This is a genomic window from Pseudomonas sp. FBCC-B545 (assembly GCF_059134095.1).
This window is the reverse complement of sequence record NZ_CP101441.1, coordinates 569,939-1,480,000: the sequence shown is the minus strand read 5'-3', so window position 1 is coordinate 1,480,000 and position 910,062 is coordinate 569,939. Positions and strand designations below refer to the sequence as shown.

Here is a 910,062-nt window from a genome sequence, read left to right as displayed (position 1 = left end):
AAAACGACTTCAGGCTTGAAATAAACCAAAGCTATATAGAAGGAATGTCTGAGTGGCGAAATCGGCGAACACCGACAACAGAAGGAACTAGCAACATGGGTGGTGTCCCAGGGCCGGTTCGAACGGCCAACCTTCCCCTTAGGAGGGTCAATTTCGACCCAGCAGGCACAGCCACAAGCCCAGTATTACTGGGCCTTTTAGTCCCATTGAGTCCGTGAACATCGAGCGGTATAGTGCGTTTTGCTGCCACCCTGCTGTCACGGACGAATCCTTGAAATCCAAAATCACTCAGAAGCTAATTGGCAGCCTAGCCGCCGAGGCGAAAGCATACCGCGTGCATGACACAGTGCAACCCGGCTTCTTCATTCGCGTGCTGCCCAGCGGTCACAAGTCCTACATGGTCACTTGGGGCCGAAACAAGAATGCCACTCTCGGGCGTGTCGGCGTGCTTACCCTTGACCAAGCCCGAACCGAGGCCGCCCAGTACTTAGCCGATGCACACGCCCACGGCGAGCCCCTGGCCATCGCCCAGGGACGCAAGGGATCAGCCCTGCCCTCGCTGCGCGATTTCATCGACGACACCTATATGCCGTGGTTCAAAGCTCATCACAAAGGCCATGAGAAGACGCAGCACACCCTCAGCAATAACTTCGACCCAATCATGCCCCAGCGCTTGGACGCGATCACCGGGCGAGACCTAGAGCAAATCCGCACAGGATGGATGCAGGCCGGCAACAAAGCCTCGACGGTGAATAGAAAAATGGGCTCGATCAGTGGTGTTTTCAGTCGTGCCATTGAGTGGGAGTACATCGATACACACCCGCTGGCCAAGCTGAAACAGCTCAAAGTCGATTCAAAGGGGGTGATTCGCTACCTGGCTGCTGACGAGACCAAGCGTCTACGCGATGCCTTGGACGCTCGACAGGATGAAATGAGGGCCGAGCGTGAGAGTGCAAACGCCTGGCGGACGGACCGACACAGAGAGCCGATGCCAAGCCTTCTGGAACTGCCCTTCACCGATCACCTGAAGCCCATGGTGTTGGTATCGTTGAATACCGGAATGAGGCGCGGAGAGCTGTTCGACCTGAAATGGTCAGCGGTGAACTTCGACACGAAGACAATCACAGTCGCCGGGGCCACCACCAAGACAAGCGATACGCGCCACATCCCGATGAACAAGGAGGCCATTGGTGTGCTGGAAGCCTGGAAGAAGCAGGTCAGCAAGTCGCCGTATGTGTTCCCAGGTCAGGGCGGCGGTCGCTTTGAGGACGTCAAAAGCGCCTGGCTCAAGTTACTTGAGCGGGCGCAGATCGACAGGTTCCGCTGGCACGATATGCGGCACGACTTCGCTTCACGCCTGGTAATGGCCGGAGTACCGCTCAATACGGTACGGGATCTGCTTGGGCACGCCGATATCAAGATGACGCTTCGTTACGCACATTTAGCGCCGGGTACAAAAGCTGCGGCGGTTGAGCTCATATAGGCTTGTATGGCACGACAGTGGGCGAGCTCTTGTACTCGTCGACGTGCTTGAGGAGGCTAACCCAGTGCTCTCGAAGAACATCAATGTCGATATCCTCTCGACTATTAACGCTATGTGGATATTGATCCCAAAAAATTTTTGATTCGTAAATTGTTTCCTTGAGCCTGACTTCTTCGTAGCTCAGAAGCCTCGGACAGCACCATACAAGCATCATAAAGCGGAGAGAATCATCTGTGCTGTAGATCTCTTTAGAAAGCTTGTATAGGGACACCTGCTGCAATTTATCCTCTTCGGTTTCCTCGTCCCATAGATCCGCCTCAATCAAAAAGTTCGTTGCATAAACCTCTATCGCAGACTCAATTACGCCGGTTATCGACTGTCGCTTTTGTCTCGCAATGAGATCAATGAGAAATCTTACCTTTGGGTCCAATCGTAGTGTCAGCGCCTCAGTCTTCCTAGCGCCCTGGTTCGGCTTGTTCTTGGTCATCGAATCTCCCCCCTCTTGAATGAAGAAGCGTATACGGCACGTCCACAGAAGTCCATGCGTTCATAATAAGCGCTGCACATCAGTTGACGTGCAATATTTACTCATCTAGGATTGCTCTGCCGCTCGGAGGTCCCTGGGCGTCTTTGGAGATAAAAATGGAACAAGCACAGCAAATGGCTCCGCTATCAGTGAGCGTCGAAGAGTCTGCCCGCATTTTGGGTATCTCGCGCTCGGCCACCTACGAGCTTATCGCTCAAGGGGAAATCAAGACTTTCAAGATCGGCCGCCGGCGCCTGGCGTTGGCATCCGAGCTGAAGGCTTTCATCGAGCGCGCAGCACGGGTCGGCACACGATGAAGTGCGATAAGTATAAGGAGTGGGGATTGCGCATGGTTGCGCGAGAGATTGCCAAGGCGGTGTTCGAGCACCGCCTTAGCGAAAACACACTGGATAGCACCAACGTGAAGGGCAAACTATGACACGTCATTCTTCAACTGAGCAAGACCGCAAGATGATGGAGGCCCTGCGAAACGGGCCAGTATCAACCATCGAAGCTGCCAAAGACCTGGATATCGTCCAGCCACCCAACACTATCCGCCGCCTCAGGAAAAAGGGTCATGAGATCCGCACCTACTGGACGCACCAGTCCACCGAGCCGGGCCGCCCACCTCACCGCATCGCGAAATATATCCTGATGCGCGAAGCGTCGTAATCCAGAGATAGCGGGTGTCTCCATCGCGGAGCCACCCGCTCCGACTGTCTGTGAGCCGCTGAATGGCCAGAAAGAAAACCTACAAAGTCGATTTTGGCGGCGGCCGAGTTTTGGCGCTTCCCTATCGGCTCTTGGTCAGCGACGCCTTCGACAATCTGTCGACCAAGGCGGTAACGGTGCTGATCAAGTTGGCCAGGAACTACAACGGCCGCAATAACGGGGATCTTTCCTGCACGGCCTCAATGATGGCCAAGGGTAAGCCTATGGACGCGAAGACGCTTGCCTCAGCCCTCGCTGAGCTTATGGAGGCTGGGTTGATCGTTCGCACACGGGAGAGCCGTAAGGGCGGCAGAGAGCAGGGAATGGCCCGTTGCGCGCTGTATGCGGTCACGTGGGCAGCAATTGACGACTGCCCGGGAAAGGAGCTCGAGATTTCCCCTGGGCCACCGCGCTTCAAGTTCATCTGATTTCGAGTTTTTCGGTGGGAATTTTTCCGCCTAGTACTGGGAATTTTTCCCAGTCATCACCCCCTCATTGTCCGGTTGCGTCCGGTTATTTTGCTGAAATGGTGCAGTACTGGGATTTTTTCCCAGTACCTTTCAATGAAACCGGGGCCTCCAGAGGAGTACGTAAACGGAAAAAATCCCACCCTTTATAAATTACCACCACCAGGGGTTATTAAGATGGGACCAACGACCTACCAGCAGGCCCGCTGCACTCATGGTTATGCTGGGAAATGTAAGCGCATCGGAGGCTTCACTTTCCTTGTTCTCGACTGGCGACCTTGGACGACGCTCGGAATGTGCAGACCGTGCGCCGAGGAAGTGAGGAAAGACCTTATCTACCTCACCGAGAAGGCACCAACGGCCAGCAAATGAAAAAAGGGCACCACCCTGTTTCGGGGTAGTGCCCTCGATACCGCGAAAGTTTCGTTGTTTCAGGCTTGGTCCAAAGGAATGGGCCTGTAGTGCTGATCGCCGCCCAGGTCGTCCGAGCCGAACAGGGCCTGATTGACGGCCTTCCGGCTCCCCAGCATCTGGTCGTGTTCATCATGCGTGCCGATGCCCGCCGCTACCCACTCCGGCAGCTCCTTGCGGCGCCGCATCTCGTTCAAGTGCGTCCACCACCGGGTAGCGTGTGTGCGCTCGGCTGAAATCGCGTCGGCCACATCGTTGCTGCGCTGGTCCAGCAGGTAGTGCGGCAATGGCGCCGCCCTCTGCGCCTCTTCGTTCGCATCATCCAGCTCGTGTTCCATGCACTCGCACCACTGATAAACCTTGGTGTACCAGTCCTTTAGGCCGAGGGTGCCCAGTTGCGCGAACGCGTGAGGCGTACTGTCTTCAGGGAAGGTCTCAAGCATCAGCGTGAATATTGCGCTCACGCTCTCGAAGGCACTGGTCACTTCGTACAGATCCTGGACGGCAGTTTCGGCAATTGCCTTGTAGGAGCGACTCATTGATCACCCCCGGCGCAAAGTGCAGCGCACCCAGCCAACGCGGCCGTGATTTCCTCGCGGTTGCAGTCGGCGGTGTTGGCTCCCTCAGCGGCCAAGCCCCATGCAACGTCTAGCAAGTTACGAACGTGCTGGCTGGTGCCCTTATCCGCCAATGCGGCCCAGAGCACGGCCTCTACCTGGCGCAGCGCTATTTGGGCGCTTCCGAGATCCTCAAGCGTGTCATGGGCGACTTCTTGGATGGTGCGGGCCTGAGCGCTCATAGGACACCCCCTACGCATACACCGCGGATTGGTGCGGCGCCTGGCAGAACCTTGAAGCTGATGTCGCCCAGGATCTTCAACGGGGCCAGCTCGGTGAGCTTGATATCGGCCGGCAGCGCCATGGTGGCGATGATCTGGCCGCGCGCATCGAGAATTTGGATGGTATTCTGTTTAAATTGCATGACGTCTACCTCGAAGTTGCGTCGTGTGATAGCCAGGCCGCTGTTGACGCAGCGGCTTGGCACTCCTTCTGAGATGGCCCAAATCTGGACCATCCATTCGATCGGCTAAGGTTTCAGCCGATTACTGCTTACCCTTCTCGCTGATCCAGCCTGCCGCCCAGCTCAAGGGGTCTTTCGACTCCATCGGCTTGAGTGGCTTACCGTCGCGTGCCGCCTGTTTGCCCTCCTCCTCCGTTTCGCCGTGAATCCATACTGTCGTTTGCCTGAACCCAGCTTCACGCTGTCGCTCTTTGTAGATCCTTTGCCGATCAGCGGCAGACATCGGGGTTTTCAAGTCGTCTTTCTTCATAACAACCTCCGTTAGCAGTCACGATAAAACAATGATGCGCCATCGTTAGCAGTCACGCAAGAGGCGGGTGAAAAATAATTGCAGCCCCCAGATCTGGGGAGAGTGCACGACCGAGATATCACGGGATTGCGTGGCATCTACCGGAATCCCTTAGTTTCGCGAGGAGGTCGTAAAAGGGCTCGATCTGAAATCTGACCCTTCTGGATTTGAGTTCCGGATGTGTTGGGGCCGAGGGGCGCCACTCAATTGCAAATGCTAACGTCGAAAGCTCGGGCTAGTATCTGTCCTGGGATCGCCCCCTACCTAGAGAAGGAATTCGAAATGACGAAGCTGTTCGAAAAGCGGTTCTCTGAACTCGCGGAACAACTGGAGGAAATTGTGGCGGCCAAGGAAAGTCGGGCTAGCCCGCTGACGGGCACAGCGTCGACATACGTCGATCAAAATGCACTGCTCAATTGGAAAGTCAAAGCAAAAACGCTTCTTGTCAATACGTGCGGGGAATCGTCACAGCAACTGGCAAGTTTCATCGCCGCTGAGAAAGCCCCTGGTATGGCAACTAACTACGAGATTCTCAAACAACTAAGGGCGGTGTTTCTTGCCGTGAAGGAGGATTTCGAGGGGGGCTATCTAAATTCGCTCCGAAACCTAGTGCAAGCTGAGGTCTTCAGCAGCGAGCTCGAGCAGGCAGAAGAGCTTTTCGACAGAGGGTATGCAACGGCCGCAGCAGTTATTGCTGGCGTGGTGCTTGAGACCTCCCTGCGCGATCTGTGCTCCATCAGTGGAATAGAGCACAGCAGCATGAACAAGATGAATGATGATCTTGCAAAGGCCGGCGCATACAACGCAAACCAGAAAAAGCAGATCGCGTCTCTATCAGCGATTCGAAACAGCGCAGCTCATGGCAAGCCGGAAGAGTTCACTAAAGACCAAGTGAGGGGCATGATCGACGACGTGCAACGCTTCCTCGTGGCGCATTTCTAATCGGACCAAACCACAGGTCACAAACGCATCTGCCTTATCAACTGGCGAGGATCGGCGCCGGCGGATATTGCCGAGATAGCGTCCTTGGTCAGTTGGTCCAGGGCCTGCTGCTCGAACGCCTCGGCCATCGATGCAGCCTTGCGCACGATCAGCAGCGCGAGTTCTGGTGGGAATGCGGTGTTGGATGAGGCGGGCAGGTAATCGCATTCGATGACTGACATAGGGGCTCCGGTAGATGTGCTCAGCTTTGAGCATATCTCGGCGCAATGCCAGGCGAAAACCCTACAGCAACACGAAAAGGCAGGAAATTATCTTGCTGTGTGACGAATTGGTCTCACTGGGACGGTTTGGTCTCACTACCGGTGTTGAAATCTGCAGCAGCCACGGTGATTCCGCTAGAAGCACAAGCCGCAGCTCATGCTACGCTTCATGGCTTCATATGCGTCTTGAGCAGGGACAGCTAGTGCAAATTATTAGTATCTTCAACAACAAAGGCGGAGTCGGAAAAACGACCTACATCTATCACATCGCTCACTTGCTTGAGCGTGCTGGTCAGACAGTTTTGCTCGTTGATCTGGATAGCCAGTGCAACCTCTCATCCTATTGCCTCTCCGATCAAGAGCTTGAACGAAGCTGGAGATCGGAGAGAGGAAACAGCATTTGGAATGCTATTGAGCGCGTTTCCGTGGGTATGGGTGATATCAGAGAGCGCCGACCTACCCGCCTTATCAAGGAGCACGCCTTAGGTGAGTACGAGAACCTTTACCTCGTACCAGGTGATGTCATGTTGAGCTCTTACGAGGATCGGCTTGGAGACACATGGGCAGCGGCTCGCGGCGGCGACCCCATGGCGCTTAGGGTCCAATCGGCTATCTATCGATACATCCTCTGGTGTGCGGAGACCATTCAGGCGGATGTGGTGCTGCTTGATCTAGGCCCAAACCTCGGCTCGCTAAATCGCGCTGTCTTGGCGGCTAGCAATTACTTCATCACTCCCGTGTCCCCCGACCTTTTCTCGATACGAGGAACTGAGAACCTAGGAAGCAAGCTCAATACATGGCGCACAGGGTGGGATCAGTGCAATTCCTACTCTGATTTCATAGATTTTCAATTGCCAGCAGGAAAGCCCTGTTTTCTCGGTTACGTAAAGCAGCAGCATAATGTTCGAGACAACGAGGCTGGCATGACAAGGGGCTGGAACCTGTTCGGAGCGCAGATTGAGGGGGCGGTCCGCCAGAATATCGTGACTCGGCTGGAACCGTTGGGACAAGTTTTCCACTGGGGCAATGGCCTTTTTGACTTGGGCGGGATACCCAACCTCCATAGCCTTGTTCCATATTCTCAAGAAGCAAGAAAGCCTATCTTTGACCTGCGAAGTGCAGATGGGCTGACCGGGGCTCACATATCTCGCGCCCGTAATTCAGCAGAGTATTTCGAGCCGATGGTTGACGTCCTCCTGCAGGTCCTTGACTAATTCACTATCTCCGGACACTTCATACACGCCCCCCCCAAACAGACCAAATGAGCCGATTCGGACCGTTTGGTCTGACTGGCCGGTAACCACCCCCAGAGTTCCTTCGCCGTTACCTAGCGTGCGCTTCCCCGCATTGCCTTTGCGCGCCGCTTGGGCAACCATGAGGATTCTTGACAGACCCTAGACAGATTCCAGCCCATGGCCGCGCTTAACAACGAAATCAAAGCCTTCATCGTCCAGTCCCTGGCGTGCTTCGACTCACCCTCACAGGTCGCAACGGCCGTCAGGGAAGGTTTCGGCGTGGTCGTGTCGCGGCAGCACGTCGAGGCCCACGACCCCACCCGCAAGAGCAGCAAGGGCCTGGCAAAGCGCTGGGTGACGCTGTTCGAAGACACCAGAAACGGTTTCAGGTCTGAGGTGGTCAAGGAGCCGATCGCCAACCGATCCATGAGGCTGCGCGCGCTTGGGCGGATGCTTGAAGAGGCCGAGGCGCGCGGGCACCTGGTGATGGCGATGAAACTGATGGAGCAGGCAGCCAAGGAATGCGGAGACATCTACACTAGTCGCAGACCCAGGACTGACGCGGGTAAATCCGAGCCAGCAGGCCGCGTTGAGTTTGAATTCGTCCTAGATCCGCACAAGGACGCCTGACAGCAGGTCGGAGCAGCTATTCCGCCCATTGGGGAAAGCCAGCCTTTCGCTGGGGGCTGAACACAAATCGACTACCATTCGACGACCGATCAGCGAATACCGAGACGCGTCCAAAGCTGGACGCATCAAATCCGCGCCACGTTTTCAAATCTCGCAAAACGTGGCGCGGATACCTGACATACCTAAATGGGATGTCAGCCCTCCCCCCTCCATCCTCAATCTTAGGTTGGACTGAGCTGAAACCGCAGCGCTGTATCACTTTGCATACCCTCGACTTACTGCAACAAAAATCCCCTCCTAAATACGCTTCTATCCAACTATTTCAGTCCCATTCAGTCCCGTTTTGTGTACCACCTTAGGTGCACCCTAAAAGCACTGGATATGCGGCCAGATACTCCCTAATGTGAGCTTTGCAAGGCTTTCAACAGCTCACAGAGGATTGATCATGTCAGTCAGCGCCAGCACTACCAAACCCCGTGGCCCACAAGCCAAACCCACCCGCGCCGAAATCAATGCCGCGTGGGGCCGCCTACGTTCGGCCGCCGAACAAGGAAGCGTTCAGGCAAGCGCTCTGCTGATCGCGCTTGTTGAGAACCGCCCGCTTCACGTCGACGCCGCTTAATCGACCCACACATCAAAGGTAACTCAATGAAAATCGGCAAACGCTCCGTCCTCAAAGTTGGCTTGGCCAACCTCCATTACTCCGAATACGAGCACTCTCAGGTAGAGGCCCGAACATTCAATATTCAGCGACCCGATGGCACGAAAGGCACCTGGCAGGCCGGCGGCTTGCTGAAGTCGGTTCGTCATTTGCAGGGCTTGGCGCTGGAGACTTTCAAGGACCTTGGAGAAGAAATTCTCTCGATTCGCGGAAATAAAGACCTGAACGCCGCGGCCATCGAGCGCAAGGGCAAGGAGCAGATTGACGGGATCGTTCCTGCCTTGATGCCGGCTATGGAAAAGGCGGCAAAGGATATGCTGACGCTGGCCCAAACAGTGGTCAACGGCTTTGCTCCGGTCACGCCTCGCGCAAGCTCGGACGTTGTTGGCTTCCTGGCTGATCAGGAGCTACGAGCCATCGTGCGGAGCCTTAAGCCGGAAGAGCGCCAGCGACTAGTCGCGGAGGCACGCGCAGGCAGTCACCCCGACGTTGTAGAGGCGGTGCTCAGGGCAAACCCAATGCTCTCCGGGCTATCGCCAGAGGCGGCTGACAGCCTTTCGCGCGCAGGCATTGCCGCCTCGCGCGCCGAAGACATTGAAGGGCTCAAGCAGATGCTAGCGATCTACGATGACGTGCTGGCCACGGCCTCCAATGCTGGTGTCGCACTGAGCGGTATGGTCGCCAATTCGAATGGGTACACCGGCCGGTTTGAGAAGTGGCGATCGGGCTGTGAGGGCTCCGAAGCACTTCGCGAATGGCTGGCGAAAATGCCCACTCGCGCCACCGCAAAAGCGTCTCCTGATCAATCCGAAGCGGCCTAACTGCCCCTCCGTGCGCTACGCAAGTATTGGTAGCGCCGATCAACGGCAGACTCTGTGAGTGTGAAGACATGACCTTTCAAGAGCGTTTTACCGAAGCGTGCAAAACGCAGAAATTCAAACCCTACGAACTGATCCAGGGGCCGGATGCCGGCTACACGGTGTGGGAGGTCCAGCACGTCAGCGGCGGCCAGCAGGTGACCGTGGACGGGCCATTCTTTACCGAAGATGAGGCCAGGGTTTCGGCCGATCTGCTGAGGGGCACATTCCGAGGCGCCCGGGCCAGCGAGGCGATTTACAACCGGGTGTGGAACTACGACCCGCGCCAGGAGCAATTGACCATCGATCAGGCGCGTATGTCGCGCGCAGTGCTCGCCATTCGCCTTGGGCTTCCTGCCCCTTCCACCAATCCATAGGAGGCCCCATGGCCGCTACAGCATTCGATAACTCCCCTATGACCACCATCAAGCTCTACGGCCAGCTCCGACAGTTCGGCAGGTCCTACGACCTTGCCGTGCGGACGCCGGCGGAAGCCTTGAAAGCACTGTGCGTGCAGATTCCCGGCTTGGAACGCTTTATCTCAAATGCCAGGTCGCGTGGATTAGTGTTCGCCGTTTTTCGAGGTAAGAAAAACATCGGGGAGAGCGAGCTGAACTATCAAGGCCAGGGCGACATCATCATCGCTCCAGTGATCGTAGGCAGTAAGCGGGCAGGCATCTTGCAAACGATCATAGGGGCTGTACTGATCGTTATGAGCCCCTTCACAAATGGCGCAACTCTTGCGCCAGGCATTGCGTTGGCCGCCGGCGGCGTGATTCAAATGCTGAGCCCACAAGCCCAGGGCTTGAAGTCCAGCGCCGCGCCCGAGAACACACCTGGCTATGCTTTTGGTAGTGCGAAAAATACTGTGGCATCGGGCTTGCCGGTACCTCTCTGCATCGGACACCGACGCTGGGGCGGCGCCATCATCAGCGCGGCTATTTACGCTGAGGATCGGGTATGACTGCCATCGAATATTCACCACGCACAACCATTCTGCTCAGTGGCTCACTGGCCAAAAAATATGGCCGTCGACATACCTATGCTTTGTCCGCTCACGGCGATACCAGGGAGGCGCTGAGGGCGATCGATGTCAATCACCCGGGCTTCCTGAGCGACATCGCGCGAGCAAGGTCTATCGGCCTGGAGTTCGCAATTTTCCGCAACAGGAAGAACGTGGGCGAATCCGAGTTGACTCTCGGCGGGGCCAGGGAAATAAGGGTGGTTCCAGTGATCACCGGGAGCAAGCGCGCCGGCATACTCCAGACCATCATCGGCATCGTGTTGATCGTGGCTAGCCCATTCACCAACGGCGCTACGCTTGCCCCAGGGATTGCTCTTGCTGCCGGTGGCGTTATCCAAATGCTAAGTCCCCAGGCCGGCGGCCTGAAGACCAGCGCGGCGCCCGAGAACACACCCGGCTACGCCTTCGGCAGCGCCAAGAACACCACGGCATCCGGTAACCCGGTACCACTCTGCTACGGCAAGCGGCGGGTAGGAGGCGCGATAATCAGTGCCGCGATCTACGCCGAAGACCAGATGTAGCCAGGCTGCTATAAAGTCACCCATCAACCCACGAGGAAGAAATATGCACAGGATTCTGCTCTCCGCCGCTGCCGTGTTGCTGGCCGGCTGTTCAAGCACGCCGGTAGAGCCAGGTTTGGCCAAGCGCGTGCCTGCCGATCGGGTCTATGCCTACCAGGCCGCCGTTCCGGGTGGTGCTACGTTGGTGGTAAGCCGGGATAACGGGTTTTGGGCTTCGGGTGGCTGTATGGCGACCTTGCTCATTGACGGGAAAAAGGTCGCCCGCATCAACACTGGCGAAGTGGTGAAATTCCAGCTCAAGCCGGGCCGTCATATTGTCGGCATCGCTGGCGACGATGAGGGTAACGGCCTTTGCGCGATGCAGATCGGCCAGCCAGTCAAGGAGACGGCCTCAGAGGTGGCGGCGGGCGAGGTTCAGAAGTACCGAATCTCTGGCACGCAGAACGGCACGGATATTCGCCCCAGCTCGCTTTGAACCACCACCGTGTCGCAAACAACACAGTGTGTTGAAGCCTACACACTGTGTCGTTTTTTTGACGATACCAATTTTGGGTGGCGAGACTCTTTTTAACGAAAGAAACTTAGCCTGGGCAGTTTCAGCAATTCAAGGATCGACGAATTAGGTAACTTTTTTCCCTTTCTTCTCACCATCTTCATCCTCCTCTTCATCGTCCTCTTCTTCCTCATCATCAGTCGAAACTACAATTGACGTGACGAAAGCTGCCTCTTTACGATGAATACGATCAGTCATGTAATACAAGCCAAGCAGCGTGGTGACCAACATATTCGCTGTCATGAACATATAAATCGCCACTACCGACCACTTCAAAACAACAAGCCACGCACCTGAAACAATCAACTTTAAGTGAGGAGCAAGTAGCACCAAAGCGCTGCCACCAAAGTACAAGAACAGAGAAACAAATGAGAGATATCCAAACATAAAGCACAGGAATCGCCTGCGCGATAACGCTTCTGGCTTTCCTCTTCGTTTTTTGCGCGACGGAAGCACGACGGGAATACCGGGCATAGCCTTATCCATAGAATCTTTATTAAAAGTCGCAACCGCGGCTAAAGATGCTATGTAGAATCCTGAGACTATCTGAAGATAACTTACAATTACACTTATAACGCCCTTCTCAGAAAAAATTGGAATTCTTCCTGAAAAGCACAACAAGACAGCCATTAAGATCACTGTCAACACGCCAGGAATTACAAATTCATCTAATACTTTATCCTGCCTCTTAATACGCAAATAAGAAAGAGGGGTCAGCAATCTGTTGATACTGCCCATATGCCCCCCTTACTTTTTAAGTTTTCTCATTTCGCCAAGAAATTTTTTGTCTATCTCACGGGCGCACTGCGGTAGATCGTAATCTGTATCAATTAGTTCCATGCGTCCGAATACCGCATCACCGGCGTCCTCGCGCAGCGTAGAAAATCGCACCGAGCGTTGCTTGCCGCCTGGTTTCTTGAAGACTACCCGCATATCAGGATAGCCCTTATCGTTTCCAACTTCTTTAGCACGATTAATGAAATCGACGGCCGGTTGACCATTCACTTTTGAGTGAGCTTTAATTTTGACTACTGTCGTAATCTTATCTAGGGCGGGCTCCTCATCTAACTCTTGCACAGTCTCATTCTTGAATAACTCTATAAACTGCAACTCACCCTTCTCTAGATCATTCAATAATGATTGGCTCGCAAGACTATCGAAACCTATTACTGGATAACACGACAGCACAACACCATCGACATTTTCGAATTCTTTTGTCAAAAACTCTTTCAAAAGCGTATTGAAAAAAGGTGTCAGCTTAGACCGCCCAATACCAGGCACATCCTCTAATAGCATTAAATATTCAAGTCCATTTGGCTTTATTGGATCCAAATAAATTATTGCATGCGCTGATACGGCGACACCTTCACCATTCAACTTCGGCTCAGAGCGAATCTCGCCAGATTCCAGATCACTGAAAGCGGGGTCGGAAATTTTTGAATCAGAGTACTGAAATAAGAAACTAGCCCGACGCAAATCACTTTTAATTATCAGGCGGGAAATTCTGATACACGCGGTATTCTTATTTATCAACTTGTAAAGCTTTCCGTCTTTGAAGTTCTGTTTAAGAACTTTAAGACAGGTTTCTAGCTCGAATCTTGGCGCATCGTCCGGGGCCGACTGAAGGGTCACACCGTAAAAGTGAACCCATCTTTGATTCATTTCCAGCATTTCCTTGCCACTCCTTCCTTTTCAATGGCGGGTACGTTGCCGCATCCTTTTCCGTATGTTGCGACACCATACTGGCTATTTGCAATTTATTTCGGGTAAGCCTTTAGGTATGCCTGTCCAGATACAGGCTTATTTTGGTTTTTTTTGGCTTTCCGCTTGATAAGTAACACCCAAAGTGAAACAGTATTAGTAGAACGCCCTAACTGATACAGGCACCCATCATGTTCATCCGCGCATACCTCCGAGCATCCACCGAAGAACAAGACGCCGGCCGCGCCCGGGCATCGCTCGAGCAGTTCGCCAGCGACCATAACAAGGTCATCGCCAGCGTGTACTTGGAGAACGCCAGCGGCGCCACCGCAGACCGGCCTGAGCTGCTGCGCCTGCTCAAGGATGCCCGTAAGGGTGACGTGTTGCTGGTGGAGTCGATAGACCGCCTCTCCCGCCTCCCAGTGGAGGACTGGCAAAAGCTAAAGGCTGCGATCGATTCCAAGGGGCTGCGCATCGTTGCGCTCGACCTGCCGACCAGCCACCAGGGAATGCAGGACACCAAGGGCGACGAGTTCACGGGCCGGATGCTGGGGGCGATTAACTCCATGCTGGTGGAAATGATGGCTGCGATCGCGCGCAAGGATTACGAGCAGCGCCGCGAGCGCCAGGCTCAAGGCATCGAAAAGGCCAAAGCCGCAGGTAAGTACCAGGGGCGCCCCATTGACGCTGACCTGCATAAGCGCGTGACTGAACTACTACGCGCCGGCCTGGGCATCCGTGCCACAGCTAGGCACGCTAACTGCTCAACCACGACAGTGCTGCGCATCCGCGATCAATTATCGATTTGAATGGACTTTTCTCAGGAGCTACCGTGAAAAATTATCTGTCGCTTTTAAGTCATGGCAGCAAAATCGCTGGCGCTGCAGTTGGGGGCGCTGTCGGGTCACTCACGGGGCCGGCCGGCACGGTTGCAGGTGCCGCGGTCGGCGCTGCAGTGGGTGAAGCTTGCGTAGTAGTGTTGGATGACATTGCCCAACGAGTTCTTTCGCCGAGAGAGCAGCAGCGGGTCGCCGGTGTCGCAGCGCTGGCAATCGATAGTATTCGTGAACAGTTACTCTGGCGACCGCGAAGAGATGATGATTTTTTCGAGGCGGAAGCCGGGAACCCCTCACCCGCCGAGGAGGTTTTTGAGGGAGTCTTGCTCGCCGCGAAGCAAGAGCACGAACAGCTAAAGCTCCCCTACCTCGCGAATTTCTATTCCAACCTTGTATTCATGCCGTACATCAAAAAAGCCGAAGCTAATTTTCTACTCAATATTGCCGAGGACCTAACCTATCGCCAATTCTGCTTACTCAGCCTCATTGAACAGATTGCTTCGTTCAAGACCCGTGACGAACCGTGGTCCAGAGATAAGCCAATGCACCCGGAATCCCATGAAACGACATTAGAGGCTTTTTATTTGTACCAAAAGCAGCTGGCGAGCAGCTTCAGCATCAATGAGGCGCGAGGGGAAAATGTATATCAGCCGGGTCTGGTCATCCCAGCTTTCGCGATAATCTCAGGCCCTGGCGTAAAACTGGCCGGGTTACTGGGATTGCACGCGATACCTAAAGCCGAGCTGGAACGATTAGCTTCAGTCTGGTGACAATCTTTTTGCTGTCACCCTGCTGTCACAGTCTCACAAGACATGAGATTAAAACAGCTCTAGGCCTGGAATTATATGGTGTCCCAGGGCCGGTTCGAACGGCCAACCTTCCCCTTAGGAGGGGGATGCTCTATCCAATTGAGCTACTGGGACGAATACTGCCGTCAGCGCAAAAAGCCTGCCAAGCGATGATCGGCGAGCATGTTAACGGCCAGGGCTGATTTTGTCATGTCGTCCGCAGGCTTTTTGATTGTAGGCAGATACTTTTGTGGCATTGCAACCGCAACCCGACCTCCCGTCACCACGCATCGGTCGTGCAAATTGCACTGCCTTCATAATGCCATGCTTGCAAACTGCAAGCTTAAGCGACCGAATCTAAAGCTAACTAATTGATTTTACTGGAATAAAATATTGGCACGGCATCTGCAATGGTTCTATTACAAAAACCAATTGATCCAGGCATCCACGGAGTAGACCACCATGAACAGCGCCCTTCTGCTAGGCCTTAACACAGTGGCATTGACTGCCTTGGTGATGCTCCAATTCCAATCGCCTACCGAAGACACTGCGCAAATCAGCCAAGCGACCCCGCATTACCTTCAACAGCAACAACGCCCTCAACTCGCAGTGATGAACGCCACTTCGCAGTCACCTATCAGATTGGCCCAGGACGCACAAGGCGCGCCTGCCTCCGAACACTGGGTTTTCTGAGAACACCGCTCATGTCCAAGCTTGCCTGGCTTCTACTTTGCCTCACTTTCGCCGCCATACTGCTCGGCCTGGCCTCAACGGCCCAGGATGATCAAACCACCGCCTTTATCGCCAGCGCCGTGTTTGGCAGCCTGCTGCTCCTGACGCTCATCGTAGGCCGTCGAATCAAATTCGACCCTATCCTGCGCTGATGCCCCTACCTTATGTCGCCTGACATTAGCAAATAAGCAAACTGCCACTAGTCTTAAGATTGCGGGCAAAAGGCCACATTCCTTACGGTGTGCGCCCTTTGACTCGGATGTGGGACAGTCATGGGCGAAGATCGGCCACCCTCCGCTGATTGCGAAAAGTTTTCTAACCAGTCCGCAAAAACGCAAATCAGTGCTGGCATAAAGCCTGTAGGCAGTTCAATATTTGTCACAGAATTGACGCCAATGAAATGTCAAATCTGAGGCATGATGCGGCCTCTTTGCAATTCGGGTTGAACTTTGGTCGTGAGCCTTGTCTTAACACTCATCTTGCGGCCAATTCCAAAAACCGCTCCCCTGAACTAACCGGTTAAATATATGCGCCCATTGAAACAGGCAATTTATTCCAGCCGTACGGCTGACAAGTTCGTCGTACGTCTGCCAGACGGAATGCGGGAACGCATTGCCGAGGTGGCTCGCAATCATCACCGCAGCATGAACTCCGAAATCATCGCACGCCTGGAACAGAGCCTTATTCAGGAAGGTGCCTTGGGTGAAGAGTTGAGCATGCGCCTGGACAGCCCCGAGCTGTCACTGCACGAACGCGAACTGCTGCAGCGTTTTCGTCAGCTCTCCCATCGCCAGCAAAATGCTCTGGTCTCGCTGATCGCACACGACGTCGAGGCAGCCGCCGAAGCCAATTGATTGACACCAGAAAGCCGAAGCCAGCCATGTGCTGGCTTTTTTTTGCGCGAAATTTGGAAAGGCATGATGTGAACAGGGGGGCAGATTTGCCCCCGCCGGAAGGAATCAGAGCAGGAAGATGGTCGCCAGCCCCAGGAAGATAAAGAAGCCACCACTGTCAGTCATCGCCGTGATCATCACACTGGCCCCCATCGCCGGATCACGCCCAAGACGTGCCAAAGTCATAGGAATCAGAACACCCATGAGCGCCGCCAGCAGAAGGTTTAGAGTCATCGCAGCGGTCATGACCACACCCAGGGACCAACTGTCGTACAGCAGGTAGGCGACGATACCAATCACCCCACCCCAGACGACGCCATTGATCAGCGCCACCGCGAGCTCTTTGCGCATCAGGCGTGAGGTGTTGCCGGTATTAACCTGGTCAAGGGCCATGGCACGCACAATCATGGTAATGGTCTGGTTGCCGGAGTTACCGCCGATACCCGCTACGATCGGCATCAGCGCCGCCAGCGCCACCAGTTTTTCGATGGAACCCTCGAACAGGCCGATAACTCGCGAGGCGATAAACGCAGTGATCAAGTTGACCGCCAACCAGGCCCAACGGTTACGCAGCGAGCGCCATACCGAGGCAAATATATCTTCCTCTTCACGCAGGCCCGCCATGTTGAGGACTTCTGTTTCGCTTTCCTCACGAATCAGGTCGACCATCTCATCGATAGTCAGACGACCAATCAGTTTCCCGTTCTTGTCGACAACCGGCGCGGAGATCAAGTCATAACGCTCAAACGCTTGGGCGGCATCATAAGCATCCTCATCCGGATGGAAGCTCACCGGATCACTGGCCATTACGTCTGCGACTTTCTTTTCTGGATCGTTGACCAGCAGACGCTTGATCGGCAGTACGCCCTTGAGTATCCCTTCGTAGTCGACCACAAACAATTTGTCGGTATGACCTGGCAGTTCCTTAAGACGGCGCAGATAACGCAGCACCACTTCCAGGCTGACGTCTTCACGGATGGTGACCATCTCGAAGTCCATCAGCGCGCCAACCTGATCCTCGTCGTAAGACAGCGCCGAACGCACGCGCTCGCGCTGCTGCGAGTCGAGCGCCTCCATTAACTCATGGACGACGTCACGGGGCAGCTCAGGGGCCAGGTCGGCAAGTTCGTCCGCATCCATCTCCCGGGCAGCAGCCAGGAGCTCATGATCGTCCATGTCGGCGATCAGGGTTTCACGAACGGAATCAGAGACTTCTAGAAGGATATCGCCGTCGCGATCAGCCTTGACCAACTGCCAAAGGGTCAGTCGATCATCCAGTGGCAGGGCTTCGAGAATGTAAGCAACGTCGGCGGAGTGCAGATCATCGAGCTTGCGTTGCAACTCGACCAGGTTTTGCCGGTGAACCAGGTTTTCAACGCGATCATGATTCGGGCCTTCCTGGCGGTGCGTTAGGTCTTCGACCACGCGCTGGCGCTGTAGCAGCTCGATGACTTGAGCCAGGCGATCCTGCAGGCTTTCTTGTGTTTTCTTTACTTCTACTTCGGTCATAGGCGAACTCCACTCCCAGCAGCGGGGCACGCCGGAAGGATCAATCAGTCAATTCATGATTGGTAAAACGGGGTACTGAGTAACTACTGGGTAAGTCCATGGAGGTATTCCACAAGCCCCGGCGGAGCTGACGGGCGCATGATACACCGCCCGGAAGTTTTAAACGTTAAAAAACTGGAAAGAACAAGTGCTTGCGCGTCAAAGCTCACCCTTGGCTAACATCCATGAACTGCGACGCCACAGACGGGAGGGAAAACACATGGGCAGGAGAAAAAGATTGAATCGAGGGATAAAACCTACACAAACCCCAGACGGCAAAAAGCCCGCACTAGGCGGGCTTTTTGTTTGTATGGTGCACTCGACAGGATTCGAACCTGTGACCGCTCGGTTCGTAGCCGAGTACTCTATCCAGCTGAGCTACGAGTGCAGATTGTGTTTTTAGACCAGATCACAACTGGTTTAAACCGAGCCACCTGCATTACTGCAGCTGACTCTTAAATGGTGCACTCGACAGGATTCGAACCTGTGACCGCTCGGTTCGTAGCCGAGTACTCTATCCAGCTGAGCTACGAGTGCATTTGTTGCCGCGCATTATAGGCCGTTCAATCTCTATGTAAAGCTATTTTTTCGAGTATTTTCAACAACTTACCAAAAAAACCAGATTGCAACGTACTAAGCAAATAATGGCGGAGAACGGGGGATTCGAACCCCCGACACCCTTTTGAGGTGTACTCCCTTAGCAGGGGAGCGCCTTCGGCCACTCGGCCAGCTCTCCGCAACACGGGGCGTATATTAACCACGTTCTTCCCCGTTTGCAAACATAAAAAACGATAAAAATTAAAGGCTTGGTTCTTCGTCCTTCTCTTTCTTGATCCGCAGGTAGATTTCCTCGCGGTGGACCGCTACCTCTTTCGGAGCGTTAACCCCGATACGCACTTGATTGCCTTTGACGCCGAGCACGGTCACGGTGATTTCGCCATCACCGATAATCAGGCTTTCTGCGCAACGACGAGTCAGAATCAGCATGCCTTTCTCCTCACGCATTTCAGTTCAGGAACAACAGTCTGCAAAAAAAAGGCATTCGACCTACAACCGAAAGGCCATAGCCCTACCTGCCTAAGTATTGTCGAGCCCACGCAAAAGAGCATGCGCCCCACAAAAAAATGAAAGGCGCGGTAAAACCGCGCCTTCCTGGCTACCCATCACTCGCCCTGTCGGGCCGGTGCGTCCAGCTCAAAAGCGGTGTGCAGCGCACGCACAGCCAGCTCAAGGTATTTCTCTTCGATCACTACAGACACCTTGATCTCCGACGTGGAGATCATCTGGATATTGATGCTTTCCTTGGCCAACGCCTCGAACATGCGACTGGCAACGCCAGCATGGGAACGCATGCCCACGCCCACGATCGACACTTTGGCGATCTTGGTATCACCCACCACCTCACGGGCGCCAATCTCGCTCGCGGTGTTCTGCAGGATCCGCTCCGCCGCATCGTACTCGTTGCGGTGCACGGTGAAGGTGAAATCGGTGGTGTTATCGTGCGAAACGTTCTGCACGATCATGTCGACTTCGATGTTCGCGCCGCTGATAGGGCCGAGAATCTTGAAAGCCACGCCCGGAGTGTCTGGCACGCCACGGATCGTCAGCTTGGCTTCATCGCGATTGAAAGCAATGCCGGAAATGATCGGCTGTTCCATGGATTCCTCTTCATCAATAGTAATGAGGGTGCCCGGCCCCTCCTTGAAGCTGTGCAATACGCGCAGCGGGACGTTGTACTTGCCGGCGAACTCTACCGCACGAATCTGCAACACCTTGGAACCCAGGCTGGCCATTTCCAGCATTTCTTCAAAGGTAATCTTGTCCAGGCGCTGGGCCACAGGCACAACCCGCGGGTCAGTGGTGTAGACGCCATCCACATCGGTATAGATCTGGCATTCGTCAGCCTTGAGCGCTGCCGCCAGCGCCACACCCGTGGTGTCCGAACCGCCACGGCCAAGGGTAGTGATGTTGCCTTGCTCGTCCACGCCCTGGAAACCCGCTACAACTACCACGCGCCCTGCTTTCAGATCAGTACGAATTTTCTGATCGTCAATCTGCAGAATACGCGCCTTGGTATGCGCGCTGTCCGTAAGAATGCGTACCTGGCTACCAGTGTAGGACACCGCAGGCACGCCACGTTTGTTCAGCGCCATGGCCAACAGCCCAATGGTTACCTGTTCGCCCGTGGACACAATCACATCCAGCTCACGCGGCAGCGGCTGTTGATCCCCGCTGATGGCCTTGGCCAGTTCGATCAGGCGATTGGTCTCGCCACTCATGGCCGACAGCACCACCACCAGGTCATCGCCGGCATCGCGGAACTTCTTAACCTTGTCGGCGACCTGCTCGATTCTTTCGACAGAACCAACCGAGGTGCCTCCAAATTTCTGTACGATCAAAGCCATTTCCAAGCCGCCTCAGCCCGTAAAGGGGCGCCTAATATCCAATCCACCCGCACTGAACAAGCCCGTGACGACACCACGGGCCGATTAACAGCGCCTTAAATACCTGCCTCGACAAACGGCACGGCCAGGGCCAGGGCCACGTCCAGGGCCGCAGCGTCTACACCACCGCCTTGGGCCATGTCCGGACGACCACCGCCCTTGCCGCCCACTGCCGCAGCGGCTTGCTTCATCAAATCACCGGCTTTGAGTTGGCCAGTCAGGTCCTTGGTTACACCGGCAACCAGAACGACCTTATCCTCATGGACACTGCCGAGCAGGATCACTGCGCGGCCGAGCTTGTTCTTCAACTGATCGACCAGGGCCAACAGCGCCTTGCCGTCCTGACCGTCCAGGCGCGCCGCCAGGACTTTTACATCCTTGACGTCCACGGCCGAGGCTGACAGGTCGTCGCCCGCAGCACTGGCCGCCTTGGCCTGCAACTGCTCCAGCTGTTTCTCCAGCGCACGGTTGCGCTCCAGCACGGCGGACAGCTTGTCGATCAGGTTGTCGCGGCTGCCCTTGACCAGGGTGGCCGCTTCCTTGAGTTGTTCTTCAGCCGCATTGAGATAGGCCAGGGCCGCAGCACCGGTGACCGCTTCAATACGACGTACACCGGACGCCACGCCGCCTTCGCTGACAATTTTCAGCAGGGCAATATCGCCGGTACGGTTGGCGTGTATACCGCCACACAGCTCCACCGAGAAGTCGCCCCCCATGCTCAGTACGCGCACGCTGTCGCCGTACTTCTCGCCGAACAGCGCCATGGCGCCCTTGGCTTTGGCAGTCTCGATATCGGTCTCTTCGGTTTGCACCGCGGTGTTCTTGCGAATCTCAGCGTTGACGATGTCTTCCAGGGCCTTGATCTGCTCAGGCTTGATCGCTTCAAAGTGACTGAAGTCGAAACGCAGGCGCTGGCTGTCGACCAACGAGCCCTTCTGCTGGACGTGTTCGCCCAACACCTGGCGCAGTGCCGCGTGCAGCAAGTGGGTGGCCGAATGGTTCAGCGAGGTGGCGTGGCGCACGTCGGCGTCCACTTGGGTTTCCACTGGCGAACCGACGGTCAGGCTGCCCGACGCCAATACACCGTGGTGCAGGAACGCACCGCCGGTCTTGGTGGTGTCACGCACGTCGAAACGACCGGAGTTCGCCTTGAGAAAACCACAGTCGCCGATCTGGCCACCGGACTCGGCATAGAACGGCGTCTGGTCCAGTACCACCACGCCATCGTCGCCTTCATTCAAGACGTCGACGGACTGACCGTCCTTATACAGTGCAACCACCTTGGCCGAACCACTGGTGGCCTTGTAGCCAGTGAATTCGGTGGCCACATCGACCTTGACCAGGCTGTTGTAATCCATGCCGAAAGAGCTGGCGGAACGCGCACGCACCCGCTGGGCTTGCATCTCGCGCTCGAAACCTTCCTCGTCGAGGGTCAGGTTACGCTCACGGGCGATGTCGCCGGTCAGGTCCATCGGGAAACCATAGGTGTCATAGAGCTTGAACACTACGTCGCCTGGCACCACGGTGCCTTGCAGGTTGGCGAGGTCCTGCTCGAGAATTTTCAAGCCCTGTTCCAGGGTCTTGGCGAACTGCTCTTCTTCGGCCTTGAGCACGCGCTCGATGTGCGCCTGGTTCTGCTTGAGTTCCGGGAAGGCTTCGCCCATCTCGGCGACCAGGGCCGCCACGATCTGGTAGAAGAAGCTGCCATTGGCGCCCAGCTTGTTACCGTGACGACAGGCGCGACGGATGATGCGACGCAGCACGTAGCCACGGCCTTCGTTGGACGGCAGTACGCCGTCGGCAATCAGGAAGCCGCAGGAACGGATGTGGTCAGCCACCACTTTCAGCGACGCCTGGTCTTCATTGGCGCAGCCGATGGCCTTGGCCGCGGCAGCCAGCAGGCTCTGGAACAGGTCGATTTCATAATTGGAGTGCACGTGCTGCATCACCGCACTGATCCGCTCCAGGCCCATGCCAGTGTCTACCGACGGCGCCGGCAGCGGATGCAACACGCCATCGGCGGTGCGGTTGAACTGCATGAACACGTTGTTCCAGATTTCGATGTAGCGATCGCCGTCTTCTTCCGGCGATCCCGGTGGGCCGCCCCAGATGTCGGCGCCGTGATCGTAGAAGATCTCGGTGCAGGGGCCGCATGGGCCGGTGTCACCCATGGTCCAGAAGTTGTCGGACGCGTACGGTGCGCCTTTGTTGTCGCCGATACGCACCATGCGCTCAGGCGGCACACCGACTTGCTTGGTCCAGATGTCGTAGGCCTCGTCGTCAGTGGCGTAGACGGTGACCCAGAGTTTTTCCTTCGGCAGCTTCAATACGCCGGTCAGGAAGGTCCAGGCGAAGTTGATCGCGTCCTGCTTGAAATAATCGCCAAAGCTGAAGTTGCCGAGCATTTCGAAAAAGGTGTGGTGACGGGCGGTGTAGCCGACATTTTCCAGGTCGTTGTGCTTACCACCGGCGCGTACGCACTTCTGACTGCTGACTGCGCGGGTATAGGCGCGTTTTTCCTGGCCCAGGAAACAGTCCTTGAACTGGTTCATCCCCGCGTTAGTGAACAGCAGGGTTGGGTCATTGCTTGGGATCAATGAGCTGGAGGCTACACGGGTGTGGCCTTGCTCTTCGAAGAAGCGAAGGAAGGCTTCACGGATTTCTGCGCTTTTCATTAGGTTCTTCCACGGAGGCTGCGGCCAAAGGCCAGTGCGCAACATCATCAGACGGAGCGACGGCAAAGGGCCGCATTATATCGGCCCTTTGCCGGTGGTACAGCGTGTTTATGTGATAGAAACACTCAATTAGACGGCGTGCACTGTCATTTTCGCGAAAACTCGACGAATGCCTGCACGACTTGCTCGGTCTGTGCCCGACTGACGTCCAGGTGCGTGACCATGCGCAACCGTGGCGCAGCACTCAACTTGACCCCACGCTCGGCAGCAAAGGCTTTCAGGGCCTGGGCCTGGTCACCGACCTGCACATACACCATGTTGGTATGCACCGGCTCCACGGTGTAGCCGGCCTTGCGCAGCTCATCCCCCAGCCATTGCGCGTTGGCATGGTCATCAGCCAGGCGCTGCACCTGATGATCCAGGGCATACAGCCCCGCCGCCGCCAGGGAGCCGGCCTGGCGCATGCCACCGCCAACCATCTTGCGCAGCCGCCGCGCTTTGGCAATCAGCGCCGTAGAGCCGCACAACACCGAGCCGACCGGCGCACCGAGGCCCTTGGACAGGCACACCGACACCGAATCGAAATGCTCGGCGATCTTGCGCGCATCGACTCCCAGCTTGACCGCAGCGTTGTAGATCCGCGCACCGTCCAGGTGCAAGGCCAAGCCGTGCTCACGAGTGAAGGCGCGGGCTTTGGCCAGGTACTCCAACGGCAGCACCTTGCCCTGCATGGTGTTTTCCAGCGCCAGCAGGCGCGTGCGGGCAAAGTGGAAGTCGTCGGGCTTAATGGCTGCGAGCACATGGTCCAGATCGAGCGAGCCGTCCGCCTGCACTTCCAGGGGCTGTGGCTGGATCGAACCAAGCACCGCTGCACCGCCGCCTTCGTATTTGTAAGTGTGGGCCTGCTGGCCGACGATGTATTCCTCGCCGCGCTCACAGTGAGCCATCAACGCCAGCAGGTTGCTCATGGTGCCGGTGGGCACGAACAGCGCAGCGGAAAACCCCAGACGCTTGGCCAACTCGGCCTCCAGGCGGTTGACGCTGGGGTCCTCACCATAGACATCATCACCGCTGACGGCACTGGCCATCGCGTCAAGCATGCCGGGGGTGGGTTGGGTCACGGTGTCGCTGCGCAGGTCGATCACGGTCATGAAGGGGGGCCTCAGATGGAATGGATAAATCCTTTTGTGAGTGATTACTGCGGGCAAAGCCGCGGAATATCAAGCCCCGCCTGCATTCAATCGAATACCAACCAAACAAACCGATATAGGTTATCGATACGGCAATCGTGCAGTTTTTGAAAAACCATGTTAAAAACTCTCCGCCGCCAGGGTTCTGGCGGCAACGTTCTCAGGGCGGGGTGCAATTCCCCACCGGCGGTAATTGCACGCAATGTGCATAGCCCGCGAGCGCTTGGCGCCTCGAACTGCTCACGCGGGACGGCGACAAGGTCAGCAGACCCGGTGTGATCCCGGGGCCGACGGTCATAGTCCGGATGAAGAGAGAACGGGATTGGCACCTAAGGGCCGCGCACTGACCTCATGCCTGCATGACGCCGTTGTTCGTACCCTTAAATCCCATTCGATTCATAACGCCCTGTTTTTTTCTTAAACAGGAGTCAGAACATGCAACCCACCGCAATCGACAGCAAAAGCAAAAACCATCACGGTGAGCGCGTCGCGTTTATCCAGGCCTGCTGGCACAAGGATATTGTCGATCAATCGCGCAAAGGTTTCCTCGCCGAAATGATCGCCCAGGGCTACCAGGAATCGGACATCGATTTCTTTGAAGTCGGCGGCGCCTTTGAACTGCCCCTGCACGCCAAGCTGCTGGCCAAGACCGGCCGTTACGCCGGCATCGTTGCCGCCGCCCTGGTGGTGGATGGCGGCATTTATCGTCACGAATTCGTCGCACAGTCGGTGGTCAGCGGGCTGATGCAGGTACAACTGGAAACCGAAGTGCCGGTGTTCTCGGTGTCCCTGACGCCGCATCACTTCCACGCGGGCAGCGAGCACACCACGTTCTTCTATGAGCACTTCGTGCATAAGGGCCAGGAAGCTGCGCGTACGTGCGCCGATACCCTGCACAAAGTACGGGCGATCCGTCGTAGTGAGCCGCGGGCTGTAGCGGTATAAGCAACACTGCAAAGACAATGTGGGAGGGGGCTTGAACCCGATAACAGAGTGTCAGTCAGCTCATCTGTAACTGATACACCGTCATCGGGAGCAAGCCCCCTCCCACATTTGGATCCAGTTGGGCTTAAGATTTAAGCCAACCCAGCATCCGTGGCAGGCACGATAAGAATCCCGGCGCGCAGACCATTCTTCACCTTCGGGTTGGGGAAGATGATGCGGGCGCCCTCCTCCTCGATCACCCAGCGGGTCTTGGCCACGTCTTCGGCCAGCAGGTAGCCCTTTTCCAATTCCGAAAAGTTTTCCACATCTGCGGGCAGATGCATCAGGAAGGCGTCGCTGTGCTTGATCACTTCCCGCGCAACGGCGAAGAGTTGCAGGCCGTCCAGGCTGCCGGTCTCAGGCTCGTTGCCCTCGATGATCTGCTTCAGACGCGCTTCCAGGCGCGACACGTCCACACCGTCGTTCTGTCCGAACGGCCGCGCCTTGCCCAACTCCAGGGTGAACGCCTCGGCACCGAGTTGCTCGTAGGTAAACGCGGTGAAGGTAATCGAGGTTTTGTTCTGCAGCAGCACCGCCTGCATACCGGCCGCGTTGAGGCGCTCCAGCTCACGGCGCGAATGCTGTCGGTCTTCCTTCCACGGGTACAACGCGAACTGCTCGATCTTCGAACCACGAATCGCGGTGTGCAGGTCGTAATGCAGGCGCGAGCGGCCAGGTAGGCTGAAGAAGCTGCGGGCCCGTTGCTCAAGTTCGGCGGCGCGCATGGCCTCAGGGCCAATGTTGCTTTCATGTCGGCCGTTGAACAGCCGGTTGATGTCCAGTTCGAGATAACGCTCGCCGCGGCGCATGGCCTCGGGGTTACCGAACAGGAACAGAATACGGGTACGGGGCTTGATCTCCCCGCGGGCAATGCCATGCAACAGGCGGTCGAGCAACTCGATCGGCGCGGTCTCGTTGCCATGGATGCCGGACGACAGCAGCAGGTCGCTGCCATTGTCACGCGCCTCAGGTGGGCGCACTTCAAGCGCGCCCTCACTGAGCCAGCGCATCTGCACGCCGTCGACAGTCAGTTGAATTTTTTGCGCCGGTTCACGACCGGCGAGGGTCAGTTCAAGCAGTTTGCCGAGGGCGAGCATAAGCAGCTTCCTTAGTGGTTGCAGCCAGGACCATGGACGTGATCGTCATCATCACCCTCAACGTCGGCCGGTTCCATTTCCAGTTGCAGGCTCATCAGGTTGGTAGCCAATGGGCGCATCAGCAGATTGGCGTATTCGGCGTCGCCCTCTTCCACATCCACACCGATCAGCAGTTGGCCGCGACCGTCGTGCTGGATCCAGATCTCCTTGCCCTGCCACACCACGGCAACGCGAGTGCAGGACGTTTCCAGCTGGGTGCCGTCAGTGTCTTCAAGGATCAGTTTCAGGGTGTCGGTGGTCATAAATAGTTCTCAGCCGTACGGCGTTAATTGATCTGGAAAGGATAAACCGAGCCCAGTTTAAGGATTTGCGTCAGTTCATCCAGTGCCGTCCGGCACTCAAGCAGCAACTGCGGATCAGCCAGGTCGGTTTCGCGCAGGCTGTCGCGGTAGTGTTTGTCGACCCATTGGGCCAGCGTGTCGTACAACGACGCCGTCATGATAACGCCTGGATTCACCGCTGCCAGCTCAGTTTCGTTCAATGCCACGCGCAGACGCAGGCATGCCGGCCCACCACCGTTCTGCATGCTTTGCTTGAGGTCGAAGACCTTGACCTCGCGGATCAGCCCTCCGGAGGCGGTCAAGCCCTGCAGGTATTGCCACACGCGCTCGTTGGCGCGGCACTCTTCCGGCACAATCAACAGCATCGAACCGTCAGGGCGGGTCAGCAACTGGCTGTTGAACAGGTAGGAGCGCACCGCGTCCTCGACACTGACCTGGGCACGGGGCACGCAGACGGACTGGAAGTTGCCGCCCAGCTTGCCCAACTTGGCTTGCAGCTCGGCGAGCATCTGTTCGGTGTTGAGGAACGCATCTTCGTGGTAGAACAGCATCTCGCCGTTACCCACCGCGATGACATCGTTGTGGAACACGCCGGCATCGATCACCGCCGGGTTCTGCTGGGCGTAGACCACGCCGTCATCCTTCAGGCCGTGCAGGCGCGCGACCGCCTGGGACGCTTCAAGGGTCTGGCGCGCCGGGTACTTCTGCGGGGCCGGGTAACGGGTGTCGAACGCGCTGCGGCCAAACACGAAAAACTCAACGCCGGCCTCGCCGTATTCACGGCAGAAACGTGTGTGGTTGGCCGCGCCCTCATCGCCGAACTGCGCCACCGCCGGCAAGGCGGCGTGGTGAGCGAAGTGTTTCTGATCGGCGAACATCGCCCCCAGTACGCGGCTGGTGGTGGGGTGTTCGATGCTGCGGTGGTACTTGCAGTTGAGGTTCGCGGCGGTGAAATGCACGCGGCCATCTGCCGTGTCGGCGCTCGGGCTGACGGTTGCGGCGTTGGCCACCCACATGCTGGATGCCGAGCAACTGGCCACCAGCAACGGCATCGCGTGCTTGGCCGCTTGCTGGATCACCTGGGCGTCGCTGCCGCTGAAACCGAGTTTGCGCAAGGCGGCTACGTCCGGGCGTTCCTGAGGCGCCAACACACCTTGCACAAAGCCCATGTCCATCAGGGCTTTCATTTTCTGCAAACCCTGCAACGCCGCTTCCTTCGGATTGGAAGATTGTTGGCTGTTGCTCTGGGACGCGACGTTGCCGTAGGACAACCCGCCGTAGTTATGGGTCGGCCCCACTAGACCGTCAAAATTGACTTCATAGGATTTCATCGGCGAGGCTCCACGAACATCTGTTTTTATAGGCATCAAATTACTTAAACACACCACTGAACCGGTGTGGGAGGGGGCTTGCTCCCGATAGCGGCAGCTCAGTCACCTGATTTATCAACTGATAGATAGCTATCGGGAGCAAGCCCCCTCCCACATTTAGATCAGTGTAATGCCAGGGGTTAGCGTGGCTGGAACCACCAGACTTGGAGTCTCCAGCGACGCCACCGGGTACGCGCAATAATCGGCCGCGTAATATGCACTGGCGCGATGGTTGCCCGACGCACCTACCCCGCCAAATGGTGCCGTGCTGGCGGCGCCGGTCAGTTGCTTGTTCCAGTTGACGATGCCGGCACGGCTTTCCAGCCAGAACTGCTGGTAACGCGCTTCGGAATCCGACAACAAACCAGCGGCCAAGCCGTATTGAGTGTTGTTGGCCTCGGCGATCGCCGCGGCAAAATCAGCGTAGCGGATCACCTGCAACAGCGGGCCAAACAGTTCTTCGTCTTCGCGCTCGGTCACGCCAGTCACGTCGATAATGCCTGGGGTCAGCAGAGCCGCTTGATCCTGTGGCTGGGTCATCTCCAGCAGCGCCACGGCGCCATTGGCCAGCATCAGTTCCTGCGCTTCCATCAGCGCTTTGGCCGCCGCAAGGGAAATGACCGAGCCCATGAAGGGTGCCGGTTGCTGGTCGAATGCGCCCACTTCAATGGTCGCGCTGACCGCCACCAGCCGCGCCAGCAACGCATCGCCCCAGGCACCTTCCGGCACCAGCAAGCGACGGGCGCAGGTGCAACGCTGGCCCGCCGAGATGAACGCCGACTGGATGATGGTGTAGACCGCCGCATCCACATCGGCCACTTCGTCCACGACCAGCGGGTTATTACCGCCCATTTCCAGGGCCAGGATCTTGTCCGGGCGCCCAGAGAACTGCTGGTGCAGGTGATTGCCGGTGCGGCTGGAGCCAGTGAAGAACAGGCCGTCGATGCCAGGATTGGCCGCCAGGGCGATGCCGGTTTCCCGCGCGCCTTGCAGCAAATTCAGCACGCCCGCCGGCAAGCCGGCTTCGACCCAGCATTGCACGGTCAGCTCGGCGACTTTCGGGGTCAGCTCGCTCGGTTTGAACAGCACGGTATTGCCCGCCAGCAACGCCGGGACGATATGGCCGTTGGGCAAGTGCCCGGGAAAATTGTAAGGGCCAAACACCGCCACCACGCCGTGAGGCTTGTGGCGCAACACGGCGGTGGCGTCGCCCAGCGGGCCGCTCTTCTCGCCGGTACGTTCGCGGTAGCTCTGTACCGAGATCGCGATCTTGTTGGCCATGCTGGTAACTTCAGTCGCCGACTCCCACAGCGGCTTGCCGGTTTCCTCGCCGATACAACGGGCGATTTCATCGGCGCGGCTTTTAAGCGTGGCGGCGAACCTTTCCAGCACACTGATGCGTTCTTCCAGCGGGCGCCTGGCCCAGGCCGGGAATGCCTGGCGCGCGGCCTGCACGGCGGACTCGACCTGTTCGACGGTGGCGCCATTGCCGGCCCACAGCACCTGCTGGGTCACCGGGTTGCGCGATTCAAACAGTTCACCCTGGCCGGCCAGCCAGCTACCTGCGATATACAACGAATTCATTATTTCGACTCCCGAGCAGCGGACAACGGAACAGCACGCACTTGATCCCCCACCACCAGCTGCAGGCGTTTGGCGGTCTGCGGATCGACCACCAGGGTGCCTGCGGCCAGGCGAGCTGGAGCGGCGGTAATACGACACTCTTCACGCTTGCGGTTATGAATCAGGAACGGCGTGGCATCGTCCCCCGGCGTGCCGATGGCCAATACCAGTGACTGGCTGTCGCGCACCGCGCGGATTTTGCTGGTCTCACACTCCACCGCCGGGCCGGCGTCAAAAATGTCGACATAGCCCTGGTAGCTGAAGCCTTCGCTCTTGAGCATGCTCAGCGCCGGTTCGGTGTCCGGATGCACCTTACCGATCACATTGCGCGCATCCTCGGAAAGAAAGCAGCTGTACAACGGAAACTTCGGCATCAGCTCGGCGATAAACGCTTTGTTGCCCACGCCAGTGAGGTAGTCGGCCTGGCTGAACTCCATCTTGAAGAAGTGCCGGCCCAGGCTTTCCCAGAACGGCGAGCGCCCGGCGTCGTTGGACACACCGCGCATCTCGGCAATGATCTTGTTGCCGAACAACTGCGGGAACTCCGCGATAAACAACATGCGCGCCTTGGCCAGCATGCGACCGTTGAGGCCATTGCGGTAATCGGCGTGCAGGAACAACGAGCACAATTCGGAATTGCCGGTGAGGTCGTTGGCCAGGAACAGCGTCGGAATCTCACGGTAGATATTCAGTTCCTGGGACGCGCTGACGGTCAACCCGACCCGGAAGTTGTACCAGGGTTCACGCAGGCCAACGGCACCCGCAATGGCGGAAATTCCCACCACGCGGCCTTCGTCGTTTTCCAGCACGAACAGGTAGTCGGCATCGCCGCGCCCGGCTTCGCCGCGAAAGGTTTTTTCCGCCCAGCCAACCCGGTGGGTCAGGCGCTCTTCGTTGGCCGGCAAGGTGGTGAGGCCGGTGCCGGTGCTGCGCGCCAGATCAATCAGGGCCGGTAAATCGCTGCTGCGTACGGGACGAACGATCATGCTATCTCCTCGAACGGGTCGCTTTACAGCCACCCGCGAAACTCTGTTTATACCGGCGCTTAAACTGCAACCAGGCGCACACTCGCGCCTTCGCCGACGCCCAGGGCTTCAGCGGTTGCAAGGTCCAGGATCACCGGTTTGCCCGGCGCGTAATCCAGTTCCAACATCACCGCACGGTAGTCCTGCAACTGCGCGTTGCTTACCAGATACTGGCGGCCGACGCCCTTGATCATCTCGCCGACTTTCACCGGCACCACGCGGCTCTGGGCAATCGAGCGAATGCCCGAAACCTTTGCATGCAAGGTCGGGCCACCGTCAAAGATGTCGATGTAGTGATCGGTCTCGAAGCCTTCACGCATGAGGATATCGAAGGTGATCTGTGCACGCGGGTGCACCTGGCCCATGGCTTCCTGCGCTGCGTCCGGCAGCAGCGGCACGTAGATTGGGTAATGGGGCATCAACTCGGCGAGGAAGGTACGGCTTTTCAGCCCGCACAGGCGCTCGGCGGCGGCATAGTTGAGGTCGAAGAAGTTGCGCCCAATGGCGTCCCAGAACGGCGAATCACCGTTCTCGTCGCTGTAGCCGACAATCTCGGTCACCACCGAGTCGGCAAAGCGCTCGGGATGGCTGGCGACAAACAACAGGCGACCACGGGAATTGAGCTCCGACCACGGCGAACCGACCAGTTCCGGCACGACGTAGAAACTGGTGAGCAGGCTATTGCCGGTAAGGTCGTGGCACTGGGAAAGCACGTGGATTTTGTTGTGGATCTTCAGCTCGCGGGAGGCGTGCACGAAGGTTTCGTTACGGAAACTGTAGAACGGCTCGGAGTAACCCGCCGAGGCGACGATCGCCGAACAGCCGGCGAGCTTGCCGGTCTCGGTATCTTCAAGCACGAAGAAATAACTCTCTTCACCGTTGAAGCTTACCTCGGCCGCGAAGGAGGCTTCGCTGGCGGCGATCTTGTCGCTCAGGCGTTCCACATCATCGGGCAAGGAGGTGACACCAATCGGGCTGTCCGCAGCCAGACGCTGTACCTCGCCCAGATCAGCCATTTGCGCGGGGCGCATCACCAGCATGGTGTCACTCCTTAACTCGAAAAACTCATAGAAAAAAATACCGGACAGGCCTGAAAACAACACCTATCCCCATGTAGGGCTAATTTCAATGTGGGAGGGGGCTTGGCCCCGATAGCAGTGTGTCAGTTGATGAATCCAGTGACTGATCCACCGCTATCGGGGGCAAGCCCCCTCCCACATTTGATCCGATCAAGCCAATCAGGCTTGCGTCAATGCTTTTACAGCACGTTCAAAACGGTCCAGGCCTTCGTTGATGTCCGCCTCTTCCACCACCAGGCTCGGCGCAAAACGCACCACGTCCGGGCCGGCTTGCAGAATCATCAGGTTCTCTTTCTCGGCGGCGTTGAACACGTCCTTGGCCTTGCCCTTGAACGCATCGCTGAGTACACAACCGATCAACAGGCCCATGCCGCGAACCTCGGTGAAGATGCCGTACTGCTTGCCGATCTGCTCCAGGCGCGCCTTGAACAGGTCGTGTTTGGCGTTGACGCCAGCCAGCACCTCGGGGGTGTTGATCACGTCGATCACCGCTTCGGCCACCGCGCATGCCAGCGGGTTGCCGCCGTAGGTGGTGCCGTGGGTGCCGACCACCAGGTGCTTGGCCAGGTCTTCACGGGTAAGCATGGCCGCAATCGGGAAACCGCCGCCCAAGCTCTTGGCGCTGGTGAGGATGTCCGGCACCACGCCGTAGTGCTGGTAGGCAAACAGGTGGCCGCTGCGGCCCATGCCGGTCTGCACTTCGTCGAACACCAGCAATGCGTTGTTGGCGTCGCACAGCTGGCGAGCGCCTTGCAGGTAGGCCAACTCGGCCGGCAGTACACCGCCCTCGCCCTGGATCGGCTCCAGCACCACGGCGCAGGTCTTGCCCGACACGGCGGCTTTCAACGCAGCCAGGTCGTTATAAGGAACGTGGGTGATCCCGGTAATTTTGGGCCCGAAGCCGTCAGAGTACTTCGACTGACCGCCGACGTTGACGGTGAACAGGGTACGGCCGTGGAAGCTGTTCAGCGCGGCGATGATCTCGTACTTTTCAGTGCCGAAACGGTCGAACGCCACGCGACGTGCCAGCTTGAACGCGGCCTCGTTGGCCTCGGCGCCGGAGTTGCAGAAGAACACACGTTCGGCAAAGGTGGCGTCGATCAGCTTATGCGCCAGGCGCAGGGCCGGCTCATTGGTGAACACGTTGGAGACATGCCACAGCTTGTTGGCCTGTTCGGTCAGTGCCCCGACCAGCGCCGGGTGGGCGTGGCCCAATACGTTAACAGCGATGCCGCCGGCAAAGTCGATCAGCTCGCGACCGGCCTGGTCCCAAACGCGTGAACCTGCGCCACGCACGGGGATGAAGGCAGCAGGTGCATAGTTGGGCACCATGACCTGGTCGAAATCGGCACGTTGCACCGGGGCTTGCTCAACGGACATCGGAGTCTCCTGAAGAGGAACGCCTGCCTGGAATTGGCGGGCGATGCAGGGATTGTAAGGACAGTTTTCAGCGCCACCTTGTCGCCAAGCGACAACTTCTTATAGCGCCAACCCCGGTTTTATGCGGGTTTACGGCAATGCGACAAATTGCGTCGCAATGGCGCAGTGTAAACCAGCACCGCCTGTTTCGGCAGGACGCCCCCAAACTGATTATGCCGAGCCCTTTGCAATAACCCAGTAGTCCCCCCACCTCTTCTTGCGCCGATTTACTGGAGCTTTACCACGCTCAAGGATCGGCACCATGCTTGACTCTGCAGAATACACTTCGCACACCAATCTCTCGTCCCAGCCCGACAGCCACTACGAGCCGCTGAAAAACGCGATTCCCCGCTGGCTGGGCGACACCTCTCTACGCCGTCGCGAGGCCCTGGGACGGGTACCTCCAAACCTGCCGCCGGCCTTGCGCGACGCCTCCGCGGTCAGCCAGGGCGAACTCAAGCAGCTGGCCACCGCCCACTGGGAGGCACAAAACACCGTCGACAAGGCACTGGCCGGCCTGCTGAGTGCCGAGGATTTTGCCAACCCTATCCTCACCCTGGCCCTCAAGGCCCAATTCGGCCTGGAACTGGACGTTCGGGAAACCTTCCTGCGCCTGTATATCCCTCAAACCATTCCGGGATTTGCGATCCGCTCGGGGGCGGCGCGCACCTGGACCGTGTCCCTGCTGGAAGCCGCGTTGCACAACTTCGAACAACCGGAAACCCAGGCCGACGCCCATGAAGCCGTATCGGCCTTCATCACGCGTCCTGATGCCCGGGGCCACTTCGACACCTTGCCGGCGATCAAGCGTGCATTGTCCATCAGCGCCTTTATCCAGCTGTGCCGCGACCTCGACATCGGTGCGCTGTATGAGGTTTACCTGCAAGAACAACTGGGCCTGAACGAACCTGTGGCCGAAGCCGCCTTGCGCTTGAAGGTCGAGCGCAGCCAGAAAGCCGAATTGCAGGCCGCCCTGCATTGGGCGTTGATCACAGGTGACATCCAGCCCGGCTACCAGCGCTTGATCCAAGGCATGCTCGACGGCGTGAGCGGGCTGCGCTTGAACGGCCAGCTCCTGCGTTATCACGACCTGAAACTGATGGATGCAAACCTGCCTGGCATCATCGTGTTCGCCCCTGACCTTGAGCGTTCCCGCACCGCGACGCGACTGGTGGCTTATGTGCCGGGGGACCCCGAACATCCGATAAAGGAATATTCCTCGTCCCAGGCGATGCAAAAAGAACTGGTGCGCCAACTGCGCGATGAACAGTACCAACGCTTTTTCAGCCGGTTTGTGCCCCATGAACAACGCGGGCATTTCTTCGCCAACCTCAGCCAATTGCTCGGCCAGGTCACCTGGCACCCGCATGAGGCCGGCAGCAGCCAGCCAAGCTGGCGCCAGACCCCAACCGACAACCCCCGCGTGCGTTTCGTCGCGACCCCCGGCGGCCACGACTTTTGGCAGCATCAGTACCAGCGCAAGCTCAATCAAATACTCAACGACGCGCGCAGCACCGCCGTCAGCACGGCAAGCGCCGATCGCAAGGCGCGCTGGGCGCTGTGGGATTCATTCGTGAATGTCGCGTCCTCGATCCTGAATGCGGCCGCGCTGATCATCACCCCCTTCGTGCCCTTCGCCGGTGAATTAATGATGGGCTACATGGCCTACCAATTGCTCGATGAGGTGTTCGAAGGCGTCATCGACTGGGCCGAAGGCTTGGGCACCGAGGCTGCGGGGCACCTATTGGGAGTGGTCGAGGCGCTGGTGCAATTGGGGGCCTTCGCGGTGGGCGGCCAGATCGCCACCGTGGAGTTGCGCAAAATCCTGCCCCAGAGCGTCATCGACTTCATTGACCGCTTCAAGCCAGTGCGACTGCCCAAAGGCCAGACCCGCTACTGGAAACCCGACCTCAGCGCCTATGAGCACGCCATCAGCATACCGTCCGGCAGCTATCGTGAGCCGACAGGCCTGTACCCGTACCAACGTAAAAACCTGCTGGCGCTGGATGGCAAAATCTATGCGGTGGAAAAAGACCCGGTATCGTCCACCTTGCACCTGCAACACCCGTCCCGCCCCGACGCTTATCGCCCATGGGTGCGCCACAACGGCCACGGCGCCTGGCATACAGAGCTGGAACAGCCGCTGCAATGGGACAAAAAAACCCTGCTGCAACGCCTGGGTCACCCGGTAGATGGGCTCAGCGAAGCCGATCAGGCCCTGGCACTGAACATCAGCGGCGTGGACCCGGACGTGCTGCGCAAAATGCACGTCAACGGCGAGGCACCACCGGCACTGCTGATCGATACCCTTGACCGGCTGCGGGTCGACCGCGAGATTCAAAGCCTGATCACGCGACTCGCCAGCGATGACCCCGCGCAGTACAGCCGCGTTGACCCGCAAGCCATCGTGCAATTGCTCACCAGCTACGGCGAATGGCCGCCAACCCGGCGCCTGCAATTTATCGATGGGCGAGGCAATGTGGCCTGGTCCTTTGGCGAAGAGCATCTGCCCGCCATGCAGGTGCCCGAAAGCCAGTTGAACAACGGTGACCTGCTCAAGACCATCCTCAAGCTGTTACCTGCCCAGGAAGCCGGCGAGGCCTATGGCGCCAGCGTCGGCGATACGCGCCTGAGCCTGGAGGCACGCGCCAGCCACCTGCGCCACAAACTCGCGGCCACCGCCGAGGAAAACCGTGCGGGGTTGTTCGAGTCCCACTATGGCACCCTGCAGGCCACTTATGACCCACGCGCCCAGCGCCTGATCGATGCCGCACCGGGGCTGCCCGCCAAAGTTGCACAGGCATTGCTGAGCCACGCTACGGTCGAGGAACTGCAAGCGCTGGGCAACCAGCAGACACCGTTGCGCCTGCGGATACTGGCCCGCAGCGCGCAGGCGCAAGTGCGCGTGTGCCGTGCCTTCGAAGCCTGGCATCTCGGCACACCGACCTGGGACAGCGAGCGCCTGGCCTTGCATTCATTAACCAAGCTGCCGGGCTGGTTGCATTCACTTCGCCTGGAGGTGCGCGACTACAGCGTGGAGGGCACCGTGCGCGACCGGATCGGCGATCCCGAGGCGTCGCAGGTGCGCACCCTGGTGCGCAACGAAAATGGCCAATACACGCCCTACGACGACAGCGGGGCGCTGTCCCCGGCGTCCGACCTGTACTCCGCCATCCTGGGCGCCCTGCCAGAGACACAACGCAACGCTATACAAATGGATGCGGGCTCGGGCTCACGACTGCGCCAGCACCTCCTGCGCCATCCCATCATGCGTGACGCATTACGCGAGCTGCTCGCCGCCGACCCCGTGCGCAAACCTTTCTATGACCCGCAAACCATGAAGCTACTGGGCGGTATGGACGGCTATCGCGCCCAGCCCGCCCTGGGCGACAGGCTACCCACAGCCGCCGAGCGATTGCGCGACCTGTTTCCTCAACTGGACGACGGGCAGATACAGGCCGTGCTCGAACAGATGCAAACACGGCCAGGCGGTGTCGCCAACCAGCTCGCCGTGTTGCGCCAAGAGCGCCAGGCGCTGCGCCACAACCTGCAAGCCTGGCAGGCCGCCATTCCGGCGCAACTGCCTGCCGAGCAACGCTATTACGAAACCCATACGCGCCGGCTGATCGCCGAGCAGTTGGAACAGTGCTGGCGCCGGGACACCGAGAGGGATGAGTACTTCACGGATACCGAACTGAACGGTTCTACGCTGAGGCTTCACGCCCCGCAGCTGACCAATCTGCCTGAGGTGGGCACAGCCTTTGGTCATGTGTCACTGTTATCGCTGACCGGCGGCGCAGGCCTGCAGGGTGTCGAAGTCTTCTTGCGCGGGTTTCCCTGGCTGCGCCACCTGGAACTGCGCGATATCCCGTTGGGCGACCTGCCGTCACCGATCAGCAGCATGCGCAGGCTGAACAGCCTGATCCTAAGCAACTGCAACATCACCTTGACCGAGCCCAGCCGTACGCGGTTGAACGCAATGAGCAGCTTGAATTCGCTCGACCTGCACAACAACCCCCTTGGGCTGATACCGGATGTCGGGGGCATGCCCGACCTGACGCTGCTGGACCTGTCAGCCACACAGATCGAGCAATTGCCCAACGGCTTGCTGAGCCGTCCTCATCTGAAGGCCGTGTGGCTGAACGACAACCGTATCACCGAGTTGCCCCTGGGCCTGTTCAGCCTGACGCCCGACGTTGCACATGGTTTCGACCTGTCCGGCAACGCGCTGGAATTGCCGGCCCTGGAACAGATCAAGCGCTATGCCCAGAACTACAATGAGTCGTTCACCGCCCGAGCGCCCGACGAGGAGCGCGCCAGGATCATGCAGCTGTACCCGACCTTTCTCGACGCCGAAGCCGATCACTTTATCTTTCGCCTGCCCGGCACCATGGCCGACATCGCCCCAGCCCTGACCCGCCTGGAGGCCGAATACGCGCAACTGGGCACCGACCTGCAGCAGTGGGCCCTGGACGTACCGGCTCGCCATCCAATTCTCGACATCAGCCTCGACGAACAAACCGCCGCCGAGGAGCAACTGGCGCGCCAACGTTTTAAAAGCTTGCTGGAAGACGCCTGGCGCCGCGAAAGTGAGCAGGACGAAGAAAACCTGGATGAGCAATTCACCCATTCCGTGGTGATCGAGACCACCACCATGGGCCCGCTGCCGCAATTGCATGCCCGGTTTGATCATGTGACCTCCCTGGAGCTTATCGGCAACGGTCTGACCAATGGTGTCGAAGGGACCCTGCGCTGCTTCCCTAAACTGCAAACCCTGATACTCAGCCGGTGCAACCTGGGCAAGATCCCCGACGCCATTGGTCAGATGCCCGGGCTCACCACCCTGAGCCTCGAAGACTGCCAGATCACCCTGACCCCGGCGGACATGGACGTACTGGGCAACGCACTCAATCTCGAATTTCTCAGCCTGAGAGACAACAGCCTGGTGGTCGCCCCGGATGTCAGCGCCCTGAACCACTTGGGCTCACTTTATCTGGGCAACACACAGATCAATGAAGTGCCGCAGGGGCTGTTCCAACTCCCCGAGCTGCACACAATAGACTTGAGCAATAACCTGATTCGCGACATTCCGGCCGCCCTGCTGGAATCCACCACGCCCTACAGCGACGAATGCGATTTCAGCAGTAACCCTTTGTCACCCCAAAGCCTGGATTATCTGCGGCAGCACTACGTGCGTACCGGCACTGACTTTCGAGTAGCCGAGGCTACCGTCGATGCGCAAGGCGTGCCGTTGGTGGTTGAAAACCCGCCGCCGATGGAAGAGTGATCAACCGCGCTCGGAAGGCACTGAGGACAACTCGAAGGGGCTGCTGCTGCGCCGCTGGTTGCGATCTTCACGCGGGGTGGCGCCGAAGAAGTTGCGATAGGCGCTGGAGAAGTGCGGGCCGGAGGAGAAGCCGCAGGAGAGGCCGATCTGGATGATCGACTTGCTGGTTTGCATCAGCATCTGGCGGGCCTTGTTCAGGCGCAGTTCCAGATAGTACTGGCTGGGGACGCGATTGAGGTATTGCTTGAAGATCCGTTCAAGTTGTCGTCGCGACACGCATACGTGCTGGGCGATTTCGTCGGTGGTCAGCGGCTCTTCGATATTCGCCTCCATCAGCAACACCGCCTGGGTCAGCTTCGGGTGGCTGGAGCCCAGGCGGTTCTGCAACGGGATACGCTGGCGCTCGCCACCCTCGCGGATGCGCTCTACCACCAGCTCTTCCGACACCGCACCGGCCAGCTCGGCGCCGTGATCCCGGGCCAGCACCGCGAGCAGCAGGTCGAGTACCGACATGCCACCGCAGGCGGTCAGGCGATCACGATCCCAGTCGAACAGATGGCTGGTAGCGATGACCTTGGGGAACCGCTCGGCAAAATCGTCCTGCCAGCGCCAATGCACTGCGGCACGGTAGCCGTCGAGCAACCCCAGCTGGGCCAGCGGGTAGACACCGGCGGACAAACCACCGATGACACAGCCTGCCCGGACCAGCTGCTTGAGTGCAGTGCTGAGCTGAGAGGCAATGACGGTGGGTGGTTCGTCCGCCAGCAGGAACAGCTTCTGGAAACCTTCGAGCTTACCGCCCCATGGCTCGCCGGGCAGTTGCCAGGCACCCGGGGTTGCCGGCTCGGCGAGCAAAAAAGACAGTTCGTAGACCACGTCCGGATGCACCCGCTGAGCAACGCGCAAGGCCTCCTCAGCCAGCGCAAGCGTGAGTGCTTTTGTGCTGGGCCAAATCAGGAAACCAATTTTGTGGGCGGTCATGGAGTGCTATCCGAAGCGAAAACAGTGAAAGAAGCGTGGGCCAATGCTAGCCCGTAAACCAACACAAATCTCAAAAACAATGACGATCCAATGTGGGAGGCGGCTTGCCCCCTCCCACATAAGGCACCAGCAATTTCAGCAGGGAATGACTATTTCAAGCTGCCGGAGAGAAACTGCTGAAGGCGCACAGACTGCGGGTTGACCAGCACTTCCCGCGGATTACCACGCTCTTCAACAATGCCTTTATGCAAAAACACCAACTGGTTCGACACTTCACGGGCAAAGCCCATTTCGTGGGTGACGACCACCATGGTGCGGCCTTCCTGGGCCAGGTCCTGCATGACTTTGAGCACTTCGCCCACCAACTCAGGGTCCAGCGCCGAAGTAGGTTCGTCGAACAGCATCACCTCAGGTTCCATCGCCAGGGCACGGGCAATCGCCACGCGCTGTTGCTCGCCGCCGGACATATGCCCAGGGAACGCATCCTTGCGATGGCCTACACCGACCTTGGCCAGATAGTGTTCGGCTTTTTCACGGGCGTCTTTCTTCGACATGCCCAGCACGTGTACTGGCGCTTCCATCACGTTTTCAAGCGCGGTCATGTGCGACCACAGATTGAAATGCTGGAACACCATGGACAGGCGCGAACGCATGCGTTGCAGTTGCTTGGGGTCGGCGGCCTTCATGGCGCCGTCCTTATTGGCCACCAGTTTCAGCTCTTCGTTATTGAGCAGAATCTTGCCGGCATGGGGCTGCTCCAGCAGGTTGATGCAGCGCAAAAAGGTACTTTTGCCCGAGCCACTGGAGCCGATGATGCTGATCACATCACCGGCCGCGGCGGCCAGGGACACTCCTTTGAGCACTTCATGACTGCCATAGCGTTTATGCAGGTCTTGGACTTCAAGTTTGTACATGCGGTCGGTTCTCACAAAAACAGGTGGTCAGTCGTTGAGCAAGCGCCCGTGACGCAGCGCTTCGCGCCCCGCCACCTTGGCCAGCCAGAAACCCGCTTGGGCATAACGCAGCCGTTCAACGGCAAACAATACCCCTGAGGTACCCGCGCAAATGATGCTGACGCGGTCTTCCAGGGGGTCAATCACTTCAAAAATCGGCTCGCCGCTTTCCACCCAGTCACCGGCCTTACGCAGGTAGCTGATCACCCCGGCGTGGGGTGCAAAGAGCAATTCGGTGCCTTCGAAGGGCACGCCCTCACAGGGTTCGTGTTGCGGCGCAGGCCACTCACCCTTGATCAGGCCCTGTTCGGCGAGGAACGCCAGGATGCCTTCGGCGTGGAAGACGGCTTCATCGCGGCCGGTGTCGGCCTGGCCGCCCAGTTCCAAGGTCGTGGCCAGGCACGCCAACGGAATCTGCGCTTCGGGGAACGCCCGGGACAAACGCAGCCATGGTAGCGAGCAGGCTTCGTCAAACGAGCTGCCGCCGGAGTCTTCCGCCAGCAGGCCGACCTTCACATTCAAATGTGCCGACAACGAGCGCCACTGCGGCCAGTGCTGGGGCAGCGCGTACATGTGCAGCGCGGCTTCGGCATCGCAATGCAGGTCGAGCACGATGTCGGCGGTACAGGCGTGGCTGAGCAGGATGCGCTGCATGCCTTGCAACTGGCTGCTCGGTTCGGGCAAGGCGCAGAGCGTATCGCTCATGGCCTGGCGGATCATGCGTACGTTGGCGTGGGGATCATCCCCCAGTTTGCCGTCGAGCAAGGCCGCAACGGGCTCGCTCAACTCGACAAAATCACGGTTGAAATTCTTGCCGCTGCCGACCTCGAAACGCCCCTGGTGACTGCCTTGCAGCAACTGGCCCAGGCCCATCGGGTTAGCCACCGGCACCAACTCGATCACGCCGTTAAGGGCGCCCTGCTGTTCCAGCTCTGTGAGGCGTTTTTTCAGCTCCCAGGCGGCGCGCATGCCGGGCAATTCATCGGCGTGCAGGCTGGCCTGGATATAGGCCTTGCGCTCACCGCTGCCGAAGCGGAACACGCTCAGTTGGCGCTCGCAGCCCAGGTGGCCCCAGGGCAACAGATGATCGATACGTTCCATATCAGTGCTTCCGTGGAGCCAGGTAGCTCAGCCAGCGGCGCTCGGCCAACTTGAACAGGCGTACCAGGATAAAGGTCAGGCACAGGTAGAACACACCAGCGGTGATATAGGCTTCAAACGGCAGGTAGTACTGGGCGTTCACCGTGCGCGCGGCACCGGTGATGTCGATCAAGGTCACGATGGAGGCCAGGCTGGTGGTCTGCAGCATCATGATCACTTCGTTGCTGTACTGCGGCAGCGCGCGGCGCAGGGCCGACGGCAGCAGGATCCGGCGGTACAGCTTGTAGCGCGACATGCCCATGGCCTTGGCCGCTTCGATCTCACCGTTAGGCGTGGCCTTGAGGCTGCCGGCAATGATCTCGGCAGTGTAGGCGCTGGTGTTGATCGCGAACGCCAGGCACGCACAGAACGTGGCGCTGGACAGCAGCGGCCACAGGAAGCTCTCGCGCACCGCTTCGAACTGGGCCAGGCCGTAATAGATCAAGAACAGCTGCACCAGCATCGGCGTGCCGCGGATCACATAGGTGTAGAGCCAGGCCACACCGTTGACGATCGGCTGCTTGGACACCCGCATCAAGCCCAGGGGCAAGGCCGCGAGCAAACCGAAGAACAGCGAGATGGCGAGCAGTTTCAGGGTGGTCAGCAAACCGCCAAGGTACAGCGGCATGGCCTCCCAGATGACGTTGTAGTCGAAGATCATAGATCAGCCGCCCTTACGCCTACCGAGTAGCGCTTCTCAAGATGACGCAAGGCCAGCAACGACACACTGGTGATCACCAGGTACATCGCCGCCACTGCGAGGAAGAAGGTAAAAGGCTCGCGGGTGGCATCTGCCGCCTGCTTGGCCTTGAACATCATGTCTTGCAGGCCCACCACCGAAATCAGCGCGGTGGCCTTGGTGAGTACCAGCCAGTTGTTGGTAAACCCGGGGATTGCCAGCCGAATCATCTGCGGCACCATCACCCGGAAGAACACCTGGAAACTGCTCATGCCATACGCAAGGCCTGCCTCGGCCTGGCCTTTGGGAATGGCCATGAAGGCGCCGCGGAAGGTTTCCGAGAGGTAGGCGCCGAAGATGAAACCCAGGGTGCCGATACCGGCCGCCAAGGGGTTCAAGTCGATATAGTCGTCGTAGCCGAGCATCGGCGCAACGCGGTTAAGCAAGTCCTGGCCGCCGTAGAAAATCAGCAGGATCAGCACCAGGTCGGGGATCCCGCGGATCACCGTGGAGTACAAGTCACCCAGCCAGGCCAACCAGCGCACCGGCGACAGGCGCAACGCGACCCCGATCAGACCCAGAACAATGGCCAAGGCCATGGACGACAAGGCGAGCTGAAGCGTCAACCATGCGCCATCGAGGATGACGGCCCCGTAGCCTTTCAACATGATTCAGGTCCTCGAAAAGGGGGATGAAAAAATGGCGCAAACCGCAGGAATTCTGGTGCTTGCGCCATTCTGGACAGACAGCCGCGAGTCCTTACTTGGTTTCCGGGCCGTAGATATCGAAGTTGAAGTATTTGTCCTGGATGGCCTTGTACTTGCCGTTGGCGCGAATCGCGGCAATGGCAGCGTTGATGCGCTCCAGGTTTTCCTTGTCACCCTTGCGAACCGCGATGCCTATGCCGTCGCCGAAGTACTTGGCGTCGGTGAAGGACGGGCCGGTGAACCCGTAGCCTTTACCGGCTGGGGTATCAAGGAAACCTTCCTGCAGCAGGGTGGCATCGGCCACGGTACCGTCAAGGCGACCGGCTTCCACATCCAGGTAGATCTCGTTCTGCGAGCTGTAAGGCACGACCGTGGCACCTTTAGGGGCCAGGACTTCCTTGGCGAAACGGTCGTGGATCGAACCACGCTGCACGCCGATCTTCTTGCCCTTCAATTCATCCAGGCTTTCAGTGACGGCAGTGCCTTCCTTCATCACCAGGCGCGCAGGGGTCAGGTAGTAGCGGTTAGTGAAGTCCACGGATTTCTTGCGGTCTTCGGTGATGGACATGGACGACAGGATCGCGTCGATCTTGCGCACTTTCAGCGCCGGGATCAGGCCATCGAATTCCTGTTCGACCCAGGTGCACTTGACCTTCATCTCTTCGCACAGGGCGTTGCCGATGTCGTAGTCAAAACCGACGATGCTGCCATCCGGCGCCTTCGAGGCAAACGGAGGGTAAGCCGCTTCGATACCAATTTTCAGTGGCTTGCCTTCGGCGAAAGCCTGCATGGACAGCACGGACAGCGCCAGGGCGCCCAACAGCACGAGTTTCTTCATCTTGGGACTCCATCGGTATGGGGCAAAACAGCAGTATGAGCCATGGCCCACGATGCGGCGAAGGTGTAACCGAATAGCGGTGCTGCGTCCTGCGCGGGCAACACCTGCGACGACGAGCGAGTGATCGGCATTCTAACGACAGCCCGGAAGCCGATATTTCCTCAATGCGACAACAATTTACAGAAGCACTGAGAAAGCGGTTCCAGCACATTGACAGCCTCTGGATTTTGTGCAGAGACAAAAGACATTAAACCCATTGGTACTGCAAATTGCGGGCCTATTATTCGCAAACCCTTCTGGCACGGCAAGTGTGGCGTTTAATCTTATTTATCAGGGTGTCTAAAACGCAGTTTTTAGGAGCGCAGGCGTGGTGCAATGCCCCAGGTTTGGCCGGGAGGTTACACATTTGCGCCTGGCGGTAACATTCTGAAACGTCCCACAGGAAAAACCGATATTTATTGGCTTGGTGGTTATGCGCTCTGCCATACCACCAACGAGTCTCGACATGGAATACATTCAAATGTGGGAGGGGGCTTGCCCCGATAGCAGTGGGTCAGCTGAAAATATGCTGGCTGACACCCTGCCATCGGGGGCAAGCCCCCTCCCACATTGGTTTTTCGGTGGTTTCAAGATCTCATTAAAAAGCCCCACCCGGCTCACACCGAATGGGGCTCTTTCCCACCAACCCGCCTTACGCGACGTTCATGGTCTTGTGCGTCTCAATCAAATGCGCCACCACCCCTGGATCGGCCAGGGTGGAGATATCCCCCAACCCGTCATATTCAGCCGTGGCGATCTTGCGCAGGATGCGCCGCATGATCTTCCCCGAACGCGTCTTCGGCAGCCCCGGCGCCCACTGGATCACATCCGGCGAAGCAATCGGGCCGATTTCCTTGCGCACCCAGTTCTTCAGTTCCAGGCGCAACTGCTCGCTCGGTTCCTCGCCACCGATAAGGGTGACGTAGACATAGATGCCCTGCCCCTTGATGTCATGGGGCACACCCACCACCGCCGCTTCGGCGACTTTCGGGTGAGCGACCATGGCGCTTTCGATCTCGGCGGTACCCATGCGGTGGCCGGACACGTTCAACACGTCATCCACACGCCCGGTGATCCAGTAGTAACCATCCTCGTCACGACGGGCACCGTCACCGGTGAAGTACATGCCACGGAAGGTCTTGAAATAGGTATCGACGAAGCGGTCGTGGTCGCCGAACAGCGTACGCGCCTGGCCCGGCCACGAATCGAGGATCACCAGATTGCCTTCGGCGGCGCCTTCGATCAGGTTGCCCAGGTTATCCACCAATGCCGGCACCACGCCAAAGAACGGGCGTGCCGCAGAACCCGGCTTGAGCGCATGCGCGCCCGGCAGCGGGCTCATCATGTTGCCGCCGGTCTCGGTCTGCCACCAGGTGTCGACGATCGGGCAACGGGATTGACCGACGTTCTTGTAGTACCAGTCCCAGGCTTCCGGGTTGATCGGCTCGCCCACTGAGCCGAGCAGGCGCAGGCTGCTGCCGTCGGCGCCTTCGCAGGCGGCGGTGCCGGAGGCCATCATGGCGCGGATCGCCGTCGGTGCGGTGTAGAGGATATTGACCTTGTGCTTGTCGACGATCTTCGCCACCCGGGTGATGTCCGGATAGTTCGGCACGCCTTCGAACAACAGGGTGGTCGCGCCATTGGCCAACGGGCCGTAGACGATATAGGTGTGACCGGTGACCCAGCCGACATCGGCGGTGCACCAGTAGATTTCGCCTGGGCGGTAGTCGAACACACGCTCGTGGGTCAGGGCTGCATACAGCAAGTAGCCGCCGGTGGTGTGCTGTACGCCTTTAGGCTTGCCGGTTGAGCCAGAGGTATAGAGGATGAACAGCGCTTCTTCTGCGCCCATCTCTTTGGGCGCGCACACGGTGCCCGCCACTTTCATCAGGTCTTCGTACCAGATATCGCGATGCTGGTTCCACTTGATCGCACCGTTGGTGCGCTTGCACACGATGACCTTCTGGATGCTGCTGGTTTCCGGGTTGGTCAGGGCGTCGTCGACATTGGCCTTCAACGGAATCTTCTTACCGGCGCGGATGCCTTCGTCGGCGGTGATCACCACCTTCGACTTACAGTCGATAATGCGACCGGCCAGTGCTTCCGGGGAGAAACCGCCAAATACCACCGAATGGATCGCACCGATGCGAGTACAGGCCAGCATGGCGACTACGGCTTCGGGGATCATCGGCATATAGATAGTCACCACGTCGCCGCGATGCACATCCTGCCCACGCAGGGCGTTGGCAAACTTGCAGACTTCTTCATGCAACTCGCGGTAGGTGATATTGCGGCTCTCGGCAGGGTCATCGCCCTCCCAGATGATCGCGATCTGGTCACCACGCTCGGCCAGGTGACGGTCCAGGCAATTGTAGGAAACGTTCAAGGTGCCATCGGCGAACCACTTGATGTCGACATGGTGGTCGTCGAACGAGGTCTGCTTCACCGCGGTGAAAGGCTTGACCCAGTCAAGGCGCTTGGCTTGCTCACGCCAGAAGCCATCGGGGTTGACCACCGACTGCTGGTACATGGCCTTGTAGGTTGCCTCGTCGGTCAGCGTGTTGGCTGCTACTTCGGGGCGAACGGGGTACAGGGAAGCCGCACTCATCTTTCTTACCTCGGTGACATAGTTGTTGTTGTATGGCCCCTGTTGTAGCCGGGGTGGGCCTATAGAACCATTCGACGATGGTAGTAACAAGACCCTACAAATTGCCCTGCTATGCCGGTTTACCGCTCTGGCCCACAGCCTGTGGCGCTTTGCGGGTGATTGAAAAAACTTTGATTGACCGATTGTTACAAAAACCGCCAAAGGTGTTTATCAAAAGCACGGGTATATGAATATAACCCGCAGGCTTAGAATCACTTCCGCCAACCAAGGCACTGTGATTAACAACGTAACAGCCCCACGAAGGCACGTTAATCCGAACTTCCCAACTTTTAAGTTACACACGCGGCCTCACAAGGGCCCCGTGACCCCTTTCGCCCTGAAGAAGGTAATGAAGAAATGAAAGCTTTATTAGTTATGGCCCTCAGCAGCCTGTGCGCCACCGCCGCCTTGGCCGACGAGGCCCCGACTGAGCTGGCTGGCCAGAATGCACCGATCGTTGAGGACTACACCTATAGCACTCACTTGGATGTGGCCAAAGTATTATCCATGAGCAACATCCCGGAAGTATGCGAAGTTGTACCGGTGAAGATGGAATATGAAGACTCACAAGGTCAGCGGCATATTCTTAATTATCACGTGATGGGCAATGGTTGTTCTAACGGATAACAGCGATTCAAGTTGGAAGCTTATTCGCCGCAAGAAATCGTTCTTGCGGCAAAGGCTCGATTCCTGACGCCTCCGCGATCAAACTGTGGGAGGGGCGGTGAGACGATTCGACTTGCTCCCGATAGCGGCGCCAGCCGTACCGATGCCATCCGATCTTTCAGTGAACCCAGTCCTCGTAAGACAACCCCGCTACACGACTGAATTCCCGGACGTTGTTGGTTACCAACGTACATCCCGCAGCAATTGCATGCCCGGCTATCGCCGTGTCATTTTGACCGATGATCGACCCTTGCCCAGTCAAGCTTCGCTTCACCTCAACCGTCGCGTCCACCGCTGCCAAGCCCCAAGGCAATACCTCATCGAGCCGCTTCACAAACTCATCGACTAACGTCTTGTGTTTGGGCGAAGCCTTTTTCCCAATCTGTCCATATCGCATTTCGGCATAGGTTATGGCCGAAATCACGATTCGATTGCTCCTCGCGACCTCCAATGCCAGTCGCTCAAGCACACACTCTGGCCGTTCACGCATGATGAATGAGCAAATGCAGGTATCCAGCATGTATGTCGTCACAGATTGAACCTGCCTTCATCGCCAATAACGTCCTGACGCTCCTGTAGAAAATCTTCGTCCGCCTTGGGCAGTTCACGCAACGACCCCCAGCTAGGTCGTACAGGTCGCAACGTAATCGTATCTCCGTTGCGGGTGATTTCGAGTTCGCCGACTCCCTCATAGGCCATGTCGTTTGGGAATCGAATAGCCTGGTTCTTTCCGTTTTTAAAAATCGAGACTGTGCGCATGATTCAGCTCCTACCTATGCCTGACATATGCAATGTAGAGATACGTAGAAGCCTATGCAAGACATATGGCAATTCGCCGACAATCGGAGATGTGTGCCAGTTGCTAAAAAACTTGCGGCAGCAACACCCCGTAAACTCTCACCCCGACTTAAAAAGCGTCCTTTTTGTCTCTGATCAGTGACCATCCGCCACAACACAAACCCAAATTTTTCCCTATAATGCGCGGGTAAATCGGGCCTGCAATATCCCTTTACACTGGGATGAAGAGCCAGACCTGAGGCATCCCGCGCGAGCTTGCACCTACCGCTGCGCACCTCAAGCCTCACGCAGAGCACCCGTAGCCCTATTCCGTTTAATGCGTGCGCTAGCTGCAACAAACGATTCCTTAAGATCCACCGCGGCCATTGGGCCGTGTGAACACCCAACCATCCGGTTTCACACGGGCACCTTTGAGCCCTCACGCAGGAGACGACACGTCATGCTGAGCTGGGACGAATTCGACAAAGAAGAAGAAGGCGAAGTAGCCGCTAAAGGCGCCAACGCCGGCCACGCCACCGAAGCCAACATGGACCGCCTCGACGGTGCCGGCGCCGCTGCCGCCATCGAAGCCCGCGCCGTCACCGCCAGTGACTCGGCCGCCATCGTGCGCGCCAAGGCTGCCCTGGACAAACTCGACGTCGCCGAAGGCCTCGCCGAACTCGAAGGCGCCTCCGCCCGCGTCGCCGTTGACGAAAAACGCATGATCAACTGCCGCGCCGACCTCAACCAACTCGTACCCTTCAAGTACGACTGGGCCTGGCAGAAGTACCTCGACGGCTGCGCCAACCACTGGATGCCGCAAGAGGTCAACATGACCGCCGACATCGCCCTGTGGAAAACCCCCGAAGGCCTGACCGACGACGAACGCCGCATCGTCATGCGTAACCTCGGCTTCTTCTCCACCGCCGACTCGTTGGTCGCCAACAACCTGGTGCTGGCCGTGTACCGCCTGATCACCAACCCGGAATGCCGCCAGTACATCCTGCGCCAAGCCTTCGAAGAAGCGATCCACACCCACGCCTACCAGTACTGCATCGAATCGTTGGCCATGGATGAAGGCGAGATCTTCAACATGTACCACGAGATTCCATCGGTCGCCAAAAAGGCAGCCTGGGGCCTGAAGTACACCCGCTCGATCTCCGATCCGAAGTTCGAAACCGGCACTGTCGAGACCGATAAAGAACTGCTGCGCAACCTGGTCGCCTACTACTGCGTACTGGAAGGCATCTTCTTCTACTGCGGCTTCACCCAGATCCTGTCCATGGGCCGTCGCAACAAGATGACCGGCGTGGCCGAGCAGTTCCAGTACATCCTGCGCGATGAGTCGATGCACCTGAACTTCGGTATCGATGTGATCAACCAGATCAAAATCGAAAACCCACACCTGTGGGATGCCGAGATGAAAGAAGAAGCGACCCAGATGATTTTGCAGGGGACGCAGCTGGAGATTGAATACGCTCGTGACACAATGCCTCGCGGCGTGTTGGGCATGAACGCGGCGATGATGGAGGACTACCTCAAGTTCATTGCTAACCGTCGGTTGTCGCAGATTGGTTTGAAGGAAGAGTACCCAGGGACGACGAATCCGTTCCCGTGGATGAGTGAGATTATGGATTTGAAGAAAGAGAAGAATTTCTTTGAGACTCGGGTGATTGAGTATCAGACTGGCGGCGCGTTGAGCTGGGATTAAATCCTACGGCAAGTAACACTAAAAAGCCCTGACTTGTTCAGGGCTTTTTTATGCACGCTGAATTGAATAGGACCCTTCCCACAAGACGATCATCCATGGAACGGTTGATGCGAATTTCGATGTTATTTAGGCTCATCCGCCGGTGCCTAAGAAACGCCCAACGTAGAAGCAAGCCTTAATCACACAGCAAAAATCCCGCTCGACATCAGTCATGCGTAATTAATGCTGCAATAAGGCTTCAGTCGGTTGGAGTTTCTTAAAACCGTCTCTCTACGTTGGGTCTGGCCCTTCAGAAATCACGTAGAGGTCATAGGGAATGTCCAATCACCATTTATTCAACTCGCCGTCGACCCAAGAAGCAGCGGCATCTGAACCTTTTATCGCCGCCGTCTTCACTCGTCACAGTCTCCATTTACATACTCTTCTTCTGGAAAACCAACCCTGGTTCTGCGCCCGCGATCTTGGGCGCTTGATGGGCTGGTATCTAGATGAACGAACTACTCGAAAGCTCGATGAAGACCAGCGAAGAACGGTAACCCTGTTGTTCCACGGTCAACCGGAAGAAATATTGATGGTCAGCGAATCCGGCGCGTACGCGCTGCTGGTCTATCACTACACACCGGGGAATCGCCTGTTACGCAGCTGGCTCACTCACGAAGTGGTTCCTACCTTGCGAGACGAGCGTCAGCCACGGACGGTAGAGAGGCCGTTGTTGAGCATGCTGGATTGGCCGGAGATGTCTTTGAACTTACTGCACTGGCAGGACGAAGGCTGGATTAGGCTGCGGGATATGCCTTACCTGTTGGTGAACCGGCCCCATCGGCCACAGCTCTCAAAAACGCCATGGTGGCGAAAGCTCATGCAATCTTTCCGAAACAAGCAGCGAATTTATTAACGAAGATGACCGCTAACTCTGACCGAACTGTAGGAAATTTCGTAGACGCAATAATGGCTACTCAGTATCGTCCGAGGGTTATCTACCCTCGGCGCCTGTATGGACATTACGAAAGACAAAACGGATTGGAGCGACGCGGAGCTGGCAGCGGCGGTCGAGGCTTACCTAAAGATGTTGGCCTGGGAAAAGAACGGCCAGCCTTTCAACAAAGCCCTCGAAAACCGCCTTCTGCGCGAAGGTCCGGTGGCAGGCCGGGCAAAGGGCTCTATCGAATTTCGCATGCAGAATATCTCCACGGTGCTTGTGCGTATGGGCTGGGACCGCATCGAGGGCTATAAGCCCGCCAAGAACGTAGGCTCCGGCGTAGAACAACGCATCCGCCACGCCCTCGCCGCACAAGGCGTATTCGAATCCGAAGACGCCGCCCAAACCGCCGATGAGCAAACGCTTATCCGCCGCGCCTCCAAACTCCAGCAACAAGCCTTCCCGAAACCGCCGGATGGCATTGCCCAACCGCAGAAAGTATCCACCGTCAGCACTGCCTTCGTTCGCGATCCAAAGGTACGTGCTTGGGTGCTCAAAGAAGCCAACGGCATCTGCGAAGGCTGTGGCTCAAACGCGCCGTTCGAGGTCGACGGTTTGCCATTTCTTGAAGTACATCACGTCAAGCACCTAGCCCAGAAGGGTTCGGATCGCATCACCAATGCTGTAGCCTTGTGCCCCAACTGCCATCAGCGTTGTCACCGGTCGAGTGATCGGGACACCTTCACCGAAGGGCTTTACGCCAAAATCGGAAGATTGGCACGGGAGTAGACTCCTGCTGTCACACCTGATGCATGCACAAAAATACTAGATAGGACCGAGGCCAACCCGTGAACCCAGACATGCTCGAAGCCGGCCCCGCAGACGCCAAAGTACTTTCCGTCTTTGACTTCGACGGCACCCTCACCCACCACGACAGTTTCGTGCCCTTCCTCAAGTTTGCCTTTGGCCCCGGTGAGTTTTATGGCCGGATGGTCAAACTGGCGGTGCCGGGGCTGCGCTTTTTGGTGCGGCAGATCAGCCGGGATGAGTTGAAAGCGCAGTTGATCCGCACCTTTATGACCGGGGTGGAGAAGACGTGGGTGCAGCAGAAGGCCGAGGAGTATTGCCAGCGCAATTGGGCGCGGTTGATGCGCCCGGCTGGGGTGTTGTCGGTGGAGCAGGAGTTGGGCTCGGGGGCGGTGGTGACGCTGTGCTCGGCGTCGCCGGCGTTAGTGTTGCAGCCGTTTGCCGATCGGCTTGGGATCCGCTTGATCGGGACTGAGCTCGAGGTGGTCGACGGGGTTCTGACTGGTAAGCTCACCGGGAATAATTGCCGGTGTGAGAATAAGGTGCTGCGGCTTGAGGCGGTGTATGGGGATTTGGGCGAGTATCGGCTGCGGGCCTGGGGCGATACGCGGGGGGATAGGGAATTGTTGGCGGCGGCGCAGGATGCGCATTTTCGGCATTTTCATGCGAAGAAGAAAAAGCGGGCTCGGTTGCAGCGTTGATGCGGGTAATTGGGATCGGTGGAACACCGAGTCGATCCCTTCGCAGCCTCGCAGGGGCTCGACAGCTCCCACAGTTGAGCGGTTCAGGCTTGAGGGTCACGCACTAGCATGGGGTGCTTGGGGTTGAGCGGTTAAACCAGGTTAACTCAATGCTTTTTGATAAAGCCCACTCTTAAAAGATTGGGCTTTTCTGCGAAAGGTACCAGTCGATATCGAATTCGAGACTCACGAGCGTTTTTATAGCCTTCAGCCGCTTCTGAATCACCTGCCTTAATTCCAGATCATCCAATCGCTCATCCTCAGACATAAAATCGTCAGAAACTGATTCGCCATTGAGGAAATAGCTGTCCCAGGGGTTTTCTGCTGGGGGGCTGTTTTTTGTTTGAGTCATGGACACCCTCCTATGGGTTGGCTGAAGACAATACAAGTCAGATGGCTTGTTGCCTAGGCGGAAAATGTATCGATGCAGATGGCGAGTTCGGTATGTAAACCGAGTTGATCCCATCGGAGCCTCGCTAAAGCTCGACACCTCCCACATTTGACCTGTGTTGCTCGGGAGAGCTATGTCGTAGCTTTGAGGTCCACGCCCAAGGTTGTGGCGAAGGCTTTGACCATCGGGCTTCGTGGCGCGTTGTGGCGCAGGATCAGGTTGAACGCGGTGCTCAGGTGAACCTGTTCCGGGCACAGTGCGCGCAGGCGCCCTTCGCTTACCAGTGGCGCGGCGTAGTGTTCCGGCAGGAAGCCGAGGAAGCGGCCGGTGAGGATCAGGATGGCGACGGCTTCAACCTGGGAGGCAGAGGCTGACTGGCTGTCGTAGTTGACGAAGGTGGCCTTGTCGCGATGGATCGCATACCGATGGTTCACCACCTCATAGTGGCGCAAGACTTCGGGCGTAATATCGCTCGCAGTGAACAGCGGGTGCCCTACGGCGCAGTAGGCGTGGGCCTTTTCTTCGTAGAGCGGGAAGTAATCGAATTCTTCGCGGCGCTGGTACACGGGGACGATGCCGACGATCAGGCGGCCTTCGACGACGCCGCGTTCCACTTCGTCCAGTTGCGAGGCATGTAGGCGTAATCTTATTTTTGGCGATTGCCGATGTAAGTTACCCAAAGCGGTAATCAGCGGGGAATTAACGTCAGAAACGGTGTTATCAATAACGCCGACACTAAGGTCGCCAATCAGCTCATTTTGAGCTGAACTAAGCTTGTCGCGAAAACTGTCCACCGAGGTGAATAACTCGATGGACGCTTGATACACCAACTTGCCTTCTTCGGTCAGCCCGAAGCCTTCCCGGCCCCGTGTACACAGGCGCATGCCGATGCGAATCTCGAGGTCGGAGATCTGTTTGCTGATCGCCGCCAGGCCCACATTCAATTCGTTTTGCGCGGCGCTGAAACCACCGGCCTCGACCACGGCCATAAATACCCGCAGCAGTTTGAAGTCCAAACCACTCAGTTGCAGGGGCGGCCTTGTGCCGGGTTTGGGTGGCAGGTTTCCAGAAGTGGAAAGTGGAGTTTCCATAATACGCGTTGACCTCAAGTGCCATATTCAACAGGCTTCAACCCAATCCTTGAACATAGCCAGGCGGCGATAATGAACATAAACATCCGCCCTTGGCAACCATGAATACGGCGCGTCAGACGCTGGTTCTGCATCGCTGAAATTCTGTTGTTACTGCCTCCGACTCTTCTAAAAACAAGCGTGAGGAACACCCATGTCCCAGCCCACCGACCGCCTTTGGGGCGCTCGTTTCAAGACCGGTCCGTCTGCCGCCTTGGCGGCGTTGTCGCGCTGCCCTGAGCGCTATTTTCGCCTGACGCCCTACGATTTGGCCGGCTCCCGTGCCCATGCCCGAGAGTTGCAGCGCGCCGGGTTGCTGGATGAGTCGGAGACCCTGCGGACCCTCGAAGCCCTGGACCGTATCGGTGATGATTTCGCCGCCGGCCGCCTGCATCCGACCCTGGATGACGAGGACGTGCACACCTTTATCGAACGCGTATTGACCGAGCGCCTGGGCGCCCTGGGCGGCAAGTTGCGCGCCGGACGTTCGCGCAATGACCAGACGGCCAACGATTTGCGCCTTTTCCTACGCGACCATGCGCGCACCATCACCACCGAGGTGTTGGGTTTGCAGCAAGCATTGGTGGCGCAGGCCGAGCAGCATATCGAGAGTATCTGCCCCGGCTTTACCCACTTGCAGCAGGCGCAACCGATCGTATTCGCCCACCACTTGCTGGCCCATGCGCAGTCAATGTTGCGGGATGTGCAGCGCTTGGTGGACTGGGATGTGCGTACGGCATTGTCGCCGTTGGGTGCAGCGGCGATGGCAGGGTCAGCGATTGCCCGCCAGCCGGAGCATTCGGCCAAGGAAATGGGCTATACCGGGCCGTGCGAAAACTCCATTGACGCGGTCGCCAGCCGTGACCATGTGGCGGAGTTCCTGTTTGTAGCGGGCATGCTCGGGGTGAATATTTCACGGCTGTCGGAGGAGTTTTGCCTGTGGTCATCGCAGCAGTTTCGCTGGGTGGTGCTGGACGATGCCTACGCCACCGGCAGTTCGATCATGCCGCAGAAGAAGAATCCGGATATTGCCGAGTTGGCACGGGGCAAGGCCGGCCGCTTGATTGGCAACCTGACCGGGTTGATGTCGACGCTTAAATCCTTGCCGCTGTCGTACAACCGCGATTTGAGTGAAGACAAGCACAGTGTGTTGGACAGCGTGGACACCCTGTTGCTGGTGTTGCCGGCGATGGCTGGGATGGTGGCGACCATGAAGGTGCAGGTCGACGAGCTGCGGCGTCAGGCGCCGATGGGTTTTACCTTGGCGACGGAAGTGGCGGATTGGTTGGCGACCCGTGGTGTGCCGTTCAAGGAAGCGCATGAGATTACCGGCGCTTTGGTGCAGGCCTGTGAGAAGCATGAAATTGAGTTGTGGGAAGCCTCACCGGCGATGTTGGCGGAGGTGGATGCGCGGCTTACGCCCGAGGTGCGCGACTGCTTGACCTTAGAGGCGGCGATTGCGGCGCGCAGTGGCTGGGGTGGGACGGCGCCGGAGCGGGTTCGCGAGCAGATTGGGCGGTTGAAGGTGGCGTTGGCGGCTCAGCAGGAATGGGTTGAGCGTTATCAGGGATTCAGGATTTAAGGCAGAGAGATTTGTGGTGTTTGGGCTGGCGCTTTCGCGAGCAAGCCCGCTCCCACATTTGGACCGCGTTACAGCAGTTAGAGCGTTAATAGTTTTGGAGAATCACCATGAACCAAACCCCGGCCGAGCGCTTGGAAATAGAGCGCAAGTTGTCCGAGAACCAGTTCGATATCACCCAGTATGAACACGTGCCGCGGCGCTATTACGGGCGGATGTTTTTTGCCACGTTGATCGTGATCGTGTTGGCAGCGCTGCTACGCGCATTCGCCAACGGCCAGATCGAATGGTCCTACATCGGGCAGTTTCTGACGTCTGAAGCGATCCTGTGGGGCTTGGCCAATACCATCATCATGTCGATCCTGGCGATGGCGCTGGGTGTGGTAATCGGCGTGATCACGGCAATCATGCGCATGTCGGCCAACCCGATCCTGCGCTACGTGGCTATCACCTACACCTGGCTGTTTCGCGGCACGCCGCTGATTCTGCAGTTGCTGCTGTGGTTCAACCTGGCGCTGATTTTCCCGGTGATCGCGATTCCCGGCCTGTTCAGCATCGACACCGTCGACTTGATGACGCCGTTCGTGGCCGCCCTGCTCGGTTTGAGTATCAACCAGGGCGCGTATACAGCCGAGGTGGTGCGCGCCGGTTTGCTGTCGGTGGATACCGGCCAGTACGAAGCCGCCAAGTCCATCGGCATGCCGAGCCTGCAGGCGCTGCGCAGGATCATTCTGCCGCAGGCCATGCGGGTGATCATTCCTCCGGTAGGCAACGAGTTCATCAGCATGGTGAAAATGACCAGCCTGGCCAGCGTGATTCAGTACTCGGAGCTGCTGCACAACGCGCAAAACATCTACTACGCCAACGCGCGGGTCATGGAGCTGCTGATGGTGGCGGGTATCTGGTACCTGGCGGTGGTGACCGTTCTTTCATTTGGTCAAAGCCGCCTCGAGCGTCGTTTTGCCCGCGGCGCCGGCAAGCGTTCGTAAGCCTGGGTTGAGGAGATTTGCCCCATGAGAAGCATCGTCAAGGCCGTCAACCTGAACAAGTATTACGACCAGTATCACGCGCTGCGTGACATCAATATCGAAGTCGAGCAAGGCGAGGTGATGTGCATCATCGGCCCATCCGGCTCGGGTAAAAGCACGTTGCTGCGCTGCGTCAACCAGTTGGAAAAAATCGACAAGGGCGGCCTGTGGGTCGATGGCGAGCTGGTCGGTTACCGGGTGGTCGGCAACAAGCTGCATGAGATGAATGAAGTGCAGATCGCCCGCCAACGCCTGGCCACCGGCATGGTGTTCCAGCGCTTCAATTTGTTCCCGCACATGACCGTGTTGCAAAACATCATCGAAGGCCCGTGCCAAGTGCTCAAGCGCTCACCCAAGGAAGCCATCGAAGATGCCCTGGAGCTACTGGCCCGCGTCGGCCTGGCGGACAAGCGCAATGCCTACCCGGTGGAGTTGTCCGGCGGGCAGCAGCAACGCGTGGCGATTGCCCGTGCGCTGGCGATGCGCCCCAAGCTGATGTTGTTTGACGAACCCACGTCAGCCCTCGACCCGGAACTGGTAGGCGAAGTGCTGTCGGTAATGCGCGACTTGGCTACCACTGGCATGACCATGATCGTGGTCACCCATGAGCTGGGCTTTGCCCGCGAAGTCTCCAACCGCATGGTGTTTATGGATGCTGGCCAGATTGTGGAGGCCGGCAGCCCGGAAGAAATTCTAATAAGCCCACAAAACCCGCGTACCCAAAGCTTTATTTCTGCCGTTCGCACTTAACTAAAAAACTAACGAGAACGCCCCCATGAAAAAAATGTTTATCCCCACCTTGCTCGCAGGCCTGATGGCCTCCACCGTTGTTTTTGCGGCATTGCCGGCGGCCATCAAGGACAAAGGCGAGATCAGCGCGGCCATCGTGCCGAACTATCCGCCGATGGATTTCAAGGACCCGGCCACCAACAAACTCACCGGTCTGGACTTTGACCTGGGGAACGCTCTTGCCGAACGTCTGGGCGTGAAGATCAAGTGGCAGGAAACCGGCTTCGAGCAGATGCTTAGCGGCCTGACCACCAAGCGCGTGGACATCGTGTTGTCGGGCATGACCGACACGGCCGAGCGTCAGAAGGCCGTGACCTTCATCGACTACTTCACCAGCGGCCCGCAGCTCTACACCCTGGCCAAACGTGAAGACCTCAAGGAACTGACCGACCTGTGCGGTAAAAAAGTCGGCACCAGCCGCCGTACGACCTGGCCGTCGGAAATTACCGCGTGGAGCAAGGCAAACTGCGAAGCAGCGGGTAAGCCGGCGATTGTGGTGATCGGCACTGAAGGCTCGGCGGATGCGCGGGCGCAGTTGCAGCAGAACCGTTTGGATGCGGCGATGCAGGGCAGCGAGACCATTCCTTATCTGATGTCGCTGGATAAGGGGAAGTACAAGCCGGTGGGTCAGGCGATTTCCAAGCAATTCACCGGGCTTGGGATTGAGAAGAGCAATACCGAGTTGGTCACGGCGATCAGTGAGGCGTTACAGGGGATGATTGACGATGGGACCTACGGCAAGATCCTGAAGAAGTGGGATCTGGAGCAGGGTGCGGTGGAAAAAATCACCATCAATTCCGGCCAGTAAACCACGGTCAAAAAATGTGGGAGGGGGCTTGCTCCCGATAGCAATGGTTCAGTCACCTGATGCTTGTCTGATGTATCGCCATCGGGAGCAAGCCCCCTCCCACATTTGACCTGTATTGTCTTTAAGTAATAACTAGGACGCTCTCCCCATCGTGGCCACCTATTCCCTGGTAATCCGCCGCCTGCTGATCTGCTCGGTGACCATCGTGGTCAGCCGCGCCATGACCAGCCCGTTGCTGGCCCTCTGGCTGAGCACACGCCTGGGCCTCGACCAGCAGGACATCGGCCTGTTGATGGGCACCGCCGTGTTCATCGCCACGTTGCTGGGTTTGTACGGCGGCTACATCATCGACCGCCTGGAAAAGCGCAAACTGCTGATCCTGGCCATGCTCTCCAGCTCCATCGGTTTTCTGTTGCTGACCTTTGCCAGCAACCTCTACCTCACCACCCTGACCCTGGTGATCACTGAAGCCGCGTCGGCGCTGTTCCTGATCGGCTCCAAGGCGATCATCAGCGAGAACCTGCCGGTAGGTGAGCGCGCCAAGGTATTTTCCCTGCGCTACACCCTGACCAACGTCGGCTACGCGACCGGCCCGATGCTGGGTGTGGTGATCGCCGGACAGTTACCCTGGGCGCCGTTCCTGATCGCCAGCGCCATTGCCTTTGGCAGCCTGTTCCTGATGATCGGCATTGCACCGACCCAACGGGATGACAGCCATAAACCTCAGAGTTTCCTCAGCACCCTGCACACGTTGCGCAACGACCGCACATTGATACTGTTCACTGGCGGCAGCTTGTTGAGCACCATTGTCCATGGCCGCTACACCCTGTATCTGTCACAGTTTTTGCTGGTGGCCTACAAACCTGAGCAGGCGTTGAAAATTCTGTCTGCGGTGCTGGCCTGCAACGCGGTAACGGTAATTTTGATGCAGTACCAGATCGGCCGGTTCCTCAAGCGTGAGCAGTTGCGCCATTGGATCGTGCTGGGCACCTTGCTGTTTATCGGCGGGTTGATGGGGTTCAGCCAGGCCGACAGCCTGGTCACCTGGTGCCTGGCGATGTTCGTGTTCACCTTGGGTGAAATGATCATCTACCCTTCTGAGTTCCTGTTTATCGACACCATTGCGCCGGATGCGCTACGGGGTAGTTACTACGGCGCACAAAACCTGGCAGCGTTCGGTGGAGCGATGAGTCCGGTGATTTGTGGCTATTTGCTGATCAACGCTGCACCGACCAGCATGTTCTACGCACTGGCGGCACTCACCGCCATGGGCGGCACCCTGTGTTTCTTGAGCGGGCGGCGCGTAGCAGGTTCTTGCTGATATTTAGCTGGGATCCCGCTATTAATAGCGAAACTTCTCACGGACCCGAGCCCATGAAATTCGACACGGCCTACAGCCTGAGTCTCGATGACAAATTGTCGATCTACGATGTTCGAGACCTGAATTTCGACGAAACCGCCGATTTCGATTCCGACAAGGACAGCTTCCTCTGCCCCAACGATGCCTGCCGCGCCGTGTTCGATGCGGACAATGTGTTGAGTACGTTCAACGCCAAGAACGTCAACTACCTGCGCACGCCGCACTTCAAGAACAAACCCGGCACCCGGCATATCGACGGGTGCCGCTATGCCAGCAGCCAAAAGACCGCGACCGGTGAAAATGACGACGAGCGCGAGGACAATTTCCCATCGGAATTTGTACTGACACGCCGTCAGTACGAACGTAAAACGCCTGTTGTCGGCATCGATGAAAGCGTCCCACAAGAGCCAACGAAAGCGCCTTCAAACCGTTTTACGACATCCCACAACGACGGCGACACAACCCCGGACAAAACCAGCGTGTTCGCCCACCCGGTGGAGTGCTATGTATCGAACATTGATGACAAGAACAAGCTCAAAGCCATGCCCTTGAAGATCGGTGAGCACACGGCGACCTACTGGGCGTTTTTCAAGAAGATCGAATACCTGCAAGACAACAAGGGCTTGATCTACTGGGGCAAGATCAAGGAAATCAAAGACTACACCAGCAGCTTTCGCATCGATTTCGAAAAGAAGGTGTGGCTCGACAAGAAGCCATACTCGGTCAACGTCTACCTGAGCAAAAAACTCATCGAGAACTATCGCAAGCGCAGCGCATTCCTGGAGCAGATCAAGGCGGCGGCCAGCAGCGAACGGCCGCTGTATTGCTTCTTCTACGGGGTTACGCCGCAACTCAAGCAGGTGCCCAGCAAGAAAAACCCCGAGCAAACGTTCGGGGTATTCAGCGCGAATATCGAGAACCTGGATCACTTGATCATCCGGGAGGCGCCAGGAATGGAGTGACGGGGGGCTGAAACACCCGCGAAATAATCCAGATGATGAGCGGTATAAACAACTGTACAAAAACACAGTATAGTTGCGCTTCAACCGTCGAACCTGGAGAACCCCCATGTCCTCTCTGGCAATGAGCTCTTTCGTAGAACAGCAGATCGTGCTGCATCAATTCACCGCCAAACACTGCGCGCAGGCGCGCGTCATGCTGGGCTGGAGCCGCGAAGAACTGGCTCGCCAGGCTGGCGTGGCGGTGGAGGCGATTCAACAATTGGAAGGCCACGGCGACATCGACGATCAAACCCGTTTGATCCTGGCGTTTCGCCTCGAGGCTGAAGGGCTGGTATTTTTCCCGGGGTTCGCGCCGGGATGGGGCATGACTGCGCGCCGGTTTGACACACCCACAGCCGAACCCACATCCCAAGGCCTCATGTCTCGGTTGCTGGGCACAACAACGGCAACAATTGACTCAGCAACGCCTCAACCGAATGGTGCGTAGAGTCGAGCCGCAGCACCGGGCAACGCAATGGTTTCAACCAGGTTTCGTGCCGGCGCAGGCTACGTAGGCTGTGATTGCCAGCATCGTAACGCGCCGCCCAGGCGAGGAATGCGACGCTGTTTTGGTGACGGCTGCCACCTTCCAGTATCTGCTCGCCGTAGCGCTCCACCTCCCGCAAGCGCAGGCGGTGCAGGCGCACTTCGGGGTCCAGGCGCAGGAACACTACGTGGGTGAACTGCGGGATCATGGCGTCGCCCCAGCCGCACAAAGAGCCAGAGAGCACCCAGCTTTCATGGCCGACAGTGTGTTCCTGCAGTAGCCGAATGCGTTCGTCCCGGGGTCGGGCGATGGTGAAGGGTTCCGGGGTTTGCTGCCAGTAATAGAAATCCGAGTCGAAATAGGCAATGTTCAAATGTTCAGCCAGGGCCTTGCCCAAGGTAGTAGTGCCGGCTCCCGCAGCGCCGAGGATGTGGATTCTGTAACTGTCCATGGCTTTCCCCCCTGGCATGGAGTGTAGCCCCTGGCCGCGTCATGCCTGCGATGGCGAGACGGAGAAATTGAAGTTACCCCTTAGGCGACCTCTGCGGGCATCAGCCAGCAGAGGTTGATTCAAACTCACGCGTCAGTGGCGGGGACCTCAACGGTTTTATCTGCGCCTATCGGGGCCGGCGTGAAGGGAGCCCCTGGCAGAAAAGCCGGTTTCTGGATCGCTTGCGAGGCTAGCTCATAACCATAGGCGACTGAGAGCAAGGTGGCTTCGCTGTTGCCCGAACCATAAAAGTAGAGTGCGGTCGGCATGCCTTCATCATCCATTCCAGACGGAACCGACAGGCCTGGATAGCCGGCTGCCGCACTGAAGAAATAATTATGGGATAGGAAGTTCGACACCATGGCGTCGAGTTTGTGTTCCTTTATTGGATCGTCGACGGTTTTCTGAAAGATGGGAAGGATCTCCTCCCACAACTTGTCGCGCTGTTCCGAAGTCGTTTCCAGGCTGTTGATCAGCTCCAACAGCTTCTGGTCAGGCTCACCGGGCTGCTGGTTGCGCTTGATAAAAGCAATCAGCTCCGAAAGTGATTTGACCGGCAAACCTTCTCGCCCAGCCAGGTAGTCTTCCAGTTGTTGCTTGACCTCTGCGAACAGCACTTCGGTGTAACGCTCGTAGGTCTCATCAGCGACACCCTCCTCCAACGGCCTCACCGGCACCAGGATCGCACCTTGGTCCTTCAACACATCGAGCGCCTTTTCGTAATGCTTGCGATCTGCGCGTTTGGCCGGGTCCTTGGCCGCCTCCTCGGACAATTCAGGCAAAGGCGTGTAGCCAATTCGCTTACCTTTCAGGGCGTCGGCATGCAGGCCATCGGTATAGGCATTGGTTCCGGTCATTGCGTTGAGCGCTTCCGCCGCATCACAGACATTACGGGTGAAAGTACCGATCGCATCCAGGCGTGTACTGGTCATGACGCCCTCGGTACTGAGAAGGCCTACCGTTGTTTTCAGACCAAAAACGCCGTTGTAGGCTGCTGGGCTGATAATCGACCCGTTGGTTTCCAACCCCAAGGCCAAAGGCACATGCCCTTGGGCAACAGCGACTGCCGAACCCGAACTAGAGCCCGCCACCTGCCCTCCCAGGCGATGCGGGTTCAGCGTCTGGCCGCCGCGGGAACTCCACCCATCAGCCGGTGATTCAGAGCGAAAGTTGGACAACTCGCTCATATTGGTTTTACCCACAATCACCACCCCGGCCTTCAACAAATTGTCGACAACCTTGGCGTTTCTAGTTGCGGGCGCTCCAACCAAGGCCTTCGAGCCTGCGCTGGTCTGCATACGATCATTGGTTTCAAATACATCCTTGAGCGCTATCGGTACGCCGTGCAAATGCCCGCGCACGTGGCCGTTGGCACGCTCCTGATCACGCGCCTTCGCCTCACGGAGGGCATCCGGGTTTGTTTCCAAAAACGCGTTGCCGCCCTGTAGCCCACGATCAATGCTGGCTATTTGCTTGAGCGAATCCTTCAACAGCGACTGCGCGGTGACACCGCTTCCCTGGGCCATTTCCACTGACATTTGACAGGCGCTCTTAAAGCCTTGCGGTGGGTTTGAAAGCTCCTGGAACAAGCCTGTCCCCCATCCGCCTGCCGACACGGGTCCGATCATGAAGTGCCTCTCTACGTGACTGAGTGTGAGGGTTATCGGTCGATAACCCCACACCAGTCTAAGAAGCGCCGCCTGCGCACTATTTCAGGCGAATCCTGCCACGCCGTCCTATCATTCCCCGCCTGGCGTAGGCTCCGATACAACCTTTGGCCGTAGGTGGCGGTAAGCGCGCAACAGGGCCGTCAAGCGATCACCCGCCCAACGGGCGCCGTAAAACCAGACTTTCGATCCATCCTCCAGCGTTTCACAGACACTGGGATACCCGCTTCTGCACGCGTTATGAAACCCGGCATTCGGATCGTCTGATACCAAGGCATCAAGGCGAAGGCCAGCCACCAGCTCGTCAATTTCGTGACCCGCCTGGCCGCTGTCGCTGTCACGCTGCACGTCTACCGCCACCCATTGCGCACCGGCCTGGCGCAAGGTGTCGAAGACTCGGCGCAAGGCTGCACTGTGTTCGACGAGCTCAGCCTGCTTGCCCTGCACATACCGTTCGGCGTAGCCGAGACGATACCCCGCCAGCTCCAGTGAAGCGGTGAATGTGGTGTTATTCAATACCAGGGGAACCTCCACCATCACCGGTTCGGTAGGGTCTATGCCACTGATGGCGATAAGGGATAGCGCGGGGTCACGCACCGGGTTTATCCGGGGGGCCAGGGCGTTATACCCTGGCACGGGTGCAGCGCCCGTGCGTTGCCCGGCACCAAAAACGATAGAAACCGGAGCGGCGTTGAACAATGGGGCAGGAACGTCGGCAACGTTGACGGGCCCGAGTGAAGGCTGGCCGATGGCGCAAGGCAAACCCATCTTCCAAAGTTTCTTACAATGGCTATCCATCGAAATATCCTCCCCGAAATAAAATTCCCGGAGATCATCGCACTCTCGTCTGACGTTTGTCGCAGGGCTGAAATCCTCTGAAAAGCTCTTTTCCTTAATCCACTTGGCTCAGCCTGTTGCCCGCTCCTGCACAAGTTGAGGCTCCACCTCCAACCACCAGGCATACCCGCGCTCGGGCAGGCTCAAGCGGAACGCCTGCCCCATCGCCGGGGTGGTGATCGATACGTTGCGTTCCCAGGCCAGGGCCATGATGCGGTCGAAGGGTTCGTGCCAAGCGTGGAATGCCAGGTCGAAGGTGCCGTTGTGGATCGGCAGCAGCCAGCGCCCCTTGAGGTCGATATGCGCCTGCAGCGTTTGCTCCGGCTGCATGTGTACGTGGGGCCAATCGACGTTGTAAGCGCCAGTTTCCATCAGGGTCAGGTCAAACGGACCGTATTGCTCGCCGATGCGTTTGAAACCGTCGAAATAGCCGGTGTCGCCACTGAAAAAAATTCGGCGCGCATCGTCGATCATTACCCAGGAGCACCACAGTGTCTGGTTGCTATCAAACAAGCCACGTCCGGAAAAGTGCTGCGCCGGGGTGGCGATAAAACGAATGCCGTCCACCTCGGTGCCCTGCCACCAATCCAGCTGGCAGACTTTGCTGGCGTCTACTCCCCATTTGATCAGCGTGTCGCCGACGCCCAGGGGTGCCAGGAAGTAGTTTGTCTTGTCGGCCAATTGGACCACCGCCTTATGGTCGAGATGGTCGTAATGGTTGTGGGAAAGAATAACCGCCTCCAGGGGTGGCAACTCTTCAAGGCTGATGGGCGGTTGGTGGAAACGCTTGGGGCCGGCCCAACTGAATGGCGAGGCACGCTCGGCGAATACCGGGTCGGTGACCCAGAATTTACCGCGCATTTTCAGCAGTACGGTCGAATGCCCGAGGCGGTACACACTGTGATCGGGTGCGGCCAACAACTGTTCACGGGTCAGGGGCTGCACCGGAATCTGCCCCACCGGCCGTGTAGTGCGCGGCTTGTTGAACAGCATGTTCCAGAAAATACGCAGGGTCTTGCCCAAGCCGCCGTGCTGCACCGGGGCGTCATTGCTGAAATGCTCCTGGCCCTGCGCGACAGGCTTGAGCGCCACAGGCGCAGGGTTCAGACGGTTTGAAATCGTGGCCATTACAGAGTGACTCCTACGGTCCGCTCAAAAATTACACTGCACAGTGTAGTTTCTAGATTGCAACAAAAGCCGGAGCAAGTAAACTGCCGAGTGTAATTTCCATTTTGAGTCGAATGCTATCCATGACTGCCCCCAAGCGCCTCACCGAGCGTAAACGCGAAGCCATCGTGGCTGCGGCGATCGCCGAATTTCGCGAGAACGGCTTCGAGGTCACCAGCATGGACAAAATCGCCGCCACTGCCGGTGTTTCCAAGCGCACGGTGTACAACCACTTCCCCAGCAAGGAAGAGCTGTTCGCCGAGATCCTCCACCAGCTATGGGCCAGCAGTGTTGCGCAACTGGACGTGAACTACGCCTGCGACCGTCCTTTGCGCGATCAACTGCGCAGGTTGCTGGAAGCGAAAATGAAGATGATGTCGGACACCAACTTCCTCGACCTGGCACGTGTGGCTATCGCTGCCACCATCCATTCGCCGGACCGCGCGCAAGATATGGTCAACCGCCTGAGCGCACGGGAGGAAGGCTTTACCCAATGGGTACGCGCCGCCCAGGAAGACGGCCGCCTCACCTGTACCGATCCGGCTTTCGCTGCCCACCAGATCCAGAGCCTGCTCAAGGCTTTCGCATTCTGGCCGCAGATAACCCTCGGCCAGCCCACCCTTGACGCTGCCGCCCAAGCCGGTGTCATCGAGTCGGCCATCGACCTGTTCCTCGCCGGCTACGAAGTCAGCGCGCCGCGTGCGCACTAAGTCCTGTTGCCTGGGCGACATTGCAAGTCGTATTTGGCGCATTCACCCGCTGTTTTGCGCAAATGGCCTAGAAGGACACTGATTATTCCCACAGGAATAATCGACAATCGCTCGCATTTGTCGATCAGCGGTTCCGCCCGCTGACGCACGCGACCGTACCCGCACAAAACAGCTGACCCAGGACACTATGGAAAACAGACGAGGCAAAGGGCTTTCATTTGCCAGGCGTATCTACAAGCCAAGGATTATCGGCCTTGGCATCGGCAGCATCAGCGTGGTTGGCGCGTTGTACCCCTTGTCCATGCCCGCTTGGGTCTGGGCGTTGCTGTTGTTCAATGGCTTGGCCTGGGCGCATGTGGCGCACCAGCTCTCAACTCGCTCGCCGTTCCCCTACCAGGCCGAGCAACGCAACCTGTTGTATGACTCGTTGGCCGGCGGTTTCTGGGCGGCTGCCACCCAGTTCTCACCACTGACGACCGTCACCATTCTGTCGATGATGGCCATGAACAATGTCGCCGCCGGCGGCAAACGCCTGTTCCTGCTCGGGCTGCCGGCGCAGGCGGCCGGTATCGCGGTGGCTTGGGGCCTGTTCGGGATCAAGTTCGACCCCAGTGTCAGCCTCATCGAGGTCTACACCTGTTTGCCGATGCTGACGCTCTACCCGATGGCCATCGGCATGGTCTGCTATCAGCTGGCGATTAAACTGTCGGACCATAAACGCGCCCTCAGCGCCCTGAGCCGCATCGATAGCCTTACCGGCCTGCTCAACCATGGTTCGTGGAAAGACCTGCTCAATCTCAAATTCCATAAATGCCAGCAGCAACAAGGCCAGGCGACCATCGCCTTGATCGATATCGATCACTTCAAAAACATCAATGACATCCACGGCCACACCGTCGGAGATACGGTACTGCGCCAGTTGAGCCACGAGCTGCGCCAACACCTGCGGGAAGACGACCTGGCTGGCCGCTATGGAGGCGATGAGTTCTGTGTGATCCTTCCGAGGATGCCACTGGAAGAAGCGGCGCAAGTCATGGAGCGGCTCCGCGAAACTTTCGGTAACTATCGGCATCCGCAAATCCCTGAGCTGCGCGTCAGCCTGAGCATTGGCCTGGCGGATTTCCATCCCTCTTTCAACGATGCGGTCGCGTGGCTCAACGCCGCGGATCTCGCGCTGTATGCCGCCAAGGACAGCGGCCGCGACCGCGTCAAGACCAGCGACTGGATAGCCGCCTCTCCAGCCTGAGTTGTCCGATAACACCTCGTCCGAATCCAACGCCGCCCACCTGCCGCAATAGCATAATGCCGCCATTGGTCGCCTGCCCAATAATGGTCCTGCCCAACGGGCGAACTTCTTGGCAGGCTGATTACTCTGAAACCGTTGTTCCACCCCCTCTGTCAGCACCAGGAAGCTGGCAATGAGCAAGTCAACCGTACGGCCAGGAGCCCTACGGGGTCAGGCGCAAATACATGGATACCGCATATGCTTGCATGCCCGAGCCTCTAACATGCTATTCAACGCCCACAAGAAAACCATCAATGCCCTGCAACACCGTATCGCCCAACAAGCCAGCCTGCTGGATGCGATCGAACGCTCCATGGCCGTCATCGAATTCGACCTGCAAGGCAACGTGCTGCGGGCCAATGACAACTTCCTCAAGACCATGGGTTATCGCGCCGAACAGATCCTGGGCCAGCCCCACCGGATGTTCTGCCCCCCCGCATTCGCCCGCAGCGCCGAGTACAACCAGCTGTGGACGCACTTGCGCAACGGCCAATTCCAGTCAGCCACCTTCGAGCGGGTGGGCGCCAATGGCGCATCGGTGTGGCTGGAAGCCAGCTACAACCCGGTGCGGGATGAAGCCGGTCGCGTGATTAAAGTGGTGAAGTACGCCATGGATGTCACCCCACGCCTGCAGGCCGAAAGTGAGGCCAACGCCAAGATTGCAGCTATCGACCGCGCCATGGCAATGATCGAATTCAACCTCGACGGCACCATCATCAGCGCCAACGCGAATTTCCTGCAGCGCATGGGCTACAGCCTGGCGCAGATCCAGGGCAAGCATCACCGCCTGTTCTGCAAACCGGAGTTGGCCAACGGTGCCGCCTACAGCGAGTTCTGGAAACGCCTGAACCAGGGCGAGCTGTTCAACGGCCAGTTCGAGCGGTTGGATAAAAACGGCCAGGTGGTGTGGCTCGAAGCCAGCTACAACCCGGTGTACGACGCCAGCGGGCGCCTGTGCAAAGTGGTGAAGTTCGCCTCGGACGTCACCGCCCGCGTGCAACAACATGCCACCGACGCACAGAGCGCGGCACAGGCTTATCACCTGTCCTTGAACACCCAGGAGATGGCCGAAAAAGGCGCCGAGGTGATTCAGAAAACAGCCAGTGGCATGCGCGACATTGCCCAGGATATCGATACCTCTTCGCAGCTGATCGCCAAACTCGGCGAGCGTTCGCAACAGATCACCACCATCGTCAATACCATCCGCGGCATCGCCGACCAGACCAACCTGCTGGCGCTCAACGCCGCCATTGAAGCCGCCCGCGCTGGCGAGCAGGGCCGTGGCTTTGCCGTGGTCGCCGATGAAGTGCGGCAATTGGCGGCGCGCACCAGCGGCTCCACTGCGCAGATTTCCGGGATGATCGCCATGATCCAGGATGAAACCCGCCAAGCCATCGACAGCATGGACGCCACTCGCGACCGCGCGGCTCAGGGCGTAGACCTGGCCAACCAGGCGGGCACGGTGATCCTGCAGATTCGCGAGGGCACCGGCGAAGCGGTGCAGGCGGTGAGCGCCTTTGCCAATGAGCGGGGCAATCGCTGACCGGTTATTCATGTGCGCGCCTGGGAGCTCGGTCTATAGTGTTGGCTGTCTTTACGCCAAGGATCCGAGCTCGCCATGACCCCAGACAAGCCAGACGCCACCCCCACTGACCACCTGCGTTTCCACCGAGGTCACGCGCACCTGGCACCGACCTTCGGCAACGACACTTTTGCCCTCAAGGCTGAGGCCTTTGCGCGCTTCTTTGGCACGCCGACCTTCCTCGGGGCACAAACCGCGATCGTGGTGTTGTGGGTGGTGCTGAACATAACCGGCGTTACTCACTTTGACGTCTACCCCTTCATCCTGCTCAACCTGGCCTTCAGCCTGCAATCGGCCTACGCCGCGCCGCTGATCCTGCTCGCCCAGACACGCCAGGCCGCCCGGGACAAAGCCCAATCCGACGCCGACGCGCAACACCGTGAAGCCCTCGCCACCGCCAATACCGAACGTCAGGCCCAGGCAGCACAAACCACCAAACAGCTGATGGAATTGTTGGAGCAGAACACCCGGTTGACGGAAATGACCAAGCAACTGACCGAGCGCATCGAAACCCTGACGTGTGAAATGCATGAACAATTTGTGCGTAAAGCCTAAGGTCGCAACCCGCGCACATGCCGCCCCAGCTCATCAAATAGCGTCACCACCGAACGCAACGCCCGGCAATCAGGGCGCGTCAACAGCCACAGCGAGGTGTCGTGCCCCGCCAACGCAGGGCCCAGTGGTTGCAAGCCATCGCCCATTAGAAAATCCGGCAACGCCGCCACGCCCAGCCCGGCACGCACCAGTTCAGTCACCGACTGCATGCTGTTGCAGCGGTAACTGGGGCGCACGCCCGGCAAATGCTCACGGCGCCAGGCCACGGTGGGGTGGTCGGGCAAAAAGTCATCCGGTGCGATCCAGGCCAGGTCGGTTAGATCCTGGCCTGCATGCCGACGTGCATAGTCGGCACTGGCACACACTTGGTACGCCACGGTCCCCAGGCAACGTCCGACCAGGTGCTCTGGCGGCTTGCTGGTCAGGCGCAGAGCGATATCCGCATCACGCCGGCTGAGGTTGGCGAAGTCATTGGATGTGCTCAGTTCCAGGGTCAACGCTGGGTAGGCCGGCATGAACTGCGCCAGGGCCGGCAGCAGCAAGCCTTGCAATACCGCGTCGGTGCAGGTCAGGCGCACGGTGCCGCTGATTACCTCGCCGCCCTGCTCCACCCCTATGCGCGCAGCCTCCAGTGCGAGTTCTGCCCGTTCGGCCTGTTGCGCCAGGTTGCTCGCCAGGCTGGTGGGCAAGTAACCGGCGCGGCTTTTTTCAAACAGGGTCTGCCCCAGTGCCGCCTCCAGCCGCCGCACCGCCCGGAATACCGTGGACACGTCTACCCTCAACAACGCAGCCGCCCGCGCCAGGGTGCCGCCACGCACCAGGGCAAGGATCAATGACAGGTCGGGGTAGTCGATTTGATAGTGCGTGGCTGCATTGAGCATATGGGCAAACGCCAATATTGATTGCGTGAACGCCAATCTATAGTGCGTATCAGCCCACCACAAGCCAAGGGACGTACACGATGACAACCCCCGCTCTGCACCTCGCCCTGATCGGCGACTACAACCCTGATGTGATCGCCCACCAGGCTATCCCGGTGGCACTGCAGCAGGCCGCCGCCGCACTGGGCCTGAGCGTCCATGTGCAATGGCTCGACACCGACACACTCACCTGCACCTCTGCCCTGCAGGGTTTTGACGGTTTCTGGTGCGTACCCGCCAGCCCCTATCGCGACACCGAGGGCGCACTACGGGCGATCCGTTTTGCCCGCGAGCAAAAACGCCCTTTCCTCGGCACTTGCGGTGGCTTTCAACATGCCGTGCTGGAATATGCCCGCAACGTACTTGGCTGGGCAGATGCCGAGCATGGCGAGCTGGCTCCGGACGCTGAACGCGCCGTCATTACGCCACTGAGCTGCACACTGGTAGAGGTGAACGACACAGTGCGCCTGGCCCCTTACACGCGCATTGCCCAAGCCTACGCCAGCGTGGACATCGACGAAGGTTATCGATGCCGCTACGGCATCAACCCAACGTTTGCCGACGCACTGCTGGAAGGCGACCTGATTCCCAGCGCTCATGATTCGGCGGGCGACCTGCGCGCTGTGGAATTGCTCGACCATCCGTTCTTCGTCGCCACCTTGTTCCAGCCCGAACGCGCCGCGCTGAAGGGCGTCACCCCGCCGTTGGCGCTGGCCCTGCTGAAGGCTTGCCGAGGGGCATCGGTATGATCGCCAAGACACCCGCCCCGCCTTATTACGCGGTGATTTTCAGCTCACTGCGTACCGAAGGCGACCTGGGCTATGGCGAAGCCGCCGCACGCATGCTGGAACTGGCACAGCAACAACCGGGTTTTCTCGGCGTGGAGTCGGCGCGGGAAGAGGGGTTGGGCATCACCGTGTCCTACTGGGCCAGCGAGGCGGCGATCCAGGCGTGGAAACAACAGGCCGAACATCGACAGGTACGTGAGCAAGGACGCGCCACCTGGTACACAGCGTTTCATACACGGGTGTGCAAGGTGGAGCGGGCCTACTCATTCTCAAATTGAGAGGTTTCCATCCGGTAAAAGCGCCCGGGCAGTTTGACCGGTCAGCTCACCAAACTGCGCAACGCACTGATCTGCGGGATCTCCACCCGACGCATGTACACCCGCAACGGTTCGGTGATGTTGATGCGGTCATCGATATTCTGGTCCAGCAGCAACTGTAGGCGTTCACGGCACAGGGTCATGGTGTGGTCGGCGGCGGGCAGCCAGACGAATTCGGCGGTGGGAATAATGCCGTCATCGGCCACGTCCATGCCGAAGGCATCTTCGCTGAAACGCACGATGTACTGGCCAGTCTTGCGATTGAGGCCGACAAAGCCATGGAGTTGGTCGGCGGCCTGGCAGATAAGCTCGGAAGTGATGCGCATGGTAAACCTCACTGAAAAGTCCCACAGGGACTGGAAAGATGGTTTACACGCGTGGCAAAAAATACCGTCCTCTAATGGGGCAGCTACGGCCAAGAATACTGCAATGCCCCTAAAAAAAACCGACAAAATTGGACTGCGCGCACGTTAATGTCGGTTTGGTGATAGCGCCTTTCGCAATCAATTGTTAAAAAGGACGTCTTCTCAAAGTTACCTCCACGAAAGGACTTCGCATATGCCTGTCACGTTTACCAAGAGCGCCTTGCTGCTGGCGTTGATGCTCGGCCTCGGCCAGGCTCAGGCTGCCGACCCAGTCAGCCCGGCTGAATTGGCGACAAACGAAGGCATTCCCTACCCTGCCGTAATCGCTCACCGTGGCGCTTCCTACGACGCGCCGGAGTCCACCGCCGCCGCCTACAAAGTTGCACGCGACCTGGGCGCCGACTATTTGGAACTGGACCTGCAACGCAGCAAGGACGGCGTGCTGTTTGCCCTGCACGACAACAACCTGCAGCGCACCACCGACGTGGCCACCAAGTTCCCCGAGCGCAAAGATGCGCCAGCCAACGAATTCACCTGGAAAGAACTGCAAAGCCTCGACGCCGGCAGCTGGTTCAACGCGGCCTACCCGGACCGCGCCCGCCCAGGCTTCGTCGGCCTGAAAATCCTCAGCCTGGACGACATCATCAAGATCGCCGAAGGCAACCCCTCGCACAAACCCGGCCTGTACATCGAGACCAAGGAGCCCAAGCAATTCCCGGGTATCGAAGCCGACCTGAAAAACAAGCTGCTGGACAAGGGCTGGCTGAGCTCCGCCGGTTCCAAGCTGGGCAAGAGCAACACCGGTGTCGGCCAGGGCAAGGGCCGTGTCGTGCTGCAAACCTTCGAGGTAGCCAGCCTCAAGGAGCTGCAGAAGGAAATGCCGAACACGCCGAAAATCCTGCTGTTGTGGGTCGGCGAAGGCAGCATCGAACCCAAGTCCAAAGTGACCTTCGCCGAATCCGGCGAACCGACCAAGGCCGCCTACTACGCCAAGCAAGAGCCGAAGGATGCCGCCGAGTTCGAAAAATGGGTCGACCAAGCCAAGAGCCTGGGCGCCATCGGCACCGGCCCGTCGGCTGAGCTGACCGACCACGGCGACCAGAGCTATACCGACCTGGTCAAACCTGAAATGAACAAGCTGACCCACGACAAGGGCCTGCTGGTGCATGTGTACACCGTGGATGAGCCGGTGGACTTCGAAAAAGTGATGAAGGCTGGCGTCGACGGTATTTTTACCAACCGCGCCGCCGAACTGTTGAAGTTCTACAAGCGCTGGCCGTCGTCCAGCGTGCAGGACCTGCTCAACGACCATAAGTACTGAGTGAAGCCCGAATGGTCAGGCCGCCTGTGGTTGGGGCGTGACCACGGGCTGGTGCTCGGCGAGCTGGGGCGCACCGCGCCCCATGCACACTACGCACACCAATTGATGTTCTGCCCCGGCGCACCGATCACGGTCAGCCTTGATGGTCATGTCACCACGGCCCATCGCCTGTTTATTCCTTCGCGTCACAACCACGCCATCCTTGAGACAGAGGGTGAGGTGTGGGCGTTGTATGCCGAGCCCATGATCTTTGACATCCAGCCATTGCAGCAACTGCTGGCAGACGGCGATTTATCCCCGCAGGCCCTGCTCAGGCTGCCCCGACGACGCCTTGACGACCCACGTATCGAACGCGCACTGGCCGCCCTTGATCAGCATCTGGTCGGCAAGGTATCGGCCCAGGCGTTGGCCGCAGCGGCGCATCTGTCATTGAGCCAACTGGAGCGTCTGTTCAATGATCGACTGGGCGTTCCCATACGCCGCCTCGTGTTGTGGCGACGGTTGCGCATTGCCCTGCAACTGGCCCTTGCCGGCAGCACGCTGACTGAGGCAGCCCACGGCGCGGGGTTTGCTGATTCCGCGCATTTTCGCGGACCATGAAGCACTTGTTCGGGGTGACGGCGGGCGCGTCTTTGCGCCAACTGCAGGTGCAGTTTCTAGTGTAGATCGTCAGGCAGCGGCGGCTCCTTGGCCAGGCGTACCACCAGAAACGGGTCACGCAACTGTGCCGCATAGGCCACGGGGAAATGCGGTCGACTGCCAATGCCCAAGTCCCCCGGCCCTATGCGATAGCCTTTGCGATAAAACGCCGTGCCCAACAGCCAATCCCACAAATTGAAGAACAGGCCGAAATTCACATCCCCTGCGCGGCCGTATTTCATGTGGTGGAACCGATGCACCGGCGCCCAGGCGAATACCCAGCGCAGCGGCCCCAGGCGCATATCCACATTGGAATGTTGCAGCAGCAACTGAATGGCGATGGCCAGGGCCAACAATTGCGCGACCTCCAGTGGGATCCCCAGCAGGATCAGTGGCAGCAGGCCCGCCGTTGCTTCCAGCAACTGGTGCAAAGGATGCTTCATCAAACCATTGAAACCATAAAGCCGCTGCACGCTGTGATGCACCGCGTGCAACCGCCACAGGGGCGCGATGCGGTGGCTGGCGTAATGCATCAAGGTGATCCCGGCATCGGCCAGGAAGATCGCCATCAACAGTTGCTCCCACAGCGGCCAGCCTCGCGGCCATAGCCCCTCGAATGCCAGCAGCACCGTAAGGCCCGGCAGGACCAACAAACCCACAACATTCAAGCTTTCGTTGATCAACGCATGCAACGTATCGCGCCAGCGATCGCCCAGGCTGCGATTCCACTGCGGCTCGTAGGGCAGCCATAGTTCCACCACAAACGACACCGCCACCGCCACCGCGAATATCACCAGTAGCCATCGGGGCTGGTAGAGCCCCCATCCGACAAACCCCAACAAGCATGCAGGCGCATAGAGCCAACTGACTAACCGTTTCATCCGAGTTTCCCTTTTTTGGTGAGGCCTCAGCATGAAATCCTGCATCCGTCCTGGATTGAATAAACTGCGCAACTGTTTGAAATAATTAAGGGTGAGTTAAGTTGCACGGGATAACCTGAGGCCACTTAAACAGCTCAACCCAGAAGGACACACCATGAAAACTCTGACTGCCTTTTTCGCTGCCACTGCCCTGACCTTGACCGCCGGCCTGGCCCAAGCCGATGTTCGTCCGGATCATATCGAAGGCCTGCTCAAGTCCGGTGCGGTGATGCCTTTCGACAAACTCAACGCTGCCGCCGTGGCTAAACACGCCGGTGCCACCATCAACGACACCGAGCTGGACCACAACAACAGCGGCGTGCTGGTGTACGAAGTTGAACTGACCGATACCGCCGGCAAGCAATTTGAAGTGAAGCTCGACGCCAAGACCGGCGCTGTACTGGAAGACAAGCTCGATACTTGAGACCACACTCTATAAAACACACGCGCCACCTTCGGGTGGCGCGTTTTTTTTTGCGCAGTAAGAAACCGTCACATAACCGTCATCCCGCCTTGCAATGATTCGCGCCTGAGTGCCTGTGAAACGTCCTACAGGCCCTTTCTCTGCGAGCCGCCATGAACCACAGCATCGACCACGCCCATCAGGATCCCGACCTGTTTGGCCTGCTTTACGGTTTTCGTTTTCGCCCTGGTGAAAAAGGTCTGCAGATTGACTCAGCCGCCGCCCTCGCCGCCTTGCAGCAGCCGCAAGACCCGGAAGAATTCCTGTGGCTGCACCTGAACCTGGCCCACGCCGCCTGCGAGCGCTGGATGCAGGCGCACCTGTCGCTGCCGGAGGAGTTTTTCGAAGCCCTGCATGAAGGCTCGCGCTCCACGCGGATTGAACATGTGGATTCGGCCTTGCTGGCCGTGGTCAACGACGTGGTGTTCAACTTCAGCAGCATGGTCTCGTCGGATATTTCCACGCTGTGGGTGTGTGCCCGCAGCCGCTTGCTGGTCAGTGCGCGCCTGCAACCGTTGCACTCAGTGGATAAATTGCGCTCATCGGTGAAAGCCGGTGAGCACTTTCGCTCGCCCCTGGAACTGCTGGTGCACCTGCTGCGGGACCAAGGCGAAGTGCTGACCCAGATCGTACGCAAGACCAGTATCAGCGTTGACCATATCGAAGATCAGTTGCTGTCTTCGCGCCTATCCACAAACCGCGCCGAACTCGGAGCCGCACGCCGGGTGCTGGTGCGTCTGCAACGCCTGCTGGCGCTGGAGCCGGGCTCGTTGCTGCGCCTGCTCAACCGCCCGCCGCAATGGCTGCAAAAGGAAGACGTGAAGGAGTTGCGCAAATCCACCGAGGAATTTGCGCTGATCATCAACGACCTGACTGCCCTGGGCGAACGCATCAAGCTGTTGCAGGAAGAAATCGCCGCCAACCTCAATGAGCAAAGCAACCGCACGTTGTTCACTCTTACTGTGGTGACGGTGCTGGCGTTGCCGATCAATATCATTGCCGGTTTTTTTGGCATGAACGTGGGGGGTGTGCCGCTGTCCCAAGACCCGGAAGGTTTCTGGATATTGGTTGCGCTGGTCGCGACTTTTACCGTGATTGCCGGGCGCTGGGCGTTCCGAAAGCGCAAAGACTACTGACCTGAAAAAAAATGCGGTCAAAATGTGGGAAGGGGCTTGCTCCCGATAGCGGTGGGTCAGTCAATAATTTATTAACTGACACTCCGCCATCGGGAGCAAGCCCCCTACCACATTGGTTCTTCTGCGTTTGGTAGACCGGCGGTGCACTCGATTTCCGAAAACACTGACCTGCCGCAGCATCGCTGTAATATTTTGCAATGATCATTAAGGCCATCCTCCTCACACTGGATGCTCCGGCATGGCCACCCCTTCCCTGACTGCCTCCCCCCACGCTTTACCCGCCTCCCAACCCCGGTCGGACACAAGACCAGGCTTGTTGACGGTGATCATGTTCTTCGCCGTACTTGCCATGGGCCTGTTGTTCACCGCCTACAGCCTGATGCACGACATGCACGAAATGGGCGCCCAGCTCACCACCTGGACGCCGTTCCTGTTGCTCGGCGTGGCGCTGTTGATCGCATTGGGTTTCGAATTCGTCAACGGTTTCCACGACACCGCCAATGCGGTGGCGACGGTGATCTACACCAACTCGTTGCCGCCGCAGTTTGCGGTGGTGTGGTCGGGATTTTTCAATTTCCTCGGGGTGTTGCTTTCCAGTGGCGCGGTGGCGTTCGGCATCATTGCCCTGCTGCCGGTGGAGCTGATTTTGCAGGTGGGTTCCTCCGCCGGTTTCGCCATGATCTTCGCCTTGCTGATCGCCGCAATTCTGTGGAACCTCGGCACCTGGTGGCTGGGGCTGCCGGCCTCGTCCTCCCACACCCTGATCGGCTCGATCATCGGCGTCGGCGTGGCCAACGCCCTGATGCACGGGCGTGACGGCACCAGCGGTGTGGATTGGAGCCAGGCGATCAAGATCGGCTATGCCTTGCTGTTGTCGCCGTTGATCGGCTTCGCGTTCGCCGCCTTGCTGTTACTGGCCCTGCGCGCCTTCGTGAAAAACCGCGCGCTGTACAAGGCACCCAAAGGCGACACGCCGCCGCCCTGGTGGATTCGCGGCATGCTGATTGCCACCTGCACTGGTGTGTCGTTCGCTCACGGCTCCAACGATGGGCAAAAAGGCATGGGCCTGATCATGCTGATCCTGGTGGGTACTTTGCCGATGGCCTATGCGCTGAACCGCACCATGCCTGCGGACCAGTCGCTGCAGTTCGCGGCAGTTGCGCAAGTGACGCAGGTTGCCTTGGTCAAGGCAGCACCGCAGCCGGCACCGAGCGACTCTCGCACCACCTTGTCGACCTACGTGCGCACCAAGGAAGCCACGCCGGAACTGGTGCCCGCCCTCGCCGCCATTACCGGCCATATCGGCGAAGAAGTGAAAAGCTATGGCTCCCTCGCCGCCGTACCGGCCGAAGCCGTCGGCAACGTGCGTAACGACATGTACCTGACCAGCGAAACCATTCGCCTGATGGATAAGGGCAAGGTCGGCAACTTCGACGCCGATACCCAAGGCAAGCTGCAACTGTTCAAGCAACAGATCGACAACGCCACGCGCTTTATCCCGCTGTGGGTGAAGATCGCCGTGGCCATTGCCCTGGGCCTGGGCACCATGGTCGGCTGGCGGCGCATCGTGGTAACGGTGGGCGAGAAGATCGGCAAGACCCACCTGACTTACGCCCAGGGCGCGTCGGCCGAGACGGTGGCGATGCTGACCATCGGCGCGGCGGATATGTTCGGGCTGCCGGTGTCGACCACCCATGTGCTGTCCTCGGGGGTGGCCGGGACCATGGTGGCCAACGGCGGGGGTTTGCAGATGAAGACCATCCGCAATTTGCTGATGGCGTGGGTGCTGACATTGCCGGCGGCGATTTTACTGTCGGGTAGCCTGTACTGGCTGTTCACCCAGCTGTTCTGACACACAGAAGGTCGAAATGTAGGAGGGGCGGTGTTTCTTCAGGGTGTGAAGAGTCCAGCCATGGCCTTCAAGCGCTTCTTGTAGACCCGCCGCGCCTCCAACGCTTGCTCCAGTGTCACCGCCACAAACCCTGCCCGCTGGTTCGGCTGCATCTGCCCGATCAAATCCAGGTCGGCGCTGATCACCGTGCCAATCATCGCGTAGCCACCGCCCGACACCGCATCGCGGTGCAGCACAATGGGTTCAAGCCCAGCAGGCACTTGAATCGAGCCAATCGGGTAGCAACTGTCGACGATATTCGACGGATCGGAGCCAGCGCCAAAGGGCTGCTCCCGCGGCTGGAAGCTCAACGCGCTGCCGCCCTTGAAGCGATAGCCAATGCGATCCGCCTCGGAGCCGACCGTCCACGGCTCGGCAAAAAAGCTGCTTTTCGCGCCGTCGGTCAAGCGCTCGTAATACAGGCCCGGCACCACGCGCAAGGTCACATCGCCGCCCACCGAACGACGCAACGCCATCGGCAAGCTGTTACCCGCACGTCCATTACCGCTGGCCGTGCCGATGGGCAACTGATCCCCCTCCTGCAAGCGCCGCCCGTCAAACCCACCGAGGGCGCCAAGGGTATAAGTGGAGCGACTGCCGAGCACCAACGGCACGTCGATGCCTCCGGCAACGGCGAGGTAAGTACGCGCGCCTGCCTTGGGAAACTCAAAGCGCAGCACCTGCCCGGCACGCACGGCGAAGGCGGTGTCCTGGTGCACCACTTCACCGTCCAGGCGCGGCGACATCAAGGCGCCGCTCAACGCCACCAACGCGTCCTGCTGGAACTCCAGCTCAGGCCCAATCAGCGTGCATTCCAGGCCAGCCGCACCCACGGGGTTACCCACCAGGTGGTTGGCCGCGCTCAGCGCGTACTGGTCAAGCGCACCCGAGGGCGGAATGCCCAGGTGGTAATAGCCTTCGCGGCCGAGGTCCTGCACGGAGGTGGCGAGGCCGGGTTTGAGGACCTTGATCATGCCAGCGCCTCCTGCAGGGTTTTTGGATAGCCGATGGGGTCGGCAAGAAACGCATCGAGGGAAAACTCCACCGGGCGGATGCGCAAATCGAAACGCCCTGCTTCCACCTCGGCGACGGCCAGGTCGTAAGCCTCACGGTCCATGGGCTTGAACTGCACGATATCGCCGGGCCGGAAAAACACCATGTGTTCCTTGAGGTACGCCAGTTGCTGGGCCGGGTCGTAGATCGGTGCAGGGGTGACGCCAAACATCTGGTAGCCCCCCGCGCCGCGCACCGAATAGATACACCCAAAGCAGCCGCCATGGCCCAGGGTCAACTTGGGCGTGTCGGTGCGTGGCCGCAGATACTTGGGCACTTGCAATTGTCGCTCGCGCTCGACCATTTGGAACATGAACGGCAAGCCCGCGACAAAGCCGACCATCGACACAAACCACGGTGCGCCACTGTGGGCGGTGATAAACGCGTCCACGTCGGCCAGGCCATTGATGCGTGCGGCGTACTCCAGGTCAGTGCCGCTGGGGTCTTGGTGGCGGTCACGAAAGCGCATCAGGGTTTCATGGGTCCAGGGGTCGTTATAGAGCACCGGGATTTCGATGATGCGCGTGTGCAAGGTGCGCTCGGTCACGGCCTGGGCCTCGGCGCTTTGTACCGCGTCGAGCAGTACATGGGGCGCGATGCGGTCGGGGTCAAAACGAATCTGGAACGATGCATTGGCCAGGCACACATCCAGAACGCCTTCCAGTGCCATACGCTCCACGGCGCGGGTTACCGCCATGCCCTTGAAGAAGGCCTGCAGGGACATGCTGTCGCTGACCTCGGCAAACAGGTGTTCATCAGCGCCGAAGCTGTAGCGGATGGGGGACATTTCAGCCATGTCTGTTCCTCTTGGAATCATTGTAGAAAGGCAGGCAAAAAAGTGATGAGGCGATCTTATTGGGGTGGCCTGACGTCGATGCCCGCACGGTCCAAGACTTCACGGGTCGCTTCCACAAGTTCCAGGGCACCGGGGGTGTCGCTGTGCAGGCAGATGGAATCAAATTCGATCAACAGGTCTTCGCCTTCCACGGTACGTACAAGCCCGGTCTGACAGGCACGCAGGACACGCGCTGCGACAGTGGCAGGATCCAGCGCCCGAACCTGGCGGGTAAAGACGATGGAGCCGCTCAAATCGTACTCGCGGTCGGCATAGAACTCGCGTACCACAGGCTGGCCCAGTTCCTTGGCAATGCGCCAGATCACCGAGTTGGGCATGCAATACAGCAACAGCGTCGGCTCGAGGATCTGCAGGTTCTGCACCAGCAGCCGTGCGGCTTCTTCATCGCGAGCCAGGTGCATGTAGAGCGCGCCATGGGGCTTGATATGTTGCAAGTGGACGCCTTGGGCACGAGCAATTTCGCGCAGGGCGCCGAGCTGGTAGAGCATGTCGTCCACCAACTCCTGGGCCGGTGCATTGATATGCCGACGACCGAAACCCACCAGGTCACGAAAGCCCGGGTGCGCGCCGATGGCCACCCCCAGTTGCTTGGCGCGCTCGACGGTGCGGCGCATGGTGCCGGGATCGCCGGCGTGAAAGCCGGTGGCGATGTTGGCCGAGCTGATATAGGCCATCAGTTCTGCATCGACGCCGTCGCCGATGGTCCAGGGGCCAAAGCCTTCGCCCATGTCTGAATTGAAATCCACTGCCTGCATCGAAGTTGCTCCGCCGAAGGTGATGCCAGGAAAGTAGGCTGGGCTTGACCCCTTGGGAAGATCTATTATCAGATGACCCATCTTCTGAAAATCAGATATCACCCATGTCCCTCACCTTGCGCCAGGTTCGCTATTTCGTCGCCACTGCGGAAATTGGCCAGATTTCCCAGGCAGCAATTCACCTGAATATTTCCCAATCGGCGGTGACTACGGCGATCAAGGAGTTGGAAGCCATGCTTGGCGTGCAGTTGTTCGTGCGCTCGGCCCAGGGCATGAACCTCACCGACGCCGGGCGGCATTTTCTCAACCGCGCCTACGTGATTGTGCGCAGCGTGGATGACGCCCTCAACAGCCCGTTGCCGGACTACCGCGCCAGTGGCGTATTGCGCGTAGCGGCCAGCTACACGGTGCTGGGTTATTTCCTGCCGCACCATTTGCAGCGCATGGAGCATTGGCATCCGGACGTGACCATCGAAGTGTTCGAGCAGGAGCGCCAGGCCATCGAACACGGCCTGCTTGACGGCCAGTTCGACATGGCCGTGGTGCTCACCGCCAACCTCACCCACGCGGATATCGTCTCTGAAATCCTGTTCAACTCCGAACGCCGCCTGTGGCTGCCCAGCCATCACCCATTGTGTGAACGCGGTGCCGTGAGCCTGGCGGATGTGGCGCAAGAGCCGTACATCCTGCTCACCGTCGATGAGGCCGAACACAGCGCCATGCGCTACTGGGAACAGGCCGGGCAAACACCCAAGGTGCGCCTGCGCACCAGCTCGGTAGAGGCGGTACGCAGCATGGTTGCCAATGGCAGCGGCGTGGCGATCCTGTCGGACCTGGTGCACCGGCCCTGGTCCCTGGAAGGCAAGCGTATCGAGACACTGGCCGTGACCGACCCGGTGACGCCCATGAGCGTCGGCCTGGCCTGGCACCGCGAGCGCGCATTCACCCCGGCGATGCAGGCGTTCCGCGATTACTTCCACGATGCATTCCTGGCGCCGCAGCAGTTGTCGGCGCGCCGTTAAAGATGGGTCACCAGGGTCTCGGTCAACCAGTCTATGAACACCCGCACCCGCAGCGGCAAATGCCGTTGGCCGGCATACAGTAAATACACGTCCAGGGGCGGTGCCTGGTAATCCGGCAGTACCGCCACCAACTCGCCGCTGGCCAATAGATCGCGGATCCCCAGTTGGGGCACCTGGGTAATGCCAAACCCACCCAGGCACGCCGACTGATAAGCATCGGTGCTGTTGACGGTCACCCTTCCTGCCATCGGCAACCGTTGCACCTTGTTGCCCACCATGTATTCAAACCCTGCCGAGCGGGCGCCCAGGGGACGTACGTAATGCACCAACTGGTGATTTGCCAGGTCAGCCAGAGTCTGCGGCACGCCATAACGTTGCAGGTACACCGGGCTCACGCAGTTGACCATCGGCATGCTGCACACCCGTCGCGCCACCACAGTTTGATCGGGCTGGGCACCGACGCGCACGACACAGTCGAAACCTTCGGCGATCAGGTCCACCTGGCGATCCGAGCCGCTGATCTCCATGTCGATAAGCGGATGGCGTGCCATGAACGTGGGCAAGTTCGGCAGGATCAAGCCCCGCGCCATGACATTGGGCATGTCCACCCGTATGCGCCCGGCCAATTGGGCTTCGTCCTGGCGGAACAAACCTTCCAGCTCTTCCATATGCGCCAGCAGATCCTTGCTGCGCTCGTACAACACACGACCATCCTGGGTCGCCTGCACCTTGCGCGTGGTGCGTTGCAGCAGCCGCGCACCGAGCAGTTCCTCCAACGCCTGCACGTGCTCGGACACCGTAGAGCGCGGCAGGCCCAGGCTCTGGCCGGCCTGGGTAAAACTCGACAACTCAGTGACGCGCACGAAGGTGCGCAGTAACTCAAGCTTGTTCATGGGATTGTTCGCCTTATCCGGCCAGTGATTCCGATATCCGCCTGTTTATCACGTTATGACCGGACAAATACACTCAGTCCCACTGACCCCACCTGAGGACTGCACCATGACCCGTAAAATCGCACTTATTACCGGCGCCAGCCGCGGCCTGGGCAAAAGCGCCGCACTGCACCTGGCTGCGCAAGGCGTAGACATCATCGGCACTTACCACAGCGCAGCGGCCGAAGCCCAAGCGGTGATTGCCCAAGTGCAGGCATTGGGTGGCCGCGCCGCCATGCTGCAACTGGACGTTAGCCAAAGCGCAAGCTTCGATGGCTTCGTCGCCCAGGTCGGCGCACTGCTCAAGGAGGTTTTCGCCCAGGATCACTTCAACTTCCTGATCAACAACGCCGGGATCGGCGCCCACGCCAGCTTTGCCGAGACCACCGAAGCACAGTTCGACCAGTTGGTGGCGATCCACTTGAAGGCGCCGTTTTTCCTCACGCAGAAACTGCTGCCGCTGATCAGCGACGGTGGGCGCATCATCAATATTTCCAGCGGCCTGGCGCGGTTCAGCCTGCCGGGCTATGCCGCGTACGCGTCGATGAAGGGCGCCATTGAAGTGCTTTCGCGCTACCAGGCCAAGGAGCTGGGCCCACGCGGTATTACCGTGAACACCCTGGCACCGGGCGCGATTGCCACCGACTTCGGCGGCGGCGCAGTGCGCGATAACACCGATCTGAATACGATGGTTGCCAACAATACCGCCCTGGGCCGTGTCGGCTTGCCGGACGATATTGGCGGGGCGATTTCGAGCTTGCTGGCCGATGGCAGCAACTGGATCACCGGCCAGCGGATCGAGGCGTCGGGGGGGATGTTCCTGTAGGCGACAAACGCCTACAGGGTGACTGGGGTTTTGTTGGCGATTTTTTCGCGCAGTACGTCATAACCCCAGTGGTACACATAGGTATACGGCAGGAAGAACAACAGCACGCCGATGTCGAGGATGAACGCCTCCAGCAGGCTGATCTTCATCAAGGCGGCAATCAACGGCACCGCCATCAGGATCAGGCCGCCTTCGAACAGCAGCGCGTGCAACACCCGGGTCCAACCGCCATTGACCAGTTGCAGGCGTGTTTTAAGGCGGTCGAACAGGCTGTTGAAAATAACGTTCCAGCTCAAGGCCAGCAGGCTGATGCCCAAGGTAACGGCGCCCATCTCCAGCGCCGGCCTGCCGGTGACCCACATCAGCAACGGCGTACAGATCAACAAGGCCAGCCCTTCGAACCCAAGGGCTTGTAAAACACGTTCAGTAATGGATTTGGTAGGGGTCATGACCCGGCTCCGTGAGTGACGAGGGTTGCCATGATCAGGCTTTGTCTCGATACTTCATAACCAATAACCATCGATCAGGGCGATAGTCGTGGCCTCCCATGAAGTGCTCCAGGCGTTCGTCCAGGCTGCTACCCAAGGTTCGTTTTCCGCAGCAGCGCGCAAGCTGGGCAAGAGCCAGTCCACCGTCAGCGCGGCGGTGGCCAGCCTTGAGATTGACTTGGATGTAGTGCTGTTTGACCGCAGCAGCCGCAAACCGACATTGACCCCGGCAGGCCATGTACTGCTGCAACGCGCCGAGCAGGTGCTGGAGGCCAGCAGCCGCCTGGAATTGACGGCGAGCCAATTGGCCACGGGGTTGGAACCGAAGCTGACCATCGCCATGTCAGACACCTACCAATCGCAGCGCTTCGAAACCACCATCATCGCGTTTGCCGAACGTTATCCGGACCTGGAACTGGAATGGCTGATTGCCGAGTGCGATGACCTGATCGACCTTGTACAAAGTGGCCGGGCGCAAATCGCATTTATCGAGCAGCAGGAGGAGTACCCGCCGGACTTGACCCATTCGCCGGTCGAGGAACGTACCGAAACGGCCCTGTTCGTTTCCCCCCAGCATGCCTTGGCCAGGCTGGAAAAGGTTGACCAGCAGGCATTGAAACAGCATCGGGAATTGCGCCTGGCGAGCATCGTCAAACCCTATGACAATCGCGCTGCCGGGCGGGTCTGGTCGGCAGCCAGTTACCTGATGCTGATGGAAATGGCGCAGTTGGGTTTCGGCTGGGCGCCCCTGCCCCGCTGGCTGGTGGAACGTTTTGGCAATGGCAGCCTGCAGGAGCTGAGGGTGCGTGGCTGGCCACGCTCGGTGACGGTGGATGCGTTATGGTCGCGCCAGCATCCGCCGGGGCCGGCGGGGAGTTGGTTGCTGGGACAGATGCTCGATTGAGCCAGTGAGAACAATGATGTCCAAATGTGGGAGGGGGCTTGCTCCCGATAGCTGAGTGTCAGTCAGCTAATCTTTACCTGACACACCGCAATCGGGGGCAAGCCCCCTCCCACATTTGGAGCTTCATTGTCTGGGGGATTTGAGTTCGGCCAGGCGTCGCTCCAGGAAGCGTTTTTCCGGGGTTTGCTGGGTCAGGGACAGGGCTTTTTCGTAAGCTGCACGGGCCTCTTCAACCCGCCCCAACTGCCGGCAAAACTCCCCACGCGCCGAATGCGCCAAGTGATAATCCTGCAACTCATCGCGTTGCAAAATGCTGTCCACCAACGTCAATCCAGCCGTCGGTCCCTGTTCCATCGCCACCGCTACCGCACGGTTCAACTCGATCACCGGCGATGGCATGGCCCTGAGCAATACATCGTAAAGCCCCACAATCTGCCGCCAATCAGTCTCCTCGGCACTCGGCGCCTCGGCGTGCACCGCCGCAATCGCTGCTTGCAGGCAATACGGCCCGAAGCGTCGCGTGGTCAGCGCCCGCTCCACCAATGCGCAACCTTCAGCCATCAATGCCCTGTCCCACAGCGCACGGTCCTGGGCATCCAACAGCACCAACTCACCGCTGGCCGAGGTGCGTGCCGGGCGGCGCGATTCGTGCAGCAGCATCAACGCCAGCAAGCCCATGACTTCCGGCTCCGGTAGCAACTCCATCAGCAAGCGGCCCAGGCGAATGGCCTCCGCGGTCAAGTCTTCACGGGTGAGATCGGTGCCTGTGGAGGCCGAGTAGCCTTCGTTGAACACCAGGTAAATCACCCGCAGCACGCTGTCCAGGCGCTCGGGCAACTCGGCACGGGACGGCACTTGATAGGGGATTTTCGCTTCACGGATCTTGCCCTTGGCACGCACGATGCGCTGGGCGATGGTGGTGGGTGTGGCGAGAAACGCGTGGGCAATGGCCTCGGTACTCAGGTCGCAGATCTCGCGCAAGGTCAGCGCCGCCTGGGCATCGGGCGCCAACGCCGGGTGGCAGCAGGTAAAGATCAAGCGCAGGCGATCGTCTTCCACGTCTTCATCACTCCACTGCGCCGCTTCCAGTGTGTCGGCCTGCTCTTGCAGCAACGGGGTAAACCGCGCCTGGCGACGTAGACGGTCGATGGCTTTGAAGCGACCGGTTGATACCAGCCAGGCCCGTGGATTATCCGGCACACCATCCTCGGGCCAGCGCTGCACGGCGACGAAAAATGCCTCGTGCAGCGCCTCCTCGGCCAAGTCGAAATCACCCAGCACACGAATCAGCGTCGCAAGCACACGCCGTGACTCGCTGCGGTAAACCGCTTCGACCTGGCCATTGAGCGTCATTAAGCTAGGTTCAATTCACGTACGGGGCGTACTTCCACACTGCCGACCCGGGCCGCTGGAATGCCGCCGGCCACCTGTAACGCTTCATTGAGGTCCTTGGCCTCGATCAGGTAGAACCCGGCAAGCTGCTCCTTGGTTTCGGCAAATGGCCCGTCGGTGATCGACACCTGGCCATTGCGCATGCGCACGGTGGTGGCAGTATTGACCGGCTGCAGCGGCTCGGCGGCAAGCATGCGTCCGCTGGCCTGGATGGCCTCGGCGTAGGCAAGACACTCCGGGTCCCTAGGGCTGTCGGGCGAGGTGTGCAACAGCTGTTCGTCGCTGTAGATCAGGCACAGGTATTTCATGATGCTCTCCGTTTTCGGCCTCCTGACTATAGTTCGCCGTGCTCAAGGTTTCAGGTCGAACAGCGCCGTGCCGCTTTGCATATCGAACGGCGCCGACCAGTGCTCATGCACCACTTTCCATTGGCCATCGATACGCTGGTAAGCGGCGGTGACGCGCATCCAGCAGGTCTTGAGTACACCATCCGGGCCGGTGCCACCGCAGTGCGCGAGCCAGTGGGCGAAGGCGCTGTCCTGGGCCTGGTTGATGCGCAACTCATGAAACTCGAAAACGCCCGGGCCCGGGCAATGTTCCATGCACGCCTTCCAGTGTGCACGATAGGCCTCCCTGCCTCTGAATTGCAGCGCGCCAACCGCGTCGAACGCGACGATATCGTCGGCGTAAAAGCTGACAATCTTGTCGATATCCTGGGATACCACGGCTTGTTTCCATTGCTCGATCAGGGTGTTGATTGCAGTACTCATGGCGATGACTCCTGGGTTGTAAAATCACGGAAGACACCCTTAGTCGAACGGCCTTGTGGCAAATCGACAGGCCATGGAAAAATAATTTACCCCGCCACAAACCCGATAGACTGCAGTCTTCATTGCAGCCGTTCGGATAATCCGATGCAAACCCGCCTTGTTACCTATGAGGCGCTCAATGCTGTGCAACAACAGCAAGTCAGCGCCATCGAAGTTCATCCTGAACAACTGCCGTTTTGCGGCGATATGTATTGCGCCCTCAATACGCTGCTGGTCAACCCGAGCCCTGGCGTCAAAGGTTTTGCGCTGTTGGCCGATGATATCCCCGTGGCCTTTCTCCTACTCAAGCGCCCACCCTGCCTGCCCCATTGGGCCGATGAACACTGCGCCACACTGCATGCGTTGCAAGTAGATCGGCATCAGCAAGGGCGTGGGTTCGGCAAGGCGTGTTTGCAGGCACTGCCAACCCTGGCGCTTGAGGTGTGGCCGCAGATCAAAGGGTTGGAGTTGTCTGTGGACACGCACAACCCGGCGGCAATGGGGCTGTATCTGGGGGCTGGATGGGTGGACAGCGGCGAAGCGTACAAGGGACAGGTTGGGTATGAGCGCCGGTTGAGTTGGATCTTCAATTCATAACGGTAATGTCACGCAAACACGACGTTGACGCGTGCCTGTCGTGTTTACATGACATCGGCGAGCGTCAGCCCCGCTCTCCAACCGGCAACCAGATCTCCACCGCTCCCGTGCCCTTTCTCGCGTCAAAATCTGCGCTATAGCGCTCGAAATCCGCGCCCATCACCTTGTAGCCCGAGTGCGGCAGCCATTCGAACATAATGCGCTCGTAGGTTTGCTCAAGCGCCTGCACCGGCCCGTAATGCGGGAACACCGCATAGTTGAGCGGCGGGATTTCGATGAACTCAAAGTTGCTCGGCACATCGCCCTTGCCTGGGACTTCTACCCCGGCCATGTAATCAAACTCGCCGTGGTGGGGGTTGTGGCAAACGCCGTAGGTCACGCCGCCAACGCGCTTCTTGATGTCTTTAATGCACGTGTCAAACAACTCCCATAACTTGGGGATATCGCCCACGGTGGCCTTCGAATAACGCCCTTGTACACCGGCGATCACCAGGGCTTTGCCGGCTTCCATGCGTGGCTCCAACGGTTGTTTTGTCTGCTGATCCATACGAACAGTCTCCTTCTTATGAGGGAACAAACCCGCATCGAGTATAGGGGCATATCCCGGTCGCGCTCCATGTACAATTTTTTCCCGCGCCATCTGGACAACACGCCATCATCGCCCGTATTGTCTGCCCCGCAGGCCACCGCAGTGGCCGACGTCGCTCGGACGGTTCCGGGCGCTTACGTACTCTCGAGGCAACAATGGCCGACCAAGGTTCGCCGCGCCGCTTTGCGCGCATAGATCGACTCCCCCCTTACGTTTTCAATATCACTGCCGAGCTGAAGATGGCTGCGCGTCGGCGCGGCGAAGACATCATCGACTTGAGCATGGGTAACCCCGACGGCGCCACGCCTGCGCATATCGTGGAGAAAATGGTCACCGTCGCCCAGCGTGACGACACCCACGGCTACTCCACTTCCAAAGGCATTCCACGCCTGCGCCGGGCGATTTCGCGCTGGTACAAGGACCGTTACGAGGTGGATATCGACCCTGAGTCGGAAGCCATCGTCACCATCGGTTCCAAGGAAGGCCTGGCGCACCTGATGCTGGCGACCCTGGACCAGGGCGACACCGTGTTGGTGCCCAACCCCAGCTACCCGATTCATATCTACGGTGCCGTGATTGCCGGCGCCCAGGTGCGTTCGGTGCCGCTGGTGCCTGGCGTGGACTTTTTCGCCGAGCTGGAACGGGCGATTCGCGGCTCGATCCCCAAGCCAAAGATGATGATCCTGGGTTTTCCGTCAAACCCTACCGCACAGTGCGTGGAGCTGGATTTTTTCGAGCGAGTGATCGCCCTGGCCAAGCAATACGACGTGCTGGTGGTTCACGACCTGGCCTACGCCGACATCGTCTACGACGGCTGGAAGGCCCCCTCAATCATGCAGGTGCCGGGTGCCAAGGATATCGCGGTGGAGTTTTTCACCCTGTCCAAGAGCTACAACATGGCCGGCTGGCGCATCGGCTTCATGGTGGGCAACCCGGAACTGGTCAACGCCCTGGCACGGATCAAGAGTTACCACGACTACGGCACCTTTACCCCGCTGCAAGTGGCCGCCATTGCCGCGCTGGAAGGCGACCAGCAGTGCGTCAAGGACATCGCCGAGCAGTACCGCCAACGCCGCAATGTGCTGGTCAAGGGCCTGCATGAGCTGGGCTGGATGGTGGAGAACCCGAAGGCGTCGATGTATGTCTGGGCGAAAATTCCCGAGCAGTATGCCGCCATGGGTTCCCTGGAATTTGCCAAGAAACTGCTGCTGGAAGCGAAGGTGTGTGTTTCGCCGGGGATCGGCTTTGGCGAGTATGGGGATGATCATGTGCGCTTTGCGCTGATCGAAAACCAGGACCGGATTCGCCAGGCAGTGCGCGGGATTCGCGGGATGTTCAGGGCGGATGGGCTGGTCACGAAAGCCTGAGCCTGACCTGGTCAAAATGTGGGAGGGGGCTTGCTCCCGATGGCGGTGGATCAGTCACCAGATGCAGTGACTGACACTCTGCTATCGGGGGCAAGCCCCCTCCCACATTTGTCTTGCGGTGTGGCTTACACCACCAACGACAGCAACATGATGAAGATCAGCGCCACGATCGACAGGATGGTCTCCATCGCCGTCCAGGTCTTAAACGTCTCGGCCACGGTCATGTTGAAGTACTGCTTGACCAGCCAGAACCCGGCATCGTTGACGTGCGACAGGATCAACGACCCCGCCCCCGTCGCCAGCACCAGCAACTCGCGGTTAACCCCCGGAATCATCCCCACCACCGGCACCACAATGCCCGCGCCGGTAATGGTCGCGACCGTCGCTGAACCCGTGGCAATCCGAATCACCGCCGCCACCAGCCATGCCAGCAGGATCGGGTTGATCTGCGCGTTCACCGCCATATGGCCGATCACGTCACCCACGCCGCTGGTCACCAGCATCTGCTTGAAGCCACCACCGGCACCGATGATCAGGATGATCGCCGCGGTCGGTGCGAGGCTGGCGTCGAGCAGCTTGAGGATCTGCTTGGAATGGATGCCCTGGCGATGGCCAAAGGTGTACAGCGACAACAACAAGGCCAGCAACAGCGCGGTGATCGGGTGGCCGATCATGTCCATCCAGTTGCGCACCACGTTGCCTTCGGCAAAGGCGATGTCGGCAAAGGTTTTCAGCAGCATCAGGAACACCGGCAGCAGTACGGTGACCAGGGTAATGCTGAAGCTCGGCAGGTCTTTGTTTTCAGGCTCGCGGGCCAGTTGATCGACCAGTTCCTGGGACGGGTTGCCCGGGATGTACTTGGCGATAAAGGTACCGAAGATCGGGCCGGCGATAATGGCCGTCGGCAGCGCAACGATCAGGCCGTACAGGATAGTCTTGCCGATGTCCGCGCCAAACACGCCGATGGCCAGCAGCGGGCCCGGGTGCGGTGGTACCAGGCCGTGCACCGCCGAGAGGCCGGCGAGCAGCGGGATGCCGATCTTGATCAGCGACACACCAGTACGCCTCGCGACGATAAACACCAGCGGGATCAGCAGTACAAAACCGATCTCGAAGAACAGCGGGATGCCCACCAGGAAGGCGGCGAACATCATGGCCCACTGGACTTTCTCTTTGCCGAAGGCCCGGATCAGGGTCTGGGCGATCTGGTCGGCACCGCCGGATTCGGCCATCATTTTGCCGAGCATCGTGCCCAGCGCGAGGATGATGCCGACAAAGCCGAGCACTCCGCCGAAACCGTCCTGGAATGCCTTGATGATCTTGTCCACGGGCATGCCCGAGGTCAGGCCGAGGAAGCCGGCCGCGATGATCAGTGCAATGAACGGGTGCACCTTGAACTTGGTGATCAGAACGATCAACCCGATGATAGTGACCACTGCATCTAGCAGCAGGTAAGACTCGTGGGACATGCCAAACATGGGGGGTCTCTCCTGTTTGTTGTTGTTATTAAAGCGGGTGTTGAATTTCCTGCCGGGGATAGCGCTATCTTTTCCGGCAAAAAATTAATGAGTTGGTTCAAAGCCGTGCTTGAGCCACCAGGCGTTGGTCTGCTCGGCCAGTTCCTCAACGCTGTCTTCACTGGCGTTGAGCGCCAGGGTCAGCGGCTCGCCCTTGGGCGATTCGAGGGTGGCGAACTGGCTGTCGATCAGGCTGGCCGGCATGAAATGGCCGGGCCGGTGGGACACACGGTCGGCGGCGACTTCACGGGTCAGCTCCAGGAATACAAAGCCCAGGCCCGGCGCGGCTTCGCGCAGGTGGTCGCGGTATTTCTTTTTCAGGGCCGAACAGGTGAGCACCGGATGCTCGCCCGCCCTGAGCGAGCGGCGCAGTTCATCGCACAGGATGTCGAGCCAGCCGGCGCGGTCGTCGTCGTTAAGGGGGTGGCCGGCGCTCATCTTTTCGATGTTCGCGGCGGGGTGAAAGCTGTCGCCTTCAATGGCAGTGGCGCCGTTCAGGCGGCACAGGGCTTGGCTGACGCTGGACTTGCCACAGCCGGAAACACCCATGATGACCAGGGCGGTAACAGGTTGACTCATGAAACACCTCAGGACGCAGATAGCGCTACCTTTGCACGCTATAAGGCTAGTGCAAAAGACAGGCTTTTCCCGCGCCGACTTGTCATTTTTATGGAGTGACGCGTGCATCTGCTCCAATCATTCGAACCGGATCAGGCAACCCTAGGTTCAATAATTTGCAGCCCTTTGGAGACAGCGCTACCTTAGTGCCTCGATTTTTGTTTGGCAAGCCGCCTGATGACCTCCAAGAACGATAAAAATACCCGCACGACGGGCCGCCCTACCCTCAATGAAGTTGCACGCCTGGCCGGGGTCAGCCCGATCACCGCCTCCCGCGCCCTGCGCGGTATCAGCACCGTCGCCACCGAACTGGTGGAAAAAGTCCAGCAGGCCGCCGCCGAACTCAGCTATGTGGTCAACCCCGCTGCCCGCGCGTTGGCGTCTGCACAGAGCCATTCGGTGGTGGTGCTGGTGCCATCGCTGTCCAACCTGTTGTTTATCGAAACCCTGGAGGCCATCCATCAAGTACTGCGGCCCAAGGGCTTCGAAGTGCTGATCGGCAACTCCCATTATTCGCGCGATGAAGAAGAAAACCTGCTGCGCAACTACATGGCGTACCAGCCACGGGGTTTGCTGCTCACCGGGTTCGACCGCACCGAAAGCGCGCGACGAATGGTCGAGACCAGCAATGTGCCGTGCGTGTACATGATGGATCTGGACCCCAATGCCGGGGTGAACTGCGTGGGTTTCTCACAGTTGGCCGCAGGCGAGACGGCGGCGGCGCATTTGCTGTCCCGGGGGCGTAAGCGCCTGGCCTACATTGGCGCGCAGTTGGATCAGCGCACGTTGTTGCGCGGTGAAGGTTTCCGCCGCGCCTTGCAGCAGGCGGGCATGTACGACCCGGCGCTGGAGCTTTTGACACCCCGCCCCTCCTCAGTGGGCCTGGGCGGCGAACTGTTCCTGCAATTGCTGGCAGCGCATCCGGATGTGGATGCGATCTTCTTCGGTAACGACGACCTGGCCCAGGGCGCCCTGCTCGAAGCCCTGCGCCACGGCATCAAGGTGCCGGAGCGTGTCGCAGTGCTGGGCTTCAACGACTTGCCCGCGTCGTCATTCATGGTGCCGCGCCTGAGCAGTATCAGCACGCCACGAGAAGCCATTGGCCGCAGGGCGGCGGAGCATTTGTTGACCATCATGGCGGGCAACAAGATCGCCAAGCCGGTGGTGGATATGGGGTTTGAGTTGCAGGTGCGGGAGAGCACCTGACCCGCTCGTTCCCACGCTCTGCGTGGGAACGATCAGAAGTCTGCCTGTGTTAATGGCGGCTGTGCGTAGGGCACTTTCGGGTGCGCCGGCTTTGAGTGTCCACCGGTCTACTAACCTGCGTACAGCTGCCACCCTCGTTTAACTCGCTGCTCGGCAAGGCCATGGACCAGCACACACCACGCTGCTGTGACCTTACTCGGTCCAAATGTGGGAGGGGGCTTGCTCCCGATGCAGTGGGTCAGCTATCTGTAAGTTGACTGACCCACCGCTATCGGGAGCAAGCCCCCTCCCACATTTTTTAACCATGCCCGCTTGCGCCCTGCTAGATTGACCACTTTCCATCGCCAGGGAAGCACCATGGGACATTCACTGAAAATCTTGGGCCGCACTTCCTCCATCAACGTGCGCAAAGTGTTGTGGACCTGCCAGGAACTGGGCATCGACTATGTGCGCGAAGACTGGGGCATCGGCTTCAAACCCACCCAATCGACCGAGTTCCTCGCCCTGAACCCCAACGCGCAGGTGCCGGTGCTGATCGATGACCACGGCGTGCTGTGGGAATCCAACACCATCTGCCGCTACCTCGTCGGCCTGTATCAACGTCACGACCTGCTACCGACCGAGCCCGCCCCCAGGGCCCGTATCGAACAGTGGATTGACTGGCAAGCCACGGAATTGAACCGCGCCTGGGGCGACGCCTTTACCGCACTGGTACGCAACAACCCAGATGGTCTGGACGCTGCGCAGATCGCCGCCGCGGTGCAGGTATGGAACGACAAGATGGGCATTCTCGAACAGCAGCTGGCCAAGACCGGAGCCTATGTGGCCGGCGAGGAATTCACCCTCGCCGACATTTTGATCGGCCTCTCGGTACACCGCTGGCAGGCAACACCCATGCAGCGCCCACCCTACCCCGCCATTGCCGCCTACTATCAGCGGCTCAGCCAACACGCCGGTTTCAAAACCTTCGCCCTCGACGGCCACAACTAAGCACAGGGACCTCACGTGAACGGACTCAACGTACTGCTCACCGGCGCCTGCGGCAGAATCGGCAAGACATTTTTCCAAGCCTCGCAAGACCGCTACCGCTTCACCCTCACCGACCGCATCGCGCCGGACTTCGACCTGGGTGGACACCGCTTCGTACACGCCGACCTCAGCGATAAATCCAGCCTGGCGACCCTGCTCGAAGGCATCGACGTAATCGTGCACCTGTCGGGCATCCCCCACGCCAGTGCCTCGTTCGACGAATTGTTGCCCAACAACATCCTCGCCACCACCTACCTGTTCGAAGCCGCCGTGGCTGCCGGCGTGCAGCGCCTGGTGTTCGCCAGCAGCGCGCAAACCATCGAAGGCTATCCGGTGGACCGGCAGATCACCCCTGGTATGCAGGTGATGCCCGCGAATATGTATGGCGTGAGCAAATGCTACGGCGAGGCGTTGTGTGGCTACTACGCAGCCAAGACGCCGCTGTCGACCATCGCCCTGCGCATCGGCGCTTTTGAATTCCCCGAAACCCACGACCTGAACAACGCCCGCGACCTCAGCGCGTGGCTCAGCCCGCGGGATGCCGTGCATCTGCTGCAACGCTCAGTGGAGGTCGTCGGCGTGAAGCACGTGATCGCTCACGGTATTTCCAACAACCGCTTCAAGCGCCTGGATTTGAGCGAAACCACACGTGTGCTGGGCTACCAACCGCAGGATGATGCGTTCCAGATATTTGAAACCCCCATCACTTACTGAGTTTTCACCATGCCCGCCCACTCCACCACAGAAGGCCTCGACCCGCTCCGCGCCGCCCATATCAGTGCACGCATCGACCGCCTGCCCGCCGTGGCCACCATCTGGCGCCTAGTGGCGCTGCTATCGATCGGTGGTTTTTTCGAGCTGTATGACCTGTTCCAGACCGCCTATATCAGCCCCGGCCTGATCAGCGACGGAATTTTCCATACCGGCAGCCAGGGCGTGTTTGGCTTTTCGGACCAGGCCGCATTCGCCTCGGCGACCTTCCTCGGCCTGTTCCTCGGCGCCAGCCTGCTCAGCCCCATCGCCGACCGCTTCGGGCGCCGGGCAATCTTCACCTTTGCATTGATCTGGTACACCGTCGCCACGGTGCTGATGGGTATACAAACCTCCGCCCTGGGCATTATCTGCATGCGCTTTGTGGTGGGCATCGGCCTGGGCATCGAACTGGTGACCATCGATGCCTACCTCTCGGAACTGGTGCCCAAGCGCATGCGCAGTTCGGCGTTTGCCTTTGCGTTTTTCATTCAGTTTCTGTCGGTACCGGCGGTGGCCTTGATGTCGTGGTGGCTGGTGCCCCAGGCGCCGTTCGGCGTCGCCGGCTGGCGCTGGGTGGTATTAAGCAGTGCGGTGTTTGCGCTGTTTATCTGGCAACTGCGCAAGCGCCTGCCGGAATCGCCGCGCTGGCTGGCACAGAAGGGCCGTTTCGAAGAAGCCGGTGTGATTATGGATAGCCTGGAAGCACGCTGCCTGAAAGATCACGGCAAGCCCTTGGATGAGCCGGAGCCCGAAGCCGTCAGCGTGCAGGGCAGCGGCCGTTTTGCTGATATCTGGCAACCACCGTACCGGCGTCGCGCCTTGATGCTGATCGTGTTCCATGTGTTCCAGGCCATCGGTTTTTTTGGCTTTGGCAATTGGTTGCCAGCGCTGTTGTCGGGTCAGGGCGTGAGCGTGACCCACAGCTTGATGTACGCCTTTATCATTACCCTCGCCTACCCGCTCGGCCCCTTGCTGTTTGTGAAAGTGGCCAACCGCTTTGAGAACAAATGGCAGATCGTCGGTTCCGCCATGGGCGCGGTGATCTTCGGCAGCCTGTTCGCCCTGCAAACCAGCGCATTGGGGCTGGTGTTCTGCGGGGTGATGATCACCTTCTGCAATGCCTGGCTGAGCTTCAGTTATCACTCGTACCAGAGCGAATTGTTCCCCACGAATATCCGCGCACGGGCGGTGGGGTTCTGCTATTCGTTCAGCCGCTTGTCCACGGTGTTCAGCAGTTTGTTGATCGGCTTTATCCTCGAACACCTGGGTACGCCAGGGGTGCTGGCGTTTATCGCCAGCAGCATGCTGATCGTGATGATCACCATCAGCTGGTTCGGGCCGCGTACGCGTAACCTGGCGCTGGAAAATATCGCCCACTGACGGCAATGCTTGGCCGCCAGCGGCAGCATGCTTGCCGCGGCAGCAAAGCCACTCTCAATAAACATTGGGGTTTGCATACCCGGCACGCTATTTGCTCAAGCTGTGGCACCGACCATTTGCACAGGTGACCGATCATGCTGGTTAACAACAACACCCAAGCCATGTCGACCGTCCAACAGATCAAGCGACCCGACATGGACCCCGCCAACGCCGCCGCCAGCGCGTTGTACAGCGGTGCCCTGCAGACTGCGCAGCAGAACATCACGGTACCGGTCGTGCAGAAGGCATTGGATAAGGCCGGCGATCGCATTGATGAGGCGTTCGCCAAGACTCGCGTGCAGTTGCAGGCCACAGCGTCGAACAGCAATGTGCCAGCGACCAGCGTCGCCGGTTCAGCACGCAGTGAGTTCACCGATTACATGACCAAGACCCCGGCCGAGCGCATCCGCGACCAGTTGCTCAAAGAACGGGGGCTGACGTTGGAGCAGCTGAACGCGCTGCCGGTGGAAGAGCAAAATGCCTTTGCCAAGGAAGTGTCCGAGCGGCTCCAGCAGCAGCAAGCGCAGCAGGTAGCGGCGAAGTCTGCTGACCCGCAGGCGCAGACGGTGAAAGAAACCCTGGCGGCGATCTAAGCCCCCTCCCACATTTTGATCTTCTTCCACATGGGATCAGCAGGGTTTCAGTTAGTGCAATTGAAGCGTGGCGTTGAGCTGACGGATCGTATCCGCCTCCATGCCGCGAGCCTTCCTAGTCAGCCAGCATTGCCAGCAGGGCGCTGGCGGCGGCGGAAGGCGTACGGGCGGGTGCGCTGACCAGGGCGAACTCGCGGTGTATCGGCACGCTCAAAGGCATCACGCGCAAGCCCTGGCGCTGGGCCGGCAAGGTCGATTCCGGCACCAGGGTGACGCCTACGCCTTCGCGCACCAGGCTGAAGGCGCTGCTCCATTCCCTCACTTGCACCCGCACATCGCGCAACGCCAGACCGGCGTCGACACCCAAGCTGCGGGCATTGGCAGTGCACCCGCCGGTGGCAAGCACGAAGGGCTGCTCAAGCAGTTCCGCCAGGCTCACCGTGGCCCCCGCCGCACGCTGGGCCAGTGCATGCCGGGCCGGCACCACGGCCAGCCAATTGTCCCGCCCCAGCGGCGTTGCCTGGCACCCGGGCCCTGGGTTGAGCACCACCCCCAGGTCGATCAGGTCGGCGTCGAGCAAGGCTGTCACTTCATTGTCGGTGACTTCGAGGGTGGTGACCTCAATTCCCGGATAGAGCTGCGCAAAACGCTGCAACCTGGGGCTCAGAAACTTCGCCAGCACCTGAGGGAAACAGGCGATGCGCAGGTTCCCACGCAGCATGGGCCTGGCTTCGTCGACGCGGCTGCGAATCGCCTGCAAGGCACCGAGCATCACCCGCGCCTGTTCGATCACACTCAACCCGAGGGCAGTGGGCAGCGTCTTGCGCGGTTCGCGGATGAACAATTGCGCCCCCAGCGTGGCCTCCATGGACGCCATGGCCTGGCTGGCGGCGGACTGGGTCATGCCCACGCGTTCGGCGGCGGCGGTGATGCTGCCGTGATCGGCCACGGCCACCAGCAGGCGCCAGTGCATCAGGTTCATCATGGCAGTCGCTGTCCTTATGGGTGGGGCCTGAAGGTTTAATTTTACCCACGGTGCCATGCCCCGGAGACTGGCGCAAATCCTACACAGAGGCCCGCCATGAAACTGTATTTTTCCCCCGATGCCTGCTCGCTCGCGCCCCATATCGTCTTGCGCGAATTGGCCTTGCCTTTCGACCTGGTGCGCGTCGATAACCAGGCCAAGATCACCGCCAACGGCGAAGACTTCCTGCTGATCAACCCCAAAGGCTATGTGGCCGCACTGCAACTGGACAATGGCCAGGTGCTGACCGAAGCCAGTGCGATCCTGCAATACCTGGCCGATCTGAAACCCGACGCCCACCTGGCCCCGACCAATGGCAGCTGGGAGCGCGTGCGCTTGCAGGAGTGGTTGAATTTCATTGCCAGCGAAGTGCATGGCGGGCTCGCGGTGTTTTTCAACGCCGCGATCCAGGGAGAGGTGAAAGCCCAGTTCCGGGCCACGCTGTTCAAGCGTTTTGCGATTCTGGTGCAAACCCTTGAGCGTCAGGATTACCTATTGGGCTCGCACTATTCGGTAGCAGATGCCTACCTGTTCGTGGTGCTGCGCTGGGCCGCCGTGCACGCCATTGATCTGCGTGAGTGGCCGGCACTGGCGGCGTTTCAACAGCGCGTAGGCGCACGGCCCGCAGTGGTTGCGGCACTGGCTGTCGAACATCCATGAGTTGAGATAGGAGCACCGCCGCCGGCGGTGCTGGCCTTGGGCACCGACAGCGGGTGACTCAGTGACCGAACAGGCCGGTGTCGGATTTCTTGGCCTTTTTGTCAGCGCGTTTTTCATCGGCGGTCTTTGCCGGTTTTTTCTTCGCGGCTTTCTTTGAATCCATACCTTTGGCCATGATGCGTACTCAACTGAACGGGGATGTAGCACTGGGTATACCACCTATTGCCCGGCAGAAGGCGCTTATAATCCCCGGCCCTTGATAATGCTGGCCAGAAGACCATGCCCGAATTGCACATCGAACCGCTGGCAGAGCCCCTGTGGCCGCTGTTGAACAAGTTTTACCGCAGCCACAATTCCTCGATGAAGGCCCTCAAGGGTGGACGCTTGTGGGTGGCACGCGACAGCGCGATCGTGGCAGGGCTATGCCTGAGCCCGGTGGTGGGTGGGCAGTGGCTGACCGGCGTGTTTGTCGACCCGGCCTATCGCGGCCAGGGGCTGGCGGCGCGCTTGATTCAACAGGCGGTGGCTGAGGTGGAGGGTACGGTGTGGCTGCTGTGCCATCCGGATCTGGAGGGGGTGTATCAGCGTATGGGTTTCAGCCAGGACACGGTATTGCCGCAATCGCTCAGTGAGCGGTTGGTGCGCTACAAGCGGAACAAGCCGATGATTGCGATGGGGTTCTCAATCACCTGAATGATGCAGGACAAAAATGTGGGAGGGGGCTTGCTCCCGATGGCGGAGTGTCCGTCGCTGAAATATCGACCGGTCCACCGCTATCGGGAGCAAGCCCCCTCCCACATTGGGACCTCAGGTAGCCTGGTGTTTATTCGTCAGCCGTTGGGTCCATTTCCGGGAACATTACTTCGATAAACCCGAACTTGCTGAAATCGGTGATCCGCGATGGGTACAAGCGACCGATCAGGTGATCGCATTCATGCTGCACCACCCGCGCATGAAAACCATCGGCGAAACGTACGATTGGCTCGCCCTTGGGATCGAAACCTTCGTAGCGGATCTGCTGATAACGGTTCACCGCTCCACGCAAGCCGGGCACCGACAAACACCCCTCGTAATCCTCTTCCAGCACCGGGCTCAGCGGGGTAATCAGTGGGTTGATCAGGATGGTCTGCGGCACCGGCGGTGCGTCCGGGTAGCGCTCGCTGGCGTCGAAGCCAAAGATCACCAGCTGCAGGTCGACGCCAATCTGCGGCGCGGCCAGGCCAACCCCACCCACGTGCTCCATGGTCTGGAACATGTCATCGATCAGTTGCCACAGTTCGGGGCTGTCGAACATTTCCGGCGGCACCGGCGAGGCGATACGCAGCAGGCGCTCATCGCCCATTTTCAGGATTTCACGGATCATCGCTCTGGCACTTCATCAGGGGTGGGCTTGGAGTGGTCCCGGCCTAGGCCCGAGACGTGTTGTTTTTCACTGGTGTGGCTGGGTTCGTCGAATTCCTTTTCACCTGGGTCCTTGCCTTCGGCCGACATATGTTCGATCACGGCATTCATCTCCGCCCCCAGCAGCAATACGGCGGCGGAAATATAGAAGTACAGGAGCAGGACAATGATCGCACCGATACTGCCATACATGGCGTTGTAGTCGGCGAAGGTCTTCACGTAATAGCCAAAGCCAAGGGAAGCCACGATCCACACCACCACGGCCAATACCGAACCTGGGGTAATGAAGCGAAACTCCTGCTCCACATCCGGCATCACGTAGTACATGAGGGCCACGGCGAACATCAGCAGGATCACGATCAGCGGCCAGCGCAGGATAGTCCACAGGGTGACGACGAATTCCTGCATGCCGATCTGCCCTGCGAGCCACTCCATGACCTGCGGGCCAAGCACCATCAACGCCGCGGCGGCCAGCAACATGCCGGCGATACCCACGGTGTAGAAAATCGACAGAGGGAAGCGCTTCCAGATCGGCCGCCCCTCGACCACGTCGTAGGCCGCGTTCATCGCACTCATCATCAGGCGTACGCCTGCAGAGGCGGTCCACAGCGCGATGACGATACCCACCGAAAGCAGGCCGCCCTTGGACTGCTGCAACTGGTCGATCACCGGGTTGACCTGCTCCAGCGCCTGGGGCGGCAACACCAGTTCCGATTGCAGGCGCAGCCAGGTAAAGAAGTCCGGCAGGTGCAGGAAACCGATCAGGGCAATGAGGAACAGCAGGAAGGGAAACAACGAGAACAGCATCTGGTAGGCCAATGCCGAGGCGTAGGTAGGCATCTCGTCATCGACGAATTCCTTGACGGTGCGTACCAGCACCTTGTGCAGCTTGAGACCTTCGAGTACCGGAAAAATCATAGCGTCTCCTTTCGCCGCAAAGAGGGTGAGTTCGTGGGCGACTCAGGGTCCGTTTTCTACATCAAGGTAGCCCATTTGGCGACTTTGAAACAATTTCAAAAGTTTAGTTGCAACCGCTCACATAAAAACGGCCATCCGTGGATGGCCGCCATAATGCCGGGTAGAACCAGCACCACACCTTATTCAGTGGCTTTTTTTACCGCGTCCTTGGTCTTGCCCACTGCTTGCTGCGCTTCGCCTTTTTTCTCTTGGACCACGCCTTCAGCACGCAGCTTGTCGTTATCTGTGGCCTTGCCGACGCCTTGCTTGACGTTCCCGGCCGCCTCGTTAGCCATGCCTTTTACCTTATCGGAAGTGCTGCCCATGGTATTACTCCTGATAACAATCAATGGTTTTGGTCACTACCTGATGATTGACCCAAGGCCGTTCGGCAGAGTTTCAATTATTTTCCCCGGGCATTTCATCAGCCTTTGCAGGTTTGGCTTTATGTTTTGCCCCCAACCCACGAGAATGCCCGGCACATTCAGGCTACACGGCTGAATAACAGATCCCGTAGGAAGATTATGAAACTCAATAAAGCGCAGGCCATTGCCCGTAGAAACCAGGAACTGGGCGGTGCCGTACTCGGCGTCAACAACTGCCACTTCACCGACCTGGACCGCAAACGCAACATCTGGTGGTTCGACCTGCCAGTGGCGCGGATTGCCGTGGGCCAGTACGAGTGGCTCCACCTGTTGATGCACAACGCCGAGACCGACCAGTTGCTGCACCTGAAGGTGCCGACCGTGTTCCTGCGCGAAAAACTCGAAGGCCTGGTGGTGCGCAATGCGGGCAAGCGCAAGCCGGAGATTACCCTGGAGCTGAGCGCCGACAAGGATTCGTTCCTCAAGGATGTGCGCCCGGCGGGTGCGGGTGTGAGCTTCGCGCAGTTCGCGCTGTAACCTGGCAGGTAAAGGACCGTGGGCGAGAGCGTTACGCCCTCGCTCCTTTTCAGGCGGTTGCCACAGACCTGCTGGCAATACGCTGGGCCAGGGCGATGGCGAACAGGCAAAACAACGCCATGACCAAAATCCCCAGCATCAGTCCCATCGCCGTACTGGTGTGCCCCTCAGAGAAAAAGTACAGCGCCAATGCAGCGCCGGCCATCTTGATAGCCCCCTGCAGTGCACTCCCGGTGCCGGCGTGTTTGGCCTGGCCATGCAAACTGATCCCCAACAGCAGCGGTGAGGACAGCCCACAGCCAAGGGCAACCAAAAAGCCGTACACCACTATCGCCGGCGCCGTGACCAGGTTGAATGCCTGGAGCACCAGCGGCGCAAGCGCTGCCAACCCCGTCAGCGCAACCAGGGACGCCATCAGGATCCGCTCAGGCGAGTAGCGATTCAAGAAACGCTTGGTCAGGTAAGACCCCAGGACAATACCCGCAGAGTAGCCAACGAATAGCAGGCCGTTCTCCTGGCTCTCCAGATGGAACTGCAGCTGGTAAATAAACGGACTGGCGGTGAAATAGCCGATGGTGATCGCAAACAGCACCGCGGAAACCAGGCTGTAGACCATGAAGTTGAAGTCCCGTAGCAGCACCTTGAAGCCCTCGAGCCGCTTGGCAGGCACACCGTGGAGTGGAGCCGTTTCAACCAATGTAGCTTTGATAAATACCGCGCCAAGCAGCGTGATCAAGGTGAGGGCGTAGAAGTTGTATTGCCAGGGTAGCGCTGCAGTAATAAAGCCACCCAGCACGGGCGCAATCGCTGGCGAAACCTGGGACGCCATGGAAAAAACTGTCAGTGACTTGGACAGTTCGGTTTTATCCTTGAACGTGTCGCTCAAGATTGCCCGGCTTATTACGGGGCAACCGCCAGCACCGATGCCGGTCAACAAACGAAATAGATAGAGCGCCTGGATACTGTCTGCCGTCGACGTCAAGTAATTGCCCAAGGCGCCAAGGGCCAGGGACACCATAATCACCGGCACCCGCCCTTTTCTATCGGAGATCGGCCCATACACCAGTTGCGACAGTGCAAAACCTGCAAGATAGAAAACCACCAGGCTTTGGGACTGTGCGTCCGTCACCGAAAATACCCGTGCGATTTCGGGCAAGGCCGGGTTGTACAGATCGATTGAAAACAATCCCAATACCAGGATCAGGCAGGAGTTGGTGATGACCATTTTTGAATTCACAACAGGCTCCTCACAGTAAGGGGTGATCTTTCAGGCGTGAGCTGTATTCGCTGTTGGGCGTGGTATGTCGCCCGTCGCACTTGATTTCAATGAGATGAGGCCGAGCCGCGCTCATGATGCTTTCAATACAATCGTGCAATGCCTCCGGGGTACTGACGCATGTCGCGCTCACGCCCAGGCTCTCGGCAAACAGGCACCAGTTGTAGTCAGGGATTTGCGTCAGCGCAGGCAAGTTATCTTTGTTATTGAAGTAACTTGCCGAATACGACCTGTTGTTGAAAACGACAAAGACGATATTCAACCCATGTTTGGCGGCGGTGGACAGCTCAAGCCCTTGCATCAACATGCATCCGTCACCGGTAACCACCATGGTCTTGCCATGGGCACGGGCGAAGCTTGCACCTATGCCCGCAGGGATACTCCAGCCCATCGGGCCCAGGGTGGTTGCCGATAAATAAGCGCTGGGGCCGCGCGCGGTCCAATAGTGACCGAAGAACGAGCGATGCGATCCCGAGTCGACACACACCACGCCATCACTGGGGAAATACGACTGCAGCACGGGGATATAGGCCGCGGGGTGGTCTGCGATATTGCCTGTGGCCTTGGCATCGACCGGATAATGCAAAGGCACCCGCTGAAGATCATTCGACCACTTGGAACGACTTTCCTGAGTGGCGGCCAGTTCCTCTGCATGAACCTCGCAAACCAGGCGCAGGAACCCATCCCCCGTCGCCACCACGCCGTGATCAATATCGAGAAAACGCCCCAGGTAATCCGGGCTCTCGTCCACCTGGATAGCACCACACGTCGGCCTTAACTCATGGGACCACAGCATGGTGCTCCATTGAGTGGTGTCGAGCCCCAGTAAAATCACGCCATCCACACCGTTCTTGAAGGCTTCAATGGCGCGTTTATTTCCTGAATAACCGTAAACCCCGAGTGCATTGGGGTGGTCTTCCGGAAACAGGCCTTTGGCGCTCAAGGTGGTGGCGACCGGGATCGAAAAACGGTCGGAAAACGCCACGAGCGCGGCTGCCACCTTAGCGTTCTTGCAACGCAGCCCCGCGAGAATGACGAGATTGGTCGAGCGCTTGAAGACTGCCTTGATCGCAGCACTTTTGATCTTTTCGACGGCAAGCGCTTGATTGCTCCACGACTCCAGTACGCTTGGAGCGATATCAACGCGAGCCATGGACTTTTCATACAGCGCTTCTTTGCTGACAGCCAGGTAAGTCGGGCCTTTTTCCACGCCCCTCAATAGCCGGACCGATTCGCGCAGAAAGGCCGGCAAGGGTTGCCCGGCCTTGACTTCAAGGGCACTGCGGGTGATGGGTTTGAACACATCGCACAGATTGACGCCCGTTTGGCTGCCGTCCTGGAGCACGTTCTGCATTTCCAGGGAGGAAGCAATCTGGCCTGACAACAGCAAGACCGGTTGATGATCGGTATAGGCAGACGCTATCCCAGTCAATGCATTGGTGACGCCCGGGCCGCCGATGACCAGGCACACCCCGATTTTTTCACTGGCCCGCGCATAACCTTCCGCCATATAAGACGCACCTGTTTCGCAGGCAGTGACGACCGGCTCAATCTCCAGCGTTCCGGAACCATCATTGGGATAACAACGCATAAAAGCATTGATCAGTTTGCCGGGCACCATAAAGAAGTGCGTAACGCCAAAAGACTGAAGTTGGCGAAGAATGTAATGTGCACCGGTTTCGCCAGTACTTTGCAAGTCCATTGCAATCCCCTGTTCAGATCTCAATAAAAGCGATACTTTCGCGCTTCATCTTCAATACGGCATCCTGAGAAAAAGAGGATGGGTATCGCACATTGGGCATATCGGCAAAATACGGCTTAGGGCTATTCGGCAAATAGTCGGACACGTGCAGACTGCGTTCTGCCCGTGCGCGCAAGTAGGTAATATAGGAAGCGTTATGTTTGGTCGAAGCGGAGACAGTCCATTGAATGGCCAACTTCGTCGCCACCGGTGTTTCATCGGGTGCGCTGCTGCGGTGAGTAACTCGATTGTCCCAAATGACCAGGTCGCCAGCCTTACTCATGACGGTGCGCTCAAAGGCCGCCGGGTCGGCAAGCCTGAGTTTGACTTCATCCTTGCTGAGTTTATGCGAACCGGGTAATAACGTGATACCACCGCCCGAGACAGGGTCATTATCTTGAAGATAATAGGCACACTGCAAAAATTCAGGAGATGCACTGGGCTCAATTACTTCTTCAGGCAGGAAATAGGCATCGTTATGCCAAGGTATATAAACACTTTCACGCACCGTAAAGTTCGGCAACAAAGAAAAATCCGACTGGAGCATCTCTTTGAGAGCGTTGACGGCTCGAGGCTCGAACAGCGCGTTGATCATGTCACTGAATTGTAGAAAGGCCGTTGGCAGCAGCGTGCTTTGCCGAGTCTGCGCCAAACTGCGAGTATAAGTCTCACGCAATGTGGCCACTTGATCGCTGGAAAGAACTTTCGGAATAACGACATACCCTTCTTGTTGAAGCTTTTCTCGATAATTCATGTTTTATAGTCCGTTATAAAGAGGGTGACCCGGCCACCCTCAGTTCAATTCATGGATGATCAATCAGACTTCAACATGTTTGGCTGCTGTCGAAGACTCTTCAAATGACACCCCCAGGCGTTCAAACTCCTGGAAGAAATCCGGAAAGGAACAGTGAACATCCTGATAGCCATCCAACTCGTTGATCTGTTGGCACCGCAGGGAGGCGACAAACAGCGACATGAAGATTCGATGGTCACCCCAGGCCGACAACACTGCGTCACCGGCGTAACTCGGTTCTCCACGAATGACGAAGCCGTCGTAAACGCCGTTTTTAAATAACGGCTCTATGGCCACGCCCATTTTTACCAGTTCAGTCACCATCGCTTCGATGCGTGGCGACTTGTGCAAGCGGGTAATGGAGCCGCCAGTAACCTTGAACTCGCCTTGCACATAAGCACCGATCGCCGCCAGCGTTGGCACAATATTAGGATAATCACTCGCATCAAAATGATATTCGCCTTTCAATTCGGCCAAGTTATTAATAATGCGCACTTCATTGGTAGCGTCATTAAATTCGACCTTTACCCCCAGCGCCTCGGCCACCTTAAGAATTGCACGCTCCCCCTGCAAACTCTTGCTGTTCATGTTTTTCAGGGTCAACGTACCGGGGAAGATTATTCCAGCCGCAATCAAGTAGGACGAGGACGTGTAATCACCGACTATCGTGTAGTTTGCACTCTGGTACTGGCCTGGGTATACCGTGATCCGCGAATAGTCCGCGTTCACCTCAAAGGCAATCCCCGCTGTACCGAGTGTTTCCAGGGTTTGCTTGATATACGACAGCGACAGAATTTCACCACGGATATTCACCACTGTAGGTTGTTTGGCCAGAGGCGCGCAGAAAAGAATAGCGGTGATGAATTGCGAACTGATGTTGCCCTCAATCGTGCACTCCCCACCCTGATAGCCACCCCAATTGACGATAGGCGCCTTGCCACTGTGGTTGATGCATGAAATGTGTGCGCCCAGCCCTTCCAGCGCTACAAACAAGGGCTCCATGACACGTCCGCGCAGTACATCATCCCCGGTAATAACGGCCGGGGTCGTTGTAAAGCAGGTCAGCGCGGCAAACACTCGAAATACCAACCCAGAACCTAGCGCGTCGATCACCTTCTTTTCGGGCTTGATCAAGCCGCCGGTGCCCGTCACCACTAACCGTCCTGGTTGCTCTTCAATCACTGCGCCGATACTACGACAGGCCTTTTTCATTGTTTCGGTTTCGAGACAACGAAGGTCGTTGTAAATATAGGAAGTTCCTGATGCCAAGCTCGCGGCAATAATTGCCCGCTGCGTTTCAGGTTTTGAGGAGGGGATGGTAGCGATGTTGCCGATCGATGCAGTAGGAAAGACTTTCAAGCGTTTTTGGGTCGACATGCGTTGCTCCCTAAGACAGTAGATCCAACGTGATCGGCGAGTGGGCATAACACTCACCGGCTAGGCTGAAACATCTTGTTACAACCGCTTAAAAACCTAACCTAGGGATTGGCACGTTTCAAATAACAAAAAGGAATAAGATTGGATCCAATCTATGACGTGTTTTATTTTATTCTTTACTTTCAGTGCATTACGAACCAAAAAAAAAAGAAAAATCCATAAAAAAACCGCCATTGTTGGCGGTTTAAGATTGGAAATCTTGAATAAATCAGATGGCACAACGACACATATTGCTATTCATTAAAAGATACCAGGGTATGCGCCACCATCAATAAGGAGGTTCTGCCCCGTCATATAGGCGGCCTGATGACTGCATAAAAATGCGCACAATGCAGCGAACTCAGCGGGGTCACCAAAGCGCCCCATGGGAATGCTCGCCAGACGATTTCCAGCCACCGCGTCGAAGGTTTTTCCTGAACGCTCTGCTGTCGCTTGAAGCGTGTGCTCCAGGCGTTGCGTCTTGAACGCACCAGGTAAAATATTATTGATCGTGGTGTTTTTTGCAGCGAAGTCCTTTTGGCGTGCCAGGCCGGCAACGAAGCCTGTGAGCCCACACCGCACCGATGTTGAAAGCCCCAAGGCATCCAGGGGCGACTTGACCGCACCAGACGTTATATTAATGATGCGGCCGAAGCCTCGACTTGCCATTGCGTCGATCACCAACTTTATCAGCTCGATAGGCGCCAACATATTGGTGTCAATTGCTGAACGCCACTCGTCACCTGTCCATTCGCGAAAGTTTCCCGGCTTGGGCCCCCCGGCATTGTTAATCAAAATATCAACTTGCGGCGCGGCATCGACCAATGATTGGCGAATCGATGGATCCGTAATATCTCCGATAACCGAGATGACTTCGACCTCCGGATTTCTTTGCTTCAAGCGTTGCGTGGCGGCTTGCAAGTCAACCGCGCCTCGCGCGTTGATCACGATGTTTACACCTTCATCCGCAAGCGCCTGCGCACAGCTATAACCCAAGCCTTTACTGGCCGCACAGACGACTGCCCATTTGCCTCGAATCCCTAAGTCCATCATCACTCCTCGATCAGTCGTTCATCTTGCAAACCCGGGTATTAAAAACCCTCACTTGTCCATTCGATATCACAGATGTCCGCAGAGAAACAAGCAGGGTATTTCACCTATAGAGAAGCAAAAAAATACCCCTCAGTGAGGGGTATTGTTCACGTGCGGCAGGACGCTTGACTGAGCTATTTTTTAACGCCCAGTTTTTTCAACTCTTCATCACGCAGTTCGCGACGCAGGATCTTGCCCACGTTGGTGGTCGGCAGCACATCACGGAACTCCACGGCCTTGGGCACTTTGTAGCCGGTGACATTGGCGCGCATGTGCTCCATGACTTGGTTCTTGGTCAGGGTGGCCCCTGGCTTGACCACGATGAAGATCTTGATGTGCTCGCCCGACTTCTCGTCCGGCACACCGATGGCCGCGCATTGCAGCACGCCCGGCAGGGTCGCCAGCACGTCTTCCAGCTCGTTGGGATAGACGTTGAAACCGGAGACCAGAATCATGTCTTTCTTGCGGTCGACAATACGCATGTAACCGTCTTGCTGGATGATCGCGATGTCGCCAGTCTTCAACCAGCCTTCACTGTCGAGCATCTCGGCCGTGGCGTCTTCACGCTGCCAGTAGCCCTTCATCACTTGCGGGCCCTTGACGCACAGCTCGCCGGTTTCACCCAGCGGCAGCTCGGTGCCGTCGTCGGCGATGACTTTGCACACCGTGGACGGCACCGGAATGCCGATGGTACCGATCTGGATATTTTGGATAGGGTTGACCGTGGCCACCGGGCTCGTTTCGGTCATGCCGTAGCCTTCACAGATGCTGCAGCCGGTCACTGCCTTCCAGCGCTCGGCCGCTGCCAGTTGCAACGCCATGCCGCCTGACAGGGTGACTTTCAGCGCTGAGAAATCCAGCTTGCGGAAGCCTTCGTTGTTGCACAGCGCTACAAACAGCGTGTTGAGGCCAACAAAACCGCTGAACTTCCACTTCGACAGTTCCTTGACCATCGCCGGCAGGTCACGCGGGTTGCTGATCAGGATGTTGTGGTTGCCGATCAACATCATCGCCATGCAATGAAAGGTAAACGCATAGATGTGATACAGCGGCAGCGGCGTGATCAGGATCTCGCAACCTTCATTGAGGTTCGAGCCCATCAGCGCCTTGCACTGCAGCATGTTGGCGACGAGGTTGCGATGGGTCAGCATCGCGCCCTTGGCCACGCCGGTGGTGCCGCCGGTGTATTGCAACACCGCCACGTCGCTGCTGGCCGGGCTGGCGTCGTTGACCGCCTGGCCATGCCCCTTGGCCAGCACGTCGTTGAACTTGATCGCCTGGGGCAAGTGATAGGCCGGGACCATTTTCTTCACATACTTGATGACACTGTTGATCAGCAGACGCTTAAACGGCGACAGCAGGTCAGCAACTTCAGTGACAATCACATGCTTGACGGCGGTCTTGGGCACGACTTTTTCAGCCAGGTGCGCCATGTTGGCCAGGCAGACCAGGGCCTTGGCCCCGGAATCATTGAATTGGTGTTCCATTTCCCGCGCGGTGTACAGCGGGTTGGTGTTGACCACGATCAGGCCGGCACGGATGGCACCGAACACCGCGACCGGGTATTGCAGGACGTTGGGCAGTTGCACGGCGATTCGATCGCCAGGCTTCAAGTCGGTATGCTGTTGCAGGTACGCGGCGAAGGCGCCGGACAATTCGTACAGTTCACCGTAGGTGATTGTCTTGCCCAGGTTACTGAAAGCCGGTTTGTTGGCGAAGCGCTGGCAGGACTGCTTCAGTACCGCCTGAATATTCGGATACTCGTCTGGATTGATTTGTGCAGCAATCCCGGCGGGGTACTTATCCTTCCAAAAGTCTTCATTCATGGAAGCCCACTCCTCAGCGACGCGAATTCATCATCGCATTTGATGCGATTATTATTGGTGTATGTCTTTTTAAGGTGAATCTGGCGCTTTCAAGCAGGCCGAGACGTCACAAAGCGCGCCGAGAGTAGCAGCTTTGCCAAGGGCCGCCTAGAGCCAAAAGAGGGCCCTACAGTCATAAACATGACTCAAGAACATCTAATGGTCATTTTTAGAGCAAAGATTCTATATCACTGAAATCCGCTCTGGAATGGGCCTCACGGGCGACAAATAACAACTGTGGGAGGGGGCTTACCCCGATAGCGGTGGGCCAGTCAATTAACCAGGTGACTGACACTGCGCAATCGGGGGCAAGCCCCCTCCCACATTTTGACTCTATTTCAATTCAGGCGATGTCGCGCAGCTCCCGCCGCAGAATCTTGCCCACCGGCGTCACCGGCAACGACTCCCTCAGCACAATATGCTTGGGGACCTTGTAGCCCGTGAAGTTGGTCTTGCAGTACGCCTTCAACTCCTCAAGGCTCACCCCCTGGGCCCGTGCCACCACGAACAATTTCACCGCCTCACCCGTACGCTCATCCGGCACGCCGATCACCGCGCAGTTGGCTACGGCCGGGTGGGCCATCACCACGTCTTCGATTTCGTTGGGGTACACGTTGAAACCCGAGACGATGATCAAATCCTTCTTGCGATCCACAATACTGACGTAGCCATCGGTATCGATCACCGCAATGTCGCCGGTCTTGAGCCAGCCTTCGGCGTTCAGGGTCTCGGCGGTGGCGACCGGTTGCTGCCAATAGCCCTTCATCACCTGCGGACCCTGGATGCACAGCTCGCCGCGTTCGCCCAGCGGCAGTTCGTGCCCCTCATCATCAATGACTTTCATTGCCGTACCGGGCACTGGAATGCCCACGGTGCCCAGGCGTGCCAGGCCGCCGTAGGGGTTGGTGCTGGCCACCGGTGAGGTTTCGGTAAGGCCGTAGCCTTCGCCAATGGAGCAGCCGGTCAACGCCTTCCAGCGTTCAGCCGTGGCCTTGACCAGAGCGGTGCCGCCGGAATTGGTGATCTTGAGGTGGGAGAAATCCAGGTTCTTGAAGTCAGGGTGATCCATCAGCGCCACAAACAGGGTGTTGAGCCCCAAGAGGCAAGAAAATCGCCACTGCTTGAGTTCCTTGATAAAGCCGCCAATGTCCCGAGGGTTGGTAATCAGCACATTGTGGTTGCCCGACACCATCATGCACATGCAGTTCGCGGTGAATGCGTAGATGTGGTACAGCGGCAGCGGGGCAATCATCACCTCCTGCCCTTCCTTGACCAGCGGGTGGCCGTCCTCGCCCAGTTGCGACATGCATGCGCGCACTTGCTGCATGTTCGCAACCAGGTTGCCGTGGGTGAGCATTGCGCCCTTGGCAAGGCCAGTGGTGCCACCGGTGTATTGCAGCACGGCAATATCGTCCAGGCTCACCGGATGTCGCGTCACGCCAAGCCCCGCGCCCATGCGCAAGGCGCGCTTGAACGACACCGCCCGTGGCAGGTGGTAGGCCGGGACCATCTTCTTCACCTTATCGACGACGGTATTGACCAGCCAACCCTTGGCGGCGGGCATGAAGTCGCCCATCCTGGCTTCAATCAGGTAGTCGATCTCGGTGTCGGTGCAAACCTCCTGCACCCGCGAACCGAACAGGTTGAGGTAGACCAGCGCCCGCACGCCCGCGTCCTTGAACTGGTGACGCATTTCGCGCGGGGTATAAAGGGGGTTGGTATTGACCACGATCAGCCCGGCGCGCAGAGCGCCGAATACCGCCACCGGGTAATGCAGCACGTTGGGCATCTGCACCGCGATACGCTCGCCAGGCTTGAGGTCGGTGTGCTGCTGCAGGTAACCGGCAAACGCCGCACTCTGGCGCTCAAGCTCAGCGTAGGTCAGGGTGATGCCCATGTTGCTGAACGCCGGACGGTCGGCAAAAGCCTTGCAGGAACGCTCGAAGACCTCGATCACCGACTTGTAGGTGCTGAGGTCGATGGCATTGGGGACGCCCGCCGCGCGTTTGTCATTCCAGAAATCAGGTTGCATTATTCTTGTCCTCTTACCTGAATGTGTCCGGCCGCTCTATCCATTTATAAGAAGCGGAGCCTTGGGGACGTTAGCAGCTATGGCCAAACAGGCAAATATGCTTAATCGTGTCATTGATTGTATGAATCTTGCGGCTAACGTGTAGGCAGATACTGCGTCCCTCTGCCAATGAGCGATACACTGCAATGATTCTGAGCAAATGGAGTCGCCATGAACCACAGCACCTTCTGGCTGACCGCGAACGACCGCAGCCGCCTGTACGTCAATCAATGGATACCCGACGGGCTGCCCAAGGCCGTGCTGATGCTCGCCCATGGCATGGCCGAGCATAGTGGTCGTTATGCTCGCCTGGCCGAAGCCCTGTGCAGCGCAGGCTATGGCGTGTATGCGCTGGACCAGCGCGGCCATGGCCGTACTGCTGACGAGGGTACCTTGGGGCTCTACGCCGAAAAGGATGGCTGGAACAAGGTGGTGGGCGACCTGGCCAGCCTCAACCAGCATATTGGCCAGCAACAACCGGGCCTGCCGATTATTTTGCTTGGCCACAGCATGGGCAGCTACATCGCCCAGGGTTATCTGCTGCACCACAGTGCCAGCCTGCATGGAGCGATTCTCAGCGGTTCGAATTTCCAGCCGGTGGCGTTGTACACCGCAGCGCGGTTGATCGCGCGTATCGAACGCCTGCGCCAGGGTGTGCGCGGCCGCAGTGCGCTGATCGAGTTCCTGTCGTTCGGCTCGTTCAACAAAGCGTTCAAACCCACCCGCACGGCATTCGACTGGCTCAGTCGCGACCCGGATGAAGTCGACAAATACATCAACGACCCGCTGTGCGGTTTCCGTTGCACCAACCAGCTTTGGATTGACCTGCTCGGCGGCTTGCAGCAAATCAGCAAAGCGTCCAATCTCGCCCAGATCGACCCGGGCCTGCCGATCCTGGTGATAGGCGGCGAATGTGATCCGGTGAGCGAAGGCAAGCGTCTCAAGGATCTGGCCCATGCCCTGCGTGAAGCCGGCTGCCAGAACGTGCAATTGAATCTTTACCCTCAGGCGCGGCATGAAGTGTTCAACGAAACCAACCGCGCTGAAGTCACAACGGATGTATTGACCTGGCTCGACCAGGCCCTGGCCCTCCGCAGGCCGGCCCGCTGTGAATAATTTTTCGTTTAAAATCAGTCAATTAATTACCGCTTAGCCACAGGATGCAGCTTTAGATGACCCAGGTAACCAACACCCCGTATGAAGCCCTCGAAGTCGGCCAGACGGCCAGCTACAGCAAGTTGGTAGAAGAGCGCGATATCCAGCTGTTCGCTGCCATGTCCGGCGATCACAACCCCGTGCACCTGGATGCCGAATACGCCAAGGCGACCATGTTCAAGGAGCGTATTGCCCACGGCATGTTCAGCGGCGCGTTGATCAGTGCAGCCGTAGCCTGCGAGCTGCCTGGGCCGGGCACTATCTACATCGGTCAGCAGATGACCTTCCAGAAGCCGGTCAAGATTGGCGACACCCTCACCGTGCGCCTGGAAATTCTCGAAAAGCTGCCGAAGTTCCGTGTGCGCATTGCCACGCGGGTGTTCAACCAGCGTGATGAGCTGGTGGTGGATGGCGAGGCAGAGATCCTGGCGCCGCGCAAGCAACAGATTGTGACCCTGACTGAGTTGCCGCCGATCAGCATCGGCTGAGGCTAAGCGCAACCTTAAAAGTCACTCAATGCAAAATGTGGGAGGGGGCTTGCCCCCGATGGCGGTGAGTCAGTCACTGAATAGGTCGACTGATTCATCGCTATCGGGAGCAAGCCCCCTCCCACAGTTACTACAGTGCAGGTCTTACGACTGAGCGCGAGCCTGGTTACGCAGGGCCTTCACCTGATCGTGGTTGCGCTGTACGCCATGGTACTGACGCTCTACCAGGTCACGAATGCCCAGCAGGTTGTGCTTGTTGATCTTCTCGATCGCTTCACGGTAAGCCTTCAGTGCGTGGTCTTCACCGCGCTCAGCTTCGTTCAGCACAGCCTCTTCGTCCTTGCCGGTGACCATCGACTTCACGTCGACCCAGCCACGGTGCAGGGCGCCGGCCATGCTGCCGGAATCCTCTGGATCGCCGCCCAGGGCACGCACGGCTGTTTTCAGCTCTGCGGCCGCCGTTGCGCAGTCGGCAGAACGCTTGGCGAACAGAGCCTTGAGTTCTGGATGCTTGATATCTTCAGCGCATTCCTTGAAACCCTTTTGGCCGTCGATGCTGGTCTCGATCAGGTCGTTCAGTACGGAGATCGATTCTTTATTGATGTCAGTCATTTTTCAATTCCTTATACGGGTTAGAAGGTTGTCTTGTTATTGCAGCGCCCGTGCCAGGTTTTTAAAAACAAAAATAACCTTAAATTTCAATAAGTTACGATTTATTGAACCATCTGTATTGACGTTATTTGCATGATCTGTCATTTGGCCTTCATGCAGAATGCCTGTATTTTCGAAGACCTCGCCTCAATCGCACGAAGCTCATGAACCCCGAAAAACTCGAATTGCTGATCACCCGCGAAATGCCCTTCGGAAAATACAAGGGCCGGATCATCGCTGACCTGCCTGGCCCTTACCTGAACTGGTTCGCCCGTGAAGGGTTTCCCCACGGTGAATTAGGCGGTTTGCTGGCCCTGATGCAGGAAATCGATCACAACGGCTTGTCTGAATTGCTCGAACCGCTACGCGTTAAACACGGTAAACCCGCCCCCCGCCATTAAGAGACTCGCCATGCCAAGGAATGCTGATAACGAACCCCACTGGCGCGCCATCGCCGAGCGCTTTGACTTGGAGCCTGGGCCGATCAACCTGGAAAACGGTTATTTCGGGCGCATGAGCCGTGCAGTACAGGCGCAGTACCTTGAACACATCAGCTATATCAACCGCAGCAACTCGGTGTATGTGCGCCAGCGCTTTGAGCAGGGTGAAAATATCCAGATCCGCCGCCAGTTGGCCGAACTGATCAATGTCGATCCGCAGGCGCTCGCCTTCACCCGCAACGCCACCGAAGCCTTGCAGTCGCTGATCCGCAACTACAACCGCCTGCAACCGGGCGATCAGGTATTGATCAGTGATTTGGAGTACGACACGGTCAAGGGGGCGATGCGCTGGCTTGCAAGCGTTCGCGGCGTGGAAGTGATTGAGATATCACACGCTCACCCGGCCAGTTTCGACAGCCTGGTGCAGACTTATCGCGACGCGTTCGTGCAGTACCCGCGCATCAAGCTGATGGCCCTGACCCATGTCACCCATCGCACTGGCCTGGTAATGCCCGTTGCAGCCATTGCCAAGGCTGCACGAGAACAGGCTATCGATGTGATCCTCGACGGCGCCCACGCGCTGGGCCAGATCGAGTTCAATCTGGCCGAACTGGGCATTCAATTCGCCGGTTTCAACCTGCATAAATGGATCGGCGCGCCGCTGACCCTGGGCTTTATGTATATCGCCCCGGAGCGCCTGGCCGATATAGATCCGGACATGGGCGAGTTTCACTATCCGGCCACTGATGTGCGCGCGCGTACGTCCTACAGCACACCGAATTTTCCCGCGCTGATGACCTTGCCTTTAGTGTTCGAAGAACATCGACAATTGGGTGGCGCTGCGAGCAAAGGCGCACGGGTAAATTACCTGCGCGATCTGTGGGTAAGCCAGGTAAGGCCATTGCCGGGGATCGAAGTGCTGACGTCGGATGATCCGCGACTGTATTGCGGGATCACAGCGTTCAAGTTCATCGGGCGGGATCAGCAAGTGATGGTGGATAGGTTGCTCAAGGAACACGACCTGTTTGTCACCACGCGCATGGGGGCCGCGTTTGGCACCTGTATCCGGGTGACGCCGGGGTTGGTGACGTCGGCAGCGGATATCGGCGTACTGGTCAACGCCATTACCGAGCTAAGCAAAGATTAAACTGTGGGAGGGGGCTTGCTCCCGATTGCGGTGTGTCAGTTACCAGACGCAGTGGCTGATCTACCGCTATCGGGAGCAAGCCCCCTCCCACAGTTTTTCGGTGAGCCTGAAGATTTTCTACGGGCAAAAAAAAGCGGCGCACCGACCAAGTGCACCGCAAAAATGCCGTTAAAGCACAGCAACAACGATTCGGTAAATCAACTCAATCCAGCAGCGCCAGCGCCTCGGCGGTGACTTCCTGGATACGCGCCCAGTCGCCGTTCTTGATCCACTCAGGGTCAAGCATCCAGCTACCGCCCACGCACATCACATTTTTCAACGCCATGTAGCTCTTGATGTTGGCGGGGCCGACGCCGCCGGTCGGGCAGAACTTCACTTCGCCAAACGGGCCGCCAAGGGCCTTGATGGCCGCGACGCCGCCGCTGACTTCGGCCGGAAACAGCTTGAAGCGGCGATAACCCAGGCCGTAGCCTTCCATGATGCCCGAAGCGTTGCTGATCCCAGGCAGCAGCGGGATCGGGCTGTGTACCGAGGCTTCCAGCAGGTCGCGGGTGATGCCGGGGGTAACGATAAATTGCGAGCCGGCCACTTCAGCCGCTTCGAGCATATGGCGGTCAAGCACGGTGCCGGCGCCGGTGCACAGCTCGGGACGCTGCTCACGCAAGACCTGAATGGCCTTGAGGCCGAACTCCGAACGCAAGGTCACTTCCAATGCGGTCAAACCGCCAGCTGCCAGGGCGTCGGCCAGCGGCAGGATGTCCTGTTCGCGGGCAATGGTGATCACCGGCAGGATCCGCGCCTTGGCGCAGAGGCTGTCGATCAAGGCAACTTTATCCGCCATGGACACGGTCGGTTGAGGGCTTTTCATAGCGGCTGATCCTTGGCTCATGGGCACCAGTAAATCTCTAGAGTAGGTTGCAAAAACGCGCGAATCGGCATGGCAGCAACATCGTCACTGGCCAGGGCGGCGCTCAAGGTGGTCAATTTCGAACTGCCGGAAATCGACAGCACGGTGTAGTTGGCCGTGGCCAGCAAGGCGCGACTCATGGTCAGGCGCTGATGTGGCACGGTGGGCGCCAGCATCGGCCAGCAACGGCGGGTTCCGTCGGCCTTAAGCGCCTCACCCAGGTTCGGGCTGTTGGGGAACAACGATGCGGTGTGGCCGTCATCACCCATGCCCAACACCAGCACATCAATGGACGGCAGTTCGGCCAGCAAGCGATCAGCCTGCTCGGCAGCGTCTTCAAGATTAGCGGCAGCGCTGTACAGGCTGAGGAACCTGGCCTTGGCCGCCGGGCCTTGCAGCAGGTGCTGCTTTAACAGGCCGGCGTTGCTGTCGGCGTGCTCTACCGGCACCCAGCGTTCATCAGCCAGGGTGATGGTGACCCTGGACCAGTCCAGGCCCTGCTTGGCCAGGTTCTGGAAAAACGCCACGGGGCTGCGGCCACCGGACACCACCAAGGTCGCCTCGCCACGGGCACTGATGGCTGCGCGCAGCTGTTCGGCCACGTCATTGGCCAGGCCATCGGCCAGCAGCGCGGGCGTACGGTACTCATGGGCAGTCACGCCCTGAGGCAGTTTCAATTCAGATATCGCCATACCACGACCTCCCATCCCGCGTGATCAGTGCAATCGAGCTCATCGGCCCCCAGGACCCTGCCGCATAAGGCTTGGGCGCATCGCCGGACTTCTTCCAGCCGGCGATCAACTGGTCGCACCACTTCCACGCGGCTTCGATTTCATCTTTGCGAACAAACAGGTTCTGATTGCCGCGCATTACTTCCAACAGCAAACGCTCGTAGGCATCGGGGATCCGTGCGCTGCGATAGGTGTCGGAAAAATTCAGTTGCAGTGGCCCGCTGCGCAGTTGCATGCCCTTGTCCAGGCCCTGCTCCTTGGTCATCACTCGTAAGGAAATGCCTTCGTCCGGCTGCAGGCGGATTATCAGCTTGTTGCTGATCTGCAGGCGCTGCTCGGGAGCGAAGATGTAGTGGGACGGTTCCTTGAAGTGGATGACGATCTGCGACAGCTTTTGCGGCATGCGCTTGCCGGTGCGCAGATAGAACGGCACCCCGGCCCAACGCCAGTTACGTATATCGGCACGCAGGGCGACGAAAGTCTCGGTGTCGCTCTGGGTGTTGGAATTGTCTTCTTCCAGGTAGCCCGGCACGGCTTTGCCGGCACTGTAGCCGGCGATGTATTGGCCGCGCACCACCTGGGTGGTCAGGCCCTCGGGGCTGATCGGCGCCAGGGCCTTGAGCACCTTGACCTTCTCGTCACGAATGCTGTCGGCGGACAGGTCGGCGGGCGGGTCCATGGCAATCAGGCAAAGCAGTTGCAACAAGTGGTTCTGGATCATGTCACGCAGCTGGCCGGCCTTGTCGAAGTAACCCCAACGGCCTTCGATGCCGACCTGCTCGGCCACGGTAATTTCCACGTGGGAGATGTAGTTCTGGTTCCACTGGGTTTCGAACAGGCTGTTGGCGAAACGCAGGGCGATCAGGTTCTGGACGGTCTCTTTGCCCAGGTAGTGGTCGATACGGTAGGTGCGGTTTTCCGGGAAAAACTGCGCCACGGCGTCGTTGACCTTGCGCGAGGACTCCAGGTCCGAACCGATGGGCTTTTCCAGCACCACACGGGTGTTGTCCGCCAGGCCGACCTTGGCCAGGTTCTCGCAGATCGCGCCGTACACCGCCGCCGGGGTGGCGAAATAGGCAATCAGGCGTTGTTCGCTGCCGACGTTCTCGGCCAGGGCGACATAGTCGTCAGCCTTCATGAAGTCGACATGCACATAGGCCAGGCGTGCGAGGAAGCGTGTGGTCACGGCTTCGTCGAGTTCCTTGCCGACGTATTTACGCAATTGTGTTTCGATATGGGCCAAGTGTTGCTGCTCGCTGCCGGCTTCACGGGCCAGGGCCAGGATGCGCGTGTCATCGTGCAGCAACCCGGCGCCATCGAGTTGATAGAGAGCAGGAAATAACTTGCGCAGCGCCAGATCACCCAAGGCGCCAAACAGGGCAAAGGTGCAGGGTTCTACGGTTATCGAAGGCATGATGTTTGTTCTTTTATCAAGTTAAGCTACAAATACCTTTTTTCAAGGCATCACTCAAGGAAAAATGTAGTAATAACCACAACATTTTCCCGAAATACGCATTCCGAGTGGTGGTGTTCAGCTACCCTCAGTAGGATAGGCCACCGCAAAGGACCACTCATCGATTGGTCATTGCCCCTTATTTGCATCGTCGCCCGAAGGAAAGACTGAATGGACCGCGTGCGAAATCTTCTGGAACAGATCCGGAACCGCCTCGAAGAATTGAACAAGGCCGAGCGCAAAGTCGCTGAAGTCATCCTGCTTAACCCGCAGCAGGCCACACGCTTCTCGATCGCCGCACTCGCCCAGGCCGCCTCGGTCAGTGAACCGACGGTCAACCGCTTCTGCCGTTCGTTCGGTGTCAGCGGTTACCCTGAACTTAAATTGCAGCTGGCGCAAAGCCTGGCCAGCGGCGCCGCGTATGTCAGCCGGGCCGTGGAGGCTGATGATAACCCCGAAGCCTACACCCAGAAGATCTTTGGCAGCGCCATTGCCTCCCTGGACAGCGCCTGCCAGGCCCTCGACCCGGCCCTGATCAGCAAGGCGGTGGACTTGTTGATCCAGGCGCGGCAGATCCACTTCTTCGGACTCGGGGCCTCGGCACCGGTGGCGATGGATGCGCTGCACAAGTTTTTCCGTTTCAACCTGGCGGTGACCGCTCATGCGGATGTGCTGATGCAGCGCATGATCGCTTCGGTGGCCCACACCGGTGAGTTGTTCGTGATCATTTCCTACACCGGACGTACTCGCGAGCTGGTGGAAGTAGCGCGTATTGCCCGCGAAAACGGTGCTTCAGTACTGGGCGTCACCGCCGAGAACTCGCCGCTGGCCAAGGCCAGTACAGTGAGCCTGAACATCCCCTTGCCCGAAGATACCGACATCTATATGCCGATGACTTCGCGGATTATCCAGTTGACAGTGCTGGATGTGCTGGCGACCGGCATGACCCTGCGCCGCGGGGTGGATTTCCAGCCACATTTGCGCAAGATCAAAGAGAGCTTGAATGACAGCCGGTATCCGGTGGGGGATGAGTTCAACTAGGCCTGGACTTGTGTTGGCTGTACTGGCCTCATCGGGAGCAAGCCCCCTCCCACATTTGAAGGTATTCACAAATCAAACTGTGGGAGGGGGCTTGCTCCCGATAGGGCCCTCAGCCATACACCTAAACCCCAGCCCTGGCCTGCAAACTCAAATGCGCCCTCTCCCCCGGCGCCAGGCTGGCCCCGGCCATCGCCGATTCCACGCACACAAACCCCGACGCCTCGTTAAAGCTCACGCCCAACAGCGGCCGGCTACCCGGATGCCACACCACCGTGTCGGCGCTGTCGCCGGTGTCGATGCACAGTTCGCGCTGCCAGGCATGATCCTTGAGCTGCAATTCGCCCTCATGCTGGAACACCCGCTGGCAACCGCCATCGACCCTTAGCTCGCCTTCCTGCTGGCAAACCTGGCGATTGAGCTGGTCGTAGCCCTGCGCTCCATCAAGCCCAGACAGCGCTACCTCATCAACGTGACCAATACGCCAGTAAGCGTGCAATGCATGGCTCAACTGGCACGGCAGTTCGTCCTGGTGCTCGGTGCTCAGGCGCAGGTCCAGGGTCTCGCCCAGGTGCGCGCGCAAGTCCACCTGCCAGTCACACAGCTGCAATTGCCAGTGCAGGCGCACGCCGTCGTCGTCGGTGCTGCTGTCGAGCAGCTTCCAGTCGATCAAGCGCGCCCAACCATGGGAAGGCCAGGCGTTTTCGCTGGGATGGCGGCCATACCAGGGCCAGCACACCGGTACGCCACCACGAATGGCACCGACTTGCGGCCATTTGGCGGCGCACCACAGCCAGGGCTTCTGGCCCGAGGGTTGAAAGTGCAGCAATTGCGCGCCCTGGCGACTGAACACTGCCTGGCACAGGGGATGGTCGATCACCAACACGTCGCGCATCTGAAAGCGCTCCCAGGCGAACACTGGACGTTCGCGCAGGGATTTGAAAAAGCGTTGCAGCGGTTGCTCATGCATGTGCCCAGGTCCCGAATATCACAGTGCAACCCAAAAAAAAGCGGATAGCCATGGCTACCCGCAAATGCGCACAGAGAGAGGAGCTTATCGCAACAGCGTTAGAACGTAGACTGAATTTTCAGGCCAGCGACCAGAGCATTGTCGACTTTATCCACGCCGCCAGGCTGGACCACGTATTGCAGGTTAGGACGCACGGTCAGCCAGTTGGTGACATGGAAACCGTAGTTGAGTTCGACGTTGTACTCGGTCTCACGAATGGGCGTGTACAGCGGATTGTCATAGTCGCTCACACCATTGGCGGCGTTGAGCAGCTCAGAGTTCTTCTTCACGTCATCGTTGACATGCAGGCGAGCGACGCCAATGCCGACATCATCTTTTGGACGCGCGTCGAATGGGCCCTTGTACACCAGCATCAACGACTGGTAGTTGTCGACCAGGTTGGTTTCCTTGTCGTGGAAGGTCGCGTTGGCAGCGATGTTCAAGCCACGGGAAGCGTCGCCGTTATGCGTGGTCAGTTGCTGTTGCGCAACGAACCAGTAACCTTTCTTGCTGCTACGGGTACGGAAGTCTGCGCCAGAAAGGACAGCATCGCCGCCGTTGACGTCTTCACGGACATCCGGGGCATCGGCGGCGCTCTTGTAGAAGCCCACACGGTATTCGCCCGGCAGGTTATTAACCTTCGGCGACCAGACCAACTCCACCGGAATCACAGTACCCTTGGTACCGCTACCGCTTAGTTTGAAGCCGTTGCCGTGCTCCAGCTGCGATGGGTTCTGGTTGTAGGCGCCGATTTGCGCATACAGCTCAGGCGTGATGTTGTACTTCACGCGGATCGCGGCCTGGGCAACCGGCCAGTTGTACCAGGTGTTGACGTAGTTACCCACCTGGGAGCCACAGAACGACAGGTTCTGGAAGTCGCACGGGAAGGTGTTGAAGTCTTCGCCTTCACCAAAGTAGCCGAGTTTCACGTCCAACTTGTTGTCGAACATCTGGTGCTGAATCCAGAACTGGGTCAGACGTACCATGTGGCCACGACCGTAGACTTCCTGGGAAGAGCTCAAGGTGCCGGCACGCGGGTCACCAATACGGTCATTGGAGATGTTCTGGCCATTACGATTGGTCAACTGGATCTTGGCCTGGGTGTTATCCCAGCCCCACAGTTTTTGCAGGTCCAGTGCCACGCCCAGACCGAACTGGTCAGAGTAGCGACCGGTCTTGTCGTCGTTGTAGCCGCCGTGGGCGTTGTAGCCCATTTCCCCAACGTAGTCGGCCTTGATGTCGATACCTTGCTCGATCAGCTTGGTACGCTCACCACCCCAATCGCCGGTCATCCACTTGGAATCGGCGCTGAACGCATCGGCCGCCATCGCATTGGCGGACAATACAAGGGCTGCTGCTGCTGACAGTTGGCAGATCAGCCGAGTGTTGTTGTGTTGCTTTTTCATCCCTACATCCTCGTCTTTATTGTTATTAAACTGTTTTTATCTAACGCGGGTTACATTTTTTAACTAAAACAACTGCTTATCTGCTTCAGCGACCCTTGAACTGGGCCACGTTGTCGGCATGCCCCTGTGCCGGCAGTGAAGCAGCGGTACCCAGTCGCTCACCGGTCTTGGCGTCAAACAGCAACACCTTGGCCGGGTCGAATTGCAGGGTCAGGGTCTCGCCTACCTGCGGCGCCACGTCCGGCGCCAGGCGGCAGCAGACCTTGGTGTCGTTGAGCTGCACGAATACCAGGGTGTCCGGGCCGGTCGGCTCGGTGACCTGGACTTCGGCACGAATGCTCGATGCGCTGTTGCCCTCGCCCGCCGCCAACATGATTTGCTCCGGGCGCAGGCCCAGGATCACATCGCGGTCCTCAAGGCCGGCGTCCGTCATGTTAAGCGCCAGCTCGCAACGGGCCTGGCCGCTGTCGAGCAGCGCCACCAGGCGGCCGTCCTTGCGTTGCAGGCGCAGAGGCACGAAGTTCATCGGCGGCGAACCGATAAAACTCGCCACGAACTGGTTGGCAGGGTTGTTGTAGATCTCTTTCGGCGTACCGAACTGCTGGATGATGCCATCCTTCATTACCGCCACTTTGTCGCCCAGGGTCATCGCTTCGATCTGATCGTGGGTGACATAGACGGTGGTGGTTTTCAGGCGCTGGTGCATCAGTTTCATTTCGGTGCGCATCTCGACGCGCAGCTTGGCGTCGAGGTTGGACAGTGGTTCGTCGAACAGGTAGATCTTCGGCCGACGCGCCAGGGCACGGCCCATGGCCACACGCTGTTGCTGGCCGCCGGACAACTGGCCGGGCTTGCGGTTGAGCAGGTGTTCGATCTGCAACAGCTTGGCCACCCGTGCTACTTCGGTATCGATATCGGCCTGGGGCATCTTGCGGATTTTCAGGCCGAACTCGATGTTCTCGCGCACGCTCATGGTCGGGTACAACGCGTAGGACTGGAACACCATGGCGATGTCACGGTCCTTGGGGCTCATGCCGCTGACGTCCTGGTCGCCGATCATGATCGCGCCGCCGCTGATGGTCTCAAGGCCGGCGATGCAGTTCATCAGCGTGGATTTGCCGCAACCCGACGGGCCGACCAGGATCAGGAACTCGCCTTCCTTGATCGACAGTTCGATGTTCTTCAAGGTGTCGGGCAGGCCGGCGCCATAGGTCTTGTTTACATTGCGAAGTTCAAGCGTAGCCATGATTACCCCTTGACCGCGCCGGCCGTAAGGCCGCGCACGAAATACTTGCCTGCGATCACATAGACCAGCAGGGTCGGCAGCCCGGCGATCATCGCCGCCGCCATATCCACGTTATATTCCTTGGCCCCGGTGCTGGTATTGACCAGGTTGTTCAGCGCCACCGTAATGGGCTGGGAGTCGCCGCTGGAGAACACCACGCCGAACAGGAAGTCGTTCCATATCTGGGTGAACTGCCAGATCAGGCAGACCATGATGATCGGCGTCGACATCGGCAGGATGATCTGGCGGAAGATAGTGAAGAACCCCGCGCCATCCAGGCGTGCGGCCTTGATCAGTGCATCCGGAATGCTCACGTAGTAGTTACGGAAAAACAGCGTGGTGAACGCCAGGCCGTAGACCACGTGCACAAACACCAGGCCGGTGGTAGTGCTGGCCAGGCCCATCTTGCCGAGGGTGAACGACGCCGGCAGCAGCACGGTCTGGAATGGCAGGAAGCAGCCGAACAGCAACAGCCCGAAGAACAACTGCGAGCCCCGGAAACGCCAGAACGACAGCACATAGCCGTTCAAGGCACCGATGGCGGTGGAAATCAGTACCGCCGGCACGGTGATCTTGATCGAGTTCCAGAAGTAGCCATCCACGGTGGCCCAGGCCTTGACCCAGCCGATGCCGCTGACCACGGTCGGCCAGCTCAGCAGGTTGCCGGTGCTGATGTCTTCCGGGGTCTTGAAGCTGGTGAGCAGCATCACCACCAGCGGTACCAGGTACAGCAGCACCGCCAGGATCAGCACCGCGTAGATCGCGATGCGGCTCAGGCTGATGGCAGGTTTGGCAACGAGACTAGTCATTACGCTTGGTCCTCAGCTCGGAATACAGGTACGGCACGATGATCGCGAGGATCGCACCGAGCATCAGGATTGCACTGGCCGAGCCCATGCCCATCTGGCCACGACTGAAGGTGAACGAGTACATGAACATCGCCGGCAGGTCGGACGAATAACCCGGGCCGCCGGCAGTCATGGCGGCCACCAGGTCAAAGCTCTTGATCGCAATGTGCGCCAGGATCATTACCGCACTGAAAAACACCGGACGCAGGCTGGGCAGCACCACGCTCCAGTAGATACGCGGCAGGCTGGCACCGTCGATCTGAGCGGCGCGGATGATCGACTGGTCGACGCCGCGCAGGCCGGCCAGGAACATCGCCATGATGAAACCGGAAGCTTGCCACACGGCAGCAATCACCAGGCAATAGACCACGCGGTCCGGGTCGATCAGCCAATCGAGACGGAAGCCTTCCCAGCCCCAATCGCGCAGGAGTTTGTCCAGGCCCATGCCCGGGTTGAGCAGCCATTTCCAGGCGGTACCGGTGACGATCATCGAGAGCGCCATCGGGTACAGGTAAATGGTACGGATGAAGCCTTCACGGCGGATTTTCTGGTCGAGGAAAATCGCCAGCGTCACCCCGATCACCAGGGTGATGCCAATGAACATGCCGCCGAACACGGCCAGGTTCTTGCTCGCGACCCACCAGCGGTCGTTGTCGAACAACCGCTCATACTGCGCCAGGCCCGCCCACTTGTAGCTGGGCAGGAACGTGGAGGTGGTGAACGACAGCACGAACGTCCACAGGATGTAGCCATAAAAGCCCACCAACACGATGAACATGCTCGGCGCCAGCACCAGTTTGGGCAGCCAGCGTTGCAGTGCATCGAACGGCGAGGCCTTGCTGAACACAGCAACAGAACTCATGGGGAAATCCAGTACAGGGAAAAAGAACTAACAGGTAGACCGAACCCTGTAGGAGCGAGCTTGCTCGCGAAGGACTTCAACGATAGCGCGTGCATACAGGATGAACGCGGTGACCTTGAGTTTTTCGCGAGCAAGCTCGCTCCTACAGATAGCTGCGTTACTTGGCCGACTTGATCGCCGCGCCAAGCTTCTTGGCGGTGTCGGCCGGGTCGGCTTTCGGGTCGTTGATGTAGTTGGTCACTACGTCAAAGAACGCACCTTGCACCGCCAGGGTAGTGGCCATGTTGTGCGCCATGCTTGGCTGCAGGCCACCGGTCTTGGCATCGGCCAGGAAGTCCTTGGCGGCGGTCTGGGCGCAGGAATCAAAACCGTAGGAATCCATTTTGTTCAGCATGTCGTTACGCACAGGGATCGAGCCCTTGTTGATGCTGAACACCTTCTGGAAGTTCTCACCCAGCACGACTTTGGCGATGTCCTGCTGACCCGCGGCAGTGCCTTTGTCTTTCTGCTTGAACACCGCCAGGGAGTCGATGTTGTAGGTGAAGGCTTTGTCGGTGCCCGGGAAGGCTACGCACTCGTAGTCCTTGCCGGCGACTTTCTTGGCCGCAGTCCACTCGGACTTGGCCCAGTCACCCATGATCTGCATGCCGGCCTTGCCGTTGATGACCTTGCCGGCCTCGAGGTTCCAGTCCTGGCCTTTGCCGTCGACGTCCATGTAGGTCGCGACTTTCTTCAGTTCGGTGAGGGCCTTGACCATTTCCGGGCCAGTCAGTGCGCCGTTATCCAGGTCGACCAGGGCTTTCTTGTAGCCATCGGCGCCCATCACCGACAGCACCACCGCTTCGAACACGGTGCTGTCCTGCCAAGGCTGGCCACCGTGGGCGAGCGCAATGAAACCCGCGGCCTTGAGCTTGTCGCCGGCTGCGTAGAATTCTTCGAGGGTGGTGGGGTTCTTGGTGATACCGGCTTTCTTGAAGACTTCCGGGTTGATCCACAGCCAGTTCACGCGGTGGATGTTGACCGGTACGGCAACGTAGTCACCGTCGTACTTGACGGTGTCGGAGACTTTCTTGTCGAGCAAAGAATCCCATTTTTCTGCTTTGGCGACGTCCTTGAGCACGTCGGTGTCGAGCAGGCCAGTGGACGCCCATTCCTGGATGTCGGGCCCCTTGATCTGGGCAACACCTGGTGGGTTGCCGGCGACCGCACGGCTTTTCAGCACGGTCATCGCGGTGGCACCACCGCCACCTGCTACGGCACCGTCTTTCCAGGTGAAGCCGTCTTTCTCAACTTGGGCCTTCAGCACATCCACAGCCGCTTTCTCACCGCCTGAGGTCCACCAATGCACCACTTCAACCGTACCCTTGGAGTCGGCGGCAAGTGCACTGAGGGGAAACAACGAGGCAATGGAAATAGCGACGGCGAGGCGATTAATCGCGTTCATCTGAGTACCTTTTCTTGTTGTTATGCATGCAAGTCTAGAGCTTGCGCTGCACGGAGTTTAAACATGGATTTCCAGGGTGCAGGTAACAAAGGGACGTACAAATGTCACCACTTGGTGACATAACCACCCTGAGCTAAAGCGCTGGTCATGCTGGGTGACAAGGGTAGCGCCGGCAGCATCACCGCTTGCCAGGCATGGTACAGGTCCGGTTTGCCACCCCAGATCTTGCTGCTGGGCTGGTTGTGGGGGCTGAGCTCGTGGTGCCAGCTGCCGTTGATGCGGTCGATAAAGTGGGTTTCGCAAAACTCCCAGAATCGCCGGTACCAGGTCTCGTAATGCAGCTCGCCGGTACGCTTGAGCAAGGCTTGCGCGGCGGCGCTGGCTTCGGCGTGGGTCCAGTGCAGACGCTCGCGCACCACCGGGCGATGGTCCCAGTCCAGGGTGTAGACGATGCCGGCAGCGCCATCCACCGCCCAGGCGTATTCACAGGCACTGGCAAACAGGTTTTTCGCGTCGCTTACCAGCCAGTCTGGCGTGCTGAGCCCTGCCTGCAAGCGCGAGGCTTCAAGGTGCAACACCAGCCGGGCCCATTCGAAACCGTGGCCAGGGGTGATGCCATAAGGGCGAAAGCCATCGGCGGGGTTGTCCTGGTTGTAGCCCGGCAGCGGCTTCCACTGCGCGTCGAAATGCTCGATCACCATGAACTGGCTGCCGGCGGCGTGGGTATGGATCACCCGTTCGACGATGCGCAGCGCGCGGTCCAGCCAACGGGTATCTGCGGTGACGTCGGCCAGGGCCAGAAAGGCTTCCGTCGCGTGCATGTTGCTGTTGGCGCCGCGATAGGCTTCGACGCCGCTCCAGTCCTGGGCGAAGGATTCGAGCATGACGCCCTCCTCCTCGTTCCAGAAGAACTGGTCGATGATATGGATGGCGTCGTTCAATAAGGCCTGCGCGCCGGGCGCGCCGGCCACTGCGGCAGAGCTGGCGGCCAGGGCGACGAAGGCATGCAGGTAAGCAGCCTTGCCGGTGTTGCCATCAAGGGCTTTAGGTGCGGCAAACCAGCCACCGTGCTCACTGTCGCGCAGCGGGCCGCTGAGGGCCGTCACACCATGCGCTACCAACTCGGCGTAACCAGGCAGCCCCATGGCATGGGCCATGGCGAAACTGTGGGTCATACGGGCGGTGTTCATGGTTTCGGCGTGGGCATTGGCCGGCAGTTGGCCTTTATCGTCCAGGTTGCCGAAACCGTCCGGCAGCCGCGATGCCTTGGCAAACGCCAGCAGGCGCTGGCCTTCGGCGGCAAGCCAGGCATGATGGGCAGGTGCGTTCAGCCAACTGCTGGCAGGCAGTGGTTGGGTGGTCATGGGTGGCCCTTATTGTTTTTTGTGGAATGACCGGAGTCTAAACAAGGGCGCAGGAGGGGCAAGTAACGAAGGGGAAAAGAAATGTCACTACTTGGTGACAATCAATCTCCAAGTGAAAATCCAAAATGTGGGAGGGGCGGTGCGACGATTCGACTTGCTCCCTCCCACATTTGGATATCACTCACAGCCTATAACTGTGGTCATTGACCCAACGGAGTAATCGCCGCAGGTGCATTCAGGCGCTGGTTAAGATTCTGCACCTGACTCTGCAAGGTGGTGATATTGCGGGTGGTCTGGATGCGGAACACATCGAACTCCTTGTTGGTCGGCGCATCGAGGTTGGCAGGCTGGTTTTCCTGGGCGCTCTTGAGTACCAGCACGTCCTGCTCGAGGCGGGCGATGGCCGCGCTTGGGTTGCCCTGCTTTTTCAAAGCCGCCACCTCGGTGGACAGGTCCTTGATCTCGCCTTGCGCCGCCTTGAGCGTAGCAACGGCATCGGTCAGGGCTTGCACCTCGCCTTGCAACTTGGCGTTCGCCGCTGTCAGTTCGGTGGTGCTGGCGGTCATCTGGGCCAAGCGGCTGTCCAGCTCGGTAGCTTGGCCGGCAACGCCCATCTGTTGCTTGCCCTGCTCCTGCAACTGGTCCTGCAACTGCTTGATCTGCAGTTTCAACGCTTCGCTGCCGTTGTTCACGTTGGCTTCGCTGGCTACCACCTTGCCCGAGATAGCCTGCAGGCGCCCCGCCGCTTCCTCGCTGATCCGGGCGAAGCTTTCCTGGGTGGCGACCAACTGCTGGCCCATCAGCGAAATCTGCTGGAAGCTCCACCAGGCGAGGCCAGCAAAGGCGATCAACAGTGCGCCGACCAATGCCCACAATGGGCCGGTGCTGGCGCTCTTGACCTTGACCACGGGCGTCGCTCGCGAGCGCACCGACGTGGCGGGCGTCGGCACGAAATCATCGTCGTCCCCATGGTCGGCCCGCAGGGTGGGAACGTTATCGAGATCATCGTTTGCATCGTTACGCATGAATCTACCCTGAATCAATGAGATGGCTGGCTGCAAAGCCGAGCGGCAGGAGTATAAACCGTACTCGCGGCGCATGGATCGACCCGGAACCGCGAATTCGGTTCCCCATATATTGCTGGTTATGAGCTTATTTGAAGCCCGAGTCCTGGGCCTTCCACCAGCTGCAGAATTCGTCGAGCGCGGTCCACAGGCTGACCTTGGGCTCGTAGTCGAGATAATGCCTGGCGCGGCTGATATCGAGGGTGAAATCCTTGTTCATTACCTGCATGCCCAGGCGCGATAACGCCGGCTCCGGCCGCCCCGGCCACATGGCGCAAAATGCCTCATTCAAGGCTGCCACGCTGTAGGACAAACCGTAGGATTGATACCGGGTCACTTGGGGCAGCTCCATTTGTCGCATCACGTAGTTGACCACGTCCCACACTGGCACCGGCGCACCGTTGCTGATGTTGTAGGCCTTGCCTAACGCCGAGCCGGGGGCGAGCAGGCTGCTGAGCAACGCCTCATTGAGATTATGCACGCTGGTGAAGTCGACCTTGTTCAGACCGTTCCCCACAATAGCCAGGCGATTTTTGCGCTGCATTTTCAACAGGCGCGGGAAGATGCTCATGTCGCCGGCACCGGTAACGAAACGCGGGCGCAGGGCCAGCACCTCAAGGCCAAACTCCTGGGCTCCGAAGACTTTCTGCTCGGCCAGGTACTTGGTGGCGGCATAGGGATGCTTGAAGCGCTTGGGCACTTGCTCTTCAGTGAGCCTCAGGTGATCGCGACCATCGAAGTAAATGGATGGCGACGACAGGTGCACCAGGCGGCCGACACGCTGCTTGAGGCAGGCTTCGACCACGTTTTCGGTGACCAGCACATTACCCTGGTGGAAGTCCTGGTACTTACCCCACAGCCCGACGGCGCCCGCACAATGCACCACGGCTTCGACATCGCGGCACAGGTCGCGCACCAAGTCGGCATCATTCAAATCACCCTGGATAAACTCGGCACCACGCCGTACCAGGTGTTCCACACCTTCGGCGCGCCGCCCGTTGACCCGCACATCCAGGCCCTGCTCAAGGGCGAAGCGCGCAAAGCGCCCGCCGATGAAGCCGCTTGCGCCGGTGACCAGAATTTTCATGTAGTGCTCCGTGTTCTTTCGTTTTTCATCGCTGTTGCCTTGACGCCTGCCGCTACTCCAACGGCACCAACCATTGGCCACACGCCTGGGCCAGATGTTCAGTCAACAGGCCCAACAGTTGCCCGCCACTGCGCCAATGATGCCAGTAGAGCGGCACGTCGATGGGCTTATCTGGCAATAACTCGACCAATGCGCCGGTTTCCAGCTGGTCACGCACCTGCAATTCAGGCACCAGGCCCCAGCCCAGGCTGGCTTCCGTCAGGCGGATAAATCCTTCGGATGACGGGCATAGATGGTGTTCGAAACCGCCGTCCACCCCGAGGGATGCCAGGTAGCGGTGTTGCAGGAAATCATCCGGGCCGAACACCAGCGCAGGCGTGCGCGCCAATTGATCGGCCCGCACGCCCTCGGGAAAATGCCGGGCAATAAAGGCCGGGCTCGCCAGCGCGCGATACCGCATGGCGCCCAGCAACAGGCTGCGCGCACCGGCCACCGGGCGCTCGCTGGCACAGATACAGGCGGCCACTTCACCGGCACGCATGCGCTTGAGGCCAACCGTCTGGTCTTCCACCACCAGGTCCAGCAGCAAGTGCTGTTCGGCGCAGAAATCGCTGACGGCCTCTGCCCACCAGGTGGCGAGGCTGTCCGCATTTAGGGCGATGCGCAGGCGTTCGGGCATGCCCTCCTCGTCGAGGGCCGGCACCTGGCTTTGCAGGTCGCGCTCGAGCAAGCGCACCTGTTGCACATGGTTGAGCAAGCGCCGACCGACATCGGTGGGCGTCGGCGGCGAAGCGCGCACCAGCACCGGCTGGCCGATACGCGCTTCCAGCAACTTGATGCGCTGGGAGATGGCCGACTGCGACAACCCCAATACATGGGCGCCACGTTCAAAGCCGGCCTGTTCCACCACTGCCGCCAGGGCAGACAGCAATTTATAGTCGAACATCAGTTTCTCTAATGAGCGATCAGCAATATTGGTTTTTCTTATACAGGCACGATGCGCATCATAGCCAGCACCGTTTGAGCATTAAAAAGGATCTTTCAGTATGTGGCAGAGCTATATGAATGGATTGCTGGTGGCCCTCGGGCTGATCATGGCAATCGGAACGCAGAACGCATTCGTCCTCGCGCAAAGCCTGCGCCGCGAGCATCATTTGCCCGTCGCGGCCTTGTGCGTGATCTGCGATGCGCTGCTGGTGGCCGCGGGAGTGTTCGGCCTGGCCACTGTCCTGGCCCAAAGCCCGATACTGCTGGCGGTGGCGCGCTGGGGCGGTGCGGCGTTCCTGCTCTGGTATGGCGCGTGCGCGCTGCGCAGGGCCTTTTCGAAGCAAAGCCTGGATCAGGGAGCCAGCCTCAAGACCCGCTCGTTGCGCGCCGTCCTGTTGAGCGCACTGGCGGTGACCCTGCTTAACCCTCATGTGTACCTGGACACCGTCCTGCTGATCGGCACCCTGGGCGCGCAACAAACAGAGCCGGGCGCCTACGTGGCCGGCGCAGCCAGTGCGTCGCTCCTGTGGTTCACCACCCTGGCGCTCGGCGCGGCGTGGCTGGCGCCCTGGCTGGCACGCCCGGCCACCTGGCGCCTGCTGGACTTGCTGGTCGCGGTGATGATGTTCACGGTGGCCTATCAATTGATCAGCGCCTGACAAATATTCCAAAACGCTCTGGAACCTCTATCCCACACAGTTGTTGCGTGGTTATGCCGCACCCCCGGTGCTATGATCGGACTCCTGCGCCGCAAAGAGTACAAACTCCCCGGCGCATGTCTGGCCGCCCGTGATCGGCCTTGCGCTCACCGCAACTGACCTGATTAGGAGAATCATCATGGCTTTCGAATTGCCGCCGCTGCCCTACGCACACGATGCCCTGCAGCCGCACATCTCCAAGGAAACCTTGGAATACCACCACGACAAGCACCACAACACCTATGTCGTGAACCTGAACAACCTGGTGCCAGGCACCGAGTTCGAAGGCAAGACCCTGGAAGAGATCGTCAAGTCTTCCTCGGGCGGCATCTTCAACAACGCCGCTCAAGTCTGGAACCACACCTTCTACTGGAACTGCCTGGCGCCAAACGCCGGCGGCCAACCGACCGGCGCATTGGCTGAAGCCATCAACGCAGCGTTCGGTTCGTTCGACAAGTTCAAGGAAGAATTCACCAAGACGTCCGTTGGCACCTTCGGTTCCGGCTGGGGCTGGCTGGTGAAAAAGGCTGACGGCTCCCTGGCCCTGGCCAGCACCATCGGCGCCGGCAACCCGCTGACCAGCGGCGATACCCCGCTGCTGACCTGCGACGTGTGGGAACACGCTTACTACATCGACTACCGCAACGTGCGTCCGAAGTATGTGGAAGCGTTCTGGAACCTGGTCAACTGGAAGTTCGTGGCTGAGCAGTTCGAAGGCAAGACCTTCACTGCCTAAGCAGCACGTGCATTGAAGAGAGCCCGGCGATTGCCGGGCTTTTTTTTGCGCGCCAGATAGACACGCCAGAAACACGGAACTCAACAGTAACAATTCACCACACAAACGCCAGGAGGAATAAGCCTCCTAATTCAAATGTGGAGAATGACGATGGATCCTATTTCGATGGCAGCAGGAATTGCAGGTGCAGCCCCAATGGTAGCGGGTATTGTTGATAAAGGGCTGGACCTGGCAAACGGCGCAATGGACGCTTGCAACAAAGCTCTGGACATGGCCGGTGAAGGCGCGAAGATCGGTGGGGAAGAACAACAGCCCGAGGGTCAGGTCAACTTTTAATCGTCCCCAACTCGAAGGCGGATCTCCTCCGCCTTCTCCCCTGGCCGGGCTTTGAGCCCCCTACCCTTCTATAAGTTTGTCCAGCCAAAACCTCAATTGAGCCCAGGCCCCAATGTCCCTTTGACTGCCATCATCAGATTGCCAATACTCATGGCATATTGAAGGCCACCCGCATGAGACAAGGAATGCCCCTTTGAAGCTGGAACTCAAGAACAGCTTGTCGGTGAAGTTGCTACGGGTTGCGCTGCTGTCGGCCTTAATCGTGGGCGTGGCGCTGAGCGTGGCGCAGATCGTTTTCGATGCCTACAAGACACGCCAGGCCGTGGCCGGCGATGCCCAACGTATTCTCGACATGTTTCGCGACCCCTCGACCCAGGCCGTCTACAGCCTGGATCGCGAAATGGGCATGCAGGTGATTGAGGGCCTGTTCCAGGACGACGCGGTGCGCATGGCTTCTATCGGTCACCCCAACGAGACCATGCTCGCGGAAAAAAGCCGCGCCTTGCAGCAGTCCCCCAGCCGTTGGTTGACCGACCTGATTCTCGGCCAGGAACGCACATTCACCACTGCATTGGTCGGCAAGGGTCCTTATAGCGAGTATTACGGCGACCTGAGTATCACTCTCGATACGGCCACCTACGGCAACGGCTTTATTGTCAGTTCGGTGATCATCTTTATTTCCGGCGTCCTGCGCGCGCTGGCCATGGGCCTGGTGCTGTACCTGGTCTATCACTGGCTGCTGACCAAGCCGCTGTCACGGATTATCGAGCATCTGACCTCGATCAATCCCGACCGCCCCAGCGAGCACAAGATCCCTCAGCTCAAGGGGCACGAACGCAACGAGCTGGGACTGTGGATAAATACCGCCAACCAGTTGCTCGAATCCATCGAGCGCAATACCCACCTGCGCCACGAAGCGGAGTCGAGCCTGTTGCGCATGGCCCAGTACGACTTTCTCACCGGCCTGCCAAACCGCCAGAAGCTGCAGGAGCAACTGGACAAGATCCTCACCGACGCTGGCCGGCGGCAACGACGTGTAGCTGTACTGTGCGTGGGGCTCGATGACTTCAAGAGCGTCAATGAACAATTTACCTACCAGGCCGGCGACAAACTGCTGCTGGCCCTGGCCGACCGCTTGCGCGCCCACAGCGGCCGCCTCGGTACGCTCGCCCGCCTGGGCGGCGACCAGTTCGCCCTGGTACAAGCCGATATCGACCAGCCCTACGAAGCCGCAGAACTGGCGCAAAGCATTCTCGATGACCTGGAAGCGGAATTCGCACTCGACCATGACCTGATTCGCTTGCGCGCCACCATCGGCATTACGCTGTTCCCGGAAGATGGGGACACTACCGAGAAGCTGCTGCAAAAAGCCGAGCAGACCATGACCCTGGCCAAGAGCCGCTCGCGCAATCGCTATCAGTTCTATATCGCCAGTGTCGACAGCGAAATGCGCCGACGCCGCGAACTGGAAAAGGACCTGCGCGAGGCCCTCGGCCGTGAGCAGTTCCACTTGGTGTACCAGCCGCAGATCAGCTACCGCGACCATCGAGTGGTCGGCGTGGAAGCCCTGCTGCGCTGGCACCACCCTGAACACGGCCTGGTACCGCCGGATTTGTTTATTCCGCTGGCGGAACAAAACGGCACCATTATTCCGATTGGCGAATGGGTGCTGGACCAGGCGTGCCGGCAACTGCGCGAATGGCATGACCTGGGCTTCACTGAACTGCGCATGGCCGTCAACCTGTCCACCGTGCAATTGCACCACACCGAGTTACCGCGGGTGGTCAACAACCTGATGCAGATCTACCGCCTGCCACCACGCAGCCTGGAGCTGGAAGTGACCGAGACCGGCCTGATGGAAGACATCAGCACCGCCGCGCAGCACCTGCTGAGCCTGCGCCGCTCCGGGGCGCTGATTGCCATCGACGACTTCGGCACCGGTTATTCATCCCTGAGCTATCTGAAAAGCCTGCCGCTGGACAAGATCAAGATCGACAAGAGCTTCGTCCAGGACCTTCAGGATGACGACGACGACGCCACGATCGTGCGCGCCATTATCCAACTGGGCAAAAGCCTGGGCATGCAGGTGATTGCCGAAGGCGTGGAGACCGCCGAGCAAGAGGCCTACATCATCTCCGAGGGCTGCCATGAGGGCCAGGGCTATCACTACAGCAAACCCCTGCCGGCACGGGAGTTGGCCGCTTATTTGAAACAGTCCGAGCGCAATAACGCAGTGAGTCTCTGACCGCGAAAAACGATACTGAATATTTCCCACGCATAAGCCTTTACACAAAATGCAAATCTTTCGCATTATGTCGCAGCTTTTGCGCTCCCCGCGCGCCCTATTCACCACCGAAGCAGGATGTTCGCCATGATTCGTATGCCCCTGGCCACCGCCAGTCTGCTGGCCATTGCCATTTCTCTCGCCGGCTGCGGCGAAGGTAAAGACAAGGCCGCCGCGCCTCAAGCTCCCGCAGCCGCCAGCGCTACCGCACCTGCAGCTGCCCCGGCAGGCCAGGTCGACGAAGCGGCTGCCAAAGCCGTGGTCGCGCACTACGCAGACATGGTGTTTGCGGTGTACAGCGATGCCGAATCCACCGCAAAGACCCTGCAGACCGCAGTCGATACGTTCCTCGCCAACCCGAACGACGAAACCCTCAAAGCGGCCCGTACCGCCTGGATCGCCGCCCGCGTACCTTACCTGCAGAGCGAAGTGTTCCGCTTCGGCAACACCATCATCGACGACTGGGAAGGCCAGGTGAACGCCTGGCCCCTGGACGAAGGACTGATCGACTATGTCGATAAATCCTACGAGCACGCCCTGGGCAACCCAGGCGCCAACGCCAACATCATCGCCAATAACGAGATCCAGGTCGGCGAAGACAAGGTCGACGTCAAGGACATCACCCCGGAAAAACTCGCCAGCCTCAATGAGCTGGGCGGTTCCGAAGCCAACGTTGCCACCGGCTACCACGCCATCGAATTCCTGCTCTGGGGCCAGGACCTCAACGGCACCGGCCCTGGCGCGGGCAACCGTCCGGCCTCGGATTACCTGACCGGTGACGGTGCAACCGGCGGTCATAACGAGCGCCGCCGCACTTACCTGCGCGCCGTGACCCAACTGCTGGTCAGCGACCTGGAAGAAATGGTCGGCAACTGGAAACCCAACGTCGAAGACAACTACCGCGCCACTCTGGAGTCGGAACCTGCCACCGACGGCCTGCGCAAAATGCTGTTCGGCATGGGCAGCCTGTCCCTGGGCGAGCTGGCCGGTGAGCGCATGAAGGTATCCCTGGAAGCCAACTCGCCGGAAGACGAGCAGGACTGCTTCAGCGACAACACCCACTACTCGCACTTCTACGATGCCAAGGGCATCCGTAACGTCTACCTGGGCGAATACACTCGCGTTGACGGCACCAAGATGAGCGGTGCCAGCCTGTCATCCCTGGTGGCCAAGGCCGACCCGGCAGCCGATTCGGCCCTCAAGGCTGACCTGGCGGCGACCGAAGCGAAAATCCAGGTCATGGTCGACCACGCCGAGAAAGGCGAGCACTACGACCAACTGATCGCCGCCGGCAACGATGCGGGCAACCAGATCGTACGTGACGCCATCGCCGCACTGGTCAAGCAGACCGGTTCGATCGAAGCCGCTGCGGGCAAGCTGGGCATCAGCGACTTGAACCCGGACAGCGCTGATCACGAGTTCTGATCCGTACGCTGTTGAAAAGGCGACCTTCGGGTCGCTTTTTTTATACCTGTTTCAAACACTGCAGATCCCCTGTGGGAGGGGCTTGCTCCCGAACAGCAGCGGACCAGCAACCACATGCTTCACTGACCCACCGCTATCGGGGGCCCCCCTCCCACATTTTGCTCCGTGTAACCTCAAGCACTCTGGTTTACATGCCCTGCACCGCAGGTAGAATGGCGCCTCTGCCCAACCACCCGAGCGAACTTCATGGCGTTGCCGACCCTACGCATCATCGGTTTCATCATCGGCATCTTCCTGATCACCCTTGCGGTCGCCATGGTCATCCCGATGGCCACCCTGGTGATTTTCGAACGCACCAGCGACCTGCCCTCGTTCCTGTGGGCCAGCCTGATCACCTTTATCGCCGGGCTGGCCCTGGTCATCCCCGGTCGCCCCGAACACGTGCACCTGCGTCCCCGGGACATGTATCTGCTGACGGTCAGCAGCTGGGTGGTGGTGTGCATCTTCGCCGCCCTGCCGTTTTTGCTGACCCAGCACATCAGCTATACCGACTCGTTCTTCGAAAGCATGTCGGGCATCACCGCCACCGGCTCCACGGTATTGAGCGGCCTGGACAGCATGTCACCGGGCATCCTGATGTGGCGTTCGCTGTTGCACTGGCTTGGCGGTATCGGCTTTATCGGCATGGCGGTGGCGATCCTGCCGCTGCTGCGCATTGGTGGCATGCGCCTGTTCCAGACCGAATCCTCGGACCGCTCGGAAAAGGTCATGCCCCGCTCGCACATGGTGGCGCGGCTGATCGTGGCGGCGTATGTGGGCATCACCATCTTCGGCAGCCTGGCATTCTGGTGGGCCGGCATGGGCTTGTTCGATGCGATCAACCACGCGATGTCGGCAATTTCCACCGGTGGGTTTTCCACGTCGGATGAGTCCCTGGCGCACTGGAAACAACCGGCGGTGCACTGGGTCGCCGTGGTGGTGATGATCCTCGGCAGCTTGCCGTTCGCCTTGTATGTGGCCACATTGCGCGGCAACCGTAGGGCGCTGATCAAGGACCAGCAGGTACAAGGCTTGCTCGGCCTGTTGTTCGTGACTTGGCTGGTACTCGGCACCTGGTACTGGTGGACCACCGACCTGCATTGGCTAGACGCCTTGCGCCATGTGGCTCTGAACGTGACTTCGGTGATGACGACTACCGGATTTGCACTGGGGGACTATAGCCTTTGGGGTAACTTCTCACTGATGCTGTTCTTCTACCTGGGCTTTATCGGCGGCTGCTCGGGCTCCACGGCGGGCGGCATCAAGATCTTTCGTTTCCAGGTCGCCTATATCCTGCTCAAGGCCAACTTGAACCAACTGATTCACCCACGTGCAGTGATCAAGCAAAAGTACAACGGCCATCGCCTCGACGAAGAAATTGTGCGCTCGATCCTGACCTTTTCGTTTTTCTTCGCCATTACCATCTGCACCATCGCCCTGGCCTTGTCACTGCTGGGCGTGGACTGGATGACTGCCCTGACCGGCGCCGCCAGTACCGTATCCGGCGTCGGCCCGGGCCTTGGCGAAACCATTGGCCCGGCCGGCAACTTCTCCACCCTGCCGGATGCGGCCAAGTGGATCCTGTCACTGGGCATGCTGCTGGGCCGGCTGGAGATTATTACCGTGTTTGTGCTGTGCATTCCGGCGTTCTGGCGCCACTGACCGCCGACATTGCCAGCAACCGCGCCCGGTATTCGCCGGGCGTAGCATCAAACCAGCGACGAAACGCGCGAAAAAAGTTGCTCGGGTCGGCAAAACCCAGCAGGTAGGCAATTTCCAGCAAGGTCATGTTCGGCTGTGCCAGGTATTGCTCGGCCAGTTCGCGACGGGTGTCATCGAGCAAAGCCTGGAAGCTGGTGCCCTCTTCCTGCAGACGCCGCTGCAAGGTGCGCTGGGACAGGTGCAACGTCTGGGCCACCGCTTCGCGCTTGGGTTCGCCCTGGGGCAGCAGACGGCACAATACCTGCCGTGCCTTGTGGGTCACGCGACTTTCGGAAAAACGCGCCAGGTATTCACCGGCAAAGCGGTCGTGCAACAGCGCCATGGCTTCGTTGGCGGTGGGCAGTGGCGCCTCCATGTCGGCTTGCTCGAAGATCAGCGCGTCGTAAGGTGCATCGAATTGCAAAGGCGCATGAAAGGCCTGTTTGTACGGCGCCAGGTCCGCGGGTTGATCGCCCTGCAGCAGCACTTTGCGCGGTTGCAGAGTGCGACCGGTAAGCCAGCCACACAAGGCCAGGGCGCTCGCCAACGAGGCTTCGGCGCTTTGTCGGGTCGGCGGCAGGTGATCGCCATGAACCGTCAGAATCAGCGCATAGCCTTCGGGCAAGAGTCGGAAGCTCAAGTCAGCGCTTTCGGCGATGATGCGCTGGTAGCGCACCAGTCGCATAAAGCCTTCGGCCAGGGTGTTGCTGGACATCAAGGCATAACCGGCGACATGAAACGAGGCAGGACGCGCTACCTTGCCCATGTTCAGGCCAATCGCCGGGTTGCCCGACAATTCCACCGCCCGCTGCCACAGACGAGTCATGGCATCCTGAGGGAATCGCGCGTCGGGGTCATTCAGCGCCGCATAATCCAGGCCCAGTTGCCTGAACAAGGCACGGCAATCCAGGCCGTCCATTTCCAGTGCCTTGACTATCCCCATCGCCCAGCTTGCAGAAGTTGTTCGTTCGCTCATGGCGTCTTCTTATTGGAAAGCAGGCTCAAACGGTAGCCAGGAAGCCAAGGATACTAAAATGGCATCTATTGTCACTGGCCGTTACCTCCGATGACTCTAGACTCAAATAAGCTCCCCGCCGAACATCTGTTGGGCGGTATAACAACCCGAGGGCCGGCAGTCGTGGAAAACGTCAGGAAATTCAACAGTTTTGCCGAGTTCTACCCGTACTACCTGAGCGAGCATGGCAACAGCACCTGTCGGCGCCTGCACTTTATCGGCACCACCTTGGTGATCGGCATTCTTGCGTATGCCATTGGCAGGGGCTCACTGGTTCTTTTGCTGGCCTTGCCCGTCGCTGGCTACACCTTCGCCTGGATCGGCCACTTTTTCTTCGAAAAGAACCGCCCGGCGACCTTCCAGCATCCGCTCTACAGCTTGTTGGGGGATTTTGTGATGTACCGCGACATGATCCTGGGCAAGGTGCCGTTCTAAGGGTGTGACCTCATGTCACTTGCGTTTGAACCATGAAAAAATATGAATTCGCCGAGATAAAAGTCTTTTTGTCATTTACGGTGCTGTATCCTGCCAAGGCTTTTTGAGAGCGCGGAATCACCTGCGATTGAAAAAACAGACCTTGCGAGGAGCGACGACGATGCACGAGATACCTAATCTCCCCTTCCCAAGCCTGCACCCAACTGAGCAGCCAACACCGCAGCAGGCCAGCGACAAGCAGCCTGAGGCCAAAGAAGCAAAACCAGTCGACCGCGAAAGCCAGGACTGACGCCGTACCAGACCGTGTGGAAAGCGCACCTTTGAGCGCTTTCCACACTGCCTGAATCACTCGAGACCTTCATCATGACCACGACCCTTCCCGATGCCCCGGACGCCGCCGTGCTCGACGCTGCCTTGCAGATGGTCGAAATCTGGAACCGCCTCAGTGCAGACAAGCAGGCCGCATTGCTCAAGCGCTTCGGCACCCAGGAAAACGCCCTGGCGGCCCTGGTAACAACTCAACTGTTGGCCCCTGCCCAGGCTTGATGTGTTGTTGATCTGACGTTTTACATTTTTCCCGCCCTGCCCGGCCTGCGCGCCGGTATCATTAGCAGCCTATCTTTGCCTGCTGCGACAGTGGACCTCTCCCATGCCAGATTCCCAGCGACCCATGGCGGTCACGCTGCAAGTTGTCTCCATCGTGCTGTTTACCTTTATCGGCTACCTGAATATCGGCATTCCCCTGGCCGTCTTGCCGGGCTACGTCCATAGCCAGTTGGGCTATGGCGCGGTGATCGCCGGGCTGGTGATCAGCGTGCAATACCTGGCCACCCTGCTGAGCCGTCCCTATGCCGGCAAGATTATCGACAACCTGGGCAGCAAGCGCGCCGTGCTGATTGGCCTGGCGGGCTGCGGATTGAGCGGGGTGTTCATGCTGCTGGCAGCGTGGTTTTCCAGCCTGCCGGCGCTCAGCCTGATCAGCCTGCTGATCGGTAGACTGGTGCTGGGCAGCGCTGAAAGCCTGGTGGGCTCGGGCGCGATTGGCTGGGGCATCGGTCGCGTCGGTGCGGCGAATACGGCCAAGGTCATCTCCTGGAACGGCATCGCCAGCTACGGCGCGCTGGCGGTCGGAGCACCGCTGGGGGTGCTGATGGTCAGCCATTTCGGACTGTGGAGCATGGGCTTCAGCATCATTCTGCTGGCGGTAGTGGGCGTGCTGCTGGCCTGGAAAAAGCAAGCGGCGCCAATTGTGCCTGGCGTCCGCTTGCCGTTCATGAATGTGCTGGGCCGGGTACTACCCCATGGTTGCGCGCTGGCGTTGGGCTCAATCGGCTTTGGCACCATCGCCACCTTTATCACCCTGTACTACAGCACCCAGCACTGGGACAACGCGGTGTGGGCCCTGAGCCTGTTCGGCGCCAGCTTTATCGGCGCACGCTTATTGTTCGGCAACTTGATCAACCGCATTGGCGGCTTTCGGGTTGCGATTGCCTGCCTGTCTGTGGAAGTGCTCGGCCTGCTGCTGCTGTGGCTGGCGCCAGATGCCCAGCTGGCACTGGCAGGTGCGGCGTTGAGTGGCTTCGGCTTTTCCCTGGTGTTCCCGGCGCTGGGGGTGGAGGCGGTCAACCTGGTGCCGGCCTCCAGCCGTGGCTCGGCGGTGGGCGCCTATTCGCTGTTTATCGACTTGTCGCTGGGCATCACCGGGCCGCTGGCTGGCGCCGTGGCGGCAGGTTTTGGCTTTGCGTCGATCTTCCTGTTCGCCGCCCTCGCTGCTGCAGCGGGCTTGCTGCTGAGCCTCTACCTGTACCGCCAGGCGCCCAAGGCCCGCGAAACACGCGACGCCTAGAAGTCGACCTTGCCGCGCCCCGCCTTGATGCTGCCGCGCTTGGTCTTGGACTCCAGGCGGCGTTTCTTCGAGCCCAGGGTAGGCTTGGTCGGACGACGCTTTTTCTCGACCTTGGTGGCACTCTGGATCAACTCCACCAAACGTTCCAGCGCATCGGCGCGGTTCTGTTCCTGGGTACGGTATTGCTGGGCCTTGAGCACCAGCACGCCTTCGCTGGTAATACGGCTATCGCGCAACGCCAGCAGGCGCTCCTTGTAGAACGCAGGCAACGACGACGCGGGAATATCAAAGCGTAGGTGCACCGCACTCGAGACCTTATTGACGTTCTGCCCGCCGGCACCTTGGGCGCGAATGGCGGTCAACTCGATCTCGGCATCGGGCAAGTGTACGTTGTTGGAAATCACCAGCATGAGCAACAAGGTCCTCCAGAAGGAGTCCCAGGATACGCGAATGCACCTTGCCCATCCTCTCAAACAACAAACCCGGCGCAAGGCCGGGTCTGCTCAACAGCATTGGAAGATCACTTCACCGCAGGAGCGGCCATATCCAAGGGTTGTGGCCCCCTTCGCTTGTTCTTGATCCAGTAGCAAACGCCCATGAACGCCACCCAGACCGGGATCGCGTACACAGACATCTGAATCCCCGGGATCATCAGCATGACCACCAGGATAAACACCACGAATGCCAGGCACACATAGTTGCCATACGGGTACCACAGCGCCTTGAACAGCGGCACCTGGCCGGTGCGGTTCATGTGCTGGCGGAACTTGAAGTGCGAGAAGCTGATCATCGCCCAGTTGATCACCAACGTGGCCACCACCAGGGACATCAGCAATTCCAGCGCGTCATGGGGCATCAGGTAGTTCATCAGCACCGCCACCAGGGTGATCGCCGCCGAGGCCAGGATCGAACGCACCGGCACGCCGCGCTTGTCGATTTTCGCCAGGGCCTTGGGCGCATCGCCCTGCTCAGCCATGCCCAGCAGCATGCGGCTGTTGCAGTAGGTGCCACTGTTGTACACCGATAACGCTGCGGTCAGCACCACGAAGTTGAGGATATGCGCGGCGGTGTTGCTGCCCAGCATCGAGAACACCTGCACGAACGGGCTCCCGCTGTAGGCATCGCCGGACGCATTGAGGGTCGCCAGCAGGCTGTCCCATGGTGTGAGCGACAACAGCACCACCAAGGCGCCGATGTAGAAAATCAGGATGCGATAGATCACCTGATTGATCGCCTTGGGGATCACGGTACGAGGCTGGTCGGCTTCGGCCGCGGTAAAGCCGAGCATTTCCAGGCCGCCGAAGGAGAACATGATGATCGCCATGGCCATCACCAAACCGCCGACACCATGGGGGAAGAAGCCGCCGTGGTCCCACAGGTTGCTGACCGAGGCTTGCGGGCCGCCGCTGCCGCTGACCAGCAGGTAGCTGCCCAGGGCGATCATGCCGACGATGGCCGCCACCTTGATGATGGCGAACCAGAACTCGGCTTCACCGAAAACCTTGACGTTGGCCAGGTTGATCACGTTGATCAGCACGAAGAAGGCCGCCGCAGACACCCAGGTCGGGATCTCCGGCCACCAGTAGTGCACGTACTTGCCCACGGCCGTCAGCTCCGACATGCCCACCAGGATATACAGGATCCAACAGTTCCAGCCCGACAAAAAGCCGGCGAAGCCACCCCAGTACTTGTGGGCAAAATGGCTGAAGGAACCGGCGACCGGTTCTTCTACGATCATTTCGCCGAGCTGGCGCATGATCATGAAGGCGATAAAGCCGCAGATGGCATAGCCCAGGATCATCGACGGGCCGGCGGACTTGAGCACCCCGGCCGAGCCGAGGAACAGGCCGGTGCCGATGGCGCCCCCGAGGGCGATCAACTGGATATGCCGGTTTTTCAGGCCGCGTTTCAGCTCGCCTGAAGAAGAATGGGGTCCACTCATGAAAAGGGTCTCACGCAAGGTTTGAGGATGTTGAATGCAGGTTGCTGCCTTGAATTACCGACTCAAGCAGCGCCGCTCAAACCCCAGCGCAGGCACCAGGAGTACAGCGTCTTTCTAACGGTCATGCGTCACCTGTTTGTTTTTATCTGTGACGAAATCGAACCCGTCCGGCTCGTGGCCAGGCGGAGTGATCAGGGCGAACAAACCCTGGGTCTTGGCCTTTTGCGTGGGTACGCAAGGGGGGTCACAGTAAAACGCGGCGCATTGTACACCGCTCGACGGCTTCAGGCCGAGCCTGCAAAGCGCCCGCGACAAACTGGCAGATATTCCTTACGCGTTGGGCACACGCTGAATTAGCAGGGCGAACTCGTAAACTTATCGTTACATCATGGAAAATCTACGTTACAGCCGGCTTTTACCGTCAGCTACCAGAAAATTGTCGGTGAGAATTTTCCGCAGAATCGGTTCAGCCAATTCACTGTTTTGCTTGAATAAAAAAATCCGCAAAAAAACAGAAGAAAAAATCCAAATGAAACCGTGTCAATAAATTTTTTGCATTCTGAAACACACTCTTCTAGGTTCTTTGCACTTGCCCGCGAAGCCCGCTGGCAAGCCGTTCTCAAACAACGTCCTCTAGGAGATACACCATGCAAGCACTGGAAAAAGACCTGGAAACCGAACTGCAACTCGACGATTGGTTTGAAGCGCCGACCCATGAGGCCGCCGTTGAAATGATGCAAGCCGATGCCGTTGTGCCTTTCGGCACCGCGATGTGGCCTTTCTAATACCCGGCAGGCATCCGGCAGGTGCTGTGCACGGCACCTGCCCCCTTACCCAGGCACAGAAGGACACACGTCATGGACAAGGCCCGCGCCGTCGAACACTTTCTCTACTACCTCGCACACCACCCGGCCCTCAGCGGCCTGCATCGTCCCACCGTGCTGCTGGGCCATACCGAGCGCTACGACGCCATCGCCCAGGCAATCACCCACGGTAGCGCGGCGCGCTTCAACTTCCAGCTGCAACGCCTGGACCTGGCACCCAGCGACACTCTGGTCAAAGCCATCGAAGCCTGCGACCTGTACCTGTTTCTCTACGACTCCTCGACCCTGCCCAATCCACGCGCTGAAGGCCCTGACTTTATCCGAGCCCTGCACGGCGTGATGGCCGAGCACTGGAAGAAATCCCTGCTATTCAAGGATTATGGTGATTACTTCTACGACACTTTCAGCGTCGAGCCGCAGCGCATCGCCGACCTTAACGCCACGCTGATCCGACGCATGTCCCAGGCCAATGTACTGAGCTTCACCGACAAGCACGGCTCGCGCCTGGAAGCGCCGATGAGCAGCATCAAGAAGTGGACCAATATCAACGGCGTCGGCAACCATGACCTGGCCCCCGGTGAAATTGCCACCCACAGCGAAGCCATCAACGGCCAGGTGCGGTTTGTCGGCACCTTCCTCAGCACCATTCCGTTTGCGCGCAAATACGGCGTGCTGCAATCACCGCTGGAATTGTGGATCGAAAATTCGACCATTTGCAGCGTGGCCAGCGACGTGCCGGGGCTGGCGGATGACTTCAACAAATACCTGAATGCCAACCCGTCCAACCGTCGCGTGGAGGAGTTGGGCATTGGCACCAATGAAGGGGTCAAGGATCTGTATGCGCGCAACGCCGGGTTCGAGGAGCGCCATTGCGGGTTGCACCTGGGCCTGGGCGGCGGGCAGAAAGGCAGCCATCACCTGGATTTGATCTTTGCCAGTGGGGTACTGGCGCTGGATGACAAGCCGGTGTTTGATGGGACTTTTGCTTTCTGAGCGCCCCATTTCAAATCTAATGAAGATCCAAATGTGGGAGGGGGCTTGCCCCCGATAGCATTATGTCAGTCATCACATCCGTGACTGATACACCGCTATCGGGAGCAAGCCCCCTCCCACAGTTGATTGCATTGCAACCTTAGATCACTGCGGCTTCTTGCGACCAAAACCAGGACGCTGACCGGAGCCTGCCGGTGCGCCACGGCGCTTGCCCGATGGCTCATCGGCTACCAGTTTCGGGCCAGGGCGTTTGTTCGCCGCTGGCTTGGCTGGACGCTTGGTACTGGCGCTGTCGGCCGGGCGATCCGCTTCACCACGGTTGCTGCGACCACCGCTTGGCGCTTCGCCACGAGCAGGACGTGGTGTGCGGGGAGCACGCTCACCTTCCTGACGGGACGGTGCGGTAGGGCGACGCTCACCTTCGATCTGCGGCTCACGGGAGATACGACCGCCCGTGGCCGGTGCATTCAGCGCCGGGCGCAGGGTACGGGCCACGCGCTCGGTACGCGCTACTGGGCGCGAGGATTTACGCTGCATACGCTCAAGCTTGTCCTTGCTCTTGGCATTCATCTGCGGCATCGCGACCGGCGTCAGGCCGACTTCGGCGCTGAGGATGTCGACTTCGTACTGGCTCATTTCGCGCCAGCGGCCCATCGGCAGGTCGGAATTCAGGAACACCGGGCCGAAACGCACGCGTTTCAAGCGGCTGACCACCAAGCCCTGGGATTCCCACAGGCGACGCACTTCACGGTTGCGGCCTTCCATCACCACGCAGTGGTACCAATGGTTGAAACCTTCACCGCCTGGAGCCTGCTTGATATCGGTGAACTTGGCAGGGCCGTCTTCCAGCACCACGCCGGCCTTGAGGCGTTCGATCATCTCGTCATCGACTTCACCGCGTACACGCACAGCGTATTCACGGTCCATCTCGTAGGACGGATGCATCAGGCGGTTAGCCAGTTCACCGTCGGTGGTGAACATCAGCAAGCCGGTGGTGTTGATGTCCAGGCGACCGATGTTGATCCAGCGGCCTTCTTTAGGCTTTGGCATCTTGTCGAACACGGTCGGACGGCCTTCCGGGTCGTCACGGGTGCAGATCTCGCCATCGGGCTTGTTGTACATGATCACGCGGCGCACCGATTCGGCAGCCTCTTCACGCTTGATCACCTTGCCATCGATGGTGATTGCATCGTGCAGGTCGACGCGCTGGCCGAGGGTGGCCTCGACGCCGTTGACCTTGATGCGCTTCTGGGTGATCCAGGCTTCAACGTCGCGGCGCGAGCCCACGCCGATACGCGCCAGCACCTTTTGCAGCTTTTCGCCTGCTGGGCCGATTTCCTGGCTGTCGTTCTGGTCTTGGTCATTCATCGTAAGCACCTCCCGGTGGGTCGATTCAGGCGTGGCCTGAAGGGTATTGAAAGCGGGGCCTTGGGCGAATAGGTCGCCAAGGGGTCGCGAATCATACGCGCATGGCGCGTGTTGCGCATCACAGACTAGTCGATAAAGCCCAAGTCATTTGCTTTTCCGCCGACCGGTGGCGCCGAGGGCCAACAACCGCAGCTCGGCTTCGGCGAGAACCGTGCGCTTGTCGACTTTGTCGAGTTTCTTCCAGGCGCGGATTTCACGCTTGCTGCGACCGCAGCCGACGCAGATGTCGTCGCTGAATTTGCAGATGCTGATGCACGGGTCTTTGGTTGAACTCATTTTTTCTCCCAGACCATCCAGACCATCCAGACAATGGAGATCCAATGTGGGAGGGGGCTTGCTCCCGATAGCGGTGGGTCAGTTGTTGCATATGTTGCTGATACACCGCCATCGGGAGCAAGCCCCCTCCCACACTAAATCAGCATCAGTCTTCGAGTTGGCGGCGTTCGTTTTCGATGGCCTCTGCCAGTGCTCGGGCTTCGTCCTCTTCGTCGCTCAGCGGCGGTTGTTCGAGGGCGGCGACGGCGGCCAGGAGCTTTTCCCGGGCATCGGCGACGCCGAGGATGTCTTCTTCGACTTCGGGCTCGGGTTCAACGTTCACCTCGGTCTGCGGCTCGTCGGCAGCATCGCGCAATAAATCGTCAAAGTCGGTCTTGATCCCCTGCTCCATATCGTCCAGCTCCAACAACAGCGTATGGAAACTGGTCTCGTCCTTTGGCTCCTCCGGCTCGGCACTGGCGTCGGCCAGTTCCTGCAGGCTGGCCGGCACCGGCGCGTCGTCGAAGTCGAGCACCGGCTCTGCTTCCATTTCGCGCAGTTCGGCCAGGGGCGGCAGGTCGTCGAGGTTTTTCAGGTTGAAGTGGTCGAGGAACACCTTGGTGGTGGCGAACATCGCCGGTTTACCCGGCACATCACGGTAGCCGACGATGCGGATCCACTCGCGCTCCAGCAGGGTCTTGACGATATGACTGTTGACCGCTACGCCACGCACGTCTTCGATTTCGCCCCGGGTGATCGGCTGGCGATAGGCGATCAGCGCCATGGTCTCCAACATTGCCCGGGAATAACGTTGCGGGCGCTCTTCCCACAAGCGGCCGACCCACGGCGAAAATTTCTCGCGGATCTGCAGGCGGTAACCCGACGCCACTTCGCGCAGTTCAAAGGCACGGCCGTCGCAGGACTTGCGCAGGATCTCCAGGGCTTTCTTGAAGACCGGCGGCTCCGGGCGTTCGGCTTCTTCAAAGAGTTCGAACAGGCGCTCCAGGGATTGCGGTTTGCCCGAGGCCAGGAGAAAGGCCTCCAGCAAGGGTGCCAGTTCGCGGGGTTCAGTCAGATTCATCGATTCAGCTCGTTATTCGGCTCGCGCCCGCACGTGGATAGCCGCAAAAGGCTCATTCTGGACCAGCTCCACCAAGGACTCCTTGACCAGTTCGAGGATCGCCATAAAGGTCACCACCACCCCAAGTCGCCCTTCTTCGGCAGTGAACAGCTCGACAAACGGCACAAACCCACCGCCCTTGAGACGTTCCAGTACATCGCTCATACGCTCGCGAGTGGACAGGGCTTCACGGCTGACCTGGTGGCTTTCGAACATATCGCCACGGCGTAGCACTTCGGCCATGGACATCAGCAATTCTTCCAGGCTCACATCCGGCAGCAGTTTACGCGCACGCGCTTCGGGTGCATCGAGCTTGGGCACCACCACATCGCGGCCCACACGGCTCAGGTTGTCGATGCCTTCGGCAGCGGCCTTGAAGCGCTCGTATTCCTGCAGGCGGCGGATCAGCTCGGCGCGCGGGTCATCCTCTTCGGCTTCCACCGTTTCCGAGCGCGGCAGCAGCATGCGCGACTTGATCTCGGCGAGCATGGCGGCCATCACCAGGTACTCGGCAGCCAACTCCAGGCGCACCGACTGCATCAGCTCGACATAACCCATGTACTGGCGCGTGATTTCCGCCACCGGGATGTCGAGGATATTGATGTTCTGCTTGCGGATCAGGTACAGCAGCAAGTCCAGCGGGCCTTCGAAGGCTTCGAGGAACACCTCCAGGGCATCCGGCGGGATATACAGGTCCAGGGGCATTTCCATGACCGCCTGGCCATACACCATGGCAAACGGCAGTTCCTGCTGGGCGCCGGCCTGGGGGTCAGCGGTTTCCACGGCCGACACTCAGGCCTCGACCATGAACGGGGTCGGGTCGCCGCAACCCACGCGCACCACCTCCGGTTCGCCATCGGCGAGGTTGATCACCGTGGAAGCCTTGTTGCCGCCATAACCGCCGTCGATGATCAGGTCGACATGTTTTTCCAGCAGGCGGCGCATTTCGTAAGGGTCATACAGCGGCTCGGTTTCACCCGGCAGGATCAACGACACGCTCATCAACGGTTCACCCAGCTCGGCCAACAAAGCCAGGGCTATCGGATGCTCCGGCACACGCAGGCCGATGGTGCGTTTCTTCGGGTGCAGCAACAGGCGCGGCACTTCGCGGGTGGCGTTGAGAATAAAGGTGTAGGGCCCCGGCGTGTGGGCCTTGAGCAGGCGGAAGGTGCCGGTATCGACCTTGGCAAACAGCCCCAGTTGGGACAAGTCGCTGCAGATCAGCGCAAAGTTGTGCTTGTCATCCAGTTGGCGCAGGCGCCTTACGCGTTCGACCGCGCCCTTGTCGCCGATCTGGCAACCAATGGCATAGGACGAATCAGTCGGGTAGATCACCACGCCGCCAGCGCGGATGATCTCTACGGCCTGCTTGATCAGGCGCGCTTGCGGGTTTTCCGGATGAATCTGGAAGAATTGACTCACGTGTTCTACCTGTTCAGACGGTGGCAATAATGGGGTCATGCTTGAATCGCCCCCACAACAGCGGCAGATCTTCCGGGACCTGGCGATACTCGCCAATCTCGGACCAGCCGCCTGGGCCATGGAAATCACTGCCGGCACTGACCAGCAGACCAAATTCGCGGGCAAGAATCGCCAGGCTGCCGACCTGTTCGGCAGGTTGATACCCGTTGACCACTTCGATCGCGTGGCCGCCCGCTCCAATATAGTCGCTGATCAGCTTGCGACGCTTGCTGCGGGTGAAATCGTAATGCCAGGGATGCGCCAGGCTGACCCAGGCCCCGGAGGCCCGCAGGGTCTCGACGGTGTCTTCAAGGGTCGGCCAATGCAGCTTCACATCGCCTAACTTGCCGGCGCCCAACCATTTGCGAAAGGCCTCGGCGCGATCCTTGACATAGCCTTCACGCACCATCCAGTCGGCAAAGTGCGGACGGGCCGGTGCGTTGCCACTGTCGCCCAGCTCCTGCTGGATAGTGCGCGCACCGTCCAGGGCACCGGGCATGCCTTTGAGGCTGAGCTTGCGGCTTATTTCTTCGGACCGCAGCCAGCGGCCATCGTGCAATTGGGCGATGGCGGCCACCAGGGGTGGGGCATGCTGGTCGAAGCCGTAGCCGAGCACATGGATGGTGGCACCGCCCCAGGTGCACGACAACTCCACGCCGTTGACCAACTGCATGCCCAGGGAATGGGCGGCGTCACGGGCTTCATCGAGGCCCTCGAGGGTGTCATGGTCGGTCAACGACAGGACTCGCACGCCTTTTTCAAACGCCCGCGCAACCAGTACCGCGGGCGCCAGGGCGCCGTCGGAGGCCGTGCTGTGGCAGTGCAAATCAACATTCACGTGGGTATGTAACCTCAAGTCAGCTGGCGCTATCGCAACCAAGGATGTTTGTTATTATGCCGCCACATCCAGCTTCTGGCTCTTACTGTGAAACAATTCATCGACTTCATCCCGCTGTTGCTGTTTTTCATCGTTACCAAACTCGACCCCAGGGTCATCGAAATCGCCGGTCACGAGCTGTCGTTCGGCGGCATCTACAGCGCCACCGCGGTACTGATCATCAGCTCCATCGTGGTCTACGGCGCCATCTTCATCTCCCAGCGCAAGCTGGAAAAAAGCCAATGGCTCACGCTCATCGCCTGCCTGGTCTTCGGCGGCCTGACCCTGGCGTTCCACAGCGAAACCTTCCTTAAATGGAAAGCCCCGGTGGTCAACTGGCTGTTCGCGCTGGTGTTTATCGGCAGTCACTTTATCGGTGACCGCCTGCTGATCAAGCGCATCATGGGCCATGCGCTGACCTTGCCGGAACCGGTATGGGTGCGCCTGAACGTGGCCTGGATCGTGTTTTTCCTGTTCTGCGGTGCCGCCAACCTGTTCGTGGCATTCACCTTCCAGGACTACTGGGTCGACTTCAAAGTGTTCGGCAGCCTCGGCATGACCGTATTGTTCCTGATCGGCCAGGGTATCTACCTGTCGCGTCACCTGCATGACACCGCCCCTACCACGCCGAAAACCGAGGACTGACATGCTCTACGCCATCATTGCCACTGACGTTGCCAACTCGCTGGAAAAACGCCTGAGCGTGCGCCCGGCCCATGTCGAGCGCCTCAAACAACTGCAGGCCGAAGGCCGGATCGTACTGGCTGGGCCGCATCCTGCGGTAGACAGCAATGACCCGGGCGAAGCCGGTTTCACCGGTAGCTTGATCGTCGCCGAGTTCGCCTCCCTGGCCGACGCCCAGGCCTGGGCCAAGGCAGACCCTTATGTCGCGGCCGGCGTGTACGCCGAAGTCGTGATCAAGCCGTTCAAGCAAGTCCTGCCTTGAGCCCGGCGGCGCCGAACCAAATCGATTCGGCGCACTGCCAATGGCTCATTATTCCCGGTGACCTGCCGACAACGTTCTGAATATTCGTGTGGAATCAGGAGTTCCGATGCGCTTACGTCAGTTGTGTCTGTTGGCAGTGTTAACGATCGGGGCTACGGCCCACGCTGAAGAGCCCTCGTACAGCGGCGGTTCCGCGCCCTTGTCCTTGAGTGCCGACGCCCAGGTCACCGAGTTGCAGCAACGTTTGAAAGAAAGCGAACGCCAGCGTGAAGCACTGGGCAAGCAACTGCAAAGCGCAGACGCTGCCCGCGAAAGCGTCCAACTGAGTCGTTTGCGCCAAGAGAACCAACGCCTGGCCCAGCAACTCAAAGAGACACAGGGCGGCGCCTTGACCCGCTGGCTGACCGAACAGCAGCAGTGGTTCGTCATCGGCGCGGCCGTCGCGCTGATCGCCCTATTGTGTGGGATCTTCGCCAGCGGTGGGCACCGTCGCCGTCGACAATGGCTAAATTGAGTGAGTCATGAGCGAGCTGTTACTGATAGATGATGACCAGGAGCTCTGTGAGCTGCTGACCAGTTGGTTGAGCCAGGAAGGTTTCCAGGTGCGCGCCTGCCACGACGGCTTGAACGCCCGCAGAGCATTGGCCGAGGCCGCCCCGGCGGCGGTGGTGCTCGATGTGATGCTGCCCGACGGCAGCGGCCTGGAACTGCTCAAGCAATTGCGCAACGACCACCCGGAGTTGCCGGTGCTGATGCTCTCGGCCCGGGGCGAACCCCTGGACCGTATCCTCGGCCTGGAGCTGGGGGCCGACGACTACCTGGCCAAGCCCTGCGATCCACGCGAATTGACGGCGCGCCTGCGCGCGGTATTGCGCCGCAGCCACCCGGCCGCGGTGTCGACCCAGCTGGAACTGGGCGACCTGTGCTTCAGCCCGGTGCGCGGCGTGGTCAGTATCGATGAGCAGGAATTCACCCTCACTGTTTCCGAAAGTCGCCTGCTCGAAGCCCTGTTGCGCCAACCCGGCGAGCCTCTGGACAAACAGGAACTGGCGCAGATCGCCCTGGGCCGCAAGCTGACACTCTACGATCGCAGCCTGGACATGCACGTCAGCAACCTGCGCAAGAAAATCGGCCCGCACCCGGATGGTCGGCCACGCATCGTCGCGTTGCGCAGTCGCGGGTACTACTACAGCCTCTAGAGGCAGCCTTACCAAATCTTTACCCTCTGCTGACGGCGGCTGACCTTGATCTCCCTAATCTACTCACATCCGGACTCACCGGAATAGAGACAGGAGAATCACCATGCGCAAGACCCTTATCGCTTTGATGCTCGCCGCTGCCCTGCCTACCGTTGCCATGGCCATGCCAGAAGGCCCAGGCCCAATGGGCGAACCTTCCGGCCACATGATGGGTGGCCCGGGTCACGGTGGTGAACATGGTCCGCGTGGCAAAGGTGGCCCGTTCAGCCAACTGGACTTGAGCAAGGAACAACGCGAACAGGTCCGCAAGCTGATGGGTGACCAATGGCACGCTCGCAAAGACCTGGTCAAGAAGTACCTGGACAAACTGCCGGCCGCCGACCAGAAAGCCATGCAGGACGAAATCGCCGCCGGCAAGCAGAAAACCCAGGCCGATATCCGTGCCGTGCTCAAGCCCGACCAACAGAAGAAGTACGACGAGATCGTCAAGAAGCAAGCCGAGCGCCGCGCCGAGTGGAAGGAATTCCAGGCCTGGAAAGCCCAGCAGGCGCAAAAAGCGCAATAATGCTCTAGCTTCATCTCTACAGCCCAGTGGTTCACGCCGCTGGGCTTTTCCTGTTTGAGGGTTTCCTGTGCGTTCATTGTTCTGGCGTATCCTGGCAAGTTTCTGGCTGGCCATCGCCCTGGTTGCCGGCTTGTCGATCCTGCTCGGGCATATGCTCAACCAGGACGCCTGGATTCTCAGCCGCCACCCCGGCCTCAACAACCTGGCGCAGGAGTGGACCCAACTCTACGAAGCCCAGGGCGAGGACGCCGCCCAGGACTTGCTGCAACAACGCAAACGCCAGTACCACATCGACGTGCAAGTACTCAACGAAAGCGGCGAGCCGGTGGTGCGCGGCACCTTCCCGCGCCGCGCCGCCGCCTTCGAGGCCCGGCAGAATGACAGCCAGGACGGCCACCTACCCTGGCGACGGCTGACGGCCGAGTACACCAGCGACAAAACCGGCGACACCTACCTGTTGATCTACCGCATTCCTCACCCCGAGCTGGATGCCTGGCACCGTAGCAGCCTGTTGTGGCCGTTCAGTGCCCTGGCGATTGCCCTGGTGGTGCTGACCCTGTTCAGCCTGCTGGTGACGCTGTCCATCACCCGCCCACTCAGCCGCCTGCGCGGCGCAGTGCATGATCTGGGGCAAGCCACTTATCAGCAAAACAGCCTGGCGCAATTGGCCAATCGGCGTGACGAGTTCGGTGTGTTGGCTACCGACTTCAACCGCATGGGTGCGCGCCTGCAAAGCCTGATCGGCAGCCAGCGCCAATTGCTGCGTGATGTGTCCCACGAGCTGCGTTCGCCGCTGGCGCGCTTGCGGATCGCCCTGGCCCTGGCCGAACGTGCGAGCCCCGAGGAGCGGGAGAAACTCTGGCCACGCCTGACCCGCGAATGCGACCGCCTGGAAGCCTTGATCAGCGAGATCCTGGTACTGGCGCGGGTCGATGCCGACAACGCCAGCGCCGAAGACATCGACCTCAACCCGCTGCTCAAGACCCTGCAAAAGGACGCCCAACTCGGCGCGCCGGACCAGATGGTGCACCTCACCACCGAAGCCGACCTGCACCTCAAAGGCTGGCCGACCATGATCGAACGCGCCGTGGATAACCTGCTGCGCAATGCCCAACGCTTCAATCCCGTCGGCCAACCGATTGAATTGCAGGCCCAGCACCAAGGCGGGCGCATTCTGATCAGCGTGCGTGACCACGGCCCCGGCGTTGAAGCCGAGCACCTGAGCCAACTCGGCGAGCCGTTCTACCGCGCCCCCGGCCAGGTTGCCCAGGGCCATGGGCTGGGCCTGGCCATCGCCCGTCGCGCCGCCGAGCGCCATGGCGGCAACCTGATTCTGGCCAATCACCCTGACGGCGGTTTTGTCGCCAGTATCGATCTGCCGCTGGAACCCGGCGTTGTCACAGCTGTGTGAAGATCTTCTATAGTGGCCCTTCTCTTACGGAGGGCCTTTGATGACTGACCTGCTGACTCCCATCCAAGCCGCACTCGATTTACCACACGCAGCAATAGCCATGACCGAAACCGGGGCCCTGCCCTCGGCCTTCGCCGTCACCGACCTGGCCGCTGCCAGCATCGGCGCCGCCGGCCAGGCCATCGCCCAGTTGCTCCAGCAGCAGACCGGGCGTTTGCCCAATGTCAGCGTGGACCGGCGCCTGGCCTCCTTGTGGTTCTCTTCTTCAATTCGCCCCGTGGGTTGGCAAGTGCCGCCGCTGTGGGACCCGGTGGCCGGCGACTACGCCAGCGCCGATGGCTGGATTCGCTTGCACACCAACGCGCCCCATCACCGTGCAGCGGCCGAGCGGGTGCTGGGGCCTGTGGCCGACCGCGCCGAAATGGCAACCAAAGTCGCGGCATGGAACGCCGCCGAGCTGGAACAGGCCATTGTCGACGCCGGCGGTTGCGCCGCGCAGATGCGTGGGTGGCAAGCCTGGCAGCAGCATCCACAAGGCTTGGCGGTAAACAGTGAAGCGCTGATACAGCGCAAGGTTTTCGAAAGCCGCACCGACAAACCCTGGCTCGGTTCGCCTGCGCGCCCGCTGGCCGGTATCAAGGTGCTGGACTTGACCCGCGTATTGGCCGGCCCGGTGGCCAGTCGTTTCCTCGCCGGGTTGGGTGCCGATGTACTGCGCATCGATTCGCCGACCTGGAACGAACCCGGCGTGGTGCCGGAAATGACCCTGGGCAAGCGCTGCGCACGCCTTGACTTGAAAAGCTCCGAGGGTCGACAGGTATTCGAAGCCTTGCTCAAGGATGCTGACGTGCTGTTCCACGGTTACCGCGCCGATGCTCTGGAACGATTGGGCTACACCATCGGCGAACTACAAGACCTCGCCCCCGGGTTGATCGACGTCAGCCTCAACGCCTACGGCTGGAGCGGCCCATGGCGCAACCGTCGCGGCTTCGACAGCCTGGTACAGATGAGCAGCGGCATTGCCGAGGCGGGCATGGCCTGGAAGCAGGCGGACAAGCCCGTGCCGCTGCCAGTGCAGGCGCTGGATCACGCCACCGGCTACCTGATGGCTGCCAGTGCGATCCGGGCCTTGGGCGAACGCCTGGCATCCGGCCGCGGTGGCTCGGCGCGCTTGTCATTGGCGCGTACGGCGAAGTTGCTGGTGGATGCAGGGCAAGTGCCGGAACAAGCGGCGTTGCGTGCCGAAGAGCCAGGCGATCAGGGTTTGGTGGTGGAGCAGACAGCGTGGGGGCAGGCCCATCGGTTGCTGGCGCCGCTGAGCATCAGTGGCACGCCGTTGCAGTGGGATTTGCCGGCTGGAGAATTGGGCGCGCACCGGCCTCAGTGGTGAACTGAAGACCGCCATCGGGGGCAAGCCCCCTCTCCCATTTGATTTGTGAATAAATTCAAAAGTGGGAGGGGGCTTGCCCCCGATGAGGCCAGTACAGCCACCATCAATCCCCCCGACTCAACGACGTCCACAGATGCTGCGCCGCATACGCCCTCAACGGTCTCCACGCCTCGGCCCGGGCCAGCAGCTGTCGCGCCGACACCGGCCCACCCTCCAGCGCCGCCAGCGCATTGATCAAACCGATATCCCCTGATGCAAACGCATCCGCTTCGCGCAACTGGCGCATGGCGATGTACTGCGCGGTCCACTCGCCAATCCCCGGCAACGCCACCAACCGCGCAACGCCGTCCTTGAGGCTGGCCTTGGGTTGGAACACCTGGGGGTCATCCAACACTGCCTGGGCCACGGCAGACAAGGTACGGCCTCGCGCCTTGGGCATGCCCAGGGTCGCCAGGTCTGCCGCCGCCAGCACTTCGGGTGTCGGGAAAACATGGGTGATACCGGCGTATGGGGTGTGCAGCGGCTGGCCATACTGCGCCACCAGCTTGCCCGCCAGGCGAATGGCCGCCACCACTGTAATCTGCTGGCCAAGCACCGCACGAATCGCCAGCTCCAGCCCGTCCCAGGCCCCGGGCACGCGCAGGCCAGGACGGGCCGCAACCAGTTGTGCCATCAACGGGTCGCCAGCCAATTGGGCATTAATCAGCTCGGGGTTGGCATTCAGGTCGAACATGGCCCGCAGGCGTCGCTCGATCTTGGGCAGGGCCGCCGCGTCAGGAAACTCGACGCCCACCTCCAGCCAATCGCCGGCGCCCGGCGCCACGCTTAGCCAACCCTGTTGCCCGTTCACGCTGATGCTGCGACGGTACGCACCAGCCTCAACGATTTCTAATCCATTGATGGCTCGAGCTGACAAAAACGCCAACATTGCCGCCCAATCGTAGGGCGGCTGATACGCCAATCTCACAACGACAATACCCCGCTGTATAACCCATATGCCGCCAACCCGGCGCCCGCGATCACGCAGCTGAAAATGCCTTTTTCCACGTGGGTAAACAAGGGTTGGCCTTGCTCGCGCTTGGCCTGGGCGAACAGGATCACACCCGGGGCATACAGCAGCGCCGACAGCAGCAAATACTTCAAGCCTCCGGCGTACAACAGCCATACCGCATAGCCGAGGGCAATCAGCCCCACTGCCAAGTCTTTCAGGCGCTGGCGCTGGGCGCCGGCATAGGTCTCGCCGCGCCCGCTCAACAACACCGCATAGGCCGCCGACCACAGGTAGGGCACCAGGATCATCGACGACGCCAGGTAGATCAGAGTGGTGTAGGTGCTGGCCGAAAACAGCGTGATCACCAGGAACGCCTGGATCATCACATTGGTCAGCCACAACGCGTTAACCGGCACCTGATTGGCATTTTCCTTTTTCAGGAACGCCGGCATGGTCTTGTCCTGGGCAGTGGCGTAGAGGATTTCCGCGCAAAGCAGCGCCCATGAAAGCAACGCCCCGAGCAGCGAAACCGCCAGGCCGATGCTGATCAATACTGCGCCCCAGGGCCCGACGATGTGTTCCAGCACGCCCGCCAGGGAAGGGTTCTGCAACTGCGCCAATTGCGGCTGGCTCATGATGCCCAGGGACAGCACATTCACCAGCACCAACAGGGCCAGCACGCCCAGGAAACCAATCACCGTGGCGCGGCCTACATCCGAGCGTTTCTCGGCCCGCGCCGAGTACACGCTGGCACCTTCGATGCCGATAAACACAAACACCGTGACCAGCATCATGTGGCGCACCTGCTCGACCACGCTGCCCATCTGCGGGTTACCCAGGCCCCAGATGTCGCGGGTGAAGATATCCGCCTTGAATGCCACCGCGGCGATCACGATAAACATCAACAACGGCACAATCTTCGCCACCGTGGTGACCTGGTTGATAAACGCCGCCTCCTTGATCCCGCGCATCACAAGGAAATGCACCGCCCACAGCAACAGCGACGCACAGCCGATGGCCAGCGGGGTATTGCCCTGGCCGAACGCCGGGAAAAAGTAACCCAGGGTGCTGAACAGCAACACGAAATAACCGACGTTGCCCATCCACGCGCTGATCCAGTAACCCCAGGCGGATGAGAACCCCATGTAATCGCCAAAACCTGCCTTGGCGTAGGCGTACACCCCGGAATCCAGTTCCGGTTTGCGGTTGGCCAGGGTCTGGAACACAAAGGCCAGGGTCAACATGCCGACCGCCGTGATTGCCCAGCCAATCAGCACGGCGCCCACTTCTGCACGGGCCGCCATGTTTTGCGGGAGCGAGAAGATCCCGCCGCCAATCATCGAACCCACGACCAGGGCGATCAGGGCACTGAGCCTAAGTTTCTGGGCTGGTTGGGACATGCAGGTTCCTCGCAATAAAAGTTTGAGCCGACCACTGCGAACTCAACTAATTCAATTTAATCACGCTAGCGCTTCATAACATAAGTGCATGTAAACGCGAGAAGTTTAGGCTTATTTAGAATTTAAATAAGTCAATTATGAAGCGTTCGTCAGACGCCGTACAAAAAGTTTGCACATCCGCAAATACGAACTAGCGTCAACCTCCATGTCCCGGACGAAATGATTAACCACATCGGAGGAGCCCGCTCTAGCAAGCGCCCCCCCGCGGACTGCGTCGCCCAGCAACTTCTACCCCCCTAAGTCGTTAATTCACAATGGAATGTGCCAATGAAGTGATCTGAGTCAGCTGTTTGATTAGCGCACGGAATTATTCTGTGATCTCTCTTCTCCTGCATTGGAGTCACGCAATGTCTGATTCTCCCGGAAAACTTAGGCTTGGTGCGCTGGTTGCACTTGTCGTGGGCTCAATGATTGGCGGCGGGATCTTCTCGTTGCCGCAAAACATGGCCGCCAGTGCCGATGTAGGCGCAGTATTGATTGGCTGGGTAATTACCGCCATCGGCATGCTGACCCTCGCATTCGTCTTCCAGACCCTCGCCAACCGCAAGCCTGACCTCGACGGCGGTGTGTACGCCTACGCCAAGGCCGGTTTCGGCGACTACATGGGTTTCTCATCCGCCTGGGGTTACTGGATCAGTGCCTGGCTGGGCAACGTGGGGTACTTCGTACTCTTGTTCAGCACCCTCGGCTACTTCTTCCCGATCTTTGGTGAAGGCAATACCCCGGCGGCGGTGATCGGTGCGTCGGTGCTGCTGTGGGCCGTGCATTTCCTGGTGCTGCGCGGGATCAAGGAAGCGGCGTTCATCAACCTGGTGACCACCGTGGCCAAGGTGGTGCCGTTGCTGCTGTTCGTACTGATTGCGCTGTTCGCGTTCAAGCTGGATATCTTCACCGCTGACATCTGGGGCGTAAAAAACCCCGACCTGGGCAGTGTGATGAACCAGGTGCGCAACATGATGCTGGTCACCGTGTGGGTGTTTATCGGTATCGAAGGCGCGAGCATCTTCTCCTCCCGTGCAGAGAAACGCAGCGACGTGGGCAAGGCCACCGTGATCGGCTTTATCACCGTGCTGCTGTTCCTGATGCTGGTGAACGTGCTGTCCCTGGGGATCATGACCCAACCGGAATTGGCCAAGCTGCAGAACCCGTCGATGGCCGCCGTGCTTGAGCATGTGGTGGGCCACTGGGGCGCGGTGCTGATCAGCGTCGGCTTGATCATCTCGCTGCTGGGCGCGTTGCTGTCCTGGGTGCTGCTGTGTGCGGAGATCATGTTTGCCGCTGCCAAGGACCACACCATGCCGGAGTTCCTGCGTAAGGAAAACGCCAACCACGTGCCGGTCAATGCCCTGTGGCTGACCAACGCGATGGTACAGGTCTTCCTGGTGATCACGCTGTTTTCCGCCAGCACCTACCTGTCGCTGATCTACCTCGCCACCTCGATGATCCTGGTGCCTTACCTGTGGTCGGCGGCCTATGCCCTGTTGCTGGCGGTGCGTGGCGAAACCTACGAAAACGCCCTCAAGGAGCGCAAGAAAGACCTGTTCATCGGCGCCGTCGCGCTGATCTACGCGATCTGGCTGCTCTACGCCGGCGGCACCAAGTACCTGCTGCTCTCCGCCCTGCTCTACGCCCCCGGCGCGATCCTGTTCGCCAAGGCCAAGCGTGAACTGGGCAAACCGATTTTCACCAACGTCGAGAAGCTGATTTTCGCCGCAGTGGTCATTGGCGCCCTGGTGGCGGCCTATGGGCTCTACGACGGCTTCCTGACTTTGTAATTGTGTGTTCACTGGAGGATCTGTAATGACCACGGAAAAAGTTAAGTACGGCGTACATTCCGAAGCCGGCAAACTGCGCAAAGTCATGGTGTGCTCCCCAGGCTTGGCCCACCAGCGGCTGACCCCCAACAATTGCGACGAACTGCTGTTCGATGACGTGCTGTGGGTGGCCCAGGCCAAGCGCGACCATTTCGACTTCGTGACCAAGATGCGCGAGCGGGATATTGATGTGCTGGAAATGCACAACCTGCTCACCGACATCGTTGCCATCCCCGAAGCCCTGGACTGGATCCTGGAGCGCAAGATCACCGCCAATACCGTAGGCCTTGGCCTGGTTGATGAAGTCGGCTCGTGGCTGCGCAGCCTGGAGCCGCGCAAGATCACCGAGTTCCTGATTGGTGGCGTGTCGGCCGATGACCTGCCGAGCAGCTTCGGTGGCAAGACCATCGAGATGTTCCGCGACTTCCTCGGCCACGCCAGCTTCATCCTGCCGCCGCTGCCCAACACCCAGTTCACCCGCGACACCACCTGCTGGATCTACGGCGGTGTAACGCTCAACCCGATGTATTGGCCGGCGCGACGCCAGGAAACCCTGCTGGCCTCCGCCATCTACAAGTTCCACCCGGAATTCACCAACGCCGACTTCCAGATCTGGTACGGCGACCCCGACCAGGAACACGGCGCCGCCACATTGGAAGGCGGTGACGTCATGCCGATTGGCAATGGCGTGGTGTTGATCGGCATGGGCGAGCGCTCGTCCCACCAGGCCATCGGCCAACTGGCGCGCAACCTGTTCAAGAACAACGCCGTTGAGCGGGTGATCGTTGCCGGCCTGCCCAAATCCCGCGCAGCCATGCACCTGGACACCGTGTTCAGCTTCTGCGACCGCGACCTGGTCACCGTCTTCCCCGAAGTGGTCAACCAGATCGTGCCTTTCACCCTGCGCCCTGACGACAGCAAGCCCCACGGCATCGATATCCAACGCGAGACCACCAACTTCCTCGATACCGTTGCCGCGGCCCTCAACCTCAAGGCCCTGCGCGTGGTCGAGACCGGCGGCAACAGCTTCGCCGCCGAACGCGAGCAATGGGACGACGGCAACAACGTGGTGGCTGTAGAGCCTGGCGTGGTAATCGGCTACGACCGCAACACCTACACCAACACCCTGCTGCGCAAGGCAGGCGTGGAAGTCATCACCATCAGCGCCGGTGAGCTGGGCCGTGGCCGTGGCGGCGGCCACTGCATGACCTGCCCGATCATCCGCGACCCTATCGACTATTAAGGAGATTCCATCATGGCTTTCAATATGCGCAACCGCAGCCTGCTGTCGCTGATGCACCACACCACCCGCGAGCTGAATTACCTGCTGGACCTGTCCCGCGACCTCAAGCGCGCCAAATACACCGGCACCGAGCGTCCGCACCTGCAAGGCAAGAACATCGCACTGATCTTCGAAAAAACCTCGACCCGCACCCGTTGCGCCTTCGAAGTCGCGGCCCATGACCAGGGCGCCCACGTCACCTACATCGACCCGGTGTCGTCGCAGATCGGCCACAAAGAAAGTATGAAAGACACCGCCCGCGTCTTGGGCCGGATGTTCGATGCCATTGAGTACCGTGGTTTCGAACAGGAAATCGTCGAGGAACTGGCCAAGTTCGCCGGCGTGCCGGTGTTCAACGGCCTCACCGCCGAATTCCACCCAACCCAGATGATCGCCGACACCCTGACCATGCGCGAGCACAGCGACAAGCCGCTGCATGACATCAGCTACGCCTACTTGGGCGACGCGCGCTACAACATGGGCAACTCGTTGCTGATGATCGGCGCCAAGCTCGGCATGGACGTGCGCATCGGCGCACCAAAGGCCCTGTGGCCGCACGAGGACTTCATCAAGCAATGCCAGGCGTTTGCCGAGGAAAGCGGCGCACGCATCACCATTACTGAAGACCCTGCCGAAGCGGTCAAGGGCGTGGACTTCATCCACACCGATATCTGGGTGTCGATGGGCGAGCCAGTGGAGGCCTGGGACGAGCGTATCGAACAACTGCTGCCCTACCAGGTCAACGCCAAGATGATGAAAGCCTCGGGCAACCCCCGGGTGAAGTTCATGCACTGCCTGCCGGCGTTCCATAACAGCGAAACCAAGGTTGGCAAGGACATCGCTGCGCGGTACCCGAACCTGGCCAATGGTGTGGAAGTAACCGAGGACGTGTTCGAGTCGCCAGCCAACATTGCCTTTGAGCAGGCGGAAAACCGCATGCATACCATCAAGGCGATTCTGGTGTCGGCATTGGCGGATATCTAACTCTCACTGTCGGAACAGGGTTCAAAAATGTGGGAGAGGCTTGCTCCCGATAGCGGTGGCTCAGCTATAGATAAATTGACTGTCCCGCCGCCATCGGGAGCAAGCCCCCTCCCACATTGGGCTCTGTGCTCACACCCTAGAAGGATTGCATTATGCGCATCGTCGTAGCCCTGGGCGGCAACGCCCTCCTGCGCCGTGGTGAACCCATGACCGCGGACAACCAACGCGCCAACATCCGCATCGCCACCGAACAGATCGCCAAGATCCACGCCGGCAACGAGCTGGTGATCGCCCACGGCAATGGTCCGCAAGTGGGCCTGCTGTCGTTGCAGGCGGCGGCCTACACCAGCGTCTCGCCCTACCCGCTGGACGTGCTGGGCGCCGAGACCGAGGGCATGATCGGCTATATCATCGAACAGGAACTGGGCAACCTGCTGGACTTCGAAGTACCGTTTGCCACCCTGCTCACCCAGGTTGAAGTCGATGCCAAGGACCCGGCGTTCCAGAACCCGACCAAACCCATCGGCCCGGTGTATTCCAAGGCCGAAGCAGAAAAACTCGCCGCCGAAAAAGGCTGGGCCATCGCCCCCGACGGCGACAAATACCGCCGTGTGGTTGCCAGCCCGCGGCCCAAACGCATCTTTGAAATCCGCCCGATCAAATGGCTGCTGGAAAAAAACGCCATCGTGATCTGCGCCGGCGGTGGCGGCATCCCGACGATGTATGGCGAAGACGGCAAGCTCAAGGGCATTGAAGCAGTGATCGACAAAGACCTGTGTTCGTCGTTGCTGGCCACCCAACTGGACGCCGATCTGCTGGTGATTGCCACCGACGTCAACGCCGCCTTTATCGACTTCGGCAAGCCAACCCAGAAGGCCATCGGCCAGGCTCACCCGGACGACATGGAAAAACTCGGCTTCGCCGCCGGCTCCATGGGCCCCAAGGTGCAAGCGGCTTGCGAGTTCGCCCGCCAGACTGGCAAAACCGCGGTGATCGGTTCACTCTCGGACATCGAAGCCATCGTCCAGGGCAGCGCCGGCACCCGCATCAGCACGGCGAAACCTGGCATCACCTATCTGTGAAGTAGAGGAGATACGCCTATGGCTACCTTTGAACCCGGTCACTTGCACGTTGAACGCCACGCGCTTAACAAAGACGACTACAGCTACAACCTGTGCATCGACTATGAAGTCAGCCAGGACCCAAAGGAAGGCAAGGGAATGCTCTTCAAGCTGCACGGCTCGGTGCAGGGCAAGGACCTCAAGGAAGAGTTCTTCCTGCCCAAGGACCAGGCCTTCGATTTTGCGCGGCATGCGATGAACATTGCGCAGAAATACGGCATGCCGAAAGCCGCGGTGTTGAATGGGTCGATGCACAAGCAGTACGACCTGATGTTCGAGGATGTAAGGCATCAGTTGGATGTGAAATCAGGTGATCCAGTCAAACCCGAACATCTGGAATAACACGCCTGCACTCACACAATGCAGTTCAAAATGTGGGGGGCTTGCCCCCGATGGCAGTGTGTCAGCAACAGATTTATTAGCTGATCCACCGAATCGGGGGCAAGCTCCCTCCCACATTTTGATCTCCATCATTTGTCAGATTTCACCTGCGCCCCGCGCCAAGGCATACTTGCCGCATCTCGCTCCCCAGAATTGCTAGCACCCCATGCGTATCCACGTCAGCTTCATCGACCGCGTCGGCATCACCCAGGAAGTCCTGGCCTTGCTCGGTGGGCGCAATCTCAACCTGGATGCGGTGGAGATGGTACCGCCCAACGTCTATATCGATGCGCCGACCCTCAGCGCCGAGGTACTCGAGGAGCTGCGTGACGCCTTGTTCAGCGTGCACGGCGTACAAGCGGTAAAGGTGGTCGACATCCTGCCGGGCCAACGCCGCCACCTGCAACTCGACGCCCTGCTGGCGGCCATGACCGACCCGGTACTGGCCCTGGACAGCGCGGGCAAGATCCTGTTGGCCAACCCGGCGTTGATCGCCCTGTACGGGCGCGAGCCTGCCGGGGAAAGCATTGCCGAGCTGTTCAATGACCCAACGCTGCTGGACACCTTGCTGGAACATGGCTTTCGCTTACCGTTGCGCGAGATCAGCGTCAACGGCCAGACCCTGTTGCTGGACGCCACGCCAATCACTGACGCAGGCGCCCTGCTCACCCTCTACCAGCCCAATCGTATCGGCGAGCAACTGTCGGCACTGCACCACGACCATGCCGAAGGTTTTGATGCGCTGCTGGGCGAATCCCCGGCCATCCGCACCCTCAAGGCGCGAGCGCAACGGGTGGCGGCGTTGGATGCACCGCTGCTGATCCAGGGCGAAACCGGCACCGGCAAGGAGCTGGTGGCCCGCGCCTGTCACGCCACCAGCGCACGCTACAGTGCGCCGTTTTTGGCCTTGAACTGCGCGGCACTCCCGGAAAACCTCGCAGAGAGCGAGTTGTTCGGTTACGCCCCGGGCGCCTTTACCGGCGCCCAGCGCGGCGGCAAGCCGGGGCTGATGGAACTGGCCAACCAAGGCACGGTATTTCTGGATGAAATCGGCGAGATGTCACCGTACCTGCAAGCCAAGTTGTTGCGCTTTCTCAATGACGGCAGCTTTCGCCGTGTGGGCGGTGACCGCGAAGTGAAGGTCAATGTGCGCATCCTCAGCGCCACCCACCGCAACCTGGAAAAGATGGTCAGCGAAGGCACTTTTCGCGAAGATCTGTTTTACCGCCTCAACGTGCTCAACGTCGAAGTACCGCCCCTGCGCGAACGCGGCCAGGATATCCTGCTGCTGGCCCGCTACTTCATGCAGCAGGCCTGCGCGCAGATCCAGCGCCCGGTCTGCCGCCTGGCGCCCGGCACTTACCCGGCACTGCTGGACAATCGCTGGCCGGGCAATGTGCGGCAACTGCAAAACGTGATCTTCCGCGCCGCTGCCATCTGTGAAAGCAGCCTGGTGGACATCGGCGACCTGGACATCGCCGGCACCTCCGTAGCACGCCAGAACGATGGCGAAATCGACAGCCTGGAACAGGCCGTGGAGGATTTCGAGCGCGACCTGCTGGAAAAGCTCTACACCAGCTACCCCTCGACCCGCCAACTGGCCAGCCGGTTGCAGACTTCCCACACGGCGATCGCCCATCGCTTGCGCAAGTACGGCATCCCCAACAAGCCCTGATTCAAGTTGGAATACAAACAAATGTGGGAGGGGGCTTGCTCCCTCCCACATTTGCAGAGCATTCCAAATTTTGGTCCAGGAACGACATTGCGTGTACTGAAAGCGCTACAGCGTAACGATATCGCTACAACCCTGTTTTTTGCGCGCCATGCAAGGCTTTGATCCACATAGGCTTTTTTTCAAGCACCCGACTGTAGCGAAATCGCTACAGCAAAATGCACTAACGCCATAACCAATTTTATTAAATTATTGATTTATAAGGATTTAATAACCTTGGCCGCAATATTGCTAAGCAACTCCCTATTATTCAAATCCCGTCCACCAGACGATTCTGGCCCTGAGGAGTTTCCATGAGCGAGTTGCGTTTCACTGAAGATCACGAATGGCTGCGCGCCGAAGCCGATGGCAGCGTCACCGTGGGCATTACCGCTTTTGCGCAGAATGCGCTGGGTGATGTGGTTTTCGTGCAACTGCCGGAGTTGCAGGCTTACGACAAAGGCGCTGAAGCCTCCACCGTGGAATCGGTAAAAGCCGCCAGCGGCGTGTATATGCCGTTGAACGGTGAAGTGTTGGAAGTGAACGAAAAGCTGAGTGACAGCCCGGAACTGGTCAACGAAGACCCAATGGGCGAAGGCTGGTTCTTCCGCTTTAAACCAACCGACGCCGAGGCAGTGGCTAAGCTGTTGGATCAGGATGCGTACGACCGCCTGATCAAAGCCAACGCAGAAGCCTGAGGAGCGCGCCATGACCGTTAATCTGAACACCGCCAACGAATTCATCGCCCGCCACATCGGCCCTCGCCAGGCAGATGAGCAGCAGATGCTCGCCAGCCTGGGCTTTGACTCCCTTGAGGCCCTCAGCGCCAGCGTGATCCCGGAAAGCATCAAGGGTACCAGCGTGCTCGGCCTGGAAGACGGCTTGAGCGAAGCTGAGGCCTTGGCCAAGATCAAGGCCATCGCCGGCCAGAACCAACTGTTCAAGACCTACATCGGCCAGGGCTACTACAACTGCCACACGCCGTCGCCGATCCTGCGCAACTTGCTGGAAAACCCTGCCTGGTACACCGCCTACACGCCGTACCAGCCTGAAATTTCCCAAGGCCGCCTGGAAGCGCTGCTGAATTTCCAGACCCTGATCAGCGACCTCACCGGCCTGCCGATCGCCAACGCGTCCCTGCTCGACGAAGCCACCGCCGCCGCCGAAGCCATGACCTTTTGCAAGCGCCTGAGCAAGAACAAAGGCAGCAATGCCTTCTTCGCCTCAGTCCACAGCCACCCGCAAACCCTCGACGTACTGCGCACCCGTGCCGAACCACTGGGCATCGACGTGGTGGTCGGCGATGAGCGCGAACTGACCGACGTCAGCCCGTTCTTCGGCGCCCTGCTGCAATACCCGGCCAGCAACGGCGATGTATTTGATTACCGCGAGCTGACCGAACGTTTCCACGCCGCCAACGCCCTGGTGGCCGTGGCCGCCGACCTGCTGGCCCTGACCCTGCTGACCCCACCGGGTGAGTTCGGTGCCGACGTCGCCATCGGCAGTGCGCAACGCTTCGGCGTGCCGCTGGGCTTTGGTGGCCCGCACGCGGCGTACTTCTCCACCAAGGATGCGTTCAAGCGCGATATGCCGGGGCGCCTGGTCGGTGTTTCCGTCGACCGCTTCGGCAAGCCGGCCCTGCGCCTGGCCATGCAGACCCGCGAACAACATATCCGTCGCGAGAAAGCCACCAGCAACATCTGCACCGCCCAAGTGCTGCTGGCCAACATCGCCAGCATGTACGCCGTTTACCACGGTCCTAAAGGCCTGACTCAGATCGCCCAGCGCATACACCAGCTGACCGCGATCCTGGCCAAGGGTTTGACCGCCCTGGGCCTTGAGGTCGAGCAGAAAAACTTCTTCGACACGATCACACTCAACACCGGCGCCAACACCAAAGCCCTGCATGACAAGGCTCACGCCCAGCGCATCAACCTGCGCGTAGTGGACGCCGAGCGCGTTGGCCTGTCGGTCGACGAAACCACCACCCAGGCCGATATCCAGGCCTTGTGGGCGATCTTCGCCGACGGCAAGGCCCTGCCCGCCTTCGCCGCCACCGACAGCGCACTGCCTGCCGCCTTGCTGCGCCAGTCACCAATCCTCAGCCACCCGGTATTCAACCGCTATCATTCGGAAACCGAGCTGATGCGCTACCTGCGCAAGCTGGCCGACAAGGACCTGGCCCTGGACCGCACCATGATCCCGCTGGGCTCGTGCACCATGAAGCTCAACGCCGCCAGCGAAATGATCCCGGTGACCTGGGCCGAGTTCGGCGCCCTGCACCCGTTCGCCCCGGCTGAGCAAAGCGCCGGTTACCAACAACTGACCACCGAACTGGAGGCCATGCTCTGCGCGGCCACCGGCTACGATGCGATCTCCCTGCAGCCAAACGCCGGCTCCCAAGGTGAATACGCAGGCCTCTTGGCTATCCGCGCCTATCACCAGAGCCGTGGCGAAGCACGTCGCGACATCTGCCTGATCCCATCGTCGGCCCACGGCACCAACCCGGCCACCGCCAACATGGCCGGCATGCGCGTGGTGGTGACCGCCTGCGATGCGCGTGGCAACGTCGATATCGAAGACCTGCGCGCCAAGGCCATCGAGCACCGCGAGCACCTCGCCGCACTGATGATCACCTACCCGTCCACCCACGGCGTGTTCGAGGAAGGCATCCGCGACATCTGCGCGATCATCCACGACAACGGCGGCCAGGTGTACATCGACGGCGCCAACATGAACGCCATGGTTGGCCTGTGCGCACCGGGCAAGTTCGGCGGCGACGTGTCCCACCTGAACCTGCACAAGACCTTCTGCATCCCCCACGGCGGTGGCGGCCCGGGTGTCGGCCCGATTGGCGTCAAGTCGCACCTCACGCCATTCCTGCCAGGCCACGCGGCCATGGAGCGCAAGGAAGGTGCGGTGTGTGCCGCACCGTTCGGCAGCGCGAGCATTTTGCCGATCACCTGGATGTACATCAGCATGATGGGCGGCGCCGGCCTCAAGCGTGCTTCGCAGCTGGCGATCCTGAATGCCAACTACATTTCCCGTCGCCTGGAAGAGCACTATCCAGTGCTCTACACCGGCAGCAACGGCCTGGTGGCCCATGAATGCATCCTCGACCTGCGCCCCTTGAAAGACAGCAGCGGCATCAGCGTGGATGACGTGGCCAAGCGCCTGATCGATTTTGGTTTCCACGCGCCGACCATGTCGTTCCCGGTGGCTGGCACCTTGATGATCGAGCCGACCGAAAGTGAGTCCAAGGAAGAACTGGACCGCTTCTGCGACGCCATGATCGCCATCCGCGAAGAGATCCGTGCGGTGGAAAACGGCACGTTGGACAAGGACGACAACCCGTTGAAAAACGCGCCACACACCGCCGCTGAATTGGTCGGCGAGTGGTCGCACCCCTACAGCCGTGAACAAGCGGTGTACCCGGTCGCGTCACTGATCGAAGGCAAGTACTGGCCGCCGGTTGGCCGGGTCGACAACGTATTTGGCGATCGCAACCTCGTCTGCGCATGCCCCTCGATCGAGAGCTACGCATAACCTGAAGGATCAAAGGTGGGAGCGGGCTTGCTCGCGAAAGCGGTGTATCAGTTACAGATGCATCAACTGACGGCCCGTTTTCGCGCAAGCCCGCTTCCACATTTTTGACAACATTATCGAGTGCTGACGCCTACCCGCGCGCCAGCACGTTGTTCAGGAGCTGAATATGTCCACCGAAACCCTGTTGAAAACCCCATTGCACGCCCTGCACCTAGAACTGGGCGCGCGCATGGTGCCCTTCGCGGGCTATGACATGCCAGTGCAGTACCCGCTGGGCGTAATGAAGGAACACCTGCACACCCGTGAACAGGCCGGGTTGTTCGACGTGTCCCACATGGGCCAGATCCGCCTGACCGGCGCCAATGCCGCCAAGGCCCTGGAAACCCTGGTGCCGGTCGATATCATCGACCTGCCGGTGGGCATGCAGCGCTACGCGATGTTCACCAACGAGCAAGGTGGCATCCTCGACGACCTGATGGTCGCCAACCTGGGCAACGACGAGCTGTTCCTGGTGGTCAACGCCGCGTGCAAGGACCAGGACCTGGCGCATCTGCGCAAACATATCGGCGACCAATGCACCATCGAGCCGCTGTTCGAAGAGCGCGCCCTGCTGGCCCTGCAAGGCCCATTGGCGGTGAAGGTACTGGCGCGCCTGGCGCCGGAAGTGAATAAGATGACCTTCATGCAATTCACCACCTTGCGTCTGCTGGGCGTCGACTGCTATGTCAGCCGCTCCGGCTACACCGGTGAAGACGGTTTTGAAATCTCGGTACCGGCGGCCAACGCAGAAAGCCTCGCCCGCAGCCTGCTGGCCGAAACCGAAGTACAGGCCATCGGCCTGGGCGCCCGCGACTCCCTGCGCCTTGAAGCTGGCCTGTGCCTCTATGGCCATGACATGAACACCGACACCACGCCAATCGAAGCCAGCCTGTTGTGGGCGATCTCCAAGGCCCGGCGTGCCGATGGCCCACGTGCCGGCGGTTTCCCAGGTGCGGACCGCATCTTCACCCAGCAACAAGCCGGTGTGAGCCGCAAGCGCGTAGGCTTATTGCCCCAGGAACGCACCCCGGTGCGTGAAGGTGCCGAGATCGTCGACGAACAAGGCACCGTGATCGGCAGCGTATGCAGCGGTGGCTTTGGTCCAACCCTTGGCGGTCCGCTGGCCATGGGTTACCTGAACAGCGCCTTCATTGCACTGGACACCGAAGTCTCTGCGCTGGTGCGTGGGAAAAAGGTGCCATTGCGTGTAAGTAAAATGCCATTCGTGCCACAACGTTACTATCGTGGCTGATTATTTGTTTCCATAAGTAACGCGACTGCATCAAGACGCACTAAACTGTAACGCAGCCGCCATAAAACAGTGCATGTACGATAGGCATTTCTGTAGGAATCCTTCTATAACAAGTGAATAACTCTATCGAATAACTCGGCATTACGACATTCAACAAAGTGTCATATGACCGAGTAAAAACAGGCCCTTTCGCGGGGCTTGTTTTTTTCATATTAGTTGGCGTAGAGTTTGCTCACTGTGTTTGCATGGGTCGCTTGGAACCTGGACCTGGGCAGTAGCTGAAGTAGTTTGCTACAACCCGTTCGACGTCTCTTACTTTCCTGCAACCCAGCCCAGTACTCTTTCGTGTGAAAGGGGCTGTCATTAATTTTTAGCGTCAAAGGAAAGAAGAAAATGGCTGAACGTCAGAGCGGTACCGTCAAGTGGTTTAACGACGAAAAAGGGTTTGGTTTTATCACTCCTGAAAGCGGCCCGGATCTGTTCGTGCATTTCCGCGCCATTAAAGGCAGCGGCTTCAAGAGTTTGAAAGAAGGCCAGAAAGTAACTTTCGTTCCGGCACAAGGCCAGAAAGGCATGCAGGCTGATGAAGTAGAAGCAGAAGCCTGATCCTTCCTGCGACAAAAAGCCCCTGATATGACATCAGGGGCTTTTTTATGGGCGAGATTCCGTAAAATGCGTTTTTTCTCCAGAGAGTCCTGCCATGTCCAAGCAACTGCTGAGCCCCCAGGGCCAATTCCCCGCCGTTGGCCTTGGCCGTCGCCTGGCAGCGATGTTCTACGATTTCCTGTTGTGCACGGCGCTGCTGATCGTCACCGCCTTTATCTACAAGCTGGCGTGGATCGCTTTTGTGGGCGAAGCGAAAATGCGCACCCTCACCGAATCCGGCGCCCTGGACGGTGACCCGCTGCTATCGACGATCCTGTTGTTTGTGCTGTTCGGTTTCTTCGCCAAGTTCTGGACCCATTCCGGGCAAACCTTGGGCATGCAGGTGTGGGGCGTGCGTGTACAAAACGCCGACGGTTCGCGCATCAGCTTGTGGCAGGCGTTGTTGCGTTTTGTGGTGTCGATTGCGTCATGGCTGTGCGTGGGGTTGGGGTTTGTCTGGTCATTGTTCGACAAACAGAAACGCAGCTGGCATGACATCTATTCGGATACGCAGTTGGTGCGGATCCCGAAGCAAAAGAAGTAATCGCACAATAGCGTAGATCCAAATGTGGGAGGGGGCTTGCTCCCGATGGCGGTGTGACAGTCACCAGATATATTGACTGATCCACCGCTATCGGGAGCAAGCCCCCTCCCACATTTGGAAAGTGTTCACACCTGGGCTATGCGTTGCCGGCCAGCTTGAGGCGCGCAGCCTGGGTGAAGTCGAGCATGCGCTTGAGCGGCCGCACCGCCTGTGGAATCACCGACGGCTCGACGAAAATCTCATTACTGCCCTCACGCAGACACTGCAACGTACGCTCCAGCGTATTCATCGCCATCCACGGGCAGTGCGCGCAACTGCGGCATGCCGCGCCATTACCTGCAGTCGGCGCCTCGATGAAGACTTTGTCCGGGCACAGCTGCTGCATCTTGTAGAAAATGCCGCGATCAGTTGCCACGATAAAAGTCTTGTTCGGCAGACGCTGCGCCGCAGCAATCAGTTGGCTCGTCGAGCCTACGGCATCCGCCAGCTCGATTACCGAGGTCGGTGACTCCGGATGCACCAGGATGGCCGCGTCCGGGTACAGCGCCTTCATGTCTTCCAACTGCTTGGACTTGAACTCTTCATGGACGATGCAGGCACCGTCCCACAGCAGCATGTCGGCACCGGTCTGGCGCTGGATGTAGGTGCCCAGGTGTTTGTCCGGGCCCCAGATAATGGTCTCGCCGTTGTCCATCAGGCTTTCGACGATTTCCAGCGCGCAGCTGGAGGTCACGACCCAATCGGCACGGGCTTTGACCGCCGCCGAGGTGTTGGCATACACCACCACGGTGCGCTCCGGATGCTGGTCGCAGAACGCTGAAAACTCATCCACCGGGCAACCCAGGTCCAGGGAGCAGGTGGCTTCCAGGGTCGGCATGAGGATGCGTTTTTCAGGGGTGAGGATCTTGGCGGTCTCGCCCATGAACCGCACACCGGCCACCAGCACGGTCTTGGCCGGGTGGGCGGCGCCAAAGCGCGCCATTTCCAGGGAGTCGGAAACACAGCCACCGGTTTCTTCGGCCAGGGCCTGGATCACCGGGTCGCAATAGAAGTGGGCAACCAGCACCGCATCCTGAGCCTTGAGCTCGGCGGCGATGGCGGCGCGCAGGCTCGCCTCTTGCGCGGCGCTAAGCACCTTGGGCTGCTTGGCGTCGAGGTGGGCTTGAACCAGTAGGCGTTCGGAAATGTGCGTCATGTTCGCAAGACCTGCAGGCGCAGTAGCGCGAAAGTCGAGTGTACCACCGGCTCTGGAGCCCTTCGGGCGCCGCCGGACGAAGTGTTTGTGTTCATCAAGCACGGGTAACGATGAAGCCGCGCAAGGCTACAGAATATCGAATGGATTCAAAAGCCTAATCTGGTATGCCGGTACGCGGCTGTTGGGCGCACAGCCGCCTGCTATAAACACAATGATTAAGCGCAATAACTGCAACAATCCAAAAAACCTCCACCCCCTCCTTCGCCCCCAACCCCCTTGAAACACTGACACTTCAGGTTACCACTCGCCAATTACGCACTATTTTTGTGCCTTATTTCCCTAAATAACGTGGTACTCCTCACGTTTTGTGCAATAAATCCCCCACTCATGTAACGAACCGTTTAATGATGACTCCAGTGTGGCAACTCCCCCGAGATCACGGTTTGGCTCGGGAGGCATAGATCGTGTGTATTTCTACGTTAAGGATGTCGAGTGCCAATTCAGCCCACAACCGGACACTGGTGTCGTATTCAAAAATTGGGCGCCACCCTGCTCTGCCTGTGCGCGCTGCCTGCGGCCGCCGCCGATGCGCCGCAGCCAGGCCAGGAAGCCCTTCGCTTGCAGCAGCAACAGCAGCGCGACCTGCAGCAATTACAACTGGAGCAGCGCCAGCGCCAGATGCAGCGCGGCCGTTTCGGTACGCCGCCGATCACACCGACCGCGCCAAAGGACGTCGCCAAGGATGAACGCTGCTGGCCCCTGCGCGGTACACGCCTGGCCGGGGTCACCTTGTTCAGCCGCACCGAGCTGGACAAACACATCGAGCCCTACGTTGCCCCCTGCATGGGCGTCACTCAGATCAACCGACTATTGGCCGAGATCACGCGTCTGTATGTCGAGGCCGGCTATATCGCCAGCCGTCCCTACCTGATCAGTGCGCCGAGCGCCGGGCACCCGCTGGATATTCACGTCGAGGAAGGCTACCTCGAAGCCATCGAACTGGCCGACCAGAGCCTGCCCGTGTCGTTAGGCGCAGCGTTTCCCGGGATGCTCGGCAAGCCGCTGAACCTGCGCGACCTGGAACAGGGCCTGGACCAGCTCAACCGCCTGCGCTCGGTCGACCTCACCGCCGATATCGCCCCTGGCAGCCAAGCGGGCGCCTCGCGCATCATCCTGCGCTCGCGCAGCAGTGCCTCGCGTTGGGCCCTGGGGCTTGGGCTGGATAACCTTGGCAGCGCCGGCACCGGGCGTGATCGCAATGCCCTCAGCCTGAACCTGGACAGCCCGCTGCAATTGGGCGATTCGCTCAACCTGAGTTTCAGCGACACGCTCAACCATGGGCCGCGCTACAGCCGCAGCACCAGCCTGTTCTACTCGATCCCCTATGGCTACTGGACCTACAGCCTGTTCGCCAGCCATGCCGAATACCGCTCGCCGTTCAAGCTCAGCCGCACGACGCTCTACAACAGCGGTCGCACCGATCAGGTCAGCCTGCGCAGCGATCGGGTGCTGTGGCGCGACCAGGGCCATCAACTGAGCGCCAACCTGCAACTGGCCTACAAGGACGTCGACAGCTACCTGCAGAAAGCCCACCTGGACATCCAGAGCCCGACGCTGACGGTGGCCGAGGCCGGCCTGAACCTGTTCTGGCTCAACAGCGCGGTGTGGAACCTGGACGTCAATTACGCCCAGGGCCTGACCTGGTTCGGCGCCGATCGCGATGCCGACCAGGTGCAGAAAAACCGGCCCAAGGCGCAGTTTCACAAGTACCGCGCCAACCTCAGCCAATGGCGCAACGGCCAATGGTCGGCGCAACCGTGGCAGTGGCAGAGCCAGCTGTCGGTGCAATACAGCCCGGACGCGCTGCCTGCCATCGAACAGCTGCTGGTCACCGACGACTCGGCCGTGCGTGGCTACCGCGACAACAGCAGCTCCGGCGCGATTGGCGCGGTGTGGCGCAACACTTTGCGCCTGCCGCTGAACAGCGATTTGCCGGTGAAAATCACCCCGCGCCTGGGCCTCGACAACGGCTGGGTCAAGCGCGAACACGGCGTCCAAAGCCAACGCCTGAGCGGCGCCAGCGCGGGGCTCAACCTGAGCTGGAAGAACGTGCAGCTCGACTTCGATTACCAACGCAACCTCAACACCCCAACAGGTTTTCGCCAGGAGCCGGAGGTCTGGCTGACACGCCTGAGCTTGCAAATATGAGCCTGAAAATATGAGAACACCGCTGTTTTTTTAGCCTGAGACAACCGCCGTACCTGACCCGCCCAACAGCGTTGCAACGAACAACGCACGCCGTGGATCAGCCAACACAGAGCGAGATCATTTATGCCGAGTACTTCCCACAGCTTTCGCCTTTCGCCCCAGGGCAAACTGCGCTGGGCCATTGCCAGCCTGTTCCTGCTGCCCCAGCTTGCGCTCGCCGCGGGCGTGACCGTTGCCGAAGGGCCTGGCGGTACGCCGCAACTGCAAAACCAGGGCGGCGTGCCGATCGTCAATATCGTTGCGCCGAATGCCGGCGGCCTGTCCCATAATCAGTTTCTGGATTACAACGTCGACCGCCAGGGGCTGGTGCTGAACAATGCCTTGCAGGCCGACGTGTCCAAGCTCGCCGGGCAACTGGCGGCCAACCCGCAGTTCCAGGGCCAGGCGGCAAGCGTGATCCTCAACGAAGTGATCAGTCGCAATGCCTCGGCCCTCAACGGCGCCCAGGAGATTTTCGGCCAGGCCGCCGATTATGTGCTGGCCAACCCCAACGGCATTTCTGTGAATGGCGGCAGTTTCATCAACACCCCGAATGCCAACCTGGTGGTCGGCCGCCCTGAATTTGACAACGGCAAGCTGCAAGCCTTGAGCACCCGGGATGCCACCGGTCAGCTGACGGTGCAAGGCCAGGGCCTGCACAACCGCGAAGGCTCCATCAACCTGATCGCGCCACGTATCGACAGCAACGGCAGCATCAGTGCCCATGATCAATTGAACCTCACGGTCGGGCGCAACCAGGTCGATTTCGCCAGCGGGCAAGTCAGCCAGGCAGACCCGGCCAGCAAGACCCAGGACCAGCGTATCGACGCGCGCCTGTTCGGGGCGATGCTGGCCGGGCGCATCAATATCATCAGCACCGCCGATGGTGCCGGTGTGCGCGTGGGCGGCGTGCAGGTGCAAGGCACTGACAGCGTAAAGATCAGCTCGGCCGGCGACCTCGATATCAGCGGCCAGGTTCACGCCAACAGCCTCGACGCCACTCGCGCCGGTGTGCAGAGCCGCCAGGGCGATGTCGACTTGCACAGTGCCAGGGACTTGAACCTGGCGGCCACCGACGTCAGCGGGCGCAACGTCAAGCTTGCTGCCAGCCGCAACCTGACCCTCAGCAGCCTGGAAAGCCGCAAGCTTCAGGAAAAGCGTGAACAGTGGGACAACAGCAACTTCCTGTTCACCTACGAAACCTATGACCGCACCACCACCGACAAGGACTCGCGCCAGCACGGCAACAAGATCGTCGCGCAACAGGATGCCGCGCTGTCCTCCGGCGCCAGCACCGAGATCAAAGCCGGCCAGGTGCAAGCCGGTAGCGCCTTGCGCATCGACAGCGGCGCCGACCTGCAAGTGAACGCAGCCACCGAAACCCATGAAACCCGCGAACAGGGCAACCATCGCAAGCATTTGTGGAAAGCCAACTGGGACAAATCCAGCAGCGAACAGCGCAGCGTCACCAGCAGCCTCAAGGCTGGCAACTCACTGGTGCTGACCAGCAAGCAGAAACTGCAACTCCAGGGCGCCGAGCTGAAAACCCCGGGTGATATCCAGTTGGCCGGTGGCCAAATCGAAATCGCCAGCGCCAGCCGCACCCAAAGCAGCAGCGATAACGCCTACTCCGGCGACCTGACCGGTGGCAGCTTCTTCGGTAAGGAAGGCAACGGTAACCAGGGCAAAACCCTGAACACCGGCAGCAAGGTCAACGCCGACGGCAAGCTGATCGTCAAGGCCGACGACGTGCGCATCAGCGGCAGCCAGGCCCGTGGCGGCAAGCAGGCCAGCGTCATCAGCGACAACGGCTCGCTGGTGATCGACGGCGTACAGGACACCTCCCACGACAACCGCTACAGCAACGACAGCAAGTTCTTCGGCATCTCCAAGGACGAAAGCCGCAAGAACCTCAAGGACAGCACCATCGTCGCCAGCCACCTGCGCTCGGACAGCAACCTCAAGCTGCAAAGCGCCCAAGACATCACCGTCACTGGTTCCCAGGTGTCTGCCGGCGACGAACTGCAGGCACAGGCCAGGGGCGATATCAAGGTGGTTGCGGCCGAGAACACCACCCACGACACCACCAGCACGCACACCCGTGGCTTCGATAGCTACGCCAGGGAAACCGCCGACGGCAGCCGTCAATACCGTGCAGGGGTGAGCTATGAAGACCAGCAGCAAACCCGCAAGACTGACACCACCCGGCAGCAGGCTTCGAGCCTCAAGGGCGCCAGTGTGGCGGTAAGCGCTGGCGGCGATGTGAGCATCAAGGGCTCGGACCTCAAGGCGACCCAGGGCAATGCAAGCCTGAACGGTAAAAACGTCGCACTGTTGGCGGCCGATGACAGCAGTACCCAAGCCGTCGACAAGACCACCACCGGCGGTAGTTTCTACTACACCGGCGGCCTTGATCGGGCTGGCAGTGGCGCGCAATTCAGCCACCAGAGCAGCCACGACACAAACAGCAAAACCACCGCGCAAACCAGCACCGTGGCAGCGGCCGGCAAGCTGACCATCAACGTCAGCGACACCCTTACCAGCCAGGGCGCGCAGGTCAAGGCCGGCACCGAGTTGCAGGTCAACGCAGGCCGAATCGACAACCAGTCAGCCCATTCCACCGAAGCCAGCACCCATAAGGAAAACGGTTGGGCCGCCGATGTCGGCGCCAATGTGGAGTACAAAGGCATCACCCGCCCAATCGAAAAAGCCGTCGAAGGCGTGGCCCAGGTCAAGTTCCATCAGCCCGGTTTGCTGGACGCGCTCGAACAACCGAATGTCGGGCTGGACGTGGAAGTCGGACACACCCACAACACCCGCACACAGCAGGACAGCACGGCGGTGGTCAGCCAGTTCAGTGGCGCCACGGTGCAGGTCGATACCGCTGGGAAACTGCAGGATGCAGGCACTCAATATCGGGCCACCGATGGCGGGCTGACAATCAAGGCCGGCGAACATGTCGCCACGGCAGCGGCCAATACCTACGACAGCAGCGAGCAAGGCGTGGACGCCAAGGCGGGCGTGCGGATCTACACCACCACCGGTGAAGACCTGAATGTGCGCGGCAGCGGCTTGGGCGGCAGCAGCGATGTGCGTGAAACCAGCAGCACGGCGGTGGTCGGCAGCTATGCCGGCACCCAGGGGGTGAGCATCGAGGCCAAGGGCGATGCACGTTATGAAGGCAGCCAGTTCAACGGCGGCCAGGCCGGCGTCAACCTCAAGACCGGCGGTGAGTTGGCGCTCAACCAGGCCAACGACACCCAGAGCAAAAACAGCGGCACCTTGCGCGGTAACGGTTCATTGACCGTGGGCACCGCGCCGGGCGCCAATGGCAACAACGTCAACCTCGGTGCCGGTGTGCAACTGGATAACAAGCGCCTGGACACCCAGGACCGCCAGGCCCGCGTCGCGACGGTCCAGGGCAACGGGGCGATCCAGCTCAGCAGCGGCGGCGACATGACCCTGCAAGGCACGCAGATCGGCACCGCCAACGCCAAGACCGGCGATATCAGCCTCAATGCCGGGGGCAAGCTGGACCTGCAAGCCGCCACCAACAGCCACATCAGCAAAGGCAGCAACCTGGGCGGCGGCCTGACTGCCGGCGCCGGCAAGACCAGCACTGCCGAAAGCAGCAGCAAGACCGGCAGCCTCAGTGCCAATTTCAACATCGGCAAGGTGGCGGAAAATGACCAGGGAGTAGTCGTCGGGCAGGTGCACAGCAACGGCAAGGTCAGCCTCGCCAGTGGTGCCGACGCGGCCGATGCCCTGCACTTGCAGGGGACTCAGGTCAACGCGGCCAGCGTCGACCTCGACGCGCAGAACGGCGGCGTCCTGCAAGAGTCTGCACAGTCAACCCAGGCCCATGACAACTGGGGCGTGACCCTGGGCGCGGGTGGCAGCGTTGGCAAGACCACCTTGGCCGATGCCGGTGAGCACGCCACACCCAAGACCCAGCGCGGCATCAATGCGCGAGCCAAGGTCGACGTGGATCACCTGCAAAGCACCACCCAGCACGACAGCCTGATCAAGGCCGCCAACGTGGTCATCAACAGTGCCGGCGACATCCACCTGGCCGGGGCACGCATCGAAGCCGAGCAGGTGAGCGGCAAGGTAGGTGGCGATCTCATCGTCGAAAGTCGCAAGGACCAGGTCAACAGCACCCAGGTGAATGTCGATGCCAGGCTGGATGTGGAAAAAAACCAGCCCGGCGTGGTGGATAAACTCGCCACTGCCACCGGCCCGCTCAAGGACAAAGTGCAAGCCAAGGCCGAAGGTGCGTTCGACAAGCATCGCGACAAACTGGAGAACGTCGTCGACAAAAGCACCGGGCACCTGGCTTCGGCCAAGGACAAAGTGGTCAACGGCGTCGTCAACGCCAAGGAACGCCTGGAGGAAAAATTCACCCGCAGCGGTAGCTACGACGTGAACCCCGAGCCCCGTGGCGCTTTCGGCACCCGTGTGGACAAGGCCAAGGCTTACCTGGCGGACAAGAAGGAGGCCCTGGGCACACGCCTGTCGGGCTTCAAGGATAAGGTCTGGCCGAGAAACAGCGACAGCTACGTCGTCAGCGGCAAGAACACCACCGGCAGCTCGGTAGCCAATACCGCCGAAAGCGTGTTGTTCGGTGACAAGAGTGGCAACACCAACTACACCCCGACCCTGTATCTGGACGTCAGCCATGTGGTCAAGGACAGCGTCACCCAGGCGTCAGGCATTCGCGCAAGCCAGGGCGTCAATCTGCAGGTGAGCGGTGATACGCGCCTCACGGGTGCGCGGATCGGCGCCGAGCATGGCAAGGTCGAGCTGGGCGGTTCCAAAGTCACCGCTACGGCATTGGCCGGCAGCGGCTACCGTGCTGATGTCGGGCTGAACGTCTCGAAATCACCGGTCAACCTCGCACTGGGGGCCAAGGATGAATTGACTCAGAAACAGGACGACGCCACGCGCAAGGATCAAGCCTTCAACCTGGGACCACTGCGAGCGGGTGGGCACAGTGAAAGCCAGGTCTTGCAGGCAGGGATTGATCAAAGCATCAACTGAAGGTTAAGCACCCGATTTACTTAACGAAACAGATCCAAATGTGGGAGGGGGCTTGCTCCCGATTGCAGTGTGTCAGTCAGCTTATCTGTATCTGACCCACCGCTATCGGGAGCAAGCCCCCTCCCACATTTGTAGAGCTAATTCCTGGCTTGTTGCCGCAAGGCAAGGGCCGCCACACCACACAACACCAACGCAACACAGGACACGTAGAACGCGTCGCTGTAAGCCATCAGGTACGCCTCGCGCCGCACGGTACGGATCAGCCCCTCAAGTACCTGCTGCTGGGCGGGTAGCAATTGATTGAAAATAAACGCTTCGCTGTCGGCCATGCTGGCGCGCAAACGCTCCTGCAAGGACGGCGAAAACAAGGTGATCGACTCCCCTACCCGCTCGGAGTGAAAGCGTTCGCGCATGGCGACAATCTGCGTCAACCCCGCGGTGCCCACGGCACCACCCAGGTTACGCAGCATGGAGAACAAGGCAGAGGCGGAACCAGCTTCATCCTTGGCCAGGCCGGATACCGCCAGCACCGACAGCGCCACCATGATCAGCGGCTGTCCGATACCGCGCACCACCGTGGAAGGAATGATCACGTTGGCAGCGCTATCCACATCCAGATGCGCCCCCAGATAACACCCCAGCGCCATGATGAAAAAGCCGCTGGCAACCATCAGTTTCGGGTTGAGCCACTTCATCAGGCGTGGCATGAACGGCGCCAGCACCAGTTGCACCATGCCGTAGGCGATCAGGCTGATGCCGATCTCCCGTGCGTTGTAGCCCTGCAACTGCGAGAGGTAATTGGGCACCAGGAACACCAGGCCGAAGGTCGCCCCGCCGAAAATGAACATTGCCGCACTGGCCACCCCGAAGTTGTAGCTTTTGAGCAGGCGCAGGTTGATGAAGGAGCGGCTGCCATACAGCTGCGACAGCACGAAATACACCAGGGCAACGCCTGCAACCAGTGACATCCACACAATGAAATCGGAGCCGAACCAATCCTTGCGCCCGCCTTCTTCCAGTACGATCTGCAAGCCACCCAGGCCGACGATCATGGCCAGGATGCCGCCCCAGTCGCCGCGCTTGAGCAGGCTCAACTGCATAGGCTTGGCGTCGATGGACCACGCCACCGCCAGCAGCAACAGAATGCCCGGGGCCAGTTGCAGGTAGAAAATCCAGCGCCAGGAATAAGCATCCGTCAGCCAGCCACCGATGGACGGCCCGGCGGCCTGGGCAACGCTGTTGGACAGGGCGAACAAGGCCATGCCCATGGCAATCTTGCTCGGCGGCAGCTCGGTGATGATCAACTGGAATGACAACGGGATCAGCACCGCGCCGGCCGCGCCCTGGATCACCCGAATGATGATCATCACTTCCAGGTTGGGCGCCCAGGAGCAGGCAATGGACGCCACCAGGAATACAAACGAACCCACCAGCATCACCCGGCGCAGGGAGAACACCTGCACCAGCCAGGCGGTCAGCGGGATCATTACGATCTCCGCGACCAAATAGGCGGTGGAGATCCACGAGCCCTCCTCGAACGTCGCCCCCAGGGAGCCTTCGATTTCCGGCAATGCGGCGCTGGTCACGTGCACGTTCATGCCGGCCATGAAACAGCCGAACAGCCCACCGATCACTGCGACCCAGGCGCGAAAGGAGACGCTCTTTTCAGCGGCTTCAGTCATTTGCCGCGCCCTGGTTGGCTGGCCGGGTATCGACCGTGGTGACCACCGACATACCAGGCAGGATAGGCCCGCCCTGATCATGCTCATCGATGACAATCTTCACTGGGAAGCGCTGCACGATCTTGGTGAAGTTGCCGGTGGCGTTGTCCGACGGCAACAATGCGAACACCGCCCCCGAACCTGGCGAGAAACTCACCACGTGGCCCTTGAGCTTGCGTCCTGAATAACTGTCGATGCTGATGTTCACGGGTTGGCCGGCGCGCATGTCGCGCAACTGGGTTTCCTTGTAGTTGGCCACCACGTAGGCCTGCTGCAAGGGCACCACCGCCAGCAGCGGCAGGCCTGGCGCGACGTACTGTCGGGTGCGCACTTTACGCTGCCCCACCACCCCGTCGATGGGCGAGCGGATCAAGGTGTCTTCCTGGGCATGGGTCGCCAGGTTCAACTGCGCCTGGGCCTCGCTGCGCCGGGCAATCTGTTGTTGGAGCGAAGCTTGGGCCAATTGGCGACGACTGATGGCAACGGTCAACCGGGCTTCCTGTTGACGTTGCATGGCCTTGGCAATTTCCACCGCGGCATTGGCCTGGGTGTAGCTGGCGGCCGCCGTTTCCAGACGCTGGGCACTGGCGGCGTGTTCGCGCACCAACCCTTCGTAGCGGCGCTGGTCGAGGCGTGCGCGGTGCAACTCGGCGGCCACGCTGCGGGCGTGGGCCTGAGCCTGGGCAACGCCGGCCTGTTGCTGGGCGATCAGGCTGTCGGTGACGCGCAGGTTGGCCTCTTGCGCCGCCACCGAGGCCTGGGTTTCGGCCAGTTGTGCACGGGCCTGTGCCAAGCGTGCCTGGTAGTCACGGTCCTCGATGCGCACCAGCACATCCCCGGCCTTGACGGGCTGGTCGTCCTCCACCAACACCTGGGCCACATACCCGGAGACCTTGGGGCTGATGGGAATCCAGTCGGCACGCACATAGGCATCATCGGTCTGTTCCAGATACCGGCCGACCGTCATCCAGTACACGCCGAACGCCACCGCTGCGATCAACAGCGCCGCGCCGCCCAGCAGGATCAGGTGCCGTTTGCGACGTTGCTTGCGCGTATGCGCCGATTCATCCTGGACAGCAGTTGTTTCATCAACGGCGATATTCATGGCTGGGTACCGGAAAAAGTGGTGTAAGCGTGGGTGGGAGCTGAAGGCTGCCAACCACCGCCAAGCGCCCGAAACAGGCTGATCTGGCGTTGAAGCAACTGGCCGTCGGCGTCGGCGCGAGTGGCCTGCAAGCGGATTAGTTCACGCTCGCTGTCCAGCACGTCCAGGAAATCGATAGACCCCGCGTCGTAGTTGAATTGGGCCAACCTGTAGGCGTGGCGGCTGCTGTCCAGCGCCTGGCTCAAGGCCGCGTGGCGCTGGCGTTCGCCGTCGTATAACGCCAGGGCCTGGCGCACCTCCTTGAGGGCGTTGAGCACGCTGGCCTCGAATTGCGCCACCTCTACCTGCTCAAGCGCCCGCGCCTGCTTGACCCGCGCGCGGTTGGCGCGCCAATTGGGGAACTGCCAGGTGATCAGCGGGCCAATGCCGAACATCACCGCGCTGCTGTTGCCCAGCTCATGGGGCCTGTTGGCCGATGAAGACACCGAGGCGCCGAAGGTCACCTTCGGATACAGGTCGGCCTGCACGATATCCACTTGCAGCGTGGCCGCCTGCAACGCTCGCTCGGCCTGACGGATATCGGGGCGGCGTGCCAATAATTGCCAGCCATCACCCACCGGAAGTTCGGCATTGAGTTGTGGCACCACTTCACAGCTCGCAGCGCCAGCGCTTTGTTCCAGATCAGCCACGCCGGTCAGCATCGCCAGCTCGTACAGCGCCGCTTGCCGACGCGCCTCGAGCATCGGCAGCAAGGCCTGGGTTTCGCTCTGCAGGGCTTGCATGCGCGTGTATTCAAGGTCCGTCACCACACCGGCCTGGCGCTGGCGATCGATCAACGCCAGGCTGCGCCCGACCACGTCCAACGAATGACGCTGGACCTTGGCACGTGCACCGAGGGCGCAAGCATTCACATAGGCGCGGGTGGTTTGCGCCACGATTGTAATGCGCAACAGGTCTTCGGCGTCCTGCGCCGCCGCGGCTTGCACCTGGGCTCGTTCGATCGTGCGCTGGACCTGGCCCCACACATCCACTTGATACGCCAACTCCATGCCGGGGTTGAACGCCCATTCCGACGGTGCATGGCTATCGGTGGCCTTGGCCAGGGTCTGGTCATCGGCGGTCTTGCCGTAAGCGGCACCCAATGACGCTTGGGTGGACGGCCAGCGCTCGGCATCAGCCTGCATGATCCCGGCCAGCATCGCCTGCACATGGGACTGGGCCGCCGCCAGGTCACGGTTGTGCAGCAATGCCTGCTGCACCAGCCCATCGAGCTGTGGATCGTTGTACAACTGCCACCAGCGCTCGGGTAATGCCTGGGCCGAAACACCTTGCGGCAAGTGGCTCAGGGCATTGATGCGCTCTGGATGTGACTGTGCAGGCGGGTGAGCAACCCAGGACGAACAACCCGCCGACAACGCCAGCGCAATGCCCAGCAGCGCAAGACGGCCATGCCATGGGGGAAAAGAAGGCGAACCCATCGAAGAAATCCAGAAGGCCAAGTAGAGACCCAGCGTAAGAGCGCAACGGGGTGCGAATCTCCCGAGTTCCGGACAACCATCGTTTTGATTGGGACAAAGTGCGCAGTGGCTTGGCAGTACTCAATCCAAATGTGGGAGGGGGCTTGCCCCCGATGAGGGAGTATCAGTTAGCAAATCTGTAACTGACCTACCGCCATCGGGGGCAAGCCCCCTCCCACTTTGGACCGAGGCTGACAGGTAAGCCTGTCGCCAAGTTAAATCACACCAATCGACAGTTACTCGGGGTGTAACCCATGGTGCGCTTGAACATCGCAGTAAACGCACTCGGGCTCTGATAACCATGCTCCAGCGCCACTTCCAGGATCGACACGCCACAGGCCAGGCGCTGCATGCTGAGCAACAGCCGCGTGCGCTTGCGCCATTCGCCATAACTCATGCCCAACTCTTTCTGGAACAGCCGCGCCAAGGTACGCGAACTCATATTGAGCTGCAGCGCCCAACTCTCCAGTGTCGACTCCTGGGAAGGGTTGTCGATAAAGCCCGCACACAACGACTTGAGCCTCGGCTCATCCGGGATCGGCACATGCGCCAGCACACGTTGTGCCCGGTCGAGCTCCGAGAAAATCAACTCGACAATCTGCGCGTGGCGCAACAACGCCGGCTCACTGTCGAGCTTATCCCCCGCAGAGACGATCAGCTCACGCAACAGCGGCGAAACCCTGATGACCTCGCACTCCGTCGTCAAGCCACGATGCGCCCCCGGCGAGATCAACAAGGTACGCATACGCACTTCACCGGTCATGCGGATCTGATGCTCCCTCCCCGAAGGCACCCACAATGCATGCCCGGAAGGCACCACCCAGGCCGTCGCCTCCACCGACACCAGCATCACGCCGTTGATGGCATAGACGAGCTGGCCCTCGTCATGTCGATGGGGCGCCACGATGTGGCCATGTTCATAGTTAGCGGCGAGTGCGGCTAATGGGGTATGTGCGTTCATTTCAGCAGGCCGCGAGCAGGTCAGGTCGGCCACTGTTGGACGGATCCTTGGGCATCATGTCGCCTCTCCTTTTTTTGAACAGCGTGACCCATTGGGCCTCAGTGGCCACTGGATCCAATACTAAACAAAGAAAGGGTAAGGGGAATTGCGTATTGGGGTGGGTAGCGTGAAAAAACGTCGAGTAAAAATTAAAAAAACCAAAATATCGGCGAGTAGATTTCAAGGAAAAAAAATTATTGCTTTGGGGATAACAGGGGCTCGCAAAGAGTCCCTGTTCGGGGTTAACCCTAAAACGCATGACGCGCCTTGACCATCACCCCATCAGCATCAAACCCACTACGCGCCTGCCGGGTATAGCTGGCGCCCACCGTCTGCCAGCCAAGCGCACACCCACGGCTTCACGATTATCACGCTGGCCCGACCCGACTCTCTGGTCAGTACCGGCCCAGGATAGGAAAATTTTGGATTGAAGGCTGCTCTTGATCGACAATCAGCATCTGATCGCAGCTGGCACCGCGTCGGTGTGGACAGGCCAAGTTCCAGGCAAAAAAAACCGGCCTCATGTTCAGGGATCAACTTGCGAACTTGAGTACCGCCTCAAGTTCATCTTCATCGTCACCGTAGGTGCCCCCGGTCAGTTCAAAGCCCATGCGTGGGATCAGAGAGAGGAGTAAGGGGCTACATGCGGCGACAGCTAGAATGGTCACCGAGCGCGCAGGAATGGAAACCGGTGGGCTACAAAAAAATGATGTGAGCGCTGACGGCTGCATATCAGACAGGTGGGGCGGTTTTTCTGCAAGCTTGCAGCTTCGCCCTCAATTCACAGGCAAAAAAAAACCCGGAAATCCTCACTTGCGTGGGCCTTCCGGATTTTCTAAACCGCCAAAAATGGTGGGTCGTGTGGGATTCGAACCTACGACCAATTGGTTAAAAGCCAACTGCTCTACCAACTGAGCTAACGACCCGCTGTGTGGTGGCGCGTATAATACTGATTTCTAAGGATTATTCAACACCTTATTTGAAATAAATCAGAAAAAACGCATTTGAACTGTAATTCGGTCGGTAGAACGCCTCTCGCAGCCGCGTGATCAGCGCCCTGGCTCGTCATTCCACAGGTATTTATGCAACTGCAGTTGCAGGCGCACCGGCAGGTTGTCCGCCACGACCCAATCAGCCAGGTCGCGAGCGTTGAGGTCGTGGTGGCTGGGCGAGAACAGCACCTCGCCCGCACGTCGATCCAGGCCGTATTGGATCAGCTTGGAGCTGGCCCAGTCATAATCGTCACGGGAACAGATCACGAATTTGACCTGATCATTGGCCGTCAGCAGGTCCATGTTTGCGTACAGGTTGCGATGCGCTTCCTTGGAGCCTGGCGTCTTGAGGTCGACCACCCGGCTTACACGCGGATCGACAGCGGAAATGTCCAGGGCGCCACTGGTTTCCAGTGAGACCTCATAACCGGCGTCACACAACTGCTTGAGCAAGGGAATGGCATTGGGTTGCGCCAGTGGCTCACCGCCCGTCACACAGACGTAGCGCGGCCGGTAGCTGGCAACCTGTTCCAGGATGTCGTCGAGGGTGCGCACGGTGCCGCCACTGAAGGCGTAGGCGCTGTCACAGTATTGGCAACGCAATGGGCAGCCGGTCAACCGCACAAATACAGTGGGCAGGCCGGCAGTACGCGTTTCACCCTGCAACGAGTAAAAGACTTCGGTAATACGTAATGTGTCTTGCATAGTCGCCACGGGCGTAACAGCTAAACAGGCTGTCCGCCTCCGTCAGGCACTTCAAGGGATTGCGCCAACGCGCCAACCCCAGGAAGCGTGTTTCATAAAAGGGCGTGGATTCTAACGAAAAAACCCGCGCCAGGCGCGGGTTTCTTCTCAACGGGAAAGATGCGCTTACAAGCGCTGCAGATCCCGCTGGGCCAACTGGGCGGCGGACGTCCCCGGATATTGGGCAACCACCTGTTGCAGAATGCCTTTGACCTTGTCGGTATGACCCAGGCGGCGTTCTACGTCAGCAAGCTTGTACAGCGAATCCGGCACCTTGGCGTGCTTGGGGTACAACTGGCTGACCTTGGCGAAAGCCTGGCCTGCCCCCTGCAAATCGCCCTTTGCCAGGTTGACCTCGCCCAACCAGTACTGGGCGTTGCCCGCGTACTGGCTGTTGGGGTACTTGCGCAGGAATGCGGTAAAGGCCTGGCTGGCCTTATCGAAATCCTTGGCTTTGATCAGGTCGAAGGCTGCATCGTAATACAGCTTTTCCTTCGCTGGATCACCCGGTTCGCTGCTGGCGGCAGGGGCAGCCGCGGCGGCCCCAGCTGCTGCGCCACCGGCGGCAGCGCTTGGCGCGCCACCGGTAGAAGAATTATCAGGAGTAGCGGCAGGTGCAACACCGGCTCCAATACGACGATCAAGATCCTGGTATCGCTCCAGGCCTTCCTGCTTGAGCTGGTTCACCTGATTCTGCAGCACTTCAATGGCGCCTTGTTGCTGCGACAATTGATCCTGCATGCGTTGCAGTTGGTTGAACAGCTCGCCCTGTGCCGAGGGAGCGGACGTAGCCGCTCCCCCAGCATAGGCGCCGTTCGTGCCATAACCCGCTGGCGGATAACTGCTCCCGCTATTGTTATAGCCTGAGTTGCTATCCGTTACAGGAACCGCAGCCCACACCGCAAGCGGTGCGAGGCTGAGAGCCAATACAGTTAGAGCACGACGGCACGTTCGCATGACGAATTACTTACGCAGTTCGACGCGACGGTTCTGAGCCCACGACTGTTCGTCGTTGCCAGTTGCAACTGGACGCTCTTTACCGTAGGAAACCAGTTCCAGTTGGCCTGGAGCAACACCTTGCAGTACCAGGTAGCGCTGAACGGCTTTCGCACGACGCTCGCCCAGTGCCATGTTGTACTCACGAGTACCACGGGCGTCAGTGTTACCTTCCAGAACAACGCGAGCGCCGTTAGCTTTCAGGTCCTTGGCGTGAACGTCCAGAGCGCGCATGGCTTCTGGCTTCAGGTCCGAACTGTCGTATTCGAAGTAGAAGGTGGTGATAGCGCGCAGAGCAGCTTCTTCGCTCAGGGAGCCGTCAACTGCACCAGTGTTAGCGCCGTAACCAGCGTTTGGATCAACAGCAGCGCCTTCACCGGCATTGTCGCCGCCTTTAGAGGAGCAACCAACGGCTACGGACAGAGCCAGAGCCAGAGCAGCAAACTTACCAAACTTCAGCATTTCCATCGTGAAACTCCTAATGAACCCCAGTGTGTTAAGCAAATCTTTTTGTAGCGCCGCGTCAGTTCAGGTAAGGGGACCAGGATGGTTCTCTGACTTCGCCTTGTGCGGTAGGAAGCGGGAGCCTTACGCGTCCGTTAATGGACACGAGCATCAAGACTCCCCGGCCCTGCTGGCGGGTGGCGTAGATTACCATGGTGCCGTTGGGCGCAACAGTGGCTGACTCATCAAGGTTGGTATCTGTAAGGATTTTCACGGTTCCGCGCTGCAAATCCTGGGCCGCAACCCGGAAATTAGTGAAACCATCCTGACGGTGAATCATCACCAACGTCTTTTCATCGGCCGAAAGCTTAGGGTTGGCGTTGTAGTTACCGATAAAGGTCACACGCTCAGCACCCCCACCGTTCACGTTTGCCTTGTAGACCTGAGGCTTGCCGCCGCGGTCGGAGGTGAAATAGATGGTGGAACCATCTTTACCCCAGAACGGTTCGGTGTTGATACCCGGGCCGCTGGTCACGCGACTCAGTTGGCGCGAGGCCATGTTCATCACGTAGATATCCGGGTTGCCGTCCTTGGACAGTACGAAAGCCAGGCGCGAACCATCCGGCGACCAGGCCGGTGCACCATTAAGGCCTTCAAAGTTGGTGATCTGCTCCCGGCGACCCGTATCAATGTGCTGCACGAAGATACGCGGACGGCGCTGTTCGAACGATACATAGGCGATACGCTTGCCGTCCGGCGCAAAGCGCGGCGACAGGATAGGCTCACGGGACTGCAGCAAGGTCACTGCACGTGCGCCGTCGTAGTCCGAACGTTGCAAGGTGTAGCGGGTGTTGTCCACCGAGAAACGCTCAGCCGTCACATACAGCAGGCGTGTCGAGAAAGCGCCCTTGATACCGGTAAGCTTTTCAAACGACTGGTCCGAGATGTAGTGGGCCATGTCGCGCAGTTGCTCTGCGGTACCCGATACGCTGCCGGTCAGGACCTGCTGCTCGGTAGCCACGTTGAACAAGGTGTACTGGATCTGCAGGCGACCGCCGGCCGGCGTGATGTTGCCGACCATCAGGTACTGCGCGCCCACGGCTTTCCAGTCACGGAACACGACTTCGCTGGCCTGGTTGGGCTGGCTGATCATGTTGCCTTTGGGAATCGGCGCGTAGTAACCGGAGTTACGCAGGTCGTCGCTGACGATCTGGGCCATGTCGTCCGGCAGCACGCTGCCGCCCTGCCAACCGAAGGGTACGACTGCGATCGGGGTGGCCCGATCGCTGCCGCTGGTTACCAGGATGTTCTTTTCATCCGCCGCCGCTATCCCTGCCATACAGCAAATAACGACAAGCATTCCTCGAAGAAGGTTTCTCACAAGGCTAGATCCTCAGGTGTGAATGTCATCTTGAATGAACGATAGGGAGCGAAGTCACTTGGTTTCATTCCCTGCATCTCGGTCAACCGGCCAATATTCTTGACCGCGGCAACCGCCGAACTGTCGAACGAACCGTCACCACTGGACTTGGCCACGCTGACCGAAGTCACCGTACCGTCCGGCAACATGCCGATCTGCAGCACTACTGTCATGCCTTTGCGTGCCGAAGGTGGACGTGTCCAGCCTTCCGCTGCCCGCGCCCGAATCAGGTCGTCGAAACTGCCCGCGACTTCATCACCACGCTCATCGGCCAAGGCTTGCTGACGCTGCGGCGTGTCGGAAAGCAAATCTGCCAGGGCCTGGGCCTTTTTCTCTTCGGCGGATTTGCGTGCTGCTTCCTGGGCCTTCTTCTTGGAGGCGTCGGCGGCAGCTTTCTTCTTCGCTTCGTCGGCGACTTTCTTTTTCGCCTCGTCTGCTTCAGCTTTTTTCTTGGCGTCTTCGGCGGCTTTCTTCTTCGCGTCTTCGACTATCTTTTTCTTGGCTTCTTCAGCGGCCTTTTTCTTGGCCTCTTCTTCGGCAGCCTTCTTGGCTTCTTCTTCAGATTTCTTCTTGGCTATATCAGCCAGTTGTTTCTCTTCGGCCTTTTTCGCTTCGGCAGCTTTCTCGGCTTTCTTGGCTTCATCAGCCTTTTTCGCCTCGTCAGCTTTCTTGGCTTCGTCAGCCTTTTTCGATTCCTCGGCCTTTTGAGCCGCCTCTTCTTTCTTTTGTTCCGCAGCAGCCTTCACCGCTTCCTGCTCGACCTTCTTCTGTTCCATCTGCTCGACTTCAGTCTGGCGCGCAGCCGACTTCTGGGCCTCACCCGCAATCTTCTGATTGGTCTGGGTGGTGGCCTGGCTTTTCGATTTCAGCTGATACAGGGTCGCCTGCACGATCGGCTTGGCTGGCGGCAGGTCGGGAGTCATGGCAAAGCTGACGAACAGCATGCCGAACACCAGCACGTGCAGGGCAATTGCCCACACGCCAGGCCAGAAGTAGCTTTCCGAGGCGGACGGCTCTCGCTGTTGCTGCATCAGGGCGCCTCGGTAATCAAGCCAACGTTACCGACGCCGGCCTTCTGCAGCCCGCCCATGGCGCCCATGACGGAACCGTAGTCGACCGATTTGTCGCCGCGGATGAACACCTGGGTGTGCTTGCCGCCTTCGTTGCCGGAGCGAATGATCTTGGTCACCGCATCGGTCATCGCCGGCAAGGTCAGGGCCTTGTCCTGCTGCTTCTGGGTGTCGACTTCGCTGCCAAGGTTCCAGTAGTAGGTCTTGTCAGCCTTGATCGAAATGGTCAGGACCTGAGTGTTGTTGTCCTGCGGCAAGGCTTCACTGGAAACCTTGGGCAGATCAACCTTCACGCCCTGGTTGAGCATCGGCGCGGTCACCATGAAGATCACCAGCAGCACCAGCATCACGTCGATGTAGGGCACTACGTTCATCTCGGCGACCGGCTTGCGCTTTTTGCGAGCTCGAGCGATTAAAGCCATTGGGAATTACCTGCTTATTCTTCGCTGGTGTGCACTTTACGGTGCAGGATCGCCTGGAATTCATCGGCGAAGGTGTAGTAACGGCCGATCAAGGTTTCGCTGGTTGCAGCAAAACGGTTGTAGGCGATTACTGCGGGGATCGCGGCGAACAGGCCGATCGCGGTGGCGATCAGGGCTTCGGCAATACCCGGGGCCACGGTGGCCAGCGTTGCTTGCTGGGCCTGGGCCAGGCCGCGGAAGGAGTTCATGATCCCCCACACGGTACCGAACAGGCCGATGTACGGGCTGACGGAACCTACGGTGGCAAGGTACGGCAGGCCTTGCTCGAGCTTTTCTTCCTCACGGGAGATGGCCACGCGCATGGCGCGGGCGACACCTTCCATCACGGCTTCCGGGTCAACCCCAGGCTGCTGGCGCAGGCGCGAGAATTCCTTGAAGCCGGCGCGGAAGATCTGCTCGACGCCCGAATCCGGGTCCGGGTTGCTGCCGGCCTGGCGATAAAGCTTGGACAGGTCGATACCCGACCAGAAGCGCTCTTCAAAGCTCTCCAGGGCACGTCGACCGGCGCGCAGCATATTGCTGCGCTGAAAAATCATGACCCAAGAGGTAACCGATGCGGCTACCAGGGTCAGCATGACCAGTTGAACCACGACACTGGCATTGCTGACCAGGCTCCACATGGAGGAATGGTCGACGACGGTAGGTTCCACGCTAAATCTCCTGCTTTGATTGTTGACCCGCGCCGCTCACGGCAGCAAAGGCCGCACGTAGAGTTTCGGGAATGGCCCGAGGTTTCAAGCTGTTGGTGCGCACACACGCCACCAGGAACTGCCCCTCGCAGAGCAGCGTTGCATCCGTGGCCCGCCTGACCTGCTGTTTGAAGCGCAGGCTGACACGGTTCAATTCGATGACTTCAGCGCTGACCAGCAACTCATCGTCCAGTCGCGCCGGTGCGTGGTAACGCGCCTCGCTGGAATGCACGACGAATAACAGGTCCTCCCCTGCAAGCTGGGATTGGGCAAAGCCCAGCTCCCGTAGCCGCTCGGTGCGAGCCCGCTCCATGAACTTGAGGTAGTTGACGTAATACACGATGCCGCCGGCATCGGTGTCCTCGTAATAAACGCGACAGCGATGTGCGAACGACTGATCCCCGTTTTGCGCGCGCATACTCTAGTGCTTACTCCTCAGGTTGCCAATTGGCTGGACAACTGTTTTTTCAATACCTGAAAACATTTCCACTGCCTGAATGACGACACCAGACACTGGGACAGCACAAACTTCAGATAAATCGTCTGGCGTGACCTTTTTAATCGTCCCCTGCATCGAGGAATTCGTCTACAGCAGGCATCTCCCCCAATCGTGACGGAATATTTAACCCGAAGTGCAGGTAAGCGTGGCGCGTGACCACCCTGCCCCTCGGTGTACGCATGATGTAGCCCTGCTGGATCAGGTATGGCTCCAGCACATCCTCGATAGTATGGCGCTCTTCACTGATGGCCGCGGCCAGGCTGTCCACGCCGACCGGGCCACCGTCGAATTTCTCGATCATGGTCAAGAGCAGGCGCCGGTCCTGGTGATCGAAGCCATGTTCATCCACGTCCAGCAGGTTCAATGCCAGGTCCGCCACCGCCTTGGTGATATGACCCTTGGCACGCACCTCGGCAAAGTCGCGCACCCGGCGCAGCAAGCGGTTGGCAATCCGTGGCGTACCGCGGGCGCGGCGGGCGATTTCAAAGGCACCCTCCGGGTCCAGGGGCAAGCCCAGGATGCTCGCCGAACGGCTGACGATGGTCGCAAGGTCGGCAGTGCTATAGAACTCTAGACGCTGAACAATGCCGAAACGGTCTCGCAGCGGGTTGGTCAGCATGCCCGCGCGGGTGGTCGCCCCGACCAGGGTGAACGGTGGCAGGTCGAGCTTGATCGAACGGGCCGCCGGGCCTTCGCCGATCATGATGTCGAGCTGGAAGTCCTCCATCGCCGGGTACAGCACCTCCTCGACAATCGGCGACAACCGATGGATCTCATCGATAAACAGCACATCGTGGGGTTCAAGATTGGTCAGCAGCGCCGCCAGGTCGCCAGGCCGCTCCAGCACCGGGCCGGAGGTGGACTTGATCGACACGCCCATTTCCTGGGCGATGATATTGGCCAGGGTGGTCTTGCCCAACCCCGGCGGGCCGAAGATCAAAGTGTGGTCCAGGGACTCACTGCGACCCCGCGCAGCCTGGATGAACAGCTCCATCTGCTCGCGCACGGTAGGCTGGCCGATATACTCGGCCAGGCTCAGGGGGCGGATGGCCCGGTCCTGGACTTCTTCACGGTCACGCGGGCCGGTGGCCGCGATCAGACGATCAGCTTCAATCACTTAAATCATTCCCTTCAGGGCTCGGCGGATCATGTCTTCGCTGCTCAGGTTCTTGTCCTTGATGGCCGATACCGCCTTGCTCGCCTCCTGGGGCTTGTAGCCCAGGGAGATCAGCGCACTGACCGCATCGCTTTCGGCGCTGGCGACCTGGCCTGCCGGCATATCCGGCTGGTTCGGTACCAGAGCGAACATGCTCGGCACCACCTCCCAGGCCTTGAAGCGATCCTTGAGCTCCACCAACAGGCGCTCGGCGGTCTTCTTGCCCACGCCCGGCACCTTGGTCAGGGCCGAGGTGTCCTGGGCGGAAACGGCACGTACCAGCTCATCCACTTCCAGGCTCGACATTAACGCCAGCGCCAGTTTCGGCCCCACACCATTGAGACGGATCAGTTCGCGGAAGAAATCGCGGTCGCGCTTGCCGATGAAACCATAGAGCAGTTGCGCGTCTTCACGCACCACTAAATGCGTGTGCAAGGTTATCGGCTCGCCGACCGACGGCAGGCGATACAAGGTGGTCATGGGCACTTCCAGCTCATAACCCAATCCATTCACATCCAGAATCAGGTGCGGCGGCTGTTTCTCAGCCAGGGTGCCGCGCAAGCGTCCAATCACGGTTCAGATCCTTAAGGCTTGAGGGTCAGGTCAGGGCCTGACCGCAAATAACGAATGCGCTGATGCTATCAGAGACGTAGCCGCCCGCCACGACTACGTGCAGTGCCCAAGCCGTGAGGCAACAGGCTGGAGCGGGTGTGCGCATGGCAAATGGCGATGGCCAGGGCATCGGAGGCGTCGATCTGCGGCTTTGACGTGAGCTTGAGCATGTGCATGACCATCATCTGCACCTGCTCCTTGTTCGCTGCACCAGTGCCAACGACGGCCTGCTTGACCTGGGTCGCGGTGTATTCGGCGATCTCCATGCCCTCCTCGGCCCCCGCCACGATAGCAGCGCCGCGGGCCTGGCCGAGCTTCAACGCAGAGTCGGCGTTCTTGGCCATGAACACCTTTTCGATGCCCATGGTAACCGGGCCGTAAGTCTGGATGACTTCACGTACGCCGCGATAGACGATCTGCAGCCGTTCGGCCAACTCACCGGCGCCGGTGCGGATGCAACCCGAGGCCACATAGATACAGCCGCGCGGGGTGTGCTGCACCACGCCAAAACCGGTGATGCGCGAACCGGGGTCGATACCTAGGATTAAAGTCATAACGCCTGCGGTTGGGGTAAACACATTTTTTGATACACAGAGACTCTAATGTGGGAGGGGGCTTGCCCCCGATGAGGGAGTGTCAGTAAGTAAATTTGTGACTGACTCCCCGCCATCGGGAGCAAGCCCCCTCCCACACAAGCCCCTCCCACATTGGGATCTACATCGTTCTTCAGCCTAGCTGTTCAGCCACCGATTCCGGGATGTCGGCATTCGAGTAGACATTCTGCACATCATCCAGGTCTTCAAGCATATCCAGCATCTTCAACACCTTCTGCGCACCCTCCAGGTCCAGTTCAGCACTGGTGGTCGGCAGCATCACGATTTCTGCATCGGTGCCGTTGAAACCAGCGGCTTCCAGGGCATTACGCACGGCGTAGAAGCTGGCGAACGAGGTAAACACGTCGATGGATCCGTCTTCGTTGGTAACCACGTCGTCGGCGTCCGCTTCCATTGCGGCCTCCATCAGTGCGTCTTCATCGGTGCCGGGGGCGAAGGTGATCTGCCCTTTGCGTTCGAACAGGTACGCGACCGAACCATCCGTGCCGAGGTTACCACCGCACTTGCTGAACGCATGGCGTACGGCTGCGGCGGTCCGGTTGCGGTTGTCGGTCATGCACTCGACCATCACCGCCACGCCGCCCGGGCCGTAGCCTTCATAGGTCAGCTCGACCATGTCGTCGGTATCGGCCGCACCAGCACCACGGGCCACGGCGCGGTCAATGATGTCGCGGCTCATGTTCGCGCCCAGCGCCTTGTCCAGCGCCAGGCGCAGGCGCGGGTTGGAACCCGGGTCACCGCCACCCTGGCGGGCAGCGACGGTCAGTTCGCGAATCCACTTGGTGAAGATCTTGCCTTTCTTGGCATCCTGACGCTCTTTGCGGTGCTTGATGTTCGCCCACTTGGAATGGCCAGCCATAACACAACTCCGAATTCTCTAGAAACCTTATCAATCCCGCCCCAGGCAGGATTTCCTTCTTTTAAACGCAAAGGCGCATCCGAAGATGCGCCTTTTTGACTGCGTACAACCTTATCGCGCTTTCACGCCGCAGCCTTACTCAGCCTTCGGCGTCTCGCGCAGGCGGATATGCAGCTCGCGCAGTGCCTTGGCATCCACCACACCCGGAGCCTGGGTCATCACGTCCGCAGCGCTCTGGGTTTTCGGGAAGGCAATCACTTCACGGATCGACTGGGCGCCGGTCATCAGCATGACCAGACGGTCCAGGCCGAAGGCCAAGCCACCGTGGGGCGGTGCACCGTACTTCAGGGCGTCGAGCAGGAAGCCGAACTTCTCTTCCTGTTCCGCTTCGTTGATGCCCAGCAGGCGGAACACCGCTTGTTGCATCTCTTTGCGGTGGATACGGATCGAACCGCCACCCAGCTCGGTACCGTTCAACACCATGTCGTAGGCACGGGACAGCGCGCCTGCCGGGTTGGCTTCCAGCTCCTGCGGGGAGCACTTTGGCGCGGTGAACGGGTGGTGCAAGGCGCTGAAGCTGCCGTCGTCGTTCTCTTCGAACATCGGGAAGTCGACGACCCACATCGGTGCCCATTCGCAGGTCAGCAGGTTCAGGTCGTGACCGAGCTTGATGCGCAGCGCGCCCAGGGCTTCGCTGACGATCTTGGCCTTGTCGGCGCCGAAGAACACGATGTCGCCATCGACCGCACCGACGCGATCGAGGATCGTGTTCAGGTTGGCTTCAGGGATGTTTTTCACGATCGGCGACTGCAGGCCTTCAACGCCGTTGGCGCGCTCGTTGACCTTGATGTACGCCAGGCCCTTGGCACCGTAGATGCCGACGAACTTGGTGTAGTCGTCGATCTGCTTGCGCGGCATGCTCGCGCCGCCAGGCACGCGCAGGGCGGCGATGCGGCATTTGGGGTCGTTGGCCGGGCCGCTGAACACCTTGAAGTCGACGTCCTTGAGCTGGTCGGCCACGTCCACCAGTTCCAGCGGGTTACGCAGGTCTGGCTTGTCGGAACCGTAGCGGCGCATGGCCTCTTCGAAGGTCATGTGCGGGAATTCGCCGAACTCCAGGTCCAGCACTTCCTTGAACAGGTTGCGGATCATCTGCTCGGTCAGGCCCATGATCTCTTTTTCATCGAGGAAGCTGGTCTCGATGTCGATCTGGGTGAATTCAGGCTGGCGATCGGCGCGCAGGTCTTCGTCACGGAAGCATTTGGCGATCTGGTAGTAACGGTCGAAGCCGGCGACCATCAGCAGCTGCTTGAACAACTGCGGCGATTGCGGCAAGGCAAAGAAGCTGCCAGCGTGGGTACGGCTAGGCACCAGGTAGTCACGTGCGCCTTCCGGGGTAGCCCGGGTGAGGATCGGCGTCTCGACGTCGAGGAAGCCGTTCTCATCCAGGAAACGGCGGATGCTGGTGGTCATGCGCGAACGCAGGCGCAGCTTCTCGGCCATTTCCGGACGACGCAGGTCCAGGAAGCGGTAGCGCAGGCGGGTTTCTTCGCCCACGTCGGAGTATTCGTTGAGCGGGAACGGCGGGGTTTCCGACTCGTTCAGCACTTCCAGCTCATAGCCCAGCACCTCGATGCCGCCAGAAGCCATGTTCTTGTTCACGGCACCGGCCGGACGCAGGCGTACCTTGCCGGTGATCTTCACCACGTATTCGCTGCGCACACGGTCGGCGGCGGCGAAGCTCTCGGCGCGGTCCGGGTCAAACACCACTTGGGCCAGACCATCACGATCACGGATATCGAGGAAGATTACCCCGCCGTGGTCGCGGCGACGGTGAACCCATCCGCAAAGGGTGATTTCCTGACCTTCCAGGGTCTCGTTCAGTTGGCCGCAATAGTGGCTGCGCATCATGGTCGTGGTTTCACTTCTCGTAATTCGAATTTCGGTGGCAGGCTTGCCTCGTCACCGTACATTAAAGCAGGGGACGGATAATGCAGGAGCCTGCGCGTAGAGTTCAACTCAGTCTGCTTTGTCGCCGCCCGCCAGGTTCTTCTTGGCGCCGGTCTTGAAATCGGTCTCGTACCAGCCGCTGCCGCTCAGGCGGAAGCCCGGCATGGACAACATCTTCTTCAACTCAGGTGCCTGGCAGGCAGGGCAATCGACCAGCGGCGCTGCGCTGATCTTCTGAATGGCTTCCAACTGGTGACCACAGGAAGCGCATTGATAGTCGTACATGGGCATGGGGATGTCTCGGCGATCAGAACGTTACAGCGCCACGCCCTGCCCTTTGCATAAAGCCCGGCATGCGCAGCAAAGCGCGGGATTATATCTGGTAAATCGAGGCAGCGCAGCCGGCTTTCTGCCCCAGGCCCGGCCCGCGAGGTTGAAGGGCCGGCCCCGAAGCCAGCGGACTATTGCACAAGCGTGTCCGCAGACGCGGCGGCGGCGCGGCCTTTGAGTACATGAACCACGCACACCACCCTCACCAACCCACTGAAGTTCTTCACTCCTCCATAGCGCAAATGCACTTCCCGATCGACATAGGACAACAAGGCACTGACTGAGCAGGTATTGATCCTGGCGATCTCCGTCAGAATATTCCAATAGATCTGCTCAAGCCGCAGGCAGGTAGAAAACCCGTTGAGCCTGACCGAACGGGACAATGGCTTGGCCATCCCCATATCAAACCCCTTGTCAAAGGGGTCGACCTTTATCTTGTGAAAACCACAGGTTTCCATCACTCCCTTACCTACTCCACGTGACATACACCTGACACTCCATTGCCAAACAGCAGCCAATGGGCTTCTCCCATTGGGCGATGGGCCTATAAAACCGCAGGACGCGCGGGGCAGCCAGAAGACGGGGAGTTGTTAGTCGTAGGACAACGCCAGGAAGCGCAGGGAAACAGGCAGGCAGCGCCCAGAAGGCGCCGCCCGGGTTCGACAGTTACTGGTTTTCGAGCAGGGAACGCAGCATCCACGCGGTTTTCTCGTGGACCTGCATACGCTGGGTCAGCAGGTCCGCCGTCGGCTCATCACTGACCTTGTCGAGCAATGGGAAGATGCCACGGGCGGTACGCGTGACTGCTTCCTGGCCTGCCACCAGTTGCTTGATCATCTCTTCGGCGCTCGGCACGCCCTCTTCTTCCTTGATCGAAGACAGGCGGGCGTAGATCGAATAGGCGCCAGGTGCCGGGAAACCCAGGGCCCGGATGCGCTCGGCGATGGAGTCCACTGCCAGCGCCAGTTCGTTGTACTGCTCCTCGAACATCAGGTGCAGCGTACGAAACATGGGGCCCGTGACGTTCCAGTGGAAGTTATGGGTCTTCAGATAAAGAACATAGGTATCGGACAGCAGCCGCGAGAGTCCGTCGACGATGGATTTACGGTCTTCTTCACTGATACCAATATCGATTGCCATGTTTTTCCCCTTCAATTGACGAGCATTCATTGATCAGGTGCAGGATCACTGTAGCAAGAGAGCGGGCGTCGTGCAGCCCGACACACCCGGGCAGCGTGCGGCAAATCGCCCCTGCACCGCCTGCAGATGTGAATTGGCAAGCCTTTCTCCCCGTAGGAAGAGTCTCTGCAGGCCACCAAAAAAACCTGCACCTGTCTAGGACAAGCGTTTGCCGCAGAAATGCCGTACCCGGCGCAACACGCCGAAATGCTTGATTTGAGTAGGCACGGCCTTTGCTGTTAAATAGACGCCGTGTGGCTGCCGTTTATTTCTGCGGCACGCCACATAGGCTGATACCGCGTACGTGCTCAACGCCTCCCATTGTTCAGAAGCGAACCGTGCCAGTCAGCTCTTCCTTGTGATCCGTCTTAACGTGAGTTAATCAAAATGTTGAAAATCGTCCACCTGCTAACGGGCGTTGCAGCTTTGCTGCTGTCCTTTATCCCGAGCCTGCAGCCTGAAAGCCTGCCCTACCTGCAACAACACGACGCTCTGTACCTGGCCTTGTTCGGCCTGCTTAACCTGACGCTCGCACCGGTAATCCCTTACTGGAACAAAGGCACGCGTCATCAACTGCAAAACCTGGTCAGTGCGCTGCTGGTGCTGACTGTTGTCGTACAAACCCTCACCCTCCTGGCGCCCATGCCTGAAGTCGGTGGCCATCCGGCTATCCTGCTCAGCCTGGTGATTGCTCTGGTCGCCATTGTTCTTCACCTGGCCATCAGCTTCTACCGTTCGTCCCCAGCGGCCGCGTCGCAAAACTACGACATGACCAACCGGGATACCGGGACCGTCAAGTGGTTCAACACCTCCAAAGGCTTCGGCTTCATTTCCCGCGATTCGGGCGACGATATCTTCGTCCACTTCCGGGCTATCCGTGGCGAAGGCCACCGCGTCCTGGTCGAAGGCCAGCGCGTGGAGTTCTCGGTGATGAACCGTGACAAGGGCCTGCAAGCTGAAGATGTCATCGCTGCCCTGCCGCGTCGCTGATCCCAGCCCTCGCAGCAAAAAAAACCGCGATCCAGCGTTGCCTGGATCGCGGTTTTTTATTGCCTGCCAGTTCAATAGTGCGGCGGCGGCGCTTCTTCTTCGGACGACTCGAACTGCCCGCCCATTTCTTCCTGGCGCTTGAGCAGGGCCGTCATCTGCAATTGCAGGCGCTCGACCGCACGCTGCTGGGTGACCAGGATGTCATTGAGGGTCTCGATGGTGTCGTCCTGGAAGGCCAGGCGGCTTTCCAGGTCGGTGACGCGATCTTGCAGGTCCATGGTTCAGTCCTGGGTAAAGATGAATTCGGCGGGCAATAGCTCACGCAAAAGAGCGCGCATCGCCGACACTTGCTCGTGGTTATAAGGCTGGGCGGGATGTTTGCCCCACACCGGAGCCGGCCAGGCGGCGTCATCGCGTTTACGCACGATCACGTGCACATGCAACTGGTTGACCACGTTGCCCAGCGCGCCGATGTTCATCTTATCGGCGGCCAGCCCTTCATTGAGCAGCTGCGCCAGGGCCGTCGTCTCTTGCCACAAGGTTTGTTGATCTGCGACATCCAGTTGAAACACTTCGCTGATATTGTCGATGCGCGGTACCAGGATAAACCAGGGGTAGTTCGAGTCATTGGACAGCAGCAGGCGACACAGCGGGAAGTCCCCAATGGCCAGGGTATCTTGTTGCAGGCGTTGATCTAGGGCGAACACGTGGGCACTCCGTTCGGCAGGTCAGTTTCAGGCGCCCAGCATACCTTCGAATGCCCACGCGTTCACGGCGAATGGGCACAAGCCTTGAGGCAATCGGATAAAAACTACGCACCCTTTCGAGGCAGGCGCACAGTCGAACACGCTACCTCGGGCCTCGGCGGCACGCACCAAAATGACTCGCTTGTGCATCAAAGGGATCCGCCAAGTACCCACTGATGGGGTGGACCGGTAACGTTTTACCCAGGCGAACGCTTTTGTGAATGAACGCACAGGTGTAACAGCCCGGCGCCAAGCTCGAACCAAAGGGTCTAAAGGCCCCGTGTTTATGCGGTTTTTACACTCTCTTCACGCTTTTCACGAAAAAATGACATTCGGCTACCCGTTTGAGCACGCTTGTTGCATTCACCCTCATATCGTCGGCAACGGCACCCGTTTGGAAGCAGGTGTTTCGCGATAAAAACCAGCGGCGGTTCAATGCGCATCAAGGAAGCCTTCAAAGTTAGAAAGATGTAGGAAAAGAGCATTGAAGTTGTCAGCCCGGTTACATTCGGGCTGTGAATTTGCGACATGGATCTAGCGATTTACGACAGCCTCGTAAAGAAGCTGAAAGGAAAGATGGGTAAGTATCGTCATTAGAGTCTGCGTGATATAACTTTGCGCCGACACAAATAAAGAAAGAGCCGCCCAGATAAAAATATAGGTGGGACGGCAGTACTCTTCCTAAAACCAAAGGAGCAAATCACGATGCGCGTGATGAAGTGGAGCATGATCGCCCTGGCTGTTTCAGCAGGCACCTCGCAGTTCGCAATGGCGTCCGCCCAGGACGATTCCAAGGGCTTTGTTGAAGACAGTACTTTCAGCATCAACACCCGCTTGCTGAACTTCCGTCGGGACTTCCGCAACAACGACTCCGGCAAGAGCTACACCAACGAGACAGGTCTGGGTTTCAACGGTCTGTATCAGTCGGGCTTCACTCAGGGTACCGTCGGTTTCGGTGTTGATGTCATTGGCCTCTTGGGCGTGAAACTGGACAGCGGCAAAGGCCGTTCCGGCACCGGTCTGTTCCCAACCGGCTCCGATGGTCGTTCGCAGGATGAATACTCCAAAGGCGGCGGAGCGGTTAAATTCCGCATCTCCAACACTGTGCTGAAGGTCGGTGATCAATACACCACCGCGCCAGTGTTCGCCTCCGATGACAGCCGCTTGCTGCCGGAACTGCCTCAAGGCATCTCCATCACCAGCAACGAAATCAAGGATCTTAAGCTGGAGGCCGGTCACTTCACCTCGATTGTTGCTCAAGACCACACCTACAAAGACAGTATCTCCAGCGCTGAACCCGGTACCAGTACTGGCCTGCGAGACGCCAACTTCGTCGGTGGCGTGTATTCCTGGACACCAGAATTCACCACCAGCCTCTACTACTCGAAAGTAGAAGACTACTGGAAGAAACTCTACGCCAACGTGAACTGGACTCACGCCCTCAGCGATGACCAATCCGTTGCTGTCGATTTCAACATATACAGTACCAAAAGCGATGGTGCGGGCCTGACCCGCGCAGAAAAAGATGGCACCACCAAGCTCGACAACCGTGCGTTCAGCTTGCAAGGCGCATACACCCTTGGCGCCCACACCTTCACCCTGGCAGCCCAAAAGGTCAGCGGTGACGGCGATTACGCATACGGCGTAGACGGTGGCGGCACTGTGTTCCTGGCTAACTCCATCGCCCGTTCCGACTTCAACGCCGAGGGCGAGAAATCGTTCCAGGCGCGCTACGACATCAACATGGCAACCTTCGGCATTCCTGGCCTGAGCTTCATGACTCGTTACGTAACCGGTAGCGGCGCCAACACTGGCACCACGTCGAACGGTAAAGAGTGGGAACGCGATATCGAAGGCAAGTACGTGATCCAGAGCGGCCCAGCTAAAGACCTGAGCCTGCGTATCCGTCAGGCAACCTATCGTTCGTCTGATGGCGTTTACTATGGTTCTGCCTCTATCGACGAACTGCGTCTGATCGCGCAATACCCGTTGAACATCTTGTAATGACAGGTTTCGTTACAGCGATGACTTGAGGCTTCGGCCTTAAACAAAAAAGCCGCTCCCTGTTTAAACAAGGAGCGGCTTTTTTATTGCAGTTTTGTTTCAACCAAAAAAACAACTAGCAAGCTAAGTAACTAGTTTACCGAAGCTGACCTATCGGCCAAGTTCGACAGTCTAGCGCCAAATTATTTCGCCGCACTTTCCTGCATCACACGAATAACCCGCTGCGGAAACGGAATATCAATCCCCGCTGCTTTCAAACGATCACGCGCCAGTTCGTTAAACATGAACATCACGTCCCAATAATCCGGGGTACTGGTCCAGCAGCGCAGGGAAACGGTAATGGAGCTGTCGCCCAAGGTCGAAACCACCGCCACCGGTGCAGGGTCAGCCAGCACCCGTGGGTCTTTGGCCAGTTCCAGCAGCACTTCGCGAGCTTTTTGCAGGTCTGCCTCGTAATCCACACCGACGTCAAACACTACCTTGCGGGTTGGCTGGCGGTTGGTGTTGGTGATGATGCCGTTGGACAGGATGCCGTTAGGCAGGATCACCGTCTTGTTGTCGCCGGTACGCAGCACTGTGTGGAAAATCTGGATGCTGTCGACGGTGCCGGAGGTGCCTTGGGCTTCGATCCAGTCGCCAATGCGGAACGGGCGGAACAGCAGGATCAGCACGCCACCGGCGAAGTTGGCCAGGCTGCCTTGCAATGCCAGGCCGATGGCCAGGGTCGCGGCGCCGATAGCGGCGACGAACGAGGTGGTTTCCACACCGATCATCGAGGCCACGCTGACCACCAGCATGACCTTGAGCACGATGTTCGCCAGGCTGGTAATGAAGTGCTGCAGCGCAAGGTCAGCGTTGCGTACCGCGAGCAAGCGGCCCACGCGATGGGTCAGTTTGTTGATCAGCCACCAGCCGATGGCCAGGGTCAGCATGGCCAGCAATACACGGCTGCCGTATTCCATGATCATCGGGATCCAGGACTGGGAGGTCTTGATCAAATGATCCACTTCTGCGTTTAAATCCATGTAGCTTCTCCTGTCTTTGCGGATATGCGGCTTGATTGACTGCCTGAAAACGCAATTGAGCCCCGTAGGGCTCAATTGTAGGCGCTGAGTCTGGGGCGTGGGACGTCAAAAACCCCCACAGGTTCCCCAAAGTGCCATCAGTCGCGGAAGTTATTGAACTGCAGCGGCATGTCGAAGGTCTTGGCACGCAGGGCCGCGATGGCCTCTTGCAGGTCGTCGCGCTTCTTGCCGGTGACACGCACCTGCTCGCCCTGGATGGCGGCCTGGACTTTCAGCTTGGCATCCTTGATATGCGCGACGATCTTCTTCGCCAGCTCCTTGTCGATGCCTTCCTTGAGCACGGCTTCCTGCTTCATCAGCTTGCCGGAGGCGTAGGCGTCCTTGACTTCAAGGCACTGCACGTCGATCTTGCGCTTGACCAGGGCCAGCTTGAGGATCTCGATCATCGCTTCCAGCTGGAAATCGGCTTCAGCGGTCAGGTTGACGGTCAGTTCCTTTTCCTTGAATTCGAAGCTGCCCTTGCCTTTCAAGTCATAGCGACGGTCCAGTTCCTTGACGGCGTTCTCGACGGCGTTGGTGACTTCGTGTTTGTCCAGTTCAGATACCACGTCGAACGAAGGCATGTGATTTCTCCAATATAAGGGGCGGGCTCAGTAAAGATGGAGCGCGCCCGAGCTAAAATGCCGAGGCATTATAGCGGTTCTTTCGCCCCGTTCACTGTGAGCGACCCTACGGAGCACAAACTGATGTCGACCCCCTGGCATATTCTCGGCGCAGGCAGCCTGGGCACCCTCTGGGCCACGCGACTGGCGCGTGCCGGCGTGCCGGTCAGGCTGATCCTGCGTAATGAGGCGCGCCTGGCCAGCTATCGAGCCGGTCAGGGCCTGACCCTGGTTGAGCACGGTGTGGAACACACCTATGCGGTGATTGGCGAAACAGCCGAAAGCCCGGAGCCGATTCATCGGCTGCTGGTGGCATGCAAAGCCTACGACGCCCAACGCGCTATCGCCCAATTGCAACCTCGACTGGCACCGGATGCCGAACTGATCCTGCTGCAGAACGGTCTCGGCAGCCAGGACGCCGTGGCTGCACAAGTGCCGTCGGCCCGCTGCATCTACGCGTCCAGCACCGAAGGCGCATTTCGCGATGGCGATTGGCGGGTAGTGTTTGCCGGCCATGGCTACACCTGGCTGGGCGACGCAAACCATCCCACCCCACCGCTATGGTTGGACGACCTGCAAGCTGCGAGCATTCCTCACGAATGGGCCACCGATATCCTCACGCGGCTTTGGCGCAAGCTGGCGCTCAATTGCGCCATCAACCCGTTGACCGTGCTTTACCAATGCCGCAACGGCGGCTTGCAAGACCATCAGTGTGAGGTCGCCACGCTCTGCGCCGAACTGGCCGAACTGCTGGAGTGCTGCGGCCAGCCTGCGGCGGCACAGGACCTGCACAACGAAGTGGAGCGTGTGATCCAGGCCACCGCCGCCAATTACTCGTCCATGTACCAGGATGTCGCCAACGCCCGGCGTACCGAGATCAGCTACCTGCTGGGCTACGCTTGCCAGGCCGCGGCCCGCCACCGGTTGGCATTGCCGCATCTGCAACAGTTGCAAGCGCGCCTGGTGGAGCATTTGCTCGCACGCGGATTCGCCAGCGACTGAGGCACGCGCTACCCTGCCTACCTGTCTATCACCTGGGAAAACCCTGATGCCACTGCGCCAGCGTCTTGAAAATCTACCGGTAGGGCAGAAACTGCTGGTGGCTCTGCTGGTGCTATTGACCACGGTGTTGCTGGTGGCCAATCTCACATTTATCAGCGCCGCCTACTGGATCTCCCAGGAAAGCATGGCGCCCCAGGCATTGCAGGCCATTGGCCGACTGGTGTCCAACCCATCGCTCGCCGCCGACGCGCTCGAATCCCCGGCCAAGGCCGAGGCGCTGCTCAATGAACTGACCAGCTACTCACCACTGCGCGCCGCCGCACTCTACGACGGTGAAGGCAACCGTCTGGCGCAGATGCAGCACGGCGACCGCCTGCACCTGCCGGACAATTACCGGCATATCGAGGCCTGGCGCCTGACCGAGTTTCGCAGCAACCAGGTCATCACCCTGCCCCGCGGCACCCAGCCTTCCGGGCATTTACTGCTGGTGGCCAGCAGTGAGCTGCCGGTGGCCTTCTATACTGGCACGCTGACCGCGAGCCTGGGCATCCTGATTTTCAGCGTGCTGTTGTGGCTGGTCATCGCCCGGCAAATCAAACGTCTGATCACGCGGCCCATCCACGAACTGGAAGAACTGTCGCGGCAGGTCACCCGTGAAGAGAACTACGCCCTGCGCGCCGGGCCTGGCAACCATGACGAGATCGGCAGCCTGGCCGAAGCCTTCAACACCATGTTGTCGCGTATCGAAGCCCGCGAGCAGCAGCTCAAGCGTGCGCGTGACGATTCCCAGGCTGCTTACGACCAGGCCCAGGGGCTGGCCGAAGAGACCCGGCATACCAACCGCAAGCTGGAACTGGAAGTCCAGGTGCGCAGCAAGATCGAGAAAAAGCTCACGGGCTTCCAGAACTACCTCAACAGCATTATCGACTCGATGCCCTCGGCGCTGATCGCCCTGGATGAACAGCTCTATGTCACCCAGTGGAACCAGGAAGCCACCGCCCTTTCCGGCACGCGCCTGGACGAAGCCCTGAACCAGCCGATCTTCCTTGCCTTCCAGCCGCTCAAACCATACCTGCCGCAAATCAAGGCCACGGTGGAGCAACACACAGTTGAACGGATCGAGCGGGTCACCTGGATCAAGGACGATGAACCCAAGCATTACGCCCTGACGTTCTACCCGTTGATGGGTGGTGCCGGGCGTGGCGTGGTGATCCGAATCGACGACATCACCCAACGCCTGTCCCTGGAAGAAATGATGGTGCAGTCGGAAAAAATGCTCTCGGTGGGCGGCCTGGCCGCCGGCATGGCCCACGAAATCAACAACCCACTGGGCGCGATCCTGCATAACGTGCAGAACATCCGTCGCCGCCTGTCTTCGGAGCTGCCCAAGAACCTGGAGTACGCCGAGCAGGTGGGCATCGAGCTGGACACGGTCAATCGTTACCTGCAAGGCCGCGAAGTCCCGCAGTTGCTCGACGGTATTCAGCAGGCCGGGGCGCGGGCGGCGAAAATCGTCACCCATATGCTCAGTTTCAGCCGCCGCAGTAATCGCCAGATGGCCCCCTGCGACTTGCCGGCCTTGATCGACCAGGCCGTGGAAATCGCCGGCAACGATTTCGACCTGACCATCGGCTTCGACTTCAAGGGCCAGGCGATCATCCGTCAGTTCGACCCGCAATTGGGCCCCGTGCCCGGCACCGCCAACGAGCTGGAACAAGTGCTGCTCAACCTGCTGAAGAACGCCGCCCAAGCCATTCACCTGCGCGAAGACGACAGCGAGCCGGGGCGTATTATCCTGCGCACCCGCCTCAACCCGCCGTGGGCAGAAATACAGGTGGAAGACAACGGCATCGGCATGAGCGAAAACGTGCGCAAGCGCACCTTCGAACCGTTCTTCACCACCAAGGAAATTGGCCAGGGCACCGGGCTTGGGTTGTCGGTGTCGTATTTCATCATCACCAACAACCACAAGGGCCAGATGGAAGTGCATTCCACCCCAGGCCAAGGCACCTGCTTTACCTTGCGCCTGCCCCTGGCCGGCAGCCAATTGTCCCCTACAGAACTCACCCAACTGGAGCACTGACCATGGGCTTTCGCCTGTCGAAAATCTACACCCGTACCGGCGACAAGGGCGAAACCGGCCTCGGTGACGGCCGCCGCGTGCCCAAGGACCACCCGCGCGTGGAAGCGATCGGCGAGGTGGATACGCTGAACAGCCAGTTGGGCCTGTTGCTGGCCAACCTGGAAGAACAAAGCGGCAAGCACCCGGCGTTAAATGATGTGATTGAAGTGCTCACGCCGTGCCAGCATCGCCTGTTCGATCTGGGCGGCGAGCTGGCGATGCCGGTGTACAAGGCACTGAACGCGGCGGAAGTGGATCGGCTGGAAGCGGCGATTGATCGCTGGAACGAAGAAGTGGGGCCGCTGGAGAACTTCATCCTGCCCGGTGGTTCGGCGCTGATCGCCCAAGCCCATGTGTGCCGTAGCCTGGCGCGCAGTGCTGAGCGGCGGTGTCAGCACCTGAATGCGCTGGAGCCGTTGGAAGGGGTGGGTTTGGCGTATATCAATCGGTTGTCTGACTTGCTGTTTGTGGCGGCCAGGGTGATTGCCCGGCGCCAAGGTGTTGCCGAAGTGTTATGGCAGGCCGCTGCCAAGCCACACTGAGATCTATCGGGTGACTGGCAAGGCCCTATCGGGGGCAAGCCCCCTCCCACACTTGAATGTATTTAAAATTCAAAATGTGGGAGGGGGCTTGCCCCCGATTAGGCCCGTCAGGGCACCATCAAACCTCAGGCCAGAAAGCCCGAATCCCAGCCACACCTTGCGCTCCGGCTTCCCACGCCTGCTCCCGCTGCGCAGGCCCAACCCCGCCCAGCAGGAATACCGGCTTGCTGAACCCGGTGATCAACTGCGCCGCCTGCTCCCAACCCAACGGCTGCGCATCCGGATGGGTCTGGGTCGGCTGCACCGGCGACAGGGTGACAAAGTCCACGTCCATCATCTCTGCCAGCGCCAGCTCTTCAGCATTGTGGCAAGAAGCCGCCAACCAACGGTCCTTCGGCAGCGGGCGGCCCTTGCTCGCGTATTTGCGCAATTGCGCCGAGGTCATGTGCCAGCCAGCAGCAGGGAAATCCCCCAGCCACTCGAAGGGCCCCTTGAGCATCAATTGCGCCTTGCCGGCACACAGGCCAACCGCATCCACCGCCAGATCACGGTATTTAGGGTCGTAGCCGTTGGGCGCACGCAGTTGAACCAGCTTGATACCCCCTGCAATGGCCTTCTGGATGCCGCGCAACAGCGTTGGGGTTTCCAGCTCGCCCGGGGTGATCAGGTACTCGGCGGGCAAGCGCGCAGCGGCAACAATCGGCGCATTTGCCGCCGGGAACGCATAGTTGACCAAGTCCCGTTGCGTCACCCATTCCAACGGCTGCCCTTCGGCACCATGGGGTTCGCCGGTAAAGGCCGAGACTTCCCAGACGTCCAGCAATACCTGCTTGTCCGGGTAATCATGCCGCACCTTGATCAACGGCCGCGCCGTAGTGACCTGGATACCCAGCTCTTCCTGCAGTTCTCGTGACAAGGCCGTGGCGACCGACTCATCGGCCTCCACCTTGCCGCCGGGAAACTCCCAGAGCCCGCCCTGATGCTGGGTGTCGGCACGGCGCGCCAGCAGGATCCTGCCATCGACACCGCGGATCACCGCTGCTGCTACATGCACTCGTTTCACCGCCAGTTTCCTCTTGGTATCAGGTACGGTATTCCGCATTGATCTTCACGTACTCGTGGGACAGGTCGGTGGTCCAGATGGTTTCGCTGCACGCGCCGCGCCCCAATTCGATGCGGATGGTGATTTCTTCCTGCTGCATCACCGCCGAGCCCTGGGCTTCGGTGTAGGTTTCGGCGCGAGCACCGCGGCTGGCGATGCACACGTCGCCGAGGAACACGTCGATCTTGCTCACGTCCAGGTCCGGCACGCCGGCACGACCGACAGCCGCCAGGATACGGCCCCAGTTCGGATCCGAGGCAAACAGCGCGGTCTTGATCAGCGGCGAGTGCGCCACGGTGTAGCCCACGTCCAGGCATTCCTGATGGTTGCCGCCGCCATTGACTTCAACCGTCACGAACTTGGTCGCGCCCTCGCCGTCGCGCACGATGGCCTGGGCCACGTCCATGCACACTTCAAACACCGCCTGCTTCAACGCCGCGAACAGCGGGCCGCTGGCTTGCGTGATGGGTGGCAGGTCGGCCTGACCGGTAGCAATCAGCATGCAGCAGTCGTTGGTCGAGGTGTCGCCATCAATGGTGATGCGGTTGAACGACTTGTTGGCCGCGTCCAGGATCAGGCTCTGCAGCACGTCGCGGGAGACTTTGGCATCGGTGGCGATATAGCCGAGCATGGTGGCCATGTTCGGGCGGATCATGCCCGCGCCCTTGCTGATGCCGGTCACAGTGACCGTCACGCCGTCGTGCACAAACTGACGGCTTGCGCCTTTTGGCAAGGTGTCGGTGGTCATGATGCCAGTGGCCGCAGCCGCCCAGTTATCTACAGACAGGTCATCCAGCGCGGCTTGCAGGGCGCCTTCGATTTTTTCCACAGGCAGCGGCTCACCGATCACGCCGGTTGAGTACGGCAGCACTTGGCTGGCGTCCACGCCGGTCAGTTGGGCCAGCTTGGCGCAGGTGCGCGCCGCGGCCACCAGGCCAGGCTCGCCGGTGCCGGCGTTGGCATTGCCGGTGTTGGTGAGCAGGTAACGGATCGTGCCGGCCACGCGCTGCTTGGCCAGGATCACCGGCGCGGCGCAGAAGGCATTGAGGGTGAACACACCGGCGACGGTCGAGCCTTCGGCACAGCGCATCACTACCACATCCTTGCGCCCCGGGCGCTTGATGCCGGCCGAGGCGATACCGAGCTCAAAACCGGCAACCGGGTGCAATGTGGGCAAAGGACCAAGACCAACAGCCATGAATGCGCTCCTCAAAAATAGGTGATGTCTGTGCCGTCGCGATCGACGGTGGGAATTAATGGCAAAACGCCGCGACGGCTAGTGCCGGTCGCGGCGCGGGGTGTTGCAGCGTCAGGGGAAAATCTTAGTTGATTTCGCCATGGCAGTGTTTGAACTTCTTGCCCGAACCGCACCAGCACAGTTCGTTGCGGCCCAGCTTCTGATCGTTGCGCACCGGGGTTTGCGCAAGGGCCACATCGACCTCTTCGCCCAATGCCTCAGGCGCTTCCAGGCCCGGTGCTTCGTCATGCTGGAACTGCATGCGCGCAGCCAGTGCCTCGGCTTCCTGGCGCAGGCGTGCCTCTTCCTCGACCGGGTCTTCGCGACGCACCTGAACGTGGGACAGCACGCGGATCGAATCGCGCTTGATCGAATCCAGCAGCTCGGAGAACAAGGTGAACGACTCGCGCTTGTACTCCTGCTTTGGGTTCTTCTGGGCATAGCCACGCAGGTGGATGCCGTGACGCAGGTGGTCCATGGTCGACAGGTGGTCTTTCCACAGGTCGTCCAGCACGCGCAGTACGATTTGCTTCTCGAAGGTGCGCAGTGCTTCGGCACTCGCCTGCTCTTCTTTTTCGTTGTACGCGGCCAGCAGCTCGGCCATCAGTTTTTCGCGCAGGGTTTCTTCGTACAGGTGATCGTCTTCGTCCAGCCATTGCTGGACCGGCAGATCAACCCCGAAGTCGCTCTTCAGCGCGGCTTCCAGGCCGGCGACATCCCACTGCTCAGGCAGGGATTGTGGCGGGATGTGGGCGCTGACGGTGGCGTTGAGCACGTCCTGACGGAAATCGGCGATGGTCTCGCCAATATTGTCGGCGGCCAGCAACGTGTTACGCATGTGATAGATCACTTTACGCTGTTCGTTGTTGACGTCATCGAACTCGAGCAATTGCTTGCGAATGTCGAAGTTACGGCCTTCGACCTTGCGCTGGGCCTTCTCGATGGCGTTGGTCACCATGCGGTGCTCGATCGCTTCACCGGACTGCATGCCCAGGGCCTTCATGAAATTCTTCACGCGGTCCGAGGCGAAGATGCGCATCAGGCTGTCTTCCAGCGACAGGTAGAAACGGCTGGAACCGGCGTCACCCTGGCGACCGGCACGGCCACGCAGCTGGTTGTCGATACGACGCGATTCGTGGCGCTCGGACGCGATTACCTGCAAGCCACCGGATTCGAGCACAGCCTGGTGGCGTTTCTGCCAATCAGCCTTGATCTGGGCGATCTGCTCGGGGGTCGGGTTATCGAGGGAGGCCACTTCCACTTCCCAGTTACCGCCCAACAGGATGTCGGTACCACGACCGGCCATGTTGGTGGCGATGGTCAGCGCGCCTGGGCGACCGGCCTGGGCGATGATCTCGGCTTCCTTCTCGTGGAACTTGGCGTTGAGGACCTTGTGCTCGATACCTTCCTTGTTGAGCAGGTTGGACACGTGCTCGGAAGTCTCGATGGTGGCGGTACCCACCAGGATCGGACGGCCCTTGGCCATGCCATCCTTGATGTCGTTGATGATCGCCGCGTATTTCTCTTCGGCGGTCAGGAACACCAGGTCGTTGTAGTCTTTACGGGCCAGCGGCTTGTTGGGCGGGATGACCACCACCGACAGACCGTAGATCTGATGGAATTCGAACGCTTCGGTGTCGGCCGTACCGGTCATGCCGGACAGTTTGTTGTACAGACGGAAGTAGTTCTGGAAAGTAGTGGACGCCAACGTCTGGCTTTCAGCCTGGATGTTGAGGTGTTCCTTGGCTTCGATGGCCTGGTGCAGGCCTTCGGACAGGCGACGGCCCGGCATGGTACGGCCGGTGTGTTCGTCGACCAGTACGACCTGGCCGTCCTGGACGATGTATTCGACGTTGCGATGGAACAGCTTGTGGGCGCGCAGGCCGGCATACACGTGGGTCAACAGGCCCAGGTTGTGCGCCGAGTACAGGCTTTCACCTTCTGCCAGCTCGCCGATCTGGGTCAGCATCTCTTCGACGAACTGGTGACCGGCTTCGTTGAGTTCGACCTGGCGGGTCTTCTCGTCGATGGTGAAGTGACCTTCTTTGGTCACCACGCCTTCGACTTCTTCGATGTGCTGTTCCAGGCGCGGGATCAACTTGTTGATCTCGGTGTACAGGCGCGAGCTGTCTTCGGCCTGGCCGGAGATGATCAGCGGGGTACGGGCTTCGTCGATGAGGATGGAGTCGACTTCGTCGATCACGGCAAAGTTGAGTTCGCGCTGGAATTTTTCTTCCATGCTGAACGCCATGTTGTCGCGCAGGTAGTCGAAACCGAATTCGTTGTTGGTGCCGTAGGTGATGTCGGCGGCATAGGCGGCGCGCTTTTCTTCCGGCGGCTGGAACGGCGTTACCACGCCGACGGTCAGGCCGAGGAATTCATACAGCGGGCGCATCCAGTTGGCGTCCCGGCGGGCCAGGTAGTCGTTCACCGTCACAACGTGCACGCCCTTGCCGGACAGTGCGTTGAGGTAGACACCCAGGGTGGCTACCAGGGTCTTGCCTTCACCGGTACGCATTTCGGCAATCATGCCTTCATGCAAGGTCATGCCGCCAATCAACTGCACGTCGAAGTGGCGCATGCCCATCACACGCTTACCGGCTTCACGGGCGACCGCGAAGGCTTCGGGGAGCAGCTTGTCGAGGGTTTCACCTTTGGCTATGCGGGCCTTGAACTCTTCGGTCTTGGCGCGCAATTGCTCGTCCGACAGGGCAACCATCTGCTCTTCGAAGGCATTGACCAGCTGCACCGTCTTGAGCATGCGTTTGACTTCGCGCTCATTCTTGCTTCCAAAAAGTTTCTTTAACAAAGGCGCAAACATATCGGCAGGTTCTTCCACACATAGGGATGGAGGGCGCACCGTCAGTGGCCCGAGCAGCCCTCACGGCCGCATGCGAACGCGCATTCTACCCGGAATCGTGGGTGAGGAAAGTGGCGTTGTTCCCCGATGCTGGCATGGGCCTGTGAGAGGGCTTGTTTAAAATAAGGGCTTTTGCTGGAACTTCAACCCATGAAGTGAAGAAGTTACCTATTGATTTCATGGGAAAAGCCCTGCAGAAGCATGGCTCCGGGCCGTACCGGCGCTTTCTGTTAAGATGAGCGCTCTGTTACTTAAGGTGTCCAGACATGGCATTTCGCCCTCTTACAGCCCGCGCTCCCGGCGTGTTGCTCCGCGAAGCCAAGCCGTTGAAAGCCATCTACGGCCAGGCGCAACGCTTGGGTCATTTGCAACGCCTGCTTGAAAGCCAATTGCAACCAGCCGCCCGTGAACACTGCCACGTGGCGTCCTGGCGAGAAGGCAACCTGCTGTTAATTGTGACCGACGGCCATTGGGCGACCCGTTTGCGTTACCAGCAAAAACGCTTGCAGCGGCAATTGATGGTATTCGATGAATTCGCCGGTTTGACGCGCATTCAATTCAAGGTACAGCCGCCCGCCGTGCCGCAGCGCACGGTGGGACACACGCTGGACCTGTCGGTAAATGCGGCCGAAACCCTGCAGGCAACGGCCGACGGGATCAGCGACCCGGGCCTGCGCGCAGCCCTGGAACGGCTGGCCGCCCACGCCCGGCCCAAGCCCTGAGTCGCTATTTGCGCTTGCTGCCGCCCAGCAGCGAACCCAGCAAGCCACGCACCAACTGGCGCCCCATCTGGTTGGCGGCTTGCTGCATCGCTGACTTCAACGCCTTGCCGGCAGTGGTGCCGAGAAATGCACCAGCCTTGTCGGTAAAGCTCGGCTCTTCGGCGGTCGGTGCAGCCTCTGCAGTAGGCCCAAGTTCCTTGCGCGCCATCAGCACCTCATAGGCCGACTCACGATCAACCGGCTTGTCATAGCGCCCCAGCAGTGGCGAACTGGCGACCAAGGCCGCACGTTCGGCTTCGCTGAGCGGCCCGATCCGCGATTGCGGGGGGGCAACCAACACACGCTGGACGACTTCTGGCGTGCCTTTTTCCTGCAAGGTGCCCACCAACGCCTCACCGGTGCCCAACTCTGTCAGCACCGACAAGCTATCGAACGCCGGGTTGGGCCGAAAACCATCCGCCACCGCCCGCAGGGATTTCTGTTCTTTTGCGGTAAAGGCGCGCAAGCCGTGCTGGATACGCAGGCCCAGCTGCGCCAGCACCGTATCAGGCAGGTCGCCCGGCGATTGGGTGACAAAGTACACGCCGACACCTTTGGAGCGGATCAAGCGCACCACTTGCTCCAGGCGCTCCTGCAAGGCTCTGGGCGTATCGGCGAACAACAAATGGGCCTCGTCGAAAAACAGCGCCAACAGCGGCTTTTCGGCATCGCCGCGCTCCGGCAACTGTTCGAACAACTCCGCCAGCAGCCACAACAGGAAGGTCGCGTACACCTTGGGCGCTTCATGCACCAGGCGGCTGGCGTCCAACAGGTGGATGCGCCCACGGCCATCGCTGGCGGGCTGCAGAATATCTTCGAGTTGCAGGGCAGGCTCGCCAAACAGGGCTTCAGCGCCTTGCTGCTCCAATACCGCCAGGCGCCGCAACAGCGCCTGGCTGGAACCCGTGGTCATCAACGCCGCGTCTTCGCCCAGCAGTTCCGGGTGGTAACGCAGGTGGTTAAGGAGCGCCTTGAGGTCCTTGAGGTCCAGCAGCAACAGGCCTTCGCGGTCCGCCACCTTGAAGGCCGCGTAGAGCGCCGATTGCTGGCTGTCGGTGAGTTCCAGCAGGCTGCCAAGCAATAACGGGCCCATTTCGCTGATGGTGGTACGCAGCGGATGACCGGACTGGCCATGGATATCCCACAGGGTAACGGGGTACGCCTGGGCCTTGTAGCCAAGGAATGGCATGCCGGCAATCCGCTCGGCGACTTTGCCCTGCGGATTGGCAGCGGCGCCCAGGCCGCAAAGGTCGCCCTTAATGTCGGCGGCGAACACCGCCACACCCGCATCACTGAAGGCTTCGGCCAGGCGCTGCAAGGTGACGGTCTTGCCGGTGCCCGTGGCGCCGGCGATCAACCCATGACGGTTGGCCAGGCGCATGGGCTGGGCGATGGGCTGGCCGTCTGGGCCGGCACCGATAAGCAGTTGTGTGGAGTCAGGCATTTCGTCACCTATGGTTAATCTTTAGTGCCGCAAGGTCGATATAGACAGATGTAAGCCCGACAAAGACTAAAAAATGGTCAGATAATTCCGATATGGACCAACGGAGCTATCACCAGAAATACCACACCTTTTTTGACGCTGCCATTTTGCGCCTCCCGTCCAGGACGCGCCTCGGATATTAAGACCTTAGCGGACCCTACAAGCCATGAATAAAAATCTGCGCTTCAGCCACAAAATCCTGCTTGCAGCCTCCCTTATCGTCATCGCCGCCTTCGCGTTGTTCACCCTCTACAACGACTACCTGCAACGCAATGCGATTCGCGACGACCTCAATAACTACCTGCATGAAATGGGCGACGTTACCGCCGGCAATATCCAGACCTGGCTCACCGGGCGTATCGCGCTGGTGGAAAACGCAGCACAAAATATTGCCATCAACCCTGAGCCCTCCGTGGTCGCCAGCCTGCTGGAACAGAAAGCGTTGACCTCTTCATTCATGGCAACCTACGTCGGCGACAGCCAGGGCACTTTCACCATCCGCCCTGATACAAAGATGCCCGACGGCTTCGATCCGCGTGTTCGCCCCTGGTACAAGGGCGCCCAGGCCAGCAACGGCTCAACCCTGACCGAACCCTATATCGACGCGGCCACCGGTCAACTGATCATTTCTGTAGCCACCCCCAGCGCCAAGGCCGGCCAGAGCATCGGCGTGGTAGGCGGCGACCTCAGCCTGCAAACCCTGGTGGATAACATCGGTGCGCTGGACTTCGGCGGCATGGGCTATGCGTTTCTGGTCAGTGCCGACGGCAAAGTGCTGGTGCACCCGGACAAAACCCTGGTGATGAAGACCCTGGCTGACGTGTATCCAAAGGACACGCCGAAGATCAGCGGCGACTTCAGCGAAGTACAAGCCAACGGCAAAACCAACATCGTGACCTTCACCCCGATCAAGGGCCTGCCATCGGTGAACTGGTACCTGGGTGTGTCGGTGGATAAAGCCAAGTCGTTCGCCATGCTCAGTGAATTTCGCACCTCGGCCGTGATCGCCACGATCATTGCGGTGGTGATCATCATCGCCCTGCTGGGCATGTTGATCCGTGTCTTGCTGCAACCGCTGCACCTGATGACCCGCGCCATGCAAGACATCGCCGACGGCGAAGGCGACCTGACCCGCCGCCTGGTCATCCAGAACAACGACGAGTTCGGCACCCTTGGCAATGCCTTCAACCGCTTCGTCGAGCGTATCCATACCTCGATTCGCGAAGTGTCTTCGGCCACCGAGCAGGTCAATGAAGTGGCGCTGCGCGTGGTCAGCGCCTCCAACTCGTCGATGGTCAATTCCGACGAACAGGCCAACCGCACCAACAGCGTTGCCGCCGCCATCAATCAACTGGGGGCAGCTGCCCAGGAGATCGCCCGCAACGCCGCCCAAGCCTCCAACCAGGCCAGCGATGCGCGCCACTTGGCCGAAGACGGCCAGCAGGTGGTTGAACGCAATATCAAGGCGATGACGCAGCTGTCGAGCATGATCAGCGCCTCGAGCAGCAATATCGAGGCACTTAATAGCAAAACCGTGAATATCGGCCAGATTCTTGAAGTGATCACTAGCATTTCCCAGCAAACCAACCTGCTGGCGCTCAACGCGGCCATCGAAGCGGCACGCGCCGGAGAAGCCGGACGCGGCTTTGCAGTAGTGGCCGATGAAGTGCGCAACCTGGCCCACCGCACCCAGGAATCGGCGCAACAGGTGCAGAAGATGATCGAGGAACTGCAGGTCGGCGCACGAGACTCGGTGAGCACCATGAGTGAAAGCCAACGCCACAGCCTGGACAGCGTGGAAATCGCCAACCTGGCCGGCGAGCGCTTGAACAGCGTGACCCAGCGTATTGGCGAGATCGACGGCATGAACCAGTCGGTCGCCACTGCCACCGAAGAACAGACGTCTGTAGTGGAGTCGATCAATATGGACATCACCGAGATCAACACCCTCAACCAGGAAGGCGTGGAAAACCTGCAATCGACACTGCGCGCCTGCTCGGACCTGGAACGGCAAGCGTCACGCCTGAAGCAATTGGTGGGCAGCTTCCGTATCTAATAGACAGAGGGGCCTGGTGGTACTCAGTCAAAATGTGGGAGGGCGGCGCGACGATTCGACTTGCCCTCGATGGGAGTGGGTCAGCCACAGATGTGCTGACTGACCGGCCCTCACCGGGGCAGGTATCGACACAACTTCGGGTACGCCGCTGGACCCTGTGGGAGGGGGCTTGCGCCCGATGGCGGCCCTGAGGGCCGACCAGAATGTTGGATCAGACCGAGTACATATCCGTTATTTGGGCAACGGCTACTTATGGTTCCGCTTTTACAGCGGGTCACTTTTGGAAAAGAGCCCCAAAAGTAACCAAAAAGGCTCTTGCCCCACCACTCGGCACCTCGCCCAGGCTCGGTGTGCCCGTAATCCGACAGGGATTTGGGGGGCCGCCGCCACGCGCCATCCATGGCGCGGGGCGGCTAAACCGGCATCCCTGCCGGTTTACCCCCCAAATCCCTGTCGAATTCCGGCCAGCGTGGTTTGACGGGGCGCCTGAGATCAAAAGCAGATCAAGATCAAGATCAAGATCAAGATCAAGAGCGGCTCGCTTCGCATCGTGGTTACTGACGGTCACTATGTGAGAGTTGTAGATACCCACGCTCATCAGGGGCAAGCCCCTCCCACATTCGCCAGCATTTCAAACTTGAACATGCAGCACAGCATCAATCCCAATCGAACATCTCTGCGCGTCTCAGGTCCACGTTAATGAGAGCAATGGATCGGAGGGATGTTTATCGTGCATATCGCTGACATAACCATGTTCTACGCCCCGGCGAGTGGCGGCGTACGCACTTATCTCGACGCCAAGCACCGACGCCTGGCGCTCAAGCCTGGGATTCGCCACAGCCTGCTGGTGCCTGGCGCTCACTTGAGCGAGCACGATGGGATCTTCAAGGTGCCGGCTCCTGCCCTGCCCTTTGGCAAGGGCTATCGCTTCCCCCTCCGCTTGGCGCCCTGGCGAAATGTACTGCACGATCTACAGCCCGATCTTATCGAAGTCGGCGACCCCTACCTCACCGCCTGGGCCGCGCTCGATGCCCGGCGCCAGCTGGACGTACCCGTCATCGGCTTTTACCACTCCGACCTGCCGCTGCTGGTAAGCAACCGCATGGGGCCCTGGTTTACGCCCAACGTCGAGGCCTATGTCAGCAAGCTCTACGGGAATTTCGACCGGGTACTGGCCCCCAGCAAGGTGATGGCCGACAAACTTACCGGCCTCGGGGTCAGAAATGTCTTCGTCCAACCGCTGGGGGTGGACCTGCAGACCTTCACCCCAGACGTGCGCGACCCTGGCCTGCGCGCCGAGCTGGGGATTGGCGAAGACACCCGATTGTTGATCTTCGCCGGGCGCGGTTCCAAGGAGAAAAACCTGCCGGTGCTGCTCAATTGCATGAAGCGCCTGGGCGACGGCTACCATTTGCTGCTGGTGGGTTCGGGCATGCCGGCCAACGTGCCGGATAATGTCACCGTAGTCGATGGATTCCGCCCTGCCCAGCATGTCGCCCGGCTGATGGCCAGCGCCGACGCCTTGCTGCATGGCGGCGACCAGGAAACCTTCGGCCTGGTGATCCTGGAAGCCATGGCCTGTGGCATCCCGGTCGTCGCCGTTGCGGCCGGGGCCTTCACTGAAATTATCGACGAGCGCTGTGGCCTGCTGTGTGCGCCCAACAACCCCAAGGCGATGGCTGACGCGGTGCGCGAACTGTTCGGTGCCGACAGCCGACGCCTGGGCGTCCAGGCGCGGCAGCACGTTGAGCAGCATTATGCGTGGGACACCGTAGTCGATAGCCTGCTGGGCCATTATCACGCCGTGCTGGGCACGCACAAACCGATGCTCGCCCATGGCTGAGCGTTCGGTCATGCTGGTGTTGCACGATGTAGCACCGAGCACCTGGGCTGACTATCGGCCGTTTGTCCAGGCCGTGGATGCGCTGGGCAACGTGCCCATCACCTGGCTGGTGGTGCCGGACTTCCATCACCATGACGACCTGGCCGCCCACGCCGACTTTCGCCGCTTGCTCGACAGCCGCGTGGCCAAGGGCGATGAACTGACCTTGCACGGCTACTATCATTGCGACGACCAGCCCAGGCCACGTACACCAAAAGACTGGTTCATGCGGCGCATCTATACCCATGAAGGCGAGTTTTACCAGTTGTCCCAGGCCGAAGCCTTAAAGCGGCTTACTGCCGGCATCGAGATATTCCAGCGCAATAACTGGCCGCTGCACGGGTTTGTCGCCCCCGCCTGGTTGATGAGCGACGGCACCCGCCAGGCATTGCGCCAGTTGCCGCTGAGTTACACCAGCGACCCGCAGCATCTTTATCGACTGCCTGACTTCACGCGCATCGACGCCCCAGGCCTGGTCTGGAGCGCCCGCAGCGCATGGCGCCGCGGCCTGTCCAAAGTCCTCAGCGACCAACGGGAGCAGCGCTGGCAGACCGCCCCGGTGATCCGGTTGGGGCTGCACCCGGTGGACATGCGCCACGAGTTTTCTCGTCGCTCCTGGCTACAAACCCTGCAACGCCTGCTCAATGCTGGGCGCACTCCACAGACTAAGGCCGCCTGGCTGGCGACGCAGCCATGAGCCGACTGATCTGGTTATTGCTGGCCCTGCTCATCGCGCTGGTGATTCCCGTTTGGCTGGGCGGCGGCGAAACCCTGTTGCGCCTGCGGCAGTTCCCCTTGCCCCAATTGCTGGGGATGTTTGCCATGATTATCGGCTGCTGGCTGATCAACAGCCTGCGCATCCGTCTGCTGCTCGGCGAGCAGCGCGGCCAGTTGGGGCCGCTCAAAAGCCTTGGCGTGGTGATCTCCACCGAGTTCGCGATGTGCGCTACGCCTGGGGGCAGCGGAGGGCCCCTGACACTGATGGCGCTCCTGGCGCGCAATGGCATACGTCCTGCCCATAGCAGTGCGGTGTTTGCCATGGACCAGTTGAGCGACTTGCTGTTTTTTCTCTGCGCGCTGGCGGGCATTCTCTTGTATGCGCTGTTCCATAGCCTCAACCCACGAATGGAGTGGCTGCTGGGGCTCAGCGCGGTATCGATGGTCGGCGGGATCATCAGCGGCTGGCTGGTCGTGCGTTTTCATCGCCGCCTGATTCGCCTTACGGGCCTGGCGCTCAAGACCCTGAAAGTACGCGCCAGCACCCGCCGACGCTGGGCGCGCAAGTTACTGCGCTTTCTCGCGGCCTTTACCCAAACCCTGAAATTGCCTTGGCACACGCTGTTACGAGTGTTTGCGCTGACCAGCCTGCATTGGTTATTGCGCTACAGCGTGTTGTACCTGGCGCTGCGTGGCCTGGGCGGCGATGTGCAGTGGGCCTGGAGCTTCCTGATCCAGATGCTGGCATTGACGGCAGGGCAATTCAGCCTGTTGCCGGGCGGGGCCGGGGCGGCCGAACTGACCTCGGCGGCACTGTTGGCGCCCATGGTGGGCAAGTCCACGGCCGCGGCGGCGATTCTGATCTGGCGGGCGGTGACCTATTACTTCTACCTGCTGGCCGGCGCACCGGTGTTTCTATTAATGGTCGGCAAACCACTGCTCAAACGTCTTTTTCGGGGGGCACGCAAGGTTCGTCCTGCTGCAGCTGTTCCCACAAGCGGGCAGCCCCGGGGAAATCAGTACCATCCTCGGCATCCAGCGCATCCGGGTCGTAGCGACTCAGACAGCCCTCGCCCAAGGTAGCGGGCGCCCTGGAGGTGGCTTTATCGAGGGGGTCGGTCATGTGGGTGTCCTACAAATAAAAAGGGCCTGGGGAGTTGTACCCCCAGGCCCTTTCTTATTCAACTATTCAACCCAACGGGCTGATCAGAACACCACGGTCTTGTTGCCATGCACCAACACGCGATCTTCCAGGTGATAACGCAGGCCACGGGCCAGCACCATCTTCTCGACGTCACGGCCGAAACGCACCATGTCTTCGATACTGTCGCTGTGGCTGACGCGTACCACGTCCTGTTCGATGATCGGGCCGGCATCCAGCTCTTCAGTGACGTAGTGGCAGGTCGCGCCAATCAACTTCACGCCGCGCAGGGAAGCCTGGTGATAGGGCTTGGCCCCGACAAACGACGGCAGGAAGCTGTGATGAATATTGATCACCTTGCCGGCGTATTCACGGCACAGTTCCGGCGGCAGGATCTGCATGTAGCGCGCCAGCACTACCACGTCTGCGTCGTGCTGCTTGACCAGGCGCGATACCTCGGCGAACGCAGGCTCCTTGTCCTGGGGATTGACCGGCACGTGGTAGTACGGGATGCCATGCCATTCGACCATGCTGCGCAGGTCGTCATGGTTGGAGATCACGCAGGCAATCTCGCAGTCCAGCTCATCGCTGTGCCAACGGTGCAGCAGGTCCGCCAGGCAGTGGGATTCGCGGCTGGCCATCAGCACCACACGCTTCTTCTGCTCCGTGTCGGTGATGTGCCAAGTCATCGAAAACTCTTCGGCGATGGGCGCAAACGCCTCGCGGAAGGCTTGCAGGCCAAAGGGCAGTGTATCGGCACGAATTTCGTGACGCATGAAAAACCAACCGCTGAGATCGTCCGAGTGATGGCTCGCCTCGGTGATCCAGCCATTGTGGGAAGCCAGAAAGTTACTGACCTTGGCAACGATGCCAACCCGGTCCGGGCAAGCAATCACCAGCCGAAAAGTGCGCATTAGGGGGAAACTCCAGAACTTCGCAAAGGCCGCTATTCTAGCGATTGCGCAGAAAAACTGCAGTATTCCTTACGCCTTATTCGCGGTGCTGGTCCTGGCAACACCCCTTAATCGCGTAAGGTTTTTACCATCGCTGTTTGACCGTATAAGGCAAACTCGAGCAGTTAACAGGAAATTAACGCGATTATCTTTCTGCCCAGCGCCTATTAATTAACTCGTTTGCATCGCTTTGCCACAAACATTCAATGTAATTCACACAAATACCGTCTTAAATGTTTACTTGGCGAAATTGCCTGACTATTATTGGGCCACTCACCCTGCCAATCAGCGTTCTACATAAGGTAGTCCACATGTCTCTGATCAACGAATACCGCGCCACCGAAGAAGCCATCAAAGAGCTGCAAGCTCGTTTGAAGAACCTGTCCCAAGACGACAAGCTGCAAACCGAGCTGGAATTCGAAGGCAAATTGCGCACCCTGATGGGTGAATACTCCAAATCCCTGCGTGACATCATCGCGCTGCTGGATCCAGAGTCGAAAGTTAAAGCACCACGCGGCGCTGTGAAAACTACCGGCACCAAGCGTGCTCGCAAGGTCAAGCAGTACAAAAACCCGCACAACGGTGAAGTGATTGAAACCAAAGGTGGCAACCACAAGACTCTGAAAGAGTGGAAAGCCAAGTGGGGCGGTGATGTGGTTGAAGGTTGGGCTACCCTGCTGGGCTAAGCCTGGTCGGACCTTCGGCCGATACGCAACACATTAAAAACGCCAGCTTGCTGGCGTTTTTTATTGTCAGGATATTCTGTAGTTATCCACCTACAGGTTCAGTCGAGCGGCTAAAGAGTCGGCATAGTCCTGCCATTGCTCGAGTACCCCACACTGAAACGATGTAGCACTAACTGCCAACTCCTCACGCGCCTGCTTAAATGCCAGCAAGGTATTCGGTGCTCCCCACTGCGGATCCGACAAGCGTTGCTGACAGAAAAGTTTCCAGCGCTGTTGCTCCTCATTGTTCAAGGTTTCAGGAAAGTTACGCGCGCGGTAGCGAAATAATAATTCCGGCAAACGATGATCATCGAACGGCCACTGCTGGCGCGCTAACTGCGCGGGCTCTGCCATGCGAACTTGTTCACATAAACGCCGGTCACGGTCGCCAATAAAGCCATCGTAGAGCTGCTGCTCCGGGTCTTGGTTCGCCGCAAAGTCTTCTTCGGCGTAAATGGCCGCCAACTTGTCACGCCAAACTGCTTGTGCGTCAGTTAGCCGCAGCGCCCGCGCCTGAAAAGTATCCATATCCAATTGCAGACGCTCGCGATCTTGCGGGCGCAGCACCTTCAACGGCGCGACCACCGGGCAGCGGTTGATATGCAACAACTTGAGAGGCACCGGCAGTTCACCTTCGGCCAACTCACCACGGCGCATGTAAAGGCGCTCGCGCAGGGTCTCGGCGTCCAGATCCAGCAACCCCTGGGGGTCGAGCCCCAGGTCGCAGACGATCAAGGCATTGCGATTGCGCGGGTGCCAGGCCAGAGGCAACACCACCCCCAGATAATGGCGCTCGGCAGAAAAACGCCCGGAGATATGCACCATTGGTTGCAGCAACCGCACCTGATCCATGACCCGCTGCTTGCTGCGCAGTTGAAACAACCATTCATACAACTTGGGCTGTTTCTCCCGGACCAACCGCGCCAGGGCAATAGTCGCACGCACATCAGATAACGCGTCGTGGGCCTGGCCGTGCTCGATACCGTTGGCTTCGGTCAACCGCTCGAGCTTGAGCGTCACGCGCCCGTCCTGCTCCGGCCAGGTAATGCCCTCGGGCCGCAATGCATAGGCCGTACGCATCACATCGATCAAGTCCCAACGGCTGTTGCCGCCTTGCCATTCCCGCGCATAAGGATCGAAAAAGTTGCGATATAGGCTGTAGCGCGTCATTTCATCGTCAAATCGCAGGGTGTTGTAGCCGGCGCCGCAGGTGCCTGGCGTGGCCAGTTCGGCGTGCACCCGGGTCATGAAGTCGGCTTCGGCAAGGCCTTTTTGCACCAGGACGCCAGGGGTAATCCCGGTGATCGCGCACGCAGCCGGATGGGGCAGGATATCGTCGCTGGGCTGGCAATAAAGGTTGATCGGCGCACCGACCTCGTTGAGGTCCAGGTCAGTGCGGATACCGGCTACCTGGAGCGGGCGATCATTACGCGGGTTGATACCGGTGGTTTCATAGTCGTACCAGAAAATCGAGGTCACGGGCTATTCCTGTGCTGAAGACCGACAAAGTCTAGGCGCTGCAAGGCGCTCGGGGCCAGCGATACCTTTACTGTATAAATATCCAGCAAAACCTTGAAGGGTTGCTTCCACCGTCGACACTGCTAGCATCCGTGTCTCTTAGTCGTAATGCAAAGGACCGCAATGGCATCAACACCCCTGGATACCCACTACCAGATCGAGACGCCGGAAGGTATCGACCTGCCCTTGCGTCCTGCCGGCCTGCCACCCCGGGCACTGGCCTTTGCCTTCGACCTGGGCGTGCGTGGGATCATCATGGGTATCCTGCTGGTGCCCCTGGCGCTGCTTGGTAACATTGGCGTCGGGCTAGGCTCGCTGCTGCTGTTTGTGGTGAGCTGGTGGTACATGGTGCTGTTCGAAGTCCTCAACCAGGGTTGCTCCCCGGGCAAACAGGTGATGGGCTTGCGGGTAGTACAGGACGACGGCACGCCCATTGGCTGGTCGGGGTCGTTGATTCGCAACCTTTTGCGCTTTGTCGACATGCTGCCCTTCGGTTACTTCCTCGGTGCGATCAGTTGCCTGCAACACCCGCATTTCAAGCGGCTTGGCGACCTGGCCGCGGGCACGCTGGTGGTCTACCGCGAACTGCCGCTGGTACGCCCGCGAATCCCTCAAGCCACCGCCCTGCGCCTGCCCTTCGCACTGCAACTGAGCGAACAGCGGGCCATTCTCGGTTTCGCCGAGCGTCAGGCCGAGCTCTCTGCCGAACGGGTGCATGAGCTGGCCGCGATCCTCGCCGAGCCCCTGCAAGTACCCCCGGCCCGCGCCGTGGAGCAACTCAACGGTGTGGCCCGTGGCTTGTTGGGGCCGACATGAAGCAGAGCCTTTTTGAAAGCCGCCACCAGCCAGAATGGCAAGCCTTCGCCGAACAGCTCAAGCAATTGGAGCAAGGCAAAGCCAAGGCCGCCGATGTCGCGGGCTTCCCTCATCAATACCGCCGCCTATGCCAGCACCTGGCCCTGGCCCAGGAGCGCGGCTACAGCAGCTACCTGGTAGACCCGCTGCAACAACTGGCGCTGCGCGGCCACCAACAACTGTACCGTCATCGCAGCCAGCTGCCGGCAAACGTGCTGGCGTTCATCCTCGCCGACTTCCCACGCCTGGTACGCCAGCAGTGGCGCTTCGTGCTGATCGCCGGCCTGCTGTTCTTTGGCAGCCTGGTGGGGATAGCGCTGCTGGTCTACCTGTTTCCCGATCTTATCTACAGCATCGTCAGCCCCCAACAAGTAGCTGAAATGCAGGGCATGTACGACCCCCAGGCCAGCCGCCTGGGCCGTGCCGCCGAGCGGGCCGCCAGCGAAGACTGGATGATGTTTGGCTACTACGTGATGCACAACATCGGCATCGCCTTCCAGACGTTTGCGGCCGGCCTGTTGTTCGGCCTGGGCAGCGTGTTCTTCCTGATTTTCAACGGTTTGGTCATCGGCGCGGTCTCCGGGCACCTTACCGAGATTGGCTATGGCCAGACCTTCTGGTCATTTGCCATTGGCCATGGCGCATTCGAGCTCACCGCCATCACCCTGGCCGGTGCCGCGGGCCTGCAATTGGGCTGGTCACTGGTCGCGCCGGGGCGGTTGGCACGCGGCGAGGCCCTACGCCTGGCGGCCCGTAAAAGTGTGCGAATGCTCTGCGGTGTCATGATGCTCCTGCTCATCGCTGCGTTTATCGAAGCCTACTGGTCCTCCACCACCAACATTGCCCCCTGGATCAAATACCTGGTGGGCGCCGCGTTCTGGCTGCTGGTGGCCGCCTACCTGATATTCGCCGGGCGGACTCATCATGCGCCTGACTGACTCCAGCGTGATGATTCGCCCGCGTACCGCCTGGGAAGCCATGGACCTGGGTGTGTTGATGGCCAGGCAACACCGCCTCTTGCTGATGGGCAGTTGGGCACTGGTAAGCCTGCCGGTATTTATGGTGCTCACTGTGCTGCTGTGGCGTTACCCGTCGCTGGCCATGTTCCTGTTCTGGTGGCTCAAGCCGGCCTTTGACCGCTTGCCGCTGTACATCCTGTCCAAGGCTCTGTTTGGCGAAACACCCAGCCTCAAACAGGCCGTTCGCCATTGGCCGCACCTGCTGAAGGGGCAACTGTTCGCCAGCCTGACCTGGCGGCGACTGAGCCTGAGTCGCAGCTTTACCCTGCCGGTCAGCCAACTTGAAGGTCTCGATGGTCATGGGCGCCAACAGCGCCTGGGGGTATTACTGCAACGCAATGCCGGGGCCGCACGCTGGCTGACGATCATCGGTGTACACCTGGAAATCGGCCTGTGGTTCGGCGCCATGGCCCTGTTCTATCTGTTCATCCCGCAAAACGTGGAACTGGACTGGGATTGGCAACGGATGGCCTTGGCAACGGGCTCGGACGTGCTATGGCTGGGGCACCTGAGTAACGCGTTCTATGCCATGGTGCTGGTGTTCTGGGAGCCCATCTACGTCGCCTGCGGCTTCAGCCTGTACCTCAATCGGCGTACGGTCCTGGAGGCCTGGGACCTGGAGCTGATATTCCGGCGCTTGCGCCAGCGCCTGAGCAGTGTTGCGCCAGCATTGTTGCTGGTCGTGGGCCTGGCACTGCTACAGCTCAGCCCATCTGCCATGGCGCAGGAACCGCCTGGCCCCAAGTCGCTCAATACCCAGGCCGCCAGCCAATCCATCAAGGCGATGCTGGAAAAACCACCCTTCAAGAACCCGGAAACCGTCACACGCTATCGGTTTGGCGAAGAAAAGGCGCCGGTTGGAAACCAAGGCCATGGCGATGGAAAACTACCCCGCTGGCTCCAGGCCTTGCTCGACAACCTCAACAGCGATGCCTTCAGGCACGTCGCTAAAGCCTTGGAAATACTGCTATGGAGCCTGGTGATTGGCGGGTTGGCGCTAGTGGTGTGGCGTTACCGCGAATGGTTGCGCACCTTTGTCAGTCGCAGCCGACAGCCTCGCCCGAAAACGGCCAGTGCCATGCCCACCCAGCTGTTCGGCTTGGAATTGGGCACCGACACATTGCCCGATGACCTTGCCGGCGCCGCCGAACAGCTATGGCCCACCCAGCCACGGGAAGCCCTCGGCCTGCTGTATCGCGGCCTGCTCAGCCGGCTATTGCACGAATACGACCTGCCGCTGAAAAGCGCCGACACTGAAGGCCAGGTGCTGGGGCACGTGCATCGCTTGCAGCAGCCGCAGTTACTGGCATTCAGTGACGAACTGACACGGCACTGGCAAAACCTCGCCTATGGTCATCGTCTGCCTCCCTCCTCGGCCCAGCAAAAGCTATGCAACGATTGGCGTGCACTGTTCAGCGACGGAGCGGGCCAATGAACCGCCCATTAGTGTGGGTAGCACTGCTGCTGGTTTGCCTGCTAGGCGCCGGCGGCTTGTATGCCTGGCACAAGGCAATTCCCTACGACGAAGTGGTGGATCGCGGCCCATCGCCGGTTGCACGGGCCAACCCCTATCTGGCTGCCGAGCATTTCCTGCGCGAGCAAGGCCTCACAGTGGCGCACGCCAACGGTCTTGAACGCCTCGCCGACCTGCCCGCGAAAGGCCATAGCCTGTTACTGCTGGGGGAACGCAGCAACATGACTCCACGCCAGGTCGAGCAACTGCTTGGGTGGGCCAAGGCCGGTGGCCACCTGCTGCTGGTCGCCGAGGCCTTGTGGGACGAAGAAACCGGTAAAAGCGGCGATCTGTTGCTCGATCGCCTCAATATCCGCCAAACCTTGAGCGAGACCTTCGACGAACCGCCACGGTCTCGTAAAAAGCCGGCACCGGACCTGACCAAACTCTACGTCGACAACGAAACCGCCCCTACGCATTTCAGTTTTGACACCGACTTCAACCTCATCGACCCCAAGCACCTGGCGCAATTCTCTGCCAACAGCGCGCACTCCAGCCACCTGATGCAGCTGAACCTGGGGCAAGGCCGTGTCACGGTGGTGACCGATAGCGACCTGTGGAAAACCCCTGGCATCGGCAACCACGATAACGCCTGGCTGCTCTGGTACATTAACCAGGGCACCCAGGTAACCTTGCTGTTCAACAGTGACGTGGACGATCTGTTTACCCTGTTGCTGCGTTATTTCCCCCAGGCCCTCGTCGCCCTCGCAGCACTGGTTGCCCTGACGCTGTGGCAGGCCGGCATGCGCCAAGGCCCGGTCCAGGCACCGGCGCCCAAGGCTCGTCGGCAGCTACAGGAACACTTGAAGGCCAGTGCCGATTTCCTGCTACGCCGAAGCGGCCAGGGCACCTTGCTGCAAGCCTTGCAGCTCGACCTCCTGCGCGCCGCCCGGCGACGCCACCCAGGCTTTGAACACCTCGACAGCGCAAAACAACGGCAGGTGCTGGAACACCTGACACGGCAACCTTCCCATATCATCAGCCAGGCGCTCGAGCCACTTGCGCTGAAACGACTCTCCAGTGCCGATTTCAGCCGACAGGTAGCGTGCCTGCAAACCCTCAGGAATGCCCTATGAGCGACTCTCCAATGGCCACCCCCCTGACCGCCGACAACCTTGGACATGCCAGCCAGCAGGCCCAGGCCCTGCGTGTGGAATTGCGCAAGGCCGTGATAGGCCAGGACCAGGTGATTGACGACGTGCTCACCGCCTTGATAGCCGGTGGTCATGTCCTGCTCGAAGGTGTGCCAGGCCTGGGCAAGACCTTGCTGGTACGTGCCCTGGCCCGTTGCTTTGGCGGTGATTTCGCACGTATCCAGTTCACCCCGGACCTGATGCCCAGCGATGTCACCGGCCACGCGGTGTACGACCTGCAGACCGAACAGTTCAAGCTGCGCAAGGGGCCGTTGTTCACCCACCTGTTGCTGGCCGACGAAATCAACCGCGCTCCGGCCAAGACCCAGGCGGCGCTGCTCGAAGCCATGCAGGAACGCCAGGTTACCCTGGAGGGCGAGGCACTGCCCATCGGCCAGCCCTTCATGGTGCTGGCGACCCAGAACCCCATCGAGCAGGAAGGCACCTACCCGCTGCCTGAAGCCGAGTTGGACCGGTTCATGCTCAAGGTGCGCATGGACTACCCCGACGCCCGACAGGAACTGGAGATGGTCCGCGAAGTGACCCGCTCGTCCAGGGCCGACATGCTGGATGTACAGCCGTTGCGCACCGTGCTGCAAGCCGAGGACGTGGTGCTGATGCAGGAAATTGCCAGCGCCCTGCCCCTGGATGAACAGGTACTCGACTACGCGGTGCGGCTGGCGCGGGCCACGCGCAGTTGGCCGGGGCTGACCATAGGCGCCGGCCCCAGGGCCTCCATCGCCCTGGTACGTGGCGCCCGCGCTCGAGCGCTATTGCGCGGTGGCGAGTTCGTGACACCCGATGACATCAAGGGCTGTGCGCTGGCGGTGCTGCGTCACCGGGTGCGCATTGCGCCGGAACTGGACATCGACGGCCTGGAAGTTGACCAGGTGCTCCAGCAGCTACTTGACCAGATTGCTGCACCAAGGCAATGACGCAGCCATGAAACCGACCCGTCTGTTGCTGACCTGGCTGGGTGTGCTGCTGGGCCTGAACACCCTGTTGGGCGCTTCGATGGCGCTGCAGGTCAAGGTCCCTCAAACCTTGCACTCCATCGCTTGGGGCCTGCTTCTGGCCCTGCTGCTATTGGCGACGCTGGATGCGGCACGCTTGCGCCGCCGGCCCTCGGCGCGCGTAAACAGGAAACTGCCCGGCAGCCTGGCGTTGGGGCGCTGGGAAGAGGTGCGCCTGTGCCTGGAGCATGACTATCCTCAACCACTGACTGTAGGGGTGTTCGACCACGTGCCCGACGGCCTGAGTGTGGATAACCAGCCCCAATCCATACAACTGCGCCCCGGCGAACGCGCTGAGCTGGGCTATCGCGTTCGCCCCTTGCGCCGCGGGCATTTCAGCTTCAGTCGCTGCGAACTGCTGCTGCCCAGCCCATTGGGGCTGTGGTCGGCGCGCAGACTCGTCGAAACCCATGATGCCACCCGGGTCTACCCGGATTTCGCCCGTTTATACGGCGCGCAGTTGCTGGGTGTGGATAACTGGCTGAGCCAACTGGGCGTGCGCCAACATCAGCGGCGAGGGTTGGGCCTGGAATTTCATCAACTGCGCGAGTTTCGTGAAGGTGACAGCCTGCGCCAGATCGACTGGAAGGCCACCGCTCGCCAACGCACGCCGATTGCCCGTGAATATCAGGATGAACGCGATCAGCAAATCGTGTTCATGCTCGATTGCGGCCAGCGCATGCGCAGCCAGGACGATGAACTGTCCCATTTCGACCACGCCCTCAATGCCTGCCTGCTGCTCAGTTATGTCGCCTTGCGCCAGGGCGATGCCGTAGGACTGTGCACATTCGCCAGCGACCAGTCGCGCTACCTCAAGCCGGTCAAGGGCAGTGGCCAGTTGAATAGCTTGCTCAATGCGGTCTACGACCTGGACACCACCCGTAGAACCGCTGACTACCAGGCTGCCGCCAGCCAATTACTGGCGCGTCAAAAGCGCCGGGCACTGGTGATCATCGTCACCAACCTGCGCGATGAGGACGATGAAGCGCTGATGACTGCCGTCAAACGTATTGGTCGGCAACATCGGGTACTTGTGGCGAGCCTGCGAGAGGAAGTCCTTGACCGGTTACGCCAAGCCCCCGTGCAGACCTTGCCCGAAGCCCTGGCTTACAGTGGCACGGTTGATTACCTCAACACCCGCAATCAACTCCATGATCGTTTGAGCGCCCATGGGCTTGCAGTATTGGATACGTTGCCATCAGACCTGGGCGCCACGTTGGTGACGCGTTACCTGGGGTGGAAAAAAGCCGGTACGTTCTAATATGCCTGCATTCAGACGGGGGCCTGCTGGGGATCAAAGCTGAAGTACTGCACCAGCGCGTTGATCAGTTGCCCATACGCTTGGGGTGGCTGATGCACCATGAACCCGGAATCGTAATGCTGCGGGTTGACATCTTCATGGCTCCACAAGCAGGTCGCCGTCAGATCAATCGTCTGGAATTCGCCTTGCGCCACTGGAATTTTCAAGCACAGCTGAAAATCCACATCGACCATCATGGGTAATTGGCTGATCAGCATCAGCCCATTTTCAGACACATTGCCCAGAAAGCCGATCGGCTTGTCGGTAACACGATTGAACACCTGCAAAAAATAAGGCAGTTGATGCCGTTCGATCCGTCGCTCGGTAAACATGCTGAAGTCGCCATCCAATAGCCAAGAGTCTGGCCGTGCCAGTGATTCGCAACGAGCAGTCGCTCGCCCTCCCTGGATCTCGGTGTGACGACAGGTACCGTTTGTCACCAGCCAGCTGCCGAATCCAGGCCCTGCATCCGTTCGAATAGAAACTTGTACAAACGAACATTCAAAGAATAGCCCAGGACTGGCGACCGGCCAGCTATAAAATGACAAATTTCATTACAAAGATGCAGGCCGTGGTTTTACGGCGCCTGCACTCGGAAAATGCCCCAGTTGCTGCAAGGTATCGAGCCGCGCACGGGCGCGATAGGCGTACTCACTTGAAGGGTATTGGCTGATGATGAACTGATAGGTTTGGGCGGCGTCGACAAACAGTTTCTGCCGTTCCAGGCACTGCCCGCGCAGCATCGACACCTCCGGCTGCACATAACGACGGGTACGGCTTTCGCGATCGACCTGGGACAACTCCAGAGTGACGCGCGCGCAATCGCCCACCCCATAGGCGCGGTAAGCGTTGTTCAAATGATGGTCCATCGACCAGCGAGTACAGCCGACAACACTGACGGCCAGGGCAGCAACGAGCAAAATTCGCATGGGGGTTCTCCTGTCTTGTGCAGTGTATCGACCCCTGGTCGAAAATCTTCAAGGATGTTTGCCCAGTCAAGCGCAGCAAAAACAAGCCAATCGTCGATAAGTAGTGCAAACGAACAATGACTACAACGAAAGAGCATAGTAGCCTTCTCCAGCGCTTGAACTCAGGAGTCTGTGCATGTCCGTCCGTCGCACCAAAATCGTCGCCACCCTTGGCCCGGCCAGCAACTCGCCGGAAGTCCTCGAACAGCTGATTCTGGCTGGTTTGGACGTCGCCCGTCTGAACTTCTCCCACGGCACCCCGGACGAGCACAAGGCTCGCGCCAAGCTGGTGCGTGACCTGGCCGCCAAGCATGGCCGCTTCGTTGCACTGCTGGGTGACCTGCAAGGCCCGAAAATCCGTATCGCCAAATTTGCCAACAAGCGAATCGAGCTGAAGATTGGTGACAAATTCACCTTCTCCACCAGCCACCCGCTGACCGAAGGCACCCAGGACGTCGTGGGTATCGACTACCCGGACCTGGTCAAGGATTGCGGTGTCGGTGACGAACTGCTGCTGGACGATGGCCGCGTGGTCATGCGCGTCGACACCGCGACCCCGACCGAGCTGCACTGCACCGTGATCATCGGCGGCCCGCTGTCCGACCACAAAGGTATCAACCGCCGCGGCGGTGGCCTGACGGCGCCAGCCCTGACTGAAAAAGACAAGGCTGACATCAAGCTCGCCGCCGAAATGGAAGTCGACTACCTCGCCGTGTCCTTCCCACGCGACGCCGCCGACATGGAATACGCCCGTAAACTGCGCGACGAAGCCGGCGGCACCGCCTGGCTGGTGGCGAAGATCGAACGCGCCGAAGCCGTGGCCGACGACGAAACCCTCGACGGCCTGATCAAGGCGTCCGACGCGGTGATGGTTGCCCGTGGCGACCTGGGTGTGGAAATTGGTGACGCCGAGCTGATCGGTATCCAGAAGAAGATCATCCTGCACGCACGCCGCCACAACAAGGCCGTGATCGTTGCGACCCAGATGATGGAGTCGATGATCCAGAACCCGATGCCGACCCGTGCCGAAGTGTCCGACGTGGCCAACGCCGTGCTCGACTACACCGACGCCGTGATGCTCTCGGCTGAAAGTGCCGCCGGCCCGTACCCGCTGGAAGCCGTGCAGGCCATGGCGCGCATCTGCGTCGGCGCTGAAAAGCATCCGACCAGCAAGACCTCCAGCCACCGCATCGGCAAGGTCTTCGAAAGCTGCGACCAGAGCATCGCCCTGGCTGCCATGTACACTGCCAACCACTTCCCGGGCGTGAAGGCGATCATCGCCCTGACCGAAAGTGGCTATACGCCGTTAATCATGTCGCGCATCCGCTCCTCGGTGCCGATCTACGCGTTTACCCCTCACCGCGAAGCCCAGGCCCGCGCGGCGTTGTTCCGTGGTGTGTACACCATCCCGTTCGACCCGGCTTCGCTGGCACCGAACGAAGTCAGCCAGAAGGCTATCGACGAGCTGGTCAAGCGCGGCGTGGTAGAGAAAGGCGACTGGGTCATCCTCACCAAGGGCGACAGCTACCACACCACCGGTGGCACCAATGGCATGAAGATCCTGCACGTGGGCGACCCGCAGGTCTGATTGACACGCTGAAAACAAAAGCCCTGCCATGTGAATGGCGGGGCTTTTTGCATTTCAAATCAGAGTCATCTGCTGCTAGCCCCCAGCGCGGCATGGATATGTAAGCAACCATGTAGCAGCCACCGGTAACCACGATGCGCAGCGAGCCGCCCTTGATCTTGATCTGCTTTTGATCTTGATCTTAGGCGCCCCGTCAAACCACGCTGGCCGGAATTCGACAGGGATTTGGGGGGTAAACCGGCAGGGATGCCGCTTTAGCCGCCCCGCGCCATGGATGGGGAGTGGCGGCGCCCCCCCAAATCCCTGTCGGATTACGGGCACACCGAGCCTAAGCGAGGTGCCGAGTGGTGGGGCAAGAGCGTTTTGCTTACTTTTGCGCTTTTTTGTACGGACCGGACACATGGTTGACGGGTGTGCGGGGACATGGTGGACACTTTGCGGCGAACTAACTTCGCCGGGAAGCCATCATGCCTTGGACTACGAGAGACACCATGAGCCTGAAAGAAGAGTTCGTTGCCTTAGCACGGCAACCCGGCAGCAACAAACGTGAGCTGTGTCGACGATTCGGTATCAGCCCACAAACAGCGTACAAGTGGCTCAAACGCTACGAGGCGCTGGGTCAGCCTGGTCTGCAAGAGAAATCCCGCAGACCAGCGAGCAGTCCCAAACTGACCCAGACGGCCTTGGAAGCACAAGTCATCACACTTAGACAGGCCCATCCAGCATGGGGCGGACGCACAATTAGTAGCCTGTTGGAAAAGCGCATCGCCCCCAGCACCGTCACCAATATCTTGCACCGGCATGACCTGATTCAACCGTCTCTGAAGGAGCATTCGGCGACGCTGCGATTTGAACACGACGCGCCTAATGATCTTTGGCAGATGGATTTCAAAGGGCATTTCGCACTGCAGCAAGGTCGATGCCACCCCCTGACGCTGTTGGACGACCACTCCCGGTTCAGCCTAGCCATTGAGGCCTGTGATAACGAACGGGGAGCCACGGTGAAGGAGAAGATGATTGAGGTTTTCCAGCGCTATGGCTTGCCGGTTCGGATCAACGTTGATAACGGTGCTCCCTGGGGCTCGCCACGCAATCCAGGTGAGGTTTCAGAGTTGAGTATTTGGCTGATTCGCCTGGGAATCCGGATCAGCTTCAGCCGTCCTCGCCACCCTCAAACCAATGGAAAGATCGAACGTTTCCACCGCTCGCTCAAAGCAGAAGTACTTGATGGACGGTACTTTTCCACACTGATGGACGCTCAATCGGCTTTTGATCAATGGCGTGAGGTTTATAACCTGCAGCGCCCTCATCAGGCGCTGGGCTACAAGGTGCCGATGGACCGCTATCGGAGTAGCCCCTGGGCATATCCACAGCAACTGTCGGACTTTGAATATGGCCCAGATGATGTATTGGCAAAGGTTTATGACAGTCGATTTCGCTTTCAGAAACGCTACTTCAGCATCGCCAAAGTCCTGCGCGGGCAACACATCGCAATACGCCCTAACGCTGAAAGAGATGGCTTGTTTGACGTCTATTTCTGCCATCAATTTCTACGGACCTTCGACGTAAACAACCCTGACTACGGGGCATAATGTGTCCACTATGTCCCCGCACAGGTGTCAACCATGTGTCCGGTCCGTACACGCTTTTTCAAAAGTGAGCCGCTGTAAAAGCGGAACCATAAGTAGCCGTTGCCCAAATAACGGATATGTACTCGGTAAAAGTCCAACATTCTGGTCGGCTGTCAGGCCGCCATCGGGGGCAAGCCCCCTCCCACATTTGGATTGCAGTGCATCAGTTAGATAGCTATAAGCTGCCCGGGAGCAGATACCCATGCCCACCGCGGACAAGCCCGACTCCCACATTGGAATGCGGTCAACTGTGGGAGCCGGGCTTGCCCGCGATGGCGCCAGAACAGCCAACACCGTTTTATCGCCGGGTGATAAACCCCGACAACGCCGCAATCGCCTCCGGCGATCTCAAGCGCTGGGTAAACAACGCCCCCTCCTCCTCGATCACCTGCCGCAACTGCTCGCGATCAACGCTTTTCATCAACTGCTTGGTGACCTGCACCGCCCCCGGCGCCAGGCTTTCAAAACGTCCGGCCATTTCTCGCGCCTTGGCCAAGGCCGCCTCGCCACTGCCCAACGCCTCGGTGGCAATCCCCCACGCTGCGGCTTGTTCGCCAGTGAACCCCTCGCCCAACAACAGTAGTTCAGCCGCCTTCGCATGCCCCAGCAACCGCGGCAGGATCAGGCTCGAGCCAAACTCCGGGCACAAACCCAGGTTAACGAACGGCATGCGCAAGCGTGCATCGCGGCTGATATACACCAGGTCGCAATGCAGCAACAGCGTGGTGCCAATGCCCACCGCCGCTCCAGCCACGGCGGCGATCACCGGTTTGCGGCAGTTGAGCAGGCTTTTCATAAAGTGAAACGGTGGGCTGTCGAGATCGTTGGGTGGCTGTTCGAGAAAATCGCTGATGTCATTGCCGGCGGTAAAACACTCGCTGCTGCCCTGGAGCAGTACGGCGCGAATATCCGAGTCTGCATCGGCCTGTTCCAGCGCCTCGGCCAGTTGCGTATACATGGCACGGGTCAGGGCGTTTTTCTTGTCAGGGCGATTGAGCTGCAAGGTCAGCAACCCGCGTTCGCGTTGCTGCAGGATGGCGTCGGTCATGGCGAATCTCGCGGCAAAAGGTTTCAGCGCTCAACCACGGGGCAGGAACACATCGGCCAGCAGTTGATTGCGCGGCAGCCCGGCCAGGAACAGGCGCTTGGAAAAAGCCTCGACGCTGACAGGGTGACCGCAGAGTAAAGCCAGCGTTTGCCGCGAAACAAGCCGCAGTTGCGCCAATGCCTGGTTCAACTCTGCCGCCGTCCATAGCTCCACCGTCAGGTTCCCATGCTGCGTGGCCAGCGCCGCCAGGGGTTCGGCCAGGTAATGAGCCTCGGCATCATGGGCCAGGTGAATGACACGGATGGCACCTTGGTGATCCTGGCGCAGCGCTTCGCGCAATATGCCCCACAACGGGCCCAGGCCGGTGCCGGCGGCCAGCAGCCACAACGGCCGCGATTGCCAGTCAGGGTCATAGTGCAGCGCTCCGCCCCGCAACTCGCCCAGGCGCAGAGGCTCACCAACCTTGAAATGGCGAGCGGCATCGCTGAATTCACCGTGTTGGCGGCAATCGATATGAAACTCCAGGTATGCATCCTGCTGGGGCAAGCCCGCCAGGGAATACGGGCGCGCCACCTGCCCCGCCCACAACACCAGATGCTGCCCGGCCCGATACCGCAGGCCACGCTCCGGTAGCAGGCGCAGGCGCAGCACCGTGGAACTCAACCAATCAGCGCCCACCACCTGTGCCGCCAGGCCGTCACGCAACGGTTCAAATGCTTCGACCTGGAGGTCGCCGACGACCCGGCACTGACACGCCAGGCGCCAACCCTGCTGACGTTGTGTCGGCCTCAGGGCTTCGGGCTGCTGGTCATCGACCTCGCCCTGGCAACGCACCAGGCACGCATGGCAGCTGCCGGCCCGGCAACTGTAGGGCACGGCGACTCCCGCCTGGTTCAAGGCATCCAGCAGGTTAGTGCCGGTGGGCACCGACCAATGGCGTTCGCCGACGTGCAGTTCAGGCATATGGAGGCTCAATCAATAGGTTTGCGCACAGGGAATCACGCCCGGCAGAGTTTGACCATAGTCGGGTGTATCGGCCACCGCGCCGGGTTATACTGCCGCGCCTTTTTAGCGTCGCGCCTGCACCACTTTGGCGTGCCTTGGAAAGATGGTTTCAGCCGACCGACGCAACACTGAAGCCACCTTTATTGAATGTTCCCTTATAGAGGAGCGCGACTCATGACCGTGATCAAGCAAGACGACCTGATTCAGAGCGTTGCCGACGCCCTGCAATTCATTTCCTATTACCACCCCGTTGACTTCATCCAGGCTATGCACGAAGCCTACCTGCGCGAAGAATCGCCGGCGGCCCGTGACTCCATCGCCCAGATCCTGATCAACTCGCGCATGTGCGCCACCGGCCACCGCCCGATCTGCCAGGATACCGGTATCGTCACCGTGTTCGTGCGCGTAGGCATGGATGTACGCTGGGACGGCGCCACCATGGGCCTGGACGACATGATCAACGAAGGCGTGCGTCGCGCCTACAACCTGCCGGAAAACGTCCTGCGTGCATCCATCCTCGCCGACCCGGCGGGCGCGCGGAAAAACACCAAGGACAACACCCCGGCGGTGATCCACTACTCCATCGTCCCGGGTAACACCGTGGAAGTGGACGTGGCGGCCAAGGGCGGCGGTTCCGAAAACAAGTCGAAAATGGCCATGCTCAACCCGTCCGACTCCATCGTCGACTGGGTGCTCAAGACCGTTCCGACCATGGGCGCCGGCTGGTGCCCGCCGGGCATGCTCGGCATCGGCATCGGCGGCACCGCCGAGAAAGCCGCGGTGATGGCCAAGGAAGTGTTGATGGAATCCATCGACATCCACGAGCTGAAAAAGCGCGGCCCGCAGAACCGTATCGAAGAGATGCGCCTGGAGCTGTTCGAGAAGGTCAACCAACTGGGCATCGGCGCCCAGGGCCTGGGTGGCCTGACCACCGTGCTCGACGTGAAAATCATGGACTACCCGACCCACGCCGCGTCCCTGCCGGTGTGCATGATCCCCAACTGCGCCGCCACCCGTCACGCGCACTTCGTGCTCGACGGTTCGGGCCCGGCGTCGCTGGAAGCGCCATCGCTGGACGCCTACCCGGAAATCGTCTGGGAAGCCGGCCCGTCGGCCCGCCGCGTCAACCTCGACACCCTGACCCCGGAAGAAGTGCAAAGCTGGAAGCCGGGCGAAACCGTGTTGCTCAACGGCAAGATGCTCACCGGCCGCGACGCAGCGCACAAGCGCATGGTCGAGATGCTCAACAAGGGCGAGACCCTGCCGGTGGACCTCAAGGGCCGCTTTATCTACTACGTCGGCCCGGTTGATCCGGTGCGCGAAGAAGTGGTCGGCCCGGCTGGCCCAACCACCGCGACGCGGATGGACAAATTCACCCGCCAGATCCTCGAGCAGACTGGCCTGCTGGGCATGATCGGCAAATCCGAGCGCGGCCCGACCGCCATCGAAGCGATCAAGGACCACAAGGCCGTGTACCTGATGGCCGTGGGCGGCGCCGCTTACCTGGTGGCGCAAGCCATCAAGAAGTCGCGCGTGGTAGCGTTCGCCGAACTAGGCATGGAAGCCATCTACGAGTTCGACGTAAAAGACATGCCGGTCACCGTTGCAGTGGACAGTCAGGGCGAGTCGGTACACATCACCGGTCCTGCCATCTGGCAGAAAAAGATCAGTGAGAGCCTGGCGGTAGAAGTACAGTAAGTCGATGTGGGAGGGGCTTGCCCCCTCCCACACACGTTCCAGACAGCTCATGGTATGGTGCTCGCCCTTACCGTGCCTGTTCATCATCGTATGATCGTGATCCCTCGCCCCCTGCGCCTGACCTTTTACTCGTTATTGATCATCGCCGGTGCGGTGCTTGCCGCTGCCTTGGCCACACGCCATGCCGAACGCCAGGCCCTGGTGGATGACGCCGCTCGCGCCAATCAGCAACTTGCGCTGTATGCCAACTCCCTGCACACCCTGATCGAACGCTACCGCGCCCTGCCCGCCGTGCTGGCCCTGGACTCGGAAATGATCCGCGCCTTGAAGGGCCCGCTGGATAGCACCACCCAGGACGTGCTCAATCGCAAGCTCGAACGCATCAACGGCGCCGCCCAATCATCCACCCTGGAGCTGATGGACCGCAGCGGCCTGGCGGTGGCCGCCAGCAACTGGAATTTGCCCAGCAGCTATGTCGGCCACAACTACGCATTTCGCCCGTATTTCAGCCAGACCCTGAGCCAAGGCACCGGGCGTTTTTACGCGGTGGGGGTGACTACTGGCATTCCGGGTTACTTCCTTTCCAGCGCGGTGGTCGATGAGCACGAGCAGTTCCTCGGCGCCATGGTGGTCAAGCTGGAATTCCCTGAGCTTGAACGCGAATGGGCCCAGGGTAATGACTTGCTGTTGGTCAGCGATGCGCGGGGCATTGTGTTTATCGCCAACCAGCCGGGCTGGCGTTATCGCAACCTGCGACCGTTGTCCGAAACTGACCTGGCTGAACTCAAGGCCACCCGCCAATACGACAAGAAACACCTGCAGCCGCTGGAGACCAGCGTCTTGCAGCGCTTCGACGACAACAGCCATTTGATGCGCGTCAATGGCCCCGACGGAAATGCCAACTACATCTGGGAGTCCCTGCCGTTGAAAGCCGAGGGTTGGACCCTGCACCTGCTGCGCAAACCCCAGTTCCCGTTTGAGGACCAACGCAACGCCGGTCTCGCCGCCGCGGGTTCCTGGCTGGCGCTGGTATTCCTGGCGCTGTTCCTCAGCCAGCGCTGGCGCCTGGCCCGCTTGCGTCAGCGCAGCCGCGAAGAGCTGGAACAGTTGGTCGAGGAGCGCACCCAGGCGCTGCGCACCGCCCAGGACGGCCTGGTGCAGTCGGCCAAGCTGGCGGCACTGGGGCAGATGTCCGCCGCCCTCGCCCATGAAATCAACCAACCGTTGACGGCCCAACGCATGCAACTGGCAACACTGCGCCTGTTGCTCGACCACGGCCGCGTCGACGATGCCTACAAGGCACTCACGCCGCTCGATGACATGCTCACGCGCATGGCCGCGCTCACTGGGCACCTCAAGACCTTCGCCCGCAAGAGCCCCAGCGGCCTGCGCGAACGCCTGGACCTGGCCACCGTGGTCGATCAGTCCCTGCACTTGCTCGACGCGCGCCTGCGTGACGAAGCCATCGGCGTCGTGCTCAACCTGACGCGCCCGGCCTGGGTACGCGGCGACGCGATCCGCCTGGAACAGGTACTGATCAACCTGCTGCGCAACGCGCTGGACGCCATGGCCGACAAGCCGCGCAAGCGCCTGGAAATCCGCCTGCATGCCGATCAGCAGCTGTGGCAGTTGACTGTCAGCGACAGCGGCGGCGGGATTGCCGAAGAACACCTGAACAGCGTGTTCGATCCGTTCTTCACCACCAAGCCGGTGGGCGATGGCCTCGGCTTGGGGCTGGCGGTGTCCTACGCTATCGTGCATGAATTGGGCGGGCGCCTGAGCGCCGGCAACCGTGGCGACGGCGCAGTGTTTACCCTGACCTTGCCGATTGCATTGGAGACGCCAGCGCCATGTTGAACGCCGTAATTGTGGTCGATGACGAAGCCAGCATTCGCACCGCCGTCGAGCAATGGCTGAGCCTTTCGGGGTTTGAGGTGCAATTGTTCAGTCGCGCCGAAGAATGCCTGGCGCACCTGCCCAAAGACTTTCCCGGTGTGATTTTGAGCGATGTGCGCATGCCCGGGCTCGGCGGCCTTGAGCTGCTGGCCGAGGTAAAGCGTCGCGATGCCGACCTGCCGGTGATTTTGCTCACCGGCCATGGTGACGTGCCGATGGCCGTCGAAGCCATGCGCGACGGTGCCTACGATTTCCTGGAGAAACCCTTTAGCCCCGAGGCCCTGCTCAACAGCCTGCGCCGGGCATTGGACAAGCGTGGCCTGATCCTGGAAAACCGCCGCCTGCATCAACAGGCCGATCACCGCGCACAGCTGGAATCCAGCCTGCTGGGGGTGTCCCGCAGCTTGCAGAACCTGCGCCGCCAGGTGCTGGACCTGGCGACCCTGCCGGTCAACGTGTTGATCCGTGGCGAGACCGGCAGCGGCAAGGAATTGGTTGCTCGCTGCCTGCATGACTTCGGCCCCAGGGCGAAAAAGCCGTTTGTAGCACTCAACTGTGCCGCCATCCCCGAGCAGCTGTTTGAAGCCGAGTTGTTCGGCCACGAAAGCGGCGCCTTTACCGGCGCCCAGGGCAAACGCATCGGCAAGCTGGAATACGCCCATGGCGGCACGTTGTTCCTGGATGAGATCGAAAGCATGCCCCTGGCCCAACAAGTGAAATTGCTGCGGGTGTTGCAGGAACAGAAGCTGGAGCGGCTGGGTTCCAACCAAAGCATCCATGTGGATCTGCGCATCATCGCCGCCACCAAGCCTGACCTCCTGGAAGAGGCCCGCGCCGGGCGTTTTCGTGAAGACCTGGCCTATCGCCTGAACGTCGCGCAACTGCGCCTGCCGCCGTTGCGCGAGCGCCGCGAAGATATTCCGTTGCTGTACGACCATTTCGCGCAAAGTGCTGCTGAACGTTTGGGGCGTCATGTCGAACCCTTGAGTGGGCCACAGTTGGGGCGCCTGCTCAGTCATGACTGGCCGGGGAACGTGCGTGAACTGGCCAACGTCGCCGAGCGCCAGGTGTTGGGGCTCGGCGATCCGGAACCGGACGGCATCGAGGCCGGGCAATCGTTGGCGGCGCAACAGGAAGCGTTCGAGGCACATTGCCTGAAAGCCGCATTAACTCGGCATAAAGGCGATATCAAGGCAGTGCTGGCCGAGCTGCAACTGCCGCGCCGGACCCTCAATGAAAAGATGCAGCGGCATGGGTTGGCAAGGGAGATGTTTCTCTAGCGACCTTCCGATCGCCATCAGGGCTTGCCCCAGATGGCGCCAGCAACCATAAGCGGATTTCCGCTTACCAGCCGAAAATCATCGGCAACTTTCCGCTCAAAAAAATCCTGCAACCCTTCTATTCCGGGCCTTCATCTATCTGGCACAGCTCCTGCTATAGCCCGAACCAGGCAGTGCTCAAGCACGCTCCATAAAAACAACTAGATGAAGGATCCTTCAATGGATAACTCCAATACCTTGCCTCTGGGGTCGGCGGCTGCGCCGGCAAAAGAACGCACCACTTCCAGCCGAATCAAATCGATCTTCAGCGGGTCGGTGGGCAACATGGTCGAGTGGTACGACTGGTACGTCTACGCCGCCTTCTCGCTGTACTTCGCCAAGACCTTCTTCCCCAAGGGCGACACCACCGCCCAATTGCTCAACACCGCCGCGATCTTCGCCGTGGGCTTCCTGATGCGCCCGATCGGTGGCTGGCTGATGGGCCTGTATGCCGACAAAGTCGGACGTAAAAAAGCCCTGATGGCCTCGGTCTACCTGATGTGCTTCGGCTCACTGCTGATTGCCCTGAGCCCAAGCTATGAAGTCATTGGTATCGGCGCGCCGATCCTGCTGGTGTTTGCCCGTTTGCTGCAGGGCCTGTCGGTCGGTGGCGAATACGGCACCTCTGCCACTTACCTCAGTGAAATGGCGACCAAGGAACGCCGTGGCTTCTACTCCAGCTTCCAGTACGTGACCCTGATCTCCGGCCAGCTCATCGCGCTGGCGGTGCTGATCGTGCTGCAACAACTGCTGACCACCGAGCAGCTGTATGCCTGGGGCTGGCGTATCCCGTTCGCCATCGGTGCCTTGTGTGCAGTGGTCGCGCTCTATCTGCGTCGTGGCATGGAAGAAACCGAGTCGTTCACCAAGAAGGAAAAAGCCAAGGAAAGCGCCATGCGCACCTTGATGCGCCACCCCAAGGAACTGATGACCGTGGTTGGCCTGACCATGGGCGGCACCCTGGCGTTCTACACCTACACAACCTACATGCAGAAATACCTGGTGAACACGGTCGGCATGAGTATCTCCGACTCCACCACCATCTCGGCGGCCACGCTGTTCCTGTTCATGTGCCTGCAACCCCTGGTCGGCGGGCTGTCGGACAAGATTGGCCGGCGGCCGATCCTGATCGCCTTCGGTGTCCTCGGCACCCTGTTCACCGTGCCGATCCTCACTACCCTGCACACCATCCAGTCCTGGTGGGGTGCGTTCTTCCTGATCATGGCGGCGCTGATCATCGTCAGCGGCTACACATCGATCAACGCCGTGGTGAAAGCCGAACTGTTCCCCACCGAAATCCGCGCCCTGGGCGTGGGCCTGCCGTATGCCCTGACCGTGTCGATCTTCGGCGGTACCGCTGAATACATCGCCCTGTGGTTCAAGAGCATCGGCATGGAAACTGGCTACTACTGGTACGTGACCGCGTGTATCGCAGTGTCGCTGATGGTCTACGTGACCATGAAGGACACGCGCAAGCATTCGCGGATTACCACGGACTAAAAAATGTGGGAGGGGCAAGCCCCCTCCCATATTGGATATGATGTGGGCTTCAGAATTGAGAGCAGAACAGGTCATGTCCGACGATATCCACTTCTACGAACCCGCCAACGGCCACGGCCTGCCCCATGATCCGTTCAACGCGATTGTCGGCCCGCGGCCGATTGGCTGGATTTCGTCACACGACCGCGAAGGTCGCCTGAATCTGGCGCCCTACAGTTTCTTCAATGCGTTCAACTACATTCCGCCGATCATTGGTTTTTCCAGTGTCGGGCGCAAAGACAGCCTGAACAACATCGAACAGACCGGCGAGTTCGTATGGAACCTGGCCACCCGCCCGCTGGCCGAGCAGATGAACCAGAGCTGCGCGGCGGTCTCGCCTGAGGTGAACGAATTCGAGTTATCCGGCCTGACACCGGTGGCTTCGAAAGTCGTCGCTGTACCCCGCGTCGGCGAGAGCCCGGTGTCGTTCGAATGCAAAGTGACGCAGATCATTCAACTACAACGCGCCGACAAGGAATTGGTACCGAGCTGGCTGGTGCTGGGCGAAGTGGTGGCGGTGCACATTGCCAAGTGGTTGCTAAAGGATGGGATCTACGACACCGCTGCTGCCGAGCCAATTTTGCGGGGGGGTGGCCCGGCAGATTACTTCCAGCTGGGGCCGGAAGCCCTGTTCAAAATGTACCGTCCAGGCGCCACAAAACCCTGATTGAAATGCAATAAAAATGTGGGAGGGGGCTTGCTCCCGATAGCAGTGTGTCAGCCAATAAATTTGTAGCTGATACATAGCCATCGGGGGCAAGCCCCCTCCCACATTTGCTCATCTGCGTTGTTTAGTTCGCAGCAGGTGCCCAGCTCAGCTGGCCTTCTGCATCCACATCGACCAGGCACTCAAGTTGCAGCGTCGCCGCATCATCGGCATCGGACGCCGTCTTGAACGTCTGCCCTTCAAGGATCTTGTGAAACTGCGGGGCGCCCATGCCATCCAGTGCCTTGACCGCGACGGCGGCGCTGTAGCCACCTTCTCCCGGTACTACGGCGGAAACGGCTTCGTGGTGGGCAAATTGTCTACGTGCCATGTTGCAGGTCCTGGCCAATGGAAAGTCGGCCATTGTAACCCTCAACCGGCCAGTTGCAGGTACTCGCCGTAGGCATGGGCGGCAGATGCATCGGTGAAGGTCTGGAAGTCCATGCTGCGGATCACCATGTCGTTCAACAGCTCGGTGAGGATCATCAGGGCCGGAGAGTTGAAGTAGGCGCTCATGGCCTGCTCGCTGCTCCAGAACCCCGAGACCAGCCAAACATCGGGGTCGACCTGGGAATGCTGCAACGAGAATTGCAGGCAACCCTCGGCCTGGCGTCCTGGTTCGATCAAACTGCTCAAGCGTGCACCGAGTTCGGTGCTGCACCCGCTACGGGCGCGGATAAAGGCCATATGGCTCGCGGGAATGGGGGTGGACATGTTCGACTCTCCCGTTGAGAAGTGATGCTCGGCAAGCACTGTGGGGGCGTGTTGCCACAGGATCAAAGATAACGGCGCGGGTGTGGACGCGGTTAGTCGATTCCTGCCGGCTTATTGCACAATCCTGCGAAAAGCGTAGATAAGACGTTTGCCCCACAGGATTTATTCCACGCGCCTGCCCAGTGTTTCAGGGAGATGACAGGCCTGGCGCTTGCCTGATTCACGACAGATCGCAGGATCAGGCAAGGATCAGGCAGAATCGACGTAACACTATTTAAAAAGCCGCCGCTAAGCTGAGCCCATCAAAGTAGCGTGTAGAGGACGCCCCATGCCGTCGCCCGATCCGAAGTCCACTCCCCTCGATGCCGAGATGGAAAAGCAACGCGCCGAGTTGGCCAGTATCGTGCACCGCCATACCTGGGAAGACGGCTCCTACGGCACCGCGATTACCTCGCTGTACCTGAACCGCCACAACACACCGCGGGATTTCATGCCGGTGCTGGTGGAACCTGCGCTGTGCATCCTGGCCAGCGGCAGCAAGGAAGTGCGCCTGGCCGACGAAATCTTCGCCTACGACCCGCTCAACTACCTGGTGTTCTCGGTGGCGATGCCGGTGGCCGGGCGGATTATCGATGCCACCGCCGAGAACCCCAACCTCTCCGTGCGTATCAACATCGACCCAACGCAACTGACGGCCCTGATCGCAGAGGCCGGGCCCATGGGCGTGCCCTCGCGCCCGTCGACCCGCGGAATGTACGTCGACCGCATCGACCACCAATTGCTCGACGCCGTGCTGCGCCTGACCCGGCTGCTGGATACGCCCAAAGATATCGCCATGCTCGCGCCGTTGATCAATCGGGAAATCCTCTACCGTTTGCTACGGGGCCCGCAGGGTTATCGCCTGTATGAAATCGCCGTGGCCAACAGCCAGAGCCATCGGGTCAGCCAGGCGATCAAATGGCTGAACGGCAACTATGAACAACCGCTGCGCATCGACGACCTGGCCAAGGAAGTGAACCTGAGCGTCTCGACCTTGCACCATCGTTTCAAGGCGATCACCGCCATGAGCCCGCTGCAGTACCAGAAACAACTGCGTTTGCAGGAGGCGCGGCGACTGATGATTGCCGAAGGGCTGGAAGCCTCGGCGGCGGGCTATCGGGTAGGGTATGAAAGCCCGTCGCAATTCAGTCGGGAATACAGCCGGTTGTTTGGCGCGCCGCCGCTGCGCGACCTGGCCCGGTTGCGCCAAAGCATCTGATGTACGCAGAGCAAAATGTGGGAGGGGGCTTGCTCCCGATGGCGGCGTGTCAGCCAAGGATTCATTCCCTGACACTCCGCTATCGGGAGCAAGCCCCCTCCCACATTTAATCAGCGTGTGTTCAGTCAAGTCCGCGGGGCAGTTGCAGGGTGACGCGAAGGCCGCCTTCGCGCAGGTTTTGCAAACTCACTTCCCCTCCATGACTATGGGCAATATTGCGCGCAATCCCCAATCCCAACCCATACCCCTGCTGCTGGCCGGCCAGGCGAAAGTGCGGTTCGAAGACTTGCTCCAGGCGCTGCTCCGGCACACCTGGCCCTTCATCATCCACATGCAGGATGAACTGCGCGCCATCGTCCTCGATATGCAAATGCGCGTTCTGCCCATACTTCAAGGCGTTGTCGATCAGGTTGCCGATGCATCGCTTGAGCGCCAGCGGCTTGCCCGGGTAGGTCGTCAGGGCCGCGCCATCCAGGGACACGCGACCGTTGCCGTTGGGTGCCAGGTACGGCTCCACCAGGCATTCGAGTACATGGTTGAGGTCCACCGGCTGGATGTTTTCGTGAATGTCGGTGTCTTTCACGCATTGCAGCGCGCCCTTGACCAGCAACTCCAATTCATCCAAATCGCGGCCGAACTTGGCTTGCAGGTTTTCGTCTTCAAGCAACTCTACCCGCAGCCGCAGGCGAGTAATTGGTGTGCGCAAATCGTGGGAAATCGCGCTGAACAACTGGCTGCGTTCGGTCAGGTAACGGCTGATGCGTTCGCGCATCGCATTAAAGGCACGGCCTACCTCCACCACTTCGCTGCCGCCGCCTTCGGCCACCGGTTCCACATCGGCGCCCAGGGACATGTCACGCGCCGCCCGCGCCAGACGCTTGAGCGGCCGGCTTTGCCAGTGCACCAGCAGGCCGATGAACAGCAGCAGCAAGCCGCTGGTCAGCACGATAAACCACACCTGCTGGGACGGCAGGCTCTGCTCCTCGAGGCTGGTATAGGGCTCGGGCAACAGTGAGGCGATGTACAGCCATTCTCCGGGGGCAAGCTGGATCTGGGTGACCAGTACCGGCGGGTTCACCGGTTCCAGGGTCAAGGCGTAATGCGCCCAGGAACGCGGCAGCTCGTCGAGCTTCAAGCCGGCATTGAAGATACGCAGGTCCTCGGCGCTGACGAACTCCACCGAGATAAGCACGTTGGCGCCCAGGGTCTGGCGCAACACGTCATCGACCGCTTCCAGCACCGCCTGCTTGCGCGGGGTTTGCGGCAGCAAGGCCATATCCAGCGGGCGATCATTGAGGGTCACGACAAAACGCGTGCCGCCCATGCTGCGCAACTGGTCGAGCACCAAGGGCCGATAGGCCACCGGCAGCGAACGGAAATAACTTACGCTGGCGGTCATCGAATGCGCCAGGCTACGGGCGCTGGTGACCAGGCCCTCAAGTTGGGTGGCGCGCAACTGCGAGACCCAGATCACGCTGGACAATGCCTGGGCGAACAGCACCACCAGCAAGGTCAGCAGCAGCATGCGCCCCAGTAGGGAGCGCGGTACCGGAAAGCGGCGACGGCGTTCGGCCGGGTGTTCAGTGGGCATTGCCGGCAACCACGCTGGCTGCCAGCTGGTAACCGCTGCCGCGCACGGTGCGGATCAGCCGCGGGGGTTTTTCAGTATCACGCAGGCGCTGGCGCAGGCGGCTGACAGCCATGTCGACGATACGGTCCAGGGGCATCAGGTCACGGCCACGAGTGGCGTTGCCGATGGTGTCGCGGTCGAGGATCTGTTGCGGGTGATCGAGAAACAATTTGAGCAAGGCAAAGTCGGCACCGGAGAGGATCACCTCTTCACCATCAACGTGGAAAAGCCGATGGCTGATCATATCCAGACGCCACTCGTCGAACACCAGCACGTCGCTACTGCTGCCGCGTTCCTGGCCAAACTGGCAACGGCGCAGCAGCGCCTTGATGCGCGCCTGCAATTCTCGGGGGCTGAATGGCTTGCCGATATAGTCATCGGCGCCCAGCTCCAGACCGATCACCCGGTCGGCTTCGTCGGAACTGGCGGTGAGCATGATGATCGGCACCTGCGCCTGGCGAGGGTGCTGGCGGATCCAGCGACAAAGGCTGAAACCGTCTTCGTCCGGCAGCATTACATCGAGAATGACCAGGTCGCACGGCGCCTCGTTCATCGCCTGGCGGAACCCCGCGCCATCCGGCACGCCACGCACCTGGAAGCCGGCGCGACTGAGGTAGGTTTGCAGCAATTCGCGGATTTCCTGGTCGTCGTCGACGAGGAGAATGGATTTACTGATTACGCTCACGGGGTCCTCCTTGTTGTTATGGGGGTGCTCTTCAGGGCCTCATCGGGGGCAAGCCCCCTTCCACACAAGTGGGAGGGGGCTTGCCCCCGATGAGGCCATCACTGCCTACGCAAAAGCCTGTTCAAGCGCCACACCCGCCCCGGTCAACCCGGAATATGGCGCGGTCACCAACCACACCGGAATGCCCTTGAAGTAGTCGCTCATGCAACCTTTATCCGCAAAGCTCTTGGCGAAACCGCTGGCGATAAAGAAGTCGGCAAACCTCGGTATTACCCCACCCACGATGTAAACACCACCGCGCCCACCCGTGGTCAGTACGTTATTGCCCGCCACCCGGCCCAGCCAGATGCTGAACTGGTCCAGCACTTCCATCGCCACCGGGTCACCGGCCAGCCCCGCTGCGGTAATAGCCTCGGGACTGTCCAGCACCGGAGTATGCCCGTCGACCGCACAGATGGCGCGGTACAGACGCGGCAACCCACCGCCGCTCAACGCGGTTTCGGCGCTGACATGGCCAATCTCGTTGTAAATGTGCTGCCACAGCTGGGTTTCCCGCGGGCTGCTCAGGGGCAGGTCGACATGTCCGCCCTCCCCCGGCAGCGCCGCGAAGCGGCCAGCGCCCAAATCCAGCAACGTCCCCACACCGAGGCCGGTGCCCGGGCCGATCACTACGGCCGGGCGCAACGGTTCCGGCGTGCCTTGGCAGACCACGCGGAATTCATCGGGCTTGAGGCGCGTCATGCCCAGGGCCATGGCGGAAAAATCGTTGACCAGCAGCAGTTCTTGCACCTGCAGCGCTTGGCAAAACGCAGTCTTGCTCAGGCGCCAATGATTGTTGGTGAATTTAAATTCATCACCGCTCACCGGCCCGGCTACCGAGAGGCACACCGCGCCGATATCGCCGACTTGCAGGCCCTCTTCCTTGAGGTAGACCTTGATGGCCTCCTCAGGGCTCGAGTGATCTGCGGTGGCATGCACGCGGATCGAATGCAGCTCCTGGTCCCGCCACAACGCAAAGCGGGCGTTGGTACCGCCGATGTCACCGACCAGCGCAAGTTTCACTTAAGCGTCTCCAAGGCACAGGTAAAGGCGCTGGCGCCCTGCTCTGCGGAGCTTGCGGCCAAGCGCATGAATGCAAACAGCTCACGACCGGCGCCCACGTTATTGCCCAACAGGCCCGTGGCAGGCGTGCGCGCTGCAAAGGTTGCGGCGTCTACCTTAAGCTCCAAGGTGCCGGTTACGCCATCCACGCGGATGATATCGCCATCCTGCACTCGCGCCAGTGGCCCGCCGCTCTGGGCTTCGGGGTTGACGTGAATCGCGGCGGGGATCTTACCCGAGGCGCCGGACATACGCCCGTCTGTCACCAGCGCAACTTTGAAACCACGGTCCTGCAACACACCGAGGAACGGCGTCATCTTGTGCAATTCAGGCATGCCGTTGGAGCGCGGGCCCTGGAAGCGCATCACTGCAACGAAGTCTTTTTCCAGCAGGCCGGCCTTGAAAGCGTCCGCCAGGTCCTGTTGGTCCTGGAACACCACCGCCGGCGCTTCGACAACCTGATGCTCCGGCGCCACCGCCGAGACTTTCATGACGCCACGGCCAAGGTTGCCTTCCATCACGCGCAGGCCGCCTTCGGGCGAGAACGCACGGGCCACCGGGCGCAGGATGGTTTCGTCGAGGCTTTCGATGGGGCCGTCGCGCCAGACCAGCTCGCCGTCCACCAGGAACGGTTCCTGGATGTATCGGCTCAAGCCCTTGCCGGCCACGGTGTTGACGTCTTCGTGGAGCAGGCCGGCTTCGAGCAGTTCGCGGATCAGGAACGACATGCCGCCCGCCGCCTGGAAGTGGTTGATGTCGGCCTTGCCATTTGGATACACGTGGGACAGGGTCGGCACCACCTCGGAAAGGTCGGCCATGTCCTGCCAGGTCAGGATGATGCCCGCCGACATGGCGATGGCCGGCATGTGCAGGGTGTGGTTGGTGGAACCGCCCGTGGCGTTGAGGGCGACGATGGAGTTGACGATGGACTTCTCGTCGACAATCTCGCCGATCGGCGTGAAGTTGCCATTGGCCTTGGTCAAGCGGGTGACCTGGTGCGCGGCCTCGCGGGTCAACGCATCACGCAGCGGCGTGTACGGGTTGACGAACGACGCGCCCGGCAAGTGCAGGCCCATCACTTCCATCAGCAACTGGTTGGTGTTGGCGGTGCCGTAGAAGGTGCAGGTACCGGGGCTGTGGTAGGACTTCATCTCCGATTCCAGCAGCTCCTCGCGACTGGCCTTGCCTTCGGCGTAGCGCTGGCGCACATCGGCCTTCTGCTTGTTGGAGATGCCCGACGGCATCGGCCCGCCGGGCACGAAGATCATCGGCAGGTGGCCGTAGCGCAGCGCGCCCATCATCAAGCCGGGGACGATCTTGTCGCAGATCCCCAGCATCAGCGCGGCGTCGAACATGTTGTGGGACAGCGCTACCGCCGTGGACATGGCGATGACTTCACGGCTGAGCAGGCTCAGCTCCATCCCCGGCTCACCCTGGGTCACGCCGTCGCACATGGCGGGCGTGCCGCCGGCGAACTGGCCAACCGAGCCCACTTCACGTAGGGCTTTCTTTATTTGTTCAGGGAAATGTTCATAAGGCTGGTGCGCCGAGAGCATGTCGTTATACGAAGAAACAATTGCCACGTTCGCGGCATTCATCATGCGCAGGCTGTTTTTGTCTTCGGTGCCGCAACCGGCCACGCCGTGGGCGAAGTTGGCGCATTGCAGCTTGCCGCGCATCGGACCGTCGCTGGCGGCGCCGCGAATGAGCGCAAGGTAGGCCTCGCGGGTGGCGCGGCTGCGGGCGATAAGCCGTTCGGTGACCTCAAGGACGCGGGGATGCATGTATAGAACTCCAGGCTAACGGATGTGGCGACCTGAGTGTCTATGCTGATCAAACGCCCACGGCTCATGGGATGGCAGGGGGTCGTTTGGATCATCGGACCAGTTGATTCAGGTCACTCGTTGTAGATTGAACAAAATATTGCCACTAAAAAGGCTTGTTTTCTATTTTTATGCGAATAATCTTGTAATTCTTACAACAAATCGACGACAGGCACTTTCCAATGACTCTACGTATCGCAATCAATGGTTTTGGCCGTATCGGCCGTAATGTCCTGCGCGCACTGTATACCCAAGGCTACCGCCAGGATTTGCAGATCGTCGCCATCAATGATCTGGGCGACAGCTCGATCAATGCCCACCTGCTCAAGTACGACACCGTGCATGGCACTTTCGATGCAGAGGTCGCCCACGATCAGGAAAGCCTGACCGTCAATGGTGACCGGATTGCCGTCAGTGCCATTCGCAACCCCGCCGACCTGCCGTGGGCTGCACACAAGATTGACGTAGTGTTCGAATGCACCGGTCTGTTCACCGACCGTGACAAGGCTGCCGCCCATATTACCGCCGGCGCACGCAAGGTGATCATCTCGGCACCGGCCAAGGGCGCGGATGCCACTGTGGTTTACGGGGTAAACCATGACATTTTGCGTCAATCCCACCAGATCATCTCCAACGCCTCGTGCACCACCAACTGCCTGGCGCCGGTGGCCCAGGTGCTGCACCGCGAACTGGGCATCGAAAGCGGCCTGATGACCACCATTCACGCCTATACCAACGACCAGAACCTTACCGACGTCTACCACACCGACCCGTACCGCGCGCGTTCGGCCACCCAGAACATGATCCCGAGCAAGACCGGCGCCGCCGAAGCGGTGGGCCTGGTGCTGCCGGAACTGGCGGGCAAGCTGACCGGCATGGCGGTGCGTGTACCGGTGATCAACGTGTCCCTGGTGGACCTCACCGTGCAATTGAAGAAAGAAGCCACTGCCGATGAGGTCAATGCCCTGCTGAAACAGGCCAGCCAACATTCGAAGATCCTCGGCTATAACACCCTGCCGCTGGTTTCCAGTGACTTCAACCATAACCCACTGTCGTCGATCTTCGACGCCAACCACACCAAGGTCAGCGGCAAGCTGCTCAAGGTGCTGGCGTGGTACGACAACGAGTGGGGCTTCTCTAACCGCATGCTGGATAACTGCCTGGCGCTCTGCAACGCCGAGTAACTCCACCTGTGGGAGGGAGCAAGCCCCCTCCCACAGTTACATTTTGTCCAGAGTAGGTTCAGGGAAATAGCCACTTGCCATTTCAGTTGATGATAAGCATTATCATTCACTGCAAATCGGTCTGGTATCACTGTGAGCCAATCTCGCTTCAACCACGTCTTTCTCACCCAACGGGTGATTCTGCTCCGCACTCTGCAGCGCATGGTCAATAACCACAGCACTGCCGAAGACCTGTTGCAGGAAACCTACCTGCGCGTGACTCGGGCCCTGAGCGAGCGGCCAATCGACCACCTCGAACCTTTTGTCTACCAGACAGCGCGCAACCTGGCGCTGGACCACTTGCGTTCACGCCGGATCCAGGCCCGCACGTTGCAGGAAGATGTGCCACTGGACGTGCTGCAAAGCGTGGCCGCCCCGGTCAGTACGCCCGAAGAGGCCACCCAGGCCGAGCAACTGCTGGAACACTTGAGCGTCAGCCTCGGCCAGTTGAGCGCCCGCCAGCAACGAATTTTCATCCTCAGCCGCCTGCACGGTTGCAGCTATCAGGAAATTGCCGATCAGTTGAACGTGTCCTTGAGCACCGTGCAAAAGGAACTGAAATTGATCATGGCCATCTGTGTAGGTGTGGCCGAACGGTTGGATCAGCCTTAAGCTTCACCCGACAGAGCTATCGATCCAGGCTGTAGGAAAAATGAATAGAACGTGGCGAAGACCCGAGGAACACCGTGACGGACCGGAATAAACTGCCCCCTCATGAGCTGGCTCATGAGGTGTTGCAAGACGCGGCCATGGACCAAGCCCTCGATTGGCTGATCGCCTTGCAGTGCCCGCAACCCGGGCAGCAGGCCGCGTTCGACGCTTGGCTGGCCGCAGACCCGGCCCACGTTCACGCCTTCAGCAAGGCCCAGGCCGCCTGGAGTGGTGCGCCAGTACACAGTGCCGCCGTGGCTCTCGCTGCGCCGCGCAAGCCAAGGGGTTGGCGCCGGGTCAAACCGCATTGGAAACCCCTCGCTACCGCCGCCGTGCTGCTGATCGGCCTGTTCAGTTTCAGCAACCTGCCGGTGCGCCTGCAGGCTGACCACCTCACCGTGGTCGGCGAGCGCCAGCGCCTGCAACTGGACGATGGCTCCAAAGTGCTGCTGAACACCAACTCGGCGTTTTCCAGCAGCATCAAGGACCACCAGCGCATGGCCCGCCTGTACCAGGGCGAAGCGTTTTTCGAAGTAGCCCCCAACCGTGGCCTGCCCCTGGAAATCGACGCCGGCCCCGTACGCGCCAGCGTGCGCGACACGGCGTTCGCCGTGCGCTACCTCAATGGCGAAGCCCAGGTACAGGTGCAGCGTGGCGATGTCGACTTGAGCAACACCTTCGACGATGCCCGCGTGCGCCTGAGTGCCGGGCAAAGCATCCGTATCGGCCCCAAGGGGTTCGGGCAGCCGGCCATGCTGGATGCCAGCAAAGACCTGGCCTGGGTCCAGGGCAGACTGGTGTTCGAAAACTGCCCGCTGAGCGAAGTGCTGGCCGAGCTGCGGCGCTATTACCCTGGTTGGATCGTCAACAACAACGAGCAACTGGCCAGTGTCGCCGTCACCGGCAACTATCGCCTCGACCAGCCCCTGGACGTGGTGCGCTCCCTCGCCCACATCACCTCGGCCAAGCTGTCGGAATACCCGGCGTTGGTGATCTTGAACTAAATGAGAATTATTTTTACTCGATAGTACGCGGTGGTACGTCTCGTCTTAGCCAATGCAACTGATTCCTATTTGGTTCGGTTCGCAACTATAAGATACGTATTCCCGGAGCGTTCTCGATGTCCTCTCGTTTCAACCGCCGGTGTTCTTCGCCCGTCTTGTCCTTGCTGGCCGCCGCGATCCTGCTGGCTGGCGCGCCCGTCATGGCCGCCACCGCCGCCGAGCCGACCCCGCGCAGCCATGCAAATTACAATTTCAGCATCGAGCAGCAGCCGCTCGTGTCTGCACTCAATGCCTTTACTGCGGTAACCGGCTGGCAAGTCGGCCTGCCGGCCGAGCTGGGCCAGGGTGTGTCGTCCCCTGGCGTACGCGGCCCGCTGCCGCCAGAAAAAGCCTTGGACCGGCTGTTGGTGGGGACCAACCTGAGCTATCGCAAACTGGGCGATAACAACATCGTGCTGGAGAAACGGGCCGCAGGCGGCGCCCTGAACCTGCAACAGGTGACCATCAGCGCCACCCGTAACGAACAGGATGTGAACAGCGTACCGAGCACCGTCAGCGTGCACGACCGCGAGGAACTGGACCGCCAGAACGTCAACAACATCCGTGAACTGGTGCGCTACGAACCCGGCGTCTCGGTCGGCGGCGCCGGTACCCGTTCAGGTAACGCAGGCTACAACATCCGCGGCATCGACGGCGATCGCGTCCTTACCCAGGTGGATGGCGTCGAAGTGCCCGACAACTTCTTCAATGGCCCCTACGCCAAGACCCGCCGCAACTACGTCGACCCGGAAATCGTCAAGCGCGTGGAGATCCTGCGCGGCCCGGCCTCGGCCCTGTACGGCAGCAGCGCCATCGGCGGCGCGGTGAGTTATTTCACCCTCGACCCGGACGACATCATCAAGCCAGGCAAAGACGTCGGCGCCCGCCTGAAGACCGGCTACAGCTCCGCCGATGAAAGCTGGCTGACCTCCGGCACCTTCGCCGGGCGTATACAGGACTTTGACGGCTTGCTGCATCTGAGCCAGCGCAACGGCCATGAAACCGAATCCTACGACGGCAACAACGCCACCGGCCTGGCCCGTACCGGCGCCAACCCGGAAGATGCGCGCACCACCAACGTACTGGCCAAGCTGGGCTGGAACTACGGGGATGACAATCGCCTGGGCCTGACCTACGAGAAGTTCAAGGATGACCGCGACGTCAACCTGAAGAACGCCGTAGGCGGCCCATTCATCGGCGGCCGGGGCATGAACCTCTACCGCGCCCGCTCGGGCAACGACACCATTACCCGCGAGCGCTTCGGCCTGGAAAACAGCTTCGCCCTTGATTCACCGATTGCCGACCGCATCAAGACCAGCCTCAACTACCAGATCGCCAAGACCGACCAGACCACCGCCGAAATCTACCAGGCTGGCCGTCGTGTCCTGCGCACCCGCGATACCCTTTACGAAGAAAAACAGTGGGTCTTCGACGCCCAGCTGGACAAGGCTTTCAGCCTCGGTGAGACCGATCACCAGGTGACCTACGGCACCACCCTCAAGCAGCAAAAAGTCACCGGCTCCCGCGAAGGCTCGGCCTCGTGCCTGGCCGTTGGCGCCGGCTGCACGGCCATCGGCGCGCCGAGCCCCTCAGCCGGTGACAGTGTGAAAAAGGCCAGTGACTTCCCCGATCCGACCATCAACACCTACTCGCTATTCGCCCAGGACCAGATCACTTGGGACAAATGGACCTTCCTGCCCGCCGTGCGTTATGACTACACCCGGCTCAAGCCCAAGCTGACCCAGGAATTCCTCAACACCGTCAACCCGACCGGCGCCTATGCCGTCGACGGCAAGGACAAGACCTGGAACCGCGTAACACCCAAGTTCGGCCTGACCTACGCCTTGACCGATAACTACACCTGGTTCGGCCAATATGCCGAGGGCTTCCGTACCCCATCGGCCAAGGCCCTGTACGGGCGTTTTGAGAATCTCGATCTGGGTTACACCGTCGCCCCTAACCCCGACCTCAAGCCGGAAACCAGCAAAGGCATCGAAACCGGGATTCGCGGCAAGTTTGACCAAGGCTCCTTTGACATCGCGGTGTTCTACAACAAGTACCGCGACTTTATCGACGAAGACAACGCCGTGGTCGGCGGCACTGTGGAACAGTTCCAGGCCGTGAACATCAAGCGCGCTACCATCAAGGGCGCGGAAGCCAAGGGCCGCCTGAACCTGGATGCCTTCGGTGCGCCGAAAGGTCTGTATACCCAAGGTTCGATTGCCTACACCTACGGTCGCAACGACGACAATGGCGAACCGCTCAACAGCGTCAACCCACTCAAAGGCGTGTTCGGCCTGGGCTACGACCAGGACAACTATGGTGGCCTGCTGAGCTGGACCCTGGTGAAGAAACAGGACCGCGTCGACAGCACCACCTTCCACGCGCCCGACGGCAACACCGACGGCCCGTTCAAGACCCCGGGCTTCGGCATCCTCGACCTGACCGCCTATTACAAGGTCAGCAACGACGTGACCATCAACGGCGGCCTCTACAACCTGACCGACAAGAAGTACTGGAACTGGGATGACGTGCGTAGCTACGACAGCGTCGGCGAAGCCGCGGTAACCGGCCCGGCCAACCTCGACCGCCTGACCCAGCCCGGTCGCAACTTTGCGATCAACCTGATCTGGGACATCTGACCCACCCGCCTCACCTCGCCGGAATCCACAGCGGCGGGGTGAGGATTTTTTACTGTGCCGCGTCTTCTTGTTCGTCTAGTTGATAACAGCTCTCTTTAAGGGCACCCAGGCGCTTACCTTCTCAAGGACTTTTTACATGACCGCTTCTCCTACCGCAGAACGCCCGAGCCTGCGCTCCCAGCGCCTGAACCAGATCACCAATGAACCGCATACCAAGCTGGATGCGTTGGTGAAGGCTCATGCGCCGTTCGAAACCCAAGCCAACTTCGCCCGCTTCGTAGTGGCCCAGTACCTGTTCCAGTCAGAACTGGTAGCGCTGTACAACGATGCCGAACTGATCAAGATCGTCCCGGACCTGGCCGCACGCTGCCGCGCCGAAGCCGCCAAGCTCGACCTGGCGGACCTGGACACTGAAATCCCGGCTCCGGTGGCCGGTGCAGTAAAGAATCCGAGTAAAGCCGAAGCCCTGGGCTGGCTGTTCGTGTCCGAAGGCTCCAAACTGGGCGCCGCGTTCCTGATCAAGCGCGCCGTGGGCTTGGGCCTGAGTGAAACCTTCGGCGCCCGTCACCTGGGCGAACCGGCCGGCGGTCGCGCCGAAGGCTGGAAAAGCTTCACCCGCACCCTCGACAGCCTGGAATTCAGCGCAGAAGAAGAAGCTGCGGTAGAAAAAGGCGCGATCGATGCGTTTGTGCGCTTCACCGTGTTGCTGGAACAGGCGTACGCTAGCGCCCCTGAAATGGCCTGACCTCCAGATTGAAATGCAATCAGAAAATGTGGGAGGGGGCTTGCTCCCGATGGCAGTGTGCCAGCTAAACATAAGCTGACTGACACTCTGCCATCGGGAGCAAGCCCCCTCCCACACTGAGCACTCATTTCACATTGATTTTCTGTGATATTCCTACCTATGACCGGCAAAACCCAATCCACCTCCAAAGTCGCCCAAGTCCTCTTCGGCCTGCTGGCCTACGCCAGCCTGGGGATCGGCCTGGTGGCGATTGTCATACCGGGTTTGCCGACCACCGAATTCATCCTGCTCGCCGCCTGGGCCGCCACCAAAAGCTCACCGCGCCTGAGCGCCTGGCTGGAAAACCACCGCCTGTTCGGGCCGATCCTGTTCAACTGGCGCAACGGCAAGATCATTGCGCGCCGGGCCAAGGTCAGCGCCACCGTGAGTATGTTGCTGTGTGCCATCCTGATGCTGGTGATGCTGGATCACGGCTGGCCGGTGTACCTGGCCATTGCCGGGATGAGCCTGGGCAACCTGTGGATCTGGTCTCGCCCCGAGCAGCTGGCACGGCCCATATAGGGCTGCATGTAGGCGTTATCCTACCGCTCATCGCCTATTTCTCATGAATCGATTTGTGACGCCGATGTTTCAGGCATGGCGCCGAATGGACTTGGCTCTGCTGCCTGCATTCCAACAAGTCATTCGTGAGTGAACCTATGTTCGACACCCTCTCCATTCGCTTGAAAATCGTGCTGCTGTCCGGTCTTTGCCTGTTGGGGGTCATTGCACTGGTGGTCGGCATCAATATCTACAACACCAACCAGAATGACCTATTGGTCAGTGACTCAAGCTCACGAATGCTGACCGCCAGCGTGGAACAGCTGCTGCAAGCCAAGGCAGCCGAACAGGCCGGGCACTTACAAAAGACCTTCGGTGAAAACCTGCTGGTGGTTACTGCCCTCGCCGACCAGATCAAAGACCTGCGTCAGCTGGGGACCAAGCGCTCTCTTGACGCCGGCGCCCTGCGCGAAGAAATCAACCAGAGCGTAAAAACCGCATTCGAGCGCAACACCAAGGTGCTGGGTATCTGGCTGTCATTCGAACCCAACGGGCTGGACGGCAAAGACAGCGAATTCGTCGACGACAAAGCGCGCGTCTCCAACGAAAAAGGCCGCTTTTCCAGCTACTGGAGCCGTGCAGGTGGTGAAGGCCTCAACACCATCATGGTCGAGGATGACTTGACCAAGACCACCCTCAACCTCAGCGGCACGCCCTACAACATTTGGTATACCTGCCCACGGGACACCCGCAGCACCTGCCTGCTGGACCCGTACGAAGACACTGTGGCTGGCAAACCTGTGCTGATGACCACCATTTCCCTGCCACTGATCGTCGATGGCAAAGTCATTGGCGTCGTCGGCATCGATATCGCCCTCACGGCCCTGCAAGCGACTACCGATGCCGCGCAGAAAGATCTTTTCAACGGCGCAGCGCACCTGGAGATTCTGTCCAGCACTGGCTTGATCGCGGCCTATAGCGGTGAACCGGCCAAGGTAGGCAAGAACCTGATCGATAGCCTCGGCGCCGAAGGCAAGGAAATCGTGCAACTGCTCGCCAATGACCGGCCAGTGATCCGCGGGCAGAACGACATCATTCGCGCCGTGTACCCGGTCAAGCCGATTGCCGACGCCAAGTCCTGGGGCGTGGTGATCAAACTGCCGAAAGCCGTGATGCTGGCCGATAACGTCAAGCTGCAAGCGGTACTCGACGAAGCCCAGGCCAGCGGTACCCTCAAAGCCTTGCTGGTGGCGGCGGCTGCCGGCCTGTTGGGCTTGCTGCTGATCTGGCTGACCGCCACCGGCGTCACCCGGCCGATCAACAGCGTGGCCGCCATGCTCAAGGACATCGCCAGCGGCGACGGCGACCTCACCCAACGCCTGGCGTACGCCAAGAAAGACGAACTGGGCGAGTTGGTGAACTGGTTCAACCGCTTCCTCGACAAGCTGCAACCGACCATCGCGCAGATCAAGCAAAGCATTACCGAAGCCCGTGGTACGGCGGATCAATCGTCGGCCATTGCGCGCCAGACCAGCGAAGGCATGCAGGTGCAGTTCCGCGAAATCGACCAGGTGGCGACCGCCTCCAATGAAATGAGCGCCACTGCCCATGACGTCGCCAACAGCGCCTCGAATGCTGCCAGCGCGGCACGCGGTGCCGATCAGTCGGCCCGCGAAGGCATGTCGATCATCGAGCAGAGCACCCGTGATATCACCACCCTTGCCGAGGAAGTCAGCAAAGCGGTGACCGAAGTCGAAGCCCTGGCGGTCAACAGTGAACAGATTGGCTCGGTTCTGGAGGTGATCCGCAGCATCGCCGAACAGACCAACCTGCTTGCATTGAACGCCGCGATTGAAGCGGCACGCGCCGGCGAAAGCGGGCGTGGCTTTGCGGTGGTTGCCGACGAAGTACGCAACCTGGCCAAGCGCACCCAGGATTCGGTCGAGGAAATCCGCCTGGTGATCGAACGTATCCAGAGCGGCACCCGAGGCGTGGTAGCGACCATGCACTCCAGCCAGCAACAGGCCCAGAGCAATGCCGGGCAGATCCACCAGGCGGTGCAGGCCCTGGGCAAGATCAGTGACGCGGTCACGGTGATCAGCGACATGAACCTGCAAATCGCCAGTGCCGCCGAAGAGCAGAGCGCAGTGGCCGAAGAGGTCAACCGCAACGTCTCGGCGATTCGCACCGTGACCGAAACCCTCACCGGCCAGGCCACGGAATCGGCGGCGATCAGCAGCCAGCTCAATGCACTGGCCAGCCAGCAGATGAAGTTGATGGATCAGTTCAGGGTGTAATTCACACCACAGGTCCAATGTGGGAGGGGGCTGCGCGACAGCCCCATGTTGACGATGTGACCGGTCCGTACAAACAGCGCAAAAGTAAGCAAAACGCTCTTGCCCAACCACTCAGCACCTCGCCCAGGCTCGGTGTGCCCGTAATCCGACATTGATTTGGGGGGCCGCCTGAGATCAAAAGCACAGCGAGGCGGCCTTAGAGCCGACCTGATCGTTGAGGCGTACGCGTACCTCTGTGGGAGCGGGCTTACCCGCGATGGTCGTTAACGATGACGCGGGAGATCAGAATGAACGCGGCGCCCTCAAGTTTTTCGCGGGCAAGCCCGCTCCCACAGAAAAGCAAAGGCGCCCCAAGCGTATCCACGATGCGAAGCGAGTCGCTCTTGATCTTGATCTCAGGCGCCCCGTTAAACCACGCTGGCCGAACGCAGGCTTGAATCCGTGGGTAACCCGGCAGGACGCCGGGTTAGCCGCCCCGCGCCATGGATGGCGCGTGGCGGCGGCCCACGGATTCAAGCCGGAGAGAGGGCATGCCGAGCCTAGGCGAGGCACCGAGTGGTGGGGCGAGGACCTTTTGCTTACTTTTGGGTCCTTCCAAAAGTAAGCCGCTGTAAGAGCGGAACCAATAGCAGCCGTGACCTAAATAACGGATATGTACTCGGTCCCCCCCAACATCCTGGTTAGCTGTCAGGCCGCCATCGGGGGCAAGCCCCCTCCCACATTTTGACCGCACACCGCTTAGCGTCCGGTCCAGGCCTGGACGAACGGCGTCAGGTCTTCCTTCGGCGCCGTACGCGGCGGGTTCTGCGGCGTACCGAGGTAAAGAAAGCCAATCACTTCTTCACCCGCCGTCAGCCCCAAGCCTTTGGCCACATGGGCCGAGTAGGACAACTCCCCGGTCCGCCACACCGCACCAATCCCCTGGGCATAGGCCGCCAACAGGATGCCGTGGGCCGCACAGGCCGCCGCCAGCAATTGCTCGGACTTGGGCACCTTGAAGTGCTCCTGCAGGCGTGCAATCACCACCACCACCAACGGCGCACGCAGCGGGCCGTTGTGGGCCTTGTCGATGACCGCCTGGGGAGCGTCGGCATCCTGCAGGCGGGCGGCCTCGGCCAACAGCGCGCCCATCTGCTCACGGGCTGCGCCTTCTACGGTAAGGAAACGCCAAGGGCGCAGCTGACCGTGGTCGGGCGCACGCATGGCGGCGGCGAACAACAGGTCGCGCTGCTCCTGGGTCGGTGCCGGTTCCAGCAGACGTGGCACGGAAACACGGTTGAGCAAAGCGTCGAGAGCCTGCATTGGCCACCTCCAGAAAAAAATGTGCAGTCATTCTAGCGGGAATGAATCCGGATGCCACCAAACGATAATTGCTCTTATTCAAACCGCCCTGCCCTGTTAGACTTTGCGACCGTATTTTCCGCCCTTGTCCAGGAATCTCGATGTTCCGTTCGCTCCTCTGCCTGTCCGCAGCGTTGATGGCTTTAAGCCTGACCGCTTGCGACGATGCCCCCCGCTTCACCAAGGCCGAGCCTGGTGAGTCGCGGTCAGGTGGTGCAACGACGGTGAACAAGCGCGACCAGAACGCCTTTTCCCTGCCCTCGGCCAACCTGGCGCCCACCCGCCGCCTGGATTTCAGCGTCGGTAACAGTTTCTTCCGCAGCCCCTGGGTGATTGCGCCGTCCACCACCACGGCACGGGATGGCCTGGGCCCGCTGTTCAATACCAACGCCTGCCAGAACTGCCATATCAAGGACGGTCGGGGCCATCCGCCGCTGCCTGATGCGCCGAATGCGGTGTCGATGCTGGTGCGCCTCTCCATCCCTCTCTCCATTACAGAGCAGCCCCCCTACGCCAAGCTCATCGAACAGCTCGGCGTGGTGCCCGAGCCGGTGTATGGCGGGCAGTTGCAGGACATGTCCGTGCCGGGCGTCGTGCCGGAAGGCAAGGTGCGGGTCGACTACAGCCCTGTCCAGGTCAGCTTCAAGGACGGCACCGTCGTCGAACTGCGCAAACCCGACCTGCAAATAACCCAGCTCGGCTACGGCCCGATGCATCCTGATACGCGCTTCTCCGCCCGGGTGGCACCGCCGATGATCGGCCTGGGCCTGCTCGAAGCAATCAGTGACGCCGATATCCTGCGCAACACCGACCCCAAGACCGCCGACAAAGACGCCATCGTCGGCCGCGCCAACTGGGTCTGGGATGACGCCCAGCATAAAAGCGTACTCGGGCGTTTTGGCTGGAAAGCCGGGCAACCCAACCTCAACCAACAAAATGTTCACGCGTTCTCTGGTGATATGGGCCTCACGACCTCCCTGAGACCCTTCGATGATTGCACCGATGCCCAAGTGGCCTGCAAGCAGGCGCCCAACGGCAATGGCCCAGATGGCGAGCCGGAAGTCAGCGACAACATCCTGCGCCTGGTGCTGTTCTACACCCGCAACCTCGCGGTGCCCGCGCGCCGAGGCGTCAACACGCCGCAGGTGCTGGCCGGCAAGAACCTGTTCTACCAGGCCGGTTGCCAGGACTGTCACAAGCCGACATTCACCACGGCCGCCAACGCCGCCGAACCGGAGCTGGCCAACCAGGTGATACGCCCCTACAGCGACCTGTTGTTGCACGATATGGGCGAAGGCCTGGCCGACCACCGTACCGAATTCAAAGCCACTGGCCGTGACTGGCGCACCCCGCCGTTGTGGGGCATTGGCCTGACGCAAGCCGTGAGTGGTCACACCCAGTTCCTGCATGACGGCCGCGCCCGCAACCTGCTCGAGGCCGTGCTGTGGCATGGCGGGCAAGCACAAGCGGCGCAGCAACATGTGTTGTCGTTCAATGCCGAGCAGCGTGCCGCGTTGCTGGCGTTCCTGAATTCTTTATAAGCTTTGCCCCACTTACAGAAGGGAGCTCGACATGTTTCGTCCCAAGTTGTTGTTCACCAGCCTGGCCGCCCTGGCGCTCGGTGCCTGCTCGCCCCAGGACCCGCAAGCGGTGACCTCGGCGGCCATCGCCAAGCAAGTGATCCTGCCGACCTACAGCCGCTGGGTTGAAGCCGACCGCCAACTGGCCGTCAGCGCCCTGGCCTACTGCCAGGGCAAGGAAAGCCTGGACACCGCCCGTGCCGACTTCCTGCACGCGCAAAAAGCCTGGGCCGAGTTGCAACCACTGTTGATCGGTCCGCTGGCCGAGGGCAACCGTGCCTGGCAGGTGCAGTTCTGGCCGGACAAGAAGAACCTGGTCGGTCGCCAGGTCGAGCAACTCGTCAGCGCCCAGCCGCAGATCGATGCCGCCGCCCTGGCTAAATCCAGTGTCGTGGTGCAGGGCCTGTCGGCCTACGAATACATCCTCTACGACGCCAAGCCGGACGTCGCCGACCAAGCACAGAAAGCCCGCTACTGCCCACTGTTGATGGCGATCGGCGAACGCCAGAAAGTCCTGGCCGAAGAGATTCTCGCCAGCTGGAACAGCACCGACGGCATGCTCGCGCAGATGACCAAGTTCCCGAACCAGCGCTACGCTGATTCCCACGAGGCCATTGCCGACCTGCTGCGCGTGCAAGTGACTGCCCTGGACACCCTGAAGAAAAAACTCGGCACGCCCATGGGCCGCCAGACCAAGGGCATCCCGCAACCGTTCCAGGCCGATGCATGGCGCAGCCAGTCGTCGCTGCAAAGCCTGGAGGCGAGCCTCGCCGCGGCCCAGACCGTGTGGGTCGGCGTCGACAACAAAGGCTTGCGTGGCCTGCTGCCGGCGGATCAGAAGCCGTTGGCCGAGAAGATCGACGCTGCCTATGCCGCATCCCTGAAACTGTTCGCCAGCAACCAGCGCAGCCTCAACGAACTATTGAACGATGACGCCGGGCGCCAGCAGCTCAACGACATCTACGACAGCCTCAACGTGGTCCACCGCCTGCACGAAGGCGAGCTGGCCAAGGCCCTGGGAATCCAACTGGGCTTCAACGCCAACGACGGTGACTGATGATGCTCAGGCGACAGGCTTTGGCGGTGGGCAGCGTGCTGCTCAGCGCCCTTACGTTGGGCGGCTGGACGCTGTTCAAAGGCAAGGATAAAGGCCCGCTGCTGCTGTCGGCGCGGGATGATGCCGACGGCAAGCACTACGCCGTCGGCTATCGCCTGGATGGCAAGCAGGTGTTTGCCACCCAGGTCGACCAGCGTTGCCACGACATCGTCAACCATCCGACGCTGCCGATTGCGCTGTTCGTCGCCCGCCGCCCGGGCACCGAGAGTTACCTGATCGACCTGCGTGATGGCGCGCTGCTGCAAACCATCAGTTCGAACGCCAACCGCCATTTCTACGGGCATGCGGTGATCCATAGGAGCGGCGACTGGCTGTACGCCACCGAGAACGACACGTCCGACCCCGGCCGCGGCCTGTTGGGTGTGTATAAGTTCGAAGGCGAGCGGCTGGTGCATAGTGGCGAGATTTCCACCCACGGCATCGGCCCGCATCAGGTCTCCTGGATGCCCGACGGCGAAACCCTGGTGGTGGCCAACGGCGGTATTCGTACCGAAGCCGAAAGCCGGATAGAGATGAATCTCAACGCCATGGAGCCGAGCCTGGTGCTGATGCATCGCGATGGCACCTTGATCAGCAAGGAAACCCTGGGCCAGCAGATGAACAGCGTGCGCCATATGGGCATCGCCAACGATGGCACTATCCTTACCGGGCAGCAGTTCATGGGGCCGTCCCAGGAACGCTCGGAGTTGCTGGCGATCAAGCGCCCAGGCCAGCCTTTCGTGGCGTTCCCGGTGGCTGATGAGCAGTTGCAGGCGATGGGGCACTACACCGCCAGCGTAGCGGTACACAGCGAACTGCGCCTGGTGGCCCTGACCGCGCCACGGGGCAATCGTTTCTTCATTTGGGACATGGACAGCGCCGAGCTGCGCCTGGATGGGCCGCTCCCCGACTGCGCCGGTGTGGGTGCAGTGGCCGATGGGTTCGTCGTCACGTCAGGCCAAGGGCGTTGCCGCTTCTATGATTGCCGCCAGACAACGTTGCTGGCCAAGCCGCTGGAATTACCAGCCGGCTTTTGGGATAACCACCTGCACCTGATCTGAAATCCCCCTCTGTAGGAGCGTCAGGCGTAAAAAAAGGGCCTCGCATCGCAAGGCCCTTTTTTTGGGGGCAATCGTTTCAACTCTGCGGCTTCATCGCTTGAGACATCCCGAACATGAATAACAGCAACTCATGATCAGGCTTGGCCGCCACACTTGCCTTGGCAATGCGTGGCAACAGGCATTGCCCACCGCCATCTACCGCACTGAGCACTTGTGTGCGAGGTTGTTCCCACACCGCCAGGGCCAGGGCTGAAACGCCCAACGCCCCGACCAGGAACAAACCTCGTGCTATTTCTAGCTTCATCTGATTAAACCCTTGATAGCGCTGCCAAACGCCGTCTCGTAAAAATAGCTGAGTTTTTTCCAGTCGGTATCATTCCACGACGAATGGCGGCGCAATTGCAGCATGTCATGGGAAGCGGCCCGATAAGCGGTCAAGCGTTGGCGACATTTTTCAAAGTCCAACAGGGCCACTTCTACAGTCGCCGCCTCGGGCTCGCCGGTGACCCGCACGAAGATGTGCTTGATATACAAGCAACCGTGCTGCCAGCGGCCTTTGTGCATGCGGGCCAGGGTGCCGGCCAATTCCTGCAGCAAGCGCTCGTGGACGGCCTCGCCATACTGCTCACGGCCGCCAGCGGCGTACCAGTTTTCGATCTCGTCGAAACCGTCCAGGGACGCAGTGACCAGCAGGGCCTTCCATTGGTGCTCCGGGTCGCGTCGCGCCTCGCAGAACACCAGCTCCGGCACGCGCACATCCAGCAAACGCAGGCCCTTGAGGGCATCACGTTCACGTAGCACGGTCGGGCGCCCAAAGGGGTGCAGCCAACTGCGGTAAATGTGGCCGGTCTGGCGCTTGCTATAGAGCAACCGCCCGTTGGGGCCTACCACACGCTGCACGCCGCTTTCGCCACCACGTCGGCGATTGGGTTCTTCAACCCACTCGCCTTGCTGACGCCAGAAAAAATCAAATCGTTCTTCGGGAGCTACATGACTGCCTGCTACGCACTCAACTGCCATCCTGTTACCTCTTGCGCAATACATATACTCGCCACATGGCGTAGAGCGGTATGAAGTCCAGGGATTCCTGAACACGGAAACCGGCCTGCTCGAATTCTGCCTCGACAGTAGCAGCCGGTAACACAAACCGGTTTTGGTAACCTTCCTGCTCACCTCGTTTGCGACGACGTACTTCGCTGCGCTTGCGCTTCCAGGCCTTGAAATTGCCGTCTACCCACAGCGAAATAATCACGCTGTCACGGGTAACCCGCTGAAACTCGCGCAATATTGTCAGCCTGTGCTCAGGTTCACCGATGTGGTGCATCAAGCGCATGCAGAAAATACTGTCGACGGAGTTATCTGGCAAATCGATATCAAAGGCAGATGTCTGCAAAGGGCGTACCCGTTTCACCACATCCGCCGGTTGGGCGGTGGTGGCGATCTTCAACATCGACGCCGAATTGTCAGCCCCGATAATTACACGATTGGGTTTTTCGGCCAGCAACGGCCAGAAGCGTCCAGCGCCACAAGGCAGATCCAGCACCAGGCCGGGTTCACCGGCCATGGCCAGCGCACCGCGCGCCAGTTGCTCGTCGCGTTTGTGGGACAACCGGCGAGCCAGATTGTCCTGATGTTTGAGCAAATATTGTTGCGCGTGTTGATCGTCGTACTTTTCGGAAAATTCCAACTTGATTGGGGAAGGCATCGCACGTCTCCAGTAACTGATGCCTACAACCTTATGCAGCGAACTGTGATCAACAGGTCAACTCATTGTGAAAATCTTGTCCTGTCCAACTGCATACATTTCAAGACTTTACAGAAACATTCAGTAGCATGGGGCCATCTTCGCTGAAAAGCGGGCAGTCTGCATTAGCAAAACGACAGACTGAACGGTCAGGATTTGACCTGGCTCAATTCCACGTGAAATCGGCAACCATTGGGCTCCATCGTCGTCAAGCTCACGCTCCAGCCCTGGCTCTCGCAGATCCGTTGCACCAGCGACAGGCCGAGCCCCAGCCCCTCGCCACGGTTCTCGCTGCCGCGTACAAACGGCTCGAACATCGCTTCGCGTTTTTCTTCGGGAATGCCGACACCGGTGTCCTCCACCACGAAGCCACTGGGCTCCAACGTGAGGCGGATAAACCCGTGCTCGGTGTAGTGCAGGGCGTTGCGCAGCAGGTTGCCCATCACCGCATGCAAGAAGGTGGTGTTGTAGCGGGTGTCCAGCGGGTTGCCTGGTCGGTAGATCAACTCCAGGCCTTTTTTCTCGATAGGCTCACGCCAGATGCCGAGCAGGTCTTCGGCGACCTGGCTGAGGTTGCCCTGGGGCGCAACGGCAGCATCATCGTGCTTGGCGCGTGCCAGCATCAGGAAGGTCTGCACCAGCTCGCGCATTTCTTCACAGGCACGGGCGATGCGCTCCACCTGGCGGCGGCCACGCTCATCAATGGCCGGGTTTTCCAGCAACAGTTCGCAGGAGCTGGCCAATACCATCAAGGGCGTGCGCAACTCGTGGCTCACGTCGCTGGTAAACAGTTGCTCGCGAGACAGCGCCTGGCGCAAGCGGCCCAGGGTGGCGTCGAACGCCACCGCCAGCTCGCCCACTTCATCGGCAGCATAATCCGGAGCCAGGGGCGGGGCCAGGCCCAGCAGTTGGTCACGGTGACGCACCTGACGAGCCAACCGCACCACCGGCGCCATCACCTTGCGGGCCAGCACCCAGCCGAGGAACACCGCCAGCGCCAGGCTGAGCACGAACCCCACCAGCACCACGGCAAACAGCACACGCTCACGTTCTTCGAAATCGCTCTGGTCTTGCAACAACACATAACGCCGGCCATCAATCACTTCGACCATGGCGTGGTACGACAGCGACTCGCGAAACACCTCGTGAAAACCCGGCTCCAGGTGGCGCAGATCCTTGGGCAGTTCGAAATCGCCGCGCCCGCCACTGAAGTAAAACAGCTGGTCCGGCTCCGGCCGGTGGCTCCAGTCTTCGACGCTGTCCATCAACAGCAGGCGTTGCAGGTCACCGCCCAGGCCCGCCGAGATCAACTTCTCTTCCACCAGGTGCACCGTCGCAACGATCCCCATGGCGAAGGCCCCCGCCACCAACGCACTCATCAAGGCAAAGGCGATGATGATCCGCTGGGCAAGGCTTTGCTTAAACTCCATCACGACCCTCGGCCAAGCGGTAACCCACGCCGTGCACCGTTTGCAGCAACGGCTTGGCGAATGGCTTATCGATCACCTGGCGCAATTGGTGAACGTGGCTGCGCAGGCTGTCGCTGTCCGGGCAATCATCGCCCCACAGCGCTTCTTCGAGTATTTCCCGGCGCAGTACGTGCGGGCTCTTCTGCATCAACACCGCAAGCAATTTCAGGCCAACGGGGTTGAGCTTGAGCAGGCGCCCTTCGCGGGTGACTTCCAATGTGTCGAGGTCGTAGTTCAGGTCACCCACCTGCAGGGCACGGCGTCCGCCACCCTGGGCACGACGCAGCACCGCCTCGATACGCGCGGCCAGTTCCGACAAGGCGAATGGCTTGAGCAAGTAATCATCGGCGCCAGACTTGAAGCCCTGCAGGCGGTCGTCCAACTGGTCACGGGCGGTGAGCATGATCACCGGCGTATCGCGGCGCGCGTCCTCGCGCAGGCGTTTGCAAAGGGTGTAGCCATCAATGCCGGGCAGCATGATATCGAGCACGATCAGGTCGTAATGCTCGGTGGCCGCCAGGTGCAGGCCCGACAAGCCGTCCTGCGCACAGTCCACTGTGTAGCCTTTAAGCCCCAGGTAATCGGCCAGGTTGGCGAGGATATCGCGGTTGTCTTCAACCAATAGAATTCGCATGGGCAGTGTCTCCGTACGCGGTAACAGCCGTGTTGGCTCGCGCAGCTTAAGGCCAAGCGGGGCTCAGGGATAGAGCTGAAAGACCCACCGATAACGGTATTCAACTGATTACAGGAGTAAACGAGTTTTTCACTATAGCTTCACAAACCCACCACAGCTTCAGGCAGAAGATCGCGCCCATCGATTTCAGGAACATAGATATGGGCCTTCTCAAAACAGCGCCAATGCGCTATCTGCTGTTGATAACCGGCGCCTGGTTATTAGTGTTCCTGCTCACTCGCAGCGTGCTGCTCGTGACTCATGTGAATGAAGTGGGCGGCAATTGGCTGCCAGTGTTTGGCGTGGGAATGCTCTACGACCTGGCCTTCCTTGCCTACGCAGCTTTACCGCTGGGCCTGTATTTACTGCTCTGCCCACCTGCACTCTGGCGCCGCCGAGGTCATCGCTGGTTCCTGCAGGCGCTGCTGACGGCCAGCCTGTTCGCCATGCTGTTTACTTCGGTGGCCGAATGGCTGTTCTGGGATGAGTTTGGCGTACGCTTCAACTTTATTGCCGTTGACTATCTGGTGTATTCCGATGAGGTGCTGAACAACCTGCTGGAATCCTATCCGATCGGCAAGTTGCTGAGCCTGTTGGCAATGCTGGCGATCCTCATGAGCCTGGCCCTGCGTAAACCTTTCAATGCCGCCATGGCAGCGCCGTTGCCGGCACTGCGTGGCCGGCTGCTTAATGGTCTGGGATTATTGGTGGTCGCCGGCCTCAGCCTGCAACTGATCAGCCAGGACAGCCCACGTGCCCAAGGCGGCAACGCCTACAAGAACGAATTGGCCAGCAACGGCCCTTACCAATTCTTCGCTGCGTTCCGCAATAACGAACTGGACTACACCCAGTTCTACAAAAGCCTGCCTACCGACGTGGTCGCCCGGCAATTGCGCGCCGAACTCAGCGAGCCGAATGCCCGCTTTATCGACCCGGACCCGCTGGATATTCGCCGCGCCATCACCAACCCGGGCACGCTGCGCAAGCCCAACATCGTGCTGGTCACCATCGAAAGCTTCAGTGCCAAGTACATGGGCAGCAACGGCGATCAACGCAACCTCACACCCAACCTGGATGCATTGCGCAAACAAAGCCTGTACTTCAATAACTTCTATGCCACCGGCACACGAACCGACCGGGGCCTGGAAGCCATTACCCTGGCCATTCCACCAACGCCAGGTCGTTCGATCGTCAAGCGCATCGGCCGTGAAAGCGGGTTCGCCAGCCTTGGGCAACAACTCAAGGCCATCGGCTATGACAGCGTGTTTGTCTACGGCGGGCGCGGTTACTTCGACAATATGAACGCGTTTTTCAGCGGCAATGGCTATCGGGTCGTAGACCAGAGCAGCGTGCCTGAGTCAGACATCTCATTCAAAAATGCCTGGGGCATGGCTGACGAGGACCTGTTCAAACAGACCCTGACACTGGCCGACGCCGACTACGCCAAGCAGCAGCCGTTCTTGCTGCAGCTGATGACCACCTCTAACCACCGCCCCTACACCTACCCGGACGGGCGTATCGATATCAAGTCAGGCAAGGGCCGCGACGGTGCGGTGAAATACACCGACTACGCCATCGGCCAATTCCTCGAGGCCGCACGCCAGAAACCGTGGTTCGATAACACGATCTTCGTGTTCGTCGCCGACCACACCGCCGGCAGCGCAGGCAAGGAAGACCTGCCGATCACCAACTACCAGATTCCTTTGTTTGTCTATGCGCCCAAGCTGATCGACCCACGGGAATCCGCCCAACTGGCCAGCCAGATCGACCTTGCACCGACCTTGCTGGGTCTGATCAACCTGAGTTACGAATCGACCTTCTTTGGCCGCAACCTGTTGCAAGACAACCCGCTGCCACCGCGAGTGGTGATCGGCAATTACCAGCATTTGGGCTTGTTTGACGGCAAGGACCTGGCGATCCTCAGCCCACGCCAAGGGCTGCGTCGCCACGACCAAGCCCTTGGGGAGAGCCAGGAGTTGCGCGTGGGCAGCGATGATCCATTGGTCCAACGGGCGATTACCTACTACCAAGCCGCCAGTTACGACTTCAAACAACAACTGCTGAGTTGGAGGGTGCCCAAGGACGCGGCCCCGACGCTGAGCACACGCTGAACAGAGCGTCTCGTACAGGTCAGTACGGGACGGTTTACATTAAGGTCTGCCATGCGCTCTCACCCCGCTGCACCGGCTTCCAAGCCCCTTGATTTCTGGCTGTGCCTGGGTATTCCCGTCGCCGCTGCGCTGGTATTGCTGATGCTGGAGCTGACTTCGCTGGACATGGATCTTGCCAAGCAGTTCTACAACGCAGCCGATGGCGGCTTCATCGGTCGCTACAGCTTCTTCCTCGAAGACATCCTGCATGACCGTGCCAAGGAGTTGGTGATCCTGTTTTCGGTCCTGGCGATCCTTGGGTTTGTCGGCACCTTTATCTTGCAGCGCCTCAAGCCTTACCGCCGCGAACTGGGGTGCCTGGTGCTTTCCCTGGGGCTGGCGACAGCCTTCGTATCGCCGCTGAAAACCATCACCGCCGTGCAGTGCCCCTGGAGTCTCAAGGAATTTGGCGGCCAGGAAACCTATAGCGAACTGCTAAGCCCTCGCCCGCCTACCGACAAGCCAGGTCGCTGCTGGCCCGGTGGGCATGCGGCAACCGGGTTTGCCTTGTTCGCCTGGTTCTTTGCCCTGAGGGATCGCAAGCCGAAGATGGCGCGCAACGCGTTCATCGTTGCAGTCGGTTTGGGCAGTGTCTTTTCGGTGAGCCGCATGCTTCAAGGGGCGCACTTCTTTTCCCACAATGTGTGGACAGCAATTTTTTGCTGGCTGATTTGCCTGGCCATGTATTGCCTGCTGCTGTACCGGCCATCAAGGCAAACAACATCCATCGCTACCCACCCCCTATAAAAAAACCCCGCCTGCATCACTGCAGGCGGGGTTTTTCAGTGCCGGGTAAGGCTGGCTTACATCATGCCGCCCATGCCACCCATGCCGCCCATGTCTGGCATGCCGCCGCCAGCTGCGCCTTCAGCCTTCGGCTTTTCAGCGATGGCAGCTTCGGTGGTCAGGATCAGGCCACCGATGGAGGCTGCCGCTTGCAGCGCCGAACGAGTCACCTTGGTAGGGTCCAGGATGCCCATTTCGATCATGTCGCCGTAGATGCCAGTCGCAGCGTTGTAACCGTAGTTACCCTTGCCGTTCTTGACTTCGTTGACCACAACGCTTGGCTCGTCACCGGAGTTGGCAGCGATCTGGCGCAGCGGTGCTTCAACGGCACGACGCAGTACCGCGATACCGACGTTCTGGTCAGCGTTGTCGCCGGTCAGGTTAGTCAAGGCTTCCAGAGCACGGATCAGCGCAACGCCGCCGCCAGGTACCACGCCTTCTTCAACGGCTGCACGGGTTGCGTGCAGGGCGTCTTCAACGCGGGCTTTCTTTTCTTTCATTTCGACTTCGGAACCAGCGCCAACCTTGATCACTGCAACGCCGCCGGACAGCTTGGCCAGGCGCTCTTGCAGTTTTTCACGGTCGTAGTCCGAGGAGGTTTCAGCAACCTGTGCGCGGATCTGGGCGATACGGGACTCGATGTCGCCTTCAACGCCAGCACCGTCAACGATGATGGTGTTTTCCTTGGAGATGGTTACGCGCTTGGCGCTACCCAGGTTTTCCAGGGTGGCGCTTTCCAGGCTCAGGCCGATCTCTTCGGAGATAACGGTACCGCCGGTCAATACAGCGATGTCCTGCAGCATGGCCTTGCGACGATCGCCGAAGCCTGGAGCCTTGACGGCCGCGACTTTAACGATGCCACGCATGTTGTTCACGACCAGGGTCGCCAGGGCTTCGCCTTCAACGTCTTCGGAAACGATCAGCAGTGGGCGGCCGGCTTTGGCAACGGCTTCCAGCACTGGCAGCATTTCGCGGATGTTGGAGATCTTCTTGTCGACCAGCAGGATCAGCGGGTTGTCCAGTTCGGCAACCATGGTCTCAGGCTTGTTGACGAAGTACGGGGACAGGTAGCCGCGGTCGAACTGCATGCCTTCTACAACCGACAGTTCGTTTTCCAGGCCCGAGCCTTCTTCAACGGTGATCACGCCTTCTTTACCGACTTTTTCCATCGCTTGGGCAATGATGTCGCCGATGGAGCTGTCGGAGTTGGCGGAGATGGTGCCTACCTGAGCGATGGCCTTGGTGTCGGCGCATGGCTTGGACAGGTTCTTCAGCTCAGCGACGACGGCGATGGTCGCCTTGTCGATGCCGCGCTTGAGGTCCATCGGGTTCATGCCGGCAGCGACGGCCTTGTAGCCTTCGTTGACGATCGCCTGGGCCAGGACGGTAGCGGTGGTGGTGCCGTCGCCTGCGTCATCGTTGGCACGGGAGGCAACGTCTTTGACCAGCTGCGCACCCATGTTTTCGAAACGGTCTTCCAGTTCGATCTCTTTGGCTACGGAAACGCCGTCCTTGGTGATGGTCGGAGCGCCGAAGCTCTTCTCGATGATCACGTTACGACCTTTCGGGCCGAGGGTCGCTTTTACTGCGTCAGCCAGGACGTTGACACCGGTGAGCATTTTCTTGCGGGCGGAATCGCCGAATTTAACTTCTTTAGCAGCCATGATCGATATTCCTTAAATACTTTGTAGTAACGGGAAAATGAACGGGGAATCAGTCTTCCAGAACGGCGAGAATCTCGCTCTCGCTCATGACCAGCAGGTCTTCGCCGTCGATTTTCACAGTGTTGCTGCCGGAGTAAGGGCCGAAAACAACCTTGTCACCCACTTTCACGGCCAGCGCACGTACTTCACCGTTTTCCAGAGCCTTGCCTGGACCCGCAGCAAGAATCACACCGTGGTTGGCTTTTTCAGCAGCCGAACCTGGCAGGACGATGCCGCCAGCGGTTTTCTTTTCTTCTTCACTGCGACGGATGACGACGCGGTCATGCAGAGGACGAAGCTTCATTGTCGATCTCTCCTAATTGTGATTTTCATCGGCCGGTATCAATTCCGGCGGGTTAAATTCCGGCGGTGCCGGTCGCGACTCGCTGGGCGAATCGCGGAAGTCTGTCTAGTGTCACCACCAGAAACCTTGCGGTGACCGTTACATAAGGGCGGCTGTGGTTATTACAAGGGGGCAAGGATGAAATTTTTTGTGTCGGCGGCGGGGTGAATGCAACACGGCACCCGAGGGTGCCGTGCCAGTGAATCGGTTATTTGCTGTCGCGGTGTTCGAATTCGCCTTCGATCACATCGCCTTCGCGTCCCAGGGGCTGGCGCGGGGCCGGACCGCCACGCGGTTGCAGGTCGTCGGCGAAGGCGCGTTGGCGAATCGCTGCTTCTTCGGCGCGCTGGCGCATCTTGCCGGCCAGCAGCTTGCGCGTGAACGGCAGCAGCAGGACCAGGCCGACCACATCGCTGACAAAGCCCGGCAGGATCAACAAGCCACCTGCCAGCGCCATCATCAGGCCCTCCAGCATGGTCTGGGCGGGTAACTCGCCGCGGTTCAGGCTCTCACGGGCACGCAACGCCGTAGCCAGGCCGGCGACGCGCAGCACGAGGACGCCGAGCATCGAGCCGGCGATGATCAACAGCAATGCCGGGAAAAACCCGATCGCACCGCTGACTTGAACGAATACGAACAGCTCCAACACCGGGAACAGCAGAAAGAGCAATAAAAAAGGGCGCATCAAATGGTTCCTCAACGCAAGAATGCCTTGCCAGTCCACCTTAGATGACGTCGCCATTTCGTGAATTCAAGCATTGGCGGCGGTTATTTTCGGCCAGGCCTCGGCGTGAGCCAATGAAACCAAGGCTTCGCGCACTTGTGTCGGCGTGTTGCAAGGCGTTGCGAAGGGCAACCAATGCAGGGACTGGCCGATACGCAGGTGCATGCCTTCGCTGTCGATGCCAGCCAATTGCGCAGGCTCGGACGCGGGCAACCCGCTGAGCTCGACGTAATGGGCAATGGCCTTGGTGTGATCGCTGTTCATGTGCTCGATCATGCTGCGTTCGGCCTTGCCGGCAAACGGGTTGGCCAAGGTCAACTGATCGACCCAGTGAATCGCGCCAAACCCGCCGATATACCGGTGGCGCACCGGCTTGAGCATCCAGAAATCGAAATCGTGGGCCTTGTGGTAGTTGGCCGAATCGGGGAAATAGCGGTAATAACGCTCGGCAGCGGCTTCAATCGCTGCTTGGTCTTCAAGCTTTTCGGCTTCGGCCAGGTAGGTCAGGCGCCCCACGGCCTGCACATCATCGGCCCCGCGCTCACCTACCAGCAGCGAGCACTTGGGATCTTTTTGCAGGTTGTGGGTGTGCTGGGCGATGCGGCTGATCAGGATCAGCGGGCGGCCTTGTTCGTCAAGGCAATAGGGCACGACCGAGCCAAAGGGAAACCCGGGCATGGCCTTGGACAGTGTGGAGAGAGCCCCACGGTATTCCTTGAGCAACAGCTCTCGGGCGTTCTTGGCAACGTGCGCGCTCAACGTATGACTCCTCGGTGTTGCGCCGTCCATGGCATATGGGAATGGATCTCAACACAAGGTAATCAATATCCGCGCAGGTTGCCAGGGTGGCCGACGCAGGTTTTACCAGGCCACACCAAAGCCTGCGGTGTAGCGGGTCTTGCTCAAGCTGCTGTCGGAGTTGCCGCTGACCTCGTTGCGCTCAGCCTTCAAGTTCAGCGAAGCCCACTCGGTGACCTTGTAGCGCAGGCCCATCTCGGCATCCAGGGAATACTCGGCCGGTCCGGCCAGCGGCTTGCCCAATTCACCGTTGGTGAAGAATTCAACGGTCTTGCCCACCAGGTAGCGGTTGTAGTTCCACTTCATGGCCAGGGAATAGAAGTTGTCCTTGCCGCCGTCGGCATATTCATAATCGGTGCGGTTGACCAGCGAACCCAGGGAGAAGGCGCCCAGCTCATCGTCCCAGAACTGATAGCCCGGGCCGGTACCGACAACGCGCTGGCGAGCCAGGTCTTCGACCTTGTCGCGCTTGTAGGTCAAGCGGCCCTGCCAGAACCAGTGCTCGGTGATGAAGCGGTCCAGGCTGTATTCCAGCGCCCAGTTGTCGGTGGTGGTGACGTCATCCTGGAACTCGCGGTTGTATTCACCCTTGCCCGTATGACGCCACTGGCCGTGACGGGCCGAGGTCTTGAAGTCGACGTCGTAGTCGTTGGTGTCTTTGTCCGCACGCTTGTAGTCGAGCGCCAGGTCGACGTTGCCCTTCCACACCAGGTCTTCGATCACTGGCTTGGGCTTCATGATCTGTTGGATACTTGCCAGCTCCACGGTCTTGGGTGCCTCGCCATTGGCCAGCACCACCTTCCCATCATCCGAGGCGTGCAAGGACTTGGCCTTTTCACCGCTGTAGGCGTCCTGCTTGACCAGCAGCTCCTGGTCGCTTTCCAGGGTCTTGACCTGCTTCCAGTCCACCGGGATAGAGCCTGCGTAGGTGGTCTGGATCAGCAATTTGCCGCCGTCGAAGACTTTGATCTTGCCGGTCAGGCGGTCACCGTTTTTCAACCACACGGTATCGGCGAGCAAGGGCGTGGAAGCACTGAAAACAGCAAGGCACAACAGGGTTCTGGACAACATAAGCAGATACGGGGCTCAGGGGTGGCGAAAATAAGGGGCGTTATAGTGTTACATGGCTAGAACTGACTCAAGGATTTATATTGAGTTCAATTCTCATCGCCATGTTTACAGACGTTTCTGACAAAACAACGACGATCTCAACGGATATCCCCACACAGTGAATCTACCTGCCGATACGCCGCAGAACCCCGCCGACATGCGTCGTACCGCCTTGTACCTGACACTGGCGCAAGTGCCGGAAGGCTGCGTGGTGAGCTACGGCGAGCTGGCCCAACTGGCCGGCCTGGGCCGCGCCGCCCGCTGGGTCGGGCGCACCCTGAGCCAGTTGCCCGAGGACACGCGATTGCCCTGGCATCGGGTGCTGGGTGCCGGCGGTCGGATAAGCCTGCCGGTGGGCAGTGCCTCGGGTGACGAACAACGTGCGCGTTTGCGTAGCGAAGGCATCACTATCCTGAACAATCGCGTTGATATTCAGCGTCATGGCTGGCGCCCGGTAGAGCACAGCGGTTAGAGTGCGCGCTTTGTTTCCGCAAATCTGAGGCAGACTCCAGCCCATGCCCCGTAAAACCTGGCGCGCCGCGCTCGCCGCCTATGCCAGCCCCTCGACGTTAGTGCTGTTGTTGCTCGGTTTCGCCGCCGGCATGCCTTACATGTTGGTGTTCTCGACGCTTTCCGTGTGGCTGCGTGAAGCCGGTGTTGCTCGCGAGACCATCGGCTATGCGAGCCTGATCGGTCTGGCCTACGCCTTCAAATGGGTCTGGTCGCCGCTGCTCGACCAATGGCGCCTGCCGTTACTCGGAAAACTGGGGCGTCGTCGTTCCTGGCTGGTGCTGGCCCAGTCGCTGGTGATCCTCGGATTGATCGGCATGGGCTTCTGCGATCCGCAAAAACACTTGTCCTGGTTGATCGCCATTGCGGTGGTAGTCGCGTTCGCGTCGGCCACCCAAGACATTGCCGTCGATGCCTATCGCCTGGAAATTGCCGACGACAGCCGCCAGGCCGCCCTAGCCGCAAGCTATATGTCCGGTTATCGCATCGCCGCCCTGCTGGCCACGGCCGGCGCACTGTTCTTTGCCGAAGGCTTCGGCTCCACCGGCTTCAACTATAAACACTCGGCCTGGACCGGCACCTACGTGCTGTTCGGCGTGTTGATGGTTCCGGCGCTGCTGACCACGCTGTTGATGCGTGAGCCCGATGTGCCCCTGCGCACCCAGTTGCAGGCCGGGCGCTACAGCTTCGTTCACCAACTGGTGTCGGTGTTCGTGTTGATCGTGCTGCTGGTGTCGGTGCCCGCGATGTTCACCCAGCTGTACAACACTGACTTCGCCAGCGTGCTGTTCCAGGGTGTGAGCCTATGGGAATTGCTGATGGAAGACCGCGCATTCCTGCGCGCCATCCTCTATATCACGCTCACTTCGCTGTGCCTTTCGGCCATGGGTCGCCGGGGCCTGGCGCCGGTGCTGACGCCGGTCAACGACTTTATCCTGCGTTATCGCTGGCAGGCACTGTTGCTGCTCGGGCTGATTGCCACCTATCGCATGTCCGACACGGTGATGGGCGTGATGGCCAACGTGTTCTACATCGACCAGGGCTTTACCAAGGACCAGATCGCCGGGGTGAGCAAGATCTTCGGCCTGATCATGACCCTGGTCGGCGCCGGCATGGGCGGCCTGTTGATTGTGCGGTTCGGTATCCTGCCGATCCTGTTCATCGGCGGCGTGGCCTCGGCCGGCACCAACCTGTTGTTCGTGATGCTCGCCGACATGGGCCCCGACCTGCAGATGCTGATCGTCACCATTTCCCTGGATAACTTCAGCTCGGGCCTTGCCACGTCGGCGTTTGTCGCCTACCTGTCGAGCCTGACCAACCTCAAGTTCTCCGCCACCCAGTACGCGTTGCTCAGCTCGATCATGCTGTTGCTGCCACGCCTGATCGGTGGGTATTCGGGGGTGATGGTGGAGAAGTTCGGTTACCACAACTTCTTCATGATCACCTGCCTGCTGGGCCTGCCGACGCTGTTCCTGATTGCGTTGCACTGGTTCCAGGAAAACCGGCGTGCACAGCTGAATCCGCCGCAGGAAGATTGAAATGTGGGAGGGGGCTTGCCCTCGATGGGAGTGTGTCTGTCAGTACATCTGACACTGACACACCGCCATCGAGGGCAAGCCCCCTCCCACATTGGATCTCCCACAGTCAGTCAGCCCCCCGCAACGTCACGCCTGTACTCCAGCAGCAAGCGCCCGTACAATCCCAAGTCATTTCAAGTCCAAGCAACCGACAACGGCCTACCATGCGTACCAGTCAATATTTGTTCGCCACACAGAAAGAAACGCCTTCCGACGCGGTAGTGATCAGCCACCAGCTGATGCTGCGCGCCGGTATGATCCGCAAACTGGCCTCCGGCCTGTACACCTGGTTGCCCATGGGCTTGAAGGTGATGCGCAAGGTCGAAGCCATCGTTCGTGAAGAAATGAACGCCGCCGGCTCTCTGGAAGTGTTGATGCCGAGCACCCAACCGGCTGAGTTATGGCAGGAATCCGGGCGCTGGGAAGAGTACGGCCCTGAGTTGCTGCGCTTCAAGGACCGTCATGGCCGCGATTTCTGCGCCGGCCCGACCCATGAAGAGGTCATCACCGATCTGATGCGCAACGAGTTGAGCAGCTATAAGCAGTTGCCACTGAACCTGTATCAGATCCAGACCAAGTTCCGTGATGAAATCCGCCCACGCTTCGGCCTGATGCGTGGCCGCGAGTTCATCATGAAGGATGCTTATTCCTTCCACGCCGACCTCGCGTCGCTGCAGGTCACCTACGACCGCATGCACCAGGCCTATTGCAACGTGTTCACGCGCCTGGGCCTGAAATTCCGCCCGGTTGAAGCGGACAATGGCTCCATCGGCGGTGCCGGCTCCCACGAATTCCACGTGCTGGCCGAATCCGGCGAAGACGATATCGTGTTCAGCAACGGTTCCGACTACGCGGCCAACATCGAGAAAGCCGAAGCCGTGCCACGGGAAACTTCCCGCCCCGCACCGGCCGAGGAACTGCGCCTGGTCGATACCCCTGACACCAAGACCATCGCGGCACTGGTGGAAAAATTCAATCTGCCGATTGAAAAGACCATCAAGACCTTGATCGTGCACGCCGAAGAAGAAGGCAAGCTGATCGCCCTGGTCATCCGTGGCGACCATGAGCTCAACGAAATCAAGGCGGCCAACCAACCTGGCGTGGCCAGCCCACTGGTCATGGCCTCCGACGCCGAACTGCGTGACGCCATCGGCGCTGGCGCCGGCTCCCTGGGCCCGCTGAACCTGCCCCTGCCGATCATCATCGACCGTTCGGTGGAGCTGATGAGCGACTTCGGCATCGGCGCGAACATCGACGACAAGCACTACTTTGGCGTGAACTGGGAGCGCGACCTGCCGGTTCCGACCGTGGCCGACCTGCGTAACGTTGTCGCCGGCGACCCAAGCCCGGATGGCAAGGGCACCCTGGAAATCAAGCGCGGCATCGAAGTCGGGCATATCTTCCAGCTGGGCAACAAGTACAGCAAGGCGATGAAGTGCGAAGTGCTGGGCGAGAACGGCAAGCCGATCACCCTGGAAATGGGTTGCTACGGCATCGGCGTTTCTCGTGTGGTAGCCGCTGCCATCGAACAGAATAACGACGAAAAAGGCATTATCTGGAGTGACGCCCTGGCACCGTTCCAGGTGGCTCTGGTGCCACTGCGCTACGAAACCGAGCAGGTACGCGAAGCCACCGACAAACTGTATGCCGAACTGACGGCCGCCGGTTTTGAAGTGCTGCTGGATGACCGGGACAAGAAGACCAGCCCGGGTATCAAGTTTGCCGACATGGAACTGATTGGCATCCCGCACCGGATCGTGGTCAGTGACCGCGGCCTGGCCGATGGCAACCTGGAATACAAGAGCCGGACCGAAGCCGAAGCCCAACCGTTGCCGGTGGCTGACGTGCTGTCTTTCCTCCAGGCGCGCATTCGTCGCTGAAACCAGACCAAGAGACGTCATGTTCAAGCCACACAGCAGAACCCTGGGGGGCGCCGCCTTGTGCGGCGCCCTGCTGGTCAGCGGCTGCGCCAATCAGATGTCGCAACGCAGTGAGCACGAGGAGCGGATCGAGCGCAAGTTGCTCGACCACAGCCTGCAGATCGATGTCGGCGAACCCAAAGTGTTGGAGCTGCCGCAACGCCGGGTTCGCATTCATGAGCAGAAGACCTTCGAGGTCACCGAATTCGAAGTCACCCGTCGTTACGACCGCTACACGCCCTACCAGCCCTGGCGCAAACTCTACGAGATGCCGCTGGGCGCCGTGGCGTTGGTGGCCGGCGTGGGCGCCAACGTGGCGAATATCTTCGCCCTCGGCAACTTGCCCACGAGCGTGACCCGTGACTGGTTGAGCTACGGCGTGGACGGCATCAACCCGTTCATGAACGTGCAATCCCACGGCCGTGCGCAACAGAACCTGGCAGCTATCGATGAAGTCCAGCGTGACAAGCGCCTGGAGTACTCGAGCCTGCCCTGGAGCGAACGCCCGGTACAGGTCACCGCCGGCAAGCAGACCCATGAGCTGACCACCGACCGCAACGGCATACTACGCCTGAACCTGTTGGACAGCCCATTTGCCGAGCAAGACCTGAACCGCGTCACCACCTTGAAGATCAGCGTCGAAGACGGCCAGGATGACGTGCATACGGACTCGACCCTGGCGGTCAGCAACAGCCTGCGCGGCAAATTGCTGGAAGCCCATGGGCTGATCTACGACGACCTGGAAGATGACGAAGTGAACCAGTGGGTACACCGGGTCAAGCGCCTGTCGGAACTGGGCCTGGAAGAAGAGGCCAGCGAACTGGAACAAAGCCTGATTGAACTGACCCGCAATGATCCGGAATTGCAGCAGGAATTCCTGCAGGCGTTGACCAAGGATGCGGGGCGGTTGGTGGCGGATCCTGGCGCACGCTGAAATCTGCAGCCTGATGGAGATCAAATGTGGGAGGGGGCTTGCTCCCTCCCACACTTGAATCTCCCACACTCTTTAATCCCGGTTTCTACCAGGAGAACTCGAGTTGTTCGTTGCCGCCACTTAAATCCAGCAACCGCACCCCAATCCCCAGCAATCGCACCGGTTTCCCCCCACGGTTAAACGCCTGGGTCAGCAACTGTTGATAACTCTCCAGATCCCGCCCTGCCCCGGCCTGTTCCAGTGTCGTCTGGGTAAAGTCATGAAACTTCACTTTTACAAACGGCTTGCCCGCCCGGTAGCTGCTGTCTATGCGCGCCATCCGCCCGGCCAGGGTTTCCATCAGCTCAGGCAGTTTCGCCAGGCAGCTTGAGAGATCCGGCAAGTCCACGTCGTAGGTATTTTCCACACTGATGGATTGTCGACGGCTGTCGTTCTGCACCACGCGGTCATCAATCCCACGGGCCAGGCTCCACAGGCGCTCGCCAAAACTGCCGAATTCGCGCACCAGCGCCAGTTTGTTCCACTCGCGCAACTGCAGGCAGTCTTCGATACCCAGGCGTGCGAGCTTATCCGCCGTGACCTTGCCGACGCCGTGCAACTTGCTGACGCGCAACTGCGAAACAAAGTTTTCGACTTGGTCCGGGGTGATCACGAATAGGCCGTTAGGTTTTTTCCAGTCGCTGGCGATCTTGGCCAAAAACTTGTTCGGCGCCACACCGGCAGACACGGTGATATGCAGCTGGTTGGAAACGCGGCGGCGTATATCCTGGGCAATGCGCGTGGCACTGCCGCCAAAATGCGGGCTGTCGGAGACATCAAGGTAGGCTTCATCCAGCGACAACGGCTCGATCAAGTCGGTGTAGTCGCGAAAGATCGTCTGGATTTCCTTCGATGCTTCTTTATAGGCATCCATGCGCGGCTTGACGATGGTCAGGTCCGGGCACAGTTTCAAGGCGTGGCGCGACGACATGGCAGAACGAACCCCGTACGCCCGCGCCTCGTAGTTACAGGTAGCGATCACGCCCCGACGGTCCGCCGAGCCACCCACGGCCAAGGGCTTTTGCGCCAGGCTCGGGTCATCGCGCATCTCAATGGCGGCGTAGAAGCAATCACAATCGACGTGGATGATTTTGCGCTGCGTCATATAAACGGGGTGTGAACCAACGGGTGGGCAGTATCGCATTCACACCTGTATATAGCACCAGTAGTTTGATTCTTCCTTCCAAATGGTAGGAAGTTTCCCAGATGAATTTATTTTCTCAATCGAATTCAGCCTTCCGATAGAGCTGAAAGCCTCGGCCTGACTGGCCCCGAGCGGTTCAAGGCCGCACTTTGCTGAGCTAACCGATTGAAGCACAAGCGCTTTTCTTCGATTAACGGGTTGACACACTCGCGTTCCTCTGTAGAATGCCGACACACAGACGCGGGATGGAGCAGTCTGGTAGCTCGTCGGGCTCATAACCCGAAGGTCGTCGGTTCAAATCCGGCTCCCGCAACCAAACATCAAGAAAGGCTACTCGAAAGAGTGGCCTTTTTTGTGCGCGTCTGTTTTTCATCACCCCTCTTACCAAAAACGCGCCAACGCCTTGATTTCAGGATAATTCGCACTAATTGGCCCCATCGGTGCATTAACGGTTGACACCTTGCCGCTGGGCTGTAGAATGCCGCCCACAGACGCGGGATGGAGCAGTCTGGTAGCTCGTCGGGCTCATAACCCGAAGGTCGTCGGTTCAAATCCGGCTCCCGCAACCAAACATCAAAAAAGGCTACTCGAAAGAGTGGCCTTTTTTGTATCCGGTGAAAAAGTTCTCCTGAAACAATGACATGGCATCTTTCATGAAACCGTACAGGGTTTGTAGAGTCCATCTCATTGCACGCTAGGCTCGATGCTCAAGCGCTTCCCTCTACGACCAATGGCCGCAGTCGCCCCACCCGGTGATCCGCGTTAATATTTGTAATTATTTTGTCCATAGGGATTGGTAACTTGGCTGGATACCCCCATCCTGTCGCGCACAATCCACGAGGTGATTGATGCGCGCCAACTCGTCTGAACCACAAGACACCGTCACAGCAGAACAACCGATCACGCCCACCCGCTTGCGCTGGCTGGATCTGTTGAGCAAGTACCGGCAGCCCATCGGCCTGGCGGTTACGCTGCTGTTGTTTGCTATCGCCCTGATCGCTTGCCGACACCTGCTGCTGGAACTGGATCTCTATGCCCTGCATGACTCGATCCTGGAGGTGCCCAAGCCAGCCCTGCTCGGCGCGTTTGCAGCGGCGGTCGCCGGCTTCGTCATCCTGCTCGGCTATGAATTCTCCGGTGCCCGTTATGCCGGGGTGAAGTTGCCCGCCAAGACCCTGGCCCTGGGTGGCTTCACCGCCTTTGCCATCGGCAACGCCATTGGTTTGTCGATGCTCTCGGGCGGCTCGGTGCGCTACCGTTTATATGCACGGCATGGCATCGGCGCTTCGGAAGTCGCCCGCATGACCGTGTTTGCCAGCCTGGCCCTGGGTTGTGCTCTGCCGCCACTGGCTGCATTGGCCACCCTGAGCAACTTGCCGGCGGCATCCACTTACCTGCATCTACCGCAAAGCCTGTTGGGCGGTGTCGCCGGTGCCGTGCTGTTGCTGTCGGCCGCGTTGTGCATCGGCATCTATCGTCGACGCCTGCCGGAACAACCCTACCCCGACAACCTGCTGGTCAAGGCCGGGCGTCGCACCCTGCGCCTGCCGGGCCGACGCCTGACTTTCCTGCAACTGGTCATCACCGCGCTCGACGTCGCCGCCGCTGCCGCCGTCCTTTATATGCTGCTGCCGGAAGCGCCGCCCTTCGGCCCGTTCCTGTTGGTGTACCTGTTGGCCCTGGCCGCCGGGGTACTCAGCCACGTACCGGGAGGCGTGGGTGTATTCGAAGCGATCCTGCTGGCGGCCTTCGCCGACAAACTCGGTGCCGCGCCCCTGGCTGCAGCCTTGCTGCTGTACCGGATGATCTACGTGGTCCTGCCGCTGTTGATCGCCTGTGTGTTCCTGCTGGTCAACGAGGCCCAGCGTCTATTCCAGACCCAGCAAAGCCTGCGGGTGGCCTCGGGGCTGGCGGCGCCAGTACTGGCCGTACTGGTTTTTTTGTCCGGCGTGGTCCTGCTGTTTTCCGGCGCCACGCCAGAAATCGACTCACGCCTGGAAAACATCGGCTTCCTGATTCCCCACCGCCTGATTGACGCTTCGCACTTTGGTGCCAGCCTGATCGGCGTGTTATGCCTGCTGCTCGCCCAGGGCCTGCGTCGACGTTTGTCGGCGGCCTGGATGCTGACCATGGTGTTACTGCTGGTAGGCGCCCTACTCTCGTTGCTTAAAGGTTTCGACTGGGAAGAAGCCAGCCTGATGACCATGACTGCGGTGCTGCTGGCGATCTTCCGTCGCTCGTTCTATCGCGCCAGCCGCCTGACCGAATTGCCTTTTTCGCCGTTGTACCTGGTGGCCAGTGTCTGTGTACTCGGCGCTTCGATCTGGTTGCTGCTCTTCGCCTATCAGGACGTGCCCTACAGCCATCAACTGTGGTGGCAGTTCACTCTCGACGCCAACGCCCCACGTGGCTTGCGCTCATTGCTGGGTGCCGCGGTACTGCTGGTCATCGTGTCGCTGACTTGGCTGCTGCGCACTGCACGCCCGGTCATCCACTTGCCGACGCCGGAAGAACTGGAGCGCGCCACCAAGATCCTGATGGCCTCCTCCCAGCCCGACGGCGGCCTGGCGCTGACTGGCGACAAGGCGCTGCTGTTCCACCCCAACGACGAAGCCTTCCTGATGTACGCTCGTCGCGGACGCAGCCTGGTGGCCCTGTACGACCCGATCGGCCCGACCCAACCGCGTGCCGAGATGATCTGGCAGTTCCGTGACCTGTGCGACATCCATCATGCCCGCCCGGTGTTCTATCAGGTCCGTGCCGAGAACCTGCCGTACTACATGGACATCGGCCTCACCGCGATCAAGCTGGGCGAAGAAGCCCGCGTCGACCTGAAACGCTTTGACCTGGAAGCCAAGGGCAAAGAGATGAAGGATTTGCGCTACACCTGGAACCGTGGCACCCGGGACGGCCTGTCCCTGGAAATCTTCGAACCCGGCCAGGCGCCGATGGATGAATTAAAAGTTATCTCCGATGCCTGGCTGACAGGTAAGAATGTGCGGGAAAAGGGCTTCTCCCTGGGCCGTTTCAGCGACGACTACCTCAAGCACTTCCGTATCGCGATCATTCGCTTCGAAGGGCGCCCGGTGGCCTTTGCCAACCTGCTCGAAACCTACAACCATGACCTGGCCAGCCTTGACCTGATGCGTGCCCACCCGGACGCGCCCAAGCTGACCATGGAGTTCATGATGGTGGGCCTGATTCAACATTATAAGAACCACGGCTACGCCCGCTTCAGCCTCGGCATGGTGCCGTTGTCGGGCCTGCAACCGCGGCGTGGCGCACCGTTGACCCAGCGCCTGGGCTCGATGGTGTTCCGTCGTGGCGAGCAACTGTATAACTTTCAAGGTCTGCGCCGCTTCAAAGACAAGTTCCAGCCTGACTGGGAACCCCGTTACATGGCCGTGCCCGCAGGACTTGATCCGCTGGTGGCACTGGCCGATACCGCCGCCCTGATCGCGGGCGGCTTGACTGGATTGGTGAAACGCTGATGATTCGACGCTCCTGGCGGTATGTATTGGCCTTTGTAGTGCTGCTCGCCCTGATCCTGGGTGGCGGCTATTGGTACTGGAACCGCCCTGCTCCGCAACCGACCCTGGAGCAATTGCCCCAGGCCGACGGCTCGGTGATGACCCGCGTGACCCCGGCCAGCAACGCGAAAGCTCGTGTAGCCGTGGCGGTGATGGCTGATGAAGCCCTGACCGACAGCCAGCTGATTGCCCTGAGCCAGGGCGGCGCGGCACAGATCATCCAGGTGGTGCTGCCCAAGGCTGACTGCACAGTGCAGGAACAAGCCCTGCAAGGCGCCCTGGCCCAGCTCAAGGGCCCGGCGAGCCTGGTCAGCGGCATCGGCCCTGGCGCCGCACTCGCCTGGCGCTGGCTGGCCACCCAGAACGATGACAAGGCCAACGCCATCTCGGTGGGCTTCGCATTGACCCAGGAAGGCTGCAAGGACCCGCTGCCGAAAACCGCCGCCCATGGCAACTGGCTGGTGGCGTGGAACGATAATCCTGACGATGAAAGCGCCAGCTTCGTACGCGACACTCCGCGTGCCACTACCAGCATCAGCGACTACGACATTCATTACCCGCAAATCCTGAACAACGAGTTGCGCAAGCAACTGGTAGGTTCGGACAACGGCGGCCTGGCCATTCCAGTGGTGGAAGTACCCGCTGGCCAAGCCAAGGACACCGTGACCCTGTTCCTTTCCGGTGACGGCGGCTGGCGCGACCTGGACCGCGACGTGGCCGGCGAGATGGCCAAGATCGGTTACCCGGTGGTCGGCATCGACACCCTGCGCTACTACTGGCAGCACAAGACCCCGGAACAAAGCGCCAAGGACCTCACTGAGCTGATGCAGCACTACCGGCAGAAATGGGGCACCAAACGCTTCGTGCTGACCGGTTATTCGTTCGGCGCCGATGTACTGCCAGCCATTTACAACCGTATGCCGGAAAACGAACAGCAACGGGTCGACGCAATCATCCTGCTGGCCTTCGCCCGCACCGGCAGCTTTGAAATCGAAGTGGAAGGCTGGCTGGGTAACGCCGGCAAAGAAGCCGCGACCGGCCCGGAAATGGCCAAGCTGCCGCCAGAGAAGGTCGTATGCATCTATGGTGCGGAAGAAGTCGACGAGAGTGGCTGCACCGACAAGACCGCAGTGGGCGAAGCCATGAAGCTGCCGGGCGGGCATCACTTCGATGAGAACTACCCGGCGCTGGCTAAGCGCTTGGTGGATATTATCGTCAAGCACCAGGCCAAAGCCGAGTAGCTCCAGGCTGCACACAGGACCCAATGTGGGAGGGGGCTTGCTCCCGATAGCAGGGTGTCAGTCAATGATGTATGACTGATCCACCGCTATCGGGAGCAAGCCCCCTCCCACATTTGTCTTGCATTGTCAGGAATATCTAACGTGGTTCGATGTGGGCAATCATCAGCTGTACAGTCTCATTGCCGCGAAACTCGTTCACATCCAGCTTATAAGCCAACTCTACCCACCGCACGGTCGGGTTCGGCCACACCTCGCGGTCCACGCCAAAGGCGATACCATCGAGCTTCACTGACCCGCATTCGCTCTTGAGCACCACCTTCAGATGCCGCTCCCCCACTACCCGCTGCTCCACCAACTGGAACACACCGTGAAACAACGGCTCCGGAAAGTGTTGCCCCCAAGGACCGGCGTGACGCAGGGCGCGGGCCAGTTCCAGGTGAAACTCTTCCACAGCCAAAGTGCCGTCGGAGAGCAAGCGGCCGGTAAGGTCTTCTTCGCGCAGCTGCCGGCGCACTTCGGCATCAAAGGCTTGCGCAAACAGCGGAAAGTTCGCCTCGGGCAGGGTCAGCCCGGCGGCCATGGCGTGACCGCCGTACTTGCTGATCAGGTTGGGATGCTGGCTGGCGACAACCGCCAGCGCATCGCGGATATGAAAGCCTTGCACCGAACGCCCAGAACCCTTGAGCAGGCCGTCACCCGCGTCAGCAAAGGCAATGGTCGGGCGGAAGTAACGTTCTTTCATGCGCGACGCGAGGATGCCGATCACCCCCTGGTGCCACTCCGGGTCGAACAGGCACAAGCCGTACGGCATCGACTCCACCGGCAAGTCCTTGAGCTGGGCCAGGGCCTCGCGCTGCATGCCTTGTTCGATGGATTTGCGGTCTTGATTCATGCCGTCCAGTTGCGCGGCCATTTCCCGTGCGGCGGCAACATCGGTAGTGAGCAGGCATTCGATGCCCAGGCTCATATCATCCAGGCGCCCGGCCGCATTCAGACGCGGGCCGAGGATAAAACCCAGGTCGGTGGAGGTGATGCGGGCATGATCGCGCTTGGCTACTTCGAGGATCGCCTTGATCCCGGGTCGCGCCCGACCCGCACGGATACGCTCCAGGCCCTGATGGACGAGGATGCGGTTGTTGGCGTCCAGCGGCACCACGTCGGCGACACTGCCCAGGGCCACCAGGTCGAGCAGTTCACCGATGTTCGGCTGTGGGCTGTTGTCATACCAGCCCAAGCTGCGCAAACGCGCACGCAAGGCCATCAGCACGTAGAAAATCACCCCGACCCCGGCCAGGGCCTTGCTGGGAAACCCGCAGCCCGGCTGGTTCGGATTGACGATGGCGTCCGCCGCCGGCAGTTCATCGCCCGGCAGGTGATGGTCGGTCACCAGCACTTTTAATCCCGCCGCCTTTGCCGCCGCCACGCCTTCGACGCTGGAGATACCGTTGTCCACGGTGATCAGCAACTGCGGTTCGCGTTGCAGCGCCACCGCGACAATCTCCGGGGTCAGGCCGTAGCCGTATTCGAAGCGGTTGGGCACCAGGTAGTCGACATGGGCCGCCCCGAGCAGACGCAGGCCCAGGGTGCCCACGGTGCTCGCCGTGGCGCCATCGGCGTCGAAGTCACCAACGATCAGGATGCGCTGGCGCTGCTCCAAGGCGGTCACCAACAAGTCCACCGCCGCGTCGATGCCTTTGAGCTGCTGGTAGGGAATCAATCGCGCCAGGCTCTTGTCCAGCTCGGCTTCCGATTGCACCCCGCGTGCGGCGTAGAGACGGGTCAACAGCGGCGGCAATTCACCGAGGAATGGCAGGACGGCGGGCAATGGGCGGGGATCGATACGCATGGGGCGACGGGTGCTTCTCTTCTAATACATCGGTTAAACACAGATATTGAACGCAACAAAAATCAAGTGTGGGAGCTGGCTTGCCTGCGATGGCATCCACTCGGTGTGTCTGATGTACCGAGTGGTATGCATCGCAGGCATGCCAGCTCCCACCTTTTCAACCACGCTCGCCAACCAGCCATTGCAGTTGCACTTCATGCTGACCACGGTCGTCGGTCACGAAGATTGTGCCTTCACTGATCATCACGTCCCACTTGATCACCCGCGGCATGTCCTTGGCCAGGGTCTCGAGCACTTCCTGGGGCACGGCGGCGATGTGCACGTTCTTCAGGTTGTTGGCCACCGGCACCACCTTGCCTTCCCACACACGCAGGCTGCCATAGGCCAGCAGGCTGGTGCGCTCGGTGCGGCGCGAGCACCAGGTCAGGCGGTCGGCATCCGGCTGGCCGACTTCGATCCAGTGCAAAACCCGATCATCCAGGCTTTTTTCCCACAGGGCCGGCTCGTCTACATCTGACAGGCCACGCCCGAACGCCAACTGCTCGTTGTACCAAAGGGCGTAGGCCAGCAGGCGCACGGTCATGCGCTCTTCGGTTTCCGAAGGGTGGCGGGCGATGGTCTGTTTGACGCTCTCATACACCGAGCGGTCGAGGTCGGTGAGGTTGAGTTCGAATTTGTAGGTCGTGGACGGCTGGGCCATGAACGGGCTTCTAGAGACAAGGAAAGGAGGCCAGTCTAACCGATGGCGAGGTCATTCAACGAATACTGCGCTGCATCCGGGCAGCTCGCCTATGTTAAAAAGCAAGATACCTCCGTCCCGCACTTGTAAGGATCCCCATGTCGCTGAATGCCAAACCCCTTGCCGGTCTGAAAGTCATAGAACTGGGCACATTGATCGCCGGCCCATTCGCGTCGCGGATCTGCGCTGAATTCGGTGCCGAGGTGATCAAGGTCGAATCGCCGGACGGCGGCGACCCGCTGCGCAAATGGCGCAAGCTGTATGAGGGCACCTCGTTGTGGTGGTTCGTGCAGGCGCGTAACAAGCAGTCGCTGACCCTCAACCTCAAGCACCCCGATGGCCTGGCGATCCTCAAGCAACTGCTGGCCGACGCCGACATCCTGATCGAAAACTTCCGCCCCGGCGTGCTGGAAAAGCTCGGCCTGAGCTGGGAAACCCTGCATGCATTGAACCCCAAGCTGGTGATGGTGCGCCTCTCGGGTTTCGGCCAGACCGGGCCGATGAAGGATCAGCCCGGGTTTGGTGCGGTGGGCGAGTCCATGGGGGGCTTGCGCTATATCACCGGCTTCGAGGACCGCCCGCCCGTGCGCACCGGGATCTCCATCGGCGACTCGATTGCCGCGTTGTGGGCCGTGATCGGTGCGTTGATGGCGCTGCGTCATCGCGAAGTCAACGGCGGCCTGGGCCAGGTGGTGGATGTGGCGTTGTATGAAGCCATCTTCGCCATGATGGAAAGCATGATCCCCGAGTTCGACGTATTCGGGTTTATTCGCGAACGCACCGGCAACATCATGCCCGGCATCACCCCCTCCTCGATCCACACCAGTGCGGACGGTAAGCATGTGCAGATCGGCGCCAACGGCGATGCGATTTTCAAACGCTTCATGGCCACCATCGGGCGTGACGACTTGGCGAATGACCCACAGTTGGCCAGCAATGACGGGCGAGACCTGCGCCGCGACGAGCTGTACGGCGTGATCGACCGCTGGGTCAATTCGCTGCCACTGGACCAGGTGGTTGAGCAACTGAACAAGGCCGAGGTGCCCGCCAGCCGCATCTACAGCGCCGAAGACATGCTGGGCGACCCGCAATTCCTGGCCCGGGAAATGTTCCTCAAGGCGCAACTTCCAGGCGGCAAGGACTTCAAGATGCCGGGCATAGTGCCCAAGCTCTCGGATACACCGGGCAGCTGCGAATGGGTCGGGCCGCAATTGGGTGAACACAACAGCGTGGTGCTCAATGCCCTGGGCTACGACGCGGCGGCTATTACCCGCCTGCGTGAGAATGGTGCGATCTAAAAATCGCGGGCAAAAAGAAACCCCGAGCAGTGGGGAGACAACTCGGGGTTAAACGTGGCCTACAAAAAAGGCCCGCACAGCAAGCAACAAACACCGGAGCACAATGATTGCTCTTGCTGATACCAACTCTGACTGACCGCCCCGTAGGAAGGTTCCGAAGAAAAATAATGTTTCATGCCAGTGCGCCGCCTCGGGTCTGGGCGGCGTTGCGCAAGGCTGCAATGACCGAGGGTTCCAGACGCCCTTCGGCGATCTTCAGGTCGCGAAGCAGGCAATCCACCACATCTACCAACGCACGTTTATCGATCAACTGCCCACGGTCGACTTCACGTTCAACCACAATGGCGCCACCGGGATTCTTCACGGTTACCAGGCAGTCGTCCCGCACACCAGAAGTGGTCAGCGTAACCTGATAAGGGCTCAGTGCCTCACTGAGCAATAGGTTGATACTTTCCATCTCGATCACCACTCAATCATTCGAAAAAGGTTCGAAAAACAAAAATGTCACGAAGATGCTGACATTCAAGTGACCCGTGCTCAAAGCAGAAAGTTCTACCTTTTGTGTAATCCGCTGCTTGAGGGAAACGAGCATGCACGGAAAACATGACAGAGAAAAAACACCCGCTCACAGGCTAGAATCCCTGGATTATCCTGGGAGCCTGCCTTGAGAGCCGCGTCTGAAACACCTTTGCGCGTCGTCATTGCCGACGATCATCCGATTTTCCTGATTGGCCTGCGCGCCGTGCTCGAGCGTGACCCGCACCTCAGCATTGTCGGCGAGGCGAACTCACCCCAGGCTCTCAGTGCGTTACTGCAACACTGTGCCTGCGATGTGCTGGTGACCGACTTCATGATGCCCGCCGAACCGGAGGCCGACGGGTTGCGCCTGATCGAGCAACTGCGCCGGCACCATCCGAACCTGCCCGTTGTGGTGGTGACCATGCTCAATAACGCCGGGCTGTTTCATTCCATCCTGGCGTTGGGCGTCATGGGCCTGCTGAGTAAGGCCAGCCTGGCCGATGAATTGCCGCAGGCAATCCGCCAAGTGCGCCAGCAACGCACCTATGTGGCCCAGACCATTCGCCAGGCGCTGAGCCTGGCCGGGGAAGTCGGCGCTGATCGCCTGCATTCCCAGGAACAGCTGTCACCCCGGGAGCTGGAAGTGATTCGCCTGTTAGCCAGTGGCATGACCGTAGGCGCGATCGCTGCACACCTGCATCGCAGCAAACAAACCGTCAGTGCGCAAAAAGTCAGCGCCATGCGCAAGCTGGGGCTGGGCAACGATGCCGCACTGTTTATTTATGTGCAGGAACACGGGCTGGCCTAGCCTGGAACGCGATCCATTGCTTGAGCGCCTCGGCGTCCATCGGTCGGGCAATGAAGCAGCCTTGCAGCCACGCCGCTCCCAGCTCACTCACAGCGTGATAATCGGCGGCAGTTTCCACGCCAGTGACCACCACGGCGATGTTCAGCCGCTTGGCCATGCTCATGGCACCCGCCACCACCGCGGCCTTACGATCGTCATTGGCCATCCCGCAGGCAAAGGCCGGGGGGATCTTCAGTTCGGTGAACGGCAATTCCAGCAAATGTTGCAAGCTGGTGCCGCCCATGCCGAAATCACCGATAGATAACTGGCAACCCAACATGCGCAGGCGCAGCAGGCCGGTGACATGCGCGCTGTCGGTTTTCAACGTTGAGGTTTCCACCAGTTCCAGGGTCAGGCTGTGGGCGGGCACGCCGTGAAGTTGCAGCAAGCCTTGCAGCACCTGGGGAAAGTGCGCTCGCTCGAGCATGCGCCCAGGAATGTTCACCGCTACCGGCAACACTTGGCCGGTCTCGCCCATGACCAGGTTCGCGAGGCCGAGCGCCTGTTCCAGCACGTGCCAGGTAAAGGCCTCCTCCATGCCGGCAAACTCGAGCACCGGCAGGAATTCATCAGGCAGCAACAGTTCGCCTTCCGATAACTGCCAACGCGCTAGCGCCTCTACACCTTGAAGCACACCGGCCTGGCTGACGATGGGCTGATACCAGACCCTGCCACACGCCGCGATAGTGGCCTGGCTGATATCGGCCGACGGCGGCAACTGCTCGCTGTCGCTCAAGCCCAGCAACTGGCGCACGCGCTCCCAGGACAGCACCAGTGGCCCAGGGCGCAAGTGCGCCTGGCAGTCGGCCAAGACTTGCCCGATCAACGTTGCCGAGGCCGGCTTGGGCAGGCACGCCAATACCTTGAGTCCCATCTGCCGTGCCATATTCGCAACGCCTTCCAACACATCAGGCTCGGCATTACTGAGCAGAACCAGCACTTGGGCCAGACGGCGCTCGGCCAATTCGCGGATCAGCTCCAGGCCATCGCCCTGCTCCAGGTATAGATCGCAAATGGCGATATCCACCGGGCCTTTGCTGTCCAGGGATTGGCGGGCCGTTTCGACATTCTCGGCGGTCAGTACGTTGAACACGCCATTGGCATTGAGCATCTGGTGCAGTGCCATCAGTTGAAACGGGTTGTCTTCGAGGATCAGGACGTTGAGAGAGCGCATGGGTCATTGAGTCGGCATTGGGGGCAGAGGCTGACACACTACTCAGATGTCCCGCACAGCCCCATAGGACATGTCCTAAATGCAGTCTCAGGGATGATCAAATGTGGGAGTCCCCACCACATCTTCGATGTGACACTGTCGCGCAGCAAACCAGGGAGCTTGCTCCCGTGGCGGCCTGACAGCCGAGGATGTTGGTTTTCGTCCTGGGTACATATCCGTTGTTTAGGTAACGGCCACTATTGGTTCCGCTTTTACAGCGGGTCACTTTTGAAAAGACCCCCCGTGTCAGCCTATCTGTCACCTCTGATGTTTGACTCAATCATTCAAGGGGGCGAAGGTGTTTGGCAATGCCGAAATGTTATGACAATGACTTCAAAGATTGGGCGGTTCTGCAAATGATGCCGCCCCTTAATCGAGCGGTGGCAGAACTCGCCGTTGCAATCGGCGTCACCCCACAGTCACTACGAGATTGGAGACAAATGGCTAGAGATAAAGGTTTGGTCGTTCCAGGCAATAACAAGACAAGTGATCAGTGGTCCAGTACCGATAAGTTTAATGCCGTTATGGAAACCGCACCGTTGAGCGAGGTTGAGCTTTCTCAATACTGCCGAATCAAAGGCATTTATCCTGAGCAGATTCAACAATGGCGCCTAGCGTGCCAGAACGCCAACGACACACTTGATCCTCAGCCCTCTAAGAAGCAATCCGTCGAGCAAACAACAATTAAGGAGCTTGAGCGGCAACTGCTTCGCTCCGACGCTAATCGCAAGGAGGCGGTGGCTTTGCTGGAGCTCAGAAAAAAAGCCAATGCGATTTGGGGCAAGGACGAGGAAGACTGATCAGCGCCTCCGATCGTATACAGGTTTTAGGGCTGATCGCCGAAGCAGTAGCCAGTGGGGCGCGCCGATTTCGGGCGTGTAATGAACTTGGGCTTTGTCTGCGGACAGTCCAGCGCTGGCGAACCTGCGCAGTAGACAGACGCCAGACAGTCCAGCGCGAAGCGCCGCCAAACAAACTTAGCGCTCTAGAGCGTCAGGCTGTTTTGGATGCCGCCAATCAACCTGGTTATGCGAGCCTGACACCGCATCAAATCGTCCCAAAACTAGCGGACGAAGGCATTTATTTGGCATCGGAGTCCACGTTTTATCGGGTGATGAGAGAAGCGAATCAGAACACACGCCGTGGTCGAGCGAAGGCGCCCAAGCGCAGAGTTTTGACCACACATCGTGCCGACGGCCCTAATCAGGTGTGGTGTTGGGATATCACTTGGTTACCCACCACCATCAAGGGCCGTTTTTACTACTGGTACATGGTCAAGGACATCTACAGCCGCAAGTTGGTGACCAACGAAGTACATGAGTCCGAATGTTCAGAACATGCTTGTGCACTACTTGAAAAGGGATGTTTACGGGAGCATACCGCGGGTCGGCCGTTGATTCTGCACTCGGACAACGGGCATGTGATGAAGGGCTCGCTGCTGCGTGAAAGCATGATCTCGCTGGGTGTTGAACCGTCCTTCAGCCGCCCTCGGGTTAGCAACGATAACGCATACGCCGAAGCGCTTTTCCGCACAGCCAAATATTGCCCGCTGTGGCCAGACCAGCCGTTCGACGACCTGACTCAAGCGAGGCTCTGGGTGCAGAAATTTGTTGAGTGGTACAACGAAGAACACCGCCACAGCGCCTTGAAGTACGTGACGCCGAACGAGCGCCACGAGGGTAAGGCGCCGGCTTTGCTGCTAGCCCGCAATGATCTGTACAAGTCCGCTAAAGCGGCTAATCCCAGCCGCTGGAGCGGGGACACACGTAACTGGCAGCTTGCAGAAGCTGTTTATCTGAACCCGGAGCGACCGGATGCTAAGGCCGCAATGGGTTGCTAAAACAGTAGTAAGGCGACAGATACATTGACACGTACCGAAGAGCCCAAAAGTAACCAAAAGGCTCTTGCCCCACCACTCGGCACCTCGCCCAGGCTCGGTGTGCCCGTAATCCGACATTGATTTGGGGGGCCGCCGCCACGCGCCATCCATGGCGCGGGGCGGCTAAACCGGCATCCCTGCCGGTTTACCCCCCAAATCCCTGTCGAATTCCGGCCAGCGTGGTTTAACGGGGCGCCTGAGATCAAAAACACAGCGAGGCGGCTTTATAGCCGACCTGAGCGTTGAAGTGTGCGCGTACCCCGTGGGAGCGGGCTTGCCCGCGAAGGTCGTTAACGATGAGACGGGCAACCAGAAAGAACGCGGCGTTCTCAGGTTTTTCGCGAGCAAGCTCGCTCCTACGGAAAAGCAGAAGCGCCGCCAGCGTATCTGCGATGCGCAGCGAGTCGCCTTTGATCTTGATCTCTGGCGCCCCGTTAAACCACGCTGGCCGAACGCAGGCTTGAAGCCGTGGGCAACCCGGCAGGACGCCGGGTTAGCCGTCCTGGGCCAAGGATGGCCCATGACGGCGGCCCACGGATTCAAGCCGGAGAGAGGGCACACCGAGCCTGGGCGAGGTGCCGAGTGGTGGGGCAAGAGCGTTTTGCTTACTTTGCCGCTTTTGCAAAGTGAGCCGCCGTAAGGGCGGAACCCATAGACGCCGTTACCTAAATAACGGATATGTACTCGGTCTGATCCAACATCCTGGTCGGCTCTCAGGCCGCCATCGGGAGCAAGCCCCCTCCCATACTTGGATCGCGGTGCATCAATCATATAGCTATAAGCTGCCAGGGAGCAGCAGCGCACCAAAGTTGTGTAGATACCTATGCCCCGATGAGGGAGTGTCAGCAAGCAAATCTGTGACTGACCCGCCGCCATTGGGGGCAACCCCCCTCCCACATTGCATGGCATCGGCAGTCAATCCAGATAGGGCTGCAGGTCGCGACGAAACACCTTCAATACCTCGGACAACTTCAACCAAGGCTCCTCCAGATCGGCGCCGCGCTGTTCGCGCGCACATTTTTCCAGGGCCATGCACGCCTTGGCCAGTGGCAGGGCATCCACCAGCGAGCAAATGCCCTTGAGCCGATGCAGCGCCGCATTCAGGCGCGCAACGTCACGCTCGGCCAGGGCGCTCGCCAATACCTCATGTTCGTGATCCAGGCTCTTCGCCAGTTCCTGCAACATGCTGCGCAGCACCGGCCCGTCGGCCTGGGTCATGGTGCGCAAGGCCTGGATGTCGAACGACCGCTGCGACGCCACGCGGGCCAGCACACGGGTCCAGTGCTCCAGGGTCACAGGCTTGACCAGCAGCTCATCCATGCCAGCCTCCTCGCAGCGTTGCAGCTCATCGTTCATGGCGTTCGCGGTACAACCGATCACAGCGCAACGAGACCGTTGTTGCTCGGCTTCGATGCACCGGATAGCCTCGCTCAAGGCATACCCGGACATGCCCGGCATCTGGCAATCGGTCACCAGCACGTCGAAATGTTGCTCACGCCAACGTTGCAACGCGGCGTCGGCTGAATCCAAGGCAATCACCTGATGCCCGAGGAACTGCAACTGCTGGGCCAGCACCAGGCGATTGGCCGCCAGGTCATCGACCACCAGCACCGAGAGGCTGCACCCCATGGGTGGCAACGTTGCGGTCGGCGTCGCCGGCACATCATCGGTGCTGACCCGATCCAGGCGCAGGTCAATGCATACCACCGTGCCCTCGCCCATCACGCTGTCGAGGTGAATGCGCCCGCCCATCAACTCCACCAATTGCTTGCAGATACTCAGGCCCAACCCGGTACCGCCATGTTCCGCCGCGGTCAATGCGCTCACCTGGGTAAACGGCTTGAACACTCGCGGCTGCTGCTCGGCGCTGATCCCCGGGCCGCTGTCCTCGACGCAAAGGTGCAGATGCTCGGCTTCGTTCTCATCGCGCTGGCAACTGACACTGAGGCGAACCCCGCCCCGCTCGGTAAACTTCAACGCGTTGCCCAACAGGTTGTGCATGACCTGGCGCAAGCGCAGCGGGTCGAACCAGTAATAGCCCTGGGCGGCCGGATCAAATGCCAGGGTCAAATGCAGGCCCTTTTTTTGTGCCGTTGCTTCGAACAGGCGCTGGATGCCTTCAAAAAAGCCCTTCAACTCGACGGTCTGCGGAACCAGTTGCAGGTGACCGGCCTCGATCTTGGCCAGGTCCAGGCTGTCACCCATCAAGGCGATCAGCTCGCGTGCGGAACGATGGGCCACCTGCAGCGCTTCAGACACCGCCTGGCCGCTTGCCAGGCAGCGCTCTTGTTCCAGCTCGAGCAAACCGATGATGGCGGTCATGGGTGTACGAATCTCGTGGCTCAAGGAGGAGAGAAAGGCACTTTTGGCGTAGTTCGCTTCGTCGGCGGCCTGGCGGGCATCCATCAGTTGGTGCTCCAGGTCTTTGCGCTCGCTGATGTCGATCCAACCGCCCAGCAGCCCCTGCAAGCGGCCCTGGGCGTCAAAGAAGGGGACGGTCCACTGATAGACGTGCAAGCTGCCGCCGTTGAACTCCAGCTGCCGGTCGACAAACAACGGCTGCTGCGTGGCCAGTTGCTCCATGTGGCCTGCGTGCAAGCGCGCCGCCGTGGCTTCGGGCATGACCCCGCTCTCCATCAGCGTCAGGCCCTGAATCAACTCCAGCCGGGTCGCCAGTTGCTGTTCATAACTCTTGTTGCAGGTCATCAGCCGTCCGGCCAGGTCGCGGACGAACAGCGGGTTGGGCATGCCATCGAGCAAGGCGCGCTTGAACGCCAATTGGTCATTGAGGCGCTGCTCGGCTTCCAGCCGCTGGCGGATCTGGCGCTTGAGCCGGCTGTTCCACACCAGCGACACCAGCACAAACAACAGCGCCGTGGCCACCGTCCAATAAGCCCATGACGGCACCCGCTGCCAGGCCGGCAACGGAATCGCCACGGCGCCGATCCAACGCAGGCGCAACGCGCTCAACTCGGCCACCGGCAAGGCCTCCAGGGCTTTGTTCAGGATGCTCAACAGCTCAGGCTGATCCTTGCGCACCGACAGGCAGTTTGACGACCACTTGCCATCGACACTGCGGCCGATTCGCAAACCGTCCTCGGTATAACTCTGTACCTCCACTTCGGTCTGCACGGTGGCGGCCGCTTCACCCCGTTGCACCAACTCACGGGCCTGGGCGTAATTGTCCACCAGCCGCAGCTCGATCCGGGGGTACATCTGGCGGATATCATTCTCCAGCACATGGCGCGCCGGCAGCGCCAGGACCTTGCCCTCCAACTGCTTCAAGCCGGTCAGCGGCGCCGTATCGGCGCGTTCAACAAACACCCAGCCGGAGCCGCCAAAACCGTGGCTGAAGTCGAGCAACGCCCTGCGCTCCTGATTCGCCGCCAGGGTGGTGTTCATCTGCGCCCTGCCCGTTTCCAGCCACTCCAGGGTTTGCGCGGTGGAATGCACTTCTTCGATGACAAACTGCAAACCGGTCATACGCGAAATACGATGCAACAGGTCGACGTTCAAGCCCACCCAGTGACCGTCTTTGTCCTTGAATATGTAGGGCGACATCTGTTGGGCCACTACCACGACATGGGGATGCTGCAATAACCAGGTGCGTTCCGAGGCCGACAGTTCAACACGCTCGCCACTGAAACCGACGCCGAGCCCGGTGGTCCAGCGTGCGAGGATTTCACGCTGCACCGACTCATCGATACTCGCCAGGGCACGGTTCATCATCGCCCCCAGCAACGGCTCGGCCGCACGGGTGGCGAAGGCAAAGCCGATGGGCGCCAGCCGGCTCTGCTCCTTGATCTGCAAGCCCAGATAGGGCCGCAGCGACTTGTAGGCGCGCACGATCACTTCATTGCCGATAAACGCATCGGCATCGCCTTGCTTGAGTGCTTCCAGGCCGCTGTAAAGGTTGGGCGCAAGCATGATGTGGCTGTCGGGATAGGCAGCTTGCACGTTATGCACATTGGCGTAGCCGTCGAGCAACACCACTTTCTTGCCCACCAGGTCGTCGTCTTGAAACTCGTCACGACGCAACACCACCACGGATTGATCGGGCATGTAGTCCTGGGTGAAGTGCAACCCGGGGACATCGCGTTCATAGCCATTGGCGCTGGTCAGGATATCGATAGTCCCACTGCGCAGCGCCTCAACCGCCTGGGCCCGCTCGGCAAAGCCCAGTACCTGCATGGGCACCTGCAACCGAGCACCGACCAGGCTCAGGTAATCGGCGCTGATGCCCTGGTAGCGATTGCGGTCGCGGGTGATATCAATCGGCTGATAGTCATCAATGGAAATGCCCACCTTCAATGTTCGGTGCGTCGCCAGCCACTGCTGCTCGGCGGGCGCCAGGGGCAACGGCTCAAGGGGGATAAATGCCGGCACCAGTTTGAAGGGCAGGCTGACGGCCGCCAGGCCTGCCGGTATTTGGGTAAGCCACAGCATGCACATCAGCCGCCATGTCCATTGGATCAAAACCTGCACCGATTGGATTTCCTTGATTGGGCAAGTGAGCAAGTATGGCTCGCCAAAATAAAAAAGCCCGTCACGAGGACGGGCTTGGCCGACTGCAAAAAAGCTAACTGCCGGATGTAATCTGATCAACTGCGGGCATCAGAGCGGCTTGCCGCGATTACCGTGTTGGCTGACAAACGCCTGCACTGCCTTCAGGTCGTTAGCCAGCACGGTGCAGCGCTCTTCACGTTCGAACAGGTCGACCAAGTGCTCCGGCAATTCCAAAGCCTTGCCAACACCGGCCTTCTCCACCGCTTCGGGGAATTTCACCGGGTGCGCAGTGCCGAGGATCACCATCGGGATGTCCAGGCTGCGGCGGCATTCGCGGGCGGCCTTCACACCGATGGCCGTGTGCGGGTCGAGCACTTCGCCGGTCTGGGCATAGACCTCAGCAATGGTTTGGCAAGTCTGCGCATCGTCCACGGCCAGGGAGTCGAACAGCTTGCGGGTTTCGGTCCAGCGTTCCTCATCAACGCTGAAACCGCCACCTTGCTTGAAGCTGCTCATCAGTTCGGCCAGGGCCGCGCCGTTGCGACCGTGCATGTCGAACAGCAGGCGTTCGAAGTTCGACGACACCATGATGTCCATGGACGGCGACAGCGTGGCGTGCAGGGTTTCCTTGACGTACTGGTTACCGCTCATGAAGCGGTGCAGGATGTCGTTGCGGTTGGTGGCGACGATCAGCTGGTTGATCGGCAGGCCCATGTTGCGCGCCAGGTAACCGGCGAAGATGTCGCCGAAGTTGCCGGTGGGCACCGAGAACGACACCGAACGCGCCGGGCCGCCCAGTTGCAGGGAGGCGTGGAAGTAGTAGACGATCTGGGCCATGATCCGCGCCCAGTTGATCGAGTTCACTGCCACCAGGCGTGTGCCCTTGAGGAAACTCTGGTCAGCGAAGCTGTTCTTGACCATTTCCTGGCAGTCGTCGAAGTTGCCTTCGATGGCGATGTTGTGGATGTTCTCGCCGAAAATGGTGGTCATCTGCCGGCGCTGCACTTCCGACACGCGCTTGTGCGGGTGCAGGATGAAGATGTCGACGTTTTCGCAGTGCTTGCACCCTTCGATGGCCGCCGAGCCGGTATCACCGGAAGTGGCGCCGATGATCACTACGCGTTCGCCGCGCTTCTCCAGCACATAATCGAGCAAACGCCCCAGCAGTTGCAGGGCGAAGTCCTTGAACGCCAGGGTCGGGCCGTGGAACAGTTCAAGGACCCACTCGTTGCCGTTCAGCTGGCGCAGGGGTGCGATGGCGTTGTGGGAAAACACGCCGTACGTCTCTTCCAGGATCTTCTTGAAATCCGCATCCGGAATGCTGCCGGTGACGAACGGGCGCATCACCCGGAATGCCAGCTCGTGATACGGCAGGCCGGCCCAGGAGGCGATTTCTTCCTGGGTGAAACGTGGCAGGTTTTCCGGCACGTACAGGCCGCCGTCGGTGGCAAGGCCTGCCAGCAGGACGTCTTCGAAATTCAGGGCCGGTGCCTGGCCGCGAGTGCTGATGTAACGCATGACTGGCTCCTCTAAAACATTCTCGAACAGGGGCCGCCGAAGAGACGGGGCCCCTGGAACAAATCGTTAGTTCAGGTGTTCGACGCGAATACGCACCACCGGGCCAACCACACCTTGCAGGGCTTCCAGGGCGTGGATGGCATCGTTGATATGCTGCTCGAGCACGCGGTGGGTCAGCAGGATCATCGGCACCTGGCCGTTTTGCTCCTCGACTTCCTTCTGCATGATCGACTCGATGTTGATACCACGCTCCGACAGGATGCTCGCCACCTGGGCCAGCACGCCGGGGTGATCCTGGGCCTGGATGCGCAGGTAGTAGGCGCTTTCGCAGGCTTCGATCGGCAGGATCGGATGGGCCGACAGCGAGTCCGGCTGGAAGGCCAGGTGCGGTACGCGGTTTTCCGGGTCGCTGGTCATGGCGCGGACCACGTCCACCAGGTCGGCGATCACCGACGAGGCGGTCGGCTCCATGCCGGCGCCGGCGCCGTAGAACAGGGTGGAGCCAGCGGCGTCGCCGTTGACCATCACCGCATTCATCACGCCATTGACGTTGGCGATCAGGCGGTCGGCCGGGATCAGCGTCGGGTGCACACGCAACTCGATGCCTGCCGGGGTGCTGCGCGCCACGCCCAGGTGCTTGATGCGGTAGCCCAGGGCTTCGGCGTAGTTCACGTCGGCAGTGGTCAGCTTGGTGATGCCTTCGGTGTAGGCCTTGTCGAACTGCAGCGGGATACCAAAGGCAATGGAGGCCAGGATGGTCAGCTTGTGCGCTGCGTCGATGCCTTCCACGTCAAAGGTAGGGTCGGCTTCGGCGTAACCCAGGGCCTGGGCTTCGGCCAGTACGTCTTCGAAGGTACGGCCCTTCTCGCGCATTTCGGTGAGGATGAAGTTACCGGTGCCGTTGATGATGCCAGCCACCCAGTTGATACGGTTGGCAGACAGGCCTTCACGGATCGCCTTGATCACCGGGATACCACCGGCCACCGCGGCTTCGAACGCGACGATCACGCCTTTTTCGCGGGCCTTGGCGAAGATCTCGTTGCCATGCACGGCGATCAGCGCCTTGTTGGCGGTGACCACGTGCTTGCCGTTCTCGATAGCCTTGAGCACCAGCTCGCGGGCCACGGTATAGCCGCCCACCAGTTCGATGACGATATCGATTTCAGGGTTGGTGGCTACGGCGAAGACATCGTTGGTAATAGCAATACCGGTCGTTTCGTACTGAGGCTTTGGCGAACGCGTGGCAATTTGCGCCACTTCAATCCCACGCCCTGCACGGCGGGAAATTTCTTCAGCGTTACGCTGAAGTACGTTGAAGGTACCGCCACCGACGGTCCCTAACCCACAGATGCCTACTTTGACCGGTTTCACTGAAGAACTCCCCATGAAACGGCCGACTCAAGGTCGGCCGTGAAAACAGCCGCACAACTGCGGCTCTCAATTAATGACCCGTCGACGGTTCGCCGGGTCATGATCGTCAAAGGCTCGACGATTAATGCTTACTTGGCACCCAGTGCCAGTTTGGCAACTTGCGGCGCCGGCTGGTAGCCCGGAATCACCTGGCCGTCGGCCAAAACGATGGCCGGTGTACCGTTCACACCAATGGACTGGCCGAGGGCGAACTGCTTGGAAACCGGGTTGGCGCATTTGGCCGCCTTGATTTCCTTGCCGTCGACCATCTTGTCCATGGCCGCTTTCTTGTCGGCCGAGCACCATACGGCTTGCAACTGCTCGTCACCCGGCGAACCCAGGCCCTGGCGCGGGAAGGCGACGTAGCGCACCTCCACCCCCAGCTTGTTCAGCGCAGGCACTTCGGCATGCAGCTTGTGGCAGTACGGGCAGGTAGTATCGGTGAATACGGTGATATGGGTCTTGGTTTCGCCGATGGCCGGGTAAACCACGGTTTCCGCTACCGGGATACCGTTGATCAGCTTGGACACGCCCAGGCGCTCGGCTTTCTCGGTCAGGTTGACCGGCTTGCCATCCTTGAGCTGGAACAGGTAGCCCTGGACGATGTACTGGCCGTCGGCACTGGCGTACAGCACACGGCTGCCCTTGAGCTTGACTTCATACAGGCCGGCCATGGGGCTGGCGCTGATGCTTTCGATAGGGGTGTCGAGCGCCAGGTTGGCCAGGCTCTTGCGAATGGTCTGCTCGGCCGCATCATCGGCGACGGCAAAGGTGGAAACCAACGCAATGGCTGCGGCGGCAATAATCTGGGTCAAGCGCATGGGAACTCCTGAAGGCAGAGGCAGGGACGGGGGCAGAATATCGATCTGGAACCCAACTCGGGTCGTCCCCTTTGCGAACCGGCAAAGCCTACCACAGTTGGGCCGAGGGGCAGACTGTGGCAGGTAAATTGGGCCGTTTCCGACAGTTTTTATCCCCGTGGGTGATGCTTGGCGTGCATGTCCTGCAAACGTGCGCGGGCCACATGGGTGTAGATCTGCGTGGTGGATAAGTCGCTGTGACCGAGCAGCATTTGAACTACACGCAAATCGGCGCCGTGGTTGAGCAAATGGGTGGCGAATGCATGGCGCAAGGTGTGGGGCGACAGGGCTTTGCCGATCCCGGCCACTTTGGCCTGATGTTTGATGCGGTGCCAGAAGGTCTGGCGCGTCATCTGCTCGCCGCGCAGGCTGGGAAACAGCACATCGCTGGGGCGCCCGCCGAGCAGCTCGTGGCGCGCATCGCGCATGTAGCGCTCGACCCACACAATAGCCTCCTCGCCCATGGGCACCAGCCGCTCCTTGCTGCCCTTGCCCATCACCCGCAGCACGCCCTGGCGCAGGTTGACTTGCTCCAGGGTCAGGCTGATCAGCTCGGTCACACGCAGGCCGCAGGCGTACAACACTTCCAGCATGGCGCGGTCGCGTTGACCGATGGCTTCACTGAGATCCGGCGCAGCCAACAGAGCATCCACGTCAGCTTCCGACAAAGATTTAGGAAGAGGCCTACCTAATTGCGGCATATCGATTTGTAGAGTGGGATCGGTCGCAATGAGCTTTTCCCGCAGCAGGTAGCGGTAAAAGCCGCGCACGCCGGACAGGAATCGTGCGGTGGAGCGTGGTTTGTAGTTCTGCTCAAGGCGCCACGCCAGATGATCGAGGATCAGCTCACGCCCGGCGTTGATCAACTCAAGGTTTTTGTCCTGCAACCAGCCATTGAACAGGGCCAGGTCGCTGCGATACGCCTGGCGCGTGTTGTCCGACAGGCCTTTTTCCAGCCAGAGGGCGTCAAGGAAACGGTCGATCAAAGGGTGGTCGATGGCGGGCATGGGCTCTCAAGCGACGCAGCACGGGGCTTTGCGCAAATTATTTAGTGAACTGTGACAAGGGTCGCTAGTCTTTCATAGCCCGCTACTTCAAGGAACAGGAAGCTTCAATGAATGAACAACAGATTTTGCTGGCCTTTGGCGGCATTGGAGTGGCGGCATTGGGTTGCCAATGGCTGGCGTGGCGGCTCAAGTTGCCGGCGATCCTGTTTCTGTTATTGACGGGTATTTTGGCGGGGCCGGTACTGGGCTGGCTCGACCCGCAGGAGATGTTCGGCCCTCTGTTAATGCCGTTGGTGTCCCTGGCCGTGGCGTTGATCCTGTTCGAAGGCAGCCTGACCCTGCACCTTTCGGAGTGGAAGGAGATCGGCAGTGTGGTACATCGCCTGGTAACGGTCGGCGCCCTGTCGACCTGGGCAGTGATCACCCTGGCCACCCACTGGCTGCTGGGGTTCGACTGGATGCTCGCCCTGCTGTTCTGCACCCTGACCCTGGTGACCGGGCCGACCGTGATCGTGCCCATGCTGCGCGTAGTACGCCCCAAGGCCTCCATTGCCAACATCCTGCGCTGGGAGGGCATCGTCATCGACCCGATTGGCGCGCTGCTGGCGGTAGTGGTCTACAGCTTCATCATTGCCCGGGCTGCGGGCGACGGTTTGAGCCATAGCCTGCTGACCTTCGGCGGTGTGATCCTGTGCGGCAGCCTGTTCGGCATTGCCGGCGGCTGGGTACTGGGGCAGATCATGCGCCGGCAATGGTTGCCGGAATATCTGCATAACCTGGCGACGCTTGCCGGCGTGCTGGGCATCTTTATCGCTGCCAACCAGGTGATGCATGAATCCGGCCTGCTGGCGGTCACGCTGATGGGCATGTGGATGGCGAATATGAAGGGCGTGGATGTCAGGCACATCCTGCATTTCAAGGAAAACCTCAGTGTGTTGCTGATTTCCGGGCTGTTCATCCTGCTAGCGGCGCGCCTGGACTTGAATGCCTTGATCGCATTGGGCCCATTCGTGTTGATCTTGCTGCTGATCATCCAGTTTATTGCGCGCCCGTTGAACGTGGCGCTTTCAACGTTTGGCTCCGGGCTGAACTGGCGCGAGCGCGCGCTGCTGGCCTGGATCGCCCCACGGGGCATTGTGGCCGCGGCAGTGTCGGCGATCTTTGCGATCCGCCTGGATGAGGCGGGTCATGAAGGCGCCTTGCTGCTGGTACCACTGACTTTCGCAGTCATCATCGGCACGGTGGTGCTGCAAAGCGCCACGGCACGCCCCTTGGCGCGCCTGCTGAAAGTCGCCGAGCCTGCGCCCAGCGGTTTCCTGATTGTCGGCGCAAACGGCCCGGCGCGGGCGCTCGGCAAGGCGTTGCAACAATTGGGCAGCCGCGTGTTGCTGACGGATTCGAGCTGGGAAAATATCCGCGCCAGTCGCATGGAGGGGCTGCCCACTTATTTCGGTAACCCCGCTTCCCAGCATGCCGAATCCCATCTGGACCTGGTCGGCCTGGGGCATTTGCTCGCGCTCTCGCCTTCCGGCGAACTGAACGCCTTGGCCACCATGCGTTTTCGCCATGACTTCGGCCATCGCCTATTCGCCCTGGCCAGCAGCCAGGAAAACCGCCGCACCGACAAACACAAGGCCAGCCACGAACACCGCGGCCAACTGCTGGGCAGCCAACCCTTGAGCTACACCAAGCTGGCCAGCCTGTTGGGCCAAGGCGCCGAGCTATATAGCACTAACCTCACAGACGGCTTCGGCTGGGAGCAGTACCAGGCACTGCATGGAGAGCGCGCCACCCTGCTGTTTGCCCGCGACACCAGCGGCTGGGTGCATGTGGTCACGCCCCAGAGCAGCTTGAAACCTATGGCCGGCTGGACCTTACTGGCCGTGATTCAGCCAGAGAACAGCACTGCCACGTAATCAGTCGGCAAACCCAGGCAATACCGGTACAGGGCGTTTGTCCGCGTCAATAGCGACAAAGCTGAACACGCCCTGGATCGCCTTTTCACGGCCATCGACACTCATGCTCTCGACAAACACCTCTACTTCGACCTTGAGGCTGGTGTTGCCGACCTTGATCACCCGACCGATCAGCTCAACGATGGAGCCGGCCGGGATTGCGTGATTGAAGTCGATACGGTCGGTGGACACCGTCACCAAGGGCAAGCGGCAGAAACGCGTGGCAGTGATGAACGACACTTCGTCCATCCACGCCAGGGCGGTGCCGCCGAACAGGGTGTTGTGGTGGTTGGTGGTGGGCGGGAACACGGCCTTGGTCACGTGGGTAACGGACAGGTCGGTGCGGCGCTGGATTTCTTCGAGGCGGGCGGTCATGGACAAATACCGGCAGATAGACAAATTTCAGGCACAAAAAAGCAGCCCCTAGGCTGCTTTTTTCTGCATCGGGAAGCTGGACTTAAGCCAGTTTTTCCTTGATGCGAGCTGCTTTACCGGACAGGTCACGCAGGTAGTACAGCTTGGCTTTACGTACGTCACCGCGACGCTTAACGGCCATGCTGTCGATTTGCGGGCTGTAGGTCTGGAAAGTACGCTCTACGCCAACACCGTTGGAGATTTTACGAACAGTGAAAGCACTGTTCACACCACGGTTACGCTTGGCGATTACCACGCCTTCGAACGCTTGCAGACGCGAACGGTCGCCTTCCTTCACTTTCACCTGAACGACAATGGTGTCGCCCGGGGCAAAGGTAGGGATCTCTTTGGTCATCTGCTCTGCTTCGAGTGCAAGGATGATTTTGTTAGTCATGCTGTGCTCCTAAGGTAAGTCAATGGACCTACCATCGATACGTTGTTAACTATCGTCCCGCGCGAGGATGTATTCCTCGAGCAGCTTCTTCTCTTCTCCAGAAAGCGAGCGGCTTTCCAGAAGATCGGCGCGTCGTTCATAGGTCCGACCAAGGGACTGCTGTAAACGCCAACGCCGGATGTGTGCGTGATTGCCACTTAGCAATACGTCGGGAACACGCTGATCCGCATACACCTCCGGTCGGGTGTAGTGCGGGCAATCCAGCAAACCATCCGTGAAGGAATCTTCCTCCGCAGAGTCCACATGCCCTAAAGCTCCAGGCAGCAGTCGTGTAACCGCATCTATCAGGACCATTGCCGGCAGCTCGCCGCCAGACAATACATAGTCCCCAATCGACCACTCTTCATCGACATGAGCTTCAATAAAACGCTCGTCAATGCCTTCATAGCGACCGGCAATCAGGATCAAACTTTCCTCATTCGCCAGTTCGCGTACCGCCGCCTGTTTCAGCTGACGGCCTTGAGGGGACAGGTAAATCACCTTCGCCTTCTCCCCGGCGGCTGCCTTGGCCTGAACCAACGCATCTTCCAGGGGCTTGATCTTCATCACCATGCCCGGGCCACCGCCAAATGGGCGGTCATCCACAGTGTGATGTCGATCCGTCGTGTAGTCTCGCGGGTTCCAACAGGTAAGCTGCAACAGCCCCTGTTTCACCGCCCGACTGGTGATGCCGTACTCGCTGATGGCGGAAAACATCTCGGGAAACAAACTGATCACTTCAATGCGCAAATTAGCCACGCCTAGAAGTCCGCGTCCCATTCCACCTTCATCTCGCCCGCTGCCAGGTCGACGGCCAACACGCATTGCTCGGTATAGGGCAACAGGCGTTCGCGATCATCCAGGCTGCCAGCGCAAGGCTTGACCACCATTACATCATTGGCGCCGGTTTCCAGAAGATGGTCGATTTTCCCCAGCAATTGCCCGAGTTGATCGATAACCTTCAGACCTTCGAGCTGGTACCAGTAGTACTCGCCGTCGGTCAATTCAGGGAACAGGTTGCGCGGCACGCAGATCTCATAACCGGCCAGAAGACGAGCTTCTTCACGATCATCAAGACCCTTGAGCTTCGCGACCAGGAACTTATCGCTCCCGCGTCCACTGACCAGCTCAACCTGTTTCACACTACCCTCGCGCTTGAGCGTCCAGGTCTTGTACTGCAACAGGTTTTCAGTCGGATCAGTAAAGGAATACACCTTCACTTCGCCGCGAACGCCATGAACAGAGTAAATCTTGCCGATAACGATCAAATCATCAGCAACAGCTGGCGTCGCGTTCATATTGCTCAGGCTGCGGCCTTAGCCGAGTCCTTCAACAGTTTTGCAACGCGCTCGGATGGCTGTGCGCCAACGCTCAGCCAGTAGGCTACGCGCTCTTGGTTCACGGACAGACGAACTTCTTGACCACGAGCAACAGGGTTGAAGAAACCAACCTGTTCCTTGTGCGAACCGTCGCGCGGGTTGCGGCTGTCGGTTACGGTCAAGTGGTAAAACGGGCGCTTTTTGGAGCCGCCAAGGGCAAGACGGATTGTTAGCATGTGAACATCGTTCCTGTAGTCGGTGCTGCAAATCTAAATGCACAGCGGGCATAGGTGCCCGAAAGGCCGCATATTCTAAGGAATATCCGGACTTTTGCAAATGTCTTTTTCTGGCGCCTAGTCAGCGTGCCACTCAGATCTGCTATAGAGCCGTCGGTTAAAACGGCGAGTCAGCCCCCGCCAACGGCGGGTTTGCTGGAGATCCCACATCCCTGTGGGTCGGAGCAGGAGTGAACTCCCGCTCGAAACTTTTACATTTTCGGCATGCCGCCGCCGGGCAACATACCGCCCATGCCGCGCATCATCTTGGCCATACCGCCTTTGGCGGAGAATTTCTTCATCATCTTCTGCATTTGCTTGTGCTGCTTGATCAAGCGACCGATGTCCTGCACCTGGGTGCCGGAGCCCATGGCGATCCGACGCTTGCGCGAACCGCTGATCAGCTCAGGGTCGCGGCGCTCGGCCGGGGTCATGGAGTTGATGATGGCTTCCATCTGCTTGAACTGCTTCTCTGCCGCGCCCTGGGCATTGCCCATCTGCGCCAGGTTCACACCACCGATGTTCGGCAGCTTGTCCATCAGGCCGCCGAGGCCGCCCATGTTCTTCATCTGTTGCAACTGGTCACGGAAGTCTTCGAGATCGAAGCCCTTACCCTTCTTCAGTTTCTTGGCCAGCTTGTCGGCCTTGTCCTTGTCCAGCGTGGCTTCGGCCTGCTCGATCAGGCTGAGCACGTCGCCCATGCCGAGGATGCGCGAAGCGATACGCTCGGGGTGGAACGGCTCGAGCGCGTCACTCTTCTCGCCCATACCGATGAACTTGATCGGCTTGCCGGTGATGGCACGCACCGACAGCGCAGCACCGCCGCGGGCGTCGCCGTCGACCTTGGTGAGGATCACGCCGGTCAGCGGCAGTGCGTCGCCAAAGGCCTTGGCGGTGTTGGCCGCATCCTGGCCGGTCATGGCATCGACCACGAACAGCGTCTCGACCGGGTTGATCGCGGCATGCAGCGCCTTGATCTCGCCCATCATTTCTTCGTCGATGTGCAGGCGACCGGCGGTATCGACGATGACCACGTCGATGAACTTGAGCTTGGCTTCTTTAATCGCCGCGTTGGCAATGTCGACCGGCTTCTGGCTCAGGTCGGACGGGAAGAAGGTCACGCCCACTTCGCCTGCGAGCATTTCCAACTGTTTGATGGCCGCCGGACGGTACACGTCGGCCGACACCACCATCACGGATTTCTTCTTGCGCTCTTTAAGGAAGCGCGCCAGCTTGCCGGCGGTGGTGGTTTTACCCGCGCCCTGCAAACCGGCCATCAGCACGACAGCCGGTGGCACGGCGCTGAGGTTCAAATCTTCGTTGGCCGCGCCCATCAGGCTTTCGAGCTCGGCCTGGACGATCTTCACAAAGGCCTGGCCCGGGGTCAGGCTGCGGGACACTTCAGTGCCGACCGCACGTTCCTTGACCGAGTTGACGAAGTCCTTCACCACCGGCAAGGCCACGTCGGCTTCCAGCAACGCCATGCGCACTTCACGCAGGGTGTCTTTGATATTGTCCTCGGTCAGCTTGGCCTTGCCGGTAACGTGGCGCAGCGTCTGCGAGAGACGGTCAGTCAGGTTTTCAAACATGCGCGATCCTTTCAGGCCCTAAGATAGACCGAGGTAATGGCGGCCCAGGCTGTGGTAAATCGCTATTAAAAACAGCGCTCGGCGAGCCTGCGGCGTGGGCAGGTCGCGGATTATAGCGAAGACTGCGCCCATGCACACCCGCTGTCTGGCCCGGGAGTCTTTCTTGCAGCGCAGGTGTGTGCCAAACTCAGCGCCTTTCGGGCTTGTCTATCAGGATTTATGCTCCCCTTGTCACCCAGTTTGCTACCCAGCCTCGCCGCCGCCATCTTGTATGCCGCTGCGACCCTCTATCAGGGCACTCGTCTGGCCCAAGGCACCAAAGCGGACAAACGTCTGCTCGTCGGCCTTGGCGTGCTGGCCCTGCTGGCCCATGCCGCCAGCCTGTTCACCCACCTGATGACCCCGGTGGGCCTGGGCCTGGACTTTTTCAGCGCCGCCAGCCTGATCGCCGCGGCCGTCATCGCGCTGACGCTGCTGGCCTGCTACCGCATTCCAGTCGAGAACCTGCTGGTGCTGCTATTCCCCTTGGGCATGCTGACAGTGCTGCTGGCGCAGTTCGCGCCCACTGGCACCGTGCAGGTGATTGACGAGGAACCGGGCATCCTTGCCCATATCCTGTTGTCGATCCTCGCCTACGGCATGTTCACCATCGCGGTGTTCCAGGCCCTGCTCCTGCTGCTGCAGGACCACCAGCTCAAGCACAAGCACCCGTCCGGGCTGATCAAGAACTTCCCGCCGCTGCAAACCATGGAAAGCCTGCTGTTCGGGTTCCTGTGGGCCGGCTGGACCCTGCTGTCGCTGTCGCTGATCTCCGGCTGGCTGTTCGTCGAGAACCTGTTCGCCCAGCACCTGGTGCACAAGACCTTGCTGGCGTGCCTGGCCTGGGTGGTGTTCAGCGTGTTGCTGTGGGGCCGCAACCGCCTCGGCTGGCGCGGCCACAAGGCAATCCGCTGGACCCTGGCCGGTTTCTGCCTGCTGATGCTGGCCTATTTCGGCAGCAAGCTGGTTCGCGAATACATCCTGCATATCTGACGAGCGGCGATCATGGACAACTTGCCCTTAGGGCCGATGCTCGCCGTAATTGCCTTGCTGGTTTTATGGGCGGCGCTGTTTACCGCCATTGAAGCCGCGCAGCAACACCTGCTGGCCCTGCGCCCCGGTACACGCCAGGGCGACAAGGCAGCCGCACGCCTGAGCTTCCCGCGCCATAGCCTGATCCTGTGCAACAGCCTGTGCCGTGCCGCGGTGGTGATCCTCTGCACGCTGCTGGCAATCTATGCCTGGGCACAGAACGGCCCATGGCTGGGCTGGCTGATCTCCTGCGCCCTGCTGCTGATACTGGCCGACTACCTGCCCCGCGCCCTGGCTACCCGCCATCCGCAAGCGGTGCTGGGTTTTGGTAACACCCTGCTGGGTGTACCGCTGAAAATCCTTTACCCCCTGGCCTGGCTGCTCAATGGCATCAGCCTGTTGCTGCTGCGCCCGTTTGCCCGCAAGGCCGGCGTGGTGAAACACAGCGACGAGCCGCAGCCCCACCACGACAACGAACCGCAGCCCGAAGCCGACGAAGACCGCATGTCCGGCATGCCTGGTATCCACGCCCTGGATAACATCACCGTCAACGACATCCTGGTGCCGCGCAGCGAAGTGGACGGTATCAACCTGGATGACTCGATCGAGGAAATCATCGAGCAACTGCGCAGCTCCCAACGCACTCGCCTGCCAGTGTTCCACAGCGATATCAACCAGGTCGAAGCGGTGCTCAACACACGGCAGGTCCAGCACCTGCTGCCCGACGCCAGCCTGACCAAAGAGGCGCTTCTGGCTGCCTGCCACGAACCTTACTTCGTCCCGGAAAGCACGCCATTGCAACTGCAACTGCTGAACTTCCACAAGCAGCAGCGGCGCCTGGGCATGGTGGTGGACGAATACGGCGAAGTGCTGGGCATCGTTACCCTGGAAGACATTCTTGAAGAGATCGTCGGCGAATTCGAAAGCGACCAGGCTGTGGATAACCCGCATATCGAAGCCCAGCCCGATGGCCGCTACATCATCGACGGCGCCGCCTCGATCCGCGAACTGAACAAGAGCCTGGGCTGGCACCTGTCCAGCGATGGCCCCAAGACCCTCAACGGCCTGGTGACCGAGGCGCTGGAGACCATCCCGGATTGCGCGGTGTGCCTGAAGATCGGCCGCTATCGCCTGGAAATCCTCGAAACCGAGGACAACCGGGTGAGCAAGGTGCTGATCTGGCATACCAGCCATGTGCCCGTCGCTGCATAATCCCTGACACACCAAATCCAATGTGGGAGGGGCGGTGCGACGGTTCGACTTGCTCCCGATAGCAGAGCGCCAGTCACTGCAGTAGGTGACTGATAAACCGCTATCGGGAGCAAGCCCCCTCCCACATTTTGATTTGTGGCACTCCCGCCACTTGTTGTAATTCCAAACCCCTTCCTATAATCCCTGCGGCTTACCCAAGCCCCCGCCCGACCGCGTGCTACCCGCACTCAGCGCGTCCAGGCACCGCTTCATCATGTCCGACCGGTGTTTGCTCCCATCCCGAGCCGCTCCGCGCATAGCCCTGATCCATGGGTGTTCGACCAATAATAATCCGCGTCCAAACGCGCAATGACCGTCAGGGATACTGCCATGAGCACCACCTACCAAGAGGCTGCGACCGCCGCCCCTACCAATTCGACCGCCCGTGTGGCCACGGCGAGCATCGTCGGCACCGCCATCGAGTTCTACGATTTCTATATCTACGCCACGGCTGCCGCACTGGTGATCGGCCCGGTGTTCTTTCCCCAGAGTTCCGGTACGGCGCAGATGCTGGCCTCGTTCCTGACCTTCGGCATCGCCTTTATCGCCCGCCCGCTGGGCTCGGCGTTGTTCGGCCACTTCGGCGACCGTATCGGGCGTAAATCCACGCTGGTGGCCTCGCTGCTGCTGATGGGCGTGTGCACCACCTTGATCGGCTTGCTGCCGGGCTACGACAGCATCGGCGCCTGGGCACCGATCCTCTTGTGCGTATTGCGCTTCGGCCAGGGCCTGGGCCTTGGCGGGGAATGGGGCGGCGCGGCATTGCTGGCGACCGAGAATGCGCCCAAAGGCAAGCGCGCCTGGTTTGGCATGTTCCCGCAATTGGGCCCATCGATTGGCTTTTTGGCGGCCAATGGCTTGTTCCTGATCTTGGCCATGAGCCTGGATGACGAGCAGTTCCGCAGCTGGGGTTGGCGCATTCCGTTCATTCTCAGCGCCGCACTGGTGATGGTGGGCCTGTATGCACGCCTGAAGCTGCATGAAACCCCAGTATTCGCCAACTCCGTAGCCAAAGAAGCACCGGTGAAGGTGCCACTGGTGGAACTGTTCAGCCAACATTGGCTGCCGGTGCTGCTGGGCGCTGCGTCGATGGTGGTGTGCTACGCGCTGTTCTACATCACCACGGCGTTTTCCCTGAGCTACGGCGTTTCCACACTGGGCTACAGCCGCGAGACGTTTCTCGGTTTGCTGTGCTTTGCCGTGCTGTTCATGGGCTTGGCGACGCCGCTGGCAGCGCTGGCCAGTGATCGTTATGGACGTAAGCCGGTGCTGATCGTTGGGGCGATCCTGGCGATTCTCTCGGGCTTTACCATGGAGCCACTGCTGACCCACGGCTCGACCTGGGCCGTGGCGCTGTTCCTGGCGTTGGAGCTATTTCTGATGGGTGTGACCTTCGCACCGATGGGTGCCCTGCTGCCGGAGTTGTTCCCGACGCGTGTGCGTTATACCGGTGCTTCGGCGGCGTATAACCTGGGCGGGATTGTCGGGGCGTCTGCAGCACCGTTCTTCGCGACCAAGCTGGTGGCGATGGGTGGGCTCAGTTATGTCGGAGGGTATGTGTCGGCGGCAGCGTTGTTGAGTTTGATTGCAGTGCTGTGCCTGAAAGAGACGCGGGATAATGATTTGAATCGCGTGGGCTGATAGACCGCTATCGGGAGCAAGCCCCCTCCCACATTTGAATGTATTCACAAATCTAACTCAGTGAACTGGATCAAGTGTGGGAGGGGGCTTGCCCCGATGCTTTTAGAGCTCTACCACCACTGCCTGGGAAGCCCGGGTCGCCTTGGCACGAGCCGCTTCAATCGACTCATCCCGCGCCAGTGCCACACCCATGCGGCGCTGGCCATTCACTTCTGGCTTGCCAAACAGGCGCAATGCCGTATCTGGCTCACTCAACGCCGCGCCCAGGTTGGCAAACGCCGTCTGGGTCGATTGCCCTTCCACCAGGATCACCGCCGACGCCGAAGGCCCGAACTGACGGATCAATGGGATCGGCAGGCCGAGGATGGCGCGAGCGTGCAGCGCGAACTGCGACAGGTCCTGAGAAATCAGTGTGACCAAACCGGTGTCATGTGGGCGCGGCGACACTTCGCTGAACCACACCTGATCGCCCTTGATGAACAATTCCACGCCAAACAGGCCACGGCCACCCAGGGCTTCGGTCACTGCCTTGGCAACTCGTTCGGACTCGGCCAGGGCAATCGGGCTCATGGCCTGTGGCTGCCAGGATTCCTGATAGTCGCCCTTTTCCTGACGATGACCGACCGGGGCGCAGAAGGTGGTGCCACCGACATGGCGCACGGTCAGCAAGGTGATTTCGTAGTCGAAGTCGATAAAACCTTCGATGATCACCCGGCCTTTACCGGCACGCCCGCCTTCCTGGGCGTAGTCCCAGGCTTTCTGTACGTCATCAGCGCTGCGCAGCAAGCTCTGGCCCTTGCCCGACGAACTCATCACCGGCTTGACCACGCAGGGGAAACCCAGGTCCTGGACGGCCTTGCTGTAGTCTTCAAAGGTGTCGGCGAAGTGATACGGCGAGGTCGGCAGATCCAGCTCTTCGGCGGCCAGGCGACGGATGCCTTCACGGTTCATGGTCAGTGATGCGGCACGCGCAGTCGGGATCACGGTGAAGCCTTCGGCTTCCAATTCCACCAGGGTCGCAGTGGCGATGGCTTCGATTTCCGGCACGATGAAATGCGGCTTCTCCGCCTCGATCACCGCACGCAGAGCGGCGCCGTCGAGCATGTTGATCACATGGCTACGGTGCGCCACCTGCATGGCTGGCGCGTTGGCGTAGCGATCCACGGCAATCACTTCAACGCCCAGGCGTTGCAGCTCGATTACCACTTCCTTGCCCAGCTCACCGCAGCCACACAGCAAAACGCGGGTCGCGGTTGGCGACAATGGAGTTCCGATTCGGGTCATCTCAGGTCCTCAGGGGAGCGGATCATGGGGAGAAAGGCCGGCATTTTACATGAACTGCAAGAATTGGCCTCAGTTGGCGACGGCACGCTTGCGCAGGCGCCAAGCCATGATCAACCACACCACCGTGACCCCGGCGAACTTCGACACCAGCGCCGTGCCCGCCACCGCCGGCGTCAGCGCGCCGATCAGGCCGAAAAAGATAAACGTATCGAGGGGAATGCTCAGCGCCGAACTTATCCACAGGCGGTCATGCAGGGGGCGCCGGGTGATGCTGAACACCAGCCAGTCGATGCATTCGGACACTGCGAACGCCGTGGCGCTGGCCAGGGCGATGGATGGGTCGGAGGTGATATACGACAGCACCAGCGCCGCCAGCATGGCGATGATTGCGCCATGGCCGAAGCGGGTTTGCACCATGTCGCGCAGGATGAAGACCAGGCCACCCCAGGCGGACCAGATCACATCCAGGTGCGGGGCGGTGGAGAAGGCGAAGTTGATCAGCACGACGCTGCTGATGTAGGCGATCAGGAAAAACATGGATGAATGACCTGTGAACAAGGGACACAGGGTACTTCACAATTAGACATATGTCGTCTGGGAGGGCCTCATCGGGGGCAAGTCGAACCGTCGCACCGCCCCTCCCACATTTTGATCTGTGAACACATTCAAGTGTGGGAGGGGGCTTGCTCCCGATAGCAATAGATCAGGCACCCGAGCTTTTGGGCGTCATCCACACCATCCCACTGGCCACCGCCCGCTCATGACACAACCCCAACACCACCCGCCGCTCGGCGTTATCCATGCGGCTCCAACGCGTAATCTCGTCCACACTACGCTGGCAACCAGTACAGATATCGTCCTCATCCAACGCGCAGATACTCACGCACGGCGAGGCAACAGGCCGTTCAACCGCACTCATTCTTCCTGCTCAACCAAGTCTCGGGCATAGCGCTGCGAGTTATGTACATAGTGCGCGGCACTGGCCTCGAGCATACGTTTCTGCGCCTCGGTCAGCTCACGCACGACTTTGCCAGGCGAGCCCATCACCAGCGAACCATCGGGAATTTCCTTACCTTCGCCGATCAGCGAATTGGCGCCGATGATGCAATGTTTGCCGATCTTGGCGCCGTTGAGGATCACGGCGTTGATGCCGATCAAGCTGTAGTCGTCGACGCTGCAGCCGTGCAGCATGGCGTTATGGCCGATGGTCACGCCGGTGCCGAGGGTCAGCGGGTAGCCCATGTCGGTGTGCATCACGCTGCCGTCCTGCACGTTGCTGTTCTTGCCGATCAGGATCAGCTCGTTGTCGCCGCGCAACACCGCGTTGAACCAGACGTTAGCACCCTCCTCCAGCTTGACCTTGCCTACCAGCGTGGCATTCGGTGCTACCCAACTGTTGGGATGGGTCTCGACACGGGCGTCGCCCAGGCGGTATTTCATGGTTTTTCCTCACGGCTCGCCATTCAAGCGATGGCTTAGATATTGATGAAGCTCTTGGGCGGCTGGTGCAGGCTGATCTTGGCGTCGTCATAGAGCAGATTGATCAGCTCGACAATCATGATCGCCGTCAGGCCCCAGATCTTGTATTCGCCGAACCGGTAGCTGGGCACATACCAACTGCGGCCCTGGTAATCGATCCGGTGGGTATGTTCGCGTGGGTCCTGTCGGAAAAACTCCAGGGGTACGCTGAAGACGGCGGCGATTTCGGCGTCATTGGCCAGGTATTCGACGTAATCGGGAATGACGCCCACGTAGGGCGTTACGCGAATGCCATGCAGGGAAATCAATGGGCTCAATGGCCCGATCACCTCCACCAACCCGGGTGGCAGGCCGATTTCTTCTTCGGCCTCGCGCAAGGCGGTGAAGATCAGGTCCGGGTCGTCAGGGTCGCGGCGCCCGCCAGGGAAGGCCACTTCGCCACCGTGGGTCGACAGGCCGCTGGCGCGCAGGGTCAGGATCAGCTCAGGTTCGTCACTGCGGGTAATCGGCACCAGTACCGCGGCCTCGGGGAAACGCCCGTCAGTTTCCAAGGTGTGAGGGGTGTGATTGCTTACCCGGCGAAGTAGCTCGTCCAGCATGAGTCATCTCGGTCTGTTGGCTACCTTGCATCATGCACCAAAGCGTGCGGGCGCCCAAGCCCAAAACCCGGTGCATGTCGCGAAACGACAACTTGCAGGAACGCCCGGCACCAAGCCAAGATGTGCCCATTCTCCAGGAACCCCAGCATGAATTTCTGCAGCCAGTGCGGTAAACCGGTTACCCAACGTATTCCCGAAGGCGACGCACGCCTGCGTTTTGTGTGTGATCACTGTTCGACCATTCACTATCAAAACCCCAATATCGTCGCCGGCACCGTGCCCGTGTGGGGCGATCAAGTACTGCTCTGCCGCCGTGCCATCGAGCCGCGCCTGGGTTACTGGACCCTGCCCGCAGGCTTTATGGAAAACGGCGAGACCGTGGAACAGGCGGCCATGCGTGAAACCCTGGAAGAAGCCTGTGCCCGGGTGCGTAACCTGAGCATCTATACCCTGATCGATGTGCCGCACATCAGCCAGGTGCACATTTTCTACCGCGCCGAGCTGATCGACCTGGACTTTGCCGCAGGCCCCGAAAGCCTTGAGGTGAAGCTGTTCGATGAAGCCGATATCCCGTGGTCCGAGCTGGCTTTCCGCACCGTCGGGCGTACCTTAGAATGCTTCTTCGCGGACCGCCGGCAGCAGCTGTTCCCGGTGCGCAGCGAGTCGGTGCCACCGATGACACGCCCAGCCAAATAACCTTCCAGGCAGCACCTTTATCAGGGATACCGTTTCAATGCGTTGGTTGCTTGTTCTTATCTGCCTGTCGTTCGCCACGCTGTCCCCCGCTTCCACGGTGGAGACGCTCGGCGGTAAAACCGTCGAGAAAGTCCTGGTGCTCAAGTCTGCCCACCAGTTGCAACTGATCAACGACGGCAAGCCCCTCAAGACCTATCGCATCTCCCTGGGCAAGAACCCCAAGGGCCACAAGCTGATCGAAGGCGACCGCCGTACCCCCGAGGGTTTCTACTGGATCGACTGGCGCAAGACCAGCGACCGCTTCAACCTGGCCATGCACATCTCCTACCCGAACATCAGCGACGCCGCCCGCGCCCGCCGCGAAGGGGTGAAACCGGGCAGCATGATCATGATTCACGGCACCCCCGACACAGAAGACTACCCGGAGCAGTGGTTCCACACCCTGGACTGGACCGACGGCTGCATCGGCATGCGTAATGTGGATATGCGTGAAGTCTGGAACCTGGTCAAGGACGGCACCCTGATCGAGATCCGGCCGTAATCTCGTACCGTTCGTAAATTAATTCGAAAATAATTCCTGCCTCCAGCAGCGCCTGCCGGTGAATACCAGTTCACCGCGCGGGACAGCGCACTTGTGCGCGACACAAAGACCTCTCTAATACCACTTGATACCAAGCCCCATTAAAGAGCCCTGAAACCGGGGTTCGAACCGTTTTGGTAGCATTGACATGGTATTTAAGTGGTATTAATTTCCGGCCATTACCGGGCGACAACACTCCAATAACCGCATCGGAAACTTCACAGATGAACCCCATCCTGACGCTGCGCCCCGACGACAAGCAATCCACGCCGCTGTACCTGCAACTGGCCCGCAACCTTGAAGCGGCGATCCACGCCGGCCAGTGGAAATCCGAGCAGGCCCTGCCGTCGGAACGCGCTCTCAGCGAGCAGTTGAGCATCTCGCGGGTCACCGCCCGCAAAGCCTTGGAAGTGCTGTTTGCCCAGGGTTTGATCCGACGCAGCCAAGGCTCTGGCACCTTCATCACACCGCGCCTGGAACAACCCTTGTCGCGCTTGTCGGGGTTTAGCGAAATGCTGCGGCTCAAGGGCTTTGTTCCCACGTCACAGTGGCTGGAGCGCGACATCACCCCGCCGACCCACGAAGAGCTGATCCGCCTGTGCCTGTCGCCCACCGACAAAGTGGCGCGCCTCAAGCGTTTGCGCAAAGCCGATGACACGGTGATGGCGATTGAAATGACCGCCATGCCCGCCTCGGTGTTGCCACACCCGCAAGCCATCGGCAATTCGCTGTACGAATACCTGGAAGGTATCGGCAAGCCCATCGTGCGCGCCCTGCAACATATCCAGGCAATCAATGCCTCGGACGAATTCGCCAAGCTGGTGGGCATCGCCCCCGGCACCGCCATGCTGCTGATGACCCGCGTGGGCTACACCGCCGACAACACGCCGATTGAAATCACCGACACCTACTGCCGCAACGACTACTACGACTTTGTCGCAGAGCTGCGTCGCCATGACTATTCCGCTGAATTGCGACTCTAGGGAACTGCCCATGCCAGAAGACAATATCCTCACGCCCAGTGGCTGGATTCGCGGCCGCCTGGTGCACGAGCACGGCAAGGTAGCTGCCATCGAAGGCACGCCTTGCGACCCGGCTGACAACGACCTGCCCTACCTGCTGCCAGGCTTTATCGACCTGCATGTGCACGGCGGTGGCGGTGCCGACATCATGGAAGGGGCGCAGGCATTCGAGACCATTACCCGCACCCACGTGCGCTTTGGGACCACCTCGCTGCTGGCCACCACCATGACTGCTCCGGTGGATGAAATCTCCCGGGTCCTCAGTGAACTCGGCAACTTCTGCGAGCAACGCCCTGCCGGCAGTGCGCGGGTGCTCGGTGTGCACCTGGAAGGCCCTTATATCAACCCGGGCAAACTCGGCGCGCAACCCAACTTCGCCCACACCGCGTTGATGGCCGAAGTCGAAGCCTATTTGCGCCTGGCGCCGATTCGGGTAATCACCATCGCCCCGGAAATCGCCGGCCATGACGGCCTGATCCGCGCCCTCAGCCAACGCGGCGTGCGCATGCAGATCGGTCACACCCTGGGCAGCTATGAAGAAGGCGTCGCCGCCCTCGCCGCCGGCGCCACCAGCTTTACTCATTTGTACAACGCCATGAGCCCGCTGCATCACCGCGAACCCGGCATCGTCGGTGCCGCGCTGGCCCATGCCCAATACGCCGAGCTGATCCCGGACCTGCTCCACGTACACCCCGGCGCCATTCGCGTGGCCTTGCGTTCGATCCCGTGCCTGTACTGCGTCACTGACTCCACCGCCGCCGCCGGCATGCCCGACGGCGAATACAAGCTGGGCAGCCACACCGTGACCAAATGCCTGGGTGGCGTACGCCTGGCCGACGGCACCCTGGCCGGCAGCACCCTGACCATGGATCAGGCGCTGCGCAACCTGGTGAAAATCGGCCTGCCGATCAGCGAAGCCTCACAGCGCCTGTCGCAATTTCCTGCGGACTACCTGGGCCTGGAAGAACGTGGCCGTCTGCAACCCGGCAGCTTTGCCGACTGCGTGCGCCTGGACCGCGACCTGACACTTACCGACGTAATGGTCGAAGGAGACACCATTGACTTCAAAAATGCTTGAAGAGGCCCTGGCCTCCTGCGACGCCGTTACGGCACAACTGCAACGCCTGAATCCCATGCTGAAAGAAGTTGCCGGTCGCCTGCGCCGTCAGCCGCCGCAAGTGGCGATGACCATCGCCCGCGGCAGCTCCGACCACGCCGCCAGTTACTTCGCCTACCTGGCCATGCAGCATGTGGGCATCCCGGTGGCGTCGTTGCCGATGTCGGTGGTGACCCTGCTGCAGGCGCCGATGAAAGTCAGCGGCCAGGTGGCGTTTGGTTTCTCCCAGTCGGGGCAGAGCCCGGACCTGGTCAACAGCCTGCGCCTGTTGCGCAAGCGGGGCGCCCTGAGCATCTCGCTGGTGAACGCCGAAGACTCGCCGCTGGAAGCCGCCTGTGAATTCCATGTGCCGTTGTGCGCCGGCCCGGAACAAAGCGTGGCCGCGACCAAGAGCTTTATCGCCACCCTCAGCGCCAGCGCACAATTGATCGGCCACTGGAATCAGGAAACCGAGTTGCTTCAAGCCTGCCAGGCGCTGCCCGACGGCTTACGTGAAGCCGCCAGGCAGGATTGGACTCAAGCTATCGAGGCCCTGCGCGGCTGCCAGCAATTGATGGTGATCGGCCGCGGCGCCGGGTTTGCCATCGCCCAGGAAGCTGCGCTCAAGCTCAAGGAAACCTCGGCGATCCAGGCCGAAGCCTTCAGCAGCGCCGAGGTGCGCCACGGGCCGATGGCCTTGATCGACGAAAATTACCCACTGCTGGTGTTCGCCCCACGCGGCGCCGAGCAGCCCGGCCTGTTGAGCCTGGCCGCCGATATGCGCCAACGCGGCGCCCGCGTGTTGCTGGCCGCGCCGGACGATATCGCTGAACGTGACCTGACCCTGAGCCGCGCCGAACACCCGAGCCTGGACCCGATCCTGGCGATCCAGAGTTTCTACGTGATGGCCGCCGGCCTGGCGGTCGCCCGGGGCATGGACCCGGACCAGCCGCGTCACCTGAGCAAAGTCACCCGCACTCACTGAGTGGCGTTTTCCTGATGAGTACCGTGCCCATGTCCAACAACAATAATGTACTGACCCTCAGCGCCCCCTTAAGCGGGCCGGTGCTGGCCCTGGGCAACGTTCCCGACGAAGTGTTCGCCAGCGGCGCCATGGGCGATGGCCTGGCCATCGACCCGCTGAATGATTGCCTGCACGCGCCCTGTGACGGCGTGGTCATCCATGTCGCCCGCACCGGGCATGCGCTGACCATCCGTGCCGACAACGGTGCCGAAGTGTTGATGCATGTGGGCATCGACACCGTGGAGCTCAATGGCGAAGGCTTTGCCTTGCTGGTGAAGGATGGCGCACGGGTGAGCGAGGGCCAGCCGTTGGTGCAGTTTGATCTGGACCGTATTGCGCGCCAGTGCAAAAGCCTGGTGAGCCTGATCATCCTGACCAACAGTGAGCACTTCGAGCTGCAACCGATTGCGAGCAAGACGGTGAAGGTCGGTGAAGCGCTGATGCGCATTGCCCTGCGCACATCCGCGCCGGTTCAAACCGCTGTGGATAACTCGGTCGCAGAAGTGAGCGCCACGGTACGCATCACCCATCGTGGCGGCTTGCATGCGCGCCCTGCCGCGCTGATCCGCAAGACTGCCCAGGGCTTCAGCAGCCAATCGCAGCTGCACTTCGGTGATAAGACCGCGGCTTGCGACAGCCTGATCGGCCTGATGGGGTTGGGTATTGGCGAAGGTGACGAGGTACGGGTGACCTGTCGTGGCAAGGATGGCGAGGCGGCGTTACAGGCACTGGTCGCTGCGCTGTCCGTGGCGATCCACGAGGAGCCTCACGCGCCGGTCGTTGCCACGCCACGCCGGGCGAATACCGAAGCCGATGTGCTGCAAGGCGTATGCGCGGCACCCGGTCTGGTATGTGGGCCATTGTTCCGCCTCACGGGCATCGAACTGCCGCAAGACAGCGGCAATCATAGCGTCGACGAACAACTGCAACGCCTGGATGCCGCCCTTGAGCAAGTGCGCGGCGAAATCCGCAATACGCTGGGCCAGGCGCGCCAACGCAAGAACGTCGAAGAGGAAGAGATCTTCGCCGCCCACCTCGCCCTGCTGGAAGACCCGGCATTACTCGACGCAGCCACCGCTGCCATCGAACAAGGCAGCGCCGCCACCCATGCCTGGCGTGATGCGATCCAGGCCCAATGCGCCGTGCTGCTGGCGTTGGGCAAACCACTGTTTGCCGAGCGTGCCAATGACCTGCGCGACCTGCAACAACGGGTGCTGCGTGCGTTGCTGGGTGAAGCCTGGCACTTCGAATTGCCGGCGGGGGCGATCGTCAGCGCCCATGAGCTGACGCCATCGGACTTACTGCAACTGAGCGCGCAACAGGCGGCAGGCATCTGCATGGCCGAAGGCGGTGCGACCTCCCATGTGGCGATTTTGGCCCGGGGCAAAGGCCTGCCGTGTCTCGTCGCCCTGGGCAATGAAGTGCTCGATGTGCCTCAAGGCCAACGGGTGGTACTCGATGCCTCCAACGGCCGCCTGGAACTGGCCCCCAGCGAAGCGCGTCATGCCGAAGTTCACCAGACTCGCGAAACGCAGAAACAGCGGCGCCAACAGCAACAGGCCCAAGCCCGGCAACCGGCGAGCACCACCGACGGCGTGACGGTTGAAGTGGCGGCGAATGTCGCCTCCAGCGCCGAAGCCCAAGTGGCGTTTGACAACGGCGCCGATGGCGTCGGCCTGCTGCGCACTGAATTCCTCTTCGTCGACCGCCGTACCGCGCCGGATGAACAAGAGCAACGCCAGGCCTATCAAGCCGTGCTGGATGCCATGGGCGACAAGTCGGTGATCATCCGCACCATCGATGTGGGCGGCGACAAGCAGCTCGACTATCTGCCGCTGCCCGTCGAGGCCAACCCGGTACTGGGCCTGCGCGGTATCCGCATGGCCCAGGTGCGCCCCGAACTGCTCGACCAGCAACTGCGCGCCCTGCTGCAGGTCTCGCCGTTGGCGCGTTGCCGCATCCTGCTGCCGATGGTCAGCGAAGTGGATGAATTGCTGCAGATTCGCCAGCGCCTGGATGAACTGTGCGTGGAGCTGGAGCTGACGCAACGCCCCGAGCTGGGCGTGATGATCGAAGTGCCCGCCGCCGCGCTTATGGCCGAGCAGTTGGCCAAGCATGCGGACTTCTTGTCCATCGGCACCAATGACCTGTCCCAGTACACCCTGGCCATGGACCGCGACCACGCAGGCTTAGCCGCCCGGGTCGACGCCCTGCATCCGGCTCTGCTGCGGCTGATTGCCCAGACCTGTGCGGGTGCGGCGAAACAGGGGCGTTGGGTCGGCGTGTGTGGCGCCCTGGCGTCCGACCCACTGGCCACTCCGGTACTGGTCGGCCTGGGGGTCAGCGAGCTGTCGGTGAGCCCGCCGCAGATCGGCGAAATCAAGGACCGCGTCCGCCACCTGGACGCGGCGCAATGCCGGCAACTGAGCCTTGAGCTGCTCGACCTGAGCAGCGCCAAGGCTGTTCGCCAAGCCTGTCAACACCACTGGCCGCTGAGCTGAAAACAACAAGAATAGGGAGACACGCCATGTACCAACACTTTATCGAAGGCCTGCAACGCCTGGGCCGCGCCCTGATGCTGCCGATTGCGATCCTGCCAATCGCCGGCCTCTTGCTGCGTCTGGGCGACACCGACTTGCTCAACATCGCGGTGATGCATGACGCCGGGCAGGCGATCTTCGCCAACCTGGCGCTGATCTTCGCCATCGGCATCGCCGTGGGCTTTGCCCGCGACAACAACGGCACGGCCGGCCTGGCCGGGGCAATTGGCTACCTGGTGATGATCTCGACCCTCAAGGTGATGGATACCACCATCAACATGGGCATGCTCGCCGGTATCGCCAGTGGCCTGATGGCGGGCGGGCTGTATAACCGCTTCAAGGACATCAAGCTGCCGGAGTATCTGGCGTTCTTTGGTGGACGACGTTTTGTGCCGATTGTCACCGGGTTTTCGGCGGTGGGCCTGGGCGTGATCTTCGGCCTGATCTGGCCGCCGATTCAGCACGGCATCAACAGCTTCGGCGTGTTGCTGATGGAAAGCGGCAGCCTGGGCGCCTTCGTGTTTGGCGTGTTCAACCGCTTGCTGATCGTCACTGGCCTGCACCATATCCTCAACAACATGGCGTGGTTCGTGTTCGGCAGCTTTACCGATCCGGTCACCGGCGCGGTGGTGACCGGCGACCTGACCCGCTACTTCGCCGGCGACCCGAAAGGCGGCCAGTTCATGACCGGCATGTTCCCGGTGATGCTGTTCGGCCTGCCGGCTGCGTGCCTGGCGATGTACCGCAATGCGTTGCCGGAACGCCGTAAAGTGATGGGCGGGATTTTCCTGTCCATGGCGCTGACCTCGTTTTTGACCGGGGTGACCGAGCCGATTGAATTTGCGTTCATGTTCCTGGCGCCGTTCCTCTACTTGCTGCATGCGCTGCTGACCGGCCTGTCGATGGCCGTGACCAACCTGCTCAATATTCACCTTGGGTTTACCTTCTCCGGCGGCTTTATCGACATGGTGCTGGGTTGGGGCAAGTCCACCAATGGCTGGCTGGTGGTACCGGTGGGCCTGGCCTACTCGGTGATCTACTACACGGTATTCAGCTACTGCATCCGCCGCTTCAATCTGAAGACGCCGGGCCGGGAAGATATCCAGGTGGTGCAGGCTGAAGCAATGAGCGATAACCAGCGGGCGACGGCTTATATCCAGGCGTTGGGTGGTGCAGAGAATTTGCTGAGTGTGGGCGCCTGCACCACGCGGCTGCGGTTGGACATGGTGGACCGCAACAAGGCGGTGGATGCAGAGTTGAAAGCGCTGGGCGCCATGGCTGTCGTTCGACCGGGCAACGGTGGCAGTTTGCAGGTGGTGGTCGGGCCGATGGCCGACAGCATTGCTGATGAAATCCGCTTGGCGATGCCGGGGTTTGTTGCCGCAGCGCCTGTAGCGGTCGCGCCTGTGGATAAGCCGGTGGCGGTGAATGTACACGAGGCCGAAAAATGGCTGAATGCGCTAGGTGGCCGAGGGAATGTGCGCCAGCTGGAAGCGGTGGCGATGACCCGGTTGCGGGTGGAGTTGGGGGATGATTCGGGATTGTCAGAAGCTCAGCTCACTGCGCTGGGTTGCCAGGGTGTGAGTCAACTTGAAAGCGGTGTTTGGCACTTGTTGATTGGTGACAAGGCGTCCGGGTTGGGTGAGGCGTTGGAACGGTTGGTCAGTGAGGTCGGCGCCAGGGTTTAGAGCTGTAGTGGCTTTTCTGGCCTCATCGGGGGCAAGCCCCCTCCCACATTTGAAATGTGTTCGCCGTTCAAAATGTGGGAGGGGGCTTGCTCCCGATTGGCCCTCACAGGCGCCTGATTACTTCTGCTCAGACACCTCAACTAAATCCAGCACCCGATCCACCATCAACTGGATGCCCTCAACCATCCGATGAATCCCCAGCACGGCATCACGCTGGGGGCCGTCGATATCAAAAGCCAGATTACCCGCCAGTGCCTGCACGGATGCCAGGTCTTGGGAGGCGTTGGCGAGTAGGGTTTCGGTGTTCAGACTGGGTAGTACGGTGAAGATCTGGTCGGACGGTGAATCACCAGCTTGGCGGGACTCGGCTTGAGATGAGATTGAACCAGTTAGCAAGTTGTCGCTGATCATCATTAAACTCCATATGGAATAGGCTCCTAGTGATTTTTCAGGCTTGCAGTCCCGGTCACTGAATTGGCAGCGACTCGAGAAGGTTAGTTGTGCGAGTTCCGACGGACAACCTGAAAGGTTTGTCGGAAAGGTCTGCGGCGCATGGGCCGAAGCCATCGGGGGCTTGCTCCCGATGAGGCCCTGACAGACAACAAAAAACCCGCTGACCAAACTGGCCCAGCGGGTTTCTTGTTTATGCAGCCAGCCAATCAAAAATCCGCCAACTGCCACACCTCATACGCTGGAGTCTCATACGGGTGGCTAAGTTTGAGAGCAGCCACAACAGCCACAATCAACTCATCCGCCACCACCAGCTCAACCTTCCACTCCTCAACCACTTCAACCTGCCCCACCTGCCCGATAAACGGCTGACTGCCGTCCAACGCGCGGAATTGGCCCTGGCCCAGCACTTGCCAGGCGCAGTGGTCGTAGTCGCCGATGCGCCCGCCGCCGGCTGCGAAGACGGCGGTTTTCACCGTCTCCACATGGCTGTCGGGCACGAAGAAGGCGAGCTTGTACACGGCCTTAGTTCACCCACACGCGAGCGTTGCGGAACATGCGCATCCAGGCGCCGTCTTCGTTCCACTCTTCCGGGCGCCACGAGTTCTGCACGGCGCGGAATACGCGCTCCGGGTGCGGCATCATGATGGTCACGCGGCCGTCGCGGCTGGTGAGGCCGGTAATGCCGCGTGGCGAGCCGTTCGGGTTGGCCGGGTAGGTTTCGGTGACCTTGCCGTGGTTGTCGACGAAACGCAGGGCCACGGTGCCGGACAGGTCGGCTTCAAGCAGGGCTTCTTCGCTGGCGAACTCGGCATGGCCTTCACCGTGGGCGATGGCGATGGGCATGCGCGAACCGGCCATGCCTTGCAGGAAGATCGAGTTGGACTCCTGCACCTGCACCATGGCGACACGGGCTTCGAACTGCTCGGAACGGTTGCGCACAAAGTGCGGCCAGAACTCGCTGCCCGGGATCAGTTCGCTGAGGTTGGACATCATCTGGCAACCGTTGCACACACCCAGGGTGAAGCTGTCGTTGCGTTCGAAGAAGCCCTGGAACGCGTCGCGAGCGCGGCTGTTGAACAGGGCCGACTTGGCCCAGCCTTCACCGGCACCCAGCACGTCGCCGTAGGAAAAACCACCGCAGGCCACCAGGCCTTTGAACTCGTTGAGATCAACGCGACCGGCGAGGATGTCGCTCATGTGCACGTCAATCGCATTGAAACCGGCGCGATCGAACGCCGCGGCCATTTCCACCTGACCGTTGACGCCCTGCTCACGCAGTACGGCAACCTGTGGGCGAATGCCCTTCTTGATGTAAGGCGCGGCGATGTCCTGGTTGACGTCGAAGCTGAGCATGGTGCTCAGGCCCGGGTTGTCTTCTTCCAGGATCACGTCGAATTCCTGCTCGGCGCAGTCGGCGTTGTCGCGCAGGCGCTGGATCTGGTAGCTGGTCTCGGCCCACTGGCGTTGCAGCAAGCGGCGCTGACCGGTAAAGACCGTGTCGCCGTTGAACGAGATATTGACTTCGCCGTTGTTGATCGGCTGGCCAATCACCGCCACGCATTCGGCAAGGCCGGCAGCGCTGAACTGGGCGAGTACATCAGGGGTAGCGTCCTGACGCACCTGAATCACAGCGCCCAACTCTTCGTTGAACAGGATGCCGTTGATTTCCGCAGCATCCTCGGCAACGCTGTCGAGCACGATGTTCAGGCCGCAGTGGCCAGCGAAGGCCATCTCGACAACGCTGGTCAGCAAACCACCGTCGGAGCGGTCGTGGTAAGCCAGCAGGTGACCGTCGGCGTTGAGGCCCTGGATCACGGCGAAGAAGGCTTTCAGGTCTTCGGCGTCATCGACGTCCGGCGCCTGTTTGCCCAACTTGCCATGGGTCTGCGCCAGGATCGAGGCGCCCATGCGGTTCTGGCCACGGCCCAGGTCGATCAGGATCAGGTCGGTGGTGCCCTTGTCCATGCGCAGTTGCGGGGTCAGGGTCTGGCGGATGTCGGTGACCGGTGCAAAACCGGTAACGATCAGCGACAGCGGAGAAGTAACGCTCTTGTCGGTGCCATCTTCGTTCCAACGGGTGGCCATGGACATGGAGTCCTTGCCCACCGGAATGGTGATGCCCAGTTCCGGGCACAACTCCATGCCGACAGCCTTGACGGTGTCGTACAGGCGCGCATCTTCACCCGGGTGGCCGGCAGCGGACATCCAGTTGGCCGACAACTTGATGTCGGACAGCTTGCCAATGCGCGAGGCGGCGATGTTGGTCAGGGTTTCACCAATGGCCATGCGGCCCGACGCGGGTGCGTCCAGCAGAGCCAGCGGCGTGCGTTCGCCCATGGCCATGGCTTCACCGGTGTAGACGTCGAAGCTGGTGGCGGTGACGGCAACGTCGGCCACCGGCACCTGCCATGGGCCGACCATTTGGTCACGGGCCACCAGGCCAGTGATGGTGCGGTCGCCGATGGTGATCAAAAAGCTTTTGCTTGCTACGGCCGGGTGGTGCAGCACGCGTTCGATGCTGTCGGCCAGCTCCAGCGTGCTTGGGTCGAAATCATCGCCCAGCTCGGTTTCGCGCACGGCCGAGCGGTGCATGCGCGGCGCCTTGCCCAACAGCACTTCCAGCGGCATGTCTACCGGGCTGTTGCCGAAGTGGCTATCGGTAACCGTCAGCTGCGGCTCGGCAGTCGCTTCGCCGACCACGGCAAACGGGCAACGCTCGCGTTCGCAGATGGCCTGGAAGCGTGCGAAGTCTTCAGGGCCGACGGCCAGCACGTAGCGTTCCTGGGATTCGTTACTCCAGATTTCGTGCGGGGCCATGCCCGGCTCGTCGTTTGGAATGTTGCGCAGTTCGAAGCGGCCACCGCGGTCGCCATCGTTGACCAGTTCCGGGAAAGCATTGGACAAACCGCCGGCGCCGACGTCGTGGATGAAGCTGATCGGGTTCTTGTCACCCAACTGCCAGCAGCGGTCGATGACTTCCTGGCAGCGGCGTTCCATTTCCGGGTTTTCGCGCTGTACGGAAGCAAAATCCAGGTCTGCCGAGCTGGTGCCGGTAGCCATGGAGGAAGCCGCACCGCCGCCCAGGCCGATCAACATCGCCGGACCGCCGAGTACGATCAGCTTGGAGCCAACCAGGATCTCGCCTTTCTTGACGTGTTCTTCGCGGATGTTGCCCATGCCGCCGGCCAACATGATCGGCTTGTGGTAACCGCGCACTTCATCGCCACGCGGGGTGGTGATGGACTGTTCGAAGGTACGGAAATAACCGGTCAGCGCCGGGCGCCCGAATTCGTTGTTGAACGCGGCGCCGCCAAGCGGGCCTTCGATCATGATGTCCAGCGCGGTGACGATGCGCTCAGGCTTGCCGTACGGCACTTCCCACGGCTGTTCGAAGCCTGGGATCTGCAGGTTGGATACGGTGAAACCGGTGAGGCCAGCTTTTGGCTTGGCACCACGGCCGGTTGCGCCTTCGTCGCGGATTTCGCCACCCGAACCGGTGGCTGCGCCCGGGAACGGGGCAATTGCGGTCGGGTGGTTGTGGGTCTCTACCTTCATCAGGATGTGCACCGGCTCCTGCACCGCGCCGTACTGGCGGGTTTCCGGGTCCGGGAAGAAGCGGCCGGCGACGGAGCCGACGATGACCGAGGCGTTGTCTTTATAAGCCGACAGAACGCCTTCGCTGTGCATCACGTAGGTGTTCTTGATCATGCCGAACAGGCTTTTTTCCTGGCTCTGGCCGTCGATGTCCCAACTGGCGTTGAAGATCTTGTGACGGCAGTGCTCGGAGTTGGCCTGGGCAAACATCATCAGTTCGATGTCGTGGGGGTTGCGCTTCAAGCCGTTGAAGGCGTTGACCAGGTAGTCGATCTCGTCTTCGGCCAGGGCCAGGCCCAATTCGGTATTGGCCTTCTCGAGGGCGGCGCGGCCACCGCCAAGCACGTCAATCGCGGTCAGCGGCTTGGGTTCAGCGTGGCTGAACAGGCCGGCAGCCTGTTCCAGCTGGCCGACGATGATCTGAGTCATGCGGTCGTGCAGGCTGCTGGCGATCAGCTCGGCGTCGGCATCACTGAACTGGCCGGCGACATAGAAAGCGATACCACGCTCCAAGCGCTGGATTTTGTCCAGGCCACAGTTGCGGGCGATATCGCTGGCCTTGCTCGACCAGGGCGAGATGGTGCCGAACCGCGGCAGAACCAGAAACAAGCGGCCGGTCGGCTCTTGCACGGGAACGCTTGGGCCGTACTTCAGAAGGCGTGCCAGCACTTGCTGTTCGTCGGCGGTCAAGACGCCGGTTACGTCGGCGAAGTGAGCAAATTCAGCATAAAGGCCTGTAACAGCTGGAACCTTCTGGCTCAGTTGCTCAAGGAGTTTGCTGTGGCGAAAGGCAGAAAGGGCAGGAGCGCCGCGCAGGATCAACATCTTCGGGACAGCCTCGGAAGGGGGTGTGCTTTGAGGCCGTGCATTCTAGCGTAAACCTTCGCCAACGGCACCCGAAACGCTACCGGTGGCCGCTGCCGAACGTCAGTTGGCAGGGTTTGCACGCGATCGTGGCGTTATCCACGGCGTTGGGCGCAGTTATTTTAACCGTCACAATCGCTCGCCAAGCCGCGTTTCTGCGGGCTGCAGCACAGTTTGAGCGGCGCTAGCAGACAAGTGCGCCGCTGTCGAGATATGGCGCCGTGGGCCGTTTGCGTATACTGCGCAGATGTTCTCCCCAACCGTTTTGCGCCCGCGATGGGTCAAATGGCTCGTCGCCACCTTGCTCTTCCTGATGCTCAGTGCCTGTGTTGACAAACCCAGCACCCTCGAGCGAATTAAGGAGGATGGCGTATTGCGGGTGGTCACCCGGAACAGCCCGGCCACCTATTTCCAGGACCGCAACGGTGAAACCGGTTTCGAATACGAACTGGTCAAGCGCTTTGCTGACGAACTGGGCGTGAAGCTGGAAATCGAGACCGCCGATAACCTCGACGACCTGTTCAACCAGTTGGGTAAACCCAACGGCCCGGTACTTGCCGCCGCCGGCCTGGTCAGCAGCGAACAGCGCCAACAGCAGGTGCGATTTTCCCACCCATACCTGGAAGTGACCCCGCAGATCATTTATCGCAACGGCCAATCGCGCCCGACCAATGCCGCTGACCTTGTGGGCAAGAAGATCATGGTGCTCAAGGGCAGCACCCACGCCGAGCAACTGGCGGCGTTGAAAAAGCAGAATCCAGCAATCGAATACGAAGAATCCGACGCCGTTGAGGTAGTCGATCTGCTGCGCATGGTGGACGAGGGGCAGATCGACCTGACCCTGGTGGACTCCAACGAAGTGGCGATGAACCAGGTGTACTTTCCCAACGTGCGCGTGGCGTTCGACCTCGGCAATGCCAGCCACCAGAGCTGGGCCGTGGCCGCCGGCGACGACAACAGCCTGCTCAATGAGATCAACGGCTACCTGGACAAGGTCGAAAAGAATGGCACGCTGCAGCGTCTGAAAGATCGCTATTACGGGCACGTCGATGTACTCGGCTATGTGGGCGCTTATACCTTCGCCCAGCACCTGCAACAGCGCCTGCCCAAGTACGAGAAGCACTTTCGCGCCTATGCCAAGGCTGAAAAGGTCGATTGGCGGCTGCTGGCAGCCATCGGTTACCAAGAGTCACTATGGCAGCCGACCGTTACCTCCAAGACCGGCGTGCGCGGCCTGATGATGCTGACCCAGAACACCGCGCAGGCCATGGGCGTGTCCAACCGCCTGGATGCCAAGCAGAGCATCATGGGCGGCGCCAAGTACCTGGCCAAGATCAAGGATGAACTGGACGACAAGATCGCCGAGCCCGACCGCACCTGGTTCGCCCTCGCCGCTTATAACGTGGGTACCGGCCACCTGGAAGACGCACGCCTGCTGGCGAAGAAAGAAGGCCTGAACCCGAACAAGTGGTTGGACGTGAAGAAGATGCTGCCACGCCTGTCGCAGAAGCAGTGGTACAGCAAGACCCGCTACGGCTACGCCCGGGGCGGCGAGCCGGTGCACTTTGTGGCGAACATCCGGCGTTACTACGACATCCTTACCTGGGTGACCCAGCCGCAGCTGGAAGGCGACCAGGTGGTGGAAGGCAACCTGCATGTGCCGGGTGTGGACAAGACCAAGCCGCCGCAGGACAGCCCGCAATTATAAGAACACTGAATACCAATGTGGGAGGGGGCTTGCTCCCGATAGCAGGGGGTCAGTCACTGCATGTGGTGACTGACAGTCCGCCATCGGGAGCATGCCCCCTCCCACATTTTGATCTGCGCTTGACTTAGAGGCCGGTGATTAGATGGGCTACGCCGCCCGACAACACCATCACGCCTGCTACACCCGCCGCCTTCAACGCCGCCTCATCCAACCGCCCCGCATCCTGCAACTGCACCCTCACCCGCGTCAGCGCCACACGCTGTTGTGACTTGAGATTCTCGGCGCCGCCCAAGGCACTCAGCACATCGGCGGCCAACAGGCTGGGGGTCGGCGCTTCAAGCGTCTCGGCAATCAGGTCCGGGGTCAGGGCTTTCCAGAATGCCCGCTGCAATTTCTCGAACATGCTCAGTGCTCCATGACAGGTGAGGTTTCAACGGTGGCCGCGTGGTACAGGCGTAGGGCCTCACGCACTTGGCCGGCTTCTTCCAGGCCCAGCACCTGGCGGGCGATGAGTTGGCAGTCGACCAGTTCCAGTTCGCGCACGGTGGCCTTGATGCTCGGGATCAGCGGCACGCTGACCGACAGTTCATCCACGCCAAGTCCGATCAACACCGGCACCGCCAATGGTTCAGAGGCCAGCGCACCACACACGCCCACCCACTTGCCATGGGCGTGGGCCGCCTTGACGGTGCTGGCGATCAGGCGCAACACAGCGGGGTGGAAGCTGTCGGCCTGGCTGGCCAGGCGCGGGTGATCGCGGTCCATGGCCAGGGTGTATTGGGTCAGGTCGTTGGTGCCGATGGAAAAGAAATCCACATGGGGCGCAAACACATCCGCCATCAACGCCGCCGAAGGCACTTCAATCATGATGCCCAGCTTGGGCAATTCGGTGAGCCCGAGCGCCAGCGCTTCTTCTTCGAGCATCCGGCGCGCCAGGTGCAGCTCGCAGAGCTGGCTGACCATCGGCAGCATGATATGCAGCCGTGCCAAGCCCGCACTGGCGAGGATCGCGCGAAACTGTTCGCGCAGCAGTTCGGGGCGTTCCAGGCACAGCCGAATACCCCGCAAACCCAGGAACGGGTTGGTCTCGCTTTCCATCGGCACATAGGCCAAGGGTTTGTCGCCTCCCACGTCCAGGGTGCGCACCACCAGATTGCGCTCGGTGCCAAGGGCACGGGCGATGGCGCTGTAGGTGCCGGCTTGTTCCTCCGGGCTCGGGGCACGGCTGCGGTCCAGGTAGAGGAACTCCGAACGCAGCAGGCCCACGCCTTCACCGCCCAGGGTCAGGGACTGCTCGACTTCCTGCAGCGAGGCGACGTTGGCCGTGACTTCGACGTGATGGCCGTCGCGAGTGATTGCCGCCAGGGATGCCTGTGCGATTTCACGCTGCAACCGCAGCTTTTGCTGCTGGCGAACCGCTTGCAGTTGTTCGATTTCAGCCAGGTCCGGTTCCAGGTGCAGCTCGCCTTTATCGGCGTCAAGCAGTACCCGTTTGCCGTTGGCCAGAGCCAATACTTGAGCCGGCACCCCGCAAATGGACGGCAGGCCGAGCGCCCGAGCGAGGATGGCCACGTGGCTGGTAGCCCCACCGGCAACGGTGACGAAACCCAGCACTTTACTGGTATCCAGGCCGGCGGTTTGCGAGGGTGTCAGTTGTTCGGCGACCAGGATGGCGCATTCAGGCAGGTCCAATGAGCGTTCGGGAACACCCAGGATCAGTTTGAGCACGCGCTGGCCGACGTCGGCCAGGTCCGCCGCACGCTCGGCGAGCAGCGCCTTGCCCAAGCCTTCGAAGAGTTTCGCCGTCGCCAGCGTGGCGCTGTTCCAGGCAAAGGCGGCGCTCTTGCCTTGGGCGAGCAGGCCGTGGGCTTGCTCCAGCAGGGTCGGGTCTTCGAGCAATTCCTGGTGGGCGCGGAAAATTTCGGCCTGGGCACTGCCGGCAGCCTTGGCTTGCAAGGCTTGCAGCGCTTCGGCTGCCGTCCGCAGGCCTCGCGCCAATGCGGCACGCTCGAAGGTTTCGCCGGCACCGGCTTCAGGAATATTCAGCGCCGGTTCGGCCACTTGGACGACCTGCCCAAACGCCGAGCCTGGCGATGCACACACGCCCCGCATCAAGGTTGCCGATGACACCGGCGCGGCAGGCTTGACTACTTCGACCGCCGCCACCGTCTCGCCACAGCCGTCCAGCAACAACGCGACCAGCGCCTGGATCGCCGCCTCGGCATCCGTGCCCGCCGCGCTCACTTGCAGGCTGTCTCCCCGGGACGTCTGCAGCGCCATGATCGCCACCAGCGACTTGGCATTCGCGCTCTGGGTTTGCTTGTGCAGGTAGATGCTTGAACTGAACCCTTTCGCCGCCTGGGCAAGCACTGCCGCTGGGCGAGCGTGCAAACCGTTGGCGTTGGGCAAGGTCAGGGGCTTGGAGAACAGCGCATCGCCCTCCTCTTCATCGGCTTCCGATGACGCTTGCCCGGGGGACACTCGTAACAGTGGCTGGCCTTCCTCGACGGCGCCCTGATCGGGCACCAGCAACACAAATGGCTCGCCACTGACGACCAGCATCAGGGTCAGCAGGCTACGTGCATGCAGTGCCACATAGTCGGCGTCGAACTCAATCAGCGGCTGCCCGGCTTCCACCCGCTGTCCCTCCTCAACCAGGCGAGTGAAGCCCTGACCCGCCAGGTTCACGGTGTCCAGGCCGATATGCAACAGCACCTGCACGCCGTTGTCGTCGGTGACACTCACCGCATGACCGCTGTCCTGGATATTGCTGATCACCCCGGCCAGCGGCGCGCAGAGCGTCTGCGAGGTGGGATCGATGCACAGGCCGTCGCCGATCACGCGGCTGGAAAACACTGGGTCGGGTACCTGATCCAGCGCCAGCAGCATCCCGGACAGGGGCGCCAGCAGTTCCAGGGGTTGAGATGGGGTCATGACTTCACCTGTTGGGTTGTTCTGTAAAAATCATTGGGTGGGATGGCACAGATCAAATGTGGGAGCGGGCTTGCGCGCTCCCACATTAGTTCGCGGTTATTTCCACCAGTATTCGACTTGCACGCCCATGTTCGAACCATGCCGTGCCGTGCCATAGGCGCCGGTATCGGATAACGCCGAGCCCGCCGCGAGTTCATTCGCCGCGCGCTTGGCCGCCTGGTTCCAGCTGGCATAGGTGTAGTACAACCGCACTTCCGGCCGCGCCCAGAATTCCGGGCCTTTGGGCGACCAGGTCGGCGCGAACGTGAATTTGCTCAGCTTGCGTGTACCGCCGGTAGCCTCGACCTGATCGTGACCCAGTTCAGCGACCAGCTTGAATTGCTCGCTGATGGCATACGCCGGGCGTACACCCAGGGACATCCAGTTCTGGTCCTGACGCCCCGCACGTACATCCTTCTGGTACACCGCCTGGACTTGCCCGCCGAAACGCGGGGTCACCTGCCAGTCAAAGAACTCCACGGCACGGTAGCTTTTGCTGCTCTTGTCCAACCGGGTATTGCCGGTGTAGCCCAGCCCGGTGCCTGGGCCTTCGCCGTACTGCAAGGCAAACTTGTTCTTGCCGCCCAGGAACGCGGTTTGCACATGCTGCGCGGTCAGCGCCCAACCGCTGTTGGTATCACGCCCACCGGCCTTGGCGATATAACTCAGGCCAAGCTCCAACTCGCCGCCCGGGTTGGTGTTGAAGCCTGCTACGTTGAAGTCGTGGCGGGTGGCGTATTCCTTCTGGTACAGGTTGTCCTTGCGCGACAGGGCGTAGCTGTATTTCAAGCCGCCGATCAGCACGTCCTCGATACCGCCACCGGTGGCGCTCTGGTTCCAGTAGTAGAAGTCGGAGATATGGATGTCGTTACGTTTGTAGTAACGCCGCCCGGCCCACAGCGAACCACCGTTGAGACCGGGCAGGTTGGACCATTGCGCATACATCTGCGGCATGCGCGCCGAGCCGTTGTTTTCACCCTGGAACTTCAGGGAGCGGTCGTACTTGTTGTAGAGGGAGGCCATGGCATCCACGCTGAGCACCGAACCGTCATCGAACGTCAGCAGGTCCTGGCGCAGTTCCAGTTCGGCATATTGCTCGCATTCGTTACCCAAGCGGTATTTGGTTTGCGCCCCCGGCAGCTGGAAACATTGCTGCTTGCCACTGCCTGTAGACGTGCCCGCGCCGCTGCGCAAGTAACCGGCGAACTCCAGGGCCTGGGCGCCAAACGGTACAGCGAGACACGAGGCTATAAGGCCCAGTTTTATGGTTGTTTTCATGAAGCGCTCCTTTTATTTTTATTGTTTTTTCTTACTTTGTTGCGTGACGCGATTACCGGTAGAGGCGGCTCAGTCCTTGAGATGCAGCACAAACGATTCGTAAGGGCGCAACACCACCGTGCTCGTGCGCGCCGGGCAATCGGGGTAATTGCTGATGAGCAGCCGCTGCGCGCTCGACGGATTGATCACCTGGTCGGGCAGCTGGATTTCGCACGGCGTGCCGTAGAAGTTGTTGAGCACCAGCAGGCGCTCGCCATGGCCTTCGCGCAGGTACGCCCAGACCTGGCGATGGTCTTGCAGCAGTGGGCGGTAAATGCCTTCCTGGATCAGCGGTTCGCGGCGCCGCAGGGCGATCAGGGCGCGGTAGTGATGCAGCACCGAATCCGGGTCATCCAGCTGGTTTTCAACGTTGATCTGCGCAGCGTTGGCAGCAATGCCAATCCAGGGCTCGCCACGGCTGAAACCGGCATTGGCCTGGCTGCTCCACTGCATCGGCGTGCGACCGTTGTCGCGGGATTTCTGCATGATCGCCGCCATGCTCGACGCCTCGGACTCCCCGGCATCACGCTTGAGGCGGAAGATGTTCAGGGTTTCCACATCGCGGTACTGTTCGATCTTGTCGAAGCCCGGGTTGGTCATGCCCAGTTCCTCGCCCTGGTACACATACGGCGTGCCCTGGAGGAAGTGCAGCGCCGTGGCGAGCATCTTGGCCGAGACCACGCGGTATTCGCCGTCATCACCAAAGCGCGAGACCACCCGCGGCTGGTCGTGGTTACACCAGAACAGCGCGTTCCAACCGCCACCGGCCTGCATGCCCAGTTGCCAGTCGGAGAAAATCTGCTTGAGTTGCAGGAAATCGAAGTCGGCCTTCACCCACTTCTGCAGGTTGGGGTAATCGACTTTCAGGTGGTGGAAGTTGAAGGTCATCGACAGCTCTTTCGAGGCCGGATTCGAGTAGCGAATGCAGTGTTCCAGGCTGGTGGACGACATCTCGCCGACGTTGATCAGGTCATGGCCTTCGAAGACTTCGCGGTGCATCTGCTGCAGGTATGCGTGCACATTCGGGCCGTCGGTATAGAAACGGCGGCCGTCGCTGTTGTCTTCGGGGAAGTCGGCGGGCTTGGAGATCAGGTTGATCACATCCAGGCGGAAACCGCCCACGCCCTTGTCACGCCAGAAGCGCATCAGCTTGAACACTTCGGCACGCACCTTGGGGTTGTCCCAATTGAGGTCGGCCTGGGTGTGGTCGAACAGGTGCAGGTAGTACTGGCCGGTCTGCGCTTCGTATTCCCAGGCCGAGCCGCCGAACTTGGATTCCCAGTTGTTCGGTTGGTCGCGCCAGATGTAGAAGTCGCGGTAAGGGTTGTCGAGGCTGCTGCGCGCCTGCTGGAACCACTCGTGCTCGATGGAGGTGTGGTTGACCACGATATCGAGCATCAGCTTGATGCCACGCTTGGCCGCCTCGCTGATCAACAGGTCGCAGTCGGCCATGGTCCCGTAGCTGGGATCGATGGCGTAGTAGTCGCTGATGTCGTAGCCGTTGTCGCGTTGCGGCGAGCGCAGGAACGGGGTGATCCACAGGCAATCCACGCCCAGCCATTTCAGGTAGTCGAGCTTGTCCACGATGCCCAGCAGGTCACCGGTGGCGTTACCCGCGTGGCTATGGAAGCTTTTGGGGTAGATCTGGTAGATCACCGAGTGTTGCCAGTTTTGCATGGTGGGGTTCCTTCAATTAATTGTGTGCTGGCTTTGAGGGCCTCATCGGGGGCAAGCCCCGTCCCACATTTGAAATGCATTCCCCTGTGGGAGGGGGCTTGCCCCCGATGGCGTTGGATCAGGCGACCCGATACCCAGGCCGGATAATCTTCATGCTCAACACACAGGTCAGCACAAAGGGCACAACGATCGCGACGGCCATGCCGATCACAAACACCGGGATGTACTGCGGGATGATCGAGATAAACCCGGGCAGGCCGCCGACGCCGATGGCCGAGGCCTGGACCTTGTTCAGCGAGAGGAAGATGCAGCCAAGGGCAGACCCCACCAGTGCCGCGTAGAACGGAAATTTGTATCGCAGGTTGACACCGAACATCGCTGGCTCAGTGATGGCGAAATACGCGGAAATCGCCGACGTCGAGGCCATGCTTTTTTCCCGCGCATTGCGGCTCATGTAGAACACCCCCAATGCCGCACTGCCCTGGGCCAGGTTGGACATGACGATCATCGGCCAGATAAAGGTGCCGCCCTGGGTGGAAATGAGCTGCAGGTCCACGGCCAGGAACATATGGTGCATGCCGGTGATCACCAGCGGTGCGTAGAGCACGCCGAAGATCAAGCCGCCCAGTATCGGCGCCAGCTCAAACAGCGTGACCACGCCTTCGGTAATCAGGATGCCGAGGTGGCGGGTCACCGGGCCAATGATCGCCAGCGCCAGGACACCGGTGACAACGATGGTGGTGATTGGCACCACCAGCAACTGGATGGCATTCGGCACTCGTGCCCGCAGGTATTTCTCGATCACGCTCATGACATAGGCGGCCATCAGGATCGGCAGGATCTGGCCCTGATAGCCGACTTTCTCGATCTGGAACCAGCCCAGGATGTCGAAGTACGGCAGGCTCTGCCCATCGAGCCCGGCGACCGCCTTGCCGTAGTTCCAGGCGTTGAGCAGGTCGGGGTGCACCAGCATCAGGCCGAGCACGATGCCGAGGATTTCACTGCCGCCGAACCGCTTGGCCGCCGACCAGCCCACCAGCGCGGGCAGGAAGACGAACGAGGTATTGGCCATCAGGTTGATCAGGTTCCACAGGCCATCCAGGTTCGGATAGGCCTCCAGCAAGGTCATGTCCTGAATGAACATGCCCTTGGCCCCCATCAGGTTGTTCACGCCCATCAACAGGCCGGCAATGATCAGCGCGGGCAGGATCGGCATGAACACATCGGAAAATACCCGCACCAACTGTTGCAAGGCATTGACCTTTTCGCCACCGGCCTTCTTGACATCGGCGATGGTGGACGCGGCGAGACCGGTCTGTTCACGCAAGGCGGCATAGACCCTTTCCACTTCGCCGGGGCCAATCACCACCTGGAACAGGCCACCGGTAAAGAACGATCCCTTGACCAGGTCGACCTGGTTCAACGCACTGCTGTTGACCAGGCTCGGGTCCTTGAGCGCCAGGCGCAGGCGGGTCACGCAATGGGCAGCTTGCTCAAGGTTGTCGCGCCCACCGAGGTTTTCGAGAATCTCGCGGGCGATAGTCGGATAGTCGTGGCTCATGCTCGTTTTCCACTGTGATTGTTTTTATGGGTGGCAGTCGTTGGCAGCACGCCGAGGGCAAAAGTACTCGTCTGTACGAGTTAAATCAACAACTCGTCTGTACGAGTTACACTTTTGTTTATAAATGCGAACTTCCTGTCAGATTTTTCCTCTGGCTATAGGGCTGCCCAATGGACAAACCCCACCTCTGCCACTAAGGTTCCTGCCTTGAATGCAAGCCGGGCATAGAGCCATCTCATGAGCAAATACAACCAGATCTATACGGATCTGCTTGCCAGCATCACCACCGAACGTCTGCAACGCGGTACGCGCCTGCCCTCCGAAACCGAGCTGATGGACGCCTACCAAGCCAGCCGCGGTACCGTGCGACGCGCCATCGAGCAGTTGCAGGAACGTGGCTTTGCCCAAAAGATCCATGGCAAGGGCACCTTTGTGTTGTCGCCCAACCCGATCGAGTTCCAGCTGGGCGGTATCGTCAGCTTCCATGAGACCCACGCCGACCTGGGCAATGACGTACGCACCGAGGTGGTTGAATTCACCCAGCTCCCATTGGAAGGGCCACTGCTGCAACACTTCGAGGCCGAGCCAGGCACACTGATCACCCGTATCAAGCGGGTACGACGCATCGGCGGCAAACGGGTAATCCTCGACATCAACCATTTCATCGCCGAGCTGATTCCCGGCCTGGATCGCGAGATCGCCGAACAGTCGATCTATGCGTTTATCGAGCAGACGCTGCAGCTGCAGATCAGCTATGCACAGCGCACCATCGAGGCACTGCCGCGCAGCAAAGATGACCAGGCGCACCTGGACCTCGACGGGCAAAGTCATGTAATCGTGGTGAGTAACCAGACGTTCTTGCAGGACGGGCGGCAGTTCGAGTACACCGAGTCGCGCCATACGTTGGACAAGTTCTACTTTTCGGATATCGCACGGCGCTGAGCACGGCCCGTTAGCCTAACTATGTAGCGCCCTCCCCACGCCGGCCTGGGGGAATCTCGCCCTTCATTTTTGAAGGATGAGCACTCCCATGAGTTCGAGCGAAACCCGCACCCTGCCCAACGCCGCCGACAAGGCAGCCCTCAAGGCCCTGGCCGGACGCGTGATCCTGGCTTGCCCCAGCCTGCACGATACGGCTCACGAAACCGCCCGCGGCATATTGAAAAAACACGGGATCGAGAGCCTTGACCCGGACGAAGTCTATTACCACCGCTTCAAGGCTGCCCAAAGCAGTTCGCTGACCTTTACCGGCTGGGAACATGTCCTGGAAAAACCCTACGAATCGACGACCCTGACCGAGTTAGTGATTCATCGGTTCCGCGCCACCGACTATGACAACGCCGACCTGCTGGACCTGTACGGCGGTTTCTACACCAAAGGTCCGGAATACGGCGACTTCAATCAAACCAATGAAGTGCGCCTGCATGCCAACGAAGTGCTCAAGGACTTCTGGGCCCTCAAGTTCAGCGACCTCTACCGCGACAAACTCGACAGTTTCTGGCGGGACCACGCCGACGCCTTCCGCACCCAAGCCAAATGCAATTTCCTCAGCAAGGCGGTGCAAGCCCTCGAACTCAAGCATCTGAGCGCCGAAGACTTCCACACTTGCATCACTGCCGTGGCCCCGCACCTGAGCTGGCCGGTCAGCCTGGCCATGCTGCAAACCGACTTGGCGCCAGGCGCCGATGCGCAGGTCGCCGCCCTCGACCTGGACGGCCATGTCGCCACCAACCTGTTGCGCATCACTGACACAGCCGGGCGACAAGTACTCTATGTGCCGGGTGATCAGCAAGCCTTCAAAGTGTTCGAGACCGCCGCGCAATTGCACTGGTGGATGCTCGGGATCATGGATGACAAAAAGACCCGTGACCTGTTCCTCTGCCACTTCTCCCTGACTGACCGCGAGGCCATGACCGACGGCATCACTGACCTGATGAATCGCCTGGTGCAGACCTGGGGCAAGTCGGATCATCACATGATCAACCAGAAGAACCAGGCGGTCACCACGGACGCCTTCAGTTGGTTGCGGGACCGCACCCGCGCAGCGATGTATGACGAAGCCGAGCAGTTGCTGACCACCAATGCGCAACTGAGCAAAAAAATCTGGATCGGTTACCTGAGTGCCGGCCTCAAGATATTCGGGCCGCTGGCCGTCATCGGTTGGCCGGTAGCCTTGCCGGTGCTGGGTGCCAGCATCGCTAACCTGGCCCTGAACATCGACCAGGCGGTCAATGGCCGAACCAGTGCCGAGCGCAAGGCCGGGGTGAAAGGTTCGGTGTTCAGCGCGATCGATACGCTGTTCAACCTGGCAGCACTGCATGGGCCCGGGCCCATCGCCGAAGTGGGTGCCGACGTCGACGCGGCGGAAGCGGCCGAGATGGCCAAGTACGACGAGGCGTTGAACCCCGAGACTGCCGAACCTGCAAGCCCTTCCGTGCCGGCGCCACCCGCATTGCCCCAACTGCCCGGCGACGGCCTGGGGCAAATACCGTCGAGCTGGCGGCGCCTGCAAGGGCTGGACGGTGCCACGGCGATGACCGAAGGCGGACGTTTTGAACAGATCTACCGCATCAATGCCAACCCTTCGACCCTGATCAAGCTCAAGGACGCCGTGTTTTACGTGCGTTATGAAGCGGACGTGAACGGCGGCGGTACCTGGGCCATCATCGACCCGTTGAACCCGCATGCCAGCACCGGCTCACTGCCCGTACGCCTGAATGCCGAGGGCGAATGGGAGCGGGTGCTGCGCCCCTCCGAGGCGATGCGCGGCGGCAGCCCCATGGACACCCCGACCACGAGTACACGGCCGCCACTTGCATCCGACTATCGCCGGCCAAGCGCCTATGGGGAGCCGGGTTTTAGAAACCCGTCCTCCAGCCTACCGACCCCTTTTGACCTGAAGAACCAGAGCAGTTTCGACATCGGCCTCGCCATGTCTGGCGGGCCGGACTACATTAAGCCGATCATCACCCCCACGGGCGAAGCTGGCAGTTTCAGCACCTCGGACTACTTCATCAACCCCATGCGGGCAAAAATCCTCAGCAGCGCGCGCAATTTCTTCTCCCGGCCATTCTTCGCCAGCACCCTGCCCGAGCGGCCGGCACTGCCTGCCATCACGCCAGGCATGAGTCCCGAGCAACTGATTGAAAAAAGCCTGGCAAATGCCAAGGGCCTGGTCATCGCCGAGAGCCCGAACCGGGTCGCCAGTACCTATCTATTGATCAAGCAAATGCCCAACCTGGCCAAGCAAGGCGTCAAGACCTTGTACCTGCACAGGTTCTACAACGACCTGCATCAGTTGGACCTGGACACCTTCGCTCGCAGTGGCGTCATGCCCGACCGCTTGGGCAAGTATCTACGCGAGCTGGACCCGACCAATATGGGCCGCTTCAACACCCTGGAACTGCTGCACGCCGCCCGCGACAACCAGGTGCGTATCCAGGCCAGCGAATGCCTGGCCAACTACCTGCCCAAGGGGTCGGCCATGGATGAGCAAATGTCGAAGAACTTCGTCACCAGTGAAATCCTGCGCCTCGACCAAGCCAAAAACGGCGTCGGCAAATGGGTGGTGCTCACGGGGCCGGAAAACACCAACACCTTCAGAGGCGCGGCCGGCATCAGCGAAATAAACGGCGGGACCAGTCTGCGCGTTACCGAGGAACTCGGCGGCGAAGGCAGCCAGATCAAGATCACTTATGGCCCCAAGGTGAATAACCTATCAGCGTTCGATCAGGAGAAACCCCCACTCGATGCGCTGGACACCGACCTTTCCCTGCAAGTGCCCATGCGTGAGAGCGAACAAATACACCCCTACATCTTTGAACAGAGAGACCTTGAAAGAACCCTCAGCTCACCTGGGGACTGCGTCATGCAACAAACCCGTGATGAGCTGACGCTTATTCACCGCAACCGCCTGAACAACCTGGTACACAACCGCATCCAGCACTCGGACGCCGGTTATTTCATTGATCGCGATGCCTTCCCAAGGCTCAACGGGGCTGTCTACAAGACGCTGCCTGAGCTGCGCGGCGCCCTGCGCGCAAACGGCCTCACGCTCAAAGGCCTGCCGCCGGCCAAGACGCTGGTTCCCACAATAGAGCTGGAGCGCCCGGCCGTGCAGGCTGCCGTAGAAACCACGGTCGAGTCAGGCGCAGCCCTGGCACCTTCGGCCATTCCCACCGGCGCGGTGGAAGCCAGCCTACGGCCAGAAATCCCCCCATCGTGGGAAGCCAATGAAATCCTCGAAGGCCGCAACCCGGTCAGCGAGCCCGGCCGGTATCAAGGCATCTATCGCTTGGAATCCAACCCCGCGGCGGCGATCCTGCTCAACGACACGCCGTATTACGTGCAGTACATCAATGACGTCAATGGCGGCGGACATTGGGCAATCATCAACCCTGAAAAACCCTTCTCCTTCTCGGAAGCCATCCCGGTGCGCTTCAACGCACAAGGCGAATGGGAAGTGCTGCCCAGGCTTGGCCTGAAAGGCGGCGCCGGGCAACTCCTGAACCGGGTGCCTGGCCGCCGACCGGTGCCGACGGTGCAAAGCCCGGCCATCGCCTATGAAATACCGCCAGACCTGCGTCCCCCCCTGGAAAATGCCGCCGCCGGACCGGGCACTGCAAAATATGCCCTGAGCGACGAGGGCGTGAACCTCTTTGACAACGGCGCCGACCCGTACGCGCCGTTCAAAAGCAGAAGGCAGCAACTGTTCAAGGATGCGGTGGCCTTCCTGCGTCGGTTCCGTGCAGCCAATCGCCCGCCCATTCCCTCGGTGCCAGCCAAGGCCCCCACGGCAACCTGGCTGGAGGCACTGCTGGAGGATGGCCGTGGCATCGTGGTCGGCGAAGCCCACAGCGGCGTGGGCAGCAAACAACTGCTGATCGAGCACATGGAGTTACTGGCGCAGAAAAACGTCAAGACGTTGTACTGCGAGCACCTGCTGCGCGACTTTCACCAGGCAGCCCTGGACAGCTTCTTCGAAAGCGGCGAAATGCCCGAGACGCTCAGGCGCTACCTGCAGAGCCTCGATAACGGCATGGGCACCGATCCGTTGGGGCAATACAACTTCATGGAGCTGATCAAAGCCGCCCGCACGCACAAGATCCGCATCCAGGCCATTGATTGCCTGGCCAGTTATCGGACCGATGGGTTTATCCCGGCCGTGGCCGATAGCCAGATCGCCCGAGGTGCGCAACGCCACGCCTTGATGAACTACTACGCGAGTACCGTGATTCGCGCCGACCAGGCGGCCCAGGGTGCGCACAAATGGGTGGCGCTGGTGGGCAATACCCACGTCAGCAGCTACAAAGGGGTTCCCGGGCTGAGCGAACTGGAAGAAGTACATGGCCTGAGGGTAGAGGATGTTGCGCCCGGGCAATCCCAGGGCATCATCCCGGACCCTGGCATCCCGGCAGCCGGCGAGGAAGGCGCGGTGAAAAGCGACCTGTTGTTTCAGTCGCAGATCCCCCGGAAACCTGCAACCGCCGCGGAGTTCGACGCTCTGCTGAGACGTTCCGGGATGTTTACCGTCGACTCTTCGTCGGTGTCGCCCATCCTGAAACATCGCAGCAAACTGGGAGAGCTGGTCTCTACGGATATTCGTAACCAGAACGGCTACTTCTTTATTGAAAGACCCAATTGGCCGAGCGTTAGCGGCAAGCGCTTTGACAGCCTCAAAGGATTGTTTGCCGCGCTTGAAGACATGGGTATGGTAATGGTTGGCAAACCGACACCGCTATGAGCAGCAGCTGAACCAGGAAATGAGAACACCGTGAATATCCCGAGCAAATGGCGCGAACAGTTTCCCCACGCACTGATTGAACAACAGGCCATCGGCGAGTCGCGCGCAGACGTCTATCGACTGCGCAGAGAACAAGGCGAGGACCTGTTCCTGAAGTCCGAGCCCCTTGGGGAATTCGCTGAACTGGCAAACGAAATCGAGCGCCTGCGCTGGCTGCGGCAACAAAGGCTACCGGCACCGATGGTCGTGGATGAGGTGATAGACCAGGATCGCCACTGGCTACTGATGAGCGCCATGCCAGGAAAGGACCTGGCGACGGTCGACGACCTTCCTGTGGCGCACATCGTAGAGATCCTGGCGAATGCCCTGCGCAAGCTGCATCAGCTTCCCATCGCCCTTTGCCCCTTCGATCACACCCTTGACCTACGCATCGCCACCGCCCGAAACCACGTCAACGCCGGCCTGGTCGACGAGACCGACTTCGACGATGAACGACTAGGGCAAAGCGCCGAGCAAGTGTTGGACGAACTGGTATCGACACGGCCAATCATCCAGGACTTGGTGGTGACCCATGGCGACGCCTGCCTGCCGAACTTCATGACAGCAGACGGCCGTTTCAGCGGTTTTATCGATTGTGGTCGCTTAGGCGTCAGTGACCGCTACCAGGACCTGGCCCTGGCAGCGCGCAGCATTACCCAAAACTTTGGACAGGCATGGGTGGCACCGTTCTTCGAGTGCTACGGCGTAGAGCTCGATGAGCAGCGCATTGCGTATTACTGCTTGCTTGACGAGTTCTATTGAAGGCTGCCGCGAATCCAGAAAGCAGCGGCTCGTAAGGTATGGCCGCTTTCAGCCCCTTTTCTGACGAAGCAGTTTGTTACCGTTGGGACACGCAGCAACCTGCCAAACAGATACAACCTTACGTAGAATGCCTGCGTGGCTATGGAACACCTTCCTTCTAACCTCCTATGACCTAGGGGTTTCGCTCTCCACACCGCGCCTGCGTCTTGCAGGCGTTTTTACATCCGTTGTAGAACCACGCAGCTCATCCATTACGGCGCCGAAGGGAGAAAATCAAGCATGAATCAAGATATGTTCCTGAATCGCCGTAGCAAAGTCCACGTTCCGGTGGGCACTGGCGGTGCCACGCGCGCACAGGTCGCATCGGCTGTCCGCGAAGTCGCAGCGTTCGGATGCGTATTTTCAGAGCCTCTGATTGAGCAAATCGGCACATTGTCGCCGATAGAACTGAAGTACTGGCTGCGCGAAATCGTCGGAGTCCTTCGCAGGGAAAATGGCGCTCATGTACACCACAGGCCATTTTATCCTGATTTTCCAGAGCAGGTTCTGACGGCCTCAGAGGCGCAGTTGTACCTAAATGCCGTCCTGCATTACCTCACGCTTCAGCGCCTACCACCGACTGAAAACTCTCGACCTGCAATGCTTGAGGGCAACTGCCTAGCCCGCGTGATCGAACCGGGAAGCATCCCCGAGTTCGAGTCACTGCTCGAGCCGCTGGTTTCAGCGCGTACCTCGCTCTCCGAGAGGGACACTGCCGACGTCGTCTGGTTTATCCGAAAGTACAAGAGTGATGTATTCCGGCTACTGCCGGACACCGTCCCGTTCCGGGAGATCCGTGCGCAGGTTGGCAGCGCACTTATTCAGAATGTAGCCGGGGATGCACGGGTAGACGCATTCCTGCTGCGAAACGTCGAAACAGCGACTGACGTGCTACGGCTCGCTGTCGCGCTGAATGGTGGAGACGTGTCACTCGCGACAGCTTCGACACGTTTCACGGCGATGAAGCGCTCAATGCGCCGCCTGCTATTACGCTTGCTCGATCATGTACCCAACGCTGCAGAAGACGTAATGCGCCATGCTGAGCGATGGAAACGCTTGGCTGAAGTACTGCATCCGGGCGATTACGCCGACAAGTACCCACGAGCCCTAACCGCCATCACGGCAGCGCGTCGCAATGAAGCGCCAGACTCATTTGGATCACGTGTCGAAACATTACTTGCCCAGCGTCAAATCGCCACGCTTACCCCCATACTACAAAACCGTCCTGGCGAGTTCGCACGACGGCTGGACGTGACCCTAAGGCGCGCGACGGAACCAGAATCGGTACTCGACGCGTTCGAGGCGGTTGCGCCCCTAGTGTCCTCACCAATTCTGCTTCAATTACTGGCCCACGTACGTGCTCCGCGCCCCCTACCCCTGCGAGCGTTCACACCGAAAGGCGCATTCGCCAAGGTCTATGGTGTTGAGGATCGACGTGAACATCTCGCTCCAGAAATATTGGCTCGTACGGCCAGGATCTGCGAGGAGGCTCTCGTAACGCGTTTTGCATCGCTTGTGCCATTAGGCCGCTGTTTCATCGATCCTGCATTACGCGAATATAACGTGCCGCTGGCGCAGCGGGCCTCATCGAAGTCGCTACGTACGCTGGTGCGGGGCAGTCGGCTGCCTATGCCTGACACTCGTTTCATACGCCTGTTCCTGTGGTGGAAGAACGGCCGTGGACGCACGGATATCGACTTGTCTGCCGCATTTTTTGACGCCTACTTCGTGTTCAAACAAACGGTGGCGTACTACAACCTGAAGGGCTTCGGCGGCTACCACAGCGGCGACATCGTCGACGCGCCCCAAGGGGCTTCGGAGTTCATCGACCTTGACCTTGATGTCCTCGTCAAAATGGGCGTTCGTTACGTGGTCACCTCTATCAACTCATACACCGAGCAGCCGTATTGCGATCTTCCAGAATGCTTCGCTGGTTGGATGGCCCGTGCCGACGTAGCGTCGGGTGAAGTATTCGAGCCGCGCTCTGTGTTCGACCGTATCGACATCGCCTCCGACACAGGCATCTGCCTGCCATTCGTGATGGACCTGCAGGAAAGGCGCATGATCTGGGCCGATCTCGGGCTTACTTCATCTGCGCGATGGAACAACGTCCAGAACAACCTCAGTGGGGTATCGTTGATGCTGCGAGCGCTGGTACATACACCAAAGCCGGATTTAGAGACACTGTTCGATTTACATGTTCGAGCACGGGGAGAACGAGTGACTTCACCGCAGCAGGCAGAGACGGTGTTTTCACCTGATCAGGGGATAACGCCGTTCGATACGGACTTGATCCGGTCACAGTTTCTCTGATACCTAACCCAGCCTTTGCCACTCATTAAAGTAACAACTCTTGCTTCGGAGCTTATGCCCCAAAAAATGCCAGTCAGCATAACTAACTAGCATTGTTAAACCCTTCCTGCACTACTCCGGACTTAGCACTACACTCTAGTAAGAGCCGGGTGCCCTATTCCAGCCAGTCGCTCAACTGCATAGACGGATCAGCGTGGAAAGCTAAGCTATTGCCTAATCATGACTACGCTAATCGAACCAGTGAAATTGACATGCTTTCCTAGCGCTAAGCCGGATTTTGAGAAGCGATGAAGCAGGAATAGAGAATATCAGCGAAATCATGCTCGTTGATATCGCCGGTAACTAAATCCCTGACAGCATCCGCTATCAGATCATTATCTAGAGTAATTTCATAATCATTTAGCGAAAGGTACTCCAAACCCACTGCAAGCCCGGTGCGCTTGTTGGCATCGGGCAGTGCATGGCCTTGCGCGATACTGGCAGTGTACTTCGCGGCGATTTCAAATACATCGTCGAGGCCATTATAGGCGATCGCATTGTCAATCCGGGCCAGCGCGCCTTGTAAGGTCGGAATACTTACCGCCCCCTTCATGCCGGGCTCGGTAGTCAAGATTTGAGTATTTATCTCAATGACCCGTTCAAATGGAAAGAAGATCAATTCCATTACATATCAGCCAACTTCTGAAAGGTCTTCTTGTGAGTTCTGAGAACAAGCTTGGTTTCTGAATAAACGATCTGTTTACCCGACTCGCCACCCAAGTCCAGCTTTTTGATGGCTTTAACTTTGGGTCTGTCTACTATGGATACACCATAGGTGTTCAGCTTGTGGTTCATGACTTGAGTACCCCAAACGGTTTGATCAATTTCTGCTCATACGGTAGCACACTGGGAGGCAAGATACACCGAGCCATCGACAGCTTCGTACGTCGCTTGCCGATTGGCATCAGCACCACGCCAGCGCGCAACTCAGCATCAGCCACTGCTGACAGATAAAGCATCTGCAGCGGTAGTGTGTCGATACATTCAATCAAGTTGGCCTCAGGCGAACACCCTAACGGCTTCGAAATCACATTCGTATCAAGAACGTCATTGAAAGGCTACCGTCTGAGCGGGCGTCTAGTCGCGCGTACTCTCAAAGGCCGCAAACTCTTCATCCGTCGGGCTGGCCTTACCCACCTCAGCTCGCAGCGAACCCTGCTTCACCCGGCCTTGCGGCTTCACCGAGGATTCCAAAATGTCTCGCATTTCGGCATCGAGACTGCGACCGTGCTGAGCAGCCCGCAATGGACTTCATCAAGTGCATCTCGAACGGTAACAGAATGCGCCGGTTTCGGAAGGTGACAAATGCAAAATACCAAAAGCCCGCAATTACGCGGGCTCCAGAGCATTTCTTGCTAGTTGGTGCCGGACAATGCCGGACATCCAATCATTCCCACTCAATAGTCGCCGGCGGCTTGCTCGACACATCATAAGTAACGCGGGAAATACCTTCGATCTCATTGATGATCCGGCCACTGACGGTTTCCAGCAGTTCGTAAGGCAGGTGCGCCCAACGCGCGGTCATGAAGTCGATGGTTTCCACGGCACGCAGGGCCACGACCCAGGCGTAGCGACGGCCATCGCCGACCACACCAACCGATTTCACCGGCTGGAACACCACGAAGGCCTGGCTGACCTTGTGATACCAATCGGCCTTGCGCAGTTCTTCGATGAAGATGTGGTCGGCGCGACGCAGCAGGTCGGCGTATTCCTTCTTCACTTCACCCAGGATGCGCACGCCCAGGCCCGGGCCTGGGAATGGGTGGCGGTAGACCATGTCGTATGGCAGGCCGAGTTCCAGGCCCAGGCGGCGGACTTCGTCCTTGAACAGTTCACGCAGCGGTTCTACCAGCTTGAGGTTCATTTCCTCAGGCAGGCCACCGACGTTGTGGTGGGACTTGATCACGTGAGCCTTGCCACTTTTGGCGCCAGCCGACTCGATCACGTCAGGGTAGATGGTGCCCTGGGCGAGGTACTTGATGTTGTCCAGTTTGTTGGACTGGGCATCGAAGACGTCGATGAAGGTGCGACCGATGATCTTGCGCTTTTTCTCCGGGTCGGACTCGCCGGCCAAGTTGTTGAGGAACTGCTCCTCGGCGTTGGCACGGATCACCTTGACGCCCATGTTCTCGGCGAACATGGCCATCACTTGCTCGCCTTCGTGCAGGCGCAGCAGGCCGTTGTCGACGAATACGCAGGTCAGCTGGTCGCCGATGGCCTTGTGCAGCAGCGCAGCAACCACCGAGGAGTCAACCCCGCCGGACAGGCCAAGCAGCACGTTGTCGGTGCCGACCTGGGCGCGCACCTGGGCGATGGCGTCTTCGGCGATTTTCGACGGGGTCCACAGGGCTTCACACTCGCAGATGTCGAGGATGAAGCGCGACAGGATGCGCCCGCCTTGCTTGGTGTGGGTCACTTCCGGATGGAACTGCACGCCGTAGTAACGACGTTCGTCGCTGAACATGCCGGCAATCGGGCAGCTCGGGGTACTGGCCAGGATGTGGAAGTCCTGCGGCATCTTGGTGACCTTGTCACCGTGGCTCATCCATACGTCGAGGCCGAACAGGCCGTCAGCGTCGATGTGGTCTTCGATGCCGTCCAGCAGGCGGCTCTTGCCGACCACGTCGACACGGGCATAACCAAATTCACGCAGCTCGGAACCTTCGACCTTGCCGCCCAGTTGCTCGGCCATGGTCTGCATGCCGTAGCAGATACCGAAGACCGGCACGCCCAGGTCGAATACCGCTTGCGGGCAGCGCGGGCTGTCGGCTTCGTGCACGGACTCGGGGCCACCGGCGAGGATGACGCCTTTAGGGGCGAATTCGCGGATCGCTGCGTCATCCATGTCGAACGGGTGCAGTTCGCAGTACACGCCGATTTCACGCACGCGGCGGGCGATCAGTTGGGTGTACTGGGAACCGAAGTCGAGGATCAGGATGCGGTGGGCGTGAATGTCGAGGGCCATGAAGTCAGTCTCGTCTAATGAATCAGAAACAACTCGGGGCTGAAAGAACAGCCCCGGTTACTTAACGTTTTGCTGGAAGCCTCAACCTACGCGGTAGTTTGGCGCTTCCTTGGTGATCTGCACGTCGTGGACATGGGATTCAGCCATGCCGGCGCCGGTGATCCGTACGAACTCCGGCTTGGTGCGCATTTCTTCGATGTCGGCGCTGCCGGTGTAGCCCATCGAGGAGCGCAGGCCGCCCATCAGTTGATGGATGATCGCGCTCAGGGTGCCTTTGTACGGCACACGGCCTTCGATGCCTTCCGGGACGAGCTTCTCGGCGCCTGCCGAGGAGTCCTGGAAGTAACGGTCGGAAGAACCTTGCGCCTGGGACATGGCCCCCAGCGAACCCATGCCGCGGTAAGCCTTGTACGAACGGCCCTGGAACAGTTCGATCTCACCCGGCGCTTCTTCGGTACCGGCGAACATCGAGCCCATCATCACGCAGGAAGCACCGGCGACGATGGCCTTGGACAGGTCACCGGAGAAACGGATGCCGCCGTCGGCGATCAAAGGCACGCCTGTGCCTTCAAGGGCAGCGGCGACGTTGGCGATGGCGCTGATCTGCGGCACGCCCACACCGGCGACGATACGCGTGGTGCAGATCGAGCCAGGGCCGATACCGACCTTGACCGCATCGGCGCCGGCTTCGGCCAGGGCCTTGGCCGCAGCGCCAGTGGCGATGTTGCCGCCGATCACTTGAACGTCAGGGAAGTTCTGCTTAACCCAGCGCACGCGGTCGATCACGCCCTTGGAGTGACCGTGGGCAGTGTCGACCACCACCACGTCAACACCGGCAGCAACCAGCGCCGAAACGCGGTCGCCGGTGTCTTTACCGGTACCCACGGCGGCGCCAACACGCAGACGACCTTGGTCATCCTTGCTGGCCAGCGGGTAAGCCTTGGCTTTTTCGATGTCGTTGACGGTCATCATGCCTTTGAGGGCAAACTTGTCGTCGACGATCAGCACGCGCTCGATGCGGTGCTTGTGCAGCAGTTCGCGCACATCGTTCTTGTCGGCGCCTTCCTTGACAGTGACGAGGCGCTCTTTAGGCGTCATCACTTCGCGGACGGTGACTTCAAGGCGGTTCTCGAAACGCACGTCACGGGAAGTGACGATGCCGACCAGGTCGCCATCGTGCAGCACCGGAACGCCGGAGATGTTGTGCAGACGGGTCAGGTCGAACAGGTCACGCACGGTAGCGTCAGCTTCGATGGTGATTGGATCTTTCACCACACCGGCTTCGTAACGCTTGACCTTGCGCACTTCGGCAGCTTGCTGCTCGATGGTCATGTTCTTGTGGATGATGCCGATGCCGCCTTCCTGAGCCATGGCGATGGCCAGACGGGCTTCGGTGACGGTGTCCATGGCAGCGGAAACCAGGGGAATATTCAGCTCGATGCCACGGGTTAGGCGGGTCTTGAGACTGACTTCGTTAGGAAGCACCTCGGAATAACCGGGCACTAGGAGAATGTCGTCGAATGTCAGAGCTTCTTGGCTGATACGCAGCATCGCGGGGGCTCCCGAGCGGGAAAATGGAAGCGCGCCATTATATACATGCACCCTGCCAGGCTCAATGTAAAACTCTGACAAACTTGGTATTACTGATAGATGGAGAAAACCTTCTACATGGGTATCGCTTAAAGCTCGACTTTGACCCAGGCGATCTTCTGGTCCAACCAATCGGCAAATTCGTCGATAAAGCTCTGCTTGAAGCCCGCCTCTGCCCAGTTGTTGAAGATGAACCCCAGGTTGGAAAACCCGCATTCCTGCAGGAACAGGAAGCCGTTGATGTCATCTTCATGCCCACACAGCGGGCAGGTGAAGTTGTCGGTGTGGCCGGGCATCCAGTCTTCCAGGCTTTCGAACAGCGCCTCGCCGACTTCCTTGAGGCATTCCGGGCAACCTGCCTCTTCGAGAAAGCCCTTGGCCGGCGTATAGATGCAACGTTTGTAGATGATCTCCAGGCCATTGACCGGCTCATTGAACGGCAGCGCCTCGGGATGCAGCACCACGGCGCGGGCACCATCGGCCAGGGCGTAGGCCATGCGGTTACCCGTGCGGCCGCAGGTGGTCAGCTCTTCCTTGACGATGTTCTTGCGCACCAGCCAGCGCACGATTGCCCGAGCGCGGGGTTCGTGGACGGGCAAGGTGGAGATTTTGGGGACGAGGATGCTTTGGGAGTTCATGGAAGTCCTGCGGTGTGGCGTCTGGCGCCATCGGGGGCAAGCCCCCTCCCACATTTTGAATTGTGAATACGTTCAAAGGTGGGAGGGGGCTTTCCCCCGATGGGGCCCTAAAGGCTGGCAGCTTAATCCCTGCTCCACACAGGTCAAGTGCTCAAATACCGCCCGATCAACGCAATACCACTGGCCAGCACCAACCAGGTCACCAAACGCACAAACGCCTCACGAGACATGCGCATCGTCAGCCTGCGTCCACACCAAAGCCCGAAGACCATCGCGGGCAACAGGCAAACCGCCAACATCAACAAGGGCAGATCCGCATATACCCCGGCAATCAGAAACAAACTCAGGCGCACCACCGTGCTGCAACTGATCAGCGCACTTTGTGTGGCCCGCGCCGCGTCCTTGGATAATCGGCTGTTGAGATAAATGGCGTATAAAAAGCCGCCACTGCCAAACAACGCACCAAACAAGCCGCCCACCGTGCCCATGGGGATCGACCAACCTGCCGCCAGCTGCGTCGGCCGGGCTTTCACCGCCAGGCTATAAAGGGCGTAGGCACTGATAAACAGCCCCATCAACAGCAGCAACAGATCCGAATGCAGATTGAGCAAAAACACCACGCCCAGGGTGCAGCCAATCGCCATGCATGGCAGCAATCGCAGCAGCTCCGACGTGTTCACCTCCCGTCGCGTTTGCAGCAGGCCGCCAAAAGCCGCGACAAAATCCAGCAGCACCAGCAGCGGGATTATCTTCGACAGCGGCATAAACATCAGCAGGACCGGCCCCGCCACCAACGCCGTACCGAAACCGGCGATGCCAAACACGATATAGGCCACCACAATGCCCAGGCCGATCACCAGCCAATCCACCGCTCCGAACGACCACTGACTCATCCACTCAACCGCGCTCATGGCTTATTCCTTGAAAGACCTGGCCTTCACTTTAGCCATGGGTGAGTGTTGCGACTAATATCTTCAAAGCCATCCAGCCATCTCAAAAAGGCATGACCCGTGATTTCTAACCGGCAACTGCGTTACTTCGTCGAAATCGTCGACAGCGGCAGCTTCAGCGCTGCCGCCGAGCGTCTGTTCGTGGCGCAGTCGGCCTTGAGCCGGCAGATCAAGGCGCTGGAAAACCAACTGCAGACCTCCTTGTTCGAGCGCACCGCTCGCCAGCCGCGACTGACGGCGGCCGGTGAAGCCTTTTATCCCCGGGCGCGCAATCTGTTGAGTGAGTTACTCAAGGCCAGCGAAATGGCCATGCAGGTGGGCAATGGCCAACTCGGCACCTTGCGCCTGAGTCATTCAAGCACCGTGCCGATGAGCGGCGCGTTATTGCAGGGCATCAGCACCTGGCTGGAACGCTGCCCCGGAGTGTCGATGGATATTGTCAAACTCTCCTCCGAGGCCCAGCTGGAAGAAATCGCCGACGGTCGCCTGGACGTCGGCCTGTTGCGCTTGCCGGTGTTGCGCCAGCGCGAAGGCGTGCGCGTGGTGCCGTTGTACACCGAGCCGTTGGTGTTGGCGGTACCGCCGAATCACCCAATGGCACACAGCGCCACACCGGTGGAATTGGCCCGGCTCAAGGATGAAGCGTTTATCTCGATCCCTCATCCACAACGTGGCGGGCTGAGTTATTTGTCGGCAGAGCTATGCATGCGCGCCGGTTTTTTCCCCAGGGCGGCGCGAGTGATGTCTCGCAAAACTACGCAGTTGCAATTGATCCAGGCCGGCTTCGGCATTGCCCTGCTACCCAAGTCCATGCAGGACATCGCGCCTGCGAACCTGCACTTCTTGCCCCTGGCCGACCCGGACTGTCACAGCACCGTAGCCTTGGCCTGCGCGCAACTGCCGAGCACGCTGGTGGAGCAATTCTGTCAAACCCTGCACGAATGCCTATAAACTGCCGCCCATGATTAAAGATCCCTTTGCCCGCCTGGGCCTGGACCGCGAAGTCCTGACTGTCAGCCAGCTCAACGGCCGTGCGCGGGTGTTGCTGGAAGACGTGTTCACCAATATCTGGGTCGAAGGCGAGATCTCCAACCTCGCCCGCCCGGCCTCCGGCCATGTGTATTTCACCCTCAAGGACAGCGGCGCCCAGGTGCGTTGCGCGCTGTTTCGCAATAACGCGGCACGGGTGCGCCAGGCGTTGAAGGACGGCCTGGCGGTCAAGGTGCGCGGCAAGGTCTCGTTGTTCGAGGGCCGCGGTGACTACCAGTTGATTCTCGATACGGTGGAGCCCGCCGGTGATGGCGCGCTGCGCCTGGCCTTCGATGCGCTGAAAGAGAAGCTCAGCGCCGAAGGGTTATTCAGTGCCGAGCGCAAAGTCTCATTGCCGGCGCATCCACAAAAGATCGGCATTATCAGCTCACCGACCGGTGCGGTGATCCGCGACATCATCAGCGTGTTCCGCCGTCGGGCACCGAACATTGAACTGACCCTGATCCCCACCGCCGTGCAGGGCCGCGAAGCCATCGCGCAGATTGTGCGCGCATTGAAACTGGCCGACGCGCGTGGCTTCGACGCGTTGATCCTGGCCCGTGGCGGCGGCTCGCTGGAAGATCTCTGGTGTTTCAACGAGGAAGCCGTGGCCCGAGCGGTGGACGCCTGCGTTACGCCCATCGTCAGTGCCGTCGGCCATGAAACCGATGTGTCCATCTGCGATTTTGTCGCGGACATGCGTGCGCCTACGCCCTCTGCCGCCGCCGAGTTGCTCGCACCGGACGCCAGCCACCTGGTGCGCCAGGTCGACAACCTGCACCGCCGCTTGGTGATGCTGATGCGCAACCGGTTGACCCACGACCGCCTGCGCCTGGAAGGCATGGCCCGGCGCCTGCGTCACCCGGGCGAGCGTTTGCGCCAACAGGCCCAGCGCCTGGATGATCTGGACATGCGCCTGCGCCGCGCCTTCGAGCGCAGCCTCAATACCCGTCGCGAGCGCCTGATCCGCCTGGAAACCCGCCTCGCCGGCCAGCATCCGGGGCGTCAACTGGCGCTGTTGCGCCAGCGCCTGGACAGCCTCGCCGAACGCCTGCCCCGTGCCATGCGCGAAGGTCTCAAGGCGCGGCGCCTGCAGCTGCAAAGCCAGGTGCAGACGTTGCAGGTGGTCAGCCCGTTGGCAACCCTGGGTCGTGGCTACAGCATCCTGCTCGACGAGCGCGGCCAGGCCATTCGCAATGCCGCACAAACCCACACCGGCCAGCGCCTGACCGCGCGTCTCGGTGAAGGCCAATTGCAAGTGCGGGTGGAAGACAACCACCTGACACCCGTCACCCTTTCGCTACTGGATTGATTGATGCCACGTCTATTGAGCTTGTTGCTGTTGTTGTGCCTGGCCGTTAACGCCCACGCTGACAGCTATATCACCCGCACCTTGAACAAGCCGGTGCCGGGTGGCGTGGCGGTGGTCGAACTCGGCCCGTCCGCCACGGCGCCGAAGGCCACCTACCAAGGCAAGCCGGTGCTGGTGGTCAAGGAGCAGGACAACTGGCTGGCGATTGTCGGCATTCCATTGACGGTCAAGCCTGGTAATGAGCGCATCAGCAGCGGCGGGCGCAACCTGCCGTTTGTCGTCGGCTATAAAAAGTATCCGGAACAGCGCATCACCTTGAAAAACAAAAGCCAGGTCAACCCCGACCCCGCGCAGCTCAAGCGCATCGAAGGTGAACTGGCCGTGCAGCTCAAGGCTTACCGCAGCTTCAGCCCCAACCTGCCGAGCAACCTGGTGCTGGACAAACCGGTAAACGGCCCGCTGTCGAGCAAGTTCGGCGTGCGCCGTTTCTTCAACGGTGAAGAACGCAACCCGCATTCGGGCCTGGATTTCGCCGTGCCGGCGGGCACGCCCATCAAGACACCGGCAAATGGCAAGGTGATCCTGGTCGGCAACTACTTCTTCAACGGCAATACCGTGTTCGTCGACCATGGCCAGGGCTTTATCAGCATGTTCTGTCATATGTCGAAGATTGATGTGAACGTGGGCCAGCAACTGGTCCGCGGCGCGGTAGTGGGCAAGGTCGGGGCAACCGGCCGAGCGACCGGGCCGCATATGCATTGGAATGTCAGCCTTAACGATGCCAGGGTCGACCCGGCAATTTTTATCGGGGCATTTCAGCCTTAACCGGCATGCCTGGGCGCCGCCTCCCGCGCGCCCTTCTATCTCCCCGCCTACCCTGAACCGCGCTGATTTCGCTGCGGCACGCTCGCTCCTGCTTACATTTGCAGCAGGAACCGCCGGATGGTCAATACGCACCCAACCTACGCGTTACCGGGAGCGTAACGACGATATGAACATTCCATTCATCCTGCGAGTGTCCGCTTATGCCTATCCTTCTCAAGGCTGTTCCGCACAGCCCCCTTGACGCCTTTTTTCGTCGCTCTCTCGACGACGTCAGCCCCAACCGCCCCGCGGATACACACGTGCCCGCCGACTCCCCGCCAGCTGTCTTGAGCTACGCTCCAGACGATCTGACGCTGCCCACGTCTTCTGGCATTGCCCCCGTTGGTGTGCATTACCCCAAGCTCGTGAAGCAGTTCAACGTCAGTCAACAACGCGCGTTCCTCACCCAGCACGACAGCCTCACGCAGGACATGCAGCGCCTGCAAAGCGAACAACCGAGTTTCAAGGCCTTTGTGCAGGCGCAACTTGAACAGGCCTTTCCAGACCTGCGCCCCCTTGACGCCGACACCATCAGTTTCAATCGCTACCGCAGCGACGGCGACGAGGAAACACCGCTGTCATCAGAACCTCTGATGAAGGCCCTCGGTGAACAGGTGCGCAACATCCTGGCCAACCCGAATACGCTCCTGCACGCAGAACGCAAGGTACGCAGCGAATTCTCGACTCGCCCCACGCCTGCCGATGAGCCCCAGGCGCTGAGTACCTCCAGCACATTGCAATCGATTGCCCGCGCCATTGCCACGCAATATCCGGCTTATCTTCAAGCGTTCTGGAGTACGCCACGGCAAAAGCCGATGGATGCGCAGATCGAGGAAATCCTGAACGCCCCGCAACCGCCTCATATTCCGCAAGACAGGTTGTTGAGCCTGCACAAACACCAACTCTCGACCCTGGCCGCGCTGCGTGTCAGCGATGGCACCCTGAGCCCGGCCAGCAAACGCTTGATTGATATCGCCTTGCAATATCCCACGCTGGCCGATCGCGAACGTCAGTTCCCCAATGGCGCACGCCCGGGCGTGTACCCCATCACCTTGGATGACGGCACCGAGCACGGTGCCATGCTGGCGGGCAGTTTCCTCATCACCAGCACCGACGGCTCCTCTGCCACCCCGCCAACCTGGTCGAAAGACGGCAGGCGCCTTGCGCTCAACCACCTCAATGGCCCCGTCGTGCTGTACACCCCCGGTGAGGGTTTCGAGGAGTTCGCAACCCCGGCTCAGGCACGCCAGGCGTTGGCAGCGCGCCTTGACCAGGGCGGGATAGATGCCGAACTGCTGCGGCAAACCGCGCCGCAGTCAGTACATGACCAACCCGAAGCGCCTTCAGGCAATGACCTGATGCGCAGTGTTGAACCCTTGGGCGGCGATGTGCTGGCGGAAGCAATCCCCTTGATGCTCAAACGCCAGGAGGCGCAGATCAATGCGCGCCTGACCCAGGCACTGGCGCCGCCAGCCACTGGTAGCAGCAACGCATTGCTGGATCCGGCGGCAATGCAAAGCCTCAATGACGCGGCAAACGCACTTTTTGTATTCGATGGCACCAATGCCATGCTGGCACGCGACGTCAAACTGGCTGAAAAGCTGCAACCCGAATGGTTGAAAAAGCTTGAGCCGGCTCAAGAGGCGCTCTACGAAAAGCTGGAGCATGCCGAGCAGGAAAGTTCGAACCAGCTGGCGTCACTGCTGGAAAAGATCCCATCCCTGGCGGATTTTTCCCGGGATCGGTTGAATCAAGCGCTCAGCCGACAGTACCCGACGGCACAGCTGAGCGCTGACCAGCTGATGGTGCGGGTCGACACCCGCACGACCATTCACAGCGGCCGGGGCAGTGGCCCCAAGACAACGTTCCCCGCACAGCACTCTGTGTCCCTGACCGACCTGGCATTGCAAAACCCCAGTGGTTTCCCAGCCGTAGAACGCGGCCAGTCCACCCATATCACCCTGACGCTGGCGCTGGTCGACACCCAGGGCAAGCCCATCCTCAATGCCAAGGGCGAGCAAGTCATCCTTGATACCGAAGCGCTTAAAGCACTGGTCAACACCACGGATGTGGGCGGCGAATACACCAAGCGGCTTGAACAGGAACTGGCGACTGACACCTCGTCGGGCCCCTCAGCCCAACTGCGCGCAGCCTGGAAAGCCAACCTGAATGACCTGATGGCCAAGGAAGGTTTTCTCGCCCAACTCAACCCCGACGCCTATCAGACAGAGGCCAGCCAGGACAAATCGACAAAACGCGCTGCGCAATGGGTCGCAGCGGTCCTGGATTATCCCGACCCGGCCAATCGCCCTCAGGATGATGGCAAGACCATCGTCGCCAACAGCCTGGTGCAATACGGTTTACCTGTCCAAGGTGTGCTGGTGATAGGCAATCAGGTGGATTCATCATTAGTGCTGTACACACCCGATGCTCCCGATGGCCTCGTGTTTCGCGAAGTCGCGGACCGGGCCGCGCTGAACGCGCTGCTGGAAAAAGATGAGTGGAAGGCTTACGCCGCACGAAGAAAGTCACCGGTGAACAAAGATGACTTCGTCTCGTTCATTGACGCCGCCAAGAAGCGCCTGGCTAACCCATTGGCAATAAAGGATCCCTATGAAATGACCAGCCTGGCCGTCCAGGCGCTGAAACTCAAGGGAGGCGATATGACCCTCGAGCCGATAACGGGCAATGTCGAGGATCACCTATACAAGCAGCATGTGCAGCTGGTGATAGACAAGGCCGACTACCAATCCGTCAGCAGCGCCGAAGTGGCGGCCCAGTCGAAAATCAACAAAGTCGAGTTCGGAATTGAAGTAGGCATGCTGCTGCTGGACCTGGTGCCGATACTCGGCAAAGGTTTATCTGCTGGCGTTCGCCTGGGCAAAGCGGCGGTAACTGCGTTGCGCGCCAATAGCCGACTCTTGCCACACCTGATCAAGAATCCTGGCCTGGGCCGTGGGATCTACGCCGACTTTTCCTTGGCTGCAGCGCGCATCCCCAACCTTCGCGCTGCGCCAATGCGGCCGGTATTCGGTGCGTCAAAGGCTGTAGACTCCAACCCGTTACGCCCTGGTGCAAGGGCGCTGCCGGCGCCAGCCGGCCCCGCGCCAGCTATCGCCTCCACCAGCAGTGGTGTCGGGCGCGCTGTCGTGCAGCCACCACCCCTGCCGGCCACGCCGAGTCGTGACCTGAGTGCATACGCCAGGCCCAATGATATTATCCAGGGCCGTACGTTAGGCACCAACGGTACCTATAACGTCGACGGTGATTGGTACATCCACTTTACCGACAGTACCAACGTAAGCAGGGTCTACCAGATCGATTCGGCATTTCATGCACGCAGCGGATGGGTCAATATCATCGACCCCAACGCCCCGCAGACAGCGCCTCGAAGCAGCAGAATCGTGGCCACCGTGCAACACGCAGGCAACGGGGAATGGCGGCTGAATCACCGACCTGGAGGAGCGCCGACGCCGGTAGCGCAAGCATCAACACTGGCACCAACTGCAGGGGCTGAGGGGGCTGCGGGGGCTGCTGGAGCAGAAGCGCCCGCCAAGAAAGGATTGCCCGATATCGAGTACTTCAAACTCAATAACGGCCGGCTGGTCGAGAGTGACTTCACTCAAAAGACCCTGCCGGTGGCCCGATATTGGTTTCGGCGGGACTTATATGACTTCTACAGGAAAATGCTCACCCCAGGCCAGATGCCACCGCGTCCGCCTCGACTGGAGCTAGCACCCGGTACATCGCCAGCGGACCTGCTGCGCAGGGCCTATGAGATCAGCGACGTCGTCATATTGGGCGAGTCCCATCGCGACATTGCCAGTTTCCAGATGATCAAGGAGAGCATGCAGGCCCTTAAGGACGCCCATGTCACTGCCCTCTATCTAGAGGGCACCGAAGCCGATGCAGCAGGCCAACTCTTGGATACCGGCCTCGGTGCTCACCGGCCATCAGGCGCGTCGCCCTCACTTCAGGAATTGGTGAAACTTGCCAATGACTACGGCATATCCGTGAGACCCCTTGAACACCGCTACCTGACACGGCGAGCGGACATGCCTGATTTCTACAAGTACGTGGGGGACAACGACAACGGCATCATGCGCCTGCAGGAATTCAACTACTACGCGACGCGTCTCCTGCAAAGCCGCAGGCCAGGTGAGAAAGTACTGGCCTTGGTCGGCAGGGCTCATATGAATACGGCCCGCAACGTTCCAGGCCTGGCCGAACTCAATGGCGGAGTAGGGATAAGCGTGTACCCGAATACAACATTCAACAAGAGTACTGCCATCAATGGCCCCACAATCCAACGGGATCCCGGAGCCAGCGTAATGAATGGCTATACGGCGGGGGACTATCAGGTTTTCCAGAAAAGCACCTGAATGCTCCTCGTCATTACTGGGATGCAATGGTGAAGGCATCACCATTGCATCTCTGAATACCTAACGAGACAATAAATCCGTCCAACATCAAATTGCGCTCGCCTTGCAACCTCCGCAATAACACCAACGAAAAACCCTAAAGACAGCAATAAATACCTCAAAATTTAAATTTATACAGAAAACCTATCAATTTTTTCCGATCACTTGCCATCTCCCCTGCCCACGGTTAGGGTTGGGCTTATGAAAACCTCTCACACCCTCATTCAGCTCCGCCAGCACCGCAGCCTGTGCCTCGTCAGCGCACGACTGCCAGGCTGAATCGATCTGCCTCGTCCTTCGCTCCATCCCCAATAACAGCTCCATGGCAGGCCGCCTCTTCTCGGCCCCTACACAAAGGATTTCCCGATGAGCATGCTTAAAGACCCGTCTTCCAAGTACCGCGCGTTCCCGACTATCGATATTCCGGACCGCACCTGGCCATCCAAGACCATCACCGCCGCGCCGATCTGGTGCAGCTCCGACCTGCGTGATGGTAACCAGTCGTTGATCGAGCCGATGGATGCTGCGAAAAAACTGCGTTTCTGGAAGACCCTGGTTGCCGTCGGCGTGAAGGAAATCGAAGCGTCGTTCCCGGCCGCATCGCAAACCGACTTTGATTTCGTGCGCACCCTGATCGAAGACAACCATATCCCCGAGGACACCACCATCCAGGTGCTGACCCAGGGCCGTGAAGACTTGATCGCACGCACCTTCGAATCCCTGCGCGGTGCCAAGAAGGCCATCGTGCACTTGTACAACGCTACGTCACCGTCGTTTCGCCGCATTGTGTTCAACCAGGACAAGGACGGCATCAAGGCCATCGCGGTCAACGCAGCCAAGCTGTTTGTCAAATATGCTGCCCAGCAGCCGGAAACCCAGTGGACCTTCGAATACTCCCCGGAGACCTTCAGCGCGACCGAACTCGAGTTCGCCAAGGAAGTCTGCGACGCAGTGATCGAAGTGTGGAACCCGACGCCCGAGCACAAGATGATCCTCAACCTGCCGGCCACGGTTGAATGCGCCACGCCGAACATCTATGCCGACCAGATCGAATGGTTCGGTCGCCATATCAACCGTCGCGATAGCGTGATCATCAGCCTGCACACCCATAATGACCGTGGCACTGGCGTAGCCGCCACCGAGCTGGGCCTGATGGCTGGCGCCGACCGCGTCGAAGGCTGCCTGTTCGGCAACGGCGAGCGTACCGGCAATGTCGACCTGGTGACCGTGGCGCTGAACCTCTACACACAAGGGGTTAACCCCGAACTGGACTTCTCCGATATCGACGGCGTGCGCAAGGTCGTCGAAGAGTGCAACCAGATCCAGGTGCACCCACGTCACCCGTATGTGGGCGACCTGGTCCACACCGCGTTCTCCGGCTCCCACCAGGACGCGATCCGCAAGGGCTTCGCCCAGCAGAAAGACGACGCGCTGTGGGAAGTACCGTACCTGCCGATCGACCCGGCCGACATTGGCCGCAGCTACGAAGCCGTGATCCGCGTGAACAGCCAGTCGGGCAAAGGCGGCATCGCCTACCTGCTGGAGCAGGAATACGACATCAGCTTGCCGCGCCGCATGCAGATCGAATTCAGCCAGGTGGTACAGGCCGAGACCGACCGCGTTGGCCTGGAAATGACCGCACCGCAGATCTACGCCCTCCTGCAGCGCGAATACTTGCAAGCCAACACCCCGTACGCGCTGGTCAGCCATCGTTTGCAGGAAGAAAACGGCAACAGCTTTGTCGAGGTGGAAGTCTCCGGCAAGGGCCAGGGCGAAACCAACCTGCACTGGAAAGGCAAAGGCAACGGTGCGCTGGAAGCCTTGGTGGCTGGCCTGCCGATTGGCGTGGAGATCATGGACTACAACGAGCATGCAATCGGCGCGGGCACCAACGCCAAGGCGGCAGCCTACATTGAACTGCGTGTGAACGGCGAGCGTCCGGTGCATGGCGTGGGTATCGATGAGAACATCACTACAGCCAGCTTCAAGGCGCTGTTCAGTGCGCTGAACCGCTCGTTGAGCCAGCAGGAAGCGAAGGCGGCGTAAGTTATCGGCGCAATGCAAAAGGCCCCTGGGTGAGAATCCAAGGGCCTTTTTACTTGGGCTATGGTGGTGCTGCTGATGGCCTCATCGGGGGCAAGCCCCCTCCCACATTTGAAGGTATTCACAAGTCAAAAAGTGAGAGGGGACTTGCCCCCGATGGCGGCCTGTCAGACAAACTGAAAACTATCGGCATCCAGATTCGCTGGGAATTTGGTGCGATACGCTGCCAACTCAGCCGCCTCCAGGCACACCTGAAACACTCCGTCCGCCTCGCCTGCACTCAGCAAGGTCTCGCCCTGGAAATCCAGTACCTGGCTATCCCCCGTATACGCAAAGCCCTTGCCATCCGTCCCGACCCGGTTCACTGCCGCCACGTAACACAGGTTTTCAATCGCCCGCGCCGGCAGCAAGCGGTTCCAATGCTGACGCCGCGCACCGGGCCAATTGGCGGTGTACAGCAGCAGGTCGGTGTCCTGGGCATCCCGACTCCATACCGGGAAGCGCAGGTCGTAGCAGATCAGCGGACGAATACGCCAGCCCTTCAACTCAAACTGCACCTGACGCTCGCCGGGGGTGTAGTGATCGTGTTCACCGGCCATGCGGAACAGGTGGCGCTTGTCGTAATGCAGCACCTCGCCATCCGGCCTGGCCCACAGCAAGCGGTTGCGATGGCTGCCATCAGCGGCCTGGATAATCACGCTACCGGTGATCACCGCGTTGTACTTGGCCGCCTGGGCCTGGAGCCATTGATGGGTCGGGCCGTTTTCCGGCTCGGCCAGAGTGGCCGACTCCATGGAGAAACCGGTGGTGAACATTTCCGGCAGCACGATCAAATCGGCGCCGATGGCCTGCTCAAGCAGCAGTTGAAAATGCTCGAGGTTGGCCTGGCGGTCATGCCATACCAGGGTGGTCTGGATCAGGGCGATATTGAGGTTCGGTAGTGCACTCAGATCACGCATAGTTTTTCCGCCGCCTGTTGCAGCGTCTCCTCGCGTTTGGCAAAGCACAAGCGCACCAGGCGCTGGCCTTGGGGTGGGTGCTGGTAGAACACCGAGACCGGAATGGTTGCCACGCCGTGTTCGCGGGTCATCCACAGCGACATGGCAACGTCATCCAGGTCCGGCCGAATCTTTGAGTAATCCACCAGTTGGAAGTAAGTGCCGGCCACCCGGGTAAAGCTGAAGCGCGACGGCGCCAGCAGGTCGCAGAACAAGTCACGCTTGGCTTGGTAAAACGCCGGCAGTTCTTCAACGTGCTCCGGGTGCTCGGCCATGAAGTCTGCCAAAGCGTACTGCAAAGGGGTCACGCCGCAGAAGTTGACATATTGATGCACCTTGCGCAGCTCGGCGCTGAGGGCCGGGGGAGCGACCACGTAGCCGGTTTTCCAGCCGGTTACGTGATAGGTCTTGCCGAAGGAGCTGACCACGAAAGCGCGCTGATACAGCTCTTCGTGGGCAAGAACACTGATGTGGGGCACACCGTCGAACACCAGATGTTCGTAGACCTCATCGCTGACCAGGTAGATATCGCGGTCGCGGATCAGTTCGGCCAACTGGTCCAGCTCGGCACGGCTGATCAGTGCGCCAGTCGGGTTAAGGGGCGAGTTGATGATGATCATGCGGGTGCGCGGTGACAGCGCCGCCTTGATCTTCTCGAAGTCGAGGGCAAAACCGTCCAGGCTCAGTTGCACGTGCACGCAACGACCACCGGCCAGCTCCACCGAGGGCTCATAGCTGTCGTAGCTGGGGTCGAACACGATGACTTCATCGCCATTGCGAATCACCGCCTGGATCGCACAGAAGATCGCCTCAGTGGCGCCAGGGGTGATGGTCACCTCGCTGTCGGCATTGACTATGGCGCTATAACTGCGAGCAACCTTGGCGGCCACCTGCTGCCGCAACACGGGCAAGCCGGTCATGGGCGCGTATTGGTTGTGACCCAGAGCGATATGCTTGCCCACTGCGTCGAGCAAACCTTGCGGGCCATTGAAATCCGGGAAACCCTGGGACAGGTTGAGCGCGCCGGTTTCAGCAGCGAGTTGCGACATGGTGGTGAAAATGGTCGTGCCGACGTTCGGCAGCTTGCTGGTGATCATCGAAGGCCCCTGCAGGTGAGCCCCAAGTTTTAAGCTGCCAATTGCATCGGGTCAAGGCACAAACGGTCGCGCATAAAAAAGGGCTCCAAAGGAGCCCTCTCTTGCAGCTTGTCGCTCACAACTTAAAGCGCCTGCTATTTCTTGTCGCGACGCTTCTTGTCGGCCTTCTTGTGGTGAGTCATCAAACGACGCTTCTTGTTCACCTGACGGTCGGTCAGTGTGTTCTTGTTGCCTTCGTATGGGTTCTCGCCACCCTTGAACTCGATGCGGATCGGCGTACCGACCAGTTTCAAGACTCGGCGGTAAGTGTTTTCCAGGTAACGCACGTAGGACTTGGGCACCTTCTCGATCTGATTACCATGGATCACGATAATCGGCGGGTTGGCACCACCCAGGTGGGCGTAACGCAGTTTGATCCGGCGGTTGTTGACCATCGGCGGGGCGTGCTCGCCCACGGCGTCTTCGAGGATCTGGGTCAGGCGGTTGGTCGGCCAGCGGGTAACCGCAGACTTGAACGAGTTCTGTACGGAGGCGTAGAGGTTGCCTACGCCGGTACCGTGCAGTGCCGAGATAAAGTGGATATCGGCAAACTCAACGAAGAACAACCGACGCTGCAGCTCAATCTTGACGAAATCGCGCTCGCTCGGCGTCATGCCGTCCCACTTGTTGATCGCGATCACCAGGGCCCGACCGGCTTCCAGGGCAAAGCCCAGCAGGTTGAGATCGTGGTCTACCACGCCCTCGCGGGCGTCCATCACGAAGATCACCACGTTGGCGTCTTTGATTGCCTGCAGGGTTTTGACCACGGAGAACTTTTCAACTTCTTCGTGGATCTTGCCGCGCTTGCGCACACCCGCGGTGTCGATCAGCGTGTACTTCTCGTCGTTACGCTCGAACGGGATGTAGATACTGTCGCGAGTGGTGCCGGGCTGGTCGTAGACGATAACGCGGTCTTCACCGAGCATGCGGTTGACCAGCGTCGACTTGCCGACGTTCGGGCGACCAATGATGGCGATCTTGATACCGTCTTTTTCGCTCGGGCCAGGAATGCGCTTGGCTTCCTCGCCTTCGGCAACGATCTCTTCATCACCCTCTTCTTCCTCGACGTCATCCTTGGGGAAATCGCGCAGGGCGATTTCCAGCATCTGGGTGATGCCGCGACCGTGGGCACCGGCGACCGGGATCGCGTCTCCCAGGCCCATCGGGCTGAATTCGGCACGGGCCGCCTCAGGATCGATGTTGTCGATCTTGTTGGCGACCAGATAGGAACGCTTGTTACGCTTGCGCAGGTGCTCGCCAATCATCTGGTCGGCAGCGGTGTAGCCGGCGCGGGCGTCCACCAGGAACAGCACGACATCGGCTTCTTCAATAGCCAGCAGCGACTGCTCGGCCATCTTTTCGTCCATGCCATGCTCGTCACCGGAGATACCACCGGTGTCGACAATAATGTAGGAGCGCCCTTGCCACTTTGCCTCACCGTATTGGCGATCACGGGTCAGACCGGACAAGTCGCCGACGATGGCGTCGCGAGTCCTGGTCAGGCGGTTGAACAAGGTGGACTTGCCGACGTTAGGTCGGCCCACCAGGGCGATTACGGGAACCATGCGGCTCTCCACTTCGTTATTTCAGAAAATACAAAAGCCGCTGCAGGGCAGCGGCTGGTGCTCGGGGCAGCATCGTCAGATGCCGCATGCCCCGCCGAAGCAGGGCCGCCTGGGTGTTACCCCAAGCATAGTTCTTACTTGATGGTCAGGGCTTCCAGCGTGCCGCCGTTGCCATACACATAAAGCATGTTACCTACCACCAGCGGGCGTGCACGCAGGCCGTCGCTGTCAATACGCTGGCGACCCACAAAGCGACCGTCCACCTGGCTCAGCAGGTGCAGGTAACCTTCGAAGTCACCTACCGCTACGTAGCTGGAGAAAACTTCCGGAGCCGACAGTTGACGGCGAGCCAGTGAGTCGTTGCTCCACAGTGCGGTGGTGGAACGCTCATCGACGCTTTCAACCGTACCGGAGGCCAGGCTCACATAGACGCTGCCAAACCCTTGGGCGACACCCGCATAGCTGGAAGCATCACGCTGCCAGTTGACGCGACCGCTTTGCAGGTCCAGCGCGGCAACACGGCCCTGATAGGTGGCGACGTAAAGGGTTTCACCCGACAGCAGCAAGCCACCGTCGATGTCCACGACGCGATCCAGCTCGGAACGACCTTGTGGGATAGCCACACGGGTTTCCCAGGCCGGCACGCCGTTCTGGGTATTCAGGGCGACCACTTTACCGGTCGACAGGCCGGCAACGGCGAGGTTGTTGGTCACAATCGGACCACTGGTACCGCGCAGGGTCAACACCGCCGGAGTGCTGTCGTACAACCAACGCTGGTCGCCGGTGGAGGCCTCCAGGCCGATCACGCGATCATCCTGGGTTTGTACCACGACGATATCGCCGTTGGTCGCAGGTGCCGAGAGCACTTCACTGGTCACGCGAGCGCGCCATTTCTCTTCGCCGGTGCTGGAGTCGAGTGCGACCACATCACCTTTGAGCGTGCCGATCAGAACCATGCCGTAGCCGACGCCCACACCACCGGAAACCGGCAGTTCGAGGTCTTTTTTCCACTTCACATCGCCATTCATGCGATCCATGGCAATGACGACGCCGGTGGAGTCGGTGGCGACGATGTTGTCGCCGTCAATAGCCGGCTGCAACAGGTTGTAGAGGTCGCCCTGACCATCACCGACGGAGCGGCTCCATTGCTTTTGCAGGACCACTTCTTCCTTGAAGCTGGTCAGCTCGGCAGGCGGCAGTTCTTTTTTGCTGTTGCTGCTGCAACCCGCGGCCAAAACGGCCAGAGCCAGCAATGCTGCATGTTTCCAACGGATCACGTCACGCATCCCCTTTGGCCAAGTCGTCGAGCTTGATTTGTAAGCCACCGACCGCCGCTTCATCAGACAGCGCCGCCTTGGCTTTTTGGTACGCAGCATGGGCTTCGTCGGTACGACCCAATTGGACCAACAGGTCGCCCTTGAGCTCTTCGCGAGTGGCCACGAATGCCTTGTCAGCATCGCCGTCGAGCAGTTTGAGTGCTTCGTCAGCCTTGTTCTGTGCCGCCAATACCTGTGCCAGGCGCTGACGTGCGATTTCACCCAGGGTCGGGTTGGTCGGCTTGTCGGCGATGGCCTTCAGTTCGGTGGCGGCGTCATCCAGCTTGCCGGTGTCGACCGCGACTTTCGCGACGAACAGGCTACCGTACTGGGCGTAAGTGCTGCCGCCGAATTCGTTCTTCAGCTTGCCGGCCAGGTCTGCAACCTGCGCGGGGTCAGGCTTGCCGTCCGGCGTCAGGGTAGTTTCCAGCAATTGCTGATAAACGATTGAGGCGCCCTGGGACTGGTTGGCCTGATACTTGGTCCAGGCTTGCCAGCCGAACACCACCACTAACGCCAGCAGGCCGCCAGTGACCAGGGGCTTGCCGTTACGCTGCCACCAGTCCTTGAACTCGGCCAGTTGCTCATCATCAGTACTCGACACCCCAATACTCCTTAATCGCTAAATTCGGCTGTTCGACAGCTTCAACCCTGCACGACGCAGGTGGCCAAGTGCGCAGCGAGCGCATCAAAGGCAATGTTCTGTTGTTCGCCCTGGCCACGCAGGGGTTTGAAACCTATCACCTGCTGGGCCAACTCGTCATCGCCGAGGATCAGTGCATACAGCGCACCGCTCTTGTCGGCCTTCTTGAACTGGCTCTTGAAGCTACCGGCGCCGGCATTGATCTGCAGCCGCAGGTTCGGCAGTTGGTCGCGCACTTTTTCGCTCAAGGCCAGGGCAGCCAGTTCGGCGGCCTCGCCAAAGGCGCACAGGTACACATCCACCTGACGGGAAATCTCTTCGGGGACCTGCTCGAGGGTCTCAAGCAGCAGGATCAGCCGCTCGATGCCCATGGCAAAGCCTACACCGGTGGTCGGCTTGCCGCCCATTTGCTCGACCAGGCCGTCATAGCGACCACCGGCACACACGGTACCCTGGGCGCCAAGTTTGTCGGTGACCCACTCGAACACAGTCTTGCTGTAGTAATCGAGGCCGCGCACCAGCTTCGGGTTGATCACGTAGGGAATACCCGCAGCATCCAGGCGAGCCTTAAGGCCCTCGAAGTGCACGCGGGATTCGTCGTCCAGGTAGTCGGCCATCTTTGGCGCATCGACCAGCACGGCCTGGGTGTCGGCGTTCTTGGTGTCCAGCACGCGCAACGGGTTGGTCTTCAGACGGCGCTGGCTGTCTTCGTCCAATTTGTCCAAGTGCGCGGACAGGTACTCGACCAGGGCTTCGCGATAGCGGCCCCGGGACTCGCTGGTGCCCAGGCTGTTGAGTTCGAGCTTGACCGCATCGCGGATGCCCAACTGGCCCCACAGGCGCCAGGTCAGTACGATCAGCTCGGCATCGATGTCCGGACCGTCAAGGTTGAAGACTTCACAACCGATCTGGTGGAACTGTCGATAGCGACCTTTCTGCGGGCGCTCGTGGCGAAACATCGGGCCGATGTACCAGAGCTTCTGGGTCTGGCCACCGCCGGTGATGCCATGCTCAAGTACGGCGCGCACGCACGCAGCAGTGCCTTCCGGACGCAGGGTCAGGGAGTCGCCGTTGCGGTCTTCGAAGGTGTACATCTCTTTTTCGACGATGTCGGTCACTTCACCGATGGAGCGCTTGAACAGCTCGGTGAACTCGACGATCGGCATGCGGATCTGCTTGTAACCGTAGTTATCCAACAGGCGCGCGACCGTGCTCTCGAAGTAGCGCCACAGTGGCGTCTGCTCCGGCAGGATGTCGTTCATGCCACGAATGGCTTGCAGAGACTTGCTCACATCAAATCCTTAAATTCGTTCGATCAGCCGCGAGCGATCAGCGCTGCGTCAGCGGCGACCTTCTCGGCCGCTTTCTCGCGGATCAGCTTTTCCAGCTGATCCACCAGATTGTCATTCGTCAGTTTCTGCGACGGCTTGCCGTCGATGTAAATCAGGTTCGGCGTACCGCCAGTCAGGCCCACATGGGCTTCCTTGGCTTCGCCCGGCCCGTTGACCACACAACCGATCACTGCGACATCCAGCGGCACCAGCAGGTCTTCGAGGCGCAACTCCAGATCGTTCATGGTTTTCACCACGTCGAAGTTCTGCCGCGAGCAGCTCGGGCAGGCAATGAAGTTGATACCACGGGAACGCAAGCGCAGGGACTTGAGAATGTCGTAACCGACCTTCACTTCCTCTACGGGGTCTGCCGCCAGGGAGATGCGGATAGTATCGCCAATCCCTTCGGCGAGCAGCATACCGAGACCCACGGCAGATTTCACTGTGCCTGAGCGCAAACCGCCCGCTTCGGTGATACCCAGGTGCAACGGCTGCACGATTTCCTTGGCCAGCAGGCGGTAGGCTTCTACCGCCATGAACACGTCGGAGGCCTTTACGCTGACCTTGAAGTCCTGGAAATTCAGGCGTTCGAGGTGCTCAACGTGGCGCAGTGCCGACTCGACCAGGGCCGCCGGCGTCGGCTCGCCGTATTTTTTCTGCAGGTCTTTTTCCAGGGAGCCGGCGTTGACACCGATGCGGATCGGGATACCACGATCACGGGCAGCATCCACCACGGCGCGCACACGGTCTTCGCGACCGATATTGCCCGGGTTGATACGCAAGCAATCCACGCCCAACTCGGCGACGCGCAACGCGATCTTGTAATCGAAGTGAATGTCGGCAACCAACGGCACCTTGACCAGCTGCTTGATACGGCCGAAAGCCTCGGCGGCATCCATATCCGGTACGGAAACCCGCACGATGTCCACACCGGCCGCTTCCAGACGGTTGATCTGGGCCACGGTAGCTGCCACATCGTTGGTGTCGCTGTTGGTCATGCTTTGAACTGCAATGGGGGCATCGCCGCCCACCGGCACAGAGCCGACCCAGATCTTGCGCGATACGCGACGTTTGATTGGAGATTCGCCGTGCATGACTATTGTCCCAACTTGAGGCGAGCAGTCTCGCCACTGGTGAACGGCGCCACGTCTACAGGCTGGCCGTTGTAGGCCACTTGCGCGCCACGGGCAAAGCCCAGACGCAGCGTCAAAGGAGGCTTGCCGCCCTGGTCCAGCGTATCTCCCTTACGCTTCAAACCGCTGAACAGCACTTTGCCGTTGCCATCGGTGACCTGCGTCCAGCAGTCAGCGATGAAGGTAATCTGTACGCGCCCATCACCGGCGATCAACGCTGGGGTGGTGGGAGGCGACATCGCCGGCGCTGTCGGTGCGGCTGGCGCGGGGGCAGGTGTCGGTGCGGCCGGGACCTGGGCCACAGGCGCTGTCGGAGTCGCTGGAGCCGGTACCGCAGGCGTCGCAGCCGGCGCCGTGGCGGCTTCTGGCACAGGCTGTTCAGCCGTGGCCGGCGCTTGCGGCGTGGTTTGCCCTTCTGCAACGGCCTGGTCTTCCGGCTCATCCAGCGGATGAATCTGGGTAGTGCCGTCGGCGCTTTCGACTTCGACGTGCTCCATGGCGTTGCTGGTCAGGTCTTTGCTGCGTTGGGAAGCCTGGTCTTGCCACCAGACGAAACCGCCGCCAATCACGGCAATCAGCAGTAACAGGCTGACAATTCGCAAAATCGTATGGGAAACCCGAGTTGGTTCTTCGATGCGCCCCAGGCCATGGACGTTACTGCCCTGGGAGTCGGTACCGGTGAACAGGTCGAATTCCTGCACCAGCACGGTCTGGTCGATCCCCAGCAATTTGGCATAGGCGCGGATATAGCCGCGGGCAAACGTATGCCCGGGCAGCTTGTCGAACGCGCCGGCTTCCAGGTTGGCCAGGGACGTGCTGGTCAAATTGAGCTTGAGGGCCACTTCCGCCAGCGTCCAACCATTGCTTTCGCGGGCCTGACGCAAGGTTTCGCCTGGGTTTACGCGATTAGCTGCTACATCTTCCGGGTGCGCGGCTTTCATCATTGCTCCGACAGGTATTGCTGATATTCCGGCGTACCGGGATAGAGTCGTTCGAGTTGCTGGCCAAAACGTGCGGCCGTGTCGTGTTCTTCATGAACCGTCGCCAGGCGCACACCGAGCAATAGACTACGTGCATTTTGCCCGCTGAGCAGGCTAAAACGCTCGTAATAGTCTCGTGCCGGCACATAATGCCTGTCTTCGTACGACAACTCAGCCATTTCGAGCAATGCCCGTGGCTGGCGGCTGTTCAGGTGCAAGGCTTTTTCAAGGTGCTGGCGTGCATTTTCACGCTGGCCGAGATGCATCGAGGTCACCCCGAGGTTCTCGAACACCCGCGAACGCTCCGGGTAAAGGGTATCGACGGCAGCCTGCTGGAAATAACGCGACGCCAGGTCATAACGCTTCTGCTCGAACAGGAAACTGCCGTAGTTGTTCAGCAGCCGTGGGTCGGCAGGGCGTGAAGCCAGGGCCTTGTGGAAATAGCGGTCGGCCAGTTCAGGCTCGGCCTGGGCCTGGAATACCTGGGCCAGTGCGGCATTGGCGTCGGCATCATCGTTGTCCAGCTCAAGGGCCTTTTTCAACGGCACCTTGGCCTGCTCGCTCATGCCTTGGCGCAGGTACCCCAAGCCCAGCTGCACATAGGCAACTCGCGCCTCATCACGGCCTTTATCCGTTTGCAAAGGGCTGACATGGCCCGATGAAACGCAACCGGCCACAAGGCCGGTAACCAGTAAAAGCAGCGCAAGGCGCAAGGGCATAGAGGTCCTCTCTCAGATTCGATTCACAGCAATTTGCGGCAAATCTTCAGCGGCGTTAAGTTCGCGCACGGCGATATAACGTTCGCTGCGGCGGGTGCGATCCATCACCTGCCCTACCAATTGACCACAGGCGGCGTCGATGTCTTCACCACGGGTGGTGCGCACGGTGACGTTGTAGCCGGCCTGGTGCAGTTGATCCTGGAAACGACGGATAGCGTTGTTGCTCGGCCGCTCGTAGCCAGAATGTGGAAACGGGTTGAACGGAATCAGGTTGATCTTGCACGGGGTATTCTTGAGCAGTTCGATCATCTCGACCGCGTGCTCGACCTTGTCGTTGATGTCCTTGAGCATGGTGTACTCGATGGTCAACACGCGCTTCTCGCCCAGGGTCGCCATATAGCGCTGGCAAGATTCGAGCAACATCTTAAGCGGATACTTCTTGTTGATCGGCACCAATTGGTTACGCAATGCGTCATTGGGTGCATGCAGCGACAACGCCAGGGAGACGTCGATGTGCTTGGCCAGCTCATCGATCATCGGGACCACACCGGAGGTCGACAGGGTCACGCGGCGCTTGGAGATGCCGTAGCCCAGGTCGTCCATCATCAGGTGCATGGCCGCAATCACGTTGTCGAAGTTCAGCAGCGGCTCACCCATGCCCATCATCACCACGTTGGTGATGGCACGGTCGACGGTTGCCGGGACGCTACCAAAGGATTTGTTGGCAATCCACACCTGGCCGATGACTTCGGCGGCGGTGAGGTTGCTATTGAAGCCTTGCTTGCCGGTGGAGCAAAAACTGCAATCCAGGGCACAGCCTGCCTGGGACGAAACGCACAATGTGCCGCGTTTGCCCTGGGGGATGTACACGGTCTCGACGCAGCTGCCGGACGCCACGCGCACCACCCATTTACGGGTGCCGTCGCTGGAAATGTCCTCGCTGACAACCTCGGGACCACGCACTTCGGCAATGGCCTTGAGCTTGTCGCGCAGGGCCTTGCTGACGTTCGTCATGGCGTCGAAATCGTCGACGCCAAAGTGGTGAATCCACTTCATTACCTGACCGGCACGGAAACGCTTCTCCCCGATTGAGTCGAAGAATTTCTCCATTTCCGGCTGAGTCAGACCCAGCAGGTTGGTTTTAACAGTCGATGTAGTCATGGATTCACCCTCACTCTTTAAGCCGATGCTTAGCGAGCGGTTACTTCAGTAGCAGCGAAAAAGTACGAGATTTCGCGAGCAGCAGCGGCTTCGGAGTCCGAACCGTGAACAGCGTTGGCGTCGATGGATTCAGCGAAGTCAGCACGGATGGTGCCGGCAGCGGCTTCTTTAGGGTTGGTAGCGCCCATCAGCTCACGGTTCAGAGCGATAGCGTTTTCGCCTTCCAGTACCTGGACAACAACAGGACCGGAGATCATGAAGGCAACCAGGTCGCCGAAGAAGCCACGAGCGCTGTGCTCAGCGTAGAAGCCTTCAGCTTCAGCCTTGGACAGTTGCTTGAGTTTCGAAGCTACAACCTTCAGGCCGGCTTTTTCGAAACGAGTGGTGATCTCGCCGATGACGTTTTTTGCAACAGCGTCAGGCTTGATGATGGAGAAAGTACGTTGAACAGCCATGGTGTAACTCCAGAAACGGTAATTTACGAAAAATTAAACCCGCGAATTATACGCGGGTTATTGGGTATTGCCTAACTGCGTAAAAAGGCGGCTCAGTCTGCTTCTTCGATCCACAGGCCTTGAATCGCCTCCAGGACCTTTTCGCCACCCCGATCCGGGACGTCGTCAAAATCCGGCAGTTCCATTACGAGGTTGCGCAGCTTGACGAAGTTCACGGTAAGAGGATTGACCTCAGGGTGAGCTTCGGCAAGTTGTATAGCGATTTCTTGTACATCAACCCATTTCAGGCTCATGACAGTTCCTTGAATCAATGCGGCGCTTCGGCCGCATGGTTGAGCGAATATTTCGGAATCTCGACAGTGAGATCTTCGGTGCCGACCTTCGCCTGACAGCTCAGGCGCGACGTTGGCTCCAGGCCCCACGCCCTATCAAGATAGTCTTCTTCAAGGTCATCGGCCTCGTTGAGGCTATTGAAACCTTTACGAATGATGCAGTGACAAGTGGTGCAGGCATTCACGCCACCACAGGCACTTTCGATCTCGATATGGTTGTCATGCGCGACGTCGAGCAGGGACTTGCCGGTCTCAGCCTCCACGACCATGCCGTCCGGGCAATGCTCGGCGTGCGGTAGAAAAGTGACCTGCGGCATCAGTTATTCCTCGATTTCATTCAGGTTGCGCCCCGCCAGTGCGGCTTTCACCGTCTGATCCATGCGGCGGGCGGCAAAGGCGTCAGTGACCTGCGACAAGCGCTTGGTCTGCTGCTCGATGGCATAACCATCGTTGCCTTTCATCAGTTCGGCCAACTCCTGCATCTGCAGGTCGATGACCATGCGTTCCTCGGCGTCCAGCAGGCGCTCACCGTCAGCATCCAGGGCCCCCTGAACCGCTTCGAGCAGGCGCTGGGCATCGACTTGCTGCTCACGCAGCACACGGGCGACCTTGTCGTCGCCGGCGTACTGGAACGAGTCCTTGAGCATCTTGGCGATTTCGCCGTCGGTCAGGCCGTAGGACGGCTTGACCTGGATGCTGGCCTCAACGCCCGAACCCAGCTCACGGGCCGCCACGCTGAGCAGGCCGTCGGCGTCGACCTGGAAGGTGACACGAATCTTCGCTGCGCCCGCGACCATGGCCGGGATACCGCGCAATTCAAAGCGCGCCAGAGAGCGGCAATCGCTGATCAGCTCGCGCTCGCCCTGCAGCACATGAATCATCATGGCCGTCTGGCCGTCTTTGTAGGTGGTGAAATCCTGGGCGCGGGCGACAGGGATGGTGGTGTTGCGTGGAATCACCTTCTCCATCAGGCCGCCCATGGTTTCCAGCCCCAGGGACAACGGGATCACGTCGAGCAGTAACAGTTCGCCACCGTCGCGCTTGTTGCCGGCCAGGGTATCGGCCTGGATCGCAGCACCGATGGCGACCACTTGATCCGGGTCGATTTCAGTCAGCGGCTGGCGACCGAAGGCTTCGGCCACGGCCTCGCGAACGCGCGGTACGCGGGTGGAACCGCCGACCATGACCACGGCAGCCACATCTTCCAACTCGACACCGGAATCACGCACGGCACGGCGACACGCCCTGAGGCTGCGAGCGACCATCGGTTCGATTAGCGCATCGAAGGCTTCGCGGGTCAGCTGTGCCGACCAACTACCGTAGCAAACTTCAACAGAAGCAGCGTCAGTCAGTGCCTCTTTGGCCGCGCAGGCGGTTTGCAGCAGATTACGCTGCGCGCCTGGGTCCAAGTCGGCAGACAAACCGGCGCTGGTGATGATCCAGCCTGCAATGGCGTGGTCAAAGTCATCGCCGCCCAGGGCACTGTCGCCACCGGTGGCCAGCACTTCAAAGACGCCGCCGGTCAGGCGCAGGATTGAAATATCAAAGGTGCCGCCGCCCAAGTCATAGATAGCAACCAGGCCCTCAGCATGCTGATCCAAGCCATAGGCTACAGCGGCCGCAGTCGGCTCGTTGAGCAGGCGCAGCACGTTCAGGCCGGCGAGTTTCGCCGCATCCTTGGTAGCTTGGCGCTGCGCGTCATCGAAATACGCGGGAACGGTGATCACCGCACCGACCAGTTCGCCGCCCAAGGTGGTTTCCGCACGCTGGCGCAGCACCTTGAGGATATCGGCCGACACTTCCACCGGGCTCTTAGGCCCTTGGACGGTGTCAATGAACGGCATATGGGATTCACCGCCGACAAAGCGGTACGGCAGCTGGTCGCCCAATTGCTTGACGTCGGACAGACCACGACCCATCAAGCGCTTGACCGACAGCACAGTATTCAGGGGGTCCGAGGACGCGGCCAGCTTGGCCGATTCACCGACTTCGGTGCGATCAGCGTGATAACGCACGGCGGACGGCAGGATCACCTGGCCATTGGTGTCGGGCAGCGGCTCGGACAGGCCGCTGCGCAAGGCGGCGACCAGGGAATTGGTAGTGCCCAAGTCAATCCCGACCGCCAGGCGACGCTGGTGCGGTTGAGGGCTTTGGCCGGGTTCGGCGATTTGCAGTAGAGCCATGGTAATCAGGTCTTATCTGTCTATCAGGCGTGCATCACGGGCAGCACTGGGTTAATCGTCGAGGCGCTCTTCTAGCTGGCGCACTTCGTAGGTGAGCTTGTCGAGGAACTGCATGCGCCGCATCAGGCGTTCAGCCTGCTCGCGTTGCGCAGCATCATCCCAACAGGCTGCGAAGCTTTCGTTGAGCTCATCCTGGGCAGTTTTCAGACGACGTTTGAAAACCGCGACACCCGCCACATCGGCTTCGTCCTGCAAGTCTTCGAGCTCTTCGCGCCACTGCATCTGCTGCATCAGGAAGTCCGGATCGTGCACCGTGACTTCCAACGGCAACTCACCACCGTTCATCGCGAGCAGGTAGCGCGCGCGTTTCGCAGGGCTTTTGAGCGTCTGATAGGCTTCGTTGAGGCTGGCCGATTGCTCCAGGGCCTGGCGTTGTTCACGCTCGGAAGCGTCAGCAAAACGGTCCGGATGCACGCCACGCGCCAGTTCTCGATAGCGCGTGGCAAGCTGATCGAGGTCCAGGCGAAAGCTCGGCTGCAGCTCGAATAAAGCGAAATGACAAGGAGTACCCACGAGTAGCCTCAGATGTTGAAGCTTTCGCCGCAGCCACATTCACCGCGCACGTTGGGGTTGTTGAACTTGAAGCCTTCGTTCAACCCTTCCTTGACGAAATCGAGTTCGGTGCCGTCCAGGTAGGTCAGGCTCTTAGGGTCGATGATCACTTTCTCGCCGTGACTTTCGAACACCTGGTCCTCTTCAACCACCTCGTCGACAAACTCCAGCACGTAGGCAAGGCCGGAACAGCCTGTGGTGCGAACACCCAGACGAATCCCCTCACCTTTACCGCGCCCATTCAGGGAGCGGCGAATGTGCTGCGCAGCCGCTTCTGTCATGCTGATAGCCATCGTTGACTCCTTACTCGTCGCCAAATGCTTAGATCAAGCCTTTCTTCTGCTTGTAGTCGCGAACAGCCGCCTTGATGGCGTCTTCCGCAAGCACCGAGCAGTGGATTTTCACTGGCGGCAGGGCCAGTTCTTCGGCCAGCTGGGTGTTGCTGATGGTGACAGCCTCATCCAGGGACTTGCCTTTCATCCACTCGGTCGCAAGGGAACTGGAGGCGATGGCCGAACCGCAGCCATAAGTCTTGAACTTGGCATCTTCGATAATGCCCTGTTCGTTGACCTTGATCTGCAGGCGCATCACATCGCCGCACGCCGGAGCGCCGACCATGCCGGTGCCGACGTCAGGGTCTTGCGCGTCCATCTTGCCGACGTTGCGCGGGTTTTCGTAGTGGTCGATGACCTTTTCGCTGTAAGCCATGGTACTGAATCCTCACTCATCAGGGCCGCTCTGGAACCCTGTAGAAACGCCTGCGTTTTCCGCCACGTTCCTACAGAGCTTGGGTGGCGGCTTCTATAGTTAGTGTGCCGCCCACTCGATCTTGGAAATGTCGACGCCGTCTTTGTACATGTCCCACAGCGGCGACAGAACGCGCAGCTTGTTGACGGCTTCGCAGACTTTCTGCGCGGCGTAGTCGACTTGCTCTTCGGTGGTGAAGCGGCCGAACGTAAAGCGGATCGAGCTGTGAGCCAGTTCGTCGTTGCGGCCCAGGGCGCGCAATACATACGAAGGCTCAAGGGACGCCGAGGTGCAGGCCGAGCCGGACGATACCGCCAGGTCCTTGAGCGCCATGATCAGCGACTCGCCTTCGACGTAGTTGAAGCTCAAATTCAGGTTGTGCGGTACACGGGCGGTCATGCTGCCGTTGATGTACAGCTCTTCAAGGTTCTCGACCTGCTTGTAGAAGCGATCGCTCAGGGCCTTGATACGCACGTTCTCGGCAGCCATGTCTTCCTTGGCTACGCGGAAGGCTTCGCCCATGCCGACGATCTGGTGGGTTGCCAGGGTGCCCGAACGCATGCCGCGCTCGTGACCGCCGCCGTGCATGGTGGCTTCAATGCGTACGCGTGGCTTGCGGCTCACGTACAGCGCGCCGATGCCTTTAGGGCCATAGGTCTTGTGGGCCGAGAACGACATCAGGTCGACTTTCAGCTTGGACAGGTCGATGTCGACCTTGCCGGTGGACTGGGCAGCGTCGACGTGCAGCAACACACCTTTGGAGCGGGTCAGCTCGCCGATGGCCGCGATGTCGTTGATGGTGCCGATTTCGTTGTTCACGTGGATCACGGAAACCAGGATGGTGTCTTCACGCATCGCGGCTTCGATCATGGCCGGGGTGACGATACCGTCGGTGGTGGGCTCGAGGTAGGTGACCTCGAAACCTTCACGCTCCAGTTGGCGCATGGTGTCGAGGACAGCCTTGTGCTCAATCTTGGTGGTGATCAGGTGTTTGCCCTTGGTCGCGTAGAAATGCGCGGCGCCCTTGATAGCCAGGTTGTCGGACTCGGTAGCACCGGAGGTCCAGACGATTTCACGTGGGTCGGCATTGACCAGGTCTGCGACCTGACGACGAGCATTCTCCACCGCTTCCTCAGCCTTCCAGCCGAATACGTGGGAACGGGAGGCCGGGTTGCCGAAGTTTCCGTCGACCAGCAGGCATTCGCTCATTTTTTGCGCGACACGCGGATCAACCGGGGTGGTCGCTGAGTAATCAAGGTAAATCGGCAATTTCATGGACTTTCTCCTAAATCAGGCTGGCTGGCGTGCCGGTAGCTCTGCGGCTGTCACTCGACGGCGGACGCTTCGATCTTGTCCAGGCGCGGCGCCTTGGTGTTGCAACGGCGCTGGTCCTGACGCTGGGCTACTTCTTGCACCTCACGGCGAGTCACAAGATCAGCCAAGCTGATACCACTCAAAAACTCATGGATCTGCAGGCTCAAGTCACACCACAAGTGGTGCGTCAGGCAGGTGTCGCCAGCGTGGCAATCACCCAGGCCCTGGCACTTGGTGGCGTCGACGGATTCGTTGACCGCGTCGATCACCTGGGCTACCTGGATGCCCTGCATGTCGCGGGACAATTGATAACCGCCACCTGGACCACGAACGCTGGAAACCAGGTTGCTGCGGCGCAATTTGGCGAACAGCTGTTCGAGGTAAGACAGGGAAATGCCTTGGCGCTCGGAGATATCGGCCAGGGACACCGGCCCAGTTTGCGCGTGCAAAGCCAGGTCAAGCATGGCGGTCACCGCGTATCGGCCTTTTGTAGTCAGTCTCATGGACAAGGTACCAAGGTGTTTCAGAATGGGAGCAAGTATGCGATTCCCGAGTATTTAAGTCAACTATAAGACCTAGTGCTTTAGTCGGGATTACCCGTAAAAAGGGCGCGCGAATCATAGCAGTATGGGGTGGGATGGACCAGCGGGAACAGGGCCTGGCAGAGATCTCGAGACCAATGGAGATCAAAATGTGGGAGGGGGCTTGCTCCCGATGACTGAATGTCAGTCACTTATCAGTTAGCTGACCCACCGTTATCGGGAGCAAGCCCCCTCCCACAGGGATCTCTGGCGGCCTTGGGACTTCAGCTTGCCTTGGTGGCGGCCTCGTCCTTGATCTCGGCGAAGTCCTCTTCGCGCAACTCAGGCAACTCCTTGGCACAGTAGGGGCTGCCCAGGTCCTTCAGTGCGCCACACATGCCGTCCAACTTGCCATCCACCGCCTGCAGGTGGTCGAGCAATTGGCCAATGGCGCGGGCCACCGGGTCGGGCATGTCTTCGCTGATACCGTAGGCATCGAAGCCGATCTTCTCGGCCATAGCCTTGCGCTTGGCCTCCTGCTCGTCGCCGACTTCCGGCTTGACGATGATGCGACCCGGAATGCCCACCACGGTGGCGCCAGCAGGTACAGCCTTGGTTACCACGGCATTGGAGCCTACCTTGGCGCCGGCGCCCACGGTAAATGGCCCCAATACCTTGGCGCCCGCCCCTACCACCACACCATTTTCCAGGGTCGGGTGGCGCTTGCCTTTATTCCAGGTGGTACCGCCCAGGGTCACACCCTGGTAAAGCGTCACGTCATCACCAATCTCGGCGGTCTCGCCAATCACGATGCCCATGCCATGGTCGATGAAGAAGCGGCGACCGACCTTGGCGCCAGGGTGAATCTCGATGCCGGTCAGCCAGCGACCGAAGTTCGACACCAATCGCGCCAGCCATTTCCAGCCCATGCCCCACAACACAGCAGACAGGCGATGGATCCAGATCGCGTGCATGCCCGGGTAGCAGGTCAGCACTTCAAAGGCATTGCGCGCCGCCGGGTCTCGGTGGAAAACGCTCTGGATGTCTTCTCGCAAACGCTCGAACATTGTTAATCCTTCCGCTTAAGAAGCTCGCCACGGGCCGCTTTCTGGGTTTCCGTGAGGATGCCACGCAATATATTCATCTCAGCCCGGCTCACCGAGCTGCGACCGTACAAGCGACGCAGGCGCGCCATTAAATGCCTTGGCTTTTCAGGATCGAGGAATTCGATGGCTACCAGGGTTTGCTCCAGGTGCTCATAGAAGCGTTCCAACTCGTCCATGGTGGCCAACTCGCCACTTTTGGTCGATGCGACTTCATCCTTCTCAACCTTGCTCGGCTGGCCTTGAGCAGCCAGCCAGGCCATGCGCACTTCGTAACTCAATACCTGCACCGCCGCCCCGAGATTCAGCGAGCTGAATTCAGGGTCGGATGGAATGTGCACGTGGTAATGACATCGCTGCAGCTCTTCATTGGTCAGGCCGGAGTCTTCACGGCCGAACACCAGGGCGATCTCAGCGCCACCGGCAGCTTCTTCCACCACTTTGGTGCCGCATTCGCGCGGATCCAGCAGCGGCCAGGGGATGCGTCGGTCACGGGCGCTGGTGCCGAGCACCAGGTTGCAGCCAACCAAGGCATCTTCCAACGTCGCAACAACCTGAGCGCTTTGCAGGATGTCATTGGCGCCGGACGCACGGGCATCGGCCTCGTGGTGCGGGAATACCCGCGGCTCGACCAGCACCAGGCGCGTCAGCCCCATGTTTTTCATGGCTCGCGCCACCCCGCCGATGTTGCCGGGATGACTGGTATTGACCAAGACGACACGAATGTTTTGCAGCAAGGGAGGCGCTCTCGGACATGGGAAAGGGGAGCAAATCTTACAGAACAGCCTAAGGTTATGCCATGAAAGCTAACGTCGTCCTTCACCTGAAGAAAGTTTCTGCTAGAATGCCCGGCTTTCTTTAACAACCTTAGGTGACACATCCATGCAGCCCATGCTGAATATCGCGCTGCGCGCCGCCCGCAGCGCCAGTGAATTGATCTTCCGCTCCATCGAGCGCCTGGATACCATCAAGGTCGACGAAAAAGACGCCAAGGATTATGTATCCGAGGTGGATCGCGCCGCCGAACAGAAGATCATCGACGCCCTGCGCAAGGCCTACCCTACCCACGGCATCCTCGGCGAAGAAACCGGCCTGCACAAAGGTAGCGGCGAAGGCGAAGACTACCTGTGGATCATCGACCCACTGGATGGCACCACCAACTTCCTGCGCGGCATCCCGCACTTTGCCGTGAGCATCGCCTGCAAATACCGTGGCCGTCTGGAACATGCCGTTGTGCTGGACCCGGTTCGCCAGGAAGAATTCACCGCCAGCCGTGGCCGTGGCGCCCAACTGAACGGCCGTCGCCTGCGTGTCAGCGGTCGTACCAGCCTGGAAGGCGCCCTGCTGGGCACCGGCTTCCCGTTCCGTGACGACCAGATGGATAACCTGGAAAACTACCTGGGCATGTTCCGCGCCCTGGTTGGCCAGACCGCCGGCATCCGCCGCGCGGGCGCAGCCAGCCTGGACCTGGCGTATGTCGCCGCGGGTCGTTTCGATGCATTCTGGGAATCGGGCCTGTCCGAGTGGGACATGGCTGCAGGCGCCCTGCTGATCCAGGAAGCTGGCGGCCTGGTGAGCGACTTCACCGGTGGTCACGACTTCCTTGAGAAAGGCCACGTGGTTGCTGGCAACACCAAATGCTTCAAGGCAGTACTGACGGCGATCCAGCCGCACCTGCCGGCTTCGCTGAAGCGTTAAGCGAGCGAGCACAAAAAAGCACCCTCAGGGGTGCTTTTTTTATGCCTGGGATTTGTGCCAGACCCGTGAATCAGCAGCAATACATATCAAATGTGGGAGGGGGCTTGCCCCCGATGGCGGCGGGTCAGCCAGCTAATCAGGTACTGACCCACTGCAATCGGGGGCAAGCCCCCTCCCACATTTTGAACTGCACCAGAGCTTTGAATAAGTGCCAGGCCCGGGATTACTGCTGGTTCTGACCGAGGATCAGACGCCCTTCCTTATCCACCGGGATCTGGCTGCCTGGCTCACGCTCCATACGCACAGTGCCTTCCTTGCCATCCAGGTTGTAACGCACGTCATAGCCAACAACCTTGTCGCTGATGTCATTGACGGTGTTACAGCGGGTTTGCGTGGTGGTGTAGGTATCGCGGTTCTGCATGCCTTCCTGAACCTTGTTACCGGCGTAGCCACCACCAACTGCACCGGCCACGGTGGCCAGCTTCTTACCGTTACCGCCACCGATCTGGTTACCCAGCAGGCCACCTGCAAGGGCACCCACTACGGTACCGGCGATTTGATGTTGATCCTGCACCGGACGCTGCCGGGTCACGGTGACGTCCTTGCAGACCTCACGAGGGGTTTTAATCTGGGTTTTCACCGGCTGCACCGCCAGCACTTGCGCATACTCAGGGCCGCTTTTTACCAGGCTGTAGGTGGCAACAGCGCCCCCGGCAGTCACACCGACAGCACCCAATACCGCACCAACCAGCAACGACTTGTTCACATGAACCTCCTGACCATCACAAGCGGACCGAAACGTCCGCGCTATACCCAGCCTTGGAGCCAAAAAAAAGGCACGAGTTCAATCTCGTGCCTTCTTTGTAACAGCGTATCAACGAACATCCATCAAGGACGGTCGTCGACCTCCTTGTCGGTAGCAGCAGGAGGGATCAGGTCTTCGCTATTGAGGTTCAGCCAGATCAGCACCACGTTGGCGATGTAGATCGACGAGTAGGTACCCGCCAGAACACCGATGAACAGCGCCAGGGAAAAGCCCCAAAGGTTGTCGCCACCGAAGATCATCAGCGCAGCAATCGCCAGCAAAGTGGAGATCGAGGTCGCCATGGTCCGCAGCAGGGTCTGGGTGGTGGAGATGTTGATGTTCTCGATCAACGTCGCCTTGCGCAGTACCCGGAAGTTCTCGCGAACCCGGTCGAATACCACGATGGTGTCGTTGAGCGAGTAACCAATGATCGCCAGCACGGCCGCCAATACGGTCAGGTCGAAGGTGATCTGGAAATAGGCCAGGATACCCACGGTCACGATCACGTCGTGGATCAGCGACACAATGGCGCCGACACCGAACTTCCACTGAAAACGGAAGGCCAGGTAGATCATGATGCCGACCAACGCCATCAGCATGCCGAGGCCGCCCTGGTCGCGCAGCTCTTCACCGACCTGCGGGCCCACGAACTCGACGCGCTTGACCGATGCCGGGTTGTCGCCGCCGACCTTCTGCAAGGCCTCAGCCACCTGGTGACCCAGTTGCGGGTCTTCGCCAGGCATACGCACCAGCAGGTCGGTGGTCGCACCGAAGCTCTGCACGACGGCTTCGTGATAGCCGGCCTTGACCAGCTCGTCGCGCACCAGGGTAACGTCGGCCGGCTTCTCGTAGGTCAGCTCGATGAGCGTACCGCCGGTGAAGTCCAGGCCGTAGTTCAGGCCCTTATGGAACCAGCTGAACAACGCCAGAACGGTAAGGAGCACGGTGACGCCGAACGCAATGTTGCGAACGCCCATGAAGTTGATTGTACGTAACATGGCAGCCCCTTAAATCCACAACTTCTTGAAGTCACGCCCGCCAAAGATCAGGTTGACCATTGCGCGGGTCACCATGATGGCCGTGAACATCGAGGTAAAGATACCCAGGGACATGGTCACCGCAAAACCTTTGACGGGGCCGGTGCCCATGGCAAAGAGAATCCCGCCGACCAACAGGGTAGTCAGGTTGGAGTCGAGAATCGCGGTAAATGCCCGGCCGAAGCCTTCGTTGATTGCACGTTGTACGGTCATGCCCGCCGCGATCTCTTCACGGATACGCGAGAAGATCAGCACGTTGGCGTCTACCGCCATACCCATGGTGAGGACGATACCGGCGATACCCGGCAGGGTCAGAGTTGCACCCAGCAGCGACATCAGGGCCAGCAGCATTACCATGTTGCCCGCCAGGGCGACGGTGGCAATGACACCGAAGAAGCGGTAGATGGCGATGATGAACAGCGACACGAACAGCATGCCCCACAGCGCCGCATCGACACCTTTGGTGATGTTGTCGGCACCCAGGCTCGGGCCGATGGTACGCTCTTCAGCGAAGTACATCGGCGCCGCCAGGCCACCAGCACGCAGCAACAGCGCCAGTTCGGACGACTCGCCCTGGCCGTTCAGGCCAGTGATGCGGAATTGAGCACCCAGCGGCGACTGGATGGTCGCCAGGCTGATGATCTTCTTCTCTTCCTTAAAGGTCTGTACCGGCACGTCTTTTTCGACGCCGTTGACCATTTGCTTGGTGTAGGTGGTGACCGGGCGCTGCTCGATGAAGATCACCGCCATGCTGCGACCGACGTTGCTGCGCGTGGCGCGGCTCATCAGTTCGCCGCCGTGACCATCCAGGCGGATGTTCACTTCAGGAGTGCCGTGCTCGCCGAAACCGGCCTTGGCATCGGTCACCTGGTCACCGGTGATGATCAGGCCACGCTCGATAAGTGCTGGAGGACGGTTGCCTTCGCGGAACTCGAACTCTTCGGAGGTCGCGCGGGTGGCACCCGGCTCAGCCGCGAGGCGGAATTCCAGGTTGGCGGTCTTACCCAGGATACGCTTGGCTTCAGCGGTGTCCTGCACGCCCGGCAGCTCAACCACGATGCGGTTGGCGCCTTGACGCTGCACGATCGGCTCGGCCACACCCAGCTCGTTGACGCGGTTACGTACCGTGGTCAAGTTCTGCTTGATGGAGTATTCGCGGATTTCGGCAATCTTGGCCGGGCTCATCGCCAGGCGCAGTACCGCCTGGCCATTGAGGTCGGCTGGCACGATGTCGAAATCATTGAAATTCTTGCGGATCAGCGCACGGGCCTGTTCGCGAGAGGCTTCGTCAGCAAAGCCCAACTGGATGGCACCGTTGAGCTGCGGCAGGCTGCGATAACGCAATTTCTCTTTGCGCAGCAGGCTCTTCACGTCGCCTTCGTAGACTTTCAGGCGCGCATCGAGGGCCTTGTCCATGTCCACTTCCAGCAGGAAGTGCACACCACCGGACAAGTCCAGACCCAGCTTCATCGGGTGCGCGCCAATGCTGCGCAGCCATTGTGGCGTGGTCTGTGCCAGGTTCAACGCAACGACGTAGTCGTCACCCATGACCTTGCGCACGACATCTTTGGCCGGCAACTGGTCTTCTTGCTTGGTCAGGCGCAACAAGCCGCCTTTGGAACCAGCCGCCAAGGTTGCCGCTTTAACCTGGATACCCGCGTCGTTGAGCGCTTTGCTCGCACGTTCCAGGTCAGCCTGATTGACCTGCAGCGAAGTGCTGGCGCCAGAGATCTGGATCGCAGGGTCATCAGGATAGAGATTGGGAGCGGAATAAATAAAACCGATCGCCAGCACCGCCAGGATCAGTACGTATTTCCACAGAGGGTATTTGTTCAGCATCACGCCGCCCGCTTATAACGCGGGGCGCCTTGCGCGCCCCGTCGATTGGTAAAGGTTGTTACTCAGATCGCTTTGAGCGTGCCTTTAGGCAGCGTGGCGGCGATGGCGCCCTTCTGGAACTTCATTTCTACGGTGTCGGAGACTTCCAGTACCACGAAAGCGTCGGAAACCTTGGTGATCTTGCCGGCGATACCGCCAGTGGTCACGACTTCGTCGCCTTTCTGCAGGCTGCCCAGCAGGTTTTTCTGCTCTTTGGCGCGCTTGGCCTGTGGGCGCCAGATCATCAGGTAGAAGATGACCAGGAAGCCGACCAGGAAAATCCACTCGAAACCACCGCCCATAGGGCCGGCAGCAGCAGGCGCAGCGGCGTCAGCCATGGCGTTAGAGATAAAAAAGCTCATTTAGCACTCCAGTTGCAAATAGTGAATCTTAGGGTCGGGAAACTCAGTCCAAGGGCGGCACAGGGAGCCCGCGCTTGGCATAGAAGGCATCGACGAAGGCGGCCAATGTACCCTGTTGAATAGCCTCGCGCAAACCAGCCATCAGGACTTGGTAGTGACGCAAATTGTGGATGGTATTCAACATGCTACCCAGCATTTCCCCGCATTTGTCCAAGTGATGCAGATAAGCACGGGAGAAGTTCTGGCAGGTGTAGCAGTCACAGGTGGAATCGAGCGGCGAATCATCATGGCGATGGAACGCGTTACGGATCTTCAGCACGCCTGTATCGATGAACAGATGCCCATTGCGGGCATTACGGGTTGGCATCACGCAATCGAACATGTCCACACCGCGGCGCACACCCTCTACGAGATCTTCCGGTTTGCCAACGCCCATAAGGTAACGAGGTTTGTCAGCGGGCATCAGGCCCGGCAGGTAATCGAGCACCTTGATCATTTCGTGCTTGGGCTCGCCCACCGACAGACCACCAATGGCCAGGCCGTCGAAGCCGATCTTGTCGAGGCCTTCCAGCGAGCGCTTGCGCAGGCTTTCATGCATGCCGCCCTGGACGATACCGAACAACGCCGCGGTATTGTCGCCATGGGCATTCTTCGAGCGCTGGGCCCAACGCAGCGACAACTCCATGGAGATGCGTGCCACGTCTTCATCGGCCGGGTACGGCGTGCATTCGTCGAAAATCATCACGATGTCGGAGCCCAGGTCACGTTGCACCTGCATCGACTCTTCCGGGCCCATGAACACCTTGGCACCGTCCACCGGCGAGGCGAAGGTCACACCCTCCTCCTTGATCTTGCGCATGGCGCCCAGGCTGAACACCTGGAAACCGCCTGAGTCGGTGAGGATCGGGCCTTGCCACTTCATGAAGTCATGCAGGTCGCCATGCTTCTTGATCACTTCCGTGCCCGGGCGCAGCCACAGGTGAAAGGTATTGCCGAGGATGATCTCGGCGCCGGTGGCGACGATGTCACGGGGCAGCATGCCCTTGACGGTGCCGTAGGTACCGACTGGCATGAAGGCCGGGGTCTCTACGGTGCCGCGCGGGAAGGTCAGGCGACCGCGACGGGCCTTGCCGTCGGTAGCCAGCAGTTCAAACGACATACGACTCATAAGTTGTCCTCAGGGCCGCGCGGCGCCGGGTTACGGGTGATAAACATCGCATCACCGTAGCTGAAAAAACGGTACTCGTTGGCGATGGCGGCTTGATAAGCGGCCATGGTTTCCGGGTAACCGGCAAAGGCCGACACCAGCATCAACAGCGTGGATTCCGGCAAATGGAAATTGGTGACCAGGCAATCGACCACATGGAATGGCCGACCCGGGAAAATAAAGATGTCAGTGTCGCCACTGAACGGCTTGAGCACGCCATCACGCGCCGCACTCTCAAGCGACCGTACGCTGGTAGTGCCCACCGCCACCACTCGCCCACCGCGCGCCTTGCACGCGTTAACCGCGTCCACGACGTCCTGGCTGACTTCCAGCCATTCGCTGTGCATATGGTGGTCTTCGATGTTCTCCACACGCACCGGCTGAAACGTACCGGCCCCCACGTGCAGGGTCACATAAGCGGTCTCGACGCCCTTGGCGGCAATCGCATCCAGCAGCGGCTGGTCGAAATGCAGGCCGGCCGTCGGTGCTGCGACCGCACCGAGACGCTGGGAGTACACCGTCTGATAGCGCTCGCGGTCCGAGTCTTCGTCGGGGCGGTCTATATAAGGAGGCAACGGCATATGACCGACACGTTCCAGCAGCGGCAACACTTCCTCGGCGAACTTGAGCTCGAACAAGGCATCGTGGCGCGCCACCATCTCGGCTTCGCCACCGCCATCGATCAACAGGCTCGAACCCGGTTTCGGTGACTTGCTGGAGCGCACATGGGCCAGCACGCGATGGCTGTCCAGCACCCGCTCCACCAGGATTTCCAGCTTGCCGCCAGAGGCTTTCTGGCCAAACAGCCGCGCCGGAATCACCCGGGTATTGTTGAAAACCATCAAATCGCCTGGGCGCAAATGCTCAAGCAAATCAGTGAATTGACGGTGTGCGAGGGCACCGCTCGGCCCGTCCAGGGTCAGCAGTCGACTGGCGCGACGCTCGGCCAAAGGGTGGCGAGCGATCAGCGAATCAGGGAGCTCAAAAGTAAAGTCAGCAACGCGCATGATGGGGTTCGTCTAGCAGGGCCGGGAAGTCTAGCGGAAATAGTCAAAATTGACCATGAAACGTGATTGACCAACGGTAATCTCATCTCTATACTTCGCCGCCATTGAGCCCTGATGGCGGAATTGGTAGACGCGGCGGATTCAAAATCCGTTTTCGAAAGAAGTGGGAGTTCGATTCTCCCTCGGGGCACCATCTTAAAGAAAGACCTTGAAATTCAAGGTCTTTTTTTTCGCCTGTAGAAAAGTGGGCAGCCGGCTGATCCCTCGCTCACCGCCAATTACCACCTGAAACACGGCCCAATGTGGGAGCTGGCTTGCCTGCGATTACCATGGGTGTCTACAAAACTTCGAGACGCCGCTGGACCCTGTGGGAGGGGGCTTGCTCCCGATGGCGGCCTGACAGACGACCAGAATGCTCGATCAGGCCGAGCACCTATCCGGTATTTAGGTAACGGCCGCTTAAGGTGACCGTTATCGCAGCAATAGATATGTACACCGACAGGGCCAATCGGGAGCAAGCCCCCCCACAGGGTCCAGCGGCGCACCCGATGAAGTTGTGTAGATACCTATACTGCGATTAAGCCAGCCCACATACCGTCAAACCATCGCCTTACACACCAACAGATACCACCTCCTCCACCACCCCATTCGGCAACATCCCATTCGCCAAATCATCCACCACCGCCTTCGCCATCTCTCCCAAATAATGCGCCGCCCAGGCATACCGATCCGCGCTGTTATCCATCGCCGCATCCAACGCCAGCATTTTGGAACAATGCAGAAGCTCGGAGGCATGCTCCAGGGCGTCGCGGATGGGCACGCCGGAATTGACGCGGAATAGACGGTGGAGGTTGGGCTGTTTGCCGCAGGTGGAAAAGGTGATGACACCGAGGGTTTTGTTGAGGGGTGGGTTGATCATTGGGCACCTCCGATCTGAGCGGCGGTGTCGATTGCGGAAGTGCGAGGATACGACCTATCAGAAACGCTCATTGCTTAAGCTCCTATGTAGTGAGCTGCCACGTTCGTTTCTCATGCGAATGGGTGGCAGCTATGCGCGGGCTGAGAAACCGGGACAATAGGAACCCGGCAGACCCGAAGGTCTCCCACGCATAGCCGCCATTACACAGACATGCGGACACAAAAAAGCGCCAACAGTCTAATGGATGGTGGCGCCTATGCGCCTATTGTTTCTCGGATTCTCAAGTCCGGTCGCTGGGTTGGAAGCGACGGGAGAAAAGTAGCGCAGGAGTGGTTGGAGATGAAAGTTAGTATCTGTGGCGAGAGATTTCCGGCGGGCAGCCAAAAGGGTTGCGGGCGTTAGGAAGAAGAAAGTCTTGCTCTAATCCCGATTATTCGTTGCGCGCTGGTATCCACCCCTTGATGTTTGTCGTCTCTGTGGCAGTTGCAGGGCCACTGCTAAATCTGCTCCGACATTAGTTTGTCGGCTTCCATCTCTATGATGGGCCGCGCCTGGTGCGTTCGTGGCACTCGTCAGATAACACCCTAAAGCCCATCGCTGCCGCACAATCAGATGGCATCTTGGTGCCGGATGAAATTGGCATGTGTGATCTGCACATCATTAGCAAAACGGTGTACATGCTCGGCAACGGCACGGGTAAAGCCCGAGCAAATGACCGAGGGCAAGCGGGCCGACAGGTGCAGGGGTGGCGCTTGCTGTTTCTCTCGACCGGCGAGAAGACGTTGGCGCAGCACATGGCGGATGCCAACAAGGAGCTGAAAGCGGGCATGGAGGTGCGCATGCTTGCGGTGCCAGCGGATGCCAGCAAGGGCCTCGGCATGTTCGATGTGCTGAACGGTTTTGAGGACACCGCCGCCCTCTCCGATGCGCTCAAGGCCCGTGTCGCCAAATACTACGGCCCCCCCTCACCGCCTTCCTCCACGCGCTGTGTGCACCTGGAGAAATGCTCAGATGGTCGGTGATCGTGCGCCGCACGGTGGAGCAGTTCATCACCCAAAACCTGCCCGCCTCGGCCAGCGGTCAGGCCCAGCGTGCCGCCCTTCGCTTTGGACTCGCCGCTGCTGCAGGTGAGTTGGCCACCGCCTTTGGCGTCACCGGCTGGCCCGATGGCACGGCCACGACCGCCGCACGGGTGTGCCTGCATGCGTGGCTGGCCGAACGTGGCGGCGCCGGTAACTTCGAGGGTGATGCGATATTGGCGCGGCTGCGCCAGGTCATCGAGCGCTTTGGAGAAAGCCGCTTCACCCGCTGGGAATCTGCCGCCGCCAAGATCGACGAGCATGGTCCACGCACGATTGATCGATTGGGCTTTCGCAAGACGATGGAACACGGCATGGGCGATGCCCTGCACACCACCAACACCTACTACGTGCTGCCTGAAGCCTGGAGGGCCGAAATCTTCAAGGGCATGAACATCAGCGCGGTCAACAAGGAGCTGCTGCAACGGGGCGTGCTTGAGCCGGGAAGTGACGGCAAGGCGTACAGCTTGATTCGCCTTCCCGGGTTAGGGCCTCAACGCTGCTACGTGGTGAAGACGGTTCCAGGAACGAATGAAGGTGAGGCCAAGGCCGCCTGACGGCATGCCTGCTGATAGAGGTAGCGCCGGCTCATTCCCGGCCTCGCCAGCCGTTCGACAACAATCCCTATCAACCGCAATACCCAGAGACAATACAGATGAACACTATCCAAGAACTGAAAGACCGCCGCGACCAACTGACACTCGAAGTGGAGAGCATTCGGCTTGACCTGGCTCCCTTCGAAGAGGCGCTGGAAAGCCCAGAGGTCATCCAGCAGGGCAGTCAACGGGCCGTGCAAGATGAAATCAACGATCACAAAAGGCGCATCGACTCGCGAAATCTGGAGATCAGAACACTGAACCAGAAGATTGATCGCCTTGAAACATTGGCAAACCGTGAGAGCCTGGCTGCCGGCTATCTCAGCGATATGGCGAACTGGAAAGCGGACGAGATGGAACTCAACGAAAAGCGCAGCAGCATCGAGACCCGGTTGCAGCAGGTCCGCCAAAGCGATCAGGAAGACATGGCAAAGGCTCGACAAGCTGAAACGGACGCAGCCACCGCTTATGCACAGGCTGTCGCCTGGGGCGATGTGGAGGGCGAGAAAGCGGCAAACGCCGAAGCTCAAAAGGCAGCAAAAAACCTCACGGCTGCGGTTGAGCATCATCGCCGTCAACAACTGCTCATCACCGCGCTGGAACAAGAGTTGATGACGATTGATCTGCACATCACGGAGGCACAAAAAGAACACGCCAAGATCGAGAACAAAGCGGCTCATCTGGCGAACACAGTGTTAGAAGAACAATGGAATGAGGCCGCGAAAACACTGCTGGAGACAGGCGGTAAGCTGTGGGCAGCACGCAACCTGATTAGTCGTGACCCGGTTGCACTGATGAAGCTGGATATCCCTGAACAGGGCGAGCACTTTGGAAGCTGGACCTGGCGAGAACTCTCAGATCGCTCTAGCCAACACAGCCTGATTGACCTATTAGCAGCCTAACCCAAACCTTCCCCGAAGCAACCGGCGAGGGTCGGCTGCTTCGGGCCAACCATAGGTCTAACCATGAATAAACCACCACAGAATAGTGCTCAGATGCCTGATTACCTGAAGGCCCGCAAGCTTCACTTGAGCCGAATAATTGCCGTCATAGCCGGCATGAAAAAGCTCAATGTAAGGGCAAACAAAGACACCAAAGTCGAGACGCTCACGATTGATGCAATCAAAGCAGAGCTCAATTTTATTGACCTCCAGCTCAAAAGAAAGAGCGGGTGATGGAGAAGCGGAAGCTTAAGCAGCTTCCGCTTCGCTAGATCCCGTACTTACAAAAATGGTTCACGCCTTTCGGTTAGTGGTCTATAGCGGGCCCTGGGCTTATGAGCACTTCGGCCAAAGATGGTCGTTCACGCCAGCGAGCCGCGCCCGTTATCACTACAAATTACTGTGCTATTAAAAACATATAGTTAAGCCCTTATAGCAGTACGAGACTCAAAGTGCCAGTAATTCTAAACCACAACAACAACTAACTCCGAAAGCCCCGCGAACTTGGAAAAAGATTACCAACAGATAATCTTTTGACAATCGCCCCCCTATATAACCGCTGACAAATTACACTATATGTTTCTAAAAATCTAAAAATCTACTCTAGATGCTTTCTTTGCAGACCACAACCTCATCGACCTATCATTCGACCTCAGACCAACAAGAACAGACCTGGCTCCGTTAGAGGGATTATAACTTCGTGAAGACTTATACTTATGAAGTGTCACGACAAAAATAAGTTTCCGATTTAGACTGAGCAATGTTTTATCAAGCCAATCATTTGAGGCCCATAAAATCTCACCATCTTCTTGGTGATGAGATTGTCGATGATCAGGATCAGGCACCCAACGGCCCCAAACCTGGCTTCTCAGCGCGAGGCTTCCATCTCCTACACGCCACTCTCCATTTAGTGGCTCATTCATCAACTCGAATTCTTTAGTAAGTTCTATTCCAAGACGTGGCCGTCTTCCTGGGCCCGTAGCAGCAATTTTCTCGCCTTGGTCAAGGCCTAGATTTTGAGAGTCGGGTGCCCACACAAATGGATCAAATTGATTCCCTCGTCGAGACCGAACATCATAATATCCGTCATCCCAAAACTGTGGCAGCCAAATGTCGTGATTGGCTTTCTTCGAGAAAGCGACGCATTGGGACGATGCGCCCTTTCGATCCGTAAGCGCGGATGTAATCGTTACAGATACTCCATCGGGCGATGACCAACGACCATACAATGGAAACATCTCTTCGCTAGAACTGAATACGAGACCTAATTTTCGCAACACCGCTTCTTGATCTAACAATATATCTTGTCGATTGACTTGATTACCTAACAATTCTTCCTTTGCTTGTTGGGGAACTGGATCCTTCCGATCAGACAACCATGAGCCATCGTCGAATGTTACATCGTAGCATCTGCGCCACCTTAGCCAAGGAGACTCTTCTTCAACCTCATAGCTACGGACCACTACTGGCAGCAACTTTGAAAAATTAGTAGCGACAGTTAACAGAGCATGCCTCTGAACATGCTCTCTAAAGAATTCGAATCTATCACTCTGACCTAAATCGTATCGCTCATTGCCGGAAAAATAACTCATTGAAGAAGCTTCCGGCCATAGACGTTTGATTTCCGCTGCAATAGCATCCTCAACAACTGCCTCAGCCACACCAAACAGTTGCGCAAGAGATCTGACCTCATGCTTTGTAAACTCATAATCAAAGCTAAAGTCTGATGTCGACTTTACAGCAACGGGGTAGCTATCGGAAACGATGATGCCGTGCCTAGGCTCATTTATCTCATTAATTAATTCATCTAAAAATGAATTTTGTATATCTGGGTCAATTATATGGGTTAAGCATCTAGCAATATGAAGCTTATTTACAACGTGCACATCGGATCGCTTTGCTAAATCCATTAGTTTGGGTTTGAGAAAACGTACCGACAGCCCATGTCGCAGGGTTACACGCGCTAACCCCATTAGCAGCCATTGCTGAGAATTTTGGAACGACAGATTTTTCTCAGCCGTTGCCATTGACGCAACTGATCTATAGTCGAAGCGATCAAGCAGTAGACTGAGTTCATGAGTCAGCCCAAGCTCATGAAGGCTATTTAAATGTCGGGCGACGTTCCAGCGCATGTAGCCATCGTCGTTACCTAAGAGGTGCCAAATGAGATCCGAAATGAGTTCTTCTTCGGAGCCAACAGTTGCTTGCTCGGAGCAAAATGCGCCCTCCCCAATTTCGTCGGCCATGCGAGCCGTAGGACCAGACAATAAATGTTCCAGCGCATCTAAAGCGGATTTCCCTGTCGTAACCTCGCATAGTGCAGTGGCCAGTTGCAACCAATGGTCCCCGTCGAGATCAACTCCGTCTGCTGTGATCTTACGAAGAACGAGTTGCATCACAAAACGCTTGTCTCCGCACAGACTGGAAATCTTGCGTAGGTCGCGGACAATATTAGGAAATTGATCTTCAAAAAGCTCAGTGCTCCTTGCCGTAAAAAGTCTTTCGACCAGCTTTTTTGCTTCCAAAACAAGATGCGTTGATGAGCTACTCCAAAAAGAAAAACTCTCGTTCAATATGTCTATTGACTGATCAAATCGAAGCTCAGCAGCATCACAAATTGCGAGCAAAAAATCCAAACGCTTAGAGTAAGGGCATGCTAAACGCAACTTAACTATAAAGCGCTGTTTAGCATCATAAGGGAGTTTCCCTTCGGTCAATATGGACTTGAGAGAGTTGTCAATTGCGATAGAGGAGGAAGGATCACATGCTGCAACGAGTGTTGTGATGAAATGCTCAATATAGTTTTCACTAGGCGCATTTATTTGAGCGTGTACAACGTTAGGTGAGGAGCTACTACGTTTATTGAACTCATCCTGCTTTCGCTTTGCATCCTTCCAGAGTTGATCGATCTCTTTCAACTCATCGCTGGTGATTGCATTTGGGTATTGCTTACCAGTCTCAAGCATGCTCTCCCAAAGCGAAGCCCATCCACCAAAAGAATTAACTTCGCGCAACTTATTGATAATCGTATGAAAAATCTTCCTCTGATCCGATAGTTTAGCTTTTTTTAGGAGATCCGCTACGCCTCTTCCAGTCTGCCAATCCCACCACCCATGATCCTCACAAATAGCGAGAATAAAAGCGGCTCGCCGCGGATCGAGATGCCCGGCCTGTGCAAGAAAACAAGCGAGCTGTGGTAGTCCATACGAAAAATCGGCAACATCTTGGTCGTGCCAACGTACCAACTTAGCGAGAGCCGGGAATCCTATAGTTTTTGCAGCAGCTTGTGCAAACAGCTTCCAACCAAACTTTTTAGGTTCATTATTGATGATAGGCTGGCATAAATTCATAAGCCGCTGAGCTAGTTCAGGCTTTAAAAACCCACCTTGCTGTTCACTCGCAAAGTTAAGTAGTGAATAGATTTGCTCATAACTCTCCCCACCTATCTGATCTAACTCTGACAAACCCTGTCGATAATAACCACGGGCTTCGTCAATGCTCATCGACACTATGGAAGCAGCGAGATCTACATATGTTTCTCCACGCCGCCCTATATCATCGTCCAGGCGTATTTGTGCTGCAATATACTGAGCAAACGCCCCTGCAAGATTATGGAGGGATGACCAATGAGCAATTTGACGCAATACACTGATTTTTTGCTCAATCCCAAATCCTGTTGTAGAGACCAAGCTGATTAGGCTCTTAACGTCTTCAACTGAAGGCTCGGACGAATGTAGCAACAATATACTCGCGCAGCCAAATCCCACTGCACGAACAAGTGCGTCAGCGGCCGTTTCAGATCGCAAGTTAATTCCCGACCTAGTTTTTTCATTCCATATAGCCAGGAAATCGGAAAAGGTACTACCTGATAGGCTTTTGTGCACGAAGATCGCGTTTTCGATCGGCGCGATCAACTCATACGCAAGGAATATACCTTGGCTAATGTCCTCACACTCACGATCATTGAATTTTGTTTTAAGCTTACGATCTCGACGATCACTAACTCCGTTGGCTGCTGGCTCACGAAGACCCTTCAAAAATCTCAGCAAATCTATTCGATTCGCAGCTGCCTTAGCATGCTTAGTTATCTTGACGTTTTGCGGCAGTAGATCATGGAATGCCAATCGCTTCCCGGAGGACCACGCACGAATACAGGATCGGAAAATAGAGGGCCAGATTTTAGAGTGGCCAAAACGCTCGCCGTACTCGTAACTTAACGGGCGAGAAATTGGTGCTGCATTTATGATAGTCCTTGCGCCGGTTCGGGAGCTGTAGAGCAATGCGGCAAAGGCGGCGTTGGTTTCATAAAAACTGGCTTCATCGCTATTCGAAAAACTTTCGGCCCGGTCGATTTTAGAATTTTCGGGAGCAGCAATTGATTTTATCAACCCTTTTACTTGCGACCTATTAAGCAAGCAAGGCCTCAAAAGAAATGACAGCTTCAGCGCTCGAGACTTGCAAACATCAGAAGCCGCAAATGAAGAAAATAAAGAGAATATTTTCGTATTATTTACTTGATCAAACAACTCCAACAACTGCAGAAGTTTTTCACTTGCATCTAGCGAGAAACGAGTATTCCAATTAGATAGATTACGGTCAATTTTAGCGAACTCTGCTTCAACGCTATGCTGAAATAATACCGCAACATAATCCTCCACATTTGGTGCTTCAAGGTCTCGGCTTGTCTCGTCGCGCCGCTGCCCCATATACCAATTAATCCAGCGGATCGTACTTTCACATTGTATCTGGGCTTCATCGGGGTTACCCGCAAATCGGTGCGCGATTGTCAATCGAGCATTTCTCGCACCACGCCAGCCTGAGCGATTTGCGAAAAGTCGGCGGTAGGAATCGAAGTCGCCAAGGATAATCGCAAGCGCTGGTGATTTAAGAATATAACCATCACCTCTCATGTTGGCAGTTTCAACTTGTCCAAGCCGCATGCTCAAGCCGAGCACTCGATCCAGGTCATCTTGCGCGACCGCCAGTCTGAAAGCTGCACGTAGTCTTGCGAGTGAAAGTCTTCGACGTCCGAATTCAGACTGTACAGCTGTTGGAAAGTTGGACGATTCAGCAAGGGCAAATGCTCTATCGCTGTCATTGATAACAACTAAAAAGTGCGGCAATGCTTCAGCCGCGTAGCTCGACGTGGATTGTGAAGAAAGGAGCCGATCAGCAATAACTGTTTGAGCTTTCGTTTGCTTAGAGTAAGTCTCCCGTACGAATGTTTCAGTAGGCTCGTCCCTAAAGATCGCTCCGTGCGAGGAAATCTCTAGCATCGGAGCCAGATCAGAAGCGGCTGTATTTACTTGAGCCACAGACCATCCGAGCGCATCCGCTAGTTCTTCGAGGGGAATTGGCGGAGGGAGAAGTGATAGTGCGACGAAAAATTCCGTTATATCTGTATCACACCAACCTGCTATATGGAGATCAGAAACGATTTTCTTGCAGCGCTGAGCAATGATCTCAGGGACAGAAATTGGATCTGCCGTAACATCTGCGACTACGTTCTTATCCCACGTTTGCACGAGATAATCGAGAACTCGTGCGTTCCGCCCAGATCGCGCCAAAGCGGTAGATATTTCCACGCTGGTAGCATTTGGCTTACGAGCAGCTAGAAACTCTCGAGCCTCCAAATCATTGAAGGGTCCGAGCTCCACCTCATTTACTTGCGCTCGCCCAATGACAGAGTTCTTGCGATGAGTGCGTGCCGTGTACATCAACTTCACACTGTCGATCGGATCTTCATCTATTGCTGACAAAAGACGTGTCGGAAAAGACTCCTCGTGACGATATTCCGCCTCAAGTTGAGCATTGTCCGATGCGTCTATTATAATAAGCAGGCCAAGCTTTTTTGATTGAGTTCGGATTGCCAATGCCGCCTGTGCAAAACGTCTGCACGCCGCCTTAATAATTCTGCGACTATCATCGCCCCCCGGGAGCATTGGATCACATAGTGCTCGTGAAGCAAGTTCGTTGACGATTTGAACTAGCCCAATCTTAGGTAAGTGCCGCGCTTGATTTTCTGATCGATAGGCCCCGCCGCCGAAGCAATCAAAAATAACTATCTCATACTCTGTCGCCATCCTTTCAGCCAGGCTTTGGACAAAAACAGTTTTGCCCACCCCACCCTCTGCATGGGCGAAGATAGGTAAATCTGACGCCCTTATCAAATCACTTATTATCGTAAGCTCTGCTCTCTCTACAACTGCTCCAACGTCGATAAAACGAGACTCCGCTGGAAAAAGATCCTCTGGTTCGCAATCCATTGCATCCAGAACATCCTCACGTCGAATCAAATTCTTACCTTGACCAGTTGGTCCGGCCTTCTTTAAAACTAAATCCTGCAGGTCATAAAGTCGAAGCCGAGCTTCTGAATCTGAGCCTGGTGACCAGTCAGTAAGAGTTCTCTTAAGTAAGCTCTCTTGACCCGCAAGACTCTTTTCTCCTGCTCTAAAAACTATTCTAGAAAAAAGACGACTTACGTCAGACAAACCACGATCGGCGCACCATTGTCTGAGGTTCCTAGCCTGCGTGGACGCACCCGAGGACTTAGGTTTAGATCCGTCAATCAGAGAGCTGATTGCTTCCCATAGACTCTCCGTAAAATTTGAATTTGTCACGAAAACGAAGGATAGTTTTTTATCTACCTTAGTTACCGAAAACTCTTTTTCATAACCTAAGATCGTATCACTAAATTTCTCGATTGTTTTGCGAAGATAAATTGCTGTGACAGCTTCCGCTCGCAATTTGTATTTAAATTGAACCGTCTCCAGCCGATCACATGTCCTAAAATTATCTCCATTACCATAATATAGAACGAGATCAGCTACCTCTTCCGCTTTAGCTCCTGGGCTCGCGGTCTCCGTAGAGGAAATGCCTTCCACAGCGATCGCAAATAAGCAGTCATCGGGAAAGACTAGTTGGAGAGCTTTCCTCGCAGCCCAACGCTCATGAAAGGTGTGACCCGCGCGGGAAGCGCGGACTGAATCGACCTCTGTTGCGATCATCGACATTAGTGTTGTTTCGTCCTTTTCCCAACAGCATTGAGTTCTTTAATTTCCCAGCATCCAGGACCGATCTTGGCGTCAGCTTGAAGCAATACGGCTTGGTGCTCTGACTATTTTTGGCCATTCAACACTGATATAGGGGGCGCTTCAATCACTAAGATTTACCAGATCCACTCTCAACTGCAAGGCCAGGCAAGGTCGGATCGCATCCGTTCCCTGATCCCCCCTCGTCGTGTAGACAAATTTAGACGTCAGCTTTTCGCGAGGGCCAAGACTAATCGACTGCTTCTCGTCGTCAGCTGACCGTCTAAGCGCGAGCTCTGGTCAGATGACAGTCTTTTTAGTCATCGTAAAAGCTGCTGCCAAAGCAGTTATTGATGTAACACCTATTTGTCATGTAACACGTCTATCGGCAAACAACGAATCAATGTGTAACAATGAATAAAGCCTTTAAAATCATATAGTTAAATATTGACGTAACGCGTGTAACACCCGTAACACAGTTTTAAATGGATACCCCCGAACCCCATTGGTGAATAGTCCACCAGCGAGGGACAGATCGATAAAGCTTCTGGCTTCGGTGAGGTAGCGGGACACTGAGCATTTCGGATAGACACGAGGCATAGAACCCGCCGGATCTCGTTAGTGGCTGGGCTCCCCGAAGTTAGTTGACCGGGCCAATCCTTCTCTATCCTGAACGAAACCCATAACCGTTACAGATCCGGTAAGGATGCCCTTTTCTCTTCAAGATCCTTTCAATTTCAACGTTGAAATTTCAGTAAGCTGGTGCGGCTGCCGCTACCAGGATCCCGCGGGTTTCATGCCCCTTATGCTTCGGAGTACCGCAGGGTCCCCAGCAAGTTTTAGCCAGGGGTACGTGCTACTCGCGGGTTGTTCCACAGGATCCATGTTGACACTACACCTAGCGCTAGGCCCGAAAAGTAGTGTATCCAGTGAGCTTGACCAATAAACGGATGATGAGGGCACCGATGACCAAGCGTGAACGGATTCGCAAGGAGCTCTTAGAGCTGGCCTCAGAAGGTTACGAGCTCGCATCCAAATTCAACAAAGATAAGGAGGTAGATTTTCGAGACGATTACCAGGTGTGGTATTCGAAAGCTGTAAAGGCTGTAGCGACGCTTGCACCCGACCGGTATGCAGAATTCAAGGGCTACTACGAAATCGACCCGAAAAGAAAAAGTCTCGGATATGGCACATACGTAATACAAGATTTTATGAAGGGGGTTTCCCCTGCGTCTTGGGATACGAACGACTCAAAAGTCCGGGTGGTTACCTGCTTCGTAAATCAGCTTACGATTCTCACCTCCCTAAAAGCGCGCATTGACTCAGTAATTTCCAATATAGAAAGTGAACTCTACGCTGAGTTGCAAGACGGCGAGCTAGTAATCGCCGCACAGCTAGCGAAGATCAGCCCACGAGCTGCAGGTGCGCTGATGGGAGTTGTGATTGAGGGGCACCTCCAGAAAGTCGCAGATGCTCACTCAATCAAAATTGCCAAAAAGCATCCCACCATCGCAGACTTGAACGAACCACTAAAAGCTGCTGGCGTGATTGACGTTGCCGTATGGAGAAAAATTTCATTCTTGGCAGATCTCCGTAATCTTTGCTCTCACAAAAAGGATGTCGAACCGACAAAGGAGCAGGCTGAAGAGCTGATACAGGGTGCTGAGTGGCTGACAAAAAATATCTTTTAGAGCCCGTCAATACCCCTCTAAAGCCGTTGCGCCAGGAGTATCGGATCAGAATTTAATGAATACGTCGGTTATTTGATCAGCTATAGCAGATGCCGACGTGTATCCCTACCTGTATCCCTATACGATACAATAACGCTACACACCGTGAATTACATGGTTCTTTATGGTCTCCCTCGGGCACCATCTTAAAGAAAGACCTTGAAATTCAAGGTCTTTTTTTTCGTCTGTGAAAAAGTGACCGGCATGGCAGTAGAGGTAACGGGACCATGGAATTGACGCTTGAAGCAGTTGCACTGTTTGCCCTGAAACTGGTGCATGAGACCGAGGACGGCAGCCCGCTGCTGCGCGATGACCCGGCGATGGATGGGTATGAACGCGAGGTGTTTGGGCTGCTGGTGCGCCAGGGTGATTTGGCGCGGATTCAGTTAAAGCTTGATCAGTGCCTGACGTTAGCGCTCGACTCTCTGGGCGGCGCCCATACCGTGATGGGGCGCGAGCTGCAGCGGCTTGCGCTGGACGTGCATCAAGCAGCGACCCTGGAAGCACTCAATGCTCCGCTCCAGGCACTCAAGGATTACCTCAAAGCCATCCTGTAACGCGCAGCTAGCGTCGCCCCTCCACCGCCATCCGCACCGCCAACCCCATCAACACCGACCCCATCACCCAGCGCTGCACCACCTGCCAGCCTGGCCGGGTGACGAAGAACACCGCGATGGAACCCGCCATGCAGGCAATCACCGCGTTGACGCTCACGCTGATAAAAATCTGCAGGGAGCCCAACACCAGGGATTGCATCAGCACACTGGCATGACCGTTCGGATCGATGAACTGCGGCAACAGCGACAAATACATCACCGCTACTTTGGGATTGAGCAGGTTGGTGATTAGGCCCATGGTGAACAGCTTGCGCGGGCTGTCCTTGGGCAAATCCCGCACCTGGAATGGCGAACGCCCACCCGGCTTGACCGCCTGCCAGGCCAGGTACACCAGGTACAGCGCCCCGCCGAGCCGCAGCGCGTCGTAGGCGAAGGGCACTGCCATCACCAACGCAGTGATACCCAGTGCCGCGCAAACCATATACACCACAAAACCCAACGCCACCCCGCCCAGGGAAATCAACCCGGCGGTGCGGCCCTGGCAGATCGAGCGGGAGATCAGGTAGATCATGTTCGGCCCAGGCGTCAGCACCATGCCGAGTGAAATCAGGCCATAGGCAAGCAAGCTGGACATATCGGGCATTGTTTCGCTCCTGGATTTTTATTCTGCCAGCGTGAATCCTTCGCCAACGCCGTAGGGTTAAGCGCCATGCTAGGGCCTTGAAGGGCCGGGCGTTAGATACAGATCCGCGAGCAAAACGTCATACACAGGCGGCCCCACCGAACCCAGGACAGGCACATGATCGACTTCAACAACAAAGGCTTCTTCAAGCTCAAACAAAACAATGAATACGCCGAACGCGTTTCGGCCCTGCTGCTCGACGGCGAGGAAGTGGTCGACGCCTACAAAGCCATGCGTGACGGCGTGGTATTCACCACCAAGCGCATCATTGCGGTGAACGTGCAGGGGATTACCGGCAGCAAGAAGGACTTCACGTCGTTGCCGTATAAAAACATCGTGGCGTATTCAGTGGAGACGTCCGGGACGTTTGATCTGGACTCGGAATTGGAGGTTTACTTTTCGTCACTGGGGAAGGTGAGGTTTGAGTTCACCGGCAAGACCTCGATTGTGGAAATATCGCGGTTGATTTCCAAGCATCTGCTGGGCTGATCAACACAAGGAGGCTTGCCCGCGACAGCGGTGAATCAGTGACTAGATCGGATACTGATACTCTGCCATCGGGGGCAAGCCCCCTCCCACATTTTGATCGCGCTGTATCAGCTGAATACGCAGGCGAGGCCGCTCACTTGGGCTGGAATGTCTCCAAGTAGGCCAGGATGTTTTCAATCTTCTCCTGATCGCTGATCCCCCAGAAAATCATCCGCGTCCCACTCACCACCTTCTTCGGCGCTTCGATATAGGCGGCAAGCTTTTCCCGCGTCCACACCACCCCGGAATTCTTCATCGCATCCGAATACTGATAGTCGGTGGTAGTTCCGGCAGGCCGGCCAATGATGCCGTTAAGCTGCGGCCCGAAACCACCGCGGGCGCCTTCGCCGACGCTATGGCAGCCACCGCAGGTCTTGGTGAAGAGTTTACCGCCCGCCTCCGCGTCGCCGGCGGCGAAGGCAGGGCTGGTGGCAAGGGTCAGGACGAGGGTGAACAGGGCGTACTTCATTGAGGGCTCCACTTCGGCTATTACCGGCGATTATGCCTGTTTAAGCGGGCATGCCCCCAACCGTTCAATCAGGCGCGTCAGATAACCTCGCTCCAGTAGCAACCACGTCAAATGACCACCCATCGTTTAAAAAACATCCAATCGAACCTATAAGCGCGCGCTCCACTCCACCCTACTGAACCCCTGATGGTGGAGTAAGGATCATGGCTCAGCCATCGATTTTGGTGTTGGAAGACGACGAGATCATTCGTTCGTTGATGGTGGATGTGCTGGAGGAGTTCGGGGCGCATGTGACGTCGTTCCCTTCGGCGGATGACGGGATGATTTTCCTGGAGCGCGATGATGAGCAGGTGGACCTGATTGTCAGCGATATCCAGATGCCCGGGCTGTTGAACGGCTATGACTTGAGCAGGGTGGTGGCGCATCGTTGGCCATCTATCCAGGTGCTGTTGACATCCGGCAATACGTCCCTGGCGTCTGAGTTGGGTGGCAGGGTCAGGTTTTTACCCAAGCCATGGAGCACCGAGCGTCTGCTGGAGTGTGTGGAGTCGGCGTTGACTCAGCAGGGTGCGTCCATGCATTGATAGCGCTGCGACATCGTTCAAACCGAACTTCCGGTCAGGCGAAGGGGTCATTAACCATGCATGGAGCGACTTCTCGGATCTGACGGTCAGCCTTTTCGCTCTGTGCGCTCAGCTGATTGCCATGAGTTGTGTAGAATCGTTGCCGACTTTTACCCGTCATGGATGGCTGACAAGCCCACAGTTCGAGCTCATTGAATGCATTCACAGGCCCATGACATTGGTGCGCCCTCCTTGCTGGAAGCTTTGCGCACAGGTACGGGCTTGCTGCACGTAGCACTGGAAAAGCGCCTGCCGTTTTTCTGTGCAAGCCTGGATGCCGATTGGTACCGACGCTTGCTTGAAGCGTATTACGGGTTTTACGCGCCGATGGAATCGACGCTGTACAACAGTGGCTTGATCCCCGATGGTTTCGACTGCGTATTGCGTGCGAAAACCCCGACATTAGTCTGTGATCTACACGCCCTTGGCCTGGATGACATTGGGATCAACGCCCTGCCCCGCTGCACCCACCTCCCCGACCTCGACACCGCGGCGGCCTGCCTGGGCGTCCTCTATGTGCTGGAAGGCGCGACCCTCGGCGGCCAGGTGCTACGCCGGGAAATGGCCCTGCGCCTGGACGTGGGTGCCGACAACGGCGGCGCGTTTCTCAATGTATATGGCGCCGAGACCGGTCGACGCTGGAAAGACTTTCTCGATTATCTGGGCCGTTTGCCGTTGGACGCACTCGCCAAACAGCACGCGGTGAACGCGGCCCGTTCGACATTCAGCGGCTTTGAGCAATGGCTCGACAGCCAGGAGGTACTGCTATGAAACCCGAAGATTTTGAAGAGTTGCTTGCCAACTGTGCTGACGAGCCCATCCGCTTTCCGGGGGCGATCCAGCCCCATGGGGTGCTGCTGACCTTGTCGGAGCCCGGCCTGGAAATCATTCAGGTGAGTGCCAACGTAGGCACCTTGTTTGGCCACGCGCCTGAGACCCTGTTGAACCAGCCGTTGCACACGCTGATTGGCGACGAGCATGCCCAGGCTGTGCAAACCATGGCTGCCAACAACACGTTTTTCGATGCTCCGCCCCTGCACGTCACTTTCAACGGTGCGCCATTCGAGGGCCTGCTGCATCGCCATCAGGATGTGTTGGTACTGGAATTCGAACCACGGCTCGAGAACTTCAAGCCACAGGCGCGCAATGGCCGCACCAGTGACCTGGGCAAGATGCTGCAACGCCTGCAATCGGCCAAGACCCTGCAGGCGCTTTACGCCATCAGCGTGAATGAAATCCAGGCCATGACCGGTTATGACCGGGTACTGATCTATCGCTTCGAAGAGGAAGGCCATGGCCAGGTGATTGCAGAAGCGTCGGCACCGTCCATGGAGTTGTTCAATGGGCTGTTCTTCCCCGCATCCGACATCCCCGAACAAGCTCGCGAGTTGTACCGCACCAACTGGCTACGCATCATCCCGAACGCGTCCTACGAACCGGTGCCGCTGCTGCCCAAGTTGCGGCCGGACACCGGCCAGCCCCTGGACCTGAGCTTTGCCACCCTGCGCAGTGTCTCGCCGATTCACTGCCAGTACATGCAGAACATGGGTGTGCTGTCGTCCATGAGCATCTCGCTGATGAAGGGCGACAAACTCTGGGGACTGATCAGCTGCGGCAACCGCGAACCGCTGCTGGTGCCCAACGATCTGCGTATGACCTGCCAGACCATAGGCCAAATACTGTCGTTGCAGATCAGTGCCATGGAAGCCCTGGAGCTGAGTGGTCAGCGCGAAGAGAAAATCGAAACCCTGGCGCTGCTCGATCAAGCCATGAAGTCCAACGAAGGCAATGTGTTCGACAGCCTGGCCCACCACGGCAAAAAACTGATGGACCTGACCCTGTCCGGCGGCGTGGCGATCATTGAAGACAAACAGTTGCACCGCTACGGCAACTGCCCGGAACCGGCGCAGATACGCACGTTGCACAAATGGTTGCAAGAGAGCGACGAGCCGGTGTTTTCCAGCCATCACCTGGCCTCGGTGTACCCGCCTGCCGCCGAGTACCAAACCGTCGCCAGCGGCGTACTCGCCATGAGCCTGCCCAAGCCTGTGGATAACGGTGTGCTGTGGTTTCGACCGGAGGTGAAAGAGAACATCAACTGGAGTGGCGATCCGAAAAAGCCGTTGAACCTGGAAACTTCCGACGCCGGCCTGCGCCTTCGCCCGCGCACGTCGTTTGAAATATGGAAGGTGGAAATGGCCGGCATCTCCACCAAGTGGAGCCATGGCGACCTGTTTGCCGCCAACGACCTGCGCCGCTCGGCCTTGGAAAACGACCTGGCTCGCCAAGTGCTGCGCGAACAGCAGGCAGTGCGCGCCCGTGATGAATTGGTCGCGGTGGTTTCCCACGACCTGCGTAACCCGATGACCGTCATCTCGATGCTCTGCGGCATGATGCAAAAAGCCTTCAGTTCCGAGGGCCCACACACCTCACGGCGGATTTCATCGGCCATCGACACCATGCAGCAGGCCGCCGGACGTATGAATGTGCTGCTGGAGGACTTGCTCGACACCTCGAAAATCGAGGCCGGGCGCTATGTGGTCAAGCCGGTGGCACTGGATGTCAGCCAGATTTTTGAAGAGGCGTATTCACTGCTTGCACCACTGGCCACGGAAAAAGCTATCGACCTGTCGTTCAATGCCGAGCCTGGCCTGCAGATCAATGCCGACCCGGAACGTTTGTTCCAGGTACTGTCGAACCTGATCGGCAACGCAATCAAGTTCACACCGCGCCAGGGCAACATCGGTATCAGCGCCATGAGCAACGGCGAAGAGATCGTATTCTCTGTGCGTGACTCCGGTGAGGGCATTGCCCCTGAGCAACTGCCCCATGTGTTTGAACGCTACTGGACCCAGACAGAGAACAACCCTACCGGCAGCGGGTTGGGACTGTATATCACCCAAGGCATTGTCCAGGCCCACGGCGGGCGGATTGAAGCCCAGAGTGAGTTGGGCCGTGGCAGTGAGTTCAGGTTTACGGTGCCTAAGCCCGCCTGAAACGCGCCCAAACATTTGATTACCTGAGGCCGGGAACGACGAACCCGGCTTATGCCACTGATTAAGTGCGCACTCAAAGGGAGCATTGATGCGGGAACAATCCTCCAATTGAGCAAAGGGTTTATCATGATTATCGGTCAGCCGTTCCACGCCTATAACATCAACCAATCGACGGAGGTCCAGCAGGACCATCAAGCGCCCCTAAATCCTGCGGATAACCCGTCGACAACTGAAAGCAATCAATCAGAGCCCGTGACGACGGGGAAATCTTCTCACTCATCCCTGGATTCCCTCGGACAGGGCCGGCTGCTTTGACCCTACCCACAGCACCAGGCCTGTAGCACGCCTGGTCGCCCCCAAGGAGTGCAGCGCCGGTGCTGCACTCTGTTGACAAAACACCGACATCCGCCGCGCTACCCTTTCACGTCCTAGACTTCGTGTGAGCCACCACCTCAATGCTTCAACCCGACACTCTGCCCGCAGTCATTGCAGGACCGCTGTTAAGGCGGCTGGAACCGCAGCGCCTGGTTATTTGGTTGGTGGGCAGTCGTGTCCTGCCGTTGTACTTGGAACTGCGTTTACCCCACGGCGAGACGTTGGATATCCCTTTAGATACCACGCACTGCCAAGTCGTGCCCGTCGGGCGCCATGCCTTCATCCACCTGATCGATGTAGCGCTGGACCATGCCCTGCCCCAGGATGTGGTCATCGGCTACGACCTGTTGATCGACGGCGTAGGCATCGCCGACTGGGCATCACATTTGCTGTACGCCGATACGACGATGCCGAACTTCGTGCTGCACAGCCGCATCCACCAGTTGGTACACGGCTCCTGCCGTAAGCCCCACCACCGTGCCGACGAAGGCTTGTTGTGCGTTGACCGCCTGCTGGCGGATGCCCGCACACAGACCGAACGCCCGGCCCTGCTGATGATGAGCGGCGACCAGGTCTACGCCGACGATGTCGCAGGCCCCATGCTACGGGCAATTCATGCGCTGATCGCGCGCCTGGGGCTGTTCGACGAATACCTGGAAGGTGCCGTGGTGACCGACAGCGCCACCCTCTACGACCATCGCGCCAGTTACTACCACCGAGCGGATTTGCTCCCTGCGCTGGACAGTAACGAGACCTTGCGCGAACGCTTTTTCGGCGGTGTGAGAAAACCTATCTTCACCAGCAGCACCGCGGACAACCACCTGGTGACCTTTGCCGAAGTGATCGCCATGTATCTGCTGGCCTGGTCACCCACGCCGTGGACGCTGATCACGCCACAACCGCCGCAACTGAGCCCCGAAGAACAACAGCGTTATGCCCGCGAGCAGGCGCAGATTGACCTGTTCCGCAGCGGTCTGCCTGGAGTCGCTCGAGTGTTCGCCCGCCTGTCGACGCTGATGATCTTCGACGATCACGACATTACCGACGACTGGAACCTCAGCGCCCAATGGGAAGAAACCGCCTACGGCCACCCCTTCTCCAAACGCATTATCGGCAATGCGTTGCTGGCGTACCTGTTATGCCAAGGCTGGGGCAACCAGCCCGAAGTGTTTGGCGAACTGCTGAGCCAAACCCAGGCCATGGCCGGCCAGGCACGCGACAATCATCTCGACGCCGTCGCGCAAGATGACCTGCTGGAAGCGCTGTTGAAATTCCAGCACTGGCACTACGTATTGCCTACCACGCCCGCCCTGGTGGTTTTGGACACCCGCACCCGACGCTGGCGCAGCGAGTTCACCCTCAAGCAACCCTCCGGCCTGCTGGACTGGGAAGCCTTGAGCGAACTGCAACAGGAACTGCTCGACCACCCGTCGGCCATCATCGTCTCGCCCGCGCCGATTTTTGGCGTAAAGCTGATCGAGACCGTACAGAAAATCTTCAGCTGGTGCGGCTTCCCCTTGCTGGTAGACGCTGAAAACTGGATGGCCCATCGCGGCGCCGCCCAGGTGATATTGAATATCTTCCGACACTCGCGCACCCCGGGTAACTACGTGATCCTCTCCGGCGACGTGCATTACTCGTTCGTCTACCAAGTGCTGATCCGCCATCGCAACGGTGGCCCGAAGATCTGGCAAATCACCAGCAGCGGTATCAAGAACGAGTTCCCGCCACGCTTGCTGGAATGGTTCGACCGCCTCAATCGCTGGCTCTACTCCCCACGTTCACCGCTCAACTGGTTTACCCGTCGTCGCACCATGCAGGTGGTACCGCATATTCCGGAGCATGCCGAGGCGGGGGAGCGTTTGTGGAATTCGGCGGGCATTGGCCAGGTGTTTTTCAATGAGCACGGCCAGCCAGAGGCTATTTACCAGCACAACGCCAATGGGAAGCCCCGGACAAAAATGGCGACCCCCGAACAATAGCCTATTGCCACTAGCCAAAAGCAGCACACCCGCCCTATTCAAAGCGCGCAAGCTGCGATGTACAGTAGCGCCAGCCACGGAGTATCGGCGACAACAATGACTGGCCTTAAGCCAGCCCCCGCAGGAAGCGCGCTGATGGACGATACATCCGGCAACGAACCACTACGCAATGACATAACCGACCTCAACGTCGACCTGTTGCACGCCATCATGGAACTGGTCAGTGACGGAGTCTGGGACTGGAACGCCAATACCGGTTTCGTCTACCGCAACCCCGGCTGGTACGAAATGCTTGGCTACTCCCGCCACTCCCTGGAAAATAGCGTGTTCACCTGGGAGAACGTGATCCACCCCGAGGATTACCCCCGCGTGATGGCGATGTTTGACGACTACATCAGCCAGCGCTCGCCCCATTACCGGGCTGAATACCGCTGTCGAAAAGAAGATGGCACCTATCTCTGGATCGAGGACTGCGGTTATATCATTGCACGTAACCCCGACCACTCCGTTGCCCGCATGGTGGGCGCGCAGCGCAATATCCATACGCGCAAATGCTCCATCGAACAGTTGCAAAGGCGCAATAAATCCCTTGAGGCACTGGTGGCCGAACGTACCCTGGAGCTGTCGCGGGTCAATCAGCAACTGCAATTGCAGCTGGACGAAAACCGCTCCCTGGCCGAACGGGATGCGCTGACGCGCATCGCCAACCGTTATCGCCTGGAAAAAGTCCTGCTGGAAGAATGCGACCGCGCCGAGCGCTTCCGCTTGCCCCTGGCGCTGGTGGCGATGGATATCGATGATTTCAAGCCGATCAATGACCGCCACGGCCACGGCGTCGGCGACCAGACGCTGATACAGGTGGTCGAAAGCCTGGAAACCTGCATACGCACCAGCGACTTGCTGGCCCGGTGGGGGGGCGATGAGTTTATGATCGTGCTGCCCAAAAGCACCCTGGAGATGGCCAAGGAACTGGCCGAAAGGATTCGCCATACAGTCAAGCTAGCGCCCACCGTAGGCGGCTTCAACGTCACCCTGAGCCTGGGTGTGGTGGAGCGGCTCATGGGTGAGTCGCCGGCCGCCCTTATGGCGCGGGCCGATCAAGCGCTGTATCGGTCAAAGGCGGCGGGCAAGGACGGGGTTTCGGAATAATGCAGGCAACCGCTCCTTCCGATTTGGAATGACCCGGCGACTTTATTTCGTTTGCGGTAAGACCAGGCGCGCGGCTTAGATAAACACGCCTGCCCTTGCCGAGTCCCGGATTCATGAGCCACGCCACCATCAGCCAATCAATTTCCATCGTTCACCCCATCAGCCTCAGCCACGGTAAAAACGCCGAGGTCTGGGATACGACGGGCAAGCGCTATATCGATTTTGTCGGCGGCATCGGCGTACTCAACCTGGGCCATTGCCACCCGGCTGTGGTTACGGCGATTCGCGAGCAAGCGACCAAACTCACTCACTACGCGTTCAACGCCGCACCACATACACCCTACATCGAGCTGATGGAACGCCTGACTGCGTTTATTCCGGTGGGCTACCCGGTCAGCGGCATGCTCACCAACAGCGGCGCGGAGGCCGCGGAAAACGCCTTGAAGATCGTGCGTGGCGCCACCGGGCGCACGGCGGTGATTGCCTTTGACGGTGCTTTCCACGGCCGCACACTGGCGACCCTCAACCTCAATGGCAAGGTGGCGCCCTACAAGCAGAAAGTCGGCGTACTGCCCGGCCCGGTGTACCACCTGCCCTACCCCAGTGCCGACAACGGCGTGACCGGTGCCGAAGCACTGAAGGCCATGGAGCGCCTGTTCAGTGTGGAAATCGACGTAAACGATGTGGCCTGTTTCATTATCGAGCCGGTGCAGGGTGAAGGCGGCTTCCTCGCCCTGGATATCGAGTTCGCCCAGGCCTTACGCCGGTTCTGCGACGAGCATGGCATCCTGCTGATCATCGATGAAATCCAGTCAGGGTTTGGCCGCACCGGCCAGCGTTTTGCCTTCTCGCGCCTGGGCATCGAACCGGACCTGTTACTGCTCGGCAAAAGCATTGCCGGCGGCGTGCCGCTGGGCGCGGTGGTCGGGCGCAAAGCGCTGATGGACAACCTGCCCAAAGGTGGCCTGGGTGGCACGTACTCCGGCAACCCCATCGCCTGTGCGGCAGCGCTGGCCACTCTTGAGGTGATGACCGATGAGCATCTGCAGGCATGGGGATCACAACAGGAAGCGGCGATTGTCAGCCGCTATAACACCTGGCGTTCGCGACAACTGTCGCCCTACCTGGGCCGCCTAACCGGCGTCGGGGCCATGCGCGGCATTGAGCTGGCCCATGCCGACGGCACGCCCGCGCCCCAGCAACTGACCCAATTGCTGCGCCTGGCGCGGGAGGCCGGCTTGCTGCTGATGCCCAGCGGCAAGTCGCGGCACATCGTGCGCCTGCTGGCACCATTGACCACCGAGCCGGCGGTGCTGGAGGAAGGCTTGGATATTCTCCAGGCCTGTCTCGCACAACTGGATGAATAGCACGCATGCCAAGGCAGGGCCTGGATGGTGGTACAGGCATTGATGCGCCGCTATCGGCACTGAAAGTATTCACCCGCCCGAACCTGCCTTGACCTGATCCCTCTCCCCGCCGAAAATGCCCGACGTTTTTTGTCTCCCCGCTTACTACGCAGTGAAATTTTAATGTCCGATTCCTACACCGCAGAATCCGCCGAAGAATCCGTAGCCGCCTTGCGATCCAAAGCCGAATACGAAAACGCCATCAATCTTTCACAGCATGTGCCAGCGGCCAAGATCATCAGCGAGATGGTGCTGGACGCGTTTCACACCTCCAAGGAAAGCGACCAGATCCGCGAGTTGCGCGTTGCCATCCGCCAGGCACACGACGCCTTCGACGATGACAAAGCCTATGACCTGATGGGCCAGCTCAAGCAATTGAAAGACGCCGAAGCCGCCGATAACGCCGCCCTGGAAAACCTGAGCAGCCAGTTCTCCATCAGCCGTATCCTGTCCTGCTTCAAGGACGACCCAGAGTTCCAGGAACTGGTGTACGGCCTGGCCCTCAAGGTACTGAACCAGTCGCACCAGGCCATCAGCAACCCGAGCGCCGGCAAGGGCAAGGCCGCGCGCGCCAAGAAAGACACCGAAGTGTTTGTGATCAGCAAGGATGGCATCAGCGTCACCCTGCCGCTGCGCACGCCGCGCTCCAAGCTCAATGTGGACCGCGAAGCACTGGAGTTCCTCGGCTTTACCTTTGTGGGCGAAGGCAGCGAGGCGGAATTGGCGAGTGAAACCTTCATCGACAACAGCGGCGCGCAGCAGCCGGTCACGCGCAAGAGCATCATCACCGCACTGCAACAGCAAAGCGCCTTTGACGGCTATACCATCGCCGCCCAGTAACACGATGTGCAGCACACATCGAGCAAGCGCCGAAGGTCGTCGGGCAGCATCGGTCGGGTTTTATCGGGGAAGACATTTCGTCGCACAGCTGTCGTCCTTGATCATTCAACCCGCACGAAAACGAAGCGTGCCCGGCAGGCCTGTCCAGGCTTGGTGTAACAGCCCTGGTGCCTAGGCCCGGGCCAGCTGCGCCGCGAAGACCTGGCGAAAGCGTTCCATTTCCTGCTGGTTACCCACCGTCACCCGCACCCATTGCGGCCAGTTCTGCCACACCCGCCCGACCAGTACATTCTGGGCTTCCAGCCGCTCGACCACCTGTTCTGCCGGTTGCTTCACGTCAATCATGAAGCAATTGCTCTGGGAGGCCGTGCAGGCAAAACCCCGGTCCTTGAGCCAAGCGATCGTCTCATCGCGCAACCTGGCATTGAGCACTTTGCGTTGGCCCACCAGTTGGGCTTCTTCCAGGCTGGCAGTCGCACCCAACAAGCTGGCGCCAGCCGGGACGTTGTCGCCGCCGAACACGGCCAGCCGCTCCAGCAGTGCCGGATGGCCGATTGCCAGGCCCAGGCGTGCACCGGCCATACCATAGATTTTCGAGAACGTGCGCAGCACCAGCAGGTCATCGTGGTCGTTGGTCCAACTCACGCAGCTGCGGGCGTCGCAGAAATCGATGTAGGCTTCGTCTACCACCAGCACACTGCCCTTGGGTTTGTTCACCAGGGCTTGGCGGATAGCTTCAGTCGGGGTCAGGGTGCCGGTCGGGTTGTTGGGATTGCACAGGTACAGCATGCCGGCTTGTGGGTCGGCCTTGAGCATGGCCTGCACATCATGGGCATGCTGCGTGTCGAGGTCCACTTCATGCACAGGCGCTTTGTTTGACTCGGCCGCCTGGCGTGGGACTTCGTAGGACGGTGTGGCCATCACCAGGCCGCGGTTTTGACTGGTGAACGCCAGCACCGCATAACGCAGGGCCGCCATCGAGCCGGCAAATACTGCGACGTTTTCTTCAGCGATCCCCTGTTGCCGGGCAAACAGCTCGGCCAGTGCGTACATGTGCGGGTAAGGATAACGTCCGGACATTGCAATCGCCCGCTGCATCGCCGCACGGGCTGCGTCTGAAGGGCCGTAAGGGCTTTCGTTGTAGTTGAGCAGCACCTTGTCAGAGGTCGTCGGCGTCGGGCTGGCGAGCGCCCAATCCAGATGCCCCAGCACGGGCAAGGCGGCTCCCAGGGCGAGAAGCGACCGACGACTGACACTGACCATAATTACTACTCCTTGTAGAGGGCGAGGGATCGCACGAGGTCGTACACAAGAGTATGACGAGATAACCGTTGCTTGATTTAGCGTCACCTCGTATCCGTACATTCAGCACTTTATTGTTATGCCGGGCCCATGCAACACTTCCATTGCCGCGAACCTGAAAGGACAGGTTCTGCCGGACATGGATTGACGACTAAATGGAAGTGGTGAGCACTTGATACACAGACGGGAAAAAACCGAGCACTTGAAAAGCAACATCAAGTACTTGATCAAGAGCCGTGGCGAAACCCAGCTTTCGTTAAGCAATGCCGCCGGGCTGACCAGGACCACCATCTACAACATCCTGGGAGGCAAGGTCCTCAACGTACAGCAGTCGACCATTCGCAAGATCTCTGACTTCTTCGGCGTCTCGTATGAGGAAATCGAGACCATCAATTTTGAAGCCAAGGAAATCATCGAGAACAATGTCTCGCCGCTGGGCAATATGAACCCGGCAGCGGTGCCTGTGCTCAAGGAAAGCCTGCTCATGCAGGACCTGGGCAAGCGCGTGGGCGAATTGGCCACGCTTTACCCGCTGACCTACTACTTCGGCACGTCCTGCAACTTGATCGGCGTGCGCCTGGAACATGCGATTCCCGGCATCAATGAGGTGGGCGACTTGTTGATCGTACAGAAAGGTTCATCGAGCGACGATAAAGAGAAACTGGTATACGACCGCGCGACCAAAAAGCTGTTTATCACCCTGGAGCCCTGTGCCAATTCAGACCGTTTATGTGTCATCGGCGATATTCTTGAGGAACGCTTCAATGACCACATATGAAGGGGCTGTTGAAAACAGCAGGTACAAATTGCTGGGCTTTGAAAATGACAAGCGCCTGGCGGTGATCATGGTGCTTGCCACGGGCAAAGTCATCAAGATCAAACTGAGTGAAGTGCTCAACAGCGAGATCATGGATGACTTCAATAGAATGGAAGTCAAGAACGTCTACAAGAAGTTCTATGCCCAGGGCGGCACACTCACCGCCTACGATATAAACGATCGCAATGAAAACTCGTGGATGATCTACATCATCCTGAACTTGCTGCTGTTCACGTTTTATATCTTCACCAGCATTGCCGCGACCAAGCCGATCTACCTGGAGTCCATGGGCATCATCGTGACGCCGGGCACGTTCCTGTACCCGCTGACCTTTCTGATCGTGGACCTGCTGAACGAGAATTTCGGCTTGCGCCTGGCGCGACGGGCCATTCTGTTTGCGTTTGCCAGCAACGCGATGATCATCATCCTGCTATATGGCTCGACCTTCCTGCCGGGGCTGCCGGGCTGGAAACTGGACGGGCCGTATACCGACGTGATCCTGCAAGTGTCGTCGGTGCTGGTGGCCTCTTCGGTGTCGTTCCTGGTGTCGGAGAATATAAACTCCTACCTGCTGTGCAAGATCAAGGAGCTGACCAACTCCAAATACCTGTACCTGCGGATTTTCCTCAGTACATTCTTTGCGGTCATTATCGACAGCTTCCTGTTTTGCTTCATTGCCTTCTACGGCGCCATGGAGACCCGCGACATCCTGGGCATGATCTATGTACAGATCGCGATCAAAGTCGGCTTTGCGTTCTTCAATATCCTGCCTGCGTATGGGGCGCGCTCGTTGTTCAAGCGCTACCTGACCAGCAGCACAGCATGAGCATTTGAGCTGACAGATACCTGGGTGGTAGGGGGCTTGCCCCCCTACCACATTTTGCTCCATGCATCAGGTGGATCACACCAGTTGCAATTTGTGCTTCAGGCTCTGCATGACATCCGCCTTGTTCTGCAGATACTCATTCAAGCCCCGCGCACGCAGGTTGCACGCATCGCAATTGCCGCAGCCTGTGCCGATGATGCCGTTGTAGCAAGTCAGCGTCTGCTCGCGCACCAGCTCCAGCTGGTCGTGGTAATCGGCCAGCGCCCAGGTCTCGGCCTTGTTCAGCCACATCAGCGGGGTATCGAGGCGCAGGTTGTATTCCATGCCCAGTTCAAGGGCCTTGTTCAGCGCTTTGACGAACTCATCCCGGCAATCGGGGTAGCCCGAGAAGTCGGTTTCGCACACGCCGGTAATGACGGCCTCGGCCTTCACCTGGTAGGCGTAGATCGACGCCAGGGTCAGGAACAGGATATTGCGACCCGGCACAAAAGTGCTTGGCAGGCTTTCGCCCGAGCTGTTCACGGTCGGCACGGGAATGTTGTCACGGGTCAGGCTGCTGATGGCCAGCTCGTTGAGCAAGGACACATCCATCACTTTGTGGACCGTGGCTCCCAGCTGCTTGGCAAGCTTGCGGGCCACTTCGATTTCCGCCACATGGCGCTGGCCATAATCAAAGGTAATGCAGTGCACTTCGTCATACAGCGGCAGTGCCTGGATCAGGCAGGTCGTCGAATCCTGCCCGCCGCTGAATACCATAACGGCTTTTTTACTCATTGCTTTGCTTCCTGCACTCGTAGAATTGGGGAGTAGTTTAAAGGGCATGTCATAAAAAACCCCGCGCTTCTTGCGAAGGCGGGGCTTTTTATTGCTTACACCACTCAGTGGGCGTAGGTCAGCAACAGCTCTTTCGGCACTTGGAAATCCAGGGACATCATCACGCTGAGCGCGGTGATGGTGAAGATCGAGAACACGAACAGCTTGCGCGCCCAGACGGTGTCATCCACCGCCTTGTAGCCGGTCCAGGCCATGTACAACCAGTACATGCCCATGGCGGCGGCCACGGCCAGGTAGCTCATGCCGGCGTAGCCACTGAAGGTCAACATCAAGGTCGCCACGAGGAAGGCCAGGATGTAGAGCAGGATGTGTTTCTTGGCCACCTGGATGCCACGCTTGACCGGCAATACCGGAATCGACGCAGCCAGGTAGTCATTGAAGCGGAAAATCGCGATGGCGTAGGAATGCGGCATCTGCCACAGGCTGAACATCACCAGCAGCACCAGCGCGGCCATGTCGAAGCTATTGGTTACAGCCACATAACCAATCACCGGCGGCATCGCACCCGACAGGCTGCCCACCAGCGTACCGTGTACCGACTTACGCTTGAGGTACAGGCTGTAGAGGCCGACGTAGATGACAAAACCGATCACGGCAAACAGCGCCGCCAACGGGTTGGCCACCTTGTACAACAGCACCACACCGGCAACACCCAGGACGGTCGCAAAGATCAGTGCCAGTTTCAGGGAGATAAGCCCCTGCACCAGCACGCGATTCTTGGTGCGCTCCATCTTGATATCGATGTCACGGTCGATGCAGTTGTTGAACACGCAACCGGAAGCAACCACCAGGGACGTACCGATCATTGCAGCCAGGAAGATGGCCAGATCGACATGTCCCTTGGAGGCCAGGAAGAAACCGCCCGCCACAGAAAGCACGTTACCGAAAATGATCCCCGGTTTGGTGATTTGGATAAAGTGCTTAAGCGACATCGGGTCTTACCTCACTTCGCCATCATGAACGTATGGATGCTGAACATGATCCATATCGACAGGCCAACCAGCAGCACGATTACGATCCCTGCAAACACGAACGCAACCACGTTGTCGCGCTGTTCTTTGGAACGATCCAGGTGCAGGAAGTACACCAGGTGAACCAGCACCTGAATCACCGCGAATGCCAGCACGATCATCAAGGTGATCGACTTCGGCAGGGTCGGGTACATCACCAGACCAAACGGGATGATCGTCAGGATTACCGACAGGATGAAGCCGATAGCGTAGGACTTAACGCTGCCGTGGCTCGCATCATGGCTGTCATGGTCATGGGAGTGTGCATTAGCCATTACAGAGTCCCCATCAGGTAAACAACGGTGAAGACGCAGATCCAGACCACGTCCAGGAAGTGCCAGAACAGGCTCAGGCAAGTCAGGCGAGTCTTGTTGGTGTTGGTCAGGCCGTGCTTATTGACCTGATACATCATCACCGCCATCCACAGCAGGCCGGCCGTTACGTGCAGACCGTGGGTGCCGACCAGCGTGAAGAACGCCGACAGGAAGCCGGAACGGTGCGGGCCGTAGCCTTCGGAGATCAGCAGGTGGAACTCGTTGATCTCCATGCCGATGAAGCCCAGGCCAAACAGGAAGGTCAGTGCCAACCAGCTCAGTACGCCCTTCTTGTTGCCCTTGTAGAAGGCCAACATGGCGAAGCCGTAGGTGATCGAACTGAACAACAGCAAGGCGGTTTCGCCGAGCACGTAAGGCAGTTCGAAGATGTCGTGGCCCGACGGGCCACCCGCTACGTTGTTTACCAGTACCGCGTACACCGCGAAGATCGACGCAAACAAGATGCAGTCGGTCATCAGGTAGAGCCAGAAACCGAAGACGGTCATTGGCCCCGAGTCGTGGTGATGGTCATCGTGCCCATGGTCATCGACATGGGCGTGTCCAGCATTGGTCACTAAGTTCGACATGGTTTAAGCCTGTTCCAACGAGGTTTCTACACGGTTGGCCGGAATCTTCTTCTCGGCTACCAGGCGAGCGTGCTGCTCGGCTTCGATGCGTTCGATCGTTTCGACCGGCACCATGTAGCCTTGATCATCACGGGCAGCGTGAATGATGAAGTAACCGATAGTGCCCACCAGGCTCGCGATTGCCAGCCACCAGATGTGCCAGATCATCGCGAAACCGAACACGGTCAACAGCGCGCCCATCACCACACCAGTGGCGGTGTTGCTTGGCATGTGGATCGGTTCGTAGTGCTTGGGCTTCTGGTACGCAGTACCGTCTTCCTTGGCTTCGGTGAACGCATCGATGGTGTTCGCAGTCGGGATCACGGCGAAGTTGTAGAACGGTGGTGGCGACGAGGTCGACCATTCCAGGGTGTGGCCATTCCATGGGTCGCCGGATTCGCAAGCGTTCTGCTTACGGTCACGGACGCTCACGTACAGCTGGATCAACTGGCAGGCGATACCCACGGCGATCATCACCGCACCGAACATGGCAACGTACAGGTACGGTACCCACTCAGGGTTGGTGGTGGCGTTCAGACGACGGGTCATGCCCATGAAGCCCAGTGCATAGAGCGGCATGAACGCGACGAAGAAGCCCGAGATCCAGAACCAGAATGCAGCCTTGCCCCAGCCTTCGTGCAGCTTGAAGCCGAACGCTTTCGGGAAGTAGAAGCTGAAGCCAGCGATGTAGCCGAATACCGCACCACCGATGATCACGTTGTGGAAGTGCGCGATCACGAACAGGCTGTTGTGCAGGACGAAGTCAGCACCCGGGATGGCCAGCAGTACGCCGGTCATGCCGCCGATGGCGAAGGTCACCATGAAGCCCAGGGTCCACAGGACCTGGCTGGTCATGCGCAGACGACCGTGATAGATGGTGAACAGCCAGTTGAATAGCTTCACCCCCGTCGGGATGGAAATCAGCATCGTCGCCAGGCCGAAGAAGGCGTTGACGCTGGCCCCCGAGCCCATGGTGAAGAAGTGGTGCAACCAGACCATGAAGCCCAGTACGGAGATTGCGCCCGATGCGTAGACCATCGAGTGGTGACCGAACAGGCGCTTGCCGGTAAAGGTCGAGATCACTTCGGAGAAGATACCGAACGCTGGCAGGATCAGGATGTACACCTCAGGGTGACCCCATGCCCAGAACAGGTTCACGTACATCATTGGATTGCCACCAAGTTCATTGGTGAAAATGTGGAAATCCAGGTAACGGTCAAGCGACAGCAGCGCCATGGTAGCGGCCAGGATCGGGAACGAGGCCACGATCAGTACGTTTGCCCAGGTGCAGGTCCAGGTGAAGATCGGCATGTCCATCAGTTTCATGCCAGGGGCGCGCATTTTCAGGACGGTGGCCAGGAAGTTGACCCCCGTCAATGTCGTCCCTAGTCCTGATAACTGTAGCGCCCAGATGTAGTAGTCCACACCAACGCCCGGACTGTATTGCAAGCCCGACAATGGCGGATACGCAACCCAACCGGTCTTGGCGAATTCGCCGACGCCCAGGGACACGTTGATCAGCACCACGCCGGACACCAGCAGCCAGAAGCTCAGGGAGTTCAGGAACGGGTAGGCAACGTCACGCGCACCGATCTGCAGCGGCAATGCCAGGTTCATCAAGCCGGTGAAGAAAGGCATCGCCATGAAGATGATCATGATCACACCGTGGGCGGTGAAGATCTGGTCATAGTGTTCAGGTGGCAGGTAGCCAGGCGACCCCTCGGTGGCCATTGCCAACTGGGTACGCATCATGATGGCGTCGGCAAAACCACGCAGCAGCATGACCATGGCAACGATGACGTACATGACGCCGATTTTCTTGTGGTCGACCGAGGTCAGCCATTCGGTCCACAGGTAGGACCATTTCTTGAAATAGGTGATACCCGCAACCAGTGCCAGACCACCCAGCGCGATCATGGCGATAGTCACCATTACGATCGGCTCGTGGAATGGGACCGCGTCCCAACTTAATTTACCAAACATCGTTTACTCCTCTGCCCCAGCAGTTGAATGCGCGCCTGTATCAGAACCTTCAACCGCGGCCACTTCTTTCTTCTCGTGCTTGACCGGCTTGCCTGGCTTCATACCTTCGTACTTGTCGACGATTTTCTGAAACAGGTTCGGCTCATACGTGGAGTACAGGGCGACTGGGTTGTTCTGGCTTGGTTTGGTCAGGGCGTCGTATTCAGCTTGATCAAGCTGTTTAGGTGCGGCCTTGACTTCGGCTACCCAGGCGTTGAAATCGTCCTGGCTCGTCGAGATCGCTTTGAATTTCATGCCGGTAAAGCCAGCGCCGCTGTAGTTCGCGGAGATGCCTTCCATTTCAGCTTTTTCGTTGGCGATCAGGTGCAGGCGGGTCTGCATGCCTGCCATCGCGTAGATCTGGCCGCCCAGGGCTGGGATGAAGAACGAGTTCATCACGGCGTCGGAGGTGATCCGGAAGTTAAGCGGGGTGTTCTCCGGGAAACGGATCTCGTTGACCGTGGCGATACCCAGGTCCGGATAGATGAACAGCCACTTCCAGTCCAGCGCGACCACTTCGATGTTGATCGGCTTGACGTCGGATTCAAGCGGACGGTACGGGTCCAGCTCGTGGGTCGACTTATAGGTGATGTAACCCAGGGCGATGATGATGAGGATCGGTACCAGCCACACCGCAATTTCGATCTTGGTGGAGTGCGACCACTTGGGCGCGTAGGTCGCCTTGGTGTTCGACGCGCGGTATTTCCAGGCGAAGGCGAACGTCATGATGATCACAGGCACCACGACCAACAGCATCAGCAGGGTGGCAGTGATGATCAGGTTTCGTTGATCCAGACCGATCTGTCCTTTCGGGTCCATCAAGGTCCACTTGCAGCCTCCCAGCATTAACATCATGCCAAGCAGCGGCAAAAAGCCTAGTAATCGGGGGTACCTGTTTTTACTCATCTCACGACCTCTAAAGCAGCTTGCGCAATGCAGTTGGGTTTTGATCGCCAACACTTCACCCTGCCAAGGGTTGGCATTTCTCTTCGATTGAATAAGAGCCTGCCCGACACGTCATGACTGTACGTTGCACGGACCAGCAGTGAGTTCTTATTCGATTTCGTGGCTAAAGGCCTTGTTACAGACCAATTCCATTTGGTGCGGATAGTTGAAAGGCTGCCGGAACCTGGGGTCGCACAGAGCCTTCCATCTGCCCCTCGACCGCTCCAATGCTCAAAGATTGAACAGCACCGGACATTCAGTGCGGGCGATTGTAGTTAGCTAGCGATGTATAAACCATGTCTTATAAAGAAATAATTTTTATCGATTCCAGCAACAATCCTTCACCAAAGTTGCAAAGATTCGCGATCTTATCGCGTTCGATTCTCAACAAAAACCACAAAAATTGCCCTGTTATTGGGCAGATTGCCACTCCCCTTACAGCCTGTAAGGGCATGCCGAAGCTATCCAAGTCCCCATAAAACAAGGCATTCATAGCTCCGTCGAGCGCTCGGACCACAGGTGCGGCGCGGCGCCGCTCCCACCACGAACTGACAGCACAATTTGTGCGCTGGGTGCAAATTTAAGCGCCGATTTCACGGGTCAGAAACGTCCTGCGACAGTGTCCGTGTGACAACATGTCGCACACTGTGCACACCTTAAGTTGCTCCTCGTCACGGCGCTTTCACAAATCCCTACAAACAAAAACGCTCCGGCCTTCACAAGAAGGACGGAGCGTCTTAATGGAGCGAAGGCTCAGGCTTTGGGATGACGATTGCGATAGATGCACAGTGGCACCAGGATCACCGTCAGCACGAACGCCACCAGCGCCCATTGGGCCAGCGACAGGCCGAGTATCGGCGGGTAAGGCGTGCTGCAGAAGCCGTCGACCTGGAAGCCCAGGGGGAACACCTTGGCCAGGGGCAGGTCATCGACGATCGGTTGCAACACATCAACGCCGCAACTGACCTGTGGAAAAAACTGGGTGTACACATGGTGGCCGGCAGCAGCCACTCCACCCAGGGCACTGAGCACGACCAGCCCTTCGAAAACCGTGACCGCCCCTTTGGTGCGCATGGCCGCCCCGATGAACGCGAAGAGTGCGATCAGCAGCAAGGCGTAGCGTTGCAGGATGCACAGCGGGCATGGTGCTTCGCCCAGTACCACTTGCATGTACAGCGCCCCGCCAATCAGCGCCAGGCAGATGATGCCCAGCAACACCAGAAAGCGCCGCTCCCTGCCCAAACGCATATCGTCAATCATCCCCGTTTTTCCTTTGCCTGATTATGGTTGTGCCTGATGGCAACAAGTTTACACACAGGCAGTGGTTTAAACAGAGAGGGGTTAACAGCAGATTAATCAGGAAAAATAGAGCACTTAATGTGGGAGGGGGCTTGCTCCCGATATAGGTGTATCAGTCAGCATAGAGGTAGCTGGCCCACCGCCATCGGGAACAAGCCCCATCCCACATTGGGATAGTGCCGCTACAAAAAGATTATTCCAGCGCCGCAGCCGGGCCGAAGAACTCATAGCGCGCCTGCTTCTCCGGTACGCCCAGCGCCTTCAGGTGCCGCTTGATCGCCGCCATGAACCCCTTGGGCCCCAGGAAGTACGCATCGACATCCCGCTGCTCAGGCAACCAGGCCTCCAACTGCTCCTGGTTCAGCATTCCAACCTTGTCCGCCGCCGGGCTGATACCGTCATCCTCGGCATAACAGTAGAAACGCTTGAGCTGCGGATGCTGGGCCGCCAGGCTGTCTACCCAGTCACGAAATGCATGCACCCCGCCATTACGGGCACAGTGGATAAAATGCACCGGGCGCTGGGTCGCCAGGGCTGCTTCGAGCATCGGCAGGGTTGGGGTGATACCCACCCCGCCGCTGATCAGCACCAGCGGTTTATCACTGGCGGCCAGGGTGAACTCGCCCGACGGTGGAAACAGGTCAATGGTGGCACCGATGTGCATCTGGTCATGCAGGTAGTTGGACACCCGCCCACCGGCTTCGCGCTTGACGCTGATGCGGTACATGCCGTTATCGGTGAGGGCCGACAGGGAATAGTTGCGACGCACTTCTTCGCCATCAAGCACCAGTTTCAGGCCGATGTACTGGCCAGGTGTGGCAGCCAGGATCGGGCCGTTATCCACCGGGGCGAAATAGAACGAGGTGATCTCGTCGCTCTCCTCCACGCGCTTGACCAAAAGGAACGGCCGCGCACCGCGCCAGCCGCCGGGCGCCTGGGCTTTTTCATCGTAGATGGCCGCCTCGGCGCCGATCAGGATGTCCGCCAACTGGCCATAGGCCGCGCCCCAGGCACTCATTACCTCTGGGGTGGCAATCTCGCTGCCCAGCACTTCGGATATAGCTCGCAGCAGGCAGGCACCGACGATGGGGTAATGCTCGGGCAGGATCTGCAAGGCCACGTGCTTGTTGATGATCTTGGCCACCAGGTCGCCCAATTGGTCCAGCTGGTCAATATGGCGCGCGTACATCAGCACCCCATTGGCCAGGGCGCGGGGCTGGTCGCCGCTGGCCTGGTGAGCCTGGTTGAACAGCGGGCGCACTTCGGGGTACTCGGAGAGCATCATGCGGTAGAAATGGGTGATCAGCGCTTCGCCGCCACTTTCCAGCAGAGGCACGGTGGATTTGACGATGGCACGGTCTTGGGCACTAAGCATGGGGGACTCCTAGGTCTTTTTACTCATTACCCTTTGGTACTCAGTATTCGTGCCAACTAATAAATCCTTTATTTTCAATAGCTTAAATACAATCTAGTCAATATGACTTCCTACACCTTATAGTCATAAGGACTACAAGGAGTCATTATGACTGCACAACCGTTGCTCACCACCCTGCTGCCGCTGGTTGCCGATCTGTCTCGGGAATTGCCCGAAGGCGAGCGTTACCGACGCCTGCTACAAGCCATGCGCGCCCTGCTGCCCTGTGACGCCGCCGCGTTGCTGCGCCTGGACGGTGAGTGGCTGGTACCGCTGGCCGTGGATGGCTTGAGCCCCGACACCCTGGGCCGACGCTTCAAGATCAGCGAACACCCACGCTTCGAGATACTGCTGAGCAGCCCCGGCCCCACCCGTTTCGACAGCGACAGCCAATTGCCTGACCCCTATGACGGCCTGGTCGCCGGTTTGCACGGGCACTTGCAGGTTCACGACTGCATGGGTTGCCCGCTGTTTGTCGACGACCGGCCCTGGGGCCTGCTGACCCTGGATGCCCTCGACACCGAACGCTTTGAACGGGTCGAACTGGACGCTTTGCAAGCCTTCGCCAGCCTCGCCGCGGCCACGGTCAATGTGGCGCAGCGCATCGAACGCCTGGCGTTGCGGGCTGAAGACGAGCACCAACGCGCCGAGATCTATCGCCAGGCCAGCGGCCAGCAGCACAAGGAAATGATCGGCCAGAGCAAGACACATAAACGACTGGTTGAGGAAATCAAACTGGTGGGTGGCAGCGACCTGACCGTGCTGATCACCGGCGAAACCGGGGTAGGCAAGGAGTTGGTGGCCCAGGCGATCCATGCGGCTTCGTCCCGCGCCGACAAACCGTTGATCAGTCTCAATTGCGCTGCCCTGCCCGAGACCCTGGTGGAAAGCGAACTGTTCGGCCATGTGCGCGGCGCCTTTACCGGGGCGCTGAACGAGCGGCGGGGCAAGTTCGAACTGGCCAATGGCGGCACCTTGTTCCTCGATGAAGTGGGTGAGTTGTCGTTGACCGTGCAGGCCAAGCTGCTGCGTGTACTGCAAAGCGGCCAGTTGCAGCGCCTGGGGTCGGACAAGGAGCATCAGGTGGATGTGCGCCTGATCGCCGCGACCAACCGCGACCTCGCCGAAGAAGTGCGCAATGGCCGTTACCGGGCGGATTTCTACCACCGTTTAAGTGTGTACCCGCTGCAAGTACCAGCCCTGCGGGAGCGCGGGCGTGATGTGCTGCTTTTGGCGGGGTTCTTCCTCGAACAGAACCGTTCGCGCATGGGCCTGGGCAGTTTGCGCTTGACCGGCGACGCCCAGGCGGCGTTGCTGGCCTACAACTGGCCGGGTAATGTGCGTGAGCTGGAACACTTGATCGGACGCAGCGCGTTGAAAGCCCTGGGCAACTGCCATGAACGCCCGAAGATTCTCAGCCTGAGCGCCCAGGACCTGGACTTGCCCGATGTCGGTGCAGCGGTGACTGAAGCACCGGTCGAAGCGGCGCCCATCGCGACTGGCGACCTGCGCCAGGCTACCGAACACTACCAGCGCCAGGTCATCAGCGCCTGCCTGGAACGTCATCGGCACAACTGGGCCGGCGCCGCCCGGGAACTGGGCCTGGACCGCGCCAACCTTGGGCGCATGGCCAAGCGCCTGGGCCTCAAATAGGCCAGGCGACTCAGTAAAGTGTGGGAGGGGGCTTGCCACATTAGATTTGTTTCGCATGAAAAGTCGGAGCTACCGGCTTGGGTTTACGAAACACCAATACGTTCCCCAACATCACCAATATCAGCCCCACCAGCGCCGGCGCTGTCCACTGATAGCCCTCGGCAAACGCCGACACATTCAACGCCACCACCGGGAACAACACGGTGCAATACGCGGCTTTCTCCGGCCCCATGCGGCCAACCAAGGTGAGGTAAGCAGTGAAGCCGATGACCGACCCCGGGATCACCAGGTACCACAGGGCGCCGATATACCGTGCACTCCAGTCCATTTCGAACGGAATACCGCGTACCGCGCAATAGGTGGCCAACATCGCCGCGCCATAGGCCATGCCCCAGGCGTTGGTGGTCAACGGCTTGAGCCCGGCCTTCTGTTGCAGGCTCGAGAGCATATTGCCCGCCGAGAAACACAGTGTCCCCAGCAGCGCCAAGCCCAGACCCAGCAAGGTCTGCGGGCTGGCGGTATGCCCGGCCAATTGCGGCCAGAACAGAAAGCCCAGGCCCAGCAACCCAAGCGCGCCGCCCATCAACACGTTACGTGCAACCCGCTGGCCGAAAAACACCCGGGCATTCAGAGCGTTCCACAAGGTCGCCGTGGAAAACACCACCGCCACCAAGCCGCTGGGTATCCACTGACTGGCAGTCAGAAAGCACATGAAGTTGACGCAGAACAGGCACAGCCCTTGGGCCAGGCAGATCAGGTGCCCGCGCCTGTTCATCACCTGCAACTTGCCGCTGAGCAGCAACAGCCCGAACAGCACCAGCGCAGCCAAGCCGAAGCGATAAACGATCGACACAGGAATGGCGACCACGCCCAGCTGCCATTTGAGCGCGATCCAGGTGGTGCCCCAGATCAGCACGGTCAGTAAATACAGGAAAAGGTTCATAGCGGGCTCCATCGATTGAGCCACAGTGTCGCCTCCAGCCCTTGAAAGGCTCTTGCACATTCTTGCGCTTTTGTCGGGCAGTGGGCTCACAGCGCCAGCCGTGGAGCGTAGGATGCAAGGTGTCGGAGAACACACCATGCCAGAGCTGGAATCCCTGCAAGTCTTTCAATCCCTCAACCGTTCGCCCCATGCGCGCCTCGAGGCCTGCGCCGAACTGGGCGATGGCTTGGCTGCAGCCGTGTGGAGCAACCACCATGACGCCCAGGATTACCAGGCGCCCAGCCATCACACCTTGTCGTGCTACATCGGCGGCGGCACCGGCACGTTTCGCCGTGAGCGGCCGGGCACCAAGGGCGGCCCCGACAAGCTGTGCATCCTGCCGGCAGAACATCAGTCGGCCTGGGTGATCAATGGCGAGATTCGCCTGGCTCATGTGTATTTCAGCCCGGAACAATTCGCCCTCGGCTGCATCACCCTGCTCGACCGCGAGCCGCGTGCACTGCAATTGCGTGAGGGCACCTTCCTTGAAGATGCCCACCAGGCCCGGCGTTTTCACCAATTGGTCAGCCTCGACTGGCACGAGCCCGGCGAGCGCCTGCTAACCAGCAGCCTGGCCCATGAAATGCTCAGCCATACCCTGCTCAGCCAGGTCGGCGCCCGCGAAGGCTTGCGCCTCAAAGGCGGGCTGGCGGCGTACCAGCGGCGGCTGTTGGTGGAGTACATCGACCACCACATCGAAGCCCCCATCAGCCTCGGCCAGTTGGCCGCAATGTGTGCACTGTCGGAATACCATTTCGCCCGGATGTTCCGGCAAAGCTTCGGCCTGCCGCCCCATCAATACCTGTTGGCACGACGCCTGGCGCGGGCGCAGACCTTGCTGCGCAGCAGCGCGTTGCCGATGGGCGAGGTTGCCCTGCTGTGCGGTTTTTCCAGCGCCAGCCATTTCAACCAGCGCTTTCGCCAAGCCATGGGGGCCACGCCGGGCGAATACCGCCAGGCTTTCTGCGCCTAGACCATCAAGCCCAGCGTCTTGGCCTTGGCCACCGCCTGGGTGCGTCGCTCCACTCCGAGTTTGCTGTGGATACGCCGTGCGTGGGTCTTGACGGTATGCAGGGAGATATACAGGCGCTCGGCGATTTCCAGGTTGGAATTACCGAGGGCGATCAACTCCAGCACTTGCAGCTCGCGCTGGCTCAGTGGGTTTTCCACGGCACCGACAGGCGCTGCCTGTGGCTCCAGGCCCAGTTCACTCAATAGCCCGGGGGCGCGCAAACGCAACTCGCGAATGGCCTGCTGTACCTGGCAACGCCCCGCCAGCGCCAACCCGGCCTGCAACGCCCGACGAGCCAAGGCGGGGTCACCGAGCTGCCAGGTCACTTCTCCCAGCACCAGGTGCAGTTCGGTTTCCAGGCAGAGCATGCCGCGCTGCCGGGAGGTGTCGAGCAAGGCATTGAGCCGCGTAATGGGTTGTTCGGCACAGCCCAGCTTGACCTCGGCCAACACCAGCAAATATTCCAGGCGCGGGATCAGCTCCAAGGTGGCCGGTGGCGCCTGCTTGGCGCAAGGCCCACGAAAATGACGCAACACCCGCCGCACCGCTTGCACTGTCAATTCAGCACGTCCCTGCTGCAACCAGAAGTGCCCGCTGACCAATAGCAGCACCGCGCGATACACCGTGTCCGGCACATGGCGCTGCTGCATCAGGCGCTCGGCGTCACGCAGTTGGATAAAGGCTTGGGCGTAGTCGCCCCGATTGGCGGCCAACAGCGCCAGGCCAAGAAAGCCGTAAAGTACGCGCTTGTCCTGGCTCTGCAGGCACATCGTCAAGCCCGCTTCAAAACACTCGGCCGCCAAGCTGTCTTGGCCCTGCCGCAAGGCCAAGTGCCCGCGACGCAGCACAATACGCCCCACCAACGGCCCAGCCTTGAGACGTTGGCGAGCCAACATCGCCTGCACCGTCTCCAACAGGCTTTGTGCCCGGTAGGGTGCGCCGCGCTGCTCCAGCAATTGAGCATGATCCAACTCCAGCAGGGCCTCCAGCACCAGCGAATCATGGGCACGGGCCAGGCACAGGGCTTCGCGGTTCAAGGCTTGGGCGACATCCAGCTCACCGCGCAACAAGGCTTGCTGGGTCAGGCCCGACAGGCACATCAAGCGCGACGTCCAGGCATTCTCAGGCAAGGCTTGCAACGCTTCGAGGAAATGCTCGCGGGAGCGTCCGGCATCGCCGCTCAAATGCAGCAGCCAGCCCCATTGGGCCTGCCAGCGCGCCAGCAGATAGCGTTGTCCAGCGGCCGTCGGCTGGGGGGCAAACCGGGCCAGTTGATCGATACACAACGCCGCTTGCTCGAAGCGCCCGGCAAACAGCAAGGCGGCCGTGACCAACCCCACCAATTGCGCAGACCCCAGCATCAACTCATCGCCGTGCTGCTCATGCAGACGCAACAGGAGCACAGCGTTTTGCTGGCGAAACAAATCTTCGAAACTGAAATGCTGCAATAGGCTTACCGCCAGTTCGTATTCCTCTGCCAGCAGCGCCTGCTCGAAGGCCGCCTGCCAGTCGGTTTCGGCGGTAAACCACTGGCACGCACGTCGGTGCCATGAATGCTTGGTCGGCCAGGGGGCGTCGCGCATCAACCGTGCCAGCGGGGGGAAGACTTGCAGCCAGTCACTGGTGCCTTCCCAAGGTTGGATAAACGCACCGAGCGTCTGCAACTCGTTCAAGTACTGAGCGCCGTCGTCAATGCCGAATAGATGCTCACACAAGCTTTGATTGAAGCGTGGCAGATGGGCCAGCACGCGCCAGGCATCCACCAATGGCGTCGGCAAGGTGTTGAAGAGTTCATGCTGCAGGTAATCGAGCAAGGTTTTGTCGGGATGGCCGTCGCCCAGCAAGGCAATACGTACCCCGGCACACCAACCGGCGCTGAACTGCATAATGCTGTCGACGCTCTGCCCTGGTGCGAGCAGCGTCTGGATCTCCGCAGCGCTGAATGACAACTCACTGCACTCCAGCAATTCATCGTCGAGCAACAGGCGTGGCCAGTTGCACAACGGACGTCGCCGCGCACCCAGCCACCAGGTCAGGTGTGGGCTGCTGGCGGTGAGCAAACGGTCAAGCAAGGCGTCCAGCTCGGGCGCCGGCAGACGACAGAAATCATCGAGAAACAGCCACGTGGGGTTTGGCCAACGGCTGAGGTCGAGCAGCAATGTGGCTTCGTCGATAAATCGCAGACCCAGGTATTGCGCCAGCCGTGCGCAGAAATCCAGAGGGGTGAGCGCCGCACCATTGAGTGGCATCCAGTAGACCTGGCACTCCTTGGGCGCCTGCAATGCACACTCGGCGAGCAGCGCACTCTTGCCACTGCCCCCAGGCGCGCACAGCAACTTCACCCGCGCCGGTGCCGCGAGCAGCGGCCCAGCCAGGCGCGGGCGCAACAGGTGGTGAGCGGACAGCCTTGGCATGAGTCCAGGACGGTCCAGGCAGCGGGTCATGGCGGTCATTGCTGCATCCTGCTTTTTTATTGTTATGCAACCGTAGACCCGTGGTTGGTGGTTGTTGAAGAAGTATTCAGCGGGGTGATTAGTGACCATGCACAAACCCGACATTGCAGTGGGCTGTCAGGCCGCCATCGGGGGCAAGCCCCCTCCCACACGTTGATCGCATTTCACAAAGGTACTATCGAACGCCTGCCGACCTCAGTGCGGCCGGGGTGTAGTCCGCCGCCTTGGCCGCGAAGCCGAATACGAAGCTGCTCTTCTCCTCGTTCTTCATGCCCAGTGCGATATAGCGTCCCGCGATGAGGTCGTACAGGGTTTCCACGGTGTAGGCCGGCACTTGGTGGTCGTAGTAGAACTGCGCGTGACCTTCGGCGACGCGCCACAGTTGGCCGCGACCGTCGTAGTGATCCACCAGGGCGACCTGCCAGCTGTCTTCATCGATGTACATATGGCGCTTGGCGTAGATGTGCCGCTCGCTGGGCTTGACGGTGCCGACCACTTCCCACACGCGGTGCAGCTCATAGCGGGTCAGGTCCTGGTTGATATGCCCGGCCTTGATGATGTCGTCGTACTTGAGCTTCGGCGAATCGAGTTTGTAGCTGTTGTAGGGGATGTACATTTCCTTCTTGCCCACCAGCTTCCAGTCATAACGGTCGGGGGCGCCGGAGAACATGTCGAAGTTGTCGGTGGTGCGCAGGCCGTCGGAGGCCGTGCCCGGACCGTCATAGGACACCTGCGGCGCCCGCCGCACACGACGCTGGCCGGCGTTGTAGATCCAGGCCAGGCGCGGCTCCTTCACCTGATCGAGGGTTTCGTGCACCAGCAGCACATTGCCGGCCAGCCGCGCCGGGGCGGTGACCGACTGCTTGAAATAACTCAGTACGTTGGCCGCCTTGGCCTGGTCGATATCCGCGATGGCCTGGGGCACCGCGACTTCTTCTTCGAAGCGGATCGGCGTATAGCTGCCGTTGGTCTGCGGCGTGGCCTGGGTGATGATGCGGCGCAGGTTGCCACCGTGATAACGGGTGATGTGGTTCCACAGCACCTCCACACCGTTCTTAGGGATCGGGAACGCGTAATAACGATTGCCGGTGAAGTTTTCCAGGCCGTTGCCGTCATTGATCGCATGCACATTCAGGGCGCTGCGCTTGATCGACTCATAGATGTCCGCCGGCAGATTGACCGTGCGATGGCTGGGGTAGACCGGAATCTTGTAGGTCTCGGGGTAGCGCTTGAACATCGCCACCTGACCGTCGGAGAGTTTGTCTTTGTACTTGTCCACGGTGGCGGGCGTGACCACGAACAGCGGTTTTTCATTGGCAAAGGGGTCGGCGAGAAAGCCCTTGCTGTCTACCGCGCCGGCGTTTTTCGGGATGCCGCCGGTCCAGGCCGGGATCGATCCATCGGCGTTGCCGGCCTTCTCGGCGCCGACCGGGGTCAGGGTGGTGCCGAGCTTGGCGGCTTCTTCGGGCGACACCGCCGCCATTACGTTAGCGGCCAATACACTCAGGGCCATCACTGCAATCATCTTACGCATAGGGTCTTGTCCTTCTTTTAAGCCAGATCAGAAGTTCACGCCGAAGCTGAGGGCGAGGAAATCGCGGTCGGTCAGGGTGTTGTAGTCACCGCCAAAGAAGTCGGTGTAGCTCAGGCTGGCGGTGTAGGTGCTGCGATAGTCCGCATCCACGCCGACGCTGATGGCCTTGGCGCCTTTGTTGAACAGGCCGTTGGGGCCGTAGCCAGCCACGTCATGGGACCAGGACAAGTTGGGCTTGAGGTTCACCCCGGCAATCGCGTTGTTGTAGTCCAGGATCGCCCGCGCGCGGTAGCCCCAGGAGGTGGAGGTGACGAAACCGTCAGTGTCGCCCTCGAAACCGTAGGCGCCGTACACCGAATCGCGGCCGTAACGCAGCTTGCTTTTATCTTCCAGGCCCGCGACGTGCACCACCGCCGCTTCGCCAACCAGCGTCAGGCGTTCGGCGCCCAGCACCTGGTCGAAGAACTGGGTCATGGTGCTTTGGATCTGGGTGATTTCCTTGCGGCGGTAACCTTTGTTGTCCGCGCCAAATGCGCTGCGGATCGGCGACGCGGTATTGCCAGCAATCGGGTTGACCAGCGCCAGAGTCAGGTCGGTGGTGTTGAGTTGTACCGGTGCATTCGGCCGATAGCTGATCTCGCCGGTCCACGCCGTGCCGGTAGACAAGGTGGTGGAAAAACTGGCACCGAACAGGCGAATATCTTCCGGATAATCCAGGTAGTACTGGCCACGGCCGAGCATGGTGCTCTGGGCCAGAGCCGACCCGAAGCCGGGCGGAGCAGCGGCACCAATGGCGCCGATGGTCGCAAGGTTGGTATTGGCGGTAATCGTGCCCACGGTCGGGGTACGGCTGTGGTAATTCATGAAGTACAGGCCGTATTCAGTGTCATCACCCAGCCAGCGCAAGGCCGCGCCAAACTGGCCGGAGTCTCGTGCATCACGGTCGGCGGCACGCTGCACCACCACACCTTCGCGGGTCACCACAAAGCCTTGGCCACGTGCTGCTGCTATGGGTTGCAGAGGGGCAATCGCCGGGTTACCCACCGTGTAGTTACCGGTACAGCCGTCCGCCGCCACATCCCCTCCGAAGAATGTGCCGCAGTTGTCCAGCACGGTCTGGTCCCATTCCAGCTGGTAGAAACCCTCCACGGTCAGCTGGTTGGTCAGGCTTTGTGACGCAAACAGCATGTTCACCGGGATCAACCCTTCCTTGATCTCGGCCCCTGGGCGGCGAAAGGCCGAGACGTCAATGGGGTTGATGCTGTTGATGGAGTTACCGATGAAGGTGCTTTCGCCCCAGCTGACCACCTGCTTGCCGGCGCGCACGGTGCCGGGCAGGTCGCCCAGGGAGTAGTTGTGGTAGACGAAGGCATCGAGGATTTGCGCGCCGCTGGATTTGGCGCCTTCTTTGCGGTTGTGATCGCTGATCTGCTTGAACTCGCGGTCTTCGTCCTTGAGTTCGAAGTCATACCAGTACTTGCCGCGCACGAACACGCCGGTGTCGCCGTATTTCAGCTCGAGGTCGTGCAGGCCCTTGAAGATCTTGGAAAAGGTCTCGCCCTTCTTGAAGTTGAGGCGCCCGTCATCCCCGGTCGACGCCTGGCCGGTGCCGCCGTTGACGGTGCTGACCAGGCTTTTATCGGCATCGCGCATGCCCCAGCTCGCGCCCACCGAGAGCGAAGAGTCGAATTGCCCTTCGATCTCGCCAATATTGAACGAAACAGCCTGTGCCTGGGCACAGCAACCCAACGCAACTGCAGTGGCCAGCGCCTGTGGCGTGAAGATGGCGCGCATTATTGTTTTTGTCATGCGTCTTCCCCGGTGAGTGACAGAAGGCCCCACCCTACTGCCGCCCTGAAGGAGCGATAAGCGCACCAAGGAGGTATTCGTGTTGTCACTCGAAAGGATGAATGGCCCAGCAGGACGGGGCTTGCACAGGGGGCATGCGTTGGACGGATAAGGGGCTATCAGGAGAATCGATGGCGGGGGCAATTATTGTCATTTATGTAACAGTCCTTGTCCCGAACTGCTATTACTCATTTTGTTACAACCGATTATTCTTGCCTGGCTTTCAGGGCAAACAGTCCGCTTCCAAGGTTGGGAGAAAAAGCTTATTTACTACAGATTGATCCTTTATTCAGTCTGTTGCCGGTGTTCACTGACGTTGATTTGTCGCTCCTTGATCCAACGTCTTACTTCGGCCGCTGCTTATGCAGCGGCCTTTTTTATGCCTGGAATAAAGCGGGGCGTCATCGACGCCCCGTAGGATTCAGTGTTTTTCCAGCAACGATCAGAGGCTGAACTTCTGTAAGTTAGCCATCATCTCCTTCAGTGCCTCGATATTGTCCCTGGGATGTGCCGCCCCTTCAAAATCGCAGATCTGCTGCCAGTGAGCTGCCACATCATCCGGAGAGAAGCCAGCCTCAGGATCAAACCCCACCCCCAGGCTGCGCTCCCAGCGGGTCTTGCCGATCCAACCGCCACCGACTTCAAACAACCCCGCGGTTTCCTCGCAGGCTTCACTGCCCAGGTACACCACCAACGGGCTGACCAGCTCCGGCTTGAGCCGCTCGAACACCTGCGGCGGGATCAGCCCTTCGGTCATGCGCGTACCACCCGTGGGGGCAATGGCGTTGACCAGGATATTGTTCTTGCGTCCTTCCAACGCCAGGGTACGGGTCAAGCCATACAGGCCCAACTTGGCCATGCCGTAGTTGGACTGGCCGAAATTGCCGTAGATGCCTGAGGTGGAGGCGGTGAAGATCACCCGGCCATAACCCTGCTCGCGCAGATGGGGCCAGGCGGCGCGGGTGACTTTGTAGGCGCCTTCGACATGCACCCGGTAGACCAGGTCCCAGTCGCTGTCGTCCATTTTGTGGAAGGTCTTGTCGCGCAGGATCCCGGCATTGTTGACTACCACGTCGATACGGCCGAATGCATCCAGGGCATTTTGTACGATCTTGTCGCCGTCAGTGACGGAATCATGGTTGGCTTCAGCAATGCCGCCCGCTGCGCGAATCTCTGCCACCACCCGGTCGGCCGCCGAGGCGTTGGCGCCCTCGCCCTGGGCTGAGCCTCCCAGGTCATTAACCAGCACTTTGGCTCCGTGTTTGGCAAACAGCAGCGCATGGGCCCGACCCAGGCCACCGCCGGCACCGGTGACGATCACGACCTTATCCTGGAACTGCACTGACTCACTCATACCGAACTCCGCTGGCGACAATGGGAATAGCCAGAGTGTCACGCACAGCGCCTTTGGTCACAATAAAGACGGCTGAGGCTGAATGGTGCTCGATAAGGCAGCAGGATGATGCCTTTTCAGGAATAGACCGCGCGCGGCGCCGGCTGGCCGAGACGATCACGGAACGCCTGGTAGTTTTTGAGCACCTGCACCGGCGCCTCGATCTGCGGGTAGTGGCCGATATTGGCCAGCAGTACCGTGTCGGCATGGGGTACCAGTTGGTGATAGCGTTCGACCATATGGGCACCGGAAATGGGATCAACCTCACCATTGATCACCCGCAACGCTACATCGCCCTGCTGCATGGCGGCTACCCAGCGTTCGCGCAGGCGATGGCGCTGGGGAATGTAGGCAATCAGCTTGTGCAGGATGCGTGGGCCATCGTTGCAGTTGATCAGGCTCCAGAAATCGTCCAGGGCGCTTTCACTGGGGCGTGTGCGCGGGCCGAAGATCTGGTTGAAACTGCTGGCCAGTGCATTGCGGCCAAAGGCCCGGCCAATCATCCAGCCCAGGGGGCTGAGCAATAATTTTTGCACCAACGTCGGCCGATGGGTTTCCGGGAACAGCCCACCGTTGAGGAACACACAGCTGGCCATCTGGAAACGCCCCTCGTAATGCCGGGCCAGTAATTCCTGGGCGACGCTGTCACCATAGTCATGGGCCAAGACATGCACCGGTTGCTCCACACGCAGGTGATCAAGCAGCGCCTGTTGCAAGTCGGCTTGTTCCAGCAGGCAATAGTCGTGATTCAGGGGCTTGGCCGAGTCGCCAAAGCCGAGCATGTCGCAGGCAATCACTAGATGGCGCTGGGCCAACGGCTGCCACAGATAGTGCCAATCCCAACTGGCAGTGGGGAAGCCATGGATCAGCAGCAACGGCTCGCCCTGCCCGGCGACCCAATAACGCAGGGTATGGCCACGAAAGATGAAGTCCTGGCCGCGTTTGCGCCAGGCTCTGAGTGGTATCTCGGCGAGTGGCATCAGCTTTTATATCCGGGGTCCTGGTGGTCCAGTTTGCGCAGCAGCGCCGGCCAGGCCAGCGCACCACCCATACCTTGGGCGCTTTTTGTGACAGCTGCCACCATCGCCTTGGCGCCAGCGAGGATTGACGGCCCTATGGCAATCAGATCGGTTGCGCCGTTTTGCGCCAGTACCTGGATTTCGCAGGCGCGCTGGAAGGTGAACATCATCAGGAAGGTATCGGCGATGGTGCCGGCGCAGGTCAGCAGGCCATGGTTGTTCAGCATCAGGAAATTATTGTTGCCCAGGTCCGCCTGCAGACGAGCCTTTTCCTCGTGATTGAGCGCCACGCCTTCATAGGCGTGATAGCCAAGGCTCGACAACACAAACAGCGATTGCTGACTGATAGGCAACACCCCCTGCTTTTGTGCAGAGACCGCCACCCCCGCAGCGGTGTGGGTATGCAGCACGCACATCACGTCATGGCGCACTTCGTGGATGGCGCTGTGGATGGTGTAGCCCGCAGGATTGATCTCGTAGGGACTGTCCATCTGCTTGTTGCCGGCCTGGTCGACCTTGACCAGGCTCGAGGCGGTAATCTCGTGGAACATCAGCCCATAGGGGTTGATCAGGAAGTCCTCGGTACCTGGCACCTTGGCTGAAATGTGCGTGAAGATCAGGTCATCCCAGCCATGCATCGCCACCAGGCGATAACAGGCCGCCAGGTCGACGCGGGTCTGCCATTCGGCAGCACTGACCTGGGCTTTGACATCCTGTGGCGATAAAGCGGGGGCTAGGCTCACGGCAATGACCTCCTTGGCGCACTTCTTATTGTGTCGAAAGTGAGAGCCAGTCTAGTCAGACGCCGAGGCCGAAGGAGTTGCCTTCGCAGCCAGCTTGATGACTGAGCGAGTCAGCCAACAGAATAGTACAAATTTGTGTCAGGGAAACGCCGTCAATGAAGGCAGGTCTTCACTGACGACGCTGACTGCGATCAACCACGCAGTGCAGTGACGAGCTCGGCCAGCCACGGCTCGGCATCGGTTTCCGGGGTGACGCTTTCGCTGGCGTCCAGGCGCAGCATCGATAGCACCTCACGTACGCCCAACTCAGCGAACAATTCGCGCATCTGCTCCCCGCCACCACAGAAAGTATCGCCATAGCTGGCATCGCCCAAGCCAATGACCGCACCGGGCAGGCCGCGCCAGGCCGTGGGCAGTTGATCGCGAATGGTCGAATACAGGGGTTGCAGATTGTCGGGCAACTCGCCCATGCCGGTGGTCGAGGTCACCGCCAGGAAGGCCTCAGGGCCAAACGCCTGCACGTCGGCCAAGGTAGCGCGAGGGTTATGCCAGGCTTCAAAACCGGCTTCTTTGAGGATTTCTTCGGCATGGCGAGCGACTTCTTCAGCCGTGCCATAGACCGAGCCGGAAAGGATGGCGACTTTCATCAATCTGATCCTGTAGTTGAGTCAAAGCCTGGGATATTAGCAGCCTGTGCCAATATTTCAGTGCGCACCGTGCAACATTCAAGACTTGCCATAAACTTGCAGGGTCAACACAAGCCATGGACCGCTCAATGATTAACGCCAAGCTGCTGCAAATGGTCGTCAATGCGTCCAACGACGGCATCGTCGTTGCCGAACGCGAAGGCAGGGACAAACCGCTGATCTACGTCAACCCGGCCTTCGAACGGCTCACCGGCTATACCCTGGACGAAATCCTGTATCAGGACTGCCGCTTCCTGCAGTCGGGCGACCGCGACCAGCCGGCGCTGATGGCCATTCGGGAAGCCCTCGACAGCGGTGGCACGTGCCGGGAGATCCTGCGCAATTACCGCAAGGACGGCAGCCACTTCTGGAATGAGCTATCGCTTTCGACGATGTACAACGAGGCCGACAAGCAGACGTACTTCGTCGGCGTGCAAAAAGACGTCACCCTTCAAGTCAAGGCACAGCAACGCGTTGCCCAGCTGGAAGCCCAATTGGCCGAACTCAAAGCCGAGCTCGCGGCTCTCAAGGCGACGAGCGGAATTAACAAACTGTAAAAGATGCAGCCTTTAGAGCGATAATGGCTCTTTAATGCCTTAGCCTTGAGCCAGATCAATGCAGCGCCACACGCTATTGACGCAGGACGAGCTGGATTTTATCCAGGACATGCAGCACAACCCGCAGCTCAACCTGCGGGATGCGTGGTCGAGCCTGACGGTCAATGGCGGAGCGCAGATTCGCGATTTGCTCACCCGGCTTGCCGCTCACGACCAGGTCACCATCCAGGCGCAGTTCGACAACCAGCAACTGACCTTCCCCCTGCATTTGGTGGAAGATGAATTTCATGCCGTGCATTTGCGCCTGGGTGTGCCGAGCATTTTCGAAGACGGCCCGATGATCCGCCCCTGGCGGCTGGCCCTGGAAGCGCCCGTGGCGCTGGAAAACGTCAAGGGCTACGCCAGTGCATTGTGGGTGCACGAAGTATCATTCAAAGGTGTGTTGGTAGAAGTACGAGGCAGGACCACACCACCCAAGACCTTTTCCCTGTGGTTCAGCCCTTCCGGCTACGAACGTATCGCGCTACGCGGTACGTTGGAGCGGGAAACGGCCCGAGGCCTGTTCGCCTATCGCCTGAATCAGAGTGATGCCGGTGAAATCGAGCGCCTGCGCCAGTTCATCCTGCACCAGCACCGCCTGGTCCATCCCCAGGTGCATGCCTGAGATCAGGTATCCAGGCGACCGCTGAGAAACTGCTGCAAGCGACGCGGCATCACACGGCCGTCGTTGCCCAGGCAACCAATCGACGAGCCCGCCAGGCTTTGTTCGGCCAGGTCCGAGGCATCTCCAGCCAGCAGCAACGGGCAATTGAGCGTCAACGCCAGGCGATTGAGCCGCGATGGCAGTTCAGCGCCGGGAGCGTGGTTGGAAAACAGCACCAAGGCTTGCGGCCGAGTTCTCTCGCAGATCAGTGTTAACTCATCGAGAGGTTGGCCAACACCCAGCACTTTGACCGCCAGTTTATCGCTCGACATCAACAGCCCCGCCACCAGCAGTTCCAGCTCCCGGCACTCTCCGGCAATCGCGGCCAACGTCACACTGGGCACCGGCGAGGTATGGGCCATTTGCAGGCATCGAGCGGTGCGCAAACGCAGGAAGTTGTCGAAGAACAGCCACTCGCTGGCTTGGCCGAACCGGCCTTGGTGACGCAACAGTTGCTGCCATAGCGGCATCAGAATGTCTTGAAATACGACGGTCGTTGAGTAGACGCTGAAGATCTGGCCATACAGGTGGCCCAGCTCATGATCATCAAAGGCGCTGATTGCCAACCTCAGCTGCGCCTGCCACTGGCGCCACTCCAGTTCGGTATCGCTGCGTGACGCCGTGGCGGGCTCGCCAGGCAGTAGGTCACGCGCCAGGATCTTGCCCACCTTGCTCACCGCTACGCCACGCTCGATCCAGTCGAGAATGCGATGAACCGTATCGATATCGGTGCTTGAATACAGCCGGTGCCCACTTTCGGTGCGCACGGGCTGGATCAAGCCATAGCGACGCTCCCAGGCGCGCAGTGTCACCGGGTTTACACCGGTAAGCCTCGCCACTTCACGAATCGGAAACAGCACCTCGGCGTCAGCGTGATTGTCGGGTGTCGCTTCTCGAACAGGAGCAATGATTTCGGACATCAGCGGTTAAAAAATCCGTGTGGGCTTGGAACTCATTTAACGCCCATTAAAGCCAATGATTCAAGATCTACGGCAAACCATCCGAAGTTTCTGGCGTATTTCGGCAAAACAGGAATAATCCTTGCCTGTTTTTTACGTCGCTGCATCACCCCGCAGCTTCGTTCGTGCGCCGCTTACCCGGCCCAGCGCACCTGATTACTTGGAGATACACCATGTCTACCTCACCCGTCACCTTGATGGTTGCGCGACGCGTAGCCAAAGGTCGCTACGAAGAATTGATGGCCTGGCTGCGCGAAGGCGAGCAATTGGCCACTGACTTCCCGGGTTACCTGGGTTCCGGCGTGTTGGCCCCACCACCTCATGACGATGAGTTCCAGATCATCTTCCGCTTCGCTGACGAAAAGACCCTGCACGCCTGGGAGTTTTCCGCGTCCCGCAGCGCGTGGCTGAGCCGCGGCAGCGAACTGTTCGCCGACCCATCCGAGCACCGTGTAAGCGGTATCGATGGCTGGTTCGGCGCCGTGGGTGCTCGCCCTCCACGCTGGAAACAGGCAGTGGCGATCTGGCTGGCGTTTTTCCCGGTGTCATTGCTGTTCAACTTCGGCCTGGGGCCGCTGCTCAACGAGTTGGACTTGTTCAGCCGGGTACTGGTCAGCACGGCTGCGCTGACACCGTTGATGGTTTACCTCTTTATCCCGCTGTCGACCCATCTGCTGGCGAACTGGCTACAGCCCTCGCCTTCACGCAAAGTCACCGAAGCCGCCGCTTGAGTACAGGGGGCCGGGGCGCTGGTATAGTTTCAGCCTGCCCGCGACTTGAGCCTCCCATGACTGCAACCAACGCCCCGATCCTGATCACCGGTGCCGGCCAACGGGTCGGCCTGCATTGCGCCGAGCGCCTGCTGGACGAGGGCCAATCGGTGATTTTCAGCTACCGCAGCGAACGCCCCGGCGTGCAGGCACTGCGCGATCGGGGTGCCATCGGTGTGTTCGCCGACTTCTCCAGCGAAGCCGGGACGCTTGCCTTTATTGCCGAACTGCACACCCATACCCGAAGCCTGCGCGCGATCATCCACAACGCGTCGGCCTGGGTCGCGGAAACCCCAGGCGACGAAAGCCGCGCCTTTATCGACATGTTCAGCGTGCACATGCTTGCGCCGTACCTGATCAACCTGCATTGTTCACCCTTGCTGCATCGCTCGACACCCGCCGACATCGTGCATATCAGCGATGATGTGGTGCGCAAGGGCAGTCGCCAGCACATCGCCTACTGCGCCACCAAGGCCGGGCTCGACAGCCTCACGTTGTCGTTTGCCGCGCAGTTCGCGCCGTTGATCAAGGTCAATGGCATCGCTCCGGCGATGGTGATGTTCAATGAGGGCGATGACGCGGCCTATCGCGCCAAGGTCCTGGACAAGTCGGCCATGGGCATCGAGCCCGGGCCCGAGGTGATCTACCAGAGCGTGCGCTACCTGCTGGACAACCCCTATGTCACCGGTACCACCCTGACCGTCAACGGCGGGCGGCATATCAAGTAAGCCGTCTGTGAGGATGTTGTATGACCTTATCCCTGCCCCACCACTATCGCGAAATCCTCAAGGGCTTGGGCGAAGACCCGCAGCGCGAGGGCCTGCTCGACACGCCCAAGCGTGCCGCCAAGGCCATGCAGTACCTGTGTCATGGCTACGAGCAGAACCTGGAAGAAATCGTCAACGGCGCGCTGTTCGCCTCCGATAATGACGAAATGGTGATCCTCAAGGACATCGAGCTGTACTCGCTGTGCGAGCATCACCTGCTGCCCTTTATCGGCAAGGCCCATGTGGCCTATATTCCGACCGGCAAGGTACTGGGCCTGTCGAAACTGGCGCGCATCGTGGACATGTTTGCCCGGCGCCTGCAGATCCAGGAAAACCTCACGCGCCAGATCGCCGACGCCATCCAGGACGTGACCCAGGCCGCCGGCGTGGCTGTGGTGATCGAAGCCAAACACATGTGCATGATGATGCGCGGCGTGGAAAAACAGAATTCAACCATGAACACCTCGGTGATGCTCGGCGCCTTCCGCGAATCGAACACCACCCGCATGGAGTTCCTGCAACTGATTGGACGGAGCAAGTAGCAATGCCACAACTTCAACCAGGCATGGCGCGTATCCGGGTCAAGGACCTGCGGCTGCGCACCTTTATCGGCATCAACGAGGACGAAATCCTCAATAAGCAGGATGTGCTGATCAACCTGACCATCCTGTATGCCGCCCAGGAAGCTGTGCGCGACAACGATATCGACCACGCCCTGAACTACCGCACCATCACCAAGGCGATCATCGCCCATGTCGAAGGCAACCGTTTCGCCCTGCTGGAGCGCCTGACCCAGGAATTACTGGACCTGGTGATGAGCAACGAGTCGGTGCTGTACGCCGAGGTCGAAGTGGACAAGCCCCATGCGCTGCGTTTTGCCGAATCGGTTTCGATTACCCTGGCGGCCAGCCGCTAACCCCCTGAATCTGCAGTGAGCCCTATGAACGACCAACAACGCCTCGAACTAGAAGCCGCCGCCTTCCGCCGGCTGGTGGCCCACCTGGACAGCCGCAAGGATGTACAGAACATAGACCTGATGAACCTCGCCGGCTTCTGTCGCAATTGCCTGTCCAAGTGGTACAAGGCCGAGGCCGACGAGCGCCAGATCGAAGTCAGCCTCGATGAAGCCCGTGAAGTGGTGTACGGCATGCCGTATGCCGAGTGGAAAGCCCAATACCAGCAAGAAGCCAACGCCGACCAACAAGCAGCGTTTGCCAAAGGAAAACCCCATGACTGATTTGAATACCCTGCGTGCCAGCCTCGACAGCGGCGAGCACGTATTTGCCGATACCCTGGCCTTTGTCGCGGCCAATTACGACTACCAGCCGCAGGCGTTCACCAATGGCGATGTGGAAAATGCTGCCGGACAAAACGAAGGCTCGTGCAAGACCTTGGGCCTGGCACTGCTGGAAGGCTTGAGCGACCAGCAAGCCTTGCTGGCGTTTGGCGAGCATTACCGCTCGGTGATGGCCACGCCGGACGGCAGTGACCATGGCAATATTCGGGCTTTGATTGCCCATGGTTTGGCTGGGGTAAAATTTGCCGCGCAACCTCTGGCTCGCAAATCCTGAGTCAAATACATATCCAAATGTGGGAGGGGGCTTGCTCCCGATAGCGGTGGGTCAGCTAACTAATACTTGGCTGAAAACCCGCTATCGGGAGCAAGCCCCCTCCCACATTTTTTTGCAGCGTTGTTTAGAACGAAGCGTCCTTCAAACCGTCGAGGTAACGCTCGGCATCCAGGGCCGCCATGCAACCGGCGCCGGCCGAGGTAATGGCCTGACGATAAACATGGTCAGCCACGTCGCCGGCAGCAAAGATACCTTCGATGTTGGTCGCGGTAGCATTGCCTTCACGGCCGCCCTGCACCACCAGGTAGCCATCTTTGGCTTCCAGCACGCCTTCGAACAGCGATGTGTTCGGGGTGTGGCCGATAGCGATGAACACGCCGTCGACTTTCAGCTCGTCGAAGCTGCCGTCGTTGTTTTTCAGGCGAGCACCGGTCACGCCCATGTTGTCACCCAGGACTTCATCCAGGGTGGCGTTGAGCTTGAGAATGATCTTGCCTTCAGCGACACGGGCGTGCAGCTTGTCGATCAGGATTTTTTCGGCGCGGAAGGTCTCGCGGCGGTGGACCAGGGTCACGGTGCTGGCGATGTTAGCCAGGTACAGTGCCTCTTCCACGGCGGTATTACCACCGCCAACCACGGCAACCGGCTTGTTGCGGTAGAAGAAACCGTCGCAGGTGGCGCAGGCAGAAACGCCCTTGCCCATGAAGGCTTCTTCCGAGGGCAGGCCCAGGTAACGTGCGCTGGCACCGGTGGCGATGATCAGTGCGTCACAGGTGTACACGCCGCTGTCGCCGGTCAGGCTGTAAGGCTTTTTCGAGAAATCGACTTTGTTGATATGGTCGAAGACGATCTCGGTCTCAAAACGCTCGGCGTGCTCTTTCATACGCTCCATGAGCACCGGCCCCGTCAGGCCGTGGACGTCGCCCGGCCAGTTGTCGACTTCCGTGGTGGTGGTCAACTGGCCGCCCGCCTGCATGCCGGTGATCAGCAGCGGCTTGAGATTGGCCCGGGCAGCGTAGACGGCAGCGCTGTAACCGGCAGGGCCGGATCCGAGAATAATCACTCGGGAATGACGGGTATCAGACATGACTCACTCCTATCGACCGCTCGAACCACAGAGCGGCTGGAATAAAAAAGGACCGCGAAGCACTTGGGGAAGGCTTTGACTCGCCAGGTCCTGAAAAATAATGGGTGCAGGGTATCGAGGGGGGCAAGATTAAGGAAATACGCATTAACAATCCAGCTCATAGCGACTCTCTATGTGCTTGATCGAGTTAATCGACACCTTTGTTACCGTGGATGTCGCCTACGTGCCTGCGCTTTCACATCCTGTGCAAAGCCGGTAAGGTCGGCGCGTTCGTCATCCTGCTCGGAGTTGTCCATGCCTGCCCCTGTTCTTTCCGGCCCGCAATACCTGCGTGAAGGCCTCAAGCTGGTGTTGAGCCCCGGCCTGCGCCTGTTTGTATTATTGCCGCTGGGGATCAACCTGGTGCTGTTCGTCGGGTTGATCTATTTTGCCGGCCATCAGTTCAGCCTGTGGGTCGATAGCTTGATACCGACGCTGCCCGGTTGGCTAGGTTTTTTAAATTACCTGTTGTGGCCGTTGTTTGTGGTGCTGGTGGTGCTGATGGTGTTTTTTACCTTCACCATGCTTGCCAATATCATCGCGGCGCCATTCAACGGCTTCCTCGCCGAGAAAGTCGAGGTGGTGGTACGAGGCACCGATGACTTCCCGCCTTTCAGCTGGGGTGAGCTGATCGCCATGGTCCCACGTACCCTGGCCCGGGAAATGCGCAAGCTGGGGTACTTCCTGCCACGGGCCATCGGCCTGTTTATCCTGTCGTTCATTCCGGTGGTGAACCTGATCGCGGCGCCGCTATGGTTGCTGTTTGGCGTGTGGATGATGGCGATCCAATACATCGACTACCCGGCCGACAACCACAAGCTGGGCTGGAACGAAATGCTCGCCTGGCTGCGCCAGAAGCGCTGGCAGAGCATGAGCTTCGGCGGCATCGTCTACCTGGTGCTGCTGGTGCCGGTGGTCAACCTGCTGATGATGCCGGCGGCGGTCGCCGGGGCGACGTTGTTCTGGGTGCGCGAGCAGGGCGCCGAGGCGATGGCTCAGCAAGCCGTTGCCAAGTCATAAATCCATCATCCCACTGACACAATGACGACATGGCCCACGGCGACACTGTGGGTCATGACGACAGCCTCGCTTCACATCACCCTGATCACCGAAACCTTCCCGCCGGAAATCAACGGGGTGGCCAATACGCTTGGCCGTCTGTGCGAGGGTTTGCGCTTGCGTGGCCATCAGGTCGAACTGGTACGCCCTCGCCAGGGTGCCGACCAGAGCCGGTCGAGTGACGACCAATTGCTGCTGTGTCGCGGCTGGCCGTTGCCGGGTTACCCAGGATTGCAATGGGGCCAATCGTCGATGCACAAATTGCTCAGGCGCTGGAGCCGCCAACGTCCGGACGTGCTGTATATCGCCACGGAAGGGCCGCTGGGCTTATCGGCCCTGCGAGCAGCGCGTCGGCTGGGTATCAGCGTCGTCAGCGGTTTTCACACCAACTTCCAGCAGTATTCGAACCAGTATGGCTTGAGCTTGCTCAGTCGCTTGGTCACCCATTACCTGCGCTGGTTTCATAACCGTTCGAGCCTGACCCTGGTACCGAGCGCCAGCCAACGGCTGGAACTGGAACGTCGACATTTCGAGCGCCTGGAGATGTTGTCACGGGGCGTCGACAGCCAATTATTCCATCCGGCCAAACGCGACAACGCACTGCGCGAAACATGGGCGTTGAACAATGAGCAAATCGCCGTGCTGCATGTAGGAAGGCTTGCACAGGAAAAGAACCTGGGCCTGCTGAAACGCTGCTTCGAGACGCTGCAGGACCGTTACCCAATGCGCCAGATGAAACTGATCATCGTTGGTGATGGGCCGCAACGGGCGATGCTGGAAAAGGAACTGCCCGAAGCGATTTTCTGCGGCGCCTTGCGCGGTGAAGAACTGGCGCGGCATTACGCGTCCGGCGATGTGTTCTTGTTCCCCAGCCTGACCGAAACCTTCGGCAACGTGGTACTGGAAGCCATGGCCTCGGGGCTGGGCGTCGTGGCCTATGACCAGGCAGCCGCTACCCAGCACATTCGTCACGGCTACAACGGCGTGCTGGCGATGCCAGGGGATGAAGATGCGTTTTGCGATGCCGCCAACTGGCTGCTGGAGGATACGGAGAGTTTAAGGCGCATGCGCCTTAATGCTCGCCAACATGCCAGCCGCCAAGGCTGGGCAGCGATTATCGAGCAATTCGAGCATCACTTGCGTGGTGTGTGCGGGGAGCGTTTCGCCCTTCCAACGCAACCTTACGTGCGCTGAGCAACCTGCCATTTACGTGCAAACCGCGATGAGCCCGCTGCAGGCCACTCAAGTTTTGCCTGGTATTTAAAAGGGGAACCCTTGGGCCGCGAAACGCCAACCATTGATACCTGCCGGTCAAGCAGGCCCTTTTAAATAATGGAGATATTTAACAATGCCAATTTATGGAATGGGTGTACGCAATGGCGTCAATATGCCAACAGCGGAATGGACACGCCAGCAACAATGGCTGGATCAATCTCGTGCAGAGCCGCCAACCTATGGTCAGCCCGGGCATAAAGATGCGCTCAAGGCTGATCACCACAAAGAGCTGAATAAGCGTCCAGAGTATTAATCACTAGAGCCGCAAAACTCCCTGTGGTCGACACAGGGAGTCCAGCCCTTATACCAACGTCGTCAACGCCTCACGACTGAAGGGCAAGATGTCGCCCTCGCGCCCTTCGCGCACCTTCACGGCCCAATCCGGGTCGACTAGCAGTGCACGGCCCACCGCCACCAAGTCGAACTCATCATTGTTCAGGCGCTGCAGCAGGTTTTCCAGGCTGGCCGGCTGCGCGACCTTGTCGGTGTTGACCATAAACTGCAGGAACTCGCCATCCAGGCCGACGCTGCCTACGGTGATCGTCGGCTTACCGGTGAGCTGGCGCGTCCAACCGGCCAGGTTGAGATCGGAGCCTTCGAATTCGGGCTCCCAGAAACGGCGGGTGGAGCAGTGGAAAATATCCACGCCGGCGTCAGACAACGGCTTGAGAAATTCACCCAATGCTTGCGGGGTCTGTACCAGGCGCGCCGTGTAGTCTTGCTGCTTCCATTGGGAGAAACGCAGGATGATCGGAAAATCCGGGCCCACTGCGGCGCGGGTCGCCTGGATCAGCTCGATGGCAAAGCGCGAACGGTTGATCAGGCTGCCACCGTATTCGTCGGTGCGCTGATTGCTGCCCTCCCAGAAAAACTGGTCCACCAGGTAACCGTGGGCGCCGTGGATTTCCACACCGTCCATGCCGATGGCCTGGGCGTCCTTGGCGGCTTGGGCGAAGGCATTGACCACGTCCTTGATGTCCTGGGCCGTCATGCCATGCACGACCACCTTGCCGTCCTTGAGTTTTTCCATCGGGCCGTAGGCCGGCACACTGGCGTCAGGTTCGGTGCCGATGCGACGCACGCTGCCTACATGCCACAGCTGTGGGACGATCTTGCCGCCTTCGGCATGCACGGCATCCACCACTTTCTTCCAGCCAGCCAGCGCCGCCTCACCATAGAAGTGCGGGACGTTGGGATAGCCGTTGGATGCAGGGTGGCCGACCACCGTACCTTCGGTGATGATCAGGCCCACACCGGCAGCGGCGCGACGGCGGTAGTACTCGATGACCTTGGAGTTGGGTACGCCCCCCGGGGAGAACGAACGGGTCATGGGGGCCATGACCACGCGGGTAGGCAGCTGCAATGCACCGAGTTGGAACGGTTTGAACAAGGCTTGGACAGGCATGGCAGCACTCCACCGCAAAAAAAATTATGATGCGGATAATATGGGCAGTGCAGCGTGCCGAATAGCACTATTGATCTGGGTGATTAAGGGGATAAAAGTAGCCGAATACTTGTAGGAGCGAGCTTGCTCGCGAAGAACACAAACACACGCGTTAAGTCAGGATAAACGCGTTACCGTTGGCGATCTTCGCGAGCAAGCTCGCTCCTACAATGGGTGTGTTTCAGCTCAGGGCTTTTTCGATGGCCTGCACGATTGTCGGGTCGTCCGGAGCGGTACGCGGCGAGAAGCGCGCCAATACCCGGCCGTCTTTACCCAACAGGAACTTCTCGAAGTTCCAAGTGATATCCCCCGGAAACTCTGCACCCTCGCCCGCCAATAGACGGTACAACTGGTGACGGTCAGGACCGTTCACCTCGAGCTTGCTGCCCAGAGGAAAGGTCACGCCGTAGTTCAGACTGCAGAACTCGCGGATCTCTTCCTCGGTGCCCGGCTCCTGGCCTGCAAACTGGTTGCACGGCAAACCAAGCACCGAAAACCCCTGGTCTTTGTATTGCTGGTAGAGGTTTTCCAATGCCGCGTACTGCGGGGTCAAACCACATTTGGACGCCACATTGACCACCAGCACAACCTGGCCCTTAAAGGGCGCCAGCGGCAGCTCTTGTCCGTCCAAGGCTTTGAGTTTCAGATCGTGGAAAGCACTCATGACGAACTCCAGATATCCCATGTTCTTTGCATTGCAGCCCTTGGAGCTTACAACCCGCAAGACTGCAATCATAGACGTCGGTGACGAAACACGCTTGCCGGTTACTGAGCGGTCGGCCACGGCAAGATCGGAATCGCCGTCACCGCATTCTGCGGGCTGCCTTCGATCAGACGGTCGCTGTAGACCAGATACACCAGGGTATTGCGTTTCTTGTCGAGAAAACGCACCACCTGCATGGTCTTGAATACCAGGGAGGTGCGCTCCTTGAACACTTCGTCACCGTCCTTGAGCTCGCCCTTGAAGCGGATCGGGCCGACCTGGCGGCAAGCAATCGAGGCTTCGGCGCGGTCTTCGGCCAGGCCCAGGCCGCCTTTGACGCCGCCGGTCTTGGCGCGGGAGAGGTAGCAGGTCACGCCGTCGACCTTGGGGTCGTCAAACGCTTCGACCACGATCCGGTCGTTAGGGCCGACAAACTTGAACACTGTCGAGACCTGGGCAATCTCTTCGGCCGAGGCCAGCAGTGGCATGGCGAGCAACAGGCCAAGCAATCCCTTCATTACGCGCATCAGGTATTCCTTCGTTTAAACCAGAATGAGGTTATCGCGGTGCACCAGTTCCGGTTCCGCCATATAGCCCAAGAGTCCGACAATGGCGTCAGACGATTGTCCAATAATCTTCTGCGCTTCAAGGGCGCTGTAGTTGGCCAGGCCACGGGCGATCTCGCGCCCGTCCGGTGCCACGCACACCACCATCTCGCCACGGCGGAAGCTGCCCTGCACCAGTTTGACGCCCACCGGCAGCAGGCTCTTGTTGCCCTGGGACAACGCCGACACCGCACCCGCGTCCAGCACCAGGGTGCCACGGGTTTGCAGGTGCCCGGCCAGCCACTGCTTGCGCGCAGCCAGCATGCCGCGCTCCGGCGACAGCAGCGTACCGATGCGCTCACCGGCCTTGAGACGGTCCAGCACGCGCTCCAGGCGCCCACCGACGATGATGGTGTGAGCACCGGAACGTGCGGCCAGGCGCGCGGCGCGTAGCTTGGTCTGCATGCCGCCGCGGCCCAGGGCACCACCGACACTGCCGGCGACTGCATCCAGCGCCGGGTCATCGGCGCGGGCTTCGTAGATCAACTGGGCATCGGGGTTGTTGCGCGGGTCGGCGTCGAACATGCCATCGCGATCGGTGAGGATCACCAGCAGGTCGGCTTCCACCAAATTGGCCACCAGGGCGGCCAGGGTGTCATTGTCGCCGAAGCGGATTTCGTCGGTGACCACCGTATCGTTCTCGTTGATCACCGGGATGACCTTGAGCTCCACCAAGGCGCGCAACGTGCTGCGGGCGTTGAGGTAGCGCTTGCGGTCGGACAGGTCGTCGTGGGTCAGCAGGATTTGCGCTGTATGGCGGCCGTGCTCGGCAAAGCTGGATTCCCAGGCTTGCACCAGGCCCATCTGGCCGATAGCGGCGGCAGCTTGCAGTTCGTGCATCGCGCTGGGTCGCGCGGTCCAGCCGAGGCGGCTCATTCCGGCGGCAACGGCCCCGGAGGAGACAAGCACCAACTCGACGCCTGCTTCATGCAAGGCCACCATCTGCTCGACCCAGACGCTCATGGCTGCGCGATCCAGACCTTTGCCATCCGCCGTCAGCAGCGCACTTCCGATCTTCACGACCCAGCGCTGCGCACCTGTCACTTTGCTCCGCATCATCTTCAACCTTAGAGTGAGGGCCGCGCGACCCAGCGCCGCCCATAACGTTATACCCGGATACCAAAACGCCGCTCCTGGGAGCGGCGTTCAAGTTTATCGCAACGGATCAGTCGCGCACGTAAATGATTTCCGGGCCATCTTCATCATCCACGTCTTCTTCGTCCCAGTCATCGTCGCCGATGTCATGGACCGACTTCACGCCGCTGCGGCGCAGGGCACGCTGGTCGTCCAGGGCCTGCAACTGGGCACGGGCTTCGTCTTCGATCTGCTGGTCGAGCTCGGCAAGCTCGGCCTTGAATACCGGGTCGGCCGCGAGGCGGTCGGCGCGGTCTTCCAGGTAACGCATGATGTCGCGGGTCAGGCGCTCGGTGCCTTCTTTGGCAATCGCCGAGATCACATAGACCGGACCTTCCCACTCCAGGCGATCAACGATTTCCTTGACGCGTTCTTCGTGCTCTTCCTCGAGGATCTGGTCGCACTTGTTCAGTACCAGCCAGCGATCACGCTCGGCCAGGGCCGGGCTGAACTTGGTCAGTTCGCTGACGATCACTTCGGCGGCGTCCGCAGCACTGGTGTCATCCAACGGCGCCATGTCGACCAGATGCAGCAGCAAACGGGTGCGGGACAAGTGCTTGAGGAAGCGAATCCCCAGGCCGGCGCCATCGGAAGCGCCTTCGATCAGGCCGGGAATATCGGCAACTACGAAGCTCTTCCAACGGTCGACGCTGACCACGCCCAGGTTTGGCACCAGGGTAGTGAACGGGTAGTCGGCGACCTTCGGCTTGGCGGCCGATACCGAGCGGATAAAGGTACTTTTGCCGGCGTTCGGCAGGCCCAGCAGGCCCACGTCGGCGAGTACTTTCATTTCCAGCTTCAGGTCACGCTGCTCGCCCGGCTTGCCCGGCGTGGTCTGGCGCGGTGCACGGTTGGTACTGGACTTGAATCGGGTGTTGCCCAGGCCGTGCCAGCCGCCCTGCACAACCATCAGCTTCTGGCCGGCCTTGGTCAGGTCGCCAATCACTTCCTGGGTAGCGGAGTCGATGATCGTGGTGCCGACCGGTACACGCAGTACCAGGTCTTCACCTTTTTTACCGGTGCAGTCGGTGCTGCCGCCGTTGGAGCCACGCTCGGCATCGAAATGCCGGGTGTAACGATAGTCGACCAGGGTATTGAGGTTTTCGTCGGCCATCATATAGATGGAACCGCCGTCACCGCCGTCGCCGCCGTTAGGGCCACCGTTTTCGATGAATTTTTCGCGACGGAAACTCATGCAACCGTTACCGCCGTCGCCTGCTTTTACTCGGATGGAAACTTCATCAACGAACTTCATAACAAAACGCCTCTCGCCGCATGGGCGAGCTTAAGAAACCAAGACATAAGACTCTTGCAAAAATGAGCGCAGCGACCTCAAGCAACGACCGCAAATCCTGCTGCCCTCGCCCATTACAAACAGCTTTGCAAGAGACTCACTCCACAAACGAAAAAGCCCCGTCGCAAGACAGGGCTTTTCCAGCGATCTCGCAATTAAGCTGCGACAACGCTCACGTAACGGCGGTTGAACGCGCCCTTTACTTCGAACTTGATCACGCCTTCGATTTTCGCGAAGAGGGTGTGATCTTTACCCATGCCTACACCGTAACCGGCGTGGAATTGGGTGCCGCGCTGACGCACGATGATGTTGCCCGGAATGATTTTCTGGCCGCCATACATCTTCACGCCAAGGCGTTTGGCTTCTGAGTCGCGACCGTTACGGGTACTACCACCAGCTTTTTTGTGTGCCATGAGTCAATTCTCCTAGTGAGGAATTAGGCTGAAATTAAGCCTGAATACCGGTGATTTTGATCTCGGTGTACCACTGGCGGTGGCCCATACGCTTCATGTGGTGCTTACGACGACGGAACTTGATGATGCGGACTTTATCGTGACGACCTTGGGAGATCACTTCAGCCACAACGGTAGCGCCAGCAACGACTGGAGCGCCGATGTTCACGTCATCGCCATTGGCGACCAACAGAACGCGATCAAAAGTAACGGATTCGCCGGTAGCGATTTCCAGTTTTTCGATCTTCAGGTATTCACCTGGGGCGACCTTGTATTGCTTGCCACCAGTAACAATTACTGCGTACGACATGGTATTTCTCCGATAATCCTGCTCACCCAGCGCTTTATAAGAAGAGGTATTGGCTGGCATGGCTGCATGGGATGGACGTCCCGAATGCAATTGCGTAAGGCAGGTGCTGCCCAGGAAGTTCAGGGTGCGCGATTGTACGCAAGGTAAATGGGTGTTGCAAGGGGCCGTCTATCGCGCCTTGACACCCGGGGGTCAGGGTCCTAGCATGCCGCGCAACCCTTCTGGAGCGACTGTCGCTGATGCAACCCCAAGCTTTCTACCGCGCGGTCGCGGACGATTTTAGCGCCGTCGACGGCATCATCAAGCAGCAGCTGACGTCTAACGTGCCGCTGGTCTCCAAAATTGGCGACTACATTACGTCGGCGGGCGGCAAACGCCTGCGTCCTTTATTAGTGTTGCTGTGTGGCAAGGCCCTGGGCCGCGAAGGCGATGACCTGCGCCTGTTGGCCGCCACCATTGAGTTCCTGCACACCGCCACCCTGTTGCATGATGACGTGGTCGACATGTCCGGCATGCGCCGTGGTCGCGAGACCGCCAATGCCATGTGGGGCAACGCGCCGAGCGTGCTGGTGGGTGACTTCCTGTATTCGCGCTCGTTCGAAATGATGGTCGAGCTGGGCTCGATGCCGGTGATGAAGATCCTTTCACAGGCCACGCGCATCATCGCCGAAGGCGAAGTGTTGCAGCTGTCTAAAGTCCGCGACGCCAGCACCACCGAAGAAACCTATATGGAAGTGATTCGCGGCAAAACCGCGATGCTCTTCGAAGCGTCCACTCACAGTGCCGCCGCGCTGTGTGGCGCCACCGCCGAACAGGCCGAAGCCCTGCGCACTTTTGGTGATCACCTGGGCGTGGCGTTCCAACTGGTAGACGACCTGCTCGACTACAAGGGCGACGCCGAGACCCTGGGCAAGAACGTCGGTGACGACCTGGCCGAGGGCAAGCCGACCTTGCCGCTGATCTACACCATGCGCGAAGGCACGCCGGAACAGGCCGCCCTGGTGCGCAAGGCGATCCAGAAAGGCGGGATCGAAGACCTGGAGGCCATCCGCGCTGCCGTGGAAGCGTCCGGTTCCCTGGAGTACACCGCGCAACTGGCGCGTGACTATGTGGCCCGTGCGATCCAGTGCCTGGAAGCCTTGCCGGCCAGTGAATACCGGGATGCATTGGTTGAGCTGAGCGAGTTTGCGGTCGCCCGCACTCACTAAAATCACCAGCAGACGCAGGACAATGTGGGAGGGGCGGTGCGACGATTCGACTTGCTCCCGATAGCAGTAGGTCAGCCAATATATATAAGGTGGCTGGCACACCGCCATCGGGAGCAAGCCCCCTCCCACATTTGGAATCCATTGCCAATTCAAGATCCCGCCCGTGCTACAAAACCCTATATAATGTGCGACTTTTAGTCATCCCTGAACCTCAAGGAGCTTTAGTGAGCACGTTGCCACCCTGCCCGAAATGCAATTCCGAATACACCTACGAAGACGGCACCCAACTGGTCTGCCCGGAATGCGCCCATGAGTGGTCCGCCACTGGCGAGGCCGAAGTGGCCAGCGATGAAACCGTGAAGAAAGACTCTGTGGGCAACGTCCTGCAAGACGGCGACACCATCACCGTGATCAAGGACCTCAAGGTCAAGGGCACCTCCCTGGTGGTCAAGGTCGGTACCAAGGTCAAGAACATCCGCCTGTGCGACGGTGACCACGATATCGACTGCAAGATCGACGGTATCGGCCCGATGAAACTCAAGTCCGAGTTCGTGCGCAAGGTCTGATCCTGCTGCATCCATCCCGCGCCCGCCGCGGGATGGCGTTTCGCCCTCTCGATTGATCGACAACAATATCCACACAAAAAAAACCGGAAACCGCCAATAGATACTTGCTATTCTACGAATAAGAATTATTCTCATTGAAACCCATCAAGGAGAACGACCATGACTTATTTGATAGACGCCTGGCTGGATCGCCCACACCCTTACCTGCGGATCCTGCATCGGGAAACCGGCGAAGTCTGTGCGGTGCTTGAGGAAGAAGCGCTGAACGAACTGCAGGATCAGGGCGACCTGGACGTCAATGGCCTGAGTTCCAGTGAGCCTGGAGTACTGAAGGAAGTGGTAAGGAATCTGTTTCTGTTCTGCTATGCCCGAGCGTTGCGCCCGGCGGCGGATCTGAATGGCAAGTTCCATCCATGAACAAACTGGCAAATCCCTGTTGGGGCGAACGCGTTCGCCCCAACAGGTAATCAGCAACAGGTCTTACAGAACGTCGAGCAGTTCGACGTCGAATACCAGAACGCTGTGCGGCGGGATGCTGCCAACGCCTTGAGCGCCGTAAGCCAGTTCGCTCGGCACGTACAGACGCCATTTGCTGCCGGCATTCATCAGTTGCAGGGCTTCGGTCCAGCCGGCGATCACGCCGCCAACCGGGAATTCTGCAGGCTGGCCACGCTCGTAGGAGCTGTCGAACACAGTGCCGTCGATCAGGGTGCCGTGGTAGTGGGTACGCACTTGATCTTCACGGGTCGGCTTGGCGCCGGTACCGGCTGTCAGCACTTCAAATTGCAGGCCGGAAGCCAGGGTGGTGATGCCATCGCGCTTGGCGTTTTCAGCCAGGAATGCCAGGCCGGCGCCAGCGGCTGCTTCAGCCTTGGCAGCCGCTTCGGCTTGCATGATTTCGCGGATCACTTTGAAACTGGCAGCCATTTGCTCCTGGTCAACACGGCTTGGCTTGCCCGCGAACGCATCGGTCAGGCCGGCCAGGATCGCGTCCAGGCTCACGCCCGGTGGCGGGTTGTCGCGCAGTTGGTCGCCCAACTGACGGCCGATACCGTAGCTGACGCGGGTTTCGTCGGTGGACAGATTAACTTCGGACATGAAGAGGCTCCGCTATAGGACAACACGGTTTCCCGCGCCGCCCAGAACTAAAAGGGCCCGCAGACTAGCACACAAGGGCGGCCCATGATCAGCCCCTCCCCCGTCTACCAGAGCGCCAGATCGTAGGTCAGGTACAGCCGAATGACGCCCCTTCGTCGCCAGGCAAGAAAAGTATTTCAGAATTGTCCACTGCCGCCGATACAGCCCTACACATCTTGGCTGGCTCAAACAACAACACACCGTCCAGCAGACAGACATCACTCTTCAAGGAGCTTTCGATGAACAGCTGGTTCGGTAACATCAGCGTCAATCTCAAACTCGGCCTGGGCTTTGGCCTGGTGCTGGTCCTCACCTCGATCCTGGCACTCACCGGCTGGACCAGCCTGGGCGGCCTGATCGACCGTAGTAACTGGATGAGCGACATCACCCAGCTCAACGCCTCGTTGACCAAGCTGCGGATCGTGCGCTTGCAATACATGCTGGCCAACGGCGACGAAGCCGTGGCGCAAAACGTGCAAACCAGCCTTGACGCCTTCGCCGCTCAACAACAGAAGCTGCTGGACAGCTTCAAGAGCCCGGAAAACCTCAAGCTGCTCAATGAGCAGAAAGCCGTCATTACCGCTTACCGCCAGTCCCTGAACAAAATGCGCGAGGCCTACCGTAATGGCAACGCTGCGCGCGACGTCATGGGCGCCAAGGCTGACATCGCCAATGCGCAAATCAATGCGCTGGCAACCAGCGTGCAGCAAGCGCCCGATAGTCCGGAGCGCTTCGCTCAGTTTTCGGCCGTGACCCAAGCCAAGAATGAGTTCCAGCAAGCTCGTTATGAAGTGCGTGGCTATACCAATAGCCCCAGCGCAGAAACCGAAGCCCGCGCCGCTGCACAAATCGAAAAAGCCGTCGCTGGTTTGAAAACCCTCAGCGCCGCATTCGGTACTGGCCAGCAAACCGCATTGACCGCACTGGAAACCGCGCTCGGCGACTATCGCAGTGCCGTGCAGAGCTACAAGGCCGCCAACGCCAATATCGTCACCGCCCGCGCCGAAATGACCACCCAAGGCGCCGACATCGTGACGATCAGCGATAAGCTGTACGACATCCAACTGGAACGTCGCGACGCTGAAAGCACCCAGGCCCGTAGCCTGCAATTGATCAGCACCTTGCTGGCCCTGCTGGTCGGCGTCATCGCTGCGTGGGTCATCACCCGCCAGATCACGCGCCCGATCCAGGACACCCTGGCCGTGGTCGAGCGCATCGCTTCCGGCGACCTGAGCCACAACATCCAGGTGACCCGTCGTGATGAACTGGGCGTGTTGCAACAAGGCATCCAGCGCATGGGCACGACCCTGCGTGAACTGATCAGCGGCATTCGCGATGGCGTGACTCAGATCGCCAGCGCCGCCGAAGAACTGTCGGCCGTGACCGAACAGACCAGCGCCGGTGTGAACAGCCAGAAGATCGAGACCGATCAGGTCGCCACCGCCATGCATGAAATGACCGCCACCGTACAGGAGGTCGCGCGCAATGCCGAGCAGGCTTCCCAGGCGGCTTCCGACGCCGACGGCCAGGCCCGTGAAGGCGACAAGGTGGTGGCCGAAGCCATCGCCCAGATCGAACGCCTGGCCGCCGAAGTGGCACGCTCCACCGACGCCATGACGCACCTTCAGCAAGAGAGCAATAAGATCGGCAGCGTGATGGACGTGATCAAGGCCGTGGCCGAACAGACCAACCTGCTGGCCCTCAACGCCGCCATTGAAGCTGCACGTGCCGGGGAAGCCGGCCGTGGCTTTGCAGTGGTCGCCGACGAAGTGCGTGGCCTGGCCCAGCGCACGCAGAAATCCACCGAAGAAATCGAAGGCCTGGTGGCCGGCTTGCAGAACGGCACCCAGCAAGTAGCCAACGTGATGAACAACAGCCGCAGCCTCACCGACAGCAGTGTCGAACTGACACGCAAGGCTGGCGTGTCACTGGAAAACATCACCCGTACGGTGTCGAATATCCAGTCGATGAACCAGCAGATTGCCGCGGCCGCCGAGCAGCAGAGCGCCGTAGCGGAAGAGATCAGCCGCAGTATCGTGAATGTGCGGGATGTGTCTGAGCAGACGGCGACGGCCAGTGACGAGACGGCGAAGTCGAGTGTGGAACTGGCACGGCTGGGTAGCCAGTTGCAGCAGATGGTCAGTCATTTCCGGGTGTAGACACCAAAAAGCCGCCTCGATCTAGACCGAGGCGGCTCCACCTCTCAGACCTTAACGGTCATCGAAGCTGTCCCGCAGGAACTTCCATACGTGATACGCACGCAGGCAGTTCACTACGAGGTTCCATGTACGTCGTGCAAACTTAGACATACTCGGCCCTCCGTGAGTTGGGCCTTACCTCCAGCGCACTTACCGGAACATGTGGGCCTTTGGACGCGGGTCAACGCTTCCTGTGAGGCGGCCGGGCTCTGGTTCCTCCCGCATGAAATCCGGCACGGATTACTAGCCCGTGGCGTTCGGTCCATAATTCCGCGCGCATACCCAGCCACCACAAAACGACATACTTGGAACGGGGGTGATACTAACCAATATTCCGATCAAAGGTGTGACGGACGAAGATAAACGAGCCATCGAAACTAGATCATTTATTGCAATTTTTTACCGCCAAAATTAGCTCTAAATAAGATAGACGAATAAAACCACCGACCCTCGTCAAGCCTTGCGCGATCCAGTAACTCACATTAGTATCAACGCAGTGGGTCAACGCTTCCTGAGAAGCCGCAACCCCAGCCACTAACTGGGTTTGCAAAAAAAACCGCCTTACCAAGGCGGTTTTTTATTGCCTGCCATTTGCCACTTAGCCCTCGCTGTCCTCGACAAACACCAAGCGATTCCCGAACGGATCCCGGATGCTCATTTCCCGCGATCCCCAAGGCGTTTCCTCGACCGCAGGCTTGGCATAGCGGTAATCCTTGCCGAGCAATTGCTGCTGGTACGCATCCACCCTTTGCGCCTGGATCCGCACCGCCGACCCCGGCGAAGCATCGCCATGGTGCTCGGACAAATGCAACACGCACTCACCCAGCGACACTTGCAGGTACAACGGGAAATTCGCCTCGAAACGGTGCTGCCAATCGACCTTGAACCCCAGGAAGTCGACGTAGAATTCCAACGCTTTGGTCTCGTCGAAAATCCGCAGGATGGGGGTGACTTTTCCTAAGTGCATGGCGACCGCTCCGTGTATGAGAACGCCCACTATAAAGACGAAAAGCCGCCACGCAAATCCCCACTGCGCGCCAGGAATCGCCCTGGCCGCTGGCCGTTGGCCTGCCCATTGCTGTAGCTCAGTACGCCGTTAACCCACACACCGTCGATCCCTTCCGCTGCACGTTGCGGTGTGTTGAAATCTGCCACATCACGCACCCGCAACGGGTCGAACAACACCAGGTCGGCCCAGTACCCTTCGCGAATTTCGCCACGCTCGGATAAGCCAAAGCGCGCTGCCGACAGACCAGTCATCTTGTGCACCGCCGTGTGCAACGGGAACAAGCCGACATCGCGGCTGAAGTGCCCCAGCACCCGCGGGAACGCCCCCCACAAGCGCGGGTGGGGAAACGGGTCTTCGGGCAAACCATCGGAGCCCACCATCGACAACGGATGGGCGAGGATGCGCCGCACATCGTCTTCGTCCATCCCGTAGTACACCGCTCCCGCCGGTTGCAGGCGACGGGCAGCGTCTATTAGCGAAACGCCCCACTCGGCAGCGATAGCCTGCAGATCACGCCCACCCATTTCTGGGTGCGGCGTCGACCAGGTGATGGTGATGCGAAACGCATCGGTCACCTGTTTGAGGTCCAGGGTCGAGGAGCTGGCGGCGTAGGGATAGCAATCACAGCCCACCGGATGATTTTTGGCCGCAGCCTCCAGTGACGCCAACAACTGCGGGCTACGCCCCCAATTACCGGCACCGGCGCATTTAAGGTGGGAAATAATCACCGGCACCTGGGCATGGCGGCCGATCAGAAACGCCTCGTCCATCGCCTCCAGTACCGGCTCGAATTCGCTGCGCAAGTGGGTGGCGTACACCGCGCCGTAGGCCGTCAACTCTTCGGTGAGCTGCAACACTTCATCGGTCTCGGCATTGAACGCGCTGGCGTAGGCCAGGCCTGTGGATAAGCCCAGGGCGCCAGCTTCCAGGCTCTCTTGCAGTTGTATACGCATCGCCGTGATTTCACCGGGCGTGGCAGTGCGGTGCAGGTCATCCATATGATTGCTGCGCAACGCCGTGTGGCCGATCAACGCGGCGACGTTTACCGCCGGATGGGCGCCCTCCACGGCGTTGCGATAGTCGCTGAACCGCGGATAGCGGAACGCCTCACGGCCGCCCAACAAGTTCATCGGGTCTGGCGGGGCACCGCGTAAACTCACCGGCGAGGCACTGATGCCACAGTTGCCGACAATCACCGTGGTCACGCCCTGGCTGAGCTTGGGCAGCATCTGCGGCTGGCGGATCACCACGGTGTCATCGTGGGTGTGCACGTCGATAAAACCCGGTGCCAATACGCGACCATGGGCCTGGATAACATGCTCGGCCTCGGCTGTGGTCAAGTCGCCAATGGCCTTGATACGCCCTTGATGCACTCCCACATCGGCGAGATAGCCCGGGGTGTTGCTGCCATCGATGATCAGCGCCTGGCGTATCAGCGTGTCGTACTTCATATCAGTCTCCAAGCGGCAGGCTGTCAGGGCCGCCGCGGTAATCGTCCAGGGCCAGTTTGATCCGGCGCAGGCGCTCCTGGTTTTCGTCCGGCAGGGCCAGCGCCAGCTCGGTGGCGAGCAGGTCGATAGCCAGCAGCATGCCGTAGCGGGCTGCGGTGGGTTTGTAGATAAAACTGGTTTCCGCCGGTTGCAGCGGTAGCAACACATCCGCCAACTGCGCCAGAGGCGAATCGGCGAGCGTGATGGCGACGATGCGGGCGTCGTAGCTGCGTGCCAGCTTTACCACCTCCAATAACTCGGGGGTCAGTCCAGTGAGGGAGCAGACGATCAATGCGTGCTCCGGTCCCAGGGTGGCCGCCGTGACCCGCATCATCACCGGGTCATGGCTGGCGGCAATCGAGTAGCCCAGCCGCACCAGGCGTACCTGCAATTCATCACTGCACAGGCTCGACGGGCCGCCCATGCCGAATGCATGGATCATCCGCGCCTTGCCCAATAGATTGACCGCATCAACGAAACTGGGTTGATTGAACCCCGACAGGTGCTGACGCAGCGTCGCCTCGATATCGCCGAGGATCTGCCGATGAAACGCCGATTGTTCCGGCAACCCCGCAGGGTCCAAAAAGCGGCTACCCACACCACTGGCCTGGGCCAGTTGCAGGCGCAAATCGCGCAAGTCGCGGCAGCCGACGCTACGGGCAAAGCGTGACAAGGTGGCGGTACTGACTTCGGCCCGCTGGGACAATGCTTCCAGGCTGGCCGAGGCGGCAAAGCCCACATCCTCAAGCATCAGCTTGGCGATACGCCCTTCGCCGGCGCTGAAAGAGTCCTGGCGGGCGCGGATCTGGTAAAGGATGTCCATGGGGGCTCCGGGTCTTATAAAACCAGTGACAGGCCGTAGGTAAGACCGAAGGCGACCAGCGAAATCAGGGTCTCCAGCACGGTCCAGGTCTTGAAGGTCTGGATCACCGTCATATTGAAGTATTCCTTGATCAGCCAGAAGCCGCCGTCGTTAACGTGGGAAAAGATCACCGAACCCGCGCCGGTCGCCAGTACCAACAATTCTGGGTGTGGATAACCCAAGCCCAGGGCGACGGGGGCGACTACACCAGACGCCGTGGTCATGGCGACCGTGGCCGAGCCGGTGGCGATACGCATCAGGGCGGCGAACAGCCAGCCCATCACCAGCGGCGACAAGTGGAACGCATGGGCCAGGCCGAGGATTTCGTTGGTCACCCCGGCATCTACCAGGATGCGGTTCAAACCGCCGCCCGCGCCCACCAGCAAGGTGATGCTGGCCGTCGGCGCCAGGCATTCGTTGGTGAACTTGAGAATCGACTCACGGTTGAAGCCCTGGGCCAGGCCCAGGGTCCAGAAGCTCACCAGGGTCGCCACCAACAGGGCGATCACCGAGTTGCCGATAAACAGCAGGAACTGGTTGAAACCAGTGCCTGGGGTGGAAATCACGTTAGCCCAACCACCGATCATCATCAGCACCACCGGCAGCAGGATGGTGCCCATGGTCAACGCGAAGCTGGGCAGGCGGGTACGCGGTTCGCGCTCGATGAACTGGCGCTCCAACGGGTTTTCCGCCGGCAGGTGAATATGCGGCACGATGAACTTGGCATAGACCGGACCGGCGATGATCGCCGTGGGGATACCGATCAAAATCGCATACAGCACTGTCTGACCGACCGAAGCGTTGTAGGCCAGCACCGCCATCATCGCCGCCGGGTGCGGCGGCACCAGCGCGTGCACCACCGACAGGCCGGCGACCATCGGCAGGCCGACCATCAGGATCGACACCCCCACGCGCCGCGCCACGGTAAAGGCAATCGGCACCAGCAGCACAAACCCGACCTCGAAAAACAGCGGCAGCCCCACCAGGAACGCAATGCACACCATCGCCCAGTGGGCATTGCGCTCACCGAAGCGGTTGATCAGCGTGCGGGCCACCTGCTCGGCGCCACCGGACTCGGCCATCATCTTGCCGAGCATGGTGCCCAGCGCCACCACCAGGGCGATATGCCCCAGGGTTTTACCCACGCCCGCCTCGTACGAACCCATGATGGTATCGGCCGGCATGCCGGCCATCAGCGCCAGGCCGATGGACACCAGGGTGATGACAATAAACGGGTTGAGTCGGTAACGTGCAATCAGCACGATCAATGCAATGATGGCAATGGCAGCGTATGCCAGTAGCCCGAAGCCCGGTGATGCGGCCATGCGGTACTCCTCGGAAAGGGTCACGTCGAATTGGTTGTGAAACTCATAAATCATTGCCGAGGAATATTTTCAATTTTTATGAAAGTAATTTTCGCCCACAGATAAGCGCTGTCGCTTGGGGATATGTCCAGCGCCAGCCCATGAAAATTCGGGGTGTGTTCTTACATGAAGATCAGAGGATGTCGGAAACTCAAGCGCCGCCCTCGAGTCATAGAATGCGCCCTCACTCTGTTCAGGAAACCGCTCATGATTCGCACCACAATCGCCGCCAGCGCCCTGCTTCTGTCCCTGTGCGGCAGCGCTTTTGCCGCTGACAATGGCGCATTGAAGAAATGCATGGACAGCGCCAACACCACGGCAGACATGGTCAATTGCAACGCCAAGCAAACCAAGGTGCAGGACGAACGCCTGAACCGTGCCTACAAGACCGCCCTCGCCGCCCAGGAAGGCGCGCGCAAGCAGCAACTGCAAGATGTGCAGCGCCTGTGGATCAAGTACCGCGATGCCAATTGCGCCTTTGCCGGCAGTGCCACCGGCGGCACTATCGATCAGGTCAACGGTTCCGGCTGCGTGCTGGACATGACCCAGACCCGCGCCCAGGAACTCGAAGACCTGGTCGGGCCTTAATATCAGTCGTGGTGAACCTTCGCACGCTTGAGCAGCTTCTTGCAGCGCTCGGATAAATGCAGCACCCGCAGGTGCTTGCCGGCCTTGGAGTAGCGTTCACGCAGGGTCATCAGCGCGGCAATCGCCGAATAGTCGACAAAGCTCAGGTGACGGCAATCCAGCGTCACCTGGGCCGGGTCGTTGGCCGGGTCGAATTGATTCAGGAACGGCGTGGTCGAGGCAAAGAACAAGGTGCCATGCAGGCGGTAAAGCTTGCTGCCGTCAGCCTCCAGATGTTCATCCGCGTACAGCTCCCGCGCCTGCTGCCAGGCGAAGTTCAGCGCCGCGATGACGATACCGCACAACACCGCGGTGGCCAGGTCGGTGAACACCGTGATGATCGTCACCGCCATGATCACCAGTACGTCATTGAGCGGCACCTTGTTGATCACCCGCAGCGATGCCCAGGCGAAGGTCTGCTGCGACACCACGAACATCACGCCCACCAGCGCCGCCAGCGGAATTCGTTCGATCAGCGGTGATAGAAACAGAATGAACAACAGGATCATCACCCCGGCAAACACCCCGGAGAAACGCCCGCGCCCGCCGGAGCTGAGGTTGATCACGGTCTGCCCGATCATCGCGCAACCACCCATGCCACCGAACAGGCCCGAAACCATGTTCGCTGCGCCCAGGGCCACGCTTTCGCGGTCGGGGTAGCCACGGGTCTCGGTGATTTCATCAGTGAGGTTGAGGGTCAGCAGGGTTTCCAACAGGCCAACCATCGCCATCAGGAACGCGTAGGGCGCGATGATGCCGAGGGTTTCCAGGGTCCAGGGGATCTGCGGCAGGGCGAAGGTTGGCAAGCCGCCGGCGATATGCGCCATATCGCCCAAGGTGCGGGTCGGCAGGCCAAGCAGGTAGACCGCCAGGCCAACCCCCAGGATCGCCACCAGCGCGGGGGGCACGGCACGGGTCAGGCGCGGCAGCAGGTAGACAATTGCCATGGTCACCACCACCAGGCCGGTCATCACATACAACGGCGTACCACTGAGCCAGTGTTCGCCGCTCTTGAAATGCTCCAGTTGCGCCAGCGCAATGATGATCGCCAGGCCGTTGACGAAACCGAGCATCACCGAGTGCGGCACCATGCGCACCAGCTTGCCCAGGCGCAGCACGCCGAATGCGACCATGATCAGCCCGCCCAGCAGCACCGTCGCCAGCAGATACTCCACCCCGTGCTGCACCACCAGCGCGACGATCACCACCGCCATCGAACCCGCTGCGCCCGAGACCATGCCGGGTCGGCCGCCGAACAGCGCGGTGAGGGTGCAGATGATAAAGGCGCCGTAGAGCCCCATCAGCGGGTTGAGATGGGCTACCAGGGCAAAGGCGATGCATTCGGGCAGCAGCGCGAAAGACGTGGTGAGGCCGGCCAGGGCATCGGCGCGCAGACGGGTGAGGTTCATGGAGTACCAGGGAGATGCGGGGATAAGGCGGGGAATGGTACGGAATTGCGGCGGGTGGGGCTAGCCTCGAAGACCGAGTCGCCTCAATCGGGAGCAAGCCCCCTCCCACACTTGAATGCATTCCAAAGTTGGAATTCGGTCAAATGTGGGAGGGGGCTTGCTCCCGATAGCAGCACCTTGGTCTCAAGCGAACATCACACCATTTCGTCGCGAATCCACTCCACCACCGACGTACGCTTCGGCACCCAGCCCAACAACTCACGGGCATGCTTGCCACGCACCCGGCTGTTGGAACCCAGCCCGTAGTTGGCCATTTCATAGCCCCATTCGGCCTCAGCCTCGGCCAATGGCCAATCCTGCGGCTCGCCCAGGTTCAGCGCTTGGGCAATGGCCGTGGTCATATCGATAAACGCTGCTTCGCCGCTTTCCACAAAGTAGAACGTACCCGGCACGTTTTTGGTCAGCGCCAGCAGGTACAGGGCCACCACGTCTTCGATATGCACATTGGACCAGATGTTCTGCCCCGGGCCCACATGGCGCACCACACCACTTTTGCGCGCCTGCTTGAGCAAGCGCGGCAATTGCACGCTGTCACGCTTCACGCCCAGGCTGTGGCCGTAGATCAGGGTGTTGCAGATCACCGCCGAATTGACGCCGTCGCTGGCGGCCGCGAGGATCAAGTTGTCGATCGCCACGCGCGCGGCCTTGTCGACAGTCGGCTCCGGCAGATTGTCTTCAAAATAGATGACATCGCTGGCCTTGCCGCCCGACGCATCGCCGACAATGCTCGAGCCGCTGGTGTGCAGGAACGGCTTGTTCGAGCCTTTCAAGGCGGCCAGCAGGGTTTCCACTGCGGCGCGATGGTCGCTGCTGGCGGCATTGATCACTGCATCGGCCTTGTGCGCCTGCTCGGTCAACACGGCGGCGTCGTCAAGGGTTCCGATCACCGGGGTGATACCCAGGGCGGTCATCTCGGCAGCTTGCTCGGCGCTGCGCACCAGGCCGGTGACGTGGTGGCCGGCCTTGACCAGGCCGGTGGCGATGGAACCGCCGATAAACCCTGCGGCGCCGGTAACGAATACGTTCATGGAGGTTGCTCCTGACTGGGTAAGTGATGGAGCCAGTATCAAGCACCCCTCCCAGCCGAATAAGCCCGTCTCACCCAATTCACTCTTGCGTGCAGATCACGAATCAGCGGGCATACCGCGCCAGTTTGGCCTGAATAAAATCCAGGAAACACTGGATGCGCAGCGCCAATTGCGAGTTGCGGTAGAACACCGCATGGATCGGCTGGCGATAACCGCTGTTGAACGCCTCCAACATCGGCATCAGGCGCCCGGTGTCGATGTCGTCGATAGTCATGAAGTTCGACAGGCAGCAAATGCCCTGCCCTTCCAGCGCTAATTGCCGCACAGTTTCGCCACTGGAGGCGCTGACGCTGGGCTGGATCAGCCAGCGATCACCGTCCACATGGCGCAGCGGCCAGTGGTTGAGGGTTTCGGTGTGGGTGAAGCCAAGCAGCGTGTGATCGGCTAACTCGGCTACCGTCGTCGGCGTGCCGTACCGCTTGAGGTAGTCGGGGCTGGCAAGGATATGCAGCGGGGTCGACCCCAGGAAACGCGCATGCAGGGTCGAATCGGCCAGGGCGCCGATGCGAATGGCGATGTCGGTGCTTTGCTCCAGCAGGTCGATGATCAGGTCGTCGCTGTTGAGCTCCAGCTGGATTTCCGGGTAGAGGCTACGGAATTCGGCGATGTACGGCACGATCCCATGCAGCATGAACGGCACGGCAGCGTTGATACGCAGGCGGCCGGCCGGTTTTTTCTGGCGCGACGACAGGCGCTCTTCCAGCTCATCCATCTGTGCCAGAATCACCTTGGCCTGCTCGAAGAAGTACTTGCCCTCTTCGGTCAGGTCCATGCGCCGGGTGGTGCGGTTGATCAAGGTGGTGTCGAGCTTGGCCTCCAGGCGCGACAAGGTGCGGCTGACCGCCGAAGGGGTCTGTCCGACCTGCTCCGCCGCGGCGGAAATCGAACCGCACTCAATCACGCTGACGAAAATCTGTAGCTCATCGGACCGGGCTTTCACAGGCGCTCCTCGTAATCGGTTCAGCGCAGCTTACACCGAGCGGTTGGCGACTCAGCCACTGATCAACAGGTGGCCACCCAACAGCGCCATGCCGATAAAAAAAACGCGCTTGAATAACACTGCGCTGATGCGCTGGCGCAGCGCCTGGCCCAGCCACATGCCCAGCAGCGCCGGCAGCAGTGCCAACATTGAAGCACTGATCTCACCGCCGCCCAAGGTGCCCCGCCACGCCAGGCCTGCGGCGAGCGCCAGGGTCGATACGCTGAACGACAGGCCCAGTGCCTGCACCAACTGATCGCGATTCAAACCCAAGGCTTGCAGGTAGGGCACAGCGGGAATCACGAACACGCCGGTCGCCGAGGTGATAAGGCCAGTGACGGCGCCGCACAGCGGCCCCAGCCAACGTTCGGTGGCCGGGTCTACCCGCAATGCCGGCAGGAACAGCCCGCTCAACGCATACACCAGCAACGCCGCACCCAACCCACGCACCACCCAAGGCCCGCCACCCATGCCCAGCCACACGCTGCCAAGCCCGGTGCCGAGGAAAATCAACAACAGCATCGGCCACAAGCGTTTGACCAAGGCGCTCAAATGGCCGCCAAACGCCAGTTGCCAGAGGTTGGTCACTGTCGAAGGAATGATCAGCAACGCTGCAGCCTGCGCCGGCAACATAGCCAGGCCGAGCATGCCCATGGCCACGGTGGGCAGGCCCAGGCCAATGATGCCCTTGACCGTGCCGGCCAGCAGGAAGCTGCCGATCACCAGCAGCGTCAAGGCAGGACCAAGGTTTTGATAGAACGAGAGAAAGGTATTCATGCGCGTCATTGTGGGAGCTTTCGCCGGGTTCGAAAATTCGCCATATACTGACCCTGACTCTTGATTTGCCTGAGGCTGACGCCATGCACTTTGATCTGATCGACCTGCGCCTCTACCTGCACATCCTCGACACCGGCAATATCACCGCTGGCGCGGCTCGCAGTCATTTGTCCCTGGCTGCCGCCAGCGCACGCATCCGGGCGATGGAGTCTTCACTGGGCATCGCGTTTCTTGACCGTGGCCGCCGTGGCGTCACCCCAACCCCTGCGGGCAAAGCCTTGGCCCGGCACGCTCGCCTGCTGCTGCAACAGGCCGAACACCTGCGACAGGACCTGGCCGAATACGCCAATGGCGTCAAAGGCCAGGTCCGTCTGCTGTGCAACACCACCGCCCTCAGCGAATACCTGCCTGAACTGCTCGCCGGCTTTCTGCGTGAACACCCCAACCTGGATATCGACCTGCAGGAACTGCCCAGCCTGCGCATCACCCAAGCCTTGCGCCAGGGCACGGCCGACCTGGGGATTATTTCCGATGCGGTGGACACCCACGGCTTGCAAACCTTGCCGTTTCGCGATGATCCGTTGGTGCTCATCGTGCCCCTTGACCATCCGCTGACCACAGCCAGCTTCATCGACAGCTTGCAGTACGACTACGTAGGCTTGGCGGCCAACAGTGCGCTGGCGGTGTACTTGGAGGAGCAGGCATTGCACGCAGGCTTTCGCCTGCAAACCCGCATCCGTGCCGACGGTTTTGATGGCTTGATTCGCATGGTCGCCGGCGGCGCCGGCCTGGGCATCGTGCCTCAGGCCGCCTTGGATCGCTGGCCGTCGGAGCGCCGTTTCAAGGTCCAGCCTCTGCGAGAAACCTGGGCCTGCCGCAAGCTGCTGTTATGCGCACGCGACTTCGAACAATTGCCGGGTTACGCCAGAGCTTTGTTCGATGCCTTGGCCCTGCCCTTGCGGAAAAACCCGTAATACACCGCCGACAGTATCAGCAGGAACGGCACGCCAAACACCAGGGTCATCTTGAACGCCTCGGTGAAATAGGTGGTGATCATCACGGCCCCCATCAGCACCAGCCCCAGCAACGTAGTGTACGGAAACAAGCGCAGCTGGAATGACAACTTCGCCCCGCCATGGCGCTTGCGATAGCGGCGGAAGAACAGGTGCGTGAGGAAGATCATGAACCAGGTGAAGATCGCGCCGAACATCGAGATCGCCATCATCAGGGTGAACGAGCTTTCCGGGTACACCACGTTAAGCAAGGTCGCCAGGGCGATGCCCGAGCTGGACAGCAACAGGGCATTGAGCGGGATGCCGTTCTTGCTCAAGGCGCCCATGGCCTTGGGCGCAAAGCCTGCGCGGGACAGGCTGAACATCATGCGCGTGGTGATGTAGAGCTGGCTGTTCATCGCCGACAGCGCCGCGATCAGGATCACGAAGTTCATCACCCCGGTGGCACCAGGAATGCCGATGGTCTGCATCACCGTGACGAATGGGCTCTGGGTCTGGCCCGCCTGGTTCCACGGCACGATGGCGAGCATCAGCGTCAGGGTCAGCAGGTAGAACACCACCAGGCGCACAATGGTAGCGCGAAAGGCTTTCTTCACCGCCTGTTCCGGATCGGCGGCTTCACCGGCGGCCACGGCGATCATCTCGACGCTGAGGTAGCTGAAGATCGACACGATCACCGCGATCCACATGCCGCTTAAGCCATGGGGAAAAAACCCGTCGTGGGCCGTGTAGTTCTGCACCCCGTAGTCCGGGTTGCCGGAGCCGAACACCACATACACGGCGAGGATGATGAAACCGACGATGGCACTGATCTTGATCGTCGAGAACCAGTATTCGAAGTTACCGAAGGTCTTCACGCTGATGGCATTGAGCAGGATCAGCACGCTGGAAAACGACACGATCCACACCCACTCCGGCACGTTGGCAAACCAGTATTTCATGTACATCGCCACCGCCGTGACCTCGGCGCCTACGGCCAGCACAATCGCCGCCCAGTAGGCATAACGCACCAGGAAGCCGGCCAGTGGGCTGATGTAGAACTCGGCATAGGCGCCAAAGGAGCCGGAGGTGGAATGAGCCACCGTCATCTCCGCCAGGCAGCCCATCAGCAACAAGGTGATCAGCGCGCCGATGGCGTAGCTCACCAGCACGCTCGGCCCGGCATAGCCGATGGCATAGGCGCTGCCCATGAACAGCCCGGTGCCAATGGCGCCACCGATGGCGATCATGCTCATCTGGCCGGAAGTGAGCTGGCGCCGCAGGCCCAGTTCGCGGTGGGTGATCTCTGCAAAGCCGTTGTCTGGCGTGGTCACTGGAGTGCCCCTTTTATTATTGTGATGGTTGCTTGACTGTTGTCACAGATCCCCTGTGGGAGGGGGCTTGCCCCCTCCCACATTGGGTCTGTGGTGCTATTAGGTGACGCTGTTGCGCACTTTGAATTGCGGCTGGTCCCAGGTGGCGTTGTCGAGGATTTCACCGAGGATTTCCACAGCCTCCCAAACCTCGGTGAAGCTTGTGTACAACGGTGTGAAACCAAAACGCATGATCCGCGGCTCGCGGTAATCACCGATCACGCCCCGAGCGATCAGGGCCTGGATCACGGCGTAACCTTCGGGGTGCTCAAAGCTGACGTGGCTGCCACGCCGGGCGTGTTCACGTGGGGTGATCAGGGTCAGGCCATGGGCGGCGCAGCGGCTTTCGACAAGCGCAATAAACAGGTCGGTCAATGCCAGGGATTTAGTCCGCAGGCTGGCCATATCGGTCTGGGCAAAAATCTCCAGGCCGCACTCCACCATGGCCAATGAGGTGATCGGCTGGGTGCCGCACAGGTAGCGCGCAATGCCGGTGCTGGGTGCGTAGGTGGACTCCATGGCGAACTGGCGGGTGTGCCCGAACCAGCCCGACAACGGCTGGCGCACTACGTCCACCAACGCCGGGTTGACCCACACGAACGCCTGGGATCCCGGGCCGCCGTTAAGGTATTTGTAGGTGCAGCCGATCGCATAATCAGCGCCGGCCCGATGCAGGTTGACCGGCACCGCACCCGCCGAATGCGCCAGGTCCCAGATGCTCAGCGCGCCGCACTCGTGGCTCAAGGCTGTAAGCGCCTGCATGTCGTACATGTAGCCGGTCTTGTAGTTGACGTGGGTAAGCATCACCACCGCCACGTCCTGATCGATTGCCTGCGGCAGCTCGTCGGGGCTGTTGACCAACCGCAGGGAATAACCCTGCTGCAGCAATTGCGCCAAGCCCTGCGCGATATACAGATCGGTGGGAAAGTTGCTCGCCTCACTGACGATCACCTTGCGCCCAGGCGCACGTTGGCGCTGCACACTCAACGCCGCACTGAGCACCTTGAACAGATTGATCGAGGTGGTATCGGTGATCACCACTTCACCGTCCCGCGCACCGATCAATGGCGCCAGGCGATTACCCAGGCGCAGGGACAAATCCGCCCAGCCGGCGCTGTTCCAGCTGCGGATCAAACCATTGCCCCACTCCTCGGCAATCACCTGTTGCGCCCGCGCCAATGCCGCCACCGGGCGTGCGCCGAGGGAGTTACCGTCGAGGTAGATCACCCCCTCGGGCAAGGCGAACTGGGCGCGCAGTGGCGCCAATGGGTCCTGGGCGTCGAGGGCTTGGCAATGGCTTGGAGTGGTCATGGGTCGTCCTGGTTTTTATAAGTGAGGATGCAGCAAATAATGAACGAAGCTTTAGAGAATTTTCGTGCAAAGTGGTGGGTAACAGGCTAATTAAGCTGTAGGAAATTCGAATTTAACCTCTAAATACGCGGATTTATTCAAAGCATGATTCTCGACGCCACCGACCTGCGCCTCCTGCATTTCCTGCAACAGGATGGCCGTATCAGCAACCAGGAACTGGCGGAAAAAGTCGCACTTTCGCCCTCTGCCTGCCTGCGCCGTTTGCGCCTGTTGGAAAGCGAGGGCATCATCAGCGGTTACCGTGCGGTATTGAATGCCGAGCAGTTGGGGATCGAGCTGGAAGCCATCGTGCACCTGTCGTTGCGCCAGGATGTAGAGGACTGGCATGAGACCTTTATCAAGAAGGTGCAAGGCTGGCCGGAGGTGGCAAGCGCCTATGTGATCACCGGCGCCAGCAACTATGTGCTGCGGGTGCAGGCGCGCAATCTCAAGCACTTTTCGGACTTTATCGTGAACCACCTGAACCGCACGGCGGGGGTGATGGATATCAGGTCGGAGATTGTGCTGCAGAAGATCAAGGACCGGGATGAGGTGTTGGATCTGGTCGTGCGCAAATAGCACCAACACCACAAATCAAATGTGAACTAAATGTGGGAGGGGGCTTGCTCCCGATAGCGGAGGATCAGTTAGTAAATAAGTGACTGACACACTGCTATCGGGGGCAAGCCCCCTCCCACATTCTGCCCGCGCTCAGTCCTCGAGAGCCCGTACGCGTTGCATGCGTTTTTGCTCCACCGGCGCATCAGCCACCTGCAACTCAAAGTCAAAATCAATCTGCGCAAACCGCCCTTGCACACCAAACTCCCGTGCCAGCTGCGGATCGTCACTGAAGCGAATCTCGGCAATCAGTTCATCGCGCGTGGCATAGGCAAAGTCATCATGCAGGTAAGGATCATCCGACAGGTTGATCTGCGTGGTCAGGTGCCGGTGCCCAGGCGCCGAGATGAAGAAGTGGATATGCGCAGGGCGTTGTCCATGGCGCCCCAGTTGGTCGAGCAATTGCTGCGTCGGCCCGGTGGGCGGGCAGCCATAGCCGGAGGGCACGATGCTGCGAAAACGGTAGTTGCCCTGGGCGTCGGTTTCGATGCGTCGGCGCAGGTTGAATGCCGACTGAGTCGGATCGAACCATGAATAGGTACCGCCCGTATTGGCCTGCCATACATCGACAATCGCCCCCGCCAGTGGCTTGCCATTGGTATCGCGCACTTGCCCACGCATGAACAACGGCACCGCGTCATCCTGGCCATCATCCAACCGCGCTTCGTACTTCGACAACGGCGCGCCGGCTACGTACAACGGGCCTTCGATGGTGCGCGGTGTGCCACCGGACTTGCCGGCCTGTTCATCGGCGGCGTCCATCAGCAGGTCGAGGTAATGCTCCAGGCCCAGGCCTGCGGCGAGCAAGCCGGCTTCCTGGTTTTTGCCCAGTTCATTGAGGTAGTTGACCGCCTTCCAGAATTCTTCCGGGGTCACTTCCAGGTCTTCGATGATGTTCACGGTGTCGCGCAGGATCCGGTACATCAGCGCCTTGGCGCGCGGGTTGCCGGCGTCATTGAGGTTACCGCTGGCTTCTTCGAGAAACCGTTGGGCGTGAGCAGTCTGGGACAGGCGGATGGTCATGGTGCATTCCTCATCTTGTCATTATTAGCTTTTTAAAAGGCGCTTAGCGGTCGTCTGCATGGATCGACGACGGGTGCCGGCACAGCGCATTCACTTCGATGGCCATGTAGGGAAACAGCGGCAGTTGCATCAGCAGGTCGTGCAGGTCCTGCACGCTGTCGACATCGAACACGCTGTAGTTGGCGTAGTGCCCGGCGATGCGCCACAGGTGGCGCCATTTGCCCTCTTGCTGCAGGTGCTGGGCCAGGGCTTTCTCTTCGGCCTTGAGGCTGTCGGCACGCTCGGGGTGCATGTCGAGGGGCAGGTTTACGGTCATTTTTACGTGAAACAACATGGCAGCGCCTCTTAGTGTTTGTCACGACGGAAGAACGCCAGGCGCTCTTCATCGAGCGCCAGGCCCAGGCCCGGCGCAGCGGAAATATGCAGCTGGAAATCGCGGTACAGCGGCTGCTCGGTGAGAATGTCTTCGGTCAGCAACAGCGGGCCGAACAGCTCGGTGTCCCACGCCAGTTTGCTCAGGGTGAGGAATGCATGGGCCGAGGCCAGGGTGCCGATGCCACCTTCGAGCATGGTGCCGCCGTACAGGCCAATGCCGGCCGCTTCGGCAATCGCCGCCGTGCGCAACACAGCGCGAGGCCCGCCGTTCTTGGCGATCTTGAGGGCGAACACCGAGGCCGCGCCTTCGCGGGCCAGGTTGAAGGCATCCTCGACACACTCAATGGACTCATCGGCCATGATCGGCACCGGGCTCGACAGGTTGAGCCGGGCCATACCGCCGCGGTTATTGCGCGAAATCGGTTGCTCGATCAAGTCTATGCCGTTGTCACCAAGCACTTGGCACGCCCGCAGGGCCACGGCTTCATCCCAGGCCTGATTGACGTCGACACGTACACTGGCACGCTCGCCCAGGGCCTTCTTGATCGCGATCACATGGGTCAGGTCACGGCTGATTTCACCGGCGCCGATCTTCAACTTGAAGATGCGGTGGCAGCGCAGGTCGAGCATCTTCTCGGCCTCGTCGATGTCTTGTTCGGTGTTGCCGCTGGCCAGGGTCCAGGCCACCGGCAGCGCATCGCGTACACGCCCGCCGAGCAGTTCGCTGACCGGCAGGCCCCGGCGTTTGCCGAGGGCGTCGAGCAAGGCGCTTTCGATGCCGGACTTGGCAAAGGTGTTGCCGCGAATACTGCGTTCCAGGCGCAACATGGCGGCGTTGATATTGTTCGCATCCTGGCCGATCAACAGCGGCGCGAAATGGCGGTCGATGTTGACTTTGATGCTGTCGGGGCTCTCGTTGCCGTAGCTAAGGCCGCCGATGGTGGTGGCTTCGCCGATGCCTTCGATGCCGTCGGCGCAACGCAGGCGGATGATCACCAAGGTTTGGTTTTGCAGGGTGTGCATCGCCAGCTTGTGCGGGCGAATGGTAGGGAGGTCGACGATGATGGTTTCGATCGACTCGATGACGCAGGTCAGCATGGCAATACCCATTGGGTTCTTTATAGGTTTTGGCCGATTCTGTGCCGTATTTTTGCGGGGTTCCAATATAGAATGGGTCTCAAGCAATACCTTCAAGGTATGAAAGGAGCCGATATGGAACTGCGACACCTGCGCTATTTCCAGGTGCTGGGCGAGACCCTCAACTTCACCCGCGCCGCCGAACGCCTGCACATCGCCCAGCCGCCCTTGAGCCGGCAGATCCAACAGTTGGAGGATGAACTGGGGGTCATTCTGCTGGAGCGTAGCCGCCCCTTGCGCCTGACCGAGGCCGGGCGATTTTTCTATGAGCATGCCAATGTGTTGCTCGAACAATTGGACAAGGTCTGCGACAACACCCGGCGCATCGGCCTGGGTGAAAAGACCTGGTTGGGCATCGGCTTTGCGCCCTCGACCTTGTACGGCGTGCTGCCGGAATTGATTCGGCGCCTGCGCAATCATGAGGCCCTGGAGCTGGAGCTGGGCTTGTCGGAAATGACCACCCTGCAGCAGGTCGACGCGCTCAAGGCCGGGCGCATCGATGTGGGCTTCGGACGGATTCGCATCGACGACCCGGCCATTGTCCAGCGCGTATTGGTGGAGGATCGCCTGGTAGCCGTGCTGCCCAGTGGTCACCCCTTGCTGGACGCCCCCGCCACCCTCGCCCAGTTGGCCGCCGAACCCTTTGTGCTCTACCCCGGCAACCCGCGCCCCAGTTATGCCGACCATGTGTTCGCGCTGTTTGACGCCCATGGCTTGAGCCTGAAGGTTGCACAGTGGACCAACGAGTTGCAGACCGCTATCGGCCTGGTGGGTGCCGGGATGGGTGTGACATTGGTGCCGGCGTCGGTGCAAGTGCTGCATCGGGCGGATATTGGCTATACACCGGTGGTGGAAGCTACTGCGACCTCGCCGATCATTCTCAGCCGGCGGGTAAATGATCAGTCGCTGGGGCTGAGTCATTGCCTGCAACTGGTGGAAGAGTTGATCTGAGATTCCATATGCACCACAAATCCAGTGTGGGGGCTTGCTCCCTCCCACAGTTTGATCCTCATCGTTTTCAAAGGCTGCGCAGGCGCTTGCGTTGCAGGGTTTGGCTGGGGGATTCATCAAACTGCTTGCGGTACTCCGCTGAAAACCTGCCTAAGTGAGTAAACCCCCAACCCAACGCAATTTCCGAGATGGTACGCACCGAGCCCTGCTCAAGAATCTCCTGACGCACAGCCCCCAGCCGATGCTTCTTCAGATAAGCCATGGGCGAGAGCGCAAAGTACTTGCGAAACGCATCGAACAGCTTGAACCGCGACACCCCGGCCGCCGCCTCCAGATCCTCCAGGTGCACGGCTTCGCGGGCGTTGTCATGGATGTACTGGCGCGCACGGATCAGGTAATGCGGCAGTTTTACGCCCAGCACGTCACGCAGCTCTTCGGAGTAGTTATTCGGCTGGGCCAGGATCAGGCCCTTGATCAGTGAGCTTTCCAGGTCGCGGGTGAACGCCGCCTGCTCGTACAACTCGCTGCGGCATTCCAGCTCGGCGATGAAGTAACGCGCCATGCGCCACCACGCAGCCGGGGCGCCCTCCACCGCATCCATCACCGATTCAAAGCGCAGCGGCGCGTCGATGGGCCGTTGCAACAAACCTTCCAGCGATTCACTCATGGCTGCGCGGGTAATCACCACCTGCAACTTGCGGCAGTCACCGGAAATCGCCAGCACCTGGTGTTCATTGGGTGAAATGATCACGCCCTGGTCGCGGTTGGAACTGAGGCGTTCACCGTTCTTGCTCAGTTCCTGCTCGCCCACCAATGGCAGGCTCAGGCTGTAACTGCTGAAGTGCTCGGCGTCTTCGATGTCGATGGTCACGTCGGTGCCGTATTCGATCACGCCCAGGGTGGTGGCGCGGGACTTGAACACGTTGGCACTGTGGTGAAAACGCAGGCGTTCGGGCGTCGCCGTTGCCAGGCGATGGGGGCCGCAAATACCGGACATCCAGCTGCGGGCGCCCTCCAGGTCGAAGCGTTGGATATGAATATCGCGTGTCTGGCTACTCATCGGGCTGCACCCACGGCGGTTAGGCGTTTGCGCGCTCTGGCGGCGCGTCGTTGAACATCAACAGCAAGTTCCAAGCCACGCCAGCACCATCACCACCGGGTGGATAGCAAAGGTCGACTATGTGGATAAAGCCCAGGCTTTCGTGACCTTCACCTGCAATCACAGTAGCGCATGCTGTCACTTGCGCGCACCGCCGTGGGTATTTGCTGCCCAACTTTGCGGCCCAGCTTCCCCCATTAAGCGGATAGCCCGCCACCACCTCACAGGCTCTTAATGGCTCACCGTTTAGCCATGATCAAAAGGTGCCTCCCATGAGTGGTGCAAGAAGCGTCGAGCAGTGGAAGAGCTTTATCGAAAGCTGCCTGGATTTTCGCCCGGCCGATGCGGTGTTTCGCATCGCCCGCGACATGTTTACCGAGCCCGAGTTGTTCGAGCTGGAGATGGAACTGATCTTCGAAAAGAACTGGATCTACGCCTGCCACGAAAGCGAGCTGGCGAACAACCACGACTTCGTGACGATGCGCGCCGGGCGCCAGCCAATGATCATCACCCGCGACGGCGAAGGCCGGCTCAACGCGTTGATCAATGCCTGCCAACATCGCGGCACCACCCTCACCCGGGTGGGCAAGGGCAACCAGTCCACCTTTACCTGCCCGTTCCACGCCTGGTGCTACAAGAGCGACGGCCGGTTGGTGAAGGTCAAGGCACCGGGGGAATATCCGGAGGGGTTTGATAAAGCCACCCGAGGCCTGAAAAAAGCCCGCATCGACAGCTACAAGGGCTTTGTGTTTATCAGCCTCGACGTGCAGGGCACGGATAGCCTGGAAGACTTCCTCGGCGACGCCAAAGTGTTTTTCGACATGATGGTGGCGCAATCCGCCACGGGGGAGCTGGAGGTGCTGCCGGGCAAGTCCGCCTACACCTATGACGGCAACTGGAAACTGCAAAACGAAAACGGCCTGGACGGTTATCACGTCAGCACCGTGCACTACAACTACGTGGCCACGGTGCAGCATCGCCAGCAGGTCAATACCGAGAACGGCACAGGCTCCAGCACGACCTTGGACTACAGCAAGCTCGGCGCCGGCGACGCCAATACCGACGACGGCTGGTTCGCCTTCAACAACGGCCACAGCGTGTTGTTCAGCGACATGCCCAACCCCAGCGTGCGCTCCGGCTACGCCACGATCATGCCGCGACTGGTACAAGAGCACGGCCAGCAAAAGGCCGAGTGGATGATGCACCGCCTGCGTAACCTGAACATCTACCCCAGCCTGTTCTTCCTCGACCAGATCAGCTCACAGCTGCGCATCATCCGCCCGGTGGCCTGGAACAAGACCGAGATCATCAGCCAGTGCCTGGGTGTGAAGGATGAGTCCGATGCGGATCGCGAAAACCGCATTCGCCAATTCGAAGATTTCTTCAACGTCTCGGGCATGGGCACGCCGGACGACTTGGTGGAATTTCGCGAAGCCCAGCGCGGTTTCCAGGGCCGCCTGGAGCGCTGGAGCGATATCTCACGGGGCAGCCACCGCTGGGAAACCGGGCCTACGCCCAACAGCGAAGCCATTGGCATCCAACCAGCCATGACCGGCACCGAGTTCACCCACGAAGGTTTGTACGTCAACCAGCATCGCAACTGGCAACAGTTCCTGCTCAAGGGCCTGGACCGGCAAGCGCTGACACTGCGGGAGGTGAAGTGATGAATGCACAGTTGCAGTACCAGATCGAGCAGTTTTTCTACCGCAAATCCGAACTGTGCGACGCCCAGGACTGGGATGCCTATGTGCAGTTGTTCGACCCGCAGAGTGAATTCCACCTGCCGCAATGGGACTCGGAACACGTCTACACCCGCGACCCCAAGCGCGAGATGTCGTTGATCTACTACGCCAACCGTTCGGGCCTGGAAGACCGCGTGTTCCGCCTGCGCACCGGCAAGGCCGCCTCGGCCACACCGATGCCGCGCACCTTGCACCTGATCAATAACGTACGCATTGCCGAACAAAGCGACGGCACCTTGGAGGTGCGCTTGAACTGGCACACGCTGTTTTATCGGTTGGCTACGTCCGAGCAGTTCTATGGGCACGCAACCTATCGCCTCAAGCCCGAGGGCGACAGCTGGCTGATCACGCGCAAGCACGCCTTGCTGCTCAACGACACCATCAACTCGGTGCTGGATTTCTATCACCTCTGAAGCACCGGAGCTGTTCAGATGACTCACAAAGTGGCCTTCAGCTTTGCCGATGGCAAAACCCTGTTTTTTCCGGTGGGCGCCAATGAAATTCTCTTGGATGCGGCCCTGCGTAACGGTATCAAGATCCCATTGGATTGCCGCGAAGGCGTGTGCGGCACCTGCCAGGGCCGCTGCGAATCGGGAAACTACACACAAGACTATGTAGACGACGAAGCCCTCTCCAGCCTCGACCTGCAACAACGCAAGATGCTCAGTTGCCAGACCCGGGTGCAGTCCGACGCCACCTTCTACTTCGACTTCGATTCAAGCCTGTGCAATGCGTCCGGGCCAGTGCAGGTACGCGGTAAGGTGAGCGACGTGCAGCAGGTCTCCACCAGTACAGCGATCCTGCAAGTGCAACTGCAGCAGCCACTGGATTTCCTGCCCGGCCAATACGCTCGCCTCGCGGTGCCCGGCACCGACAGTTGGCGCTCCTACTCCTTCGCCAATCGGCCGGGCAACCAACTGCAATTCCTGGTGCGCCTGCTGCCGGATGGGGTGATGAGCAAATATTTGCGCGAGCGCTGCCAGGTGGGCGACGAGATGCTGCTGGAGGCGCCATTGGGGGCGTTCTACCTGCGCCATGTCACCCAGCCGCTGGTGCTGGTGGCGGGCGGCACAGGCTTGTCGGCGTTGCTGGGTATGCTCGATGAGCTGGCGGCCAACGGCTGCGCGCAACCGGTGCACCTGTACTACGGCGTGCGCGGGGCCGAGGATTTATGCGAAGCGGCGCGTATCCAGGACTACGCGGGGAAAATCCCGGGCTTTCGCTACACCGAAGTGCTCAGCGAACCCTCCGATGACTGGTCCGGCAAGCGCGGTTACCTTACCGAACATTTCGACCTGGCCGAATTGCGGGATAGATCGGCGGATATGTACCTGTGCGGCCCCCCGCCAATGGTCGAATCCATCCAACAATGGCTGGCGGATCAGGCACTTGATGGCGTTCAGCTGTATTACGAAAAGTTCACCCAGAGTAATATCTGACCCTCAGCACTTCTGAGGGGCCGATGCGGCGTGCACTCACCCTTGAGAAAAACAAGTAGAAGGGAATGTTAATGGCGGATGACATGGTTAACCCGGTGGGCCTCAAGCGTGGCCTGAAGAACCGGCACATTCAGCTGATCGCCTTGGGAGGGGCGATTGGTACAGGCTTGTTCCTCGGCTCGGCCGGGGTACTCAAGTCGGCGGGGCCGTCGATGATCCTGGGCTATGCGATTGCAGGCTTTATCGCGTTCCTGATCATGCGCCAGCTCGGCGAGATGATCGTCGAGGAGCCGGTGGCCGGTTCATTCAGCCACTTCGCGCACAAATACTGGGGCGGCTACGCGGGCTTCTTGGCGGGCTGGAACTACTGGGTGCTGTATGTGCTGGTGGGCATGGCCGAACTGACGGCGGTGGGCAAGTACATCCAGTTCTGGTGGCCGGAGATTCCGACCTGGGTGAGCGCGCTGGTGTTCTTTGTCGCGGTGAACCTGATCAACACCCTGAACGTGAAGTTCTTCGGCGAAGCCGAGTTCTGGTTCGCGATCATCAAGGTGGTGGCGATTGTCGGCATGATCGTGCTCGGCTGCTACCTTTTGTTCAGCGGCACTGGTGGCCCGCAAGCCTCGGTTAGCAACCTGTGGAGCCATGGCGGTTTCTTCCCCAATGGCGGCATGGGGCTGTTGATGTCCATGGCCTTCATCATGTTCTCGTTCGGTGGCCTGGAGCTGGTCGGCATCACCGCCGCCGAGGCCAGCGAGCCACGCAAGGTGATTCCCAAGGCGATCAACCAGGTGGTGTACCGCATCCTGATTTTCTACGTCGGCGCGCTGACCGTGCTGTTGTCGCTGTACCCGTGGGATCAACTGCTGCAGACCCTCGGCGCGTCCGGCGATGCCTACAGCGGCAGCCCGTTTGTGCAGATCTTCTCGCTGATCGGCAACGACACCGCCGCCCACATCCTCAACTTCGTGGTGCTGACCGCGGCGTTGTCGGTGTACAACAGCGGCGTGTACTGCAACAGCCGCATGCTGTTTGGCCTGGCCGAGCAAGGTGACGCGCCCAAGGCGCTGATGAAGCTCAACAAGCAAGGCGTGCCGCTGCGGGCGTTGGCGATTTCAGCCTTGGTGACGATGCTGTGTGTGGTGGTCAACTATGTCGCGCCGCAGAGTGCCCTGGAGTTGCTGTTTGCGCTGGTGGTTGCTTCGCTGATGATCAACTGGGCGCTGATCAGCATCACCCATATCAAGTTCCGCAAGGCCATGGGCGAGCAAGGCGTGACGCCGTCGTTCAAGACCTTCTGGTTCCCGTTCAGCAATTACCTTTGCCTGGCGTTCATGCTGATGATCATCAGCGTGATGCTGGCAATCCCGGGGATTCGCGAGTCGGTGTATGCGATGCCGGTGTGGGTGGGGATTATCTATGTGGCCTATCGGCTGCGGATGAAAAACGCGACGGTTGCAGTAACGCAATAAACCATGTGGGAGGGGGCTTGCTCCCTCCCACATTTTTAACTGCATTCCAAATGAAAAGCCCCGGTAATCCGGGGCTTTTTGTTTAGAGGGTGGAACGTACTCGCCAGAGTTCGGGGAACAGCACCGTGTCGAGCATCTTGCGCAAATACCCCACGCCTTCGGTGCCACCAGTGCCCGGCTGGAAGCCGATGATCCGCTCCACCGTGGTCACATGCCGGAAGCGCCATTGGCGGAACGAATCCTCCAGGTCGATGAACTTCTCGGCCAACTGATACAAATCCCAATACCGGCTCGGGTCGCGATACACCTCACGCCACGCCGCCTCCACCGACTCATCATGCACTGTGGCCGCCGTCGGGTCGCGCTCGGCGCGCTGGGGGTCAATCGCCAGCCCCGCCTTGATCATCAGGTTGATCGCCTCGTCATAGAGCGACGGCGTGGCAATCGCCACCTGAAGCTCCTGCAACAGTTCCGGCCGATGAGCATGGGGGCGCAGCAATGCCGGGCTCTTGTTGCCGAGGATGAATTCGATCTCGCGGTACTGGAACGACTGGAACCCCGACGACTGCCCCAGGAATGGGCGAATTGCCTTGTACTCCGACGGCGTCATGGTCGCCAGCACCGCCCAGGCGTGCACCAGTTGGTCGAAGATCCGCGAGACTCGCGCCAGCATCTTGAACGCCGGCGGCAACTCACCCAGGCGCACGTGTTCGCGGGCGGCCTTGAGTTCGTGGAGCATCAGTTTCATCCACAGCTCCGAAGTCTGGTGCTGGATGATGAAGAGCATCTCGTTGTGGTCAGGCGACAGCGGGTGCTGGGCGCTGAGGACTTTGCCCAGGTCCAGGTAGTCGCCATAGCTCATGGACTCGGAAAAATTCAGTTCGGCGTTATGCCATTCTTCCGGTGGCTGGTAATCGGCAGAGAAGGGACATTGGCTCATCGCGTGGGCTCCTTGAGCGGGCGCAGGATTGCGCGGACCGGGCTGGCATCGAGGTTGGCAAAGCGCAGCGGCAGTGCGATCAGTTCATAGTCGCCCTCCGGTACCTCATCGAGCACGATGCCTTCGAGGATCGCCATGCCGTGACGGGCTACCGCGTTGTGGGAATCCATGGTCTTGGACTGTTGCGGGTCCAGGGACGGCGTGTCGATACCGATCAGGCGCACACCCAGGCTGGCGAGCAGTTCAATGGTTTGTGGGGCGATGGCGGTGAAATTCGCATCCCATTCGGTGAGCGGCGCTTGTGGATAAGTGCGCAGCAGCACGCGCTCCGGCAGGTTATCCACACGGCCTTGCAACTGGTGTGGCTGCACCAACGCGCCGCTGCCCAGGCAATGCAGCACCCGGCACGGGCCCATGTACACGTCCAACGACACCTCGCCAATCGGCGCACCGTCAGCACTGTAATGCAGCGGAGCATCCACATGGGCACCGGTGTGCGGCGACAAGGTCACGCGCCCCACATTCACCGGGCACTCCGGGCCGAACTGCCACACGCGCTCTTCCTGGAACGGCGTATCGCCAGGCCAGGTCGGGGTCGCCGTGCTCAAGGGCGGGCTGATATCCCACCACGTTTTTATTGGGTTCATTGCAAGGCTCTCACGGGGTACTGGGGTGAATGATACGAGGGCCAGCTCTGAATTTTCTTGCGAATTCTGGCGTCATAGGCGAATTCTTTCGCAGTTACTGCGATAAAAAGACAAATTACCGAACAATTCACACAGATCCAATGTGGGAGGGGGCTTGCTCCCGATAGCGGTGTGTCAGTAGCCATAGCAGTGACTGACACACTGCTATCGGGAGCAAGCCCCCTCCCACATTAACTGCGCTTCTGGGCATACCGATGTCGAGTCCAGACCACCAGCCCCGGCCGCGACGCTATAGGGTTCGACTCTTCTACCCTTGCCTCGGAGGCATCATGTCCAAGCCTATCACCGTACTGCGCGACACCCACCCACTGCCGGTCCTGGATGCCTGCAAATGGGAAAAGCTTGAAGGCGACCCGCACACCGTCAATCTCAACGCCTACACCAGCGAAGACGGCAGCAAGATCATGGGCACCTGGATCTGCACACCGGGCAAGTGGTACGTGGAATACGTGAAGTGGGAATACTGCCATTTCCAGGAAGGCTACTGCGTGATCACGCCGGAAGGCATGGAGCCGATTCATTTGCGCGCTGGGGATATCTTTGTGGTGGAGCCGGGGATGAAGGGCACGTGGGAAGTGGTGGAGACCGTGCGCAAGTACTTCGTTTTTGCTTGATCCCGTCACCTGAAAAGGGCCATCCCGGCCCTTTTTGCTGCAACGCCATGACCTCGTGTCTACGCCCTTTATTGCCCCGCACCACAAAAAAAAACATACAACAGCCGTTTTTCCGAGCTATATTTTTCAGCAATACGCTGGAAAAAAACCTGAATATGCAAAAAATCACCTGCCCTATCTATCAGCGCGCACATACACTACTTTAGTTATAGCTAGTATTAATTTTGACAGCATCGCCTGCTTCGTATAATTTCATTGGAACCTCGTTAATACCCAGACTCATCGGATTATAATCACATGATAATAGCGGCCTGAGCAAAAGGTGCAGACGTTCACATTATCTCAACTTTCAACCCACACCCGTGGAAAATGCCAGGAGAGTTGAATTAGAATCCTGTTGTATTGGCTGCACGGTTCTAAGCTTTCCAACTTCTCGAAACATTACTGTCCGCGGCAGTTGAGACCGCGCTTTTGTATGTAAAAGGACTAGAAAAATGCCTGATAAAACTACGCGCCTGACCATCCTCATCGACGCGCCGACCAAACAACGGCTGGAATCCTTGTCCAGCGACGTTGACCTTACTATCTCTCAGGTCATTCGCAAATTGATTCGCGACCATCTTCAACAACACGACAATCCCATTATTTCTCCTGTCCGAGAGCCGGCAAAGGAAGATTCGTCGCTGTTTTCCTGATAGCTATATGTAGACCTCAGCACACTTACGGACAATAACTCTGTAGCGACAAAGTTTGCATTTTTTGACCAGCCTGCACGTCAAATAATAATTATTGTCGTCAAGTTATGATGCATGGAGAGTTTCGCCTATGAAACAGCAACTGCTCGCCTGCTACACTCTTTTGAGCAAAAACGTTAAAGAGCTGACTGTCTCGCCAGACGCCCCGCACACCTGCACCTTATTTTTTTCAATAAGTGATAGCGCCCACCGTGCGGTGGTTTTTCATATGACGGCTGATAACTTCGAAACTGCGTGGCAATTGGGCGAACTTGAACTGCAACGTCGCTACGCCCAGGCTGTTTGCCAGCGTACGAATGAAACCGATCGTTCGTGGATCCGTGTCGAACGTGCATTCAACGTGACGCCAATAACCTGGGACAAGTTATGTGAGCGTCTCAAGCGTCATAAGCGCAACTATTTCAGGCACGGCCTGGCGTTTGATGCGGATATGCAGCTGGCAATCACCGAACAGGAATTGAATGCCAATGCCATCCTGTACGGCGGCAGCAATATTGCCCACGCGACCTTCAACGCGAATAACTTCGCCATCTATGCCAAGCGACGGTTCAACGGCTCGCAGGCCGCTGCCGTCATCGCAGGGCTTACCCCCGAAACTCGTGTATTTACCTTCAACACAACCGGTGTGTTCTGCGCCGAAGATGGCATTGCCCACGCCCTGAACAGCAGCGGGCCGCAAAGCGGCTGGCGTGCACTGGGAGCGCTCGCGCCTGATGACATTCGGGCCTGTATAAACAGCGCATCCAGCTACCTGAGCACACAAGTGCAAGACAGCGGGCAGTTTATCTATGGCTATTTCCCCTGCTTTGACCGAACCATCAAAAACTACAACACGCTGCGTCACGCGAGCACCACTTACTCGATGATCGAGGCCTGGGCGCTGACCGGCGATAAACCGCTGAAAGCGGCTATCGAACGTTCACTGGCTCACCTCACTGAGGTGCTGATCAGGCCCTCTTTGCTGCCCGATGGCAGCGTGGCGGCATTTCTTATCGACACCGACAACGAAATCAAGCTGGGCGGCAATGCGGTGTGCCTGCTGGCGCTGGTCAAGTACAGCGAAGTCACCGGCACTCGCCGTTATCTGCCGCTGCTCGAAGCCCTCGCCAACGGCATGGCCTGGATGCAGGATTCCGCCAGCGGGGCGTTCGTGCACGTATTGCATGCCCAGGACCTGAGCGTCAAAGAGCCCTTTAGAATTATCTATTACGATGGCGAAGCCGCGTTTGGGCTGATCCGCCTCCATGGGCTGACCGGCAACGAACGCTGGCTGACCATGGTGGAAAAAGCCTTCGATTATTTCATCGAGAAAGAGCATTGGCGCGAGCATGACCACTGGCTCAGCTGCTGCGTGAACGAGTTGACGCGCTACCGGCCTGACGAAAAATATTTCCGCTTCGGCCTGAACAACGTCGCTGGCTACCTGGGGTTCGTCCAACAACGCATTACCACCTTCCCTACATTACTGGAACTGATGATGGCAGCGCAGCAGATGTTGACGCGCATCGCCCAGCAACCGCAACTGCGCCACCTGCTTGAAGAGATCGATCTGCACGCGTTCTATGGCGCTTTGCATCATCGCGCACGCTACCTGCTCAATGGCTACTTCTGGCCGGAACTGGCGATGTATTTTGCCAACCCCGCGCGCATCGCCGGAGCATTCTTTATCCGTCATCACGCGTTCAGGGTGCGGATCGACGATGTAGAGCATTATCTTTCCGGGCTGATCGCTTACCACCGTTACCTGCTCGATGGCGCGCCCCAGGTCAGTTTGGCCCAGGGCACAACCGGCATGGATCGAACCTGGGACGCTCATACCCTGGCCCAGGTGACCCAGGGCACTTGGGCAATCCCACCGCCGTCCGACTGGTGTGCAACAGGGCTGACGCCCTCCATGCAGTTCTTCAAGCCGCAACGCATCCTGAGTCGCCATCCCAGCCGGGTCGGCCCCAATGAAGCGCAATCGGCGCAACGCTGGGCCCAAGCCCGACCCGAACGTCGGCCGTCAGCCTTCATGTGTGTGGACCCGACTCCCTATCTGGGTAGCGGGCTGCCGGTATTGCAAGTGGCCGACACCAGCGAAGCCATGTTGCAGATGGGCCGCCACTCCCGGCAGCACTTCAGTGGAACAGTGTTTGGCGTGACCGGCAGTTTCGGCAAGACCACCGTCGTGGCAATGCTCGCCCAGGCATTGAAACACTGGGGCGAAGTGGGGCAGACCGAAGCCAACGCCAACCTGCCCCATGGCATTGCCTGGAACCTGGCGAGCATGACTGAGCCGGCAGAATTCTGGGTGCTGGAAATGGCCGTCGGGCGCATGCCGATCAACTCGGCGCTGGTTCGCCCGCACGTTGCAATAGTCACCGGAATCGCACCAGCGCATTTGGAATATCACGGGACCCTGGAAAACCTGGCGCGCAAAAAAAGCGCGATCTTCAGCGCCATGGCACCGGGTGGCCATGCGGTACTCTGTCGCGATATGCCTTACTACGAGCTGTTCGCCGAAGCGGCCAGGGTGGCCCGGCTGCACGTGATCAGCTTTGGCGAACACCCCGAAGCGGACCTGCGCTTGCTGGATTGGAGCAGCGAGGACGCGCAGGTAACCGTCAACGCACTCATCGCCGGACAACCGATGAAGTTCAGCCTGCAGGCACGCGGCAGGCACATGGTGCTCAACGCGTTGGCGGTGCTGGCTGCGCTGTCTGCGGGCGGGCTGGCGGCCGCGCAGGCGTTGGAAGCGCTGGGAGCCTTCATGCCGATCGAGGGCCGCGGCAATGTCCTGACTGTCGCCTGTACAGGCGGTCATTTCCAACTGATCAACGATGCCTACAACGCCAATCCGGGCTCGATGAATGCCGCCCTGCGCTCCATGACCGACGTGCCTGCCCTGCCTCACCAGCGTGTGCTGGTGCTGGGGGATATGCTCGAACTCGGTGCCGACGCCCAACGTTATCACCTGGAGATGGCCGATTCCTTACGGGCCGTGGCGCCACGGCAGGTGCTGCTGTGCGGGCCGTTGATGCACGCGTTGTACCTGTCCCTGCGTGATGAGCTACCTGTGCAATGGTTCGAGAATGCCAAGGCGCTGACCCAGGCACTGGCGAACGACCCCGACCAGTGGTTTCAGCCCGGCGATTGGGTCATGGTGAAAAGCTCGGGCGGGACGGGCTTGTCACACCTGTGTGATGGCTTGACCTCTCGCCAGCCGGCGCTGCAGGCCTAGCCTGCGCACTGCGCCGCAGTCTTCAGCCCGATGTCATGGCGCAGTTGGTGAAAGGTCGTGGGCACGCCTTGCGCCCTGATCAAATGAGCCTGGTGCCCGGCACGCATCAGCGCCTGGAAAAAAGCCTTCTGCAAGGCAAACGGTGCGATTTGATCGCCCGTGCTGCCAATCACGTACAGCTGGCGTGTCGGCGCGGCGGCAATGCCAGCGATGTGCTGGGCCGGGTCATAGGGATGCAGCAATCCATTGGTGTCACGCCCCGGCCTTGAAGGCAGGCCCTTGCTCTGGCGGATCATTTGCGCCCGCTGCACCAGCGAGAAAGCCCCGGAGGTCATCACCGCGCATTTCACGTCGGTGCGGCCCAGCGTCAATAGCGCGGCAGCAACCGTAGCGCCGCCGCTGTGCCCGAGCAACACGAACTGGCCAATACCATAGCGCTCGCGCAACTGATCCAGCGCCCCATTGAGCGCAATGAATTCCTGCGCCTGACGCCGTTGCCCATGGTCACCGCTGGAGCCGTAGGTACCTGGGCGCGCCACGATCACCAAGGGCACACCGACGCGTTTGGTCAGCGCCCTGGCCTGGTTCACTTTGGCGGCCAAAGTATTGCCGGCAATCGCCTGCGGCGCGCGATTCATTTCGGTCGTGCGATCACCGTGAAACATCACAATGACCACGGGCGCATGCTCAAGGGCGGCGCCAGCGAAGTAACGAATGCACGCCTCGGCTCGGCCAGCCTCGACCCACAGCGCCGAGCCCGGCTCAGTGCAGGTGGCACGGTCGGCAGGCGTATTCCAGCGCAGCGGCGTCGTGGCGTCATTGAACGCCTGCGCCCAGGACGCACAGACCATCGTCAGTCCGAATAGTACACAGGTGCCGAACGTTCTACCCACCTTGCCTCCCTAGCGTTCTCGCAACGCTTCGCGTGCCCGGTTCATTGGTTTGATCAGGTAGTCGAGCACGGTTTTCCGGCCGGTCTTGATGTCCACCGACGCGATCATGCCCGGCACGATCGAGAACGACTTGCCGGCTTTGTTTTTCAAGGTGTCGGCATCCGTGCGAATGAACACCCGGTAGTAAAAAACTTCCGGTTTGACTTCGTCCTGGATGGTATCCGGAGAAATGGTCACCACCTTGCCGTCCATTCCGCCGTAAATGGCATAGTCATAGGCCGTGATCTTGACCTTGGCCACCTGGTCGGGATGGATGAAGGCAATGTCCCTCGGCGAGACGCGCGCTTCAATCAGCAGTTGTTCATCCAACGGCACAATCTGCATCAGCCGCCCGTTGGGAGGAATGATCCCGCCGATGGTGGTTACCTCAATGTCCTTGACGATACCGCGCACCGGCGAGCGCAACGTCAAGCGGGTGACCGAATCCGAACGCCCGCGCATCACCGACGACAGCGTCTGGACATCCGCGTTGACCTTGGCCAGGTCCTCACCGGCGCGCACCAGGTAATCGGAGCGCGCCTGGCTGAGCTTCAATTCCAGTTCGGCCTTCTGGCGCTTGAGGCGCAGCACCTCGACATTGCTGGCGGCCCCGACCTTGGCCAGGTTCTCGGTGATCTCCAGCTCGCTGCGCACCAGCCCCAGGGAAGAACGCACGCCGGCCAAGGATTCCTCCAGGCCTTTGCGCCGGGTGTTGAACAGATCGGTTTCAGCACTGATCAGTGCCGGATAACGTGCCAGCTCCGCTGGGAATGCCAACGGCTTGCCGTTCACTTCGGCCTGCAACCGAGCCACGCTGGCCAGGGACGCCCGGTACTTGGAGGCGCTTTCATCGAAGTTGGATTCAGTCTTGGTCGGATCGAGCTTGGCCAGGATCTGCCCCTGCTTGACGATATCACCCTCCCCCACATTCAGCTCGGTAACGATCCCGCCTTCCAGGGACTGGATGATTTGCTCGCGGGAGGTCGGAATGACCTTGCCGCTGCCGGTGGAAACCTCGTCCACTTCAAACACATAGGCCCAGGCGCCAAACACCAGAAGCATGACCGCCACCCACGCCACCACGCGTGTGGAGCGCAGCACTGTGCTGTCATCCACACCCTCGTGGGGACGCCCGATTTGTTCGTCTTCACTGGCGAGCAGGGGGATTTTTTTCAGCGTATGGGTTTTCACTGGTTTTTCCCCTTGGGTTTGGATAGCCGCGCAATGGCGTTGTCCTTGCTGTCATCGACGATGATCCGGCCGTTGTCGACCACAATGATGCGGTTAACCAGGCTCAATACGCTCATGCGGTGGGTGGCGATAATCAGCGTGCGATGGGCGGCCCAGCGGTCCAGGTTCTGAATCAATTGGCGCTCGGTGGCTTCATCCAGGGACGCGGTGGGCTCGTCGAGCAGGACGATCTGCGGTTGGCGAATGATCAAGCGTGACAGCAGCAACGATTGGCGCTGGCCGCCAGAGAGGCCGAGGCCGCCTTCGAGGATCAGGTGATCCATGCCGTCGGCGAATTTGCCAATGAAGTCGGCGGCCCCAGTGAGGGCCAGGGCCTGGAGGATTTCCTGATCCGACGCATGGGGAGCCCCCATGATCAGGTTGTCGCGCAGGGTGCCGTGGAACAGACGCGAGTTTTGCGTCATCAGCCCCACATCCCGGCGCACGTCCGCCGGGTCGATATGGCTCAGGGCAACCCCATCCAGGCTGATACTGCCGCTCTTGAGATCGAGCATTCCGGCCAAGGCCTGCAACAAGGTCGATTTGCCCGCGCCGTTACGGCCGAGAATGGCGATACGCTCACCCGGCTGGATCTGCAGATCCGCCACCAACAACGCCGGCACCGGGGCTTCGTCGCAATACTGGAACGCCGCCTGATTGAGCACGTAATGACCGCGCACCACCGGTAAATGCACACGCTTGCTGTCTTCAGCGTGGTCCACCGGCAATTCCATGATGCGGTTCAAACTCTGCAGCGCCACCTTGGCCTGCTGCCAGCGTGTCAGTACCTGGGTGATCTGCGACATCGGCGCCATCATTCGCGAGGCCAGGATCGAGGCGGCCACCAGGCTACCCGTCGTCATATCGCTGGCCATGACCATGGGCGCACCGAACACCACGACCACGGCAAACACCGAGCCCTGTACGTTGTTGCTCCATGCCACCAATTTATTGGTGAGCAGCCGCAGCCGCAGGCTGGCATCGCCACAGGTGGCGTTGTAATGGTTCCATTGCTGCGAAAAGCGCTGCTCGGCTTGCAGGGCCTTGATGTCGTCAAGGCCTTGTACGGTTTCGACCAGCATTGCGCTGCGCAACGAGCCCTCACGCATCGACTCGGAGGCCAACGCCGCGAGTTTTTTCTGCGCCAGCAAGCCCGGCACCACCAGAAACAGTACGGCCACCAAGGGTACGGCGACCAACGGGCCGGCGATCAACCAGTAGATCACCAGGAACAGCAGAAAAAACGGAAGATCTGCCAGTGCTGTCGCCGTGCTCGAGGTGATCAGTTCACGCAGTTGCTCCAATTCCTTGAGCTGGGAAATGAACGAACCGGTGGACCTGGGCCGGGCGCTGTTACGCAGGCGGATGGCGTGACCGAACACCAGGTCCGAGACGCGCAGGTCGGCGCGTTTACCGAGCATGTCGGTAATGCGCACGCGGGTGATGCGCATGATGAAGTCGAAGATCAACGCCAGCATTACCCCGCCAAACAGCACATACAGGGTGGGCATGGATTCGGCGGGAATGACGCGGTCGTACACCTGCATGGAAAAGAGCACCCCGGCCAGGCCGAGCACGCTGGTGACCAGGGACGCAAGCATCACGTAGCCGTACGGCCGCAAGTCACGCAGCACGATGGAGGTAAACCAGTCCTTTTGATAGGGCTTGATGTAGCCGTCGACCCGAGTATCGCGCACCGCGCGCATTGGCCGCAGGATCACCGTCTTGCGTGCCTGCTCCAGCAATTCGCGGTGAGTGAGGCGACTTTGCAAACCGCCATCACCGCTGTAGGCGATGCCTACGCTGTCATCCTCACCGAGGATTTCCAGCACACCGACCTGGCCATCATCGAACTGCAACACCAGCGGCAACTGGCGTTGCATCAAGGTCGATGCGCAAAAGTCGCCGATCACACAATTCAACCCGGCCTGACGCGCCATACGCCGCACGACGTCTTCCACCGACGCACTGTCGCTCCATTGGGCTGCGAGACGCACGCTTTGCGCTGAACACTCCAGGCGGTAATGCCGGGCGACGCCAAGAATTGCCTCCAGCCATACCTCGTAATCAAACGTCGGCGGCGAGGTGTGGGGGGGCTGCACTGCACTCAAGTCGTCATCAAGTTTCACGGCTTCATTCATGGCCGAATCTCCACACCCTGCAGGGTGCTGTTGTCCAAATGGAACGCCGTGCGAAGCCCGCCCGTGTTGTAGAGGCAATCGATATTCAGGCGACGCAGGTCAGCCGCGGTGTTTTCCCGATCCATGCGCGCCTGGTGGATTTCCTGCTCGGCATTGAGCAAGTCGAGCAACGGCCGCGTACCCAGCTCGAGGTATTGCTGGCGATAAAGGTCACGGGTCTCGGAGATGCTGCGTTCACGAAAATCCAAGGTCGACAAGCGTTGCGACAAGCTCCCTATCTGGTCGCGGGCTTCCAGCAAACCCTGGCGCACGGCAAGCCGTGCAGCATCGTCGGCCGCCTCGGCCGCGCGCAGCGCCTGTTGCGCCGCGCTCTTGCGTGCGGTGATTGCGCCGCCCTGGTACAGCGGCATCTTTACGTTGAGAAACACGCCATAGCGGGTGCGATCGCGGCCGCCGGGCAGGTTGCTCTCATCGTTGTTGTCCAGGTAGTGGGTGATGGATGGGTCCAGCGAAACCGTGGGCAAGGCTTCGGCACGTGCCTGTGCAATCAGTGCCAAGGCATCGACCCGCTGGGCCTGGGCGATCAGCAATGTCGGCGTGACCGCTGCATCGGGCACCACGCCCACGCAGGACTGTTCCAGGCTGGCCGGAAAACCGCTGGTCACATTCACCGGTGACTGTGCACCAAGCAAACTGCTCAAGGTGCTGCGCCAGCGATTGAATTGCGCGGTGAATTGCATCTGGGTCGCCATTGACGCCTCGACCCGCGAACGGGCCTGGATCAGATCGGAGCGAGTGCTGGCGCCCATGTCACTGCGTTTTTTGGCCAATTCGGCAATCGCCGAAATACCTTCGATCTGCTCACGTGCCACGGTTACCAACCGTTGCGAGCGTTGCAGTTCGATCATCGCAAACGAGGTGTCGCGGGCCACCTGATCAATCGACAGCAAGATGGCCGCCTGGCTGGCGCTGACCCGCGCCAGTGCGCTGTCCACTGAGCTGGAAACCTTGCCGAAGTCATAGAGCATCTGCGACGCCGACAAGGAAAACGCTCGGCTTTGGCCATTGCCACTCAAGCCGCTGTCATAGCCCGAATTGAAGCCACCACTGACTTGCGGGTAGTACCCGGAACGGGCGATGTTCACGTTCTCGTTTTGTTGGTACAGCTGGCCGATCGCCTCGGCAATCGCCGGGTGCCACTCCACGGCCAACTGAATGGCCCGCATGAGGTCGAGGTTGCTCGGTATAGTGCGTTGGGGTGCCACCGGTGCGCTGACGCCCGTTGGCCCTCCCGGTAAATTCGTGCCCAGGTTGCTGGGGCTGATGATGTTGACGGGTTCTTCATCGTCGAAAAGCGACGTGGCCGTGACCGGGTCAATCCCTGGCGCGATCATTGCGACTGCCAGAACCGTGGCAGACAGTTGGTTGGCCAAACTCTTATGCCTCACTGCAAGTCACCTGACTATTGTCAAACCGGATGGGGATAACAACGGACCGTGACTGGCATCAGTCACGCTCCATCGCTGCACTATCGTTGGTGAGGAAAACCGGGCCTTGCGGCCCGGTCATCGGGGGTGGCGTTACACCACATTGATGCCGCTTTGTACCCACAGCTGATGGGCCTGATCTTCCGGGCTGGTGTAGATCACGTACTCCAGACCGTTCTCTACTTGCGTCACACCGCCAGTCCAGTCGCCTGTCAGGTGCACGCTGTCCTGATCATCGCCCTGGATCATCAAGCGCTCCGACTCAGGCCCAGTGATGGACACCAGGTCTTCCAGGCTCAACGTCAGGTCTACCGCGCTGACGTCGTTCAGGTCGATACTGTGCACATCGCTGACTTTGCCAATCAGGTCGGTGAGGTTAATGGCGGCATCCCCCCCTTCCCACAGCAACCCGTTTGCACCCGCGCCGGCATCGACATGGGTGAAGTCGGTGTCATCGATCGCCACGGCATCGTGGTGCTCAGCATCGACGTTGGCGTCGTCATCCGCAGTCTGTTCCGCCGCACCCAGGGTGGCGGCAATGCCGGCGCCCTCAGTGGCAGGCGCACCCGGGTTGGCGTCGTCCCAGACCAAGTCACGGTCTGGCGAGTCGATGCGGATGTACACGTCTGCGGTCTCTTCCTGCCCCGTCGGCGTGGTGAGTTTGTAGGTGAATTTATCCACCTGGCCAATCTCGTCCAGCGTCAGGCCGGCATCCGGCGTATAGACGTATTTACCATCGGCAAAGACGGTCAACGTGCCGTGTTCACCGACGATTTTCGCCCCCGTCTGCCCAGGCACCACATAAGCCCCGGCTACCAGCACGCTCAACACCGTCAATGGCGAGCCGAGCACATCCGGCCCGGCCAGGCTGCCAGCCAACAGGTCGCCTGTGGCGTTGGTCATTTCACCTGCCACAAATTGCGTGGTGAAGGTAGTGGTCAACGTCTGAGCCACCGTGATGGTCGACAATGACAGCACCGAGCCTGTGGATGCGGTCACCCGATACGAACCGGCATCCAGCCCGGTGAACGTATGCGACGACTGGGTGGTGGTCTGTTGCGTTTCCCATACACCTGCAATCAGCTTTTGCAGATTGACGGTCGTGGATGGCAGCAGGGTCAAGCCGGAAGCACTGACATCGACTTTCAATGCAGCAACAGAGTCGGCAGCCACCACTATGACTTCGCCCGTGCCCGTTCCCGTGCCGATCGCCGGTAGGTTGTAGGTCAAGGCCGGCGCGTTGGCCTCAGTCACCAGGTTGACGATCGCAATCTGCGCCGAGCCCAGGTCATCGTTCGCAACCGTGTTGACCGTCCCTGGAGCCGATGGGTCTGTAGCGTTCCAGGTCACGTCGACACTTGGGCTGTCGATGCGCACATACAAGGTGGCGGCGGCAGAACCACCGGCACCGTTGACCAAGTGGTATTCGAAGGCATCCACTTTGCCGATGTTGGCGACATCGCCGTTCGGGGTGTACTTGTAGTCACCATTGGCAAAAATAGTCAGTTGACCATATTGGCCTTGCAGCACCGTGCCGGTGGTGGCGTCTGCATCGACGAACTCACCGCCGACCTCGACCTGCACCTTGACGGGCCCACCGTTGCCCGGCACATCCGGGGTACCTCCAACGCCAGGATCAGTGATGACGTTGCCGGACACCTCGGGACCGGCTTCGCCAGTGAACTCGGTCAGGCTGTCGTTGGTGACGCTCAATACAGCCGTCGCACCCGCGCCGATGCTGACCAGGTTCGGATCCAGCTTGAGCGTGAAGCGGTATTGCCCGGCCTGCAGCCCTTCGATCTCGGCAGTGGTGCTTTGACCGAACAGGCCCAACAGATCCAGCAAGCCCGAACCGTTACTGCCCTGCTGAACCGGCAACCAGCCACCCGCACCGTCGCTCACCTCCAGAGCCGCGGTGAACCCGCCCCCTAGCAGCGAAACCAGATCGGCCTGGGCAAACTGCAGGTTCAGCGTGCCACTGGAGCCTTCGGCAACGGAGAACTCCTGCACCTTGGTGTGATCGCCCAGGATGATCCCGCCCACACCCAGCAGGGTGAAGACACGCATATCAGCCAGGCCGGTGTTGGAGGTGACGGGTTTGATGGTCACTTCGCTTGTGGCGAGATCGTCGAAGGCTTCCAGGTCGGCGTCGGCATCCGCATCAGCGTCGGCATCGGCATCCGCATCCGCATCGGCATCGGCATCGGCGTCAGCATCAGCATCAGCATCAGCATCAGCGTCGGCATCGGCATCAGCATCAGCATCAGCATCAGCATCAGCATCGGCGTCAGCATCGGCATCGGCATCGGCATCGGCATCAGCATCAGCATCGGCATCGGCATCGGCGTCGGCGTCGGCGTCGGCGTCAGCATCAGCGTCGGCATCCGCGTCGGCATCAGCATCGGCATCAGCATCGGCGTCGGCATCCGCGTCGGCATCGGCATCCGCGTCGGCATCGGCATCGGCATCGGCATCCGCGTCGGCATCGGCATCGGCATCGGCATCCGCGTCGGCGTCGGCATCCGCGTCAGCATCGGCATCCGCGTCGGCGTCGGCGTCGGCGTCAGCATCGGCATCGGCATCGGCATCGGCGTCAGCATCAGCATCGGCATCGGCATCGGCATCGGCATCGGCGTCGGCGTCAGCATCAGCGTCGGCATCCGCGTCGGCATCCGCGTCAGCATCGGCGTCGGCATCAGCATCAGCATCAGCATCCGCGTCGGCGTCGGCGTCGGCGTCAGCATCGGCGTCGGCATCGGCATCGGCATCGGCATCGGCATCAGCATCAGCATCGGCATCCGCGTCGGCGTCGGCGTCGGCGTCGGCGTCGGCGTCGGCGTCGGCGTCGGCATCGGCATCCGCGTCGGCGTCGGCATCCGCGTCAGCATCGGCATCGGCATCGGCATCGGCGTCGGCATCCGCGTCGGCATCCGCGTCAGCATCGGCATCGGCATCGGCATCGGCGTCGGCGTCGGTATCATCGATATCAACGGCGACCAAGTTAGTCGGTACAGACTCATTACCCGCGGCGTCCTTCAAGGTGACGGCGAGTGTTTCGCCGTTGACCTGAGGCGTGTTCAGGGTGACTTGAAAGGTGCCGTCATCCCCCACCGTCCCAGTGCCGATGACATTGCCATCGATACCCTTGACGGTCACGGTGGTATTGGGCTCGCCTTTACCACTGATCGTTGCGCCGTCGGCGCTTAGCGCCAGATCGTACGGGGCGGAAGGTGCAGTTGTGTCACCCGCCACCACAGGGCTGGCAGGTGATACGTTGCCGGCAGCGTCCTTGAGTACGACGCTCAGTGTTTCGCCATTAGTCTGTGGCGTGTCCAGCGTGACCTGGAAGCTGCCGTCGGCCCCCACTTTGCCGGTACCTATCACATTACCGTTGGCGTCGCTGATGGTAACGGTGGCGTTGGGTTCGCCTCTGCCGCTGACGATAGAGCCATCGGGGCTGACCTGCAGCTCTGAAGCAGCAGCAGGCCCCGTGGTGTCACCGGCGACCACGGTCGCAGGCGGTGAAACTTGGCCCGTAGCGTCTTTGAGGGTGACTTGCAGTGTTTCACCATTGGTCTGCGGCGTGCCCAGGTTGACCTGGAAATTGCCGTCTGCACCGACAGTGCTGGTGCCGAGCACATTACCCGCAGCATCTTTGACGGTCACCGTCGTACCGCCCTGGCCCTTACCGGTGAGTAGGGTGCCCGCACCGTTGACGGCCAGGCCGCTCGCGGCCCCTGGAGCGGCGGGTGGTGAATCGTGATGACCACCGCCTCCGCCGCCGCCGCTCATTGCCGCAGCGGCGCCACCCACGGCAAGTATCCCCAGCCCCCACAGCACCCAACTCGGGATGGAACTGTCCGCGGCGATGGCTGCGACACCCAGGCCATCGAGGGTCGAAATTTCAGTGAAGGTGAAGCCCGAATAGGGTGTGGAGTAGTTGCCGAGCAACAATGTACCGTCTGCACTTTCCAGAACCAGTTGGTTCGTCGCACCGTCAGCGCCCACCACAAAAAAGTTCTGGACCGTAACGGTCTCACCTGACTTCAACGTGACTACCAGATTCTGCCCGGACTGTTGAAACGACTGAACGCTTTCAGGCCCGAAGGGCAACTTTACAATGCTGGTGCCTTTGAGACTGGTATTTCCAAAGGCATGTTCCGTTGCCGTCCCAGTCGCCTTGTCGACAATTGTTATGTTTTTCATCTCTCACCCGTTCTATTTATGGACACACAAAGCTCAGCGCGAGCGAATACCCGCGGCGGTGATTACCGCCGAGCGCTAAATTTGTTTTCGCGTTATTAGTGAATTGCCCAGAATAAGTGGCGATCAACCCACGCCCGTTTCTTCACGCAGTCGCGAGTTGATGGGCTCAGACTCGCCGCTCACTGGCGCCAATTGATGTGGCTGGTTCGCAAGTTCAGAGGGCGCTGCTACAGGCAACAAGTGGCTGCGCCCGCAAGCCCATAACTCAAGCAATCTGGAGAGATGGAGGACCGTAAGGCTGGCCTTCTCGAGTTCCCGGCTGGTTTGGGTCGAAGCAGTCGACCGTGCGGAAAAACTCGCTGTTCGCTTCCTTTCGCTAGCCATTTCTTAGGCACCTGCACAACTGGAAAAAGTACAACGCTTCGGTAAAAACTGCGCAGGCACACCCACATGACAACACCCGCCAACCCGATACTAGCGAGGCAATTGCCGACATCAAAGGGAAAACTAAACCGGTGCGAAGCAGGTCTATTTAGTGATCAGATTTGTCACACACATGAGACGCATCGGTTATGTTTGCATTATCACAACATGATAATTAAGCACTCTCCACATGCATTCCACATGATGAATTGATGATCAAAAAGCAGCGAAAACATACCAAGCCTCTTAAGTTGTAATAATTTATTTCAAGGTGACACACACACAAAACAAGCTCATGCGAACCAGTTAGTCCATTAGTAATAAAACGCCTATAGCTGCAGAGCTCGCGTAATGCGAGGCAGCAAAAATCATTGATCAGAACGGGGATGGGTATTAAGAGGAGACATCGAGGGGTTGGCGCGTGAAGTGCCTGAAGTGAAGCGAACGCAGATGCACGTCAATATCCGAGAACCCACCCGAAGGGGGCTCTCGGAACATACCTTTATTGAGGTTTGCGATAACTATTGATGATGGCCGAGAAGTCTTTACCGCCCTCCCCGCGCTGACTCATCGACTGGTACAACTGCTGGGCCACTGCCCCCAGGATCACCGGCTGATGCGCCTGGCGCGCAGCCTCAGTGGCCAGGCCCAGATCCTTGAGCATCAGATCGGCACCAAAACCACCGGTGTAACCCCGCGATGACGGCGCGGTCTCGATCACGCCGGGCCAGGGGTTATAGGTATCGGAACTCCAGCAGCGCCCGGTGGAGCTGTTGATGATGCCGGCCAGTACTTGAGTGTCAATACCGAGTGCATCTCCCAGGGCCATGGCTTCACTGACGCCGACCATGCTGATACCCAGCAGCAGGTTGTTGCAGATCTTGGCGATTTGCCCGGTGCCGACATCACCGCAGTGCACGATATTGCGGCCCATCTGCGCCAATACCGGCTGAAGGGTGGCGAACAGTTCCGGGTTGGCGCCGACCATGAAGGTCAACGTCCCGGCTTGCGCGCCGCCAGTGCCGCCGGAAACCGGTGCATCGGCCACGGCCACGCCCTGTTTCGCCGCCGCTGCCGCTACATCACGGATGGTCTGCGGGTCGATGGTGCTGCAATCCACCGCTGGCACGCCTTTGCCGATGCCTGCCAGCACGCCGTCTTCATTGAGCCAGACGCTGCGCACGTGGGCGGCGGCCGGCAGCATGGTAATCACCAGTTCCGCGCCTTGGGCCGCGTCACGGGGCGAGCTGCTGATGGTGCCGCCCAATTCGGCGAGTTCCTTGAGTACCGCCTGGTTCAGGTCGAACAGCTTAAGCGCGTGCCCAGCCTTGATCAAGTTACGGGCCATGGGCGCGCCCATGTTGCCCAGGCCGATAAATGCAATCTTCATGGTCGTCTCCCAGATTCAGCGCAGGTTGATGGTGGTGTTGACACCATCGTTGACGGTGTCGTCATCGAACCAACGGCTGGTGACGGTTTTGGTTTGGGTGTAGAACTGCACCACTTGCTTGCCATACGGACCAAGGTCGCCGAGCTTGGAGCCCCGGGAGCCGGTGAAGCTGAAGAACGGTACTGGCACCGGGATCGGGATGTTGATACCGACCTGGCCCACATCGATTTCGCTCTGGAACTTGCGCGCCGCCGCACCGCTCTGGGTGAACAGGCCAGTGCCGTTGCCGAACGGGTTGGCGTTGACCAGGGCGATGGCTTGATCGAGGGTGTCGACTTCCAGCACCACCAGCACCGGCCCGAAGATTTCCTCGGTGTAGATGCGCATGTCGGTGGTGACGCCCGAGAACAGGGTCGGACCGACAAAGTTACCTTGTTCGAAGCCCGGCACCTTGATATCGCGGCCATCCAGTTCCAGCTTGGCGCCTTCCTTCACGCCGCTTTCGATCAGCTCCAGGATGCGTGCCTTGGCGCGCTTGGAGATCACCGGGCCGACATCCGTACCGGCTTCGCTGCCGGCGTTGACCTTGAGCTTCTGCGCCAGGGCCTTGAGGTCCGGCAGCCACTGCTTGGCCGCGCCCACCAGCACCACCACCGAAGTGGCCATGCAACGCTGGCCCGCCGCGCCGAACCCGGCGCCGACCAGGGCATTGAGGGTGTGTTCGCGGTTGGCATCCGGCAGCACAACGGCATGGTTCTTGGCGCCCATCATCGACTGCACACGCTTGCCGTGCTTGCCGGCCAGGTCGTAGACATGGGTGCCCACGGCGGTCGAACCGACGAAGGATACGGCCTTGATGTCTTTGTGGGTACACAGTGCATCCACCACGTCCTTGCCGCCATGCACCACGTTGAGTACGCCGGCCGGTACACCGGCTTCCAGGGCCAGCTCCACCAGCAGCATGGTCGACAACGGGTCCTGCTCGGATGGCTTGAGTACGAAGGTGTTCCCGCAGACGATGGCCATCGGGAACATCCACAGCGGAATCATCGCCGGGAAGTTGAATGGGGTGATGCCGGCGCACACGCCGATAGGCTGGCGCAGGGTGTAGGTGTCGACGCCACCGGCTACGTTCTCGGCGAACTCGCCCATTTGCAGGGTGCCGATGGAGCAGGCGTGCTCGACCACTTCCAGGCCACGGAAAATATCGCCTTCGGCATCGGCAATGGTCTTGCCCTGCTCAGCGCTGAGGACCACGGCGATACGCTTGGAATGTTCACGGATCAAGGCTTGCAGCTTGAGCATGATGCGCATGCGTGCGCCGATAGGCGTCAGCTTCCAGGTCTGGAAGGCACGATGGGCGGCGTCGATGGCAGCGTTGACTTCATCGGCAGTGGCGAACGGGACTTTGGCCAGCACTTGCTGGGTGGCCGGGTTGACGATGTCTTGCCACTGCGTGGTCTTGGACTCGACCCACTCGCCGTTGATCAGCAACTTGACCTGTTGCACGGAAATATCGGCAGATGCGTTCATGTGGTCTCCAGAATCTTGTATTTATGCAGAGAACCAAGGCGTTGAATCGCCTTGAAGAATGAGGCGTTCGGACTGTTTTTGGAGTATAGATGTGCAAACTTCTAATAAGAACGCACATAAAAGCCGGTCCAATATGCAAAAAAACATCACCTCCCTGGGCTCCCTGAACTGGGATGACCTGAAGTTTTTCCTCGAAGTAGCCCGCACCCGCAAGGCCAGCGTGGCCGCCAAGCGTCTGGCAGTGGACTACACCACCGTGTCGCGGCGCATCAGCTCGTTGGAAGTGTCGCTCGGTACCCTGTTGTTTGAAAAATCCCGGACCAACGGCTTTGTCCTCACCACCGAGGGCCAGCGGCTGCTGGGCTACGCGGAGACCATCGAAAGCACCTTGCACATGGCCTGCGAACAAGTCTCCGGCTCCGGCGTGGCGCTGTCCGGCCACGTGCGCATGGGCTGCACCGAAGGCTTCGGTAGCTTCTTCGTCACCCCGCAATTGAGCCATTTCGTCGACACCTATCCTGCGATCTCAGTAGATATCCTGCCGCTGCCGCACTTCATCAGCCTGTCCAAGCGCGAAGCCGACATCGTCATCGCCCTGGAACGCCCGGAGCACGGGCCCTATGTGTGCTGCAAACTATGCGACTACAAACTGCAGCTTTACGCGACCCAGGATTACCTCGACCAACACCCGCCGATCCGCAAACCCGCGGATTTGGCCGAGCACCCGTTTATCAGCTATGTGGATGACCTGGCGTTCAGTTCGGAGTTGCTGTACTTGGCCAACGTCGTGCCAGGCGCCAGCGCCAGTTTGCGCAGTACCAGCGTGATCGCGCAGTACGTGGCGGCACAGCAAGGGCGGTCGATGGCGATATTGCCGTGTTTTTTGGCGGCGCAGGATCCGCGCCTGTTACCCGTGCTGGGCGAGCAGATTGCGATTACGCGGCAGTTCTGGATGTATTGCCGGGAGGATTTGCGCAAGTTGAAGCGGATTACGTTGTTGTGGGATTACATCAGGGAGGTGACGGAGCAGAATCAGGGGTTGTTGATGGGGGAGACGCGGGAGATGCGGTTTGCCGATTGAACACACCGCAAAACAGATGTGGGAGGGGCGGTGCGACGATTCGACTTGCTCCCGATGGCGGTGTGTCAGTCACTGAATGTGCTGACTGACACACCGCCATCGGGAGCAAGCCCCCTCCCACATTTTGAATGTATTTCAGGTTGAGGCGGGTGAATTGCCTTAGTCCGCGATCACCACGATCGATACCCGCCGATTCTCGGTTCGGCCTGCCGTTGTCGTATTCGATGCCACCGGCTCGCTGCTGCCCAGGCCGCGCAGTTGGACGTTCTCTTCTTTCATACCCACGCGGGTCAGCACGTTGCCCACGCTTTTGGCGCGGCGCAGGGACAGCGCCACGTTGTAGGGTTCTTTGCCGGAAGCGTCGGTGTGGCCGTCAACGCGCACGCGCTCGATGCCTGCGCCAACCAGGGCGCTGCCGATGCGCTCAACGATGTCGGTGCTGGGTTTGTTGAGGGCTTCAACGTCGCTGCCAAACAGCACTTTGCCAGACAGGCCGAAGGCCCAGCCCTCGTCGGTCAGCTCGAAGCCTTGTTGTTTGAGCACGGCGACTTGCGCCGGGGTCAGGCCCTTGGGCGGTGGCGTCTGGCAGCCGCTGAGGGCCAGGAAAGCAACGAGTAAGGAAATAAATAAACCGCGTGTATTAGCGAACAAGGGAATCAACTCCTGTGTTGAACATTGACGACGGGGCGCTCCGACTCCGCCGTTTGCTGGCCGCCCGAGGACAGTCGTTTGGCCTGGTACATCGCCGCATCGGCGGCGTTGAGCAAGGTGCCGGGAGTGGCGCCATGATCGGGATAAATGGCAATGCCAATACTGAGGGAGGTCAATACCTGGGTCTCCCCAGGCAGTGGGATCGCCACGTCCATGCTGGCAATGATCTTGTCGGCGATGCGCTGGGCGTCTTCGGCCTTGTGCAGGGGCGCCAGCAACACCGCAAATTCATCGCCCCCCAGGCGCGCCACCAGGTCATCCTCGCGCAGTTGCGCACGCACGCGATCGGCAACGGCTACCAGTACGGCATCGCCGGCGGCGTGGCCGAACCTGTCGTTGATGTCTTTGAAGCGGTCACTGTCGAGAAACAGCACCGCCACTTGCTCGTTGACCTTGGCTGCGCTGCGCAAGGCACGGATCAACCGGCCTTCGAAGAACGCGCGGTTGGGCAGGCCGGTGAGGCTGTCGTGGCTGGCTTGGTGAGCCAGGGTTTCGTTCTCGCTTTGCAAGTGGCTCTGCCAGGCTTCCATCTCGCCAAGCAAGGCGTTGAAGTCGCTGCCCAGGCTGTCGAGTTCGGCGATCTGCGCGGAGGGAACGCGGCGGTCGAAGTCACGCTCGCTGCGGGCTGCGTGGGCCACAGCGGCCAGGCGTTGCAGTGGCACGGTGATGCCATTCAACAGACGCCGTGACAAGTGCAAGGCCACCCAGGCGCTGAGGGCGGTACAGATCAGAATCCCGACCAGGCCGCTGAGCAAGAAGCGCAATAGACTGCCACCGTGGCCGACCAGGTGAATGCTGCCCACGGTTTGCCCTTGGCGCAGGATCGGTTGGCTGATGGGCTGTTCAAGCAGGGCGTGCGCTATTTGCAGCTCGACACGTGACAACATGCCGGTTTCCGGGCGTACCCATCGCGCCAGCAACTTGCCATTGATATCGAAAACTTCCGCCTGGGCCACTTCCTCGGTGGAGGCAATCAGGCTCAGGGCTTCGGTAGCCGCCGCGCTGTCATTGAACACCACCGCCGCTTCCACGGTGTAATTGATGGAACGGGCGATCAGATGCAGGTTGTGCTCGGCGTAGACCCGTAGGGCAAGTACGCCGAGCAGGGTCAGGGACACACTGGCCAGGGTGACCGCCACCAGGGCCAGGATCATATGCCCACGGGCAATCACCGAGCGCAGGGTCGGCCGCACCTTAGTGCCGCTCATGACCCTGGCGCTCGACGGCGAGATAACTGCAACACGCTGGGGTGGATGCGCACGCCGCTGCGGGCGACGGAATCCAGGTTGACCTCGAACGATACTTGCTCATCGCTCACTCGCAGGCAGAACAGACTGCCCACCGTGCATTGGTCGCCGCCTTCGCTGATGCTGAGTACCGGGTGGCCAATCAGTGAGGTGAACAAGCGGCTGCGTTCGTCCGCGGTGAGCTTGCCGATGTAGACGGCGTCGCAGGCGTTGACGATGTCGGGATGATCGACCAGCAGGCGCCGCACCAGCACCGGACGGCCGGTAGCCTGGGTGGTGCCTTTGACCAGGTCGTCTGTGTATTGGGTCGGCCCGACAACGCACAGCCGCAACTGCGCAGGCTCTACCGGCCATCGGGCGTAGCTGAGGATACCGAGCACCACTTGGGTAACCGCCTGGGCACGCTGCTCGGCAAGGCTTTGGGTCTGTGCCCATAGAGGCGTCACCAGCAGGCACAGAACCGCCACCAGTAACATGCGTCTCCAGCTCAAACTACGCTCAGTGGGCGAGCCAGCCACGTTCATGCAGCAATTCTCTCAGGTGTTTTTCCAAGGTGATGCCGCAACGATAGCACAGCGGCGGAAAACCCCACGAAACACGGTTTGCGGGGGGCGCACTATTTTTTCAGAAAAATCAGACAGCTGAATAAGAAATATTGCATGACCTATCAGTCAGTTTTTTCAGGCACGGCATCCAATTCCAGCATCAGCCCGCTCAAGCGTTTGACCTTGCGGCGCACGGCCTCCTCAAACACGCCGCTGCGCGGCTCGATCAGGCTGAACCAGCGCTTGGCGCGGGTAATACCGGTGTAGATCAACTCTTTGGTCAGCACCGGATTGAGCGCATCCGGCAAGATCAGTGCGGTATGGGTGAACTCAGAGCCCTGGGATTTGTGCACGGTCATTGCGAAGACGGTTTCCACGTCATTGAGCCGGCTGGGCAATACAAAGCGCACGCCGCCCTGGCCATCGTTACGCGGAAAGGCCACGCGCAGCACCTGGGGGCCACCGTCGCTTTCGGGCAATTTCAGCGCGATGCCGATGTCGCCGTTCATCAGGCCCAGGCCGTAATCGTTACGGGTCATCAGCACCGGACGGCCTTCGTACCAATGCTCATCGCCTTCGATCAGGCGCACTTTGCGCAGCGCCGCGGTGATGCGCAGGTTGAGCCCTTCAACGCCCCAAGGGCCCTTGCGTACGGCGCAAAGCAGCTGGAACGCGTCGAAGGCTTGCAGCAACTGTTGCGCCCAATGGGTCCAGGCAGGGTCGTCCCGCCGCGTATCCAGCGATGGACGTGCCGATTGCAGCAGGTTCAGATAGTAGCGATAACCTTGGGCACCCTCGCCCTGCCCGTCCAGAACCAGACGCTCAAGTGCGTGGTCATGTTCACCCTTGAGGCTGACGCAGAAGAGGTCGTCGTGGCGGCGTGCGGCCAACAGCTGGCGGGCCTCTTCGGCGTTTTGCTGGTTAACCCAACGCGCCAGTTGGCCGATGCCGCTGCCCTCACCGAAGCGGCGCGAATAGCGCAGCATCACTACTTGCTGGGCCAGGGGATGACTGCCATCGAGGTCTTCTTGCAGGCCACTGGTACTGAGGTCTTCGCCGCTGACCGCTTGCAACCATTGGCGCGTTTGCGGGCTGTACCAGCCGGCTTCGGCATCGCGGCACAAGTCGCCGAGTACGGCTCCCGCTTCCACCGATGCCAGTTGGTCCTTGTCGCCCAGCAGTATCAGGCGTGCATGGGCCGGCAAGGCGTCGAGCAGGTTGGCCATCATTTCCAGGTCGATCATCGAGGCCTCATCCACCACCAGCACATCCAGAGGTAACGGGTTACCCAGGTGATGACGGAAATGTCGGGTTCCCGGGCGGCTGCCCAGCAGACGGTGGACAGTGGTGACCTGAGTGGGGATTTTTTCCCGCACGTTGTCGGCCACTGTCAGCGACAGCACTTGCTGGCTGATGGATTCGGTCAGGCGCGCGGCGGCTTTACCGGTGGGCGCGGCCAGGCGGATACGCAACGGGTTGTTGGACTCCACAGCGGGCGCTTGCAACAGCGCGAGCAGGCGCACCACCGTGGTGGTCTTGCCGGTGCCGGGGCCGCCGGTGACGATGCTGAATGGGCCGCGGGTCGCCAGGGCACAGGCGAGTTTTTGCCAGTCGATCACGCCATCCGGAGCCGGTTGATCGAACAGGCGATTGAGGCGCTGCGGTAGATCATCGGCAACGCTCTCCACGCTCGCAAGACGCTGACGCAAGGCACTGTCGATACGCCGCTCGTAGGTCCAGTAGCGGCGCAGGTACAGGCGCTTGCCGGACAACACCAACGGTCGGCTCTGGGCGGCTGCGCTGCCCTCGACCGCCAGCGCGACCAGTTGGCTGGACGCCAGGGCATGACACCAATGAGCGCCGTCCAGGCCATGCAGCAGCTGCGACGGCAGCAGCATGGCGCCGGTGTGCGGGTCGCCCTCGGGCGGCAGTGACAGGGCGAAGTCCGGGGCCTTGAGGGTTTCGAACAAATCCAGACAGACGTGACCATGACCCAACTGATGGCTGGTCAAGGCGGCCGCCAACAGCACCAGAGGATCGGCCTGTGGATCAAGCTCATGCAGGAAGCCGACGAAGGCTTTGTCCAAGGCACGCAACCAGCCACGGTCGACCCAACGCTCCAACAGTTGCAGCAGGTCGGCGGCGCGGCTCAGGGGCGCCAGCTCTTCCAGCGGTAACGGCGACAGGTTCATAGCAGCACTCCTTGTTCCCAGGCGGGCTCAACCTTGGGCGGGATAGGCTTGCCTTGGAACAACAGGTCCAGCCCCTCGATCAGCTCACGGGGGGGCCGGGTGAAATACGCGCCCTGGCTCACCGACTGGGTACCGCGCAGGAACAGGTACAGAGCGCCGCCGACGTGCTGGTCGTAATCGTAATCCGGCAGGCGTGCCTTGAGCTGACGATGCAGGGCCAGCAGGTAAAGTACGTATTGCAGGTCGTACCGATGCTCGAGGATCGAATGCTCCATGGCATCAACGGTGTAGGCTGAATCGTCGGGACCGAGCCAGTTGGATTTGTAGTCCGCCACGTAGTAGCGGCCATCATGCTCGAACGTCAGGTCGATAAAACCCTTGAACATACCGTTGAGCAACACCGGCTCAGCGGCCACGCGGGAGACACCGCCGTGGGTGTGCTGGCACACCAGCTTGTCGAGGGCGAGCACATCGACCTTGTGGCTGGCGAACCAGAATTCCATTTCGATCTGGTACTGCTTCAGGCCGCTGAGGGTGACGTGGTCGTTGCACAGGGGCAGCGGCGTTTGCAGCAGATGACCCAGCCAGCCGCTGAGGGTGACGATCCAGCCCTCCCAGTTGCGGCGATTACAGCGTGCGCCCACGGCTTTTTCGATCGCCTCAGGCGTCACGTTGAAACCCTCTTCACCGGCCCACTCCAATAACCCGTGAAGGAAGGTGCCTGGATTAGGGCCGCGTGGGAAACGGTGAATGTCACCGCCGGACGCCGCCACTTCCCGTGGTGCATCCGGGTCGAGGCGTTCGTCGTCGAACAGCTTCTGGGCCTGCGGGCTTTCCGGTGCTTCGAGGCTGGCGGCGCTCATGCTGTCGCCAATGCGCAAGGCGCTGTAGGAAGCGATCCACCAGTTTTCCGCAGCCTTGCGCTTAGGCAGCAACGGCGCCAGCAGGGTCGCTTCATTGCGTGGCGGGTGGAACAGGATGTCTTGCGCATCTGGCACAGGTGCATAACTGATGGCCGGGCAGCCTTGCTGCAAGTCCAACAGCCAGCGCGCCAGGTCGGCGGATTCGCCTAGCGACGCACCGGCGCCCAGCAGATAGCCCAAGGCCGAGAGGTGCAAAACCGAACTGCTGTTATTGCCGCGCTTGAGGTCGGCGATGCCCAGCCAGCACGCGTGTTTGGCGCGGGTCAACGCCACGTAGAACAAGCGCAGGTCTTCGGCCAGGCGCTCATCATCGGCCTGGGCAATCAGCTCGGCCGTCGGCCGCAGGCTCACTTGGGACTTACCCTGTTCATCGTGGTAATGCAGCGGCAAGCGACTGCCATCCACCGGTTTGGCCGAGCAGATGAACGGCAGGAACACCAAGTCGTATTCCAGGCCTTTGGATTTGTGGATGGTCACCACCTTGACCAGTTGCTCATCGCTTTCCAGCCGCAGGATCTGCTCTTCGCCAGCCTGGCCCGACAGCGCCAAGTGTTCGGCCAGATGACGGATCAACGCCTGTTCACCATCGAGTTCCGACGCGGCTTGTTGCAACAACTCACTGAGGTGCAACAGGTTGGTCAGCACACGCTCGCCATCACTGCGGGCGATGAGGGTTTGCGGCAACTTGAAGTCGTGGAGCAGGCGGCGCAGCATCGGCAGCACGCCTTGGGTACGCCAGATCGAGCGGTAACCCCGGAACTGCATAACGCGGGATTCCCACGCCAATTCGTCCTGGTTCAGGCGCTCCAGTTCCGCCAACGACAGGTTCAAGGTGACGCAGGCAAGGGCAGCGCGTAGCGGGCGCTCGACATCCGGCTCGGCGCACGCCTTGAGCCATGCCAACAGGTCGTGGGCTTCCTGGGCGGCGAACACCGAGTCTTTATCCGACAGGTACACGCTACGCACGCCACGGCTGGCCAGTTCAGCACGTACGGCCTGGGCTTCCTTGCCGTCGCGCACGAGGATGGCGATGTTTGAGGGCAGCACACCGGTGAAACTGTCTTTCGTGACAAACCCCGTCGTGCCTTGCTGCCCGCCGTTGAGCAGCGCGACGATCTGCGTGGCACAGGCAGCAGCCAGTTGTTGGCGATAAAGCGCGTTGGAAATCGGCTGGTCGGTGGGCAGGTGCCAAAGGTTCATGGCCGGCAGCGTCTGGCCGTCGACCTGCAACTGTTCTTTGCGACCCTGGGACAATACCGGGTGGAACGGCACTGGATTCTCGCCATTGGACTCGCGAAACAGGAACGCCCCCCGGCCGGTTTCAGCCCGCTGGAACACATGGTTCACCGCCTCTACCATCGCATGGCTGGAACGGAAATTGGTGCCCAGGGTGTGATGACGGCCGGTGGTGGACTGCCGGGCGCGCAGGTAGGTGTAGATGTCGGCGCCGCGGAAGGCGTAGATCGCCTGCTTGGGATCGCCGATCAGGAACAGGCCACTGTCGAGGTGGTTCTCCTCGATGCGGTAGATGCTGTCGAAGATGCTGTATTGCACAGGGTCGGTGTCTTGGAACTCATCAATGAGCGCCACCGGGAATTGCTCACGGATCACACTGGCCAGGCGCTCGCCCCCGTCGGCTTGAAGGGCCGCGTTGAGGCGAATCAGCATGTCGTCGAAGCCCATCTCTGCGCGGCGACGCTTTTCTTCTTCGAAGCGTTTGCCGACCCAGCCGGCAGCATGTTGCAACACCGCTGCGTCTGGTGTTGGCAAGGCGTCGAGGCTGGCTTTGAGGCTCGCCATGGCCTCGATCCCTGGGTGCTGCGGCGGCTCACCTTTCCAGGCTTCGGCCATGCCGTCGGGCGTCAGGCGCGTGAAGCCGGTGCCGATGTCCAGTTGTTCCAGAGCTTCATCAGCGGCCCAGGCGCTGATCTTCTCGAACCAGGGTTCGAAGTAGCGCGCTTGCATTTTGCGACCATCGACAGCTTTGGCCGCAACAGCTTGCAGGCAGATATCCCGCAGCTCGACGGCCCATTGTTGCCAAGGCGCCTTGAGGCTTACCAGCGCTGCGCGACGTTCTTGCAGGCAGGCGTTGATCAGCTCCGCCGGCTCACGACTTTCATCGGTGGGTCGTTCACTGCCGAACAGCGCACGCACTCGCGGCATCAGTGCAGCGGGGCCGCCCCAATGGCTGCGCACCCAGTTGAGCGCGTCGTCGTGCATCGGGTAGCAGAACAGCCGCCAGTAGTCGCGCAGCACTTCGCCCAGCAGGTCGCTATGGTCGGTTTCAAGGGTCTGGGTGAACAAGCTGCCGCTGTCGAAGGCGTGTTCACGCAGCATGCGCTGGCACCAGCTGTGGATAGTCGAGACGGCGGCTTCATCCATCCATTGCGCGGCGATGTCCAGGCGGTTGGCGCAGGCGGGCCACTGCTCCGGGGGGTACTGATCGCGCAGGTCGGCGATCAACGCATCGGGCTGCTCGATTTCGTCGCGAAAGAAACGCGCGGCCTCGGCCAAGCGGATGCGGATGCGCTCCCGCAGCTCTTTGGTAGCGGCGTCGGTGAACGTCACCACGAGGATTTGTGGCGGCAGCAGTTCGCGCCCGAAACCGGACTCATCACCGCCGTGGCCAAGCACCAGGCGCAGGTACAAGGCGGAGATGGTAAACGTCTTGCCAGTGCCGGCACTGGCCTCGATCAACTGGCTGCCTTTGAGCGGGAATGCCAGGGCCAGGGATTTGCCGATCATGAGCCGGCCTCCGCGCTGGTGAGTGATCGCCACGGGGCGTTGAGCAGTGGGCGATACAGGGTTTCGCACCAGCCTTCGAACTCTTCGCTGGCAACCAAGGCGGCGTAGTCGGGAAATTGCCGCGTGAGCGCGGGCGTTTCGCGGCGTTCGCCGTCGGTGGTGATGCCATCGCCTTCGTAGGCTTTGCTGGCCGCGGCCTGGGCCTTGACGGGATCGGTCTGGCCGAGCCAGGCAAAGGCGGTTTTCACCGCGACGGGTAGCGGCGTGCTCATGCCGGTGTGCCAGGCCAGCAGCAGGTTGCCAAGGATTTCCTGCGCAATGGGCTTGTCCAGCGGAGCCAGCAGCAAGGTGTCATCACTTGCCACCAGGCCGGTGCTCAATGGCAGGCCACAGGCGCAGGCCACCACATGATTGACCCAGGGTCGGATCAGGCGATGCCACTTGCGGCTCTTGATTGAGCCAATGCTGTTGGGGATGGTGGTGACACTTAACAAACCGCCATCACTGCGTCGATGCAGGCCGCTGATCCAACCTTCCAGCTGGATGCCCTGATACTCAAAACTGATCGGTTCAGCAGCGGTATGCGGGGTTGGCCAAAGGGCCAGAAGGTGTTGATAGCGCTGCACCAGGTCAGGCAATGGCTCGATCAGTTCGTTACGCAGGCACTCACCGAAACCGACCATCGGCAGTAGTCCGCTGCCTTGCAGGCGCAGCGCCTGGGCATTGAGGGCCTGATCGAGGTGATCGGGTTGGGTCAGTGCGGCGCTCAGCAGGCTGTCACTGAGGCTGTAGCGTTGCAGTGCGTCCAGCACGAAGGGCTCTTCGTCGGCCAGGGGCGCTTCGGCAGCTTCAAAGAACACTTTCAGGCGCTGGCTGAAGAAGTGTTTAACCGGATTACGTAGGAAGTCCTGCAACTGGCCAAGACTCAGCGGCTCGTCCTGTTGGTGTTGCGCCAGCGTATTTTCTGGGCCGGCGGCGACCGGGGTTTCATGCAGCAATTGCCATTCGCGGGCATAACTGAACAGCGGATCGCCTTCGTGAAAGTAGCGGGCACTGAAGGGCTGCAGAGGATGTTCCTGGGTCATTGCGTCAATCAGCGGTGTATCGGTTTTGGCGTGCTGCCAGCCGCTGGCGAGGTGATCGCGCAGTTGACCAATCAACACCGAGGCTGGGCGATCGCTGTTATCGCGGATGCTGCGCCCTACCCAGCTGATATATAGCTGGCCGCGGGCCGAGAGCAGCGCTTCAAGCAGTAAGTAGCGGTCGTCTTCGCGGCGTGAACGGTCACCGGGGCGGTAGTCGCTGCCCATCAGGTCGAAGTCCAGGGGCGGCTGGGCCCGCGGGTAATCACCATCATTCATGCCGAGCAGACAGACCAGCTTGAACGGGATTGCACGCATGGGCATGAGGGTACAAAAATTGACAGCTCCCGCTAGGAAGCGTTGGGACAGGCGCCCCTGATCCAGTCCGGCCAACCACGCCTCACGGACCACGGTAAGCGGTAACTCGTCCTGCAAGCCAACGGACTCGCAGGTTTCCAGCCACGTCTCTCTTAGTTGTTCGAGCTGACCTAGCAGGTAGTCATCGTGCTCACTGCTGGGCAGGAAAAACAGCTGCATCAAGCGTTGCAGTCGCTCGCCCCAGGCTTGGGGGGAGGCGGGTTGGGACAACGCCTGGTGGGCATCGCTCAAGGCGTCGAGCAAGGCGACCAGCGGGCCGATCAATGCCGCATCAAGGCCGCCGATTTCATCGTAGGGCTCAATCCCATTACAGGCCATGCCGGTGCCCACAGCGTAGCCCAGCAGCATACGACGCAAGCCGAATCGCCAGCTGTTTTGTTCCAGCTCTGTGGGTAGGCCTAAACCAGCGCGTTGCTCAGCATTCAGGCCCCAGCGGATGCCGGCGCCTTCGATCCAGCGATGCAAGGTGGGCAAGTCGCGCTCTTTGATAGCGAAACGTTCGCGCAGGGCGGGCACGTCGAGCAGGTCGAGGATCTCGCTGACGGGGAAACGGCTGTCGGGAAGTTTCAGCAGGTGCTCGACGGCGATCAGCAGAGGGTCGCGGCCGCGCTGGCCTTGGTCGGTAAGCGTGAAAGGAATGAAGCGTGGATCATTTCGTTCGAGCTGGCCGAAGACTGCGCGAATGTGTGGCGCGTAGCTGTCGACGTCGGGGACCATGACGATGATGTCCCGGGGGCGCAAAGTTGGTTCGGCGCTGAAGCGTTGGAGCAATTGGTCGTGGAGGATCTCCACTTCGCGCTGGGCGCTGTGGGCAATGTGGAAGCGGATCGAAGCATCGTGCTCCAAGTCAACAGGGGGCCACAGCTCACGAGTTTCATTCAGCGGGCGCAGTTCGAGGATATCGTCCTGGAGCTGGTTGAGCAGCGTGGTGGGTTCACTGTCGCTGAACAGGTCGATGCGACCGTCACGGAATGCGGCCCGATAGCTGTTGGGGTCATCGTAGCTGTCCAGCAGGCTGATGTAATCACGGCCTTGCTTGCCCCACGCGGCGAGCAACGGATGGGCGTGCTGATGTAGGGTTTGGGGGTCGATGATGACCGGCATACCGGCTTTGCGCGCCTGGCGTTTGTATTCGTTTCGCAGCAGGTCCTTGTCGGCGACAATGTCGGACCAGTGGTGGCGGCAAGGGTTATGCACGCAAAGCAGGACTTGGCTGAAACGGGCCAGACCCGCCAGCGCTTCCAATGCCTGGGCCGGTAACGATGAAATGCCAAAGACAATCACCCGGGAAGGCAAGCCGGACGGCGCTTTTTCAAGGCTATTGATACGTTCGATAAAGCGTTGGTGAACGCCGGCTCGACTTTGGGCCATGCCCTCTGCTCCCACATCCAGCAACAACGCACGCCATAATTCGGCTTGCCAGCAATTGGCAGGGTCGAGCGGTTTGGATTCGCCTCGACCATTGCGTAGTTGGTGGCGGCCTGCGGCCCAATCCTCCAGCCAATCAGCGCGGTAGACCTGGTATTGGTCGAACAAGTCAGCCAGGCGCTCGGCAAGTTGGTAGCGTTTGCGCAGGTCGGTGTCTTGAGTCAAAAAGCGTTGCAAAGGCTCGAAGTGCGGCTGGTCAATCAGCTCGGGTAACAGGCGCATGAGGCGCCAGGTCAGCGGGGCTTTATCGAGCAGGGATTTCGGAGGGATTTCGTCACGGCCCAGGACCATGCGGTAGAGCTGCCACATGAAGCTGCCAGGCAGTTGCACGTCGATTGCAGCAGCAATGCCACAACCGCCCATATCGTCTTCTTCCGGATCTTCGGCCAGGGCCAGCTTGAGCCATTGGGCGATACCGTTGCTTTGTACCAGGGCGATTTCGTTTTCCAAAGGCGCCAGTGGGTAGCGGCGCATCCAACTGACCACCAGGCTACGCAGTTCGTCCAGGCGATTGCCGTGGACCACCATGAATCCAGCGCTGAGGGACGTTGCGTCCGGCATAACGGTTTCCTTGGGAAAAGCAAAATCGAGGGGTGGACTTTAGCACTGTGGTGTACAGGCCGGACACATGGCTGACAGGTGCGCGGGGACAGGGTGGACACTTTCCGAGCGCCCAAAACAAAACCCCAACTGCTTTCGCAATTGGGGTTTCGGAATTTAATCTTGACGATGACCTACTCTCACATGGGGAAACCCCACACTACCATCGGCGATGCATCGTTTCACTACTGAGTTCGGGATGGGATCAGGTGGTTCCAATGCTCTATGGTCGTCAAGAAATTCGGGTACTGAGTCGTGACCAGCTGGCCTCGCTTCAGCAAATTGGGTATGTGACAGTTGTCGGTGTTTTGTGAGCTTCGAACTTTCGGTTCATTTCGTCTTCACACACCGCAATCTGATGCTCGTTAGAGTAGTCAAATTGCTTGGGTGTTATATGGTCAAGCCTCACGGGCAATTAGTATTGGTTAGCTCAACGCCTCACAGCGCTTACACACCCAACCTATCAACGTCGTAGTCTTCGACGGCCCTTCAGGGGACTCAAGGTCCCAGTGAGATCTCATCTTGAGGCTAGTTTCCCGCTTAGATGCTTTCAGCGGTTATCTATTCCGAACATAGCTACCCGGCAATGCCACTGGCGTGACAACCGGAACACCAGAGGTTCGTCCACTCCGGTCCTCTCGTACTAGGAGCAGCCCCTCTCAAATCTCAAACGTCCACGGCAGATAGGGACCGAACTGTCTCACGACGTTCTAAACCCAGCTCGCGTACCACTTTAAATGGCGAACAGCCATACCCTTGGGACCGGCTTCAGCCCCAGGATGTGATGAGCCGACATCGAGGTGCCAAACACCGCCGTCGATATGAACTCTTGGGCGGTATCAGCCTGTTATCCCCGGAGTACCTTTTATCCGTTGAGCGATGGCCCTTCCATACAGAACCACCGGATCACTAAGACCTACTTTCGTACCTGCTCGACGTGTCTGTCTCGCAGTCAAGCGCGCTTTTGCCTTTATACTCTACGACCGATTTCCGACCGGTCTGAGCGCACCTTCGTACTCCTCCGTTACTCTTTAGGAGGAGACCGCCCCAGTCAAACTACCCACCATACACTGTCCTCGATCCGGATAACGGACCTGAGTTAGAACCTCAAAGTTGCCAGGGTGGTATTTCAAGGTTGGCTCCACGCAGACTGGCGTCCACGCTTCAAAGCCTCCCACCTATCCTACACAAGCAAATTCAAAGTCCAGTGCAAAGCTATAGTAAAGGTTCACGGGGTCTTTCCGTCTAGCCGCGGATACACTGCATCTTCACAGCGATTTCAATTTCACTGAGTCTCGGGTGGAGACAGCGCCGCCATCGTTACGCCATTCGTGCAGGTCGGAACTTACCCGACAAGGAATTTCGCTACCTTAGGACCGTTATAGTTACGGCCGCCGTTTACCGGGGCTTCGATCAAGAGCTTCGCGTTAGCTAACCCCATCAATTAACCTTCCGGCACCGGGCAGGCGTCACACCCTATACGTCCACTTTCGTGTTTGCAGAGTGCTGTGTTTTTAATAAACAGTCGCAGCGGCCTGGTATCTTCGACCGGCATGAGCTTACGGAGCAAGTCCTTCACCCTCACCGGCGCACCTTCTCCCGAAGTTACGGTGCCATTTTGCCTAGTTCCTTCACCCGAGTTCTCTCAAGCGCCTTGGTATTCTCTACCCAACCACCTGTGTCGGTTTGGGGTACGGTTCCTGGTTACCTGAAGCTTAGAAGCTTTTCTTGGAAGCATGGCATCAACCACTTCGTCATCTAAAAGATAACTCGTCATCAGCTCTCGGCCTTAGAATCCCGGATTTACCTAAGATTCCAGCCTACCACCTTAAACTTGGACAACCAACGCCAAGCTGGCCTAGCCTTCTCCGTCCCTCCATCGCAATAACCAGAAGTACAGGAATATTAACCTGTTTTCCATCGACTACGCTTTTCAGCCTCGCCTTAGGGACCGACTAACCCTGCGTCGATTAACGTTGCGCAGGAAACCTTGGTCTTTCGGCGTGGGTGTTTTTCACACCCATTGTCGTTACTCATGTCAGCATTCGCACTTCTGATACCTCCAGCAAGCTTCTCAACTCACCTTCACAGGCTTACAGAACGCTCCTCTACCGCATCACTTACGTGATACCCGTAGCTTCGGTGTATGGTTTGAGCCCCGTTACATCTTCCGCGCAGGCCGACTCGACTAGTGAGCTATTACGCTTTCTTTAAAGGGTGGCTGCTTCTAAGCCAACCTCCTAGCTGTCTAAGCCTTCCCACATCGTTTCCCACTTAACCATAACTTTGGGACCTTAGCTGACGGTCTGGGTTGTTTCCCTTTTCACGACGGACGTTAGCACCCGCCGTGTGTCTCCCATGCTCGGCACTTGTAGGTATTCGGAGTTTGCATCGGTTTGGTAAGTCGGGATGACCCCCTAGCCGAAACAGTGCTCTACCCCCTACAGTGATACATGAGGCGCTACCTAAATAGCTTTCGAGGAGAACCAGCTATCTCCGAGCTTGATTAGCCTTTCACTCCGATCCACAGGTCATCCGCTAACTTTTCAACGGTAGTCGGTTCGGTCCTCCAGTTAGTGTTACCCAACCTTCAACCTGCCCATGGATAGATCGCCCGGTTTCGGGTCTATTCCCAGCGACTAGACGCCCTATTAAGACTCGCTTTCGCTACGCCTCCCCTATTCGGTTAAGCTCGCCACTGAAAATAAGTCGCTGACCCATTATACAAAAGGTACGCAGTCACCCAACAAAGTGGGCTCCCACTGCTTGTACGCATACGGTTTCAGGATCTATTTCACTCCCCTCTCCGGGGTTCTTTTCGCCTTTCCCTCACGGTACTAGTTCACTATCGGTCAGTCAGTAGTATTTAGCCTTGGAGGATGGTCCCCCCATATTCAGACAAAGTTTCTCGTGCTCCGTCCTACTCGATTTCATGACTAAGAGATTTTCGCGTACAGGGCTATCACCCACTATGGCCGCACTTTCCAGAGCGTTCCGCTAATCTCAAAGCCACTTAAGGGCTAGTCCCCGTTCGCTCGCCACTACTAAGGGAATCTCGGTTGATTTCTTTTCCTCAGGGTACTTAGATGTTTCAGTTCCCCTGGTTCGCCTCTTGCACCTATGTATTCAGTACAAGATAACCATCTTATGATGGCTGGGTTCCCCCATTCAGACATCTCCGGATCAAAGTCTGTTTGCCGACTCCCCGAAGCTTTTCGCAGGCTACCACGTCTTTCATCGCCTCTGACTGCCAAGGCATCCACCGTATGCGCTTCTTCACTTGACCATATAACCCCAAGCAATCTGGTTATACTGTGAAGACGACATTCGCCGAAAATTCGAATTTCTCAGTTAAGAGAACTCACAAATTTTACCTTAGCCTGATCCGTTACCAGTGAAAGTAACGTTCAGTCTATCTTTCTATCACATACCCAAATTTTTAAAGAACGAACTAGTCAAAGACTAGAAATCAACATTCACCATCACAGCGATGGAATGCTCATTTCTAAGCTTTATACAAACAGAAGCAGTAGTGGTGGAGCCAAACGGGATCGAACCGTTGACCTCCTGCGTGCAAGGCAGGCGCTCTCCCAGCTGAGCTATGGCCCCGTATTTCTACAGGCGTTTCCCACACAAAATTGGTGGGTCTGGGCAGATTCGAACTGCCGACCTCACCCTTATCAGGGGTGCGCTCTAACCAACTGAGCTACAGACCCAATTTCGGGCTGCTTCTTATCGTCTTCTTCAATGAATCAAGCAATTCGTGTGGGAACTTATGGAGCAGCTGATGTCGTCGATTAAGGAGGTGATCCAGCCGCAGGTTCCCCTACGGCTACCTTGTTACGACTTCACCCCAGTCATGAATCACACCGTGGTAACCGTCCTCCCGAAGGTTAGACTAGCTACTTCTGGTGCAACCCACTCCCATGGTGTGACGGGCGGTGTGTACAAGGCCCGGGAACGTATTCACCGCGACATTCTGATTCGCGATTACTAGCGATTCCGACTTCACGCAGTCGAGTTGCAGACTGCGATCCGGACTACGATCGGTTTTCTGGGATTAGCTCCACCTCGCGGCTTGGCAACCCTCTGTACCGACCATTGTAGCACGTGTGTAGCCCAGGCCGTAAGGGCCATGATGACTTGACGTCATCCCCACCTTCCTCCGGTTTGTCACCGGCAGTCTCCTTAGAGTGCCCACCATTACGTGCTGGTAACTAAGGACAAGGGTTGCGCTCGTTACGGGACTTAACCCAACATCTCACGACACGAGCTGACGACAGCCATGCAGCACCTGTCTCAATGTTCCCGAAGGCACCAATCTATCTCTAGAAAGTTCATTGGATGTCAAGGCCTGGTAAGGTTCTTCGCGTTGCTTCGAATTAAACCACATGCTCCACCGCTTGTGCGGGCCCCCGTCAATTCATTTGAGTTTTAACCTTGCGGCCGTACTCCCCAGGCGGTCAACTTAATGCGTTAGCTGCGCCACTAAGAGCTCAAGGCTCCCAACGGCTAGTTGACATCGTTTACGGCGTGGACTACCAGGGTATCTAATCCTGTTTGCTCCCCACGCTTTCGCACCTCAGTGTCAGTATCAGTCCAGGTGGTCGCCTTCGCCACTGGTGTTCCTTCCTATATCTACGCATTTCACCGCTACACAGGAAATTCCACCACCCTCTACCATACTCTAGTCAGTCAGTTTTGAATGCAGTTCCCAGGTTGAGCCCGGGGATTTCACATCCAACTTAACAAACCACCTACGCGCGCTTTACGCCCAGTAATTCCGATTAACGCTTGCACCCTCTGTATTACCGCGGCTGCTGGCACAGAGTTAGCCGGTGCTTATTCTGTCGGTAACGTCAAAATTGCAGAGTATTAATCTACAACCCTTCCTCCCAACTTAAAGTGCTTTACAATCCGAAGACCTTCTTCACACACGCGGCATGGCTGGATCAGGCTTTCGCCCATTGTCCAATATTCCCCACTGCTGCCTCCCGTAGGAGTCTGGACCGTGTCTCAGTTCCAGTGTGACTGATCATCCTCTCAGACCAGTTACGGATCGTCGCCTTGGTGAGCCATTACCCCACCAACTAGCTAATCCGACCTAGGCTCATCTGATAGCGCAAGGCCCGAAGGTCCCCTGCTTTCTCCCGTAGGACGTATGCGGTATTAGCGTCCGTTTCCGAACGTTATCCCCCACTACCAGGCAGATTCCTAGGCATTACTCACCCGTCCGCCGCTCTCAAGAGAAGCAAGCTTCTCTCTACCGCTCGACTTGCATGTGTTAGGCCTGCCGCCAGCGTTCAATCTGAGCCATGATCAAACTCTTCAGTTCAAACATCTTTGGGTTTTTAAGAAACCCTAAACTTGGCTCAGCAATCGTTGGTTACATCTTTGATTTCTCGCGGAGTAACTTGTGATGCTGATAATCTTGTTGACTATCAGTCTGACTCCACAAGCACCCACACGAATTGCTTGATTCAGTTGTTAAAGAGCGGTTGGTTAAGAGCTTTCGTCTCAACCGAGGCGCGCATTCTACAGCAGCCTCATTTGCTGTCAAGTGATTATTTTCAGAAGCTTTCGAAGATTTCTTCAACAACTTCAACCACTTGCGCTTCTGATCTCTCATCAGCGGGAGGCGAATTCTACAGCGTTACACGCTGCTGTCAACACCTCTTTTTCAACTTCCTTTGGGCTTCGATGAACTGAAGCTACTTGCTGCCGAAAACTTCATAACTCTTTGTTTACCAAGGAGTTTTCCGTTTCGACTGCGCCGGAAGTGGGGCGAATTATAGGCTTCCAGAATCTGTCGTCAAGGGTTAATTACACTTTTGTGGCAGAAGGTGCTTTTTTAGCAATAAGGCGGGGGATTCGCCGCATAACTGGAGGCACCCGCAGCAGAAGAAGCAGCGCACCGATGGAAGCGTAGACAGCCCACTCCTTCAAATCAGCCCGAACTATCCAGAGCATGTGCAGCAGACCAAGCCCGAGAATCACATAGACCAAGCGATGCAACTTCTTCCAACGACTACCCAACCGTCGCTGGCTGTAGCGATTAGATGTGACAGCCAGCACTAATAAAGCAAGAAACCCCAACGCCCCCACAATTATGTAAGGCCGCTTGCGCAGCTCCACGCCGAGCTGGGACCAATCCAGCCCAAGGACGAACACGCAATACGCCGCCAAATGCAACACAACATAGGCAAAGCACCACAAGCCCAATTGCCGGCGTACCGCGATCCACCCCGCCCAACCGCTCAACTTCTGCAGCGGCGTCATCCCGAGCGTGACCAGCAGTAGAATCAACGTACCCAGGCCCAGGCGATCGACCAGCACTTTGCCCGGATCAGGTCCAAGGGCAAAACTCCATGCTTCATATAGCCAGAGCAATGGCCAAACCGCCGCAGCTATGAAGACCCCAATGCGCCAGATTGGAAAGCGCATCAGTAGTTCTTCCGCAGGTCGAGACCTGTATATAAAGAAGCGACCTCATCGGAATAGCCATTGAACATCTGCGTGTCGCGCACATTCGGACTGAACAGGCCGCTGGGGAGACGTCGCTCCCTCGCCTGGGTCCACCGCGGATGATCGACCGTGGGATTCACGTTCGCATAAAACCCATACTCATCAGCCGCAATGCTTTGCCAGGTGGTTTTCGGCTGCTCGCTGACAAGACTGATCCGCACGATGGATTTCACACTCTTGAAGCCGTACTTCCACGGCACCACCAGGCGCAACGGCGCGCCATTCTGGTTAGGCAATTCGCGCCCATACATGCCAACAGCGAGTATCGCCAGTGGATTCATCGCTTCGTCCAGACGCAACCCTTCTACATAGGGCCAATCGATCAAGCCAAAACTTGAACGCTGCCCCGGCATGCTTTTCGGATCCTGAAGGGTCTCGAACCGGATGTACTTCGCTTTGGAGGTCGGCTCAACCTGCTTGAGCAACGCCGAGATCGGAAAGCCGATCCACGGGATTACCATCGACCAGGCTTCAACGCAGCGCAGGCGATAGATGCGTTCTTCCAGTTCATAGGGTTTCATGAAGTCTTCCAGGGCATAGCGCCCCGGCTTGGCTACCTCACCATCAATCACAACGCTCCAAGGCTCAGTCTTGAGCGAACCCGCATTCTGCGCAGGGTCACCCTTGTCGGTACCGAACTCATAAAAGTTGTTGTAGTGAGTTGCGTCCTTGAACGGTGTGATCGCCTCGTCCTTGACCGTCACCGCCTGCCACTTCGTCCCAGCAAGCTTCTCGGCAAACCAACTGGGCGCCCTGCCCGCCTCGACATCGGCATAGCGCGCCGCATCACCCGCACTGGCCCACCGCGGCAAGCTGCTGGCAGCAATACCGGCCAGCGCACCACCGAGCAAGCTGCGGCGAGAGAAATAGAGGGATTCAGGCGTGACATCCGATTCGTGACAATCGGACGCTTTAGGCAATTTGATTAACATGGCAACTCCGCAGCATTGGAGAACTGATGCACCAATAGACTGCGGAGTATGGGGGAAATTACATTAAGACAATGTTTTGTCCCGACGCAGATGCAGCAAGTACTGAATCGGCCCCGAAGCCGCGTAGACGAGGAACGCCAACAGCAGAATACGCGGCGGATCGCTGAACACTACTGCAAACACCAGTACCACCACGAGGATCGCCACAAAAGGCACGCGCCCCTTGAGATCCAGCTCCTTGAAGCTGTTGTACTTGATATTGCTGACCATCAGCATGCCGGCCGCCGCTACCATCAAAGCGACCAGGAACGACATTTTCGAGCCCTGAATACCGTAGTCACTGAATGCCCACACAATACCGGCTACAACACCCGCCGCTGCCGGACTGGCCAGACCGATGAAGTAGCGCTTGTCAGCGGTCCCGACCTGGGTATTGAAGCGCGCCAGGCGCAAAGCGGCACCGGCAACATAGATAAAGGCAACCATCCAGCCGACCTTGCCCATGTCACCCAATGCCCAGGCAAACGCCAGCAGCGCAGGTGCGACACCAAAGGCGACCATGTCCGACAACGAGTCGTATTCGGCGCCGAAGGCACTCTGGGTATTGGTCATCCGCGCTACGCGCCCATCCAGGCCGTCGAGCACCATGGCCACAAAGATTGCGATGGCAGCAAAACCAAAATACTTGCTGGCACTCGCCGCATCACCTGCAGCCAGTGCACTTTGGGCACTCATGGAGTTGATGATGGAATAAAAGCCGGCAAACAGGTTCGCCGTCGTAAACAGATTGGGCAGAAGATAGATGCCACGATGCCGGACCTTACGGCCTTCGGCGTCATGCCCTTCTTCGACATGTTCATCGATCGGCAGCATGCTTTCGGCGTCGGAAGCCTGGTTTGGCTCTTCGGGACGTTCGCTCATGGACTTTACCTTGCAACGGTGTGAAAAAATTCGACAGATACTTGCGGCGAGTGTTCGCCCGCAAACGATGCAGCTTTATACCAGAACCGGCCCCTCAAACGAAAAAACGCGGCCTAAGCCGCGTTTTCCCTTGATGCGTACGACTTAGTTCTTGGCTTTGTCGACGATCTTGTTGGCACCGATCCACGGCATCATGGAGCGCAGTTGCTCGCCGATGACTTCGATGCCGTGAGCTGCGTTGTTACGACGCTTGGCGGTCATCGAAGGGTAGCCGGTAGCGCCTTCGCTGATGAACATTTTGGCGTATTCGCCGTCCTGAATACGTTTCAGGGCGTTGCGCATGGCCTGGCGGGACTCGGCGTTGATCACTTCCGGGCCAGTCACGTACTCACCGTACTCGGCGTTGTTGGAGATCGAATAGTTCATGTTGGCGATACCGCCTTCGTACATGAGGTCAACGATCAGCTTCAGTTCGTGCAGGCATTCGAAGTAGGCCATTTCCGGCGCGTAGCCAGCTTCAACCAGGGTTTCGAAACCGGCCTTGACCAGTTCAACGGTACCGCCGCACAGAACGGCTTGTTCGCCGAACAGGTCGGTTTCAGTCTCGTCCTTGAAGGTGGTTTCGATAATGCCGGTGCGACCACCACCAACGCCAGCAGCGTAGGACAGTGCAACGTTCTTGGCGTTACCCGAAGCGTCCTGGTAGATCGCGATCAGGTCAGGGATACCGCCGCCTTTGACGAACTCGGAACGCACGGTGTGGCCCGGGGCTTTCGGCGCGATCATGATCACGTCCAAGTCAGCGCGTGGCACAACCTGGTTGTAGTGAATCGCGAAACCGTGGGAGAAGGCCAGGGTGGCGCCTTTCTTGATGTTCGGCTCGATTTCGTTCTTGTACAACGCGGACTGGAACTCGTCCGGGGTCAGGATCATGACCAGGTCGGCAGCTGCAACGGCGGAAGCGACGTCTGTCACTTTCAGGCCATGGGCCTCGGCCTTGGCAACGGTGGCCGAGCCTTTGCGCAGGCCAACAGTGACGTCTACGCCGGAATCTTTCAGGTTGCACGCTTGGGCGTGGCCCTGGGAACCGTAGCCGATGATGGCGACTTTCTTGCCCTGGATGATCGACAGGTCACAATCTTTATCGTAATAAACTTTCATGAGGTTCCTCTATATATCCAGGCCGTAAGGCCATTCGCTAATTTGGGTTAGATGCTGAGTACTTTGTCGCCACGGGCAATCCCGGTGACACCACTGCGTACGGTTTCCAGAATCGAGGCCGTCCCGATCGACTGGATGAAGCTGTCCAGCTTGTCGCTTGTACCGGTCAGTTGAACGGTATAAACGCTGGCGCTCACATCGACGATCTGCCCACGATAAATATCGGTAGTCCGTTTGATCTCGGCACGTTGGGCACCCGTGGCCTTGACCTTGACCAGCATCAGTTCGCGCTCGATGTGGGCACTTTCCGACAGGTCGACCAGCTTGACCACTTCGATCAGCTTGTTGAGGTTCTTGGTGATCTGCTCGATCACCTCATCGTGCCCCACGGTGGTCAACGTCAGGCGCGACAGGGTCGGGTCCTCGGTCGGGGCCACGGTCAGACTTTCAATGTTGTAGTTGCGTTGCGAAAACAGGCCGACAACACGGGACAGAGCGCCGGGTTCGTTCTCCAGAAGCAGGGAGATAATATGCCGCATGATTAAGTACGCTCCGTCTTGTTCAGCCACATGTCGCGCATAGAGCCGTCTTTGATCTGCATCGGATAGACGTGCTCGCTGGTATCCACCTGAATATCGATGAACACCAGGCGGTCCTTCATGGCGAACGCCTCTTCCATCTTCGGCTTCAGATCTTTCAAATCAGTGATGCGAATGCCGACGTGGCCATAGGCTTCAACCAACTTGACGAAATCCGGCAACGATTCCATGTAGGAATGGGAGTGACGGCTACCGTAGCTCATGTCCTGCCACTGGCGAACCATGCCCAGTACACCGTTGTTCAGGCAGACGATCTTCACCGGAAGACCATATTGCAGGCACGTCGACAGTTCCTGGATGTTCATCTGGATGCTGCCTTCACCGGTGACACAAGCCACGTCGGCATCCGGGAAGCTCAGCTTCACGCCCATGGCAGCAGGGAAACCAAAGCCCATCGTGCCCAGGCCACCGGAGTTGATCCAGCGGTTAGGCTTGTCGAACGTGTAGTACTGGGCTGCGAACATCTGGTGCTGGCCCACGTCGGAAGTCACAAAGGCGTCGCCCTTGGTCACTTCGCACAGGGTTTCGATCACGGTTTGTGGCTTGATGATGCTGCCGTCGCCCTTGTCGTAAGGGAACAGGCCACGATCACCACGCCATTCGTCGATCTGCTTCCACCAACTGGCAACGGATTCCTTGTTCGGTGCCTCGCCAATGTCCTTCAGTGCAGCGACCATTTCGGTCAACACGCTTTCCACCGGCCCCACGATCGGCACATCGGCCTTGATGGTCTTGGAGATAGACGCCGGGTCGATGTCGATGTGGATGATCTTGGCATTCGGGCAGAACTTGCTCGCGCCGTTGATCACACGGTCATCGAACCGCGCGCCCACGGCCAGGATCACGTCGGCGTGGTGCATGGTAAGGTTGGCGGTGTAGCTGCCGTGCATGCCAAGCATACCGACGAACTGACGATCCGAACCCGGGAATGCACCGAGGCCCATCAGGGTGTTCGTCACCGGCAGGTTGAGCAACTTGGCCAGCTCGGTCAGCGGAGCAGAACCACCGCCCAGAATCACGCCACCACCGGAGTAGAGCACTGGACGCTTGGCCGCCAGGAGCATTTCTGCCGCCTTGCGGATTTGCCCCGAGTGCCCACGCACGGCCGGGCTGTAGGAGCGCAGCTTGGCTTTTTTCGGAAAGACGTACTCGAATTTCTCGGCCGGGTTGGTCATGTCTTTCGGGATATCAACCACCACAGGGCCCGGGCGACCGGACTGTGCGAGGTAGAACGCCTTTTTCATGATTTCCGGGATTTCCGATGCATGCTTGATCATAAAGCTGTGTTTCACGATCGGGCGGGAAATACCGATCATGTCGGTTTCCTGGAATGCATCGGTACCGACCATGGTGCTGGCGACCTGACCGGAAATGATCACCATCGGGATGGAGTCCATATAGGCAGTCGCGATGCCGGTAATAGCGTTGGTTGCGCCTGGACCGGACGTTACCAGTACCACGCCGGCTTTACCGGTGGCACGGGCGTAACCGTCAGCCATATGGGTCGCGGCCTGTTCGTGGCGAACCAGGATGTGGGTAACAGCTGGTTCCTTGAACAGTGCGTCGTAGACATGCAGCAGAGCACCACCTGGGTACCCGTAGATATAGTCGACGCCTTCGTCACGCAAAAAGCGGACGAGCATCTCACCGCCAGATAAAAGCTCCACGTTGTTCACCTCTAAAACGCCAGAATACCGTCCGTTAAAAACCGACGGGTCTTAATAGGTTTACTTCTCAACAGAGCATGAGCGACGGTGGTCGCCGACTACGTCAGCACTGACTGAGCAAGTATTGGGATCGTCCCAAGTGTTGCGGGCTTTTCCCACCCAGCGCGAGGTAACGCGTTGCGGGTGTTACAGGTCGGCGCGGATGTGCGCCTCATGATCTGCTGAGCGGGCCTGCTTCTGGCAGTCCCGATACAGCGGACTTTGGATTCTTCTGTTTCAGGCCGTTCAAGTCAAGCAATAATTGCGCTTTTTTCCAACTAAGCGCATGAGAACGTAGAAGAAATGGCTTTGAGGAGGGATAAAACTCGCCTGAATGTCGTCAAGCGGTAGAAATGTGCGCAAGACTGCCGAAAAAACCGGCAGTCAGGCAATTAACGAGCGTCGACGATCAATTGGTCGAACTTTTTCAGCGCATTGCGCAAGCCAAGGCTCTCCAATGGACGGTCGGCATAGACCATCTCGGCCATTTCCAGGATCCCCGACGCATTCGGCAATGGCAGGTCCTGCTCCAGGATCTGCTTCATGCGCACGAGGAAGATCCACTGCAGCCATTGGTAGAAGTCCAGGGTATCGACTGAAAAGGGCTCGACACTGCTAAGCGCTTCGGCACTTGGGGGAACGTCGTCCCACCAGCCCTGCATACGCAGTTCGCGCTCAATCAGCAATAACTGTTCGGCAATCGCTGGAAAACGCGCATCCATCAGAGGCTGACCTTGGCTTTCTGTCGTGCCTGGGCGGCACCCGCGGCATCACCCTGAGCAGCACGCGCATCACCGATCAAGGCCCACAGGCTGGCTTGCAGGGCCGGGCGACCATTGGCCAGGGACAGGCCACGGCGAGCGAATTGCTCCGCTTGGGGTGCATCGCCCTGGGCCATGCGCACCTGGGCCAGGCGATACAACACTTGCGGCTCGCGAGGCGCCACGCGCTGGGCACGTTCAAGGCTCGACGATGCGCCATTCAAGTCGCCCCCCGCCTGCTGCTGTTGAGCGGTGGTGAGCAGCGCCAGCACCGGGCCATCCAATTGTTCGTCAGCCGACAACCCACCTGCGCTGGACGCCGACGGAATCCCGCTTGGCGCCGATGGCATGGTGTAGGTGCCCTGGTTGACCGGCGCGGTTTGAATCGGCGCGGAATCCACCGGCCCGGAGGTGCTGGGGCCTGGGGTCCATGGCTCGGCACTGATGGGCGCCGAGGTCGCAGCACCACTGCCAGGCACCATAACAACCACGCCTGAATCCTGTGGTATCGCTTGGGTCGCAGCTTGGGCAGGACGTTTGACCACGGTCTGGCGAAAGCCGCCGTTGGCCGAGATGCGGTCGTTATTGGAGACGGACGTGCTTGAGTCCACCACGGGAATAGAGCCGCGCTGCACGCTGGAGCAACCGCCGAGCAAAGCCAGAGCCGCAATCGCTGGAATCCACAACTTGTTCACTTGAAACCCTCTTTGCTTAATTCATCCAGCCCTTGACCCAATCCATCACCGATTCCGCGTCAGCAGGTGCACTGCCACCGCATGCGGCGCCGGGAGGTGGTTCGCTGCCGCGAATATACGGCATCTGTACCGCGCCAGGACAGTTGGCATCAGAGCCTTGGCCGGTGTGCGGGTCGATCCAGGCCTGCACGATATTGTCCGGCTGCGGCATGTTGAGCGGCAACGGGTCGGCCTTGCGCATGAAACTGGTCCACACCTGCAACGCACCGGTGGCCCCGGTAAACGGCGTCTTGCCGTTGTCGTCACGCCCCAGCCACACCACCGCCAATACATCCTGGCCGAAGCCCGCGAACCAGCTGTCACGCGAATCGTTACTGGTACCGGTCTTGCCGGCCAGGGTCAGGTTCGACGGCAACACGTTATAGACCGAACGCCCAGTACCCTCACGCATCACGCGCTGCATGGCGTTCTGGATCAGGTAGATAGAGCCCGCGTCGAAACGCTGCTGGATCTGGAACGGATAACGCTTGAGCGGTTCGCCATCAGCGGTCAGCACACTCCGGATACCGCGCATGGGCGTATTGAAGCCGCCATTGGCCAGGGTTTGGTACATGGTGGCCACTTCCATGGGAGTCATGGCCGCAGCGCCCAGTAGCATGGACGGAAACGCCGGAAACTCACGCTCGACCCCCAGTCGCGCCAACGTCTTCAGCACATTCGGCACACCGACCTCAAGCCCAAGGCGTGAGGTCGAGATGTTGTAGGAGTGCGCCAACCCCTGATACAGGAACACCGTGCCGTGGGAGCGGCGGTCGAAGTTCTTGGGCGTCCAGACCTGGCCGTCCGCGCCTTTGACCGACAGCGGGTCATCCGACAGCCAACTGGTCAGCGTGTACTTGCTGGGTTTTTCCAATGCGCTCAAATAGACAGCAGGCTTGACCAGCGAGCCTATCGGACGCACAGCATCCAGCGCACGGTTGAAGCCGGCGAAGCTGGCCTGGCGGCTACCGATCATGGCCTGGACTTCACCGGTCTCCGGGTTGGTCACGACCATGGCGGCCTCGACTTCATCCGAGCCTTTGCGGCCGGTCAGGCGCTTGAAGGTGTCGTTGACCGACGCCTCGGCCTTCATTTGCAGGATCGGATCGAAGCTGGTGAAGATCCGCAGGCCCTCTTCGGTCAAGTCTTCGTCACGGTAGTCTTCACGCAGCTGACGCTTGACCAGGTCGATAAAGCCGGGGAATGAGCTGTCCGCCAGCTTGCCGCGGGTGGTTACACCCAGCGGCATTTTCTTCGCGGCGGCCACCTGCTCGGCCGTGGCAACACCTTGCTGCTCCAGCACATCGAGTACCAGGTTACGGCGCTCAAGCGCACGCTCCGGGTTGCGACGCGGGTTGTAATAGGACGGCCCCTTGACCATCCCCACCAGCAACGCGACTTGATGCAACTTCAACTCGGACAATGGCTGCCCAAAGAAGAATTGGCTGGCCAAGCCGAAACCGTGCACCGCGCGCTGGCCATCCTGACCGACGAATACCTCGTTGAGGTAGGCCTCGAGGATTTCCTGCTTGCTGTAATGCAGCTCCAGCAACATCGCCATCATGGCTTCAGTGAGTTTACGGGTCAGGCTGCGTTCACTGGTCAGGTAGAAGTTCTTGACCAGTTGCTGCGTGAGCGTACTGCCGCCCTGGGTCATCTTGCCGCCGGAGGTGTTGACCCAAATGGCGCGGGCAATCGACTTCGGCGAGACGCCCCAATGGCTGTAGAAGTCGCGGTCTTCCACAGCCACCAGGGTTTCCAGCAGGTACGGCGGAACCTGATCGAGTTTGATCAGGATGCGATCTTCAAGATTTTTCGGGTAAATACCGCCGATCATCAAAGGTTCCAGGCGCACCACCGGCAGCTTGGAGCCATTGAGCGACGACAGCTCAGCCACATAGTCGCCGGAAAAACGCACGCGCACAGGCTGAGCTTTTTCCAGGCCTTCGTAGAACTGGAAGCCACGGGTGTTCAGGTCGACGGTATTACCGCTGACGGCCGCCGCGCCTGGGCCATTGCTCACGGGCTCGCGACGGTAGCCCAGTGCGTCGAGCTCGGTCAGAAAGTCTTCCTTGCTCAGCTTCTGGCCGGAGAACAACTCCAGCGGGCGTGCGTACACCTTGGCCGGAATGGTCCAGCGCTTGCCGGAGAACTTTTCCTGCACCACGGCATCGAGGTACACCGCAAAGCCGGCGATCACCACAAGGCCCACCAGGCCAAGCTTGAGCGCCCAGCCCAGCCAGGGGCGCAGGCTGCGGGAAGGAGGTTTTTTACGGGAACGGGGAGATCGGGTTCGAGTCATGGCGGCGGATTATACGCACTTTATTGATGATCAACATGAGCCGGACAGCGGTTTGCACGACTGGCATCAGCAGCCATAATGCCCACCATGATTTCTCCCCGACTTTGAAGGATCGCCCGTGAGCCAGTCCCTGATCGCTGCCCTGCAAAACCCGGCTTTGTACCCTCATCCGGTTGAAGCGTTTCAAGTCATCGAGACCCATATTTCCTGGGTGATACTGACAGGCGCCTACGCATATAAACTGAAGAAGCCGATGAACTTCGGCTTCCTGGACTTCACCCAACTGGAGGACCGCGGCCACTTCTGTCGCGAAGAACTGCGCCTCAATCAGCGCCTGACCGCAGATTTGTATCTTGAAGTGTTGCCAATTACCGGCACCTCCGAGGCACCGCAACTGGGCGGCGATGGCCCGGTGATCGAGTACGCGCTGAAGATGCGTCAGTTCCCGCAAAGCCAGATGCTCAGCACCCTGCAAGCCAACGGCGAACTGACCTGCGCGCACATCGACGAGATGGCCCAGCAGATTGCACACTTCCACCTCACCGCCCCCAAGGTTCCCCAAGAGCATCCGGCCGGCACGCCGGAGGAAGTGATGGCTCCGGTGCGCCAGAACTTCGACCAGATCCGCCCGTTTCTCAGCGACAAGGCCGACCTGACTCAACTGGAGGCCCTGCAAGCCTGGGCTGAAAGCAGTTTTGAACGTCTCAAGCCCCTGCTGGAGCAGCGCAAGCTCAATGGCTATACCCGCGAATGCCACGGCGATATCCACTTAGGCAACGCAACCCTCATTGATGGTCACGTGGTGATCTTCGACTGCATCGAGTTCAACGAGCCCTTCCGCTTTACCGATGTGTACGCAGACACCGCGTTTTTGGCCATGGACCTGGAAGATCGCGGCCTGAAAAGCCTGGCACGGCGTTTTATCAGCCAGTACCTGGAACTGACCGGTGACTACCAGGGCCTCGAGCTACTGAACTTCTATAAAGCCTACCGTGCGCTGGTTCGCGCCAAAGTTGCGCTGTTCAGCATGCCGAGCGAAGCAAGCCCGGTGCAACGCGCCAACACCCTGCGCCAGTACCGCAATTACGCCAACCTGGCGGAAAGCTACAGCACCATTCCGTCTCGCTTCCTGGCAATCACCCATGGCGTTTCAGCCGTGGGCAAGAGCCACGTCGCCATGCGCCTGGTCGAAGCCCTGGGCGCCGTGCGCCTGCGCTCGGATGTGGAACGCAAGCGCCTGTTTGGCGAGCAACAGATCGAAAACACGCCACAGGCTGGTATCTACAATCATGACGCCAGCGCTGCCACCTACGCACGCCTGAACGAAATGGCCGACACCGTGCTGCGCGCCGGTTACCCGGTGGTGCTGGATGCGACCTTCTTGAAACGCGCTCAACGTGACGCGGCTGCCCAAGTCGCCGAAGCTACCGGGGCGCCGTTCCTGATCCTCGATTGCAACGCGCCTCAAGCCGTTATTGCCAGTTGGCTGGCACAACGTCAGGCGGATAAAAACGACCCGTCCGACGCAACACTGAGCGTTATCGAAGAGCAGCAAGCCAGTCGTGAGCCGCTGACAGCACAGGAGCTGTTGCTGAGCAAGCGTGTCGAGACCAATGAAAGCGGGACCCTCGACGCTTTAGTCGCTCATATCCGTCAGCGCTTGCCGGGCCTGTAAGAAATATTTCTTGGTCGTGTCGTCTACTTCGACGCACGACCCAGAAATAGTGGCACTATAATGGCGTCATAATTCCAACAGGAGTCGCCATTATGAGTCAGCCCAAGCTTCTCGACACCCCGCTCTACGCGCTCCTGCACAAGGACGACATCCGCGGCTTCAATCAGGAACGCCCTGAGGGTGGCCCCATTGACATGCGTGGTGGCGACTTCCGGGGCTTGGACCTGCGCGACCTGAACGCCAAGGATGTTGACTTCACCGACGCCTATTTCCGTTCGGCCGACCTGCGCGGTCTGGATTTACGCGATTGCTCGCTGGAGGGCGCCAGTCTGGCCCACGCGCAGATTTCGGGGACTTATTTCCCACCCGAGCTCACGGCTGACGAGATTCTGATGTCAGTCAATTTCGGAACACGCCTGCGCTACCGTACCAAGTAGCCTTCGCTCAGAACCCCGGCTAAGTCCCAGGCGCGCCGGGCGGTTGCCGCCTGCCTGTCGCTAAAGCCATCACACCATTCTTATAAGCTTTTCGCCCGCTTCTGACCAAAGAACCACGCTTTTCCTACTGAGCGCTACACTCATTTTCAGGCTGCCTGGTCACGACACCCACCGCACCATTCGGCCGTCGCAAGGAGGCTTGATGAACGATGAGCTGCAACACCTGAAAAACCTTGGCAAGACGTCAGCGCAGTGGCTGCATGCGGTGGGCATCCACAGCGCGTCCGACTTGCGTCGCCTGGGAGCGGTCGATGCTTACCGAGCCGTGCGAACTCGCGGCTTTCGAGCATCGAAAGTCCTGCTGTATGCAATTGAAGGCGCATTGATGGATGTGCACTGGAACGACATTCCCACGGAGCGCAAGGAGGCGTTGAACCGTCAGCTGGATGCTATGTCAACGCGTCAGAAAAACTAGATTGGTGCAGACCCAATGTTTACGGGCATTACAAACGGGCGTTTGAGAAAACTGGATGAGCATGCAAAAACAAATGTTGACTCTCAAATGAGAATCGTTATGATTATCACAACTGGTCGCGAGATCAGCCGATAACTGAAAGACCATTGGTTCGGACTCTCAGATTATCTCCTCATCAGGCTAATCACGGTTATTTGACCCGGCTCTTGCCGGGTCTTTTTTTGCCCGCACATAACTGAGCTCAGCGCGCAATAATCAGCGGGTGCCCCCGCTCCGGATGTCGCTGTACCAGAACCTCCAAGCCAAAGACGGCCTTTAGCGGTTCAGGTTGCAGGACTTTAGAGGGCGTATCCAAGGCATGGGGGCGTCCGTCTTTCAGCAACAGGATCCGGTCGCAGTAACGCGCGGCCAGGTTCAAGTCATGCAGGATCACCAGCACGGCAGCGCCTTTGTCGGCAAAGCTGCGAATGGCCTGCAATGTGGTGTGCTGGTGCAAAGGATCGAGCATCGACGTCGGCTCATCCAACAGCAACGTATGCCCCGCCTCACCCGGCCATAACTGCGCCAATACCCGCGCGAGATGCACACGCTGCCGTTCGCCCCCCGACAAAGCCAGGTAACTGCGACCACTCAAGTGGCCGACATCCGCCGCTTGCAGCGCCGCATTGATGATTTCGTCATCGCGCACTCGCCCGGTCTGATGGGGCAAGCGCCCCATGCCTACCACCTCTTCGACACGAAAAGCAAAATCCAGGGTTGAGCTTTGCGGTAACACCGCCAGGCGCTGGGCACGCTGCGCGCCGTCCAGGCTCTTCAACTCTTGCTGATCCAGCCACACTCTGCCCTGATCAGGCTGCAACTCCCCGCAAAGCGCCCCCAGCAAGGTACTTTTGCCGGCACCGTTCGGCCCCAGCACGCCCAGTACTTCGCCCGGCAACAGGTTCAAGGTGACATCGGCCAGCACGGTTTTACGCCCACGCCGTATCTGCAACGCATCGACTCGCAGCATCAGGCGCGCCCCCGCAGTAACAGGTAGAGGAAAAATGGCGCACCGATAAATGCAGTAACAATACCAATCGGCAGCTCCGCGGGCGCCAGCGCCAGGCGTGCCACCAGGTCCGCAAACAACAACAAACTTGCCCCTGCCAGCACCGAGGCCGGTAGCAACACCCGATGATCCGGCCCCGCCAGCAGCCGTACCAGGTGCGGCACCACCAAGCCAACAAAGCCAATCATCCCTGCCGCCGCCACCGCCGCACCGACGCCCAAGGCCGTGCAGAACACCAATTCACGCTTGAGCCCCTCTACATCGATGCCCAGATGATTGGCCTCAGACTCTCCCAACAACAGCGCATTCAATGCCTTCGCCCGACGCGGCAACCACAGCGCCACGCCCGCGCTCACCAGCAGCAAGGGCCACAACCGCGAATAGCTCGCACCATTGAGGCTGCCGAGGTTCCAGAACGTCAGGGTGCGCAAAGTGGCGTCATCGGCCAAATAGGTAAACAGCCCGACCGCCGAACTGGCCAGCGCCGTAAGCGCGATACCAGCAAGCAGCATCGTCGCAACATTCGTCTGGCCATTGCGACGCCCCAGCCGATAGACCAGCGCCGTGACGCCCAGGCCACCGAGAAATGCGCACAACGACAACAGGTACGGCCCGAAGGCATCCGGCAGCCCGCCAAAAAACGAACCGCCGACAATCGCCACCGCCGCCCCCAATGCTGCGCCGCTGGACACCCCCACCAACCCAGGATCGGCCAGCGGGTTGCGAAACAATCCCTGCATCGCTACCCCTGACAACGCAAGCACCCCGCCGACCGCAAGGCCCAGCAAAGTTCGTGGCAGGCGAATCTGCCCCAGGATCAACTCGGCTTGTTCCAAGCCTGCTGCTTCAATCGGCACCCCCATCAGTCTTAAAGCAGCCCTGAGCGTGTCCACCAATGGCAGGCTGACCGGGCCCAGGGCCAATGAGAGCCAGATCGCCAATAGACATAACAGCGACAGCCCGATGAACAGTGTTTTCGGCTTGACCAGAGTGGTCATGGAGCAGGCTTGGCCTGGGACGGATAAAACCCGGCGGACAGCTTCACCAAGCTTTGTGGCAACCGCGGCCCCAGGCCTCCCACCAGTAGGGTCGGATCCAGCTCAAACACTCGCCCGCTCTTGGCTGCAGGTGTAGACGCAAGGATCGGATTTTCCTTGAACAAGGCTGCCCGCGCCGCATCGCCGGTGAGGGCGCGATCAGCAAACACCAGCACATCCGGGCTCAACCCTGCCAGCGACTCCACTGAAAACGGTTTGTAGCCCGTGTGCGTGGCCAGATTACGCCCGCCGGCCTGCTGCAACAGCCAATCGGCGGCCGTGTCCTTGCCAGCAACCAGCGGCTTGCCACCGGCATTGCCCAGCAGCAACAGAACACCCGGCGCCCTTTGCGTGGCCTGGGCCTTGTTCACCCAATTCTTTTGCTGCTCAAGCGCCTGCTCATATCCGGCAAACAACGTGTTGGCCTTGGCCTCACTGCCGAGCAACTTCCCCAGGTGTTGAAGGTTGTCTTTCAAGGTCGGCAGATCCGGCTGGGCCGAAAACATATCCACCTGCACGCCAGCATTGCGAATCTGCGCCAGAACCGGTGGTGGCCCCATTTCCTCGGTGCCCACGAGGATTTGCGGTTGCAGGCTGAGAATACCTTCGGCCGACAACTGCCGTTGATAGCCAATGCTCGGCAAAGCCTTGAGCGATTCGGGATGCTGACTGGTAGTATCCACCCCGACCAATTTCGATTCACCGCCCAGCGCCGCTACCCACTCCGATAGCGCCCCTCCGGCACTGACCCAGCGCTGTGGCAGCTCAGAGGCTTGCGCCCCGTGGTTGACCAGCAGTGAGGCAACAAGCGCAATTGCGCTGGTACTCAGACGCATAACAGGGTTTCCTTCCTAGGCAGGGCCACTCAAGCACTCATCGATGTGACAGATAATCCCTGCCAGGCATCGTATTGAGCACCCAGTCAACTGACGGGCGAAGCGGGCATTTGATAATTGTTTGCATTTGAACGTCAAGGCACTTAAGGATTGAAATGAAGTTTCTCTGCGCCTCAGGCGGCCTCGCCCCCAACAGCAGCCGCAGTTTTGAGATCGACGGCTGCAAGCTGCTGGCTGTGCGCCGGGACGGCATTGCCTACTTCTATCTCAACCGCTGCCCCCATCGCGGTATCCCGCTGGAATGGCAGCCCGACCGCTTCCTCGATGCCAGCGCCAGCCTGATCCAATGCGCCACCCATGGCGCACTGTTCCTGATCGAAAGCGGCGAATGCATCGCCGGCCCCTGTGCAGGCCAGAGCCTCACGGCCTTGCCTGGTCGGGAAGACGCACAGGGATTATGGGTAGAACTCTAGCTACCAAGCAGCACATGCAGTGGACGCTCGATGTAAATCTCTTGCGGCGTGACCCGTACGCCATACGCCAGCACCTCGACGCCCGCGGCCTTGGCCTCACGTAAAGCGCCAGCGTAGGCAGCGTCGATTTCCACGGCGGGGCGCACCGCATCGATTCCCGATAGATTCACGCAATACAACTGCACCGCTCGCACGCCTGTTCGTGACAGGTAAGCCAGCTCTCTCAGGTGCTTGGCCCCGCGCTGCGTCACCGCATCAGGAAAGGCCGCCACCGAAGTGTCGTCAAAGCCCAAGGTCACGCTTTTGACTTCGACGAACGCGGCACCCTGCGGGTAATCCAGGCGAAAATCGATCCGGCTCTTCTCCTGACCATAAGGTACTTCACGCTTCAACGCCGTGAAGCCATTGAGTTCAGTAATCACACCGGCACGCAGTGCTTCTTCCACCAGTTGATTGGCGCGTGCCGTGTTGACACACGCCAGCCGTCCCTGAGGCGTTTCAGCAATTTCCCAAGTGCCCGGCAACTTGCGCTTGGGATCGGAGGAACGACTGAACCAGACCTGGCCACCTTCGACCATGCAATTGAGCATCGAGCCGGTGTTCGGGCAGTGAATGGTGAGCAACTCGCCGGTAACGGTTTCGATATCGGTGAGAAAACGTTTGTAGCGACGAATCAGCCGCGCTTCTTCGAGAGGAGGATGAAATCGCATCAGCCTTGCCAGCTCCGCAAGCCACGCGCGATGCGTTCCACCGCCTCTTGTAGCCGATCGAGGTTTTGCGTGTAGGCAAACCGCACATGGTGACCGGCTTGATAACGGCCAAAGTCCAACCCAGGCGTAAAGGCCACATGTTCGGTTTCGAGAAAATGACGGCAGAACGCGAAGGCATCACCGCCGAACGCGCTGATATCGGCGTACAGGTAAAATGCACCCTCCGGCTCTACAGCAATGCCGAATCCCAACTCGCGCAATGCAGGCAGCAAGAAGTCGCGACGTCGACCGAATTCAGCGCGGCGCTCTTCAAGAATGCCCAGTGTTTGCGGGGTGAAACAGGCCAAGGCGGCGTATTGGGCCATGCTCGGCGCGCTGATGTAGAGGTTTTGCGCCAATTTCTCCAGTTCACTGACCGCGTCCGGCGGCGCTACCAGCCACCCCAGGCGCCAGCCGGTCATGCCGAAATACTTCGAAAAACTATTCAGGACAAAGGCGTCATCGTCGACTTCCAGTACGCTGGCGGCGTCTGTGCCGTAGGTCAACCCATGGTAGATCTCGTCGACCACCAAGTGCCCGTCGTGTGCCTTGATTGCATCGGACAGCCCGGCCAATTCGCCCCGCGTAAGAATAGTCCCGGTGGGATTGGCCGGAGACGCGACCAGCGCACCCACACTGTCCTGGTCCCAATGCCTGGCAACCAAGTCTGCGGTCAATTGGTAGCGCACCTCCGGCCCCACCGGCACCAACTGGGCCGCGCCTTCTACCAACCGCAGGAAATGTCGGTTGCAAGGATACCCCGGGTCCGCCAGCAACCAGTGCTTGCCTGGGTCTACCAGCAGACTGCTCGTTAACAACAAGGCGCCGGAGCCACCGGGGGTGATCAGAATGCGCTCGGGATCGACACTCAAACCGTAACGCTGCTGATAAAACCCGCTGATGGCCTCGCGCAATTCGGGCAACCCACGGGCGGCGGTATAGCGGGTCTTGCCGTTCGCCAGTGCGGCCTGGCCGGCCTGGATGATCGGTTCGGCCGTGGTGAAATCCGGCTCGCCGATTTCCAGGTGGATCACATCATGGCCGGCGGCCTGCAGCTCATTGGCCCGTGCCAGTAACGCCATGACATGAAAAGGTTCGATAGCGCGACTGCGCGCACTGTAGGGCTGAGCCATTAGCCTTCCTTAACGGTGAGGACAAAATCAGGATTCTACCGAACCCTCGCGGTAAAACATGCTCTATTGCCTGCTCGGCCATCCAAGATGAGCCCGGCAGGCGCCTGTAAAACGACTAAAATCAACATTCGAGCGGGTACATCCCCAGCCATGGCGGGCTGTTGCAGTTTGCAACCCCTTTGTCGTGGAGCTCGACAACCGGGAGTGGCGCACCCTGAATCTATCTGGTAAGTTCGCCCGCTTGCAGCCGCAGGGCCGGCAGGTGTCGGTGACGTTGCAATCCTGCGCAATGGATTAGAAGAGTGAGAGGCGGTCTATTCATGTCCACCCAAGCAAAGCAACAGAGCATCAGCGGCTTCCAACCCTACGTTGAGTCGAAGGGCGAGGAATACATGGGCAAGCCCATGCGCGAGCACTTCTCCAAAATCCTGAAGCAGTGGAAACAGGACTTGATGCAGGAAGTCGACCGCACGGTTGACCATATGAAGGACGAAGCAGCCAATTTCCCGGACCCGGCCGACCGTGCCAGCCAGGAAGAGGAATTCGCCCTCGAACTGCGCGCCCGTGATCGCGAGCGTAAACTGATCAAGAAGATCGACAAGACCCTGCAACTGATCGAAGACGAGGAATATGGCTGGTGCGAATCCTGCGGCGTCGAGATCGGTATTCGCCGCCTGGAAGCCCGCCCAACCGCGGACCTGTGCGTAGACTGCAAGACCTTGGCTGAAATCAAGGAAAAACAGGTCGGCAAATAACCCTGCCGAACTGAACGAATGGGGCGTGCTAACGCCCCATTTTTGTTTCTGGCGTTTACCGCTTTTGCAGTAGTATCCGGCCCATGACAGCCTCTACCTATATCGGGCGTTTCGCCCCCACGCCCAGCGGCCATTTGCACTTCGGCTCCCTGGTTGCCGCCCTCGCCTCCTACCTCGATGCTCGCGCCCACCAGGGTCGCTGGTTGATGCGCATGGAAGATCTCGACCCACCGCGTGAAGAGCCCGGCGCCCAGGCAGCGATTCTGCATGCTCTGGAAAGCTACGGCTTTGAATGGGATGGCGATCTGGTCCGACAGAGCAAGCGGCATGATGCCTACGCCAAAGTGCTGAATGACTTGTTCAACCACGGCCTGGCGTACGCCTGCACGTGCTCACGTAAACAGCTGGAACCCTATAACGGGATTTACCCCGGCCTGTGCCGTAATGCCGGCCACGATCAGCAAGATGCCGCCATCCGTCTGCGCGTACCCGAACTGGAATACCACTTTACCGATCGCGTACAGGGTGAGTTCCGACAGCATCTGGGCCGCGATGCGGGCGATTTCATCATCCGTCGCCGCGATGGCCTCTACGCCTACCAATTGGCCGTGGTCCTCGACGACGCATGGCAAGGGGTTACCGACATCGTGCGCGGCGCCGACCTGCTCGACTCCACACCGCGCCAGCTGTACCTGCAAGAGCTACTGGGCCTGCGCCAGCCGCGTTACCTGCATGTGCCGCTGATCGTACAGCCGGACGGCCACAAGCTGGGCAAATCCTACCGTTCACCGCCGTTGACGGCCGACCAGGCCACGCCTTTGCTGCTCCGGGCCCTGCGCGCCCTTGGCCAGCCAGCCGGCGATGAACTGCTGCACGCCAGCCCACGGGAACTGCTGGATTGGGGCATTGCACACTGGGACGCCACCCGCATCCCACGCACACTCACGTTGGCTGAAGCGCAATTGAGCTGAAGGCGCTTGCAGGTTGCCAGCCATCCGTTACCATCGCCGCAGATTTTTAATCAGAGGCCAACATGTACATCTATCGATTGGTCCTGCTGCTGGTCGTCGGGATCTACCTGTTTTCCCCCGCCATCATGGATTGGTGGATCGACGCCACGGGCGCCTGGTACCGCCCCTATCTGCTGTGGCTGATCCTGATCGTCGTGACTTTCATCCTGCAGAGCCAAAAAGATGCCGATGAGCTTTAGCCTCACCCAGATGCTGCTGATCAGCGCCGCCTACCTGGCTGCGTTGTTCGGCGTGGCCTGGATCAGTGAGCGCGGGATGATTCCGCGGGCGATCATTCGCCATCCGCTGACCTACACCTTGTCCCTGGGCGTGTACGCCAGTGCCTGGGCGTTCTATGGCACGGTAGGCCTGGCCTATCAGTACGGCTACGGCTTTCTCTCCAGCTACCTGGGGGTGTCCGGCGCCTTCCTGCTGGCGCCGGTGCTGCTCTACCCGATCCTGAAAATCACCCGTACCTACCAGTTGTCGTCCTTGGCGGACCTCTTCGCCTTTCGCTTTCGCAGCACCTGGGCCGGCGCGCTGACCACGATTTTCATGCTGATCGGCGTGCTGCCATTACTGGCCTTGCAAATCCAGGCGGTAGCCGACTCCATCAGCATCCTGACCCGCGAGCCGGTACAACACCTTGTTGCCCTGGCTTTCTGCGCGCTGATCAGCCTGTTTACGATTTTCTTCGGCTCGCGTCATATCGCCACCCGTGAGAAGCACGAAGGCCTGGTGTTTGCGATTGCCTTTGAGTCGGTCATCAAGCTGATCGCCATCGGCGGCGTCGGCCTTTATGCGCTTTACGGTGTGTTCGACGGCCCGCAACAGCTGGAACTCTGGCTGCTGCAAAACCAGACTGCCCTCGCCGCCTTGCATACTCCCTTGCAGGAAGGCCCCTGGCGCACACTGCTGCTGGTGTTCTTCGCCTCGGCGATCGTAATGCCGCACATGTATCACATGACCTTCACCGAAAACCTCAACCCCCGTTCGCTGGTCAGCGCCAGCTGGGGATTACCGCTGTTCCTGCTGCTGATGAGCCTGGCGGTGCCGCTGATCCTGTGGGCCGGCCTGAAACTGGGGGCCACCACTAATCCTGAGTACTTCACCCTGGGCATCGGCATTGCCGCCAACAGCCCGGCCCTGGCGCTGCTGGCGTATGTCGGCGGTTTGTCGGCGGCCAGCGGGTTGATCATTGTCACTACGCTGGCGCTCTCGGGCATGGCGCTCAACCATCTGGTGCTGCCGCTGTACCAGCCGCCGGCCGAAGGCAATATCTACCGCTGGTTGAAATGGACCCGCCGTGCGCTGATCATCGCGATCATCATGGCTGGCTACGGGTTCTACCTGCTGCTTGGCGCCGGGCAAGACTTGGCCAACCTCGGCATCGTCGCGTTTGTTGCCACCTTGCAGTTCCTGCCGGGCGTGTTGTCGGTGCTGTACTGGCCAACCGCCAATCGCCGTGGCTTTATTGCCGGGCTACTGGCGGGAATCCTGGTTTGGGTTGTCACCATGCTGCTACCGCTGGTCGGAAATTTGCAGGGTTTCTACATCCCGTTGCTGAACATGATCTACGTGCTCGACGACACCAGTTGGCACATGGCGGCCATTGCATCGCTGGCTGCCAACGTACTGATGTTTACCCTGATCTCACTGTTCACCAACGCCAGCCCCGAAGAAACCAGCGCCGCCGAAGCCTGCGCGGTGGACAACGTACGCCGCCCGCAACGCCGCGAGCTGCATGCTGCCTCGCCCCAGGAGTTCGCCACGCAGCTGGCCAAGCCCCTGGGCGCGAAGGCGGCGCAAAAGGAAGTCGAGCAGGCACTGCGTGACCTCTACCTGCCGTTTGACGAGCGCCGCCCCTACGCCCTGCGCCGTCTGCGCGACCGTATCGAGGCCAACCTCTCCGGCCTGATGGGCCCCAGCGTCTCCCAGGACATGGTGGAAACCTTCTTGCCCTACAAGGCTGGCGGCGAAAACTACGTCACCGAAGACATCCATTTCATCGAAAGCCGGCTGGAGGATTACCATTCGCGCCTCACCGGCCTGGCCGCCGAGCTCGACGCCCTGCGCCGCTACCACCGCCAGACCCTGCAGGAACTGCCAATGGGCGTCTGCTCCCTGGCCAAGGACCAGGAGATCCTGATGTGGAACAAGGCTATGGAAGAACTCACCGGCATCGCCGCGCAACGAGTGGTGGGTTCGCGGCTTAATACCCTGGGCGATCCCTGGAAAGAACTGCTCCTGGGCTTTATCAACCTGCCCGATGAGCACCTGCATAAACAACACCTGGCCCTCGACGGTCAGACCCGTTGGCTCAACCTGCACAAGGCTGCCATCGATGAGCCCCTTGCGCCTGGTAACAGCGGCCTGGTATTGCTGGTGGAAGACCTGACCGACACACAAATGCTCGAAGACAAGCTGGTGCATTCCGAGCGCCTGGCCAGCATTGGCCGCCTGGCGGCGGGCGTGGCCCACGAAATCGGCAACCCGATCACCGGTATCGCCTGCCTTGCGCAGAACCTGCGGGAAGAGCGTGAAGAAGACGGTGAAATCACCGAAATCAGCGGACAAATCCTCGAGCAGACCAAGCGCGTCTCACGCATCGTGCAGTCACTGATGAGCTTCGCCCACTCCGGCGCGCATCGGAATCAGGATGAAGCGGTGTGCCTGGCCGAAGTGGCGCAGGATGCCATTGGGCTGCTGGCCTTGAACCGACGCAATTTCGAAGTACAGTTCTTCAATCTGTGTGATCCGGAACATTGGGTCGATGGCGACTCACAACGCCTGGCCCAAGTGCTGATCAACCTGCTGTCCAATGCACGCGACGCGTCGCCGGCCGGCAGCGCGGTACGCGTCAAGAGCGAGGCTTTCGAGCATACGATCGACCTGATCGTGGAAGACGAAGGCAGCGGCATTCCACAGAACATCATGGACCGATTGTTCGAACCTTTCTTCACCACCAAGGACCCCGGTGAAGGTACCGGTCTGGGCCTTGCACTGGTCTATTCCATCGTTGAAGAGCATTATGGACAAATCACCATCGACAGCCCGGCTGACACAGAAAGCCAACGCGGCACCCGTATCAGGGTGACCTTGCCGCGTCATGTCGAAGCGACGTCCGCTGTGAACTGAGACCGTCGAGAGAATTGAATCAATGCCGCACATTTTGATCGTCGAAGACGAAACCATTATCCGCTCTGCCTTGCGCCGCCTGCTTGAACGTAATCAGTATCAGGTCAGCGAAGCCGGCTCGGTGCAGGAAGCCCAAGAGCGATTCAGCATTCCCACGTTCGACCTGATTGTCAGCGACCTGCGCCTGCCAGGAGCCCCGGGCACCGAGCTGATCAAGCTGGGCCAAGGCACCCCGGTGCTGATCATGACCAGCTACGCCAGCCTGCGCTCGGCGGTGGACTCGATGAAGATGGGCGCGGTGGACTACATTGCCAAGCCTTTCGACCACGATGAAATGCTCCAGGCCGTGGCCCGCATCCTGCGTGACCGTCAATCGGCCAGCAGCGCGCCTGCCGAACAGCGCCCAGCCGGTAAAACGACCAACGGCGCCGACAAGCCAAGCGTCGACAACAGCAACGGCGAGATCGGCATCATCGGCTCCTGCCCACCGATGCAGGATCTGTACAGCAAGATCCGCAAAGTAGCGCCGACCGACTCCAATGTATTGATCCAGGGCGAGTCGGGGACCGGTAAGGAACTGGTAGCCCGCGCCCTGCACAACCTGTCCAAGCGTGCCAAGGCACCGATGATCTCGGTGAACTGCGCGGCGATCCCCGAATCCCTGATCGAGTCCGAATTGTTCGGCCACGAAAAAGGCGCGTTCACTGGCGCCAGCGCCGGGCGCGCGGGGTTGGTGGAAGCCGCAGACGGCGGCACCTTGTTCCTCGATGAGATAGGCGAGTTGCCCCTGGAAGCCCAGGCCCGCTTGCTGCGGGTGCTGCAGGAAGGCGAGATTCGACGCGTAGGTTCGGTGCAATCGCAAAAGGTCGATGTGCGACTGATTGCTGCGACACACCGTGACCTCAAGAGCCTGGCCAAGATCGGCCAGTTCCGTGAAGACTTGTATTACCGTCTGCACGTGATCGCCCTCAAGCTGCCGGCCCTGCGCGAGCGCGGCGCCGACGTCAACGAGATCGCCAGTGCGTTCCTGTTGCGCCAGAGTGCGCGCATCAACCGTACCGACCTGAAGTTTGCCGCAGACGCCGAGCAGGCGATCCGGCATTACTCGTGGCCGGGTAACGTGCGGGAACTGGAGAACGCTGTCGAACGCGCGGTGATTCTGTCGGAGAGCCCGGAGATTTCCGCCGAGTTGCTGGGTATCGATATCGAGCTCAGTGACCTGGACGACGATGATTTTATTGGCTTGGCCCCGCAACAGGGCGGCGCTAGCAATACCAGCCATGAACCGACGGAAGATTTGTCACTGGAAGACTACTTCCAGCATTTCGTCCTCGAACATCAGGACCATATGACCGAGACCGAGCTGGCACGCAAGCTGGGGGTGAGTCGCAAATGCCTGTGGGAACGGCGTCAGCGCCTGGGCATTCCACGGCGCAAGACCGGAGTCGCCAGCGAAAGCTGAGGGTGCGCCCCTCCAGGTAACACCTGCTGATGTGAAAAAACTGTTACCGCTGACTTTTCACGTAACAGAAGCCGGGGCTTACGGTAACGAAGCCCCGGCTTTTTTTCGGCCCCCAAAACCACAAAACCACCTCAACCCCCCGTTTTTGCTGGCCGGCGCAAAAGTTGGCACGCACCCTGCTATATGCTTAGTACAAAAACAATAACAAGCTTTGTACAAGACAATAAAAATAAGACGAATCGACTCACGCATAACAAAAACAACACGGCGGAGGCGCAGCTAACTGATTCTTTTGGAGAGGCGTTGCATTTGGGGCTTGCCCCGCAACCAGGCCGAGAACAACAAAAACTGCCCTAAGGCAGAGCCTGTACTGGTTGGATCGTAGATCAGCAACACAGCGACCAAAGCAATCCGTTTGCTCTTGACTCCCAATTGGGAGTGTCATGAAGGTGAAGCTTCATGGCGAGGGCGATCAACAAAAACAAGAAGCCCGAAACCAATAATAAAAATAGAGCACGCAACTACTTCTGGGGGAGCTTCGGCTCCCCTTGTAGTTTCCGGCATTTGACGTTCTGAAGCTTATGGCGCAATGCCTGTAGCTTGTTCCTACACCATCCCCCGACTAAATGCTAGAATCCCGGCCCATCATGCGGTCATTCTTCGTTATGGCCGAACATTCCTTCAAACAGTGCATCCCATGCTGAAGAAGTTGTTCCAGTCATTCCGTTCTCCCTTGCGTCGAACGCAACACAAACGCAGCACGCCTGAAGTGCTCAATAGCAGCCAGCATTCACTGCAACGGGCTCAATTCAGCCGTTATGCAGTGAACATCGTCGAACGTTTGCAGAACGCCGGCTACCAGGCTTACCTGGTGGGTGGTTGCGTACGCGACATGCTGCTCAATATCACGCCCAAGGATTTCGACGTCGCCACCAGCGCCACGCCTGAACAGGTACGTGCCGAGTTTCGTAATGCACGCATCATCGGCCGGCGCTTCAAGTTGGTGCATATCCACTTTGGACGCGAAATCATCGAGGTCGCCACCTTCCGCGCCGGCCACCCGCAAAACGACGAAGAGGAAGACACCAATCAGTCTTCCCGCAACGAAAGCGGGCGCATCCTGCGCGACAATGTCTACGGCACCCTGGAGGAAGACGCGCAACGTCGCGACTTCACCATCAATGCCTTGTATTACGACCCGGTCAGCGAGCGCATCCTCGATTACGCCAATGGCGTACACGACATTCGCAATAACTTGATCCGCCTGATCGGCGACCCGACGCAGCGCTACCAGGAAGATCCGGTGCGCATGCTGCGTGCCGTGCGCTTCGCGGCCAAGCTCAACTTCGGCATCGAGAAACACACCGCTGCGCCGATTCGCGAGCTGGCGCCAATGCTGCGGGAAATTCCCTCGGCGCGCCTGTTCGAGGAAGTGCTCAAGCTGTTTCTCTCGGGCTATGCCGCCGACACCTTCGAAATGCTTGTCGACCTGCAGTTGTTCGATCCATTGTTCCCGGCCAGCGCCGAGGCCTTGGAATACAACCCAACGTATACCCACACGCTGATCAGCGAAGCGTTGGTCAACACTGACCTGCGCATTAAGCAGAACAAACCGGTAACCCCAGCGTTCCTGTTTGCCGCCCTATTGTGGCCTGCCCTGCCCAAGCGGGTGCTGCGCCTGCAGGACCGTGGCATGCCGCCGATCCCGGCCATGCAAGAAGCGGCACACGAGCTGATCACCGAACAGTGCCAACGCATCGCCATCCCAAAACGCTTCACCATGCCGATCCGCGAGATCTGGGACATGCAGGAGCGCCTGCCGCGCCGCAGCGGCAAACGTGCCGACCTGCTGCTGGACAACCCGCGCTTCCGTGCTGGCTACGACTTCCTGCTGCTGCGCGAAAGTGCCGGCGAGCAGACCGATGGCCTGGGCGAATGGTGGACCGACTATCAGGACGCCAATGACAGCCAGCGCCGCGAAATGATTCGCGAGCTGGGTAGTAAAGGCGATAGTACCGGTGAAGGGCCGAAAAAGCGGCGCCGCAGCGGTAGCAAGCGTAAACGCAGCGCCGCCGACGCCTCGGGCGCCGCAGGGGAATAAGCGTGGAGCGTATCTACATCGGCATGGGCAGCAACCTCGCTGCCCCGGACCAGCAATTGCGCCGCGCGATCACAGCCCTGGCGCAACTGCCAGACACCACCCTCGCCGGTGTCTCCGCGTTCTATCAAAGCGACTCCCTGCTTCCAGGCCAACCGCGCTTCACCAACGCGGTGGCGGCCCTGGACAGCAACATGGCCCCGTTGGATCTGCTCGATGCACTGCAAACCATCGAGAAGGATCAGGGCCGCGAGCGCCATGAGCGTTGGGGCCCACGCACGCTGGACCTGGATATCCTGCTGTTTGGCGATCACTTGATCGATGAGCCGCGCCTGAAGGTGCCGCACTACCAGATGCACGTGCGGGCGTTTGTGTTGTATCCGCTGGCCGAGTTGGCTCCCACCACCCTGCAACTGCCTGACGGGCACCGCTTGAGCGACCTGCTCACCACCTGCCCATTCGTCGGCCTGGAACGCCTCCCTCAAGAATGACTCGGTCAATGTGGGAGCTGGCTTGCCTGCGATACAAACGACTCGGTGTGTCAGCTATACCGACCTGATGCCGTCGCTGGCAAGCCAGCTCCCACACTTGATCGCCTGTGCCGCGATACTGCGCTCAAGTTGCTGAATCGCGTCAGTAACAGCGGTAACACCGCCATCGTAACAATGCGGTAACACATCCAATTGACTTCCCGTGTCCTCCTCACGACTATAGGCGTCCCGCTGCCGCCAACCCGGCGCTACAGGGCGCAATTCAGGCCTTATAAGCACTGCTTTCAAGACAGTGCGCCTGTATAAACGAAGACTCACGCGCGTTACTCGCTGTTTCCAAGCGCCTGAACGAGGACCCTTTTCATGCCAGACATTACCCTGACCACCTTGCAGAGCCTCAAGCTCAAGGGTGAAAAAATCACCATGCTGACTTGCTATGACGCCACCTTCGCCAACGCCTGTTGCCAGGCCGGGGTTGAAGTATTGTTGGTAGGCGATTCCCTGGGCATGGTTCTTCAAGGGAATGACAGCACCCTGCCCGTGACCACGGATGAACTTGCCTACCATACCGCCAGCGTCAAGCGTGGCAACGACGGCGCCTTGATCATCGCGGACCTGCCGTTCATGGGGTACGCCACGCTGGAGCAAACCTTCCAGAACGCCGGCAAGCTGATGCAAGCCGGCGCCCACATGATTAAGGTCGAAGGCGCCGTGTGGCTGGCCGAGTCGATCCGGCTGCTGGCTGAACGCGGTGTACCGGTATGCGCGCACATGGGCCTGACACCACAGTCAGTGAACATCCTCGGCGGCTACAAGGTACAGGGCCGCAATGAAGCCCAGGCGCGCCAGATGCGCGCCGACGCAATCGCCCTGGAACAAGCCGGTGCCGCGATGATTGTGCTGGAGTGCGTGCCCAGCGAACTGGCCGCAGAAATCACCCAGGCCGTCAAAGTGCCGGTGATCGGCATCGGCGCCGGTTCCGCCACCGATGGCCAGGTGCTGGTACTGCACGACATGCTCGGCCTGTCGATGACCGGTCACGTACCGAAGTTCGTGAAGAACTTCATGGCCGGCCAGACCAGCATCCACGCTGCGCTGAGTGCTTACGTAGGCGAGGTCAAAGCCGTCATCTTCCCGGGCATCGAACACGGGTTCTCGGCATGAACACCGTTAAAACCCTGCGTGAACTGCGCGCCGCGGTTACCCACGCCCGCAGTGCCGGCAAGCGCATCGGCTTCGTGCCCACCATGGGCAATCTGCACAGCGGCCACGCGACCCTGGTGACCAAGGCCGCGCAGCAAGCGGATTTCGTGGTGGCGAGCATTTTCGTCAACCCGTTGCAATTCGGTGCCGGCGAAGACCTGGATAAATACCCGCGCACGCTGGCCGCCGATCAGGAAAAACTCCTGCAAGCCGGCTGCAACCTGCTGTTCGCGCCTACCGTCGAGGAAATGTACCCAGGTGGCATGACCGGCCAGACCCGCGTCAGCGTTCCACAGCTGTCCGAAGGCTTGTGTGGTGCCAGCCGCCCAGGGCATTTCGAAGGCGTGGCCACGGTGGTCAGCAAGCTGTTCAACATGGTCCAGCCGGACATCGCCGTATTTGGTCAGAAGGATTACCAGCAACTGGCGGTGATCCGCGCCATGGTCCATGACCTGAACATGCCGATCCAGATCATCGGCGAACCCACCGTACGCGCAGAGGATGGCCTGGCGCTGTCATCGCGCAATGGTTACCTCACCGAGGAGCAACGCGCCGTCGCGCCGGTGCTGTATCGCGCCCTCAACCAGATAGCCACGGCCATCAAAAGCGGAGAGCGTGATTTCGCCAAGCTGCGCGCCGAACAGATCCAGCACATTGAGAACGCCGGGTTGCGCATGGATTATCTGGAAATACGCCAAGGTGTGCACTTGCGTCCGGCCACAGCGCAAGACCGTGATGTGGTGATCCTGGTCGCCGCTTATCTGGGCACGACACGCCTGATTGATAACCTGCACCTGAATCTCGCCTGACCCTCTTTAAATCCACAACCTGTTGCCCCCACCGCCGTGCCGGTATAAAAAAGTACCGGCCACAGCGCAGACAAAGCCAAGACATATCGACACGCTAGGTTTAATGTAATCGCCCTGCGCTACGGTTAGCGCTGTCTGGAACCCAATCCTTGATATAAGACTGGATGTTCCGGGCTTTGAAGTGTCCTAAAGGCAGTCCCTGTAATAAAAAGGAAACCCGCAGCGATGGCGTACTACCGCACCCCTCATGACGTTACCGCGCTGCCCGCCTGGCAAGCGCTTACCCAACATCGCCAAGCCATGCAGGATTTCAGCATGCGCGACGCGTTCAATGCCGATCCCCAGCGTTTTTCCCAGTTCACCCTGAGCAGCTGCGGACTTTTCCTCGATTACTCGAAAAACCTGATCACCAGCGAAACCCGCGACCTGCTGGTGGGCCTGGCCAAGGAAGTGAACCTCAAAGGGGCGATCGACGCGTTGTACGCCGGTGAGCCGGTCAACTCCTCCGAAGGCCGCCCTGCCTTACACACTGCCCTGCGCCGCCCGGTGGGCGACAAGCTGTCGGTCAACGGCGTGAACATCATGCCGGACGTGCACAAGGTGCTGAACCAGATCACCGACCTGGTCGGCCGCATACACGACGGCTTATGGCGTGGCTACACCGAGAAGCCGATCACCGACGTGGTGAATATCGGTATCGGTGGCTCGTTCCTCGGCCCGGAGCTGGTCTCCGAGGCCCTGCTGTCCTACGCCCATAAAGGCGTGCGTTGCCACTACCTGGCGAACATTGATGGCAGCGAGTTCCACGAGCTGACCATGAAGCTGCGCGCCGAGACCACGCTGTTCATCGTTTCGTCGAAATCCTTCAACACCCTCGAAACCCTGAAGAACGCCCAGGCCGCCCGCGCCTGGTACCTGGCCCAGGGCGGCTCGGAAGCCGAGCTGTATCGCCACTTCATCGCGGTCTCGAGCAACAACGCCGCAGCCGTGGCCTTCGGGATTCGCGAAGAAAACATCTTCCCGATGTGGGACTGGGTCGGCGGGCGTTACTCGCTGTGGTCCGCCATCGGCTTGCCAATTGCCCTGGCCATCGGCATGTCCAACTTCAAGGAACTGCTGTCCGGTGCCTACACCATGGACCAGCATTTCCAGAACGCCCCGTTCGAAGACAACATGCCGGTACTACTGGGCTTGCTCGGCGTGTGGTACGGCAACTTCTGGGGGGCGCAGAGCCATGCGATCCTGCCGTACGACCATTACCTGCGTAACATCACCAAGCATTTGCAACAGCTGGACATGGAATCCAATGGCAAGAGCGTGCGCCAAGATGGCACGCCGGTGTCCACCGATACCGGCCCGGTGATCTGGGGTGGCGTAGGCTGCAACGGGCAGCACGCCTACCATCAGCTGCTGCACCAAGGGACTCAACTGATCCCGGCCGACTTCATCGTGCCGATCGTCAGCTTCAACCCGGTGTCCGACCACCATCAGTGGCTATACGCCAACTGCCTGTCCCAGAGCCAGGCCCTGATGCTCGGCAAAACCCGCAGCGAAGCCGAAGCCGAGCTGCGTGAGAAGGGCCTGCCGGAAGCCGAGGTGCAGAAGCTGGCACCGCACAAGGTGATCCCGGGCAACCGTCCGAGTAACACCATCGTGGTCGAACGCATCAGCCCTCGTCGCCTCGGCGCGCTGGTGGCGATGTATGAGCACAAGGTGTTCGTGCAAAGCGTCATCTGGGGCATCAACGCCTTCGACCAATGGGGCGTGGAACTTGGCAAGGAGCTGGGCAAGGGCGTGTACAACCGTCTGACCGGCGCCGAAGAAACCTTGGCAGATGATGCCTCGACCCAGGGCCTGATCAACTACTTCCGCGGTCGCCACCGCGGCTGAAGCTTGTCTCAAGGCCAACGTGCGTTTGGACGTTGGCCTTGAACCCACCTGCCACAGGGTGCATCTTTATTACTTGTCGCAAAAACAAGAATAAGGATCGCTCATGTTCGATATCAGCACGTTCCCCGCCGCCGATGCCGTCCGCCGGGCTGCGCAACTCAGTCAAGAGGACTACCAGCGCCTCTATCGCCAATCCATCGAACAGCCGGACACCTTCTGGGCCGAACAGGCCAAGGGCTTTCTCGACTGGATGACTCCATGGCACAGCGTCCAGCAGTCAGACATCAAGACCGGCGCCGCCCAATGGTTTGCCGGCGGCCAACTGAATGTCAGCTACAACTGCATCGACCGTCACCTGGCAAAGCGCGCCGATCAGCCGGCCTTTATCTGGGAAGGCGACGATCCGACAAAGTCCTGCAAAATCACCTACCGCCAGCTTCATCAAAACGTTAGTCGCCTGGCCAATGTGTTGAAAAGCCGTGGCGTGAAAAAAGGCGACCGCGTGTGCATCTACATGCCAATGATTCCGGAAGCGGCCTACGCCATGCTGGCCTGTACGCGAATTGGCGCGGTGCACTCGGTGGTGTTTGGCGGTTTTTCACCTGACGCCCTGCGTGACCGTATTCTCGACGCCGATTGCCGTACGGTGATTACCGCCGACGAAGGCGTACGCGGGGGCAAGCCCGTGGCGTTGAAGCAGAACGTCGATAAAGCCCTGGCCAGTTGTCCGGATGTCAGTACCGTAGTGGTGGTGGAGCGCACCGGGGCCAGCGTGAACTGGAACGAGGGCCGCGACCTCAAGTATCAGGCCGCCCTGGAAGCCGCCAGCGACAACTGCCCGCCCGAGCCGATGGATGCCGAAGATCCACTGTTCATCCTCTATACCTCCGGTAGCACCGGCAAACCCAAGGGTGTACTGCACACCACCGGCGGCTACCTGCTGCAAGCAGCGATGACCTTCAAGTATGTGCTCGATTACCAAGAGGGCGAAGTGTTCTGGTGCACCGCCGATGTCGGCTGGGTCACCGGCCACAGCTACATTGTCTATGGCCCGCTGGCCAATGGCGCGACCTCGCTGATGTTCGAAGGCGTGCCAAGTTACCCGGACAGCTCGCGGTTCTGGCAGGTGATCGACAAGCACCAAGTGAATATTTTCTATACCGCGCCCACCGCGTTGCGCGCCCTGATGCGTGAAGGCCACGGTCCGTTGGAGAGTAGCTCCCGCGCCAGCCTGCGCCTGCTCGGCAGCGTCGGTGAGCCCATCAACCCGGAGGCCTGGGACTGGTATTTCAACGCGGTCGGCGAACAACGCTGCCCGATTGTCGATACCTGGTGGCAGACCGAAACCGGCGGCATCATGCTCAGCCCGCTGGTCAGCGCCCAGCGCATCAAGCCTGGATGCGCCACCCAGCCAATGTTCGGCGTACAGCCGGTGCTGCTGGATGAGCAGGGCAAGGAAATCAGCGGCGCCGGCAGCGGCGTGCTGGCGATCAAGGCCAGTTGGCCTGGGCAGATTCGCAGCGTCTATGGCGACCCGCAACGCATGATCGACACCTACTTCAAACCCTATCCCGGCTACTACTTCACCGGCGACGGCGCGCGACGCGATGAAGACGGTGACTACTGGATCACAGGGCGAATCGACGATGTGATCAACGTATCGGGCCATCGCATCGGCACTGCCGAGGTGGAGAGCGCCTTGGTGCTGCATGACCAAATCGCCGAAGCCGCTGTGGTCGGCTACCCCCACGACGTCAAAGGCCAGGGCATCTATGCCTTTGTGACCCCAATGAACGGTGTCGAGCCCAGCGATGCGTTGAGAAAACACCTGCTGGACCTGGTCAGCAAGGAAATCGGCAGCTTTGCCAAGCCAGAACTGATCCAATGGGCGCCTGCCCTGCCGAAAACCCGCTCCGGCAAGATCATGCGGCGCATCTTGCGCAAGATCGCCTGCAACGAACTGGACAGCTTGGGAGATACCTCGACCCTGGCCGACCCGAGCGTCGTAGACGGTTTGATCGACAAGCGCCTGAACCGATAGGAACCCCCGAGTCGCCATGGAATTTATCCGCAGCCGTATCGAAACCCAGTTGATGAGCCTGACGGGTTTGTCACTGGGCCAACTGGACCTGGAGAATCCCAAGGGCGATCCGGGCCTGTTCGGGCCGAACTCGGTCAGCTGGCAAGTGCATGGCGACTTCAGCAGCATGCTGATCGGCGGCATCAGTGCCTTGATGCTGCAGGCCTTGCACCCACTGGCCCTGGCCGGCGTATGGGACCATTCGAACTTCCGCCAGGACATGCTCGGGCGCTTGCGACGAACCTCGCAGTTCATTTCCGGCACCACCTTCGGCTCACGCAAGGATGCAGAGTGGCTGATCGAAAAAGTGCGCACCATTCACCTGCAGGTGGTCGGCCACGCGCCGGATGGGCGACCTTATGCGGCCAGCGATCCCGAGCTGCTGACCTGGGTGCATGTGGCCGAGGTGAGCAACTTTCTGGCCGCTCACCTGCGTTATCGCAACCCACGGCTTTCGGGTCGCGACCAGGATCGCTACTACAGCGAAATTGCCCTGGTCGCTGAACGCCTGGGCGCGCGGCATGTGCCACGTTCACGCCAGGAAATTTCGGATTATCTGGTGCGTATCCGCCCACAACTGCTGTGCGACGAGCGCAGCCGTGAGGTGCTGCGCCTACTGCTCGAGGCGCCTGCCCCGAGCACCTTGGCCAAACCCTTCGGCAGCCTGATGATGCAGGCCGGAATCGACCTGCTGCCCGACTGGGCAAGCGCGATGCTCGACCAACAGCAGAGCCCGCTGCAACGCCAGATGATCCGCGCCGGGGTCAAGCACAGTGCGCCACTGCTGCGCTGGGCGATGCGCAACGGTTCGGTGCAGCGCGCCCATCGGCGGATGGGGCTGATGTAGGTAGCGGCCCATAGCTGTTAAACTCCGCGCCCACAATGCCCTCATTTACCGCAAGCAAGGCGCGCTCCATGACTCCCTTGAATCAGGCGCTGCGCGCCGCCCTCGATTATCGCCAAGACCTGATCAACCAACTGCACGCCCAGGGTACGGACTGCTATCGGTTGTTCCACGGCAGTCAGGAAGGTGCCGGTGGCCTGACCATCGATCGCTACGGTCCGCAATTGCTGGTGCAGAGCTTCCACCAGTCCCTGGAAAGCGCAGACTTGCTGGACCTGCACCAGATGATCAACCAGCACATGGGCCTGGAATTGCTGCTGGTATACAACGACCGCGCCCGCGGTAACTCGCGCATCGACCGCGAAGACACGGTGTACCGCGCAGCGCCCGCGGCACTGGAAGACCTGGTAGGCCACGAATGGGGCCTCAACTACCGTGTGCGTGGGCGTCATGCCGGACAAGACCCCCTGCTGTTCCTCGACCTGCGCAATACCCGTGGCTGGGTCAAGGACCACAGTGCCGGTAAAAGCGTGCTGAACCTGTTCGCCTACACCTGTGGCGTAGGCTTAAGCGCGGCGGCAGGCGGGGCACGCGAGGTATGCAACCTGGACTTTGCCGAAGGCAACCTGGCGGTTGGGCGTGAAAACGGCCTGCTCAACCCGCAGTTGCCAGCAATGGATTTTGTGCAGTCTGATTACTTCCCGGCGATTCGCCAACTGGCGGGCCTGCCGATCACCCAGCGTCGCGGCCAGAAATTGCCGAGTTATCCACGCCTGGAACAGCGCCAATATGACCTGGTACTCCTCGACCCTCCCGCCTGGGCCAAGAGCGCCTTCGGCACCGTCGACTTGCTGCGCGACTATCAGAGCCTGCTCAAGCCCGCACTGCTGGCCACCGCCGACAATGGCGTGCTGATTTGCTGCAACAACCTGGCGAAGGTCAGCATGGATGACTGGCGCGAGCAGGTGCTGCGTTGCGCAGAAAAAGCCGGCCGCCCTGTGCGTGACTGGCAAATCATGACACCCGGAGCCGACTTTCCATCCAGAGATCAGCAACCGCCATTGAAGACCTTGATCCTGCATTTGTAGGAAGTTTCCCAGCGCCCACGGTTCTTCGGAACCGAATTCCCGTGCCATACTCCAAGGCACTCTCGTTTGACATAGATGGCGTCACCCATGCCCAAAGGATTGATTCGCGCCGCAGGCGCCTTGTTGACCGCCCTTGCTTTGTACAGCTTGCTGGGCTTTCTGATCTTACCGGGCATCGCCCTTCGCATTGCCAACCAACAGTTGGCCAACTACGCCACGGTGCCGGCGCGAATCGAGCGCATCGAGCTCAACCCGTTCAGCCTCGAACTGACACTGTGGGGCCTGAAGATCGGTGAGCCGGGCAAAGAACAAGTGGGTTTCGAGCGCTTCTACGCCAACCTGCAAGTGGACAGTCTCTGGACCCGCGCCCTGCACCTGGCCGATGTGCAACTGGACCAGCCCAAGACCGAACTGCTGTTCGACAAATCCGGCCAACTTAACCTGGCGCAGTTGTTCAAGCTGCCACCGAGCGAGCCGACCCCGGCCGATCCCGATGCCAAGCCGTTCCCACTGCGTATCGACAACATCAAGCTGGCGGGCGGCAATCTGCACTTCCAGGACCTGCGCCCCAGCGAACCCATCGAATTTCTCTACGACAAACTCGACTTCGAGCTGAAAAACCTCAGCACCTTGCCCGAAGACAACGCCGACATGACCCTGGTCGCCGCGGGCCCTGATGGTGGGCAGATCGACTGGAAAGGTAATTTCAGCCTGGTGCCGATCACATCCGAAGGCACCTTGAAAGTCACCGACGGCAAGATGAAAGCTTGGTGGCCCTATGTACGTGACGCCTTGCCCTTGGTGCTGGAAGACGGTGTGCTCAACTTCAGCACCGACTATAAATTCAGCCTGGCCAGAGAAACCGAACTGAACCTGACCAACACCGCCGCCAGCATCGCGCCCTTCGCGATCAAGGCGCCGGATGGCCGGCCATTGGCCCGCCTGGAGCGCCTGGACGTCAGCGAAACCACGGTAGACCTGGCCAAGCAGCAGGTGGTTGTCGGCAAGATTCGCAGCAACAAGCTGGAAACCTGGGCGGCCCGTGAAGCCGATGGGCAGTTGGATTGGCAGAAACTGTTCGCCAGCCAGCCGAGCAAACCAGCCACGACACCGGAACCAGCCACTGCGCCGGCCACTGCCGATGCCCCTCAGGCACCACCGGCAGCCGCGAATAAACCCTGGCAAGTGCTGCTCAAGGATGTGCAACTGCGTAACTACCAGGTGCACCTGGCCGACCGCCAGGCCCAGCCTGCGGTCGCGCTGGAGCTGGGCCCATTGAATGTCGACGTACAGAACTTCGACAGCCTCAACCAGAGCCCTTTCAGCCTGAAAGTCGACACCGGCCTGGGCAAGCAAGGCAAGATCCAGGCTACTGGTGAGGTTAACCTCAACCCCGTCAGCGCCAAGCTGAAAGTGACCACCCAGGACATCGATCTGCGGGTTGCCCAGTCTTATATCAGCCCGTTTATTCGCCTGGAACTGCGCAGCGGCATGCTGGGCAGCAACCTGGATGTGAACCTCAAAAGCACCGAGCCCCTGGCCCTCCAAGTCACCGGCCGCGCCCAGGTTGATCAGTTGCATACCCTGGACACCCTCAAGACCCGCGACTTCCTCAAGTGGCAGCGCCTGGTGCTGGAGGGCGTGAACTACCAGCACGGCCAAAGCCTGTCGATCGACAAGGTCAACCTGCTGCAACCGTATGCGCGCTTCATGATCAACGACGATCGCACCACCAACATCGATGACTTGCTGGTCCCACAACCGGCAGACAGTGGCAATAAGTCGGCCGCCAAACCCGCAGCCAGCAACGAGAAGCCACTGGGCATTCATATCGGCCAGATCGCGATCAACGATGGTTCTGCCAACTTTGCCGACTTCAGCCTCACCCCCAACTTCGCCACCGCGATCCAACAGCTCAACGGCCAGATTGGCACCATCGACAGCCGCCAGGCCAAGCCGGCCAGCGTCGACATCAAGGGTAAGGTGGACCGCTACGCGCCGGTGACCATCAAAGGCAGCGTGAACCCGTTTGATCCGATGGCGTCGCTGGATATCGCTACCAGCTTCAAGCGTGTCGAGTTGACTAACCTGACGCCTTACTCAGGCAAGTTCGCAGGTTTCCGTATCCGCAAGGGCCGTTTGAATCTCGACTTGCACTACGTGATCATCAAGGGCCAGTTGAAGGCTGAAAACAAAGTGGTGGTCGAGCAACTGCAACTGGGTGAAAAAGTTGACAGCTCCGACGCGGTGGACTTGCCGATTCGCCTGGCGGTTGCCCTGCTCAAGGACTCCGATGGCAAGATTTCCATCGAACTGCCGGTGAGTGGCGACCTGAACAACCCGCAATTCAGCGTGATGCCGATTGTGTGGCAGACCCTGCGTAACCTCGTAGTACGGGCAGCAACAGCGCCGTTCAAGTTTATCGGTGGGCTGGTGACCGGTGGCGGCTCGGAAGACCTGGGTAATGTGTCGTTCGCCGCCGGCTCCAGTGAGCTGAACAAAGATGCCGAAGGCGCTTTGAACACCCTGGCCAAGGCGTTGAAAGAGCGCCCTACCCTGCGCCTGGAAATCGAAGGTACGGCTGCCGCAAGCAGCGACGGGCCGTTCCTGGCCGCACAACGGCTGGAGCGTGAATACCAATACAACTACTACAAGATCCTCCAGCGCCGTGGCGACAAAGTCCCGGCCCAGGCCTCATTGCTGGAGGTACCAGAGAAGGAAAAGGCACCTTTGCTGGAAGGCATCTACCGCACCCGCTTGAAACAGCAGCCACCGGCCGAATGGAAAGACCTGGGCAGCGATGAGCGCACGGCGAAGCTCAAGGACGGCGTGATCAAGTTCTGGAGCGCCAATGATGTGCTGTTACGCAAACTGGGCCAGGACCGCGCCAGCACGATCAAGGATTACCTGGTGGACAAGGGACAGCTGGAAGACGACCGGGTGTACTTTATTGATGCGCAGCTGGGGCAAGCCGAGAAAGATGGTCGTGTCATCACCCCAATGCATCTGGATGCTGAGTAACGAAAAACTTGGCATAAAACTGAATGTGGGAGGGGCGGTGCGACGATTCAACTTGCCCCCGATAGCGGTACCTCAGTCAATTACATATTGACTGTCACACCGCTATCGGGAGCAAGTTGAATCGTCGCACCGCCCCTCCCAGGCTTTTATTCCGTGCCTGGCCGCAAGTCATTGCGCCCCAGAAATAGAACAGGCCCCGACACAAGTGCCGGGGCCTGTAATGACCACATCCGTGTGGTCGGTCGCATGAACTCCAGAGGTGCATCGGGTGGATATCTAACTCACCCTAAGCCGCCGCCGTCTAGTTCAGACGAAAAGAGCGCGTTACTCTGCTTTCAGGCCATCGGCCGATACAGCTTTAACGCCTTTGATTTTCTTGGCAATTGCCACTGCGGTTTCTTTCTGCGATGCAGTTACAGCAGTCGCGGACGACAGGGAAACCACACCCTTATTGGTCTCTACCTTGATATCGGTACCAGGAATACCTTTCTCGGTCACCAGGTCAGCCTTCACTTTAGTAGTGATCCAAGTGTCGCTGGTCGCGCCTTTGGCATCAGCAGCAGCACCTTGGGTTTTATCAATACCGTCAGCCTTGGTAGCGCCGCCAGCCAGCAGGCCGTCAGCAGAAACAGCAGTTACGCCTTTGATTTTCTTGGTAATGGCTACAGCGGTCGCTTTCTGCGAGTCGGAGATAGCTACGTCGGAAGAAAGGGAAACCACGCCTTTGTTGGTTTCTACCTTGATGTCCGAACCAGGAATGCCTTTTTCAGTCAGCAGATCAGCTTTTACTTTAGTGGTGATCCAGGTATCCGAGGTGGACTCTTTGGCCTTGGTCATTTCACCAGCCGCCAGAGTCATAGGGGCTTGGGAAGTCTGAGCAAAGGCCACGCTAGCACCCATGGCCAGGGTCAGAGCGGTAGCAGTAGCGAGAGCGAACTTCTTCATACGAGTAACTCCTGTTTTATTAAAAGTCTGCAGTGTGTAAACCTTGATGCTGCAGCGTTAACAGGGATAGTGCAGACGGCGTGCCAAGTCAAAAACGCGGCATAAACTCTTATAAATCAACGAGTTAAAAAAACACCCAATTTTCGAAATCGTGCAACTTGCATGAAACCCGCCACACCTGCATGCAAGTTGCGGTTTTTGGCGGTTGGCTAAATGGCTGATTTTGCTTAATTTTCCAGCACCCATAAAAAAAGGACTCCGAAGAGTCCCTTTTCCAGCCTGAGCTACGAGTGATTAAACGCCCGAAGCCTTGGCTGCTGCTACGTCCTTGATGGACAGCTTGATACGGCCGCGGTTGTCCACGTCCAGTACCAGCACTTCGACTTCCTGGCCTTCTTTCAGAATGTCGGTCACTTTCTCAACGCGAGCGTCGCTCAACATGGAGATGTGAACCAGACCATCCTTGCCCGGCAGGATGTTGACGAATGCGCCGAAGTCGACGATGCGTTCAACCTTGCCGACGTAGATCTTGCCGATCTCGGCCTCAGCGGTGATGCCCAGGACGCGCTGGCGTGCAGCTTCAGCCGCTTCCTTGGTTTCGCCGAAGATCTTGATCGAGCCGTCGTCTTCGATGTCGATCGAAGCCTTGGTCTCTTCACAGATCGCACGAATGGTCGCGCCGCCTTTACCGATAACATCACGGATTTTGTCGGTATCGATTTTCATCGCGATCATGGTCGGAGCATTTTCCGACAGTTCGGTACGGGACTGACCAATGATCTGGTTCATCTGGCCGAGGATGTTCAGGCGCGCTTCCAGGGCTTGGCCCAGGGCGATTTCCATGATCTCTTCGGTGATGCCCTTGATCTTGATGTCCATCTGCAGCGCGGTAACACCTTTAGCGGTACCGGCTACTTTGAAGTCCATGTCGCCCAAGTGGTCTTCGTCACCCAGGATGTCGGTCAGGATGGCGAACTTCTCGCCTTCTTTGACCAGGCCCATGGCGATACCGGCAACCGGTGCCTTCATCGGCACACCCGCGTCCATCAGCGCCAGGGAAGCACCGCAGACCGAAGCCATGGAGCTGGAACCGTTGGACTCGGTGATTTCCGATACCACACGGATGGTGTACGGGAACACGTCGGCGGCCGGCAGCATGGCCTGGACCGAACGGCGGGCCAGACGGCCGTGACCGATTTCGCGACGACCAGCACCACCCATGCGACCACACTCGCCTACCGAGAACGGTGGGAAGTTGTAGTGCAGCATGAACGGGTCTTTTTTCTCGCCTTCCAGGGTGTCCAGCAGCTGTGCGTCACGGGCAGTACCCAGGGTCGCAACCACCAGGGCCTGGGTTTCGCCACGGGTGAACAGCGCCGAACCGTGAGTCTTCGGCAGAACGCCGACTTCGATGTTCAGCGGACGCACGGTGCGAGTGTCGCGACCGTCGATACGCGGCTTGCCGTTAACGATGTTTTCGCGAACGGTGCGATATTCGATTTCACCGAATGCAGCTTTGACGTCGCTGGCGGAAGGCTGGCCTTCTTCACCGGACAGCTTGGCTACAACCTGATCCTTCAGCTCGCCCAGGCGAGCGTAACGGTCGGCCTTGACAGTGATGGTGTAGGCGTCGGAGATGGCAGCGCCGAACTCGGAGCGGATCGCGCCCAGCAGCTCGGTGGCTTCCGGGGCAGCAGCCCAGGTCCAGGTCGGCTTGGCAGCTTCGGCAGCCAGTTCGGTGACAGCCTTGATAACAGCCTGGAATTCGTCGTGGGCAAACAGTACAGCGCCCAGCATCTGGTCTTCGGTCAGCTCTTTGGCTTCCGATTCAACCATCAGTACGGCTTCCGAGGTACCGGCAACGACCATGTCCAGGCTCGACGCCTTCAGTTGCTCGTAAGTCGGGTTCAGCAGGTAGCCGGTGCTTTCGTGGAAAGCAACGCGCGCCGCGCCGATCGGGCCATCGAAAGGAATGCCCGAGATGGCCAGGGCAGCCGAGGTACCGATCATCGCAGCGATGTCCGGATCGGTTTTCTTGCTGGTGGAAACCACGGTGCAGACGACCTGCACTTCGTTCATGAAGCCTTCTGGGAACAGCGGACGGATCGGACGATCGATCAGTCGGGAAGTCAGGGTTTCTTTCTCGGAAGGACGGCCTTCGCGCTTGAAGAAACCGCCAGGGATCTTACCGGCAGCGTAAGTCTTTTCCTGGTAGTGAACGGACAGAGGGAAGAAGCCTTTGCTCGGGTCAGCGGTCTTGGCGCCAACAACGGTCACCAGTACGGTAACGTCGTCGTCAACGGTAACCAGCACTGCGCCGGAGGCTTGACGGGCGATACGGCCTGTCTCGAGGGTAACGGTCGACTGACCGAACTGGAATTTTTTGATAACCGGGTTCACGGTGTCCTACCTTCTTTGTGGCTCTTGGGGGAACTTGTCTTCTTGCGAAATTCTTGGGCAATGTCGGGAATCGGCCCAACCCTTGTCCAGGGGTAAAACGTGTATCCAGATAAAACTTGAGGCTGGGAGCCTACCATGGGCCAGCGGGAATCCCACTGACACACGGCAGACAACCAACCTCTAGCGCAATCGCTGATTAGCGACGCAGACCCAGGCGACCGATCAGAGCCTGATAACGACCCAGATCCTTGCCTTTCAGGTAGTCCAGCAGCTTACGGCGCTGGTTTACCATGCGGATCAGACCACGACGGGAGTGGTGATCTTTACCGTTGGCCTTGAAGTGACCTTGCAGCTTGTTGATGTTGTGGGTCAGCAGTGCAACCTGCACTTCTGGCGAACCAGTGTCACCAACAGCCTGCTGATAGTCAGCTACGATTTGTGCTTTTTCTTGAACGTCGAGAGCCATGAGGCAATCCTTTTTTCAGGAAACTACCCAAGGGTAGTTTCAACAGGCCAGGGACAAATCCCTGTATCTAAAAATGAGAAGTGACCATGCCTGTTAACAGCCACCCTCGTTCGGTCATTCTGACCGAATCAGTCGACGCGGCGCGATACGCCCGTCTTCGCTCACTTCACCGATACCGATGAAGCGACCGTTATGATCCTGTACGCGCACCATGCCGAACTTCGGGGCATCCGGGGCGCGTACCGGCTGGCCGTTGAGCCAGTAGAACGCGCTGTGCTCCGAGAAGTGCAGCAATGGCCAATCGAGCAAACCGCTGTCCGATGGCATCAGGAAGCGATCAACCGCTTCGTTGCCGCCTTCGGCGTGCACGGCTTCCAACTCTTCCAGCGTCACCGTCTGGGCCAGGCTGAAAGGGCCGGCCTGGGTGCGTCGCAGTTCTGCAACGTACGCGCCGCAACCGAGCTTTTCACCGATATCTTCCACCAGGGTACGGATATAGGTGCCTTTGCTGCAGTCAACGGCCAAACGGGCAGTGTCGCCTTCACAGGCGAGCAATTCCAAGCGCGCAATAGTAACAGAACGCGGTTCACGCTCCACTACTTCGCCCGCACGCGCCAGCTTGTAAAGTGGCTGTCCATCCCGCTTGAGGGCCGAGTACATCGGTGGTATCTGACTGATTTCCCCACGAAAAGCGGGTAAAGCAGCTTCGATATCAGCACGACCAACGGTCACGTCGCGAACCTGCAGAACATCACCTTCGGCGTCGGCCGTGGTGGTGGTCTTGCCCAATTGCATCAGGGTTTCATAGCCCTTGTCGGAATCGAGCAGGTATTGGGAGAACTTGGTGGCCTCGCCAAAGCACAACGGCAGCACGCCGGTGGCCAGCGGATCAAGGCTACCGGTGTGCCCTGCCTTCTCGGCATTGAGCAACCAGCGGACCTTCTGCAGCGCGGCATTGGAGGTAAAGCCAATAGGCTTGTCGAGCAGAATGATGCCGCTGACGTTGCGACGGATACGTTTGACCTGAGCCACCGCTTACTCCTTGGCGTCTTCAGGTGTGGACGGGTGCTGGCTGTCTTCAGCAACGGCGCGCTCGATCAATGCCGACAGGTGCGCCCCACGCACGACGCTTTCGTCGTAGTGGAAGTGCAACTGGGGGACGCTACGCAGCTTCATTTCACGGGCCAACTGCATGCGCAGGAAACCTGCGGCCGAGTTGAGCACCTTGATGCTTTGTGCGATTTCTTCGCTGTTGTCCTGCCCCATCACGGTGATGAAGATCTTGGCGTGACCTACGTCACGGCTCACTTCAACGGCGGTGATGGTGACCAGGCCAACGCGAGGGTCTTTGACTTCGCGACGGATCAGTTGGGCCAGCTCACGCTGCATCTGATCGCCGATACGCTGGGTACGGCTGTATTCTTTTGCCATGTCTTGTTACCTGTTACTGCCACACGGTGAAACCCGTGGGGTCTGAAAGCGGCAAACGCCCGGCCTGACAAAAGCCAGACCGGGCGTTGCGTTTAGAGTCCTGACGCTGCGCGGGGCATTTGCATGCCCACACGCGGCGTGGCTCCTGAAGTGCGCGAGTTAGAGGCTGCGAGCAACCTGAACCTTCTCGAAGACTTCGATCTTGTCGCCAACCTTGACGTCGTTGTAGCTCTTGACGCCGATACCGCATTCCATGCCGGCACGCACTTCGGCAGCGTCATCCTTGAAGCGGCGCAGGGATTCCAGCTCGCCTTCGAAGATAACGATGTCTTCACGCAGTACACGGATCGGACGGTTACGGTACACAGTGCCTTCGACAACCATGCAGCCGGCGATCGCGCCGAACTTCGGCGAGCGGAACACGTCACGCACCTCGGCGATACCCAGGATATTCTCCCGGACGTCGCTGCCAAGCATGCCGGTAAGGGCTTTCTTGACGTCTTCGATGATGTCGTAGATGACGTTGTAGTAACGCATGTCCAGGCCTTCCTGCTCGACGATCTTGCGAGCGCCAGCATCGGCACGCACGTTGAAGCCGAACAGTACAGCGTTGGAAGCCAGTGCCAGGTTGGCGTCGGATTCGGTGATACCACCGACACCGCCACCGACAACGCGCACTTGCACTTCGTCGTTACCCAGGCCATTCAAGGCGCCGTTCAACGCTTCGAGGGAGCCACGTACGTCAGACTTGAGGACGATGTTAAGCGTCTTCTTCTCTTCCTGGCCCATGTTCTCGAAGATATTTTCCAGCTTGCCGGCGTGAGCACGGGCCAGCTTGACTTCGCGGAACTTGCCTTGACGGAACAGAGCCACTTCACGGGCTTTCTTCTCGTCGGCAACTACACTCATCTCGTCGCCAGCGTCCGGGGTACCGTCCAGGCCGAGGATCTCGACCGGGATAGCTGGACCTGCTTCCTTGATTGGCTTGCCGTTCTCGTCGAGCATGGCACGTACACGGCCGTAGTTCGAACCGACCAGCACCATATCGCCTTGGCGCAGAGTACCGTCTTGAACCAGCACGGTTGCAACCGGGCCACGGCCCTTGTCGAGACGGGATTCAACCACGACACCACGGCCAGGAGCCGATGGAGTAGCAGTCAATTCCAGGACTTCGGCTTGCAACAGAACCGCTTCGAGCAGTTCGTCAACGCCGGTACCCATCTTCGCCGAGACTGATACGAATGGAGTCTCGCCACCCCACTCCTCGGAAGTCACGCCGTGAACCGACAGCTCGCTACGGATGCGATCAAGATCAGCGCCCGGCTTGTCGATTTTGTTCACGGCAACGACCATAGGAACACCGGCAGCCTTCGCGTGCTGGACCGCTTCAATGGTCTGCGGCATTACGCCGTCGTCCGCTGCAACGACCAGGATCACGATGTCGGTCGCCTTGGCACCACGGGCACGCATTGCGGTAAACGCGGCGTGACCCGGGGTGTCGAGGAAGGTGACCATACCGCGTTCGGTTTCAACGTGGTACGCACCGATGTGCTGGGTGATACCACCGGCTTCGCCAGCGGCTACCTTGGCACGACGGATGTAGTCGAGCAGGGAAGTCTTACCGTGGTCAACGTGGCCCATTACGGTCACGACTGGTGCACGGGAGACTGCCTCACCTTCAAACTTCAGGGACTCGGCCAGGGAATCTTCCAGGGCGGTGTCGCTGACCAGGGTCACTTTGTGGCCCAATTCCTCAGCCACAAGCTGGGCAGTTTCCTGGTCCAGTACCTGGTTGATGGTGGCCGGAGTGCCCAGCTTGAACATGAACTTGATGATTTCAGCAGCCTTGACCGACATCTGCTGGGCCAGATCGCCCACAGTGATGGTCTCGCCGATCTTCACTTCACGCACGACAGGGCCGGTTGGGCTCTGGAAACCGTGGGCGTTGCGTTTTTTCAGCTTGGCCTTGCCGCGTCCACCACGACGGAAGCCATCGCTTTCTTCGTCGGTAGTACGTGGGGCAACGCGTGGAGCAGGCGCCTTCTCTTTGACCGAAGCACGATGCGGAGCGTTTTTGCGCTCGCCATCGCCACCACCACCGCGACGACTGTTATCGTCGGCACGGGGTTTGTCTGGACGACGAGGTTCGTCGCGCTTGCGGGCATCTGCTGCAGGAGCAGGTGCAGTGGCAACCGGGGCGGCCTCACGCACAGCTTCAACAGGGGCGGCGACCGCTTCAGTGGCAGCTGGTTGCGCAGCAGCAGGCTGGCGACGCGCTTCTTCTTCGGCGCGACGCTTGGCTTCTTCTTCAGCCTTCTGACGAGCAGCATTTTCTACTGCGCGACGTTCTTCCAGTTCGCGTTTGCGCTCGGCTTCGATTTCTTCCGGGCTGCGCTGTACGAAGACTTTCTTCTTGCGCACTTCAACGCTGATGCTCTTGCTACCCGCAACACGCAGGGTGCTGGTGGTTTTGCGCTGCAATGTAATCTTGCGCGGTTCTTCCACTTTCGCCTTGTGGCTGCTCTTCAAGTGAGTCAGCAAAGACTGCTTCTCACTATCGCTCACACCTTCATCGGCGGCGGTGTGCGGCAGACCTGCCTCACGCATCTGCTGCAACAGGCGCTCTACCGGTGTTTTGACCTCATCGGCCAGTTGTTTCACCGTGACTTGCGTCATGCACTTCTCTCCTCAGGCCGCGCCTAATTACTCGAACCAATGGGCTCGGGCGGCCATGATCAACTTGCCGGCACGATCATCGTCAATGCCGTCGATGTCGAGCAGATCGTCAATAGACTGCTCGGCCAGGTCTTCGCGGGTAATTACGCCGCGCACCGCCAGTTCCATCGCCAAATCCTTGTCCATACCCTCAAGCGAGAGCAGGTCTTCGGCCGGATGGGCGTCTGCCAGCTTTTCCTCAGTAGCGATGGCTTTAGTCAACAAACGATCCTTGGCCCGAGCGCGAAGCTCGTTGACGGTGTCTTCGTCAAAGCCGTCGATGTTGAGCATTTCTTCCAACGGTACGTAGGCAATCTCTTCCAGGCTGGTGAAGCCTTCATCTACCAGCACCTGCGCCAGGTCTTCATCGACTTCCAGCTCTTCGATGAAGTTGCGCAGGATGTCACCGGTTTCAGCTTGCTGCTTAGCCTGGATGTCCGATTCGGTCATCACGTTCAGGGTCCAACCGGTCAGTTGGCTGGCCAGACGCACGTTCTGACCACCACGACCAATGGCCTGAGCCAGATTGTCTGCGCCAACGGCGATGTCCATCGCATGGGCATCCTCGTCAACGATAATTGCCGCCACTTCAGCCGGCGACATCGCATTGATCACAAATTGCGCAGGGTTATCGTCCCACAGGACGATGTCTACACGCTCACCGCCCAATTCGCCCGACACTGCCTGGACGCGCGAACCGCGCATACCGATGCAGGCGCCTTGCGGATCAATGCGCTTGTCCTTGGAGCGGACCGCGATCTTGGCACGCGAACCCGGGTCCCGGGATGCAGCCATGACTTCGATCAGACCTTCGGCGATTTCCGGCACTTCGATACGGAACAGCTCGATCAGCATTTCCGGCGCGGTACGCGACAGGATCAACTGAGGGCCGCGGTTCTCGGTGCGGATTTCCTTGAGCAGCGCACGCAGACGCACGCCAACACGGAAGGTTTCGCGAGAGATGATGTCTTCACGGGCCAGCAACGCTTCCGCATTGTTACCCAGGTCGACGATCACGTTGTCGCGGGTGACTTTTTTCACGGTGCCGGAGATGATTTCCCCCAGGCGCTCACGATAGGCGTCAACGACTTGAGCGCGCTCGGCTTCGCGAACCTTCTGCACGATGACCTGCTTGGCAGTCTGTGCAGCAATACGGCCGAACTCGATCGATTCGATCTTTTCTTCGACGACATCACCGACCTGGGCACCAGGGTGCGTCTGCGCAACCTTGCTCGGCCAGGTTTCGATGGCCGGATCATCAAGATCGGCTTCTTCGACGACCGTCCAGCGACGGAAGGTCTCATAGGCACCGGTGTGGCGGTTGATTTCCACACGCAGATCAACTTCATCTTCAAAACGCTTTTTGGTAGCAGTGGCCAGGGCCAGCTCCAGCGCTTCAAAAATCACGTTTGCCGGTACGCCCTTTTCATTGGATACCGACTCAACAACCAGCAGTACTTCTTTGCTCATCGTACGCCTCGCCTTTCGCAAGCCATTGGATCCGCGGGATCCGCGTCTCAGTCAAAACTGGGAATAATGTTGGCCTTGTCGATCATATCGATCGGCAACAGGAACTCATGGTCTTCTACCTGCACCACGACATCCTGTTCTTCTACACCGCGCAGAAGGCCCTGAAAGTTGCGTCGCCCTTCGAACGGGGAGCGCAGCTTGATCTTCACTTGTTCACCGACATATTTAGCAAACTGCTCGATAGTGAACAGTGGGCGTTCCATGCCTGGCGAGGAAACTTCGAGGGTGTATTCAACGGCGATTGGATCTTCAACATCCAGCACACCGCTGATCTGACGGCTGACAATGGCACAATCGTCGACCAGCACGCCGCCCTCTTTATCGATATAAACGCGCAACATTGAGTGGCGACCTTGAGCCGAAAACTCAATACCCCAGCATTCATAGCCTAGGGCCACGACCACCGGGGCCAGCAAGGCCTGCAACTCTTCTAGCTTGCTCGACACCTGAACCCCCTCGTGCATGTATGTGCATGCTGTGCAAAATAAAAAAATGGGCGAAACGCCCATCCTTGAAACGCCGTCGAACAGCGGCGTTGAAAGTGTCCAGCTAACAAAAAGCCCCTTAAAAGGGGCTCCGCTAAAACTGGTTGCGGGGGCCGGATTTGAACCGACGACCTTCGGGTTATGAGCCCGACGAGCTACCAGACTGCTCCACCCCGCGACAAAGCTGGGGCGGAAGTATACGACCGATCCCTTACAGGGTCAATGTAACCTTCCACCTACAAGAAAGCCCGCAACAGCGGGCTCTCCTGATAATTGGTACCGAGAAGGGGACTCGAACCCCTACACCCTATGGGCACAACCACCTCAAGGTTGCGTGTCTACCAATTCCACCACCTCGGCAATACAGCGTTTACAACCTTCTTACTTCTGCTCTTGAGCTGGAGGCACGTCAGTCGCTGGAGTAGCCGACTTTTGCTCTTGAAGCACCGGGACATCATCAGAAGCCGGTTTTGCTTTTGGTACTTCCAACACTGCTGGGTTTGGGAGACCTACTTGAGTCAGCACATGAGCCTTCTCTTTAGCAAAGTAACCTAACCCCAAGCTGGTTATGAAGAAACCGGCGGCAAGTATAGCAGTAAACTTACTAAGAAAGGTAGAGGAACCTTGGCTTCCGAACACAGTATTTGAAGCACCTGCACCGAAAGACGCACCAGCATCCGCACCTTTACCCTGTTGCAACAAAACCAGAGCAACTACGCTCAGGGCAGCCAACAGATGAAAAACGACTACGACTGTTTCCAGCATTTTTTCAGTTTCCCGCGGCGCGACAGATCGCACCGAACTCATCTGCATTCAGGGAGGCTCCACCAATGAGCCCCCCATCGATATCCGGCATGCCGAACAGTTCGACCGCATTGGCCGCCTTCACGCTGCCGCCGTATAGAAGCCGCACACCTTGTGCGACCTCAGAATTCTCTGCCGCCAACTGCGCGCGAATGGCTGCATGCACATCCTGCGCTTGTTGCGGTGTAGCAGTCAGCCCGGTACCAATGGCCCAGACCGGCTCGTAAGCAATGACTGCCTTTGCAAACGCACCAACACCCAGCTCCTCAATGATGCTGCCCAGCTGACGCGAGACAACTTCAAGAGTCTTGCCCGACTCGCGCTGCTCCAGGGTCTCCCCTATGCACAACACTGGAATCAAGCCACAAGCCTGTGCCGCTGCGAACTTGCGGTTGAGTGTCCCATCACGCTCGCCCATCATCTGACGACGCTCGGAGTGCCCGACCAGCACATAGGAACAACCCGCATCCACCAACTGACTTGGCGAAATCTCGCCAGTCAACGCACCTTGCATGGGCTCCACCGCAGAGTTCTGCGCGCCGACCTGAATCGACTTACCTTTCAAGCCGTCAACCACTTGGTTGATATGCAAGCAAGGCGGGAACACCGCGACATCAACACCGCTAGGCAAGGCCAAGTGACGAAGGCCGTTGATCAGCTCAGCGACACTGGCGCGGGTACCGTGCATCTTCCAGTTACCAGCTACCATAGTGCGACGCATGCTGTACCTCGTCGGTCAAAGTGGGCGCAGATGTTACCCAACCACATCATCACTGGCAAGCCGAATTCAGGCGCAAACTTCAGTTACCAGTTTTGCCAGGTCTTCGGCATGGCCGCGAACCTGGGTTTCGTCTTCGCCTTCGACCATGACGCGCACCAGAGGCTCTGTGCCGGACTTGCGCAATAACACACGCCCACGCCCAGCCATTGCCTGGGTCACACGCTCGCAAGCCTCTTTGACTGCCGGGTGCTCGATTGGGTTTTCGCCACCGGCAAAACGCACATTCAGAAGCACTTGCGGGCATTTGCGCAGGGCTTGGCGTGCCTGGGCCAGGCTCTCTTCACGACGACGCAAGGCCAGCAAAACCTGCAACGCGGCGATGATCGCGTCGCCAGTGGTGGTGTGCTGGAAGCAAACAACATGCCCCGAATTCTCCCCACCGACCAGCCAATTACGTTCCAGCAACTCGGCGATCACATAACGGTCACCAACATTGGCACGAATAAAGGGGATACCCAGTTCTGCCAGCGCCAGTTCGAGCCCGAGGTTACTCATCAGGGTACCAACGACACCACCGTGCAGCTTGTTACGCTCATGCAGGTCACGAGCAATGATGAACAGCAGGTCATCACCATCCACGATCATACCGGTGTGATCCACCATCAGGACCCGGTCCCCATCGCCGTCGAAAGCGATGCCCAGGTCTGCGTGCTCGGCCAGGACCGCCGCCTGCAGCTGCTCCATGTGGGTAGAGCCACAATTATCGTTTATGTTCAAGCCATTAGGCTGTGCGGACAGTACCGTGACCTGCGCGCCCAACTCCTTGAAGACGCTCGGCGCTACCTTGTAGGTCGCACCATGGGCGCAATCGACGACGATCTTCAACCCGGCAAAATTGGTACTGCTTGGAACGCTGCTTTTGCAGAATTCGATATAACGCCCGGATGCGTCATTAATACGCGACACCTTGCCTAGCTTGCTGGATTCAACCACCGTCATCGGCGCATCCAGCAACTCTTCGATCATCAGTTCGATCTCGTCAGGCAGCTTGGTGCCCTGCCCGGAAAAGAACTTGATGCCATTGTCATCATGAGGGTTATGAGAGGCACTGATTACAATCCCAGCCTCAGCGTGGAACGTGCGCGTCAGATATGCGATCGCCGGTGTGGGCATAGGCCCCAGCAGCATCACATCGGCTCCGGCGGCCGACAAGCCGGCCTCCAGCGCTGACTCAAACATGTAACCCGAGATACGGGTATCTTTGCCTACCAGGATGCGACAAGCGCCCATGCTGCGGAACGCCATGCCTGCCGCCCAGCCCAGCTTGAGCATGAAATCAGGAGTAATCGGAAATTCGCCGACCCGACCACGAATACCGTCGGTGCCAAAATATTTTTTAGTCATAAGTGCTCCATCATTCTTATTCGGCTGATTCTACAGCAGCGAGCATGCGCACCACATCGACCGTTTCGGCGACATCATGCACACGCAAAATACGTGCGCCCTTGGTCACGGCAAGCGCCGCAAGCGCCAGGCCGCCATACAAACGCTCACCCACCGGGCGATTCAAGGCGAGCCCGATCATGCTCTTGCGCGAGACGCCGACCAACAGCGGGCGACCAAGGGCATGCAGGGCATCCATGTGTTTGAACAGGCTCAAATTGTGCTCCAAGGTCTTGGCGAAGCCAAATCCCGGATCAAGGATGATCTTCTCAGGTGCAATTCCCACAGCCACGCACCGGGCCATCCTGTCAGCAAGAAACTCACTTACTTCGCCGACCAGGTCGTTGTAATGCGGATTATCCTGCATATTGCCGGGCTCACCCAGCATATGCATCAGACAGACAGGCAGGCCGGTCGCTGCGGCGGCATCAAGGGCACCATCACGTCGCAACGAACGTACGTCGTTGATAAGTCCCGCCCCCAGACGAGCAGTTTCGCGCATCACTGCCGGAGTGGAAGTGTCCACCGAGATAATCACATCCAGCTCGCGGGCGATGCGCTCGACAACCGGCGCCACTCGCTCCAACTCTTCCAATGGCGAAACAACACGAGCGCCAGGCCGTGTCGATTCACCACCGACATCAATCAAAGTTGCGCCAGCGGCCACCATCGCCTCGGCGTGGCGCAACGCAGCATCTACCTGGCTGAAACGGCCGCCATCGGAAAAGGAATCAGGGGTTACATTGAGAATGCCCATGACATGTGTATGGGCCAAATCAAGAACCCGGTTGCCGCAAGGCAACCGGGTAGAGGACAACGCAGAAGTCATTTCAAACCTTAATGGTCAGCCGCCGGGCCACCGATTGGGGCTTCAGGGAGTTCATTCTGAACTACGGGCGGGGTGCCCGAGGTACCCGAACCACCTTCCCAGTCACGAGGCTCACGCGGCGTACGGCCAGCCATGATGTCGTCGATCTGATCGGCATCGATGGTCTCATACTTCATCAGCGCATCAGCCATGGCGTCAAGTTTGTCGCGGTTATCAGTCAGGATCTGCTTGGCCGTACCGTAACACTGGTCAATGATGCTGCGAACCTCGGAGTCGATCAGCTTGGCTGTCTCACCCGAGAAGCTTGCGCTCTGACCGCCACCACCACGACCCAGGAACACCTCACCCTCTTCCTCGGCATACATCAAAGGACCCAGTTTTTCCGACAAGCCCCACTTGGTCACCATGTTCCGGGCAATCTGGCTGGCACGCATGATGTCGTTGGACGCGCCGGTGGTCACACCGTCGAAACCAAGGGTCATTTCTTCCGCAATCCGGCCGCCGTACAGCGAACAGATCTGGCTGATCAGTGCCCGCTTGGAGAGACTGTAGCGGTCCTCCTCCGGCAGGAACATGGTCACACCCAGGGCCCGACCGCGCGGGATGATCGACACTTTGTAGACCGGGTCATGCTCAGGCACAACGCGACCGACAATAGCGTGACCCGCCTCGTGATAAGCGGTGTTCTGCTTCTCTTTCTCGGACATGACCATGGATTTGCGCTCGGCGCCCATCATGATTTTGTCTTTGGCCAGCTCGAACTCTTTCATTTCAACAATGCGCTTACCGGTACGGGCAGCGAACAAGGAAGCCTCGTTGACCAGGTTAGCCAGGTCAGCACCGGAGAAACCTGGCGTACCACGGGCAATCACAGCCGGTGCCACGTCGTCACCCATTGGCACTTTGCGCATGTGTACTTTCAGGATCTGCTCACGGCCACGGATATCCGGCAGGCCAACCACGACCTGACGGTCGAAACGGCCCGGACGCAGCAGTGCAGGGTCCAGCACGTCCGGACGGTTGGTTGCGGCGATGACGATAATGCCGTCATTCATCTCGAAACCATCCATCTCGACCAGCAACTGGTTGAGGGTCTGCTCACGCTCATCGTGACCACCACCCATGCCGGCGCCACGATGGCGACCAACGGCATCGATTTCGTCGATAAAGATGATGCACGGCGCGTGCTTCTTGGCCTGCTCGAACATATCGCGAACACGGCTTGCACCCACGCCGACGAACATCTCGACGAAGTCAGAACCGGAAATGGTAAAGAAAGGCACCTTGGCTTCACCGGCAATCGCCTTGGCCAGCAAGGTTTTACCGGTACCCGGAGGACCCACCATCAACACACCGCGAGGAATACGACCACCCAGGCGCTGGAACTTGCCCGGATCGCGCAGGAACTCAACCAGCTCGCCGACTTCTTCCTTGGCCTCGTCGCAACCGGCAACGTCAGCCAGGGTGGTCTTCACCTGATCTTCGGAGAGAAGGCGCGCCTTGCTCTTGCCGAAGCTCATCGGCCCGCCCTTGCCTCCCGCGCCGCCTTGCATCTGGCGCATGAAGAACATGAACACAGCAATAATCACCAGGATCGGGAAGCTGGCTACCAGGAGCTGGGTCCAGATACTCTGCTGCTCCGGCTGCTTGCCTTCCACGACGACCTTGTTATCCACCAGGTCGCCGATCAGCCCATTGTCCTGAATTGCCGGACGAATGGTCTTGAAGCTGTCGCCATCAATGCGCTTACCGGTAATCACGTAGCCATCAACCGCTACGCGCTCGACCTTGCCATCCTTAACTTGCTGGATGAAGTCGGAATAGTTGAGGGTCTGCGGCTCGTTAGGGCTGGAGAAGTTGTTCATCACCGTCACCAGGACAGCCGCGATGATCAACCACAGGATCAGATTCTTTGCCATATCGTTCAATTAACTACCCTCTGAAGCAAGCTCCGCTACTGGCGCGCGCTTCGCATGATATTCACCGGCCTAACTTACTACATTACCTACATCTCTGGCAGGCGCCGTCTGTAACCCTTTGTGAAACTTTGACCACACAATATTCGTAAAGCCTCATGACGAAAGCGATATAAAAAAACCTATCGCCCTCCTCGAAATACTCAAAAACGCTCTTCGCTCGCCGCGCCTTCGACGCCGCGGAAGCCGCGGCACAACAGGTATTGCTCCCTGGACCTGTCCCGGGAGGAGTCCGGCTTACGCGTCTGAACCTTGTCGAACAACTTGCGGATGTTCTTGTGGTACTCGTCGAAACCTTCACCCTGGAACACTTTCACCAGGAAATCACCACCTGGACGCAATACGCGCCCCGCCAGATCCAATGCCAATTCACACAGGAACATGGCTCGCGGCATATCAACAGCCGGTAATCCACTCATATTGGGGGCCATGTCGGAAATCACAAGGTCTACCTGCGAATTTCCTACAGCCTCCAGAATCTCGGCCAGCACCGCGTCCTGGGTAAAATCACCGTGGACGAAGGTGACATCCGGGATGCTGTCCATCTCAAGGATGTCGGAAGCGATCAGTCGACCTTGCCCACCAATCAGACGACTGGTCACTTGGGACCAGCCACCGGGGGCCGCACCAAGGTCGATAACGCTCATGCCCGGACGAATCAACTTGTCCTTGTCCTGGATCTCCAGCAACTTGTAGCTGGCCCGGGAGCGATACCCATCCTTCTGCGCCTTTTTGACGTAAGGATCGTTGAAATGTTCTTGCAGCCACTTAAGGCTAGTTTTGGAACGGGCCACGGGCCACCTCGAAAAATAAAACGGGTCGTGATTAACTGGGCGGTCCCGGACTCGCTCGGGTAAACTGGCCGCCGCTTTTTACAAGATCAGACGCAGGGGTCAGATTATGCCGCTCACTCAAGAGCAGAAGAAACAGTACAAATCCATTGGCCACCATCTGAAACCAGTTCTGATTGTGGCAGACAACGGGTTGACTGAAGGTGTGTTAGCCGAATTTGAACGCGCACTGAACGATCACGAACTGATCAAGATCAAGGTCAATATCCTTGATCGCGAAGCGCGCCTGGCTGCCGTCGCAGAACTGTGCAAGGCGGGCAAGGCGGACCTGGTCCAGGTCATCGGCAAGATGGCGCTGCTGTATCGCAAGAACTTCAGCGTCAACAAGCAACTGTCGAACGTACACCGCTTCAAGTAACAAAAAGGGTCACGGGCGTGCTTCGCGCGCCCTGCCACTCCATCCCGGGACCGGCTGCATCACCAGCACCAGGCCGGAGAACCCTAGCACAAGATAGCTGAACAGCCGCCAGCGCAACGCTTCCGGCAGCCATACATGCACCACGCAAAACATCGCGCACGCATACAGCGCCATCAACAGCAGTTGCCCACGAATATCTCGCCACAGACTCCCCAAGCCTTCAGCCTGGATCAGCACTAACGCCTGAAGCATTACGCACGCCGCCGCAAAACCTACCAGCAGCGCACTCAATAATCCGTCGACCTCGTCGATCAGCAGCGGTGCCAGGCCAATCAGGCCCAGCGCCGGTAACACGCCAATATGTAACAGCCACAGACCGCCGACCCAAAGCATCTGGGAGAGCTGCCAAAGCATGGCGCCCGCACGAAGCGGGCGCCTTTTTTCAGATGTGACGAACTTCGACAATCTCGTACTCGATCACGCCACTCGGCGTCTTCACAGCGACCACGTCGCCCTCTTCCTTGGCAATCAATGCACGAGCGATCGGCGAACCGACGGAGATCTTGCCTTTTTTGAAGTCAGCCTCATCCTCTCCCACGATCTGGTAGGTCACGCTCTCGTCGGTCTCGACGTTGGCGATTTCCACCGTAGTACCGAAGATCACCTTGCCAGTATGTGGGATGGTCGTGACATCGATAATCACCGCATTCTGCATGCGGCCCTCAATGTCACGAATCCGCGCCTCCACCATACCCTGCTGCTCGCGGGCAGCGTGGTATTCGGCGTTTTCCTTCAAGTCACCCAGCTCGCGGGCCGTACCGATGTCCTGGCTCAGCTTTGGACGTACGACCTTGGTGAGATGGGCGTGCTCCTCTTCCAGGGCCTTGGCACCCTGAACGGTCATTGGGTATTTGGTTATGCTCATGCCTTCAATCCCGCATGTAAATCCTGCAAGCGACGCACGGTCTTTTCCGGACCGAACTTGAGCGCTTCGCAGATGGCTTCGCCAGCAGCAATGGTGGTGGTGCAGTAGATCTTGTGCTGCAAGGCATTACGACGAATGGAGTAGGAATCCGCGATCGACTGGCGACCTTCGGTGGTGTTGATGATCAGGGTGACTTCGTCATTCTTGATCATGTCGACCACGTGCGGACGGCCTTCCGTCACCTTGTTCACGCGACGGACTTTCAGGCCGGCAGCTTCGATCAGCTTGGCGGTCCCGGCGGTAGCCACGACTTCAAAGCCCAAGTTGATCAGATCACGGGCAACCCCTGCAACCAGTGGCTTGTCGTCATCACGCACGCTGATAAAAGCAGTACCGCCGGTCGGAAGCACTTCACTGGCCCCCATCTGAGCCTTGGCGAACGCTTCACCGAAGGTATCGCCCACGCCCATCACTTCACCGGTGGACTTCATCTCCGGGCCCAGGATCGGGTCCACACCAGGGAATTTGGCGAATGGGAATACCGCCTCTTTCACGCTGTAGAAGTTTGGAATGATTTCCTTGGTGAAACCGATTTCCTTCAAGGTCTTACCGGCCATCACACGGGCCGCGATCATGGCCAGGGACACACCGATGCACTTGGAAACAAACGGCACGGTACGCGAAGCCCGCGGGTTGACTTCGATGACGTAGATGTCTTCGCCTTGCAGCGCCAACTGTACGTTCATCAGGCCGACCACACCCAGCTCCAGAGCCATTTTCTTGACCTGCTCGCGCATCTCGTCCTGGATATGCGCCGGCAGCGAGTACGGCGGCAGCGAGCATGCGGAGTCACCGGAGTGAACGCCCGCCTGTTCGATATGCTGCATGATTGCGCCGATCACCACGTCGGTACCGTCGCAAACCGCATCCACGTCCATTTCGATAGCGCAGTTGAGGAAGTGGTCCAGCAGCACCGGGCTGTCGTTGGACACTTTCACCGCATCACGCAGGTAACGCTTGAGCTCGTCTTCTTCATAGACGATTTCCATCGCGCGACCGCCCAGCACGTAGGATGGACGCACCACCAGCGGGTAGCCGATCTTGCTGGCCGCACGAATGGCTTCGTCTTCGCTGCGCACGGTGGCATTTGGCGGCTGACGCAGGTTCAGGCGCTCAACCATCTGCTGGAAGCGCTCACGGTCTTCGGCGCGGTCGATGGCATCAGGGCTGGTACCGATGATCGGCACGCCAGCCGCTTCCAGGGCACGCGCCAGCTTCAGCGGAGTTTGGCCGCCGTACTGGACGATCACGCCTTTGGGCTTTTCGACGCGACAGATTTCCAGGACGTCTTCCAGGGTTACCGGTTCGAAATACAGACGGTCGGAAGTGTCGTAGTCAGTGGAAACAGTTTCCGGGTTGCAGTTGACCATGATGGTCTCGTACCCGTCTTCGCGCAGCGCAAGGGCGGCGTGTACACAGCAATAGTCGAACTCGATGCCCTGGCCGATACGGTTCGGACCGCCACCCAGGATGATGATCTTGTCGCGGCCTGTCGGCGCGGCTTCGCACTCTTCCTCATAGGTGGAGTACATGTAGGCCGTGTCGGTGGCGAATTCTGCGGCGCAGGTGTCAACGCGCTTGTAGACCGGGAAGATATCCAGCTTGTGGCGATGAGTACGCAGGTTCTTCTCGGTCACACCCAGCAGCTTGGCCAGACGCTGATCGGAGAAACCTTTGCGCTTGAGGCGGAACATCAAGTCGCGGTCGATAGACGACAGACCCAGCGTCTTGACCTTCTCTTCTTCCTTGATCAGATCTTCGATCTGCACAAGGAACCACGGGTCGATCATGTTCATGCCGAAGATATCTTCGACGCTCAGGCCGGCACGGAAGGCGTCAGCCACATACCAGATACGCTCGGCGCCCGGCACGGTCAGCTCGCGCTTGAGGATGCTCATGCTTTCCGGGTTGCTCAGGTCGAGCTTTTCGTCCAGGCCGCAAACACCGACTTCCAGGCCACGCAGGGCTTTCTGCAGGGACTCCTGGAAAGTGCGACCGATCGCCATGACTTCACCGACAGACTTCATCTGGGTGGTCAGGCGCGCATCAGCCTTGGCGAACTTCTCGAAGGCAAAGCGCGGCAGCTTGGTCACGACGTAGTCGATAGACGGCTCGAAAGACGCCGGCATAGCGCCGCCCGTGATTTCGTTTTGCAGCTCGTCCAGGGTGTAACCGATCGCCAGCTTGGCAGCGATACGCGCAATCGGGAAGCCGGTAGCTTTCGAAGCCAGTGCCGAAGAGCGCGATACACGCGGGTTCATCTCGATCACGACCATGCGACCTGTGTCCGGGCAGATGCCGAACTGAACGTTGGAACCACCGGTTTCAACGCCGATCTCACGCAATACCGCCAACGAGGCGTTGCGCATGATCTGGTATTCCTTGTCCGTCAGGGTCTGCGCCGGAGCAACAGTGATCGAGTCACCGGTGTGCACACCCATCGGGTCGAAGTTTTCGATGGAGCAAACGATGATGCAGTTGTCCTTCTTATCGCGGACAACCTCCATCTCATACTCTTTCCAGCCGATCAGGGACTCGTCGATCAACAGCTCTTTGGTCGGAGACAGGTCCAGGCCACGGGCACAGATTTCTTCGAACTCTTCACGGTTGTAAGCAATGCCACCACCGGTGCCGCCCATGGTGAAGGACGGGCGGATGATGCATGGGAAACCCAGCTTTTCGAGAACCGCGTTGGCCTCTTCCATGCTGTGGGCAATACCGGAGCGCGGGCAGTCAAGACCGATGGACTTCATGGCCTTGTCGAAGCGCGAACGGTCTTCAGCCTTGTCGATGGTGTCGGCATTGGCACCGATCATCTCTACGCCGAACTTCTCCAGGACACCTTCGCGCTCCAGGTCCAGGGCGCAGTTCAACGCCGTCTGGCCACCCATGGTCGGCAGCAGCGCGTCCGGACGCTCTTTCTCGATGATCTTGGCCACGGTCTGCCACTTGATCGGCTCGATGTAGGTAGCATCGGCCATGGCCGGGTCGGTCATGATGGTGGCCGGGTTGGAGTTCACCAGGATGACGCGGTAACCCTCCTCGCGCAGGGCTTTACAGGCCTGGGCGCCGGAGTAGTCGAATTCGCAGGCCTGGCCGATCACGATCGGGCCAGCGCCGAGAATCAGGATGCTTTTTATGTCTGTACGTTTTGGCATGGGTTTGTCACTCAAATCCGCAGGTCAGTCGGCAAGCCGTCTTGAACAATCTTTGAAGAGCCTGCGGGGGCCACCGAAGCTCGGGGCCGCCCACAGGCCAGTCAGTCAGCGTCGCTTGGCCATCTCATTGATGAAACGGTCGAACAGCGGCGCTACGTCGTTCGGGCCCGGGCTGGCTTCAGGGTGGCCCTGGAAGCTGAACGCGCTCTTGTCGGTGCGCTCGATGCCCTGCAGGGAACCGTCGAACAGCGACTTGTGAATGGCGCGCACGTTGCTTGGCAAGGAGGCTTCATCTACCGCAAAACCGTGGTTCTGGCTGGTGATCATCACAATGCCGGTATCCAGATCTTGTACCGGGTGGTTTGCACCATGGTGGCCGTGCCCCATTTTCAGGGTCTTGGCGCCGGAGGCCAGGGCCAGCAACTGGTGGCCCAGGCAGATGCCGAATACCGGGATCTCGGTTTCCAGCACGTCCTTGATGGCCTGGATGGCGTAGTCGCATGGCTCGGGGTCACCCGGGCCATTGGACAGAAACACACCGTCCGGTTGCAGGGCGAGCACTTCGCTGGCCGGGGTCTGTGCCGGCACAACGGTCACGCGGCAGCCGCGCTCGACCAGCATGCGCAGGATGTTGTACTTGACGCCATAGTCGTAGGCGACCACGTGGTAAGGCAACTCGGCAGCATCGATGGTCGCATGGCTGTCAGTCTTCAAATCCCAGACAGTGGAGCGCCACTCGTACTTTTCTTTGACGCTGACGACTTTCGCCAGGTCCATGCCCTTCAGGCCAGGGAAACCTTGTGCTGCGGCAATCGCCGCCTCTTCGGAAATATTGTCACCGACCATGATGCAGCCGTTCTGCGAGCCTTTCTCACGCAGGATGCGCGTCAGGCGGCGCGTGTCGATACCGGCGATCGCCACAACGTTGTTGGCTTTCAGGTAATCGGACAGCGACATCGTGTTACGCCAGTTGCTCGCAACCAGTGGCAGGTCACGAATTACCAGACCTGCTGACCAGACACGATCAGACTCGACGTCTTCCGGTGTTGTCCCGGTGTTGCCGATGTGCGGATAGGTCAGGGTAACGATCTGTTGGGCGTAGGAAGGATCGGTAAGGATTTCCTGATAGCCGGTCATGGCAGTGTTAAACACTACCTCTCCAACGGTTTGACCGTCGGCTCCAATGGCTTCGCCGCGAAAAATGCTGCCATCAGCAAGGGCGAGTATGGCTGGCTTAGTCAAGAAGACCTCCCGTAAATAAAGCCTGAAAGGGCGATCGCAGGTTGTAAAAAAGCGGAGTGACGTATGGACACGTCACCCCGCTTCTTCACTGAATTATTCTGCGCGCTTTTAGTGGACACACTAAAGCTGTAGCTTACAGAAAAAGGCTTTTTTGGTCCACCGCTAATGAGCCTTAAAGGCAGGAGAATGCGACAGGACGTCGCTTAGCGGTTAAAAACGGGGCCTCAGGATAATCCTGGAGCCCCGTTTTAGCTACTGATTAGTGCAGATCCAGCACATCGCGCATGTCGTACAAGCCAGGCTCGCGCCCCTCCAACCAGAGCGCAGCACGCACCGCCCCCTTGGCAAACGTCATGCGACTGGAGGCTTTATGCGTGATCTCCAGGCGTTCACCTTCGGTGGCGAACAGCACTGTGTGATCGCCCACTACATCACCACCGCGCACAGTCGCAAAGCCAATGGTGTCGCGCGCACGCTCACCTGTATGACCTTCGCGCCCGTACACAGCCACTTTCGACAGATCGCGACCCAACGCATCAGCTATAGCTTCACCCATGCGCAGTGCGGTACCGGAAGGCGCGTCGATCTTGTGACGGTGATGGGTCTCGATGATTTCGATATCCGCCTCATCACCCAGCACACGCGCCGCCAGATCCAGCAATTTCAGCGACAGGTTCACACCCACACTGAAGTTGGCGGCAAAGACGATAGGGATGTCCTTGCCCGCCTCCACCAGCAACTGCTTCTGTTCAGCACTCAAGCCCGTCGTGCCAATCACCATCGCCTTGCCCGCCTTGCGGCAAAACGCCAGGTTTTTCAGCATCACATCCGGCAAGGTGAAGTCGATCAATACGTCGAACTCGTCAGCTACCTGCTCAAGACTGCCCGACAATGAAACACCGATGCGCCCCAGAGAGGCTAACTCACCGGCATCCGCACCGATCAACGTGCTGCCCGGGCGAACAATCGCCGCGGTCAGCCCAGAGGCCGGCGAACGCTGCTGCACCGCTTCGACCAGCGTCTTGCCCATGCGCCCGGCAGCGCCCATTACGGCTATACGTCGCATATCACTTCCTTACAGGTCGCCGAAGAAGCGCTTTACGCCATCGAAAAAGCCAGTGGTTTTCGGCGAGTGGGAATCGTCACCTTCCAGCGAACTACGGAACTCTTCGAGCAATTCGCGCTGACGACGCCCCAGGTTAACGGGGGTTTCCACCGCTACGCGGCACATCAGGTCGCCAGCAGCACCACCGCGTACCGGCGCAACGCCTTTACCACGAATGCGGAACTGCTTGCCGGTTTGAGTACCTTCAGGAATCTTGAGCTTAACCCTACCATCAAGGGTCGGAATTTCCAGCTCGCCACCCAAGGCCGCATCGACAAAGCTGATCGGCACTTCGCAGAACAAATGCTTGCCATCGCGCTGGAAGATCGAATGCTCGCGCACATTGATCACCACGTACAGATCGCCCGTCGGACCGCCTTGGGTACCCGCCTCGCCTTCGCCCGACAGGCGAATACGATCACCGGTATCCACACCTGCCGGCACTTTCACCGAGAGCGTCTTGTACTCTTCGACGCGGCCTTCGCCGTGGCAGGAGTCGCACGGATCAGAAATGATCTTGCCCTGACCATGGCAACGCGGGCAGGTTTGCTGCACCGAGAAGAAGCCCTGCTGCATGCGCACCTGACCGATACCACCACAGGTCGGGCAAGTAATCGGCGAGGAACCTTTCTTCGCACCCGAACCGTCGCACGGCTTGCAATTGACCAGCGTCGGTACACGGATATTGACGCTGGTACCGCGCACGGCCTCTTCCAGGTTCAGTTCCAGGGTGTAGCGCAGGTCACTGCCACGCTGGGCACCGCCACGCTGACCACCGCGACCACCACCAAAGAAGTCGCTGAACACGTCGCCAAAAATATCGGAGAAGTTCTGGCCACCAAAACCGGCACCGCCGCCGCCCATGCTCGGGTCGACGCCGGCATGCCCATACTGGTCGTAAGCCGCACGCTTATTGGGATCACACAGGCATTCGTAGGCCTCGTTGGCCTCCTTGAACATCTCTTCGGATTCTTTGTTATCCGGATTACGGTCCGGGTGGTGCTTCATCGCCAGGCGGCGGTAGGCCTTTTTCAGGTCCGCCTCGCTGGCCCCGCGCTCCACACCCAATACTTCGTAATAGTCACGCTTTGCCATAAGTCTTTGCACTCTTAAGGACGTCCGGCCTGGCCCTCCTGAACCCTGCCAAACTCGTTGAGCCCCAATACAGGCCCGGACCCAACTCACGTCAATTCAACGATCCTGGTCATTACTGCTTTCAGCCAGGGACCCGGCCAAAAACGCGGTGATTGTCATTCGGAAAGCAGGAGCATTCCCGGTCACACCGCCAGCATCCGAGCGTTGTCGCATGCTGTAAAAATTCGCATACCCCAGACACGCCAACGCGGGAGCTAGCTCCCGCGCGGCGACATCCTACCAGTCACCGCTTGTCAGCGGTCAACCGGACAACCAACTTACTTGTTGTCTTTAACTTCTTCGAACTCGGCATCGACAACATCATCGTGCTTGGCTTCAGGCTCTGCTTGTTGCGCAGCACCGTCAGCCGGCTGAGCTTGTTCGGCGTACATTTTCTGAGCGACCGGCGCGGAGACTTTCGACAGTTCCTCAACCTTCGCCTCGATGGCAGCCTTGTCGTCGCCCTTGATGGCGGCTTCCAGGGCAACCACTGCTGCTTCGATTGCAGTTTTCTCTTCGGCAGTCACTTTGTCGCCAGCATCAGCGATCATCTTGCGAGTCGAGTGAACCAGCGCATCACCCTGGTTGCGAGCACCGGCCAGCTCTTCGAACTTCTTGTCCGCTTCAGCGTTGGTTTCGGCATCACGGATCATCTGTTGAATTTCTTCATCAGACAGGCCGGAGTTGGCCTTGATAGTGATCTTCTGCTCTTTGCCGGTAGCCTTGTCCTTCGCACCAACGTGCAGGATGCCGTTGGCGTCGATGTCGAAGGTCACTTCGATCTGTGGCACGCCACGTGGTGCTGGCGGAATCTCAGCCAGGTCGAACTTGCCCAGGGACTTGTTCTGGGCGGCTTGCTTACGCTCACCTTGCAGCACGTGAATGGTCACGGCGCCCTGATTGTCATCAGCAGTCGAGAACACTTGGGATTTCTTGGTAGGAATCGTGGTGTTTTTCTCGATCAGCGCAGTCATCACGCCACCCATGGTTTCGATACCCAGGGTCAGCGGGCTTACGTCCAGCAGCAGTACGTCTTTCACGTCACCGGCCAGTACCGCACCCTGGATCGCAGCACCCATGGCAACGGCTTCGTCAGGGTTGACGTCTTTACGTGCTTCTTTGCCGAAGAACTCGGTTACCAGCTTTTGCACCAAAGGCATACGGGTCTGGCCGCCGACCAGGATCACGTCGTTGATCGAGCCAACGTCGATACCGGAGTCTTTCAGCGCGATACGGCAAGGCTCGATAGTGCGCTGAACCAGGTCTTCAACCAGCGCTTCGAGCTTGGAGCGCGAGATCTTCACGTTCAAGTGCTTAGGACCGGTAGCGTCTGCAGTGATGTACGGCAGGTTGACGTCGGTCGACTGAGCGGAAGACAGCTCGATCTTGGCTTTCTCAGCGGCTTCTTTCAGGCGCTGCATGGCCAGCGGGTCACCCTTGAGGTTCATGCCGCTTTCTTTCTTGAATTCATCAACGAGGTAGTCGATCAGACGAATGTCAAAGTCTTCACCACCCAGGAAGGTATCGCCGTTGGTGGCCAACACTTCGAACTGGTGCTCGCCGTCAACTTCAGCGATCTCGATCACGGAAACATCGAAGGTACCGCCACCCAGGTCATAAACGATCACGGTGTGATCGCCCTTGGCCTTGTCCATGCCGTAAGCCAGTGCGGCTGCGGTAGGTTCGTTGATGATGCGTTTTACGTCGAGGCCCGCGATGCGGCCGGCGTCCTTGGTTGCCTGGCGCTGGCTGTCGTTGAAGTAGGCCGGAACGGTGATCACCGCTTCAGTCACAGCTTCACCGAGGTAGTCTTCGGCAGTCTTCTTCATCTTTTTCAAGATTTCAGCCGAGATTTGCGGCGGCGACATTTTCTGGCCGTTTACTTCAACCCAGGCGTCACCGTTGTCGGCCTTGGCGATTTTGTAAGGCACCATCTTGATGTCTTTCTGTACGACTTCTTCGTCGAACTTACGACCGATCAGACGCTTTACCGCGTACAGGGTGTTATGCGGGTTGGTTACAGCCTGGCGCTTGGCCGACTGACCGACGAGGATTTCACCGTCGTTGGCGTAAGCAATGATCGACGGAGTGGTACGTGCGCCTTCGGCGTTTTCGATAACCTTTGCAACGCCGTTTTCCAGCACGGAGACGCAGGAGTTGGTGGTCCCCAGGTCAATACCGATAATTTTGCCCATGATTTACTCTCCCGAAACTTGAATTTTTTTGCCGCAGCAGTGGTGGCTAACCGCGGTAGCACTTAAACGCTTGACTTATAGATGGGGGCCTTGCGGCGGATTTCAAGCCTGCTCATCGATAGAAGGTGCAGGAGGTGCATCGGCGGCAGGAGCCTTGCTCACCACCACCATTGCCGGGCGCATCAAGCGACCATTGAGTTGGTAGCCCTTCTGGAACACCTTCATAACGCTGTTAGGCTCCAGGTCGTGACTTTCCTGCATGGCCATGGCCTGGTGGTGCTCAGCGTTGAAAGGCTCACCGCCTTGCGGATCGATAGCTTCCAGCTGATAACGCTTCAGGGTGTCCTGGAACATTTTCAGGGTCAGCTCGATGCCTTCGCGCATTGGGCGGATGTTTTCGTCGTCCGGGTTGGACAACTCAAGACCACGCTCCAGGCTGTCGATGATCGGCAACAGATCACCGGCGAATTTTTCCAGCGCGAATTTGTGAGCCTTCTCTACGTCCTGCTCGGCACGGCGGCGGACGTTCTGCAGATCGGCGGCAACACGCAAAGATTGATCCTGCGCAGCGGACAATTGCTCTTCGAGCACTTGCACGCGTGTCGCCAGCTCATCACCGGCAGCCGCGTTGGCGTCTGGAGTTTGCGTATCCTGCGTCTGTTCGTCAGCCATAGATCTCTCCTTTCAAAATCATGCGCGAACTCAACTCGCGCTTCTGTTCCGGTATATGGGGCCACAATTTCCAGGTTCAAGGGCGCAGGCGTTACCAAAAGTCTTTCGCATGCTCTGGATCATTTCCTGCGCCTTCATTCCGCATCGCGCTAAAAAAACGCATTGATCAAGCAAATCGAGCTAAGCCTCAGGATTGTCAGGCCTGAACAAAACACTGTATAAATAACCAGACCTAAAGCCTGGGAGCGGCCGTCATGCTGGTGCACCTGTCTGTACACAACTACGCCATTGTTGAACACCTGGACCTTGAACTGGATCGCGGGATGAGCGTAATCACAGGCGAGACCGGCGCCGGCAAGTCGATCATGCTCGACGCTCTGGGCCTGACCCTCGGCGACCGTGCCGACAGTGGCGTGGTACGCCCCGGCTCCGACAAAGCCGATATCCTGGCCACCTTCGACCTTGCGGATATTCCTGAAGCCGAGGCATGGCTGGCCGAGCGCGACCTCAATAATGAAGGGCCCTGCATTCTGCGTCGGGTGATCACTGCCGAAGGGCGCTCCCGCGGCTATATCAACGGCACCCCTTGTCCCCTAGGTGACTTGAAAGCGCTGGGGGAGCTGCTTATTGATATCCACAGCCAGCATGAGCACCAATCCCTGCTGAAAACCGATACCCACCGCCGCCTGCTCGATGAATACGCCGGCGCCACCGATCTTGCCCGTCAAGTTCAACTCGCGGCCCAACGCTGGCGCCAGACGCGCCAGGAGCTGGAACGCCTCTCCAACTCTGGCGACGAACAACGTGCCCGCCACCAGTTGCTCAGCTATCAGCTGGAAGAGCTCGAAAGCCTGGGCCTGGGTGAGACCGAGCTGGAGCAGCTTGAACAGGAACACAAGAACCTGACCAATGCCGAGACCCTGCTAGGTATATGCCGCCAGGTGGTCGAGCAATGCAGTGAGAGCGATTCCGGCAATGTACTCAACGCACTGACCGCCAGCCTCAATCGCCTGTCCAGTGTGAACAACGCTTCCGGTTCGCTGAGTGAAGCCACCACCCTGCTGACCAGCGCACAGATCCAGGTTGAGGAAGCGGTCGGCGAACTGAATCGTTTTCTGGACCATTTCGATGCCGATCCAGCGCGCCTGCAGGAAATAGAAGAGCGCCTGGATACTATCTATACCCTGGCACGCAAGCATCGAATCCAGCCCACTGAAGTCGCCGCCATGCAGCAGAAACTGCTGGATGAAATCGAGACTTTGAACGCGAACGACGAATCCATCGAGCGGCTGGGCGAAGAGCTCGCCTCGTTTGCCCGCCACTACCAGGAAAAGGCCCGGGAACTCAGCGACCTGCGCCAGCAAGCAGCCACCAGCCTGGCCAGCGCCGTTGAGCAAGAAATCCAGCGCCTGGGCATGCCGGGCGGGCGCTTCACCATCGAACTACGCGCAAACGCCAGTCACGAACTGCAACCCCATGGGCTGGAGCAAGTAGAACTGCTGGTCAGCGCCAACCCCGGGCAACCACTCAAGGCCCTTGCCAAAGTCGCGTCTGGCGGCGAGCTGTCGCGAATCAGCCTGGCGATCCAAGTGATTACCGCCCAAACCTCACGAGTGCCGACGCTGGTATTCGACGAGGTAGACGTTGGCATTGGCGGGCCGACCGCAGAGATTGTCGGCCAGTTGTTGCGCCGCCTGGGGGATCGCGGCCAGGTGCTTACGGTAACTCACTTGCCGCAAGTGGCCGCCCAGGGTCATCAGCATTTATTTGTGCACAAGGTGCGTGGCAATGACGCGACGCATACGGCCGTCTCCAAGCTGAACAAATCGGAGCGGGTAGAGGAGGTCGCGCGGATGCTCGGCGGCATCGACTTGACCAAGGAGTCCTTGGCTCACGCGAAAAAAATGGTCGTGGCCGCGAAGGCCTGAACGGGTATTTCCGTCTTATAGAAAGCACGAAGGCGACCCTGGGGTCGCCTTCAATCGTTTCACAGAGCAAATCTGCGTCGATTTTTACTTTTTCTTACGGATGTACAAGACCAGATTATGGTCGACCAAATCGAACCCATGCTCCTCAGCAATCTTATGCTGCAGCGCCTCGATTTCAGGACTGGTGAACTCGATAACCTCATTGGTATCCAGGTCAACCATGTGGTCGTGGTGACCACCGTCGGCCAATTCAAACACCGCATGACCGCCGTCGAAATTATGACGAACCACCAGCCCTGCGGCTTCAAACTGGGTCAGCACACGGTAAACCGTGGCCAAGCCGACGTCCTCGTTAGACTCCATCAGCGCCTTGTAGACATCCTCGGCACTCATGTGACGCTGCTCAGCAGAATCGAGCATTTGTAGAATCTTGACTCGTGGCAGAGTCACTTTGAGACCGGCTTTGCGTAGTTCGCTATTTTCAACCATGGTTAGCTTTCTCGCGGATGCTGCTTCGCAGCTTCTCTTAATACGGGTATGATCGGCGTTTACGTTGTCCCAGCCAAGATAGTGGAAGTCGCCCACCGATGCAAAACACCAAGCTCTTGCTAACCAGTTTCACCTTTGTGGGACTGCTCGCACTCGCCGGTTGTTCATTCCCCGGGGTTTACAAAATCGACATCCAGCAGGGCAATGTCGTCACGCAGGACATGATAGACCAGTTACGCCCGGGAATGACCCGACGGCAAGTACGGTTTATCATGGGCAACCCCCTGCTGACCGACACTTTCCATGCCGATCGCTGGGATTATCTCTATAGCCTCCAGCCAGGTGGCGGTGAACGCCAACAGGAGCGCGTCAGTGTCGTCTTCAACGGCAATGACCAGCTTGTCAGCCTGTCCGGTGACTTCATGCCCGGCGTGAGCCGCGATGAAGCGCTGCTGGGCAAAGACAGCGGCACCAACGTGACCGCACCTGTGCAGGAAGCTGGAAAACCGAAATCCGAAGTGCCGGCCAAGCCGGGCTCGCTGTTGGACCAGATCCAGAAAGACGTCGACGGCGTGGAAACCGTGCCCGTTCCGACGCCACAACCTCTGGACACCGACCCGCAGTAATTTTTCGTTGCTCGATAAAAAGCCCGGCATGCCGGGCTTTTTGTTGCCTGCCATTTGGCCGGCTTATGAGTTTTGTTGCCTGCTAACCGCAGCTTTAGCCGCACGCAGCCTGCGCACTTCCTTGGGGTCCGCAAGCAGCGGCCGGTAGATTTCAATTCGATCACCTGGCTGCACAGCACGCACATCAGCATCCGCCACCACCTTACCGAAGATTCCCAAAGGGCAGTCGGCCAACACCAGATCCGGAAATTGCCGTGCGATTCCCGACGCCAGGACCGCCGCCCTCAGGCTGGTGCCCACGGGCATTGTCACCGCCAACAAAACCTGGCGATCCACCGCGGCATACACCACTTCAATCTCAACCATGCAATTGCTTGGCCCGCTGGCAGAACGCATCCACCAGCGTATTAGCGGCCTGATTGAACAAAGGCCCCAGCGTGGCACGCACAATAGGCCCGGCATAATCAAATGACAGATCCAGGCTGATCTTGCAGGCCTTATCCGTCAGCGCCTTGAATACCCACACCCCATGCAACTGAGTGAAAGGCCCCTCCTGCAGATTCATTTCGATGGATTTGCCAGGCACCAGCACATTGCGCGTCACAAAATGCTGGCTAAGACCGCCCTTGGCGACCCCGACACTGGCAACCATGTGCTCGTCACTGCTCTCCAAGACCTCGGCAGTCGAGCACCAAGGCAGGAATTCCGGGTAACGCGCCACGTCGTTGACCAGGTCATAGAGCGCCTGCGCTGGATAGGGCAACAGGGCCGAACGTTGAATATGCGTCGTCATGTGAGCGTTACTTCCACTGCTGAGCGGCAAACATCGCGAAAGTACAGCCCGATCCGCGAGAGAAAAAAACCTAAGAACTGCCCGTATTGTCCGGGATTCGTCCAACACGCTCAAGCACGCAGGTTGACCGTAGCCGACACGCTCGCAACTCCCTATAATGCCGCCCCTATGGCTAAACAAAAGAAACACCCCACAGGGACCATCGCGCAAAATAAAAAGGCGCGACACGATTACTTCATCGAACATCGGTTCGAGGCTGGTCTGGTCCTGGCCGGCTGGGAAGTAAAGAGTCTGCGTGCCAGCAAACTGCAGCTGGTCGACAGTTATGTGCTGCTCAAGGATGGCGAGGCATGGCTGCTCGGCAGTCATATCACCCCGCTGACCACCGCGAGCACTCACGTGATTGCCGACCCGGTGCGCACGCGCAAGCTATTGCTTAACGCCCGCGAACTGGAAAAGCTCGCCGCGGCCGTGCAGCAAAAAGGTTACGCCTGCGTCTGCTTGTCCTGGTATTGGAGCAAGCACCTGGTCAAGTGCGAAATCGCACTGGGCAAGGGCAAGAAGGAATACGACAAGCGCGATACCGAACGCGAGCGCGATTCCAACCGTGAACTGCATCGCGCCGTGCGCAACAAGGGCAAGGAAGAATAACCCTTGCGACGATGTAGCCTCGGGCACCTTGCCCGGGGCTACATGCCCTTGCGTCGTTCCGCCCGCGCTACACGCTGAACCTCCTGACGTACTTCCTCCAGCACTTCCTGCACATACAACAGGTGACGTGTCGAGACTTCGCGCGCCTGCTCGGCTCGCCCCTCAATGATTGCCAGGTACAAATCCCGATGCTGGCTGATCAGCATGTCGCGGGTCTCTGTACGCTGTTGATACATGCCGCCGATGTTGGTCACCACGTTTCGCTTGAGCAGATCGAACAAGCCGCGAATGGTGTGCAGCAACACAGCGTTATGACTGGCCTCGGCAATCGCCAAGTGAAATCTCGCATCCGCGGCGCCCTCCTCAACTCGGCTCACCTCGTCGGCTCGCGCATAACAATCCTGCAGCGCCTCAAAAGCCGCTGTCAGCCGTTCACGGTCGACCTCCGTGGCACGCAACGCCGCGTAATAGGCACAAGAAGCCTCCAGGGTCTGGCGAAACTCCAAAAGGTCCCGCTGTGCCTCGGGATTGTTTTCCAACAAATGCAGCAGCGGATCGCTGAAGGTCGAACCCAGGGAGTCCACCACATAGTTGCCACCGCCCTGGCGACTGACCAGCAACCCCTTGGCCGCCAGTTTCTGGATCGCCTCACGCAATGACGGGCGCGACACACCAAACTGTTCAGCCAAAGCGCGCTCGGCCGGCAAGCGCTCGCCTGACTTCAACGTGCCCTCAAGGATCATGCCCTCAAGCTGCTCGACAATGTCATCAGACAAACGGCGCTGACGCACCTGATCAAACCCCATAACTCACTCTCCACGATCCCGACCACTCGCCGGGCCTTCTATTCTGGCCTATCGCTGCGCTTGCAGCACCTATCAGAACACCTTTGATTCATCCGATCAGAGCACCGCCCATCACGGCCTCAGACCAAAGTTTCGCGAGCGGCAAATTGACACACCACTGCAATGCCTTTTAATCTAGCCCACAGCGAATGTAAATTGGTATTACCAATTATCCAAGCACACAAACAACAACAAAATCAGGGGCCACCCCATATGCAAACCTGGCAACAGCTCTACAGCCCTCTCGGCAGCCTCGGCCTGTCCGCAATGGCCGCCGTAATTCCCATCGTGTTCTTCTTCCTGGCCCTGGCTGTGTTTCGTCTTAAGGGTCATGTGGCTGGCAGCATCACCCTGGCGCTGTCGATCCTGGTGGCCATCTTCGCCTTCCAGATGCCGGTGGACATGGCCCTGGCTGCAGCCGGTTATGGCTTTGCCTACGGCTTGTGGCCCATCGCCTGGATCATCGTGGCAGCGGTATTCCTCTACAAATTGACGGTCAAGAGCGGTCAGTTCGAGATCATCCGCAGCTCCGTCTTGTCGATCACCGACGACCAGCGCCTGCAGGTCCTGTTGATCGGCTTCTGCTTCGGTGCTTTCCTGGAAGGCGCCGCCGGTTTTGGTGCGCCCGTGGCGATTACCGCCGCGCTGTTGGTCGGCCTGGGTTTCAACCCGCTGTACGCCGCCGGCCTGTGCCTGATTGCCAACACCGCGCCAGTGGCCTTCGGTGCATTGGGCATTCCGATCATCGTCGCAGGCCAGGTCACCGGCATTGATGCGTTCAAGATCGGCGCCATGACCGGCCGGCAACTGCCGTTGCTGTCGCTGTTCGTGCCCTTCTGGCTGGTGTTCATGATGGACGGCCTGCGTGGCGTTCGCGAAACCTGGCCAGCGGCATTGGTGGCTGGCTTGAGCTTTGCCATCACCCAGTACTTCACCTCCAACTTCATTGGCCCGGAACTGCCAGACATTACCTCGGCACTCGCCAGCCTGATTGCCCTGACGCTGTTCCTGAAAGTCTGGCAGCCCAAGCGCACCGCAGGCGCACAGATTGCCGGCGCCACCTCCAGCGTAGCGGTCACCTCCAGCGCCGGCGGCTTCGGCTTGCCACGCAGTACAGTGGTTTCGCCCTACAGCCTGGGGCAGATTTTCAAGGCCTGGTCGCCGTTCCTGATCCTGACCGTGCTGGTAACCATCTGGACCCTCAAGCCCTTCAAGGCCATGTTCGCCGCGGGCGGTTCGATGTACAGCTGGGTCTTCAACTTTGCGATTCCTCACCTGGATCAACTGGTGATCAAAGTCGCCCCCATCGTGACCAACCCGACCGCCATCCCGGCCGTATTCAAGCTCGACCCGATTTCGGCCACCGGCACTGCGATTTTCTTCTCAGCACTGATCTCCATGCTAGTGTTGAAAATTGACGTCAAAACTGGTCTTACCACTTTAAAAGAAACCTTCTTTGAGCTGCGTTGGCCGATCCTGTCCATCGGCATGGTGTTGGCGTTTGCTTTCGTCACCAACTATTCGGGCATGTCCTCGACCATGGCTTTGGTGCTGGCCGGCACCGGCGCAGCTTTCCCGTTCTTTTCGCCATTCCTTGGCTGGCTGGGGGTTTTCCTGACAGGCTCCGATACTTCATCCAACGCCCTGTTCAGCTCATTGCAAGCCACCACCGCCCACCAGATTGGCGTCAACGACACCTTGCTGGTAGCGGCGAACACCAGCGGCGGCGTGACCGGCAAAATGATCTCGCCGCAATCGATCGCCGTGGCCTGCGCCGCCACTGGCCTGGTAGGCAAGGAATCCGACCTGTTCCGCTTTACCCTCAAGCACAGCCTGTTTTTTGCCACCATCGTCGGGCTGATCACCTTGGCGCAGGCCTACTGGTTCACCGGTATGCTGGTGCACTGAGACCTGCACGTAATAGGGTAAGAATCGACGCCGGATAACGATTCCGGCGTCTGCTATTTCTGGAGGACCGATGAGCCTGCCTGCTGCTTTTATCAGCGACGTCGCACAACTGATCCCGAAAGACCGCCGTTTCGACGACGCACTCTCCACCCTGGCCTTCGGCACCGACGCCAGCTTTTACCGACTGGTCCCACAGTTGGTGATCCGCGTGGAGTCAGAAGACGAAGTGGTCGCACTGCTGCAGCTGGCCCAGCGTGATCACGTGCCAGTGACCTTCCGTGCCGCCGGTACCAGCCTGTCCGGGCAGGCCATCAGCGACTCGGTGCTGATCGTGCTGGGAGACAACTGGAACCATCGCGAAATCCGCGGGCAAGGCACTCAGATACGCCTGCAACCGGGCGTCATCGGTGCCCAGGCCAACGCCTGGCTCGCGCCATTCGGGCGCAAGATCGGGCCGGACCCGGCGTCGATCAATGCCTGCAAGATTGGCGGGATCGTCGCCAACAATGCCAGTGGCATGTGCTGCGGCACGGCGCAGAATACCTACCACACCCTGGCGGGCATCCGCCTGGTACTGGCCGACGGCAGCCGCCTGGACACGGAAGACGCCGCCAGCGTGCAAGCCTTTCGCCAGACACACGGCGCGCTGCTTGAACGCCTGGCCACATTAGGCCGTGAGACGCGGGAGAATACTGAACTGGCGGCAAAGATCCGCCACAAATACCGTCTGAAAAATACCACCGGCCTTTCACTCAATGCCCTGGTGGATTTCGATGACCCGCTGGATATTCTCAGCCACCTGCTGGTGGGCTCCGAGGGCACCCTGGGGTTTATCAGTGCCGTCACCTACGACACGGTGGTCGATCACCCGAACAAAGCCTCGGCACTGATCGTATTCCCGGATGTCGAGACGTGCTGCAACGCGGTAACGGTGCTGAAAACCCAGCCCGTCTCAGCGGTCGAACTGCTGGATCGACGCAGCATGCGCTCGGTGCAGAACAAGCCGGGTATGCCTGCATTCGTACAACACTTATCGGAAAATGCCTGCGCACTGCTGATCGAATCACGGGCCGCCTCACCCTCATTACTGCACGAACAACTGACGCTGATCATGGCTTCCCTGGCGGCGTTTCCCGTAGAGAAACAGGTCGACTTCACCGAAGACCCCGTGGAAAACGCTCGCTTGTGGGCAATCCGCAAAGACACCTTCCCCGCCGTAGGTGCCGTGCGCAAGACCGGCACCACCGTGATCATCGAAGACGTCACCTTCCCCGTAGAGCAACTGGCGATTGGCGTGAACCGCTTGATCGAACTGTTCGACAAACATCACTACGACGAAGCCATCCTGTTCGGACACGCTCTGGAAGGCAATCTGCACTTTGTGTTTACCCAGGGCTTCAACAGCCGCGAAGAAGTCACACGCTATCAAGCGTTCATGGATGAAGTCGCGCAACTGGTGGCGGTTGAATTCGGTGGCTCGCTGAAAGCCGAACACGGCACCGGCCGCAACATGGCGCCGTTCGTTGAACTGGAATGGGGCAGCGATGCCTATCAGCTGATGTGGCAACTCAAGCGCCTGCTCGACCCCAACGGCATTCTAAACCCGGATGTGGTGCTCAGCGACGACCCACAGATTCACCTCAAACACCTCAAGCCCTTGCCTGCCGCCGATGAACTTGTGGATAAGTGCATTGAGTGCGGGTTCTGCGAGCCAGTGTGCCCGTCAAAGGGCCTGACGTTGAGCCCACGTCAACGCATTGTTATCTGGCGCGACATCCAGGCCAAGCAGCGCGCAGGCATCGATACCACCGAACTGGAAGCGGCCTATCACTACCAAGGCATCGACACCTGCGCGGCCACCGGTTTATGCGCTCAACGCTGCCCTGTCGGCATCAACACGGGTGACCTGGTGAAAAAGCTGCGCAGCCGCGAGGCCGACCGTACGAAGACCGCCGAATGGCTTGCCAGCCATTTCTCCATGGCGCTGCAAGGCGCACGCTTTACCCTGCACGTCGCCAATGGCGCACGCATGCTGCTGGGCGCACCACGCCTGGCTAAGTGGTCGGCCACGGTGACCAAATTGTCCAAAGGCCAGGTTCCGCAGTGGACCAACGCCATGCCTCAACCGGAAAAAGCCATTCGCTTCAGCCCGGCAGTGTCGGACGAGCGCCCGCGGGTGGTGTATCTGGCCGCCTGCGTCTCACGCGCCATGGGCCCGGCAGCCGGGGATAAAGAGCAGATGTCGCTGTATGATAAAACCCGCAATCTATTAGAAAAAGCCGGTTACCAAGTCGTATTCCCCGACAACCAAGACAGCCTGTGCTGCGGTCAGCCCTTCGCCTCCAAAGGTTACGCCGAGCAGGCTGAACACAAGCGTCAGGAACTGATCGGCGCCCTGCTCCACGCCAGCCGTGGCGGCCTTGACCCGATCTACTGTGACACCAGCCCATGCACACTGCGACTGGTGCAAGACCTGGGCGAAACTCGCCTGGACCTCTACGACCCGGTGCGCTTCATCCGCACCCACCTCATGGACCGCCTCGACTTCACCCCCCAGGAAGCGCCCATCGCCGTACATGTCACCTGCAGCACCCAGCACCTGGGCGAAAGCCAGGCGCTGATCGAGCTGGCCCGGCGTTGCGCAAAAACCGTGGTAATCCCCGAAGGCATTCATTGCTGCGGCTTTGCCGGCGACAAAGGCTTTACCACGCCGGAACTCAACGCCCACTCCCTGCGGTCGCTCAAGGACGCCGTGCAACATTGCAGCGAAGGTATCTCCACCAGCCGCACCTGTGAGATAGGGCTGAGCCAGCATGGCGGCATCGATTACCACGGTTTGGTGTACCTGGTGGACCGGGTCACCCGCGCACGCGCTCACTAACCTGCAAAAAAACAGAACCCTGGCGCGCCAGCGCAGTCATCTGCATAGGCCTCGACAAACGAGGCTCATCAGTGATGTCGCTGGCAGCGGTTGAACGCCAGCAGCGTCGAGCCCTTTTGCGCAAGGAGATACCCTATGAAGCGTTCCGCTCTTGCTGGCTTGTTTATTACCGCTGCGATGCTGGCCTCCCCTGTGTTTGCGGCCGGCAGTGACAAAGACCTGTGCCAGATCAATCTGGATAAAATCAACAACGGCAAGGCCCTGCTCTCCACCGATACCAGTGGTAAAAGCGGCGAAATAGACACCGCCGTTTCCCAGGCCAAGGCCGCCCTCGCGGCAGGTGATGAGAAGAAGTGCATCGAAATCACCTCCAAGGCCCTGCAGGACCTGCAAAACAGCGACAAAGGCGGTCAGTAAGCGATAGGGCCAACCTTCGGGTTGGCCTAGCTGACCTTTTGGCGTACACTGCACAGGCTTGTCACTCACTAAGAAACAACGAGTTACAAGCACGGGGCCGTTTAGGATTCGACGCCGGTTGCGAAACTTTAGGTGCATGCCGAGTTGGTAACAGAACTCGTAAATCCACTGTTGCAACTTCTTATAGTTGCCAATGACGAAAACTACGGCCAGGAATTCTCTATCGCTGCGTAAGCAGCCTTAGATCCTGAGCTTCTGGTACCTTCGGGTCCAGCAATCACCAGGGGATGTCTGTAAACCCAAAGTGATTGTCATATAGAACAGAATCGCCGTGCAGTACGTTGTGGACGAAGCGGCTAAAACTTACACAACTCGCCCAAAGCACCCTGCCCTTCGGGTCGCTGAGGGTTAACTTAATAGAAACGGCTACGCATGTAGTACCGACAGCGGAGTACTGGCGGACGGGGGTTCAAATCCCCCCGGCTCCACCACTTCATCATCTAAAGACGTCCACGGACGTCTTTTTTTGTGCCTGAAACCCAGCAAATACGGGGATTTCAGGGCTACGGGAGGCCTTTATCGTTTTTTGAATCCCTGCGGAGCGAAAAAAATCGTCGTCCGCACATAATCCCGCAGACCGAACATGCTCTCTCGTTATTGGAGAAGCTTAAGCCCCATAGCGGCCACAGGGGTTATGTGTTCCCGTCAGATAGAAACCCGTGCACCCACGCGAATAGCTAGACAGCCAACATGGCGTTAAACGAATGGGCTTTCAGGACCGTTTGGTCAGCCACGGCATGCGCTCCATGGCCCGCACAATCCTCAACGAGCATGGATGGGATCCGGAGCTAATCGAAGTGGCGCTGGCGCATGTCGATAAGATAAAATTCGAAGCGCTTACAACCGGGCGGATTACATCGAACGCTGACGCCCAATGATGGCTTGGTGGAGTGAACATATCCAGAAGGCGGCCACCGGCAGCCTGTCGGCATCTGACATCAATCAAATCAGGGATCACAATGTCGTCTCGATACGCTGAGTGACCACTGGATTGGCAAAGCAAATTCTTGCTACTGGCAAAACGCCGGCGAGTGTGGGGGGATTAAAAGGCCACGCTGGTGTTGATCAAGGAGCCCGTCAATCGGGAAAGGATCGCCATCGCGAAGCAGCCGATCACCACAGAGGCCGTGCGGTTGATATTCAGCGGCGTCAGCCAGGCATGCCCGCTGCGTTTGATGCGTGCCCCGAACAGCACCCAGGTGCAGCCGACCGGAATCACCACCACGCTGAATTGTGCGACAAAATGCAGGTACAGGGTGATATCCGCAAAGGTCTGCACCGGCACGATGAACGAGACCACCAGTAAACCCTTGGGGTTGATCAGGGTGAGCAAAAAGAAATGCAGCCGCGAGACCCGCGCCTCGGGAAAGGGATTGCGCGGGTTATCGGGGTGACGCCAGAGTCGGTAGGAGGTCTTGATCAGATACGCCACCGACGCCAGTTGCACCCACTTCAGGCACCAGGGCGCACTGTCGCCGATATGGCTGAGCAGGTAGCCCCAGAAGGAAATCTGCAGCAGGTAGGCCAGGCACTCCAGCAGGCTCAGGGGCCAGGCGCGCCGGAAGCCGCTGAGCACTCCGGAGCGCAGCAATAGAGTATTGGTTGGCCCCGGCATCAATAGCAGCAACCCAAGTGCAGACATGACGTTGAGCATGATGGTTGTCTCCTGAAACCGCTGCTGTGCGGTCAGTCCACCAGGTAGATTTCGACGCGTTCTTTGTGCGCGCCAATGTTGTTGCGCTTGAGGCGAATACGCCCGACCTCGCCTGTGGTGCGCAGGTGTGTGCCGCCACAGGGCACCTCTGAAAACCCCTCAATGTACCAGCAACGGCGCAAGCGCTCTGCATCGGTAAAGCGACTTTCAATCGGCAGGTCGGCCGCCACTAGTTGCTCGACGTCCTGCAATATCTCGGGGAAGTACTGGCTGATATTGCCCATCAGCGCAAAGTCGATCCGCGCCTTGCTCTGGCTGATGTGCGCGCCGATCTTTTCCAGGGCCGGGAATTTCTTGTAGAACAACTCCAGGACGATCTCGGCGGCGAAATGCAGGCGCATCAGCGCATACCGCCGGGGCCAGTCGATCTCCACGCTGACCAGGTCACCCACGGCAAAGTCCGGCTCCTCGGCGAGGCGGTAGATGATGCGATCATCGGCAACCGTGGCCTGGCTGACGTCGATCCGGTTGATGCGGCCCTGATCTGACTCCTGGCCGCCGGATTCGGCGAAGAAAATCGTCGGGCTGATCACCACGTCGCGCCCTTCGATGCTCAGCACGCGAGCGTCCAGGGACGAGAGATAAGGGGTGTTCCAGAATGCACGTTCCATAACGCTTAGCTGCCTTGTTCATTGAGGGCGGTTAAAAGGGGTGAATACAAACGTTGAAAATCGCTGTTGAAGAAAAAATGCCCGCCGGGCACGCACTCGCTATGGAAGCCGGCACTGGTGTAGCGCTGCCACTCGTCCAGGCGTAGGGGGTCAAGCAACGGGTCGTCCCTACCGTTGAGAATGTGCAGAGGCACCGGCAGCGGGCGGATAAAGTGATAAGTGAGTTGCGCGTTGAGCGCCAGGTCGGCCTTGAGCTTGCCCAGGGCGTGGCGGGCGAAACTGCATGAGGCATCCGTCGGCAGCGGCAACGGGCTCTCTGCACACACGTGCTGCCACAGTTGATGGTCGTCCATCGCCCCCAGCAGCGGCGAGTAGCCGGCATGGGGCGGCATGCGCCCGGACAGGATCAAGTGCGTCGGCAACGGTCGGTCGCGTTCGGCCAGCGCGTGGGCGACGTCCAGTGCCAGCCCGGCCCCGAAACTGTGACCGTAGAACGCATACGGTACGCTCACGCCTCGCAGTTCATCGATAATGGCCTCAATCAGCATTGCGATCTGCGTGGCTGATGCTTCATGGCCGCGTTCCTCGCGCCCGGGCAGCTTGACGGCCCACGCCGCGATACCGATATCGGCCAAGCGGCTCAAGTCATTAAACGCCGAGGCCCCCCCACCGCCATAGGGAAAGCACAGCAGCAAGCGGTCGGCGTTTGCGAGGGCACCGGGCAGCGGTGCAAGCCAGCGCTGTTGCGCCAAAAGGGCAGCGACCATGGCCAGCTCCTTAACCGGTGATCTCGAACAGGCCCACTGCTGGGTGGAACATGTGCGAGGTGGTCAGCGAACGATGTTCCGCGGTAGCCGGGTACGGAATGGCCATGGGCGTGGTCACCGTAACGCCGCCGAGGCTCGCCAGGGACGCCTGGGTGGCCTGCATGTCGCCGACCCTGAAGGCCACGTGGTAAACGCATGCCTCCACATTCACCAGCAACCGGCTGACGACGCTGTCGGCGCGTAAGGGTTCGACCACTTCCACGATTTCCCCCGCCGGAGAGCGCAGCTTGGTGATCAGCACACCAAACGTATCGATCGGTTGTTTATGGAACAGCACCTCGAACCCCAGGGCCGTGAAGAACGCCGAGGTTTTCTCCGTGGACCGGGTGGCATACGCAATGTGGTCAATGGCCAGGTAAGAGGGCTGTTCCATGGTCAATCCTCAGTATGTGGCCAGGGGTTTGAGATCCAGGCCGCTAAGGCTCTTGGCCGCCACCCGGTTCTTGTGGTCGGTGGCGGTACCGGCCACCTGCACCACGCCGAACCGGTCCAGGCGATACTCGCCACCAAACTCCTTCACGTAATCGGTATCGGGGTAAACCTTGACCCGTCCGGGCACGTAGCGGGCCACATAACCCAGGCGGGTCTTGTCGGTTGTCGAGTTGGGTAGCGAGCAGTGCATGAGCATCGAGCGGAAGATCACGAATTGGCCTGCCTTCATCACGATTGGCACCGCCGCCGCCTCATCCGGCTGCCACGACTTGTCCTTTTGCAGGGTGCTGTAGTCATAGCCGTTGAACCCCCGTGCGTACTGGCCCTTGACCACGTCCTTGTTGGCCACCGGGTCGAACGTCATGCCGATGGACTCGTCGTAGTTCATTTGCTTGTGGGTGCCGGGGATAAACAGCATGCAGCCGTTTTCCTGGGTGGCATCGGTGAAGCCGGTCCAAACATTGATGGCGCCGCCGAACGACTCGTCCTCGGGCCACACCAGTTGCGGCTCGCCGGAAGCGTGGCCGAAGGTGTCTGCCTGGTGCCAGTCGGTGCCTTCGTTGCCCGGGTACTTGGGGATGAACTCGCTGCGCCAGCAGATCACGTCCGGGCCGAGGATGCTGCGCAGGCGGTGCACGATTTCCTTTCGAAACACGTGGTGGGTCAGCAAGTCCACATCCAGGTGGCGGTCGTAGTTGGTGATCGCCACATCCAGCGGTGCGTCGTAGGGCGCGTGGGTGCGGTTGAACAGTTGAGCGCGCACGGTTTTGTGCATCTGTTTCATCTCTTCAGGCTCATAAAGCGTGAAGGGACCGATAAACCCATCCCGGTCGAATTGCTGAAGTTCCTGTTCCGTCAACGAAAAGTCAGTGATGTCCATGTCGGCTCCTAAGAGAAGTTACTGAGGTTTTCATGCGTTGCGTAGTACTGCACCCACTCTTGCAAGGTGTTCAGCCTGGCGACTTCGTCGAACGGGGTTCTTCTGCCAAGGGTCTGGTTGATTCGACTATGGGCCATGACCACACTCAAGGACGAGGCGCCATAGGCGTAAATAGAGTTTTCCAGCTGCAGGTTGCGGGTGCCGAGGATGCCGGACCAGGCCTCGAGCACGGCTGAACCGGCCTGACGGGGTGACGCTGCCGGTGCTGTCTCCAGCGTCTGCAAACGGCGCTTGTCGACCTTGCCGTTGGCCGTCAGCGGAAGTTCCGGCAAGTGGTGGATCCGGGTCGGCACCATGTAGTGGGGAAGCTGGCCGCCCAGCAGGCTCATCAGCTTGCCTTCATCGGTATTTGGCCAGCCATGCTGGAATACGATGAACGCGTGCAGGCTGTTTTCCAGTGCATTCATGGCGCGTGCCAGCACCACGGCCTGGGCGATGCCGGGCAGTTGGGTCAGGGCGTGTTCAACCTCGGCGATTTCCACGCGGTAGCCTTTGATTTTCACCTGTTCGTCGATGCGGCCCTGGTAAAAAAGCAATCCGTGCTTACCTTCTGTCACGTAGTCGCCGGTGCGGTAATAGGTACCCTCCGGCAGCTGCAGGAAGCGGGTCTCAGTCAACGCTTCGTCAAGGTAACCCAGGGCCAGGTTGGCGCCCGCAAGCAGCAGCTCGCCGGGCGTGCCGGGGTCGACTTCTTGCAGTTGGGCGTCGACGATTTTAGCGTGTACCTGGTTGAGCAATTGCCCGATGGGCAGTACATCCAGCTCGGCGTCCTGGGGTTTGTTCAGGCTGTACCAGGTGGAGAACACCGTGTTCTCGGTGGGGCCATAGCCATTCACCAAGGTAATGCCGGGGTTGGCCACCAGCAGGGCGCGGGCATGCACTGGCTTGAGTACTTCGCCGCCCACGTAAAGCACGCGCACCGAGTCGAGCATCGACAGGCGGTGCTGCGCCACCAGGTGGAACAGCGAGGTCGTCAGCAACAGCACATCGCACCGGGCCGCGAGCACGCATTGAGTGAGGCTGTCGATATTGAACGCACCGTGTTGCAGGGTGACGCGGGCGCCGGTCAGCAGCGGCACCCAGACTTCAAACAAGGCGGCGTCGAAGCCGATGGACGAATGATGCACATAGCTGCGAGCCATGCCCTGGACCTGACGCTGCACGTTGTCCACCAGGTTCAGCAGCCCGTCATGGCTGATGCGCACACCCTTGGGAACTCCGGTAGTGCCGGAGGTGAACATCACAGTGATCACCGAGGCGTCAGCCAAACACCGCTGGATGGGCGGGCGCAAGGCCGGCCCTTCGGCGTTCAGGGTTCCGCTGGCATCCAGGCGAAAGCAGGTCAGCCGTGGGTCAAGGCGCACGTCTGCTGGCTGGCCGAGCAGCAGCAAATGGCTGCAGCCCAGTTGTTCCAGCAAGGCGATCAGGCGTTTGCCTGGCGTGCCTGGTTCGATGCAGACGTAGGCAATGCCCAGTTTGCAGCAGGCCAGGACTGTCACCAGATATGCCAGGCACCGGCTGGCCATCAGCGGTACGTAAGGGTGCTCGGCTAAACCTTGGCGCGTCAGTTCCGCGCAACGTTCCAGCACCTGCGTGTGGAGCTGTTGATAGGTGACCGACTGTCCTTCGTCGACCACGGCAATCGCATTGGGCGTTTGCGTGCAGATCGACTGGAACCGGCGGTAGGCTTTGGTGGGCAGCGAGTTGTGGGCATTCATTGAACGGCCCTCTGCTGGTGATGGGTCAGAAAACGGGTTATGGCCTGGTACAACTGTTTGTGGCCGTCGACAAAGTCGTGGTGCTGGCCGTCTGGGTCCTCCACCAATTCACTGTGGGGCAGCCATTTGGCGATGTACCGGGAAGACGCAGTGTCGGTATAGCGGTCCTGGCTGCCGCACCACACCAGCGTGGGCGCCTGTACGGCCTGTGCCGTCCTGACCACTTCCAGGCTCGCCAGGCTGTTGAGGAACGTCAGGTACTGGCGGAATGCGGGCAATTCCCGCAGAGGGCGCACCTGCTGGTAGCGATAGTCGCTGGGGGTATAGGCGCTGTTGGCGTGCACCAGGCTCACGGCCTCGTACACCCGGGCGCAATTGCCCTGGGGAATCGACTGCATCATGCGCTCCACATCGCGTTCGTACTGGCTCTTGCTGACCTCGTCATTCTTGAGAAAGTACGCGCCATTGAGCAGCAGCAAGGTGCGACAAGCGCCCAGGCTGGCGGCCAGCAACGCCAGTGGCGCCGAGGAGCAATAACCCACCAGCGCATCCACGTGCACGGCCTTGGGCAGCGCTGCATGGAACTGGCGGAGAAAGTCGGCGACGCCTTCGTCGGGCGCCAGGTCGGCTGCCGCGGCGTATGCCAGCAAGGCGTCGCTTTCGAGGATGATCAGGTTGAAACGGCTGATCAGAAACAGCGCTGCGTTCTTCATGTAGAAGCACTGGGTGCCCACCGGCGACAGCAACAATAGGGTTGCCCGCGCAGGGTCGAGCGGCAGGCTCTGGACACAGATCACCTTGCCAGCACGTTCCAGATTCAGGGTCAGGGTGAACAGGCTGTGCATGGCAACCCTCTCAGGCCGTGTGTGCTGTGTGGGTGGCTTGCAACTGCGCAAGTACCGTTTGTTTGCAGGGCATGCGGAAAAACTGCTCCATGTTGATGTTGGCGCCGAACGCCTCGTTGACCTGGCCGATCAACTGGATCGCTGTGAGGGAGTTGGCGCCCAGGTCGAAGATGTCTTCATGGTCGCCCACCGGGCGCTGGAAGATGGCTTCGAAGATCTTGTCGAGTTTTGCTGAGCTCATGGTCTACCTGCCTTGTTGTCATTAAGGGGGCCGGTTGCCCGGCCCGACGGTAAGGTTCACGCCGCGACGCGGTCGCCCTCGGCCTGCAGCAGGGTGGCATCGAGCAGATCCCACAGGGCTTCCAGGTTGTTGAGGAAGTCATCGGCGCCCTGCACGATCGCCGCGCTGTTGTCGGGGTTGAGTACCGAGCCTACGGCCTCGATGGCGTTTTGTTCGTGCTGACATTCGGCGCCGGTTTCGCCGTAGTGCTCCACCAGGTAATGCATCGCCGGCTCGTCGAAACTGGCGCGGTACAAACCGCTATCGATCAGGCAGGCCTTTTCGCCGGGAATCAGTTGCCGGTTGGAAATGATCTCCAGAGCCAGGGCCGTACCGAGGCTTTTGTACACGTCTTGGGCGGCCGTGGACTTGCGCGCTTCGAAGGTCTGGATGGCTTTTTTGGTCTGGGGCATCAGGCCGGTGCTGAAGTCATACCCGGGCAGTTGGCCGAGCAGTTCGTCGGAGCAGCGCTTGAGCATGGACTCGATGTGGATCTGGTCGGTCAGGTCGTCGAAAACCGGCTTGCCAGGCACCGAGCGGTTGATGATATGCCCGGCCATCATGGCCAGTTCCGGGCCGTGGTTTTCCTCGCTGTCGACGATCTCCTGGAGCAGGTGGCTTTCCGTGGACAGGCCGATCTGCTTCAAGCCCTGGGGCAGGTTCCAGCCGGGACGGGTGGCGTCGCAAAAACTGCGGATATGGTGGAAAAGGGCGCCGATGGCCTCGGTGCCGGGGTTGACCCGCGCCCAGTTCTGGAAAATCGGATGGCTGTAGCAACGATGGGTTTTGACGCGGTCCACAAGGTTTTCTATACGCATGATCGATCTCCCGATGAGTGGTTACTGCATAGGATTTCTTACTGCTTGAGGTTAGGTGTTGCTCTAGTGACCGACGATCAGGCGACTGCCGGAAAGGCCGGGTTTGCTGATAGTCACGTCGCTGAACCCGGCTTTTTCAAGGAGCCCGCGCCAGCCGTCTTCCGTCGGGAATTTGCGGTCCATGAAGTGGGTGTGCAAAAACGTGAATGCCAGCGAGTAAGCGTTGTTTTCCCAGGGCGCGTCATCAGGGATGGCGTCGGCAATCACCAGCTTGGCCTGGGGCGAGGCGGCCTTGATGGCGGCCAGCAGGCGCGGCAGGACTTGGCTCTGGGTGGGGTTGAGGTCGTGGAACACGAAGCCTGCGTGAATGACATCGACATCCTTGAGCAGGCTCGGGTCAGTGATCAGGCTCTCCACCGGTGCGTGGATCACCTGAATTCGCTGGCTCAGGCCTTTGCCCTCGATAATTTCCCGGGCCTTCTCGCAGGCGCTCGCGCTCAGGTCGATGCCTATGGCAGTGGCGTTGGGCAGTTGCTCCAGCAGGCGGATCAATAATCCGCAGGTGCCGGAGCCGAAGTCGATGATCTTCTTCGGGTTGGCCTTCAGGATTTCCTTTTCGGCATGGGGATAAAAGTCGGTCGCCCCCATCCACTTGGACGTCCTGGCCACGTGTTCGCCGTTACGCACGTAGGTATCGATCGAACCGGGCAAGTCGTTGGCGAACTGCACCGGGTGTTCGATCAGCGGTGCACAGGACTGCAGGGCCCAGAGCAGGTAGCCGCAGTTATTGACCGCTACCGGCAGCTCGGCAGTGCCGGTGTAGTGGCCCGCACGCTCAGTCGCCAGCCCCAGCTTGCACAGCGCCTTGAGGTAAGACTCTACGAAATGCTGTTTGGCGCCGCTGATACGCACCACTTGCCCGGCCTCGAACGGCTCGCCCTGCATCAGCAGTTCGACGACCCCCAGGCGTGCGCCCATCTCCAGGAAAATCGACTTGCCTGCCAGGTTTTGCGCAGAGTCTATGGCTGTTGCTGACATGACCTGGGTCATGATCCACCTCCGTGTGTGATGAGCCTGCGCTCAGGTTTTTCGGTCGAAAAAGTTTTCCAGTGCAATGGCTGCCTTAATCAAATGCTTGCGCACCAACGCTTCGGCGCGATCAAGGTCCTGGTGGGTTGCAGCTTCAACCATCGCCAGGTGTTCATCTTGTGACATGTGCTCGCGTCCCATGGCCGACAGGTGAAAGCGCAGGTATCGATCCTCCACCGACAGCTGTTTCTCCACCAATTGCAACAACTTCACATGGGGCGTCTTGCCGTACAGGCACATGTGAAAACGTTTGTTCAGTACACCCAGTTGGTCCATTTCCGTTTCGTCATGCATTTGCTGGATCAAGTCCCGGGCCAACTGCAGATCGTCACTTGTCAAAAAAGGAATCGAATACCGAATGGCGGCCGGTTCCAGTGCCAGGCGGATGGCGTAGTTATCGAGGCCATCGGCTTTGGAAATCTGCGTCACGATCGCGCCCTTATAGGGTACGAAGTCCACCAGTGCTTGCGCTTCCAGCTTCTTCAGGGCCTCGCGAACTGGCATCCGACTGACGTTGAAGGTTTGCGCCAGCTCTTCCTGGCGCAAGACCTCTCCCGGAGGAAGACGGCCCTCCAGAATTGCCTGCTTTAACACCTGTTCAATCTGCTCGCTGGCAGTCCTGTGTTGAATCTCTCCGAGGTCGCTGAGCAGTTTGCTTTTCAAATCCACTTCTCACTACTATTGGACAACATATCCAATATCCAATGGATATTGGTTTTAGCATCGAATATTTTGGATTGCAAGATTGGCCCTTTTCTTTCGTCGCAAATCCGACGAGCGAGGTGGCAGCATGAGTGCTTTGAGTAAGACTGGCGTCGCAGGGGGCCAGGTGCCCGGCGAGTGGGTGAGCCTGGTCAGCACGGGCGCGAGTGCCGCGCTGATCGGCTTTATCAGTACGTTCTTTATCGTCTTGCAGGGTTTTTATAACGTGGGTGCCACCCCCTCCCAGGCGGTGAGTGCCTTGGCGGTGTTGTGCCTGTTCCAAGGGGTGATGGGGATCGGGTTCTCCCTGGCCACTAGAAAACCTTATGCCTTTGCCTGGTCGACGCCGGGGTCGGCCATTTTGCTCAGCTATAACCAGCCGCTGGGTGGGTTCGATGAGGCCGTGGGGGCTTTTTGCATGTCGGGGGCGTTGATGCTGGCCCTGGCCTCGGTGCCACGTATTGCCCGCTACATCGAGAAAATTCCCGCCAGCCTGTCGTCGGCGATGCTGGCGGGGGTCTTGCTGTCACTGGCCAAATCCTTTGTGCCAGCGTTTGAGACCTACCCGCTGATCGTCGGGTTGGTAAGCGGCATCTGGTTGCTGCTGTTTATCTACAAGCCGTTGGTCGCTTTGCCGGTGGCGCTCGGTGTGCTATTCGCCTATTTCCTGTTCCAGCCGGCGGTGCAACCGGTGGTTGCGGCGTCGGTCCACGGGGTCGAGTTTGTCGCACCGGTGTTTACCCTCTCATCCTTTATCAACCTGTCGATCCCGTTGTTCGTGGTCACTTTGTTTTCGCAAAACATCCCGGGCTATCTGATTTTGCGCAACAACGGCTACGCCACTCATTTTCCCGGCACCCTATTCGTCACTGGGCTAGCCACCTCGTGCGCGTCGTTGTTCGGTTGCCACAACCTCAACCTGGCGGCGCTGACGGCGGCCATGTGCGCCGGCCCGCTGGCGTCCCATGACAAATCCCTGCGCTACATTGCCAGTTGCGCTGCAGGGGGGACCTACCTGGTAATGGCGTGGTTTGCGGCCGGCCTGGTCAGCCTGCTGTCAGTGATCCCGTCGCAGATCATTCTCGCGCTGGCGGCACTGGCCCTGTTCAGCACCCTGGCAGATGCGTTGCGCGATTCGCTCAAAACTGAGCCGTACTACCCGGCCGTGGCGACGCTGATGATCACCGTGTATTTCCCGAATTTCTTCCATGTGTCGTCATCATTCTGGGGATTGTTGCTGGGCACCCTGTTTTATCTGATCTACAACAAAAAAAGGCTGGGCTGAAAGCGCTTATCAATCTGCCCGGCTCGGTTCAGCCATTGAACTGCAAGGCATCGGTAGGATTGGGGCCTCTTGCAGCCAAAGCCCTCATGGACAGGAACGCCATCTTCTGCCGCTCGCCACTTAGAGGGATGTCCAACTGGTTTGCCCTGCATCCGCGTGCAAGGCACCTGCAAAGACCGGCAGCAGCGCCTGGTTAACGTAAACATTGGCCACCGACAAGCCGCACAGTAAAGCAATGCCCGCCAGAATCAGCGGCGTAAAGTGTGTATTGGGCGACATCAGCATGGCTCCGGAGCGGCTCTCAGGTATCAGATGAAAAACGCACGGCATCGGGCGCGGATTCAACACCGGCCTCGCTTTGGCGCCCCAGGAACAGGAAGACCACGGCAGCAGTGAACAGCGTGAACATCGCCAACAGCTGCAACAAGGTGTTGAACCCTGAGGTATAAGCAGAGCTCAGCACCGCTAATGGAATTTGACCGGCGTCGGCGCTCGCGTGTTGGATATCACCCATTACCAGGCGTTGCGCGATACCCGAATAGTCGACAGCAGACAGTTTGACCGCGTCACTGAGACTCAGATGATGCGCCACCAGCGCCGTCAGCACCGCAACCGTAATTGCCAGGGCGACACCTTCGTTGGCCACCCGCGTGGTGTTGAAAATACCCGCGGCCATCCCCGCTCGTTCTTTGGGAATAACACTGATCGACAAACCATCCATCAAGCCCCACGGCAAGCCGGTGCCGATACCGGTCAGCAGCATAGCCGCGATAATCTGCGCATGGGCGCCGACCGGAATCGTACTCAGCCAGTAGAGTCCGGCCGCCGCGATCACAAAGCCGATCGCGCAAAGTATCCCTGCCGACAGCCAGCGCGTCAGCGACGCGGCAGCCATCGGTACAAACAGCATTGGGGCAGAGAGTGCCAACATCATCAACCCCGCCTCAAACGCGCTGGCCCCTTCCACACCGATAAACCGAAATGGCAGCAAGACGATCAAGACGATGTAGCAGTAGCAGGTGCCGATCGGCAGGATCTGTACACCGACAAAGCGCGGAAACAGGAACAGCCCCAGTTCCAGCATCGGATGTTCCGCCCGATTTTCAACCATGATAAACAGCAGCAAAAACACCGCCGCCCCACCCAGCAAATCGCCCGACTATCTGCAGCGTAAGGGGCGCCCCGTCACGCTCATTGAGCTTGAGCATCACGAGTGCTTGCGTTACCGATTTGTCACCACGGGTAAAATCATGGACTGGAGTATGTCTTCGGCGCCCCAGTTCACGCAGCTGCGCCTGCCCACCGCACTGATCTTGAACAACATGGAGGCCATGCTGATGGCCGCGGTGGATAGGCATGGCATCGCATTTGTCCCGGATTTCCTCGCGCGCGAAGCCATCGCCCAGGGGCGCCTGGAAACCGTGCTCGAGGGTTACAGTGAAGATCAGGGGCAGTTCTGGGCGCTGTGGCCGTCCAGCCGCCATCTTTCACCGAAAATTCGCGTATTCGTAGACTTTGCCGCCGAGCATCTATTTGCCACTCCTGGCGTCGACAATCCGGGAGCAACGCGTTCATGAAGCATTGTCGCCACCGTGTCGCCCAGGTATCGGCCTTGTCAGCCCGCAGCGATATTGCTAGTGTCGACTCATGAGTAATTATTGCCTCACCTCGACAACCACCACCATGACCGCTTCAAGCGGAGCGTGCGAGGTGTCGTGAGCCAATAACAGACGAACACTTCAAAGGCCCGCCAGCGATGGACAGGGCCTTTTTTTATGCCCTTGTGTCGCTGGTTCATACGCAAGGAGATGCACCTATGTACGCCCTGTTGATACTCGATATCCAAGTCGGACTCATCCACGGCCCGGAAAAACCATGGCGTTGCGACGAACTGTTGGAAACGCTGAATACCCTGATGGACAAGGCCCGCAGCGCAGGCGCGCCGATTTTTCTCGCCCGTCACATCGGCCCCGCTGGCTCGCCAATCGAATCGGGTAGCCCGCTTACGCTGGTTGCAGAGGAACTGAAGTTGCTAGGTGGAGAAGTGATGTTCGAAAAGCGGCGGCCCAACGCTTTTGCGATGACAGACCTTGCTGATAATTTGCGCTCCAGCGGCGCCACCGGCGTGGTAGTCACTGGGATGAAAACGCAATACTGCGTCGACAGCACCTGCCGCGCCGCGCGTGATCTTGGCTTCGATGCGGTACTTATCGCCGACGGTCATACCTGTTCTGACACGCCCTTGATGAAAGCAGAGGTGATCGTGGCTCATCACAATGCCACGCTCAATGGGCCGTTCTGCCAGTTGGTTCGGGCTGAGGAGTGGAGCTTTTAACAGAGCCTGACGACGGGGGACGCCAACAGGGCCGAGCTTCGGAATTTTCCCGCAAGTTGCCGCGCTGTTGGTGAACTAGCGCAAGCCACCTCACAACGCTAACTTCTTTGCGTCGCTGATGATCAGCGACCGGCTTTGACAGGCCGAAAAGTGTAACCTTTCACACCCCGTGATAAGGCGGCATGCTTACGCATTCCGCCCCGTTCATGGCGGCTGTGCGTGGGGCATCTTCGGGTGCGCCGGGTTCCTACACTTCCGGTCTGTCAACCCGCGTACAGCTGCCACCCATTCCTGTTTGACAGCAGGGAGAGGCAGCTCCTTAAACAGTGTGGGAGCTTCATCATGAAAAAAATCACCCCCAATCCCCCAACCACCCTCTTCATCCTCGCCGAAGACATCCACCCCGAAACCCTGCTAATCCAAGCCAGCGAAACCCTCGCCTCTCTCAACGCCATGACCACCGACTTGGCTTTCGAGCTTGAAGGCGCGCACCGCCACAAGTTGCTGGCCGCTCAGCAATTGATCGTTCTGGGTGAGTTACTCGTAGAACGAGTCCTGAACACCCAGCCATTCACTAGCCAGACGCCACAGCCCTAAAACACGAAAAAGGGCGAGACGCCTCACCGCACCTCGCCCGCTGGCATCCCCTCACACTTCCCATTACCCTGACGGCCTTTATCAGACAACCGGAAGTCAGATACCCGTGTTCAAGCCCTTCGCCGTCATCGCACTCGCCTTTATCCCTTCATTCGCAACCGCTGCCGAACTGGCCGGGGTCTGGCAAGGCACCTTGGGCAAGTCCGCTATTACCGTCTGTTTCAATGGCGCCGACGGGGAGCATGGCAGTTATTACTACCAGCGCATCCGTACTCCTATCCAGCTGACTCAGGCCAACGACAACGCCCCTTGGGTGGAGGAAGGAAACACCGGTTTCTGGGCCCTGCAAAACCCCCAGGGCGATACCCTCTCGGGAGCCTGGAGCAAAACCGCCGACGGCAAGCCGCTACCCCTGGCCTTGCGCCGCATCGGCACGGACGGCTGCGGCAGCGATGCCTATAACGCGCCCATGGAAGCCGCGCCGCTGCCGATCAAGACCGAGAAGAAGACTTTCAAAAACCACTCCTACGCGCTCAAGACCCAAGGCCCCCATGTCACGCTCAAGCTGGAAGGTGACAGCCCGGCAGTGCAGAAGATCAACCAGCAGCTCGCCGCCCTGGCCGTCAATGACGAGGACCTAACCGACTATTTTTATGAACGACGTGAATACCTGGGTCGAAACGGGTCTGTCTATACCAGTGAAATCGAGGTTGAACCCGCCTATTGGTCATCGCAATTCCTCACCGTGCGGTTCTACCGCTGGGCCGCAGGCCAAGGCGCCATGGGCATCAGTTGGGGCCTGCACTCCTGGAACCTGCAAACCGGTGACAGTGTGGACCCATGGACCTGGCTCGGCGGCCATCAGCAATGGTATGACGCTTATTCCGGCCACTTGAAGCTGCCGGCCGCCTTCAGCACTTGGCTGGCCAAGCAAACCACCACCGACGAGGGCTGCCCCGCGATTACCGATTACTCCAACTTTCACCTCAGCTTCAACACCCAGGGCCTGCAACTCTCGACACCGGCCAATGGTGACGGCTGCGACAACGACTTGGCCTTCACCTGGGAGCAGTTGGAGCCGGTGCTGACCGCACAAGGCAAAGCGGCAGTGCCCAGCTTGAAACTGCCTTGATACGCCGGAGAAAAACCCCACGGCCGTTCACCAAAGGTTAAGAATCGCGCTCGTATACTCCCTGACTACCCATGACCGGTCGCCCGATCGGTCTCATGCCCCGGTAGCCAGATTCCATGACGCGTCCCGCTCCCCTGCTGCTCCTGCTTGCTGGTCTGCTGTTCTTCTTTGCCCTTGGCAACCATGAGCTGCAAGGCTCCACCGAGGCCCGGGTTTCCGGGATCGCCATGGCCATGCACCTGGACGATGACTGGGTGGTGCCGCGTCTGTTTCGCGAGCCGTTCCTGGAAAAACCACCCCTGAGCCTGTGGCTGGACGCCGGGGCGATTCGCCTATTTGGCGCCAGCACCGGGGCCGTGCGTTTGGCCTCGGCGTTCGCCGGTTTGTTCAGCGTGATGCTGCTGTACGGCATGCTGCGCCGCTTTGGACGACCGCAGACACTGGCATTCAGCGCTGCGCTGATCCTGGCGACCATGGCCAGTTACTGGGGCAATGTGCGAGGGGTGGGTGAGGATTCGTTGCTCAGCCTCGGCGTGACCACTGCCCTGCTGGCGTTTTACCAGGCCGTGCGGCCGGAACGCCAAGGCTCCAGTGTGGGGGCCTGGGCGTTGTTTACCGCTGGCATGGTCATCGCCACCCTGAGTAAAGGCGTGTTGGGCCTGGCGATGCCGGGCATCGTGATCTTTGTCTACTTGCTCAGCACCAGCCTGATGGATAGGCGCCTACGCATCGGTGACTGGCTCAAGCCGGCACTATTCACGCTGCTGGCCTTGGTGCCCTTGCTGATCTGGCTGGGGTTTCTGTTTCAGCGCGGCGGGATGCAGGCGGTGGGTGAAGTGTTATGGACCAATAGCGTCGGGCGCTTCAGCGGTTCGTTCGTAGAAGCCGGGCATTACGAGCCGTTTTACTATTACCTCGCGAAACTGCCCGAGGCCTTCCTGCCCTGGAACATCCTGGTGTACCTGGGCCTGTGGCACTTCCGTAAAAGCCTGGTGCGTAATCGCTACCGGTTGTTTTTCAGTGTGTGGCTGGTGGCGCAGTTCACCCTGCTGACCCTGGCTTCCAGCAAACGCACCGTGTACTTGATGGCGCTGACGCCAGCCGCGGCGGTACTGGCCGCCGAATATGCGCGGGTGTTGCTGGAGTGGGCCAAGGCACACAGGCCGGCGCTGTACCGTTACCATCGGCGCATCATCGCCGGGGTTTTCAGCCTGGCCATCGCTTGTTACCTGAGCGCGGCATTCTGGTTCGCGCCTAAAGCCGACGTGCGCCACTCATTCGTACCGGTGATGAGCCAGATCCAGACGCTGCAGGACGAAGGGAAAGCGGTGGCGATGTTCCAGCCCAACGAGCGGATCGCCGGCGCCAGCGTGTTCTACCTGCAAGCCTACCTGCCGATCCTTAAGACCGAAGCCGAGCTGCGCGCCTTCCTCACTGTCAAGCCCGGCAATGTTGCGCTGATGGATCACACCGACCGGCTGAATGAGAAGGTCACGGTGATCAAGCAGATGGCGATCAACCGCCAGCCTTACTACTTCGTCGAGCAGTAAGGCCGGCGCGGGGCATCAGTGCTTGGTGAGCTTGTCCAGGTAGCCCATGGCAAACGCCGAGACTACGAAGGTCATGTGGATGATCACATACCACATCAGGTGTTGCGGATCGACGTTCTTGGCGTCCATGAAGATGCGCAGCAGGTGGATGGAGGAAATCGCCACGATGGAGGCCGCCACTTTCATCTTCAGCGACGAAGAGTCCATGGTGCCCAGCCAGTTGAGCTTTTCCTTGTTTTCATCGATATCCAGCTGCGAGACGAAGTTCTCGTAGCCGGAAATCATCACCATCACCAGCAAGCCGCCCACCAGGGCCATGTCGATCAGCGACAGCAGCAACAGGATCACTTCCGCTTCCAACATGGTGAAGATGTTGGGAATCACGTGAATGATTTCCTGGAAGAATTTCAGCGCCAGGATCAGCAAGCCCAGCGACAGCCCCAGATAGATCGGCGCCAGCAGCCAACGCGAGGCGTACATCGTATTTTCGATAAAGCGTTCCATTGAATCTCACACAGCTTGGCTAAAAATGGCGCCGAGTATACCAGCCGCCACCCGGCCCCTGTCACCGCTAGAAAACTGACCCAAGTGGCATCTGTAAGAGAGTTTTTCTGCTAGTGTCGAGACCATTAACTCGGCTCGATGATGTCGGACAGGAAAACTCAGATGATGGATGTGCGATCCCCTTTGGCCACTCTCGGCCTGTGCGCGGCGTTGCTGATGGCCAGCGGCTGCTCCCCCAAAGAAGAGCAGAAGCAAGCCACCCTCGAAGAGAAAACCGCCCAATTCGAACAGTCTCTGGACGACATCCAGGATCCCAAGCTGCGCGACGCCATTGCCGACCTCGGCGGCTCGCTGCTGTTGCTGGAGCGTGCGCGCCTCAAGCTTGCCAGCAAGCCCATTGAAGCCGAGTACGGCGAAGACAGCCTGGCCCTGCTCAAGCACTACCCTACCCCGCAGGCCCTGGTGGACACTTATATCAACGGCCTGTTCGTGCTGCGCAAGACCTCTCATTCGGACTATCTGACGGATTTGCAGCCGGTCTTCCCGTTCAACTTCAATGCCCCCGACCAGTTCCCATTCCCCCATGGCCTGGAATGGCAATCGGTCACCCTGAGCAACAATAAAGTCATTCCTTTCCAGCCGGAGTGGTCGGAAACCGATCCTGGCATCCAACTGAGCCCCAGCAGCTCCAACCTGACCAATCCCGACGACCTGACGGTCACGTATCCGTTTATCGAGGGCATCGAGACGGAAAACAAAAGCCAACCACAGCCGGTCAGCCTCAAAGGCGCAGTCGAAGTGGTCACCCCGGGCAAGGTGCTGACTTTCGATCTGACGAAAAAAGACGTCGGCCATAAACGCACCGAGGGCAATATCACGCTCAACCTGCTGGCGCTGGAAAAGAACTACGCCGAGATCGAACTGACCAACAGCGCCCCCCTCGCCGCCGAACTGGGCGACGAGTCGCCGAACCCGCTGCTGGTGCAGGCACAGGACAGCACCGGGCAATTTCTCACGCGCTCAGGCTCGATCAACGAGAGCGCCGCGCAGGTGGCGTTCTATGAGAAACAATTGGCTGAAATGCAGAAACAAAAGACCTGGTCCGAGGCCCTCGAGAAACAGCTTACCGACGAGCAAAAAGCCTTCGAACACAAGCAGAGCAGCCATTACGCCAAGGTGTATTTCAATGGGCTGATCGACAATCTGCAGGTCAATGTGCTGGATTTTTCTACAGCTACGGTCACCCACAAAGACCTGAACCTGCCGGTGCTGCGCTTCGACAGAAACAGCCTGCAGAAAACCGTGCAGGCTCTGCCGATGCCGGTCACGGTGTATGACGACAGCGCCGCCAGTTGGCTAAAAGATGCCTCGATGAGCGAAGACCAGCTCAAAAGCAGCGTCACCATCAGCCAATCGACCGAAGACGCCAGTGCGGCGAAAATCGTGTTTGATCACCCCTACACGTTCAATGACGACTTGGTCGGCGCCGAACGTAACAACAGCGATGCGCCTATCACCTTCTTCACCGCCGACGACAAGGGCGAACGCGGCGAGCCTATCGAGTTGCCGACCGAGGCGTTTGAGCTGAACGCCGTCAGCGGCACGCTCACATACGACCTCAACCTGTTCCCTGAGACTCCCGCGTTTGTAGTGGGCTCCGTACCGCTCTTCCTGGCCAGCATTGAAAAAACCACGATTGACGCGGCCAAGCTGCCCAAGGGCCTGTCGCTCAAGGACAACGCACTGATCGTCGACCAGAAGGATTTCCCATCCGATAGCTGGCGCTTCTATGCCAAGGACGCCAGTGGCAAGTACCTCAAGGAGATCCTCAGCGTCAGCCACCGTGCCGAGGAATACGGCACGGCGTTGTTTGACGTGCATTACTTCTACGGCCAGCCGACTACGCTGGAAAGTTACCAGCGCACTGACCTCAGCACCGTGCAATACGGCTTTGAGGTCAAGCTGGACAAGCCTGAGAGTAAATAGCCGTCGCTACAGGGCCAGCCGCTCTTGACTGCCATTGAGTTGGCGCAGATGGGCTTGCAGGTGCAGGCACCAGATCTGCGGTTCGTCCATCTGCTCATAGCCATGCAAGGTCAGGTTATCGACGATGGAATCCAGCATTGTTTCAGCCACCCAGGGCCCATTAAACGGGCCCTCGGACTTGACGGTGGAAGGCTGTTCGCCCGACATTCCAGCGGCAAACAATAACGTCCACATGCCGTTATCCCCGGCGAGTGGGCGAATGGAGCATTCAATACGGGTGACCAGGCCCAGGCACTGGCGGGTAAGGCAAAGGTTGCGCGACATGGCGGCGACCCTCGGTAGATCGGTGTTCAGCCCCAGCGCAAGGCGAGGCTGTCTCTATCCTGCGACTCCTGTGGATATCCCTGAATTGAGAATAGAAGAAAAACGCGCCAAACCAAGGTTGTAGGGACCAACGGGCGTTTTCCCGGGACAACTGTCAATTTAGTGACATACGCAGGAGCAAATGTGGGAGGGGGCTTGCTCCCGATTGCGGTGTGCCAGTCTAAGTAATTTTGACTGACCCACTGCTATCGGGAGCAAGCCCCCTCCCACATTTTGATCTCCATCGAGCTTGAGGGATCAGGTCGGCTTGGCTTCTGCCAACGCCTGCTGCGCCAGCTCCTTCTCCGCCTCCTTAAGATCTTCCTCGCTGATCATCTCGGCAATCGCCCGCAAACGCTCAACCACCCGCGCATTCACGGTGCCTTCAGGAAATTGCCCCTCTGCGTCCGGCTCACCGGCATCCTCGCCCACCAACAGGCTCAACGCCTCATCCGCCTGGCGTACCGCATAGATATGGAATTGCCCGTTGCGCACGGCCTGCAACACCTTCTCATCGAGCATCAGCGTGGCAACATTGGCCTGGGGGATGATCGCGCCCTGCTCACCGGTCAAGCCGCGGGCTTCGCAGAGCCGGAAGAAACCTTCGATTTTCTCGTTGACCCCGCCCACCGCCTGCACTTCACCAAACTGGTTGATCGATCCGGTGATGGCGAAGCACTGCTTGAGCGGCGTCTTCGACAAGGCCGAGATCAAGGTGCAGGCCTCGCCCAGGGAGGCACTGTCGCCGTCCACATAACCGTAGGATTGCTCCAGGGCGATGCTAGCGGAGATGGCCAACGGGAATTCCTGGGCATAGCGGCTGCCCAGGTATCCGGTGAGGATCATCACCCCCTTGGAGTGGATCGGCTGGCCGAGGTTAACTTCGCGCTCGATGTCGACAATCCCGCTGCCGCCCGGGTATACCGTGGCGGAAATCCGCGCCGGGACACCGAATGCCGAGTCGCCGACCTCCAGCACCGTCAGCCCATTGCACTTGCCCACGGCGGCACCAGCCGTGTCGATGAGAATCACCCCGGCGAGCATGTCGTCGAGAATCCGCGCCGACACGCGACCGGTACGCGTGGCCTTGGCCTTGAGGGCGCGCTCGATATGCCCGGCATCGGTCATCTCGTCGCCCGCCAGGTGGCGAATGAAGTCTGCTTCGCTGACCAACTGGAACAAATCGCCAATTCGCGCCGACAACCGGCCCTGGTGTTCCGCCAGGCGGGCACTGTAGGTCGCCAGGCGCGCCACCGCGTCCGAGGTCAGTGGCGCCATGCCTTCTTCCGAGGTGCGGGTTTTCAGCAACTGGGCGAACTGCTCCAGGCTTTCGTCGACCATCGGGATGTCTTCGTCGAAGTCCACCAGTACGCGGAACATCTCCTGGAAGTCCGGGTCGGCATCTTGCAACGCGTAGTACAACTGGCGCGAGCCGATGATGATCACCTTGACCTGCAGCGGGATCATTTGCGGGTTGAGGGTCACGGTGGCCAGGCGGCCCAGTTCGCCCAGGGGCGATTCCATCTTCAGCTTGCGCGATTGCAGGGAACGCTTGAGCGCATCCCACACGAACGGCTCGCTGAGCATTTTCTCGGCTTCAAGAATCAGGAAGCCGCCATTGGCGCGGTGCAAGGCGCCCGGGCGCAGCTGGCGGTAGGTGGTGTAGAGCGCGCCTTGGTCGGTGCTGTATTCGATGCGGCCAAACAGGTTGTCGTAGGTAGGGTGCGGTTCAAACACCACTGGCGCGCCACCGTTGAGCGGATGGCCCACCACCAGGCTCGGGCAATACTGCTCTTCGAGCAGCTTGCGCGCCTGGGCATCGGTCTTGGCGTCATCCACCAATTGCTCGACCACGGTTTTGAGCAGGTACACCTGCATGGCTTGCAGGTAGCCGCAGACGCCGGCGTTTTCTGCGTATTTTTCCGACAGCGGCGCCAGCAAAGGCTGCAGGGCCAGTGTGATGGTTTCTTCGTTGAACTGGCGCAGTTGGTTGTTGGACTCACGCTTCCACTGCGGCAGGCTGGCGAGTTCTTCGTTGAGACGTTCTTCCAACTCGGAGATATCGGTGTGGAAGCGCTCGCGATCGGCCTCAGGCAGTTGCGAGAACTCGGCTTCGTCCAGCGCCTTGCCATCGAGCATCGGCGTGAAGGCGATGTTGGAGCTGTCGCGGTACAGCGCCACGTCCTTTTCCAGGGCCAGGCGTTCGATCACGTCCAGCGCCTTGTCATAGCGCTGGTTGAACGCCCGGTCGATGGCGCTTTTGCGCTGTTGATAAGTCGGGTGTTCAAACACTGCCGGGAAGGTCGCGACCAGGTTGTCGACCAAGCCGTTGATATCGGCGATAAACGCCGCAGCGCCGCCCCCCGGCAATTCCAGGGCGCGGGGTTCGCGCGGCTCATCGAAATTATTCACATAGACCCAATCTGCCGGGGTCTGCAGGCGCTTGCCTTCGGCTTTCAGGTAGCGTTTGACGAACGAAAAGCGGCCGGTGCCCGGCTCGCCCATGACAAACACGTTGTAACCGGGGCGTGGCATGGCCACGCCGAACTGCAAGGCTTCAACCGCACGTTCCTGGCCAAGCACACCGCGAAAGGGCTCCAAATCATTGGTGGTCGAGAAGCTGAACTGTTCAGCGGAGAAAGGGCGAGTCAGCGCTTCGGGCGCTAGACGCAAGCTGGCAGCAACAGGATCAGGCATCGGGCTTCCTTACATCAGGCGGGGCAGATGGGCGCATTCTGGCTCCCGGTTGAGCGCTCTGGCAAGGCGCGCTTTCGGGAAAGCATAGCCACCGCACGCGCCCTACAAAAAAATCGCCGGAGATTGAATGTTTATAAAAAAACACGGAACCCCGGGAACGTGCCTAAACTCCAAATTGCGCGGGTTGGACTAATAACTGGCCCCTAGGGCGTTGCGAAGCGCCTGAACCCTTGTCCATTGGTTTGCACACAAAGAGAACAAAGCTATGAAACGGATCCTTCTTGGTACTCTCTTCACCGTCGTCTCCCTCAATGCAATGGCAGAAGCACCAGGTGGCCCGAACTGCGGTTGGGGCAACATGTTGTTCGAAGGCCAGCGCGGCACTCCGGCCCACTTCCTGGCCTCCACCACCAACGGCACCTCGGGTAACGCCACATTCGGCATGACCTCGGGCACCAACGGTTGCAGCACCAACAGCGCCCTGACCTACGGCGGCAAGTCCTGGATTGCCATGAATGGCATGATGAACGAGCTGTCCGAAGACATGGCCAAAGGCAACGGCGAAGCACTGACCACCTACGCGGTGGTACTGGGTGTTGCCCCGGAAGATCGCGATCACTTCGCGGCCGTGACCCACGAGCACTTCCAGCAGATCTTCAGCAAGGCTGACGTGACCGCTGACGACGTGCACAACAACACCATCGCAGTACTGAAAAGTGATGCCCGTCTGGCGAAATACGCAACCCAGGCTTAAGCTCGACCCGCCCGCGTCTTTCGAGGCGCGGGTTTTATTTTTTCGACCTGCCCCCCTTGGGTCTTTTTTTCAGTCCGACTTAAGTAGCCCCAATGCTCAAACGCCTCGCTTGCCTGGCTCTCTTCGCCTGCGCCCCGCTGCATGCGGCCCCGCACCTCGACGATCAACGTTTGCAGCAACTGGCCAATGACCCGTTCTGGCTTTCGCTGGGGCATTACGAAGCCGGCAAGATCAGCGGCTGGCGCAGCTATGTCAGCGACAAGAAGTTCTTCCTCGCCGCCGATGGCGCCCACCATCCAGACGCGGAACTCAGGGCCTCCGTCGATGCGCTGTACGCCCCGGCCAGCCTGGGCGAAAAGCACGCCCAATGCGTCTACCCTGCACGTACCCGCTGGCTCAAGGATCAGTTGCATCTCACCGACCTGCCCGCCCTGGACTGCAAAGAATTCACCCAATGGTTCAAGGACGTTGCGCCCCATAGCGCGGTGATGATCTTCCCGGCAGCCTACCTCAACAGCCCGTCGTCGATGTTCGGCCACACCCTGCTGCGTATCGACCAGGCCGACGTGCAAAGCAACAACACCGCGTTGCTCAGCTATGCGATTAACTTCGGCGCCTACATCGAAGGCTCCGACAACAGCATACTCTACGCCTGGAAGGGCCTGATGGGCGGCTACCCCGGCCTGTTCGCCCTGGTGCCATACCAGGAGAAACTCTCCGAATACCGTAGTCTCGAAAACCGCGACCTGTGGGAATACCGCCTGAACCTCACCGAAGTCGAGACCAAGCGCATGGTCGAGCACGTATGGGAACTCAAGCAGATCCAGTTCGACTACTTCTTCTTCGATGAAAACTGCTCCTACCGCCTGCTGGAGCTGCTGCAAGTGGCACGCCCCGGCCTGCGCCTGACCGAGCAATTCCCGCTTACTGCGATCCCTACCGACACGGTCAAGGCCGTCAAGGAAGCGGGCTTGGTGGAGAAGATCGACTATCGGCCCTCCCGTGAGCGCGAACTGCTGGAACGCGCCAAGCCGTTGGATGGCGATGAGCAACAGTGGGTATTGAAAATCAGCGATGACCAGAAGCAATTGCAGGAGCCGGCCTTCAAGACCCTGCCCCGCGATCGCCAGGCCCTGATAGTCGACGCCGCCTACCGCCTGGGCCGCTATCGCGCCAACGGTCTGGAGCGCGACAGTGCACGCTCCCAGCGCAGCTTCGAGCTGCTGCGAGCGATCAACCAGAACCCTGCGCCCGACCTCAAGATCACGCCCCCAGGCTTGCCCGAGAACGGCCACCAATCGCGCACCTGGCAAGCCGGCGTCGGCACCCGAGGCGACAAAGCCTTCGGCGAATACGGCCTGCGCATGGCCTATCACGACCTCAACGACAACGCCGAAGGCTTCCCCCTGGGTGCCCAGATCGAAATCCTGCAAATGAAACTGCGCCAGTACGAAGGTAACCACTGGCAGCTGCAGCAACTGGACCTGGCCACCATCCGCTCCCTGACCCCGCGCAATGCGCTGCTGCAACCCTGGTCATGGCAAGTCACCGGTGGCCTGGAGCGGGTACCGGGCAAGCACGACGATGAAACCCTGGTCGCCCACGTCAACGGCGGCGCCGGCGGCACCTGGCAACTGAGCGACGACATGCTCGGCTTCGCCCTCGGCACCGTACGCGTAGAGCACAACAACGACTTCAGCGAAGCCATCTCCCCCGCCGCCGGTTTCAACACCGGCGTGCTATGGAAGAACCCGCTGGGCAACCTGAGCCTGGAAGCCAAGGGCGATTTCTTCACCAACGGCGAAGTGCGGCGCAGCATCAGCCTCAACCAGCAGTGGGAACTGTCGCGCAACCTGGGCCTGCGCCTGAGTGCGCAGCGCGAATACAGCCACTTGTCCACGCCGGTAAATGAAGTGATGCTCGAAGTGAAGTGGTACCACTACTGACTCAAGCCTGATGAAACTCAAAATGTGGGAGGGGGCTTGCTCCCGATAGCAGAGTGTCAGTCTCAGTATTTTTGACTGACCCACCGCAATCGGGAGCAAGCCCCCTCCCACATTTTGTTAGCATTGCTCACATAATCAGGAGCCCACTTACTATGGCCGTTCACTGCACTACCCTCGAAGAAGTCCGCAATAACATCGACCTTCTTGACCAGCAAATCGTCACTCTGATCGCCGAACGCGGCCACTACGTTTCCCAAGCCGCACGCTTCAAAAAAAACACCGATGGCGTCAAGGCGCCACAACGGGTTGAACAGGTGATCGCCAAGGTGCGGGGGTTATCTCAGGTGGTCGGCGCCAACCCTGAGGTCACTGAGCAGGTGTATCGCGCGATGATTACGGCGTTTATTCGACAAGAATTAGCTGAATATGCTGTGCTGGACAAAGCTGACAAACCATGAGCCTGATCCCTCCATCACTGACGAGATTTACGAATACGCCGATCAGCTAAAAAAGACAGTGGGTTACTACGAATAAAGCCTGCAGCGGGAGACGGGAGTTATGGATAAAACTGTGGGAGGGGGCTGCCCCCGATAGCGGTGGGTCAGGAACAAATAGACTGACTGACACCCTGCCATCGGGGGCAAGCCCCCTCCCACACTTGGTTTTGTACTTGGCCAAAAGTCCTGCACATCCCTCTGACACCACTTTCACATACAGCTGACAAAACCCCTTCTAGACTCTCCTTAACAGCCGTGAACCGGCCAGGGAGTACGCCATGTGGCGGTATGCGCTAATGCTGTGTGCAGTGGTATGGCTGGCGGGTTGCCAAACAACCCATCAGGATTTGTTGGCCAAGGGTTATCCACCCGCCTTTGCCGATGGCTTTGACGACGGTTGCAGCAGCGGTCGCCAGGCTGCGGGGGTGATCACGGGGGAGTTTCGCAAGAACGTGCCGCGCTATCTGAAAGAAAAGCACTACGCCGAAGGCTGGGAGGATGGTTTCCGTCAGTGCAAGGCTATGCGCGAGAGCGAAGAGCTGCGCGACTACCAGGACAACCGCAACAACGACCGCGAGCACGAGTGGCAGCAAGAAAAAGACCGCGATGCGGCCAAGGCCTATCGCTCGCAATAGGTCGTTTGCAGACATCCATCGAAACTAAAGCACGGCGAATATGGCCCAAACGCCATAGAGGGAGAACGCCATGAGCCGAGCTTTTGTAAATGAAGACAATGCTGCCGCCCAGGCCGATCAGCCGGTGGAGCGTCAGGTCAGCGAACAGCCCAACCGCCTGACCGCGCAAGGGTTGGCGCAGTTGCAAGCCAAGGTTGCGCAATTGCAGCTTGAGTACAGCGCCGAGTCCGCCAAGGGCGACAAGGCCGATAAACAGCGGCAAGCCGATCTTGAGCGGGATCTGCGCTACTTCAACCAGCGAGTGCAAAGCGCCCAGGTTGTGCCGCCTGCCACGTCCACCGACAAGGTGCAGATCGGCAGCTGGGTCACGTTCGCCAACGAGCAGGACGAGCAGCAGCGCATCCAGTTGGTCGGTGAAGACCAGGCCGACGCCAACGCAGGGCTGATCAACTGGGGGTCGCCCCTGGGCCGCGCCCTGCTGGGTGCCCAGGTGGGTGACGAGGTGCTGTGGAAACGCCCCGTCGGCGATCAGTTGATCGAAGTGCTGAGCATCGAACCCGAGGTCTAGACGATGCCCTGGGCCAGCATCGCGTCAGCGACTTTCACAAAGCCGGCAATGTTCGCGCCCTTGACGTAGTTGACCCTGCCGTTTTCCTCGCCGTAATGCACGCAGGCATGGTGGATCGACTGCATGATGTTGTGCAGCTTGCTGTCCACTTCCCCCGCGGTCCACAACAGGCGCATGGCGTTCTGCGACATTTCCAGGCCGCTCACCGCCACGCCGCCGGCGTTGGATGCCTTGCCCGGTGCGAACAGAATGCCCGCATCGATAAAGATATCCACAGCCTCAAGGGTGGTCGGCATGTTGGCGCCTTCGGCCACGCAGAGGCAGCCGTTGTGCAGCAGGGTGCGGGCGGCGTCGCCGTCGAGTTCGTTCTGGGTGGCGCATGGCAGGGCAATATCGCAGGCCAGTTCCCAAGGCGTCTTGCCTTTACGGAACTCCAGGCCGAAGCGTTCGGCCAATTCACTGATGCGCCCGCGTTGCACGTTTTTCAGCTCCAGCAGGGCTGACCATTGCGCCTCGGTCAAACCACTCTCGGCGTACAAGGTGCCTTCGGAGTCCGACAGGGAAATCACCTTGCCGCCCAGGTCCATCACCTTGCGCGCCGCGTATTGCGCCACGTTACCGGAACCGGACACCGCCACGCGCTTGCCTTCAACGCGCTGGCCTTGGCGCTTGAGCATTTCCTCGGCGAAATAGACGCAGCCGAAACCGGTAGCTTCCGGGCGGATCAGGCTGCCGCCATAGGTCATGCCTTTGCCGGTCAGCACTGAGGTGAATTGGTTGCTCAGGCGCTTGTACTGGCCAAACAGGAAGCCGATTTCCCGTGCGCCCACGCCGATATCACCGGCCGGTACGTCCACGTCCGCACCGATGTGGCGGTACAACTCGCTCATGAACGCCTGGCAGAAGCGCATCACTTCGGCGTCACTCTTGCCCTTGGGGTCGAAGTCCGAGCCGCCTTTGCCGCCGCCCATGGGCAACGAGGTCAGGGAGTTCTTGAAGGTCTGCTCGAAGGCGAGGAATTTCAGCACACCCAGGTTCACCGACGGGTGGAAGCGCAGGCCGCCTTTGTAGGGTCCGATGGCGCTGTTCATCTGGATACGAAAGCCGCGATTAACCTGGACCTTGCCATGATCGTCCACCCACGACACCCGGAAGGTAATCGCGCGTTCCGGTTCGCAAATGCGCTCCAGGATGCCCGAGGTCAGGTAATGGGGGTTGGCTTCAAGAAAAGGCCACAGGCTGCGCAGGACTTCTTCTACGGCCTGGTGGAATTCCGGTTGGTCCGGGTCGCGTTTCTTGAGGCGGGCCAGGAAGGATTCGACGGATTCGATCATGAAAAGTCTCGGCAAATTGATTGTTGTTAAACGGAGATTGGGCCGGACTTTATCAATTCGTTTCGCACCGTGACAGGGCAAAATGTCGCCTTTGTGAAATTAAATGGTGCACTGGATATAACTGTATCCAGTTTTACAGGGTTTTATGCACTTAAAAGAGGATTTCAAATCAAGGGAGTGCACCAGCAGGTAAACCGCTATCGGGGGCAAGCCCCCTCCCACATTCGACCGTATTAAACACACAAAAAACGGAGCCCGAAGGCTCCGTTTTTTCAAACCAACCTGAATCAGGCCAGTTTCTTGTGACGCACACGGTGCGGCTGGGCAGCGGCTTCGCCCAGGCGCTTTTTACGGTCTGCTTCGTACTCGGTGTAGTTACCTTCGAAGAACACCGCTTGGGAGTCATCTTCGTACGCCAGGATGTGGGTCGCGACGCGGTCAAGGAACCACCGGTCGTGAGAGATCACAATGGCGGCGCCCGGGAAGTCCAGCAGGGCTTCTTCCAAAGAACGCAGGGTTTCCACGTCGAGGTCGTTGGACGGTTCGTCGAGCAGCAACACGTTGCCGCCCTCTTTCAATGTCAGGGCCAGGTGCAAGCGGCCGCGCTCACCACCGGACAAGTCCTTGACGAACTTCTGCTGGTCGCCGCCTTTGAAGTTGAAACGGCCGACATAGGTGCGCGACGGGATTTCATAGTTACCGATGCGGATCTGGTCGGAACCGTCGGAAATCTGCTGGAACACCGTCTTGCTGCCGTCGAGGTCTTCGCGGCTCTGGTCCACGCATGCCAGTTGCACGGTGTCGCCGATCTCAATGCTGCCGGAGTCCGGAGTCTCCTTGCCCATCAGCATACGGAACAGCGTGGATTTACCCGCGCCGTTACCACCAATGACGCCGACGATCGCGCCTTTTGGCATGGAGAACGACAGGTTGTCGATCAGCACGCGGTCGCCATAGCCCTTGCAGACGTTCTTGAACTCGATGACCTTGTCACCCAGGCGCGGGCCGGCCGGGATGTAGATTTCGTTGGTTTCGCTGCGCTTCTGGAATTCCTGCGACTGCATTTCTTCAAAGCGTTGCAGACGTGCCTTGGATTTGGACTGGCGGGCCTTGGCGCCTTTGCGCACCCACTCCAGCTCTTCCTTCATGGCTTTTTCGTGAGCCGATTGCTGCTTGGATTCGGCAGCCAGACGGTCGGACTTGGCTTCCAGCCAACCGGAGTAGTTGCCCTCGTAAGGGATACCGGCGCCGCGGTCGAGCTCGAGGATCCAGCCGGCAACGTTGTCCAGGAAGTAGCGGTCGTGCGTGATTGCGACCACGGTGCCCGGGAAATCGTGCAGGAAGTGCTCCAGCCACGCGACGGAATCGGCGTCCAGGTGGTTGGTCGGTTCGTCGAGCAGCAGCATGTCGGGGGCCGACAGCAGCAGGCGGCACAGGGCCACGCGACGCTTCTCACCACCGGACAGGTGCTCGACCTTGGCGTCCCACGCCGGCAGACGCAGCGCATCGGCGGCGACTTCCAGCTGGCGCTCCAGGTTGTGACCGTCGCCGGCCTGCAGGATCGCTTCGAGCTTGGCCTGTTCGGCGGCGAGTTTGTCGAAGTCGGCATCCGGTTCGGCGTAGGCGGCGTAGACCTCGTCCAGACGTGCCTGGGCGTCCTTGATCACGCTGACGGCCTCTTCGACCACTTCGCGCACGGTCTTGGTCGGATCCAGGATCGGCTCTTGCGGCAGGTAGCCGATGTTCAGGTCCGGCATCGGGCGGGCTTCGCCTTCGAACTCGGTGTCGACGCCGGCCATGATTTTCAGCAGCGTGGACTTACCCGAACCGTTGAGGCCGAGCACGCCGATCTTGGCGCCTGGGAAGAAGGACAATGAAATGTTTTTCAGGATTTCCCGCTTCGGCGGAACAACTTTTCCCAGCCGATGCATGGTGAAGACGTATTGAGCCATGGTGAACCTAGCGTCAGTGACTGATGAATTAAGCGGGCGAAGCCCGTGCCAGGCCATGCGCCGCGCGGGCCGTTGACGGTGATCAATGCCTGCGTGGGGAAAAGCCTGAGTGTCTGGGGCTGGAACGCCCCCGCGTAACCGGCAAAGCTACCTGAATGCGCTGGGGCAGTCCAGCCAGGCGGGACTGGCACTTTGCCACAACTCAAGGCATGCTAGCCGCCCTCCGGGCGTCCGGCTTATAGTGCACGTCGCGCGCCAGTCCAGCCAAACCGCAGGATCACAGCTTGTCCAAAGTCACGCCGCCAACTCCCTTGCGCGCCGCTCATATTGCGCCGGGAGCGCCCCTGCACGGCACCTTGAAGGGCGCATTGGCGACGCTTGTCCTGTTGCTGCTCGCGTTATTGTTCTGGCAACTGCTCGACCAATTGCAGCAAAACCAGAAAAACCAGCAGCAATACACTATCGACTATAGTGCCGACCTGGCCGAGCAAATCAGCCAGAGCATGGCCCTGAGCGCGCAGATCGCCCTGAATCTGCTGCCCATCGTCGAACCACCCCGCAATGCCGAACAGCAGCAGGCCTTGATGCGCACCTTGCAGCGTTCGTTACCAGAACTACGCAGCTTCGCCCTGCTGGCGCCCAGCGGCGCGCTGATCAGTGACACCGACGGCGACAGCCGCGACAGCGCCTGGCTTGAAGAGCTGGTCAAGCGCAGCCACTCCCAGTCCTATTACCTGAGCAACGACAATGACGGCACCGTCATCTATCTGTTGCTGCACCAGCCCAGCGGTGGCTCCAAGGTGTACTGGGCATTACGCCTGGCACCCAGCTACCTGGCCGGCCTCACACGGCAGGATGCCCAGGCCCAGCGCCCGATGTGGGCGATCGAGAACCGTCTGAACCGCCGCGTGGTCAGCCGGGACAGCGGCATGCCGGCGCATTGGGCCGGCGCTCTGACCCCGGAGGAGTTGAACAAAAGCGTGCTGGTCACGCCCTTGAGCAAAAGCGACTGGCAACTGCGCGGGCTGTTCGACCGCAGCGCAGTGCTTGAACAACTGCTGCCGGCGTTTATCGGCAAATGCCTGCTGGGGCTGGCGTTCTCGCTGATACCGGTGATCGTGCTGCTGAACATGCGTCGCCGCCAGCGCCAGGTGAACGAGGGCCGACGGCGTTACCAGGACATTTTCGAAGGCACGGGCGTGGCCTTGTGCGTGCTTGACCTGTCGGGGCTCAAGACATTCTTCGACAAAACCAAAGTGCACAGCCGCGAGCAACTGCATGCCTGGTTGCAGGCCAACCCCAGCGAGCGCCAGCAACTGCTCAAGGAACTGCGGGTCACCGAGGTCAACCAGGTGGCGGTGCGCCTGTTGAACGTAAACTCATGCGAACAAGCCTGGGAACGCCTGATCGATGATTGCCCACGTAACGCCACCGCCATCGGTTACCCGGTGCTGGAAGCGGTACTGGCCCAGCAGAAACAGCTGGAGCTGGAAATCCAGCTCAACGATGTAGCCGGCAACGAGCAATACCTGTGGCTGGTGATGCGCCTGCCGGAGCAACAGGATGACTTCAAGGCGGTGATCCTCAGCATCAGCGACATCACCAGCCGCAAGCTGATCGAGCTGTCACTTGTGGAACGCGAGAGTTTCTGGTCGGACGTGGTGCGCACCGTGCCTGACCACCTGTATGTGCAGGACGTGATCAGCCAGCGCATGATTTTCAGCAACCATCACCTGGGCCACACCCTGGGCTACAACAAGGCCGAACTGCAGCAAATGGGCGAGTACTTCTGGGAAATCCTGCTGCATCCCGAAGACGCCGAGCATTACCACGACTTGCGCCAACAGCAGCGCCGGGTCGGCTATACAACGCAACTGCATTGCCAGCTGCGTTTTCGCCACCGCAATAACCAATGGCGCCGCTTCGATATCCGCGAACAAGCCCTGGCCCGAGACACGTCCGCGGTGGTCACGCGGATCATCGGCGTGGCCAAAGACATTACCGACCAGATCGAGGCCAGCGAATCCCTGCGCGACAGTGAACAGCGCTACCGCATGCTGGCCGAAAGCATCAGCGACGTAATCTGCTCCACCGACAGCCAACTGGCCCTCAACTACGTCAGCCCATCGGTCAACGCCGTGCTCGGCTATGACGTGGACTGGGTGTTCAAGAATGGCTGGCAGTCAATCATCGCCAACCCGCAACAGCTGACCGGCATCTATAGCCTGATGGAACAGGTCAGCCGCGCCCTGGGCAACCCCGAAGCCTTGAACACGCTGCGCGATGACGTCCAGACCCAACTGTTTCTGTTCGACTGCTTGCGCGCCGACGGGCGCAAAGTGCCGATCGAACTGCGCCTGGTACTGGTATGGGATGAACATGGTGCGTTTGAAGGCATTCTCGGCGTGGGCCGCGATATCAGCCAGCAACGCCGCGCCGAAAAAGACCTGCGCATGGCGGCCACGGTATTCGAGCATTCCACCTCGGCCATCCTGATCACCGACCCGGCGGGCTATATCGTGCAGGCCAACGAGGCGTTCAGCCGGGTCAGCGGCTATGCCGTGAGCGATGTGCTCGACCAACTGCCGAACATGCTCACGGTCGACGAGCAGCAGGAAGCCCATCTGCGCTATGTACTCAAACAATTGCACCAGCACAGCACCTGGGAAGGCGAAGTGTGGCTCAAGCGCCGCAATGGCGAGCATTACCCGGCCTGGGTCGGCATTACGGCGGTGTTTGACGATGAGGGCGACCTGGCCAGCTACGTCTGCTTCTTCAGCGACATCAGCGAGCGCAAGGCCAGCGAACAGCGTATCCATCGCCTGGCCTACTACGACGCCCTGACCCACCTGCCCAACCGCACACTGTTCCAGGACCGCCTGCACACTGCGTTGCAGTCGGCGGAGCGGCAGAAGTCGTGGGTGGTACTGATGTTCCTTGACCTCGACCGCTTCAAGCCGATCAACGACTCACTGGGACACGCCGCCGGCGATCGCATGCTCAAGGAAATGGCCACGCGCCTGCTCGGTTGCGTGGCCGAGGACGACACCGTGGCGCGCATGGGCGGTGATGAGTTCACCCTGCTCTTGCAGCCGCGGGTCAGCCGCGAGATGGCGTTGAACCGGGCGATTCATGTGGCCGAGCAGATTCTCGCCAGCCTGGTGAAGCCGTTTGTACTGGAAGGCCGCGAGTTCTTCGTCACCGCCAGTATCGGCATCGCCCTCAGCCCGCAAGACGGCAACGAGCTGAGCCAATTGATGAAAAACGCCGATACCGCGATGTATCACGCCAAGGAGCGCGGCAAGAACAACTTCCAGTTCTACCAGGCCGACATGAACGCCAGCGCCCTGGAACGCCTGGAACTGGAAAGCGACCTGCGCCACGCCCTGGACCAAAATGAATTCGTGCTCTATTACCAGCCGCAGTTCAGCGGCGACGGCAAACGCCTGACCGGCGCCGAAGCCCTGCTGCGCTGGCGCCATCCGCGTCGTGGCCTGGTGCCGCCGGGTGACTTCATTCCTGTGCTGGAGGAATTGGGCCTGGTGGTGGACGTGGGCGACTGGGTGATCAGCGAAGCCTGTCGCCAGCTCAAGAGCTGGCATCAGAACAAAGTGCGGGTGCCGAAAGTCTCGGTGAACATCTCGGCGCGGCAGTTCTCCGATGGCCAATTGGGCACGCGCATCGCCACCATCCTCAGGGATACCGGCTTGCCGCCGGCGTGCCTGGAACTGGAACTGACCGAAAGCATCCTGATGCGCGAAGTCAACGAAGCCATGCAGATCCTCGCCAGCCTGAAGAACCTGGGCCTGAGCATCGCGGTGGATGACTTCGGCACCGGCTACTCATCACTCAACTACCTCAAGCAGTTTCCCATCGACGTGCTGAAGATCGACCGTACATTCGTCGATGGCCTGCCCTCGGGTGAGCAGGACGCGCAGATTGCCCGGGCGATCATTGCCATGGCCCACAGCCTGAACCTGGCGGTGATTGCCGAAGGCGTGGAAACCCATGAGCAGTTGGATTTCCTGCGCGAGCATGGCTGTGATGAGGTGCAGGGTTACCTGTTCGGGCGGCCGATGCCGGCGAATCGGTTCGAGGCGCAGTTCAGCAATGATGCGCTGTTCATGTTCGACTGAGCTGCTGTTGTGAGGCTAATGGCCCCATCGTGAGCAAGCCCCCTCCCACATTTGAAGGTATTCACAGTTCAAAATGTGGGAGGGGGCTTGCTCACGATGAGGCCAGCACAGTCACCACTCATCTCCAGATGAGCCCCACTTGTCCGCGACATGATGTCCTTTCATATGCCATCCAAAACCCATTGGGTTAGAATGCCCTCCTTTTCTGCCCCCGATCCTTGAGGACCGCCATGTTCAGCCGTGATTTGACTATTGCCAAGTACGACGCCGATCTCTTCGCCGCCATGGAGCAAGAAGCCGTGCGCCAGGAAGAGCACATTGAGCTGATCGCTTCGGAAAACTACACCAGCCCTGCGGTGATGGAGGCTCAAGGTTCGGTTCTGACCAACAAGTACGCCGAAGGCTACCCAGGCAAGCGCTACTACGGTGGCTGCGAGTACGTCGACGTAGTTGAGCAGTTGGCTATCGACCGTGCCAAGCAACTGTTCGGCGCCGATTACGCCAACGTCCAGCCACACGCCGGTTCCCAAGCCAACAGCGCGGTATACCTGGCCCTGCTGCAAGGCGGCGACACCATTCTGGGCATGAGCCTGGCCCATGGCGGCCACCTCACCCACGGCGCCAGCGTTTCCTCCTCCGGCAAGCTGTACAACGCCGTCCAGTACGGTATCAATGCCGACGGCCTGATCGACTACGACGAAGTCGAGCGCCTGGCGGTTGAGCACAAGCCGAAAATGATCGTGGCCGGTTTCTCTGCCTACTCGCAGATTCTGGATTTCCCACGCTTCCGCGAAATCGCTGACAAAGTCGGCGCCTACCTGTTCGTCGACATGGCCCACGTGGCCGGCCTGGTCGCCGCTGGTGTCTACCCGAACCCGGTGCCTTACGCTGACGTGGTGACCACCACCACCCACAAGACCCTGCGCGGCCCACGTGGCGGCCTGATCCTGGCCCGCGCCAACGCCGAGATCGAGAAGAAGCTCAACTCCGCAGTATTCCCGGGCGCCCAGGGTGGTCCGCTGGAGCACGTGATCGCGGCTAAAGCAATCTGCTTCAAGGAAGCCCTGCAGCCTGAGTTCAAGACCTATCAACAGCAAGTGGTGAAGAACGCACAGGCCATGGCCAGCGTATTTATCGAGCGCGGTTTTGACGTAGTGTCCGGCGGTACTGAAAACCACCTGTTCCTGCTGTCGCTGATCAAGCAGGACATTTCCGGTAAAGATGCTGACGCTGCCCTGGGCAAAGCCTTCATCACCGTGAACAAGAACTCGGTACCGAACGACCCACGTTCGCCGTTCGTCACCTCCGGCCTGCGCTTCGGCACTCCGGCAGTGACCACTCGTGGTTTCAAGGAAGCCGAGTGCAAGGAACTGGCCGGCTGGATCTGCGACATCCTGGCAGACCTGAACAACGAAGCCGTGATCGACGCGGTACGTGAGAAGGTCAAGGCCATCTGCAAGAAGCTGCCGGTATACGGCGCTTGATTGCAATTGCTTGAATGAAAAGCCCGGCTCTTGAGCCGGGCTTTTTTATGCCGATTCCGATTTGCAATGCATTCAACTGTGGGAGGGGGCTTGCTCCCGATAGCAGTGTGTCAGTCACTTATATGTTTACTGACCCACCGCAATCGGGAGCAAGCCCCCTCCCACAGTTGATCGTATTTCAAGTCAGGATTGGTAGACGCGCTGGAAGCCTTCTCGGATCTTGTCCTCCGGCAGCTCATCGGCAATAAACACAATCACACTCTCCCGCGCCTCGCCGTCGGCCCATTCGGTGTCCCAATCGAACCCGTAGAGTTTCAGCACGCCCTGGAACACCATGCGCCGATCTTCCCCGGCAATATTCAGCACGCCCTTGTAGCGCAGCAGTTGCTTGCCGTGGTCTTCCAGCAACTCGTTCATGAACTCGCTGAGACGATCGATATCCAGCGGCTGCTCGGTGCGCAGCACCAGGCTGGAAATACGGTCGACCGATGGCGCCGCGCTGACCGGGCGCAGGCTCATGCCGGCATTGAGGTTGAAGCCGCGCACATCCAGCAACTCGGCCAAGTCAATCTGGCCGTGATCGACCACACGAATTGGCGCACGACGGTTGATGCGGGTCAGGCGCTGGCTCAGGGCGTCGAATGTGGCGTCGTCCACCAGGTCGCGCTTGCTCACCAGCAGGCGGTCGGCAAAGCCGATCTGGGCCTGGGCGATGGTTTGGGTCAGGTGATGCTCGGCGTGGGCCGCGTCCACCAGGGTAATGATGCCATCGAGGATATAGCGCTCGCGCAGTTCTTCGTCGATGAAAAAGGTCTGGGCGACAGGGGCTGGATCCGCCAGGCCCGTACACTCGATCACCAACCGGTCGAAAGCGATTTCGCCACTGTCCAGGCGCTCGAGCAGCAGGTACAGGGCCTTGGTCAGGTCGGTGTGGATGGTGCAGCACACGCAGCCGTTGGACAGGGTCATGACTTGTACCGGCTCTGCGCCCAACAGCTGGGTGTCGATGCCGGCGTCGCTGAACTCGTTTTCGATCACGGCGATTTTCAAGCCGTGCTCGGCCTTGAGCAGGTGGCGCAGCAAGGTGGTCTTGCCGGCACCGAGGAAGCCGCTGAGGATGGTGACAGGGATGGGAGAGGACAAAATTACCTCCTGATAACTGAATAAACACAAAACAAATGTGGGAGGGGGCTTGCCCCCGATATCGGTGTGTCAGGCACTTATAGGTCACTGACACAAAGCTATCGGGGGCAAGCCCCCTCCCACAGTAGATCCACCGCCAGCCCGAATTAACGGGTCAGCAGCACTTGGGCCCACCCTTGCCGCCGTAACGGGCCTCCTGGCGTTCCCGGAAGAACGCCTTGTAGTCCATCACCGGCTTGTCCGGGTGCTTGGTTTGCATATGCTCGACGTAGGTGTCGTAGTCGGGCATGCCGACCATCAGGCGCGCGGCCTGACCGAGGTATTTACCGAGGCGACTGATGTCATTGAACATGTTTGCAATCCTCGTTTACGCGTCCGGTACAGCCTGGAACGGGGCTTCTTTATCCGTACGCTCTTTGTTGCCCCAGGCGGCGACGCCAACCTTGAGCGCATAGAACAGGATGCTGAACACCACGAACAGGAACAGCGCCGTCAGCGTTGCGTTGGTATAGGCGTTCCAGATCACGTGCTGCATCTGGTCGATGTTCTTGGCCGGGGCCAGGATCTGGCCATTAGCCAAGGCATCGCTGTATTTCTTCGCAAGCGACAGGAAGCCGATGGCCGGGTTGGCGTCGAACAGCTTGATGAAGCCTGCGGTGGTGGTGCAGATCAGCAGCCAGACCGCCGGCAGCATGGTTACCCAGATGTAGCGCTGGCGCTTCATTTTGATCAGCACAACGGTGGCCAGCATCAGCGCGATACCCGCCAGCATCTGGTTGGAGATACCGAACAGCGGCCACAAGGTGTTGATGCCGCCCAGCGGGTCGATCACGCCTTGGTACAGCAGGTATCCCCACATCGCCACGCAGCCTGCGGTAGCAATCAGGTTGGCAGTCCACGACTCCGTGCGTTTCAGCGCGGGCACGAACGAACCCAGCAGGTCCTGCAGCATGAAGCGACCGGCACGGGTACCGGCATCGACTGCCGTGAGGATGAACAGCGCTTCGAACAGGATCGCAAAGTGGTACCAGAACGCCATGGTGTTTTCACCTGGCAGCACACTGTGCAGGATCTGCGCGATACCGACCGCCAGTGTCGGTGCACCGCCGGCACGGGCCAGGATGGTGGTTTCACCGATATCGTGGGCGACGGCTGACAGCGCCTCAGGGGTAATTGCAAAGCCCCAGCTGCTGACGGTTTGCGCCACGGTCACCACGTCGGTGCCGACGATTGCAGCCGGGCTGTTCATGGCGAAGTACACGCCTGGCTCGATCACCGAAGCGGCAACCATCGCCATGATGGCTACGAACGACTCCATCAGCATGCCACCGTAGCCGATGTAACGGGCGTGGCTTTCACTGGCCAGCAACTTGGGCGTGGTGCCCGAGGAGATCAGCGCATGGAAGCCCGAGACCGCGCCACAGGCAATGGTAATGAACAGGAACGGGAACAGGCCGCCCTTCCACACCGGACCGGTGCCGTCGATGAACTGGGTCAGTGCTGGCATTTTCAGGTCGGGCATGGTGACCAGGATGCCAATCGCCAGGGCGATGATGGTGCCGATTTTCAGGAAGGTCGACAGGTAGTCACGGGGCGCCAGGATCAGCCAGACCGGCAGCACGGCGGCAACGAAGCCGTAGCCGATCAACATCCAGGTGATCTGGATGCCGGTGAAGGTAAAGGCCTTGGCCCAGACCGGGTCGGCGGCAATCTGCCCGCCCAGCCAGATCGAACCGAGCAGCAACAGCACACCGATGATCGAGATTTCACCGATGCGGCCCGGGCGGATGTAGCGCATGTAGATGCCCATGAACATCGCGATCGGGATGGTCGCCATCACCGTGAAGATGCCCCATGGGCTCTCGGCCAGGGCCTTGACCACGATCAGCGCCAGCACCGCGAGGATGATGATCATGATCAGGAAGCAGCCGAACAGCGCGATAGTCCCGGGAATGCGCCCCATCTCTTCGCGGACCATGTCGCCCAGGGAGCGACCGTTGCGGCGGGTGGACAGGAACAGGATCATGAAGTCCTGCACCGCACCGGCCAGTACCACCCCGGCAATCAGCCACAGGGTGCCGGGCAGGTAGCCCATTTGCGCCGCCAGTACCGGGCCGACCAAGGGGCCCGCGCCGGCAATCGCCGCAAAGTGGTGACCGAACAGGATGTGTTTGTTGGTCGGCACATAGTCCAGACCATCATTGTTGACCACTGCGGGGGTGGCCCGCCGTGGATCGAGTTGCATCACGTTATTGGCGATGAACAGACTGTAGTAACGGTACGCAACCAGGTAAATGGCCACGGCAGCGACCACGATCCACAAGGCGTTGATCGCCTCGCCGCGGCGCAAGGCCACTACGCCCAGGGCGCACGCTCCTACGATTGCCAGCACCAGCCAGGGTAAGTGGCGTAGCAGGCTATTATTATTTTTCATTTTTATATTCCAGCCAGGGTGGACAGAAAGGACAGCCATCCGGAGTTTAGCGCTACTGGCATCAAAGACCAGCCCCCTACGTTGGTCTAGAGCCTTGCCATGGCCAAAAAAAGCGGAAATAAACGCTGGAGGGTGGCGCAGGGCTACACTGCTCCTATCCAAAGAGGGCCTCACCATGATCGAGCAAGCGCCTGACCGCCGCAATTTTCGCCGGATAGCTTTTGACGCCAAGACCGAACTTCGGCAAAACGGATGGGAATTGCCGGTTAAGTTGGTAGATCTCTCGTTAAAGGGCCTGCTGATAGAGCGCCCCGAGGGCTGGAAGGGAAATAAAGCGCTGCCGTTCGACGTCGACATACGTCTGGATCCGAAGGCACATATCAAGATGCAGGTACGGTTGACCCATGAAGATCCCGGGCAACTGGGCTTCGTGTGCCAATACATCGATCTGGATTCGATCAGCCATTTACGGCGGCTGGTTGAGTTGAATCTGGGGGATGAGGATGAGCTACACAGAGAGCTGGCGGCATTGCTGGAAATCTAGAAGCCAACAGAGCTCTGAATTTGGGAGGGGGCAAGCCCCCTCCCACATTGGTTTTGCGGTGTCGCTTGCTACTCGAACAGTGCATCCAACGCCTGCTCCAGGCGTGTCACCCCAATCACCTGCAAGCCCTGTGGCATTTCCTTCGGCGCATTACCCTTGGGCACAATCGCACGCTTGAAGCCATGCTTGGCTGCCTCCTTCAATCTCTCCTGCCCGCTGGGCACCGGGCGCACTTCACCCGACAAGCCCACTTCACCGAACACCAGCAGGTCGTGAGGCAACGGCCGATTGCGCAGGCTGGACATCACCGCCGCCATCAGCGCCAGGTCGGAGGCGGTCTCCAGCACCTTGACCCCGCCGACCACGTTGAGGAACACGTCCTGGTCGTGGGTCGGGATACCGCCGTGGCGGTGCAATACCGCCAGCAACATCGCCAAACGGTTCTGGTCCAGGCCGAGCGTGACCCTTCGCGGGTTGGCCAGATGGCTGTCATCCACCAGCGCCTGGACTTCCACCAGCATTGGCCGGGTGCCCTCCCACGTGGCCATCACCACACTGCCCGGGACTTCTTCTTGGGCGCGGGTCAGAAAAATCGCCGATGGATTGGAGACCTCTTTCAGCCCTCGGTCGGTCATGGCGAACACACCCAGCTCGTTCACCGCGCCAAAACGGTTCTTCACCGCCCGCAGCAAGCGCAGGCGACCATCGGATTCACCTTCGAAATACAGCACGGTGTCGACCATGTGCTCTAACACCCTTGGCCCGGCCAACGCGCCTTCCTTGGTCACATGCCCCACCAGGAAGATCGCCGTGCCACTCTGCTTGGCATAGCGCACCAGCAGTGCCGCACTTTCCCGCACCTGGGACACGCCACCCGGTGCCGATTGTAATTGCTCGGTAAAAATCGTCTGGATCGAGTCGATCACCATGACCTTGGGCTTTTCGATCCGCGCCGTGGCAATGATGCTTTCGATGCAGGTTTCGGTCATGACCCGCAGCTGGTCCTGGGGCAAGCCCAGGCGCCGGGCGCGCATGGCCACTTGTTGCTGGGACTCTTCGCCCGTGACATACAGCGCCGGCATGCGGCTGGCGATGCTGCACAGGGTCTGCAAGAGGATGGTCGACTTGCCGATGCCTGGGTCACCACCAATCAGCACCACCGAACCGTCCACCAGGCCACCGCCGAGTACGCGATCCAGCTCACCGGAGGCGGTGGAGAAACGCGGGATCTCTTCGACACTGACCTCGGCCAGGGTCTTGATCTGCGCCTGTTGGCCGGTCCAGCCGGCGCGGCCAGTAGGCGCTGCTGCCCCGCCGCTCTCGATCATGGTTTCAGTCAGGGTGTTCCACGCACCACACTCGGAGCACTGGCCTGCCCATTTGGGAAAGGTCGCGCCGCACTCTGTGCAGCCGTACATGCGCTTGGCCTTTGCCATGTGAGAACCTCCAACCGAAAAACCGCGATGATAGCTCAGCGCGACGCCGGGGTCCGGATTTCACCGTTAGCCAAACGTGAAGCGCTGTTGCCGATGGGGTCTTCGGCGTTCAAGTCGGCGCCTTTGGCTTGCAGCTCGCCCAGCAGTTCAATGCGCTTGAATAGCCCGGCGTACATGGCGGCAGTCTGCCCCGCACCGTTGCGTTGATCGGGGTTGCAGTCGGTTGCCAGCAGACGCTGGGCAATTTTCAGCTCGCCTTTGAAGATGGCGCCCATCAACGCCGTGTTGCCGCGCTTGTCTTGCACACAGGCGTCGGCCCCCGCGTCGAGCAAACGTTCTACATACGGGCCTTGGCCGTGATAAGCGGCGAGGATCAGCGCGGTGTAGCCTTTATCGTCCTGGGTGTTGAGGCCGTAGCCAGACTCGATGAAGGTGTTGAGCATGTCGAGGTCACCACGGCGGGCAGCATCGAAATAGTAATCCTGTAACTGCGCCTTGAGCGCCATCGGGTCGGTGGATTCGGCATGGGCGACAAAGGCCAGCATGGCCATCAGCAAACCGATAGAGATACGCATAGGGTTTTCTCCTGCAAAGGGTCAGCGCCCCATCAGGGCGCCGACCACAACCAACGGATCAGTCGGTCAGTTTTTCAGCCAGCGCCTTCACGCGAGCCAGGTCACCCTTGGCGACCTTGGCCACGCCGGTGCCGTATTCCGGATCAGCCTTGTAGAGGAACGACAGGATGATGTGCTTGCTCTCGTCATCGGTGGTGGCCAACGAGCCGCCGAAGTTGTCGATCAAGTCCTGACGCTCTTTCTTGGAGTAGGACCGGTAAAGGTCACCGGCCTGCTTGAAGTTCTGCTCACGCTGGATCTTCGCCTGCTGGGTGTTGCCCGACAGCGCAGACTGGCTGTAGCGCGCGGTCTGCGGCTCGTCCCGTGGCAACAGACGACTTGGCTGGTAGTTCACGCCGGTGGTGGTCTTGCCGAAGTTCATCGCGCCGTCCTGGTTGCCGTTGTTGACGGCCACCCGTGGGGCGTTGATCGGCAATTGCAGGGCGTTCGCCCCCAGGCGGTACATCTGCGTATCGGCATAGGAAAATACCCGGCCTTGCAGCAGGCGATCTTCCGACGGCTCGATGCCGGGTACCAGGTTGGCCGGGGCCATGGCGACTTGCTCGGTTTCCTGGAAGAAGTTGGCCGGGTTGCGGTTCAGCACCATTTGCCCGACTTTACGCTGCGGTACATCCGGCCAGATCTTGGTGGCGTCCAGTGGGTCGAAATCAAACTTGGCCAAGTCCTCGGGCTTGAGGACTTGTACATATAAGTCCCACTTGGGGAAATCGCCCTTGTTGATATGAGTGACCAAGTCATTGGTCATATGGCTGTAGTCACGGCCCTGCACTTGGGTGACTTGCTTGGGATCAAGGTTCTTGATGCCTTGCAGGCTCTTCCAGTGGAACTTGACGTAGTGCACTTCGCCCTTGGCGTTAATCAACTTGTAGGCATGCACGCCATTGCCGTCCATTTCGCGGTAACTGGCTGGCGTGCCCGAGTCCGAATACAACTCGGTCAGTGTACGAGTGGACTCTGGAACATGGGAGAAGAAGTCGAAACGACGCGAGTCATCATCCAGGTTAGTGCGTGGGTCCGGCTTGAAGGCGTGGACCATGTCCGGGAACTTGATGGCGTCACGGATGAAGAAGGTCGGGAAGTTATTGCCCACCAAGTCCCAATTACCGTCGGCGGTATAGAACTTGGTGGCGAAGCCACGGGGGTCACGCAGGGTTTCCGGGGAATGGTTACCGTGGACCACCGCCGAAAAGCGCACGAACACCGGCGTGGTTTCCCCGGCGGCGAATACCTTGGCCTTGGTCAGGTCGCTGAGGTCGTCAGTCACGGTAAACGTGCCATGGGCGCCGGTACCACGGGCATGAACCACGCGCTCAGGAATGCGCTCGCGGTCGAAGCGTTGCAGTTTCTGTATCAGTTGTACGTCCTGCAACAACACTGGGCCGTTAGCGCCGGCGGTTTGCGAGTTCTGGTTGTCACCGACGGCGGCGCCGTTATCGCGGGTCAGGTTGGCGGCTTGCACAGAAAGGGAAAGCAGGCTGGCGGTCACCAGTGCCAGCGCGTGGCGCGCGGACACGGGCCTGCGGCTGAGTGAAGTATTCATCGAGATTTCCTCTGGTTTTTTCAGTGCACATTCGTTGTGCTTGCCAGAGGCTAGTGACCCGCGAGTCAGAAGATAAATAGAAAAACACCACAGGCCCGATTAAGAAAATAATCTGGTAACTCGCTGAAATGACGGGTAATTCGCGCGCGACTGGTGGCACTTTGCAAACTATTTGCGATTTAATGTGTCGATTAAAATCGACAGTGTTAACAGTTGTGTCGAGCAAGCCTTGACCGACTGAATTACACTGACCTCCACCCTTTTCAACTGTAACAAGGAATAACCTATGGGCGTGATCAGTGAATTCAAGGCCTTCGCGGTCAAAGGTAATGTGGTCGACATGGCCGTCGGTATTATCATCGGCGCCGCCTTCGGCAAAATTGTTTCCTCGTTTGTAGGCGACGTGATCATGCCGCCTATCGGCCTGCTGATCGGGGGTGTGGACTTTGGCGACCTGGCCATAACGCTCAAGGCCGCACAAGGTGATGTACCGGCTGTGGTCCTGGCCTATGGCAAATTCATCCAGAGCATCATCGACTTTGTGATCGTCGCTTTTGCGATTTTCATGGGGGTAAAGGCCATCAACCGCCTGAAGCGAGAAGAGGCCGTAGCCCCGAGCTTGCCACCGACGCCGAGCAAGGAAGAAGTGCTGCTGGGCGAGATTCGCGACCTGCTCAAGGCACAGAATGACAAGCCACTGTAACCAGCGGCTGCAGAAAGAAGGCGCCTCGTAGGGCGCCTTTTTTCTACCAGTAGTTTTCTACTGCAACCTGGCCCGGACGTCGACTCAGGCTCAATTGCATGTCCCGTTGCTTGAGCAACTGGCGGGTGTCATCGACCATCTGCGGGTTGCCGCAAATCAGTACGCGCGAGTGCTCCGCCGTCAGCTCGACGCCAGCCGCACGCTCCAACTCACCGTTTTCTATCAAGGCCGTGATGCGCCCGTTCAACGCACCCGGGTGCTGTTCACGGGTGACGATGGGGATGTAGACGAACTTATGGGCGTATTCGGCAAGATACTCACGTGTCCCCAGCTCCTTGATCAGCGACTGGTACGCTAATTCCTTGGCCTCCCGGGCGCTGTACACGAGGATGATGCGCTCGAATTTCTCCCAGGCCTCGAAGTCCTGCAGGATCGACAGGAACGGTGCCACGCCGGTACCGGTACCCAGCAGCCACAGGTCACGCCCATCCACGAAGCGGCTCAGAGTTAGGAAACCCGTGGCTTGGCGTTCCACCAGCAAGGTATCGCCTACCTGCAGGCGGCTCAATTCACTGGTGAACTCGCCGCCTGGGACGACAATGGAAAAGAAATCGAGGTACTCGTCGAACGGCGACGACACCACGGAATAGGCGCGCCATACCGTGCTGCCATCTGCCTTGGTTACGCCCAGGCGCACGAACTGGCCCGCAGTAAAACGAAAACCGGGGTCGCGGGTGGTGCGCAGGGTGAAGAGGCTGGGGGTCAGCGATTGCACGTCGAGCAAGGTCTGGCGGGTAAATTTCTCAGCACTGGCCGTCATGGGGGGCTCCGTTTTGCACAGGCGCCTAGTGTCCCTCAAAGCAGGCCGCGCAAACACCGTTGATTTGTACTGGCATTGCCCAGAACGCCAAACCCTGGACAGTCTGCCGCGTAACGAAATGCGCCGAGGGAGCGACGGGGGCCCACCTGAACGCAAACTAACTATTTTGCTATTAATCGATTGCCAACCTACTACCGTCGAGCACATCGCATTGCAGATGCCATGAGTCTGACACCATTTATAAGCCCTTATATCTAATAAAAAACCACCTTCCTGCCGGGTGGGGCTTATACAAAAACCGCTACACCGTACAAGATGAAACAACTGTTAGATTTGACTGCATATAACATCTTTTTCACATGCATTCGCAGGCAGTGTCCTACACTCATTTCCGTTAAACGCCGGGATCAGGACGTACCCACGTAACACAGCAAATAATGGAGATTCACCATGGAAAACTGGCGCACTACTCGACTCCCCAAACTGGAAGGGGAAAGCGAGATCACCACTGTCTTTGAGATGGTGCTTAACCATACCTATGAACTAGGCTTCCAATACTGCTCATTCACGATGGGCTGCCAATCAAATAGTCCCCAAGCAAAGCCCGTTCAGATAAACAACTATCCAAACGAATGGAACAAACTTTATCAACGAGCGCATTACTTCGAAGTGGATCCAATTGTGGCCCACTGCAAGCGCTGCGTATTGCCTATCGTCTGGGAGGAAAAGGCATTCGAAACCGCACCTGAATTGTGGTCGATGGCCCAATCGTACGGCGTGCATTTAGCCTGGACACAACCGGTGCATGACTTCCAGGGCGTCTACAGCATGCTGACCTTGGGCCGCAGTACTGGCGAAATCACCCCGCAGGAATTATATGAAAAGGCAGGGCAGGCCTTGTGGCTATGTCATGCGCTACACGCGGTGGTAGCGCAAAAATATGCCGATAACTCCGACGTGCATTCTCCGAGCAAACTGACCCCGCGGGAAACGGAAATCCTCAAATGGTCAGCCATGGGCAAGACCGCCTCGGATATCGCCACCATCCTCTGCCTTTCGGAGCGCACGGTAGGTTTTCACATCAGCAGTACGTTCAAGAAACTGGGGGTCAACAACAAGATCGCTGCCGTACTCAGTGCCTCCAAAGCGGGTCTGTTTTAGTGTTTTAGCTGACGCAAGAAACACTGCATGCCATCGGGTTCAAAAAAAAGTAACATTTGTGGTCAATTCTGAGTGTTGACGCAGCCCTTGCAGGTATTGCTTCGCGGTTCACTCAGACGGCCCGCCGATTACCCAGAGCCTCCCCTGCCATGCCCCTGCTCGACAGCCCCTTCGCCCAGCTCGATCTGATTCGCCAGCCAGAGCAGCATAATGATCCGCTGCAAGCCTTCGATGCCGCCGACGAGTACCTGCTGAGCTACCTTGCCGAACAACAGCCCCCTGCTGCCACCCGCGTGTTGATCCTCAATGACAGCTTCGGCGCCCTGGCAGCCAGCCTTGACGGCCAGGTGCAGGTGACCTCCAGCGGTGACTCATTCCTCGCCGCACAGGGGCTGGAGAAAAACCTCGTGCGCAACGGCAAGGCCTTTGATGCAGTGAAGTTTACGCCGGCCAGCCAGGTCGCGACCGGGCCGTTCGATCGCGTGTTGCTCCGTGTCCCAAAAACCCTGGCGCTGCTGGAGGAACAACTGATCCGCCTGCAGGGGCAATTGGCGCCTGGCGCACAAGTGATCGCCGCAGCTATGGTCAAGCATCTGCCACGGGCCGCAGGCGAGTTGCTGGAGCGTTACATCGGGCCGATGCACGCCTCATTGGCGGTAAAAAAGGCACGGTTGCTGATCGCCACCGCTGCCGAACGCCCCGTGGCGGTCTCGCCCTACCCGACCCGCTACACCCTGGACACACCAGCCATCGAGTTGCTCAACCACGCCAATGTGTTCTGCCGCGAAGGCCTGGACATCGGCACCCGCGCCTTCCTGCCCCACCTGCCCAAAGACCTCGGCAGTGCCCGCGTGGCGGACCTGGGCTGCGGCAATGGCGTGCTGGCGATTGCCAGTGCCCTGCAAAACCCCGACGCCCACTACACCCTGGTAGATGAGTCCTACATGGCCGTGCAGTCCGCCGCTGAAAACTGGCAATCCGCTTTGGGTGGGCGTGAGGTCATAGTACGCGCCGATGACGGCCTGGCCGGCCAGGAGGCGCAATCGCTGGACGTGGTGCTGTGCAACCCGCCGTTCCACCAGCAACAGGTTGTCGGTGACTTCCTCGCCTGGCGTATGTTCCAGCAGGCACGAGAGGCCCTGGTCGTCGGCGGCGCCCTGTATATCGTCGGTAACCGTCACCTGGGCTACCACAGCAAGCTGGCGCGGTTGTTCCGCGGTGTCGAGCAAGTGGCGGCCACGCCGAAGTTCGTGATTCTCAAGGCACGCAAATAAAAAAGCCCTGCCCTTCCAAAAGAAAAGCAGGGCTTGCCCCTCAAGTCAGCAGGCAGCGGGCTGCAAAGCCCGGATGGGGATGTCAGTGGGTGGTCAGGCCGGCGGCATTCATGAACATGCGCATCAGGCTGGCCACAATGAACAGGGCCACCACGCTGGTGGTCCAGATCATCGCCAGCCAACCCAGGCGCCGCCATAACGGCTGCTTCTCGGCCTGTTCAATCTCGTGCAACGTAGGTTTGCCGGGCATGTTTCGACCCTCCTAGTGATAGCCGTCTTCATGGGTGACCTTGCCGCGGAACACGTAGTAGCTCCAGAAGGTGTAGCCCAGGATGAACGGGATGATGAACAACGTGCCCACCAGCATGAAGCCCTGGCTTTGCGGCGGCGCGGCGGCATCCCAGATCGACACGGACGGCGGGATGATATTCGGCCACAGGCTGATACCCAGCCCGCTGTAGCCGAGGAAGATCAACACCAGCGTCAACAGGAACGGCGTGTAGTGCGCATGGCGGGCCACGGCGCGGAACAACCCGTACATGGTCACCAGCACCAGGATCGGCACTGGCAGGAACCAGAACAGGTTCGGCAGGGTAAACCAGCGCGAGGCGATTTCCGGGTGGGTCAGCGGCGTCCAGATACTGACGATACCGATCACCGCCAACACCACGAAAGCCAACGGCCGCGCCAGGTTATGCATCTGCTCCTGCAACTTGCCTTCGGTCTTCATGATCAGCCAGGTGCAGCCGAGCAAGGCATAGGCCACGATCAACGCCACGCCACAGAACATCGTGAAGGGTGTGAGCCAGTCCAGTGAGCCACCGGCAAACTGGCGGTTGACCACCGGGATGCCGTCGATGAAGGCGCCCAGCGCTACGCCCTGGAAAAAGGTCGCCGCCAGCGAGCCGCCAATAAACGCCTTGTCCCACAAGTGGCGCTTGTGGTCCTTGGCCTTGAAGCGGAACTCGAAGGCCACGCCACGGAAGATCAACCCGATCAGCATCAGGATCAACGGCAGGTACAACGCCGACAACACCACCGAATACGCCAGCGGGAACGCGCCAAACAACGCCGCGCCGCCGAGTACCAACCATGTTTCGTTACCGTCCCAAACTGGGGCCACGGTGTTCATCATGACGTCGCGATCGACCTTGCCCGGGATAAACGGGAAAAGGATGCCGATACCCAGGTCGAAGCCGTCCATGACCACGTACATCATGATGCCGAAGATGATGATCACGGCCCAGATCAGCGGAAGATCAATACCCATCTCAATTCCCCTTGTGCTGGATGTGGTCGTGGTCGTTATCGCTGCCATCGTCGGCGGCGGACAGCGGCCGCGCCGGGGTGCGTTTCTGGCCAGGGCCACCGTGGGTGGGTTCGCTGCCTTCGTGAGTCTGAGGCCCTTTGCGCACCAGGCGCATCATGTAGCCCAGGCCCGCGCCGAACAGCGCGAAGTACACCACCACGAACAACACCAGGGTGATGGTCATTTGCGCCAGGCTATGCCCGGACGAGGCATCCGCCGTGCGCATCAACCCATAGACCACCCATGGTTGGCGCCCGATTTCAGTGGTGAACCAACCGGCGAGAATCGCGATCAACCCGGACGGGCCCATCCACAACGCCAGGTACAGGAACGGCTTGGACGTATACATCTTGTCGCCCCGGCGCAGCCAGAGGCTGAACAAACCGGTGAAGATCATCAAAAAGCCCAGGCCGACCATGACCCGGAATGACCAGAACACGACCGTCGAGTTCGGACGGTCCTCAGGCGGGAACTCCTTGAGCGCCGGCACCTGCTTGTCCAGGGAGTGGGTCAGGATCAGGCTGCCGAGGTAGGGAATCTCGACCGCGTATTTGGTTTTCTCGGCTTTCATGTCCGGCCAGCCGAACAGGATCAGTGGTGTCGGCTCGTTGCCGATGTTTTCCCAATGGCCTTCAATCGCGGCGATTTTTGCCGGTTGATGCTTGAGGGTATTGAGACCATGGAAGTCGCCGATCACCGCCTGGATCGGCGCGACGATCAAGGCCATCCACATGGCCATCGACAGCATTTTGCGGACCGCCGGGTTGTCCTTGCCGCGCAGCAGATGCCAGGCCGCCGAGGAGCCGACGAAGAACGCCGTAGCCACAAAGGCCGCCGTGGCCATGTGCATCAGGCGATAGGGGAATGAAGGGTTGAAGATCACCGCCAGCCAATCGGTGGGAATCACGCGGCCATCGATGATTTCAAAGCCCTGGGGCGTCTGCATCCAGCTGTTGGATGCCAGAATCCAGAACGTGGAAATCAACGTACCGACCGCCACCATTACCGTGGAGAAAAAGTGCAGCTTGCGCCCCACCTTGTTCCAGCCGAACAGCATCACACCGAGGAAACCGGCCTCAAGGAAGAAGGCCGTCAACACTTCATATGTCAGCAACGGCCCGGTAATGCTGCCGGCGAAGTCCGAGAAGCGGCTCCAGTTGGTGCCGAACTGATAGGCCATGACCAGGCCCGAGACCACCCCCATGCCGAAGTTGACCGCGAAGATCTTCGACCAGAAATGGTAGAGGTCACGGTAGGTGTCGTTATGGGTCTTGAGCCACAAGCCTTCCAGCACCGCAAGGTAACTGGCCAGGCCAATGGTGATCGCCGGGAACAGGATGTGGAATGAGATGGTGAACGCGAATTGAATTCGGGCGAGATCTAGCGCCTCCAAACCGAACATAAGTCTTCCTCTGTCAGGTAATACCGGCTGCTGGCTGGGAGCCTGCAACCACTGCCCCCACGGATATGGAGTGCGGCGAATTTCAATTCGTTTCTTTTTTTACCCATCTCGCAGGGAATCTGGTCTTGCGACCGCCAGAACAATCCCGGGGCAGGTTTTGATCTGGATCAAGCATTGCTCAAAAGAGTAGTCTCATTTTCGCGATCAGACTGTGTGGTCTTTTGCCGCGTGACAGCTTGCCTCAGTCCTGTTCTCGCAACTATTTGTTACAGCTTGGTGCTAATCTCGCCATTCCCACAACCTGACCTGAGTTCCCGATGCCCAGTGAACCCGCGTTATTGTTACGTCACCACCGCCCTTTCATCGCGTTCTGGCTGGCGCGCATCTTTACTGCCAGCGGCTTCCAGATGCTCACCGTGGCTATCGGCTGGAACCTCTACCAACTGACCGGCAATGTGCTGGACCTGGGCTTGGTGGGTCTGGTGGAATTCGTACCGCGTGTGCTGTTCATGCTGCACACCGGGCATGTGGCTGATCGCTATGAGCGACGCAAAGTCGCCGCTATCTGCCAGACCCTGCAGGCGCTGATTGCCTTGTCCCTGGCCATCGGCGGCCTGACCGGCAACGTGACCCGCGAGATGATCTTTATTCTCGCGTTCCTGCTCGGCGCGGCGCGTTCGTTTGAAATGCCCACCACCCAGGCTCTGCTGCCAAGTATCGTGCCGAGCGCCCTGTTCCCGCGGGCCGTGGCCTCCTCGCAATCGGCCCAGCAATTGGCGACCATCGTCGCCCCGGCCCTTGGCGGTTTGCTCTATGCGTTTGGCAGTGTGTGGGTGTACGGCCCGACCGTGGCGCTGTACCTGATCGCCTGCGTGCTGACCCTGAACCTGCCCGCCCGCCAGACCCCGCTGAACAAAGGCAAGGCCACCCTGGATTCGTTGCTGGCCGGCATTCGCTTTATCCGCAGCCGCCCGGACATCCTCGGCGCTATCTCCCTCGACTTGTTCGCCGTGCTGCTGGGTGGCGCCACCGCGCTGTTGCCGGTGTTCGCCAAGGACATCTTGTTGACCGGCGCCTGGGGCCTGGGCCTGCTGCGTTCGGCACCGGCGGTGGGGGCGTTGTTGATGTCGTTGTGGTTGGCGCGGTTCTCGGTGGATCGCCAGGTCGGCCGCGTGATGTTTACCGCCGTCGGCGTATTTGGCGTGGCAACCATCGCCTTCGGTCTGTCGACCTCGTTCTGGTTCTCCCTGGCAGTGTTGGTGGTACTCGGCGCGGCGGACATGATCAGCATGGTGATCCGCGCGTCGTTCGTGCAGCTGGAAACGCCGGATGAAATGCGCGGGCGGGTCAGTGCGGTCAATGGCCTGTTTATCGGCGCATCAAATCAGTTGGGCGAATTCGAATCCGGGATTACTGCTCATTGGTTCGGCACTGTGCCGGCGGTGGTCATGGGTGGTATCGGCACGCTGGTGGTGACTGGGGTGTGGATCAAGCTGTTTCCGACATTGGCTAATCGGGACCGTATGCATGTGCCGGTGGAAGAGCCCATTCAAAAAGCTACCGCATAGCTAATGTGGGAGGGGGCTTGCCCCCGATAGCGGAGTGTCAGGCGACGATGCTGTGACTGACCTGACGCCATCGGGGGCAAGCCCCCTCCCACATGGGTGATGAGGTGTTTTTTTAAAGCACCTTGTCCAGGGTGATCGGAAACTCCCGTACTCGCTTGCCGGTGGCGTGGTAAATCGCATTCGCCACCGCCGCCGCCACCCCGACGATCCCGATCTCTCCCACCCCCTTGGACCCCAGGGCATTGACGATCTCGTCATGCTCTTCGACAAACACCACGTCAATCTCGCCGATATCGGCATTCACCGGGATGTGATACTCGGCCAGGCTGTGGTTCATGTAGCGCCCCAGTTGGTGATCGACCTGGGTCTCTTCATGCAGGGCCATGCCGATGCCCCATACCACGCCGCCGAGTATCTGGCTGCGGGCCATCTTCGGGTTGACCACGCGCCCGGCGGCAATCGCGCTGACGACACGGCTGACCTTGATAGTGCCCAGGTCCTCATCCACCCGCACCTCGACGAATACCGCAGAGTGGGTGGCGGTGGCATAACCCTCGCGCTTCTTGTCGGGCTCACTGTCGACCTGCACCTCCAGGACGTCCTCACCACTGTCCTTGACGAGCTGGGCCAACGCTACACTCACGTCACCGGCATGCAGCTTGCCGTCCTCGAACCTTACGGATTCGGCATCCTTGAACACCGGATAAGTCTGCCGGGCGATTTTCAGCAATTTGGCGTTCAGTGCTTCGCACGCTTGCTGCACAGCGGTGCCGACGGAGGACACGGTAAACGAACCGCCCTGCAGCGGCGCCGTGGGTAGGGAGGAATCACCCAACAGGAAATTGATATCGGCCAGCGCCACGCCACTGGCCTGTGCCGCGATCTGGGTCATCACTGTGTAGGTGCCCGTGCCAATATCCGTGGTAGCGCTGCTGACCGTGAGCTTGCCATCGGCGTCGATGCGCGCCTTGGCGCTGGCCTTCATCTGCATGGCTTCCCACACGCCGCCGGCCATGCCCCAGCCGATCAACTGGCGGCCGTCGCGCATGCTACGCGGTTCCGGGTTGCGCTGGCTCCAGCCGAAGCGATCGGCGCCCTCGCTGTAACACTCGCGCAGAGCCTTGCTTGACCAGGGCTTGTCTTCGTTCTGGTTGCGCTCGGCGTAGTTGATCAGGCGCAGTTGCACCGGATCGATAGCCAGGGCGCAGGCCAGTTCATCCATGGCGCATTCCAGGCCGATCACGCCCAAGGCGGCGCCGGGTGCGCGCATGTCCAAGGGCGTGAACACATCCAGCGGTGCCAACTTGTAGGTCAGTTGCACGTTGTCGCAGTGATAGAGCATGCCGCTCCACTCCACTACGTGCTCGCTGAAATCCTCGAAGCGCGACGTCTGGCCAATTGCGGTATGGCCCAGAGCCAGCAATCGGCCGTTGGCAGCGGCACCCATTTGCAAACGCTGCAAGGTGCGCGGGCGATAACCGAAAGTGAACATTTGCTGGCGGGTCAGGGTGACGCGCACTGAACGCTTGAGCGCCAGGGATGCCATGACGGCCAGTGGCAATTGGTATTGCGGGCGCAGGCCTGAACCAAAGGCGCCGCCGACGAACGCAGCGAAAATGCGCACCTGGGTTTTATCCAGGCCAAAGACTTTTTGCACATAGGCCTGGCAGTTCTGCGGGCCCTGGGTCTTGTCGTGGATATGCAAAGTGCCGTCCGGCTGATACAGCACAGTGCTGGCGTGGGGCTCCATCGGGTTGTGGTGCTCGATGGGGGTGCTGTAGTGCAAATCGAGGCTGACCGCGGCGCCCGCCCATTCGGCCTGGAAGTTGCCGCGTGGCTTGGGCGGCGTCTGTGGCGAAGGGTGGGCCTGCTCCTGTTGGGTGAGCAAATCCGTCTCGAAGCTATCGCGTTCGTATTCGATCTGCACCAGTGAGCCGGCATGCCGCGCCAGCTCCAGGTTATCGGCGATCACCAGGGCCAGGGGTTGGCCGCTGTAGAGCACACGATCGTTGTAGAGCGGGCGAAACGGCGAGCCATCAGCGGCATCGGCGTCGGCGAAGGCATCGTCGTAGCTGGCGATCTTCGGTCGATTGAGGTGATGGATCACCGCCACCACGCCCGGCAACGCCAGGGCCTTGGCAGTATCAATGCTGACGACCCGGCCCTTGGCGATCGTGCTGGAGACTACGCTGCCATGCAGCAGGCCATCTTCAGGAAACTCACCGGCATAACGCGCTTGTCCGGTGACTTTAAGCAGGCCGTCGACACGGTCCAGGGGTTTACCGATGGCACTCATGGCTGTTCTCCTGCGACCGCTGCATCGCTCAGGGCACGAATGATTGCGCGACGCGCCAGCTTGATCTTGAAGCCGTTGTGTTCCAGCGCCTCGGCATCTTGCAATAGGGCGTCGGCGGCGTTGCTGAAGGTTTCGCGGCTGACGACCTGGCCGATCAATGAAGCTTCTACCGCACGGTCACGCCAGGGTTTGTGCGCCACGCCGCCCAGCGCCAGGCGCGCATCGATGATCGTCTCGCCATCAAGCTCAAGGGCTGCGGCGACGGACATCAAGGCAAAGGCGTAGGACGCCCGGTCGCGGATTTTCAGGTAATGGCTGTGCCGGGCCAGATGGTCGGCGGGCAACTCGATGGCGGTGATCAATTCGTCGTCGGCCAACTGGTTATCGCGCTGCGGCGCATCACCGGGCAGGCGGTGGAAGTCGGCAAACTCGATGACTCGCGCACCGCCGCGCCCCTCGACATGTACCCGCGCCTCCAGCGCCGCCAGCGCCACGCACATGTCCGAAGGATGGGTGGCCACGCAGTGCTCGCTGGCGCCGAGGATCGCATGGATGCGATTCAAACCGCTGCGTGCCGGGCAGCCGCTGCCGGGCTCGCGCTTGTTGCACGGCACCGTCGCGTCATAGAAGTAGTAGCAACGGGTGCGCTGCAACAGGTTGCCGCCGGTACTGGCCATGTTGCGCAGCTGCGGCGAAGCTCCGGCCAGGATCGCCTGGGACAGCAACGGGTAGCGCTGTTCGATCAGCGGATGCCAGGCCAGGTCGGCATTGCTCACCAGCGCGCCGATACGCACACCGCCCTCGGCAGTTTCTTCAATCCCATGCAGTGGCAGGCCAGTGATATCGATCAGGTGCTCGGGGCGGCTGATGTTTTCTTTCATCAAGTCCAACAGGTTGGTGCCGCCGGCAATGAAGCGCGATACCGCACTGCTCAACTGCACGGCTTCGTGCACATCTGCAGGTTTGCTGTACTGGAAAGGGTTCATTGCTCACCTCCCGTGGTGCGGCACGCTGGCAGCGCCTCTTCGATGGCATCACGGATATTGGTGTAGGCGCCGCAACGGCACAGGTTGCCGCTCATCAGCTCCTGGATCTGGGCACTATCGTGTGCGCGGCCTTCATTGGCCAGGCCCACGGCGGAACAGATCTGGCCGGGGGTGCAATAGCCGCACTGGAAGGCATCGTGCTTGATAAAGGCTTGCTGCATGGGGTGCAGCTGGTCGCCTTCGGCCAAGCCTTCGATGGTGGTCAGCTCGGCGCCATCGCACATCACGGCGAGGGTCAGGCAGGCGTTCACGCGCTTGCCATCACGCAATACCGTGCAGGCGCCACATTGGCCGTGGTCGCAGCCTTTTTTGCTGCCGACCAGGTCCAGTTGTTCGCGCAACAGGTCCAGCAAGGTGGTCCAGGGCAGCACGTCCAATTGGCGATCCTGGCCATTGAGGGTCAATCGAATCGAGTGGGCGACGAACGGTTGGGCCGCCGCGCCATTAGGGGTCGCGCTCATAAAACACCTCACGGGTTGGTGTACATCCGCGGCGTTCAGGAAAGTCGCCGTCTTAGGGGTACGACTTCCCGGGGTTTTGAGCGTTCAAGATGATTGATCAGCGGATATTGAGCTGGGCTTTCAAGGTGTTTTGCGGCGGGTTGATCGAGGTGTTGGTGAACTCGAACCAGCCCTGGGCCTGCACATTCAGGTCGAATACATAGATGTAGCCCATCAACGTGCCCACGCCGTTGCACGCCTCACTGATGTTGCCGACCTGGCATACCGCCGTGCGTTGCCCGTTCAACTCTGCGCCGTTGAAGCGCCCCATCGGGCTGTTGCCCAGGCCGACTTCCATCACCGAGACCTTGGTGGGCCCGCGGTGCTCGCACATCTGGGTGGTGTTGACCCGTTCCGGGATCGCTTCGCTGCACTTGGCCGATTCCACCTTGAACACCCGCACCTCGCTCAAGGCCGGTGCAGCCGCGCCCCACGCCGGTGCTGCACCCAGCCACAGGCTGATACTGGCGATCAGAGCTAGACTCCACGCGTTGGCTTTTTTCATGCTGGCAATGACCCGGTATTGAACGTCGGCGCAGTATGCCTCAAGGCCATGCGCCACACAGCCTCGGCTGCTGGTATGATGCGCCGCTTTTTCCGATCCTCTCTGAAACCACAGGCGCTTGGCGCAGTTTGTGCTTTGACTTAGAGGTCAACAAATAACGACGCAAGATAGCGTCACAGGGAGCCGGCATGCTGGAAAAGCTGTTTCAACTCAAAGCACACAACACCAATGTGCGCACCGAGATTCTCGCGGGTATCACTACGTTCCTGGCCATGGCCTACATCCTGTTCGTGAACCCGAGCATCCTCGGCGAGACCGGCATGGACAAGGGCGCGGTGTTTGTCGCCACCTGCCTGGCCGCCGCCATCGGCTCCACCGTGATGGGCCTGATCGCCAACTACCCGATTGCCCTCGCACCGGGCATGGGCCTCAACGCCTTCTTTACCTACACCGTAGTCCTGCACATGGGCCATACCTGGCAGGTGGCGTTGGGTGCGGTATTCATTTCGGCGGTGCTGTTCTTCCTGCTGTCGATCTTCCGTATCCGCGAGTGGATCATCAACAGCATCCCCCTGCCCCTGCGTTCGGCAATTGCCGCCGGTATTGGCCTGTTCCTGGCGCTGATCGCCCTGCACAACGCCGGTATCGTAGTCGCCAACCCGGCCACCCTGGTGGGCCTGGGCGACCTGAAGCAACCCGCGCCGATCCTCGCCACCCTCGGTTTCGTGCTGATCGTCGCGCTGGAAGCCCTTGCGGTACGTGGCGCCGTGTTGATCGGCATCCTGGCGGTGACGATTGTCTCGATCCTGTTGGGCGTCACCCCGTTCGGCGGCGTAACTTCGATGCCACCGTCCCTCGCCCCGACCTTCCTGCAGCTGGATATCAAGGGCGCCCTGGATATCGGCCTGGTCAGCGTGATCTTCGCCTTCCTGTTCGTCGACCTGTTCGATAACTCCGGCACCCTTATCGGCGTCGCCAAGCGGGCCGGCCTGATGGGCAAGGACGGCCATATGCCGAAAATGGGCCGTGCGCTGATCGCCGACAGCACCGCCGCCATGGCCGGCTCCTTGCTGGGCACCTCGACCACCACCAGCTATATCGAATCCGCTGCGGGCGTGAGCGCTGGTGGTCGCACCGGCTTGACCGCCATCGTGGTTGCGATCCTGTTCCTGCTGGCGCTGTTCTTCTCACCTCTGGCGGCCAGCGTACCGGCCTTCGCCACCGCGCCAGCGCTGCTGTTCGTTGCAGTATTGATGACCTCTGGCCTGGCCGAAATCGACTGGGATGACATTACTGTTGCAGCGCCGGTGGTGATCACAGCCCTGGCGATGCCCTTCACTTACTCCATCGCCAACGGCATCGCCTTCGGTTTCATCGCCTGGACCGCCATCAAGCTGCTTTCGGGCCGCTACCGTGAGCTGAATCCGGCACTGGTGATCCTGTCGATTCTGTTTGTGATCAAGCTGGGCTGGTTCAACGCATGATTTTTGACGCCGCAACCTACACCGTTCAACTGCAAGACAAGGTCACGCGCCTGCGTGACCTGCTGGCACCCTTCGACGCGCCGGAGCCTCAGGTTTTCGACTCGCCCTTGCAGAACTTCCGCCTGCGCGCGGAGTTCCGCCTGTGGCGCGAAGGAGGCGAGCGCCACTACGCGATGTTTTCCCAGGACGACAAGCGCACGCCGATCCTGATCGAAGCATTTCCTATCGCCAGCCAGCGTATCAACCACCTGATGCCGCAACTCAAGGCTGCCTGGCAAGCCAGCGCTGCCCTGAGCCACAAGCTGTTCCAGGTGGAGTTCCTTACCACCCTGGCCGGCGACGCGATGATCACCCTGTGTTATCACCGCCCCCTGGACGAACATTGGCACACCGCCGCGAACAAGCTGGCGGCGGAGCTGAACGTGAGCATCATCGGCCGCTCCAAGGGCAAGCGCGATGTGATCGGCCAGGACTACGTGGTGGAAAAACTCGATGTCGGTGGCCGCACCTTCAGCTACCGCCAACCCGAAGGCGCCTTCACCCAGCCCAACGGCACGGTGAACCAGAAGATGCTCAACTGGGCCTATGAAGCCCTGGGCGATCGCCCGGACGATCTGCTGGAGCTGTATTGCGGCAACGGCAACTTCACCCTGCCGTTGGCCACCCGCGTGCGTAACGTGCTGGCCACCGAGATCAGCAAGACCTCGGTGAATGCAGCCTTGAGCAACCTTGATGAAAACGCGGTAGGGAATGTCACGCTGGTGCGCCTCTCCGCCGAGGAACTCACCCAAGCCCTGAATGAAGTGCGTCCGTTCCGCCGCCTGCACGGCATCGACCTGAAAAGCTATGAGTTCGGTAGCGTCTTCGTCGACCCGCCCCGCGCCGGCATGGACCCGGACACCTGCGAACTGACCCGGCGCTTCGACAACATCCTGTACATCTCATGCAACCCGGAGACGTTGGCGGCGAACATCGCGCAACTGCACGACACGCACCGGATTACCCAATGTGCGATGTTTGACCAGTTCCCGTGGACGCACCATATGGAGTCGGGTGTGTTGCTGACCCGCCGATAATTGCTCAAGACACTGAGATCCAACTGTGGGAGGGGGGCTTGCTCCCTCCCACATGGGTTATTCATGTGTCTGAGGTATCCGGTGTTTGCTTGCGCGGCCGCCCGCCCTTCTTGCCATTGGCGCGGGCGGCGGCGGATTTGGCCGCGCTGCTTTTGCGACCATTGCGCGATGCCACCAGGCTGGTTGCCAGTTCCATCAGCGGTTGGCTTGTGGCGATCAGGCCGGTGATCGAAACATCCAGGTCCTGAGCCTCACAGCTGATCGCTTTGCCACCGAAAGTCACCTCCAACTGCTGGAAATCTTTCTCTGAAAAGCCTTCGAACTCCGGCAGGCCAGCCACCGGCAACATGATGCGGCTGCCGTCGCTGAAGCCAATGGAGAGACAGTCGTTTTCATAACGTACGTTGCTGGCGTTGGCGTACAGGCGTTTCAACCTGCGCCCTCGGGCGATTGCCTTATCAACGTCAGCTTCAGTGAGAGGTACATAAGGTTTGACCTTAGCTTTTACGATCTTCATAAATTAATCCCCACGCAATCTGGCGCTCTTACCAGATTCAAAATTGTCCGTTGCTCGACAACGTCGTGCCGTGCGCTTGCGATGACGTAGACACCCGGTCGAATGACCACCCCTGGAACCAATTCACCTGCGTCCCAATTCCGGGAATGATTCTCCAGGCAAACCGTTTGCAGTTTTTCCCACCAGATCCTGCGTGCCCGCGCCAGGTAGTGCCGCTGCATGATCGCCCCGCGTATGTCATTCAGAACCGCTATGGGTGGCCGCCTCCGTTCAGGCTCTACATCCCACAACTCAACGTCTCCATCCAAAAAACTGAAACGAAACCGCGCATCCCACTCCTTGCCCCTGACATGTACATGGGGTGGACAATGCTCATCCCTGACAAACACCGAAATCACGTAGCCTTTGTAGGCACCTACTCTCATCGTAACCCATCCGTTAGGTTATTTTCCGCCAGGTAACAATTTCCCTCTGCCACCCGACAACCGGCTCCCTATTCCCGAAGCTGTTTCACAGATTAGTAACCACAAAAAACCCGGCGAATGCCGGGTTGTAACCACTCATGCCGACGGCTGGAAATACCCGGCCAGCGCTCGCAAATCCTGCTCGCTCAGCAACCCCGCGTAATACTTCAACTGAATGCGCGCCAGCAGGTAGGCATGCCGCGCATTGGCCAGGTCGCGGCGGGCGGTGAAGAGTTGTTGTTCGGCATCAAGCACGTCGAGGTTGACCCGTTCGCCGCCACTGACGCTTTTCTTCGTGGCGGTCACCAGCGCTGTCGCGGAACTCACCGCCATTTCATAGGCCCGCACCTTCGCCTCGCCGCTGGTATTGAGGTTGAATTGCTTGCGCAATTCCACCAGCGTGGCGGCGGTTTGCGCGTCGAGCTCGTATTGGGCCTGGGACAGCTGGTTGGCCGCCTGGCGCGTGGAAGCCGAGACCGAGCCGCCCGCAAACAGCGGTAGGCTGACCTGGATGCCGACGCTGTTGGTGTCGTACTTCTGGTTGTAGCTGCTTTCTGAGTCGGAGCTGGTCTGGCGGCTGCTGGCGTACAGGCTGACCTTAGGCAAGTGCCCGGCGCGCTTGCGTTCCACTTCATAAGAAGCCACGTCCAGTGCGTGGTGCTGGGACTTGAGTTCAGGGTTGTTGGCCATGGCCAGTTCACGCCAGGTTTCGAAGCGATTCGGTTCCAGCGGTGCAATATCGAATTGGCGGGCCAGGGGCGCCAGCGCTTCGATCTGCAGCGGCTGGCCGACAATGGCCTCCAGCTCGCGCAAGGCGCTGTCCTGGGCATCCAGGGACTCGATTTCCTCGGCCTGGGCCAGGCTCAGGCGCGCCTGGGTTTCGAGCACATCGGTGCGCGTGCCTTCACCGCCTTTGAGCAGGCGATCATTGAGTTGCAGACGTTCGGCATAGGCGCGTTTCTGCGCTCGGCTCAACTCGATGCGCTCCTGGGCCAGCAACGCCTGGCTGTAGGCGCCCAGCACCCGCACCGCCAGTTCCTGGCTCTTGCCGCGAAAGCGCTCATCAGCCATCAGCGCCTGGGCCGTGCCTTGGCGAAAGCGTGCGTAGGCTTCGTAATCCAGCAGCGGTTGCTGCAAGGTCAGGGTCGAGGCGTAGCTGCGATAGTTACGGTCGCTGGTGACATTGCCGAGCGCGGTGCTCTGGGTCACTTCCGATTCATTGCGCGAATTGTTGTAATTCCAAGACAGGTTCGGCAGCAGGGCCGCCCGCCCGATCACGCGGTTTTCTTCACCGGCTTCACGCTCCTGGATCGCGGCCTGAAAAGTTGGATCATTGCGCAGGGCCAAGTCATAAACGTCCAACAAACCCAAGGCCTGCGCGGCCGATGTACAGCTGAAACAGAGGGTGAACAGCAACGCCTTCATTCTTCCACCAGGGCCATATGGGTGCGGTCCAGCAAGGGCTTGAACAGGTAGTTGAGCATCGAGCGCTCGCCCGTCTTGACGAAGGCTTCCACCGGCATGCCCGGGCGGATCTGCACGCCGTCCAGTTGCTGCATGCCGGCCGCACTGACCTGGGCCCGCAACGTGTAGTACGGCTCGTCGGTGCGCTCATCGACCTGACGGTCGGCGGACACCAGCGTGACTTCACCCGCCACCCGTGGCGTAGTGGACTGGTTGAACGCCGAAAACATCAATTCCACCGGCAACCCGGGGTGCACCTTGTCGATCATCTGCACCGGCACCCGTGCTTCCACCAGCAGCGGCTCGCCCTGGGGCACGATGTCCATCAGGGCCTGGCCGGGCTTGATCACGCCGCCCTCGGTGTACACCTCCAGCCCCACCACCACGCCGGATGCCGGTGCGCGTACCAGGCTGTTGGCCAGTTCAAACTCAGCCGAGGCCAGGCGATTGCGCAGGTCGTCGCTGCGAGTGCGGGTCTCGGCCAACTGGCCGCGCAAGTCTTTCTGGAAGTCTTCACCGAGCTGGCGGATGCGCAAACGCAATTCCAGCACCTGGCGCTGCATCTGGCCGATGCGTCCAGCATCCTCGGCGATAGCGCCATCGATTTGCGCGTACAACCGCTCGCTGTCAAGCAGGCGATTGCGTGGGATGTAGCCGTCGCGCGCCAACTCACGCAGGCCCTGCAGTTGTTCATTCAACGCCGCCCGCTGTTGCACTTTGCTTGCCTGGGAATCCCGCGTACCGCGCATTTGCGCCTCAAAGCCGGCGATGGTTTCGCGCAGGCCCGCCTGTTCGGTGGCCAGTGCCTGGGCACGGCTTTCGAACAGCCGGCGTTGCAGACTCAGGGTGGAGGCGGCTTCAGGATCGGCCAGCAGCTCAGGTGCAAACTCGATGGCCGGCAAACCTTCGCTTTCTGCACTCAAGCGCGCCTCGCTGGCCAGGGACGCCAGGTATTGGCTGCGCAGCGACTGCATCTGCCCGCGTAACGGAGTTTCCTTCAAGCGCAACAACACTTGGCCGGCACTGACCCGGTCACCGTCACGCACCTCGATACGCTCGACGATCCCGCCCGCCGGGTGCTGCACCGTCTTGCGATGGCCCGAGACCATGACCTTGCCCGGTACGGCCACGCCCTTGTCCAACGGTGCCAATGCTGCCCAGCCGAGGAACCCCGCAAAGCCCCCGAGCACCAGCCACCAGCCCAGGCGCGAGTATTTCTGGTCATCCAGCGCCAGCACGTTGTGCGGCTGTTCACTGACCCATGCGGGTTTACTCTGGCTCATGCGTGTTTCCCTTCACCGAGGCGGTAGCTCATGCTCATGGTCGATACCGGCTTGCTCGCCAAAGGTTTCTGCCGCGCTTCCAATACCCGCGCCGTCGGGCCAAAGGCCTGCATCTGGCCGTCCTTGAGGATCAGCAACTGGTCGGTCAGGCTCAGCACGTTGGGCTTGTGGGTAATCAGGATCAGGGTGCGGCGCTGTTGCTTGAGCTGGGCGATGGCTTGCAGCAGCGCCTGCTCGCCCACTTCGTCGAGATTGGCGTTGGGCTCATCCAGCACAATCAGCGCCGGCAGGCCGTACAGCGCACGCGCCAGGGCGACGCGTTGTTTTTGCCCACCGGACAAACCCGCTCCGCCTTCGCCCAGCAGGGTGTCGTAGCCTTGGGGCAGTTGCAGGATCAGCTCATGCACGCCGGCCATTTGTGCCGCAGCGAGGACTTTGTCGGCTTCCACCGTTTCAAAGCGCGCGATGTTTTGCGCGATGCTGCCGGCGAACAAATGGATGTCCTGGGGCAAGTAACCGATATGCGGACCCAGTTGCTGCTTGTCCCACAGGGCCAGGTCGGCGCCATCGAGGCGCACCTTGCCGGCCATCGGTGCCCAGGCGCCCACCAGCACCCGGGCCAAGGTCGACTTGCCGCAGCCCGACGGGCCGATAACACCGAGTACGTCACCCGCTGGCAGGCTGAAACCCAGGTTGGCCAGCGCCGGCCGGCGGCTGCCAGGGGCGCAGGCGCTGATCTGTTCCACGCTCACCTGGCCCATGGGCACCGGCAGGCTCATGCGTACCGGGCGTGCCGGGTTATCCTGGAGCATCAGCGACAAGCGTTCATAGGCTAGGCGCGCCGAACTCCATTGCTTCCACACGCCGATCAACTGGTCGATGGGGCTGAGCACCCGGCCCATCAGGATCGACCCGGCAATCATCATCCCCGGGGTGATGTCGCCGTTGACCGCCAACCAGGCGCCCAAACCCAGTACCAGGGATTGCAGGGCCAGGCGTACGCCCTTGGACCAGGCGGTAACCACGGCAGTCTTTTCACTGGCCAGGTTCTGCTGCGCCAGAAATGCCTGGTGTTGGCTGAACCAGCGCCCGCGCAAGGTCGCGAGCATGCCCATGGCTTCGATGGTGTCGGCATTGCGCAGGTTGGCTGTGGCCTGCTGGCTGGCGCTGATCGACAGTTGGCTGGCCAGGGCCATTGGCGCCTGGCTGACATGATGGTTGGCCCAGGCCAAGGCAATCAACAGCAGCGCACCGCCCAGCGCCAGCAGGCCCAGCCAGGGGTGGAACAGGAAGATCACCAACAGGTACACCGGAAACCATGGCGCATCGAAAAAGGCGAACAACGCCTGGCCGGTGGCGAACTGGCGCAAGGTGGTCAGATCGTGCAGTGCCTGGCCCGCGGCCTGGGTGCCGCCCTTGAGCTGCGCTTCATAGGCGGCGTCGAAGACACGCTGGTTCAAGCGCATGTCCATCTGCGTGCCGAGGCGAATCACCACCTGACTGCGCACCCACTCCAGCGCCCCCATCAAGCCGAACAGGCCGAGGATCATCAGCGTCAGCATCAGCAGCGTCATCTGGTTGCCCGAGGCCAATACCCGGTCATACACCTGCAACATATACAGCGCCGGAGCCAGCATCAGCAGGTTGATCACCGCCGAGAACAGGCCGATGTTGAAGAAGGCACTTTTATAGGCCGTCAGTGCAGCCAGCATCTCATTCGTGCGCTTGGCACCGGGCCGAGTCATGGTGGTTGTTCCATTGAAGAGTCGAGCAAGGGCCCGCCCGGTGCGTTGACAGCACCTGCGGCGTGCCCACTGGATTCGCAAGGCCGATGAAGGCGTGATCCTCCACCGGCTTTTATGCATCAGGCGGCCATGGCGAAGTCTTGAGGCGCGTCCTGAATGCCGACCAGACCCACATCGGCTGCGGCGAATGCAGCCGAGTCCTGATGTGCCACACCGGCCGCGGCCAGTTGATCGAAGGTGGAATTGACCGACAGGCTTGGGTCGATGCCCTTGAGCAAGGTATCGATGGCCGAAGCCAATGCCGAACTGTCACCGCTCATCAGGCCGTACACGATTTTGTGCACCTGGCCGTCACGGCCTTCGGACTGCAGGCTCGACAGGCCCAGGTTGGTGAAGCTGACTTCCTGGTTGGCGATGCTGTAGCCACCGCTGCTTGCGCCACCGGCCAGGGTGTCGCCCAGGGTCAGAGCGTCGAGCGAACCCCACAGCGTGTGAGTCGGCGGATTGAACAAGGTGTAATGCAGGCTGCCTTCGGCGACCACGGCGGCATCACTGACACTGCTCGAAACGCCGTATTGAGTGCCATCGAACGGTCCAGGATTGAAACCACCGGTGTTCACACCCTCTTTGACCGAACCTTCACGGTGGTTGAGATCACCGAAGTAGGCCGACCAATCGCTCAGATACTGGGCAACGGTGCTAGCGGCGTAGGTCGTGCTGTATGAAATAGAAATGCTCATGCAAAACTCCAAGTCATGGGGTAGTCACTCCGCAGCAAGCCAGTGCCTGCTGTGGTTTTGCCCGTCACTGGGCAAAAGCGGTCAGAACTGATATTCAACGGTGCCCTGCAAGGTGCGCCCGCGCCCCAGGGTGAAGGCCAGCACATCGCCCAACGGCACCAGGTAGGCGCGGTCGGTGACGTTTTCCATGGCCAGACGCAGGGTCAACTGGTCGGTGGCGCGATAGCTGCCGTACAGGTCGTAGACGGTGTACGGCTTCCAGTCGGCGGGGTAGACGCCGGTTTGCGAAGTGGTCACCCCGGCGCCGCCTTTGACGTAATAACCGGCGCTGTAGCGGGCGCGGACGCCCACATCCAGCTTGCGTTCGAAGAACCGTGCGCCCAGGGTCGCGGTGCCGCGGTCCATGGGCATGTGTTCGGAGGAGCCCAGGATCGCGCTGCAGCCCACGCCGGCATTGGCCGCGTCGTCCGGCACCATCGCGTCCACCGGCGCACGGTTGCCCGGGCGTTTCTGGGTCTTGGTCACGCCGCCGAGCCAGGCGGTCTTGCTACAGAATTTGTTGCTGCCGAGCATGCGCGTGTAGTTGAACTGGCCGTAGGCAAACCCGGCGTCGTAATCGAGCTGGTATTCGAGACCACGAAAACGTGTGGTCTCCAGGTTGTTCACATACGCTGCACTGCCGATATTGACGTTGCCATAACCGGGCGGCTGTACGCCCAGGGCCATATAGGAAAAATCATCGACCCGGGTGTTGAAGTAGGACACCTTCATGCCCACGCGATCCTCGGCGAACAGCAGGTCTTCCCTGAGCACATTGAAGCCCACTTCCCACGCGGTGGATCGCTCCGGCTTGAGGTAGGGGTTGGGCAGAATCGACTCCGAACCACCGCCATGGGGCCGGCCGCTGACCATGGTTTCGGTCACCGCTGGCGGGCGCCAGCCCTTGCCGTAGGTGGCGAACAGTTGCAGCCAATCCACGCCTGGCTTGATCGACAGGCCGAAGGTCGGCGAGAAGCGACCTTCCTCGCGATCCACGTCGTAGTTCACCGGCACGCCGATCTGGCGGGTGGTGCCGATGATGAACGTGCGGGTGTTCAAGCCGGTTTCGCCGCGCAGCCGATAGCGGTCATAACGCAAGCCGGCGTTGAGGTTCAGCCAACCGTCGTAGTCGAAATCCAGGCGCCCGAACACGCTGCCCATCGCACGGTCGCCCTTGGGCGTGATGCTTTCGGCTGCCGAGGCCTTCACCGCAGAGCCAGCTTCCACGGCCTGATTGGAATCCGGCCGTACCTTGTCGTAGAAAAACTCCAGCCCATAGTTGGCCTTGAGTGCGGCCAGTTCCGTCAGAGCAAAGGTCGAAATGTTCTGCGCCTGCAAGCCGTAGGTATTGGTTTGATAGGTGACGTCGTAAGCCTTGTTGATACCCCGGGCCAGGGTGGATTGCTCATTGCGGGTGTCTACGTAGTAGAGCTTGGCCTTGAAGTCGATCAGCGGGTTGTCCGGCGCATAGCTGTAATCCAGCGCAACGTTCTGTGCCCTGACGTCGCTGCTGCCGAGCTTTTCCCATAACTGCGCCTTTTCGGCGGTCATCATGTTGACGTCGTCGTAGTCGACGTCGGTGGCCAGGTAACTCAGTTGCAAACGCTGCTCAGACGGCAGGTTCAGCCCCAGCTTGAGCAGGCGCGAACGCATCACCGAACCCGAATAGGCCACGGTGGTGTTCTTGATGCGCTCTTCACTGGCCGGCATGAACGCCGCGCCGGTACGCAACTCGCCAATGCTGCCCTTGGTGCCAGGGTTGTAATCGCCCAGGTGACGCTCACTGGCGGCCACCAGCATGTCCCACACATCGGTGCCCACGGCAAACGCCGAGCTGCCGATGAAATGGGTACCGTTGCTGCGCCCGCCCAACCCTGAGGTGAGGCGAATGCGCCCGCCGATTTCCTTGCCGCCCTTGAGCAAGTCAGCGGCCTCCACCGTACGAAAGTTGGCCACCCCGCCAATCACGCCCGCACCGCCCTGGGTGGAGGTCGCGCCCTTTTCGATCACGACTTCGGACAACAATTGCGGGTCGACATACAACGTGCCATTGCGTTGCTGGTGACCGCTCTGCTGGTAATTCTGGCGCATGCCATCGACAGACATATTGACCCGGCCATAGTCCTGGATACCGCGGATATTCACGGACAGCCCTGGGTCTTGCTGGCTGACGGCGGAGTAGACCCCAGGCGCCTCTTCAAGCATCTCGGCGGCATGCCGAGGCGGGTTGCGGTCCAACTGTTCGCGACCGACCACGCTCACCGAGCGCGGGGTTGAATACACCCAGTCCTGCTTATGCAGGCCGGTGACTGTAGTGGTCGCCAAGGCCAGGGCACCGGCCTGTTGCTCAACCCGGTTCAAGGTGACCTGGCGCTCCCCGGTAAAGCGGTATTCAACCGGCGCGGCCCCCAGCAGGCGGCCAAGCCCTTCCTGCACGCCAAAGCTACCCTTGAGCGCGGTGCTGCTCAGGCCTTGCAGGCGTTGACTGTCGAACAGCACTTGCAGCCCGGCCTGGTCGGCGAAAGCCAACACCGCACTGCCGAGCGATTGCGCAGGGATATCGAACCGCAGCACCGCGGATTGGGCGGCACCGGCCGCAGGTTCCACGGCATGGACCGGCGCGGCGACGGCCAACACCCCCAGGTGAATGGCCAGGGCCAACCGACTGCCGGTGATACGCCCCTTGGTGAGTGCTGACATGTGTGTGATCCCTGCGCTGAGCTTTTTTGTTTATGCGAATGCTTCTCACCTAGCAAGACGTGCGAGGCGCGGGAAGTCAGTAATATTTTTTTGCAGGAGCGAGCTTGCTCGCGAAAAACGTCAACGAAAACGCGCTGCCCTCGGGTTTTCGCGAGCAAGCTCGCCCCTACAAGGGCAGCGGTTTTAAAGGGGAAAGATCAGTAGATCAGGCTGAGGCCGGCCAGATCCAGGCGTTGCACTTGGAGCTCCCGGGTCAAGGTGCCGAGGGCGGTGTCGAGCATGTCGAGGCGGAATACGCCGCTGACTTCACGCTCGCCCAACGCCGGGTTGGTCAATACCACACGCCCGGGGCGGTAACGGTTGAGTTGCTCGATAACCTTGGCCAACGGCTGCCGATCGAAGATCAACATACCGCGCCGCCAACTGGTGGCGCGATCAACATCAAGCTGATCAAGGCTGAGCACACCGTCCTGGGGGTTGTAACGCGCAGCCTGGCCTTGCTCGAGGATACGCTTGGCCGTGCCATTTTCCGGTGAAGCCTGCACTGACACCTCGACGCTGTGCTGCAACACGCCGACCCAGGCTTGACTGTCACCCTCGTGCTCGACCACAAACCGCGTGCCCAATGCCCGGGTCTGGCCCGCGGCGCTGTGCACCACGAAGGGCCGGGTCTCTTCGCCCGCCATTGGCGCCACGTCAAATACCGCTGAGCCCTGAAGCAGGCTGATGCCCCGCTGTACCCCATCGTAATCCAGGCGAATAGCACTGGCGGAATCGAGCTCCACGGTACTGCCGTCGGCCAGGTGCACCGTGCGCACTTCACCTTTGCCCGTGACGTAGTCGGCCTGCATGCGCAGCAATACATCCGGCCCGCGCATCCAGCCGGCACCCGCTACCACTGCGACCAGCGCGGCGGCGGCCACACGCTGCCACGGCCTTCGGCGCCTGGAACGGCGTACGGGGGTAGCCACTGCGGCTGGGCGCGGTCGATGCACAGGCTCGCCTATGTGCACGTCTCCCAGCGCCGCCCAGGTCTGCTCGGCAAAGCGCAAGGCCGCTTCGTGACGACTGTCGCGGGCGATCCATTGGCGCAACTCGGCCTGTTCCTGTTCGCTCAAGGCACCGGCGTGCAGGCGCACCGCCCACTCGGCCGCCTCCTCGGTAATGCTGTGCTGTTGCGGACCTTGGCTATTCACGTGTGAATCTCGAATTTTCGTTATATAGACGCTGTGACGCCTGGCCTGGCATTTTTCGGTAATTCATTCGTCGGATGGCTTCACCTCGTCTTCCTGCAGGCGCTGCATCACATACGCCAGGGCCTTGGCCAGGTGCTTTTGCACGGAACTGTCGCTGATGTCCAGGTGCTGGGCGACCTGGGCGTGGGTCATGCCTTCGATACGGTTCAAGCGGAAAATCTGCTGGGTGCGCTCCGGCAACTCTGCCAGTGCCTGCTTCAACGCCTGTCGCTGTTGCTGCGCCATTGCCTGAGCCTCCAACCCGGCCACGTCATCTTCAATCTCGGCCAGCGCCTCGTGGGGCACGGTGTCAGTCTTGCGCCGTGCCTCCTGGCGAATATGGTCGATCAGCAGATTGCTCGCCGTTCGATAGAGATAGCCCTGGGAGTTGTCGATGCGCTCGCCGGCCGGCTTTTGCGCCAGGCGCAGGAAACTCTCCTGCACCAGGTCGGCGGCCAATTGCGGGTCCCGTACCTTGCGGGCCAGATACCCGCGCAGCGTATCGGCATGCTTGAGAAACAAGCCCTTGAGATCCACGTCCGACAAACCGACTCCCTGGAATGTTAAGGAAACAGGCGGGCATCTTAAGCGTTGTCGAGAATGATTTTCAATTGATATCTAATCTGATTGCCATGTGCCGTAGCATTGATTAACGGTTCGATAATCGAACGGAACCGCTGCCGACAATTGACCAAATTAACCATCCAGTACATTTTGTCTCCACAACCAATAAGAAACTGTGGAGAACCCTCTATGCCGCCCATCGTGCTGGTGCTCAACGGCCCCAACCTCAATCTGCTTGGCACCCGCGAGCCCGCTACTTATGGCCACGAAACCCTGGCCGACATCGCCGCCCTGTGTGGTCGCAGCGCAGACAAGCTCGGGCTGAAAATCGAGTTTCGTCAGACCAACCATGAGGGCGAACTGCTCGACTGGATCCACGGTGCCCGCGCCCGCTGCGCTGGTATCGTGATAAACCCGGCAGCCTGGACCCACACCTCGGTCGCGATCCGCGATGCACTGGTGGCCAGTGAAGTGCCAGTGATCGAAGTGCATTTATCCAACGTGCATGCCCGCGAGGCTTTTCGTCATCACTCGTTTGTATCCCCTATCGCCCAGGCGGTGCTGGCCGGGTTTGGCAGCCACGGCTACCACCTGGCCCTGGAGCATTTCAGCCATACGCTGAAGGGACGCGCTTGATGAAATCACGCATTCTCGCCGGCCTGATCGGCGCCGGTATCCAGGCCTCCCGCACCCCGGCGCTGCATGAAGAGGAAGGCGACGCTCAGGGCTTGCGCTACCTGTATCGACTGATCGACCTTGAGCCGCTGCGACTGGACCTCAATGCCCTGCCCGACCTGCTGCGGGCCGCCGAATTGATGCACTTCAACGGGCTGAACATTACCTACCCGTGCAAGCAGGCGATCCTACCGTTGCTCGATGACTTATCCGACGAAGCCAGAGGCATTGGTGCAGTCAACACGGTGGTGTTCAAGGACGGTAAACGGATCGGCCACAATACCGACTGCCTGGGGTTCGCTGAAGGGTTTCGCCGCAACTTGCATGACGTCGCCCGCCGGCACGTCGTGCAGATGGGTGCCGGCGGCGCAGGGGCGGCGGTGAGCCATGCGCTGCTGGCAGAAGGTGTTGAGCACTTGACCATTTTCGATGTGGACGCCTCCCGTGCCCACGACCTTGTCGATAACCTTGCGCAGCGTTTCGGGCCCGGTCGCGCCCAGGTCGGCACTCATCTGGAAAATGCGATGGCCGAGACCGATGGGTTAGTGAATACCACGCCGATGGGCATGACCAAGCTGCCCGGGACACCGGTGCCAGCTGCGTTGTTGCGCACAGAACTGTGGGTGGCTGAGATCGTATATTTCCCACTGGAAACCGAGCTGCTGCGCGATGCCCGCGCCTTGGGCTGCCGTACCCTGGATGGCGGCAATATGGCGGTGTTTCAGGCGGTGAAGGCGTTTGAGTTGTTCTGCGGCCAAGTGCCGGACGCCGATCGAATGCTGGCGCACTTCCAGAGCATGAATGGCTGACTGCCGAAACAGAGTTCAAATGTGGGAGGGGCGGTGCGACGATTCGACTTGCTCCCGATTGCGGTGTATCAGTCAGCACATGCTTGGCTGACAGACCGCTATCGGGAGCAAGCCCCCTCCCACATTGGCCCTGCGCTGAACTCAGGCCTGCAGGTAGCGCAACACCGACTCGCAAATCATCTCCCGATGCCGCTGCTTGATCGCCTCGTCCGACAGTTCGATCTGGAAGATCTCACTGAAGGTATGCCGGTTGGATACCCGGTAAAAGCTGAACGAATTGATCAGCAGGTGCACGTCCAACGGCTCGAGCCCTTCACGAAACAACCCCAATTCGGCGCCACGGCGCAAGGTCTCACCCAGCCCCTCAAGGATCTTGCTGTTCATCGCCTTGATGGTGTCGGTGCGTTTGACGTACTCGGCGTTGTGGATATTTTCAATGCTGACGATGCGTACGAAATCCACGTTCTGGTCGTGGTGATCAAACGTGAACTCCACCAGCCGGCGAATCGCTTCACGCGGTTCCAGGGCGGTGAGGTTCATGCGGGTCTCGGTGTTGCGAATATCGCCGTAGAGCTTCTCCAGCACCTCGACGTACAACTGCTCCTTGCTGCCGAAGTAGTAATAGATCATGCGCTTGGAGGTGTGGATGCGCTCGGCGATGGCATCCACGCGGGCACCGGCCAGGCCCTGCTGAACAAACTCGACAATAGCTTCCTGGAGAATATTCTCGCGGGTCTTTTCCGGGTTGTTCTTACGACTCTTACGCGGTGCGTCTGACACCGCGGGAAGATCGGGACTCGAGGTCATGGGGCGCTCACAGCCATTGTTGTGCAGGCGCTGATTATGGGCTGCGGCGCTCGCCGAAGGAAGCACCCGGCCGGCAGTTATAAACGCGCCTGGCGCACCGCACCGCTGCGCGACTTGGCCATCGCGGCCAAACGCACTGCCACGTTGGCTGCGCCATAGCCGGCATAGCCGTTCTTGCGCTGGATGATCTCGAAGAAAAACCGCCCTTCGAACGGCTCGGTGTACACATGAAACAACTCACCGCCCTGGGAGTCGCGATCGTACAGCACGTTGTAGTACGCCAACTCGCTGAGAAACTCATCGTCAAAATCGAAGCGTGCCGCCAAGTCGTCATAATAGTTGAGCGGAATATCCAGCAACGGCACCCCGGCCTCCTTCGCCCGACGTACTTCGGCGAAAATATCCGCGCAATCGAAGGCAATGTGATGTACCCCCGAACCACGATAACTTGAAAGTGCGTGGGAAATCGCGGTGTTGCGGTTTTCGGAAATATTCAATGGCAGGCGGATCGAGCTGCAACGGCTGCGCAACGCACGGCTTTTCACCAGGCCGTACGGGTCGGGCAACACCACTTCGTCATCGGCTTCGAAATCCAGCAGGCTCTTGTAGAACAGCACCCAACTGTCGAGGCTGTCGGCCGGCAAGGCCATGGCCATATGGTCGATGCGCAGCAAGCCACCGCTGGCGACAGAGGCCGGTTGCAGGTTGAAGTCAGTATCGTAGAGCCCGCCTTCACTGGGGTCGACCAGGTAAATCAGGCTACCATCCGGCGCACGTACCGCGGCTAATTCCAGCTCGTTGGGGCCGACCAGGCCGCGATACGGCTGCCCTTTGAAGGCCACCGCCCGCTCCAGGGCCTTGGCGCTGTCTTTGACCCGAATCGCCGTGGCACACAAGGAAGGGCCATGGGCCTCGAAAAAGTTGTGGGCGAAGGAATAAGGCTCGCAATTGAGGATCAGGTTGATGTCGCCTTGGCGCAGCAGGCTTACATTCTTGGAGCGATGCTGGCCGGCCTTGGCGAAACCCAGGCGCTGCAGCCAATGGGTGAGCTTGGCGCCAAGGCTTTCATCCACGGCAAACTCCAGGAATTCGATGCCGTCGTATTCACTGGCCGCCGGGGTTTCAAACAGGATATCGACGGGCTGGGTGGGCTGCTCCTCGGCCAGGCGCTGACGGGTTTTCTCTTCCAGGTACAGCAGCGAACGCAAGCCATCCGCCGCATTCGCGCGGGTCGGCGCGGCGCGAAAGCCATCGTTGAAAATCTCCAGGGACAATGGCCCGGTGTAGCCGCTCTGGATAATCGGTGCCAGAAAACCGGCCAGGTCAAATTCGCCCTGGCCCGGGAAGCAACGGAAGTGCCGGCTCCACTCCAGCACATCCATGGCCAGGATCGGCGCATCAGCCATTTGCACAAAGAAGATCTTGTCGCCCGGGATCTGGGCGATGCCGCTCGGGTCGCCCTTGAGCGACAGCGTGTGAAAACTATCGAGCAACACACCAAGGTTCGGGTGGTCGACCTTGCGCACCAGGTTCCACACCTGCTGCCAGGTGTTCACATGCTTGCCCCAGGCCAACGCTTCATAACCAATGCGCAGGCCACGCTTGCCGGCATGTTCGGCCAGCAGGCCCAGGTCATCGAGTAAAATATTTTCGTCGCCCACACAATCGGCCGACGCATTGCTGCACACCAACACCAGGTCGGTGCCCAGTTCATGCATCAGGTCAAACTTGCGCTCGGCGCGCTCCAGGTTGCGCGCCAGGCGGTCGCGGCGGCAACCTTCGAAGTCGCGAAACGGTTGGAACAGGGTGATGGCGATGCCCAGGTCAGCGCACATCTGTCTAACTTCGCGGGGGCTGCCGTCGTAATACAACAAGTCGTTCTCGAATATTTCCACCCCATCAAACCCGGCGGCGGCAATAGCTTCGAGCTTTTCCGGCAAGGTGCCGCTCAACGAAACAGTGGCAATGGAACGTTGCATGGATGACTCCCGGCGATTGTTGTTTGTGACAAATTATTCGCCCCCAGCCTACATGCAGCAATTAAAATGTACGAACCGGTTAGTTTTTGGTGCGATTATCGAACACTATGCCCCTTTGGCGAATTGACGACTTTTTAACCACTGCGCACCATCGACCGGGCAACTCGTTCAAGTAACAAGACCCAGAACACACCATAAAAATTTCAAAAAACGGGTACGACCTCATGCCTCTGCAAAACCCAGCCCTGGCCGCGCGCCCGGGCAACCCGCACGCCGGCATCGGCGACAAGATCCGCGGCGCCCTGGCCGTGGGTAAAACGCGCTGGGGCATGCTGGCCCTGGTGTTCTTCGCCACCACTCTGAACTACATCGACCGCGCCGCCCTCGGCGTCATGCAGCCGATCCTCGCCAAGGAAATGAGCTGGACGGCGATGGACTACGCCAACATTAACTTCTGGTTTCAGGTCGGCTACGCCATTGGCTTTGTGCTGCAAGGCCGCTTGATCGACCGGGTCGGCGTCAAGCGCGTGTTCTTCTGCGCCGTGCTGTTGTGGAGCCTGGCCACTGGCGCCCACGGCCTGGCCACCTCGGCGGTGGGCTTTATGGTCTGCCGCTTTATCCTCGGGCTGACCGAAGCCGCCAACTATCCGGCTTGCGTCAAGACCACCCGCCTGTGGTTCCCCGCCGGTGAGCGTGCGGTCGCCACCGGTATCTTCAACGCCGGTACCAACGTCGGCGCGATGATGACGCCGATGCTGCTGCCGTTGATCCTGCACGTGTGGGGCTGGCAGGCAGCGTTCCTGTGCATGTCGGCACTCGGCGGCATCTGGCTGTTGTTCTGGGGGCTGAAGTACTACAACCCGGAAGACCATCCCACCGTCAAACAATCCGAACTGGACTACGTGCAACAGCAAGTCGAGCCGGAACAACCCCGCGTGCCATTCAGCCGCATCCTGCGCATGCGCGGCACCTGGGCCTTCGCCCTCGCCTACTCGCTGACCGCGCCGGTGTTCTGGTTCTACCTGTACTGGCTGCCGCCGTTCTTGAACCAGCAATACAACCTGGGCATCAACGTGACGCAAATGGGCATTCCGCTGATCATCATCTACCTGACCGCCGATTTCGGCAGCGTGGGGGGTGGGATCCTGTCATCGTTCCTGATCGGTCGTGGGATGAACTCGATCAAGGCCCGCTTGCTGTCGATGCTGCTGTTTGCCTGCTGCATCGTCGGTGTGATCATGGCGGCCGGTTCCAGCCAGCTGTGGGTCGCGGTGTTCGCCATCTCCCTGGCCATCGGCGCGCACCAAGCCTGGACCGCCAACATCTGGAGCCTGGTGATGGACTACACGCCCAAGCACATGATGAGCACGGTGTTCGGTTTCGGCGGGATGTGCGCGGCCATTGGCGGCATGTTCATGACTCAGGTCGTAGGTCACATCCTCACCGTGACCAATAACAACTACACCGTGCTGTTCACCCTGATCCCGGCGATGTACTTCATCGCGCTGGTATGGATGTACTTCATGGCGCCGCGCAAGATTCCGACGGTAGACGTCTAATCAACGCCGCCGCTGCTGCCAGGCAGCGGCCAACCCGCTCATGCAGATCACCCCGATGCCGACCACCGTGGTTGTATCGGGGGTATGACTGAACACCAGCCAGCCCAACAACCCCGCGAACACGATCTGGCAATAACCGAACGGCGCCAGCAAGGCCGGCGCCGCGAAGCGGAACGCCTGGGTGAGCATCAGATGCGCGGTCATCCCGCAAGTCCCCAGCGCCAGCATCAACACAGCGTGCCACAAGCTCGGCACCTGCCAGAAGAACGGCACCATGGCGCTCATCACCAAGGTATTGCATAACCCGGCGAAGAAGTTGCTGGTGGTGGGCGTATCGAACTTACTGAGGATGCGCGTAAGCAGCTGGTAGAAGCAGAAGAACGTCGCCGAACACAAGGGCAACAGTACCGCCGGCGTGAACAGTTCGCCGCCGGGATGAATGATCACCAGCACCCCGATAAAGCCGCAAATCACCGCCAGCCATTGACCGCGTGTGACGTGCTCACCCAGCAGCGGCACCGACAGCGCCGTCACCAGGATCGGCGCGAGAAAGTTGACCGCCGTGGCTTCCGCCAACGGGATGTAATGCAGCGCCGCGGTGAAAAACAAGCTGGTGCCCAACAGGCACAAGGCGCGCACCACCTGCATGCCCGGCCGCTTGCTGCGCAGCACACGCAAGCCCGATTGCGGCAGGAAGATCCCGGCCATCAGCAAGGTGTGCACCAGGTAGCGCGCCCACACCACCATCACGATGGGGTAGAACCCGGCCAGGTATTTGGACAAGGCGTCATGGCTGGAGAACAGGAACGTCGCCAGCACAATCAGCAGGATGCCTTTGAAGGGATGGTTGACGCCGGAAAGCGGGGTACTGACAGTCATGGAATTCTCTTGCGTGGCGAGTTCAACGCGGTAGCACTCAACCGAGTAATCTAGCAGCCGGGCATGGGTCTGCCCCGAGAGCATAACCAAACAGTGGGCGAACAGCGCACTAAATCACCGCAATCGAGTCCAACCCTGCACGCTCGCCCCGGCGTTGCACACTTTTTAATCAAGGCCTTGCCGCTATGAAAAAAATCCTCTTTGCTCTTTCTGCTGTCGCCCTGCTTGCCGCCTGCGATAAAGCCAAGGAAGCGCCCAAACCTGCGCCCCCCTCTGTACAGGCGGCCCTGGTGCCGGAAACGCCCCCGACCGATCAATGGGTTGGTAAGTGGATCGGCGTCGAAGGCTTGAACCTGACCATCGCCAAAGACGACAGCATTGGCCGCGGCCACTACCTTCTCACCATGCAATACGGCCTCGATGCCGATGCCTCCGGCACCTTCAAAGGTGAAGCCGCCGAAGACGGTATCGCCTTCACCCGCCCCGACGGCCCACACCTGTTGCGCGCCGGCGACGGTGTCACCACTGGCCTGAAATGGCTGGCGGATAAAAAAGACTGCCTGATCGTCGCCACCGGCGAAGGCTATTGCCGTTAATACCGACCATAATCACTCACGGTTAGCACACAGAGGATTGCTCCCATGCTATGGAAAAAAGGCCGACGCAGCGACAACGTGGTGGATGCCCGCGATGACAGTGGTGGTGGCGGTGGCGGCATGCGCTTTGGCGGCGGCAAGGGCCTGAGCCTGACGGCGATCGTGTTGATCGTGGGCATTGGCTGGTTGACCGGCCAGGACCCGATGCAGATCCTCGGCCAGTTGAGCGGCCAGATGGAGCAGGCACCGTCGGTCAGCACCCAGCCACGCCAGGCGCCGCCGGCCAACGACCAGCAGGCCGATTTCGTACGCGCCGTGCTGGGCGACACTGAAGACACCTGGGGCCAGGTGTTCCAGGAAAACGGCCTGGCCTACAAGAACCCGAAGCTGATCCTGTTCCGTGGCCGGGTGAACTCGGCCTGTGGCGGCGCCACCTCCGCCAGCGGCCCGTTCTATTGCCCGGCTGACCAACAGGTGTACCTGGACCTGGATTTCTTCCGGGAAATGTCCCAACGCTTCCAGGCATCCGGCGAATTCGCCCAGGCTTATGTGATCGCCCACGAAGTCGGACACCACGTGCAAACGCTGCTGGGCATCTCATCCAAGATCCAGGCAGCGCGCCAGCAAGGTCGGCAGATGCAAGGCGATGGCGGCCTGCTGGTACGCCAGGAACTGCAAGCCGACTGCTTTGCCGGGGTATGGGCCAACCGCGCACAGAAACGCCTGAACTGGCTGGAACCGGGTGATATCGAAGCGGCACTGAACGCGGCCAACGCCATTGGCGATGACCGTTTGCAGCAACAGGGCCAAGGGCGCGTAGTGCCGGACTCGTTTACCCATGGTACCTCGGCCCAGCGCGTGCGCTGGTTCAAGACCGGCTTCGCCCAGGGTCAGATCTCTCAATGCGATACCTTCGCGGCCAAGAGTCTCTAAATGATCAAACGATTGGGGTTGCTGCTGGGTGTGTTCGTGTCCTGCTGCACCCTGGCGGCCGAACACGGCGTTAAGGTGGTCAGCCCCGATCGCTTTCATCTGGAGGCCGGCGACCTCAGCCTCGGCGTGAGCCAGGACTGGCGCCAGCCGCTGCCCAAGGTCACGCGTGCGCTGATCATCGTGCATGGCCGCCTGCGCAATGCGCAGACCTACCTGCAAAGCGGCATCGACGCCGCCACCCATGCCGGGGTTGGCGGCACTACGCTGGTGATCGCGCCGCAGTTTCTGAATCAATCGGACGTGAAGCGTAACCATCTGGGCAATCAGGTATTGCGTTGGAAGGGCAACGACTGGATGGCTGGCGAAGCTTCCACCGCGCCTGGGCAGGTCAGTTCTTATGGCGTTCTGGACCAGATCATCAAGCACCTGGGCAACCGCAAGCTGTTCCCGGCGCTGAAAGAAATCGTGATCGCCGGGCATTCCGGTGGCGGCCAAGTCGTCCAACGCTTCGCCCTCACCGGCCATGACCACCCGTTGCTGAAAACCGAAGGCATCAGCCTGCGGTACGTGGCGGCCAACCCATCGTCCTACGCCTACTTCAGCCCGCAGCGGCCGGTGCCGTTCGATACGGCCAGTTGCCCAAGCTTCAACGACTGGAAATACGGCATGCAAAACCTGCCGGATTACGTGGGTGAGCGAGGCGCCCAGCAACTGGAACAGGCCTACGTTTCACGCGACATCACTTATCTGTTGGGCCAGCAAGACACCGACCCCAACCACCCGGCATTGGATAAAGGCTGCGAGGCCGAAACCCAGGGTGCGTATAGGCTGATTCGTGGGCACAACTACTTTGACTACCTCAAACTGCGCCATCCGCAGTTGAGTCACAAGCTGGTGGAAGTGCCGGGGGTGGGGCATGACGGGGATAAGATGTTTACTTCGCCAGAGGGAGAAAAGGTGCTGTTTGCCCAGTAGCACCTGAAGGAACCCAATCAAAATGTGGGAGGGGGCTTGCTCCCGATTGCGGTGTGCCAGCTAAACATAGGCTGGCTGACACACTGCAATCGGGAGCAAGCCCCCTCCCACATTTGATCTCTATTGTCTGGGCTAGATCATTCGGCGCAATACAGCGCAGTTTGCCGCATGCCAATCCGCCAACTCCGGCCATGGGTTCTCCGGCAGGTTCACCAACACGGTCTTCGTCCCCGCCGCCCGGCCACTGTCCAGGTCAAAACGATAATCCCCGACCATCACCATCTCACTCGGCGCTACCTTCCACGCTGTCGCCAACTTCAACAAACCACCCGGATCAGGTTTGTGCGGCGCATCATCACGCCCCAGCACATCCTCAATGGCAAAACAGTCCGCCAGGCCTATGGCTTCCAGGGTGATATGGGCCAGCTCGCGCGCATTGCGGGTCAGGATACCCAGGCGATAACCGCGCCCGGCCAATTCACGCACCAGGTCCACTGCCCCTTGTGCCGCGACCGAACCGAGTGCCAGCTCGCGTTCATGCTCCAGTAGCCAGGCATGCTTGGCTGCTGCAACGTCTGCGGGCAACGCAGCAAGATGAGTGAGAATGTCGTCCTCAGTCGGAATATCCAACGCCACGCGGATGGCGGCAAAATCATGCACGGCCACCGTGAGAGTGCCGTCCATGTCGAACACCCAATGCTTAATGTCCGACAGGCTCATGCCCAGTCCTTGCGATGGCGGATCAAACCTTCCTGGGTCACCGAGGCCACCAGTTGCCCGGAGCGGTTGTACACGCTGCCACGGGAAAAGCCCCGGGAGTTGCCGGCCCACGGGCTATCCATGGCATACAGCAACCAGTCATCGGCGCGCAGGTCAGCGTGAAACCACAGCGCGTGGTCGAGGCTGGCGACCTGCATGTCTTTCTGCCACACGGTCTTGCCATGGGGCAGCAACGAAGTCGTCAGCAGGCCGAAGTCCGAGGCGTAGGCCAGCAGGTACTTATGCAGCGCCGGCGCGTCCGCCAGGGCGCCATCGGCACGAAACCACACGTACTTGACCGGATCGGACGGTTGCGGGTTGAACGGGTCTTTTTCGGTGACCGGGCGCACTTCGATGGGCTTGGGGCACAGCAACTTGTCGCGCATGTGTTCGGGGATAAGGTGCGCACGTTGCTTGGTCAGCTCCAACTCAGAGGGCAGGTTTTCCGGGCCGACCACCACCGGCATGGTGGTCTGGTGATCGAAGCCTTGTTCGTCGTACTGGAACGAGGTGGTGCACGTAAAGATCGGGTTGCCCTTCTGGATCGCCGTTACCCGCCGAGTGCTGAAACTGCCGCCGTCGCGTACGCGGTCCACCGAATACACCACTGGCAAGGCTGCATCGCCAGGGCGCAGGAAATAACCGTGCAGGGAATGCACATGCCGCGCTTCTTCTACCGTCTGGCTGGCCGCCGACAGCGACTGGCCGAGCACTTGGCCGCCGAACAACTGGCGAAAGCCCAGGTCCTGGCTGCGGCCGCGAAAGAGGTTTTCCTCGATCGGTTCCAGGGTCAGCAAGTCCACCAGATCTTCCAATACTTGGCTCATAGAGCAACTCCTACAATCAATAGAGCATTCCGGGCTGCTTATCCATGCAGCGTGTCCAACCATTGGGCGCGGGTGATGCGGTACAAAACATGAGGGCGCAGCGGGTCACCGGCTGCGACTTTAGGGTGTTCAAAATCTGCCTGCGGATCGTAATGCATACCGATGGCCTGCATGACTTTTTGTGAAGGCTGATTGGCCTCTGTGGTAAAGGCTACAACCTCATCCAGTTGCAAACGGTCGAAGCCGCAACGCAACGCGGTCCAGGCGGCCTCACTGGCGTAGCCCAGGCCCCAGTGTTCGCGGGCCAGGCGCCAGCCGATTTCCACTGCCGGTGTAAAGCCGGCTTCGAAGCTGACATTTTGCAGCCCGGTCAGGCCGATAAATTCGCCGGTATCCTTGCGCTGCAAGGCCCAAAAACCGAAGCCGTATTCCGCAAAATGCCCGCGAATACGGCCGATCAATGCGGCGCTTTCCAGATGGCTCAACCTGGCCGGAAAATAGCGCATTACTTGCGGATCGGCGCACATGCGCGCAAAGTCCGGCAGGTCGCTGTCGCGCCACTGGCGCATCAACAGGCGTGCACTTTCCAATTGCAATATCGGCTCCATGGGTCCCCCTCCCTTGCCATGTGCGTGAGTGTACAGCGCTGTTAAGATCCTTCGCAGGTTCCCGTCAGAAAATCCCATGCCTTTGCCATTGATCTACCACGAAGACTACAGCCCTGAGTTCCCGGCAGACCACCGGTTCCCCATGGACAAGTTTCGTCTGCTGCGCGACCACCTGGTGGACACTGGCTTGACCCAAGACAGTCAATTGTTGCGCCCGCAATTGTGCCCGGCGGACATTCTGGCCCTGGCCCATGAACCTGGGTATATCGAACGCTACATGAGCGGCCAATTGTCCCGCGAAGATCAGCGCCGCCTCGGCCTGCCCTGGAGCGAAGCACTGGCGCGGCGTACCGTGCGCGCGGTAGGCGGCTCGATACTGGCGGCTGAACAAGCCCTCGAACATGGCCTGGCCTGCCATTTGGCCGGCGGCACCCATCACGCCCACTACGATTACCCTGCGGGCTTCTGCATCTTCAATGACCTGGCAGTGATCAGCCATTACCTGCTGGCCAGCGGTCGGGTCAATCGCGTGTTGATCTTCGATTGCGACGTGCACCAGGGCGATGGCACCGCTCGCATCCTCCACGACACGCCGGACGCCATCACCGTGTCGCTGCACTGCGAAAAAAACTTTCCGGCGCGCAAGGCCCAGAGTGATTGGGATATCCCGCTGCCCATAGGCATGGGCGATGCCGACTACCTCAAGGTGGTGGACGACACGCTCAACTACCTGTTGCCGCTCTACCAGCCCGACCTGGTGCTGTACGACGCCGGCGTGGATGTGCACGAGGATGACGCCCTCGGTTACCTCAAGCTGACGGATGAGGGCGTCGCCGCCCGTGATGAAAGCGTGATGCGCCACTGCCTGGGTCGCGACATTCCGGTGATGGGCGTGATCGGCGGCGGCTACAGCAAGGACCGCCTGGCCCTGGCCCGCCGCCACGGCATCCTGCACCACAGCGCCCAGCGGGTATGGGCGTCATCAGGTTGTCACTGAACTGTGGGCGTTACCCACAATGCCTGTGGAACGGCCTGTGGATAACTTGAGCGTAAGCGGCTGCAAGCTAGCAGCCGTATGGTCTGTAGGAAAGTGTACGTTTTTTGATCAGGCAACCGCGCCTTCGTCGGGTAGAATGCTCGGCCTGTTCAAGCGACCGTAGCCCTGCCATGCCCAAGACCTCTTTTCATCACGTCACCATTATCGGCGGCGGCCCCGCCGGGCTGATGGCCGCTGAGGTCTTGAGCCAGGCAGGCGTGCGGGTGGACCTGTACGACGGCATGCCCTCGGTGGGGCGCAAATTCCTGCTGGCCGGTGTGGGCGGGATGAATATCACCCACTCCGAGGACTACCCTGCGTTTGTCTCCCGCTACGCCGAACGTGCGCCGCATATGGCACCGTTGCTGCGGGCGTTCGGGGCGCAAGCGTTGTGCGAATGGATTCACGGCCTGGGCATCGAAACCTTTATCGGCACCTCCGGGCGCGTATTTCCTACCGACATGAAAGCCGCTCCCCTGCTGCGAGCCTGGCTTAAGCGGCTAAGGGACCAAGGCGTGGTTATCCACACTCGGCATCGCTGGCTGGGCTGGACTGCCGAAGGCGGCTTACTTATACACAGCCCGGACGGAGACAAAGTTGTCCACAGCGATGCTGTGCTACTCGCTCTGGGTGGCGGCAGTTGGTCGCGCCTGGGTTCTGACGGGGCTTGGCTCAAGCTGCTGGAAGATAAAGGCGTGACCTACGTGCGCTTGCAACCGAGCAACTGCGGTTTCGACGTGTCAGCCTGGAGTGAGTTGCTGGTCAGCAAATTCGCTGGGGCACCGTTGAAAAATGTCGCCATTGGCCTGGCCGATGACCTGCCTCGGCTCGGTGAATGCGTGATCACTGCCACGGGCATCGAAGGTAGTTTGATCTACGCACTGTCGGCCCCCATTCGTGAAGCGATCAACCGCGACGGTTCAGCCACGGTGCATATCGACCTGCTGCCGAGTAAATCGCTGGACAAAATACAGACGGCATTGGCCAAGTCCCGCGGCTCGCGGTCGATGAGTAAGCACCTGCACAGTCAGTTGGGCTTGGATGGGGTCAAGGCGGCGCTGTTGCGCGAGTTGGCACCGGCTGGACATTTCAATGATCCGGCGAAATTGGCTGTGGATATCAAGGCGCTGCCCCTGACACTGGTGCAAACCCGACCGCTGGATGAAGCAATCAGTACCGCAGGCGGCGTACCCTTTGAAACATTGGACGAACGACTGATGCTCAAGCAAGTGCCTGGCGTTTTTTGTGCGGGGGAAATGCTCGATTGGGAAGCGCCGACCGGTGGGTATTTGTTAACGGGGTGCTTTGCCAGTGGGTACATGAGCGGACAAGGCATACTGGCATGGCTGGAGGCGTCAGGTGACTGAACCTGTATTAACTTGAGTTGAAGGCTCGTCCTTCAGCCACCTGCCTTAATGCTTATAAAAACTGGCTTCTCAGCCCGCCATGAAGACGGCGCTGATAACTGGTCTGTCGGCTGGACAGATCATTTTCTATCGACTGCGCGGCCCGTTGCAAGGCTAGCAAGGAGGTGGTGAGTTGCTCCTCCGCTGAAAGTCGCTCTACAACTTTCTTATTTGAAACGCGGTATGAGGTATTGTCGTCCTTTGCTTTGCTGTCGAGCTCACTGGGCAACTCTCGCAGTACACCATAAGTTCTACGGGTATTCTCCAACACGTACTTTCCCCCCTGGCAAATATGTCTAAACGCCGAAAAATCTGACAGCCTTCTATGAAATATCTTTAATTAGTAGCTCAACCATATTTTAGAGCCGCGCAATTTACGTTGAAGCATGTCTCTATAGTTTTAATTTGCTGCACTTAAATAGCTTGGGCATCGGGGTACTTCTGCTCAAACCCTTCCAGTTCCCTTCGTAAAAAGTCGTCACCTTCTGGCAGGGCTACCGACAGTGCGTCTATGTAAGTGCGGTGCGCAGTTTCAAGCGCCACGGGTTGATCTTTCAAACTCTCCTGCTCAGCTTTGAAGCCACGACTGAGAGCTAGCCCCTTCTCTTGGCTCTTATATTCAACCTCTTTGATAAACTGATTCAGCGGCAAGGTTTCGTGAGCATTTACGCCGACATGATGCTGCAAAGAAGCCAATTCTTTATACAACCTGATTTGGTGCGCATAAGCCTCAGGTTGGGTTTTTTTAATATCGGTCAGCTCTTTCTCCAGCGCGCTGATACGCGCCTCATGACTCCTCTCTGACGCGGCAGCAGTGTCTCTATGCGTTTGCGCTGCGCGCCTCATGTACTGCCCGAATGTTTCCTCTCCCGGCTTGAAGGATAGCGATGCAAAAGAAGCCGCAAATTCCATATCAATTACCTCCACTCAAAGGCTGCTGATTAACGGTCAGTTTCCTGCCGCCTACCTGAGTGGCGATCGAGCGTTTTGAGTTCAGTTTTACCACGCGGAAAAAATTTACAAGAAGATTCCTTGCGCAGTGGACGGGATTGCCCCGCCCACTCTGTGCGCCAACCCTTATAAAACCTTTACTTCCTCTTGCGCGGCCCGGTATTGAACACTGGCACCTTGCGCACCGGTTTGATCGAGGGCTCTGCCGGCGCCACTTCACCACTGTCCACCCACTTGCCCAGGTTGCGCTTGCCGCCGCCGCCGGACGTTTTAGGTTTCTTCGGCTTTTTCGGTTTCTTCACCACCTGGCCGCTGGCATCGGTATCCGGCACACGATGCTCCGGCTCGAAATCCGGCTCCATCTTGCGGGTCAAGGTCTGGCGGGTCAGCATCTCGATGGCCGAAAGCATGTTCACCTCGTCGGCACACACCAGGGAAATCGCCTCACCGGTGTTGCCCGCACGACCGGTACGACCGATACGGTGGATGTAGTCCTCGGCCACGATTGGCAGATCAAAGTTGACCACCAGCGGCAGATCTTCGATATCCAGGCCACGGGCTGCCACGTCGGTGGCGACCAGGATCTGCACCTCGCTGGCCTTGAAGCGGTCCAGCGCGCGTTGGCGGGTGGCCTGGGGCTTGTCGCCATGGATGCCGTCGGCATTGATGCCCAGGCCCTGCAACTTGTCCACCAGTGCGTCAACGCCGTTGCGGGTCTTGGCGAACACCAGCACCTGCTTCCAGCGGCCTTTGCGCATCAGATGTACGAACAGCTCGGCCTTGCGCTTCTTGTCCACCGGCACCACCCACTGCTTGACGGTGTTGGCGGCGACGTTGCGCGGGCTCACTTCGATGCTCAGCGGGTCGTTGAGCATCTGCCCGGCGAGCAGGCGGATGTCGTCGGAAAAGGTCGCGGAAAACAGCAAGGTCTGGCGCTTTTTCGGCAGCATCCGATAGATATTCGCCAGTTCTTCGGAGAAGCCCAGGTCGAGCATGCGGTCGGCTTCGTCGAGCACCAGGGTTTGCAACTGGTTGAGTTTCAGCGCGTTCTGGCGGAACAGGTCGATCAGGCGGCCAGGGGTGGCAACCAGGATGTCGACGCCCTTGCGCAGCTTCATCATCTGCGGGTTGATGCTCACGCCGCCGTACACCGCGTAAGTGGTCAGCGGTAGATGCTGGGCGTACTCGGCGACGCTGGCGTGAACCTGCTCAGCCAGTTCGCGGGTCGGGCACAGAATCAGCGCGCGCGCCGAGTTGGCGGCGACTTTCGGCCCTTCCATGGTCAGCAATTGCAGCAACGGCAAGGCGAAGCCTGCGGTCTTGCCGGTGCCGGTCTGGGCCGCAGCCATCAGGTCGCGACCGGCCAGCACCGCCGGAATGGCTTGCGCCTGCACCGGCGTCGGGGTCTGGTAGCCAAGCGTCTCAAGGGCGCGCAGCAAGGGTTCGATCAGGCCAAGGGTGGCGAAAGTCATGTGTTTACCGTAGGAAAAATTCAGCGCAAAGGCGTAATGCGCGGCAGTTTACCTTATTTCCGCCTTGGGCTTACGCCACTGGGGCAGGCTGATCAACAGCACGGCGCTGATGATCACCAGCATCGCCAGGGCTTCTTCCAGGCCGATGGTCTCGCCAACGAACACAATCCCCAGCAACACCGCCACCGCCGGGTTCACGTAGGCATAGCTGGTCGCCGCCGCCGGGCGCACGTGCTTGAGCAGATACATATAGGCGTTGAAGGCGATAATCGAGCCGAACACCGTCAGGTAGGCCAGGGCCAGCCAGCCTTCCAGCGGTGGCATGGCCTGCAGGTGCTCACCGGAGAGCGCGCTGACGCACAGCAGCGCCACGCCGGCCACCAGCATTTCCGCGGCACTGGCCATGGCGCCTTGGGGCAGCGGCAAGTGTCGGCTCCATACCGAACCGAAGGCCCAGGAGGCCGCCGCCGCCAGTAGCAAGACCGCACCCAATGGGCTTGATTGCAGGGTACTGCCCATATTGAGCATGGCAATGCCGATGATGCCCAGGATCACCCCGGCCCATTCCAGCCGCGTATTACGTGCGCCCCAGAAAAAACCACACAGCAGCGTGAACAGTGGCACGGTGGCCACGGCCAGTGCCGCCACGCCGGACGACACGCCCATATGTTCGGCCACGCTGACGCCGCCATTGCCCACGGTGAGCAACAAAATGCCGATCATCCCGGCCGCCTTCCACTGCGGCCACGTCGGCGCCGGCACCCCGCGCCACCGGAGGAAGCCATACATCAACACGCCTGCCGTGCAAAACCGAATGCCCGCCAGCAACAGCGGCGGCCAGTACTCCACGCCGATACGGATCACCAGGTAAGTGGAACCCCAGATCACATACAAGGCAAAAAACGCGGCGATCAACGGTAAGGGAAAACGACGTGGGCCAGGCATTGGGTGGCTCTATGGCAGGAGATGGGAGGCTTATTCTAGAAAGACAGGTGGATAAACATAAGTTACAAAACCTGTTTAAACCGCCCATACACTTTTCAAACCATGGTTATCAGGGCTATAACCCTTGCTTTCGAAAGCCACACGCCACTGGAGCCTTACCATGGACAAATACGACCGCATGCTCCTCAGCGCCCTGCTCGAAGACGGCCGTGCGTCCTACGCGCAACTGGCCCGCACGGTGAACCTCTCCGCCCCCGCCGTGGCCGAACGGGTCGCCAAACTGGAAGCCAGCGGCGTGATCACCGGCTACCAGGCCAAGGTGGATTTGTCCAAAGTCGGTTTGCCGATCCAGTGTGTGATCGAACTGAGGCTGACCAATCACGGCAGCCAGAAGGTTTACGACGCCCTGGCTGAAATTCCCGAGCTGACCGAATGCCACCGGGTCACGGGTGATCCGTGCGTGATCATGCAAGCGGCGGTGGGCACCATGCCGCAGCTGGAAGACCTGATTAATCGGGTGGCCAAGTTTGGGTTCAGCAAGACCTCGATTATTTTGTCCAGCGCCATAGAGCGGCGGGTGCCGTTGGGGCAGTTGGAAGCCAATGGGAAACATGGTGGCTGACCTATCGCCATCGGGAGCAAGCCCCCTCCCACATTTGATGTGTGAACACCTTCAAAATGTGGGAAGGGGGCTTGCTCCCGATGGGGTCAGTAGCCTCACCGAAGATTCGAACGCAGAACAATCAAATCGACTATCTGCTCAATCGTAGTGATGTGATCCCAATCCTCCTGAGGCGCTTGCAGCTTGAACTGCCACTTGATCTGCATGATAAAGCAGGTCAGGTCGTCATCAATGATGTCGAAATCATGGATGAAATCGGTTTGCTCCGTCACATCGCTTTGGTCGATAAACCCGATGATATCGACGAACAGCTGGAGCACTTTTTCGCTGATCTCGGCTCTGGTCAGGTTACCTTCCATTTCTCGCCTCATAGGCACACTTACCAATACTGACTAGATCAAAAACTGCAAGCCCGGCAGCAACGAAGGGTATGCCTCGCCCGATGATGCCAAATACCCGGACCGTGCCAAACGTTGCTTTTGCCATTCTGGCCATGGTGGGTTGCCTGATCAATGTACGAGGGAAAAAACGCATTCCGATCAGGCTAGCCAGATTCGTGGTTTTGCTGGAGCCGACGTGAACCCAAGTATCCACAGCGATTTTGCTTATCGGTATGCCCGCCGCGCCCGTATCAACTGTTGCTGCCGTGAGGCCGTAGTGTTGCTGTGTACATTTCCAGAGTTCATCAAACGTCGTATCGGGCACAGCGGGATCAGCGTGAAGGGGCTTGAGTAACTGGTAATGAGAGCCATGACTCCAAGCTGGCAAACTCGGCAACACCATGACTGCCGGGCAGCTTGTCATTGTGTTGCCCACATGAAACGCCATGCTTGAACTTGAACCCAGATCAATGCCATTTGATTCAAGTTCCAACTTGCTTCGCATGATCGCTGTATGAAGATCGCTTTCCTGCATGACTGTGATCCCTGTGCATGAGTGGCAGAAGGGATGGTAGGTCGCAGTAGTACGCGATAGGTGAGTAAAGAGGAAAACCAGAAAGGTCCTAGATCATATCCGGATTTAGCCTACCGACCATTCAGCGCTCAGGTGAAAGAGACCTCAAAACCCCGTGATTCAGTGGCCAGCAAGACCAGTCCCTTTCATTTGCGGGACGTTTCCGAGAGAATCCCACGGCCTTGTTTCCGTCGGATTCGGTAGCTAGTCTCGCCCTGTCATCGAATTTTCGGTGGCCGGACGTGCAAGTCCGATGGCAAGCAAGATCATAAATAAACCTACAGCCAATATGCATGTTATGGCGGCTGTGCGTGGGAGGCCTTCGGGCCTGCTGGGTTTGGATCCTTGCCCCGGTCTTGCACACCTACGCACAGTTGCCACCCTAATTCGCGTGCAAGCGAACGGTGTCGACTTCTTCCAGCAAGGAGTTTCACCATGGTCAAAGTCACCCCCGATCCACCCAAGTCCAAACCCGGCTTCCTCAGCGAAGACGCCCTGCTCCACCGTCGCGCCATCGATTACTACCTCAAGGCGTCCGCTCCGGATGCACCCATTTTTATCCTGAATGACAACCTGAGCTTCGAAGAGGCCTTGGCCCATGCGGCGGATTTGTTGCATTGCGCGGTGGAGACGGCTCATGCCTCGGGAGAGGTAGTGAAGGCGCCACAGCGGGCGGTGATGCATTTGGTGGAGATGGCGAAGGGAGTGGTGGACCAGGCGTTGGCGTGCACACAGCCTCGATAGGCGCTGCATAACTGAATGTGGGAGGGGGCTTGCTCCCGATGGCGGTGTATCAGCCAGCTTATTTTTAGCTGACACACTGCTATCGGGAGCAAGCCCCCTCCCACATTTGGATCTTTGGTGTGCTTGAGAGGGTGGCTGGTTTAGAACCCGCGATGCTTTTTCAGGTGCTCATTGATTTTGGCGGCAGGCACTTTCTGCAAGGTGCATAACAGGTCATGGGACAGTTCACGCAGGCCGTGGGTCTGGCGCAGTTCCTGGGCCAGGTGGGCGGTCAGGTTGGCGGCCATTTCCGCATCCGCCAGCGCCCGGTGAGCCTGGCCGGTGTGGGGCAATTTGGCGTAGGCGTTGAGGGTGCCGAGCTTGTGGTTGGGCGCAGCCGGCATGAGGCGGCGGGCCAGCAGCAGGGAGCAGGCGAATTTCTGCAGGCGGGTGCGGCGGATCAGGCCCAGCTCAAAGTCCCAGAACTTCTGGTCGAAGGCGGCGTTGTGCGCCATCAAGGGCGTGGTACCGACGAATTCGTTGACTTCGTTCATCACCCGCTCAGCCGGTGGCGCGCTGCGCAGCATGGCGTTGCTGATGCCGGTGAGTTGTTCGATAAAAGCCGGTACGCGCACGCCGGCGTTCATCAGGCTCTGGTAGCGGTCCACGATTTGTCCGCGCTCGAGGATGACGACGCCAATCTCCGTAGCCCGGCAGTGGCTGCTCGGGGTGATGCCGGTGGTTTCAAAGTCGATGACCGCTATACGTTCCAAACCTGTTCCCACTTTGTCTAACAATTTATTTAAGCAGCAACGCGCCTTCGATCGGCACATAGCGGCTGGCGGCGCGGATCAATGAATTGGCCGTCAGCCCGGGCACGCCATAAGCCACGGCTTCGACACCATGCTTGTGAATGACACGGTCAAGCAGCATGTCGAAATCACCGTCACCGGAGGCCAGCACGATTTCGTCGACATGGTCGGCGGCGTCCATGATGTCGATGGTGATGCCTACGTCCCAATCACCCTTGGCTGAACCGTCGCTGCGCTGGATATACGGTTTGAGTTTTACCGTAAAGCCCAGGTTGCGCAGGATCTGCTGGAATTGCTGCTGCTTGCTGTCGCCACGGTCGATGGCATAGGCATAGGCCTCGACGATCTGCCCGCGGGCGCTGATGTCAGCCCACAGGGCGGCGTAGTTGAAGTGGCAGCCATAGGCCTGGCGCACGGTGTAATAGAGGTTTTGTACATCGGCGAACACCGCAATTTTCTTCACCGCACTTCCCCATGGCTGCCGCTTGGACCTCGGACGCGAAGGCCCGCAAAGGCGCCAGTATGACAGCCATGGGAAGGTTTCCGCGAAAAATCAGCCCGAAGCGACGAAGCGACCCAGGCCTTGGCGTGTCAGACGAAGGAATCGTCGTCGCCAAAGGAAGAGGAATCGTCGGAATAATCGCTGTCAGCGAAGCTGTCAGCATTGTTGCTGCCCCAACTGTCATTGCCGGCAAACTTCTGGTCATCGTTGCCCCAGTCACCCTGGTCACTGGCCGGTGCCGGTTGTTCAATGATTTCTTCCACCACCTGCGGCTGCTGGTTGTGATGGAACAGGCTGCTGATGCCTTCGGCGAGCAACACACCACCGGCCACACCGGCAGCGGTCTTCATGGCGCCGCCGAGAAAACCGCTGCCCACCGGCGCGGCGGCCGGTGCTTGCGGTTGCTGGTAGTTCTGCTGCGGTGCAGGCGGGTTGAACGATGGCCGCGCCGGCTCACGCCAGCCGCCACCGGAGTTGCTCGGCGCAGGTTGCGGATCGCGGGAGCTACCGCCAAAGATGCTCGACAGAAACCCACCACCACTGGCCGGCGCCGGTTGCGTCGACTTGGCCCGCTGCAGTTCGTCCTGCAATTGCTGGATCTGTTGCGCCTGCTGCTTGTTTTGCGCATCCAGAGCCTGAAGCGCGTGTTCCTGCACCAGTAACGACTGGGTCATGTAGTACCCGGCGGCCGGTTGGCGAGTCATGTGCTCCTTGATCCGCGCTTCGGCCTGGGCGTCGCGGGGGGCTGAGTCCGTTTCGGCTTGCTGTAACCGTGAAAACAGTCCATCGATCAGGGTTTGCTCTTCGCTGTTCATGGCGACCTCGTTAGATTGCCGATAAAAAATTCTGGTCCCGCCTGTGGTCAGGCCGGGTGCCTTCCAGTTATGGGGATGTTACGAGTTGTTTCAATGGTCTTTACTCAAGGTTTACGTTTGCGCCCCTTGGACCCTGATCGGTTAAAGTGTCGCCCTCTGCTTCCAGGCCTGTGATGACCCTGATGAATCCGTTAGACGTTTTGCGCGACTCCTTGCGTTTTACCCAGCGCAACCTGGGCGCCATCGTGCAGTTGTGCCTGCCGTTGGTGATCCTCGAAGCCCTGCTGCAACAGATACTGGACCACACGCTGGGCCCGGATGCATTTCCCGGCTACAGCGTGGTCGTGGGTTTATTGGTGTACCCGCTGTACACCGGCGCCCTGATCCTGTTTCTCGACGCCCGCACCCGTGGCGAATCGCCCCGTATCAAGGACGTGTGGGCCATGGCCTTGAGCCTGTGGCCGCGCTTTGCCCTGCTGACGGCCCTGAGCACGTTGTTGATCTTGCTCGGCCTGTCGCTGTATTTCCTGCCGGGCTTGTGGCTGATGGTGGTGCTGGCGTTTGCCGAATACCTGCTGGTGCTGCGCGGCATGCCGGCCCTGGAGGCGATGAAGGAGAGTTTTCGCCTGACCCGCGGGCATTTCTGGCGCATCCTGGTGTGCCTGCTGTGCGTGATGACCCCGTTGTGGCTGCTCAAGGGCGCCAGCGTGGCGGCCTATCCCGAGCCCGCGCCGTGGCTGGGGTTGCTGATGGACAGTGCCCACAGCTTCCTGCAATTGTTCACCAGCGTGGTGCTGTTCCGTTTATTCATGTTGATCGGTGGCGACGCCGACGCGCGGTGATATGCTCCGTGCCTCTTCTGACACGCAAATAAGCCGAGCCGATGACCCGTTTATTGCGCATCACCCTGTTGAGCCTGTTGATCATCGCCGGCCTGCTGGCGGCGCTGATCCACAGCTTGACCTGGCGCCCCGCCGACAAAGAGACCTTGCCCGTCAGTTGCGTGGCGCCCCGCGCCCCGACCCTGCTGCCGGGGCAGGCGCTCAAGGTGATGACCTGGAACGTGCAATACCTGGCTGGCAAGAACTACGTGTTCTGGTACGACACCCCCGACGGCAGCGGCCCGGATGACCGCCCCACCATTGAAGACATGGCGTTCAGCCTCGACGAAGTGGCACGGGTGATCCGCGACGAACAGCCCGATATCCTGTTGCTGCAAGAGATTGACGAGGGCGCCAAACCCTCTCACTACCAGGACCAGCTGGCGCTGTTGCAGGAGCGCCTGGTCGACCTCTACCCCTGCAGCGCCCAGGCGTTCGACTGGAAAGCCGACTTTGTACCCAACCTGCACATTTTCGGCAGCGTCGGTCGCAAGCTGGCGACACTGAGCCGCTACCAGATCGAACATGCTGAGCGCCTGCAATTGCCGGTCGCCGACGCCAACTTCATCAGCCGCCAGTTCCAGCCCAAGCCCGCCTTGCTGTTGACCTACCTGCCGCTGAGCGACGGTGGTCAGCTGGCGGTGCTCAATACGCGGCTAGAGGCCGGCATACCCGGACGCGGTGCCATGCAAGAGCAAGTCGAGGCCACGGTGAAGCTGCTGGACAAGTTCGAAGGCCGCGGCACGCCATGGCTGATCGGGGGAGATTTCAACTTATTGCCACTGGGGCAGTTCCTGCGTTTGGATGCGCAAAAACGCGGGCAGTACTCGCCGGACAGTGAGCTGCACCTGCTGTGGGACAAATACCCGATGATCCCGAGTAACAATGAATCCAGCGGAATAAACCGTGAGCAATGGTTGAGCTATTACCCTAATGATCCGAGCCTGGACGGCCCGGACCGCACCTTGGATTACCTGTTCTTCAGCCCAAGGATCAAGCGGGTGGAGGCGAAAGTACGGCAGGAAGATACATTGCGTATTTCCAACCATATGCCAGTGATCGCTCGTTTTCTCCTGCCCGCTACGTTTTAAACGCTGAACTCAATCTGAAAGTCGACTTCCCGAGAGTTGTTGTGCACTGCCAAAGAAGGTGGTCCTGGACAGACTGATCAGCGCCGCTCGCTTGTGTGGGAAGTCAAACTCCTTGAGTTTCTCGAAGCCGAGCATTTCGCTGCAACGCAACAAACGTTCATTGTCTGCGCGGGGCTCAGCCATAACGCGTTGGGTGCGAACGTCATCAAGAAACATGTAGTGGAGCAAGGACGGGTACCAGGCCTCCAACCATTGGCGACCCCTGAAGGCCTCTTCGCCCACCAGCAGGTGGAAGCCACGGTCAAAGTCCGTCGCCTGGCAAAACGGCGCGAGCCTGTCCTCCTTGGCCCAATACACCTCAAAATAGCCAAATGGCTGCGCATCAAAAAAGCCGATGAGAGGAATAACCCGCGAGTCGGCAAGCTGCGTCTCAAGGAACGCCCGGTGATAGTCCAGGTTCCCCTCTTCCTCCCAGAAAAATGAAACCCGGGGGTCATTCATCCAGCGATTGAACTGGACTAGGTCCCTGTCAATATCAGCCACTTTGAAAGTCAGGGTTTTACCGAGCCAGGGAATATACCTGGCGTAAACGTCACCGGTAGGCTGCTGAGGGCGAACCGGGATGTTGGACTCTCCCGACTCGGCATAACAAAGTGGATAACTGTTGATCATGCCCTTCGAGCACCATGGCAATGACAACTGCCAAAACATCTCAGCCGTTACCAAACACTTTTCATTCTGAAAGACGGCGATGCCCAATTCGCACAGTTGGGCACTCAATGGATCAGGCAACAGCACCTCGACCCTGTCGCGCAGAGGGTTATCAGCAAACCATGCCTCGAGCGCCGCGAGCACGTGACTGAGAGAGGTTGATGTCTCAATGGCCATGTTGCTGGCTGAGCAAGAGGGGTCAATAATTTTAAAATCGCCGTGCGCGCTCTGTAATTCGAAACAGACGGTCCCGGACTCAAGATGCACGGCGATTTCTGAGCGATCAACGATGACATGGGCTGCTGCCCCGGTAATCTGGCCAACCCTTATGATTCGCTTTGTATGTTCGTTCGTAAGCATCACAGTCTCTCTCTTAACCCAGCCCCATAAGGTCAAGACGTGGTGCGCCCACATAAATTTAAGTGGGCCTTATACAGTGAGCGCGAATAAACGCCGTTGGCTGCTCATGGCTTCCTGGGCTTCGCCCTGGCCGTCGCTTCGGCCACCAAGGGATCTTCGGGCCAATAGTGTTTTGGGTACCTGCCTTTAAGGTCTTTCTTTACTTCGGCATAAGTACTGCGCCAGAAATTGGCGAGATCCTGGGTCACCTGCACCGGCCTGCGGGCCGGTGACAGCAAGTGCAAGGTCAGTGGCTGTTTTCCCTGGGCAATTGTCGGTGTTTCTGACAGCCCAAAAAGCTCCTGCAGCCGCACTGCAAGCACTGGAGGGTGTTGCGAGTAGTCAATGCGAATGCTCGAGCCCGAGGGCACCTGGATGGACTGGGGCGCTTGAGCGTCCAATGTCTGCGCAAGCTGCCAGGGCAGCAGATTCCTGACGATCGAAGACAAGTCCAACTGACTGAAGTGACTGAGCCGGGTGATCTTGCCCAGATAGGGCGTGAGCCACTCTTCGAGCGTATCCAGCAGATTGGCATCGCTAAGGTCGGGCCATTGACTGGTGCCCTGGCCATTCTGGATATCGAACTGACGCAACAACTCGACTCGAGCCTGCCACTGACGCAACTCAGGGTTCCAGGGCAGCAGTTCAATGCCCTTGCGCCTCACGAGGTTGACCAGCGCGAGCGAACGGGCGTGCTCGTCGAGGTTGGGCAGCGGCGTTGTGGAAAGCAGCAGTTGCCCCACCCTCAATTGCCGCTCGGCCTTGAGCACCCCTTCCCTATCATCCCAATCGATCTCATCGACTGACCTTACCAGGTCGCTTAGCTGATCCTCGAACAGTGCCGGGTCCAGGTCGCTCGCCAGGTAAATCCGTTCCTCACGCTGGCCCTGCCGACTGCCCAGGTCTGCCACTACCAGCCACTCATGCTTGGTGAGCGCATCGGGTTCGGCGAAGACTGCCGCGCGCCCGTTGGAAAGACGATACTCCGCTACGCTTGCACGCCGTTGCAGGCCAATTCGATCAGGGTAGGCGAATGCCAACAGGCAACCGACCCAGCGTGGATGATCAGGCGTGCTGACCGGGCTGGAGGCACATCCTCGCAGCAGGGATCGATACTGCCGGGCAGACTGCTTAACGCGTTGGACGGCGCCGCTGCCACGGCGTGCGTTCTGCTCGCCCGATAATGCACTGAGCCGGGTATGAAGATCAGCACCTGCGCCACGTAGAATGTCCTTCTCCCCCAGCAGGGCTGCGATGTTGCAGGCCAGGTCATCCAGGCCCATGGCGTGGCCCTTGATGAGCAGATGAGCGATGCGCGGATGCGCCGGCAGCTCGCTCATGGCCGACCCGTGAGGTGTGAGCTGACCCTTATCATCCAGCGCGCCCAGGCGCTTGAGCAGGTCCCTGGCTTGGGCAAAAGGCGCCGAGGGTGGTTGGTCGAGCCAGGTCATTTCATCTGGCTTCATGCCCCACCGGGCCAATTGCAGCGCGAGGCCAGCCAGATCGGCTTGTAGAATTTCGGGGGTGCTGTAACCCGCCATTTGCTCGTGTTGCGACTCTGACCATAGTCGGTAGCAGACACCCGGTTCCAGGCGCCCGGCTCGCCCCATCCGCTGAGTCGCACTGGCCCTGGAGATACGCTGGGTATCAAGCCGGGTCATGCCACTACGCGGATCAAACTTCGGCACCCGTTCAAGACCGCTGTCCACCACCACCCTGACCCCTTGGATGGTCAAGCTGGTCTCGGCAATGTTGGTTGCCAGCACGATCTTGCGCGAGCCTGCGGGTGCCGGGTCAATGGCAGCACGTTGTGCGTTCAGATCGAGGTCACCGTACAGCGGACAGAGCATGACGTCTGGACGACTGCCCAGTTGCTCCTTCAGGGACTCGGCCACGCGCCGAATCTCTGCCTGACCCGGAAGGAACACCAGGATACTTCCCGGCTGCTCATGGAGGGCGGCCAGGCAGGTGTCAGTGACCCGTGTGTCGAGAGGCTGGCCTGGCTGATAAGGGCTTCCCCAGAGGGTGGAGACCGGATACATCCGCCCTTCACTGGTGATTACCGGCGCGTCATTCAAAACCTTCGAGAGCCGAGCGCCTTCCAATGTTGCAGACATCAGCAGCAGCTTGAGTGGCGGCTCATCACGCAGCAGTTCACGCGCACTCACGCACAGGGCCAGGGCAAGATCGGAGTCCAGGTTGCGCAGGTGATACTCATCGAAGATGACCAGCCCTACACCGTCCAACGCCGGATCGGCCTGAAGGCGGCGCGCCAGGATCCCTTCGGTGACCACTTCGATCCGGGTGCGAGGGCCTACTCTACTCTCGAGGCGGATGCGGTAGCCGACGGTATCACCAACCTTTTCGCCCAGCTCGCTGGCCAGCCGCTCAGCAGCGGCCCGCGCGGCCAGGCGCCGGGGTTCGAGCATCAGGATGGTCTGCCCGGCGAGCCAGGGCTCGTTCAATACGGCCAAGGGCACACGGGTGGTTTTACCGGCGCCGGGTGGCGCTTCCAGCACCACTTCATGGCGATGCGCCAAGGCGTCACGCAGGGCGGGTAAAACATCATCGATCGGCAACGAATTCATACTGGCTCCAAAGCAGAGCGGCGAGTATAACGGCGAACTGCTGAAAGCCGGCTGTGGTCTCAACAACACCTGCCCCTCCCACATTCGATCATCGGCGCCCGGCAGATCTGGCTTATAGTCACCCATAAACATGTTCAGGAGACTTTTCATGCGTATCGCTTCCCGTGTCATCGGCGCTGCATTAGCCGTCACCCTGCTGAGCCAACTCACCGCCTGCGGGTCGATTTTCTATCCCGACCGCCGTGGCCAGATCGACGGCAAGATCGACCCGGCCATTGCCGTACTCGATGCCGTCGGCCTGCTGTTCTACGTCATCCCCGGCTTGATCGCGTTTGGGGTCGACTTCGCCACGGGTGCGATCTACTACGAACCCGGCAAGACCGCTCAGGTCGCCCCCGAGAAACTGCACCAGGCCATCGGCGCCGACGGCCAGGTCGACAACGCCAAGCTGCAGAGCATCATCCAGAAGGAAACCGGCCGTACCTTGCCGCTGGACGACCCACGGCTGATCCAGTTCAAGGGCAGCGTGCAGCAACTGGCGTCCCTGGGCCTGCAACCCGCCGCGTAAGGACAGCCCATGACCAGCAGCCCCGAACACGCCAGGCTCCTGCGCCTGGCCACTCGCGCCTCGGTGGGCGTGGCCTGTGTGCTGATTATCACCAAGGCCATTGCCTGGTGGCTCAGCGGCTCGGTGAGCATGCTCGCCGGGTTGACCGACTCGCTGCTCGATGGTGTGACCTCGCTGTTGAACCTGCTGGCGGTGCATTACGCCCTGCGCCCGGCCGATGACGATCACCGTTATGGGCATGGCAAGGCGGAATCGCTGGCGGGTATGGCCCAAGCGTTGTTTATCGCTGGCAGTGCGGTGCTGATTGCGCTCCAGGCGTTTGAACGGCTCAAGCATCCCGAGCCCGTGGGCGCGCCATGGCTGAGCATTGGCGTGATTGTCTTGTCCCTGGCGCTGACCGTGGCCCTGCTGATGCTGCAACACCGTGTGGTGCGCGAGACCGGTTCGAACGCGGTGCGCGCCGACTCGCTGCACTACCGCTCGGACTTGCTGCTCAATGGCAGCATCCTCATCGCACTGGTGTTGGCGGGCTTCGGCTTTCATCAGGTCGATGCATGGTTTGGCCTGGGCATCGCCGCCTACATCCTGTGGAGTGCGATCCAGATCGCCCGGGAAAGCTTCGCGGTGTTGATGGATGAAGAGCTACCACCGGACGTCAGCCAGCACATGCTGGAACTGGCCCGTGGCGTGCCCGGGGTCCTGGGCGCCCACGATTTGCGCACGCGCATCTCCGGCAGCCACTGGTTTGTGCAGTTGCACCTGGAACTGCCGGGGGAACTGACGTTATCGGTGGCCCATGGCATCAGCGACCAGGCCGCCGACGCCATTCACCAGGCCTACCCGCGTGCCGAAGTGCTGGTGCACGCCGACCCGCTGGAAGTGGTCACCGGCAACAAGACCTAGTACTGCACCTGATACCCGCGACTGCCCAGGCAGTTGCCCTGGGCCTGGCGGTAGGTTTGCACCACCGCCGGGTCGGGGGCATAAGTGACGGTGCGCGGGTCGAAGCCACTTTGTTGCACGGCCCAGCGATAACAGTCGTAGCCGTCCTGCTGCACCTGGGCCGGGGACTGGCCGTTGGCGGGATAGGCAACCACGTCATAACCATTGCCTTGCGGCGCCGGCTGGGGTGATGGCACTTGCGCTGGCGGTTGCACCACCACGTATTGCTGGGTGCTTTGCTCATAGGCGTAATAGGCGCCAGCGGCAAGGAACAAGAGTGAGCCACCTACCCACACTTCACGCGCGTAGTCCGGCAGGTACTGCACACGAATGCCATATGGCGGCGTCACCACCACGTAGCGCGGCCCTTGGGGACGATACCAGTAGCCGCCGGAAAAGAAGTAGTCCTGGCCACGGTAAGGCACGCGGTAATTACGGTCAGGGAAGCGATCCACCACGTAACCGGGACGGTGCTGCGGGCCTGGGCCCCAGCCATTGCCGTGCCCGTCGGGGCGGCCAGGCCAGCGGTTATCACCGGGACGATCATAACCAGGCCGCGAACCTGGGCCGCCAGCCTCCCAATGCCGGTTGTCGTCGTTGCGTCGGGGGATATCACGGTAATAACCCTGGCGCGGCTCCTGGGTCTGACGCACGGTATCGGGCCGGCCCTGGATCGGCAGGTTATTGGAGGGTTGCGGCTGCGGTGCCGGTCGCCCTGGCTCATTACCTTGAGGGCGGCCTTGCCATTGACCCTCGTGCTGGCCGCCGCGATCAAAATGCGGGTTTTGTGGGCGTGGTTGATTGTTTTCAGGCCGTTGCCCCGGGCCCGGTGAGTTATCGCGCTCGTCAGCCATTACCTGCGTGCCGACGCTGACCACCAGCAAACCAACACCTGCCATACGCCAGATGCGCTTCATGCTATTCCTCACTGCGGATTAGGGCCTTACAGATGAGACTGGAAAAGCCCCACCCGGTTCTCAGGCAGGTTATCAGTCGCGGGCAGTATTTTCTCAAGGCAAAAGAAAAGGGGTGACCCGTCGGCCACCCCTTGAGAACTTCGTCCATGCTCAACGCTTTTGACGTTGGCTCACCTCACGCCGTCTTGTGGACAGTGTGCAGCCTGGAGGCCGGCTCAACCCTGCTGGGGCGGCGGCCGCAGCGGGCCTGATTGGGCGCGCTGCTGTGGACTGTTGTCCAGGCGGTGATTCTGTTGATAAAGATACCCGCCAACGCCCGACGGATGATTGCGAAGATTGCGTTAATAAACAGTGCTTGCGCAATTTTTAACCCTTCATGGATAATTCAACGCAATAGTTACGACAAAGGCCAACCCAATGAGCAAGCTTGACCGATACGACCTGAGTATTTTGGCGGAATTGCAGCGCGACGCGAGGATCTCCAACCAGGAGCTGGCCGAGCGTATCGGCCTGTCGCCTTCGCCCTGCTCACGCCGGGTCAAGCAGCTGGAAGACGACGGCTACATTGCGCGCCAGGTTGCCTTGCTGGATCGCAAGATGCTCGGTCTGAGCCTGACGGCCTACGTATTGATCGGTATGGACCGGCACACGCCGGAGCGCTTCGAGAACTTCGAGGCGGCAATCCGCACCTTGCCCCAGGTGCTGGAATGCAGCCTGGTGACAGGCATGGATGCGGACTATCAGCTAAAGGTCGTGGTGCCGGATATGGATCACTATCAAAAACTGCTGCTGGGCCATCTGACCCGCATCGAAGGCGTGACCAGCGTGCGTTCCAGCTTTGTTCTCAACCAGGTGCTCAACAGCACCGAACTGCCCCTGACCCACCTGCGCACTTAAGGTCGGTGAAGGCCAAATGTGGGAGGGGGCTTGCTCCCGATAGCGGTGGGTCAGTTGATAAATAACTCACTGACACTCAGTCATCGGGAGCAAGCCCCCCTCACATTTTGACCGCGTACGACTCAAGTCAATGTTGCGTCTGTGACGCTGCCGTATACTGCTCGCTTGTCTTGCTGGAAGAGTCCCATGAACAACATCGACCCCGCCCTGTTTGAAGAATGGATGATGACCGGCCTGGTCACCATCCTCATTATTTTCATGGGCTTCATCGTCTGGGACCTGGCAAAGAAATCCAAGGCCGGGCGCTTTGGTTCGTTCATCCTGTTCTTCGTGCTGGGCCTGGGCGTGGCCGCGTTCATCATCAAGAGCGTGGTGATCGGCCTGATCGAGTCCGGTGCTCTATAAACGCGCCGGTACCGCCTTCCATTGGCCTTGGTCCAGGCCGTCGATAGACCAGTCACCAATGCGCACGCGCACCAGTCGTAACGTCGGCAGGCCCACCGCCGCGGTCATGCGCCGGACCTGGCGGTTACGCCCTTCGCGAATGACCAGCTCCAGCCAATGGGTCGGCACACTTTTGCGAAAGCGTACCGGCGGGTTGCGCGGCCATAACGCGGGTTCATCCAGTAGCCGCGCCTCGGCAGGCAAGGTCATGCCGTCATTGAGTTCCACGCCATCGCGCAGGCGTTGCAGCTGTTCTTGCGTCGGCTCGCCTTCCACCTGCACCCAATAGGTTTTCGCCAGCTTGTGCCTGGGGTCGGCAATACGTGCCTGCAACTGACCGTCATTGGTCAGCAACAGCAGGCCTTCGCTGTCACGGTCCAGGCGCCCCGCCGGGTAAATGCCGAGAATGTCGATAAAGTCCTTGAGGGTCGCACGCCCACCTTCGTCGCTGAACTGGGTCAGCACGTCGAACGGTTTATTGAACAGGATCAGCTTCGGCTCGGACGGTGGCGCCTTGGCGACACGACGGGCAGCGGCATGTGGAGGTTTCACGCCAGGGCGGCGTGAATCAGGTCGGGTAGGACGGGGCATGGCAAAAGGAACATCTAGCGGTCAGGACCCACAATGCTAGTGGCCTGACCGCCAAATGACCACCCCAACCGTTTAGCGGAACGGCGGCTCGTCGAAGCTGCGCAATTTACGCGAGTGCAACGAGTTGAGTTCGGTGCGCAACAGATCGACCGCCTCGATGCCGATTTTCAGGTGCTGGCTGACCGCACGCTCATAAAACGCGTTGGCCGACCCCGGCAGCTTGATCTCGCTGTGCAAGGGTTTGTCCGAGACGCATAACAAAGTGCCGTAGGGCACGCGCAGACGGTAACCCTGGGCAGCGATGGTGCCGCTTTCCATGTCCACGGCCACGGCGCGGGACAGGTTGATCAACGGACGTTCCTGGGCCCAGCGCAGTTCCCAGTTGCGGTCGTCGTAGGTCAGCACGGTGCCGGTGCGCAGGCGTTTTTTCAGTTCTTCACCTTTTTCGCCAGTAACATTCGCCGCGGCTTGCTGAAGGGCCAACTGCACCTCGGCCAGGGCCGGGATCGGGATGTTCGGCGGCACCACACGATCAAGAATGCCGTCACGACGCATATAGGCGTGAGCCAGTACGTAGTCACCGATGGTCTGGGATTGGCGCAGGCCGCCGCAGTGGCCGATCATCAGCCAGCAATGCGGGCGCAGCACCGCCAGGTGGTCGGTGATGTTCTTGGCGTTGGATGGGCCGACGCCGATATTCACCAGGGTCACGCCGTGACCATCGCTGGCTTGCAGGTGATAGGCAGGCATCTGGTAGCGGTGCCAGACCACGCCTGCGGCAATCGCCGAGGCCTCGCCGTGGTCCATGCTTTTGTCGATCACCACGTTGCCCGGCAACACCATGCGGATAAACCTTGGGTCGCTGCGCAGTTGTTCCAGGCCGTGCAGGATGAACTGGTCAACGTAGCGGTGGTAGTTGGTCAGCAGGATCCACGGCTGTACATGGCGCCAGTCGCTGCCGGTGTAGTGCACCAGGCGACGCAGGGAAAAATCCACGCGGGCCGCATCGAACAGCGCCAAGGGCAACGGATCGGTGTTTTCCCAATCGTAGAGGCCGTCGGCGATGCCATCCGTGGCGGCGGACAGGTCGGTACTGGGGAAGACCCGGGCCAGGGTCGCGGCGGTTACGCCGGAGCCGGCCAGTTCGTCGCCCTGCTCCACCACGTAGGGGTAAGGGATGTTCTGCTGGCTGACGCCCACTTCTACCGTCACGGTGAAATCGTGCATCAGCGGCACCAATTGTTCGAGCAAGTACTTACGGAACGCGGCCGGGTGGGTCACGGTGACGCTGTAGGTGCCGGGTAACTGGACCTTGGCATACGCCCGGGTGGTCTGTGGGACTTCGCCATGGCAGTGGTAGGTCAGGCGCAGTTCCGGGTAGCGAAACAGCGCGCGTTGTGCGGCGTCGGGTTCTATGCGGTCCTTGAGGTATTGCTTGAGGGCTTGATTGAGCGCACCGGTAGCACGCTCATGCAGGGCCGCCAGCCGGTCCACGGCCTCTTCGGCGGTTTTAACGACAACAAAAGCTTCGGTCACGGTAAGCATCCTGTGTTCTGGACTTGCAGGTCTTTATCTTGCCTGTATCCAGGCTTCACCGAAACACCAGGATTGGATTGCATTTAAAATGTGGGAGGGGGCTTGCCCCCGATAGCTGAGTGTCAGTCAGTATATTATCAACTGACACGCCGCTATCGGGGGCAAGCCCCCTCCCACATTTGACTGTGTTTATTCAGGAGAATGGGGGTGTAGATCGCTGGACGATCGCCTCCACATCCACTCCACGCGGCAAGGTGCCGTACACCCGACCGGACGATTCGCCCAGGCGGCTGGCGATAAACCCATCGCTGACGGCTGCATTCCCGGCCTCCAACAACAACTTGGCCTGCACTGCCACAGCGATATCCTCGGTCAACTGCCGTGCGCGGTACTGAATGTCCTGGGTGTCCATAAAAGCCGACTTCAGTTGCTCGATATGCCGCGTCAACAGCCGGTCGCCGTGCCCATCGCCCAGTTCGACAAACAGCACCTCCAGCACACCCGGTTCTTTCGACAGTGCGCGCAGCACGTCCAGGCATTGCACGTTACCCGAGCCTTCCCACGTCGAGTTCACCGGCGCCTCACGGTACAGGCGCGGCAGGATGCTGTCCTCCACATACCCGGCACCGCCCATGCATTCGGCGGCTTCGTTGATCATCGCGGGCGCACGCTTGCAGATCCAATACTTGCCCACCGCCGTGACCAGCCGGGCGAACTTGGCTTCCTGCTCATTATCAAGATGATCCAGCGCGCGGCCCATGCGCAGGCTCAAGGCCAGGGCCGCTTCGCTTTCCAGGGCCAGGTCGGCCAAGACGTTTTGCATCAGCGGTTGTTCGCTGAGTAGGCGGCCGCCGACCAAGCGATGGGCACAGTGATGGCTGGCCTGGGTCAGCGCCTGGCGCATCAAGGCGCTGGAGCCGACCATGCAATCGAAACGGGTCATGGCAACCATTTCGATGATGGTCGGTACGCCACGGCCTTCTTCGCCGACCATCCAGGCCAGGGCGCCGCGAAACTCCACTTCGCTGGAGGCATTGGAGCAGTTGCCAAGTTTGTTTTTCAAACGCTGGATATAGAACTGGTTGCGCGTGTCATCCGGGCGCTGTCGGGGCAGTAGGAAACAGGTCAGGCCCTTGTCGGTCTGGGCCAGGGTCAGGAAGGCATCGCACATCGGCGCCGAGCAGAACCACTTGTGGCCCACCAGTTCGTAGGCCTGGCCGGGACCGCCTGCGCCAACAGGATAGGCGCGAGTGGTGTTGGCGCGCACGTCGGTGCCGCCCTGCTTCTCGGTCATGGCCATGCCGATGGTGGCGCCGGCCTTGTGGGCGATACCGACGTTGCGTGGGTCGTATTGGGTATTGAGGATCTTCGGCAGCCAGAGGTCCGCCAGGTCCGGTTGCAGGCGTAGCGCCGGGACGCAGGCGAAGGTCATGGTCAACGGGCAACCGGTGCCGGCTTCGGCCTGGCTGTGCAGATAGGTCATCGCCGCACGCGCCACATGGGCGCCGGATTGCGGATGAGCCCAGGGCAGCGACGGCAGGCCATGCTCAACGGCGGTACGCATCAGTTCGTGATAGGCCGGGTGAAATTCCACCAGGTCAATGCGGTGGCCGTAACGGTCATGACTGCTGAACACCGGTTTGTTCTGGTTCGCCAGGAACCCGGCCTCCATCAACGGCCCGCCGGCCAGCGCACCGTAGGCATCGATACGCGATTGCGCCCAGCCGGCGCCAAAGCGGCGCGACCATTCTTGCAGGGGCAGATCGATGCGGTACAGGTTGGTGCCGTCCAGGGACGGTGGCTGGTTGGTGACGTCGTGGGTTTCAGCAAACTGATGCAGGTTCATGACGGGCCTCCTGGAAAAAGGCCACATCGATTTCAGGCTGTCTGTAGGAGCGAGCTTGCTCGCGCCTACACAAGGCACCGTTCGATTGAGGCCGGTTATTTCAGTTAAGCACCGACCTTACGCTCAAAAAAGTGGCATACCCGCCGAATGTTCGGCGCTTTCGCCCTCTGTCGTGCACAGCACATGGCGCTCCAGCACGGCCTGCAAGGCGTCGAAACGCAGGGGTTTGGCCAGGCGATCGGTCATGCCGATGCCGTGGCAACGCTCACGTTCCGGCCCATCGGGCGAGCTACTCAGGGCGATCACCGGCAACTCACCGCAGCCGGGCAAAGCACGAATCTGACAGCACAACGAGAAACCACCTTCAGGTATGTCCAGCAGCACTGCATCAAAACGCTCACCCTGCAGTTCTACCAGTGCGGCCGGGCCGTTAACCAAGGTTTTGACCCGGTAGCCCAGTTTGAGCAGCATGCCACGCACCGCCAACTGGCCTACGCTGTTGTCGTCCACCAGCAGCACCTTGCATTCATGGGGCGAACGTTGGGCGTGGTGCACCGGCGCGCTCTGCCTGAGTTGCCCAGGCGCAAGGCCGACGTCCAATTCCAACTGAAAGCGGCTGCCTTTGCGCGGCTCCGAATGATGGGTCAAACGCCCGCCCTGCAGTTCAATCAACTGCCGGCAAATCGCCAAGCCAATGCCCAGGCCACCGTATTCACGGGTCGTCGAGCCGTCGAGTTGGAAGAAGCGCTGATACAGCGTGGCCTCGTCTAGAAAGGCAAAACCGATACCGGTGTCGGTCACGATAAAGCTCAGGTGCAGTCCGCCATCCGCTTGGGGCACACCGACCACACGCAAGCGCACAACACCTATATGGGTAAATTTGAACGCATTGTCCAACAGGCAATCCAGGCATTGGAGCAGCTTGCCCGCATCGCCGATAACGCGGTCCGGCAGTTCATCCGCGACGTCGATGGAAAACTCCAGGCCCTTGGCTTGGGCACTGGCGGTAAACTGCTGGCGCAAAGTATCAAGCTCCCCCCGCAGGCTGAACACTTGGGGCTGTGCCACCAGGCGGCCGGCCTGCAGTTCGGTCAGGGTGAGGATGCCGTTGACCATGCGCATCATGTCCCGTGCCGAGCCGGCGGCGGTTTGTTGGTACTGCGCCAGATCATCGGCCAGGGGGACGGTCTGCATCAGCTCCAGAGAACCGATCACACCGTTCATCGGCGTACGCAGTTCGTGGGTCAGGGTGGCGAGGAATTCATCTTTGAGGCGATTACTGCGGGCCAGTTGCTGGTTGAGCGCCTCGAGCTTCTGGCTGGCGTCGAAGAGGATTTGCGCCTGCTGCTCACGCATGCCGTTGATGCGGTCGGCCAAGGCCAGGGACAGCAGCGCCACTTCAATGGCCGAGCCGATCTGGCTGGCATACATGGTCAGGAACACGTTAGGCAGGTAGCCCAGCACCATCAGGGTGTTGACCACCCCGCCAAGCAGGAATGCCGACCAGGCGATGATGAAGTAGCGCGCCATACGCTGCCCGCAGTACCAAGCCTTGATGGCGGCGACAAAGATGGTCACGGTAAATACCAGCGCCAGGCCCGTGGCCAATCGCAGGGCCACGGCGTAGCTGGTCAGCAGCGCCAGCGCCATCACCAACCCACCACAGGCTGCCAGCGCCAGCAGCATCCGGTTGAGCCAGCGACTGTGCTGCGCGGTGTGCAGGAAGCTGCGGGCGAACAGACTGCCGAACAACGCCGCCGAACCGATCAGGAACGGCACCGCCGCATTCGCCCACCATGGGTTGTTCGGCCAGAAGTACTGCACCGCGACGCCATTGACCGAGAGCTGGTACAAACCGAACGACGCAATATAGAGGATGTAATAAAGGTAGCTGGTGTCGCGCACGCTCAGGTAGATGAACAGGTTGTAGATCAACATGCCCAGCAACACACCGTAAATCGCCCCGAGCACATACAGGCGCAGCGGCTGTTCTTCCAGGTATGCCGTACCCGCCCATAACGTCAACGGCGCCTGGATCGAGCCTTGGCTTTGCAAGCGTAGGTAGAGCGTCTGTTGCTGGTCGGGCAGGAAGTTGAGCTTGAACAGGTAGTTGCTCTGGCTCACTTCACGGCTGGAAAACGGCAAGGCGCTGCCGGTCCGGGCGGTCAGGCGGTAGCTACCGGTGTCGTCGCTCTGGTACAGGTCCAGGCGATTGAGCGGCGGATAGGCCAGCTCCAGAAACCAGGCGCGTGGTGCACGAGGGTCCTTGGCGGTGTAATGCAGGTTGACCTTGAGCCAGAACACCGAGCGCGAATAACCGGCGTTGAGGGTGGCTTTGTCATGGGTCTTGAACTGGGCGGCGTAGGCGGGGGAGCTGACATCGGCGATGGTGAGGGTATCGGTGGGGTCTTCCAGCACTTGCATGACCCGGCCCAGCGGCAGGCTTCGCGTGTCCGGGTGGAACTCGACGGCGCTGGCGAGCATCGGCAGCCCGCACAAGATAAAGATCAGCAAATAGCGCATAAAGCCCCAGCGTGGCCTGCCCGGCTGTGTCAAAAGCCCCCCATTCCTTTTGAGAAGACGTACACCGGCGATACAGTAAGTTGTTTGGGTGCACTTTAGCATAGCCATTAAAGGCCATTGGACAGCATTGAAATATTTTTTTGAAAGGCTCTAGATCAAGGCTTTCAGCATTTAAACTGCAGCTTCGAGCCGCAGAAAAACGTCGTAACTGCGGGCAGACTTCAACCATCGCCAGACGGCCACGCAAAAAGCGTTTGGTGGTAAGCTCGCGCACCATGAATATCTACAGCTCTCGCCCCGTTGTCCTCTGTCTCTCCGGCCACGACCCCAGTGGTGGCGCCGGCCTGCAGGCAGATATCGAAGCCCTGCTCGCCCAGGGCTGCCACGCCGCTGCGGCCGTCACCGCCCTGACCGTGCAGAATACGGTCAATGTCAGTGACTTCCGCGTGCTTGATCGCGAGTGGGTCATGGCCCAGGCCAATGCCGTGCTCAGCGACTCCGAAGTGGCGGCAGTCAAGCTGGGCATGCTCGGCTCCACCGCGATGGTCGACACCGTGGTCGAACTGCTGCAGGCGCACCCGCATCTGCCGGTGGTCTGCGATCCGGTGCTGCGCGCCGGCGGCGGCGGTAGCCTGGGCAAGGATGAAGTCGGCTACGCAATGCGCGAACGGCTGTTGCCACTGTCGTTGATCGCCACGCCCAACCTGCCGGAAGCCCGCATCCTGGCCGAGTTGCCCGACGGCAGCGCGGACGAGTGCGCCGAGAAGCTGTTGCCGTACATCAAGCACCTGCTGATCACCGGTGGCCATGGCGACGAGCATGAAGTGCACAACCGCCTGTACAGCCGCGACGGCACGCGCCGCACCTTTACCTGCCAGCGCTTGCCAGGCAGCTATCACGGTTCGGGCTGCACCTTGGCCAGTGCATTGGCCGGTCGCATCGCCCAGGGCGAAAGCTTGGCCAGCGCCGTGCAATCGGCCCTCAACTACACCTGGCGCACCCTGCGTGACGCCGAGCGACTCGGCCAGGGCCAGTACGTGCCGCGTCGGTTGCCGCTGGATTTCTGCTCGTAACCTATCGCCTGTCACAACAAGGGGCTTGCCCGATGAAACTACGTGGCCTTTACGCCATTACCGACAGCCAGCTCTTGGCCGGCAAGTTCCTCGCCTACGTCGAAGCAGCGCTGGACGGCGGCGTGACCTTGTTGCAGTACCGTGACAAAAGCAGCGACGAAGCGCGGCGCCTGCGTGAAGCGGAAAAACTGCACGAATTGTGTTCCCGCTATAAGACCCAACTGATCATCAACGACGACGCCGAGCTGGCGGCGCGCCTGGGCGTTGGTGTGCACTTGGGCCAGACCGACGGCCCACTGACCCCGGCCCGTGCACTGCTGGGCTCCAAGGCGATCATCGGCGCCACCTGTCACGACCAGATCGAACTGGCCGAACAGGCAGCCAGGGAAGGCGCCAGCTATGTCGCCTTCGGTCGCTTCTTCAATTCAACGACCAAACCCGGCGCACCTGCCGCCACCGTTGAAATGCTGGCCCAGGCCCGCGCGCGCTTGCAGCTGCCGATCTGCGTGATCGGCGGCGTCACCCTGGACAACGCCGAACCGCTGGTGGCCCACGGGGCCGACCTGCTGGCGGTGGTGCACGGCCTGTTCGGTGCCGACAGTACCCAGGAAGTCACGCGCCGCGCCCGCGCCTTCAACGACCTTCTTAAATATTCAGCTTAGAGAGCCCGATCATGTCCCGTTCCGAAACCCTGTTTGCCAATGCCCAGAAACACATCCCCGGCGGTGTGAACTCCCCCGTACGTGCGTTCAAGAGCGTGGGCGGCACGCCGTTGTTCTTCAAGCATGCCGAAGGCGCCTATGTCACCGACGAAGATGACAAGCGCTATGTCGACTACGTCGGCTCCTGGGGCCCGATGATCCTCGGCCACAGTCACCCGGACGTACTGGATGCGGTGCGCCAGCAGCTGCAACACGGCCTTTCCTACGGCGCGCCGACCGCCATGGAAACCGAGATGGCCGACCTGGTCTGCGCGATCGTGCCGTCGATGGAAATGGTGCGCATGGTCAGCTCCGGCACCGAGGCCACCATGAGCGCCATCCGCCTGGCCCGGGGTTTCACCGGCCGCGATAACATCATCAAGTTCGAAGGCTGCTACCACGGCCATTCCGACAGCCTGCTGGTGAAAGCCGGCTCCGGCGCGCTGACCCAGGGCGTGCCGAACTCTGCCGGTGTGCCGGCAGCCTTCGCCAAGCACACCCTGACCCTGCCGTTCAACGACATCGCCGCCGTCGAGCAGATGCTCAGCGAAGTCGGCCAGGACGTGGCGTGCATCATCGTCGAGCCGGTTGCCGGCAATATGAACTGCGTACCGCCGGCCCCGGGCTTCCTCGAGGGCCTGCGCGAGCAGTGCGACAAGCACGGCGTGGTGCTGATCTTCGACGAAGTGATGACCGGTTTCCGTGTCGCCCTCGGCGGCGCCCAGGCGCACTACGGCGTTACGCCGGACCTGAGCACCTTCGGCAAGATCATCGGTGGCGGCATGCCAGTAGGCTGCTTCGGCGGCAAGCGCGAGATCATGCAGCACATCGCTCCCCTGGGCCCGGTGTACCAGGCCGGCACCTTGTCGGGTAATCCGCTGGCGATGGCCGCCGGCCTGACCACCCTGCGCCTGATCAGCCGCCCGGGCTTCCATGCCGAGCTGACCGACTACACCACCCGCCTGCTCGACGGCCTGCAACAACGCGCCGATGCCGCCGGTATCCCGTTTGTCACCACCCAGGCTGGCGGCATGTTCGGCCTGTACTTCAGCGGTGCCGACGATATCGTCACCTTTGATGACGTGATGGGCAGCGATGCCGACCTGTTCAAGCGCTTCTTCCACCTGATGCTGGAAGGCGGCGTGTACCTGGCGCCGAGTGCCTTCGAAGCCGGGTTCACCTCGATCGCCCATGGCGAAGCCGAGCTGAAACTGACCCTCGATGCTGCCGAACGCGCCTTCGCGGCCCTGAAATAACTGACGGCACTCACTGACGTTGCCCCAGGCAGCGTCAGATTTGCTACTTTGCCTACAGATATTTCCTGCATTTTTCGAGAATTATCCTACAAACCGGCAGATATCTTGCCCAAGCAGCAGAAAAACGAGTAAAGACTTTGTAAGCAGGGGCCTGCTTATTTCATAATGCGCGCTGATTGGACTCCCCCGAGGGTCCGCGTGCCCCGTCAGAGGTAAGTCGATTCCCATGAAACGCACCGGCCGCACCCTGGTTCTGGGCTGCCTGTTGCTCCTTCAGCCGCTGCTGGCACATGCCCAGGCAGGCGGCAACTCGTTGTTAATCCCAGCGATGGGTCGCTGCACCCTCAATACCCAGCCAGACAGCCAGGCCGAAGCGCTGAGCGCGTGCCAGAAACAGGCTGATGACGGGGATGCGCAGGCGCAATACGAGTTGGGCGAGTACTACCACGACAGCAAGAACCCGGCCCTCGACCTCAACAAAGCGTTGAGCTACTTCGAGAAAGCCTCATTGCAGGGCCATGCCCAGGCGCAATTCCAGCTGGGTAAGATGTTCTTCCGCGGCGAAGGCGTGCCGGCCAATAACGTCCAGGCGTACATCGTGCTGAAAATGGCCGCAGTCAACGGTGCCGAAGACGCACTGGATACTGCCGACGAAGTTGCCGAGCACATGCAGCGCGATGAGCTGGAAGTGGCCACCCAAGTGCTGGGGCAGATTTTCCGCAATTACCTGCAGGAACTGCAGAGTGCCGATGGGCGCTCGCCCTTCTCACCCCTGCCCTGATTTCGGCCAGCCCCTTCTATTGCCATCGGTCTAACGCCCTACTTCTCAGGCATCGGCATCGGAAACGGCATGACATTGCTAGTGCCCCGCGCCTCGCTGATCTTCGGCGTGCCCAGGCGCTCGACTTCATCGATGCGTACGATCGAATGCATCGGCACAAAACTGCGCACCACGCCTTCGAACTGGGCCTTGAGCTTTTCTTCGCCCGGGTCGACGACCAACTGGGTGCGCTCGCCAAAGACGAATTCTTCCACTTCCAGGAAGCCCCACAGATCACTTTGATAGATCTGCTTGGCGTACATTTCGAACACCTGGCCCTGGTTAAGGAAAATCACCTTGTAGATTGGAGCTTCACGTTTGGTCATGGTGGGCGCGGAACACATGGGGATATAAAAGAGGGCGCGAACTATAGCATGGCACCCGATGCACAGCGCTAGGAACCGATGGGCATGCCCCCTATAATGCGCGGTTCTTTACCACCAGTTGACGATACCCATGGCCAAGAAGCTTTATATCGAAACCCACGGTTGCCAGATGAACGAGTACGACAGCTCGCGCATGGTCGACCTGCTGGGCGAACACCAGGCCCTGGAAGTCACCGCCCGCGCCGAAGATGCCGACGTGATCCTGCTCAATACCTGCTCGATCCGCGAGCGGGCCCAGGACCGTGTGTACTCCCAGCTGGGCCGCTGGCGCGAATTGAAACTGGCCAACCCGGACATGGTGATCGCCGTCGGCGGTTGCGTGGCCAGCCAGGAAGGCGCTGCGATCCGCGATCGTGCGCCCTATGTCGACGTGGTCTTCGGCCCGCAAACCCTGCACCGCCTGCCTGACATGATCGACGCCGCACGCATCACCAAGCTGCCCCAGGTGGACGTTTCGTTCCCGGAGATCGAGAAATTCGACCATCTGCCCGAACCGCGCATCGACGGGCCGAGCGCCTACGTGTCGGTGATGGAAGGCTGCAGCAAGTACTGCACCTTCTGTGTGGTGCCCTACACCCGCGGTGAAGAAGTCAGCCGGCCGTTTGACGACGTACTGTCGGAAATCATCCACCTGGCTGAAAACGGCGTGCGTGAAGTGACCCTGCTGGGCCAGAACGTCAACGGCTACCGTGGCCTGACCCACGACGGGCGCCTGGCCGACCTGGCGGAGCTGATCCGCGTGGTCGCCGCCGTCGATGGCATCGAGCGCATCCGCTACACCACCTCGCACCCGCTGGAGTTTTCCGACAGCCTGATCCAGGCCCACGCCGAAGTGCCGGAATTGGTCAAGCACCTGCACTTGCCGGTGCAATCGGGCTCGGACCGCATCCTGTCGGCGATGAAGCGCAACCACACGGCGCTGGAATACAAATCCAAGCTGCGCAAGTTGCGCGCCGCAGTACCGGGCATTTGCATCAGTTCGGACTTTATCGTTGGTTTCCCGGGCGAAACCGAGAAAGATTTCCAACAGACCATGAAGTTGATCGAGGACGTCGGTTTCGACTTCTCCTACTCGTTTGTTTACAGCCAACGCCCAGGTACACCTGCCGCGGACCTACTGGATGAAACCCCGGAAGCGCTGAAAAAGGAGCGTTTGAACGCGCTGCAACATCGCCTCAACCAACAGGGTTTCGAGATCAGCCGACAAATGGTCGGTTCGATCCAGCGCATCCTGGTTACGGATTACTCGAAAAAGGACCCGGGTGAATTGCAGGGCCGTACCGAGAACAACCGCATCGTCAACTTCCGTTGCGATGACCCCACCCTGATCGGCCAGTTTGCCGATGTGCATATCGATGCGGCGCAGCCACACTCGTTGCGCGGCTCGCTGATCAACTGATCTCGCGGACCGGATGAAGATCAAAATGTGGGAGCGGGCTTGCCTGCGATAGCGATGTATCAGTGCCATATGCGCCAACTGACCCACCGCTATCGCAGGCAAGCCAGCTCCCACAGGAGTTCTTCATGGTTATCGAGAGTGGGGCCAGTCTATTTAAGTGCTTTCGCACACCGGCGCCTGGCGTTATTCTCTCTCTCACCTCATCAGCCAAAGGGCGGCTAAAAGCAACCTTGAACGCACCCATAGCAGAACCCCATCGTTTTCTCCTCGAGCCTTTTGAGGCTCGCCGTTTCGCCAACCTGTGCGGACAGTTCGACGAGCACCTGCGCCTGATCGAACAACGCCTGAGCATCGAGATCCGCAACCGCGGCAATCAGTTCGAACTCATTGGTGAACCCCAACACACCACGTCTGCAGAAAACCTGCTGCGTCGCCTCTACCGCGAGACCAAGGGCAGTGAGCTGTCGCCGGAAACGGTGCACCTGTACCTGCAGGAGTCCGCCGTGGAAGACCTGGCCAACAACCCGGTGGCCGAAGCCAGCGTGGCCCTGCGTACCAAAAAAGGCATGATTCGCCCACGTGGCTTGAATCAGCAGAAGTACGTCAAGGAAATCCTCGGCAACGACATCAACTTCGGCATCGGCCCAGCCGGTACTGGCAAGACCTACCTGGCCGTGGCCTGTGCGGTCGATGCCCTGGAGCGCGAGCAGGTGCGACGCATCCTGCTGGTGCGCCCGGCGGTCGAGGCCGGCGAAAAGCTTGGTTTCCTGCCCGGCGACCTGGCCCAGAAAATCGACCCGTACCTGCGCCCGCTCTACGACGCACTCTACGAGATGCTCGGTTTTGAATACGTCGCCAAGCTGATCGAGCGCCAGGTGATCGAGATCGCTCCGCTGGCCTACATGCGTGGCCGTACCCTGAACAACAGCTTCATCATCCTCGACGAAAGCCAGAACACTACCGTCGAGCAGATGAAGATGTTCCTCACCCGTATCGGTTTCGGCTCCACTGCCGTGATCACCGGTGACGTCACCCAGGTCGACCTGCCCAAGGGCACCAAGTCGGGGCTGGCTCAGGTGATCGAGGTGCTCAAGGACGTGCCGGGCATCAGCTTTACGCACTTCATGCCCAAGGACGTGGTGCGCCATCCGCTGGTGCAGCGCATTGTCGAGGCCTATGAGCGCTTCGACCACAAGGACGACGCTCCGGCCAAGGACGTTCACCGCGATGCTTGAGCTAGACCTGCAGCTGGCCACCGAAGCGCCCGCCCCCAGCGAAGAACAGTTTCGTCAGTGGTGCACCCTGGCCTTGCGCCAACGCACTGCCGACTCGGAACTGACCATTCGCCTGGTGGACGAGCCCGAAGGCCGCGAGCTGAACCACACCTGGCGCCAGAAGGACTACGCGACCAACGTGCTGTCCTTCCCCGCCGACGTACCGGATGAGCTGCTGGATATCCCGTTGCTGGGCGATCTGGTGATCTGCGTCGAGGTGGTCGAGCGTGAGGCGAAGGAACAAGGCAAGGAACTTGAGGCCCATTGGGCCCATCTAGTCATCCACGGCTGCTTGCATCTCTTGGGTTACGACCATATAGACGATGATGAAGCCGAAGAAATGGAAACACTGGAACGAACGTTGCTTGCAGAACTGGGTCACCGTGACCCTTATGCAGACGACGAAAACTGATCAACACTCAACTGTCATATCAAAGGATTTAGAGTAATCGCTATGAGCGAAGACCGATCGAGCAACGGGCAGAAGTCATGGCTGGGTAAACTGACCCAGGCTTTTGCCCACGAGCCGAAAAACCGCCAGGAGCTGCTGGAGCTGCTGCGCGAGGCCCACCAGAACAAGTTGCTGGACAGCGAAGCGCTGGCCATCGTCGAAGGCGCCATTCAGGTGGCTGACCTGCAAGTACGGGACATCATGGTCCCGCGTTCGCAGATGATCAGCATCAAGGCGACCCAGACCCCACGGGAATTCCTCCCGGCCGTAATCGACTCGGCGCACTCGCGCTACCCGGTGATCGGTGAAAGCCATGACGACGTCATGGGTGTCCTGCTGGCCAAGGACCTGCTGCCGCTGATCCTCAAGGAGAACGGCGACAGCTTCAACATCAAGGACCTGCTGCGTCCGGCCACCTTCGTACCTGAATCCAAGCGCCTGAATGTGCTGCTGCGCGAATTCCGCGCCAACCACAATCACATGGCCATTGTGATCGACGAATACGGCGGCGTGGCGGGCCTGGTGACCATCGAGGACGTGCTGGAACAGATCGTCGGCGACATCGAAGACGAGCACGACGTCGAAGAAGACAGCTACATCAAGCCGCTGCCCAGCGGTGACTTCCTGATCAAGGCGCTGACGCCAATCGAAAACTTCAACGAGTTCTTCGACAGCGAATTCTCCGACGATGAGTTCGACACGGTCGGCGGCCTGGTGATGAGTGCGTTCGGGCATCTGCCCAAGCGTAACGAGACCACCGAGATTGGCGCCTATCGCTTCCGCATTTTGAATGCCGATAGTCGTCGTATCCATCTGATCCGTTTGACACCTATTGCCCGCTAAGGAATGACATGCAGCGCCTGAACCGCCCCGGCTGGCCCGGTAACTTGCTGGCCGTGGTGGCCGGCGCCATCACTACCCTGGCGCTGGCGCCGTTCGATATCTGGCCGTTGGCTCTGGTAGCGGTCGGCCTGTTCTATATCGGCCTGCGGGAGCTGACCCCCCGCCAGGCCCTGGGCCGCGGCTGGTGTTTCGGTTTCGGCCTGTTTGGCGCCGGCACCAGCTGGATCTACTACAGCATTCACCACTTCGGCGGCGCTTCGGTGTTGCTGGCGGGGTTCCTGATGCTGCTGTTTACCGCCGCCATCGCCTGGTTCTTTGCCCTGCCCGCCTGGTTGTGGGCGCGCTGGCTGCGCCGCAATGAAGCGCCGTTGGCGGATGCCCTGACCTTCGCCGCGTTATGGGTTGGCCAGGAAGCGTTTCGTGGCTGGTTCCTCACCGGCTTCCCCTGGTTGTACTCCGGTTACAGCCAACTCGACGGCCCGCTGACCGGCCTCGCGCCGCTGGGCGGAATGTGGCTGATTTCCTTCGCCCTGGCACTCACGGCAGCCCTGCTGTGCAACCTGCCGCGCCTGCTGGCAAGCAAGCGCAACGCCTTCATTGGTGCGGGCCTGGTGTTGCTGGTCGCCCCCTGGGCTATCGGCCTGGCGCTCAAGCACCACGCCTGGACCTCGCCCTCCGGCGATCCCCTGAGCGTCGCCGCCATCCAGGGCAACGTCGAGCAAAGCATGAAGTGGGACCCCCAGCAGCTCAATGCGCAGTTGGCGCTGTACCGCGATATGAGCCTGAGCTCCAAGCGTGTCGACCTGCTGGTATGGCCGGAAACCGCCGTGCCGGTGCTCAAGGAGTCGGTCGAGGGCTACCTGGGCATGATGGGCAAGTTTGCCGCCGACCGGAACACCGCGCTGATTACCGGGGTACCGATTCGCCAGGAAGTGCACCATGAGAAGCGTTACTTCAATGGCATTACCGTAGTCGGCGAAGGTGACGGCACCTATCTCAAGCAAAAGCTGGTGCCGTTTGGCGAATACGTGCCGTTGCAGGACATGCTGCGCGGGCTGATTGCGTTCTTCGACCTGCCGATGTCGGACTTCGCCCGCGGCCCTTCAGACCAGGCCATGCTTCAGGCCAAGGGCTATCAGATTGCGCCGTTCATTTGCTATGAAGTGGTGTACCCGGAATTCGCTGCCGGCCTGTCGGCCCAGAGCGACTTGCTGCTGACCATCAGCAACGACACCTGGTTCGGCCGCTCCATCGGCCCATTGCAGCACCTGCAAATGGCGCAGATGCGTGCACTGGAAGCCGGGCGCTGGATGATCCGCGCCACCAACAACGGCGTGACCGGGCTGATCAACCCGTTTGGGCAGATCACCGCACAGATCCCGCAATTCGAGCGTGGCATTCTCTACGGCGAAGTGGTGCCGATGCATAACCTCACGCCGTACCTGCAGTGGCGTTCGTGGCCGTTGATCATTGTGTGCTTGGCATTGTTTGGCTGGGCCCTGTTGGCTGGCCGGATGTCCAAAACCGTCTAACCGGACAAACACCAAACAAATGTGGGAGGGGGCTTGCTCCCGATAGCAGAGTGTCAGTATCAAATGTACTGACTGACACACTGCTATCGGGAGCAAGCCCCCTCCCACATTTTTATCCTACGGTGTTACTGATAAAACACCCGGTATCCCACCTGCCCCACCGCCTCATTGATCAACTGCCCGCTCTGCCACACCGCCTTGACCTCCGGCATCCAGCCGCCGAGCGGCCGGCCGTGGTCTACGCCCAGAAAGCCCACCGGCCCGGGCACCACAGTAAAACCGGCCTTCTCAAAGCTCCACACCGAACGCGGCATGTGCCAGGCTTGAGTCACCACCACCACACGCTTGATACCTTCCGGTAATAGAATCTCAGCGCTCATCTGGGCGTTTTCCCAAGTGGTACGACTACGCTCTTCCTTCCAGCGCACGCTGACACCGAAGTCATCCTGCATCGACACGGCCATCATCTCGGCCTCACTGGGCGGCGTGCCGTAGTGCAAGCCGCCACTGGTCAGCACCGGCAAACCTGACGCCTTGGCCAGTCGCGCCGCATAACGCTCACGCTCCAAGCCAATGCCGGTGGGCTGGTCGCTGCCCCAGGCAATATCCCCACGCTCACGTCCCGAGCCCAGCACCACAATTGCATCGGCCCGCTGGGCCAGCGTAGCCCAGTCTTCGCGAGCCAAAGGCGGCTCAGTCTCGAGGGCACGAGCGCCCCATTGCACCATCACCGGCAGGCTGATCAACCACATCCCGCCCAGTCCGAGGGCAAAACATAATCCGGCCAGGCGCGGGCGACTGCGACGAAACCACCAGGCAAGAACCAGCAACAGCAAGAAAATACCGGGCGGCAACAACAATTGCTTAATGAAATAACGAAAAGGCATCGGGCATCTCCAAAGATGCCCGAAGCCTAGATGCAACGGGGTTGAGCGACAATCTTTCTTTACCAGCCTGTTTCGAGAAAATTAACGGATGGCACTGTGCTTCACTTGCACCGTACGGACCGGGATTTTTCCGGGTCGCGACCGGCCGCCAGATCCTTCAGCCAGACAACCTTGGCCGAACGAAGAGGCTCTTGGGCTGGCGGGGAGGCCTGCCCATGAGAGGCGCGGTTGTGATTCAACTCCAGGTAGTTCTTGATCAGTTCAAGCTCCGCCTGGCTCAAGCCTCGCAACTCCAGCTCCAGAGGCCGTTCATCACGCAATCGGCCTGCGGTTCTTGCGGCATCCAATGCCCGACCCAAACGGTCGATCAATCCCTCATACAACTGCGGTTTCGTTAAAGTTCGCTGCGATTCAACCATCCCCTCACCTCATTGAAGAAATACTTGCTCCCCAATAAACAGCGTAGCCCCCGTTGCTGCGCCTGCCCGCTGCCGCGACAGACGGCCCTTGCCGCGCAATCAGGGTTTCCCTCGATAGAGTGGGGTCATGTATGCTACGGCGCTTCCTGTAACTCCACTTCCCGCAGGGTTTGGGCACGGACGCGCCGCTTCTTGGTGTCGAACAACCCGGACAGTGCACCGAAGAGGATTAGGCCACCCCTATCCAGTTCAAAAGTAGCCATGCACGAACAATATCAGCCCCGTGAAATAGAAAATGCCGCCCAAACGTTCTGGGACGAGCAGAAGTCCTTTGAAGTCAGTGAACAGCCAGGCAAGGAGACTTACTACTGCCTGTCGATGTTCCCTTACCCCAGCGGCAAGCTACACATGGGGCACGTGCGTAACTACACCATCGGCGACGTGATTTCCCGCTACCAGCGCATGCTCGGCAAGAATGTCCTGCAACCCATGGGCTGGGACGCCTTCGGCATGCCGGCGGAAAACGCCGCGATGAAAAACAACGTGGCCCCCGCCAAGTGGACCTACGAAAACATCGCCTACATGAAGACCCAGCTGCGCAGCCTGGGCCTGGCGGTGGACTGGTCCCGCGAAGTGACCACCTGCAAGCCGGACTACTACCGCTGGGAACAATGGCTGTTCACTCGCCTGTTCGAAAAAGGCGTGATCTACAAAAAAAGCGGCACCGTGAACTGGGACCCGATCGACCAGACCGTACTGGCCAACGAGCAGGTCATCGACGGTCGCGGCTGGCGCTCCGGCGCGCTGATCGAAAAGCGCGAAATCCCGATGTACTACTTCAAGATCACCGCCTACGCCGATGAACTCTTGTCGAGCCTCGATGACTTGCCGGGCTGGCCTGAACAGGTCAAGACCATGCAACGCAACTGGATCGGCAAATCCAAGGGCATGGAAGTACAGTTCCCGTACAACGTCGATTCCATCGGCGAAGCCGGTGCACTCAAGGTCTTTACAACCCGTCCGGATACCCTGATGGGCGCGACCTACGTCGCAGTGGCCGCCGAACACCCGCTGGCCACCCAGGCTGCACAGAACAACCCCGAGCTGCAGGCATTCATCGCCGAATGCAAAGGCGGCAGCGTGGCCGAAGCAGACGTCGCCACCCAGGAGAAAAAAGGCCTGCCGACCGGATTGTTCGTCGAGCACCCGCTGACGGGCGACAAACTGCCGGTCTGGGTCGCCAACTACGTGCTGATGCACTACGGCGACGGCGCCGTCATGGCGGTGCCGGCCCACGATGAGCGCGACTTCGAATTCGCCATCAAATACAACCTGCCGATCAAGTCTGTGGTGCGCACCAGCTCGGGCGACACCAACCCTTCACCATGGCAGGACGCCTATGGCGAGCACGGCACCCTGATCAATTCCGGCGAGTTCGACGGCCTGGATTTCCAAGGCGCCTTCGACGCTATCGAAGTCGCGCTGATCAAGAAGAACCTCGGCGCCTCGCGCACCCAGTTCCGCCTGCGCGACTGGGGCATCAGCCGCCAGCGCTACTGGGGTTGCCCGATCCCGATCATCCACTGCGAGAGCTGTGGCGACGTGCCCGTACCGGAGAACCAGCTGCCTGTCGTGCTGCCGGAAGATGTCGTGCCAGATGGCGCCGGCTCGCCGCTGGCGCGCATGCCGGAGTTCTACGAGTGCAGCTGCCCGAAATGCGGCGCGCCGGCCAAGCGTGAAACCGACACCATGGACACCTTCGTCGAGTCCTCGTGGTACTACGCCCGCTACGCCTCCCCGCACTATGAAGGCGGCCTGGTGGAAAAATCCGCAGCCGACCATTGGTTGCCGGTGGACCAGTACATCGGCGGCATCGAACACGCCATTCTCCACCTGCTGTATGCGCGTTTCTTCCACAAGCTGATGCGCGACGAAGGCCTGGTGAGCTCCGATGAGCCGTTCAAGAACCTGCTGACCCAGGGCATGGTGATCGCCGAGACCTACTACCGCCGCGAAGCCAATGGTGCCTACACCTGGTTCAACCCGGCGGATGTCGAGCTCGAGCGTGACAGCAAGGCCAAAGTGATCAGTGCCAAGCTGAAATCCGACGGTCTGCCGGTGGAGATCGGCGGCACCGAGAAGATGGCCAAGTCGAAGAACAACGGTGTCGACCCGCAGTCGATGATCGACCAGTTCGGCGCCGACACCTGCCGCCTGTTCATGATGTTCGCCTCGCCGCCTGACATGAGCGCCGAATGGTCCGACTCCGGCGTCGAAGGCTCGCACCGCTTCCTCAAGCGCGTCTGGCGCCTGGCCCATGCCCATGTCAGCCAGGGCTTGCCGGGCAAGCTGGACGTCGCGGCCTTGAACGACGAGCAGAAAGCCATTCGTCGCAGCACCCACCTGGCCATCCGCCAGGCCAGCCAGGACGTAGGGCAGCACCACAAGTTCAACACCGCCATCGCCCAGGTGATGACGCTGATGAACGTGCTGGAGAAAGCCCCGCAAGCTACAGAACTTGACCGCGCGCTGATCCAGGAAGGCCTGGAAACAGTTATTCTGTTGCTCGCACCGATCACGCCGCACATCAGCCATGAACTGTGGAGCCGTTTGGGCCACAGCGGCGCCGTAATCGATGCCGCCTGGCCAGTGCAGGATGAAAGCGCCCTGGTACAGGACACGCTGCAATTGGTCATCCAGGTCAACGGTAAACTGCGCGGCCAGATCGACATGCCGGCCAGCGCCAGCCGTGAAGAGGTTGAGGCCGCTGCACGCATCAACGAGAACGTGCTGCGCTTTACCGAAGGCCTGACGATCCGCAAAGTGATCGTGGTGCCCGGCAAACTGGTCAACATCGTCGCCAGCTAAATCGGATCGGGCGCGGGGCTTGGGCCCTGCGCCGAACTAAACCTTTAGGGCCTCGATATGGCCCACATGGTTTCAAGGGGAGCAACAAAATGATCAAACGCAATCTGCTGGTTATGGGCCTTGCCGTGCTGTTGAGCGCTTGCGGCTTCCAGCTGCGTGGCACCGGTACCAATGAGCTGTCGCTCAAGGAACTCGACGTCAGCGCCCGCAACGCCTATGGCGAGACCGTGACCCAGCTGCGCCAGACCCTGGAAAACAGCGGCGTGCATGTGTACAACGGCGCGACCTACAAACTGATCCTGACGGATGAGAAAGAAACCCAGCGCAATATCAGCTACGCCAGTGCCGGCCGTGCGTCCGATGTCGAGTTGAACACTGCGCTCTACTTCGAAGTACAAGGCCGCGATAACTTGCCGCTGATGGGTGACAAGATCCAGGTGCAGAAGGTTGTCAGCCACGACGGCAACAACCTGGTGGGTTCAGACTCCGAGACCCTCCAGGTGCGCAAGGAAATGCGTCGCGAGCTGATCCAGCGCATGATGACGCGCCTGCAAATGCTGACCCCGGAAAAGCTGGCCGCCCTGCAGCAAACCGCCGACAACAAGGCCAAGGCTGATGCCGATGCCCTGAAAGCCGCGCAAGAGTATGAAGACAACACGCCGAAACAATCGCCTGTTGAAGTCCCAGTCGAGTAAGCCAGGCGGGGCGCCCCTGGCGCCCCGTTCGACCCGTCTATGAAACTTGCCCCTGCCCAACTCGCCAAGCACCTGCAAGGTGGCCTCGCGCCTGTCTATATCGTCAGCGGCGATGACCCGCTGCTGTGCCAGGAAGCGGCCGACGCGATCCGCACCGCCGCACGTCAGCAAGGCTTCGACGAACGCCAGGTCTTCAGCGCCGACGCCAGTTTCGACTGGGGTACATTGCTGCAGGCCGGCGCCAGCATGTCGTTGTTTGCCGAAAAGCGCCTGCTGGAACTGCGCCTGCCCTCGGGCAAGCCGGGCGACAAAGGTGCGGCGGCGTTGATGGAATATTGCTCGCGTCCTGCCGAAGACACGATCTTGCTCGTCAGCCTGCCCAAGCTTGACGGCAGTGCGCAGAAAACCAAGTGGGGCAAGGCGCTGGTAGAAGGCCCACAGACCCAGTTCATCCAGATCTGGCCAGTGGACAGCAACCAGTTGCCGCAGTGGATTCGTCAGCGCTTGTCACAATCGGGGCTGGCAGCGACACAAGATGCCGTAGAGCTGATCGCCGCCCGGGTCGAGGGCAACCTGCTTGCCGCCGCCCAGGAGATCGAAAAGCTCAAGCTGATGGCCGAGGATGGTCAGATCACTGTCGAAACCGTACAAGGCGCAGTCGCTGACAGCGCTCGCTTTGATGTGTTCGGCCTGGTGGATGCGATCCTCAACGGCGAGCCCGCCCACGCCCTGCGTATGCTCGAAGGCCTGCGTGGCGAAGGGGTGGAACCGCCCGTGATTCTCTGGGCCCTGGCTCGGGAGTTGCGGGTACTGGCGAACATTGCCCTGCAATACAGCCAGGGCACACCCCTGGATAAATGTTTCAGCCAGGCCAGGCCTCCGGTGTGGGACAAGCGCAAACCGCTGATGAGCAAAGCTCTGCAACGGCACTCGGCGCAACGCTGGGCGCAACTGTTGCTGGAAGCCCAGCGCATCGACGCCCAGATCAAGGGCCAGGCCGCCGGCTCGCCGTGGATGAGCCTGAGCCGTCTGTCGCTGTTGATGGCCGGCCAGCGCCTGACGCTGCCCGCTGAATAACCCACCGATCCAATTGTGGGAGGGGGCTTGCTCCCTCCCACATTCGACCGCGTACCTTTCCTACATGTCGTCAGGCTTTACAGCCGGGCAACTTCGGCAGATGATTTGCACCGCTCCATTCCACACCCTAGCGAGAGAACCATCATGAGCAAAAAGCCATCCAAGCATGGCCCCAACAAGGCTAAATCCATCATCGCCCAGCCCTTGTTCCGCAGCCGCCAGGAACGCGCCGGCAAGGGCAAAGGCAGCTACCGCCGCGAAGCCTTCCAGTCTAATAGCTGGGAGGCTTCTTACTTTCTGGCTGCCTGAAGGCAAGCGCCCCTCTGGCATGATAAGGTCTATACCTGATTTGTAACCCCCTGGACCTGTGCATGCCCTCTAGTCTTTCTCGTCGTTGGCACCTTCGCCAATTGATCGCTGCCTCCAGCCTCATTCTGCTCGTCGCCTGCGCGGAAAAACCTACCGCCGCGGATGCGCAACCCCTGCCCAAGCTCCAGACCGCACCGGCCATCGCGCCAGCCGTCGTTGCCCCGCTGGCGGTGGACAATCTTGACATCCAACCGACCCAGACCTTCGCCGAATGGCAGGCGGGCTTTCGTGCGCAAGCCCTGCAGGCCGGGATCACAGCTGACGTCTTCGATAACGCCTTTGCTGGCGTCACCCCTGATATGGCGGTAATTCGCGCCGACCGCAGCCAGCCGGAGTTTTCCCGCCCTGTGTGGGAATACCTCGACGGCGCCCTGTCACCAGTGCGCGTGCGTAATGGCCAGGCGCTGTTGGTCAAGTACGCCGATATCCTGCAAAGCATTGAGCAGCGCTATGGTGTCGACCGCCAGGCGCTGGTCTCGGTTTGGGGCATGGAGAGCAACTTCGGCGCGTTCCAGGGCAACAACTCGGTGATCCGCTCCCTCGCCACCCTGGCCTACGAAGGCCGTCGCCCGGCCTTTGCCCAGGCGCAACTGCTGGCGGCACTGCAGATCATCCAGCATGGCGATATTCAGGCCGACCAGATGAAAGGCTCATGGGCCGGTGCAATGGGCCAAACCCAGTTTATCCCGACCACCTATAACACCCATGCCGTGGACTTCGACGGTGACGGTCGCCGTGATATCTGGAACAGCCCGTCCGATGCCCTCGCCTCCACTGCGCATTACCTGCAAAGCTCCGGCTGGCAAAAAGGCCAGCCTTGGGGTGTTGAAGTGCAGCCGCTTCCCTCGGGCTTCGATTACAGCCTTGCCGATGGTGGCGTGCGCAAGAGTGTTGCCGAATGGCTGCAACTGGGGATTGAGTTGCCACCCGGTGTGAGCCTGCCGGCCAACGTCGATCAATTGTCCGCCGCCCTGCTGTTGCCGGCGGGTTACCGCGGCCCGGCATTCCTGGTACTGGATAACTTCCGCGCGATCCTCAAGTACAACAATTCGTCATCCTATGCGCTGGCAGTTGGCCTGTTGTCGGAGCGATTTGGCGGCGGCGGTGTGATTCGTGGCAGTTGGCCCAAAGATGAGCTGCCGCTGAGCCGCTCACAGCGTATCGACCTGCAAACGGCGCTCAGCGCCAAGGGTTATGACGCGGGTAATGCGGATGGGATTATCGGCGCCAACACGCGCAAGGCGATTCGAGCGGCGCAGCAGGCGTTGGGCTGGCCGGCGGATGGGTATCCGACGGTGAAGTTGCTGGAATCCCTGCAAGGCCGGTAGATTGACTTATGGCGACTACCGCAATCGGGGGCAAGCCCCCTCCCACACTTGGAATGCATTCCAAAAATGTGGGAGGGGGCTTGCCCCCGATTGCGGTTTAGCAGACTGTAAGAAACTCAGTGGTTGAACACTACGCCCTGCTCCAGCACCAGCTGCTGCTCCCCCGCATCCAGGCGCACCAAAGCGCCCATCGGCAACGTCAGGTTCGGGTCGCAATGACCACTGCGCCAGCCTGCCAGCACCGGAATGCACAGCGGCTCGAAGGTCTGCTTGAGCAACCGCTCCAGCGCGACGTTATCCACACCCGCCACGTCCCCGACCAGCACACCGGCAACCTGGGCCAGCTTGCCCGCCAGGCGCAGGTGAGTCAGCAGGCGGTCGATACGATAAAGCGGCTCGTTGACGTCCTCGATAAACAGGATGATGCCTTCGGCGTCTATTTCGTACGGCGTGCCCATGACCGCCGCGATCATCGACAGATTACCGCCCAGCAAGCGCCCACAGGCAATGCCTGGTTCGATCGTGGTCAATGGATAGGCCGCAGGGTGCGCAAGCACGCTGCCGGCGCCCAGCTGACCACGCAGCAGGCTGAACAAGGAGGACTCGGTGGGTTGTTGCTTGCCACCCAGCAGGTCGGCATTGAGCATCGGCCCGTGGAACGTTACAAAACCGGCATAACGGTTGATTGCCAGGTGCAAGGCGGTGATATCGCTGTAGCCCACGAATGGCTTGGGGTTGGCGCGCAGCAGGTCGAAGTCCAGCGCGTCGAGCAAGCGCGGCGTGCCGTAGCCGCCACGCAGGCAGAGGATGGCATCGATGTCGGGGTTGGCGAAGGCGGCGTGCAGGTCGCGCAGGCGCACTGCATCGCTGCCGGCCAGGTAGCCGTCGCGTTCGTATACACCGGGATAAATGCGCAGGTCGTAGCCACGGGCACGCATCCATTGCCCGGCTTTTTCAACGTCCAGTGCAGCAGGGCCGGCGGGGGCGATCAGGGCGATGGTGCCTTCAGAACGAAGGGCTGGAACGGCTGCTGTCATCTATAACTCTCCCTAGTCAATGCGGAACGAAATGTGGGAGGGGGCTTGCCCCCGATGGCGGTGTGACAGTCAATACATGAGTGACTGATACACCGCCATCGGGAGCAAGTCCCCTCCCACATTGGACTTAGGAAACCAGGCTTGCCTTGACCAGCTTGGCCTGCTCATCGGCATGGTACGAAGAACGCACCAACGGGCCGGACGCCACGTTCTTGAAGCCCATCTTGTAACCTTCCTCAGCGAACCAGGCGAAGGTGTCCGGGTGCACGAAACGCTGCACTGGCAAGTGGCTGCGGGACGGTTGCAGGTACTGGCCCAGGGTCAGCATGTCGATGTCGTGCTCGCGCATGCGCTTCATGACTTCGATCACTTCTTCATCGGTTTCGCCCAGGCCGAGCATCAAGCCGGACTTGGTCGGGATGTGCGGCATCATCTGCTTGAATTTCTGCAGCAGGGTCAGCGACCACTGGTAGTCCGAACCCGGACGCGCAGCCTTGTACAGGCGCGGCACGGTTTCCAGGTTGTGATTGAACACATCCGGCGGCTCGGCGGCGGTGATTTCCAGCGCGACGTCCATACGCCCACGGTAGTCCGGCACCAGGGTTTCGAGCATCACGTTCGGCGACAGCTTGCGGATTTCGCGGATGCAGTCGGCAAAGTGCTGGGCACCGCCGTCACGCAGGTCGTCACGGTCAACCGAGGTGATCACCACATACTTGAGTTTCAGGTCAGCGATGGCGATGGCCAGGCTTTCCGGTTCGTTGACGTCCAGAGGCTTCGGACGGCCGTGGCCGACGTCGCAGAACGGGCAACGACGGGTGCAGATGTCGCCCATGATCATGAAGGTGGCGGTGCCGCCGGAGAAGCATTCGCCCAGGTTCGGGCAGGACGCTTCTTCGCACACGCTGTGCAGCTTGTGCTTGCGCAGCAGCGCCTTGATACGGTCGACTTCCGGCGATACCGGGATGCGCACGCGGATCCAGTCAGGTTTCTTCGGCAGTTCGGTGGTCGGGATGATCTTGACCGGGATGCGTGCAACCTTCTCGGCGCCGCGCAGCTTGACGCCGGCTTCCACCTTGGCACGCGGGGCCGGGGCTGGACGCTCGGTGATGTCCAGCGTCGGGATCATGGTTTGCACTGCATCAGTAGTCATAATCAGTCGATTCCGCCCGTGAGGGTCGTCTGCTCAGCATAGTCGAGGTGTTTGACGAGCTGCGCACGCAGCCGGGCACTAACCTCGGCAAATTTAATCGGTGTGGCGTGGTCACTCAGCTGTGTCATCGCCAGCCCGGCGTAACCGCACGGGTTGATGCGCTGGAACGGCGCCAGGTCCATGTCCACGTTCAGGGCCAGGCCATGAAAGGAACAACCATGGCGAATCCGCAAGCCCAGGGAGGCGATCTTCGCGCCATCCACATACACACCGGGGGCATCGGGCTTGGCTGCGGCGCTCACGCCATAACTGGCCAACAGCTCAATCAGGCAAGCCTCCATGCGGCTGACCAGGTCGCGCACGCCAAACCCCAGCTTGCGCACGTCCAGCAATAGATAAGCGACAAGCTGACCGGGCCCATGGTAAGTCACTTGACCCCCTCGGTCGACCTGCACCACCGGAATATCACCCGGAAGTAGCAGATGCTCTGCCTTGCCGGCCTGGCCCTGGGTGAATACCGGTGGATGTTCCACCAGCCAGATTTCATCCGGAGCCGAGGTGCCGCGCTCGTTGGTAAAGCGCTGCATGGCATGCCAGACCGGCTCGTAGGCCATCCGGCCGAGCTCGCGAAAGCCCAGGACTTCTGACATCACAGCACCATGTGCACGAAGCCGGTGGCCCGCAGTTCGCTGTTGATGTTGTAGAGCTGGTCTTGATCGGTCGCAACGATGTGCAACTGAATCGTGGTGTACTTGCCGGTGGAGCTTTGACGCTCGTCCACGCGGTTGTCGTTGATCGTCGCATGCTTCCTGACGATTTCGAGAATCTTGTCCTTGCGGCCGACACCGGTATCGCTGATCACCTTGACGGGATAATCCGTCACCGGGAATTCGATCTTGGGCGCCTTTACTTCTACGTCTTTATCGGTCATGGCAGAACAGCCTCGTAAGCGCTAAGCCGTGGCGACGGGCAAAGCCCCGCGCTGGATCAACGCGGGGCTTTGCAGGTGCACACAATCAGTTGAACAAGCCGTAGAAGAATAGACGGATGCTATCCCATACGCGGCGGAAGATACCACCTTCGTCGACCGCGTCCAGTGCGATCAGGTCGGCGCTGTGCACCACCTTGTCTTCCAGCTTGACTTCGACTTTACCGATCACGTCGCCCTTGGCGATTGGCGCAACCAATTGCGGGTTCAGGGTCATGCTGGCAGCGAGCTTTTTCAGCTGGCCCTTAGGCATGGTCAGTGTCAGATCGTCGGCCAGACCGGCCTTGACTTGGGAGGTCGCACCTTTCCAGACCGGCGCGGTCGCAAGCTCAGCACCCTTCTGGTAGAAGGTCTGGGTTTCGAAGAAGCGGAAGCCGTAGGTCAGCAGTTTCTGCGTCTCAGCCGCACGGGCCTGCTCGCTGTTGGTGCCAAATACCACGGCGATCAGGCGCTGGCCATCACGTACGGCGGACGACACCATGCAGTAGCCGGCTTCGTCGGTATGGCCGGTTTTCAGGCCGTCGACGGTCTTGTCGCGCCACAGCAACAGGTTGCGGTTAGGCTGCTTGATGTTGTTCCAGAAGAATTCCTTCTGGGAGTAGATCGCATAGTGCACCGGGTCGACACGGATGATTGCGCGCGCCAGCAGCGCCATATCGTGAGCCGACGAGTAGTGCTCAGGATTCGGCAGGCCCGTCGGGTTCATGAAGTGGCTGTTGGTCATGCCCAGGTCGCCGGCCGTCTTGTTCATCATGTCGGCAAAGGCGTCTTCGCTGCCGGCGATATGCTCGGCCAGGGCGACGCTGGCGTCGTTACCGGACTGGATGATGATGCCGTGCAGCAGGTCGCTCACGGTGACTTGCGAACCCACCTTGATGAACATCCGCGAACCGCCGGTGCGCCAGGCGTTTTCGCTGACGGTGACCGGATCGTTTTCGCCGATCTGGCCGCGACGGATTTCCAGGGTCGCGATGTAGGCAGTCATCAGCTTGGTCAGGCTCGCCGGCGGCAGGCGCTGGTCACCATTGCTCTCGACCAGCACGTTGCCACTGGCGGCATCCATGAGGACCCAGGACTTGGCGGCCAGTTGCGGGGAGGCCGGCACCATTTCAACCGCCCAGGCGGCCGGGGTGATGATCAGCGAGATAAGCAGGCACGTGCGTTTGGCTAAGGTGGTGATGTTCATCCGTCTCTCGAAATTGCTTATGGAAACTTGCCCTCGCGGGCAAAACTATTCAGACAGCCCGCTTCCAGGCTGTCACGTATTCGGTTGCCCGCTCACCCCTTGCCCCTGGGTTTTTATTGTTCACGAGCCAACAACCTGGGCTCGAGCGCGCATGCGCGCCTGAGCCATCAATCCATTACTGCTTATTCTGCGGTGACCACGCTGGGTTGCCCCAGGTTAGCCAGGCGTACGCTGTTCTGCACTTTGGCTACCTCGCTCGGCGAGCCGATCGGGCCCATGCGTACACGGTGCAAGGTTTGCTGGTTACGCACGATGGAGCTGATGAAGACTGGCGCGCTGACCATGCCGCTGAGCTTGGACCTTAACAGTTCTGCCGCATCCGGGTTGGCGAAAGCGCCCACCTGCAGGTACTGCCCGCCCACAGTAGAAGCGCCCGGCGCTGCATGGGGTACCACCACAGTATCCGGGGCATGCTGCGCCGGCGGCGGCGTCCACTGCTCGATCTTGCCGGTCGATGCCGTCACTTGCGGTTGCGGAGCCTGCGGTTCGTTGAGCATCAACGGCGCCGGCTTGCCGCGCTGGGCCCAGTACTGCGCGGGGTCGATACCTTCGACTTTCACCCGTGCGGTGCCGGTTTCGGCATAACCGAGCTTCTTCGCCGCGGCATAGGACAAGTCGATGATCCGGTCCGAATAGAACGGCCCACGGTCATTGACGCGCAGGATCACCGTGCGGTTGTTGTCCAAATTGGTCACGCGCACATAGCTGGGCAGCGGCAGGGTCTTGTGGGCCGCGCTCATGCCATACAGGTCATACACTTCGCCATTGGCGGTGTTCTGGCCATGGAACTTGGTGCCGTACCAGGACGCGGTACCCGATTGCACGTAGGTCTTGGATTCCTGCAACGGGAAGTAATTCTTGCCGAGCACGGTATAGGGGTTGGCCTTGTAGGGGCCGGTGTGCAGGGTCGGCGTGGCATCCGGGATTTTCGACACATCCACATCCCACCACGGCGCGCCGTCTTTGTGCGCGCGATTGATGTCCAGGCCCGGTTGGGCGCGGACCACCGCACCGCCGGCCTTCTTGGCAGGCGCACGGTTAGGGCTGGTGGAGCAACTGGCGACCAGCAGGCACAACGCGGTGAACGCCACCAGCTTGAGCGGTTTTTTGAACGGCGATACCCGCATTACTTGTTGCCCCGTGCTTTGACCAGCTCGTCTGACAGCTGATGTACGGCCATGGCGTACATCACACTGCGGTTATAACGCGTGATTGCGTAGAAATTCTTCAGGCCCATCCAGTATTCCGGGCCGTTTGCGCCTTCCAGGCGGAATGCCGTTACCGGCATGTCATCGCGTGGCGCATTCTGACTCGACCAGCCCAGCGCTCGCAACTCCCCGACGGTCTTGACCGGCTCGATACCCTGGGTCAGGCCCTCATCGGCGCGCTCACCGCTGACATCGGCGCGAATCACCACCGGCTCACCGGCTACCCAGCCGTGGTGCTTGAAGTAGCTGGCTACGCTGCCAATGGCATCATCGGGGTTGCTCCAGATGTTGATATGCCCGTCACCGTCGAAATCCACCGCATAGGCGCGAAAGCTGCTCGGCATGAACTGCGGCAAGCCCATCGCACCCGCGTAGGAACCCTTGAGGGTCAGCGGGTCGACCTGCTCTTCGCGGGCCAGCAACAGGAATTCACGCAGTTCCTTGCGGAAGAATTCAGCGCGGGGCGGGTAATCGAAGCCCAGGGTCGACAAGGCGTCGATCACCCGGTAACTGCCGGTATTGCGCCCGTAGAAGGTTTCAATGCCGATGATCGAGACGATGACCTGGGCCGGTACGCCGTATTCCTGCTCGGCGCGGGCCAGCACCGCCTCGTGCTGGCGCCAGAAGTCGACGCCACGGGCTACGCGGGCGTCGGTGAGGAACATCGGGCGATATTCCTTCCACTGCTTCACACGTTCGGCGGGACGGGAAATGGCGTCGAGAATCGCCTGTTTCTTCTGGGCTTCGCGGAACACGCCCATCAGTTGCTCACCGGCAAAACCGTAGTCGCGGGTCAACTCACCGACAAATTCGGCGACCTGGGGTGAACCATCGTAGTCACCGGCCTGCGCCTCTTGCGTTGCGCCCAGGAGCCCAATCAGGCCCACACAGGTCGCATGCCGAGTCGCCCAGCCGCGCATTAGTTGCATTGACATCTTCACCTTATTCAAACCTGTGCGATCCATTTGCGATGCGTATGAATCGACATCAAAACCCCAAACGCTGACATCAATGTCACCAGCGAAGTTCCGCCGTAGCTAATGAATGGCAACGGCACCCCAACCACCGGTAACAGGCCACTGACCATACCGATGTTGACGAAAACGTAAACAAAAAAAGTCATGGTCAGGCTGCCGGCAAGCAATTTGCCGAACAGCGTCTGTGCCTGGGCAGTGATCACCAGGCCACGACCAATCAACAGCAGATAGATCAGCAACAAGGCGCAAATGCCTACCAGGCCGAACTCTTCGCCCATCACCGCAATGATGAAGTCGGTGTGACTCTCGGGCAAGAAGTCCAGGTGGGACTGGGTGCCCAGTAACCAGCCCTTACCAAATACTCCGCCGGAACCGATGGCCGCCTTGGACTGGATGATGTTCCAGCCGGTGCCCAATGGGTCGCTCTCCGGGTCAAGGAAAGTCAGGATCCGTTGTTTCTGGTAGTCGTGCATAAAGAAGAACCACATGGCCACGGCCACGGGGATGGCCGCAGCCAGCACGCTGAGGATCCAGCGCCAGCGCAAGCCGCCCATAAACAGCACAAATGCGCCGCCGGCGAGAATCAGCAACGAAGTGCCGAGGTCCGGCTGGCGCACGATAAGAATGAAGGGCACGCCAATCAGGATCAGGCTGATGCCCACATGCTTGAGCTGTGGCGGCAAGGTGCGCTTGGACAGGTACCAGGCAATGGTGGCCGGCATCAGGATCTTCATGAATTCCGACGGCTGGAAGCGGATCACCCCCGGGATGTTGATCCAGCGCGTGGCGCCCATGGCGTTGTGGCCCATGACATCCACCACCACCAACAGCAGCACGCCGGCGACATAACCCAGGGGCACCCAGCGTGCCATGAAGCGCGGCTCAAGCTGGGCGATCACCACCATCGACAACAGGCCCAGGCCGAACGAGGACGCTTGCTTGATCAGCAGGTCCCAGTTCTTGCCGCTGGCCGAATACAACACGAACAGGCTACCGGCCGCCAGGGTCAGCAGCAGGATCAGCAGCGGCCCATCAATGTGCATGCGTTGCAGCAACGTCGCACGGCGACGCATCACGTCCTCGCTGGAGAGGATGCGGTCAAAATTACTCTTCACGGGCCGTAACCTCGGGGCTTGAAGGGGGGCCGCCATATTCGGGCTTGAGCTTGCCATCGGCGGCCAGCAGCCAGGCGTCCATGATCTGGCGCACCACAGGCGCGGCGACGCCGGAGCCGGACTCACCGTTCTCGACCATCACCGCCACCACGATCTTCGGGTCCTCGGCCGGGGCAAAGCCGACAAACAAAGCGTGGTCGCGGTGGCGCTCCTGAACCTTGGAGCGGTCATATTTCTCGCCCTGCTTGATCGCGACCACCTGGGCCGTACCACTCTTGCCGGCGATGCGGTATTGCGCGCCGGCCGCCGCCTTGCGTGCGGTGCCACGGGCGCCGTGCATCACTTGCTGCATGCCATGGTTGACCTTGGCCCAGTCGGACGGGTCGCGCAGCACAATGTCGGGGATCGGGTTTTCATCCACTGGCTTTTCGCCTTCGATGGTCTTGGCCAGGTGCGGACGGTTCCAGATGCCCTTGTTCGCCACCAGTGCCGTGGCCTGGGCCAGTTGCAGCGGCGTGGCCTGCATATAGCCCTGGCCGATCCCGAGGATCAGGGTTTCACCCGGGAACCATGCCTGGCGGCGGGTCGCACGCTTCCACTCACGCGACGGCATCAGGCCAGGAGATTCTTCGAACATGTCCAGGGAGACTTTCTGACCGAGGCCGAACTTGCCCATGTAGGCAGACAGGCGATCAATCCCCAGCTTATGGGCCAGGTCGTAGAAGTAGGTGTCGTTGGAGCGCATGATCGCGGTGTCCAGGTCGACATAGCCGTCACCGGAGCGGTTCCAGTTACGGTATTTGTGGTCGTAGTTGGGCAGCATGTAGTAGCCGGGGTCATAGACGCGGCTGGAGGCCGTGACCACGCCGGAATCCAGGCCGGCAATCGCCACCGCTGGCTTGATGGTCGAACCTGGCGGATACAGGCCGCGCAGCACCCGGTTGAACAGCGGCCGGTCAATGGAATCGCGCAGCTCGGCATAGGCCTTGAAACTGATCCCGGTGACGAACAGGTTAGGGTCGAAACTCGGCTGGCTGACCATCGCCAGTACTTCGCCGGTCTTCGGGTCCAGGGCCACGACCGCACCACGCCGGCCACCCAGGGCCATCTCGGCCGCTTCCTGCAGCTTGATGTCCAGGCTCAGCACGATGTCCTTGCCCGGGATCGGGTCGGTACGCTTGAGCACGCGCAATACACGGCCACGGGCATTGGTCTCGACTTCTTCGTAACCCACCTGGCCGTGCAGTTCGGGCTCGTAGAAACGCTCGATGCCGGTTTTGCCGATATGATGGGTGCCGCTGTAATTGACCGGATCGAGGGTTTTCAGCTCTTTCTCGTTGATCCGCCCCATGTAGCCGACCGAGTGGGCAAAGTGCGGGCCTTGCGGATAGTGCCGCACCAACTGCGCCACCACTTCCACCCCTGGCAGGCGGAACTGGTTCACCGCAATGCGGGCGATCTGCTCTTCGGTCAGCTCGAACAGGATCGGCACCGGCTCGAACGGCCGGCGCCCCTGCTTCATGCGTTTCTCGAAGATCACCCGGTCTTCCGGCGTCAGTTGCAGTACCTCGACGATCACATCGAGCACCTGCTGCCAGTCGCCGGAACGCTCGCGGGTCATGCTCAGGCTGAAGCTGGGGCGGTTATCCGCGACCACCACGCCATTGCGGTCGAAGATCAGCCCCCGGGTCGGTGGAATCGGCTGCACATGCACCCGGTTGTTTTCCGACAGCGTGGAGTGATAGTCGTACTGGATCACCTGGAGGAAATACAGCCGCGCAATCAGCACGCCCATCAACGCCACCACCAAGATGGCACCGAACACGACCCGCGCGCGTACCAGACGTGCGTCTTTCTCGTGGTCCTTGATGCGGATCGGCTGGGTCATCGGGGGCGGCGCAGACTATTTGTGGTAAGGGTGCCCGGACAGGACTGTCCAGGCGCGATACAGCTGTTCACCGATCAGGATCCTTACCAACGGGTGCGGCAATGTCAGGGCCGACAGCGACCAACGCTGATCAGCGCGGGCGCAGACTTCCGGCGCCAGCCCTTCCGGGCCACCCACCATGAAATTGACCGTGCGCGAATCCAGGCGCCAGCGGTCCAATTCCACCGCCAACTGCTCGGTACTCCAAGGCTTGCCGTGCACCTCGAGGGTGACGATGCGCTCGTTGGGGCCGACCTTGGCCAGCATGGCTTCGCCTTCCTGACGGATAAAGCGCGCCACGTCGGCATTCTTGCCCCGGGTATTGAGCGGTATTTCCACCAGCTCAAGCGACAGCTCGGCGGGCAGACGCTTGGCATACTCGTGCCAGCCTTCTTCCACCCACTTGGGCATGCGTGAACCGACAGCGATCAGACGCAGGCGCACAGCCGTTCCTTATTCCTGGTCTTTGTTGAGCTTGTCGAAGTGCGCGTGGCCCACTTCCGGGCTGTGGTGCTTGCCATCGGCGGCACGGCTCTGCTCAGCGCCTTTCCACAGACGCTCCAGGTCGTAGAACTGGCGGGCGTTGGAGGTCATCATGTGAACGATCACGTCGTCCATGTCCAGCAGCACCCAGTCGCTGTCGCCCTTGCCTTCTTCACCCAGTGGCTTGACGCCTTGGGCTTTGACGGCTTCGCGAACCTTGTCCAGCATCGCGCCGATCTGGCGGTTGGAAGTACCGGTAGCGATGATCATGAAGTCGGTGATGCTTTGCTTGTCGCGTACGTCGAGCACCTGGATGTCCTGGGCTTTAACGTCTTCCAGGGCGGCCACGGCGACTTTCACCAGCTCTTCGCCAGCCAGTTCCGGGCCAACGTGGGCTTCAACCGGCAGCGGCGCGCTTTTGAAGGTGCCTTTGCGCTTAACTTTGCTTACGTCTTTGTTCGTCATATAAAACTCGTTTTGCTCGTATGTTCGGGCGCTTGCTGCACAACTCGTGCGTTCAAGCGCGCCTTTTCAGTTCGACGCACGGTAAAGCCCGTGCGCATCGATGTAGGCCAGGACCGCGTCAGGCACCAGGAAACGTACCGACTTCCCGCTGGCCAGCAGTTGACGGATCTGGGTGGCGGACACCGCAAGCGGGGTCTGCCAGACGAATGCAATATTCCCGTTCGGCCCGGTCAGGGCCAAGGGGTCACTTACCGACCGCGCGGCCAGCAGGTTGCGCAAGGCATCCGGCGGTTCGCTGTCGGCATCCGGGCGTTGCAAAACCAGGATGTGGCAATGCTGGAGGAGTTCCTCCCAGCGGTGCCAAGAGGGCAGGCCGCAAAATGCGTCCCAGCCCAAAAGCAGAAATAACTGGTCATCCGCGGCCAACTCGGCGCGCATCAACTCCAGGGTGTCGACAGTGTAGGACGGTTTATCGCGCTTGAGTTCGCGATCGTCCACCACCAGCGGCGCTATGCCCTCTACCGCAAGGCGCACCATTTCCAGGCGCTGTTGCGCCGACACTTGCGGCGTATCACGATGCGGCGGCCGGAAATTGGGCAGCAGCCGCACCTCGTCCAGCGCAAGGGCATCCGCGACTTCCAGGGCACTGCGCAGGTGGCCGATGTGCACGGGGTCGAAAGTACCACCGAGCAGCCCGATGCGTTTAGCCATCAACTGCGCACGTGACCGTCACCGAACACCACGTACTTCTCGCTGGTCAAGCCTTCGAGGCCAACCGGGCCGCGCGCGTGGAGCTTGTCGGTGGAGATACCGATCTCCGCCCCCAGGCCGTACTCGAAACCGTCGGCAAACCGCGTCGAGGCGTTGACCATCACCGAAGCGGAATCCACTTCGTTGAGGAAACGCCGGGCATCGCTGAAGTGCTCGGAAACGATAGCGTCGGTGTGCTTGGAGCCGTATTTGTTGATGTGTTCGATGGCCTGATCCAGGTCATCGACGATACGGATCGACAGGATCGGCGCCGTGTACTCGGTGTACCAATCCTGCTCGCTCGCCTCGATCACGTCCGCGCCGAGCAACGCCCGGGTACGCTCGCAACCGCGCAGCTCCACGCCCTTGTCGCGGTAGATGGCAGCCAGCGGCGGCAGCACGCGCTCGGCAATGCCGGCGTGCACCAGCAGGGTTTCCATGGTGTTGCACGGAGCATAGCGGTGGGTCTTGGCGTTGTCGGCGATGCGAATCGCCTTGTCGAGGTCGGCGGCGATGTCGATATAGACGTGGCACACACCGTCCAGATGCTTGATCACCGGCACCTTGGCATCGCGGCTGACGCGCTCGATCAGGCTCTTGCCACCCCGGGGAACGATCACGTCGACGAATTCCGGCATGGTGATCAGCGCACCAACGGCGGCGCGGTCGGTGGTTTCCACCACTTGCACCACTTCGGCCGGCAATTCGGCCACGGCCAGGCCTTGCTGGATGCAGGCGGCGATGGCGCGGTTGGAATTGATCGCCTCGGAACCGCCACGCAGGATGGTAGCGTTGCCGGACTTGAGGCACAGGCTCGCGGCGTCGATGGTCACGTTTGGACGCGACTCATAGATGATGCCGATCACGCCCAGGGGCACGCGCATCTTGCCGACCTGGATACCGGATGGCAGGTAGCGCATATCGCGGATTTCACCGATGGGGTCAGGCAGCTTGGCCACCTGACGCAGGCCTTCGATCATGTCGTCGATACGTGCCGGGGTCAGCGCCAAGCGATCCAGCAGGGCCGGTTCCAGGCCATTGGCACGGCCGTTGGCCAGGTCCAGCTCGTTGGCGGCGGTCAACTCGGAGCGCGAGGCATCCAGAGCATCGGCAGCCGCCAGCAGCGCACGGTTCTTCTGCGCAGTGCTCGCACGGGCGATCAACCGTGAAGCCTGACGGGCAGCGCGACCCAGGCGGGTCATGTAGTCAAGAACGGACTCAGTCATGGTCAGGGAGTCTTGGCAAAGAGGAAAGCGGCAGATTATAGCTGTGACGCAGCACGACTGACAGCGGTGAGGGGCGGATGGTCGAAATGAACTGTAAAAACCTGCGGTTCAGGCGTAATTAAGCTGGGAGTTGTTATTATTCGGTCACATTTAGCCGTAATAACCCTGAACGCCATGTCCGGTTTTACCCCTCTGCTCCCCGCCAGCGCCCTGCCCGACTGCTTCTTCGACCGCGATGCGCAACTGCTTGCGCGAGAATTACTCGGCAAAGTCATTCGCCATCGCGTCGGTGATATCTGGCTTTCGGCGCGAATTATTGAAACCGAAGCCTATTACGTGGCCGAAAAAGGCAGCCACTCCTCCCTCGGCTACACAGAAAAGCGTAAGGCTTTGTTTCTGGACGGTGGCCATATCTATATGTACTACGCCCGCGGCGGCGATTCGCTGAACTTCAGCGCCCATGGCCCGGGCAATGCCGTACTGATCAAATCAGCCTACCCATGGGTCGATGAAATCTCCGGCCCGGCCAGCCTGGCCCAGATGCTGCTGAACAACCCGAACGCCGATGGCAGCCCTCGCCCGACGCAAAAACTCTGTGCCGGCCAGACCTTGCTGTGCAAGGCGCTGGGCCTGAAGGTGCCGATGTGGGACGCCAAGCGCTTTGACCAGGAGCTGTTGTATGTCGAGGATGTTGGCCAGGTGCCTACGCAGATTATCCAGACCACGCGGCTGGGCATCCCCAGCGGGCGCGATGAACACCTGATGTACCGCTTCGTAGATGCTGGCTATGCGCCTTATTGCACGCGGAACCCGCTGCGCCGGGGGCAGGTCGAAGGCCGCGATTATTTCTTGATTTGAACAGGTGGACCCACGCAACACATCCAATGTGGGAGGGGGGCTTGCTCCCTCCCACAGTTGATCATCAGCGTTTCAGCATATGCATTACAGAGATGGAGTGGATTGTATGGGCCAATGGCTCGATAGCATTACCGGCTGGCTGACCCTGAACCCGCAATGGCTGGCAGCGGCGGTGTTTATCGTCGCGTGCGTGGAATGCCTGGCCATCGCCGGGCTGATCGTGCCGGGCACGGTATTGCTATTCGCGATTGCCGCGCTGGCCGGCAGCGGCGCGCTGTCCTTAAGTGAAACGCTTTTGCTGGGCTTTCTCGGCGGCTTGTTGGGCGATGGGGTTTCCTACTACCTGGGACGACATTTCCACCAGAACATCCGGCGCCTGCCCGGCCTTCGTCACCATCCTGAGTGGATGAACGGCGCGGAAACCTATTTTCACAAATACGGAATCGCCAGCCTATTGGTCGGACGTTTCATCGGCCCGTTGCGCCCTATGCTGCCAATGGTCGCCGGCATGTGCGACATGCCCTTCCCGCGCTTCGCTGCCGTGAGCATCCTTGCCGCAGCGGGCTGGTCGGTGGCTTACCTGATGCCGGGCTGGGCCGCTGGCGCCGCGTTCCGCCTGCCTCTGCCTGAGGGTTTCTGGCCGGAAGCGGCGGTTATCGCGGCCTGCCTGGCGGTCCTGCTGGGGCTGAGCTTGAACAGCAGCTGGCGCGGCCATCGTCGCGCCACCTTGTGGATCGGTTGCGCCAGCCTGGTCTTGTTGATTGCGCTGTTTATCGCCTACCCCCACCTCAACGACTTCGATCAGGGCCTGAGCGCACTGGTGCAGGAGCATCGCAGCCCTTGGCTGGACGAGGTCATGGTGCGGGTCACCCAACTGGGTGAGTTCAAGAAGATGTTTGTCGCCAGCGCGGTATTCACCGGCTTGCTGCTACTGGCACGGCAATGGCGCCACGCGCTGTTTGTCGGCGCCACGCTCGCCGGCGCGGCCGTGATCAACACCGGCACCAAGCTGTTTTTCGCCCGTGGGCGCCCGGAAATCCTCACAGACCCGTTGACCAGCTTCAGCATGCCCAGCGGCCATGCCTCCGGCGCCTTTGCATTCTTCCTGGCGCTTGCGGTGCTGGCCGGCCGTGGCCAACCCACACGTCTACGCCTGACCTGGATGTTGCTGGGTTGTATTCCCGCGGCCTTCATTGCCCTGTCGCGGGTTTACCTGGGCGCCCATTGGCCCACGGATATCCTGGCCGGCACGTTGCTGGCGATGACCGTATGCGCGTTCAGCCTCACCGTCAGCGAACACCGCAGCCCATTGCCTGCGATGTCGCAAAAAGCCTGGTGGCTGGTGTTGCCGGCCGTGGTGGCCGTACTCGGCTTTATCGCTTTTACCGGCACGCCCCACGCACTGCTCAGGTACGCCTATTGACCCTTGGCCGGGCCGATCCAGTCCACCGAAGCGCTGCGGCGCTCAACACAACGTTCGCGCCGCTCCAGTAGCATCTCATCGGCAATTTCAGCGGCGCGCTCGGCGATGTACTCCGGGCCCCGCGTTGCATCCTGCTGGAGCAATTGTGTGGTCACGCTGACAAAGTACGCGTCCCAGGCAACTTGCTCCGATGGTGTCAGACGAATCATGGTCATCCCCGATCAATTAGTGTGATCGGAAAATATTGCAGGCGGCGCAGCTGAGATGGCCGAGCAAACTCTGAAAGCTCCGTCAGATAAATCTGATTCAGGTGAACAGTTCGCCCTGGAGTTCATCCAGCAACATTTGAATCGCATCCAGGCGTTGCTGCGGGTCGTCGAGTTGCAGCAGGTCGACCTTGTCGGCCTCGGTGAACGGCAATAGATAAGCCAGCTGATTGCCCAGAGCTTGCTGCCCCTCGGCTTGGCCGCCCATGTCCAGAGAGGCGACCATCGGGTGCTCGGCCAGGGCCTGGAGCAACGCGAGCAAGTCGGCATCCTCTTCTTCAAGCGGCCGGTCCGGCAACTCTTGCAGCCATTGCACGTCGGCCACCAGCAGTTGGTCTTTCTGCACGCCGGCATCACGCACACGGAAACGCCGACCGCCTTCGACACGAATCCCCAGCAGGCCGTTTTCCTGCTGTTTGAAGTCGCGGATCAGCGCTTCACAGCCAATCAACGCGTAGCCCTCCGGCGCCATGCCGACTTCCTTGCCGTCGAGGATGCACACCACGCCGAAGCTTTCGCCCTTTTTCATGCAGCGGCTGATCATGTCCAGATAGCGCGCCTCGAACAGTTGCAAGTCAAGGGTGCAGCCAGGGAACAGCACGGTGTTGAGCGGGAACAGCGCCAGACTCATAAAGGTTTCCTTAAACCTGGGTTAAACAATTACCGACACTGCCAGCGGCAGGAACACTGCCGTGGCCACGCCCATCAGGCTCATCGCCAGCGCCGCGAAGGCGCCACACTCTTCGCTTTCCTGCAGGGCCACCGAGGTGCCGACGGCGTGGGCAGTCATGCCCAACGCCATGCCGCGCGCTTCGGGGCTGTGTACACCCAGGCGTGTCAGGTACGCCGGGCCGATCATCGCGCCGACCACCCCGGTGATCAGCACAAACACCGCCGCCAAGGCCGCAACGCCACCAATCTGCTCGGCGACCAGCATGGCGATCGGCGACGTCACCGACTTGGGCGCCATGGTCATCAGCACCATATGTTCGGCTCCGAACCACCACCCCAGCCACACACACAAACCTGTGGCCAACACCCCACCTATCACCAGCGTAGTAAAAATCGGCCAGAACAATTGGCGAATCCGTCGCAGGTTGAGATAAAGCGGCACCGCCAGGGCCACTGTTGCAGGCCCGAGCAGGATGCCCATGATCTCGGTGCTCTTGCGGTATTCGGCATAGCTCAGGCCACAGGTGAGCAGCACGCCGATCACCAGCAGCATGGACACCAGCACCGGCTGCAGGAAGACCCAGCGGGTTTTCTCGAACCCCGCCAGCACCAGTTGATAGGCGCCCAGGGTGATGCCGATGCCGAACAGCGGGTGGTGAATGACGGCCGTCCAGGCACCCTGCCAGTCAAAGATCACTGCCCTCGCTCCTTGCGCTTGACCATTTGCTGCATCAATACGCCGATAAAGCCCATGGCGATCACCAGCGACAATACCAGCGCACCGACGATGGCCCAGAAGTCGGCGGCGATGTCCTTGGCATATACCATCACGCCCACGGCCGGGGGCACCAGCAGCAGCGGCAGATAACGCAACAGGCTGCTGGCCGCCAGGCTCAGGGGCTCGCCGACTTCACCGCGCCAGACCAGGAAACCCAGCATCAGCAACAGGCCCACAATCGGCCCCGGCAGCACTGGCAACAGTAAATGATTGATCGCCGTGCCGATCAGTTGGAACAGCACCAGCCAGGTCAGGCCACGTAACAGCATTCGCTCTCTCCCCTTCAAAGCTCGCCCGCATTATAAGCATGCCCATTCTATGCCCCGGCATTCGCCAAAAGCATGGTGGGTTGACCGGGCGGGGTGCCCATGATGATCTACATTGGTTCTCTGTAACCCATAAAAAGCCCCCATTCTCGGGCGGATAAAAACGATGAACCCAGGAGAGACGCAATGCCCTATGTACCTGTAGCGCAGCTCAAAGATTATGTCGGCAAGGAACTGGGACGTTCCGAATGGCTCACCATCGACCAGGCGCGTATCAACCTGTTCGCAGAAGCCACCGGCGATCATCAGTTCATCCACGTCGACCCGGTCAAGGCCGCCGAGACCCCATTCGGCAGCACCATCGCCCATGGTTTCCTGTCGCTGTCGCTGATGCCCAAGCTGATGGAAGACATCCTGATCATGCCCGAAGGCCTGAAGATGGCAGTCAACTACGGCCTGGACAGCGTGCGTTTTATCCAGCCGGTGAAGGTTGATTCCAAGGTGCGCCTGAACGTCACCCTCACCGATGTCACCGAGAAAAAACCGGGCCAATGGCTGTTCAAGGCCACCGCCACCCTGGAAATCGAAGGCCAGGAGAAGCCCGCCTACATTGCCGAGTCGTTGTCGCTCTGCTTCGTATAAGGCCCGGACTGTGGTGAGGCGATAAACCTTGCCACAGTGTATGTAAATTTATGTATGAATCCTGCGGCTGCGGCATACTCGGCGCTCAATTATCCGGATCCCGCTATGCGCCCACTCGTTCCCCTCGCCTTTGCCCTGTTGCTCACCGCTTGCGGAGACGGCGAATCGCTGTTGCCGCCCGATGCGCGCCTGCCCGATGGCGGCCGCTACCGGGGTGACGTGGTCAACGGACTGCTGCAAGGCCAGGGCCGCGTGGATTACCCCAATGGCAGTTGGTACGCCGGCCAGTTCGACAAAGGGCAGTGGCACGGCAAGGGCGAATGGCATGGTAGTAATGGCGAAGTCTATAAAGGCGAATTCCAGCAGGGCCTGTTTGAGGGCCAGGGCAGCCTGACCACCGCGGGCAGCAGTTACGTCGGAGGTTTCAAAAAGGGTCGACGCAACGGCGAAGGCACCCTCAAAGAGGGGCAAATGACCTATCGCGGCGAATTCAAGGACGACCAGTACGCAGGCCTCGGCCGCCTCGAGCTGGCCGATGGCAGCCAATACCAGGGCCAATTCGCCCACGGCAAGCCCAATGGCGAAGGCCAGCGTAATGACGACAGCGGCAATCAGTTCAGTGGCCGCTTCGTCGATGGCCAACTGGAAGGCAATGGCACCTTCAACAGCGCCGAGGGCGATATCTATGTCGGCCAATTCAAGCAGAACCAGCTCAACGGCAAAGGCCGCTACGAAAACGCTGACGGCGACGTGTGGATCGGCCAGTTCAAGGAAGGCGCCCTCAGCGGCCAGGGTGAATTGATCGGGGTGGATGGCAGCCATTATGTCGGCCAGTTCAGCGATTGGCGCTTTACCGGCGAAGGCCGCCTGAATCTCACCGATGGCAGTTTCTATATCGGCGGTTTCGACAGCGACAACTACCAGGGCCGCGGCACCCTCGTCCTCACCGACGGCACCGTACAGGCGGGCACCTGGGTCAATGGCCTGCGCGTACGCGATGCCGATGGCACGCTGCTGCCCGACCCACTGGAAACCGGCGTACTGGCCCAAGGCCGCTTGCTCGATAACGCCCTGGCCGCCGTGCCGCTGTCCACCCCTGCCGTCGAGCTGTACACCTTGGCATTGGCGGGCGACGGCAAGCAAAGCGTGTTCCTGCGCGAAGCCGATTACGTCAGCAACATGCTCGCCACACGCTTCGGCGCACGCGGGCAGGTGCGCCTGGTCAACCACCGCGACCATATTACCGACCGCCCGCTGGCCACCCGCGAAAGCCTGCGACGCGCCGTGCAAACCCTGGCCGAACGTACCGGGCCGGAAGACCTGATCTTCATCTACATGACCAGCCATGGCACACACGAACACGAACTGGTGCTCGACCAACCGCGCATGGAACTGGCCGACCTGCCCGCCGATGAGCTGGCCGCGGTGCTCGCACCGCTGAAAAACCGCGACAAGATTATCGTGATCTCAGCATGCTATTCCGGAGGCTTCATACCGGCACTCAAGGATGAACGCACCCTGATCATGACCGCCTCCCGTGCAGACCGCGTGTCGTTTGGCTGCTCGGAAGAAGCGGACTTCACCTACTTCGGTGATGCCCTTTTCGCACAAGCTTTTAACCAGACGGATGATTTGCAACACGCCTTCAAACTGGCACAACTGCACGTGGCCGAACGCGAACAGGCGGACAACTTCGAAGCCTCCGAACCGCAGATCTGGGCCCCCAAAGGCGTGATCGCCCGCTGGCAATTATTACGCAAACAGCAGGCACGAAAGGCGCTCGAAAGCGTCTCAATGAATAGCAAGGAAGCCAAAGGCAACTAAGCTGTAACGTGTAACAAGGGGGAAACACCATGTACCTGACACCTCAGCACATCTTGCTGGCCGGGGCCTCCGGGCTGACTGGCGAGCACCTGCTCGACCGCCTGCTCAACGAACCTACCGTAACCCGCGTACTGGCACCGAGTCGCAAGCCGCTGGCTGAGCACCCGCACCTGGAAAACCCCGTAGGCGACCCCGCCGTATTCCTGCCGCAACTGAGCGGCCAGGTGGATATCGCCTTCTGCTGCCTGGGCACTACCATCAAGCAGGCGGGCTCCGAAGCGGCCTTCCGCGCTGTCGACCTGGATCTGGTCGTGGCCTTCGCCAAGCGCGCACGGGAACTGGGCGCGCGGCACCTGATCGTGATCAGCGCTATTGGCGCCGACCCGAAATCCTCGATCTTCTACAACCGGGTCAAGGGCGAAATGGAACAGGCATTGAAGGCCCAGGACTGGCCGCAACTGACCATCGTGCGGCCTTCGCTGCTATTGGGCGAACGCTTGGAACCACGCCTGGCCGAGCAACTGGCCGGGCCGTTGTCGCGTTTGATCCCAGGCAAGTATCACGGCATCGAAGTCTGCGAACTGGCCCGCGCCATGTGGCGTCTGGCGCTGGAAGAGCAGGATGGGGTACGGGTGGTCGAGTCGGATGAGCTGCGCAAGCTCGGCAAGTAAATGTAAACACAAAACCAATGTGGGAAGGGGCTTGCCCCGATTACGGTATGTCAGTCACCAAATAGTTGACTGGACTACCGCTATCGGGGGCAAGCCCCCTCCCATATTGTTTTGTGTTGCTGGCGGGATTTGCGTTACAGCCCACCAGTGGCGTTGAAGCCAACGCCCAGCACCGTCAACACCGACAAGGGCAACAACAGCGTATCGAGCAATGCACTGGCCGGCAGGTCGACATGGGGATAGCGCGGCGCCTCGGTACCAAAGCGGTCCTTGGCGCAACAGCCGCCATTGATCGCATACAAATCCAGGCGCGTACCTGCATACACCACCGGCGCGCCAGGTTGCGCGGCGTCCAGGGTGCGCGCCGTGGCGCAGCCCATCAGTTGCAGCGCCAGCAATAGCAGCAGCGTTTTATTCATCGCCGCCCAAATGGTGCTCGCCCCAGCGCGGCAGCATGTCCTGGGGAATGTTCAGCAGGTTGAGGATGCGCGCCACCACGAAGTCCACCAGGTCATCAATGGTCTGCGGCTGGTGATAGAAGCCCGGCGAAGCCGGCAAAATGGTCACGCCCATGTTCGACAACTTGAGCATGTGCTCCAGGTGGATGCTTGAATACGGCGCTTCGCGGGGCACCAGGATCAATTGGCGGCGCTCCTTCAAGGTCACGTCCGCTGCCCGTTCGATCAGGTTGTTGCAAGCCCCCGTGGCAATTGCCGACAGGGTGCCGGTGGAGCACGGCACCACCACCATCGCCGCAGGCGCACCGGAACCGGAAGCTACGGGCGACATCCAGTCTTCCTTGCCGTAGACCTTGATCTGCCCTGCCGCTGCGCCGGTGTACTCGGTGAGGAACGCCTGCATCGTCTGCACCTTGGCTGGCAGTGCGACATCGGTCTCGGTAGCCATTACCAACTGCGCCGCCTTGGAGATCAGGAAGTGCACCTCCCGGTCCTCGCGCACCAGGCAATCCAGCAAGCGCAAGCCATATGGCGCGCCGGACGCGCCGGTCATCGCCAAGGTGATGCGTTCCGGGCCGCTCATTTCAGCGCCTCGGCCAATTTGCCATGCAGGCCGCCGAAGCCGCCGTTGCTCATGATCACTACGTGGGTGCCCGGCTTGGCGTGATGCTTGACCTGTTCAATGATGGCTTCCAGGGAATCGCACACCACCGACGGCACGGTGCACAACGCAGCAATCGCTGGCAGGTCCCAGCCAAGGTTGGCCGGTGCGTACCACACCACCTGGTCGGCATCGTTGACGCTTTCCGGCAGGCCATCGCGGTGCGCGCCGAGCTTCATTGAGTTGGAACGGGGCTCAACGATCGCAATGATCTGGGCGCCTCCGACGCGCTTGCGCAAGCCATCCAGGGTCGTGGCAATCGCGGTTGGGTGATGGGCAAAGTCGTCGTAGATGGTAATCCCATTCACGTCCGCCACTTTCTCCATGCGGCGCTTCACGCTTTTGAATGCGCTCAATGCCGCAATGCCCATGGCTGGCACTACGCCTACATGCCGAGCTGCGGCCAGCGTCACCAAGGCGTTGGCCACATTATGCTGGCCGGTCATGCCCCAATCGACGATGCCTTGAGCTTCGCCTTCGAACAGCACTTCAAAGCGCGAACCGTCTTCGCTGAGCAACCTGGCCTGCCACTGCCCGCCGGCACCGGTGGTCTGTACCGGGGTCCAGCAGCCCATGTCGATCACACGCTGCAAGGCCGGCTCGGTAGTCGGATGGATAACCAGGCCTTCACTCGGGATGGTACGCACCAAGTGATGGAACTGCCGCTCAATGGCCGGTAGGTCGGGAAAGATATCGGCGTGATCGAACTCGAGGTTATTCAGGATCGCTGTGCGCGGGCGGTAATGCACGAACTTGGAGCGCTTATCAAAAAAGGCGCTGTCGTATTCGTCCGCCTCAATCACGAAAAACGGCGTATCACCCAGCCGCGCCGAGACCGAAAAATTCTGCGGCACACCGCCGATCAGGAAACCCGGGCTCATGCCCGCATGCTCCAGCACCCAGGCCAGCATGCTGCTGGTGGTGGTCTTGCCGTGGGTGCCGGCCACTGCAAGTACCCAACGGCCCTGCAACACATGGTCGGCCAGCCACTGAGGCCCTGAGACATAAGGCAAGCCCTTGTTCAGTACATACTCTACCGCTGGGTTGCCGCGGGACATGGCGTTGCCGATCACCACCAGGTCCGGGACCGGGTCGAACTGCGCCGGGTCATAACCTTGGGTCAACGCGATACCCTGCGCCTCGAGTTGCGTGCTCATGGGCGGGTAGACATTGGCATCAGAGCCGGTGACGTGATGGCCCAGTTCTTTGGCCAGGACCGCCATCGAACCCATGAAAGTGCCGCAAATACCGAGAATATGAATGTGCATAGTCGACCTCGTAAAACATCGAGGCAGGTTAGCGTAACGTGAGTAAAGTCGCACTCTTTAGCTTTGGCTCCCGCTATGCAGGGCTTGCCAGGGAGGTGCCAGCTCTCGGGCTTGCTGGATATAAAGCGCCACTCGCGCACTGATTAAATGGTGACCTATTCGTACGCTGAGTGGCGAAAATCACAAACACACTCAAAAAATCGAGGAAGATTTACCCTGATAATTCAGGAAAGATCAAAAAGCCCACCATTCGATGGGCTCTGCTGATATGACCGACCTTAGCCGGTGCCCGCAATCTTCGATTTCAGCGAGCCCATCAACGCAGAAAGGACTGCCATACGGGTCTCCATGGCGATTGCACGGGGCTTGATATCATCTTCGTCAGCCCCCGTGAAAGCGGGCTGAAACGGAATATTGTGCTTGCGCGCTTCTTTAGCGAACTCGCCCTCGGCAAAGTCAAGCATGGCTCCAAGCGCATCCAGACGCGTGTCGTTATCCAGCATCAGCCATTTCACCGATATAGGAACAGGCTCCTCATTACGCAGTTCGCCCAAGGTATTGACGATCTTAAATACACTGCTTTGAATATGATCGACGATCCGGCCCTCTTCTACACTTTGTACGGTGGCATTGGCGGGTGGAGGGTTGATAATTGGCTTGAGCGCTTCGTTAGCAGTTCCGGCAATAAACAATCCCATCGTACTAAAGGGCGCGCTGATTGCTGTGGTGATGGCAGCGGTCTTGAGGAGCGTCTTGGTCGTGGGCGGAAGCGCTGTCTCTTTGGCTTTCACCAGTTCATCGGCATTCTTCTCAAGCTTGGCCGCAGAAAAGGGCTCGACCTCCTGCCCATCGACTCGTCCTGCCGTGGGCTGGCCAAATAACTTGTCGCGAGCTTCAGCGTCTTTACGGGCTTGCCATTCTTTTTGCTGTTTGGCTTTGTATTCGACCATCGCTGGCGATTGATAAATACTTCCCTGACTAGCTTCCCCCGGTAGTCGGGTGCCTACCGAATGCCCTGGCCCCTCGAAGCTTCCAACTTTGGAATCAACGAACGCTTGATCTAGCGTTCGGTCGAGGCTCCCTGACTTGCTGCTGCCAGGTGTGTCGCCTACTTTCGGGGCGTCTAAAGACCGAGTCGGAATTGGAGTACTGCCTCGCGCCCCGCCCATAACGCTGTCTAAAAACCCGCCTATTCTTGAATACTTTGTGTGCAGGTGGGCCTGTGTAGAAATTGAAAGTATCATAATGAGTTACCTGATGATTAATAATTATTAGAAAGCCATCCATTACCTTCATTTGATAAGTGAGCAATATGCCGGAAACAGTTCCTGCTCTTCATTAATAAAAATATCGAAACACACCTACTGCCCAAGCAGCATTAAATACCAACCCAGCACTATTTTTCCAAGGCACTAACAACACCAAACTGTGTAGCTTGCACACCAAAAGGCGTCTTGGTAATAACATTATATGCATACCACCCTCCGGCTTTCAGGATCGCAACGGTGGGTCGCCACACATTATCTTCCGCCGACTTGAAAAACCTTTTGACGATATCGCCCTCCTTGTAAGCTTTGGAGACATCATAACTTTTATAATTTCCTCTGAGCTTTGACAGCACCTCATCGCTTTTTCCCGCGATGTGTTTGATATCCCGATAGCCCGCGTGCGCGCCCTTATTCAAGTTTTTAGCAATATCTACAGTATCGGTGTACCCCACCGACGCACCAACACCGGCAAATACTCCGCGCGTGAGAATAGTCAGCAAGCCTTTGCCTGCCTTGGATGCTTTACGACCAGCATTGGCGGCCGGAAGGGCAAAACCTAAAATATCGAAACCGATATTAAACACTGCCCCCTTGATATCCCCTTTAATCGCATCTTGAACTCCATCATAAAAAGGCACGAGGCTCAGGAAAAACTCCTTGAGGTTTTCATCAATTGCCCGCCCTTTCTCAATCTCCGTAACTCCCGCAGCCTTGAGCTTGAGATCCTCATAAGGCTGCACAGAGAAACTACCCACTGCCTGAGCAAGCGCATTGGTTTTTTTTGAGAAGTAGGAGCCCGGCATGTCACCCGTCACATCTGGTGGGTCACGATCTTCGTTGAGCGTTCCATAGGCGTTGTAAACATGCAATGAGCCCGGAACATAGCCCTTGCCTTGGTCGCTGAAATACGAACTGTCGTCAAAGCCGGTTCGGCTAGCTGGAACCGTATTTTCCTTGACAATTCGCCCTTCGAAAGGAAGAACGTTATAGGTAGAAACGTTACCCCCCCCGTCCACTACTTTCATCAATAAACCCTGAGTCCCCTTAAGCGCTTTAAGTTCCTGCTCGGTGGGTTCTCTAGGCCAAAACCTCATGCTGGTAAGCACTTCAAGTGCAGAGGGGACTCTATCTAGAAAAGGACGAGATACTTCGAAAAAGCTCACGTCCGACTGGCTAATCTTTTCTCGTTCGACAATTGGCAACAATGAAAGCTGATATTTAAACTGGATACCCCATGCACTCTCATGGGTTTTCCGATAATCCTGGAACGCCGCAGAAAATACTTGGTTGATGTCAGGCTCAAGTTCCTCAATTCGAGACTTAACCTTACTGTATGGAAATTTGTTTTCGTCCAATGACTTCCATTTACCCACCTTGACAGGCCCACTCATGTAAATATCAAGCAGCGACAACGGTGCATGCTTCACCTCCGTGTCCTGCAGCACTTTGAGGGTCGGGTCAATATCGGGAAAAACGCGCCTGAGCTCCTCCAAGGCCAAGGCCTCTCGCGTTTTGGGGAGTGTTTTCAATACTTCACTCGCCCATGAAATTTCTCTTACCTGTTTGATGGATGCTTGTCTTATCCGCTCGAGCTCAGTCGTCGTAACGGTAAACTTCGAATTGTTTACAGTGATTCTGTTCGCGAAGCCCCAGGCGACAATAGCGTCGTGCATTGCCGCGCTCAACTCGCTCTCGCCCTCAAACGAAACAGGCGGCACCTTACCAAAAGCCATCACTTGGCTATAGGTCATGTTTGCCGATGCACCAGGTACTTGCAGCTCAATACGCATTACTTGAATGCAAAAATTCATCCATGCAGCAGAGCCATAAATAATGCCGGGCGGTATGTTTTTTACCAAGAATTCAGGAGCAACCGCCGATAGTAGTAAGCGCGCAGACAATGCAGCCAATTCAACCCCAACCCTGGGTTCAAGATGAGCGACAAAGCGTTTGACGATTTCAGCGGGAGAGGCGCCAACATTATCTTTGTGATACAGGTCATAGCCCGCCACATTGAAACGCGATTTGTCCGCACTGGCATCCAGCTCATGTACCAATGCGGCGTTCACATTTTCAATTGCGCTGGTCGAGGTTTTGATCGACTTGAGCGTGTTTTGAATATCCTCACCCAGCGCCAGCGCCTTGGGCGAGCGAATGAGCTGATCCATTATCAACGCGGGGTGATCTGCGATCATTTGGCTGGTGGCGTGGGGAAGCGCCTTGATCAACAAGCTTAATACACTGCTTGCACCTGGCCCGGTCTGCGTACCAGGCACCTGGGCAAGTTGCTGTCTCTTCCACTCATCCACCAAGCCTTGCCTCTTGCGCAAGGCAGTACGGCCCAACTTTATGCTCAACTGCTTGGTACCCCCCGACTCAATACCTGGTGCCCGATGAGCGAGGTCAACGGACAACCCCAGTGCCGTTTCAAGCGCCTGTTCACTATTGACGGGTACCTTGTTGCCTTCCAGCGTGAGGATTTGTGCGGCACTCATCTCACTGCGCTGTTCGCTGGCGAATAGGCTTGAACGAGGGTCAATGGGAATCTTGACTGCATCCAGGTCAATATGCCCACTGGCATCATCTACCTGGGAGCGCAACGCCGTAATAAGCGCATGACGATTAGCGTTATCCCCCAGCGCCTGCCAGTGTGCAGCCAACGCTTCATCAGAACGCGGCGTTACATAGTTATCGGGTAAGTCAAAGCCAGGCTTTTCGAGCAACTGCCGAATACGGGCATGCACTTCAGTCGTGCTAGAGCTCTTGGGCTCGCCGTAAAACTGCTCGACCACAACAAGCGGTACTTGGTCGTCACGTCCGTATAACGGGTATACAAATGTCTGCCCGGTTTCTGGCGCAAACACTTTGGAAATGGACAATAACGTGCGCGAAATATCGGACCACCCTGAATCATCTGATAACGAAAAGGTTTTGATCGCACCGCCGACATAACCAGAGATTTCACCGCGTGATGGATTGACTTTCAAATAGCCCGTGTTGAGATTTTGCTCCCGGGCCCATGCCAGAAACCCTGGCTCTTTGAACGCGTGATCCAACTGTGTACGCCAACGTCCCACGGTCGATTCCCGGCGTACATCAACCAAAGGCGCGTGGCCAAACGTTTTGTTGATACCCGCAGCCAATGTCTTGGCATAAGATCTTGCCACTTCTGCATCGGCGCCAGCCCGTGAAAATGCCGTTGGCCCGCCAGCGCGTTCGGGCAGCTCGGTGCGGGTGTCAGCCCGCAATTCATCTGCAGCATGATCGCGATGCGTGCCAATTATCTCTGTAACGGGTGCCAGAACGGCGTTGAAAGCGGATGGGAGCAGAGGCGCGGAGAGTTTTGGAATAGTCATGATTCACCCTTAGTGCAGACATTAAGATTTCCTGTAAAGGAGCCTTCATACATGTCCTTAGTGGATCATTGAAAAAAAATCGCGCGGTTAAACCTCGACCAAATAAGACAGCCCTCAAAAAACCGCAACTCAACGCGCTTGCACACTGCGAATATCAAGGGCTCAGTATATTTTCAACAATATGATACCAATACGCCTGTCGCCACTTAAGACACACACGCATCACTCTTTAAAGAATAAAAGAGAAAACCGAACGTAGTCTAAACCCCGACATTTCGTGAGATCCCGTGCTTGCGCAACTTTCTATAAAGCGTATTGCGGCTTAAACCCAGGCTTGCAGCCGTTTGTGTCATGTGCCAACCCTGCCGCTCCAGTGTGCCAAGCAGTACCAAGCGCTCCGCATCTTCCAGCGCCAGCCCGTTGTGGGTTCCCCTGGTCGGTTCGGTTCGGCCTTGACGCATTGTCGCGGGTAGATCTGCAACGCTGACCGTGCCGCTCTCGTTCAGCGCGACCAACGTGCGCAGCACTGTGCGCAACTGCCGCACATTGCCTGGCCAAGCGTACGCCAGCAGGGCTTGGCGAGCCTGGACGTCGAGTACAACAGGCTGCGTCCCGGCTTCCTGTGCCAATAAAAAGTCGAGCAATTGGGCTTTGTCACTGCGCTCGCGCAGCGGCGGCAGCTCAATCTCCAGACCGTTGAGCCGGTAGTACAGATCCTCGCGAAAGCTGCCGTCTTGCATGCGCTCGAGCAAATTTCGGTGTGTGGCACTGATGATCCGCACATTCACAGCGTGCGGCTCACCGCCGATGGGCACCACCAGGCGATCCTCCAGCACTCTTAGCAGGCGCGTCTGCAACGCCAGCGGCATGTCGCCGATTTCGTCGAGAAACAGGGTGCCGCCATCGGCTTGTTGCAACTTGCCGCGCATGCCGTCTTTAAGGGCCCCAGTAAAACTGCCGCCGCGATAGCCGAACAATTCGCTTTCGATCAGGCTTTCCGGAATGGCGGCGCAGTTGAGGGCGATAAAAGGTTTATTGGCACGCTGGCTGGCCTGGTGTATGGCCTTGGCGAAAGCCTCCTTGCCGGAACCCGTCTCACCATTGACCAGCAGCGGAACGTCGCGCTCGAAGACTCGCAGCGCCTTGCGAAACTCATTTTGCAAGGCCGGGTCGGCCAGGCAGATGCCGGGCATGCGCGGCGGCTCGGGCGCCTTGAAGACGGGGGGCGGCACAGGGCGCGGCTGACCGCGCAACGCGGCGAACAAGTGCCGCCCGTCGCGGCTGCGTAACGGCCAACTCGCGGTGGCATTGGCACTGGCGCGACCGAACAGTTGGTCCAGGGAGCAGTCGAAAAACGCCTCCACCGGTTGCCCCAGCAAGCCCCCGCGCACTTGCCCCAGCAGGTTCAACGCACTCTGGTTGACCGCGCAAATGCGCCCTTCCCCATCGAACGCCAACAGCCCTTCACTGAACAGGCCCACCGACTCGGCCTGCAGGTGGAAACGCAACAGCCAGTGGTGCTCAAAATGGCGCAGGAAGTAGCAACTCTCAATCATCTTCGCCGACAGGTTCACCAGCGCCATGGTATGGAATTGGCTCTGGCGCGATACCGCTTCGCGTGCCGAGGACACATCGAGTACCGCCAGCAGCTCACCGTGGGGGTCGAACACCGGGCTTGCCGAGCAGGTCAGCCCGGTATGGCGGCCACGGAAGTGTTCATCGCGGTGAATGGTCAAGGACTGACGCTCCACCAGGCAGGTGCCAATGCCGTTAGTGCCCTCGCAGGCTTCGCTCCAATCAGCGCCCAGCCATAGCCCGGCGCGCTCGAAAATCTTGCGTTCGGACGGCGCGGTAACGCAGTTGAGGATCACGCCCCGTGCGTCGGTGAGCAGAACCGCATGGCCGGCGCCGGAGAGCTGCTGATGCAGGCTGTTCATCTCGCTGCCGGCGATGTGCAGCACTTGGCGCAGGCGCTCGCGGCTTTCCAGCAGGCGGCCGTGTTCAAGCACCGTGGGGGCGATGGTCTGCGCAGGATCGAGGTGATAATCCTCCACGCAACGCAGCCAGGAACGAGCGATGGACGGATCGCTGCCCGGCCCCTGGGACAGCTCCTGTCCGCGGGTGACGGTCAAGACTTGCTGGGCATGGCGACTGAAATGATCGTTATGCATATTCTTATTATTCTCCCTGCGTGAGAGCGCCCAGCATCCCCCAGCCCTCTGCCCATTGCAATCCCGGGCCGACCCACCGGTCACAGGCTGTACCGTTTATGGCACAAACTGTCACAGCACCTGTACCACGAGGATGACAACGACGCAGAGCGCCAACGCCCAACCCGTTGATTTGATTGGCCGGCGCTGCAGTGGCCCAACCTTTGCTCTACGCTTTATCACGCGCTTGTCGCGATGTACTCCAATAAACATAAAAGCAGGAGATGCCACCATGCGTTACGCACACCCCGGTACTGAAGGCGCGATCGTTTCGTTCAAGGCCAAGTACGGTAACTACATCGGCGGCGAATTCGTTGCGCCGGTCGATGGCAACTATTTCACCAACACCTCGCCGGTCAACGGCAAGCCTATCGCCGAATTCCCGCGCTCCACGGCCAAGGACATCGATAAAGCCCTGGACGCCGCCCACGCCGCCGCCGATGCCTGGGGCAAGACCTCGGCCCAGGACCGCTCCCTGGTGCTGCTGAAAATCGCCGACCGCATCGAACAGAACCTCGAGCTGCTGGCCATCACCGAAACCTGGGACAACGGCAAGGCCGTACGCGAAACCCTCAACGCCGACATCCCCCTGGCCGCCGACCACTTCCGCTACTTCGCCGGCTGCATCCGCGCCCAGGAAGGCAGCAGCGCCGAAATCAACGAACACACCGCCGCCTATCACTTCCACGAGCCGCTGGGCGTGGTCGGCCAGATCATCCCTTGGAACTTCCCGCTGCTGATGGCCGCATGGAAACTCGCCCCGGCCCTGGCCGCCGGCAACTGCGTAGTGCTCAAGCCCGCCGAGCAAACACCGCTGGGCATCAACGTGCTGATGGAAGTGATCGGCGACCTGCTGCCGCCGGGCGTACTCAACGTGGTACACGGTTTCGGCAAGGAGGCCGGCGAAGCCTTGGCCACCAGCAAGCGCATCGCCAAGATCGCCTTCACCGGCTCGACGCCTGTGGGCTCGCACATCATGCATGCGGCGGCTGAGAACATCATCCCGTCCACCGTCGAGCTGGGTGGCAAGTCGCCGAACATCTTCTTCGCCGACATCATGAAAGCCGAACCTGCATTTATCGAAAAAGCCGCCGAAGGCCTGGTGCTGGCGTTCTTCAACCAGGGCGAAGTATGCACCTGCCCATCTCGCGCACTGGTGGAAGAATCGATCTACGACGACTTCATGAAAGTAGTGATGAAGAAGGTCGAGTCGATCAAGCGTGGCGACCCGCTGGACACCGACACCATGGTCGGCGCCCAGGCCTCCGAGCAACAGTTCGACAAAATCCTGTCCTACCTGGAAATCGCCAAGGGCGAAGGCGCGCAGCTGCTGACCGGCGGCAAGGTCGAGAAGCTGACGGGCGACCTCGCCACCGGCTATTACATCCAGCCGACCCTACTCAAGGGCACCAACGAAATGCGCGTGTTCCAGGAAGAAATCTTCGGCCCGGTGGTGAGCATCACCACCTTCAAGGACGAAGCCGAAGCCCTGGCGATTGCCAACGACACCGAGTTCGGCCTGGGCGCCGGCCTGTGGACCCGCGACATCAACCGCGCCTACCGTATGGGCCGGGCGATCAAGGCCGGCCGTGTGTGGACCAACTGCTACCACCTGTATCCGGCGCATGCCGCGTTTGGCGGTTACAAGAAGTCCGGCGTGGGCCGCGAGACCCACAAGATGATGTTGGATCACTACCAGCAGACCAAGAACCTGCTGGTGAGCTACGACATCAATCCACTGGGCTTCTTCTAACCCGCAACACCCCTCCTACCTTTGAAACGCAATCAAAGGTGGGAGGGGCTTGCTCCCGATAGCAGAGTGTCAGTCGACATCTAAGTGACTGACCCACTGCTATCGGGAGCAAGCCCCCTCCCACATTTGGATCTTCATAAGTATTTGCGATGCGCATTCGGCATACAGAGGCCGAGTTAAAACAATAAGAATGAAAGGTACTTCCCCATGCCTAGCGAACCCACTGGCTCTTCCGTCGACTTCGAAAAAGTCGGCACCGAATACTTCCAACAACGTGAACTGAAAAAAGGCGCCGCCGGCTGGGTACTGCTGGTGGGCCTTGGCGTTGCCTATGTGATCTCCGGCGATTACGCCGGCTGGAACTTCGGCCTGGCCCAGGGTGGCTGGGGCGGCATGTTCCTCGCCACCTTGCTGATGGCGACGATGTACCTGTGCATGTGCTTTTCCCTTGCAGAACTGTCGTCCATGATCCCCACCGCCGGCGGTGGCTACGGTTTTGCCCGCAGCGCCTTTGGCCCTTGGGGCGGGTTTCTCACGGGTACCGCGATCCTCATCGAATACGCCATCGCCCCTGCGGCCATCGCGGTATTTATCGGCGCCTATTGCGAGTCACTGTTCGGCATTGGCGGCTGGATGATCTACCTGGCGTTCTACATCATCTTTATCGGCATCCACATCTTTGGCGTGGGCGAAGCCTTGAAACTGATGTTCGTGATCACCGCCGTCGCCGCAATTGCCCTGGGCGTGTTCCTGGTGTCGATGGTGCCGCACTTCAACGTCGCCAACCTGCTGGACATTCCGGTGACCGAAGCCAAGGGCGCCAGCAGCTTCCTACCGTTCGGCTACGTCGGCGTGTGGGCGGCGATCCCTTATGCCATCTGGTTTTTCCTCGCGGTGGAAGGCGTTCCATTGGCCGCCGAAGAAACCAAGAACCCAAAACGCGACCTGCCCCGCGGCCTGATCGGCGCCATTGTTGTGCTGACCAGTTTTGCCCTGCTGATTCTGGTGATCGCGCCGGGCGGTGCGGGCACTTACGCGCTGATCAAATCCGGCAACCCGCTGGTTGAAGCACTGGCGTTGTCCTACGGCGGTTCGACCTGGATGGGCAGCTTCGTCAACCTGGTCGGCTTGGCCGGCTTGATTGCGAGCTTTTTCTCGATCATCTACGCCTATTCGCGGCAGATCTTTGCCTTGTCCCGCGCTGGCTACCTGCCGCGCAAACTGTCCGAGACCAACAAGAGCAAGGCGCCGGTGCTGGCGTTGGTGATCCCCGGGATTATCGGTTTTGGCCTGTCGCTGACCGGCCAGGGTGACTTGCTGATTTTGGTGGCGGTGTTTGGCGCGACGATTTCCTACGTGCTGATGATGGCCGCGCACATCACCCTACGCATCCGTCGCCCCAAAATGGACCGCCCGTACCGCACGCCGGGCGGCATCTTCACTTCGGGCGTGGCGCTGGTACTGGCCTGCGTGGCCGTGGTGGCGGGCTTCCTGGTAGATCCACGAGTGGTGATTGGCGCCGCGGTCATCTATGGAGTATTAATTGCTTACTTTGCTTTCTACAGCCGGCATCACTTGGTAGCAGGCACGCCGGAAGAGGAATTCGCGGCGATCCAGGCCGCAGAAGCCGCCTTGCACTGATTGCCGAAAACCTCGACGCGGGCGCGTACTCTATGTTTGCCCGCGTCATCCAGGAGACACTGTATGGCAAGCTTTTCCCACGCGGTGGGTGCCCTCACCTACCGCTTCGACGACCTCAAGGACGTGATGGCCAAGGCCAGCCCCGCCCGCTCCGGGGACTTCCTCGCCGGTGTCGCCGCACAGAACGACGGTGAACGGGTGGCGGCGCAGATGGCGCTGGCGAATATCCCGCTCAAGCACTTCCTGCAGGAGGTGCTGATCCCCTATGAAAGCGATGAAGTCACCCGGCTGATCATCGACACCCACGATAAACAGGCGTTTGCGCCGGTCAGCCACCTCACCGTCGGCGGCCTGCGCGACTGGCTGCTTAGTGATGCCGCCGATGAACACGCCCTGCGTGCATTGGCGCCAGGGCTGACCCCGGAAATGGCCGCCGCCGTGTCCAAGATCATGCGCGTGCAGGACCTTGTGCTGGTGGCGCAAAAGATCCGCGTGGTTACCCAGTTTCGCGGCACCATGGGATTGCGCGGGCGCCTGTCCACACGCTTGCAGCCCAACCACCCCACCGATGAACCGGCAGGCATCGCCGCGAGCATTCTCGACGGCCTGCTCTACGGCAACGGCGACGCCATGATCGGCATCAACCCGGCCACCGACAGCATCGCCTCGATCTGCGCCATGCTGGAGATGCTCGACGCGATCATCCAGCGCTACGAAATCCCCACCCAGGCCTGCGTGCTGACCCACGTCACCACTTCCATCGAGGCGATCAACCGGGGCGTGCCCCTGGACCTGGTGTTCCAGTCGATTGCCGGCACCGAGGCGGCCAACGCCAGTTTCGGCATCAGCCTGAGCGTGCTGCAGGAAGGTTACGACGCCGGCCTGAGCCTCAAGCGCGGCACCCTGGGGCAGAACCTGATGTACTTCGAAACCGGCCAGGGCAGCGCCTTGTCGGCCAATGCGCATTTTGGCGTCGACCAGCAAACCTGTGAAACCCGCGCCTACGCCGTGGCGCGGCACTTCAAGCCATTTTTGGTGAACACCGTGGTCGGCTTTATCGGCCCGGAGTACCTCTACAACGGCAAGCAGATCATTCGTGCCGGCCTCGAAGACCACTTTTGCGGCAAGCTGCTCGGCGTGCCCATGGGTTGCGATATCTGCTACACCAACCACGCCGAAGCCGACCAGGACGACATGGACACCCTGCTGACCCTGCTGGGCGTGGCCGGTATCAACTTCATCATGGGCATTCCCGGTTCCGACGACATCATGCTCAACTACCAGACCACCTCGTTCCACGACGCTCTGTACGCCCGTCAGACCTTGGGTTTAAAACCGGCGCCGGAGTTTGAACAGTGGCTGGCGAAAATGGGCATCTTCACGCAAGAAGGCGGCAAGGTGCACTTCGGCAACAGCCTGCCACCGGCGTTTCGCCATGCCTTGGCGCAACTGGGATGAAGGAGCCGACCGTGCAACCAGAATTGCCTGACAACCCGTGGCTGGAACTGCGCCGCCTGACCCCGGCGCGCATCGCATTGGGCCGCACTGGCACCAGCATTCCCACCAGCGCCCAGCTGGACTTCCAGTTTGCCCACGCCCAGGCGCGGGATGCGGTGCACCTGCCCTTCGATCACGCCGGGCTCAGCAGCCAATTCGCCGAACGCGGCCGTGACAGCCTGCTGCTGCACAGCGCCGCCCCCGACCGGCATATATACCTGCAACGCCCGGACCTTGGACGGCGCCTGAGTGATGAGTCGGCCCAGGCTTTGCGCGACTACGCCTTGGCGCATCCCGGTGGGGTGGACTTGGCGATTGTGGTGGCCGATGGGCTGTCGGCGCTGGCGGTGCATAAACATACCGCGCCATTTCTGGCACGCCTGGAAGAACAGACCCATGTCGAAGGCTGGTCCTTGTCACCGGTAATTCTGGTGGAACAAGGCCGCGTAGCGGTGGCCGACGAGATCGGGCAACTGCTCGGGGCAAAAATGGTAGTGATCCTTATCGGCGAACGCCCGGGGCTCAGTTCGCCGGACAGTCTGGGCCTGTATTTCACCTACAACCCCAAGGTCGGCCTCACCGACGCCTATCGCAACTGCATCTCCAATGTACGGCTAGAAGGCTTGAGCTATGGCATGGCGGCCCATCGCCTGCTGTACCTGATGCGCGAGGCGTGTCGCCGGCAGTTGTCGGGGGTCAATCTCAAGGACGAGGCACAGGTTCAGACCCTCGAAACCGACGATCCGGACCTGATGAAGGGCAATTTCCTGCTCAGCCCACCGGCTGACCGATAGCCGCACGATTGCGCTTTTTGGCGGCATTAGGCAGCATCAAGCCACGGCCGCTCGCGTGGTCATACCCCATTAGGAAGTTGAGGCCTGGCATGCGGATTACTCAAGCGACCCTGGAACACCTGGACCTGCTGACCCCGTTGTTCGTCAAATACCGCGAGTTCTTTGGGGCCCTGCCGTTCCCGGACTCATCCCGGGCCTTCCTGGAAAAGCGCCTGCGGCGCAAGGAGTCAGTCATCTACCTGGCCCTGGCCGACGATGATGACAAGCGACTGCTGGGGTTCTGCCAGCTGTATCCGAGCTTTTCCTCGCTGTCGCTCAAACGGGTGTGGATCCTCAACGACATCTACGTGGCCGAGGATGCGCGTCGGCAACTGGTGGCCGACAACCTGATGCGCACCGCCAAAAAGATGGCCAAGGAAACCCATGCCGTACGCTTGCGGGTCTCCACCAGCAGCGACAATGACGTGGCGCAGAAGACCTATGAATCCATCGGTTTTCGTGAAGACACCGAATTCAAGAACTACGTACTGCCGATCAACGAAGACTGATCCACCCCCCCAAACACCTCAGACCCCCTGTGGGAGGGGGCTTGCCCCCGATTACGGTGGGTCAGGCGCAGATTGGTTACCTGACACCCCGCCATCGGCAGCAAGCCCCTCCCACAAAAAACCAAGCCCAACCGCTTCACACTTTCACGACACTCCCCGCTACAAAAGCCGCACGCTTTTCACCATTCAATCCGTATAATGCCGACCTTTCAGGGCCGTAAGAATCGCGACAACTATTTGTAGCCTTATTGCCCGAGCTTCCGCACAGGCCTGCTGAGCCGGGCCGTTCACACAGGTGCCATCCATGGATTTCAACCCGCTCGACCTTATCCTGCATCTCGACGTCTACCTCGACATGCTGGTAACCAATTACGGTCCGTGGATCTACGCCATTCTGTTCCTGGTTATTTTTTGCGAAACCGGCCTGGTAGTCATGCCCTTCCTGCCGGGTGATTCCCTGCTGTTTATCGCCGGTGCCGTAGCAGCCGGTGGCGGCATGGACCCAGTACTGCTGGCCGGCCTGTTGATGCTGGCGGCGATCCTCGGTGACAGCACCAACTACGTCATAGGCCGAACGGTCGGCGAGCGCTTGTTCAGCAACCCGAACTCCAAGATCTTCCGTCGCGACTACCTGCAAAAAACCCACGATTTCTACGACAAGCACGGCGGCAAGACCGTAACCCTGGCGCGCTTCCTGCCGATCCTGCGGACCTTCGCACCGTTCGTCGCCGGCATCGCCAAAATGCCCTATCCGCGCTTCTTCGGTTTCAGCGTGCTGGGCACCATCCTCTGGGTCGGCGGCCTGGTGACCCTGGGCTACTTCTTCGGCAACGTGCCGTTTATCAAGAAAAACCTCTCGCTGCTGGTGGTGTTCATCATCCTGCTGTCCCTGGTGCCGATGATCATTGGCGTGGTGCGCAGCCGCTTTGGCCGCACCTCCTCCGAAGCCAACCCGCACTGACCGGCAATGTGGTCCCTCAGCGCCTGGCGTCGCCGGCGCCTGCTGGCCAAGCACCCGATTGCCGATGACACCTGGCAGCGGGTGCGCCAGCACCTGACCTTCCTCGACGGCATCAGCGCCGAGCAAGACCAGTGGCTGCGCGAAGCCTGCGTGATCTTCCTCGCCGAAAAACACCTCACCGCCCTGCCCGGCGTCGAACTGCACCAGGAACAACGCCTGCTGCTCGCCGCCCAGGCGCAATTGCCGCTGATGAACCTGGGCGATCTCGACTGGTACCAGGGCTTTCATGAAATCGTGCTATACCCCGACGACTTCCTCAGCCCGCAACGCCATCGCGACGCCAGCGGCGTCGAGCACGAGTGGGACGGTGAACACAGCGGCGAAGCCTGGCAACAAGGCCCGGTCATCCTGGCCTGGCCCGGCGTACTCGCCAGCGGTCAATGGGAAGGCTACAACCTGGTCATCCACGAACTGGCCCACAAGCTGGACATGCTCAACGGCGACGCCAACGGCCTGCCGCCCCTGCACCACGACATGCGCGTACAGGAATGGGCCAGCGTGATGCAAAGCGCCTTCGATGACCTCAACCGCCAACTCGACGCCAACCCGGACGCCGAGACAGAAATAGACCCCTACGCCGCGGAAAACCCGGCGGAATTCTTTGCCGTTACCAGCGAGTATTTCTTCAGTGCCCCGGATTTGCTGGCCGACAGTTATCCACAGGTGTACTCCCAACTCAGCCGCTTTTACCGCCAGGATCCCCTGGCGCGCCTGACCCAACTGCAAGCCCACGACCCGCGCTACCAGCCACACGGCGAATGACCGTACGACGCTTGGCGCATGGCATCGGCGTCAGAATATGCCTATAATCGCCGCCACTTTTAGGCCAATCCGGCCATGTCATATGGCCAACTACGGGGGCAACGCCCAATGAGCTACAGCAAGATTCCGGCTGGCAAAGACCTGCCGAACGACATCTACGTCGCGATCGAAATTCCGGCCAACCACGCGCCGATCAAATACGAAATCGACAAAGACAGCGACTGCCTGTTCGTTGACCGTTTCATGGCCACCCCGATGTTCTACCCGGCCAACTACGGTTTCATCCCCAACACCCTGGCTGACGACGGCGACCCCCTCGACGTGCTGGTCGTGACCCCTTACCCGGTTACCCCAGGCTCGGTCATCCGCGCACGCCCAGTCGGCATCCTGAACATGACCGACGACGGCGGCGGCGATGCCAAAGTCATCGCAGTGCCACACGACAAGCTGTCCCAGCTGTACGTGGACGTGAAGGAATACACCGACCTGCCGCCACTGCTGCTGGAACAGATCAAGCACTTCTTCGAGAACTACAAAGACCTCGAAAAAGGCAAATGGGTAAAGATTGACGGTTGGGGCAACGCAGAAGCCGCCCGCGCCGAGATCATGAAGTCGGTTGCCGCCTACAAAGGCTGATACCCGCGCTTCATTGCCACGGCAAATAAAAAAGCCCCGTTAATTCGGGGTTTTTTTATGGGCAAGATTAAACATAAAGTTCAATGTTTATTTAATGGCGTTTAACTAAGCGCCACACCTGAAAAACCAAGCCACAACTAAGCCAAATCCTACATATGCAATTCAACGCATGGTTTATTTGATTAGTTTTTCCGGCCAGTAAACTCTGCGTTTATGAATACATCAGGTGATCGTTTAAAAGCGCTACTTCGGGAAGTTCATCTTTCCGCCTCCGACTTTGCCAAGAACCGCGGCGTCACGCCTCAACACGTGAACAACTGGTTCAAGCGCGGAGTTCCCATGGGCCGACTCAACGAGATCGCAGAACTGCTCTGCGTCTCCAGTCGCTGGCTGCACGACGGCCGAGGCCCCAAACATCCGCCTGCCAACTACCTGTTGGAAGGCCCCACCGCAAGGATTGCAGCCACCCGCGAAGACACTGGCAAATACCTCACAGGCCCCGCCTGCCGCCCGGAAAAAACCGACGTGGAGATCGCCCTCCACCCCACATTCACCTCAACCGAACGCATCCGCATCTCGCTGCATACCCTCGAAACCCTCAACGTCAAACCCGACCGCGCGGTAGGCGCCTACATGGTCGACAACAGCATGATCGACATCATCCAACAAGGCGCCACCCTCGCCATCGACCGAGGCCGCACCCAAATCATCGACGGCGAAATCTACGCCGTCGAACACGACGGCATGCTACGCATCAAATACCTCTACAACCGCCCCGGCGGCGGCCTGCGCATGCGCAGCCACAACGCCGCCGAACACCCGGACGAATATCTGAACCACGAAGAACGCTTCGAACAAAGCTTCAAGATCATCGGCTGGGTATTCTGGTGGTCCACCCTTAACAACCGCCGCCCACCCGTACCGCTGGATGAACACCTGCTGGGCTGGGAAGGCTCTAAATCGGAACCGGAGGTGGGCAACTGAAGTGAATGTGGGTAGAATGCGCCGCACATTTGGCAGGGGGATGGCTTAGCTATCTGCCCTGCCAGGCGATGCGGAGGAGTTCCCGCAGATGCCCCTACTATTCAGCCAGACGCGATGTTGGCTGAGCGATTTGAAGGCTGGTGAGGTTTGTCAAAAACAAGCTGAGGCAGTCCCCGAGAAGCCGGCCACAAGCCGGCTTTTTAATGCCCCCCCTTAAACATCAATCACGTAGCCTTAAAGATCCACTCTGCGCTCCCTGAACATGTCTCTGGTGCAATAGGCAGCCATTCAAAGGCCAGTGGGCTCCAGCAATATCAAAATGACTCGACGCAATTTAGGTGTATTACCCCTTCTTCATTGCTTCACCCAAATAATCAGCAACCTGATCGATATCTAACATGTCGCCAACAGCGACACGAGGATGAAACATGTCGCAAAAATACAAAAATAACGACACGTTATGCACGCGGGCTTACACTAGCGACATGACAAGGGCGCTTATAAAAGCGGCCTCACCTTTAATTGGACGTCCTAGTGAGCGTGCGCCCATGACTAACCCCCAGCGGCCTTGGCAGGCGGATAGACCCTATAACCAGCTTCCACCCTTGCCGCCAAAGGCTGAACTGGAAACCCGAGCAGTCCTCAAACGCTGCATCGAAGCTCGAGCAGCCTTGGCCGAATTGAAACAAGCAGCCGAGCTGATTCCTAACCAAACGATGCTGATCAATACGATCCCGCTGCTGGAAGCCAAGGACAGCTCCGAGATCGAAAGTATTGTCACTACTACAGATTTACTCTTTCAGCATGCCCAGGATGGCGCCAATCATGCAGATCCCGCGACCAAAGAAGCCCTCCGGTACCGCAAGGCTCTACATAACGGTTTCCAGTCGCTGGCTGAACGTCCACTCTCTACCGGCACAGCAGTAGAGATCTGTCGAACGCTCAAGGGGGTAGACATGGACATCCGTCGAGTACCAGGCGTCCAGCTAGCCAATGATCGGACCGGAGAAATCATCTATACCCCACCAGAGGGCGAAGATCGCTTACGCGACTTGCTCGCCAACTGGGAACGTTTTCTACACAACGAGACAGACCTCGACCCGCTGGTTCGCATGGCTGTCGGGCACTATCAGTTCGAGGCTATTCATCCATTCACAGACGGCAATGGTCGTACCGGGCGCGTGCTAAACACCCTGTATCTGATCCAGGAAGGTCTGTTGAATCTACCGATTCTCTACCTTAGTCATTTCATCATTGCGCATAGAGCCGATTACTATCGACTACTGCTTGATGTCACACGCGAACAGGCCTGGGAGCCCTGGCTGCTGTACATGCTTACTGCCGTGGAAGAAACCGCTCGCTGGACCAGTGCCAAAATTGCCGCCATTCGCAGCCTGTCCGAGCACACCAGCCAATTTGTTCGCGAGCGTCTGCCGAAAACCTACTCACGCGAATTGGTGGACGTGATTTTTGAGCAGCCCTATTGCCGTATTAGCAACGTCGTCGACAAGCAGATCGCCCAGCGCCAGGCTGCTTCTCGCTACCTCAAAGAGCTGGTCTCCATTGATGTTCTGCAAGAGGTTCAGGTCGGAAAGGAAAAACTGTTCATTCATCCAAAGCTGATGCAGTTGCTGATTCGCGACGGCAACGAATTCAAGCCGTATTTCTGAGCCGAAATTAAGGAAATCGTGAATAAGTCGCCTGGACGATAAAAACGAACAGGCGACGTCATATCACCTAGGCTGCAAACACTCCACAGCCCGATCCGCCACCATCTTCGCCATCTCCACCAAATGCATCACCGCTCTCTGTGGCGCAGCCAGCGGTTCTCCGACCACCTGCGACGTAGCCACCGCACACTGCAGCAACTCCGCCACACGCACCCAAGCATCCTCGAAGCTCAACTCTTCATTAACAGTAAATGGGTTAGGCCCACGCGAAGAAGGCATATCTGAAACAACGTTTTCCATGGCACAACTCCAATTAAAAAGTGTGTACCAATCGACTCCGGGCGACTAAACCCGATCACTGAATAGACAGTGACAGTTCGCAGCCTAGTCACCCATTCCCGCTGGCGCAATGCAGTTTGGATTCTCTCGGAAACGTCCTGCAAATGAAAGCGATCAGCCCTGCTGGCCCTTTAAGCCGTCGCCTCAATCCAATATCAAATGCGGCAAAAACCGACTCGAATCCTTGGTAATCAAACTATCGTCCTCCCGCACGCCAATCCCCGCCGCTTGATCCCCAATCACCCAAGACCCAATCAACGTGTAGCTGTCCCCAAACCGTGGCAACGGCGCAAACTCCTGAAGAATAAATGGCGCATCCGTGTAGGGCCCGTCCTCTTTCACGATCAACCCATCAGCCGTTTGCAGTTCAATATTGGCGCCTTCCCGCGAGAAGAACGGCTTGCGTACCCAGCCCTTCGGCACGGCCTTGCCTGGGTCAGTATCCAGGTGCGACGCGAGCAAATTCGGGTGGCCTTTGTTGAACTCCCACAACAACGGCAGGATGCCTTTGTTGGAGAGGATAGACTTCCACGCCGGCTCGAAAAACTGCGTATCGCTCTCGGCAATGGCGGCGCCGAAGGGTTCGTGGAAGATGAACTCCCAGGCGTGCAGTTTGAACAGGTGGGGGATCCAGCGATCTTGTAGGTCGACGAAGCGGCCTTCGTTGGTCAGGCCGATGTCTTCGATGTCGATGTGGCGGGATTCGATGCCGACTTTTTCCGCGACCAGACGCAGGTAGTCGGTGGTGCCTTTGTCTTCGATGGAGTCTTTCATCGAGGCGAAGTAGAACGGCTGGTTGACCTGCAGTTGGGCGAAGGCCTGGTGCAGTTTGGTGTCGATGCTGTTGAATTGGTCGGCGTGTTTGGGCAGCAGGCCGCGTTCGATGCATTGCTCGAGCCAGCCCCACTGGAATGCCGCGGCCTCGTAGAGGCTGGTGGGGGTGTCGTAGTTGAGCTCGAGCAGTTTGGCGGGGCCGGTGCCGTTGTAGGAGAAGTCCATGCGCCCGTACAGGTGCGGGTGGCCTTCAAGCCATGAGGTGCGGATCATGTCGTAGAAAGGCGCGGGGATGCTCAGGCGTTCGAGCAGTTCTTCACTGTGGACCACGCGGGCCACGAGGTCCATGCACATGTCATGGATCTCGGTGGTGGGGTCTTCGAGGTCGCGCTCGATTTGCTGGAGCGTGAACTGGTAATACGCGCGCTCGTCCCAGTAGGGTTCGCCGTCGATGGTGTGGAACAGAAAGCCGAGGCTGTCGGCGGTCTGTTTCCAATCATGACGCTCTGCGCAGTGGATCTTCTTCATGCCTGCCTTCCTTAACTGCTCGACCCGCCGCCGCCCCAGCCGCTGCGGGCGCTGGCCTTGCTGCCGAAGCCGCCACGGGAGGTGGCCGAGGACACCGAGCTGGACTTGTTGGTGGAGCGCAGCGTGTTGGTGTAATTGCTGCTGCCGTACCGGGCCTGGTTGGAGCGGCCGAAGGTGGCCCCATTGGAGACGCGCTGGTTGAGCGTGGAGTTGCCGTAGTTGCCGCGATCATCGCGGTAGCGGTACACCGGCTCGGAACGGTAGCTGTTGCGATTGCTGCTCAGCATGTTGCCGATCAGCAGGCCGGTGAGCAGGCTGCTGGTGGAGAAACCCGAGCCACCGCCGCTTGCTTGGGCATTGGTCGCTTGGGCATTGGCGGCGTCGACCTGGGATTGAGTCACCTGGCCTTCGGCGGTCAGCTCAAAGCCGCCGAGCCTTGGGATGAACTTGCCGGTGGAGTCTTGCTGGCACCAGTCGGCGACGAAGTCAGCATCGCAATCGGCCTGGCTGTCGTACACCGGCGCAATGCGGCGATGCTCGGCCATGGCGGTCATGTAGGCGTCCGAGCAGACGTCTACCGGGAGTTTTTCATCGGCGCATTGCTGCACCGACTGGAAGTTGTACTTCTTCTGCAAATCGTAGGTTTTTTCCGTTGGCCCGCAGCCGGATATCGCCATGGCGACCGACGCTGCCAGCGACAGCTGGACGTACTTGCTTCGTTTCATCGAGAGCTCCGTGCGCAATCAGTTCGAGGTGGGCGTCATGCACGCGGCATTCAACATGCCGACGCTGATGGCCACGGCGGCCACGTAGATGCCGGCCGCAAGCTCGCCCTTTTTGATGCGCTCGGACGTGCCCTTGAGCACCAGGCTGGTCAGCAGAAAGGCCAACAGTTGGACGACGGCTGCAATCACCGCCCAGACCACAAAGTCGACGAGGCTGACCGAATAAGCAATCACGTTGCTGGCCGGAATGGCGAAGCCGACGATGGCACCGCCCAGGGCGACCGCTGCGGATGTGTTGCCCGCCCGGATCAGCTCGAATTCCTTGTGCGGGGTGATGCGGGTGTAGATGAACTGGAACAGCGCGAACAGTACCGCAGCCCCCAGGATGTAGAGGACAAAGCCGAACACGGCAGCTTTGTTCAGGGAAATGGAGAGAGCTTCTAGCATGGGATGCTTCCTTTTTTAGAGCGCAGTCAGATCGGTTGTGTACAGCGAAATGCCCAGCGACGTGCTCAGGCTGATGGTGCCTTCGGCGTCTTCTTCGACGGAAAACAGCAAAAACTCGCGGCGGTCGGTCAGGCCGGTGTCGCGTGCATATAGCATCGAACGGTGCTCAATGCTGTAGGCCGCCTCCGGGCTGACGATTTGTTCGCTCATTGCTACCAATTCGGTCTGGCCGTCTTCGCTGCCCCACTCACGGAAGAACTCGACGCCGTCATGGGTGTAGGTCGGCAACCCGATCAGGCTCTGTGGGCCCGCCAGCCGGCGCAGTTCCGCTTCACTGCTGACGGTGACGTTACTGAGGTAGTTGAACAGGATCACCGACTCGACCTGCCCGGCGATGTCACCCGTGGTGTGCACCTGCAGCCAATAGTCTTCGTCGTTCATGTAATAGCGCGACAGCCAGGTCGACTGCCCGAGGTCAACGGTGCCGTTGGCCCAGATTTCCTGGGAACCGGGTATTACCACCGAGGTTTTCTCATCGAGCAACAGTTTCAGGCTCGTGTCGAACATCAGACCTTTGCCCGGTGCCAGGCCCAATGGCCCGGTGACCGGCAGTGCCTGGCTGGTCGGCGCTTTCGAGTCAGTAGTGGCGTTCGGAGCTTCGAGCCCCATCAGTTGTTTAAACCATCCCATGGGAGATTTCCTTGAGCCGGGTGGAGGCGATATAGAAGAGTTCACCGCCCTCGACGCGGGTGGCGCTCGGCGGGTTGATCGCGGGTTGCTGGGCATCTTTGGCGCGATAGCCGATAAGGGTGGCGTTGTGCTGTTCTTTCAGTCGGGTATACAGCTCGCCAAACGTGGCCTCAAAGGCCTCGGGCAGTTTCATCAGGTATTGGGTGGCACCCTGCCCCACGCACAGCAGTTCATTGATGACCACTGATGAACCGGGGTCCTGGGAGGCACGCACCAGCATTTCAATCGCCATGCTTGAGGTGCATTCCAGGCGGGGTGCGTAGGAACTGGCGAGTGCGGCGATTTCACTTTCGTTGAAGTGGGCGACCACATGCCCGACGGGGCTTAATTGATTGACCGCCAGTACCGTAGCCAGGGTCAGGTCGTCAGATGGGGTTCGCACCAGCACACGTTCGGCACCGGGAACACCGGCACGCAGCAGCAACGCGGTGGAGGACAGGCTCTCACCGCGGATGAACGCCGCTTTGCCCGGCATCGGGTTTTCTTCGAGGGTGCAGTCGCAAATCACGATCAGGTTGTCGTTGGAGGTTTCATCTTGCAGCAACAACTCGATGACCCGCTCACTGGATGCGCCCTCCCAGCCGATCAGCACGGTATGGCCGGCCTTGCCGGTGAAATCGCCTTTGCCCTTCATGCCTTTTCTCCATGCATCGATGACACTGCTGGTGGTTTTGCCGATGGCGGCCGTGAGCAGCGCAATGCCGCCGAGCATGACCCAGGCTGCCACGAATATCCGCCCCACCGCGGTCTGCGGTGCGAGATCGCCATAGCCGACGGTCAGTGTGGTGGTCAGATAAAAGTAAATAAAGGTTGCGGGGGCGGTGAGGTGTTGCTCGCCCAGGAACACCAGGCCCAGATAAGCCACGCCCAGGTGTACGCCCAAGGCAACGACCAGGCATGCCCAGCCGAAGCGGTGAAAGAGGGACGAAGCGTACCGGCGCAATAAAAGAAAGATCGACATTTCATCCCTGGTTCCGTGGGTACTGGGTTCCTGACGAGGCGCTCGCCTCGGCATTTGGATGCTTAAGTGCGCTCACCCGGCATTAAACCTGCTGCGCGGTGCAGAGAGAAGTACCTTGGCGGCAATAAACCCGGCGAACGCGCCGAAGAGGTGACCTTCGAAGGAGACTCCCTGCCGGGGCAGGAAGCCAAGGATCAGGCCGCCATACAGTACCGCCACCACACCGGCGGTTATCAGGTTGCTCCAGCTTCTGTGGAACCAGGCGCGCGCTAGCAGGTAAGCCCATAGCCCGAATACCCAGCCGCTGGCGCCGACGTGAATGCCTGCAAAACCGAACAGCCAGACCAACGCGCCACCCAGCAGAATCACGATTGCGCTGACGGCAATAAAGCGGTGGAGTCCGTCGAGGATAACCAGGGTGCCCAGGACCAGAAAGGCAATCAGGTTTGCGCTCAGGTGGGCAAAGGACGCGTGCAGAAACGGTGAGGTGAGGATGCCGAACAGGCCGTGCAGCGTTCTCGGGACCAGGCCGAAGGCCATGAGGCTGTAACCGGTCGCTACATTGAGCAGTTGCAGCGCGACCATCAAGAGGGCCAGGCCTGCGATTGTCTTGAAACCCTTCAAGGCGTCCATCCTCACCTCGGCATAAAAAAGAAGGGCAGAAATGCCCTCCTCCTTTCGGCGACGTTGCTTACTCGGCCGACTTTTGCTTCAGACGCTCAAGAATCGCATTGGCGCTGCCTTCGTTCGGCGTGATGCCAGCGTCGCGCAGTTTGCGTTCCAGGTCAGTACCCGTCGACGCCTCAGCCAGTTCGTCCTGGGCTTGCAATTCAGCGGCGCGTTGCTGCTGCTTGGCCTGTAAGCGATTCAGCGTACCGACAGCGGTTTCCAGCTTGCCGTTGGCACCGCCGCTGGCAATGGATGCGCTGACCTGGGCCTTTTGCACGCTGTCGCGAGCCTTGGCCATGTCCACTTGCTGGCGCAGGCTTTTGATCCGGCTCTCGGCCTTGGTGATGTCCTTGCGCATGCTCTCGGCGTAGCCACCGAACTCGGCGGTCTGCTTTTGCTCGACGTCCCGCTCGTTGGTCAGGGTCGAAATGGCTTCGGCGACTTCCAGGGCCAGGTCTTCACGGTTGGCCTGGATCGCGGCCATCGCCTTGGTCTCCAGGTCTTTGATCTTGGCGTCGTACTCGCCGACACGATCAGCGGCCAGTTTGTGCTTGGCCATGATGCTGACCAGCTCACGCTTGGCATTGGCCAGGGCGCTGTCAGCATCGCGGATTTCCTGGTCCAGGATGCGCAGGGCCTGTTGGTCGACGATCGATTCGCCGACTTCATTGGCACCGCCACGCAGCGCGGTGAACAATTTGCTCCAGATGGACTGAGTCATTAGGTTTTCCCGAATAATTAGTTGAAGAAACGTTCGAAGGCTTCGCTGGCGCGCTGCACGTTGTCGACCAGGGTTTTCACCTCGGTCACGATGTTGGTCAGGCTGGAGTCGGAGCTGAGCGCACCGAACATGTTGTAGACCACCTGCCCGTTGGGCATGGACTCGATGCCGATGGAAGACAACGGGAACATCTCCCGGCTGCGCAGCACCGCGTCGTTGAACTTGGCGACATCGTTGATGGACTCGACGTCGACCAGCACGGTGTCCACGATGATCTGCTCGCCCACCACTGCGATGTAAATCGGCAGGCCCCCGAAGTCGTTCATTTCCAGCTTGATGCTGGACTCGGAGCCTTGGACGAGGGAAAGCGTAATGTCTTTGGACGTCACTTCATCCAGGGCCTGCAGCGCACTGAAGAGGCGATCGATGTTCCAGTTGGTACCTGCGCTCATGAAATTCTCCGACATGAATGAGCCAGCCAGAATCGGTTGGCGAAGCTGTTTCTCCATCTGCTTGAGCAAGCTTCGGTTTTCGGGAAGCACCCAAGCCTCGTGTTTCACATAACCGGCGGCCGCCAGGCCCGCGCGCATCTGCTTCATGTAAAAGCTCGATGGCTTTTTCGCAGACTGTTTCAAGCGCTCTCCCTGAAGGCTGGCTGAATCGGTATCGGGCCCTGCAGCAGGGCTCGATGGAGAGCTGCTTTTCATCGTACTGACCTCGCTGTGAAAAACTCACGCGTGAGAAAATCTACAGGCAATGTTCGTTGCACTCAATAGCTCACGCGTGAGATTTTTCCGAAGCTGTTTCCGCCCATGGACAAGACCATATCTTGTGAGTGACCAGGTATTGTCTCTTCTGAGTTGACGGTATTACCTATTCCAGCCGATTTATCCCCCATTACCCACCCATTAATCTGTGCCCATGTTGAACGCAACGCCCAACCAACCTAAACAAAAAAGGATTCAACCATGAGCACTGCAACCTACAACCGCTTGAACAAAGACGACGCCATCGTACTGCTGGTCGACCACCAGACCGGCCTGATCTCCCTCGTGCAAGACTTCTCCCCCAACGAGTTCAAGAACAACGTGCTGGCCCTGGCGGACCTGGCCAAGTTCTTCAACCTGCCGACCATCCTCACCACCAGCTTCGAGCAAGGCCCGAATGGCCCGCTGGTGCCGGAGTTGAAGGAGATGTTCCCGGACGCGCCGTACATCGCCCGTCCTGGCCAGATCAACGCGTGGGACAACGAAGACTTCGTCAAGGCTATCAAGGCTACCGGGCGCAGGCAGATCATCATTGCCGGCGTGGTGACGGATGTGTGCGTGGCGTTCCCGACCTTGTCGGCGCTGGCGGAAGGCTTTGAAGTGTTTGTGGTGACGGATGCGTCTGGCACCTTCAATACCACGGTGCAGCAGGCGGCGTGGAGCCGGATGACCCAGGCCGGTGCGCAGTTGATGAACTGGTTCTCGGTGGCCTGTGAGCTGCACCGCGACTGGCGCAACGACATTGAAGGCCTGGGGAATCTGTTGTCCCAGCGCATTCCTAACTATCGCAATTTGATGAATGGCTATGCGGCGCTGACTGCACAGCAGAAGTAAGCCAGCCGAGTGTGACGATAAGCCTGCCCTGAGAAGCAGGCTTTCGGTGTTTGAGCCGGTCCTACCCCGCCAACTCTCGCTCAATCTGTTCAATGCTGGGCAAACTGGCTTGCAGCTCTGCCGGCAAAGACTCCACCAATTGATATTCCGCCACGCCGATAGGCCGGTTGTTATCGCGCAGTGCATATTCAGCCACCACCTCATTTTTCCCCTTGCACAACAACAGGCCGATGGTCGGGCCATCCTGTGGGTGCTTCAGCTCGGCATCCACAGCTGCGAGATAGAAGCTCAACTTGCCCAGATGCTCGGGCTTGAACTTGCCCGCCTTGAGTTCGATCACCACGTAGCAACGCAGCTTCAGGTGATAGAACAACAAGTCAACGAAGAACTCATCACCGCCCACATTCAGCAGCACTTGCCGGCCAACGAAGGCAAAGCCTGCGCCCAACTCCAATAAGAAGTCAGTGACATGCTTGATCAAGGCGTTTTCGATATCACGCTCTTGTGCATTCAGGCCCAGGCTGAGGAAGTCAAAGCGGTAAGGGTCCTTGAGGGATTCGCGGGCCAGGTCGGATTGAGCTTTGGGCAGGTGGCTTTCGAAGTTGCTGACTGCTTTGCCACTGCGCTCCAGCAGGCGGTTTTCAATGTGCATTACCAGCGTGCTGCGCGACCAGTTGTGTTTGATCGTTTGGGTGATGTACCAACGACGCGTTTCGGGGCCGGGAAGTTTGTCCAATAGCGCGATCTGATGGTACCAAGGCAATTGTGCAAGCACCCCTTGCACAAATTCCGCATCCGGCCACGCCTCGGCAAAAGCGCGCATGTACTTGAGATTGCGCGGCGAAAAACCCTTGATGTCGGGAAAAGCCGCGCGCAGATCTTGCGCAAGGCGGTCGATCACTTTGCTCCCCCAGCCTTGATCGTTTTGACGGGTCAGAATATCGCGGCCGATCTGCCAGTAGAGCAGCACCAGCTCACGATTGACCGCGATTGACGCGCGCTGCTGTGCGTTATGGATACGGCCCTTGAGGTCTGTCAGCCAATCGCTGTAGCCCTCGGGAGGCGCGGACAGCCCGATAGCGGTTTCGCTCATGCCTTTTTACTCTTGTGTTTTCAGCAGGCTAGTCAGGCCATCGTGCCGTCACAAGGGTTCATGAATACTCCAGGAAGGGTCCTGCGCACCTTACGGAACGGTCCTGCTGGCACTGGCTGTGGCCCTTGACTCTCCCCTATACGGCACACCCTACCCTGAACGCCCCTTTCAGGAGCCTTCTGCATGAGTCAGCGCATCCTGGTCATTCTCGGCCACCCGTCCACCGATAGTTTTTGTTCAGCCCTCGCGCAGACCTATATCCACGCCGCGAAAACGGCGGGTCACGACGTACGCGTCCTACGTCTGGGTGACCTCAGGTTCGACCCCATCCTTCACCACGGTTATACCCAGGTCCAAGCGCTGGAGCCCGACCTGCTCAGCGCCCAAGCCGACATCCTTTGGGCCGAGCACCTCACATGGGTTTTCCCTGTTTGGTGGGGTGGTATCCCGGCCTTGATGAAAGGCTTCATCGACCGTGTTTTCCTACCCGGCTTCGCCTTCAAATACCGCGCAGGCAAGGCATTCCCTGACAAGCTGCTAAAGGGCCGAACCGCGCACTTGCTAGTGACCCTGGACACGCCGGCGTGGTATTACCGCTGGGTCTACCGCATGCCGGCCATCCACCAGATGCGTCGCACCACGCTGGCGCTGTGCGGCATCACGCCGAGCAAGACCCTGCTGTTCGGGCCGGTGCTGGGCGCTACGCTGACGCAGCGGGCCAAGTGGCTGAAACAGGCCGGCGCATTATTTGAGAAAGGGAATTTTCATGTACATCGGCAAAGCCGCGCAGTTGTCCGGCACGACCATCAAGGCGATTCGTCACTATGAGGCGATTGGATTGATGCCCGAGCCTCAACGCCAGGGCGGCTACCGCGTTTATACGGCGCAGAGCGTGGAGCGATTGACCTTTATCAAATGCGCCCAGCAGCTGGGGTTCAAACTCAAGGAGTTGCAGGAGATTTTGCTGGGGTACGACGGTGACGCCCTTCCCTGGGACCGGGCGGACCAAGCCATCGCCAACAAAAAGCGCGCACTGGCCGCGCAGATCGCCGTGTTGCAACGGATGCAGGCGGGCTTGATTGAGTTTGAAACCCAACTGAAAGACGCACAAGGGCACTGTTCGTCAATCAGCAGCGTCGCCATTTGACGCAGCCTTTACGCATGAGTTGGCGCTGACTTTTACGGGCCCCTTGTAAGGGCAATCTGATTTTCCAAACCGTTCATCCAGCCGCTTTTCGCTGCGGCAGACTCCGACGCCTTGCCTTCTGTCGAGACGTCATGGATGACCCACGCTGCCCACATCGCCGCTATCGAACACGAGCTGGATGGCTTCCATCAAAGCCTGGTGGAGTACCGCCAGCAGATGGGTGCCTGGTATTCGCGTGCGCTGAATTCGGTCAGCCATGCAGCGGATATGCCGTCGTTGCTGGGCATGGACCGGGTGTTGCGGGTTGGGGATTCCCAGCGTTCGGTAAGCCTTAGCGACGCGGATTTTTCTACCGTGGCCCGCTGCCCGGTGGGTGGCGTGCTGAAGATCGAGAGCAAATTCGAATCAGCGTATGAGGTGCCGATTGGCGATATCCCGGTTGAGGTGATTGGCCTGGATGACGGCAGTTCCACGCGGGTGATGCTCGATAAGCACGGCAAGGGTTCGCACTACTGCGCCGCCGGCGGGCGCTATCAGGTGCGGGTTCAGGGTGGTGTTTCAGCGCAGCAAGTGGACGACTTGTTTACCTCCTATGCCGGGCTGACGGCGGACTTGGAACAGTGGCTTCGGTCGCAGTGGAAAAGCTTCAAACCCCACTGGGAAAGCTCTACTGCCAGCGCGATTGGCAGCGGCGTGCTGGCAGGCAGCTGGGCGGCGATCCATGACGTGTGGGACAGCCTCAAGCTGGTGCAGGCGATGCTTGAAGACCCGTTGAAGTACGTCGAGCAACTGGGCAGCGAGGCGGCCAAGTTGGCGCAGATCGCCACCGATGCGCCCAGGGTCATGGAGCAGGCGATGCTGCTGGCCAGTGATGAAGCGGCGCTGTACCTGTTACTGCGCACCGCCATGATCTGGCTGGACGCGTTACCGCCCAGTGAAGTTGCGCAGGCAGCCGCCAGATTTATGGTGTCGCTGCTGATTGATCTGGTGATCGGCGCAGTGTTGACCATCGCGTTGCCAGCGGCGGGCGTGGCGTATTTGAGCATGCGCCTGGTCAAGTACGGCAAGCAGATTCTTGCGGCGGCAGTGGGCTTTGTGAAGGGCGTGCTGGCGATTCTCACGAAGTTCATGCAGGCGGTGGACCGCTACAAAGCGGTGGCGGTTCGCGGGGTGGTCGGCGGGCTGAAGCAAGGCACGATGCAGATGCGCTGGAAGGCGCGGCAGAACGCAGTGCTGAAGCAGAAAGAGCGTGTGGATGATGTGCCTGTCGTGGCGTCGAATCCCAAGGGGGATGCGGCGGCGCCTGCGGACAAGACGGTCACTCATGGCTGCCCGGTGTCGATGGTCACCGGGGAGGAATTGCTGACCCTCACCGATGGTGCGCTGGACGGGATCTTGCCGTTTGAGTGGACACGCTTGTATCGCACCAGTGCGGTGGAAGTGGATTGTGGGTTGGGGTTTGGCTGGAGTCACGCGCTGGCGCACAGGCTTGTTGTGTCGGGCGAGTCGGTGGTGTGGACCGACCATGAGAATCGCCGTACGCAGTTTCCGTTGCCCACAGATTCTCGACCGGCGATCACCAACAGCCTGGCCGAAGCGGCGATCTACCTGGGCTCGGCACCTGATGAGTTAGTGCTGGCCCAGGCGTCGCGGTTTTATCACTTTCGTGACGGTGTGCTGGTCTCGATCAGTGATGCGTATGACAACCGCCTGAGGATTGTGCGTGATCGTTCCGGGCGGATCGAGCGGTTGGATAACGGTGGTGGCCGTTCGCTGTTGCTGCGCTATGAGCTGGATCGCATCGTCGCGGTGGACTACCAGGTTCATCGCGCCAAAGACCGTAAGCCCTACGTCTGGGAGACCGAGCAGAACGTTGTTTCCTACGCCTATGACGAAGACGGACGACTGGTTTGCGCGACCAATGCCGTAGGGGAAAGCGAGCGTTATCGGTACGACGATCAGCACGTCATTGTCGAGCGGCAGTTGGCCGGTGGGGCGAGTTTCTTTTGGGCGTGGGAAGGCGCCGGCAAGGCGGCACGCTGTGTCCGGCATTGGGCGAGTTTTTCGCAGATGGACACGCGTTATGCCTGGGGGGATGACGGTCGTGTCACGGTGCATAACGCCGATGGTAGCCAGGAAGTTTATGTCCACGATGATCGGGCGCGCTTGGTGCAGCGCATCGATCCGGACGGCGCCCAGCACTTCAAATCCTACGATGACCAAGGCCGGCTGACCGTCGAGCAAGACCCGCTGGGCGCGGTGACGGCCTATCAGTACGACGAAGCCGGACGCTTGGTGGCGCTGTTTCCGGGGGATGACGAGCCGACGTCCTACGAGCATGACAATGGCTTTGTACGGATTGTCAGGCGCGGTGAAGCGGTCTGGAAATATGAGCGTAACAGCCAGGGCGACGTTACGCGTAGGACCGATCCCGATGGCCAGGTGACGGACTACAGCTACAACAAACGCGGGCAGTTAACCGGAGTTTGGTACCCCGATCACAGTTGTCATCGGCTGGTGTGGAATGAGCGTGGGCAGTTGCTTGAGGAGCAATTGCCCACTGGCGGGATCAAGCGCTATCGCTATGACGATCTAGGGCGGCAAGTAGCGTGTGAGGATGAATATGGCGCGCTAACCCAGTATCAGTGGGACAGCGTCGGGCGCTTGATTCGCCTCGTCTTGCCAGGCGGCGCCACTCGGGAATTCAGCTACAACCCCTACGGCAAAATCATCGCCGAGCGCGATGAACTCGGCCACGTCACCCACTACGAATACGCCGACGGCCTGCACCTGATCAGCCGCCGCATCAACGCCGACGGCACCCAGGTCCACTACCGCTACGACAACGCCCGGCTGTTGCTCACCGAGATCGAAAACGAAGTCGGCGAAACCTACCAGCTCACCTATCACCCCAACGGCCTGCTCCAACAGGAAACCGGCTTCGACGGCCAGCGCACCGCCTATGCCTACGACCTCAACGGCAACCTGCAGGAAAAGACCGAATACGGCGACGACAACAGTCAGCTCATCACCCGCTACGAGCGCGACCACGCCGGGCGTCTTGTAAGAAAAACCCTGCCCGATGGCAGCGTGGTCGATTACACCTACGACCGCCAAGGCAACCTCCTCAGCGTCGAAGACGGCCACTGGGCCCTGGCCTACGAATACGACCAGCAAAACCGCCTCGTCGCCGAACACCAAGGCTGGGGCACCTTGCGCTACGGCTACGACGCCTGCGGCCAGCTGAAAAATCTGCGCCTGCCCGACAACAACCGCCTCACCTTCAACCACGACAAAGGCGGCCACCTCGCCACCGTCGAGCTCAATGGCGAAGTGCTCACCTCGCACCTGTTCCGTGCCGGTCGTGAACACCAACGCCAACAAGGCCAGCTGCTCAGCCACTACCACTACGACGACCAGCACCGCCTGCACGCCCACGCCATCACCCAACACCAAAACCACCGCTACCAGCGCCAATACGACTACGACAAATCCGGCAACCTCACCCGCCTGCTCGACACCCGCAAAGGCGAACACCGCTACCACTACGACCCCCTCGCCCGCCTGACCCGCGCCGACCACTCCCAAGACGTGCAAGAACGCTTCGCCCACAACCCGGCGGGCAACCTGCTCATGCAAGACCGCCCCGGCCCGGACATCGTCGCGGCGAACCGCCTGGTGATTCAGGGCGACCGTCATTACGACTACGACGCCTTCGGCAACCTGATCCGCGAACGACGCGGTAAGGGCAAGCAGCTCGTCACTGAATATGGTTACGACTGCCAGCATCGGCTGATCAGCGTGACGAAGCCCAACGGCGAAACCGCCAGTTACCGCTATGACCCCTTTGGGCGGCGCATCAGCAAGACCGTAGATGGCAAGACCACCGAATTTTTCTGGCAAGGCGACAAGCTGATTGCCGAACATCATGCGGACCGCCACCGCAGCTACATCTACGAGCCCGGCAGCTTCCGCCCACTGGCGCTACTGGAAGGCTTCGGCCCACAAGCCACAACGCCCTACCACTACCAACTCGACCACCTCGGCACACCACAAGAACTCACCACGCCCGCAGGCGAAATCGTCTGGTCCGCCCACTACCGCGCCTACGGCCAGATCGCCCGACTCGACGTAGGCAAGATCGACAATCCACTGCGTTTCCAAGGGCAGTATTTCGATCAGGAAAGCGGGCTGCACTACAACCGTCATCGCTACTACAATCCGGATATCGGTCGTTACCTGACGCCGGACCCGGTGAAGTTGGCGGGTGGGGTCAATGGGTACCAGTACGTGCCCAATCCGACAGGGTGGGTGGATCCGCTAGGCTTGAGTAAGTGTCTTGGGGAGGACGGATGCAAATCGCAAGCAGACGTTGAAGAGCCGGCAGATACAGCTAAGGTAAATACAGGCGAACCAAACCAGCCAACCGTAACAACCCGTCCAACGGAGTTTGCCAGCAAGCAAAAACTAAACGAGCATTACGAAAAGCACGGGCCAGAATTCGGAGTAGAGACCCCAATGAATATTTACTCACGGCACGACATGTCGTGAGCGAAGGCATTCCTGTCAATTACCTCTACAAAAGCAAATCGACAACAGGATATGTTTTACTCATGGGAACGAATAGAACGGGCCAAGCGAAATTTGCATTCGCGGGTACGAATGCAGATGGCAACATAACCACCTTACATACCAAAAGTGGGAAAGACTTCTGGAGGATGATAAATGGCGACGCCACTGACAAAACCATCAGACCTTACAACCAATAACTATAAAAAAGCAAAAGTTGTAGCGCTCAACGAACATATAGAAGAAGACGTAACTTTGATCATCGAAGGGACGACTATAAACTGCTTCGCCAGCTATTGCCCCTATGAGCTTGAAGTGGGTAAGACGTATGACGTGGAACTCACATTAAATCTTTCAGAAAACTACGAAATTGAACGAACTGGCGAAACTAACACACTGATAAAACATACAAATCGCGGTTATTCATATGTACTGTACGGAGACCTGCACAATGAAATCTTAATGTCTTTCACATCTCTTAATGTCGAGGGCGTACATTACGACCATCCCGAATGCAACGACCATTTTATCAAACTAAAAGTTGAAAGAATCGACGCCTGTTTTCACTGACATGCGAAATAGCTCGCACAATCGGCTCACCAAATGAGCCGAATAACCCCCTCTATTCGGCTCGCCCCACCCATGCATTCCTCCATGGATCACCCACGCTGAACCTGGCAACACGCCACTGCCGACCTACTGGAAAAAAACTGCCTGACACGCCTCCCCGGAGGCGGCCGCAGCACGCGTTATCAGATCAATCCCACCCACGAGTAGCCCCCTAGTCATTTGCCCCCATCCCCCATGTCTGCTAGTGTCGCGCCGGTTTACCGTCTACCGGAATTGCCGCCATGGCCCGCAAAAAAGTTGCACTGGATTTCGAACAATCCCTCGCCGACCTGCAAACCCTGGTCGAGCGGCTGGAGAACGGCGAGTTGTCGCTGGAGGACTCGTTGACGGCGTTTGAGCAGGGCATCGGCCTGACCCGCGACTGCCAGAGCGCGTTGGCGCAGGCGGAGCAGAAGGTCCAGGTGTTGCTGGAGCGCGATGGGGAGTTGGCCGAAGAACCTTTCGATGCGGAACAGCCGGAATGATCGACGCGTACCAGGCCAGTAGCCAAGCCCGGGTGAATGCCGCGCTGGAGCCCTTGTTTGTTGCGCCAAGCCCGGAAATGGCGCGCCTCTATGAAGCCATGCGCTACAGCGTGATGAATGGCGGCAAGCGTGTGCGCCCGTTGCTGGCCTATGCGGCCTGTGAAGCCCTGGGTGCGCCTGCCGAAGAAGCCAATGGTGCCGCGTGCGCGGTGGAGCTGATCCACGCCTACTCCCTGGTACATGACGATTTACCGGCAATGGACGACGACGATCTGCGTCGCGGCCAGCCCACCACCCACAAAGCCTTTGATGAAGCCTATGCGATCCTGGCCGGTGACGGCTTGCAGAGCCTGGCGTTCAGCGCATTGCTGGACCCGCGCTTGAGTAGCGTCAACGCCGAGATCCGCCTGCGCATGGTAACCACCTTGGCCCAGGCCGCAGGCCCAGCCGGCATGGTCGGCGGGCAAGCCATCGATATGGGTTCGGTCAGCCTCAAGCTGGATCAAAAAGCTCTCGAACACATGCATCGCCACAAGACCGGCGCGCTGATTGAAGCCGCTGTGCACCTGGGCGCCTTGGCCAGTGGCCGTGCCCAAGCCGCGCAGTTGGCGGCCCTGCAAACCTATTCCCGGGCTATCGGCCTGGCGTTCCAGGTACAGGACGACATTCTCGACGTAGAAAGTGACACGGCTACCCTGGGCAAGCGCCAAGGCGCCGATATTGCACGGGACAAGCCGACATACCCTGCGTTGCTTGGGCTGGAAGCCGCCAAGGCATATGCCATTGAACTGCGTGACCAGGCCCTGGATGCCCTGCGACCTTTCGACGCGGCGGCCGAGCCCCTGCGGGACCTGGCGCGGTATATCGTCGAGCGTCGCCACTGACAACCCCGGCCATTTGCGCCGCATATCGGCCAAGTTCGGCGCTCTGCGTGGGCAGTTTGCACGGCTTGAGGTAAACTGCCGCCTCTTCTATACCTATAACGATTCGCCTGATGCCCACGACGTTTCAAGAGATTCCCCGCAAACGCCCGTCCACGCCCTTGCTCGACCGCGCTGCCACGCCGGACGGCCTGCGTCGACTGGGTGAAGCCGAGCTGGAAACCCTGGCCGATGAGTTGCGCCTGGAATTGCTCTACACGGTCGGCCAGACCGGTGGGCATTTCGGCGCCGGGCTGGGCGTGATCGAGCTGACCATCGCCCTGCATTACGTGTTCGACACCCCGGATGACCGGCTTGTGTGGGACGTGGGCCATCAGGCGTATCCGCACAAGATTCTCACCGGCCGGCGCGAGCGCATGGGCAGCCTGCGCCAGAAGGACGGCCTGGCCGCCTTCCCGCGACGTTCGGAGAGCGAGTACGACACCTTTGGCGTTGGCCACTCCAGCACCTCCATCAGTGCAGCGCTGGGCATGGCGATTGCCGCTCGCCTGCAAGGCAGCGAGCGCAAAGCCATTGCCGTGATCGGCGATGGTGCGCTGACCGCCGGCATGGCCTTTGAAGCGCTCAACCACGCGCCGGAAGTGGACGCCAACATGTTGGTGATCCTCAACGACAACGACATGTCGATCTCGCGCAATGTCGGGGGGCTGTCCAATTACCTGGCGAAGATCCTTTCCAGCCGCACCTACGCCAGCATGCGCGAAGGCAGCAAGAAAGTGCTCTCGCGCCTGCCTGGCGCGTGGGAAATTGCCCGTCGTACCGAAGAATACGCCAAGGGCATGCTGGTGCCCGGCACCCTGTTCGAAGAGCTGGGCTGGAACTACATCGGCCCTATCGACGGCCACGACCTGCCGACCCTGATCGCCACCTTGCGTAACATGCGTGACCTCAAGGGCCCGCAGTTCCTGCATATCGTCACCAAAAAAGGCAAAGGCTTCGCCCCGGCGGAAGTCGACCCGATTGGCTACCACGCGATCACCAAGCTTGAGCCCCTGGACGCCCCCGCCGCTGCGCCTAAAAAAGCCAGCGGGCCGAAGTATTCCGGTGTGTTCGGCGAATGGCTGTGCGACATGGCCGCCGCCGACCCGCGCCTGGTGGGCATCACCCCGGCGATGAAGGAAGGCTCCGACCTGGTGGCGTTCAGCGAGCGTTTCCCGCTGCGTTACTTCGACGTGGCGATTGCCGAGCAGCACGCCGTCACCTTCGCCGCCGGCATGGCCTGCGAGGGAGCCAAGCCGGTGGTGGCGATCTACTCCACCTTCCTGCAGCGCGGTTATGACCAGCTTGTTCACGATGTGGCGGTGCAGAACCTCGATGTGCTGTTCGCCATCGACCGCGCCGGCCTGGTGGGCGAAGACGGCCCGACCCATGCCGGTAGTTTCGACCTGTCCTACCTGCGCTGCATCCCCGGCATGCTGGTGATGACGCCGAGCGACGAGAACGAACTGCGCAAGATGCTCAGCACCGGCCACCTGTACAACGGCCCGGCCGCCGTACGTTACCCGCGGGGCAATGGCCCGAACGCGATGATCGAGAAAGACCTGGAACCGATTGAGATCGGTAAAGGCATCGTGCGCCGCCAAGGCAGCAAAACCGCATTTTTGGTATTTGGCGTGCAACTGGCCGAAGCGCTGAAAGTCGCCGAGAAGATCGACGCCACTGTGGTCGACATGCGTTTCGTCAAACCGCTGGATGAAGCGCTGGTGCGCGAGATCGCAGCTAACCATGAGCTGCTGGTGACGGTTGAAGAAAACGCGATCATGGGCGGCGCAGGGGCGGCGGTCAGCGAATTCCTGGCGCGGGAGAATATCCTCAAGTCGGTGCTGCACCTGGGCCTGCCGGATCTGTACGTCGAGCACGCCAAGCCGGCGCAGATGCTGGCTGAGTGCGGGCTGGATGAGGCCGGCATCGAAGCCTCGGTTCGCGAGCGCATGGCAATGCTGGCCCTGTAGAAACCGGGACTAAAATGTGGGAGGGGGCTTGCTCCCGATAGTGGTGGATCAGTTAAAAATACTGAGACTGACACACCGCTATCGGGGGCAAGCCCCCTCCCACATTTATTTTGTGTCACCTTCAAACGCTATGGACAGCCCATGAACCGCCGCCTGTGCCTTGCCCTACTGCTTCTACCTTGCGCCGACCTGCTCGCCGACACCCGCGACCAGGCGCTTAAGCTCTCCGACGTGGTTATCAGCGCCAACCGCCAGGTGCAGGCGCGCAACGACAGCAGCGCTGCCAACACTGTGTTCACCCGCGCCGACATCGACCGCCTGCAGCCCACCAGCGTCACCGACCTGCTCAGCCGCGTGCCTGGTGTGCAGGTTGCGCCGACCGGTGGGCGTGGCAGTTTGCCGGGGATCTTCATTCGCGGCACAAAGGCCGCACAAAGCCTGGTACTGGTGGACGGCCAGCGCATTGCCAACACCACCACCGGTGACAGTGGCCTGCAATACCTGAACGTCGATCAGATTGAGCGCGTAGAAGTGCTGCGCGGTTCACGTTCGGTCATTTACGGCAGTGACGCGATTGGCGGAGTAATCCAGATTTTTACCCGGCGCAACGCCGAGCAAGGCCTGCAACCAAGGATGAAGCTTGGATTTGGCAGTAACCAGACATGGGAGCGCAGCCTGGGGCTATCGGGTGGCGATGAACACACGCGCTTCAATCTGGGGGCGAGCCTGGATGAAACCGCTGGCATCAACTCGAGCCACGCGTCGTTCCCCAGCGACGGCGACCATGATGCCTACCGCAACCAGTCCATCAGCCTGAATCTCAGCCATTCGTTCAGCGATGAGCTGGAGGTAGGTTTCAATCTACTGGATAACCGCGGCAAGTCGGAATATGACAATAGCTTTGGCCGCTACGACAGCGTCACCGAGCAAAGCGTTGGTCAGAAACCCTACACTGACTACACGGTGAGCAGCGCCAGCGGTTATGTCGATGCCAAGCTCAATGAGACCTGGCAGTCGCGCCTGGAATTGGGCCACAGCGAAAACCGTGACACCAAGCGCGATACGCTCAGTGATGATTTCAGCGTGTTCAATACCTATCGCGATTCGGTCAACTGGCAGAACGACCTGACCCTGAATGAGCAGAACAACCTGATCGTCGGTGGCGACTGGTATGAAGACCGCTTCCACGGCTCCACCACCTTTACCGAAAACAGCCGCTGGAACCGCGCCGCCTTTGTGCAGCACCGCTTCCACAGCGAGTGGTTTTCCACCGAGCTTGGGCTGCGTCGCGACCAGAACCAGCAGTTCGGCGGTCAGAATAGCTGGAGCGGCACGCTCACCGTGCCGGTCAACTCTGACAATGACCTGCTCTTGAGCTACAGCGAAGGCTTCCGTGCACCGACTTTCAACGATCTCTATTACCCCCTCACGCAATACAGCAACCCTAACCTGCAGCCCGAGACATCGAAGAGCTATGAGCTGCAATGGCGCAGCCAACTGACAGACAGCACGCGCCTCGAAGCCTCGCTGTACCGCACCGACCTGAGCGACGCGATCATCCTCGACGCCGGCAAGCCGCAAAACGTGGCGTCAGCGCGCATCAACGGCCTTGAAGCAGCGCTCAAGCAGGAGCTGTTTGGCTGGCAGGGCAACCTGGGCCTCTCGATCATCGACCCGCGTGACCGTGAAAGCGGGCATACCCTGGCGCGTCGCGCACGGCGTACATTGAACCTGGACCTGGATCGGCAGTTCGACGAGGTGGGCATCGGCGCGAGCTGGCAGGCGATCAGCAGCAGCTACGACGACGAAGCCAACCGCGATCGTATGGGCGGCTACGCCTTGCTGGGGCTGCGCAGCAGTTGGGCATTAAACCGGGAAGTATCATTGTCGTTGAAGGTCGATAACGTGCTGGACAAGTCCTATGCGCGGGCGAAGTACAGCTACCTCGAGGAAAGTCAGAATTATCGCGAAGAAGGCCGGGTGTGGATGTTTGGGGTTACTTGGACACCTGAGATCTGAATTGTCTGAGCCGGCCTCTTCGCGAGCAAGCCCGCTCCCACATTTGAAATGCATTCCCCTGTGGGAGCTGGATTGCCTGTGATAGCGGTGTCACAGGTCAGGTGATAACACCTGACACAACCGCGCCACCGCCTCCAACATCTGCCCACTGGGCCGTTCCAATCCCTTGTCCGGCACTAACAAGAGGCGTGCCGCCATCGTCGGCCATGCTTTCCACGCATCCATCTGCGCCTGGTCACCCACCAGTATCACCTCGGGATTACGCTGCAACACCGACTCCACACTGACCTGCGGGGCCGGCAGCTTAAGATCATCAAACACATTGCGCGCCCCGCATACCCCCAGCGCATCGCTGATGATCTGCCCACCGCCCACGGTATACAGCGGCTGGTTCCACACTTGATAAAACACTTGCAAAGGTTCGGTGCGCCGATAGCGCTGTCGCAGTTCGGCGAGGCGTTTACTCAGCTTATCGGCCAACACTCGACCAGCCTGCGCGCGGCCCAATTGCTCGGCAATGGCCTGGACCTGGGTGGTCAGCTGTTCAAGGTTATGGGGTTCGGCGACGTACACCGGGATATTCAGGCGCTGCAATTGCTCGCGCTGGGCCGGGCCAACACTGCCAGGCCACAGCAGGATCAAGTCAGGCTTGAGGCTGAGCAGGCGCTCCATGTCCAACTGGCCGTAATGCCCGACCGACGGCACTTTCGCCAACGCTGCCGGCCGTTCGCCGCCATCGAGTACGCCCACCAGCAGGTCGGCAGCGCCCAGTTCAACCACGATTTCAGACAGTGACGGCGCCAGGCTGACCACTCGCTCGGCCGCCACCGCCTGAACACTGAATACCAGCAGCAGTGCCAGCCAGTAACGGCTCATCCCAGTTGACGCGGAATGCGGTAGAGGTAAAACAGCACCATGGTCGACATTGCCAGCAGAAACAGCGGCACCGCTTCCAGCCCGACAAACACCGCCAGCGCACCGATCCAGGCCGGCAGCGCGGCCACCAGCAAGGCCGTGCGCCGACGCGCCGCCAGGGTGATCCAGGCAGCGGGTTCCTCAGGGGTATCGAGGGCTTTGGAGGTAGCGATCAGCGCATGTTTATAACCGTGGAAATAACGCAGGCTGAGAAACATCGACCCCACGCCAGCAATGAAAAACGGCATGGCCAGCACGGGAAGCAGGGATTCGGCGCGGCCAAATACCAGGTTGATCACAAACAATGGGAGCAACGCCAGGGCCAGGTACTGCCACCAGTTGAAAGACAGTCGCCGCTTTACCTGGCCTCGGGTCACGCGCGGTCGACCTCGCCCTGGTGCTCGTTGCCCATCATGTGGTCGAGCTTGCTGGCCTTGGTGGCCAGGTAGAGCTTGTTGTGCGGGTTGTGCCCGGTATGCAGCGGCACGCGCTCGGCCACGGTGATGCCCATCTCGGTCAAGGCCTTGACCTTGCGCGGGTTGTTGGTCATCAAGCGCAGGGATTTGACACCCAGGTGCTCGAGCATCGGCAGGCAGATCGCGTAGTCACGCTGGTCAGCGGCGAAGCCCAGGCGTTCGTTGGCTTCCACGGTGTCGGCGCCGCCATCTTGCAGTTCGTAGGCACGGATCTTGTTCAGCAGGCCAATGCCGCGGCCCTCCTGACGCAGGTACAGCAGCACGCCACGGCCTTCACGGGCGATGGCTTGCATTGCCGCTTCCAGTTGCGAGCCGCAGTCACAGCGCTGGCTGAACAGCGCATCGCCGGTCAGGCACTCGGAATGCACACGCCCCAGCACCGGCGCGCCATCGGTGATGTCGCCGAGGCTGAGCACAACGTGCTCGCGCCCGGTGGCTTCTTCGAGGAAGCCGTGCATGGTGAACGTGGCAAAGGGGGTAGGTAGCTTGGAAGCAGCGACGAAAACGACGGGCACCGTGTGCTCCTGATTTCAGATTTCACAGAGACGGCCATTGTAACAGTACGTTCCTACAGACGCTTAAGCTGAATTATCGCTGATAAAGATCAATAGGTTCGATTGGCCTTCGGATTGATTCTATGTAGGCGCGAGCTTGCTCGCGAAAGTCGTCGACGTTAACGCAGGCATTCTGAAGCAACGCGGCGCCTATGGGTTTTTTTCGCGAGCACGCTCGCTCCTACAGTGAACTAGAACGGATAGGGCTGGTTCCAGCGTGCGAAAATCCCTTTCAACTCGCCCGTCTTGACCAGACTGGTCAGGCGCTGGTCATACACCGCCATCAACGCCCGCCCGCGCTCGGAATCGGCGAAGCCAATGTAAAGCGGCAACTCGGCGATATGCGTGAGTTTGAACAGCGCCGGGTCCTGGGATTGGCTGAGCACGTACTTGGCTTCAGTGAGGGCGTCGATATAAAAATCGGCGCGGCCGTGTTGCAGCATCGGCAGGATACCGCTGCGCCGCTCGATCTGGTTGAAGCGACGCACGCTGGGCAGGTATTGCTCGTACTTGTAGCCCCGCACCCAGGCGAGGCGGTAGTCGCCCAGCGTCGCCAACGTCGGCGTTGGCGCTGTTGCCAGCCCGAGGGCGTAAATGTGGTCGGCGTCGAAGTTCCATCGGGGATACAACACTGCGCTTGCCTCATTGCGATAGCTGCCGACATAACCATCCACCTCGCCGCGCTGCGTCAGGCCGACCGAGCGGGTATAGGGCACGCTGCGGGTTTGCAAGGTGATACCAGCGGGCTCGAAAATCTGACGCAACAGGTCCCAGGCCAGGCCGCTGCCATCTTGGTTGGTGTAGTCGTTCCACTGCTCACTGGCCAGCACGATCCTGCCAGGCACAGGCATCTGTTCCGCCTGAGCCATGACGGCAAAGGCACACAGCACGGTCAGCAGCCAGCGGCGCACAGCCATAGTGACGGCCTCTCCTGGAGTAAACCTATTAAGGGTAGCAGGACGCCAGCTTAGGGCGCCCGGCGAAAATGCTGGTAGCCGCGCACCGCCGGGGTGACGTCCTGGCCGTTGGCATCGAGCAGCGTCACGCCCTGCCCGGCTTCGACCCGACCGATCACATGCACTGGCCAGTTGTCCGCCTGCAACGGCAACAACTGAGACGCTGGCAAAGTGAACGCCAGCACGTAGTCATCGCCGCCGCTCAATGCCGCCACACGGGCCTGGTCTTCGCCGACAAATGCCAGCAAGGCCGTGGACAACGGCAACCTGTGACGTTCGACCACCAGGCGGACCGCCGAGGCCTTGGCGATATGCCCACAATCGGCCAGAAGCCCGTCGGAGATGTCCATCGCCGCAGTCGCCTTGCCCCGCAGCGCCAGCCCCAAGGCCAACTGCGGTTGCGGCGACCAGTAATGGGCCAGCAGCGGCTCGGCGATTGCCGCATCCGCCGTGCGCTGGCCCAATACCAGCGGCAAAGCGCCGGCGGCATTGCCCAGCTCACCGCCGACACATAGCAGGTCACCCGGCCGTGCACCGCTGCGCGTCAACGCCTGCCCGGCCGGCACACGGCCAAACACGGTCAGGGTCAGGCTCAACGGCCCACGGGTGGTATCGCCGCCTACCAGGCCCACGCCGCAGCTTTGCGCCATGGCGTTCAAGCCTTGGGCATAGCGATGCAGCCAATCGGCGTCGACGCTCGGCGTGGTCAGGGCAAGGGTGAATGCGAGGGGATTGGCGCCCATGGCGGCCAAATCGCTCACCGCCACAGCCAGCGAGCGCTGGCCGAGCAGGAACGGGTCACAGGGGTCGGCAAAATGCACGCCGGCCACCAGCGTATCGGTAGAAACAGCCAGTTGCTCCCCGGCGGGGAGCGCAAGCAAGGCGCAGTCGTCGCCGATCCCCAGGGCAATGCCTTCGCCGCCCTGCGCACAGGGCGCGGCGGCGAAGAACGTGCGGATCAGCTCGAATTCACCCATGGGAACTCAAGCGCGAATCAGCGCTTGTGTTCCTTCACTTCGGCTTCGCGCAGGCGCGGGGCCAGCTTGTCGAGTACGCCGTTGACGAACTTGTGGCCGTCGGTCGAACCGTAGACTTTCGCCAGTTCGATGCCTTCGTTGATTACCACGCGGTACGGTACGTCAACGCGCTTGAGCAGCTCCCAGGTAGACAGGCGCAGTACCGCCAGCTCAACCGGGTCCAGCTCTTCGAGGGTCAGGTCCAGGCATGGCGACAGCGCAGCATCGATCTCGGCCTGGTTGGCCGGAACACCGTGCAGGATATCGTGGAAGTAGCTCTGGTCAGCAAAGGTGAAGTCGTTATCGACGCGAAATTGCGCTTCGATCTCGTTCAGCGAAGTGCCGGCCATGTGACGCTGGTACAGGGCCTGGGTGGCGAGCTGACGGGCCGCACGGCGCTTTTCGCTTTTAGAGGGCTTGCCGGCATCGGCTGGACGCTCGTCGCGCGGGTTGAAACGATCGCTCTCGTCGGAAATCACTTGGCCTCCAACTGCGACAGCAGGCTGACCATTTCCAGCGCGGACAAGGCAGCTTCAGCGCCTTTGTTGCCGGCCTTGGTGCCGGAGCGCTCGATGGCTTGTTCGATGGAGTCAACGGTCAGCACGCCAAAGGCAACCGGCACGCCGAACTCCATGGACACCTGGGCCAGGCCCTTGGTGCATTCGCCAGCCACGTATTCGAAATGCGGGGTACCGCCACGAATGACCGCGCCCAGGGCGATGATCGCCGCGTACTCGCCCTGTTGAGCAACTTTTTGCGCAACCAGTGGAATTTCGAAGGCGCCAGGGGCACGGATAAGGGTGATGTCGCTCTCGCTCACACCGTGGCGAACCAGGGCGTCAACGGCACCGCTTACCAGGCTTTCAACCACGAAGCTGTTGAAGCGGCCAACCACCAGGGCATAGCGGCCTTTGGGGGCGATGAAGGTACCTTCGATGGTCTTCAGGGTCATTCGACAAATCTCTTAAAGAGCCGGGACGCGAAAAGTGCGTCCCTCAGTGATGATTTAACCGCGAACAAGGGGCAGAAATCGCCAGCCTTTATTCGGAGGGCACGTATTCTACAACTTCCAGGTCGAATCCGGATATCGCATTAAATTTCATCGGTGCGCTCATCAGGCGCATTTTGCGTACACCGAGGTCGCGCAGGATCTGCGAACCGGCACCGACGATGCTGTAGGTGGTCGGTTTTTTCACCGGCACGGCGTCAGCGGTTTCGCGGATATGCGCCAGCAAGACATCGCCGTCCAATGGGTGACCGAGCAACAACACCACACCGCTGCCCGCCTCGGAGACCGCAGCCATGGCGGCGCGCAGGCTCCAACGACCCGGTTGCTTGACCATCAGCAGGTCGCGCAGGGGGTCCATATTGTGCACCCGCACCAGGGTCGGTTCTTCGGCGCAAATATTGCCCAGGGTCAGGGCCATGTGTACGTCGCCTTCCACTGAATCACGGTAGGTCACCAAATTGAATTGGCCCAGTTCGCTGTCCAGCGGCTGCTCGGCAATCCGCTGAACGGTACGTTCGTGGATCATGCGGTAGTGAATCAGGTCGGCGATGGTGCCGATCTTGAGGTTGTGTTCGGCGGCAAAGGCTTCAAGCTCAGTACGACGGGCCATGGTGCCGTCGTCGTTCATCACTTCGCAGATCACCCCGCTCGGCTCGAAACCGGCCATGCGCGCCAGGTCGCAGGCGGCTTCGGTGTGGCCGGCGCGTGCCAGTGTGCCACCGGGCTGGGCCATCAGCGGGAAGATATGGCCCGGGCTGACGATGTCTTCGGCCTTGGCGTCTTTCGCGGCAGCGGCTTGCACGGTGCGGGCACGGTCAGCGGCGGAAATACCGGTGGTGACACCCGTGGTGGCTTCAATCGATACGGTGAACTTGGTGCCGAAACCCGAGCCATTGCGCGGCGCCATCAGTGGCAGCTTGAGCAATTCGCAGCGTTCGCGGCTCATGGGCATGCAGATCAGCCCGCGGGCGTGCTTGGCCATGAAGTTGATGTGCTCAGGCAGGCACGCCTCGGCGGCCATGATGATATCGCCTTCGTTCTCGCGGTCTTCGTCATCCATAAGGATGACCATCTTGCCTTGGCGGATGTCTTCAACCAGTTCTTCGATGCTATTGAGCGCCACGCGGCACCCCCTTGGTCAGGATTTCAGGTAGCCGTTAGCGGCCAGAAAACTTTCAGTGATGTTCCCGGATGCAGGCTCTGCGGCCTTTTCGCCCATCAGCAGGCGCTCCAGGTAACGGGCAAGCAAGTCGACTTCGAGATTCACCCGGCGACCTGGCTGGTATGACGCCATGATGGTTTCGCTCAAGGTGTGGGGAATGATGGTCAGTTCAAATTCGGCGCCATTGACGGCGTTCACGGTCAGGCTGGTGCCGTCGACGGTGATCGAGCCTTTGTGGGCGATGTACTTGGCCAGCTCTTTGGGAGCGCGGATACGGAATTCCACGGCACGCGCATTTTCGCTGCGGGCCACCACTTCGCCGACACCGTCGACATGGCCGCTGACCAGGTGACCGCCCAGGCGCGTGGTAGGCGTCAGGGCTTTTTCCAGGTTGACCGGGCTGCCGGCCTTGAGGTCGTTCATCGCGGTGCAGTCCAGGGTTTCCCGGCTGACGTCGGCGGCAAAGCCGTTGCCCGGCAGGTCGACAACGGTCAGGCACACGCCACTGACGGCAATGCTGTCGCCCAGCTTGACGTCGCCCAGGTCCAGCTTGCCGGTTTCAACCAGCAGGCGGACGTCGCCACCTTTGGGGGTCATTGCACGGATGCTGCCAATGGCTTCGATAATGCCGGTGAACATGTCGTTCTCCTGAAAACGAGGGCGGGCGCTCAAGCGCAGGCCGGGAATTATACGCTCGCTGCCGGGACGGGAATGGCAGTGACTCGCCAATCGTCGCCTACAGCACGCATTTCAGTGATCTTGAGTCGAGGGGCGTCGGCCAGTTTTTCAAGCGGCCAATCCAGCAGCGGCCGGGCGGCGGAGCCGAGGAATTTGCCGGCGATGAAAATCACGTATTCATCCACCAGGCCCTGCTGGGCAAACGCACCCGCCAGGCTCGGGCCGGCTTCCACCAGCACCTCGTTGACGCCACGTGCGGCCAACGCCACCAGAGCAGAACGCAGGTCAACCTGACCGTCCACGCCCGGCACCACCAGGCACTCGGGGCCACGGGGGTATTGGTTTTGCGCGGTGACGCAGGTGATGACCAGTGCCGGTCCTGCCTTGAAGAAGGGGGCGTTGAGCGGCACCCGCAGCCGGCCATCGATCAACACGCGCAACGGTGGGCGCGACATGGCCAGGGCCGTGGTGGCTTCATCCAGACCCAGCTCAGCGGCACGTACGGTCAAGCGGGCATCATCGGCCAGCACCGTGTCGGCACCGGTCAACACCACACTGGCCTCGGCACGCAGGCGCTGGACGGCGGCGCGGGCAGCGGGGCCGGTGATCCATTGGCTTTCGCCGCTGGCCATCGCGGTGCGGCCGTCCAGGCTCATGGCCAACTTGACCCGCACAAACGGCAGGCCGTGCTCCATGCGCTTGAGAAAGCCCGGGTTTAGCGCCCGCGCCTCAGCTTCCAATACGCCGCTGCGCACTTCGATACCGGCCTGGGCCAGGCGCTGCATACCGCGCCCGGCCACTTCCGGGTTGGGGTCCTGCATGCCTGCGACCACCCGCGCCACGCCAGCCGTCACCAGCGCATCGGCGCAGGGCGGCGTATGGCCATGGTGGCTGCACGGTTCAAGGGTGACGTACACCGTCGCGCCACGGGCCTTGTCACCGGCGGCGCGCAAGGCATTCGGCTCGGCGTGGGGCTCGCCGGTGCGCTCGTGCCAGCCTTCGCCGACAATCTGCCCGTCACGCACAATCACGCAGCCTACCCGCGGGTTGGGGTGAGTGGTGTACAGGCCCTTGCGCGCCAATTCGAGGGCGCGGGCCATGTAATGGGCGTCAAGGACCGCCTGTTCAGCGCTGGGTGGGTTCATTTCTTCACCGGCTCACGGGCCAGGCGGTCGATTTCTTCGCGGAACTCATTGAGGTCCTGGAAGCGTCGATACACCGAGGCAAAACGAATATAGGCGACTTCGTCGAGCTTTTGCAGCTCGCCCATCACCAGCTCGCCGACGACCAGGCTCTTGACCTCGCGCTCGCCGGTCGCACGCAGCTTGTGCTTGATGTGCACCAGCGCCGCTTCCAGGCGCTCGACACTCACCGGGCGTTTTTCCAGGGCGCGCTGCATACCGGCGCGCAGTTTTTCTTCGTCGAAAGGCTGGCGGCTTCCGTCGGACTTGATCAGACGGGGCAATACCAGTTCGGCGGTTTCGAAGGTGGTGAAACGTTCACCACAGGCCAGGCATTCGCGCCGACGACGCACTTGATCGCCCTCGGCGACCAGACGCGAGTCAATGACCTTGGTGTCGTTGGCACCGCAGAAGGGACAGTGCATGGTTGGCAGGCAACAAAAAATGGGAGGGCCATGGTAGCGCATCCCCGTGGCAAGACAAGCCATAGCCTTTACGGTATATAGGCAGGCCTATATGTTTCATATTTTTAAGCCACGGATTTTGTCCTTTCTGGAGCCGTACATGCAGTTACGACCATTTGTTCTACTCACCCTGTTCAGTTTCCTGGTCGCCTGCAGCAGCGAAGCCCCCAAGCCGGCCGCGCCTCAACCGACACCGGCGCAAGAGAAAAAAGTCCCGGGCATTGAAGACCTCGGCCCCCTGCCCGCCTATCAACGGGAAATCAGCGGCAGCCTGACCAACGTGCCCGCCGGCGCCGAAGTCGAAATGGCACTGCTGGTGATCGATGACCGTTCGCGCCCGCAGCAACTGCTCGCCAGCAGCGTGCTGAGCGGCAATGGCAAGCCCTTGGCCTTCCGCCTGCGCTTCAACCCTGAAGCCTTCCCGGCCGGTGCGCGGGTTGAATTGCGTGGCCGCGCCAGCCAGTCCGGCCAGTTGATCCTGCACCTGCCTGCGGTGCGCGTCACCCAGGCGATCACCCAGACCACCGGCCCCCTGCAACTCGTCAAGGCGCCATGACGCCACCGCTGCACCTGCAAAGAGCCCTGAGCGAGTTGATCGGCGACGCGCAATTGGTGCCCTGCCCGCTCCCGGGCACTGACTTGTCGTTGTGGCTGCTCGACGCCGACAACATGGACCGTGCCTTCAGCCAGGAAGAAACCCGGCGCATCCTGCATGAGCCGCCCTACTGGAGCTTTTGCTGGGCCAGCGGCCTGGCATTGGCGCGTTACCTGACGGCGCACCCCGAGTGGGTCGTCGGCAAACGCGTGCTGGATTTCGGCGCCGGCTCCGGCGTGGCCGGGATTGCCGCCGTAAAAGCCGGCGCCCTCGAAGTGGTGGCCTGTGACCTCGACCCGCTGGCCCTGGCCTCTTGCCGCGCAAACGCCGAACTCAACCAGGTGGAACTGGGTTATTCGGCAGACTTTTTCGCCGAAGCCGACCGCTTCGACCTGATCCTGGTGGCCGACGTACTTTACGACCGCGCCAACCTGCCGCTGCTGGATCAATTCCTCAGCCGTGGCCGCGAAGCGCTGGTGGCGGATTCGCGGGTGCGGGACTTCCGTCACCCACATTATCAACGGCTGGGTATCCTGGATGCGCTGACCCTGCCTGACTTGGCCGAGCCTTGGGAGTTTCGCAAGGTGAGCCTGTACCATTCGCGGCGCCAGCCCTTATAGTTGCCCCATTCCCGCTTTATTCGAGACGCCCCATGAGTGAGCCCACGCCGTACATCTTCGACGTCACCACCGCCAACTTCGACCAGGCGGTGATTCAGAACTCTTTTGAAAAACCCGTGCTGGTGGACTTCTGGGCCGAGTGGTGTGCGCCGTGCAAGGCGCTGATGCCGATGCTGGCGCAGATTGCCGAGAGTTATCAGGGCGAGTTGCTGCTGGCCAAGGTCGACTGCGAGGCCGAGCAGGACATTGTGGCGCGCTTTGGCATTCAAAGCCTGCCGACGGTGGTGCTGTTCAAGGATGGCCAGCCAGTGGACGGGTTTGCCGGTGCACAACCGGAGTCGGCAGTGCGGGCCATGTTGGAACCCCATGTGCAGATGCCACCACCGGCTGCGGCGGATCCGTTGGAGCAGGCCCAGGCGTTGTTCAGCGAAGGGCGTATCAGCGAGGCCGAAGCACTGCTGGTGGCGCTATTGGGTGAGGACAACACCAACGCTGGCGCACTGATCCTGTACGCACGCTGCCTGGCCGAACGCGGTGAATTGGGCGAAGCCCAGGCCGTGCTCGACGCGGTGAAGGGCGACGACCACAAGGCTGCCCTGGCCGGGGCCAAGGCGCAAATCACCTTCCTGCGCCAGGCTGCGGACTTGCCGGATGCTGCCGACCTGAAAAGCCGCCTGGCGCAAAACCCGCAGGACGATGAAGCGGCCTATCAGCTGGCGATCCAGCAACTGGCGCGCCAGCAATACGATGGGGCGCTGGAAGGCCTGCTCAAGCTGTTTATCCGCAACCGCAGCTACAGCGAAGGCTTGCCCCACAAGACCTTGCTGCAGGTGTTCGAACTGTTGGGCAATGATCACCCGCTGGTCACGGCGTACCGTCGCAAGTTGTTTGCTGCGCTGTACTAATCACCGATCCAACTGTACAGCGGCGTATCACCGCCGCTGCTCACCTTGACCTTGGCGCTGTGGCGCAGGCGGACCAGCAGGCGCTTGCCTGCCCCGGCATCGCCAGCCAACCCTTCCAGTTGATCGAGCAATTCCAGACCATTGAGTTGCCCGGCCTTGCGCAGCAGATCCTGGGCGTGCTGCCACAGATCCTCGTTCTGTTTGACTGGCGTCGGCGTTGGCGCACTTGGCGTTGGAGCGGTCTGTAACTGTGCGCCCAGCCGCGCCCAATCACCGTCATCCAGTTCCAGGGTCAAATCTACCGGCAGGTCGCCGACGGTTCCACGAATTCGCAACATCGTCCTTACTCCTGCATTTTTCTGATGGGCATGCTCCCATGCCGCTTGCGCAACGCCAAGCGGGCGGTCAAACTCTCAAACTTATTGTTATAAGATCACATAACATAACTTTCATCTTGGAGCCGTCCCATGCGCCGTTTGCTGCTCGCTTTGCCGTTTGCCCTGCTGCCACTGGCTGTCGCACATGCTCACGAAGATCATGACCACGAGCATGGCAGTCTTGGCGCCCACGAACACGGCGTCGCTCGCCTCAACGCGGTTCTGGACGGCCAAGCCCTGGAGCTTGAGCTGGACAGCCCGGCCATGAACCTGGTGGGGTTCGAGCATGCGGCGACCAGCGCCGCCGACAAAGCCAAGGTCGCCGCCGCGCGCAAGCAGCTGGAGAACCCGCAGGCACTGTTCAACCTGCCCAAGGCCGCAGGCTGCAAGGTCAGCAGCCAGGAACTCAACAGCCCGCTGTTCGGTGACAAGCCCGAAGCCGAGCATGACGACGATGACCACGCCACCGACGGCAAAGGCGCTGCCGCCCACGAGCACCATCACGACCACAGCGAGATCCACGCCCACTATCAGTTCACCTGCGCCACGCCGACAGCCCTGGGCAACCTCGACCTGAGCCAAGTGTTCAAGACCTTCCCTGCGACCACGAAAATTCAGGTACAACTGATCGGCCCAAGCGGTCAGCAAGGTGTTGACGCGACGGCCACCGCAGCCACCCTGAAGTTCTGAGTTCACATGACCCACCCATTGATCGAACTGTCCAACCTGGGCTTCAACTGGCCCGGTCACCCGCAGTTGCTGGACATTCCCGCGTTCCGCCTGGAGCCCGGGGAAACCCTGTTTCTCAAGGGCCCGAGCGGCAGTGGCAAGACCACGCTGCTGGGGCTCTTGGGTGGCGTGCAGAAACCCAGCCAGGGCAGCATCCGCCTGCTCGGCCAGGAATTGACCGAACTCTCGGCCGGCGCCCGTGATCGCTTCCGCGTCAACCACACCGGCTACATCTTCCAGCAATTCAACCTGCTGCCCTTCCTGTCGGTGCGTGAAAACGTCGAGCTGCCTTGCCACTTTTCCAAGCTGCGCGCACAGCGGGCCCGGCAGCGCCACGGCAGTGTCGACCAGGCGGCCGCGACCTTGCTTGCGCACCTGGGTTTGAAGGACAAGGATCTGCTTGAGCGGCGCGCCGACTCGCTGTCCATCGGCCAGCAACAACGGGTCGCCGCGGCCCGTGCGTTGATCGGCCAACCGGAGCTGGTGATCGCCGACGAACCCACCTCGGCCCTGGACTATGACGCCCGCGAAGCCTTCATCCAGTTGCTGTTCGCTGAATGCCGCGACGCTGGCGCCAGCCTGTTGTTTGTCAGCCACGATCAGAGCCTGGCGTCGCTGTTCGACCGCAACCTGTCGCTGGCCGAACTCAATCGCGCCGCCACGCCCGCAGAGGTTTGAGATGTATCTGTTTCGTCTAGCCATGGCCAGCCTGGCTAACCGCCGCTTTACCGCGATCCTCACCGCCTTCGCCATCGCGCTTTCCGTGTGCTTGTTGCTCGCCGTGGAGCGCGTGCGCGTCGAGGCACGCAACAGTTTCGCCAGCACCATCAGCGGCACCGACCTGATCGTCGGTGCACGTTCGGGCTCAGTGAACCTGCTGCTGTACTCGGTGTTCCGTATCGGCAACGCCACCAACAATATTCGTTGGGACAGCTACGAGCACTTCGCCGCCAACCCCCAGGTGAAATGGGCGATTCCGATTTCCCTGGGTGACTCCCATCGCGGCTACCGGGTGATGGGCACCAACGAATCTTATTTCGAGCACTACCAGTACGGGCGCAAGCAAAACCTCGAACTGGCCAGCGGCCGCGCTTTCGCCACCGACCCGTTCGAAGTGGTGCTCGGCGCCGAAGTCGCCGATGCCCTGCATTACAAGCTCGGCGACAAGCTGGTGCTGGCCCACGGCGTGGCGGTGGTCAGCCTGGTCAAGCACGACGACAAACCCTTCACCGTGGTCGGCATCCTCAAGCGCACCGGCACTCCGGTGGATCGCACGCTGCATATCAGCCTGGGCGGCATGGAAGCGATCCATATCGACTGGCACAACGGCGTACCGGCCCAGGGCAAAGGCCGCGTCAGCGCCGACCAGGCGCGCAATATGGACCTGACTCCACAAGCCATCACCGCGTTCATGCTCGGCCTGAACAACAAGATTTCCACCTTCGCCCTGCAAAGGGAGATCAATGAGTTCCGTGGCGAGCCGATGCTGGCGATCCTGCCGGGCGTGGCCCTGCAAGAGCTGTGGAGCATGATGGGCACCGCCGAGAAAGCCTTGTTCGTGATCTCGCTGTTCGTGGTGCTGACCGGTTTGATCGGCATGCTCACGGCAATCCTCACTAGCCTCAATGAGCGCCGCCGCGAGATGGCGATCCTGCGTTCGGTGGGCGCGCGCCCGTGGCATATCGCAACGCTGCTGATCTTCGAAGCCTTTGCCCTGGCCTTGTCCGGCGTGGTGGCGGGCGTGGGGCTGCTGTACGTATGCATCGCCGCGTCACGGGGTTACTTGCAGGCCAACTACGGGTTGGACCTGCCGATGTCCTGGCCGAGCGAATATGAATGGACCCTGCTGGCGGGTATCCTCGCGGCAGCGCTGTTGATGGGCAGCGTGCCCGCGTGGCGTGCCTATCGACAATCTTTGGCCGATGGCCTGTCCATTCGTTTATGAGGAAGGCTTCGATGCGTCGTGCCCTGTTTGCCCTGTTGCTGCTGGTGAGCGTGCCCGTGTGGGCGGATGAGCCGCCCAGGGACTTGTCTTGGCAGGAGATGATCCCGCCGGACGCACCGCCGGAAATCCCCAATATGAAACCGCTGCACGACCTGTCGAACATGGCCGACGCCTTGTCCGTGGAAGCTGCGCCCGCGGCCAAGCAGGACCTGCCCAATGCCCCGGTGGTGCAAGGTCTCGACGGCCAACATATCCGCCTGCCGGGGTATATCGTGCCGCTGGAGGTCAGTGAGGAAGGTCGTACCACCGAGTTCCTGCTGGTGCCGTATTTCGGCGCATGCATTCATGTGCCGCCACCGCCGTCGAACCAGATCGTGCATGTCAAAAGCGAAGTGGGCGTGAAGCTCGATGAGCTGTATCAGCCGTACTGGATCGAAGGCGCGATGCAGGTCAAGCCGTCGTCAAGCGAGCTGGCCGACGCCGGTTACCAGATGGATGCCGAGAAGATTTACATGTATGAGCTGCAGGAGTAGCGCTGATCACCCTTTCATTGAGCTGAGTCAAAAGACCAGTCGGAACGATCTTTACCATTGGACGTACAACTTCTAAACGTCCTCTGGAGCTCCCATGAACAAGTCTCTGCTCGGCGCGTCCCTCTTCGCGCTCGCCCTCGTCGCACCGGTCGCACACGCTCACCAAGCGGGCGATATCCTGGTGCGTGCCGGTGCAATCACCGTGAACCCGGACGCCGACAGCGGCAAAGTCAAGGTTGACCAGGGCCCACTGGCCGGCACCAACCTGGGCGGCAAGGCGACCATGAGCAGCGACACCCAGTTGGGCTTGAACTTCGCCTACATGATCACCGACCACGTGGGTATCGAACTGCTGGCCGCCACGCCGTTCGAGCATGACGTGAAACTCAAGAACACCGCCCTGGGCGCCGCCAACGGCAAGCTCGGCTCGCTCAAACACCTGCCGCCGACCCTGAGCGTCGTGTACTACCCGCTGGACAACAAGTCGGCGTTCCAGCCCTACGTGGGTGCCGGTATCAACTACACCTGGATCTACGACGAACACGTTGGCGGTCGTGCCGAACAAGCCGGTTTCAGCAACTTCAAGGCCGAAAACTCCTGGGGCTGGGCCGCACAGATCGGCGCCGACTACATGATCAACGACAAATGGATGATCAACGCCCAGGCGCGCTACATCGACATCAGCACCAAGGCGACTGTGGATAACAATGCGCTGGGCCAGGGCACTCGCGCCAAGGTCAATGTGGACGTGGACCCAATGGTTTACATGGTGGGTATCGGCTACAAGTTCTAAGCGATATTTCACGAACACCACACAACCAATGTGGGAGGGGGCTTGCTCCCGATAGCGGTGGATCAGTCCATGAATCTGTTGACTGACACTCTGCTATCGGGGGCAAGCCCCCTCCCACATTGGTTTTGTGTGGTGTCAGCTATGGCGATAGAAGCGGTCCAGCAACGCCGGCAACCCTGCCCGCCACGCCCTGGGCTTGATGCCGAAGGTGTGGAGGATCTTCTTGCACGCCAACACCGCGTGCTGCGGTTCTTCTGCGGCATCCGGCCGCGCCGCGTGGGCCTGGGCGGTGGGGGATTCAATGGCCAGCGCGTGGAAGTTGCGCGCCTCGGTCAGGATCGCCTGGCCCAGGGCCAATGGCGTGGTCGCTTCATGCCCGGCATAGTGGTAGGTGCCCCACAACGGCGCCGCGCAATCGAGTTGCTTGAGCACCGAGATGATCACCCGTGCGGCATCGTCCACCGGCGTCGGGTTGCCGCGACGGTCGTCCGCCATCAGTAACTCATCGGGTTTCTCGGCCCGGGCCAGGAAACGCCCGAGAGTGCCGTCAACGCTGTCATCCAGCAACCAGCCAAAGCGCAACAGCACATGCTGTGGGCAAGTGGCGCGCACGCTTTGTTCGATACGCCACAACGCCTGGCCGCGCAGGCCCAGGGGCACCGGCTCGTCTTTTTCGCTGTAGGCGGTGGCGCGAGAGCCATCGAACACACGATAGCTGGACGGTTGCAGCAGGGTGATGCTGTGGTGCTGACACAGTTCGGCCAGGCGCTCGATGGCGAATTCCTGGCCGGCCAGGCGGGTTTCGCTTACGGCTTCGGCCTGGAACCAGTCGAAATAGTAGGCGAGGTTGATCAACGCATCGGGACGGGTGTCGTCGAGCAATTGGGTGAGGCTTGCGGCATCCCAGCCGTCTTGGGGCGGTTTGGGTGCGAGGAAACCGATGTCTTCCTCTGCACCGAGGCGAATCAGCGCCTGCCCGAGGGCATTCCCGCCGCCCAGTAACATAAGGCGCATTCGCATAGATTGAGCAGGCCCGGTCTGTTTGGAACGATGGTTGTTGTCGGCAGGCGCGTGAGCCTTGCCGTAGGTTTATTCCAGAATCGTTGCATTTTGCGGGTTTGTAGCGCAACCGTCACGGATAAAGTGCGGGGTTGCAACTTGGCCCCGCCGGTTGCATATAGGGTGAATGAACCTTCCCGAATCAACGGACAAGGGTTTGCACGGCTTTCACCCCGCCGTCAGCACTTGGTTCCGTAGTACCTTTCCTTCGGTGACCAACGCCCAGGCCCAGGCGTGGCCGTTGATCCGCCAGCGCCGCTCGACACTGGTCGCCGCGCCCACCGGTTCCGGCAAAACGCTGACGGCCTTCCTGGCGGTGCTGGACGACCTGGTGCACCAAGGCCTGGCCAACGGCGGCGAACTGCCGGACCAAACCCTGGTGGTGTATGTGTCGCCGCTCAAGGCGCTATCCAACGATATCCAGATCAACCTGCAAAACCCGCTGGCCGGCATTACCGAACATCTGGAGAAGCTGGGGCTGCCGCCGCTGGTAATCCGCACCGCTGTGCGCACCGGCGACACCCCGCAAAAAGACCGCGCCCAGATGCGCAAACGCGCACCGCATATCCTGGTAACCACTCCGGAATCGCTCTACGTGTTGCTCGGCTCGGATTCCGGCCGGCACATGCTCGCCAGCACACGTACGGTGATCGTCGATGAGATCCACGCCATCGCCGCCGGTAAGCGCGGCAGCCACTTGGCCTTGAGCCTGGAGCGCCTGCAAGGGCTGTGTGCCGAGCCATTGACCCGGATCGGCTTGTCGGCCACGCAAAAACCCATCGAAGCCGTCGCACGCTTTTTAGTCGGCACCGAACGTGATTGCGCCATCGTCGATATCGGCCACGCCCGTCCCCGCGACCTGGCGATCGAAGTACCGCCGGTGCCCCTCTCGGCGGTGATGGCCAACGATGTGTGGGCGCTGGTCTACGATCGCCTCGCGCAATTGGCCCGCGAACACCGCACCACCCTGGTATTCGTCAACACTCGGCGCCTGGCCGAACGCCTGGCCCGGCATTTGAGCGAGCGCCTGGGCAAGACCGCCGTGGCCGCTCACCATGGCAGCCTGGCCAAGGAGATGCGCCTGGACGCCGAACAGCGCCTCAAGGCCGGCGAACTGCAAGTGTTGATCGCCACGGCGTCCCTGGAGCTGGGGATTGATATCGGCGAGGTAGACCTGGTCTGCCAGATCGGCTCGCCGGGTTCGATCAACGGCTTTCTGCAACGGGTCGGCCGTTCCGGGCACCAGGTCGGCGGCACGCCCAAGGGGCGCCTGTTTGCCACCACTCGCGACGACCTGATTGAGTGCGCCGCGCTGCTCGACTGCGTGCGCCGTGGCGAGCTGGATACCTTGCATATTCCGGTGGCGCCGCTCGATGTACTGGCCCAGCAGATCATCGCCGAGGTCAGCGCCCAGGAATGGCCGGAACAGGCGCTGCTGGCGCTTATCCACCGCGCCGCGCCCTACGCCGAACTGGATGAACGCCACTACCAGGCCCTTTTGCAGATGCTCAGCGAGGGCTACAACGGCCGCCAGGGCATGCGCAGCGCCTACCTGCACCGCGACGCCGTGACCCACACCCTGCGCGGGCGCCGTGGCGCCAGGCTCACGGCGGTAACCAGCGGCGGCACGATCCCCGACAATGCCGACTACAGCGTGTTGCTGGAGCCGCAAAGCCTGAATATCGGCAGCGTCAACGAAGACTTTGCGGTGGAAAGCATCGCCGGGGATATCTTCCAGCTCGGCAATACCTCCTATCGAATCCTGCGGGTCGAAGCCGGCAAGGTGCGGGTCGAGGATGCCCAGGGCCAACCTCCGACCATTCCGTTCTGGCTGGGTGAAGCCCCTGGACGCAGCAACGAGTTATCGGTGGCCGTGGCCCGCTTGCAAGGGCAGTTGGACAGCTTGCTCGGCGCCACGCCCGGCGACCTGCAACCGGCCCTCGACTGGCTTACCGGCACCCTGGGCCTCAATGCCGCCAGCGCCGACCAACTGTTGGACTACCTCGCTCGGTCGCGCCAGGCCCTGAGCGCCCTGCCGTCCCAAGACACATTGATCATGGAACGGTTCTTCGATGCATCCGGCGGCACCCAACTGATCATCCACACGCCGTTTGGCAGCCGCATCAACCGCGCCTGGGGCCTGGCCTTGCGCAAGCGCTTTTGCCGTACCTTCAATTTCGAGCTGCAAGCGGCGGCCAGTGAAAATGCCATCGTGCTGTCGTTGTCCACCAGTCACAGCTTCGCGCTGGATGAGGTGTGGCGTTATCTCAACAGCAACAGTGCCGAGCACATCCTGATCCAGGCCGTGCTGGATGCGCCACTGTTCGGCGTGCGCTGGCGCTGGAATGCCGGCGTGGCCCTGGCGCTGCCGCGTTATACCGGCGGGCGCAAGGTGGCGCCGCAAATCCAGCGGATGAAGAGCGAAGACCTGATCGCCAGCGTGTTTCCCGACCAGATCGCCTGCCTGGAAAACCTTGCCGGCGAACGCGAAATTCCCAACCACCCGTTGGTAGAGCAAACCCTCGACGACTGCCTGCACGAAGCCATGGACAGCGACGCCTGGCTGGCGCTGCTGCGGCGCATGGAGCGCGGCGACGTGCGGTTGATCAGCCGCGACCTGCCCGCGCCCTCGCCCATGGCCGCAGAAATCCTCAGTGCCAAACCCTATACCTTCCTCGACGACGCGCCCCTGGAGGAGCGCCGCACCCAGGCCGTGCTCAACCGCCGCTGGAGCGACCCGCAGAGTACTGACGACCTGGGCGCCTTGGATGCCGACGCCATCGCCGGTGTACGCGATGAAGCCTGGCCGGCGCCCAATGGCCTAGATGAAATGCATGAGGCGCTGATGAGCCTGGCCTGCATCGCAGCGAGCGAAGTTACGCCGCAATGGGCCCAATGGTTGCAGGCATTGCGCAAGGCCGGGCGGGCCTATCAGTTGTCTAACGGAATGTGGGTCGCCGTGGAGCGCTTGAGTTGTTTGCAGGCGCTGTATCCCAACGATCTGCCGTTGCTGCCGGGGTTCGATGAGCCCTGGTCCTTCGATGAAGCGCTGGTGGAAGTGCTGCGTGCGCGCCTGAGTGGTTTTGGCCCGCTGACCCTGGCCGAGATCGCAGCGCCCCTGGCCTTACCGGTGGTGTCGATTACCCAGGCCCTGGCACGCCTGGAACAGGAAGGCTACGTGCTGCGCGGCCACTTCAGCCCCGGCGTGGGTGAAGAACAATGGTGCGAACGTCATTTGCTGGCGCGCATTCATCGCTACACGGTCAAGCGCCTGCGCCGGGAAATCGAGCCGGTGGCGTTGCAGGATTTCATGCGCTTTCTGTTCGATTGGCAGCACCTGTCCGACAGCACCCGCGGCCAGGGCAGCGCGGTGTTGCCGCAGATTGTCGGCCAGTTCGAAGGCTATGCCGCCGCCACGTCGGCCTGGGACACAGACTTGCTCAGCGCCCGCATCAAGGATTACTCATCGACCTGGCTCGATGACCTGTGCCGCAGCGGCAAGCTGGTCTGGACGCGCCTGAGCAACAAGGCCGGCGCCATGGCGTTGCGCAGCACCCCGGTGGTTTTGCTCCCCCGTAGCCAGGTAGCGTTGTGGAGCGGGCTGCCCGAGCCTACCGACAGCACCACCTTGTCGCCCAAGGCGCAGAAGGTCCACCTGGCCCTGCGCGAGCATGGCGCGCTGTTTTTCGATGAACTGGTGCACGAGGCCCATTTGCTGCGCAGCGAGCTGGAGACAGCCTTGCAGGAACTGGTAGGCGCCGGCCTGGTGAATGCTGACAGCTTCGCCGGCCTGCGCGCCTTGACCACCCCCGCCAGCAAACGCCAGGCGCGCAGCAGTCGACGTGGGCGCGGGGCGTTTGTCGGCGGTATGGACGATGCCGGGCGTTGGGCTTTGGTTCGCCGCTCGGCGACCGCCGCCGGCGCGCATTCGGCCGAGACCCTGGAACATGTGGCAATGACCCTGCTGCGCCGTTATGGCGTGGTGTTCTGGCGGCTGCTGGAGCGTGAGGCGGACTGGTTGCCAAGTTGGCGTGAGCTGCTGCGCACTTTCCATCGGTTGGAGGCGCGGGGCGAAATTCGTGGCGGGCGGTTTGTCAGTGGGTTGGCGGGGGAACAGTTTGCATTGCCGGAGGCGATACCGTTGCTGCGCGAGGTGAGGCGGCGGCCCCATGATGGGAGTTTGATTGCGGTGTGTGGGGCCGATCCGTTGAATCTTGTCGGCACGCTGCTGCCGGGAGCCAAGGTGCCAGCGGTAAGCGGTAATCGGGTCGTTTATCGTGATGGGGTGCCGGCGGCGGTGATGGTCGCCGGCAAGCAGCAGGTGTTGCTGGAGGTGGAGCAGCAGGCGGTGCAGGAGAAGTTGATCAGGCGCTGACCTTCAGGGCCTCATCGGGGGCAAGCCCCCTCCCACACTTGAAATGTGTTCACAAATCTAAATGTGGGAGGGGGCTTGCTCCCGATGGGGCCAGAACAGCCACCCTCATCATTGAGACCTGGGCTGCTCGGTCAGCACCAGCGCGTCCGGCTCTTCCACCTGCGCCACACGCTTAGGCAACAACACCTGCTGTGGATAAGTCTGCGCAAAGTGCACCTCATCACAGTTATCCACCAGTTTTTTCAACCGCTGGTTAAACGCCCGACTGACCGCATATTGCCCACCCGACACCGTACGGAACTGTGCAGTAAGCACCACGCCATTGAGGTCCATCTTGTCCACGCCAAATACTTCCAGCGGCCCTTGCAGGTTGTACTTGAGGAACACGTCGTCGCGAATCGACTGGCCCGCTTCGCGGATCAGCTCAACGGCCTTGTCCACGTCGGTGTCGTAGGTGAATTGCACCGAGAAGAAGGCATAGGCGAACTGCCGTGACTGGTTGGTAACCGCCTTGATCTGGCCGAACGGCACCGAATGCACAAAACCCTTGCCGTCGCGCAGGCGCAGGGTGCGGATGGTCAGGCCTTCGACGGTGCCGGCGTGGCCGGAGTCGAGCACTACCCAGTCGCCGATGGACAGGGTGTCTTCGATGATGATGAACAGGCCGGTAATCACGTCCTGCACCAACTGCTGGGAGCCGAAACCGATGGCCAGGCCCACCACCCCGGCACCCGCCAGCAACGGCGCGACGTTGATGCCCAGGTTAGCCATGGTGGTGATCGCGCAAATCACCACCAGGATAATCTTCACCGCATTGCGCAGCAGCGGCAGGATGGTTTTCACCCGGGTGCTGGGCTGGCGGCTGGAGCGTTTATTCACCGGCGGCTTGAGGGCTTCCTGGATCGCCGTATCGAGTACCACCCAGAACAGCCAGGTCACCAACAGGATCAGGCCGATGCTGCTGAGGGAATCACTGATGGCCCGGCCCACTGAGTTGCGCTGGGCGAATTCGAATAGCGATACGCCCCAGATACGCCCGAGGATTTCGATAAAGGCAATGGCCATGACGATACGCAGGATCGCGTGCAGCAAACTGAGGAAGCGTTCCTTGTAGGCGCTGCTGCGTTGGATCGACACTTGGCTGCGGGACTTGAACAGGTGTTGCAGCACGGTGCTGAGAAACACTGTGCCGATCAGCAGCAGCGTGGTGAGCAGTGCGCAACGCAGGGCCTTTTGGTTGTCGTCGCCGGCGCCAATCAGGTTGACCGCCGACACCAGCACCATCAACAGGATCGGCCAGTACCAAAGCCCGGAAAACACCCGCAGCGATTGCTGCAAGGCCGGATGTTTGAGGCGTTGGGCCAACGGCCGGTTACGGATCAAATGGGCCACCGGACGGCGCAGGCGCACCACCAGCACACCAAAAATTACTGCGGCAAACAGGCCGGTAAATACCGCAATACTGCTGGTGATATTGCCGCCCAGTTGACGAGCGATCTGCGGGCTGGTCAACGCGTCGCTGAGGGCGGCAAGGAAGCCGATCAGGAACAGCGGCTTGGGGCAGTAGTCACGAATAATCTGCACGGCGGGCCGTTTGTGCCCGACGTTAAACATCACAATGACGCACAGCAGCATCGAGGTCGAAAAGATGCCGCTGCTGGTGGCATAGGCAAAACACAGCGCCAGCGCACGGCCCACCGAAGCGGCCAAGAAGTGGCTCACATAGAGGGTCAGCGGCAGGCAGATCAACGCTGGAATCGTGTAGGGCACTATGTAGCCGAGCAAGCCTTGCAAGCGCTGGCGCCTTGCGACGAACGAGCGGCGGCTGGAGCGCTGCACGACCCAGTGCCCCAGTAACGTCAGCACGGCAAAGGCACCGATCCACACTCCGGACAACAGCAGAAAATCGCCGGCCACACTCCACGGCGAGCGCGCGGCGGTCTGGTCGACCAGGCGCCCCACTTCATCCGCCGCCCGGTCGGCACGCAGGCGCCAGGCGTCGACGAGGTTCTGGTTGAGGTCGAGCTTGTCCTGCACGTCATCAATACTGGAACTGATGGCCCCGAGCAGCCCGCCCTCCACCAACAGCTCAGGCTTGGCCGGCGTTTCGGCGGCAGGCGCAGTGGCCGCGGCTTGCAGTGCACCGTTGCCGCACAGCAACAGCGCGGCGAGCAGTAATGCAGTCTTTAGATTCAGCAAAACAACGGGCTCCTTCAGCAGGGTCTGTAAGGAACTGACGGGTTTGGTCTTGGATCGTTCCCTGCGCTTTTTGGGCATGTGATTTAAAACGGTGGGAGGGACTTGCCCCCTGCCACATTTGGTACCCCGTACCGTCTGTAGGAATGTGGAAACTTTCAGGCAAATATCGCAGTCATCCCATAACGGAGGTCAATCCACCCATCATTTACGGGAGCAAGCATGGCGGCGATTCATATCGGCATTTCCGGCTGGCGCTACACGCCCTGGCGCGGGGACTTCTACCCCGAGGGGCTGACCCAGAAACGCGAGCTGCAGTTTGCGTCACGTGCCGTCAACAGCATCGAAATCAACGGCTCGTTCTACGCGCTGCAAACCCCCAAGCGCTATGCCGAATGGTATGCCGATACGCCTGAGGGCTTCGTGTTCAGTGTCAAGGCGCCGCGCTATATCACCCATATCCTGCGCCTGCGGGAGGTGCACAAGCCGATGGCGAATTTCTTTGCCTCCGGGGTATTGGAGCTGAAGGAAAAACTCGGCCCTATCCTTTGGCAGTTCCCGCCCAGCTTCAAGTTCGACGCCGCGCTGTTCGAAACCTTCCTAGCCGAACTCCCCACCGACACCTATCAGGCCGCCGCCCTCGCCCGCCAACATGAGTCGCGCCTGAACGGCAAGGCCAGCATGAAAGCCTATGCCAAGAAGCCGTTGCGCCACGCGGTGGAGATTCGCCACAAGAGTTTTGCGGTGCCGGAATTTGTGCAGATGCTGGACAAGCACGGCGTCGCTCTGGTGGTTGCGGACACCGCCGGCAAGTGGCCGTATATCGAAGACGTCACCGCCAACTTCATGTACTTGCGCTTGCACGGCGACAAGCAGTTGTATGCCAGCGGCTATAGCGCCGAAGCGCTCAAGCGCTGGGGCGATCGCATCGAGCACTGGGCCCACGGCAAGCAACCTGCGGACGCGCGCCTCGTCGCTCCCCAGCATAAGCCTCGCGCCCGTAAACGGCGCGACGTGTTCTGTTTTTTCGACAACGACATCAAGGTTCGCGCGCCCTTCGATGCACGCCAATTGCTGCAGCGTTTCGAACTGGACAAGCACCTGGCCACCGAGCCCGGCAAGTTGCCGGAACCCGGAGTATTGCCATGACCCAGCCCGAATTGATCCCGATCACACCGACCACCGCCATCACCCGCTTCACCGTGCTGACGGTCAATATTCACAAGGGCTTCACGGCCCTGAATCGGCGCTTCATCTTGCCCGAGCTGCGCGAGGCAGTGCGTAGCGTGGGCGCCGACATGGTGTTCCTGCAGGAAATCCACGGCACCCACGAACGTCATCCCCAGCGCTATAGCGACTGGCCGAAAATGCCGCAGTATGAATTCCTCGCCGACAGCATCTGGCCGCAGTTTGCCTATGGTCGCAATGCGGTCTACCCCCATGGCGACCATGGCAATGCACTGCTGTCGAAATTCCAGATCATCCGCTACGACAACCTCGATATTTCCCAAAGCGGCCACGAAAACCGTGGCCTGCTGCATTGCGTGCTGCGCTTGCCGGGTGGCGAGCGCGAGATACATGCGATCTGCATCCACCTGGGCTTGCGCGAGGTACATCGCCAGCAGCAATTGCGTTTGCTGGAGCAGCGCATCCTCGAGATCCCGGCCGATGCGCCGTTGGTGGTCGCCGGCGATTTCAACGACTGGCGCCAAAAGGCCGACCTGAGCCAAAGCGGCCTCCATGAGGTGTTTGTCCATGCCCATGGCAAGCCGGCGCGCACCTTCCCGGCGCGCCTGCCATTGCTGCCTCTGGATCGAATCTATGTGCGCAACCTGACGATCCATAATCCTCGCGTGCTCACCACGCGGCCCTGGTCTCACCTGTCGGATCATGTGCCCCTGTCGGTGGAGATTGAGCTATGAACGTTGCGGTAGAGCATATCGCCACCGACCAGCCGCCGGACGACAGCAAAGCTCGCGACCTGGATTACGGCTGGCAGAGCGGCAACCGTGTGGAGTTGCTGGAGAATGGCGAGGCGTACTTTCCCGCCGTGTTCGACGCCTTGCGCGGCGCCCAGCGCGAAATCCTGTTGGAGACCTTCATCCTGTTTGAGGACAAGGTTGGCCATGAGCTGCAAGGCATCCTTATCGAAGCGGCGCAGCGCGGGGTGAAAGTAGTGGTGAGCCTCGATGGATTTGGTTGTGGCGAACTGAGCCCGGCCTTTCTTGGCGAATTGGCCGAAGCCGGGGTTGCGGTGCAGATGTTTGACCCAGCCTCCAAGACCCTGGGCATTCGCACCAACTGGTTCCGCCGCCTGCACCGCAAGATTGTGGTAGTCGACGCCAACGTGGCGTTTATCGGCGGGATCAATTTTTCCGCCGACCACTTGGCGGACTTCGGCCCCGAGGCCAAGCAGGATTACTCAGTACAGGTGATCGGCCCTGCGGTGGCTGACCTGCACCACTTTGCCCTGGCCCAAAGTGGTCGCCAGGTGCGCACCCGTCGTGGCTGGCGACGGCGTCAGCAGCGGCCTTCGCCCTGGACCAACGAGCAAGGTGACGGCTTGGTGCGCCTGATTTATCGCGACAATATCCAGCATCGCGACGACATCGAAGAGGCGTATATCCACGCCCTGAGCCAAGCCCGCCAGCGAGTAGTGATTGCCAACGCCTACTTCTTCCCTGGTTATCGCCTGCTGCGCGAGATTCGTAACGCGGCGCGCCGTGGCGTGCATGTGCAATTGATCATGCAGGGCCAGCCCGATGTGCTGCTGGCCAAGCTGGCGGCGCGCATGCTCTACGACTATTTGCTCAAGGATGGCGTGGTGATTCACGAGTATTGCCAACGCCCGTTGCACGGCAAGGTTGCGCTGGTGGACGACGAATGGAGCACCGTGGGCTCCAGCAACCTCGACCCACTGAGCCTCGCGCTGAACCTGGAAGCCAATGTGCTGATTCGTGACCGGGCATTCAATCAGCAGTTGTACGAACGCCTGGAGGCACTTGCCAGGAATCATTGCCAGACCATGCCTGCCAAGCGCAAGCCGCGCCTGTGGCTGTGGCGCCTGACCGTGGGCTTTTTGGTGTTCCATGTGATGCGCCACTTCCCTGCGCTGACCGGCTGGTTACCGGCGCACAAGCCGCGCTTGAAACCTTTTGAGAGTAGGCCCCATGACGCCTGAAACCAGCGGTTCGCGGTTCAAGCGCTGGAAGAAACCGCTCACGATTGCGTTCTTCCTGCTGCTGATCGTGCTGTTCACCCTGCTCGCCCGGCGTATCGACTGGAGCGAAGTGTTCCAGACCCTGGGCGACTTCAAGCTGCGCACGTTGCTAATCGCCGGCACCCTGACCTTATGCAGTTTTATCGTCTATGCCTGTTTCGATCTGATCGGCCGCACCTACATTCGTCAGCCGTTGCGCTGGAAACAGATCCTGCCGGTGGGCATCATCAGTTACGCGTTCAACCTCAACCTCAGCGCCTGGGTAGGCGGCATCGCCATGCGCTATCGGTTGTACTCCCGACTGGGAGTGAGCACCAGCAATATCGCCAAGATCCTCGGCCTGAGCCTGGCCACCAATTGGTTTGGCTATATGGCACTGGCCGGGGTGGTGTTCAGCAGCGGACTGGTCACCATGCCGCCCGGCTGGAAGCTCAGCACTGGCGCTTTGCAAGGTGTCGGCGTGCTGTTGGTAATCGCAAGCCTTGGGTATCTGGCGGCGTGCCGGTTTTCAAAAAAACGCGCATGGTCGATCCGTGGCATCGAGATCAACCTGCCGTCGCTGCGCATGGCCTGCCTGCAACTGGCCCTGGGCGCCTTGAACTGGTCGCTGATGGCAGCGGTGATCTTTACCTTGCTGCCGGCCAAGCTGGATTACCCGCTGGTGTTGGGGGTGCTGCTGATCAGCGCAATTGCTGGAGTGGTCACCCATATACCTGCCGGGCTTGGGGTGTTGGAGGCCGTGTTCATTGGCCTGCTGCAACATGAAGCGTCACGAGGGAGTTTGTTGGCAGGGCTGATCGCATATCGGGCGATTTATTTCATCTGCCCGCTGTTGATTGCGTTGGTGATGTACCTGGGCGTGGAAGCCAAGGCCAAGGCCCTGCGAGTGAAGAAAACACCCGCTTAGCGCGTCAGCGGGATTGAATGATGCTTAACCGCTCGCCCACCACCATCTCGGTAATCCAGTCCACCAGGATCGAGGTGTAGGCCTGTTGCGACACCAGGTCACTCAGGGAATGGTCGGCACCATCGATGATGCGGTGGGTCAGGGAGTGAGTCTGCTGGCAGGCCGCACGATAGCTCATGATGGTGGCGTGGGGCACATGATCGTCGGTTTCCGATTCGACGATCAGCACATCGCCAGTAAATTGTGCGCAGGCATGCAGGGCACGGTTGGTCTCGGCATGCACGAGGGTGCCGCGGTAATCCATCAAGTCGGCTTTATCCAGGTCGCGCTTGGGCTTGAGCCATTCCTGGTCGCGGTACAGTGCGGGCACCCGCAGCGCCAGCCAACGCACTGGGCGTAACGAGGTGAGGATGGCCGCCAGGTAGCCGCCATAGCTGGTGCCAACCACCGCCACCGCCGAGGTGTCGATAGCCGGGTGAGACAGCAGGCGGTCGTAGGCCGCTATCAGGTCGCGCAGGTTGTCTTCACGGGTAACGCGGGATAACGGAATGCCGGTGCCGGCGTGGCCGCGCAAGTCGAAGGTCAGGCATACGCAGCCCAGCCCGGCAATGCCTTTGGCTCGCTCCAGGTCGCGCTCCTGGCTGCCGCCCCAACCGTGCACGAACAACACGCCGGGCACTTTGGATTTTGGACTGAGGAATGTCCCGCTCATCTGTTCGTCGTCTATATCGATGGTGATGCTCTCGCTTTTAGCCGTCATAAGGTTTGACCGTCACGTATTTGAGAAGAAATTCGCTGTTTTCGGCCGGGCCTCGGTATACCTCGATGGCATCCGCCGGCAGCGCTTGATCCACGTAGGTTTCCACCGAGGACACACGAATGGCCTTGAGGCCCGGGTTGTTGATAAAGCTCTGCAGCGCCGCGACCTCCGCGCTGCTTGCCCCACCCATGCGCCAGGATTGTTCGAGTACACCACTGCGGCGCTGCCCATCGCTGTCCAGGCCTTGGGCAATGTCGTAGTTGCGCCGCGAGGCGTAGAAGCCTGGGTAGGCTTCGTCGGCAGCGTTGTCGAACACCCGAGCCTGCTCGATGGCTTCACGCACATCCTCTGGCAAGTCCAGGTTGAGCAGGTCTTCGTAGTAACCGCGCACGACCAAGAGGTTGGAGCCGCCGTAAACCTCTTCGCCCTGCCCGTCCTGGGTCAGGTACTGCTCGCCGCAGTAGCTGAATACGTGAGCGCCGATAAAGCTCTGGCCCACACTGTGGGTGACTACGTCGTGCAGGTCCTGTTCCAGCACCACGCCCTCGCTGAACATCTTGCTCGCTTCTGGACGTGCCAAGACCGCGTCGAATTCATCGAGGCTGTGGATAACTTCCTGGCCACGTCCTGCGCAGGCATGCACGGGCTTGAGGCGAATAGGTCCGCTGTAGAGCAGACGAGTAGCGGCGGGCCTGGCGTTCTCGAGGCTGAACACAGTCAAGCCATCCAACACGACGTCGCGCACTCGCTCGCAGAACAGCGGCGACCAACCTTCAGGCGCTTTTGCCTCAGGGCCCAGCAGGCCATGGCTGATGGCTTTGGTGCAGATAAAATCGTGGTCGACATAACCGCCCCACAAATCTTCGGGCCCTTTGATATTAAGCTGATGCGCTTGAGCGGGACCGACCAGGGTTTGCGTGGGCAAAAGATACAGTTCACGCCCGGTGTGCAAATCGGGATCGTAATTGCCACCGAATTTGAGTCCGAGTATCTGCGCCAGCCAGCGGGCCAAGGCGCGGTTGGTTTCAACTTCATGCTGCGGCGCGCCCTCTCGCGTGGAGTGTGCGACCACCAGTTTCTTGCGATTCGTTGGGGTCATGCGTTCCCCTTGGTTATCCCGCCCTTATGTGTAGCACAAAGGCTGCATGGATCAGGCCAACGCGCGGCTGGCAGGGATAGTCTTTAAATCAATCAGTTGCGGCGAAAGTGATGGCCGTTAGCCTGTCTTATTCTGCACGACCTGCGTTACACCACACGGCGTTCTGCACGATTCAAACACCAAACCGGTTGCGGTAATCGCTGGGGGCCAGGCCGGTAATCTTCTTGAAGATCGCACGAAAGGCGCTGGGATCCTGATAGCCCACGGTCCAGGCGATGTGGTCGATCGTGCCGTTGGTGAACTCCAGCATCTGTCGCGCCTTGCCTACCCGCAGGTGCTGGCAGTATTCGGTGGGTTTCAACCCGGTCGCAGTGCGAAACCGTCGCAGGAACGTGCGCTCCTCAAGGTTCGCCTCCCGTGCCATTGCCGCCACGCCGACATCCACCGCGCCACTGGCTTGCAACCAATGCTGGACCTTGAGGATTGCGCTGTCGCCATGCCTGAGAATCGGCGCAAAGTTGCTGCCGCACTGGCTGGCGCTGTCGCGGTGTTCGATCACCAGAAACCGCGCCGTGTCGGCCGCGATGCTGGGGCCCATCAGCCGGTCGACCAGGCGCAGGCCCAGCTCGGACCAGGCCATCAGCCCAGCGGTGGTGATCAGGTCGCCGTCATCGACAATGGGTTTATCCGCTTCCAGGCGCACCGCCGGGTAACGGGCCGCGAAGGTTTTCGCGGATGACCAGTGGGTGGTGGCGCTGCGCCCGTCCAAAAGCCCGCTGCGCGCCAGCATGATCGAGCCGATGCACACGCCGCCAAGCACCGTACCGGCGGCATGCTGCTGGCGGATCCACTCCAGCAGCGCGGGCGGCGCCTGATCTTCGGTGAATTCACCAATCGACGGGGGCACCAGCACGGCCATCATCGATTGGTCCGGACCTGGGTGGCTGTCAAACCCGCGCGCAGGCGTACCGTGGGCATGCACCTGCCAGTGGCTGACCCGCAACAGGGGCAGTTGCCCGGCTCGATGCTCGGCGGCGATGCGATTAGCCACCCCGAACAGGTCCGTCAGGCCATGCACCGCCGCCAGTTGCGCGCCCTGGTAGATCAACACCCCCAGCTCGACGGTCCCGCGTTCCACGGTCATTGTCAGTTTTCCCCCTGTTATTGTCGGTGCAGCCAATCCTCGGCCTGATCGCCAGCTAAGATACTAGGCCCATCAACCCATCACGAGGCGATACACATGGCCAAGCAGGCGCTCATCCTAATCGATATCCAGAACGACTACTTCCCACAAGGCAAGTGGCCCCTCGACGGCGTGGAAGCCGCGGCGGACAAGGCGGCGCAAGTGCTACAGGCGTTTCGCCAGGCCGGCGATGCAGTGATTCATGTGCGGCATGAATTCGAAGGCGACGACGCACCGTTCTTTACACCGGGCTCCGAAGGCGCGCATTTGCATGCCAAGGTGTTGAACGAGGGCGATGAACCGGTCGTGCTCAAGCACTTCGTGAATGCGTTTCGCCAAACCAACCTGCGCACCGTGCTGGAACAGCGCAGCATCACCGACGTTGTGGTAGTCGGCAACATGAGCCATATGTGCGTGGATGCCGTGGTGCGAGCGGCGGCGGACCTGGGCTACAAAGTCACGGTGATCCATGACGCGTGTGCCACTCGCGATCAGGAATTCAACGGGCAGGTCATCCCGGCGGCTCAAGTACAAGGCGCGTACATGGCAGCCCTGGCCTTCGGCTATGCGGGCGTGGTGTCAACGGATGAATTCTTGAAGGCGCAAGCGGCGGCCGCGTGACCGCCACTCGGATCGATGGCTCTAGCGTGTAGCAATGATGAACAGGCGCGGGAACGGCAGCAATACAGTGCCATCGCCCAGGGCCGGGTAGGCCTGGGTGATTCGCGCCCGGTACTCCTGCAGGAAAGCGGTTTTTTCATCGCTGCTCAACGGCGCGAGAAAGGGCCGCAATGCCGACGCCTTGAACCACTCCACTACCGCCGCGTGATCCGCCAGCGGGTGCTGATAAGTGGTGCGCCACACATCTACGGCACCGCAATGCTTACTCAGCAGTTCGTAGTAGTAGTTGGCGGTGTGCCGCTCATTGTGCTTGACCGCACCGATCTTCGCGGACCATGGGCCCTCGGCCGCGACTTCGCGGGCGAGGCGATGGGCTGGCTCGTCAAGGTTGTCTGGTGTTTGCACCGCCAGCGTGCCGCCTGGGTTCAGTTGGTTGACTAAGTGCGGGTAGAGTGTGGCGTGGTCGGGCAGCCATTGCAGCGAGGCATTGGCCAGGATCACATCGAAACTCTGTGCCGGACTCCAGGCACCGATATCTGCCAGCTCAAAGTTCAGCGCCGGCAGGCGCTTGCGGGCGTCGGCCAACATGTCATCGGAGCTGTCCATGCCGGTCACCTGCGCCTCGGGGAAGCGTTTGGCCAGCACTTCAGTGGAGTTGCCCGGCCCGCACCCCAAGTCAACGGCTGTGCGCACGTCAGCAGTGGGAATGGCCGCGACCAGATCTCGGACGGGGCGAGTGCGTTGCTGTTCGAACAGCGTGTATTGCTTGGCAGACCAGGTCATCGCAATTTTCCTTGTTCTAGAGATGAACGACAGCCTAAAACTTGAGAGCCATGAGAACAAATAGCCGAATTGATCGCCACCCCTGTTAAAAGCCTGTCCGTGAACGGAAAACTCGGCGCTGTCGCCACACGCCTCGCCTGTACAGACTAGAATTATTATCGACCCAAACAGGTTGAGTCTTCTTAGGGTCATCTACTTAACGCCAGCGTAGTGTCCACGGACGATTTTTCTGGCCTCCATCAGCCAAAAATTATCCACACGTCAATGGAGCTGAGCCATGGCCTATTTGAAAACCCGCGAAGGTAACGACCTTTACTACAAGGACTGGGGCAGTGGTCAGCCCGTTGTGTTTTGCCACGGCTGGCCGCTGAACAGCGACAGTTGGGAGTCTCAAATGCTGCACTTCGCCAACCATGGTTTTCGTGCCATTGCGCATGACCGCCGCGGGCATGGCCGATCAAGCCAACCGTGGGCCGGCAATGACATGGATCACTACGCAGATGACTTGGCGCAACTGATCGAGCACTTGGATCTGACCGCCGTGATTCTCTTCGGCTTCTCCACCGGGGGCGGGGAAGTGGCACGCTATATCGCACGGCACGGCACTGCACGCGTGGCCAAGGCAGGGTTGATCTGCGCCGTGACGCCCCTGATGTTAAAAACCCCCAGTAATCCGCAGGGGACGCCGATAGATGTTTTCGACGGCCTGCGCGCCGACTCCATTGCCAACCGTTCGCAACTCTATCTTGACCTCGCAAGCGGACCATTCTTCGGATTCAACCGAACAGGGGTCGAGCCGTCGCCAGGCTTGATCAATTCGTTCTGGATGCAAGGCGTAATGGGAGGGCACAAAAATACGTTTGACAGTATCGAGGCTTTTTCGGAAACCGACTTCAGGGATGATCTGAAGTACTTCAACATCCCCACGCTGATCATCCATGGAGGCGACGATCAAATTGTACCGATCCAAGCTTCGGCCCTGGAGAGCAAGCGCTTGATCCCACACGCCCAACTGCTGGTATACACAGGCGCCCCTCATGGGTTGACCGACACGCACAAGGAGCGAGCCAATCAAGATATGTTGCGCTTTGCGCAATTGTAGTCGGCAGCAGTACACAAAAAAAAACGCGCGGCCTTAGGCAGCGCGTTCTTTTGCAGCGAGTCGCTTCGATATGGCCTAGAACGGAATATCGTCATCAAAACTGTCGAAATCCTGGGCCGGTTGCGGCGCAGCCTGTTGTGGCGCTGGGCGCGATTCACGCTGTGGCTGCTGGGCTGGCTGCGGACGCGACTGCTGTGGACGCGGTGCCGAGTTGGACATGCCGCCCTGGCCCTGTTGGTCGCCCTGTGGACGGCCGCCCAGCAGTTGCATGGTGCCTTGCATGTCGACCACGATTTCGGTGGTGTAGCGCTTGATACCGTCTTTTTCCCACTCGCGGGTTTGCAGCTTGCCTTCGATGTATACCTGCGAACCTTTGCGCAGGTACTCACCGGCGATCTCCGCAACCTTGCCGAACATCGACACGCGGTGCCATTCGGTCTTCTCGACTTTCTGGCCGGTCTGCTTGTCGGTCCACTGCTCGCTGGTCGCCAGACTCAGGTTGGTCACGGCGTTACCGTTAGGCAAGTAGCGAACTTCGGGATCCTGGCCGCACGTACCGACCAATATGACTTTGTTAACCCCACGGGCCATAACGTTCTCCTAAGCTGGGCGCGCTGTCGGCACTGGGTTGACCAGTTGCTCGAGCGTCGCGCGATCCAATAATTCGGTGTCTAGTTTGATGTAGATGGCGGCTTCTTCAGCGACAACCACGGCATCGGTAACCCCGGTGACGGTCTTCAGGCGCTCGGCCAGGCCTGCTTCGCGCATCGCGTCGGGCGATAACGGCAAGCGCAGACTCGTCACATAGGGAGGTTCGCGCATGGTAACAGCAAAGGCCAGCCAAAGTGCAGCCAGCCCGGCGCATCCCAGGAAAACAACCGACAAACCGCCATGCTGGAACATCCAGCCACCCATGATGCCGCCCAGTGCGGAACCCAGGAACTGGCTGGTGGAATACACCCCCATCGCCGTGCCCTTGCCGCCGGCCGGTGAAACTTTACTGATCAGCGAAGGCAATGAAGCCTCCAGCAGGTTGAACGCGGTGAAAAATACCACCGTGCCGGTGACCAGCGCCCGCAGGCTGTCGCCGAACTGCCAGAAGAATAGCTCAGTGAGCATCAGCGTCGCGACGGCGCCGAGCAGAACTCGTTTCATTTTGCGTTTTTTCTCGCCATAGATGATGAACGGGATCATGGCGAAGAACGAAATCAGCAGCGCGGTAAGGTACACCCACCAATGCTGTTCTTTGGGCAGGCCGGCTTTTTGCACCAGAGCCAGGGGCAAGGCGACGAAGCTGCACATCAACATGGCGTGCAACACAAAGATACCCAAATCCAGGCGCAGCAGGTCTGGGTGTTTGAGCGTGGGCAGCAACGCCTGGCGGGCGACACCGGATTCACGATGGGCCAGCGTGCCAGTAGAGCGCGGCACCATAAAGGCCACTATCACGATACCGAACAATGCCATGCCACCGGTGGCCAGGAACAACCCGTGCAAGCCAAACGCACGGGTCAGCAAAGGGCCGACCACCATGGCCACGGCAAACGACAGGCCGATGGTCATGCCGATCATGGCCATGGCCTTGGTGCGGTGCTGTTCACGGGTCAGGTCCGACAGCAAGGCCATGACCGCAGCGGAAATCGCGCCCGCACCCTGCAGGATGCGCCCGGCGATCACGCCCCAGATCGAGTCGGATTGGGCCGCGAGCACGCTGCCGAGGGCGAACACGATCAACCCGAGATAAATCACCGGGCGACGGCCAATGCGGTCGGAAATGATCCCGAACGGAATCTGGAAAATCGCCTGGGTCAGGCCATAGGCGCCAATCGCCAGGCCGATCAAAGCGGGGGTCGCGCCTGCGAGATCCATTCCATAGGTCGCCAGTACCGGCAACACCATAAACATGCCCAGCATACGGAAGGCGAACACCAGGGCCAGACCGCTTGCCGCTCGGGTCTCGCCGCTACTCATGCGTTCGCTGTGGGGATCGTGCATGGAAAAACCTCGTGTGAACCGGCGGCGATTCTACCAGTCCCATCGATTGAGAGGGTATATGCGGCGCTTTGCCGCGCAGCTTTCATGTAAGGCTGCAAGCGGCCTTTTGACAGTGTATATTCATCCAGTCTTTAGCCGTATACTCCGGCATTATTTACGCCCGCCGTGCGAGGCCATCTTGGACAAGATCCTGATTCGTGGGGCTAGAACCCACAACCTGAAGAACATCGACCTGACCCTGCCCCGGGACAAACTGATCGTCATCACCGGTTTGTCCGGCTCCGGCAAGTCGTCCCTGGCGTTCGACACGCTGTATGCCGAAGGTCAGCGTCGTTATGTGGAATCGCTGTCGGCCTATGCCCGGCAGTTCCTGTCGATGATGGAAAAGCCCGACGTCGACACCATCGAAGGGCTGTCGCCGGCGATCTCCATCGAGCAGAAGTCGACCTCCCACAACCCACGTTCCACCGTGGGCACCATTACCGAGATCTACGACTACCTGCGCCTGCTGTACGCGCGGGTTGGTATTCCGCGTTGCCCGGACCACGACATTCCTCTGGAAGCCCAGACCGTCAGCCAGATGGTCGACCTGGTGCTGGCCCAGCCGGAAGGCGCCAAGCTGATGCTGCTGGCGCCCGTTATCCGCGAGCGCAAAGGCGAACACCTTTCGGTCTTCGAAGAGCTGCGGGCCCAAGGCTTCGTACGCGCACGCATCAACGGCAAGCTGTATGAGCTGGATGAAGCGCCGAAGCTCGACAAGCAGAAAAAGCATTCGATCGATGTGGTGGTCGACCGTTTCAAGGTGCGCGCCGACTTGCAGCAGCGGTTGGCGGAATCCTTCGAGACCGCGCTGAAGCTGGCCGATGGCATTGCCCTGGTGGCCCCCATGGATGACGAGCCGGGCGAAGAGATCATCTTCTCCGCGCGCTTCGCCTGCCCGATCTGTGGCCATGCCATCAGCGAGCTGGAACCCAAGCTGTTTTCCTTCAACAACCCGGCCGGCGCCTGCCCGACGTGCGATGGCCTGGGCGTGAAGCAGTTTTTCGATATCAAGCGCCTGGTCAATGGCGACCTGACCCTGGCCGAGGGGGCGATACGTGGCTGGGACAGGCGTAACGTCTACTATTTCCAGATGCTGGGGTCATTGGCTTCCCACTACAAGTTCAGCCTGGAAGTGCCGTTCAACCAACTGCCGGCAGACCAGCAGAAGGTCATCCTCAATGGCAGCGGTTCGCAGAATGTCGACTTCAAATACCTGAACGACCGCGGCGATATCGTCAAGCGCTCGCACCCGTTCGAAGGCATCGTGCCGAACCTGGAGCGCCGCTACCGCGAAACCGAATCGGCGAGCGTGCGTGAAGAACTGGCTAAATTCCTCAGCACCCAGCCTTGCCCGGATTGCCGGGGCACGCGCCTGCGCCGTGAAGCACGACATGTGTGGGTAGGCGAGAAAACCCTGCCGGCGGTGACCAACCTGCCGATTGGCGATGCATGCGAATACTTTGGTGTGCTTAAGCTGACCGGGCGTCGCGGGGAGATTGCCGACAAAATCCTCAAGGAGATTCGCGAGCGGTTGCAGTTCCTGGTCAACGTCGGCCTGGATTACCTGTCGCTGGATCGCAGCGCCGATACCTTGTCGGGTGGTGAAGCACAGCGGATCCGCTTGGCCAGCCAGATTGGTGCGGGCCTGGTAGGCGTTCTGTATATCCTCGATGAGCCGTCGATTGGATTGCACCAGCGGGATAACGATCGCCTGCTGGGTACGCTGAAACACCTGCGGGATATCGGCAACACCGTGATTGTGGTCGAGCACGACGAAGACGCTATCCGCCTGGCAGATTATGTGGTCGATATCGGCCCGGGTGCTGGCGTGCATGGTGGACATATCGTTGCCGAGGGTACGCCTGCCGAAGTAATGGCCCACCCCGACTCGTTGACCGGCAAGTATTTGTCTGGCCGGGTGAAGATCGAAGTACCTGCCAAGCGTACTCCGCGTAACAAGAAAATGGCGCTGCATCTCAAAGGCGCGCGCGGGAACAACCTGCGCAATGTCGACCTGGAGATTCCGCTGGGCCTGCTGACCTGCGTGACCGGTGTTTCCGGCTCGGGCAAGTCGACGCTGATCAACAACACGTTGTTCCCATTGAGTGCCACCGCCCTGAACGGCGCGACCACCCTGGAAGCGGCTGCCCATGACAGCATCAAGGGCCTGGAACACCTGGACAAGGTGGTCGATATTGACCAGAGCCCGATCGGCCGCACACCGCGTTCCAACCCGGCGACCTACACCGGATTGTTTACGCCAATTCGCGAGCTGTTTGCTGGCGTTCCAGAATCCCGCTCGCGGGGATATGGGCCTGGCCGGTTCTCGTTCAACGTCAAGGGCGGGCGCTGTGAAGCATGCCAGGGCGACGGCCTGATCAAGGTAGAGATGCACTTCCTGCCGGACATCTACGTACCGTGCGACGTGTGCAAGAGCAAGCGCTACAACCGCGAAACCCTGGAGATCAAGTACAAGGGCAAAAGCATCCACGAAACCCTCGAGATGACCATCGAGGAAGCCCGGGTATTCTTCGACGCGGTACCGGCACTGGCGCGTAAGCTGCAGACGTTGATGGATGTAGGCCTGTCGTATATCAAGCTGGGGCAATCGGCGACCACCTTATCGGGGGGCGAGGCGCAGCGGGTCAAGTTGTCTCGCGAGCTGTCCAAGCGAGATACCGGCAAGACCCTGTACATCCTCGATGAGCCGACCACCGGCCTGCACTTCGCGGATATCCAGCAATTGCTTGACGTACTGCACCGCCTTCGCGACCACGGCAATACCGTGGTGGTGATCGAGCACAACCTCGATGTAATCAAGACCGCTGACTGGTTGGTGGACCTGGGGCCGGAAGGTGGCTCCAAGGGCGGCCAGATCATCGCCGTGGGCACACCGGAGCAAGTCTCCGAGATGTCGCAGTCACACACGGGTTATTACTTGAAGCCGTTGTTGGCGCGCGACCGGGCCTGATTTTCAGGTCCCAATGAAAAGCCCCTGTCACGTTGCGGTGACAGGGGCTTTTTTGTAGCCGGAAGTTAGAACTGCGATTGCAGGTAATTCTCCAGGCCAATCAACTTGATCAGGCCCAACTGCTTTTCCAGCCAGTAGGTGTGATCTTCTTCGGTGTCATTCAACTGGACACGCAGTATTTCCCGGGTGACATAGTCGTTGTGCTGCTCACACAGCTCGATGCCCTTGCACAGGGCCGCACGGACCTTGTATTCGAGGCGCAGGTCGGCAGCGAGCATGTCAGGCACCGTTGTGCCCACATCCAGGTCATCGGGACGCATGCGTGGCGTGCCTTCGAGCATCAGGATACGGCGCATCAGCGCGTCAGCATGCTGTGCCTCTTCTTCCATCTCATGGTTGATACGTTCGTAAAGCTCGGTAAAGCCCCAGTCTTCGTACATACGCGAGTGGATGAAATATTGGTCACGAGCTGCCAGTTCGCCCGTCAGCAACGTGTTGAGGTAATCGATTACGTCGGGGTGACCTTGCATCGCCCTACATCTCCCTACTTGAAAGGCTGTAGTTTGAACCATGATGACTTTAAGGTCACGGGATCAACGGCAGAAAAGTGAAGATTTCCGGAGAAAAGTAGCTGAAATAACGCAAAAACCGCCCAAATGAGGGCGGTTCTGCTTATCGTTTAGAGTCAGTTAAGCGATACACCCAGTGCCTTTGCGATTGCTTCTCCATAAGCCGGGTCGGCCTTGTAGAAATGCTGCAATTGACGCTGGACCACATCGCTGGAAACCCCCGCCATCGCACCGGCAATGTTGCTGGTAAGCAGAGCTTTTTGCTCATCGTTCATCAGGCGGAACAACGCACCCGCATGGCTGTAGTAGTCGGTGTCTTCACGATGATCGTAACGATCCGCGGCGCCGCTCAGGGCAAGTGCAGGTTCGGCATATTGCGCAGCTTGCTTGGGTGCATCGGCGTAGCTGTTTGGCTCGTAGTTGGGCGCCGCACCACCGTTACCGCCGAAGGCCATCGAACCGTCACGCTGGTAGCTGTTCACCGGGTTGCGTGGCGCATTCACCGGCAATTGCTGGTGGTTGGTGCCGACACGGTAGCGGTGGGCATCTGCGTAAGCGAAAACCCGACCTTGCAGCATGCGGTCCGGCGACAGACCTACACCTGGAACCATGTTGCTTGGGCCGAATGCAGCCTGTTCTACTTCAGCGAAGTAGTTCTGCGGATTGCGGTTGAGCTCCAGCTCACCCACCTCAATCAACGGGAACTCTTTTTGCGACCAGGTCTTGGTCACGTCAAACGGGTTCTCGTAATGAGCATTCGCCTGGGCCTCAGTCATGATCTGGATGCAGACGCGCCATTTCGGGAAGTCACCGCGCTCAATCGCCCCGAACAGATCACGCTGGGCATAGTCAGGATCAGTCCCTGCAAGTCGGGCAGCCTCGGCTGGCGCCAGGTTCTTGATACCTTGCTTGGTCTTGTAGTGCCATTTCACCCAATGACGTTCGCCCTTGGCATTGATCAGGCTGTACGTGTGGCTACCGAAGCCATGCATGTGGCGATAGCCATCTGGAATACCGCGGTCCGAAAACAGGATGGTGACCTGGTGCAGCGCCTCAGGAGAGTGCGACCAGAAGTCCCACATCATCTGCGCGCTTTTCAGGTTGCTTTGCGGCAGGCGTTTCTGGGTGTGGATAAAGTCCGGGAATTTCAATGGGTCGCGGATGAAAAACACCGGGGTGTTGTTACCCACGATGTCCCAGTTGCCTTCTTCGGTGTAGAACTTCAAGGCGAAGCCACGTGGATCTCGCTCGGTGTCAGCCGAACCGCGCTCACCACCTACAGTGGAGAACCGCAGGAAGGTCGGCGTTTGCTTACCAACCGATTCGAACAGCTTGGCGCTGGTGTACTGGGTGATGTCTTTTGTCACAGTGAACGTACCGTAGGCACCCGAACCTTTGGCGTGCACACGACGCTCAGGGATGTTTTCACGGTTGAAGTGAGCGAGCTTCTCGATCAGGTGAAAATCGTCGAGCAGCAACGGGCCGCGAGGGCCGGCGGAACGCGAGTTCTGGTTGTCTGCGACGGGGGCGCCGCTGGCGGTGGTAAGGACTTTATTCTGGCTCATGCGCAATCTTCCTCAGGTCGGGCTTGGAACTGCCGGCTAATCGGCTTGGAGGGAGTATTGATCATCAACATGACGTGTACAAATTCATTAAATCGTACGCATCAATAGAAAATAACTAATAACCCTCCAGTAGCCATAGTACCCAGCGCCGATGAGTGAAAGCTTGTATCTATTGAGCTTTTCTTGCGCGCACAAAAAACCGGGCACTAGGCCCGGTTCTTCGTTACAGCTTGTCGTCTTACTCGGCGGATACAGCTTCGCCAGCAGTAGCACGATCAACCAACTCGACATACGCCATAGGCGCGTTGTCGCCAGCGCGGAAACCGCACTTGAGGATGCGCAGGTAGCCACCCTCACGGGTAGCGTAACGCTTGCCCAGGTCGTTGAAGAGCTTACCAACGATAGCTTTCGAACGAGTACGGTCGAAAGCCAGACGGCGGTTAGCCAGGCTGTCTGTCTTGGCCAAAGTGATCAGCGGCTCAGCAACGCGACGCAGTTCTTTAGCTTTCGGCAGTGTAGTTTTGATCAGCTCGTGCTCGAACAGCGACACCGCCATGTTTTGGAACATGGCCTTGCGGTGCGAGCTGGTACGGCTCAGGTGACGACCACTTTTACGATGACGCATGGTTCATTCCTTACCAAACTCACGTTCGGTGATTACGACGATCAGGCAGTCGCCTTGTCGTCCTTCTTAAGACTTGCAGGCGGCCAGTTGTCGAGGCGCATGCCGAGGGACAGACCGCGGGAGGCCAGAACGTCCTTGATTTCAGTCAAGGATTTCTTGCCCAGGTTCGGAGTCTTCAACAGTTCTACTTCGGTACGCTGAATCAGGTCGCCGATGTAGTAAATGTTTTCCGCCTTAAGGCAGTTAGCCGAACGTACAGTCAGTTCCAGATCGTCAACCGGGCGAAGCAGGATCGGATCGATCTCGTCTTCTTGCTCGATTACCACTGGCTCGCTGTCACCCTTGAGGTCGACGAACGCAGCCAACTGCTGTTGCAGAATGGTTGCAGCGCGGCGAATAGCCTCTTCAGGATCCAGGGTACCGTTGGTTTCCAGATCAATAACCAGCTTGTCCAGGTTAGTACGCTGCTCGACACGGGCGTTTTCCACCACGTATGCGATACGGCGAACCGGGCTGAACGAAGAGTCAAGCTGCAAGCGACCAATGCTGCGGCTTTCGTCTTCATCGCTCTGACGCGAGTCGGCCGGTTCATAACCACGACCACGAGCTACAGTGAGCTTCATGTTCAGGGCGCCGTTAGACGCCAGGTTAGCGATTACGTGATCGGGGTTAACGATCTCGACATCATGATCCAGCTGAATATCGGCAGCGGTAACCACCCCCGAACCCTTCTTCGACAAGGTCAGCGTAACTTCGTCACGGCCGTGCAGCTTGATAGCCAGACCTTTAAGGTTCAACAGGATTTCAATTACGTCTTCCTGTACACCTTCGATGGCGCTGTACTCGTGGAGCACACCGTCAATCTCGGCCTCGACTACTGCACAGCCGGGCATTGAGGACAACAGGATGCGGCGCAGCGCGTTGCCCAGGGTGTGGCCAAAACCACGCTCGAGAGGCTCGAGAGTGATCTTAGCGCGGGTTGGACTGACAACCTGCACATCAATGTGGCGGGGTGTCAGGAACTCATTTACCGAAATCTGCATGGATGCACCTATTTTCTAGCCCTTACTTGGAGTAGAGCTCGACAATCAGGCTTTCGTTGATGTCGGCGGACAGATCACTGCGAGCAGGAACGTTCTTGAAAACGCCCGACTTCTTCTCAGTGTCTACTTCTACCCATTCTACGCGGCCACGTTGGGCACACAGATCGAGAGCTTGGACAATGCGAAGTTGGTTTTTTGCTTTCTCGCGAACTGCGACCACGTCACCAGCACGAACCTGGTAGGACGGAACGTTTACGGTCTGACCGTTAACGCTGATCGACTTGTGCGATACCAGCTGACGGGATTCGGCACGAGTCGAACCAAAGCCCATACGGTATACAACGTTGTCCAGACGGCATTCGAGCAGTTGCAGCAGGTTTTCACCGGTTGCACCTTTCTTGCCAGCAGCTTCTTTGTAGTAGCCGCTGAACTGACGCTCGAGAACGCCGTAGATACGACGGACCTTCTGCTTTTCACGCAGTTGGGTGCCGTAATCGGACTGGCGACCGCGGCGTTGGCCGTGGATACCAGGTGCTGCTTCAATGTTGCACTTCGATTCGATCGCGCGCACGCCGCTCTTCAGGAAGAGATCGGTGCCCTCGCGACGAGCGAGTTTGCATTTTGGACCAATGTAACGAGCCATTCTTTACAATCTCCTGGATTACACGCGGCGCTTCTTCGGCGGACGGCACCCGTTGTGCGGGATTGGCGTCACGTCGGTGATGCTGGCGATCTTATAGCCACAGCCGTTCAAAGCACGGACAGCAGACTCACGACCTGGACCTGGACCTTTGACGTTAACGTCGAGGTTTTTCAGGCCGTATTCCAGCGCAGCTTGACCAGCACGTTCAGCAGCTACTTGAGCAGCAAACGGGGTGGACTTGCGGGAACCGCGGAAACCCGAACCACCGGAGGTAGCCCAAGAAAGCGCGTTACCTTGACGGTCGGTGATGGTCACGATGGTGTTGTTAAAAGATGCATGGATGTGGGCGATGCCATCAACCACTGTCTTTTTAACTTTTTTACGAGGACGAGCAGCAGGTTTTGCCATGATAATTTTCCTGTCGATTCGCTGGGGCGATTACTTGCGGATCGGCTTACGCGGACCTTTACGGGTACGCGCGTTAGTCTTGGTACGCTGACCGCGTACTGGAAGACCACGACGATGACGCAGACCGCGATAGCAACCGAGGTCCATCAAACGCTTGATTTTCATGTTGATTTCGCGACGCAGGTCACCTTCAGTGGTGAACTTCGCCACTTCGCCACGCAGCTGTTCAATCTGCTCGTCGCTCAGATCCTTGATCTTAGCGGCTGGGTTTACCCCAGCAACTGCGCAAATTTTCTGCGCAGTAGTGCGACCAACACCATAGATGTAGGTCAGCGAGATAACAGTGTGCTTGTTATCTGGAATGTTAACGCCTGCAATACGGGCCATTCAGTGGGACTCCAATTGACAGCTACCTACGCCCCGGAAGCCAAGAAATAGGGCGCGAGATAATATCGCTGTAATAACAAATAATCAACCCGGCAGCGCACTAGCTGCCGGGCTTCAAGCGGATCACACTCAGCCTTGGCGCTGTTTGTGACGCGGTTCCGCGCTGCAAATTACTCGAACAACACCTTCGCGGCGAATAATCTTGCAGTTACGGCACAGCTTTTTCACCGATGCACGAACTTTCATCACCAACTCCTCGAACCTTATGGGTACTCAGCGCAACATGCCGCTGCCGTAACCCTTCAGGTTGGCTTTCTTCATCAGGGATTCGTACTGGTGCGAAACGAGGTGCGATTGTACTTGGGACATGAAGTCCATCACAACCACGACCACGATCAGCAACGAGGTCCCGCCAAGGTAGAACGGAACGTTTGCTGCAACCACCAGGAACTGGGGCAACAAGCACACGGCCGTCATATATAGAGCACCGAACAGGGTCAAACGAGTCAGAACGCCATCAATGTAGCGTGCCGACTGCTCACCTGGACGGATGCCCGGAATAAAGGCACCGGACTTCTTCAGGTTTTCCGCTACGTCTTTCGGATTGAACATCAACGCCGTATAGAAGAAGCAGAAGAAAATAATCCCTGCACTAAACAGCAGAATATTCAACGGCTGACCAGGAGCGATCGACTGAGAGAGGTCCTGCAGCCAGCCCATATTTTCGGACTGACCAAACCAGGTACCCAACGAAGCCGGAAACAGCAAGATGCTGCTCGCGAAAATTGCCGGAATAACGCCGGCCATATTCACTTTCAGCGGCAAGTGGCTGGTCTGCGCAGCAAAGACCTTACGGCCCTGCTGACGCTTGGCGTAGTGAACAGCAATACGACGCTGGCCACGCTCAATGAACACCACAAAACCGATAATCGCTACTGCCAGCAAACCGATGGCAACCAAGGCGAAGATATTGATATCACCCTGACGCGCAGACTCGAAAGACTGCCCGATTGCTCTCGGAAGACCGGCGACGATACCTGCGAAAATCAACATCGAGATACCGTTGCCAACACCACGCTCAGTAATCTGCTCACCCAGCCACATCATGAACATCGCACCAGCCACAAAAGTGGATACTGCGACGAAATGGAAGCCAAAGTCACCAGTGAACGCAACGCCCTGCCCGGCCAGGCCAACGGACATGCCGATAGCTTGAACCAAGGCGAGGACGACAGTGCCGTAGCGGGTGTACTGGCTAATCTTGCGACGGCCAGCTTCACCTTCCTTCTTCAACTGCTCCAGTTGCGGGCTGACGGCTGTCATCAGTTGCATGATGATCGATGCCGAGATGTACGGCATGATCCCCAGTGCAAAGATGCTCATTCGCTCCAGCGCGCCACCGGAAAACATGTTGAACAAGCTAAGAATGGTCCCCTCATTCTGTCGAAACAGGTCTGCGAGTCGGTCCGGGTTGATACCTGGAACCGGGATGTGTGCGCCTATTCGGTAGACGATAATCGCCAGGAACAGAAAACGCAGACGAGCCCAAAGTTCAGACATACCGCCTTTGCCGAGCGCTGAGAGAGCACCTTGCTTAGCCATTTATTCCTCGAACTTGCCGCCAGCTGCTTCGATAGCCGAACGCGCACCTTTGGTGGCGCCGATTCCCTTGCCGATAGTGACAGCGCGAGTCACTTCACCGGACAGCATGATTTTCACACGCTGTACGTTGACGTTGATCACGTTGGCATCTTTCAGGGTCTGCACAGTAACGATGTCGCCTTCCACTTTGGCCAGCTCGGACAGACGCACTTCTGCGCGGTCCATGGCTTTCAGGGATACGAAACCGAACTTAGGCAGGCGACGATGCAGCGGCTGTTGACCGCCTTCAAAGCCTGGAGCGATGGTGCCACCGGAGCGGGAGGTTTGACCTTTGTGGCCACGGCCACCAGTCTTACCCAAACCGCTACCGATACCACGGCCCGGACGATGCTTTTCGCGACGGGAACCCGGCGCTGGACTCAGATCATTGAGTTTCATCGATTAACCCTCTACACGCAGCATGTAGTAAGCCTTGTTGATCATCCCGCGATTCTCGGGAGTATCCTGGACTTCTACAGTGTGACCGATGCGACGCAGACCCAAACCTTTAACGCACAGTTTGTGGTTAGGGATGCGGCCGGTCATGCTTTTGATCAGCGTTACTTTAACGGTAGCCATGATCAGAAGATCTCCTTGACAGTCAGACCACGCTTGGCAGCGATGGACTCAGGAGATTGCATAGCCTTCAGACCCTTGAAAGTGGCGTGAACCACGTTTACCGGGTTAGTCGAGCCGTAGCACTTGGCCAGAACGTTCTGAACGCCAGCAACTTCGAGGACAGCACGCATAGCGCCGCCAGCGATGATACCGGTACCTTCAGAAGCAGGCTGCATGTACACCTTCGAAGCGCCATGGGCGGACTTCATTGCGTACTGCAGAGTGGTGCCGTTCAGATCAACTTGGATCATGTTGCGACGAGCAGCTTCCATTGCCTTCTGGATCGCAGCAGGCACTTCACGTGACTTGCCACGGCCGAAGCCAACACGCCCTTTACCATCACCCACCACGGTCAACGCGGTGAAAGTGAAGATACGGCCGCCTTTAACGGTTTTGGCTACGCGGTTAACTTGAACCAGCTTCTCAATGTAGCCTTCGTCGCGCTTTTGGTCGTTATTTGACATAACTTAGAACTCCAGCCCAGCTTCACGAGCAGCATCAGCCAGCGCTTTCACGCGACCGTGGTACTTGAAGCCAGAGCGGTCGAAAGCCACTTGCGAGACGCCAGCGGCCTTAGCACGCGTAGCGACCAGCTGGCCAACCTTTGTGGCCGCGTCGATGTTGCCAGTGGCACCATCACGCAGTTCTTTATCCAAAGTCGAGGCGCTTGCCAGGACTTTGTTGCCGTCGGCCGAGATGACCTGGGCGTAGATGTGCTGCGACGAGCGGAACACGCAGAGACGCACGACTTCGAGTTCGTGCATTTTCAGGCGTGCTTTGCGAGCGCGACGCAGTCGAGTAACTTTTTTGTCGGTCATTTGCTATGCCCTACTTCTTCTTGGCTTCTTTACGACGGACGACTTCGTCCGCGTAGCGCACACCTTTGCCTTTGTACGGCTCTGGTGGACGGAAGTCGCGGATCTCAGCGGCCACTTGACCTACCAGCTGCTTGTCGATGCCCTTGATCAGGATATCGGTCTGGCTAGGGGTCTCAGCAGTGATGCCCGCTGGCAGTTCGTAATCCACAGGGTGCGAGAAGCCAAGGGCAAGGTTCAGAACCGTGCCTTTTGCTTGCGCTTTGTAACCAACACCGACCAGCTGGAGCTTACGCTCGAAGCCTTGGCTTACGCCTTGGACCATGTTGTTTACCAACGCACGCGTGGTACCGGCCATTGCGCGAGTTTGTTGATCGCCATTGCGAGCAGCGAAACGCAGCTCACCAGCTTCTTCAACGATCTCAACGGACGAATGGATGTTCAGTTCAAGAGTACCCTTGGCACCCTTCACCGAAAGCTGTTGGCCTGCGAATTTGACTTCGACACCGGCTGGCAGCTTAACGGGGTTCTTAGCGACGCGTGACATGCTTATCCCCCCTTAGAACACAGTGCAAAGAACTTCGCCGCCGACACCGGCAGCGCGCGCAGCACGATCCGTCATCACACCTTTGTTGGTGGAGACGATAGACACGCCCAGACCGCCACGAACTTTCGGCAGATCTTCAGCGGACTTGTACTGACGCAGGCCTGGACGGCTAACGCGCTTCACTTCCTCGATGACCGAACGGCCTTCGAAGTACTTCAGCTCGATGGACAGCAGTGGTTTGATTTCGCTGCTGATCTGATAACCCGCAATGTAGCCTTCGTCTTTCAGGACTTTGGCAACAGCTACCTTCAACTTGGAAGATGGCATGCTTACGACGGACTTTTCAGCCATCTGGGCATTACGGATACGAGTTAGCATGTCCGCTAACGGGTCCTGCATACTCATGGGCTAGACGCTCCTAATACAAAAAAATTAGCCTTGCGGCTACATATGTCGCCGAGAATCTCCGAGCATAGAACACACGGGCTCAGGCGAGCCGGGTATTCTAGACACACTCCGGAAATGAAACAAGCCCCAAAAGGGGCTTGTTCCAGATTCAAGGTCACCGGCGGTCAGTATCTTGCGATCCGAACCGCCTGGACTTCGAACGTACTTACCAGCTGGCTTTAACCAGACCTGGTACGTCACCACGCATTGCCGCTTCACGCAGTTTGTTACGGCCGAGGCCGAACTTGCGGTAAACGCCGTGTGGACGACCGGTCAGGCGGCAGCGGTTACGCATGCGCGAGGCGCTTGCGTCACGTGGCTGCTTCTGCAGAGCAACTGTAGCTTCCCAACGCGCTTCTGGACTTGCGTTCAGATCAACGATGATAGCTTTCAGTGCTGCACGCTTCTTGGCGTACTTGGCAACCGTGAGCTGACGCTTCAGCTCGCGGTTTTTCATGCTCATCTTGGCCATGGTCCTACTCCAATCAGTTGCGGAACGGGAATTTGAAAGCACGCAACAGGGCGCGACCTTCATCATCGTTCTTGGCAGTGGTGGTCAGGGTGATGTCCAGACCGCGGAGAGCATCGATCTTGTCGTAGTCGATTTCCGGGAAGATGATCTGCTCTTTCACGCCCATGCTGTAGTTACCACGACCATCGAAGGACTTGGCATTCAGGCCGCGGAAGTCGCGAACCCGAGGCAGGGAGATCGACAGCAGACGATCCAGGAATTCGTACATACGCTCACGGCGCAGAGTCACTTTGACGCCGATCGGCCAACCTTCACGGACTTTAAAGCCAGCGATGGATTTCCGAGCGTAAGTCACAACGACTTTTTGACCGGTGATCTTTTCCAGGTCAGCAACAGCGTGCTCGATGACTTTTTTGTCGCCGATCGCTTCGCCCAAACCCATGTTCAGGGTGATTTTGGTGACGCGCGGAACTTCCATCACGTTCCCGAGCTTAAGTTCTTCCTTAAGCTTGGGGGCGATTTCCTTCCGGTAAATCTCTTGTAGTCGTGCCATGGTCTAATCTACCTAGCAGTGTTCAAGCATCAACCGCTTTTTGGGTCGACTTGAAGACACGAATTTTCTTACCGTCTTCTACTTTGAAACCAACGCGGTCAGCCTTGTTGGTTTCGCCGTTGAAGATGGCGACGTTAGAAGCGTCCAGCGGAGCTTCTTTCTCGACGATACCGCCCTGCACGCCCGACATCGGGTTAGGCTTGGTATGACGCTTGACCAGGTTCAGACCACCGATAACCAGACGGTTATTGGCGAGAACCTTAAGCACCTTACCGCGCTTACCTTTGTCTTTGCCGGCGATCACGATGATCTCGTCGTCACGACGAATCTTTTGCATGTCGGATCTCCTTACAGCACTTCTGGGGCGAGCGAGACGATCTTCATGAACTTCTCAGTACGAAGTTCACGGGTCACTGGCCCAAAGATACGGGTGCCGATAGGCTCTTGCTTGTTGTTCAGAAGAACAGCAGCGTTGCCATCAAAGCGGATAATGGAGCCATCTGCACGACGTACGCCGTGACGAGTGCGGACTACGACAGCAGTCATCACTTGGCCTTTTTTCACCTTACCGCGAGGAATTGCTTCCTTCACGGTAACTTTGATGATGTCACCGATACCAGCGTAACGACGATGGGAGCCACCCAGCACCTTGATGCACATAACACGGCGAGCGCCGCTGTTATCGGCCACATCGAGCATGGATTGAGTCTGAATCATATAATTTCTCCGACCCCTAGTCCTTAGACTTCCACAGCGCGTTCGAGAATATCAACCAGCGCCCAAGACTTGGTCTTGGCCAGCGGACGAGTTTCACGAATAGTGACTTTGTCGCCGATGTGGCACTGGTTGGTTTCGTCGTGCGCGTGCAGCTTAGTCGAACGCTTAACATATTTACCGTAGATCGGGTGCTTAACGCGGCGCTCGATCAAAACGGTGATGGTTTTGTCCATCTTGTCGCTGACAACACGGCCAGTCAGCGTACGGACAGTCTTTTCGGCTTCAGCCATGATCACTTACCTGCCTGCTGGTTGAGCACAGTCTTCACGCGAGCGATGTCACGCTTAACTTGCGAGAGCAGATGAGACTGCCCCAACTGGCCAGTTGCTTTCTGCATACGCAGATTGAACTGGTCGCGCAGCAGGCCGAGCAGTTGCTCGTTCAGCTGCTGTGCGGATTTTTCACGAAGTTCATTCGCTTTCATCACATCACCGTCCGCTTAACAAAGGAGGTGGCGAGCGGCAGCTTTGCAGCAGCCAGGGCGAAAGCCTCACGCGCCAGCTCTTCAGAAACGCCCTCGATTTCATACAGGACTTTGCCTGGCTGAATCTGGGCTACCCAGTATTCCACGTTACCCTTACCTTTACCCATCCGAACCTCGAGAGGTTTTTTGGAGATCGGCTTGTCCGGGAATACACGGATCCAGATCTTGCCGCCACGTTTTACGTGACGGGTCAGGGCACGACGCGCTGACTCGATCTGACGAGCGGTGAGACGACCACGAGCTACAGACTTCAGCGCGAACTCGCCGAAGCTGACTTTGCTACCGCGCTGAGCCAGACCACGGTTGTGGCCTGTCATCTGCTTGCGGAACTTCGTACGCTTAGGTTGCAACATTTGGCGTACCCCTTACTTAGCAGCTTTTTTACGAGGCGCTGGTGCTTGTGGTTTCAGTTCTTCTTGGCGACCACCAATTACTTCGCCTTTGAAGATCCAAACCTTTACACCGATCACACCGTAAGTGGTGTGAGCTTCGTAGTTGGCATAGTCGATGTCGGCACGCAGGGTGTGCAGTGGCACACGACCTTCGCGATACCATTCAGTACGTGCGATTTCAGCACCGCCGAGACGACCGCTCACTTGGATTTTGATGCCTTTGGCACCAATACGCATGGCGTTCTGTACGGCACGCTTCATAGCGCGACGGAACATTACGCGGCGTTCCAGCTGCTGAGCTACGCTCTGCGCAACCAGCATACCGTCGAGCTCCGGCTTACGGATCTCTTCGATATTGATGTGCACAGGCACACCCATTTGCTTGGTCAGGTCCTGACGCAGTTTCTCAACATCTTCACCTTTCTTCCCGATAACAATACCTGGACGAGCGGTGTGGATGGTGATACGTGCAGTTTGCGCCGGACGATGGATATCGATACGGCTTACGGACGCGCTTTTTAGTTTGTCTTGGAGATACTCACGCACCTTCAGATCAGCGAACAAATAGTCCGCATAAGTCCGACCGTCTGCGTACCAGACGGAGGTGTGCTCCTTGACGATTCCCAGGCGAATGCCAATGGGATGTACTTTCTGACCCATCTCTTCGACTCCGTTACTTGTCAGCAACCTTGACAGTGATATGGCAAGACCGCTTGACGATGCGATCAGCACGGCCTTTGGCACGCGGCATGATGCGCTTCAGCGAACGCCCTTCGTTGACGAAAACGGTGCTGACCTTCAGGTCATCAACGTCTGCGCCTTCGTTATGCTCGGCGTTGGCTACGGCCGACTCCAGCACTTTCTTCATGATCTCGGCGGCTTTCTTACTGCTGAAAGCCAACAGGTTGAGCGCTTCGCCCACCTTCTTCCCGCGGATCTGGTCGGCGACCAAGCGGGCTTTCTGGGCGGAGATTCGAGCGCCCGACAACTTAGCGGCTACTTCCATTTCCTTACCCCTTAACGCTTGGCTTTCTTGTCTGCCACGTGCCCACGATAAGTGCGGGTACCGGCAAACTCGCCTAGTTTGTGGCCGACCATGTCTTCGTTAACGAGAACTGGGACGTGTTGGCGACCGTTGTGTACTGCGATGGTCAGACCGACCATTTGTGGCAGGATCATCGAACGACGCGACCAGGTTTTAACTGGTTTGCGATCGTTCTTTTCCGCCGCCACTTCGATCTTCTTCAGTAGGTGAAGATCAATAAAAGGACCTTTTTTCAGAGAACGTGGCACTGTCGTATCCCTCTATTTACTTGCGACGACGGACGATCATTTTGTCGGTACGCTTATTACCACGAGTCTTCGCGCCCTTAGTCGGGAAGCCCCATGGCGATACCGGATGACGACCACCAGAGGTACGACCTTCACCACCACCGTGTGGGTGGTCAACCGGGTTCATGGCAACACCACGAACGGTTGGGCGAACGCCACGCCAGCGTTTGGCACCAGCTTTACCCAACGAACGCAGGCTGTGCTCGGAGTTCGAGACTTCACCCAGGGTCGCACGGCATTCAGCCAGCACTTTACGCATCTCACCAGAACGCAGACGCAGGGTCACGTAGACACCTTCACGAGCGATCAGCTGAGCCGAAGCACCAGCGGAACGAGCGATTTGCGCGCCTTTACCTGGCTTCAATTCGATGCCGTGTACGGTGCTACCAACTGGAATGTTACGCAGCTGCAGAGCGTTGCCCGGCTTGATCGGTGCCAGGGCACCTGCGATCAGCTGGTCACCAGCACTCACGCCTTTAGGGGCGATGATGTAGCGACGCTCGCCATCTGCGTACAGCAGCAGAGCGATGTGAGCAGTACGGTTTGGATCGTATTCGATACGCTCGACAGTGGCAGCGATGCCATCTTTGTCGTTGCGACGGAAGTCGACCAGACGATAATGCTGCTTATGGCCACCACCGATGTGACGAGTGGTAATACGACCATTGTTGTTACGACCACCAGTCTTCGATTTCTTCTCGAGCAGCGGTGCGTGAGGAGCGCCTTTATGCAGCTCCTGGTTGACCACCTTGACCACAAAACGGCGGCCAGGGGAAGTCGGTTTGCATTTAACGATTGCCATGATGCACCCCTTCCTTACTCAGCACTGCTGCTGAAATCGAGATCTTGGCCTGGCTGAAGGGAGATAACTGCCTTCTTCCAGTCATTACGCTTGCCCAGACCGCGAGCAGTGCGCTTGCTCTTACCCAGAACATTCAGGGTAGTAACACGCTCTACTTTCACGCTGAACAGGCTTTCGACGGCCTTCTTGATTTCCAGCTTGGTTGCGTCAGTTGCAACCTTGAAAACGAACTGGCCTTTCTTGTCAGCCAGAACCGTAGCCTTTTCGGAAACGTGCGGGCCAAGCAGAACTTTAAATACGCGTTCCTGGTTCATCCCAGCAGCTCCTCGAATTTCTTCACGGCCGACACGGTGATCAACACCTTGTCGTATGCGATCAGACTAACTGGATCGGAACCTTGCACGTCACGTACATCGACGTGTGGCAGGTTGCGAGCAGCCAGGTACAGGTTCTGATCAACAGCTTCAGACACGATCAAAACGTCGGTCAGGCTCATGTTGTTCAGTTTGCCCAGCAGATCTTTGGTTTTTGGACTTTCAACAGCGAAGTCTTGAACCACGACCAGGCGATCAGTACGCACGAGTTCAGCAAGGATGGAGCGCAGTGCTGCGCGATACATCTTCTTGTTGAGCTTCTGAGAGTGATCCTGAGGACGAGCTGCGAAAGTGGTACCGCCGCCGCGCCAGATTGGGCTACGGATAGTACCGGCACGAGCACGGCCAGTACCTTTCTGACGCCAAGGGCGCTTACCGCCACCACGAACGTCGGAACGGGTCTTTTGCTGCTTGCTACCTTGACGGCCGCCGGCCATGTAGGCCACGACTGCTTGGTGAACCAGCGTCTCGTTGAATTCGCCGCCAAATGTCAGTTCGGAAACTTCAATCGCTTGAGCGTCATTTACATTTAATTGCATGTCAGCTTCCCCTTAACCGCGAGCCTTGGCCGCTGGACGTACAACCAGGTTGCCGCCAGTAGCGCCAGGAACAGCACCCTTGACCAACAACAGATTGCGTTCAGCGTCGACGCGCACTACTTCGAGGGACTGCACGGTCACGCGCTCAGCGCCCATATGACCGGACATTTTCTTGCCCTTGAATACACGACCAGGAGTCTGGCACTGGCCAATAGAGCCCGGGACGCGGTGGGAAACGGAGTTACCGTGAGTGTTGTCTTGACCACGGAAATTCCAACGCTTGATCGTACCCTGGAAGCCTTTACCCTTGGACTGACCGGTTACATCAACCAGTTGACCAGCGGCGAAGATTTCAGCGTTGATCAGATCGCCAGCCTTGTAGTCGCCGTCTTCAAGACGGAACTCCATGACGGTGCGACCAGCTGCAACGTTTGCTTTAGCGAAGTGACCTGCTTGAGCAGCAGTCACGCGCGAAGCACGACGCTCGCCGACAGTGACTTGCACTGCACGATAGCCATCGGTTTCTTCAGTTTTGAACTGGGTGACGCGATTCGGTTCGATCTCAATGACCGTGACCGGAATGGAGACACCTTCTTCGGTGAAAATACGGGTCATACCGCATTTACGACCGACTACACCAATAGTCATGTTGTAAACCTCATGAGTGTACGGGGCTTTCACCCGCTATGGCCGCCCATTTCAGAGCGTTACACGACTAAGACCCAAGTCTTAGCCGAGGCTGATCTGTACTTCCACACCGGCCGCCAGATCGAGCTTCATAAGTGCATCAACGGTTTTATCCGTTGGCTGGACAATGTCCAGTACGCGCTTATGAGTACGGATCTCGTACTGGTCACGCGCGTCTTTGTTGACGTGCGGGGAGACCAGAACGGTAAACCGCTCTTTACGGGTAGGCAGTGGAATTGGACCACGCACTTGAGCACCAGTACGTTTCGCGGTTTCCACGATTTCCTGGGTGGATTGGTCGATCAGGCGATGGTCAAAAGCCTTCAACCTGATACGGATTTGCTGATTTTGCATTGGATTTCAGACTCCGGCTGCTATTCCCAGCGAGCGCAATACGCCCGTTAAAAGGAGGCGCAATTCTATAGACGGCCCTGATAGGTGTCAACCCAATAAAAAAGGCCCCCGCTGAGCGGGGGCCTTTTCAAAACATCGAGTCATCTCAGAAGAGATAATTACTCGATGATTTTAGCTACAACGCCAGCACCAACGGTACGGCCGCCTTCACGGATTGCGAAACGCAGACCGTCTTCCATAGCGATGGTTTTGATCAGGGTGACAACCATTTTGATGTTGTCGCCTGGCATTACCATTTCTACGCCTTCCGGCAGTTCGCAGTTACCAGTTACGTCGGTAGTACGGAAGTAGAACTGTGGACGGTAGCCTTTGAAGAACGGAGTGTGACGGCCGCCTTCTTCTTTGCTCAGCACGTACACTTCAGCTTCGAACTTGGTGTGCGGCTTAACCGAACCCGGCTTAACCAGAACCTGGCCACGCTCAACGTCGTCACGCTTGGTACCACGCAGCAGAACGCCGCAGTTCTCGCCAGCACGACCTTCGTCGAGCAGTTTACGGAACATTTCAACACCGGTGCAGGTGGTGACAGTGGTGTCACGCAGACCAACGATTTCCAGTGGATCTTGAACCTTGACGATACCGCGCTCGATACGACCAGTTACAACAGTACCGCGACCGGAGATCGAGAATACGTCTTCGATTGGCATCAGGAACGGCTTGTCGATAACACGGACTGGATCTGGGATGTAGCTGTCCAGAGTCTCAACCAGTTTACGAACGGACGTGGTGCCCATTTCGTTATCGTCTTTGCCTTCCAGAGCCATACGAGCAGAACCGATGATGATCGGAGTGTCGTCACCTGGGAAGTCGTAAGTGCTCAGCAGATCGCGCACTTCCATCTCAACCAGTTCCAGCAGCTCAGCGTCGTCTACCAGATCAGCCTTGTTCAGGTAAACCACGATGTACGGAACGCCAACCTGACGGGACAGCAGGATGTGCTCACGGGTTTGTGGCATCGGACCATCAGCGGCCGAACAAACCAGGATTGCGCCGTCCATCTGGGCAGCACCGGTGATCATGTTCTTCACATAGTCAGCGTGACCTGGGCAGTCAACGTGAGCGTAGTGACGGATCAGCGAGTTGTATTCAACGTGCGCGGTGTTGATGGTGATACCACGAGCTTTTTCTTCTGGTGCGCTGTCGATTTTATCGAAATCAACGATTGCAGAACCGAATACTTCGGAGCAAACGCGAGTCAGAGCAGCAGTCAGAGTGGTTTTACCGTGGTCAACGTGACCGATGGTGCCAACGTTGACGTGCGGTAGGGAACGATCAAATTTTTCTTTAGCCACGACAATTAACTCCTTGCCTAAAGGACTGAATCAGCCTTGTTTTTTGGATACAGTTTCAGCGATGTGCGCCGGAGCTGTGTTGTATTTTTTGAATTCCATAGAGTAGCTTGCGCGACCCTGAGACATGGAGCGAACGTCGGTCGCATAACCGAACATCTCACCCAACGGAACCTCAGCGCGAATCACTTTGCCGGAAACCGTGTCTTCCATACCCAAGATCATGCCGCGACGACGGTTAAGGTCGCCCATGACATCACCCATATAGTCTTCAGGTGTAACAACTTCTACCGCCATGATTGGCTCAAGCAACTCACCACCGCCCTTCTGGGCCAGTTGCTTGGTTGCCATGGAGGCAGCCACCTTAAACGCCATCTCGTTGGAGTCGACGTCGTGGTAAGAACCGTCAAAAACGGTTGCTTTCAGGCCGATCAGCGGATAGCCGGCAACAACACCGTTCTTCATCTGCTCTTCGATACCCTTCTGGATAGCAGGGATGTATTCCTTAGGAACAACACCACCTACTACTTCGTTCACGAATTGCAGACCTTCCTGACCTTCGTCAGCAGGGGCAAAACGGATCCAGCAGTGACCGAACTGACCACGACCGCCGGACTGACGAACGAACTTGCCTTCGATTTCACAGTTCTTCGTGATGCGCTCACGATAGGAAACCTGAGGCTTACCGATGTTGGCTTCGACGTTGAACTCACGGCGCATCCGGTCAACCAGGATGTCCAGGTGAAGCTCGCCCATGCCCGAGATGATCGTTTGACCAGTCTCTTCATCAGTCTTGACGCGGAAAGATGGATCTTCCTGAGCAAGCTTGCCCAGAGCGATACCCATTTTTTCCTGGTCATCCTTGGTCTTAGGCTCTACGGCAACCGAAATAACCGGCTCCGGGAAGTCCATGCGAACCAGGATGATTGGCTTGTCAGCGTTGCACAAGGTTTCACCAGTGGTGACGTCCTTCATGCCGATCAAGGCCGCGATGTCACCAGCGCGTACTTCCTTGATCTCTTCGCGGGCGTTTGCGTGCATTTGCACCATACGACCCACGCGCTCTTTCTTGCCTTTAACCGAGTTGATCACGCCGTCGCCGGAGTTCAACACGCCCGAGTAAACGCGGACGAAGGTCAAGGTACCCACGAATGGGTCAGTGGCAATTTTAAATGCCAGAGCGGAGAACGGTTCTGCGTCGTCTGCATGACGCTCCAGCTCGATGGTCTCGTCATCCGGGTCAGTACCCTTGATGGCAGGAATATCGATTGGTGCAGGCAGGTAGTCGATCACAGCATCGAGAACCAGGGGAACACCCTTGTTCTTGAACGAGGAGCCGCAAACAGCCAGGACGATTTCACCAGCGATAGTACGCTGACGCAGAGCGGCCTTGATTTCCACGTTGGTGAGCTCTTCACCTTCGAGGTACTTGTTCATCAGCTCTTCATTGGCTTCGGCCGCAGCCTCAACCATGTTGTTGCGCCATTCGTCAGCCAGTTCCTGCAGCTCGGCAGGGATAGGCTTGCGAACAGGGACCATACCCTTGTCGGCATCGTTCCAGTAGACAGCTTCCATGGTCAGCAGATCGATCTGCCCCTGGAAGTTATCTTCGGAACCGATAGCCAACTGGATTGGCACCGGAGTGTGACCCAAGCGCTGCTTGATCTGACCGATCACGCGCAGGAAGTTCGCACCGGCACGGTCCATCTTGTTTACGTAAACAAGGCGTGGAACGCCGTATTTGTTGGCTTGACGCCATACGGTTTCCGACTGCGGCTCAACACCCGAAGTACCGCAGAACACAACGACAGCGCCGTCGAGTACGCGCAGGGAACGCTCAACTTCAATAGTGAAGTCTACGTGGCCCGGGGTATCGATTACGTTGAAGCGGTGCTCATCCTTGTACTGCTTCTCGGAACCTTTCCAGAAGGCGGTAATAGCAGCAGAAGTAATGGTAATACCACGCTCCTGCTCCTGAACCATCCAGTCTGTGGTCGCGGCGCCATCATGCACCTCGCCCATCTTGTGACTTTTGCCGGTGTAAAACAGTACGCGCTCGGTGGTGGTGGTTTTACCAGCATCCACGTGAGCAACGATACCGATGTTACGGTAGCGGCTAATCGGAGTAGTACGAGCCATAAAGCCCTCGCAAAATTAGTGAAGCTAAAATTAGAAGCGGTAGTGCGAGAAAGCTTTGTTAGCTTCAGCCATACGGTGCACGTCTTCACGCTTCTTAACAGCAGCACCTTTACCTTCAGCAGCGTCCAACAATTCGCCGGCCAAACGCAGAGCCATAGACTTCTCGCCGCGCTTACGGGCGAAGTCTACCAACCAGCGCATTGCCAGAGCGTTACGACGGGACGGGCGAACTTCAACCGGAACCTGGTAAGTAGCACCGCCTACACGGCGCGACTTCACTTCGACCAGCGGAGCGATGGCGTCGAGAGCTTTCTCGAAGATTTCCAGGGGGTCGCTGTTCTTGCGTTCTTTAACCTTTTCCAGCGCGCCATAAACGATACGCTCGGCAACGGCTTTCTTGCCGCTTTCCATCACGTGGTTCATGAACTTGGCCAGGATTTGGCTTCCGTATTTTGGATCGTCAAGCACTTCGCGCTTGGCTGCTACGCGTCTTCTTGGCATGGATAAGCCCTCAAACGGTCTTCAGGTTCGCTCGGAATCGGTGCCCTTTCGGGACGCCTCCGACCTTACTCTTATCGACTCAGAAAATAAGATGATTCAGGTTTACAAAAAGCCGCTACTACTTAGGCTTTTTAGTACCGTACTTCGAACGACCCTGGTTACGACCTTTAACGCCGGAAGTATCCAAGGAGCCGCGTACGGTGTGGTAACGAACACCTGGCAAGTCTTTTACACGACCGCCGCGGATCAGTACCACGCTGTGCTCTTGCAGGTTGTGGCCTTCACCGCCGATGTACGAGGAAACCTCGAAACCATTGGTCAGACGCACACGGCATACTTTACGCAGTGCCGAGTTAGGTTTTTTCGGCGTGGTGGTATACACACGAGTGCATACGCCACGACGTTGCGGGCAGTTCTGCAGCGCAGGCACGTCGGATTTCTCGACGATACGCTTACGCGGCTGACGTACCAGCTGGTTGATAGTTGCCATCTACTAGCTCCACTGTTGTCTTGCGACGCTATTGTCTTGCAAGAAAAGCAAAATGGCAGGAACGAATTCCCGCCAAATTTAGGGGTACAAGAGTCTAAAGAGGATCTTGTCCCCAGTCAAGGCAAGGCCCCGACCTCCCCTCTCGTCGAACCAGGGCAAAAATGCCTCGATCCGACGAATGGGACTGCCAGGGCCCAGACTTATCTACTGCAGAACTCAGTTACCGCTTGAGTTCAGCGCTTCGGTCAGTGCAGCTTCCACTTCACTGGCGCTTACGCGCAACGGCTTGTCAGCATCACGGCGACGCTTGCGCTCGCTGTGGTAAGCCAAACCGGTACCGGCTGGGATCAGACGACCCACAACCACGTTTTCTTTCAGGCCACGCAGGTAATCGCGCTTGCCGGTTACCGCTGCTTCGGTCAGTACGCGAGTGGTCTCCTGGAAGGAGGCCGCCGAGATGAACGACTCAGTGGACAACGACGCCTTGGTGATACCCAGCAGCACGCGAGTGAACTTGGAAACGAATTTCTCTTCGTTCGCCAGGCGCTCGTTTTCTACCAGTACGTGAGTCAGTTCCATCTGGTCGCCCTTGATGAAACTGGAATCGCCGGATTCAGCGATTTCAACTTTACGCAGCATCTGACGCAGGATGGTCTCGATGTGCTTGTCGTTGATCTTCACGCCCTGCAGACGGTAAACGTCCTGGATCTCGTTGACGATGTACTTGGCCAGCGCACTCACACCCAGCAGACGCAGGATGTCGTGTGGATCGCTCGGGCCGTCGGAGATAACTTCGCCGCGGTTTACCTGTTCGCCTTCGAAGACGTTCAGGTGACGCCACTTCGGAATCAGCTCTTCATACGGATCGCTACCGTCGTTCGGGGTAATGACCAGACGGCGCTTGCCCTTGGTCTCTTTACCGAACGCGATGGTGCCGCTGACTTCAGCCAGAATCGACGCTTCTTTCGGACGACGAGCTTCGAACAAGTCAGCAACACGCGGCAGACCACCGGTGATGTCACGAGTCTTCGAAGTTTCTTGCGGGATACGCGCGATAACATCACCGATCGCGATCTTCGCACCATCCGCCACACCGACCAGGGCGTTGGCTGGCAGGAAGTACTGAGCGATTACGTCAGTGCCTGGCAGCAACAGATCCTTGCCGTTGTCGTCGACCATCTTCACGGCAGGACGGATGTCTTTACCGGCAGCTGGACGATCTTTGGCGTCGAGTACTTCAATGTTGGTCATACCGGTCAATTCGTCAGTCTGACGCTTGATCGTGATGCCTTCTTCCATGCCCACGTAGGTCACGGTACCTTTCATTTCGGTAACGATTGGGTGAGTGTGCGGATCCCACTTGGCCACGATTGCGCCAGCGTCGACCTTGTCACCTTCTTTAACCGAAATCACAGCACCGTACGGCAGCTTATAACGCTCGCGCTCACGACCGTAGTCATCAGCGATTGCCAGCTCACCGGAACGGGAAACAGCAACGAGGTGGCCATCCACTCGCTCAACGTGTTTCAGGTTGTGCAGACGGACGGTACCGCCATTCTTCACCTGAACGCTGTCGGCTGCGGAGGTCCGGCTTGCCGCACCACCAATGTGGAACGTACGCATGGTCAGCTGAGTACCCGGCTCACCGATGGATTGGGCAGCGATAACGCCGACCGCTTCACCGATGTTCACCTGGTGACCACGAGCCAAGTCACGGCCGTAGCACTTGGCGCAGATGCCGTAGCGGGTTTCGCAACTGATCGGCGAGCGAACGATCACTTCGTCGATGCTGTTGAGTTCGATGAACTCGACCCACTTTTCATCTACCAGAGTGCCGGCAGGAACGATAACTTCCTCAGTACCTGGCCTGAACACGTCACGGGCAATCACACGACCCAATACGCGCTCACCCAGCGGTTCTACAACGTCACCGCCTTCAATGTGCGGAGTCATCAGCAGGCCATGCTCGGTGCCGCAATCGATCTCGGTTACAACCAGATCTTGTGCAACGTCTACCAGACGACGTGTCAGGTAACCGGAGTTAGCGGTTTTCAACGCGGTATCCGCAAGACCCTTACGAGCACCGTGAGTGGAGATGAAGTACTGAAGTACGCTCAAACCTTCACGGAAGTTCGCGGTAATCGGCGTTTCGATGATGGAACCGTCCGGCTTGGCCATCAGGCCACGCATACCGGCGAGCTGACGGATCTGCGCAGCAGAACCCCGTGCGCCCGAGTCGGCCATCATGTACATCGAGTTGAAAGATTCCTGGTCGACTTCGTCGCCGTGACGGTCGATGACTTTCTCTTTCGAGAGGTTGGCCATCATCGCCTTGGAAACTTCGTCGTTGGCCTTGGACCAAAGGTCGATCACTTTGTTGTACTTCTCGCCCTGGGTTACCAGGCCGGAGGCGTACTGGCTCTCGATCTCTTTCACTTCGTCAGTGGCGGCACTGATGATGCGAGCTTTTTCATCCGGAATAACGAAGTCGTTAACGCCGATGGAAACGCCGGAAATAGTCGAGTAAGCGAAACCTGTGTACATCAACTGGTCAGCGAAGATCACGGTCTCTTTCAAACCAACCACGCGGTAGCACTGGTTGATCAGCTTGGAGATCGCCTTTTTCTTCATTGGCAGGTTGACGACGTCGTACGACAGACCTTTTGGCACAACCTGGTACAACAGCGCACGGCCGACAGTGGTGTCGACGATACGGGTGTTGCTCACGCTGCCGCCGTCACGGTCGTTGACGGTTTCGTTGATCCGCACCTTGACCTTGGCATGCAGTGCGGCTTCGCCGGCACGGAACACACGGTCAACTTCCTGCAGGTCAGCGAACACACGACCTTCGCCCTTGGCGTTGATCGCTTCACGGGTCATGTAGTACAGACCCAATACAACGTCCTGCGACGGAACGATGATTGGCTCACCGTTGGCTGGCGACAGAATGTTGTTGGTCGACATCATCAACGCACGCGCTTCCAACTGGGCTTCCAGTGTCAGCGGTACGTGCACGGCCATTTGGTCGCCGTCGAAGTCGGCGTTGTACGCAGCACAGACCAGCGGGTGCAGCTGAATCGCCTTACCTTCGATCAGTACTGGTTCAAACGCCTGGATACCCAGACGGTGAAGGGTCGGTGCACGGTTGAGGAGAACCGGGTGTTCGCGGATCACCTCGGCGAGAACGTCCCAAACCTCTGGCAGTTCGCGCTCGACCATTTTCTTGGCCGCTTTGATGGTGGTCGCGAGACCGCGCATTTCCAGCTTGCCGAAGATGAATGGCTTGAACAGCTCAAGTGCCATCTTCTTGGGCAGACCGCACTGGTGCAGACGCAGGGTCGGGCCTACGGTAATTACCGAACGACCGGAGTAGTCAACGCGCTTACCGAGCAAGTTCTGACGGAAACGACCTTGCTTACCCTTGATCATGTCAGCCAGGGATTTCAAAGGACGCTTGTTGGAACCGGTGATAGCGCGACCACGACGACCGTTGTCGAGCAAGGCATCGACCGCTTCTTGCAACATACGCTTTTCGTTGCGCACGATGATGTCCGGAGCGGACAGATCAAGCAGGCGCTTCAAGCGGTTGTTACGGTTGATCACGCGGCGGTACAGGTCGTTAAGGTCGGACGTCGCGAAACGACCACCGTCCAACGGCACCAGCGGACGCAGGTCTGGCGGCAAAACCGGCAGAACGGTCAGTACCATCCACTCTGGCAAGTTGCCGGAACCCTGGAAGGCTTCCATCAACTTCAGGCGCTTGGACAGTTTCTTGATCTTGGTTTCGGAGTTGGTTTGCGGAATTTCTTCGCGCAGACGACCAATCTCGTGCTCCAGGTCGATAGCGTGCAGCAGCTCGCGGACAGCTTCGGCACCCATGCGGGCATCGAAATCGTCACCGAATTCTTCCAGCGCCTCGAAGTACTGCTCATCGTTCAGCAGCTGGCCCTTTTCAAGGGTGGTCATGCCTGGATCGATAACGACATAGCTCTCGAAGTAGAGAACGCGTTCGATATCACGCAGGGTCATGTCCATCAGCAAGCCGATACGGGACGGCAGTGATTTCAGGAACCAGATGTGGGCAACTGGCGAAGCCAGTTCGATGTGCGCCATGCGCTCACGACGAACCTTGGCCAGTGCAACTTCAACGCCGCACTTCTCGCAGATCACACCACGGTGCTTCAAGCGCTTGTACTTACCGCACAGGCACTCGTAATCCTTTACCGGGCCAAAGATCTTGGCGCAGAACAGGCCGTCACGTTCAGGTTTGAACGTACGGTAGTTGATGGTTTCCGGCTTTTTAACTTCACCGAACGACCACGAACGGATCATCTCAGGCGATGCCAACCCAATACGGATGGCGTCGAACTCTTCGACTTGACCCTGGTTTTTCAGCAAATTCAGTAGGTCTTTCAAGGCCTTTCCTCCTGGCGGAGCAGAGAGCGGGCCAAACGGCTCCGCTCTCGATTCGCGTCACGTGTTATTCGGTTTCCAGATCGATATCGATGCCGAGGGAACGAATTTCTTTGATCAACACGTTGAAGGACTCGGGCATGCCCGGCTCCATACGGTGATCGCCGTCCACGATGTTTTTGTACATCTTGGTACGACCGTTCACATCGTCCGACTTCACTGTGAGCATTTCTTGCAGAGTGTATGCAGCACCGTATGCTTCCAGTGCCCAAACCTCCATCTCCCCGAAACGCTGACCACCGAACTGAGCCTTACCACCCAGCGGCTGCTGGGTAACCAGGCTGTACGAACCAGTAGAACGAGCGTGCATCTTGTCGTCTACCAAGTGGTTCAGCTTCAGCATGTACATGTAGCCAACAGTAACCGGACGCTCGAACTTGTTGCCGGTACGGCCGTCGAACAGCTGCATCTGGCCGCTTTCTGGCAAGTCTGCCAGCTTGAGCATGGCCTTGATTTCGCTTTCCTTGGCACCGTCGAACACCGGGGTAGCCATTGGAACGCCGCCGCGCAGGTTCTTCGCCAGGTCCAGGATTTCCTGGTCGGAGAAGGTATCCAGCTCTTCGTTGCGACCGCCGATCTCGTTGTAGATCTCGTGCAGGAACTTACGCAGGTCTGCGACCTTGCGCTGCTCTTCGATCATGCGGTTGATCTTTTCGCCCAGACCTTTGGCCGCGAGGCCCAGGTGGGTTTCAAGGATCTGACCAACGTTCATACGCGAAGGTACGCCCAACGGGTTGAGGACGACGTCGACCGGGGTGCCATTGGCATCGTGCGGCATGTCTTCAACCGGCATGATCACGGAGACCACACCTTTGTTACCGTGACGACCGGCCATCTTGTCGCCCGGCTGGATGCGGCGACGGATTGCCAGGTAAACCTTGACGATTTTCAGCACGCCTGGAGCCAGGTCATCGCCCTGCTGCAGTTTGCGCTTCTTGTCTTCGAACTTGTCGTCCAGCAGACGACGACGATCAACGATATAGGCCTGAGCCTTCTCGAGCTGCTCGTTCAGAGCATCTTCAGCCATGCGCAGTTTGAACCACTGGCCATGCTCAAGACCGTCGAGGATTTCGTCGGTGATGTCCTGACCTTTCTTCAGACCTGCGCCGCCTTCAGCCTTGTGGCCTACCAGAGCGGAACGCAGACGTTCGAAGGTCGCGCCTTCAACGATACGGAACTCTTCGTTCAGGTCCTTGCGGATCTCGTCGAGCTGGGTCTTCTCGATGGACAGTGCACGAGCATCACGCTCAACGCCGTCGCGGGTGAAGACCTGTACGTCGATGACAGTACCTTTGGTACCGGTAGGTACACGCAGGGAGGTGTCTTTAACGTCGCTGGCTTTTTCACCGAAGATGGCACGCAGCAGTTTTTCTTCCGGAGTCAGCTGGGTCTCGCCTTTCGGAGTGACTTTACCGACCAGGATGTCGCCTGCGCCAACTTCAGCACCTACATAAACGATACCGGCTTCGTCCAGCTTGTTCAGTGCGGCTTCACCCACGTTAGGGATGTCCGCAGTGATTTCCTCTGGCCCAAGCTTGGTGTCACGTGCCACACAGGTCAGTTCCTGAATGTGGATCGTGGTGAAACGGTCTTCCTGAACAACGCGCTCCGACAGACAGATGGAGTCTTCGAAGTTGTAGCCGTTCCAGGCCATGAACGCGATACGCATGTTCTGACCCAGTGCCAGCTCACCCATGTCGGTGGACGGGCCATCGGCCATGATGTCGCTACGCTGAACGCGATCACCCTTACGCACCAGCGGACGCTGGTTAATGCAGGTGTTCTGGTTAGAACGGGTGTACTTGGTCAGGTTGTAGATGTCGACACCAGCTTCACCGGTTTCAACTTCGTCATCGGCAACACGAACCACGATACGGCTGGCATCAACAGAGTCGATCACGCCACCACGACGAGCCACGACGCAAACGCCGGAGTCACGGGCTACGTTGCGCTCCATGCCGGTACCTACCAGCGGCTTGTCGGCACGCAGGGTCGGTACAGCTTGACGCTGCATGTTGGAACCCATCAACGCACGGTTGGCGTCATCGTGTTCCAGGAACGGGATCAGCGACGCTGCAACCGAAACTACCTGCTTCGGCGAAACGTCCATCAAGGTGACGTCTTCCGGCGCCTTGACGGTGAACTCGTTCAAGTGACGAACAGCTACCAGTTCGTCGATCAGGACTTTCTTGTCGTTCATCGTGGCCGAAGCCTGAGCGATCACATGATCAGCTTCTTCGATAGCGGACAGGAATACGATCTCGTCGGTGACCAGACCCTCTTTCACCACACGGTACGGGCTCTCAAGGAAGCCGTACTGGTTGGTGCGCGCATAAGCGGCCAAGGAGTTGATCAGACCGATGTTCGGACCTTCCGGCGTTTCGATCGGGCAAACACGACCGTAGTGCGTCGGGTGTACGTCACGAACTTCGAAGCCTGCGCGCTCACGGGTCAGACCGCCCGGGCCCAGTGCAGAGACACGGCGCTTGTGGGTGATCTCGGAGAGCGGGTTGTTCTGGTCCATGAACTGCGAGAGCTGGCTGGAACCGAAGAACTCTTTCACCGCCGCAGCCACTGGCTTGGCGTTGATCAGGTCTTGCGGCATCAGGCCTTCGCTTTCTGCCATCGACAGACGCTCTTTGACCGCACGCTCAACACGTACCAGGCCAACGCGGAACTGGTTCTCGGCCATTTCGCCAACGCAGCGAACACGACGGTTACCCAGGTGGTCGATGTCATCGACGATGCCTTTGCCGTTACGGATGTCGACCAGGGTCTTCAAGACCGCAACGATGTCTTCCTTGCACAGCACACCCGAACCTTCGATCTCGGTACGACCGATACGACGGTTGAACTTCATCCGGCCGACCGCAGACAGGTCATAGCGCTCAGGGCTGAAGAACAGGTTGTTGAACAGGGTTTCGGCAGCGTCTTTGGTTGGTGGCTCGCCAGGACGCATCATGCGATAGATCTCGACCAGCGCTTCCAATTGGTTGCTGGTGGAGTCGATCTTCAGTGTGTCGGAGATGAACGGACCGCAGTCGATGTCGTTGGTGTACAGGGTCTCGATGCGAACAACCTGGGCCTTGGCGATTTTAGCCAGGATCTCGGTGTTCAGCTCGGTGTTGCACTCGGCCAGGATTTCGCCTGTGGCCGGATGAACGATGACCTTGGCGGTAGTACGGCCCAGGACATAGTCCAGAGGTACTTCCAGCTCCTTGATACCGGCTTTTTCGATCTGATTGATGTGGCGCGCAGTGATACGACGGCCAGCCTCAACGATGACCTTGCCTTTTTCATCCTGGATATCCAGGACAGCAATTTCACCACGCAGACGCGAAGCGATGAGCTCCAGCTTGAGGGTTTCATCCTTCAGGCTGAATACGTTGGTGGTGTAGAAAGCGTCCAGCACTTGCTCGGTGGTATAGCCGAGCGCACGCAGCAGTACCGAGGCCGGCAGCTTGCGACGACGGTCGATACGCACGAACACGCAGTCTTTCGGATCGAACTCGAAGTCCAACCACGAACCGCGGTACGGAATGATCCGCGCGGAGTACAGGAGTTTGCCGGAGCTGTGCGTCTTGCCGCGGTCGTGGTCGAAGAACACGCCCGGGGAACGGTGCAGCTGGGAAACGATTACACGCTCGGTACCGTTGATAACGAAGGTACCGTTCTCAGTCATCAATGGGATTTCGCCCATGTAGACTTCTTGCTCTTTGATGTCCTTGATCGCTTTGTTCGACGATTCTTTGTCGAAAATGATCAGGCGGACTTTTACCCGCAAAGGTACGGCGTACGTAACGCCACGCAACACGCATTCTTTGACATCAAATGCCGGTTCGCCCAGGCGATAACCGACGTACTCCAGCGCAGCATTGCCGGAGTAGCTGATGATCGGGAAAACGGATTTGAAGGCCGCATGCAGGCCCACGTCGCGGAACTGATCTTTGGTCGCTCCCGCCTGCAAGAATTCACGATACGAATCCAGCTGGATAGCCAGAAGGTACGGGACATCCATGACGTCCGGCAACTTGCTAAAGTCCTTGCGGATACGTTTTTTCTCAGTATATGAGTAAGCCATCAGCGTTCCCCAGCTTGGTCACCTGCTTGTTTGGCCCTCCCGACGGGAGCAGCCAGAAAATCTTGCAAACCCCATGGTTTGCACCACCGCATCGGGTGGCTACAGCGCGTTAATGGCGGCGACCGAGTCGACAGCCAAGAACGGAAAAAGGCCGGTGGCAAGAGCCACCAGCCATCAGCCTTCAGCTTAACGCTTGGGCTGGAGACGCAAGGTCGATGCTTACTTCAGCTCGACTTTAGCGCCTGCTTCTTCCAGAGTAGCTTTGGCTTTGTCAGCAGCGTCTTTCGACACAGCTTCCAGAACCTGGGCAGGAGCGCCGTCAACTACAGCCTTGGCTTCTTTCAAGCCCAGACCGGTCAGTTCACGTACTGCCTTGATCACGTTTACTTTCTTCTCGCCAGCTTCCAGCAGCATGACGTTGAATTCGGTTTGCTCTTCAGCAGCAACAGCAGCAACAGCTGGGCCAGCGGAAGCAGCGGCAGCGGAAACGCCGAATTTTTCTTCGAAAGCTTTGATCAGCTCAACAACCTGCAGAACCGACATTTCAGCTACGGCGTTGAGGATATCGTCTTGGGAGATAGACATTGCTGTATTTCCTGAATTGGGGGACGGCCTACGCGGCCATCGAAATAAACAAAAATACGCGAGAGAGGTTGCTCAGCCTTAGGCTGCGGCAGCTTCTTTTTGCTCGCGAACTGCAGCCAGAGTACGAGCCAGCTTGCTGGTAGCGCCTTGAATCACGCTCATCAGCTGCGAAATGGCTTCGTCGCGGGTCGGCAGTGTTGCCAGTACGTCGATTTGGTTAGCTGCGAGGAACTTGCCCTCGAACGCAGCTGCCTTGATCTCGAACTTATCCTGACTCTTGGCGAATTCCTTGAACAAACGGGCAGCAGCGCCTGGATGATCCTTGGAGAACGCAATCAGAGTCGGGCCAGTGAACACGTCGTTGAGAACACTGTATTCAGTGTCAGCAACAGCGCGCTTGAGCAGGGTGTTACGTACAACACGTACGTATACGCCAGCTTCACGAGCCTCTTTACGGAGTCCGGTCATAGCGCCTACTGTCACACCACGGGCATCAGCCACGACAGCGGACAGAGCAGCTTTGGCAGCCTCGTTGACTTCAGCGACGATGGCCTTCTTGTCTTCGAGATTAATTGCCACGGGTTTAACTCCTGCTTGTTACCGTTTCATCTGGCCGGAGCCGGATGTCGTTTTGGTGTCTGATTCGGTAAGGAACCGGGAGCACCATCTGCGTAGGCTTGTTGGTTTAAGACTTGCGTCGCCTACGGTCTTGGATAGCCCCCGCCAGGCAGGGACCCCAATCTTTCAATTGGCGCAATCGCTTGCGCCAACTTGTGTCTTATACGTCCAGCGAGCCTTGGTCGATGACCAAGCCTGGGCCCATAGTGGTGCTCAGGGTAACGCGCTTGACATAGATACCTTTCGAGGAAGCCGGCTTGATACGCTTCAGATCAGCGATCAGGGCTTCAACGTTTTCCTTCAGCTTGACGGCATCGAAGCCGACTTTGCCAACGGAGGTGTGAATGATGCCGTTTTTGTCGGTGCGATAACGAACCTGACCAGCCTTGGCGTTTTTAACCGCGGTAGCTACGTCTGGCGTTACGGTACCGACCTTAGGGTTAGGCATCAGACCACGTGGGCCGAGGATCTGACCCAACTGACCTACTACGCGCATTGCATCCGGGGAGGCAATAACTACGTCGTAGTTCAGGTCGCCGCCTTTCATTTCGGCGGCCAGGTCGTCCATGCCAACGCGATCAGCGCCAGCTGCCAGAGCAGCTTCAGCTGCCGGGCCCTGGGTGAAGACGGCAACACGTACAGTCTTGCCAGTACCGTGTGGCAGCACAGTAGCGCTACGAACGACCTGGTCAGATTTACGTGGGTCAACACCCAGGTTCACAGCAACGTCAACAGACTCGCTGAACTTGACAGTCGACAGCTCGGTCAGCAGGGCAGCAGCGTCTACAAAGTTGTAGGACTTGCCTGCTTCGATCTTGCCGGCGATAGCCTTTTGGCGCTTGGTCAGCTTAGCCATTACACACCCTCCACGTTAAGGCCCATGCTACGAGCAGAACCGGCGATGGTACGCACGGCTGCATCCATATCAGCTGCAGTCAGATCCGCGTTTTTGGTTTTCGCGATTTCTTCCAGCTGAGCACGAGTTACGGTGCCAACCTTAACGGTGTTAGGACGAGCGGAACCGCTAGTCAGACCAGCAGCCTTCTTCAACAGAACCGAAGCCGGGGTCGACTTGGTTTCGAAAGTGAAGCTACGATCGCTGTATACAGTGATGATCACAGGAGTCGGCAGACCTGGCTCAAGACCCTGAGTACGGGCGTTGAAGGCCTTGCAGAATTCCATGATGTTCACGCCGTGTTGACCCAGAGCTGGACCGACGGGTGGACTTGGGTTGGCCTGAGCGGCCTTCACTTGCAGCTTGATGTAAGCGGTAATCTTCTTGGCCATGAGGCACTCCAATTACGGGTTCAAACGCCTCGAAAGGCTCCCCGGTTACTTGCGCGTTTATCCCAGTGACGACAAAACCCCACAGCCTAAGGCTGCGGGGTTGGGATACTTGCTCAGCTAGACCTTCTCGACCTGGCTGAACTCCAACTCTACCGGAGTAGAGCGACCGAAAATGAGCACTGCCACTTGGATCCGGCTCTTTTCGTAGTTAACTTCTTCGACGGTGCCATTGAAATCAGCAAATGGGCCATCAGTCACACGAACAACCTCACCCGGCTCGAACAACGTCTTCGGCTTGGGCTTGTCGCTACCATCAGCAACGCGACGCAGAATTGCTTCCGCCTCTTTGTCGGTGATCGGAGCAGGTTTATCAGCAGTACCGCCAATGAAACCCATGACACGAGGAGTGTCCTTGACCAAGTGCCAAGTACCTTCATTCATGTCCATCTGAACCAGCACGTAGCCAGGGAAGAACTTGCGTTCGCTTTTGCGCTTCTGGCCATTGCGCATTTCAACCACTTCTTCAGTGGGGACCAGAATCTCGCCGAAGCCATCTTCCATGCCTGCAAGCTTTACGCGCTCTAGCAAAGAGCGCATAACATGCTTCTCGTAACCCGAGTAAGCATGCACAACGTACCAACGCTTAGCCACGGGACACCCTTAGCCAACAATCAAGGAAACAAGCCAGCCGAGCAGGGAATCAAGCCCCCACAACAGCAACGCCATAACCAGAACAACAGCCACGACAATCAATGTGGTCTGCGTGGTTTCTTGGCGAGTCGGCCAAACGACTTTACGTATTTCGGTGCGAGCTTCCTTTACCAGGACCGCGAAAGACTTGCCTTTGGCAGTCTGCAGGCCTACAAAGGCAGCTACAGCAGCAAGGGCGAGCAAAGCGAGCACACGGTACAGGATCGGCGAAGCAGAATAGTACTGATTGCCAACAACGCCTACGACCACCAAGGCGACTACAGCGAGCCACTTGACCAGATCGAAACGAGAGCTTTGAGCTTCAGCCTTAGGAGTCATCTATGAAGATCCTGTGAAAAGAAAGCCAGACACACCACGTGAATCTGGCAGGTCAGGAGGGAATCGAACCCCCAACCTACGGTTTTGGAGACCGTCGCTCTGCCAATTGAGCTACTGACCTAAAACAAAATCAGGCCGACCATTATGCAGGCCTGAAAAAGACTTTACAACAACCAACCCCAACAGACTTGAAATCATCCGACAACCAAAGCCAGACACAACACGAAACAAGCCGAGGCAGCTGTTAAAACAAAGGCAGATATTTTCATATCTGCCTTGTTATATGGAGCTCTTGAGCGGATTTGAACCGCTGACCTCACCCTTACCAAGGGTGTGCTCTACCAACTGAGCTACAAGAGCAAAACACCGTGCACAACCTGCAAACTTGGAGCGGGTAGCGGGAATCGAACCCGCATCATCAGCTTGGAAGGCTGAGGTTCTACCACTAAACTATACCCGCGGAGCTTGCAGCTCACGCTAAAATGGTGGAGGGGGAAGGATTCGAACCTTCGAAGTCGTAGACGTCAGATTTACAGTCTGATCCCTTTGGCCGCTCGGGAACCCCTCCTAAGCGAGCCGGCATTCTACATCACGCCGGCCTTCTGTCAAGCATTTTCTCATTAAAAATATGAGGTTAGCTGCGTTGACCTTCGCTTCGCTATGTAGCCCTTAAAGGTCTTCACTGCGAAGCGGGCGCCATTCTATGCAAACTATTCGAGAGTTGCAATGCCTTCGCACAGCATTATTTTATGTTTTAACTCATTGAATTCCTTAGCAAGGTTTTCAAACGGCAGATCATCAGCCAGGCGCCGGCTTTCAGGGGCTACACGCAACCAGTAACCCGAGGCATCAGGCGCACTCAACAATTGAACCTTGACCTTTATATCCAGGCTCGTCAGTCGCTGCTCGACAGATAGGGCTTGGCGCCGATCAGAGAAACCACCGATGTATAGACAGGTATTTTGCCCATCAGATGGCTTTATTCGATCACGCCGAGCCATCCCATCTGCAGATTCACTCAAGAGCCGAATGTCTTGCTGCGCTCCACGATAAAGACTCAAAGGCGTGACATCCTTGGCACGCAACGGAGCTTCTTGCTGATGCCAGACGTAATAGAAAGCATTGAGGACAAGTAAAAGCAAAAACAGCCAACGCATAATCACCTCAAGACAAAGGACATGCCATCGCCAGACCAACAAATACAAGGTCCGGAACCAGCTGAGCCTGGGGCGCAGCATCCGAGACCAACTCAGCATCCCCCCCTGTCAGGAAGACGGTGAAATCGTCACCCCAGTAGCTTCGCGCCAACTCAAGCTGGGTCAGCACAAACCCTCTAAGCATAAGCGTACAGCCTCGCTCGACGGCCTCCACGGTGGTCCGCCCCGGAGAGAGGTGCTCCAGAGCCCTCTCAGCCGCCGCGTCGCCATAACGTATCTTGCGCGTATGGGTACGCAGCTGATTGCGCATGAGGGGCATGCCTGGGCAAATAAACCCTCCCAGGTGCTCACCATCTGAACTGATAAAATCTGCGGTCGCCGCGGTGCCAAAATCGAGCACCAGGCATGCACCTGACGCCAATTTGAATGCCCCGAGCATCGCCAACCAACGATCAAGCCCGAGACGCTCGAAATCTTCGTAGCCGTTGCGCACCCCAGCCATTTCCCGCGCAGGGCCGGCACATGAAACGGTAACGCCAAATGCATCCACCAACGCAGCTACCAGCTTGTCGGTTTCTTCAAGCGCACGAACACTGACTAATCGGCAACGCGTAAGCAGAAGATCGGGAAGAGCCACCAAGCTGTCAATCAATGATGCATCCGAACCTGCTATGCCTTCCGCGCATGCGCTTGCCTCACTCGACTCAAGTACACGCCATTTAATGAAGCTGTTTCCACAGTCGAGCTCAAGAATCATCACGCAACCTCAGGCTTAGCTCACCGCCGCTATATATTTTCTCAACTCCATCGACATTCAAACGCAAGGCGCCCTGACGATCCACGCCCAGTACCACCCCCTCAATCCGGTTGGTGCCGGCAATGAGAGATACAGGCCTGGCCTGCCACAAGTGATGCTGCTCCCACTCTTCTTGCAATCCGGCAAAACCAGTAGCCTTATGGCGATCAAGATAGACTTGCAGCTGTCCTCCCAGGCGCGCCACCAGGTGGTTGCGGTCAATAGAGGTTCCAGTCTCAAGCTGCATCGACGTCCACTGTTGATCGACCTCAACAGCCTTCTGCATATTCACATTGATACCGATGCCAAGCACAACGTGACAGATGTCTCCAGGATCCCCGACTAGCTCGAGCAAGATGCCAGAAATTTTCTTGCTCCCAACCAAGACGTCGTTTGGCCACTTCAAAGCCGCACCCTGGACCCCCGACTCGCGCAAAGCCCGCATGACAGCCAACCCCACTACGAGGCTCAACCCCTCCAACTGTCGCAAGCCGCCTTCGATGCGCAACACGAGACTGTAATAAAGATTTTGCGCATATGGACTGACCCATTTTCGGCCACGCCTCCCCCTTCCAGCCGTTTGTTGTTCTGCCAAGACAACAAAGGGTGGCACGCAGCCCGACTCCACAAGACGCAAAGCCTCGGCATTGGTGGAATCAACGGAATCGTAAATGTGAACCGGCCAGGCTGGAGAACCCGCCTCCAGAGAAATGTCCTCTGCATTCAAAAACACCAGCGGCGCAGCCAATTGATACCCACGGCCACGGACCTTATGAATAGGCAGGTTCATCTCGGCTTCAAGATGCTGGAGCTGCTTCCACACAGCACTTCGACTAATTCCCAGGGCAGCGCCAAGCGCCTCTCCAGAATGGAATCGACCATCTTTCAGAAGTTTCAACAACATCAGCATGCAGGTATCGCCTCACAATGAGGCACGCATGATAGCCATGCATAGAGTCATTGCATAGAAAGCCCGTTCGTTAGCACTCAAGGCATAAGCGATATTTCTTAGATTTTCCGAGCGCCCAAAACAAAACCCCAACTGCTTTCGCAATTGGGGTTTCGGAATTTAATCTTGACGATGACCTACTCTCACATGGGGAAACCCCACACTACCATCGGCGATGCATCGTTTCACTACTGAGTTCGGGATGGGATCAGGTGGTTCCAATGCTCTATGGTCGTCAAGAAATTCGGGTACTGAGTCGTGACCAGCTGGCCTCGCTTCAGCAAATTGGGTATGTGACAGTTGTCGGTGTTTTGTGAGCTTCGAACTTTCGGTTCATTTCGTCTTCACACACCGCAATCTGATGCTCGTTAGAGTAGTCAAATTGCTTGGGTGTTATATGGTCAAGCCTCACGGGCAATTAGTATTGGTTAGCTCAACGCCTCACAGCGCTTACACACCCAACCTATCAACGTCGTAGTCTTCGACGGCCCTTCAGGGGACTCAAGGTCCCAGTGAGATCTCATCTTGAGGCTAGTTTCCCGCTTAGATGCTTTCAGCGGTTATCTATTCCGAACATAGCTACCCGGCAATGCCACTGGCGTGACAACCGGAACACCAGAGGTTCGTCCACTCCGGTCCTCTCGTACTAGGAGCAGCCCCTCTCAAATCTCAAACGTCCACGGCAGATAGGGACCGAACTGTCTCACGACGTTCTAAACCCAGCTCGCGTACCACTTTAAATGGCGAACAGCCATACCCTTGGGACCGGCTTCAGCCCCAGGATGTGATGAGCCGACATCGAGGTGCCAAACACCGCCGTCGATATGAACTCTTGGGCGGTATCAGCCTGTTATCCCCGGAGTACCTTTTATCCGTTGAGCGATGGCCCTTCCATACAGAACCACCGGATCACTAAGACCTACTTTCGTACCTGCTCGACGTGTCTGTCTCGCAGTCAAGCGCGCTTTTGCCTTTATACTCTACGACCGATTTCCGACCGGTCTGAGCGCACCTTCGTACTCCTCCGTTACTCTTTAGGAGGAGACCGCCCCAGTCAAACTACCCACCATACACTGTCCTCGATCCGGATAACGGACCTGAGTTAGAACCTCAAAGTTGCCAGGGTGGTATTTCAAGGTTGGCTCCACGCAGACTGGCGTCCACGCTTCAAAGCCTCCCACCTATCCTACACAAGCAAATTCAAAGTCCAGTGCAAAGCTATAGTAAAGGTTCACGGGGTCTTTCCGTCTAGCCGCGGATACACTGCATCTTCACAGCGATTTCAATTTCACTGAGTCTCGGGTGGAGACAGCGCCGCCATCGTTACGCCATTCGTGCAGGTCGGAACTTACCCGACAAGGAATTTCGCTACCTTAGGACCGTTATAGTTACGGCCGCCGTTTACCGGGGCTTCGATCAAGAGCTTCGCGTTAGCTAACCCCATCAATTAACCTTCCGGCACCGGGCAGGCGTCACACCCTATACGTCCACTTTCGTGTTTGCAGAGTGCTGTGTTTTTAATAAACAGTCGCAGCGGCCTGGTATCTTCGACCGGCATGAGCTTACGGAGCAAGTCCTTCACCCTCACCGGCGCACCTTCTCCCGAAGTTACGGTGCCATTTTGCCTAGTTCCTTCACCCGAGTTCTCTCAAGCGCCTTGGTATTCTCTACCCAACCACCTGTGTCGGTTTGGGGTACGGTTCCTGGTTACCTGAAGCTTAGAAGCTTTTCTTGGAAGCATGGCATCAACCACTTCGTCATCTAAAAGATGACTCGTCATCAGCTCTCGGCCTTAAGATCCCGGATTTACCTAAGATCTCAGCCTACCACCTTAAACTTGGACAACCAACGCCAAGCTGGCCTAGCCTTCTCCGTCCCTCCATCGCAATAACCAGAAGTACAGGAATATTAACCTGTTTTCCATCGACTACGCTTTTCAGCCTCGCCTTAGGGACCGACTAACCCTGCGTCGATTAACGTTGCGCAGGAAACCTTGGTCTTTCGGCGTGGGTGTTTTTCACACCCATTGTCGTTACTCATGTCAGCATTCGCACTTCTGATACCTCCAGCAAGCTTCTCAACTCACCTTCACAGGCTTACAGAACGCTCCTCTACCGCATCACTTACGTGATACCCGTAGCTTCGGTGTATGGTTTGAGCCCCGTTACATCTTCCGCGCAGGCCGACTCGACTAGTGAGCTATTACGCTTTCTTTAAAGGGTGGCTGCTTCTAAGCCAACCTCCTAGCTGTCTAAGCCTTCCCACATCGTTTCCCACTTAACCATAACTTTGGGACCTTAGCTGACGGTCTGGGTTGTTTCCCTTTTCACGACGGACGTTAGCACCCGCCGTGTGTCTCCCATGCTCGGCACTTGTAGGTATTCGGAGTTTGCATCGGTTTGGTAAGTCGGGATGACCCCCTAGCCGAAACAGTGCTCTACCCCCTACAGTGATACATGAGGCGCTACCTAAATAGCTTTCGAGGAGAACCAGCTATCTCCGAGCTTGATTAGCCTTTCACTCCGATCCACAGGTCATCCGCTAACTTTTCAACGGTAGTCGGTTCGGTCCTCCAGTTAGTGTTACCCAACCTTCAACCTGCCCATGGATAGATCGCCCGGTTTCGGGTCTATTCCCAGCGACTAGACGCCCTATTAAGACTCGCTTTCGCTACGCCTCCCCTATTCGGTTAAGCTCGCCACTGAAAATAAGTCGCTGACCCATTATACAAAAGGTACGCAGTCACCCAACAAAGTGGGCTCCCACTGCTTGTACGCATACGGTTTCAGGATCTATTTCACTCCCCTCTCCGGGGTTCTTTTCGCCTTTCCCTCACGGTACTAGTTCACTATCGGTCAGTCAGTAGTATTTAGCCTTGGAGGATGGTCCCCCCATATTCAGACAAAGTTTCTCGTGCTCCGTCCTACTCGATTTCATGACTAAGAGATTTTCGCGTACAGGGCTATCACCCACTATGGCCGCACTTTCCAGAGCGTTCCGCTAATCTCAAAGCCACTTAAGGGCTAGTCCCCGTTCGCTCGCCACTACTAAGGGAATCTCGGTTGATTTCTTTTCCTCAGGGTACTTAGATGTTTCAGTTCCCCTGGTTCGCCTCTTGCACCTATGTATTCAGTACAAGATAACCATCTTATGATGGCTGGGTTCCCCCATTCAGACATCTCCGGATCAAAGTCTGTTTGCCGACTCCCCGAAGCTTTTCGCAGGCTACCACGTCTTTCATCGCCTCTGACTGCCAAGGCATCCACCGTATGCGCTTCTTCACTTGACCATATAACCCCAAGCAATCTGGTTATACTGTGAAGACGACATTCGCCGAAAATTCGAATTTCTCAATTAAGAGAACTCACAAATTTTACCTTAGCCTGATCCGTTACCAGTGAAAGTAACGTTCAGTCTATCTTTCTATCACATACCCAAATTTTTAAAGAACGAACTAGTCAAAGACTAGAAATCAACATTCACCATCACAGCGATGGAATGCTCATTTCTAAGCTTTATACAAACAGAAGCAGTAGTGGTGGAGCCAAACGGGATCGAACCGTTGACCTCCTGCGTGCAAGGCAGGCGCTCTCCCAGCTGAGCTATGGCCCCGTATTTCTACAGGCGTTTCCCACACAAAATTGGTGGGTCTGGGCAGATTCGAACTGCCGACCTCACCCTTATCAGGGGTGCGCTCTAACCAACTGAGCTACAGACCCAATTTCGAGCTGCTAAGGCCGACCTCACCCTGCTCTTTACCACAAAGCATGGGGTGCGCTCTAACCAACTAAGCTACAACCCTTTAGGCTGCTTCTTTATCGTCTTCTTCAATGAATCAAGCAATTCGTGTGGGAACTTATGGAGCAGCTGATGTCGTCGATTAAGGAGGTGATCCAGCCGCAGGTTCCCCTACGGCTACCTTGTTACGACTTCACCCCAGTCATGAATCACACCGTGGTAACCGTCCTCCCGAAGGTTAGACTAGCTACTTCTGGTGCAACCCACTCCCATGGTGTGACGGGCGGTGTGTACAAGGCCCGGGAACGTATTCACCGCGACATTCTGATTCGCGATTACTAGCGATTCCGACTTCACGCAGTCGAGTTGCAGACTGCGATCCGGACTACGATCGGTTTTCTGGGATTAGCTCCACCTCGCGGCTTGGCAACCCTCTGTACCGACCATTGTAGCACGTGTGTAGCCCAGGCCGTAAGGGCCATGATGACTTGACGTCATCCCCACCTTCCTCCGGTTTGTCACCGGCAGTCTCCTTAGAGTGCCCACCATTACGTGCTGGTAACTAAGGACAAGGGTTGCGCTCGTTACGGGACTTAACCCAACATCTCACGACACGAGCTGACGACAGCCATGCAGCACCTGTCTCAATGTTCCCGAAGGCACCAATCTATCTCTAGAAAGTTCATTGGATGTCAAGGCCTGGTAAGGTTCTTCGCGTTGCTTCGAATTAAACCACATGCTCCACCGCTTGTGCGGGCCCCCGTCAATTCATTTGAGTTTTAACCTTGCGGCCGTACTCCCCAGGCGGTCAACTTAATGCGTTAGCTGCGCCACTAAGAGCTCAAGGCTCCCAACGGCTAGTTGACATCGTTTACGGCGTGGACTACCAGGGTATCTAATCCTGTTTGCTCCCCACGCTTTCGCACCTCAGTGTCAGTATCAGTCCAGGTGGTCGCCTTCGCCACTGGTGTTCCTTCCTATATCTACGCATTTCACCGCTACACAGGAAATTCCACCACCCTCTACCATACTCTAGTCAGTCAGTTTTGAATGCAGTTCCCAGGTTGAGCCCGGGGATTTCACATCCAACTTAACAAACCACCTACGCGCGCTTTACGCCCAGTAATTCCGATTAACGCTTGCACCCTCTGTATTACCGCGGCTGCTGGCACAGAGTTAGCCGGTGCTTATTCTGTCGGTAACGTCAAAATTGCAGAGTATTAATCTACAACCCTTCCTCCCAACTTAAAGTGCTTTACAATCCGAAGACCTTCTTCACACACGCGGCATGGCTGGATCAGGCTTTCGCCCATTGTCCAATATTCCCCACTGCTGCCTCCCGTAGGAGTCTGGACCGTGTCTCAGTTCCAGTGTGACTGATCATCCTCTCAGACCAGTTACGGATCGTCGCCTTGGTGAGCCATTACCCCACCAACTAGCTAATCCGACCTAGGCTCATCTGATAGCGCAAGGCCCGAAGGTCCCCTGCTTTCTCCCGTAGGACGTATGCGGTATTAGCGTCCGTTTCCGAACGTTATCCCCCACTACCAGGCAGATTCCTAGGCATTACTCACCCGTCCGCCGCTCTCAAGAGAAGCAAGCTTCTCTCTACCGCTCGACTTGCATGTGTTAGGCCTGCCGCCAGCGTTCAATCTGAGCCATGATCAAACTCTTCAGTTCAAACATCTTTGGGTTTTTAAGAAACCCTAAACTTGGCTCAGCAATCGTTGGTTACATCTTTGATTTCTCGCGGAGTAACTTGTGATGCTGATAATCTTGTTGACTATCAGTCTGACTCCACAAGCACCCACACGAATTGCTTGATTCAGTTGTTAAAGAGCGGTTGGTTAAGAGCTTTCGTCTCAACCGAGGCGCGCATTCTACAGCAGCCTCATTTGCTGTCAAGTGATTATTTTCAGAAGCTTTCGAAGATTTCTTCAACAACTTCAACCACTTGCGCCTCTGATCTCTCATCAGCGGGAGGCGAATTCTACAGCGTTACACGCTGCTGTCAACACCTCATTTTCAACTTCCTTTGGGCTTCGATGAACTGAAGCTACTTGCTGCCGAAAACTTCATAACTCATTGTTTACCAAGGAGTTTTACGTTTCGACTGCGCCGGAAGTGGGGCGAATTATAGACAGATATAATTCGCCGTCAACACCTAATTTCAGTCTTATTCGGATTTGAGCGTAATGCGCGCAAATGCTTTCTTTCCTGCCTGGCACACATGAGTAGCGCCCAGCTCGTATATAAAGGTGCGATCAACTACCTCACCATCTATACGCACGCCGCCCGACCCCAAGAGATCACGAGCGACCGCCGAGTTCTTTACCAGGCCCGCCTTATTAAGAACAGCCGCAATCGGCATCGCCTCAACAGCCGTCAACTCAATTTCCGGCAGATCGTCAGGCAGCTCGCCATCCTTCATACGATTACCCGCAGCGCGGTGAGCATTGGCCGCAGCCTCCTCACCATGGAAGCGCGCAACAATCTCTTCTGCCAGCTTGATCTTCACATCGCGAGGATTGGCACCTGCCTCTACATCCGCACGCAGCGCGTTAATTTCGTCCATCGAGCGGAAGCTCAACAGTTCGAAGTAACGCCACATCAAAGCATCCGGAATGGAAACCAGCTTGCCGTACATCACACCCGGCGCTTCCTGAATGCCAACATAGTTACCCAAGGACTTGGACATCTTCTTGACGCCATCCAACCCCTCAAGCAACGGCATGGTCAGAATGCACTGAGCCTCCTGACCATACGCACGCTGCAGCTCACGCCCCATCAGCAGGTTGAACTTCTGATCGGTGCCACCCAGCTCAACATCCGCACGCAGCGCTACCGAGTCATACCCCTGAACAAGCGGATAAAGGAACTCATGGATCGCAATCGGCTGATTGGTGGAGTAGCGTTTGTCGAAGTCATCGCGCTCAAGCATTCGCGCCACGGTGTACTGGGAAGTCAGACGAATGAAGTCTGCCGGCCCCATCTCATCCATCCAGGTGGAGTTGAACGCCACCTCGGTCTTGGCTGGATCAAGGATCTTGAATACCTGTGTCTTATAGGTCTCGGCATTATCGAGCACCTGCTCGCGAGTCAGCGGCGGGCGCGTCGCGCTCTTGCCACTCGGATCACCAATCATTCCGGTGAAGTCACCAATGAGGAAGATGACCTGGTGACCCAACTCCTGGAACTGACGCAGCTTATTAATAAGCACGGTGTGACCCAGGTGCAGATCCGGCGCGGTCGGATCAAAGCCAGCCTTGATACGCAGGGGCTGGCCGCGCTTGAGCTTTTCGATCAGCTCAGACTCGACCAACAGTTCGTCCGCACCACGTTTTATCAGCGCTAGCTGCTCTTCAACCGACTTCATAACAGACCCGCAAGGCTCAGATTCAAAAGGGAACCAACCATACAAGATCAGGGACTAATTACAAGTTTTGCCCTGCGCACGGACACCGTTCAGCAAGCCCAGCATTCGCGAGCTTGCGCCACAGATGATTTGGTTATATTTTATACAGTTATTTCATCTTCATCATGTCATTCATCTTTTCCATTTCATCTTCAAAGTCAAAATTACCTATGACCACTGAACCGTCTAAAGCGCCGCCGCTTTACCCGAAGACCCACCTGCTCGCCGCAAGTGGTATCGCCGCCCTTCTCAGCCTGGCACTCCTGGTATTCCCTTCCAGTGACGTAGAAGCCAAACGAACATCCCTTAGCCTCGACCTCGAGAGCCCTGTTGAGCAACTGACACAAGATCAAGACGCTTCCGACGCCCAACAAGCCACAAATACCTCGACCGAATCGCCTTTCGCACACATCGAAAGCGCGCCCGAAGACACCCAACAAGCCACCCAGGACCAACCTGCGGTAGCCGCAGCCAAGAGCCCTCAGCATCGCGAGGTCATCGTCAGCAGAGGCGACACGCTATCAACGCTGTTCGAAAAGGTCGGACTGCCTGCCGCTACCGTCACCGAGGTGTTGGCCAGCGATAAGCAAGCCAAGCAATTTACCCAGCTCAAACACGGTCAAAAGCTTGAGTTCGAACTGACGCCCGACGGGCAGTTGAACAACCTGCACACCAGCATCAGCGACCTGGAAAGCATCAGCCTGAGCAAAGGCGCCAAAGGCTTTGCCTTCAACCGCATCACCACCAAGCCGGTCATGCGTTCAGCCTATGTACACGGCGTGATCAACAGCTCCCTGTCGCAATCGGCCGCCCGCGCAGGCCTTTCGCACAGCATGACCATGGACATGGCCAGCGTATTTGGCTACGACATCGACTTCGCCCAGGACATCCGCCAGGGTGACGAATTCGACGTAATCTACGAGCAAAAAGTCGCCAACGGCAAAGTAGTAGGCACAGGCAACATTCTCTCTGCACGCTTCACCAACCGCGGCAAAACCTACACCGCTGTGCGCTACACGAACAAACAAGGCAATAGCAGCTATTACACCGCTGATGGCAACAGCATGCGCAAGGCCTTCATCCGCACACCTGTGGACTTCGCCCGTATTAGCTCGCGTTTTTCCATGGGTCGCAAGCATCCAATTCTGAATAAAATCCGCGCGCACAAGGGCGTCGACTATGCCGCTCCGCGCGGTACGCCTATCAAGGCAGCTGGCGACGGCAAAGTACTGTTGGCGGGACGTCGCGGCGGTTACGGCAATACGGTGATCATCCAGCACGGCAATACCTACCGAACGCTGTATGGCCACATGCAAGGGTTCGCCAAGGGCGTCAAGACAGGCGGCAACGTGAAACAGGGCCAAGTCATCGGCTACATCGGCACTACTGGCCTGTCCACAGGGCCGCACTTGCACTATGAGTTCCAGGTCAATGGCGTACACGTTGACCCATTGGGCCAGAAGCTGCCAATGGCCGACCCGATCGCCAAAGCCGAACGTGCGCGCTTCATGCAACAGAGCCAACCGCTGATGGCGCGGATGGATCAAGAGCGCTCCACCTTGCTGGCTTCGGCGAAGCGTTAAGGTATGCCGCTCTATATCGGTGTGATGTCCGGGACCAGCCTCGACGGCCTGGATATCGCCCTCATTGAACAAGGCACGGCGATCAATCTGATCGCCACCCGCTACATTCCCATGCCCGACACCTTGCGCACTGAGCTATTGAGCCTGTGCGCCAGCGGCCCTGATGAAATCGCCCGGTCTGCTATTGCCCAGCAACAGTGGGTCACGCTGGCCGCCCAAGGCATCCACGCCTTGCTGGATCAGCACAACTTGAAGCCTCAAGACATTCGCGCGATTGGCAGCCATGGCCAGACGATTCGCCACGAACCCGCCCGAGGCTTCACCGTGCAGATCGGCAATCCCGCCCTGCTCACTGAGCTGACTGGCATCACCGTAGTCAGCGACTTCCGCAGCCGTGATGTTGCCGCTGGCGGCCAGGGTGCGCCCTTGGTTCCTGCGTTTCATGAAGCCTTGTTCGGCGAACACACGGGCAACCGCGCGGTGTTGAATATTGGCGGGTTCAGCAACCTCAGCCTGATTGAGACGAACAAACCTGTCGCCGGCTTCGACTGCGGCCCGGGCAACGTCCTCCTGGATGCCTGGATTCACCTGCAGCGCGGCGAACACTTTGATCGCGACGGGCAATGGGCTGCCAGCGGCAAGGTCCAGCCCCGGCTACTCAACACATTGCTCAGCGACCCGTTCTTCTTGACCAAAGGCCCAAAAAGTACGGGTCGCGAAGTATTCAACCTCGCCTGGCTGCAGGAGCACCTTGCCCGTTTGCCTGTGTTTGAACCCCAGGACGTACAGGCCACGTTACTGGAACTGACGGCCCTCACCATCGTCGAGTCCCTGCAAAGCGCCCAACCAACCACAGAGACCTTGCTGATCTGCGGCGGCGGCGCCCATAACAAAACACTGATGGATCGATTGACAGCGCTGTTGCCCACCACCCACGTCAGCAGCACAGCCACCTACGGCGTAGACCCCGACTGGGTAGAAGCCATGGCCTTCGCCTGGCTGGCTCATTGCTGCCTGGAAGGCATCGCCGCCAACCGCCCCAGTGTCACAGGTGCCAGCGGCCTTCGGGTACTCGGCGCGATCTACCCCGCCTGAAGCCCAGACAGCAAAACGCCGCCTGGCTTAATCAAAGCCCTGCGGCGTTTTTTTGTTGCGGACGAGGTGACCGATCAGATCGAGAACGAAGACCCACAACCACAGGTAGTGGTGGCATTAGGGTTCTTGATCACGAAACGCGAGCCTTCCAGACCTTCCTGGTAATCCACCTCGGCACCTGCCAGGTACTGGAAACTCATCGGGTCCACGACAAGGCTGACGCCCTCGCGCTCGACGATGGTGTCGTCATCGGCCACATCTTCATCGAAGGTAAAACCGTACTGAAACCCTGAACAACCGCCGCCCGTAACGAATACGCGCAGCTTCAAGCGATCATTACCCTCTTCATCGACCAGGCTCTTCACCTTGTGCGCAGCACCGTGGGTAAATTGCAAAGCCGTGGGGGTGAAGGACTCAACGCTCATGCTGATAATCTCCCGGCGTAGCGCCGTCATATGCGTAATGGCCGGTATTATCCGCTTCTCCTAGAAAAGCGGTCAACTATTGTTACGGTATATCAATCTGAGCAGCCGCCATTAAAGACGCAAAAGGCCCGATCAGCGGGCCTTTTGCGCAACAGCCTATCAGCGTTAAGGCAGCATGCCCGCATGGGAGAGACCCAGCTTCTCATCCAGGCCGAACAGGATGTTCATGTTCTGCACCGCCTGGCCCGACGCGCCCTTGACCAGGTTGTCGATCACCGACAGCACCACGACCAGGTCGCCATCCTGCGGGCGATGCACTGCAATACGGCACACATTGGCGCCACGCACACTGCGGGTTTCCGGATGGCTGCCCGCCGGCATTACATCGACGAACGGCTCATTGGCATAACGCTTTTCAAACAATGCCTGAAGGTCTACCGAGCGGTCAGTAACGGTCGCATACAGCGTGGAGTGAATCCCACGGATCATCGGAGTCAGGTGTGGCACGAAGGTCAGGCCCACGTCCTTGCCGGCAGCGCGACGCAGCCCCTGGCGGATTTCTGGCAAGTGACGATGCCCCTTTACCGCATAGGCTTTCATGCTTTCCGACGTTTCAGAGTACAGAGAACCTACCGCCGCGCCGCGCCCCGCCCCGCTGACACCCGACTTGCAGTCGGCGATCAGGCGCGAAGCATCCGCCAAACCAGCTTCCAGCAATGGCAGGAAGCCCAGTTGCGTAGCAGTCGGATAGCAACCCGGCACCGCAATCAGGCGTGCTTGCTTGATCTGCTCACGATTGACTTCCGGCAGGCCGTAGACCGCCTCCTCCAGCAACTGCGGCGCACCGTGGGGCTGGCCGTACCATTTGGCCCACTCATCGGCATCCTGCAGGCGGAAGTCCGCCGACAGGTCGATGACCTTTGTACCGGCCGCCAACAACTCACCCGCCAACGCATGGGCAACACCGTGAGGCGTGGCAAAGAACACCACATCGCAGGCGCCCAGGGTCTTGATATCCGGCACGCTGAACGCCAAGCCGTCATAGTGGCCTCGCAGGTTCGGGTACATATCGGCCACGGCCAGCCCAGCTTCGGATCGGGAAGTGATGACCACCACCTCAGCCTGCGGATGCTGGGCCAACAGACGCAGCAATTCGACACCGGTGTAACCCGTGCCGCCGACAATACCGACCTTGACCATAAACCTGCCCTCAACGAACCCACTGGAAAGCCGTCGATAATAGGGGCCGCATCGTTCTGCGGCAACCGTCAACGTGACGTACGGGCGCATGAGCCACTACTATCTTCGTTACCGTGAACCTGGGAATAACTAAAATGCTCTATCTATGGATAAAAGCCTTCCACATCGTCAGCATCGTCTGCTGGTTTGCCGGGCTGTTCTATCTGCCGCGACTGTTCGTCTACCACGCTCAAAGCGAAGACACCGCCAGCAAAGAACGCTTCAGTGTCATGGAGCGCAAACTGTACCGGGGCATCATGGGGCCGGCGATGGTTGCCACACTGGTCTTCGGCATCTGGATGCTGGCGCTCAATCCAGGCATTTTCCAATCCGGTGCCTGGATCCACGCCAAGTTGACCTTGGTCGTGCTACTTATCGGCTACCACCATATGTGCGGCGCGCAGGTGAAACGCTTCGCCCGTGGCGAGAACACCCGTAGCCATGTCTTTTATCGCTGGTTCAATGAGGTGCCGGTTCTGATATTGCTGGCTATCGTAATTTTGGTCGTGGTCAAACCGTTCTAACTTCAATTACTCGGGGAACCTCCAATGTCGCTGCCCGCTTTGCTGGAACAACGTCTGCGCCTGCCCGTGGTGGCTGCGCCGATGTTTCTGATCTCCAACCCGCAACTGGTCCTGGCCTGCTGTCGCAACGGGGTGGTTGGGAGCTTCCCGGCGCTCAACCAACGCGAGAGCAGCGGTTTCAAGGCTTGGCTGGAAGAAATCGAAGCTGGCCTGGCGCAGCTGGACAACCCAGCGCCCTATGCCGTGAACCTGATCGTGCATAACAGCAACCCCCGGCTGGAGGCCGATTTGGCGATCTGTGTGGAGCACAAGGTGCCTATCGTCATTACCAGCCTCGGTGCGGTGAAGGAATTGGTAGATGCCGTCCACAGCTACGGCGGCCTGGTGTTTCATGACGTCACGACCCGACGCCATGCCGAGAAAGCCGCTGAGGCGGGCGTCGATGGCCTGATCGCCGTAGCCGCTGGTGCCGGCGGCCATGCTGGCACCTGGAGTCCCTTCTCGCTGATTGCCGAAATTCGCCAATTCTTCGACAAAACCCTACTGCTGGCCGGTTGCCTCAACCACGGCCACGAAATTCTCACAGCCCAGTTGCTGGGAGCCGACTTGGCGTATTTCGGCACGCGCTTTATCGGTACTACCGAAAGCCACGCGCCAGATGCCTATAAAGAGATGCTGCTCACATCGCGCGCCGCCGACATCGTGCACACTCCCGCAGTCTCCGGCGTACCTGCGAGCTTTATGCGCCAGAGCCTGGAAAATGCCGGTTTCGACCTCGCCGCGCTGCAAGGCAAAGGTGAAGTCAATTTCGGCTCCAAACTCAAACCATTGAGTGATGAGGCCAAAGCGTGGAAAACTGTATGGTCCGCCGGTCAGGGCGTCGGTGAAATCGATGATTTACCCAGCGTCGATGAACTCGTCGCCCGCCTGGATGCCGAATACCGCAAAGCACGCGAGCATGCCGCGCAACTGCGCTGGCCACGCTGACCCACTGCACGGCCCGCCGATTGGACGGGCCTGCACACCCTCCCTGATTAAGTGACAAGGATGCCCGCATGAGCGACAACCGTTTCAAGATTGTGTTTGACGGAGCCTTGCTCCCGGGTGTCGAAAGCACCACCGCCAAGCTGAACCTCGCCGAGCTGTTCAAGAGTGATGTCGAGGCGATTGAAAAACTCTTTACCGGCCGCCCGGTCGCGCTCAAACGCGACCTTTCCCGCCCCGATGCCGAAACCTATCTGACGGCATTGAAAAACGCCGGGGTCGACGCACGCATCGAAGCCGAACAACCCGTAGCATTCAGCCTGGCCGAAACCCACGAGACGAGCTCTCCTGGCTCCGACTTTTCCCGCTCCGAAGCTTCACCTTATGCCCCGCCACGCGCTGCGGTTGGCGATGACTTGCCGGAGTTCGCCACCCTCAAGGTATTCACAATAAACGGGCGCATAGGCCGCCTGCGTTACCTGGCCTGGACGCTGGCACTGACCGTCGCGATGCTTGTGGCTGCTGGCATCATCAGTACCGTCGGCTTCGCGGTGGCGACTGCCTCGCCAACAATCGCCATCATTCTCGGCTCGCTGCTGGGTTTCGCGCTATTTGTTGGACTCGTCGTGGTGAGCGTGCAAATCGGTGTGCAGCGCCTGCACGACCTGGGCTGGTCTGGCTGGCTGTACTTGCTGAACCTGGTTCCACTGGTCAATAGCGTTTTCCCTATCCTGTTGCTGGTATTGCCGGGGAACGCGGGTGCCAACCAATACGGCGCACCGCCACCACCGAACTCTACTGCGGTGAAAATCCTGGCCTCGCTGTGGCTGGCGTTTATTCCATTGATGCTCATCATCGGCCTGACCCTGGGCATGAACGGTTATCTGGACCAACTTGAAGCCAATATGGACAGCAGTTACGAAAGCAGCTCCATCACCTCCGATGAAGACGTCGACCAAAGCGTGATTGTGGATGAAGCCGCAGCGCAAAGTGCTGACGACGCGGCCGAACCTGTAGACTCTCCAGAACAGTGAAGAAACGCCCGCCACCTGTGATGCCACTGTCACAGGTCGGCGGCGTTGCGATGGAGAAAGGCATGACCCGTTACGCTCTGATCACCGGTGCCTCCAGCGGCATCGGCCTGGCTTTGGCCGAAGCCCTGGCTCGACGCGGCCGCAGCTTGATTCTGGTGGCCCGCCAGCGTGATCAGTTGGAAAGCATTGCATTGGAATTGACCCAACGCTTCGGCGTCGAGGTGCTGTTTCGTGCCTGCGACCTGGGCGAGCCGCTGCGTTTGTCCGGTTTTTTGCTGGAGCTTGAAGAGGGCGAGCGACAGATTGATCTTTTGGTCAACTGCGCCGGCATTGGTACCAGCGGGCCGTTCCTGGCCCAGGACTGGATGACCGAGCAGGACCTGATCGAAGTCAACATCCTGGCCCTGACCCGCATGTGCCATGCCCTCGGCAATGCCATGGCGCTGCACGGTGGCGGGCAGATTCTAAACGTTGCTTCGGTCGCAGCCTTCCAACCGGGCCCATGGATGAGCAGCTACTACGCCAGCAAAGCCTATGTACTGCACTTTTCAGAAGGCTTGCGCGAAGAGTTGAAGACGTGTGGCATCAAGGTCTCGGTACTTTGCCCGGGCCCTACGCGCACCGCCTTCTTCGGCACCGCGCAGATGGATACGGCGAAACTTGACCACAGCCAGCAACTGATGAGCCCGGAAGAAGTCGCGCTCTACACTGTGCGCGCGCTGGAAAAGAACAAAGCCATCATCATTCCCGGGCGCCGCAACCGCTGGCTCGCATTCAGCCCACGCCTCAGCCCGCGTTGGCTGACCCGCAAGATTGCCGGCGCCATCAACAAGGCCTATTGCCCGCGCTGATCGCCTGGGTACACTCACCCTGCATTTTCATAATGGAGAAACAGCTGTGGATACTCTGTTCACCAAGATCATCAACAGAGAAATACCCGCGAAGATCATCTACGAAGATGATCAAGTCCTCGCCTTCCACGATATCGCCCCGCAGGCGCCGGTACATTTTCTGGTTATTCCGAAAAAGCCCGTCCGCACCCTGAATGATCTGACTGAAGATGATAAGGCCTTGGCCGGCCATATCCTCTTTACAGCCCAACGCCTGGCCCTGGAGCTAGGTTGTGAAGAGGGTTTTCGGGTCGTGATGAATTGCAATGAGTTGGGCGGGCAGACCGTTTATCACATCCATATGCATGTGCTCGGTCAGCGTCAGATGAACTGGCCGCCAGGCTGAGGGCCGGAGTCGAATTGACTCAGCGCAAACGCTTCGCCCTCTCTTGCGGTAAACTGGCCGCCGAGATTCTTCCCGGAGGTCAGCATGACTACCCAACGTCACTACTCGCCGATTGACCGTCTGTTGCTGCAAGCCGACATGGCCATGCGCACACTGCTGCCATTCAGCGGCCAACCCTACCGCCCATCGCCCGCCATCGTGCAGCCCGATGCGCAGCTGAGCGAAACGGATACCCGTCACGTGGCCGGCCTGATGCGTATCAACCATACGGGTGAAGTCTGTGCCCAGGCGCTGTATCAAGGCCAGGCGCTGACCGCCAAGTTGCCGCAGGTACGTGCAGCGATGGAGCATGCAGCCGAGGAAGAGATCGACCATCTGGCCTGGTGCGAACAGCGTATCCGCCAGTTGGGCAGCCACCCCAGCGTTCTGAACCCACTGTTTTATGGCTTGTCGTTTGGTATCGGCGCTGCCGCCGGGTTGATCAGCGACAAAGTCAGCCTCGGATTTGTCGCCGCGACGGAACATCAGGTCTGCAAGCACCTGGATGAACATCTGGAGCAGCTGCCGGCCGAAGACGAAAAGTCCCGGGCGATTCTTGAGCAGATGCGCATCGATGAAGAACACCATGCAGAAAGCGCTCTAGACGCCGGCGGCTTCCGTTTTCCAGCACCGGTGAGGTTCGGAATGAGCCTGATGGCCAAGGTCATGACCAAAAGCACCTATAGAATCTAAAAGTGCGTCAAATTCAAACCCGAAAAAGGGCGCTCGCAGCGCCCTTTCTCTTGCCTGCGATTCCAGCAGTCAGCCCAACTCAATGATTTCGTAATCATGAGTGATGACCACACCTGCGGCACCCAGCATGATCGACGCCGAGCAGTACTTCTCGGCGGACAACTCAATGGCACGCTTGACCTGGGCTTCCTTGAGCGCACGGCCCTTGACCACGAAATGCATATGGATCTTGGTGAATACCTTGGGGTCCTCAGTGGCGCGCTCGGCTTCCAGAAAGGCTTCGCAGCTTTCCACGGCCTGGCGCGACTTCTTCAGGATGCTGACCACATCGAAATTGCTGCAACCACCGACGCCCAGCAGCAACATTTCCATCGGGCGCACCCCAAGGTTACGGCCTCCGGCTTCCGGCGGGCCGTCCATGACCACCACATGACCGCTACCCGACTCACCGAGGAACATGGCTTCGCCCGCCCATTGGATGCGTGCCTTCATCGCCCAGACTCCACTGCTAAAAAAGGGTCGCCAGCTTAGCACAGGGCCTCAAAACCGCAGCGCTCTGGCTGAATTTGATAAATCACAGCGTTTGCCAAGCAATTTCGCTAATCGAGGCAGAATGTGTCTGGTAAGCTGGCGCCAAATCAATGGCGCATTGCCATGATTTTACAGTGCGTATCAATATTGAGACCACTGGATAAAAACAACGCCAACCACACCGCGCAGTCTTTCGGGAAACAACCATGGTTGCTCTTACTCCCACACCCAAGATCAAGAACCTCGACAAGCTGTTGATGCATTGCCAGCGCCGACGTCATCCGGCCAAGCACAACATCATCTGCGCCGGCGAGCGCTCAGAAACCCTGTTTTTCATTATCAAGGGCTCGGTCACCATCCTGATCGAGGATGAAGACGGCCGCGAAATGATCATCGCGTACCTGAACACCGGAGATTTTTTCGGGGAGTTGGGGTTGTTTGAGCAGGCGGGCAAGGAACAGGAGCGCAGTGCTTGGGTACGCACCAAGGTTGAGTGCGAAGTCGCCGAGATCAGCTATGCGAAATTTCGCGAACTGGCCCAGCATGATCCGGATATCTTGTATGCCCTGAGCGGTCAGATCGCCCAACGCCTGCGTGATACCACGCGCAAGGTCGGCGACCTGGCGTTCTTCGATGTCACCGGTCGCGTAGCGCGCTGCCTGCTGGAGTTGTGCAAACAGCCCGACGCCATGACCCATCCCGACGGCATGCAGATCAAGGTCACGCGCCAGGAGATCGGGCGTATTGTCGGCTGTTCACGGGAAATGGTCGGTCGTGTGCTCAAGGACCTGGAAGAGCGCAACCTGGTACATGTCAAAGGCAAGACGATGGTGGTATTCGGCACCCGCTAACCCGGCAGGAAGCTGGCCAGCATCTGACGGTACAACCTGTCGAGCCGACTGATCGCATCCGGTGCGGGAAACGCTTCGTGCAGGGCGATATGGCTCTCGGCACGCACCCGCTGTTCCAGGCCACAGGCTTGATTGAAGCGGTTGACCGCATTGATCAGTTCTTCACGATCGTTATCCAGCAACAAGGCGCCGTGGATCAAGCCCACCGGACGACCGCCACTTTGGCGCCAACGCTGGGCGGTACCGACCATCTTGCGGCCATTGAGATTAACGTTATACCGACCATCGCAAAAAGCTCCGTCGATTTCGCCAACGGAGGCATCGCCGCCCAACTCGAGCAGAAAATCGCAGATCGGCTGGCACAAGCGCTGGTAACCGGTTTCGATGCGGCCTTGGTCGCCCTCACTGCGCGGCGGCGCATACACCAAGGCGATATTGACCGTGGCAGCGGACTGCGGCACGGGTTCACCCCCAGTTTCCCGCAGCAACACCGGCCAACCGGCATCCGCCGAGATTTGGCTGGCCACCGCAAATGCCGGCAGCCGACTCAAACGGCGCGGCATGACCAGCGCCTGATCGCTGGGCTGCCAGAACAACAGCCCGAAGTCCTGCTCGCCCGCGCCAACGGCTGCCAACAGCTGCTGCTCGGCGGCAAGGCCCGCTTCTACAGTCATGATCACGGGCTGAGTCATCGAACACCTACCTCTCAGATTAAACACAAGGCCCAATGTGGGAGGGGGCTTGCCCCCGATAGCGAACCGTCAGCCGACTGATCATCAACTGAAGGAATGCTATCGGGGCAGGCCCCCTCCCACATTTTTAGCGCATTTGGATCAGTCTAATGTCGAACCGCTGACTGTCACGCCACGCTCTGGGAAGAACAGGCGTTGCAATTCCGCCCCTGGGTTCTCGGCACGCATGAACGTCTCGCCCACCAGGAACGAGTAGACGCCGCTGATTTCCATCAGCTCCACGTCGGCACGATTGACGATGCCACTTTCAGTAATCACCAAGCGATCACGGGGAATACGCGGCAACAGATCCAGGGTATTTTCCAGGCTGACTTCAAACGTATGCAGGTTACGGTTGTTGACCCCCACCAGCGGAGTGTCGAGGGTTTTCAGTGCGCGCTCAAGCTCGTCGCCGTCATGCACTTCGACCAGTACGTCAAGACCGACGCTTTTGGCCACCGCCGCCAACTCGGCCATCTTCACGTCATCCAGTGCGGAGACGATCAATAACACGCAGTCAGCGCCCAAGGCTCGGGCTTCGACGATCTGGTAAGGGTCAACCATGAAGTCCTTGCGGATCACCGGCAACTTGCATGCAGCACGAGCCTGTTGCAGGAACAGGTCGGAACCCTGGAAGTAATCAATATCGGTCAGCACGGACAGGCAAGTCGCACCGCCCTTCTCATAGCTGGCGGCGATTTCAGCCGGTACAAAGTTTTCGCGAATGACGCCTTTGCTCGGCGAGGCTTTTTTCACCTCGGCGATCACGGCCGGCTGCTTGAGCTTGGCCTGGGCGATCAAGGCATTGGCAAAACCCCGTGGCGCATCGGCGGCCTTCGCCTGCGCCTCCAGCTCGGCCAGGCTCACGCGGGCGCGGCGCTCGGCCACCTCTTCGGCCTTTCGGGCCAGGATCTTTTCCAGAACGGTCGGCACACTCATCCTTCATTCTCCATCTTGAATACGGCAGTGAAGGCTCCCAGCTCTTCGAGCTTCTCACGAGCCAGACCAGTGTGCAGCGCATCGTGGGCCAAGGCGACACCTTCCTTAAGACTATAGGCGTGGTCGGCTGCGTAAAGTGCCGCGCCAGCATTCAGAACAATCATCTCCGCGGCCTTCTGACCGTTTTCGGTCTTACGGCGCCCCAGAGCATCACGAATCAGTTCCAGAGAAGCTGCCGGGCTTTCCACCGCCAAGCCGTGCAAGCTCTGACTCTTCATACCCAAGTCCTCAGGCTCGACCCAATACTCAGTGACCTCATCGTTCTTCAGCTCTGCGACAAAGGTCGGCGCCGCCAGGCTGAATTCGTCCAGGCCATCCTTGGAATGCACCACGAGCACATGCTTGCTGCCCAGACGCTGCAAGACTTCGGCCAGTGGCCGGCACAACGCCTGACTGAACACACCCACCACCTGATGCTTCACACCGGCCGGATTCGTAAGCGGGCCAAGCATGTTGAACAGGGTACGCAGGCCGAGGTCCTTGCGTGGGCCGGCAGCGTGCTTCATCGCGCCGTGATGGGACTGGGCAAACATGAAGCCAATGCCAACGCTGTCAATGCAGCGTGCTACTTGTACCGGCGTGAGGTTCAGGTAGATACCCGCCGCTTCCAGCAAATCGGCACTGCCGCTCTTGCCGGATACCGCACGGTTACCATGCTTGGCGACGGTGCAGCCAGCGGCAGCCACCACAAAAGATGAGGCTGTCGACACGTTGAAAATATTCGCACCGTCACCGCCGGTGCCGACCACATCGACAACGCCGTCGAGGGTCTTGAGTTCGACCCTGTCCGCCAGCTCACGCATCACCGACACCGCACCGACGATTTCATCGATGCTTTCGCTCTTCATGCGCATTGCCATCATAAAAGCGCCGATCTGCGCGTCGGTACATTGACCGGTCATGATCTCGCGCATTACATCGCTCATTTCGGCAGTGCTCAGGTCCAGATGGCCGACGATACGGTTCAGGGCAGTCTTGATATCCATGAAAAGTCCTTAGCGCGTGCCGCCGCTCTGCTTGAGAAAGTTGGCGAACAGCTCGTAGCCCTGCTCGGTCAGGATTGATTCAGGGTGAAACTGCACCCCTTCGATATTCAGTGTCTTGTGACGCAGACCCATGATCTCATCGACCGAGCCGTCCTCCAGCTGGGTCCAGGCGGTCAACTCCAGGCATTCGGGCAAGGTTTCGCGCTTGACCACCAGCGAGTGATAACGGGTCACCGTCACGGGCAGGTTCAGGCCATGAAACACACCCAGATCCTTATGGAACACCGGGCTGGTCTTGCCATGCATGACCTGGCGCGCCCGTACCACGTCACCGCCAAACGCCTGGCCGATGGACTGATGGCCCAGGCATACGCCCAGGATCGGCAGCTTGCCGGCGAAATAGCTGATGGCTTCAAGAGAGATGCCCGCTTCGGTCGGCGTGCAAGGGCCTGGCGAAACCACGATACGCTCCGGATTCAGGGCGGCAATTTCGGCGACGGTCAGTTCATCGTTGCGCACGACCTTGACCTCGGCACCGAGCTCGCCAAGGTATTGCACAACGTTGTAGGTAAAGGAGTCGTAGTTATCAATCATCAGCAACATGTGGGGTTCAAGCCTCTTGAATTCACTGATTTCAAATGACGGCCTTCCTAGAGAGTGACCCGCTGCCAGACGCACGTTCCGATTGCCGGGGGTAGCCGGCAAGGGGCGTCAGACAACGGGTGAAGAAGGCAAATCGTTACAGGTCCGGCCGGGCCGGCGGAGAAAAATGTCAGGCGCGCCAACGCCAACGGGCGTGTGCCTTGACTACTCGCATCAAGAGTTTGCTGATGATCAACACGGGGAGGGTCTCATTCATACGTTCAGGCACAGTAACGTAGCCTAGCCAGCGGTGCAATATGGAGTAGCAAATACGGGGGGGAACGTAGGCGAATTCGGTATATCCCTACAGAAAATTCCAGAAGTTTTGCTAGTGTTTGAGTTCCGATACAAAAACAACCAAATGGAACCTTGCATGTTCAGACCAGCATTTTTCGCGCCCCTTGCCAGCTGTCTCTTGTCACTGGCATGCGCCCAGGCGTTCGCAGCGCCGTCACCGTATTCAACGATGGTGGTTTTTGGTGACAGCCTGGCCGATGCGGGCCAGTTTCCCGATGGCTCGAATGGCTCCACGCTACGCTTTACCAACCGCACAGGCCCGACATTCCAGGGTGAATACGGCCTGGTTTCATCGACCCTGTTGGGCGCGAAACTGGGAGTAGCCCCCAACGACTTGAACGCCTCCACCTCACCGGTTCGCGCAGCCCAGGGGTTGCCAGATGGCAACAACTGGGCCGTCGGTGGCTACCGTACCGACGATATCCTCGACTCCATTACCTCGGTTTCAGATGCCGCCATCCCACCCGGCAACCCTGGTGCGGGTACAGTTTTGCGCAGCCGCCAGGGATATCTGCCAGCCAACGGCGGACGGGCCGACCCCAATGCACTGTACTTTCTCTCCGGCGGCGGCAATGACTTCCTCCAAGGTCGCGTACTGAGCCCCGAGCAAGCGGTCGCCGCCGGCGGGCGCCTGGCTGACAGCGCCCAGGCGCTGCAACAAGCCGGTGCGCGTTACATCATGGTGTGGATGTTGCCCGACCTTGGGTTGACACCCGCCATCAATGGCACCCCGCAGCAGGCCGCAACCTCGGCCCTGAGCACTATATTCAACCAGTCATTGGTCCAGCGCCTGTCGTACGTCGACGCCCAGGTTATCCCTTTGAATATCCCGTTGTTGCTGAAGGAAGCCTTCGCCGATCCAGCGCGCTTCGGCCTGGCCACTGGGCAGAATCTGACCGGTACCTGTTTCAGCGGAAACAGTTGTACCGCCAACCCAACCTATGGCATCGGCGGCACCAACCCGGACCCGACCAAGCTGATCTACAACGACTCGGTCCACCCCACGGTGGCGGGACAACGGTTGATTGCCGACTATGCCTATTCACTGCTGGCGGCGCCCTGGGAGCTGACCTTACTGCCGGAAATGGCCCAAGGCACATTGCGCGCCCACCAGGACGAGCTACGCAATCAATGGCAAGCAGACAACGGCAACTGGCAAGCCGTCGGTCAATGGCGTGCAATCGTGGCCGGCGGTGGGCAGCGTCTGGATTTCGACGACCAGAGCAGTTCGGCCAGTGGCGACGGCAGCGGCTACAACCTGAATATCGGCGGCAGCTACCGGCTCGATGAAAACTGGCGCGTAGGGGTTGCCGCCGGCCTGTATCGACAGACACTGGAAGCTGGCACCAACGATTCGGACTACAAGCTCAACAGCTACATGGGCACGGCCTTCGCTCAATACCAGCAAAATCAATGGTGGGCCGATGCCGCCGTGACCGGCGGCAAACTGGACTTCGACAGCCTCAAGCGCAAGTTCGCCCTGGGCGTGAACGAAGCGTCCGAAAAAGGCGATACCGATGGCTGGCTCTGGGCCTTTAGCGGCCGGCTGGGCTACGACCTTGCTGCACCGGGCAGCGACTGGCACCTGTCGCCGTTCATCAGCGCCGATTATGCACGCGTCGAAGTGAATGGTTATTCGGAAAAAAACAGTCGCTCCACCGCACTGACCTTCGATGATCAACAACGCGACTCCAAGCGTCTTGGCGTCGGCCTGCAGGGCAGCTACCGCATCACACCGCAAACCCAGGTGTTCGGCGAAGTGGCTCACGAACACGAGTTCGAAAATGACACACAGAAGGTGAATATTTCGCTCAACAGCGTACAGGGAATCGACTTCAAGCTGGACGGGTATACGCCTCGCAGCAACTCTGACCGCTTGAGCCTGGGTGTCAGCCACAAGCTGACTCAGGACCTGGCGTTGCGGGCGGCGTATAACCTCAGGAAGGATGACAATTTGACCCAGCAAGGGGTCAATGTCGGGGTCAGTCTGGATTTCTAAATACTGCACAAAACAAATGTGGGAGCTGGCTTGCCTGCGATGGCGGTAGATCGGTCACTGAATATCTCGAGTGACACACCGCCATCGCGGGCAAGCCCGCTCCCACATTTTTTATTTCAGCTTTAGTCTTGCGGAGTTTGCTCTGCCAGCGCCACGGCACGGAACATCGCCCGGCGCTTGTTCAGGGTTTCTTCCCATTCAAGGGCCGGCACCGAGTCAGCCACAATCCCTCCTCCGGCCTGCACATGCAGCTCGCCGTCCTTGATCACCGCGGTGCGGATCGCAATCGCAGTGTCCATATTGCCGTTCCAGGCAAAATACCCCACGGCACCGCCATAGACACCACGCTTGACCGGCTCCAGTTCATCGATGATTTCCATGGCGCGGATCTTCGGCGCACCCGACAGCGTGCCCGCCGGCAAGATCGCCCGCAACGCATCCATCGCCGTCAATCCGGCTTTCAGTTCGCCGGTGACGTTGGACACGATATGCATCACGTTGGAATAGCGCTCGATGACCATCTTCTCGGTCAGTTTCACCGAGCCGATTTCAGAGACACGCCCGGTGTCGTTGCGGCCCAGGTCGATCAGCATCAGGTGCTCGGCGATTTCCTTATCGTCGCTGAGCAGGTCTTCTTCCAGCGCCACATCCGCCTCTTCGGTCGCGCCGCGCGGGCGAGTACCGGCGATCGGGCGAACGGTGATCAGGTTGTCTTCGACACGTACCAGCACTTCCGGCGAACTGCCTACGACATGGAAGTCGCCAAAATTGAAGAAGTACATGTAGGGGGTCGGATTGAAGCAACGCAGCGCCCGGTACAGGTCAATCGGCGCAGCCTTGAAGTCGATGGACATACGTTGCGACGGCACCACCTGCATGCAGTCACCGGCAAGGATATATTCCTTGATGGTGTCGACCGCACGCTCGTAGTCGGCCTGGGTAAAGCTGGAACGGAACACCGGGTCGGCCGCCGGTGGTCGGCTGAGGTCCAGGCCGCGACGCGGGGTGATCGGCCGGCGCAGTTTTTCCAGCAACGCTTCAAGGCTGGCCTGGCCTTGCTCGAAGGCGGCCTCTTGGGCAGGGTCGGCGAGAACAATCGCATGCATCTTGCCGGCAAGGTTGTCGAACACCACCACCGCGTCGGACACCATCAGCAAAATGTCCGGTACACCCAAAGGGTCCGGATTCGGACATTTCCCCAGGCGCTTTTCTACATAACGCACGCAGTCGTAGCCGAAATACCCCACCAAGCCACCGTTGAAACGCGGCAGGCCAGGAATAGTTGGCACGTTGTAGCGTGCCTTGAAGGTTTCGACAAAGGCCAGCGGGTCTTCTACGTCATGGCTTTCGATCTCGACGCCGTCATGGGTGATGCTCACATGATGGTCGTGTACCCGCAACACGGTGCGGCATGGCAGGCCGATGATCGAGTAACGGCCCCACTTCTCGCCGCCCTGTACCGACTCGAGCAGGTAGGAATTGGGCTCGTCGGCCAGTTTCAGGTAGATCGACAGTGGCGTATCGAAGTCGGCCAGGGTTTCGCAGGCCAGGGGAATACGGTTATAGCCGGCAGCGGCCAAACGCAGGAATTCTTCACGGATCATGGGGTGCCTCGTGGCATGAGGGACAAACGGTCAGGTAGGCAAACGTGCCGCAGCGCGGCGAGGATCAGTCAGGCGCGCCAACGCCAGCGGGCCAGGGCCTTGATGACTTTCATCCAGAGTTTGCGAGTGACCACCACGATGACGTTTCCAGAAGGGGACGGATCAATGTCGGGCAACGTTATCTCAGCGCCCGCTTCCAGGCAACCGGGGATTAACAGTCGCAGGTCGTCAATCACCAGGGCCGGCGATTCTTCTGCAATCGGCCGCCCATGGTTGTAGCCGTAGCTCAGGGCCACGCACTTGACTCCGGCGGCCTTTGCCGCCAGCACATCGCTGCGCGAATCGCCGACAAACAATGATTGGGACGCGGGGATATTGGCCATTTTCATCACGAAGAACAGCGCAGCCGGGTCAGGCTTCTTCTGCGGCAAGGTGTCGCCACCGATGATCCAGCGGAAATAACGACCGATCTTCATCTGGTCCAACAAGGGTGCGACAAAACGCTCCGGCTTGTTGGTGATCAAGGCCATTTCCACACCCTGCTTGCTCAACCATTTGAGCGTGTCACGTACACCGGGGTAGACAACGGTGAGCTCATGGCCATTTTCATAGGCCACATTGAACAACTCCAGGGCATGTTCGGCCTCGACGTCATCCACGCCTTCGGCGTAGATATGGTTGGCAAGGGCCCGGCGCACCAGCATCTGCACACCGTTGCCCACCCATTCACGCACCGATTCGACCCCCGCCGGCTTGCGTCCCAGCTTGAGCAGCATCTCATCCACCGCCGCCGCCAGGTCGGGCACCGAATCGATCAAGGTACCGTCCAGATCGAACATCACCAGCCGTGGCAGTTTGCCGGGGAACAACTGCTCAAAGCCGCTCATGGACGCGCCAGCGCCAGTTCGGCGCGCATTTTGTCGATGACGGCCTGGTAGTCCGGGGCGTTGAAGATTGCTGAGCCAGCCACGAAGGTATCAGCGCCAGCAGCAGCGATCTCACGGATGTTGTTGACGTTAACCCCACCGTCGATTTCCAGGCGGATATCGCGGCCGGACGCATCGATCAGTGCGCGAGCTTCGCGCAGCTTGTTCAGGGTGCCCGGGATGAACTTCTGTCCGCCGAAGCCTGGGTTGACGCTCATCAGCAAGACCATGTCGACCTTGTCCATCACGTACTCAAGCACGCTCAGCGGGGTGGCCGGATTGAACACCAGACCGGCCTTGCAGCCGCCTTCATGGATCAGTTGCAGGGTACGGTCGACATGCAACGATGCCTCCGGGTGGAAGGTGATGTAGGTCGCGCCGGCCTCAACGAAGTCGCCGATGATGCGGTCCACCGGGCTGACCATCAGGTGCGCGTCGATCGGTGCGGTGATGCCGTACTTGCGCAGCGCGGCGCAGACCATCGGGCCGATGGTCAGGTTGGGCACGTAGTGATTGTCCATGACATCGAAGTGCACGAAGTCGGCGCCGGCGGCCAACACTTTGTCCACTTCTTCACCCAGGCGGGCGAAGTCGGCGGAGAGAATCGATGGAGCGATGACGAAGGGCTGCATGACGCACCTTTTTGAGCTAAATCACGATGGCGCGCATTGTATACCTCATGCTTTGCTGCGCGCACGGTGACCTATCTCAATGGTTAATAAGCCGCTCGGTAGATTTTCTCGATATCCGCCGCGCTGAGCTGACGCGGATTATTGCGCATCAGGCGCTCGATACCTGCCGCCTCCGTGGCCATGGACGCAATGGCATCCTCGGGCACTCCGAAACTGCGCAGCCCCGCCGGGATCTCCACTGCGGCACACAAGCGCGTCATGGCCTCCACGGCACGGTCGGCAGCATCGTTGACACTCAAACCGGCCACGTTCACACCCATGGCCTGAGCAATATCCTGCATTCGTTCAACACATGCCAATTTGTTCCAATGCATCACATAGGGCAGCAGCAGCGCATTGCTCACACCATGGGCGATATTGAAGCGCCCACCCAGCGGATACGCCAGCGCATGCACGGCGCCGACCCCAGCGTTACCAAAGGCCATGCCGGCCATGAGGCTGGCGGTGGCCATGTCGTCACGGGCCTGCAGATTGGCCGGGTTGGCGTAAGCCTTGGGCAGCGCGCGGGCAATCAACTTGATCGCACCGATGGCCAGGGCGTCGGTAATCGGTGAGGCATTCAGTGACAGGTAGGATTCGATGGCATGCACCAAGGCATCCACACCACTGGCGGCAGTGACGCTGCGCGGGCAGGTCAGGGTCATTTGCGGGCTGATCAGCGCCACATCCGGCAGCAGGTAGTCGCTGACGATGCCTTTTTTCAGCTGTGCGGCCTTGTCGGAGAGGATCGCCACATTGGTCACTTCCGAGCCGGTGCCGGCCGTGGTGGGGATGGCGATCAGCGGCGGGCCCTTACGCGGCACCTGGTCGACGCCGAACAAGTCCGCCAGCGCGCCGTGGTAGCCGGCATAGGCTGCCACGCTCTTGGCAATATCAATGGCACTGCCGCCGCCCACGCCAATAAGACCGTCATGCCCACCCTCGCGATACGCACGCATGCAGTCTTCGACGATGGCGATTTCCGGGTCAGGCAGCACACGATCAAAAATTTCGTAGGCGCGATCACCCAGGTGCTCCAGGGCCAACGCTACGGTGCCGGACTTGACCAGCGCGGCATCGGTGACGATCAGCGGGTTATCGACATCCAGGCGCGTGAGCTCAGCGGCCAGTTGTTCAATGGCGCCCGCGCCGGTCAGCAGTTTGTGGGCGATCTTGAATGAGGAAGTACTCATGTGCGCGGCCTCTTATTAATGTTGGGCTGGCACAAGAATAGCTGCCCACAGGATGTTGTCTGCCATTCATTGGCTGAATGGTCAGAGGGCTCAGACGACGCCCTACCCTTCAAGGCAAACTACAAACAGCCGATAACGAGTTGAACGCGAAAACCACTCCTCACGCCACTGACAAATACCGACCAACCCATTAGGCTGCTGGAATCACTTCTGGCCGGGAATTAACGATGCTTTTTCCTCACCACTCGGCACTGTCAGCATTGTGCCTATCGCTACTATTGACCAGCGCCCCGCCCGTGCAGGCCGCCGAAGCGCCAGCGCCTGCAGACGAAAAACCGGTTGAACGCCACCCCCTGCCCGAGCGTAGCCAGGCAGAAGCCAGCGCGCTCGAACGGCAGGTGCCGCCACAGGAACAACAACAGTTGCAGGCTGGCAGCGATTCGTTTTTGGCACTCTGGAAACCTGCCAACAGTGCCGAAGCTGAAGGTGTGGTGATTATTGTGCCAGGGGCCGGAGAGAACGCTGACTGGCCGCAAGCCATCGCCCCCTTGCGGAGCAAGTTACCAGACGCCCACTGGGGTACCCTGAGCCTGTCGTTGCCGGACGTGAATGTGGACACTCTGCCGCCACGCGTCATCGAGCCGCCCAAGGCTGCGGTCGATACCAGCAGCAAGGAGGGCAGCACGGCGGCCAAACCCGTCGAACAGGCCGCCAGCGCCGAGGCCGAAGGTACTGACCCGGCGGTGGTACCGGGCGCGGATGAACAGGACAAGACCGACGCCAAGCGCATCTTCGACCGTATCGATGCCGCCGTCGCCTTTGCCCAGACCCAGAGCGCCCGCAGCGTGGTCTTGCTCGGCCATGGCACCGGCGCCTGGTGGGCGGCACGTTACCTGGGCGAGAAACAGCCCTCGCAGGTGCAGAAATTGGTCATGGTGGCCGGAAAGACGCCCGCCGCCCGTCAACCAGACCTGCAACAACTGGCGCCGAGCTTGAAAGTGCCTACGGCGGATGTGTTCTATCAAGATGGCGCCCAGGAACGCAAAAACGCCCAGGAACGCATTCAGGCCGCCAAACGCTCGAAAAATGACGCCTATAAGCAGGTATCACTCACGGCTTTGCCCGGCAATAGCGCAGCAGAGCAGGAACAGTTGTATCGGCGGGTTCGTGGGTGGCTGAGCCCGCAGGCCGGCGCCGACTGATCACAAATTCGAAATCAATATAGACCAATGTGGGAGGGGGCTTGCTCCCGATAGCGGTGTATCAGTCAACATATTCATTGGCTGACAGCTCGCAATCGGGGGCAAGCCCCCTCCCACATTAGCTGGGGTTTTCAGGCCAATCGCCTCAGCGAAAATCCCGCCGCTCGCGAATCAACGCATAGGCGTTATGCAGCTCCCGGGTGCGCTCCGTCGCCTCCCGTACCTGCGCGGGGCTGGCACCGCTGCCAGCGATCTTGTCCGGATGGTGACGGCTGAGCAGGCGGCGGTAGGCGCGCTTGATCACTGAAGGTTCGGTAGTTGCCGTCACGCCTAGAATCCGCAACGCCTCCTGATAAGCCCCGCCACGACTCGCCAATGGCTTACGCTCCGGCGCGTAATCGACTGCCAGCGCCTGGAGTTGTTGCGGTGTCCAGCCCAGCCACTTGCCCCACTGGTCGATCAGGTCGCGCTCGGCATCATCCGCCCGGCCGTCCGCCCAGGCCATGCGCCAACAAGCACGCAAGACGCCTTCCGCCGCATGGGGCTGGGCCTTGAGTACACGTAGGTAGCTGCGTACACGGACACTGCCGGATTTACCACGGTTGAATGCCATGATGGCGCGGCGCTGGGCCGGCTCGCTCATGTCCAACGAACGCATTTCCTGACGCGCCTGCTGGATATGCCCATCGACAACCCGTCCATTACTCTTGGCCAGCCGCCCCAACAGCACAAACAACAATTCGTCGTTGCGCAATGCCGGCCGCCCGCCCAGGCGTTCGCGCAACTGCGCCCAACTGTGCAGCTGCAGGCGACGATCCAATGCCTGCCCCAGCAATGCACCCAACAATGCCCCCGGGATACTGGCAATGGCAAAGCCAGCCCCGGCGCCAATCAGCGTCCCTGGCCACAACATCCTACTGCCCCGCTGTCAGCAGAGTTTCGACCTGTGCCAGGCGCTCCAACGTGCCGACATCAATCCAACGTCCTGTCATGTGTTCTCCCGTTACCAGCCCTTTAGCCATGGCCGCCCGCAACAGCGGGGCCAGCTTGAAGGCACCCGCGCTGCAACCCGCGAACAATTGAGGGTCTAGCACTGATATGCCACTGAAGGTCAGGTTATCGGCACCGGGCGCCGCATCATGAAGCACACCATGATCCAGACGGAAATCACCTGCGGAGGGGTGATGCGCCGGGTTGTCGACCATCACCAGATGCGCCAGGCCCTTGAGCGGTTGCTTGAGCCGGGCGAAATCGTAGTCGGTCCAGATATCGCCATTGACCACCAGGAACGGCTCATCCCCCAGTAACGGGAGGGCCTGGAAAATCCCGCCGCCGGTTTCCAGCGGTTCGCCCTCCGGTGAATAGCGGATGCGCAGGCCGAACTGCGCACCATCGCCCAGGTAACTCTCGATCTGTTGACCGAGCCAGGCGTGGTTGATCACGATATCGGTGAAGCCGGCCTTGGTCAGCGCTTCCAGGTGATATTCGATCAGGCGCTTGCCACCGGCCTGCACCAGCGGCTTGGGCGTATGCAGCGTGAGCGGACGCATCCGCTCGCCTTTGCCCGCCGCCAGGATCATGGCCTTCATACGCTCGCCTCGGCGGGTTGGCGAAGGCTGGCAAGCAGCTCGCCCAGTTCGCTCAACTCAGGCCGGTCGGCGAGCACGGCGTCTATATAAGCGAAGAAGCGCGGCACGTCCGCCAGGTAGCGTGGCTTACCGTCGCGGTGGCAAATGCGCGAAAAGATGCCGATAACCTTGAGGTGGCGCTGCACGCCCATCAGGTCGCTGGCACGCAGGAAATCTTCAAAGTCATCCTGTACGGGAATCCCCAGCTGCCCGGCGCGTTGCCAATAGCCACGCTGCCATTCTCTCACTCGGGCCTGGGGCCAGCTGAGGAAGGCGTCCTTGAACAGGCAGGTAATGTCGTAGGTTACCGGGCCGTAGACCGCGTCCTGGAAATCCAGCACGCCAGGGCTGGGCTCGCTGATCATCAGGTTGCGCGGCATATAGTCGCGATGCACCAGCACCTTGGGCTGCGCCAGGGCACTGTCGATCAACTGCTCGCTGACACGCTGCCAGAGGGCCTGTTGCTCGGTGTCAAAGTCGATTCCCAAGTGTCGGCGTACGTACCACTCCGGGAACAATTCCAGCTCGCGGCGCAACAAGGCCATGTCGTAGCTGGGCAGTGGCTGGTCCATCGGCAGTTGCTGAAACGCCAGCAGCGCATCGATGGCATCGGCAAATAACTGATCGGCGTTTTCACCGTCAATCACGTCCAGATAGGTTTTTCTGCCCAGGTCATTAAGCAAAAGAAAGCCACGGGGCAAATCTTCTGCATAAATTTTCGGCACATTTATTCCCGATTTCGCCAGCAGATGCGCGATATCGACGAAAGGTTTGCAGTTTTCCTGGGGAGGTGGCGCGTCCATGACAACGAACGTATGGTCACCGCCCTCCCAGCGGAAGTAACGCCTGAAACTCGCGTCACTGCTGGCCGCGGTCAATGTGGCCGGGGGCACGGCGCCCCAGTCCTGAGCGTTGAATAGGATTGGCAACTGCTCATCCAGCCAGACTTCCAGCTGTTGTAAACGTAGATCTTGCTCGGGCATTACAGAGGTCTCCGACGGCGCTAGCCGTCAAGCGGGGCATGCTTTATTATCACGCATCTTTTTCAGACCATCGAGAGGCGTGCGGCCCAAACCGCGGGCAGATGGCACGCAGGAAGCCCGGACTAATAAGATGGCATTGAAATCCCCCGCGTTTCGTAGAAAATTTCCGTTGCTGGTAACCGGCAGTCTGCTGGCCATGCAACCTTTCGCCACTTCACACGTGGTCGCCGCTGAGCAGTATGACTGCTCGGTCTCCGCTTCGGGTGCCTGGGATTGTGCGCCGAAGACCGCCGCCGCCCCGCTGCCGCCGCGTCCGGTACATGACGGTTCCGCCGTCAGCTCGGCCAACGGCACGCCGCAAGGCGAAGCCGGCGGCAAGGTCGACGCCGAGCCGAAGACCATGCTGGTCACCGAAGCCAAGGGCCGTGGCCTGCGTTCGCGCAGCGCCGACTACAGCCACCTGGACTGGGTGCCTCGCGAGAAGCTGACCGCAGCGCAGCTGGCCGAAACCGGTCCTTACTGCAGTGGTGCCTACATCGAGCCTGTTCGTCCTGGCATGAACGACAAGACGAACAAGAGCGATGCGCCGACCTTCATCGGCGCCAAGGCCTCTCGTTACGAGCAGGAGCAGCAGGTTGCGACCCTGGCCGGTGACGTGGTCATGCGCCAGGGCAGCATGCAGCTGGAGTCGGACGAAGCCAGCCTGTACCAGGCCGAGAACCGTGGCGAGCTGAACGGCAAGGTGCGTCTGCGCGACAACGGCGCACTGATCGTCGGCGACCATGCCGAAGTGCAGCTGGACACCGGCGCCGCCCAGATCGACAACGCCGAATACGTGATGCACAAGTCACGCATCCGCGGTAACGCGCTGTACGCCAAGCGTGCCGAGAACGCGATCATCCGTCTCAAGGACGGTACGTACACCACCTGCGAGCCAGACAGCAACGCCTGGCAGCTCAAGGGCAACAACATCACGTTGAACCCGGCCACCGGTTTCGGTACAGCCACCAACGCGACGTTGCGGGTCAAGAACATCCCGATCCTGTACACCCCTTACATCTACTTCCCGATCGACGACCGTCGTCAATCCGGCTTCCTGCCGCCGAGCTTCAGCACCGGTGGCGAGACGGGCTTCACCCTGGTGACGCCGTACTACTTCAACCTGGCGCCGAACTATGACGCTACGTTGTACCCGCAATACATGACCAAGCGCGGCTTGTTGATGGAAGGCGAATTCCGCTACCTGACCAAGTCCAGTGAAGGGCAGTTTGGTGGGGCGTATCTCAACGACGACAACGACGAGCGAAGCAAGCAGACCGACTCCGAAAAAACCCGTTATATGCTCAATTGGCAGCATCGGGGTGGGCTGGATTCACGCTTGTCGACACTGGTTGATTACACCAAGATCAGCGATCCGTTCTACTTCCAGGACTTGAAGTCCTATCAGGAAGGCGTTCAGAGCCAGGACTTCCTGAATCAGCAAGGTGCTTTGACCTATCGCGGGGACTCCTATCAGGCCCGTCTGAATGTCCAGTCGATGCAATTGGCGACGATTTCCCAGATCACTCCGTATGATCGACTACCGCAAATTACATTTAACGGTACCCTCCCGTTTCAACCAGCTGGGCTGAACTTCTCTTATGAGACCGAAGCAGTAAGGTTCGATCGTGACTTGCGCAGCGGTAGAGTTCGCGACCAAGATGGTGGCCCGTTTAATGCGGATGGCACCATCGGCGAGAGACGCCTGGATGAAAACGTGACAGGTCTGACCCGTGCAAACGGTACCCGTCTCAACGTTGCGCCAGCCGTCTCGTACCCGATGAACTGGAGCTACGGCTTTATCACGCCGAAGTTGAAGTACGTCTATACCAAATATGACCTGGATCTAGATGGTAAAGGCAAGGACCAAATGGCCCTGGCCGGCCAGACGTTTAACAGCTCGCAAGATCGCTCTGTGCCTATCGCCAGCATCGACAGCGGCCTGTATTTCGACCGCACGACCAATTGGTTCGGCAAAGACTACAACCAGACACTCGAACCTCGCGCGTTCTACCTCTATGTGCCGAACAAAGACCAAAGTGACATTCCGGTCTTCGACACCAGCGAAAACTCTTTCAGCTACTCCTCGCTATTCCGCGATAACCGCTTCAGCGGTTCCGATCGCATCGGTGACGAGAACAAGCTGTCCTTCGGCCTTACCAGCCGTTGGATCGAAGAAAATGGCTTCGAACGTCAGCGTGCATCCATCGGTCAAGCGGTGTACTTCAAGGACCGTGAAGTTCAATTGCCAGGCGTTGATGCCAAGACGCGCGATGATGCGCACTCCAATGTTTCTCCAATCGCATTGGAATACGAGTTTCGCTTCAACCGCGACTGGCGCGCAACTGCCGACTACAACTGGGATACCGATAGCCATAGCCCTCGCTCCGGCAGCGCAATGTTCCACTACCAGCCGGAAGACAACCCGAACAAGGTGGTCAACCTCGGCTACCGCTATCGTAACGACCAAGTGGTCTACAACCAGCTGACCGGCAAATGGCAGTTTGGTGGTGACTTCGGCCAGGAAGGTGATCCAAACTTCGTGAAGGATTACTACAAAATCCAGCAACACGACTTCTCGATGATGTGGCCGATCGTTCCGCAGTGGAACCTGATCACCCGCTGGCAGTATGACTATGCCCGCAACCGCACCCTGGAAGCCTTCGGCGGTTTCGAATACGACAACTGCTGCTGGAAACTGCGCGTCATCAACCGCTACTGGGTTTCCAACGACGAATACAGCCAGATCGCCCCGCAGAACGAAAAGGGTGACCACGGGCTCTTCCTCCAGATCGTCCTTAAAGGACTCGGCGGCCTGACCGGCGCCAAGGTAGAGAGCTTCCTCGACAAAGGCATTGAAGGTTATCGTGAACGTGAAGACAAAGCTTTCTGAGTGTTTGCGCCCGCTAGTGCTGGGCGCGCTGTTCCTGGGTACTGTGACGGCACACGCCGCGGTCCAACAGCTGGATAAAGTAGCGGCCATCGTCGACAACGACGTGATCATGCAGAGCCAGTTGGACCAACGGGTCAAGGAAGTACAGCAAACCATCGCCAAGCGTGGCGGTGGCGTGCCACCGACCAGTGTCCTGGAACCCCAGGTGCTGGAGCGTCTGATCGTCGAAAACCTGCAATTGCAGATCGGCGAACGCTCCGGTATCCGAATCTCGGATGAAGAACTGAACCAGGCCGTCGGCACCATCGCTCAACGCAACAACATGAGCATCGATCAGTTCCGCGCCGCCCTGGCTCACGACGGGTTGTCCTATGAGGACGCCCGTGAGCAAATCAAGCGCGAGATGATCATCAGCCGTGTGCGCCAGCGCCGCGTGGCCGAACGAGTCCAGGTGTCCGAACAGGAAGTGAAGAACTTCCTGGCCTCGGACCTTGGCAAGATGCAGCTCTCCGAAGAACTGCACCTGGCCAATATCCTGATCCCGACGCCAGACAGCGCCAGCGCCGAGCAACTCAACGCCGCAGCCGCCAAGACTCAAGCGGTATACGACCGTCTGAAGGCCGGTGCTGACTTTGCCCAGACCGCGATCGCCGTCTCCGGCAGCGATAACGCGCTGGACGGCGGTGACATGGGCTGGCGTAAGGCCGCGCAACTGCCACCTCCGTTCGACCGTGAACTGAGCGCCATGAACGTGGGTGACATCACCCAACCGGCACGTACGCCAGGCGGTTTCATTATCCTCAAGCTGCTGGGCAAGCGCGGCGGCGAGACCTCGCTGAAAGACGAAGTACATGTTCGTCATATCCTGGTTAAACCAAGCGAAATCCGCACCGAGGCACAAACCAAGGAACTGGCGCAGAAGATCTACGACCGCATCGAAAACGGTGAAGACTTCGCCACCCTGGCCAAAAGTTTCTCGGAAGATCCAGGTTCTGCCCTCAACGGCGGCGACTTGAACTGGATCGACCCAAAAGCCCTGGTACCAGAGTTCCAACAGGTCATGGCCGACACCCCGCAAGGCGTGTTGTCCAAACCGTTCAAGACCCAATACGGCTGGCATGTGCTGGAAGTCCTTGGCCGTCGCGCCACGGACAACACCAACCAGGCCCGCGAGCAGCAAGCCCTGACCGTACTGCGTAACCGCAAGTACGACGAAGAGCTGCAAACCTGGCTGCGTCAGATCCGTGACGAAGCTTATGTAGAAAACAAGCTGCCAGGCGCCGAGCAAACAGGCACCGACCAGGCCACCCAGTGAAACCCCAGCGTTTCGCGGTGACACCCGGCGAGCCGGCAGGCATTGGTCCAGACCTTTGCCTGTTGCTTGCCTCGCAACTCCAGCCACACCCCCTGATTGCCATCACCAGCCGCGACCTGCTCCTCGAGCGGGCCGCGCAACTGGGTGTGGCTGTCACCCTGCTGGACGTAGCGCCGGGCAACTGGCCTGACCTGCCGGCGCCTGCAGGCAGCCTGTATGTGTGGGATACCCCGCTGCACGCCAAGGTTGTTGCCGGGCAACTGGACAAGGCCAATGCGGCGTTTGTGCTGGAAACCCTGACCCGTGCGGGCCAAGGCTGTATCGACGGTGACTTCGCCGGCATGATCACCGCTCCGGTACACAAAGGCGTGATTAACGAATCCGGCATCGCCTTCTCCGGCCATACCGAATTCCTCGCCGAGCTGACCCACACCGCTCAAGTAGTCATGATGCTCGCCACCCACGGCCTGCGCGTCGCCTTGGTGACGACTCATCTGCCGCTGCGTGAAATCGCCGACGCCATTACCGCCGAGCGCCTCGAGCGTGTCACGCGCATCCTGCACGCCGACCTGCAACAGAAATTCGGCATTGCCCAACCGCGTATCCTGGTCTGCGGGCTCAACCCCCACGCCGGTGAGGGCGGTCACTTGGGCCATGAAGAAATCGACATCATTGAACCGACATTAGAGCGCCTGCGCCAAGAAGGCATGGACCTGCGCGGTCCACTGCCCGCAGACACTCTGTTTACCCCCAAATATCTGGAGCACTGCGACGCAGTGCTGGCGATGTACCATGACCAGGGGCTGCCCGTGCTGAAATACAAAGGCTTCGGCGCCGCAGTCAACGTGACGCTGGGCCTGCCGATCATCCGCACCTCCGTCGACCATGGCACCGCCCTGGACCTGGCGGGCAGCGGCAAGATCGATACCGGCAGCCTGCACGTGGCCCTGGAAACCGCCTATCAGATGGCCGAGACCCGTATATGACTGAGCATTACCAACACCGGGCGCGCAAGCGCTTCGGGCAGAACTTCCTGCACGACGCTGGCGTGATCGACCGCATCCTGCGCTCCATCCATGCCAAACCCGAGGACCGCCTGCTGGAAATCGGCCCGGGCCAGGGCGCGCTGACCCAGGGCTTACTCGCCAGTGGCGGGCAACTGGACGTGGTAGAGCTGGACAAGGACCTGATCCCGATCCTCAACCAGCAGTTCGCCGGCAAGCCCAACTTCAACCTGCACCAGGGCGACGCACTGAAGTTCGATTTCAACAGCCTCAACGCCGCGCCCAATAGCCTGCGGGTAGTGGGTAACCTGCCATACAACATCTCCACGCCGCTGATTTTCCACCTGCTGAACAACGCCGGGATCATCCGCGACATGCACTTCATGCTGCAAAAAGAAGTGGTGGAACGCCTGGCTGCCGGGCCTGGCGGCGGCGATTGGGGCCGGTTGTCGATCATGGTCCAGTACCATTGTCGTGTGGAGCACCTGTTCAACGTGGGTCCTGGCGCGTTCAACCCGCCGCCCAAGGTCGACTCGGCCATCGTGCGCCTGGTGCCTCACGCCGTGCTGCCACATCCGGCCAAGGACCATAAATTGCTGGAACGGGTGGTACGCGAAGCGTTCAACCAACGTCGCAAGACCCTGCGCAATACCCTCAAGGCCCTGCTGAGCACCGCTGAAATCGAGGCCGCCGGCGTCGATGGCAGCCTGCGCCCCGAGCAGTTGGACCTGGCCGCATTTGTACGCCTGGCCGACCAGCTGGCTATCCAGCCTGCTCCGACGGCGGAATAAGACAAAAGGACAACATGATCCAAATGTGGGAGGGGCTTGCTCCCGATAGCGGAGTATCAGTGGATATATTTTCAACTGACACACCGCTATCGGGAGCAAGCCCCTCCCACATTTTGGATCACGTTATCCCAGACGGCATGTCTGGCCTAGTGCCCACCTGATGGCCTAGACTGAGCCGCATCTGCTGTCCTCCGCTTTTAAGGCCTCTTGCATGTCCGATCCTCGCTACCAGATCGACGTCAGCGTCGTCACCCGCTTCCTGGCGGACCAATCGCAACCTGAACACAACCGTTTCGCCTTTGCCTACACCGTCACAGTGAAAAACAACGGGCTGGTACCGGCCAAGCTGCTGTCACGGCACTGGGTGATCACTGACGGTGATGGCCAGGTCGAGGAAGTGCGCGGCGCCGGCGTGGTGGGCCAGCAACCCTTGATCGACAGCGGTGCCAGCCATACCTATAGCAGTGGCACGGTGATGACCTCCAAAGTCGGCACCATGCAAGGTTCGTATCAAATGAAGGCCACCGATGGCCACTTGTTCGACGCCACCATCAAGCCCTTCCGCCTCGCGGTGCCCGGAGCCCTGCACTGATGGCGACGTACGCGGTCGGTGACCTGCAAGGGTGCCTGGAGCCCCTCAAGTGCCTGCTGGAGCGCGTAGCCTTCGACCCGGCTGAGGATCGCCTGTGGCTGGTGGGGGATTTGGTCAACCGTGGCCCTCAGTCCCTGGAAACCCTGCGCTATCTCTATAACCTGCGTGATTCCCTGGTGTGCGTACTGGGCAACCACGACCTGCACCTGCTGGCCGCCGGCAATAACATCGAGCGTCTGAAAAAGGGCGATACCTTGCGGGAAATCCTTGATGCGCCCGATCGCGTCGAGCTGCTCGACTGGCTGCGTCGCCAAAAAATCATGCATTACGACGAAGGCCGCAACATCGCCCTGGTCCATGCGGGTATCCCGCCCCAATGGACGTTGAAGAAAGCCCTCAAGTGCGCCGCCGAAGTCGAAAGCGCACTGGCTGACGACAACCTGTATACGGCTTACCTCGACGGCATGTACGGCAATGACCCGGTGAAGTGGGACAACGACCTCACCGGCGTGGCCCGCCTGCGTGTGATCACCAACTACTTCACGCGCATGCGTTTCTGCACCGCCGAGGGTAAGCTGGATCTCAAGAGCAAGGAAGGCGCCGACACTGCGCTGCCGGGTTATAAGCCCTGGTTTGCCCACCCGGAACGCAAGACCCGTGACACCCGGATCATCTTCGGTCACTGGGCAGCCCTGGAAGGCAAGTGCGACGAGCCTGGCGTGTTCGCCCTTGACACCGGTTGTGTGTGGGGCGGCGCCATGACCCTGATGAACATCGACACCGGCGAGCGTCATGACTGCCAGTGCCAAGCCCCCCTTCCCATTACCCAGCCGGCCACCGCCAAGCCTTAGGAGCCCGCCATGAGCGAATTCAAACGTATCCCTCCCGAACAAGCCCAGGCCTTGCGCGAGCAAGGTGCAGTGGTGGTTGATATCCGTGACCAGCCGACTTACGCAGCCGCCCACATCAGCGGCGCCCGGCACCTGGATAACGTCAATATCGCCGACTTCATCCGCGCCGCCGACCTTGATGCGCCCCTGATCGTAGCCTGCTACCACGGCAATTCCAGCCAAAGCGCGGCCGCCTACCTGGTCAGCCAGGGCTTCTCCGATGTCTACAGCCTGGACGGCGGCTTTGAGCTGTGGCGTGCGACTTACCCTTCGGAAATTTCCTCAGGCGATTCGCAATAATTTTTTTCACACCCCGCTACCCCGCGTGACGCTTGGGCTTGCGCCGTTTCTGACGAACGGCGCAGCCAAACTAATTGCGCATCACCCCTTTACCTCCCGGATTCCGAACTATCCTTAAGCGCAGGCCATCCGAATCAGGGGAGAGCCGGTACACCGGCGTACGGGTCATCGGTAGCGTTTCAGGGTGTTCTGGGGGGAAAACAGCCATTGGCGTCCGTCAATGACTGCCAGCATCGACTGATTGATCCGGCGTCGGCTCCACGTATCGAGCGAGGTGACGACGTCATGAGTATTTTCAGCCACTTCCAACAACGCTTCGCGTCCACGCAGCAGGAGGAACTCACCCTTCAAGAGTATCTCGAGCTGTGCAAGCAGGACCGCAGCACCTATGCATCTGCGGCCGAGCGCCTGCTACTGGCGATCGGTGAGCCGGAGTTGGTGGAAACCGCCAACAATTCGCGCCTGTCGCGGATATTTTCCAACAAGGTGATCCGCCGCTACCCGGCCTTTGAAGACTTCCATGGCATGGAAGAATGCATCGACCAGATCGTGTCCTACTTCCGCCATGCCGCCCAAGGCCTGGAAGAGAAGAAGCAGATTCTCTACCTGCTCGGCCCCGTCGGTGGCGGTAAGTCGTCCTTGGCCGAAAAACTCAAGCAGTTGATCGAGAAGGTGCCTTTCTACGCGATCAAGGGCTCTCCGGTCTTCGAGTCGCCCCTGGGCCTGTTCAACGCCACAGAAGATGGCGCGATCCTTGAAGAAGACTTCGGTATCCCTCGACGCTATCTCAATACCATCATGTCGCCGTGGGCTACCAAGCGCCTGGCCGAGTTTGGTGGCGATATCAGCCAGTTCCGCGTAGTAAAACTCTACCCGTCGATCCTCAACCAGATCGGCGTGGCCAAGACCGAACCGGGCGACGAGAACAACCAGGATATTTCGGCGCTGGTGGGCAAGGTCGATATCCGCAAACTTGAAGAATTCCCGCAGAACGACGCCGATGCCTACAGCTACTCAGGCGCGCTGTGCAGGGCCAACCAAGGCCTGATGGAGTTTGTGGAAATGTTCAAGGCACCGATCAAGGTGCTCCACCCACTGCTCACCGCGACCCAGGAAGGCAACTACAACAGTACCGAAGGCCTGGGGGCAATTCCCTTCACCGGGATCCTGCTGGCCCACTCCAACGAATCGGAATGGCACACTTTCCGCAACAACAAGAACAACGAAGCCTTCATCGACCGGATCTACATCGTCAAGGTGCCGTATTGCCTGCGGGTCAGCGATGAGATCAAGATCTACGACAAGCTGCTGTTCAACAGCTCCCTGGCCAAGGCCCACTGCGCGCCCGACACCCTGAAGATGCTCGCCCAGTTCACCGTGCTGTCGCGCCTCAAGGAGCCGGAGAACTCGAATATCTATTCGAAAATGCGCGTATACGACGGCGAAAACCTCAAGGACACCGATCCCAAGGCCAAGTCGATCCAGGAATACCGCGACACAGCAGGCGTGGACGAGGGTATGAACGGCCTGTCGACTCGCTTTGCGTTCAAGATCCTGTCCAAGGTCTTCAACTTCGACCCGCATGAGATTGCCGCCAACCCGGTGCACCTGCTCTATGTACTGGAACAGCAGATTGAACAGGAACAGTTCCAGGCCGAAACCCGCGAGCGCTACCTTCGATTCCTCAAGGAATACCTGGCACCGCGCTACATCGAGTTTATCGGCAAGGAAATCCAGACCGCATACCTGGAGTCCTACAGCGAGTACGGCCAGAACATCTTCGACCGCTACGTGCTGTATGCCGATTTCTGGATTCAGGACCAGGAGTACCGCGATCCGGAAACCGGCGAAATCCTCAACCGCGTGGCCCTGAACGAGGAGCTGGAAAAAATCGAGAAACCCGCCGGCATCAGCAATCCGAAGGATTTCCGCAACGAAATCGTCAACTTCGTACTGCGCGCCCGGGCCAACAACAACGGCAAGAACCCTACTTGGCTCAGCTACGAGAAGCTGCGGGTGGTCATCGAGAAGAAAATGTTCTCCAACACCGAGGACCTACTGCCGGTCATCAGCTTCAATGCCAAGGCCAGCAAGGAGGATCAGCAAAAACACAACGACTTCGTTACGCGAATGGTCGAGCGAGGCTACACCGACAAACAGGTACGGCTGCTCTCCGAGTGGTACCTGCGGGTGCGCAAATCGCAGTAAGGCAGCGACAAGTGTGCACTGCCAGGCCATTGGCCTGGCAGCCGACCGCTTGTCCCGAAGCTTCCAGCTAGCAGCTTGAAGCTTGTAACGTGAAGCTGCCCGGAGGGCTCCCTATGAGCTATGTGATCGACCGACGCCTCAATGGCAAGAACAAGAGCACGGTAAACCGCCAGCGTTTCCTGCGGCGTTACCGTGACCACATCAAAAAGGCCGTCGAAGAAGCCGTCAGCCGCCGCTCCATCACTGACATGGAGCATGGCGAACAAATCAGTATCCCGGGGCGGGACATTGACGAGCCGGTGCTTCACCACGGCCGCGGCGGCAAACAGACCGTCGTGCACCCCGGCAACAAGGAATTCACCACCGGCGAACACATCCAGCGCCCACAAGGTGGCGGTGGCGGTAAAGGCCCGGGCAAGGCCGGCAACTCCGGGGAAGGCATGGATGAATTCGTATTCCAGATCACCCAGGAAGAATTCCTCGAATTCATGTTCGAGGATCTGGAATTGCCAAACCTGGTCAAGCGCAACCTGACCGGGACCGACACCTTCAAGACCGTGCGCGCCGGGATCAGCAACGAGGGTAATCCATCGCGCATCAACATCATCCGCACCTTGCGTTCAGCCCATGCACGGCGCATCGCCCTGTCTGGCAGCAGCCGCGCCAAACTAAAGCAGGCCAAGGAGGAGTTGGCGCGCTTGAAGCGTGAAGAACCGGATAACTTCGGCGATATCCAGGAAATCGAGGCAGAAATAGAGAAACTCAGCGCGCGCATCCGCCGCGTACCATTCCTCGATACCTTTGATTTGAAATACAACCTGCTGGTCAAACAGCCCAACCCCAGCTCCAAGGCCGTGATGTTCTGCCTGATGGACGTGTCCGGCTCCATGACCCAGGCGACCAAGGATATTGCCAAGCGTTTCTTTATCTTGCTGTACCTGTTCCTGAAACGGAACTACGACAAGATCGACGTCGTGTTCATTCGCCATCACACCAGCGCCCGGGAAGTGGATGAAGAGGAGTTCTTCTACTCGCGGGAGACCGGCGGCACCATCGTTTCCAGTGCATTGAAGCTGATGCAGGAGATCATGGCCGAGCGCTACCCTGCCAACGACTGGAACATTTACGCCGCCCAAGCTTCCGACGGCGACAACTGGAACGACGACTCGCCGATCTGCCGTGACATCCTGATCAACCAGATCATGCCGTTTGTGCAGTACTACACCTACGTCGAAATCACCCCCCGTGAGCACCAGGCCCTGTGGTTCGAGTACGAGCGCATCGGCGAAGCCTTTGCCGATACGTTCGCCCAGCAGCAACTGGTCTCGGCCGGCGATATATACCCGGTCTTCCGTGAACTCTTCCAGCGCAGGTTAGTGACATGACCGCCAAAAAAGAGAACAAGCGTCAACCCATTTCCACCGGTTCCGAGTGGACCTTTGAATTGATCCAGGCCTATGACCGGGAAATCAGCCGTATTGCGGCGGGTTATGCCCTGGATACTTACCCCAACCAGATTGAGGTCATCACCGCCGAGCAAATGATGGATGCCTATGCCTCCGTGGGCATGCCGTTGGGTTACCACCATTGGTCCTATGGCAAACACTTCCTCAGTACCGAGAAGTCGTACACGCGAGGACAGATGGGCCTGGCTTACGAGATCGTGATCAATTCCGACCCTTGCATCGCCTACCTGATGGAAGAAAACACCATCTGCATGCAGGCGTTGGTGGTGGCTCATGCCTGCTATGGGCACAACAGTTTTTTCAAGGGCAATTACCTGTTTCGCACCTGGACCGACGCCAGCTCGATCATCGATTACCTGGTGTTTGCCAAGCAGTACATCATGCAGTGTGAGGAACGCCACGGTATCGATGCGGTGGAAGACCTTCTGGACTCCTGTCATGCCCTGATGAACTACGGGGTCGACCGCTACAAACGCCCCTACCCGATTTCCGCCGAAGAGGAACGCCTGCGCCAAAAGGAGCGTGAGGAGCACCTGCAGAAACAGATCAACGACCTATGGCGCACAATCCCCAAACGTGCCGGCAAAAACAACGACAAGGACAATGCGCGCTTCCCCGTCGAACCTCAGGAAAACATCCTCTATTTCCTGGAAAAACATGCTCCGCTGCTGGAGCCTTGGCAGCGGGAAATCGTGCGCATCGTACGCAAGATCGCTCAGTACTTTTATCCACAGCGCCAGACCCAGGTGATGAATGAAGGCTGGGCGACTTTCTGGCATTACACGCTGATGAACGATCTGTACGACGAAGGCTTGGTCACTGACGGCTTCATGATGGAGTTCCTTACCTCCCACACCAGCGTGGTGTTCCAGCCCGGCTTCGACAGCCCGTATTACAACGGCATCAACCCCTATGCCCTGGGCTTTGCCATGTACCGCGACATCCGCCGCATGTGCGAACACCCCACGGAAGAAGATCGCCGCTGGTTCCCGGAAATCGCAGGCAGCGACTGGTTGTCGACCATCAAGTTCGCCATGAGCAGCTTCAAGGATGAGAGTTTTATCCTGCAATACCTGTCACCTCAGGTGATTCGCGACCTCAAGCTGTTCAGCATCCTCGATGACGACCTCAAGGACGATCTGGTGGTCCCGGCCATCCACGACGAACCGGGGTACCGCATCATCCGCGAAACCCTGGCCGCCCAGTACAACCTGGGCAATCGCGAACCTAACGTGCAGATCTATAGCATCGATGTGCGCGGCGACCGTTCGCTGACCCTGCGTCACCAGCAGCATGATCGCAAGCCTTTGGGCGAATCCACCGAGGAAGTGCTCAAGCACCTGCATCGACTGTGGGGCTTTGACATCCACCTGGAAACGCTACAGGGCGATCAGGTCATGAAAACCCATCATGTGCCGCCACGCAGCGATCACAACGACAATGACTACGGCCGCCTGGACATGGCCGTCGTTCATCTCTGAAGCAGCAAAGCCTCCATTGGCCAGGCGCAGGCGTTATCCTGTGGCGCTAATGGAGGCTTTTTCATGAAAATCTACAAAGTCGGCGGCGCCGTGCGTGATCGCCTTCTGGGCATCAAGGTCACCGATATCGACCGCGTCGTCGTCGGCACAACCACCGAGGAAATGCTCGCCAAAGGCTATAAGCCGGTGGGCGCCGATTTCCCCGTATTTCTCGATCCGAAAAATGGTGATGAATACGCCCTTGCCCGCACCGAACGCAAGAGCGGCAGGGGTTACGGTGGCTTTGTGTTTCACGCAAGCCCCGAGGTCACCCTGGAAGAGGACTTGATCCGTCGTGACCTGACCATCAACGCCATGGCGGAAGATGACGATGGCAACCTGACCGATCCTTATCACGGCCAACGCGATCTTGAAGCGCGTATATTACGTCACGTTTCCCCCGCGTTCGCCGAGGATCCGCTCCGCGTGCTGCGCGTTGCCCGCTTTGCCGCGCGTTATGCACACCTTGGCTTCAAGGTCGCACCCGAGACACTCGAGCTGATGCGTCAACTCAGTGATTCCGGCGAACTCGAGGCCCTTACCCCCGAACGCAGCTGGAAAGAAATCTCACGGGCGCTGATGGAAGATCAGCCCCAGGTATTTATCCAGGTACTGCGCGACTGCGACGCACTGAAAACCCTGATGCCGGAGGTAAACGCGCTGTTCGGTGTGCCCCAACCCGAGGCTCATCATCCGGAAATCGATACCGGCGTTCACACTTTGAGCGTGCTGGAACAAGCCGCTTTGCACAAACAACCGCTGACAGTGCGCTGGGCCTGCCTGCTGCACGATTTGGGCAAAGGCCTGACGCCTGTGGATAAGTTGCCGCAGCATATTGCCCACGAACACCGCGGCTTAAAGCTGATCAAGGCGGTAAACGAGCGCTTCAAGGTGCCCAGGGATTGCCAGGAATTGGCCTTGCTGGTGGGCGAATTTCATACCCACGGCCATCGCGCACTGGAACTCAAAGCCTCGACATTACTGGAATTACTGCAGAGTTTTGACCTGTACCGGCGGCCGCAGCGCTTCGAAGAGTTTGTAGTGGCCTGCGAAATGGATGCCCGGGGCCGCAAAGGCTTTGAACAACGCAGTTATCCACAGGCAGATTATTTGCGCGGCGCGGCAAAGGCTGCACGCGAAGTACCGGTTGCACCATTGCTGGAAAAAGGTTTCAAAGGCCCAGAGCTGGGAGCGGCACTCAAGCGCGAACGGCTGAACGCGCTGAAAGCCTACAAGGAACAACACAAGCCTGTGTAGGAGCGAGCTTGCTCGCGAAAAACGTCAACGATAAGGCAGCGCCCTCAGGTTTTTCGCGAGCAAGCTCGGCTCTTACAAGAGAGCTTGCGGCGTCAGTTGTCGGCCTTGCCACTCAAAGCCGACAGGCGCCAGCACCTGGTCGATCTGCGCATCGCGCCACAGCTCGGCCATTGTCTTGCCTGCCTCAGGGTGCATACGATCCGGCGCCATCATCGACAGCGGCCACAATACAAAAGCGTTTTTCAGGATTTCTGCCCGTGGCAGGATCAATCCATCGAAATTACCTACCAAATCGCCATACAGCAACACATCGATATCCAGCGGCAGGCCCTTACGGTTAGGCGCATAACGGCCATTATCGGCCTCGATGAATTTCAATCGGCGATCCAACTCCAACAACGGCAGGTCGGTATAAGCCGACACCACCAGGTTGAAAAATGGCCCGCTCTTGATCCCCACCGGCTGGCTTTCGAACACCGCTGAACAGCGCATATCCGTCAAGAACCCCGCCAGCGCATCCAGGCCGGCGCATAGACGGCTTTCGCGCTCAACATTGCTGCCAAGCCCAAGGTAAATCTGAGTCAACGACATCCGCGCTCGATCTCCACGCCCACGCCCTTGGCAGCCGGCACGGCGCCTGGCTTGGTCAATTTGAGGTGCAGCCAGGGAATCTGGAATTCGCTCATCAGCACCTCGGCCAAGCGCTCGGCGAAGGTTTCCACCAACTGATACTGGGACTGCTCGGCAAAAGCCTGGATACGCGCGGACACGCTGGCGTAATCCAGCGCCAGCGCCAGGTCATCACCTGCAGCGGCCGGGCGATTATCCCAGGCGAAGCTCAGGTCCAGGCGCAAGCACTGCCGGATCCCGCGCTCCCAGTCGTAGGCCCCGATCACGGTGTCGACTTCCAGGCCTTCGATAAACACTCTGTCCAAGTACTCTTCTCCGCAGCACGACAAGGGCGCGATGCCCCGTTAGAATCAGGGCATCCTCGCCCGGAATAGTTAGCATGTTTTGGTCACTGGCGATTCTCGCCTACCTGCTCGGCTCGCTGTCCTTCGCCATTTTGCTCAGCCGCCTGACGGGAAACCCCGACCCGCGAATGAGTGGCTCAGGCAATGCCGGCGCCACCAATATGTTGCGCCTGGCCGGCAAGAAACTTGCCGTCCTGACGTTGCTGGGCGACGTGTGCAAGGGCTTGCTGCCCGTGCTGATCGCCAGCCTCCTCGGCCTTACCTTGCAACAGCAAGCCTGGGTGGGCGTGTGCGCCGTCCTGGGCCACCTGTTCCCGCTGTACTTCCGTTTTCGCGGCGGTAAAGGCGTTGCCACAGCGGCCGGTATGCTGCTGGGCATCTACCCACCGGCCGCGTTACTGGCCATGCTCGCCTGGCTGCTGACGTTCTACCTGACCCGAACCAGCTCGCTGGCCGCGCTGATCGCCACCCCGCTGACCCTGCCGCTGTTGGCCTGGCAGGAACCGCAGGCCTTGCTGCCGATGAGCATGCTGACCCTGCTGATCGTCTGGCGTCACCGCGGCAATCTACGCGACCTGTTTGCAGGGCGCGAACGGCATTTTTAAATCCGCCCTTGCGTCGGCTCTTACAACGGCGGCAACTGTTCCATTGGCCAACGTGCCTGCACGCTGATCGCCAGGCTTTCGTGCTGTCCGGCCTGCAAGCGCTGGCAACCGGCATAGGCGATCATCGCGCCGTTATCAGTGCAGAACTCAGGGCGTGCGTAGAACACATGACCATTCATGTCGCCGAGCATTTTCTCCAAGGACACGCGCAGTGCCTTGTTGGCACTGACGCCGCCAGCAATCACCAGCCGCTTCATACCCGCCTGCTTCAGGGCGCGCTTGCACTTGATGGTCAAAGTCTCCACCACGGCCTGCTGGAACGCCAGAGCGATGTCGCAACGGGCTTGTTGACCGTCGTCCCCGGCACTGACGTTCTGCTGCCAGGTGTTCAAGGCGGAGGTTTTCAAACCGCTGAAACTGAACATCAGGCCAGGGCGATCACACATCGGACGCGGGAAGGTGTAGCGCCCGGCCACGCCTTTCTCGGCAAGACGGGCGATTTCCGGGCCACCTGGATAATTGAGCCCCATCATCTTCGCAGTTTTATCGAAAGCTTCGCCGGCGGCGTCGTCCAGGGACTCGCCCAGCAAGGTGTATTGGCCGATACCATCGACCTGAACCAGCTGCGTATGGCCGCCCGAAACCAACAAAGCGACGAACGGGAACTGCGGTGGTGTTTCTTCCAGCATGGGCGCCAGTAAATGGCCTTCCATATGGTGCACGCCAAGAGCCGGAATGCCCCAGGCAAAAGCCAGCGCCTGGGCGCAAGAGGCCCCAACCAGCAGGGCTCCGACCAATCCAGGGCCCGCAGTGTAGGCGATGGCATCGATCTCGGTCGCCACACAATCGGCCTCGTCCAGCACCTGGCGAATCAACGGCAGCATGCGCTTGACGTGATCACGGCTGGCAAGCTCCGGCACCACGCCACCATAGGCGCGGTGCAGGTCGATCTGACTGAACAGCGCGTCGGCCAAAAGCCCGCGTTCACTGTCGTATAGGGCGACGCCGGTTTCGTCGCAGGAGGTTTCAAGTCCCAGTACTAGCATGGGTTTGCGCCTTGTAGAGGCTGAATTCGAAGGCGCGCATGATAGTCCCCGCTCCCCCTCCCGACTAGCGGTTTTCGATCAGAGGCTTTGCATTCCGGGCAATGAGGGGTTAACATCCGCAACCCTTAAAAACCGACGACCTCAGCCGCGAATTTTTTGCGACGAGAACGTTGATTCCCGGTAATGAAAGAAGGTAGCTCTGGATGCCAGCCGTCAAAGTAAAAGAGAACGAACCCTTCGACGTAGCTCTGCGTCGTTTCAAGCGCTCCTGCGAAAAAGCCGGTGTTCTGGCTGAAGTTCGTAGCCGCGAATTTTATGAGAAGCCAACTTCTGAGCGTAAGCGTAAAGCAGCAGCCGCTGTTAAGCGTCACGCCAAGAAAGTTCAGCGCGAACAGCGCCGCGCCGTTCGTCTGTACTAATACACAGACGTTCGTAGCAAGCTTCTGCCAAGCCCGGCCCTCAGCCGGGCTGTTGGCATTTGCGGATATCGCTTGATGCTTCACCGTCGACGCCGCACATGCGACCGAGACACTGCTTCAAACGTCAGGGCTGGCTCTTTTGCCAGCGGTGCACGTCTCTTCTGACGAGCCTAACAAGGCTACTGACGAGCACACCTATTCTTCAAGCAGGCGATCAACTGTGTCGGCTGTGCCCATCGATGCGTTTCCGTGGCCCTCATTGGCCAAGACCGGACGCCCGGGCAACATTTCCATGCCGAAGACTGATCAGAAACTACCGTCAGTGAATGCTCGGCAGATACACTTTCCTGACAACCCAAGCAGACGATGATGATCGAGCACTCGATACGTGCGCTTGAACACTTCACGGGCCCTCATTTACACGCAGTGATGACGAGAACGCCATGGCCGGGCTGATTCCCCAGAGCTTTATTGACGACCTTCTGAACCGCACCGACATCGTCGATGTTGTCAGCTCACGCGTACAACTGAAAAAAGCCGGCAAGAACTACACCGCCTGCTGCCCGTTCCATAAAGAAAAAACCCCATCGTTCAGCGTCAGCCCCGACAAGCAGTTCTATTACTGCTTCGGTTGCGGTGCCGGCGGCAACGCCCTCGGCTTCCTGATGGACCACGACAACCTGGACTTCCCCCAGGCCGTCGAGGACCTGGCCAAAGCCGCCGGCATGGAAATCCCCCGCGAAGAAAGTGGCCGCCCGCACAAACCCAGGCAGCCCACCGACTCGCCCCTGTATCCGCTGTTGACGGCCGCTGCCGATTTTTATCGCCAGGCCCTCAAGAGCCACCCGCAGCGCAAGGCCGCCGTCGATTACCTCAAGGGACGCGGCCTCACTGGTGAAATCGCCCGCGACTTCGGCCTCGGGTTCGCCCCACCAGGGTGGGACAATCTGTACAAGCACCTGAGCAGCGATACCCTCCAGCAAAAAGCCATGATCGATGCCGGCCTGTTGGTGGAGAACGCCGAGACCGGCAAGCGCTACGATCGTTTTCGCGACCGGGTGATGTTTCCGATCCGCGACAGCCGTGGCCGTATCATCGCCTTTGGTGGCCGCGTTCTCGGTGACGACAAGCCCAAGTATCTGAACTCCCCGGAGACTCCGGTGTTCCACAAGGGCCAGGAACTCTACGGCCTGTTCGAAGCGCGCAAGAACAACCGCAACCTCGACGAGATCATCGTGGTTGAAGGCTACATGGACGTGATCGCCCTGGCCCAGCAAGGCCTGCGCAACGCGGTGGCAACCCTCGGCACCGCCACTAGCGAAGAGCACTTGAAGCGCCTGTTTCGCGTGGTACCCAGCGTGCTGTTCTGCTTCGACGGTGACCAGGCCGGCCGCAACGCCGCCTGGCGCGCGCTTGAGGCCACGCTGTCGAGCCTGCAGGACGGGCGGCGCGCACGTTTCCTGTTCCTGCCCGAAGGCGAGGACCCGGACACACTGGTGCGCTCGGAAGGCACCGACGCGTTTCGTGCGCGCATCAATCAACATGCGCAGCCACTGGCGGATTATTTTTTCCAGCAACTGACCGAAGAAGCCGACCCGCGCTCCCTCGAGGGCAAGGCCCATATGGCCACCCTCGCCGCACCGCTGATCGACAAGGTCCCGGGCGCCAACTTGCGCACCCTGATGCGCCAGCGCCTGCTGGAGATCACCGGTTTGAGCGGCGAAGCCGTAAGTCAGCTGGTGCACAGCGCACCACAGGATGCACCGCCGGCCTACGACCCTGGCATGGATTACGACGCCATGCCGGACTATGCCGACTTCCATCAACCCCAGGAGGCCTTTGCGCCCCAGCAGGAGTGGACGCCAAAGAAACCCGGCGCCGGCGGCAAGAAATGGGACAAGAAACCCTGGAGCAAGAACGGCAAGCGCGGCGATCGCGATGAAGCCTACGCTCCACGCACGCCGGTGGCGGTAGAAGCCCCGACACTTATTGCGCTGCGTACATTGATTCACCACCCGCAATTGGCCGGCAAGGTTGAGAGTGCCGACCATTTTGCCAACGAGAGCAACACCTATGCCCAGGTGCTGATTGCCCTGATCGAGGCGGTGCAAAAAAATCCTAAGCTAAACTCAATTCAGCTGATGGCTCGCTGGCATGGCACGGAACAGGGCCGTTTATTGAAAGCCCTGGCGGAAAAGGAGTGGCTAATTGACGGAGATAACCTTGAACAACAGTTTTTAGACACCATTAATAGGTTATCCGCGGGTCAGCATACGCAGACCCTCGATGAGCTCATCAAGAGAGCCAGGCAGCCGGGATTGTCGGCTGAAGAGCAAATTCAGATAGCAAAACAGATGCGCGACCTCTTAAAACAGAATGTTTCCGCATCAAACCCGACCTCAGCTGGCGTGTGAGGTCATAGCTCGGGTATAATCCTCGGCTTGTTTTTTGCCCGCCAAGACCTTCAGTGGATAGGGTGTTATGTCCGGAAAAGCGCAACAGCAGTCTCGTATCAAAGAGTTGATCACACTAGGTCGTGAGCAGGGTTACCTGACTTACGCGGAGGTCAACGACCACCTGCCTGAGGATATTTCAGATCCAGAGCAGGTGGAAGACATCATCCGCATGATTAACGACATGGGGATCAACGTATTCGAAGTCGCGCCAGATAAGGACTCCCTTATGCTGGCCGACGCTGATACCGACGAGGCCGCCGCTGAGGAAGCTGCTGCCGCGCTGGCTGCAGTAGAGACCGATATCGGCCGCACGACGGACCCTGTACGCATGTATATGCGTGAAATGGGTACCGTCGAGCTGCTGACACGCGAAGGCGAAATCGAAATCGCCAAGCGTATCGAAGAGGGCATCCGTGAAGTGATGGGCGCAATCGCGCACTTCCCTGGCACGGTTGACCACATTCTCTCTGAGTACACCCGCGTCACCACCGAAGGTGGCCGCCTGTCCGACGTCCTGAGCGGTTATATCGACCCGGACGACGGCATTGCGCCGCCTGCCGCCGAAGTACCGCCGCCGGTCGACCCGAAAGCGCCGAAAGCGGACGACGACACCGACGACGACGAGGCTGAAGCCAGCAGCGACGAAGAAGATGAAGTCGAAAGCGGTCCGGACCCTGTTGTCGCGGCCCAGCGTTTCGGTGCGGTTTCCGATCAAATGGAAATCACCCGCAAGGCTTTGAAGAAGCACGGTCGCGGCAACAAGCAGGCAATTGCCGAGCTGATCGCCCTGGCTGAGCTGTTCATGCCGATCAAGCTGGTGCCCAAGCAGTTCGAAGGCCTGGTTGAGCGTGTTCGCAGTGCCCTTGAGCGTTTGCGTGCCCAAGAGCGTGCAATCATGCAGCTCTGTGTGCGCGATGCGCGTATGCCGCGTACCGACTTCCTGCGCCAGTTCCCGGGCAACGAAGTTGACGAAAGCTGGACCGACGCACTGGCCAAGGGCAAGGCGAAATACGCCGAAGCCATCGGTCGCCTGCAGCCGGACATCATTCGTTGCCAGCAGAAGCTGATCGCGTTGCAGACCGAAACCGGTCTGACGATTGCCGAGATCAAGGACATCAACCGTCGCATGTCGATCGGTGAGGCCAAGGCCCGCCGCGCGAAGAAAGAGATGGTTGAAGCGAACTTGCGTCTGGTGATCTCCATTGCCAAGAAGTACACCAACCGTGGCCTTCAGTTCCTCGACCTGATCCAGGAAGGCAACATCGGCCTGATGAAGGCGGTGGACAAGTTCGAATACCGTCGCGGCTACAAGTTCTCGACTTATGCCACCTGGTGGATCCGTCAGGCGATCACTCGCTCGATCGCCGACCAGGCCCGCACCATCCGTATTCCGGTGCACATGATCGAGAC

General features: G+C 59.4%; 824 protein-coding genes, 18 tRNA genes, 6 rRNA genes, 1 other RNA gene, 8 pseudogenes and 1 riboswitch (1 of these 858 running past the window's edge). Of the genes and pseudogenes, 356 read left to right on the top strand and 501 right to left on the bottom strand.

What is annotated here, in order from left to right; translation table 11 throughout:
* Nucleotides 1-271 precede the first annotated feature (271 nt).
* Nucleotides 272-1,483, top strand: coding sequence for a site-specific integrase (locus NMB39_RS06895; RefSeq protein ID WP_494339488.1), 1,212 nt, complete (start codon nucleotides 272-274; stop codon nucleotides 1,481-1,483).
* On the opposite strand, the gene NMB39_RS06890 is transcribed toward NMB39_RS06895, so the two are convergent.
* Nucleotides 1,476-1,970, bottom strand: coding sequence for a hypothetical protein (locus tag NMB39_RS06890; RefSeq protein ID WP_223496779.1), 495 nt, complete (start codon nucleotides 1,968-1,970; stop codon nucleotides 1,476-1,478). The two genes, NMB39_RS06895 and NMB39_RS06890, sit on opposite strands and share 8 nt — an antisense overlap.
* Before the next feature lie 155 nt (nucleotides 1,971-2,125).
* On the opposite strand from NMB39_RS06890, the gene NMB39_RS06885 reads away from it, so the two are divergent.
* From NMB39_RS06885 to NMB39_RS06875, 3 genes are all read left to right on the top strand, one after another.
* Nucleotides 2,126-2,326, top strand: coding sequence for a helix-turn-helix domain-containing protein (locus tag NMB39_RS06885; RefSeq protein WP_223496781.1), 201 nt, complete (start codon nucleotides 2,126-2,128; stop codon nucleotides 2,324-2,326).
* A 118-nt stretch (nucleotides 2,327-2,444) separates the two neighbouring features.
* Nucleotides 2,445-2,681 (top strand): helix-turn-helix domain-containing protein, encoded by a 237-nt coding sequence (locus NMB39_RS06880; protein ID WP_494339489.1) that lies wholly within the window; start codon nucleotides 2,445-2,447, stop codon nucleotides 2,679-2,681.
* 62 nt (nucleotides 2,682-2,743) lie between these two features.
* Entirely contained in the window at nucleotides 2,744-3,148 is a 405-nt protein-coding gene (locus NMB39_RS06875; protein WP_223496785.1) for a hypothetical protein, read from the top strand.
* Nucleotides 3,149-3,618: 470 nt separating this feature from the next.
* Here NMB39_RS06875 and NMB39_RS06870 read toward each other — a convergent pair whose 3' ends face one another.
* The 4 genes from NMB39_RS06870 to NMB39_RS06855 all read right to left on the bottom strand — a co-directional run bounded on the left by NMB39_RS06870 (nucleotide 3,619) and on the right by NMB39_RS06855 (nucleotide 4,928).
* Complete coding sequence (locus tag NMB39_RS06870) at nucleotides 3,619-4,137, bottom strand: hypothetical protein (protein ID WP_494339490.1); 519 nt, start codon at nucleotides 4,135-4,137, stop codon at nucleotides 3,619-3,621.
* The gene (locus tag NMB39_RS06865; RefSeq protein ID WP_455911194.1) at nucleotides 4,134-4,397 is read right to left on the bottom strand and encodes a hypothetical protein; all 264 of its coding nucleotides are present in this window, start codon (nucleotides 4,395-4,397) and stop codon (nucleotides 4,134-4,136) included. Before NMB39_RS06865 ends, NMB39_RS06870 begins: the two co-directional genes overlap by 4 nt.
* Nucleotides 4,394-4,579 (bottom strand): hypothetical protein, encoded by a 186-nt coding sequence (locus NMB39_RS06860; protein WP_494339491.1) that lies wholly within the window; start codon nucleotides 4,577-4,579, stop codon nucleotides 4,394-4,396. The genes NMB39_RS06865 and NMB39_RS06860 overlap by 4 nt, the downstream gene beginning before the upstream one ends.
* Before the next feature lie 121 nt (nucleotides 4,580-4,700).
* Complete coding sequence (locus NMB39_RS06855) at nucleotides 4,701-4,928, bottom strand: hypothetical protein (RefSeq protein WP_494339492.1); 228 nt, start codon at nucleotides 4,926-4,928, stop codon at nucleotides 4,701-4,703.
* Between the two features lie 321 nt (nucleotides 4,929-5,249).
* Here NMB39_RS06855 and NMB39_RS06850 point away from each other — a divergent pair, with 321 nt between their 5' ends.
* A complete protein-coding gene (locus NMB39_RS06850; protein ID WP_494339493.1) occupies nucleotides 5,250-5,909 on the top strand; it encodes a DUF4145 domain-containing protein in 660 nt (219 codons plus the stop codon).
* 17 nt (nucleotides 5,910-5,926) lie between these two features.
* Here the strand turns inward: NMB39_RS06850 and NMB39_RS06845 are convergent, their stop codons facing one another.
* Nucleotides 5,927-6,130, bottom strand: a complete 204-nt coding sequence (locus NMB39_RS06845) for a hypothetical protein (protein ID WP_494339494.1) — start codon at nucleotides 6,128-6,130, stop codon at nucleotides 5,927-5,929.
* 218 nt (nucleotides 6,131-6,348) lie between these two features.
* Between NMB39_RS06845 and NMB39_RS06840 the strand changes: the two genes are divergently transcribed.
* From NMB39_RS06840 to NMB39_RS06805, 8 genes are all read left to right on the top strand, one after another.
* Complete coding sequence (locus NMB39_RS06840; RefSeq protein ID WP_494343366.1) at nucleotides 6,349-7,383, top strand: ParA family protein; 1,035 nt, start codon at nucleotides 6,349-6,351, stop codon at nucleotides 7,381-7,383.
* Nucleotides 7,384-7,581: 198 nt separating this feature from the next.
* The gene (locus NMB39_RS06835; protein WP_494339495.1) at nucleotides 7,582-8,034 is read left to right on the top strand and encodes a DUF2280 domain-containing protein; all 453 of its coding nucleotides are present in this window, start codon (nucleotides 7,582-7,584) and stop codon (nucleotides 8,032-8,034) included.
* A gap of 445 nt (nucleotides 8,035-8,479) precedes the next feature.
* Nucleotides 8,480-8,656: a hypothetical protein gene (locus tag NMB39_RS06830; RefSeq protein ID WP_177343012.1), complete on the top strand. Its 177-nt coding sequence runs from the start codon at nucleotides 8,480-8,482 to the stop codon at nucleotides 8,654-8,656.
* Between the two features lie 26 nt (nucleotides 8,657-8,682).
* Nucleotides 8,683-9,516, top strand: a complete 834-nt coding sequence (locus NMB39_RS06825; protein ID WP_494339496.1) for a hypothetical protein — start codon at nucleotides 8,683-8,685, stop codon at nucleotides 9,514-9,516.
* Nucleotides 9,517-9,584: 68 nt separating this feature from the next.
* The gene (locus NMB39_RS06820) at nucleotides 9,585-9,929 is read left to right on the top strand and encodes a hypothetical protein (protein ID WP_186572827.1); all 345 of its coding nucleotides are present in this window, start codon (nucleotides 9,585-9,587) and stop codon (nucleotides 9,927-9,929) included.
* An 8-nt stretch (nucleotides 9,930-9,937) separates the two neighbouring features.
* Entirely contained in the window at nucleotides 9,938-10,516 is a 579-nt protein-coding gene (locus NMB39_RS06815) for a tail assembly protein (protein WP_092359531.1), read from the top strand.
* Nucleotides 10,513-11,097 (top strand): tail assembly protein, encoded by a 585-nt coding sequence (locus NMB39_RS06810; protein WP_092359533.1) that lies wholly within the window; start codon nucleotides 10,513-10,515, stop codon nucleotides 11,095-11,097. Before NMB39_RS06815 ends, NMB39_RS06810 begins: the two co-directional genes overlap by 4 nt.
* 43 nt (nucleotides 11,098-11,140) lie before the next feature.
* The gene (locus tag NMB39_RS06805; protein WP_494339497.1) at nucleotides 11,141-11,572 is read left to right on the top strand and encodes a hypothetical protein; all 432 of its coding nucleotides are present in this window, start codon (nucleotides 11,141-11,143) and stop codon (nucleotides 11,570-11,572) included.
* A 144-nt stretch (nucleotides 11,573-11,716) separates the two neighbouring features.
* On the opposite strand, the gene NMB39_RS06800 is transcribed toward NMB39_RS06805, so the two are convergent.
* Together NMB39_RS06800 and NMB39_RS06795 are read right to left on the bottom strand one after the other, a co-directional pair.
* Complete coding sequence (locus NMB39_RS06800) at nucleotides 11,717-12,388, bottom strand: hypothetical protein (RefSeq protein ID WP_494339498.1); 672 nt, start codon at nucleotides 12,386-12,388, stop codon at nucleotides 11,717-11,719.
* Nucleotides 12,389-12,397: 9 nt separating this feature from the next.
* On the bottom strand, nucleotides 12,398-13,321 hold the full coding sequence (locus NMB39_RS06795) for a hypothetical protein (protein WP_494339499.1): 924 nt from the start codon (nucleotides 13,319-13,321) through the stop codon (nucleotides 12,398-12,400).
* 221 nt (nucleotides 13,322-13,542) lie between these two features.
* Here NMB39_RS06795 and NMB39_RS06790 point away from each other — a divergent pair, with 221 nt between their 5' ends.
* Both NMB39_RS06790 and NMB39_RS06785 read left to right on the top strand, forming a co-directional pair.
* Nucleotides 13,543-14,160 carry a recombinase family protein gene (locus NMB39_RS06790; protein ID WP_494339500.1) on the top strand — a complete coding sequence of 206 codons (618 nt, stop codon included), beginning with the start codon at nucleotides 13,543-13,545 and terminating at the stop codon, nucleotides 14,158-14,160.
* A 23-nt stretch (nucleotides 14,161-14,183) separates the two neighbouring features.
* On the top strand, nucleotides 14,184-14,957 hold the full coding sequence (locus tag NMB39_RS06785; RefSeq protein ID WP_494339501.1) for a hypothetical protein: 774 nt from the start codon (nucleotides 14,184-14,186) through the stop codon (nucleotides 14,955-14,957).
* Nucleotides 14,958-15,033: 76 nt separating this feature from the next.
* Here the strand turns inward: NMB39_RS06785 and NMB39_RS06780 are convergent.
* Nucleotides 15,034-15,110 (bottom strand) — tRNA-Arg (locus NMB39_RS06780).
* Between the two features lie 327 nt (nucleotides 15,111-15,437).
* On the opposite strand from NMB39_RS06780, the gene NMB39_RS06775 reads away from it, so the two are divergent.
* From NMB39_RS06775 to NMB39_RS06765, 3 genes are all read left to right on the top strand, one after another.
* Complete coding sequence (locus NMB39_RS06775) at nucleotides 15,438-15,668, top strand: hypothetical protein (RefSeq protein WP_306956321.1); 231 nt, start codon at nucleotides 15,438-15,440, stop codon at nucleotides 15,666-15,668.
* A gap of 11 nt (nucleotides 15,669-15,679) precedes the next feature.
* Nucleotides 15,680-15,859: a PA3371 family protein gene (locus NMB39_RS06770; protein WP_306956322.1), complete on the top strand. Its 180-nt coding sequence runs from the start codon at nucleotides 15,680-15,682 to the stop codon at nucleotides 15,857-15,859.
* Between the two features lie 375 nt (nucleotides 15,860-16,234).
* A complete protein-coding gene (locus NMB39_RS06765) occupies nucleotides 16,235-16,561 on the top strand; it encodes an Arc family DNA-binding protein (RefSeq protein WP_003193592.1) in 327 nt (108 codons plus the stop codon).
* Between the two features lie 105 nt (nucleotides 16,562-16,666).
* On the opposite strand, the gene mgtE is transcribed toward NMB39_RS06765, so the two are convergent.
* The 8 genes from mgtE to ltaE form a co-directional block, all read right to left on the bottom strand.
* Nucleotides 16,667-18,109, bottom strand: coding sequence for a magnesium transporter (gene mgtE, locus NMB39_RS06760; protein WP_043050354.1), 1,443 nt, complete (start codon nucleotides 18,107-18,109; stop codon nucleotides 16,667-16,669).
* 350 nt (nucleotides 18,110-18,459) lie between these two features.
* A tRNA-Arg gene (locus NMB39_RS06755) sits at nucleotides 18,460-18,536 on the bottom strand.
* A gap of 72 nt (nucleotides 18,537-18,608) precedes the next feature.
* A tRNA-Arg gene (locus tag NMB39_RS06750) sits at nucleotides 18,609-18,685 on the bottom strand.
* Nucleotides 18,686-18,793: 108 nt separating this feature from the next.
* A tRNA-Ser gene (locus NMB39_RS06745) sits at nucleotides 18,794-18,884 on the bottom strand.
* Nucleotides 18,885-18,946: 62 nt separating this feature from the next.
* On the bottom strand, nucleotides 18,947-19,135 hold the full coding sequence (gene csrA / locus NMB39_RS06740) for a carbon storage regulator CsrA (protein ID WP_003175645.1): 189 nt from the start codon (nucleotides 19,133-19,135) through the stop codon (nucleotides 18,947-18,949).
* Between the two features lie 176 nt (nucleotides 19,136-19,311).
* Nucleotides 19,312-20,553 (bottom strand): aspartate kinase, encoded by a 1,242-nt coding sequence (locus NMB39_RS06735; protein ID WP_057013601.1) that lies wholly within the window; start codon nucleotides 20,551-20,553, stop codon nucleotides 19,312-19,314.
* Between the two features lie 95 nt (nucleotides 20,554-20,648).
* On the bottom strand, nucleotides 20,649-23,267 hold the full coding sequence (gene alaS / locus NMB39_RS06730; protein ID WP_057023899.1) for an alanine--tRNA ligase: 2,619 nt from the start codon (nucleotides 23,265-23,267) through the stop codon (nucleotides 20,649-20,651).
* Between the two features lie 146 nt (nucleotides 23,268-23,413).
* Nucleotides 23,414-24,418, bottom strand: a complete 1,005-nt coding sequence (ltaE, locus tag NMB39_RS06725; RefSeq protein ID WP_494339502.1) for a low-specificity L-threonine aldolase — start codon at nucleotides 24,416-24,418, stop codon at nucleotides 23,414-23,416.
* Nucleotides 24,419-24,609: 191 nt separating this feature from the next.
* Nucleotides 24,610-24,779, top strand: a riboswitch (FMN riboswitch).
* 113 nt (nucleotides 24,780-24,892) lie between these two features.
* Between ltaE and NMB39_RS06720 the strand changes: the two genes are divergently transcribed.
* On the top strand, nucleotides 24,893-25,402 hold the full coding sequence (locus NMB39_RS06720) for a 6,7-dimethyl-8-ribityllumazine synthase (RefSeq protein ID WP_032879834.1): 510 nt from the start codon (nucleotides 24,893-24,895) through the stop codon (nucleotides 25,400-25,402).
* A 131-nt stretch (nucleotides 25,403-25,533) separates the two neighbouring features.
* On the opposite strand, the gene astE is transcribed toward NMB39_RS06720, so the two are convergent.
* The 7 genes from astE to NMB39_RS06685 form a co-directional block, all read right to left on the bottom strand.
* A complete protein-coding gene (astE, locus tag NMB39_RS06715) occupies nucleotides 25,534-26,538 on the bottom strand; it encodes a succinylglutamate desuccinylase (RefSeq protein WP_057023897.1) in 1,005 nt (334 codons plus the stop codon).
* Between the two features lie 11 nt (nucleotides 26,539-26,549).
* Nucleotides 26,550-26,840 carry a hypothetical protein gene (locus NMB39_RS06710; protein WP_003214319.1) on the bottom strand — a complete coding sequence of 97 codons (291 nt, stop codon included), beginning with the start codon at nucleotides 26,838-26,840 and terminating at the stop codon, nucleotides 26,550-26,552.
* 23 nt (nucleotides 26,841-26,863) lie between these two features.
* Nucleotides 26,864-28,210, bottom strand: a complete 1,347-nt coding sequence (gene astB, locus NMB39_RS06705; protein WP_057023896.1) for an N-succinylarginine dihydrolase — start codon at nucleotides 28,208-28,210, stop codon at nucleotides 26,864-26,866.
* Nucleotides 28,211-28,366: 156 nt separating this feature from the next.
* Entirely contained in the window at nucleotides 28,367-29,836 is a 1,470-nt protein-coding gene (gene astD / locus NMB39_RS06700) for a succinylglutamate-semialdehyde dehydrogenase (RefSeq protein WP_164484857.1), read from the bottom strand.
* Nucleotides 29,833-30,858, bottom strand: a complete 1,026-nt coding sequence (gene astA, locus NMB39_RS06695) for an arginine N-succinyltransferase (RefSeq protein ID WP_005790626.1) — start codon at nucleotides 30,856-30,858, stop codon at nucleotides 29,833-29,835. Before astA ends, astD begins: the two co-directional genes overlap by 4 nt.
* Before the next feature lie 59 nt (nucleotides 30,859-30,917).
* Nucleotides 30,918-31,937 carry an arginine/ornithine succinyltransferase subunit alpha gene (aruF, locus tag NMB39_RS06690; protein ID WP_043050346.1) on the bottom strand — a complete coding sequence of 340 codons (1,020 nt, stop codon included), beginning with the start codon at nucleotides 31,935-31,937 and terminating at the stop codon, nucleotides 30,918-30,920.
* A gap of 198 nt (nucleotides 31,938-32,135) precedes the next feature.
* Nucleotides 32,136-33,356 carry an aspartate aminotransferase family protein gene (locus NMB39_RS06685; protein WP_494339503.1) on the bottom strand — a complete coding sequence of 407 codons (1,221 nt, stop codon included), beginning with the start codon at nucleotides 33,354-33,356 and terminating at the stop codon, nucleotides 32,136-32,138.
* 301 nt (nucleotides 33,357-33,657) lie between these two features.
* Between NMB39_RS06685 and NMB39_RS06680 the strand changes: the two genes are divergently transcribed.
* Nucleotides 33,658-38,682 (top strand): dermonecrotic toxin domain-containing protein, encoded by a 5,025-nt coding sequence (locus tag NMB39_RS06680; RefSeq protein WP_494339504.1) that lies wholly within the window; start codon nucleotides 33,658-33,660, stop codon nucleotides 38,680-38,682.
* Here NMB39_RS06680 and NMB39_RS06675 read toward each other — a convergent pair whose 3' ends face one another.
* From NMB39_RS06675 to acs (NMB39_RS06645), 7 genes are all read right to left on the bottom strand, one after another.
* Entirely contained in the window at nucleotides 38,683-39,663 is a 981-nt protein-coding gene (locus NMB39_RS06675) for a GlxA family transcriptional regulator (RefSeq protein WP_057023892.1), read from the bottom strand. It abuts the gene before it with no gap.
* A gap of 149 nt (nucleotides 39,664-39,812) precedes the next feature.
* Nucleotides 39,813-40,577, bottom strand: coding sequence for an ABC transporter ATP-binding protein (locus NMB39_RS06670; RefSeq protein ID WP_046069190.1), 765 nt, complete (start codon nucleotides 40,575-40,577; stop codon nucleotides 39,813-39,815).
* Nucleotides 40,578-40,604: 27 nt separating this feature from the next.
* Complete coding sequence (locus NMB39_RS06665) at nucleotides 40,605-41,717, bottom strand: succinylglutamate desuccinylase/aspartoacylase family protein (protein ID WP_057023891.1); 1,113 nt, start codon at nucleotides 41,715-41,717, stop codon at nucleotides 40,605-40,607.
* 1 nt (nucleotide 41,718) lies between these two features.
* Complete coding sequence (locus NMB39_RS06660) at nucleotides 41,719-42,417, bottom strand: ABC transporter permease (RefSeq protein ID WP_034119440.1); 699 nt, start codon at nucleotides 42,415-42,417, stop codon at nucleotides 41,719-41,721.
* Nucleotides 42,414-43,103 (bottom strand): ABC transporter permease, encoded by a 690-nt coding sequence (locus NMB39_RS06655; RefSeq protein ID WP_010208305.1) that lies wholly within the window; start codon nucleotides 43,101-43,103, stop codon nucleotides 42,414-42,416. The genes NMB39_RS06660 and NMB39_RS06655 overlap by 4 nt, the downstream gene beginning before the upstream one ends.
* Nucleotides 43,104-43,194: 91 nt before the next feature.
* Nucleotides 43,195-43,980 (bottom strand): ABC transporter substrate-binding protein, encoded by a 786-nt coding sequence (locus NMB39_RS06650; RefSeq protein WP_057013611.1) that lies wholly within the window; start codon nucleotides 43,978-43,980, stop codon nucleotides 43,195-43,197.
* Between the two features lie 691 nt (nucleotides 43,981-44,671).
* Nucleotides 44,672-46,627, bottom strand: a complete 1,956-nt coding sequence (gene acs / locus NMB39_RS06645; RefSeq protein WP_494339505.1) for an acetate--CoA ligase — start codon at nucleotides 46,625-46,627, stop codon at nucleotides 44,672-44,674.
* Nucleotides 46,628-47,023: 396 nt separating this feature from the next.
* Between acs (NMB39_RS06645) and NMB39_RS06640 the strand changes: the two genes are divergently transcribed.
* Complete coding sequence (locus tag NMB39_RS06640; protein WP_046069194.1) at nucleotides 47,024-47,293, top strand: DUF2790 domain-containing protein; 270 nt, start codon at nucleotides 47,024-47,026, stop codon at nucleotides 47,291-47,293.
* A gap of 157 nt (nucleotides 47,294-47,450) precedes the next feature.
* Here NMB39_RS06640 and NMB39_RS06635 read toward each other — a convergent pair whose 3' ends face one another.
* Nucleotides 47,451-47,864 (bottom strand): type II toxin-antitoxin system VapC family toxin, encoded by a 414-nt coding sequence (locus tag NMB39_RS06635; RefSeq protein WP_043050338.1) that lies wholly within the window; start codon nucleotides 47,862-47,864, stop codon nucleotides 47,451-47,453.
* Complete coding sequence (vapB, locus tag NMB39_RS06630) at nucleotides 47,861-48,091, bottom strand: type II toxin-antitoxin system VapB family antitoxin (RefSeq protein ID WP_043050337.1); 231 nt, start codon at nucleotides 48,089-48,091, stop codon at nucleotides 47,861-47,863. Before vapB ends, NMB39_RS06635 begins: the two co-directional genes overlap by 4 nt.
* Nucleotides 48,092-48,569: 478 nt before the next feature.
* Between vapB and NMB39_RS06625 the strand changes: the two genes are divergently transcribed.
* The 4 genes from NMB39_RS06625 (at nucleotide 48,570) to NMB39_RS06610 (ending at nucleotide 52,247) form a co-directional block, all read left to right on the top strand.
* On the top strand, nucleotides 48,570-49,820 hold the full coding sequence (locus tag NMB39_RS06625; protein WP_057023889.1) for a ribonucleotide-diphosphate reductase subunit beta: 1,251 nt from the start codon (nucleotides 48,570-48,572) through the stop codon (nucleotides 49,818-49,820).
* 316 nt (nucleotides 49,821-50,136) lie between these two features.
* Nucleotides 50,137-50,715, top strand: coding sequence for a BRO-N domain-containing protein (locus NMB39_RS06620; protein WP_494339506.1), 579 nt, complete (start codon nucleotides 50,137-50,139; stop codon nucleotides 50,713-50,715).
* Between the two features lie 99 nt (nucleotides 50,716-50,814).
* Entirely contained in the window at nucleotides 50,815-51,528 is a 714-nt protein-coding gene (locus NMB39_RS06615) for an HNH endonuclease (RefSeq protein ID WP_494339507.1), read from the top strand.
* A 71-nt stretch (nucleotides 51,529-51,599) separates the two neighbouring features.
* A complete protein-coding gene (locus NMB39_RS06610) occupies nucleotides 51,600-52,247 on the top strand; it encodes an HAD-IB family hydrolase (protein ID WP_057013612.1) in 648 nt (215 codons plus the stop codon).
* A gap of 172 nt (nucleotides 52,248-52,419) precedes the next feature.
* Here the strand turns inward: NMB39_RS06610 and NMB39_RS06605 are convergent, their stop codons facing one another.
* Both NMB39_RS06605 and NMB39_RS06600 read right to left on the bottom strand, forming a co-directional pair.
* Nucleotides 52,420-52,638: a hypothetical protein gene (locus tag NMB39_RS06605; RefSeq protein ID WP_494339508.1), complete on the bottom strand. Its 219-nt coding sequence runs from the start codon at nucleotides 52,636-52,638 to the stop codon at nucleotides 52,420-52,422.
* 170 nt (nucleotides 52,639-52,808) lie between these two features.
* The gene (locus tag NMB39_RS06600; RefSeq protein WP_494339509.1) at nucleotides 52,809-53,768 is read right to left on the bottom strand and encodes a LysR family transcriptional regulator; all 960 of its coding nucleotides are present in this window, start codon (nucleotides 53,766-53,768) and stop codon (nucleotides 52,809-52,811) included.
* Between the two features lie 193 nt (nucleotides 53,769-53,961).
* Here NMB39_RS06600 and argH point away from each other — a divergent pair, with 193 nt between their 5' ends.
* The 7 genes from argH (at nucleotide 53,962) to NMB39_RS06565 (ending at nucleotide 60,820) form a co-directional block, all read left to right on the top strand.
* The gene (gene argH / locus NMB39_RS06595) at nucleotides 53,962-55,389 is read left to right on the top strand and encodes an argininosuccinate lyase (RefSeq protein ID WP_494339510.1); all 1,428 of its coding nucleotides are present in this window, start codon (nucleotides 53,962-53,964) and stop codon (nucleotides 55,387-55,389) included.
* Nucleotides 55,390-55,496: 107 nt separating this feature from the next.
* Nucleotides 55,497-56,375 (top strand): amino acid ABC transporter permease, encoded by an 879-nt coding sequence (locus NMB39_RS06590; RefSeq protein ID WP_057013616.1) that lies wholly within the window; start codon nucleotides 55,497-55,499, stop codon nucleotides 56,373-56,375.
* Between the two features lie 24 nt (nucleotides 56,376-56,399).
* Complete coding sequence (locus NMB39_RS06585; protein ID WP_034108897.1) at nucleotides 56,400-57,164, top strand: amino acid ABC transporter ATP-binding protein; 765 nt, start codon at nucleotides 56,400-56,402, stop codon at nucleotides 57,162-57,164.
* 25 nt (nucleotides 57,165-57,189) lie between these two features.
* Nucleotides 57,190-58,011 carry an ABC transporter substrate-binding protein gene (locus tag NMB39_RS06580; protein WP_056846849.1) on the top strand — a complete coding sequence of 274 codons (822 nt, stop codon included), beginning with the start codon at nucleotides 57,190-57,192 and terminating at the stop codon, nucleotides 58,009-58,011.
* A 151-nt stretch (nucleotides 58,012-58,162) separates the two neighbouring features.
* On the top strand, nucleotides 58,163-59,332 hold the full coding sequence (locus NMB39_RS06575) for an MFS transporter (protein WP_494339511.1): 1,170 nt from the start codon (nucleotides 58,163-58,165) through the stop codon (nucleotides 59,330-59,332).
* Between the two features lie 53 nt (nucleotides 59,333-59,385).
* Nucleotides 59,386-60,333 carry a hypothetical protein gene (locus NMB39_RS06570; protein WP_494339512.1) on the top strand — a complete coding sequence of 316 codons (948 nt, stop codon included), beginning with the start codon at nucleotides 59,386-59,388 and terminating at the stop codon, nucleotides 60,331-60,333.
* Between the two features lie 106 nt (nucleotides 60,334-60,439).
* The gene (locus NMB39_RS06565) at nucleotides 60,440-60,820 is read left to right on the top strand and encodes a helix-turn-helix domain-containing protein (protein WP_082636679.1); all 381 of its coding nucleotides are present in this window, start codon (nucleotides 60,440-60,442) and stop codon (nucleotides 60,818-60,820) included.
* Here the strand turns inward: NMB39_RS06565 and NMB39_RS06560 are convergent.
* From NMB39_RS06560 to NMB39_RS06545, 4 genes are all read right to left on the bottom strand, one after another.
* The gene (locus NMB39_RS06560) at nucleotides 60,750-61,310 is read right to left on the bottom strand and encodes an AAA family ATPase (RefSeq protein ID WP_057023882.1); all 561 of its coding nucleotides are present in this window, start codon (nucleotides 61,308-61,310) and stop codon (nucleotides 60,750-60,752) included. The two genes, NMB39_RS06565 and NMB39_RS06560, sit on opposite strands and share 71 nt — an antisense overlap.
* 125 nt (nucleotides 61,311-61,435) lie before the next feature.
* The gene (locus NMB39_RS06555) at nucleotides 61,436-62,887 is read right to left on the bottom strand and encodes an amidase family protein (protein ID WP_306958589.1); all 1,452 of its coding nucleotides are present in this window, start codon (nucleotides 62,885-62,887) and stop codon (nucleotides 61,436-61,438) included.
* A gap of 201 nt (nucleotides 62,888-63,088) precedes the next feature.
* The gene (locus NMB39_RS06550; protein ID WP_494339513.1) at nucleotides 63,089-63,814 is read right to left on the bottom strand and encodes a hypothetical protein; all 726 of its coding nucleotides are present in this window, start codon (nucleotides 63,812-63,814) and stop codon (nucleotides 63,089-63,091) included.
* Nucleotides 63,815-63,922: 108 nt separating this feature from the next.
* Nucleotides 63,923-64,981 (bottom strand): MBL fold metallo-hydrolase, encoded by a 1,059-nt coding sequence (locus NMB39_RS06545; protein WP_464006050.1) that lies wholly within the window; start codon nucleotides 64,979-64,981, stop codon nucleotides 63,923-63,925.
* A 122-nt stretch (nucleotides 64,982-65,103) separates the two neighbouring features.
* Here NMB39_RS06545 and NMB39_RS06540 point away from each other — a divergent pair, with 122 nt between their 5' ends.
* The 4 genes from NMB39_RS06540 to NMB39_RS06525 all read left to right on the top strand — a co-directional run bounded on the left by NMB39_RS06540 (nucleotide 65,104) and on the right by NMB39_RS06525 (nucleotide 69,152).
* The gene (locus NMB39_RS06540) at nucleotides 65,104-65,730 is read left to right on the top strand and encodes a TetR/AcrR family transcriptional regulator (RefSeq protein WP_057023880.1); all 627 of its coding nucleotides are present in this window, start codon (nucleotides 65,104-65,106) and stop codon (nucleotides 65,728-65,730) included.
* A gap of 187 nt (nucleotides 65,731-65,917) precedes the next feature.
* Nucleotides 65,918-66,976 carry a diguanylate cyclase gene (locus tag NMB39_RS06535; protein ID WP_494339514.1) on the top strand — a complete coding sequence of 353 codons (1,059 nt, stop codon included), beginning with the start codon at nucleotides 65,918-65,920 and terminating at the stop codon, nucleotides 66,974-66,976.
* A 262-nt stretch (nucleotides 66,977-67,238) separates the two neighbouring features.
* Nucleotides 67,239-68,558 carry a methyl-accepting chemotaxis protein gene (locus NMB39_RS06530; RefSeq protein WP_494339515.1) on the top strand — a complete coding sequence of 440 codons (1,320 nt, stop codon included), beginning with the start codon at nucleotides 67,239-67,241 and terminating at the stop codon, nucleotides 68,556-68,558.
* 75 nt (nucleotides 68,559-68,633) lie between these two features.
* Nucleotides 68,634-69,152, top strand: a complete 519-nt coding sequence (locus NMB39_RS06525; protein ID WP_057023877.1) for a DUF1003 domain-containing protein — start codon at nucleotides 68,634-68,636, stop codon at nucleotides 69,150-69,152.
* On the opposite strand, the gene NMB39_RS06520 is transcribed toward NMB39_RS06525, so the two are convergent.
* Nucleotides 69,149-70,033 (bottom strand): LysR family transcriptional regulator, encoded by an 885-nt coding sequence (locus NMB39_RS06520; RefSeq protein ID WP_198720813.1) that lies wholly within the window; start codon nucleotides 70,031-70,033, stop codon nucleotides 69,149-69,151. The genes NMB39_RS06525 and NMB39_RS06520 overlap by 4 nt on opposite strands.
* 80 nt (nucleotides 70,034-70,113) lie before the next feature.
* Between NMB39_RS06520 and NMB39_RS06515 the strand changes: the two genes are divergently transcribed.
* Together NMB39_RS06515 and NMB39_RS06510 are read left to right on the top strand one after the other, a co-directional pair.
* Entirely contained in the window at nucleotides 70,114-70,821 is a 708-nt protein-coding gene (locus tag NMB39_RS06515) for a CTP synthase C-terminal region-related (seleno)protein (RefSeq protein ID WP_057023875.1), read from the top strand.
* Nucleotides 70,818-71,138 carry an antibiotic biosynthesis monooxygenase family protein gene (locus NMB39_RS06510; RefSeq protein WP_057023874.1) on the top strand — a complete coding sequence of 107 codons (321 nt, stop codon included), beginning with the start codon at nucleotides 70,818-70,820 and terminating at the stop codon, nucleotides 71,136-71,138. The genes NMB39_RS06515 and NMB39_RS06510 overlap by 4 nt, the downstream gene beginning before the upstream one ends.
* Nucleotides 71,139-71,179: 41 nt before the next feature.
* Here NMB39_RS06510 and NMB39_RS06505 read toward each other — a convergent pair whose 3' ends face one another.
* Nucleotides 71,180-71,503 carry a DUF2025 family protein gene (locus NMB39_RS06505; protein WP_034115661.1) on the bottom strand — a complete coding sequence of 108 codons (324 nt, stop codon included), beginning with the start codon at nucleotides 71,501-71,503 and terminating at the stop codon, nucleotides 71,180-71,182.
* Nucleotides 71,504-71,735: 232 nt separating this feature from the next.
* Here NMB39_RS06505 and NMB39_RS06500 point away from each other — a divergent pair, with 232 nt between their 5' ends.
* On the top strand, nucleotides 71,736-72,863 hold the full coding sequence (locus tag NMB39_RS06500; RefSeq protein WP_198720812.1) for a glycerophosphodiester phosphodiesterase: 1,128 nt from the start codon (nucleotides 71,736-71,738) through the stop codon (nucleotides 72,861-72,863).
* A pseudogene (locus NMB39_RS06495) lies at nucleotides 72,864-73,528 on the top strand (helix-turn-helix domain-containing protein).
* Here the strand turns inward: NMB39_RS06495 and NMB39_RS06490 are convergent.
* Nucleotides 73,520-74,383, bottom strand: coding sequence for a sterol desaturase family protein (locus NMB39_RS06490; protein ID WP_057023871.1), 864 nt, complete (start codon nucleotides 74,381-74,383; stop codon nucleotides 73,520-73,522). The pseudogene NMB39_RS06495 and the gene NMB39_RS06490 sit on opposite strands and share 9 nt — an antisense overlap.
* A 154-nt stretch (nucleotides 74,384-74,537) precedes the next feature.
* Here NMB39_RS06490 and NMB39_RS06485 point away from each other — a divergent pair, with 154 nt between their 5' ends.
* The 3 genes from NMB39_RS06485 to NMB39_RS06475 all read left to right on the top strand — a co-directional run bounded on the left by NMB39_RS06485 (nucleotide 74,538) and on the right by NMB39_RS06475 (nucleotide 77,873).
* Nucleotides 74,538-74,846 carry a PepSY domain-containing protein gene (locus NMB39_RS06485; RefSeq protein ID WP_046069216.1) on the top strand — a complete coding sequence of 103 codons (309 nt, stop codon included), beginning with the start codon at nucleotides 74,538-74,540 and terminating at the stop codon, nucleotides 74,844-74,846.
* Between the two features lie 152 nt (nucleotides 74,847-74,998).
* A complete protein-coding gene (locus NMB39_RS06480; RefSeq protein WP_057023870.1) occupies nucleotides 74,999-76,021 on the top strand; it encodes a transporter in 1,023 nt (340 codons plus the stop codon).
* 238 nt (nucleotides 76,022-76,259) lie between these two features.
* Nucleotides 76,260-77,873, top strand: a complete 1,614-nt coding sequence (locus NMB39_RS06475; protein WP_494339516.1) for an inorganic phosphate transporter — start codon at nucleotides 76,260-76,262, stop codon at nucleotides 77,871-77,873.
* 38 nt (nucleotides 77,874-77,911) lie between these two features.
* Here NMB39_RS06475 and NMB39_RS06470 read toward each other — a convergent pair whose 3' ends face one another.
* Genes NMB39_RS06470 through NMB39_RS06460 form a run of 3 tightly spaced genes read right to left on the bottom strand, consistent with a single transcriptional unit; the run spans nucleotide 77,912 to nucleotide 80,576 of the window.
* Nucleotides 77,912-78,886: a 5-oxoprolinase subunit C family protein gene (locus NMB39_RS06470; protein WP_057023868.1), complete on the bottom strand. Its 975-nt coding sequence runs from the start codon at nucleotides 78,884-78,886 to the stop codon at nucleotides 77,912-77,914.
* A complete protein-coding gene (locus NMB39_RS06465) occupies nucleotides 78,883-79,761 on the bottom strand; it encodes a 5-oxoprolinase subunit B family protein (RefSeq protein WP_124356234.1) in 879 nt (292 codons plus the stop codon). Before NMB39_RS06465 ends, NMB39_RS06470 begins: the two co-directional genes overlap by 4 nt.
* Nucleotides 79,762-79,817: 56 nt before the next feature.
* On the bottom strand, nucleotides 79,818-80,576 hold the full coding sequence (locus NMB39_RS06460) for a 5-oxoprolinase subunit PxpA (protein WP_057023866.1): 759 nt from the start codon (nucleotides 80,574-80,576) through the stop codon (nucleotides 79,818-79,820).
* A gap of 104 nt (nucleotides 80,577-80,680) precedes the next feature.
* Between NMB39_RS06460 and NMB39_RS06455 the strand changes: the two genes are divergently transcribed.
* A complete protein-coding gene (locus tag NMB39_RS06455; protein ID WP_494339517.1) occupies nucleotides 80,681-81,598 on the top strand; it encodes a LysR family transcriptional regulator in 918 nt (305 codons plus the stop codon).
* Here NMB39_RS06455 and NMB39_RS06450 read toward each other — a convergent pair.
* Nucleotides 81,595-82,491 carry a LysR family transcriptional regulator gene (locus tag NMB39_RS06450; protein ID WP_367236690.1) on the bottom strand — a complete coding sequence of 299 codons (897 nt, stop codon included), beginning with the start codon at nucleotides 82,489-82,491 and terminating at the stop codon, nucleotides 81,595-81,597. The two genes, NMB39_RS06455 and NMB39_RS06450, sit on opposite strands and share 4 nt — an antisense overlap.
* A gap of 106 nt (nucleotides 82,492-82,597) precedes the next feature.
* Here NMB39_RS06450 and NMB39_RS06445 point away from each other — a divergent pair, with 106 nt between their 5' ends.
* Nucleotides 82,598-83,356 carry an SDR family NAD(P)-dependent oxidoreductase gene (locus NMB39_RS06445; protein ID WP_198718964.1) on the top strand — a complete coding sequence of 253 codons (759 nt, stop codon included), beginning with the start codon at nucleotides 82,598-82,600 and terminating at the stop codon, nucleotides 83,354-83,356.
* Between the two features lie 11 nt (nucleotides 83,357-83,367).
* On the opposite strand, the gene NMB39_RS06440 is transcribed toward NMB39_RS06445, so the two are convergent.
* Nucleotides 83,368-83,805 carry a multidrug/biocide efflux PACE transporter gene (locus NMB39_RS06440; protein WP_494339518.1) on the bottom strand — a complete coding sequence of 146 codons (438 nt, stop codon included), beginning with the start codon at nucleotides 83,803-83,805 and terminating at the stop codon, nucleotides 83,368-83,370.
* A gap of 88 nt (nucleotides 83,806-83,893) precedes the next feature.
* Here NMB39_RS06440 and NMB39_RS06435 point away from each other — a divergent pair, with 88 nt between their 5' ends.
* Nucleotides 83,894-84,748, top strand: coding sequence for a LysR family transcriptional regulator (locus tag NMB39_RS06435; RefSeq protein WP_057023864.1), 855 nt, complete (start codon nucleotides 83,894-83,896; stop codon nucleotides 84,746-84,748).
* Nucleotides 84,749-84,871: 123 nt separating this feature from the next.
* Here NMB39_RS06435 and NMB39_RS06430 read toward each other — a convergent pair whose 3' ends face one another.
* Genes NMB39_RS06430 through NMB39_RS06420 form a run of 3 tightly spaced genes read right to left on the bottom strand, consistent with a single transcriptional unit; the run spans nucleotide 84,872 to nucleotide 86,910 of the window.
* The gene (locus NMB39_RS06430) at nucleotides 84,872-86,101 is read right to left on the bottom strand and encodes an RNA polymerase sigma factor (protein ID WP_057023863.1); all 1,230 of its coding nucleotides are present in this window, start codon (nucleotides 86,099-86,101) and stop codon (nucleotides 84,872-84,874) included.
* A complete protein-coding gene (locus NMB39_RS06425) occupies nucleotides 86,101-86,448 on the bottom strand; it encodes a YciI family protein (RefSeq protein ID WP_057023862.1) in 348 nt (115 codons plus the stop codon). Before NMB39_RS06425 ends, NMB39_RS06430 begins: the two co-directional genes overlap by 1 nt.
* A gap of 42 nt (nucleotides 86,449-86,490) precedes the next feature.
* Entirely contained in the window at nucleotides 86,491-86,910 is a 420-nt protein-coding gene (locus NMB39_RS06420) for a YybH family protein (RefSeq protein WP_494339519.1), read from the bottom strand.
* 144 nt (nucleotides 86,911-87,054) lie between these two features.
* On the opposite strand from NMB39_RS06420, the gene NMB39_RS06415 reads away from it, so the two are divergent.
* A complete protein-coding gene (locus NMB39_RS06415) occupies nucleotides 87,055-87,546 on the top strand; it encodes a GNAT family N-acetyltransferase (protein WP_494339520.1) in 492 nt (163 codons plus the stop codon).
* Between the two features lie 64 nt (nucleotides 87,547-87,610).
* On the opposite strand, the gene NMB39_RS06410 is transcribed toward NMB39_RS06415, so the two are convergent.
* The gene (locus NMB39_RS06410) at nucleotides 87,611-88,093 is read right to left on the bottom strand and encodes a GyrI-like domain-containing protein (RefSeq protein ID WP_056847666.1); all 483 of its coding nucleotides are present in this window, start codon (nucleotides 88,091-88,093) and stop codon (nucleotides 87,611-87,613) included.
* A gap of 197 nt (nucleotides 88,094-88,290) precedes the next feature.
* On the opposite strand from NMB39_RS06410, the gene alaC reads away from it, so the two are divergent.
* Complete coding sequence (gene alaC, locus NMB39_RS06405) at nucleotides 88,291-89,502, top strand: alanine transaminase (RefSeq protein ID WP_034115676.1); 1,212 nt, start codon at nucleotides 88,291-88,293, stop codon at nucleotides 89,500-89,502.
* A 125-nt stretch (nucleotides 89,503-89,627) separates the two neighbouring features.
* Here alaC and NMB39_RS06400 read toward each other — a convergent pair whose 3' ends face one another.
* On the bottom strand, nucleotides 89,628-90,980 hold the full coding sequence (locus tag NMB39_RS06400; protein WP_032902782.1) for a GntP family permease: 1,353 nt from the start codon (nucleotides 90,978-90,980) through the stop codon (nucleotides 89,628-89,630).
* An 84-nt stretch (nucleotides 90,981-91,064) separates the two neighbouring features.
* Nucleotides 91,065-91,598 carry a gluconokinase gene (locus tag NMB39_RS06395; protein WP_057023860.1) on the bottom strand — a complete coding sequence of 178 codons (534 nt, stop codon included), beginning with the start codon at nucleotides 91,596-91,598 and terminating at the stop codon, nucleotides 91,065-91,067.
* Nucleotides 91,599-91,811: 213 nt separating this feature from the next.
* On the opposite strand from NMB39_RS06395, the gene gntR reads away from it, so the two are divergent.
* The 5 genes from gntR (at nucleotide 91,812) to NMB39_RS06370 (ending at nucleotide 96,637) form a co-directional block, all read left to right on the top strand.
* Nucleotides 91,812-92,843, top strand: coding sequence for an HTH-type transcriptional regulator GntR (gene gntR, locus NMB39_RS06390; protein ID WP_164484858.1), 1,032 nt, complete (start codon nucleotides 91,812-91,814; stop codon nucleotides 92,841-92,843).
* A 357-nt stretch (nucleotides 92,844-93,200) separates the two neighbouring features.
* Nucleotides 93,201-93,833: a glutathione S-transferase family protein gene (locus NMB39_RS06385; protein WP_057023858.1), complete on the top strand. Its 633-nt coding sequence runs from the start codon at nucleotides 93,201-93,203 to the stop codon at nucleotides 93,831-93,833.
* A gap of 15 nt (nucleotides 93,834-93,848) precedes the next feature.
* Nucleotides 93,849-94,586, top strand: coding sequence for an NAD-dependent epimerase/dehydratase family protein (locus tag NMB39_RS06380; protein WP_057023857.1), 738 nt, complete (start codon nucleotides 93,849-93,851; stop codon nucleotides 94,584-94,586).
* Between the two features lie 9 nt (nucleotides 94,587-94,595).
* Nucleotides 94,596-96,005 carry an MFS transporter gene (locus NMB39_RS06375; RefSeq protein WP_057023856.1) on the top strand — a complete coding sequence of 470 codons (1,410 nt, stop codon included), beginning with the start codon at nucleotides 94,596-94,598 and terminating at the stop codon, nucleotides 96,003-96,005.
* A 134-nt stretch (nucleotides 96,006-96,139) separates the two neighbouring features.
* Complete coding sequence (locus tag NMB39_RS06370) at nucleotides 96,140-96,637, top strand: hypothetical protein (RefSeq protein ID WP_057023855.1); 498 nt, start codon at nucleotides 96,140-96,142, stop codon at nucleotides 96,635-96,637.
* A gap of 115 nt (nucleotides 96,638-96,752) precedes the next feature.
* Here the strand turns inward: NMB39_RS06370 and NMB39_RS06365 are convergent, their stop codons facing one another.
* Nucleotides 96,753-97,622, bottom strand: coding sequence for a LysR family transcriptional regulator (locus NMB39_RS06365; RefSeq protein WP_057023854.1), 870 nt, complete (start codon nucleotides 97,620-97,622; stop codon nucleotides 96,753-96,755).
* Between the two features lie 96 nt (nucleotides 97,623-97,718).
* Here NMB39_RS06365 and gstA point away from each other — a divergent pair, with 96 nt between their 5' ends.
* On the top strand, nucleotides 97,719-98,321 hold the full coding sequence (gene gstA, locus NMB39_RS06360; RefSeq protein ID WP_057023853.1) for a glutathione transferase GstA: 603 nt from the start codon (nucleotides 97,719-97,721) through the stop codon (nucleotides 98,319-98,321).
* A gap of 279 nt (nucleotides 98,322-98,600) precedes the next feature.
* Nucleotides 98,601-99,014, top strand: a complete 414-nt coding sequence (locus NMB39_RS06355) for a GNAT family N-acetyltransferase (protein WP_057023852.1) — start codon at nucleotides 98,601-98,603, stop codon at nucleotides 99,012-99,014.
* A 130-nt stretch (nucleotides 99,015-99,144) separates the two neighbouring features.
* Here the strand turns inward: NMB39_RS06355 and def are convergent, their stop codons facing one another.
* From def to NMB39_RS06340, 3 genes are all read right to left on the bottom strand, one after another.
* Nucleotides 99,145-99,684: a peptide deformylase gene (gene def / locus NMB39_RS06350; protein ID WP_057023851.1), complete on the bottom strand. Its 540-nt coding sequence runs from the start codon at nucleotides 99,682-99,684 to the stop codon at nucleotides 99,145-99,147.
* Entirely contained in the window at nucleotides 99,681-100,640 is a 960-nt protein-coding gene (locus NMB39_RS06345) for a YihY/virulence factor BrkB family protein (protein ID WP_057023850.1), read from the bottom strand. The genes def and NMB39_RS06345 overlap by 4 nt, the downstream gene beginning before the upstream one ends.
* 179 nt (nucleotides 100,641-100,819) lie before the next feature.
* Entirely contained in the window at nucleotides 100,820-101,005 is a 186-nt protein-coding gene (locus tag NMB39_RS06340) for a CsbD family protein (protein ID WP_057023849.1), read from the bottom strand.
* A 198-nt stretch (nucleotides 101,006-101,203) separates the two neighbouring features.
* Between NMB39_RS06340 and NMB39_RS06335 the strand changes: the two genes are divergently transcribed.
* Nucleotides 101,204-101,581 carry a hypothetical protein gene (locus NMB39_RS06335; protein WP_057023848.1) on the top strand — a complete coding sequence of 126 codons (378 nt, stop codon included), beginning with the start codon at nucleotides 101,204-101,206 and terminating at the stop codon, nucleotides 101,579-101,581.
* 49 nt (nucleotides 101,582-101,630) lie between these two features.
* Here the strand turns inward: NMB39_RS06335 and NMB39_RS06330 are convergent, their stop codons facing one another.
* The 7 genes from NMB39_RS06330 to fadD2 form a co-directional block, all read right to left on the bottom strand.
* Nucleotides 101,631-102,818 (bottom strand): multidrug effflux MFS transporter, encoded by a 1,188-nt coding sequence (locus NMB39_RS06330; protein WP_057023847.1) that lies wholly within the window; start codon nucleotides 102,816-102,818, stop codon nucleotides 101,631-101,633.
* A 10-nt stretch (nucleotides 102,819-102,828) separates the two neighbouring features.
* Nucleotides 102,829-104,559, bottom strand: a complete 1,731-nt coding sequence (locus tag NMB39_RS06325; RefSeq protein WP_057023846.1) for a thiamine pyrophosphate-binding protein — start codon at nucleotides 104,557-104,559, stop codon at nucleotides 102,829-102,831.
* Nucleotides 104,560-104,572: 13 nt separating this feature from the next.
* Nucleotides 104,573-105,352, bottom strand: a complete 780-nt coding sequence (locus NMB39_RS06320; protein WP_494339521.1) for a phytanoyl-CoA dioxygenase family protein — start codon at nucleotides 105,350-105,352, stop codon at nucleotides 104,573-104,575.
* A 63-nt stretch (nucleotides 105,353-105,415) separates the two neighbouring features.
* Nucleotides 105,416-106,768 (bottom strand): 3-phosphoshikimate 1-carboxyvinyltransferase, encoded by a 1,353-nt coding sequence (gene aroA, locus NMB39_RS06315; protein ID WP_057023844.1) that lies wholly within the window; start codon nucleotides 106,766-106,768, stop codon nucleotides 105,416-105,418.
* A 300-nt stretch (nucleotides 106,769-107,068) separates the two neighbouring features.
* A complete protein-coding gene (locus NMB39_RS06310; RefSeq protein ID WP_057023843.1) occupies nucleotides 107,069-107,857 on the bottom strand; it encodes an SDR family oxidoreductase in 789 nt (262 codons plus the stop codon).
* A 176-nt stretch (nucleotides 107,858-108,033) separates the two neighbouring features.
* Nucleotides 108,034-109,725: a long-chain-fatty-acid--CoA ligase FadD1 gene (gene fadD1 / locus NMB39_RS06305; protein WP_057023842.1), complete on the bottom strand. Its 1,692-nt coding sequence runs from the start codon at nucleotides 109,723-109,725 to the stop codon at nucleotides 108,034-108,036.
* Nucleotides 109,726-110,107: 382 nt separating this feature from the next.
* The gene (gene fadD2 / locus NMB39_RS06300) at nucleotides 110,108-111,796 is read right to left on the bottom strand and encodes a long-chain-fatty-acid--CoA ligase FadD2 (RefSeq protein WP_494339522.1); all 1,689 of its coding nucleotides are present in this window, start codon (nucleotides 111,794-111,796) and stop codon (nucleotides 110,108-110,110) included.
* A 210-nt stretch (nucleotides 111,797-112,006) separates the two neighbouring features.
* On the opposite strand from fadD2, the gene NMB39_RS06295 reads away from it, so the two are divergent.
* The gene (locus tag NMB39_RS06295; RefSeq protein WP_198721339.1) at nucleotides 112,007-112,951 is read left to right on the top strand and encodes an alpha/beta hydrolase; all 945 of its coding nucleotides are present in this window, start codon (nucleotides 112,007-112,009) and stop codon (nucleotides 112,949-112,951) included.
* A gap of 56 nt (nucleotides 112,952-113,007) precedes the next feature.
* The gene (locus tag NMB39_RS06290; RefSeq protein ID WP_057023839.1) at nucleotides 113,008-113,478 is read left to right on the top strand and encodes a MaoC family dehydratase; all 471 of its coding nucleotides are present in this window, start codon (nucleotides 113,008-113,010) and stop codon (nucleotides 113,476-113,478) included.
* A gap of 144 nt (nucleotides 113,479-113,622) precedes the next feature.
* On the opposite strand, the gene NMB39_RS06285 is transcribed toward NMB39_RS06290, so the two are convergent.
* On the bottom strand, nucleotides 113,623-114,090 hold the full coding sequence (locus NMB39_RS06285; protein ID WP_034139096.1) for a ferritin-like domain-containing protein: 468 nt from the start codon (nucleotides 114,088-114,090) through the stop codon (nucleotides 113,623-113,625).
* Between the two features lie 203 nt (nucleotides 114,091-114,293).
* Between NMB39_RS06285 and NMB39_RS06280 the strand changes: the two genes are divergently transcribed.
* Both NMB39_RS06280 and NMB39_RS06275 read left to right on the top strand, forming a co-directional pair.
* Nucleotides 114,294-114,530: a DUF3820 family protein gene (locus NMB39_RS06280; protein WP_017139191.1), complete on the top strand. Its 237-nt coding sequence runs from the start codon at nucleotides 114,294-114,296 to the stop codon at nucleotides 114,528-114,530.
* A gap of 10 nt (nucleotides 114,531-114,540) precedes the next feature.
* The gene (locus NMB39_RS06275) at nucleotides 114,541-115,716 is read left to right on the top strand and encodes an aminotransferase class V-fold PLP-dependent enzyme (protein WP_464006034.1); all 1,176 of its coding nucleotides are present in this window, start codon (nucleotides 114,541-114,543) and stop codon (nucleotides 115,714-115,716) included.
* A 202-nt stretch (nucleotides 115,717-115,918) separates the two neighbouring features.
* Here the strand turns inward: NMB39_RS06275 and NMB39_RS06270 are convergent, their stop codons facing one another.
* Genes NMB39_RS06270 through zwf form a run of 3 tightly spaced genes read right to left on the bottom strand, consistent with a single transcriptional unit; the run spans nucleotide 115,919 to nucleotide 118,768 of the window.
* The gene (locus tag NMB39_RS06270) at nucleotides 115,919-116,584 is read right to left on the bottom strand and encodes a bifunctional 4-hydroxy-2-oxoglutarate aldolase/2-dehydro-3-deoxy-phosphogluconate aldolase (RefSeq protein WP_017735662.1); all 666 of its coding nucleotides are present in this window, start codon (nucleotides 116,582-116,584) and stop codon (nucleotides 115,919-115,921) included.
* A gap of 17 nt (nucleotides 116,585-116,601) precedes the next feature.
* Nucleotides 116,602-117,315 carry a 6-phosphogluconolactonase gene (gene pgl, locus NMB39_RS06265; RefSeq protein ID WP_057023837.1) on the bottom strand — a complete coding sequence of 238 codons (714 nt, stop codon included), beginning with the start codon at nucleotides 117,313-117,315 and terminating at the stop codon, nucleotides 116,602-116,604.
* Nucleotides 117,302-118,768 (bottom strand): glucose-6-phosphate dehydrogenase, encoded by a 1,467-nt coding sequence (zwf, locus tag NMB39_RS06260; protein ID WP_046069259.1) that lies wholly within the window; start codon nucleotides 118,766-118,768, stop codon nucleotides 117,302-117,304. The genes pgl and zwf overlap by 14 nt, the downstream gene beginning before the upstream one ends.
* A gap of 219 nt (nucleotides 118,769-118,987) precedes the next feature.
* Here zwf and NMB39_RS06255 point away from each other — a divergent pair, with 219 nt between their 5' ends.
* The gene (locus tag NMB39_RS06255) at nucleotides 118,988-119,848 is read left to right on the top strand and encodes a MurR/RpiR family transcriptional regulator (protein WP_169856377.1); all 861 of its coding nucleotides are present in this window, start codon (nucleotides 118,988-118,990) and stop codon (nucleotides 119,846-119,848) included.
* A 121-nt stretch (nucleotides 119,849-119,969) separates the two neighbouring features.
* Here the strand turns inward: NMB39_RS06255 and NMB39_RS06250 are convergent, their stop codons facing one another.
* From NMB39_RS06250 to NMB39_RS06205, 10 genes are all read right to left on the bottom strand, one after another.
* Entirely contained in the window at nucleotides 119,970-120,815 is an 846-nt protein-coding gene (locus tag NMB39_RS06250; RefSeq protein WP_057023836.1) for a D-hexose-6-phosphate mutarotase, read from the bottom strand.
* Between the two features lie 98 nt (nucleotides 120,816-120,913).
* Nucleotides 120,914-122,260 (bottom strand): carbohydrate porin, encoded by a 1,347-nt coding sequence (locus NMB39_RS06245; RefSeq protein WP_057023835.1) that lies wholly within the window; start codon nucleotides 122,258-122,260, stop codon nucleotides 120,914-120,916.
* Nucleotides 122,261-122,345: 85 nt separating this feature from the next.
* Nucleotides 122,346-123,506, bottom strand: a complete 1,161-nt coding sequence (locus tag NMB39_RS06240; RefSeq protein WP_198720205.1) for an ABC transporter ATP-binding protein — start codon at nucleotides 123,504-123,506, stop codon at nucleotides 122,346-122,348.
* 2 nt (nucleotides 123,507-123,508) lie between these two features.
* Complete coding sequence (locus NMB39_RS06235; protein ID WP_056847651.1) at nucleotides 123,509-124,354, bottom strand: carbohydrate ABC transporter permease; 846 nt, start codon at nucleotides 124,352-124,354, stop codon at nucleotides 123,509-123,511.
* Nucleotides 124,347-125,255 carry a carbohydrate ABC transporter permease gene (locus NMB39_RS06230; protein ID WP_034115703.1) on the bottom strand — a complete coding sequence of 303 codons (909 nt, stop codon included), beginning with the start codon at nucleotides 125,253-125,255 and terminating at the stop codon, nucleotides 124,347-124,349. Before NMB39_RS06230 ends, NMB39_RS06235 begins: the two co-directional genes overlap by 8 nt.
* 157 nt (nucleotides 125,256-125,412) lie before the next feature.
* Nucleotides 125,413-126,699, bottom strand: a complete 1,287-nt coding sequence (locus tag NMB39_RS06225) for an ABC transporter substrate-binding protein (protein ID WP_494339523.1) — start codon at nucleotides 126,697-126,699, stop codon at nucleotides 125,413-125,415.
* Nucleotides 126,700-126,803: 104 nt separating this feature from the next.
* A complete protein-coding gene (locus NMB39_RS06220; protein WP_494339524.1) occupies nucleotides 126,804-128,063 on the bottom strand; it encodes a D-mannose isomerase in 1,260 nt (419 codons plus the stop codon).
* A 200-nt stretch (nucleotides 128,064-128,263) separates the two neighbouring features.
* Entirely contained in the window at nucleotides 128,264-129,088 is an 825-nt protein-coding gene (locus NMB39_RS06215; protein WP_494339525.1) for an ATPase, read from the bottom strand.
* Nucleotides 129,089-129,215: 127 nt separating this feature from the next.
* On the bottom strand, nucleotides 129,216-130,214 hold the full coding sequence (locus NMB39_RS06210) for an NAD-dependent epimerase/dehydratase family protein (protein ID WP_494339526.1): 999 nt from the start codon (nucleotides 130,212-130,214) through the stop codon (nucleotides 129,216-129,218).
* A 52-nt stretch (nucleotides 130,215-130,266) separates the two neighbouring features.
* Nucleotides 130,267-131,160, bottom strand: a complete 894-nt coding sequence (locus tag NMB39_RS06205) for a LysR family transcriptional regulator ArgP (protein WP_494339527.1) — start codon at nucleotides 131,158-131,160, stop codon at nucleotides 130,267-130,269.
* Between the two features lie 100 nt (nucleotides 131,161-131,260).
* On the opposite strand from NMB39_RS06205, the gene NMB39_RS06200 reads away from it, so the two are divergent.
* The 6 genes from NMB39_RS06200 (at nucleotide 131,261) to NMB39_RS06175 (ending at nucleotide 138,381) form a co-directional block, all read left to right on the top strand.
* The gene (locus tag NMB39_RS06200) at nucleotides 131,261-131,860 is read left to right on the top strand and encodes a LysE/ArgO family amino acid transporter (protein ID WP_057023828.1); all 600 of its coding nucleotides are present in this window, start codon (nucleotides 131,261-131,263) and stop codon (nucleotides 131,858-131,860) included.
* A gap of 178 nt (nucleotides 131,861-132,038) precedes the next feature.
* Complete coding sequence (locus NMB39_RS06195) at nucleotides 132,039-132,635, top strand: superoxide dismutase (protein ID WP_003212997.1); 597 nt, start codon at nucleotides 132,039-132,041, stop codon at nucleotides 132,633-132,635.
* Nucleotides 132,636-132,785: 150 nt separating this feature from the next.
* The gene (locus NMB39_RS06190; protein ID WP_124356236.1) at nucleotides 132,786-132,971 is read left to right on the top strand and encodes a hypothetical protein; all 186 of its coding nucleotides are present in this window, start codon (nucleotides 132,786-132,788) and stop codon (nucleotides 132,969-132,971) included.
* A 193-nt stretch (nucleotides 132,972-133,164) separates the two neighbouring features.
* Nucleotides 133,165-135,216 (top strand): putative bifunctional diguanylate cyclase/phosphodiesterase, encoded by a 2,052-nt coding sequence (locus tag NMB39_RS06185; RefSeq protein ID WP_057013676.1) that lies wholly within the window; start codon nucleotides 133,165-133,167, stop codon nucleotides 135,214-135,216.
* A gap of 126 nt (nucleotides 135,217-135,342) precedes the next feature.
* Nucleotides 135,343-136,680, top strand: coding sequence for an imelysin family protein (locus NMB39_RS06180; protein WP_057013677.1), 1,338 nt, complete (start codon nucleotides 135,343-135,345; stop codon nucleotides 136,678-136,680).
* A gap of 246 nt (nucleotides 136,681-136,926) precedes the next feature.
* Nucleotides 136,927-138,381: a TrkH family potassium uptake protein gene (locus tag NMB39_RS06175; protein WP_057013678.1), complete on the top strand. Its 1,455-nt coding sequence runs from the start codon at nucleotides 136,927-136,929 to the stop codon at nucleotides 138,379-138,381.
* Here NMB39_RS06175 and NMB39_RS06170 read toward each other — a convergent pair.
* Entirely contained in the window at nucleotides 138,338-139,396 is a 1,059-nt protein-coding gene (locus tag NMB39_RS06170; RefSeq protein ID WP_057023825.1) for an AraC family transcriptional regulator, read from the bottom strand. The two genes, NMB39_RS06175 and NMB39_RS06170, sit on opposite strands and share 44 nt — an antisense overlap.
* 162 nt (nucleotides 139,397-139,558) lie before the next feature.
* On the opposite strand from NMB39_RS06170, the gene NMB39_RS06165 reads away from it, so the two are divergent.
* The 4 genes from NMB39_RS06165 to NMB39_RS06150 all read left to right on the top strand — a co-directional run bounded on the left by NMB39_RS06165 (nucleotide 139,559) and on the right by NMB39_RS06150 (nucleotide 141,716).
* Nucleotides 139,559-139,870: an Mpo1-like protein gene (locus NMB39_RS06165; protein WP_057023824.1), complete on the top strand. Its 312-nt coding sequence runs from the start codon at nucleotides 139,559-139,561 to the stop codon at nucleotides 139,868-139,870.
* A 160-nt stretch (nucleotides 139,871-140,030) separates the two neighbouring features.
* Nucleotides 140,031-140,159 carry a hypothetical protein gene (locus NMB39_RS06160; RefSeq protein WP_255320444.1) on the top strand — a complete coding sequence of 43 codons (129 nt, stop codon included), beginning with the start codon at nucleotides 140,031-140,033 and terminating at the stop codon, nucleotides 140,157-140,159.
* Between the two features lie 74 nt (nucleotides 140,160-140,233).
* On the top strand, nucleotides 140,234-140,416 hold the full coding sequence (locus NMB39_RS06155) for a hypothetical protein (protein WP_057023822.1): 183 nt from the start codon (nucleotides 140,234-140,236) through the stop codon (nucleotides 140,414-140,416).
* A 103-nt stretch (nucleotides 140,417-140,519) separates the two neighbouring features.
* A complete protein-coding gene (locus tag NMB39_RS06150; protein WP_367236657.1) occupies nucleotides 140,520-141,716 on the top strand; it encodes an MFS transporter in 1,197 nt (398 codons plus the stop codon).
* On the opposite strand, the gene arfB is transcribed toward NMB39_RS06150, so the two are convergent.
* Both arfB and NMB39_RS06140 read right to left on the bottom strand, forming a co-directional pair.
* Nucleotides 141,713-142,126 carry an alternative ribosome rescue aminoacyl-tRNA hydrolase ArfB gene (arfB, locus tag NMB39_RS06145; protein ID WP_057013684.1) on the bottom strand — a complete coding sequence of 138 codons (414 nt, stop codon included), beginning with the start codon at nucleotides 142,124-142,126 and terminating at the stop codon, nucleotides 141,713-141,715. The genes NMB39_RS06150 and arfB overlap by 4 nt on opposite strands.
* Nucleotides 142,127-142,236: 110 nt before the next feature.
* Nucleotides 142,237-143,658, bottom strand: coding sequence for an amino acid permease (locus NMB39_RS06140; RefSeq protein WP_057023820.1), 1,422 nt, complete (start codon nucleotides 143,656-143,658; stop codon nucleotides 142,237-142,239).
* A 647-nt stretch (nucleotides 143,659-144,305) separates the two neighbouring features.
* On the opposite strand from NMB39_RS06140, the gene NMB39_RS06135 reads away from it, so the two are divergent.
* Together NMB39_RS06135 and NMB39_RS06130 are read left to right on the top strand one after the other, a co-directional pair.
* The gene (locus NMB39_RS06135; protein ID WP_003237751.1) at nucleotides 144,306-144,443 is read left to right on the top strand and encodes a hypothetical protein; all 138 of its coding nucleotides are present in this window, start codon (nucleotides 144,306-144,308) and stop codon (nucleotides 144,441-144,443) included.
* A gap of 72 nt (nucleotides 144,444-144,515) precedes the next feature.
* The gene (locus NMB39_RS06130) at nucleotides 144,516-145,475 is read left to right on the top strand and encodes a CgnE/CgnB domain-containing protein (RefSeq protein WP_057023818.1); all 960 of its coding nucleotides are present in this window, start codon (nucleotides 144,516-144,518) and stop codon (nucleotides 145,473-145,475) included.
* Between the two features lie 144 nt (nucleotides 145,476-145,619).
* Here NMB39_RS06130 and rluB read toward each other — a convergent pair whose 3' ends face one another.
* From rluB to NMB39_RS06100, 6 genes are all read right to left on the bottom strand, one after another.
* Entirely contained in the window at nucleotides 145,620-146,843 is a 1,224-nt protein-coding gene (gene rluB / locus NMB39_RS06125) for a 23S rRNA pseudouridine(2605) synthase RluB (RefSeq protein WP_057013687.1), read from the bottom strand.
* A 144-nt stretch (nucleotides 146,844-146,987) separates the two neighbouring features.
* The gene (locus NMB39_RS06120; protein WP_005790815.1) at nucleotides 146,988-147,179 is read right to left on the bottom strand and encodes a DUF1289 domain-containing protein; all 192 of its coding nucleotides are present in this window, start codon (nucleotides 147,177-147,179) and stop codon (nucleotides 146,988-146,990) included.
* 145 nt (nucleotides 147,180-147,324) lie between these two features.
* Nucleotides 147,325-148,239, bottom strand: a complete 915-nt coding sequence (gene scpB, locus NMB39_RS06115) for an SMC-Scp complex subunit ScpB (RefSeq protein ID WP_057023817.1) — start codon at nucleotides 148,237-148,239, stop codon at nucleotides 147,325-147,327.
* A 12-nt stretch (nucleotides 148,240-148,251) separates the two neighbouring features.
* Complete coding sequence (locus NMB39_RS06110) at nucleotides 148,252-149,070, bottom strand: segregation and condensation protein A (RefSeq protein ID WP_043049066.1); 819 nt, start codon at nucleotides 149,068-149,070, stop codon at nucleotides 148,252-148,254.
* Nucleotides 149,071-149,700, bottom strand: coding sequence for an L-threonylcarbamoyladenylate synthase (locus tag NMB39_RS06105; RefSeq protein ID WP_034115727.1), 630 nt, complete (start codon nucleotides 149,698-149,700; stop codon nucleotides 149,071-149,073). It lies immediately after the preceding gene.
* 13 nt (nucleotides 149,701-149,713) lie between these two features.
* Entirely contained in the window at nucleotides 149,714-150,577 is an 864-nt protein-coding gene (locus tag NMB39_RS06100; protein ID WP_057023816.1) for a PHP domain-containing protein, read from the bottom strand.
* A gap of 87 nt (nucleotides 150,578-150,664) precedes the next feature.
* Between NMB39_RS06100 and NMB39_RS06095 the strand changes: the two genes are divergently transcribed.
* From NMB39_RS06095 to NMB39_RS06065, 7 genes are all read left to right on the top strand, one after another.
* Nucleotides 150,665-151,261, top strand: coding sequence for a septation protein A (locus NMB39_RS06095; protein ID WP_005790819.1), 597 nt, complete (start codon nucleotides 150,665-150,667; stop codon nucleotides 151,259-151,261).
* A gap of 1 nt (nucleotide 151,262) precedes the next feature.
* Nucleotides 151,263-151,562 (top strand): YciI family protein, encoded by a 300-nt coding sequence (locus NMB39_RS06090; protein WP_046069284.1) that lies wholly within the window; start codon nucleotides 151,263-151,265, stop codon nucleotides 151,560-151,562.
* A gap of 106 nt (nucleotides 151,563-151,668) precedes the next feature.
* Nucleotides 151,669-152,076 (top strand): SH3 domain-containing protein, encoded by a 408-nt coding sequence (locus NMB39_RS06085; RefSeq protein WP_057023814.1) that lies wholly within the window; start codon nucleotides 151,669-151,671, stop codon nucleotides 152,074-152,076.
* Between the two features lie 7 nt (nucleotides 152,077-152,083).
* The gene (locus tag NMB39_RS06080; protein WP_494339528.1) at nucleotides 152,084-152,761 is read left to right on the top strand and encodes a response regulator; all 678 of its coding nucleotides are present in this window, start codon (nucleotides 152,084-152,086) and stop codon (nucleotides 152,759-152,761) included.
* Nucleotides 152,762-152,864: 103 nt separating this feature from the next.
* A complete protein-coding gene (locus NMB39_RS06075; protein WP_068967634.1) occupies nucleotides 152,865-153,326 on the top strand; it encodes an LTXXQ domain protein in 462 nt (153 codons plus the stop codon).
* Between the two features lie 67 nt (nucleotides 153,327-153,393).
* On the top strand, nucleotides 153,394-154,737 hold the full coding sequence (locus NMB39_RS06070) for a sensor histidine kinase (protein ID WP_057013693.1): 1,344 nt from the start codon (nucleotides 153,394-153,396) through the stop codon (nucleotides 154,735-154,737).
* 40 nt (nucleotides 154,738-154,777) lie between these two features.
* Nucleotides 154,778-156,127: a CoA transferase gene (locus NMB39_RS06065; protein WP_494339529.1), complete on the top strand. Its 1,350-nt coding sequence runs from the start codon at nucleotides 154,778-154,780 to the stop codon at nucleotides 156,125-156,127.
* Nucleotides 156,128-156,230: 103 nt separating this feature from the next.
* Here NMB39_RS06065 and NMB39_RS06060 read toward each other — a convergent pair whose 3' ends face one another.
* Both NMB39_RS06060 and arcD (NMB39_RS06055) read right to left on the bottom strand, forming a co-directional pair.
* The gene (locus NMB39_RS06060) at nucleotides 156,231-157,094 is read right to left on the bottom strand and encodes a DNA-3-methyladenine glycosylase family protein (protein WP_494339530.1); all 864 of its coding nucleotides are present in this window, start codon (nucleotides 157,092-157,094) and stop codon (nucleotides 156,231-156,233) included.
* Nucleotides 157,091-158,518: an arginine-ornithine antiporter gene (arcD, locus tag NMB39_RS06055; protein WP_046069290.1), complete on the bottom strand. Its 1,428-nt coding sequence runs from the start codon at nucleotides 158,516-158,518 to the stop codon at nucleotides 157,091-157,093. The genes NMB39_RS06060 and arcD (NMB39_RS06055) overlap by 4 nt, the downstream gene beginning before the upstream one ends.
* Before the next feature lie 407 nt (nucleotides 158,519-158,925).
* Between arcD (NMB39_RS06055) and arcD (NMB39_RS06050) the strand changes: the two genes are divergently transcribed.
* The 11 genes from arcD (NMB39_RS06050) to NMB39_RS06000 all read left to right on the top strand — a co-directional run bounded on the left by arcD (NMB39_RS06050) (nucleotide 158,926) and on the right by NMB39_RS06000 (nucleotide 171,897).
* Nucleotides 158,926-160,353 carry an arginine-ornithine antiporter gene (gene arcD / locus NMB39_RS06050; RefSeq protein WP_494339531.1) on the top strand — a complete coding sequence of 476 codons (1,428 nt, stop codon included), beginning with the start codon at nucleotides 158,926-158,928 and terminating at the stop codon, nucleotides 160,351-160,353.
* A gap of 25 nt (nucleotides 160,354-160,378) precedes the next feature.
* A complete protein-coding gene (gene arcA, locus NMB39_RS06045; RefSeq protein WP_057023807.1) occupies nucleotides 160,379-161,635 on the top strand; it encodes an arginine deiminase in 1,257 nt (418 codons plus the stop codon).
* Between the two features lie 12 nt (nucleotides 161,636-161,647).
* A complete protein-coding gene (locus NMB39_RS06040) occupies nucleotides 161,648-162,658 on the top strand; it encodes an ornithine carbamoyltransferase (protein ID WP_057023806.1) in 1,011 nt (336 codons plus the stop codon).
* A gap of 152 nt (nucleotides 162,659-162,810) precedes the next feature.
* Nucleotides 162,811-163,740 carry a carbamate kinase gene (arcC, locus tag NMB39_RS06035; RefSeq protein WP_057023805.1) on the top strand — a complete coding sequence of 310 codons (930 nt, stop codon included), beginning with the start codon at nucleotides 162,811-162,813 and terminating at the stop codon, nucleotides 163,738-163,740.
* 18 nt (nucleotides 163,741-163,758) lie between these two features.
* Nucleotides 163,759-164,121, top strand: a complete 363-nt coding sequence (locus NMB39_RS06030; protein WP_057023804.1) for a DUF5064 family protein — start codon at nucleotides 163,759-163,761, stop codon at nucleotides 164,119-164,121.
* A gap of 205 nt (nucleotides 164,122-164,326) precedes the next feature.
* Complete coding sequence (gene gcsR, locus NMB39_RS06025; protein ID WP_057023803.1) at nucleotides 164,327-165,835, top strand: transcriptional regulator GcsR; 1,509 nt, start codon at nucleotides 164,327-164,329, stop codon at nucleotides 165,833-165,835.
* A gap of 350 nt (nucleotides 165,836-166,185) precedes the next feature.
* Nucleotides 166,186-166,569, top strand: a complete 384-nt coding sequence (gene gcvH, locus NMB39_RS06020) for a glycine cleavage system protein GcvH (RefSeq protein ID WP_057023802.1) — start codon at nucleotides 166,186-166,188, stop codon at nucleotides 166,567-166,569.
* A 10-nt stretch (nucleotides 166,570-166,579) separates the two neighbouring features.
* Nucleotides 166,580-169,417 (top strand): aminomethyl-transferring glycine dehydrogenase, encoded by a 2,838-nt coding sequence (gene gcvP / locus NMB39_RS06015; RefSeq protein ID WP_198720193.1) that lies wholly within the window; start codon nucleotides 166,580-166,582, stop codon nucleotides 169,415-169,417.
* 166 nt (nucleotides 169,418-169,583) lie between these two features.
* Nucleotides 169,584-170,708, top strand: coding sequence for a glycine cleavage system aminomethyltransferase GcvT (gene gcvT / locus NMB39_RS06010; protein ID WP_057023800.1), 1,125 nt, complete (start codon nucleotides 169,584-169,586; stop codon nucleotides 170,706-170,708).
* Nucleotides 170,709-171,101: 393 nt separating this feature from the next.
* Entirely contained in the window at nucleotides 171,102-171,314 is a 213-nt protein-coding gene (locus NMB39_RS06005; protein WP_057023799.1) for a cold-shock protein, read from the top strand.
* Between the two features lie 94 nt (nucleotides 171,315-171,408).
* Nucleotides 171,409-171,897 carry an RDD family protein gene (locus NMB39_RS06000; RefSeq protein WP_124356238.1) on the top strand — a complete coding sequence of 163 codons (489 nt, stop codon included), beginning with the start codon at nucleotides 171,409-171,411 and terminating at the stop codon, nucleotides 171,895-171,897.
* Between the two features lie 136 nt (nucleotides 171,898-172,033).
* Here NMB39_RS06000 and nadA read toward each other — a convergent pair whose 3' ends face one another.
* Nucleotides 172,034-173,092 carry a quinolinate synthase NadA gene (gene nadA / locus NMB39_RS05995; RefSeq protein ID WP_046069300.1) on the bottom strand — a complete coding sequence of 353 codons (1,059 nt, stop codon included), beginning with the start codon at nucleotides 173,090-173,092 and terminating at the stop codon, nucleotides 172,034-172,036.
* A gap of 492 nt (nucleotides 173,093-173,584) precedes the next feature.
* Here nadA and NMB39_RS05990 point away from each other — a divergent pair, with 492 nt between their 5' ends.
* Nucleotides 173,585-175,300, top strand: a complete 1,716-nt coding sequence (locus tag NMB39_RS05990; protein WP_198720192.1) for a ShlB/FhaC/HecB family hemolysin secretion/activation protein — start codon at nucleotides 173,585-173,587, stop codon at nucleotides 175,298-175,300.
* A 123-nt stretch (nucleotides 175,301-175,423) separates the two neighbouring features.
* On the top strand, nucleotides 175,424-180,379 hold the full coding sequence (locus NMB39_RS05985) for a hemagglutinin repeat-containing protein (RefSeq protein ID WP_494339532.1): 4,956 nt from the start codon (nucleotides 175,424-175,426) through the stop codon (nucleotides 180,377-180,379).
* Between the two features lie 137 nt (nucleotides 180,380-180,516).
* On the opposite strand, the gene NMB39_RS05980 is transcribed toward NMB39_RS05985, so the two are convergent.
* From NMB39_RS05980 to NMB39_RS05880, 21 genes are all read right to left on the bottom strand, one after another.
* On the bottom strand, nucleotides 180,517-182,061 hold the full coding sequence (locus NMB39_RS05980; RefSeq protein ID WP_494339533.1) for an MDR family MFS transporter: 1,545 nt from the start codon (nucleotides 182,059-182,061) through the stop codon (nucleotides 180,517-180,519).
* The gene (locus NMB39_RS05975; protein ID WP_057023793.1) at nucleotides 182,054-183,205 is read right to left on the bottom strand and encodes an HlyD family secretion protein; all 1,152 of its coding nucleotides are present in this window, start codon (nucleotides 183,203-183,205) and stop codon (nucleotides 182,054-182,056) included. The genes NMB39_RS05980 and NMB39_RS05975 overlap by 8 nt, the downstream gene beginning before the upstream one ends.
* Nucleotides 183,202-184,683, bottom strand: coding sequence for a TolC family protein (locus NMB39_RS05970; protein ID WP_494339534.1), 1,482 nt, complete (start codon nucleotides 184,681-184,683; stop codon nucleotides 183,202-183,204). Before NMB39_RS05970 ends, NMB39_RS05975 begins: the two co-directional genes overlap by 4 nt.
* A gap of 259 nt (nucleotides 184,684-184,942) precedes the next feature.
* Nucleotides 184,943-185,683 carry an AraC family transcriptional regulator gene (locus tag NMB39_RS05965; protein WP_057023911.1) on the bottom strand — a complete coding sequence of 247 codons (741 nt, stop codon included), beginning with the start codon at nucleotides 185,681-185,683 and terminating at the stop codon, nucleotides 184,943-184,945.
* 889 nt (nucleotides 185,684-186,572) lie between these two features.
* Nucleotides 186,573-186,648, bottom strand: a tRNA-Lys gene (locus tag NMB39_RS05960).
* A gap of 123 nt (nucleotides 186,649-186,771) precedes the next feature.
* Nucleotides 186,772-187,419, bottom strand: coding sequence for a 7-carboxy-7-deazaguanine synthase QueE (gene queE, locus NMB39_RS05955; protein ID WP_046069313.1), 648 nt, complete (start codon nucleotides 187,417-187,419; stop codon nucleotides 186,772-186,774).
* A 165-nt stretch (nucleotides 187,420-187,584) separates the two neighbouring features.
* Nucleotides 187,585-188,415, bottom strand: a complete 831-nt coding sequence (gene ybgF, locus NMB39_RS05950) for a tol-pal system protein YbgF (protein WP_046069314.1) — start codon at nucleotides 188,413-188,415, stop codon at nucleotides 187,585-187,587.
* 6 nt (nucleotides 188,416-188,421) lie between these two features.
* Entirely contained in the window at nucleotides 188,422-188,922 is a 501-nt protein-coding gene (gene pal, locus NMB39_RS05945) for a peptidoglycan-associated lipoprotein Pal (protein ID WP_003193861.1), read from the bottom strand.
* A 55-nt stretch (nucleotides 188,923-188,977) separates the two neighbouring features.
* Nucleotides 188,978-190,258: a Tol-Pal system beta propeller repeat protein TolB gene (gene tolB, locus NMB39_RS05940; RefSeq protein ID WP_034115766.1), complete on the bottom strand. Its 1,281-nt coding sequence runs from the start codon at nucleotides 190,256-190,258 to the stop codon at nucleotides 188,978-188,980.
* Between the two features lie 17 nt (nucleotides 190,259-190,275).
* On the bottom strand, nucleotides 190,276-191,349 hold the full coding sequence (gene tolA, locus NMB39_RS05935) for a cell envelope integrity protein TolA (RefSeq protein ID WP_003193863.1): 1,074 nt from the start codon (nucleotides 191,347-191,349) through the stop codon (nucleotides 190,276-190,278).
* Nucleotides 191,349-191,801 carry a protein TolR gene (gene tolR, locus NMB39_RS05930; RefSeq protein WP_161793227.1) on the bottom strand — a complete coding sequence of 151 codons (453 nt, stop codon included), beginning with the start codon at nucleotides 191,799-191,801 and terminating at the stop codon, nucleotides 191,349-191,351. Before tolR ends, tolA begins: the two co-directional genes overlap by 1 nt.
* 23 nt (nucleotides 191,802-191,824) lie before the next feature.
* Complete coding sequence (gene tolQ / locus NMB39_RS05925; protein WP_043049112.1) at nucleotides 191,825-192,520, bottom strand: protein TolQ; 696 nt, start codon at nucleotides 192,518-192,520, stop codon at nucleotides 191,825-191,827.
* A gap of 1 nt (nucleotide 192,521) precedes the next feature.
* Nucleotides 192,522-192,977 carry a tol-pal system-associated acyl-CoA thioesterase gene (gene ybgC / locus NMB39_RS05920; RefSeq protein WP_057021613.1) on the bottom strand — a complete coding sequence of 152 codons (456 nt, stop codon included), beginning with the start codon at nucleotides 192,975-192,977 and terminating at the stop codon, nucleotides 192,522-192,524.
* A 139-nt stretch (nucleotides 192,978-193,116) separates the two neighbouring features.
* Nucleotides 193,117-194,175 (bottom strand): Holliday junction branch migration DNA helicase RuvB, encoded by a 1,059-nt coding sequence (ruvB, locus tag NMB39_RS05915; RefSeq protein ID WP_043051416.1) that lies wholly within the window; start codon nucleotides 194,173-194,175, stop codon nucleotides 193,117-193,119.
* Nucleotides 194,176-194,787 (bottom strand): Holliday junction branch migration protein RuvA, encoded by a 612-nt coding sequence (ruvA, locus tag NMB39_RS05910; protein WP_003175802.1) that lies wholly within the window; start codon nucleotides 194,785-194,787, stop codon nucleotides 194,176-194,178. It abuts the gene before it with no gap.
* Between the two features lie 68 nt (nucleotides 194,788-194,855).
* Nucleotides 194,856-195,380, bottom strand: a complete 525-nt coding sequence (ruvC, locus tag NMB39_RS05905; RefSeq protein ID WP_032862494.1) for a crossover junction endodeoxyribonuclease RuvC — start codon at nucleotides 195,378-195,380, stop codon at nucleotides 194,856-194,858.
* Between the two features lie 172 nt (nucleotides 195,381-195,552).
* Nucleotides 195,553-196,299, bottom strand: coding sequence for a YebC/PmpR family DNA-binding transcriptional regulator (locus NMB39_RS05900; RefSeq protein WP_043051417.1), 747 nt, complete (start codon nucleotides 196,297-196,299; stop codon nucleotides 195,553-195,555).
* Between the two features lie 135 nt (nucleotides 196,300-196,434).
* Nucleotides 196,435-198,210 carry an aspartate--tRNA ligase gene (gene aspS / locus NMB39_RS05895; RefSeq protein WP_057021615.1) on the bottom strand — a complete coding sequence of 592 codons (1,776 nt, stop codon included), beginning with the start codon at nucleotides 198,208-198,210 and terminating at the stop codon, nucleotides 196,435-196,437.
* Nucleotides 198,211-198,318: 108 nt separating this feature from the next.
* Nucleotides 198,319-198,540 (bottom strand): FmdB family zinc ribbon protein, encoded by a 222-nt coding sequence (locus tag NMB39_RS05890; protein WP_003193872.1) that lies wholly within the window; start codon nucleotides 198,538-198,540, stop codon nucleotides 198,319-198,321.
* Between the two features lie 170 nt (nucleotides 198,541-198,710).
* Nucleotides 198,711-199,064 carry a ribbon-helix-helix domain-containing protein gene (locus NMB39_RS05885; protein ID WP_057021616.1) on the bottom strand — a complete coding sequence of 118 codons (354 nt, stop codon included), beginning with the start codon at nucleotides 199,062-199,064 and terminating at the stop codon, nucleotides 198,711-198,713.
* 181 nt (nucleotides 199,065-199,245) lie between these two features.
* Complete coding sequence (locus NMB39_RS05880) at nucleotides 199,246-199,719, bottom strand: Dps family protein (RefSeq protein WP_003193874.1); 474 nt, start codon at nucleotides 199,717-199,719, stop codon at nucleotides 199,246-199,248.
* Between the two features lie 426 nt (nucleotides 199,720-200,145).
* Between NMB39_RS05880 and NMB39_RS05875 the strand changes: the two genes are divergently transcribed.
* A complete protein-coding gene (locus NMB39_RS05875) occupies nucleotides 200,146-200,748 on the top strand; it encodes a cold-shock protein (protein ID WP_010566142.1) in 603 nt (200 codons plus the stop codon).
* 71 nt (nucleotides 200,749-200,819) lie between these two features.
* Here NMB39_RS05875 and NMB39_RS05870 read toward each other — a convergent pair whose 3' ends face one another.
* Together NMB39_RS05870 and NMB39_RS05865 are read right to left on the bottom strand one after the other, a co-directional pair.
* Nucleotides 200,820-201,026: a SlyX family protein gene (locus NMB39_RS05870; RefSeq protein ID WP_017847119.1), complete on the bottom strand. Its 207-nt coding sequence runs from the start codon at nucleotides 201,024-201,026 to the stop codon at nucleotides 200,820-200,822.
* Between the two features lie 3 nt (nucleotides 201,027-201,029).
* The gene (locus tag NMB39_RS05865; protein WP_057021617.1) at nucleotides 201,030-201,455 is read right to left on the bottom strand and encodes an HIT domain-containing protein; all 426 of its coding nucleotides are present in this window, start codon (nucleotides 201,453-201,455) and stop codon (nucleotides 201,030-201,032) included.
* 744 nt (nucleotides 201,456-202,199) lie between these two features.
* Here NMB39_RS05865 and NMB39_RS05860 point away from each other — a divergent pair.
* Nucleotides 202,200-203,498, top strand: a complete 1,299-nt coding sequence (locus tag NMB39_RS05860) for an OprD family porin (RefSeq protein WP_056847618.1) — start codon at nucleotides 202,200-202,202, stop codon at nucleotides 203,496-203,498.
* 182 nt (nucleotides 203,499-203,680) lie between these two features.
* Here the strand turns inward: NMB39_RS05860 and NMB39_RS05855 are convergent, their stop codons facing one another.
* Nucleotides 203,681-204,523, bottom strand: coding sequence for a mechanosensitive ion channel family protein (locus NMB39_RS05855; RefSeq protein WP_043051423.1), 843 nt, complete (start codon nucleotides 204,521-204,523; stop codon nucleotides 203,681-203,683).
* Between the two features lie 137 nt (nucleotides 204,524-204,660).
* Complete coding sequence (locus tag NMB39_RS05850; protein ID WP_003193880.1) at nucleotides 204,661-205,146, bottom strand: YajQ family cyclic di-GMP-binding protein; 486 nt, start codon at nucleotides 205,144-205,146, stop codon at nucleotides 204,661-204,663.
* A gap of 123 nt (nucleotides 205,147-205,269) precedes the next feature.
* On the opposite strand from NMB39_RS05850, the gene NMB39_RS05845 reads away from it, so the two are divergent.
* From NMB39_RS05845 to NMB39_RS05835, 3 genes are read left to right on the top strand one after another with little or no spacing between them, the layout of a single operon-like run.
* Entirely contained in the window at nucleotides 205,270-206,187 is a 918-nt protein-coding gene (locus tag NMB39_RS05845; RefSeq protein ID WP_494339535.1) for a putative 2-dehydropantoate 2-reductase, read from the top strand.
* Between the two features lie 46 nt (nucleotides 206,188-206,233).
* Nucleotides 206,234-208,270 (top strand): sensor histidine kinase, encoded by a 2,037-nt coding sequence (locus NMB39_RS05840; RefSeq protein ID WP_494339536.1) that lies wholly within the window; start codon nucleotides 206,234-206,236, stop codon nucleotides 208,268-208,270.
* A 2-nt stretch (nucleotides 208,271-208,272) separates the two neighbouring features.
* Nucleotides 208,273-208,851: a cob(I)yrinic acid a,c-diamide adenosyltransferase gene (locus tag NMB39_RS05835; RefSeq protein WP_046069325.1), complete on the top strand. Its 579-nt coding sequence runs from the start codon at nucleotides 208,273-208,275 to the stop codon at nucleotides 208,849-208,851.
* Between the two features lie 118 nt (nucleotides 208,852-208,969).
* On the opposite strand, the gene NMB39_RS05830 is transcribed toward NMB39_RS05835, so the two are convergent.
* The 3 genes from NMB39_RS05830 to secA form a co-directional block, all read right to left on the bottom strand.
* A complete protein-coding gene (locus tag NMB39_RS05830) occupies nucleotides 208,970-209,914 on the bottom strand; it encodes a Nudix family hydrolase (RefSeq protein WP_057021791.1) in 945 nt (314 codons plus the stop codon).
* 19 nt (nucleotides 209,915-209,933) lie between these two features.
* Nucleotides 209,934-211,151, bottom strand: a complete 1,218-nt coding sequence (gene argJ / locus NMB39_RS05825; protein ID WP_056847615.1) for a bifunctional glutamate N-acetyltransferase/amino-acid acetyltransferase ArgJ — start codon at nucleotides 211,149-211,151, stop codon at nucleotides 209,934-209,936.
* Nucleotides 211,152-211,275: 124 nt separating this feature from the next.
* Nucleotides 211,276-214,011: a preprotein translocase subunit SecA gene (gene secA / locus NMB39_RS05820; RefSeq protein WP_056847614.1), complete on the bottom strand. Its 2,736-nt coding sequence runs from the start codon at nucleotides 214,009-214,011 to the stop codon at nucleotides 211,276-211,278.
* 305 nt (nucleotides 214,012-214,316) lie between these two features.
* Here secA and NMB39_RS05815 point away from each other — a divergent pair, with 305 nt between their 5' ends.
* A complete protein-coding gene (locus tag NMB39_RS05815; RefSeq protein WP_494339537.1) occupies nucleotides 214,317-214,772 on the top strand; it encodes a DUF721 domain-containing protein in 456 nt (151 codons plus the stop codon).
* A 4-nt stretch (nucleotides 214,773-214,776) separates the two neighbouring features.
* On the opposite strand, the gene NMB39_RS05810 is transcribed toward NMB39_RS05815, so the two are convergent.
* Complete coding sequence (locus NMB39_RS05810) at nucleotides 214,777-216,255, bottom strand: helicase HerA-like domain-containing protein (protein WP_494339538.1); 1,479 nt, start codon at nucleotides 216,253-216,255, stop codon at nucleotides 214,777-214,779.
* A gap of 205 nt (nucleotides 216,256-216,460) precedes the next feature.
* On the opposite strand from NMB39_RS05810, the pseudogene NMB39_RS05805 reads away from it, so the two are divergent.
* From NMB39_RS05805 to gpgF, 5 genes and pseudogenes are all read left to right on the top strand, one after another.
* A pseudogene (locus NMB39_RS05805) lies at nucleotides 216,461-217,444 on the top strand (HAMP domain-containing protein); the annotation flags it as partial.
* Between the two features lie 141 nt (nucleotides 217,445-217,585).
* Nucleotides 217,586-218,350 carry a methyl-accepting chemotaxis protein gene (locus NMB39_RS05800; RefSeq protein ID WP_370881239.1) on the top strand — a complete coding sequence of 255 codons (765 nt, stop codon included), beginning with the start codon at nucleotides 217,586-217,588 and terminating at the stop codon, nucleotides 218,348-218,350.
* 721 nt (nucleotides 218,351-219,071) lie between these two features.
* The gene (gpgS, locus tag NMB39_RS05795; RefSeq protein ID WP_057021625.1) at nucleotides 219,072-220,193 is read left to right on the top strand and encodes an N-acetylglucosaminyl phosphatidylglycerol synthase; all 1,122 of its coding nucleotides are present in this window, start codon (nucleotides 219,072-219,074) and stop codon (nucleotides 220,191-220,193) included.
* The gene (gpgD, locus tag NMB39_RS05790) at nucleotides 220,186-220,929 is read left to right on the top strand and encodes an N-acetylglucosaminyl phosphatidylglycerol deacetylase (RefSeq protein ID WP_198720249.1); all 744 of its coding nucleotides are present in this window, start codon (nucleotides 220,186-220,188) and stop codon (nucleotides 220,927-220,929) included. The genes gpgS and gpgD overlap by 8 nt, the downstream gene beginning before the upstream one ends.
* Entirely contained in the window at nucleotides 220,926-222,032 is a 1,107-nt protein-coding gene (gpgF, locus tag NMB39_RS05785; protein ID WP_367236892.1) for a glucosaminyl phosphatidylglycerol flippase, read from the top strand. The genes gpgD and gpgF overlap by 4 nt, the downstream gene beginning before the upstream one ends.
* Before the next feature lie 123 nt (nucleotides 222,033-222,155).
* Here gpgF and purU read toward each other — a convergent pair whose 3' ends face one another.
* Entirely contained in the window at nucleotides 222,156-223,004 is an 849-nt protein-coding gene (gene purU / locus NMB39_RS05780; RefSeq protein WP_043050024.1) for a formyltetrahydrofolate deformylase, read from the bottom strand.
* Nucleotides 223,005-223,354: 350 nt separating this feature from the next.
* On the opposite strand from purU, the gene mvaT reads away from it, so the two are divergent.
* Nucleotides 223,355-223,729 (top strand): histone-like nucleoid-structuring protein MvaT, encoded by a 375-nt coding sequence (mvaT, locus tag NMB39_RS05775; protein ID WP_005790963.1) that lies wholly within the window; start codon nucleotides 223,355-223,357, stop codon nucleotides 223,727-223,729.
* A gap of 90 nt (nucleotides 223,730-223,819) precedes the next feature.
* Here mvaT and sbcB read toward each other — a convergent pair whose 3' ends face one another.
* Complete coding sequence (gene sbcB / locus NMB39_RS05770; RefSeq protein WP_057021628.1) at nucleotides 223,820-225,247, bottom strand: exodeoxyribonuclease I; 1,428 nt, start codon at nucleotides 225,245-225,247, stop codon at nucleotides 223,820-223,822.
* A gap of 162 nt (nucleotides 225,248-225,409) precedes the next feature.
* On the opposite strand from sbcB, the gene NMB39_RS05765 reads away from it, so the two are divergent.
* The 6 genes from NMB39_RS05765 to NMB39_RS05740 are packed head-to-tail and all read left to right on the top strand — an operon-like array spanning nucleotide 225,410 to nucleotide 232,080.
* Nucleotides 225,410-226,102, top strand: a complete 693-nt coding sequence (locus NMB39_RS05765) for an RDD family protein (protein WP_057021629.1) — start codon at nucleotides 225,410-225,412, stop codon at nucleotides 226,100-226,102.
* Nucleotides 226,099-227,079 carry a stage II sporulation protein M gene (locus NMB39_RS05760; RefSeq protein WP_057021630.1) on the top strand — a complete coding sequence of 327 codons (981 nt, stop codon included), beginning with the start codon at nucleotides 226,099-226,101 and terminating at the stop codon, nucleotides 227,077-227,079. The genes NMB39_RS05765 and NMB39_RS05760 overlap by 4 nt, the downstream gene beginning before the upstream one ends.
* Complete coding sequence (locus NMB39_RS05755) at nucleotides 227,066-228,595, top strand: DUF4129 domain-containing protein (protein WP_494339539.1); 1,530 nt, start codon at nucleotides 227,066-227,068, stop codon at nucleotides 228,593-228,595. Before NMB39_RS05760 ends, NMB39_RS05755 begins: the two co-directional genes overlap by 14 nt.
* Complete coding sequence (locus NMB39_RS05750) at nucleotides 228,592-229,749, top strand: DUF4350 domain-containing protein (protein ID WP_057021632.1); 1,158 nt, start codon at nucleotides 228,592-228,594, stop codon at nucleotides 229,747-229,749. The genes NMB39_RS05755 and NMB39_RS05750 overlap by 4 nt, the downstream gene beginning before the upstream one ends.
* Nucleotides 229,746-230,741 carry an AAA family ATPase gene (locus NMB39_RS05745; protein ID WP_494339540.1) on the top strand — a complete coding sequence of 332 codons (996 nt, stop codon included), beginning with the start codon at nucleotides 229,746-229,748 and terminating at the stop codon, nucleotides 230,739-230,741. The genes NMB39_RS05750 and NMB39_RS05745 overlap by 4 nt, the downstream gene beginning before the upstream one ends.
* A gap of 7 nt (nucleotides 230,742-230,748) precedes the next feature.
* Entirely contained in the window at nucleotides 230,749-232,080 is a 1,332-nt protein-coding gene (locus tag NMB39_RS05740) for a DUF58 domain-containing protein (RefSeq protein ID WP_494339541.1), read from the top strand.
* Nucleotides 232,081-232,091: 11 nt separating this feature from the next.
* Here NMB39_RS05740 and NMB39_RS05735 read toward each other — a convergent pair whose 3' ends face one another.
* A complete protein-coding gene (locus NMB39_RS05735; protein ID WP_057021635.1) occupies nucleotides 232,092-232,451 on the bottom strand; it encodes a PilZ domain-containing protein in 360 nt (119 codons plus the stop codon).
* A 222-nt stretch (nucleotides 232,452-232,673) separates the two neighbouring features.
* Entirely contained in the window at nucleotides 232,674-233,048 is a 375-nt protein-coding gene (locus NMB39_RS05730; RefSeq protein WP_043050040.1) for a tetratricopeptide repeat protein, read from the bottom strand.
* 175 nt (nucleotides 233,049-233,223) lie between these two features.
* Between NMB39_RS05730 and pyk the strand changes: the two genes are divergently transcribed.
* On the top strand, nucleotides 233,224-234,675 hold the full coding sequence (gene pyk / locus NMB39_RS05725) for a pyruvate kinase (protein WP_043050041.1): 1,452 nt from the start codon (nucleotides 233,224-233,226) through the stop codon (nucleotides 234,673-234,675).
* 467 nt (nucleotides 234,676-235,142) lie between these two features.
* The gene (locus tag NMB39_RS05720) at nucleotides 235,143-236,267 is read left to right on the top strand and encodes an IS481 family transposase (RefSeq protein WP_494339542.1); all 1,125 of its coding nucleotides are present in this window, start codon (nucleotides 235,143-235,145) and stop codon (nucleotides 236,265-236,267) included.
* Nucleotides 236,268-236,604: 337 nt separating this feature from the next.
* Here NMB39_RS05720 and NMB39_RS05715 read toward each other — a convergent pair whose 3' ends face one another.
* Nucleotides 236,605-237,354: an enoyl-CoA hydratase-related protein gene (locus NMB39_RS05715; protein ID WP_057021636.1), complete on the bottom strand. Its 750-nt coding sequence runs from the start codon at nucleotides 237,352-237,354 to the stop codon at nucleotides 236,605-236,607.
* 30 nt (nucleotides 237,355-237,384) lie between these two features.
* A complete protein-coding gene (locus NMB39_RS05710) occupies nucleotides 237,385-238,317 on the bottom strand; it encodes an iron-sulfur-binding ferredoxin reductase (protein ID WP_494339543.1) in 933 nt (310 codons plus the stop codon).
* Nucleotides 238,318-238,533: 216 nt separating this feature from the next.
* On the opposite strand from NMB39_RS05710, the gene NMB39_RS05705 reads away from it, so the two are divergent.
* The 5 genes from NMB39_RS05705 to NMB39_RS05685 all read left to right on the top strand — a co-directional run bounded on the left by NMB39_RS05705 (nucleotide 238,534) and on the right by NMB39_RS05685 (nucleotide 245,478).
* A complete protein-coding gene (locus NMB39_RS05705) occupies nucleotides 238,534-240,057 on the top strand; it encodes a fumarate hydratase (protein WP_046069363.1) in 1,524 nt (507 codons plus the stop codon).
* 90 nt (nucleotides 240,058-240,147) lie between these two features.
* Nucleotides 240,148-241,914, top strand: coding sequence for a sensor histidine kinase (locus NMB39_RS05700; RefSeq protein ID WP_057021638.1), 1,767 nt, complete (start codon nucleotides 240,148-240,150; stop codon nucleotides 241,912-241,914).
* On the top strand, nucleotides 241,908-243,233 hold the full coding sequence (locus NMB39_RS05695) for a sigma-54-dependent transcriptional regulator (RefSeq protein WP_198720755.1): 1,326 nt from the start codon (nucleotides 241,908-241,910) through the stop codon (nucleotides 243,231-243,233). Before NMB39_RS05700 ends, NMB39_RS05695 begins: the two co-directional genes overlap by 7 nt.
* A gap of 219 nt (nucleotides 243,234-243,452) precedes the next feature.
* A complete protein-coding gene (locus NMB39_RS05690; RefSeq protein WP_046069366.1) occupies nucleotides 243,453-244,772 on the top strand; it encodes an MFS transporter in 1,320 nt (439 codons plus the stop codon).
* 73 nt (nucleotides 244,773-244,845) lie between these two features.
* The gene (locus NMB39_RS05685) at nucleotides 244,846-245,478 is read left to right on the top strand and encodes a flavin reductase family protein (RefSeq protein WP_124401765.1); all 633 of its coding nucleotides are present in this window, start codon (nucleotides 244,846-244,848) and stop codon (nucleotides 245,476-245,478) included.
* A gap of 124 nt (nucleotides 245,479-245,602) precedes the next feature.
* Here the strand turns inward: NMB39_RS05685 and NMB39_RS05680 are convergent, their stop codons facing one another.
* Both NMB39_RS05680 and NMB39_RS05675 read right to left on the bottom strand, forming a co-directional pair.
* Nucleotides 245,603-245,848 (bottom strand): hypothetical protein, encoded by a 246-nt coding sequence (locus NMB39_RS05680; RefSeq protein WP_057021792.1) that lies wholly within the window; start codon nucleotides 245,846-245,848, stop codon nucleotides 245,603-245,605.
* A gap of 41 nt (nucleotides 245,849-245,889) precedes the next feature.
* Nucleotides 245,890-246,231 carry an antibiotic biosynthesis monooxygenase family protein gene (locus NMB39_RS05675; protein WP_043050050.1) on the bottom strand — a complete coding sequence of 114 codons (342 nt, stop codon included), beginning with the start codon at nucleotides 246,229-246,231 and terminating at the stop codon, nucleotides 245,890-245,892.
* Between the two features lie 328 nt (nucleotides 246,232-246,559).
* On the opposite strand from NMB39_RS05675, the gene NMB39_RS05670 reads away from it, so the two are divergent.
* The gene (locus NMB39_RS05670; RefSeq protein ID WP_057013244.1) at nucleotides 246,560-247,489 is read left to right on the top strand and encodes an AraC family transcriptional regulator; all 930 of its coding nucleotides are present in this window, start codon (nucleotides 246,560-246,562) and stop codon (nucleotides 247,487-247,489) included.
* A gap of 121 nt (nucleotides 247,490-247,610) precedes the next feature.
* On the opposite strand, the gene NMB39_RS05665 is transcribed toward NMB39_RS05670, so the two are convergent.
* The 4 genes from NMB39_RS05665 to edd all read right to left on the bottom strand — a co-directional run bounded on the left by NMB39_RS05665 (nucleotide 247,611) and on the right by edd (nucleotide 252,689).
* The gene (locus NMB39_RS05665; RefSeq protein ID WP_057021641.1) at nucleotides 247,611-249,080 is read right to left on the bottom strand and encodes an ATP-binding protein; all 1,470 of its coding nucleotides are present in this window, start codon (nucleotides 249,078-249,080) and stop codon (nucleotides 247,611-247,613) included.
* Nucleotides 249,070-249,804 (bottom strand): response regulator, encoded by a 735-nt coding sequence (locus tag NMB39_RS05660; RefSeq protein WP_046069370.1) that lies wholly within the window; start codon nucleotides 249,802-249,804, stop codon nucleotides 249,070-249,072. The genes NMB39_RS05665 and NMB39_RS05660 overlap by 11 nt, the downstream gene beginning before the upstream one ends.
* A 105-nt stretch (nucleotides 249,805-249,909) precedes the next feature.
* Nucleotides 249,910-250,866, bottom strand: coding sequence for a glucokinase (locus NMB39_RS05655; protein WP_057021642.1), 957 nt, complete (start codon nucleotides 250,864-250,866; stop codon nucleotides 249,910-249,912).
* Nucleotides 250,863-252,689, bottom strand: coding sequence for a phosphogluconate dehydratase (gene edd, locus NMB39_RS05650; protein WP_057021643.1), 1,827 nt, complete (start codon nucleotides 252,687-252,689; stop codon nucleotides 250,863-250,865). The genes NMB39_RS05655 and edd overlap by 4 nt, the downstream gene beginning before the upstream one ends.
* Nucleotides 252,690-252,910: 221 nt before the next feature.
* Here edd and gap point away from each other — a divergent pair, with 221 nt between their 5' ends.
* From gap to NMB39_RS05610, 8 genes and pseudogenes are all read left to right on the top strand, one after another.
* Nucleotides 252,911-253,912, top strand: coding sequence for a type I glyceraldehyde-3-phosphate dehydrogenase (gene gap, locus NMB39_RS05645; RefSeq protein ID WP_005791003.1), 1,002 nt, complete (start codon nucleotides 252,911-252,913; stop codon nucleotides 253,910-253,912).
* 132 nt (nucleotides 253,913-254,044) lie between these two features.
* The gene (locus NMB39_RS05640; RefSeq protein ID WP_043051108.1) at nucleotides 254,045-254,563 is read left to right on the top strand and encodes an RNA polymerase sigma factor; all 519 of its coding nucleotides are present in this window, start codon (nucleotides 254,045-254,047) and stop codon (nucleotides 254,561-254,563) included.
* Between the two features lie 74 nt (nucleotides 254,564-254,637).
* Nucleotides 254,638-255,606 carry a FecR family protein gene (locus NMB39_RS05635; RefSeq protein WP_494339544.1) on the top strand — a complete coding sequence of 323 codons (969 nt, stop codon included), beginning with the start codon at nucleotides 254,638-254,640 and terminating at the stop codon, nucleotides 255,604-255,606.
* Between the two features lie 116 nt (nucleotides 255,607-255,722).
* Complete coding sequence (locus tag NMB39_RS05630) at nucleotides 255,723-258,287, top strand: TonB-dependent receptor (RefSeq protein ID WP_494339545.1); 2,565 nt, start codon at nucleotides 255,723-255,725, stop codon at nucleotides 258,285-258,287.
* A gap of 136 nt (nucleotides 258,288-258,423) precedes the next feature.
* On the top strand, nucleotides 258,424-259,032 hold the full coding sequence (locus NMB39_RS05625; RefSeq protein ID WP_046069376.1) for a biliverdin-producing heme oxygenase: 609 nt from the start codon (nucleotides 258,424-258,426) through the stop codon (nucleotides 259,030-259,032).
* 159 nt (nucleotides 259,033-259,191) lie between these two features.
* Nucleotides 259,192-259,593, top strand: coding sequence for a YbaN family protein (locus NMB39_RS05620; protein ID WP_057021646.1), 402 nt, complete (start codon nucleotides 259,192-259,194; stop codon nucleotides 259,591-259,593).
* Nucleotides 259,594-259,730: 137 nt separating this feature from the next.
* Nucleotides 259,731-260,963 (top strand): annotated as a pseudogene (locus NMB39_RS05615) (methyl-accepting chemotaxis protein); the annotation flags it as partial.
* A 150-nt stretch (nucleotides 260,964-261,113) separates the two neighbouring features.
* Nucleotides 261,114-261,869, top strand: a complete 756-nt coding sequence (locus NMB39_RS05610; protein ID WP_371851115.1) for a methyl-accepting chemotaxis protein — start codon at nucleotides 261,114-261,116, stop codon at nucleotides 261,867-261,869.
* A gap of 738 nt (nucleotides 261,870-262,607) precedes the next feature.
* On the opposite strand, the gene NMB39_RS05605 is transcribed toward NMB39_RS05610, so the two are convergent.
* Entirely contained in the window at nucleotides 262,608-263,171 is a 564-nt protein-coding gene (locus NMB39_RS05605; protein ID WP_306956375.1) for an NAD(P)H nitroreductase, read from the bottom strand.
* A 140-nt stretch (nucleotides 263,172-263,311) separates the two neighbouring features.
* Between NMB39_RS05605 and NMB39_RS05600 the strand changes: the two genes are divergently transcribed.
* Genes NMB39_RS05600 through NMB39_RS05590 form a run of 3 tightly spaced genes read left to right on the top strand, consistent with a single transcriptional unit; the run spans nucleotide 263,312 to nucleotide 266,947 of the window.
* Nucleotides 263,312-264,751, top strand: a complete 1,440-nt coding sequence (locus NMB39_RS05600) for a di-heme oxidoreductase family protein (protein ID WP_494339546.1) — start codon at nucleotides 263,312-263,314, stop codon at nucleotides 264,749-264,751.
* Nucleotides 264,752-264,782: 31 nt separating this feature from the next.
* Entirely contained in the window at nucleotides 264,783-265,847 is a 1,065-nt protein-coding gene (locus NMB39_RS05595; protein ID WP_057021651.1) for an imelysin family protein, read from the top strand.
* A gap of 2 nt (nucleotides 265,848-265,849) precedes the next feature.
* Nucleotides 265,850-266,947, top strand: a complete 1,098-nt coding sequence (locus NMB39_RS05590; protein ID WP_057021793.1) for a DUF1513 domain-containing protein — start codon at nucleotides 265,850-265,852, stop codon at nucleotides 266,945-266,947.
* 76 nt (nucleotides 266,948-267,023) lie between these two features.
* On the opposite strand, the gene NMB39_RS05585 is transcribed toward NMB39_RS05590, so the two are convergent.
* The 5 genes from NMB39_RS05585 to colR all read right to left on the bottom strand — a co-directional run bounded on the left by NMB39_RS05585 (nucleotide 267,024) and on the right by colR (nucleotide 270,794).
* Nucleotides 267,024-267,251, bottom strand: a complete 228-nt coding sequence (locus NMB39_RS05585; RefSeq protein WP_043051098.1) for a hypothetical protein — start codon at nucleotides 267,249-267,251, stop codon at nucleotides 267,024-267,026.
* Nucleotides 267,248-267,967 (bottom strand): lipopolysaccharide kinase InaA family protein, encoded by a 720-nt coding sequence (locus tag NMB39_RS05580; RefSeq protein ID WP_057013231.1) that lies wholly within the window; start codon nucleotides 267,965-267,967, stop codon nucleotides 267,248-267,250. The genes NMB39_RS05585 and NMB39_RS05580 overlap by 4 nt, the downstream gene beginning before the upstream one ends.
* A gap of 4 nt (nucleotides 267,968-267,971) precedes the next feature.
* Nucleotides 267,972-268,652, bottom strand: a complete 681-nt coding sequence (locus NMB39_RS05575) for a class I SAM-dependent methyltransferase (protein WP_057013230.1) — start codon at nucleotides 268,650-268,652, stop codon at nucleotides 267,972-267,974.
* 188 nt (nucleotides 268,653-268,840) lie between these two features.
* Nucleotides 268,841-270,121, bottom strand: a complete 1,281-nt coding sequence (locus NMB39_RS05570; RefSeq protein ID WP_057021652.1) for a sensor histidine kinase — start codon at nucleotides 270,119-270,121, stop codon at nucleotides 268,841-268,843.
* Complete coding sequence (gene colR, locus NMB39_RS05565) at nucleotides 270,111-270,794, bottom strand: two-component system response regulator ColR (protein WP_003208587.1); 684 nt, start codon at nucleotides 270,792-270,794, stop codon at nucleotides 270,111-270,113. Before colR ends, NMB39_RS05570 begins: the two co-directional genes overlap by 11 nt.
* Nucleotides 270,795-270,994: 200 nt before the next feature.
* Between colR and NMB39_RS05560 the strand changes: the two genes are divergently transcribed.
* Together NMB39_RS05560 and NMB39_RS05555 are read left to right on the top strand one after the other, a co-directional pair.
* On the top strand, nucleotides 270,995-272,944 hold the full coding sequence (locus NMB39_RS05560) for an LTA synthase family protein (RefSeq protein WP_057021653.1): 1,950 nt from the start codon (nucleotides 270,995-270,997) through the stop codon (nucleotides 272,942-272,944).
* A 51-nt stretch (nucleotides 272,945-272,995) separates the two neighbouring features.
* A complete protein-coding gene (locus tag NMB39_RS05555) occupies nucleotides 272,996-273,730 on the top strand; it encodes a phosphatase PAP2 family protein (protein WP_306956378.1) in 735 nt (244 codons plus the stop codon).
* A gap of 56 nt (nucleotides 273,731-273,786) precedes the next feature.
* Here the strand turns inward: NMB39_RS05555 and groL are convergent, their stop codons facing one another.
* The 5 genes from groL to NMB39_RS05530 form a co-directional block, all read right to left on the bottom strand.
* Entirely contained in the window at nucleotides 273,787-275,433 is a 1,647-nt protein-coding gene (gene groL / locus NMB39_RS05550) for a chaperonin GroEL (RefSeq protein WP_057021655.1), read from the bottom strand.
* Nucleotides 275,434-275,482: 49 nt separating this feature from the next.
* A complete protein-coding gene (locus NMB39_RS05545) occupies nucleotides 275,483-275,776 on the bottom strand; it encodes a co-chaperone GroES (RefSeq protein ID WP_043051598.1) in 294 nt (97 codons plus the stop codon).
* A 247-nt stretch (nucleotides 275,777-276,023) separates the two neighbouring features.
* Nucleotides 276,024-276,500, bottom strand: a complete 477-nt coding sequence (locus NMB39_RS05540; RefSeq protein WP_043051599.1) for an FxsA family protein — start codon at nucleotides 276,498-276,500, stop codon at nucleotides 276,024-276,026.
* A gap of 66 nt (nucleotides 276,501-276,566) precedes the next feature.
* Nucleotides 276,567-277,298 carry a HugZ family pyridoxamine 5'-phosphate oxidase gene (locus NMB39_RS05535; protein WP_057021656.1) on the bottom strand — a complete coding sequence of 244 codons (732 nt, stop codon included), beginning with the start codon at nucleotides 277,296-277,298 and terminating at the stop codon, nucleotides 276,567-276,569.
* 102 nt (nucleotides 277,299-277,400) lie between these two features.
* Nucleotides 277,401-278,408: a DUF481 domain-containing protein gene (locus tag NMB39_RS05530; protein WP_056847589.1), complete on the bottom strand. Its 1,008-nt coding sequence runs from the start codon at nucleotides 278,406-278,408 to the stop codon at nucleotides 277,401-277,403.
* A gap of 196 nt (nucleotides 278,409-278,604) precedes the next feature.
* On the opposite strand from NMB39_RS05530, the gene NMB39_RS05525 reads away from it, so the two are divergent.
* The 4 genes from NMB39_RS05525 to NMB39_RS05510 all read left to right on the top strand — a co-directional run bounded on the left by NMB39_RS05525 (nucleotide 278,605) and on the right by NMB39_RS05510 (nucleotide 283,387).
* Nucleotides 278,605-278,919 carry an MGMT family protein gene (locus NMB39_RS05525; protein WP_057021657.1) on the top strand — a complete coding sequence of 105 codons (315 nt, stop codon included), beginning with the start codon at nucleotides 278,605-278,607 and terminating at the stop codon, nucleotides 278,917-278,919.
* 43 nt (nucleotides 278,920-278,962) lie between these two features.
* The gene (locus tag NMB39_RS05520; protein ID WP_057021658.1) at nucleotides 278,963-280,495 is read left to right on the top strand and encodes an AmpG family muropeptide MFS transporter; all 1,533 of its coding nucleotides are present in this window, start codon (nucleotides 278,963-278,965) and stop codon (nucleotides 280,493-280,495) included.
* 203 nt (nucleotides 280,496-280,698) lie between these two features.
* Nucleotides 280,699-282,414, top strand: a complete 1,716-nt coding sequence (locus NMB39_RS05515) for a proline--tRNA ligase (protein ID WP_494339547.1) — start codon at nucleotides 280,699-280,701, stop codon at nucleotides 282,412-282,414.
* 19 nt (nucleotides 282,415-282,433) lie between these two features.
* Nucleotides 282,434-283,387 carry a hypothetical protein gene (locus tag NMB39_RS05510; protein WP_306956379.1) on the top strand — a complete coding sequence of 318 codons (954 nt, stop codon included), beginning with the start codon at nucleotides 282,434-282,436 and terminating at the stop codon, nucleotides 283,385-283,387.
* 85 nt (nucleotides 283,388-283,472) lie between these two features.
* Here NMB39_RS05510 and dinB read toward each other — a convergent pair whose 3' ends face one another.
* Nucleotides 283,473-284,531, bottom strand: coding sequence for a DNA polymerase IV (dinB, locus tag NMB39_RS05505; RefSeq protein WP_057021660.1), 1,059 nt, complete (start codon nucleotides 284,529-284,531; stop codon nucleotides 283,473-283,475).
* 278 nt (nucleotides 284,532-284,809) lie between these two features.
* Here dinB and NMB39_RS05500 point away from each other — a divergent pair.
* The 4 genes from NMB39_RS05500 to NMB39_RS05485 all read left to right on the top strand — a co-directional run bounded on the left by NMB39_RS05500 (nucleotide 284,810) and on the right by NMB39_RS05485 (nucleotide 289,341).
* Nucleotides 284,810-284,886 (top strand) — tRNA-Met (locus tag NMB39_RS05500).
* A 176-nt stretch (nucleotides 284,887-285,062) separates the two neighbouring features.
* Nucleotides 285,063-285,139: transfer RNA gene (locus tag NMB39_RS05495), tRNA-Met, on the top strand.
* A gap of 279 nt (nucleotides 285,140-285,418) precedes the next feature.
* Nucleotides 285,419-288,061, top strand: coding sequence for a bifunctional lysylphosphatidylglycerol flippase/synthetase MprF (gene mprF / locus NMB39_RS05490; RefSeq protein WP_198720899.1), 2,643 nt, complete (start codon nucleotides 285,419-285,421; stop codon nucleotides 288,059-288,061).
* Entirely contained in the window at nucleotides 288,061-289,341 is a 1,281-nt protein-coding gene (locus tag NMB39_RS05485) for a virulence factor family protein (RefSeq protein ID WP_198720900.1), read from the top strand. The genes mprF and NMB39_RS05485 overlap by 1 nt, the downstream gene beginning before the upstream one ends.
* Before the next feature lie 136 nt (nucleotides 289,342-289,477).
* Here NMB39_RS05485 and recJ read toward each other — a convergent pair whose 3' ends face one another.
* Nucleotides 289,478-291,187, bottom strand: coding sequence for a single-stranded-DNA-specific exonuclease RecJ (recJ, locus tag NMB39_RS05480; RefSeq protein WP_057021663.1), 1,710 nt, complete (start codon nucleotides 291,185-291,187; stop codon nucleotides 289,478-289,480).
* Nucleotides 291,188-291,344: 157 nt separating this feature from the next.
* Nucleotides 291,345-291,887 (bottom strand): YaeQ family protein, encoded by a 543-nt coding sequence (locus tag NMB39_RS05475; protein ID WP_003193952.1) that lies wholly within the window; start codon nucleotides 291,885-291,887, stop codon nucleotides 291,345-291,347.
* 137 nt (nucleotides 291,888-292,024) lie between these two features.
* Here NMB39_RS05475 and NMB39_RS05470 point away from each other — a divergent pair, with 137 nt between their 5' ends.
* On the top strand, nucleotides 292,025-293,224 hold the full coding sequence (locus NMB39_RS05470; protein WP_043046867.1) for a CaiB/BaiF CoA transferase family protein: 1,200 nt from the start codon (nucleotides 292,025-292,027) through the stop codon (nucleotides 293,222-293,224).
* A gap of 172 nt (nucleotides 293,225-293,396) precedes the next feature.
* Here NMB39_RS05470 and NMB39_RS05465 read toward each other — a convergent pair whose 3' ends face one another.
* Nucleotides 293,397-293,681 (bottom strand): DUF3509 domain-containing protein, encoded by a 285-nt coding sequence (locus NMB39_RS05465; protein ID WP_046069398.1) that lies wholly within the window; start codon nucleotides 293,679-293,681, stop codon nucleotides 293,397-293,399.
* A gap of 207 nt (nucleotides 293,682-293,888) precedes the next feature.
* On the opposite strand from NMB39_RS05465, the gene NMB39_RS05460 reads away from it, so the two are divergent.
* A complete protein-coding gene (locus NMB39_RS05460) occupies nucleotides 293,889-294,551 on the top strand; it encodes a response regulator (protein WP_057013216.1) in 663 nt (220 codons plus the stop codon).
* On the opposite strand, the gene NMB39_RS05455 is transcribed toward NMB39_RS05460, so the two are convergent.
* Nucleotides 294,520-295,764 carry an EAL domain-containing response regulator gene (locus tag NMB39_RS05455; protein WP_057021664.1) on the bottom strand — a complete coding sequence of 415 codons (1,245 nt, stop codon included), beginning with the start codon at nucleotides 295,762-295,764 and terminating at the stop codon, nucleotides 294,520-294,522. The two genes, NMB39_RS05460 and NMB39_RS05455, sit on opposite strands and share 32 nt — an antisense overlap.
* Before the next feature lie 347 nt (nucleotides 295,765-296,111).
* Between NMB39_RS05455 and NMB39_RS05450 the strand changes: the two genes are divergently transcribed.
* Nucleotides 296,112-297,643, top strand: a protein-coding gene (locus tag NMB39_RS05450) for an IS3 family transposase (RefSeq protein WP_494339157.1) whose coding sequence is annotated in 2 segments (ribosomal slippage) — nucleotides 296,112-296,553 and nucleotides 296,553-297,643 — 1,533 coding nt in all. Because the reading frame shifts where the segments join, the coding sequence is not laid out codon by codon here.
* Between the two features lie 313 nt (nucleotides 297,644-297,956).
* A complete protein-coding gene (locus tag NMB39_RS05445; RefSeq protein ID WP_156422407.1) occupies nucleotides 297,957-298,322 on the top strand; it encodes a hypothetical protein in 366 nt (121 codons plus the stop codon).
* A gap of 275 nt (nucleotides 298,323-298,597) precedes the next feature.
* On the opposite strand, the gene NMB39_RS05440 is transcribed toward NMB39_RS05445, so the two are convergent.
* From NMB39_RS05440 to xerD, 5 genes are all read right to left on the bottom strand, one after another.
* Nucleotides 298,598-302,167, bottom strand: coding sequence for an ATP-binding protein (locus NMB39_RS05440; RefSeq protein WP_494339548.1), 3,570 nt, complete (start codon nucleotides 302,165-302,167; stop codon nucleotides 298,598-298,600).
* A gap of 129 nt (nucleotides 302,168-302,296) precedes the next feature.
* Entirely contained in the window at nucleotides 302,297-303,706 is a 1,410-nt protein-coding gene (gene thrC, locus NMB39_RS05435; protein ID WP_057021667.1) for a threonine synthase, read from the bottom strand.
* A gap of 66 nt (nucleotides 303,707-303,772) precedes the next feature.
* A complete protein-coding gene (locus tag NMB39_RS05430; RefSeq protein ID WP_043046862.1) occupies nucleotides 303,773-305,077 on the bottom strand; it encodes a homoserine dehydrogenase in 1,305 nt (434 codons plus the stop codon).
* Nucleotides 305,078-305,205: 128 nt separating this feature from the next.
* On the bottom strand, nucleotides 305,206-305,937 hold the full coding sequence (locus NMB39_RS05425; protein WP_043046861.1) for a thioredoxin fold domain-containing protein: 732 nt from the start codon (nucleotides 305,935-305,937) through the stop codon (nucleotides 305,206-305,208).
* Nucleotides 305,938-306,086: 149 nt separating this feature from the next.
* Nucleotides 306,087-306,983 carry a site-specific tyrosine recombinase XerD gene (gene xerD / locus NMB39_RS05420; protein ID WP_046069403.1) on the bottom strand — a complete coding sequence of 299 codons (897 nt, stop codon included), beginning with the start codon at nucleotides 306,981-306,983 and terminating at the stop codon, nucleotides 306,087-306,089.
* 107 nt (nucleotides 306,984-307,090) lie between these two features.
* On the opposite strand from xerD, the gene NMB39_RS05415 reads away from it, so the two are divergent.
* Nucleotides 307,091-308,899, top strand: coding sequence for a cation:proton antiporter (locus NMB39_RS05415; RefSeq protein WP_494339549.1), 1,809 nt, complete (start codon nucleotides 307,091-307,093; stop codon nucleotides 308,897-308,899).
* On the opposite strand, the gene NMB39_RS05410 is transcribed toward NMB39_RS05415, so the two are convergent.
* The 6 genes from NMB39_RS05410 to ffh all read right to left on the bottom strand — a co-directional run bounded on the left by NMB39_RS05410 (nucleotide 308,900) and on the right by ffh (nucleotide 312,968).
* On the bottom strand, nucleotides 308,900-309,313 hold the full coding sequence (locus NMB39_RS05410) for an acyl-CoA thioesterase (RefSeq protein ID WP_494339550.1): 414 nt from the start codon (nucleotides 309,311-309,313) through the stop codon (nucleotides 308,900-308,902).
* Nucleotides 309,314-309,395: 82 nt separating this feature from the next.
* Entirely contained in the window at nucleotides 309,396-309,746 is a 351-nt protein-coding gene (gene rplS / locus NMB39_RS05405; RefSeq protein WP_003175895.1) for a 50S ribosomal protein L19, read from the bottom strand.
* Between the two features lie 45 nt (nucleotides 309,747-309,791).
* Complete coding sequence (trmD, locus tag NMB39_RS05400) at nucleotides 309,792-310,565, bottom strand: tRNA (guanosine(37)-N1)-methyltransferase TrmD (RefSeq protein ID WP_172833430.1); 774 nt, start codon at nucleotides 310,563-310,565, stop codon at nucleotides 309,792-309,794.
* Nucleotides 310,547-311,083 carry a ribosome maturation factor RimM gene (gene rimM, locus NMB39_RS05395; RefSeq protein WP_003175898.1) on the bottom strand — a complete coding sequence of 179 codons (537 nt, stop codon included), beginning with the start codon at nucleotides 311,081-311,083 and terminating at the stop codon, nucleotides 310,547-310,549. The genes trmD and rimM overlap by 19 nt, the downstream gene beginning before the upstream one ends.
* 5 nt (nucleotides 311,084-311,088) lie before the next feature.
* A complete protein-coding gene (gene rpsP, locus NMB39_RS05390; protein ID WP_003175899.1) occupies nucleotides 311,089-311,340 on the bottom strand; it encodes a 30S ribosomal protein S16 in 252 nt (83 codons plus the stop codon).
* 251 nt (nucleotides 311,341-311,591) lie between these two features.
* The gene (ffh, locus tag NMB39_RS05385; protein WP_010207982.1) at nucleotides 311,592-312,968 is read right to left on the bottom strand and encodes a signal recognition particle protein; all 1,377 of its coding nucleotides are present in this window, start codon (nucleotides 312,966-312,968) and stop codon (nucleotides 311,592-311,594) included.
* Nucleotides 312,969-313,187: 219 nt separating this feature from the next.
* Here ffh and NMB39_RS05380 point away from each other — a divergent pair, with 219 nt between their 5' ends.
* The 3 genes from NMB39_RS05380 (at nucleotide 313,188) to NMB39_RS05370 (ending at nucleotide 316,931) form a co-directional block, all read left to right on the top strand.
* Entirely contained in the window at nucleotides 313,188-314,000 is an 813-nt protein-coding gene (locus NMB39_RS05380) for a cytochrome C assembly family protein (RefSeq protein ID WP_057013212.1), read from the top strand.
* A 12-nt stretch (nucleotides 314,001-314,012) separates the two neighbouring features.
* On the top strand, nucleotides 314,013-315,251 hold the full coding sequence (locus NMB39_RS05375) for a transporter associated domain-containing protein (protein WP_494339551.1): 1,239 nt from the start codon (nucleotides 314,013-314,015) through the stop codon (nucleotides 315,249-315,251).
* Between the two features lie 369 nt (nucleotides 315,252-315,620).
* A complete protein-coding gene (locus NMB39_RS05370; RefSeq protein WP_057021670.1) occupies nucleotides 315,621-316,931 on the top strand; it encodes an MFS transporter in 1,311 nt (436 codons plus the stop codon).
* Nucleotides 316,932-317,033: 102 nt separating this feature from the next.
* Here the strand turns inward: NMB39_RS05370 and purT are convergent, their stop codons facing one another.
* The 5 genes from purT to NMB39_RS05345 all read right to left on the bottom strand — a co-directional run bounded on the left by purT (nucleotide 317,034) and on the right by NMB39_RS05345 (nucleotide 320,293).
* Nucleotides 317,034-318,215, bottom strand: coding sequence for a formate-dependent phosphoribosylglycinamide formyltransferase (gene purT, locus NMB39_RS05365; RefSeq protein WP_198718955.1), 1,182 nt, complete (start codon nucleotides 318,213-318,215; stop codon nucleotides 317,034-317,036).
* A 69-nt stretch (nucleotides 318,216-318,284) separates the two neighbouring features.
* Entirely contained in the window at nucleotides 318,285-318,752 is a 468-nt protein-coding gene (locus NMB39_RS05360) for a preQ0 transporter (RefSeq protein ID WP_057021672.1), read from the bottom strand.
* Between the two features lie 166 nt (nucleotides 318,753-318,918).
* A complete protein-coding gene (locus tag NMB39_RS05355) occupies nucleotides 318,919-319,134 on the bottom strand; it encodes a DUF1289 domain-containing protein (protein WP_056847579.1) in 216 nt (71 codons plus the stop codon).
* Nucleotides 319,131-319,655: a gamma carbonic anhydrase family protein gene (locus NMB39_RS05350; RefSeq protein WP_005791135.1), complete on the bottom strand. Its 525-nt coding sequence runs from the start codon at nucleotides 319,653-319,655 to the stop codon at nucleotides 319,131-319,133. The genes NMB39_RS05355 and NMB39_RS05350 overlap by 4 nt, the downstream gene beginning before the upstream one ends.
* A gap of 35 nt (nucleotides 319,656-319,690) precedes the next feature.
* A complete protein-coding gene (locus tag NMB39_RS05345) occupies nucleotides 319,691-320,293 on the bottom strand; it encodes a CoA pyrophosphatase (protein WP_046069410.1) in 603 nt (200 codons plus the stop codon).
* Between the two features lie 147 nt (nucleotides 320,294-320,440).
* Between NMB39_RS05345 and NMB39_RS05340 the strand changes: the two genes are divergently transcribed.
* From NMB39_RS05340 to nagE, 7 genes are all read left to right on the top strand, one after another.
* Entirely contained in the window at nucleotides 320,441-320,989 is a 549-nt protein-coding gene (locus NMB39_RS05340) for an NUDIX hydrolase (protein WP_056847578.1), read from the top strand.
* 37 nt (nucleotides 320,990-321,026) lie between these two features.
* Nucleotides 321,027-321,530, top strand: a complete 504-nt coding sequence (locus NMB39_RS05335; protein ID WP_057021673.1) for a L,D-transpeptidase family protein — start codon at nucleotides 321,027-321,029, stop codon at nucleotides 321,528-321,530.
* Nucleotides 321,531-321,793: 263 nt separating this feature from the next.
* Nucleotides 321,794-322,552: a GntR family transcriptional regulator gene (locus NMB39_RS05330; protein ID WP_043046851.1), complete on the top strand. Its 759-nt coding sequence runs from the start codon at nucleotides 321,794-321,796 to the stop codon at nucleotides 322,550-322,552.
* A gap of 10 nt (nucleotides 322,553-322,562) precedes the next feature.
* Nucleotides 322,563-323,669, top strand: a complete 1,107-nt coding sequence (nagA, locus tag NMB39_RS05325; protein WP_057021674.1) for an N-acetylglucosamine-6-phosphate deacetylase — start codon at nucleotides 322,563-322,565, stop codon at nucleotides 323,667-323,669.
* Nucleotides 323,662-324,672, top strand: coding sequence for an SIS domain-containing protein (locus tag NMB39_RS05320; protein ID WP_494340608.1), 1,011 nt, complete (start codon nucleotides 323,662-323,664; stop codon nucleotides 324,670-324,672). The genes nagA and NMB39_RS05320 overlap by 8 nt, the downstream gene beginning before the upstream one ends.
* A gap of 29 nt (nucleotides 324,673-324,701) precedes the next feature.
* Nucleotides 324,702-327,212, top strand: coding sequence for a phosphoenolpyruvate--protein phosphotransferase (gene ptsP / locus NMB39_RS05315; protein WP_494340609.1), 2,511 nt, complete (start codon nucleotides 324,702-324,704; stop codon nucleotides 327,210-327,212).
* 26 nt (nucleotides 327,213-327,238) lie between these two features.
* Entirely contained in the window at nucleotides 327,239-328,939 is a 1,701-nt protein-coding gene (gene nagE / locus NMB39_RS05310) for an N-acetylglucosamine-specific PTS transporter subunit IIBC (protein ID WP_057021677.1), read from the top strand.
* A gap of 117 nt (nucleotides 328,940-329,056) precedes the next feature.
* Here the strand turns inward: nagE and NMB39_RS05305 are convergent, their stop codons facing one another.
* The 3 genes from NMB39_RS05305 to purL form a co-directional block, all read right to left on the bottom strand.
* Nucleotides 329,057-329,350 (bottom strand): DUF6124 family protein, encoded by a 294-nt coding sequence (locus NMB39_RS05305; RefSeq protein WP_231988982.1) that lies wholly within the window; start codon nucleotides 329,348-329,350, stop codon nucleotides 329,057-329,059.
* Nucleotides 329,351-329,598: 248 nt separating this feature from the next.
* Entirely contained in the window at nucleotides 329,599-329,910 is a 312-nt protein-coding gene (locus tag NMB39_RS05300; RefSeq protein ID WP_068967666.1) for a YqfO family protein, read from the bottom strand.
* Between the two features lie 4 nt (nucleotides 329,911-329,914).
* Nucleotides 329,915-333,811 carry a phosphoribosylformylglycinamidine synthase gene (gene purL, locus NMB39_RS05295; RefSeq protein ID WP_494339552.1) on the bottom strand — a complete coding sequence of 1,299 codons (3,897 nt, stop codon included), beginning with the start codon at nucleotides 333,809-333,811 and terminating at the stop codon, nucleotides 329,915-329,917.
* Nucleotides 333,812-334,097: 286 nt separating this feature from the next.
* Between purL and mltF the strand changes: the two genes are divergently transcribed.
* The gene (gene mltF, locus NMB39_RS05290; RefSeq protein WP_198718952.1) at nucleotides 334,098-335,558 is read left to right on the top strand and encodes a membrane-bound lytic murein transglycosylase MltF; all 1,461 of its coding nucleotides are present in this window, start codon (nucleotides 334,098-334,100) and stop codon (nucleotides 335,556-335,558) included.
* Nucleotides 335,559-335,682: 124 nt separating this feature from the next.
* Here mltF and NMB39_RS05285 read toward each other — a convergent pair whose 3' ends face one another.
* From NMB39_RS05285 to treP, 5 genes are all read right to left on the bottom strand, one after another.
* On the bottom strand, nucleotides 335,683-335,961 hold the full coding sequence (locus NMB39_RS05285; protein ID WP_494339553.1) for a PTS sugar transporter subunit IIB: 279 nt from the start codon (nucleotides 335,959-335,961) through the stop codon (nucleotides 335,683-335,685).
* A 2-nt stretch (nucleotides 335,962-335,963) separates the two neighbouring features.
* Nucleotides 335,964-338,492, bottom strand: a complete 2,529-nt coding sequence (ptsP, locus tag NMB39_RS05280) for a phosphoenolpyruvate--protein phosphotransferase (protein ID WP_057021681.1) — start codon at nucleotides 338,490-338,492, stop codon at nucleotides 335,964-335,966.
* Nucleotides 338,493-338,588: 96 nt separating this feature from the next.
* Complete coding sequence (locus NMB39_RS05275) at nucleotides 338,589-339,809, bottom strand: maltoporin (RefSeq protein ID WP_057021682.1); 1,221 nt, start codon at nucleotides 339,807-339,809, stop codon at nucleotides 338,589-338,591.
* Between the two features lie 69 nt (nucleotides 339,810-339,878).
* Nucleotides 339,879-341,525 (bottom strand): alpha,alpha-phosphotrehalase, encoded by a 1,647-nt coding sequence (gene treC / locus NMB39_RS05270; RefSeq protein ID WP_057021683.1) that lies wholly within the window; start codon nucleotides 341,523-341,525, stop codon nucleotides 339,879-339,881.
* 118 nt (nucleotides 341,526-341,643) lie between these two features.
* Nucleotides 341,644-343,086 carry a PTS system trehalose-specific EIIBC component gene (gene treP / locus NMB39_RS05265; protein WP_057021684.1) on the bottom strand — a complete coding sequence of 481 codons (1,443 nt, stop codon included), beginning with the start codon at nucleotides 343,084-343,086 and terminating at the stop codon, nucleotides 341,644-341,646.
* Between the two features lie 237 nt (nucleotides 343,087-343,323).
* Here treP and treR point away from each other — a divergent pair, with 237 nt between their 5' ends.
* The 4 genes from treR to NMB39_RS05245 all read left to right on the top strand — a co-directional run bounded on the left by treR (nucleotide 343,324) and on the right by NMB39_RS05245 (nucleotide 351,982).
* The gene (treR, locus tag NMB39_RS05260; protein ID WP_057013190.1) at nucleotides 343,324-344,028 is read left to right on the top strand and encodes a trehalose operon repressor; all 705 of its coding nucleotides are present in this window, start codon (nucleotides 343,324-343,326) and stop codon (nucleotides 344,026-344,028) included.
* Between the two features lie 88 nt (nucleotides 344,029-344,116).
* Nucleotides 344,117-348,829, top strand: a complete 4,713-nt coding sequence (locus tag NMB39_RS05255) for a membrane-targeted effector domain-containing toxin (RefSeq protein WP_494339554.1) — start codon at nucleotides 344,117-344,119, stop codon at nucleotides 348,827-348,829.
* 30 nt (nucleotides 348,830-348,859) lie between these two features.
* A complete protein-coding gene (locus NMB39_RS05250) occupies nucleotides 348,860-349,630 on the top strand; it encodes an APH(3')-II family aminoglycoside O-phosphotransferase (protein WP_494339555.1) in 771 nt (256 codons plus the stop codon).
* 279 nt (nucleotides 349,631-349,909) lie between these two features.
* Nucleotides 349,910-351,982 carry a TerD family protein gene (locus NMB39_RS05245; RefSeq protein ID WP_494339556.1) on the top strand — a complete coding sequence of 691 codons (2,073 nt, stop codon included), beginning with the start codon at nucleotides 349,910-349,912 and terminating at the stop codon, nucleotides 351,980-351,982.
* A 265-nt stretch (nucleotides 351,983-352,247) separates the two neighbouring features.
* On the opposite strand, the gene NMB39_RS05240 is transcribed toward NMB39_RS05245, so the two are convergent.
* The 6 genes from NMB39_RS05240 to NMB39_RS05215 all read right to left on the bottom strand — a co-directional run bounded on the left by NMB39_RS05240 (nucleotide 352,248) and on the right by NMB39_RS05215 (nucleotide 358,125).
* Nucleotides 352,248-352,646: a type II toxin-antitoxin system death-on-curing family toxin gene (locus NMB39_RS05240; protein WP_494339557.1), complete on the bottom strand. Its 399-nt coding sequence runs from the start codon at nucleotides 352,644-352,646 to the stop codon at nucleotides 352,248-352,250.
* A gap of 452 nt (nucleotides 352,647-353,098) precedes the next feature.
* On the bottom strand, nucleotides 353,099-353,266 hold the full coding sequence (locus NMB39_RS05235) for a FitA-like ribbon-helix-helix domain-containing protein (protein ID WP_046069431.1): 168 nt from the start codon (nucleotides 353,264-353,266) through the stop codon (nucleotides 353,099-353,101).
* A 142-nt stretch (nucleotides 353,267-353,408) separates the two neighbouring features.
* Nucleotides 353,409-354,986 (bottom strand): glutamine-hydrolyzing GMP synthase, encoded by a 1,578-nt coding sequence (guaA, locus tag NMB39_RS05230; protein WP_057013183.1) that lies wholly within the window; start codon nucleotides 354,984-354,986, stop codon nucleotides 353,409-353,411.
* A gap of 81 nt (nucleotides 354,987-355,067) precedes the next feature.
* Entirely contained in the window at nucleotides 355,068-356,537 is a 1,470-nt protein-coding gene (gene guaB, locus NMB39_RS05225; protein WP_016977684.1) for an IMP dehydrogenase, read from the bottom strand.
* Nucleotides 356,538-356,665: 128 nt separating this feature from the next.
* Entirely contained in the window at nucleotides 356,666-357,214 is a 549-nt protein-coding gene (locus NMB39_RS05220; RefSeq protein ID WP_046069432.1) for a hypothetical protein, read from the bottom strand.
* Nucleotides 357,215-357,357: 143 nt separating this feature from the next.
* Nucleotides 357,358-358,125, bottom strand: a complete 768-nt coding sequence (locus NMB39_RS05215) for a sulfite exporter TauE/SafE family protein (protein ID WP_057021695.1) — start codon at nucleotides 358,123-358,125, stop codon at nucleotides 357,358-357,360.
* Between the two features lie 99 nt (nucleotides 358,126-358,224).
* Between NMB39_RS05215 and NMB39_RS05210 the strand changes: the two genes are divergently transcribed.
* The 5 genes from NMB39_RS05210 to leuA all read left to right on the top strand — a co-directional run bounded on the left by NMB39_RS05210 (nucleotide 358,225) and on the right by leuA (nucleotide 367,836).
* Entirely contained in the window at nucleotides 358,225-359,115 is an 891-nt protein-coding gene (locus NMB39_RS05210; protein WP_057021696.1) for a LysR family transcriptional regulator, read from the top strand.
* 10 nt (nucleotides 359,116-359,125) lie between these two features.
* On the top strand, nucleotides 359,126-360,505 hold the full coding sequence (gene xseA, locus NMB39_RS05205; protein WP_494339558.1) for an exodeoxyribonuclease VII large subunit: 1,380 nt from the start codon (nucleotides 359,126-359,128) through the stop codon (nucleotides 360,503-360,505).
* 3 nt (nucleotides 360,506-360,508) lie between these two features.
* Complete coding sequence (locus NMB39_RS05200) at nucleotides 360,509-361,330, top strand: M23 family metallopeptidase (RefSeq protein ID WP_057021698.1); 822 nt, start codon at nucleotides 360,509-360,511, stop codon at nucleotides 361,328-361,330.
* A gap of 299 nt (nucleotides 361,331-361,629) precedes the next feature.
* The gene (locus NMB39_RS05195; protein ID WP_494339559.1) at nucleotides 361,630-365,751 is read left to right on the top strand and encodes a dermonecrotic toxin domain-containing protein; all 4,122 of its coding nucleotides are present in this window, start codon (nucleotides 361,630-361,632) and stop codon (nucleotides 365,749-365,751) included.
* A 405-nt stretch (nucleotides 365,752-366,156) separates the two neighbouring features.
* Complete coding sequence (leuA, locus tag NMB39_RS05190; protein WP_057021701.1) at nucleotides 366,157-367,836, top strand: 2-isopropylmalate synthase; 1,680 nt, start codon at nucleotides 366,157-366,159, stop codon at nucleotides 367,834-367,836.
* A 164-nt stretch (nucleotides 367,837-368,000) separates the two neighbouring features.
* On the opposite strand, the gene NMB39_RS05185 is transcribed toward leuA, so the two are convergent.
* The 21 genes from NMB39_RS05185 to trmJ form a co-directional block, all read right to left on the bottom strand.
* The gene (locus NMB39_RS05185) at nucleotides 368,001-368,792 is read right to left on the bottom strand and encodes an amidohydrolase (protein WP_057021702.1); all 792 of its coding nucleotides are present in this window, start codon (nucleotides 368,790-368,792) and stop codon (nucleotides 368,001-368,003) included.
* Nucleotides 368,780-369,928: a pyridoxal phosphate-dependent aminotransferase gene (locus NMB39_RS05180; RefSeq protein ID WP_494339560.1), complete on the bottom strand. Its 1,149-nt coding sequence runs from the start codon at nucleotides 369,926-369,928 to the stop codon at nucleotides 368,780-368,782. The genes NMB39_RS05185 and NMB39_RS05180 overlap by 13 nt, the downstream gene beginning before the upstream one ends.
* A gap of 134 nt (nucleotides 369,929-370,062) precedes the next feature.
* Nucleotides 370,063-371,532: a ribosome biogenesis GTPase Der gene (der, locus tag NMB39_RS05175; protein WP_046069439.1), complete on the bottom strand. Its 1,470-nt coding sequence runs from the start codon at nucleotides 371,530-371,532 to the stop codon at nucleotides 370,063-370,065.
* A 134-nt stretch (nucleotides 371,533-371,666) separates the two neighbouring features.
* Nucleotides 371,667-372,818, bottom strand: a complete 1,152-nt coding sequence (gene bamB, locus NMB39_RS05170) for an outer membrane protein assembly factor BamB (protein ID WP_057013174.1) — start codon at nucleotides 372,816-372,818, stop codon at nucleotides 371,667-371,669.
* Entirely contained in the window at nucleotides 372,811-373,452 is a 642-nt protein-coding gene (locus NMB39_RS05165; RefSeq protein WP_003194010.1) for a YfgM family protein, read from the bottom strand. The genes bamB and NMB39_RS05165 overlap by 8 nt, the downstream gene beginning before the upstream one ends.
* Before the next feature lie 41 nt (nucleotides 373,453-373,493).
* Nucleotides 373,494-374,783: a histidine--tRNA ligase gene (hisS, locus tag NMB39_RS05160; protein WP_044268091.1), complete on the bottom strand. Its 1,290-nt coding sequence runs from the start codon at nucleotides 374,781-374,783 to the stop codon at nucleotides 373,494-373,496.
* A 23-nt stretch (nucleotides 374,784-374,806) separates the two neighbouring features.
* Nucleotides 374,807-375,916, bottom strand: coding sequence for a flavodoxin-dependent (E)-4-hydroxy-3-methylbut-2-enyl-diphosphate synthase (gene ispG, locus NMB39_RS05155; protein ID WP_034115889.1), 1,110 nt, complete (start codon nucleotides 375,914-375,916; stop codon nucleotides 374,807-374,809).
* Nucleotides 375,917-375,918: 2 nt separating this feature from the next.
* Complete coding sequence (locus tag NMB39_RS05150) at nucleotides 375,919-376,896, bottom strand: RodZ domain-containing protein (RefSeq protein WP_494339561.1); 978 nt, start codon at nucleotides 376,894-376,896, stop codon at nucleotides 375,919-375,921.
* Complete coding sequence (gene pilW / locus NMB39_RS05145; protein ID WP_494339562.1) at nucleotides 376,896-377,654, bottom strand: type IV pilus biogenesis/stability protein PilW; 759 nt, start codon at nucleotides 377,652-377,654, stop codon at nucleotides 376,896-376,898. Before pilW ends, NMB39_RS05150 begins: the two co-directional genes overlap by 1 nt.
* Nucleotides 377,655-377,666: 12 nt before the next feature.
* Nucleotides 377,667-378,815 (bottom strand): dual-specificity RNA methyltransferase RlmN, encoded by a 1,149-nt coding sequence (gene rlmN / locus NMB39_RS05140; RefSeq protein ID WP_005791178.1) that lies wholly within the window; start codon nucleotides 378,813-378,815, stop codon nucleotides 377,667-377,669.
* Nucleotides 378,816-378,844: 29 nt separating this feature from the next.
* Nucleotides 378,845-379,270: a nucleoside-diphosphate kinase gene (ndk, locus tag NMB39_RS05135; RefSeq protein WP_003175956.1), complete on the bottom strand. Its 426-nt coding sequence runs from the start codon at nucleotides 379,268-379,270 to the stop codon at nucleotides 378,845-378,847.
* Between the two features lie 92 nt (nucleotides 379,271-379,362).
* Nucleotides 379,363-379,563 (bottom strand): Fe-S cluster assembly protein IscX, encoded by a 201-nt coding sequence (iscX, locus tag NMB39_RS05130; RefSeq protein ID WP_057021707.1) that lies wholly within the window; start codon nucleotides 379,561-379,563, stop codon nucleotides 379,363-379,365.
* Between the two features lie 14 nt (nucleotides 379,564-379,577).
* Entirely contained in the window at nucleotides 379,578-379,919 is a 342-nt protein-coding gene (gene fdx, locus NMB39_RS05125) for an ISC system 2Fe-2S type ferredoxin (RefSeq protein WP_057013169.1), read from the bottom strand.
* Nucleotides 379,920-379,922: 3 nt separating this feature from the next.
* A complete protein-coding gene (gene hscA / locus NMB39_RS05120; RefSeq protein WP_306956397.1) occupies nucleotides 379,923-381,785 on the bottom strand; it encodes a Fe-S protein assembly chaperone HscA in 1,863 nt (620 codons plus the stop codon).
* A 51-nt stretch (nucleotides 381,786-381,836) separates the two neighbouring features.
* Nucleotides 381,837-382,358: a co-chaperone HscB gene (gene hscB / locus NMB39_RS05115; RefSeq protein WP_043046817.1), complete on the bottom strand. Its 522-nt coding sequence runs from the start codon at nucleotides 382,356-382,358 to the stop codon at nucleotides 381,837-381,839.
* 8 nt (nucleotides 382,359-382,366) lie between these two features.
* Nucleotides 382,367-382,690: an iron-sulfur cluster assembly protein IscA gene (iscA, locus tag NMB39_RS05110; RefSeq protein ID WP_003209680.1), complete on the bottom strand. Its 324-nt coding sequence runs from the start codon at nucleotides 382,688-382,690 to the stop codon at nucleotides 382,367-382,369.
* A gap of 28 nt (nucleotides 382,691-382,718) precedes the next feature.
* Entirely contained in the window at nucleotides 382,719-383,105 is a 387-nt protein-coding gene (gene iscU / locus NMB39_RS05105) for a Fe-S cluster assembly scaffold IscU (protein WP_043046816.1), read from the bottom strand.
* A 99-nt stretch (nucleotides 383,106-383,204) separates the two neighbouring features.
* Nucleotides 383,205-384,419, bottom strand: a complete 1,215-nt coding sequence (locus tag NMB39_RS05100; protein ID WP_003194019.1) for an IscS subfamily cysteine desulfurase — start codon at nucleotides 384,417-384,419, stop codon at nucleotides 383,205-383,207.
* Nucleotides 384,420-384,469: 50 nt separating this feature from the next.
* The gene (iscR, locus tag NMB39_RS05095) at nucleotides 384,470-384,961 is read right to left on the bottom strand and encodes a Fe-S cluster assembly transcriptional regulator IscR (RefSeq protein WP_003194020.1); all 492 of its coding nucleotides are present in this window, start codon (nucleotides 384,959-384,961) and stop codon (nucleotides 384,470-384,472) included.
* Between the two features lie 302 nt (nucleotides 384,962-385,263).
* Nucleotides 385,264-386,046, bottom strand: coding sequence for a serine O-acetyltransferase (gene cysE / locus NMB39_RS05090; RefSeq protein WP_057021709.1), 783 nt, complete (start codon nucleotides 386,044-386,046; stop codon nucleotides 385,264-385,266).
* Nucleotides 386,047-386,048: 2 nt separating this feature from the next.
* A complete protein-coding gene (gene trmJ / locus NMB39_RS05085) occupies nucleotides 386,049-386,819 on the bottom strand; it encodes a tRNA (cytosine(32)/uridine(32)-2'-O)-methyltransferase TrmJ (RefSeq protein ID WP_124401842.1) in 771 nt (256 codons plus the stop codon).
* Nucleotides 386,820-386,964: 145 nt separating this feature from the next.
* Between trmJ and suhB the strand changes: the two genes are divergently transcribed.
* Nucleotides 386,965-387,780, top strand: coding sequence for a type III secretion system regulator SuhB (suhB, locus tag NMB39_RS05080; RefSeq protein WP_005791195.1), 816 nt, complete (start codon nucleotides 386,965-386,967; stop codon nucleotides 387,778-387,780).
* A 223-nt stretch (nucleotides 387,781-388,003) separates the two neighbouring features.
* Here the strand turns inward: suhB and NMB39_RS05075 are convergent, their stop codons facing one another.
* The 6 genes from NMB39_RS05075 to queA all read right to left on the bottom strand — a co-directional run bounded on the left by NMB39_RS05075 (nucleotide 388,004) and on the right by queA (nucleotide 394,076).
* Nucleotides 388,004-388,546, bottom strand: a complete 543-nt coding sequence (locus NMB39_RS05075) for a glycine zipper 2TM domain-containing protein (RefSeq protein ID WP_494339563.1) — start codon at nucleotides 388,544-388,546, stop codon at nucleotides 388,004-388,006.
* A gap of 122 nt (nucleotides 388,547-388,668) precedes the next feature.
* Nucleotides 388,669-389,583, bottom strand: a complete 915-nt coding sequence (gene secF, locus NMB39_RS05070) for a protein translocase subunit SecF (RefSeq protein ID WP_043046812.1) — start codon at nucleotides 389,581-389,583, stop codon at nucleotides 388,669-388,671.
* Nucleotides 389,584-389,592: 9 nt separating this feature from the next.
* Complete coding sequence (gene secD, locus NMB39_RS05065; protein WP_043046811.1) at nucleotides 389,593-391,461, bottom strand: protein translocase subunit SecD; 1,869 nt, start codon at nucleotides 391,459-391,461, stop codon at nucleotides 389,593-389,595.
* A 62-nt stretch (nucleotides 391,462-391,523) separates the two neighbouring features.
* The gene (gene yajC / locus NMB39_RS05060) at nucleotides 391,524-391,862 is read right to left on the bottom strand and encodes a preprotein translocase subunit YajC (protein WP_003175975.1); all 339 of its coding nucleotides are present in this window, start codon (nucleotides 391,860-391,862) and stop codon (nucleotides 391,524-391,526) included.
* Between the two features lie 43 nt (nucleotides 391,863-391,905).
* A complete protein-coding gene (gene tgt / locus NMB39_RS05055; protein ID WP_162493187.1) occupies nucleotides 391,906-393,021 on the bottom strand; it encodes a tRNA guanosine(34) transglycosylase Tgt in 1,116 nt (371 codons plus the stop codon).
* A 5-nt stretch (nucleotides 393,022-393,026) separates the two neighbouring features.
* The gene (gene queA, locus NMB39_RS05050) at nucleotides 393,027-394,076 is read right to left on the bottom strand and encodes a tRNA preQ1(34) S-adenosylmethionine ribosyltransferase-isomerase QueA (RefSeq protein WP_043046810.1); all 1,050 of its coding nucleotides are present in this window, start codon (nucleotides 394,074-394,076) and stop codon (nucleotides 393,027-393,029) included.
* 108 nt (nucleotides 394,077-394,184) lie between these two features.
* Between queA and NMB39_RS05045 the strand changes: the two genes are divergently transcribed.
* A tRNA-Leu gene (locus NMB39_RS05045) sits at nucleotides 394,185-394,269 on the top strand.
* Nucleotides 394,270-394,686: 417 nt separating this feature from the next.
* Here the strand turns inward: NMB39_RS05045 and NMB39_RS05040 are convergent.
* Nucleotides 394,687-394,995, bottom strand: coding sequence for a DUF3077 domain-containing protein (locus NMB39_RS05040; protein WP_057025661.1), 309 nt, complete (start codon nucleotides 394,993-394,995; stop codon nucleotides 394,687-394,689).
* A gap of 434 nt (nucleotides 394,996-395,429) precedes the next feature.
* On the opposite strand from NMB39_RS05040, the pseudogene NMB39_RS05035 reads away from it, so the two are divergent.
* From NMB39_RS05035 to NMB39_RS05025, 3 genes and pseudogenes are all read left to right on the top strand, one after another.
* A pseudogene (locus tag NMB39_RS05035) lies at nucleotides 395,430-396,631 on the top strand (DUF927 domain-containing protein); the annotation flags it as partial.
* Between the two features lie 98 nt (nucleotides 396,632-396,729).
* Entirely contained in the window at nucleotides 396,730-397,572 is an 843-nt protein-coding gene (locus NMB39_RS05030) for a coiled-coil domain-containing protein (RefSeq protein WP_259196290.1), read from the top strand.
* A gap of 93 nt (nucleotides 397,573-397,665) precedes the next feature.
* On the top strand, nucleotides 397,666-397,845 hold the full coding sequence (locus tag NMB39_RS05025; RefSeq protein ID WP_494340610.1) for a hypothetical protein: 180 nt from the start codon (nucleotides 397,666-397,668) through the stop codon (nucleotides 397,843-397,845).
* 356 nt (nucleotides 397,846-398,201) lie between these two features.
* On the opposite strand, the gene NMB39_RS05020 is transcribed toward NMB39_RS05025, so the two are convergent.
* Entirely contained in the window at nucleotides 398,202-404,624 is a 6,423-nt protein-coding gene (locus NMB39_RS05020; protein WP_494339564.1) for a hypothetical protein, read from the bottom strand.
* Between the two features lie 983 nt (nucleotides 404,625-405,607).
* Here NMB39_RS05020 and NMB39_RS05015 point away from each other — a divergent pair.
* Together NMB39_RS05015 and NMB39_RS05010 are read left to right on the top strand one after the other, a co-directional pair.
* Nucleotides 405,608-406,333, top strand: a complete 726-nt coding sequence (locus NMB39_RS05015) for a DUF4145 domain-containing protein (protein WP_259196287.1) — start codon at nucleotides 405,608-405,610, stop codon at nucleotides 406,331-406,333.
* Between the two features lie 266 nt (nucleotides 406,334-406,599).
* Complete coding sequence (locus NMB39_RS05010) at nucleotides 406,600-406,929, top strand: hypothetical protein (RefSeq protein WP_057025654.1); 330 nt, start codon at nucleotides 406,600-406,602, stop codon at nucleotides 406,927-406,929.
* A 7-nt stretch (nucleotides 406,930-406,936) separates the two neighbouring features.
* Here NMB39_RS05010 and NMB39_RS05005 read toward each other — a convergent pair whose 3' ends face one another.
* Complete coding sequence (locus NMB39_RS05005) at nucleotides 406,937-407,572, bottom strand: LysE family translocator (protein WP_056845975.1); 636 nt, start codon at nucleotides 407,570-407,572, stop codon at nucleotides 406,937-406,939.
* 156 nt (nucleotides 407,573-407,728) lie between these two features.
* Between NMB39_RS05005 and NMB39_RS05000 the strand changes: the two genes are divergently transcribed.
* Nucleotides 407,729-408,100: a PH domain-containing protein gene (locus NMB39_RS05000; RefSeq protein ID WP_057013158.1), complete on the top strand. Its 372-nt coding sequence runs from the start codon at nucleotides 407,729-407,731 to the stop codon at nucleotides 408,098-408,100.
* 133 nt (nucleotides 408,101-408,233) lie between these two features.
* On the opposite strand, the gene NMB39_RS04995 is transcribed toward NMB39_RS05000, so the two are convergent.
* Nucleotides 408,234-408,608 carry a c-type cytochrome gene (locus NMB39_RS04995; RefSeq protein ID WP_494339565.1) on the bottom strand — a complete coding sequence of 125 codons (375 nt, stop codon included), beginning with the start codon at nucleotides 408,606-408,608 and terminating at the stop codon, nucleotides 408,234-408,236.
* A 203-nt stretch (nucleotides 408,609-408,811) separates the two neighbouring features.
* Here NMB39_RS04995 and NMB39_RS04990 point away from each other — a divergent pair, with 203 nt between their 5' ends.
* The 7 genes from NMB39_RS04990 to NMB39_RS04960 all read left to right on the top strand — a co-directional run bounded on the left by NMB39_RS04990 (nucleotide 408,812) and on the right by NMB39_RS04960 (nucleotide 417,979).
* Complete coding sequence (locus tag NMB39_RS04990; protein ID WP_046069458.1) at nucleotides 408,812-409,192, top strand: response regulator; 381 nt, start codon at nucleotides 408,812-408,814, stop codon at nucleotides 409,190-409,192.
* 195 nt (nucleotides 409,193-409,387) lie between these two features.
* On the top strand, nucleotides 409,388-410,002 hold the full coding sequence (locus tag NMB39_RS04985) for a biliverdin-producing heme oxygenase (RefSeq protein ID WP_494339566.1): 615 nt from the start codon (nucleotides 409,388-409,390) through the stop codon (nucleotides 410,000-410,002).
* Complete coding sequence (locus tag NMB39_RS04980; RefSeq protein WP_057025650.1) at nucleotides 409,999-412,227, top strand: ATP-binding protein; 2,229 nt, start codon at nucleotides 409,999-410,001, stop codon at nucleotides 412,225-412,227. Before NMB39_RS04985 ends, NMB39_RS04980 begins: the two co-directional genes overlap by 4 nt.
* A gap of 455 nt (nucleotides 412,228-412,682) precedes the next feature.
* Nucleotides 412,683-414,584 carry an alkaline phosphatase D family protein gene (locus tag NMB39_RS04975; RefSeq protein WP_494339567.1) on the top strand — a complete coding sequence of 634 codons (1,902 nt, stop codon included), beginning with the start codon at nucleotides 412,683-412,685 and terminating at the stop codon, nucleotides 414,582-414,584.
* 135 nt (nucleotides 414,585-414,719) lie between these two features.
* The gene (locus NMB39_RS04970; RefSeq protein ID WP_494339568.1) at nucleotides 414,720-415,733 is read left to right on the top strand and encodes a sensor domain-containing diguanylate cyclase; all 1,014 of its coding nucleotides are present in this window, start codon (nucleotides 414,720-414,722) and stop codon (nucleotides 415,731-415,733) included.
* A 113-nt stretch (nucleotides 415,734-415,846) separates the two neighbouring features.
* Nucleotides 415,847-417,100, top strand: coding sequence for a 2-aminoadipate transaminase (locus NMB39_RS04965; protein ID WP_494339569.1), 1,254 nt, complete (start codon nucleotides 415,847-415,849; stop codon nucleotides 417,098-417,100).
* 162 nt (nucleotides 417,101-417,262) lie between these two features.
* Complete coding sequence (locus tag NMB39_RS04960; protein WP_057025645.1) at nucleotides 417,263-417,979, top strand: hypothetical protein; 717 nt, start codon at nucleotides 417,263-417,265, stop codon at nucleotides 417,977-417,979.
* A gap of 171 nt (nucleotides 417,980-418,150) precedes the next feature.
* Here the strand turns inward: NMB39_RS04960 and ptaA are convergent, their stop codons facing one another.
* Entirely contained in the window at nucleotides 418,151-419,242 is a 1,092-nt protein-coding gene (gene ptaA, locus NMB39_RS04955) for a pyoverdine biosynthesis transaminase PtaA (protein WP_494339570.1), read from the bottom strand.
* 211 nt (nucleotides 419,243-419,453) lie between these two features.
* Between ptaA and NMB39_RS04950 the strand changes: the two genes are divergently transcribed.
* Both NMB39_RS04950 and NMB39_RS04945 read left to right on the top strand, forming a co-directional pair.
* Nucleotides 419,454-420,059: a helix-turn-helix transcriptional regulator gene (locus tag NMB39_RS04950; protein WP_082636743.1), complete on the top strand. Its 606-nt coding sequence runs from the start codon at nucleotides 419,454-419,456 to the stop codon at nucleotides 420,057-420,059.
* A complete protein-coding gene (locus NMB39_RS04945; protein WP_057025643.1) occupies nucleotides 420,046-420,924 on the top strand; it encodes a queuosine precursor transporter in 879 nt (292 codons plus the stop codon). Before NMB39_RS04950 ends, NMB39_RS04945 begins: the two co-directional genes overlap by 14 nt.
* A gap of 75 nt (nucleotides 420,925-420,999) precedes the next feature.
* On the opposite strand, the gene queC is transcribed toward NMB39_RS04945, so the two are convergent.
* The 8 genes from queC to hmpA form a co-directional block, all read right to left on the bottom strand.
* Nucleotides 421,000-421,698, bottom strand: a complete 699-nt coding sequence (queC, locus tag NMB39_RS04940) for a 7-cyano-7-deazaguanine synthase QueC (protein ID WP_057025642.1) — start codon at nucleotides 421,696-421,698, stop codon at nucleotides 421,000-421,002.
* A gap of 104 nt (nucleotides 421,699-421,802) precedes the next feature.
* A complete protein-coding gene (gene cyoE / locus NMB39_RS04935) occupies nucleotides 421,803-422,690 on the bottom strand; it encodes a heme o synthase (protein ID WP_003176002.1) in 888 nt (295 codons plus the stop codon).
* Between the two features lie 11 nt (nucleotides 422,691-422,701).
* A complete protein-coding gene (gene cyoD / locus NMB39_RS04930; protein WP_046069469.1) occupies nucleotides 422,702-423,043 on the bottom strand; it encodes a cytochrome o ubiquinol oxidase subunit IV in 342 nt (113 codons plus the stop codon).
* Nucleotides 423,043-423,669 (bottom strand): cytochrome o ubiquinol oxidase subunit III, encoded by a 627-nt coding sequence (locus NMB39_RS04925; RefSeq protein WP_046069470.1) that lies wholly within the window; start codon nucleotides 423,667-423,669, stop codon nucleotides 423,043-423,045. Before NMB39_RS04925 ends, cyoD begins: the two co-directional genes overlap by 1 nt.
* A gap of 3 nt (nucleotides 423,670-423,672) precedes the next feature.
* Nucleotides 423,673-425,691, bottom strand: a complete 2,019-nt coding sequence (gene cyoB / locus NMB39_RS04920) for a cytochrome o ubiquinol oxidase subunit I (RefSeq protein ID WP_046069471.1) — start codon at nucleotides 425,689-425,691, stop codon at nucleotides 423,673-423,675.
* 3 nt (nucleotides 425,692-425,694) lie between these two features.
* The gene (cyoA, locus tag NMB39_RS04915) at nucleotides 425,695-426,636 is read right to left on the bottom strand and encodes a ubiquinol oxidase subunit II (protein WP_043046795.1); all 942 of its coding nucleotides are present in this window, start codon (nucleotides 426,634-426,636) and stop codon (nucleotides 425,695-425,697) included.
* Nucleotides 426,637-427,428: 792 nt separating this feature from the next.
* The gene (locus NMB39_RS04910; protein ID WP_043046793.1) at nucleotides 427,429-427,935 is read right to left on the bottom strand and encodes a disulfide bond formation protein B; all 507 of its coding nucleotides are present in this window, start codon (nucleotides 427,933-427,935) and stop codon (nucleotides 427,429-427,431) included.
* 232 nt (nucleotides 427,936-428,167) lie between these two features.
* Nucleotides 428,168-429,349: an NO-inducible flavohemoprotein gene (hmpA, locus tag NMB39_RS04905; protein ID WP_057025189.1), complete on the bottom strand. Its 1,182-nt coding sequence runs from the start codon at nucleotides 429,347-429,349 to the stop codon at nucleotides 428,168-428,170.
* Nucleotides 429,350-429,496: 147 nt separating this feature from the next.
* On the opposite strand from hmpA, the gene norR reads away from it, so the two are divergent.
* The gene (gene norR, locus NMB39_RS04900; RefSeq protein WP_057025188.1) at nucleotides 429,497-431,041 is read left to right on the top strand and encodes a nitric oxide reductase transcriptional regulator NorR; all 1,545 of its coding nucleotides are present in this window, start codon (nucleotides 429,497-429,499) and stop codon (nucleotides 431,039-431,041) included.
* Nucleotides 431,042-431,081: 40 nt separating this feature from the next.
* Here norR and NMB39_RS04895 read toward each other — a convergent pair whose 3' ends face one another.
* Nucleotides 431,082-431,984, bottom strand: a complete 903-nt coding sequence (locus NMB39_RS04895; RefSeq protein ID WP_057025187.1) for a DMT family transporter — start codon at nucleotides 431,982-431,984, stop codon at nucleotides 431,082-431,084.
* Nucleotides 431,985-432,120: 136 nt separating this feature from the next.
* Between NMB39_RS04895 and NMB39_RS04890 the strand changes: the two genes are divergently transcribed.
* Complete coding sequence (locus NMB39_RS04890; RefSeq protein ID WP_057025195.1) at nucleotides 432,121-432,996, top strand: helix-turn-helix domain-containing protein; 876 nt, start codon at nucleotides 432,121-432,123, stop codon at nucleotides 432,994-432,996.
* Here the strand turns inward: NMB39_RS04890 and NMB39_RS04885 are convergent.
* The 7 genes from NMB39_RS04885 to NMB39_RS04855 form a co-directional block, all read right to left on the bottom strand.
* Entirely contained in the window at nucleotides 432,993-435,488 is a 2,496-nt protein-coding gene (locus NMB39_RS04885) for a LuxR C-terminal-related transcriptional regulator (protein ID WP_494339571.1), read from the bottom strand. The genes NMB39_RS04890 and NMB39_RS04885 overlap by 4 nt on opposite strands.
* 175 nt (nucleotides 435,489-435,663) lie before the next feature.
* Nucleotides 435,664-437,022, bottom strand: a complete 1,359-nt coding sequence (locus tag NMB39_RS04880; RefSeq protein ID WP_494339572.1) for a DUF1329 domain-containing protein — start codon at nucleotides 437,020-437,022, stop codon at nucleotides 435,664-435,666.
* 27 nt (nucleotides 437,023-437,049) lie between these two features.
* Nucleotides 437,050-438,831: a DUF1302 domain-containing protein gene (locus NMB39_RS04875; RefSeq protein WP_057025184.1), complete on the bottom strand. Its 1,782-nt coding sequence runs from the start codon at nucleotides 438,829-438,831 to the stop codon at nucleotides 437,050-437,052.
* A gap of 481 nt (nucleotides 438,832-439,312) precedes the next feature.
* Nucleotides 439,313-440,224 (bottom strand): SDR family oxidoreductase, encoded by a 912-nt coding sequence (locus tag NMB39_RS04870; protein ID WP_057025183.1) that lies wholly within the window; start codon nucleotides 440,222-440,224, stop codon nucleotides 439,313-439,315.
* Between the two features lie 116 nt (nucleotides 440,225-440,340).
* A complete protein-coding gene (locus tag NMB39_RS04865) occupies nucleotides 440,341-441,243 on the bottom strand; it encodes an alpha/beta fold hydrolase (RefSeq protein ID WP_198719340.1) in 903 nt (300 codons plus the stop codon).
* Nucleotides 441,243-442,025, bottom strand: a complete 783-nt coding sequence (locus NMB39_RS04860) for a class II aldolase/adducin family protein (protein ID WP_494339573.1) — start codon at nucleotides 442,023-442,025, stop codon at nucleotides 441,243-441,245. The genes NMB39_RS04865 and NMB39_RS04860 overlap by 1 nt, the downstream gene beginning before the upstream one ends.
* Nucleotides 442,026-442,216: 191 nt before the next feature.
* Nucleotides 442,217-442,672, bottom strand: a complete 456-nt coding sequence (locus NMB39_RS04855; RefSeq protein WP_198719342.1) for a flavodoxin — start codon at nucleotides 442,670-442,672, stop codon at nucleotides 442,217-442,219.
* A 128-nt stretch (nucleotides 442,673-442,800) separates the two neighbouring features.
* On the opposite strand from NMB39_RS04855, the gene NMB39_RS04850 reads away from it, so the two are divergent.
* Both NMB39_RS04850 and NMB39_RS04845 read left to right on the top strand, forming a co-directional pair.
* Nucleotides 442,801-443,268 (top strand): PAS domain S-box protein, encoded by a 468-nt coding sequence (locus tag NMB39_RS04850; RefSeq protein ID WP_494339574.1) that lies wholly within the window; start codon nucleotides 442,801-442,803, stop codon nucleotides 443,266-443,268.
* A 58-nt stretch (nucleotides 443,269-443,326) separates the two neighbouring features.
* Nucleotides 443,327-443,932: a hypothetical protein gene (locus NMB39_RS04845; protein ID WP_057025178.1), complete on the top strand. Its 606-nt coding sequence runs from the start codon at nucleotides 443,327-443,329 to the stop codon at nucleotides 443,930-443,932.
* Nucleotides 443,933-443,934: 2 nt separating this feature from the next.
* On the opposite strand, the gene NMB39_RS04840 is transcribed toward NMB39_RS04845, so the two are convergent.
* On the bottom strand, nucleotides 443,935-444,891 hold the full coding sequence (locus tag NMB39_RS04840; RefSeq protein ID WP_057025177.1) for a MerR family transcriptional regulator: 957 nt from the start codon (nucleotides 444,889-444,891) through the stop codon (nucleotides 443,935-443,937).
* Between the two features lie 212 nt (nucleotides 444,892-445,103).
* Between NMB39_RS04840 and NMB39_RS04835 the strand changes: the two genes are divergently transcribed.
* From NMB39_RS04835 to NMB39_RS04810, 6 genes are read left to right on the top strand one after another with little or no spacing between them, the layout of a single operon-like run.
* On the top strand, nucleotides 445,104-445,661 hold the full coding sequence (locus NMB39_RS04835; RefSeq protein WP_046069486.1) for a putative antibiotic biosynthesis monooxygenase: 558 nt from the start codon (nucleotides 445,104-445,106) through the stop codon (nucleotides 445,659-445,661).
* Nucleotides 445,662-445,717: 56 nt separating this feature from the next.
* Entirely contained in the window at nucleotides 445,718-446,428 is a 711-nt protein-coding gene (gene folM, locus NMB39_RS04830) for a dihydromonapterin reductase (RefSeq protein ID WP_494339575.1), read from the top strand.
* 20 nt (nucleotides 446,429-446,448) lie between these two features.
* A complete protein-coding gene (gene folE / locus NMB39_RS04825) occupies nucleotides 446,449-447,009 on the top strand; it encodes a GTP cyclohydrolase I FolE (protein ID WP_003194072.1) in 561 nt (186 codons plus the stop codon).
* 2 nt (nucleotides 447,010-447,011) lie between these two features.
* Complete coding sequence (gene folX / locus NMB39_RS04820; RefSeq protein ID WP_005791287.1) at nucleotides 447,012-447,383, top strand: dihydroneopterin triphosphate 2'-epimerase; 372 nt, start codon at nucleotides 447,012-447,014, stop codon at nucleotides 447,381-447,383.
* A 24-nt stretch (nucleotides 447,384-447,407) separates the two neighbouring features.
* A complete protein-coding gene (locus tag NMB39_RS04815; protein WP_014719882.1) occupies nucleotides 447,408-447,704 on the top strand; it encodes a DUF1244 domain-containing protein in 297 nt (98 codons plus the stop codon).
* Nucleotides 447,697-448,038, top strand: coding sequence for a HopJ type III effector protein (locus NMB39_RS04810; protein ID WP_124413037.1), 342 nt, complete (start codon nucleotides 447,697-447,699; stop codon nucleotides 448,036-448,038). Before NMB39_RS04815 ends, NMB39_RS04810 begins: the two co-directional genes overlap by 8 nt.
* A 124-nt stretch (nucleotides 448,039-448,162) precedes the next feature.
* Here NMB39_RS04810 and trxB read toward each other — a convergent pair whose 3' ends face one another.
* Nucleotides 448,163-449,125 (bottom strand): thioredoxin-disulfide reductase, encoded by a 963-nt coding sequence (gene trxB, locus NMB39_RS04805; RefSeq protein WP_003194076.1) that lies wholly within the window; start codon nucleotides 449,123-449,125, stop codon nucleotides 448,163-448,165.
* 294 nt (nucleotides 449,126-449,419) lie between these two features.
* Here trxB and cysZ point away from each other — a divergent pair, with 294 nt between their 5' ends.
* The 3 genes from cysZ (at nucleotide 449,420) to NMB39_RS04790 (ending at nucleotide 451,751) form a co-directional block, all read left to right on the top strand.
* The gene (cysZ, locus tag NMB39_RS04800) at nucleotides 449,420-450,184 is read left to right on the top strand and encodes a sulfate transporter CysZ (RefSeq protein ID WP_306956414.1); all 765 of its coding nucleotides are present in this window, start codon (nucleotides 449,420-449,422) and stop codon (nucleotides 450,182-450,184) included.
* Between the two features lie 54 nt (nucleotides 450,185-450,238).
* On the top strand, nucleotides 450,239-451,417 hold the full coding sequence (locus NMB39_RS04795; RefSeq protein WP_057025173.1) for a glycosyltransferase family 4 protein: 1,179 nt from the start codon (nucleotides 450,239-450,241) through the stop codon (nucleotides 451,415-451,417).
* Between the two features lie 154 nt (nucleotides 451,418-451,571).
* Entirely contained in the window at nucleotides 451,572-451,751 is a 180-nt protein-coding gene (locus tag NMB39_RS04790) for a hypothetical protein (protein ID WP_080944663.1), read from the top strand.
* 48 nt (nucleotides 451,752-451,799) lie between these two features.
* On the opposite strand, the gene NMB39_RS04785 is transcribed toward NMB39_RS04790, so the two are convergent.
* The 7 genes from NMB39_RS04785 to rplU form a co-directional block, all read right to left on the bottom strand.
* Nucleotides 451,800-452,903, bottom strand: coding sequence for an NADH:flavin oxidoreductase (locus tag NMB39_RS04785; RefSeq protein ID WP_057025172.1), 1,104 nt, complete (start codon nucleotides 452,901-452,903; stop codon nucleotides 451,800-451,802).
* 220 nt (nucleotides 452,904-453,123) lie between these two features.
* Nucleotides 453,124-453,606, bottom strand: coding sequence for a glutathione peroxidase (locus tag NMB39_RS04780; RefSeq protein WP_057025171.1), 483 nt, complete (start codon nucleotides 453,604-453,606; stop codon nucleotides 453,124-453,126).
* 101 nt (nucleotides 453,607-453,707) lie between these two features.
* Nucleotides 453,708-454,172 (bottom strand): CreA family protein, encoded by a 465-nt coding sequence (locus tag NMB39_RS04775; protein ID WP_043046770.1) that lies wholly within the window; start codon nucleotides 454,170-454,172, stop codon nucleotides 453,708-453,710.
* 15 nt (nucleotides 454,173-454,187) lie between these two features.
* Entirely contained in the window at nucleotides 454,188-455,306 is a 1,119-nt protein-coding gene (gene proB / locus NMB39_RS04770; protein WP_057013120.1) for a glutamate 5-kinase, read from the bottom strand.
* 109 nt (nucleotides 455,307-455,415) lie between these two features.
* Nucleotides 455,416-456,639 carry an Obg family GTPase CgtA gene (gene cgtA, locus NMB39_RS04765; protein ID WP_005791308.1) on the bottom strand — a complete coding sequence of 408 codons (1,224 nt, stop codon included), beginning with the start codon at nucleotides 456,637-456,639 and terminating at the stop codon, nucleotides 455,416-455,418.
* Between the two features lie 194 nt (nucleotides 456,640-456,833).
* Entirely contained in the window at nucleotides 456,834-457,091 is a 258-nt protein-coding gene (gene rpmA / locus NMB39_RS04760; protein WP_003176049.1) for a 50S ribosomal protein L27, read from the bottom strand.
* Between the two features lie 34 nt (nucleotides 457,092-457,125).
* On the bottom strand, nucleotides 457,126-457,440 hold the full coding sequence (gene rplU / locus NMB39_RS04755) for a 50S ribosomal protein L21 (protein ID WP_003176051.1): 315 nt from the start codon (nucleotides 457,438-457,440) through the stop codon (nucleotides 457,126-457,128).
* Nucleotides 457,441-457,679: 239 nt separating this feature from the next.
* On the opposite strand from rplU, the gene NMB39_RS04750 reads away from it, so the two are divergent.
* The 3 genes from NMB39_RS04750 (at nucleotide 457,680) to NMB39_RS04740 (ending at nucleotide 459,631) form a co-directional block, all read left to right on the top strand.
* A complete protein-coding gene (locus NMB39_RS04750; RefSeq protein ID WP_043046768.1) occupies nucleotides 457,680-458,648 on the top strand; it encodes a polyprenyl synthetase family protein in 969 nt (322 codons plus the stop codon).
* A gap of 224 nt (nucleotides 458,649-458,872) precedes the next feature.
* Complete coding sequence (locus NMB39_RS04745; protein ID WP_306956416.1) at nucleotides 458,873-459,214, top strand: zinc ribbon domain-containing protein YjdM; 342 nt, start codon at nucleotides 458,873-458,875, stop codon at nucleotides 459,212-459,214.
* 159 nt (nucleotides 459,215-459,373) lie between these two features.
* A complete protein-coding gene (locus tag NMB39_RS04740) occupies nucleotides 459,374-459,631 on the top strand; it encodes a PA4570 family protein (RefSeq protein WP_046069495.1) in 258 nt (85 codons plus the stop codon).
* Nucleotides 459,632-459,694: 63 nt separating this feature from the next.
* Here NMB39_RS04740 and bamJ read toward each other — a convergent pair whose 3' ends face one another.
* Nucleotides 459,695-460,312, bottom strand: a complete 618-nt coding sequence (gene bamJ, locus NMB39_RS04735) for a BamJ family beta-barrel-assembly machinery protein (protein WP_003194089.1) — start codon at nucleotides 460,310-460,312, stop codon at nucleotides 459,695-459,697.
* A gap of 278 nt (nucleotides 460,313-460,590) precedes the next feature.
* Between bamJ and NMB39_RS04730 the strand changes: the two are divergent.
* Both NMB39_RS04730 and NMB39_RS04725 read left to right on the top strand, forming a co-directional pair.
* Nucleotides 460,591-461,607: pseudogene (locus NMB39_RS04730) on the top strand (methyl-accepting chemotaxis protein); the annotation flags it as partial.
* 39 nt (nucleotides 461,608-461,646) lie between these two features.
* The gene (locus NMB39_RS04725) at nucleotides 461,647-462,510 is read left to right on the top strand and encodes a methyl-accepting chemotaxis protein (protein WP_371851119.1); all 864 of its coding nucleotides are present in this window, start codon (nucleotides 461,647-461,649) and stop codon (nucleotides 462,508-462,510) included.
* A gap of 637 nt (nucleotides 462,511-463,147) precedes the next feature.
* Here the strand turns inward: NMB39_RS04725 and NMB39_RS04720 are convergent.
* The 4 genes from NMB39_RS04720 to NMB39_RS04705 are packed head-to-tail and all read right to left on the bottom strand — an operon-like array spanning nucleotide 463,148 to nucleotide 467,235.
* Nucleotides 463,148-463,516 (bottom strand): glyoxalase superfamily protein, encoded by a 369-nt coding sequence (locus tag NMB39_RS04720; protein ID WP_057025168.1) that lies wholly within the window; start codon nucleotides 463,514-463,516, stop codon nucleotides 463,148-463,150.
* Between the two features lie 29 nt (nucleotides 463,517-463,545).
* Complete coding sequence (locus NMB39_RS04715; RefSeq protein WP_494339576.1) at nucleotides 463,546-465,009, bottom strand: N-acyl-D-amino-acid deacylase family protein; 1,464 nt, start codon at nucleotides 465,007-465,009, stop codon at nucleotides 463,546-463,548.
* Between the two features lies 1 nt (nucleotide 465,010).
* A complete protein-coding gene (locus tag NMB39_RS04710) occupies nucleotides 465,011-465,871 on the bottom strand; it encodes a MurR/RpiR family transcriptional regulator (RefSeq protein WP_046069498.1) in 861 nt (286 codons plus the stop codon).
* A gap of 14 nt (nucleotides 465,872-465,885) precedes the next feature.
* Nucleotides 465,886-467,235, bottom strand: coding sequence for a GntT/GntP/DsdX family permease (locus tag NMB39_RS04705; RefSeq protein ID WP_068967798.1), 1,350 nt, complete (start codon nucleotides 467,233-467,235; stop codon nucleotides 465,886-465,888).
* A gap of 246 nt (nucleotides 467,236-467,481) precedes the next feature.
* Here NMB39_RS04705 and NMB39_RS04700 point away from each other — a divergent pair, with 246 nt between their 5' ends.
* Nucleotides 467,482-467,862 (top strand): lysozyme inhibitor LprI family protein, encoded by a 381-nt coding sequence (locus NMB39_RS04700; RefSeq protein ID WP_306956419.1) that lies wholly within the window; start codon nucleotides 467,482-467,484, stop codon nucleotides 467,860-467,862.
* Nucleotides 467,863-467,864: 2 nt separating this feature from the next.
* On the opposite strand, the gene NMB39_RS04695 is transcribed toward NMB39_RS04700, so the two are convergent.
* The 4 genes from NMB39_RS04695 to NMB39_RS04680 form a co-directional block, all read right to left on the bottom strand.
* Nucleotides 467,865-469,310 carry a SulP family inorganic anion transporter gene (locus NMB39_RS04695; protein ID WP_494339577.1) on the bottom strand — a complete coding sequence of 482 codons (1,446 nt, stop codon included), beginning with the start codon at nucleotides 469,308-469,310 and terminating at the stop codon, nucleotides 467,865-467,867.
* 194 nt (nucleotides 469,311-469,504) lie between these two features.
* On the bottom strand, nucleotides 469,505-470,398 hold the full coding sequence (locus tag NMB39_RS04690) for an NAD-dependent epimerase/dehydratase family protein (RefSeq protein WP_494339578.1): 894 nt from the start codon (nucleotides 470,396-470,398) through the stop codon (nucleotides 469,505-469,507).
* A 103-nt stretch (nucleotides 470,399-470,501) separates the two neighbouring features.
* A complete protein-coding gene (locus tag NMB39_RS04685; protein WP_494339579.1) occupies nucleotides 470,502-471,398 on the bottom strand; it encodes a LysR substrate-binding domain-containing protein in 897 nt (298 codons plus the stop codon).
* Nucleotides 471,399-471,449: 51 nt separating this feature from the next.
* On the bottom strand, nucleotides 471,450-472,214 hold the full coding sequence (locus NMB39_RS04680; protein ID WP_494339580.1) for a sulfite exporter TauE/SafE family protein: 765 nt from the start codon (nucleotides 472,212-472,214) through the stop codon (nucleotides 471,450-471,452).
* Between the two features lie 83 nt (nucleotides 472,215-472,297).
* On the opposite strand from NMB39_RS04680, the gene NMB39_RS04675 reads away from it, so the two are divergent.
* The gene (locus NMB39_RS04675) at nucleotides 472,298-473,188 is read left to right on the top strand and encodes a LysR substrate-binding domain-containing protein (RefSeq protein ID WP_056845993.1); all 891 of its coding nucleotides are present in this window, start codon (nucleotides 472,298-472,300) and stop codon (nucleotides 473,186-473,188) included.
* Here the strand turns inward: NMB39_RS04675 and NMB39_RS04670 are convergent.
* Nucleotides 473,134-474,540 carry an amino acid permease gene (locus tag NMB39_RS04670; protein WP_494339581.1) on the bottom strand — a complete coding sequence of 469 codons (1,407 nt, stop codon included), beginning with the start codon at nucleotides 474,538-474,540 and terminating at the stop codon, nucleotides 473,134-473,136. The genes NMB39_RS04675 and NMB39_RS04670 overlap by 55 nt on opposite strands.
* A 99-nt stretch (nucleotides 474,541-474,639) precedes the next feature.
* A complete protein-coding gene (gene kynU / locus NMB39_RS04665; protein WP_494339582.1) occupies nucleotides 474,640-475,890 on the bottom strand; it encodes a kynureninase in 1,251 nt (416 codons plus the stop codon).
* 144 nt (nucleotides 475,891-476,034) lie between these two features.
* Here kynU and NMB39_RS04660 point away from each other — a divergent pair, with 144 nt between their 5' ends.
* Complete coding sequence (locus NMB39_RS04660) at nucleotides 476,035-476,508, top strand: Lrp/AsnC family transcriptional regulator (RefSeq protein ID WP_003176072.1); 474 nt, start codon at nucleotides 476,035-476,037, stop codon at nucleotides 476,506-476,508.
* 132 nt (nucleotides 476,509-476,640) lie between these two features.
* Here NMB39_RS04660 and catA read toward each other — a convergent pair whose 3' ends face one another.
* From catA to NMB39_RS04645, 3 genes are read right to left on the bottom strand one after another with little or no spacing between them, the layout of a single operon-like run.
* A complete protein-coding gene (gene catA, locus NMB39_RS04655; RefSeq protein WP_057013104.1) occupies nucleotides 476,641-477,570 on the bottom strand; it encodes a catechol 1,2-dioxygenase in 930 nt (309 codons plus the stop codon).
* A 43-nt stretch (nucleotides 477,571-477,613) separates the two neighbouring features.
* The gene (gene catC / locus NMB39_RS04650; RefSeq protein ID WP_198719374.1) at nucleotides 477,614-477,904 is read right to left on the bottom strand and encodes a muconolactone Delta-isomerase; all 291 of its coding nucleotides are present in this window, start codon (nucleotides 477,902-477,904) and stop codon (nucleotides 477,614-477,616) included.
* Nucleotides 477,905-477,915: 11 nt separating this feature from the next.
* Nucleotides 477,916-479,043, bottom strand: coding sequence for a muconate cycloisomerase family protein (locus NMB39_RS04645; RefSeq protein ID WP_494340611.1), 1,128 nt, complete (start codon nucleotides 479,041-479,043; stop codon nucleotides 477,916-477,918).
* 114 nt (nucleotides 479,044-479,157) lie between these two features.
* Between NMB39_RS04645 and NMB39_RS04640 the strand changes: the two genes are divergently transcribed.
* The gene (locus NMB39_RS04640; RefSeq protein ID WP_494339583.1) at nucleotides 479,158-480,033 is read left to right on the top strand and encodes a LysR family transcriptional regulator; all 876 of its coding nucleotides are present in this window, start codon (nucleotides 479,158-479,160) and stop codon (nucleotides 480,031-480,033) included.
* A 67-nt stretch (nucleotides 480,034-480,100) separates the two neighbouring features.
* On the opposite strand, the gene NMB39_RS04635 is transcribed toward NMB39_RS04640, so the two are convergent.
* Nucleotides 480,101-481,093, bottom strand: coding sequence for an AraC family transcriptional regulator (locus NMB39_RS04635; RefSeq protein WP_057025158.1), 993 nt, complete (start codon nucleotides 481,091-481,093; stop codon nucleotides 480,101-480,103).
* A 311-nt stretch (nucleotides 481,094-481,404) separates the two neighbouring features.
* On the opposite strand from NMB39_RS04635, the gene antA reads away from it, so the two are divergent.
* The 4 genes from antA to NMB39_RS04615 all read left to right on the top strand — a co-directional run bounded on the left by antA (nucleotide 481,405) and on the right by NMB39_RS04615 (nucleotide 485,785).
* Nucleotides 481,405-482,796, top strand: a complete 1,392-nt coding sequence (antA, locus tag NMB39_RS04630; RefSeq protein ID WP_056845954.1) for an anthranilate 1,2-dioxygenase large subunit — start codon at nucleotides 481,405-481,407, stop codon at nucleotides 482,794-482,796.
* Nucleotides 482,796-483,287 carry an anthranilate 1,2-dioxygenase small subunit gene (antB, locus tag NMB39_RS04625; RefSeq protein ID WP_056845953.1) on the top strand — a complete coding sequence of 164 codons (492 nt, stop codon included), beginning with the start codon at nucleotides 482,796-482,798 and terminating at the stop codon, nucleotides 483,285-483,287. Before antA ends, antB begins: the two co-directional genes overlap by 1 nt.
* 18 nt (nucleotides 483,288-483,305) lie before the next feature.
* The gene (gene antC / locus NMB39_RS04620) at nucleotides 483,306-484,313 is read left to right on the top strand and encodes an anthranilate 1,2-dioxygenase electron transfer component AntC (RefSeq protein WP_494339584.1); all 1,008 of its coding nucleotides are present in this window, start codon (nucleotides 483,306-483,308) and stop codon (nucleotides 484,311-484,313) included.
* 71 nt (nucleotides 484,314-484,384) lie between these two features.
* Nucleotides 484,385-485,785, top strand: coding sequence for an amino acid permease (locus NMB39_RS04615; protein ID WP_057025156.1), 1,401 nt, complete (start codon nucleotides 484,385-484,387; stop codon nucleotides 485,783-485,785).
* A gap of 82 nt (nucleotides 485,786-485,867) precedes the next feature.
* On the opposite strand, the gene kynA is transcribed toward NMB39_RS04615, so the two are convergent.
* Together kynA and kynB are read right to left on the bottom strand one after the other, a co-directional pair.
* Nucleotides 485,868-486,725 carry a tryptophan 2,3-dioxygenase gene (gene kynA, locus NMB39_RS04610; RefSeq protein WP_043046745.1) on the bottom strand — a complete coding sequence of 286 codons (858 nt, stop codon included), beginning with the start codon at nucleotides 486,723-486,725 and terminating at the stop codon, nucleotides 485,868-485,870.
* Nucleotides 486,722-487,372: an arylformamidase gene (gene kynB, locus NMB39_RS04605; protein ID WP_043046744.1), complete on the bottom strand. Its 651-nt coding sequence runs from the start codon at nucleotides 487,370-487,372 to the stop codon at nucleotides 486,722-486,724. The genes kynA and kynB overlap by 4 nt, the downstream gene beginning before the upstream one ends.
* Nucleotides 487,373-487,701: 329 nt before the next feature.
* On the opposite strand from kynB, the gene NMB39_RS04600 reads away from it, so the two are divergent.
* From NMB39_RS04600 to NMB39_RS04590, 3 genes are all read left to right on the top strand, one after another.
* Nucleotides 487,702-488,046: a cupin domain-containing protein gene (locus NMB39_RS04600; protein WP_003230905.1), complete on the top strand. Its 345-nt coding sequence runs from the start codon at nucleotides 487,702-487,704 to the stop codon at nucleotides 488,044-488,046.
* Between the two features lie 494 nt (nucleotides 488,047-488,540).
* Complete coding sequence (locus NMB39_RS04595; protein WP_198719383.1) at nucleotides 488,541-488,741, top strand: hypothetical protein; 201 nt, start codon at nucleotides 488,541-488,543, stop codon at nucleotides 488,739-488,741.
* Nucleotides 488,742-489,009: 268 nt separating this feature from the next.
* Nucleotides 489,010-492,024: a UDP-N-acetylmuramoyl-tripeptide--D-alanyl-D-alanine ligase gene (locus NMB39_RS04590; RefSeq protein WP_494339585.1), complete on the top strand. Its 3,015-nt coding sequence runs from the start codon at nucleotides 489,010-489,012 to the stop codon at nucleotides 492,022-492,024.
* Here NMB39_RS04590 and NMB39_RS04585 read toward each other — a convergent pair.
* From NMB39_RS04585 to NMB39_RS04555, 7 genes are all read right to left on the bottom strand, one after another.
* Complete coding sequence (locus NMB39_RS04585; protein ID WP_494339586.1) at nucleotides 492,021-492,917, bottom strand: alpha/beta hydrolase family protein; 897 nt, start codon at nucleotides 492,915-492,917, stop codon at nucleotides 492,021-492,023. The genes NMB39_RS04590 and NMB39_RS04585 overlap by 4 nt on opposite strands.
* A gap of 9 nt (nucleotides 492,918-492,926) precedes the next feature.
* Nucleotides 492,927-494,093, bottom strand: coding sequence for a beta-barrel domain-containing protein (locus NMB39_RS04580; RefSeq protein WP_057025193.1), 1,167 nt, complete (start codon nucleotides 494,091-494,093; stop codon nucleotides 492,927-492,929).
* Nucleotides 494,094-494,143: 50 nt separating this feature from the next.
* The gene (locus NMB39_RS04575) at nucleotides 494,144-496,327 is read right to left on the bottom strand and encodes a type I secretion system permease/ATPase (RefSeq protein ID WP_057025152.1); all 2,184 of its coding nucleotides are present in this window, start codon (nucleotides 496,325-496,327) and stop codon (nucleotides 494,144-494,146) included.
* A complete protein-coding gene (locus NMB39_RS04570) occupies nucleotides 496,324-497,721 on the bottom strand; it encodes a TolC family outer membrane protein (protein ID WP_057025151.1) in 1,398 nt (465 codons plus the stop codon). The genes NMB39_RS04575 and NMB39_RS04570 overlap by 4 nt, the downstream gene beginning before the upstream one ends.
* A 186-nt stretch (nucleotides 497,722-497,907) precedes the next feature.
* Nucleotides 497,908-502,020, bottom strand: coding sequence for a BapA/Bap/LapF family large adhesin (locus NMB39_RS04565; protein ID WP_494339587.1), 4,113 nt, complete (start codon nucleotides 502,018-502,020; stop codon nucleotides 497,908-497,910).
* A gap of 925 nt (nucleotides 502,021-502,945) precedes the next feature.
* The gene (gene mmsB / locus NMB39_RS04560; protein WP_057025150.1) at nucleotides 502,946-503,833 is read right to left on the bottom strand and encodes a 3-hydroxyisobutyrate dehydrogenase; all 888 of its coding nucleotides are present in this window, start codon (nucleotides 503,831-503,833) and stop codon (nucleotides 502,946-502,948) included.
* Between the two features lie 15 nt (nucleotides 503,834-503,848).
* Nucleotides 503,849-505,366 carry a CoA-acylating methylmalonate-semialdehyde dehydrogenase gene (locus NMB39_RS04555; RefSeq protein WP_494339588.1) on the bottom strand — a complete coding sequence of 506 codons (1,518 nt, stop codon included), beginning with the start codon at nucleotides 505,364-505,366 and terminating at the stop codon, nucleotides 503,849-503,851.
* Nucleotides 505,367-505,499: 133 nt separating this feature from the next.
* Here NMB39_RS04555 and NMB39_RS04550 point away from each other — a divergent pair, with 133 nt between their 5' ends.
* The gene (locus NMB39_RS04550) at nucleotides 505,500-506,447 is read left to right on the top strand and encodes a LysR family transcriptional regulator (RefSeq protein ID WP_057025148.1); all 948 of its coding nucleotides are present in this window, start codon (nucleotides 505,500-505,502) and stop codon (nucleotides 506,445-506,447) included.
* Nucleotides 506,448-506,606: 159 nt separating this feature from the next.
* Here NMB39_RS04550 and yfiB read toward each other — a convergent pair whose 3' ends face one another.
* The 20 genes from yfiB to mrcB form a co-directional block, all read right to left on the bottom strand.
* Entirely contained in the window at nucleotides 506,607-507,098 is a 492-nt protein-coding gene (yfiB, locus tag NMB39_RS04545) for an outer membrane lipoprotein YfiB (RefSeq protein WP_306956433.1), read from the bottom strand.
* Between the two features lie 5 nt (nucleotides 507,099-507,103).
* Nucleotides 507,104-508,366 (bottom strand): diguanylate cyclase DgcN/YfiN, encoded by a 1,263-nt coding sequence (gene dgcN / locus NMB39_RS04540; protein ID WP_494339589.1) that lies wholly within the window; start codon nucleotides 508,364-508,366, stop codon nucleotides 507,104-507,106.
* Nucleotides 508,363-508,929: a regulatory sequestration protein YfiR gene (yfiR, locus tag NMB39_RS04535; RefSeq protein ID WP_057025145.1), complete on the bottom strand. Its 567-nt coding sequence runs from the start codon at nucleotides 508,927-508,929 to the stop codon at nucleotides 508,363-508,365. Before yfiR ends, dgcN begins: the two co-directional genes overlap by 4 nt.
* 143 nt (nucleotides 508,930-509,072) lie before the next feature.
* Nucleotides 509,073-511,142 carry an exodeoxyribonuclease V subunit alpha gene (gene recD / locus NMB39_RS04530; RefSeq protein ID WP_494339590.1) on the bottom strand — a complete coding sequence of 690 codons (2,070 nt, stop codon included), beginning with the start codon at nucleotides 511,140-511,142 and terminating at the stop codon, nucleotides 509,073-509,075.
* Nucleotides 511,139-514,810, bottom strand: coding sequence for an exodeoxyribonuclease V subunit beta (gene recB / locus NMB39_RS04525; protein WP_494339591.1), 3,672 nt, complete (start codon nucleotides 514,808-514,810; stop codon nucleotides 511,139-511,141). The genes recD and recB overlap by 4 nt, the downstream gene beginning before the upstream one ends.
* On the bottom strand, nucleotides 514,807-518,259 hold the full coding sequence (recC, locus tag NMB39_RS04520; RefSeq protein WP_494339592.1) for an exodeoxyribonuclease V subunit gamma: 3,453 nt from the start codon (nucleotides 518,257-518,259) through the stop codon (nucleotides 514,807-514,809). Before recC ends, recB begins: the two co-directional genes overlap by 4 nt.
* A gap of 160 nt (nucleotides 518,260-518,419) precedes the next feature.
* A 5S ribosomal RNA gene (rrf, locus tag NMB39_RS04515) occupies nucleotides 518,420-518,535 on the bottom strand.
* A gap of 157 nt (nucleotides 518,536-518,692) precedes the next feature.
* A 23S ribosomal RNA gene (locus NMB39_RS04510) occupies nucleotides 518,693-521,584 on the bottom strand.
* Between the two features lie 247 nt (nucleotides 521,585-521,831).
* Nucleotides 521,832-521,907 (bottom strand) — tRNA-Ala (locus NMB39_RS04505).
* Nucleotides 521,908-521,937: 30 nt separating this feature from the next.
* Nucleotides 521,938-522,014 (bottom strand) — tRNA-Ile (locus NMB39_RS04500).
* An 82-nt stretch (nucleotides 522,015-522,096) separates the two neighbouring features.
* Nucleotides 522,097-523,633: ribosomal RNA gene (locus NMB39_RS04495) — 16S ribosomal RNA — on the bottom strand.
* The 16S, 23S and 5S rRNA genes sit together here with 2 tRNA genes alongside, the layout of an rRNA operon.
* 488 nt (nucleotides 523,634-524,121) lie before the next feature.
* Complete coding sequence (gene msrQ / locus NMB39_RS04490; protein WP_046069526.1) at nucleotides 524,122-524,742, bottom strand: protein-methionine-sulfoxide reductase heme-binding subunit MsrQ; 621 nt, start codon at nucleotides 524,740-524,742, stop codon at nucleotides 524,122-524,124.
* Complete coding sequence (gene msrP, locus NMB39_RS04485) at nucleotides 524,742-525,755, bottom strand: protein-methionine-sulfoxide reductase catalytic subunit MsrP (RefSeq protein WP_057025002.1); 1,014 nt, start codon at nucleotides 525,753-525,755, stop codon at nucleotides 524,742-524,744. The genes msrQ and msrP overlap by 1 nt, the downstream gene beginning before the upstream one ends.
* Nucleotides 525,756-525,818: 63 nt before the next feature.
* Entirely contained in the window at nucleotides 525,819-526,676 is an 858-nt protein-coding gene (gene pssA, locus NMB39_RS04480) for a CDP-diacylglycerol--serine O-phosphatidyltransferase (protein ID WP_043050593.1), read from the bottom strand.
* 144 nt (nucleotides 526,677-526,820) lie between these two features.
* Nucleotides 526,821-527,837 (bottom strand): ketol-acid reductoisomerase, encoded by a 1,017-nt coding sequence (gene ilvC, locus NMB39_RS04475; protein WP_003176099.1) that lies wholly within the window; start codon nucleotides 527,835-527,837, stop codon nucleotides 526,821-526,823.
* A 47-nt stretch (nucleotides 527,838-527,884) separates the two neighbouring features.
* Nucleotides 527,885-528,376, bottom strand: a complete 492-nt coding sequence (ilvN, locus tag NMB39_RS04470) for an acetolactate synthase small subunit (protein ID WP_003176102.1) — start codon at nucleotides 528,374-528,376, stop codon at nucleotides 527,885-527,887.
* Nucleotides 528,377-528,378: 2 nt separating this feature from the next.
* Complete coding sequence (locus NMB39_RS04465; RefSeq protein ID WP_057025061.1) at nucleotides 528,379-530,103, bottom strand: acetolactate synthase 3 large subunit; 1,725 nt, start codon at nucleotides 530,101-530,103, stop codon at nucleotides 528,379-528,381.
* Between the two features lie 431 nt (nucleotides 530,104-530,534).
* Nucleotides 530,535-530,864, bottom strand: a complete 330-nt coding sequence (locus NMB39_RS04460; protein ID WP_494339593.1) for a YqcC family protein — start codon at nucleotides 530,862-530,864, stop codon at nucleotides 530,535-530,537.
* Complete coding sequence (locus NMB39_RS04455; protein ID WP_306956439.1) at nucleotides 530,864-531,598, bottom strand: tetratricopeptide repeat protein; 735 nt, start codon at nucleotides 531,596-531,598, stop codon at nucleotides 530,864-530,866. The genes NMB39_RS04460 and NMB39_RS04455 overlap by 1 nt, the downstream gene beginning before the upstream one ends.
* Nucleotides 531,599-531,614: 16 nt before the next feature.
* Nucleotides 531,615-533,939, bottom strand: a complete 2,325-nt coding sequence (mrcB, locus tag NMB39_RS04450) for a penicillin-binding protein 1B (RefSeq protein WP_306956440.1) — start codon at nucleotides 533,937-533,939, stop codon at nucleotides 531,615-531,617.
* A 118-nt stretch (nucleotides 533,940-534,057) separates the two neighbouring features.
* On the opposite strand from mrcB, the gene NMB39_RS04445 reads away from it, so the two are divergent.
* From NMB39_RS04445 to NMB39_RS04435, 3 genes are all read left to right on the top strand, one after another.
* Complete coding sequence (locus NMB39_RS04445; RefSeq protein ID WP_198719420.1) at nucleotides 534,058-535,614, top strand: bifunctional aminoglycoside phosphotransferase/ATP-binding protein; 1,557 nt, start codon at nucleotides 534,058-534,060, stop codon at nucleotides 535,612-535,614.
* A 92-nt stretch (nucleotides 535,615-535,706) separates the two neighbouring features.
* A complete protein-coding gene (locus tag NMB39_RS04440; RefSeq protein ID WP_046069532.1) occupies nucleotides 535,707-536,051 on the top strand; it encodes a pentapeptide repeat-containing protein in 345 nt (114 codons plus the stop codon).
* A 202-nt stretch (nucleotides 536,052-536,253) separates the two neighbouring features.
* Nucleotides 536,254-536,526, top strand: coding sequence for a TfoX/Sxy family protein (locus tag NMB39_RS04435; RefSeq protein WP_046069533.1), 273 nt, complete (start codon nucleotides 536,254-536,256; stop codon nucleotides 536,524-536,526).
* A 241-nt stretch (nucleotides 536,527-536,767) separates the two neighbouring features.
* On the opposite strand, the gene NMB39_RS04430 is transcribed toward NMB39_RS04435, so the two are convergent.
* Genes NMB39_RS04430 through NMB39_RS04420 form a run of 3 tightly spaced genes read right to left on the bottom strand, consistent with a single transcriptional unit; the run spans nucleotide 536,768 to nucleotide 539,447 of the window.
* Nucleotides 536,768-537,535 carry a heme ABC transporter ATP-binding protein gene (locus tag NMB39_RS04430; protein WP_494339594.1) on the bottom strand — a complete coding sequence of 256 codons (768 nt, stop codon included), beginning with the start codon at nucleotides 537,533-537,535 and terminating at the stop codon, nucleotides 536,768-536,770.
* Nucleotides 537,535-538,572, bottom strand: coding sequence for a FecCD family ABC transporter permease (locus NMB39_RS04425; protein ID WP_046069535.1), 1,038 nt, complete (start codon nucleotides 538,570-538,572; stop codon nucleotides 537,535-537,537). The genes NMB39_RS04430 and NMB39_RS04425 overlap by 1 nt, the downstream gene beginning before the upstream one ends.
* Complete coding sequence (locus NMB39_RS04420) at nucleotides 538,569-539,447, bottom strand: heme/hemin ABC transporter substrate-binding protein (protein WP_046069536.1); 879 nt, start codon at nucleotides 539,445-539,447, stop codon at nucleotides 538,569-538,571. The genes NMB39_RS04425 and NMB39_RS04420 overlap by 4 nt, the downstream gene beginning before the upstream one ends.
* A gap of 155 nt (nucleotides 539,448-539,602) precedes the next feature.
* On the opposite strand from NMB39_RS04420, the gene NMB39_RS04415 reads away from it, so the two are divergent.
* Entirely contained in the window at nucleotides 539,603-539,920 is a 318-nt protein-coding gene (locus NMB39_RS04415; RefSeq protein ID WP_046069537.1) for a Rieske (2Fe-2S) protein, read from the top strand.
* On the opposite strand, the gene sfsA is transcribed toward NMB39_RS04415, so the two are convergent.
* Both sfsA and NMB39_RS04405 read right to left on the bottom strand, forming a co-directional pair.
* The gene (gene sfsA, locus NMB39_RS04410) at nucleotides 539,917-540,630 is read right to left on the bottom strand and encodes a DNA/RNA nuclease SfsA (RefSeq protein ID WP_494339595.1); all 714 of its coding nucleotides are present in this window, start codon (nucleotides 540,628-540,630) and stop codon (nucleotides 539,917-539,919) included. The genes NMB39_RS04415 and sfsA overlap by 4 nt on opposite strands.
* A complete protein-coding gene (locus NMB39_RS04405; protein WP_494339596.1) occupies nucleotides 540,630-541,802 on the bottom strand; it encodes a pyridoxal phosphate-dependent aminotransferase in 1,173 nt (390 codons plus the stop codon). Before NMB39_RS04405 ends, sfsA begins: the two co-directional genes overlap by 1 nt.
* Nucleotides 541,803-542,122: 320 nt before the next feature.
* Here NMB39_RS04405 and dksA point away from each other — a divergent pair, with 320 nt between their 5' ends.
* The 14 genes from dksA (at nucleotide 542,123) to NMB39_RS04335 (ending at nucleotide 561,691) form a co-directional block, all read left to right on the top strand.
* Entirely contained in the window at nucleotides 542,123-542,557 is a 435-nt protein-coding gene (gene dksA / locus NMB39_RS04400; protein WP_005791430.1) for an RNA polymerase-binding protein DksA, read from the top strand.
* An 83-nt stretch (nucleotides 542,558-542,640) separates the two neighbouring features.
* A complete protein-coding gene (gene gluQRS / locus NMB39_RS04395; RefSeq protein WP_198719414.1) occupies nucleotides 542,641-543,528 on the top strand; it encodes a tRNA glutamyl-Q(34) synthetase GluQRS in 888 nt (295 codons plus the stop codon).
* Nucleotides 543,529-543,590: 62 nt separating this feature from the next.
* Nucleotides 543,591-543,767: a hypothetical protein gene (locus NMB39_RS04390; protein ID WP_003176118.1), complete on the top strand. Its 177-nt coding sequence runs from the start codon at nucleotides 543,591-543,593 to the stop codon at nucleotides 543,765-543,767.
* Nucleotides 543,751-546,705: a sensor histidine kinase gene (locus NMB39_RS04385; protein ID WP_164484458.1), complete on the top strand. Its 2,955-nt coding sequence runs from the start codon at nucleotides 543,751-543,753 to the stop codon at nucleotides 546,703-546,705. Before NMB39_RS04390 ends, NMB39_RS04385 begins: the two co-directional genes overlap by 17 nt.
* 22 nt (nucleotides 546,706-546,727) lie before the next feature.
* Nucleotides 546,728-548,167, top strand: a complete 1,440-nt coding sequence (locus tag NMB39_RS04380) for a sigma-54-dependent transcriptional regulator (RefSeq protein ID WP_494339597.1) — start codon at nucleotides 546,728-546,730, stop codon at nucleotides 548,165-548,167.
* Between the two features lie 697 nt (nucleotides 548,168-548,864).
* Nucleotides 548,865-550,268, top strand: coding sequence for a polynucleotide adenylyltransferase PcnB (locus NMB39_RS04375; RefSeq protein WP_494339598.1), 1,404 nt, complete (start codon nucleotides 548,865-548,867; stop codon nucleotides 550,266-550,268).
* A 2-nt stretch (nucleotides 550,269-550,270) separates the two neighbouring features.
* Nucleotides 550,271-550,756 carry a 2-amino-4-hydroxy-6-hydroxymethyldihydropteridine diphosphokinase gene (gene folK / locus NMB39_RS04370; RefSeq protein ID WP_494339599.1) on the top strand — a complete coding sequence of 162 codons (486 nt, stop codon included), beginning with the start codon at nucleotides 550,271-550,273 and terminating at the stop codon, nucleotides 550,754-550,756.
* Nucleotides 550,757-551,119: 363 nt separating this feature from the next.
* Nucleotides 551,120-551,920 carry a 3-methyl-2-oxobutanoate hydroxymethyltransferase gene (panB, locus tag NMB39_RS04365; protein ID WP_494339600.1) on the top strand — a complete coding sequence of 267 codons (801 nt, stop codon included), beginning with the start codon at nucleotides 551,120-551,122 and terminating at the stop codon, nucleotides 551,918-551,920.
* Nucleotides 551,917-552,768, top strand: coding sequence for a pantoate--beta-alanine ligase (panC, locus tag NMB39_RS04360; protein ID WP_464006261.1), 852 nt, complete (start codon nucleotides 551,917-551,919; stop codon nucleotides 552,766-552,768). Before panB ends, panC begins: the two co-directional genes overlap by 4 nt.
* A 225-nt stretch (nucleotides 552,769-552,993) precedes the next feature.
* On the top strand, nucleotides 552,994-554,658 hold the full coding sequence (gene pgi, locus NMB39_RS04355) for a glucose-6-phosphate isomerase (RefSeq protein WP_057012759.1): 1,665 nt from the start codon (nucleotides 552,994-552,996) through the stop codon (nucleotides 554,656-554,658).
* A gap of 103 nt (nucleotides 554,659-554,761) precedes the next feature.
* Complete coding sequence (gene acs, locus NMB39_RS04350) at nucleotides 554,762-556,699, top strand: acetate--CoA ligase (RefSeq protein WP_494339601.1); 1,938 nt, start codon at nucleotides 554,762-554,764, stop codon at nucleotides 556,697-556,699.
* Between the two features lie 16 nt (nucleotides 556,700-556,715).
* The gene (locus NMB39_RS04345; RefSeq protein ID WP_306956447.1) at nucleotides 556,716-557,585 is read left to right on the top strand and encodes an oxygenase MpaB family protein; all 870 of its coding nucleotides are present in this window, start codon (nucleotides 556,716-556,718) and stop codon (nucleotides 557,583-557,585) included.
* A gap of 68 nt (nucleotides 557,586-557,653) precedes the next feature.
* The gene (locus tag NMB39_RS04340; protein WP_057025020.1) at nucleotides 557,654-558,670 is read left to right on the top strand and encodes a class I SAM-dependent rRNA methyltransferase; all 1,017 of its coding nucleotides are present in this window, start codon (nucleotides 557,654-557,656) and stop codon (nucleotides 558,668-558,670) included.
* An 87-nt stretch (nucleotides 558,671-558,757) separates the two neighbouring features.
* The gene (locus NMB39_RS04335) at nucleotides 558,758-561,691 is read left to right on the top strand and encodes a DUF748 domain-containing protein (protein WP_057025021.1); all 2,934 of its coding nucleotides are present in this window, start codon (nucleotides 558,758-558,760) and stop codon (nucleotides 561,689-561,691) included.
* 324 nt (nucleotides 561,692-562,015) lie between these two features.
* On the opposite strand, the gene NMB39_RS04330 is transcribed toward NMB39_RS04335, so the two are convergent.
* The 16 genes from NMB39_RS04330 to rlmE all read right to left on the bottom strand — a co-directional run bounded on the left by NMB39_RS04330 (nucleotide 562,016) and on the right by rlmE (nucleotide 578,230).
* Nucleotides 562,016-562,636 (bottom strand): BON domain-containing protein, encoded by a 621-nt coding sequence (locus NMB39_RS04330; RefSeq protein ID WP_494339602.1) that lies wholly within the window; start codon nucleotides 562,634-562,636, stop codon nucleotides 562,016-562,018.
* A 294-nt stretch (nucleotides 562,637-562,930) separates the two neighbouring features.
* Nucleotides 562,931-565,036 (bottom strand): polyribonucleotide nucleotidyltransferase, encoded by a 2,106-nt coding sequence (gene pnp, locus NMB39_RS04325; protein ID WP_017528788.1) that lies wholly within the window; start codon nucleotides 565,034-565,036, stop codon nucleotides 562,931-562,933.
* A 196-nt stretch (nucleotides 565,037-565,232) separates the two neighbouring features.
* Entirely contained in the window at nucleotides 565,233-565,502 is a 270-nt protein-coding gene (gene rpsO / locus NMB39_RS04320) for a 30S ribosomal protein S15 (protein ID WP_003176135.1), read from the bottom strand.
* A gap of 114 nt (nucleotides 565,503-565,616) precedes the next feature.
* Nucleotides 565,617-566,534 carry a tRNA pseudouridine(55) synthase TruB gene (gene truB, locus NMB39_RS04315; RefSeq protein ID WP_034117853.1) on the bottom strand — a complete coding sequence of 306 codons (918 nt, stop codon included), beginning with the start codon at nucleotides 566,532-566,534 and terminating at the stop codon, nucleotides 565,617-565,619.
* A gap of 3 nt (nucleotides 566,535-566,537) precedes the next feature.
* Nucleotides 566,538-566,933, bottom strand: coding sequence for a 30S ribosome-binding factor RbfA (gene rbfA, locus NMB39_RS04310; protein ID WP_003176137.1), 396 nt, complete (start codon nucleotides 566,931-566,933; stop codon nucleotides 566,538-566,540).
* Nucleotides 566,934-567,092: 159 nt separating this feature from the next.
* The gene (gene infB / locus NMB39_RS04305; protein ID WP_494339603.1) at nucleotides 567,093-569,609 is read right to left on the bottom strand and encodes a translation initiation factor IF-2; all 2,517 of its coding nucleotides are present in this window, start codon (nucleotides 569,607-569,609) and stop codon (nucleotides 567,093-567,095) included.
* A gap of 27 nt (nucleotides 569,610-569,636) precedes the next feature.
* Complete coding sequence (gene nusA, locus NMB39_RS04300) at nucleotides 569,637-571,118, bottom strand: transcription termination factor NusA (protein WP_043051766.1); 1,482 nt, start codon at nucleotides 571,116-571,118, stop codon at nucleotides 569,637-569,639.
* Between the two features lie 47 nt (nucleotides 571,119-571,165).
* Nucleotides 571,166-571,624 (bottom strand): ribosome maturation factor RimP, encoded by a 459-nt coding sequence (gene rimP / locus NMB39_RS04295; RefSeq protein ID WP_032862957.1) that lies wholly within the window; start codon nucleotides 571,622-571,624, stop codon nucleotides 571,166-571,168.
* A gap of 140 nt (nucleotides 571,625-571,764) precedes the next feature.
* Nucleotides 571,765-571,841, bottom strand: a tRNA-Met gene (locus tag NMB39_RS04290).
* 96 nt (nucleotides 571,842-571,937) lie between these two features.
* Nucleotides 571,938-572,023: transfer RNA gene (locus tag NMB39_RS04285), tRNA-Leu, on the bottom strand.
* 21 nt (nucleotides 572,024-572,044) lie between these two features.
* A complete protein-coding gene (secG, locus tag NMB39_RS04280; RefSeq protein ID WP_003194191.1) occupies nucleotides 572,045-572,428 on the bottom strand; it encodes a preprotein translocase subunit SecG in 384 nt (127 codons plus the stop codon).
* A 4-nt stretch (nucleotides 572,429-572,432) separates the two neighbouring features.
* A complete protein-coding gene (gene tpiA, locus NMB39_RS04275; RefSeq protein WP_003194193.1) occupies nucleotides 572,433-573,188 on the bottom strand; it encodes a triose-phosphate isomerase in 756 nt (251 codons plus the stop codon).
* Nucleotides 573,189-573,254: 66 nt separating this feature from the next.
* Nucleotides 573,255-574,592, bottom strand: coding sequence for a phosphoglucosamine mutase (gene glmM / locus NMB39_RS04270; RefSeq protein WP_043051840.1), 1,338 nt, complete (start codon nucleotides 574,590-574,592; stop codon nucleotides 573,255-573,257).
* 16 nt (nucleotides 574,593-574,608) lie between these two features.
* Complete coding sequence (folP, locus tag NMB39_RS04265) at nucleotides 574,609-575,460, bottom strand: dihydropteroate synthase (RefSeq protein ID WP_057025022.1); 852 nt, start codon at nucleotides 575,458-575,460, stop codon at nucleotides 574,609-574,611.
* Nucleotides 575,461-575,468: 8 nt separating this feature from the next.
* A complete protein-coding gene (ftsH, locus tag NMB39_RS04260; RefSeq protein WP_046069552.1) occupies nucleotides 575,469-577,379 on the bottom strand; it encodes an ATP-dependent zinc metalloprotease FtsH in 1,911 nt (636 codons plus the stop codon).
* Between the two features lie 200 nt (nucleotides 577,380-577,579).
* Nucleotides 577,580-578,230: a 23S rRNA (uridine(2552)-2'-O)-methyltransferase RlmE gene (gene rlmE / locus NMB39_RS04255; protein WP_034117848.1), complete on the bottom strand. Its 651-nt coding sequence runs from the start codon at nucleotides 578,228-578,230 to the stop codon at nucleotides 577,580-577,582.
* 106 nt (nucleotides 578,231-578,336) lie between these two features.
* On the opposite strand from rlmE, the gene yhbY reads away from it, so the two are divergent.
* Complete coding sequence (gene yhbY, locus NMB39_RS04250; RefSeq protein WP_043048386.1) at nucleotides 578,337-578,645, top strand: ribosome assembly RNA-binding protein YhbY; 309 nt, start codon at nucleotides 578,337-578,339, stop codon at nucleotides 578,643-578,645.
* Between the two features lie 9 nt (nucleotides 578,646-578,654).
* Here yhbY and NMB39_RS04245 read toward each other — a convergent pair whose 3' ends face one another.
* From NMB39_RS04245 to grpE, 8 genes are all read right to left on the bottom strand, one after another.
* Nucleotides 578,655-579,059 (bottom strand): MFS transporter, encoded by a 405-nt coding sequence (locus NMB39_RS04245; protein WP_198719407.1) that lies wholly within the window; start codon nucleotides 579,057-579,059, stop codon nucleotides 578,655-578,657.
* Nucleotides 579,060-579,087: 28 nt separating this feature from the next.
* Nucleotides 579,088-579,564, bottom strand: a complete 477-nt coding sequence (gene greA, locus NMB39_RS04240) for a transcription elongation factor GreA (RefSeq protein ID WP_043048492.1) — start codon at nucleotides 579,562-579,564, stop codon at nucleotides 579,088-579,090.
* A gap of 2 nt (nucleotides 579,565-579,566) precedes the next feature.
* Nucleotides 579,567-582,788: a carbamoyl-phosphate synthase large subunit gene (carB, locus tag NMB39_RS04235; protein WP_494339604.1), complete on the bottom strand. Its 3,222-nt coding sequence runs from the start codon at nucleotides 582,786-582,788 to the stop codon at nucleotides 579,567-579,569.
* Nucleotides 582,789-582,893: 105 nt separating this feature from the next.
* Nucleotides 582,894-584,030 carry a glutamine-hydrolyzing carbamoyl-phosphate synthase small subunit gene (gene carA / locus NMB39_RS04230; protein WP_464006266.1) on the bottom strand — a complete coding sequence of 379 codons (1,137 nt, stop codon included), beginning with the start codon at nucleotides 584,028-584,030 and terminating at the stop codon, nucleotides 582,894-582,896.
* A 259-nt stretch (nucleotides 584,031-584,289) separates the two neighbouring features.
* Complete coding sequence (gene dapB, locus NMB39_RS04225; RefSeq protein WP_057012770.1) at nucleotides 584,290-585,096, bottom strand: 4-hydroxy-tetrahydrodipicolinate reductase; 807 nt, start codon at nucleotides 585,094-585,096, stop codon at nucleotides 584,290-584,292.
* Between the two features lie 9 nt (nucleotides 585,097-585,105).
* Nucleotides 585,106-586,230: a molecular chaperone DnaJ gene (dnaJ, locus tag NMB39_RS04220; RefSeq protein WP_056845708.1), complete on the bottom strand. Its 1,125-nt coding sequence runs from the start codon at nucleotides 586,228-586,230 to the stop codon at nucleotides 585,106-585,108.
* Between the two features lie 317 nt (nucleotides 586,231-586,547).
* Nucleotides 586,548-588,464: a molecular chaperone DnaK gene (dnaK, locus tag NMB39_RS04215; RefSeq protein ID WP_046069556.1), complete on the bottom strand. Its 1,917-nt coding sequence runs from the start codon at nucleotides 588,462-588,464 to the stop codon at nucleotides 586,548-586,550.
* 102 nt (nucleotides 588,465-588,566) lie between these two features.
* The gene (grpE, locus tag NMB39_RS04210) at nucleotides 588,567-589,136 is read right to left on the bottom strand and encodes a nucleotide exchange factor GrpE (protein WP_056845709.1); all 570 of its coding nucleotides are present in this window, start codon (nucleotides 589,134-589,136) and stop codon (nucleotides 588,567-588,569) included.
* 254 nt (nucleotides 589,137-589,390) lie between these two features.
* Between grpE and recN the strand changes: the two genes are divergently transcribed.
* Nucleotides 589,391-591,064 carry a DNA repair protein RecN gene (recN, locus tag NMB39_RS04205; RefSeq protein WP_057025026.1) on the top strand — a complete coding sequence of 558 codons (1,674 nt, stop codon included), beginning with the start codon at nucleotides 589,391-589,393 and terminating at the stop codon, nucleotides 591,062-591,064.
* 84 nt (nucleotides 591,065-591,148) lie between these two features.
* Here the strand turns inward: recN and fur are convergent, their stop codons facing one another.
* Nucleotides 591,149-591,553 (bottom strand): ferric iron uptake transcriptional regulator, encoded by a 405-nt coding sequence (gene fur / locus NMB39_RS04200; RefSeq protein WP_003194220.1) that lies wholly within the window; start codon nucleotides 591,551-591,553, stop codon nucleotides 591,149-591,151.
* A 98-nt stretch (nucleotides 591,554-591,651) separates the two neighbouring features.
* On the opposite strand from fur, the gene NMB39_RS04195 reads away from it, so the two are divergent.
* Entirely contained in the window at nucleotides 591,652-592,179 is a 528-nt protein-coding gene (locus NMB39_RS04195) for an outer membrane protein assembly factor BamE (RefSeq protein WP_494339605.1), read from the top strand.
* A gap of 63 nt (nucleotides 592,180-592,242) precedes the next feature.
* Here the strand turns inward: NMB39_RS04195 and NMB39_RS04190 are convergent, their stop codons facing one another.
* Together NMB39_RS04190 and NMB39_RS04185 are read right to left on the bottom strand one after the other, a co-directional pair.
* Nucleotides 592,243-592,545 carry an RnfH family protein gene (locus NMB39_RS04190; protein WP_494339606.1) on the bottom strand — a complete coding sequence of 101 codons (303 nt, stop codon included), beginning with the start codon at nucleotides 592,543-592,545 and terminating at the stop codon, nucleotides 592,243-592,245.
* Complete coding sequence (locus NMB39_RS04185; RefSeq protein WP_005791512.1) at nucleotides 592,538-592,972, bottom strand: type II toxin-antitoxin system RatA family toxin; 435 nt, start codon at nucleotides 592,970-592,972, stop codon at nucleotides 592,538-592,540. The genes NMB39_RS04190 and NMB39_RS04185 overlap by 8 nt, the downstream gene beginning before the upstream one ends.
* Nucleotides 592,973-593,140: 168 nt before the next feature.
* Here NMB39_RS04185 and smpB point away from each other — a divergent pair, with 168 nt between their 5' ends.
* Entirely contained in the window at nucleotides 593,141-593,623 is a 483-nt protein-coding gene (gene smpB / locus NMB39_RS04180) for an SsrA-binding protein SmpB (protein ID WP_014719962.1), read from the top strand.
* A 38-nt stretch (nucleotides 593,624-593,661) separates the two neighbouring features.
* Here the strand turns inward: smpB and NMB39_RS04175 are convergent, their stop codons facing one another.
* Complete coding sequence (locus NMB39_RS04175) at nucleotides 593,662-594,429, bottom strand: GntR family transcriptional regulator (RefSeq protein ID WP_034117836.1); 768 nt, start codon at nucleotides 594,427-594,429, stop codon at nucleotides 593,662-593,664.
* Nucleotides 594,430-594,681: 252 nt separating this feature from the next.
* Here NMB39_RS04175 and NMB39_RS04170 point away from each other — a divergent pair, with 252 nt between their 5' ends.
* The 5 genes and pseudogenes from NMB39_RS04170 to NMB39_RS04150 all read left to right on the top strand — a co-directional run.
* Complete coding sequence (locus NMB39_RS04170; RefSeq protein WP_306956450.1) at nucleotides 594,682-596,376, top strand: lactate permease LctP family transporter; 1,695 nt, start codon at nucleotides 594,682-594,684, stop codon at nucleotides 596,374-596,376.
* Between the two features lie 70 nt (nucleotides 596,377-596,446).
* The gene (locus NMB39_RS04165) at nucleotides 596,447-599,257 is read left to right on the top strand and encodes an FAD-binding and (Fe-S)-binding domain-containing protein (protein ID WP_494339607.1); all 2,811 of its coding nucleotides are present in this window, start codon (nucleotides 596,447-596,449) and stop codon (nucleotides 599,255-599,257) included.
* 135 nt (nucleotides 599,258-599,392) lie between these two features.
* Entirely contained in the window at nucleotides 599,393-599,674 is a 282-nt protein-coding gene (locus NMB39_RS04160; RefSeq protein WP_057025030.1) for a PA2433 domain-containing protein, read from the top strand.
* Nucleotides 599,675-599,767: 93 nt separating this feature from the next.
* Nucleotides 599,768-600,165: a transfer-messenger RNA gene (gene ssrA, locus NMB39_RS04155) on the top strand.
* A 115-nt stretch (nucleotides 600,166-600,280) separates the two neighbouring features.
* Nucleotides 600,281-600,713, top strand: a pseudogene (locus NMB39_RS04150) (tyrosine-type recombinase/integrase); the annotation flags it as partial.
* A gap of 63 nt (nucleotides 600,714-600,776) precedes the next feature.
* On the opposite strand, the gene NMB39_RS04145 reads toward NMB39_RS04150, so the two are convergent.
* The 11 genes from NMB39_RS04145 to NMB39_RS04095 form a co-directional block, all read right to left on the bottom strand.
* Nucleotides 600,777-601,388: a LysE family translocator gene (locus NMB39_RS04145; RefSeq protein WP_494339608.1), complete on the bottom strand. Its 612-nt coding sequence runs from the start codon at nucleotides 601,386-601,388 to the stop codon at nucleotides 600,777-600,779.
* 32 nt (nucleotides 601,389-601,420) lie between these two features.
* Entirely contained in the window at nucleotides 601,421-602,059 is a 639-nt protein-coding gene (locus NMB39_RS04140) for an alanyl-tRNA editing protein (protein WP_057024531.1), read from the bottom strand.
* A 5-nt stretch (nucleotides 602,060-602,064) separates the two neighbouring features.
* Nucleotides 602,065-602,826: a thioesterase II family protein gene (locus NMB39_RS04135; protein ID WP_494339609.1), complete on the bottom strand. Its 762-nt coding sequence runs from the start codon at nucleotides 602,824-602,826 to the stop codon at nucleotides 602,065-602,067.
* Between the two features lie 10 nt (nucleotides 602,827-602,836).
* Nucleotides 602,837-603,259, bottom strand: a complete 423-nt coding sequence (locus tag NMB39_RS04130; protein ID WP_057024529.1) for a VOC family protein — start codon at nucleotides 603,257-603,259, stop codon at nucleotides 602,837-602,839.
* Between the two features lie 9 nt (nucleotides 603,260-603,268).
* On the bottom strand, nucleotides 603,269-604,198 hold the full coding sequence (locus NMB39_RS04125; protein ID WP_057024528.1) for a chlorinating enzyme: 930 nt from the start codon (nucleotides 604,196-604,198) through the stop codon (nucleotides 603,269-603,271).
* Between the two features lie 8 nt (nucleotides 604,199-604,206).
* A complete protein-coding gene (cmaA, locus tag NMB39_RS04120; protein ID WP_494339610.1) occupies nucleotides 604,207-605,976 on the bottom strand; it encodes an L-allo-isoleucine:holo-[CmaA peptidyl-carrier protein] ligase in 1,770 nt (589 codons plus the stop codon).
* Nucleotides 605,973-606,821 carry an alpha/beta fold hydrolase gene (locus tag NMB39_RS04115; protein WP_306956453.1) on the bottom strand — a complete coding sequence of 283 codons (849 nt, stop codon included), beginning with the start codon at nucleotides 606,819-606,821 and terminating at the stop codon, nucleotides 605,973-605,975. Before NMB39_RS04115 ends, cmaA begins: the two co-directional genes overlap by 4 nt.
* Before the next feature lie 10 nt (nucleotides 606,822-606,831).
* Nucleotides 606,832-607,062, bottom strand: a complete 231-nt coding sequence (locus NMB39_RS04110) for an acyl carrier protein (RefSeq protein ID WP_198718886.1) — start codon at nucleotides 607,060-607,062, stop codon at nucleotides 606,832-606,834.
* A gap of 56 nt (nucleotides 607,063-607,118) precedes the next feature.
* Nucleotides 607,119-607,919 carry a hypothetical protein gene (locus NMB39_RS04105; RefSeq protein ID WP_057024524.1) on the bottom strand — a complete coding sequence of 267 codons (801 nt, stop codon included), beginning with the start codon at nucleotides 607,917-607,919 and terminating at the stop codon, nucleotides 607,119-607,121.
* A gap of 63 nt (nucleotides 607,920-607,982) precedes the next feature.
* Entirely contained in the window at nucleotides 607,983-608,969 is a 987-nt protein-coding gene (locus NMB39_RS04100; RefSeq protein WP_198718885.1) for a class I SAM-dependent methyltransferase, read from the bottom strand.
* Between the two features lie 30 nt (nucleotides 608,970-608,999).
* Nucleotides 609,000-609,677, bottom strand: a complete 678-nt coding sequence (locus tag NMB39_RS04095; RefSeq protein WP_332873477.1) for a GntR family transcriptional regulator — start codon at nucleotides 609,675-609,677, stop codon at nucleotides 609,000-609,002.
* A gap of 121 nt (nucleotides 609,678-609,798) precedes the next feature.
* Here NMB39_RS04095 and NMB39_RS04090 point away from each other — a divergent pair, with 121 nt between their 5' ends.
* Entirely contained in the window at nucleotides 609,799-610,995 is a 1,197-nt protein-coding gene (locus NMB39_RS04090; protein WP_057024551.1) for a benzoate/H(+) symporter BenE family transporter, read from the top strand.
* 120 nt (nucleotides 610,996-611,115) lie between these two features.
* Here NMB39_RS04090 and NMB39_RS04085 read toward each other — a convergent pair whose 3' ends face one another.
* Entirely contained in the window at nucleotides 611,116-611,274 is a 159-nt protein-coding gene (locus NMB39_RS04085) for a hypothetical protein (RefSeq protein ID WP_156422419.1), read from the bottom strand.
* A gap of 22 nt (nucleotides 611,275-611,296) precedes the next feature.
* Nucleotides 611,297-612,145, bottom strand: a pseudogene (locus tag NMB39_RS04080) (MFS transporter); the annotation flags it as partial.
* Nucleotide 612,146: 1 nt separating this feature from the next.
* Between NMB39_RS04080 and NMB39_RS04075 the strand changes: the two are divergent.
* From NMB39_RS04075 to NMB39_RS04055, 5 genes and pseudogenes are all read left to right on the top strand, one after another.
* Nucleotides 612,147-612,572, top strand: a pseudogene (locus tag NMB39_RS04075) (LysR substrate-binding domain-containing protein); the annotation flags it as partial.
* Between the two features lie 239 nt (nucleotides 612,573-612,811).
* The gene (locus NMB39_RS04070; protein ID WP_464006288.1) at nucleotides 612,812-613,330 is read left to right on the top strand and encodes a cysteine hydrolase family protein; all 519 of its coding nucleotides are present in this window, start codon (nucleotides 612,812-612,814) and stop codon (nucleotides 613,328-613,330) included.
* 342 nt (nucleotides 613,331-613,672) lie between these two features.
* Complete coding sequence (locus tag NMB39_RS04065) at nucleotides 613,673-613,927, top strand: DUF6124 family protein (RefSeq protein WP_046069586.1); 255 nt, start codon at nucleotides 613,673-613,675, stop codon at nucleotides 613,925-613,927.
* Between the two features lie 106 nt (nucleotides 613,928-614,033).
* Nucleotides 614,034-615,059 carry a hypothetical protein gene (locus NMB39_RS04060; RefSeq protein ID WP_494339611.1) on the top strand — a complete coding sequence of 342 codons (1,026 nt, stop codon included), beginning with the start codon at nucleotides 614,034-614,036 and terminating at the stop codon, nucleotides 615,057-615,059.
* 116 nt (nucleotides 615,060-615,175) lie between these two features.
* Nucleotides 615,176-616,609 carry an ArnT family glycosyltransferase gene (locus NMB39_RS04055; protein WP_494339612.1) on the top strand — a complete coding sequence of 478 codons (1,434 nt, stop codon included), beginning with the start codon at nucleotides 615,176-615,178 and terminating at the stop codon, nucleotides 616,607-616,609.
* Nucleotides 616,610-616,624: 15 nt separating this feature from the next.
* Here NMB39_RS04055 and NMB39_RS04050 read toward each other — a convergent pair whose 3' ends face one another.
* Entirely contained in the window at nucleotides 616,625-617,113 is a 489-nt protein-coding gene (locus NMB39_RS04050; RefSeq protein WP_005791582.1) for a TIGR00645 family protein, read from the bottom strand.
* A gap of 162 nt (nucleotides 617,114-617,275) precedes the next feature.
* On the opposite strand from NMB39_RS04050, the gene NMB39_RS04045 reads away from it, so the two are divergent.
* The gene (locus NMB39_RS04045) at nucleotides 617,276-619,099 is read left to right on the top strand and encodes a hypothetical protein (RefSeq protein WP_494339613.1); all 1,824 of its coding nucleotides are present in this window, start codon (nucleotides 617,276-617,278) and stop codon (nucleotides 619,097-619,099) included.
* A 6-nt stretch (nucleotides 619,100-619,105) separates the two neighbouring features.
* On the opposite strand, the gene NMB39_RS04040 is transcribed toward NMB39_RS04045, so the two are convergent.
* Nucleotides 619,106-619,423, bottom strand: a complete 318-nt coding sequence (locus NMB39_RS04040) for a PA4575 family protein (protein ID WP_057024519.1) — start codon at nucleotides 619,421-619,423, stop codon at nucleotides 619,106-619,108.
* 297 nt (nucleotides 619,424-619,720) lie between these two features.
* Nucleotides 619,721-622,159 (bottom strand): Lon protease family protein, encoded by a 2,439-nt coding sequence (locus NMB39_RS04035; RefSeq protein WP_046069590.1) that lies wholly within the window; start codon nucleotides 622,157-622,159, stop codon nucleotides 619,721-619,723.
* A gap of 265 nt (nucleotides 622,160-622,424) precedes the next feature.
* On the opposite strand from NMB39_RS04035, the gene NMB39_RS04030 reads away from it, so the two are divergent.
* The 5 genes from NMB39_RS04030 to NMB39_RS04010 all read left to right on the top strand — a co-directional run bounded on the left by NMB39_RS04030 (nucleotide 622,425) and on the right by NMB39_RS04010 (nucleotide 626,559).
* Nucleotides 622,425-622,913 (top strand): DUF3015 domain-containing protein, encoded by a 489-nt coding sequence (locus NMB39_RS04030; RefSeq protein WP_003194274.1) that lies wholly within the window; start codon nucleotides 622,425-622,427, stop codon nucleotides 622,911-622,913.
* A 92-nt stretch (nucleotides 622,914-623,005) separates the two neighbouring features.
* Nucleotides 623,006-624,859: an Lnb N-terminal periplasmic domain-containing protein gene (locus tag NMB39_RS04025; protein ID WP_494339614.1), complete on the top strand. Its 1,854-nt coding sequence runs from the start codon at nucleotides 623,006-623,008 to the stop codon at nucleotides 624,857-624,859.
* Between the two features lie 152 nt (nucleotides 624,860-625,011).
* A complete protein-coding gene (locus NMB39_RS04020) occupies nucleotides 625,012-625,317 on the top strand; it encodes a chorismate mutase (RefSeq protein WP_057024518.1) in 306 nt (101 codons plus the stop codon).
* Nucleotides 625,318-625,634: 317 nt separating this feature from the next.
* Nucleotides 625,635-625,991, top strand: a complete 357-nt coding sequence (locus tag NMB39_RS04015) for a hypothetical protein (protein ID WP_005791596.1) — start codon at nucleotides 625,635-625,637, stop codon at nucleotides 625,989-625,991.
* A 70-nt stretch (nucleotides 625,992-626,061) separates the two neighbouring features.
* Nucleotides 626,062-626,559 carry a GreA/GreB family elongation factor gene (locus NMB39_RS04010; protein ID WP_306956459.1) on the top strand — a complete coding sequence of 166 codons (498 nt, stop codon included), beginning with the start codon at nucleotides 626,062-626,064 and terminating at the stop codon, nucleotides 626,557-626,559.
* Here the strand turns inward: NMB39_RS04010 and gdhA are convergent.
* Together gdhA and ettA are read right to left on the bottom strand one after the other, a co-directional pair.
* A complete protein-coding gene (gene gdhA / locus NMB39_RS04005; protein WP_198719119.1) occupies nucleotides 626,556-627,893 on the bottom strand; it encodes an NADP-specific glutamate dehydrogenase in 1,338 nt (445 codons plus the stop codon). The genes NMB39_RS04010 and gdhA overlap by 4 nt on opposite strands.
* 287 nt (nucleotides 627,894-628,180) lie before the next feature.
* Nucleotides 628,181-629,845, bottom strand: a complete 1,665-nt coding sequence (gene ettA / locus NMB39_RS04000) for an energy-dependent translational throttle protein EttA (RefSeq protein WP_046069594.1) — start codon at nucleotides 629,843-629,845, stop codon at nucleotides 628,181-628,183.
* 284 nt (nucleotides 629,846-630,129) lie between these two features.
* On the opposite strand from ettA, the gene NMB39_RS03995 reads away from it, so the two are divergent.
* Both NMB39_RS03995 and glyA read left to right on the top strand, forming a co-directional pair.
* On the top strand, nucleotides 630,130-633,981 hold the full coding sequence (locus NMB39_RS03995; RefSeq protein ID WP_494339615.1) for a sensor domain-containing protein: 3,852 nt from the start codon (nucleotides 630,130-630,132) through the stop codon (nucleotides 633,979-633,981).
* A 230-nt stretch (nucleotides 633,982-634,211) separates the two neighbouring features.
* Complete coding sequence (gene glyA, locus NMB39_RS03990) at nucleotides 634,212-635,465, top strand: serine hydroxymethyltransferase (protein WP_057024514.1); 1,254 nt, start codon at nucleotides 634,212-634,214, stop codon at nucleotides 635,463-635,465.
* A gap of 183 nt (nucleotides 635,466-635,648) precedes the next feature.
* On the opposite strand, the gene yjiA is transcribed toward glyA, so the two are convergent.
* From yjiA to NMB39_RS03975, 3 genes are all read right to left on the bottom strand, one after another.
* The gene (gene yjiA, locus NMB39_RS03985; RefSeq protein ID WP_057024513.1) at nucleotides 635,649-636,608 is read right to left on the bottom strand and encodes a GTPase; all 960 of its coding nucleotides are present in this window, start codon (nucleotides 636,606-636,608) and stop codon (nucleotides 635,649-635,651) included.
* A 154-nt stretch (nucleotides 636,609-636,762) separates the two neighbouring features.
* Nucleotides 636,763-636,960, bottom strand: a complete 198-nt coding sequence (locus tag NMB39_RS03980) for a YbdD/YjiX family protein (RefSeq protein WP_003194308.1) — start codon at nucleotides 636,958-636,960, stop codon at nucleotides 636,763-636,765.
* A gap of 15 nt (nucleotides 636,961-636,975) precedes the next feature.
* On the bottom strand, nucleotides 636,976-639,042 hold the full coding sequence (locus NMB39_RS03975) for a carbon starvation CstA family protein (protein ID WP_057024512.1): 2,067 nt from the start codon (nucleotides 639,040-639,042) through the stop codon (nucleotides 636,976-636,978).
* A gap of 175 nt (nucleotides 639,043-639,217) precedes the next feature.
* Here NMB39_RS03975 and NMB39_RS03970 point away from each other — a divergent pair, with 175 nt between their 5' ends.
* Nucleotides 639,218-639,586 (top strand): PilZ domain-containing protein, encoded by a 369-nt coding sequence (locus NMB39_RS03970; RefSeq protein ID WP_046069597.1) that lies wholly within the window; start codon nucleotides 639,218-639,220, stop codon nucleotides 639,584-639,586.
* Between the two features lie 68 nt (nucleotides 639,587-639,654).
* Here NMB39_RS03970 and radA read toward each other — a convergent pair whose 3' ends face one another.
* The 3 genes from radA to katB are packed head-to-tail and all read right to left on the bottom strand — an operon-like array spanning nucleotide 639,655 to nucleotide 643,197.
* On the bottom strand, nucleotides 639,655-641,022 hold the full coding sequence (radA, locus tag NMB39_RS03965; protein ID WP_046069598.1) for a DNA repair protein RadA: 1,368 nt from the start codon (nucleotides 641,020-641,022) through the stop codon (nucleotides 639,655-639,657).
* Between the two features lie 35 nt (nucleotides 641,023-641,057).
* Nucleotides 641,058-641,597, bottom strand: a complete 540-nt coding sequence (locus tag NMB39_RS03960) for an ankyrin repeat domain-containing protein (protein WP_057024511.1) — start codon at nucleotides 641,595-641,597, stop codon at nucleotides 641,058-641,060.
* A gap of 58 nt (nucleotides 641,598-641,655) precedes the next feature.
* Nucleotides 641,656-643,197: a catalase KatB gene (katB, locus tag NMB39_RS03955; protein WP_494339616.1), complete on the bottom strand. Its 1,542-nt coding sequence runs from the start codon at nucleotides 643,195-643,197 to the stop codon at nucleotides 641,656-641,658.
* Nucleotides 643,198-643,483: 286 nt separating this feature from the next.
* Here katB and mscL point away from each other — a divergent pair, with 286 nt between their 5' ends.
* Nucleotides 643,484-643,900 carry a large-conductance mechanosensitive channel protein MscL gene (gene mscL / locus NMB39_RS03950; RefSeq protein ID WP_057012810.1) on the top strand — a complete coding sequence of 139 codons (417 nt, stop codon included), beginning with the start codon at nucleotides 643,484-643,486 and terminating at the stop codon, nucleotides 643,898-643,900.
* Between the two features lie 43 nt (nucleotides 643,901-643,943).
* On the opposite strand, the gene NMB39_RS03945 is transcribed toward mscL, so the two are convergent.
* Nucleotides 643,944-644,720: a ferredoxin--NADP reductase gene (locus tag NMB39_RS03945; protein WP_494339617.1), complete on the bottom strand. Its 777-nt coding sequence runs from the start codon at nucleotides 644,718-644,720 to the stop codon at nucleotides 643,944-643,946.
* A gap of 450 nt (nucleotides 644,721-645,170) precedes the next feature.
* On the opposite strand from NMB39_RS03945, the gene NMB39_RS03940 reads away from it, so the two are divergent.
* A complete protein-coding gene (locus NMB39_RS03940; RefSeq protein ID WP_198719115.1) occupies nucleotides 645,171-645,881 on the top strand; it encodes a LuxR family transcriptional regulator in 711 nt (236 codons plus the stop codon).
* A 149-nt stretch (nucleotides 645,882-646,030) separates the two neighbouring features.
* Nucleotides 646,031-647,155, top strand: a complete 1,125-nt coding sequence (locus tag NMB39_RS03935; protein WP_057024507.1) for a methyltransferase — start codon at nucleotides 646,031-646,033, stop codon at nucleotides 647,153-647,155.
* A gap of 82 nt (nucleotides 647,156-647,237) precedes the next feature.
* Here NMB39_RS03935 and NMB39_RS03930 read toward each other — a convergent pair whose 3' ends face one another.
* Genes NMB39_RS03930 through NMB39_RS03920 form a run of 3 tightly spaced genes read right to left on the bottom strand, consistent with a single transcriptional unit; the run spans nucleotide 647,238 to nucleotide 649,866 of the window.
* A complete protein-coding gene (locus NMB39_RS03930; RefSeq protein ID WP_494339618.1) occupies nucleotides 647,238-647,405 on the bottom strand; it encodes a DUF2474 domain-containing protein in 168 nt (55 codons plus the stop codon).
* A 12-nt stretch (nucleotides 647,406-647,417) separates the two neighbouring features.
* Nucleotides 647,418-648,425 (bottom strand): cytochrome d ubiquinol oxidase subunit II, encoded by a 1,008-nt coding sequence (gene cydB / locus NMB39_RS03925; protein WP_057012814.1) that lies wholly within the window; start codon nucleotides 648,423-648,425, stop codon nucleotides 647,418-647,420.
* 1 nt (nucleotide 648,426) lies between these two features.
* Nucleotides 648,427-649,866 carry a cytochrome ubiquinol oxidase subunit I gene (locus NMB39_RS03920; protein WP_057024506.1) on the bottom strand — a complete coding sequence of 480 codons (1,440 nt, stop codon included), beginning with the start codon at nucleotides 649,864-649,866 and terminating at the stop codon, nucleotides 648,427-648,429.
* Between the two features lie 317 nt (nucleotides 649,867-650,183).
* Here NMB39_RS03920 and NMB39_RS03915 point away from each other — a divergent pair, with 317 nt between their 5' ends.
* The gene (locus NMB39_RS03915) at nucleotides 650,184-651,434 is read left to right on the top strand and encodes an MFS transporter (protein ID WP_057024505.1); all 1,251 of its coding nucleotides are present in this window, start codon (nucleotides 650,184-650,186) and stop codon (nucleotides 651,432-651,434) included.
* 112 nt (nucleotides 651,435-651,546) lie between these two features.
* Here NMB39_RS03915 and NMB39_RS03910 read toward each other — a convergent pair whose 3' ends face one another.
* From NMB39_RS03910 to NMB39_RS03895, 4 genes are all read right to left on the bottom strand, one after another.
* Nucleotides 651,547-653,730 (bottom strand): xanthine dehydrogenase family protein molybdopterin-binding subunit, encoded by a 2,184-nt coding sequence (locus tag NMB39_RS03910; RefSeq protein WP_057024504.1) that lies wholly within the window; start codon nucleotides 653,728-653,730, stop codon nucleotides 651,547-651,549.
* Nucleotides 653,727-654,716, bottom strand: coding sequence for an FAD binding domain-containing protein (locus NMB39_RS03905; protein ID WP_494339619.1), 990 nt, complete (start codon nucleotides 654,714-654,716; stop codon nucleotides 653,727-653,729). The genes NMB39_RS03910 and NMB39_RS03905 overlap by 4 nt, the downstream gene beginning before the upstream one ends.
* Nucleotides 654,713-655,237 carry a (2Fe-2S)-binding protein gene (locus NMB39_RS03900; protein ID WP_043048475.1) on the bottom strand — a complete coding sequence of 175 codons (525 nt, stop codon included), beginning with the start codon at nucleotides 655,235-655,237 and terminating at the stop codon, nucleotides 654,713-654,715. The genes NMB39_RS03905 and NMB39_RS03900 overlap by 4 nt, the downstream gene beginning before the upstream one ends.
* A 97-nt stretch (nucleotides 655,238-655,334) precedes the next feature.
* Nucleotides 655,335-655,781, bottom strand: coding sequence for a DUF4879 domain-containing protein (locus tag NMB39_RS03895; RefSeq protein ID WP_056845809.1), 447 nt, complete (start codon nucleotides 655,779-655,781; stop codon nucleotides 655,335-655,337).
* A gap of 188 nt (nucleotides 655,782-655,969) precedes the next feature.
* Here NMB39_RS03895 and NMB39_RS03890 point away from each other — a divergent pair, with 188 nt between their 5' ends.
* Complete coding sequence (locus NMB39_RS03890; protein WP_034117796.1) at nucleotides 655,970-657,265, top strand: NCS2 family permease; 1,296 nt, start codon at nucleotides 655,970-655,972, stop codon at nucleotides 657,263-657,265.
* Nucleotides 657,262-658,341 carry a tRNA (uridine(54)-C5)-methyltransferase TrmA gene (gene trmA / locus NMB39_RS03885; protein WP_367235778.1) on the top strand — a complete coding sequence of 360 codons (1,080 nt, stop codon included), beginning with the start codon at nucleotides 657,262-657,264 and terminating at the stop codon, nucleotides 658,339-658,341. The genes NMB39_RS03890 and trmA overlap by 4 nt, the downstream gene beginning before the upstream one ends.
* A gap of 61 nt (nucleotides 658,342-658,402) precedes the next feature.
* On the opposite strand, the gene NMB39_RS03880 is transcribed toward trmA, so the two are convergent.
* The 9 genes from NMB39_RS03880 to NMB39_RS03840 form a co-directional block, all read right to left on the bottom strand.
* Nucleotides 658,403-658,858: a DUF2442 domain-containing protein gene (locus NMB39_RS03880; protein ID WP_057024501.1), complete on the bottom strand. Its 456-nt coding sequence runs from the start codon at nucleotides 658,856-658,858 to the stop codon at nucleotides 658,403-658,405.
* A complete protein-coding gene (locus NMB39_RS03875) occupies nucleotides 658,855-659,283 on the bottom strand; it encodes a DUF4160 domain-containing protein (RefSeq protein ID WP_367235777.1) in 429 nt (142 codons plus the stop codon). The genes NMB39_RS03880 and NMB39_RS03875 overlap by 4 nt, the downstream gene beginning before the upstream one ends.
* A gap of 135 nt (nucleotides 659,284-659,418) precedes the next feature.
* The gene (locus NMB39_RS03870) at nucleotides 659,419-660,747 is read right to left on the bottom strand and encodes a TolC family outer membrane protein (protein ID WP_306956469.1); all 1,329 of its coding nucleotides are present in this window, start codon (nucleotides 660,745-660,747) and stop codon (nucleotides 659,419-659,421) included.
* The gene (locus NMB39_RS03865; RefSeq protein WP_367235776.1) at nucleotides 660,744-662,069 is read right to left on the bottom strand and encodes an HlyD family type I secretion periplasmic adaptor subunit; all 1,326 of its coding nucleotides are present in this window, start codon (nucleotides 662,067-662,069) and stop codon (nucleotides 660,744-660,746) included. Before NMB39_RS03865 ends, NMB39_RS03870 begins: the two co-directional genes overlap by 4 nt.
* A complete protein-coding gene (locus NMB39_RS03860) occupies nucleotides 662,066-663,814 on the bottom strand; it encodes a type I secretion system permease/ATPase (protein WP_367235775.1) in 1,749 nt (582 codons plus the stop codon). The genes NMB39_RS03865 and NMB39_RS03860 overlap by 4 nt, the downstream gene beginning before the upstream one ends.
* A gap of 119 nt (nucleotides 663,815-663,933) precedes the next feature.
* Nucleotides 663,934-664,554, bottom strand: a complete 621-nt coding sequence (locus tag NMB39_RS03855) for a heme acquisition protein HasA (RefSeq protein WP_043048484.1) — start codon at nucleotides 664,552-664,554, stop codon at nucleotides 663,934-663,936.
* Between the two features lie 81 nt (nucleotides 664,555-664,635).
* A complete protein-coding gene (locus NMB39_RS03850; protein ID WP_198719110.1) occupies nucleotides 664,636-667,293 on the bottom strand; it encodes a TonB-dependent receptor in 2,658 nt (885 codons plus the stop codon).
* Nucleotides 667,294-667,490: 197 nt separating this feature from the next.
* Nucleotides 667,491-668,489: a FecR family protein gene (locus tag NMB39_RS03845; RefSeq protein ID WP_494339620.1), complete on the bottom strand. Its 999-nt coding sequence runs from the start codon at nucleotides 668,487-668,489 to the stop codon at nucleotides 667,491-667,493.
* Nucleotides 668,490-668,552: 63 nt separating this feature from the next.
* Nucleotides 668,553-669,074, bottom strand: coding sequence for an RNA polymerase sigma factor (locus NMB39_RS03840; protein WP_057024494.1), 522 nt, complete (start codon nucleotides 669,072-669,074; stop codon nucleotides 668,553-668,555).
* 207 nt (nucleotides 669,075-669,281) lie between these two features.
* Between NMB39_RS03840 and aroQ the strand changes: the two genes are divergently transcribed.
* Both aroQ and NMB39_RS03830 read left to right on the top strand, forming a co-directional pair.
* Complete coding sequence (aroQ, locus tag NMB39_RS03835) at nucleotides 669,282-669,728, top strand: type II 3-dehydroquinate dehydratase (RefSeq protein ID WP_043048490.1); 447 nt, start codon at nucleotides 669,282-669,284, stop codon at nucleotides 669,726-669,728.
* The gene (locus NMB39_RS03830; RefSeq protein ID WP_494339621.1) at nucleotides 669,728-670,576 is read left to right on the top strand and encodes a shikimate dehydrogenase; all 849 of its coding nucleotides are present in this window, start codon (nucleotides 669,728-669,730) and stop codon (nucleotides 670,574-670,576) included. The genes aroQ and NMB39_RS03830 overlap by 1 nt, the downstream gene beginning before the upstream one ends.
* 141 nt (nucleotides 670,577-670,717) lie before the next feature.
* Here the strand turns inward: NMB39_RS03830 and NMB39_RS03825 are convergent, their stop codons facing one another.
* A complete protein-coding gene (locus tag NMB39_RS03825) occupies nucleotides 670,718-671,383 on the bottom strand; it encodes a TetR/AcrR family transcriptional regulator (protein ID WP_057012831.1) in 666 nt (221 codons plus the stop codon).
* A 77-nt stretch (nucleotides 671,384-671,460) separates the two neighbouring features.
* Nucleotides 671,461-673,362, bottom strand: a complete 1,902-nt coding sequence (gene quiC, locus NMB39_RS03820; protein WP_367235771.1) for a 3-dehydroshikimate dehydratase QuiC — start codon at nucleotides 673,360-673,362, stop codon at nucleotides 671,461-671,463.
* Nucleotides 673,363-673,586: 224 nt separating this feature from the next.
* Between quiC and NMB39_RS03815 the strand changes: the two genes are divergently transcribed.
* Nucleotides 673,587-674,921, top strand: coding sequence for an MFS transporter (locus NMB39_RS03815; protein ID WP_057024491.1), 1,335 nt, complete (start codon nucleotides 673,587-673,589; stop codon nucleotides 674,919-674,921).
* On the opposite strand, the gene NMB39_RS03810 is transcribed toward NMB39_RS03815, so the two are convergent.
* Nucleotides 674,922-675,800 carry a DMT family transporter gene (locus tag NMB39_RS03810; protein ID WP_057012834.1) on the bottom strand — a complete coding sequence of 293 codons (879 nt, stop codon included), beginning with the start codon at nucleotides 675,798-675,800 and terminating at the stop codon, nucleotides 674,922-674,924.
* Between the two features lie 185 nt (nucleotides 675,801-675,985).
* Here NMB39_RS03810 and NMB39_RS03805 point away from each other — a divergent pair, with 185 nt between their 5' ends.
* Genes NMB39_RS03805 through NMB39_RS03795 form a run of 3 tightly spaced genes read left to right on the top strand, consistent with a single transcriptional unit; the run spans nucleotide 675,986 to nucleotide 678,304 of the window.
* A complete protein-coding gene (locus NMB39_RS03805) occupies nucleotides 675,986-676,396 on the top strand; it encodes a lipoprotein (protein WP_057024490.1) in 411 nt (136 codons plus the stop codon).
* A 45-nt stretch (nucleotides 676,397-676,441) separates the two neighbouring features.
* Nucleotides 676,442-677,329 carry a KPN_02809 family neutral zinc metallopeptidase gene (ypfJ, locus tag NMB39_RS03800; RefSeq protein WP_057024489.1) on the top strand — a complete coding sequence of 296 codons (888 nt, stop codon included), beginning with the start codon at nucleotides 676,442-676,444 and terminating at the stop codon, nucleotides 677,327-677,329.
* A complete protein-coding gene (locus NMB39_RS03795) occupies nucleotides 677,330-678,304 on the top strand; it encodes a hypothetical protein (RefSeq protein ID WP_057024488.1) in 975 nt (324 codons plus the stop codon). It begins immediately after the preceding gene.
* A gap of 132 nt (nucleotides 678,305-678,436) precedes the next feature.
* On the opposite strand, the gene NMB39_RS03790 is transcribed toward NMB39_RS03795, so the two are convergent.
* Genes NMB39_RS03790 through NMB39_RS03780 form a run of 3 tightly spaced genes read right to left on the bottom strand, consistent with a single transcriptional unit; the run spans nucleotide 678,437 to nucleotide 680,498 of the window.
* The gene (locus tag NMB39_RS03790; RefSeq protein ID WP_367235769.1) at nucleotides 678,437-679,024 is read right to left on the bottom strand and encodes an HAD family hydrolase; all 588 of its coding nucleotides are present in this window, start codon (nucleotides 679,022-679,024) and stop codon (nucleotides 678,437-678,439) included.
* A complete protein-coding gene (gene tesB / locus NMB39_RS03785) occupies nucleotides 679,021-679,890 on the bottom strand; it encodes an acyl-CoA thioesterase II (protein ID WP_057024486.1) in 870 nt (289 codons plus the stop codon). Before tesB ends, NMB39_RS03790 begins: the two co-directional genes overlap by 4 nt.
* Before the next feature lie 38 nt (nucleotides 679,891-679,928).
* Nucleotides 679,929-680,498, bottom strand: a complete 570-nt coding sequence (locus NMB39_RS03780; RefSeq protein WP_198719103.1) for a GNAT family N-acetyltransferase — start codon at nucleotides 680,496-680,498, stop codon at nucleotides 679,929-679,931.
* A gap of 76 nt (nucleotides 680,499-680,574) precedes the next feature.
* On the opposite strand from NMB39_RS03780, the gene NMB39_RS03775 reads away from it, so the two are divergent.
* On the top strand, nucleotides 680,575-681,495 hold the full coding sequence (locus tag NMB39_RS03775) for a histone deacetylase family protein (protein WP_367235768.1): 921 nt from the start codon (nucleotides 680,575-680,577) through the stop codon (nucleotides 681,493-681,495).
* A gap of 170 nt (nucleotides 681,496-681,665) precedes the next feature.
* Nucleotides 681,666-682,901 (top strand): TIGR03862 family flavoprotein, encoded by a 1,236-nt coding sequence (locus tag NMB39_RS03770; protein ID WP_367235767.1) that lies wholly within the window; start codon nucleotides 681,666-681,668, stop codon nucleotides 682,899-682,901.
* Between the two features lie 453 nt (nucleotides 682,902-683,354).
* Here the strand turns inward: NMB39_RS03770 and NMB39_RS03765 are convergent, their stop codons facing one another.
* From NMB39_RS03765 to yedA, 3 genes are all read right to left on the bottom strand, one after another.
* Nucleotides 683,355-683,852, bottom strand: coding sequence for a hypothetical protein (locus NMB39_RS03765; protein WP_057024482.1), 498 nt, complete (start codon nucleotides 683,850-683,852; stop codon nucleotides 683,355-683,357).
* A gap of 176 nt (nucleotides 683,853-684,028) precedes the next feature.
* A complete protein-coding gene (gene rhlE1 / locus NMB39_RS03760) occupies nucleotides 684,029-685,363 on the bottom strand; it encodes an RNA helicase RhlE1 (protein WP_057024481.1) in 1,335 nt (444 codons plus the stop codon).
* Nucleotides 685,364-685,411: 48 nt separating this feature from the next.
* Nucleotides 685,412-686,308: a drug/metabolite exporter YedA gene (yedA, locus tag NMB39_RS03755; RefSeq protein ID WP_057024480.1), complete on the bottom strand. Its 897-nt coding sequence runs from the start codon at nucleotides 686,306-686,308 to the stop codon at nucleotides 685,412-685,414.
* 160 nt (nucleotides 686,309-686,468) lie between these two features.
* Here yedA and NMB39_RS03750 point away from each other — a divergent pair, with 160 nt between their 5' ends.
* On the top strand, nucleotides 686,469-686,930 hold the full coding sequence (locus NMB39_RS03750; protein WP_057024479.1) for an Lrp/AsnC family transcriptional regulator: 462 nt from the start codon (nucleotides 686,469-686,471) through the stop codon (nucleotides 686,928-686,930).
* A 95-nt stretch (nucleotides 686,931-687,025) separates the two neighbouring features.
* On the opposite strand, the gene NMB39_RS03745 is transcribed toward NMB39_RS03750, so the two are convergent.
* Nucleotides 687,026-687,289: an acyl carrier protein gene (locus NMB39_RS03745; protein ID WP_057024478.1), complete on the bottom strand. Its 264-nt coding sequence runs from the start codon at nucleotides 687,287-687,289 to the stop codon at nucleotides 687,026-687,028.
* Nucleotides 687,279-687,845, bottom strand: a complete 567-nt coding sequence (locus tag NMB39_RS03740; protein ID WP_057024477.1) for a hypothetical protein — start codon at nucleotides 687,843-687,845, stop codon at nucleotides 687,279-687,281. The genes NMB39_RS03745 and NMB39_RS03740 overlap by 11 nt, the downstream gene beginning before the upstream one ends.
* Before the next feature lie 474 nt (nucleotides 687,846-688,319).
* On the opposite strand from NMB39_RS03740, the gene NMB39_RS03735 reads away from it, so the two are divergent.
* Nucleotides 688,320-688,628, top strand: coding sequence for a DUF6124 family protein (locus tag NMB39_RS03735; protein ID WP_057024476.1), 309 nt, complete (start codon nucleotides 688,320-688,322; stop codon nucleotides 688,626-688,628).
* 140 nt (nucleotides 688,629-688,768) lie between these two features.
* On the opposite strand, the gene NMB39_RS03730 is transcribed toward NMB39_RS03735, so the two are convergent.
* From NMB39_RS03730 to NMB39_RS03720, 3 genes are all read right to left on the bottom strand, one after another.
* Nucleotides 688,769-689,380: a 3'-5' exonuclease gene (locus NMB39_RS03730; RefSeq protein WP_054896175.1), complete on the bottom strand. Its 612-nt coding sequence runs from the start codon at nucleotides 689,378-689,380 to the stop codon at nucleotides 688,769-688,771.
* Nucleotides 689,381-689,405: 25 nt separating this feature from the next.
* Nucleotides 689,406-689,882 (bottom strand): LabA-like NYN domain-containing protein, encoded by a 477-nt coding sequence (locus tag NMB39_RS03725; protein WP_057024475.1) that lies wholly within the window; start codon nucleotides 689,880-689,882, stop codon nucleotides 689,406-689,408.
* Nucleotides 689,883-690,010: 128 nt separating this feature from the next.
* Nucleotides 690,011-690,736 carry a DUF2076 domain-containing protein gene (locus NMB39_RS03720; RefSeq protein WP_043050664.1) on the bottom strand — a complete coding sequence of 242 codons (726 nt, stop codon included), beginning with the start codon at nucleotides 690,734-690,736 and terminating at the stop codon, nucleotides 690,011-690,013.
* 182 nt (nucleotides 690,737-690,918) lie between these two features.
* Between NMB39_RS03720 and NMB39_RS03715 the strand changes: the two genes are divergently transcribed.
* Both NMB39_RS03715 and NMB39_RS03710 read left to right on the top strand, forming a co-directional pair.
* A complete protein-coding gene (locus tag NMB39_RS03715) occupies nucleotides 690,919-691,578 on the top strand; it encodes a YciC family protein (RefSeq protein WP_057024548.1) in 660 nt (219 codons plus the stop codon).
* Between the two features lie 41 nt (nucleotides 691,579-691,619).
* A complete protein-coding gene (locus NMB39_RS03710) occupies nucleotides 691,620-692,708 on the top strand; it encodes an endonuclease/exonuclease/phosphatase family protein (protein ID WP_198719096.1) in 1,089 nt (362 codons plus the stop codon).
* Between the two features lie 9 nt (nucleotides 692,709-692,717).
* On the opposite strand, the gene NMB39_RS03705 is transcribed toward NMB39_RS03710, so the two are convergent.
* Nucleotides 692,718-693,779, bottom strand: coding sequence for a GNAT family N-acetyltransferase (locus NMB39_RS03705; protein WP_494339622.1), 1,062 nt, complete (start codon nucleotides 693,777-693,779; stop codon nucleotides 692,718-692,720).
* 104 nt (nucleotides 693,780-693,883) lie between these two features.
* Nucleotides 693,884-696,406, bottom strand: coding sequence for an ATP-dependent helicase HrpB (hrpB, locus tag NMB39_RS03700; RefSeq protein ID WP_494339623.1), 2,523 nt, complete (start codon nucleotides 696,404-696,406; stop codon nucleotides 693,884-693,886).
* 148 nt (nucleotides 696,407-696,554) lie between these two features.
* On the opposite strand from hrpB, the gene pmcY reads away from it, so the two are divergent.
* Together pmcY and NMB39_RS03690 are read left to right on the top strand one after the other, a co-directional pair.
* A complete protein-coding gene (gene pmcY, locus NMB39_RS03695) occupies nucleotides 696,555-696,974 on the top strand; it encodes a periplasmic Zn2+ metallochaperone PmcY (RefSeq protein ID WP_057012850.1) in 420 nt (139 codons plus the stop codon).
* Nucleotides 696,975-696,983: 9 nt separating this feature from the next.
* On the top strand, nucleotides 696,984-697,877 hold the full coding sequence (locus NMB39_RS03690; protein ID WP_057012851.1) for a cation diffusion facilitator family transporter: 894 nt from the start codon (nucleotides 696,984-696,986) through the stop codon (nucleotides 697,875-697,877).
* On the opposite strand, the gene NMB39_RS03685 is transcribed toward NMB39_RS03690, so the two are convergent.
* A complete protein-coding gene (locus NMB39_RS03685) occupies nucleotides 697,874-698,833 on the bottom strand; it encodes a DUF6515 family protein (protein WP_306956481.1) in 960 nt (319 codons plus the stop codon). The two genes, NMB39_RS03690 and NMB39_RS03685, sit on opposite strands and share 4 nt — an antisense overlap.
* 417 nt (nucleotides 698,834-699,250) lie before the next feature.
* Between NMB39_RS03685 and NMB39_RS03680 the strand changes: the two genes are divergently transcribed.
* Both NMB39_RS03680 and NMB39_RS03675 read left to right on the top strand, forming a co-directional pair.
* Nucleotides 699,251-699,730, top strand: coding sequence for an Lrp/AsnC family transcriptional regulator (locus NMB39_RS03680; protein ID WP_003194418.1), 480 nt, complete (start codon nucleotides 699,251-699,253; stop codon nucleotides 699,728-699,730).
* Nucleotides 699,731-699,925: 195 nt separating this feature from the next.
* Nucleotides 699,926-700,135: a DUF2788 domain-containing protein gene (locus NMB39_RS03675; protein WP_025999909.1), complete on the top strand. Its 210-nt coding sequence runs from the start codon at nucleotides 699,926-699,928 to the stop codon at nucleotides 700,133-700,135.
* Here NMB39_RS03675 and NMB39_RS03670 read toward each other — a convergent pair.
* The 4 genes from NMB39_RS03670 to NMB39_RS03655 form a co-directional block, all read right to left on the bottom strand.
* Complete coding sequence (locus NMB39_RS03670; protein ID WP_494339624.1) at nucleotides 700,130-700,765, bottom strand: pseudouridine synthase; 636 nt, start codon at nucleotides 700,763-700,765, stop codon at nucleotides 700,130-700,132. The two genes, NMB39_RS03675 and NMB39_RS03670, sit on opposite strands and share 6 nt — an antisense overlap.
* A gap of 72 nt (nucleotides 700,766-700,837) precedes the next feature.
* On the bottom strand, nucleotides 700,838-702,310 hold the full coding sequence (gene amn, locus NMB39_RS03665) for an AMP nucleosidase (RefSeq protein ID WP_161796505.1): 1,473 nt from the start codon (nucleotides 702,308-702,310) through the stop codon (nucleotides 700,838-700,840).
* A 184-nt stretch (nucleotides 702,311-702,494) separates the two neighbouring features.
* Entirely contained in the window at nucleotides 702,495-704,147 is a 1,653-nt protein-coding gene (locus tag NMB39_RS03660; protein ID WP_367235764.1) for an acyl-CoA dehydrogenase family protein, read from the bottom strand.
* Between the two features lie 123 nt (nucleotides 704,148-704,270).
* Entirely contained in the window at nucleotides 704,271-706,670 is a 2,400-nt protein-coding gene (locus tag NMB39_RS03655) for a hybrid sensor histidine kinase/response regulator (protein ID WP_494339625.1), read from the bottom strand.
* 275 nt (nucleotides 706,671-706,945) lie between these two features.
* Between NMB39_RS03655 and NMB39_RS03650 the strand changes: the two genes are divergently transcribed.
* The 4 genes from NMB39_RS03650 (at nucleotide 706,946) to NMB39_RS03635 (ending at nucleotide 710,481) form a co-directional block, all read left to right on the top strand.
* A complete protein-coding gene (locus tag NMB39_RS03650) occupies nucleotides 706,946-707,743 on the top strand; it encodes a hydroxymethylpyrimidine/phosphomethylpyrimidine kinase (protein WP_198719091.1) in 798 nt (265 codons plus the stop codon).
* 32 nt (nucleotides 707,744-707,775) lie between these two features.
* Nucleotides 707,776-708,405 carry a thiamine phosphate synthase gene (thiE, locus tag NMB39_RS03645; protein WP_057024467.1) on the top strand — a complete coding sequence of 210 codons (630 nt, stop codon included), beginning with the start codon at nucleotides 707,776-707,778 and terminating at the stop codon, nucleotides 708,403-708,405.
* Between the two features lie 11 nt (nucleotides 708,406-708,416).
* Nucleotides 708,417-709,700 (top strand): glutamate-1-semialdehyde 2,1-aminomutase, encoded by a 1,284-nt coding sequence (gene hemL, locus NMB39_RS03640; RefSeq protein WP_057012857.1) that lies wholly within the window; start codon nucleotides 708,417-708,419, stop codon nucleotides 709,698-709,700.
* Nucleotides 709,701-709,926: 226 nt separating this feature from the next.
* Complete coding sequence (locus NMB39_RS03635) at nucleotides 709,927-710,481, top strand: tetratricopeptide repeat protein (RefSeq protein WP_057024465.1); 555 nt, start codon at nucleotides 709,927-709,929, stop codon at nucleotides 710,479-710,481.
* Between the two features lie 38 nt (nucleotides 710,482-710,519).
* On the opposite strand, the gene NMB39_RS03630 is transcribed toward NMB39_RS03635, so the two are convergent.
* Nucleotides 710,520-710,846 (bottom strand): DUF1820 family protein, encoded by a 327-nt coding sequence (locus NMB39_RS03630; RefSeq protein ID WP_003194436.1) that lies wholly within the window; start codon nucleotides 710,844-710,846, stop codon nucleotides 710,520-710,522.
* A 130-nt stretch (nucleotides 710,847-710,976) separates the two neighbouring features.
* Between NMB39_RS03630 and miaB the strand changes: the two genes are divergently transcribed.
* The 5 genes from miaB to lnt all read left to right on the top strand — a co-directional run bounded on the left by miaB (nucleotide 710,977) and on the right by lnt (nucleotide 716,405).
* Nucleotides 710,977-712,305: a tRNA (N6-isopentenyl adenosine(37)-C2)-methylthiotransferase MiaB gene (gene miaB, locus NMB39_RS03625; RefSeq protein WP_057024464.1), complete on the top strand. Its 1,329-nt coding sequence runs from the start codon at nucleotides 710,977-710,979 to the stop codon at nucleotides 712,303-712,305.
* Nucleotides 712,306-712,535: 230 nt separating this feature from the next.
* Nucleotides 712,536-713,540 carry a PhoH family protein gene (locus NMB39_RS03620; protein ID WP_043047963.1) on the top strand — a complete coding sequence of 335 codons (1,005 nt, stop codon included), beginning with the start codon at nucleotides 712,536-712,538 and terminating at the stop codon, nucleotides 713,538-713,540.
* The gene (ybeY, locus tag NMB39_RS03615; protein ID WP_057024463.1) at nucleotides 713,533-713,991 is read left to right on the top strand and encodes an rRNA maturation RNase YbeY; all 459 of its coding nucleotides are present in this window, start codon (nucleotides 713,533-713,535) and stop codon (nucleotides 713,989-713,991) included. Before NMB39_RS03620 ends, ybeY begins: the two co-directional genes overlap by 8 nt.
* A gap of 42 nt (nucleotides 713,992-714,033) precedes the next feature.
* Nucleotides 714,034-714,873, top strand: a complete 840-nt coding sequence (locus NMB39_RS03610) for a CorC family transporter (protein ID WP_010206772.1) — start codon at nucleotides 714,034-714,036, stop codon at nucleotides 714,871-714,873.
* 8 nt (nucleotides 714,874-714,881) lie between these two features.
* Nucleotides 714,882-716,405, top strand: coding sequence for an apolipoprotein N-acyltransferase (gene lnt, locus NMB39_RS03605; RefSeq protein ID WP_057024462.1), 1,524 nt, complete (start codon nucleotides 714,882-714,884; stop codon nucleotides 716,403-716,405).
* A gap of 125 nt (nucleotides 716,406-716,530) precedes the next feature.
* On the opposite strand, the gene NMB39_RS03600 is transcribed toward lnt, so the two are convergent.
* Nucleotides 716,531-717,292, bottom strand: coding sequence for a YdcF family protein (locus tag NMB39_RS03600; RefSeq protein ID WP_057024461.1), 762 nt, complete (start codon nucleotides 717,290-717,292; stop codon nucleotides 716,531-716,533).
* A gap of 101 nt (nucleotides 717,293-717,393) precedes the next feature.
* Complete coding sequence (locus NMB39_RS03595; protein WP_198719085.1) at nucleotides 717,394-717,711, bottom strand: hypothetical protein; 318 nt, start codon at nucleotides 717,709-717,711, stop codon at nucleotides 717,394-717,396.
* 261 nt (nucleotides 717,712-717,972) lie between these two features.
* Here NMB39_RS03595 and leuS point away from each other — a divergent pair, with 261 nt between their 5' ends.
* The 5 genes from leuS (at nucleotide 717,973) to NMB39_RS03570 (ending at nucleotide 724,048) form a co-directional block, all read left to right on the top strand.
* Nucleotides 717,973-720,579, top strand: coding sequence for a leucine--tRNA ligase (leuS, locus tag NMB39_RS03590; protein ID WP_494339626.1), 2,607 nt, complete (start codon nucleotides 717,973-717,975; stop codon nucleotides 720,577-720,579).
* Between the two features lie 89 nt (nucleotides 720,580-720,668).
* Nucleotides 720,669-721,274 carry an LPS-assembly lipoprotein LptE gene (locus tag NMB39_RS03585; protein ID WP_494339627.1) on the top strand — a complete coding sequence of 202 codons (606 nt, stop codon included), beginning with the start codon at nucleotides 720,669-720,671 and terminating at the stop codon, nucleotides 721,272-721,274.
* Nucleotides 721,275-721,313: 39 nt separating this feature from the next.
* Nucleotides 721,314-722,351, top strand: coding sequence for a DNA polymerase III subunit delta (gene holA / locus NMB39_RS03580; RefSeq protein ID WP_057024457.1), 1,038 nt, complete (start codon nucleotides 721,314-721,316; stop codon nucleotides 722,349-722,351).
* Nucleotides 722,352-722,495: 144 nt separating this feature from the next.
* Nucleotides 722,496-722,660 carry an alternative ribosome rescue factor ArfA gene (gene arfA / locus NMB39_RS03575; RefSeq protein WP_003176285.1) on the top strand — a complete coding sequence of 55 codons (165 nt, stop codon included), beginning with the start codon at nucleotides 722,496-722,498 and terminating at the stop codon, nucleotides 722,658-722,660.
* Between the two features lie 62 nt (nucleotides 722,661-722,722).
* Complete coding sequence (locus NMB39_RS03570; RefSeq protein ID WP_124356331.1) at nucleotides 722,723-724,048, top strand: lytic murein transglycosylase; 1,326 nt, start codon at nucleotides 722,723-722,725, stop codon at nucleotides 724,046-724,048.
* A 116-nt stretch (nucleotides 724,049-724,164) separates the two neighbouring features.
* Here NMB39_RS03570 and NMB39_RS03565 read toward each other — a convergent pair whose 3' ends face one another.
* The 13 genes from NMB39_RS03565 to NMB39_RS03505 all read right to left on the bottom strand — a co-directional run bounded on the left by NMB39_RS03565 (nucleotide 724,165) and on the right by NMB39_RS03505 (nucleotide 736,623).
* The gene (locus NMB39_RS03565) at nucleotides 724,165-725,085 is read right to left on the bottom strand and encodes a S66 peptidase family protein (protein WP_464006314.1); all 921 of its coding nucleotides are present in this window, start codon (nucleotides 725,083-725,085) and stop codon (nucleotides 724,165-724,167) included.
* 127 nt (nucleotides 725,086-725,212) lie between these two features.
* Complete coding sequence (lipA, locus tag NMB39_RS03560; protein ID WP_057444888.1) at nucleotides 725,213-726,214, bottom strand: lipoyl synthase; 1,002 nt, start codon at nucleotides 726,212-726,214, stop codon at nucleotides 725,213-725,215.
* 26 nt (nucleotides 726,215-726,240) lie between these two features.
* A complete protein-coding gene (gene lipB / locus NMB39_RS03555; RefSeq protein WP_046069685.1) occupies nucleotides 726,241-726,888 on the bottom strand; it encodes a lipoyl(octanoyl) transferase LipB in 648 nt (215 codons plus the stop codon).
* Nucleotides 726,888-727,169: a DUF493 domain-containing protein gene (locus NMB39_RS03550; RefSeq protein WP_005791752.1), complete on the bottom strand. Its 282-nt coding sequence runs from the start codon at nucleotides 727,167-727,169 to the stop codon at nucleotides 726,888-726,890. The genes lipB and NMB39_RS03550 overlap by 1 nt, the downstream gene beginning before the upstream one ends.
* Nucleotides 727,170-727,254: 85 nt before the next feature.
* Complete coding sequence (locus NMB39_RS03545) at nucleotides 727,255-728,412, bottom strand: D-alanyl-D-alanine carboxypeptidase family protein (RefSeq protein WP_046069686.1); 1,158 nt, start codon at nucleotides 728,410-728,412, stop codon at nucleotides 727,255-727,257.
* Nucleotides 728,413-728,594: 182 nt separating this feature from the next.
* The gene (locus tag NMB39_RS03540) at nucleotides 728,595-729,599 is read right to left on the bottom strand and encodes a septal ring lytic transglycosylase RlpA family protein (protein ID WP_057024454.1); all 1,005 of its coding nucleotides are present in this window, start codon (nucleotides 729,597-729,599) and stop codon (nucleotides 728,595-728,597) included.
* Complete coding sequence (gene mltB, locus NMB39_RS03535) at nucleotides 729,599-730,609, bottom strand: lytic murein transglycosylase B (protein WP_057024453.1); 1,011 nt, start codon at nucleotides 730,607-730,609, stop codon at nucleotides 729,599-729,601. The genes NMB39_RS03540 and mltB overlap by 1 nt, the downstream gene beginning before the upstream one ends.
* A gap of 17 nt (nucleotides 730,610-730,626) precedes the next feature.
* The gene (gene rodA / locus NMB39_RS03530; protein WP_043047986.1) at nucleotides 730,627-731,730 is read right to left on the bottom strand and encodes a rod shape-determining protein RodA; all 1,104 of its coding nucleotides are present in this window, start codon (nucleotides 731,728-731,730) and stop codon (nucleotides 730,627-730,629) included.
* Between the two features lie 31 nt (nucleotides 731,731-731,761).
* Entirely contained in the window at nucleotides 731,762-733,660 is a 1,899-nt protein-coding gene (gene mrdA / locus NMB39_RS03525) for a penicillin-binding protein 2 (RefSeq protein ID WP_046069688.1), read from the bottom strand.
* 15 nt (nucleotides 733,661-733,675) lie between these two features.
* The gene (gene rlmH, locus NMB39_RS03520; RefSeq protein ID WP_003176297.1) at nucleotides 733,676-734,143 is read right to left on the bottom strand and encodes a 23S rRNA (pseudouridine(1915)-N(3))-methyltransferase RlmH; all 468 of its coding nucleotides are present in this window, start codon (nucleotides 734,141-734,143) and stop codon (nucleotides 733,676-733,678) included.
* 9 nt (nucleotides 734,144-734,152) lie between these two features.
* Complete coding sequence (gene rsfS / locus NMB39_RS03515) at nucleotides 734,153-734,647, bottom strand: ribosome silencing factor (RefSeq protein WP_003176298.1); 495 nt, start codon at nucleotides 734,645-734,647, stop codon at nucleotides 734,153-734,155.
* A gap of 66 nt (nucleotides 734,648-734,713) precedes the next feature.
* On the bottom strand, nucleotides 734,714-735,358 hold the full coding sequence (nadD, locus tag NMB39_RS03510) for a nicotinate-nucleotide adenylyltransferase (RefSeq protein ID WP_043047989.1): 645 nt from the start codon (nucleotides 735,356-735,358) through the stop codon (nucleotides 734,714-734,716).
* Nucleotides 735,358-736,623: a glutamate-5-semialdehyde dehydrogenase gene (locus NMB39_RS03505; RefSeq protein ID WP_057024452.1), complete on the bottom strand. Its 1,266-nt coding sequence runs from the start codon at nucleotides 736,621-736,623 to the stop codon at nucleotides 735,358-735,360. Before NMB39_RS03505 ends, nadD begins: the two co-directional genes overlap by 1 nt.
* Nucleotides 736,624-736,797: 174 nt before the next feature.
* Here NMB39_RS03505 and NMB39_RS03500 point away from each other — a divergent pair, with 174 nt between their 5' ends.
* Nucleotides 736,798-737,481 carry a DNA-3-methyladenine glycosylase gene (locus tag NMB39_RS03500; protein ID WP_198719081.1) on the top strand — a complete coding sequence of 228 codons (684 nt, stop codon included), beginning with the start codon at nucleotides 736,798-736,800 and terminating at the stop codon, nucleotides 737,479-737,481.
* Between the two features lie 106 nt (nucleotides 737,482-737,587).
* On the top strand, nucleotides 737,588-738,904 hold the full coding sequence (locus NMB39_RS03495; RefSeq protein ID WP_494339628.1) for a bifunctional DedA family/phosphatase PAP2 family protein: 1,317 nt from the start codon (nucleotides 737,588-737,590) through the stop codon (nucleotides 738,902-738,904).
* Here the strand turns inward: NMB39_RS03495 and NMB39_RS03490 are convergent.
* The 4 genes from NMB39_RS03490 to NMB39_RS03475 all read right to left on the bottom strand — a co-directional run bounded on the left by NMB39_RS03490 (nucleotide 738,898) and on the right by NMB39_RS03475 (nucleotide 740,889).
* Nucleotides 738,898-739,113, bottom strand: a complete 216-nt coding sequence (locus NMB39_RS03490) for a hypothetical protein (protein WP_046072587.1) — start codon at nucleotides 739,111-739,113, stop codon at nucleotides 738,898-738,900. The genes NMB39_RS03495 and NMB39_RS03490 overlap by 7 nt on opposite strands.
* A 97-nt stretch (nucleotides 739,114-739,210) precedes the next feature.
* Nucleotides 739,211-739,801, bottom strand: coding sequence for an LON peptidase substrate-binding domain-containing protein (locus NMB39_RS03485; protein WP_124413131.1), 591 nt, complete (start codon nucleotides 739,799-739,801; stop codon nucleotides 739,211-739,213).
* Nucleotides 739,802-739,822: 21 nt separating this feature from the next.
* The gene (locus NMB39_RS03480; RefSeq protein ID WP_046069693.1) at nucleotides 739,823-740,539 is read right to left on the bottom strand and encodes an LrgB family protein; all 717 of its coding nucleotides are present in this window, start codon (nucleotides 740,537-740,539) and stop codon (nucleotides 739,823-739,825) included.
* Nucleotides 740,536-740,889, bottom strand: a complete 354-nt coding sequence (locus NMB39_RS03475) for a CidA/LrgA family protein (protein WP_046069694.1) — start codon at nucleotides 740,887-740,889, stop codon at nucleotides 740,536-740,538. The genes NMB39_RS03480 and NMB39_RS03475 overlap by 4 nt, the downstream gene beginning before the upstream one ends.
* A 183-nt stretch (nucleotides 740,890-741,072) precedes the next feature.
* On the opposite strand from NMB39_RS03475, the gene NMB39_RS03470 reads away from it, so the two are divergent.
* The 3 genes from NMB39_RS03470 to NMB39_RS03460 all read left to right on the top strand — a co-directional run bounded on the left by NMB39_RS03470 (nucleotide 741,073) and on the right by NMB39_RS03460 (nucleotide 744,023).
* Nucleotides 741,073-741,528 (top strand): MaoC family dehydratase, encoded by a 456-nt coding sequence (locus NMB39_RS03470; RefSeq protein WP_043047997.1) that lies wholly within the window; start codon nucleotides 741,073-741,075, stop codon nucleotides 741,526-741,528.
* Nucleotides 741,529-741,633: 105 nt separating this feature from the next.
* Nucleotides 741,634-743,352: a C13 family peptidase gene (locus tag NMB39_RS03465; protein ID WP_057024448.1), complete on the top strand. Its 1,719-nt coding sequence runs from the start codon at nucleotides 741,634-741,636 to the stop codon at nucleotides 743,350-743,352.
* Between the two features lie 29 nt (nucleotides 743,353-743,381).
* Complete coding sequence (locus NMB39_RS03460; RefSeq protein WP_046069697.1) at nucleotides 743,382-744,023, top strand: oxidoreductase; 642 nt, start codon at nucleotides 743,382-743,384, stop codon at nucleotides 744,021-744,023.
* 134 nt (nucleotides 744,024-744,157) lie between these two features.
* On the opposite strand, the gene NMB39_RS03455 is transcribed toward NMB39_RS03460, so the two are convergent.
* The 6 genes from NMB39_RS03455 to NMB39_RS03430 form a co-directional block, all read right to left on the bottom strand.
* On the bottom strand, nucleotides 744,158-744,442 hold the full coding sequence (locus NMB39_RS03455) for a YceK/YidQ family lipoprotein (RefSeq protein ID WP_306956494.1): 285 nt from the start codon (nucleotides 744,440-744,442) through the stop codon (nucleotides 744,158-744,160).
* The gene (gene ubiX, locus NMB39_RS03450; RefSeq protein WP_057024447.1) at nucleotides 744,435-745,064 is read right to left on the bottom strand and encodes a flavin prenyltransferase UbiX; all 630 of its coding nucleotides are present in this window, start codon (nucleotides 745,062-745,064) and stop codon (nucleotides 744,435-744,437) included. Before ubiX ends, NMB39_RS03455 begins: the two co-directional genes overlap by 8 nt.
* Nucleotides 745,061-746,410 (bottom strand): UDP-N-acetylmuramate:L-alanyl-gamma-D-glutamyl-meso-diaminopimelate ligase, encoded by a 1,350-nt coding sequence (mpl, locus tag NMB39_RS03445; RefSeq protein ID WP_057024446.1) that lies wholly within the window; start codon nucleotides 746,408-746,410, stop codon nucleotides 745,061-745,063. The genes ubiX and mpl overlap by 4 nt, the downstream gene beginning before the upstream one ends.
* A gap of 278 nt (nucleotides 746,411-746,688) precedes the next feature.
* Complete coding sequence (locus NMB39_RS03440) at nucleotides 746,689-747,360, bottom strand: hypothetical protein (protein ID WP_057024445.1); 672 nt, start codon at nucleotides 747,358-747,360, stop codon at nucleotides 746,689-746,691.
* A 446-nt stretch (nucleotides 747,361-747,806) separates the two neighbouring features.
* Nucleotides 747,807-751,034: a hypothetical protein gene (locus NMB39_RS03435; protein ID WP_494339629.1), complete on the bottom strand. Its 3,228-nt coding sequence runs from the start codon at nucleotides 751,032-751,034 to the stop codon at nucleotides 747,807-747,809.
* Nucleotides 751,035-751,294: 260 nt separating this feature from the next.
* The gene (locus tag NMB39_RS03430) at nucleotides 751,295-753,205 is read right to left on the bottom strand and encodes a sigma-54-dependent Fis family transcriptional regulator (RefSeq protein ID WP_057024443.1); all 1,911 of its coding nucleotides are present in this window, start codon (nucleotides 753,203-753,205) and stop codon (nucleotides 751,295-751,297) included.
* A 271-nt stretch (nucleotides 753,206-753,476) separates the two neighbouring features.
* Between NMB39_RS03430 and exaC the strand changes: the two genes are divergently transcribed.
* The 10 genes from exaC (at nucleotide 753,477) to fic (ending at nucleotide 764,550) form a co-directional block, all read left to right on the top strand.
* Nucleotides 753,477-754,997: an acetaldehyde dehydrogenase ExaC gene (exaC, locus tag NMB39_RS03425; RefSeq protein WP_057024442.1), complete on the top strand. Its 1,521-nt coding sequence runs from the start codon at nucleotides 753,477-753,479 to the stop codon at nucleotides 754,995-754,997.
* Between the two features lie 207 nt (nucleotides 754,998-755,204).
* The gene (gene eat, locus NMB39_RS03420) at nucleotides 755,205-756,638 is read left to right on the top strand and encodes an ethanolamine permease (protein WP_046069706.1); all 1,434 of its coding nucleotides are present in this window, start codon (nucleotides 755,205-755,207) and stop codon (nucleotides 756,636-756,638) included.
* A 63-nt stretch (nucleotides 756,639-756,701) separates the two neighbouring features.
* Complete coding sequence (locus tag NMB39_RS03415) at nucleotides 756,702-758,096, top strand: ethanolamine ammonia-lyase subunit EutB (protein WP_046069707.1); 1,395 nt, start codon at nucleotides 756,702-756,704, stop codon at nucleotides 758,094-758,096.
* Nucleotides 758,093-758,929: an ethanolamine ammonia-lyase subunit EutC gene (gene eutC / locus NMB39_RS03410; protein WP_494339630.1), complete on the top strand. Its 837-nt coding sequence runs from the start codon at nucleotides 758,093-758,095 to the stop codon at nucleotides 758,927-758,929. Before NMB39_RS03415 ends, eutC begins: the two co-directional genes overlap by 4 nt.
* Before the next feature lie 89 nt (nucleotides 758,930-759,018).
* Nucleotides 759,019-759,477, top strand: a complete 459-nt coding sequence (locus NMB39_RS03405; RefSeq protein WP_494339631.1) for a GNAT family N-acetyltransferase — start codon at nucleotides 759,019-759,021, stop codon at nucleotides 759,475-759,477.
* A 304-nt stretch (nucleotides 759,478-759,781) separates the two neighbouring features.
* Nucleotides 759,782-760,438, top strand: a complete 657-nt coding sequence (locus tag NMB39_RS03400; RefSeq protein WP_046069710.1) for a DedA family protein — start codon at nucleotides 759,782-759,784, stop codon at nucleotides 760,436-760,438.
* Nucleotides 760,439-760,444: 6 nt separating this feature from the next.
* Nucleotides 760,445-761,260, top strand: coding sequence for a M90 family metallopeptidase (locus NMB39_RS03395; protein ID WP_494339632.1), 816 nt, complete (start codon nucleotides 760,445-760,447; stop codon nucleotides 761,258-761,260).
* Nucleotides 761,261-761,368: 108 nt separating this feature from the next.
* Entirely contained in the window at nucleotides 761,369-761,896 is a 528-nt protein-coding gene (gene ppa, locus NMB39_RS03390) for an inorganic diphosphatase (RefSeq protein ID WP_005791810.1), read from the top strand.
* Between the two features lie 213 nt (nucleotides 761,897-762,109).
* Nucleotides 762,110-762,880, top strand: a complete 771-nt coding sequence (locus NMB39_RS03385) for a LexA family transcriptional regulator (protein WP_043048022.1) — start codon at nucleotides 762,110-762,112, stop codon at nucleotides 762,878-762,880.
* A gap of 548 nt (nucleotides 762,881-763,428) precedes the next feature.
* Nucleotides 763,429-764,550 (top strand): protein adenylyltransferase Fic, encoded by a 1,122-nt coding sequence (gene fic / locus NMB39_RS03380; RefSeq protein ID WP_005791814.1) that lies wholly within the window; start codon nucleotides 763,429-763,431, stop codon nucleotides 764,548-764,550.
* Between the two features lie 63 nt (nucleotides 764,551-764,613).
* Here the strand turns inward: fic and NMB39_RS03375 are convergent, their stop codons facing one another.
* From NMB39_RS03375 to NMB39_RS03335, 9 genes are all read right to left on the bottom strand, one after another.
* On the bottom strand, nucleotides 764,614-764,850 hold the full coding sequence (locus NMB39_RS03375) for a hypothetical protein (protein WP_057024436.1): 237 nt from the start codon (nucleotides 764,848-764,850) through the stop codon (nucleotides 764,614-764,616).
* 183 nt (nucleotides 764,851-765,033) lie between these two features.
* Nucleotides 765,034-766,191: a glutathionylspermidine synthase family protein gene (locus tag NMB39_RS03370; protein WP_057012897.1), complete on the bottom strand. Its 1,158-nt coding sequence runs from the start codon at nucleotides 766,189-766,191 to the stop codon at nucleotides 765,034-765,036.
* Between the two features lie 11 nt (nucleotides 766,192-766,202).
* Nucleotides 766,203-766,916 carry a DUF1190 domain-containing protein gene (locus tag NMB39_RS03365; protein ID WP_046069718.1) on the bottom strand — a complete coding sequence of 238 codons (714 nt, stop codon included), beginning with the start codon at nucleotides 766,914-766,916 and terminating at the stop codon, nucleotides 766,203-766,205.
* Nucleotides 766,917-766,934: 18 nt separating this feature from the next.
* Nucleotides 766,935-767,363 carry a DUF350 domain-containing protein gene (locus NMB39_RS03360; protein WP_046069719.1) on the bottom strand — a complete coding sequence of 143 codons (429 nt, stop codon included), beginning with the start codon at nucleotides 767,361-767,363 and terminating at the stop codon, nucleotides 766,935-766,937.
* Nucleotides 767,364-767,378: 15 nt separating this feature from the next.
* Entirely contained in the window at nucleotides 767,379-768,053 is a 675-nt protein-coding gene (locus NMB39_RS03355; RefSeq protein ID WP_057024433.1) for a DUF2491 family protein, read from the bottom strand.
* Nucleotides 768,040-769,074 carry an ion channel gene (locus NMB39_RS03350; protein ID WP_494339633.1) on the bottom strand — a complete coding sequence of 345 codons (1,035 nt, stop codon included), beginning with the start codon at nucleotides 769,072-769,074 and terminating at the stop codon, nucleotides 768,040-768,042. Before NMB39_RS03350 ends, NMB39_RS03355 begins: the two co-directional genes overlap by 14 nt.
* Nucleotides 769,075-769,146: 72 nt before the next feature.
* On the bottom strand, nucleotides 769,147-769,707 hold the full coding sequence (locus tag NMB39_RS03345; protein WP_057024431.1) for a rhomboid family intramembrane serine protease: 561 nt from the start codon (nucleotides 769,705-769,707) through the stop codon (nucleotides 769,147-769,149).
* Between the two features lie 58 nt (nucleotides 769,708-769,765).
* Nucleotides 769,766-770,464, bottom strand: coding sequence for a PspA/IM30 family protein (locus NMB39_RS03340; protein ID WP_043048039.1), 699 nt, complete (start codon nucleotides 770,462-770,464; stop codon nucleotides 769,766-769,768).
* 17 nt (nucleotides 770,465-770,481) lie between these two features.
* Nucleotides 770,482-771,063: a YjfI family protein gene (locus NMB39_RS03335; protein WP_043048040.1), complete on the bottom strand. Its 582-nt coding sequence runs from the start codon at nucleotides 771,061-771,063 to the stop codon at nucleotides 770,482-770,484.
* Between the two features lie 369 nt (nucleotides 771,064-771,432).
* Here NMB39_RS03335 and ycaC point away from each other — a divergent pair, with 369 nt between their 5' ends.
* Nucleotides 771,433-772,065, top strand: coding sequence for an isochorismate family cysteine hydrolase YcaC (ycaC, locus tag NMB39_RS03330; protein ID WP_057024430.1), 633 nt, complete (start codon nucleotides 771,433-771,435; stop codon nucleotides 772,063-772,065).
* A 61-nt stretch (nucleotides 772,066-772,126) separates the two neighbouring features.
* Here ycaC and NMB39_RS03325 read toward each other — a convergent pair whose 3' ends face one another.
* Nucleotides 772,127-773,158 carry a PDDEXK nuclease domain-containing protein gene (locus NMB39_RS03325; protein WP_057024429.1) on the bottom strand — a complete coding sequence of 344 codons (1,032 nt, stop codon included), beginning with the start codon at nucleotides 773,156-773,158 and terminating at the stop codon, nucleotides 772,127-772,129.
* A 183-nt stretch (nucleotides 773,159-773,341) separates the two neighbouring features.
* On the opposite strand from NMB39_RS03325, the gene NMB39_RS03320 reads away from it, so the two are divergent.
* The 8 genes from NMB39_RS03320 to NMB39_RS03285 all read left to right on the top strand — a co-directional run bounded on the left by NMB39_RS03320 (nucleotide 773,342) and on the right by NMB39_RS03285 (nucleotide 784,880).
* On the top strand, nucleotides 773,342-773,986 hold the full coding sequence (locus NMB39_RS03320; RefSeq protein ID WP_057024428.1) for an NAD(P)H-dependent oxidoreductase: 645 nt from the start codon (nucleotides 773,342-773,344) through the stop codon (nucleotides 773,984-773,986).
* Nucleotides 773,925-774,305, top strand: coding sequence for a MerR family transcriptional regulator (locus tag NMB39_RS03315; protein WP_082636703.1), 381 nt, complete (start codon nucleotides 773,925-773,927; stop codon nucleotides 774,303-774,305). The genes NMB39_RS03320 and NMB39_RS03315 overlap by 62 nt, the downstream gene beginning before the upstream one ends.
* Nucleotides 774,306-774,440: 135 nt before the next feature.
* Nucleotides 774,441-778,856 carry an RHS repeat-associated core domain-containing protein gene (locus tag NMB39_RS03310; RefSeq protein WP_494339634.1) on the top strand — a complete coding sequence of 1,472 codons (4,416 nt, stop codon included), beginning with the start codon at nucleotides 774,441-774,443 and terminating at the stop codon, nucleotides 778,854-778,856.
* A 174-nt stretch (nucleotides 778,857-779,030) separates the two neighbouring features.
* Nucleotides 779,031-779,444, top strand: a complete 414-nt coding sequence (locus tag NMB39_RS03305) for a UCP019853 family protein (RefSeq protein WP_124356334.1) — start codon at nucleotides 779,031-779,033, stop codon at nucleotides 779,442-779,444.
* A 281-nt stretch (nucleotides 779,445-779,725) separates the two neighbouring features.
* Nucleotides 779,726-779,968, top strand: a complete 243-nt coding sequence (locus NMB39_RS03300) for an exodeoxyribonuclease VII small subunit (RefSeq protein WP_003176346.1) — start codon at nucleotides 779,726-779,728, stop codon at nucleotides 779,966-779,968.
* Entirely contained in the window at nucleotides 779,965-780,852 is an 888-nt protein-coding gene (ispA, locus tag NMB39_RS03295; RefSeq protein ID WP_057025380.1) for a (2E,6E)-farnesyl diphosphate synthase, read from the top strand. Before NMB39_RS03300 ends, ispA begins: the two co-directional genes overlap by 4 nt.
* Before the next feature lie 110 nt (nucleotides 780,853-780,962).
* The gene (gene dxs, locus NMB39_RS03290; protein WP_198720401.1) at nucleotides 780,963-782,861 is read left to right on the top strand and encodes a 1-deoxy-D-xylulose-5-phosphate synthase; all 1,899 of its coding nucleotides are present in this window, start codon (nucleotides 780,963-780,965) and stop codon (nucleotides 782,859-782,861) included.
* A gap of 141 nt (nucleotides 782,862-783,002) precedes the next feature.
* A complete protein-coding gene (locus tag NMB39_RS03285) occupies nucleotides 783,003-784,880 on the top strand; it encodes a TonB-dependent receptor domain-containing protein (protein WP_494339635.1) in 1,878 nt (625 codons plus the stop codon).
* 90 nt (nucleotides 784,881-784,970) lie between these two features.
* Here the strand turns inward: NMB39_RS03285 and NMB39_RS03280 are convergent, their stop codons facing one another.
* The 11 genes from NMB39_RS03280 to nrdR form a co-directional block, all read right to left on the bottom strand.
* On the bottom strand, nucleotides 784,971-785,756 hold the full coding sequence (locus tag NMB39_RS03280; RefSeq protein WP_494339636.1) for a cobalamin-binding protein: 786 nt from the start codon (nucleotides 785,754-785,756) through the stop codon (nucleotides 784,971-784,973).
* Complete coding sequence (locus NMB39_RS03275) at nucleotides 785,753-786,172, bottom strand: nuclear FMR1 interacting 1 family protein (RefSeq protein ID WP_043051120.1); 420 nt, start codon at nucleotides 786,170-786,172, stop codon at nucleotides 785,753-785,755. The genes NMB39_RS03280 and NMB39_RS03275 overlap by 4 nt, the downstream gene beginning before the upstream one ends.
* Nucleotides 786,169-786,786 carry a GTP cyclohydrolase II gene (ribA, locus tag NMB39_RS03270; RefSeq protein WP_057025376.1) on the bottom strand — a complete coding sequence of 206 codons (618 nt, stop codon included), beginning with the start codon at nucleotides 786,784-786,786 and terminating at the stop codon, nucleotides 786,169-786,171. The genes NMB39_RS03275 and ribA overlap by 4 nt, the downstream gene beginning before the upstream one ends.
* Nucleotides 786,787-787,016: 230 nt before the next feature.
* Nucleotides 787,017-787,742, bottom strand: a complete 726-nt coding sequence (locus NMB39_RS03265; protein ID WP_198720404.1) for a substrate-binding periplasmic protein — start codon at nucleotides 787,740-787,742, stop codon at nucleotides 787,017-787,019.
* 50 nt (nucleotides 787,743-787,792) lie between these two features.
* On the bottom strand, nucleotides 787,793-788,758 hold the full coding sequence (gene thiL / locus NMB39_RS03260; protein WP_198720405.1) for a thiamine-phosphate kinase: 966 nt from the start codon (nucleotides 788,756-788,758) through the stop codon (nucleotides 787,793-787,795).
* Between the two features lie 17 nt (nucleotides 788,759-788,775).
* Complete coding sequence (gene nusB / locus NMB39_RS03255; RefSeq protein WP_046069738.1) at nucleotides 788,776-789,276, bottom strand: transcription antitermination factor NusB; 501 nt, start codon at nucleotides 789,274-789,276, stop codon at nucleotides 788,776-788,778.
* Complete coding sequence (gene ribH, locus NMB39_RS03250) at nucleotides 789,273-789,749, bottom strand: 6,7-dimethyl-8-ribityllumazine synthase (RefSeq protein WP_003194576.1); 477 nt, start codon at nucleotides 789,747-789,749, stop codon at nucleotides 789,273-789,275. The genes nusB and ribH overlap by 4 nt, the downstream gene beginning before the upstream one ends.
* A gap of 88 nt (nucleotides 789,750-789,837) precedes the next feature.
* Entirely contained in the window at nucleotides 789,838-790,929 is a 1,092-nt protein-coding gene (ribBA, locus tag NMB39_RS03245) for a bifunctional 3,4-dihydroxy-2-butanone-4-phosphate synthase/GTP cyclohydrolase II (RefSeq protein ID WP_046069739.1), read from the bottom strand.
* Nucleotides 790,930-790,944: 15 nt separating this feature from the next.
* Nucleotides 790,945-791,607, bottom strand: coding sequence for a riboflavin synthase (locus NMB39_RS03240; RefSeq protein ID WP_043051125.1), 663 nt, complete (start codon nucleotides 791,605-791,607; stop codon nucleotides 790,945-790,947).
* 47 nt (nucleotides 791,608-791,654) lie between these two features.
* Nucleotides 791,655-792,791, bottom strand: a complete 1,137-nt coding sequence (ribD, locus tag NMB39_RS03235; RefSeq protein WP_057025372.1) for a bifunctional diaminohydroxyphosphoribosylaminopyrimidine deaminase/5-amino-6-(5-phosphoribosylamino)uracil reductase RibD — start codon at nucleotides 792,789-792,791, stop codon at nucleotides 791,655-791,657.
* Nucleotides 792,788-793,252: a transcriptional regulator NrdR gene (gene nrdR / locus NMB39_RS03230; RefSeq protein WP_026082968.1), complete on the bottom strand. Its 465-nt coding sequence runs from the start codon at nucleotides 793,250-793,252 to the stop codon at nucleotides 792,788-792,790. The genes ribD and nrdR overlap by 4 nt, the downstream gene beginning before the upstream one ends.
* Nucleotides 793,253-793,391: 139 nt before the next feature.
* Here nrdR and NMB39_RS03225 point away from each other — a divergent pair, with 139 nt between their 5' ends.
* Genes NMB39_RS03225 through trxA form a run of 3 tightly spaced genes read left to right on the top strand, consistent with a single transcriptional unit; the run spans nucleotide 793,392 to nucleotide 795,411 of the window.
* Nucleotides 793,392-793,847, top strand: coding sequence for a YbaY family lipoprotein (locus NMB39_RS03225; RefSeq protein ID WP_057025371.1), 456 nt, complete (start codon nucleotides 793,392-793,394; stop codon nucleotides 793,845-793,847).
* A complete protein-coding gene (locus NMB39_RS03220; protein ID WP_367236719.1) occupies nucleotides 793,844-794,506 on the top strand; it encodes a class I SAM-dependent methyltransferase in 663 nt (220 codons plus the stop codon). The genes NMB39_RS03225 and NMB39_RS03220 overlap by 4 nt, the downstream gene beginning before the upstream one ends.
* Nucleotides 794,507-794,538: 32 nt before the next feature.
* Nucleotides 794,539-795,411 (top strand): thioredoxin, encoded by an 873-nt coding sequence (gene trxA, locus NMB39_RS03215; protein ID WP_367236720.1) that lies wholly within the window; start codon nucleotides 794,539-794,541, stop codon nucleotides 795,409-795,411.
* On the opposite strand, the gene NMB39_RS03210 is transcribed toward trxA, so the two are convergent.
* Nucleotides 795,408-795,749 (bottom strand): hypothetical protein, encoded by a 342-nt coding sequence (locus tag NMB39_RS03210; protein WP_367236721.1) that lies wholly within the window; start codon nucleotides 795,747-795,749, stop codon nucleotides 795,408-795,410. The two genes, trxA and NMB39_RS03210, sit on opposite strands and share 4 nt — an antisense overlap.
* Nucleotides 795,750-795,878: 129 nt before the next feature.
* On the opposite strand from NMB39_RS03210, the gene NMB39_RS03205 reads away from it, so the two are divergent.
* The 5 genes from NMB39_RS03205 to NMB39_RS03185 all read left to right on the top strand — a co-directional run bounded on the left by NMB39_RS03205 (nucleotide 795,879) and on the right by NMB39_RS03185 (nucleotide 799,788).
* Nucleotides 795,879-796,478 carry a DUF2796 domain-containing protein gene (locus NMB39_RS03205; protein ID WP_198720409.1) on the top strand — a complete coding sequence of 200 codons (600 nt, stop codon included), beginning with the start codon at nucleotides 795,879-795,881 and terminating at the stop codon, nucleotides 796,476-796,478.
* Between the two features lie 6 nt (nucleotides 796,479-796,484).
* Nucleotides 796,485-797,195: an ABC transporter ATP-binding protein gene (locus NMB39_RS03200; protein ID WP_198720410.1), complete on the top strand. Its 711-nt coding sequence runs from the start codon at nucleotides 796,485-796,487 to the stop codon at nucleotides 797,193-797,195.
* A gap of 1 nt (nucleotide 797,196) precedes the next feature.
* The gene (locus NMB39_RS03195) at nucleotides 797,197-798,462 is read left to right on the top strand and encodes an ABC transporter permease (RefSeq protein WP_306956512.1); all 1,266 of its coding nucleotides are present in this window, start codon (nucleotides 797,197-797,199) and stop codon (nucleotides 798,460-798,462) included.
* Nucleotides 798,463-798,473: 11 nt separating this feature from the next.
* Nucleotides 798,474-798,995, top strand: coding sequence for a DUF3299 domain-containing protein (locus NMB39_RS03190; RefSeq protein ID WP_043051134.1), 522 nt, complete (start codon nucleotides 798,474-798,476; stop codon nucleotides 798,993-798,995).
* Between the two features lie 94 nt (nucleotides 798,996-799,089).
* Nucleotides 799,090-799,788, top strand: a complete 699-nt coding sequence (locus NMB39_RS03185) for an OmpW/AlkL family protein (RefSeq protein ID WP_046069749.1) — start codon at nucleotides 799,090-799,092, stop codon at nucleotides 799,786-799,788.
* Between the two features lie 135 nt (nucleotides 799,789-799,923).
* Here NMB39_RS03185 and NMB39_RS03180 read toward each other — a convergent pair whose 3' ends face one another.
* Nucleotides 799,924-800,808, bottom strand: a complete 885-nt coding sequence (locus NMB39_RS03180) for a sugar nucleotide-binding protein (RefSeq protein WP_046069750.1) — start codon at nucleotides 800,806-800,808, stop codon at nucleotides 799,924-799,926.
* Between the two features lie 166 nt (nucleotides 800,809-800,974).
* Here NMB39_RS03180 and NMB39_RS03175 point away from each other — a divergent pair, with 166 nt between their 5' ends.
* Complete coding sequence (locus NMB39_RS03175; RefSeq protein WP_367236723.1) at nucleotides 800,975-805,222, top strand: Lhr family helicase; 4,248 nt, start codon at nucleotides 800,975-800,977, stop codon at nucleotides 805,220-805,222.
* Nucleotides 805,223-805,330: 108 nt separating this feature from the next.
* Here NMB39_RS03175 and NMB39_RS03170 read toward each other — a convergent pair whose 3' ends face one another.
* Nucleotides 805,331-807,421: a mechanosensitive ion channel family protein gene (locus NMB39_RS03170; protein ID WP_057025363.1), complete on the bottom strand. Its 2,091-nt coding sequence runs from the start codon at nucleotides 807,419-807,421 to the stop codon at nucleotides 805,331-805,333.
* Nucleotides 807,422-807,640: 219 nt separating this feature from the next.
* On the opposite strand from NMB39_RS03170, the gene NMB39_RS03165 reads away from it, so the two are divergent.
* The 4 genes from NMB39_RS03165 to NMB39_RS03150 are packed head-to-tail and all read left to right on the top strand — an operon-like array spanning nucleotide 807,641 to nucleotide 811,545.
* Nucleotides 807,641-808,567, top strand: a complete 927-nt coding sequence (locus NMB39_RS03165; RefSeq protein WP_367236724.1) for a DUF72 domain-containing protein — start codon at nucleotides 807,641-807,643, stop codon at nucleotides 808,565-808,567.
* Nucleotides 808,564-809,340 carry an endonuclease/exonuclease/phosphatase family protein gene (locus NMB39_RS03160; protein WP_057025361.1) on the top strand — a complete coding sequence of 259 codons (777 nt, stop codon included), beginning with the start codon at nucleotides 808,564-808,566 and terminating at the stop codon, nucleotides 809,338-809,340. The genes NMB39_RS03165 and NMB39_RS03160 overlap by 4 nt, the downstream gene beginning before the upstream one ends.
* Nucleotides 809,337-810,599: a cardiolipin synthase ClsB gene (gene clsB / locus NMB39_RS03155; protein WP_367236725.1), complete on the top strand. Its 1,263-nt coding sequence runs from the start codon at nucleotides 809,337-809,339 to the stop codon at nucleotides 810,597-810,599. The genes NMB39_RS03160 and clsB overlap by 4 nt, the downstream gene beginning before the upstream one ends.
* Nucleotides 810,589-811,545 carry a lysylphosphatidylglycerol synthase domain-containing protein gene (locus NMB39_RS03150; protein WP_057025359.1) on the top strand — a complete coding sequence of 319 codons (957 nt, stop codon included), beginning with the start codon at nucleotides 810,589-810,591 and terminating at the stop codon, nucleotides 811,543-811,545. The genes clsB and NMB39_RS03150 overlap by 11 nt, the downstream gene beginning before the upstream one ends.
* Before the next feature lie 4 nt (nucleotides 811,546-811,549).
* On the opposite strand, the gene NMB39_RS03145 is transcribed toward NMB39_RS03150, so the two are convergent.
* From NMB39_RS03145 to NMB39_RS03135, 3 genes are all read right to left on the bottom strand, one after another.
* The gene (locus NMB39_RS03145) at nucleotides 811,550-812,305 is read right to left on the bottom strand and encodes an alpha/beta hydrolase family protein (RefSeq protein WP_367236726.1); all 756 of its coding nucleotides are present in this window, start codon (nucleotides 812,303-812,305) and stop codon (nucleotides 811,550-811,552) included.
* Nucleotides 812,295-813,404 (bottom strand): DUF3182 family protein, encoded by a 1,110-nt coding sequence (locus NMB39_RS03140; RefSeq protein WP_494339637.1) that lies wholly within the window; start codon nucleotides 813,402-813,404, stop codon nucleotides 812,295-812,297. The genes NMB39_RS03145 and NMB39_RS03140 overlap by 11 nt, the downstream gene beginning before the upstream one ends.
* 172 nt (nucleotides 813,405-813,576) lie before the next feature.
* Nucleotides 813,577-814,548 (bottom strand): GlxA family transcriptional regulator, encoded by a 972-nt coding sequence (locus NMB39_RS03135; RefSeq protein ID WP_367236727.1) that lies wholly within the window; start codon nucleotides 814,546-814,548, stop codon nucleotides 813,577-813,579.
* Between the two features lie 96 nt (nucleotides 814,549-814,644).
* Between NMB39_RS03135 and NMB39_RS03130 the strand changes: the two genes are divergently transcribed.
* Nucleotides 814,645-815,208 (top strand): cysteine hydrolase family protein, encoded by a 564-nt coding sequence (locus NMB39_RS03130; RefSeq protein WP_367236728.1) that lies wholly within the window; start codon nucleotides 814,645-814,647, stop codon nucleotides 815,206-815,208.
* A 21-nt stretch (nucleotides 815,209-815,229) separates the two neighbouring features.
* Here the strand turns inward: NMB39_RS03130 and tam are convergent, their stop codons facing one another.
* Nucleotides 815,230-815,991 carry a trans-aconitate 2-methyltransferase gene (gene tam / locus NMB39_RS03125; RefSeq protein ID WP_367236729.1) on the bottom strand — a complete coding sequence of 254 codons (762 nt, stop codon included), beginning with the start codon at nucleotides 815,989-815,991 and terminating at the stop codon, nucleotides 815,230-815,232.
* A 277-nt stretch (nucleotides 815,992-816,268) separates the two neighbouring features.
* Here tam and NMB39_RS03120 point away from each other — a divergent pair, with 277 nt between their 5' ends.
* Complete coding sequence (locus NMB39_RS03120; protein ID WP_046069762.1) at nucleotides 816,269-817,093, top strand: alpha/beta fold hydrolase; 825 nt, start codon at nucleotides 816,269-816,271, stop codon at nucleotides 817,091-817,093.
* A 75-nt stretch (nucleotides 817,094-817,168) separates the two neighbouring features.
* Here NMB39_RS03120 and NMB39_RS03115 read toward each other — a convergent pair whose 3' ends face one another.
* Together NMB39_RS03115 and NMB39_RS03110 are read right to left on the bottom strand one after the other, a co-directional pair.
* Nucleotides 817,169-817,684 (bottom strand): single-stranded DNA-binding protein, encoded by a 516-nt coding sequence (locus tag NMB39_RS03115; RefSeq protein ID WP_043050064.1) that lies wholly within the window; start codon nucleotides 817,682-817,684, stop codon nucleotides 817,169-817,171.
* A 9-nt stretch (nucleotides 817,685-817,693) separates the two neighbouring features.
* Nucleotides 817,694-819,088, bottom strand: a complete 1,395-nt coding sequence (locus NMB39_RS03110; RefSeq protein ID WP_056846331.1) for an MFS transporter — start codon at nucleotides 819,086-819,088, stop codon at nucleotides 817,694-817,696.
* 178 nt (nucleotides 819,089-819,266) lie between these two features.
* Here NMB39_RS03110 and uvrA point away from each other — a divergent pair, with 178 nt between their 5' ends.
* The gene (gene uvrA / locus NMB39_RS03105; protein WP_057025353.1) at nucleotides 819,267-822,101 is read left to right on the top strand and encodes an excinuclease ABC subunit UvrA; all 2,835 of its coding nucleotides are present in this window, start codon (nucleotides 819,267-819,269) and stop codon (nucleotides 822,099-822,101) included.
* A 65-nt stretch (nucleotides 822,102-822,166) separates the two neighbouring features.
* Here uvrA and bfr read toward each other — a convergent pair whose 3' ends face one another.
* The 55 genes from bfr to tyrS form a co-directional block, all read right to left on the bottom strand.
* Nucleotides 822,167-822,631: a bacterioferritin gene (gene bfr / locus NMB39_RS03100; protein ID WP_003176400.1), complete on the bottom strand. Its 465-nt coding sequence runs from the start codon at nucleotides 822,629-822,631 to the stop codon at nucleotides 822,167-822,169.
* 155 nt (nucleotides 822,632-822,786) lie between these two features.
* Nucleotides 822,787-824,235, bottom strand: coding sequence for a catalase (locus NMB39_RS03095; protein ID WP_494339638.1), 1,449 nt, complete (start codon nucleotides 824,233-824,235; stop codon nucleotides 822,787-822,789).
* Nucleotides 824,236-824,473: 238 nt separating this feature from the next.
* Nucleotides 824,474-824,860: a 50S ribosomal protein L17 gene (gene rplQ / locus NMB39_RS03090; protein ID WP_003176402.1), complete on the bottom strand. Its 387-nt coding sequence runs from the start codon at nucleotides 824,858-824,860 to the stop codon at nucleotides 824,474-824,476.
* A 41-nt stretch (nucleotides 824,861-824,901) separates the two neighbouring features.
* Nucleotides 824,902-825,903 (bottom strand): DNA-directed RNA polymerase subunit alpha, encoded by a 1,002-nt coding sequence (locus NMB39_RS03085; protein ID WP_003176403.1) that lies wholly within the window; start codon nucleotides 825,901-825,903, stop codon nucleotides 824,902-824,904.
* 22 nt (nucleotides 825,904-825,925) lie between these two features.
* Nucleotides 825,926-826,546 carry a 30S ribosomal protein S4 gene (rpsD, locus tag NMB39_RS03080; protein ID WP_003176404.1) on the bottom strand — a complete coding sequence of 207 codons (621 nt, stop codon included), beginning with the start codon at nucleotides 826,544-826,546 and terminating at the stop codon, nucleotides 825,926-825,928.
* An 18-nt stretch (nucleotides 826,547-826,564) separates the two neighbouring features.
* The gene (rpsK, locus tag NMB39_RS03075; protein ID WP_002555466.1) at nucleotides 826,565-826,954 is read right to left on the bottom strand and encodes a 30S ribosomal protein S11; all 390 of its coding nucleotides are present in this window, start codon (nucleotides 826,952-826,954) and stop codon (nucleotides 826,565-826,567) included.
* A gap of 30 nt (nucleotides 826,955-826,984) precedes the next feature.
* On the bottom strand, nucleotides 826,985-827,341 hold the full coding sequence (gene rpsM, locus NMB39_RS03070; RefSeq protein WP_003194635.1) for a 30S ribosomal protein S13: 357 nt from the start codon (nucleotides 827,339-827,341) through the stop codon (nucleotides 826,985-826,987).
* A 129-nt stretch (nucleotides 827,342-827,470) separates the two neighbouring features.
* A complete protein-coding gene (rpmJ, locus tag NMB39_RS03065) occupies nucleotides 827,471-827,587 on the bottom strand; it encodes a 50S ribosomal protein L36 (RefSeq protein WP_002555468.1) in 117 nt (38 codons plus the stop codon).
* Nucleotides 827,588-827,614: 27 nt separating this feature from the next.
* The gene (gene secY / locus NMB39_RS03060) at nucleotides 827,615-828,943 is read right to left on the bottom strand and encodes a preprotein translocase subunit SecY (protein ID WP_003194637.1); all 1,329 of its coding nucleotides are present in this window, start codon (nucleotides 828,941-828,943) and stop codon (nucleotides 827,615-827,617) included.
* On the bottom strand, nucleotides 828,944-829,381 hold the full coding sequence (rplO, locus tag NMB39_RS03055; RefSeq protein ID WP_003176407.1) for a 50S ribosomal protein L15: 438 nt from the start codon (nucleotides 829,379-829,381) through the stop codon (nucleotides 828,944-828,946). It abuts the gene before it with no gap.
* A 3-nt stretch (nucleotides 829,382-829,384) separates the two neighbouring features.
* Nucleotides 829,385-829,561: a 50S ribosomal protein L30 gene (rpmD, locus tag NMB39_RS03050; protein ID WP_003176408.1), complete on the bottom strand. Its 177-nt coding sequence runs from the start codon at nucleotides 829,559-829,561 to the stop codon at nucleotides 829,385-829,387.
* Nucleotides 829,562-829,563: 2 nt separating this feature from the next.
* A complete protein-coding gene (rpsE, locus tag NMB39_RS03045) occupies nucleotides 829,564-830,064 on the bottom strand; it encodes a 30S ribosomal protein S5 (RefSeq protein WP_003176409.1) in 501 nt (166 codons plus the stop codon).
* Between the two features lie 3 nt (nucleotides 830,065-830,067).
* A complete protein-coding gene (gene rplR, locus NMB39_RS03040) occupies nucleotides 830,068-830,418 on the bottom strand; it encodes a 50S ribosomal protein L18 (RefSeq protein ID WP_003186037.1) in 351 nt (116 codons plus the stop codon).
* 10 nt (nucleotides 830,419-830,428) lie between these two features.
* Nucleotides 830,429-830,962, bottom strand: a complete 534-nt coding sequence (gene rplF, locus NMB39_RS03035; RefSeq protein WP_003194640.1) for a 50S ribosomal protein L6 — start codon at nucleotides 830,960-830,962, stop codon at nucleotides 830,429-830,431.
* A 12-nt stretch (nucleotides 830,963-830,974) separates the two neighbouring features.
* Nucleotides 830,975-831,367, bottom strand: coding sequence for a 30S ribosomal protein S8 (rpsH, locus tag NMB39_RS03030; protein WP_003176413.1), 393 nt, complete (start codon nucleotides 831,365-831,367; stop codon nucleotides 830,975-830,977).
* A gap of 208 nt (nucleotides 831,368-831,575) precedes the next feature.
* On the bottom strand, nucleotides 831,576-831,881 hold the full coding sequence (rpsN, locus tag NMB39_RS03025) for a 30S ribosomal protein S14 (protein WP_003176414.1): 306 nt from the start codon (nucleotides 831,879-831,881) through the stop codon (nucleotides 831,576-831,578).
* Nucleotides 831,882-831,894: 13 nt separating this feature from the next.
* Nucleotides 831,895-832,434 (bottom strand): 50S ribosomal protein L5, encoded by a 540-nt coding sequence (rplE, locus tag NMB39_RS03020; protein WP_003194642.1) that lies wholly within the window; start codon nucleotides 832,432-832,434, stop codon nucleotides 831,895-831,897.
* A 22-nt stretch (nucleotides 832,435-832,456) separates the two neighbouring features.
* Nucleotides 832,457-832,771 (bottom strand): 50S ribosomal protein L24, encoded by a 315-nt coding sequence (gene rplX, locus NMB39_RS03015; protein ID WP_003176416.1) that lies wholly within the window; start codon nucleotides 832,769-832,771, stop codon nucleotides 832,457-832,459.
* Between the two features lie 11 nt (nucleotides 832,772-832,782).
* On the bottom strand, nucleotides 832,783-833,151 hold the full coding sequence (rplN, locus tag NMB39_RS03010) for a 50S ribosomal protein L14 (protein ID WP_002555479.1): 369 nt from the start codon (nucleotides 833,149-833,151) through the stop codon (nucleotides 832,783-832,785).
* A gap of 23 nt (nucleotides 833,152-833,174) precedes the next feature.
* Complete coding sequence (rpsQ, locus tag NMB39_RS03005) at nucleotides 833,175-833,441, bottom strand: 30S ribosomal protein S17 (protein ID WP_003444370.1); 267 nt, start codon at nucleotides 833,439-833,441, stop codon at nucleotides 833,175-833,177.
* Between the two features lie 2 nt (nucleotides 833,442-833,443).
* On the bottom strand, nucleotides 833,444-833,635 hold the full coding sequence (gene rpmC, locus NMB39_RS03000) for a 50S ribosomal protein L29 (protein ID WP_002555481.1): 192 nt from the start codon (nucleotides 833,633-833,635) through the stop codon (nucleotides 833,444-833,446).
* Entirely contained in the window at nucleotides 833,635-834,048 is a 414-nt protein-coding gene (gene rplP, locus NMB39_RS02995; RefSeq protein WP_003176421.1) for a 50S ribosomal protein L16, read from the bottom strand. Before rplP ends, rpmC begins: the two co-directional genes overlap by 1 nt.
* Nucleotides 834,049-834,060: 12 nt before the next feature.
* On the bottom strand, nucleotides 834,061-834,747 hold the full coding sequence (gene rpsC, locus NMB39_RS02990; RefSeq protein ID WP_003176422.1) for a 30S ribosomal protein S3: 687 nt from the start codon (nucleotides 834,745-834,747) through the stop codon (nucleotides 834,061-834,063).
* Nucleotides 834,748-834,760: 13 nt separating this feature from the next.
* Nucleotides 834,761-835,093 (bottom strand): 50S ribosomal protein L22, encoded by a 333-nt coding sequence (gene rplV, locus NMB39_RS02985; RefSeq protein ID WP_003103908.1) that lies wholly within the window; start codon nucleotides 835,091-835,093, stop codon nucleotides 834,761-834,763.
* An 11-nt stretch (nucleotides 835,094-835,104) separates the two neighbouring features.
* Nucleotides 835,105-835,380, bottom strand: a complete 276-nt coding sequence (rpsS, locus tag NMB39_RS02980; protein ID WP_002555486.1) for a 30S ribosomal protein S19 — start codon at nucleotides 835,378-835,380, stop codon at nucleotides 835,105-835,107.
* Between the two features lie 16 nt (nucleotides 835,381-835,396).
* Nucleotides 835,397-836,221: a 50S ribosomal protein L2 gene (gene rplB, locus NMB39_RS02975; protein ID WP_003210080.1), complete on the bottom strand. Its 825-nt coding sequence runs from the start codon at nucleotides 836,219-836,221 to the stop codon at nucleotides 835,397-835,399.
* Nucleotides 836,222-836,235: 14 nt separating this feature from the next.
* Nucleotides 836,236-836,535 carry a 50S ribosomal protein L23 gene (rplW, locus tag NMB39_RS02970; protein WP_002555488.1) on the bottom strand — a complete coding sequence of 100 codons (300 nt, stop codon included), beginning with the start codon at nucleotides 836,533-836,535 and terminating at the stop codon, nucleotides 836,236-836,238.
* Nucleotides 836,532-837,134 (bottom strand): 50S ribosomal protein L4, encoded by a 603-nt coding sequence (gene rplD, locus NMB39_RS02965; protein ID WP_003176424.1) that lies wholly within the window; start codon nucleotides 837,132-837,134, stop codon nucleotides 836,532-836,534. Before rplD ends, rplW begins: the two co-directional genes overlap by 4 nt.
* A 12-nt stretch (nucleotides 837,135-837,146) precedes the next feature.
* Nucleotides 837,147-837,782 (bottom strand): 50S ribosomal protein L3, encoded by a 636-nt coding sequence (rplC, locus tag NMB39_RS02960; protein ID WP_003176425.1) that lies wholly within the window; start codon nucleotides 837,780-837,782, stop codon nucleotides 837,147-837,149.
* Between the two features lie 81 nt (nucleotides 837,783-837,863).
* The gene (gene rpsJ, locus NMB39_RS02955; protein ID WP_003186070.1) at nucleotides 837,864-838,175 is read right to left on the bottom strand and encodes a 30S ribosomal protein S10; all 312 of its coding nucleotides are present in this window, start codon (nucleotides 838,173-838,175) and stop codon (nucleotides 837,864-837,866) included.
* Nucleotides 838,176-838,333: 158 nt separating this feature from the next.
* Nucleotides 838,334-839,527, bottom strand: coding sequence for an elongation factor Tu (gene tuf, locus NMB39_RS02950; RefSeq protein WP_003176426.1), 1,194 nt, complete (start codon nucleotides 839,525-839,527; stop codon nucleotides 838,334-838,336).
* 30 nt (nucleotides 839,528-839,557) lie between these two features.
* Nucleotides 839,558-841,663 carry an elongation factor G gene (gene fusA, locus NMB39_RS02945; protein ID WP_043050068.1) on the bottom strand — a complete coding sequence of 702 codons (2,106 nt, stop codon included), beginning with the start codon at nucleotides 841,661-841,663 and terminating at the stop codon, nucleotides 839,558-839,560.
* Between the two features lie 30 nt (nucleotides 841,664-841,693).
* Complete coding sequence (gene rpsG / locus NMB39_RS02940; protein WP_002555493.1) at nucleotides 841,694-842,164, bottom strand: 30S ribosomal protein S7; 471 nt, start codon at nucleotides 842,162-842,164, stop codon at nucleotides 841,694-841,696.
* Between the two features lie 118 nt (nucleotides 842,165-842,282).
* Complete coding sequence (gene rpsL, locus NMB39_RS02935; protein ID WP_002555494.1) at nucleotides 842,283-842,654, bottom strand: 30S ribosomal protein S12; 372 nt, start codon at nucleotides 842,652-842,654, stop codon at nucleotides 842,283-842,285.
* Between the two features lie 216 nt (nucleotides 842,655-842,870).
* Nucleotides 842,871-847,070, bottom strand: a complete 4,200-nt coding sequence (gene rpoC / locus NMB39_RS02930; protein WP_367236733.1) for a DNA-directed RNA polymerase subunit beta' — start codon at nucleotides 847,068-847,070, stop codon at nucleotides 842,871-842,873.
* A 64-nt stretch (nucleotides 847,071-847,134) separates the two neighbouring features.
* A complete protein-coding gene (rpoB, locus tag NMB39_RS02925; RefSeq protein WP_046069767.1) occupies nucleotides 847,135-851,208 on the bottom strand; it encodes a DNA-directed RNA polymerase subunit beta in 4,074 nt (1,357 codons plus the stop codon).
* 219 nt (nucleotides 851,209-851,427) lie between these two features.
* The gene (gene rplL / locus NMB39_RS02920) at nucleotides 851,428-851,793 is read right to left on the bottom strand and encodes a 50S ribosomal protein L7/L12 (RefSeq protein ID WP_003176432.1); all 366 of its coding nucleotides are present in this window, start codon (nucleotides 851,791-851,793) and stop codon (nucleotides 851,428-851,430) included.
* 78 nt (nucleotides 851,794-851,871) lie between these two features.
* Nucleotides 851,872-852,372, bottom strand: coding sequence for a 50S ribosomal protein L10 (rplJ, locus tag NMB39_RS02915; protein WP_003232405.1), 501 nt, complete (start codon nucleotides 852,370-852,372; stop codon nucleotides 851,872-851,874).
* 199 nt (nucleotides 852,373-852,571) lie between these two features.
* Nucleotides 852,572-853,267: a 50S ribosomal protein L1 gene (gene rplA / locus NMB39_RS02910; RefSeq protein WP_003176434.1), complete on the bottom strand. Its 696-nt coding sequence runs from the start codon at nucleotides 853,265-853,267 to the stop codon at nucleotides 852,572-852,574.
* A complete protein-coding gene (gene rplK, locus NMB39_RS02905) occupies nucleotides 853,267-853,698 on the bottom strand; it encodes a 50S ribosomal protein L11 (RefSeq protein ID WP_003176435.1) in 432 nt (143 codons plus the stop codon). The genes rplA and rplK overlap by 1 nt, the downstream gene beginning before the upstream one ends.
* A gap of 117 nt (nucleotides 853,699-853,815) precedes the next feature.
* Nucleotides 853,816-854,349 carry a transcription termination/antitermination protein NusG gene (nusG, locus tag NMB39_RS02900; RefSeq protein WP_003176436.1) on the bottom strand — a complete coding sequence of 178 codons (534 nt, stop codon included), beginning with the start codon at nucleotides 854,347-854,349 and terminating at the stop codon, nucleotides 853,816-853,818.
* A 9-nt stretch (nucleotides 854,350-854,358) separates the two neighbouring features.
* Complete coding sequence (gene secE / locus NMB39_RS02895) at nucleotides 854,359-854,727, bottom strand: preprotein translocase subunit SecE (protein ID WP_003194658.1); 369 nt, start codon at nucleotides 854,725-854,727, stop codon at nucleotides 854,359-854,361.
* 45 nt (nucleotides 854,728-854,772) lie between these two features.
* Nucleotides 854,773-854,848: transfer RNA gene (locus NMB39_RS02890), tRNA-Trp, on the bottom strand.
* A gap of 163 nt (nucleotides 854,849-855,011) precedes the next feature.
* A tRNA-Thr gene (locus tag NMB39_RS02885) sits at nucleotides 855,012-855,087 on the bottom strand.
* 26 nt (nucleotides 855,088-855,113) lie between these two features.
* Nucleotides 855,114-855,187 (bottom strand) — tRNA-Gly (locus tag NMB39_RS02880).
* A gap of 23 nt (nucleotides 855,188-855,210) precedes the next feature.
* Nucleotides 855,211-855,295: transfer RNA gene (locus NMB39_RS02875), tRNA-Tyr, on the bottom strand.
* A 142-nt stretch (nucleotides 855,296-855,437) separates the two neighbouring features.
* Nucleotides 855,438-855,884 carry a hypothetical protein gene (locus NMB39_RS02870; RefSeq protein ID WP_057025351.1) on the bottom strand — a complete coding sequence of 149 codons (447 nt, stop codon included), beginning with the start codon at nucleotides 855,882-855,884 and terminating at the stop codon, nucleotides 855,438-855,440.
* Nucleotides 855,885-855,891: 7 nt separating this feature from the next.
* The gene (locus tag NMB39_RS02865) at nucleotides 855,892-856,641 is read right to left on the bottom strand and encodes a pantothenate kinase (protein ID WP_057025350.1); all 750 of its coding nucleotides are present in this window, start codon (nucleotides 856,639-856,641) and stop codon (nucleotides 855,892-855,894) included.
* Nucleotides 856,631-857,590: a bifunctional biotin--[acetyl-CoA-carboxylase] ligase/biotin operon repressor BirA gene (gene birA, locus NMB39_RS02860; RefSeq protein WP_057025349.1), complete on the bottom strand. Its 960-nt coding sequence runs from the start codon at nucleotides 857,588-857,590 to the stop codon at nucleotides 856,631-856,633. The genes NMB39_RS02865 and birA overlap by 11 nt, the downstream gene beginning before the upstream one ends.
* Nucleotides 857,591-857,753: 163 nt before the next feature.
* A 5S ribosomal RNA gene (gene rrf / locus NMB39_RS02855) occupies nucleotides 857,754-857,869 on the bottom strand.
* Nucleotides 857,870-858,026: 157 nt separating this feature from the next.
* Nucleotides 858,027-860,918 (bottom strand): 23S ribosomal RNA (locus NMB39_RS02850).
* A 247-nt stretch (nucleotides 860,919-861,165) separates the two neighbouring features.
* A tRNA-Ala gene (locus NMB39_RS02845) sits at nucleotides 861,166-861,241 on the bottom strand.
* Nucleotides 861,242-861,271: 30 nt separating this feature from the next.
* Nucleotides 861,272-861,348 (bottom strand) — tRNA-Ile (locus NMB39_RS02840).
* A 162-nt stretch (nucleotides 861,349-861,510) separates the two neighbouring features.
* Nucleotides 861,511-863,047: ribosomal RNA gene (locus NMB39_RS02835) — 16S ribosomal RNA — on the bottom strand.
* A 496-nt stretch (nucleotides 863,048-863,543) separates the two neighbouring features.
* Nucleotides 863,544-864,743, bottom strand: coding sequence for a tyrosine--tRNA ligase (gene tyrS, locus NMB39_RS02830; RefSeq protein WP_057022960.1), 1,200 nt, complete (start codon nucleotides 864,741-864,743; stop codon nucleotides 863,544-863,546).
* A gap of 209 nt (nucleotides 864,744-864,952) precedes the next feature.
* On the opposite strand from tyrS, the gene NMB39_RS02825 reads away from it, so the two are divergent.
* Both NMB39_RS02825 and NMB39_RS02820 read left to right on the top strand, forming a co-directional pair.
* Complete coding sequence (locus NMB39_RS02825) at nucleotides 864,953-866,365, top strand: peptidoglycan DD-metalloendopeptidase family protein (protein WP_057022959.1); 1,413 nt, start codon at nucleotides 864,953-864,955, stop codon at nucleotides 866,363-866,365.
* Nucleotides 866,366-866,368: 3 nt separating this feature from the next.
* The gene (locus tag NMB39_RS02820; protein WP_057022958.1) at nucleotides 866,369-867,460 is read left to right on the top strand and encodes an anhydro-N-acetylmuramic acid kinase; all 1,092 of its coding nucleotides are present in this window, start codon (nucleotides 866,369-866,371) and stop codon (nucleotides 867,458-867,460) included.
* Between the two features lie 74 nt (nucleotides 867,461-867,534).
* On the opposite strand, the gene erpA is transcribed toward NMB39_RS02820, so the two are convergent.
* Together erpA and argC are read right to left on the bottom strand one after the other, a co-directional pair.
* Nucleotides 867,535-867,885, bottom strand: a complete 351-nt coding sequence (gene erpA / locus NMB39_RS02815) for an iron-sulfur cluster insertion protein ErpA (RefSeq protein WP_003176443.1) — start codon at nucleotides 867,883-867,885, stop codon at nucleotides 867,535-867,537.
* A gap of 165 nt (nucleotides 867,886-868,050) precedes the next feature.
* Entirely contained in the window at nucleotides 868,051-869,085 is a 1,035-nt protein-coding gene (gene argC, locus NMB39_RS02810) for an N-acetyl-gamma-glutamyl-phosphate reductase (RefSeq protein WP_057013901.1), read from the bottom strand.
* A gap of 134 nt (nucleotides 869,086-869,219) precedes the next feature.
* Between argC and hemJ the strand changes: the two genes are divergently transcribed.
* From hemJ to coq7, 6 genes are all read left to right on the top strand, one after another.
* Nucleotides 869,220-869,648 carry a protoporphyrinogen oxidase HemJ gene (gene hemJ, locus NMB39_RS02805; RefSeq protein ID WP_057022957.1) on the top strand — a complete coding sequence of 143 codons (429 nt, stop codon included), beginning with the start codon at nucleotides 869,220-869,222 and terminating at the stop codon, nucleotides 869,646-869,648.
* Nucleotides 869,649-869,672: 24 nt separating this feature from the next.
* Nucleotides 869,673-870,635: an NAD(P)H-dependent flavin oxidoreductase gene (locus tag NMB39_RS02800; RefSeq protein ID WP_367236754.1), complete on the top strand. Its 963-nt coding sequence runs from the start codon at nucleotides 869,673-869,675 to the stop codon at nucleotides 870,633-870,635.
* Nucleotides 870,636-870,703: 68 nt separating this feature from the next.
* Nucleotides 870,704-871,666, top strand: coding sequence for a DUF805 domain-containing protein (locus NMB39_RS02795; RefSeq protein ID WP_056846878.1), 963 nt, complete (start codon nucleotides 870,704-870,706; stop codon nucleotides 871,664-871,666).
* A gap of 62 nt (nucleotides 871,667-871,728) precedes the next feature.
* Nucleotides 871,729-872,517, top strand: coding sequence for an SDR family NAD(P)-dependent oxidoreductase (locus tag NMB39_RS02790; protein ID WP_046069777.1), 789 nt, complete (start codon nucleotides 871,729-871,731; stop codon nucleotides 872,515-872,517).
* Nucleotides 872,518-872,563: 46 nt separating this feature from the next.
* Complete coding sequence (locus NMB39_RS02785; RefSeq protein WP_017128660.1) at nucleotides 872,564-872,902, top strand: histidine triad nucleotide-binding protein; 339 nt, start codon at nucleotides 872,564-872,566, stop codon at nucleotides 872,900-872,902.
* Nucleotides 872,903-872,986: 84 nt separating this feature from the next.
* Nucleotides 872,987-873,634 carry a 2-polyprenyl-3-methyl-6-methoxy-1,4-benzoquinone monooxygenase gene (gene coq7 / locus NMB39_RS02780; RefSeq protein WP_056846879.1) on the top strand — a complete coding sequence of 216 codons (648 nt, stop codon included), beginning with the start codon at nucleotides 872,987-872,989 and terminating at the stop codon, nucleotides 873,632-873,634.
* A 69-nt stretch (nucleotides 873,635-873,703) separates the two neighbouring features.
* Here coq7 and NMB39_RS02775 read toward each other — a convergent pair whose 3' ends face one another.
* On the bottom strand, nucleotides 873,704-874,126 hold the full coding sequence (locus NMB39_RS02775; RefSeq protein ID WP_003194686.1) for an OsmC family protein: 423 nt from the start codon (nucleotides 874,124-874,126) through the stop codon (nucleotides 873,704-873,706).
* Between the two features lie 245 nt (nucleotides 874,127-874,371).
* Between NMB39_RS02775 and crp the strand changes: the two genes are divergently transcribed.
* Nucleotides 874,372-875,016 (top strand): cAMP-activated global transcriptional regulator CRP, encoded by a 645-nt coding sequence (gene crp, locus NMB39_RS02770; RefSeq protein ID WP_005792020.1) that lies wholly within the window; start codon nucleotides 874,372-874,374, stop codon nucleotides 875,014-875,016.
* Here crp and NMB39_RS02765 read toward each other — a convergent pair.
* From NMB39_RS02765 to NMB39_RS02750, 4 genes are all read right to left on the bottom strand, one after another.
* Nucleotides 875,013-875,708, bottom strand: a complete 696-nt coding sequence (locus tag NMB39_RS02765; protein WP_046069779.1) for a lipoate--protein ligase family protein — start codon at nucleotides 875,706-875,708, stop codon at nucleotides 875,013-875,015. The two genes, crp and NMB39_RS02765, sit on opposite strands and share 4 nt — an antisense overlap.
* 141 nt (nucleotides 875,709-875,849) lie before the next feature.
* Nucleotides 875,850-876,686 carry an indole-3-glycerol phosphate synthase TrpC gene (trpC, locus tag NMB39_RS02760; protein ID WP_046069780.1) on the bottom strand — a complete coding sequence of 279 codons (837 nt, stop codon included), beginning with the start codon at nucleotides 876,684-876,686 and terminating at the stop codon, nucleotides 875,850-875,852.
* A complete protein-coding gene (gene trpD, locus NMB39_RS02755) occupies nucleotides 876,683-877,732 on the bottom strand; it encodes an anthranilate phosphoribosyltransferase (protein WP_043051166.1) in 1,050 nt (349 codons plus the stop codon). Before trpD ends, trpC begins: the two co-directional genes overlap by 4 nt.
* 9 nt (nucleotides 877,733-877,741) lie before the next feature.
* Nucleotides 877,742-878,335, bottom strand: coding sequence for an aminodeoxychorismate/anthranilate synthase component II (locus NMB39_RS02750; protein WP_046069781.1), 594 nt, complete (start codon nucleotides 878,333-878,335; stop codon nucleotides 877,742-877,744).
* Between the two features lie 412 nt (nucleotides 878,336-878,747).
* On the opposite strand from NMB39_RS02750, the gene estP reads away from it, so the two are divergent.
* Nucleotides 878,748-880,670, top strand: coding sequence for an esterase EstP (gene estP, locus NMB39_RS02745; RefSeq protein ID WP_367236753.1), 1,923 nt, complete (start codon nucleotides 878,748-878,750; stop codon nucleotides 880,668-880,670).
* A gap of 122 nt (nucleotides 880,671-880,792) precedes the next feature.
* On the opposite strand, the gene trpE is transcribed toward estP, so the two are convergent.
* The 4 genes from trpE to NMB39_RS02725 all read right to left on the bottom strand — a co-directional run bounded on the left by trpE (nucleotide 880,793) and on the right by NMB39_RS02725 (nucleotide 885,064).
* Entirely contained in the window at nucleotides 880,793-882,274 is a 1,482-nt protein-coding gene (gene trpE / locus NMB39_RS02740; RefSeq protein WP_367236752.1) for an anthranilate synthase component I, read from the bottom strand.
* A gap of 68 nt (nucleotides 882,275-882,342) precedes the next feature.
* Nucleotides 882,343-883,161 (bottom strand): phosphoglycolate phosphatase, encoded by an 819-nt coding sequence (locus NMB39_RS02735; protein WP_494339639.1) that lies wholly within the window; start codon nucleotides 883,159-883,161, stop codon nucleotides 882,343-882,345.
* Nucleotides 883,158-883,832, bottom strand: coding sequence for a ribulose-phosphate 3-epimerase (gene rpe, locus NMB39_RS02730; RefSeq protein WP_046069785.1), 675 nt, complete (start codon nucleotides 883,830-883,832; stop codon nucleotides 883,158-883,160). Before rpe ends, NMB39_RS02735 begins: the two co-directional genes overlap by 4 nt.
* Before the next feature lie 83 nt (nucleotides 883,833-883,915).
* Nucleotides 883,916-885,064 (bottom strand): iron-containing alcohol dehydrogenase, encoded by a 1,149-nt coding sequence (locus NMB39_RS02725; protein WP_043051160.1) that lies wholly within the window; start codon nucleotides 885,062-885,064, stop codon nucleotides 883,916-883,918.
* 227 nt (nucleotides 885,065-885,291) lie between these two features.
* Between NMB39_RS02725 and NMB39_RS02720 the strand changes: the two genes are divergently transcribed.
* Nucleotides 885,292-886,266, top strand: a complete 975-nt coding sequence (locus NMB39_RS02720; RefSeq protein ID WP_057022952.1) for an alpha/beta hydrolase family protein — start codon at nucleotides 885,292-885,294, stop codon at nucleotides 886,264-886,266.
* A 145-nt stretch (nucleotides 886,267-886,411) separates the two neighbouring features.
* Here NMB39_RS02720 and NMB39_RS02715 read toward each other — a convergent pair whose 3' ends face one another.
* From NMB39_RS02715 to NMB39_RS02705, 3 genes are read right to left on the bottom strand one after another with little or no spacing between them, the layout of a single operon-like run.
* Nucleotides 886,412-887,179, bottom strand: coding sequence for a TerB family tellurite resistance protein (locus NMB39_RS02715; protein ID WP_046069787.1), 768 nt, complete (start codon nucleotides 887,177-887,179; stop codon nucleotides 886,412-886,414).
* 1 nt (nucleotide 887,180) lies between these two features.
* Entirely contained in the window at nucleotides 887,181-887,855 is a 675-nt protein-coding gene (gene murU, locus NMB39_RS02710) for an N-acetylmuramate alpha-1-phosphate uridylyltransferase MurU (protein WP_057022950.1), read from the bottom strand.
* Nucleotides 887,852-888,877 carry an aminoglycoside phosphotransferase family protein gene (locus NMB39_RS02705; protein ID WP_367236750.1) on the bottom strand — a complete coding sequence of 342 codons (1,026 nt, stop codon included), beginning with the start codon at nucleotides 888,875-888,877 and terminating at the stop codon, nucleotides 887,852-887,854. The genes murU and NMB39_RS02705 overlap by 4 nt, the downstream gene beginning before the upstream one ends.
* 130 nt (nucleotides 888,878-889,007) lie before the next feature.
* Between NMB39_RS02705 and NMB39_RS02700 the strand changes: the two genes are divergently transcribed.
* The 11 genes from NMB39_RS02700 to NMB39_RS02650 all read left to right on the top strand — a co-directional run bounded on the left by NMB39_RS02700 (nucleotide 889,008) and on the right by NMB39_RS02650 (nucleotide 903,152).
* The gene (locus tag NMB39_RS02700; RefSeq protein ID WP_057022948.1) at nucleotides 889,008-891,809 is read left to right on the top strand and encodes an LPS-assembly protein LptD; all 2,802 of its coding nucleotides are present in this window, start codon (nucleotides 889,008-889,010) and stop codon (nucleotides 891,807-891,809) included.
* Nucleotides 891,790-893,124, top strand: a complete 1,335-nt coding sequence (locus NMB39_RS02695; protein WP_138233671.1) for a peptidylprolyl isomerase — start codon at nucleotides 891,790-891,792, stop codon at nucleotides 893,122-893,124. Before NMB39_RS02700 ends, NMB39_RS02695 begins: the two co-directional genes overlap by 20 nt.
* Nucleotides 893,121-894,110, top strand: a complete 990-nt coding sequence (pdxA, locus tag NMB39_RS02690; protein WP_057022946.1) for a 4-hydroxythreonine-4-phosphate dehydrogenase PdxA — start codon at nucleotides 893,121-893,123, stop codon at nucleotides 894,108-894,110. The genes NMB39_RS02695 and pdxA overlap by 4 nt, the downstream gene beginning before the upstream one ends.
* Complete coding sequence (gene rsmA, locus NMB39_RS02685) at nucleotides 894,107-894,919, top strand: 16S rRNA (adenine(1518)-N(6)/adenine(1519)-N(6))-dimethyltransferase RsmA (RefSeq protein ID WP_043049711.1); 813 nt, start codon at nucleotides 894,107-894,109, stop codon at nucleotides 894,917-894,919. Before pdxA ends, rsmA begins: the two co-directional genes overlap by 4 nt.
* A gap of 211 nt (nucleotides 894,920-895,130) precedes the next feature.
* Entirely contained in the window at nucleotides 895,131-895,511 is a 381-nt protein-coding gene (apaG, locus tag NMB39_RS02680; protein WP_043049712.1) for a Co2+/Mg2+ efflux facilitator ApaG/CorD, read from the top strand.
* Nucleotides 895,511-896,362, top strand: coding sequence for a symmetrical bis(5'-nucleosyl)-tetraphosphatase (locus NMB39_RS02675; protein ID WP_057022945.1), 852 nt, complete (start codon nucleotides 895,511-895,513; stop codon nucleotides 896,360-896,362). The genes apaG and NMB39_RS02675 overlap by 1 nt, the downstream gene beginning before the upstream one ends.
* Nucleotides 896,363-896,371: 9 nt before the next feature.
* Nucleotides 896,372-896,701: a thiosulfate sulfurtransferase GlpE gene (gene glpE, locus NMB39_RS02670; protein ID WP_046069794.1), complete on the top strand. Its 330-nt coding sequence runs from the start codon at nucleotides 896,372-896,374 to the stop codon at nucleotides 896,699-896,701.
* A gap of 285 nt (nucleotides 896,702-896,986) precedes the next feature.
* Nucleotides 896,987-898,909: a PrkA family serine protein kinase gene (locus tag NMB39_RS02665; RefSeq protein WP_003194732.1), complete on the top strand. Its 1,923-nt coding sequence runs from the start codon at nucleotides 896,987-896,989 to the stop codon at nucleotides 898,907-898,909.
* A 113-nt stretch (nucleotides 898,910-899,022) separates the two neighbouring features.
* Nucleotides 899,023-900,294, top strand: a complete 1,272-nt coding sequence (locus NMB39_RS02660) for a YeaH/YhbH family protein (protein WP_057022944.1) — start codon at nucleotides 899,023-899,025, stop codon at nucleotides 900,292-900,294.
* Nucleotides 900,291-901,856, top strand: coding sequence for a SpoVR family protein (locus tag NMB39_RS02655; protein WP_046069795.1), 1,566 nt, complete (start codon nucleotides 900,291-900,293; stop codon nucleotides 901,854-901,856). The genes NMB39_RS02660 and NMB39_RS02655 overlap by 4 nt, the downstream gene beginning before the upstream one ends.
* A 63-nt stretch (nucleotides 901,857-901,919) precedes the next feature.
* On the top strand, nucleotides 901,920-903,152 hold the full coding sequence (locus NMB39_RS02650; protein WP_057022943.1) for a multifunctional CCA addition/repair protein: 1,233 nt from the start codon (nucleotides 901,920-901,922) through the stop codon (nucleotides 903,150-903,152).
* Nucleotides 903,153-903,224: 72 nt separating this feature from the next.
* Here NMB39_RS02650 and folK (NMB39_RS02645) read toward each other — a convergent pair whose 3' ends face one another.
* Nucleotides 903,225-903,743 (bottom strand): 2-amino-4-hydroxy-6-hydroxymethyldihydropteridine diphosphokinase, encoded by a 519-nt coding sequence (gene folK / locus NMB39_RS02645; RefSeq protein WP_464006646.1) that lies wholly within the window; start codon nucleotides 903,741-903,743, stop codon nucleotides 903,225-903,227.
* Complete coding sequence (folB, locus tag NMB39_RS02640) at nucleotides 903,734-904,087, bottom strand: dihydroneopterin aldolase (protein ID WP_046069798.1); 354 nt, start codon at nucleotides 904,085-904,087, stop codon at nucleotides 903,734-903,736. The genes folK (NMB39_RS02645) and folB overlap by 10 nt, the downstream gene beginning before the upstream one ends.
* Before the next feature lie 74 nt (nucleotides 904,088-904,161).
* Here folB and plsY point away from each other — a divergent pair, with 74 nt between their 5' ends.
* Nucleotides 904,162-904,731, top strand: a complete 570-nt coding sequence (gene plsY, locus NMB39_RS02635) for a glycerol-3-phosphate 1-O-acyltransferase PlsY (RefSeq protein WP_057022941.1) — start codon at nucleotides 904,162-904,164, stop codon at nucleotides 904,729-904,731.
* 20 nt (nucleotides 904,732-904,751) lie between these two features.
* Here plsY and tsaD read toward each other — a convergent pair whose 3' ends face one another.
* The gene (tsaD, locus tag NMB39_RS02630) at nucleotides 904,752-905,777 is read right to left on the bottom strand and encodes a tRNA (adenosine(37)-N6)-threonylcarbamoyltransferase complex transferase subunit TsaD (RefSeq protein ID WP_494339640.1); all 1,026 of its coding nucleotides are present in this window, start codon (nucleotides 905,775-905,777) and stop codon (nucleotides 904,752-904,754) included.
* A gap of 203 nt (nucleotides 905,778-905,980) precedes the next feature.
* Between tsaD and rpsU the strand changes: the two genes are divergently transcribed.
* The 3 genes from rpsU to rpoD form a co-directional block, all read left to right on the top strand.
* The gene (gene rpsU, locus NMB39_RS02625) at nucleotides 905,981-906,196 is read left to right on the top strand and encodes a 30S ribosomal protein S21 (protein ID WP_002551877.1); all 216 of its coding nucleotides are present in this window, start codon (nucleotides 905,981-905,983) and stop codon (nucleotides 906,194-906,196) included.
* Between the two features lie 443 nt (nucleotides 906,197-906,639).
* Nucleotides 906,640-908,610: a DNA primase gene (dnaG, locus tag NMB39_RS02620; protein WP_057013928.1), complete on the top strand. Its 1,971-nt coding sequence runs from the start codon at nucleotides 906,640-906,642 to the stop codon at nucleotides 908,608-908,610.
* Between the two features lie 67 nt (nucleotides 908,611-908,677).
* Nucleotides 908,678-910,062: the 5' portion of an RNA polymerase sigma factor RpoD gene (gene rpoD, locus NMB39_RS02615; RefSeq protein WP_367236743.1), read on the top strand. It continues 466 nt past the right edge of the window; only the first 1,385 of its 1,851 coding nucleotides appear in the window; its start codon is at nucleotides 908,678-908,680; its stop codon lies beyond the right edge, outside the window.

Coding starts and splice junctions, on each gene's coding strand:
- NMB39_RS06890 (WP_223496779.1), bottom strand. CDS start 1,970: ATGACCAAGAACAAGCCGAACCAGGGCGCTAGGAAGACTGAGGCGCTG.
- NMB39_RS06885 (WP_223496781.1), top strand. CDS start 2,126: ATGGAACAAGCACAGCAAATGGCTCCGCTATCAGTGAGCGTCGAAGAG.
- NMB39_RS06880 (WP_494339489.1), top strand. CDS start 2,445: ATGACACGTCATTCTTCAACTGAGCAAGACCGCAAGATGATGGAGGCC.
- NMB39_RS06875 (WP_223496785.1), top strand. CDS start 2,744: ATGGCCAGAAAGAAAACCTACAAAGTCGATTTTGGCGGCGGCCGAGTT.
- NMB39_RS06870 (WP_494339490.1), bottom strand. CDS start 4,137: ATGAGTCGCTCCTACAAGGCAATTGCCGAAACTGCCGTCCAGGATCTG.
- NMB39_RS06865 (WP_455911194.1), bottom strand. CDS start 4,397: ATGAGCGCTCAGGCCCGCACCATCCAAGAAGTCGCCCATGACACGCTT.
- NMB39_RS06860 (WP_494339491.1), bottom strand. CDS start 4,579: ATGCAATTTAAACAGAATACCATCCAAATTCTCGATGCGCGCGGCCAG.
- NMB39_RS06855 (WP_494339492.1), bottom strand. CDS start 4,928: ATGAAGAAAGACGACTTGAAAACCCCGATGTCTGCCGCTGATCGGCAA.
- NMB39_RS06850 (WP_494339493.1), top strand. CDS start 5,250: ATGACGAAGCTGTTCGAAAAGCGGTTCTCTGAACTCGCGGAACAACTG.
- NMB39_RS06845 (WP_494339494.1), bottom strand. CDS start 6,130: ATGTCAGTCATCGAATGCGATTACCTGCCCGCCTCATCCAACACCGCA.
- NMB39_RS06840 (WP_494343366.1), top strand. CDS start 6,349: ATGCGTCTTGAGCAGGGACAGCTAGTGCAAATTATTAGTATCTTCAAC.
- NMB39_RS06835 (WP_494339495.1), top strand. CDS start 7,582: ATGGCCGCGCTTAACAACGAAATCAAAGCCTTCATCGTCCAGTCCCTG.
- NMB39_RS06830 (WP_177343012.1), top strand. CDS start 8,480: ATGTCAGTCAGCGCCAGCACTACCAAACCCCGTGGCCCACAAGCCAAA.
- NMB39_RS06825 (WP_494339496.1), top strand. CDS start 8,683: ATGAAAATCGGCAAACGCTCCGTCCTCAAAGTTGGCTTGGCCAACCTC.
- NMB39_RS06820 (WP_186572827.1), top strand. CDS start 9,585: ATGACCTTTCAAGAGCGTTTTACCGAAGCGTGCAAAACGCAGAAATTC.
- NMB39_RS06815 (WP_092359531.1), top strand. CDS start 9,938: ATGGCCGCTACAGCATTCGATAACTCCCCTATGACCACCATCAAGCTC.
- NMB39_RS06810 (WP_092359533.1), top strand. CDS start 10,513: ATGACTGCCATCGAATATTCACCACGCACAACCATTCTGCTCAGTGGC.
- NMB39_RS06805 (WP_494339497.1), top strand. CDS start 11,141: ATGCACAGGATTCTGCTCTCCGCCGCTGCCGTGTTGCTGGCCGGCTGT.
- NMB39_RS06800 (WP_494339498.1), bottom strand. CDS start 12,388: ATGGGCAGTATCAACAGATTGCTGACCCCTCTTTCTTATTTGCGTATT.
- NMB39_RS06795 (WP_494339499.1), bottom strand. CDS start 13,321: ATGCTGGAAATGAATCAAAGATGGGTTCACTTTTACGGTGTGACCCTT.
- NMB39_RS06790 (WP_494339500.1), top strand. CDS start 13,543: ATGTTCATCCGCGCATACCTCCGAGCATCCACCGAAGAACAAGACGCC.
- NMB39_RS06775 (WP_306956321.1), top strand. CDS start 15,438: ATGAACAGCGCCCTTCTGCTAGGCCTTAACACAGTGGCATTGACTGCC.
- NMB39_RS06770 (WP_306956322.1), top strand. CDS start 15,680: ATGTCCAAGCTTGCCTGGCTTCTACTTTGCCTCACTTTCGCCGCCATA.
- NMB39_RS06765 (WP_003193592.1), top strand. CDS start 16,235: ATGCGCCCATTGAAACAGGCAATTTATTCCAGCCGTACGGCTGACAAG.
- mgtE (WP_043050354.1), bottom strand. CDS start 18,109: ATGACCGAAGTAGAAGTAAAGAAAACACAAGAAAGCCTGCAGGATCGC.
- csrA (WP_003175645.1), bottom strand. CDS start 19,135: ATGCTGATTCTGACTCGTCGTTGCGCAGAAAGCCTGATTATCGGTGAT.
- NMB39_RS06735 (WP_057013601.1), bottom strand. CDS start 20,553: ATGGCTTTGATCGTACAGAAATTTGGAGGCACCTCGGTTGGTTCTGTC.
- alaS (WP_057023899.1), bottom strand. CDS start 23,267: ATGAAAAGCGCAGAAATCCGTGAAGCCTTCCTTCGCTTCTTCGAAGAG.
- ltaE (WP_494339502.1), bottom strand. CDS start 24,418: ATGACCGTGATCGACCTGCGCAGCGACACCGTGACCCAACCCACCCCC.
- NMB39_RS06720 (WP_032879834.1), top strand. CDS start 24,893: ATGCAACCCACCGCAATCGACAGCAAAAGCAAAAACCATCACGGTGAG.
- astE (WP_057023897.1), bottom strand. CDS start 26,538: ATGCTCGCCCTCGGCAAACTGCTTGAACTGACCCTCGCCGGTCGTGAA.
- NMB39_RS06710 (WP_003214319.1), bottom strand. CDS start 26,840: ATGACCACCGACACCCTGAAACTGATCCTTGAAGACACTGACGGCACC.
- astB (WP_057023896.1), bottom strand. CDS start 28,210: ATGAAATCCTATGAAGTCAATTTTGACGGTCTAGTGGGGCCGACCCAT.
- astA (WP_005790626.1), bottom strand. CDS start 30,858: ATGATCGTTCGTCCCGTACGCAGCAGCGATTTACCGGCCCTGATTGAT.
- aruF (WP_043050346.1), bottom strand. CDS start 31,937: ATGCTGGTGATGCGCCCCGCGCAAATGGCTGATCTGGGCGAGGTACAG.
- NMB39_RS06685 (WP_494339503.1), bottom strand. CDS start 33,356: ATGTCCGTTGAGCAAGCCCCGGTGCAACGTGCCGATTTCGACCAGGTC.
- NMB39_RS06680 (WP_494339504.1), top strand. CDS start 33,658: ATGCTTGACTCTGCAGAATACACTTCGCACACCAATCTCTCGTCCCAG.
- NMB39_RS06675 (WP_057023892.1), bottom strand. CDS start 39,663: ATGACCGCCCACAAAATTGGTTTCCTGATTTGGCCCAGCACAAAAGCA.
- NMB39_RS06670 (WP_046069190.1), bottom strand. CDS start 40,577: ATGTACAAACTTGAAGTCCAAGACCTGCATAAACGCTATGGCAGTCAT.
- NMB39_RS06665 (WP_057023891.1), bottom strand. CDS start 41,717: ATGGAACGTATCGATCATCTGTTGCCCTGGGGCCACCTGGGCTGCGAG.
- NMB39_RS06660 (WP_034119440.1), bottom strand. CDS start 42,417: ATGATCTTCGACTACAACGTCATCTGGGAGGCCATGCCGCTGTACCTT.
- NMB39_RS06655 (WP_010208305.1), bottom strand. CDS start 43,103: ATGTTGAAAGGCTACGGGGCCGTCATCCTCGATGGCGCATGGTTGACG.
- NMB39_RS06650 (WP_057013611.1), bottom strand. CDS start 43,980: ATGAAGAAACTCGTGCTGTTGGGCGCCCTGGCGCTGTCCGTGCTGTCC.
- acs (WP_494339505.1), bottom strand. CDS start 46,627: ATGAGTGCGGCTTCCCTGTACCCCGTTCGCCCCGAAGTAGCAGCCAAC.
- NMB39_RS06640 (WP_046069194.1), top strand. CDS start 47,024: ATGAAAGCTTTATTAGTTATGGCCCTCAGCAGCCTGTGCGCCACCGCC.
- vapB (WP_043050337.1), bottom strand. CDS start 48,091: ATGCGCACAGTCTCGATTTTTAAAAACGGAAAGAACCAGGCTATTCGA.
- NMB39_RS06625 (WP_057023889.1), top strand. CDS start 48,570: ATGCTGAGCTGGGACGAATTCGACAAAGAAGAAGAAGGCGAAGTAGCC.
- NMB39_RS06620 (WP_494339506.1), top strand. CDS start 50,137: ATGTCCAATCACCATTTATTCAACTCGCCGTCGACCCAAGAAGCAGCG.
- NMB39_RS06615 (WP_494339507.1), top strand. CDS start 50,815: ATGGACATTACGAAAGACAAAACGGATTGGAGCGACGCGGAGCTGGCA.
- NMB39_RS06610 (WP_057013612.1), top strand. CDS start 51,600: ATGCTCGAAGCCGGCCCCGCAGACGCCAAAGTACTTTCCGTCTTTGAC.
- NMB39_RS06605 (WP_494339508.1), bottom strand. CDS start 52,638: ATGACTCAAACAAAAAACAGCCCCCCAGCAGAAAACCCCTGGGACAGC.
- NMB39_RS06600 (WP_494339509.1), bottom strand. CDS start 53,768: ATGGAAACTCCACTTTCCACTTCTGGAAACCTGCCACCCAAACCCGGC.
- argH (WP_494339510.1), top strand. CDS start 53,962: ATGTCCCAGCCCACCGACCGCCTTTGGGGCGCTCGTTTCAAGACCGGT.
- NMB39_RS06590 (WP_057013616.1), top strand. CDS start 55,497: ATGAACCAAACCCCGGCCGAGCGCTTGGAAATAGAGCGCAAGTTGTCC.
- NMB39_RS06585 (WP_034108897.1), top strand. CDS start 56,400: ATGAGAAGCATCGTCAAGGCCGTCAACCTGAACAAGTATTACGACCAG.
- NMB39_RS06580 (WP_056846849.1), top strand. CDS start 57,190: ATGAAAAAAATGTTTATCCCCACCTTGCTCGCAGGCCTGATGGCCTCC.
- NMB39_RS06570 (WP_494339512.1), top strand. CDS start 59,386: ATGAAATTCGACACGGCCTACAGCCTGAGTCTCGATGACAAATTGTCG.
- NMB39_RS06565 (WP_082636679.1), top strand. CDS start 60,440: ATGTCCTCTCTGGCAATGAGCTCTTTCGTAGAACAGCAGATCGTGCTG.
- NMB39_RS06560 (WP_057023882.1), bottom strand. CDS start 61,310: ATGGACAGTTACAGAATCCACATCCTCGGCGCTGCGGGAGCCGGCACT.
- NMB39_RS06555 (WP_306958589.1), bottom strand. CDS start 62,887: ATGTCAGTGGAAATGGCCCAGGGAAGCGGTGTCACCGCGCAGTCGCTG.
- NMB39_RS06550 (WP_494339513.1), bottom strand. CDS start 63,814: ATGGATAGCCATTGTAAGAAACTTTGGAAGATGGGTTTGCCTTGCGCC.
- NMB39_RS06545 (WP_464006050.1), bottom strand. CDS start 64,981: ATGGCCACGATTTCAAACCGTCTGAACCCTGCGCCTGTGGCGCTCAAG.
- NMB39_RS06540 (WP_057023880.1), top strand. CDS start 65,104: ATGACTGCCCCCAAGCGCCTCACCGAGCGTAAACGCGAAGCCATCGTG.
- NMB39_RS06535 (WP_494339514.1), top strand. CDS start 65,918: ATGGAAAACAGACGAGGCAAAGGGCTTTCATTTGCCAGGCGTATCTAC.
- NMB39_RS06530 (WP_494339515.1), top strand. CDS start 67,239: ATGCTATTCAACGCCCACAAGAAAACCATCAATGCCCTGCAACACCGT.
- NMB39_RS06525 (WP_057023877.1), top strand. CDS start 68,634: ATGACCCCAGACAAGCCAGACGCCACCCCCACTGACCACCTGCGTTTC.
- NMB39_RS06520 (WP_198720813.1), bottom strand. CDS start 70,033: ATGCTCAATGCAGCCACGCACTATCAAATCGACTACCCCGACCTGTCA.
- NMB39_RS06515 (WP_057023875.1), top strand. CDS start 70,114: ATGACAACCCCCGCTCTGCACCTCGCCCTGATCGGCGACTACAACCCT.
- NMB39_RS06510 (WP_057023874.1), top strand. CDS start 70,818: ATGATCGCCAAGACACCCGCCCCGCCTTATTACGCGGTGATTTTCAGC.
- NMB39_RS06505 (WP_034115661.1), bottom strand. CDS start 71,503: ATGCGCATCACTTCCGAGCTTATCTGCCAGGCCGCCGACCAACTCCAT.
- NMB39_RS06500 (WP_198720812.1), top strand. CDS start 71,736: ATGCCTGTCACGTTTACCAAGAGCGCCTTGCTGCTGGCGTTGATGCTC.
- NMB39_RS06490 (WP_057023871.1), bottom strand. CDS start 74,383: ATGAAACGGTTAGTCAGTTGGCTCTATGCGCCTGCATGCTTGTTGGGG.
- NMB39_RS06485 (WP_046069216.1), top strand. CDS start 74,538: ATGAAAACTCTGACTGCCTTTTTCGCTGCCACTGCCCTGACCTTGACC.
- NMB39_RS06480 (WP_057023870.1), top strand. CDS start 74,999: ATGAACCACAGCATCGACCACGCCCATCAGGATCCCGACCTGTTTGGC.
- NMB39_RS06475 (WP_494339516.1), top strand. CDS start 76,260: ATGGCCACCCCTTCCCTGACTGCCTCCCCCCACGCTTTACCCGCCTCC.
- NMB39_RS06470 (WP_057023868.1), bottom strand. CDS start 78,886: ATGATCAAGGTCCTCAAACCCGGCCTCGCCACCTCCGTGCAGGACCTC.
- NMB39_RS06465 (WP_124356234.1), bottom strand. CDS start 79,761: ATGGCTGAAATGTCCCCCATCCGCTACAGCTTCGGCGCTGATGAACAC.
- NMB39_RS06460 (WP_057023866.1), bottom strand. CDS start 80,576: ATGCAGGCAGTGGATTTCAATTCAGACATGGGCGAAGGCTTTGGCCCC.
- NMB39_RS06455 (WP_494339517.1), top strand. CDS start 80,681: ATGTCCCTCACCTTGCGCCAGGTTCGCTATTTCGTCGCCACTGCGGAA.
- NMB39_RS06450 (WP_367236690.1), bottom strand. CDS start 82,491: ATGAACAAGCTTGAGTTACTGCGCACCTTCGTGCGCGTCACTGAGTTG.
- NMB39_RS06445 (WP_198718964.1), top strand. CDS start 82,598: ATGACCCGTAAAATCGCACTTATTACCGGCGCCAGCCGCGGCCTGGGC.
- NMB39_RS06440 (WP_494339518.1), bottom strand. CDS start 83,805: ATGACCCCTACCAAATCCATTACTGAACGTGTTTTACAAGCCCTTGGG.
- NMB39_RS06430 (WP_057023863.1), bottom strand. CDS start 86,101: ATGACGCTCAATGGCCAGGTCGAAGCGGTTTACCGCAGCGAGTCACGG.
- NMB39_RS06425 (WP_057023862.1), bottom strand. CDS start 86,448: ATGAAATACCTGTGCCTGATCTACAGCGACGAACAGCTGTTGCACACC.
- NMB39_RS06420 (WP_494339519.1), bottom strand. CDS start 86,910: ATGAGTACTGCAATCAACACCCTGATCGAGCAATGGAAACAAGCCGTG.
- NMB39_RS06415 (WP_494339520.1), top strand. CDS start 87,055: ATGCAAACCCGCCTTGTTACCTATGAGGCGCTCAATGCTGTGCAACAA.
- NMB39_RS06410 (WP_056847666.1), bottom strand. CDS start 88,093: ATGGATCAGCAGACAAAACAACCGTTGGAGCCACGCATGGAAGCCGGC.
- alaC (WP_034115676.1), top strand. CDS start 88,291: ATGGCCGACCAAGGTTCGCCGCGCCGCTTTGCGCGCATAGATCGACTC.
- NMB39_RS06400 (WP_032902782.1), bottom strand. CDS start 90,980: ATGTTTGGCATGTCCCACGAGTCTTACCTGCTGCTAGATGCAGTGGTC.
- NMB39_RS06395 (WP_057023860.1), bottom strand. CDS start 91,598: ATGAGTCAACCTGTTACCGCCCTGGTCATCATGGGTGTTTCCGGCTGT.
- NMB39_RS06385 (WP_057023858.1), top strand. CDS start 93,201: ATGGGACATTCACTGAAAATCTTGGGCCGCACTTCCTCCATCAACGTG.
- NMB39_RS06375 (WP_057023856.1), top strand. CDS start 94,596: ATGCCCGCCCACTCCACCACAGAAGGCCTCGACCCGCTCCGCGCCGCC.
- NMB39_RS06370 (WP_057023855.1), top strand. CDS start 96,140: ATGCTGGTTAACAACAACACCCAAGCCATGTCGACCGTCCAACAGATC.
- NMB39_RS06365 (WP_057023854.1), bottom strand. CDS start 97,622: ATGATGAACCTGATGCACTGGCGCCTGCTGGTGGCCGTGGCCGATCAC.
- gstA (WP_057023853.1), top strand. CDS start 97,719: ATGAAACTGTATTTTTCCCCCGATGCCTGCTCGCTCGCGCCCCATATC.
- NMB39_RS06355 (WP_057023852.1), top strand. CDS start 98,601: ATGCCCGAATTGCACATCGAACCGCTGGCAGAGCCCCTGTGGCCGCTG.
- def (WP_057023851.1), bottom strand. CDS start 99,684: ATGATCCGTGAAATCCTGAAAATGGGCGATGAGCGCCTGCTGCGTATC.
- NMB39_RS06345 (WP_057023850.1), bottom strand. CDS start 100,640: ATGATTTTTCCGGTACTCGAAGGTCTCAAGCTGCACAAGGTGCTGGTA.
- NMB39_RS06340 (WP_057023849.1), bottom strand. CDS start 101,005: ATGGGCAGCACTTCCGATAAGGTAAAAGGCATGGCTAACGAGGCGGCC.
- NMB39_RS06335 (WP_057023848.1), top strand. CDS start 101,204: ATGAAACTCAATAAAGCGCAGGCCATTGCCCGTAGAAACCAGGAACTG.
- NMB39_RS06325 (WP_057023846.1), bottom strand. CDS start 104,559: ATGGACTTGCAAAGTACTGGCGAAACCGGTGCACATTACATTCTTCGC.
- NMB39_RS06320 (WP_494339521.1), bottom strand. CDS start 105,352: ATGAATTATCGAGAAAAGCTTCAACAAGAAGGGTATGTCGTTATTCCG.
- aroA (WP_057023844.1), bottom strand. CDS start 106,768: ATGTCGACCCAAAAACGCTTGAAAGTCTTTCCTACTGCATCGATCGGC.
- NMB39_RS06310 (WP_057023843.1), bottom strand. CDS start 107,857: ATGGACTTAGGGATTCGAGGCAAATGGGCAGTCGTCTGTGCGGCCAGT.
- fadD1 (WP_057023842.1), bottom strand. CDS start 109,725: ATGAATGAAGACTTTTGGAAGGATAAGTACCCCGCCGGGATTGCTGCA.
- fadD2 (WP_494339522.1), bottom strand. CDS start 111,796: ATGCAACCTGATTTCTGGAATGACAAACGCGCGGCGGGCGTCCCCAAT.
- NMB39_RS06295 (WP_198721339.1), top strand. CDS start 112,007: ATGAACCACAGCACCTTCTGGCTGACCGCGAACGACCGCAGCCGCCTG.
- NMB39_RS06290 (WP_057023839.1), top strand. CDS start 113,008: ATGACCCAGGTAACCAACACCCCGTATGAAGCCCTCGAAGTCGGCCAG.
- NMB39_RS06285 (WP_034139096.1), bottom strand. CDS start 114,090: ATGACTGACATCAATAAAGAATCGATCTCCGTACTGAACGACCTGATC.
- NMB39_RS06280 (WP_017139191.1), top strand. CDS start 114,294: ATGAACCCCGAAAAACTCGAATTGCTGATCACCCGCGAAATGCCCTTC.
- NMB39_RS06275 (WP_464006034.1), top strand. CDS start 114,541: ATGCCAAGGAATGCTGATAACGAACCCCACTGGCGCGCCATCGCCGAG.
- NMB39_RS06270 (WP_017735662.1), bottom strand. CDS start 116,584: ATGAAAAGCCCTCAACCGACCGTGTCCATGGCGGATAAAGTTGCCTTG.
- pgl (WP_057023837.1), bottom strand. CDS start 117,315: ATGGCGATATCTGAATTGAAACTGCCTCAGGGCGTGACTGCCCATGAG.
- zwf (WP_046069259.1), bottom strand. CDS start 118,768: ATGCCTTCGATAACCGTAGAACCCTGCACCTTTGCCCTGTTTGGCGCC.
- NMB39_RS06250 (WP_057023836.1), bottom strand. CDS start 120,815: ATGCATGAGCAACCGCTGCAACGCTTTTTCAAATCCCTGCGCGAACGT.
- NMB39_RS06245 (WP_057023835.1), bottom strand. CDS start 122,260: ATGAAAAAGCAACACAACAACACTCGGCTGATCTGCCAACTGTCAGCA.
- NMB39_RS06240 (WP_198720205.1), bottom strand. CDS start 123,506: ATGGCTACGCTTGAACTTCGCAATGTAAACAAGACCTATGGCGCCGGC.
- NMB39_RS06235 (WP_056847651.1), bottom strand. CDS start 124,354: ATGACTAGTCTCGTTGCCAAACCTGCCATCAGCCTGAGCCGCATCGCG.
- NMB39_RS06230 (WP_034115703.1), bottom strand. CDS start 125,255: ATGAGTTCTGTTGCTGTGTTCAGCAAGGCCTCGCCGTTCGATGCACTG.
- NMB39_RS06225 (WP_494339523.1), bottom strand. CDS start 126,699: ATGAACGCGATTAATCGCCTCGCCGTCGCTATTTCCATTGCCTCGTTG.
- NMB39_RS06220 (WP_494339524.1), bottom strand. CDS start 128,063: ATGACCACCCAACCACTGCCTGCCAGCAGTTGGCTGAACGCACCTGCC.
- NMB39_RS06215 (WP_494339525.1), bottom strand. CDS start 129,088: ATGCGTAACGATGCAAACGATGATCTCGATAACGTTCCCACCCTGCGG.
- NMB39_RS06210 (WP_494339526.1), bottom strand. CDS start 130,214: ATGAAAATTCTGGTCACCGGCGCAAGCGGCTTCATCGGCGGGCGCTTT.
- NMB39_RS06205 (WP_494339527.1), bottom strand. CDS start 131,160: ATGTTCGACTATAAATTGCTGTCTGCCCTGGCGGCAGTGGTGGAACAG.
- NMB39_RS06200 (WP_057023828.1), top strand. CDS start 131,261: ATGTGGCAGAGCTATATGAATGGATTGCTGGTGGCCCTCGGGCTGATC.
- NMB39_RS06195 (WP_003212997.1), top strand. CDS start 132,039: ATGGCTTTCGAATTGCCGCCGCTGCCCTACGCACACGATGCCCTGCAG.
- NMB39_RS06190 (WP_124356236.1), top strand. CDS start 132,786: ATGGATCCTATTTCGATGGCAGCAGGAATTGCAGGTGCAGCCCCAATG.
- NMB39_RS06180 (WP_057013677.1), top strand. CDS start 135,343: ATGATTCGTATGCCCCTGGCCACCGCCAGTCTGCTGGCCATTGCCATT.
- NMB39_RS06175 (WP_057013678.1), top strand. CDS start 136,927: ATGGCGTTGCCGACCCTACGCATCATCGGTTTCATCATCGGCATCTTC.
- NMB39_RS06170 (WP_057023825.1), bottom strand. CDS start 139,396: ATGAGCGAACGAACAACTTCTGCAAGCTGGGCGATGGGGATAGTCAAG.
- NMB39_RS06160 (WP_255320444.1), top strand. CDS start 140,031: ATGCACGAGATACCTAATCTCCCCTTCCCAAGCCTGCACCCAACTGAG.
- NMB39_RS06155 (WP_057023822.1), top strand. CDS start 140,234: ATGACCACGACCCTTCCCGATGCCCCGGACGCCGCCGTGCTCGACGCT.
- NMB39_RS06150 (WP_367236657.1), top strand. CDS start 140,520: ATGCCAGATTCCCAGCGACCCATGGCGGTCACGCTGCAAGTTGTCTCC.
- arfB (WP_057013684.1), bottom strand. CDS start 142,126: ATGCTGGTGATTTCCAACAACGTACACTTGCCCGATGCCGAGATCGAG.
- NMB39_RS06140 (WP_057023820.1), bottom strand. CDS start 143,658: ATGAGTGGACCCCATTCTTCTTCAGGCGAGCTGAAACGCGGCCTGAAA.
- NMB39_RS06135 (WP_003237751.1), top strand. CDS start 144,306: ATGCAAGCACTGGAAAAAGACCTGGAAACCGAACTGCAACTCGACGAT.
- NMB39_RS06130 (WP_057023818.1), top strand. CDS start 144,516: ATGGACAAGGCCCGCGCCGTCGAACACTTTCTCTACTACCTCGCACAC.
- rluB (WP_057013687.1), bottom strand. CDS start 146,843: ATGAATGACCAAGACCAGAACGACAGCCAGGAAATCGGCCCAGCAGGC.
- NMB39_RS06120 (WP_005790815.1), bottom strand. CDS start 147,179: ATGAGTTCAACCAAAGACCCGTGCATCAGCATCTGCAAATTCAGCGAC.
- scpB (WP_057023817.1), bottom strand. CDS start 148,239: ATGAATCTGACTGAACCCCGCGAACTGGCACCCTTGCTGGAGGCCTTT.
- NMB39_RS06090 (WP_046069284.1), top strand. CDS start 151,263: ATGCTCTACGCCATCATTGCCACTGACGTTGCCAACTCGCTGGAAAAA.
- NMB39_RS06085 (WP_057023814.1), top strand. CDS start 151,669: ATGCGCTTACGTCAGTTGTGTCTGTTGGCAGTGTTAACGATCGGGGCT.
- NMB39_RS06080 (WP_494339528.1), top strand. CDS start 152,084: ATGAGCGAGCTGTTACTGATAGATGATGACCAGGAGCTCTGTGAGCTG.
- NMB39_RS06075 (WP_068967634.1), top strand. CDS start 152,865: ATGCGCAAGACCCTTATCGCTTTGATGCTCGCCGCTGCCCTGCCTACC.
- NMB39_RS06065 (WP_494339529.1), top strand. CDS start 154,778: ATGACTGACCTGCTGACTCCCATCCAAGCCGCACTCGATTTACCACAC.
- arcD (WP_046069290.1), bottom strand. CDS start 158,518: ATGTCCCAACCAGCCCAGAAACTTAGGCTCAGTGCCCTGATCGCCCTG.
- arcD (WP_494339531.1), top strand. CDS start 158,926: ATGTCTGATTCTCCCGGAAAACTTAGGCTTGGTGCGCTGGTTGCACTT.
- arcA (WP_057023807.1), top strand. CDS start 160,379: ATGACCACGGAAAAAGTTAAGTACGGCGTACATTCCGAAGCCGGCAAA.
- NMB39_RS06040 (WP_057023806.1), top strand. CDS start 161,648: ATGGCTTTCAATATGCGCAACCGCAGCCTGCTGTCGCTGATGCACCAC.
- arcC (WP_057023805.1), top strand. CDS start 162,811: ATGCGCATCGTCGTAGCCCTGGGCGGCAACGCCCTCCTGCGCCGTGGT.
- NMB39_RS06030 (WP_057023804.1), top strand. CDS start 163,759: ATGGCTACCTTTGAACCCGGTCACTTGCACGTTGAACGCCACGCGCTT.
- gcsR (WP_057023803.1), top strand. CDS start 164,327: ATGCGTATCCACGTCAGCTTCATCGACCGCGTCGGCATCACCCAGGAA.
- gcvH (WP_057023802.1), top strand. CDS start 166,186: ATGAGCGAGTTGCGTTTCACTGAAGATCACGAATGGCTGCGCGCCGAA.
- gcvP (WP_198720193.1), top strand. CDS start 166,580: ATGACCGTTAATCTGAACACCGCCAACGAATTCATCGCCCGCCACATC.
- gcvT (WP_057023800.1), top strand. CDS start 169,584: ATGTCCACCGAAACCCTGTTGAAAACCCCATTGCACGCCCTGCACCTA.
- NMB39_RS06005 (WP_057023799.1), top strand. CDS start 171,102: ATGGCTGAACGTCAGAGCGGTACCGTCAAGTGGTTTAACGACGAAAAA.
- NMB39_RS06000 (WP_124356238.1), top strand. CDS start 171,409: ATGTCCAAGCAACTGCTGAGCCCCCAGGGCCAATTCCCCGCCGTTGGC.
- nadA (WP_046069300.1), bottom strand. CDS start 173,092: ATGACGCACATTTCCGAACGCCTACTGGTTCAAGCCCACCTCGACGCC.
- NMB39_RS05985 (WP_494339532.1), top strand. CDS start 175,424: ATGCCGAGTACTTCCCACAGCTTTCGCCTTTCGCCCCAGGGCAAACTG.
- NMB39_RS05980 (WP_494339533.1), bottom strand. CDS start 182,061: ATGACTGAAGCCGCTGAAAAGAGCGTCTCCTTTCGCGCCTGGGTCGCA.
- NMB39_RS05975 (WP_057023793.1), bottom strand. CDS start 183,205: ATGAATATCGCCGTTGATGAAACAACTGCTGTCCAGGATGAATCGGCG.
- NMB39_RS05970 (WP_494339534.1), bottom strand. CDS start 184,683: ATGGGTTCGCCTTCTTTTCCCCCATGGCATGGCCGTCTTGCGCTGCTG.
- NMB39_RS05965 (WP_057023911.1), bottom strand. CDS start 185,683: ATGAACGCACATACCCCATTAGCCGCACTCGCCGCTAACTATGAACAT.
- queE (WP_046069313.1), bottom strand. CDS start 187,419: ATGCAAGACACATTACGTATTACCGAAGTCTTTTACTCGTTGCAGGGT.
- ybgF (WP_046069314.1), bottom strand. CDS start 188,415: ATGCGAACGTGCCGTCGTGCTCTAACTGTATTGGCTCTCAGCCTCGCA.
- pal (WP_003193861.1), bottom strand. CDS start 188,922: ATGGAAATGCTGAAGTTTGGTAAGTTTGCTGCTCTGGCTCTGGCTCTG.
- tolB (WP_034115766.1), bottom strand. CDS start 190,258: ATGCTTGTCGTTATTTGCTGTATGGCAGGGATAGCGGCGGCGGATGAA.
- tolA (WP_003193863.1), bottom strand. CDS start 191,349: ATGCAGCAACAGCGAGAGCCGTCCGCCTCGGAAAGCTACTTCTGGCCT.
- ybgC (WP_057021613.1), bottom strand. CDS start 192,977: ATGCGCGCGCAAAACGGGGATCAGTCGTTCGCACATCGCTGTCGCGTT.
- ruvC (WP_032862494.1), bottom strand. CDS start 195,380: ATGACTTTAATCCTAGGTATCGACCCCGGTTCGCGCATCACCGGTTTT.
- NMB39_RS05900 (WP_043051417.1), bottom strand. CDS start 196,299: ATGGCTGGCCATTCCAAGTGGGCGAACATCAAGCACCGCAAAGAGCGT.
- aspS (WP_057021615.1), bottom strand. CDS start 198,210: ATGATGCGCAGCCACTATTGCGGCCAACTGAACGAGACCCTGGAAGGT.
- NMB39_RS05890 (WP_003193872.1), bottom strand. CDS start 198,540: ATGCCCATGTACGACTATCAATGCGCTTCCTGTGGTCACCAGTTGGAA.
- NMB39_RS05885 (WP_057021616.1), bottom strand. CDS start 199,064: ATGTCACGTGGAGTAGGTAAGGGAGTGATGGAAACCTGTGGTTTTCAC.
- NMB39_RS05880 (WP_003193874.1), bottom strand. CDS start 199,719: ATGGCAATCGATATTGGTATCAGTGAAGAAGACCGTAAATCCATCGTC.
- NMB39_RS05875 (WP_010566142.1), top strand. CDS start 200,146: ATGTTGAAAATCGTCCACCTGCTAACGGGCGTTGCAGCTTTGCTGCTG.
- NMB39_RS05870 (WP_017847119.1), bottom strand. CDS start 201,026: ATGGACCTGCAAGATCGCGTCACCGACCTGGAAAGCCGCCTGGCCTTC.
- NMB39_RS05860 (WP_056847618.1), top strand. CDS start 202,200: ATGCGCGTGATGAAGTGGAGCATGATCGCCCTGGCTGTTTCAGCAGGC.
- NMB39_RS05855 (WP_043051423.1), bottom strand. CDS start 204,523: ATGGATTTAAACGCAGAAGTGGATCATTTGATCAAGACCTCCCAGTCC.
- NMB39_RS05850 (WP_003193880.1), bottom strand. CDS start 205,146: ATGCCTTCGTTCGACGTGGTATCTGAACTGGACAAACACGAAGTCACC.
- NMB39_RS05845 (WP_494339535.1), top strand. CDS start 205,270: ATGTCGACCCCCTGGCATATTCTCGGCGCAGGCAGCCTGGGCACCCTC.
- NMB39_RS05840 (WP_494339536.1), top strand. CDS start 206,234: ATGCCACTGCGCCAGCGTCTTGAAAATCTACCGGTAGGGCAGAAACTG.
- NMB39_RS05835 (WP_046069325.1), top strand. CDS start 208,273: ATGGGCTTTCGCCTGTCGAAAATCTACACCCGTACCGGCGACAAGGGC.
- argJ (WP_056847615.1), bottom strand. CDS start 211,151: ATGGCTGTTGGTCTTGGTCCTTTGCCCACATTGCACCCGGTTGCCGGT.
- secA (WP_056847614.1), bottom strand. CDS start 214,011: ATGTTTGCGCCTTTGTTAAAGAAACTTTTTGGAAGCAAGAATGAGCGC.
- NMB39_RS05815 (WP_494339537.1), top strand. CDS start 214,317: ATGGCATTTCGCCCTCTTACAGCCCGCGCTCCCGGCGTGTTGCTCCGC.
- NMB39_RS05810 (WP_494339538.1), bottom strand. CDS start 216,255: ATGCCTGACTCCACACAACTGCTTATCGGTGCCGGCCCAGACGGCCAG.
- NMB39_RS05800 (WP_370881239.1), top strand. CDS start 217,586: ATGGTCAATTCCGACGAACAGGCCAACCGCACCAACAGCGTTGCCGCC.
- gpgS (WP_057021625.1), top strand. CDS start 219,072: ATGTTTATCGTGCATATCGCTGACATAACCATGTTCTACGCCCCGGCG.
- gpgD (WP_198720249.1), top strand. CDS start 220,186: ATGGCTGAGCGTTCGGTCATGCTGGTGTTGCACGATGTAGCACCGAGC.
- gpgF (WP_367236892.1), top strand. CDS start 220,926: ATGAGCCGACTGATCTGGTTATTGCTGGCCCTGCTCATCGCGCTGGTG.
- purU (WP_043050024.1), bottom strand. CDS start 223,004: ATGCGCACTTTTCGGCTGGTGATTGCTTGCCCGGACCGGGTTGGCATC.
- mvaT (WP_005790963.1), top strand. CDS start 223,355: ATGTCTCTGATCAACGAATACCGCGCCACCGAAGAAGCCATCAAAGAG.
- NMB39_RS05765 (WP_057021629.1), top strand. CDS start 225,410: ATGGCATCAACACCCCTGGATACCCACTACCAGATCGAGACGCCGGAA.
- NMB39_RS05760 (WP_057021630.1), top strand. CDS start 226,099: ATGAAGCAGAGCCTTTTTGAAAGCCGCCACCAGCCAGAATGGCAAGCC.
- NMB39_RS05755 (WP_494339539.1), top strand. CDS start 227,066: ATGCGCCTGACTGACTCCAGCGTGATGATTCGCCCGCGTACCGCCTGG.
- NMB39_RS05750 (WP_057021632.1), top strand. CDS start 228,592: ATGAACCGCCCATTAGTGTGGGTAGCACTGCTGCTGGTTTGCCTGCTA.
- NMB39_RS05745 (WP_494339540.1), top strand. CDS start 229,746: ATGAGCGACTCTCCAATGGCCACCCCCCTGACCGCCGACAACCTTGGA.
- NMB39_RS05740 (WP_494339541.1), top strand. CDS start 230,749: ATGAAACCGACCCGTCTGTTGCTGACCTGGCTGGGTGTGCTGCTGGGC.
- NMB39_RS05735 (WP_057021635.1), bottom strand. CDS start 232,451: ATGTTTACCGAGCGACGGATCGAACGGCATCAACTGCCTTATTTTTTG.
- NMB39_RS05730 (WP_043050040.1), bottom strand. CDS start 233,048: ATGCGAATTTTGCTCGTTGCTGCCCTGGCCGTCAGTGTTGTCGGCTGT.
- pyk (WP_043050041.1), top strand. CDS start 233,224: ATGTCCGTCCGTCGCACCAAAATCGTCGCCACCCTTGGCCCGGCCAGC.
- NMB39_RS05720 (WP_494339542.1), top strand. CDS start 235,143: ATGCCTTGGACTACGAGAGACACCATGAGCCTGAAAGAAGAGTTCGTT.
- NMB39_RS05715 (WP_057021636.1), bottom strand. CDS start 237,354: ATGACCGACGCCATCCTGCAGCAACGCGAACGCGGGTTGCTGACCTTG.
- NMB39_RS05710 (WP_494339543.1), bottom strand. CDS start 238,317: ATGCCTGAACTGCACGTCGGCGAACGCCATTGGTCGGTGCCCACCGGC.
- NMB39_RS05705 (WP_046069363.1), top strand. CDS start 238,534: ATGACCGTGATCAAGCAAGACGACCTGATTCAGAGCGTTGCCGACGCC.
- NMB39_RS05700 (WP_057021638.1), top strand. CDS start 240,148: ATGATCGTGATCCCTCGCCCCCTGCGCCTGACCTTTTACTCGTTATTG.
- NMB39_RS05695 (WP_198720755.1), top strand. CDS start 241,908: ATGTTGAACGCCGTAATTGTGGTCGATGACGAAGCCAGCATTCGCACC.
- NMB39_RS05690 (WP_046069366.1), top strand. CDS start 243,453: ATGGATAACTCCAATACCTTGCCTCTGGGGTCGGCGGCTGCGCCGGCA.
- NMB39_RS05685 (WP_124401765.1), top strand. CDS start 244,846: ATGTCCGACGATATCCACTTCTACGAACCCGCCAACGGCCACGGCCTG.
- NMB39_RS05680 (WP_057021792.1), bottom strand. CDS start 245,848: ATGGCACGTAGACAATTTGCCCACCACGAAGCCGTTTCCGCCGTAGTA.
- NMB39_RS05675 (WP_043050050.1), bottom strand. CDS start 246,231: ATGTCCACCCCCATTCCCGCGAGCCATATGGCCTTTATCCGCGCCCGT.
- NMB39_RS05670 (WP_057013244.1), top strand. CDS start 246,560: ATGCCGTCGCCCGATCCGAAGTCCACTCCCCTCGATGCCGAGATGGAA.
- NMB39_RS05665 (WP_057021641.1), bottom strand. CDS start 249,080: ATGCCCACTGAACACCCGGCCGAACGCCGTCGCCGCTTTCCGGTACCG.
- edd (WP_057021643.1), bottom strand. CDS start 252,689: ATGCATCCCCGCGTCCTTGAGGTCACCGAACGGCTTATCGCCCGCAGC.
- gap (WP_005791003.1), top strand. CDS start 252,911: ATGACTCTACGTATCGCAATCAATGGTTTTGGCCGTATCGGCCGTAAT.
- NMB39_RS05630 (WP_494339545.1), top strand. CDS start 255,723: ATGTCCTCTCGTTTCAACCGCCGGTGTTCTTCGCCCGTCTTGTCCTTG.
- NMB39_RS05625 (WP_046069376.1), top strand. CDS start 258,424: ATGACCGCTTCTCCTACCGCAGAACGCCCGAGCCTGCGCTCCCAGCGC.
- NMB39_RS05620 (WP_057021646.1), top strand. CDS start 259,192: ATGACCGGCAAAACCCAATCCACCTCCAAAGTCGCCCAAGTCCTCTTC.
- NMB39_RS05610 (WP_371851115.1), top strand. CDS start 261,114: ATGCAGGTGCAGTTCCGCGAAATCGACCAGGTGGCGACCGCCTCCAAT.
- NMB39_RS05605 (WP_306956375.1), bottom strand. CDS start 263,171: ATGCAGGCTCTCGACGCTTTGCTCAACCGTGTTTCCGTGCCACGTCTG.
- NMB39_RS05600 (WP_494339546.1), top strand. CDS start 263,312: ATGTTCCGTTCGCTCCTCTGCCTGTCCGCAGCGTTGATGGCTTTAAGC.
- NMB39_RS05595 (WP_057021651.1), top strand. CDS start 264,783: ATGTTTCGTCCCAAGTTGTTGTTCACCAGCCTGGCCGCCCTGGCGCTC.
- NMB39_RS05590 (WP_057021793.1), top strand. CDS start 265,850: ATGCTCAGGCGACAGGCTTTGGCGGTGGGCAGCGTGCTGCTCAGCGCC.
- NMB39_RS05585 (WP_043051098.1), bottom strand. CDS start 267,251: ATGAAGCTAGAAATAGCACGAGGTTTGTTCCTGGTCGGGGCGTTGGGC.
- NMB39_RS05580 (WP_057013231.1), bottom strand. CDS start 267,967: ATGGCAGTTGAGTGCGTAGCAGGCAGTCATGTAGCTCCCGAAGAACGA.
- NMB39_RS05575 (WP_057013230.1), bottom strand. CDS start 268,652: ATGCCTTCCCCAATCAAGTTGGAATTTTCCGAAAAGTACGACGATCAA.
- NMB39_RS05570 (WP_057021652.1), bottom strand. CDS start 270,121: ATGGAGTTTAAGCAAAGCCTTGCCCAGCGGATCATCATCGCCTTTGCC.
- colR (WP_003208587.1), bottom strand. CDS start 270,794: ATGCGAATTCTATTGGTTGAAGACAACCGCGATATCCTCGCCAACCTG.
- NMB39_RS05560 (WP_057021653.1), top strand. CDS start 270,995: ATGGGCCTTCTCAAAACAGCGCCAATGCGCTATCTGCTGTTGATAACC.
- NMB39_RS05555 (WP_306956378.1), top strand. CDS start 272,996: ATGCGCTCTCACCCCGCTGCACCGGCTTCCAAGCCCCTTGATTTCTGG.
- groL (WP_057021655.1), bottom strand. CDS start 275,433: ATGGCTGCTAAAGAAGTTAAATTCGGCGATTCCGCCCGCAAGAAAATG.
- NMB39_RS05545 (WP_043051598.1), bottom strand. CDS start 275,776: ATGAAGCTTCGTCCTCTGCATGACCGCGTCGTCATCCGTCGCAGTGAA.
- NMB39_RS05540 (WP_043051599.1), bottom strand. CDS start 276,500: ATGCGCCCTTTTTTATTGCTCTTTCTGCTGTTCCCGGTGTTGGAGCTG.
- NMB39_RS05530 (WP_056847589.1), bottom strand. CDS start 278,408: ATGTTGTCCAGAACCCTGTTGTGCCTTGCTGTTTTCAGTGCTTCCACG.
- NMB39_RS05525 (WP_057021657.1), top strand. CDS start 278,605: ATGCGTCGTACCGCCTTGTACCTGACACTGGCGCAAGTGCCGGAAGGC.
- NMB39_RS05520 (WP_057021658.1), top strand. CDS start 278,963: ATGCCCCGTAAAACCTGGCGCGCCGCGCTCGCCGCCTATGCCAGCCCC.
- NMB39_RS05515 (WP_494339547.1), top strand. CDS start 280,699: ATGCGTACCAGTCAATATTTGTTCGCCACACAGAAAGAAACGCCTTCC.
- NMB39_RS05510 (WP_306956379.1), top strand. CDS start 282,434: ATGTTCAAGCCACACAGCAGAACCCTGGGGGGCGCCGCCTTGTGCGGC.
- dinB (WP_057021660.1), bottom strand. CDS start 284,531: ATGACGCAGCGCAAAATCATCCACGTCGATTGTGATTGCTTCTACGCC.
- mprF (WP_198720899.1), top strand. CDS start 285,419: ATGCGCGCCAACTCGTCTGAACCACAAGACACCGTCACAGCAGAACAA.
- NMB39_RS05485 (WP_198720900.1), top strand. CDS start 288,061: ATGATTCGACGCTCCTGGCGGTATGTATTGGCCTTTGTAGTGCTGCTC.
- recJ (WP_057021663.1), bottom strand. CDS start 291,187: ATGCGTATCGATCCCCGCCCATTGCCCGCCGTCCTGCCATTCCTCGGT.
- NMB39_RS05475 (WP_003193952.1), bottom strand. CDS start 291,887: ATGGCCCAGCCGTCCACGACCTACAAATTCGAACTCAACCTCACCGAC.
- NMB39_RS05470 (WP_043046867.1), top strand. CDS start 292,025: ATGTCGCTGAATGCCAAACCCCTTGCCGGTCTGAAAGTCATAGAACTG.
- NMB39_RS05465 (WP_046069398.1), bottom strand. CDS start 293,681: ATGGAAAGTATCAACCTATTGCTCAGTGAGGCACTGAGCCCTTATCAG.
- NMB39_RS05455 (WP_057021664.1), bottom strand. CDS start 295,764: ATGCGCTCTCTCAACGTCCTGATCCTCGAAGACAACCCGTTTCAACTG.
- thrC (WP_057021667.1), bottom strand. CDS start 303,706: ATGCGTTACATCAGCACTCGCGGCCAGGCACCGGCCCTGAATTTCGAA.
- NMB39_RS05425 (WP_043046861.1), bottom strand. CDS start 305,937: ATGCGCTTGACCCAGATTATTGCCGCCGCAGCCATTGCGTTGGTTTCC.
- xerD (WP_046069403.1), bottom strand. CDS start 306,983: ATGCCCGCCATCGACCACCCTTTGATCGACCGTTTCCTTGACGCCCTC.
- NMB39_RS05415 (WP_494339549.1), top strand. CDS start 307,091: ATGAATGAACAACAGATTTTGCTGGCCTTTGGCGGCATTGGAGTGGCG.
- NMB39_RS05410 (WP_494339550.1), bottom strand. CDS start 309,313: ATGACCGCCCGCCTCGAAGAAATCCAGCGCCGCACCGACCTGTCCGTT.
- rplS (WP_003175895.1), bottom strand. CDS start 309,746: ATGACTAACAAAATCATCCTTGCACTCGAAGCAGAGCAGATGACCAAA.
- trmD (WP_172833430.1), bottom strand. CDS start 310,565: ATGGGACGCGGACTTCTAGGCGTGGCTAATTTGCGCATTGAAGTGATC.
- rimM (WP_003175898.1), bottom strand. CDS start 311,083: ATGAACGCGACGCCAGCTGTTGCTGATGATTTGATCGTTATCGGCAAG.
- rpsP (WP_003175899.1), bottom strand. CDS start 311,340: ATGCTAACAATCCGTCTTGCCCTTGGCGGCTCCAAAAAGCGCCCGTTT.
- ffh (WP_010207982.1), bottom strand. CDS start 312,968: ATGTTTGAAAACCTGACTGACCGTCTCTCGCAGACGCTGCGCCACGTT.
- NMB39_RS05380 (WP_057013212.1), top strand. CDS start 313,188: ATGCTCCCCTTGTCACCCAGTTTGCTACCCAGCCTCGCCGCCGCCATC.
- NMB39_RS05375 (WP_494339551.1), top strand. CDS start 314,013: ATGGACAACTTGCCCTTAGGGCCGATGCTCGCCGTAATTGCCTTGCTG.
- NMB39_RS05370 (WP_057021670.1), top strand. CDS start 315,621: ATGAGCACCACCTACCAAGAGGCTGCGACCGCCGCCCCTACCAATTCG.
- purT (WP_198718955.1), bottom strand. CDS start 318,215: ATGACCCGAATCGGAACTCCATTGTCGCCAACCGCGACCCGCGTTTTG.
- NMB39_RS05360 (WP_057021672.1), bottom strand. CDS start 318,752: ATGTTTTTCCTGATCGCCTACATCAGCAGCGTCGTGCTGATCAACTTC.
- NMB39_RS05355 (WP_056847579.1), bottom strand. CDS start 319,134: ATGAGTGCGGTTGAACGGCCTGTTGCCTCGCCGTGCGTGAGTATCTGC.
- NMB39_RS05350 (WP_005791135.1), bottom strand. CDS start 319,655: ATGAAATACCGCCTGGGCGACGCCCGTGTCGAGACCCATCCCAACAGT.
- NMB39_RS05345 (WP_046069410.1), bottom strand. CDS start 320,293: ATGCTGGACGAGCTACTTCGCCGGGTAAGCAATCACACCCCTCACACC.
- NMB39_RS05340 (WP_056847578.1), top strand. CDS start 320,441: ATGAATTTCTGCAGCCAGTGCGGTAAACCGGTTACCCAACGTATTCCC.
- NMB39_RS05335 (WP_057021673.1), top strand. CDS start 321,027: ATGCGTTGGTTGCTTGTTCTTATCTGCCTGTCGTTCGCCACGCTGTCC.
- NMB39_RS05330 (WP_043046851.1), top strand. CDS start 321,794: ATGAACCCCATCCTGACGCTGCGCCCCGACGACAAGCAATCCACGCCG.
- nagA (WP_057021674.1), top strand. CDS start 322,563: ATGCCAGAAGACAATATCCTCACGCCCAGTGGCTGGATTCGCGGCCGC.
- NMB39_RS05320 (WP_494340608.1), top strand. CDS start 323,662: ATGCTTGAAGAGGCCCTGGCCTCCTGCGACGCCGTTACGGCACAACTG.
- ptsP (WP_494340609.1), top strand. CDS start 324,702: ATGTCCAACAACAATAATGTACTGACCCTCAGCGCCCCCTTAAGCGGG.
- nagE (WP_057021677.1), top strand. CDS start 327,239: ATGTACCAACACTTTATCGAAGGCCTGCAACGCCTGGGCCGCGCCCTG.
- NMB39_RS05305 (WP_231988982.1), bottom strand. CDS start 329,350: ATGATCAGCGACAACTTGCTAACTGGTTCAATCTCATCTCAAGCCGAG.
- purL (WP_494339552.1), bottom strand. CDS start 333,811: ATGTTGATCCTGCGCGGCGCTCCTGCCCTTTCTGCCTTTCGCCACAGC.
- mltF (WP_198718952.1), top strand. CDS start 334,098: ATGTTCTCCCCAACCGTTTTGCGCCCGCGATGGGTCAAATGGCTCGTC.
- NMB39_RS05285 (WP_494339553.1), bottom strand. CDS start 335,961: ATGTTCGAGAAATTGCAGCGGGCATTCTGGAAAGCCCTGACCCCGGAC.
- ptsP (WP_057021681.1), bottom strand. CDS start 338,492: ATGACCCCATCTCAACCCCTGGAACTGCTGGCGCCCCTGTCCGGGATG.
- NMB39_RS05275 (WP_057021682.1), bottom strand. CDS start 339,809: ATGAAAACAACCATAAAACTGGGCCTTATAGCCTCGTGTCTCGCTGTA.
- treC (WP_057021683.1), bottom strand. CDS start 341,525: ATGCAAAACTGGCAACACTCGGTGATCTACCAGATCTACCCCAAAAGC.
- treP (WP_057021684.1), bottom strand. CDS start 343,086: ATGAGCCACGACTATCCGACTATCGCCCGCGAGATTCTCGAAAACCTC.
- treR (WP_057013190.1), top strand. CDS start 343,324: ATGAGCAAATACAACCAGATCTATACGGATCTGCTTGCCAGCATCACC.
- NMB39_RS05255 (WP_494339554.1), top strand. CDS start 344,117: ATGAGTTCGAGCGAAACCCGCACCCTGCCCAACGCCGCCGACAAGGCA.
- NMB39_RS05245 (WP_494339556.1), top strand. CDS start 349,910: ATGAATCAAGATATGTTCCTGAATCGCCGTAGCAAAGTCCACGTTCCG.
- NMB39_RS05240 (WP_494339557.1), bottom strand. CDS start 352,646: ATGGAATTGATCTTCTTTCCATTTGAACGGGTCATTGAGATAAATACT.
- guaA (WP_057013183.1), bottom strand. CDS start 354,986: ATGGCCCTCGACATTCACGCCCACCGCATCCTGATCCTCGACTTCGGT.
- guaB (WP_016977684.1), bottom strand. CDS start 356,537: ATGCTGCGTATCAGCCAAGAAGCTCTGACATTCGACGACATTCTCCTA.
- NMB39_RS05220 (WP_046069432.1), bottom strand. CDS start 357,214: ATGAACTCCCAAAGCATCCTCGTCCCCAAAATCTCCACCTTGCCCGTC.
- NMB39_RS05215 (WP_057021695.1), bottom strand. CDS start 358,125: ATGAGCGCGGTTGAGTGGATGAGTCAGTGGTCGTTCGGAGCGGTGGAT.
- xseA (WP_494339558.1), top strand. CDS start 359,126: ATGATTAAAGATCCCTTTGCCCGCCTGGGCCTGGACCGCGAAGTCCTG.
- NMB39_RS05200 (WP_057021698.1), top strand. CDS start 360,509: ATGCCACGTCTATTGAGCTTGTTGCTGTTGTTGTGCCTGGCCGTTAAC.
- leuA (WP_057021701.1), top strand. CDS start 366,157: ATGAGCATGCTTAAAGACCCGTCTTCCAAGTACCGCGCGTTCCCGACT.
- NMB39_RS05185 (WP_057021702.1), bottom strand. CDS start 368,792: ATGCGTGATCTGAGTGCACTACCGAACCTCAATATCGCCCTGATCCAG.
- NMB39_RS05180 (WP_494339560.1), bottom strand. CDS start 369,928: ATGATCACCAGCAAGCTGCCGAACGTCGGCACGACCATTTTCACCACC.
- der (WP_046069439.1), bottom strand. CDS start 371,532: ATGGTTCCCGTAATCGCCCTGGTGGGCCGACCTAACGTCGGCAAGTCC.
- bamB (WP_057013174.1), bottom strand. CDS start 372,818: ATGCGTGACGTGATCCGTTGGAAACATGCAGCATTGCTGGCTCTGGCC.
- ispG (WP_034115889.1), bottom strand. CDS start 375,916: ATGCACGGCGAATCTCCAATCAAACGTCGCGTATCGCGCAAGATCTGG.
- NMB39_RS05150 (WP_494339561.1), bottom strand. CDS start 376,896: ATGAAAGCCGCGCACCCGGAAGATGTAGCAGCTAATCGCGTAAACCCA.
- pilW (WP_494339562.1), bottom strand. CDS start 377,654: ATGCCCTTGCGCCTTGCGCTGCTTTTACTGGTTACCGGCCTTGTGGCC.
- rlmN (WP_005791178.1), bottom strand. CDS start 378,815: ATGACTACATCGACTGTTAAAACCAACCTGCTGGGTCTGACTCAGCCG.
- ndk (WP_003175956.1), bottom strand. CDS start 379,270: ATGGCTGTTCAACGTACTTTCTCCATCATCAAGCCTGACGCTGTTGCA.
- iscX (WP_057021707.1), bottom strand. CDS start 379,563: ATGAGCCTGAAATGGGTTGATGTACAAGAAATCGCTATACAACTTGCC.
- fdx (WP_057013169.1), bottom strand. CDS start 379,919: ATGCCGCAGGTCACTTTTCTACCGCACGCCGAGCATTGCCCGGACGGC.
- hscA (WP_306956397.1), bottom strand. CDS start 381,785: ATGGCTCTACTGCAAATCGCCGAACCCGGCCAAAGCCCTCAACCGCAC.
- iscA (WP_003209680.1), bottom strand. CDS start 382,690: ATGGCTATCAGCATGACAGAAGCGGCTGCGCAGCACATTCGCCGCTCC.
- iscU (WP_043046816.1), bottom strand. CDS start 383,105: ATGGCTTACAGCGAAAAGGTCATCGACCACTACGAAAACCCGCGCAAC.
- NMB39_RS05100 (WP_003194019.1), bottom strand. CDS start 384,419: ATGAAATTGCCGATTTACCTTGATTACTCAGCGACCACCCCGGTTGAT.
- iscR (WP_003194020.1), bottom strand. CDS start 384,961: ATGAGACTGACTACAAAAGGCCGATACGCGGTGACCGCCATGCTTGAC.
- cysE (WP_057021709.1), bottom strand. CDS start 386,046: ATGTTCGAGCGTTTGCGAGAAGACATCCAGAGCGTTTTCCACCGAGAC.
- suhB (WP_005791195.1), top strand. CDS start 386,965: ATGCAGCCCATGCTGAATATCGCGCTGCGCGCCGCCCGCAGCGCCAGT.
- secF (WP_043046812.1), bottom strand. CDS start 389,583: ATGTTACGTACAATCAACTTCATGGGCGTTCGCAACATTGCGTTCGGC.
- secD (WP_043046811.1), bottom strand. CDS start 391,461: ATGCTGAACAAATACCCTCTGTGGAAATACGTACTGATCCTGGCGGTG.
- yajC (WP_003175975.1), bottom strand. CDS start 391,862: ATGAGCTTTTTTATCTCTAACGCCATGGCTGACGCCGCTGCGCCTGCT.
- tgt (WP_162493187.1), bottom strand. CDS start 393,021: ATGTCGTTTGAACTGCTGGCTACCGACGGCAAGGCCCGTCGCGGTCGC.
- queA (WP_043046810.1), bottom strand. CDS start 394,076: ATGCGCGTTGCTGACTTTACTTTTGAGCTCCCTGATTCGCTGATCGCT.
- NMB39_RS05040 (WP_057025661.1), bottom strand. CDS start 394,995: ATGATCAACCCACCCCTCAACAAAACCCTCGGTGTCATCACCTTTTCC.
- NMB39_RS05030 (WP_259196290.1), top strand. CDS start 396,730: ATGAACACTATCCAAGAACTGAAAGACCGCCGCGACCAACTGACACTC.
- NMB39_RS05025 (WP_494340610.1), top strand. CDS start 397,666: ATGCCTGATTACCTGAAGGCCCGCAAGCTTCACTTGAGCCGAATAATT.
- NMB39_RS05020 (WP_494339564.1), bottom strand. CDS start 404,624: ATGTCGATGATCGCAACAGAGGTCGATTCAGTCCGCGCTTCCCGCGCG.
- NMB39_RS05015 (WP_259196287.1), top strand. CDS start 405,608: ATGACCAAGCGTGAACGGATTCGCAAGGAGCTCTTAGAGCTGGCCTCA.
- NMB39_RS05010 (WP_057025654.1), top strand. CDS start 406,600: ATGGAATTGACGCTTGAAGCAGTTGCACTGTTTGCCCTGAAACTGGTG.
- NMB39_RS05005 (WP_056845975.1), bottom strand. CDS start 407,572: ATGCCCGATATGTCCAGCTTGCTTGCCTATGGCCTGATTTCACTCGGC.
- NMB39_RS05000 (WP_057013158.1), top strand. CDS start 407,729: ATGATCGACTTCAACAACAAAGGCTTCTTCAAGCTCAAACAAAACAAT.
- NMB39_RS04995 (WP_494339565.1), bottom strand. CDS start 408,608: ATGAAGTACGCCCTGTTCACCCTCGTCCTGACCCTTGCCACCAGCCCT.
- NMB39_RS04990 (WP_046069458.1), top strand. CDS start 408,812: ATGGCTCAGCCATCGATTTTGGTGTTGGAAGACGACGAGATCATTCGT.
- NMB39_RS04985 (WP_494339566.1), top strand. CDS start 409,388: ATGCATTCACAGGCCCATGACATTGGTGCGCCCTCCTTGCTGGAAGCT.
- NMB39_RS04980 (WP_057025650.1), top strand. CDS start 409,999: ATGAAACCCGAAGATTTTGAAGAGTTGCTTGCCAACTGTGCTGACGAG.
- NMB39_RS04975 (WP_494339567.1), top strand. CDS start 412,683: ATGCTTCAACCCGACACTCTGCCCGCAGTCATTGCAGGACCGCTGTTA.
- NMB39_RS04970 (WP_494339568.1), top strand. CDS start 414,720: ATGGACGATACATCCGGCAACGAACCACTACGCAATGACATAACCGAC.
- NMB39_RS04965 (WP_494339569.1), top strand. CDS start 415,847: ATGAGCCACGCCACCATCAGCCAATCAATTTCCATCGTTCACCCCATC.
- NMB39_RS04960 (WP_057025645.1), top strand. CDS start 417,263: ATGTCCGATTCCTACACCGCAGAATCCGCCGAAGAATCCGTAGCCGCC.
- ptaA (WP_494339570.1), bottom strand. CDS start 419,242: ATGGTCAGTGTCAGTCGTCGGTCGCTTCTCGCCCTGGGAGCCGCCTTG.
- NMB39_RS04945 (WP_057025643.1), top strand. CDS start 420,046: ATGACCACATATGAAGGGGCTGTTGAAAACAGCAGGTACAAATTGCTG.
- queC (WP_057025642.1), bottom strand. CDS start 421,698: ATGAGTAAAAAAGCCGTTATGGTATTCAGCGGCGGGCAGGATTCGACG.
- cyoE (WP_003176002.1), bottom strand. CDS start 422,690: ATGTCGCTTAAGCACTTTATCCAAATCACCAAACCGGGGATCATTTTC.
- cyoD (WP_046069469.1), bottom strand. CDS start 423,043: ATGGCTAATGCACACTCCCATGACCATGACAGCCATGATGCGAGCCAC.
- NMB39_RS04925 (WP_046069470.1), bottom strand. CDS start 423,669: ATGTCGAACTTAGTGACCAATGCTGGACACGCCCATGTCGATGACCAT.
- cyoB (WP_046069471.1), bottom strand. CDS start 425,691: ATGTTTGGTAAATTAAGTTGGGACGCGGTCCCATTCCACGAGCCGATC.
- cyoA (WP_043046795.1), bottom strand. CDS start 426,636: ATGAGTAAAAACAGGTACCCCCGATTACTAGGCTTTTTGCCGCTGCTT.
- NMB39_RS04910 (WP_043046793.1), bottom strand. CDS start 427,935: ATGATTGACGATATGCGTTTGGGCAGGGAGCGGCGCTTTCTGGTGTTG.
- hmpA (WP_057025189.1), bottom strand. CDS start 429,349: ATGCTTAGTGCCCAAGACCGTGCCATCGTCAAATCCACCGTGCCTCTG.
- norR (WP_057025188.1), top strand. CDS start 429,497: ATGACTGCACAACCGTTGCTCACCACCCTGCTGCCGCTGGTTGCCGAT.
- NMB39_RS04895 (WP_057025187.1), bottom strand. CDS start 431,984: ATGAACCTTTTCCTGTATTTACTGACCGTGCTGATCTGGGGCACCACC.
- NMB39_RS04890 (WP_057025195.1), top strand. CDS start 432,121: ATGCCAGAGCTGGAATCCCTGCAAGTCTTTCAATCCCTCAACCGTTCG.
- NMB39_RS04885 (WP_494339571.1), bottom strand. CDS start 435,488: ATGACCGCCATGACCCGCTGCCTGGACCGTCCTGGACTCATGCCAAGG.
- NMB39_RS04880 (WP_494339572.1), bottom strand. CDS start 437,022: ATGCGTAAGATGATTGCAGTGATGGCCCTGAGTGTATTGGCCGCTAAC.
- NMB39_RS04875 (WP_057025184.1), bottom strand. CDS start 438,831: ATGACAAAAACAATAATGCGCGCCATCTTCACGCCACAGGCGCTGGCC.
- NMB39_RS04870 (WP_057025183.1), bottom strand. CDS start 440,224: ATGAGTGAGTCAGTGCAGTTCCAGGATAAGGTCGTGATCGTCACCGGT.
- NMB39_RS04865 (WP_198719340.1), bottom strand. CDS start 441,243: ATGCCACTCGCCGAGATACCACTCAGAGCCTGGCGCAAACGCGGCCAG.
- NMB39_RS04855 (WP_198719342.1), bottom strand. CDS start 442,672: ATGAAAGTCGCCATCCTTTCCGGCTCGGTCTATGGCACGGCTGAAGAA.
- NMB39_RS04850 (WP_494339574.1), top strand. CDS start 442,801: ATGATTAACGCCAAGCTGCTGCAAATGGTCGTCAATGCGTCCAACGAC.
- NMB39_RS04845 (WP_057025178.1), top strand. CDS start 443,327: ATGCAGCGCCACACGCTATTGACGCAGGACGAGCTGGATTTTATCCAG.
- NMB39_RS04840 (WP_057025177.1), bottom strand. CDS start 444,891: ATGTCCGAAATCATTGCTCCTGTTCGAGAAGCGACACCCGACAATCAC.
- NMB39_RS04835 (WP_046069486.1), top strand. CDS start 445,104: ATGTCTACCTCACCCGTCACCTTGATGGTTGCGCGACGCGTAGCCAAA.
- folM (WP_494339575.1), top strand. CDS start 445,718: ATGACTGCAACCAACGCCCCGATCCTGATCACCGGTGCCGGCCAACGG.
- folE (WP_003194072.1), top strand. CDS start 446,449: ATGACCTTATCCCTGCCCCACCACTATCGCGAAATCCTCAAGGGCTTG.
- folX (WP_005791287.1), top strand. CDS start 447,012: ATGCCACAACTTCAACCAGGCATGGCGCGTATCCGGGTCAAGGACCTG.
- NMB39_RS04815 (WP_014719882.1), top strand. CDS start 447,408: ATGAACGACCAACAACGCCTCGAACTAGAAGCCGCCGCCTTCCGCCGG.
- NMB39_RS04810 (WP_124413037.1), top strand. CDS start 447,697: ATGACTGATTTGAATACCCTGCGTGCCAGCCTCGACAGCGGCGAGCAC.
- trxB (WP_003194076.1), bottom strand. CDS start 449,125: ATGTCTGATACCCGTCATTCCCGAGTGATTATTCTCGGATCCGGCCCT.
- cysZ (WP_306956414.1), top strand. CDS start 449,420: ATGCCTGCCCCTGTTCTTTCCGGCCCGCAATACCTGCGTGAAGGCCTC.
- NMB39_RS04795 (WP_057025173.1), top strand. CDS start 450,239: ATGACGACAGCCTCGCTTCACATCACCCTGATCACCGAAACCTTCCCG.
- NMB39_RS04790 (WP_080944663.1), top strand. CDS start 451,572: ATGCCAATTTATGGAATGGGTGTACGCAATGGCGTCAATATGCCAACA.
- NMB39_RS04785 (WP_057025172.1), bottom strand. CDS start 452,903: ATGCCTGTCCAAGCCTTGTTCAAACCGTTCCAACTCGGTGCATTGCAG.
- NMB39_RS04780 (WP_057025171.1), bottom strand. CDS start 453,606: ATGAGTGCTTTCCACGATCTGAAACTCAAAGCCTTGGACGGACAAGAG.
- NMB39_RS04775 (WP_043046770.1), bottom strand. CDS start 454,172: ATGCGCGTAATGAAGGGATTGCTTGGCCTGTTGCTCGCCATGCCACTG.
- proB (WP_057013120.1), bottom strand. CDS start 455,306: ATGCGGAGCAAAGTGACAGGTGCGCAGCGCTGGGTCGTGAAGATCGGA.
- cgtA (WP_005791308.1), bottom strand. CDS start 456,639: ATGAAGTTCGTTGATGAAGTTTCCATCCGAGTAAAAGCAGGCGACGGC.
- rpmA (WP_003176049.1), bottom strand. CDS start 457,091: ATGGCACACAAAAAAGCTGGTGGTAGTACCCGTAACGGTCGCGACTCA.
- rplU (WP_003176051.1), bottom strand. CDS start 457,440: ATGTCGTACGCAGTAATTGTTACTGGTGGCAAGCAATACAAGGTCGCC.
- NMB39_RS04750 (WP_043046768.1), top strand. CDS start 457,680: ATGCAACCCCAAGCTTTCTACCGCGCGGTCGCGGACGATTTTAGCGCC.
- NMB39_RS04740 (WP_046069495.1), top strand. CDS start 459,374: ATGACTTATTTGATAGACGCCTGGCTGGATCGCCCACACCCTTACCTG.
- bamJ (WP_003194089.1), bottom strand. CDS start 460,312: ATGTCCGAAGTTAATCTGTCCACCGACGAAACCCGCGTCAGCTACGGT.
- NMB39_RS04725 (WP_371851119.1), top strand. CDS start 461,647: ATGGGCACGACCCTGCGTGAACTGATCAGCGGCATTCGCGATGGCGTG.
- NMB39_RS04720 (WP_057025168.1), bottom strand. CDS start 463,516: ATGCACTTAGGAAAAGTCACCCCCATCCTGCGGATTTTCGACGAGACC.
- NMB39_RS04715 (WP_494339576.1), bottom strand. CDS start 465,009: ATGAAGTACGACACGCTGATACGCCAGGCGCTGATCATCGATGGCAGC.
- NMB39_RS04710 (WP_046069498.1), bottom strand. CDS start 465,871: ATGGACATCCTTTACCAGATCCGCGCCCGCCAGGACTCTTTCAGCGCC.
- NMB39_RS04705 (WP_068967798.1), bottom strand. CDS start 467,235: ATGGCCGCATCACCGGGCTTCGGGCTACTGGCATACGCTGCCATTGCC.
- NMB39_RS04700 (WP_306956419.1), top strand. CDS start 467,482: ATGATTCGCACCACAATCGCCGCCAGCGCCCTGCTTCTGTCCCTGTGC.
- NMB39_RS04695 (WP_494339577.1), bottom strand. CDS start 469,310: ATGAACCTCACCCGTCTGCGCGCCGATGCCCTGGCCGGCCTCACCACG.
- NMB39_RS04690 (WP_494339578.1), bottom strand. CDS start 470,398: ATGAACGTATTCGTTACCGGCGCCGCAGGGTTTATCGGCGGTTCCATC.
- NMB39_RS04680 (WP_494339580.1), bottom strand. CDS start 472,214: ATGAATACCTTTCTCTCGTTCTATCAAAACCTTGGTCCTGCCTTGACG.
- NMB39_RS04675 (WP_056845993.1), top strand. CDS start 472,298: ATGCACTTTGATCTGATCGACCTGCGCCTCTACCTGCACATCCTCGAC.
- kynU (WP_494339582.1), bottom strand. CDS start 475,890: ATGACCACTCCAAGCCATTGCCAAGCCCTCGACGCCCAGGACCCATTG.
- NMB39_RS04660 (WP_003176072.1), top strand. CDS start 476,035: ATGATTCTCGACGCCACCGACCTGCGCCTCCTGCATTTCCTGCAACAG.
- catA (WP_057013104.1), bottom strand. CDS start 477,570: ATGACCATCCGCCTGTCCCAGACTGCTCACGCCCAACGGTTTCTCGAA.
- catC (WP_198719374.1), bottom strand. CDS start 477,904: ATGTTGTTTCACGTAAAAATGACCGTAAACCTGCCCCTCGACATGCAC.
- NMB39_RS04645 (WP_494340611.1), bottom strand. CDS start 479,043: ATGCTGACCTGCGTCATCGAGTCGATCGAAACCATCATCGTCGACCTC.
- NMB39_RS04640 (WP_494339583.1), top strand. CDS start 479,158: ATGGAACTGCGACACCTGCGCTATTTCCAGGTGCTGGGCGAGACCCTC.
- NMB39_RS04635 (WP_057025158.1), bottom strand. CDS start 481,093: ATGAGTAGCCAGACACGCGATATTCATATCCAACGCTTCGACCTGGAG.
- antA (WP_056845954.1), top strand. CDS start 481,405: ATGAGTGGTGCAAGAAGCGTCGAGCAGTGGAAGAGCTTTATCGAAAGC.
- antB (WP_056845953.1), top strand. CDS start 482,796: ATGAATGCACAGTTGCAGTACCAGATCGAGCAGTTTTTCTACCGCAAA.
- antC (WP_494339584.1), top strand. CDS start 483,306: ATGACTCACAAAGTGGCCTTCAGCTTTGCCGATGGCAAAACCCTGTTT.
- NMB39_RS04615 (WP_057025156.1), top strand. CDS start 484,385: ATGGCGGATGACATGGTTAACCCGGTGGGCCTCAAGCGTGGCCTGAAG.
- kynA (WP_043046745.1), bottom strand. CDS start 486,725: ATGAGCCAATGTCCCTTCTCTGCCGATTACCAGCCACCGGAAGAATGG.
- kynB (WP_043046744.1), bottom strand. CDS start 487,372: ATGAACCCAATAAAAACGTGGTGGGATATCAGCCCGCCCTTGAGCACG.
- NMB39_RS04600 (WP_003230905.1), top strand. CDS start 487,702: ATGTCCAAGCCTATCACCGTACTGCGCGACACCCACCCACTGCCGGTC.
- NMB39_RS04595 (WP_198719383.1), top strand. CDS start 488,541: ATGCCTGATAAAACTACGCGCCTGACCATCCTCATCGACGCGCCGACC.
- NMB39_RS04590 (WP_494339585.1), top strand. CDS start 489,010: ATGACGGCTGATAACTTCGAAACTGCGTGGCAATTGGGCGAACTTGAA.
- NMB39_RS04575 (WP_057025152.1), bottom strand. CDS start 496,327: ATGAATGAAGCCGTGAAACTTGATGACGACTTGAGTGCAGTGCAGCCC.
- NMB39_RS04570 (WP_057025151.1), bottom strand. CDS start 497,721: ATGATCGCGCCAGGGATTGACCCGGTCACGGCCACGTCGCTTTTCGAC.
- NMB39_RS04565 (WP_494339587.1), bottom strand. CDS start 502,020: ATGAAAAACATAACAATTGTCGACAAGGCGACTGGGACGGCAACGGAA.
- mmsB (WP_057025150.1), bottom strand. CDS start 503,833: ATGAAGATTGCATTTATCGGCCTGGGCAACATGGGCGCGCCCATGGCC.
- NMB39_RS04555 (WP_494339588.1), bottom strand. CDS start 505,366: ATGAACGCATCTGCCGATATTTCCGTGCAACAGGTCAAGTTGCTGATC.
- NMB39_RS04550 (WP_057025148.1), top strand. CDS start 505,500: ATGCAAAAAAACATCACCTCCCTGGGCTCCCTGAACTGGGATGACCTG.
- dgcN (WP_494339589.1), bottom strand. CDS start 508,366: ATGAGCGGCACTAAGGTGCGGCCGACCCTGCGCTCGGTGATTGCCCGT.
- yfiR (WP_057025145.1), bottom strand. CDS start 508,929: ATGAACGTGGCTGGCTCGCCCACTGAGCGTAGTTTGAGCTGGAGACGC.
- recD (WP_494339590.1), bottom strand. CDS start 511,142: ATGAACCTGTCGCCGTTACCGCTGGAAGAGCTGGCGCCCCTGAGCCGC.
- recB (WP_494339591.1), bottom strand. CDS start 514,810: ATGATCGGCAAATCCCTGGCCCTGGCATTCCCGCTCAAAGGCAGCCAG.
- recC (WP_494339592.1), bottom strand. CDS start 518,259: ATGCCGGACGCAACGTCCCTCAGCGCTGGATTCATGGTGGTCCACGGC.
- msrQ (WP_046069526.1), bottom strand. CDS start 524,742: ATGCGCTTTCCAATCTGGCGCATTGGGGTCTTCATAGCTGCGGCGGTT.
- msrP (WP_057025002.1), bottom strand. CDS start 525,755: ATGTTAATCAAATTGCCTAAAGCGTCCGATTGTCACGAATCGGATGTC.
- pssA (WP_043050593.1), bottom strand. CDS start 526,676: ATGAGCGAACGTCCCGAAGAGCCAAACCAGGCTTCCGACGCCGAAAGC.
- ilvC (WP_003176099.1), bottom strand. CDS start 527,837: ATGAAAGTTTATTACGATAAAGATTGTGACCTGTCGATCATCCAGGGC.
- ilvN (WP_003176102.1), bottom strand. CDS start 528,376: ATGCGGCATATTATCTCCCTGCTTCTGGAGAACGAACCCGGCGCTCTG.
- NMB39_RS04460 (WP_494339593.1), bottom strand. CDS start 530,864: ATGGATGCGCGTTTTCCAGCGATTGCCGAACAGTTATTGCTGATTGAG.
- mrcB (WP_306956440.1), bottom strand. CDS start 533,939: ATGACTCGAACCCGATCTCCCCGTTCCCGTAAAAAACCTCCTTCCCGC.
- NMB39_RS04440 (WP_046069532.1), top strand. CDS start 535,707: ATGAGTCAGCCCAAGCTTCTCGACACCCCGCTCTACGCGCTCCTGCAC.
- NMB39_RS04435 (WP_046069533.1), top strand. CDS start 536,254: ATGAACGATGAGCTGCAACACCTGAAAAACCTTGGCAAGACGTCAGCG.
- NMB39_RS04430 (WP_494339594.1), bottom strand. CDS start 537,535: ATGCTGCGAGTCGATGCGTTGCAGATACGGCGTGGGCGTAAAACCGTG.
- NMB39_RS04425 (WP_046069535.1), bottom strand. CDS start 538,572: ATGACCACTCTGGTCAAGCCGAAAACACTGTTCATCGGGCTGTCGCTG.
- NMB39_RS04420 (WP_046069536.1), bottom strand. CDS start 539,447: ATGCGTCTGAGTACCAGCGCAATTGCGCTTGTTGCCTCACTGCTGGTC.
- NMB39_RS04415 (WP_046069537.1), top strand. CDS start 539,603: ATGAAGTTTCTCTGCGCCTCAGGCGGCCTCGCCCCCAACAGCAGCCGC.
- sfsA (WP_494339595.1), bottom strand. CDS start 540,630: ATGCGATTTCATCCTCCTCTCGAAGAAGCGCGGCTGATTCGTCGCTAC.
- NMB39_RS04405 (WP_494339596.1), bottom strand. CDS start 541,802: ATGGCTCAGCCCTACAGTGCGCGCAGTCGCGCTATCGAACCTTTTCAT.
- dksA (WP_005791430.1), top strand. CDS start 542,123: ATGTCCACCCAAGCAAAGCAACAGAGCATCAGCGGCTTCCAACCCTAC.
- gluQRS (WP_198719414.1), top strand. CDS start 542,641: ATGACAGCCTCTACCTATATCGGGCGTTTCGCCCCCACGCCCAGCGGC.
- NMB39_RS04390 (WP_003176118.1), top strand. CDS start 543,591: ATGTACATCTATCGATTGGTCCTGCTGCTGGTCGTCGGGATCTACCTG.
- NMB39_RS04385 (WP_164484458.1), top strand. CDS start 543,751: ATGCCGATGAGCTTTAGCCTCACCCAGATGCTGCTGATCAGCGCCGCC.
- NMB39_RS04380 (WP_494339597.1), top strand. CDS start 546,728: ATGCCGCACATTTTGATCGTCGAAGACGAAACCATTATCCGCTCTGCC.
- NMB39_RS04375 (WP_494339598.1), top strand. CDS start 548,865: ATGCTGAAGAAGTTGTTCCAGTCATTCCGTTCTCCCTTGCGTCGAACG.
- panB (WP_494339600.1), top strand. CDS start 551,120: ATGCCAGACATTACCCTGACCACCTTGCAGAGCCTCAAGCTCAAGGGT.
- panC (WP_464006261.1), top strand. CDS start 551,917: ATGAACACCGTTAAAACCCTGCGTGAACTGCGCGCCGCGGTTACCCAC.
- pgi (WP_057012759.1), top strand. CDS start 552,994: ATGGCGTACTACCGCACCCCTCATGACGTTACCGCGCTGCCCGCCTGG.
- acs (WP_494339601.1), top strand. CDS start 554,762: ATGTTCGATATCAGCACGTTCCCCGCCGCCGATGCCGTCCGCCGGGCT.
- NMB39_RS04345 (WP_306956447.1), top strand. CDS start 556,716: ATGGAATTTATCCGCAGCCGTATCGAAACCCAGTTGATGAGCCTGACG.
- NMB39_RS04340 (WP_057025020.1), top strand. CDS start 557,654: ATGACTCCCTTGAATCAGGCGCTGCGCGCCGCCCTCGATTATCGCCAA.
- NMB39_RS04335 (WP_057025021.1), top strand. CDS start 558,758: ATGCCCAAAGGATTGATTCGCGCCGCAGGCGCCTTGTTGACCGCCCTT.
- NMB39_RS04330 (WP_494339602.1), bottom strand. CDS start 562,636: ATGAAGAAGTTCGCTCTCGCTACTGCTACCGCTCTGACCCTGGCCATG.
- rpsO (WP_003176135.1), bottom strand. CDS start 565,502: ATGGCTCTCGACGTTCAAGAAAAAGCACAAATCGTAGCTGACTATCAG.
- rbfA (WP_003176137.1), bottom strand. CDS start 566,933: ATGGCAAAAGAATACAGCCGTACCCAGCGTATCGGCGATCAGATGCAG.
- infB (WP_494339603.1), bottom strand. CDS start 569,609: ATGACGCAAGTCACGGTGAAACAACTGGCCGATGAGGTCAAAACACCG.
- nusA (WP_043051766.1), bottom strand. CDS start 571,118: ATGAGCAAAGAAGTACTGCTGGTTGTTGAGTCGGTATCCAATGAAAAG.
- secG (WP_003194191.1), bottom strand. CDS start 572,428: ATGCTGGAAACAGTCGTAGTCGTTTTTCATCTGTTGGCTGCCCTGAGC.
- tpiA (WP_003194193.1), bottom strand. CDS start 573,188: ATGCGTCGCACTATGGTAGCTGGTAACTGGAAGATGCACGGTACCCGC.
- glmM (WP_043051840.1), bottom strand. CDS start 574,592: ATGACTAAAAAATATTTTGGCACCGACGGTATTCGTGGTCGGGTCGGC.
- folP (WP_057025022.1), bottom strand. CDS start 575,460: ATGACTTCTGCGTTGTCCTCTACCCGGTTGCCTTGCGGCAACCGGGTT.
- ftsH (WP_046069552.1), bottom strand. CDS start 577,379: ATGGCAAAGAATCTGATCCTGTGGTTGATCATCGCGGCTGTCCTGGTG.
- yhbY (WP_043048386.1), top strand. CDS start 578,337: ATGCCGCTCACTCAAGAGCAGAAGAAACAGTACAAATCCATTGGCCAC.
- NMB39_RS04245 (WP_198719407.1), bottom strand. CDS start 579,059: ATGCTTTGGCAGCTCTCCCAGATGCTTTGGGTCGGCGGTCTGTGGCTG.
- carB (WP_494339604.1), bottom strand. CDS start 582,788: ATGCCAAAACGTACAGACATAAAAAGCATCCTGATTCTCGGCGCTGGC.
- dapB (WP_057012770.1), bottom strand. CDS start 585,096: ATGCGACGTATAGCCGTAATGGGCGCTGCCGGGCGCATGGGCAAGACG.
- dnaJ (WP_056845708.1), bottom strand. CDS start 586,230: ATGGCAAAGCGTGACTATTACGAAGTATTGGGTGTGGAGCGCGGGGCC.
- dnaK (WP_046069556.1), bottom strand. CDS start 588,464: ATGGGCAAAATTATCGGTATTGACCTGGGGACCACCAACTCCTGCGTC.
- grpE (WP_056845709.1), bottom strand. CDS start 589,136: ATGGCTGACGAACAGACGCAGGATACGCAAACTCCAGACGCCAACGCG.
- recN (WP_057025026.1), top strand. CDS start 589,391: ATGCTGGTGCACCTGTCTGTACACAACTACGCCATTGTTGAACACCTG.
- fur (WP_003194220.1), bottom strand. CDS start 591,553: ATGGTTGAAAATAGCGAACTACGCAAAGCCGGTCTCAAAGTGACTCTG.
- NMB39_RS04195 (WP_494339605.1), top strand. CDS start 591,652: ATGCAAAACACCAAGCTCTTGCTAACCAGTTTCACCTTTGTGGGACTG.
- NMB39_RS04190 (WP_494339606.1), bottom strand. CDS start 592,545: ATGGTTGAGATTGAAGTGGTGTATGCCGCGGTGGATCGCCAGGTTTTG.
- NMB39_RS04185 (WP_005791512.1), bottom strand. CDS start 592,972: ATGACGACGCATATTCAACGTTCGGCCCTGTTGCCCTATCCAGCGCAG.
- smpB (WP_014719962.1), top strand. CDS start 593,141: ATGGCTAAACAAAAGAAACACCCCACAGGGACCATCGCGCAAAATAAA.
- NMB39_RS04175 (WP_034117836.1), bottom strand. CDS start 594,429: ATGGGGTTTGATCAGGTGCGTCAGCGCCGTTTGTCTGATGACATTGTC.
- NMB39_RS04170 (WP_306956450.1), top strand. CDS start 594,682: ATGCAAACCTGGCAACAGCTCTACAGCCCTCTCGGCAGCCTCGGCCTG.
- NMB39_RS04165 (WP_494339607.1), top strand. CDS start 596,447: ATGAGCCTGCCTGCTGCTTTTATCAGCGACGTCGCACAACTGATCCCG.
- NMB39_RS04160 (WP_057025030.1), top strand. CDS start 599,393: ATGAAGCGTTCCGCTCTTGCTGGCTTGTTTATTACCGCTGCGATGCTG.
- NMB39_RS04145 (WP_494339608.1), bottom strand. CDS start 601,388: ATGCTCAACGTCATGTCTGCACTTGGGTTGCTGCTATTGATGCCGGGG.
- NMB39_RS04140 (WP_057024531.1), bottom strand. CDS start 602,059: ATGGAACGTGCATTCTGGAACACCCCTTATCTCTCGTCCCTGGACGCT.
- NMB39_RS04135 (WP_494339609.1), bottom strand. CDS start 602,826: ATGGTCGCTGCCCTTTTGGCGCAACAGCGCTGGCTTGCACCGCTGCCC.
- NMB39_RS04130 (WP_057024529.1), bottom strand. CDS start 603,259: ATGGAACAGCCCTCTTACCTGGCCATTGACCACATTGCGTATGCCACC.
- NMB39_RS04125 (WP_057024528.1), bottom strand. CDS start 604,198: ATGGACATCACTGACTTTTCGTTGACGGAACAGGAACTTCAGCAATTC.
- cmaA (WP_494339610.1), bottom strand. CDS start 605,976: ATGAATGCCCACAACTCGCTGCCCACCAAAGCCTACCGCCGGTTCCAG.
- NMB39_RS04115 (WP_306956453.1), bottom strand. CDS start 606,821: ATGCACAGCCTGTTCACCCTGACCCTGAATCTGGAACGTGCTGGCAAG.
- NMB39_RS04110 (WP_198718886.1), bottom strand. CDS start 607,062: ATGAGCTCAGCAAAACTCGACAAGATCTTCGAAGCCATCTTCCAGCGC.
- NMB39_RS04105 (WP_057024524.1), bottom strand. CDS start 607,919: ATGCGTATAGAAAACCTTGTGGACCGCGTCAAAACCCATCGTTGCTAC.
- NMB39_RS04100 (WP_198718885.1), bottom strand. CDS start 608,969: ATGACCCAGGTCATGTCAGCAACAGCCATAGACTCTGCGCAAAACCTG.
- NMB39_RS04090 (WP_057024551.1), top strand. CDS start 609,799: ATGAGTGCTTTGAGTAAGACTGGCGTCGCAGGGGGCCAGGTGCCCGGC.
- NMB39_RS04085 (WP_156422419.1), bottom strand. CDS start 611,274: ATGTCGCCCAATACACACTTTACGCCGCTGATTCTGGCGGGCATTGCT.
- NMB39_RS04070 (WP_464006288.1), top strand. CDS start 612,812: ATGTACGCCCTGTTGATACTCGATATCCAAGTCGGACTCATCCACGGC.
- NMB39_RS04065 (WP_046069586.1), top strand. CDS start 613,673: ATGAAAAAAATCACCCCCAATCCCCCAACCACCCTCTTCATCCTCGCC.
- NMB39_RS04055 (WP_494339612.1), top strand. CDS start 615,176: ATGACGCGTCCCGCTCCCCTGCTGCTCCTGCTTGCTGGTCTGCTGTTC.
- NMB39_RS04050 (WP_005791582.1), bottom strand. CDS start 617,113: ATGGAACGCTTTATCGAAAATACGATGTACGCCTCGCGTTGGCTGCTG.
- NMB39_RS04045 (WP_494339613.1), top strand. CDS start 617,276: ATGATGGATGTGCGATCCCCTTTGGCCACTCTCGGCCTGTGCGCGGCG.
- NMB39_RS04040 (WP_057024519.1), bottom strand. CDS start 619,423: ATGTCGCGCAACCTTTGCCTTACCCGCCAGTGCCTGGGCCTGGTCACC.
- NMB39_RS04035 (WP_046069590.1), bottom strand. CDS start 622,159: ATGCCTGATCCTGTTGCTGCCAGCTTGCGTCTAGCGCCCGAAGCGCTG.
- NMB39_RS04030 (WP_003194274.1), top strand. CDS start 622,425: ATGAAACGGATCCTTCTTGGTACTCTCTTCACCGTCGTCTCCCTCAAT.
- NMB39_RS04025 (WP_494339614.1), top strand. CDS start 623,006: ATGCTCAAACGCCTCGCTTGCCTGGCTCTCTTCGCCTGCGCCCCGCTG.
- NMB39_RS04020 (WP_057024518.1), top strand. CDS start 625,012: ATGGCCGTTCACTGCACTACCCTCGAAGAAGTCCGCAATAACATCGAC.
- NMB39_RS04015 (WP_005791596.1), top strand. CDS start 625,635: ATGTGGCGGTATGCGCTAATGCTGTGTGCAGTGGTATGGCTGGCGGGT.
- NMB39_RS04010 (WP_306956459.1), top strand. CDS start 626,062: ATGAGCCGAGCTTTTGTAAATGAAGACAATGCTGCCGCCCAGGCCGAT.
- gdhA (WP_198719119.1), bottom strand. CDS start 627,893: ATGATCGAATCCGTCGAATCCTTCCTGGCCCGCCTCAAGAAACGCGAC.
- ettA (WP_046069594.1), bottom strand. CDS start 629,845: ATGGCTCAATACGTCTTCACCATGCATCGGCTGGGAAAAGTTGTTCCG.
- glyA (WP_057024514.1), top strand. CDS start 634,212: ATGTTCAGCCGTGATTTGACTATTGCCAAGTACGACGCCGATCTCTTC.
- NMB39_RS03980 (WP_003194308.1), bottom strand. CDS start 636,960: ATGTTCAATGACATCAGTCGCCTCGGTAAATACCTCGGTCAGGCCGCG.
- NMB39_RS03975 (WP_057024512.1), bottom strand. CDS start 639,042: ATGAAAAATAATAATAGCCTGCTACGCCACTTACCCTGGCTGGTGCTG.
- NMB39_RS03970 (WP_046069597.1), top strand. CDS start 639,218: ATGATCGAGCAAGCGCCTGACCGCCGCAATTTTCGCCGGATAGCTTTT.
- radA (WP_046069598.1), bottom strand. CDS start 641,022: ATGGCAAAGGCCAAGCGCATGTACGGCTGCACAGAGTGCGGCGCGACC.
- NMB39_RS03960 (WP_057024511.1), bottom strand. CDS start 641,597: ATGCGTATCTCTATCGGTTTGCTGATGGCCATGCTGGCCTTTGTCGCC.
- katB (WP_494339616.1), bottom strand. CDS start 643,197: ATGAATACTTCACTCAGCCGCAGGCCCGTGTCCGCGCGCCACGCGCTG.
- mscL (WP_057012810.1), top strand. CDS start 643,484: ATGGGCGTGATCAGTGAATTCAAGGCCTTCGCGGTCAAAGGTAATGTG.
- NMB39_RS03945 (WP_494339617.1), bottom strand. CDS start 644,720: ATGACGGCCAGTGCTGAGAAATTTACCCGCCAGACCTTGCTCGACGTG.
- NMB39_RS03940 (WP_198719115.1), top strand. CDS start 645,171: ATGGAAAACTGGCGCACTACTCGACTCCCCAAACTGGAAGGGGAAAGC.
- NMB39_RS03935 (WP_057024507.1), top strand. CDS start 646,031: ATGCCCCTGCTCGACAGCCCCTTCGCCCAGCTCGATCTGATTCGCCAG.
- NMB39_RS03930 (WP_494339618.1), bottom strand. CDS start 647,405: ATGCCCGGCAAACCTACGTTGCACGAGATTGAACAGGCCGAGAAGCAG.
- cydB (WP_057012814.1), bottom strand. CDS start 648,425: ATGGGTATTGATCTTCCGCTGATCTGGGCCGTGATCATCATCTTCGGC.
- NMB39_RS03920 (WP_057024506.1), bottom strand. CDS start 649,866: ATGTTCGGTTTGGAGGCGCTAGATCTCGCCCGAATTCAATTCGCGTTC.
- NMB39_RS03915 (WP_057024505.1), top strand. CDS start 650,184: ATGCCCAGTGAACCCGCGTTATTGTTACGTCACCACCGCCCTTTCATC.
- NMB39_RS03910 (WP_057024504.1), bottom strand. CDS start 653,730: ATGAGTGCCATCGGTAAACCCCTGGACCGTGTCGACGGCCTGCTTAAA.
- NMB39_RS03905 (WP_494339619.1), bottom strand. CDS start 654,716: ATGAACCCTTTCCAGTACAGCAAACCTGCAGATGTGCACGAAGCCGTG.
- NMB39_RS03900 (WP_043048475.1), bottom strand. CDS start 655,237: ATGAGCGCGACCCCTAATGGCGCGGCGGCCCAACCGTTCGTCGCCCAC.
- NMB39_RS03895 (WP_056845809.1), bottom strand. CDS start 655,781: ATGAAAAAAGCCAACGCGTGGAGTCTAGCTCTGATCGCCAGTATCAGC.
- NMB39_RS03890 (WP_034117796.1), top strand. CDS start 655,970: ATGCTGGAAAAGCTGTTTCAACTCAAAGCACACAACACCAATGTGCGC.
- trmA (WP_367235778.1), top strand. CDS start 657,262: ATGATTTTTGACGCCGCAACCTACACCGTTCAACTGCAAGACAAGGTC.
- NMB39_RS03880 (WP_057024501.1), bottom strand. CDS start 658,858: ATGAAGATCGTAAAAGCTAAGGTCAAACCTTATGTACCTCTCACTGAA.
- NMB39_RS03875 (WP_367235777.1), bottom strand. CDS start 659,283: ATGAGAGTAGGTGCCTACAAAGGCTACGTGATTTCGGTGTTTGTCAGG.
- NMB39_RS03870 (WP_306956469.1), bottom strand. CDS start 660,747: ATGAAGGCGTTGCTGTTCACCCTCTGTTTCAGCTGTACATCGGCCGCG.
- NMB39_RS03865 (WP_367235776.1), bottom strand. CDS start 662,069: ATGAGCCAGAGTAAACCCGCATGGGTCAGTGAACAGCCGCACAACGTG.
- NMB39_RS03860 (WP_367235775.1), bottom strand. CDS start 663,814: ATGACTCGGCCCGGTGCCAAGCGCACGAATGAGATGCTGGCTGCACTG.
- NMB39_RS03855 (WP_043048484.1), bottom strand. CDS start 664,554: ATGAGCATTTCTATTTCATACAGCACGACCTACGCCGCTAGCACCGTT.
- NMB39_RS03850 (WP_198719110.1), bottom strand. CDS start 667,293: ATGTCAGCACTCACCAAGGGGCGTATCACCGGCAGTCGGTTGGCCCTG.
- aroQ (WP_043048490.1), top strand. CDS start 669,282: ATGCCGCCCATCGTGCTGGTGCTCAACGGCCCCAACCTCAATCTGCTT.
- NMB39_RS03830 (WP_494339621.1), top strand. CDS start 669,728: ATGAAATCACGCATTCTCGCCGGCCTGATCGGCGCCGGTATCCAGGCC.
- NMB39_RS03825 (WP_057012831.1), bottom strand. CDS start 671,383: ATGACCTCGAGTCCCGATCTTCCCGCGGTGTCAGACGCACCGCGTAAG.
- quiC (WP_367235771.1), bottom strand. CDS start 673,362: ATGCAACGTTCCATTGCCACTGTTTCGTTGAGCGGCACCTTGCCGGAA.
- NMB39_RS03815 (WP_057024491.1), top strand. CDS start 673,587: ATGCCTCTGCAAAACCCAGCCCTGGCCGCGCGCCCGGGCAACCCGCAC.
- NMB39_RS03810 (WP_057012834.1), bottom strand. CDS start 675,800: ATGACTGTCAGTACCCCGCTTTCCGGCGTCAACCATCCCTTCAAAGGC.
- NMB39_RS03805 (WP_057024490.1), top strand. CDS start 675,986: ATGAAAAAAATCCTCTTTGCTCTTTCTGCTGTCGCCCTGCTTGCCGCC.
- ypfJ (WP_057024489.1), top strand. CDS start 676,442: ATGCTATGGAAAAAAGGCCGACGCAGCGACAACGTGGTGGATGCCCGC.
- NMB39_RS03795 (WP_057024488.1), top strand. CDS start 677,330: ATGATCAAACGATTGGGGTTGCTGCTGGGTGTGTTCGTGTCCTGCTGC.
- NMB39_RS03790 (WP_367235769.1), bottom strand. CDS start 679,024: ATGAGCCTGTCGGACATTAAGCATTGGGTGTTCGACATGGACGGCACT.
- tesB (WP_057024486.1), bottom strand. CDS start 679,890: ATGAGCCAAGTATTGGAAGATCTGGTGGACTTGCTGACCCTGGAACCG.
- NMB39_RS03780 (WP_198719103.1), bottom strand. CDS start 680,498: ATGGAGCCGATATTGCAATTGGAAAGTGCACGCCTGTTGATGCGCCAG.
- NMB39_RS03775 (WP_367235768.1), top strand. CDS start 680,575: ATGCCTTTGCCATTGATCTACCACGAAGACTACAGCCCTGAGTTCCCG.
- NMB39_RS03770 (WP_367235767.1), top strand. CDS start 681,666: ATGCCCAAGACCTCTTTTCATCACGTCACCATTATCGGCGGCGGCCCC.
- NMB39_RS03765 (WP_057024482.1), bottom strand. CDS start 683,852: ATGGAATTTGCGGCTTCTTTTGCATCGCTATCCTTCAAGCCGGGAGAG.
- rhlE1 (WP_057024481.1), bottom strand. CDS start 685,363: ATGACTTTCGCCACCCTTGGCCTGATCGAACCCTTGCTGCGCGCCCTT.
- yedA (WP_057024480.1), bottom strand. CDS start 686,308: ATGCCTGGCCCACGTCGTTTTCCCTTACCGTTGATCGCCGCGTTTTTT.
- NMB39_RS03750 (WP_057024479.1), top strand. CDS start 686,469: ATGGACAAATACGACCGCATGCTCCTCAGCGCCCTGCTCGAAGACGGC.
- NMB39_RS03745 (WP_057024478.1), bottom strand. CDS start 687,289: ATGGAAGGTAACCTGACCAGAGCCGAGATCAGCGAAAAAGTGCTCCAG.
- NMB39_RS03740 (WP_057024477.1), bottom strand. CDS start 687,845: ATGCAGGAAAGCGATCTTCATACAGCGATCATGCGAAGCAAGTTGGAA.
- NMB39_RS03735 (WP_057024476.1), top strand. CDS start 688,320: ATGGTCAAAGTCACCCCCGATCCACCCAAGTCCAAACCCGGCTTCCTC.
- NMB39_RS03720 (WP_043050664.1), bottom strand. CDS start 690,736: ATGAACAGCGAAGAGCAAACCCTGATCGATGGACTGTTTTCACGGTTA.
- NMB39_RS03715 (WP_057024548.1), top strand. CDS start 690,919: ATGAATCCGTTAGACGTTTTGCGCGACTCCTTGCGTTTTACCCAGCGC.
- NMB39_RS03710 (WP_198719096.1), top strand. CDS start 691,620: ATGACCCGTTTATTGCGCATCACCCTGTTGAGCCTGTTGATCATCGCC.
- NMB39_RS03705 (WP_494339622.1), bottom strand. CDS start 693,779: ATGCTTACGAACGAACATACAAAGCGAATCATAAGGGTTGGCCAGATT.
- hrpB (WP_494339623.1), bottom strand. CDS start 696,406: ATGAATTCGTTGCCGATCGATGATGTTTTACCCGCCCTGCGTGACGCC.
- pmcY (WP_057012850.1), top strand. CDS start 696,555: ATGCGTATCGCTTCCCGTGTCATCGGCGCTGCATTAGCCGTCACCCTG.
- NMB39_RS03690 (WP_057012851.1), top strand. CDS start 696,984: ATGACCAGCAGCCCCGAACACGCCAGGCTCCTGCGCCTGGCCACTCGC.
- NMB39_RS03685 (WP_306956481.1), bottom strand. CDS start 698,833: ATGAAGCGCATCTGGCGTATGGCAGGTGTTGGTTTGCTGGTGGTCAGC.
- NMB39_RS03680 (WP_003194418.1), top strand. CDS start 699,251: ATGAGCAAGCTTGACCGATACGACCTGAGTATTTTGGCGGAATTGCAG.
- NMB39_RS03670 (WP_494339624.1), bottom strand. CDS start 700,765: ATGCCCCGTCCTACCCGACCTGATTCACGCCGCCCTGGCGTGAAACCT.
- amn (WP_161796505.1), bottom strand. CDS start 702,310: ATGCTTACCGTGACCGAAGCTTTTGTTGTCGTTAAAACCGCCGAAGAG.
- NMB39_RS03660 (WP_367235764.1), bottom strand. CDS start 704,147: ATGAACCTGCATCAGTTTGCTGAAACCCACGACGTCACCAACCAGCCA.
- NMB39_RS03655 (WP_494339625.1), bottom strand. CDS start 706,670: ATGCGCTATTTGCTGATCTTTATCTTGTGCGGGCTGCCGATGCTCGCC.
- NMB39_RS03650 (WP_198719091.1), top strand. CDS start 706,946: ATGAATATCTACAGCTCTCGCCCCGTTGTCCTCTGTCTCTCCGGCCAC.
- thiE (WP_057024467.1), top strand. CDS start 707,776: ATGAAACTACGTGGCCTTTACGCCATTACCGACAGCCAGCTCTTGGCC.
- hemL (WP_057012857.1), top strand. CDS start 708,417: ATGTCCCGTTCCGAAACCCTGTTTGCCAATGCCCAGAAACACATCCCC.
- NMB39_RS03635 (WP_057024465.1), top strand. CDS start 709,927: ATGAAACGCACCGGCCGCACCCTGGTTCTGGGCTGCCTGTTGCTCCTT.
- NMB39_RS03630 (WP_003194436.1), bottom strand. CDS start 710,846: ATGACCAAACGTGAAGCTCCAATCTACAAGGTGATTTTCCTTAACCAG.
- miaB (WP_057024464.1), top strand. CDS start 710,977: ATGGCCAAGAAGCTTTATATCGAAACCCACGGTTGCCAGATGAACGAG.
- ybeY (WP_057024463.1), top strand. CDS start 713,533: ATGCTTGAGCTAGACCTGCAGCTGGCCACCGAAGCGCCCGCCCCCAGC.
- NMB39_RS03610 (WP_010206772.1), top strand. CDS start 714,034: ATGAGCGAAGACCGATCGAGCAACGGGCAGAAGTCATGGCTGGGTAAA.
- lnt (WP_057024462.1), top strand. CDS start 714,882: ATGCAGCGCCTGAACCGCCCCGGCTGGCCCGGTAACTTGCTGGCCGTG.
- NMB39_RS03600 (WP_057024461.1), bottom strand. CDS start 717,292: ATGCCTTTTCGTTATTTCATTAAGCAATTGTTGTTGCCGCCCGGTATT.
- NMB39_RS03595 (WP_198719085.1), bottom strand. CDS start 717,711: ATGGTTGAATCGCAGCGAACTTTAACGAAACCGCAGTTGTATGAGGGA.
- leuS (WP_494339626.1), top strand. CDS start 717,973: ATGCACGAACAATATCAGCCCCGTGAAATAGAAAATGCCGCCCAAACG.
- NMB39_RS03585 (WP_494339627.1), top strand. CDS start 720,669: ATGATCAAACGCAATCTGCTGGTTATGGGCCTTGCCGTGCTGTTGAGC.
- holA (WP_057024457.1), top strand. CDS start 721,314: ATGAAACTTGCCCCTGCCCAACTCGCCAAGCACCTGCAAGGTGGCCTC.
- arfA (WP_003176285.1), top strand. CDS start 722,496: ATGAGCAAAAAGCCATCCAAGCATGGCCCCAACAAGGCTAAATCCATC.
- NMB39_RS03570 (WP_124356331.1), top strand. CDS start 722,723: ATGCCCTCTAGTCTTTCTCGTCGTTGGCACCTTCGCCAATTGATCGCT.
- NMB39_RS03565 (WP_464006314.1), bottom strand. CDS start 725,085: ATGACAGCAGCCGTTCCAGCCCTTCGTTCTGAAGGCACCATCGCCCTG.
- lipA (WP_057444888.1), bottom strand. CDS start 726,214: ATGATCCCGACGCTGGACATCACCGAGCGTCCAGCCCCGGCCCCGCGT.
- lipB (WP_046069685.1), bottom strand. CDS start 726,888: ATGTCAGAAGTCCTGGGCTTTCGCGAGCTCGGCCGGATGGCCTACGAG.
- NMB39_RS03550 (WP_005791752.1), bottom strand. CDS start 727,169: ATGACCGATAAAGACGTAGAAGTAAAGGCGCCCAAGATCGAATTCCCG.
- NMB39_RS03545 (WP_046069686.1), bottom strand. CDS start 728,412: ATGAACATCACCACCTTAGCCAAACGCACGTGCCTGCTTATCTCGCTG.
- NMB39_RS03540 (WP_057024454.1), bottom strand. CDS start 729,599: ATGCGGGTATCGCCGTTCAAAAAACCGCTCAAGCTGGTGGCGTTCACC.
- mltB (WP_057024453.1), bottom strand. CDS start 730,609: ATGCAACTAATGCGCGGCTGGGCGACTCGGCATGCGACCTGTGTGGGC.
- rodA (WP_043047986.1), bottom strand. CDS start 731,730: ATGCGTCGCCGTGCGACGTTGCTGCAACGCATGCACATTGATGGGCCG.
- mrdA (WP_046069688.1), bottom strand. CDS start 733,660: ATGACCCAGCCGATCCGCATCAAGGACCACGAGAAAGACGCACGTCTG.
- rsfS (WP_003176298.1), bottom strand. CDS start 734,647: ATGACGAACAAAGACGTAAGCAAAGTTAAGCGCAAAGGCACCTTCAAA.
- nadD (WP_043047989.1), bottom strand. CDS start 735,358: ATGGCTAAACGCATCGGGCTGCTCGGTGGTACTTTCGACCCCGTGCAC.
- NMB39_RS03505 (WP_057024452.1), bottom strand. CDS start 736,623: ATGACTGAGTCCGTTCTTGACTACATGACCCGCCTGGGTCGCGCTGCC.
- NMB39_RS03500 (WP_198719081.1), top strand. CDS start 736,798: ATGTCCGGTTTTACCCCTCTGCTCCCCGCCAGCGCCCTGCCCGACTGC.
- NMB39_RS03495 (WP_494339628.1), top strand. CDS start 737,588: ATGGGCCAATGGCTCGATAGCATTACCGGCTGGCTGACCCTGAACCCG.
- NMB39_RS03490 (WP_046072587.1), bottom strand. CDS start 739,113: ATGATTCGTCTGACACCATCGGAGCAAGTTGCCTGGGACGCGTACTTT.
- NMB39_RS03485 (WP_124413131.1), bottom strand. CDS start 739,801: ATGAGTCTGGCGCTGTTCCCGCTCAACACCGTGCTGTTCCCTGGCTGC.
- NMB39_RS03475 (WP_046069694.1), bottom strand. CDS start 740,889: ATGCTGTTACGTGGCCTGACCTGGCTGGTGCTGTTCCAACTGATCGGC.
- NMB39_RS03470 (WP_043047997.1), top strand. CDS start 741,073: ATGCCCTATGTACCTGTAGCGCAGCTCAAAGATTATGTCGGCAAGGAA.
- NMB39_RS03465 (WP_057024448.1), top strand. CDS start 741,634: ATGCGCCCACTCGTTCCCCTCGCCTTTGCCCTGTTGCTCACCGCTTGC.
- NMB39_RS03460 (WP_046069697.1), top strand. CDS start 743,382: ATGTACCTGACACCTCAGCACATCTTGCTGGCCGGGGCCTCCGGGCTG.
- NMB39_RS03455 (WP_306956494.1), bottom strand. CDS start 744,442: ATGAATAAAACGCTGCTGCTATTGCTGGCGCTGCAACTGATGGGCTGC.
- ubiX (WP_057024447.1), bottom strand. CDS start 745,064: ATGAGCGGCCCGGAACGCATCACCTTGGCGATGACCGGCGCGTCCGGC.
- mpl (WP_057024446.1), bottom strand. CDS start 746,410: ATGCACATTCATATTCTCGGTATTTGCGGCACTTTCATGGGTTCGATG.
- NMB39_RS03440 (WP_057024445.1), bottom strand. CDS start 747,360: ATGGTCGAATACAAAGCCAAACAGCAAAAAGAATGGCAAGCCCGTAAA.
- NMB39_RS03435 (WP_494339629.1), bottom strand. CDS start 751,034: ATGACTATTCCAAAACTCTCCGCGCCTCTGCTCCCATCCGCTTTCAAC.
- NMB39_RS03430 (WP_057024443.1), bottom strand. CDS start 753,205: ATGCATAACGATCATTTCAGTCGCCATGCCCAGCAAGTCTTGACCGTC.
- exaC (WP_057024442.1), top strand. CDS start 753,477: ATGCGTTACGCACACCCCGGTACTGAAGGCGCGATCGTTTCGTTCAAG.
- eat (WP_046069706.1), top strand. CDS start 755,205: ATGCCTAGCGAACCCACTGGCTCTTCCGTCGACTTCGAAAAAGTCGGC.
- NMB39_RS03415 (WP_046069707.1), top strand. CDS start 756,702: ATGGCAAGCTTTTCCCACGCGGTGGGTGCCCTCACCTACCGCTTCGAC.
- eutC (WP_494339630.1), top strand. CDS start 758,093: ATGAAGGAGCCGACCGTGCAACCAGAATTGCCTGACAACCCGTGGCTG.
- NMB39_RS03405 (WP_494339631.1), top strand. CDS start 759,019: ATGCGGATTACTCAAGCGACCCTGGAACACCTGGACCTGCTGACCCCG.
- NMB39_RS03400 (WP_046069710.1), top strand. CDS start 759,782: ATGGATTTCAACCCGCTCGACCTTATCCTGCATCTCGACGTCTACCTC.
- NMB39_RS03395 (WP_494339632.1), top strand. CDS start 760,445: ATGTGGTCCCTCAGCGCCTGGCGTCGCCGGCGCCTGCTGGCCAAGCAC.
- ppa (WP_005791810.1), top strand. CDS start 761,369: ATGAGCTACAGCAAGATTCCGGCTGGCAAAGACCTGCCGAACGACATC.
- NMB39_RS03385 (WP_043048022.1), top strand. CDS start 762,110: ATGAATACATCAGGTGATCGTTTAAAAGCGCTACTTCGGGAAGTTCAT.
- fic (WP_005791814.1), top strand. CDS start 763,429: ATGACTAACCCCCAGCGGCCTTGGCAGGCGGATAGACCCTATAACCAG.
- NMB39_RS03375 (WP_057024436.1), bottom strand. CDS start 764,850: ATGGAAAACGTTGTTTCAGATATGCCTTCTTCGCGTGGGCCTAACCCA.
- NMB39_RS03370 (WP_057012897.1), bottom strand. CDS start 766,191: ATGAAGAAGATCCACTGCGCAGAGCGTCATGATTGGAAACAGACCGCC.
- NMB39_RS03365 (WP_046069718.1), bottom strand. CDS start 766,916: ATGAAACGAAGCAAGTACGTCCAGCTGTCGCTGGCAGCGTCGGTCGCC.
- NMB39_RS03360 (WP_046069719.1), bottom strand. CDS start 767,363: ATGCTAGAAGCTCTCTCCATTTCCCTGAACAAAGCTGCCGTGTTCGGC.
- NMB39_RS03355 (WP_057024433.1), bottom strand. CDS start 768,053: ATGGGATGGTTTAAACAACTGATGGGGCTCGAAGCTCCGAACGCCACT.
- NMB39_RS03350 (WP_494339633.1), bottom strand. CDS start 769,074: ATGTCGATCTTTCTTTTATTGCGCCGGTACGCTTCGTCCCTCTTTCAC.
- NMB39_RS03345 (WP_057024431.1), bottom strand. CDS start 769,707: ATGGACGCCTTGAAGGGTTTCAAGACAATCGCAGGCCTGGCCCTCTTG.
- NMB39_RS03340 (WP_043048039.1), bottom strand. CDS start 770,464: ATGACTCAGTCCATCTGGAGCAAATTGTTCACCGCGCTGCGTGGCGGT.
- NMB39_RS03335 (WP_043048040.1), bottom strand. CDS start 771,063: ATGAAGCAGATGCGCGCGGGCCTGGCGGCCGCCGGTTATGTGAAACAC.
- ycaC (WP_057024430.1), top strand. CDS start 771,433: ATGAGCACTGCAACCTACAACCGCTTGAACAAAGACGACGCCATCGTA.
- NMB39_RS03325 (WP_057024429.1), bottom strand. CDS start 773,158: ATGAGCGAAACCGCTATCGGGCTGTCCGCGCCTCCCGAGGGCTACAGC.
- NMB39_RS03320 (WP_057024428.1), top strand. CDS start 773,342: ATGAGTCAGCGCATCCTGGTCATTCTCGGCCACCCGTCCACCGATAGT.
- NMB39_RS03315 (WP_082636703.1), top strand. CDS start 773,925: ATGTACATCGGCAAAGCCGCGCAGTTGTCCGGCACGACCATCAAGGCG.
- NMB39_RS03310 (WP_494339634.1), top strand. CDS start 774,441: ATGACCCACGCTGCCCACATCGCCGCTATCGAACACGAGCTGGATGGC.
- NMB39_RS03305 (WP_124356334.1), top strand. CDS start 779,031: ATGGCGACGCCACTGACAAAACCATCAGACCTTACAACCAATAACTAT.
- NMB39_RS03300 (WP_003176346.1), top strand. CDS start 779,726: ATGGCCCGCAAAAAAGTTGCACTGGATTTCGAACAATCCCTCGCCGAC.
- ispA (WP_057025380.1), top strand. CDS start 779,965: ATGATCGACGCGTACCAGGCCAGTAGCCAAGCCCGGGTGAATGCCGCG.
- dxs (WP_198720401.1), top strand. CDS start 780,963: ATGCCCACGACGTTTCAAGAGATTCCCCGCAAACGCCCGTCCACGCCC.
- NMB39_RS03285 (WP_494339635.1), top strand. CDS start 783,003: ATGAACCGCCGCCTGTGCCTTGCCCTACTGCTTCTACCTTGCGCCGAC.
- NMB39_RS03280 (WP_494339636.1), bottom strand. CDS start 785,756: ATGAGCCGTTACTGGCTGGCACTGCTGCTGGTATTCAGTGTTCAGGCG.
- NMB39_RS03265 (WP_198720404.1), bottom strand. CDS start 787,742: ATGGCTGTGCGCCGCTGGCTGCTGACCGTGCTGTGTGCCTTTGCCGTC.
- thiL (WP_198720405.1), bottom strand. CDS start 788,758: ATGGGTGAATTCGAGCTGATCCGCACGTTCTTCGCCGCCGCGCCCTGT.
- ribH (WP_003194576.1), bottom strand. CDS start 789,749: ATGACCCTGAAGACCATCGAAGGTACCTTCATCGCCCCCAAAGGCCGC.
- NMB39_RS03240 (WP_043051125.1), bottom strand. CDS start 791,607: ATGTTCACCGGCATTATCGAAGCCATTGGCAGCATCCGTGCAATGACC.
- ribD (WP_057025372.1), bottom strand. CDS start 792,791: ATGAACCCACCCAGCGCTGAACAGGCGGTCCTTGACGCCCATTACATG.
- nrdR (WP_026082968.1), bottom strand. CDS start 793,252: ATGCACTGTCCCTTCTGCGGTGCCAACGACACCAAGGTCATTGACTCG.
- NMB39_RS03225 (WP_057025371.1), top strand. CDS start 793,392: ATGCAGTTACGACCATTTGTTCTACTCACCCTGTTCAGTTTCCTGGTC.
- NMB39_RS03220 (WP_367236719.1), top strand. CDS start 793,844: ATGACGCCACCGCTGCACCTGCAAAGAGCCCTGAGCGAGTTGATCGGC.
- trxA (WP_367236720.1), top strand. CDS start 794,539: ATGAGTGAGCCCACGCCGTACATCTTCGACGTCACCACCGCCAACTTC.
- NMB39_RS03210 (WP_367236721.1), bottom strand. CDS start 795,749: ATGTTGCGAATTCGTGGAACCGTCGGCGACCTGCCGGTAGATTTGACC.
- NMB39_RS03205 (WP_198720409.1), top strand. CDS start 795,879: ATGCGCCGTTTGCTGCTCGCTTTGCCGTTTGCCCTGCTGCCACTGGCT.
- NMB39_RS03200 (WP_198720410.1), top strand. CDS start 796,485: ATGACCCACCCATTGATCGAACTGTCCAACCTGGGCTTCAACTGGCCC.
- NMB39_RS03195 (WP_306956512.1), top strand. CDS start 797,197: ATGTATCTGTTTCGTCTAGCCATGGCCAGCCTGGCTAACCGCCGCTTT.
- NMB39_RS03190 (WP_043051134.1), top strand. CDS start 798,474: ATGCGTCGTGCCCTGTTTGCCCTGTTGCTGCTGGTGAGCGTGCCCGTG.
- NMB39_RS03185 (WP_046069749.1), top strand. CDS start 799,090: ATGAACAAGTCTCTGCTCGGCGCGTCCCTCTTCGCGCTCGCCCTCGTC.
- NMB39_RS03180 (WP_046069750.1), bottom strand. CDS start 800,808: ATGCGAATGCGCCTTATGTTACTGGGCGGCGGGAATGCCCTCGGGCAG.
- NMB39_RS03175 (WP_367236723.1), top strand. CDS start 800,975: ATGAACCTTCCCGAATCAACGGACAAGGGTTTGCACGGCTTTCACCCC.
- NMB39_RS03165 (WP_367236724.1), top strand. CDS start 807,641: ATGGCGGCGATTCATATCGGCATTTCCGGCTGGCGCTACACGCCCTGG.
- NMB39_RS03160 (WP_057025361.1), top strand. CDS start 808,564: ATGACCCAGCCCGAATTGATCCCGATCACACCGACCACCGCCATCACC.
- clsB (WP_367236725.1), top strand. CDS start 809,337: ATGAACGTTGCGGTAGAGCATATCGCCACCGACCAGCCGCCGGACGAC.
- NMB39_RS03150 (WP_057025359.1), top strand. CDS start 810,589: ATGACGCCTGAAACCAGCGGTTCGCGGTTCAAGCGCTGGAAGAAACCG.
- NMB39_RS03145 (WP_367236726.1), bottom strand. CDS start 812,305: ATGACGGCTAAAAGCGAGAGCATCACCATCGATATAGACGACGAACAG.
- NMB39_RS03140 (WP_494339637.1), bottom strand. CDS start 813,404: ATGACCCCAACGAATCGCAAGAAACTGGTGGTCGCACACTCCACGCGA.
- NMB39_RS03135 (WP_367236727.1), bottom strand. CDS start 814,548: ATGACCGTGGAACGCGGGACCGTCGAGCTGGGGGTGTTGATCTACCAG.
- NMB39_RS03130 (WP_367236728.1), top strand. CDS start 814,645: ATGGCCAAGCAGGCGCTCATCCTAATCGATATCCAGAACGACTACTTC.
- tam (WP_367236729.1), bottom strand. CDS start 815,991: ATGACCTGGTCTGCCAAGCAATACACGCTGTTCGAACAGCAACGCACT.
- NMB39_RS03120 (WP_046069762.1), top strand. CDS start 816,269: ATGGCCTATTTGAAAACCCGCGAAGGTAACGACCTTTACTACAAGGAC.
- NMB39_RS03115 (WP_043050064.1), bottom strand. CDS start 817,684: ATGGCCCGTGGGGTTAACAAAGTCATATTGGTCGGTACGTGCGGCCAG.
- NMB39_RS03110 (WP_056846331.1), bottom strand. CDS start 819,088: ATGCACGATCCCCACAGCGAACGCATGAGTAGCGGCGAGACCCGAGCG.
- bfr (WP_003176400.1), bottom strand. CDS start 822,631: ATGCAAGGTCACCCCGACGTAATCGATTACCTCAACACGTTGCTGACG.
- NMB39_RS03095 (WP_494339638.1), bottom strand. CDS start 824,235: ATGAGCCAGAATAAAGTCCTTACCACCGCCAGCGGCGCCCCCGTCGCA.
- rplQ (WP_003176402.1), bottom strand. CDS start 824,860: ATGCGTCATCGTAAAAGTGGTCGTCACCTGAGCCGTACCAGCTCGCAC.
- NMB39_RS03085 (WP_003176403.1), bottom strand. CDS start 825,903: ATGCAGATTTCGGTAAATGAGTTCCTGACACCCCGCCACATTGATGTG.
- rpsD (WP_003176404.1), bottom strand. CDS start 826,546: ATGGCTCGTTACATTGGTCCAAAATGCAAACTCGCTCGTCGCGAGGGC.
- rpsK (WP_002555466.1), bottom strand. CDS start 826,954: ATGGCAAAACCTGCTGCTCGTCCTCGTAAAAAAGTTAAAAAGACAGTG.
- rpsM (WP_003194635.1), bottom strand. CDS start 827,341: ATGGCCCGTATTGCAGGCGTTAACATTCCAGATAACAAGCACACTGTT.
- rpmJ (WP_002555468.1), bottom strand. CDS start 827,587: ATGAAAGTTCGTGCATCGGTGAAAAAGCTGTGCCGTAACTGCAAGATT.
- secY (WP_003194637.1), bottom strand. CDS start 828,943: ATGGCTAAGCAAGGTGCTCTCTCAGCGCTCGGCAAAGGCGGTATGTCT.
- rplO (WP_003176407.1), bottom strand. CDS start 829,381: ATGAAACTCAATGATCTGAGTCCAGCGCCGGGTTCCCGTCGCGAAAAG.
- rpmD (WP_003176408.1), bottom strand. CDS start 829,561: ATGGCTACCGTTAAAGTAACGCTGATCAAAAGCATGACCGGCCGCATC.
- rpsE (WP_003176409.1), bottom strand. CDS start 830,064: ATGTCAAATAACGACCAAAAGCGCGACGAAGGCTACATTGAGAAGCTG.
- rplR (WP_003186037.1), bottom strand. CDS start 830,418: ATGACCGACAAAAAAGTTACTCGACTGCGTCGCGCTCGCAAAGCACGC.
- rplF (WP_003194640.1), bottom strand. CDS start 830,962: ATGTCACGCGTCGCTAAGAACCCCGTTAAGCTGCCAGCCGGTGTCGAA.
- rpsH (WP_003176413.1), bottom strand. CDS start 831,367: ATGAGTATGCAGGACCCGTTAGCGGACATGCTAACTCGTATCCGTAAT.
- rpsN (WP_003176414.1), bottom strand. CDS start 831,881: ATGGCCAAGATGAGCATGAAAAACCGCGAGCTGAAGCGTCAGCTCACG.
- rplE (WP_003194642.1), bottom strand. CDS start 832,434: ATGGCACGACTACAAGAGATTTACCGGAAGGAAATCGCCCCCAAGCTT.
- rplX (WP_003176416.1), bottom strand. CDS start 832,771: ATGCAAAAGATTCGTCGTGACGACGAGATCATCGTGATCGCCGGCAAA.
- rplN (WP_002555479.1), bottom strand. CDS start 833,151: ATGATTCAGACTCAATCCATGCTCGATGTGGCCGATAACAGCGGCGCT.
- rpsQ (WP_003444370.1), bottom strand. CDS start 833,441: ATGGCTGAAGCCGAAAAGACTGTCCGTACGCTGACTGGCCGTGTTGTC.
- rpmC (WP_002555481.1), bottom strand. CDS start 833,635: ATGAAAGCGAATGAACTTCGTGAAAAATCCGCACAGCAGCTGAACGAG.
- rplP (WP_003176421.1), bottom strand. CDS start 834,048: ATGTTGCAACCTAAGCGTACGAAGTTCCGCAAGCAGATGACAGGCCAC.
- rpsC (WP_003176422.1), bottom strand. CDS start 834,747: ATGGGTCAGAAAGTACATCCCATTGGCATTCGCCTGGGAATCGTCAAG.
- rplV (WP_003103908.1), bottom strand. CDS start 835,093: ATGGAAGTAGCCGCTAAGTTGTCGGGCGCTCGAATCTCCGCCCAGAAA.
- rplB (WP_003210080.1), bottom strand. CDS start 836,221: ATGGCAATCGTTAAATGCAAACCGACTTCCCCTGGCCGCCGTTTTGTG.
- rplW (WP_002555488.1), bottom strand. CDS start 836,535: ATGAACCAGGAACGCGTATTTAAAGTTCTGCTTGGCCCGCACGTTTCC.
- rplD (WP_003176424.1), bottom strand. CDS start 837,134: ATGCAATTAAATGTAAATGACGCTCAAGCGATTGAAGTTTCCGAACTG.
- rplC (WP_003176425.1), bottom strand. CDS start 837,782: ATGACTATTGGTGTAGTCGGTCGTAAATGCGGTATGACCCGTATTTTC.
- rpsJ (WP_003186070.1), bottom strand. CDS start 838,175: ATGCAAAATCAGCAAATCCGTATCAGGTTGAAGGCTTTTGACCATCGC.
- fusA (WP_043050068.1), bottom strand. CDS start 841,663: ATGGCTCGTACTACTCCGATTAGCCGCTACCGTAACATCGGTATCGTT.
- rpsG (WP_002555493.1), bottom strand. CDS start 842,164: ATGCCAAGAAGACGCGTAGCAGCCAAGCGCGAAGTGCTTGACGATCCA.
- rpsL (WP_002555494.1), bottom strand. CDS start 842,654: ATGGCAACTATCAACCAGCTGGTACGTCAGCCGCGTAAGCGTATCGTC.
- rpoB (WP_046069767.1), bottom strand. CDS start 851,208: ATGGCTTACTCATATACTGAGAAAAAACGTATCCGCAAGGACTTTAGC.
- rplL (WP_003176432.1), bottom strand. CDS start 851,793: ATGTCTATCTCCCAAGACGATATCCTCAACGCCGTAGCTGAAATGTCG.
- rplA (WP_003176434.1), bottom strand. CDS start 853,267: ATGGCTAAGCTGACCAAGCGCCAAAAGGCTATCGCCGGCAAGATCGAA.
- rplK (WP_003176435.1), bottom strand. CDS start 853,698: ATGGCCAAGAAGATTACCGCTTACATCAAGCTGCAAGTGAAGGCCGCT.
- secE (WP_003194658.1), bottom strand. CDS start 854,727: ATGACTCCTAAGGCTGAAGCTCAAAGCTCTCGTTTCGATCTGGTCAAG.
- NMB39_RS02870 (WP_057025351.1), bottom strand. CDS start 855,884: ATGCGTTGGCTGTTTTTGCTTTTACTTGTCCTCAATGCTTTCTATTAC.
- NMB39_RS02865 (WP_057025350.1), bottom strand. CDS start 856,641: ATGATTCTTGAGCTCGACTGTGGAAACAGCTTCATTAAATGGCGTGTA.
- birA (WP_057025349.1), bottom strand. CDS start 857,590: ATGCTGATGTTGTTGAAACTTCTGAAAGATGGTCGATTCCATTCTGGA.
- tyrS (WP_057022960.1), bottom strand. CDS start 864,743: ATGAAGTCGGTTGAAGAGCAGCTAGCGCTGATAAAACGTGGTGCGGAC.
- NMB39_RS02825 (WP_057022959.1), top strand. CDS start 864,953: ATGACCACTGAACCGTCTAAAGCGCCGCCGCTTTACCCGAAGACCCAC.
- NMB39_RS02820 (WP_057022958.1), top strand. CDS start 866,369: ATGCCGCTCTATATCGGTGTGATGTCCGGGACCAGCCTCGACGGCCTG.
- erpA (WP_003176443.1), bottom strand. CDS start 867,885: ATGAGCGTTGAGTCCTTCACCCCCACGGCTTTGCAATTTACCCACGGT.
- argC (WP_057013901.1), bottom strand. CDS start 869,085: ATGGTCAAGGTCGGTATTGTCGGCGGCACGGGTTACACCGGTGTCGAA.
- hemJ (WP_057022957.1), top strand. CDS start 869,220: ATGCTCTATCTATGGATAAAAGCCTTCCACATCGTCAGCATCGTCTGC.
- NMB39_RS02800 (WP_367236754.1), top strand. CDS start 869,673: ATGTCGCTGCCCGCTTTGCTGGAACAACGTCTGCGCCTGCCCGTGGTG.
- NMB39_RS02795 (WP_056846878.1), top strand. CDS start 870,704: ATGAGCGACAACCGTTTCAAGATTGTGTTTGACGGAGCCTTGCTCCCG.
- NMB39_RS02790 (WP_046069777.1), top strand. CDS start 871,729: ATGACCCGTTACGCTCTGATCACCGGTGCCTCCAGCGGCATCGGCCTG.
- coq7 (WP_056846879.1), top strand. CDS start 872,987: ATGACTACCCAACGTCACTACTCGCCGATTGACCGTCTGTTGCTGCAA.
- NMB39_RS02775 (WP_003194686.1), bottom strand. CDS start 874,126: ATGAAGGCACGCATCCAATGGGCGGGCGAAGCCATGTTCCTCGGTGAG.
- crp (WP_005792020.1), top strand. CDS start 874,372: ATGGTTGCTCTTACTCCCACACCCAAGATCAAGAACCTCGACAAGCTG.
- NMB39_RS02765 (WP_046069779.1), bottom strand. CDS start 875,708: ATGACTCAGCCCGTGATCATGACTGTAGAAGCGGGCCTTGCCGCCGAG.
- trpC (WP_046069780.1), bottom strand. CDS start 876,686: ATGAGTGTGCCGACCGTTCTGGAAAAGATCCTGGCCCGAAAGGCCGAA.
- trpD (WP_043051166.1), bottom strand. CDS start 877,732: ATGGATATCAAGACTGCCCTGAACCGTATCGTCGGCCATCTGGACCTG.
- NMB39_RS02750 (WP_046069781.1), bottom strand. CDS start 878,335: ATGTTGCTGATGATTGATAACTACGACTCCTTTACCTACAACGTTGTG.
- estP (WP_367236753.1), top strand. CDS start 878,748: ATGTTCAGACCAGCATTTTTCGCGCCCCTTGCCAGCTGTCTCTTGTCA.
- trpE (WP_367236752.1), bottom strand. CDS start 882,274: ATGATCCGTGAAGAATTCCTGCGTTTGGCCGCTGCCGGCTATAACCGT.
- NMB39_RS02735 (WP_494339639.1), bottom strand. CDS start 883,161: ATGAGCGGCTTTGAGCAGTTGTTCCCCGGCAAACTGCCACGGCTGGTG.
- rpe (WP_046069785.1), bottom strand. CDS start 883,832: ATGCAGCCCTTCGTCATCGCTCCATCGATTCTCTCCGCCGACTTCGCC.
- NMB39_RS02725 (WP_043051160.1), bottom strand. CDS start 885,064: ATGAGTACTTCCTCATTCAAGATCGCCCACAAACTGCTGACCGGCGCG.
- NMB39_RS02720 (WP_057022952.1), top strand. CDS start 885,292: ATGCTTTTTCCTCACCACTCGGCACTGTCAGCATTGTGCCTATCGCTA.
- NMB39_RS02715 (WP_046069787.1), bottom strand. CDS start 887,179: ATGTTGTGGCCAGGGACGCTGATTGGCGCCGGGGCTGGCTTTGCCATT.
- murU (WP_057022950.1), bottom strand. CDS start 887,855: ATGAAGGCCATGATCCTGGCGGCGGGCAAAGGCGAGCGGATGCGTCCG.
- NMB39_RS02705 (WP_367236750.1), bottom strand. CDS start 888,877: ATGCCCGAGCAAGATCTACGTTTACAACAGCTGGAAGTCTGGCTGGAT.
- NMB39_RS02700 (WP_057022948.1), top strand. CDS start 889,008: ATGGCATTGAAATCCCCCGCGTTTCGTAGAAAATTTCCGTTGCTGGTA.
- rsmA (WP_043049711.1), top strand. CDS start 894,107: ATGACTGAGCATTACCAACACCGGGCGCGCAAGCGCTTCGGGCAGAAC.
- apaG (WP_043049712.1), top strand. CDS start 895,131: ATGTCCGATCCTCGCTACCAGATCGACGTCAGCGTCGTCACCCGCTTC.
- NMB39_RS02675 (WP_057022945.1), top strand. CDS start 895,511: ATGGCGACGTACGCGGTCGGTGACCTGCAAGGGTGCCTGGAGCCCCTC.
- glpE (WP_046069794.1), top strand. CDS start 896,372: ATGAGCGAATTCAAACGTATCCCTCCCGAACAAGCCCAGGCCTTGCGC.
- NMB39_RS02665 (WP_003194732.1), top strand. CDS start 896,987: ATGAGTATTTTCAGCCACTTCCAACAACGCTTCGCGTCCACGCAGCAG.
- NMB39_RS02660 (WP_057022944.1), top strand. CDS start 899,023: ATGAGCTATGTGATCGACCGACGCCTCAATGGCAAGAACAAGAGCACG.
- NMB39_RS02655 (WP_046069795.1), top strand. CDS start 900,291: ATGACCGCCAAAAAAGAGAACAAGCGTCAACCCATTTCCACCGGTTCC.
- NMB39_RS02650 (WP_057022943.1), top strand. CDS start 901,920: ATGAAAATCTACAAAGTCGGCGGCGCCGTGCGTGATCGCCTTCTGGGC.
- folK (WP_464006646.1), bottom strand. CDS start 903,743: ATGTCGTTGACTCAGATTTACCTTGGGCTTGGCAGCAATGTTGAGCGC.
- plsY (WP_057022941.1), top strand. CDS start 904,162: ATGTTTTGGTCACTGGCGATTCTCGCCTACCTGCTCGGCTCGCTGTCC.
- tsaD (WP_494339640.1), bottom strand. CDS start 905,777: ATGCTAGTACTGGGACTTGAAACCTCCTGCGACGAAACCGGCGTCGCC.
- rpsU (WP_002551877.1), top strand. CDS start 905,981: ATGCCAGCCGTCAAAGTAAAAGAGAACGAACCCTTCGACGTAGCTCTG.
- dnaG (WP_057013928.1), top strand. CDS start 906,640: ATGGCCGGGCTGATTCCCCAGAGCTTTATTGACGACCTTCTGAACCGC.